Origin of the sequence: Phenylobacterium sp. (assembly GCF_046290725.1) — a bacterium.
Classification (GTDB): Bacteria; Pseudomonadota; Alphaproteobacteria; order Caulobacterales; family Caulobacteraceae; genus Phenylobacterium.
This window is the reverse complement of record NZ_JBKBUH010000001.1, coordinates 1,026,094-1,834,252: the sequence shown is the minus strand read 5'-3', so window position 1 is coordinate 1,834,252 and position 808,159 is coordinate 1,026,094. Positions and strand designations below refer to the sequence as shown.

At 69.8% G+C, this 808,159-nt stretch carries 816 protein-coding genes, 7 tRNA genes, 1 other RNA gene, 1 pseudogene and 3 riboswitches (1 of these 828 cut by a window edge); of the genes and pseudogenes, 403 read left to right on the top strand and 422 right to left on the bottom strand.

Features of this window, described 5'->3' with window-relative positions; translation table 11 throughout:
• The 4 genes from ACK41C_RS09535 to ACK41C_RS09520 all read left to right on the top strand — a co-directional run.
• Positions 1-196 (top strand): hypothetical protein (locus ACK41C_RS09535; protein ID WP_409653149.1); only part of this gene is annotated, 196 nt, incomplete at its 5' end.
• Complete coding sequence (gene arsC, locus ACK41C_RS09530) at positions 193-543, top strand: arsenate reductase (glutaredoxin) (RefSeq protein WP_409653147.1); 351 nt, start codon at positions 193-195, stop codon at positions 541-543. The genes ACK41C_RS09535 and arsC, both read left to right, overlap by 4 nt.
• Positions 544-753: 210 nt before the next feature.
• The gene (locus ACK41C_RS09525) at positions 754-2,121 is read left to right on the top strand and encodes a peptidoglycan DD-metalloendopeptidase family protein (protein WP_409653145.1); all 1,368 of its coding nucleotides are present in this window, start codon (positions 754-756) and stop codon (positions 2,119-2,121) included.
• A gap of 83 nt (positions 2,122-2,204) precedes the next feature.
• Entirely contained in the window at positions 2,205-3,422 is a 1,218-nt protein-coding gene (locus tag ACK41C_RS09520) for a TetR/AcrR family transcriptional regulator (RefSeq protein WP_409653143.1), read from the top strand.
• Here ACK41C_RS09520 and ACK41C_RS09515 read toward each other — a convergent pair.
• From ACK41C_RS09515 to ubiG, 7 genes are all read right to left on the bottom strand, one after another.
• Positions 3,412-3,564: a hypothetical protein gene (locus tag ACK41C_RS09515; protein WP_409653142.1), complete on the bottom strand. Its 153-nt coding sequence runs from the start codon at positions 3,562-3,564 to the stop codon at positions 3,412-3,414. The two genes, ACK41C_RS09520 and ACK41C_RS09515, sit on opposite strands and share 11 nt — an antisense overlap.
• A 171-nt stretch (positions 3,565-3,735) precedes the next feature.
• Positions 3,736-4,818 (bottom strand): Zn-dependent alcohol dehydrogenase, encoded by a 1,083-nt coding sequence (locus ACK41C_RS09510; protein WP_409653141.1) that lies wholly within the window; start codon positions 4,816-4,818, stop codon positions 3,736-3,738.
• A gap of 185 nt (positions 4,819-5,003) precedes the next feature.
• Complete coding sequence (locus ACK41C_RS09505; protein WP_409653139.1) at positions 5,004-5,408, bottom strand: hypothetical protein; 405 nt, start codon at positions 5,406-5,408, stop codon at positions 5,004-5,006.
• Between the two features lie 75 nt (positions 5,409-5,483).
• Positions 5,484-6,422: an alpha/beta fold hydrolase gene (locus tag ACK41C_RS09500; RefSeq protein WP_409653138.1), complete on the bottom strand. Its 939-nt coding sequence runs from the start codon at positions 6,420-6,422 to the stop codon at positions 5,484-5,486.
• 50 nt (positions 6,423-6,472) lie between these two features.
• Complete coding sequence (locus tag ACK41C_RS09495; protein ID WP_409653136.1) at positions 6,473-8,095, bottom strand: long-chain-fatty-acid--CoA ligase; 1,623 nt, start codon at positions 8,093-8,095, stop codon at positions 6,473-6,475.
• 64 nt (positions 8,096-8,159) lie between these two features.
• Positions 8,160-8,963 (bottom strand): FkbM family methyltransferase, encoded by an 804-nt coding sequence (locus tag ACK41C_RS09490; protein WP_409653134.1) that lies wholly within the window; start codon positions 8,961-8,963, stop codon positions 8,160-8,162.
• Between the two features lie 28 nt (positions 8,964-8,991).
• A complete protein-coding gene (gene ubiG, locus ACK41C_RS09485; protein ID WP_409653133.1) occupies positions 8,992-9,747 on the bottom strand; it encodes a bifunctional 2-polyprenyl-6-hydroxyphenol methylase/3-demethylubiquinol 3-O-methyltransferase UbiG in 756 nt (251 codons plus the stop codon).
• A gap of 183 nt (positions 9,748-9,930) precedes the next feature.
• Here ubiG and ACK41C_RS09480 point away from each other — a divergent pair, with 183 nt between their 5' ends.
• Positions 9,931-11,181 carry an aspartate kinase gene (locus ACK41C_RS09480; protein ID WP_409653976.1) on the top strand — a complete coding sequence of 417 codons (1,251 nt, stop codon included), beginning with the start codon at positions 9,931-9,933 and terminating at the stop codon, positions 11,179-11,181.
• 84 nt (positions 11,182-11,265) lie between these two features.
• Here the strand turns inward: ACK41C_RS09480 and ACK41C_RS09475 are convergent, their stop codons facing one another.
• On the bottom strand, positions 11,266-12,666 hold the full coding sequence (locus tag ACK41C_RS09475) for an MFS transporter (RefSeq protein ID WP_409653131.1): 1,401 nt from the start codon (positions 12,664-12,666) through the stop codon (positions 11,266-11,268).
• 70 nt (positions 12,667-12,736) lie between these two features.
• Between ACK41C_RS09475 and ACK41C_RS09470 the strand changes: the two genes are divergently transcribed.
• Positions 12,737-13,354, top strand: a complete 618-nt coding sequence (locus ACK41C_RS09470; protein WP_409653130.1) for a helix-turn-helix transcriptional regulator — start codon at positions 12,737-12,739, stop codon at positions 13,352-13,354.
• A gap of 43 nt (positions 13,355-13,397) precedes the next feature.
• On the opposite strand, the gene ACK41C_RS09465 is transcribed toward ACK41C_RS09470, so the two are convergent.
• Together ACK41C_RS09465 and ACK41C_RS09460 are read right to left on the bottom strand one after the other, a co-directional pair.
• Positions 13,398-14,243 (bottom strand): hypothetical protein, encoded by an 846-nt coding sequence (locus ACK41C_RS09465; protein ID WP_409653128.1) that lies wholly within the window; start codon positions 14,241-14,243, stop codon positions 13,398-13,400.
• A 142-nt stretch (positions 14,244-14,385) separates the two neighbouring features.
• Positions 14,386-14,805 (bottom strand): DUF983 domain-containing protein, encoded by a 420-nt coding sequence (locus tag ACK41C_RS09460; RefSeq protein ID WP_409653127.1) that lies wholly within the window; start codon positions 14,803-14,805, stop codon positions 14,386-14,388.
• A 79-nt stretch (positions 14,806-14,884) separates the two neighbouring features.
• Between ACK41C_RS09460 and ACK41C_RS09455 the strand changes: the two genes are divergently transcribed.
• Entirely contained in the window at positions 14,885-16,264 is a 1,380-nt protein-coding gene (locus ACK41C_RS09455) for a PLP-dependent aminotransferase family protein (protein WP_409653126.1), read from the top strand.
• Between the two features lie 3 nt (positions 16,265-16,267).
• Here the strand turns inward: ACK41C_RS09455 and ACK41C_RS09450 are convergent, their stop codons facing one another.
• Positions 16,268-17,995, bottom strand: coding sequence for an alpha/beta hydrolase (locus tag ACK41C_RS09450; protein ID WP_409653124.1), 1,728 nt, complete (start codon positions 17,993-17,995; stop codon positions 16,268-16,270).
• A gap of 196 nt (positions 17,996-18,191) precedes the next feature.
• On the opposite strand from ACK41C_RS09450, the gene ptsP reads away from it, so the two are divergent.
• The 5 genes from ptsP to ACK41C_RS09425 all read left to right on the top strand — a co-directional run bounded on the left by ptsP (position 18,192) and on the right by ACK41C_RS09425 (position 23,809).
• Positions 18,192-20,450: a phosphoenolpyruvate--protein phosphotransferase gene (gene ptsP, locus ACK41C_RS09445; protein ID WP_409653121.1), complete on the top strand. Its 2,259-nt coding sequence runs from the start codon at positions 18,192-18,194 to the stop codon at positions 20,448-20,450.
• A gap of 248 nt (positions 20,451-20,698) precedes the next feature.
• A complete protein-coding gene (locus tag ACK41C_RS09440) occupies positions 20,699-21,685 on the top strand; it encodes a helix-turn-helix domain-containing protein (protein WP_409653120.1) in 987 nt (328 codons plus the stop codon).
• A 44-nt stretch (positions 21,686-21,729) separates the two neighbouring features.
• Positions 21,730-22,869 carry a flavodoxin-dependent (E)-4-hydroxy-3-methylbut-2-enyl-diphosphate synthase gene (gene ispG / locus ACK41C_RS09435; protein ID WP_409653118.1) on the top strand — a complete coding sequence of 380 codons (1,140 nt, stop codon included), beginning with the start codon at positions 21,730-21,732 and terminating at the stop codon, positions 22,867-22,869.
• 81 nt (positions 22,870-22,950) lie between these two features.
• Entirely contained in the window at positions 22,951-23,412 is a 462-nt protein-coding gene (locus ACK41C_RS09430) for a hypothetical protein (RefSeq protein WP_409653117.1), read from the top strand.
• A 103-nt stretch (positions 23,413-23,515) separates the two neighbouring features.
• On the top strand, positions 23,516-23,809 hold the full coding sequence (locus ACK41C_RS09425; protein WP_409653115.1) for a hypothetical protein: 294 nt from the start codon (positions 23,516-23,518) through the stop codon (positions 23,807-23,809).
• Positions 23,810-23,920: 111 nt separating this feature from the next.
• On the opposite strand, the gene ACK41C_RS09420 is transcribed toward ACK41C_RS09425, so the two are convergent.
• Positions 23,921-24,436, bottom strand: coding sequence for a hypothetical protein (locus tag ACK41C_RS09420; protein ID WP_409653113.1), 516 nt, complete (start codon positions 24,434-24,436; stop codon positions 23,921-23,923).
• A gap of 404 nt (positions 24,437-24,840) precedes the next feature.
• Between ACK41C_RS09420 and ACK41C_RS09415 the strand changes: the two genes are divergently transcribed.
• Positions 24,841-25,131: a DUF1330 domain-containing protein gene (locus ACK41C_RS09415; RefSeq protein WP_409653112.1), complete on the top strand. Its 291-nt coding sequence runs from the start codon at positions 24,841-24,843 to the stop codon at positions 25,129-25,131.
• A gap of 82 nt (positions 25,132-25,213) precedes the next feature.
• Positions 25,214-26,290 carry a peptide chain release factor 1 gene (gene prfA / locus ACK41C_RS09410; protein WP_409653110.1) on the top strand — a complete coding sequence of 359 codons (1,077 nt, stop codon included), beginning with the start codon at positions 25,214-25,216 and terminating at the stop codon, positions 26,288-26,290.
• On the opposite strand, the gene ACK41C_RS09405 is transcribed toward prfA, so the two are convergent.
• Positions 26,248-27,474: a YihY/virulence factor BrkB family protein gene (locus ACK41C_RS09405; RefSeq protein ID WP_409653109.1), complete on the bottom strand. Its 1,227-nt coding sequence runs from the start codon at positions 27,472-27,474 to the stop codon at positions 26,248-26,250. The two genes, prfA and ACK41C_RS09405, sit on opposite strands and share 43 nt — an antisense overlap.
• Before the next feature lie 77 nt (positions 27,475-27,551).
• Between ACK41C_RS09405 and ACK41C_RS09400 the strand changes: the two genes are divergently transcribed.
• The 3 genes from ACK41C_RS09400 (at position 27,552) to ACK41C_RS09390 (ending at position 30,310) form a co-directional block, all read left to right on the top strand.
• Positions 27,552-28,328, top strand: coding sequence for an MOSC domain-containing protein (locus ACK41C_RS09400; protein ID WP_409653107.1), 777 nt, complete (start codon positions 27,552-27,554; stop codon positions 28,326-28,328).
• A complete protein-coding gene (prmC, locus tag ACK41C_RS09395) occupies positions 28,325-29,194 on the top strand; it encodes a peptide chain release factor N(5)-glutamine methyltransferase (protein WP_409653106.1) in 870 nt (289 codons plus the stop codon). The genes ACK41C_RS09400 and prmC overlap by 4 nt, the downstream gene beginning before the upstream one ends.
• Before the next feature lie 270 nt (positions 29,195-29,464).
• On the top strand, positions 29,465-30,310 hold the full coding sequence (locus ACK41C_RS09390; protein ID WP_409653104.1) for a DUF4167 domain-containing protein: 846 nt from the start codon (positions 29,465-29,467) through the stop codon (positions 30,308-30,310).
• 275 nt (positions 30,311-30,585) lie between these two features.
• Here the strand turns inward: ACK41C_RS09390 and ACK41C_RS09385 are convergent, their stop codons facing one another.
• On the bottom strand, positions 30,586-32,616 hold the full coding sequence (locus ACK41C_RS09385) for a TonB-dependent receptor (protein WP_409653102.1): 2,031 nt from the start codon (positions 32,614-32,616) through the stop codon (positions 30,586-30,588).
• 140 nt (positions 32,617-32,756) lie between these two features.
• Here ACK41C_RS09385 and ACK41C_RS09380 point away from each other — a divergent pair, with 140 nt between their 5' ends.
• Together ACK41C_RS09380 and ACK41C_RS09375 are read left to right on the top strand one after the other, a co-directional pair.
• The gene (locus ACK41C_RS09380; RefSeq protein ID WP_409653973.1) at positions 32,757-33,239 is read left to right on the top strand and encodes a Fur family transcriptional regulator; all 483 of its coding nucleotides are present in this window, start codon (positions 32,757-32,759) and stop codon (positions 33,237-33,239) included.
• A gap of 33 nt (positions 33,240-33,272) precedes the next feature.
• A complete protein-coding gene (locus tag ACK41C_RS09375) occupies positions 33,273-33,743 on the top strand; it encodes a 5' nucleotidase, NT5C type (RefSeq protein WP_409653100.1) in 471 nt (156 codons plus the stop codon).
• A 9-nt stretch (positions 33,744-33,752) separates the two neighbouring features.
• Here ACK41C_RS09375 and ACK41C_RS09370 read toward each other — a convergent pair whose 3' ends face one another.
• Positions 33,753-33,989, bottom strand: a complete 237-nt coding sequence (locus ACK41C_RS09370) for a hypothetical protein (protein ID WP_409653099.1) — start codon at positions 33,987-33,989, stop codon at positions 33,753-33,755.
• A gap of 65 nt (positions 33,990-34,054) precedes the next feature.
• The gene (locus tag ACK41C_RS09365) at positions 34,055-34,552 is read right to left on the bottom strand and encodes a GNAT family N-acetyltransferase (RefSeq protein ID WP_409653098.1); all 498 of its coding nucleotides are present in this window, start codon (positions 34,550-34,552) and stop codon (positions 34,055-34,057) included.
• Positions 34,553-34,766: 214 nt separating this feature from the next.
• Between ACK41C_RS09365 and arfB the strand changes: the two genes are divergently transcribed.
• The 3 genes from arfB to ACK41C_RS09350 all read left to right on the top strand — a co-directional run bounded on the left by arfB (position 34,767) and on the right by ACK41C_RS09350 (position 36,241).
• On the top strand, positions 34,767-35,192 hold the full coding sequence (gene arfB, locus ACK41C_RS09360) for an alternative ribosome rescue aminoacyl-tRNA hydrolase ArfB (protein ID WP_409653096.1): 426 nt from the start codon (positions 34,767-34,769) through the stop codon (positions 35,190-35,192).
• Positions 35,193-35,246: 54 nt separating this feature from the next.
• Positions 35,247-35,780, top strand: a complete 534-nt coding sequence (locus ACK41C_RS09355; protein WP_409653094.1) for a hypothetical protein — start codon at positions 35,247-35,249, stop codon at positions 35,778-35,780.
• 74 nt (positions 35,781-35,854) lie between these two features.
• Positions 35,855-36,241, top strand: coding sequence for a hypothetical protein (locus tag ACK41C_RS09350; protein ID WP_409653092.1), 387 nt, complete (start codon positions 35,855-35,857; stop codon positions 36,239-36,241).
• 39 nt (positions 36,242-36,280) lie between these two features.
• Here the strand turns inward: ACK41C_RS09350 and clpB are convergent, their stop codons facing one another.
• The 5 genes from clpB to ACK41C_RS09325 form a co-directional block, all read right to left on the bottom strand.
• On the bottom strand, positions 36,281-38,863 hold the full coding sequence (gene clpB / locus ACK41C_RS09345; protein ID WP_409653090.1) for an ATP-dependent chaperone ClpB: 2,583 nt from the start codon (positions 38,861-38,863) through the stop codon (positions 36,281-36,283).
• Positions 38,864-38,963: 100 nt separating this feature from the next.
• Positions 38,964-39,395: a DUF1178 family protein gene (locus tag ACK41C_RS09340; RefSeq protein ID WP_409653088.1), complete on the bottom strand. Its 432-nt coding sequence runs from the start codon at positions 39,393-39,395 to the stop codon at positions 38,964-38,966.
• Positions 39,392-40,225, bottom strand: coding sequence for a carbon-nitrogen hydrolase family protein (locus tag ACK41C_RS09335; protein ID WP_409653086.1), 834 nt, complete (start codon positions 40,223-40,225; stop codon positions 39,392-39,394). The genes ACK41C_RS09340 and ACK41C_RS09335 overlap by 4 nt, the downstream gene beginning before the upstream one ends.
• Positions 40,226-40,265: 40 nt before the next feature.
• Positions 40,266-40,523, bottom strand: coding sequence for a glutaredoxin 3 (gene grxC, locus ACK41C_RS09330; RefSeq protein WP_409653084.1), 258 nt, complete (start codon positions 40,521-40,523; stop codon positions 40,266-40,268).
• Positions 40,524-40,554: 31 nt separating this feature from the next.
• Positions 40,555-41,289 (bottom strand): ComF family protein, encoded by a 735-nt coding sequence (locus tag ACK41C_RS09325; RefSeq protein ID WP_409653082.1) that lies wholly within the window; start codon positions 41,287-41,289, stop codon positions 40,555-40,557.
• A gap of 65 nt (positions 41,290-41,354) precedes the next feature.
• Between ACK41C_RS09325 and ACK41C_RS09320 the strand changes: the two genes are divergently transcribed.
• The 3 genes from ACK41C_RS09320 to ACK41C_RS09310 all read left to right on the top strand — a co-directional run bounded on the left by ACK41C_RS09320 (position 41,355) and on the right by ACK41C_RS09310 (position 43,219).
• Complete coding sequence (locus ACK41C_RS09320; protein WP_409653080.1) at positions 41,355-42,266, top strand: methyltransferase domain-containing protein; 912 nt, start codon at positions 41,355-41,357, stop codon at positions 42,264-42,266.
• Between the two features lie 149 nt (positions 42,267-42,415).
• Positions 42,416-42,748 carry a DUF4168 domain-containing protein gene (locus ACK41C_RS09315; RefSeq protein ID WP_409653078.1) on the top strand — a complete coding sequence of 111 codons (333 nt, stop codon included), beginning with the start codon at positions 42,416-42,418 and terminating at the stop codon, positions 42,746-42,748.
• 87 nt (positions 42,749-42,835) lie between these two features.
• The gene (locus tag ACK41C_RS09310; protein ID WP_409653076.1) at positions 42,836-43,219 is read left to right on the top strand and encodes a nuclear transport factor 2 family protein; all 384 of its coding nucleotides are present in this window, start codon (positions 42,836-42,838) and stop codon (positions 43,217-43,219) included.
• An 18-nt stretch (positions 43,220-43,237) separates the two neighbouring features.
• On the opposite strand, the gene ACK41C_RS09305 is transcribed toward ACK41C_RS09310, so the two are convergent.
• From ACK41C_RS09305 to mutT, 6 genes are all read right to left on the bottom strand, one after another.
• Positions 43,238-43,894, bottom strand: a complete 657-nt coding sequence (locus ACK41C_RS09305) for a hypothetical protein (protein ID WP_409653074.1) — start codon at positions 43,892-43,894, stop codon at positions 43,238-43,240.
• 149 nt (positions 43,895-44,043) lie between these two features.
• Positions 44,044-44,892 carry a kinase gene (locus ACK41C_RS09300; RefSeq protein ID WP_409653971.1) on the bottom strand — a complete coding sequence of 283 codons (849 nt, stop codon included), beginning with the start codon at positions 44,890-44,892 and terminating at the stop codon, positions 44,044-44,046.
• 17 nt (positions 44,893-44,909) lie between these two features.
• The gene (locus tag ACK41C_RS09295) at positions 44,910-45,782 is read right to left on the bottom strand and encodes a LysR substrate-binding domain-containing protein (RefSeq protein ID WP_409653072.1); all 873 of its coding nucleotides are present in this window, start codon (positions 45,780-45,782) and stop codon (positions 44,910-44,912) included.
• Positions 45,783-45,847: 65 nt separating this feature from the next.
• Positions 45,848-46,267 (bottom strand): secondary thiamine-phosphate synthase enzyme YjbQ, encoded by a 420-nt coding sequence (locus ACK41C_RS09290; RefSeq protein ID WP_409653070.1) that lies wholly within the window; start codon positions 46,265-46,267, stop codon positions 45,848-45,850.
• A gap of 31 nt (positions 46,268-46,298) precedes the next feature.
• The gene (rsgA, locus tag ACK41C_RS09285) at positions 46,299-47,372 is read right to left on the bottom strand and encodes a ribosome small subunit-dependent GTPase A (protein WP_409653068.1); all 1,074 of its coding nucleotides are present in this window, start codon (positions 47,370-47,372) and stop codon (positions 46,299-46,301) included.
• Between the two features lie 204 nt (positions 47,373-47,576).
• Complete coding sequence (gene mutT / locus ACK41C_RS09280) at positions 47,577-47,987, bottom strand: 8-oxo-dGTP diphosphatase MutT (protein WP_409653065.1); 411 nt, start codon at positions 47,985-47,987, stop codon at positions 47,577-47,579.
• Positions 47,988-48,283: 296 nt separating this feature from the next.
• Between mutT and ACK41C_RS09275 the strand changes: the two genes are divergently transcribed.
• Positions 48,284-49,711 (top strand): DEAD/DEAH box helicase, encoded by a 1,428-nt coding sequence (locus tag ACK41C_RS09275; RefSeq protein WP_409653063.1) that lies wholly within the window; start codon positions 48,284-48,286, stop codon positions 49,709-49,711.
• A 101-nt stretch (positions 49,712-49,812) separates the two neighbouring features.
• Here ACK41C_RS09275 and argJ read toward each other — a convergent pair whose 3' ends face one another.
• Both argJ and ACK41C_RS09265 read right to left on the bottom strand, forming a co-directional pair.
• Positions 49,813-51,285 (bottom strand): bifunctional glutamate N-acetyltransferase/amino-acid acetyltransferase ArgJ, encoded by a 1,473-nt coding sequence (argJ, locus tag ACK41C_RS09270; protein ID WP_409653061.1) that lies wholly within the window; start codon positions 51,283-51,285, stop codon positions 49,813-49,815.
• Positions 51,282-52,244, bottom strand: coding sequence for a peptidyl-prolyl cis-trans isomerase (locus ACK41C_RS09265; RefSeq protein WP_409653059.1), 963 nt, complete (start codon positions 52,242-52,244; stop codon positions 51,282-51,284). The genes argJ and ACK41C_RS09265 overlap by 4 nt, the downstream gene beginning before the upstream one ends.
• A 153-nt stretch (positions 52,245-52,397) precedes the next feature.
• On the opposite strand from ACK41C_RS09265, the gene ACK41C_RS09260 reads away from it, so the two are divergent.
• The 8 genes from ACK41C_RS09260 to ACK41C_RS09225 all read left to right on the top strand — a co-directional run bounded on the left by ACK41C_RS09260 (position 52,398) and on the right by ACK41C_RS09225 (position 60,892).
• Entirely contained in the window at positions 52,398-53,570 is a 1,173-nt protein-coding gene (locus ACK41C_RS09260) for an acetyl-CoA C-acyltransferase (protein ID WP_409653057.1), read from the top strand.
• A 276-nt stretch (positions 53,571-53,846) separates the two neighbouring features.
• On the top strand, positions 53,847-56,612 hold the full coding sequence (gene secA / locus ACK41C_RS09255) for a preprotein translocase subunit SecA (protein WP_409653054.1): 2,766 nt from the start codon (positions 53,847-53,849) through the stop codon (positions 56,610-56,612).
• 56 nt (positions 56,613-56,668) lie between these two features.
• Complete coding sequence (locus ACK41C_RS09250; RefSeq protein ID WP_409653052.1) at positions 56,669-57,097, top strand: TonB family protein; 429 nt, start codon at positions 56,669-56,671, stop codon at positions 57,095-57,097.
• A gap of 173 nt (positions 57,098-57,270) precedes the next feature.
• A complete protein-coding gene (locus ACK41C_RS09245; protein ID WP_409653050.1) occupies positions 57,271-57,843 on the top strand; it encodes an AAA family ATPase in 573 nt (190 codons plus the stop codon).
• Between the two features lie 78 nt (positions 57,844-57,921).
• A complete protein-coding gene (locus tag ACK41C_RS09240) occupies positions 57,922-58,599 on the top strand; it encodes a sugar transferase (RefSeq protein WP_409653048.1) in 678 nt (225 codons plus the stop codon).
• A gap of 185 nt (positions 58,600-58,784) precedes the next feature.
• Positions 58,785-59,168 carry a hypothetical protein gene (locus ACK41C_RS09235; protein ID WP_409653047.1) on the top strand — a complete coding sequence of 128 codons (384 nt, stop codon included), beginning with the start codon at positions 58,785-58,787 and terminating at the stop codon, positions 59,166-59,168.
• 158 nt (positions 59,169-59,326) lie between these two features.
• Positions 59,327-59,917, top strand: a complete 591-nt coding sequence (locus tag ACK41C_RS09230; protein ID WP_409653045.1) for a hypothetical protein — start codon at positions 59,327-59,329, stop codon at positions 59,915-59,917.
• A gap of 90 nt (positions 59,918-60,007) precedes the next feature.
• Positions 60,008-60,892, top strand: coding sequence for a glycosyltransferase (locus tag ACK41C_RS09225; protein WP_409653043.1), 885 nt, complete (start codon positions 60,008-60,010; stop codon positions 60,890-60,892).
• On the opposite strand, the gene ACK41C_RS09220 is transcribed toward ACK41C_RS09225, so the two are convergent.
• Positions 60,889-61,164, bottom strand: coding sequence for a hypothetical protein (locus ACK41C_RS09220; RefSeq protein ID WP_409653041.1), 276 nt, complete (start codon positions 61,162-61,164; stop codon positions 60,889-60,891). The genes ACK41C_RS09225 and ACK41C_RS09220 overlap by 4 nt on opposite strands.
• 265 nt (positions 61,165-61,429) lie before the next feature.
• Here ACK41C_RS09220 and ACK41C_RS09215 point away from each other — a divergent pair, with 265 nt between their 5' ends.
• The 5 genes from ACK41C_RS09215 to ACK41C_RS09195 all read left to right on the top strand — a co-directional run bounded on the left by ACK41C_RS09215 (position 61,430) and on the right by ACK41C_RS09195 (position 67,456).
• Positions 61,430-62,005 (top strand): polysaccharide biosynthesis/export family protein, encoded by a 576-nt coding sequence (locus tag ACK41C_RS09215; RefSeq protein WP_409653039.1) that lies wholly within the window; start codon positions 61,430-61,432, stop codon positions 62,003-62,005.
• 61 nt (positions 62,006-62,066) lie between these two features.
• Positions 62,067-62,534, top strand: a complete 468-nt coding sequence (locus ACK41C_RS09210; RefSeq protein WP_409653037.1) for a hypothetical protein — start codon at positions 62,067-62,069, stop codon at positions 62,532-62,534.
• A gap of 56 nt (positions 62,535-62,590) precedes the next feature.
• Positions 62,591-63,868, top strand: coding sequence for an outer membrane beta-barrel protein (locus ACK41C_RS09205; protein ID WP_409653035.1), 1,278 nt, complete (start codon positions 62,591-62,593; stop codon positions 63,866-63,868).
• A gap of 31 nt (positions 63,869-63,899) precedes the next feature.
• Positions 63,900-66,107, top strand: coding sequence for a GumC family protein (locus ACK41C_RS09200; RefSeq protein ID WP_409653033.1), 2,208 nt, complete (start codon positions 63,900-63,902; stop codon positions 66,105-66,107).
• A 38-nt stretch (positions 66,108-66,145) separates the two neighbouring features.
• Positions 66,146-67,456 carry an O-antigen ligase family protein gene (locus ACK41C_RS09195; protein WP_409653031.1) on the top strand — a complete coding sequence of 437 codons (1,311 nt, stop codon included), beginning with the start codon at positions 66,146-66,148 and terminating at the stop codon, positions 67,454-67,456.
• Positions 67,457-67,459: 3 nt separating this feature from the next.
• Here the strand turns inward: ACK41C_RS09195 and ACK41C_RS09190 are convergent, their stop codons facing one another.
• Positions 67,460-68,035, bottom strand: coding sequence for a hypothetical protein (locus tag ACK41C_RS09190; protein ID WP_409653029.1), 576 nt, complete (start codon positions 68,033-68,035; stop codon positions 67,460-67,462).
• Between the two features lie 118 nt (positions 68,036-68,153).
• Here ACK41C_RS09190 and ACK41C_RS09185 point away from each other — a divergent pair, with 118 nt between their 5' ends.
• Complete coding sequence (locus ACK41C_RS09185) at positions 68,154-68,861, top strand: transglutaminase-like cysteine peptidase (protein ID WP_409653027.1); 708 nt, start codon at positions 68,154-68,156, stop codon at positions 68,859-68,861.
• Between the two features lie 17 nt (positions 68,862-68,878).
• Positions 68,879-69,841 carry a glycosyltransferase family 2 protein gene (locus ACK41C_RS09180; RefSeq protein ID WP_409653025.1) on the top strand — a complete coding sequence of 321 codons (963 nt, stop codon included), beginning with the start codon at positions 68,879-68,881 and terminating at the stop codon, positions 69,839-69,841.
• Positions 69,842-69,847: 6 nt separating this feature from the next.
• On the opposite strand, the gene ACK41C_RS09175 is transcribed toward ACK41C_RS09180, so the two are convergent.
• From ACK41C_RS09175 to ACK41C_RS09165, 3 genes are read right to left on the bottom strand one after another with little or no spacing between them, the layout of a single operon-like run.
• Complete coding sequence (locus ACK41C_RS09175) at positions 69,848-70,828, bottom strand: glycosyltransferase family A protein (protein ID WP_409653023.1); 981 nt, start codon at positions 70,826-70,828, stop codon at positions 69,848-69,850.
• Between the two features lie 7 nt (positions 70,829-70,835).
• A complete protein-coding gene (locus ACK41C_RS09170; RefSeq protein WP_409653021.1) occupies positions 70,836-72,077 on the bottom strand; it encodes an O-antigen ligase family protein in 1,242 nt (413 codons plus the stop codon).
• Positions 72,074-73,003, bottom strand: a complete 930-nt coding sequence (locus tag ACK41C_RS09165) for a glycosyltransferase family 2 protein (RefSeq protein ID WP_409653019.1) — start codon at positions 73,001-73,003, stop codon at positions 72,074-72,076. The genes ACK41C_RS09170 and ACK41C_RS09165 overlap by 4 nt, the downstream gene beginning before the upstream one ends.
• A gap of 60 nt (positions 73,004-73,063) precedes the next feature.
• On the opposite strand from ACK41C_RS09165, the gene ACK41C_RS09160 reads away from it, so the two are divergent.
• Complete coding sequence (locus tag ACK41C_RS09160; RefSeq protein WP_409653017.1) at positions 73,064-74,194, top strand: glycosyl transferase family 1; 1,131 nt, start codon at positions 73,064-73,066, stop codon at positions 74,192-74,194.
• Positions 74,194-75,168: a glycosyltransferase family 2 protein gene (locus tag ACK41C_RS09155; RefSeq protein ID WP_409653014.1), complete on the top strand. Its 975-nt coding sequence runs from the start codon at positions 74,194-74,196 to the stop codon at positions 75,166-75,168. The genes ACK41C_RS09160 and ACK41C_RS09155 overlap by 1 nt, the downstream gene beginning before the upstream one ends.
• On the opposite strand, the gene ACK41C_RS09150 is transcribed toward ACK41C_RS09155, so the two are convergent.
• Positions 75,155-76,048 (bottom strand): glycosyltransferase, encoded by an 894-nt coding sequence (locus tag ACK41C_RS09150; protein WP_409653012.1) that lies wholly within the window; start codon positions 76,046-76,048, stop codon positions 75,155-75,157. The genes ACK41C_RS09155 and ACK41C_RS09150 overlap by 14 nt on opposite strands.
• An 80-nt stretch (positions 76,049-76,128) precedes the next feature.
• Here ACK41C_RS09150 and ACK41C_RS09145 point away from each other — a divergent pair, with 80 nt between their 5' ends.
• Positions 76,129-77,058 (top strand): glycosyltransferase family 2 protein, encoded by a 930-nt coding sequence (locus tag ACK41C_RS09145; RefSeq protein ID WP_409653011.1) that lies wholly within the window; start codon positions 76,129-76,131, stop codon positions 77,056-77,058.
• Here the strand turns inward: ACK41C_RS09145 and ACK41C_RS09140 are convergent.
• Positions 77,052-77,780, bottom strand: a complete 729-nt coding sequence (locus tag ACK41C_RS09140; protein ID WP_409653009.1) for a sugar transferase — start codon at positions 77,778-77,780, stop codon at positions 77,052-77,054. The genes ACK41C_RS09145 and ACK41C_RS09140 overlap by 7 nt on opposite strands.
• A 197-nt stretch (positions 77,781-77,977) precedes the next feature.
• Here ACK41C_RS09140 and ACK41C_RS09135 point away from each other — a divergent pair, with 197 nt between their 5' ends.
• The gene (locus ACK41C_RS09135; RefSeq protein ID WP_409653007.1) at positions 77,978-78,253 is read left to right on the top strand and encodes a hypothetical protein; all 276 of its coding nucleotides are present in this window, start codon (positions 77,978-77,980) and stop codon (positions 78,251-78,253) included.
• A 109-nt stretch (positions 78,254-78,362) separates the two neighbouring features.
• Here ACK41C_RS09135 and ACK41C_RS09130 read toward each other — a convergent pair whose 3' ends face one another.
• The 5 genes from ACK41C_RS09130 to ACK41C_RS09110 all read right to left on the bottom strand — a co-directional run bounded on the left by ACK41C_RS09130 (position 78,363) and on the right by ACK41C_RS09110 (position 84,130).
• The gene (locus tag ACK41C_RS09130) at positions 78,363-79,706 is read right to left on the bottom strand and encodes an HlyD family type I secretion periplasmic adaptor subunit (protein WP_409653005.1); all 1,344 of its coding nucleotides are present in this window, start codon (positions 79,704-79,706) and stop codon (positions 78,363-78,365) included.
• A complete protein-coding gene (locus ACK41C_RS09125; protein WP_409653004.1) occupies positions 79,703-81,481 on the bottom strand; it encodes a type I secretion system permease/ATPase in 1,779 nt (592 codons plus the stop codon). Before ACK41C_RS09125 ends, ACK41C_RS09130 begins: the two co-directional genes overlap by 4 nt.
• A 99-nt stretch (positions 81,482-81,580) precedes the next feature.
• Complete coding sequence (locus ACK41C_RS09120) at positions 81,581-82,465, bottom strand: SPOR domain-containing protein (protein WP_409653002.1); 885 nt, start codon at positions 82,463-82,465, stop codon at positions 81,581-81,583.
• A gap of 377 nt (positions 82,466-82,842) precedes the next feature.
• A complete protein-coding gene (locus tag ACK41C_RS09115; protein WP_409653001.1) occupies positions 82,843-83,217 on the bottom strand; it encodes a YybH family protein in 375 nt (124 codons plus the stop codon).
• A gap of 4 nt (positions 83,218-83,221) precedes the next feature.
• On the bottom strand, positions 83,222-84,130 hold the full coding sequence (locus ACK41C_RS09110; RefSeq protein ID WP_409652999.1) for a LysR family transcriptional regulator: 909 nt from the start codon (positions 84,128-84,130) through the stop codon (positions 83,222-83,224).
• A 116-nt stretch (positions 84,131-84,246) separates the two neighbouring features.
• On the opposite strand from ACK41C_RS09110, the gene ACK41C_RS09105 reads away from it, so the two are divergent.
• Entirely contained in the window at positions 84,247-84,648 is a 402-nt protein-coding gene (locus ACK41C_RS09105; RefSeq protein ID WP_409652997.1) for a DoxX family protein, read from the top strand.
• A gap of 4 nt (positions 84,649-84,652) precedes the next feature.
• Entirely contained in the window at positions 84,653-85,447 is a 795-nt protein-coding gene (locus ACK41C_RS09100; RefSeq protein ID WP_409652995.1) for a DODA-type extradiol aromatic ring-opening family dioxygenase, read from the top strand.
• A 4-nt stretch (positions 85,448-85,451) separates the two neighbouring features.
• On the opposite strand, the gene ACK41C_RS09095 is transcribed toward ACK41C_RS09100, so the two are convergent.
• Both ACK41C_RS09095 and ACK41C_RS09090 read right to left on the bottom strand, forming a co-directional pair.
• On the bottom strand, positions 85,452-86,840 hold the full coding sequence (locus tag ACK41C_RS09095) for a carotenoid oxygenase family protein (protein WP_409652993.1): 1,389 nt from the start codon (positions 86,838-86,840) through the stop codon (positions 85,452-85,454).
• Positions 86,841-86,866: 26 nt separating this feature from the next.
• Positions 86,867-87,916 (bottom strand): DUF2855 family protein, encoded by a 1,050-nt coding sequence (locus ACK41C_RS09090; RefSeq protein WP_409652991.1) that lies wholly within the window; start codon positions 87,914-87,916, stop codon positions 86,867-86,869.
• A gap of 95 nt (positions 87,917-88,011) precedes the next feature.
• Here ACK41C_RS09090 and ACK41C_RS09085 point away from each other — a divergent pair, with 95 nt between their 5' ends.
• Both ACK41C_RS09085 and ACK41C_RS09080 read left to right on the top strand, forming a co-directional pair.
• The gene (locus ACK41C_RS09085; protein WP_409652990.1) at positions 88,012-88,611 is read left to right on the top strand and encodes a TetR/AcrR family transcriptional regulator; all 600 of its coding nucleotides are present in this window, start codon (positions 88,012-88,014) and stop codon (positions 88,609-88,611) included.
• A gap of 83 nt (positions 88,612-88,694) precedes the next feature.
• A complete protein-coding gene (locus ACK41C_RS09080; RefSeq protein WP_409652988.1) occupies positions 88,695-89,843 on the top strand; it encodes an epoxide hydrolase family protein in 1,149 nt (382 codons plus the stop codon).
• Here ACK41C_RS09080 and ACK41C_RS09075 read toward each other — a convergent pair.
• Positions 89,840-92,161, bottom strand: a complete 2,322-nt coding sequence (locus ACK41C_RS09075; protein WP_409652986.1) for an ATP-binding protein — start codon at positions 92,159-92,161, stop codon at positions 89,840-89,842. The genes ACK41C_RS09080 and ACK41C_RS09075 overlap by 4 nt on opposite strands.
• A gap of 93 nt (positions 92,162-92,254) precedes the next feature.
• On the opposite strand from ACK41C_RS09075, the gene ACK41C_RS09070 reads away from it, so the two are divergent.
• Positions 92,255-93,262, top strand: coding sequence for a beta-eliminating lyase-related protein (locus ACK41C_RS09070; protein WP_409652985.1), 1,008 nt, complete (start codon positions 92,255-92,257; stop codon positions 93,260-93,262).
• Positions 93,263-93,646: 384 nt separating this feature from the next.
• Positions 93,647-96,652, top strand: a complete 3,006-nt coding sequence (locus ACK41C_RS09065) for a TonB-dependent receptor domain-containing protein (RefSeq protein WP_409652983.1) — start codon at positions 93,647-93,649, stop codon at positions 96,650-96,652.
• 96 nt (positions 96,653-96,748) lie between these two features.
• Here the strand turns inward: ACK41C_RS09065 and ACK41C_RS09060 are convergent, their stop codons facing one another.
• Positions 96,749-97,747, bottom strand: coding sequence for an NAD(P)H-dependent flavin oxidoreductase (locus tag ACK41C_RS09060; RefSeq protein WP_409652982.1), 999 nt, complete (start codon positions 97,745-97,747; stop codon positions 96,749-96,751).
• Between the two features lie 69 nt (positions 97,748-97,816).
• Positions 97,817-98,779, bottom strand: coding sequence for an acetyl-CoA carboxylase carboxyltransferase subunit alpha (locus tag ACK41C_RS09055; protein ID WP_409652981.1), 963 nt, complete (start codon positions 98,777-98,779; stop codon positions 97,817-97,819).
• A 240-nt stretch (positions 98,780-99,019) separates the two neighbouring features.
• Here ACK41C_RS09055 and ACK41C_RS09050 point away from each other — a divergent pair, with 240 nt between their 5' ends.
• On the top strand, positions 99,020-99,871 hold the full coding sequence (locus tag ACK41C_RS09050) for a hypothetical protein (RefSeq protein ID WP_409652979.1): 852 nt from the start codon (positions 99,020-99,022) through the stop codon (positions 99,869-99,871).
• Positions 99,872-99,896: 25 nt separating this feature from the next.
• Here the strand turns inward: ACK41C_RS09050 and ACK41C_RS09045 are convergent, their stop codons facing one another.
• Entirely contained in the window at positions 99,897-100,808 is a 912-nt protein-coding gene (locus ACK41C_RS09045) for a site-specific tyrosine recombinase XerD (protein ID WP_409652977.1), read from the bottom strand.
• Positions 100,805-101,998 carry a hypothetical protein gene (locus ACK41C_RS09040; RefSeq protein WP_409652975.1) on the bottom strand — a complete coding sequence of 398 codons (1,194 nt, stop codon included), beginning with the start codon at positions 101,996-101,998 and terminating at the stop codon, positions 100,805-100,807. The genes ACK41C_RS09045 and ACK41C_RS09040 overlap by 4 nt, the downstream gene beginning before the upstream one ends.
• 69 nt (positions 101,999-102,067) lie before the next feature.
• Here ACK41C_RS09040 and ACK41C_RS09035 point away from each other — a divergent pair, with 69 nt between their 5' ends.
• The 5 genes from ACK41C_RS09035 (at position 102,068) to ACK41C_RS09015 (ending at position 106,356) form a co-directional block, all read left to right on the top strand.
• A complete protein-coding gene (locus ACK41C_RS09035) occupies positions 102,068-102,616 on the top strand; it encodes a shikimate kinase (protein WP_409652973.1) in 549 nt (182 codons plus the stop codon).
• Positions 102,613-103,725, top strand: a complete 1,113-nt coding sequence (gene aroB, locus ACK41C_RS09030; RefSeq protein WP_409652972.1) for a 3-dehydroquinate synthase — start codon at positions 102,613-102,615, stop codon at positions 103,723-103,725. Before ACK41C_RS09035 ends, aroB begins: the two co-directional genes overlap by 4 nt.
• A 2-nt stretch (positions 103,726-103,727) precedes the next feature.
• Entirely contained in the window at positions 103,728-105,020 is a 1,293-nt protein-coding gene (locus tag ACK41C_RS09025) for an HlyC/CorC family transporter (protein ID WP_409653969.1), read from the top strand.
• A gap of 180 nt (positions 105,021-105,200) precedes the next feature.
• Positions 105,201-105,578: a response regulator gene (locus ACK41C_RS09020; protein ID WP_409652970.1), complete on the top strand. Its 378-nt coding sequence runs from the start codon at positions 105,201-105,203 to the stop codon at positions 105,576-105,578.
• Between the two features lie 7 nt (positions 105,579-105,585).
• Positions 105,586-106,356, top strand: coding sequence for an SDR family NAD(P)-dependent oxidoreductase (locus ACK41C_RS09015; RefSeq protein ID WP_409652968.1), 771 nt, complete (start codon positions 105,586-105,588; stop codon positions 106,354-106,356).
• Here the strand turns inward: ACK41C_RS09015 and ACK41C_RS09010 are convergent.
• The 4 genes from ACK41C_RS09010 to ACK41C_RS08995 are packed head-to-tail and all read right to left on the bottom strand — an operon-like array spanning position 106,353 to position 110,401.
• A complete protein-coding gene (locus tag ACK41C_RS09010; RefSeq protein ID WP_409652967.1) occupies positions 106,353-108,617 on the bottom strand; it encodes a molybdopterin cofactor-binding domain-containing protein in 2,265 nt (754 codons plus the stop codon). The genes ACK41C_RS09015 and ACK41C_RS09010 overlap by 4 nt on opposite strands.
• Positions 108,614-109,564: an FAD binding domain-containing protein gene (locus tag ACK41C_RS09005; RefSeq protein ID WP_409652965.1), complete on the bottom strand. Its 951-nt coding sequence runs from the start codon at positions 109,562-109,564 to the stop codon at positions 108,614-108,616. Before ACK41C_RS09005 ends, ACK41C_RS09010 begins: the two co-directional genes overlap by 4 nt.
• A complete protein-coding gene (locus tag ACK41C_RS09000; RefSeq protein WP_409652963.1) occupies positions 109,561-110,067 on the bottom strand; it encodes a 2Fe-2S iron-sulfur cluster-binding protein in 507 nt (168 codons plus the stop codon). Before ACK41C_RS09000 ends, ACK41C_RS09005 begins: the two co-directional genes overlap by 4 nt.
• 58 nt (positions 110,068-110,125) lie before the next feature.
• Complete coding sequence (locus ACK41C_RS08995) at positions 110,126-110,401, bottom strand: BolA family protein (protein ID WP_409652961.1); 276 nt, start codon at positions 110,399-110,401, stop codon at positions 110,126-110,128.
• A gap of 52 nt (positions 110,402-110,453) precedes the next feature.
• Here ACK41C_RS08995 and ACK41C_RS08990 point away from each other — a divergent pair, with 52 nt between their 5' ends.
• Together ACK41C_RS08990 and ACK41C_RS08985 are read left to right on the top strand one after the other, a co-directional pair.
• On the top strand, positions 110,454-111,101 hold the full coding sequence (locus tag ACK41C_RS08990; RefSeq protein ID WP_409652959.1) for a J domain-containing protein: 648 nt from the start codon (positions 110,454-110,456) through the stop codon (positions 111,099-111,101).
• Between the two features lie 171 nt (positions 111,102-111,272).
• Complete coding sequence (locus tag ACK41C_RS08985) at positions 111,273-112,352, top strand: flavodoxin family protein (RefSeq protein WP_409652957.1); 1,080 nt, start codon at positions 111,273-111,275, stop codon at positions 112,350-112,352.
• A 136-nt stretch (positions 112,353-112,488) separates the two neighbouring features.
• Here the strand turns inward: ACK41C_RS08985 and ACK41C_RS08980 are convergent, their stop codons facing one another.
• Positions 112,489-113,364 carry a TauD/TfdA dioxygenase family protein gene (locus tag ACK41C_RS08980; protein WP_409652955.1) on the bottom strand — a complete coding sequence of 292 codons (876 nt, stop codon included), beginning with the start codon at positions 113,362-113,364 and terminating at the stop codon, positions 112,489-112,491.
• A 56-nt stretch (positions 113,365-113,420) separates the two neighbouring features.
• On the bottom strand, positions 113,421-114,275 hold the full coding sequence (locus tag ACK41C_RS08975) for an ion transporter (protein WP_409652953.1): 855 nt from the start codon (positions 114,273-114,275) through the stop codon (positions 113,421-113,423).
• A gap of 160 nt (positions 114,276-114,435) precedes the next feature.
• Here ACK41C_RS08975 and cobS point away from each other — a divergent pair, with 160 nt between their 5' ends.
• Positions 114,436-115,440, top strand: a complete 1,005-nt coding sequence (cobS, locus tag ACK41C_RS08970) for a cobaltochelatase subunit CobS (protein ID WP_409652952.1) — start codon at positions 114,436-114,438, stop codon at positions 115,438-115,440.
• On the opposite strand, the gene ACK41C_RS08965 is transcribed toward cobS, so the two are convergent.
• Both ACK41C_RS08965 and ACK41C_RS08960 read right to left on the bottom strand, forming a co-directional pair.
• Positions 115,437-115,751, bottom strand: a complete 315-nt coding sequence (locus ACK41C_RS08965; protein ID WP_409652950.1) for a hypothetical protein — start codon at positions 115,749-115,751, stop codon at positions 115,437-115,439. The two genes, cobS and ACK41C_RS08965, sit on opposite strands and share 4 nt — an antisense overlap.
• Positions 115,752-115,824: 73 nt before the next feature.
• On the bottom strand, positions 115,825-116,487 hold the full coding sequence (locus tag ACK41C_RS08960; protein WP_409652948.1) for a TorF family putative porin: 663 nt from the start codon (positions 116,485-116,487) through the stop codon (positions 115,825-115,827).
• A gap of 137 nt (positions 116,488-116,624) precedes the next feature.
• Here ACK41C_RS08960 and ACK41C_RS08955 point away from each other — a divergent pair, with 137 nt between their 5' ends.
• Complete coding sequence (locus ACK41C_RS08955; protein ID WP_409652946.1) at positions 116,625-118,730, top strand: ATP-binding protein; 2,106 nt, start codon at positions 116,625-116,627, stop codon at positions 118,728-118,730.
• Position 118,731: 1 nt separating this feature from the next.
• On the opposite strand, the gene ACK41C_RS08950 is transcribed toward ACK41C_RS08955, so the two are convergent.
• Positions 118,732-119,040, bottom strand: coding sequence for a hypothetical protein (locus tag ACK41C_RS08950; protein WP_409652945.1), 309 nt, complete (start codon positions 119,038-119,040; stop codon positions 118,732-118,734).
• A 172-nt stretch (positions 119,041-119,212) separates the two neighbouring features.
• Between ACK41C_RS08950 and ACK41C_RS08945 the strand changes: the two genes are divergently transcribed.
• Positions 119,213-120,382, top strand: coding sequence for a DUF3089 domain-containing protein (locus ACK41C_RS08945; RefSeq protein WP_409652944.1), 1,170 nt, complete (start codon positions 119,213-119,215; stop codon positions 120,380-120,382).
• Between the two features lie 4 nt (positions 120,383-120,386).
• Here the strand turns inward: ACK41C_RS08945 and ACK41C_RS08940 are convergent, their stop codons facing one another.
• A complete protein-coding gene (locus tag ACK41C_RS08940) occupies positions 120,387-121,634 on the bottom strand; it encodes a hypothetical protein (protein WP_409652943.1) in 1,248 nt (415 codons plus the stop codon).
• Positions 121,635-121,776: 142 nt separating this feature from the next.
• Here ACK41C_RS08940 and cobT point away from each other — a divergent pair, with 142 nt between their 5' ends.
• Positions 121,777-123,726, top strand: coding sequence for a cobaltochelatase subunit CobT (cobT, locus tag ACK41C_RS08935; RefSeq protein ID WP_409652941.1), 1,950 nt, complete (start codon positions 121,777-121,779; stop codon positions 123,724-123,726).
• Positions 123,723-124,691, top strand: coding sequence for an esterase-like activity of phytase family protein (locus ACK41C_RS08930; RefSeq protein ID WP_409652939.1), 969 nt, complete (start codon positions 123,723-123,725; stop codon positions 124,689-124,691). Before cobT ends, ACK41C_RS08930 begins: the two co-directional genes overlap by 4 nt.
• Before the next feature lie 17 nt (positions 124,692-124,708).
• Here ACK41C_RS08930 and ACK41C_RS08925 read toward each other — a convergent pair whose 3' ends face one another.
• A complete protein-coding gene (locus ACK41C_RS08925; RefSeq protein ID WP_409652937.1) occupies positions 124,709-125,644 on the bottom strand; it encodes an MBL fold metallo-hydrolase in 936 nt (311 codons plus the stop codon).
• A gap of 148 nt (positions 125,645-125,792) precedes the next feature.
• Positions 125,793-126,092, bottom strand: coding sequence for a 50S ribosomal protein L28 (rpmB, locus tag ACK41C_RS08920; RefSeq protein ID WP_409652935.1), 300 nt, complete (start codon positions 126,090-126,092; stop codon positions 125,793-125,795).
• 371 nt (positions 126,093-126,463) lie between these two features.
• Between rpmB and ACK41C_RS08915 the strand changes: the two genes are divergently transcribed.
• From ACK41C_RS08915 to ACK41C_RS08875, 9 genes are all read left to right on the top strand, one after another.
• Positions 126,464-127,108: a TetR/AcrR family transcriptional regulator gene (locus ACK41C_RS08915; protein ID WP_409652934.1), complete on the top strand. Its 645-nt coding sequence runs from the start codon at positions 126,464-126,466 to the stop codon at positions 127,106-127,108.
• Positions 127,105-128,076 carry an HlyD family secretion protein gene (locus tag ACK41C_RS08910; protein WP_409652932.1) on the top strand — a complete coding sequence of 324 codons (972 nt, stop codon included), beginning with the start codon at positions 127,105-127,107 and terminating at the stop codon, positions 128,074-128,076. Before ACK41C_RS08915 ends, ACK41C_RS08910 begins: the two co-directional genes overlap by 4 nt.
• A complete protein-coding gene (locus ACK41C_RS08905; RefSeq protein WP_409652930.1) occupies positions 128,073-128,990 on the top strand; it encodes an ABC transporter ATP-binding protein in 918 nt (305 codons plus the stop codon). Before ACK41C_RS08910 ends, ACK41C_RS08905 begins: the two co-directional genes overlap by 4 nt.
• On the top strand, positions 128,987-130,120 hold the full coding sequence (locus tag ACK41C_RS08900; RefSeq protein ID WP_409652928.1) for an ABC transporter permease: 1,134 nt from the start codon (positions 128,987-128,989) through the stop codon (positions 130,118-130,120). The genes ACK41C_RS08905 and ACK41C_RS08900 overlap by 4 nt, the downstream gene beginning before the upstream one ends.
• 51 nt (positions 130,121-130,171) lie before the next feature.
• A complete protein-coding gene (locus ACK41C_RS08895) occupies positions 130,172-132,694 on the top strand; it encodes a helicase-related protein (RefSeq protein ID WP_409652926.1) in 2,523 nt (840 codons plus the stop codon).
• Positions 132,691-132,981, top strand: coding sequence for an RNA-binding S4 domain-containing protein (locus ACK41C_RS08890; RefSeq protein WP_409652925.1), 291 nt, complete (start codon positions 132,691-132,693; stop codon positions 132,979-132,981). Before ACK41C_RS08895 ends, ACK41C_RS08890 begins: the two co-directional genes overlap by 4 nt.
• 48 nt (positions 132,982-133,029) lie before the next feature.
• Positions 133,030-135,393 carry a penicillin acylase family protein gene (locus ACK41C_RS08885; RefSeq protein WP_409652924.1) on the top strand — a complete coding sequence of 788 codons (2,364 nt, stop codon included), beginning with the start codon at positions 133,030-133,032 and terminating at the stop codon, positions 135,391-135,393.
• A 114-nt stretch (positions 135,394-135,507) separates the two neighbouring features.
• Entirely contained in the window at positions 135,508-135,849 is a 342-nt protein-coding gene (gene fdxA, locus ACK41C_RS08880) for a ferredoxin FdxA (protein ID WP_409652923.1), read from the top strand.
• Positions 135,850-136,124: 275 nt separating this feature from the next.
• The gene (locus tag ACK41C_RS08875; RefSeq protein WP_409652921.1) at positions 136,125-136,628 is read left to right on the top strand and encodes a CarD family transcriptional regulator; all 504 of its coding nucleotides are present in this window, start codon (positions 136,125-136,127) and stop codon (positions 136,626-136,628) included.
• A 69-nt stretch (positions 136,629-136,697) separates the two neighbouring features.
• On the opposite strand, the gene ACK41C_RS08870 is transcribed toward ACK41C_RS08875, so the two are convergent.
• The gene (locus ACK41C_RS08870) at positions 136,698-137,057 is read right to left on the bottom strand and encodes a response regulator (RefSeq protein WP_409652920.1); all 360 of its coding nucleotides are present in this window, start codon (positions 137,055-137,057) and stop codon (positions 136,698-136,700) included.
• Positions 137,054-138,202, bottom strand: coding sequence for a sensor histidine kinase (locus tag ACK41C_RS08865; RefSeq protein ID WP_409652919.1), 1,149 nt, complete (start codon positions 138,200-138,202; stop codon positions 137,054-137,056). The genes ACK41C_RS08870 and ACK41C_RS08865 overlap by 4 nt, the downstream gene beginning before the upstream one ends.
• Before the next feature lie 170 nt (positions 138,203-138,372).
• Here ACK41C_RS08865 and ACK41C_RS08860 point away from each other — a divergent pair.
• Positions 138,373-138,449: transfer RNA gene (locus tag ACK41C_RS08860), tRNA-Arg, on the top strand.
• 64 nt (positions 138,450-138,513) lie between these two features.
• On the opposite strand, the gene ACK41C_RS08855 is transcribed toward ACK41C_RS08860, so the two are convergent.
• Complete coding sequence (locus ACK41C_RS08855) at positions 138,514-138,882, bottom strand: hypothetical protein (protein ID WP_409652917.1); 369 nt, start codon at positions 138,880-138,882, stop codon at positions 138,514-138,516.
• A gap of 177 nt (positions 138,883-139,059) precedes the next feature.
• On the opposite strand from ACK41C_RS08855, the gene ACK41C_RS08850 reads away from it, so the two are divergent.
• The 4 genes from ACK41C_RS08850 (at position 139,060) to ACK41C_RS08835 (ending at position 145,511) form a co-directional block, all read left to right on the top strand.
• The gene (locus ACK41C_RS08850; protein WP_409652915.1) at positions 139,060-139,590 is read left to right on the top strand and encodes a dihydrofolate reductase family protein; all 531 of its coding nucleotides are present in this window, start codon (positions 139,060-139,062) and stop codon (positions 139,588-139,590) included.
• 87 nt (positions 139,591-139,677) lie between these two features.
• Positions 139,678-140,202, top strand: coding sequence for a glycine cleavage system protein R (locus ACK41C_RS08845; RefSeq protein ID WP_409652913.1), 525 nt, complete (start codon positions 139,678-139,680; stop codon positions 140,200-140,202).
• 108 nt (positions 140,203-140,310) lie between these two features.
• Entirely contained in the window at positions 140,311-142,050 is a 1,740-nt protein-coding gene (locus tag ACK41C_RS08840; RefSeq protein WP_409652911.1) for a response regulator, read from the top strand.
• Positions 142,051-142,166: 116 nt separating this feature from the next.
• The gene (locus tag ACK41C_RS08835) at positions 142,167-145,511 is read left to right on the top strand and encodes an autotransporter domain-containing protein (RefSeq protein WP_409652910.1); all 3,345 of its coding nucleotides are present in this window, start codon (positions 142,167-142,169) and stop codon (positions 145,509-145,511) included.
• Between the two features lie 48 nt (positions 145,512-145,559).
• On the opposite strand, the gene ACK41C_RS08830 is transcribed toward ACK41C_RS08835, so the two are convergent.
• The 4 genes from ACK41C_RS08830 to ACK41C_RS08815 all read right to left on the bottom strand — a co-directional run bounded on the left by ACK41C_RS08830 (position 145,560) and on the right by ACK41C_RS08815 (position 150,761).
• Complete coding sequence (locus ACK41C_RS08830; RefSeq protein WP_409652908.1) at positions 145,560-147,059, bottom strand: flavin-containing monooxygenase; 1,500 nt, start codon at positions 147,057-147,059, stop codon at positions 145,560-145,562.
• Positions 147,060-147,192: 133 nt separating this feature from the next.
• Positions 147,193-148,368: an acyl-CoA dehydrogenase family protein gene (locus ACK41C_RS08825; protein ID WP_409652906.1), complete on the bottom strand. Its 1,176-nt coding sequence runs from the start codon at positions 148,366-148,368 to the stop codon at positions 147,193-147,195.
• 75 nt (positions 148,369-148,443) lie between these two features.
• A complete protein-coding gene (locus ACK41C_RS08820; RefSeq protein ID WP_409652904.1) occupies positions 148,444-149,373 on the bottom strand; it encodes a glycoside hydrolase family 16 protein in 930 nt (309 codons plus the stop codon).
• Between the two features lie 50 nt (positions 149,374-149,423).
• On the bottom strand, positions 149,424-150,761 hold the full coding sequence (locus tag ACK41C_RS08815) for a glycosyltransferase family 39 protein (RefSeq protein WP_409652902.1): 1,338 nt from the start codon (positions 150,759-150,761) through the stop codon (positions 149,424-149,426).
• A gap of 215 nt (positions 150,762-150,976) precedes the next feature.
• Between ACK41C_RS08815 and ACK41C_RS08810 the strand changes: the two genes are divergently transcribed.
• From ACK41C_RS08810 to ACK41C_RS08780, 7 genes are all read left to right on the top strand, one after another.
• Positions 150,977-151,900 carry an NAD-dependent epimerase/dehydratase family protein gene (locus ACK41C_RS08810; RefSeq protein ID WP_409652900.1) on the top strand — a complete coding sequence of 308 codons (924 nt, stop codon included), beginning with the start codon at positions 150,977-150,979 and terminating at the stop codon, positions 151,898-151,900.
• 5 nt (positions 151,901-151,905) lie between these two features.
• The gene (locus tag ACK41C_RS08805; RefSeq protein WP_409652898.1) at positions 151,906-153,201 is read left to right on the top strand and encodes an NAD(P)/FAD-dependent oxidoreductase; all 1,296 of its coding nucleotides are present in this window, start codon (positions 151,906-151,908) and stop codon (positions 153,199-153,201) included.
• On the top strand, positions 153,198-153,620 hold the full coding sequence (locus tag ACK41C_RS08800; protein WP_409652896.1) for a GtrA family protein: 423 nt from the start codon (positions 153,198-153,200) through the stop codon (positions 153,618-153,620). Before ACK41C_RS08805 ends, ACK41C_RS08800 begins: the two co-directional genes overlap by 4 nt.
• A 28-nt stretch (positions 153,621-153,648) precedes the next feature.
• On the top strand, positions 153,649-155,103 hold the full coding sequence (locus tag ACK41C_RS08795) for a UbiA family prenyltransferase (RefSeq protein WP_409652895.1): 1,455 nt from the start codon (positions 153,649-153,651) through the stop codon (positions 155,101-155,103).
• Between the two features lie 4 nt (positions 155,104-155,107).
• Positions 155,108-156,439 carry an FAD-dependent oxidoreductase gene (locus ACK41C_RS08790; protein WP_409652894.1) on the top strand — a complete coding sequence of 444 codons (1,332 nt, stop codon included), beginning with the start codon at positions 155,108-155,110 and terminating at the stop codon, positions 156,437-156,439.
• Entirely contained in the window at positions 156,436-157,200 is a 765-nt protein-coding gene (locus ACK41C_RS08785; RefSeq protein WP_409652892.1) for an SDR family NAD(P)-dependent oxidoreductase, read from the top strand. Before ACK41C_RS08790 ends, ACK41C_RS08785 begins: the two co-directional genes overlap by 4 nt.
• Before the next feature lie 255 nt (positions 157,201-157,455).
• On the top strand, positions 157,456-157,866 hold the full coding sequence (locus tag ACK41C_RS08780) for a helix-turn-helix domain-containing protein (RefSeq protein ID WP_409652890.1): 411 nt from the start codon (positions 157,456-157,458) through the stop codon (positions 157,864-157,866).
• Between the two features lie 6 nt (positions 157,867-157,872).
• On the opposite strand, the gene ACK41C_RS08775 is transcribed toward ACK41C_RS08780, so the two are convergent.
• Complete coding sequence (locus ACK41C_RS08775) at positions 157,873-158,499, bottom strand: TlpA family protein disulfide reductase (protein ID WP_409652888.1); 627 nt, start codon at positions 158,497-158,499, stop codon at positions 157,873-157,875.
• On the opposite strand from ACK41C_RS08775, the gene argH reads away from it, so the two are divergent.
• From argH to ACK41C_RS08755, 4 genes are read left to right on the top strand one after another with little or no spacing between them, the layout of a single operon-like run.
• A complete protein-coding gene (gene argH, locus ACK41C_RS08770) occupies positions 158,500-159,924 on the top strand; it encodes an argininosuccinate lyase (RefSeq protein ID WP_409652886.1) in 1,425 nt (474 codons plus the stop codon).
• Positions 159,921-160,199, top strand: coding sequence for a hypothetical protein (locus tag ACK41C_RS08765; protein ID WP_409652885.1), 279 nt, complete (start codon positions 159,921-159,923; stop codon positions 160,197-160,199). Before argH ends, ACK41C_RS08765 begins: the two co-directional genes overlap by 4 nt.
• On the top strand, positions 160,196-161,485 hold the full coding sequence (gene lysA, locus ACK41C_RS08760; protein ID WP_409652883.1) for a diaminopimelate decarboxylase: 1,290 nt from the start codon (positions 160,196-160,198) through the stop codon (positions 161,483-161,485). Before ACK41C_RS08765 ends, lysA begins: the two co-directional genes overlap by 4 nt.
• A 57-nt stretch (positions 161,486-161,542) precedes the next feature.
• Positions 161,543-163,264, top strand: coding sequence for an ATP-binding protein (locus ACK41C_RS08755; protein ID WP_409652882.1), 1,722 nt, complete (start codon positions 161,543-161,545; stop codon positions 163,262-163,264).
• A 4-nt stretch (positions 163,265-163,268) separates the two neighbouring features.
• Here ACK41C_RS08755 and ACK41C_RS08750 read toward each other — a convergent pair whose 3' ends face one another.
• Both ACK41C_RS08750 and ACK41C_RS08745 read right to left on the bottom strand, forming a co-directional pair.
• The gene (locus tag ACK41C_RS08750; protein WP_409652880.1) at positions 163,269-163,808 is read right to left on the bottom strand and encodes a phosphoribosyltransferase; all 540 of its coding nucleotides are present in this window, start codon (positions 163,806-163,808) and stop codon (positions 163,269-163,271) included.
• The gene (locus tag ACK41C_RS08745; RefSeq protein ID WP_409652879.1) at positions 163,805-164,674 is read right to left on the bottom strand and encodes a DUF3426 domain-containing protein; all 870 of its coding nucleotides are present in this window, start codon (positions 164,672-164,674) and stop codon (positions 163,805-163,807) included. The genes ACK41C_RS08750 and ACK41C_RS08745 overlap by 4 nt, the downstream gene beginning before the upstream one ends.
• Positions 164,675-164,730: 56 nt before the next feature.
• Here ACK41C_RS08745 and ftsE point away from each other — a divergent pair, with 56 nt between their 5' ends.
• Genes ftsE through ACK41C_RS08725 form a run of 4 tightly spaced genes read left to right on the top strand, consistent with a single transcriptional unit; the run spans position 164,731 to position 167,679 of the window.
• Entirely contained in the window at positions 164,731-165,450 is a 720-nt protein-coding gene (gene ftsE / locus ACK41C_RS08740; protein WP_409652877.1) for a cell division ATP-binding protein FtsE, read from the top strand.
• Complete coding sequence (locus tag ACK41C_RS08735) at positions 165,447-166,337, top strand: cell division protein FtsX (protein ID WP_409652875.1); 891 nt, start codon at positions 165,447-165,449, stop codon at positions 166,335-166,337. Before ftsE ends, ACK41C_RS08735 begins: the two co-directional genes overlap by 4 nt.
• A gap of 8 nt (positions 166,338-166,345) precedes the next feature.
• Positions 166,346-166,966 (top strand): YdcF family protein, encoded by a 621-nt coding sequence (locus ACK41C_RS08730; protein ID WP_409652873.1) that lies wholly within the window; start codon positions 166,346-166,348, stop codon positions 166,964-166,966.
• 5 nt (positions 166,967-166,971) lie between these two features.
• Positions 166,972-167,679, top strand: a complete 708-nt coding sequence (locus tag ACK41C_RS08725) for a lysophospholipid acyltransferase family protein (protein ID WP_409652871.1) — start codon at positions 166,972-166,974, stop codon at positions 167,677-167,679.
• 1 nt (position 167,680) lies between these two features.
• Here ACK41C_RS08725 and ACK41C_RS08720 read toward each other — a convergent pair whose 3' ends face one another.
• The gene (locus tag ACK41C_RS08720; protein WP_409652870.1) at positions 167,681-170,473 is read right to left on the bottom strand and encodes an ATP-dependent DNA helicase; all 2,793 of its coding nucleotides are present in this window, start codon (positions 170,471-170,473) and stop codon (positions 167,681-167,683) included.
• Between the two features lie 215 nt (positions 170,474-170,688).
• Between ACK41C_RS08720 and ACK41C_RS08715 the strand changes: the two genes are divergently transcribed.
• Positions 170,689-171,549 (top strand): FkbM family methyltransferase, encoded by an 861-nt coding sequence (locus tag ACK41C_RS08715; protein ID WP_409652868.1) that lies wholly within the window; start codon positions 170,689-170,691, stop codon positions 171,547-171,549.
• Here the strand turns inward: ACK41C_RS08715 and ACK41C_RS08710 are convergent.
• The 3 genes from ACK41C_RS08710 to ACK41C_RS08700 form a co-directional block, all read right to left on the bottom strand.
• Complete coding sequence (locus ACK41C_RS08710; RefSeq protein ID WP_409652867.1) at positions 171,488-173,011, bottom strand: lipopolysaccharide biosynthesis protein; 1,524 nt, start codon at positions 173,009-173,011, stop codon at positions 171,488-171,490. The genes ACK41C_RS08715 and ACK41C_RS08710 overlap by 62 nt on opposite strands.
• Positions 173,012-173,020: 9 nt before the next feature.
• Complete coding sequence (locus ACK41C_RS08705) at positions 173,021-173,896, bottom strand: glycosyltransferase family A protein (protein WP_409652865.1); 876 nt, start codon at positions 173,894-173,896, stop codon at positions 173,021-173,023.
• A 158-nt stretch (positions 173,897-174,054) separates the two neighbouring features.
• Complete coding sequence (locus ACK41C_RS08700) at positions 174,055-174,489, bottom strand: hypothetical protein (RefSeq protein WP_409652863.1); 435 nt, start codon at positions 174,487-174,489, stop codon at positions 174,055-174,057.
• A gap of 95 nt (positions 174,490-174,584) precedes the next feature.
• Between ACK41C_RS08700 and ACK41C_RS08695 the strand changes: the two genes are divergently transcribed.
• Together ACK41C_RS08695 and pdeM are read left to right on the top strand one after the other, a co-directional pair.
• Positions 174,585-177,065 (top strand): ligase-associated DNA damage response DEXH box helicase, encoded by a 2,481-nt coding sequence (locus ACK41C_RS08695; RefSeq protein WP_409652861.1) that lies wholly within the window; start codon positions 174,585-174,587, stop codon positions 177,063-177,065.
• The gene (gene pdeM / locus ACK41C_RS08690) at positions 177,062-177,790 is read left to right on the top strand and encodes a ligase-associated DNA damage response endonuclease PdeM (RefSeq protein WP_409652860.1); all 729 of its coding nucleotides are present in this window, start codon (positions 177,062-177,064) and stop codon (positions 177,788-177,790) included. Before ACK41C_RS08695 ends, pdeM begins: the two co-directional genes overlap by 4 nt.
• A 3-nt stretch (positions 177,791-177,793) precedes the next feature.
• On the opposite strand, the gene ACK41C_RS08685 is transcribed toward pdeM, so the two are convergent.
• From ACK41C_RS08685 to ACK41C_RS08675, 3 genes are all read right to left on the bottom strand, one after another.
• Positions 177,794-178,555: a TIGR02186 family protein gene (locus ACK41C_RS08685; protein ID WP_409652858.1), complete on the bottom strand. Its 762-nt coding sequence runs from the start codon at positions 178,553-178,555 to the stop codon at positions 177,794-177,796.
• Complete coding sequence (locus ACK41C_RS08680; RefSeq protein ID WP_409652856.1) at positions 178,555-179,475, bottom strand: sulfite exporter TauE/SafE family protein; 921 nt, start codon at positions 179,473-179,475, stop codon at positions 178,555-178,557. Before ACK41C_RS08680 ends, ACK41C_RS08685 begins: the two co-directional genes overlap by 1 nt.
• Before the next feature lie 100 nt (positions 179,476-179,575).
• Positions 179,576-182,605 carry a peptidoglycan-binding protein gene (locus ACK41C_RS08675; protein ID WP_409652855.1) on the bottom strand — a complete coding sequence of 1,010 codons (3,030 nt, stop codon included), beginning with the start codon at positions 182,603-182,605 and terminating at the stop codon, positions 179,576-179,578.
• Between the two features lie 221 nt (positions 182,606-182,826).
• Here ACK41C_RS08675 and ACK41C_RS08670 point away from each other — a divergent pair, with 221 nt between their 5' ends.
• Positions 182,827-183,033 (top strand): hypothetical protein, encoded by a 207-nt coding sequence (locus ACK41C_RS08670; protein WP_409652853.1) that lies wholly within the window; start codon positions 182,827-182,829, stop codon positions 183,031-183,033.
• Here the strand turns inward: ACK41C_RS08670 and ACK41C_RS08665 are convergent.
• Positions 183,030-184,688: a phosphatidylglycerol lysyltransferase domain-containing protein gene (locus ACK41C_RS08665; protein WP_409652852.1), complete on the bottom strand. Its 1,659-nt coding sequence runs from the start codon at positions 184,686-184,688 to the stop codon at positions 183,030-183,032. The genes ACK41C_RS08670 and ACK41C_RS08665 overlap by 4 nt on opposite strands.
• Positions 184,689-184,844: 156 nt before the next feature.
• Between ACK41C_RS08665 and ACK41C_RS08660 the strand changes: the two genes are divergently transcribed.
• The 7 genes from ACK41C_RS08660 (at position 184,845) to ACK41C_RS08630 (ending at position 192,350) form a co-directional block, all read left to right on the top strand.
• Positions 184,845-186,068, top strand: a complete 1,224-nt coding sequence (locus ACK41C_RS08660) for an acyl-CoA dehydrogenase family protein (RefSeq protein WP_409652850.1) — start codon at positions 184,845-184,847, stop codon at positions 186,066-186,068.
• Positions 186,069-186,145: 77 nt separating this feature from the next.
• Entirely contained in the window at positions 186,146-187,357 is a 1,212-nt protein-coding gene (locus ACK41C_RS08655) for an acyl-CoA dehydrogenase family protein (protein ID WP_409652848.1), read from the top strand.
• A 75-nt stretch (positions 187,358-187,432) separates the two neighbouring features.
• Positions 187,433-188,644 (top strand): acyl-CoA dehydrogenase family protein, encoded by a 1,212-nt coding sequence (locus tag ACK41C_RS08650; protein WP_409652847.1) that lies wholly within the window; start codon positions 187,433-187,435, stop codon positions 188,642-188,644.
• Positions 188,645-188,678: 34 nt separating this feature from the next.
• On the top strand, positions 188,679-189,887 hold the full coding sequence (locus tag ACK41C_RS08645) for an acyl-CoA dehydrogenase family protein (RefSeq protein ID WP_409652845.1): 1,209 nt from the start codon (positions 188,679-188,681) through the stop codon (positions 189,885-189,887).
• A gap of 39 nt (positions 189,888-189,926) precedes the next feature.
• Positions 189,927-191,015, top strand: coding sequence for an acyl-CoA dehydrogenase family protein (locus ACK41C_RS08640; RefSeq protein ID WP_409652844.1), 1,089 nt, complete (start codon positions 189,927-189,929; stop codon positions 191,013-191,015).
• A 175-nt stretch (positions 191,016-191,190) separates the two neighbouring features.
• Positions 191,191-191,898 carry a hypothetical protein gene (locus ACK41C_RS08635; protein ID WP_409652841.1) on the top strand — a complete coding sequence of 236 codons (708 nt, stop codon included), beginning with the start codon at positions 191,191-191,193 and terminating at the stop codon, positions 191,896-191,898.
• Positions 191,899-191,966: 68 nt separating this feature from the next.
• Complete coding sequence (locus ACK41C_RS08630; RefSeq protein WP_409652840.1) at positions 191,967-192,350, top strand: DUF1622 domain-containing protein; 384 nt, start codon at positions 191,967-191,969, stop codon at positions 192,348-192,350.
• Here ACK41C_RS08630 and ACK41C_RS08625 read toward each other — a convergent pair.
• Both ACK41C_RS08625 and ACK41C_RS08620 read right to left on the bottom strand, forming a co-directional pair.
• Positions 192,347-192,784 carry a hypothetical protein gene (locus tag ACK41C_RS08625; RefSeq protein WP_409652839.1) on the bottom strand — a complete coding sequence of 146 codons (438 nt, stop codon included), beginning with the start codon at positions 192,782-192,784 and terminating at the stop codon, positions 192,347-192,349. The two genes, ACK41C_RS08630 and ACK41C_RS08625, sit on opposite strands and share 4 nt — an antisense overlap.
• A 24-nt stretch (positions 192,785-192,808) precedes the next feature.
• Positions 192,809-193,417: a peptidylprolyl isomerase gene (locus ACK41C_RS08620; protein ID WP_409652837.1), complete on the bottom strand. Its 609-nt coding sequence runs from the start codon at positions 193,415-193,417 to the stop codon at positions 192,809-192,811.
• Positions 193,418-193,512: 95 nt separating this feature from the next.
• Here ACK41C_RS08620 and ACK41C_RS08615 point away from each other — a divergent pair, with 95 nt between their 5' ends.
• The 3 genes from ACK41C_RS08615 (at position 193,513) to ACK41C_RS08605 (ending at position 196,148) form a co-directional block, all read left to right on the top strand.
• Positions 193,513-193,941, top strand: coding sequence for a PaaI family thioesterase (locus tag ACK41C_RS08615; protein WP_409652836.1), 429 nt, complete (start codon positions 193,513-193,515; stop codon positions 193,939-193,941).
• Positions 193,942-194,032: 91 nt separating this feature from the next.
• Positions 194,033-194,995: an SH3 domain-containing protein gene (locus ACK41C_RS08610; RefSeq protein WP_409652834.1), complete on the top strand. Its 963-nt coding sequence runs from the start codon at positions 194,033-194,035 to the stop codon at positions 194,993-194,995.
• Positions 194,996-195,410: 415 nt separating this feature from the next.
• Complete coding sequence (locus ACK41C_RS08605; protein WP_409652833.1) at positions 195,411-196,148, top strand: Crp/Fnr family transcriptional regulator; 738 nt, start codon at positions 195,411-195,413, stop codon at positions 196,146-196,148.
• On the opposite strand, the gene ACK41C_RS08600 is transcribed toward ACK41C_RS08605, so the two are convergent.
• The 6 genes from ACK41C_RS08600 to ACK41C_RS08575 form a co-directional block, all read right to left on the bottom strand.
• Positions 196,120-196,719: a sensor histidine kinase gene (locus ACK41C_RS08600; protein ID WP_409652831.1), complete on the bottom strand. Its 600-nt coding sequence runs from the start codon at positions 196,717-196,719 to the stop codon at positions 196,120-196,122. The genes ACK41C_RS08605 and ACK41C_RS08600 overlap by 29 nt on opposite strands.
• 85 nt (positions 196,720-196,804) lie before the next feature.
• On the bottom strand, positions 196,805-198,304 hold the full coding sequence (locus ACK41C_RS08595) for a cobyric acid synthase (RefSeq protein WP_409652829.1): 1,500 nt from the start codon (positions 198,302-198,304) through the stop codon (positions 196,805-196,807).
• Positions 198,305-198,323: 19 nt separating this feature from the next.
• The gene (locus ACK41C_RS08590) at positions 198,324-199,100 is read right to left on the bottom strand and encodes an ABC transporter ATP-binding protein (RefSeq protein ID WP_409652828.1); all 777 of its coding nucleotides are present in this window, start codon (positions 199,098-199,100) and stop codon (positions 198,324-198,326) included.
• Positions 199,097-200,074: a FecCD family ABC transporter permease gene (locus ACK41C_RS08585; protein ID WP_409652827.1), complete on the bottom strand. Its 978-nt coding sequence runs from the start codon at positions 200,072-200,074 to the stop codon at positions 199,097-199,099. The genes ACK41C_RS08590 and ACK41C_RS08585 overlap by 4 nt, the downstream gene beginning before the upstream one ends.
• Positions 200,071-200,922, bottom strand: a complete 852-nt coding sequence (locus tag ACK41C_RS08580) for an ABC transporter substrate-binding protein (RefSeq protein WP_409652825.1) — start codon at positions 200,920-200,922, stop codon at positions 200,071-200,073. The genes ACK41C_RS08585 and ACK41C_RS08580 overlap by 4 nt, the downstream gene beginning before the upstream one ends.
• A 3-nt stretch (positions 200,923-200,925) precedes the next feature.
• Positions 200,926-202,851, bottom strand: coding sequence for a TonB-dependent receptor plug domain-containing protein (locus tag ACK41C_RS08575; RefSeq protein ID WP_409652823.1), 1,926 nt, complete (start codon positions 202,849-202,851; stop codon positions 200,926-200,928).
• Positions 202,852-202,957: 106 nt separating this feature from the next.
• Positions 202,958-203,147, bottom strand: a riboswitch (cobalamin riboswitch).
• A 96-nt stretch (positions 203,148-203,243) separates the two neighbouring features.
• Here ACK41C_RS08575 and ACK41C_RS08570 point away from each other — a divergent pair.
• On the top strand, positions 203,244-203,405 hold the full coding sequence (locus ACK41C_RS08570) for a hypothetical protein (RefSeq protein ID WP_409652821.1): 162 nt from the start codon (positions 203,244-203,246) through the stop codon (positions 203,403-203,405).
• 4 nt (positions 203,406-203,409) lie between these two features.
• Here ACK41C_RS08570 and ACK41C_RS08565 read toward each other — a convergent pair whose 3' ends face one another.
• Positions 203,410-204,234, bottom strand: coding sequence for a helix-turn-helix domain-containing protein (locus tag ACK41C_RS08565; protein ID WP_409652818.1), 825 nt, complete (start codon positions 204,232-204,234; stop codon positions 203,410-203,412).
• 212 nt (positions 204,235-204,446) lie between these two features.
• Between ACK41C_RS08565 and ACK41C_RS08560 the strand changes: the two genes are divergently transcribed.
• A complete protein-coding gene (locus tag ACK41C_RS08560) occupies positions 204,447-205,025 on the top strand; it encodes an outer membrane protein (protein WP_409652816.1) in 579 nt (192 codons plus the stop codon).
• A gap of 73 nt (positions 205,026-205,098) precedes the next feature.
• Here ACK41C_RS08560 and ACK41C_RS08555 read toward each other — a convergent pair whose 3' ends face one another.
• The 3 genes from ACK41C_RS08555 to ACK41C_RS08545 form a co-directional block, all read right to left on the bottom strand.
• Positions 205,099-206,520: an ATP-binding protein gene (locus ACK41C_RS08555; RefSeq protein WP_409652813.1), complete on the bottom strand. Its 1,422-nt coding sequence runs from the start codon at positions 206,518-206,520 to the stop codon at positions 205,099-205,101.
• Positions 206,517-207,248: a response regulator gene (locus ACK41C_RS08550; protein ID WP_409652810.1), complete on the bottom strand. Its 732-nt coding sequence runs from the start codon at positions 207,246-207,248 to the stop codon at positions 206,517-206,519. Before ACK41C_RS08550 ends, ACK41C_RS08555 begins: the two co-directional genes overlap by 4 nt.
• Before the next feature lie 88 nt (positions 207,249-207,336).
• Positions 207,337-210,147: a TonB-dependent receptor plug domain-containing protein gene (locus ACK41C_RS08545; protein ID WP_409652807.1), complete on the bottom strand. Its 2,811-nt coding sequence runs from the start codon at positions 210,145-210,147 to the stop codon at positions 207,337-207,339.
• A gap of 407 nt (positions 210,148-210,554) precedes the next feature.
• Between ACK41C_RS08545 and ACK41C_RS08540 the strand changes: the two genes are divergently transcribed.
• Positions 210,555-211,049 (top strand): Lrp/AsnC family transcriptional regulator, encoded by a 495-nt coding sequence (locus tag ACK41C_RS08540; protein ID WP_409652805.1) that lies wholly within the window; start codon positions 210,555-210,557, stop codon positions 211,047-211,049.
• 61 nt (positions 211,050-211,110) lie between these two features.
• Here the strand turns inward: ACK41C_RS08540 and ACK41C_RS08535 are convergent, their stop codons facing one another.
• Both ACK41C_RS08535 and ACK41C_RS08530 read right to left on the bottom strand, forming a co-directional pair.
• Positions 211,111-212,712 carry an amidohydrolase gene (locus ACK41C_RS08535; protein WP_409652801.1) on the bottom strand — a complete coding sequence of 534 codons (1,602 nt, stop codon included), beginning with the start codon at positions 212,710-212,712 and terminating at the stop codon, positions 211,111-211,113.
• Positions 212,713-213,013: 301 nt separating this feature from the next.
• Positions 213,014-213,088: transfer RNA gene (locus tag ACK41C_RS08530), tRNA-Gly, on the bottom strand.
• A 137-nt stretch (positions 213,089-213,225) separates the two neighbouring features.
• On the opposite strand from ACK41C_RS08530, the gene ACK41C_RS08525 reads away from it, so the two are divergent.
• On the top strand, positions 213,226-213,822 hold the full coding sequence (locus ACK41C_RS08525; protein WP_409652798.1) for an HD domain-containing protein: 597 nt from the start codon (positions 213,226-213,228) through the stop codon (positions 213,820-213,822).
• An 18-nt stretch (positions 213,823-213,840) separates the two neighbouring features.
• Here the strand turns inward: ACK41C_RS08525 and ACK41C_RS08520 are convergent, their stop codons facing one another.
• From ACK41C_RS08520 to ACK41C_RS08485, 8 genes are all read right to left on the bottom strand, one after another.
• On the bottom strand, positions 213,841-214,722 hold the full coding sequence (locus ACK41C_RS08520; protein ID WP_409652795.1) for a TraB/GumN family protein: 882 nt from the start codon (positions 214,720-214,722) through the stop codon (positions 213,841-213,843).
• A 35-nt stretch (positions 214,723-214,757) separates the two neighbouring features.
• A complete protein-coding gene (locus ACK41C_RS08515; protein WP_409652792.1) occupies positions 214,758-214,949 on the bottom strand; it encodes a helix-turn-helix transcriptional regulator in 192 nt (63 codons plus the stop codon).
• On the bottom strand, positions 214,946-215,374 hold the full coding sequence (locus tag ACK41C_RS08510; RefSeq protein WP_409652789.1) for a hypothetical protein: 429 nt from the start codon (positions 215,372-215,374) through the stop codon (positions 214,946-214,948). Before ACK41C_RS08510 ends, ACK41C_RS08515 begins: the two co-directional genes overlap by 4 nt.
• Positions 215,375-215,391: 17 nt before the next feature.
• Positions 215,392-215,586 carry a hypothetical protein gene (locus ACK41C_RS08505; protein WP_409652786.1) on the bottom strand — a complete coding sequence of 65 codons (195 nt, stop codon included), beginning with the start codon at positions 215,584-215,586 and terminating at the stop codon, positions 215,392-215,394.
• Positions 215,587-215,669: 83 nt separating this feature from the next.
• Positions 215,670-216,554, bottom strand: coding sequence for a TraB/GumN family protein (locus ACK41C_RS08500; RefSeq protein WP_409652783.1), 885 nt, complete (start codon positions 216,552-216,554; stop codon positions 215,670-215,672).
• 21 nt (positions 216,555-216,575) lie between these two features.
• The gene (locus ACK41C_RS08495; protein WP_409652780.1) at positions 216,576-217,589 is read right to left on the bottom strand and encodes a 2'-deoxycytidine 5'-triphosphate deaminase; all 1,014 of its coding nucleotides are present in this window, start codon (positions 217,587-217,589) and stop codon (positions 216,576-216,578) included.
• Positions 217,590-217,633: 44 nt separating this feature from the next.
• The gene (locus tag ACK41C_RS08490; protein WP_409652778.1) at positions 217,634-218,167 is read right to left on the bottom strand and encodes an N-acetyltransferase family protein; all 534 of its coding nucleotides are present in this window, start codon (positions 218,165-218,167) and stop codon (positions 217,634-217,636) included.
• Between the two features lie 2 nt (positions 218,168-218,169).
• The gene (locus ACK41C_RS08485) at positions 218,170-218,757 is read right to left on the bottom strand and encodes a helix-turn-helix domain-containing protein (RefSeq protein WP_409652775.1); all 588 of its coding nucleotides are present in this window, start codon (positions 218,755-218,757) and stop codon (positions 218,170-218,172) included.
• Positions 218,758-218,846: 89 nt separating this feature from the next.
• On the opposite strand from ACK41C_RS08485, the gene metZ reads away from it, so the two are divergent.
• A complete protein-coding gene (gene metZ, locus ACK41C_RS08480) occupies positions 218,847-220,031 on the top strand; it encodes an O-succinylhomoserine sulfhydrylase (RefSeq protein ID WP_409652772.1) in 1,185 nt (394 codons plus the stop codon).
• A 19-nt stretch (positions 220,032-220,050) separates the two neighbouring features.
• Here the strand turns inward: metZ and ACK41C_RS08475 are convergent, their stop codons facing one another.
• From ACK41C_RS08475 to ACK41C_RS08450, 6 genes are all read right to left on the bottom strand, one after another.
• Complete coding sequence (locus ACK41C_RS08475; protein ID WP_409653966.1) at positions 220,051-220,461, bottom strand: MerR family transcriptional regulator; 411 nt, start codon at positions 220,459-220,461, stop codon at positions 220,051-220,053.
• 14 nt (positions 220,462-220,475) lie between these two features.
• A complete protein-coding gene (locus ACK41C_RS08470; RefSeq protein ID WP_409652769.1) occupies positions 220,476-220,883 on the bottom strand; it encodes a nuclear transport factor 2 family protein in 408 nt (135 codons plus the stop codon).
• 57 nt (positions 220,884-220,940) lie between these two features.
• Positions 220,941-222,023, bottom strand: coding sequence for a hypothetical protein (locus ACK41C_RS08465; RefSeq protein WP_409652766.1), 1,083 nt, complete (start codon positions 222,021-222,023; stop codon positions 220,941-220,943).
• A 59-nt stretch (positions 222,024-222,082) separates the two neighbouring features.
• Positions 222,083-222,997, bottom strand: coding sequence for an Hsp33 family molecular chaperone (locus ACK41C_RS08460; protein ID WP_409652763.1), 915 nt, complete (start codon positions 222,995-222,997; stop codon positions 222,083-222,085).
• Between the two features lie 82 nt (positions 222,998-223,079).
• Entirely contained in the window at positions 223,080-224,018 is a 939-nt protein-coding gene (argF, locus tag ACK41C_RS08455) for an ornithine carbamoyltransferase (RefSeq protein ID WP_409652760.1), read from the bottom strand.
• A gap of 116 nt (positions 224,019-224,134) precedes the next feature.
• Positions 224,135-225,364, bottom strand: coding sequence for an aspartate aminotransferase family protein (locus ACK41C_RS08450; protein ID WP_409652757.1), 1,230 nt, complete (start codon positions 225,362-225,364; stop codon positions 224,135-224,137).
• Between the two features lie 149 nt (positions 225,365-225,513).
• Between ACK41C_RS08450 and ACK41C_RS08445 the strand changes: the two genes are divergently transcribed.
• Complete coding sequence (locus ACK41C_RS08445) at positions 225,514-225,876, top strand: STAS/SEC14 domain-containing protein (RefSeq protein WP_409653963.1); 363 nt, start codon at positions 225,514-225,516, stop codon at positions 225,874-225,876.
• A gap of 6 nt (positions 225,877-225,882) precedes the next feature.
• Here the strand turns inward: ACK41C_RS08445 and ACK41C_RS08440 are convergent, their stop codons facing one another.
• Positions 225,883-226,695, bottom strand: a complete 813-nt coding sequence (locus tag ACK41C_RS08440) for an ABC transporter permease (protein ID WP_409652754.1) — start codon at positions 226,693-226,695, stop codon at positions 225,883-225,885.
• A gap of 266 nt (positions 226,696-226,961) precedes the next feature.
• On the opposite strand from ACK41C_RS08440, the gene ACK41C_RS08435 reads away from it, so the two are divergent.
• The 3 genes from ACK41C_RS08435 (at position 226,962) to ACK41C_RS08425 (ending at position 229,402) form a co-directional block, all read left to right on the top strand.
• A complete protein-coding gene (locus ACK41C_RS08435) occupies positions 226,962-227,465 on the top strand; it encodes a GcrA family cell cycle regulator (protein WP_409652751.1) in 504 nt (167 codons plus the stop codon).
• Positions 227,466-227,583: 118 nt separating this feature from the next.
• Positions 227,584-229,149, top strand: a complete 1,566-nt coding sequence (gene xseA, locus ACK41C_RS08430; protein WP_409652748.1) for an exodeoxyribonuclease VII large subunit — start codon at positions 227,584-227,586, stop codon at positions 229,147-229,149.
• Positions 229,150-229,177: 28 nt separating this feature from the next.
• The gene (locus ACK41C_RS08425) at positions 229,178-229,402 is read left to right on the top strand and encodes a DUF2093 domain-containing protein (protein ID WP_409652745.1); all 225 of its coding nucleotides are present in this window, start codon (positions 229,178-229,180) and stop codon (positions 229,400-229,402) included.
• 123 nt (positions 229,403-229,525) lie between these two features.
• On the opposite strand, the gene ACK41C_RS08420 is transcribed toward ACK41C_RS08425, so the two are convergent.
• The gene (locus tag ACK41C_RS08420; protein WP_409652743.1) at positions 229,526-230,443 is read right to left on the bottom strand and encodes a lysophospholipid acyltransferase family protein; all 918 of its coding nucleotides are present in this window, start codon (positions 230,441-230,443) and stop codon (positions 229,526-229,528) included.
• A 126-nt stretch (positions 230,444-230,569) separates the two neighbouring features.
• Here ACK41C_RS08420 and ACK41C_RS08415 point away from each other — a divergent pair, with 126 nt between their 5' ends.
• Together ACK41C_RS08415 and hisN are read left to right on the top strand one after the other, a co-directional pair.
• Complete coding sequence (locus ACK41C_RS08415) at positions 230,570-230,965, top strand: helix-turn-helix domain-containing protein (RefSeq protein WP_409652740.1); 396 nt, start codon at positions 230,570-230,572, stop codon at positions 230,963-230,965.
• Positions 230,966-231,162: 197 nt separating this feature from the next.
• Positions 231,163-231,984, top strand: coding sequence for a histidinol-phosphatase (gene hisN, locus ACK41C_RS08410; protein ID WP_409652738.1), 822 nt, complete (start codon positions 231,163-231,165; stop codon positions 231,982-231,984).
• Here hisN and ACK41C_RS08405 read toward each other — a convergent pair whose 3' ends face one another.
• The 3 genes from ACK41C_RS08405 to ACK41C_RS08395 all read right to left on the bottom strand — a co-directional run bounded on the left by ACK41C_RS08405 (position 231,985) and on the right by ACK41C_RS08395 (position 234,262).
• Positions 231,985-233,382: an alpha/beta fold hydrolase gene (locus ACK41C_RS08405; RefSeq protein WP_409652734.1), complete on the bottom strand. Its 1,398-nt coding sequence runs from the start codon at positions 233,380-233,382 to the stop codon at positions 231,985-231,987. It lies immediately after the preceding gene.
• A 7-nt stretch (positions 233,383-233,389) separates the two neighbouring features.
• A complete protein-coding gene (locus ACK41C_RS08400) occupies positions 233,390-233,698 on the bottom strand; it encodes an SCP2 sterol-binding domain-containing protein (RefSeq protein WP_409652730.1) in 309 nt (102 codons plus the stop codon).
• 108 nt (positions 233,699-233,806) lie between these two features.
• Positions 233,807-234,262, bottom strand: coding sequence for a DUF3617 domain-containing protein (locus ACK41C_RS08395; RefSeq protein ID WP_409652727.1), 456 nt, complete (start codon positions 234,260-234,262; stop codon positions 233,807-233,809).
• Positions 234,263-234,416: 154 nt separating this feature from the next.
• On the opposite strand from ACK41C_RS08395, the gene ACK41C_RS08390 reads away from it, so the two are divergent.
• Positions 234,417-235,028, top strand: coding sequence for an MSMEG_1061 family FMN-dependent PPOX-type flavoprotein (locus ACK41C_RS08390; RefSeq protein WP_409652724.1), 612 nt, complete (start codon positions 234,417-234,419; stop codon positions 235,026-235,028).
• On the opposite strand, the gene ACK41C_RS08385 is transcribed toward ACK41C_RS08390, so the two are convergent.
• Together ACK41C_RS08385 and ACK41C_RS08380 are read right to left on the bottom strand one after the other, a co-directional pair.
• Positions 235,025-235,873, bottom strand: coding sequence for a class I SAM-dependent methyltransferase (locus ACK41C_RS08385; RefSeq protein WP_409652721.1), 849 nt, complete (start codon positions 235,871-235,873; stop codon positions 235,025-235,027). The genes ACK41C_RS08390 and ACK41C_RS08385 overlap by 4 nt on opposite strands.
• Positions 235,874-235,960: 87 nt before the next feature.
• Complete coding sequence (locus ACK41C_RS08380; RefSeq protein WP_409652718.1) at positions 235,961-236,794, bottom strand: class I SAM-dependent methyltransferase; 834 nt, start codon at positions 236,792-236,794, stop codon at positions 235,961-235,963.
• 235 nt (positions 236,795-237,029) lie between these two features.
• Here ACK41C_RS08380 and ACK41C_RS08375 point away from each other — a divergent pair, with 235 nt between their 5' ends.
• Both ACK41C_RS08375 and ACK41C_RS08370 read left to right on the top strand, forming a co-directional pair.
• Complete coding sequence (locus ACK41C_RS08375) at positions 237,030-237,485, top strand: Hsp20 family protein (RefSeq protein ID WP_409652715.1); 456 nt, start codon at positions 237,030-237,032, stop codon at positions 237,483-237,485.
• Between the two features lie 133 nt (positions 237,486-237,618).
• Positions 237,619-237,987 (top strand): GFA family protein, encoded by a 369-nt coding sequence (locus tag ACK41C_RS08370; protein WP_409652713.1) that lies wholly within the window; start codon positions 237,619-237,621, stop codon positions 237,985-237,987.
• Position 237,988: 1 nt separating this feature from the next.
• Here the strand turns inward: ACK41C_RS08370 and ACK41C_RS08365 are convergent, their stop codons facing one another.
• The 5 genes from ACK41C_RS08365 to gpmA form a co-directional block, all read right to left on the bottom strand.
• On the bottom strand, positions 237,989-238,756 hold the full coding sequence (locus ACK41C_RS08365) for a crotonase/enoyl-CoA hydratase family protein (RefSeq protein ID WP_409652710.1): 768 nt from the start codon (positions 238,754-238,756) through the stop codon (positions 237,989-237,991).
• 67 nt (positions 238,757-238,823) lie between these two features.
• Positions 238,824-240,083 carry a pentapeptide repeat-containing protein gene (locus ACK41C_RS08360; protein WP_409652707.1) on the bottom strand — a complete coding sequence of 420 codons (1,260 nt, stop codon included), beginning with the start codon at positions 240,081-240,083 and terminating at the stop codon, positions 238,824-238,826.
• Between the two features lie 90 nt (positions 240,084-240,173).
• Positions 240,174-241,442, bottom strand: coding sequence for a pentapeptide repeat-containing protein (locus ACK41C_RS08355; RefSeq protein WP_409652704.1), 1,269 nt, complete (start codon positions 241,440-241,442; stop codon positions 240,174-240,176).
• Positions 241,443-241,548: 106 nt separating this feature from the next.
• Complete coding sequence (locus ACK41C_RS08350) at positions 241,549-241,989, bottom strand: bifunctional diaminohydroxyphosphoribosylaminopyrimidine deaminase/5-amino-6-(5-phosphoribosylamino)uracil reductase RibD (RefSeq protein WP_409652701.1); 441 nt, start codon at positions 241,987-241,989, stop codon at positions 241,549-241,551.
• Positions 241,986-242,699 carry a 2,3-diphosphoglycerate-dependent phosphoglycerate mutase gene (gpmA, locus tag ACK41C_RS08345; RefSeq protein ID WP_409652698.1) on the bottom strand — a complete coding sequence of 238 codons (714 nt, stop codon included), beginning with the start codon at positions 242,697-242,699 and terminating at the stop codon, positions 241,986-241,988. The genes ACK41C_RS08350 and gpmA overlap by 4 nt, the downstream gene beginning before the upstream one ends.
• A gap of 99 nt (positions 242,700-242,798) precedes the next feature.
• Between gpmA and ACK41C_RS08340 the strand changes: the two genes are divergently transcribed.
• The 4 genes from ACK41C_RS08340 (at position 242,799) to ACK41C_RS08325 (ending at position 246,980) form a co-directional block, all read left to right on the top strand.
• Positions 242,799-243,044 carry a hypothetical protein gene (locus ACK41C_RS08340; protein ID WP_409652695.1) on the top strand — a complete coding sequence of 82 codons (246 nt, stop codon included), beginning with the start codon at positions 242,799-242,801 and terminating at the stop codon, positions 243,042-243,044.
• Complete coding sequence (locus ACK41C_RS08335) at positions 243,041-244,024, top strand: SIS domain-containing protein (RefSeq protein ID WP_409652692.1); 984 nt, start codon at positions 243,041-243,043, stop codon at positions 244,022-244,024. Before ACK41C_RS08340 ends, ACK41C_RS08335 begins: the two co-directional genes overlap by 4 nt.
• Before the next feature lie 103 nt (positions 244,025-244,127).
• Complete coding sequence (locus tag ACK41C_RS08330; protein WP_409652690.1) at positions 244,128-245,627, top strand: phosphomannomutase/phosphoglucomutase; 1,500 nt, start codon at positions 244,128-244,130, stop codon at positions 245,625-245,627.
• A 48-nt stretch (positions 245,628-245,675) separates the two neighbouring features.
• Entirely contained in the window at positions 245,676-246,980 is a 1,305-nt protein-coding gene (locus ACK41C_RS08325) for a UDP-glucose dehydrogenase family protein (RefSeq protein WP_409652687.1), read from the top strand.
• A 28-nt stretch (positions 246,981-247,008) separates the two neighbouring features.
• Here ACK41C_RS08325 and ACK41C_RS08320 read toward each other — a convergent pair whose 3' ends face one another.
• The gene (locus ACK41C_RS08320; protein WP_409652684.1) at positions 247,009-247,167 is read right to left on the bottom strand and encodes a hypothetical protein; all 159 of its coding nucleotides are present in this window, start codon (positions 247,165-247,167) and stop codon (positions 247,009-247,011) included.
• A 203-nt stretch (positions 247,168-247,370) separates the two neighbouring features.
• Between ACK41C_RS08320 and ACK41C_RS08315 the strand changes: the two genes are divergently transcribed.
• From ACK41C_RS08315 to ACK41C_RS08275, 9 genes are all read left to right on the top strand, one after another.
• On the top strand, positions 247,371-248,063 hold the full coding sequence (locus tag ACK41C_RS08315; protein WP_409652681.1) for a DUF969 domain-containing protein: 693 nt from the start codon (positions 247,371-247,373) through the stop codon (positions 248,061-248,063).
• A 173-nt stretch (positions 248,064-248,236) separates the two neighbouring features.
• A complete protein-coding gene (locus ACK41C_RS08310) occupies positions 248,237-249,010 on the top strand; it encodes a DUF979 domain-containing protein (protein ID WP_409652680.1) in 774 nt (257 codons plus the stop codon).
• A complete protein-coding gene (locus ACK41C_RS08305) occupies positions 248,988-250,019 on the top strand; it encodes a DUF2891 domain-containing protein (protein ID WP_409652677.1) in 1,032 nt (343 codons plus the stop codon). The genes ACK41C_RS08310 and ACK41C_RS08305 overlap by 23 nt, the downstream gene beginning before the upstream one ends.
• A 31-nt stretch (positions 250,020-250,050) precedes the next feature.
• Complete coding sequence (locus ACK41C_RS08300) at positions 250,051-250,710, top strand: class I SAM-dependent methyltransferase (protein WP_409652675.1); 660 nt, start codon at positions 250,051-250,053, stop codon at positions 250,708-250,710.
• Positions 250,711-250,754: 44 nt separating this feature from the next.
• Entirely contained in the window at positions 250,755-251,096 is a 342-nt protein-coding gene (locus ACK41C_RS08295) for a VOC family protein (protein WP_409652672.1), read from the top strand.
• Between the two features lie 69 nt (positions 251,097-251,165).
• Complete coding sequence (locus ACK41C_RS08290) at positions 251,166-252,476, top strand: S1C family serine protease (RefSeq protein WP_409652669.1); 1,311 nt, start codon at positions 251,166-251,168, stop codon at positions 252,474-252,476.
• 53 nt (positions 252,477-252,529) lie between these two features.
• Positions 252,530-252,877, top strand: coding sequence for an MmcQ/YjbR family DNA-binding protein (locus ACK41C_RS08285; RefSeq protein WP_409652667.1), 348 nt, complete (start codon positions 252,530-252,532; stop codon positions 252,875-252,877).
• Positions 252,874-253,236 carry an MmcQ/YjbR family DNA-binding protein gene (locus ACK41C_RS08280; RefSeq protein WP_409652664.1) on the top strand — a complete coding sequence of 121 codons (363 nt, stop codon included), beginning with the start codon at positions 252,874-252,876 and terminating at the stop codon, positions 253,234-253,236. Before ACK41C_RS08285 ends, ACK41C_RS08280 begins: the two co-directional genes overlap by 4 nt.
• Positions 253,237-253,282: 46 nt before the next feature.
• Positions 253,283-253,504 (top strand): hypothetical protein, encoded by a 222-nt coding sequence (locus ACK41C_RS08275; protein WP_409652662.1) that lies wholly within the window; start codon positions 253,283-253,285, stop codon positions 253,502-253,504.
• Here the strand turns inward: ACK41C_RS08275 and ACK41C_RS08270 are convergent.
• Together ACK41C_RS08270 and ACK41C_RS08265 are read right to left on the bottom strand one after the other, a co-directional pair.
• Positions 253,501-253,776, bottom strand: coding sequence for a UrcA family protein (locus tag ACK41C_RS08270; RefSeq protein ID WP_409652659.1), 276 nt, complete (start codon positions 253,774-253,776; stop codon positions 253,501-253,503). The genes ACK41C_RS08275 and ACK41C_RS08270 overlap by 4 nt on opposite strands.
• A gap of 102 nt (positions 253,777-253,878) precedes the next feature.
• Positions 253,879-254,100, bottom strand: a complete 222-nt coding sequence (locus tag ACK41C_RS08265; protein ID WP_409652657.1) for a hypothetical protein — start codon at positions 254,098-254,100, stop codon at positions 253,879-253,881.
• Positions 254,101-254,172: 72 nt separating this feature from the next.
• Between ACK41C_RS08265 and ACK41C_RS08260 the strand changes: the two genes are divergently transcribed.
• Positions 254,173-255,699 carry a UbiD family decarboxylase gene (locus ACK41C_RS08260; protein ID WP_409652654.1) on the top strand — a complete coding sequence of 509 codons (1,527 nt, stop codon included), beginning with the start codon at positions 254,173-254,175 and terminating at the stop codon, positions 255,697-255,699.
• 7 nt (positions 255,700-255,706) lie between these two features.
• Here the strand turns inward: ACK41C_RS08260 and ACK41C_RS08255 are convergent, their stop codons facing one another.
• The 12 genes from ACK41C_RS08255 to coxB all read right to left on the bottom strand — a co-directional run bounded on the left by ACK41C_RS08255 (position 255,707) and on the right by coxB (position 267,202).
• On the bottom strand, positions 255,707-257,365 hold the full coding sequence (locus ACK41C_RS08255) for a putative bifunctional diguanylate cyclase/phosphodiesterase (RefSeq protein ID WP_409652651.1): 1,659 nt from the start codon (positions 257,363-257,365) through the stop codon (positions 255,707-255,709).
• Positions 257,366-257,404: 39 nt separating this feature from the next.
• Positions 257,405-258,016: a GNAT family N-acetyltransferase gene (locus tag ACK41C_RS08250; protein ID WP_409652648.1), complete on the bottom strand. Its 612-nt coding sequence runs from the start codon at positions 258,014-258,016 to the stop codon at positions 257,405-257,407.
• Positions 258,017-258,053: 37 nt separating this feature from the next.
• Positions 258,054-259,319 carry a M16 family metallopeptidase gene (locus ACK41C_RS08245; RefSeq protein ID WP_409653961.1) on the bottom strand — a complete coding sequence of 422 codons (1,266 nt, stop codon included), beginning with the start codon at positions 259,317-259,319 and terminating at the stop codon, positions 258,054-258,056.
• Positions 259,316-260,707 (bottom strand): threonine synthase, encoded by a 1,392-nt coding sequence (gene thrC / locus ACK41C_RS08240; RefSeq protein WP_409652645.1) that lies wholly within the window; start codon positions 260,705-260,707, stop codon positions 259,316-259,318. Before thrC ends, ACK41C_RS08245 begins: the two co-directional genes overlap by 4 nt.
• Positions 260,707-261,426 (bottom strand): SURF1 family protein, encoded by a 720-nt coding sequence (locus ACK41C_RS08235; RefSeq protein WP_409652643.1) that lies wholly within the window; start codon positions 261,424-261,426, stop codon positions 260,707-260,709. Before ACK41C_RS08235 ends, thrC begins: the two co-directional genes overlap by 1 nt.
• Positions 261,419-261,775 carry a DUF983 domain-containing protein gene (locus tag ACK41C_RS08230; RefSeq protein ID WP_409652640.1) on the bottom strand — a complete coding sequence of 119 codons (357 nt, stop codon included), beginning with the start codon at positions 261,773-261,775 and terminating at the stop codon, positions 261,419-261,421. The genes ACK41C_RS08235 and ACK41C_RS08230 overlap by 8 nt, the downstream gene beginning before the upstream one ends.
• 5 nt (positions 261,776-261,780) lie before the next feature.
• Positions 261,781-262,659: a cytochrome c oxidase subunit 3 gene (locus ACK41C_RS08225; protein WP_409652637.1), complete on the bottom strand. Its 879-nt coding sequence runs from the start codon at positions 262,657-262,659 to the stop codon at positions 261,781-261,783.
• A gap of 76 nt (positions 262,660-262,735) precedes the next feature.
• On the bottom strand, positions 262,736-263,380 hold the full coding sequence (locus tag ACK41C_RS08220) for a cytochrome c oxidase assembly protein (RefSeq protein ID WP_409652634.1): 645 nt from the start codon (positions 263,378-263,380) through the stop codon (positions 262,736-262,738).
• Positions 263,358-263,510 carry a hypothetical protein gene (locus ACK41C_RS08215; RefSeq protein ID WP_409652632.1) on the bottom strand — a complete coding sequence of 51 codons (153 nt, stop codon included), beginning with the start codon at positions 263,508-263,510 and terminating at the stop codon, positions 263,358-263,360. Before ACK41C_RS08215 ends, ACK41C_RS08220 begins: the two co-directional genes overlap by 23 nt.
• Positions 263,507-264,481 (bottom strand): heme o synthase, encoded by a 975-nt coding sequence (gene cyoE / locus ACK41C_RS08210; protein WP_409652630.1) that lies wholly within the window; start codon positions 264,479-264,481, stop codon positions 263,507-263,509. Before cyoE ends, ACK41C_RS08215 begins: the two co-directional genes overlap by 4 nt.
• Positions 264,482-264,563: 82 nt before the next feature.
• The gene (gene ctaD, locus ACK41C_RS08205) at positions 264,564-266,219 is read right to left on the bottom strand and encodes a cytochrome c oxidase subunit I (RefSeq protein WP_409652627.1); all 1,656 of its coding nucleotides are present in this window, start codon (positions 266,217-266,219) and stop codon (positions 264,564-264,566) included.
• 17 nt (positions 266,220-266,236) lie between these two features.
• Complete coding sequence (gene coxB, locus ACK41C_RS08200; RefSeq protein ID WP_409652624.1) at positions 266,237-267,202, bottom strand: cytochrome c oxidase subunit II; 966 nt, start codon at positions 267,200-267,202, stop codon at positions 266,237-266,239.
• A gap of 328 nt (positions 267,203-267,530) precedes the next feature.
• Here coxB and tldD point away from each other — a divergent pair, with 328 nt between their 5' ends.
• Together tldD and ACK41C_RS08190 are read left to right on the top strand one after the other, a co-directional pair.
• On the top strand, positions 267,531-268,961 hold the full coding sequence (gene tldD / locus ACK41C_RS08195; RefSeq protein ID WP_409652621.1) for a metalloprotease TldD: 1,431 nt from the start codon (positions 267,531-267,533) through the stop codon (positions 268,959-268,961).
• 123 nt (positions 268,962-269,084) lie between these two features.
• On the top strand, positions 269,085-271,124 hold the full coding sequence (locus ACK41C_RS08190) for a TonB-dependent receptor plug domain-containing protein (RefSeq protein ID WP_409652618.1): 2,040 nt from the start codon (positions 269,085-269,087) through the stop codon (positions 271,122-271,124).
• Between the two features lie 73 nt (positions 271,125-271,197).
• On the opposite strand, the gene ACK41C_RS08185 is transcribed toward ACK41C_RS08190, so the two are convergent.
• A complete protein-coding gene (locus ACK41C_RS08185; protein WP_409652616.1) occupies positions 271,198-273,144 on the bottom strand; it encodes a peptide MFS transporter in 1,947 nt (648 codons plus the stop codon).
• A 193-nt stretch (positions 273,145-273,337) separates the two neighbouring features.
• Between ACK41C_RS08185 and ACK41C_RS08180 the strand changes: the two genes are divergently transcribed.
• A complete protein-coding gene (locus tag ACK41C_RS08180) occupies positions 273,338-273,841 on the top strand; it encodes a DUF427 domain-containing protein (RefSeq protein WP_409652613.1) in 504 nt (167 codons plus the stop codon).
• A 7-nt stretch (positions 273,842-273,848) separates the two neighbouring features.
• Here ACK41C_RS08180 and ACK41C_RS08175 read toward each other — a convergent pair whose 3' ends face one another.
• Together ACK41C_RS08175 and ACK41C_RS08170 are read right to left on the bottom strand one after the other, a co-directional pair.
• Complete coding sequence (locus ACK41C_RS08175; protein WP_409652610.1) at positions 273,849-275,207, bottom strand: glutamate--cysteine ligase; 1,359 nt, start codon at positions 275,205-275,207, stop codon at positions 273,849-273,851.
• 79 nt (positions 275,208-275,286) lie between these two features.
• On the bottom strand, positions 275,287-276,009 hold the full coding sequence (locus ACK41C_RS08170; protein WP_409652607.1) for a 16S rRNA (uracil(1498)-N(3))-methyltransferase: 723 nt from the start codon (positions 276,007-276,009) through the stop codon (positions 275,287-275,289).
• Between the two features lie 48 nt (positions 276,010-276,057).
• Here ACK41C_RS08170 and ppk2 point away from each other — a divergent pair, with 48 nt between their 5' ends.
• Complete coding sequence (gene ppk2 / locus ACK41C_RS08165; protein ID WP_409652604.1) at positions 276,058-276,819, top strand: polyphosphate kinase 2; 762 nt, start codon at positions 276,058-276,060, stop codon at positions 276,817-276,819.
• Between the two features lie 6 nt (positions 276,820-276,825).
• A complete protein-coding gene (locus ACK41C_RS08160; RefSeq protein WP_409652602.1) occupies positions 276,826-278,028 on the top strand; it encodes a winged helix-turn-helix domain-containing protein in 1,203 nt (400 codons plus the stop codon).
• Between the two features lie 66 nt (positions 278,029-278,094).
• On the opposite strand, the gene ACK41C_RS08155 is transcribed toward ACK41C_RS08160, so the two are convergent.
• The 5 genes from ACK41C_RS08155 to ACK41C_RS08135 form a co-directional block, all read right to left on the bottom strand.
• Entirely contained in the window at positions 278,095-278,901 is an 807-nt protein-coding gene (locus ACK41C_RS08155; RefSeq protein ID WP_409652600.1) for a methyltransferase domain-containing protein, read from the bottom strand.
• A 63-nt stretch (positions 278,902-278,964) separates the two neighbouring features.
• Positions 278,965-280,752: an ABC transporter ATP-binding protein gene (locus ACK41C_RS08150; protein WP_409652597.1), complete on the bottom strand. Its 1,788-nt coding sequence runs from the start codon at positions 280,750-280,752 to the stop codon at positions 278,965-278,967.
• Positions 280,749-282,536 carry an ABC transporter ATP-binding protein gene (locus tag ACK41C_RS08145; protein WP_409652594.1) on the bottom strand — a complete coding sequence of 596 codons (1,788 nt, stop codon included), beginning with the start codon at positions 282,534-282,536 and terminating at the stop codon, positions 280,749-280,751. Before ACK41C_RS08145 ends, ACK41C_RS08150 begins: the two co-directional genes overlap by 4 nt.
• Positions 282,537-282,646: 110 nt before the next feature.
• Positions 282,647-283,444, bottom strand: a complete 798-nt coding sequence (locus tag ACK41C_RS08140; protein WP_409652591.1) for a class I SAM-dependent methyltransferase — start codon at positions 283,442-283,444, stop codon at positions 282,647-282,649.
• A gap of 369 nt (positions 283,445-283,813) precedes the next feature.
• Complete coding sequence (locus tag ACK41C_RS08135; RefSeq protein WP_409652589.1) at positions 283,814-284,236, bottom strand: DUF1801 domain-containing protein; 423 nt, start codon at positions 284,234-284,236, stop codon at positions 283,814-283,816.
• 108 nt (positions 284,237-284,344) lie between these two features.
• Here ACK41C_RS08135 and ACK41C_RS08130 point away from each other — a divergent pair, with 108 nt between their 5' ends.
• Together ACK41C_RS08130 and ubiA are read left to right on the top strand one after the other, a co-directional pair.
• Positions 284,345-285,520 carry a class I SAM-dependent methyltransferase gene (locus tag ACK41C_RS08130; protein ID WP_409652587.1) on the top strand — a complete coding sequence of 392 codons (1,176 nt, stop codon included), beginning with the start codon at positions 284,345-284,347 and terminating at the stop codon, positions 285,518-285,520.
• 28 nt (positions 285,521-285,548) lie between these two features.
• Entirely contained in the window at positions 285,549-286,505 is a 957-nt protein-coding gene (gene ubiA, locus ACK41C_RS08125; protein ID WP_409652584.1) for a 4-hydroxybenzoate octaprenyltransferase, read from the top strand.
• Here the strand turns inward: ubiA and ACK41C_RS08120 are convergent.
• The 3 genes from ACK41C_RS08120 to ACK41C_RS08110 form a co-directional block, all read right to left on the bottom strand.
• A complete protein-coding gene (locus tag ACK41C_RS08120) occupies positions 286,502-287,632 on the bottom strand; it encodes a hypothetical protein (protein WP_409652582.1) in 1,131 nt (376 codons plus the stop codon). The two genes, ubiA and ACK41C_RS08120, sit on opposite strands and share 4 nt — an antisense overlap.
• Before the next feature lie 80 nt (positions 287,633-287,712).
• The gene (locus ACK41C_RS08115; protein ID WP_409652580.1) at positions 287,713-288,732 is read right to left on the bottom strand and encodes a hypothetical protein; all 1,020 of its coding nucleotides are present in this window, start codon (positions 288,730-288,732) and stop codon (positions 287,713-287,715) included.
• On the bottom strand, positions 288,729-290,414 hold the full coding sequence (locus tag ACK41C_RS08110; RefSeq protein WP_409652578.1) for a hypothetical protein: 1,686 nt from the start codon (positions 290,412-290,414) through the stop codon (positions 288,729-288,731). The genes ACK41C_RS08115 and ACK41C_RS08110 overlap by 4 nt, the downstream gene beginning before the upstream one ends.
• A 99-nt stretch (positions 290,415-290,513) precedes the next feature.
• On the opposite strand from ACK41C_RS08110, the gene ACK41C_RS08105 reads away from it, so the two are divergent.
• A complete protein-coding gene (locus ACK41C_RS08105) occupies positions 290,514-291,494 on the top strand; it encodes a hypothetical protein (RefSeq protein WP_409652576.1) in 981 nt (326 codons plus the stop codon).
• On the opposite strand, the gene ACK41C_RS08100 is transcribed toward ACK41C_RS08105, so the two are convergent.
• From ACK41C_RS08100 to ACK41C_RS08085, 4 genes are read right to left on the bottom strand one after another with little or no spacing between them, the layout of a single operon-like run.
• The gene (locus ACK41C_RS08100; RefSeq protein ID WP_409652573.1) at positions 291,487-292,122 is read right to left on the bottom strand and encodes a hypothetical protein; all 636 of its coding nucleotides are present in this window, start codon (positions 292,120-292,122) and stop codon (positions 291,487-291,489) included. The two genes, ACK41C_RS08105 and ACK41C_RS08100, sit on opposite strands and share 8 nt — an antisense overlap.
• On the bottom strand, positions 292,119-293,498 hold the full coding sequence (locus tag ACK41C_RS08095; RefSeq protein ID WP_409652571.1) for a hypothetical protein: 1,380 nt from the start codon (positions 293,496-293,498) through the stop codon (positions 292,119-292,121). The genes ACK41C_RS08100 and ACK41C_RS08095 overlap by 4 nt, the downstream gene beginning before the upstream one ends.
• A gap of 1 nt (position 293,499) precedes the next feature.
• Positions 293,500-293,859, bottom strand: coding sequence for a hypothetical protein (locus tag ACK41C_RS08090; protein WP_409652568.1), 360 nt, complete (start codon positions 293,857-293,859; stop codon positions 293,500-293,502).
• Between the two features lie 4 nt (positions 293,860-293,863).
• Positions 293,864-294,910: a glycosyltransferase family 2 protein gene (locus tag ACK41C_RS08085; RefSeq protein WP_409652565.1), complete on the bottom strand. Its 1,047-nt coding sequence runs from the start codon at positions 294,908-294,910 to the stop codon at positions 293,864-293,866.
• 172 nt (positions 294,911-295,082) lie between these two features.
• Here ACK41C_RS08085 and ACK41C_RS08080 point away from each other — a divergent pair, with 172 nt between their 5' ends.
• Both ACK41C_RS08080 and ACK41C_RS08075 read left to right on the top strand, forming a co-directional pair.
• On the top strand, positions 295,083-295,898 hold the full coding sequence (locus ACK41C_RS08080; protein ID WP_409652563.1) for an ABC transporter permease: 816 nt from the start codon (positions 295,083-295,085) through the stop codon (positions 295,896-295,898).
• On the top strand, positions 295,895-296,650 hold the full coding sequence (locus ACK41C_RS08075) for an ABC transporter ATP-binding protein (protein ID WP_409652560.1): 756 nt from the start codon (positions 295,895-295,897) through the stop codon (positions 296,648-296,650). Before ACK41C_RS08080 ends, ACK41C_RS08075 begins: the two co-directional genes overlap by 4 nt.
• On the opposite strand, the gene ACK41C_RS08070 is transcribed toward ACK41C_RS08075, so the two are convergent.
• A complete protein-coding gene (locus ACK41C_RS08070; RefSeq protein ID WP_409652556.1) occupies positions 296,629-298,233 on the bottom strand; it encodes a hypothetical protein in 1,605 nt (534 codons plus the stop codon). The genes ACK41C_RS08075 and ACK41C_RS08070 overlap by 22 nt on opposite strands.
• A 118-nt stretch (positions 298,234-298,351) precedes the next feature.
• Between ACK41C_RS08070 and ACK41C_RS08065 the strand changes: the two genes are divergently transcribed.
• Positions 298,352-300,307, top strand: a complete 1,956-nt coding sequence (locus ACK41C_RS08065; RefSeq protein WP_409652553.1) for a glycosyltransferase family 2 protein — start codon at positions 298,352-298,354, stop codon at positions 300,305-300,307.
• Here ACK41C_RS08065 and ACK41C_RS08060 read toward each other — a convergent pair.
• The 3 genes from ACK41C_RS08060 to ACK41C_RS08050 form a co-directional block, all read right to left on the bottom strand.
• Entirely contained in the window at positions 300,271-301,860 is a 1,590-nt protein-coding gene (locus tag ACK41C_RS08060) for an alginate O-acetyltransferase AlgX-related protein (RefSeq protein WP_409652550.1), read from the bottom strand. The two genes, ACK41C_RS08065 and ACK41C_RS08060, sit on opposite strands and share 37 nt — an antisense overlap.
• Positions 301,861-301,864: 4 nt before the next feature.
• The gene (locus ACK41C_RS08055) at positions 301,865-303,304 is read right to left on the bottom strand and encodes an MBOAT family O-acyltransferase (RefSeq protein ID WP_409652548.1); all 1,440 of its coding nucleotides are present in this window, start codon (positions 303,302-303,304) and stop codon (positions 301,865-301,867) included.
• A gap of 72 nt (positions 303,305-303,376) precedes the next feature.
• A complete protein-coding gene (locus ACK41C_RS08050; RefSeq protein WP_409652545.1) occupies positions 303,377-303,646 on the bottom strand; it encodes a hypothetical protein in 270 nt (89 codons plus the stop codon).
• Positions 303,647-303,733: 87 nt separating this feature from the next.
• Here ACK41C_RS08050 and tauD point away from each other — a divergent pair, with 87 nt between their 5' ends.
• Positions 303,734-304,612, top strand: a complete 879-nt coding sequence (gene tauD, locus ACK41C_RS08045; RefSeq protein ID WP_409652542.1) for a taurine dioxygenase — start codon at positions 303,734-303,736, stop codon at positions 304,610-304,612.
• On the opposite strand, the gene ACK41C_RS08040 is transcribed toward tauD, so the two are convergent.
• The 3 genes from ACK41C_RS08040 to ACK41C_RS08030 form a co-directional block, all read right to left on the bottom strand.
• Positions 304,593-305,090, bottom strand: a complete 498-nt coding sequence (locus tag ACK41C_RS08040) for a hypothetical protein (protein WP_409652540.1) — start codon at positions 305,088-305,090, stop codon at positions 304,593-304,595. The genes tauD and ACK41C_RS08040 overlap by 20 nt on opposite strands.
• Positions 305,091-305,231: 141 nt before the next feature.
• Positions 305,232-307,586, bottom strand: a complete 2,355-nt coding sequence (locus tag ACK41C_RS08035; RefSeq protein WP_409652537.1) for a transketolase — start codon at positions 307,584-307,586, stop codon at positions 305,232-305,234.
• Positions 307,587-307,695: 109 nt separating this feature from the next.
• Positions 307,696-308,769, bottom strand: coding sequence for an MBL fold metallo-hydrolase (locus ACK41C_RS08030; protein WP_409652535.1), 1,074 nt, complete (start codon positions 308,767-308,769; stop codon positions 307,696-307,698).
• A 139-nt stretch (positions 308,770-308,908) separates the two neighbouring features.
• Here ACK41C_RS08030 and ACK41C_RS08025 point away from each other — a divergent pair, with 139 nt between their 5' ends.
• Together ACK41C_RS08025 and cueR are read left to right on the top strand one after the other, a co-directional pair.
• A complete protein-coding gene (locus tag ACK41C_RS08025) occupies positions 308,909-311,422 on the top strand; it encodes a heavy metal translocating P-type ATPase (RefSeq protein WP_409652533.1) in 2,514 nt (837 codons plus the stop codon).
• 11 nt (positions 311,423-311,433) lie between these two features.
• The gene (gene cueR / locus ACK41C_RS08020) at positions 311,434-311,832 is read left to right on the top strand and encodes a Cu(I)-responsive transcriptional regulator (protein ID WP_409652531.1); all 399 of its coding nucleotides are present in this window, start codon (positions 311,434-311,436) and stop codon (positions 311,830-311,832) included.
• Here cueR and metW read toward each other — a convergent pair.
• Positions 311,829-312,494, bottom strand: coding sequence for a methionine biosynthesis protein MetW (gene metW / locus ACK41C_RS08015; protein WP_409652529.1), 666 nt, complete (start codon positions 312,492-312,494; stop codon positions 311,829-311,831). The genes cueR and metW overlap by 4 nt on opposite strands.
• Complete coding sequence (locus tag ACK41C_RS08010) at positions 312,491-313,642, bottom strand: homoserine O-acetyltransferase (protein WP_409652526.1); 1,152 nt, start codon at positions 313,640-313,642, stop codon at positions 312,491-312,493. The genes metW and ACK41C_RS08010 overlap by 4 nt, the downstream gene beginning before the upstream one ends.
• 92 nt (positions 313,643-313,734) lie before the next feature.
• On the opposite strand from ACK41C_RS08010, the gene ACK41C_RS08005 reads away from it, so the two are divergent.
• The 4 genes from ACK41C_RS08005 to ACK41C_RS07990 all read left to right on the top strand — a co-directional run bounded on the left by ACK41C_RS08005 (position 313,735) and on the right by ACK41C_RS07990 (position 317,180).
• Complete coding sequence (locus tag ACK41C_RS08005) at positions 313,735-314,226, top strand: SixA phosphatase family protein (protein WP_409652522.1); 492 nt, start codon at positions 313,735-313,737, stop codon at positions 314,224-314,226.
• Positions 314,227-314,230: 4 nt separating this feature from the next.
• Positions 314,231-314,572 carry a DUF952 domain-containing protein gene (locus tag ACK41C_RS08000; protein ID WP_409652520.1) on the top strand — a complete coding sequence of 114 codons (342 nt, stop codon included), beginning with the start codon at positions 314,231-314,233 and terminating at the stop codon, positions 314,570-314,572.
• On the top strand, positions 314,569-315,612 hold the full coding sequence (locus tag ACK41C_RS07995) for a quinone-dependent dihydroorotate dehydrogenase (RefSeq protein WP_409652517.1): 1,044 nt from the start codon (positions 314,569-314,571) through the stop codon (positions 315,610-315,612). Before ACK41C_RS08000 ends, ACK41C_RS07995 begins: the two co-directional genes overlap by 4 nt.
• Positions 315,613-315,689: 77 nt before the next feature.
• Positions 315,690-317,180 carry an ATP-binding protein gene (locus ACK41C_RS07990; RefSeq protein WP_409652514.1) on the top strand — a complete coding sequence of 497 codons (1,491 nt, stop codon included), beginning with the start codon at positions 315,690-315,692 and terminating at the stop codon, positions 317,178-317,180.
• Between the two features lie 3 nt (positions 317,181-317,183).
• Here the strand turns inward: ACK41C_RS07990 and ggt are convergent, their stop codons facing one another.
• A complete protein-coding gene (gene ggt / locus ACK41C_RS07985; protein WP_409652511.1) occupies positions 317,184-318,887 on the bottom strand; it encodes a gamma-glutamyltransferase in 1,704 nt (567 codons plus the stop codon).
• Positions 318,888-318,975: 88 nt separating this feature from the next.
• Between ggt and ACK41C_RS07980 the strand changes: the two genes are divergently transcribed.
• The 3 genes from ACK41C_RS07980 to ACK41C_RS07970 all read left to right on the top strand — a co-directional run bounded on the left by ACK41C_RS07980 (position 318,976) and on the right by ACK41C_RS07970 (position 321,527).
• Positions 318,976-320,013 carry a P1 family peptidase gene (locus tag ACK41C_RS07980; RefSeq protein ID WP_409652508.1) on the top strand — a complete coding sequence of 346 codons (1,038 nt, stop codon included), beginning with the start codon at positions 318,976-318,978 and terminating at the stop codon, positions 320,011-320,013.
• 86 nt (positions 320,014-320,099) lie between these two features.
• Positions 320,100-321,353: a hypothetical protein gene (locus ACK41C_RS07975; protein WP_409652505.1), complete on the top strand. Its 1,254-nt coding sequence runs from the start codon at positions 320,100-320,102 to the stop codon at positions 321,351-321,353.
• A 97-nt stretch (positions 321,354-321,450) separates the two neighbouring features.
• Positions 321,451-321,527 (top strand) — tRNA-Arg (locus tag ACK41C_RS07970).
• 360 nt (positions 321,528-321,887) lie between these two features.
• Here the strand turns inward: ACK41C_RS07970 and ACK41C_RS07965 are convergent.
• On the bottom strand, positions 321,888-322,163 hold the full coding sequence (locus tag ACK41C_RS07965; protein ID WP_409652502.1) for a hypothetical protein: 276 nt from the start codon (positions 322,161-322,163) through the stop codon (positions 321,888-321,890).
• A 12-nt stretch (positions 322,164-322,175) separates the two neighbouring features.
• Positions 322,176-325,283 (bottom strand): autotransporter domain-containing protein, encoded by a 3,108-nt coding sequence (locus tag ACK41C_RS07960; protein ID WP_409652500.1) that lies wholly within the window; start codon positions 325,281-325,283, stop codon positions 322,176-322,178.
• A 179-nt stretch (positions 325,284-325,462) separates the two neighbouring features.
• On the opposite strand from ACK41C_RS07960, the gene ACK41C_RS07955 reads away from it, so the two are divergent.
• Complete coding sequence (locus ACK41C_RS07955; RefSeq protein WP_409652497.1) at positions 325,463-325,804, top strand: helix-turn-helix domain-containing protein; 342 nt, start codon at positions 325,463-325,465, stop codon at positions 325,802-325,804.
• A gap of 15 nt (positions 325,805-325,819) precedes the next feature.
• Complete coding sequence (locus ACK41C_RS07950) at positions 325,820-327,139, top strand: hypothetical protein (RefSeq protein ID WP_409652495.1); 1,320 nt, start codon at positions 325,820-325,822, stop codon at positions 327,137-327,139.
• Between the two features lie 3 nt (positions 327,140-327,142).
• Here ACK41C_RS07950 and ACK41C_RS07945 read toward each other — a convergent pair whose 3' ends face one another.
• Both ACK41C_RS07945 and ACK41C_RS07940 read right to left on the bottom strand, forming a co-directional pair.
• Positions 327,143-327,487, bottom strand: coding sequence for a P-II family nitrogen regulator (locus tag ACK41C_RS07945; protein WP_409652492.1), 345 nt, complete (start codon positions 327,485-327,487; stop codon positions 327,143-327,145).
• A gap of 75 nt (positions 327,488-327,562) precedes the next feature.
• Entirely contained in the window at positions 327,563-328,324 is a 762-nt protein-coding gene (locus ACK41C_RS07940; protein WP_409652489.1) for a class I SAM-dependent methyltransferase, read from the bottom strand.
• Between the two features lie 81 nt (positions 328,325-328,405).
• On the opposite strand from ACK41C_RS07940, the gene gloB reads away from it, so the two are divergent.
• Positions 328,406-329,170 carry a hydroxyacylglutathione hydrolase gene (gloB, locus tag ACK41C_RS07935; protein WP_409652487.1) on the top strand — a complete coding sequence of 255 codons (765 nt, stop codon included), beginning with the start codon at positions 328,406-328,408 and terminating at the stop codon, positions 329,168-329,170.
• Between the two features lie 23 nt (positions 329,171-329,193).
• Here gloB and ACK41C_RS07930 read toward each other — a convergent pair whose 3' ends face one another.
• Genes ACK41C_RS07930 through ACK41C_RS07920 form a run of 3 tightly spaced genes read right to left on the bottom strand, consistent with a single transcriptional unit; the run spans position 329,194 to position 331,272 of the window.
• The gene (locus ACK41C_RS07930; RefSeq protein ID WP_409652485.1) at positions 329,194-329,886 is read right to left on the bottom strand and encodes a TPM domain-containing protein; all 693 of its coding nucleotides are present in this window, start codon (positions 329,884-329,886) and stop codon (positions 329,194-329,196) included.
• 1 nt (position 329,887) lies between these two features.
• Positions 329,888-330,670: a TPM domain-containing protein gene (locus tag ACK41C_RS07925; protein WP_409652482.1), complete on the bottom strand. Its 783-nt coding sequence runs from the start codon at positions 330,668-330,670 to the stop codon at positions 329,888-329,890.
• A complete protein-coding gene (locus tag ACK41C_RS07920; RefSeq protein WP_409653958.1) occupies positions 330,670-331,272 on the bottom strand; it encodes a LemA family protein in 603 nt (200 codons plus the stop codon). The genes ACK41C_RS07925 and ACK41C_RS07920 overlap by 1 nt, the downstream gene beginning before the upstream one ends.
• Before the next feature lie 201 nt (positions 331,273-331,473).
• Between ACK41C_RS07920 and ACK41C_RS07915 the strand changes: the two genes are divergently transcribed.
• A complete protein-coding gene (locus tag ACK41C_RS07915; RefSeq protein ID WP_409652480.1) occupies positions 331,474-332,241 on the top strand; it encodes a class I SAM-dependent methyltransferase in 768 nt (255 codons plus the stop codon).
• On the opposite strand, the gene ACK41C_RS07910 is transcribed toward ACK41C_RS07915, so the two are convergent.
• Positions 332,238-333,416 carry an acyltransferase family protein gene (locus ACK41C_RS07910; protein WP_409652478.1) on the bottom strand — a complete coding sequence of 393 codons (1,179 nt, stop codon included), beginning with the start codon at positions 333,414-333,416 and terminating at the stop codon, positions 332,238-332,240. The genes ACK41C_RS07915 and ACK41C_RS07910 overlap by 4 nt on opposite strands.
• 107 nt (positions 333,417-333,523) lie before the next feature.
• On the opposite strand from ACK41C_RS07910, the gene ACK41C_RS07905 reads away from it, so the two are divergent.
• Positions 333,524-334,327 carry a LytTR family DNA-binding domain-containing protein gene (locus ACK41C_RS07905; protein WP_409652475.1) on the top strand — a complete coding sequence of 268 codons (804 nt, stop codon included), beginning with the start codon at positions 333,524-333,526 and terminating at the stop codon, positions 334,325-334,327.
• Here ACK41C_RS07905 and ACK41C_RS07900 read toward each other — a convergent pair.
• The 5 genes from ACK41C_RS07900 to ACK41C_RS07880 form a co-directional block, all read right to left on the bottom strand.
• Positions 334,324-335,982, bottom strand: coding sequence for a M28 family metallopeptidase (locus ACK41C_RS07900; protein WP_409652473.1), 1,659 nt, complete (start codon positions 335,980-335,982; stop codon positions 334,324-334,326). The genes ACK41C_RS07905 and ACK41C_RS07900 overlap by 4 nt on opposite strands.
• Before the next feature lie 94 nt (positions 335,983-336,076).
• Positions 336,077-337,930, bottom strand: a complete 1,854-nt coding sequence (locus ACK41C_RS07895) for an ABC transporter ATP-binding protein (RefSeq protein WP_409652471.1) — start codon at positions 337,928-337,930, stop codon at positions 336,077-336,079.
• Positions 337,931-337,933: 3 nt separating this feature from the next.
• Complete coding sequence (locus ACK41C_RS07890) at positions 337,934-339,805, bottom strand: ABC transporter ATP-binding protein (RefSeq protein WP_409652469.1); 1,872 nt, start codon at positions 339,803-339,805, stop codon at positions 337,934-337,936.
• 104 nt (positions 339,806-339,909) lie between these two features.
• Positions 339,910-341,655 carry a GH116 family glycosyl hydrolase gene (locus ACK41C_RS07885; protein WP_409652466.1) on the bottom strand — a complete coding sequence of 582 codons (1,746 nt, stop codon included), beginning with the start codon at positions 341,653-341,655 and terminating at the stop codon, positions 339,910-339,912.
• Positions 341,656-341,734: 79 nt separating this feature from the next.
• Complete coding sequence (locus tag ACK41C_RS07880) at positions 341,735-342,724, bottom strand: helix-turn-helix transcriptional regulator (protein ID WP_409652463.1); 990 nt, start codon at positions 342,722-342,724, stop codon at positions 341,735-341,737.
• 84 nt (positions 342,725-342,808) lie between these two features.
• Here ACK41C_RS07880 and ACK41C_RS07875 point away from each other — a divergent pair, with 84 nt between their 5' ends.
• The 3 genes from ACK41C_RS07875 (at position 342,809) to ACK41C_RS07865 (ending at position 344,102) form a co-directional block, all read left to right on the top strand.
• On the top strand, positions 342,809-343,204 hold the full coding sequence (locus ACK41C_RS07875) for a hypothetical protein (RefSeq protein WP_409652460.1): 396 nt from the start codon (positions 342,809-342,811) through the stop codon (positions 343,202-343,204).
• 90 nt (positions 343,205-343,294) lie between these two features.
• Positions 343,295-343,792, top strand: coding sequence for a hypothetical protein (locus ACK41C_RS07870; protein WP_409652458.1), 498 nt, complete (start codon positions 343,295-343,297; stop codon positions 343,790-343,792).
• A complete protein-coding gene (locus ACK41C_RS07865) occupies positions 343,785-344,102 on the top strand; it encodes a GNAT family N-acetyltransferase (RefSeq protein WP_409652456.1) in 318 nt (105 codons plus the stop codon). The genes ACK41C_RS07870 and ACK41C_RS07865 overlap by 8 nt, the downstream gene beginning before the upstream one ends.
• A gap of 6 nt (positions 344,103-344,108) precedes the next feature.
• On the opposite strand, the gene ACK41C_RS07860 is transcribed toward ACK41C_RS07865, so the two are convergent.
• Both ACK41C_RS07860 and ACK41C_RS07855 read right to left on the bottom strand, forming a co-directional pair.
• The gene (locus tag ACK41C_RS07860) at positions 344,109-344,453 is read right to left on the bottom strand and encodes an antibiotic biosynthesis monooxygenase family protein (protein WP_409652454.1); all 345 of its coding nucleotides are present in this window, start codon (positions 344,451-344,453) and stop codon (positions 344,109-344,111) included.
• The gene (locus ACK41C_RS07855) at positions 344,450-344,758 is read right to left on the bottom strand and encodes an NIPSNAP family protein (RefSeq protein ID WP_409652451.1); all 309 of its coding nucleotides are present in this window, start codon (positions 344,756-344,758) and stop codon (positions 344,450-344,452) included. The genes ACK41C_RS07860 and ACK41C_RS07855 overlap by 4 nt, the downstream gene beginning before the upstream one ends.
• Before the next feature lie 95 nt (positions 344,759-344,853).
• Here ACK41C_RS07855 and ACK41C_RS07850 point away from each other — a divergent pair, with 95 nt between their 5' ends.
• The 6 genes from ACK41C_RS07850 to ACK41C_RS07825 all read left to right on the top strand — a co-directional run bounded on the left by ACK41C_RS07850 (position 344,854) and on the right by ACK41C_RS07825 (position 349,876).
• The gene (locus ACK41C_RS07850; RefSeq protein WP_409652448.1) at positions 344,854-345,537 is read left to right on the top strand and encodes an ArsR/SmtB family transcription factor; all 684 of its coding nucleotides are present in this window, start codon (positions 344,854-344,856) and stop codon (positions 345,535-345,537) included.
• A 94-nt stretch (positions 345,538-345,631) separates the two neighbouring features.
• Positions 345,632-346,036, top strand: a complete 405-nt coding sequence (locus ACK41C_RS07845; RefSeq protein ID WP_409652446.1) for a Zn-ribbon domain-containing OB-fold protein — start codon at positions 345,632-345,634, stop codon at positions 346,034-346,036.
• Between the two features lie 9 nt (positions 346,037-346,045).
• Positions 346,046-347,188, top strand: a complete 1,143-nt coding sequence (locus ACK41C_RS07840; protein ID WP_409652443.1) for a thiolase C-terminal domain-containing protein — start codon at positions 346,046-346,048, stop codon at positions 347,186-347,188.
• Between the two features lie 19 nt (positions 347,189-347,207).
• Complete coding sequence (locus tag ACK41C_RS07835; RefSeq protein ID WP_409652440.1) at positions 347,208-348,725, top strand: CehA/McbA family metallohydrolase; 1,518 nt, start codon at positions 347,208-347,210, stop codon at positions 348,723-348,725.
• A gap of 69 nt (positions 348,726-348,794) precedes the next feature.
• A complete protein-coding gene (locus ACK41C_RS07830; protein WP_409652439.1) occupies positions 348,795-349,391 on the top strand; it encodes a response regulator in 597 nt (198 codons plus the stop codon).
• Positions 349,388-349,876, top strand: a complete 489-nt coding sequence (locus tag ACK41C_RS07825; protein WP_409652435.1) for a hypothetical protein — start codon at positions 349,388-349,390, stop codon at positions 349,874-349,876. Before ACK41C_RS07830 ends, ACK41C_RS07825 begins: the two co-directional genes overlap by 4 nt.
• A 10-nt stretch (positions 349,877-349,886) precedes the next feature.
• Here ACK41C_RS07825 and ACK41C_RS07820 read toward each other — a convergent pair whose 3' ends face one another.
• The 12 genes from ACK41C_RS07820 to ACK41C_RS07765 are packed head-to-tail and all read right to left on the bottom strand — an operon-like array spanning position 349,887 to position 359,680.
• A complete protein-coding gene (locus tag ACK41C_RS07820) occupies positions 349,887-350,336 on the bottom strand; it encodes a hypothetical protein (RefSeq protein ID WP_409652432.1) in 450 nt (149 codons plus the stop codon).
• The gene (locus tag ACK41C_RS07815; RefSeq protein ID WP_409652430.1) at positions 350,333-350,929 is read right to left on the bottom strand and encodes a response regulator; all 597 of its coding nucleotides are present in this window, start codon (positions 350,927-350,929) and stop codon (positions 350,333-350,335) included. The genes ACK41C_RS07820 and ACK41C_RS07815 overlap by 4 nt, the downstream gene beginning before the upstream one ends.
• Positions 350,930-350,939: 10 nt before the next feature.
• A complete protein-coding gene (locus tag ACK41C_RS07810) occupies positions 350,940-351,305 on the bottom strand; it encodes a hypothetical protein (RefSeq protein ID WP_409652427.1) in 366 nt (121 codons plus the stop codon).
• Positions 351,305-351,865, bottom strand: a complete 561-nt coding sequence (locus ACK41C_RS07805; protein ID WP_409652424.1) for a chemotaxis protein CheD — start codon at positions 351,863-351,865, stop codon at positions 351,305-351,307. Before ACK41C_RS07805 ends, ACK41C_RS07810 begins: the two co-directional genes overlap by 1 nt.
• Entirely contained in the window at positions 351,862-352,251 is a 390-nt protein-coding gene (locus ACK41C_RS07800) for a response regulator (protein WP_409652422.1), read from the bottom strand. The genes ACK41C_RS07805 and ACK41C_RS07800 overlap by 4 nt, the downstream gene beginning before the upstream one ends.
• Positions 352,251-353,291 (bottom strand): chemotaxis response regulator protein-glutamate methylesterase, encoded by a 1,041-nt coding sequence (locus ACK41C_RS07795; RefSeq protein WP_409652419.1) that lies wholly within the window; start codon positions 353,289-353,291, stop codon positions 352,251-352,253. The genes ACK41C_RS07800 and ACK41C_RS07795 overlap by 1 nt, the downstream gene beginning before the upstream one ends.
• The gene (locus ACK41C_RS07790) at positions 353,288-354,181 is read right to left on the bottom strand and encodes a CheR family methyltransferase (protein WP_409652416.1); all 894 of its coding nucleotides are present in this window, start codon (positions 354,179-354,181) and stop codon (positions 353,288-353,290) included. The genes ACK41C_RS07795 and ACK41C_RS07790 overlap by 4 nt, the downstream gene beginning before the upstream one ends.
• A complete protein-coding gene (locus tag ACK41C_RS07785) occupies positions 354,178-354,648 on the bottom strand; it encodes a chemotaxis protein CheW (RefSeq protein WP_409652414.1) in 471 nt (156 codons plus the stop codon). The genes ACK41C_RS07790 and ACK41C_RS07785 overlap by 4 nt, the downstream gene beginning before the upstream one ends.
• Before the next feature lie 12 nt (positions 354,649-354,660).
• Positions 354,661-357,033: a chemotaxis protein CheA gene (locus tag ACK41C_RS07780; protein ID WP_409652412.1), complete on the bottom strand. Its 2,373-nt coding sequence runs from the start codon at positions 357,031-357,033 to the stop codon at positions 354,661-354,663.
• A 35-nt stretch (positions 357,034-357,068) separates the two neighbouring features.
• Positions 357,069-357,434, bottom strand: coding sequence for a response regulator (locus ACK41C_RS07775; RefSeq protein ID WP_409652409.1), 366 nt, complete (start codon positions 357,432-357,434; stop codon positions 357,069-357,071).
• The gene (locus tag ACK41C_RS07770; protein WP_409652406.1) at positions 357,431-357,727 is read right to left on the bottom strand and encodes an STAS domain-containing protein; all 297 of its coding nucleotides are present in this window, start codon (positions 357,725-357,727) and stop codon (positions 357,431-357,433) included. The genes ACK41C_RS07775 and ACK41C_RS07770 overlap by 4 nt, the downstream gene beginning before the upstream one ends.
• A gap of 33 nt (positions 357,728-357,760) precedes the next feature.
• Entirely contained in the window at positions 357,761-359,680 is a 1,920-nt protein-coding gene (locus ACK41C_RS07765) for a methyl-accepting chemotaxis protein (protein WP_409652404.1), read from the bottom strand.
• Between the two features lie 463 nt (positions 359,681-360,143).
• On the opposite strand from ACK41C_RS07765, the gene ACK41C_RS07760 reads away from it, so the two are divergent.
• Positions 360,144-361,337, top strand: a complete 1,194-nt coding sequence (locus ACK41C_RS07760) for an acyl-CoA dehydrogenase family protein (RefSeq protein ID WP_409652401.1) — start codon at positions 360,144-360,146, stop codon at positions 361,335-361,337.
• Between the two features lie 4 nt (positions 361,338-361,341).
• Positions 361,342-362,418, top strand: a complete 1,077-nt coding sequence (locus tag ACK41C_RS07755) for an acyl-CoA dehydrogenase family protein (protein ID WP_409652399.1) — start codon at positions 361,342-361,344, stop codon at positions 362,416-362,418.
• Here ACK41C_RS07755 and ACK41C_RS07750 read toward each other — a convergent pair.
• The 3 genes from ACK41C_RS07750 to ACK41C_RS07740 are packed head-to-tail and all read right to left on the bottom strand — an operon-like array spanning position 362,415 to position 365,124.
• On the bottom strand, positions 362,415-362,810 hold the full coding sequence (locus ACK41C_RS07750) for a hypothetical protein (RefSeq protein WP_409652396.1): 396 nt from the start codon (positions 362,808-362,810) through the stop codon (positions 362,415-362,417). The genes ACK41C_RS07755 and ACK41C_RS07750 overlap by 4 nt on opposite strands.
• 8 nt (positions 362,811-362,818) lie before the next feature.
• Positions 362,819-363,847, bottom strand: coding sequence for a phosphotransferase family protein (locus tag ACK41C_RS07745; protein WP_409652394.1), 1,029 nt, complete (start codon positions 363,845-363,847; stop codon positions 362,819-362,821).
• The gene (locus ACK41C_RS07740) at positions 363,844-365,124 is read right to left on the bottom strand and encodes a cytochrome P450 (protein WP_409652391.1); all 1,281 of its coding nucleotides are present in this window, start codon (positions 365,122-365,124) and stop codon (positions 363,844-363,846) included. Before ACK41C_RS07740 ends, ACK41C_RS07745 begins: the two co-directional genes overlap by 4 nt.
• Positions 365,125-365,303: 179 nt before the next feature.
• Between ACK41C_RS07740 and ACK41C_RS07735 the strand changes: the two genes are divergently transcribed.
• The 6 genes from ACK41C_RS07735 to ACK41C_RS07710 all read left to right on the top strand — a co-directional run bounded on the left by ACK41C_RS07735 (position 365,304) and on the right by ACK41C_RS07710 (position 371,628).
• On the top strand, positions 365,304-366,389 hold the full coding sequence (locus ACK41C_RS07735; protein ID WP_409652388.1) for a hypothetical protein: 1,086 nt from the start codon (positions 365,304-365,306) through the stop codon (positions 366,387-366,389).
• Positions 366,390-366,481: 92 nt separating this feature from the next.
• Positions 366,482-367,444, top strand: a complete 963-nt coding sequence (locus tag ACK41C_RS07730; RefSeq protein WP_409652385.1) for an AAA family ATPase — start codon at positions 366,482-366,484, stop codon at positions 367,442-367,444.
• Between the two features lie 16 nt (positions 367,445-367,460).
• On the top strand, positions 367,461-368,810 hold the full coding sequence (locus ACK41C_RS07725) for a vWA domain-containing protein (protein WP_409652382.1): 1,350 nt from the start codon (positions 367,461-367,463) through the stop codon (positions 368,808-368,810).
• Positions 368,811-368,886: 76 nt separating this feature from the next.
• Positions 368,887-369,978 (top strand): helix-turn-helix domain-containing protein, encoded by a 1,092-nt coding sequence (locus ACK41C_RS07720; RefSeq protein WP_409652379.1) that lies wholly within the window; start codon positions 368,887-368,889, stop codon positions 369,976-369,978.
• Between the two features lie 97 nt (positions 369,979-370,075).
• Positions 370,076-371,230: an acyltransferase family protein gene (locus ACK41C_RS07715; RefSeq protein ID WP_409652377.1), complete on the top strand. Its 1,155-nt coding sequence runs from the start codon at positions 370,076-370,078 to the stop codon at positions 371,228-371,230.
• A 59-nt stretch (positions 371,231-371,289) separates the two neighbouring features.
• Positions 371,290-371,628, top strand: a complete 339-nt coding sequence (locus tag ACK41C_RS07710) for an ArsR/SmtB family transcription factor (RefSeq protein WP_409652375.1) — start codon at positions 371,290-371,292, stop codon at positions 371,626-371,628.
• A gap of 9 nt (positions 371,629-371,637) precedes the next feature.
• Here ACK41C_RS07710 and ACK41C_RS07705 read toward each other — a convergent pair whose 3' ends face one another.
• The 7 genes from ACK41C_RS07705 to ACK41C_RS07675 all read right to left on the bottom strand — a co-directional run bounded on the left by ACK41C_RS07705 (position 371,638) and on the right by ACK41C_RS07675 (position 379,999).
• Positions 371,638-372,846: a TetR/AcrR family transcriptional regulator gene (locus ACK41C_RS07705; RefSeq protein WP_409652372.1), complete on the bottom strand. Its 1,209-nt coding sequence runs from the start codon at positions 372,844-372,846 to the stop codon at positions 371,638-371,640.
• Positions 372,847-372,933: 87 nt separating this feature from the next.
• Positions 372,934-375,108 carry a molybdopterin cofactor-binding domain-containing protein gene (locus tag ACK41C_RS07700; RefSeq protein WP_409652369.1) on the bottom strand — a complete coding sequence of 725 codons (2,175 nt, stop codon included), beginning with the start codon at positions 375,106-375,108 and terminating at the stop codon, positions 372,934-372,936.
• Positions 375,109-375,112: 4 nt separating this feature from the next.
• Positions 375,113-375,580 carry a (2Fe-2S)-binding protein gene (locus tag ACK41C_RS07695; protein WP_409652366.1) on the bottom strand — a complete coding sequence of 156 codons (468 nt, stop codon included), beginning with the start codon at positions 375,578-375,580 and terminating at the stop codon, positions 375,113-375,115.
• A gap of 142 nt (positions 375,581-375,722) precedes the next feature.
• A complete protein-coding gene (locus ACK41C_RS07690) occupies positions 375,723-377,108 on the bottom strand; it encodes a sensor histidine kinase (RefSeq protein WP_409652364.1) in 1,386 nt (461 codons plus the stop codon).
• Positions 377,109-377,190: 82 nt separating this feature from the next.
• Positions 377,191-377,955, bottom strand: a complete 765-nt coding sequence (locus ACK41C_RS07685) for a DUF4908 domain-containing protein (RefSeq protein ID WP_409652361.1) — start codon at positions 377,953-377,955, stop codon at positions 377,191-377,193.
• A gap of 101 nt (positions 377,956-378,056) precedes the next feature.
• On the bottom strand, positions 378,057-378,782 hold the full coding sequence (locus ACK41C_RS07680) for a beta-ketoacyl-ACP reductase (RefSeq protein WP_409652358.1): 726 nt from the start codon (positions 378,780-378,782) through the stop codon (positions 378,057-378,059).
• Positions 378,783-378,823: 41 nt separating this feature from the next.
• Positions 378,824-379,999: an acetyl-CoA C-acetyltransferase gene (locus ACK41C_RS07675; protein WP_409652354.1), complete on the bottom strand. Its 1,176-nt coding sequence runs from the start codon at positions 379,997-379,999 to the stop codon at positions 378,824-378,826.
• A gap of 179 nt (positions 380,000-380,178) precedes the next feature.
• Between ACK41C_RS07675 and phaR the strand changes: the two genes are divergently transcribed.
• The gene (gene phaR / locus ACK41C_RS07670) at positions 380,179-380,784 is read left to right on the top strand and encodes a polyhydroxyalkanoate synthesis repressor PhaR (RefSeq protein ID WP_409652351.1); all 606 of its coding nucleotides are present in this window, start codon (positions 380,179-380,181) and stop codon (positions 380,782-380,784) included.
• A 34-nt stretch (positions 380,785-380,818) separates the two neighbouring features.
• The gene (locus ACK41C_RS07665) at positions 380,819-381,148 is read left to right on the top strand and encodes a hypothetical protein (protein ID WP_409652348.1); all 330 of its coding nucleotides are present in this window, start codon (positions 380,819-380,821) and stop codon (positions 381,146-381,148) included.
• A 1-nt stretch (position 381,149) separates the two neighbouring features.
• Here the strand turns inward: ACK41C_RS07665 and ACK41C_RS07660 are convergent, their stop codons facing one another.
• The 3 genes from ACK41C_RS07660 to ACK41C_RS07650 form a co-directional block, all read right to left on the bottom strand.
• Positions 381,150-381,464 (bottom strand): DNA-binding protein, encoded by a 315-nt coding sequence (locus ACK41C_RS07660; protein ID WP_409652346.1) that lies wholly within the window; start codon positions 381,462-381,464, stop codon positions 381,150-381,152.
• A gap of 130 nt (positions 381,465-381,594) precedes the next feature.
• Positions 381,595-382,023 (bottom strand): hypothetical protein, encoded by a 429-nt coding sequence (locus tag ACK41C_RS07655; RefSeq protein ID WP_409652343.1) that lies wholly within the window; start codon positions 382,021-382,023, stop codon positions 381,595-381,597.
• A 66-nt stretch (positions 382,024-382,089) separates the two neighbouring features.
• Entirely contained in the window at positions 382,090-382,830 is a 741-nt protein-coding gene (locus ACK41C_RS07650) for a glycosyltransferase family 2 protein (RefSeq protein ID WP_409652340.1), read from the bottom strand.
• 55 nt (positions 382,831-382,885) lie between these two features.
• Here ACK41C_RS07650 and ACK41C_RS07645 point away from each other — a divergent pair, with 55 nt between their 5' ends.
• Together ACK41C_RS07645 and ACK41C_RS07640 are read left to right on the top strand one after the other, a co-directional pair.
• Positions 382,886-384,571: an ArnT family glycosyltransferase gene (locus ACK41C_RS07645; RefSeq protein ID WP_409652337.1), complete on the top strand. Its 1,686-nt coding sequence runs from the start codon at positions 382,886-382,888 to the stop codon at positions 384,569-384,571.
• Positions 384,568-385,467 (top strand): hydroxymethylglutaryl-CoA lyase, encoded by a 900-nt coding sequence (locus tag ACK41C_RS07640; RefSeq protein WP_409652334.1) that lies wholly within the window; start codon positions 384,568-384,570, stop codon positions 385,465-385,467. Before ACK41C_RS07645 ends, ACK41C_RS07640 begins: the two co-directional genes overlap by 4 nt.
• Positions 385,468-385,473: 6 nt before the next feature.
• Here ACK41C_RS07640 and ACK41C_RS07635 read toward each other — a convergent pair whose 3' ends face one another.
• From ACK41C_RS07635 to ACK41C_RS07620, 4 genes are all read right to left on the bottom strand, one after another.
• Positions 385,474-386,685, bottom strand: coding sequence for a pentapeptide repeat-containing protein (locus tag ACK41C_RS07635; RefSeq protein ID WP_409652332.1), 1,212 nt, complete (start codon positions 386,683-386,685; stop codon positions 385,474-385,476).
• A 96-nt stretch (positions 386,686-386,781) separates the two neighbouring features.
• On the bottom strand, positions 386,782-387,474 hold the full coding sequence (locus ACK41C_RS07630; RefSeq protein WP_409652330.1) for a CHAP domain-containing protein: 693 nt from the start codon (positions 387,472-387,474) through the stop codon (positions 386,782-386,784).
• Positions 387,475-387,542: 68 nt separating this feature from the next.
• The gene (locus ACK41C_RS07625; protein ID WP_409652327.1) at positions 387,543-388,643 is read right to left on the bottom strand and encodes an acyltransferase family protein; all 1,101 of its coding nucleotides are present in this window, start codon (positions 388,641-388,643) and stop codon (positions 387,543-387,545) included.
• Between the two features lie 129 nt (positions 388,644-388,772).
• Positions 388,773-389,186, bottom strand: a complete 414-nt coding sequence (locus ACK41C_RS07620) for a VOC family protein (RefSeq protein WP_409652325.1) — start codon at positions 389,184-389,186, stop codon at positions 388,773-388,775.
• 50 nt (positions 389,187-389,236) lie between these two features.
• On the opposite strand from ACK41C_RS07620, the gene ACK41C_RS07615 reads away from it, so the two are divergent.
• The 3 genes from ACK41C_RS07615 (at position 389,237) to ACK41C_RS07605 (ending at position 392,512) form a co-directional block, all read left to right on the top strand.
• Entirely contained in the window at positions 389,237-389,842 is a 606-nt protein-coding gene (locus tag ACK41C_RS07615; protein WP_409652322.1) for a TetR/AcrR family transcriptional regulator, read from the top strand.
• An 81-nt stretch (positions 389,843-389,923) separates the two neighbouring features.
• On the top strand, positions 389,924-390,754 hold the full coding sequence (locus ACK41C_RS07610) for a TerC family protein (RefSeq protein ID WP_409652319.1): 831 nt from the start codon (positions 389,924-389,926) through the stop codon (positions 390,752-390,754).
• A 111-nt stretch (positions 390,755-390,865) separates the two neighbouring features.
• Complete coding sequence (locus ACK41C_RS07605) at positions 390,866-392,512, top strand: MDR family MFS transporter (RefSeq protein WP_409652316.1); 1,647 nt, start codon at positions 390,866-390,868, stop codon at positions 392,510-392,512.
• 1 nt (position 392,513) lies between these two features.
• On the opposite strand, the gene ACK41C_RS07600 is transcribed toward ACK41C_RS07605, so the two are convergent.
• Positions 392,514-394,676 (bottom strand): primosomal protein N', encoded by a 2,163-nt coding sequence (locus ACK41C_RS07600; RefSeq protein WP_409652313.1) that lies wholly within the window; start codon positions 394,674-394,676, stop codon positions 392,514-392,516.
• A gap of 78 nt (positions 394,677-394,754) precedes the next feature.
• On the opposite strand from ACK41C_RS07600, the gene fsa reads away from it, so the two are divergent.
• The 3 genes from fsa to ACK41C_RS07585 are packed head-to-tail and all read left to right on the top strand — an operon-like array spanning position 394,755 to position 397,017.
• Positions 394,755-395,408, top strand: coding sequence for a fructose-6-phosphate aldolase (gene fsa, locus ACK41C_RS07595; RefSeq protein WP_409652310.1), 654 nt, complete (start codon positions 394,755-394,757; stop codon positions 395,406-395,408).
• 20 nt (positions 395,409-395,428) lie between these two features.
• Positions 395,429-396,106 (top strand): DUF484 family protein, encoded by a 678-nt coding sequence (locus ACK41C_RS07590; protein WP_409652308.1) that lies wholly within the window; start codon positions 395,429-395,431, stop codon positions 396,104-396,106.
• Positions 396,091-397,017, top strand: a complete 927-nt coding sequence (locus tag ACK41C_RS07585; protein WP_409652305.1) for a tyrosine recombinase XerC — start codon at positions 396,091-396,093, stop codon at positions 397,015-397,017. The genes ACK41C_RS07590 and ACK41C_RS07585 overlap by 16 nt, the downstream gene beginning before the upstream one ends.
• A 41-nt stretch (positions 397,018-397,058) precedes the next feature.
• Here ACK41C_RS07585 and ACK41C_RS07580 read toward each other — a convergent pair whose 3' ends face one another.
• The 7 genes from ACK41C_RS07580 to ACK41C_RS07550 all read right to left on the bottom strand — a co-directional run bounded on the left by ACK41C_RS07580 (position 397,059) and on the right by ACK41C_RS07550 (position 405,959).
• Positions 397,059-397,331, bottom strand: coding sequence for a hypothetical protein (locus tag ACK41C_RS07580; protein WP_409652302.1), 273 nt, complete (start codon positions 397,329-397,331; stop codon positions 397,059-397,061).
• Positions 397,332-397,375: 44 nt separating this feature from the next.
• Entirely contained in the window at positions 397,376-398,773 is a 1,398-nt protein-coding gene (lpdA, locus tag ACK41C_RS07575) for a dihydrolipoyl dehydrogenase (RefSeq protein ID WP_409652299.1), read from the bottom strand.
• A gap of 70 nt (positions 398,774-398,843) precedes the next feature.
• Positions 398,844-400,064, bottom strand: a complete 1,221-nt coding sequence (gene odhB, locus ACK41C_RS07570) for a 2-oxoglutarate dehydrogenase complex dihydrolipoyllysine-residue succinyltransferase (RefSeq protein WP_409652297.1) — start codon at positions 400,062-400,064, stop codon at positions 398,844-398,846.
• 39 nt (positions 400,065-400,103) lie between these two features.
• Positions 400,104-403,058 carry a 2-oxoglutarate dehydrogenase E1 component gene (locus ACK41C_RS07565; protein WP_409652294.1) on the bottom strand — a complete coding sequence of 985 codons (2,955 nt, stop codon included), beginning with the start codon at positions 403,056-403,058 and terminating at the stop codon, positions 400,104-400,106.
• 142 nt (positions 403,059-403,200) lie between these two features.
• Positions 403,201-404,079, bottom strand: a complete 879-nt coding sequence (sucD, locus tag ACK41C_RS07560; protein WP_409652292.1) for a succinate--CoA ligase subunit alpha — start codon at positions 404,077-404,079, stop codon at positions 403,201-403,203.
• Entirely contained in the window at positions 404,080-405,279 is a 1,200-nt protein-coding gene (gene sucC / locus ACK41C_RS07555; RefSeq protein ID WP_409652289.1) for an ADP-forming succinate--CoA ligase subunit beta, read from the bottom strand.
• A 155-nt stretch (positions 405,280-405,434) separates the two neighbouring features.
• Positions 405,435-405,959, bottom strand: a complete 525-nt coding sequence (locus ACK41C_RS07550) for a DUF2306 domain-containing protein (protein WP_409652287.1) — start codon at positions 405,957-405,959, stop codon at positions 405,435-405,437.
• Positions 405,960-406,144: 185 nt separating this feature from the next.
• Between ACK41C_RS07550 and ACK41C_RS07545 the strand changes: the two genes are divergently transcribed.
• Positions 406,145-406,912, top strand: a complete 768-nt coding sequence (locus ACK41C_RS07545; protein WP_409652285.1) for a LytTR family DNA-binding domain-containing protein — start codon at positions 406,145-406,147, stop codon at positions 406,910-406,912.
• On the opposite strand, the gene ACK41C_RS07540 is transcribed toward ACK41C_RS07545, so the two are convergent.
• On the bottom strand, positions 406,909-407,463 hold the full coding sequence (locus ACK41C_RS07540) for a GNAT family N-acetyltransferase (protein WP_409652282.1): 555 nt from the start codon (positions 407,461-407,463) through the stop codon (positions 406,909-406,911). The genes ACK41C_RS07545 and ACK41C_RS07540 overlap by 4 nt on opposite strands.
• A gap of 118 nt (positions 407,464-407,581) precedes the next feature.
• On the opposite strand from ACK41C_RS07540, the gene ACK41C_RS07535 reads away from it, so the two are divergent.
• Positions 407,582-408,307 carry a hypothetical protein gene (locus ACK41C_RS07535; RefSeq protein WP_409652279.1) on the top strand — a complete coding sequence of 242 codons (726 nt, stop codon included), beginning with the start codon at positions 407,582-407,584 and terminating at the stop codon, positions 408,305-408,307.
• 25 nt (positions 408,308-408,332) lie between these two features.
• Here ACK41C_RS07535 and ACK41C_RS07530 read toward each other — a convergent pair whose 3' ends face one another.
• A complete protein-coding gene (locus tag ACK41C_RS07530) occupies positions 408,333-409,316 on the bottom strand; it encodes a malate dehydrogenase (RefSeq protein ID WP_409652276.1) in 984 nt (327 codons plus the stop codon).
• A gap of 119 nt (positions 409,317-409,435) precedes the next feature.
• Between ACK41C_RS07530 and ACK41C_RS07525 the strand changes: the two genes are divergently transcribed.
• Positions 409,436-409,843 (top strand): HIT domain-containing protein, encoded by a 408-nt coding sequence (locus ACK41C_RS07525; protein WP_409652273.1) that lies wholly within the window; start codon positions 409,436-409,438, stop codon positions 409,841-409,843.
• Here ACK41C_RS07525 and ACK41C_RS07520 read toward each other — a convergent pair.
• Positions 409,840-410,424, bottom strand: a complete 585-nt coding sequence (locus ACK41C_RS07520; RefSeq protein ID WP_409652270.1) for a hypothetical protein — start codon at positions 410,422-410,424, stop codon at positions 409,840-409,842. The genes ACK41C_RS07525 and ACK41C_RS07520 overlap by 4 nt on opposite strands.
• A gap of 59 nt (positions 410,425-410,483) precedes the next feature.
• Between ACK41C_RS07520 and ACK41C_RS07515 the strand changes: the two genes are divergently transcribed.
• The gene (locus ACK41C_RS07515; RefSeq protein WP_409652267.1) at positions 410,484-410,867 is read left to right on the top strand and encodes a DUF2237 family protein; all 384 of its coding nucleotides are present in this window, start codon (positions 410,484-410,486) and stop codon (positions 410,865-410,867) included.
• A 6-nt stretch (positions 410,868-410,873) separates the two neighbouring features.
• On the opposite strand, the gene ACK41C_RS07510 is transcribed toward ACK41C_RS07515, so the two are convergent.
• Positions 410,874-411,659, bottom strand: coding sequence for a hypothetical protein (locus tag ACK41C_RS07510; protein ID WP_409652265.1), 786 nt, complete (start codon positions 411,657-411,659; stop codon positions 410,874-410,876).
• A gap of 501 nt (positions 411,660-412,160) precedes the next feature.
• Between ACK41C_RS07510 and ACK41C_RS07505 the strand changes: the two genes are divergently transcribed.
• Together ACK41C_RS07505 and ACK41C_RS07500 are read left to right on the top strand one after the other, a co-directional pair.
• The gene (locus tag ACK41C_RS07505; protein ID WP_409652262.1) at positions 412,161-413,687 is read left to right on the top strand and encodes an MFS transporter; all 1,527 of its coding nucleotides are present in this window, start codon (positions 412,161-412,163) and stop codon (positions 413,685-413,687) included.
• Positions 413,688-413,703: 16 nt separating this feature from the next.
• Positions 413,704-415,239: an MFS transporter gene (locus tag ACK41C_RS07500; RefSeq protein ID WP_409652259.1), complete on the top strand. Its 1,536-nt coding sequence runs from the start codon at positions 413,704-413,706 to the stop codon at positions 415,237-415,239.
• Between the two features lie 10 nt (positions 415,240-415,249).
• Here ACK41C_RS07500 and ACK41C_RS07495 read toward each other — a convergent pair whose 3' ends face one another.
• The 3 genes from ACK41C_RS07495 to ACK41C_RS07485 form a co-directional block, all read right to left on the bottom strand.
• Positions 415,250-416,845, bottom strand: a complete 1,596-nt coding sequence (locus tag ACK41C_RS07495; RefSeq protein ID WP_409652257.1) for a ubiquitin-activating E1 FCCH domain-containing protein — start codon at positions 416,843-416,845, stop codon at positions 415,250-415,252.
• A 103-nt stretch (positions 416,846-416,948) separates the two neighbouring features.
• Positions 416,949-418,745 carry a M2 family metallopeptidase gene (locus ACK41C_RS07490; protein WP_409652254.1) on the bottom strand — a complete coding sequence of 599 codons (1,797 nt, stop codon included), beginning with the start codon at positions 418,743-418,745 and terminating at the stop codon, positions 416,949-416,951.
• Between the two features lie 93 nt (positions 418,746-418,838).
• On the bottom strand, positions 418,839-419,012 hold the full coding sequence (locus ACK41C_RS07485; protein ID WP_409652251.1) for a hypothetical protein: 174 nt from the start codon (positions 419,010-419,012) through the stop codon (positions 418,839-418,841).
• A gap of 165 nt (positions 419,013-419,177) precedes the next feature.
• Here ACK41C_RS07485 and ACK41C_RS07480 point away from each other — a divergent pair, with 165 nt between their 5' ends.
• From ACK41C_RS07480 to pbpC, 3 genes are all read left to right on the top strand, one after another.
• Positions 419,178-420,653 (top strand): NAD-dependent succinate-semialdehyde dehydrogenase, encoded by a 1,476-nt coding sequence (locus tag ACK41C_RS07480; protein ID WP_409652248.1) that lies wholly within the window; start codon positions 419,178-419,180, stop codon positions 420,651-420,653.
• A gap of 58 nt (positions 420,654-420,711) precedes the next feature.
• Positions 420,712-425,757: an alpha-2-macroglobulin family protein gene (locus ACK41C_RS07475; RefSeq protein WP_409652246.1), complete on the top strand. Its 5,046-nt coding sequence runs from the start codon at positions 420,712-420,714 to the stop codon at positions 425,755-425,757.
• Between the two features lie 188 nt (positions 425,758-425,945).
• A complete protein-coding gene (gene pbpC / locus ACK41C_RS07470) occupies positions 425,946-427,943 on the top strand; it encodes a penicillin-binding protein 1C (protein WP_409652244.1) in 1,998 nt (665 codons plus the stop codon).
• Here the strand turns inward: pbpC and ACK41C_RS07465 are convergent.
• From ACK41C_RS07465 to ACK41C_RS07455, 3 genes are read right to left on the bottom strand one after another with little or no spacing between them, the layout of a single operon-like run.
• The gene (locus ACK41C_RS07465) at positions 427,940-428,557 is read right to left on the bottom strand and encodes a carbonic anhydrase (RefSeq protein WP_409652241.1); all 618 of its coding nucleotides are present in this window, start codon (positions 428,555-428,557) and stop codon (positions 427,940-427,942) included. The genes pbpC and ACK41C_RS07465 overlap by 4 nt on opposite strands.
• Complete coding sequence (gene maiA, locus ACK41C_RS07460; protein ID WP_409652238.1) at positions 428,550-429,194, bottom strand: maleylacetoacetate isomerase; 645 nt, start codon at positions 429,192-429,194, stop codon at positions 428,550-428,552. Before maiA ends, ACK41C_RS07465 begins: the two co-directional genes overlap by 8 nt.
• Positions 429,191-429,874, bottom strand: a complete 684-nt coding sequence (locus ACK41C_RS07455; protein WP_409652235.1) for a fumarylacetoacetate hydrolase family protein — start codon at positions 429,872-429,874, stop codon at positions 429,191-429,193. Before ACK41C_RS07455 ends, maiA begins: the two co-directional genes overlap by 4 nt.
• A 121-nt stretch (positions 429,875-429,995) precedes the next feature.
• Here ACK41C_RS07455 and ACK41C_RS07450 point away from each other — a divergent pair, with 121 nt between their 5' ends.
• Positions 429,996-431,204 (top strand): CaiB/BaiF CoA transferase family protein, encoded by a 1,209-nt coding sequence (locus tag ACK41C_RS07450; protein WP_409652232.1) that lies wholly within the window; start codon positions 429,996-429,998, stop codon positions 431,202-431,204.
• Here the strand turns inward: ACK41C_RS07450 and ACK41C_RS07445 are convergent.
• Positions 431,201-431,764 (bottom strand): TetR/AcrR family transcriptional regulator, encoded by a 564-nt coding sequence (locus ACK41C_RS07445; protein WP_409652229.1) that lies wholly within the window; start codon positions 431,762-431,764, stop codon positions 431,201-431,203. The two genes, ACK41C_RS07450 and ACK41C_RS07445, sit on opposite strands and share 4 nt — an antisense overlap.
• Positions 431,765-431,842: 78 nt before the next feature.
• Between ACK41C_RS07445 and ACK41C_RS07440 the strand changes: the two genes are divergently transcribed.
• Positions 431,843-432,274 (top strand): PaaI family thioesterase, encoded by a 432-nt coding sequence (locus tag ACK41C_RS07440; protein ID WP_409652226.1) that lies wholly within the window; start codon positions 431,843-431,845, stop codon positions 432,272-432,274.
• Between the two features lie 50 nt (positions 432,275-432,324).
• The gene (locus ACK41C_RS07435; protein WP_409652223.1) at positions 432,325-433,122 is read left to right on the top strand and encodes an alpha/beta fold hydrolase; all 798 of its coding nucleotides are present in this window, start codon (positions 432,325-432,327) and stop codon (positions 433,120-433,122) included.
• On the opposite strand, the gene ACK41C_RS07430 is transcribed toward ACK41C_RS07435, so the two are convergent.
• Positions 433,119-434,543 carry an HWE histidine kinase domain-containing protein gene (locus ACK41C_RS07430; RefSeq protein WP_409652221.1) on the bottom strand — a complete coding sequence of 475 codons (1,425 nt, stop codon included), beginning with the start codon at positions 434,541-434,543 and terminating at the stop codon, positions 433,119-433,121. The two genes, ACK41C_RS07435 and ACK41C_RS07430, sit on opposite strands and share 4 nt — an antisense overlap.
• Before the next feature lie 166 nt (positions 434,544-434,709).
• Between ACK41C_RS07430 and ACK41C_RS07425 the strand changes: the two genes are divergently transcribed.
• From ACK41C_RS07425 to ACK41C_RS07410, 4 genes are all read left to right on the top strand, one after another.
• Positions 434,710-435,024: a YqjD family protein gene (locus tag ACK41C_RS07425; protein ID WP_409652219.1), complete on the top strand. Its 315-nt coding sequence runs from the start codon at positions 434,710-434,712 to the stop codon at positions 435,022-435,024.
• Positions 435,021-435,416 carry a hypothetical protein gene (locus ACK41C_RS07420; RefSeq protein ID WP_409652216.1) on the top strand — a complete coding sequence of 132 codons (396 nt, stop codon included), beginning with the start codon at positions 435,021-435,023 and terminating at the stop codon, positions 435,414-435,416. Before ACK41C_RS07425 ends, ACK41C_RS07420 begins: the two co-directional genes overlap by 4 nt.
• A 74-nt stretch (positions 435,417-435,490) precedes the next feature.
• Positions 435,491-436,174, top strand: coding sequence for a superoxide dismutase (locus ACK41C_RS07415; RefSeq protein ID WP_409652213.1), 684 nt, complete (start codon positions 435,491-435,493; stop codon positions 436,172-436,174).
• A 24-nt stretch (positions 436,175-436,198) separates the two neighbouring features.
• Entirely contained in the window at positions 436,199-436,372 is a 174-nt protein-coding gene (locus ACK41C_RS07410) for a DUF1328 domain-containing protein (protein ID WP_409652211.1), read from the top strand.
• A gap of 50 nt (positions 436,373-436,422) precedes the next feature.
• On the opposite strand, the gene ACK41C_RS07405 is transcribed toward ACK41C_RS07410, so the two are convergent.
• The 3 genes from ACK41C_RS07405 to ACK41C_RS07395 are packed head-to-tail and all read right to left on the bottom strand — an operon-like array spanning position 436,423 to position 438,477.
• Positions 436,423-437,214 carry a metallophosphoesterase family protein gene (locus ACK41C_RS07405; RefSeq protein WP_409652208.1) on the bottom strand — a complete coding sequence of 264 codons (792 nt, stop codon included), beginning with the start codon at positions 437,212-437,214 and terminating at the stop codon, positions 436,423-436,425.
• Complete coding sequence (locus ACK41C_RS07400) at positions 437,211-438,056, bottom strand: diacylglycerol/lipid kinase family protein (RefSeq protein WP_409652206.1); 846 nt, start codon at positions 438,054-438,056, stop codon at positions 437,211-437,213. Before ACK41C_RS07400 ends, ACK41C_RS07405 begins: the two co-directional genes overlap by 4 nt.
• 46 nt (positions 438,057-438,102) lie before the next feature.
• The gene (locus ACK41C_RS07395; RefSeq protein WP_409652203.1) at positions 438,103-438,477 is read right to left on the bottom strand and encodes a hypothetical protein; all 375 of its coding nucleotides are present in this window, start codon (positions 438,475-438,477) and stop codon (positions 438,103-438,105) included.
• Between the two features lie 136 nt (positions 438,478-438,613).
• On the opposite strand from ACK41C_RS07395, the gene ACK41C_RS07390 reads away from it, so the two are divergent.
• The 3 genes from ACK41C_RS07390 to ACK41C_RS07380 all read left to right on the top strand — a co-directional run bounded on the left by ACK41C_RS07390 (position 438,614) and on the right by ACK41C_RS07380 (position 440,360).
• Positions 438,614-438,973: a YMGG-like glycine zipper-containing protein gene (locus tag ACK41C_RS07390; protein ID WP_409652201.1), complete on the top strand. Its 360-nt coding sequence runs from the start codon at positions 438,614-438,616 to the stop codon at positions 438,971-438,973.
• 75 nt (positions 438,974-439,048) lie between these two features.
• Positions 439,049-439,492 (top strand): OmpA family protein, encoded by a 444-nt coding sequence (locus ACK41C_RS07385; protein ID WP_409652198.1) that lies wholly within the window; start codon positions 439,049-439,051, stop codon positions 439,490-439,492.
• Between the two features lie 184 nt (positions 439,493-439,676).
• Positions 439,677-440,360 (top strand): cistern family PEP-CTERM protein, encoded by a 684-nt coding sequence (locus ACK41C_RS07380; protein WP_409652195.1) that lies wholly within the window; start codon positions 439,677-439,679, stop codon positions 440,358-440,360.
• 69 nt (positions 440,361-440,429) lie between these two features.
• Here ACK41C_RS07380 and ACK41C_RS07375 read toward each other — a convergent pair whose 3' ends face one another.
• The 4 genes from ACK41C_RS07375 to ACK41C_RS07360 are packed head-to-tail and all read right to left on the bottom strand — an operon-like array spanning position 440,430 to position 443,392.
• Complete coding sequence (locus ACK41C_RS07375) at positions 440,430-440,582, bottom strand: hypothetical protein (protein WP_409652192.1); 153 nt, start codon at positions 440,580-440,582, stop codon at positions 440,430-440,432.
• A 15-nt stretch (positions 440,583-440,597) separates the two neighbouring features.
• Positions 440,598-441,902: an aminotransferase class V-fold PLP-dependent enzyme gene (locus tag ACK41C_RS07370; RefSeq protein WP_409652189.1), complete on the bottom strand. Its 1,305-nt coding sequence runs from the start codon at positions 441,900-441,902 to the stop codon at positions 440,598-440,600.
• A gap of 23 nt (positions 441,903-441,925) precedes the next feature.
• Positions 441,926-442,612: an MgtC/SapB family protein gene (locus ACK41C_RS07365; protein ID WP_409652187.1), complete on the bottom strand. Its 687-nt coding sequence runs from the start codon at positions 442,610-442,612 to the stop codon at positions 441,926-441,928.
• 36 nt (positions 442,613-442,648) lie between these two features.
• Positions 442,649-443,392, bottom strand: a complete 744-nt coding sequence (locus ACK41C_RS07360; protein WP_409652185.1) for a YebC/PmpR family DNA-binding transcriptional regulator — start codon at positions 443,390-443,392, stop codon at positions 442,649-442,651.
• A 138-nt stretch (positions 443,393-443,530) separates the two neighbouring features.
• Here ACK41C_RS07360 and ACK41C_RS07355 point away from each other — a divergent pair, with 138 nt between their 5' ends.
• On the top strand, positions 443,531-443,752 hold the full coding sequence (locus tag ACK41C_RS07355) for a hypothetical protein (protein ID WP_409652183.1): 222 nt from the start codon (positions 443,531-443,533) through the stop codon (positions 443,750-443,752).
• On the opposite strand, the gene ACK41C_RS07350 is transcribed toward ACK41C_RS07355, so the two are convergent.
• From ACK41C_RS07350 to ACK41C_RS07335, 4 genes are all read right to left on the bottom strand, one after another.
• Positions 443,703-444,293 (bottom strand): histidine phosphatase family protein, encoded by a 591-nt coding sequence (locus ACK41C_RS07350; protein ID WP_409652180.1) that lies wholly within the window; start codon positions 444,291-444,293, stop codon positions 443,703-443,705. The genes ACK41C_RS07355 and ACK41C_RS07350 overlap by 50 nt on opposite strands.
• Positions 444,290-445,075: an SDR family NAD(P)-dependent oxidoreductase gene (locus tag ACK41C_RS07345; RefSeq protein WP_409652177.1), complete on the bottom strand. Its 786-nt coding sequence runs from the start codon at positions 445,073-445,075 to the stop codon at positions 444,290-444,292. The genes ACK41C_RS07350 and ACK41C_RS07345 overlap by 4 nt, the downstream gene beginning before the upstream one ends.
• Before the next feature lie 24 nt (positions 445,076-445,099).
• Complete coding sequence (locus ACK41C_RS07340) at positions 445,100-445,936, bottom strand: alpha/beta fold hydrolase (RefSeq protein ID WP_409652175.1); 837 nt, start codon at positions 445,934-445,936, stop codon at positions 445,100-445,102.
• Between the two features lie 139 nt (positions 445,937-446,075).
• A complete protein-coding gene (locus ACK41C_RS07335; RefSeq protein ID WP_409652173.1) occupies positions 446,076-447,041 on the bottom strand; it encodes a zinc-binding alcohol dehydrogenase family protein in 966 nt (321 codons plus the stop codon).
• Positions 447,042-447,198: 157 nt separating this feature from the next.
• On the opposite strand from ACK41C_RS07335, the gene ACK41C_RS07330 reads away from it, so the two are divergent.
• A complete protein-coding gene (locus tag ACK41C_RS07330; protein WP_409652170.1) occupies positions 447,199-448,848 on the top strand; it encodes an alpha/beta fold hydrolase in 1,650 nt (549 codons plus the stop codon).
• On the opposite strand, the gene ACK41C_RS07325 is transcribed toward ACK41C_RS07330, so the two are convergent.
• The 7 genes from ACK41C_RS07325 to ACK41C_RS07295 all read right to left on the bottom strand — a co-directional run bounded on the left by ACK41C_RS07325 (position 448,849) and on the right by ACK41C_RS07295 (position 458,485).
• Positions 448,849-448,998 (bottom strand): hypothetical protein, encoded by a 150-nt coding sequence (locus tag ACK41C_RS07325; protein WP_409652168.1) that lies wholly within the window; start codon positions 448,996-448,998, stop codon positions 448,849-448,851. It abuts the gene before it with no gap.
• Between the two features lie 354 nt (positions 448,999-449,352).
• Positions 449,353-450,516, bottom strand: coding sequence for a DegT/DnrJ/EryC1/StrS family aminotransferase (locus ACK41C_RS07320; RefSeq protein ID WP_409652165.1), 1,164 nt, complete (start codon positions 450,514-450,516; stop codon positions 449,353-449,355).
• Between the two features lie 93 nt (positions 450,517-450,609).
• Complete coding sequence (locus ACK41C_RS07315; RefSeq protein WP_409652162.1) at positions 450,610-452,196, bottom strand: AMP-binding protein; 1,587 nt, start codon at positions 452,194-452,196, stop codon at positions 450,610-450,612.
• 212 nt (positions 452,197-452,408) lie between these two features.
• A complete protein-coding gene (locus ACK41C_RS07310; RefSeq protein ID WP_409652159.1) occupies positions 452,409-453,233 on the bottom strand; it encodes a PIG-L deacetylase family protein in 825 nt (274 codons plus the stop codon).
• A complete protein-coding gene (locus ACK41C_RS07305) occupies positions 453,230-454,246 on the bottom strand; it encodes a serine hydrolase domain-containing protein (RefSeq protein WP_409652156.1) in 1,017 nt (338 codons plus the stop codon). Before ACK41C_RS07305 ends, ACK41C_RS07310 begins: the two co-directional genes overlap by 4 nt.
• Positions 454,247-454,289: 43 nt before the next feature.
• On the bottom strand, positions 454,290-457,388 hold the full coding sequence (locus ACK41C_RS07300; protein WP_409652153.1) for an efflux RND transporter permease subunit: 3,099 nt from the start codon (positions 457,386-457,388) through the stop codon (positions 454,290-454,292).
• Positions 457,385-458,485 (bottom strand): efflux RND transporter periplasmic adaptor subunit, encoded by a 1,101-nt coding sequence (locus ACK41C_RS07295; protein WP_409652150.1) that lies wholly within the window; start codon positions 458,483-458,485, stop codon positions 457,385-457,387. Before ACK41C_RS07295 ends, ACK41C_RS07300 begins: the two co-directional genes overlap by 4 nt.
• A 92-nt stretch (positions 458,486-458,577) precedes the next feature.
• Between ACK41C_RS07295 and ACK41C_RS07290 the strand changes: the two genes are divergently transcribed.
• Positions 458,578-459,216, top strand: a complete 639-nt coding sequence (locus tag ACK41C_RS07290) for a TetR/AcrR family transcriptional regulator (RefSeq protein WP_409652147.1) — start codon at positions 458,578-458,580, stop codon at positions 459,214-459,216.
• A 329-nt stretch (positions 459,217-459,545) separates the two neighbouring features.
• On the opposite strand, the gene ACK41C_RS07285 is transcribed toward ACK41C_RS07290, so the two are convergent.
• The 3 genes from ACK41C_RS07285 to ACK41C_RS07275 all read right to left on the bottom strand — a co-directional run bounded on the left by ACK41C_RS07285 (position 459,546) and on the right by ACK41C_RS07275 (position 461,770).
• Entirely contained in the window at positions 459,546-459,851 is a 306-nt protein-coding gene (locus ACK41C_RS07285) for a TonB family protein (protein ID WP_409652144.1), read from the bottom strand.
• Positions 459,852-460,012: 161 nt separating this feature from the next.
• Complete coding sequence (locus ACK41C_RS07280) at positions 460,013-460,732, bottom strand: DUF6624 domain-containing protein (protein ID WP_409652141.1); 720 nt, start codon at positions 460,730-460,732, stop codon at positions 460,013-460,015.
• A 27-nt stretch (positions 460,733-460,759) separates the two neighbouring features.
• A complete protein-coding gene (locus ACK41C_RS07275; protein ID WP_409652138.1) occupies positions 460,760-461,770 on the bottom strand; it encodes an alpha/beta fold hydrolase in 1,011 nt (336 codons plus the stop codon).
• 132 nt (positions 461,771-461,902) lie between these two features.
• Here ACK41C_RS07275 and ACK41C_RS07270 point away from each other — a divergent pair, with 132 nt between their 5' ends.
• The 3 genes from ACK41C_RS07270 to ACK41C_RS07260 all read left to right on the top strand — a co-directional run bounded on the left by ACK41C_RS07270 (position 461,903) and on the right by ACK41C_RS07260 (position 464,247).
• Complete coding sequence (locus tag ACK41C_RS07270; RefSeq protein WP_409652135.1) at positions 461,903-462,280, top strand: VOC family protein; 378 nt, start codon at positions 461,903-461,905, stop codon at positions 462,278-462,280.
• A 1-nt stretch (position 462,281) separates the two neighbouring features.
• Positions 462,282-462,755, top strand: coding sequence for a GFA family protein (locus tag ACK41C_RS07265; protein WP_409652132.1), 474 nt, complete (start codon positions 462,282-462,284; stop codon positions 462,753-462,755).
• Positions 462,756-462,852: 97 nt separating this feature from the next.
• Complete coding sequence (locus ACK41C_RS07260) at positions 462,853-464,247, top strand: PAS domain S-box protein (protein ID WP_409652129.1); 1,395 nt, start codon at positions 462,853-462,855, stop codon at positions 464,245-464,247.
• 7 nt (positions 464,248-464,254) lie between these two features.
• On the opposite strand, the gene ACK41C_RS07255 is transcribed toward ACK41C_RS07260, so the two are convergent.
• Positions 464,255-465,622, bottom strand: a complete 1,368-nt coding sequence (locus ACK41C_RS07255) for an L-serine ammonia-lyase (protein WP_409653956.1) — start codon at positions 465,620-465,622, stop codon at positions 464,255-464,257.
• Between the two features lie 106 nt (positions 465,623-465,728).
• Here ACK41C_RS07255 and ACK41C_RS07250 point away from each other — a divergent pair, with 106 nt between their 5' ends.
• A complete protein-coding gene (locus tag ACK41C_RS07250; RefSeq protein ID WP_409652125.1) occupies positions 465,729-466,265 on the top strand; it encodes a GNAT family N-acetyltransferase in 537 nt (178 codons plus the stop codon).
• A 22-nt stretch (positions 466,266-466,287) separates the two neighbouring features.
• Here the strand turns inward: ACK41C_RS07250 and ACK41C_RS07245 are convergent, their stop codons facing one another.
• Entirely contained in the window at positions 466,288-468,882 is a 2,595-nt protein-coding gene (locus ACK41C_RS07245; protein WP_409652123.1) for a TonB-dependent receptor plug domain-containing protein, read from the bottom strand.
• Positions 468,883-469,552: 670 nt separating this feature from the next.
• Between ACK41C_RS07245 and ACK41C_RS07240 the strand changes: the two genes are divergently transcribed.
• From ACK41C_RS07240 to ACK41C_RS07230, 3 genes are all read left to right on the top strand, one after another.
• The gene (locus tag ACK41C_RS07240) at positions 469,553-471,142 is read left to right on the top strand and encodes a flavin monoamine oxidase family protein (protein ID WP_409652120.1); all 1,590 of its coding nucleotides are present in this window, start codon (positions 469,553-469,555) and stop codon (positions 471,140-471,142) included.
• A 52-nt stretch (positions 471,143-471,194) separates the two neighbouring features.
• The gene (locus ACK41C_RS07235; RefSeq protein WP_409652117.1) at positions 471,195-471,686 is read left to right on the top strand and encodes a RidA family protein; all 492 of its coding nucleotides are present in this window, start codon (positions 471,195-471,197) and stop codon (positions 471,684-471,686) included.
• 66 nt (positions 471,687-471,752) lie between these two features.
• Positions 471,753-472,964: an alanine racemase gene (locus ACK41C_RS07230; protein ID WP_409652114.1), complete on the top strand. Its 1,212-nt coding sequence runs from the start codon at positions 471,753-471,755 to the stop codon at positions 472,962-472,964.
• On the opposite strand, the gene ACK41C_RS07225 is transcribed toward ACK41C_RS07230, so the two are convergent.
• On the bottom strand, positions 472,958-473,149 hold the full coding sequence (locus tag ACK41C_RS07225) for a hypothetical protein (protein WP_409652111.1): 192 nt from the start codon (positions 473,147-473,149) through the stop codon (positions 472,958-472,960). The two genes, ACK41C_RS07230 and ACK41C_RS07225, sit on opposite strands and share 7 nt — an antisense overlap.
• A 141-nt stretch (positions 473,150-473,290) precedes the next feature.
• Here ACK41C_RS07225 and ACK41C_RS07220 point away from each other — a divergent pair, with 141 nt between their 5' ends.
• Positions 473,291-474,400 (top strand): S-(hydroxymethyl)glutathione dehydrogenase/class III alcohol dehydrogenase, encoded by a 1,110-nt coding sequence (locus ACK41C_RS07220; RefSeq protein WP_409652108.1) that lies wholly within the window; start codon positions 473,291-473,293, stop codon positions 474,398-474,400.
• A gap of 7 nt (positions 474,401-474,407) precedes the next feature.
• Complete coding sequence (fghA, locus tag ACK41C_RS07215) at positions 474,408-475,256, top strand: S-formylglutathione hydrolase (protein WP_409652107.1); 849 nt, start codon at positions 474,408-474,410, stop codon at positions 475,254-475,256.
• Positions 475,257-475,260: 4 nt separating this feature from the next.
• On the opposite strand, the gene ACK41C_RS07210 is transcribed toward fghA, so the two are convergent.
• From ACK41C_RS07210 to ACK41C_RS07195, 4 genes are all read right to left on the bottom strand, one after another.
• The gene (locus ACK41C_RS07210; protein WP_409652104.1) at positions 475,261-475,653 is read right to left on the bottom strand and encodes a cupin domain-containing protein; all 393 of its coding nucleotides are present in this window, start codon (positions 475,651-475,653) and stop codon (positions 475,261-475,263) included.
• A 75-nt stretch (positions 475,654-475,728) separates the two neighbouring features.
• Positions 475,729-477,615, bottom strand: a complete 1,887-nt coding sequence (locus tag ACK41C_RS07205) for an acetyl/propionyl/methylcrotonyl-CoA carboxylase subunit alpha (protein WP_409652102.1) — start codon at positions 477,613-477,615, stop codon at positions 475,729-475,731.
• Between the two features lie 2 nt (positions 477,616-477,617).
• Positions 477,618-479,210: a carboxyl transferase domain-containing protein gene (locus tag ACK41C_RS07200; RefSeq protein ID WP_409652099.1), complete on the bottom strand. Its 1,593-nt coding sequence runs from the start codon at positions 479,208-479,210 to the stop codon at positions 477,618-477,620.
• The gene (locus tag ACK41C_RS07195; protein WP_409652096.1) at positions 479,207-480,364 is read right to left on the bottom strand and encodes an isovaleryl-CoA dehydrogenase; all 1,158 of its coding nucleotides are present in this window, start codon (positions 480,362-480,364) and stop codon (positions 479,207-479,209) included. The genes ACK41C_RS07200 and ACK41C_RS07195 overlap by 4 nt, the downstream gene beginning before the upstream one ends.
• A 109-nt stretch (positions 480,365-480,473) precedes the next feature.
• Between ACK41C_RS07195 and ACK41C_RS07190 the strand changes: the two genes are divergently transcribed.
• Positions 480,474-481,322 carry a LysR family transcriptional regulator gene (locus tag ACK41C_RS07190; RefSeq protein ID WP_409652093.1) on the top strand — a complete coding sequence of 283 codons (849 nt, stop codon included), beginning with the start codon at positions 480,474-480,476 and terminating at the stop codon, positions 481,320-481,322.
• A gap of 2 nt (positions 481,323-481,324) precedes the next feature.
• On the opposite strand, the gene ACK41C_RS07185 is transcribed toward ACK41C_RS07190, so the two are convergent.
• Complete coding sequence (locus tag ACK41C_RS07185) at positions 481,325-482,749, bottom strand: hypothetical protein (RefSeq protein WP_409652090.1); 1,425 nt, start codon at positions 482,747-482,749, stop codon at positions 481,325-481,327.
• 118 nt (positions 482,750-482,867) lie between these two features.
• On the bottom strand, positions 482,868-483,398 hold the full coding sequence (locus tag ACK41C_RS07180; protein ID WP_409652087.1) for a GNAT family N-acetyltransferase: 531 nt from the start codon (positions 483,396-483,398) through the stop codon (positions 482,868-482,870).
• 222 nt (positions 483,399-483,620) lie between these two features.
• On the opposite strand from ACK41C_RS07180, the gene ACK41C_RS07175 reads away from it, so the two are divergent.
• Positions 483,621-484,568: a serine protease gene (locus ACK41C_RS07175; RefSeq protein ID WP_409652084.1), complete on the top strand. Its 948-nt coding sequence runs from the start codon at positions 483,621-483,623 to the stop codon at positions 484,566-484,568.
• On the opposite strand, the gene ACK41C_RS07170 is transcribed toward ACK41C_RS07175, so the two are convergent.
• The gene (locus ACK41C_RS07170; protein WP_409652081.1) at positions 484,569-484,745 is read right to left on the bottom strand and encodes a hypothetical protein; all 177 of its coding nucleotides are present in this window, start codon (positions 484,743-484,745) and stop codon (positions 484,569-484,571) included.
• Positions 484,746-485,001: 256 nt separating this feature from the next.
• Here ACK41C_RS07170 and ACK41C_RS07165 point away from each other — a divergent pair, with 256 nt between their 5' ends.
• Positions 485,002-486,423 carry a carotenoid oxygenase family protein gene (locus tag ACK41C_RS07165; protein WP_409652078.1) on the top strand — a complete coding sequence of 474 codons (1,422 nt, stop codon included), beginning with the start codon at positions 485,002-485,004 and terminating at the stop codon, positions 486,421-486,423.
• 16 nt (positions 486,424-486,439) lie between these two features.
• On the opposite strand, the gene ACK41C_RS07160 is transcribed toward ACK41C_RS07165, so the two are convergent.
• From ACK41C_RS07160 to ACK41C_RS07150, 3 genes are read right to left on the bottom strand one after another with little or no spacing between them, the layout of a single operon-like run.
• Positions 486,440-487,495 (bottom strand): 2-oxoacid:ferredoxin oxidoreductase subunit beta, encoded by a 1,056-nt coding sequence (locus ACK41C_RS07160; protein ID WP_409652075.1) that lies wholly within the window; start codon positions 487,493-487,495, stop codon positions 486,440-486,442.
• Positions 487,492-489,330 carry a 2-oxoacid:acceptor oxidoreductase subunit alpha gene (locus ACK41C_RS07155; RefSeq protein ID WP_409652072.1) on the bottom strand — a complete coding sequence of 613 codons (1,839 nt, stop codon included), beginning with the start codon at positions 489,328-489,330 and terminating at the stop codon, positions 487,492-487,494. The genes ACK41C_RS07160 and ACK41C_RS07155 overlap by 4 nt, the downstream gene beginning before the upstream one ends.
• Positions 489,327-491,108, bottom strand: coding sequence for an FAD-dependent oxidoreductase (locus tag ACK41C_RS07150; protein ID WP_409652069.1), 1,782 nt, complete (start codon positions 491,106-491,108; stop codon positions 489,327-489,329). Before ACK41C_RS07150 ends, ACK41C_RS07155 begins: the two co-directional genes overlap by 4 nt.
• A gap of 269 nt (positions 491,109-491,377) precedes the next feature.
• On the opposite strand from ACK41C_RS07150, the gene ACK41C_RS07145 reads away from it, so the two are divergent.
• The gene (locus tag ACK41C_RS07145; protein ID WP_409652066.1) at positions 491,378-491,548 is read left to right on the top strand and encodes a hypothetical protein; all 171 of its coding nucleotides are present in this window, start codon (positions 491,378-491,380) and stop codon (positions 491,546-491,548) included.
• Between the two features lie 96 nt (positions 491,549-491,644).
• Positions 491,645-491,824 carry a hypothetical protein gene (locus tag ACK41C_RS07140; protein ID WP_409652063.1) on the top strand — a complete coding sequence of 60 codons (180 nt, stop codon included), beginning with the start codon at positions 491,645-491,647 and terminating at the stop codon, positions 491,822-491,824.
• A gap of 8 nt (positions 491,825-491,832) precedes the next feature.
• Here ACK41C_RS07140 and ACK41C_RS07135 read toward each other — a convergent pair whose 3' ends face one another.
• The gene (locus tag ACK41C_RS07135; RefSeq protein WP_409652060.1) at positions 491,833-492,627 is read right to left on the bottom strand and encodes an enoyl-CoA hydratase/isomerase family protein; all 795 of its coding nucleotides are present in this window, start codon (positions 492,625-492,627) and stop codon (positions 491,833-491,835) included.
• 107 nt (positions 492,628-492,734) lie between these two features.
• Between ACK41C_RS07135 and ACK41C_RS07130 the strand changes: the two genes are divergently transcribed.
• Positions 492,735-493,136: a DUF1801 domain-containing protein gene (locus ACK41C_RS07130; RefSeq protein ID WP_409652057.1), complete on the top strand. Its 402-nt coding sequence runs from the start codon at positions 492,735-492,737 to the stop codon at positions 493,134-493,136.
• 24 nt (positions 493,137-493,160) lie between these two features.
• On the opposite strand, the gene ACK41C_RS07125 is transcribed toward ACK41C_RS07130, so the two are convergent.
• On the bottom strand, positions 493,161-493,895 hold the full coding sequence (locus ACK41C_RS07125; RefSeq protein WP_409652054.1) for an SDR family oxidoreductase: 735 nt from the start codon (positions 493,893-493,895) through the stop codon (positions 493,161-493,163).
• Between the two features lie 146 nt (positions 493,896-494,041).
• Between ACK41C_RS07125 and ACK41C_RS07120 the strand changes: the two genes are divergently transcribed.
• Positions 494,042-494,929, top strand: coding sequence for an AraC family transcriptional regulator N-terminal domain-containing protein (locus ACK41C_RS07120; RefSeq protein ID WP_409652051.1), 888 nt, complete (start codon positions 494,042-494,044; stop codon positions 494,927-494,929).
• Between the two features lie 149 nt (positions 494,930-495,078).
• On the opposite strand, the gene ACK41C_RS07115 is transcribed toward ACK41C_RS07120, so the two are convergent.
• Both ACK41C_RS07115 and ACK41C_RS07110 read right to left on the bottom strand, forming a co-directional pair.
• A complete protein-coding gene (locus tag ACK41C_RS07115; RefSeq protein ID WP_409652048.1) occupies positions 495,079-495,429 on the bottom strand; it encodes an ethanolamine utilization protein in 351 nt (116 codons plus the stop codon).
• Positions 495,430-495,498: 69 nt separating this feature from the next.
• Positions 495,499-496,380, bottom strand: a complete 882-nt coding sequence (locus ACK41C_RS07110) for an AraC family transcriptional regulator N-terminal domain-containing protein (protein ID WP_409652045.1) — start codon at positions 496,378-496,380, stop codon at positions 495,499-495,501.
• Between the two features lie 139 nt (positions 496,381-496,519).
• Between ACK41C_RS07110 and ACK41C_RS07105 the strand changes: the two genes are divergently transcribed.
• Positions 496,520-496,891 (top strand): putative quinol monooxygenase, encoded by a 372-nt coding sequence (locus tag ACK41C_RS07105; protein WP_409652042.1) that lies wholly within the window; start codon positions 496,520-496,522, stop codon positions 496,889-496,891.
• 223 nt (positions 496,892-497,114) lie between these two features.
• Here the strand turns inward: ACK41C_RS07105 and ACK41C_RS07100 are convergent, their stop codons facing one another.
• A complete protein-coding gene (locus ACK41C_RS07100) occupies positions 497,115-498,152 on the bottom strand; it encodes a ribonucleotide-diphosphate reductase subunit beta (protein ID WP_409652041.1) in 1,038 nt (345 codons plus the stop codon).
• A gap of 135 nt (positions 498,153-498,287) precedes the next feature.
• On the opposite strand from ACK41C_RS07100, the gene ACK41C_RS07095 reads away from it, so the two are divergent.
• The 3 genes from ACK41C_RS07095 to ACK41C_RS07085 all read left to right on the top strand — a co-directional run bounded on the left by ACK41C_RS07095 (position 498,288) and on the right by ACK41C_RS07085 (position 500,106).
• A complete protein-coding gene (locus ACK41C_RS07095) occupies positions 498,288-498,926 on the top strand; it encodes a glutathione S-transferase family protein (RefSeq protein ID WP_409652038.1) in 639 nt (212 codons plus the stop codon).
• A gap of 126 nt (positions 498,927-499,052) precedes the next feature.
• Positions 499,053-499,475 (top strand): ester cyclase, encoded by a 423-nt coding sequence (locus ACK41C_RS07090; RefSeq protein ID WP_409652036.1) that lies wholly within the window; start codon positions 499,053-499,055, stop codon positions 499,473-499,475.
• A 1-nt stretch (position 499,476) separates the two neighbouring features.
• Positions 499,477-500,106, top strand: coding sequence for a TetR/AcrR family transcriptional regulator (locus ACK41C_RS07085; protein WP_409652033.1), 630 nt, complete (start codon positions 499,477-499,479; stop codon positions 500,104-500,106).
• Here the strand turns inward: ACK41C_RS07085 and ACK41C_RS07080 are convergent.
• The gene (locus tag ACK41C_RS07080) at positions 500,103-500,933 is read right to left on the bottom strand and encodes a lipid A-modifier LpxR family protein (protein ID WP_409652031.1); all 831 of its coding nucleotides are present in this window, start codon (positions 500,931-500,933) and stop codon (positions 500,103-500,105) included. The genes ACK41C_RS07085 and ACK41C_RS07080 overlap by 4 nt on opposite strands.
• Positions 500,934-501,133: 200 nt before the next feature.
• Positions 501,134-502,999: a ribonucleoside-diphosphate reductase subunit alpha gene (locus ACK41C_RS07075; protein ID WP_409652030.1), complete on the bottom strand. Its 1,866-nt coding sequence runs from the start codon at positions 502,997-502,999 to the stop codon at positions 501,134-501,136.
• 307 nt (positions 503,000-503,306) lie between these two features.
• Positions 503,307-503,428, top strand: a riboswitch (yybP-ykoY riboswitch).
• A 76-nt stretch (positions 503,429-503,504) separates the two neighbouring features.
• On the opposite strand from ACK41C_RS07075, the gene ACK41C_RS07070 reads away from it, so the two are divergent.
• Positions 503,505-504,071 carry a TMEM165/GDT1 family protein gene (locus ACK41C_RS07070; protein ID WP_409652028.1) on the top strand — a complete coding sequence of 189 codons (567 nt, stop codon included), beginning with the start codon at positions 503,505-503,507 and terminating at the stop codon, positions 504,069-504,071.
• A 74-nt stretch (positions 504,072-504,145) separates the two neighbouring features.
• Here ACK41C_RS07070 and ACK41C_RS07065 read toward each other — a convergent pair whose 3' ends face one another.
• Positions 504,146-505,339 (bottom strand): outer membrane beta-barrel protein, encoded by a 1,194-nt coding sequence (locus ACK41C_RS07065; RefSeq protein WP_409652026.1) that lies wholly within the window; start codon positions 505,337-505,339, stop codon positions 504,146-504,148.
• Positions 505,340-505,802: 463 nt separating this feature from the next.
• A complete protein-coding gene (locus ACK41C_RS07060) occupies positions 505,803-507,599 on the bottom strand; it encodes a cation:proton antiporter (RefSeq protein ID WP_409652023.1) in 1,797 nt (598 codons plus the stop codon).
• Positions 507,600-507,682: 83 nt separating this feature from the next.
• Here ACK41C_RS07060 and ACK41C_RS07055 point away from each other — a divergent pair, with 83 nt between their 5' ends.
• The 5 genes from ACK41C_RS07055 to ACK41C_RS07035 all read left to right on the top strand — a co-directional run bounded on the left by ACK41C_RS07055 (position 507,683) and on the right by ACK41C_RS07035 (position 512,934).
• Entirely contained in the window at positions 507,683-508,066 is a 384-nt protein-coding gene (locus tag ACK41C_RS07055) for a DUF2946 domain-containing protein (RefSeq protein ID WP_409652020.1), read from the top strand.
• A gap of 59 nt (positions 508,067-508,125) precedes the next feature.
• Positions 508,126-508,614 carry a YcnI family protein gene (locus ACK41C_RS07050; RefSeq protein ID WP_409652018.1) on the top strand — a complete coding sequence of 163 codons (489 nt, stop codon included), beginning with the start codon at positions 508,126-508,128 and terminating at the stop codon, positions 508,612-508,614.
• 19 nt (positions 508,615-508,633) lie between these two features.
• Positions 508,634-509,095 carry a copper chaperone PCu(A)C gene (locus tag ACK41C_RS07045; RefSeq protein WP_409652015.1) on the top strand — a complete coding sequence of 154 codons (462 nt, stop codon included), beginning with the start codon at positions 508,634-508,636 and terminating at the stop codon, positions 509,093-509,095.
• A 103-nt stretch (positions 509,096-509,198) separates the two neighbouring features.
• Entirely contained in the window at positions 509,199-510,833 is a 1,635-nt protein-coding gene (locus tag ACK41C_RS07040) for an AMP-binding protein (protein WP_409652012.1), read from the top strand.
• Between the two features lie 88 nt (positions 510,834-510,921).
• Positions 510,922-512,934 (top strand): M13 family metallopeptidase, encoded by a 2,013-nt coding sequence (locus tag ACK41C_RS07035; protein WP_409652010.1) that lies wholly within the window; start codon positions 510,922-510,924, stop codon positions 512,932-512,934.
• Between the two features lie 39 nt (positions 512,935-512,973).
• Here ACK41C_RS07035 and ACK41C_RS07030 read toward each other — a convergent pair whose 3' ends face one another.
• Positions 512,974-513,222, bottom strand: coding sequence for a hypothetical protein (locus tag ACK41C_RS07030; RefSeq protein ID WP_409652008.1), 249 nt, complete (start codon positions 513,220-513,222; stop codon positions 512,974-512,976).
• A 62-nt stretch (positions 513,223-513,284) separates the two neighbouring features.
• A complete protein-coding gene (locus tag ACK41C_RS07025; RefSeq protein WP_409652005.1) occupies positions 513,285-513,740 on the bottom strand; it encodes an Lrp/AsnC family transcriptional regulator in 456 nt (151 codons plus the stop codon).
• 132 nt (positions 513,741-513,872) lie between these two features.
• Between ACK41C_RS07025 and ald the strand changes: the two genes are divergently transcribed.
• From ald to ACK41C_RS07010, 3 genes are all read left to right on the top strand, one after another.
• Positions 513,873-514,973 carry an alanine dehydrogenase gene (ald, locus tag ACK41C_RS07020; protein WP_409652002.1) on the top strand — a complete coding sequence of 367 codons (1,101 nt, stop codon included), beginning with the start codon at positions 513,873-513,875 and terminating at the stop codon, positions 514,971-514,973.
• A 135-nt stretch (positions 514,974-515,108) separates the two neighbouring features.
• On the top strand, positions 515,109-515,798 hold the full coding sequence (locus ACK41C_RS07015; protein WP_409651999.1) for a hypothetical protein: 690 nt from the start codon (positions 515,109-515,111) through the stop codon (positions 515,796-515,798).
• A gap of 98 nt (positions 515,799-515,896) precedes the next feature.
• Entirely contained in the window at positions 515,897-516,508 is a 612-nt protein-coding gene (locus ACK41C_RS07010) for a hypothetical protein (RefSeq protein WP_409651998.1), read from the top strand.
• A gap of 18 nt (positions 516,509-516,526) precedes the next feature.
• Here ACK41C_RS07010 and ACK41C_RS07005 read toward each other — a convergent pair.
• From ACK41C_RS07005 to ACK41C_RS06995, 3 genes are all read right to left on the bottom strand, one after another.
• Positions 516,527-516,616, bottom strand: a tRNA-Ser gene (locus ACK41C_RS07005).
• Between the two features lie 99 nt (positions 516,617-516,715).
• The gene (locus ACK41C_RS07000) at positions 516,716-517,159 is read right to left on the bottom strand and encodes a PaaI family thioesterase (protein ID WP_409651995.1); all 444 of its coding nucleotides are present in this window, start codon (positions 517,157-517,159) and stop codon (positions 516,716-516,718) included.
• Positions 517,160-517,226: 67 nt separating this feature from the next.
• The gene (locus ACK41C_RS06995) at positions 517,227-518,774 is read right to left on the bottom strand and encodes a class I adenylate-forming enzyme family protein (RefSeq protein WP_409651992.1); all 1,548 of its coding nucleotides are present in this window, start codon (positions 518,772-518,774) and stop codon (positions 517,227-517,229) included.
• A gap of 188 nt (positions 518,775-518,962) precedes the next feature.
• Between ACK41C_RS06995 and ACK41C_RS06990 the strand changes: the two genes are divergently transcribed.
• From ACK41C_RS06990 to ACK41C_RS06975, 4 genes are all read left to right on the top strand, one after another.
• Positions 518,963-520,444: an AMP-binding protein gene (locus tag ACK41C_RS06990; RefSeq protein WP_409651989.1), complete on the top strand. Its 1,482-nt coding sequence runs from the start codon at positions 518,963-518,965 to the stop codon at positions 520,442-520,444.
• Positions 520,445-520,795: 351 nt separating this feature from the next.
• The gene (gene typA, locus ACK41C_RS06985; RefSeq protein WP_409651986.1) at positions 520,796-522,628 is read left to right on the top strand and encodes a translational GTPase TypA; all 1,833 of its coding nucleotides are present in this window, start codon (positions 520,796-520,798) and stop codon (positions 522,626-522,628) included.
• A 4-nt stretch (positions 522,629-522,632) separates the two neighbouring features.
• Complete coding sequence (locus ACK41C_RS06980; protein WP_409651983.1) at positions 522,633-523,943, top strand: sensor histidine kinase; 1,311 nt, start codon at positions 522,633-522,635, stop codon at positions 523,941-523,943.
• 3 nt (positions 523,944-523,946) lie between these two features.
• Positions 523,947-524,306 (top strand): response regulator, encoded by a 360-nt coding sequence (locus ACK41C_RS06975; protein WP_409651980.1) that lies wholly within the window; start codon positions 523,947-523,949, stop codon positions 524,304-524,306.
• 151 nt (positions 524,307-524,457) lie between these two features.
• On the opposite strand, the gene ACK41C_RS06970 is transcribed toward ACK41C_RS06975, so the two are convergent.
• Complete coding sequence (locus ACK41C_RS06970) at positions 524,458-524,913, bottom strand: GNAT family N-acetyltransferase (RefSeq protein ID WP_409651977.1); 456 nt, start codon at positions 524,911-524,913, stop codon at positions 524,458-524,460.
• A 40-nt stretch (positions 524,914-524,953) separates the two neighbouring features.
• Here ACK41C_RS06970 and ACK41C_RS06965 point away from each other — a divergent pair, with 40 nt between their 5' ends.
• Together ACK41C_RS06965 and ACK41C_RS06960 are read left to right on the top strand one after the other, a co-directional pair.
• Positions 524,954-526,120 (top strand): aminotransferase, encoded by a 1,167-nt coding sequence (locus ACK41C_RS06965; RefSeq protein WP_409651974.1) that lies wholly within the window; start codon positions 524,954-524,956, stop codon positions 526,118-526,120.
• A 116-nt stretch (positions 526,121-526,236) separates the two neighbouring features.
• On the top strand, positions 526,237-526,938 hold the full coding sequence (locus ACK41C_RS06960; RefSeq protein WP_409651972.1) for a hypothetical protein: 702 nt from the start codon (positions 526,237-526,239) through the stop codon (positions 526,936-526,938).
• 51 nt (positions 526,939-526,989) lie between these two features.
• Here ACK41C_RS06960 and ACK41C_RS06955 read toward each other — a convergent pair whose 3' ends face one another.
• The 3 genes from ACK41C_RS06955 to ACK41C_RS06945 form a co-directional block, all read right to left on the bottom strand.
• Positions 526,990-527,754 carry an SDR family oxidoreductase gene (locus ACK41C_RS06955; protein ID WP_409651970.1) on the bottom strand — a complete coding sequence of 255 codons (765 nt, stop codon included), beginning with the start codon at positions 527,752-527,754 and terminating at the stop codon, positions 526,990-526,992.
• 133 nt (positions 527,755-527,887) lie between these two features.
• The gene (locus ACK41C_RS06950; protein WP_409651967.1) at positions 527,888-528,616 is read right to left on the bottom strand and encodes an aspartate/glutamate racemase family protein; all 729 of its coding nucleotides are present in this window, start codon (positions 528,614-528,616) and stop codon (positions 527,888-527,890) included.
• Positions 528,617-528,619: 3 nt separating this feature from the next.
• Entirely contained in the window at positions 528,620-529,369 is a 750-nt protein-coding gene (locus ACK41C_RS06945; RefSeq protein ID WP_409651964.1) for an extensin family protein, read from the bottom strand.
• A gap of 148 nt (positions 529,370-529,517) precedes the next feature.
• Between ACK41C_RS06945 and ACK41C_RS06940 the strand changes: the two genes are divergently transcribed.
• The 3 genes from ACK41C_RS06940 to ACK41C_RS06930 are packed head-to-tail and all read left to right on the top strand — an operon-like array spanning position 529,518 to position 532,850.
• Complete coding sequence (locus ACK41C_RS06940) at positions 529,518-530,126, top strand: ATP-dependent Clp protease proteolytic subunit (protein WP_409651962.1); 609 nt, start codon at positions 529,518-529,520, stop codon at positions 530,124-530,126.
• A gap of 7 nt (positions 530,127-530,133) precedes the next feature.
• The gene (locus tag ACK41C_RS06935; protein WP_409651959.1) at positions 530,134-531,726 is read left to right on the top strand and encodes an alpha-glucosidase; all 1,593 of its coding nucleotides are present in this window, start codon (positions 530,134-530,136) and stop codon (positions 531,724-531,726) included.
• 20 nt (positions 531,727-531,746) lie between these two features.
• Positions 531,747-532,850, top strand: a complete 1,104-nt coding sequence (locus ACK41C_RS06930; RefSeq protein WP_409651957.1) for a Rieske 2Fe-2S domain-containing protein — start codon at positions 531,747-531,749, stop codon at positions 532,848-532,850.
• On the opposite strand, the gene ACK41C_RS06925 is transcribed toward ACK41C_RS06930, so the two are convergent.
• Positions 532,847-533,845 carry a hypothetical protein gene (locus ACK41C_RS06925; RefSeq protein ID WP_409651955.1) on the bottom strand — a complete coding sequence of 333 codons (999 nt, stop codon included), beginning with the start codon at positions 533,843-533,845 and terminating at the stop codon, positions 532,847-532,849. The genes ACK41C_RS06930 and ACK41C_RS06925 overlap by 4 nt on opposite strands.
• 86 nt (positions 533,846-533,931) lie before the next feature.
• On the opposite strand from ACK41C_RS06925, the gene ACK41C_RS06920 reads away from it, so the two are divergent.
• The 7 genes from ACK41C_RS06920 (at position 533,932) to ACK41C_RS06890 (ending at position 539,644) form a co-directional block, all read left to right on the top strand.
• Positions 533,932-534,720, top strand: coding sequence for an alpha/beta fold hydrolase (locus ACK41C_RS06920; protein ID WP_409651952.1), 789 nt, complete (start codon positions 533,932-533,934; stop codon positions 534,718-534,720).
• 66 nt (positions 534,721-534,786) lie between these two features.
• A complete protein-coding gene (locus ACK41C_RS06915) occupies positions 534,787-536,436 on the top strand; it encodes an acyl-CoA dehydrogenase family protein (RefSeq protein WP_409651949.1) in 1,650 nt (549 codons plus the stop codon).
• 247 nt (positions 536,437-536,683) lie between these two features.
• Entirely contained in the window at positions 536,684-537,337 is a 654-nt protein-coding gene (locus tag ACK41C_RS06910; protein ID WP_409651947.1) for a TetR family transcriptional regulator, read from the top strand.
• A gap of 128 nt (positions 537,338-537,465) precedes the next feature.
• The gene (locus ACK41C_RS06905) at positions 537,466-538,080 is read left to right on the top strand and encodes a TetR/AcrR family transcriptional regulator (RefSeq protein ID WP_409651944.1); all 615 of its coding nucleotides are present in this window, start codon (positions 537,466-537,468) and stop codon (positions 538,078-538,080) included.
• Between the two features lie 41 nt (positions 538,081-538,121).
• Positions 538,122-538,322 carry a twin transmembrane helix small protein gene (locus tag ACK41C_RS06900; protein ID WP_409651942.1) on the top strand — a complete coding sequence of 67 codons (201 nt, stop codon included), beginning with the start codon at positions 538,122-538,124 and terminating at the stop codon, positions 538,320-538,322.
• Between the two features lie 5 nt (positions 538,323-538,327).
• Positions 538,328-538,903, top strand: coding sequence for a cob(I)yrinic acid a,c-diamide adenosyltransferase (locus tag ACK41C_RS06895; RefSeq protein ID WP_409653953.1), 576 nt, complete (start codon positions 538,328-538,330; stop codon positions 538,901-538,903).
• A gap of 78 nt (positions 538,904-538,981) precedes the next feature.
• A complete protein-coding gene (locus ACK41C_RS06890) occupies positions 538,982-539,644 on the top strand; it encodes a DUF502 domain-containing protein (protein WP_409651939.1) in 663 nt (220 codons plus the stop codon).
• 1 nt (position 539,645) lies between these two features.
• Here ACK41C_RS06890 and ACK41C_RS06885 read toward each other — a convergent pair whose 3' ends face one another.
• Positions 539,646-539,915 carry a hypothetical protein gene (locus ACK41C_RS06885; RefSeq protein WP_409651936.1) on the bottom strand — a complete coding sequence of 90 codons (270 nt, stop codon included), beginning with the start codon at positions 539,913-539,915 and terminating at the stop codon, positions 539,646-539,648.
• 158 nt (positions 539,916-540,073) lie between these two features.
• Between ACK41C_RS06885 and ACK41C_RS06880 the strand changes: the two genes are divergently transcribed.
• Positions 540,074-540,823 (top strand): electron transfer flavoprotein subunit beta/FixA family protein, encoded by a 750-nt coding sequence (locus ACK41C_RS06880; protein ID WP_409651933.1) that lies wholly within the window; start codon positions 540,074-540,076, stop codon positions 540,821-540,823.
• A complete protein-coding gene (locus ACK41C_RS06875; protein WP_409651931.1) occupies positions 540,823-541,764 on the top strand; it encodes an electron transfer flavoprotein subunit alpha/FixB family protein in 942 nt (313 codons plus the stop codon). Before ACK41C_RS06880 ends, ACK41C_RS06875 begins: the two co-directional genes overlap by 1 nt.
• A 78-nt stretch (positions 541,765-541,842) precedes the next feature.
• Here the strand turns inward: ACK41C_RS06875 and ACK41C_RS06870 are convergent, their stop codons facing one another.
• Entirely contained in the window at positions 541,843-542,205 is a 363-nt protein-coding gene (locus ACK41C_RS06870) for an energy transducer TonB (RefSeq protein ID WP_409651929.1), read from the bottom strand.
• 125 nt (positions 542,206-542,330) lie between these two features.
• Here ACK41C_RS06870 and gcvA point away from each other — a divergent pair, with 125 nt between their 5' ends.
• From gcvA to ACK41C_RS06825, 9 genes are all read left to right on the top strand, one after another.
• A complete protein-coding gene (gene gcvA, locus ACK41C_RS06865) occupies positions 542,331-543,212 on the top strand; it encodes a transcriptional regulator GcvA (RefSeq protein ID WP_409651926.1) in 882 nt (293 codons plus the stop codon).
• A gap of 144 nt (positions 543,213-543,356) precedes the next feature.
• Positions 543,357-544,235, top strand: a complete 879-nt coding sequence (locus tag ACK41C_RS06860; RefSeq protein WP_409651923.1) for a 3-hydroxybutyryl-CoA dehydrogenase — start codon at positions 543,357-543,359, stop codon at positions 544,233-544,235.
• 88 nt (positions 544,236-544,323) lie between these two features.
• Positions 544,324-545,595, top strand: a complete 1,272-nt coding sequence (locus ACK41C_RS06855; RefSeq protein WP_409651921.1) for an EAL domain-containing protein — start codon at positions 544,324-544,326, stop codon at positions 545,593-545,595.
• Positions 545,596-545,638: 43 nt separating this feature from the next.
• Positions 545,639-546,502, top strand: coding sequence for a TIGR01459 family HAD-type hydrolase (locus tag ACK41C_RS06850; RefSeq protein WP_409651918.1), 864 nt, complete (start codon positions 545,639-545,641; stop codon positions 546,500-546,502).
• Between the two features lie 40 nt (positions 546,503-546,542).
• A complete protein-coding gene (locus ACK41C_RS06845; protein ID WP_409651916.1) occupies positions 546,543-546,965 on the top strand; it encodes a MaoC family dehydratase in 423 nt (140 codons plus the stop codon).
• A 5-nt stretch (positions 546,966-546,970) separates the two neighbouring features.
• Positions 546,971-547,909 (top strand): bifunctional riboflavin kinase/FAD synthetase, encoded by a 939-nt coding sequence (locus ACK41C_RS06840; protein ID WP_409653950.1) that lies wholly within the window; start codon positions 546,971-546,973, stop codon positions 547,907-547,909.
• A gap of 157 nt (positions 547,910-548,066) precedes the next feature.
• Positions 548,067-550,979: an isoleucine--tRNA ligase gene (gene ileS, locus ACK41C_RS06835; protein ID WP_409651913.1), complete on the top strand. Its 2,913-nt coding sequence runs from the start codon at positions 548,067-548,069 to the stop codon at positions 550,977-550,979.
• Positions 550,980-550,990: 11 nt separating this feature from the next.
• The gene (gene lspA, locus ACK41C_RS06830; protein WP_409651911.1) at positions 550,991-551,476 is read left to right on the top strand and encodes a signal peptidase II; all 486 of its coding nucleotides are present in this window, start codon (positions 550,991-550,993) and stop codon (positions 551,474-551,476) included.
• A 74-nt stretch (positions 551,477-551,550) separates the two neighbouring features.
• Positions 551,551-552,117 carry a DUF3035 domain-containing protein gene (locus tag ACK41C_RS06825; protein ID WP_409651908.1) on the top strand — a complete coding sequence of 189 codons (567 nt, stop codon included), beginning with the start codon at positions 551,551-551,553 and terminating at the stop codon, positions 552,115-552,117.
• 34 nt (positions 552,118-552,151) lie between these two features.
• Here the strand turns inward: ACK41C_RS06825 and ACK41C_RS06820 are convergent, their stop codons facing one another.
• Positions 552,152-553,102 carry a TraB/GumN family protein gene (locus tag ACK41C_RS06820; protein WP_409651905.1) on the bottom strand — a complete coding sequence of 317 codons (951 nt, stop codon included), beginning with the start codon at positions 553,100-553,102 and terminating at the stop codon, positions 552,152-552,154.
• A 63-nt stretch (positions 553,103-553,165) separates the two neighbouring features.
• Between ACK41C_RS06820 and mutL the strand changes: the two genes are divergently transcribed.
• Positions 553,166-554,998 (top strand): DNA mismatch repair endonuclease MutL, encoded by a 1,833-nt coding sequence (gene mutL / locus ACK41C_RS06815; RefSeq protein WP_409651903.1) that lies wholly within the window; start codon positions 553,166-553,168, stop codon positions 554,996-554,998.
• A 6-nt stretch (positions 554,999-555,004) separates the two neighbouring features.
• Here the strand turns inward: mutL and ACK41C_RS06810 are convergent, their stop codons facing one another.
• On the bottom strand, positions 555,005-555,583 hold the full coding sequence (locus tag ACK41C_RS06810) for a GDYXXLXY domain-containing protein (protein ID WP_409651901.1): 579 nt from the start codon (positions 555,581-555,583) through the stop codon (positions 555,005-555,007).
• Positions 555,580-556,629, bottom strand: coding sequence for a DUF2157 domain-containing protein (locus ACK41C_RS06805; protein ID WP_409651899.1), 1,050 nt, complete (start codon positions 556,627-556,629; stop codon positions 555,580-555,582). The genes ACK41C_RS06810 and ACK41C_RS06805 overlap by 4 nt, the downstream gene beginning before the upstream one ends.
• 121 nt (positions 556,630-556,750) lie before the next feature.
• Here ACK41C_RS06805 and ACK41C_RS06800 point away from each other — a divergent pair, with 121 nt between their 5' ends.
• Positions 556,751-557,146, top strand: coding sequence for a VOC family protein (locus ACK41C_RS06800; protein ID WP_409651896.1), 396 nt, complete (start codon positions 556,751-556,753; stop codon positions 557,144-557,146).
• 215 nt (positions 557,147-557,361) lie between these two features.
• On the top strand, positions 557,362-557,637 hold the full coding sequence (locus ACK41C_RS06795) for a YjhX family toxin (protein WP_409651893.1): 276 nt from the start codon (positions 557,362-557,364) through the stop codon (positions 557,635-557,637).
• On the opposite strand, the gene rsmD is transcribed toward ACK41C_RS06795, so the two are convergent.
• Together rsmD and ACK41C_RS06785 are read right to left on the bottom strand one after the other, a co-directional pair.
• Positions 557,620-558,195, bottom strand: a complete 576-nt coding sequence (gene rsmD, locus ACK41C_RS06790) for a 16S rRNA (guanine(966)-N(2))-methyltransferase RsmD (RefSeq protein WP_409651891.1) — start codon at positions 558,193-558,195, stop codon at positions 557,620-557,622. The genes ACK41C_RS06795 and rsmD overlap by 18 nt on opposite strands.
• Positions 558,196-558,225: 30 nt before the next feature.
• Positions 558,226-559,236, bottom strand: a complete 1,011-nt coding sequence (locus ACK41C_RS06785; RefSeq protein ID WP_409651888.1) for a pseudouridine synthase — start codon at positions 559,234-559,236, stop codon at positions 558,226-558,228.
• A 45-nt stretch (positions 559,237-559,281) separates the two neighbouring features.
• On the opposite strand from ACK41C_RS06785, the gene tadA reads away from it, so the two are divergent.
• Genes tadA through ACK41C_RS06765 form a run of 4 tightly spaced genes read left to right on the top strand, consistent with a single transcriptional unit; the run spans position 559,282 to position 561,204 of the window.
• The gene (gene tadA, locus ACK41C_RS06780; RefSeq protein WP_409653947.1) at positions 559,282-559,743 is read left to right on the top strand and encodes a tRNA adenosine(34) deaminase TadA; all 462 of its coding nucleotides are present in this window, start codon (positions 559,282-559,284) and stop codon (positions 559,741-559,743) included.
• On the top strand, positions 559,740-560,177 hold the full coding sequence (locus ACK41C_RS06775) for a DUF6597 domain-containing transcriptional factor (RefSeq protein ID WP_409651885.1): 438 nt from the start codon (positions 559,740-559,742) through the stop codon (positions 560,175-560,177). The genes tadA and ACK41C_RS06775 overlap by 4 nt, the downstream gene beginning before the upstream one ends.
• Before the next feature lie 43 nt (positions 560,178-560,220).
• Positions 560,221-560,793 carry a hypothetical protein gene (locus ACK41C_RS06770; RefSeq protein WP_409651882.1) on the top strand — a complete coding sequence of 191 codons (573 nt, stop codon included), beginning with the start codon at positions 560,221-560,223 and terminating at the stop codon, positions 560,791-560,793.
• 9 nt (positions 560,794-560,802) lie between these two features.
• On the top strand, positions 560,803-561,204 hold the full coding sequence (locus ACK41C_RS06765) for a type II toxin-antitoxin system PemK/MazF family toxin (RefSeq protein WP_409651880.1): 402 nt from the start codon (positions 560,803-560,805) through the stop codon (positions 561,202-561,204).
• A gap of 149 nt (positions 561,205-561,353) precedes the next feature.
• Here the strand turns inward: ACK41C_RS06765 and ACK41C_RS06760 are convergent, their stop codons facing one another.
• A complete protein-coding gene (locus tag ACK41C_RS06760; RefSeq protein ID WP_409651878.1) occupies positions 561,354-562,307 on the bottom strand; it encodes an IS1595 family transposase in 954 nt (317 codons plus the stop codon).
• 100 nt (positions 562,308-562,407) lie between these two features.
• Here ACK41C_RS06760 and ACK41C_RS06755 point away from each other — a divergent pair, with 100 nt between their 5' ends.
• Complete coding sequence (locus ACK41C_RS06755; protein ID WP_409651875.1) at positions 562,408-562,626, top strand: DUF6471 domain-containing protein; 219 nt, start codon at positions 562,408-562,410, stop codon at positions 562,624-562,626.
• Positions 562,627-562,693: 67 nt separating this feature from the next.
• Here ACK41C_RS06755 and ACK41C_RS06750 read toward each other — a convergent pair whose 3' ends face one another.
• Entirely contained in the window at positions 562,694-563,953 is a 1,260-nt protein-coding gene (locus ACK41C_RS06750; protein ID WP_409651873.1) for an AAA family ATPase, read from the bottom strand.
• Between the two features lie 105 nt (positions 563,954-564,058).
• Positions 564,059-564,856, bottom strand: a complete 798-nt coding sequence (locus ACK41C_RS06745; RefSeq protein ID WP_409651870.1) for a hypothetical protein — start codon at positions 564,854-564,856, stop codon at positions 564,059-564,061.
• 235 nt (positions 564,857-565,091) lie between these two features.
• Here ACK41C_RS06745 and ACK41C_RS06740 point away from each other — a divergent pair, with 235 nt between their 5' ends.
• Together ACK41C_RS06740 and ACK41C_RS06735 are read left to right on the top strand one after the other, a co-directional pair.
• Entirely contained in the window at positions 565,092-565,538 is a 447-nt protein-coding gene (locus ACK41C_RS06740; protein WP_409651868.1) for a helix-turn-helix transcriptional regulator, read from the top strand.
• Positions 565,539-565,560: 22 nt separating this feature from the next.
• The gene (locus tag ACK41C_RS06735; protein ID WP_409651866.1) at positions 565,561-565,995 is read left to right on the top strand and encodes a DUF6265 family protein; all 435 of its coding nucleotides are present in this window, start codon (positions 565,561-565,563) and stop codon (positions 565,993-565,995) included.
• 75 nt (positions 565,996-566,070) lie between these two features.
• Here ACK41C_RS06735 and ACK41C_RS06730 read toward each other — a convergent pair whose 3' ends face one another.
• Positions 566,071-567,792, bottom strand: a complete 1,722-nt coding sequence (locus ACK41C_RS06730) for an alkyl sulfatase dimerization domain-containing protein (RefSeq protein WP_409651863.1) — start codon at positions 567,790-567,792, stop codon at positions 566,071-566,073.
• A gap of 204 nt (positions 567,793-567,996) precedes the next feature.
• On the opposite strand from ACK41C_RS06730, the gene ACK41C_RS06725 reads away from it, so the two are divergent.
• Entirely contained in the window at positions 567,997-568,872 is an 876-nt protein-coding gene (locus ACK41C_RS06725) for an SDR family NAD(P)-dependent oxidoreductase (RefSeq protein WP_409651861.1), read from the top strand.
• Between the two features lie 85 nt (positions 568,873-568,957).
• Here ACK41C_RS06725 and ACK41C_RS06720 read toward each other — a convergent pair whose 3' ends face one another.
• The 5 genes from ACK41C_RS06720 to ACK41C_RS06700 all read right to left on the bottom strand — a co-directional run bounded on the left by ACK41C_RS06720 (position 568,958) and on the right by ACK41C_RS06700 (position 573,220).
• Complete coding sequence (locus ACK41C_RS06720) at positions 568,958-569,545, bottom strand: GNAT family N-acetyltransferase (protein WP_409651858.1); 588 nt, start codon at positions 569,543-569,545, stop codon at positions 568,958-568,960.
• A gap of 87 nt (positions 569,546-569,632) precedes the next feature.
• Entirely contained in the window at positions 569,633-570,385 is a 753-nt protein-coding gene (locus tag ACK41C_RS06715; protein WP_409651855.1) for a TSUP family transporter, read from the bottom strand.
• A gap of 343 nt (positions 570,386-570,728) precedes the next feature.
• Positions 570,729-572,048: an acyl-CoA dehydrogenase family protein gene (locus tag ACK41C_RS06710; protein ID WP_409651852.1), complete on the bottom strand. Its 1,320-nt coding sequence runs from the start codon at positions 572,046-572,048 to the stop codon at positions 570,729-570,731.
• 373 nt (positions 572,049-572,421) lie between these two features.
• Positions 572,422-572,787 carry a VOC family protein gene (locus tag ACK41C_RS06705; protein WP_409651850.1) on the bottom strand — a complete coding sequence of 122 codons (366 nt, stop codon included), beginning with the start codon at positions 572,785-572,787 and terminating at the stop codon, positions 572,422-572,424.
• Positions 572,788-572,800: 13 nt separating this feature from the next.
• On the bottom strand, positions 572,801-573,220 hold the full coding sequence (locus ACK41C_RS06700) for a hypothetical protein (RefSeq protein WP_409651847.1): 420 nt from the start codon (positions 573,218-573,220) through the stop codon (positions 572,801-572,803).
• Positions 573,221-573,436: 216 nt separating this feature from the next.
• Here ACK41C_RS06700 and groES point away from each other — a divergent pair, with 216 nt between their 5' ends.
• Positions 573,437-573,748: a co-chaperone GroES gene (gene groES, locus ACK41C_RS06695; protein WP_409651844.1), complete on the top strand. Its 312-nt coding sequence runs from the start codon at positions 573,437-573,439 to the stop codon at positions 573,746-573,748.
• A gap of 36 nt (positions 573,749-573,784) precedes the next feature.
• A complete protein-coding gene (gene groL / locus ACK41C_RS06690; protein ID WP_409651842.1) occupies positions 573,785-575,428 on the top strand; it encodes a chaperonin GroEL in 1,644 nt (547 codons plus the stop codon).
• 58 nt (positions 575,429-575,486) lie between these two features.
• Here the strand turns inward: groL and ACK41C_RS06685 are convergent, their stop codons facing one another.
• Positions 575,487-575,837, bottom strand: coding sequence for a phage holin family protein (locus ACK41C_RS06685; protein ID WP_409651840.1), 351 nt, complete (start codon positions 575,835-575,837; stop codon positions 575,487-575,489).
• Positions 575,838-575,911: 74 nt separating this feature from the next.
• Here ACK41C_RS06685 and ACK41C_RS06680 point away from each other — a divergent pair, with 74 nt between their 5' ends.
• The gene (locus ACK41C_RS06680; RefSeq protein ID WP_409651838.1) at positions 575,912-576,118 is read left to right on the top strand and encodes a tautomerase family protein; all 207 of its coding nucleotides are present in this window, start codon (positions 575,912-575,914) and stop codon (positions 576,116-576,118) included.
• Between the two features lie 86 nt (positions 576,119-576,204).
• A complete protein-coding gene (locus tag ACK41C_RS06675; RefSeq protein ID WP_409651835.1) occupies positions 576,205-576,813 on the top strand; it encodes a hypothetical protein in 609 nt (202 codons plus the stop codon).
• Between the two features lie 3 nt (positions 576,814-576,816).
• On the opposite strand, the gene ACK41C_RS06670 is transcribed toward ACK41C_RS06675, so the two are convergent.
• From ACK41C_RS06670 to ACK41C_RS06650, 5 genes are all read right to left on the bottom strand, one after another.
• Complete coding sequence (locus ACK41C_RS06670; protein WP_409651833.1) at positions 576,817-577,656, bottom strand: YmdB family metallophosphoesterase; 840 nt, start codon at positions 577,654-577,656, stop codon at positions 576,817-576,819.
• Positions 577,657-577,663: 7 nt separating this feature from the next.
• The gene (locus ACK41C_RS06665; protein ID WP_409651830.1) at positions 577,664-578,248 is read right to left on the bottom strand and encodes a 5-formyltetrahydrofolate cyclo-ligase; all 585 of its coding nucleotides are present in this window, start codon (positions 578,246-578,248) and stop codon (positions 577,664-577,666) included.
• Positions 578,249-578,275: 27 nt separating this feature from the next.
• A non-coding RNA gene (gene ssrS / locus ACK41C_RS06660) (6S RNA) lies at positions 578,276-578,438 on the bottom strand.
• A gap of 60 nt (positions 578,439-578,498) precedes the next feature.
• Positions 578,499-578,825 carry a cell division protein ZapA gene (locus ACK41C_RS06655; protein WP_409651827.1) on the bottom strand — a complete coding sequence of 109 codons (327 nt, stop codon included), beginning with the start codon at positions 578,823-578,825 and terminating at the stop codon, positions 578,499-578,501.
• Positions 578,825-579,145: a DUF4164 family protein gene (locus tag ACK41C_RS06650; RefSeq protein ID WP_409651824.1), complete on the bottom strand. Its 321-nt coding sequence runs from the start codon at positions 579,143-579,145 to the stop codon at positions 578,825-578,827. Before ACK41C_RS06650 ends, ACK41C_RS06655 begins: the two co-directional genes overlap by 1 nt.
• A 154-nt stretch (positions 579,146-579,299) precedes the next feature.
• On the opposite strand from ACK41C_RS06650, the gene tkt reads away from it, so the two are divergent.
• The 11 genes from tkt to ACK41C_RS06595 all read left to right on the top strand — a co-directional run bounded on the left by tkt (position 579,300) and on the right by ACK41C_RS06595 (position 591,101).
• The gene (gene tkt, locus ACK41C_RS06645) at positions 579,300-581,279 is read left to right on the top strand and encodes a transketolase (RefSeq protein ID WP_409651822.1); all 1,980 of its coding nucleotides are present in this window, start codon (positions 579,300-579,302) and stop codon (positions 581,277-581,279) included.
• A gap of 10 nt (positions 581,280-581,289) precedes the next feature.
• Positions 581,290-582,489, top strand: a complete 1,200-nt coding sequence (gene purT, locus ACK41C_RS06640; RefSeq protein ID WP_409651819.1) for a formate-dependent phosphoribosylglycinamide formyltransferase — start codon at positions 581,290-581,292, stop codon at positions 582,487-582,489.
• Between the two features lie 73 nt (positions 582,490-582,562).
• Positions 582,563-584,584: an alpha/beta fold hydrolase gene (locus ACK41C_RS06635; RefSeq protein WP_409651816.1), complete on the top strand. Its 2,022-nt coding sequence runs from the start codon at positions 582,563-582,565 to the stop codon at positions 584,582-584,584.
• A gap of 83 nt (positions 584,585-584,667) precedes the next feature.
• On the top strand, positions 584,668-584,970 hold the full coding sequence (locus ACK41C_RS06630; RefSeq protein WP_409651813.1) for a hypothetical protein: 303 nt from the start codon (positions 584,668-584,670) through the stop codon (positions 584,968-584,970).
• 69 nt (positions 584,971-585,039) lie between these two features.
• Positions 585,040-585,201 carry a hypothetical protein gene (locus ACK41C_RS06625; RefSeq protein ID WP_409651811.1) on the top strand — a complete coding sequence of 54 codons (162 nt, stop codon included), beginning with the start codon at positions 585,040-585,042 and terminating at the stop codon, positions 585,199-585,201.
• A gap of 152 nt (positions 585,202-585,353) precedes the next feature.
• Positions 585,354-586,076, top strand: coding sequence for an MBL fold metallo-hydrolase (locus ACK41C_RS06620; protein WP_409651808.1), 723 nt, complete (start codon positions 585,354-585,356; stop codon positions 586,074-586,076).
• A 154-nt stretch (positions 586,077-586,230) separates the two neighbouring features.
• Positions 586,231-587,241: a type I glyceraldehyde-3-phosphate dehydrogenase gene (gene gap, locus ACK41C_RS06615; protein ID WP_409651805.1), complete on the top strand. Its 1,011-nt coding sequence runs from the start codon at positions 586,231-586,233 to the stop codon at positions 587,239-587,241.
• A 124-nt stretch (positions 587,242-587,365) separates the two neighbouring features.
• Positions 587,366-588,568, top strand: a complete 1,203-nt coding sequence (locus ACK41C_RS06610; RefSeq protein WP_409651803.1) for a phosphoglycerate kinase — start codon at positions 587,366-587,368, stop codon at positions 588,566-588,568.
• Positions 588,569-588,585: 17 nt separating this feature from the next.
• Positions 588,586-589,623 carry a class I fructose-bisphosphate aldolase gene (locus ACK41C_RS06605; protein ID WP_409651801.1) on the top strand — a complete coding sequence of 346 codons (1,038 nt, stop codon included), beginning with the start codon at positions 588,586-588,588 and terminating at the stop codon, positions 589,621-589,623.
• A 69-nt stretch (positions 589,624-589,692) separates the two neighbouring features.
• Positions 589,693-590,778: a class II fructose-bisphosphate aldolase gene (fba, locus tag ACK41C_RS06600; RefSeq protein ID WP_409651799.1), complete on the top strand. Its 1,086-nt coding sequence runs from the start codon at positions 589,693-589,695 to the stop codon at positions 590,776-590,778.
• Positions 590,779-590,831: 53 nt separating this feature from the next.
• Positions 590,832-591,101: a hypothetical protein gene (locus tag ACK41C_RS06595; protein ID WP_409651796.1), complete on the top strand. Its 270-nt coding sequence runs from the start codon at positions 590,832-590,834 to the stop codon at positions 591,099-591,101.
• A gap of 5 nt (positions 591,102-591,106) precedes the next feature.
• Here the strand turns inward: ACK41C_RS06595 and ACK41C_RS06590 are convergent, their stop codons facing one another.
• Positions 591,107-591,616 carry a DUF1465 family protein gene (locus ACK41C_RS06590; RefSeq protein WP_409653944.1) on the bottom strand — a complete coding sequence of 170 codons (510 nt, stop codon included), beginning with the start codon at positions 591,614-591,616 and terminating at the stop codon, positions 591,107-591,109.
• Between the two features lie 134 nt (positions 591,617-591,750).
• Positions 591,751-591,960 carry a DUF1192 family protein gene (locus ACK41C_RS06585; RefSeq protein WP_409651794.1) on the bottom strand — a complete coding sequence of 70 codons (210 nt, stop codon included), beginning with the start codon at positions 591,958-591,960 and terminating at the stop codon, positions 591,751-591,753.
• Positions 591,961-592,043: 83 nt separating this feature from the next.
• On the opposite strand from ACK41C_RS06585, the gene ACK41C_RS06580 reads away from it, so the two are divergent.
• Entirely contained in the window at positions 592,044-593,021 is a 978-nt protein-coding gene (locus tag ACK41C_RS06580; protein WP_409651791.1) for an NAD(P)H-quinone oxidoreductase, read from the top strand.
• Here ACK41C_RS06580 and thpR read toward each other — a convergent pair.
• Positions 593,016-593,549, bottom strand: coding sequence for an RNA 2',3'-cyclic phosphodiesterase (thpR, locus tag ACK41C_RS06575; protein ID WP_409651789.1), 534 nt, complete (start codon positions 593,547-593,549; stop codon positions 593,016-593,018). The two genes, ACK41C_RS06580 and thpR, sit on opposite strands and share 6 nt — an antisense overlap.
• 126 nt (positions 593,550-593,675) lie before the next feature.
• On the opposite strand from thpR, the gene ACK41C_RS06570 reads away from it, so the two are divergent.
• Entirely contained in the window at positions 593,676-594,428 is a 753-nt protein-coding gene (locus tag ACK41C_RS06570) for a Bax inhibitor-1/YccA family protein (RefSeq protein ID WP_409651786.1), read from the top strand.
• Between the two features lie 61 nt (positions 594,429-594,489).
• Here the strand turns inward: ACK41C_RS06570 and ACK41C_RS06565 are convergent, their stop codons facing one another.
• The 3 genes from ACK41C_RS06565 to acnA all read right to left on the bottom strand — a co-directional run bounded on the left by ACK41C_RS06565 (position 594,490) and on the right by acnA (position 598,645).
• Positions 594,490-594,822, bottom strand: a complete 333-nt coding sequence (locus ACK41C_RS06565) for a DUF2794 domain-containing protein (RefSeq protein ID WP_409651783.1) — start codon at positions 594,820-594,822, stop codon at positions 594,490-594,492.
• 326 nt (positions 594,823-595,148) lie between these two features.
• Complete coding sequence (locus tag ACK41C_RS06560) at positions 595,149-595,853, bottom strand: DUF1223 domain-containing protein (protein ID WP_409651781.1); 705 nt, start codon at positions 595,851-595,853, stop codon at positions 595,149-595,151.
• Between the two features lie 104 nt (positions 595,854-595,957).
• On the bottom strand, positions 595,958-598,645 hold the full coding sequence (acnA, locus tag ACK41C_RS06555) for an aconitate hydratase AcnA (protein ID WP_409651778.1): 2,688 nt from the start codon (positions 598,643-598,645) through the stop codon (positions 595,958-595,960).
• Positions 598,646-598,855: 210 nt separating this feature from the next.
• Between acnA and ccmA the strand changes: the two genes are divergently transcribed.
• The 8 genes from ccmA (at position 598,856) to ACK41C_RS06515 (ending at position 603,164) form a co-directional block, all read left to right on the top strand.
• Positions 598,856-599,458 (top strand): heme ABC exporter ATP-binding protein CcmA, encoded by a 603-nt coding sequence (gene ccmA / locus ACK41C_RS06550; RefSeq protein WP_409651776.1) that lies wholly within the window; start codon positions 598,856-598,858, stop codon positions 599,456-599,458.
• A complete protein-coding gene (gene ccmB, locus ACK41C_RS06545) occupies positions 599,455-600,120 on the top strand; it encodes a heme exporter protein CcmB (protein ID WP_409651774.1) in 666 nt (221 codons plus the stop codon). Before ccmA ends, ccmB begins: the two co-directional genes overlap by 4 nt.
• A gap of 90 nt (positions 600,121-600,210) precedes the next feature.
• A complete protein-coding gene (locus tag ACK41C_RS06540; RefSeq protein WP_409651771.1) occupies positions 600,211-600,708 on the top strand; it encodes a Spy/CpxP family protein refolding chaperone in 498 nt (165 codons plus the stop codon).
• A gap of 166 nt (positions 600,709-600,874) precedes the next feature.
• Positions 600,875-601,411 (top strand): Spy/CpxP family protein refolding chaperone, encoded by a 537-nt coding sequence (locus ACK41C_RS06535; RefSeq protein ID WP_409651768.1) that lies wholly within the window; start codon positions 600,875-600,877, stop codon positions 601,409-601,411.
• Positions 601,412-601,451: 40 nt separating this feature from the next.
• Positions 601,452-602,183 (top strand): heme ABC transporter permease CcmC, encoded by a 732-nt coding sequence (gene ccmC, locus ACK41C_RS06530; RefSeq protein ID WP_409651765.1) that lies wholly within the window; start codon positions 601,452-601,454, stop codon positions 602,181-602,183.
• Between the two features lie 6 nt (positions 602,184-602,189).
• The gene (gene ccmD / locus ACK41C_RS06525) at positions 602,190-602,342 is read left to right on the top strand and encodes a heme exporter protein CcmD (RefSeq protein WP_409651763.1); all 153 of its coding nucleotides are present in this window, start codon (positions 602,190-602,192) and stop codon (positions 602,340-602,342) included.
• Positions 602,339-602,857 carry a DsbE family thiol:disulfide interchange protein gene (locus tag ACK41C_RS06520; protein WP_409651760.1) on the top strand — a complete coding sequence of 173 codons (519 nt, stop codon included), beginning with the start codon at positions 602,339-602,341 and terminating at the stop codon, positions 602,855-602,857. Before ccmD ends, ACK41C_RS06520 begins: the two co-directional genes overlap by 4 nt.
• Before the next feature lie 64 nt (positions 602,858-602,921).
• Positions 602,922-603,164, top strand: a complete 243-nt coding sequence (locus ACK41C_RS06515; RefSeq protein WP_409651758.1) for a hypothetical protein — start codon at positions 602,922-602,924, stop codon at positions 603,162-603,164.
• A gap of 4 nt (positions 603,165-603,168) precedes the next feature.
• Here ACK41C_RS06515 and ACK41C_RS06510 read toward each other — a convergent pair whose 3' ends face one another.
• The 3 genes from ACK41C_RS06510 to ftsY form a co-directional block, all read right to left on the bottom strand.
• Positions 603,169-603,738: a MarR family winged helix-turn-helix transcriptional regulator gene (locus ACK41C_RS06510; RefSeq protein WP_409651755.1), complete on the bottom strand. Its 570-nt coding sequence runs from the start codon at positions 603,736-603,738 to the stop codon at positions 603,169-603,171.
• A 92-nt stretch (positions 603,739-603,830) separates the two neighbouring features.
• Positions 603,831-604,439 carry an inner membrane-spanning protein YciB gene (locus ACK41C_RS06505; RefSeq protein ID WP_409651752.1) on the bottom strand — a complete coding sequence of 203 codons (609 nt, stop codon included), beginning with the start codon at positions 604,437-604,439 and terminating at the stop codon, positions 603,831-603,833.
• The gene (ftsY, locus tag ACK41C_RS06500; RefSeq protein WP_409651750.1) at positions 604,436-605,371 is read right to left on the bottom strand and encodes a signal recognition particle-docking protein FtsY; all 936 of its coding nucleotides are present in this window, start codon (positions 605,369-605,371) and stop codon (positions 604,436-604,438) included. The genes ACK41C_RS06505 and ftsY overlap by 4 nt, the downstream gene beginning before the upstream one ends.
• A 47-nt stretch (positions 605,372-605,418) precedes the next feature.
• Here ftsY and ACK41C_RS06495 point away from each other — a divergent pair, with 47 nt between their 5' ends.
• Positions 605,419-606,048, top strand: a complete 630-nt coding sequence (locus tag ACK41C_RS06495; RefSeq protein ID WP_409651748.1) for a trimeric intracellular cation channel family protein — start codon at positions 605,419-605,421, stop codon at positions 606,046-606,048.
• Positions 606,049-606,100: 52 nt separating this feature from the next.
• Here the strand turns inward: ACK41C_RS06495 and ACK41C_RS06490 are convergent, their stop codons facing one another.
• From ACK41C_RS06490 to dapF, 3 genes are read right to left on the bottom strand one after another with little or no spacing between them, the layout of a single operon-like run.
• Positions 606,101-606,562 (bottom strand): GFA family protein, encoded by a 462-nt coding sequence (locus ACK41C_RS06490; RefSeq protein ID WP_409651745.1) that lies wholly within the window; start codon positions 606,560-606,562, stop codon positions 606,101-606,103.
• Positions 606,559-607,824, bottom strand: a complete 1,266-nt coding sequence (mtaB, locus tag ACK41C_RS06485; RefSeq protein WP_409651742.1) for a tRNA (N(6)-L-threonylcarbamoyladenosine(37)-C(2))-methylthiotransferase MtaB — start codon at positions 607,822-607,824, stop codon at positions 606,559-606,561. Before mtaB ends, ACK41C_RS06490 begins: the two co-directional genes overlap by 4 nt.
• Positions 607,821-608,648: a diaminopimelate epimerase gene (dapF, locus tag ACK41C_RS06480; RefSeq protein ID WP_409651740.1), complete on the bottom strand. Its 828-nt coding sequence runs from the start codon at positions 608,646-608,648 to the stop codon at positions 607,821-607,823. The genes mtaB and dapF overlap by 4 nt, the downstream gene beginning before the upstream one ends.
• A gap of 82 nt (positions 608,649-608,730) precedes the next feature.
• On the opposite strand from dapF, the gene ACK41C_RS06475 reads away from it, so the two are divergent.
• Complete coding sequence (locus ACK41C_RS06475) at positions 608,731-610,794, top strand: prolyl oligopeptidase family serine peptidase (protein ID WP_409651737.1); 2,064 nt, start codon at positions 608,731-608,733, stop codon at positions 610,792-610,794.
• Between the two features lie 59 nt (positions 610,795-610,853).
• On the opposite strand, the gene ACK41C_RS06470 is transcribed toward ACK41C_RS06475, so the two are convergent.
• The 3 genes from ACK41C_RS06470 to ACK41C_RS06460 form a co-directional block, all read right to left on the bottom strand.
• Positions 610,854-611,147 (bottom strand): DUF2218 domain-containing protein, encoded by a 294-nt coding sequence (locus tag ACK41C_RS06470; RefSeq protein WP_409651734.1) that lies wholly within the window; start codon positions 611,145-611,147, stop codon positions 610,854-610,856.
• A gap of 14 nt (positions 611,148-611,161) precedes the next feature.
• Positions 611,162-611,725 (bottom strand): PadR family transcriptional regulator, encoded by a 564-nt coding sequence (locus ACK41C_RS06465; protein WP_409651731.1) that lies wholly within the window; start codon positions 611,723-611,725, stop codon positions 611,162-611,164.
• A gap of 69 nt (positions 611,726-611,794) precedes the next feature.
• A complete protein-coding gene (locus tag ACK41C_RS06460) occupies positions 611,795-612,691 on the bottom strand; it encodes a LysR substrate-binding domain-containing protein (RefSeq protein WP_409651728.1) in 897 nt (298 codons plus the stop codon).
• 134 nt (positions 612,692-612,825) lie between these two features.
• Between ACK41C_RS06460 and ACK41C_RS06455 the strand changes: the two genes are divergently transcribed.
• Together ACK41C_RS06455 and ACK41C_RS06450 are read left to right on the top strand one after the other, a co-directional pair.
• Positions 612,826-613,380: a peroxiredoxin gene (locus ACK41C_RS06455; protein ID WP_409651725.1), complete on the top strand. Its 555-nt coding sequence runs from the start codon at positions 612,826-612,828 to the stop codon at positions 613,378-613,380.
• Between the two features lie 117 nt (positions 613,381-613,497).
• A complete protein-coding gene (locus ACK41C_RS06450; protein ID WP_409651722.1) occupies positions 613,498-614,031 on the top strand; it encodes a carboxymuconolactone decarboxylase family protein in 534 nt (177 codons plus the stop codon).
• Between the two features lie 48 nt (positions 614,032-614,079).
• Here ACK41C_RS06450 and ACK41C_RS06445 read toward each other — a convergent pair whose 3' ends face one another.
• The 7 genes from ACK41C_RS06445 to ACK41C_RS06415 all read right to left on the bottom strand — a co-directional run bounded on the left by ACK41C_RS06445 (position 614,080) and on the right by ACK41C_RS06415 (position 619,902).
• On the bottom strand, positions 614,080-615,105 hold the full coding sequence (locus ACK41C_RS06445) for a glycerophosphodiester phosphodiesterase (protein WP_409651719.1): 1,026 nt from the start codon (positions 615,103-615,105) through the stop codon (positions 614,080-614,082).
• A gap of 81 nt (positions 615,106-615,186) precedes the next feature.
• Entirely contained in the window at positions 615,187-615,522 is a 336-nt protein-coding gene (locus ACK41C_RS06440; RefSeq protein WP_409651716.1) for an energy transducer TonB, read from the bottom strand.
• A gap of 115 nt (positions 615,523-615,637) precedes the next feature.
• Positions 615,638-616,432 (bottom strand): inositol monophosphatase family protein, encoded by a 795-nt coding sequence (locus ACK41C_RS06435; protein ID WP_409651713.1) that lies wholly within the window; start codon positions 616,430-616,432, stop codon positions 615,638-615,640.
• Positions 616,433-616,515: 83 nt separating this feature from the next.
• Positions 616,516-617,163 carry a thiamine phosphate synthase gene (thiE, locus tag ACK41C_RS06430; protein ID WP_409651710.1) on the bottom strand — a complete coding sequence of 216 codons (648 nt, stop codon included), beginning with the start codon at positions 617,161-617,163 and terminating at the stop codon, positions 616,516-616,518.
• A gap of 19 nt (positions 617,164-617,182) precedes the next feature.
• On the bottom strand, positions 617,183-617,332 hold the full coding sequence (locus tag ACK41C_RS06425; protein WP_409651708.1) for a hypothetical protein: 150 nt from the start codon (positions 617,330-617,332) through the stop codon (positions 617,183-617,185).
• Positions 617,333-617,476: 144 nt separating this feature from the next.
• Complete coding sequence (gene cydB, locus ACK41C_RS06420; protein ID WP_409651705.1) at positions 617,477-618,502, bottom strand: cytochrome d ubiquinol oxidase subunit II; 1,026 nt, start codon at positions 618,500-618,502, stop codon at positions 617,477-617,479.
• Positions 618,499-619,902: a cytochrome ubiquinol oxidase subunit I gene (locus ACK41C_RS06415; RefSeq protein ID WP_409651703.1), complete on the bottom strand. Its 1,404-nt coding sequence runs from the start codon at positions 619,900-619,902 to the stop codon at positions 618,499-618,501. Before ACK41C_RS06415 ends, cydB begins: the two co-directional genes overlap by 4 nt.
• A gap of 174 nt (positions 619,903-620,076) precedes the next feature.
• Between ACK41C_RS06415 and ACK41C_RS06410 the strand changes: the two genes are divergently transcribed.
• From ACK41C_RS06410 to ACK41C_RS06395, 4 genes are all read left to right on the top strand, one after another.
• Positions 620,077-620,262 carry a bacterioferritin-associated ferredoxin gene (locus ACK41C_RS06410; RefSeq protein WP_409651700.1) on the top strand — a complete coding sequence of 62 codons (186 nt, stop codon included), beginning with the start codon at positions 620,077-620,079 and terminating at the stop codon, positions 620,260-620,262.
• Between the two features lie 112 nt (positions 620,263-620,374).
• The gene (gene bfr, locus ACK41C_RS06405) at positions 620,375-620,866 is read left to right on the top strand and encodes a bacterioferritin (protein ID WP_409651697.1); all 492 of its coding nucleotides are present in this window, start codon (positions 620,375-620,377) and stop codon (positions 620,864-620,866) included.
• Positions 620,867-620,930: 64 nt separating this feature from the next.
• Positions 620,931-621,356: a four-helix bundle copper-binding protein gene (locus tag ACK41C_RS06400; protein WP_409651695.1), complete on the top strand. Its 426-nt coding sequence runs from the start codon at positions 620,931-620,933 to the stop codon at positions 621,354-621,356.
• A gap of 134 nt (positions 621,357-621,490) precedes the next feature.
• On the top strand, positions 621,491-623,098 hold the full coding sequence (locus tag ACK41C_RS06395; protein WP_409653942.1) for an MFS transporter: 1,608 nt from the start codon (positions 621,491-621,493) through the stop codon (positions 623,096-623,098).
• A gap of 64 nt (positions 623,099-623,162) precedes the next feature.
• Here the strand turns inward: ACK41C_RS06395 and rpmE are convergent, their stop codons facing one another.
• Positions 623,163-623,387: a 50S ribosomal protein L31 gene (gene rpmE / locus ACK41C_RS06390; RefSeq protein ID WP_409651692.1), complete on the bottom strand. Its 225-nt coding sequence runs from the start codon at positions 623,385-623,387 to the stop codon at positions 623,163-623,165.
• Between the two features lie 118 nt (positions 623,388-623,505).
• On the opposite strand from rpmE, the gene ACK41C_RS06385 reads away from it, so the two are divergent.
• Positions 623,506-625,353 (top strand): ABC transporter transmembrane domain-containing protein, encoded by a 1,848-nt coding sequence (locus ACK41C_RS06385; RefSeq protein WP_409651690.1) that lies wholly within the window; start codon positions 623,506-623,508, stop codon positions 625,351-625,353.
• Here the strand turns inward: ACK41C_RS06385 and ACK41C_RS06380 are convergent.
• A complete protein-coding gene (locus tag ACK41C_RS06380) occupies positions 625,350-626,798 on the bottom strand; it encodes a PLP-dependent aminotransferase family protein (protein WP_409651687.1) in 1,449 nt (482 codons plus the stop codon). The genes ACK41C_RS06385 and ACK41C_RS06380 overlap by 4 nt on opposite strands.
• Before the next feature lie 94 nt (positions 626,799-626,892).
• Here ACK41C_RS06380 and ACK41C_RS06375 point away from each other — a divergent pair, with 94 nt between their 5' ends.
• On the top strand, positions 626,893-627,603 hold the full coding sequence (locus tag ACK41C_RS06375) for a pyridoxamine 5'-phosphate oxidase family protein (protein ID WP_409651684.1): 711 nt from the start codon (positions 626,893-626,895) through the stop codon (positions 627,601-627,603).
• Positions 627,604-627,613: 10 nt separating this feature from the next.
• Here the strand turns inward: ACK41C_RS06375 and trxA are convergent, their stop codons facing one another.
• From trxA to ACK41C_RS06340, 7 genes are all read right to left on the bottom strand, one after another.
• On the bottom strand, positions 627,614-627,937 hold the full coding sequence (gene trxA / locus ACK41C_RS06370; RefSeq protein WP_409651681.1) for a thioredoxin: 324 nt from the start codon (positions 627,935-627,937) through the stop codon (positions 627,614-627,616).
• Between the two features lie 82 nt (positions 627,938-628,019).
• Complete coding sequence (addA, locus tag ACK41C_RS06365) at positions 628,020-631,481, bottom strand: double-strand break repair helicase AddA (RefSeq protein WP_409651678.1); 3,462 nt, start codon at positions 631,479-631,481, stop codon at positions 628,020-628,022.
• Positions 631,478-634,477 (bottom strand): double-strand break repair protein AddB, encoded by a 3,000-nt coding sequence (gene addB / locus ACK41C_RS06360; protein WP_409651676.1) that lies wholly within the window; start codon positions 634,475-634,477, stop codon positions 631,478-631,480. Before addB ends, addA begins: the two co-directional genes overlap by 4 nt.
• Positions 634,474-635,181, bottom strand: a complete 708-nt coding sequence (locus ACK41C_RS06355) for a nucleotidyltransferase family protein (RefSeq protein ID WP_409651673.1) — start codon at positions 635,179-635,181, stop codon at positions 634,474-634,476. Before ACK41C_RS06355 ends, addB begins: the two co-directional genes overlap by 4 nt.
• Positions 635,178-636,269, bottom strand: a complete 1,092-nt coding sequence (gene amgK / locus ACK41C_RS06350; protein ID WP_409651670.1) for an N-acetylmuramate/N-acetylglucosamine kinase AmgK — start codon at positions 636,267-636,269, stop codon at positions 635,178-635,180. Before amgK ends, ACK41C_RS06355 begins: the two co-directional genes overlap by 4 nt.
• The gene (gene tsaE / locus ACK41C_RS06345; RefSeq protein WP_409651667.1) at positions 636,253-636,732 is read right to left on the bottom strand and encodes a tRNA (adenosine(37)-N6)-threonylcarbamoyltransferase complex ATPase subunit type 1 TsaE; all 480 of its coding nucleotides are present in this window, start codon (positions 636,730-636,732) and stop codon (positions 636,253-636,255) included. The genes amgK and tsaE overlap by 17 nt, the downstream gene beginning before the upstream one ends.
• Positions 636,729-637,601 carry a 1-acyl-sn-glycerol-3-phosphate acyltransferase gene (locus ACK41C_RS06340; protein WP_409651665.1) on the bottom strand — a complete coding sequence of 291 codons (873 nt, stop codon included), beginning with the start codon at positions 637,599-637,601 and terminating at the stop codon, positions 636,729-636,731. The genes tsaE and ACK41C_RS06340 overlap by 4 nt, the downstream gene beginning before the upstream one ends.
• 164 nt (positions 637,602-637,765) lie before the next feature.
• Between ACK41C_RS06340 and ACK41C_RS06335 the strand changes: the two genes are divergently transcribed.
• Positions 637,766-638,098, top strand: a complete 333-nt coding sequence (locus tag ACK41C_RS06335) for a DUF6481 family protein (protein ID WP_409651662.1) — start codon at positions 637,766-637,768, stop codon at positions 638,096-638,098.
• On the opposite strand, the gene ACK41C_RS06330 is transcribed toward ACK41C_RS06335, so the two are convergent.
• Both ACK41C_RS06330 and ACK41C_RS06325 read right to left on the bottom strand, forming a co-directional pair.
• The gene (locus ACK41C_RS06330; RefSeq protein ID WP_409651659.1) at positions 638,095-639,015 is read right to left on the bottom strand and encodes a GNAT family N-acetyltransferase; all 921 of its coding nucleotides are present in this window, start codon (positions 639,013-639,015) and stop codon (positions 638,095-638,097) included. The two genes, ACK41C_RS06335 and ACK41C_RS06330, sit on opposite strands and share 4 nt — an antisense overlap.
• A gap of 48 nt (positions 639,016-639,063) precedes the next feature.
• On the bottom strand, positions 639,064-639,510 hold the full coding sequence (locus tag ACK41C_RS06325; RefSeq protein ID WP_409651656.1) for a MarR family winged helix-turn-helix transcriptional regulator: 447 nt from the start codon (positions 639,508-639,510) through the stop codon (positions 639,064-639,066).
• An 89-nt stretch (positions 639,511-639,599) separates the two neighbouring features.
• Between ACK41C_RS06325 and ACK41C_RS06320 the strand changes: the two genes are divergently transcribed.
• On the top strand, positions 639,600-640,586 hold the full coding sequence (locus ACK41C_RS06320; protein WP_409651654.1) for a D-2-hydroxyacid dehydrogenase: 987 nt from the start codon (positions 639,600-639,602) through the stop codon (positions 640,584-640,586).
• Here ACK41C_RS06320 and ACK41C_RS06315 read toward each other — a convergent pair.
• Positions 640,583-640,969, bottom strand: coding sequence for a PaaI family thioesterase (locus ACK41C_RS06315; RefSeq protein WP_409651651.1), 387 nt, complete (start codon positions 640,967-640,969; stop codon positions 640,583-640,585). The genes ACK41C_RS06320 and ACK41C_RS06315 overlap by 4 nt on opposite strands.
• A gap of 140 nt (positions 640,970-641,109) precedes the next feature.
• Between ACK41C_RS06315 and ACK41C_RS06310 the strand changes: the two genes are divergently transcribed.
• Both ACK41C_RS06310 and rarD read left to right on the top strand, forming a co-directional pair.
• Positions 641,110-642,141, top strand: coding sequence for an aspartate-semialdehyde dehydrogenase (locus ACK41C_RS06310; RefSeq protein ID WP_409651649.1), 1,032 nt, complete (start codon positions 641,110-641,112; stop codon positions 642,139-642,141).
• 115 nt (positions 642,142-642,256) lie between these two features.
• A complete protein-coding gene (gene rarD, locus ACK41C_RS06305; RefSeq protein ID WP_409651646.1) occupies positions 642,257-643,165 on the top strand; it encodes an EamA family transporter RarD in 909 nt (302 codons plus the stop codon).
• Positions 643,166-643,175: 10 nt separating this feature from the next.
• Here the strand turns inward: rarD and ACK41C_RS06300 are convergent, their stop codons facing one another.
• The 4 genes from ACK41C_RS06300 to ACK41C_RS06285 form a co-directional block, all read right to left on the bottom strand.
• On the bottom strand, positions 643,176-644,300 hold the full coding sequence (locus ACK41C_RS06300) for a serine hydrolase domain-containing protein (RefSeq protein WP_409651644.1): 1,125 nt from the start codon (positions 644,298-644,300) through the stop codon (positions 643,176-643,178).
• Positions 644,301-644,310: 10 nt separating this feature from the next.
• Positions 644,311-645,159: a PfkB family carbohydrate kinase gene (locus tag ACK41C_RS06295; protein ID WP_409651641.1), complete on the bottom strand. Its 849-nt coding sequence runs from the start codon at positions 645,157-645,159 to the stop codon at positions 644,311-644,313.
• 176 nt (positions 645,160-645,335) lie between these two features.
• A complete protein-coding gene (ahcY, locus tag ACK41C_RS06290) occupies positions 645,336-646,727 on the bottom strand; it encodes an adenosylhomocysteinase (RefSeq protein WP_409651639.1) in 1,392 nt (463 codons plus the stop codon).
• Between the two features lie 94 nt (positions 646,728-646,821).
• Positions 646,822-648,270: a CHAD domain-containing protein gene (locus ACK41C_RS06285; protein WP_409651636.1), complete on the bottom strand. Its 1,449-nt coding sequence runs from the start codon at positions 648,268-648,270 to the stop codon at positions 646,822-646,824.
• Positions 648,271-648,353: 83 nt separating this feature from the next.
• Here ACK41C_RS06285 and bioB point away from each other — a divergent pair, with 83 nt between their 5' ends.
• The 3 genes from bioB (at position 648,354) to ACK41C_RS06270 (ending at position 651,211) form a co-directional block, all read left to right on the top strand.
• Positions 648,354-649,361, top strand: a complete 1,008-nt coding sequence (gene bioB / locus ACK41C_RS06280) for a biotin synthase BioB (protein WP_409651634.1) — start codon at positions 648,354-648,356, stop codon at positions 649,359-649,361.
• Between the two features lie 129 nt (positions 649,362-649,490).
• Entirely contained in the window at positions 649,491-650,453 is a 963-nt protein-coding gene (locus ACK41C_RS06275) for an ABC transporter ATP-binding protein (RefSeq protein ID WP_409653939.1), read from the top strand.
• Positions 650,450-651,211 carry an ABC transporter permease gene (locus ACK41C_RS06270; protein ID WP_409651632.1) on the top strand — a complete coding sequence of 254 codons (762 nt, stop codon included), beginning with the start codon at positions 650,450-650,452 and terminating at the stop codon, positions 651,209-651,211. The genes ACK41C_RS06275 and ACK41C_RS06270 overlap by 4 nt, the downstream gene beginning before the upstream one ends.
• Before the next feature lie 10 nt (positions 651,212-651,221).
• Here ACK41C_RS06270 and ACK41C_RS06265 read toward each other — a convergent pair whose 3' ends face one another.
• From ACK41C_RS06265 to ACK41C_RS06245, 5 genes are read right to left on the bottom strand one after another with little or no spacing between them, the layout of a single operon-like run.
• The gene (locus ACK41C_RS06265; RefSeq protein WP_409651629.1) at positions 651,222-651,494 is read right to left on the bottom strand and encodes an HPr family phosphocarrier protein; all 273 of its coding nucleotides are present in this window, start codon (positions 651,492-651,494) and stop codon (positions 651,222-651,224) included.
• Complete coding sequence (locus ACK41C_RS06260) at positions 651,491-651,895, bottom strand: PTS sugar transporter subunit IIA (protein WP_409651627.1); 405 nt, start codon at positions 651,893-651,895, stop codon at positions 651,491-651,493. Before ACK41C_RS06260 ends, ACK41C_RS06265 begins: the two co-directional genes overlap by 4 nt.
• Before the next feature lie 10 nt (positions 651,896-651,905).
• Positions 651,906-652,391 carry an HPr kinase/phosphorylase gene (locus ACK41C_RS06255; protein WP_409651625.1) on the bottom strand — a complete coding sequence of 162 codons (486 nt, stop codon included), beginning with the start codon at positions 652,389-652,391 and terminating at the stop codon, positions 651,906-651,908.
• Entirely contained in the window at positions 652,388-653,998 is a 1,611-nt protein-coding gene (locus ACK41C_RS06250; protein ID WP_409651622.1) for a stimulus-sensing domain-containing protein, read from the bottom strand. The genes ACK41C_RS06255 and ACK41C_RS06250 overlap by 4 nt, the downstream gene beginning before the upstream one ends.
• A complete protein-coding gene (locus ACK41C_RS06245; RefSeq protein WP_409651620.1) occupies positions 653,967-654,680 on the bottom strand; it encodes a response regulator transcription factor in 714 nt (237 codons plus the stop codon). The genes ACK41C_RS06250 and ACK41C_RS06245 overlap by 32 nt, the downstream gene beginning before the upstream one ends.
• 183 nt (positions 654,681-654,863) lie before the next feature.
• Between ACK41C_RS06245 and ACK41C_RS06240 the strand changes: the two genes are divergently transcribed.
• Complete coding sequence (locus ACK41C_RS06240) at positions 654,864-656,576, top strand: hypothetical protein (RefSeq protein WP_409651617.1); 1,713 nt, start codon at positions 654,864-654,866, stop codon at positions 656,574-656,576.
• Here the strand turns inward: ACK41C_RS06240 and pseC are convergent.
• The 3 genes from pseC to pseB are packed head-to-tail and all read right to left on the bottom strand — an operon-like array spanning position 656,573 to position 659,500.
• Positions 656,573-657,730: a UDP-4-amino-4,6-dideoxy-N-acetyl-beta-L-altrosamine transaminase gene (pseC, locus tag ACK41C_RS06235; protein WP_409651614.1), complete on the bottom strand. Its 1,158-nt coding sequence runs from the start codon at positions 657,728-657,730 to the stop codon at positions 656,573-656,575. The genes ACK41C_RS06240 and pseC overlap by 4 nt on opposite strands.
• 4 nt (positions 657,731-657,734) lie before the next feature.
• Positions 657,735-658,433: a cytidylyltransferase domain-containing protein gene (locus ACK41C_RS06230; RefSeq protein WP_409651611.1), complete on the bottom strand. Its 699-nt coding sequence runs from the start codon at positions 658,431-658,433 to the stop codon at positions 657,735-657,737.
• Complete coding sequence (gene pseB / locus ACK41C_RS06225; RefSeq protein WP_409651608.1) at positions 658,430-659,500, bottom strand: UDP-N-acetylglucosamine 4,6-dehydratase (inverting); 1,071 nt, start codon at positions 659,498-659,500, stop codon at positions 658,430-658,432. The genes ACK41C_RS06230 and pseB overlap by 4 nt, the downstream gene beginning before the upstream one ends.
• Positions 659,501-659,597: 97 nt before the next feature.
• Between pseB and ACK41C_RS06220 the strand changes: the two genes are divergently transcribed.
• Positions 659,598-659,999, top strand: a complete 402-nt coding sequence (locus ACK41C_RS06220; RefSeq protein WP_409651606.1) for a Tat pathway signal protein — start codon at positions 659,598-659,600, stop codon at positions 659,997-659,999.
• 29 nt (positions 660,000-660,028) lie between these two features.
• On the opposite strand, the gene accD is transcribed toward ACK41C_RS06220, so the two are convergent.
• Genes accD through ACK41C_RS06195 form a run of 5 tightly spaced genes read right to left on the bottom strand, consistent with a single transcriptional unit; the run spans position 660,029 to position 664,261 of the window.
• Complete coding sequence (gene accD / locus ACK41C_RS06215) at positions 660,029-660,961, bottom strand: acetyl-CoA carboxylase, carboxyltransferase subunit beta (RefSeq protein ID WP_409651603.1); 933 nt, start codon at positions 660,959-660,961, stop codon at positions 660,029-660,031.
• Between the two features lie 7 nt (positions 660,962-660,968).
• On the bottom strand, positions 660,969-661,802 hold the full coding sequence (gene trpA, locus ACK41C_RS06210; protein ID WP_409651601.1) for a tryptophan synthase subunit alpha: 834 nt from the start codon (positions 661,800-661,802) through the stop codon (positions 660,969-660,971).
• Positions 661,799-663,019, bottom strand: coding sequence for a tryptophan synthase subunit beta (gene trpB, locus ACK41C_RS06205; RefSeq protein ID WP_409651598.1), 1,221 nt, complete (start codon positions 663,017-663,019; stop codon positions 661,799-661,801). The genes trpA and trpB overlap by 4 nt, the downstream gene beginning before the upstream one ends.
• A gap of 12 nt (positions 663,020-663,031) precedes the next feature.
• Entirely contained in the window at positions 663,032-663,676 is a 645-nt protein-coding gene (locus ACK41C_RS06200; RefSeq protein ID WP_409651595.1) for a phosphoribosylanthranilate isomerase, read from the bottom strand.
• A gap of 45 nt (positions 663,677-663,721) precedes the next feature.
• On the bottom strand, positions 663,722-664,261 hold the full coding sequence (locus ACK41C_RS06195) for a hypothetical protein (protein WP_409651593.1): 540 nt from the start codon (positions 664,259-664,261) through the stop codon (positions 663,722-663,724).
• A gap of 122 nt (positions 664,262-664,383) precedes the next feature.
• On the opposite strand from ACK41C_RS06195, the gene coaBC reads away from it, so the two are divergent.
• Complete coding sequence (coaBC, locus tag ACK41C_RS06190) at positions 664,384-665,577, top strand: bifunctional phosphopantothenoylcysteine decarboxylase/phosphopantothenate--cysteine ligase CoaBC (protein WP_409651591.1); 1,194 nt, start codon at positions 664,384-664,386, stop codon at positions 665,575-665,577.
• Complete coding sequence (dut, locus tag ACK41C_RS06185; RefSeq protein WP_409651588.1) at positions 665,574-666,029, top strand: dUTP diphosphatase; 456 nt, start codon at positions 665,574-665,576, stop codon at positions 666,027-666,029. Before coaBC ends, dut begins: the two co-directional genes overlap by 4 nt.
• Here dut and dapB read toward each other — a convergent pair.
• Positions 666,026-666,799: a 4-hydroxy-tetrahydrodipicolinate reductase gene (gene dapB, locus ACK41C_RS06180; RefSeq protein ID WP_409651585.1), complete on the bottom strand. Its 774-nt coding sequence runs from the start codon at positions 666,797-666,799 to the stop codon at positions 666,026-666,028. The two genes, dut and dapB, sit on opposite strands and share 4 nt — an antisense overlap.
• A gap of 64 nt (positions 666,800-666,863) precedes the next feature.
• Positions 666,864-667,490, bottom strand: a complete 627-nt coding sequence (locus ACK41C_RS06175; protein ID WP_409651582.1) for a glutathione binding-like protein — start codon at positions 667,488-667,490, stop codon at positions 666,864-666,866.
• A 71-nt stretch (positions 667,491-667,561) separates the two neighbouring features.
• Between ACK41C_RS06175 and ACK41C_RS06170 the strand changes: the two genes are divergently transcribed.
• From ACK41C_RS06170 to ACK41C_RS06155, 4 genes are all read left to right on the top strand, one after another.
• Entirely contained in the window at positions 667,562-668,182 is a 621-nt protein-coding gene (locus tag ACK41C_RS06170; RefSeq protein ID WP_409651580.1) for a TetR/AcrR family transcriptional regulator, read from the top strand.
• A 68-nt stretch (positions 668,183-668,250) separates the two neighbouring features.
• Positions 668,251-669,564 (top strand): S41 family peptidase, encoded by a 1,314-nt coding sequence (locus tag ACK41C_RS06165; RefSeq protein WP_409651578.1) that lies wholly within the window; start codon positions 668,251-668,253, stop codon positions 669,562-669,564.
• Positions 669,565-669,680: 116 nt separating this feature from the next.
• Positions 669,681-671,969, top strand: coding sequence for an NADP-dependent malic enzyme (locus ACK41C_RS06160; RefSeq protein ID WP_409651575.1), 2,289 nt, complete (start codon positions 669,681-669,683; stop codon positions 671,967-671,969).
• Between the two features lie 94 nt (positions 671,970-672,063).
• The gene (locus ACK41C_RS06155; RefSeq protein WP_409651573.1) at positions 672,064-673,362 is read left to right on the top strand and encodes an Hsp70 family protein; all 1,299 of its coding nucleotides are present in this window, start codon (positions 672,064-672,066) and stop codon (positions 673,360-673,362) included.
• Here ACK41C_RS06155 and ACK41C_RS06150 read toward each other — a convergent pair.
• The 3 genes from ACK41C_RS06150 to acs all read right to left on the bottom strand — a co-directional run bounded on the left by ACK41C_RS06150 (position 673,359) and on the right by acs (position 679,154).
• Entirely contained in the window at positions 673,359-676,169 is a 2,811-nt protein-coding gene (locus tag ACK41C_RS06150) for a M16 family metallopeptidase (RefSeq protein ID WP_409651570.1), read from the bottom strand. The genes ACK41C_RS06155 and ACK41C_RS06150 overlap by 4 nt on opposite strands.
• 67 nt (positions 676,170-676,236) lie before the next feature.
• Positions 676,237-677,220, bottom strand: coding sequence for a small ribosomal subunit Rsm22 family protein (locus ACK41C_RS06145; protein ID WP_409651567.1), 984 nt, complete (start codon positions 677,218-677,220; stop codon positions 676,237-676,239).
• Positions 677,217-679,154, bottom strand: coding sequence for an acetate--CoA ligase (gene acs / locus ACK41C_RS06140; RefSeq protein ID WP_409651565.1), 1,938 nt, complete (start codon positions 679,152-679,154; stop codon positions 677,217-677,219). The genes ACK41C_RS06145 and acs overlap by 4 nt, the downstream gene beginning before the upstream one ends.
• A 72-nt stretch (positions 679,155-679,226) precedes the next feature.
• Between acs and ACK41C_RS06135 the strand changes: the two genes are divergently transcribed.
• Both ACK41C_RS06135 and ACK41C_RS06130 read left to right on the top strand, forming a co-directional pair.
• Positions 679,227-679,721: a DUF2939 domain-containing protein gene (locus ACK41C_RS06135; protein WP_409651562.1), complete on the top strand. Its 495-nt coding sequence runs from the start codon at positions 679,227-679,229 to the stop codon at positions 679,719-679,721.
• 74 nt (positions 679,722-679,795) lie between these two features.
• Positions 679,796-680,554 carry a creatininase family protein gene (locus ACK41C_RS06130; RefSeq protein ID WP_409651559.1) on the top strand — a complete coding sequence of 253 codons (759 nt, stop codon included), beginning with the start codon at positions 679,796-679,798 and terminating at the stop codon, positions 680,552-680,554.
• A 7-nt stretch (positions 680,555-680,561) separates the two neighbouring features.
• On the opposite strand, the gene ACK41C_RS06125 is transcribed toward ACK41C_RS06130, so the two are convergent.
• The 5 genes from ACK41C_RS06125 to tsaD all read right to left on the bottom strand — a co-directional run bounded on the left by ACK41C_RS06125 (position 680,562) and on the right by tsaD (position 684,600).
• Positions 680,562-681,704, bottom strand: coding sequence for a cell wall hydrolase (locus ACK41C_RS06125; RefSeq protein WP_409651557.1), 1,143 nt, complete (start codon positions 681,702-681,704; stop codon positions 680,562-680,564).
• 155 nt (positions 681,705-681,859) lie between these two features.
• Entirely contained in the window at positions 681,860-682,228 is a 369-nt protein-coding gene (locus tag ACK41C_RS06120) for a Rieske (2Fe-2S) protein (RefSeq protein WP_409651555.1), read from the bottom strand.
• Positions 682,225-682,512: a YciI family protein gene (locus ACK41C_RS06115; RefSeq protein WP_409651552.1), complete on the bottom strand. Its 288-nt coding sequence runs from the start codon at positions 682,510-682,512 to the stop codon at positions 682,225-682,227. The genes ACK41C_RS06120 and ACK41C_RS06115 overlap by 4 nt, the downstream gene beginning before the upstream one ends.
• Positions 682,513-682,522: 10 nt before the next feature.
• Positions 682,523-683,512 carry an NAD(P)H-dependent glycerol-3-phosphate dehydrogenase gene (locus tag ACK41C_RS06110; RefSeq protein ID WP_409651550.1) on the bottom strand — a complete coding sequence of 330 codons (990 nt, stop codon included), beginning with the start codon at positions 683,510-683,512 and terminating at the stop codon, positions 682,523-682,525.
• Positions 683,509-684,600 carry a tRNA (adenosine(37)-N6)-threonylcarbamoyltransferase complex transferase subunit TsaD gene (tsaD, locus tag ACK41C_RS06105; RefSeq protein ID WP_409651547.1) on the bottom strand — a complete coding sequence of 364 codons (1,092 nt, stop codon included), beginning with the start codon at positions 684,598-684,600 and terminating at the stop codon, positions 683,509-683,511. The genes ACK41C_RS06110 and tsaD overlap by 4 nt, the downstream gene beginning before the upstream one ends.
• A 72-nt stretch (positions 684,601-684,672) precedes the next feature.
• Here tsaD and hemC point away from each other — a divergent pair, with 72 nt between their 5' ends.
• The 6 genes from hemC (at position 684,673) to ACK41C_RS06075 (ending at position 689,212) form a co-directional block, all read left to right on the top strand.
• Positions 684,673-685,638 carry a hydroxymethylbilane synthase gene (hemC, locus tag ACK41C_RS06100; RefSeq protein ID WP_409651544.1) on the top strand — a complete coding sequence of 322 codons (966 nt, stop codon included), beginning with the start codon at positions 684,673-684,675 and terminating at the stop codon, positions 685,636-685,638.
• A gap of 65 nt (positions 685,639-685,703) precedes the next feature.
• Positions 685,704-686,408, top strand: a complete 705-nt coding sequence (locus tag ACK41C_RS06095; RefSeq protein ID WP_409651542.1) for a uroporphyrinogen-III synthase — start codon at positions 685,704-685,706, stop codon at positions 686,406-686,408.
• A complete protein-coding gene (locus tag ACK41C_RS06090; RefSeq protein ID WP_409651539.1) occupies positions 686,405-687,262 on the top strand; it encodes a COG4223 family protein in 858 nt (285 codons plus the stop codon). The genes ACK41C_RS06095 and ACK41C_RS06090 overlap by 4 nt, the downstream gene beginning before the upstream one ends.
• Positions 687,259-688,779, top strand: coding sequence for a heme biosynthesis HemY N-terminal domain-containing protein (locus tag ACK41C_RS06085; RefSeq protein WP_409651537.1), 1,521 nt, complete (start codon positions 687,259-687,261; stop codon positions 688,777-688,779). Before ACK41C_RS06090 ends, ACK41C_RS06085 begins: the two co-directional genes overlap by 4 nt.
• A 40-nt stretch (positions 688,780-688,819) precedes the next feature.
• A tRNA-Thr gene (locus tag ACK41C_RS06080) sits at positions 688,820-688,895 on the top strand.
• 29 nt (positions 688,896-688,924) lie between these two features.
• Positions 688,925-689,212, top strand: a complete 288-nt coding sequence (locus ACK41C_RS06075) for a hypothetical protein (RefSeq protein ID WP_409651534.1) — start codon at positions 688,925-688,927, stop codon at positions 689,210-689,212.
• Here the strand turns inward: ACK41C_RS06075 and ACK41C_RS06070 are convergent.
• Positions 689,209-689,952 (bottom strand): SIR2 family NAD-dependent protein deacylase, encoded by a 744-nt coding sequence (locus ACK41C_RS06070; protein ID WP_409651531.1) that lies wholly within the window; start codon positions 689,950-689,952, stop codon positions 689,209-689,211. The two genes, ACK41C_RS06075 and ACK41C_RS06070, sit on opposite strands and share 4 nt — an antisense overlap.
• Positions 689,953-690,107: 155 nt before the next feature.
• On the opposite strand from ACK41C_RS06070, the gene ACK41C_RS06065 reads away from it, so the two are divergent.
• Positions 690,108-690,581 carry a chemotaxis protein CheW gene (locus ACK41C_RS06065; protein ID WP_409651529.1) on the top strand — a complete coding sequence of 158 codons (474 nt, stop codon included), beginning with the start codon at positions 690,108-690,110 and terminating at the stop codon, positions 690,579-690,581.
• A 40-nt stretch (positions 690,582-690,621) separates the two neighbouring features.
• A complete protein-coding gene (locus ACK41C_RS06060) occupies positions 690,622-692,883 on the top strand; it encodes a methyl-accepting chemotaxis protein (protein WP_409651525.1) in 2,262 nt (753 codons plus the stop codon).
• Here ACK41C_RS06060 and ACK41C_RS06055 read toward each other — a convergent pair.
• Both ACK41C_RS06055 and ACK41C_RS06050 read right to left on the bottom strand, forming a co-directional pair.
• Positions 692,880-693,173 carry a DUF167 family protein gene (locus ACK41C_RS06055; protein WP_409653936.1) on the bottom strand — a complete coding sequence of 98 codons (294 nt, stop codon included), beginning with the start codon at positions 693,171-693,173 and terminating at the stop codon, positions 692,880-692,882. The genes ACK41C_RS06060 and ACK41C_RS06055 overlap by 4 nt on opposite strands.
• The gene (locus ACK41C_RS06050; RefSeq protein ID WP_409651523.1) at positions 693,170-693,484 is read right to left on the bottom strand and encodes a YggT family protein; all 315 of its coding nucleotides are present in this window, start codon (positions 693,482-693,484) and stop codon (positions 693,170-693,172) included. Before ACK41C_RS06050 ends, ACK41C_RS06055 begins: the two co-directional genes overlap by 4 nt.
• A gap of 130 nt (positions 693,485-693,614) precedes the next feature.
• Here ACK41C_RS06050 and ACK41C_RS06045 point away from each other — a divergent pair.
• Together ACK41C_RS06045 and ACK41C_RS06040 are read left to right on the top strand one after the other, a co-directional pair.
• Positions 693,615-693,690, top strand: a tRNA-Ala gene (locus tag ACK41C_RS06045).
• A gap of 238 nt (positions 693,691-693,928) precedes the next feature.
• Complete coding sequence (locus ACK41C_RS06040) at positions 693,929-694,630, top strand: endonuclease/exonuclease/phosphatase family protein (protein ID WP_409651520.1); 702 nt, start codon at positions 693,929-693,931, stop codon at positions 694,628-694,630.
• A 201-nt stretch (positions 694,631-694,831) separates the two neighbouring features.
• On the opposite strand, the gene ACK41C_RS06035 is transcribed toward ACK41C_RS06040, so the two are convergent.
• On the bottom strand, positions 694,832-695,008 hold the full coding sequence (locus tag ACK41C_RS06035; RefSeq protein ID WP_409651518.1) for a YegP family protein: 177 nt from the start codon (positions 695,006-695,008) through the stop codon (positions 694,832-694,834).
• 157 nt (positions 695,009-695,165) lie between these two features.
• Between ACK41C_RS06035 and ACK41C_RS06030 the strand changes: the two genes are divergently transcribed.
• Positions 695,166-695,960 (top strand): metallophosphoesterase family protein, encoded by a 795-nt coding sequence (locus tag ACK41C_RS06030; protein ID WP_409651515.1) that lies wholly within the window; start codon positions 695,166-695,168, stop codon positions 695,958-695,960.
• On the opposite strand, the gene ACK41C_RS06025 is transcribed toward ACK41C_RS06030, so the two are convergent.
• The 5 genes from ACK41C_RS06025 to ACK41C_RS06005 form a co-directional block, all read right to left on the bottom strand.
• A complete protein-coding gene (locus ACK41C_RS06025; protein WP_409651513.1) occupies positions 695,957-696,832 on the bottom strand; it encodes a DUF1206 domain-containing protein in 876 nt (291 codons plus the stop codon). The two genes, ACK41C_RS06030 and ACK41C_RS06025, sit on opposite strands and share 4 nt — an antisense overlap.
• A 68-nt stretch (positions 696,833-696,900) precedes the next feature.
• Positions 696,901-698,757 carry a DNA helicase RecQ gene (recQ, locus tag ACK41C_RS06020; RefSeq protein WP_409651510.1) on the bottom strand — a complete coding sequence of 619 codons (1,857 nt, stop codon included), beginning with the start codon at positions 698,755-698,757 and terminating at the stop codon, positions 696,901-696,903.
• A 53-nt stretch (positions 698,758-698,810) separates the two neighbouring features.
• Entirely contained in the window at positions 698,811-699,266 is a 456-nt protein-coding gene (locus tag ACK41C_RS06015; protein ID WP_409651508.1) for a BLUF domain-containing protein, read from the bottom strand.
• 88 nt (positions 699,267-699,354) lie between these two features.
• Positions 699,355-699,825: a BLUF domain-containing protein gene (locus ACK41C_RS06010; RefSeq protein ID WP_409651506.1), complete on the bottom strand. Its 471-nt coding sequence runs from the start codon at positions 699,823-699,825 to the stop codon at positions 699,355-699,357.
• A 61-nt stretch (positions 699,826-699,886) separates the two neighbouring features.
• On the bottom strand, positions 699,887-701,626 hold the full coding sequence (locus tag ACK41C_RS06005) for an N-acyl-D-amino-acid deacylase family protein (protein WP_409651503.1): 1,740 nt from the start codon (positions 701,624-701,626) through the stop codon (positions 699,887-699,889).
• 171 nt (positions 701,627-701,797) lie between these two features.
• Between ACK41C_RS06005 and ACK41C_RS06000 the strand changes: the two genes are divergently transcribed.
• A complete protein-coding gene (locus tag ACK41C_RS06000) occupies positions 701,798-701,932 on the top strand; it encodes a hypothetical protein (protein ID WP_409651501.1) in 135 nt (44 codons plus the stop codon).
• On the opposite strand, the gene ACK41C_RS05995 is transcribed toward ACK41C_RS06000, so the two are convergent.
• On the bottom strand, positions 701,929-702,366 hold the full coding sequence (locus ACK41C_RS05995) for a hypothetical protein (protein ID WP_409651499.1): 438 nt from the start codon (positions 702,364-702,366) through the stop codon (positions 701,929-701,931). The two genes, ACK41C_RS06000 and ACK41C_RS05995, sit on opposite strands and share 4 nt — an antisense overlap.
• A gap of 46 nt (positions 702,367-702,412) precedes the next feature.
• On the opposite strand from ACK41C_RS05995, the gene ACK41C_RS05990 reads away from it, so the two are divergent.
• From ACK41C_RS05990 to ACK41C_RS05975, 4 genes are all read left to right on the top strand, one after another.
• Positions 702,413-703,543 carry a DNA cytosine methyltransferase gene (locus ACK41C_RS05990; RefSeq protein WP_409653933.1) on the top strand — a complete coding sequence of 377 codons (1,131 nt, stop codon included), beginning with the start codon at positions 702,413-702,415 and terminating at the stop codon, positions 703,541-703,543.
• 98 nt (positions 703,544-703,641) lie between these two features.
• The gene (gene cysK / locus ACK41C_RS05985; RefSeq protein WP_409651496.1) at positions 703,642-704,631 is read left to right on the top strand and encodes a cysteine synthase A; all 990 of its coding nucleotides are present in this window, start codon (positions 703,642-703,644) and stop codon (positions 704,629-704,631) included.
• Positions 704,628-705,059 (top strand): very short patch repair endonuclease, encoded by a 432-nt coding sequence (locus ACK41C_RS05980; RefSeq protein WP_409651493.1) that lies wholly within the window; start codon positions 704,628-704,630, stop codon positions 705,057-705,059. Before cysK ends, ACK41C_RS05980 begins: the two co-directional genes overlap by 4 nt.
• A 44-nt stretch (positions 705,060-705,103) precedes the next feature.
• Positions 705,104-706,999: an ATP-binding protein gene (locus ACK41C_RS05975; protein WP_409651490.1), complete on the top strand. Its 1,896-nt coding sequence runs from the start codon at positions 705,104-705,106 to the stop codon at positions 706,997-706,999.
• On the opposite strand, the gene ACK41C_RS05970 is transcribed toward ACK41C_RS05975, so the two are convergent.
• The 4 genes from ACK41C_RS05970 to ACK41C_RS05955 form a co-directional block, all read right to left on the bottom strand.
• Positions 706,996-707,454 (bottom strand): OsmC family protein, encoded by a 459-nt coding sequence (locus tag ACK41C_RS05970; protein WP_409651488.1) that lies wholly within the window; start codon positions 707,452-707,454, stop codon positions 706,996-706,998. The genes ACK41C_RS05975 and ACK41C_RS05970 overlap by 4 nt on opposite strands.
• A gap of 70 nt (positions 707,455-707,524) precedes the next feature.
• A complete protein-coding gene (locus tag ACK41C_RS05965) occupies positions 707,525-709,312 on the bottom strand; it encodes an acyl-CoA dehydrogenase C-terminal domain-containing protein (protein ID WP_409651486.1) in 1,788 nt (595 codons plus the stop codon).
• Between the two features lie 86 nt (positions 709,313-709,398).
• Positions 709,399-709,872: a MerR family transcriptional regulator gene (locus ACK41C_RS05960; RefSeq protein WP_409651484.1), complete on the bottom strand. Its 474-nt coding sequence runs from the start codon at positions 709,870-709,872 to the stop codon at positions 709,399-709,401.
• A gap of 104 nt (positions 709,873-709,976) precedes the next feature.
• On the bottom strand, positions 709,977-711,686 hold the full coding sequence (locus tag ACK41C_RS05955; RefSeq protein WP_409651481.1) for a lysine--tRNA ligase: 1,710 nt from the start codon (positions 711,684-711,686) through the stop codon (positions 709,977-709,979).
• Positions 711,687-711,807: 121 nt separating this feature from the next.
• Here ACK41C_RS05955 and ACK41C_RS05950 point away from each other — a divergent pair, with 121 nt between their 5' ends.
• Positions 711,808-712,188 (top strand): hypothetical protein, encoded by a 381-nt coding sequence (locus ACK41C_RS05950; RefSeq protein ID WP_409651478.1) that lies wholly within the window; start codon positions 711,808-711,810, stop codon positions 712,186-712,188.
• On the opposite strand, the gene ACK41C_RS05945 is transcribed toward ACK41C_RS05950, so the two are convergent.
• Together ACK41C_RS05945 and ACK41C_RS05940 are read right to left on the bottom strand one after the other, a co-directional pair.
• Positions 712,185-712,601 carry a PaaI family thioesterase gene (locus tag ACK41C_RS05945; protein WP_409651475.1) on the bottom strand — a complete coding sequence of 139 codons (417 nt, stop codon included), beginning with the start codon at positions 712,599-712,601 and terminating at the stop codon, positions 712,185-712,187. The two genes, ACK41C_RS05950 and ACK41C_RS05945, sit on opposite strands and share 4 nt — an antisense overlap.
• A complete protein-coding gene (locus ACK41C_RS05940; protein ID WP_409651472.1) occupies positions 712,598-713,050 on the bottom strand; it encodes a PaaI family thioesterase in 453 nt (150 codons plus the stop codon). The genes ACK41C_RS05945 and ACK41C_RS05940 overlap by 4 nt, the downstream gene beginning before the upstream one ends.
• Before the next feature lie 338 nt (positions 713,051-713,388).
• On the opposite strand from ACK41C_RS05940, the gene ACK41C_RS05935 reads away from it, so the two are divergent.
• Entirely contained in the window at positions 713,389-714,399 is a 1,011-nt protein-coding gene (locus ACK41C_RS05935; RefSeq protein ID WP_409651469.1) for a ligase-associated DNA damage response exonuclease, read from the top strand.
• A gap of 7 nt (positions 714,400-714,406) precedes the next feature.
• On the opposite strand, the gene dnaN is transcribed toward ACK41C_RS05935, so the two are convergent.
• From dnaN to ACK41C_RS05920, 3 genes are all read right to left on the bottom strand, one after another.
• The gene (dnaN, locus tag ACK41C_RS05930) at positions 714,407-715,525 is read right to left on the bottom strand and encodes a DNA polymerase III subunit beta (RefSeq protein ID WP_409651467.1); all 1,119 of its coding nucleotides are present in this window, start codon (positions 715,523-715,525) and stop codon (positions 714,407-714,409) included.
• 119 nt (positions 715,526-715,644) lie between these two features.
• Positions 715,645-716,601, bottom strand: a complete 957-nt coding sequence (locus ACK41C_RS05925) for a retroviral-like aspartic protease family protein (protein WP_409651465.1) — start codon at positions 716,599-716,601, stop codon at positions 715,645-715,647.
• Positions 716,602-716,678: 77 nt separating this feature from the next.
• Positions 716,679-717,200, bottom strand: a complete 522-nt coding sequence (locus ACK41C_RS05920; protein ID WP_409651463.1) for a pyridoxamine 5'-phosphate oxidase family protein — start codon at positions 717,198-717,200, stop codon at positions 716,679-716,681.
• 102 nt (positions 717,201-717,302) lie between these two features.
• Between ACK41C_RS05920 and ACK41C_RS05915 the strand changes: the two genes are divergently transcribed.
• The gene (locus tag ACK41C_RS05915; RefSeq protein WP_409651460.1) at positions 717,303-718,079 is read left to right on the top strand and encodes a tyrosine-protein phosphatase; all 777 of its coding nucleotides are present in this window, start codon (positions 717,303-717,305) and stop codon (positions 718,077-718,079) included.
• Here ACK41C_RS05915 and ACK41C_RS05910 read toward each other — a convergent pair.
• A complete protein-coding gene (locus tag ACK41C_RS05910; RefSeq protein ID WP_409651457.1) occupies positions 718,076-718,252 on the bottom strand; it encodes a hypothetical protein in 177 nt (58 codons plus the stop codon). The genes ACK41C_RS05915 and ACK41C_RS05910 overlap by 4 nt on opposite strands.
• 78 nt (positions 718,253-718,330) lie before the next feature.
• On the opposite strand from ACK41C_RS05910, the gene cutA reads away from it, so the two are divergent.
• Together cutA and ACK41C_RS05900 are read left to right on the top strand one after the other, a co-directional pair.
• Positions 718,331-718,657 (top strand): divalent-cation tolerance protein CutA, encoded by a 327-nt coding sequence (cutA, locus tag ACK41C_RS05905; RefSeq protein WP_409651454.1) that lies wholly within the window; start codon positions 718,331-718,333, stop codon positions 718,655-718,657.
• 96 nt (positions 718,658-718,753) lie between these two features.
• A complete protein-coding gene (locus ACK41C_RS05900) occupies positions 718,754-719,101 on the top strand; it encodes a hypothetical protein (protein WP_409651452.1) in 348 nt (115 codons plus the stop codon).
• 60 nt (positions 719,102-719,161) lie between these two features.
• On the opposite strand, the gene grpE is transcribed toward ACK41C_RS05900, so the two are convergent.
• Both grpE and hrcA read right to left on the bottom strand, forming a co-directional pair.
• Positions 719,162-719,791: a nucleotide exchange factor GrpE gene (gene grpE / locus ACK41C_RS05895; RefSeq protein ID WP_409651449.1), complete on the bottom strand. Its 630-nt coding sequence runs from the start codon at positions 719,789-719,791 to the stop codon at positions 719,162-719,164.
• Positions 719,792-719,809: 18 nt separating this feature from the next.
• Positions 719,810-720,877, bottom strand: coding sequence for a heat-inducible transcriptional repressor HrcA (hrcA, locus tag ACK41C_RS05890; RefSeq protein WP_409651446.1), 1,068 nt, complete (start codon positions 720,875-720,877; stop codon positions 719,810-719,812).
• A gap of 113 nt (positions 720,878-720,990) precedes the next feature.
• Between hrcA and rph the strand changes: the two genes are divergently transcribed.
• Entirely contained in the window at positions 720,991-721,707 is a 717-nt protein-coding gene (rph, locus tag ACK41C_RS05885; RefSeq protein ID WP_409651443.1) for a ribonuclease PH, read from the top strand.
• A gap of 322 nt (positions 721,708-722,029) precedes the next feature.
• Here the strand turns inward: rph and ACK41C_RS05880 are convergent, their stop codons facing one another.
• Together ACK41C_RS05880 and ACK41C_RS05875 are read right to left on the bottom strand one after the other, a co-directional pair.
• The gene (locus ACK41C_RS05880; RefSeq protein ID WP_409651440.1) at positions 722,030-722,266 is read right to left on the bottom strand and encodes a helix-turn-helix domain-containing protein; all 237 of its coding nucleotides are present in this window, start codon (positions 722,264-722,266) and stop codon (positions 722,030-722,032) included.
• 1 nt (position 722,267) lies between these two features.
• A complete protein-coding gene (locus ACK41C_RS05875) occupies positions 722,268-722,804 on the bottom strand; it encodes a DUF2975 domain-containing protein (RefSeq protein WP_409653932.1) in 537 nt (178 codons plus the stop codon).
• Between the two features lie 163 nt (positions 722,805-722,967).
• Between ACK41C_RS05875 and rdgB the strand changes: the two genes are divergently transcribed.
• From rdgB to ACK41C_RS05840, 7 genes are all read left to right on the top strand, one after another.
• Positions 722,968-723,567 (top strand): RdgB/HAM1 family non-canonical purine NTP pyrophosphatase, encoded by a 600-nt coding sequence (rdgB, locus tag ACK41C_RS05870; protein ID WP_409651437.1) that lies wholly within the window; start codon positions 722,968-722,970, stop codon positions 723,565-723,567.
• On the top strand, positions 723,564-724,733 hold the full coding sequence (hemW, locus tag ACK41C_RS05865; protein ID WP_409651435.1) for a radical SAM family heme chaperone HemW: 1,170 nt from the start codon (positions 723,564-723,566) through the stop codon (positions 724,731-724,733). Before rdgB ends, hemW begins: the two co-directional genes overlap by 4 nt.
• Before the next feature lie 39 nt (positions 724,734-724,772).
• On the top strand, positions 724,773-725,648 hold the full coding sequence (gene rsmI, locus ACK41C_RS05860; RefSeq protein ID WP_409651432.1) for a 16S rRNA (cytidine(1402)-2'-O)-methyltransferase: 876 nt from the start codon (positions 724,773-724,775) through the stop codon (positions 725,646-725,648).
• Positions 725,645-726,019: a YraN family protein gene (locus tag ACK41C_RS05855; RefSeq protein ID WP_409651429.1), complete on the top strand. Its 375-nt coding sequence runs from the start codon at positions 725,645-725,647 to the stop codon at positions 726,017-726,019. Before rsmI ends, ACK41C_RS05855 begins: the two co-directional genes overlap by 4 nt.
• Before the next feature lie 15 nt (positions 726,020-726,034).
• The gene (locus tag ACK41C_RS05850; protein WP_409651427.1) at positions 726,035-726,850 is read left to right on the top strand and encodes a SirB1 family protein; all 816 of its coding nucleotides are present in this window, start codon (positions 726,035-726,037) and stop codon (positions 726,848-726,850) included.
• Positions 726,851-726,919: 69 nt separating this feature from the next.
• Positions 726,920-727,867, top strand: a complete 948-nt coding sequence (gene gshB, locus ACK41C_RS05845; RefSeq protein ID WP_409651425.1) for a glutathione synthase — start codon at positions 726,920-726,922, stop codon at positions 727,865-727,867.
• Positions 727,868-727,999: 132 nt separating this feature from the next.
• Complete coding sequence (locus tag ACK41C_RS05840) at positions 728,000-729,514, top strand: YifB family Mg chelatase-like AAA ATPase (RefSeq protein ID WP_409651422.1); 1,515 nt, start codon at positions 728,000-728,002, stop codon at positions 729,512-729,514.
• Between the two features lie 59 nt (positions 729,515-729,573).
• Here the strand turns inward: ACK41C_RS05840 and ACK41C_RS05835 are convergent, their stop codons facing one another.
• The 4 genes and pseudogenes from ACK41C_RS05835 to ACK41C_RS05820 form a co-directional block, all read right to left on the bottom strand.
• Positions 729,574-729,999 (bottom strand): hypothetical protein, encoded by a 426-nt coding sequence (locus tag ACK41C_RS05835; RefSeq protein ID WP_409651419.1) that lies wholly within the window; start codon positions 729,997-729,999, stop codon positions 729,574-729,576.
• 67 nt (positions 730,000-730,066) lie between these two features.
• On the bottom strand, positions 730,067-730,423 hold the full coding sequence (locus ACK41C_RS05830) for a hypothetical protein (RefSeq protein WP_409651416.1): 357 nt from the start codon (positions 730,421-730,423) through the stop codon (positions 730,067-730,069).
• Between the two features lie 187 nt (positions 730,424-730,610).
• Positions 730,611-731,030, bottom strand: coding sequence for a hypothetical protein (locus tag ACK41C_RS05825; protein WP_409653994.1), 420 nt, complete (start codon positions 731,028-731,030; stop codon positions 730,611-730,613).
• Between the two features lie 97 nt (positions 731,031-731,127).
• Positions 731,128-731,316 (bottom strand): annotated as a pseudogene (locus ACK41C_RS05820) (response regulator transcription factor); the annotation flags it as partial.
• Positions 731,317-731,399: 83 nt separating this feature from the next.
• Between ACK41C_RS05820 and ACK41C_RS05815 the strand changes: the two are divergent.
• Genes ACK41C_RS05815 through ACK41C_RS05805 form a run of 3 tightly spaced genes read left to right on the top strand, consistent with a single transcriptional unit; the run spans position 731,400 to position 735,073 of the window.
• Positions 731,400-731,780 carry a helix-turn-helix domain-containing protein gene (locus ACK41C_RS05815; protein WP_409651414.1) on the top strand — a complete coding sequence of 127 codons (381 nt, stop codon included), beginning with the start codon at positions 731,400-731,402 and terminating at the stop codon, positions 731,778-731,780.
• A 36-nt stretch (positions 731,781-731,816) separates the two neighbouring features.
• Positions 731,817-733,319, top strand: a complete 1,503-nt coding sequence (locus ACK41C_RS05810) for a response regulator (protein WP_409651412.1) — start codon at positions 731,817-731,819, stop codon at positions 733,317-733,319.
• Between the two features lie 35 nt (positions 733,320-733,354).
• Entirely contained in the window at positions 733,355-735,073 is a 1,719-nt protein-coding gene (locus ACK41C_RS05805) for an AmpG family muropeptide MFS transporter (RefSeq protein ID WP_409651409.1), read from the top strand.
• Here the strand turns inward: ACK41C_RS05805 and ACK41C_RS05800 are convergent.
• The 3 genes from ACK41C_RS05800 to rlmN all read right to left on the bottom strand — a co-directional run bounded on the left by ACK41C_RS05800 (position 735,059) and on the right by rlmN (position 737,559).
• Positions 735,059-735,892: a serine protease gene (locus ACK41C_RS05800; protein ID WP_409651407.1), complete on the bottom strand. Its 834-nt coding sequence runs from the start codon at positions 735,890-735,892 to the stop codon at positions 735,059-735,061. The genes ACK41C_RS05805 and ACK41C_RS05800 overlap by 15 nt on opposite strands.
• A gap of 4 nt (positions 735,893-735,896) precedes the next feature.
• Positions 735,897-736,325: a DUF350 domain-containing protein gene (locus tag ACK41C_RS05795; RefSeq protein WP_409651405.1), complete on the bottom strand. Its 429-nt coding sequence runs from the start codon at positions 736,323-736,325 to the stop codon at positions 735,897-735,899.
• Positions 736,326-736,395: 70 nt separating this feature from the next.
• On the bottom strand, positions 736,396-737,559 hold the full coding sequence (rlmN, locus tag ACK41C_RS05790) for a 23S rRNA (adenine(2503)-C(2))-methyltransferase RlmN (protein WP_409651402.1): 1,164 nt from the start codon (positions 737,557-737,559) through the stop codon (positions 736,396-736,398).
• Positions 737,560-737,731: 172 nt separating this feature from the next.
• On the opposite strand from rlmN, the gene ACK41C_RS05785 reads away from it, so the two are divergent.
• The 4 genes from ACK41C_RS05785 to ACK41C_RS05770 are packed head-to-tail and all read left to right on the top strand — an operon-like array spanning position 737,732 to position 741,322.
• Positions 737,732-738,733 carry an NADPH:quinone oxidoreductase family protein gene (locus ACK41C_RS05785; RefSeq protein ID WP_409651400.1) on the top strand — a complete coding sequence of 334 codons (1,002 nt, stop codon included), beginning with the start codon at positions 737,732-737,734 and terminating at the stop codon, positions 738,731-738,733.
• A 54-nt stretch (positions 738,734-738,787) separates the two neighbouring features.
• Positions 738,788-739,651 (top strand): SDR family NAD(P)-dependent oxidoreductase, encoded by an 864-nt coding sequence (locus tag ACK41C_RS05780; protein ID WP_409651397.1) that lies wholly within the window; start codon positions 738,788-738,790, stop codon positions 739,649-739,651.
• Entirely contained in the window at positions 739,648-740,385 is a 738-nt protein-coding gene (locus ACK41C_RS05775) for a 2OG-Fe(II) oxygenase (protein WP_409651394.1), read from the top strand. The genes ACK41C_RS05780 and ACK41C_RS05775 overlap by 4 nt, the downstream gene beginning before the upstream one ends.
• 55 nt (positions 740,386-740,440) lie before the next feature.
• Complete coding sequence (locus ACK41C_RS05770) at positions 740,441-741,322, top strand: DMT family transporter (protein ID WP_409653929.1); 882 nt, start codon at positions 740,441-740,443, stop codon at positions 741,320-741,322.
• A 7-nt stretch (positions 741,323-741,329) separates the two neighbouring features.
• Here ACK41C_RS05770 and ACK41C_RS05765 read toward each other — a convergent pair whose 3' ends face one another.
• Positions 741,330-741,755 (bottom strand): YkvA family protein, encoded by a 426-nt coding sequence (locus tag ACK41C_RS05765; protein WP_409651391.1) that lies wholly within the window; start codon positions 741,753-741,755, stop codon positions 741,330-741,332.
• A gap of 57 nt (positions 741,756-741,812) precedes the next feature.
• On the opposite strand from ACK41C_RS05765, the gene ACK41C_RS05760 reads away from it, so the two are divergent.
• Both ACK41C_RS05760 and ACK41C_RS05755 read left to right on the top strand, forming a co-directional pair.
• Positions 741,813-742,595, top strand: a complete 783-nt coding sequence (locus ACK41C_RS05760) for an SDR family NAD(P)-dependent oxidoreductase (protein ID WP_409651390.1) — start codon at positions 741,813-741,815, stop codon at positions 742,593-742,595.
• Positions 742,596-742,715: 120 nt separating this feature from the next.
• Complete coding sequence (locus tag ACK41C_RS05755) at positions 742,716-745,058, top strand: PAS domain-containing protein (RefSeq protein WP_409651388.1); 2,343 nt, start codon at positions 742,716-742,718, stop codon at positions 745,056-745,058.
• Positions 745,059-745,062: 4 nt separating this feature from the next.
• On the opposite strand, the gene ACK41C_RS05750 is transcribed toward ACK41C_RS05755, so the two are convergent.
• Complete coding sequence (locus tag ACK41C_RS05750; RefSeq protein WP_409651385.1) at positions 745,063-746,520, bottom strand: helicase HerA-like domain-containing protein; 1,458 nt, start codon at positions 746,518-746,520, stop codon at positions 745,063-745,065.
• A gap of 244 nt (positions 746,521-746,764) precedes the next feature.
• Here ACK41C_RS05750 and ACK41C_RS05745 point away from each other — a divergent pair, with 244 nt between their 5' ends.
• Both ACK41C_RS05745 and ACK41C_RS05740 read left to right on the top strand, forming a co-directional pair.
• A complete protein-coding gene (locus ACK41C_RS05745) occupies positions 746,765-747,853 on the top strand; it encodes an AI-2E family transporter (protein WP_409651383.1) in 1,089 nt (362 codons plus the stop codon).
• A 192-nt stretch (positions 747,854-748,045) separates the two neighbouring features.
• Positions 748,046-752,896 (top strand): NAD-glutamate dehydrogenase, encoded by a 4,851-nt coding sequence (locus ACK41C_RS05740; protein WP_409651381.1) that lies wholly within the window; start codon positions 748,046-748,048, stop codon positions 752,894-752,896.
• 48 nt (positions 752,897-752,944) lie between these two features.
• Here the strand turns inward: ACK41C_RS05740 and purH are convergent, their stop codons facing one another.
• The 4 genes from purH to ACK41C_RS05720 all read right to left on the bottom strand — a co-directional run bounded on the left by purH (position 752,945) and on the right by ACK41C_RS05720 (position 758,391).
• Entirely contained in the window at positions 752,945-754,558 is a 1,614-nt protein-coding gene (gene purH, locus ACK41C_RS05735) for a bifunctional phosphoribosylaminoimidazolecarboxamide formyltransferase/IMP cyclohydrolase (RefSeq protein ID WP_409651379.1), read from the bottom strand.
• Between the two features lie 25 nt (positions 754,559-754,583).
• A riboswitch (ZMP/ZTP riboswitch) is annotated at positions 754,584-754,665 on the bottom strand.
• Positions 754,666-754,693: 28 nt separating this feature from the next.
• The gene (locus ACK41C_RS05730) at positions 754,694-756,394 is read right to left on the bottom strand and encodes a heparinase II/III family protein (RefSeq protein WP_409651376.1); all 1,701 of its coding nucleotides are present in this window, start codon (positions 756,392-756,394) and stop codon (positions 754,694-754,696) included.
• Between the two features lie 4 nt (positions 756,395-756,398).
• Positions 756,399-757,061 carry a ribulose-phosphate 3-epimerase gene (rpe, locus tag ACK41C_RS05725; RefSeq protein ID WP_409651374.1) on the bottom strand — a complete coding sequence of 221 codons (663 nt, stop codon included), beginning with the start codon at positions 757,059-757,061 and terminating at the stop codon, positions 756,399-756,401.
• Between the two features lie 46 nt (positions 757,062-757,107).
• Positions 757,108-758,391, bottom strand: a complete 1,284-nt coding sequence (locus ACK41C_RS05720; RefSeq protein ID WP_409651372.1) for an RsmB/NOP family class I SAM-dependent RNA methyltransferase — start codon at positions 758,389-758,391, stop codon at positions 757,108-757,110.
• Between the two features lie 73 nt (positions 758,392-758,464).
• Here ACK41C_RS05720 and ACK41C_RS05715 point away from each other — a divergent pair, with 73 nt between their 5' ends.
• Both ACK41C_RS05715 and ACK41C_RS05710 read left to right on the top strand, forming a co-directional pair.
• Positions 758,465-758,662: a DUF1674 domain-containing protein gene (locus ACK41C_RS05715; RefSeq protein WP_409653926.1), complete on the top strand. Its 198-nt coding sequence runs from the start codon at positions 758,465-758,467 to the stop codon at positions 758,660-758,662.
• A gap of 88 nt (positions 758,663-758,750) precedes the next feature.
• On the top strand, positions 758,751-759,371 hold the full coding sequence (locus tag ACK41C_RS05710; protein ID WP_409651369.1) for a hypothetical protein: 621 nt from the start codon (positions 758,751-758,753) through the stop codon (positions 759,369-759,371).
• A 6-nt stretch (positions 759,372-759,377) separates the two neighbouring features.
• Here ACK41C_RS05710 and pyrF read toward each other — a convergent pair whose 3' ends face one another.
• Positions 759,378-760,088 carry an orotidine-5'-phosphate decarboxylase gene (gene pyrF / locus ACK41C_RS05705; protein ID WP_409651368.1) on the bottom strand — a complete coding sequence of 237 codons (711 nt, stop codon included), beginning with the start codon at positions 760,086-760,088 and terminating at the stop codon, positions 759,378-759,380.
• Between the two features lie 80 nt (positions 760,089-760,168).
• Between pyrF and ACK41C_RS05700 the strand changes: the two genes are divergently transcribed.
• A complete protein-coding gene (locus tag ACK41C_RS05700) occupies positions 760,169-760,858 on the top strand; it encodes a MarC family protein (RefSeq protein ID WP_409651365.1) in 690 nt (229 codons plus the stop codon).
• Here the strand turns inward: ACK41C_RS05700 and ACK41C_RS05695 are convergent.
• The gene (locus ACK41C_RS05695) at positions 760,846-761,670 is read right to left on the bottom strand and encodes an SDR family NAD(P)-dependent oxidoreductase (protein WP_409651362.1); all 825 of its coding nucleotides are present in this window, start codon (positions 761,668-761,670) and stop codon (positions 760,846-760,848) included. The genes ACK41C_RS05700 and ACK41C_RS05695 overlap by 13 nt on opposite strands.
• 202 nt (positions 761,671-761,872) lie before the next feature.
• On the opposite strand from ACK41C_RS05695, the gene ACK41C_RS05690 reads away from it, so the two are divergent.
• The 3 genes from ACK41C_RS05690 to ACK41C_RS05680 all read left to right on the top strand — a co-directional run bounded on the left by ACK41C_RS05690 (position 761,873) and on the right by ACK41C_RS05680 (position 765,463).
• Positions 761,873-763,792, top strand: coding sequence for a potassium transporter Kup (locus ACK41C_RS05690; protein ID WP_409651360.1), 1,920 nt, complete (start codon positions 761,873-761,875; stop codon positions 763,790-763,792).
• Positions 763,793-764,149 carry a hypothetical protein gene (locus ACK41C_RS05685; protein ID WP_409651357.1) on the top strand — a complete coding sequence of 119 codons (357 nt, stop codon included), beginning with the start codon at positions 763,793-763,795 and terminating at the stop codon, positions 764,147-764,149.
• Between the two features lie 81 nt (positions 764,150-764,230).
• A complete protein-coding gene (locus ACK41C_RS05680; RefSeq protein WP_409651355.1) occupies positions 764,231-765,463 on the top strand; it encodes an argininosuccinate synthase in 1,233 nt (410 codons plus the stop codon).
• On the opposite strand, the gene ACK41C_RS05675 is transcribed toward ACK41C_RS05680, so the two are convergent.
• Complete coding sequence (locus ACK41C_RS05675) at positions 765,460-765,666, bottom strand: KTSC domain-containing protein (protein ID WP_409651352.1); 207 nt, start codon at positions 765,664-765,666, stop codon at positions 765,460-765,462. The two genes, ACK41C_RS05680 and ACK41C_RS05675, sit on opposite strands and share 4 nt — an antisense overlap.
• A 134-nt stretch (positions 765,667-765,800) precedes the next feature.
• On the opposite strand from ACK41C_RS05675, the gene ACK41C_RS05670 reads away from it, so the two are divergent.
• Entirely contained in the window at positions 765,801-766,205 is a 405-nt protein-coding gene (locus ACK41C_RS05670) for an MAPEG family protein (protein ID WP_409651350.1), read from the top strand.
• Here ACK41C_RS05670 and ACK41C_RS05665 read toward each other — a convergent pair.
• A complete protein-coding gene (locus ACK41C_RS05665; protein WP_409651348.1) occupies positions 766,202-766,972 on the bottom strand; it encodes a sulfite exporter TauE/SafE family protein in 771 nt (256 codons plus the stop codon). The two genes, ACK41C_RS05670 and ACK41C_RS05665, sit on opposite strands and share 4 nt — an antisense overlap.
• 255 nt (positions 766,973-767,227) lie before the next feature.
• On the opposite strand from ACK41C_RS05665, the gene ACK41C_RS05660 reads away from it, so the two are divergent.
• Positions 767,228-767,809: a CC0125/CC1285 family lipoprotein gene (locus ACK41C_RS05660; RefSeq protein WP_409651346.1), complete on the top strand. Its 582-nt coding sequence runs from the start codon at positions 767,228-767,230 to the stop codon at positions 767,807-767,809.
• Between the two features lie 3 nt (positions 767,810-767,812).
• On the opposite strand, the gene ACK41C_RS05655 is transcribed toward ACK41C_RS05660, so the two are convergent.
• From ACK41C_RS05655 to ACK41C_RS05645, 3 genes are all read right to left on the bottom strand, one after another.
• The gene (locus ACK41C_RS05655) at positions 767,813-768,064 is read right to left on the bottom strand and encodes a hypothetical protein (protein WP_409651344.1); all 252 of its coding nucleotides are present in this window, start codon (positions 768,062-768,064) and stop codon (positions 767,813-767,815) included.
• Positions 768,057-768,368 carry a hypothetical protein gene (locus ACK41C_RS05650; RefSeq protein WP_409651342.1) on the bottom strand — a complete coding sequence of 104 codons (312 nt, stop codon included), beginning with the start codon at positions 768,366-768,368 and terminating at the stop codon, positions 768,057-768,059. Before ACK41C_RS05650 ends, ACK41C_RS05655 begins: the two co-directional genes overlap by 8 nt.
• Before the next feature lie 108 nt (positions 768,369-768,476).
• Entirely contained in the window at positions 768,477-768,611 is a 135-nt protein-coding gene (locus tag ACK41C_RS05645) for a hypothetical protein (protein WP_409651340.1), read from the bottom strand.
• Between the two features lie 136 nt (positions 768,612-768,747).
• On the opposite strand from ACK41C_RS05645, the gene ACK41C_RS05640 reads away from it, so the two are divergent.
• On the top strand, positions 768,748-769,155 hold the full coding sequence (locus tag ACK41C_RS05640; protein ID WP_409651338.1) for a response regulator: 408 nt from the start codon (positions 768,748-768,750) through the stop codon (positions 769,153-769,155).
• A gap of 12 nt (positions 769,156-769,167) precedes the next feature.
• On the opposite strand, the gene ACK41C_RS05635 is transcribed toward ACK41C_RS05640, so the two are convergent.
• From ACK41C_RS05635 to ACK41C_RS05625, 3 genes are all read right to left on the bottom strand, one after another.
• Positions 769,168-770,619: a sensor histidine kinase gene (locus ACK41C_RS05635; RefSeq protein ID WP_409651336.1), complete on the bottom strand. Its 1,452-nt coding sequence runs from the start codon at positions 770,617-770,619 to the stop codon at positions 769,168-769,170.
• A 134-nt stretch (positions 770,620-770,753) separates the two neighbouring features.
• Positions 770,754-770,828 (bottom strand) — tRNA-Gly (locus ACK41C_RS05630).
• A gap of 111 nt (positions 770,829-770,939) precedes the next feature.
• Positions 770,940-771,683: a DUF6065 family protein gene (locus tag ACK41C_RS05625; RefSeq protein ID WP_409651334.1), complete on the bottom strand. Its 744-nt coding sequence runs from the start codon at positions 771,681-771,683 to the stop codon at positions 770,940-770,942.
• A 58-nt stretch (positions 771,684-771,741) separates the two neighbouring features.
• Here ACK41C_RS05625 and ACK41C_RS05620 point away from each other — a divergent pair, with 58 nt between their 5' ends.
• From ACK41C_RS05620 to ACK41C_RS05605, 4 genes are all read left to right on the top strand, one after another.
• Positions 771,742-772,254 carry a prolyl-tRNA synthetase associated domain-containing protein gene (locus tag ACK41C_RS05620; protein WP_409651332.1) on the top strand — a complete coding sequence of 171 codons (513 nt, stop codon included), beginning with the start codon at positions 771,742-771,744 and terminating at the stop codon, positions 772,252-772,254.
• Between the two features lie 92 nt (positions 772,255-772,346).
• Positions 772,347-773,243: a tetratricopeptide repeat protein gene (locus ACK41C_RS05615; RefSeq protein WP_409651330.1), complete on the top strand. Its 897-nt coding sequence runs from the start codon at positions 772,347-772,349 to the stop codon at positions 773,241-773,243.
• Positions 773,244-773,256: 13 nt separating this feature from the next.
• Positions 773,257-773,916, top strand: a complete 660-nt coding sequence (locus ACK41C_RS05610; protein ID WP_409651328.1) for an LON peptidase substrate-binding domain-containing protein — start codon at positions 773,257-773,259, stop codon at positions 773,914-773,916.
• 9 nt (positions 773,917-773,925) lie between these two features.
• Positions 773,926-774,132, top strand: a complete 207-nt coding sequence (locus tag ACK41C_RS05605; protein ID WP_409651326.1) for a Trm112 family protein — start codon at positions 773,926-773,928, stop codon at positions 774,130-774,132.
• On the opposite strand, the gene ACK41C_RS05600 is transcribed toward ACK41C_RS05605, so the two are convergent.
• On the bottom strand, positions 774,129-775,418 hold the full coding sequence (locus tag ACK41C_RS05600; RefSeq protein WP_409651324.1) for a UbiH/UbiF/VisC/COQ6 family ubiquinone biosynthesis hydroxylase: 1,290 nt from the start codon (positions 775,416-775,418) through the stop codon (positions 774,129-774,131). The two genes, ACK41C_RS05605 and ACK41C_RS05600, sit on opposite strands and share 4 nt — an antisense overlap.
• Positions 775,419-775,536: 118 nt before the next feature.
• On the opposite strand from ACK41C_RS05600, the gene ACK41C_RS05595 reads away from it, so the two are divergent.
• Genes ACK41C_RS05595 through ACK41C_RS05585 form a run of 3 tightly spaced genes read left to right on the top strand, consistent with a single transcriptional unit; the run spans position 775,537 to position 778,855 of the window.
• On the top strand, positions 775,537-776,643 hold the full coding sequence (locus tag ACK41C_RS05595) for an HlyD family secretion protein (protein ID WP_409651322.1): 1,107 nt from the start codon (positions 775,537-775,539) through the stop codon (positions 776,641-776,643).
• A complete protein-coding gene (locus tag ACK41C_RS05590) occupies positions 776,640-778,247 on the top strand; it encodes a DHA2 family efflux MFS transporter permease subunit (protein WP_409651321.1) in 1,608 nt (535 codons plus the stop codon). Before ACK41C_RS05595 ends, ACK41C_RS05590 begins: the two co-directional genes overlap by 4 nt.
• Complete coding sequence (locus ACK41C_RS05585) at positions 778,247-778,855, top strand: TetR/AcrR family transcriptional regulator (RefSeq protein WP_409651319.1); 609 nt, start codon at positions 778,247-778,249, stop codon at positions 778,853-778,855. Before ACK41C_RS05590 ends, ACK41C_RS05585 begins: the two co-directional genes overlap by 1 nt.
• A 16-nt stretch (positions 778,856-778,871) precedes the next feature.
• Here the strand turns inward: ACK41C_RS05585 and ACK41C_RS05580 are convergent, their stop codons facing one another.
• The 4 genes from ACK41C_RS05580 to ACK41C_RS05565 all read right to left on the bottom strand — a co-directional run bounded on the left by ACK41C_RS05580 (position 778,872) and on the right by ACK41C_RS05565 (position 782,152).
• Positions 778,872-779,687 (bottom strand): enoyl-ACP reductase, encoded by an 816-nt coding sequence (locus tag ACK41C_RS05580; protein ID WP_409651317.1) that lies wholly within the window; start codon positions 779,685-779,687, stop codon positions 778,872-778,874.
• A 73-nt stretch (positions 779,688-779,760) separates the two neighbouring features.
• The gene (gene fabB / locus ACK41C_RS05575; protein WP_409651315.1) at positions 779,761-780,972 is read right to left on the bottom strand and encodes a beta-ketoacyl-ACP synthase I; all 1,212 of its coding nucleotides are present in this window, start codon (positions 780,970-780,972) and stop codon (positions 779,761-779,763) included.
• Positions 780,973-780,998: 26 nt separating this feature from the next.
• Positions 780,999-781,517, bottom strand: coding sequence for a 3-hydroxyacyl-[acyl-carrier-protein] dehydratase FabA (fabA, locus tag ACK41C_RS05570; RefSeq protein WP_409651313.1), 519 nt, complete (start codon positions 781,515-781,517; stop codon positions 780,999-781,001).
• Positions 781,518-781,603: 86 nt separating this feature from the next.
• On the bottom strand, positions 781,604-782,152 hold the full coding sequence (locus ACK41C_RS05565) for an SH3 domain-containing protein (protein WP_409651312.1): 549 nt from the start codon (positions 782,150-782,152) through the stop codon (positions 781,604-781,606).
• Between the two features lie 73 nt (positions 782,153-782,225).
• Here ACK41C_RS05565 and ACK41C_RS05560 point away from each other — a divergent pair, with 73 nt between their 5' ends.
• The 3 genes from ACK41C_RS05560 (at position 782,226) to ACK41C_RS05550 (ending at position 787,380) form a co-directional block, all read left to right on the top strand.
• A complete protein-coding gene (locus ACK41C_RS05560) occupies positions 782,226-783,212 on the top strand; it encodes a 2-hydroxyacid dehydrogenase (RefSeq protein WP_409651310.1) in 987 nt (328 codons plus the stop codon).
• 75 nt (positions 783,213-783,287) lie between these two features.
• Positions 783,288-785,279 carry an alpha/beta hydrolase family protein gene (locus ACK41C_RS05555; protein WP_409651308.1) on the top strand — a complete coding sequence of 664 codons (1,992 nt, stop codon included), beginning with the start codon at positions 783,288-783,290 and terminating at the stop codon, positions 785,277-785,279.
• Positions 785,280-785,394: 115 nt separating this feature from the next.
• Positions 785,395-787,380 (top strand): alpha/beta hydrolase family protein, encoded by a 1,986-nt coding sequence (locus tag ACK41C_RS05550; RefSeq protein WP_409651306.1) that lies wholly within the window; start codon positions 785,395-785,397, stop codon positions 787,378-787,380.
• Here the strand turns inward: ACK41C_RS05550 and ACK41C_RS05545 are convergent.
• Positions 787,377-788,120 (bottom strand): HesA/MoeB/ThiF family protein, encoded by a 744-nt coding sequence (locus tag ACK41C_RS05545; protein ID WP_409651304.1) that lies wholly within the window; start codon positions 788,118-788,120, stop codon positions 787,377-787,379. The two genes, ACK41C_RS05550 and ACK41C_RS05545, sit on opposite strands and share 4 nt — an antisense overlap.
• A gap of 53 nt (positions 788,121-788,173) precedes the next feature.
• Here ACK41C_RS05545 and hslV point away from each other — a divergent pair, with 53 nt between their 5' ends.
• The 3 genes from hslV to hslU are packed head-to-tail and all read left to right on the top strand — an operon-like array spanning position 788,174 to position 790,888.
• Positions 788,174-788,713 carry an ATP-dependent protease subunit HslV gene (gene hslV / locus ACK41C_RS05540; RefSeq protein WP_409651302.1) on the top strand — a complete coding sequence of 180 codons (540 nt, stop codon included), beginning with the start codon at positions 788,174-788,176 and terminating at the stop codon, positions 788,711-788,713.
• 2 nt (positions 788,714-788,715) lie between these two features.
• Positions 788,716-789,549 carry a DUF4440 domain-containing protein gene (locus tag ACK41C_RS05535; protein WP_409651300.1) on the top strand — a complete coding sequence of 278 codons (834 nt, stop codon included), beginning with the start codon at positions 788,716-788,718 and terminating at the stop codon, positions 789,547-789,549.
• Between the two features lie 34 nt (positions 789,550-789,583).
• Positions 789,584-790,888 (top strand): ATP-dependent protease ATPase subunit HslU, encoded by a 1,305-nt coding sequence (hslU, locus tag ACK41C_RS05530; protein ID WP_409651298.1) that lies wholly within the window; start codon positions 789,584-789,586, stop codon positions 790,886-790,888.
• Positions 790,889-790,902: 14 nt separating this feature from the next.
• Here hslU and ACK41C_RS05525 read toward each other — a convergent pair whose 3' ends face one another.
• Positions 790,903-791,379 carry a DUF2244 domain-containing protein gene (locus ACK41C_RS05525; RefSeq protein WP_409651296.1) on the bottom strand — a complete coding sequence of 159 codons (477 nt, stop codon included), beginning with the start codon at positions 791,377-791,379 and terminating at the stop codon, positions 790,903-790,905.
• 79 nt (positions 791,380-791,458) lie between these two features.
• Here ACK41C_RS05525 and nth point away from each other — a divergent pair, with 79 nt between their 5' ends.
• Positions 791,459-792,148 (top strand): endonuclease III, encoded by a 690-nt coding sequence (nth, locus tag ACK41C_RS05520; protein WP_409651294.1) that lies wholly within the window; start codon positions 791,459-791,461, stop codon positions 792,146-792,148.
• Here the strand turns inward: nth and ACK41C_RS05515 are convergent.
• Positions 792,145-792,597, bottom strand: coding sequence for a PA2169 family four-helix-bundle protein (locus tag ACK41C_RS05515; protein WP_409651292.1), 453 nt, complete (start codon positions 792,595-792,597; stop codon positions 792,145-792,147). The two genes, nth and ACK41C_RS05515, sit on opposite strands and share 4 nt — an antisense overlap.
• A 178-nt stretch (positions 792,598-792,775) precedes the next feature.
• Between ACK41C_RS05515 and ACK41C_RS05510 the strand changes: the two genes are divergently transcribed.
• Positions 792,776-794,794: a transglycosylase domain-containing protein gene (locus tag ACK41C_RS05510; protein WP_409651290.1), complete on the top strand. Its 2,019-nt coding sequence runs from the start codon at positions 792,776-792,778 to the stop codon at positions 794,792-794,794.
• Between the two features lie 56 nt (positions 794,795-794,850).
• Complete coding sequence (locus ACK41C_RS05505) at positions 794,851-795,510, top strand: nitroreductase (protein WP_409651288.1); 660 nt, start codon at positions 794,851-794,853, stop codon at positions 795,508-795,510.
• 5 nt (positions 795,511-795,515) lie between these two features.
• On the opposite strand, the gene ACK41C_RS05500 is transcribed toward ACK41C_RS05505, so the two are convergent.
• On the bottom strand, positions 795,516-795,806 hold the full coding sequence (locus tag ACK41C_RS05500; protein ID WP_409651286.1) for a hypothetical protein: 291 nt from the start codon (positions 795,804-795,806) through the stop codon (positions 795,516-795,518).
• 56 nt (positions 795,807-795,862) lie between these two features.
• Entirely contained in the window at positions 795,863-796,396 is a 534-nt protein-coding gene (locus tag ACK41C_RS05495; protein ID WP_409651284.1) for a DUF6886 family protein, read from the bottom strand.
• Positions 796,397-796,484: 88 nt separating this feature from the next.
• Between ACK41C_RS05495 and ACK41C_RS05490 the strand changes: the two genes are divergently transcribed.
• The 6 genes from ACK41C_RS05490 to ACK41C_RS05465 are packed head-to-tail and all read left to right on the top strand — an operon-like array spanning position 796,485 to position 800,529.
• Positions 796,485-797,474: an adenosine kinase gene (locus ACK41C_RS05490; protein ID WP_409651282.1), complete on the top strand. Its 990-nt coding sequence runs from the start codon at positions 796,485-796,487 to the stop codon at positions 797,472-797,474.
• Positions 797,475-798,065 carry an imidazoleglycerol-phosphate dehydratase HisB gene (hisB, locus tag ACK41C_RS05485; protein ID WP_409651280.1) on the top strand — a complete coding sequence of 197 codons (591 nt, stop codon included), beginning with the start codon at positions 797,475-797,477 and terminating at the stop codon, positions 798,063-798,065.
• 10 nt (positions 798,066-798,075) lie between these two features.
• Complete coding sequence (hisH, locus tag ACK41C_RS05480) at positions 798,076-798,708, top strand: imidazole glycerol phosphate synthase subunit HisH (RefSeq protein ID WP_409651278.1); 633 nt, start codon at positions 798,076-798,078, stop codon at positions 798,706-798,708.
• A complete protein-coding gene (hisA, locus tag ACK41C_RS05475) occupies positions 798,705-799,427 on the top strand; it encodes a 1-(5-phosphoribosyl)-5-[(5-phosphoribosylamino)methylideneamino]imidazole-4-carboxamide isomerase (protein WP_409651276.1) in 723 nt (240 codons plus the stop codon). Before hisH ends, hisA begins: the two co-directional genes overlap by 4 nt.
• On the top strand, positions 799,427-800,197 hold the full coding sequence (gene hisF, locus ACK41C_RS05470) for an imidazole glycerol phosphate synthase subunit HisF (protein ID WP_409651274.1): 771 nt from the start codon (positions 799,427-799,429) through the stop codon (positions 800,195-800,197). Before hisA ends, hisF begins: the two co-directional genes overlap by 1 nt.
• Positions 800,194-800,529, top strand: coding sequence for a phosphoribosyl-ATP diphosphatase (locus tag ACK41C_RS05465; RefSeq protein ID WP_409651272.1), 336 nt, complete (start codon positions 800,194-800,196; stop codon positions 800,527-800,529). The genes hisF and ACK41C_RS05465 overlap by 4 nt, the downstream gene beginning before the upstream one ends.
• Here ACK41C_RS05465 and ACK41C_RS05460 read toward each other — a convergent pair.
• Genes ACK41C_RS05460 through ACK41C_RS05450 form a run of 3 tightly spaced genes read right to left on the bottom strand, consistent with a single transcriptional unit; the run spans position 800,526 to position 803,381 of the window.
• On the bottom strand, positions 800,526-801,668 hold the full coding sequence (locus ACK41C_RS05460) for a hypothetical protein (RefSeq protein ID WP_409651270.1): 1,143 nt from the start codon (positions 801,666-801,668) through the stop codon (positions 800,526-800,528). The two genes, ACK41C_RS05465 and ACK41C_RS05460, sit on opposite strands and share 4 nt — an antisense overlap.
• 21 nt (positions 801,669-801,689) lie before the next feature.
• Entirely contained in the window at positions 801,690-802,367 is a 678-nt protein-coding gene (locus ACK41C_RS05455) for a helix-turn-helix domain-containing protein (RefSeq protein WP_409651268.1), read from the bottom strand.
• Positions 802,368-802,376: 9 nt separating this feature from the next.
• The gene (locus ACK41C_RS05450) at positions 802,377-803,381 is read right to left on the bottom strand and encodes a sensor histidine kinase (RefSeq protein ID WP_409651266.1); all 1,005 of its coding nucleotides are present in this window, start codon (positions 803,379-803,381) and stop codon (positions 802,377-802,379) included.
• A gap of 145 nt (positions 803,382-803,526) precedes the next feature.
• Between ACK41C_RS05450 and ACK41C_RS05445 the strand changes: the two genes are divergently transcribed.
• Positions 803,527-804,447, top strand: a complete 921-nt coding sequence (locus tag ACK41C_RS05445) for a CPBP family intramembrane glutamic endopeptidase (RefSeq protein WP_409651264.1) — start codon at positions 803,527-803,529, stop codon at positions 804,445-804,447.
• On the opposite strand, the gene ACK41C_RS05440 is transcribed toward ACK41C_RS05445, so the two are convergent.
• Positions 804,428-804,736: a polyhydroxyalkanoic acid system family protein gene (locus ACK41C_RS05440; protein ID WP_409651263.1), complete on the bottom strand. Its 309-nt coding sequence runs from the start codon at positions 804,734-804,736 to the stop codon at positions 804,428-804,430. The genes ACK41C_RS05445 and ACK41C_RS05440 overlap by 20 nt on opposite strands.
• Before the next feature lie 181 nt (positions 804,737-804,917).
• Between ACK41C_RS05440 and ACK41C_RS05435 the strand changes: the two genes are divergently transcribed.
• A complete protein-coding gene (locus tag ACK41C_RS05435) occupies positions 804,918-805,328 on the top strand; it encodes a hypothetical protein (protein ID WP_409651261.1) in 411 nt (136 codons plus the stop codon).
• On the opposite strand, the gene ACK41C_RS05430 is transcribed toward ACK41C_RS05435, so the two are convergent.
• The 3 genes from ACK41C_RS05430 to timA form a co-directional block, all read right to left on the bottom strand.
• The gene (locus ACK41C_RS05430) at positions 805,325-805,861 is read right to left on the bottom strand and encodes a Smr/MutS family protein (protein WP_409651259.1); all 537 of its coding nucleotides are present in this window, start codon (positions 805,859-805,861) and stop codon (positions 805,325-805,327) included. The two genes, ACK41C_RS05435 and ACK41C_RS05430, sit on opposite strands and share 4 nt — an antisense overlap.
• Positions 805,855-807,003, bottom strand: coding sequence for an MltA domain-containing protein (locus tag ACK41C_RS05425; RefSeq protein ID WP_409651257.1), 1,149 nt, complete (start codon positions 807,001-807,003; stop codon positions 805,855-805,857). Before ACK41C_RS05425 ends, ACK41C_RS05430 begins: the two co-directional genes overlap by 7 nt.
• A 116-nt stretch (positions 807,004-807,119) precedes the next feature.
• Positions 807,120-807,734, bottom strand: coding sequence for a TIM44-related membrane protein TimA (gene timA / locus ACK41C_RS05420; protein WP_409651255.1), 615 nt, complete (start codon positions 807,732-807,734; stop codon positions 807,120-807,122).
• Positions 807,735-807,888: 154 nt separating this feature from the next.
• Here timA and secB point away from each other — a divergent pair, with 154 nt between their 5' ends.
• Positions 807,889-808,159, top strand: the 5' portion of a protein-coding gene (secB, locus tag ACK41C_RS05415; protein WP_409651253.1) for a protein-export chaperone SecB. The gene runs 218 nt beyond the window's last position; only the first 271 of its 489 coding nucleotides appear in the window; its start codon is at positions 807,889-807,891; the stop codon falls past the right edge of the window.

Below are 808,159 nucleotides of genomic sequence, written 5' to 3'. Positions count from 1 at the left end.
TTTTTTCTTTTCCCTTTCTTCTTCTGGGGTGTGGGAGTCCCCCCACGCAGCGGTCTTCGACAGCTGGCCCGAAGCGGCCAAGCCCCTGCCGCCGGTTCCGCCAGCCGCCATGGCCTTCGACATTTCCGGCGCCACGGTCACGGCGGGCGCCGAGCGGTTCACCTGGTCCGACAAGCCGGCTAGAACCGCGCCATGAGCGACGTCGTCATCTATCACAATCCCGCCTGCGGCACGTCCCGCAACACCTTGGCCTTGCTGCGCGAGAAGGGCGTGGAGCCCCAGGTCGTGGAGTACCTGAAGGCCGGCTGGACCCGGGAGCAGCTTACGGATCTGATGGCCCGCAGCGGCCTTTCCGCCCGCGAGTTGCTGCGCGAGCGGGGCACCCGCGCCGACGAGCTCGGCCTCACCGATCCGGCCACCTCCGACGAGGCGATCGTCGCAGCCATGATCCTCGATCCCGCCCTGGTGAACCGCCCGATCGTGGCGACGCCCAAGGGTGCGGCGCTGTGCCGTCCTCCCGAGCTTGTGCTGGGTCTGCTCTAAGGCAGGATAGGCGGCGGGCGACGCGATTCGCGTCGCGCCTCTGTCGCTCGAACGTCACGGAAAAGACTTACCGCCGATTAACGAAATCCGCCGATGCTGCCCCGGCCGTCGCTTGGCTCCGGGATTCGGCGGCCAGGAAGTTGGCGCCCGACGCGCGGTCGGGCACGAGGTCTCGGCGGCCCGCGCGGGCCGCACAAGTGTGGGGGCAGAATGCAAGAGTTCGATCCGCGGCGGCCCGCCCTTCGCCTGACTCCCCGATTGGTGCTCGGCGTCGCCGGCGCCGCCACGGTGATCGCCGGCTGGCAGGCCATAGCCTCGGCCACCGCGCCCGTTCCTCCGGCGCCGATGGATCCTGCGGAGATCGCGGCCCTGCAGCACGCGGCCTTCACCCAGGCGGAGGCCCAGCCCGGCTTCACCCGTCCTGAGAACGTGCCCGTCCGCGTCCTGCCCGGCGAGACCCTGGAAAACGCCGTCCGCCGCGCCGGCGTGGCGCCCGAAGAGGCCCGCGAGGCGGTGGAGACCCTGGGCGCGGCCATGGACACCGTGCACATCAAGGCCGGCATGGCCTTCGACGCCGCCGTCGCGCGCCCGCGCGGCGAGCGCGGCCACGCTCGGCTGGTGGGGCTTTCCCTGCGCACGGGCCCCGCGACCGCCATCACCCTCTCGCGCACCTTCGACGGGGCCATGCGCCTGCGCGAGATGGAGGAGAAGATCCGCGAGGAGAAGATGGTCGCCCGCGGCGAGATCGCGGGCTCGCTCTACGAGAGCGCCTCGCGCCTGGGCGCCAATCCGACCCAGGTCGTCAACATGGTCAAGCTGTTCTCCCACAAGGTGGACTTCGACCGCGACCTGAAGCCCGGCGACGAGTTCGTCATGATCTTCGACCGCAAGGTCACCGAGAGCGGCCGCACCATCGACAACGGCCCCCTGGAATACGCCGCCATCCGGGGCGTGCAGTTCTATCGCTTCCAGCGTTCCGACGGCCAGGTCGAGTACTTCGACGAACAGGGCAAGAACGTCCGCGGATTCCTGCTGCGCACCCCGGTGGACAACGCCCGCATGACCAGCCGCTTCGGCATGCGCCGGCATCCGATCCTGGGGTACAATCGCATGCACCAAGGCATCGACTTCGGCGCCGGCGCCGGCACGCCGATCTTCGCCGCGGGCGACGGGGTGGTGGTGGAGGCCCGCCGATGGGGCGGCTACGGCAACTGGGTCCGCATCCGTCACGCCGGGGGCTTCGAGACCGGCTACGCCCACACCTCGCGCTTCGCCAAGGGCATCCGCGCAGGCCAGGCGGTGAAGCAGGGCCAGGTGATCGCCTATGTCGGCTCTACCGGCGCCTCCACCGGACCGCACCTGCACTACGAGATCTGGCACCATGGAAAGCGGATCAATCCGGTCGGCGCCAAGGTGCCGCAGGGCACCGTCCTGGCCGGGGCCGAACTCGCCGCCTTCAAGGCCCAGAAGGCTCGCATCGACCGGATGATCGCGGGCGAGGCCGACGGGATCCAACTGGCCCGAGCCGACACGGACGAGGCCAAGGCCGCAGGCCTGCGCCGCACGAGCGCCGAATAGGTTTCCGTAGCGTCCGCCTTCCAAGCGGGGGGCGTACACCGTAAGGTCAGGGCTTCACGCCTTCGTCTTGCGGGAGCACACGGTTGACCGTCGCCATCGAACCCAAGGTCCGCGCGCGCTATGCGGCCAAGCGGGACGCGATCATGGCCGCCGCCACCACGGTCTTCGCCGACCAGGGGCTCAGCGGCTTCACGCTCGCCGCCGTCGCCAAACGGATGGACCTGCACCCGGTCAGCCTGACCTATTATTTCAAGCGCAAGGAAGATCTGGCCGCAGCGGTCCTCTACGAGACCATCGACCGCTACGGCGAGATGCTGAGCCTGGCCGAAGCGGGGGCGACCCCGCCGGAGCGGCTGCGCACCCTGGTCACCGCCTATTTCGAGACCCGCGCCCGCGTCGCTCTGGGCCAGGAGATCCCGCTGGCGCCCTTCAACGAGATCGCCCTGATCGAGGGGGAGCAGCACGCGCCCCTGATGGAGGCCTTCCACACCATCTACATCCGCATCGCCCAGCTCCTGAAGAGCGAGGAGATGCCGTGGATGACGCGGCTGAAGCGGCAGGCGCTGGCGCGGCTGGTGGTCAACGCCCTGACCTGGTCGGATTCCTGGATCGGCGGTTATGCGCCGGAGGACTATCCCCGCGTCGCCGCCCGTATGGCCGAGATCATGCTGGACGGCCTTGGCCGCTCCTGGCCGCAGCTCGAACTCCTGCCGCTCGGCACGCCCAGCGCCGAGAACGACGAGGTGACCCGCGACCGCTTTCTCGTGGCCGCCACCAAGCTGATCAACAAGGAAGGCTATCGCGGCGCCTCGGTGGACAAGATCTCCGCCGAGCTGAAGGTGACCAAGGGATCCTTCTACCACCACAACACCGACAAGGACGATCTGGCCGCCGCCTGCTTCGGGCGCAGCTTCGACCTCATCGATCAGGCGCGCCGCCAAGCGACGTCCGCGCCCACCGGTTGGGAGCGGCTCTGGCTTGCAGTCGCCTCTCTCTCCATGCACCAGGCGGCCGGAGACGGCGGGCGGATGCTGCGCCACTACGCCCTGTCGGCGGTGCCGCCGTCGATGCGCAAGCAGCAGATCGTCCGCTTCCAGCAGATCGCCCACGCCTTCGCCGGCGTGATCTCCGACGGCGTCGCCGACGGCTCGATCCGGGCGGTCGACCCCCTGCTGGCCGCCCATTACGTCATGGTGGTCTACAATGTGGCCCTGCCGATGGATCGCGCCCTGGCGGGCGACACCACGGGCTTGATCGAGGACTATGTGAAACCGGCCCTCGGCGGCTTCTTCAGCCAATAGGTTCCGGCGTCGCGCGCGGCGACAGATCGCGAAGCACCGAACGCATCAGCTCCACATCGGTCAGGATCGGCGGCGGCTCCCCAAACCGTTCCCGCCAGAGCTCCGCCATGCGGCGCTGTTCTTCGTTCGGTTCCACCTGCACGCGGGACTCCCCGAGCTACGCCCTCGTCCCGAAACTCGGTAGAACCGATCCGGTTCTCGCCAGAACAAAAATTTCTTTGCTTATTAAGCGGTTAGCCTTAACCGGCGTGGTTCAGGCTGAAAAAAGCCCTCCGCGAGGGGAGGGCTTTCTCAGGGTGGTTTTCGGCTCGGATCAGTCGAAAACGATGACCGAGCGGGCGAGCTCGCCCTTCTTCATTTCGGCGAAGCCTTCGTTGACCTGCTCGAGCTTGATGCGCTGAGAGATCATCTGGTCGAGCTTCAGCTTGCCGGCCATGTAGAAGTCGACCAGGCGCGGCATGTCGACCGGGAAGCGGTTGGAGCCCATCATCGAGCCCTGGATCTTCTTTTCCGACAGGAACTGGAAGCCCGGCAGGGTCACGTTCTGACCGATCGGGATCATGCCGATGATGTTGGCCGTGCCGCCCCGCCGCAGCATGGCGAAGGCCTGTTCGGCGGTCTTCGACAGGCCGATGGCTTCGAAGGCGTGGTGCACCCCGCCCTTGGTCATTTCCATGACTTCCTTGACGGCGTCGGTCTTGGAGGCGTCGATGAAGTCGGTCGCGCCGAACTCGCTGGCAAGGTTGCCCTTGGAGGCGACCATGTCGATCGCGATGATCCGGCTGGCGCCCGCAATGGCCGCGCCGTTGATCGCCGCCAGGCCCACGCCGCCGCAGCCGATGACCGCCACGGTCTCGCCGGGCCGTACGCTGGAGGTGTGGATCGCCGCGCCCACGCCGGTCATCACCGAACAGCCGATCAGGGCCGCCCGATCCAGCGGCATGTCCTTGCGGATCGCCACACAGGCGTGCTCGTGGATCAGCATCTGCTCGGCGAAGGAGGACAGGTTCAGGAATTGCGGCAGGGGCGCGCCGTTCTGCTTCAGACGCGGCTCGTCCTCGGCGCCGCGCTTGGTGTCCGGCGAGACGCAGAGCGACATATGCCCGGTCAGGCAGTGCTCGCAGTGGCCGCAGAAGGCCGACAGGCAGGTGATCACGTGGTCGCCCACCTTCACCGTACGCACTTCCGAACCCACGGCTTCCACGACCCCGGCGCTCTCATGGCCCAGCACCGCCGGCAGCGGATGCGGATAGGAGCCTTCGATGAAGTGCAGGTCGGAGTGGCAGAGCCCCGCGGCCTTGGTGCGGATCAGCACTTCGTGCGGGCCCGGCTTGTTGATCTGGACGTCTTCGATCTGAAGCGGCTTGCCCACTTCGCGCAGCACTGCGGCCTTCATCCTTGGCTTACTCCCCGAGCCGGCGCCCCTGTCGGGCGGATTCCTGGAAACCGCGGTATGGCCGCGGCGGCCTTCAGCTTATCGCCGTTCAGATGGCGGCGGCCAAGAGGGTTTTTGCGGAAACGCCGATGTGACAAGGCCCCGGCGGAGCCGGGGCCTTGAGTGGCGAAGCTACGCGCGCAGCCTTAACGGTCGGTCGGACCCCAGATCGCCGCTCGCGTGGAGCTCGACACCAGCGCGTCGCCGGAGGCCGAGAGGCTGGAGGCCGGCACATCCACCGTCCTGCCGTCGGCGCTCAGCGTGACCGTGCCCTCCGCCCCGGCCGAGCCGGGCGTCACGTGCAGGATCCGGCCCACATCTGCGCCGGTGGAGTCGCGGACGACGGCGCCGGGCGTCAGCTGGGCGTCGGCGGCCGCGGTCGCAGTGTCGGCGGCCGCGCCGGTCTCGGCCGTCGCCCCGGTTGGGCTGTCGGGCGCCGCAGCCGCCGGCGGATCGGCAGGCGGCGTGGACGCCGGGGCGTCGGTCTGGGCGAAGGCCGGGCCGGCGACAAGCGCAGCGCAGGCGGCCGCTGCGAGAAGGTCTCTGCGCATATTGGTGGTCTCCCTCGAACCCCCCTGCCAGGGTTGCAAACACCCCAGCTCCGCAGGAGGTTCCAGGACTCTCGCTCAAGCCGGAGAGGCGGCGGGCGCCTTGGGGCGCAGCCAAGCCAGGTTGGGCAGGGCCGGCAGGCGGAAGGGCAGCAGCGGCCGCCGCTCGGGCAGGCAGGCCTCCAGCCGGGCTAGAAGCTCGTGCGTCGGGCCGTCGTTGAGGAAATGGTTGGCGCCGGGCACGCGGTCGAACCGGATGGGGCGGCGTGTGGTCGTCTCCCGCGCCAGCTGCTCGGCCGCCTCGATCGGGGCGAAGTCGTCCTCGTCACCGTGGACGACATGGACCGGCATCCGCAGCCGCGGCAGCGCTTCGCGCATGTGGTCGAGCTGGGTGGGCTGCCCGGTCACCTCAAGAACCGCATGCTTCAGGTCGCGGGGAATGAAGCCGACGACCTTGGAGCCCCACTCCAGCAGCCATCGGGCTGTCGGCCCCGATTGGCCGAAATAGCCGGAGAGAAGCACCAGGCTCGCCACCTTGCGCGGATGGGCGGCCGCCATCAGGGTGGCGATGGCCGCGCCGTAGGACTGGCCGACCAGCAGCACCCTTTGGCCGCGCGGGGCGTCGAGCAGCGGGGCGAGCGCCTGGGCCTGCAGGCGGATGTCGCCGACGTAGCTGAACGGCTCGGAGCCCGCATAGCCCGGCCGGTCGACCACCACCATCTCGCGATCCTGCGGCAGGTCGGCCAGGGCTTCGGCCCAGTATTCGGCCCAGGAGGGAGCGCCGGTGACCACCACGATCTTCCAGGGCGCCGGTCGCTCGCGGGGCGTGGTCAAGGCCGAGAGCCGCCAGCCCAGCCCGCCGCCGGCGGCGAAGCTGACCCTTCGAACGATGTCGTCGGGATAGTCCAGGGACGTCGGCGCATGCTCGGTGCGCCCGGTCGCGGCGCACTCGATGCAGGCCCACCCCATCGAAATCACGCCCTTGGGTCTCTTACGCGCCACGCGGTCAGCTCCCATGCCGGTGCTCCTTCACCTGGGCATCTGAACGCGGAACTGCAAGCCAGGTTCTAGACGGGCGCCGGATCGGCGATCTGCTCGCGAAGCTGCCGCTTCAGCACCTTGCCGGTCGGCCCGATGGGCAGGCTCTCGACGATCCGGACCTCGTCGGGGACCCACCACCTGGCCACGCGCCCGGCCACATGGGCCTTGAGTTCGTCCGGCTCCGCCGAGAAGCCCGGCCGCAGAACCACCAGCAGCAGCGGCCGCTCGTCCCATTTCGGATGCGGCACGCCGACCGCTGCGGCCATGGCGACCGCCGGATGCGATGAGACCGCATCCTCCAGGTCAAGGGTGGATATCCACTCGCCGCCGGACTTGATTACGTCCTTGGCGCGGTCGGTCAGGCGCAGATAGCGCTCGGCGTCCAGAGTGGCGATGTCGCCGGTGTCGAACCAGCCGTCGCCGAGGAAGGCCTGGGCGCCGTCGTTCTTGAAATAGGCCGAGGCGACCCAGGGCCCGCGCACCTGCAAGGCCCCGGCGCTCACGCCGTCGCGCGGCTGCACCGTCCCGTCCTCGCCGAGGATGCGCAGTTCCACGCCCCAGAGCCCCCGCCCCTGCTTCAGCTTGCGCTGGGCCGCGAGGGCCTCGTCCTCGCCTTCGTGCTTGGCCAGCGGCGTGTTGATCACGCCCAGCGGGCTGGTCTCGGTCATGCCCCAGATCTGGCGCACGGTGGCGCCCAGTTGGTCCTCCACGCGGCGGATCAGGCTGGCGGTCGGCGCCGAGCCGCCGATGGCGACATTCCGTACGCTGGTCAGCCGCTGGCCGGTCGCGTCCAAGTGGTCCAGCACGCCGACCCAGATCGTCGGCACGCCCAGCAGGAAGGTGGCCCGTTCGGCCAGGGCGAGTTCGCAGATCGCGGGGCCGTCGAGCTGCCGCCCGGGCAGGATCAGCTTGGCCCCCACCAGCGGCGCGGCGTAGGGCGTGCACCAGGCGTTGGCGTGGTACATCTGGGCGCAGGGCAGGACGGCGTCCCGCGCCGACAGGTCGAAGCAGTCGGGCGCGATCAGCGCCATGGCGTGCAGCACCGTCGAGCGGTGGCCGTAGAGCACGCCCTTCGGATTGCCGGTGGTGCCCGAGGTGTAGCAGAGGGCCGAGGCCTGCCGTTCGTCCAGCTCCGGCCAGTCGAACTGCGGCGAATGGGCGTCGATCAGCTCTTCGTAGACCAAGGTTCCCGCCGGCGCTTGCGGCGGCAGGTGCGGCCGGTCGGTCATGGCCGCGAAGGTCCGCACCGTGGCGAGTTTCGGCGCCAGCTCGCCCACCAGCTCCCCGAAGGTGACGTCGAAGAAGAGGACCGTGTCCTCGGCGTGATTGGCGACCCAGGCGATCTGGTCCGGATGCAGGCGCGGATTGATGGTGTGCAGCACCGCCCCGATCCCGGCCACGGCGTAGTAGAGTTCGAAGTGGCGGTGGGTGCTCCAGGCCAGGGTCGCCACCCGGTCGCCGGGCTTCACCCCCAGCGCGATGAGGGCGTTGGCCATGCACTTGGCCCGGGCCAGGGCGTCGGCATAGCCGTAACGGTGGATCGGCCCTTCCACCGTCCGCGTCACGATCTCGCGCTCGCCATGGTAGGCCGCTGCGTATTCGAGGATCGACGGCAGGTTCAGCGGCCGGTCCATCATGAGCGCCAGCATCGACTCCCTCCCCTTATCGCTGTTCAGAGAAGGTTAGGTCGGGCCAGGCCGCTGCGCCAGACGCTCAGGCCGCCATCCGGGCCTTGAAGACGCCGGCGGGCAGGCGAGCCGAGCGCGAGGGATGGATGAAGAAGTAGTCCTTCCAGGGCAGGTCCGGCACGATGCCGCTCCGCTCCTCCAGCAGATCGCCGTTCAGGGCGAACATGCGATAGCCCCGCGAGAGGAAGAACTCGACCACGCCGTCGGCCGAGCCTTGGAACCGGCTTTCCAGCATCACCGGGTGGATTTCCACCAGGACGTGGGGGCGGTCGCGCTCGATCACGCCGAGCGCGCCGTTCAGCGCCTTCTGCTCGGCGCCTTCGATGTTCATGCGAATGAAGTCCACACGATCGAGCCCCTGCTCGCGGCAATAGCCATCGAGGGTCACGACGGGCGTCGGCTGGAGGACGGCGCCCGCGTCCTCCAGATCCGGTCGGACCGGTCCTTCCGGCAGGCTGTCGGCCAGGAAAGCGTAGGCCCGGCCCATGCGCCCGGAGGTCTTCTTCGGCGTCACCAGCAGGAGCTCGCCCGCCTGGTCCGAGACCGCCGCATGCACCGGCGTCACTTGGCCGGCGATACCGTGCCAGGAGAGGCAGGTCTTCAAAACCTCGAAGGCGAAGGCCGAGGGCTCGAAGGCGTGGATCTTCGCCCGCGGCGCCACCTGGGTCATGACATAGGTATGGCGGCCGTCGCTGGCGCCCACGTGAAGACAGAGAGGCGAACCGGACAGGAGATCAGCCAGAAAGGGGGTCTCCGGCTCGTGCTTCGACCACGTCATGTTGCGCCGCCAGGCGCGGAAAGCGTGGTTGAGCACGCGAAGCGATGGCATCGAAAGAACTATCCTCTTGAACAGCCTTTTATGCCGTCTCGCGCGTCACCGTCATCATGTAGTTGACGTCGCAGTCCGAGGATCGTGTCCAGCGCCCGCGCAGGGGCTCGTAGGTCACGCCGAACGGGCCGTGGACCGTCACCGGCTCGCCCGCCAGGAAGCCGCGCAGCTCCTCCGGCTTCAGGAACTTGTTCCAGTCATGAGTGCCGGCCGGCAGCCAGCGCAGCACATATTCCGCCCCCACCTTGGCGAGCGCAAAGGCCTTGAGCGTGCGGTTCAAGGTGGCGACGATCATCAGCCCGCCTGGGGCCAGGAGGCGCGCGCAGGTGCGCAGGTACTCGCCCGGATCGGCCACGTGCTCGATCACCTCCATGTTGAGGATCACGTCGAAAGGCCCCTCGCCGGCCGCCACCAGCGCCTCGGCTGTGGCGCAGCGATAGTCGATGGAGAGGCCCTGCTCCGCCGCGTGCGCCGAGGCGGTGCCGATGTTGCGCTCCGAGGCGTCCACGGCGGTCACCGAAAAGCCCAGCCGGGCCATCGGCTCCGACAGCAGGCCGCCGCCGCAGCCGATATCCAGCAGGCGCAGCCCCTCGAAGGGCCGGCGCAGGGAGCCGTTGCGGCCGAAACGCTCGAGAACCTGGCTGCGGATGAAGGCCAGCCGCACGGGGTTGAACCGGTGCAACGGCGCGAACTTGCCCTTGGGGTCCCACCATTCGGCGGCGATGCGGGAAAAACGCTCGACCTCTTCAGGGTCGATGGAAGACACGGGGGCTGCGACAGTCATGGGTCCCTTTTCCACCCCAGCGAGGCGCGACGCAACCGAAGCTACGCGGCGGCTCGCCGCACCCGCCAAGGGGCGCCGTCTTGCCGATGGAGGCGGCTTTCGCAGGGCGACGAGGCAGAGATTGCCCCGAGACGATCTCGCCGCTATGAGGCGCAGCCCTTTCGTTCATACGGAGCTCGCGCCCTGTCCCGGCTGGTGATGAAATTCGGCGGCACCTCGGTGGCCGACCTGGAGCGCATCCGGCGCGTGGGCCGGCTGGTGGCGGCGGAAGTCGAGGCCGGCCATCGCGTCGCCGTGGTGGTCTCGGCCATGGCCGGCAAGACCAACGAGCTGGTCGCCTGGACCGACGGCGCGGGCGCCGCGGCGCAGGGCCTGCCGGCCTCGGATGACGAGTACGACACGGTCGTGGCTTCCGGCGAGCAGGTGACCGCCGGCCTCCTGGCCATGACCCTGCGCAATATGGGCCTGCGCGCGCGCTCCTGGCTGGGCTGGCAGATTCCGATCCTGACGGACGAGGCCCACGGCCGGGCGCGCATCGACGACATCCCGCCGGAAAAGCTGAACGCCGCGCTCGATGCCGGCGAAGTGGCGGTGATCGCCGGCTTCCAGGGCGTGACGCGGGACGGGCGCATCGCCACCCTCGGCCGCGGGGGCTCCGACACCAGCGCGGTGGCCATCGCCGCCGCCGTGAAGGCCGTGCGCTGCGACATCTACACCGACGTGGACGGGGTCTACACCACCGATCCGCGGATCGAGCAGAAGGCGAAGAAGCTCTCCAAGGTCTCTTACGAGGAGATGCTTGAGATGGCCTCGCTGGGCGCCAAGGTGCTGCAGACCCGTTCGGTCGAGCTGGCCATGGCGCAGAACGTGCCCGTGCGGGTGCTGTCCAGTTTTGTCGAGCCCGGCGAAGCGCCCGGCCAAGGCACCATCGTGTGCGACGAGGAGGAGATCGTGGAAAAGCGGATCGTGAGCGGCGTCGCCTACAGCCGCGACGAGGCGAAGATCAGCCTCTTCGGCCTGCCGGACCATCCGGGCGTCTCGTCGGAGATCTTCGGCGCGCTCGCAGACGCCAATGTGAACGTGGACATGATCGTCCAGTCCCACGCCCGCGCGGCCGGCACGGCGAACATGGAGTTCACCGTCGGCAAGCGCGACGCCGCCCGGGCGGTGGAGATCGTCCGCGCCGCCCAGCCGAAGATCGGCTTCGAGGACGTCCAGGTGAACGAGGACGTGGCCAAGGTTTCCGTGATCGGGGTCGGCATGCGCAGCCATGCGGGCGTCGCCAAGACCATGTTCCAGGCGCTCGCCGACAAGGGCGTGAACATCCAGGTGATCTCCACCAGCGAGATCAAGATCAGCGTGCTGATCGACGCGGCCTACACCGAGCTGGCGGTGCGCGCGCTGCACGCCGGCTTCGGCCTGGACCAGCTCTAGGAGCCTGTCCGAGTAATCGCCAGGGCGGCGGAGACAGGCCGGCGCACAGGGCACGGAAGCGCCCGCCGGCTCCGCCGCCCCGGCTCAGCGCGTGAACCGCCAGGCGGTCCAGACGCCGAGAGCGGCCACGGGCGCGGCCGTGGCGAACACCCAGAGCCCGGCGGCCTGGGCGGTTTGTTCGGTAAGTCCTTCCGAAAACCCGACAAGGTTGGCGACAGCCCCCGCGGCGGCCGCGCCGACCGCCGAGCCGGTGAGGCGCACCGTGGTCATGCCGGCCGCCCCTATGGCCCGCTCCGCGTCGACCAGCGAGGCCAGGATCCGCTGGCTCATGAAGGCCCAGGAGAGGCCGAAGCCGCCGCCCAGCAGGGCGCCGGCGGCGATCACCCCAGGGATCGAACCGGCGGGAAAGGCGAAGAGGCTCGCCGTCACGCCGGCCGCGGCGACGACCGCGCCCAACCGGATCATCCGCACGGGCCAGGCGCCCGTGAGATGGGCGACCGCCAGGCCCGCCGCGGTCCAGGCCAGGGCTTCGCCGGCGACGATATAGCCGGCCAGCAGGGCCGAGGCGCCGGCGAGCGCCTGGAGGATGGCCGGGCCGTAGATGGAGAAACCCATTGAGGCGGCGGTCAGCAGGAACATGGTGGCGAAGCCGGCGCCGGGCAGGCTCTTCAGGCTGCCGGAGCCGTGCGGCAGGAGGCGTACGGCGGCGCGCCCGTCGAACCGCACCATGAGGATGAGCAGGCCGACGCCCAGGGCGACGAGGATCGCGGAGCGCGCGAAGTCGCCGGCTAGGTCCGCCAGGCCGATGGCGCCGACGCCCGCGGCGATCAGGCCGAGCTGCGGCCAGGCCACACGGCTGGAAGCGTCGCCGTTCTCGCCCCGCGGCAGCAGCGTCCAGGCCGCCCAGGCGACGCCCACGGCCTGGATGGCGAAGAACCAGAAGGCCCAGCGCCAGACGCCCAGGTCGGCGAAGATCCCGCCGATCAGCGGCCCCAGCAGGCTGGCGATCCCCCAGATGGCGGTGACCGAGGCGTAGACCCTAGGCAGCAGGCGGTCGGGGAACATCAGCCCGATGGCCACCGAACAGAACCCCACCACCCAGCCGCCGCCCAGCCCCTGCAGCAGCCGGCCGACCAGGAAGGTCGCCATGTCCGGCCCAGCCGCACTGAGCGCGCAGCCCGCGGCGGTGAGCAGGGCCGCCGCCGCCGTGGCGCGCCGCAGGCCGAAGCGCAGGGCCAGGAGCCCCGAGCTCGCGCCGGCCATCACCGAGCCCAGCAGGAAGCCCGCCGTCGCCCAGCCGAACCAGGCATAGCCGCCGAGATCGGCCCCGACGCTGGGCATGATGGTGGCGGTGACCAGACTGTCGGCGGCGGTGATCCAGACGCCCAGGCAGATCAGGACGAAGCGCGGCAGGCGGCCCTCGCCCAGCACGTCCCGCCACCCGCCGTCGGCGCGGTGGGCGCCGCGGTCCGTCGCCTGCGACATTTGACAACCTCTAACTTTGCAATTTGCAGCTAGACCCGCCGGCCGAATTTTGCAAGGCTTGACTTGTCAAATGAAGACGACCGCCGACCAGATCCTGCTGCTGCTGAAGAGCAAGGGCCCCGCCGGGACCAGCGCGCTCGCCCAGGCGTGCGGAATCACCCGTCAGGCCGCTCGGCTGCAGATGGAGCGGCTGGCCGCCGAAGGGCTGGTGGAACACGCGGTGGAGCGGGCGGGTGTGGGCCGCCCGCGCCGGTCATGGTCGCTGACGCAAAAGGGCCATGCCCGCTTTCCCGACACCCACGCTCAGATGACCGTGGAGCTGATCGAGGCGGTGCGCGAGGAGTTCGGCGCCCCCGGCCTGGACCGCCTCGTGGCTCGGCGCGAACGCGTCATGGAACACGGCTACCGCGCAGCCCTGGACGGCGCGGAAGGTCTGGAGGCCCGTCTCTCCCGCTTGGCCGAAATTCGCGCCGCCGAGGGCTATATGGCCGAGTGGCGCCGTCGCGAGGACGGCGCCTACCTCTTCGTGGAGAACCACTGCCCGATCTGCGCCGCCGCCAGCGCCTGCCAGGGCTTCTGCCGCTCGGAGCTTGCGCTGTTCGAGATGATGCTGGCCCCGGCCAAGGTCGAGCGCGTGGAGCACCTGCTCGCCGGCGCCCGCCGCTGCGCCTATGTGGTGAGGGGGTGAAGCCAGGCGCTGTGGCTTCGGCCCATAAGCGAACGTCCCAGAGTTAGCGGGCGTTGGCGTCGGCGCGGCTCAGCCAATGGACGACGTTCAGAAGGAATTGCTTGTTCTGCGAGGCATGCTCCGCCCTGAAACCCATCGGACCGCTCGGCGTCGACTGGGCGCTGAAGGCGGCGGCTTCGCTCACGACGACGACCCGCCCGTTTCCGAACTCCAACGCAGCCGCCCGCAGGTCAGCCTCCGTGCTGGGGCGTCGTGGCGTAGCCGGGCTGATTTCGCCCCAAACCTCGGGGAAGAGGATCGTCCACCCCGAGCCGAGCCGCATGATCGGGATGGCCGCCGGAGGGGCCCGGAACGAGGAGCCGACGAAGGTGCGCACCTCCGTCACCGGCGCACCCGCGACATCTCCCCGAACGATCTCGTTGTCCAGCAGGGCGCCGTTCGCCCGCGAGAACAGCTCCAGGCGCGGAGTCTCCGCAGTGGCGACGCTGTTGTCGAATTCGAAGCCGAACGCGGAAGCGAGGCTCGCCATGGCCCCGGGAAACGGCATGTGATCTGCGATGAGGAAGAGTGCGCCGCCCAGCCGCACCCATTCACGGATCGCCTCGATCTCAACTTGCGTGAAGGCCGACGGCGTCGGCAGTCGCCATTCGACGACGTTCTCATCGGCCAGCGCATTGGAAATGACCAGCACCTGCAGGGGGGCCAATTCGGACGGCGAGATCTTGGCCGTCAGGGATCGAATCCGGAAACCGTCGTTCCGCAACACTTCGGCGAAGGGCGCGTAGCGTTCCTCGGCTGTGTGGAAGTTGTTGTGCGCGGCGTCTATCGCGACGATGGGGCCTTGCCCGCGCGCAAACAGCGGACGGCTTACCGTGAGGTCCGCCTCCATGTCCCCTGTCTGCTGCGCAAAGGCGGCCGAAGAGGCTAGCGCCACGAATAGTGCGACGATCCATCTGCGCACAAGTCGTCTCCCGACACCTGCGGCGAGTTAATCGCGGCCGCGTCCGAGCGGTCAAGGCGCGGTGCCGAGGTTACCGCCGGCGGCTGGGATAGCCCTTGGGCGGGACGCCGTGGGCGCCGTGGCTGGCCCATTCGCCTTCGCCAGCCTTGTGCACGTACTGCTCGGCCACCAGCCAGGCCTTCACGGGCCGCAGGGCGATCAGGCAGGCCCCGACCACCGCCACGTTGGCGACCAGGAGCTGAGCCCAGATCGGCGGATCCATGGCGACCGCCCACCAGGCCCAGAGGGCGGTGACCACGATCCCCACGCCGCTCATGACGAAGAAGGCCGGCCCGTCGGCCGGATCGGCGAAGCCGTAGTCGAGGCCGCATTCGCCGCAGCGCTTGGCGATCCGCAGGAAGCCGGTGAACAGCTTGCCCTTCCCGCAGCGGGGACAGCGGCACCGTAGGCCGGCGCTGAGGGTCGAGGGAGAGTCGAACGGAGCCGCCATCGGGGCACCCTCCATACAATCATGGATGATATGCATACAACCTTATTGTATTGTATGCACTCCCATCGAAGAGGCAAGCATGGCCGCAAACAAGATCCCCAATTGGCTTGCGCGGGCGGGCGAGCGGGACGGCCCGATCTATTCGGCCATCGTGGAGGCGCTGGAGGCGGCGATCCAGGCGGGCGAGCTGCAGCCGGGAGAGCGGCTGCCGCCCCAGCGGACCGTCGCCGCCTGGCTGGGCGTGGACTTCACCACCGTCAGCCGCGCCTACGCCGCCGCCCAGGCCCGGGGGCTCGCGGAGGGCAGCGTCGGGCGCGGCACCTTCGTGCGGGCGCGCACCGAGGACGACGAGGCGGGGATGGTGGACCTGTCCATGAACCTGCCGCCTCCACCCGCCGGGCTTTCGCTGGGCCGGCTGCTGGAGGAGACGACCTCGGCCATCCTGCGGCGGGCCGACGCCTCGACCCTGATGTCCTATCACCCCGGGTTCGGGACCCTGGGCCAGCGGCTGGCGGGCGCGCAGTGGCTGGAGCCCTGCCTGGGCGCGGTCCCGCCCGAACGAGTCCTGGTCAGCCCAGGCGCGCAGCCGGCCCTCGCGGCCATTCTGGCGACCCTCTGCAGGCCGGGCGATGTGGTGGTCGCCGAACCCCTGACCTATCCGGGCTTCAAGGCGGTGGCCGTACAGCTGGGGCTGAGGATCCTCGCCTGCCCGACCGACGCCCTGGGGCCGGAGCCGGCGGCGCTGGAGGCGATCTGCGCGCAGGAGCGGCCGGCCGCCGTCTATCTGATCCCCACCCTGCAGAACCCGGTCGCCTCGACGATGGACCTGACGCGGCGTCGGGAGGTGGCGCAGATCGTCCGGGCGGCGGGCGCCTGGATCCTCGAGGACGATCCCTACAGCCGGCTGATGGACGACCCGCCGCCGGCGCTGGCGAGTTTCCTGCCGGATCGCACCTTCCATGTGGCGACCCTGGCCAAGTGCCTGACGCCCGGCCTGCGCATCGCCTATGTGGTGCGTCCGCCGGGTCCGGAAGGCGAGCGGGCGGCGCTCGCTCTCCGAGCGCTGGCGCTCAACCCCGCGCCGCTGATGGCCGCGATCGCTACGGCCTGGATCCGCGAAGGCGTGGCCGAGACGGTGCTGGGCGCCGTGCGCACGGAGGCTCGGGCGCGGCGAGCGCTGGCGGCGGAGTTGCTGCCCCAGGCATTCGGCGGGCCCGACAGCCTGCATGTCTGGTTGCCCCTGGACGACGCCGCCTCGCCCGAGCGCCTGCGCCTGGCGGGCCACGAGCGGGGCCTGGCCCTGGTCACCGCCGAGGCTTTCGCCGTGGGGGAAATCGGGCGGCAGGGGGTGCGCGTCTCCCTGGGCGGGCCTCGGAAGCGCGCGGTGCTGCAAGGCGCGCTAAAGGCGCTGGCCGACCTGGCGCAAGGCGCTCCGGCCGCGTCGCGGCTGGTGGTCTGAGCCTTAGCGGCCAGGCATCGGCAGCTGGAAGCCCGGCGACCAGTGCATAGCCGTGCCGGCGCTGACATACCAGGCGACCAGCAGGCCGCAGATCAGGGCGCCGGGCAGGTAGGCGTTCGTCCAGCGCCAGGTGAGCGCCGCGATTACGCCGACGATCGCCAGCAGCGGCACGAACTGGATGGCGATGATGGTGTTCAGCGGCTCCGACGGAATGGCCAGGACGCGCGTGGCGAAGAGGCTCACATACTGCACGGTCAGCAGGAGGACGAAGCCCAGGGACAGGGCCAGGGCATAGGTCGCCGACTGGGCGAGCGCCCCCTGGCCCTTCAGCGCCAGGTTGGCGTTCAGCGCCCGCAGCGCGACCAGGAAGAAGAGGATCCAGAGCGGCGCATAGGCGGCGGCGGCCACGGCCTGGCGGGCGTCGGGCGCCTTCAGGGCCAGCACCCAGAAGCGGAAATCGATCTCGAAGAGGGCGTCGGCCAGGAGGAGCGCCGCATAGCCTGCGCCAAGCGTCCCCAGCGCGATGGCGACGGACCGGGGCCAGTCGGCGCGGAAGCTGGGACGGCCGCCCTTCAGGAACACCGCCAGGACGAAGGTGATCAGCGCGTTGGCGAGCGCCCAGACCACCAGCTGGTTGGCCACCCACTGCGGGAAGACCCGGTTGGGGAAGAACAGCATCCCCAGCTTCATCAGCGGGAAGAAGGTGATCGCCGGAACCGCCGCGGTGAGGACGAAGGCCAGCAGCCAGCGCCGATCGGGACACTCGCGCACAGGTTCGCCCGGCGCCGACATGGCCGAAAGCCACGGCGCAGCGAGCAGCAGGCGGAAGGTCGCCAGCAGCAGCATGACAAAGCCCACGAAGGCGATCAGCGTGCCGACCTCCTTCCAGAACCAGATCTGGTCGCCGGGCGGCCGGGGCGCAGCCTCTCCCTCCAGCCGCTGCTGGAACCAGTCGACGACCGGCCCCACGCCGGCGGCGGAGAAGTGCTCCCAAGGATGGGTGATGGGCGGGACATGCAGCACGCGCGCGGTCCCGGCGGCGGGATCGCCGTAGAGGCGCCCCTCCACCACCGGCTCGGCGGTTCCGAAGAGGTCCATCAGCGCCTTGGAGCGGGCGATGCCGGCGCCCTTCTCCACCTGCCACATAAGCGGCGCGAACTCGTCATAGGCGCCGAACACAACAGATAGATTGCGCAGCTCGGCCTGCGCCTGCGACCCAAACACCGCCCCGATGGCGGGGGTGGAGCCGACCAGGGCCGAGGCCTTGTAGCCGTCCGGGTCCGAGGCCGCGGCGCCCACCACCGGTCCGCCGCCCAGGCTGTGGCCGGCCAGTCCGATATTGGCGGGATCGACCTGCGGCAGGCTCTTCAGGTAGCGCAGGGCCGCAGGGCCGCCGAAGTCGTTGGCGCCGACGATGGCGTCGGAATAGCCGTGACCGGGCATGTCCATGGCCAGCACCACGAAGCCGCGCCGCGCCAACTCGATGGCGAAGGCCGACTGCATCTCGCGGGTGTTGATGTAGCCGTGACTGAGCAGGACCGCCGGCGCGGGCCGCTCGGCTGTGGCGCTGGACGGGGTGTAGAGCAGGCCGGCAATCCGGGTCCGGCGGTCGCCCGCGAACTGCACCTCGGCCACTGCCGTCCCGCCGGCGGTCTGCACCGCGTGGGCGAGGAGCCCGCCGCCCAGGATAAGCACCATGGCCGCCGCCAGCCAAAGCCACGCCGCCCGCATCGTCCCCTCCCCCGAAGGTCGTTCTCTTGGCCGCGACTATGGGCGGCGCAGGCGCCTTGGACCAGGGCCATTACGGCTCCGGCCGCGCCAAAGGCGCCGCGGCGTCACATTTCCGTCTCCGCCTCGCAGCCCGAAGCTGTTAGGGAGCGCGAAAGCCGCTAGGTTCATAGAGGGACGAGGAGAACGGACGGGCGTGATGGCCGCACCCGGCATCGCCATTCGAGGGCAGCGCAGCCTGCTCCGCCAGATCCGCGAGGCGCTTGCCTCGGGCGGGCCCGCCCAGACGCGCCTGGACATGGTGGTGCGGATCATCGCCCGCTCGATGGTGGCCGAGGTCTGCTCGCTCTACATGCGCCGGGCAAGCGGCGACATGGAGCTGTTCGCCACCGAAGGCCTCGACCCGAACGCCGTCCACGTCACGCGCATGAAGCCGGGTGAAGGCCTGGTGGGCGAGATCATGCGGCTGGGCCGGCCGCTGAACCTGTCCGACGCCCCGAACCATCCGGCCTTCTCCTACCGGCCCGAGACCGGCGAAGACCCGTTCCACGCCTTCATGGGCGTGCCGCTGCTGCGCGGCGGACGCGCGATCGGGGTGCTGGTGGTCCAGAACCGCACCGAGCGTGTCTATACCGACGACGAGGTCGAGGACCTGCAGATCGTCGCCATGGTCCTGGCCGAGATGGTCGCCGGCAGCGAGCTGGAGGGCGAGCTCAAGGGCGTCGAGATCGCGCCCCACCGGCCCGAGCGGCTGAAGGGCGCCAAGTTCGCCGACGGCCTGGCGCTCGGCGTGGCGGTGCTGCACGAGCCGCCGGTGGCGCCTTCGCACCTGCTGGCCGAGGACGTGGTGGCCGAGGAGGCGCGGCTGAAAAGCGCCATCGCCAGCCTGCAGGCTCAGATCGACGACATGCTGAGCGGCGAGCACGGGCTGGTCGAAGCCTCCTATGAGGTGCTCGAGACCTACCGCATGTTCGCCCACGACCGGGGCTGGAACCGCAATCTGGAGGACGCGGTCCGCAACGGCCTGACCGCCGAGGCGGCGGTGGAGCGGGTGCGTTCGGAGCACCGGGCGCGGCTGGGCCAGGCCCGCGACCCCTATCTGCGCGAGCGGCTGCACGACTTCGAGGACCTGGCCGACCGGCTGCTGCGCCACCTGTCCGGCGACGGGCACATGGCCCGCGACCTGCCGGAGAACGCCATCCTGATCGCCCGGAACCTGGGGCCGGCGGACCTTCTGGAATACGACCGGCGCAAGCTGAAGGGCCTGCTGCTGGAGGAAGGCTCCTCGGCCAGCCATGCGGCCATCGTCGCCCGCGCCCTGGACATTCCCTGCGTCGGGCGTCTGGCTGGCTTGCGCGACAAGGTCTCGGAGGGCGACCCCGTCATCGTCGACGCCGAGACGGGCGAGGCCTATCTGCGCCCCCGCGTCGACGTGGTGAAGGCCCTGCAGGCCCGCCTGGAGGTGCGCCTGCAGCGGCGGGCCGAGTTCGCCAAGCTGCGCGACACGCCCGCCTTCACCCGCGACGGGGCCAAAATCACCCTCTTGATGAACGCCGGCCTGGACGTAGACTTGGACATCCTGGCCGAGACCGGTGCGGAGGGCATCGGCCTCTTCCGCACCGAATTCCAGTTCATGGTCGCCGAGGAGATGCCGCGCTTCAACGCCCAGGCCGCGCTCTACGGCCGGGTGATGGACGCCGCGGGCGACCTGCCGGTGACCTTCCGCACGCTGGACCTCGGCGGCGACAAGGTGCTGCCCTATCTGGAGGCCGAGCGGGAAGAGAACCCGGCCCTGGGCTGGCGGGCGATCCGCATGGGGCTGGATAGGCCCGCCCTGCTGCGCCTGCAGTTGCGGGCCCTGATCGCCGCCTCCCGCGGACGGCCGCTGCGGATCATGTTCCCGCTTGTGGCCAGCGTCGACGAATTCCGGGCCGCCCGCGCCCTGGTGGACCATGAGGTGGCGTGGGCCCAGCGCCGCGGCCGCCCGGCGCCGTCCCGCCTGGACGTGGGAGCCATGATCGAGGCGCCGGCCGTGATCTGGCACCTGGACGCCCTGCTGCCCATGACCGACTTCGTCAGCGTCGGGACCAACGACCTGATGCAGTACCTGTTCGCCGCAGACCGCGGAAACCCGCGGGTGTCGGACCGCTACGACTTCCTGTCGCCGCCGGCGCTGCGGGCGCTGGAGACGATCCAGCGCGCTTGCGAGGAGACCGGCACGCCGGTTTCGGTCTGCGGCGAGATGGCTGGCCGGCCCCTGGAGGCCTTCGTGCTGGTGGCTCTGGGCTTCGAACGCCTGTCCATGCCGCCGGGCGGCGTGGGGCCGGTCAAGCAGATGGTGCTGTCGTGCGACCGCGAGGCGGCGCGACGCGGCGTTTCGGCCCTGATCCGCGGTTCGGCCGGCTCGATCCGCAATGAGATCGAGACCCTGGCGCGCAAGCTTTACCTTTCGATCTGACCCCCAATTCTTGACGAAGCTTGGCCGTTACAGCGACGAGGCTTCGAAGGTCACAATTTGGCGCCGAATCCGCAGGTCACCTGCCGGTGCGACTTGCCGCCGCGCCTTACGGCTTTTGCGTTCGGCGCATTGAGACTCGCAGGCGCAACTGATATTCACAATGCAATCTTAATCTCTTCATGACAGCAAGTTAGGGAACTCCGCCGGGCCACGCCGGATCGGTCGGAGTCAAGGGGCGACGGGTAGCCATGGCGCTGGATACTGGCCGGGTTACAGATCTGCACTTGCCGATGGAGGGGGGTGGCGATCCTGCCCGGATCGAATCCTACACGCCAAGCTTGAGCTCCGGACCCGACATCGGATCGGCCCTGCGCGCCGCCCGCGAATTCCGCGGCCTGAGCCTCGAACAGGTGGCCGAAGCCACCCGCATCCGCCGCAGCTACCTGGCCGCCATCGAGGCCATGCGCCTGGACGAGTTGCCCTCGCGCCCCTTCACCATCGGCTATGTGCGAGCCTATGCGGCCGCCCTGGGCCTGGACGGCGAGGCGGCGGTGGAGCGCTTCAAGGCTGACGAGCCCTGCCCGGACGCGGCCCTGCCCGAACCGATCGGCGTGCCCAAGGAGAAGGATCCGCGCCTGACCCTGTTCCTGGTCGGCGGCGCGCTCGTGATCGGCGCGATCCTCGCCTGGAACCTGGCCCAGCGCGCCATGGCCGAGCGGGAGCCTCCGGCCGCCGCCGCCCCCGCCGCCATCATGGCCGCGCCGACGCCCGCCGGACCGGTGGAGCTGGGCGCCCCCCTGCCCCCGCCGGTGGAATCCACGACGCCGACGCCCTACGTCACCCCTGGCCTGGCCGAGGCGACGGCCGCCGGCGGCTCGTCCGACGCGGTCGAGGACGCCAAGCGGGCCGGCCAGATCGCCGGAGCGCCGACGCCGGACGCCGCCCAGGAGCTTCCGGCCGCCTTCACGCCCAGCGGCGCGGTCTATGGCGCGGCGGCCGAGATCTCGGTCGTGACGCTCCAGGCCCGCAAACCCGGCTCGCTGATCGTGCGCGGCGCCGACGGCTCCGTCTATTTCGCCCGTCAGCTCTCGGCTGGCGAGGCCTATCGCGCCCCGGCCCTGAAGGGGCTGTCCTTCGAGGTGTCCGATCCCCACGCCTTCCAGGTGTTCGTCGGCGGCCAGTCCAAGGGCCTGCTGCCGGCGGTGCAAACGCCGGTCGCCAAGCTGGTGGGCTGATCGCGCTTGGGGATTCGCCCCCGGCCGCCTATTTTCCGCCCATCATGACCGCGCACGACCACACCCACGTCCGCCCCTGGCGCGCCATCGCCCGCCGCCCGTCGCGCAAGATCCGGGTCGGGACCGTCGAGGTGGGCGGCGACGCCCCCATCACCGTGCAGTCGATGACCAACACGCGCACGGCCGACGCGGCGGCGACCATCGATCAGATCCGCCGGCTGGAGGAGGCCGGGGCCGACATCGTGCGCGTCTCCTGTCCGGACGAGGACTCCACGGCCGCCTTCGCGACCATCGCCAAGGCCGCCAAGGTCCCGCTCGTGGCCGACATCCACTTCCACTACAAGCGCGGGATCGAGGCGGCCAAGGCCGGGGCGGCCTGCCTGCGGATCAATCCGGGCAATATCGGCTCGCCCGACCGGGTGCGCGAGGTGATCGCCGCGGCCCGCGACCACGGCTGCTCGATCCGCATCGGGGTGAACGCCGGCAGCCTGGAGCCGCACCTTCTGGAACGCTACGGCGAGCCCTGCCCCGAAGCCATGGTCCAGAGCGCGCTGGACCACGCGAAAATCCTGCAGGACCACGACTTCCACGAGTTCAAGATCAGCGTGAAGGCTTCCGACGTCTTCATGACCGTGGCCGCCTACCAGCAGCTCGCGGAAGCCATTGACTGCCCGCTGCATGTGGGCGTCACGGAAGCCGGCGCCACGCGCACCGGCACGGTGAAGTCGGCGATCGGCATGGGCTCCCTGCTCTGGGCGGGCATCGGCGACACCATCCGGGTGTCCCTGGCCGCCGATCCGGTGGAGGAGATCAAGGTCGGCTTCGACATCCTGAAGTCGCTGGGCCTGCGCCACCGGGGGGTGAACATCGTCGCCTGCCCGTCCTGCGCGCGGCAGGGCTTCGACGTCATCAAGACCGTCGAGACGCTGGAAGCGCGCCTGGCCCACATTTCCACCCCCATGAGCCTGTCGATCATCGGCTGCGTGGTGAACGGCCCGGGCGAGGCCCTGATGACCGATGTCGGATTCACCGGCGGCGGCAAGGGCGCGGGCATGGTCTATCTGGCCGGCAAGGCTGACCACAAGATGGACAACGACCGCATGGTCGACCACATCGTCGGGCTGGTGGAGGCCAAGGCCGCCGAGCTGGAGGCCGCGAAGGCCCCCCTGCAGGCCGCCGAGTAGGGCGACTGCCTCCGCACCCCCTGGTTTAGGGACACGATTTCCCTTAACGAACGACATGTTCGCTTATGGGGAGAGAAGGCGATGACCCAGATTGCGGTCGCAGGGCGGGACAATCGCCGCGCAATCGTCCGGGCCGTCTCGACCGAGGTCCTGAAGTCGCTGACCGCGCTCGCCCAGGCCGGCGGCGGCGATACCATCTCCCTGCTGGTTTTTACCGGCATCTGGACGGCCAACACCCAGCACCTCATAGGGACCGGCCGCTACACGGCCCTTGAGGATATCCCGCCCGACAGCCAGCGCCGGCCGATCCTCGAGGCCGATCTCGAAAGGGCGATCGGCATTCCGCAGCCGATCCTCGGCGATTACGTGACTCGCCTGATCGCCGGAGGAATCGTAGAGCGCCTGCCCGCCGGGCTTGTCGTGCCTTCGGCGATCTTCACCACCCCTCAGCAGGTGGACGGGACCAACGAGTTCTACGCCCGCATCATGAGCATCGTGCGCGCCCTGCGCGACGCCGGTTTCAGCTTCGGCGACCAGGCCTGAACGGCGGTCAAATCGAAAAAATGTCAAAGATGACACGTGCGTCACACTTGCGTCGGCGTTCTGTGCTTGGTTAGGTGCCGGCCACCACCAAGGGAGGGACATGATGTCCGCGGACGGCAACTGGAAGATCACCATTCAATCCCCGATGGGCGCGCAGGAGGTCGAGGCTTCGATCAAGACCAACGGCGACACCTTCACCGGCACCACCAAGGGCCGGATGGGCGAGCAGTCCGTGGAAGGCAAGGTGAACGGCGACACGCTCACCTGGTCCACCTCGATCTCGCAGCCCATGCCGATGACGCTGGAGTTCACCGCCACGGTCAGCGGCGATTCCATGAGCGGCAACGTCAAGCTGGGCGCCTTCGGCTCGGCCCCGCTCTCGGGCGTGCGCGTCTAAGCGCTTCATCCGCTAAGCGGATCGGAAAGGCCCCCTCCCCACGGAGGGGGCCTTTTCTGTTTAGGCGGGATGCAAGGTCGTCCGGCAGCGGACGGGGAGGTGGCCATGCGATTAGCGTCGCGGCGGCTTCTTTGACGACTCCTTCGCATCCAGGACCAGTTCCCCAGCGCGCACGCGAAGCCTCGCAGGCACGCTCCAACCGCTCACAAACTCGGCTTGCTTGCTCACGGACGGCAACGTCGTCTGGAGGAAGGGGGTAGCTTTGCTGTCGTTCGGCGCCGGCGTGATGATGTCGCCGGTCTCAGGATCTACTTCAGCTGCGAAGCTAAAGATCGAGCTCGACGCAGGCGTCGTAGAATGCGCCATGGCCGATTGAGCCATAGCCCGTCCAGCCTCCACGAAGACAAGGTTGCGTTCATAGCGGGCGGCGCGTTCAATTTCGCGAGCGCAGACGAAATCGACCAGGAAGCTGGCGGCAGCGTGAGCGTTGCTTTCAATCGCCACGACTCGCGCAACGTTATTTTCGAGGCAAGCCTCCGCCCGGACCACAACCGGAGCCGGACGCTGATCCATCGCCGAAGCGGCGACAGCGGCCAGCATGGCTATGCCCACAATCAATTCACCCATGCCCCTGCCCCCAACATTGAAACCGACGCAGCATCGCTGCTGCCGAGCCTGCTACCGCTCACAAGTCTCCCTTTGTCGTCAAGGCAGAGGACGCCTCCGACCTGCAAGGAGGCCACTGCGACACCCCACGGATCCTCCGAGATTTGCTCGACAGATGGGGCGAAGGAGCGCCCCGGAGCCGAAGCTCCACTGGCGGACCCACACCGGCCGCTCCTATCCTGGAGACGGCGCGGAACAAACGCGCCGGCCCGGATCGGGGGCAATGAGCCTGTTCTTTAGGGTCCTTGCCCGCAAGGGCTTCATCCCGGCGGATGAGTATCGACCCTCTGCTGGAGGCGGCAACCAAGGACCGCTGGTAGAGATCGATGTCACCGAGGCACGTCGCCAACTCTAGAGGTGAGCCAATGAAGGCCTATCTGGTGCTTGATTTCTCCATACGAGACCTCGCGGGCTTCCGGCCCTATATCTCGGCCGTCCCGGCGTTCATCGAGAAGCACGGCGGGCGATATCTTGTTCGAGGCGCCTCGCCCACGGTCATGGAGGGCGATTGGGCGCCGGACTTGATGGTCGTCCTCGAATTCCCCTCGCGTCAGCACGCGACGGCGTTCCTGGCGGACCCCGACGCTCAGGCGCTCTTCGGGGTGCGCCACAAGACGACGGACAGCAAGCTCGTCCTGGTCGACGGGTGCACGTGAGTTCTACTCGGAATTTGGCGCCGGGCGGGCTTGGCGTTAGAGGAGGCGTCCTTCGGTTCTGTAGAGAAAGCCCAGGCCTCCGTTGCGTTTACCCCAGGCCAGATTGGATCAGGTCATCGACCGCTTCCGCGAGATCGAGGCGCGCATGGGCGCGGCCACGGACGGGGCGGAGATCGTGCGGCTGTCCAAGGAGCACGCCGAGCTGAAGCCCGTGGCGGAGGCCGTCGAGGCGGTGGCCCGCGCCCGCGCCGAGCGCCCGGAACTCGAGGAGATGGCCAAGGCCGGCGATCCGGAGATGGCGGCCCTGGCCCGCGAGGAACTGGAAGCCCTCGACGAGCGCCTGCCGGAGCTGGAGCGCGGCGTCGCCCTGCTGCTGGCGCCCAAGGACAAGGACGAAAACGCTTCGGCGATCCTGGAGGTGCGGGCCGGCACTGGCGGCGACGAGGCGGCGCTGTTCGCCGGCGACCTCTTCCGCATGTACCAGCGCTACGCCCAGAACCGCGGCTGGCGTGTGGAGATCGACTCGGTCTCCGAAGGCGAGGTCGGCGGCTACAAGGAGATTATCGCCTCGATCACCGGCGAGGGCGTGTTCGGCCGGTTGAAGTTCGAGAGCGGCGTTCATCGCGTGCAGCGGGTGCCGGAAACCGAGGCCGGCGGGCGCATCCATACCTCGGCCGCCACGGTCGCCGTCCTGCCGGAGGTGGAGGACGTTGAGATCGAGATCAACGAGGCGGACCTGCGCATCGACACCTACCGCTCGTCCGGCGCCGGCGGGCAGCACGTGAACAAGACCGACTCCGCGGTTCGCATCACCCACATCCCCACCGGCATCGTGGTCACCTCGTCGGAAAAGTCGCAGCACCAGAACCGGGCGCGGGCGATGAAGGTGCTGAAGGCGCGCCTCTACGAGCAGCAGCGCGAGGCGCTGGACACCGCCCGCGCCGACGCGCGCAAGAGCCAGGTGGGATCGGGCGACCGCTCGGAGCGGATCCGCACCTACAATTTCCCGCAAGGCCGGGTGACCGACCATCGCATCAACCTGACCCTCTACAATCTGCCCAAGGTGCTCGAGGGGGAGGCGCTGGACGACGTGATCGATCCGCTGATCGCCGAGGATCAGGCCGCCCGGCTGGCGGCGCTGGAGGACGAGTTCGGCTGACGCCGGCGCACGGCCGCCCCGATGCGGCCAAGGATCGCGTGCAGGCGCTTCGGGGCCGAGAGCCCCACGGTGTCGGCCACCACAGCGCCGCGCCGGCCCATCGGCTTTTCCAGCCCTTCGGTGGAATCGCGGGCGGTCTGATGTTCGATCTCGGCGTTGAGCTTTGCGCCAACCAGCACGATCAGCACCGAGACCCATATCCACATCATGAAGCCGATCACCGCGCCCAGCGAGCCGTAGGTGGCGTCGTAGCGGGCGAAGCCGTTGACGTAGAGGGAAAAACCCAGCGATCCCAGCAGCCAGAACGCGGCGGCGAAGATCGCCCCGAATGTCACCCAACGCCAGCGCGCGCGCCGGCGGCACGGGCCGTAGCGATAGACCACGGAAAAGACCGCCACCCCCACCCCCAACAGGATCAGCCAGCGCAGGGCGAGCCAGGCCGGCGCCTCCTCGCCGATCCCCACATAGGCCAGGGCCAGGGGAGCTGCGACCAGGAGGGCGGCGACGACAGCCAGGAACACCAGGGCGCCGAAGGTGAAGCCGTAGGTCAGCAGGGTCAGGTGGAAGAAATTGCGCTTCTCCCGTTCCTCATAGGCGATGTTGAGCCCGTCGAAGAGCGCCTTCATGCCCGCGTTGGCGGTCCAGACCGAGAGCAGCAGGCTGATCAGGAAGGCGAAGCTCAAGGTGGCGGGCGGCCGTTCGGCCAGGCGCAGCATCTGGTCGCCGAGGATCTGCACCGCCGTGGCCGGCAACACGGCCGACATGTCGATCAGCTGCTCGCGCGCCGTCTCCACGTCGGCCACGAGGCCGTAGAGCGAGACGAAAACCCCCAGCGCCGGGAACAGGGCCAGCAGGGTGTAGAAGGTGACGCTGGCGGCGACCCGCGGCACGCGGTCCTCCTGCACCTCGCGGACCGTGCGCCAGAGGATGTCGGGCCATCCGGAAGGCGGAATGCGCGTCGGCGCCTCGGCCATGCGCCCGCGGCCGGGCTCGGCCGCTTCGAAGGTCGCGGGATCGGCCTTGGCCTGGACGCTGAGACCAGGGGCGGCGCGGCGATGACCGCGCGGCCAGAGCGCCAGCAGGACGGCGAGCGCGAACCACGGCGTCAGGCTCGCCGCGAGCCTCGCCGCGCTTTTCGCCCCGGCGCCTCCGCTCGTTCCATGCACCTTCGCAGCCTTCGCCATCGCGCCGAACAATTCCCGAGCCGGCCGGCCGTTCCCGGGGCCTTGCCTAGGCCCGGGCCTTGGGGCAGGAGCGGGACATGACCGGTCATATCGCAGCGCTCTACCGCCACCCCGTGAAGGGTCTCACGCCGGAGCGGCTGGCCGCCGCCGATCTTGCGCCCGGCGCGTGCTTTCCCTGCGACCGGCTCTATGCGGTGGAGAACGGTCCCTCGGGCTTCGACCCGCAGGCGCCGGCCTTCGTTTCCAAGCAGAAGTTCACCGTGCTGGCTTCGATCCCGCGCGTGGCCCAGGCGCGCACGGCTTACGACGAAGCGACCGGCGTGCTGACCGCCGGGGCCGCGGGCCGGCCCGACTTTTCCGCCGCCCTGACGGAAGCCGCCGGCCGCGAGGCCTTCGCCGCCTGGCTGGAGGGCCTCTTGGGCGAAGAGGCGAAGGGGCCGCTGAAGGTGGTCTTCGCCGAGGGCCACCGGTTCACGGACCACCCGCTCGGCCACGTCTCCATCGTCAATCTGGCCAGCGTGCGGGACCTGGAGGCCAGGGTGGGCCGGCCCGTCGATCCCCTGCGCTTCCGCGCCAACCTCTATGTGGACGGCTGGCCCGCTTGGGTGGAGAACGGATGGGAAGGCCGCGAACTGATGGCCGGCTTCGCTCGCGCCCGGGTGTTCAAGCCCATCGTGCGGTGTGCGGCGACCCACGTGGACCCGGTCACCGCCGAACGGGACCTGGACCTGGTGAAGGCCTTGTTCGACAATTACGGCCACATGCACTGTGGAATCTATGTGCACGTTGTCGACGGAGGGCGCGTGACCGTGGGCGACGCCTGCACCGAGCCCCTGACGGAGGCCGCGACGTGACCCTCAATCTCCTCCAGGCCTGGCAGTCGGCGAAAGCCCGGCTGGAGGCGGCGGGCCTGGCCGGGCCGGTGATCGACGCGCGCCTGCTGGTCGAGGCCGCCGCCGGCGCGACGCGGGCCGACATCGTCACCGATCCCTACCGCGCCTTGACGCCCGAGCAGGAGGAGACGCTTTCCGACTACGTCGCCCGGCGCGAGCGGCGCGAGCCGGTCAGCCACATCCTGGGGCGCAAGGGCTTCTGGAAGATCATGCTGTCGGTGACGCCGGACGTGCTGACGCCCCGGCCCGACACCGAGACGCTGGTGGACTACGCCCTCAAGGAATTCCCCGAGGGCATGGCCTTCAACCTGCTCGACCTGGGCGTCGGGTCGGGGGCCATCATGCTGGCGATCCTGGCCGAGCGGCGCCAAGCCAAGGGGCTGGGCGTCGACGTCTCGGAGGAGGCGCTGGCCGTGGCCCGGGAAAACGCCGCGAACCTGGGGCTGGCGGGCCAGGCGGCCTTCCTGCGCGGCGACTGGACCCAGGGCCTAGCCGAGGCCAGTTTCGACCTGGTGGTCTCCAACCCGCCCTATATCGCCAGCGAGGTGATCGCCGGCCTGGAGCCGGAGGTCCGCGACTACGAACCCCGCCTGGCGCTGGACGGCGGACCCGACGGTCTCGCCGCCTATCGCCGCCTGGCGCCGGAGATCCTGCGGGTGCTGAAGCCCGGCGGGGCGTTCGCCGTGGAGATCGGCTATGACCAGAAGGCGGCCGTCGAGGCGCTGTTCCGGGAGGCCGGCGCCAGCGGGGTGCGGACGCTGAAAGACCTTGCGACACACGACCGCGTGGTGGTCGGCGCGAAAAACCCCTTGGAAAGACGAACCTGAATCGCTAAGTCTTTGGCCTGTCTCCACCCAATTCGCCGGTGAATCAGGTTTCGGAGTCCTGAGCCCAGGACCCTCAGCCGCTCCGGCAGGCGCGCAATGCGCGCGTCGCGCGCCTTAAAGATCCGGGCGGACGACGGAGAACACTTACGTCTTCAACATCCATTACGGGCGAAACGGCCCGGGCCAAGGCGAGAGGATAAGCCGCGCGCATGTCGGCATAGCCGGACGCCGCGACGGAACGGTCAACAAAGCATGAGAGATTTCAAGGGTATGAAGCGCCAACGCGGCCGCAATCGCGGCGGCGGCGGCGGCAAGCCGCAGCAGAACGCCAACCGGGCCTTCGATTCGAACGGGCCCGACGGCGTCAAGGTGCGCGGCAACGCCCAGCACGTTTTCGAGAAGTACCAACAGCTCGCGCGCGACGCCGCCTCGTCCGGCGACCGGGTGTTGGCCGAGAACTACCTGCAGCACGCCGAACACTATTTCCGTGTGGTCCGCGCCATGCAGCCGCAGAAGCCGGCGGCGGAAATCCTGGGGCGCGACCAGTTCGTCTCCGGGTTCGATATCGATTTCGAGGACGAGAGCGGAGCCCAGGCCGCCGCCGCGGCGGACGCCGCCGCCGCCGAAGCCTCCGAAGGGGAGACGACCGAGGGCGGCGAGGGCGATGGCCGCGAAGCCCGCCAGGACCGCTGGCGCGATCGCGACGAGCGCCCGCGCGACCGGGATCGCGACGACCGTCCCCGGGGCGAAGGGCGTGACGGCCGCGAGGGCCGTCGTGACCGCTGGCGCGACCGCGACGACCGTCGAGACCGCAACCGCGATCGCGGCGAAGGCCGTCAGGACCGGGAAGAGCGCCCGGAGCGCGACCCCCTGGCGGTGGTCGAGCCGCAGTCCGCTCCGCTGGTCGCCGCCGACGAACGCAGTTCGCCGATGCTGCGCGACGCCGAGGGCGGCGAGAGCCACGCTCCGGCCTTCTTGAAGGCCGCGCCCCGGGCCGAGCCGAAGGCCGAAGACGCCGCCGAGGAAAAGCCCGCCCGCCCCCGCCGCCGCCGCGCCCCGCGCAGCTTCGAAGGCGGCGCCGAAGGCTCGGCCTCCAACGAGACCGAAGAGGCCTGATTCCGGCGAGGGCGCTTCTTCGCTCCCGCTCACGCAAGGCCTGTGCGCCCTTCCCCTCTCCCGCTCGCGGGAGAGGGTGTCCGAAGGACGGGTGAGGGCGAGGCGAAGCCGAGACCGCCGCCAGGCGGGCGGCGCGAAGCGGCGCTAAGTCTTTTGCGCTCGAAGATTGGCGCCTGTCGGCGCCTGCGGCTTCGCCCGCAAGCCCTCACCTGGCCTGGCGGCCTGTCCTCTCCCGCGAGCGGGAGAGGAGGTCTTACCGGCGATGGACCCTTCGCCTAGAACCGGTACCCTGCTCCGACGCGGAAGGTGCGTCCCGGCAGAGGGATGAGGTCCTTCAGGAACGAGGCGTGCTCGCGGATCTCGGCGTCGTTGATGTTCCGCGCGTCCACGAAGACCTTCAGGTTGCGGTCGTCGAAGGGCCGGAAAACCAGCGAAGCGTTGAGCACGCGATAGCCGTCGGTCGGCAGTTCGAACTCGGCCACCCGCTCCTGGTCGCCCACTTCGCGCAGTTCCAGCGTGCCGGTCCACCAGCCGCCTTCGAAGATCGCGCGGCCGGTCACCGACCACGGCGGGATCCGCGCCGGCGCGCCGAGATCGGTGTCGCCGCGCACATAGTCGGCCGCGCCCTGAAGCGTGAAGCTGCGCTCGCCCTCCTGCCACAGGCGATAGGAGACCTCCGCCTCCAGCCCGTAGAAGGTGGCGTCGGTCTGGCGGTAGACGAAGATCGGCAGGCCGCTCTCGTCATCTTCCAGGCCGGTCGGCCGCAGGTCGATGAAACCGTCGTACTTCACGCCGAAGGCGTGCAGGTCGGCATCCCAGGCTCCGCCGGCATAGTGCAATGTGGCGTCGAAGGAATAGGAGACCTCGGCGTCCAGATCCGCATCCCCCACCTCGTAGCCGCGGGTGGCCGCGTGAGCGCCGTCGGCGAAGAGTTCGGCCTCGGTCGGGGCGCGGGCGGTGCGCGAGAAGCTGGCGCCCAGATACCAGCCTTCCGCCGGCCGCAGGAAGGCGCCGAGGCTCGCCGAGACATTGGTGAAATCACGTGAACCCAGCGCGCTCTCCAGCTCCCGCCGGTCGACCCGCAGGCCGCCTTCCACGCCCCAGCCGCCGCGGTCCAGCCGCTGCAGGGTGAAGAGGCCGATCTCGCCGATCTCCACCGAGGGGATATAGGCCTCGGCGCCGACCGCCTCGAGATTGCGCTTCAGGGCCTGGAGACCAACCGCCCCCTGCCAGCCGTCGCGCTCGGCCTGAACGAGTTCCAGCCGGCCTTCCCAACCGTCGGAGAGGAAGCGGGTGCCGACCTCGTCGCCCTCGAGCTCGACGTGCTCGTAGTCGGCGTAGCCTGCCGAGAACTTCATCCGATCGAACGGGCCCAAGGCTACGTCGAGACCGCCCCTCAGGTCGTAGCGGGTCTGCTTGAGATCGATCGAGACCGGCGCGTCCTCGTGCTCGTCGTCATGATCCTCGTCGTCATCGTCGTCGTGGTGGTGCTCGGCATGACCAGGCACGCCGTAGGTCGTCTCCGTCCGCTTGGCCGAGAAGCCGATGAAGCCGCGCTCGCCCACATAGGAGAGGCCTGCTCCGTAGGCCGAGAGCTCCACCGCGGTGTTCTCCGCCTTCGAAGCCTGGCGGCCGAGATATTCCTCACCCTCCTCCGTCAGCAGCCGGCGCGACTCCGCGGGGACCGGGATGTCGTAGTCCTCGCTGGTGCGACGCAGGCCGTCCAGGCTGAAGGCCCAGTTCCCGGTTCCGAACCGGAAAGCGGCCGAAGCGGTCTGGCCCTCGTCCACGTCGGAGCCGACGGCCAGCAACCGGCCATGGAAGCCCTCCACAGGCTGTTCGGCGATCCGGTCATCGATGATGTTGACCACCCCGCCGATGGCGGAGCCGCCATAGGCGAGCGCCGCCGGGCCGCGCAGCACCTCGATCCGTTCGGCCTCCTGCGGGTCGCTGGCCACCTGATGGTCCGGCGACAAGGCCGAGGCGTCGATCTGGCCCACGCCGTTGGACAGCACCAGGACGCGCGGCCCGGCCAGGCCGCGGATCACCGGTCGGCTCGCGCCAGGACCGAAGAAGGTCGAACGTACGCCCGGCAGACCGGCCAGCACCTCGCCCAGACCGGCCGACGGAGCGAGGTCCAGAGCCTCACGCCGCACCACCTCGACGCTGGTGGTCACCGAATCCATCGAGATCACGAAGGGCGCGGCGGTGACCACCACTTCCGACACCTCCCTTTCCTGGGCCAGCGCTGGCGCGGCGAACAGGGCGGCGGAGCCGGCGGCGGCGAAAAGGGCGATCTTGTTCATTAGGGACGAGCCTGCGACTGAATCGCCGCGGCCTTGCGGCGCGCGGTTCGTGTTACGAAATAACGGGCCGTGTTATGAGATAACGTAGCCGGCCGTCAAGGGCGGTTGCGTCGGCGCGGAGAGAGCGTTAGCCAATGCTTATGGGAGATGCATGCCATCATGCCGACGGGGCGCATCCAGGTCTGAAGGGCCCTGCGCTCACCGCCGCCCTCGGTGCGGCGGAGGAGCGTTGCATGGCCATCCAGGAGCGTCTGACCGCACCGCGGCGTCGCGTGCTGGAGCTGCTGCTGGAGTCGGACGGTCCGCAGAAGGCCTATGACCTGATCGCCGCCTTCGGCGCCGATGGCGAGCCGGCCAAGCCGCCGACGGTCTATCGCGCCCTGGAGTTCCTGGAGCGACTGGGCTTCGCCCATCGCATCGAGAGCCTGAACGCCTACGTCCCTTGCCGCATCGACGGAACGGAGCACCGCGCCGCCTTCCTGATCTGCGACTGCTGCGGCGCGGCCGAGGAGTTCGAGCCGGACTTCGCGGCCCAGCTCGTGGCCGCGGAGCGAGCCGGCTATTCGGTAGGCTCCATCACCCTGGAAGCGCGGGGTCGATGCCCCGCCTGCCGGGGCGACTGACGAACCTCTGACGCCGAGCAGCGTTCCCAGCTGATGCGGCGCCAGATCTTCCTCGACTGCGACGGGGTGTTGGCCGACTTCGACAAGGGCGCGGAGAGGATCCTCGGCGCCCCACCGGGCGTTTTCGAAGCCCGCCGCGGGGCGGCCGAATTCTGGAAGCGGCTGGCCCGCGCCCCGGACTTCTTCGACAGTCTCGATCCCATGCCGGACGCCATGGAGCTCTATGAGGCGGTGCGGCATCGGAACCCGATCATCCTGACCGGCCTGCCTCGCGGGAATTGGGCCGAGCCGCAGAAGCGGCGCTGGGCCGAGCGGCACTTTCCCGGCGTGCCGGTGATCACCACCATGGCCGCCCTGAAGCACGAGCACCGGCATCCCGGCGACGCCCTGGTGGACGACCGCGACAAGCACCGCCACCTGTGGGAGGCCGAGGGCGGCGTCTTCATCCACCACAGGTCGGCCAGGGATTCGATCGCCCAGCTGCGGGCGCGCGGCTATCTCTGAAAAGGCCCGCTACTTCTGCTTGGGCTCCACATAGTCGTCGAGATTGTAGGGGCCGCGGTGCGGTTCGGTCCGGCCGGTCGCCACCTCGGCCGGCGTGGCGTCGGCCTGAGGCGCGGGTCCCTTGACGAAGAGGTGCGACCAGGCGAACGCGGCCACCACCACGATGCCGACGAAGATCAGGATCGCCGGGATCAGGGGCAACCGTCCGCGCAGCGGCCGGGGCACGTCCTTGTTGGCTTCGGGCATGAGGACTCCATTTCGTCGCTGTGTCGTCCTCATCAGAACAGGACCGGAGCGGACCGGTTCCGCGGTCAGAAGGGCCGTAGCCGCGCCATGGCCACGGAGTCCGCATAGGCGCCGTCGCGCCAGGCGAAGGCCCGGAAGAGCCCTTCCCGCTCGAAGCCGAAGCGTTCGTAAAGCGCGATGGCGCGGGCGTTGTCGGCATAGACGTTGAGCTCCAGCCGGGTCAGGTTCAGCCAGCGATCGGCCTGTTCGACGGCCGCAGCCATCAGGGCTGAGCCGGCGCCGCGGCCGGCGAAGGCGTCGTGCACCGCCATGCCGATGGTCCCGACGTGGCTGCGCCGCCCCTCCAGCCGGTTCAGGCCCAGCGTGCCGATCACCTTGCCCTCGACGACCGCCACGAAATTGGTGTGCCCGGCGGGCAGGCTCGCCATTCGCTTGCGGCGCTCCTCAATGCTGGTGAAGGGCGTCTGCAGGGCGCCCCACACCGCCCGCGGCTGGTTCAGCAGTTCGGCGACGTCCGCCGCATCTTCCGGCTCGCGGGCGCGGACCGTGATCTCCTGGTTCATCTCGTCTCTCTCCTTGCGGGACGGACGAGGCCCAGCAAAAAGCCCCGTCCGTCGCCGGCGGGGCTGGTGTCGGATGCGGCGTCTTGCGAAAGGTCCCTAGCGCGCGACGGCTCCCACCAGCCCAGGGCGGGCGGTGCAAAGCTCTACGTGCATAAGGGCCGCAAAGGCGCGCATGGGCTAAGCTTAGCGCGAAACTGGAGCCGAGAGAACGCCGGTGATCGAGGTCACCCCCGACATATCCCTGCAGGACGATGAGGTGGAGGAGCGGTTCATCCGCGCCGCCGGCCCCGGCGGGCAGAACGTCAACAAGGTCTCCACGGCCGTGGAGCTCAGGTTCGACGTGCGCCGTTCCCCGTCCCTGCCCAACGACGTGGCCGTGCGCCTGATGCGCCTGGCCGGCCGGCGGCTGACCCAGGAGGGGGTGCTGGTGCTGACCGCCATGCAATACCGCACCCAGGAGCGGAATCGCGCCGACGCGCTGGAGCGGTTGAAGGACCTGATCCGCAAGGCCGCCGAACCGCCGCCCCCGCCACGCAAGAAGACCAGGCCCACCAAGGCCTCCAAGGAGCGGCGGCTGGCGGCCAAGACCCGCCGCGGCGGGGTCAAGGCGATGCGTGGAAAGGTGCGCGGCGAAGACTGATCGCGCGTTCCGGGGTTGGCGGGGGGGCTTCCCCCTGACTATGGTTCGCCCGCCATGAAGACCGCCCGCTTACCCCTCGCCGCCGCCGCGACGGCGGCCCTGCTTTCCGCCTGCGCCCCCGTCTACGGCCCGCCGCCCCCGCCGCCCGGCCCGCCGCCGGCGGCCGACTTCCGCGCCCAGGACTTCGCCTGGTCCACCCGGCCCGGAACAGGCCGCGTGGACGGCCGCCTCGCCTATCGTCAGGGCCAGACCCGCTACACCTGCGCCGGCGCGGCGGTGTTGCTGACGCCGGAGACGCCGTGGAGCCGGCGGCGTATGACCATCCTCTATAACTCGCCCGAGCGTGCGGCCCTGCCCACCGCCGAGGTGCGGGCGCGAACGCCCTCGGCGCCCAGCGGCGACTATTCGGCCTTCGTGCGGCGGACCACCTGCGGTTCGGACGACCGTTTCACCTTCACAGGCCTGCCCAACGGCCCCTGGTTCGTGATCACGGTGGCGCGCCCCGCCGGCGGGGCCGCCGGAACCGAGATCGCCATCATGCGCCGGATCGAGATCCGCGGCGGCCGGCCGGTGGTGGTCGATCTCTAAGAGGCCACGGGAGCCGAACCGGAGCCTTGGACGTTAACCCTCGTCGAGGGACGCGACAGGGCGCGGAGGTTTCCATGCGCAAGACTATCGCTGCGGCGCTTGCCGCTTTCACCTTCGCAGGCGCGGTGGCCTCGGCCGCCCAGGCGCACGACACCGGCCGCAGGCATCGCCACAACGACGACGGCGCCGCCATCGCCGCAGGCATCGCTGGGCTTGCGATCGGCGCCGCCCTGGCGTCGAGCAGTCGGGATCGAGGATATTACGACCGCCGCTATTACGACCGCGGCTATTACGGCGGAGGCCATTATGCGCCGCGCTACTACGACCGTGGATACTATGGGCCGCCGGTCCGCTACGGCTATTACGAGCCGCGCCGGCGCCACTATTCCCGGACCTGTCGCACCTACAGCCGCTGGGATCCCTATTACGGCGGCTATGTCCGCGTGAGGCGCTGCTGGTAAGCAAAGAAAAACGCCCCGGATCGCTCCGGGGCGTTCGCCTTAGTGGACTTTCGCCCGGCCGATCTCCAGGCCCTCGGCGCCGGCGCCGACCTCGATCACCGAGCCGTCCTCCAGCTCGCCCGCCAGCAGCTTGCGGGCGATGGGATCGACCAGCTCCTTCTGGATCACGCGCTTCAGCGGACGGGCCCCGTAGACCGGGTCGTAGCCCTTGTCCGCCAGCCAGTTGGTGGCCGAGGGATCGAGGGCGATGGACATCCGCCGATCGGCCAGCAGCTTCTCCACCCGCTGGAGCTGGATACGGACGATATCGTCCATCTCCGCCCGGCCGAGCCGCTTGAAGAGGATGATCTCGTCGATCCGGTTCAGGAATTCCGGCCGGAAGTGACGGCGGACCACCTCCATGACCATGGGCCGCGCCTCTTCGATGTCCTCGCCCTCGGCCTGGTTGGCGAGGAATTCGGAGCCGAGGTTGGAGGTCATGATCAGCAGGGTGTTGCGGAAGTCCACCGTACGCCCCTGGCCGTCGGTCAGCCGGCCGTCGTCCAGCACCTGAAGCAGCACGTTGAAGACGTCCGGGTGGGCCTTCTCCACCTCGTCGAACAGCACGACCTGATAGGGCCGGCGGCGCACGGCCTCCGTCAGGGCCCCGCCTTCGTCGTAGCCGACATAGCCGGGCGGCGCGCCGATCATGCGGCTGACCGAGTGCTTCTCCATGTACTCGCTCATGTCGAGACGGGTGACCGCCGCCTCGTCATCGAACAGGAACTCGGCCAAGGCCTTGGTCAGCTCGGTCTTGCCGACACCGGTGGGGCCCAGGAACAGGAACGAGCCGATGGGGCGGTTCGGGTCCTTCAGGCCGGCGCGGGCGCGCCGCACGGCGTCGGAGACGGCCACCAGGGCTTCTTCCTGGCCGACCACCCGCTCGCGCAGGGCGTCCTCCATCTTCAGGAGCTTCTCGCGCTCGCCCTCCAGCATCTTCTCCACCGGCACGCCGGTCCAGCGGGAGACGACGGCGGCGATCTGCTCGGCGTCGACCACCTCCGGGCTGATCGGGTTCTCGGCGGCGGCCTTTTCCTCCTCCTCGAGCCGGCGCTCCAGGGCGGGGATCTCGCCATAGGCGATCTCCGAGGCGCGCTGCAGGTCGCCGCGGCGCTGGGCGGCCACCAGCTCGGCCCGCAGGCGGTCTAGGCCCTCGCGCGCCTGGGCGGCGGCGGAGACCTTGTCCTTCTCAGCCTTCCAGCGGGCGGTCATCTCCGCCGACTGGCCTTCGAGGTCGTCCAGCTCCTCCTCGAGCTTTTCCAGCCGCGCCCTGGACGCCGCGTCCGTCTCCTTGGAAAGGGCCTCGCGCTCGATCTTCAGCTGCACGATGCGCCGGTCGATCTCGTCCAGCTCCTCGGGCTTGGAGTCCACGGCCATGCGCACGCGGCTGGCCGCCTCGTCCACCAGGTCGATGGCCTTGTCGGGCAGGAAGCGGTCGGTAATGTAGCGGTTCGACAGCGTCGCGGCGGCCACGATGGCGTTGTCGGCGATGCGCACGCCGTGGTGGACCTCGTACTTCTCCTTCAGGCCGCGCAGGATGGAGACCGTGTCCTCCACCGTCGGCTCGGAGACGAAGACCGGCTGGAAGCGGCGGGCCAGGGCCGCGTCCTTCTCCACGTGCTTGCGGTACTCATCGAGGGTGGTCGCGCCCACGCAGTGCAGCTCGCCGCGCGCGAGGGCCGGCTTCAGCAGGTTCGAAGCGTCCATCGCCCCGTCCGTCTTGCCCGCGCCCACCAGGGTGTGCATCTCGTCGATGAAGAGGATGATCGAGCCCTCGGCCGCGGTCACCTCGCCCAGCACCGCCTTCAGCCGCTCCTCGAACTCGCCACGGTACTTCGCCCCGGCGATCAGCGCGCCCATGTCGAGCGCGTGCAGCTGCTTGTCCTTCAGGCCTTCGGGCACGTCGCCATTGACGATGCGCAGGGCCAGGCCCTCGACGATGGCGGTCTTGCCCACGCCGGGCTCGCCGATGAGGACGGGATTGTTCTTGGTGCGGCGGGAGAGGACCTGGATCGTGCGGCGGATTTCCTCGTCGCGGCCGATCACCGGGTCGAGCTTGCCGTCCCGCGCGGCCTGGGTCAGGTCGCGGGCGTAACGCTTCAGGGCGTCGTAGCCTTCCTCGGCCGAGGCGCTGTCGGCGGTCTTGCCCTTGCGCATGGCCTTGGCGGCTTCTTCCAGCGCCGCGGCGTTCGCGCCCGCGCCGGTCACGGCCTTGCCGGCCTCGCCGCCTTCCTTGACGATGGCGATCAGCAGGCGCTCGGTGGTCACGAAGGCGTCGCCTTCCTTCTTGGCGCCGTCCTCGGCCACGGCGAACACCCGCGCGGTCTCCGGCGCCATGTAGAGCTGGCCAGACCCACCCTCGACCTTCGGCCGCTTCGTAAGAAGGGCGTCGGCCGCCTTGTCGGCCTCGTCGGGCCGCCCGCCGGCGCTCTGGATCAGGGCGCGGGAAAGCCCGTCCTTCTCCTCCAGCAGCACCTTGAGCAGGTGCTCAGGCGCAAGCTGCTGGTGGCGGCGGGCGAGCGCCAGGCTCTGGGCCGACTGGATCGCCTGTTTGGCGCGGTCGGAATAGAGATCGATGTTCATGGTGTCCCCTTCGCGGCGGATGGCGGGGGCCGCCTTGATGAAGCACAACCCTCGCTCGCTGGGGATGTAGTGTGGCCGATTGGCCACACAAGCCCGATACTCAGTTCAATTCGGTCTTCTTCGGCGGGACGGGCGGCAAGGGGGCGACCGGCACGCCGTCCTCGACCAGCTTCTTCACCTCCGCCGGGCTCGCTTCGCCATAGATCCCGCGGTCCTCGGACCGGCCCTCGTGGATGGCGCGGGCCTCGCTCGCAAAGGCGTCGCCTACATAGTCGAAGTTCTCCTCCACGTGCCGGCGCACCTTGCCAATGGCCTCCATGACCATGGATCGCATCTGCGGCGGCAGGTCCGGAACGGCGGTCTTCTTCGTGCCGGCCACGGCCGGAGCCATGATCTGCTTTCGCACCACCCGGGTGGCGCAGACCGGGCATTCGAGCAGTCCCTTGGCGGACTGAGCATCGTAGTCGTCGGACGAGCCGAACCAGCCTTCGAATTCGTGGCCGTGCTCGCAGGCGAGCGCGTAGCGGATCATCCCGCCGCCTCCGGCCCGGCGAAGGGACGGGCGTTCACGAGAGCCGGTATCGCACGGCGGGCCTTGCCCACGGCCGCAAGGTCGAGATCGACGACCAGCACGCCGGGGTCGTCGTGGTCGAGCTTGCCCAGCACCTCGCCCCAGGGGCCCACGGCGAGCGTGCGGCCATAGGTCCCGCGACCGTCCTCATGGAAGCCGCCCTGAGCCGGCGCCAGGACGAAGGCGCCGGTCTCGATGGCACGGGCCCGCAACAGGATCTCCCAGTGCGCTTCCCCTGTGGGCCGGGTGAAGGCGGCGGGCACGGTGATGATCTCCGCCCCCGCCAAGGCGAGCGCCCGGTGCAGGGCCGGAAAGCGCACGTCGTAGCAGATGGTGAGGCCGAGCTTCGCCCCGGCAGCCTCGGCCAGCACGGCCCGATCGCCAGGTTCGTAGGTTTCGCTCTCCCGCGCCGTCTCGCCGGTGGGCAGGTCGACGTTGAACATGTGCAGCTTGTCGTAGGTGGCCACGATTTCTCCGCCAGGAGAGACCAGAGCCGCGCGGTTGGCCGCCTTGCCGTCCTCGCGCTGGACCAGGGCCGAGCCGATCAGCAGCCAGACGGAGAGTTCGGCGGCCAGCGCCTGCAGGCCGCGCACCACGGGATCCTCAGAAAGGTTCGTCAGCTGCGGCAGCAGCCGCACCTTGTCCTTCTGGAGGATGTTGGCGCCCTCGGGCGTGGCGATCAGGCTCGCGCCGCGCTCCGCCGCCTCGCGCACCAGAGGCGCGACATGGGCCAGCGCCGCGGCGTGGGTGGCGGGCGTCCTCGTCTGGATCAGTCCGACGCGCAGGGTCATGCGGGCCTCCGATAGGTCAAGGCCCAGGAAAGCTCAACCTTTACGCCGCCAGCAGCGGATCGAGCTTGCCGGCGTATTCCAGCGCCATCATGTCGTCGCAGCCGCCGATGTGGCGCTCGCCGATGAAGATCTGCGGGAAGGTCGTGCGGCCGCCGGCGCGCTGGATCATCTCCTGCTTCTTCGCAGGATCGAACGCGGCCTCGATCTCTGTGAACGGCACGCCCTTCTTCTCCAGCAGCGAAACCGCGCGGACGCAGTAGGGGCAGTAGGGTTTGGTGTAGATGGTGACGTCGGCCATGGCTCGATGAACGCTGAGATCCTTCAAAGTTTCATATGGTGCGGTTCGCCGCCTCTTGCACGCGGGCGATTACGGCCACATCGACGCAGGCCGCGCCGGCCGCCAGAAGCGCCCGCGAACAGCCTTCTAAAGTGGCGCCGGTGGTCATGACGTCGTCGACCAGCAGGATTCGCCGGCCCTCCACCTGCGCCGCGCGCCCCGGCGGGACCATGAAGGCGCCGGCCACATTGCGTCGCCGTCCGGAGGCGGACTTCCCGCCCTGGGTCCCGGTGGCGCGCCGCCGCACAAGGGCGTCCGGCAGGTAAGGGACACCGGAGAGGCGCGAGAGCGCGCGGGCGATCTCGGCGGCTTGGTTATAGCGGCGGGCGAAGAGGCGCCCGGGGTGCAGGGGGACTGGCGCCAAGGCCTCCGCCTCCCCTAGCAGGTTTTGGGCCGCCCGGCTGAGCCAGCGGGCGAACAGCGGCGCGAGATCCGTGCGGTCGGCGTGCTTGAGTTGCAGGATCAGACCGCTGGCGTTCTCGTCGTAGAGACAAGCCGCCCGGGCGCGGGAGAAGACGCGAGGCTTCGCCTCGCAGGCGGCGCAGCGCACGCCGGGGCCAAGGTCGAACTCGAAAGGCGCGCCGCAGCCGTCGCACAGCGGACCGTCGATGAAGCGGATGCGGCTCCAGGCCTCGGCGGAGAGGCCGGTGGTCAGCGGCTGCGGCCCGGCGTCCAGGGCCTGCGGCGGGAACAGGAGGTCGAGCGCCGACCGGGCGAGGTCTTTCATGCGGGCCCCGGGTTCCCACCGCGGCTCGGAATCGCCATGTTGCAGCCCGCCAGATCGCAGGTTCAATGTCCGCCCCGCCCCACATCTTCGACCGCACGCGCCTGCGCGCCCGCCTGGAGCGCGCCGCCCCCCGTTTCCCCGAGGCCGACTTCCTGAAGCGCCGGGCGGCGGAGGACGCAGTCGTGCGCCTCGAAGCGATCATGCGCGACTTCCCGCTCGCCGTCGACCTGGGCGCGCGCACCGGGGCCTTCCGCGAGGCCCTGGCCCGGAGCGACGCGGCCGCACGCGTCGGCCATCTGATCGAGACCGACCTCGCGCCGCAGATGTTGAACGGCCGCCCGGGACCCCGGCTGGTCGCCGACGAGGAGCGCCTGCCCTTCGCCGCCGGGTCGCTGGACCTGGTGGTCTCCAGCCTCGCCCTGCACTGGACCAACGACGTGGTCGGCGCCCTGATCCAGATCCGGCGGGCGCTGAAGCCGGACGGGCTGTTCATCGGCTCTCTGCTCGGCGGGGCCACCCTCACCGAACTGCGCCAGGCGCTGCTGGCCGCCGAAGCCGAGCTCACGGGCGGGGCCGGGCCGCGGGTTTCGCCCTTCGCCGACGCCTATGACGCAGCCGGCCTGCTGCAGCGCGCGGGCTTCGCCCTGCCCGTCGCCGATGTCGACCGGGTGACCGTGCGCTACGCCCATCCGTTGAAGCTGCTGGCCGATCTGCGGGCCATGGGCGAGACCGCCGCCCCTGCGGAGGCTCATCCCAAACCCCTGACGCGCGGGGTGCTGATGCGGGCCTGCGAAATCTATCAGGATCGCTTCGCGGAGGCCGACGGGCGCGTCCCCGCCACATTCGAGATCCTCACCCTCACCGGCTGGGCGCCGCACGAGAGCCAGCAGAAGCCGCTGAAGCCCGGCTCGGCCACCACCCGTCTGGCCGACGCTCTGAAGACGGTGGAGCACCGGGTTCCCCGCAGCGAGGGCTGATCGCCCTCACGTCTGCTCAAGCCCGAGGCAGGAGGCCGCCCGGCCGGTCAAAAGGTCGCAGGGCCCGCCACATTGGGGTCGCTTTATCACCTCGCCTGCTGTTTATGTTCGCCCCTCCCCTCCACAACCCGACGACAGGAGCAGACTTGATGCGGAAAACCCTTCTCGCCGCCGGCCTCTTCGGCGCCCTGGCGCTGGCCTCCGCCGCCCATGCCCGGGCCGAGGTCTCCGACGCCGACCTCAAGGCGTTCGGCGCCGCCATGACCGAAGTTCAGAAGATCAATGCCGAATACACCCCGAAAATGACCGGGGCCGACGGCCCGACCAAGGACAGCCTGCAGCGCGAAATGATCTCCAAGATGGGTGCGGCGGTCAGCGCCAGCGGCCTCTCGCCCGAGAAGTACAACGAGATCTCGACTGCGGTGCAGACCGACGAGGCCCTGCGCCAGCGCCTGGTCGAGACCCTGCAGCAGGCCGACTGAGGCTTTCAAGTTAGGGGCGGGCGACGAAGCCCGCCCTTGACGTCCGACGTAATGGCCGATCCGGACCGGTCGCCTTAAGCCTTGGCCATGACGGGACTCGCGGATCTGATCGGCCGATACGCCGCCGCCTGGCGCGTCGGCGACCTTGCGGGCCTGAGAGCCTGCTACCACCCCGACTTCACGCTCCACTATTTCGGCGTCAATTCCCTGGCGGGTGAACACGCCGGGCTGGAGGCCGCGCTTTCGGCCATGAGCGAGATCGGCCGGCGGGCCGAGCGCCGGCTGCTGGAGATCCAGGACGTGCTCGTCGGCGAGCACAAGGCGGCGATCCTGGCGCGCGAAAGCTTCACGCGCGGGAATCTTACGGCGGACGTCGACCGCGTGCTGGTCTACGCCGCACAGGACGCGCTGCTGCGACATTGCTGGGTCTATGACGCCGATCAGCCGCTGATGGACCGCTTCCTCGCCTAAGCGCCCGGCGGGCGGGCGTCAGACCTGCTGGAGCAGGGGTCGGAGCGCCTCCGTGCGCCGGTAGAGCAGATGGCTGTAGAGGAAGACGAGCACGCCCAGGCCCTCCAGCCCCTCCTCCACCGCCACCGCCACGCGATAGGGCAAGGCCGAGGCGTCGCCGCCGAAGTCGGACAGGATCTTGCCGCCGACCATCTCCATTCCGACCGCGCCGCCGAGGAACAGGGCCGCCGAGAGGAGCATGAGCATGCGCACCCGTCCGGGCAGGCGCAGCAGGAAGGGCGTCGCCGCAGCGAGCCCGAGCAGGCAGACGGCCGCCGCCGGGACCACCCAGGCGAACATCAGGAAACCGGAGGTGGGGATCGCCTCGCTGAGGCGCTGGGAGGCGATCTCGTGCAGGCTGAGCGCCTCGTCGATCGAAAGCAGGACGAAGATTGCGGAGAGCGCCAGCCACTGGCTGGCCACGAAGCGCTCCGCCCGACGCATCTTGGCGCCGGTATCGAAGAGCAGCAGGGCGACCAGCGCCAATAGAAGCTGAGAAAACCAGGTGTAGAGGCTGCGCTCGACATCCACATCCAGCAGCCAGATGCGAGCGGCGCCGTAGTCGACGGCGAGATCCTGGGCAACATTCGCCGAGATGAGACCCGCCCAGATTCCAAGCAGGCTTAGCCATGACATCCGCAGCGACGCCGTCAGGACGGGCGCAGGCGCAGATCTTCTCCCAACTGGCGAAGCTGCAACCACAGCCATCTCCTCTACCCCCGTCACAAAACTGTAATGATGGAGCGACGACGTCAACCTTATGTCGTGCAGACGACGGTCTCGGCTCAGGACAGGTCTTCGAGCGGGCGTCGATCGGCGCCCAGGCGAACGACCAGGTCGGCTCGCCCCGGCATCTCCGCCAGGATGTGGCGCGTCAGGCGCTCGTAATGAGCAACGAAGGCGGCCACCTGATCCTCGCTCATGGCGCGGGCGGGATCGCCGCCCTCACGGGCGAGCCTGGCCCTGAGCTTGCGCTCCTGCTCCCGGCGCCACCCGGCGACCACTTCGAACCCCGGCGCCTGCAGGAGAACGAGGCGATCCAGGCGGCCGAACAGGCGCAGGTAGGGGCCCGCAAGCTGGTCGTTGACATAGGCGCGCCAGACGCCCTGCGGGTCCTGGCGGCGCTCCAGGTCGTTGACCGGCTCCGCCAGGGCCTCCGGCGGTTGGGGCCGGGCGCCCACGCACCAACCTTCGAACAGCACGAGGTCGGCGGGACCCCGGAACCGCGGCCAGGCCGCCGGCGGGGCGCGATCATCGGCGGCCTTGTCGAAGGCCGGCAGAACGGCTTCGCCTGCCCGCGCCAGGGTGGCGAGGACCTCTTCGCCCAGCTCCACATCGTGCGTGCCCGGCACGCCGCGGACAGCCAACAGCGGATGGACCTCCCGCGCCAGAACGGCCCGTTCGGCGCGGGAGAGATAGAGGTCGTCCAGCGAGAGCCGCGCGACGCGAAGGCCGCGATCCGCCAGCAGCCGCGCCACGACCGCCGCGAGCGTGGTCTTCCCGCTGCCTTGGGCGCCGCAGATCCCGACCACGAGGGGGCGGCGAACGGCCCAGCCCTCGATCCGCTCGGCCAGGGGAAGGCAGACGCGTTCCACCGTCTCGGCGTAGCCAACGGGCAGGGCTTCGGCGGCCATGAAGTCGGAGAGCCAGGTCACGGGGTCTCCATCCCCTGCGCGATACGCGCGGCGATGTCCTTCAGCCGCCGCTTTCGGGGCGTTGCGGCGCGCCACGCCATGCCGATCGTGCGGCGCGGCTGGGGATCGGCGAAGGGTCGCACCGCGATGCGCGGGTCGATGATCTCGTCGGCGGCGAGCTTGGGGACGAGGGTGATCCCCTGGCCGTGGGCGACCAGCTGCAGCACCGTGTTCAGGCTGGTGGCGCCGAAGGTGGAGAGATCGCCCAGCTCGCAGGCGCCCAGCGCCTGCTCACGCAGGCAGTGGCCTTCCTCCAGCAGCAGCAGGCGCTCGGCCGGCAGGTCGCGGGGATCGGAAGGGCCGGCAGGATCGCTCGCCGGCGCGGCGAGCAGGAAGGGATCGTCGAACAGGGCGGTCGCCTCGATCCCTTCCGCCTCCAGGGGCAAGGCGGCGATAACCGCGTCGAGATCGCCGGCGGCGAGCTCGGAGACCAGGGCGGCGGTCCGGGTCTCGCGGACCTTCAGCTCCAGCCCCGGCACGGCCGCGTTGAGCAGCGGCAGGATCTTCGGCAGCAGATAGGGCGCAACGGTGGGGATCATCCCCAGGACCAGGCGCTTCGACTCCGCCTCCTTCTGCGCCCGGGCGAACGCCTCGAAATCCTTTACGCCCGCGGTAAGGGCTCGGGCGCGCTCGGCCAGGGCTTCGCCGGCCTCGGTCAGCACCGCTCCGGACCGCCTCCGCTCGACCAGCGGAACTTCGAGTTCGGCCTCCAGGTCCCGGATCTGCATGGAAAGGGCCGGCTGGGTGACGTGGCAGGCCGCCGCGGCCCGGCCGAAATGGCCATGGTCGGCCAGGGCGACGAGATAGCGAAGCTGACGGAGCGTGGTCATCCCCACAAGATAACTTATCGCTCGGTCATGTGAACGCAGGAAGGCTTATCTCCGCCTCTCCACCCTCAGGCGCCGATCAGGTGCAGCGCCACCTGCCGCCTATGGGGCCGACGGCGGTGCTCGAAGAGGTAGATTCCCTGCCAGGTCCCCAGCGCCAGCCGCCGCCGCATCAGTGGGATCGAGAGCTGGGTCTGGGTCAGGGCCGCGCGGATATGGGCCGGCATGTCGTCCGGCCCCTCGGCTTCGTGGATATAGCGCCCGGGCTCCTCCGGCGCGATGCGGGCGAAAAAGGCCTTCAGGTCGGCCTGCACATCCGGGTCGGCGTTCTCCTGGATCAGCAGCGAGGCGGAGGTATGCCGGCAGAAGACCGTCAGCAGGCCGTCCGCCAGGCCCTGCCCCTCGACCCAGCGCGTTACCTCGCCGGTGATCTCGAACAGCCCTGCTCCGGCGGTGGCGACCTCGAGCGTGTGGTGAGCCTGGCGCATGGCGCAAAGCATAGGGCCGACCGGCGCAGGCTCAATACGCCTCCCGGTCCCGGTGCTTCATGCGCCGTTTCACGTCCTTGTTCCGCTGGATCCACAGCTTGCGGTATTCCGCCCGGGCCTGCGGATCGTCGCGGCGGTCGAGGTGGGCGAGCTCGCGCTGCAGCTTGCCGAAGCTCTTCCAGCGGCCCTCGTCGAGGTCGCCGGCCTCCAATGCCGTGCGGACGGCGCAGCCCGGCTCGCCCTGATGGCTGCAGTCGCGGAAGCGGCAGCCGGCGGCCAGGGCCTCGATGTCCTCGAAGGTCGCCGACAGCCCCTCCTCCGCCTGCCAGAGGCCGAGCTCGCGCATGCCGGGCGTATCCAGGATCAGCGCCCCTCCCGGCAGCCGCACCAGTTCGCGATGGGTGGTGGTGTGCCGTCCGCGGGCGTCGTCCTCGCGGACGCCGCCGGTGGCCATCAGCTCTTCGCCCGCCAGCGCATTGACCAGGGTGGACTTGCCGACGCCCGAGGAGCCGAGCAGCACGGCGGTGCGCCCCGGCTCCAGCAGGGCCGCGACCTTCTCCATGCCTTCCCCGCTGAGCGCCGAGACCGGCAGGACCGGAACTCCGAAGGCGATGGCCTCCACCTCGGCGGTCAGGGCCGCGGCGTCTTCACAGGCGTCGGCCTTGGTCAGCACGACGACGGGCTTGGCGCCGCTCTCCCAGGCGGTGGCGAGATAGCGCTCCAGCCGCCGCAGGCTGAGGTCGGCGTTGAGCGAGGCGACCAGCAGGACGAGGTCGACATTGGCCGCCACCACCTGCAAGCCCCCGCCCGGCCCGGAGGCTCGCCGGGTGAAGACGCTCGCCCGCGGCAGGACGTGATGAACGGTTGCGGCGCGCTCGCCGGCGCGCAGGCGCGCGGCCACCCAGTCGCCGGCAACGGGATGGTCGCCCTCCTGGGCCTGGTGCAGGAACCGGCCCGAGAGCTCGGCGGCGACCTCGCCCTCGGGGGTGACGAGCCGGTAGAGCCCGCGCTGTTGGACGATGACGCGGCCGGGCGTCAGTCCCTCGGCCGCATGGAATGCGAATTGGCGCTGGAGCGTCTCGCTCCAGCCATAGGCGTCGAGCAAGGCTGGACATCCTTCGGTTCGATAGCCGGATCGGGCGTCGCCGAAGGAGGAAGGTCTAAGGTATCAGGATACCAAGGCGGCGACGCAGCGGAGCGGGGTGCGGACGAAGACAGTCATGGCGCATCCCTCCTTTCTTGCATCGCATCGGGACGTGCAAAGGCTAGGCGCGAGGTCGAAGCCGGTCAAGACCGTGCAGAGGGGCCTTCAGATCAGGTCGCGCAACCACGCCACCAGCGGCGCGTCGGCCGGGGGCATGGGATAGTCCGAAAGCTTCGCCGGCTTCACCCAGGCGATCGCCTTGTGTTCGCGAGCCGTGACGAACCCTTCCCAGCGGCGGCACAGATAAAGCGGCATCAGCAGATGGAAGCTCTCATAGGCGTGGCTGGCGAAGACGAAGGGGGCGAGACAGGCCTGGGCGACGGTGATCCCCAGCTCCTCGTGCAACTCGCGGATCAGGCAGGCTTCCGGGGTTTCGCCGGGCTCCACCTTGCCGCCGGGAAATTCCCACAGGCCGGCCAGCTGCTTGCCCTCCGGACGCTGGCAGATCAGCACCCGGCCGTCGGTGTCGATCAGGGCGGCGGCGGCCACGAGGAGCATGGGCTTGGCGTCGGACATGGCGCTGCAATCGCGAGGCTGGCGCGGAAATGCAAGCCCCGGACGCTGCAAGCGCGGCCATTGTTCATTGACATTTAAGGCTTCAAGCGCCATGTCCCTGCTGCGCCGCAACATCCGCGGCGCTATCGGCGCTCCAGCCGCGTGATGGGTCCTTCTCGGATCCAGCCTGTCGAGCGCTCGAAGAGATCTCATCAGATCGCTCCGCCACGCGGGGGCTTTCCACAAATGACCGCGTCCTCCGCGACCCTCGCAAGCCTGCGAGCGGCCGCGTTCGGCGCAATGCGAAAGACTAGAGTTTGACCCAGTTCACCGACCTCGGCCTCGCCCAGCCGCTTCTGAAAGCGCTGGCCGACGAGGGCTATTCCACGCCCACGCCCATCCAGGCCCAGGCCATTCCCGGCGTCATGGCCGGCCGCGACCTGCTGGGCATCGCCCAGACCGGCACCGGCAAGACCGCCGCCTTCGCCCTGCCGATCCTCCACCGGCTGGCCGCCGACCGCAGGCCAGCGCCGCGGCGCGGCTGCCGCGTGCTGGTGCTCTCGCCCACCCGCGAGCTCGCCACCCAGATCGGCGAGAGCTTCAAGGCCTACGGCAAGCACCTCGGCGTCTCGGTCGCCGTCATCTTCGGCGGCGTGAAGTACGGCGGCCAGATGCGCGCCATGGCGCCTGGCGTCGACGTGCTGGTGGCCACGCCCGGCCGCCTGCTCGACCATCTCGGCGAGAAGTCGATCACCCTGCAGGGTGTCGAGATCTTCGTCCTCGATGAGGCCGACCAGATGCTCGACATGGGCTTCATCGTACCGATCCGGAAGATCGAGAAGTATCTGCCGCGCCAGCGCCAGAACCTGTTCTTCTCCGCCACCATGCCGGCGGAGATCGGCAAGCTGGCCGGCGAGCTCCTGAACCCGAACCCGCTGAAGGTGTCGGTGACGCCCCAGGCGACGACGGTGGAGCGCATCAAGCAGAAGGTCATCTTCGTCGAGACCGCCCGCAAGCGCGCCCTGCTGTGCGAGCTGTTCGCCGAGCCGAAGTTCAAGCGCGTGATCGTCTTCACCCGCACCAAGCGCGGCGCCGACCGGGTGGCCAAGTCGCTGGAAGCCGCCGGCGTCGAGGCCGCGGCCATCCACGGCGACAAGAGCCAGGGCCAGCGCGAACGGGCGCTGGCGGCCTTCAAGGCCGGGCAGGTCCGGGCGCTCGTCGCCACCGACATCGCCGCCCGCGGCATCGACATCGATGCGGTCAGCCACGTGGTTCAGTACGAACTGCCGAACGTGCCGGAAGCCTATGTCCACCGGATCGGGCGGACGGCGCGGGCCGGCGCCGACGGCTCGGCCTACGCCTTCTGCGCCGACGAGGAGCGCAATCTCCTGAAGGACATCCAGAAGGTCACGCGTCAGACCATCCCGCACGAGGATCGGCGCAACGACGGCGGCCTGACGGTCATGACCCGCGCCATGCCGGAAGTGGCGGCCGAGCGCCCCGAGCGCCCCGAGCGCAGCGGCCATCGCAAGGGCGGTCATCCCGAGCGCCGCCCCGAGGGCCGCAGCGAACTCCCGCCGGGCCTGCGCAAGCAGCGTAACCGCAACCGGAACGCCGGCGGCGGCCAGCGCCATCCGCACGGCCAGCGGACGGGTGGTGAACGCGCCTCGACCACGCCGATCGACCAGTCGCAGTTCAAGGGCCCGAAGCGCGAGCCCGCCAAGCGCTGGAGCCCCCTGGACTGACGCGAGGCGCGGCGGAGGGGCTCCGCCAGTCGGAGTCCCCCTCAGTCGCCTTCGGCGACAGCCCCCTCAGCGAGGAGGCATCCTGGATCCGTAGTTCCGCCCTACGACCGATAATCCCCGTTGATCGCCACGTATTGCTTGGTCAGGTCGCAGGTCCACATGACCGCCGAGGCGCGGCCGACGCCGACGTCGACGGCGACCTCCAGCTCCCGGTTCTTCATGTAGGCGCTCATCTTGCCCTCGTCATAGGTCGGCGAGACCAGGCCGTCCTGTGCGGCCACCAGGGGCCCGAACTTCACGGAAATCCGGTCGCGGTCGATCGGTTCGTCGGCGCGGCCGACCGCCATGACGATGCGGCCCCAATTGGCGTCCTCCCCGGCGAAGGCGGTCTTGACCAACGGGCTTTCGCAGATGGTCCGGGCGATCTTGCGCGCCGAGGCCGAGCTTTCGGCGCCCGTCACCGTGACCTTGACGAACTTGCTCGCCCCCTCTCCGTCGCGGACCAGCTGCAGGGCCAGGTCGAGCAGCACCGCCTCCAGCTTGTTGCGGAAGTCGGCCAGGCGCCGATCGCCGGCGCGGGTGACCTTGGGCGCGGCCGACTGGCCGGTGGCGAAGAGCAGCAGCGTGTCGTTGGTGGAGCGGTCGCCGTCCACCGTCACGGCGTTGAAGGTGTTGCGGGTATAAAGCGTCGCCAGGGTCTGTAGAGCCGTCGCCGAGATTGCAGCGTCGGTGACCACAAAGGCCAGCATGGTGGCCATGTCCGGCGCGATCATGCCCGAGCCCTTGCAGATGCCGGCGATCCGCACGGTCTCGCCCTCGATCCTCGCCTCGGCGTAGGCGCCTTTCGGGAAAGTGTCGGTGGTCATGATCGCCCGCGCCGCCCCGGCCCAGCCGTCCGGCGTCAGCCTGCTCTCCACCTCCGGCAGCCGCTGAACGATCTTCGCATCGTCGAGCAGCACGCCGATCACGCCGGTGGAGGCGACCATCACGTCCCGCTGGCGGCAGGCGAAGCGCTTGCCCACCGCCGAGGCCACCCGGCGCACCGCGTCGGCGCCCGGTTTGCCGGTGAAGGAATTCGCGCAGCCGGCGTTGACCACCAGGGCGCGCACGTCGGCGCCCTTGGAGGCGTCGAGCTGTCGCTTGCACCAGTCGACCGGTGCCGATCCCACGCCGTGGCGGGTGAAGACGCCGGCGGCCGCCGTGCCGGGCGCGAAGCGCATGACCAGCAGGTCCTCGCGTTCGTGCTTGTAGAAGCCGGCCCGGGCGGTGGCGAGCTCTACGCCCGCGATGGGCGGAATGGCCGGGAACGGCGCGGCCAGCGGGGAGACCGGGAGGGGCGCCTTGGCGCTCGGCGCCGGGTCGGGCGCCGGCGAAAACTGGCTGGCCTGCTTGTCGGCGCGCTTGAGCGCCGCCCGCTTCAGGGCCGAGGCGAGGGGGTCGAGCGCACGTTCCAAGGTCTGTCCCACCACTTCAACCGGCTTGGCGGCGACGCGCGCGGCCGCGGGCCTCGTGTCGGCCTTGACAGCCTTGGCCTTCGGCGAAGCAGGCTTGGGCGGGGCGGGCTTGCGGGTCATGGGGCGGGGCTCGTCTGCACGGTCTTCTCGGGCGCGGGGGCGGCGGCGGGCGGCGCGTCGGCCGGCTCCTTGGGCTGGCCAGGCACGTCCGGCGGGGCGGGGATCAGGGTCTGGATCTTTGCGCGGCCGCGCAGCTTCTCCAGCAGGTCGCGGATCTGGTCGTAGGTCAGGAACCGCACGATCTGCGGGCGGGCGGCCTCCAGCGCGATCGGCTGCTCGACGCGGCGATCCTCGACCTTCAGGAGCGCCCAGCCGTCCTCGATCTCAAAGGGCCCGACTACGTCGCCGGGCTTGGCCGACTTCAAGTTGGCGGCGTAGGCCTCTGGCATGATGTCGATGGTGAAGTAGCCGAGATCCCCGCCGTTGAACCGCGTCGCCGCATCGGTGGACCGTTCAACCGCCAGCGCCTCGAAGGAGGCGCCGGTCGCCAGCAGCTTCCGGACCGCCTCCGCCTCCTCCGGCGTGGCGGTGACGATCTGGCGGGCGCGGATCTCCTCCGACTGGCGGGCGAGCTTGAGCTGCTCCTGATAGAGGGCCCGGATCCGGCTTTCGCTGACCGCGCCGGACACCACGTTCTCCACCAGCATGTCGCCCAGGATCCGCTCCCGGGCGGCGGCCAGCCGCTTCTGGGCCACGGGATCCTTGTCGAGCTTGCGCTCCAGCGCCTCGGCGGCCAGCAGCTTCTGGTCGATCACCTCGTCCAGAACCCGCCGGAAGAGATCGGAAGAGACGTCCAGCGGCTCGCCCTCGCCGATCAGCCCCTGGGCCACGGCCTCGCGCTTGACGTCGGAGGCCCAGACCGTGCGGCCGTCGACCCTGGCCGCCGCCTGGTCGCCGGGCTCCGGCGGCCGCTCGGCGCCGCCGCGCTCGCCGCACGCCGCCAGCAGGCCACAGGCGGCGAAAACCGCGAGCAAGGCGGCGGTTCGGCGCCCGAGGTCACGGAGTCCGGCTGGGATCATCGGCGGCGAACCTCGACTGCGGAAAAAAGCGCCGGCGCGGCGTCGCCCGTCCCTAGCCATTTACGCTGCGGGATGCAAAGGTCGCGCCCGATCATTGCACCCGCCAGCCTCGGCGCCTGCGCGGGCCATTCTTTTTCGGGAGGATATTTTTCCATGCGTGAAGCCGTCATCGTTTCCTACGCCCGCACGGGCCTGGCCAAGTCCGCCCGCGGCGGCTTCAATATGACGCCGACCGTCACCATCGCCGCCCACGCGATCAAGCACGCGGTCGAGAAGTCGGGCGTCGAGAAGGACGCTGTCGAGGACGTGATCCTGGGCAACGTGGCGCACGGCTCGGGCAATCTCGGCCGCCAGGCCTCGCTGCTGGCCGGCCTGCCGATCACCACCTCGGGCGTGACGGTGAACCGCTTCTGCTCCTCGGGCCTCCAGACCATCGCGACGGCGGCGAACTATGTCCGCAACGACGGCGCCGACGTGGTGGTGGCCGGCGGGGTGGAGTCGATCTCCATGCCGAACCCGGGCGCCGGCGGCTCGGGCAACTTCGACCCTGAACTCACCAAGATGTACCCGGCGATCTTCATGCCGATGATCGACACCGCCGACATCGTGGCCAAGCGCTACAACGTCAGCCGCGAATACCAGGACGAGTACTCCCTTGAATCCCAGCGCCGCATGGCCGCGGCCCAGCAGGCGGGCAAGTTCAAGGACGAGATCGTTCCGATGAAGACCAAGATGAAGGTCGTCAACAAGGAGACGAAGGAAGAGAGCATCGTCGACTACGTCGTCGACCGCGACGAGTGCAACCGGCCCGACACCACGCTGGAAGGCCTCTCGAAGCTTCCTCCGGTGCGCGGCGAAGGCAACTTCATCACCGCCGGCAACGCCAGCCAGCTGTCGGACGGCGCCGCGGCGGTTGTGATCATGGAAGCCAAGGAAGCCGCCCGCCGGGGCCTTCAGCCCATGGGTGCCTTCAAGGGCTGGGCGGTCGCCGGCTGCGAACCCGACGAGATGGGCATCGGTCCGGTTTTCGCCATTCCGCGCCTGCTCGAGCGCCACGGCCTGAAGGTCGACGACATCGACCTGTGGGAGCTGAACGAGGCCTTCGCCTCCCAGTGCCTCTATTCCCGCGACAAGCTCGGCATCGATCCGGAGAAGTACAACGTCAACGGCGGCTCGATCGCCATCGGCCACCCCTTCGGCATGACCGGCGCGCGGCTGGCCGGCCACATCCTGCAGGAAGGCAAGCGCCGCGGCGCCAAGAACGTGGTCGTCTCCATGTGCATCGGCGGCGGCATGGGCGCCGCAGGGCTGTTCGAAGTTTACTGAGAAGAGCCCGGCCGCGGCGCCCATCAACAAGGGATAGCTGAAATCGCTCCACGCGATTTCAGCGAGGCGCGGCGGGGCTGTTCGAAGTTTACTAAACCGCCTTACAGCCTGACGAATTGGGCCCTCTCCTCGTGAGAGGGCCTTTTTGTTCCGCACCTACGCCGCGTTGACACTGGCATGGGCGCTGCTTAAGTCTCGCGCGCCCTGAAAGAGCGGATTTTCCGGCGGGCGAAAGCGCCTGCGCCGCTCCCCTCACGCCAAGTCGGACGTCTCCCTTTGAGCATCTTCCAACGGTTCTTCGGCTCCAGCAACGACCGCAAGGTCAAGGCCATGACGGCGCGGGTGGCGAAGATCAACGCCCTCGAACCCACGATTTCGGCGCTGTCCGACGACGAGCTGCGCGGCAAGACCGAGGAGTTCAAGGCGCGGCTGGCCAAGGGCGAGACCCTGGACCAGATGCTGGAAGAAGCCTTCGCCGTGGTGCGCGAGGCTTCGAAACGAACGCTTGGAATGCGGCACTTCGACGTCCAGATGGTCGGCGGCATGGTGCTGCACAGGGGCGGCATCGCCGAGATGCGGACCGGCGAGGGCAAGACGCTCGTCGCCACCCTGCCGACCTACCTCAACGCGCTGACCGGCCGCGGCGTCCACGTCATCACCGTCAACGACTACCTGGCCCAGCGCGACGCCGACTGGATGGGCCAGATCTACCGCTTCCTGGGGCTTTCCGTGGGCGTGATCGTGCACGGCCTCTCTCAGGGGCAGCGCCAACAGGCCTATCGGTCCGACATCACCTACGGCACCAACAACGAGTTCGGTTTCGACTACCTGCGCGACAACCTGGTCTACGACCCGGGCGAGATGGTGCAGCGCGGCCATCACTTCGTGATCGTCGACGAAGTGGACTCGATCCTGATCGACGAGGCCCGCACCCCGTTGATCATCTCCGGCCCCACCGAAGACCGCAGCGAATTCTACAAGACCGTCGACCTGGTCATCAAAGAGCTGATCCAGGATCCGGCGACCTACGAGCACGACGAGAAGCAGCGCCAGGTCATCCTGACCGAGGAAGGCGCGGAGAAGGTCGAGGAGCTTTTGGCCGCCGGCGGCCACCTGGAGGAAGACTCCGCGGGGCTCTACGACGCGGCCAACGTCTCGGTCGTGCACCACGTGAACCAGGCGCTGCGGGCCAACGTGCTCTACACCCGCGACAAGGACTACATCGTCCGGGCCGGCGAGGTGATCCTGATCGACGAGTTCACGGGCCGGATGATGCACGGCCGGCGCCTGTCGGAAGGCCTACACCAGGCCATCGAGGCCAAGGAAGGCGCCCACATCCAGCCCGAGAACCAGACCCTGGCCTCGGTCACCATCCAGAACTACTTCCGGCTCTACGAGAAGCTCTCGGGCATGACCGGTACGGCGGCCACCGAGGCCCAGGAGTTCATGGACATCTACAAGATGGACGTGGCCGAAATCCCGACCAACCGTCCCATCGCCCGGATCGATGACGATGACGAGGTCTACCGCACCGCGCGCGAGAAGAACGACGCGATCCTGAAGCAGATCGAGGACTGCTACGTCCGCGGCCAGCCGATCCTGGTGGGCACCGTCTCCATCGAGAAGTCGGAGCAGCTCTCGGACCTGCTCAAGGGCCACAAGTTCGAGAAGGACGGCAAGACCCACACCGGCATCCCGCACAACGTGCTGAACGCCCGCTATCACGAGCAGGAAGCCATGATCGTGGCCGACGCCGGCGTGCCCGGCGCGGTGACCATCGCCACCAACATGGCCGGCCGCGGCACCGATATCCAGCTCGGCGGCAACATCGACATGAAGCTGGCCAAGTGGCGCGACGAGCAGCGCGGCCTGGGCGTCGAGGTCACGCCGGAAGCGGCCCTGGAGCACCGCCAGGAGATCGAGGCCGAGATCAGGATCCTGAAGGAACAGGCGCTGGCCGCCGGCGGCCTGTTCGTGCTGGGCACCGAGCGCCATGAAAGCCGGCGCATCGACAACCAGCTGCGCGGCCGGACGGGCCGCCAGGGCGACCCCGGCCATTCCAAGTTCTTCCTGTCGTGCGAAGACGACCTCCTGCGCATCTTCGCCGGCGACCGGCTGGACGCGATCATGCGCACCTTCGGCGTCCAGGAAGGCGAGGCGATCACCCACAAGTGGCTGAACAGCGCCATCGCCACCGCCCAGAAGCGCGTCGAGCAGCGCAACTACGAGATCCGCAAGAACCTCTTGAAGTACGACGACGTCGTGAACGACCAGCGCAAGGCGGTGTTCGAGCAGCGCGCGGAGTTCATGAACGCCGCCGACCTCTCCGACGTCATCAAGGAGATGCGGCAGGACACCATCGAAGACCTCGTCACCCGTCACCTGCCGCCCAAGGCCTATGCCGAGCAGTGGGACGTGGAAGGCCTGACCGAGCGCGTGCGCGAGCTCTTGGGCCTGGACCTGCCGATCGCCGAATGGGCGGCCGAGGAGGGCATCGCCAATGAGGAGATCCAGGAGCGCCTGACGCAGGCGGCCGAGGCGCGCGCCGCCCAGCGGGAAGAGCTGATCAGCCCGGCCCAGACCCGCCAGATCGAGAAGAACTTCCTGCTGCAGATGATCGATCTGCAGTGGCGCGAGCACCTGATGCACCTCGATCACCTGCGCAACGTCATCGGCCTGCGCGGCTACGGCCAGCGCGACCCGCTGAACGAGTACAAGACCGAGGCCTTCTCGCTGTTCGAGAAGCTGCTGGTCGACCTGCGCCAGAACGTCACCCGCTGGCTGATGACCGTGGAGTTCCAGTTCGCCGAACCGGAGCCGCCGCCGGCGCCGCTGGAAGGCCTCACCGAAATCCACGTCGATCCGCTCACCGGCGAGAACGCCGCCCAGATGGGCGCCCTGCCCGACGGCCTGTCGGCCGAACAGCGCCAGGGCGTGCCGATCTCCGCCCTGCCCGAGGGCTGGGAACGCACCGGCCGCAACCAGCCCTGCCCCTGCGGTTCGGGACGGAAGTTCAAGCACTGCCACGGGGCGCTGGTCTGAGGCTGGTTGTCGTCGCGATCTAGGAGCGGCGGTTTGGCCTGCTTCATGGGAGAGCGATGATGGTACGATCTCAAGCCCTTCGAGGATTGCGCGCTTTCCTCGGAGCCCTGATCATCTGCGCTCCCACTATCGGATACGCGGCGAGTGGAAGCGAGGGCGAGCCATCCACAAGAATCCCAACCCTGCTGGGATCGGCGTTCCCGGGTTGGAAGAGAGTACCGAACGCGATCGATATGGCCCGCGCGGCGCCGCCCGACGCGATGCGGAACGGCATCTCAGGAACAACGATCCTGTTTTGCACCGTCACTGCCCGAGGAACTTTGAACGACTGCGTCGTGGATAGTGAGGAACACCCCGGAAAGGGCTTCGGCGAAGCCGCTCTCAGCTTGACTCCGAAGTTTCAGATGAAGCCCACGAAACCTGATGGATCGAGCGTCTCAGGCGAAACCGTCAGATTTCCGGTTCGGTTCGTGGCTCCGCGTTAGCAGCGTTCGCCCAGCGTCTCCTGAGGATCGAAAGCCGAGGCCGCCGCCTCGCCCTTGAGCAGACCCACGGGGCGCCTGTTGGTCGCGCCCCGCCGAGGACCGCAGGCGACCCATTGCCGAGAACAGCCCTCGCCCTATTGTCCCCACCGGAGGGCGAACGCCGGGGACGCGCCATGAAGAACGTGATCGTCTACCTCGTCGGTCCTCCGGGCGTGGGCAAGTACACGGTCGGCAAGCTCGTCGCGGAGCGCCTCTCGGCGAAGCTTCTGGACAACCACTTCTGGAGCAATCCGATCTTCGAGGTGGTCGAACCTGATGGGCGCCCTCTCCCAGCCGGGGTGTGGGATCGGACGAACGACGTGCTCTCCGCGGTGCTGGAGACCGTCGCGCGCTTCGGGCCGGCGGAACGCAACTATGTCTTCACCCATGCAGTCTCGGACCCGGGCGGCCACCCTCTCGACTGGACGATAGCCGGGCAGATCCTCTGGACCGCCGAGCGGCGGCGGGCGAGCTTGCTCGTGGTGCGTCTCGCGTGCAGCGAGGAGCAGCTTCGGGATCGGATCTCCAGCGATGAGCGTGGCCGGCGGTTCAAGACCACGGATGCCGAGAAGGCGCAGTCCCTGGCCTCCCTCGCCCCCTTTCCGATCAACCACGATTGGGTTCTCGACCTCGACACCAGCGACCTCGGCGCGGCGGAGACGGCGGATCGGATCGAGGGAGAGCTCCAGTCCCGGCTGAATCCCTAAGCCAGCCCCGACATCGCCGGCCGATCCTGGCCCCGTCCTTGCCCGCCTCCTCGGCGAGACGCTCACGAGGGGTGCGAGATGTATCGGATCGGAACATTCGACGGCGCACGGCTTCCCCGCCTGGCCGGCGGGCGGCGCGGCCGGCCGGTCCTCGATGCGGCGCGGCTCTTCGACATCCTGGCCGCCGCGGCCCTGATCGCCTTCCTGGCGCCGGTGATGATCCTGGTCGCCCTCGGCGTCAAAGCCCAGGACGGCGGGCCCGTGGCCTTCGGTCAGCTGCGCATCGGCCGCGACGGCCGGCCTTTTCGGTGCCTGAAATTCCGCAGCATGGTGATCGACGCCGAGGATCGGCTGGGGGGCCTTCTGGCGAGCGACGCTCAGGCCCGCGAGGAATGGGCGGTCTACCGCAAGCTTCGCCGCGACCCCCGCATCACCCCGCTGGGCGCCTTCCTGCGCAAGTCGAGCCTGGACGAGTTGCCCCAGCTCTTCAACGTGCTGCGCGGCGAGATGAGCCTGGTCGGGCCGCGACCCATCGTACCCTCGGAGGCCCCGCTCTACGGACGCTGGCTGCGCCACTACAAGGCGGTCCGCCCGGGCATCACCGGGCTCTGGCAGGTGAGCGGCCGCAACCACACCTCCTATCGCCGCCGGGTGGCGCTGGACGTGCTCTACGCCAGGCGGCGCGGCTTCGCGCTCGACCTGATGATCCTGCTGAAAACCGTTCCAGCCGTGTTGCTGACCGAAGGCTCCTACTAGAGCACCATGCGTCAGACAGAACCGTCTGCCCCCCTGAATCGTGCTCTAAATTCAAAAGTTGAGCGCGTTCTGATCGCAAGACTGGGGTCCACTTTTGCGAAACGCGCTCTGAACCGGCGACATGGTTAGCCGGCGTTAACCAATCGCTCAGCAAGCCGGCGCATCCTCCTTCTCCGGAGGATCCCATGCGCACAACGCCGCCGCTCCGCCTCGTGGGCTTCAAGGACGTCGAGCTCTCCGCCGACGGCAAGTTCATGAACGTCGTGTTCCTGACCGAACCCGGCGAAGGGGTCGACCTGACCATCCCGCTGGATGCGCTGGGCGACGTGGTCCACTTCCTGACCGTCGCCGCCGCCCGCCTGACCGAGGACGCCGCAGCCGCCGGGGTGGCGATCACGCCCGCGCCGTTCACGCCCGAGCCGATCCCGGTCCGCAAGATGGCGATGGCGCCGGGCGCCGGCCCCGGCGAGACCCTGCTGACCGTCCAGACGGCCGGCTACGGCCTTACCTTCGCCATCCCCGCCCCCGCCAAGGCCGCCGCGCCCGCCCGTCTGCCCGACGCCGCCTGAGCCCCCCGCTCTGGCCGGCGGCTTGCTGCCCGAAAGGCGAAGGTCCCGTCCTGGAACAGTCCGCTCGTGCGGACTCCGCTCCGGGGCGGGCGCCGAAGACGGGGGCAGACATGGTTTCCATCAGGATCGGTTTCGCGGCGTGCGCTTGCGCGTCCGCAATGCTGGCCGCCGGCGCCGCAGCCGCCCAGGATCGCCCGACCGCGCCGGATCGGGCCTTCGCCGCCACCCTCGCCTCGGCCTGGGAGGACGCGCTCGCCCGACGCGAGGCGGCCGCGCCGCTGCTGAGCCCCGAAGGCCGGTTGGCCTCGCAGGCCGGCTATGACAGCCTGACCCCGCCGGATGCGCCCGTTGAGGCCCCGGCGGCCAACGCCGCCGCCGCGGCGGTCGACGCCTCCGTCGCCCAGGACGCGGTGGCCCGGGTGAGCGGCGCCGTCACCTACGAACAGCTCAAGGCCGTCGGCAAGGCGAACGAGCAGGCCGCCCATCGCCGCCCGCGCGAGGCCGGACGCTGGGACCCGCCGTTGCAGGACGAGAAGGGCTACTACTTCGACATCGTGCAGACCTGGACCTATCGCCACTCGCCGCGAAGCGACGATGTCGGGCTCTATCCGCCGGAATATTACGCCGCCCTGCGCTGCCGCGCCGCGCCGCGCGCGGTCGGGCCGCTGGCCGACAACCCGAACTGGAAGCGCTCGGTCTTCTGGCGCGTCTGCCCCGATGAGACCGGCAAGTACCGGCCGACGATGTAGGAGCTGCGGAACCGCATTTTCCGCTCGCGCCGAGCTCGCTCTTCGGCCATCAGACCCTCCGGGCCGGCCCTCGGATCCTACGGTGAGGCGATGACCGACGACCTTACGACTGCAGCCGGCCTCGCGCCGGAGCCCGAGGTTTCGCTGATCGTCTGCACCCGCAACCGCGCGGCCAAGCTGGCGCCGTGCCTCGCCGCCCTGGCCGCGATCCGGCACGACGGCCCCTGGGAGCTGATCCTGGTCGACAACGGCTCAACGGACGGCACCGCCGCCGTGCTGGAGGCGTTCCATCGGGAGGCGCCCGTCCCCGTCCGGCTGATCCACGAGCCGCGGAAAGGCCTCGCCAACGCCCGCAACGCCGGTCTCGCGGCCGCCCGCGGAGCCGTCGCGGCCTTCACCGACGATGACTGCTACGCCGCGCCGGACCTCGTGACCCGGGCGGCCGAGGTCTTCGCCGACCCGGAGGTGGGCTTCGTCGGCGGGCGCATCCGGCTGTTCGATCCGGACGACATTCCGGTGACGATCATGGAATCGACGGTTCCCAAGCGTTTCGCGCCAGGCAGCTTCATCCGCACCGGCGAGATCCAGGGCGCCAACATGGCCTTCCGCCGATCGGCGCTGGAGCAGGCGGGCGGCTTCGATCCGCTGTTCGGCAGCGGCGCCTTCTTCCCCGCCGAGGACATCGACGCCGTCGCCGCGGTCAGCCGGCTGGGATGGGCCGGGGCCTACGACCCCAGGCTCGTGGTCTTCCATCATCATGGCCGGCGCGAAGCCGACCTGCCGCGCCTGACGGCCGAGTACGACCGGGGACGCGGCGCCTATCACATGAAGCTCCTGCTCGGGCGAGGCGCCGTTCGCGCCTATGTGCAGGCCCAGAAGACGCTGCTGCGCCGCATGCCCCGCGAACCGCGTTCGGCGCTACGCGAACTCATGGCCGGCCTCGAATACGCCTGGCGCTCGGCCCTGCGAAGCTAGTCGGCGAACGCCACGCCCGCCTCATTGGCGGCGGTCCAGACCAGGCGCACCCGTCGCGAGGCGCCGTCGGACTCCTTCACCAGGGTGAACATCGGCGGCAGGGTCACGGGCGCGCGGAACAGAAGGCGGGAGCCGCCGTCCGACCGGTCCTTGATCACGCAGGGCCAGGCCTCGCCGGTGTCGGCGACGACGCGCGCCTTATCCGCCGTGCGCACCCGAGGCGATATGCGGCGGTCCGCCGGCTCCGGCGCCGCCCTTCGGATCTTGGCCACGAAAACTCCCCCAAACCCTGGCCTTGACCTCGTAAGAGGGCTCGGCGACGGGCTGAAGCTCAAGCATGCCCGGATGGGCCTTACAGTGACGTTACCCGAGAACGCCAGGCGCCCCAACCGTCGCAATGGTCGCACGATGGCGCTAGCCGGGCCTTAAGAAATCGGAGGTATGCGAAAGGGATAGGTGGCCGGCGCCGCATCGAGGCCTGAAATCCGGTATAGTCGGCGCGAGGGACGTCTTGCATTTTCGGAGTATCGGAACGCCATGAAGTTCACGGCATTGGCCAGCGCTGCGACGATCGTCGTCCTCGCCGCCGTCGGCGCGGCCTGGGCGCAGGAGGGCGCCCTCAAGCCGGAAGAGGCCGCCGCCGCCGACGTGATCCGCGACTACCGCCTGGGCCCGGCCGACAAGGTGCGCATCACCGTCTTCGGCGAAGAGACCCTGACAGGCGAATATTCGGTTTCCGGCGCGGGTTTCATCTCCTTCCCGCTGATCGGCGAGGTGCGCGCCTCCGACCGGACCCTCGCCCAGGTGCGCGAGGAGATCCGCGCCAAACTGGCCGACGGCTACCTGCGCGAGCCGCGCATCAGCGCCGAGGTTCTGACCTTCCGCCCGTTCTACATCCTGGGCGAGGTGAACCGGCCCGGGCAGTATCCCTATACCGACGGCCTGACGGTGCCCAAGGCGGTGGCCACCGCCGGCGGATTCACCTATCGCGCGAACCAGAAGCGAGTATTCATCAAACGCAGCGATAGTCCGAACGAGGAAACCTATAATCTTACCGCCGAAACCGTGGTGGCTCCGGGCGACATCATCCGTATCGGCGAGAGGTTCTTCTAAATCCACGTTTCCCGGCGGGGCCGGAAATGCTAAACACCGAACAGCCGGCAGGGGGATCGGAATGGTGCGGAAACTTGCGCTTCTCGGAAGCTTGATCGGAAGCCTCGCCTGGGGCGGGGCGGGGCTGGCCGCCGCGCCCGCGGCGGGGGAACGCGACGTGCAGGGCCTGGCGCTCGCCATCGGCCGCGCCGCGGCGGCGGCCGAGGCTTCGGCGCCGGCCGACGGAACCCAGCCGGCGGTCGAGATCGCCGTGCAGGAGGTGATCGTCGGCGCCGCCCAGCCGCCGATGGTGGTGCGTAACGCCCTGCAGCGGGTGATCGCCGTCTGCACGCGGCCGGCCGACGCCGACCGCGGCGGCCTCGCCTGCCCCGGCGCGCCGGCGAGCTTCGCCGCCCTGCGCAACGTGCTGGGCGTGGTGGTCACCATGATCGAGGACGGCACCGCGGCGGTTGACGAGCCGGTGGCTTTCAGCACGCTGCCCTTGCCGATTCCCGGCGGCGGCGGCGCGGACTATCGTCGCGTGCCGTGACCCGGCGCGGCGCCGTTCCGGCGTCGGCCCTTTCCCCCCTCCAGACGGGCGATGAGATGTTGAAACCAGCGATCCTAGCCGGCGCGGCCCTGGCGTGGCTGTTCGGGGCGGGCCTGGCCGAAGCGCAGGTGCGCGGCGGCGAAGGCACGAACTTCTCCCGTGGCCGCAGCACCAGCGTGCGCGAGCGCCCCAAGCCCGGCTATGAGGCCGTGGGCCACCGGCTGGGGTCGTTCATGGTCTATCCGCGCGTCGACCTGGGCGTGACCTTCGACGACAACATCTTCGCCACCTCGACCGACGAGGAGAGCGATACGGTCTTCCTGATCGAGCCGCGGGTGGATGCGGTGTCGAACTGGTCCCGGCACCAGGTCTCGGCCACGGCGCGGGCGCGGTTCACCGAGTATTCCGACTGGTCCAGCGAGAGCCGCGCCGACTACACCGTGGGCGTCAACGGCCGGCTGGACGTCGACCGCAGCCTGGAGGTGACCGGCCGCGCCCGCTACGAGAAGTTGACGGAGCCCCGCTCGGCCATCGAAGCGTTCCAGAACCTGAACGAGCCGGTGCGCTACGAGGTGGAGAACTACGCCGCCGGCGTGTCGAAGGAGTTCAACCGCCTACGCCTGAACGGCACGGCCGAGGTCAGCCGCTACAGCTTCGAGAACGCCCGCATCGGCGGAGCCGTGGCGCCCCAGGGGTATCGCGACCGGACCGTGCAGGCCTTCACCGGCCGGGTGGACTATGCCGTCTCCCCCGACACCTACGTCTTCCTGCAGGGCTCCACCAACAAGCGCGAATACGACCTGAACTCGGCCGTGTTCGGCAACCGCGACTCCGACGGCTATGACGTGGCCGCAGGCGCCGACTTCGACCTGACCAACCTGATCCGCGGCCGCGTGCGCGTGGGCTATATGGAGCAGACGTTCGACGACGCGGCCCGCTTCGGAAAGCTGAGCGGTCTCTCAGCCGCCGGCGAGGTCGACTACTTCCTGACCCAGCTGACCACCGTCACCGTGCGCGCCTCCCGCGGCTTCCAGGACAGCGGCCTTTCCAATTCCGCCGGCTACGCCTCGACGGCGCTGGGCGTCCAGGCCGACCACGAACTGCTGCGCAACCTGATCCTCAACGCCCGTTGGGACTATGAACGGGCCGAGCACGAGGGGATCGACCGCACGGACGATCGCCACAATTTCTCCTTGGGCGGCACCTATCTCCTGAACCGTGCGCTGGGCCTGACGGCGTCCTATAGCTACTTCAATCAGGAGTCTTCTGGGCTCAACCGCGGCTTCGACTTCACCATAAACCGCGTTCAGCTTCTGCTTACGCTGCAGTACTAGGTTGGGCTCCTCCGGAGCTTAAGGTGTTCTGATGTTGCAGGTCCTGAAGGACGAGGCGGGGACGATCGGCGGCGGCGGCTCGCCGTTCGGGTTCGACCCGCTGGCGCTCGTGGCGCTCTTCAGGCGGCGACTGAAGCTGTTCCTCATCACGCTGCTGGCGATCTTCGTCGCGGTGGTGGGCTACGCTATGCAGCTCACGCCGCGCTACACCGCCTCGGCCGACGTGCTGATCGACACCCGGCGGACCGCGGCGTTGAACATCGAAGCGGTGATGTCGGGCCTGCCCAGCGACACCAACAGCGTCGACACCCAGGTCCAGATCCTGACCTCCCGCTCCCTGGCCGAACGGGTGGTGCGCAAGCTGCGCCTTCAGGAGGATCCGGAGTTCAACCCCGCCCTCGACGCCCGGCCCAGCCTGGTCGCCCGCGTGGCGCCCGGCGCCGACGCGCCGGCCCCGCAAAGGCCCAATCCCAACTCCCAGGCCGTGATCGACCAGACCGTCAGCCGCACGCTGTCGGGCCTGCGGGTCGAGCGGGCCGGCCTGACCTACATCCTGAAGGTGGCCTTCACCTCGGAGGACAGGCAGAAGGCGGCGCGGATCGCCAACGCCTTCGCCGACGAGTACATCGTCGACCAGCTGGAGGCGAAATATACCGCCACCGAAAAGGTCAACTCCTGGCTGAACGAGCGCCTTGTCACCCTGCGCCAGGAGGTGGAGGCCGCCGACGCACGCGTCGAGCAGTACAAGGTCGCCAATGGCCTGATGAGCGCCCAGGGCGCCACCATGGCCGAGCAGGAGGTCTCGACCCTCAACACCCAGCTCGCGGCGGCCCGCGCCGAACAGGCGGAAAAGGTGGCGCGGCTGGAGGCCGCCCGCCAGCAGCTGGCCCGCGGCGGCGGCGGCGCGGACGTCGGCGCGGCCCTGGGCTCAGGCACGGTTGGAGCCCTGCGCGCCCAGGAGGCCGAGGCCAGTCGCAGGCTCGCGGAGCTGAACGCGCGTTACGGTCCGCGGCACCCCGAGGTGCAGAAGGCCGAGGGGCAGCTCGCCGACATCCGCAGCCAGGTCCAGCAGGAGATCAACCGCATCCTCTCCAGCCTCGAGGCGGAGGTGCGGGTGGCGACCCAGCGGGCGAATTCCCTCGCCGGCAGCCAGGGCATGGCGCGCGGCGCCCTGGCCTCCAACTCCCGCGCCCAGGCCGGGCTGCTGGAGCTGCAGCGCAAGGCCGACGCCAGCCGTGCGATCTACGAATCCCTGCTCAACCGTTCCAAGGAGACCGCGGCCCAGGAAGGCATCCAGCAGCCTGACGCCCGCGTATTGTCCTATGCTCGGAACGGTTCGCAGTCCTATCCCAACCTTTCCCTGGCCGTCGCCTTCGCCCTGGCCTTCGGGATCATGGCCGGCGCCGGCGCCGTGGCGGTCGCCGAGCTGTTCGAGACAGGCTTCGCCACCGCCGACGCCGTCGAGCGCCGGCTGGGCGTTCCGCACCTGGCCAGCCTGCCATTGGCGCCGCGGCGCAACGGTCAGGCAGGCGGCCGAGCCGTGCCCCAGGACTATCTTGCCGACCATCCGCTCTCGGCCTTCGCCGAGGCGTTCCGCAACCTGCGCGCCTCGCTGCTGCTGGCGCCGGAAGGCGGCCAGGCGCCCAAGGTGGTGGCGATGTGCTCGGCCCTGCCGCACGAGGGCAAGACCGTCACGGCGTTCGGCTTGATGCGCACCATTGCGCTCTCCGGCGGCAAGGTGGTGCTGGTGGATGCGGACCTGCGCCGCCGCGGCGTGTCGAAGATGATCAAGGGCGCCGGCCCCGGCCTGGTCGAGGTGCTGGAAGGTCAGATCGCCTGGGAGCGCGCCATCGTCTCCGACCCGGCCAGCGGCGGCTTTGTCCTGCCCGTCGCCAAGACGCCGGACCATGGGGAAGACATCCTCGGCTCGGCCAAGATGGACGCCCTGATCGCCCAACTGCGCGAGCGGTTCGACATGGTGATCATCGACACCCCGCCGGTCCTCGCCCTCGCCGAATCCCGGCTGGTGGCGGCCAAGACCGATGGCGTCGTCTTCGTGGTCCGCTGGCGCAAGACCCCGGCCAAGGCGGCCGAACTCGGGCTGGGCGCCCTGGCCGACAGCGGCGTTAAGGTGCTGGGCGTCACCCTGAGCCAGGTGGATTTCGACCGACAGCGCGCGTTCGGCTACGGCGACGGCAGCTACTATTACAGCAACTATCGGGACTATTACGCCAAGTGACGGCGGCGCCCGCCCGGCCTGCACCGGTTCCGACCTACGTGTCCGGCCCGGTCCGCGCCCTCCGCTGGGCGACCTCGCCGGCGCTGATCGTCAGCCTGATCTTCTTCGGCGCGCTGCTCGACTTCGGCGGCGGCAGTTCCGCCTCGGCCCTGTTCTGGGCGTCGCTGCAATGCGCCTGCGCGGCCTACGCCCTGGCCTGGCGGCCTGAAACGCTTCACCCGCCGCGACGCCTGGAGGTCGCGGCGGCGATCCTCTACCTCGCCCTTCTGGCCGTGGCGGCGCTTGCGCTTACACCAGTCCTGCCGGCGCCGCTCGACCGATATGCCGCGCTGGTCGAACTGGCCAGGCTGACCGGCCTGCTGGCCCTTTGCATCGTCGGCTGGCGCGTCGCTTCGGACGAGGCCGAGGCGACGCGCCTGTTCGGCTATCTGACCCTAGGCTGCGGCCTCTACGCCGCCTGGGCGATCTTCGCCTTCCTGGATGCCCCGGCCTTCGTGCTCGGGCTGGAGAAGCAGATGCATGTGGAGCGGTTGTCCGGCTCCCTGCTCAGCGCCAACACCGCCGGCAGCCTGTTCGGCGCGGTCGGCTGCGCGCTCGCGGTGCGCCTGATGCGGCGGATCGGCCGACGGATCGGCTCGCGGCGAGCCCAGAGCGCACGCTGGGGGCGTGATGTCGGCGACGCCGCCCTGCTGGCGGTGCTGTGGCTCGCCCTGCTGCTCACCGTCTCGCGCGCGGCGGTGACCGTAAGCCTCGCGGTCCTCGGGCTCTTCCTGCTGTTGGAGCTGCGCCGCTACGTCAAACGCCGGCGCCTGAGCGCGCGCAGCACAGCCTTCGCCAGCGCTGCAGCCGCGGCCGGCTTCCTCCTGATCGTCGCCGGCAGCGTGAGCAGCCAACTGGAAGGGCAGTTCGGCCGCCTCGGCGCCGACGCCGTGTCCAGGATCGGAATCCTGGAGGCCTACGAGCCGCTGATACGGGAGGTTCCGCCGTTCGGCTACGGCTTCGGCGCCTTCCCCACCCTCAACGCCAGCCAGGTGACGCAGGCCAACTTCGCCGACCTCTGGAACCTGGGCGCGGCGCACAATCTCCTTCTGCAATGGTGGCTGGAGGCCGGACCAGTGGGGACCGCCCTTGGCGCGGCCGTACTGGGGCTGGTGCTGCTCCGCCTGGCCCTGCGGCTTTCGGGGAGCGAGACCGGCCGCTGGCGGGCGGCCTGCGCCTTGGCCGCCGCCGCCGTGCTGCTGGCGCACAATATGGTCGACTATTCGCTGCAGGCGCCGGCCATCGCCGGCCTCTTGGCCATTCTCCTGGGCTTCGGCATGGGGGAAGCCAAGCGCCGCCCGGCGCCCTGAGGGTCAACGCCCCTTCGGCGGCGCGCTGCGTACGGCGAGCCGGAGCGCCAGCTGACCGGTCGGATCGCGCACCTGGGCCAGCACGTTGCGCACGGCCCCGTGAGTCGGCCATTGGCCATGGAAGGCCCGCGCCTCCGCAACCGCCCGGTCGCGGAGCGGCGGACTCGCCGCGCCCCAGTTCTCGAAGATGAACTGGAGCCGCCAAGCAAAGGCCTCCGCATCGAGCGGCGCCGCCTCGTAGGAGGTCAGAAGCGCCTGCTGCACCGACGCATCGAACCGGCCCGAGAGGCGATAGCGGGCATAGGCCTGGCGGCACCAGGCCGAGGCCGAACGCGGGTTCCAGGCGAGCTCCCGCGTCAGGGCCTCCTGGGCGGCAGCCACGTCGCCGCCCCGCAAGGCTCGCACGCTCTGGGCCGCAAGGGCTTCCGGACCGGCCAGGGGATTGGCCGCAACGCCTGAGCTCCACCACAGCCAGCCGCCCGCGGCGGCGGCCAGCCCGAACAGCGCAGCCGCGCCCAGGGCCGCCAACCGCAGCGTCCCGCCCGGCTCCGCCGTCGTTCCGTCATGCTTGCCTGGCATCGTCCACCGGCCCCCGCCGAACACCCGTTAGGGAGAGGTTGTTCATCATGCCGCTTAACTTCGGCCTTACGGCCGCGCGTTAAGCATGTAGCCTACCGCAATGACCGCGGAGATGCGCGTGCGCCGCCCGACCGTTTTTCTCGCCAGCGCCTGCGTCGTTTGGACGACGGCGGCGCTCGCCGGTCCGCCGGCCGCGCCAGAAATGCCGCTGGGCGCGCGTACGGCGCCGCCCGTCGCCTATGCGGTCTTCTGCCAGGCGCATCCGGACGAATGCGCCGAGGTCGCCGCGGGGACGCCGGAGGCCATGAAGACCTTGTGGCGGGAAGCCTTCGCCCCTGAGTGGACCGGCGCGATCGGCGAACGGGCGACACCTCGGGCGCCGGCGCCGCCGGTTTCAATTTCGGACGCCGCCCCCGGCGAGCATCGGATCGCTTTGACACCCGAGACCTTGCGCCTGCTCGATCAGGTGAACCGCGAGGTGAACCGCGCCATCGCTCCGGCGCCCGATCTGGCGGCTGGCCGACCGGCCGACGTCTGGAGCCTGCCGCTCACCCACGGCGGCGGCTCCGGCGACTGCGAAGACTATGTGCTGGAAAAGCGCCGCGCGCTGAAGGCGGCGGGCGTGCCTGCGAAAGCCCTGTCGATCGCCGTCGCCCGGACGCCTGCGGGCGAGACACACGCGGTCCTGCTGGTCGCCACCGACCGTGGGGAATTGGTGCTCGACAACCGCTCGCAGTGGATCGCGCCCTGGGCCCAGGTGGGCTATCGATGGGTGAAACGTCAGGCCCCGGGCGACCCCGGGACATGGGTCCGCGTCGAACTCTGAGGGCTTCCCGCTTCCGCATGCGCGTCAGCGTCGTCATCTGCACCCGCAATCGCGCGGCCTCCCTCGATCGGACGCTCGGCTCGCTGGCGGCCATGGGCGCGCCCGCCGGAACGCCGTGGGAACTGGTGATCGTCGACAACGGCGGAACCGATGCGACGCCGGAGGTGGTGGCGGGTCACGTCGGCGCCCTTCCGGTGCGCCGGGTGTTCGAGCCGGAGCCGGGGCTGTCCAACGCCCGCAACCGCGGCGTGGCCGAGGCCCGCGGCGACTACATCGTCTGGACCGACGACGACGTGATAGTCCAGCCCGGCTGGCTCTCGGCCTATCTGCACGCCTTCGAGACCTTTCCGGAGGCCGCGGTGTTCGGCGGCAAGGTGACCCCTAGCCTGGAGGCTCCCACGCCGGACTGGTTCTCGCAGAACCGCGACCTGCTCGCCTTCCTGATCGCCGAGCGGGATTTCGGGGCCGAGCCCGTGACTCTGGACGCCGCCGAGCACCGCCTGCCCTTCGGCGCCAATTTCGCCATCCGCGGCGCGGAACAGCGGGCCCACCGCTATGATCCGGATCTGGGCGTGGGCCCCGGCCGCAACCGCTCCGGCGAGGAGACGGCGGTGATCCGCGCCATCCTGGCGGAGGGCGCCCGCGGCGTCTGGATCCCCGACGCCGAGGTGCTGCACCTCATCCCGGCGGCGCGGCAGACCGAGGCCTATGTGGTGGACTACTACCGCGGCATCGGGGCCACCTGGGCGCACCTGCACGGGCGAGCCGGCGAGAACTTCATGGGGCCGAACCTGGCGCAGGATCGCCCCCGCGTGCTGGGCGCCCCGGCGCTCGCCTGGCGCAAGCAGTGGGAGCATCGGCTGAAGTACCTGGCGCTACGGCCGACCGCCCCGCCCCGACGCTGGCTGTGGCACCTGACCCAGTACGGCTTCTATCGCGGCGCGGTGGAGCAGTGGCGGCTTCAGGCCGGCCTCGCCTGACCGCGATCAGAACACCAGTTCGAAGCGCCCCAACGCCCGGTCGGCCAGCGCCCGGACGAACGCCTGCGGCAGCCAGCGCGCCGCGCCCAGATCGCTGTCGAGCGACGCTAAGGCGCTACGGAGGTTCGCGGGCCGGCGGGCGGCCGTGCGCAGGATCATGAAGGCGATCTGGTCCTCGCTGCGCCGACGCCGGGCGCGGGCGAGTTCGGCGTCGGCGGCCGCAAGGGTGCGGTCCTGCTCGAGGGCGCGATACTTGCGCAGGATCGAGGTCAGCACCTTCAGGAGGCCCGGATTGTCCCAGTCCAGCAGCCCCGTGAACATGTTGACGCCATCATTGCGTCGGACCGCGCCGACATGGCCGCTCACCGCCACCTCGCGCGCGGCGGCGGCCAGGGCGATCCAGAACAGATGGTCCTCACCCGCATTGCGCAGCTCCTGTCGAAAGCGCGCGTGTGCGAGCCGCTCGCGCCGATAGACGACGCTGGAGGCGTGGGCGGGATGGTCGCGCAGGATCAGGCTGCGGGCCTCCGACCCTGACAGCATCCGAGGCCCGTGTTCCAGCACCTCACGCCCGAAGGCCGAGCGCTCGAACCAGGTCCGGCCGTCGCCTTCGTCCACATCGCAGAAATAGAGGTCGGCGCCGGCGCCCAGCGCCTCCAGCGCACGGCGCAGATGATCGGGACGCCAGACGTCGTCGGAATCGAGGAAGGCCGCGAAGGCCGCCTCGGGGCCGAGACGCTCCAGGGCCGCATTGCGGGCCGCCGCGGGGCCGCCGTTCGGCTGGACGTGGATTTCGACGGAAACCTGCCCGGGCGCTTCCAGCCCCGCCGCCTCGGCCGAGGCCGGTGCTGGCGAGGCGTCGTCCACCACCAGCACCCGCAGGCTTATCCCCTGCGGCAGATCCTGGGCGATGATGGAACTCAGCGCCCGGCGCAGGATGCCGGGCGCGGTCTGATAATAGGGAATGACAATGGCGACCTGCGTCATCGCCCCTTCATCCGCGCGCGCGGCCGACGGAAATCCACCGGAGCACGGCGTAGCCGCCGAAGGCGAACAGGAGCAGGGTCGCCAGACCGAACGGTCCGATCATCAGTTCGGTGAAGGTCCGCGCCATCAGGCTGAGATAGGTGGTGAAGAAGAAGGCCGCGGCGATGGTCGCTTCGCGGAGGAAGGCGGCCAGGCTCAGCAGACCGATGGCGCCGATCGTGACCACGAAGACCGCGAGACCCACATAGCCCAGGTCGACCGTCACCTCCTTGTAGGTGTTGTGGAAGTTGAAGCCGTGGCCGGACTTCAGATTGGCCCAGCGGAGCAGGCCCTGCGTGGTCGTCGAGTTTCCCAGCCAGATGGCGCGATAGCCATGGCCGATCGCCGGGCGCTGCGCGATCAGCCGGTCGGCATGCATCCAGAGATAGGTCCGGCCGGTCAGGGTCGGATCCTTCTTGAACACCGTGGTCGAGATGCGCTGGGCCTGTTCGACGATGGCGTCCTTGGCCACAACCGCCGGCGTGGCGACGGCCAGGCCCAGCAGCACGACGCCCAGGCGCGCCCCGGGCTTGAGCCCCCGGATCGACATCAGCCCCACGAAGACGGCGGCCGCGCCGATGGCGGTGAGGATGCCGCTTGCGGAGTTGGCCTGGACGAGCAGGCCCAGGGCGGTCACCGCCCCGATCGGCGCCGACCAACGCATCCAGGCCGGCTGCGTCCGGTCGAAGAACACCGCCACCGCCGCCGACAGGGCGAGCTGGGAGGCGAAGGCCATCTGGTTCTTGGAGCCTGTCAGGCCGATCATCACCGGCCCTTCCATCGACATCCCGTAGCGACCGCTGACCAGGGAGCCGAACACCACGATCAGGTTCGCCACATAGAGGGCGCCCAGGAAGCGGTTCGGGCCGAGCGAGGCGGCGGCGATCAGGCCGGCGAGGGCCGTGAAGGCGAACTGCAAGCCATAGCGAAAGCTCACCTCCGGCGCCGTCGACCAAACCGCCGAGGCGACGGCGAGCAAGGGAAAGATCGCGAAGGGCCAAAGCCGAGGCGCATTGGCCAGCAGCTCACGCCAGCGGATCGCCGCCACCAGCAGCACGAGGAGGATCTGCAGGAGCGTGCTGATCGCCCCTAAAGTCTGGATGCTCATCAGCGCCAGCACGGCCGTCACCAGGGCCTGCAGCACCAATGGATGGTTGGGATTGAGCTGGAACGGCGCCGAGGCGGCGCGGGCGAGGCGAGCTTCGGTCATCGACGCAGCTTGTCCCTGGCGATGGCGGCGGCGACGCCGGGGCCGCTACGCACGTCCAGCAGCATGCGGGCGACGCGCCCGTAGTCGCGTTCAGCCTTGGCCTGCAGCACCTGGCGGTGGGCGACCTTCACCCGCAGGCTCTGTTCGTGCCGCCGCAGCGCCCTCAGCTCGGACGGGGCCAGGCATGCGGTCTGGGCCAGGCCGGCGTCGAAGGCGCAGAGGGCGGCCAGATCCTCGGCCGAGTGCCGGCCGCTCAAGGAGTCGGGGCGGACCACCGAGACATAGCCGCAGGGCGGGACGACCTTGAACCGGGCGCCGGCGGCCAAGGCTCGGGCGTAGAGCGCGAAGTCCTCGCCCAGGCGCAGGGAAGGATCGTAGACCAGGCCGTGCGTCGTGAGGAAATCGCGCCGCATCAGCGGCTTGAGGAAGCCAAGTTCGCCGCGCGGGCGGCCCGGACGGCTGATATTGCCCAGAACGAACCGCTCGAAGGTCAGGAAATCTTCATCATCCTCGGCAAGCTCAAGGAGCCCCCGCGGCTTCACGGTCGCCCCGTCGTCGTCGCTGTAGAGGAGGTCGTCAGCCAGGATGTCGCAAGCCGCAGACCGCGCGAGCATCTTGCCGATCCGGCCCGGCAGCATGAAGTCGTCGGCGTCGAGGATGGCGACCAAGTCGGCGCGCGCCGCCTCCAGCGCGCGGTTGCGGGCGCCGGACGGGCCGAGATTGCGCTCAAGCCGGATCGTCTGCAGTCTCCCGTCGCCCGCGGCCGTCGCCGCACCGCAGGTATCGTCGGCGGAGCCGTCGTCCACCAGGATCACTTGCGCGACCTCCGGCTGGGCCAAGGCGGAACGCACCGCCCGGCCGACCGTGGCGGCGGCGTCCTTGGCGGCGATAATGACGCAGACGGTGGGGCTGGCGCTTGCGCTCATGGGGCGTCCGGGGCGATGGCCGACTCCTAAGGCGCGCCGGCTTTCGGGGGAATACTCGCGGTGAAACTTGCCTATTTCGTTCACGACCTGGGCGATGCGGCGGTCGCCCGGCGGACAGAGATGCTGCAGAAAGGCGGCGCCCGCGTGACGGTGCTGGGCTTTCGCCGCACGGAAAGCGCGCCGGAAAGCGTGGCCGGCGCGACCGCCGTCGACCTCGGACGCTCCTATGACGCCCGGCTCGCCCACCGCGCCCTGGCCGTAGCGCGGGAGACGGTGCGGGCCGGCCGGTTGCGCGACGCGCTTGCGGGCGCCGAGGTCGTGGTGGCGCGCAATCTGGAGATGCTGACCGTCGCCGAGCGCGCCCGCCGGCTGGCGGCGCCCGCCGCCGCGCTCGCCTACGAGTGCCTGGACATCCACCGCGCTATGCTGTCGACAGGCGCCGCGGGCCGGCTCCTGCGCGCGCACGAGCGGCGGCTCCTGCAGCAGGCGAGCCTGTTGATCGTCAGTTCGCCGGCCTTCCTCGAGGCCTATTTCGATCGCGTGCAGCACAGCGCCACGCCTAGCCTCCTGGTGGAGAACAAGGTGCTCGTCGAGGACGCCGACGCGCTTCCCCGCCCGGCCGCGCCCGCAGCGGCGTCCGGGCCGCCCTGGCGCATCGGCTGGTTCGGCGTCATCCGCTGCCGGCGCAGCCTGGAGATCCTCGCCGAGTTGGTCCGCAGCCGGCCGGACCTTGCCGAAGTGGTGATCCGAGGCCGGCCGGCGCGGCACGAGTTCGACGATTTCGACCGCACGGTGGCGGAAACCCCGGGCCTGAGCTTCCAAGGCGCCTATGCGCCGGCCGATCTTCCCCGCATCTATGGCGAGGTGCACTTCACCTGGGCCATCGACTATTTCGAGGCGGGACAGAACTCCGAGTGGCTGCTGCCCAACCGCCTCTATGAAGGCGGCCTCCACGGCGCGCCGCCGATCGCCCTGGCCTCGGTGCAGACGGGGCGCTGGCTGGCCGCCCACGGCGCGGGGCTCCTGCTTCAGGATCCGGAGACCGAACTGGCCGGCGCGCTCGGCGGGATGACGCCCGAGCGGTATTCGGAGTTCTTTGCGGCCACCGCCTGCATCCCCGTCCGCGACCTTGCCGCCGACGCCCAGGATTGCCGGGGGCTCGTTGAACGCCTGGCGCAGGCGAGGCCGTAATGATCGCCCGCGACACCCTGGTGGTGGTGCCCACTCTCAACGAAGCCGCCCACATCGAAGGCGTGCTCCAGCAGCTGTTCGATGACGCGGGCGTCGCCCGGATGCTGATCGTGGTCGCCGACGGCGGCAGCACCGACGGGACGCCGGAGATCGTCGCCCGCATCGCCGCGGCCCGGCATAACGTCGTCCTCCTGCACAACCCGAAGCGCCTCCAAAGCGCGGCGGTGAACGCCGCCGTCGCCGCCCGTGGCGCGGGCATGACCTGGCTGGGCCGCGTCGACGCCCACGCCGCCTATCCGCCGAACTACGTCTCGCGCCTGATCGCCGTCGCCGAGGAGACCGGCGCCGATTCCGTCACCACCTCGATGGTCGCGCGCGGGGAGACCTGCTTCCAAAGGGCCGCGGCGGCGGCCCAGAACTCGCGCCTGGGCACCGGCGGTTCGGCGCACCGAGCCGGAACCCGCAGCGCCTGGGTCGATCACGGCCACCACGCCCTGATGCGCATGGCCGCCTTCGTGGCGGCCGGCGGCTACGACGAGACCTTCAGCCACAACGAGGACGCCGAGCTCGACCATCGGCTGGGAGCCCAGGGCTCGCGCATCTGGCTGACCACCGAGGTCGCCATCGACTATTTCCCCCGCCGGACGGCGCGCGCGCTGTTCCGCCAGTACCGCAACTATGGGCAGGGCCGGGCCCGGACGGTGCGGCTACACCGCACGCCCTTGAAGATTCGCCAGATGCTGCCGCTTGCGGTCGCGCCGGCGATCATGCTGGCGCTGGCCTCGCCGGCCTTCTGGCCCCTGGCGCTGCCGGCGCTGGTCTGGGCCGGGACTTGCCTCGGCTACGGCCTTGTGCTGGGGCGGGACCGCTGCAGCGCCCTCGCCGGCTGGCCGGCCATGGTCATGCACCTGGGCTGGTCGCTCGGCTTCCTGGGGCAGTGGGTCCTCGGCCGCGAGCCGGTCAGTAGAGCCTGATGTCCTGGAAGCCGGCCAATCGAACGCTCGCGCCGGCGTGCAGGGCCGCCCGCACCAGCCGCCGGCGCCAGCCCGCCGGGGAAAAGGCGTGAAACCCGGCGTCGGCCGTGCAGATCGCCGCCTTGGCCACGGCGAGGACGAGATTCAGCGGCCGGTTCGCCCCCTGGCCGATCAGCAGGCGGGCATGGGTCTGCCCGGAGCGGAAGGCGCGCTTCAGCAGCCAGTCGAGGCGAGCGCGCCCCTCCGGCACAGGCTCCAGAGCCAGGGCTTCCGGGCAATAGGCGAACCGGGCGCCTCGACGGCCGAGTTCGTGGAAGAAGACCGTATCCTCGCCACCGGTGCGGCCCAGGTCGAGATCGAAGGCGAGGTCGCCCAGCACCTCGCGCCGGATCAGGACATTGCCCGCTGGACCGGTGACGATGGCGCCGTCCCGGCGCACCGGCGAGGGCGTGGTGTGCAGGTCGGCGCGCGCGACCCAGGTCGGCAAGTCGGCGCCATAGACCGCCCGCACGGCGCCGAACACCACATCCGCCCCTTGGTCCGCTCCACATGCCAGCAGGCGGCTCAGCCAGGCCGGGTCGGCCGTCTCGTCATCGTCCAGAAAGGCGAGATAGGGGGCGTCGGCCGCCGCCAGGGCGGCGTTGCGGGCGATGGAGATGTTGCGGGCGGGGGCGTGAACATAGAGCATCGGCAGGCCGTGGACGCGCCCGGCCTCGATCACCGTATCCCGCGCGCTGGGCGTCTCGTCGTTGTCCACCACCACCAGCCGGACCGCGACGCCAGGCGGCAGGTCCTGGGCCGCCACGGAGGCTATGGCCGCTACGACCGAAGGCCGGCGGAAGGTGCAGATGCAGACATCGACGGTCGTGGCGGCGGACACGGCGGCTCCGTCATGATGATGGCCGATTGGCCGTGCAACAGGCCGGCCAGTACAACAGCGGGGCGAGCTTAGGAACCGCAATGCCCGACGTCAGCATCGTCATCGCCGCGTGGAACGCCGAGGGCTTCATCGCCCAGGCGGTGAGCGACGCCCTGGCCCAGCAGGGGATCTCGTTGGAAGTGATCGTGGCCGACGACGCTTCGACCGACAGCACCCGCAGCGCGGCCGCTGCGGTTTCAGACGAGCGGGTCCGCTATGTGCGGCTGCCCCGGAACGGCGGGCCAGCCGCGGCTCGCAACGCCGGCTTCGCCGCGGCCCGCGGCGAGTGGCTGATGGTGCTGGACGCCGACGACCGGATGGATCCGGGCCGGGCCGCGGCCCTGGTCGGTCTGGCGCGGACCGAGAAGGCGGACATCGTGGCCGACAACTTCAGGGTCATCGCCCAGGACGGTTCGGCGCCCCGCCTGCACATCGCCGAACCGCTGGACGGGTCTTTCGAGACGATCGACCTGGCCATGTTCATCCGCGAGAACCAGCTGTTCCAGACGCGCCCCGGCTATGGCTATCTGAAGCCGGCGTTTCGGCGGGAGTTCCTCGTCGCCCACGGCCTCGCCTACGATCCGGCGCTCCGGATCGGGGAGGATTACGACCTCGTGGCGCGGGCGCTGGCGGCCGGCGCGCGCTATGTCCGCCATCGCAGCGCCGGATACGCCTATGTCACCCGCGCGGGCTCCATTTCCCACCGGCTCGGCGCCGCCGACGCCTGGGCGATGGTGGCGGCCGAGGAGCGCTTCCAGGCCGATGCGCCGGCACAGGGCCGGGAAATGCGCGGGCTCCTGCGCCGGAGGCTCGCCGGCCTGCGCGATGGGGCGGCGTTCTGCGACATGGTCGAGGCGATCAAGGCTCGCCGCCCGGGAGCCTTCCTCAGCGCTCTGGCGCAGCGACCGCTGGCGGCCCGCCATTTCAAGATGCCGATCATGGCCCGCCTGCGACGGGCGACGGCTCAGTAGGAACCCTTGCGGAAGAGCACGGCCGGAATGGTCATGGCGATGATGCCGACATCCCGGCGCAGCGAACGCGATCGGACATAGAGCCGGTCGAGCGCCACGCGGCGGCGATAGGAGATGTCATTGCGCCCGCTGACCTGCCACAGGCCGGTGATGCCGGGTCGCACGGCGCAATAGTGGCGGAAGCCGCGGCCATAGCGGACGATCTCGCCCTGAACAATAGGGCGGGGCCCCACCATGCTCATCTCCCCGCGCAGGACGTTCAGCAGCTGGGGCAGTTCGTCGATGCTGGAGCGGCGCAGGAAACCGCCGATGCGCGTGATGCGCGGATCGTTCCGGAGCTTATGGTCGGTGAGCCATTCCCGGCGGGCGGCAGGGTCCTGAGCCAGCAGGCGTTCCAGCCGCGACTCGGCGTCCATCACCATGCTGCGGAATTTCAGGCAGGCGAAGGGGCGCCCGTTGCGCCCGATGCGCTTGTGCCCGAACAGCGGCGATCCGCCGTCCTCCACCCAAATGAGCAAGGCGATGGAGAGCATGGTCGGGCCGAGGACGATCAGCAAGGCGCTGGCCAGCAGGATGTCCAGGCCGCGCCCGAGGATCGACGTCCGACTCCGGACCGGAGGCGCATGAACCGATCGGGCGCGGGACGACGCAGCCGCCGCCGGGTACCGCGGATCGGACGGCGCTAGAGCTTCGCTATTCCGGCCGGCGGCGTCGTGAAACACAGTAAAGCTCCGGATAACGCTAATATCGTTCTAACGCGCCGGAGTCGTGCGCCAAGCGGAATGTTGCGCCGCAGCAGATTTTACCCGCGAAGGGCGAAATTACACACAACGGCCGTGCGCCTAACAGAATTTCGCCACGTTAAACCTGCATAAAGCGCGGTCCGCGATACTGGGCGGGTTCAGAAGGAACCGCCCCCGTGGCTTTACCGAAAGTCCGCTCCCAGCCGCTCGAAGGCGAGGCAGTCTCTTCGCCTCAACGCGCCGTGCGCCTGGCCGGCGCGGACGCCCCGGCGGCGCCCTCCCCCGCCCGCGCCCTGCAGGAAGGCCTTGCGGCCACCTGGCGCGAAGACGACCGCCTGGCGCCGATTCCGGGCCGCTGGTCGGCGCGGCGCAGTTTCGTCTTCATCGCCGGATCTTCGGCCCTGCTGTGGGCCGGCATCATCGGCGGCGTCGCCTATCTGCTGAACAACTAGAGCGCGTTCCACAAAAGTGAAACCCGATTTTGCGATCAGAACGCGCTCAAACCTTCGAGTTCAGAGCACGATTCAACGGCCAGACGATTCCGTCTGACCGCATCGTGCTCTAGGGCTCGCGTCCGCTGCGACCGAAGCCCTGGGCCAGCGGCTCCAGGGCGTATTGCAGGGCGGTCCGTTTCCGCAAGGTGATCATCACCTCCGCCGCCAGGCCAGGGCGGATCCCTTCCTCGACGCCCCGCGCGCGCTGCAGCGCAGCGAGCTTGGCCTTGTCGACCTTCACCTCGATCTCGAAGAACTGGGCGCCGGTCCGCTCGTCGATATAGCTGTCGGCCGAGACCTTCTCGATCCGCCCGTCCAGGCGGGGCAAGCCGCGATCGTGGAGGGCCGGGAACTTGACCCTGGCGGATTGGCCCACCCGCACGTCGGCGGCGTCGCGGGCGGGCAGCTTGGCCGAAACCACCAGATCCTGCTCGGTCGGCACCAGCCGCAAGATGGTCTCGCCGGGCCGGGCCACCGCACCCGGAGCGTTGACCTGGAGAGCGAAGATGCGACCGGCCGCCGGCGCCTTGACCTCGGCCCGTCGCAGAAGCTCGCGGGCGGCGGCGAGTTGGGGCTCCAGCGCCCGCAGGTCATCCTGGGCCATGCGCAGTCCCTCGGCGATCTCCCGTTCGCGCCGCAGGCCATATTCCGAGATCTGAAGCTGGGCCTCGCCCACGGCGCTGGACAGCCGCGCGACGTCGGCCTGGCGCGAACCCATCGCCCCTTTCAGGCCCGCGGCGGTCTGCTCAAGATCGTTCACCTTGATGCGCGGCGCATAGCCCTTGTCGGCCAGGGAGCGCATGGCGTCCAGCTGGCGGCCCAGCACCTCGTCCTGGGTGCGCAGGGCGGCGAGCTCGCGCTCCGCGCCGGTCATCTGCTGGCGGCCTTGCACGACCCGCTGGGCCAGCACGGCCTGCTCCGTCCGAGCCGCGGCGAGGCGGGAACGCAGGGTGGCCTGCTCGAGCGCCAGGGCCTGACGCGCCTGTTCGCCGTCTTCACCGGTCAGGAGGTCGAAACCCAGCCAGGGCTTCAGCTCGGTCGCGCCGGAGCGCTCGGCTTCCAGGCGGGCGATCTCTGCGCGGCGGGCGACAACCCGGGCGTTGAGCGCGCGGGCGTTCTCACGCACGTCGGCGGCGGCGAGGTCCAGCAGGACGTCGCCCTTGGCCACCAGGTCGCCTTCGCGCACGTGCAAGGCCTGGACGACCCCGCCCTCGCGGGACTGGATCGCCTGAGGCCCGCCGCTGGTGGTGACCGTGCCGCCCGCGAAGGCCGCGGCGTCCAGCGGCGCCACCGCCGCCCAGCCCAGGAAGCCGATGAAGAACAATCCGCCCACGGCCAGGCCGTAGCGGATCTCGCGCCGGGGATCGCCCAGGACGGCGGGGCCGAGGTTCGCCGTGGCCGCCAGGCTCATGCCCGCAACCTGTATTCGGCGATGGGGGGGCGTGCCGGCTGGGCCGCGGCCCCCGCCGCCGAGACGGGGCGCGGCGCGGCCTGCACGTTCGAGGGCAGCACCTGCTCGGGCGTGCCGAACGCCTTGACCTGCCCCTCCTTCAACACCAGCACCCGGTCGGCCACGCGGATAGCGCCGCCGCGGTGGACGACCATCAGCACCGCCGCGCCGCGGGCGCGGGCTTGGCGCAGAGCCTCGATCATCGCCGCTTCGCCTTCCGGGTCGAGATGGGCGTTGGGCTCGTCGAGCACGAGTACGCGCGGCTGACCGTAGAAGGCGCGGGCGAGCGCGATCCGCTGACGCTGGCCGGCCGACAGCCCCGCGCCGTCGAAGCCGATCTGGGCGTCGTAGCCCTGGGGCAGGCGCAGGATCATCTCGTGGGCGCCCACGGCGCGAGCGGCCTGCACGGCGCCCTCGTCGGCCTCGGCGGAGGGAATCCCCCGGTGCTCGGCGAAGCGGGAGATGTTCTCCTTGATGCTGCCAGGGAACAGCACGAAATCCTGAGGCAGGTAGCCGATGTTCTCGGCCAGCTGGTCGGCGGGCCAGTCCGCGAGCGCCGCGCCATCCAGGCGCACCGCCCCGCGGTCGGGAAAGCCGGCGCCGGCGGCCATGCGGATCAGGGTGGATTTTCCGGCGCCGCTGGGACCGAGGACCGCCAGCACCTGGCCGGGCTCCAGCTCGAAGCTCACATTGGAGAGCGCGATCCGATCGCTTTCCGGCGGCCGGGCCCAGACGTTCTCGAAGCGGAGCTCGCCGCGCGGGGCCGGCAGGCGCGTGCGCTCGGCCTCCTGGGCGAGCCGGGGCAGCACGGCGTCCAGGCGCTGCTGGGCGTCGCGGGTTTGGACGATGGTGCGCCAGCCGGCGACCAGCTGTTCGACCGGCGCCAGGGCGCGGGTCATCAGCACCGAGGCGGCGATCACCGCCCCGGCGGAGATCTGATGGCTCATGGCCAGATAGGCGCCGATGCCGAGCGCGCCCGATTGCAGGGCGATGCGCAGGAACTTGGTGACCGACAGGAAGCCGCCGGCGCCGAAGCTGGCGTCGGTCTGCAGGCCGATCAGTTCCCGTCGGTCGTCGATCTGGCGCGCCACGAGCGGCCCGGTCATGCCCAGCGCGCGGACCGCCTCGGCCGCCGCCGAAACGTGGTCCTGGCGGGCGTAGGCGCGCACATGGGCCTCGTTGGCGGCGCTGGTGGTCGGGCCGGTGGCCTTTTCGTTCAGATAGGCGAGGCCGGCAAGCGCGATCATCGCCACCAGCGTCATGACGCCCAGCAGCGGGTGCAGCAGGAAGGCCGCGACAAGGAAGATCGGCGCCCAGGGCGCATCGAAGGCGGTCATCAGGGCGTGCCCGGCGATCCCCTGCCGGAAGAGGTCGAAGTCGCGCAGGATGCGGGTGCGCTGGGCGTGCGGAATGCGCGGATCGCCGAGGACGGCGGCGAGGATCTCGCCCGACATCGCCGCTTCCAGCCGGGCGCTGAGGCGCACCATCAGGCGCGAGCGCAGCCAATCGAGGATGGCCAGGGTCCCCAGGGCGAAGAGCAGGATGAGGCTGACGAGAACCAGCGTCATGCGCCCTTCGGTCGGCAGGGCCTTGTCGTAGACCACCAGCATGTAGAGCGTCGGGGCCAGATGCAGCAGGTTCAGGCCGGCGCTGAAGACGGTGGCGTAGAGGATGTGTTCGCGGCAGCAGGAGAGCGTCCGCTTGAGCAGGGTCGATCGCACGAAGGGCAGGGACACGCCGCGGAACCTCTCCACCCGCGCGACGCTCTGGCCGCGCTTCCAGGCTGGGAGCCTAGGGCACGGTCGTTTGGGAAGGGTTAACCATAAACCGCCCGCTCAGCGGACGAAGCACTCGCCGCCGGCGGCCGTCACCTTGCGGCAGAAGACGGCGGCCGCCTCCCGGGTCTGAAAGCCGCGCAAGATGGCGCGATGGAAGGTGCGGCCGTCCACCCGGGCCTCCTCCACCACGCCGGAGACGCCGGCCGGCGTCAGGCGGCGAACCTTCAGCAGCGCCTGCTCGGCTCCGGCCCGGGTCCCGGCAGCCGCCACCTGGACGCCGACCCGCCCCGGCCGCGCCGCGACGGCCGGTTTGGCCGGCGGGGGCGGAGGCTGCGTCGGTGTACTGGCCGGTGGCGGGGCCGCCGGGGGTTCGAGGCCCACAGTCGGGCGCAGACGTGGCTTGGCGGTCTCGGCCGTGGCGATCGGCGCGTCGGGATCGAGGCTCGCCAGCTGCAGATCGCTCGAGCGGCGCAGACCGCATACGGTGCGCAGGACGTCGGCGAGATAGGCCTGAGGCGAAGGCTGGATCCAACCGCCGGGCACGGGGCGCTCGCGCGGAGTTCCGGCCAGGCCCGGCCTGTCGAAGGCATGCATCTCGACGACGCGGTCGCGACGGGTCTCGCAATCCACGTCCACGCGCGATCGCATGGAGACGAAGCCCAGGGTTTCGGCGGCTTCCGGTCCGAGCGCCTCGCCGTGCAGCACCACGCCCTCGACCACCCCGTCGGGGCGGCGGGTTCCGGGGTCGCGGATCGCTACAGCCAGGCCCTGGCGGATGCTGACGACCGACTTCTCGGGAAGGCCGCTCAGGCGCGCCATGCTGCGGACGTCGGCAGGGCGCAGGGCCGCCTGGCTCGCCGCCGCGTTCCACGCCGCCAGCGCCAGCCCGCAGCCGCAGGCGGCGGCGAAAGCCCGTCGTCGAAATCTGAGGCCCGAACCCATGGCTGGTCTGCGCGGCTGCTTAACCATGCCGGTATGCCGCAGTTCGCAGAATGGCGCTACTGGACGGACTTCAGCCGATGACGCCGACCAGCCTCAGGATGAGGACCCAGGCCGCCATATTGGCGCCGAGCGCCAAGCACAACCTCCAGTTCAGTCGTCGCCGCGAATGTATCGGTCTCTCGGCGCTCCCCCTCCGCCCCCCGACCGGGACGTCGGCAAAGTACGCCATGGCTCCACCTCCGGGTCCTGGACCCCAAGCGCTTGCTGCGCCTGGGGCCAAACACCCCCGCAATCTCCTGTCCCGCATTAAGGAATGCATTTAAGTCGAGAGTCGTTCCGGCGCGCCGGACGCACGCTAAGGGCGCAGAGCGCGGCCTTCAGGCCAGGGTCACGAAGAGCTCGCTTTCGAGCGCCCATTGCCCGACCGACCTGCGCCAGACGGCCAGATAGGTCCCGGACATGCGGGTGCTCTTCCAGACCGCCTCCCAGGTTCCGAACTCCGCAGCGCGCGCCGCCTCGAAATGGAGGCGCACCTCTTCCGTCGTGCGGACATAGGTGACGAAGTCCGGATCCGCGAACTGGGCGGCGAAGGCTTCCAGCACCGCGTCGCGGCCCATCAGAATCCCGCCCTGCCCTGGGATCAGCACCATCTCCGGAAGGAAGAACGGCTTTAGCCGGGCCGCATCGTGGGCTGCGATGAGCTTGTTGGTCAGCTTGCGCCGCGCGCGGATCGCGTCTTGGGCCGTCGTCATCGGTTCAGCTCCAACCCCGCCCCCACGGCGGCTCGCCGGCATATCGGCCGACAAGGAAGTCGACCAGGGCCCGCACCTTGGCCGGCAGGTGCCGGGCGTGGGGATAGACCACCTGGATGGGCAAGGGGTCCGGCTCGTCGCCGCGCAGGATCGCCTGGACGCGGCCCAGGCGCAGGTCCTCGGCGGCGACGAAGGCCGGTACGCGCGCCACGCCGAACCCCCGTCGGGCGGCGGCGAGGCAAGGCCCCGCCCCGGCGAAGCGCAGGCGGCCGGTCACGCGCACGTCCTGACGCCCCGAGCCGCGCCCGAAGGTCCAGACCCGCGGCTCCGCCAGATTGAGATCGAGGATCGTCTCGCGCTCGGCCAGTTCGGCCGGGGTGCGCGGCGCGGCGAAGCGGGCGAGATAGTCGGGCGAGGCCACGGTGACGATCTGCGTCTCCGAAAGCCTTCGGGCTACGAGACTCGAGTCCGGAAGGCGGGTGATGCGGACGGCGGCGTCGAAACCCTCGTCCACCAGATTGGTCATGCGGTCGGTGAAGGAAACCTCCAGGCTCACCTCCGGAAAGGCGCGGGCGAAATCGAGAAGGGCGCCCTCCAGTTCGACCGCGCCGAAGGCGATCGGCGCAGAAAGCTTGAGCAGACCCCTCGGCCCGGCGTTCTCCTGAACCGAGGCCTCCAGCGCCTCGAACTGCTCCACCAGGGCCCGGGCGTTCTGGAGATAGGCGCGGCCTGCGTCGGTCAGCGACACGTCGCGGGTGGTGCGGTTGAGCAGGCGGGTCTTCAGCCGATCCTCCAGCCGCGCCACCAGCTTGGAGGCCTGGGCCGGGGAGACGCCGAGGCGCCGCGCGGCCTGCGCGAAGCTGCGGCCGTCGGCGACGGCCACGAACATCGCCATTTCATCGAGGCGGTCCACTGGATTATCTCCAATCCGGAAACAGATTGTTTCGTTCTGAAAAGATTATCAACAGCGCAGCGAGGGCACATCTTCGCGACAGCCGGCGACGGGCCGGCGTTCGACGGAGGTGTTCCATGTTCGCTTCGCTTACCCGTTTCCAGCCCCAGCTCCTGGCCGTGCTGAGGATCGTCGCTGGCGTGCTTTTCCTGGCCCACGGCGTGGTCAAGCTGTTCGGCTTCCCCGAAGGCGCTCAGCCGGGACAGCAGGAGATCCTCAGCCTTTTCGGGATCGGCGCGATCATCGAGCTGGTCGGCGGCGCTCTGATCGCGCTCGGCCTCTTCACCCGACCCGCGGCCTTCATCGCCTCGGGCGAGATGGCGGTCGCCTACTGGATGTTCCACGCCCCGGCGAGCCCCTATCCGGTCGTCAACGGCGGCGACGCGGCCATCCTCTACTGCTTCCTGTTCCTGTATCTGGCGGCCGCCGGCCCCGGCGCCTGGGCGCTGGATAATGCGGCGCGGAAAGCGAAGGCCTGAGCCCATGACCCGCCAGCCCGCCTTCTACATCCCGCATGGCGCCGGCCCCTGCTTCTTCATGGAATGGACGCGGGGCCCCGCCGACACCTGGGACGCCACCGCCGCCTGGCTGAAGGGGATGATCGTGGCCCTGGCGGAGCGGCCGAAGGCGATCCTGATCGTCTCCGGCCACTGGGAGGAGGATCTATTCACCCTCGGTTCGGCCGCAGCCCCGCCGCTGGTCTTCGACTATTACGGCTTTCCCGAGCACACCTATCGGCTGAGGTTCGATGCGCCCGGCGCGCCGGAGCTCAGCCGCCGGGCGCGTGAACTGCTGACCGGCGCGGGCCTCCCGGCCCGGGAAGATCCGGCGCGCGGCTGGGACCATGGAGTCTTCGTGCCCCTGAAACTGGCCCTGCCGGAGGCCGACATCCCCGTGGTCCAGCTTTCCCTGCGCAACGACCTCGATCCCGCCGCCCACTACGCTGCCGGACGGGCGCTGAAGCCCCTGCGAGCCGAAGGCGTGCTGATCGTCGGCTCAGGCATGAGCTGGCACAACATGCGCGGCTTTTCGCCGGCCTTCACCGAGCGGTCGCGCCGGTTCGACGCCTGGCTCACAGAGGCCATGGCCAGTCCCGCGGGTCGCGAAGCCGCCGTCCGTGCTTGGGAGACCGCGCCCCACGCCCGCGAGGCCCACCCGCGCGAAGAACACCTCGCCCCCCTCTTTGTCGCAGCCGGCGCGGGCGACGGCGAACCGGGCCAGGTCGCCTTCCGCGACGAGGTGATGGACGTGGCGGTCTCCGCCTTCCGGTTCGGATAAAGGCCTACTCGCCGACCCAGTTGCCGTGGAAGCCGAAGGGCACGCGCCGCGGCAGCTCGGCCGTGGCGATCGGCCCCTTGGCGACGTCCTGCGCCTCGAAGACCAGCAGATCGCTGCGGTTCTCCGCCGCCCGCCAGACCACGGCGGTGACCCAGCCGTCGCCTTCCGGCGCATCCGCCGACCTGGGCGTAAACACCGGCTCGGAGGTCATGTCTCCCCCGGTGAGCGCATAGACCTGCTTGCGTCCGGTGGCGAGATCGACGTGGGCGATGGCGTTCTGCTTGATGGTCTTGGCGCCGGTCGGATCGGCGGCGAACCAGCCGTGGCGGTAGCCGAAGCCGGAGAACCGCTCGTCGAAGCGGGGGAACTCGCCGTCGAGATCGTCCAGCGCCTCGACGCCGACGACGTCGCTGGCGCCCGAAAGGTCGAATCTCCAGCGCACCAGACGCGCGGCCGTCTTGCGGCCCGGCGAGCCGTCGGCGTTCGGGAACAGCGGCGCGGCCGGATAGGCGAAGACATCGGCGTAGAGCTTCCCGTCCGCCTCCCAGGCGTTCATCGGATGAAAGACATAGCAGGCGTCGACCTCGAACCAGCGGATGCTGGAAACCTCGGCGTCGCGACGCATCACGCCCACATAGCCGCCCTTCTCAGGCTCCCAGGCGAAGGCCGGCAGCCCCTTCATCGCCCGCTCCAGGCTGGCGGTCAGCGGCAGGATGGGGAAGAGCACGTAGTTCTCCGTGACCATGAAGTCGTGCACCATGGCGGCGTAGGGCGCCTGGAAGTCGTCTCGGCGGACCACCTGGCCTTTGGCGTCGGTGACGCCGTAGCTCATGCCCGCCGAGAGCGGCGTCTCTCCCACGCCGTAGCCGAACCAGACCATCTCGCCGGTCTTCGGATCGATCTTCGGATGGGCGGTGGTGCGACCGCGATAGTCCGGGACATAGCCTTTCGACCGAAGCGTCCCCGGCTCCATCTCGAAGGGCATGTGCCCTTCCTCAAGCGCCAGCAGGCGGCCGGCATGGAAGACGATGTTGGTGTTGGCCACGCCCGAATCCTTGCCGAGCGCGACGGGATCGGTGGTCATGGGATTGCCGAAGGCCCCGAACAGGGCGCGGCCGTGTTCGTGTTCCAACTCCCATTTCGGCGTGCGGACATAGCGGTTTCGGTAGGAGACCTTGCCCCCCTCCACCCGGAAGGCGTGGATCATTCCGTCGCCGGTGAACCAGTGGTACTCGCCCCGCGGCTCGAACTGCGGATTGGGGCCGGTGCGGTAGAGCGTGCCGCGCAGGTCTTTCGGGATTTCCCCCTTCACGACGAGATCGAAGTCGTCCTCGCTGCGCACGGGGGCGAAGTTGCCCGTCAGATAGGGATTGATGCGAATCTCGCCGTCCATGGTGTTTCTCCCTTGGGATGCCGGCTTCAGGCCGGTCGGATGATGTGTCCTTCGTCGGGCTTGGCGCGGCCGTCCACGACCAGCCCATAGGCGGCGAGCAGGGCCTCCGGGCCGCTGTGGTGCACGAGCTTCAGCCAGGGCGCTTCGGCCACGAAGGCGCGCAGGGCGGTCATGAACTCCGCGTCCAGGCGGCCCGGGCCCCATTCGGCCGCGCGCTTGCGGATCTGGTCCGGGGCGAAGAAGAGCACGGGCTTGGGTCCAGGCAGGTCGGCCTGGGCGCCGCGCTCGGCCTCCCAATGCGTACCTCCGACGATCAGGCTGCGCGCAAGATCCTCGCCCAATGCCCGATGGACAGCTGCGACGACCGCCGGATCGCCGGCGAAGTCGACGAAGGCCGCGGGCCCCTCCACCGCCAGGTCGCCGGCGCGGTCGTAGGTCGTAAGGCTGTCGTAGAGGCCAAGGCCCGCCAGGCGTTCGGCGTTGGCCGGCGAGGTCAGGCCGACCACCTGCCGGCCGCGGCGGCGCGCGGCCCAGGCCAGGCCCATGGCGGTCTTAGAAGAGGCGCTGGAAAGCACCAGGGTCTTCAGCTCCGGATCCTCGGCCAGGAAATCGTCCAGCAGCCAGGATGTCATGAACAGCGGCCGCAGGAGGGCGCGATGATCGTCCATCGGATCCTCCGGCGCTTCGGCGTAGGCGTTGTAGGTCGGCGGCAGCTCGGCGCGATGCGGCGCCGCATCGACGAAGCCGTGCCGCCCCTTGGCGAGCCTTGCGACGAAGCGGCTGGACATCGGCAGATAGCCGAACAGGCGCAGGCCGACGGGAACCTCGGGCGCCGCCGAACGCGTCACGCGGGCGAAGCCCCAGACCGGAATACGCCCCCAGCCGTCGGCCGCGGGAAAGAACTTCCAGTATCCGAACGCGTCGCCGATGGCGCCGTAGGTGACGTTGTTGGCGGTGAGGGCGAAACGCTCGACCTCCAGCTCCACCTCGCCGTCCGCCAGAGCGGCGTTCCCCGGCGCCTGGCGGATTTCGGCGCGGCGGAGATCCTTGCGATCCACCAGAAGATCCCAGTCCATGGTCGTCCTCTCCGCCGCCAAGCTTTTTACGTTGTAAATTTATTACGTAAGAGCTACGCCTGCACAAGCAGTAATTGTCCGATCGAGTATATTCGATGCCACGCGTCCTGTCCGAAGCCGACGTCGCCGACTTTCGCGAGCGCCTGTGCGAGGCGGCTGAACGCCTCTTCGCCGAAAAGGGGCCGGAGGCGGTGACCATGCGCCAGCTCGCCGCCGAGCTGGGCGTCAGCCCCATGACCCCCTACCGTTATTTCCAGGACAAGGACGACATCCTGGCGGCCGTGCGCGCCAACGGTTTCAACCGCTTCGCCGAGGCGCTCGAGAAGGCCTACGCCTCGGCCAAGGGCGCCCGGGCGAAAGGCGCGGCGGTGGGCGAAGCCTATGTCGACTTCGCCTTCGCCCATCCGCAGGCCTACAAGGCGATGTTCGATCTCAACCAGCCGCACGAGGAGAACTATCCGGACCTCGTGGCCGCCGCCCGCCGGGCGCGGGCGACCATGACCGACTATGTGAAGGATCTCGTGGAGGAAGGCGTCCTGGCCGGCGACCCGGAGGAGATCGGCCGCATGTTCTGGGCCGCGGCCCACGGCGCCGTCGTCCTGGAGCTGGCCGGCAAGATTCCGGCGGGCACGGCGCGCCAGCTCCACCGCCACATGAACGGCGCCCTGGCCAAGGGTCTGCGCCCCGAGGCTTGACGGCCGCTGGGGAAGGCGCGGAGCTATCGGCCTCGTCTCCTCCTCCGCGGCGGGGAGCGGAACCAGAACAGGGGAGGATTTCCGTGAGCGCCATCGCACCCTTCGAGGTCGCCTGGAATGAGGCTGCCGTGCAGGCCCTGCTGGATCAGGTGCGCGCCTACCCCTGGCCGCCGGCGCCGGAGGTTGCCGACGGCTGGGCCTATGGGTGCGACGGCGCCTATCTGAAAGACCTCTGCGCGCACTGGACCGACGGCTACGACTGGCGCGCGGCCGTCGCCGAGCTTAACCGGTTCCCGCAATTCACCGCCCGGGTGGAGGACTACGACATCCACTTCCTGCATGTGGTCGGCGAGGCCAGCGGCCGGCGGCCGCTGCTCGTCACCCACGGCTGGCCCGGGTCGCACTACGAATTCTGGGGCGTGATCGAGAAGCTGGCCTTTCCCTCACGGTTCGGCGGCCGGGCCGAGGACGCCGTCGACCTGGTCATTCCTTCACTTCCGGGCTTCGGCTTCTCGTCGAAACCGGTGCGCCCCATCGGCCAGCGCACCACGGCGCGGCTGTTCAATACCCTGATGACCCAAGTGCTGGGCTATCATCGCTACCTCGCCCAGGGCGGCGACTGGGGCGCGCTCGTCACCTCCTGGCTCGGCCATGACCACGGGACCAACGTTTCGGCCATCCACCTGAACATGATCGGCCTGCGGCCCCACGGCGGCCCGCAGGACGAGGCCGAGGTCGCCTGGATCACCCGCCAGGGGGCGATGATGGACGTGATGGGCGCCTATTTCCGGCTGCAGGCCTCCAAGCCTCAGTCCCTGGCTTGGATGGGCGCGGGCAATCCGGTCGGCCAGGCCGCCTGGATCGCCGAGCGGTTCCACGACTGGTCCGACCTGCGCGAGAAGAGCTTCGACCAGGCCCATCCCAAGGACCGGCTGCTGACCAACATCATGATCTATGTGATGACCGGGAGCTTCACGACGGGGGCCTGGTACTATCGCGGCCTGCTGGAAGAAGGCGGCGTGGCCCTGAGGGCGGGAGAACGCTGCGAAACTCCCACCGCCTTCGCCAACTTCCCGGGCGAGCCGCTCTATACCGCGCCGCCGCGGTCCTGGGCGGAGCGCGCCTACAACATCGTGCGCTGGAGCGACCTGCCGCGGGGCGGCCACTTCGCCGCCATGGAAGAACCGGACCTCTTCGTGGACGACGTCAGGGCCTGGGCCCGGGAAGCCTAAGCCGCGTCGGCGGCTTCCAGCACCTCGCCCAGGGCGGCGATCAGCTTGCCCAGCTCCAGCGGCTTGGCCACCACGGCGTCCATGCCGGCCAGGCGATACTCGGCTTCCTGGTGAGCCATGGCGTTGGCGGTGAGCGCGATGATCGGCGTCCGGCGCCGCCCCGCCGCCCGTTCCCGCTCCCGCACGCCGCGGGCGGCGGTTGGGCCGTCCATCACCGGCATCTGGACGTCCATGAGGATGACGTCCCAATCGCCTTCGTCGTAGGCGGCCAGGGCCTGGCGTCCGTCGCCCACGCAGACCACCTCCAGACCGAGCTGGGCCAGCAGGGTCTTCAGCACCAGCTGGTTCATCGGATTGTCCTCCGCCGCCAGGATCCGGATTTCCGGCGTCGGCGCGGCGGCTAGCGGAGTCGCTGCAGGCCTAGCCGCCTCGACGGCGCGCGGCAGCGGCAGGCAGACGGTGAAGACGGAGCCTTCGCCTAGCCGGCTGCACGCGGCTATCCGGCCGCCCATGAGGGCTGCAAGCTCCCGGCAGATGGCGAGGCCGAGGCCCGAACCTCCGAACCTCCGAGTGGTGGAAGCGTCCTCCTGCACGAACTTCTCGAACAGCGCCTCCAGGCGATCCGGCGCGATGCCGGGTCCGGTGTCGGAGACCTGGATCACCAGTTCGTCCTTCGCCCGCGAGACGACGGCGCGCACCGAGCCGGCGGCGGTGAACTTCACCGCGTTGGAGACGAGGTTGTAGAGGATCTGGCGCACCCGCGTGGGGTCCCCCTGCCAGAGCCCCCGCGCCTGCGCCTCCACCTCGACCTGAAGGCTGAGGTCCTTTTCGGTGGCGAGGGTGGTGAAGGTCGCCTTGACGCCCTCCATCAGCGCCTCGATGTCGATCGCCCCGTCCTCGAGGTCCAGCCGCCCAGCCTCGATGCGGGAGAGGTCGAGCAGGTCGTTGAGCAGGGCCAGCAGGGTTTCGCCGGCTTGGCGGATCACCCCTAGCCGCTCGCGCTGGCGCGCTGGAAGCTCGTCGCGCTCCATGGCCTGGGCCATGCCGAGGACGCCGTTCAGGGGGGTGCGGATCTCATGGCTCATGGTCGCCAGGAAGGCGGACTTGGCCCGGCTGGCGGCGTCGGCCTCGTCGCGGGCCTTGCGAAGGCGCAGGTTCAGCTCCTTCAGCCGCCGCTCGGAGCGCTTGATGTCGTCAATGGACTGGGTGACCACGACGCAGCGCACCGGCCCCTCGCCGACGAAGCGGGAGGCGGTCATGCGAAACCATTCGCCGTCCAGGGCCTCATAAGCGCGGGCCAGGCTCTCGGCGCGCCCCTCCAGCACGTTGCGCAGGTCGCGCTCCAGCCGGCGGCCGTGGCCACGCGGCAGACGGCGGACGATATCGAACATGTTGAGGCCGAGGGGCGAATAGGGCTCGCCCCGCAGCTCCGCCCCCTTCCGGCGGAAAGCGGCGTTGGCCGCGACGATGGCGCCCGTCTCGTCGATCACCGCCAGCAGGCCGGCCATGCCGTCGATCACCCCTCGCCCGAAGCGCTCGGATTCCTGCAGGCTGGCGGTCGCCTCCCGCTGAGCGGTGACGTCCTGGCTCGCGCCGACCAAGGTCACGCAACGCCCGTCCACGAATTCGGGCTCGCCCATCACCCGCAGCCAGATCGGCCGCCCCTGAGCGTCGAAGCCCCGGGCCTCGAAGTCCACCCGCTCGCCGGTGCGCGCGGCCTCGGCCACCTGCCGGCGCACCAGGTCCCGTTCCTCGGCGGCGTAGACGACGAGCGACTCCTCGGCGTCCTCGATGGCCGGGCGCCCCAGGAGGGCCTGCAGCTCCGACGTCCAGCGGACCTGACCGGTGCGGAGGTTCACCCGCCACCCGCCCAACTGGGCCAACCGACTCGCCTGGCGCAGAGCCGCGGCGGTCGCATTCAGCCGCTCCCGCAGTTCGTGGGCGGGCGTCACCTCGGAGAGGATCCAGACGAAGCCTTCCGGAACTCCCGCGGGATCCCGCGTTGGGCGCACATCCATGTCCATCCAGAACAACCGGCCCCCCTTGCCCCTGGCCAGCAGCTCGGCGCGGAAGCCCTCGCCGGCCTGCAGATGCCCTGCGACCTGGGCGACAGCTTCGGCATCGGCTTCGGGGCAGTAGAGCAGGTCCGCCGGCCGGCGCCCCTGGGCCTCGGCGGGATCGAAGCCGGTCATGGCCACGAAACCGTCGTTGACCCATTCGATCCGGCCGGCGGGATCGCAGAGCACGACGGCGTGCGCGGAGGCCTGCGCGGCTCGCGCAAGCCGTCCCGCCAGATCCTCGACCTGCGTCGGATTCATTCTCGCCTCCCCCGGAGGGAAGGATCGGCGGCGTCCGTGAAGAAATGGGAAAGCCTCTTTCCAGCACCGCCCCGCGCGCCCTAAAGGCGACGCATGGCCCGTTACGACTTCGCTTCGGACAACACCGCGCCCGCCGCGCCGGAAGCCATGGAGGCGGTCTTGGCCGCCAATTCCGGCTTCACCCCCGGCTATGGGTCGGACACCGTGACCGCGCGGGCGGCCGATACGGTCCGCGCGGCGCTGGACGCCGACGCCGAGGTGCGGTTCCTGGCTTCGGGCACGGCCGCCAACGCCATCTCCCTTGCGACCCTCTGCCGGCCTTTCGAGGCGGTGATCGCCCACGAGCACGCCCATATCTGCACCGACGAGACCGGGGCTCCGGGGTTCTTTGGCCAGGGGCTGGGGCTGATCGGCCTGGCCGGCGCGTCGGGGCGGCTGGATCCCGCCGCGCTGGAAGGTCCCCTCGCCGCGCCGGACCTGGCGCACCGGCAGTCGGCGGCCGCGCTCTCGCTCACCAACGCCACCGAATACGGCACGGTCTACAGCGTCGACGCGCTTTCGGCCCTGATCGCGCCGGCAAAGGCCAAGGGCCTGGGCATCCATCTGGACGGCGCCCGCCTGGCCAACGCCGCCGCAGCGGGATTCGACCTAAAGGCGATCGGACGGCTGGGCGTCGATATTCTGGTGCTGGGCGGGACCAAGGCGGGAATGAGCCCGACCGAAGCCGTCGCCATCTTCGATCGCGGACTCGCCCACCGCTTCGACGCTCGCCTGAAGCAGGCCGGCCAGTTGCCGTCCAAGACGCGGTTCTACGCCGCCCCCTTCATCGGCATGCTGGAGAGCGGCGCCTTCCTGCGCCATGCCGGCCACGCCAACGCCATGGCCCGGCGCCTGGCGGACGCCATGCCCTTTCCCTTGCGCCACCCGGTGGAGGCCAACGCCGTCTTCGTGGAGATGGACGACGCGCGGCTCTCGGCCCTGCACGCCGCCGGCTGGTTCGTCTATCGCTTCCTGGACGGCTCCGTGCGGTTCATGTGCTCCTGGGCGACGACGCCGGAAGCTGTCGATGAACTCGCCGAGGCGCTGAGAGCCATTGCCTGAGGCGGGGCAAAGCTTGCCGGAAACCCGGCGAGTGTGTGGCGCGAACACCGCACTTGGGCGCCGATCTGAAACGGGCTTGCGTCAAACCTTACCTGTTTGTCACTTTTGGTTTGCTCGCGTTACACGAGCGTGACAGCTTGCCCCACCGCCGTAACCGCCGGCATCGCGACGATGCGTTTTACGCCTCGAGAATCGCTGAGCCAGCCGGAAAGGCGACTTCCGCGGCGCCGGGCCACCCTTCCGGCGCCTTCCTCTCACGCTTCCAGGCCGGGGGGCCGAATGAATATCACGATGAAGAACATGCTTCGAACCGCGCTACTCGGTTCGGCGGCGGCGACCTGCTTGGCCGCCCCCAATTTCGCGCTCGCGCAGACGAGCCAGTCCGTGGACGTCGACGAAGTCGTCGTCACCGGTTCGCGCATCCGGCGCCCCGACCTGACCTCGGTTCAGCCGATCCAGGTCATCACCATGCAATCCATGGAAGAGCGCGGCTTCACCAACGTCGCCGACGCCCTGAACGACCTGCCCTCCGTCGGCGTGCCGATCAGCCCGATCGGCGACCAAGGCTCCTTCGGCGTCGGCCGGAACTTCATCAACATCTTCAATCTGGGCACCAACCGCACCCTGACGCTGGTGAACGGTCGCCGTTTCGTCGGCGGCAACCCGGCCTCGATCTTCACCGGCGCCGCGGCCGGCGGCCAGGTTGACCTCAACGTCATCCCCACCGGCCTGATCGACCGCATCGAAACGATCCAGGCCGGCGGCTCGGCGGTCTACGGCTCCGACGCCGTCGCCGGGGTGATCAACATCATCACCCGCTCCGAATTCGACGGCGTGGAAGTGGACGCCGCCTATGGCGTGGCCGAACAGGGCGACGCCGACGTGTGGCGTGGCCGCGTGGTGGCCGGCAAGACCTTCATGGAAGATCGCCTGAGCCTGTTCGGCAGCTACGAGTACAACGAAACCAAGCCGCTGGCCTTCACCGACCGCAGTCGGACGGCCGAGCAGCTGACGTTCGCCGCCAACCCGGCGAACACCAGCGGCTCGGACAACATCCCCGGCGCGATCATCATCTTCGACCGGCGGATTCCCGAAACGACCTTCGGCGGGGTCCCCTTCCGCACCGGCGGCTCGCCGCTGGCCAACATTCTGACCATTCCGAACCCGAACGGCGCGGGACGCGTGGCGGCCCAGTTCGGACCCGGCGGCGTGCTCGTTCCATACAACACCGGCACCTTCTACCAGGCGTCCGTGGCGTCTGGCGGCGACGGCATGAACCTGGCCGAGCTCTCCTCGCTACAATCGCCGGTGAAGCGGCACGTGGCGACGGCCTTCGCCAAGTTCGACCTGACGGACAACATCCGCGTCAATGCGGAGCTGTTCTATTCCAAGTTCGACGCCGAAGAGCCCTACAACCAGCCGATCTACAACGCCCCGCTGTTCGGCGGGAACTCGGCTTCGCTGCAGTTCTCGACGGCCAACCCCTTCCTGCCGGCGGCCACCCGGGCGGCGATCCTGGCCCAGCCCACCCCGCTGCCGGCCGACCCGAACTCGCCCGGCGACGTGCTCTTCTTCCTGTCGCGCGCTTCGATCGACATCGGCACCAACAAGACTACGGCCGAAGGCGAAACCCTGCGCAGCGTGCTGTCGGTCGAAGGCGACTTCAGCGCCCTCGATCGGAACTTCTTCTGGAACCTGGCCATGGCGTCGGGTGAATCGGACGGCTCGTTCTCGAGCCCGAACATCGTCCAGACGCGCTTCTTGGAGGCGATCAACGTCACCCGCGACGCCAGCGGCGCCATCGTTTGCGCCAGCCCGACGGCCCGCGCCGCCGGCTGCCAGCCGCTGAACATGTTCGGTCTCGGCTCGCCGAGCCAAGCGGCGCTCGACTATGTGGGCGTCCAGTTCAAGAGCGACTACAAAATCCTGCAGACCGTCTACGAAGGGAACTTCGGCGGCGACATCCTGCAGCTTCCCGCCGGCGCCTGGAGCTTCGCCGCCGGCTTTGAAGCCCGCTACGAGAAGTCGTCGTTCTCGCCGAACGAACCGCAGCGCCTAGGCGTCGGCCGTTCGGCCGCCATCACGGCCCTGACCGGCAAGTTCAACACCAAGGAGTGGTACGTCGAATCCCTGGTTCCGATCTTCGGCGGCGACTTCACCTTCCCGCTGCTGCACCGCCTGGAGGTCGAAGGCGCTTACCGCAAGATCGACCACAGCCAGGCCGGCGAGGACAAGGCGTGGAGCTACGGCGGTCGCTGGTATCCGATCCCCGACCTGATGATCCGCGCGCAGAAGGCCCGCTCCTTCCGCGCTCCGGCCATCACCGAGCTGTTCCTGCCGCAGGCGACCAGCTTCATGCAGGCCACCGATCCCTGCGACTTCCGGAACATCAACAGCGGCCCGAACCCGGCGACCCGCCAGGCCAACTGCGCCGCGGCGTTCCAGGCGCTGGGCCTGCCGGCCAACTTCTCGCTGACCTCTCAGGTGCAGGCGGCCACGGTCCAGGGCTCGACCTCGGGCAATCCGGATCTGGGCAACGAGATCGCCGAGCAATGGTCGGCCGGCTTCGTCTACCAGCCGTCCTTCGTGCCGGGCCTGTCGCTCAACTTCGACTGGGTGAACATCCAGCTCACCGGCGCCATCTCCAACTTCACCCTGACCTCGATCCTGCAGGTCTGCTACGACTCGCCGGATCCGCAACCTGACGCCTGCGGCCGTTTCGAACGCGGCAACTCGGCCCTCGCCTCCACCCGTCAGGGCCAGATCCTGACGCGCGGCGAAACCAGCGGCGGCGTGACCTCGGACGGTCCGCGGGCCGGCTATATCAACGCCGGCTACACCAACTTCGAAGGCTTCACCGCCGGCGTGAACTATCGCGCCGATCTGGTCGAGTGGCTGGGCGGCGCCTTTGGCGGCTGGTTCGGGGGCAATCCCGGCGTGGTCAATGTCGACTTCGATCTCTTCCATGTGAAGCGTCAGCAGACCTCGGTCACCGGCCTGGGCTTCGATCTGAACCGCGATCACGGCGAGATCGGCAACGCGAAGTGGCGTTGGAAGAACGAGACCACCTACACCCGCGACAACCTGTCGGTGGTGTGGACGGTCAACTGGATCGACCAGTCGAAGTTCAACAACGACTTCACGCTCGAAAGCCGCTGGCCTCTGACCGTGGACGACTACATGCTCCACGATCTGTCGGTGTCCTATGACTTCGCCGACATGGCCACCCGGATGGGCCTCGGCGGGCTGGACAACCTCCGCGCCCGGTTCGTGGTGCGGAACGTGTTCGACACCGATCCGCCGCACGGCGCGACCAACTCGGCGAACGCCTACGGCACGTACGACTTCATCGGTCGCTACTACCAGGTGGGCCTCACCGCCCGCTTCTAGGACCATGAAAAAAGCCCCGCCGCTGCGGCGGCGGGGCTTCCATGGAGAGCGATGGAGCCGCCGGTCCTTCGGGCCGGCGGCTTCTTCTTTTGGAGCTTACTCGGCGGGAACGGCCTGACGGGCGGCGAGCATCCGGGCCAGGCGTCCGGTGATGATCTCCTCAGCCTCGCGGACGATGCGGTGGACCAGCTCCTCGCAGGAGGGGATGTCGTGGATCAGGCCCTGGATCTGGCCCGCGGACCAGATGCCCGCGTCGGAATCGCCGATCTCGTAGACGCTGCGGCCGCGCGTGCCGGCCACCAGCTCGCGCACGTCCTCGAACTTGGCGCCCTGCTTCTCGAGCGCCACCACCTGCTGGCTGACGGCGTTCTTCGCCACTCGGCTGGTGTTGTGCATGGTGCGGAAGATCAAGTCGGTGGCCCGTTCGTCGTTGGCCACTATCTGCTCCTTGATCGCCTGATGGATCGGGCTCTCCTTCGTGCACATGAAGCGCGTGCCCATGTTGATGCCCTCCGCGCCCAGCGCCAGCGCCGCCGCCAGGCCCCGGCCATCGCCGAACCCGCCCGAGGCGATCATCGGGATCTTCACCTTGTCGGCGGCCGCCGGGATCAGGATCAGGCCGGGCACGTCGTCCTCGCCCGGGTGACCGGCGCATTCGAAGCCGTCGATGGAGATGGCGTCGACGCCCATCCGCTCGGCCGACAGGGCGTGGCGGACCGAGGTGCACTTATGGACGACGATGATGCCGTGCTTCTTGAACTCCTCGACGTGCTCGGCCGGCTTGTTGCCGGCGGTCTCCACGATCTTCACGCCGGAATCGATGATCGCCTGACGGTATTCGGCGTAGGGCGGCGGGTTGATCGCCGGCAGGATGGTCAGGTTCACCCCGAACGGCTTCTTGGTCAGGCTGCGGCAGCGCTCGATCTCGGCGCGCAGGGCGTCCGGCGTCGGCTGGGTCAGCGCGGTGATGAAGCCCAGGCCCCCGGCGTTGGCGACGGCGGCCACGAGCTCGGCCCGGCCGACCCATTGCATGCCGCCCTGGACGACGGGGTGCTCGACGCCCACGAGCTCGGTGAAGCGGGTCTTCAAGGCCATCACGGTCCTCCCAAACGGTTGTTTGGACGACAGTGAACCCGCCTACGCGGCGTCAGGCAAGCCGCTTGGTCATTGCAGACCGGAGCGGCCGATGGCGTAGAAGCGGTCCGCCCTTTGCCGGCGCAGGGCCTCGGCGTCGAGCGGTTCGAGCGCCTTCAGTTCGTCCTCCAGGGCGTCGCCCACCGCGGCGATGATCGCGTCCTTGTCGGAATGGGCGCCGCCCGGCGGCTCGGCCACGATCCGGTCGACGATCTTCATGCCCAGCAGGTCCTGCGCGGTGATCTTCATCGCCTTGGCCGCTTCCTCGGCGGTGCGGGCGCCGCGCCAGAGGATCGAGTTGGCGCCCTCCGGCGGGATCACCGAATAGATGGCGTGCTCGAGGATCAGCACCCGGTTCCCGCAGGCGATGCCGAGCGCCCCGCCCGATCCACCCTCGCCGGTCACCACCGCCACCATGGGCGTGGCGAGCATCAGGCACTTTTCCGTGGAGCGGGCGATGGCTTCGGCCACCCCGCGCTCCTCCGAGCCGATGCCGGGATAGGCCGCGGGCGTGTCGACGAAGCTCAGGACCGGCAGGTTGAAGCGCTCGGCAAGCTCCATGAGCCGGATGGCCTTGCGATAGCCTTCCGGCCGGGCGTAGCCGAAATTGTGCTTCACGCGGCTGACGGTGTCGCGGCCCTTTTCGTGCCCCATGACGACCACCGGTCGGCCCCGAAAGCGGCCGAGCCCGCCCATGATCGCCTGATCATCGGCGAACTTGCGGTCGCCGCGCAGTTCCACGAACTCCTCGATGAGGGCGCCGCAATAGTCCACGAAGTGCGGGCGATCCGGATGGCGGGCGACCTGGGTCTTCTGCCAGGCGTCGAGCTTGGAATAGGCTTGCCGGCGCAGTTCCAGCGCGCGGCCCCGCAGCGCCTCGAGTTCGGCCTCCAGCGCCCCGGAGCCGGTGGTCTCCGAAAGCTTGGACAGTTCCTCGATCTTGGCTTCGAGATCGGCGATCGGGCGCTCGAACTCGAGATAATGGGCGGCCATCTAGGGGAATCTTCTCTTCGCTTCCGGCTGCGGAAGGGGCGGAAATTAGGGGGTAAGGCCCAGTCGAACAAGTCTTCCTGGCGAAGGGGAGATCTGCGGCGGCAGCGCGTCTGCAACCGCTCGCAGGACATGACGTTCTCATGCCGAGGTCGAACCGAGCCCAAGTCCGGCGGGAGGCTGGCGTCCGGCTCCCCTCAAGGATCCCGCGCGGAGACCCCGCGCCGAATTGAGGACAAGGCCATGAAGGCATTGAGCACGACCCTGGCGGCCGCCGCCGCTCTGGCGACCGCGGCTCCCGCCGCCGCCCAGTACTATCCCACGCCGGAATATCAGCGGAACCTCGCCGACTACGAGGCCCGCCGTGTCGAATACGAGCGCGCGCGCGCCGACTACGAGAACCGCCTGGCCCGCTACGAATCCGACCGGGCGCGCTATGACGCCCGCTACGGCTATGGCGCCTACGCCCGGCGTTACGGGCCCGCCCCTGTGTGGGACGACGCCTATTGGGGCGGCTCCTATCGGGATGCGGGCTGGTCGAGCCGCGACGACTTCGAGCGCCGCCGCGCGCAGTACGAGCGCGACCGCGCCAACTACGACGCGCGCTACGGCTACGGCGCCTACGAGCGGCGCTATGGCCCGCCGCCGGTCTGGAGCGCCACCGACTACGGCGTCGATACCGCCTATACCGGCACCTACGCTGATCCGTGCCGGGGGCGGCGCGACACCAATTCGCTGGCCGGCGGCCTGCTAGGGGCGTTGGCGGGCGCGGCCCTGGGCTCCAACGTGGCGGCGCGCAACGCGCGGACCGAAGGCGCGGTGCTGGGCGCCCTGGTGGGCGGCGCGGTCGGCGTCGGCATCGGCCGCTCGACGGCCAAGTGCGACGATCGCGGCTATTATTTCAGCTACGACCAGACCGTCCCGTACCGCGAGAGCGCCTATGACCGGGCGCGGCGGTCCGGGCAGTACGACTATAGCTACTACGCCCGGCAACGCTGCCGTCTGGCCCCGGCGCCGATCGACGACCACGGGCGGGATTACCGCTATGTCCGCGTCTGCCCCGACAGCGACGGGCGCTACCGCATCACCGGATGATCGCGCGCAGAGCGGTGCTTGCCCTTCAGTCCTTACGGGAGAGCGGGTGCTTGGTCGCCACCACCTCGGCCAGCCGGTCGCCGGCCACATGGGTGTAGATCTGGGTGGTGGCGATGTCGGCGTGGCCCAGCAGCTTCTGCACCACCCGCAAGTCCGCGCCGCCCTCCAGCAGATGGGTGGCGAAGGCGTGGCGCAGCACGTGCGGACTGACGCGGGCCGGATCGATCCCCGCGCCGGCGGCCGCCTCGTCCAGCAGTTGGGCGAAGCGGCGCGTCGTCAGCCGACCGCCCTTGCCGCGGGAGGGGAAGAGCCAGGGATTGGCGGCGTCTCCCTTGGGCAGGAAGGCCTTGCGGACCTCCAGATAGGCCTTCACGGCGACCCGCGCGGCCTCGTTCAGCGGCGCCAGGCGTTCCTTGCCCCCCTTTCCCTTGACGACGAGATAGGCCGGATCGCGCGCCAGAACGGCCAGCGGCAGGGCGGTCAGCTCCGAAATCCGAAGGCCCGAGGCGTAGGCCAGCTCCACCATGCAGGCGAGCCGCTGCCCCTGCGCCCCGTCGCGGGCGCCGGCGGCGGCGATCAGGCGATCCATCTCGTCCCGGCTCAACACCTTGGGCAGGGGCCGCCCCTTCCGGGGCGCCTCGACGCGGCGGGAGGGGTCGTCCGCCCGCCAGCCTTCTCCGAGCACGAAACGGTAGAACTGGCGCACCGCCGCCCGCCGGCGCGCGGCCGTGGCCGGGGAAAGCCCCCGTGCGCCCAGCGCCTGGAAATAGGCCTCCACGTCCTCGGCGCGCGCCGAGGCCAGGTCCCCGCCCCGGCCGGCCAGGAACCCTTGAGCGTCGGCCAGATCCTTGGCGTAGGCCGTCAGCGTGTTCTTCGCAGCAGCCCGCTCCACCGCCATCATTTCGAGGAACGCCTCGACCCAGCCCTCGCCGCTCATCGCTGGGCCGCCAGGCCTTCCAGAGCATAGGCCCGGGCGTCGGCCTCCAGCCCTGCCGCGCGCAGGGCGCGGATCAGCCGGGTGCGGTCGCCGGTGGGCGGGCCGGCGGTGCCAGCATCGGCCGAGACCCACAGGGCCAGCAGGGCCGTCTCACCCATCAGCCGGCCCTCGGCGGCCAGATCCAGCGCCAGCAGCCGCGCCGGCGGCGCCTTGGATTCCGCATCGGTGAAGGCCGCCATCTCGCCCCGCGCCCGAGGGCTGGCCGGCGCGCCGAGGGCGGCGAAGATGAGGGCGGCGTTCTCGGCCTTGCCGCGAGCCCGCCCGCCAGCGGTCAAGGCGCGGTCGACCAGAGCTTCTAGCGTGGCGGCTTCGAGCCGCCCTTCTGCGACCGCGAGCATGGCCTCCGCCAGCACTGGATCGTCGGCCGTAGGCAGAGCTTCGGGCGCATCGGGCGACAGTATGGCCGCGACGGCCGGAGCGGCTTTCGCCGCCGACAGGTCGAGCCCCAGGTCGCGCGAGAGGGCGTAGTCCAGGCCGTTGCGCAGCGAAGCCGCGCCCGGATCTCCCCCGCCTGCCAGCTTGGCGCCCATCAGCCGGCCATAGACGGCGTCGCGCGACTGGCCCTGGGCGAGGTCGAAGGTGAGCTGGGCCGCGCCCGCCTCGCCGGCCCTATGCTGGCAGTAGGCGCGCAGGCGCAGCCAGTAGATATCGTCCCGGCCGACCGCCAGGGCTCGGGAGATTTCGCAGGCCCGCTGGGCGTCGTAGGCGAGCAGCGCGGCCTCCGCGGCCCCGCGGGCGAGCTCGGGCGAACGCTCCAGGCCGGGCGTCCGCGCCAGGATCTCGCCTGCCGCCGCGGCCCCGCCGACGGCGGTCAGGGCCGCCACGCGCGCGGCGGCCAGTTCCGGATCGGAACCCGCCCCATCGGGTCCGGCCGCGCCGGTCGCCAGCACGCGCCGGGCCAGCCCCTCGGCGGCAGGTGAGAGCGGCTTCGTCGCCAGCATCGGGATCACCCGGCGGGCCGTCACGGCCGAAGCGCCTCGCCACAGGTCCGCCGGCAGGCCGCCGTCGCCCGCCCCGGTGGAGAAGAGGTCCGGCGCCGCCAGGGGCGTGACGGCCACCTCCTGGGCCAGCGCCGCGCCGGCCATGCTGCAAACGGCCGCCAGTCCAACGAAATTCCTGAACAGGATCATGACCGCGATCCTAACCCGACGCGCTGCATTGGCGCGAGAGGCCGCGGTCGTGTAAGACCTTGGCCGTCCATGGACCGCTACACACCGCTTCGAGCCCGCACGATCGCCCTGGTGGGGCTTATGGGAGTGGGCAAGTCGAGCGTCGGCCGCCGCCTCGCCAATGCCCTCGGCCTGCCGTTCCGCGACGCCGATGCGGAGGTCGAGGCCGCCGCCGGCCGGTCCATTCCCGACATCTTCGCCGACCTCGGCGAGCCGGCCTTCCGCGAGGGGGAGCGCCGGGTGATCGCGCGCCTGCTCGAGGACCCGCCGCACGTGCTGGCCACCGGCGGCGGGGCCTTCATGAACGCGGAGACCCGCAAGCTCATCAAGGACAAGGCGCTCTCCGTCTGGCTGAAGACCGACCTGGAGGTCCTGGCGCGGCGCGTCTCGCGTAAGGACACGCGCCCCCTGCTGGTCGGCAAGGACCCCATGGCGGTGCTGCAGGAACAGGCGGCCGCCCGCTATCCGGCCTATGGCGAGGCCGACGTCACCGTCGAGACCGGCGATGTGGCCCATCACGTGACCGTGGATCAGGTGATCCGCGCGCTTTCCGACCATCTCCAGGAGCAAGCAGAATGATCCGCACGGTGCGGGTGGGTCTTCAGGCGCGGGGCTACGACGTGCTGATCGGCTCCGGGCTGCTGGACCAGGCGGGCGGCCGCATAGCGCCGCTTCTGAAACGCGGGCGCACGGCGGTGGTGAGCGACACCCGCGTCTGGGCGCTGCACGGCGCGCGGCTCGCCGCCTCGCTGGAGGCGGCGGGGGTTGCGGTCTCGCCCGTGCTGGTGCCGCCGGGCGAGCAAACCAAGAGCTGGGAGGGCCTGGCCGAAGTCTGCGACCGGCTGCTGGCGCTGGAGCTCGACCGCGGGGACCTGATCGTCGCCTTCGGGGGCGGCGTGGTGGGCGATCTCGCCGGCTTCGCGGCCGCCATCTACAAGCGCGGGATCGACTTCGTGCAGATCCCCACCACCCTGCTGGCCCAGGTGGACTCCTCGGTCGGCGGCAAGACCGCCATCGACACGCCGCGCGGCAAGAACCTGATCGGCGCCTTCCACCAGCCCCGGCTGGTCCTAGCGGACCTGGACGTGCTCTCCACCCTCTCCGACCGAGAGATGCGGGCCGGTTACGCCGAGGTGATCAAGTACGGCCTGCTGGGCGACTTCGAGTTCTTCGGCTGGCTGGAGGCCCACGGCCCCGCCGTCCTGGCGCGCGACCCGCAGGCCCTGGCCCACGCCGTGGCCCGTTCGGTGGAGATGAAGGCCGAGATCGTCGCCGAGGATGAGAAGGAGGCCGGCCGCCGCGCCCTGCTCAATCTCGGCCACACCTTCGGTCACGCCCTCGAGGCCGAGACCGGCTATGGCGAGGCGCTGCTGCATGGCGAAGCGGTGGCGGCCGGCTCGGCCATCGCCTTCCGCTTCTCCGCGAGCCAAGGACTCTGCGCCGGCCAGGACGCCGCCCGCGCGGAGGCGGCGATCGCCGCAGCCGGGCTTCCGACGGGGCTGGGGGCTGTGGCCGACAAGCCGTTCGCCGCCGACGCCCTGGTCCGCCACATGGCGCAGGACAAGAAGGCCGAGGGCGGCAAGCTGACCTTCGTGCTGGCGCGCGGCCTGGGCGAGACCTTCGTGGCCAAGGACGTGAACCCCGAAACCGTGCGTCGCTTCCTGATCGCCGAAGGGGCCCTGCCGTGACGATCCTGGCCGTGCTGGCCGGCCTGGCGCCGGTCCTTCTGGTCCTGCTCACCCTGTCGGGCCTGATCTCCGCGGCCGAGACCTCGATGACGGCGGCCAGCCGCGGCCGCATGCACCAGCTGGAACGGGAAGGCGACCGTGCGGCGCGCCGGGTGAACGGCCTGATCGCCAACCAGGAGAAGATGATCGGGGCGATACTCCTCTCCAACAACGCCATCAACATCGGGGCCTCGGCCCTGACGACTGTGGCCCTTTCCACCGCCTTCCCGGGGCCGGTGGGCGCGCTGATCGCCACGGCGGTGATGACGGTGATGATCGTCATCTTCTCGGAGATCCTGCCCAAGACCCTGGCCATCGCCCGGGCCGACGACGCCGCGCGGTTCCTCTCGATCCCCACCTACTGGATCGTGCGGATCTTCGGCCCCCTGGCCAACGGCGCCCAGTGGGTGGTGCGCCAGACGCTTCGCCCCTTCGGCATCAAGCTTTCCATGGAGATCGACGTCCTGGCCGCGCACGAGGAGATCCGCGGCGCCGTCGAGTACCACCACTCCGAAGGCCTGGTGGAGGATCGGGACCGCCAGATGCTGGGCGGAATTCTGGACCTTGGCGAGATGGACGTGACCCAGGTCATGGTCCACCGCAAGTCGATCGCCATGGTCGACGCCGACCTCCCGACGCGCGAGGCCGTGGAGGCCGTGCTGGAAAGCGGCCACTCGCGCGTGCCGCTCTATCGCGACGATCCGGAGAACATCGTCGGCGTGTTGCACGCCAAGGACCTCCTGTCGGCCCTGGCCCGCGCGGAGGGCGATATCGGCAAGGTCGACGTGGCCGCTCTGGCGCGCGAGCCCTGGTTCATTCCCGAAACCACCAGCCTGAAGGACCAGCTGAACGGCTTCCTGAAGCGCCGCGCCCATTTCGCCCTGGTGGTCGACGAGTACGGCGCCCTGCAGGGCCTGGTCACCCTGGAAGACATCCTGGAGGAGATCGTCGGCGAGATCGAGGACGAGTACGACGCCGGGCTTGAGGGCGTGCGCCGCCAGCCGGACGGCTCGGTGATGGTCGACGGCTGGGTGGCGATCCGCGACCTGAACCGCGCGCTGGACTGGCACCTGCCCGACGACGACGCCGTGACGGTGGCGGGCCTGGTGATCCACGAAGCCCAGACCATCCCCAAGGTCGGCCAGACCTGGACCTTCCATGGCCACCGCTTCCAGGTGGTGAAGCGCGAGCGGAACCAGATCACCGCCCTGCGCGTCTCCCCGCCCGACGAGAGGCGCCCGTCCGAAAACCATTGAACCCAGCGCCGAAATACTCCTCCATAGACGTCACCTGCAGAGCAGACACCGGCGGTTGCAGCGTTACATGTGGCGTTTGTCGGCCGTCCGACAGACGGGGCCGGACAGAATAGGCTCTACCGGTTAGCGTCGGCGGTTCTGCAGGACGGCGCCTATCGGATCGGGGTTGGAGCGGTTGGGATGAGCATGGCTGAGGATCTGGCGGGCCTGCGGGTTCTCGTCGTCGAGGATGAGATGATGGTCTCGATGCTCATCGAGGACATGCTGGACGACCTGGGCTGCAAGGTGGTGGGGCCGGCGTCGCGGCTGGACGAAGCCATGGCGCTCGCCAAGGACGCCGAACTCGATTGCGCTGTGCTGGACGTCAATCTCGGCGGCCAGCCGATCTTCCCCCTGGCCGACCTCCTGCGCGAGAAGGGCGCGCCGTTCGCCTTCGCCACCGGCTATGGCGATGCAGGCCTGCGCGAGGTGGACCGCGGATCGCCGGTGCTCCAGAAGCCGTTCCGCGAAGGCGACCTCGCCCGGGTGCTCGGCGAGCTGCGGGCGCGGGTCGGCTGACCTTGCGATGAGCGCGCCCGGCCGCTCGGTGGCGGGATCTGCCGTTCTGATCACGGGCGCCGGCGACGGCATGGGCCGGGCGACCGCCCGAGTGTTCGCCGAGGAAGGCGCGCTTGTCGCCGTCACGGACTATCGGAGCGAAACGGCGGATGCCGTCGCGGCTGAACTGCAGGGCCGCGGGCTGGCCGCAGAGGCCTGGCGGCTGGACGTCGCCGATCCGGTGGAGATCGCCCGGGTGACGAATGAGGTCGCGGAGCGCTTCGGCCGCCTGGACATCCTGGTGAACAACGCCGGCGTCTCGGGCTTTTCGGCCATCGATAGCGACGACTACGAGGTGGTGTGGGCGCGGTCTCTGGCCGTGCTTCTGACCGCCCATCAGAGGATGGTGCGCGCCGCCCTGCCCCACCTGCGCCGCGCGCCGGCGCCGCGGATCGTCAATATAGCCTCCACCGAGGCCTTGGGCGCGACAGCCCAGGACAGCCCCTACGCCGCCGCCAAGGCCGGGGTGGTCGGCCTGACCCGAGCCCTGGCCGTGGAGCTTGGCCGCGAGGGGATCACGGTCAACTGCATTTGCCCGGGCCCGATCCGCACCGGCATGACCCAGGCGGTTCCCGACGAGGCCAAGCAGACCTTCGCCCATCGCCGCACGGCCCTGCGCCGCTACGGCGAGCCGGAGGAGGTGGCGCATATGACGCTCAGCCTCTGCCTGCCGGCCGCCTCCTACATCACCGGCGCGATTATCCCTGTGGACGGCGGCCTGACGGCGCGAAACGCCTAAAGTCCTGCCGCAATCAGCCCCGCCAGGACCTTGTCGGGCGTCATCGGATAGTCGCGCAGCCGCACGCCGCAGGCGTTGTAGATGGCGTTGGCCACCGCCGCCCCGGCGCCGGAGATGCCGAGTTCGCCCACCCCCTTGATCCCCATGGGATTGGCCTTGTCGTCCACCTCGTCCAGCAGCACCGCGTCCAGGTCCACGATGTCGGCATGGACCGGCACGAGGTAGCCCGCCATGTCCTGGCCGATGAAGGAGCCGTAGCGCGGGTCGACCGCGTTGCCCTCGGTGAGCGCCGTGCCGACGCCCCAGATCATGCCGCCGGTGATCTGGCTCATGGCGGTCTTGGCGTTGAGGATGCGGCCGGCGGCGAAGACGCCGAACATGCGCCGCATGCGCACCTCGCCGGTGACGGGATCGACCCCGACCTCGGCGAAATGGGCGCCGTAGGTATGCTGCGACCAGTCGCGGGCGTCGGCCGCCGGCGTGATGGCGCCCTCGGCATAGACGCCCTCCGGCGCGGCCCGCGACACGAGGTCGGCCAGGGCTTCGGTGCGGTTCTCGATGCCCAGCGCCCCGTCGGCGAAGGTCACGAGCTCGGGATCCTCGCCATAGATGCGCGAATTGGGATCGCCGACCGCCAGCTCCGCCAGGGCGCGCCGGAGCTTCATTCCGGCGTCGAGCGCTGCGGAACCGGCCGTCGCCGCCCCGAACTGGCCGCCGGAGCCGGGCGCCGGCGGGAACTCGGAGTCGCCGATCTCCACCCGCACCTGGGCGAGCGGCACGCCCAGGGTCTCGGCGGCGATCTGGGCCAGGATGGTGTAGGTCCCGGTGCCGATATCGGTCATGCCCTGGCGCAGGGTGACCACGCCGTCGGCGTCGATCCGCACGCCGGCCTTGGCGGGCAGAAGGAAATTGCCGCGGATCGCCGCGGCCATGCCCATGCCGACCAGCCAGCGACCGTCCCGCACCTGCCCCGGAACCGGGCTGCGGCGATCCCAGCCGAAGCGCTGGGCGCCCTCCGTCATGCACCGGGCGAGCTGGCGCAAGGAGAACGGCTTGCCGGTCTCGGGATCGCGCTCGGGCTCGTTGCGCAGGCGCAGCTCGATGGGATCGAGCCCCAGCTTCTCCGCCAGCTCGTCCATGGCGCATTCGAGGCTGAGCATCCCCGAGGCCTCGCCCGGCGCGCGCATGGGGCCGGCGCCCGGCAGGTCCATCTTCACCAGACGGTGGCCGGTCAGACGATTGGGCGCGGCGTAGAGGCTGCGAGAGAAGTTGGCGAAGTGCTCGGTGAACGGCGCCTCCCGGGCGCAGTGGGTGTAGCCCTCCAGGGCGAAGCCGGTCAGCCGCCCGTCCCGCTCGGCCGCCAGGCGCACCCGCTGGATGGTGGCGGGCCGGTGGATGGTGCCGTGGAACATCTGCTGGCGCGTATAGGCGACCTTCACTGGCCGGCCGAGCGCCCGGGCCCCCAGCGCCGAGAGCGTCAGGTCGTCGTAGGGCTGACCCTTCCCGCCAAAGCCGCCGCCGATATAGCGCGTACGCAGATGCACCTTGTCGGAGGGGATCGCCAGGGTCTCGGCCAGGGCGTGCTGGCCGCCCTTCACCATCTGGATCGAAGTGTGGACCGTGACCTCATCGCCGTCCCACCAGGCGATGGTGGCGCAGGGCTCCATCTGCACGTGGTTCTGCACCGGGCTGGAATAGGTCTCGTCCAGGATGACCGGCGCGGTGGCGAAGGCCTGTTCGAAGTCGCCGATATGGACGTCCTCCTCTCCCGGCGGCATTTCGGCGCGATCGAGGCTGGCGGCGAAATCGACCACCGCCGGCTCTTCGGCGTAGGCGATGCGGATCAGGCCTGCGGCGTCGCGCGCCGCCTCGAAGGTGTCGGCGACGACGAAAGCCACCGTCTCGCCGAAATGGCGGACGCGGTCGTCGGCCAGAGCCGGGTTCGACGGGCGCTGGCTGCGGGGATTGGCGCGGGCGCCCCGCGGCGCCTGGGCCGGCGCATTGCGGTGGGTCCAGACCAGCCGCACGCCGGGCGCGGCTTCCGCCTCGGCCGTCTCGACCGACGCGATGCGCCCCCGCGCGATGGATGCGCCCACCAAGAAGCCGTAGAGCGGCGGCGCGGGCGGGACGACCTCATAGGCGTAAGGTGCGGTTCCGGTGACCTTCAGAGGGCCTTCGTAGCGGTCGACGCCCTTGCCGATCAGGCCGGACCGGTTCTCGTGGATCGGATTGGGCCGCGCCCAGTCTGCGACGGAGCTCATGGGTTCTTCCCTTCGCGCGTCTCCGCCACGGCGGCGGCGGCCATGCGCTCCATCAGCGCGACCTTGAAGGCGTTCCGGCCGTTGGACTGAGCGCCCTTCAGCTCGGCGCGGGCGGCTTCTGTGGGAGCAGCGCCGGCGGCGAGCGCAGCCTCCATCGCCGTCGCCCGCCAGGGCTTGTGGGCCACCGCGCCGAACGCGACACGGTCACCGGCGACGGCCACGCTGGCCAGGCCGCCGGCATAGGAGGCCCGGTCCCGCGCCTTGCGATAGACCTGACCGCCGGTCGGCGGCGGCGGAACCACCACGGCGGTGATGAGCTCGCCCGGCTGCAGGCTGGTCTCCAGATCCGGCGTGGCGCCCGGCAGGAGGTGCAGGTCCTCCAGCTTGAACGTGCGGGCCGAGCCGTCGGGCGCCAGGGTTTCCACCGAGGCGTCGAGCGCGACCAGGGCCACGGCCATGTCGGACGGGTGCGTGGCGATGCAGTGGGGGCTGGCGCCGAAGATCGCGCTGTTGCGGTTCAGCCCCTCGAGCGCGCCGCAACCGGAGCCCGGCTGGCGCTTATTGCAGGGCTTGGCGGTGTCGTAGAAATAGGCGCAGCGGGTGCGCTGCAGGAGGTTGCCGCCGACGCTGGCCTTGTTGCGCAGCTGGGCCGACCCGCCGGAGATGATGGCCTGGACAAGGGCCGGATAGCGCGCCCGCACTCGGGCGTCGGCCGCCACCTGACTGTTGGTGGCCACGGCCCCGATACGCAGGGCTTCTCCGTCCGCTTCGATCTGGGCAAGCGGCAGCCGTCCCACGTCCACGAGGTGCGCCGGCCGCTCGATCTCCAGCTTCATGAGGTCGAGAAGGTTCGTCCCTCCGGCGAGGAACTTGGCGCCTGGCGTCTGGGCCACCGTCCTGACCGCCGACAATGCGTCTGCGGCGCGTTCGTAGGTGAAGGGCCTCATGCCGGCTCTCCGGCCACGTCGCGGATCGCCGCCAGGATCTGGGGATAGGCCGAGCAGCGGCAGATGTTCCCGCTCATCCGCTCGCGAATTTCCGCATCCGTCAGGGCGACCGGCGCGGCGAGGTCGAGGGTTTCCTGGCTGGGCCAGCCCTGTTCGGCCTCCGAGAGCATCCCGATGGCCGAGCAGATTTGCCCAGGCGTGCAGTAGCCGCACTGGAAGGCGTCTCGGTCGAGGAAGGCGGTCTGCAGCGGATGCAGGTTTTTCGGGGCGCCGACCCCCTCGATGGTGACGATCTCGTCGCCGTCATGCATGACCGCCAGGCTCAGGCAGGCGTTGATCCGCACGCCGTTAGCCAGGACCGTGCAGGCGCCGCACTGCCCATGGTCGCAGCCCTTCTTGGAGCCGGTCAGGCCCAGATGCTCGCGCAACGCGTCCAGCAGGGTGGTGCGCGGATCGAGGTCGAGCGACCGCGCCTCCCCGTTCACGGTGATCGTCGTCCTCAAAATCCCGCCTCCCCAGGCCAGGGGCCCGCCTTGGGGTCCCCTCGAAATTGGTTATGTTCTAAGCCGGCTCTCCGGGCGCGAGAGCCTTGAGCGAAAGGGCGTGCACAGGTCCCGCGAGTTCGTCCGCCAGGGCCTTGTAGACCATGCGCTGACGCACCACCTTGGGCCTCCCGGCGAAGGCCTCGGCCTCGATCAGCACGTTGAAATGGCTTTCTCCCCCCGGCGTGGCGCCCGCGTGGCCGGCATGCCGGCCGGAGTCGTCCTGGATCTCCAGGCGGGTGGGCGAAAACGCCGCGGTGAGCTTGTTATGGATCGTCTCAAATATGGCGCCCATGGGCTCGATGTTCAATTCTTGAAAGGGACTCTCAGAGCCTCATACTTGGGTCATGGCCGGCGCGTTTCAATACAAGCCTAAGTTCGTCGACATCCGCGTCCGCCCACCCACGGCGGAAGAGGCGGCTCGGGACGATGACGTCTATGCGCTGAAGCCCGGAGAGCGGGCCTGCGATCATCCGGGCTGCCGGCTGGCGGCGACGGCGCGCGCGCCCAAATCCCGGGAGATGCTGAACGAGCACTACTGGTTCTGCCAGGCGCACGCGGCCGAATATAACCGCCAGTGGAACTTCTTCGCAGGCATGAGCGAGGGCGAGATTCGCGAACGCCAGGCCCAGAGCGCCACCGGCGACCGCCCCACCTGGCAGTTCAAGGCCAGCCGCTTCTCCCGCGAAGCCGCCGCGGCGGCGCACGGCTTCGGGAAGGGCCAGGGCTATCGCGATCCGTTCAACCTGTTCGGCGGCGGAACCGCACGCGCGGCGCCGGAGCCGGAGCGCCGCCGTCTGGGCAAGCTCGAGCGCAACGCCCTCGCCGACCTGGACCTGGACGAAGACGCCGACGAGGCCAAGATCCGCGCCCGCTACCTGGAACTGGTGAAGCGCTGCCATCCGGACTCCAACGGCGGCGACCGCTCGGCCGAGCACAAGCTGCAGCGGGTGATCAAGGCCTATCAGGCGCTGAAGAAAGCCAAGCTGGCTTGAAGTTTCCCTCCCCCTTGCGGGGAGGGACAGGCGGCGAAGCCGCCAGGGTGGGGCCTGCTGAGTCAGATGCACCCCCCGTCTCGTCGCTCCGCGACGATCCACCCCCCCAAGGGAGGCGAAGGAACCCGTCTGTTCAAGCTCACGTTCGCTTCCCGACAGGAGGACGCGGCCGTGACCCAAGCCCCCGAACCCCGCAAGGGCATGCCAAGCCCCCAACTCGTCGAGTCGGAGTTCAAGGCCCGCTTTCTCAGCCGTTTCGCCGATCCCGCCTTCGAGAGCCTAGGCGCGGAGCTGGCGCGCATCGCCGACGCCGCCTGGGACGGCTATATCAATCATCGCAAGGCGCCCCGGACGCGCAAGGCCGGCCCGGGTTACGCCGACCCGGACTACGACCTCTCGATTGACTGGATCGCCGCCCGGGCGGCGGTTGAGGCCGCTCAGGCCCGGCACGACGACCGGAACGGCCCCTGCCGCATCCTGCTGATCAACGGCTCATCCCGCAGCGAGCACACCTGCCCCGGGGAAATGTCGAAGTCCTATCGCCTGTGCGAGATCGCCCGGGAGGAACTGGCGGTGGAAGGCGTCTCCGTCGCCCTGCTCGACCTCTCCCGCCTGGCCTCGGAATACGGGCGCGAGATCCACCCGTGCAAGGCCTGTTTCTCGACCTCGCCGGCGCTCTGCCACTGGCCCTGCTCGTGCTACCCGAACTATTCGCTGGGCCAGGTCCATGACTGGATGAACGACATCTTCCCCATGTGGGTGGAAGCCCACGGGATCATGATCGTCACACCCGTGAACTGGTATCAGGTCTCCTCGCCGCTGAAACTGATGATGGACCGCCTGGTCTGCGCCGACGGCGGAAATCCCGACCCGACCCGCACCCACGGCAAGGACGCCAAGGCGGCCAAGCAGATCGAGCTGGAGGGCTGGGACTATCCCAAGCACCTGAAGGATCGGGTCTTTTCGGTGGTGGTGCATGGCGACGTCGAGGGCGCCGAAAACGTTCGCCGCAGCCTGTCCGACTGGCTGCGGTTCATGGATCTGGCGCCGGCCGGTGTGAACGCCGAACTCGATCGCTACATCGGCTATTGGAAGCCCTACGCCACCAGCCACCAGGAGCTCGACCTCGACACCGCTGTCCAGACCGAGGTGCGCAACGCCGCCCGAACGCTGGTGGAAGCCGCCAAGGCCAACCATCAAGGCAAGCTGCTGATGGCCGGTCAGGGCCTGAAGGCGCCGCGGCAGAAGTAGCGATGGAGCATCCAGGTCGGTGGATTGAAGCGCTTCTAGATCCTCCCCCAGCGCCGCAGGCGCGGTTTGGGGGAGGTGGCGCGCGGCGCGCGAACGCCGAAACGGAGGGCGTCCTGCCGAGTCGCCCCCTGGCGTGCTACGCTGGAACCTCGCCCGCCACCGTCGTGCGGTGCATCACCCGCAGGTGGCCGTCATAGCCCCCTTCGGCGAGGTGGACCGTGCAGCGATTGTCCCACATCAGCAGCATGTCCTTCTCCCACCGGTGGCGGTAGACGAACTCGTCCTGCGTCATGTGGCCGAAGAGGAAGGTGAGGATCGCCTGGGATTCCTTGGCGGTCATGCCTTCGATCCCGACCGTATAGACGGGGCTGACGAACAGCGCCTTGCGGCCGGTGACCGGGTGCGTGCGGACGAGCGGATGGGCTTGCGTTTTCTCAGCCTCTTCCGAGACGATGATCTGCATGGTCCGCTTCTCGGTCTCGCGGGCGAACACGCCCTTCGTCCCATAGGCGCGGGTGGCGCTGTGCACCGCCCGCAGCGGCGCCAGCATGGCCTGGAAGGCGGGCGAAAGCGCCTCGTAGGCGCGCATACAGTCGGCGAACAGGGTGTCGCCGCCCACAGGGGGCACGACCTCGGACCGCAGCAGGGTCGCCGCCGGCGGCGCCTGCTGGAAGCTCCAGTCGGAATGCCAGCCGGCGCCGAAATTGGTGGCCTTCTCGTCCGGCTCGCGCCGCAACTCGAGCACATTGGGATGGCCGGGCATCGGGGCGATGAAGGGATCCTCGCCGAAAGGCCCGATCTGCTGGGTGAACGCCTCCAGCTCCTCCAAGCTGAGCGGCTGCCCCGGGAAGCTGACCACCGCATGCGCAGCCCAAGCGGCCTTTACCTGCGCCAGCAACTCGGGCGGCAGGGGCTTGCGCAGGTCGAGGCCCGTCATGCGGGCCCCGAAGCCGCTCTCGCTCGGCTCCACACGGATGGCGTCTCGCGCCGGACGATCGGCGAGCGTGGTCATGGGGCGTCCTCCTCCAACCATTGAGGACCTTTCCGCCTTCGGGAGCAAGGGACCCCTTAGGCCTGAGCCGCGGGCGCGATGGCTTCCCGCAGGGCGCCGATGTCCTTGCGCAAGGCGGCGATCTCCGCGCCCAGCGCAGCTGCGTCGTGATGATGGGTGGCTTCGGCCTGCCGCCGTTCCTCCGAGGCGCGGCGAAGTTCGTCCTCCAGCGCCTGCCGCTCGGCCTTCGCCTGTTCTTCGTGTTCGCTCTGCATGGCGTTCACCACGATGCCGATGAACAGGTTCAGCATGGTGAAGGTGGTGCAGAGGATGAAGGGAATGAAGAAGGCCCAGGCGTAGGGGTAGACCTCCATCACCGGCCGGACGATGCCCATCGACCAGCTTTCCAGGGTCATGACCTGGAACAGGGAGTAGGCCGAGGCGGGGATGCTGCCGAACCAGACGGGAAACGCCGACCCGAACAGCTTCGTCGCCATGACCGAGAACACATAGAACAGCAGGCTGAGCAGCAGGATGATGGAGCCCATGCCGGGCAGGGCCGAGATCAAGGCGCCGACCACCCGCCGCAGGGACGGGACAATGGTGATCATCCGCAGCACGCGGAGGATCCGCAGCGCCCGCAGCACGGAAAAGCCCCCGGTCGCCGGAACCAGCGCCACCGCCACGACGGCGAAGTCGAACAGGCTCCAGGGGTCCTTGAAGAACGCCCCACGGTGGACGGCGAGCCGCGCCAGGATCTCCACGACAAAGACCGCCAGCACGATACGGTCGACCGCATAGAGAACGGCGCCGAACCGCTCCAGCGCCCAAGGACTGGTCTCCAGACCCAGTGTTATGGCGTTGAGAATGATAAGGGCGGTGATGACACGCTCGGTCCGCGGGGACGCGAGAAGCGCACGCAGCTGCTCCACTGAAGGCTCCAAGTCCATAGCTGATCCGGCGGACGCCGGAAGGGTGGAGAGCCATCTGCCGGAACTGGAGCGAACGCGCCACCGCCGAACGCACACACACACCGCAAGTCGCTAAACACCCGTTTGCTTCGAGCCTGGAACCCTGTATGCGATCCTCGCCATGACTTCCTTCGCCGACACTCAAGACGACAAGCTGATCGCGCTGGTTCCCGACAGAAAGGTCTCCGTACGCGAGACCTTCGGCGTCGACGTGGACATGAACGTGCCTGCGTTCTCGCACCGCGACGCCCATGTGCCGGAGATCGACCCGGCCTATAAGTTCGACCCGGAAACCACCAAGGCGATCTGCGCCGGCTTCGCCTATGACCGCCGCGTCATGGTCCAGGGCTATCACGGCACCGGCAAGTCGACCCACATCGAGCAGGTGGCCGCGCGGCTGAACTGGCCGCTGATCCGGGTGAACCTCGACAGCCACGTGTCGCGGATCGACCTGGTCGGCAAGGACGCCATCGTCCTGAAGGACGGCAAGCAGGTCACGGAGTTCCGCGAAGGCATCCTGCCCTGGGCGATCCAGCGGCCCATCGCGCTGGTCTTCGACGAATACGACGCCGGCCGTCCGGACGTGATGTTCGTGATCCAGCGGGTGCTGGAAGCTCAGGGTAAGCTGACCCTGCTGGACCAGAACCGCGTCATCCGGCCGAACCCGTTCTTCCGCCTGTTCTCGACGACGAACACCATCGGCCTGGGCGACACGACCGGGCTCTATCACGGCACCCAGCAGATCAACCAAGGCCAGATGGACCGCTGGTCGATCGTGACGACGCTGAACTATCTCGCTCACGACGTCGAAGCCGAGATCGTCCTGGCCAAGGCCCCGCACTACGACACGCCGGAGGGCAAGCGCACCATCGCGGCCATGGTCCGGGTGGCGGACATGACCCGCAACGCCTTCATGAACGGCGACATCTCCACGGTCATGAGCCCGCGGACGGTGATCACCTGGGCCCAGAACGCCGAAATCTTCGGCGGCGACATCGCGCTGGCCTTCCGGATGACCTTCCTGAACAAGTGCGACGAGCTGGAGCGCGGCACGGTGGCCGAGTTCTTCCAGCGCGCCTTCGGTCAGGATCTGCCGGAATCCACCGCGCGGGTTCGCGTCGCCTAAGGTTTGCCGCGGGTGGAGGGGCCGGACGCCTCTCCCGCCGCGCCGAACGGCGCGAACCGGCTGGCCTCGCGCTCGGTCTCGCGCCGTTGCAGGAAGGCCGCCGCCTGCTCCCGAAGGACCTCCGCGCGAGCCTGGAGCTCCACGAACTCGTCCGGCTCGGTTCGAGGCGGCTGCGCCGGCCGATAGGATTCGAGCTCCTTCAGAAGCTCTCCGAAGGCGCGGTCTTCGGGCGTGCCCGGCTCGGGCGGCGCGTCGAGATAGCGGGTCACCGCCTCGAGCGCGGCTTCGAAGGCTTGGCGGTCGCGGATCATGCGTTTCTCCCCTTAGGCGGACGGCAAGGCTCCTCGGTGAAGGCGCCGCCCGCGGCCGGGTTCCGCAGCCCTGTCAGAAACGGAGCCCGACGGAGCCCACCACCGCGGCGTCCACCGCGGGATCGTCGGCGTCCAGGTATCGGGCGCCGAGGGTGATCGGGCCGAAGGCTTTGCTCACCCCGACCGACCAGTCGAGCTTGCGGTCGGCGAAGGCGCCGTCCTCCCAGCCCAGGCTGGCGTCAAGCGCCACCGGCCAGGCGGCGGGGGCAAGCGCCACGGCGCCATAGACATAGGCGTTGTCCTGATCGCCGAGATTGTCCTGCCGGGGGGCGTAGGCCGCGCCCAGCGTCCAGATCCAGTCGCCGGCGGTGCGGGAGACCGAGGCCGGAATCTCGAGGTAGTTCACACCCTCCCCGCCGGGATAGGTGTAGGCCGCCAGGCCGAGGTCCAGATCGTAGCCGCCGACCTGCCAGGCCCGACCGACGGTGAAGTCCAGCTCCACCGTGGCGCCCTTGCCGTCAGCTCCTGCGCCGTACTCGTCTATGGTCGAGGCCCAGACTTGGCCATAAAATCCGGAAAGGCTTTCGACGGTCAGGCTGACCTGCAGGGCCGGGGCTTCGTCCGACAGGGAATAGCCACGGAAGCGGTAGTCGGACACTAGATCGGCCTGGAAGCTCAGCGTCTGGGCCTGAGCCGCGGCCGGAGCGAGGAGGAGGAGGGCGGCGAGGATGCGCAAGGGCGAACTCCGAAGGTTTCGCCCTCTTACTGCGCGTGAAACGCTAAAGAATTCCGCGGCTAAGCCCGCTCTTCCGGCGACGGATGGTCGCACCCCAGCTTTACGGTTTGATACCCTTCCCTTGCGCAGATGAGTGCATGTCCGAGGCTCCCGCGTCCGCAGCCGTGATTCCGCGCAGCCGGCGCGCGGCGCGCCGCATCGCCGCCTTGGCGGCGCTGGTGGTCGTGGTGGTGACCGTCGGCGCCCTGGGCCTCTTCGCCTACGCCGGAGTCGCCGTGGACCAGGTGCAGGTCCAAGAGGAGCAGGCGCTCGTCACGCGGCGGCTGGAGCGGCTGCTGGACCAGCTCGTGACCGACGTGACCTCGGCCTCGGTCTGGGACGACGCCTACGAACATCTTGGCCCCACCTTCGATGCCGAGTGGGCCGACATCAATGTCGGGGGCTACTACGCCACCTATCTCGAACACGACCTGAGCCTGGTGGCCGACGGACACGACCGAATTGTCCATGCCTGGCAGGGAGAGGCGCGCACCGAGCCCGCTACGCTGGCCCGGCTCTTCGCCGACGCGGCCCCCCTGGTCCGCGGCGTCCGCGCCCAGGAAGCCGAGCGCGCGGATGGCCCAGCCGATCGCTGGGGCATGGCGGCCAGCCTGCGCGCCTCGGGAATCGTGAAATCAGGCGACGCCCACTATCTCGTCGCCGTCACCAACGTGGTGGCGGAAACCGCCGCGCCCCGTCTGCGGCCCGGGCCTGCGCCGCTGATCCTCTCGGCCCGCGAAGTCGACGCGGACTTCCTGCAGGCCCTGGACGAGGATCTGAGGCTGACCGGGACGCGGATCGTCGAGAACGCCCCCGCGAGCGCCGGCGCCCCGCTGGTCGACGTCAACGAAGACGTGGTCGGACACCTGGCCTGGACTCCCAAGCGGCCGGGCATGGCCGTGCTGCGCCAGGCCGCGCCGGTGTTCGCGCTGGCCGTGCTGGTGCTGGTCTTCGCCGCCGGGGCGCTGGCGTTGCGCATTCGCGCCATTCTCGGGGAGCTGGCCGAAAACGATGCGGCGCTTAACCGGACCCTGCGCGAGCTGATCCAGGCGCGGCGCCTGGCCGACGGCGCCAACGTCGCCAAGTCGCAGTTCCTGGCCAATATGAGCCACGAGATCCGTACGCCGCTGAACGGCATCCTGGGAATGGTCCAGGTGATGGAGCGCGACGCGGCCGGCCCGGTCCAGGCCGAGCGGCTGCGCATTGTCCGCGACTCGGGCCAGACGCTGCTGGCGGTGCTGAACGACATCCTCGACATCTCGAAGATCGAGGCCGGCCGGCTGGAGATCGACGATCACGAATTCGACCTGGCCGAGGCCGTGCGGACGGTCTGCGATCCGTTCGAGGCGGCCGCTGAGGCCAAGGGCGTGGCGCTGCGGGTGGACATCGACGCCTCCGCCCTCGGCTGCTGGTGGGGCGATGGAAACCGCCTGCGCCAGGTGATCGGCAATCTGGTCTCGAACGCGGTGAAGTTCACCGAGCGCGGCGAGGTGCTGGTCGAGGTCCGGGCGACGGAGAGCGGGCTGGCCGTCGCGGTCCAGGATACGGGCGTCGGCGTCCCCGCCGACAAGCTGAGCGAACTCTTCGAGAAGTTCAGCCAGGTGGACGCGTCCACCACTCGCCGGTTCGGGGGCACGGGCCTGGGCCTGGCCATCAGCCGGGAGCTGGTGGAGCTCATGGGCGGCGCAATCAAGGCGGAGAGCCGCGAGGGCGAAGGCTCGCGCTTCAGCTTCGAGGCGCCCTTCGTCTGGCGCGGGCCGGCGCCGGTGCGGCCGCCGCCGGAAATCCCGCCGATCGGGGCCGCGGTGCGCGGCCGGCGGGTGCTTGCGGTCGAGGACAATCCGATCAACCGGCTCATCCTGGCGTCGCTGCTCGAGCCCCTCGAGCTTGATCTTCACCTGGCGACCAACGGCCGCGAGGCGCTCGAGGCCCACAGCGCCGCGCCCTTCGACCTGATCCTGATGGACGTGCAGATGCCGGTGATGAACGGGCTGGAGGCGACCGCCGAGATCCGTCGGCTGGAAGCCGCCCAACGCCGCCCGGCGACGCCGATCCTCGCGCTCTCGGCCAACGCCATGAACCACCATGTGGCCGAATACGCCGCCGTCGGCATGACGGGGTTCCTGCCCAAGCCGGTCGAGGCCGAGCGCCTGTTCGACGCCATCCGTGAGACGCTGAGCGCGAAATCGGAGGCGGCCGCGTGATCTAGACGCCGGTGGTCGGGCCGACGCCCTGGCTGTCGTCGGGGAAGGGCGCGAACCGGCTCCGCTCGCGCACCGCTTCGCGGTGACGCTGGAAATCAACCACGCGCCGCTGCAGGGCCTCGGCTTCCATGCGCAGGCGCATGAATGGGCTTTCCGGAGCCGGCGGCAGTTCGGAACACCTGTAGAGCTCCAGCTCGTCCAGCAAGGCGGCGAACCGCGCCTCCTCTGGGCTCCCCGGCTGGGGTGGGGCGTTCAGGAACCGTGCGACGCCGGCAAGCGTCGCTTTGAAGGCTTCGACGTCTTGGACCATGTCTCGTCTCCGGCGGCGCCGGAGGCGACGCCGCGCTCATAGTCAAGCATCGAGACGCGGTTTCGGTTCCGCCGCGGGCGGCGTTCGGCGGATTGGCGCTGGACCGGATCGGCGTGTCCGGCCATGTTCCGCTCCATTCCGCAATCTAGAAATTTTCGTTTGGGGGAAACCGATGCTTCGAACAAGCCTTGCCGCCGCGGGCGCCCTGGCCCTGCTGGCCTTCACGCCGGCCCATACGCAAACGCCGTCCGATCCGCCCAACGACTATTCCAAGGCCGAGGCCTGGCTGTGCTGGCCCGGCCGCGAGGACGCCTGCGCCGGCGACAACACCGCTTCCATCGTCAAGGCGGATGGCGGGGTCACGAAGGAAACCTGGCAGGCTGACCCGAACGCGCCGATCGATTGCTTCTACGTCTATCCCACCGTGTCCCTGGACCCTGGCGTGATCTCGGACATGGAGGCGGGCCCCGAAGAGAAGCGCGTGGTCGAACAGCAGCTTTCTCGCTTCGGGTCCAAGTGCCGTGTCTACGCGCCGCTCTACCGGCAGTTCACCCTGACCGCCCTGCGCGCGGCCATGACGCCCGGCGCCGCCCCGCCGGCGGCGCGGCCCAACACCGGCTATCAGGACGTAGTCGACGCCTGGAACCACTACCTGGCGCACGAGAACAAGGGCCGGGGCGTGGTCCTGATCGGCCACTCCCAGGGCTCGGGCGTGCTGACCCAGCTGATCGCCGAGCACATCGACGGCAAGCCGGTTCAGAAGCAGCTGGTCTCGGCCCTGCTGCTCGGCACGAACCTGCCGGTCGAGAAGGGCAAGGACACCGGGACCTTCAAGTCGATCCCGCTCTGCAAGTCGCCCGACCAGACCGGCTGCGCCCTGGCCTATGCGAGCTTCCGCGACACCCTTCCGCCGCCGCCGCAGACCCGGTTCGGCCGGCCGCGCGATCCCAACTCGCCCATGGAGGCGGCCTGCACGAACCCCGCAAACCTGGCCGGAGGCAAGGGCGAGCTGCACGCCTATCTGGCCGCCAGCGCCATGATCGCCGGCTCTTCCACGCCGCCGCCGGTGTGGACTACGGCTGGAACGGTGGACACCCCGTTCGTCTCCGTGCCGGGCCTGCTGACGGCCCAGTGCGTCTCCCGGAACGGCTTCAACTACCTGGAAGTGAGCGTGAACGCCGATCCCGCCGATCCGCGCACCGACGACATCTCCGGCGACGTGGTGGCCAACGGCCAGGTTCTGGCCGACTGGGGCCTGCACCTGATCGACGTGAACCTGGCGATGGGGAACCTGGTCGATCTGGTCGAGCGCCAGGGCAAGGCCTGGCGGGCCGCCAACTAAGGCCTCAGGCGGCCAGCACCGGAAGCTCCTCCAGCGGACGGAGCTGGCCGCCCACGGGCAGGATCTGCATCCGGCAGACGCCCGGCCCAGTGACGAAGGGCACGTGCGCGGCGACGCAGGCCTCCAGGTCGACGCGGTTGCGCACATTGGTCACGCCCGGCCAGATCTGCTTCTGCTTGTAGAGCGGCATCCGGTCGGCGAAGCGGCGCAGGGCGGCGAGCCGCGCGCGCGGCTCGGCGTTGGGCAGCATGAAGGTGACGCTGGTCACCGCCCGCGGCGCCAGCTTCTCGATCTCGAACCCGGGATCGGCCGTACGCAGGTCGATCGTGCCGAAATACTTGCAAAGCGTCGTCCGAAGCTGGGCCAGCGCCGTGAAGGACGGCGCCCGCGGCGCATCGTACACCGTGGCGGCGAGCCGGGCCTTCCGCTCCGGCGGCAGGGCGGCGAAGCGCTGCTCGTAGTCCGCCCGCCGGGAGGCCCGGATGAGGTTCGAATAGCAAACCGGGATGAACAGCGTGCCCGTACCCGCGGAGCGTTGCATGTAGTGCAGCGCCGTCTCCAGGCAGTCGGCGTCGAAAGTTTCCGGGTCGGGCGGCATATGGCTCGGCCCCTCGACCACGCTGAAGTGGCTGCGCGAGGTTCCGGGGGTCGAGGAGATCACGTCGCCGACGAAGACGCCGCGCGGTGTGAAATAGACGCCCTGGACTCCCTCCAGCTGCGGCATGGAGAGCAATGCCGCCGGCTCGGCCGCCTGGCTTGCAGCCAGGTGCTGCTCCACCCAGTCGGGACCGTGGTCGCGTTCGGGCTCGGGCTCCGGCTCGTGCGGGTTCGACGCCACCGGCACCACTTGGTCCGGCGGGACGATCCGGCTGATCTTGCCGCCGGGCGGCAGCAGGGAGGGATCGTCCATGGCTCGGGCCACCGCGGCGGCGTCCATGGCGGCGAAGGCCGTCACCGCATCCGGCGGGCCTTCGAACAGGAGCAGCCCCACCTCGCCTTCCTCGGCCTCGCCGAACAGCTTGATCTGCAGCTCGTCGGAGAGCCGGGCGAGTTCCTGCACGTCGAGCTCGTCGGCCCGCGGATCGGTCAGCAGGAAGGAGTAGTGGGTCAGGGGCGCGAACTTGCGCGGCCAGAGCCAGCGGGTCTCCAGATAGGCCGACGAGAATTTGGCCACGAGCGGGCCCAGGACCGCCGGAGACAGGCCCGTGCGGTCGGCTTCGACGGCGACGCGTAGGCATGCGACGGCGGTCACGAGCCAACTCCTTCGTTCTTAACGCGATTTTCGCGCAGACACGGCTGCGAAGACGTAAACGCCGCTCAATTTTCGCGAGTGGCCCCGCAAGCGCCGGGAGGGCGGCTTTGCGAGCCTCGGTTCGGCGCGTTATGAGGTTGTCATGGCCAAGAACCCCGAAAGCCCCACGGAGCCTTTCAAGCGTGCGCTCGCCAACGCCGCGCGATCCCTGGCCGAGACCCCGGACCTCGAGATCGTCTATTCCGGCGAGGGGCCGCAGCTTTCCGGCAACCGGGCGATTTTGCCGCACCCGCCGCGCGACCTGACGCCGGCGGACGCCGCGCGCATCCGGGGCCTCGCCGACCAGATGGCCCTGCGCCTGGCCCACCACGACACCGCCGCCCATGCCCGGACCCGACCGTCCTCAGCGCTCGGCGCCCCCGTCTATGACGCCATCGAGCAGGCGCGGCTGGAGGCCATCGGCGCCAATGCGCTCGGCGGGGTGCGCGAGAACCTGAAGGCGGTGCACGAGCACGCCTGGTCGAAGAAGCCGTTCAACCAGATCGAGGCCCTGGCGAACCCGCCCATGGCCGATATCGTCTCGCTGATGGTGCGCGAACGCCTGACCGGCGAGCCGCCGCCGCCCATGGCCAAGCCGCTGGTCGACCTGTTCCGGCAGGAGATCGAATCCAAGGCCGGCGCCGACCTCGACCGCCTGGCGGACCAGATCGAGGACCAGAAGGCCTTCGCCAAGATCGCACGCACGATCCTGCGCGACCTGTCCATGGGCGAGGACCTGTCCGACGCGCCCGATCAGGCCGACCAGGACGACGAGGAAGGCGACGAGGGCGAGAGCGACGCCTCCGACGAAGGTGACGAAGGCGAAGGCGAAGGCCAGACCCCTCAGCAGGCCTCGATGGACGAGAGCGAGGCCACGCATAGCGAGAGCGAAGAGTCCGACAGCCAGCTGATGCAGGCCGAGGAGGACCCCAACGCCGAGGACACCGACGAGCCGCCGGATCTGGGCGAGGGCGAGCAGCCGGCGCGCCCGGACCCGAAGGGCGAAGCCAAGGCGGTGACCTACAAGGTCTTCTCCACCGCCCACGACGAGGTGGTGGCGGCCGAGGAGCTCTGCGATCCTGAGGAGCTGACGCGTCTGCGCGCCTATCTCGACCAGCAGCTCTCCAGCCTCTCCAGCGTGGTTTCGCGCCTGGCCAACAAGCTGCAGCGCAAGCTGATGGCCCAGCAGAACCGCGCCTGGACCTTCGACCTGGAGGAAGGGATCCTCGACACCGCACGCCTGACGCGGGTGATCACCGACCCCACCGCCTCGCTGGCCTTCAAGGAGGAGGAGGACACCGAGTTCCGCGACACGGTGGTCACCATCCTGATCGACAATTCCGGCTCCATGCGCGGCCGGCCGATCATGGTCGCCGCCGTCTGCGCCGACATCCTGGCGCGCACGCTGGAGCGGTGCGGGGTCAAGACCGAGATCCTGGGCTTCACCACCCGCGCCTGGAAGGGCGGATCCTCCCGCGAGGACTGGCTGAAGGCCGGCAAGCCCGCCCAGCCCGGGCGGCTGAACGACCTTCGGCACATCATCTACAAGGCCGCCGACGCACCCTGGCGGCGGGCGCGGCGCAACCTCGGCCTGATGATGCGAGAGGGTCTGCTCAAGGAGAACATCGACGGCGAGGCCCTGATGTGGGCGCACCAGCGCCTGATCGGCCGGCCCGAGGCGCGGCGCATCCTCATGGTGATCTCCGACGGGGCTCCGGTGGACGACTCCACGCTCTCGGTGAACTCCGGCCACTATCTGGAGCGCCATCTGCGCGAAGTGATCGCCGAGATCGAGGCCAAGAGCCCGGTGCAGCTGATCGCCATCGGCATCGGCCACGACGTGACCCGCTATTACCGCCGCGCGGTGACCATCGTCGACGTGGAGCAGCTGGCCGGCGCCATCGTCGACCAGCTGGCCGAGCTGTTCGACGAGGACGTCCGCAAGGTCACCCGCAAGACCGCAGGCCTCCTGCAGCCGCCGCCGAACACCGAAGGCCCCAAGGGCCCGCCCAGACGCTCGACCTTCAAGGAAGTGCGGAGAGCCGTCGCGTGACCTGGCGGCGGGGCGTCGCCTCAATCCTTGCCCTGGCCCTGGCGGCCTGTGCGCCGGCCGTTGCTACGCTCCCGCCCGGACCTGTGGCGGCCGGGCCGGCGATCGCGATCGCGGCGACGCCCGCATCGCTCAATCCGCAGGACCCTGCCCAGGATCGCATCGGCGAGTTCGTGTATGCCGGCGGAGCGGCTCTCAGCTCCGGCGACACCGCCCGCTTCCACGGCCTGTCGGAGCTGGATCTCCTTCCGAACGGCGAGATCGTAGCGATCACCGACGAAGGTGATCTGCTGCGCGCCCGCCTGGTCCACGACAGGCAGGGCCGGCTGACGGGCCTCTCGAATGCGCGGCTCTCGGCGCTCGCCGGCCCCGACGGCAAGCCCCTGCCGGACAAGGCGTCTTCCGACGCCGAAGGCCTGGCGGCCCTGCCCGGCGGCGACCTGCTGGTCAGCTTCGAGCGCGACCATCGCATCCTGCTCTATCCCGCCGACGGCTCGGCGCCGCGGCTCGTCCCCGCCCCCGCCGGCCCATTCCCGCCCAATGGCGGCATGGAGGCGTTGTTCGCCGATCCGACCGCAGGACCCGACGCCTATGTGACGGCCGGGGAGGATTCCGGAGAGACCTGGACTTGCCGGCTTTCGGCCGCCTGCACGCCGGGGCCGACGCTGGCCAAGCCCAAGGAGTTCGGGGTGGTGGCCGGCCGCAAGCTGCCAGACGGTCGGACCGCCTGGCTGCTGCGCGCCTGGGATCCGATCCGGGGCAGCCGGATCGCCCTGATCGTGAGGGATGGCGAACGTGAGACGGCTCGTTTGGAGCTGGCCCGGCCGCTGACCGTCGACAATTTCGAAGGCCTGGCGGTCGCCCCGCAGCCGGATGGCGCGCTTCGCTTCTATCTGCTCTCCGACGACAACTTCCAGGCCTCGCAGCGAACCCTGCTCCTGGCGTTTGATTGGACGCCGCGCGACTAAGCCGCCCGATCGGCCTCTCAGCGCGCCTCCGGAACCCAGGCGAACCCGTCGCCCTCAGGCTTCACCCGGCCAAGACCTGGGAACGGAAAGTGGACCGCATAGATCCGCAGGTTCTGGTCCACCGCCCGTTGCAGCAGGGCCCGACGGCTCGCCTCGGCGGTCCTGGGCTCGCCGTCGAACTGGATCGTCCAGTCCGGCTGCCGCACCGACACCACGTAATGATGCGCCGTGTCGCCGATATAGAGCAGGCGTTCGTCGCCGGAGGCGATCTCGTAGGCGCTGTGTCCGGGCGTGTGGCCGTTCACCGGTACGGCGGTCACGAGGCCTGGCAGGATGGCGGCCCCAGGCTGAAAGGGAGCGACCTTCGGCGAGATGGCGGCGACCAGGGCCGCGCGTTCGGGATTGGCCTTCACCGCTTGCCATTCCGGCGCCGAGATGTGGATGGCGGCGTTGGGGAAGACCAACGCTCCGGCCTCACCGACGAGCCCGCCCATATGGTCGAAGTGACCATGGGAGATGAAGATGTCGCTCACCTGGGCAGGCTCGATCCCGGCCGCGCGGAGCGACTCGGTAAGCTTGCCGGCGCCTTCGAGCCCGCCCTTGCCGACTCCGGTGTCGAACAGCAGCACCCGATCGGCGCTGCGCACCGCCAGGGGCTGGATCGAGAGCTCGAGCGAATCCTGCGGCAGCCCGGCCGCGCTCAGGACGGCGGCGACGTCGCTGGTCGGGCGGCCGACACCGAAGACCTCGCCGTCGTTGGGAACGCGCAGTTCGCCGTCCAGCACGGCGAAGGCGTCCAGGGTTCCGATCGTGAATCTGGCGACGCCGGGCGTTTCGGCGGCGGGCGTCGCCTCCGCCGCGGGCGGGGCGCTCGGCTGGGCGTCGCCCTTGGGTGAGCAGGCCGAGGCGGCGGCGAGCACGGCGAGGGCGGCGAAGGTCTTGCTCAGGGTCATGGCGCTCCAACCTCATTAAGGCGTCATACGGAGATAGTAGGAGCTGAGCCTTACGCCAGGGGGGCGGCGCCCCGGATGCGGTGGCGAAAGCGCAAACAAAAAGGCCGCCCGAAGGCGGCCTTTTCGCGACTGGAGGGCCAGAGAGATGTCAGGCTGCGGCGGCTTGTTGCGCCAGCTTGGCCTTGACCTGCTTCTTGATCTTCAGGGCGCGAGAGGAAAGCTTCTCGTCGCGGGCGCCGACCAGGAAGGCGTCGAGGCCGCCCTTGAAGTCGACGGTGCGCAGGGCCGCATTGCTGACGCGCAGGCGGAAGGTCTGGCCCAGGGTTTCGGACTGCAGGCTCGCAGGCGACAGGGCGGGCAGGAACCGGCGCTTGGTCTTGATGTTCGAGTGGCTCACATTGTTGCCGACCATCGGACCGACACCGGTGAGTTCGCAGCGACGCGACATGGCTTCAAACCTACGCGAGAAAATAGGATGCGACAGGCGGGGCCCGCGCGGGAGCGGGCGATATAGGCGAAGGCGCCGCTGCGCGTCAAGGCGAGTCGGGAAATCCCCACCAACAGTCCCCTTCGCGCTCATCGCGGCTCATCCAAGCTCGGCTATTCCCGTTTGTGGTTAATGCGAAGCGGGGTACAATAGATTGTAGGGAACAAAGACTGAATCGGCTGGTGTCAGCGATTCGGTCCTGATTCGTTTCGTCCGCGTTCTGCGGGTTCCCGCGCCGCCATTAACCTGAGCCAGAACACCCCCCAATGGCGGCTTGACGCCGCTACATAATGCAGAGAAAGTAACTGACCAGTCAGTTATTAGGGGGCGAGATGCTTCCCACCGGCGAGCCCAAGTTCAAGCGCCGAAAGGCCGACCGCCCCGAGGAGATCGTCGCCGCGGCCCTGGAAGTCTTCACCGACAAGGGCTTCGCCGCCGCGCGCCTGGATGATATCGCCGCCGGGGCCGGGGTCTCGAAAGGGGCGATCTATCTCTATTTCGCCACCAAGGAGGACATCTTCCGCGCCGTGGTGGAACAGAACGTGGCGCCGAACCTGGACCTGGTCCGCCAGGCTGTGGCGTCCCACCAGGGCTCCTTCCCGGCCCTTCTGCGGGGCCTGATCGGCGGTTTGTCCCACGTCGTCGACGAGAGTCCTGCCGGAGCCATCGTCAAGATCGTGATCGGGGAGGCGCGCAACTTTCCGGAACTGGCGCGCGTCTGGCACGACCGCCTGGTGGCGCCGGCCCTGGCGGCCATGAGCGGGGCCATCGCCGCGGCCCAGGCGCGCGGCGAGCTGCGGGCGGGCGATTCCCGCCAATACGCCGTCTCGCTGGTCGCGCCCCTGCTGATGGGCGTTCTGTGGCGCGAGACCTTCACGCCCATCGGCGCCGAACCCTTCGACATCCCCGCCCTGGCCGAACAGCACGTGGAGCTGTGGCTGCGAGGCGTGCTTGCGGAACCGGAGGCCGTCCGATGAAACCCAAACCGCTCGTCGCCGGCCTGCTGCTGACCGGTCTCGCCTTGGCCGCCGCCCTGGCGCTGGCGCCGCGCTTCTCCCGGCCCGAAGCGCTGACCGGCTATGTCGAGGGCGAGCCGCTCTACCTGGCCGCGCCGGTCGCGGGTTCGGTCGAGCAGGTCTTCGTCCGGCGCGGCGACCGGGTGGCGGCCGGCCAGCCGCTCTTCGTCGTCGATCCCGCCCAGTTGAGGGCCCAGCGCGACCAGGCCGAAGCCGAGGTGGCCGCCGCAGCGGCCCAGGCGCAGGACGCCCGCAAGGGTCAGCGGGCCGTGGAACTGGCCGTGTTCGACGCAAATATAGCCGCCGCCGAGGCCCGCGCCCGCGAGGCCGAAGCCGCCCTGGCCCGTGTCCGGCCCTTGGTGGAGAAGGCGATCTACGCCCCGGCTCGGCTGGACGACGCCTTGGCCGCGCATCGCGCCGCCCAGGCCCAGTTGGCCGCCGCGCGCCGCCAGCGCGAGGCTGCCGCCCTCGGCGCCCGTGAGGACCAGGTTCGGGCCGCCGACCAGCGCGTGCGCCAGGCCGGCGCGGGCCTGGCCGCCGCGGACGCTCGCCTCGCCGATATCGCTCCGACCGCCCCCGCCGCCGCGCGGGTGGAGGAGGTCTTCTTCCAGACGGGCGAATGGGCGCCGGCCAACCAGCCGATCCTGGCCCTACTGCCGGATGACCGGATCAAGGTGCGGTTCTTCGTCCCCGCCCGCGATCTGGCGGCCTACCGCGTCGGCGAGACTGTCCGCTTCGCCTGCGACGGCTGTCCGGCCGGCTTGACGGCGAAGATCGCCTTCGTGAGCCCCCGGCCGGAGTTCACCCCGCCGGTGATCTATTCTCGCGAAGCCCGCGACCGGCTGGTCTACATGGTCGAGGCCCTGCCCTCCGCCCGACTCAATCCCGGCCAGCCCGTGGACGTGACGCCGCTGAGGGCGCGGCCGTGACGCTCGCCATCGACGTGCGGGGGCTGAACAAGAGCTTCGGCGACAAGCATGTCGTCCAGGATGTCGACCTGCAGGTGGAGGAGGGCCGGATCTGCGGCTTCCTGGGGCCCAATGGTTCGGGCAAGACCACCACCCTGCGCATGCTCTGCGGCCTGCTGACCCCCGACTCCGGCCAAGGCACGGCGCTTGGCCTCGACATCATCGCGCAAGCCAACCTGATCAAGCGTCAGGCCGGCTACATGACCCAGAGGTTCTCGCTCTACGAAGACCTCACCATCGAGGAGAACCTGATGTTCTCCGCCCGCGTCCACGGCCTGGACGACCGTCGCAACCGCGTCGACCGCGCTCTTGAGCGGCTGGGGCTGGCGGAGCGAAGGGCGCAACTCGCAGGCTCCCTCTCCGGCGGCTGGAAGCAGCGGCTGGCCTTGGCCACCGCCACGCTGCACGAGCCGCGCCTCCTGCTGCTCGACGAGCCCACCGCGGGCGTCGACCCCAAGGCGCGGCGCACCTTCTGGGACGAGATCCATGCGCTCTCGGCCGAGGGCCTGACGGTGCTGGTCTCCACCCACTACATGGACGAAGCCGAGCGCTGCCACGAGATCGCCTATATCGCCTACGGCAAGCTGATGGCCCGCGGCGAGGCGCAAGGTGTGATCGCCGGCTCCAATCTCGTCACCTTCAACGGCGAAGGGCCGGGCATCGACCGGCTTTCCGGCGAGATCGGGCGCCTGCCCGGCGTGGAGATGGCCGCGCCCTTCGGCCAGGCCCTGCACGTCTCCGGGACCGACCGCCGAGCGCTGGAGGCGGCGCTCGCCCCCTACCGCCGTGAGCCGTTCCGCTGGGCCGAGGTGGAGCCCAACCTCGAGGACGTGTTCATCCACCTGATGGACCGGTCGGAGGACAACTTCCGATGAACGGCTTCTCCGCCACTCGGGTCTTCGCGGTGATGGTCAAGGAGTTCAAGCAGCTCAGCCGGGACCGCCTGACCTATGCGATGATCCTCGCCCTGCCGGTCGTGCAGCTCCTGCTGTTCGGCTACGCCATCAATTCCGAGCCCCGGCATCTGCCCACCGCCGTACTGGCGCAGGAGGATTCCGTCTTCGCCCGGGCGGTGACCGGGGCGCTCGCCAACAGCGCCTTCTTCGACCTGACCGCCCAGGCCCGGACGCCGGGCGAGCTCGACGAGATGATCCGCCGCGGCGAGGTGCAGTTCGCCGTCACCATTCCCGGCGACTTCACCCGGCGAGTGGCGCGCGGCGACAAGGCCCAGATCCTGGTGGAGGCCGACGCCACCGACCCGTCGGCCACCGGCGGCGCGGTGGCCGCCCTCTCCGCCCTGCCCCGCGAAGCCCTGGCCCACGACCTGAAGGGCGCGCTCGCCGCCCGCGGCCAGGCCGCCCCGCCGTTCGAGGTGGTGGTTCACCGCCGCTACAATCCCGAGGCCGTCACCGCCTACAACATCGTGCCCGGCCTCTTGGGGGTGATCCTCTCCATGACCCTGGTCATGATGACGGCCCTCTCCGTCACCCGCGAGGCCGAGCGGGGAACCATGGAAAGCCTGCTGGCGACTCCGGTCGAGCCGCTGGAGGTGATGGCCGGCAAACTTGCGCCCTATGTGGGCATCGGGGTGATCCAGGCGGTCCTGATCCTGCTGCTCGCCCGCATCCTCTTCGACGTGCCGATGGCCGGCGGATGGGCGGGCCTCTCGCTCGGCGTAGCGCTCTTCATCATCGGCTCCCTGGCGTTGGGATTCCTGATCTCCACCGCGGCCAGGACCCAGCTGCAGGCCATGCAGATGAGCGTCTTCTACATCCTGCCTTCCATCCTGCTGTCGGGCTTCATGTTCCCCTTCAGGGGGATGCCGGCCTGGGCCCAGGCCATCGGCGAAGCGATCCCCGTCACTCATTTCCTGCGGGTGGTCCGCGGGGCGTTGTTGAAAGGCCAGGGGATCGAGGACATGTGGCGCGAACTGGCGGCGCTGGTCGCCTTCGTCCTGATCGTCACGGCGCTCGCCATGGCCCGCTACCGCCGGACCTTGGATTGACCCCTCCGCTCCAGCTTGCCCCCGGGCGATTCCCGCCCCACCTTCAGCAACATGAGTGACCGTCCTTCGGGTGCGGCGCCGCCCCGGTTGGTGGCGGTCCTGGGTCCCACCAATACGGGCAAGACCCACCTGGCCGTCGAGCGCATGCTGGGCCACGCCAGCGGGATGATCGGCCTGCCTCTGCGGCTGCTGGCCCGCGAGATCTACGACCGCATCGTCAAGGCGCGCGGCGCCCGCTCGGTGGCCCTGATCACCGGCGAGGAGAAGATCGTCCCGCCGCGGGCGGTCTATTTCGTCTGCACGGTCGAGGCCATGCCGCTCTCGCGCGAGGTCGAGTTCCTGGCGGTGGACGAAATCCAGCTCTGCGCCGATCCGGAGCGGGGTCACGTGTTCACCCACCGGCTGCTCCACGCACGGGGCAAGTACGAGACCATGCTGCTGGGCGCCGGGACCATGGCGCCGCTGGTGCGCCGCCTGCTGCCGGACGCCGAGATCGTCTCGCGCGAGCGGTTCTCCAGCCTCACCTATTCCGGCCCGAAGAAGCTGACCCGCCTTCCGCGCCGCTCGGCGGTGGTGGCCTTCTCCGCCGACCAAGTCTACGCCATCGCCGAGCTGATCCGCCGCCAGCGCGGCGGGGCGGCGGTGGTCATGGGCTCCTTGAGCCCGCGCACCCGCAACGCCCAGGTCGAGCTCTACCAGTCCGGAGAGGTCGACTTCCTGGTGGCCACCGACGCCATCGGCATGGGCCTGAACATGGACGTCGACCATGTGGCCTTCGCAGGTCTTCGCAAGTTCGACGGCCGTCGTACGCGTTTCCTCTATCCCCAGGAGATCGGCCAGATCGCCGGCCGCGCGGGCCGCTTCCGTCGTGACGGGACCTTCGGCGTCACGGGCGATTGCGAAGATATGGACGCCGATTTGATCGAAGCCGTGGAGCAGCACCGCTTCGAGCCGGTCCTGGCCGCCGAGTGGCGCAATGCGCGGCTCGACTTCTCATCGCTGCCGAACCTCTTGCGTTCGCTGGCCGCACCACCCGGACGGGACGGGCTGAAGCTCTCCGCAGAGGCGCTGGACGAAACCACCCTGCGCCAGCTGGCCAACGAGCCGGAGGTCGCCCAGCGCTGCGCCCGCGACCGCTCCGCCCTGATCCGACTTTGGGACGTCTGCCAGACGCCCGACTTCCGCAAGGTCTCCAACGAGGAGCATGTGCGGCTGGTGCGCGAATTTTTCGGCCACCTCACCAGCCGCGACCGCAAGATCCCTCAGGACTGGATGGCGCGCCAGTTCCGCCACCTGGACCGCACCGATGGAGAGATCGACGCGCTGGCCGCACGCCTGGCCAATGTCCGGACGCTCGCCTATGTCGCCAACCGCCCTGACTGGATCGGCGCGGCGGCCGAGTGGCAGGGCCGCACGCGCCAGCTGGAAGACCGCCTCTCCGACACCTTGCATGAGAAGCTGATGGCCCGGTTCGTGGACCGGCGCACCAGCGCCCTGATGCGCGCTCTGAATGTCCGCAGCGAGGTGCTGGCGGGGGTGGCCGCCGATGGCGCGGTCACGGTCGAGGGGCAGTATGTGGGCCAGCTCTCCGGCGTCGCCTTCCGACCGGCGCAGGGCTCCAGCATGCTGGAGGAGAAGGCTCTGCGCGCCGCCGCCACGGCGGCGGTCGGCCCGGAAATCGCGCGCCGGCTGGGCCGTCTGGCGGCGGAACCGGACGAGGCCTTTTCGCTGACGCCCGACGGGGCGGTGCTGTGGCGCGGCGAGGCGGCTGGGGCGATCTCCGGCGGCGAGCCCTTTGCGCCGCGCGTGCGGCTCTACGGCGAGCTCGGCCCGCCGGCGGCGCGGGAGCGGGCGGCCCGGCGTCTGGAAGCCTTCGTCGCGGCCGAGGCCGGGCGCCGCCTTCCCGCCCTGCGGCGGCTGGAGACGGCGGTCGCCGAAGGCAAGGTCAAGGGGCTGGCCCGGGGCCTCGCCTATCGACTGGTGGAAGCCGGCGGCGTCCTGGATCGGGGGACTGTACGCGCGGAGACCAAGAGCCTGTCACAGGTCGAGCGGCGGGTGCTGAAGGGCCTCGGCGTGCAGATCGGCGCCTTCAGCCTCTATCTTCCAGGCCTCCTGAAACCCGAGGCCATGGCCTTCGCCCAGGCCTTCGTCGGCGGCGGATGGCGCCCTGGTCCGGGCGCTGTGAACCGACTGCCGGCCGAAGCTCCGCCGGCCCCTACCCTATCGGCCTTCGGCCTGCGCGCGGTTGGCGCCTGCGCCATCCCGGTCATGGCGCTGGAGCGTCTGGACGCGCTGCTGCGGGCGGGAGCCAAACAGGGCAAGGGCATGATGCTCTCCGACCAGGCGCGCGAGGAGCTGGGCTGGAGCGAGGCGGAGACCCGCGCCATCCTCAAGGCCCTGAATTTCGCGCCGTCGACCAAGCCCAAACTGGGCGAGCCCATGGTCTGGCGACGCCGGGGGGAACGCCCGCCGCCCGAAACCAGGGCCCCAAAAGACTCCCCGTTTGCGGCCCTGGCGGCGCTCAAGACGCCGCCGCCTCGACGCCGCCGGAAACGGAAGCGTGGCGCTAAGTGAGCGAGCTCTCCTCCGAGTCGGTGCGGGCCGACGTCTGGCTCTGGCGCGCCCGCTTCTTCAAGACCCGCTCCCTGGCGGCCAAGTTCCTCGACGAAGGTCGTGTTCGCATGACCCGCGCCGGGGCCGAGATCCGCATCGACAAGTGCGCGCGCCCCGTGAAGGTGGGCGACAAGCTGGTCTTCGCCGTCGGCGGACGGCTGATCGCGATCTCGGTGGAAGCCCTGGGCGCACGACGAGGCCCGCCCGCCGAGGCCCGGACGCTCTACACGACGCTGGATGAGCCTTAACGCGGCAAACGGTTGTCCCCGCCCCTTCGGTTCGCCTAGCGTGACTGCATGTCACGCTCGCGCTTTCTCGCCGCCGCCGCGCTCGCCGCCTTCGCCGCCACCGCCGTCCGGGCCGAGCCGAGAGAGGAGGCGCGAAGCCTGGCTGGCCTTTCGCACCCCGCCGAGATCCGGATCGACAGGTGGGGCATACCGCACATCTATGCCGGCGACGTGAGCGACGCCTTCTTCCTGCAGGGCTACAACGCCGCACGAGACCGGCTCTGGCAGATCGACCTGTGGCGCAAGCGCGGGCTCGGCCTGCTGGCGCGGGACTTCGGCCCGGACTACGTGGCGCAGGATCGGGCCGCGCGCCTCTTCCTCTATCGCGGCGACATGGCGGCCGAGTGGGCGGCCTATGGGCCCGGCGCCAAGGACCACGCCGAGGCCTTCGCCCGCGGCGTCAACGCCTATGTCGCGGAAGTCCGCGCCGGCGCGCGCGCCCTGCCGATGGAATTCCGCATCGCCGGAACCCAGCCGGACCTCTGGCAGGCCGACGACATTGTCCGGATCCGCAGTCATGGCCTGACCCGCAACGCGCCCAACGAGGTGGGCCGCGCACGCATCGCCTGCGCAGCAGGAATCGAGGCCGCCGCCCTCTACCGGCATATCGAACCGGATTGGACCCCGACCCTGCCTCCGGGGCTGGATCCCTGCGACGTGCCGGCGGATGTGCTGGCCGACTACCAGCTGGGCACGGCCAGCGTCACCTTTTCGGCTTCGACCGGCAAGCTCGCCATGGCGGAGATTCCGCCGGAGGCCATCGGCTCGAACAACTGGACGATCGCGGGCTCGCGCACGGCCACTGGCCGGCCCATCCTGGCCAACGATCCGCACCGGGCGCATGGCGCGCCCTCGCTGCGCTACATCGTCCACATGGAAGCGCCGGGCTTCTCGGTGATCGGGGCGGGCGAACCGGCCCTGCCCGGGGTCTCCATCGGCCACAATGGGACCATCGCCTTCGGCCTGACCATCTTCCCGGCCGACCAGGAGGACCTCTACGTATACGAACTCGAGCCGGGCGCGCCGGGCCGCTACCGCTACGGCGACGCCTGGGAGCCGATGCAGGTCCTCCGCGAGGAGATCGAGGTGAAGGGCGAGGCGCCGCGCACGGTGGAGCTCGCCTTCACCCGCCACGGGCCGGTGCTGAAGGTGGATGCGCAAAAGCGCCGCGCCTTCGCCCTGCGCAGCGTCTGGGCCGAGCCCGGGACCTCCGCCTATTTCGGCTCGATGGGCTACATGACCGCCAAGGACTGGGACGGCTTCAAGCAGGCTCTGGCCGACTGGGGGGCGCCGTCGGAGAACCAGGTCTATGCCGACACCTCCGGGCGCATCGGCTGGGTGGCCGCAGGCAAGGTCCCGGCTCGGCCGAATTGGGACGGCCTGACGCCCGTGCCGGGCGACGGGCGCTACGAGTGGAAAGGCTTCCTGTCGGCCGAAGAACTGCCCAGCCTCGTGGACCCGGCCTCCGGCTGGTTCGCCTCCGCCAACCAGCTGAACCTGCCGGAAGGCTATCCCTACGCCGAGCGGAAGGTCGGCTTCGAATGGTCGAACTCCGCGCGCATGGACCGCATCGCCGAGGTCCTGGCGGCGACCCCGAAGGCCACCCTGGCCGACTCCATGGCCTTGCAGACCGATCCGCACAACGTCACCGCCCGACGGCTGATCCCCATGCTGGCCTCGCTCAAGGGGAGCGATCCCCGGCTTCGGCGCGCCGTCGCCCTGCTGCAGGAGTGGGATCATCGCACCACGGTGGAAAGCGCTGCGGCCGCCCTCTACGAGACCTGGATCGCCAAGCACCTGGGCCGGGCCGTGGTCGCCCGCGCGGCGCCGGCCGCCGCCCGCCCGCTGATCGGCGGGGGCGAGCTAGCGGCGGTGATGGCGTTGCTGGAAAACTCCGACGGACGCTTCCCGCCCCGGACCCGCGACGCGGCGCTCCAGCAGAGCCTGCTGGCGGCCTATGACGAGCTGGCCCGCCGCCTCGGCCCCGATCCTTCCGACTGGGCCTGGGGGAAGCTCCATCAGGCGCAGTTCGAACACGTCCTTTCCCCCCTCGCCGACGCGCAGGCGAGGTCCGCGCTGACGGTGGGGCCGGCGCCGGTGGCGGGAACGTCGCTCTCGCCGCTGGCCGCCAGCTGGCGGGCGGACGACTTCCGCATCACCGCCGGGGCCTCTTTCCGGATGGTGCTGGACGTCGGCGCCTGGGACAACAGCGTCACCATCAACACGCCCGGCCAGTCCGGAGATCCGGAAAGCCCGCACTTCCGCGACCTCTTCCCCCTGTGGGCGCGCGGCGACTACGTGCCGATGCTCTATTCGCGCCAGGCAGTGGAGGCCGCGACCGAGAAGGTGATCCGGTTGACGCCCGCCCCCTGAACCGCGGCCTAAGAGCGCTTGCAGATATACTGGGGCGCGACGCCATTGACATTGACCGGCGCGCCCGTGAAAAACCCGCGCCTTCAGTGAGAGCGGCCGGAGCTTTCGTTTCCCATGACCTACATCGTGATGGATCCCTGCATCAAATGTAAGTTCATGGACTGCGTGGAGGTCTGCCCGGTCGACTGCTTCTACGAGGGCGAGAACTTCCTGGCGATCAATCCGGACGAATGCATCGACTGCGGCGTCTGCGAGCCGGAATGCCCGGTCGACGCCATCAAGCCCGACACGGAGGACGATCCCGACGGCAAGTGGCTGCGGATCAATTCGGAATATTCCAAGGTCTGGCCGAACATCACCGTCAAGGGCGAGCCGCCATCGGACGCCGAGGCCTTCGAGCGGGAAACGGGGAAGTTCGAGAAGTACTTCAGCGAAAAGCCCGGCCGCGGCTCCTGAGTCGACGGCCCCAAGCCTTTCATTCGGCTCAATTTTGTGCTATGTACGCGCTCTGACGAGGCGAAAGCGGCTCCGCGCGCCTTGTCGTTTCTGAAGAATGCCGTCCCCGGCGAAAACGACGCCTCCAAAAGGCGAAAGGTGTCTTAGAGGTCTAACCGCTTCCCGTCATGAAGAGGCGCCGCGCAGTTCTTGCGAAGGGTGGCTTTTGCTCTGTCGGTCAATGGTTAACGCCTCCGCCGCCCCGGGGATCGGGACAGTCGAAAGGACTTGAGCGGATGAGCAAGAGCGGTCTGGAATTCTCGGTCGGCGATCACGTCGTTTATCCGGCGCATGGCGTCGGGCGAATTCAGGGCGTCGAGACCCAGGAAGTCGCCGGCTATTCGCTCGAAGTCTATGTGATCACCTTCGACCACGAGAAGATGACCCTCCGCGTGCCCACCGCCAAGGCGCGTTCGGCCGGCCTGCGTTCGCTGGCCGAGGGCAATGTCGTCTCCAAGGCGCTCAGCACCCTGAAGGGCCGCGCCCGCGTGAAGCGCACCATGTGGTCGCGCCGCGCCCAGGAATACGAAGCCAAGATCAATTCCGGCGACCTGATCTCGATCGCGGAGGTGGTTCGCGACCTGCACCGCGCCGAGAACCAGCCGGAGCAGTCCTATTCGGAGCGCCAGCTCTACGAATCGGCCCTGGACCGCATGGCCCGGGAAGTCGCCGCCATCGAGCGCATCGACCGCGAGGCTGCGATCGGCATCCTGAACAAGTCGCTGGTGAAGGCCGCCTAAGGCTCTCCGCCAGGTTCGAGCTGCGAGACGCCCGGCCCCGCGCCGGGCGTTTTCGTCTGTGCACGACCGTCAGGCCGCTGCGCCAAAGGCCTCGATCAGCGGCCGGAGCTTGCCGGTGTCCACGGGTTTATGGATCAGCGGCGCATCGGAAAACCCGTTCTCGGGCAGGGCGCCGTAGCCGGTGGCGAAGACGAAGGGCACGCCTCGCGCCTGCAGCGCCTTGGCCAGGGGGAACACCGTCTCCCCGCCCCCGAGATTGACGTCGAGCACCGCGCCGTCGGGCGGGGCCGGCTGGTCGGCGAGCCAGGCCAGCGCCGGCGCCAGGGCGCCGAAAGCCGCCACCCGGCAGCCGAGCTCGACCAGCAGGTCCTCCATCATCATGGCGACCAGCGGCTCGTCCTCCACCAGGATCACGCAAGGCCCGCTCATGCCGCGGCGATCCTTATCGAGAGCGGCGCGGCGAGCCGGAAGGCGAAGCCCTCGGGCTCGAAACTCATCTGCGCCTCGCCGCCCAGTTCGCGGGCGATGCCCTGCTCGATCAGGCGGGAGCCGAAGCCGCGACTGGCGGGCGCGGCCACCGGCGGCCCGTCCCGTTCCGTCCAGGCAAGCTCCAGGCGGCCCGGAGCCTCCGATCGGTCGACCGCCCAGACCACCTCCAGGCGACCGCCCTCGACGCCCAGGGCGCCGTACTTGGCGGCGTTCACCGCCAGCTCGTGCAAGGTCATGTGCATGGCGACGGCCGTCTCCGGCGCCAGGCGGATCGCCGGGCCGGAGATACTGACGCGGTTCCCGTCCGTCCCGCCGAACGCCTGCAGCGCGTCCTCAACCAGTTCGGAGAGATCCGCATGCCCCCAGGACTCCCGGGTCAGCATCTCGTGGGCCTTGGCCAGCGCGCCCAGGCGCCCGGTGAACGCCTCGACGAAGGCCGCCGGCGAGGCCGACCGGCGCAGGGTCTGGTCGGCGATGGACTGCACCGCCGCGAGCGTGTTCTTGCAGCGATGGTCGAGCTCGCGCAGCAGGAACTTGCGCCGTTCCAGCGCTTCGGCCAGGGAAGCCTGCATCAGGGCGCTGTCGAGGGCCGCCGCCGTGGCCCGGGCCATGATCTGCAGCTTGGCCACCTCGTCGCGGGTGGGATTGCGAGTCGTGGCCCAATAGGCGCCGATCGCCGCGATCGGGTCGCGCGGGCGGACCGGCGTCATCACCAGGCTCTTCACGAAGGTGGGGCGATACGCGTCGTGGGGAATGCGGGGATCGGCATAGATGTCGGGCACGACGGCGGTCTCGCGGTTCATCATCGCCCAGCCGGAAATGCACGCCGTCAGCGGAAAGCGCCGCCCCTTCCACAGCGGTCCGATGGCGTCCTCGTCCAGATAGAAGCACTGATCGCCGTCGCGTAGCACGAAGGCCACCCCGTCGGCGCCGGTGATGCGCCGAGCCGCCGACCGGACCACAGCGGCCACCTGGTCCACCGTCCGCGCCGAGGACAGGTCCTCGATCGTCTCCACGAGCGTGAGCAGCGGATCGCCGGCGTCCGGCTCCGAAGCCCAGGCGTCGCTGTCGACCGCCTGCGACATCAACGGCCTCCCCATGCCCATTCCACGGCGCCAAGGCCGAAAGGGCCAAGACTCGCACCGCTACGAGCAATCTGAGGTTGTTGGCTTTACCGATCGTTTGCAAGCGGGGCTTTTCTGCAGGCCCGCGCCTTTCCAACGCCGCCGCCGGTGCGCTATCACCGCATCCGTCCGGCCCGGTAGCTCAGCAGGATAGAGCAGCGCTTTCCTAAAGCGAAGGTCGGGGGTTCGAATCCCTCCCGGGCCGCCATCCTGCGCCTTCATCGCTCTTAGTGCGCCATTCGCCGCCTATGTCCGGCCCGGGCACACAGATGTCAGCGACGCGGCTTGCGGCCCAGCAGCGGCATCACCTCCACCCCGTCGCACGGGAAGATGGTGAAGTGCGGGTGACCTTCGAACAGTCGCGCGGCCGCCTCGTGCGACGGCGCACGAACGACCACAAACACCGTCAATTTGTTCACCACGTCGGTCACGCCTTCCGCCGTCGTGCGCTTGGTCGGCCCCAGAGGTCCGCCCTCGTAGACGATCACGTCGCGGTGCGCCTCATCCCACGCCGCCAGCGCCGCCAGCCCCTCCTCGTCTTTCGAGCGCTGCTCCTTATCGGTCATGGCGTACCAGGCTCGCCAACGCGGGCCGTTCTTATCGCTGGTGAACACCGCCAAATAATGACCGTCGTCTCCCATGCCCGTCCTCCTCGGTCCCGCCTTCGCCACTGATATTGAATTGCAATCGGTTTAAAGTGGCAAGCCGAAGATCCGTCCATCCAGAAACCAATTGCGATACAAAACCAGTCGGGCTAGCTTCGGCTGGTTGCACAGCGCAATCGGAGCCGCAGGCGTGTGGGAGGAAGGGAAGCGGGAATGGCCAAGCTCGTGTTCGGAATGAACCAGTCCCTGGACGGCTACGTCGACCACATGGCGTTCGGGCCAAGCCCCACGCTCTTCCGCCACTTCATCGAGGAGGCGCGGGGGCAGGCGGGCAGCGTGTACGGTCGCCAGATGTACGAGATCATGCGCTACTGGGACGATGACCGTCCCGAGTGGGATGACGACGAACGCGCCTTCGCGGCGGCGTGGCGAAGCCAGCCGAAATGGGTCGTCTCGCGCTCGTTGAAGACGGTGGGCCCCAACGCCACGCTTCTCGAGGACGATCTCGAGGGCGCGATCCGCAAGCTGAAGGCCGAGCGCGCCGGGGAGATCGAAGTCGCCGGCCCGGTCTTGGCGGGAAGCCTCACCGAACTTGGCCTGATCGACGAGTACCGGATCTACCTGCACCCGGTCGTGCTGGGCCACGGCGCGCCCTATTTCACCGGACCTCGGCCGCCGCTCCGCCTCGTGACGCATGACCGGATCGGTGAGGACGTGGTCAGGCTGACCTACGTGCCGGCTTAGTCGCAACGTCGTCGCGCGATCACGGCCGGGCCGGGCCTCCGCCAGTTCCGGATTGACTGCGGCGGGCGCCCGCCTGAGAGAGGGGCGATGACGACCTTGATCCTCAGTGTGATCGGCAGCGACCGGCCGGGCCTCACCCAGGCGCTGGCGGGCGCGGTGCTCTCGGCCGGCGGCAATTGGCTCGAAAGCCACCTCAGCCGGCTCGGCGGGCTCTATGTGGGGTCAGTGCTGGTCGAGGTGGCCGCAGACAGGGTGGAGGCGCTGCGCTCGGCCGTCCAGGCGGTGGACGCCCAGGGGCTGGAGGTTCGCATCGCCCCGGCGATCGAGGCGCCCGGCGAGGCCGGAGAGGCGATCCTGTTCAGCCTGGTGGGCCAGGACCGGCCCGGCATCGTGCATCAGGTGACCGGGGCCTTGAGCGCCCTGGGCGTCAATATCGAGGCCTTCGAGACCCGCATCGCCCCCGAGCCCCATTCCGGCGCGCCGCTCTTCCATCTGGAGGCCCAGCTGCGGCCGCCGCCGGCAGTGACCGCGGAGGAGGTGCAGGCGGCGCTGGAGGCGATCTCGGCCGAGGTCATGGTCGACATCTCGCTCGCCCCGGCGAAGGGGCGCTGAGGACGGCGCCCCGCTCGCCCCTGAGGCGAGCGCAAGGGCGCGAATCGCAACCCTGTGCATTGGTGCGCGCCGCGAGACTTCTGGCGCAGGCATCGTGCAGGGGGCGAGATGCTGGAACCGACCGCGGATACGAGCCTGTCCGACGGATATATCCGGTATTCACGCACTGTAGCCCTGACGCGCCTCCTGCTGGTGGGCGGCTTCGTGGCGCTGCTGGCGCTCTATACGCCATGGACCATGGCGGCGCTGGGCGTCCTGGAGTTCGGCCTCTATTTCCTGCTGCTGCTGGCGACCGAGGCGGCGATGCGGGCGTCCGACCGCAACAGGGCGTTCCGCACCCTGCGTTGGCGTTCGGACGTCCTGATGTTCCTGCTGGTCGCCAACGCCTGCTGGCTGGCGGTCCAGATCCGGCTCTACGGCGAGCCGCTCATGCAGGTCGAAGCCGCCCTGCTGGCGATCTGCGTGCTGCTGTTCGCCGCCCTGCGGGTGCATGTCAGCCGCCTTAGCTACGTCATCGGCGTGGCGCCGCCGGCGGCGACCCTGCTGTGGATCGCCATCGACCCGGAGGTTCCACTGCCCGGGAACCACTACGCCCTGGCCATGCTGCTGTTCGTGGCCGCGGTCCTGACCGTCACCTGGCGCCAGCAGGCGACGGACCGGGCGCTGGCGCGCGCCCTTCGCCGACTGGCCAGCCAGAACGCCGAGCTTCTCCACGCCCGGGACGAAGCCCAGGCGGCCAGCCGCGCCAGGACGCGGCTGCTGGCGGTGGCGAGCCACGAAATCCGCACGCCGCTGAACGCCCTCCTCGGCTTCGCCCAGGTCCTGCGACGCGAACCGCTCGACGCACGCCAGGCCGAGCTGGTCGGCGACATGGTCGAAGGCGGCGAGCAGCTGGCGCGCCTCCTGGACGGCGTCCTGGACCTGACCGAGCCCGACATGGCGACGGGCGCGCCGAGGTCGGCGCCGTTCGATCTCCGCCGCCGCCTGGAGGCGACGGTGCGGATCTGGCGCGCGGAGGCGGCCAAAGCGGGCGTGGATCTGGTCTTCGAAGACCTGGAGCCCGACCTCGCCTACGGAATGACCGCCGATGCGGCGAAGCTCGAGCAGGCCGTCGCGAGCCTGCTGTCCCAGGCGCTGAAGGTCACTCCGGCCGGCGGGCGGGTGGCCCTTCGCCTGGCGGGCCGGCGCGAAGCCGACGAGATCGCCGCCCGCGTGGAGGTGCAGGACGGCGGCCCGCCCATTCCGGCGCAGGAACAACCCCTGACCCTGGAGGCGTTCGACCGCACGGGGCGGGGCCGGCTGGCGGGCGGCAGCGCGCTCAGCCTGGCCGCCAGCGCGCACAATCTGGCGGCCCTAGGCGGGGAGACGGGCGTCGAGCCGGCGGCCGACGGGAACGGCGCCGTCTTCTGGTTCGCCTTTCGGGCGCCGGCGCACGAAGCGCAGGCCCAGGAGGCCGCGCCGGTTCCGACGCGGCGGCTGCGGGTGCTGGCGGCCGAGGACAACGCCGCCAACCGGCGCGTGCTGGCGGCCCTGCTCGAGCCGATCCCTGTGGACCTGGCCTTCGCCGAAGACGGGATGCTCGCCCTGGAAGCCTGGCGTGGCGGCGGCTTCCATCTCGTGCTGATGGACGCCAACATGCCGCGGATGGACGGGGTGGAGGCCCTGCGCGCCATCCGCGCCGCGGAAGGCGAGGGCGCCCGCACGCCGATCTGGATGCTGACGGCCAACGTCTTCGAAGACGATGTCGCGCGCTATTCCGCCGCCGGGGCCGACGGCGTGCTGCGAAAGCCCATCGACGCGGCGGCCTTGATCGCACTGCTGGGCGAGATCGCCGACCGGGTCGATTGACCGGATGCGACACCGCAACGCAGGATGGTGCGCTGGTTTGACGCATCAACCTTAACGGAAGGATTTACGCCTCCCCCGCTAGTCCTGGCGGCCTGATCTATCGGGGGAACTGTTCCGTGATTTCGAAGCGTAAGCCGCCTCATGGCCAAGATGCTCGCGCCAAGCTCGACCACCCTGCGCGGGGGAGCATACGGCGCGGACGCACCCGCCGCCTGGCGCTGCTCGCCCTGGCCGGCACGGCGCTGAGCTTCCCCACTGGTGGCCTCGCCTCCACCAGCCTGATCCTCAGCGGCAACTACCTGAAGATCGGCGTGAACGACAAAGGCACGCTGGGCGTGGGGGGCGGGACCTCCCCCGGCATTCTCTACGACGGAACCGGGACCGGCACGTTCAATCCGGCCTATGACTACCTGACGCCGGGATCGCCGTTCGAGGGCTTCACCTTCAAGGGCGTGGCGGGTTCCGCCTTCACCGCCACCAACAACAACGCCAGCCTGGGCGCCGCGGCGATCAGCGGGACGCTGACGAGCTATAACGGCGTCGCCTTCGACGGAGCCACCTACGACCAGCGGGCGGTGTGGACCGGAACCTATGGCGGCCTCTTCACCGTCACCCACGACTATTATTTCGACACCGACGGCCAACAGCTGAACATCAAGACGACGATCGAGGCCCTGGCCGATCTCACCAGCTTCACCTTCGCGCGCTTCACCGATCCCGACGCCGTGGCGGCGGCGGGGGACAGCAGCAGCACCAACAACTTCCGCGGCGCCACGGGCGTGGCGGAGAGCGACCTGGTCTATGCCGAAGCTCTCGTCTCCAAATACGTGATCGGCCTCTACACGAACGATCCGACCACCCACAATTCGGCGATCACCGGCTGGACGACCGACCCGGCGACCTACCTGTCGGGGACCAATGTCGGCAACGGCGACAACACCATCGGCCTGGGCTTCGACATCGGATCGCTGCTGACCGGCGGCCGCATCACGCTCACCTATCGTTACATCTTCGGCACCGACATCGCCGCGGCGGTCGACAGCAACGGCGGCGGCGGCACGCCTGCGCCCGAGCCGACTCCACCGCCGAACATCGACACCACGACGCCCTACACCGTCGACCAGCTGGTCTCCGGCCAGGTGAAGCCGGTCTTCGACGGCGGCGTGCTCACCCTGGGCTCCTCCGGCTCGGTGGCGACCGACTTCACCATCCTGCCCGCGGGCGGGAAGATCGACACCTCGGGCCATGAGCTCACCCTTTCCGGCGTGCTCTCGGGCTCCGGCGGCCTGACTAAGACCGGCCCTGGCGTCCTGACCCTCACGGGCGAGAACAGCTATACCGGCTTGAAGATCGAGGGCGGCGTTCTCGCCTTCGGCTCGCCGGGGTCGCTCGGCGCCTCCGACGGCCAGATCGTGCTGGGCGAGGGCGGAACCCTGCAGCCGCTGACCAATGCAGTCATCGTCAATCCCTTGCAGGCGAACGGCGGGGCGCTGGACACCGGCGGCCACAACGTGGTGCTGGACGGCCCGCTCACCGGGGGCCTGCTGTTGAAGACCGGGTCCGGCACGCTCACCCTGAACGGCGCCAACAGCCACGAGATCCTGGAGATCGGCGGCGGCGCGGTTCTGGCCGGCTCCGCACAGAGTCTCGGCGCCAGTAACGGCAAGATCGTGCTGCACGCCGACAGCGGCTTCGGCGTGGGCGGTTCCATGAACATCGCCCAAACCATCGAGATCAAGGGGGAGAACGCCCGCTTCGACACCGGCGCGAACACCGTAGTCCTGACCGGGGGGCTTTCCGGCTCCAACTGCTTCATCAAGGCGGGCGTGGGCCACCTGAACCTGATGGCGGCCGGCTCCAACGCCATCGGCGCCTGCGTGCAGGAAGGCCAGCTCAGCTTCAACAACGTCTTCACCGGCAACGTCTGGGTCGATCCGGGCGCGGCCATGGCCGGCGCGGGCCAGGTGAACGGGAACGTGCTGGTCGGCGGCACGCTCTCGCCGGGCAATTCCCCCGGCCGCCTTGTGGTGGCGGGCAGCGTCACCCAGGCGCCGGGTTCGACCCTGGTGATCGACATTGACGGCCCGACCCCGGGCGTGGGCGCCGGACATTACGACACCCTGGTCCTCACCGGCGCCGGCAGCGTCTACACCGCCGGCGGGACGCTCGCGCCGATCACCCGGGGCATCACCGGAGAGGCGACCAACACCTATACCCCGCGGATCGGCGACACCTTCCAGATCGTCACCGCCCAGGGCGGAGTGACCGGCGCCTTTTCCGAACTGGTCCAGCCGGCCCAGGGCATGCCGGCCAACGCCCGCTTCGACGTGGTCTATACGGCCAACGCCGTGATCCTGGCGGTGACGCCTCAGAGCTACGCGACCCTGGCCGGCGCCGGGCCGCTCAACGCTCAGGCGGTGGGCGCGGCGGTGGACGGCATTCGCAACGCCTCGGGCTCGTCGGCGAGTTCCGCCGCCGGCGCCTTCACCCTGGGCCTCCTGGGCCTGGACGAGGGCCAGCTCGCCTCGACCCTGCATCTGGCGGCGGGCGAGATCCACGCCGGCGGCTTGGACGCTGCGCTCCGCAATGCGCGTACGATCCGCAGCCAGGCCGCGGCGCGGATCGGCCAGGGCTTCGGCGACGGCCGGCGCGTCTGGGCGGACGTTCAAGGCGACCGCTGGAAAGTGGAGGCCGATTCCCGGGCCGCGGGGTACCGCAGCGACGGCCTGGCCGTGACCGTGGGCCTCGACCGCATGCTGACGCCGAACCTGCTGGTCGGCGCAGCGCTCGGCTATGGGGAGACGGACGTGGACGCCGGCCTCATGGGCCAGGCCCGGTCGGCGACCTATCAGGGCCTGGCCTATGCCGGCTGGCGCTCGGGCCCCTACTATGTGGACGGCGTCGTGGCCGCGGGCGTCGACAGCCACAAGACCACCCGCACGGTGGACCTTTCGACCGGCCGCTACAGCCTGACCGCCAAGCCGGACGGGGTTTCGGTCGCCGCCGACCTGGAAGCCGGACGTCGCCTGTCGATGGGTCCTGCGGGCCTCACCCTGGCGGTCGGCCTGGCCGGCGAGCGGGCCGAGCGCGACGCAGTCGCCGAGACCGGCGAGGCCTTGGCCGCGCTGCGGTTCGAGGAAGCCACGCGCGAGAGCCTGCAAGGCCGGATCGGCGCGCGGATCGACGGCCAGGCGCAACTGCGCGGGCTGACCGTGACCCCGCAGGCTTCGGTGTTCGTGCGCCAGGAGTTCCAGGATGCGGCGAGCCGGCTGTCGGCCGAGCTGCACGGCGCAGGCTTCGCCGTTTCGGCCGCATCTCCCGGCAAGACCAGCCTCGAACTGGCGGCCGGCCTGGACGCGGCGGTCAGCGAACGCGCGAAGCTGAGCGTGGGCTACCGCTACGGCCAGTCCAGCCGGGCCGAAAGCCATGCGGTCGGCGTAACCGGCTCGATCCGCTGGTGAGGTTGCCGGGCGGGGAGCCGCTCAGGCTCCCCGCACCTTCGGTGACGCCTATTCGTAGACGAAGGCCGGATCGTCGAGGTCGATCTTCGGCAGCTCGTTCTTTTCGGCCCAGTAATCCTGGTTGTGCTGCCACTCGGGCTTGTCGCCCCGCTTGGGCATCCGGTCCATGCTGCGCATCAGGTAGCCGGGATTGAAGTTCTCCGGATCGATCCAGGATAGGATCTGCATGTCGGCGTCTTCCGGCCGCAGGGCGACCATGACCTTCTTGGCGCCCTTTTCCTTCATGTGGCCGAGCAGCCGGCAGACGAAGTCGGCGACCAGGTCGACGCGCAGGGTCCAGCTGGCGCGGAAATAGCCGAACACCCAGACGAGGTTCGGCACGCCGGTGAACATCATGCCGCGGTAGTTGACGGTGTCGGCGAAATCCACCGGCTTGCCGTCGACCGTGAAGGGGATGTCGCCCAGCACGCTGAGCTCGAACCCCGTGGCCGTGACGATGATGTCGGCCTCCAGCACCTCGCCGCTCTTCAGGCGGACCCCGTTCGCCACGAACCGGTCGATCTCGCCGGTGGCCACAGAGGCCTTGCCCGAGGCGATGCCGTGGAACAGGTCGCCGTCGGGGACGAAGGCGATCCGCTGGCGCCAGGGGCGATAGCGGGGGGTGAAATGGGTGTCGACGTCGTAGTTCGGTCCGAGGAAGGCGCGGACGCCGGCCAGCAGTTCCTGCTTCACCGCCTCCGGCTCCTCGAACGAGCGGCGGGTGAAGGCCGCCTGGTCGAACAGGCGCTTGCGGCGCACGATCTCGTGGACCCAGGCCTCATCGACTTCCAGCTCGCGAAGCGTGTCAGCCAGTTCGTCGGCATTGCGCCCGGGAATGAAATAGGTCGGCGAACGCTGCAGCATGGTCACGTGGGCGCAGTCGCCGGCGATGTTCGGCACCAGGGTGGCCGCGGTGGCGCCCGAACCGATCACCAGCACCTTCTTGCCGCGATAGTCGAGGTCTTCCGGCCAGGTCTGGGGATGGACGATGGGACCCTTGAAGTCCTCCATGCCCGGCCAGTCGGGCGTGTAGCCCGTCTCGTGCTTGTAATAGCCCTGGCACATCCAGAGGAAGTTGCAGGTGAAGCGGACCGTTTCCCCAGTCTCGGCCCGGACCGCTTCGACGGTCCAGAGGTTGTCCTGGCTCGACCAGCTGGCCCCGACGATCTTGTGGCCGTAGCGGATGTGCGGGCCAAGGTCATTCTCGGCGATCACCTCGCCCATATAGGAGAGGATCTCCTCGGCGGTGGCGATCGGCGTGCCCGTCCAGGGCTTGAAGCGATAGCCGAAGGTATAGAGGTCGCTGTCGGAGCGGATGCCGGGATAGCGGTGCGTGATCCAGGTGCCGCCGAAGGTCTCCTTGGCCTCCAGCACCACGTAACTGGTGTCCGGCCGCTGGGTCTTCAGGTGATAGGCGGCGCCGACGCCGGATATGCCGGCCCCGACGACCAGGACGTCGAAATGTTCGGTTTTCACGGCGGCCGGCCGCTCGAGCGTGGTGGTCGTCACAAGTAGTCCCCTCCCCAGGGTTTCGCCCAATCTGGCGACCGATATCGGCCGCTGCCTTGATGCAGATCAAGGATAAGTTACCAGCGATAATATATCCGGCGAATTTCCGCGCGCAATCGCTTCCGAACCGAGCTCAGTACGAGCGCGGCAGGCCCAGCACGTGCTCGGCCAGATAGGACAGGATCATGTTCGTGGAGATCGGGGCCACCTGATAGAGGCGGGTCTCGCGGAACTTGCGCTCCACGTCGTACTCCTCGGCGAACCCGAACCCGCCGTGGGTCTGCACGCACATGTCGGCGGCCGCCCAGGAGGCGTCGGCGGCCAGCATCTTGGCCATATTGGCCTCGGCCCCGACATTGGCGCCGGTCTCGTAGAGCTCGGCGGCCTCGCGCACCATCAGCTCGGCCGCACGCATCTGGGCGTAGGCCTTGGCGATGGGGAACTGGACGCCCTGGTTCTGGCCGATGGGGCGCTCGAACAGCACCCGCTCGCGTGCATAGCCGGAGGCCTTGGCGATGAACCACTTGGCGTCGCCGACGCATTCGGCCGCGATCAGGATTCGCTCGGCGTTCATGCCCGACAGGATGTAGCGGAAGCCCTGCCCTTCCTCCCCGATCAGGTTGGCCGCCGGCACGCGCATGCGGTCGAAGAAGACCTCGGTGGTGGCGTGGTTCATCATGGTCCGGATCGGCCGGATCTCGAGCCCGTTCCCCAGCGCCTGGCGCATGTCGACCAGGAAGACCGACAGGCCCTCGGTCCGCTTCGCCACGTGCTCGCGCGGGGTGGTGCGGGCCAGCAGCAGCATCAGGTCCGAATGCTCGGCCCGCGAGGTCCAGATCTTCTGGCCGCTGACCACATAGTCGTCGCCCTCGCGCACCGCGGTCGTGCGCAGAGATAGCGTATCGGTGCCCGACGTCGGCTCGGTGACGCCGAAGGCCTGAAGACGCAGCTCGCCCGAGGCGATCTTCGGCAGGTAGCGGCCCTTCTGCTCCGCGCTCCCGTGCCGAAGCACGGTGTTCATCACGTACATCTGGGCGTGGCAGGCCGCGCCGTTGCAGCCAGCCGCCTGGATTTCCTCCATGATCACCGCCGCCGCGCGCAGGGAGAGCCCGCTGCCGCCGTAGTCCTCCGGGATCAGCGCGGCCAGGAAGCCGGCCTCGGTAAGGGCCTGCACGAACGCGGTGGGATAGGCCCGCTCGCGATCGAGCGCACGCCAGTACTCTCCGGGAAAGCCCTCGCACAGGGCGCGCACGGCGCGGCGGATCTCGGCGAGGTCCTCAGGCTCGCGCGCAGGCGGAAGGGCGGTCATGGCCGAGCTTGTCTCCGTTGGGCGTGCAGGAGACTTCTGCGGCGCCGGGCGCAGCGGGGCAATCCGGACGCAAGGTCAACCTTGTGCGGGCCTCGCCCGAACAATGGCCGCCGCAGCGGCGACCAGCAGCAGGATCGCGACTCCGCCGCCGGCAATCAGGGGCAGACCTCCGCCCTCGGACCCTGTGGGGACCGGCAGTGGCGGGCCCACCGCCGCGGCCGGCAAGGCCTCATAGGCGCGGATGTAGTCGACTTCGATCCGCGCGGGGAACGGCGTCGAGTCGTTCGGCGGCCCGGACCAGCCGCCGCCGACCGTCAGGTTGACGATCATGTACATCGGCTTGTGCAGGTCGGGCGGGGTGGCGACCTCGCCCGTCTTCCGGCCGTCGAAATAGAAGCTGATCCTGTCCTTCTGCCAGTCGACGCCATAGCGGTGGAAACCAGCGGAGAGGTCCGGCGTCTTGACCGTGACGCCGTCCTTTTCGTGCTTGCCCGTCGCCTTGGTGTGGACGGTCGAATAGAGGGTGGTGGTGTCGTGGCCCAGCACCTCCAGCACGTCGATCTCCGGCGGCCAGGACCCGTCCTTGGGCAGGAGCCAGAAGGCCGGCCACAGACCCTTGCCGGCCGGTAGCTTGGCCTTGATCTCGAAATAGCCGTACTGCTGGGAGAAGCTGTTGTAGGAGTTGATGAATCCGGACGTGTAGGGGAAGTCGTCCACGTACTTGGCGATAGCCGGATCGGTCCTGGCGGCCTCGATGGTCAGGACCCCGTTGTTCACGCGCCAGGGCTTGACCCGCTCCGTCGCCTTGAAGCGGTGGTCGATGTACCACTGCTGGTCTGGTACGTCGCCGAAGGTCGACTTGGCGCCGGGCTTGTCCCACTTCTCGCGGTACCACCAGGTGGTGGACCAGGTCCCATTCTTGCCGCTCCACAGGCTGAGCGTGTCGAACTCGTCGGCGAAGGTGAGCTTGGCCGTGCCGGCCAGGTTGTTCGGGTCGATGGCCAAGGGGTCGCTCCCGCTACGCACCGGATTTCAACGCCGCCAATGGGGCCAGGTCATGACGTCGGCTGTCGGACCGCTCCGCCGGAGCCGCCGAACCGCACCCCCAGCCAAGCCAGCAGGGCCTGCGCCCCCGCGCCCGCCAGGACGAACAGGAAGGGCTCGATGTGCATGCGATAGCGCGCATGCACGGCGGTGGCCACATAGGCCAGCGTCAGCAGGAAGAGCGCCGCCAGGCCGAGCGCCACGACCGCGCCGTCCAGCTTTCGCCGCTCGCGCCAGAGCACGACCAGGCCGACGAGCGCGAGCAGATTGGCGACCACCCAGGGCAGCCGATAGGCGATCCCCCCCGTGACGTCCCTGTCGGTCCAGTCGAACCCCCAGAGCAGCAGCACCTTGTTGAGCGAAAGCTCCAGCAGCCGGCCGGGCGGGACTTCCGCCATATAGGCCTCGAACTCGGCCATGTAGGCGTCCTGCAGGTCCGTCTCGAACCGCGGGCCGGTGGGGACCGAGAGCGCGATGCGGTCCCGGGCGGCGTCGCCGGGGCCGTCCGGCGGCTCCTCGGTCATGTTGCCCGAGCCGTTGGTGTAGGGGTTGAAGCCCTTCCAGAGATTGTAGCCAGTGCTCTGGGCGACGGGGATCACCCGCTCGAAGAGCAGGTAGTTCCGCACCACCCAGGGCGCCAGGATCACCGCCATGGCCAGCGCGCCGACCATCCCCACGCGGAACACGTCGGCCAGGCTGCGCCGCCAGAGCGCGCCGAGGCCTAGCAGTGCGGGGCCGGCGATCAGCATCTCCGAGCGGTTGAGGGCGGCGAGACCGCACAGGGCGCCGCCCAGGGCGGCGTCGCGCCAGGCGACCCGCTCGCGGCGGGCGATGCGCGCCGCGACCAGCACGATGGCCAGCAGCAGGAAGACCGCCAGGTTGGTGTGGTGGTAGGTGGCCGTCACGAAGACGAAGGTGGGATAGACCGCCATCAGGCCCGCCGCCAGGAACGCCGCCCAGCGCGAGAGGCGCAGGGCCAGGGCGAGACGGAACACCAGCCACACATTCGCCACGCCGAGCGCCAGATTGACCGCCAGGAAGAGCGCCCGCGCCGTCGACCCGTCGCCGAAGAGATGAAACAGGACCAGCCACAGGTAGCTGAGCAGCGGCGGCATGTAGGCGGACGGATAGGCGCCGCCGCTCTCGTCGGGATAGCGCAGGCAGAGATCGGAGCCGTTGCGATAGGCGCACTGCGCCTGCTCGCCATACTCCCAGATCTGCACGCCCGGCGAGATGTCGCCAAACAGGGCGAGCGCCGCCAGCCGCGCCGCCAGAGCCAGCAGCAGGGCGAGCGCCAGAAGGCCGCCCGGCGTGCGCCTGTCGAGAAAGTCTGCGATCGCAGCGGCCATGCCGGCGTCCCTCCGGTCTGTCTCGGCGCCGCCAGAAGGAAAGCCCCACGCGCGCCTGTCAACCGCGGTTCGGCGACAAGCGCCGGTTGCCCGGCGGCTGGGCGGTCTTCGCGAATTTGCAACACAGGGATGCGCATTCCCTGCCCCGACAGCCGTCTGGCCCTTGGTGCGCGGCGCGGGCTGTGGCTTCAATCGGGTTCGGCCGGAGCGTGAGATTGAAAAAGCTGGTGATCGCAGGGGCCGCCGGGCTGGTGGGCCAGAACCTCGTGCCACGGCTGAAGGGCGCCTATGACATCGTGGCGATCGACAAGCATGCGGCCAATCTGGCGGTGTTGCGCCGCTTGCACCCCGACATCGAAGTCATCGAGGCCGACATGGCCGAGCCCGGCCGGTGGCAGGAGGCGGTGGCGAACGCCGAGGCCCTGGTCATGCTGCAGGCCCAGATCGGCGGCCTCGACCCCAAGCCCTTCGAGCGGAACAACATCGCCTCCAGCCGGCTCGCGCTGGCCGCTGCGGAGGGGGGCGCCTGCCGCTACCTCGTCCATGTGAGCTCCTCGGTGGTGAACTCCATGGCCGTGGACCTCTACACCGAGAGCAAGAAGGCGCAGGAGGCGGTGGTGGCCGCCTCGTCCATCAAGCATGTGATCCTGCGCCCGACCCTGATGTTCGGCTGGTTCGACCGCAAGCATCTGGGCTGGCTTCGCCGCTTCATGGACCGGGCGCAGGTGTTCCCGGTGCCGGGCGACGGCAAGTTCCTGCGCCAGCCGCTCTATGCGGGCGACTTCGCCGCCATCTGCGCCGCCTGCGTGGAGCGGGAGATCGAGGGCGCCTACAACATCTCCGGCCTGGAGACGATCGACTACATCGACCTGATCCGGCTGGTCCGGGAGGTGACGGGCTCGCGGACGCCCGTCGTGAAGATCCCCTTCTGGCTGTTCGGCGCCCTCTTGCGCGCCTACGCCCTGGTCGATCGCAACCCGCCCTTCACCGTGGCGCAGCTGAAGGCCCTGGCGACGCCCGACGTGTTCGAGGTGATCGACTGGCCCGGCATCTTCGGCGTGCAGGCCACTCCTTTGCGCCGGGCGCTGGAGGAAACCTTCACGCATCCGCAATACGCTGACGTGGTGCTGGAGTTCTGACGCGCATGGCCAGGAAGCTCGTCGTCATCGGCGCCGGCCCCATGGGACTGGCCGCGGCCTATGAAGGCCTGAAGCGCGGCTTCGAGGTGGATGTGCTGGAGGGCGACGACCGCGTGGGCGGGATGGCGGCGCACTTCGATTTCGACGGCCTGTCGATCGAGCGCTTCTACCACTTCTGCTGCCTGAGCGATCACGACACCCTGGCCCTGATGGACGAGCTCGGCCTGGGCGGCCGGATGCGCTGGGTTTCCACCAAGATGGGCTTCTATGTGGACGGAAAGCTCTATCGCTGGGGCGATCCGCTGGCGCTCCTGACCTTCCCGAAGCTCGATCCGGTCTCCAAGGTCCGCTACGGCCTGCAGGTCTTTCTTTCGACCAAGCGCAGCGACTGGCGCCGGTTGGACAGGATCAGCGCCAAGCAGTGGTTCATCGACTGGTCCGGCCATAAAGCCTACGACCGGCTCTGGCGCCCGCTGCTGGAGCTGAAGTTCTATGAACTCACCGACCAGGTTTCCGCCGCCTGGATCTGGCAGCGCATCAAGCGCCTGGGCCGCTCGCGCAAATCCCTGTTCGAGGAACGCCTGGGCTATGTGGAGGGCGGTTCGGAGACCCTGATGAACGCCCTGGCGGAGGCGATCGTCGCCAAGGGCGGACGCATCCACCTGAAGTCGCCTGCCGCCCGCATCCGCATCGAGAACGGCGCCGCGGTGGGCGTCGTCACCGCTGACAGCCGCGAATTCCCCGCCGACGAGGTGGTCTCCACCATCCCGACCCCCTACGTTCCGCCGCTGCTGGCCGAGGCACCGGAGGCGGTGCGCGCGCCCTATGCGCAGATCCGCAACATCGGGGTGGTCTGCGTCCTGCATCGCCTCGCCCAGCCGGTTTCGCAGAACTTCTGGGTCAATATCTCAGATCCCCGGATGGAGATTCCGGGGATCGTCGAGTTCTCCAACCTGCGGCCGGTGGGAGAGGACGCCATCGTCTACGTGCCCTACTACATGCCCCAGACGCATCCCAAGTTCGCCTGGCCCAACGAGGCCTTCGTCGAGGAGAGCTGGCGCTATCTGAAGATGCTGAACCCGGCCCTGACCGACGCCGACCTCAAGGCCAGCCACGTCGGGCGGCTGCGCCACGCCCAGCCGATCTGCGAGCCGGGTTTCGCCGAAATGATCCCCCCGGCGCGCACCCCCATCGCAGGCCTCAGCATCGCCGACACCTGCTTCTACTATCCCGAGGACCGCGGCGTTTCGGAGAGCATCCGGTTCGCGCGCGGCATGATTGCCGAGCTGCCGGCGCCATGAAGCGGCTCTTCGGCCTTTTCGCCTCCCGGCAATTCCTGAAGTTCCTGCTGGCGGGCGGAACGGCGGCCCTGCTGCAGTGGCTGTCGCGCTTCGCCTTCAGCCAGGTGGTCGACTTCGCCTGGGCGGTGGCGCTGGCCTATCTCGTCGGACTCGCGACCGCCTTCGTGCTGAACAAGCTCTTCGTCTTCGGCGCCTCGGGCCGGCCGGTGACGAGCGAGATGACCTATTTCGCCCTGGTCAACGCCGTTTCCTTTCCGATCGTCTGGGGCGTCTCGATCCTGTTCGGCGTGTTCCTGCTGCCGCATTTCCTGTCGCGGCCGCTCGCCGAGGCGCTGGGCAACGCCATTGGGATTGTCTCGCCCGTAGGTTTGAGTTTCCTGCTGCACAAGTTCGTCACCTTCCGGAAAGCCGCTTCGTAAGACCCGCCGTAGCCGCACTGGAGCCCACGTGACCGTCGCCAGCCTGTCCGAGACCGGCCCCCAGACGCCGCTGATCGTCGACATGGACGGGGCGCTGCTGCGCACCGACGTGCTGTTCGAGGCCTTCGCCGCCGGGCTCGCCCGCCGACCGGTCGCAACCCTGATGGCCCTGCGACACCTGCTCGGCGGCCGGGCGCGCTTCAAGCGGGCCGTGGCGGAGATCGCCGAGATCGACGTCGAGGCCCTGCCCCTGCGCGAGGACTTCGTCGAGCATCTGGCCGCGGAGAAGGCGACAGGCCGCCCGTTGCACCTGGTCACCGCCGCCGACCAGGAGGTCGCCCAGCGGGTCGCGGAGCGCGTGGGCCTGTTCGACAGCGTCGAAGGCAGCACGGACGGACGAAACCTGAAGGGATCGAAGAAGCTGGCGGCCATCCAGGCGCGGTTCCCCGAGGGCTTCGCCTATGCCGGCGACAGCAACGCCGACCTGAAGGTCTGGGCGGAGGCCGACAGCATCGTCCTGGCCGGCGCGCCAGCGCCGGTGGCCGCCCGCGCCGGCCGCCTCGCCAAGCCCATCGAGGCGCGCTTCGAACCGGCGCGCGCGAACCTTCGCACCTGGATGAAGGCGCTTCGCGTCCACCAGTGGAGCAAGAACGCCCTGGTCTTCGTGGCGATCGTCCTGGGTCACCTCTATCGGGAGCCGGAGGCGTGGATCGCCTCCTTCATGGCGCTGACGGCCATGTGCCTGACGGCGTCCGGCACCTACCTCTTCAACGATCTCTCCGACCTGGCCGCCGACCGCCGGCACCGTACGAAGCGGAACCGGCCGTTGGCCGACGGACGGATATCGGTCCAGACCGGGCTGATCCTCGCGCCGTTGCTGATCCTGGCGGGGCTGGCCGTCGGATTCGCCGGCTCGCTGGCGCTCGGCGCCCTGGTGACGCTCTATCTCGCCATGACGCTCAGCTACTCCATGGCGCTCAAGCGCGTGCCGATGCTGGACGTCACGATCCTGGGCGGGCTCTACACGGTGCGGGTGATCATCGGGGCCGTCGCGATCGGCGCCGTGCTCTCGCCCTGGCTCCTGACCTTCAGCTTCTTCTTCTTCTTCGCCATGTCGCTCGCCAAGCGGCACGTGGAGCTGGTCCGCCTGGCCGAGGAAGCGCCGCGCAAGGTGGACGGCCGCGGCTATTCGGCGACGGACGCCCCGCTCACCCTGGCCTTCGGGGTCTCGGCCACCACCGCCTCGATCCTGATCATCATGCTTTACATGGTCGAGGAGGCCTTCCCGTCCGGCGCCTACAGCGCGCCCGACTTCCTGTGGGCCGCGCCGGTGCTGGTGGCGATCTGGACCATGCGCATCTGGCTTCTGGCCCAGCGGGGCGAGCTGCATGACGATCCTGTCGCCTTCGCGGTGCGCGACAGGGTGAGCTGGGCCCTGGGCGCGGTGTTCGGCGTCTGCTTCATCGCCGCCACGGTCAGCTAACCCGATGCTGCACCGGACGAAGACCTGGCGCTCCTGGGGGCGCACGATCCGCGCCGAGCACAGCCTTGCGCGCCCGGCCTTCGGCGATCAGGTCCGTCCGGCCATGGCCGAGGCGAGAGCAGCCGGCCTTTCGATGTTGCCGGTCGGGCTCGGCCGGTCCTATGGCGACACCAACCTCGATCCCGGCCAGGCGCTCATCGACGTGAGCGGCCTGGACCGGTTCATCGCCTTCGACCCCGAGACCGGCGTGCTGCGCGCCGAGGCCGGCGCGTCGCTGGGCGAAATCCTGAAGCTCGTCGTTCCCCACGGCTGGTTCCTGCCGACCACGCCCGGGACGCGGTTCGTGACACTGGGCGGCGCGGTAGCCAACGATGTGCACGGCAAGAATCACCACAGCGCCGGAACCTTCGGCCGCCACGTCCGGCGCCTGGCTCTGCTGCGCACCGATCATCCGGACCTCCTGGAGATCGGGCCCGACGCGGAGCCCGAGCTCTTCGCCGCCACCGTGGGCGGAGTGGGCCTGACCGGCCTCATTCTCTGGGTGGAGATTCAGCTGGTTCGGATCGGCTCCACCAGCCTGGTCCAGCGCGTGCAGCCCTTCGAACGCTTGGCCGACTTCTTCCACATCGCCCGGGAGGCCGAGGGTCGCTGGGAGCACACCGTCGCCTGGATCGACTGTACCGCGAAGGGGCCTCGCCTCGGCCGCGGGCTCTTCAACATGGCCAACTGGTCGGAGGACGGCGAACGCCGGATCCACGACGACCGCAAGGGCCCGAGCCTACCCTTCCAAGCGCCGGGCTTCGCGCTGAACCCCCTGACGCTCAAAGCTTTCAACGCTCTTTACTACGCCAAGGGCCGGATGGGCGCTGGAACCTCCCGGGTCCATTACACCCAAGCCTTCTATCCGCTGGACGCCATCGGCCGCTGGAACCTGCTCTACGGCCCGCGCGGCTTCTTTCAACACCAGTGCTGGGCGCCGCACGGCGAAGCGCCCGACGCCATCGCCGCCATGCTGACCCGCATCGCCCGCAGCGGCGAAGGCTCGTTCCTGGCGGTGCTCAAGACCCTGGGCGACCTTCCCTCTCCCGGGCTGCTTTCCTTTCCCAGGCCCGGCGTCACCCTGGCGCTCGACTTCCGCAACAAGGGGCCCGAAACCCTGGCCCTCCTGGCGGACCTGGACGAAATCGTGCGATCGGCGGGCGGGCGGCTCTATGCGGCCAAGGACGGCCGCGCGCCGGCCGCCATGTGGCGGGCGGGCTATCCGGAACTGAAGCGCTTCGCGGCGTTCGTGGACCCGGCCTTCAATTCGGCCTTCTGGCGAAGGGTGTCGACATGACCGATGCAGTTTCCGGCCGCCGGGTGGTGGTGATCGGCGCCCTTTCGGCCATCGCCGAGGCGACCTGCCGCCGGCTGGCGGCCGAGGGCGCGGCGCTCGCCCTGCTGGCGCGGGATGAGACGCGATTGGAGGCGGTGGCGGAGGATCTGCGCCTGCGCGGCGCCGCTCAGGTGATTGTCAGGGCCGAAGACCTCGTGCGGTCCGATCCGGAGGCGGCCCTGGCGGCCTGCCGCGAGGCGCTGGGGGGGATCGACGCCATCCTGCTGTTCTACGGCCTGCTGGGCGACCAGGGGCGCGCCGAGCAGGACCTCGCCCACGCCCGGCAGATCCTGGACGTCAACTTCACCAGCGCCGCCGGCTGGATGTTGGCCGGCGCGCAAGCTCTGGAGGCGCGAGCCGAAGCGGGCGGCGTGCTGCTGGCGGTCTCCAGCGTCGGCGGCGACCGCGGCCGCCGCTCCAACTATGTCTACGGCGCGGCCAAGGGTGGCCTTTCGATCCTGATGCAGGGGATCGCCCATCGATTCGGCGCGGCCGGGCGCCACCGCGCGGTGGTCATGAAGCTCGGCTTCGTCGACACGCCGATGACCGCCGGGTTCGACAAGGGAGGGCCGCTCTGGGCGCAACCGGATCAGATCGCGGCCGCGATCCGCAGGGCGATGGATCACGGCGGCCCCATCGTCTATGCGCCGTTCTTCTGGCGATGGATCATGCTGGCGATCCGCCTGACGCCCCAGGCGATCTTCAACCGCGTGAATCTGTAGGCCATAGTTGCTCATCCGGGGGTAGAGCCGCGGAAGCCGGGCGAAACCCTCCGCACCCGACGCAGTTCCAGCCCCTGTCGAGCTTGAGCCGCCGAGAGACGGAACCCACAGAACGGGTTCGCTGAACACGCTCGGTTGTGAACCTGCCGCAAAGGTCGAGTTTGCTTTTCAAAGTTGAAATAAGGGCCTTAACTCCTTGGCAAATCCCGGTCTCCGCCCCCACGGGGCGGCGATGGGGGGTCAGGAGGGCGCGCCATGGCTCCGCTACCGTCGAACAAGGCTCCGGATCCGATGGACGTCGCCCTGGGCGCGGCCGTACGCCTGCGGCGTCGCACCATCGGCATGTCGCAGGAAGCGCTGGCCGAGCAGTGCGGGGTCAGCTTCCAGCAGATCCAGAAATACGAGAACGGCGCCAACCGCATCTCCTTCTCGCGCCTCGTCCAGATCGCCCGGGCGCTGAAGTGCCGGGTGGTGGACCTGATGGACGTGCTGGACACGCCCGCCGGGGAAGGCGGGGAGACCGACCTGCTCAGCCGGATGCGAACACCGGGCGCCCTGGAGTTGCTGGCCGCCTATGAGCGGATGCCGCAGGAGGCGCGATCCTATCTCGTCAATCTGCTGCGAAGCCTCACCGATACGCCGGCGCGCCGGCGCGAAATGGCGTAAGGCGCCTCAGCCGCCCGCCAGCACCTTGTCGATCACCGCCTTGGCCTCGGCGCTGGACCAGTCGGCGTCGCCTGACAGCCGCGCCCGCTCGCGTCCATCGGCGCCGTAGATGACGGTGGTCGGCATGCCCGCCGCCGGCGGCGTGAAAGCGAAGGGCAAGGCCATCTTCGGGTCGTGATAGAAGGCGAGCGGCGCGTGCTTGGCGATGAAGGCGCGCGCCTTTTCCTCGTCCGCCGGGCGGTCGATGCTGATGGTCACGACCTTCACGGGCTTGCCTTCATAGCTCGCCGCCAGCTTGGCCAAGGTCGGCATCTCGATCACGCAGGGCGCGCACCAGGTCGCCCACAGGTTCACCACCGCCACCTGGCCCTGGAAGTCGGCGATGCGCACCGGCGCGCCGCTGGCGTCGACGAAGCTGTTGGCTGGTGGAACGGTCGCCTCGGCGGGGAAGGTCAGCTTCGACATCTCGCCGCGCGCCAGCTTCTTCAGGTCGCTGGCCTGCTGGGGGTTTTGGGAAGCCTGGGCGATGATGTAGACAACGGCCGCGACGCCGATCCCGGCGACGCCCCAGAGGGCCAGCTTCAACGGATCCCGCTTGGGTTTGGCCGCTTCGTCACCCGATTGCCCGCTCATATGACCGACACATCCTCGCCTGGTTCCAACACGCCCGCTTCCGGCCAGGGGCAGGCCATGTGGGGCGGACGTTTCACGGCCAAGCCGGCCGAGCTGATGCAGGCGATCAACGTCTCCATCGGCTTCGACAGGCGCATGGCCGCCCAGGACTTGGCCGGCTCCCGCGCGCACGCGGCGATGTTGCGCAAGCAGGGCGTCATTTCAAGCGAGGACGAAGGCGCGATCCAGCAGGGCCTGGCGACCATCGAAGCCGAGATCCAGGCTGGGACCTTCCCGTTCCGCGAGGAGTTCGAGGACATCCACATGAACGTGGAGGCCCGCCTGCGAGAGCTGATCGGCGCCCCCGCCGGGCGGCTTCACACGGCGCGCTCCCGCAACGACCAGGTGGCCCTGGACTTCCGCATGTGGGTGCGCGAGGCCTGCGACCGCACCATCGGTCAGATCCACGCCCTGCAGAAGGCCCTGCTGGCCAAGGCCGAACCGCACGCGGCGACCCTGACGCCTGGCTTCACCCACCTGCAGCCGGCCCAGCCGGTGACCTTCGGCCATCATCTGATGGCCTATGTGGAGATGTTCGGCCGCGACGCCGCGCGCTTCGCCGACGCCCGCGCGCGGATGAACGAGTGCCCGCTGGGGGCCGCGGCCTTGGCCGGCTCGCCCTTTCCCATCGACCGGCATGCGACGGCGCAGGCTTTGGGCTTCGAGCGCCCCACGGCAAACTCGCTGGACAGCGTGGCCGACCGGGACTTCGCCCTGGAGAGCCTGGCCGCAGCCAGCATCTGCGCCACCCACCTGTCGCGCCTGGCCGAAGAGATCGTCATCTGGATGACGCCGCAGTTCGGCTTCGTGAAGCTGTCGGACGCCTTCACCACCGGCTCGTCCATCATGCCGCAGAAGAAGAATCCCGACGCCGCCGAGCTCGTCCGCGCCAAGGCGGGCCGACTGCTGGGCTCCTTCACCCAGCTTTCTGTGGTGATGAAGGGTCTGCCGCTCACCTATTCGAAGGACATGCAGGAGGACAAGGTCCCGACCTTCGAGGCCTTCGACGCCCTCGAGCTGTCGCTGGCCGCCATGACCGGAATGGTCGCCGACATGGAGCCCGTGGCCGAACGGATGGCCCAGGCCGCCGGAGCCGGCTACGCCACGGCGACCGACCTGGCCGACTGGCTGGTGCGGACCCTGGACATGCCGTTCCGCGACGCGCATCACGTGACGGGCGCGGCGGTGAAGCGCGCCGAGACGCTGGGGGTGGATCTGGCCGAACTGCCGCTGGCCGAACTGCAGGCGCTGGAGCCGCGCGTCACCGCCGAGGTTTTCCAGGTGCTGACGCCGGAAGCTTCCGTCGCCAGCCGCAAGAGCTACGGCGGCGCCTCGCCGGAACAGGTCCGCGCCCAGATCGCGCGGTGGAAGGAGATTTTGGCATGACCCTTCGCCCGACGACCGTCCTCGCCCTCGTCGCCGCCCTGGCGGCGGCCGGCTGCGGCAAGCTCGGCGAGTTGGAGCGCCCCGGCCCGCTGCTCGGCGGCGCCACGGGCGCCGACGCCGGGCCCGAGCCCGCCCGGACCGTGCGCACCGTCGATCCACGCAGCCACGACGATCGGCCGCTGCCGCCGCGCACCCTGCCGATCGACTCCCAGCCCAGCGCCACCTCCAGCACGCCGCAAGGCGCCCTGCCCGACCCGTACAACAATCCGCGATGAACCATTTCGAGCTCCGCGGGGGCGAGCTCTTCTGCGAAGGCGTGCCGCTGGCGCGCCTGGCGGGCGAGGTCGGGACGCCGCTCTACGTCTATTCGACCGCGACGCTGGAGCGGCACTACACCGTCCTGCGCGATGCGCTGATGGCCGAAGGGATCCGCGGCGAACACGGGGGCGAGCCGCTGATCGCCTTCGCCGTGAAGGCCAATTCCAACCTGGCGGTGCTGAAGACCCTGGCGCGCCTGGGCTCGGGCGCCGACACGGTCTCCGAAGGCGAGATCCGCCGCGCGCTGGCCGCCGGGATTCCCGCCGAGAAGATCGTCTTTTCCGGCGTCGGCAAGACCGAGGGCGAGATCGCCTTCGCCCTGAAGTCCGGCGTCTCGGAGGTCAATGTCGAGTCCGAACCGGAGCTGGAGCTGGTCTCAAAGGTCGCCCGATCGCTCGGAACGCGCGCGGTGATCGCCATCCGCGTCAATCCCGACGTCTCGGCCGGCGGCCACGAAAAAATCTCCACCGGCAAGGCCGACAACAAGTTCGGGGTGTCCTTCTCTGAGGCCGAGCGGCTCTACGCCAAGGCCGCCAACGACGCCGGCCTGCGCCCGGTGGGCGTGACCTGCCACATCGGCAGCCAGATCACCGACCTCGCCCCCATGGCCGCCGCCTTCGCCAAGATGCGCGGCCTGGTCGAGCGCCTGCGGGCCGAGGGGCATCCCGTGGAGCGTCTGGATCTCGGCGGCGGCCTCGGCGCGCCCTATTTCAACACCCCCGAACCGCCGCCCCCGGCCGATTACGCCCGGATGATCGCGCAGACCATGGCGGGCCTCGACATCGCCTATTCCTTCGAGCCTGGCCGGATGATCGCCGCCAACGCCGGCGTGCTGGTGGCCCGGGTGCTGCACATCCATGCACGGCCCGAGGGGCGGAAGTTCGCGGTGCTGGACGCAGCCATGAACGACCTCATCCGGCCGGCCATGTACGAGGCCTATCACGAGATCGTCCCGGTGAAGCCGCGTCCGGGAGCGCCGGAGGTCTACGACGTCGTCGGCCCCATCTGCGAGACAGGCGACACCTTCACCCGCGAGCGCGCCCTGCCCCCCCTGCAGGCCGGCGATCTGGTGGCCTTCCTGACCGCCGGAGCCTATGGCGCGGTGATGTCGAGCGAATACAACAGCCGCCGACTGGTCCCCGAGGTGCTGGCCAAGGGCGAGGACTGGGCGGTGGTCCGGCCGCGCCCCACCTACGAGGACATGCTGGCCCGGGAAGCCCCCGCGCCCTGGCTCTCCGTCTAAACCCTTCCTGAACCTGCCTCTGCCAGTTTGCCGCAGGTCCTGAAGGCGGGAAGCGAAGTGGCGCGGCTGAACGACATCCTCGACGACGGTCGCGCGGGCGCTACGCTCAAGCAAACCCAGCGCAGCCGGGCTAACCGCTGGCTGCTCCTCACGCTGGTGGGCGTTCTACTCTGGCTTGAATTCGACTGGAGGGCTCTGGCCGCGTGGGCGGTCGCAAACCTCATCCTGGAACTACTTCTGGTGGTTAGCGCGGTAGTTTACGCGAATGCTGGCGGCGACATCCGACGCACTCGTATCACCCGCCTGCTCACTGCAGCCGCCTTCAGCATCGTCTGGACCGGCATGGCTGCGGGTTGCTGGATCTATGGCTCGCTGGTCCTGAAGTTCGCAGCCCTGCTGGTGGTCTTCGGCGTGCTGCTGGAGGCTGTGAAATATGCTGCGCTCAGCCGCTCGGCTTTCCTGGCGATCGCACCCTTCCCAATTCTCGCCCTTACGCTCGCCCCACTGTCGCTCGCCGCCGAGGCGCCCCGGCAAATCCTGTTCGTGATCGGCGCCCTCGCCGCTCTCGGCATCTGCCTCATTCACGTGGCGCGCGCCCTGCGCGCCAACGCCGTCGCCCTGGAGAAGGCCCAGGAGGAGGCTCTGGAGGCCAGCCGCGCCAAATCCGCCTTCCTGGCCATGATGAGCCACGAGTTGCGCACGCCGATGAACGGCGTGCTGGGCATGGCCCACGCCCTGGCCGCCACCAAGCTGACGCCGCAGCAATCCAACTATCTGGACATGATCGTGCAGTCCGGCGACGGGCTGCTGGCCGTCCTCAACGACGTGCTCGACCTTTCCAAGATAGAGGCCGGAAAGCTGGAGCTGGAGTCGGCGCCCTTCGACATCGAGCGCCTGGGTCGCCAACTCTACATGCTCTGGAGCGAGACGGCTCGCGCCAAGGGGCTGGAACTGTCCCTGACCGTCGACCCCGGCCTCCCCTCCTGGGTGGCGGGAGATGCGGTGCGGGTCCGGCAGGTGGTGACCAACCTCGTCTCCAACGCGCTGAAGTTCACCCAGCAGGGAATCGTTTCCCTCCGGCTGACGCCGGCGATCGAGGGCGGCGTGGAGATCGTGGTGGCCGACACCGGCATCGGCATGACCCGCGAACAGCAGGCCCGGCTGTTCCAGGCCTTCACTCAGGCCGAGGTCTCGACCACGCGCCGCTTCGGCGGCACGGGCTTAGGCCTCTCCATCTGCCGTCAGCTGACGGAGATGATGGGCGGGCACATCCACGTGGAGAGCGCCCCGGGCGAGGGCTCGACCTTCCGGGTCGTCCTGCCGCTGGCGGCGGCCGAGCCGCCGTCGGACGCCGAATACGCCGCCCGCGCGGTCACCCTGGCCGGCCGCAGAATCCTGGTGGTGGACGACAACGCCGTGAACCAAGCGGTGGCGCGCGCCATCCTGGAAGCCGCCGATGCGATCGTCATCACCGCCGAGGACGGTCTCGACGCCCTGGAGAAGCTGACCGGCGGCTCTTTCGACCTAGTGCTGATGGACGTGCATATGCCGCGCATGGACGGGCTGGAGGCCTTGCGCCGCATCCGGGCCGGCGAGACCGGGCGGCCGGGAATCCCGGTCCTGGCGCTGACCGCCGACGCCATGTCGGGGGAGGGCGAGCGGCTGCTGGCGCTCGGCTTCGACGAGGTGCACCCCAAGCCACTGCAGCCGGCCGAACTGATGCGCTCTGTCGCCGCCTGGTGCGATCGGCCGATCGAATTCGCGCGCCGCTCGGCCTGAAGCCTCAGTCCAGCGCACCGATATAGGGCAGGCCGCGCAGCGTGCCGGCCGCGTCCATGCCGTAGCCCACCAGGAAACGGGCCGGCGCCTCCCAGGCGACGAAGTCCGGCGTGATCGCCCGGGGCGTCGGCCAGGGCTTGGAGGCGAAGACCGCCGTCAAGGCGCGGCTGGCGCCGGCGTCGCGCACTAGGCGATGGGCCTCCGAAAGCGACAGGCCGGTGTCGATCACGTCGTCGAGGATGAGCGCCGTGCGCCCGGCCAGCGGCCGCTGCAGGTCGGCGCGCACCTCGCAGCGCCCCAGGCTCGCCCGCTCGTCGCCATAGGAGGCGAGCCACAGGGCGTCGAAGCGCACGTGACGTCCGTTGCGCGCCAGGGCCCGCGTCAGATCCGCGGCGAACCACAGCCCCCCGGTCAGCAGGCAGACGGCCACGGTGTCGTCGTCGATCTCCGGTGCGATGCGTCGGGCGAGGCCTTCGACCCGGGCGGCGACCTCGGCCTCGTCGACCAGGACGACGGGTTCGCGCCCTCCCGCCGCCTGGGTCACGGCTGCGCCCCTTCCGGATGGACCGGCAGGGCGTCGGGGGAACCGGCCGGCAGGGGCAGGGCCTCCACGGCAGGCAGTTCGGTCGAGGGGCGCAGGGCCGGCGTCTCCTCCACCGGCGCGCGGATCTTGGCCTGGGGCGCGGTCTTGGCGGTCCTGGCGTCCTCGTCCAGGGCGAAGCCGATCTCCAGCCAGGCGGCGGTGCGCGGCGGATCGAGGACGGCGATGGCGAAGTGCCGCGTCTCGCCGGGGGGCACCGTGGCGTCGGCCGGCCGCGCGATCTTGGTGGAGACCGGCCGATTGTTCTGGTCCAGCAGGCGGATGCGCAGCGGCGGCGAGACCACCGGATGGTCCTCGATATTGCGGATGGAGCCGGACACCGACATGGCCGGGTGGCCGTCCTGCAGCGAGGGCTCCCATTGGGCGTTCTCGATCACCAGGCCCAGGCTGTTCACCGGCAGGCCGATGCTGGCGTAGGCGCTGGCCGCCTGCGGCCACAGACGCACCACGTCGACGCGGAACACCACCGCCACGGCGGCCATCACCACCAGGGCGCCCGCCATGGCCGCCCAGACGATGCCCGTCGTCGCCGCTTCGCGCACCCGGCGCTCGGTCTCCGCCCGCTGGCGGAACGCCCTGGGCAGAGCCTCGCCCGGCAGTTCGCTGACGGCGGGCTCGGGTTCTTCCGCCGGCGCGGCCTCGCGGGCTACGGCGCCTTCCTCCTCCGAGACCTCGAGCTCGAGTTCCTCAGAACGATGCGCGGTCCAGCGCGCGCCGCACGCGGCGCACTTCACGGCCCGGCCTTCCGCGGGGATCTTGGAATCGTCCACGAAATAGCTGGTGGCGCACTCTGGACAGGTCAGTATCATGCGGCCGAATCGCGACGCTCCCGCAACCTCCATCGAGGTCGCCGATTTCGGCCTTCATGTCCAGAAACCCTAACGCATCCGGCGCGCACGACGCCGACAACGCCGTCGTCCGCTTCGATGATGTATCGATGCGTTACGGGCGCGCGCCCGAGACCCTCCGCGACCTCTCCTTCTCGCTGGCGCCGGGTTCGTTCCACTTCGTCACCGGCGCCTCGGGGGCCGGCAAGTCCTCGCTGCTGAAGCTGATCTTCCTGGCGGCCAAGCCGTCGCGCGGCCTGCTCCACCTGTTCGGCCAGGACGTCTCGACCGTGGCGGCCGAGGACCGGCCGTTCCTGCGCCGCCGGATCGGGGTGGTGTTCCAGGACTTCAAGCTGCTGGACCATCTGTCGGCCTTCGACAACGCCGCCCTGCCTCTGCGCATCGCCGGCCGCCGGCCGGCCAGCTACCGCCAGGACGTGGCCGAGCTCCTGGCCTGGGTAGGCCTGCGCAGCCGCATGCACGCCATGCCCGCCACGCTGGCGGGCGGCGAGAAGCAGCGGCTGGCCATCGCCCGCGCGGTGGTCAACCGCCCGGATATCCTGCTCGCCGACGAACCCACCGGCAATGTGGACCACGAGATGGCCTTGCGGATCTTCCGCCTGTTCGTGGAGCTGAATCGCCTGGGGGCCACGGTGCTGATCGCCACCCACGACCGGGACCTGGTGGCGCGATCGGGCATGCCGGTGCTGCACCTGGAGCAGGGGCGGCTGGTCGAGGGCGGGGCGCCCGCCCGGTGAGTCCGCTCGATCCCGACCGCTGGCGCCCGGCGCCCTTCCTGCCCGACGGCGACAGCCGCGACGGGGCGCTGATCTTCGTGGTCGCGACGCTGTGCTTCCTGGCCTGCCTGACGGCGCTGTCGGTGCTGGCGGCCAACCGCGCCGCCCGCGGCTGGAGCGGTCAGCTCGCCGCCGAGGCCACGGTGATCGTGCGCGCCAAGGCCAACGAGACTCCAGATGGAGCGGCCGCGCGGGCGGCCGAGACCCTCGCCGGGGTTCCCGGCGTAGCGGAAGCCCGGGCCCTGGAGAAGGAGAAGGCCGAGGCGCTGGTCGCCCCCTGGCTGGGCGATCTGGCTGATCTCGGCGACCTGCCGGTGCCTCGCCTGGTGGAAGTGCGGCTGGAACGCGAGAACCCGGCGACGGCCGCGGCGCTGGACCGCGCGCTGAAGACACAGGGCCTGGATGCGGTGGTGGACGACCATTCGGTTTGGATGGAGGACATCCAGCGGGCGGCGCGCGTGGCCCAAGGCTTTGGGGCGGCGGTCTTCCTGCTGATCGCCGGCGCCGCGGGCGCGACGGTGGCCTTCGCCACCCGCGCGGGCCTGGCGGCGCATCGCGACGTGGTCGAGGTGCTTCACCTGGCCGGCGCGGAGGATGGTTTCATCGCCCGGCTATTCCAGGCGCGCTTCGCCCGCATGGCCGCGACGGCGGGCTTGTTCGGCGCGGCGGGCGCGGCGATCATCGGCGCCGTCCTACGCATCTCCGGGGGAGGCGAAGGCTTGACGCCCGTACTGCCGATCCGCTGGATCGATCTGGTCGCGGTGGTCCCCGCCCCGCTGCTTGCGGCGGCCGTGGCGGCGGCGGCCGCGCGCCTGACGGCCCAGGCGCTGATCCGCGAGCTGGATTGACGTTCGCCATGAAGGGACTGGTCGCAATCATCGTTCTGGCGGTCATCTGGGCTTCCGGCTTTCTGGCCTTCGTCGCCCGGGTCGAGCGCTCGACCCCGCCCAGGGATCCCGGACGCGCCCAGGGCGTGGTGGCCCTGACCGGCGCCGGCTCCAACGAGCGGATCGGCGCGGCCATGGAGCTGCTTGAGAACGGCCGCGCCCAGCGGATGCTGGTCTCCGGCGTCAGCCGCGAGGCCTCGCGGGAGGACATCCGCATGGTCAGCCGCGCGGCGCGCCGGCTCTACGATTGCTGCGTCGATCTCGGCTTCAGCGCCGCCAACACCGTCGGCAATGCGCGCGAAACCCAGGACTGGGCGCGCGCCATGCGCTTCGACAGCCTGATCGTCGTGACCGCCGACTACCACATGCCGCGCGCCATGCTGGAGCTGCGCGGGGCCATGCCGGACGCACGGCTGGTCGCCTATCCGGTGCGGACCTCGGTGGTGGATCCGGCAAGGTGGTGGCGCACGACCGGCGGCGTCCGGTTGATGGTGGGCGAGTATTCCAAGTATCTGGCCATCCTGGGCCGCGAAGCGGTGCTGAGTCTCGGCGGCCGGCCCGAGCCCGCCGCGGCCGCGAAGAAAGGCTGAACGCGTTGATCGCCCTCCGCTCCTTCCTGTTCGTCGTGCTGTTCTATCTGTGGTCGGCGGCGGTCGCGATCCTGTGCACGCCGCTGCTGCTGGGGCCGTCGAGCTGGATCCTGCGGATGTTCGCCCTCTGGGGGCGCGGCATCGCCGTGCTGCTGCGGGCGGTGTGCGGGATCAGGGTGGAGGTGCGCGGCCGGGAGCACCTGCCCACCGGCCCCGCCTTGGTCGCGCCCAAGCATCAGTGCATGTACGACGTCTTCGCCCAGTTCGCCTGGCTGCCGGCCTCCTGCTTCGTGATGAAGAAGGAGCTGATGTGGATTCCCTGGTTCGGCTGGTACGCCCGCAAGGTGAAGATGATCGTCGTGGATCGGGACGGCCATGCCGCGGCGCTGAAGAAGCTGGTGCGGGAATCCCGGGAGCGCTTCGCCGAGAACCGCCAGGTGGTGATCTTCCCCGAGGGCACGCGCGGAGACCCGGGCGTCGCCGGCGACTACAAGCCCGGCATCGCGGCCCTCTATCGCGAGATCGACGTGCCGGTGCATCCGGTCGCGACCAATTCCGGCGTGCACTGGCCCCGGCACGGCTTCATCCGCAAGCCGGGGACCATCGTCTTCGAATACCTGGAGCCGATCCCGCCCGGCCTGAAACGGGCGGAATTCATGCGCACCCTGGAAGAGCGGATCGAAACCGCCTCGGCCAAGCTGCTGCCGCTCTAATCTACGGCGCCAGGAACGCCTGGGTCGCCTCGATGGCCTCCACTAGGCCCAGGCGCTCGACCGTCACGCCGGGCGGCAGGCCCGAGAACAGCCGCGTCGGGGCCTGGGCGTCCAGCATCACGAAGACGCCCTTGTCGTCGGCCCGGCGGATCAGACGGCCGAAGGCCTGGGCGATGCGGCCACGGGCGAGGGCGTCGTCATAGGCCTTGCCGCCGAAGCGGGCGCGGCGAGCCTTGTGCAGGATGTCGGGCCGCGGCCAGGGCACCCGGTCGAAGACCAGCAGGCGCAGCGAGCGGCCCGGCACGTCGACGCCGTCGCGCACCGCATCGGTGCCCAGCAGGCAGGCGTCCTCCTCGGCGCGGAAGATGTCGACCAGGGCGCCGACCTCAAGCGGATCGACGTGCTGGGCGTAGAGGGCCAGGCCCTTGTCGGCGAGCGGCGCGGCGATGCGGTCGTGCACCGCCCGCAGCCGGCGGATGGCGGTGAAGAGGCCAAGCCCGCCGCCGCCGGCGGCCAGGAACAGCTCGCGCATGGCCGCGGCCACCTGGCGCGGATCATCCCGCCCCACGTCGGTGACCACGAAGGCCCGCGCGTTGGCGGCGTAGTCGAAGGGCGAGGCGAGCTTCAGCGTCTTCGGCCGGTCCGGCAGCCGGGCGGCCCCGGTGCGCATCTCTGCGAGGGCGAAGGGATCGTCGAGGGTGGCGTCCGACAGGGTGGCGCTGGTCACCAGCACCCCATGCGCCGGCGCGATCACCGCATTGGTCAGGGGTTCGGTGGGATCGACCCAATGGCGGCGGCAGGCGGCGTCGACGACGCGGCCATAGAGGAAGGTGGCGTCGAACCAGTCGACGAAGTCCGGATCGTCCTCGGCGTCCTCGTCGATGGCCCGCAGCATGGAGCGCCAGGCCGGCAGCAGCATGCGGCAGCGGCGGTCCAGGCCCCGCAGCGCCCCTTCGATCCGCGCCCGGTCGCTGGTGACCATCTGGGCCGCCTCGTCGTCGAGCAAATCCTCGAGGTGGCGGGCGAGCGCCAGCAACGGCGCCTCGATCCGCCCCAGAGCTACGGCGGCGTCGCGGGCGGTGGCGCGGACCAGGTCGAGCGCCGGCCGGGCGGCGCACTCCATGCCGATGTCGGAGGCGGCCGCACGGGCGCGCAGCTGTTCGATCACCGCCACCAGGAACGCCTCGATCGGCCCGATCGGATTGACCTCGCCGTTCGGCGGCGCGATGCGGCCGGACCACCCCTCGCCCGGCAGGGCGGCGGCGGCGTGGAGCGCGTCGGTGAGCGCGCGGCGCGCCTCCTCCCGGTCGCCCAGCATGTCCATCAGGCGGGCTTCCAGCCCCCGGCCGCGGCGGCCGCGGCCCTCGGGACCCCGGATCCAGCGCCGCAGCTCGGCGGCTTCCGCCCCCGAAAGCGCCGCCGAAAAGGCGGCGTCGGCGGCGTCGAACAGGTGGTGGCCCTCGTCGAAGACGATGCGCTTGAGCTGGGTGGTTTCGCCGTCGGCCTTGGAGCCGCGGGCCGCCCGCGCGCCGTCGAAGGCCGCCTGGGTCAGCACCAGGGCGTGATTGGCGATCACGAGGTCGGCCCGCCGCGAGCCGCGTATCGCCTTCTCCACGAAACAGGTGCGGTAGTGGGGACAGCCGGCGTGGATGCACTCCCCGCGCCGGTCCACCAGATTGGCGGCGCTGGCCTGGGCCGCCGGCGGCGTGGCGAAGAGGGTCGGCAGCCAGGCCGGGAAGTCGCCGCCGGTCATGTCGCCGTCGCGGGTGGCGCGCGCCCAGCGGGCGGAAAGGCCGAGGCCGATCAGGTCCGCCCCGCCGAGCTGGGCGGTGTTGGCCATTTCCTGGAAATTGAGCAGGCAGAGATAGTTCTCCCGCCCCTTGCGGACCACGGCCTTCTTCGCCCGCGCCTTGGGATCGGGGAACACCGCGTGGCTCTCCCGCTCGATCTGGCGCTGCAAGGCGCGGGTATAGGTCGAGACCCAGACCGCCGGTCCGTTCGCCTCGGCCCAGAGCGAGGCCGGCGCCAAATAGCCGAGCGTCTTGCCCACGCCCGTGCCGGCCTCGGCCAGCATCATCCGCGGCTCGCCCTCGCGCTCGCGCGGCTGGAAGGCGAAGGCGGCCTCGGCGGCGAACTCGGCCTGGGCGGGACGAGCCTCGTCCAGCCCAGCCCGTTGCAGGAGTTCGGCCAGCCGGTCCGCTGCGGCGTCGCCCCCTACGGGCTTCGAACCCGCCTCGCCGGCGGGCGCCTGGTCCTCCCACTCCATGATCCGGGTCCAGACGTCGAGGCCGGAGCTTCGGAACTGGTTGCCGACCGGCGCCGAGCGGAGGGCGCCGATGACCGCCGGCCCCCAGGCCCAGCCGGCGCGCGCCAGGGTCTCCGCCAGAGCCAGCGCCTCCTCCCGGCTGGGCTGGGGTTCGGCGGCCAATTCCGCCAGCAGGCGCGTACAGGCTTCCCGCAGGGCGGCGGCCTGGGCGGCCGCCCCCTTCGGCTCCTCCAGACCCAGCGCCAGGGCGAGGCCGGCCGCGGACGGCGCGCAGAACCTGGCCGGCCGGACGAAGGCGAAGAGCTCGAGCGCGTCGAACATCCGCGGCGAACGCGGCGGCGCGTTCAGACCCAGGCGCCGCGCGGTCATCGCCGCGTGGGCCGTCAGGACGGGGCCGCCTTCGAAGAGGTCGCGAGCCTCGGGCGGGCGGATCGCCTCGGCGCGCCCCGCATCGGCGGCGGCGGCCCGGGGCCCGGGCAGGACCACCAGGGCGGGCGCGAGATCGAGGGCGGGGGCGAGCGCGTTCACCCGGACTTGCTACCCGACTCCGCCCCGAAACGAAACGGGAACCCATCGCCCCCGGCGAAGTCGTCGCATTGGCCTGCTATCGAGGGCTTCGCCCTCTGGATCGGCAGAACGCACGAAGTGGCCGCTCAAGCCATGGCTCCGCTTTGCGGCGGCGGGCAAAGCGGCTAGGCCTGCAATGCGAGGGCGGGCGACGGAAGCAGGAGACGGACGACCGAATGCTGACCAGGCTCCTCGACGCCTACCTCGCCGCGCCCCGCCACCGGGGGAAGAAGTGGCTGCTGCGCCATCTGCTGCTGCCGCTGGTTCAGGGGCGGCCCGTGCGCTCCTACTACGGGGTGCGTATGCACGCCCGCCCGCGCGACTTCACCAATCTCGCCTCGATCTCAGGCTGCTTCCGTTCCGACTACGACGACGTCTTCGCCGAGGTGAGCGCGCTCCAGCCCGGCATGGCCTTCATCGACATCGGCGCCAATGCCGGCCTCTTCTCCCTGGTCGCGTCGCAGCGCGTGGGCGAACGGGGCGTGGTCCTGGCGTTCGAACCGTCGCTGCCGGTCTTCCGGGACCTGGTCGCCAATGCGGCGGCGAACGGCGCGCGCAACCTGTTCCCCTTCAACGCCGCGGTCGGAGAGGCGACGACGATCGCGCGCTTCGCGCCGGGAAAGGACTCCCACTCCGGCGTCGGGCGGCTGGACCGGTCGGGCGAGGCGTCGGTGCTGCAGATGCATTTCGACGGCCTGGCGGCCCTGTTCGACGAGATTCTCGGCGAGCGGGAGACGGTGATCAAGATCGACGTGGAGGGCGCGGAAGGCCAGGTGGTCGCCGCCTTGCGCCAGTTCCTCCGGCGCCCACAGGTGCGGACCGTGATCGCCGAGATCGATCCCGAATTCCTGCGCCGGTTCGGCCATGACGAACACGGCCTCTACGCCGCCTTCGCCGAGGCCGGGTTCGAGCCGCGCCGCGGCCTGGGCGCGGCGGCCCACTACAACGAGGTCTTCGTCCGCGTCGGCCCGGCGGTCAGCGCGCCGCCGGCGAGGCCGGCGCTAGCCGCGAAAGCGCATGCCGTCCCAGTTCCATGATCCGCCGCTCGGCCCCTGGGCCGCGGCCGGAGGCCATCCATAAGCCGAGGTGGACAGCCACGTAGGCGCCGCCTCCCAGCAGCACCTGGAAGCCGACCCGCAACGCCAGCCGCCCAGGATCCTCGCCCGCAGGCAGGAACGGGCCCGCCAGGGCGAGCAGACCCGCCATGGCCGCGACGCTGGCGGCCGTGCGCCACACCGCCTGCAGTTGTCGCAGAACCCGCATGCCGGCGAGCTGGCGGATCAGCCAGGCGTTGACGCCCACATGGATCAGCCCGGCCAGGAAACGCCCCACGACCACGCCGAGCAGCCCGCCGAGGACCAGCCCGCCGACCACGAACGGGATGCGCGTGACGAAGACCAGCAGGTCGCGCTGGAACATCAGCTTGGTGCGACCCAAGGCCAGGCCGAGCGGCTGCGATGTGAGAGTGAGCGTCTGGATCGCGTAGAGGCAGGCCATGATCTGGATGACCAGGGCCGCCGGAAGCCATTTCTCGCCGAGCACCAGCAGAACCACCGGCTCAGCCACATAGGCGAGCCCGATCCCCAGCGGGGCGGCGATGGCGAAGGTCAGGGCCTGGGAGGCGGCGACGGCTTCCTGCAGACGGGGTCGGTCCTCGCGCACGGCCGCGAAGCCGGCGAACAGCACCTGGACGAAGGGCGTGGTCGCCTCCCGCGTCGGGATCGCCGCGAGATCTCCACCGACCTTGTAGAAGCCCAGGTCCGTCTTGCTGAGGAACCGACCGATCAGGAGCTGATCGAGGTTCCAGTTCAAGGTGTTGACGATCTGGCCCAGGGTCAGCCAGCCGGAGAACGACCAGAGCTCGCGCGCCTTGGCCAGGCTGACGCGCGGACGATAGGGGGCGAACAGGTAGGAGAGCGCCACATTGGCCGCCTGGGCCACCACCGAACCGACCACCAGCGCCCAATAGCTGCGGTAGATCAGGGCGATGGCCGCCGCGGCCAGGAAGCCGGCGAGCTTCGATCCGGCGCCGAGGGCGAATTCCTGCCAGAAGATCAGTTGCTTGGCCATCAAGGGGATGCGCGGATTGCTCGCGCCATTGATCATCGCCGCCAGGGCCAGCAGCAGCATCACCGGGAAGAGGCGCGGGTCGTGGTAGAAGAGCGCCACGGGCCAGGCGAGGCCTGAGAACACCACGCCTACCAGCAGGGCGCGCGCCATGTTGAGCGTCCAGGCGGTGTTCAGGTGGTCTTCGCCCGGCGCCTTCGAATGGATCAGGGCGCTGGAGAGCGAGAGCTCGGTGACCGCGCCGAGAATCGCCAGCACGCCGGTGGCGATGGCGACGAGGCCGAAATCCGCCGGCGTCAGCAGCCGGGCGAGCAGCAGGGTGCTCAGGAACCCGATCAGGTTCACGACCAGGCGCGCGGCCACCAACCAGGCCGCGCCGCGCACGAGGCGGCCCTTCAGGCTTGGCACCTGGCGCCCCCCACGATGATCCATGGCCGAAGCCTAATCGCGCGGCCCTCCGAGCGCCACGCCCGCCGCCTGCCAGAGCAGACGGACCGCGCTGCGGGTCGGCCGGAGCGCCAGGGAGCGGGCGGCCGCCCTGGCCGCGCCAGCCGGGTCGCCGAAATCGTACAGCATGATCTGAGCCAGGCGATGCTTATGGCGCGCCCTCACCTTCCTGCGCTCGTAGCCGCTCACCCCCTCCAGGGCGCGTGTGAACATCACCTCGTGCCCCGCGAAGACGGCGTCGCGGTTGCGGGAAATCCGCCCGTCGGAGTCCTGGAAGAAGGTCACCATCGGCTCGCGCACGATGGCGAACGCCCCCACCTGCCGCAGCTTCAGCCACAGATCCCAGTCCTGGCAACTGGGCAGGTCGGGATCGAAGCCCCCCACCGCATCGAAGGCGTCGCGTCGGACCATCGAGGAGGAGGTGCTTCCCACCACATTGGCGCCGCGCAGGCTCGCCACGTCCACCACCGCCGGCGGCGCAACCTCGAAGTCGCCGTCCTTGGACTCGTACCGCAATCCGGTGAAGCTTGCGACCGCATCCGGCGCGCCCTCCAGCGCCTGGGTCTGGGCGGCGTGCTTGTCCGGCCGCCAGGCGTCGTCGGAATCGAGGAAGCAGATCCAGTCGCAGCGGGTGGCGGCCACGCCGCGGTTGCGCGCCGCCGCCGCCCCGCCGGACGCCGGCAACCGCACCAGCCGTACGCGGTCGTCGCGCCGGGCGAGGGTCTCGACGATCTCCGGCGTGTCGTCGGTGGAACCGTCGTCCACGACGACCACCTCGTCGACCGGAAGGGTCTGGGCGAGCGCGCTCTCCACGGCCCGGCCGATCAGACTCGCACGGTTCCGGGCGGGGATCACCACTGCCGACGCCATCGATCTCCTCCAAGCTCGGGCCCAAGGCTTAGGCGGCCCGCCTCGGCTCGTACAGCCGAGGCCTGCGGACTCTCGAGGCGCTTCTAGCAAACGCCCAGGGTTTGATCGCCCGCGCTGCTATGACGCTTCGATGTCGAAAAGGCGGCGGCGCTCGCGCCTCAAGGCACGGGGATCGGACGGCAGACGGTGACGCCGCGATCGTCGACGCAGGCCATGCCGCGGTCGCCCTGCCCGCGACGATCGCGGAACAGCAGCACCCGAGGCGCCGGCCCCTTGGGATAGGGTCCTGCGACGGCCGGTGGCGGAGCCACATAGGGCGCCTGCGGCAGGGCGGCGAGCGCTGCGGCTTCGGCGATGCAGCGGGCGCCGTCATAGACCTGGCCGCGCGGACAGTCGGGCGGGGCGGTTCCGCTCTGATGAAGCATGCGGCCCGTCGGGCGGGCGCGGCCGTCGTCCCCGCGGCACCACAGCTCCAGCGTCCGGGCGTCGGGGCTGGCGCCGACCCAGTGACAGTTCGGCGGCGTGTCCACCTGGGCCGCGGCGGGTCCGCCCAGCAGGACGGCGAAGGCGAGGCCCAATCCGAGGTGTCGCATTTCGCGTCTCCAAAGACCTGCGCCATGAGCCCCCCGCTGCGGCTCATCGTCAAGCCGCTTGCGTGAAACGGAACGGGAACATGATATAGGCGGCCATGCCCGACGCGGCCGCCCTCTCCGCCGACCTCCTGCCCGCCAGGTTCGCCGACTGGTTCGCCGGCCGCGGCTGGAGCCCGCGCGCGCATCAACTGGAGATGGTCGCCAAGGCGAAGGCGGGGCGCGACGCCCTGCTGATCGCCCCGACCGGCGGAGGCAAGACCCTGGCCGGCTTCCTGCCCAGCCTGATCGAACTGGCCGAGCGGCCGCCGGCCAACACGCCGCGCGGAATCCACACCCTGTACATCTCGCCGCTCAAGGCTCTCGCGGTCGACGTGGAACGCAACCTGATGGCGCCGATCCTCCAGATGGGCCTGCCGATCGTCGCCGAGAGCCGCACCGGCGACACCGGCCAGGGGCGCCGCCAGCGCCAGCGGGTGAAACCGCCCGACATCCTCTTGACCACGCCCGAGCAGCTGGCCCTGTTCTGCGCCTGGGAGGGGGCCAGGCTCTATTTCGAAGACCTCTCCTGCGTAATCCTGGACGAGATCCACACCCTGCACGCCTCCAAACGCGGCGACCTGCTGGCGCTGGGCCTCGCACGCTTGCAGCAGCTTGCGCCGCGGCTGCGGCGCGTCGGCCTCTCGGCCACGGTCGACGATCCCGACGTGATCCGCCGCTGGATGGCCCGAGCGCCGGCGGACCATCCTGAACCGGAGACCACCGTCGATCTCGTGCGTGGGCCGAAGGGCGCGGAGCCGATGGTGGACCTGCTGCTCTCAGAGGGCCGCGTGCCCTGGGCGGGACATACGGCCCAGCACGCCATGGCCGAGGTCTACGAGGCCATCAAGGGTGCGAGAACCGCGCTGGTCTTCGTCAACACCCGCTTTCAGGCGGAGTTCGCCTTCCAGGAGCTGTGGCGGCTGAATGAGGACAACCTGCCCATCGCCCTGCACCATGGCTCGCTGGCCGCCGAGCAGCGGCGGAAGGTCGAGGCGGCCATGGCCCGCGGCGCCTTGCGGGCGGTGGTCTGCACCTCGACGCTCGATCTGGGCATCGACTGGGGCGACGTGGACCTGGTGATCCAGCTGGCCAGCCCGAAGGGCGCCAGCCGCATGGTCCAGCGGATCGGGCGGGCCAACCATCGACTGGACGAGCCCAGCCGCGCCCTGTTCGTGCCCGCCAACCGCTTCGAGATGCTGGAATGCCAGGCCGCGCGCGAGGCCATCGCCGAGAACCGCTTCGACGGCGATCCGCCGCGGGTCGGCGCGCTGGACGTGCTGGCCCAGCACATCATGGGCTGCGCCTGCTCCGAGCCTTTCGACCTTCTGGAGCTGTACGACGAGGTCCGCAGCGCCGGCCCCTATCGGGACCTCGCCTGGGAGGATTTCGAGCAGGTGGTCGATTTCGTCTCCACCGGCGGCTACGCGCTCAAGACCTACGACCGTTTCCGCCGGATCGTGAAGGGCCCGGATGGTCGCTGGCGGGTCCGCAACGCCCAGACCGCCCTGCGCCATCGGCTGAACGTCGGCGCCATCGTCTCGCCCGCCATGCTCGCGGTGCGGATCGCCATGGGCAAATCCCGCCGCGGCGGCCGTAAGATCGGCGAGGTCGAGGAGGGCATGCTGGAGATGCTCGATCCCGGCGACACCTTCGTCTTCGCCGGCCAGGTCTGGTCGCTGGTGGCGGTGACGGGCGTCGAGGTCCTGGTTTCACCTGCCAATCACAAGGACCCGAAGATGCCCTCCTGGGGCGGTTCGAAGTTCGCGCTGTCCACCTTCCTGGCCAAGCGGGTACGCGAGCTGATGTACGACCAGGAGCACTGGAAGGTGCTGCCCGCCGATGTGCGCGAATGGCTGGAGATCCAGCGCGACCGGTCGATCATCCCCAGGGAGGGCGAGCTGCTGCTGGAGACCTTCCCGCGCGGCAAGCGGCACTTCATGGTGGTCTATCCCTTCGAAGGCCGCCTGGCGCACACCACCCTGGCCATGCTGCTGACCCGCCGGCTGGAGCGGCTGGGCGCGGCTCCCCTGGGCTTCGTCTGCAACGACTACGCTATGGCGATCTGGGCGCTGAAGCCGATGGACGGACTCGATTTCGACGAACTCTTCGCCCAGGACATGCTCGGCGACGACCTCGAGGCGTGGCTGGCCGAGAGCTTCATGATGAAGCGCGCCTTCAAGGGCTGTGCGATCATCTCCGGACTCATCGAGCGGCGATTCCCGGGGGAAGAGAAAACCGGACGCCAGATCACCTTTTCGACCGACCTGATCTACGACGTGCTGCGCCGACACCAACCCGACCACCTGCTGCTGCGCTGCGCGCGCGAGGACGCCGCCACCGGCATGATCGACGTGGCCCGGCTGGGCCAGATGCTGGCGCGCATCGAGGGTAAGATCCGCCATGCTGCGCTGGATCATCTCTCGCCGTTTTCGGTGCCGATGCTGCTGGAGATCGGCAAGGAGCGGACGCCCGGCCAGGCCGGCGAGATGGTGCTCGCCGAGGCCGAAGCCGACCTGATCGCCGAGGCCATGCGATGAGCACGCTCGTCGCCCCGGCTCCCTATGACTTGGCGCACAGCCCCTGCGGCGGGCTGGCGACGACGCTCGCCGGTGCGGATGTGATCCTGCGGCCCAGCGGCGCGCTGTGGATCGCCGCGGCCCGGATGCTTGTGGTCGCCGACCTGCACCTGGAGAAGGGCTCGTCCTACGCCATGCGCGGCCAGTTGCTGCCGCCGTACGACACCCGCGACACCCTGCGGCGACTGGCGGCGGAGGTGGCGGCGAGCGCGCCCGCGGCGGTGGTGCTGCTGGGCGACACGTTCCACGATCGGACCTCGGAGGAACGGCTGGCCGAGGACGACACGGCCGCCCTGCGCGATCTGGCGGCCCGGACGCGCCTGGTCTGGGTGGTGGGCAATCACGACGCCGACGGCCCCCGCGCCCTGCCCGGCGAGACGGTGGACGAGCTGGCGGTCGCGGGCCTGATCCTGCGCCACGAACCGATGGCCGGGCCGCAGCGCGGCGAGGTGGCGGGGCACCTGCACCCCTGCGCCAAGGTGACGTCCACGCGGGGAATGGTGCGGCGGCGCTGCTTCGTCACCGACGGCGACCGTCTGGTGACCCCCGCCTTCGGCGCCTATGCCGGCGGACTCAATGTGCGCGACGCCGCGTTTGCCGGGCTGTTCTCGCGCGCGCCGTTCTGCGGCGCGCTGGGAGCCGACCGCGTGCGGGCCGTCGGCTGGCGCTCGTTGGTCTCCGACTGACCGTCAGTTCCGGCGGAAGATCACCGAGGCCGCCCAGCCGGCGGCGAGGGCCAGGGCGACTGAGGCCAGGCCGTAGAACCACGGCCGGCGATGGGCGAAGAGATAGAGGGCCCGCTCGATCCCGGCCTTCTCGACCGTCAGTTCCCGAACCCGCTGGGAGACGGCCTCCCCGTTCTGAAACAGAACGATCTCGGCGGTGTAGGCGCCGGTCGGCGCGCCGGAGGGCAGGTCGATCTCGGCCTTGAAGAGGTTGTCGTCGACGAACACCACACCGTCCTCGTCGGCGGCGTAGAGGCCGGCCTTCTGTTTCAACCGCACCACCGCGCGGCGCCAGTCGAGATAGTCGTCGCCCAGGCGGCTGACCACCACGTCGCGGACTCCGTAGCGCGTCTCCACCCGCTGCTCGGTGGGGGCGTTGATGGCCAGGTGGTCGATGCCGGCGCCCATCTGGCGCAGGGCGCCGAAGCCGGCGATTTCGTCCAGCGGCCGCGTGGAGGCGGCCATGTAGAAGCCCGGCGCGCCCTCGAACACCACCGGGCGCGAATTGAGCCACAGGCCTGCGATCCGCGTCTTGCGGGCGATGCGGATCGGCGCTTCCGGCCCGCGGACCACGACGACCACATCGCTGGGGCGGTCGGCCGGATCGAAGATCGCGCCGTAGAGCACGATCTTAGCGCCGCGGAAGCTGGAGGTGACCCGCACCTCGGTGGTGGTCAGCGCCGCCGAGATCGCCGCAGCCGGTTGCGGGGGCAAGTCGGGCGTCATCACTCGGCCCCCGACATCAGGATGAAGGGATCCTCTGGCGTGATGAACAACTCCAGCCCCATCCTGAGGCCGACCGCCAGCACGATGAGCGCCAGGAGCACCCGCAGTTCCTCGGCCCGGAAGCGGTAGGAGGCCCGGGCCCCGGCCTGCGCGCCCAGGACCCCGCCGATCAGCAGCAGGGTGGCCAGCACCACGTCGACCGTCTGGTTCCGTCCCGCCTGCAGCACGCTGGTGAGCGAGGTGGTGATGATGATCTGAAAGAGGCTGGTGCCCACCACCACGCCCGCCGGCATGCGCAGGATATAGACCATGGCCGGCACCAGCACGAAGCCGCCGCCCACGCCCATGATCGCCGAGAGGATGCCGACGAAGACCCCCAGGACGATGGGCGGCAGCACGCTGATATAGAGCCGCGAGCGCGGAAAGCGCATCTTGAAGGGGAGGCCGTAGAGCCACGGCGGCCGCCGGGTGCGGCGCGGCTTCGGCGGCTGGCCGCTGCGGCGGCGCAGGACCGAGCCCAGCGACTCCACCAGCATCAGCCCGCCGATCACGCCCAGAAAGATCAGATAGGAGAACGAGACCACCAGTTCGGCCTGGCCCAGCAGGCGCAGCCAGCGGAAGATCTCGACCCCGACGAAGGCGCCGACGGCCCCGCCTGCGGCCAGCACCGCCCCCATGCGAAAATCCACCGCCCGGCGGCGGGTATAGGAGATCACGCTGGAAGTTGAGGAGGCGGCGACGTGATTGGCCTCACTGGCCACCGCGACCGCAGGCGGAATGCCCATGAAGACCAGCACCGGCGTCATCAGGAAACCGCCGCCGATCCCGAACAGGCCGGAGATGAACCCCACCGCCGCGCCCAGCGCCACCAGGAGCGGCGCGTTCACCGAAACCTCGGCGATGGGCAGATAGATATCCAACGGCGCGCCCTGGGCGAAAAGGGATGGACGCCCGGCCGCCGCGGGGGCGGAGGGCGGAAAGGTCGTTTCTGCGGAGCAGCCTAACCTAACCCGGCGGCGCTCAGCGCGTGAAGACCGAGAGCCGCGCCACCGTGGCCTGGTCGAGCGAGCCGGTGGCGGGCAGCCCTTCCCGCGCCTGATACTGCGCCACGGCCCCCTCCAGGGCTGGCGAGGTCACGCCGTCGAGCGGACCCTTGTAGTAGCCGAGCCGGAACAGCGCCCTCTGCGCCGTCGCCACGGAGGGATCCATCGCTGCGGTCGCCGTGCGCGCGGGCTGGGGCGCCGGCGCGGCGGGCCGGAAGGCCACGGCGGCCCGCTCGGCCACGGTGCGGGCTTCCGGCGGCAGCAGGGCGCGCACGCGCGCGGCGCTGGCGCGCGCCTCCTCGTCGCCGGACTTGGCGGCGATCAGGTACCACTTATAGGCCTCGGCGGCGTTCTGACTGACGCCCAGGCCCTGTTCGTAGAGGGCCGCGAGATTGTATTGGCTGTCCACCAGGCCCAGGTCCGCGGCGCGACGGAACCATTGGGCGGCCATGGTGGAGTTCTTCGGCCCGCCCTTGCCGTCGACATAGGCGATGGCGAGGTTGTGCATGGCGTGGCGGTTGCCGTTCTGGGCCGCGCGTTCGGTCCAGCGGCGGGCTTCGGCCAGATCCTTGGGCACGCCCGCCGAACCGTTCTCGTAGAGCTTCGAGAGGAAGAACTGCGACGGCGAATGGCCGAGATTGGCGGCCTTGCGCAGGTCCTCGACGCCGCCCGCCTCCCCCGCCTCGATGGCGCGGACGGCGTCCTCGTACATGCCGGAAAGTTCTGCGCTCTCGGCGGCGGCGGGCGCGGGACCTTGAGTGGAGAGCGGCTGGGGCGCCAGGGCGACCGAGACCCGCGGGTTTTCGCCGAAAGGCGACCCGTCGGTTTCCTTGGCGGCGATCGGGCCGGAGCGCCCCAGGCCGATGGCGTCGGCGACCCGCTTGGGCGCTTCCCCGCCCGGCTCACCCTCGGCGATGATGAAGCCGGCCGCGCCGAGGCTGAGGAAGGCCGCGCCGCCGGTGATCAGCAGGGCCGTCTGCAGGCTGGAACCGGCCCGGCGCTTCGCCTTCGGCTTGGCGCCCAGGCCGGAGAAGAGGGTGAAACCGCTGGTCTTGCTCGCTTTCGGCTTGGCCTTCACGCCGGCCTTGCGGGAGTCGCCGTTGGTCGCGGCCGAGCGGGCGGCGGCGCGCGCCTGCTCGATGACCTCACGGGTGGAAAGCGGACGGCCCAGGTCCGCCAGGGCCTCCGGCGCCTCGGCGGAAGCGGCGGGCTCGGCCGCCGGAAACGGCTCGACAGGCTCGACCTCGGCGCCCGCCTCTTCGTCCTCCGCCTCCATGCGGTCGCCCGACGGGCGCAGAAACTCCGCCGCCAGGGCCTGGGGCGCGAACGGGTCGGCGGCGGGCTCATCGGCCGTTTCGCCAGCTTCCGGAGCCTCCGCCTGGGCCGGCGGCGCGGCGTCTTCCTCGATGCGCACGAAGTCGTCGGCGGCCTCGAAGTCCTCCGCCTCGAAGGCTGGGCGCTCCGGCTGCGGGAAGGCGGCCTGAGGCGCGGCGAACGGCGGGGCGGCCAGCGGATCGGCGGCGGGTTCGGCCGGACCGAAGGCCGGGAACGGATCCTCTGCGAACGGATCGGCGGCGGGCGCCGCCGCGACAGCGCGGCGCTGGGACTCGGCCAGGCTGCGGTCGATCTTCTCGCGCGCCTCCTCCAGCAGGCGGGCGGTGCGCTCCTCGCTCTGGCGGATGCGTTCGGCGATCTCCTCGGAGACCCGGTCCTGGCGCGCCTGGATGCGTTCGGTGACCCGGGCCACCTGCTCGCCGACATCGTCGATGGCCTGGGCCGACCGGCGCTCGGCGGCGCCGACGCGTTCGGCCAGGCGCTCGGTGATGCGGGAAATCTCCGCCCCCAGGCGCTCCAGCGCCTCGGCGTGCACGCTGTCGGCCCGTGACAGGCGGCTCTCCACCGTCTGGGCGATGCGCGCGACCTCGCCGCCCACCTGTTCGATGGCCTGGGTGCTGCGCTGCTCGCCGGCCTGGACCCGCCGGGTCAGGGTCTCGGCGATGGTCAGGACCTCCTGGCCCATGCGCTCGATGGCCTGGGCGGAGGTCTTCTCGGCCTGGCGGACGTGCTCGGCCATTTCGCCCAGCGTCCGCTCCATCCGGTCGAAGCGGCCGTCGGCGGAGGCCTGGAGCTTCTGGGCGATCTCGCCGCGCGCCGCCTCGACCCGGGCCGACAGGGTTTCGGCCAGCGCCTCGAGCCGCTGTTCGATGGCGGGGCCGGCGCCGTCCTCCACTGCGCTCAGGCGCGTGTCGAGCGCGGAAAAGGCCTCGCCGAGGCTCTGCAGGGCTTCCGCGGTGCGTCCCTCGGCCTCGGTCAGCCGCTCGCCGACCCGGGCCACCACCGCCTCGATCACGGCGGCGGGGTCGGGGGCGGAGCCGCCGCTGCGGCCGGCGAGGTTGTCGACCCGGTTCTCCAGGGTCTCCAGCGCCTCGCGGGTGCGGGTTTCGCCCTCGTAGAGGTGGCCAGCGACCTTTCCGAGCGCGGTCTCCAGCGCGTGCAGAGCCTCGGTGGAGCGGGGGCCAGCGGCGTCCTTCTCGATCTTGCGCACCCGCTCGGCGAGCTTCTGCTGCTCGTCGCGAGCCTCTTCGACCGCGCCTTCGAACCGGGCCGCGACCGCCACATGGTCGCGCTCGGCGGCCTCTATGCGGGCGATGGCCTCGCGCACCGACTGCTCGACGCCGGCGACGGCAAGGCCGGTGCGGCCTTCGGACTGCTCGATGCGGGCTGAGAGCTTGTCGAGGGCGAGGGCGACGCGGCCGATCTCGTCGGCGGGATGTTCGGGCGCCTCGTAACGGGCGGGACGCTCGGGCGCTCGAGCGGCCTCGAAATAGGCCTTGGGGCGTTCCGAGAAATAGGATTCGGAGGTGATCTCCTCCGGCCCCTCGTCCTCCAGGATCATCCGGTTGAGCCACTCGCCCAGGGTCATGCCCGATCGCCGGGCCAGGTCCTTCGCGACCTCCCGAGCCTTAGGGTCGATCCCCTTGACGCTCCAGGGCGCCCCCGACGTCATCGAATCGTTTCTCCAGCACCTTGGCTGACGCTAGCACCGATCCTTGGGGTGTAAACGCGGCGTTAACGCTATATCTAGCGTTCGGCGCGATTGCCTGTGGATGATGGGGACCGTGCGCCGCCCCGTCGGAAACCCCAACGCCAACAGGGTTAATGCGGTCTTAACGGTCCAGGCCTCGTCGCCCTGGCGCCGGAATCGGCGCTGCGCTACGCCGTCGCACCATGAGCCTTCCGATTACGCTTGGCCTTCTCGTCGCCTTCGCCGCCCTCGCCCTGTTCGCCGGCTGGCGAGGCGCGCGGCCGCCCGACCTGTCGAAGGGGCCGAGGATGGCGCCCTGGCGCCTGATCATGCTCACCGCCGCTATGGGCGCGGTGCTGATGGTCGTGCACGCGGTGAACCTGCTGGGCGTGCAGACCGGGCGCTTCTAGGCCGCCGCCTTGGCCGGCTCGCGCGGGCGCTTGGCGAGACCGGCCACGCCTCCGGAGGTCAAGAGGCCCATATCGGCCAGGACCAGCGGGATCGCCCAGCGGTTCGGGGCGGCGATGTAGCGAGGCCGCCAGACGGGGTCATACTTGCCCTTGTAGGCCCGCACGCCCTGGAAATTGTAGATTTCCTCGCCCCGCTCGAAGAGCAGGTTGCCCACCCGGCTGAGGATCGGCGCCAGCGGCCGGTCGTCCAGGCCCGACAGCGGCGCCATGCCGAAGTCCACCGCCTGATAGCCTTCTCGCCGCCCCCACTCGATAAGCTCGACGAAGAGATAGTCCATGATGCGCCGGGGTCCCTTGTCGACATAGCGCATGAGGTCGATGGAGAAGGCGGTCCTGGCGGCGGTGACCCACAAGGTGGCGAAGGCGACGATCTCGCCCTCGAAACGCACGATCCCGACGGGGAATTCGCAGACGTAGCGGGGATAGAACCCGCCCATGGAGAAGCTCTTGTCGCCGCCGGCGTGATGCTTCAGCCAGGCGTTGGAGATGGCCTGCAGCTGCGGCATGATCTCGTGCACGCGCTCGGGCGGGACCACCTCGAACTGGGCGCCGGCCTCGCAGGCCTGGCGCCAGGCGCGCCGCAGGTTGCCGCGTTTCGTCCCCTCGATGGTGAAGGTGTCGAGCGAGACCGCCGCAGCTTCGCCCACCTTGGCGATGGAGAAGCCGAGTTCGACGATGTCGGGCAGATGCTCGGCGTCCAGGCCGTAGAAGCCGGGGCGGGCGGCGTGGGCGTCAGCCAGTTCACGGAACCGCCACATCAGGTCCAGCCGCTCGTCGCGGCGCCCGACCGGCGCCCCGAGCGAGATCCAGGACCGGCCGCGGATGCCGAACATCAGGAAGCTCTCGCCGGATGGCGAGAAGATGAAGCGCTTGTCGCCCAGCAGGGCGAGGTTGGAGCTCGGCTCGGCCTCCTCGGCCCTGGAAAGGATGGCGCGGACGCGCGCAAGCTCGGGATCGGCCTCGCCGGCGACCTTCGGCGTCGCCGCCGAAGCGAACAGCCGCCACAGCCCGAAGGCGAACAGCAGCAGGGCCACCGCCACCCAGGCGCGCTGGGCGCGGGCGGCGTCCTCGTCGGCCATGACCCGCCAGAACGGTTGGGCGCCATAGTCGGCGTTCTCGAACGACCAGAAGCCGAGCAGGCCGACTCCTGCGACGGCCGCGGCGGCCGAGATCAGCCAGCCGGGCGTCACCTCCATCTGCGAGAGCCGCGCCCGCCGCGGATAGGCGCCGCGCAAGGGCAGGAGCAGCAGGGCCAGGACGGCGAGCGCCGCCCCCTCCTCCCAGGCGTAGGCCTTCACGATCGCAAGGGGCGCGGCGATCAGCAGGGCGGCGACGGCCGCCGCCCAGGCCGCGTCCAGCCGCGCCTTCAGCCCGAAGGCGATGAGCACCAGGGCCAGCCCCATCACGCTGGACAGGAAGTGGCTGACCTCGATCAGGAGGACCGGCGCGAACTCGTAGAGCTGAAGGTAGCGGGAGGGGATGGTCGGGGTGGCCGCCGAAGCCAGCAGCATCAGACCCGCAAGGAGGGTGAGGACGGCCGAGGCCAGCGGCGCGGCCGCATAGACCGCGGGCTTCAGTTCACGCCAGAATCGCATCCGCCCGCCGAGGTTCGCCTGAGGGTCGCGACACATATAACGCGATTTCGCCGCCGCAAGCGCGGTCGCCAGTCAAACAGCTGTTCGTATCGCTTGCTCTTGGGGCGCCCGGCGCTAAGGTGACGGCCGCAAGCCCAACTGACCCGGGAGGACTCCATGGCCGACTTCGGAGGCGGCGATCTCGACGCATTCCGCGCGCAGGTGCGCGAGTGGCTGGAGGCCAACTATCCCGCCGAGCTTCGGGACCCGAAGGCGAAGGTCGATCCGGAGGCCATGTGGGGCGGCCGCGCCTTCGAAGGCAGCGACGACCCACAGATCGTCTGGATGCGGCGGATGGCTGAGAAGGGCTGGACGGCCCCCACCTGGCCCAAGGAATACGGCGGCGGCGGCCTTTCGCCGCAGCAGGCGCGTGTGCTGGACCAGGAGCTGGCGGCCGGCCGCTATCGCACGCCGCTGGCCTCGTTCGGCGTCTGGATGCTGGGGCCGGTCCTGCTTGAATACGCCAACGAAGAGCAGAAGCGCGAACACCTGCCGAAGATCATCCGTGGCGAAATCCGCTGGTGCCAGGGCTATTCGGAGCCGGGCGCCGGCTCCGACCTCGCCTCGCTGCAGACCAAGTGCGAGGACAAGGGCGACCACTGGCTGATCAACGGCCAGAAGATCTGGACCTCCTACGCCAACAAGGCCGACTGGTGCTTCTGCCTGGTGCGGACTGACACCACCAAGAAGCACGAGGGCGTCTCCTTCGTGCTGATCGACATGACGACGCCGGGCGTCGAGACGCGGCCCATCCAGCTGATCTCCGGTGAGAGCCCGTTCTGCGAGACCTTCTTCACCGACGTGAAGGTCCCCAAGGGCAATCTGGTGGGCAAGGTCAACGGCGGCTGGGAGATCGCCAAGCGCCTGCTGCAGTACGAGCGCCAGAACATCTCCGGCGGCTTCGGCGGCGGCGGTGGAGCGGGCGGCGCCGCCGGCGATCTTGGCCAGATGGCCAAGGCCTATGCGGGTGTGGACGCCTCCGGCGCCTTGGCCGATTCCGACCTGCGGATGCGGGTCACCAAGAACAAGATCGATTTCCAGTGCCTCTACATGACCATCGCCCGCACGGCGGCGGAATCGAAGGCTTCCAACGGCCCCTCGGCCGCCACCTCGATCATCAAGTACGCCGCCGCCGAATTCGCCAAGGAGCGCTCGGAGCTGATGGTGGAGCTGCTGGGCCATCAGGGCCTGGGCTGGGAGGGCGAAGGCTTCAGTCCGCAGGAGCTCATCGCCACCCGCGGCTGGCTGCGGTCCAAGGGCAATTCCATCGAGGGCGGCACCTCGGAGGTGAACCTGAACGTGGTGGCCAAGCGGGTGCTGGGCCTGCCTGATCCGAAGTAAGCTTTCGGGCGCCGGTCAATTTTCCGGCCGGCGCCCTTCGACTTTCGAACGACGACTTTTCAGAAGCGAGATTTCCCATGGCCGATTTCGGCGGCGACGACACCGAGGCCTTCCGGGCCGAAGCCCGGGACTGGCTGGAAGAGAACTTCCCCGCGGAGCTGCGGGAAGATTCCGCGGCCCAGCTGGCGAAGATGCAGGGCGCGCCGGAAAGCGAGCCGGCGCGGCGCTGGCGCGAGGCCATGGGCGCCCAGGGCTGGGGCGTTCCCACATGGCCCAAGGAGTGGGGCGGCGGCGGGCTTTCGCGCCCGCAGGCCCGCGTTCTCGCCGAGGAGATGGCCAAGGTCGGCGCCCGCAACCCGATCGGCGGCATGGGCGTGATGATGTTCGGGCCGACTCTGCTCGAGTACGGGACCGACGCCCTGAAGCGCCAACACATGCCGGGCATCGTCACCGGCTCGGTGCGCTGGTGCCAGGGCTATTCGGAGCCGGGCGCCGGCTCCGACCTCGCCGGCCTCCAGACCCGCGCCGAGGACAAGGGCGACCACTGGCTGGTGAACGGCCAGAAGATCTGGACCTCCGGCGCCAACCTCGCCGACTGGTGCTTCTGCCTGGTGCGCACCGACAGCTCGAAGAAGCACGAGGGCATCAGCTTCCTGCTGATCGACATGACCACGCCGGGCGTCGAGGTCCGCCCGATCCGGCTGATCAACGGCACGTCGCCCTTCTGCGAGACCTTCTTCACCGAGGTGAAGGTGCCCAAGGACCAGCTGTTCGGCCCGCTGAACGGCGGCTGGACGGTGGCCAAGCGCCTGCTGCAGTTCGAGCGCGACAACATCTCCGCGGGCCTCGGCGGCGGCTCCATCGGCGCGCCGGTGAACATGCTGACCGTCGAACAGGCGGCCAAGCAGTATGTGGGCCTGGACGAGACCGGACGCCTGGCGGATTCCGACCTGCGCCGGCGCATCATCGAGCACGTGATGGAGAACAAGGCCTTCCAGCTGACCGTGCGCCGCGCGGCCGACGAGGCGAAGGCCGGAAACGGCCCGTCCGCCGCCACCTCGATCATGAAATATGCCGGCGCCAAGATCGCCCAGGACCGCAACGAGCTGATCGTCGAGGCCCTGGGCCAAGCCGGCCTCGGCTGGGAGGGCGAGGCCTTCGAGAAGACCGAGCTCGCCGCAGTCCGCACCTGGCTCCGCTCCAAGGGCAATTCGATCGAGGGCGGAACCTCGGAGATCAACCTGAACGTAGTTGCCAAGCGGGTGCTCGGCCTGCCCGATCCGAAGTGACGGCGGAGCCCTCCCCGCCGTGGCGCTTCATGCTATAATGCATACTAAGATAAAGAATTTTTAGGGAGATTTTTCATGGCCGATTTTGGAGGGACCGACCTGGAGGCGTTCCGCGCCGAGGCTCGCGAGTGGCTCGAAGCCAATTTTCCGAAGTCGCTGGCCCACAATACCGAACTGCAGATGGCGACCCTTCAGGGGGGGCAGAAGCCCGAGGGCGACGCCCTGGTCTGGAAAGAGCGGATGGGCGCCAAGGGCTGGGGCACGCCCACCTGGCCCAAGCAATATGGCGGCGGCGGCCTGTCGGCGGCCGAAGCCCGCGTGCTGCAGCAGGAGATGTCCCGCATCGGCGCCTGGAACCCCATCGGGGGCATGGGCGTGGGCATGTTCGGCCCGACCCTCCTGGAATACGGCACCGAAGAGCAGAAGCAGCGCTACATCCCCGACATCGTGACCGGCAAGGTGCGCTGGTGCCAGGGCTTCTCCGAGCCTGGTGCGGGGTCCGACCTCGCCTCGTTGCAGACCAAGGCCGAGGACAAGGGCGACCACTTCCTGGTCAACGGCCAGAAGATCTGGACCTCCGGCGCGCAGTACGCTGACATGATCTTCTGCCTGGTGCGGACCGACACCACCAAGAAGCACGAAGGCATCTCCTTCGTGGTCTTCTCGATGCACCAGCCGGGCGTGGAAGTTCGCCCGATCCGGCTGATCGCCGGCAACTCCCCCTTCTGCGAGACCTTCATCACCGACGTGAAGGTGCCCAAGGAGAACCTGATCGGCCCGCTGAACGGCGGCTGGTCGGTGGCCAAGCGCCTGCTGCAGCATGAGCGCTCCGGCATGGGCGGGCGCATGGGCGAAGGCGGGGGCAAGGGCGAAAGCCTGGGCGTGTTCGCCAAGAAGTATGTGGGCGAGGACGAGAAGGGTCGCCTGGCGGACACCGACCTGCGCACCCGCATCATCATGAACGAGATCGACCAGCGGGCCCTGCAGCAGACCGTGCGGCGCGCGGCGTTGGAATCGAAAGGCAATCAGGGCCCGTCGGCCGCCACCTCGATCATGAAGAACGCCAATATGAAGGTCGCCCAGGACAAGGCCGAGCTGACGCTGGAGGTCATGGGCCACAACGGCCTGGGCTGGCAGGGCGAAGGCTTCACGCCTGAGGAGCTGGCCGCAGTGCGGTCCTGGCTCTCCGGAAAGGCGGGGTCGATTTACGGCGGCTCGAATGAAGTGCAGAACAACATCATCGCCAAGCGGATCCTGGGTCTGCCCGACCTGACGCAGGCGCACTGAGTTTCCAACGACCTATTTTCAAGGAGATATTTTGATGGCGGATTTCGGCGGCGGCGATCTCGACGCCTTCCGGGCTGAGGCCCGGGAGTGGATCGAGGCCAACTTCCCCGCCTCGCTCAAGGGCCGGCCCAACCCGATGATGCGGGAAGAGCGGTCCAAGCCCAGCGAGGACCAGGAGACCTGGCGCAAGGCCATGGGCGAAAAGGGCTGGGGCGTGCCCACCTGGCCCAAGCAGTATGGCGGCGGCGGCCTGACGCCGGCCCATGCGCGGATCATCCAGCAGGAGCTGGGCCGCGCCGGCGCCTACAACCCCATCGGCGGCATGGGCGTGATGATGTTCGGCCCGACCCTGCTGGAGTACGGCACCGAAGAGCAGAAGATGGAGCATATCCCGCCCATCTGCCGCGGCGACATCCAGTGGTGCCAGGGCTTCTCCGAGCCCGGCGCCGGTTCCGACCTCGCCGCCCTGCAGACCAAGTGCGAGGACAAGGGCGACCACTACCTGATCAACGGCCAGAAGATCTGGACCTCCGGCGCCCAGTGGGCCGACTGGTGCTTCTGCCTGGTGCGGACCGACACGACCAAGAAGCATGAGGGCATCTCCTTCGTGCTCTTCACCATGCACCAGCCGGGCGTGGAAGTTCGGCCGATCAAGCTGATCGCCGGCAACTCCCCCTTCTGCGAGACCTTCCTGACCGACGTCCGCGCCGAGAAGAAGGACCTGGTGGGCCCGCTGAACGGCGGCTGGACCATCGCCAAGCGTCTGCTGCAGCACGAGCGTTCGGGCCTGTCCGGCGCGGGCGGCGGCGGTCAGTTCGGCGCCGCCAAGCCGCTGCCGGCGCTCGCCAAGGAGTATGTGGGCGTGGACGAGGCCGGCCGCCTGGCCGATTCCGACCTGCGCACCCGCGTGATCATGAACGAGATCGACGGTCGCGCCTTCCAGATGACCGCCGTGCGCGCGATGATGGAATCCAAGGGCAATTCCGGCCCCAGCGCCGCCACCTCGATCATGAAGAACGCCGGCACCCGCTGGATGCAGGACAAGGCGGAGCTCACCCTGGAGATCATGGGCCACCAGGGTCTCGGCTGGGAGGGCGACGCCTTCAAGCCTGAGGAGCTGACGGCCGTGCGCGCCTGGCTCGGCGGCAAGGCCACGACGATCTACGGCGGTTCGCAGGAGGTGCAGAACAACATCATCTCCAAGCGCATCCTCGGCCTGCCGGACCTCACCCAGCACAACTGACCATCCGATCATTCGAGAATTCATAGGGACTGAAACAACATGGCCGTTCTGAACGAAGAACAGAGCATGCTGCGGGACGCGGCGAAGAGCTGGGTGCAGGAAAAGAGCCCGGTCACCGCCTTCCGGAAGATGCGCGATAGCGGCGTCGAGCTGGGCTACGACGCGGCCGCCTGGAACGAAATGGCGGAAATGGGCTGGGCCGGGGTCATCATCCCGGAAGAGTACGGCGGCTCGAACTTCGGCTATCTCTCCCTGGGGCTGATCCTGGAAGAGACCGGCCGCACCCTGACCGCCTCTCCGCTGCTGGCCACTGGCCTGACCGCGGCTTCCGCGCTGATCCTGGGCGGCAGCGACGCCCAGAAAAGCGAGTGGCTGCCCAAGATCGCCGCCGGCGAGGTCGTGGGCGCCCTGGCCGTCGACGAAGGCCCGCACCACAACCCGGACAAGGTCGAGACCAAGTTCGAAGGCGGCAAGATCACCGGCAAGAAGGCCTTTGTGCTGGAAGGCCTGGCGGCCGACCTGCTGATCGTCTCGGCCAAGGGCTCCGACGGGATCGGCCTCTATCTCGTGAAGGCCGACGACGCCGGCGTGAAGCGCACCCGCCTGCAACTCGCCGACAGCCGCGGCGCGGCCAACATCGAGTTCTCCGGCGCGGCGGCCGAGCCGCTGTCCGGCGGACGCGATCTCCTGGAAAAGGTGCTCGACCGCGCGCGCGCGGGCGTCTGCGCCGAGATGCTGGGCGCTGCGGTTCAGGCCTTCGAGACCACCCTCGACTACCTGAAGGTCCGCGTGCAGTTCGGCCAGGTGATCGGCTCGTTCCAGGCCCTGCAGCACCGCGCGGCCAAGATGTTCACCGATCTGGAGCTGGCCCGCTCGGCGGTGGAGGCGGCGCTCACCGCCATCGACAACGACAGCCCCGACGTGCCGGAGCTGGTGTCGCTCGCCAAGGCCAAGATGGGCGACACCTTCCACCTGGTCTCGAACGAGATGGTCCAGATGCACGGCGGCATCGGCATGACCGACGCTCACGACGCCGGCTTCTATCTGAAGCGGGCGCGGGCCTGCGAAGCCGCCTATGGCAGCCAGTCGTTCCATCGCGACCGCTATGCGCGGATCCAGGGCTACTAAGCCCAACCGAGACGCGTAAACACCTGCAGCCCCGCCGGCGCCAGCCGGCGGGGTTTTTGCTGGCCTGCGCCCGGCGCCACGATGCCGCCCCGAGGCTATGATTTCCGGTGGTTACAGGGGCGGTGGAGTTCTCTTGGTCGACAGGCGGCATAGCAGACGGCGGGCGGGGGCGGCGGTGTTCAGCCTCGGCGCGCACCTGGCCTTGCTGCTGGGGCTGGCCCTCTCCCAGCCCCCGGCGACGCCGCCCGCGCCGGTCCCGCCCGAGCCCTTCGTCGTCGCTCTCACGCCGGCGCCGCGTCCCGCCCCGGCCCCCGGCCCCGCCGCTTCCGCCGCAGAGTCTTCCCCGCCGGCGAAATCGGACCCGCCGCCGCCGACGCGGATCGTCGCGCGTCCTGCGCCGGCCAGCCTGGACGTCCCGCCCCTTCCTGCCGGCGAGACCGAAAGCCCTCGTGCGGACGTCGGCCTGACGGCGGCGGAACTCGCTTCCGCCGTGGGCGCGGGCTCCGGCGGCGCAGGTGGCGGCGGGGGCGGGGGAGGCGGCGGCCGTTGCGACATGGCCGCCCTGCTGCAGAAGGCGCTGCGGGAGGATCCCGACGTGCGAGCCGCCGTGGCCCGCGTCCATCAGGCGGACGGACCTGCCCCGATCCTGCTCTGGCGAGGCGACTGGATCCGGAACTTCGGCGAGGACGGCGCGGGCCTGGCCCGCGTGCGCCAGGCCATGATCATGGAGATCGGCTTTGCGCCGGAGGCCTGCCGCAGCGCGCCGATGCGCGGTTTCGTCCTTATCTCGCTGAACGACGCGCCGGGCTCCGCGCAGCTGGCCCTGGGTTCGACGGAGTGGCGCTGGTCGGACCTGCTGACCCCCCGCGGCTTCCAGCGCTGAGCCGCAGAACCCGCCGGAACCAATCGGCGCCGCCACGGCCTTCGCACGCATCCGCAAGGGAGCCGCCGATGCCCGACGTCCTGCACTTCGCCCTCCAAGCCTGCGCCCGCGCGCTGGAAATCGCCGGCGTCGGGGCGATCGTATTCGGCGTCCTGGCCGCAACGGCCTTCTTCGTGCGGGATGGCGGGCGAAGGACGGGGTGGTCGGAAGCCTACGACCACTACCGGACCAACCTCGGGCGCGCGATCCTGATCGGCCTGGAGCTGCTGGTCGGGGCCGACATCATCGCCACCGTCACCTCGCCGGTCACTTTCGAAAGCCTTGGCCTGCTGGCGATGGTGGTGGGGATCCGGACCTTCCTCTCCTTCGCCCTGGAGACCGAGATCGAAGGACGGTGGCCGTGGGTGCGCGGAAAAAGGGGCGAGAAGGACCCGTCGCGTCCGCCAAGCTAGCCCATGGCGTCGGCCATAGCGCACTGGGCGCGGCCGCCGCTGACCGAGACGATGACCGGATGGCCGACGCCAGGCTCGAAGCGGAAGCTCTCACCCTCGGCCGTGGTCACCACCACAGTGGCCGGGGCCGTCAGGTTGCAGACCGGCACGGGCGGACCGCCCCTGGCGTTCACCAGGTTGCAGTCGGCGTGGCCGAAGCGGCGGGCGAACGTCTGGCCATTGAATTCGAAAGCCTTGTCGGCCTTCAGGCCTCGTTCGGCGAACGCCTCGGCGGTGACTTCCGGACAGGGCGGCCCGTCCAGCTTCCAGGCCTGGGCGTCGGCGGTGGATTCGGCGATCGCCGCCGAGCGCTTCAGGCTCTCGCTGCCGAACAGGGCGGCGACACCGGCCAGCACGGCGACGGCGAGGACGATCAAGGCGACGCGGGGCTTCACTTGGATCTCCGGCGATGAGCCGCGTCAGGCGCGGCGGGCGGCAAGGATCGGGATCGGCTTGGCCAGCATCTGGCCGCGCATGGCGCCCTCCCCGGCGGTGGGCGAGGTCGGCATGGCCAGGATCTCGCGGGCCACGTCCAGGCCTTCGACCACCTCCCCAAAGGCGGCGAAGCCGAGATTGTCGCCCGGCAGCCGTGGATCGGCATCGAGATAGGAGAAGTCGCCGATGCAGATGAAGAAGTCGGAGGTCGCCGTGCCCGGGGCATGCCGACCCATGGAGATGGCGCCGGTCTTGTGGGTCAGGCCCGTCTGGGTGGTCGGCTCGTGGGCGATGGGCTTCAAGGTCTTCTTCGGTTCGTTCTGGAGGCCGCCCTGGACGAGACCGTATTCCGGCGCGTTCTCCACCCGGGTCGCACGATAGAAGGTGGCGCCGTCATAGAGCTTGCCGTCCACGTAGCGCAAGAAATTGCCGGCGGTGATCGGGGCCTTGTCCGGATAGACCTGGATCACGAGCGTTCCGGCGCCGGTCTCCATCCGCACCTGCACGGCCGTGGGCTCCTGGGCGAAGGCCGGGCTAGCCGAGAGGGCGGCGGCTGCGGCGAGGAGGTCGCGGCGGTTCGGCTTCAGGTCCATGCAAAGCCTCTTCGAAGAACTGTCTTGAGCGGGGTTACTTCAGCCGTGCGCTTACGGCTAGCGTGAAGGCGAAACGCCGCATGGAGAAACCGCCGATGACCGAAGCCGCCGCGACCCCGAGCCTTGGGGAGACGCTGGGCCAGCAGCGCGTGATCGCCATGGAAGGCGGCCGCGCGGCCATCGAGTACCTCTGCGGGCCGCACATGTGCCATTCCGGGGGTGTGGCGCAGGGCGGCTTCGTCTGCGGCTGGATCGACGCGGCCATGGCCCATGCGGCGATGTCCGAGCCCGGCGGCCTGGAGACCACCCCCATGTCGCTGGAGCTGAAGGTCAGCTTCTTCGCGCCGGCTCGGCCGGGCCTGGTGGTGGCCGAAGGCTGGATCGAGCGGCGCGGGCGGTCGACCTGCTTCGCGGAGGGCCGGCTTCTGGATTCCGCCGGTCAGGTTCTGGCCAAGGGGACCTCCACCATCCGGCTGATGCCGCGCGCTCAGGTGGAAGCGGCGGCGCGGCGCGCTGTCGAATAAGGGGTTCCGCCCATGCGGCGATTGATCGCAGACCGCCGGAGGGCTACGCTCGCCGTCTGGATCTGGGATCGATCGCCAGGGGGTTCTTGTCATGCGTCCTTCACCGCACAGCGTTCTCGCGCTCTCGCTCGCCGCCGCGCTCGCCTGCGCCGGACCGGCCAGCGCCCAATACGGCATGGACAGGAAGCAGCCGAAAAACGCGGCGACGCCGGAACTTCCGCGCTGCGCCGCCCCGCTGGGCACCGTCGCGATCATGGAGCCGGAAAACCGCTGGTGGACCCAACTTGGGCTCTCCAACCCGGAATCCCTGCTGAAGCTGTTCGCCGGCCGCTCCAATTGCCTGCGCGTCGTCGACCGCAACGGCGGCCTGGCCATGCGCAATGTGGAGGCGGGCCTCGCCCAGTCCGGCGACCTGCGCCGCGGCTCCAACATCGGGCGCGGCCAGGTGGCCTCCGCCGACTACTTCATCGTGCCCGACATCGCCAATTCCGACTCCAACACTGGCGGCGCGGCGATCGGCGCCATCGCAGGCTCGGTGCTGCCGGGCGGCTTCGGCGCCCTGGCGGGCGGCCTGCGCACCAAGAAGGCCCAGGCCCAGGCCCTCATCACCCTGGTCGACGCCCGCACCACCGAGCAGGTCTATGTGGCCGAGGGCGTGGCCCAGAAGACCGACATCAGTTTCGGCGGCGGCGCCGGCGGCTTCGGCACCACCGGCTTCGGTGCGGCGGCCGGCGGCGGCTATGGCGACACCGACATCGGCAAGGTGATCACCGCGGCGTATTTCAACGCCTTCGTCGACCTGGTGAACTATCTACAGCAGGGCCAGGTGGCGACCGGCGCCCAGGCCAGCGCCAACGCGGGCATCCAGGCCTACAGCGTCAAGCAGAACCTCGTCCTGCGCCAAGGTGCGTCCACCAGCGCCGCGGCGGTTCGCACGTTCGCGCCGGGCGACCTCGTCTACCCCACCGGTCAGAAGAACGGCGTCTGGTGGGAGGTCGACGACGAGAACGGCAACCGTGGATGGGTCTCCTCCGCCTATATCTCGCCGCGCTGACGAATCGGCCATTCCGGATTTCCAAAGGCCGGCGGCCTCCGCCGGCCTTCATTTTTTTGCCCCGAACCCCAAGCTTGGGTGTGACAACTCGCGCAGTAGGCGAAGCTAGGCCTTGCGCTGTAAGGTTTTCCGCGGGGAATCCGGCTCTCGACGCCAAGACCAGGACGTGTCTTGGCAAGAAAAGTCACGCCCTTGGACCGCCCTACGCAATCGGGCTCCATGTAGCCTCAGGCCTTGCAACCTGTGTCGCGGACACCCACCAGCGCGTTATTTTTCGCTGGTCTTGCAACTTTCTCACGAAGGAAGGCGATTTTGTGTCGAGTTCTCGACAGTCTTGCCCCGCGCCCGCCGATAGCTTGGAACCCGCGCTGTATAACGGCGTTCCAAATCCCCGATGCAAAGGCCAATTCTTTCGGTGCAAAATCGCCTGCTGGGTGCGTTACCGCCAGAAGACTACGGGCTGCTGGCGCCGCACATCACCTCGATCGAACTCGAGCGCGGCCGGCTGCTCTACGAGCCGGGCGATCCGATCGAGACGGTCTATTTTCCGCATGACGGGGTGATCTCCCTCATGACCCTGATGGAGAACGGCGCAGCGATCGAAAGCGCCACGATCGGGCGCGAGGGCGCGCTGGGCCTGATGGCGGCGGTGGCCCCCAGAACGTCGCTGTCGCGCGCCATCGTCCAGACTCCTTGCCGGGCCTCGCGGATCGGCGCGGGCGCCCTGCACGAGGCTTGGCGCAACAGCGACCGGATCCGTGAGATCGTCGACCGCCACACCGAGGCCCTGTTCGGTCATGCGATCCAATCCGTCGCCTGCAACGCCTTGCATTCGGTAGAGGCGCGGTTCTGCCGTTGGCTGCTCACCTGCCACGACCGGATTTCCACGGACACGGTCGCCCTGACCCAGGAATTTCTGGCCGACATGCTCGGCGTGCAGCGCACCACCGTGACGGCGGTCGCCCGCACGCTGCAGGAAAAGGGCTACATCCGCTATCGCCGGGGCGTGGTCGACATCATGGACCGGGCGGGCCTCGAGGCCATGACCTGCGAATGCTACGAGGCCGTGCGCGCCAATTACGAGCGCCTGCTGCCCCAGCCGGGCGGGGCTCCTGACCTCGCCTTCAGAGGCAGAACACCAGCCGGCCGGTGACGCCGGCGTCGGACGCCAGGGAGAACTCGCCGCGCACCTGGGCTGTCAGGCTGCGCACGAACCACAAACCGAACCGCTCGCGCGCGGCCGGGGCGGCGGGATCGAAGCCGCAACCGTCGTCGGCCACCATCAGCTCCCAGCGCCCGTCTCCGAGCGGGGCGAGCCGGATCTCGACCCGGCCGGCACGGCCGTCGGCATAGCCGTGGGTCAGGGCGTTTCCGACCAGTTCCTGCACGATGAGGGCGAGCGTCGATGCCGCCTGGTCCGGCGTGATGATCGGCGAGGCGGCCAGAACCAGGTCGGCCGGGCTGCCCCCATGCCGCCGGCGCCAGATGGGGGCCATTTCGGCGAGATAGGCGGCGAAGTCGACGCCGTCGCCCACGCGATGCCGCTCCAGGGCCCCCAGGGAGCCGATGGCGTCGGCCATCCACAGGAGCTGGCGGCGAGCGTCCGGCTCGCCCGCCCGCTGGCCGCGCATGCGGGCCAGGGCCGACATCAACTGAAAGGTGTTGGCCATGCGGTGACGCATGTCCGAAGCGACTCGCGCGCCTTCGTCCCTGCCGTCCGCCATGCCGGTAGCCGCCCCCAATGCAGCGCGTGAACTCAATGATTGCACAAGGCTTCGCCAAGGCTGTCCGTCGTAAAGGCGACAGACTCTAGCCGAATTCCACCCGCGAGGCGAACGAAGCGGCCGGAGACCCAATGCCGCAGCCGGCGATCTGTGCGAGCGCCGGGATATCCAGCACCCGTTCCAGCGCGCCCGCGAGATCTCCCAGCGCCCGTTCGACCCGCGCCGCCTGATCGAACCCAGGCGAACGCACCCCGAAGTCGGCCAGCAGTGCCGCGCGGATCGCACCGTCGTCGAACAGGCCGTGCACATAGGCGCCCGCGATCCGGCCGTCCGTCGACACCGCACCCTCCCCCCGCCCGTCGTCTCGAAACAGGAAGGGGCGGGCGAGCGCCGCGCCGACCGTGCGGCCCAGGTGGATCTCGTAACCCGAAAACGGCGCGCCGCCGGCCGCCAGCCGCCCCTGCACGGGCGTGACGACCTTGTCGCCGACGAGGACGGTTTCCATGTCCAGAAGGCCGAGCCCCGCGGCCTCGCCCGGCGGCCCCTCCAGGCCCTCCGGATCGGCGATGCGCCGGCCGAGCATCTGGAAGCCGCCGCAGACGCCTAGCACTCGTCCACCGCGACGGAGGTGGGCGGCGAGGTCGATGTCCCAGCCTTGCGCCCTTAGGAAGGCCAGATCGGCCAGGGTCGCCTTGGTCCCGGGCAGAATGACGAGGTCGGCGTCGCCCGGCAGGGCTTCCCCGGGAGGCGTGAAGGCGAACCCAACCTCCGGTTCGGCGCGCAAGGGGTCGAAGTCGTCGGAATTGGCGATGCGAGGGAGAAGCGGAACGGCGATCTTCGCCTTTCGCCGGCCTTGAGGCGCCTCGAGGACGACGGAGTCCTCCGACGGCAGCGACCGGGCGGCGGGGATCCAGGGCGCGAGCCCCAGGTCCATCCAGCCGGTCCGGCGAACGATCTCCGCCCGCCCCGCGTCGAACAGCGCCGGATCGCCGCGGAACTTGTTGACGATGAAGCCCCGGACCAGGGCGCGGTCCTCCGGCTCCAGCATTGCATGGGCGCCGACCAGGGCGGCGATCACGTGGCCTCGTTCGATGTCGCCGACCAGCACCACCGGCGCGCCCGCGGCCTGGGCGAAACCCATATTGGCGATGTCGCCGACCCGGAGGTTGGTCTCGGCGGGGCTGCCGGCGCCTTCCACCAGGACGAGGTCGCATTCGGCCTGCAGCGTCCGGAAGCTCTCCATGACGGTGGCCAGCAGTTCGCCCTTGCGCGCCTGATAGGCGGCCGCCTGCCAGGTTCCGACCGCCCGGCCGCGCACGACCAGCTGGGCGCCGCGGTCCGACTCCGGCTTCAGCAGCACTGGATTCATGTGCGCGCTCGGCGGCGTCCGACAGGCGAGGGCCTGCAGCGCCTGGGCGCGGCCGATCTCGCCGCCGTCGGCGGTGACGGCGGCGTTGTTCGACATGTTCTGCGGCTTGAAGGGCCGGACCGTCAGGCCACGATCGGCGAAGACTCGGCAGAGGCCGGCGGTCAGCACCGACTTGCCGACGTCCGATCCGCAGCCCTGCAGCATCAGCACCGCCATCGGAGGCCTCCTTACGGCGTCAGCGGACCCGCCGCACGACTTCGACGACCGCCCCGCCGGCGCCTTGAACGAGCCGCGCCTCCACGCCGTAGGCGCGCGCCAGCACGGCCGGGTCGAGCGCCTGGTCGGGAGGGCCGTCCGCCACCACCCGGCCGTCGGCCAGCACGACGATCCGGTCGGCGATACGGGCCGCCAGCGACAGGTCGTGCAGGGTCAGCACCACGCCGGCGCCCCGCTCGTGGGCCATTCGGCGGAACAGATCGCCGGCGTCGAGCTGGTGGCCGGGGTCGAGGCCGGCCAGCGGCTCGTCGGCCAGCAGCCACTGGGGTTCCCCCGCCAGCGCGCGGGCGATGAGCACGCGGGCGCGTTCGCCGCCGGAGAGGGTGGAGACGTCCCGGTCCGCCAGTTCGGCCACGCCGGCGGCGGCCATGGCCCGCTCGATGGCTTCGGCGTCCTCCAGCGACAGGCCCCGCGCCCCGATGAAGGGCGTCCGGCCGAGCCCCACCAGGATCCGCGCCTCCACCGCCCAGGCGATCTCGGGCGTCTGGGGAATGAAGCCGATGCGCTGCGCGCGCGCCCTTGCCGGCAGATGCAGGAGCGGCGCGCCGTCCAGGGTGACGGCGCCGGAGGTGGGGCGCCGCAGGCCCGCCAGGCACGCGAGCAGGGTGGACTTCCCGGCCCCGTTGGGACCGAGGATCGCGGTGACCTCCCCGGTGGCGAAGCCGGCGCTCACCCCGTCCAGCGCCGCCTTGCCGCCCAGGCGGACGTGCAGGTCCGAAGCCTCCAGCCGGCTCATGCGATCCTCCGGCGCAAGGAGAGCAGCAGGGCGAAGAAGAAGGGGCCGCCCAGCATGGCCATGGCCACGCCCAGCTTCACCTCTCCGGCCGGGGCCGGCGCCAGACGCACCGCGATGTCGGCCGCCAGCACCAGCACCGCGCCGCCCAGCGCGCTGGGGATCAGCAGCCCTCCAGGCCGTGCGCCGACGATGGGGCGCAGGATGTGCGGCACGATCAATCCGACGAACCCGATGACCCCCGTCACGGCGACGCTCGCCCCCGCCGTCAGGGCCACACCGATCGCCAGCAGCCAGCGGGTGCGATTCAGGTCGACGCCCAGAGACCGTGCGCCGGTCTCGCCGAGCGTCAGCGCGTCCAGCGCGCGCCCGATGAGCAGCAGAAGGAAGGCCCCGACCGCCATGAGCGGCAGGGCGAGCCGCACCTCGTCCATGCTGCGGTCAGCGAGCGAGCCCATCAGCCAGTTGACGATCTCGCTGACCGCCCACGGGTTGGGCGCCAGGCTCAAGGCGAGCGCAACTCCGGCGCCGGCCACGGTCTGCAGGATCACGCCGGCCAGGATGAAGGTCACGATGCTGGAGGCGAGGCCGGAGAGCGCCAGGAGCAGGAGCACCGCCGCCAGCGCGCCGGCCATGGCGGCCGAAGCGATCACCCAGGGCTGCGCCGCGCCGGCGCCGAAATAGAGGGTCAGCACCGCACCCAGGGCCGCCATGGACGAGACGCCCAGCGCACCCGGGTCGGCCAGGGGATTTCGCGTATAGCCCTGCATGGCCGCCCCGGCCATGCCGAGCGCCGCCCCGATGGCGACGGCGAGGAGGGTGCGGGGCAGGCGCAGCTCCAGCACGATCAGCCGGCGCAGGTCGGTCGGGTCGAGCCAGACCTCCAGCGGCGTCCAGACCCGCCCGGCGGCGAGGCTCATGCCGGCCAGGAGGATCGTCATGGCCAGCAGGATCAGGACGACCGGCCCCCGCTTCATCCCCGCGCCTCCAGCGTATCCTGGCGAGCCTTGGCCAGCATGGCGGCGGCTTCGATCAGCACCGGGCCGCCGCAATACATAAGGCGCTGGGGGAACTCGGCGCGATGCATGCGATGCGGCATGCGCGCGAGGGCGGGATGGTTCAGCACCCGATCGGCCCAGGTGGGAGTCCCCGGCTGCGCGCGGCCGGCGAGCAGCACGTCCGGCGGGTCGGCGATCAGCAACTCCAGCGGCACGGCGCCGGAACGGGAAAGGCCGTAGCGCGGCGCGGCGTTGGCGAAGCCGGTCCGCCGCAGCATCTCGTCGATGAGGGTCCCTTCCGCCGACGCGAAGCCGCCGGACTGGAAGACCAGGGCCGACAGGGGGCGTGCGCCTGGCGGCGGGACCGCGGCGGCGAGCGCCGCCTCGATGCGGGCCACCAGTTCGTCGCCCCGCCGCGCCCGCCCGACCAACGCCGCCACCTGGCGCACCTGGGCGAGGCTGTCGGCCACCGTTTCTGGCACCGGAAACAGCTCGACCCGGATGTCCAGGCGCTGCAGGCCGGCCTGGGCGACGGGGCCGCCGAACCGCCCGGCCAGGACGAGGTCGGGTCGCAGGGCCAACACCTCCTCGGCGCTTTGCCGCACGACCGGCAGCCGCGCGGCCATGGGCGCGATGCTGGAGGTCGCCGCATCCCGGGAATAGTGGCTGATCGCCGCGATCTGCCCCCGATCTGCGACGCGCACCAGAATGGCGTCCAGGCAGGGGTTCAGCGAGACCACCCGGAGGGGCGCGAGCGAACCGGCGGCGCCCAGCGCCGCCGCGCCGCCGGCGGCCAGGGCCGCCCGCCGGGTGATCCGCCAACTCACCGACTAGAACCGCGCACGGACGCCCACATAGGCCGCGCGGCCAGGGGCGCCATAGTTGCGGGCGGTCTCGTAGGTTTCGTCGAACAGGTTCTCCACCCGGCCATGGATCTCCACCCGTTCGCTGAGCGGGAACGCGGCGCGCAGGTCCACCAGGGTGTGGCTCTCCAGGACGCCGGTATTGGCCGCATTGTCGAACGCCTTGCCCACATAGCGCACGTTTGCTCCCGCCGAGAGGCCGGACTCCCATTCATAGTCGGCCCCCAGATTGGCCTGATGCTCCGGGCGGCGCGCCAGCTGCTTGCCGTGGTTGGCGCCGACGGAATCGTTTTCCGTGTCCGTCCAGGTGTAGTTGGCCTCCAGGCGCAGACCGCCCAGGGTCAGCCGGCTGTCCAGTTCGACGCCGCGGGCCTTGGCGCGGGCGATGTTGTCATAGGCGCCGAACCGCCTCACGCCATTGCGGAAGCAGATCGGGCTCTGGTTCGTCGCCGCGCACGAGAAGAAGTCGATCTGGTTCTCCGTCTCGCGCTGGAACCAGGTGGCGGTCAGCACCAAGCGGCCGTCGAGCAGGCGCTGCTCGATCCCCGCATCCCAGCTGTCGGCCGCTTCCGGCCGCAGGGCCTCGTTCCCGTACTCCGAATAGAGCTGGTAGAGGCTGGGCGCCTTGAAACCCTGCCCGAAGCTGGCGCGCAGGATCGTGGCGCCTTCGTTCAGCGACCAGGCGGCGGCGAGCTGGCCGAGCGTGCGGCCGCCGAACGCGTCGTGTTCGTCGCGGCGCAGGCCCGCGGTGAGGGTCAGGCCGGGCGCGAGCTCGCCCTGAAGCTGGGCGTAGACGCCGTCCAGCGTCGCCGCGGCGCGGGTGGGGACGAGGTCCCAGGGCGCAGCCGTCCGCATTTCCGACTTTTCGGTCTCGGCGCCGAAGGTGGCGTTCCAGCCCTCGGCCACGGCCCAGACGCCCTGGTATTCCCAGCGGCGGTTCTCACCGCGGGCGGTGAAGGTGAGCGATGCGGGCGCCTGGGCGGGATCAAAGAGGTCGCGGTCGGTTCGGGTATAGCCATAGGCGACGCGGTTGCGCAGCGCGCCCTCGAACATGTCGAACTCCAGGCCCGCATAGCCGACCAGCTCCTCCGCCTCGCCGTACTCTGCGGTGTCGCCGAAGGAGAAGGTAGGTGGCGGGAAGCCGTCGAATTCGTTGCGCGACTTCGACCAGGTCGCCCGCAGGTCCAGGACGACGCCCTCGGCGGGAGAGAGCCGCGCCCGCCCGGAAATCCGGGTGTTTTCGTAGCCGTCGGCCTCCGCCCCGCCGCGATAGGCCGAGACCCCGTCGGTCTCATAGCGCCCGGCCGCCAGCCGCCAGGAGACGCGCTCGCCCGCCCCGCCGATCGCGGCGCGAAGATAGCGGGTGTCCATCGAGCCGACTTCCGCCTGCACCCGGCCCTCGAGAGGCGCGGACGGTTCGGCGGTGACGATATTGACCACCCCGCCGATGGCCTGGCTGCCCCACAGGGTGGAGTGCGCCCCGCGCAGCACCTCGATGCGGGCCACGTCGCCGACCAGCAGATTGGCGAAGTCGTAGCCGCCGCCGGTCAGGGAGGGGTCGTTGACCTTCACCCCGTCGACCACCACCAGGGTCTGGTCGCCCTCGGCGCCGCGGATGCGCACGGTCGTCGCCCCGCCCACGCCGCCGTTGCGGGAGACGGTCACCCCCGGCGTCCTGGCCAGCAGGTCCGACAGCACCACCGCCTGGCTGGCCTCGATGGCCTCGGCGTTCAGCACGGTGACGGACTGGCCGATCTTGTCCGCCCGCTGGGGCGAGCGGGTGGCGGTGACCACCAGTTCGTCCACGTCGGCCGGGGCGTCGGCGGCCTTGGCCTGGCCTGCAGCCGCGGCGCAGGCGGCCAGGCAGGCGGTGGAAATCAACAGGGTCTTCATCGGGATCCCTCCCTTCAAGCATGACGACAAGCCCGGCGCTCACGCACGCCGGACCGATGGACGTCGTCTCTCGGGAGATCCCGTTCGCCCGGTCCCACCGACCGCACGAAGGACGACCGCGTCAGGCAGGTCTCCTGGCTCGCGGGTCAAAGCCGATGCACGCCGCCTTCCCGGACGTCTCGTCCAGTGGCGAATGGCGCGCGGACTCGCCGCTTACAGTTGCGGGGGCAGCCCAGGTCTTGCACCTGAGTTCCCTTTTCATCCCCTTGCGGGGAACCTGTCGCAGGCTGGGCCATAGGCCCGGCGCTGCGCCGCGTCAATCTCCGCAAGCCGGTTGACGCGGAGCCAACAAGACGGGATTCTCAAGGCGATCCGACGGAGAAGCGCACGCCATGACCCAGTTCGCCCTGCCGCTGATGGCCGGGATGCTCGTGCTGCTGGTGACGATCACCACCTATCTCACGTTCCGCGATCACGCCCGCGAAGAGGCCGAGCGCAAGAAGAACGAGCCGCCCCGTAAGACGGGCCTCGAGACCCGGCGCTACCGGCGCTGACGCTTCAGGCCGCCTCCCGCATCGCCGCGCGGTAAGCGGCGGGCGTGACGCCTAGCTTGCGCTTGAAAGCCGTGGCCATGTGGGCGTGGCTGGAAAAGCCTGTCCGATAGGCGATGGTGGCGAGGTCCAGGTCGGTCTCCGACAAGAGCGCCTGAACCCGCGCGATACGTCGGGAGAGGATGAAGGCGTGCGGCGCCTCGCCGGTGGTCTGGCGAAAAAGCCGGGCGAAGTGGGCGATGGAAAGCTCGCCGATCTGGGCGAGTTCGGCGACGGTGATGCGGTCGGGCAGGTGCGCCTCGATGTGCTCCACCACCCGCCGGAGCTTGAAGGGCGAGATCAGGGCACGGTCGGCCTGGGGCGCGGCCTCGCGCGTCACCTGCAGAGCGCGGGCGAGGATGGCGCGCCCGAGCGCCTCGACGTAGCGCCCGTCCGGCGCAGCTTCGCGCAACAGCACTCGGCGCGTCTCGTGGGCCAGGGCGCGAACGCCGTCGTCCACCAGCGCGAACGGCTCGGCCGGTTCGGCGGCGGACGGCAGATCCTGAGGCTCGTAGGCGAAGCCCAGCATCTCCACTGGATCGGGATGGGAAAGCCGCGTCGGCCGCCCCGGGCGCAGCAGCAGGAACGAGCCCGCCTTGCAGGCGGCGCCCGGCCCGTGCGTCGCCCCGGCGCCGAAGGAATAGAGCAGGATCGGTCGGTCGCCGTCATAGGCCAGGTCGAAGGGCGCGGCCGGCTGGTGCCGCACCATGACGCCGCCGGCCTGCAGGGTCGCCAGGCGCGCGCCGGCTTTGAGGTCCCCGTCCTGCGGCGCGATGGCGAGAGCCTGGGACATGCGGGGAACTCCTGAGAACGGCGAAGCCGGGGCCCTCAGGTAGGCGCACCGGTTCCGAACGCAATGCGGCGCAGCTCCGAAGCCGCCGGCTTTTTTCCGCAGGATTTCGAAACCGCAGCCGTCCGATGGAAGCGCTGCGGCGCACTCGGTCGCATCTGCCGGTTCACAACACCGCCGGGATAGGCCGGCGGCGAAGAAGAAGGTCCAAGACCATGAACCGCACTCTCATCGCGACCCTGCTGGCCGCTTCCGCCCTCACCGCGGGCGCGGCGTCCGCCCAAGACGCCGGCTGGTACGTCCGCGGCGACGTCGGCGCCGCTTTCGAAGGCGAGATCGACGCCACGCCCAAGCAGGAAACCGATACGGGCTTCGCCATCTCCGGCGGCGTCGGCCGCCATCTGAACGACAGCGTCCGCCTGGAAGGCGAACTCGCCTATCTGGACGGCGACGTCTCCGGCTCGGCGGGCGGCGACGCCCAGATTCTCGCCGGCTTCGCCAACGCCTATTACGACTTCAATCCCGGCGGCCAATGGCGGCCGTTCGTCGGCGCAGGCCTCGGCTTCGGCCAGGTGAAGGTGGATTCGCCGCTCATCGACGACGAGGACACCGGCTTCGCCTACCAGCTCAAGGCCGGCGTCGGCTACCGGTTCGACGAGCGCCTGACCGGCGAAGTCGCTTACCGCTATCTCGGCGTCACCGACATCGAGCTCGGCTCCGGTCCCACGAAGATCGACGGCGACGTCTCCACCCACGCCGTGACCGTGGGCCTCCGCTACCAGCTCGGCCGCTAAACCCCAGCCTTAGGCCGAGCCGCCCGGCGCCCGTCTCCCGCCCCCCCACGCGGAGACCGGCGCCGGGCTTTCTTCATGCCCGATCTGCGCCGGAGAGTGGCAGCAGAACCCGGGCAAGAAGCCCTTTCTCCCGCGCGACAAGCGTCACGTCGCCCCCGTGGGCGCGGGCGATCGAGCGGGCGATGGGCAGACCCAGCCCGACGCCGCCGCGGTCGAGATTGCGCGAGGCGTCGGCCCGGTAGAAGGGCTGGAAGGCCAATTCCAACTCCTCGGGCCTCAAGCCGGGTCCGCTGTCGGCGATCGAGACCACCGCCGAGCCGCCTTCGGCCCGCAGCTCGATCCGGGCGTCGCCGCCGTGTTTCACGGCGTTCTCCACCAGGTTCGCGAACAGGCGCTGCAGCGCCACCGGATCGCCCTCCACGGTCGCCGGCGCCCCCTCCACGATCTCCACCTCGCCGCCCAACATCGCGGCATCGTCGACGACGCATTCGACCAGGGACAGGAGATCCAGCCGCTCGCGCCGGCGGGGCTCGCCCTCGTTGCGGATGAAGGCCAGGACGCCGCCGATCATCTGCTCCATCTGGGCGATGTCGGCGACGACGGAGTCCCGCAGCCTGGCCGGCGCGGCCTCCATCTTGAAGCGGATGCGCGACAGGGGCGTGCGCAGGTCATGCGAGATCGCCCCCACCATGGCGGTGCGGTCGTCGATATAGCGCTTCAGCCGCGCCTGCATGTCGTTGAAGGCGTGGGCCGCGGCGCCGATCTCGGCCGGGCCGCTGAGCTTCATCTGCGGCGCGTGCGGATCGCGGCCCAGGCGTTCGGCGGCCTCGGCGAAGCGCTTCATCGGCGCGGTGATCCGGCGGGCGAACAGATAGCCGGCCGGGGCGACCACCAGGAATCCCGCCCCCAGCCACATCAGCATGCGCCGCTGCCATTCGTTGGGGAATGGCTCGCGGGCCGAGCGGACGATGGTCCAGTCGCCGCCGGGCCGGCGCCAGGCGGCCGCGAACTCTCCGACGATCGGCAGGTCGCCCGCCATCAGCACCCGTTGCGGCGGGCCGGGCGACCCCATGGGCGGCGTGCGGAACAGCATCGTGACTTCGACCACATCGCCCTTTTCCGGGATCGGCGGGTCGTGCCGGACGGCTCGCGCCCAGCGGCGGGCGGGAATCGGGCGCTGCTGGATGACACGGACATCCTCGGCGGCTGCGCCGAGCGTCGCCGCCAGGACATGGGCGGCCGGCCCCTGCGGTTCGGCCTTCTGCAGGTCGGCGGGAAGCTCGGCGGCCAGGGACCGGCTCATCGGCCGGGCGAAGCGTGCGGTGAGCGATCCGCCCTGTAGGGCCGCGGCGACCTCGCTGGCCCGATAGATGGGCGGACGCGGCGGCGGCAGCAGCAGGATGACGGCGAACGACACCGCCTGGGCCGCCAGCAGGCAGACGAGCAGCAGGGCGACGAACTGGACGGCGATGGGCGCCTTGGCCGAGGCCGTCACGGCCGGGTGACTTTGGCGTCGAACAGATAGCCCACGCCGCGTACGGTCTTGATGACCTCGCCGTCCGTACAGGCGTGCAGCTTGCGCCGCAGGCGGCTGATCTGCACGTCGATGGCGCGGTCGAACGCCTCGCTATGAACGCCGCGGGCCATCTCGAGCAGCTGGTCGCGGGTCAGTATCCTCTGGGGATGCTCCAGGAAGGCGTTGAGCAGCGAGAACTCGCCAGCCGTCAGCAGGATGGTCGTTCCGTTCGGCGCCCGCAGCTGGCGACGCACCGCGTCCACCACGAAGCCCAGGAAATGATAGGCCGTCCCCCGGCGGGGCGCATCCCCGCGCACGTCCTCCAGCCGGCGGAACACCGCCCGGATCCGCGCCAGCAGTTCGCGGGGGCTGCAGGGCTTGGGCAGATAGTCGTCGGCGCCCAGCTCCAGGCCCAGAACGCGATCCACCTCCTCGCCCATGGCGCTGACCATGACGATGGCCGGGCCGCCCCTGGCCGACAGCCGGCGGCAGACGGAGAGCCCGTCCTCGCCCGGCATCATGATGTCCAGCACGATCAGGTCGACCGGCGCGCCGGCCAGAGCGCGATCCATCTCCGCCGCGTTGGCCGCGGTGCTGACCTGGAAACCGTGGTCCTGCAGGTAGGCGGCCATCTGCTCGCGCAGCTGGGTGTCGTCGTCGACGACCAAGACCTGGCGTGCGGGCGGCATGTTGCGCGCGGGAGTCATCGCTGAAGCTTTGCCGCGCGATTGTGGCGCCGGAAATTCCACTTGGCCACAATTGCGCGGCCGGGACGGACCCGGCCGCGCCCCTCCGTCAGAACTCCAGCCGCAGCCCGACCCGGAAGGTGCGACCCAGCACGTCGTAGAGCGTCCGGTTGGTCTGCAGGTAGGCCACCGTGTTCTCCGCGCCGAGATTGCTCGGATTGGCCGTGAGCACGGGATCGGTGTCGAACAGGTTCTTGATCGAGAGATAGGCCTGGCCGGAGACGCTGGCGACCGTGAAGTCGTAGCTGGCCGAGACGTCGAAATAGACCGCCCCGTCGATGCTGTTGTCGTCAATCGTGTAGTAGGGCGCCACACTGGCCGGGCAGTTGGACTGACACTCGGTATAGGCGTTGGAAATCACGCCGCTGCTGACCCCCCGGGCCGTCAGGTTGAAGGTCCAGGGCTCGGTCCGGTACATCGCCGAGAAGCGGTACACCCAGTCCGGCGTGCTGCCGACATTGGAGCCGGCCAGGTCGATGGCGGTGACGCCGTCGTCGGTGATGTTCTCGATGTAGTGCGTGGCCATGGCCCGCAGGGTCAGGTCGCCCGGCGCGCCGGGGATGAAGTCTTCCAGGGCCGTGCGATAGGTCGCCTCGATGTCCAGCCCCTTGGCCGACATGCTGTTGAGGTTCTCATAGTAGAGATCGATGACGCTGAGGGCGCCGTTCACGAACCGCAGGTTGTTGCAGTACTTCTGGACGTTCTGGATGTAGCAGTAGTCGGCCGTCTGCTGGGCGGTGACGAAGCTGATCACCCCGTCGACCTTGATCTCGTAATAGTCGACCGAGGCCGTGAAGCCCGGCAGGAAGCGCGGCGAGACCACGAAGCCCACGCCATAGCCGTCGGCGACTTCCGGCTGGACACTGGGATTGCCCTGCAAATTCTGGACGAAGGCGGTGGCGACGCCGTTGATCGAGACCGAATTGCTGCGCGCCGTGCCGCTGTCGTAGAGCTCGCTCATATTGGCCGCGCGGATGTCGCGGGAGGCCGAGGCGCGGAACTTGATGTCGGGGACCGGCTCGTAGGTTAGGCCCGCCTTCCAGGTCTTCACCCCGCCGGAGGTGCTGTAGTCGGTGTAGCGGAAGGCCCCGTTGAAATCCAAACCCTCCAGGAGGGGGACCAGCGCCTCGACATAGGCCTCGGCGACGTCGTATTCGCCGCGGGTCACCTTGTAGTTCCCGTACTTCCAGCCGCTCTCGTATTGCGGCTCCACATAGCCGTCCATCTGCTCCTTGCGCCACTCGGCGCCGAAGGCGATCGAGATCGGCCCGGCCCAGCCCTTGAGGCCGCCGGTGGAGAAGTTGATCGCCGCGACATCCTGGGTGAACTCCTGGGTGCGCAGCGGCGTGCCGAGCACATAGTCCAGGGCCGCCTGGCTCGCCACCCCGATCCCGAACCGGTTCAGCGGCACGCAGCCGTTGGCGGGGTTGGCGATGGAGGATCGGCAGACGATCTGACCGCTGACCGGATGGACCACCGCGTCGGTGGCCAGCGCCAGGCGGGCGGTGTTCCAGGTGGCGGTGAGCTGCTCGCGGGTGTCGGTGACGCCGCGCTGGTAGTAGGCGTCCCACTTGAAGCCGAGGCCCAGGGCGTCGAACTCGCCCTCGGCGCCGACCACGTAGCGCTCGGTCTCGCGGACGTTGTTGCTGCCCGACGGCGGCATGTCGGCGTTGCTCGTGCCCATCACGAAGGACGAGAGGCCGAGCGCGGTCATCTGGCTGCGCACCGAGGCCGGCAGATAGGCGTTGTCGGCGAAGATGGTGACGCCGGTATGGGTCGGCTGGATGTAGTAGCTCAAGCCCTCGTAGCGTGCATAGGAGGCCTGGGCGAAGACCGTGAGGTTGGGCGCGATCTCGTAGCTGACCCGGCCGAACACGCTCTCGCGATCCTCGTCGGGCGAGAGACTGTTGGTGCCGTTCATGCCCGACGAGGTGTATTCCCAGTCCCCGCCGACCATCCATTGGCCGGAAACCGCGCCGTAGGCGAGCTGGTTGACCGCGCCGTTGACGCCGAAATAGGTCCCGCGCAGCGGCCCGGACGTGATCAGGCCGCCCGGCGTATAGGTGGAGATGCCCACCCGGTCGGCGACGATGTAATAGGGCGCCCCGGCCGAGGTGTCGGGATTGCGGATGGCGAAGTGGCCGCCCTTGTTCCAGTCGCGGCTCGTGTTGTGGACCCCGTCCTGGCTGACCTTCTCGACGCTGAACAGGACATGTCCGCGGCCTTCCGCGAACGGCCCGCCGGCGGTGAGGTTGAGCTTCCAGTTCGGCGTGTCGCCATAGGTGGTCTCGCCGTACTCCATCGTGGTTTTGACGCCGGTATAGGTCTTGTCGAGGATGAAGTTCACCACCCCGCCCACCGCGTCGGAGCCGTAGGCGGACGAGGCGCCGCCGGTCACCACCTCCACCCGCTGGATCAGCGATTGCGGGAAGGTGTTGGTGTCCACCTGGCCGGTGGCGGCCGAGACCACCGACCTCTGGCCGTCGAACAGCACCAGCGTACGGCCGGTGCCGAGCGCGCGCAGGTTGAGGGCGCTGATGCCCGCCGCACCGTTGCTGAGCGATCCCGAGGAGGTCGACGCCGTGGCGCTGCCCATCACCGAGGGCAGGGTGTTGACGAAATCGGCGATGTTGGCCGGGGCCTCGGCCTGGATCTCCTGGGCGCCCAGCACATTCACCGGCGTCGGCGCGCTGTAGCCGTCGCGGACGATCCGCGAGCCGGTGACCACCACCTCGTCCACCTCGTCGGCCGCATCCGCCAGCGCCGGCGTCCACGCGCCCAGCAGAGCGGCCAGGCTGACGCCGGCCAGGGCGCAACGGCGGAGGCCCGTCGCGGATCTGTACTTCGCCCAAGAATTCATCGCACCCCTCTTTGTGTTTTCAAGTCGATGTGGAAGCGGGCCGGACGCGGCCCCGCGATTACTCTGGATTCGGGACGCAAAATCCCGCCGGCGCTGCGAAAAGGCGCGCGCCGCTCAAGTCTTCGAACTTGGTGAAAACTATTCGAGACCGAAAATTTCGGTCACGTGGCCGAAGTAACTGCGATCATAGCTGATGACCTCGCGATAACGCCGATTGGACGCGCCGACGCCGGTCGTTTCCCCCGCAACGTGCCCAAGCTGTCTGTTCGGCCTTTCGGCTTTACGCTGGTGTTCCGCCCGTCGCCCGGTCACTCTAGGCGTCGCCCGGAGTCCGACTTGAGGAAAGTTGAAATCCGGCTTTCAAAACGCGTGGGTGCTGTTGAAATGTGCAGGAGTCTGCGAGGCTGATGGCGAAAACCGAACAGTTGGAGCTCGATGACGTCGATTATCGCATCCTCAAGGAGCTTAGCCTCGACGGTCGCGTGTCGGATGTGTCGCTGGGCGACCAGATCAAGCTCTCGGCCACCGCCGTCGCCCGGCGCCGCAAGAGCCTGGAGGAGCGCCAGGCGGTGCTCAGCTATTCGGCGAACCTGAACCTGCCGCTGCTGGGCTTCAATGTGGTGGTGTTCGTAGCCGTCGAGCTGAGCTCCCAGGCCGAGCACGCCCTGATCGAGTTCGAGCGCGAGGTCGTGAAGTGCCCGTCGGTCTCCTATTGCGGGTTCGTCTCGGGCGACACCGACTTCCTGCTCATGCTGCACGTGGAGTCGTTCGAGGACTACGACCGGGTCTATCGGCGCGAGCTCTCCACCCTGCCCCACGTGGCCAAGATCCGGTCGAGCTTCGTCATCCGCGAGGTCGCCCGCCGCGGCACGCCGCCGGTGGTGTTCGAGGACAAGGCCTGAAACAGAAACGGGGAGGCCCTGCGGCCTCCCCGTCCACGGAATTCCCCGTTTGGAGCGAGGGCTAGTCGGCGGTGGCGCCGGCCGGCGGATAGGGGATTCCGAGCTGGTCGAGATAGGTCTTGTACTTCTTCGGGTTGTAGTAATACGGCTCCATCTTCGGCCGCATGCGCTCCATGATCTCGGCGTTCAGATGGATGGCCGGCTTGTCCTGAGCCGTCAGGACCGGATCGTACTTCTGGTCCTTCAGCTGCACGTTCTGGAAATAGTCCTTGGCGTCCGCCACGAGCTTGGGCGTCGTGGCGATGTCGAGCACGGTCAGGGTCACCGCCTTGGCGCCGGCGACCACGCCCTTGTGCGCGATGGGCGTGGCCATGGCCATGGCCGAGGTCACGTTGTGGCCGATCATGTTGGGCACATTGGAGGGATAGCGGATGGTGATCGTCGGCACCGTCCACATGATGTCGCCGATATCGTCCGACCCGCCGCCCATGGAGACGCCGCGGGAGTCGGGGGTCGACAGGGGCGCGACCTCGCTGGCCAGGGGCTCCACCCTCAGATGGTTGGTCTGTTGCAGGGCCTTGGCGAAGGCTTGGTCCGCCTCGCTCCATTGCGGCATGCCCACCCGCTGGATATTGGCGTAGGCCGCCTCCGCCAGGGGCTTGTTGCCGTAGTTGGGGGCCGCATAACCCAGCAGCCGCCGCTCCACCTTGGTGTCGGTGGCCATGGCCGCGGCCTCGGCGATCTTGTTGCCGAGCTCGTAGAGGCCGCGGATCGAGGCGAATTCCTGCTCGCGGAAATAATACCAGACCGAGGCCTCGCCCGGCACGATGTTGGGCTGACCGCCGCCGTTGGTGATCACGTAGTGCGAGCGCTGGGTGACCGGCAGGTGCTCGCGCCGCATATTCCAGGCCGCATTCATCAGCTCCACCGCATCCAGCGCGCTGCGGCCGGCCCAGGGCTGGCCGGCGGAGTGGGCCGTCTTGCCGTGGAAGGTGTACTCCACCGAGACCATGCCGTTGTTGCCAGCCGGGCCCCAGCCGGTGGAGAAGTCGCGGCTGACATGGGCGAAGATCGAGGCGTCCACATCCTTGAAGAGGCCGTCGCGGACATAGAAGGCCTTGGTGGCCAGGAGCTCTTCGGCGACTCCCGGCCACAGCATCAGCCGGCCAGGGATCTTGTTCTTCTCCATCACGTCCTTGGCCGCCAGGGCCGCGACGATCATCATCGGCATGCCGGAATTGTGGCCCTCGCCATGGCCGGGCGCGCCGGGGACCTGGGGCTTGATCTCGGCGACGCCGGGCACCTGCGAAAGGCCCAGCAGGCCGTCGATGTCGCTGCCCAGCGCGATCAGCGGCCCGCCCGAGCCCCAGGTGGCGGTCCAGGCCGTGGGGATGCCGGCCACGCCCCGCTCGATCTTGAAACCGTTCCTCTCGAGGATCCCGGTCAGGTATTCCGAGGTGCGGACCTCTTGGAAGCCCGGCTCGGCGAAGCTGAAGACCGAGTCGACCATCTCCTGCGCCAGCTTGGCGCGCCCCTCCACGCCGGCGATCGCCGCCTGCCGCATCTCCGGCGTCGGCTCGGCCCGGGCGGAAAGCCCCGGAAGGGCCAGCGCCGCCCCCGCCAGAAGGGCTGCGATGGTCTTGTAGGCGTCGGGACGTCTCATGAATGCTCCCCCAGATGTGTGCGAACCATGGGCCGCCGAGAGCCGAACGCCAACCGGAGACGCAGGCGCCGACATCCAGCGCGCTTCGCCACCTCGGCGTCGCCTTTCGGCGTAGTAGAAAAGCTATGAGCTTGAAATCATCGCTCCATGCGATGAGATCCGCGGAACCCTGCGCGCGCAACCCAAACCCTCCCGGATTCCACCACACCGCGCAAGATCGCGCCGAGGCTGGCGAATCTGCCCGAGTTTGCGCCGGGCCTGCTGATTTCGTGGTCGATGATGGGCCAGACAATCCGGGGCTTGGAGCGGCCAGGGGGAATCGAACCCCCGACATTCAGCTTGGGAAGCTGACGTTCTACCTCTGAACTATGGCCGCGCCCGGGGCCGCGCGGAGCGGCCGGGGGGCGGAACATAGCGGGGTCGGGGGCTTCGGCCAAGCGCCTTGCGTTGACCTGTCGCGGCGGCGCCCGCACGATGGGCCGCAACCAAGTCTCACAACGCAGGGAGGTCGCCATGGCGGACGGCGAGATGCAGGCCAAGGCCCGGTTCACGGCCATGACCGAGGGCACCCAGGAAGACTGGATGGCCATCGTGCGGGCCTCGGCGCCCTTCAGTCGCGAGCTGCCCGACCGGCTGATCGCCCATCTGAAGATGCTGCAGGGCGACTGCGGCGGCTATGCGGTCGACCGGCTGGAACACTCCCTGCAGACGGCCACCCGCGCCTTCAAGGAGGGCCGCGACGAGGAATATGTAGTCTGCGCCCTGATGCACGACATCGGCGACATCCTGGGCCCCGCCAACCATGCGGAGATCGGGGCGGTGATCATGAAGCCCTACGTCTCGGAGCAGAACTGGTGGATGCTGGATAAGCACGGCATCTTCCAGGGCTACTACTTCTTCCATCACCTGGGGCTGGACCGCGACATGCGCGAGCAGTTCCGCGGCCACCCCTGGTTCGAATACACCGCCCAGTTCTGCCACCTCTACGATCAGAACAGCTTCGATCCGGACTATGTCTCCATGCCGCTCTCGGCCTTCGAGCCGATGCTGCGGCGGGTGCTGGAGCGGCCGAAGCGCTCGATCTACAAGCGCGAGACGGCCGAGGCCTAAGACCCCGACCCGGCGCGATCAGAACCGCTCGGCGCGCACGCCGCGCCGGGCGAGCTTCTCCTGCACGCTGTCGGGACCGACCAGGTGGCCGGCGCCCACGGCGATGAAGCTGACGCCGGAGCCCTGGAGCTTCTCCACGATCTGGTCGGCCCAATCCTCGTTTCGACGGACGATGAGCACGTCGTAGGCCTCGGCGTAATCGCGGCGCATCTCGGTGATGAAGGCCGCCTCCAGGGCGGCCGCATCACCCGAGACCCAGGCGGCGACCAGGGCGTCGAGCATGGCCGCCGCATCGTCCACATCGGCCAGGGTGGCGCGCAGCATGGCGAGTTCGGCCTCCGGCGCCATGTCGGCGAAGAAGCGGATCTGCTGCTCCATGGTCTCCAACGCCGCCACCGGCTTGTTCCCAGCCTTGGCCTGGGCGGTCAGCACCATCTCGACCCCGCTCTGCGGGTCGTAGCCGGCCTTGACGATGGGGGCCAGCGAGAGGGTGAGGGCGGCGAACCACGGCCGCATCGGCTCCAGCGCCGGGGCCGGCAGACCCATGGCCTGGGCGGCGGCGGCCAGCCGCGCCTTGTCGGCGGCGTCGAGCCGGCTCGAGAGCGGCCTTGCCGGGTCTATGCCGTACCTGCCGATCAAGGCTTGCAGGTCGGCCGGGCTCTCCGGTTGCTTCACCTCCACGACAAGCTCGTTGCTCTCGGCGAAAGCCTTGTCGATCTTGGGGCTTCGCCAGGAGACGTCGGGCCGCAGCACATGGGCCGTGCCGAACAGGTAGAGGGTCGAATCCGCGTCCCGCACCACCCAGAGGGCCGGCTCGGCCAGGGCCGGCGCTGCGCCGGCCAGGACCAGGGTCGCGGCGAACCCAACGCAGAACCGCCGGGCGAGGGCGAGAAGCTTCATTTGGAGGTTCCTTTCGCAGGCTGGCGGAGGGCCGTTCATTCGTCGGAGAAGATCGCTTCGATCGGCAGGTCGAACAGCCGGGCGATCCTGAAAGCGAGCGGCAGGCTGGGATCGTACTTTCCGGTTTCGATGGCGTTGACGCTCTGTCGCGACACCTCGAGACGCTGAGCCAGGTCGGCCTGGCTCCAGTCGCGCTCGGCGCGCAGGACCTTGAGGCGGTTTTTCATCGCCGCGCGATCCACCAGCCGATCCAGGCGACGAAATAGCCGATCACCTGGGCCATGAGCGTGGCCACCATGCCGAAGGCGAAGAGGTCGCGCGGCTCCTCGGCGCCGAGGAAATCGGCGGGGAAACCCTGCGCGCCAGGCGACGACAGGGCGATGAAACCCAGAAGCACGACCACGATCCCCGCGCTGCCGCCCCAGTACCAGGCGAACTTGTGGGCCTCCCGCTGCGCCTCGTCGAGACGGCGCCAATAGACGATGGCGATCGGCCCGACGACCAGGATCATGGCCGCCGTCAGAACCGCCGCGCCGATCGGTCCTTGGTTGAGGCCGGAGGCGCGGCCGAGGAAACCGATCAAGCCCCCGGCGAGCAGCAGTAAGAGCGCCAGGACCCAGCTCGGCGTGCGGGCGAAGACGGATCGGAACATCGGAAATCTCCCTTGGACTACCGCGACCAGGCGTTCCAGCCCACCGCGGCCATGGAGACGAGAGCGCCGAAGCTGGAACGGCGCAGCTCGACGCTCGGCGAAAGCCCGCCGGGCCAGGCGTGCAGAAGCCCCGCGAAGGCGAAGACGAGAAGCGCTGTCACGGCGGCCACCACCGCCTGACGGCTTCCCCACATGGCTCCATGCTCCTGCATGACAAGCTCCCTCGTCTTGATGACAAGGAAACACGACACATTCGGCCTGTCAAGGATGCACGACAAAATGTCAGGCGCGTTTGCTACTGAACCCGCTCGACCCGATAACCCCGCGCGCGCAGCAGCGCCGGCAGGCCGTCCTCGCCGGCCATGTGCAGGGCGCCGACATTGACGAGGTGGACGCCGCCGGGCGCCAGGAGCACGCCGTCGAGCGTCTCGGCCCAGGCGAGGTTGCGTCGGCGGATGAAAGCCTCATGGAACTCCGGCGTGTCCCGGCGCAGGACGCTCAGAATCCCCCGATCGAGCGCGCGGACGTCACCCGCGAGCCAGGCCTGTTGCAGGGAGACGCCGCCGCGGCGGGGCGGGGCGGTCAGCTCGCGCACCACGTCGGCCAGGTATTGCAGCTCCACGGGCTCCGGCAGGTCGGCAAAGATGCGAATCTGGTCTTCCAGCGTCTCCAGGGTGCGGATCTCCTTCTCGCCCGCCCGCGCCTGGCGGGCGACGACGAGGTCGGCGCCGGCGTCGGCCCGGTAGCCCTGGGTCACCTTGGGCCGGATCGAGAGGGTGAGCGCCGCCGCCCAGGGGCGCAGGTGGTCGACGCCGGCGAGATCGAGCCCGCCGCGGGCCAGGGCCGGCTGGAGGGCGGCCAGCTCCTGCGGCGGCAGGCGGACGCTCAAGGGGCGGGCGGGATCGACGCCATACCGGCCCATGAGGTCGCCCATGGTCGCAGAGTCCGCGCGGGCGAGATCGGCCTCGAACCAGACGGTCTGGGCGCGCTCATAGGCGGCGTCATAGGCTGGCGTTCGCCAGGCGGCGTCGGGCGTCAGCAGGTGCAGGGTGCCGAAGAGGTAGATCTCGGTGTCGGCGTCACGCGCCACCCACAGGGCCGGGGCGGCCGAGGCCGCAGCGCCGCAAAGGCTCGCCAGCAGGAACACAGCCGCGCCCGCGGCCGATCTCAGCCAACCCACGCCGCCCCCTTCCGTGGAATCTCAGCGCCAGACCTGGAAGTGCTTGGATAGCTTCAGCCCCTGGCGCTGGTAATGCGACCCCTGGTCGCCGTAGAGCCGGGTCGGCTTGGCGGTCAGCGGCTCATAGACCAGGCGGGCCACGGTCTGGCCGTCCTCCAGCAGGAAGGGGGTCTCGTGGCTGCGCACTTCCAGCACCCCGCGGGAGCCGACCCCGCCCGCCTCCTCGGTGCCGAAGCCCGGATCGAAGAAGCCGGCATAGTGCACACGGAACTCGCCCACCGAGGGGTCGATGGGGGTCATCTCGGCGGCTTCCAGCACCGGAATCTCGACGGCCTCCTTGGAGGCCAGGATGTAGAACTCGCCGGGATCGAGCAGCAGTTCGCCGCGGCGGGGGATCAGCGGCTCCCAATAGTCGCGGGGGTCGTGGCCGTCGACATGGTCCATATCCACCACACCGGCGTGGCGCCGCGCGCGGAAGCCGGCGATCCCGTCCGACAGGTCCACGCCGACGCTGCGGATCGAGAGCTTGGGCGGATCGCCGCGCTTCAGCCGCAGCTGGTTCAACCGGGTGCCGGGCCGCACCAGGATCGAGAAGGTCTGGGGCGCGATCTCGATATAGGTGGGTCCGGAATAGCCCTCCGCCACGTCGTCGAAGGCCACGGAATTGTCGGTGAGCAGCCGCACGAACACGTCGACACGACCGGTGGAGCTCTTAGGGTTGGCCCGCGCCGAGATCCCTGGCGGCAGGGTCAGATGCTCCTGCAATTCGGCGATGTAGACGCAGCCCTTTTCCAGCACCACGCCGCGGGTGAGGTCGAGCTCGTGCATGGCCACATGCGCGATGCGCTGGGGCACGGTGCGGCCCAGGCCCGGCAGGAAGGAGGCGCGCACTCGCCAGGCCCGCGCGCCAAGGCGAAGGTCGAGGCTGGCGGGCTGGACCTGGTCGGCCTCGAACGGGTTGGCCGCTGTCACCGCGCCGGCGGCGATCAGGTCGTCGATGGATTGGCAGGGCAGGATGCCGGAGGTCGCGCTCATCGGGGCGACACTCGCCGCGCGCGTCGAGTCTGGCAAGGGCGCGGCTAAGCCGCGAGGCCCGCAGCGATCCGCTTATAATAGACTGCCGTGCCGACGAGCCCGCCCTGCGGCTTGAAGGCATAGTCCGGGATGACCCCGCTGCGCACCCAGCCGAGGGATTCGTAGAGCTCGGAGGCCCCGCCTTCGACGGCGGTGTCGAGGGTCAGGAGCGTGCGCCCTCGTTCCACCGCCAGCGCTTCGGCCGCGCTCATCAGGGCTCGGGCCAGGCCCCGCCCGCGGGCGACCGGCGCCACCATCAGCTTCCAGATCTCCGCCCGGAACGGCTGGTTGGGCGGGGTGTCGAGATAGAGGGTCACGGTTCCTTCCAGGCGCCCCTCAAGGAAGGCGCCGAGCAGGATGCGCCCGCCCGCCGCCGCATCGGCCAGCGCCCCGCGCCAATAGGCCCGCGCCTGGTCCATCGGTACAGGATCCATGAAGTGCACGGAGCCGCCGGCGGCCACCGTCTGCGCCAGGATTTCGGCCAGCCGTTCCTCGGTCGCCGGGCCGGGGGAAAGCACGCGGATATCGAAGCCGGGCATATTCATCTCCGGGAGACCGCCACCAGATAGGCGCAGGGTTCAGGGGCGGGATTGATGAAGCTGGATTGGGCCGGCTCGCCGAAGGCGTAGGCGTCGCCGGCGGCGAGCTCGGTGCGCCGGCCGCCCTCCTCTATCGCCAGGGTCCCGCTCAGCACCCAGACCACCTGGCGGATGAAGGCGTAGGAGGCGGCCGGCAGATCCACCCGCGCTCCGGCCGGCAGTTCGACCTCGACCAGCTCCACCGGATGGTCGCCGCGGGCGAAGACCTGGCGGCGCAGATAACCCGTGCCCGGATCGCGCCAGACCGGCTGGTCGGCCGCGGCGGTCTTGCGCCCGCCCTCGGCCTCGGCGCGCGTCAACAGGGCGGCGAGGGTGAGCTGCAGCGCGCCCGACAGCTTGCCGAGCAGGGCGGCGGTGGGGCTCGCCTCCCCCCGCTCGATCTTGCCGATCATCGCCTTGGAGACTTCGGAACGCTCGGCAAGCTCGCCCTGGCTCCAGCCCCGCGCTTCGCGCTCCACGCGGATGCGGTGGGCGAGGCGCCGGGTCGCTTCGTCTATTATAGTGCTCACACGGACACTATGATGGCTCATCAGCTGGGCTGCAAGCCTTACGACTTTCTGCCGATGGCGCCGGGCCGGCGCGGAGGCTAGAAGGCGCTGGCGAACGGAAGGGGTGCGTCATGGCGGAAGATCCGCGCGACTGGGAGATCGAGACGAGGGCGGTTCGTGGCGGGCTGGCCCGCAGCCCCTATGGCGAAATCTCCGAGGCGATGTTCCTCACCCAGTCATTCGCCTATGACAGCGCCGCGGCCGCCGACGCGCGCTTCGCCGGGGACGCCCCGGGCTTCATCTACCAGCGGTTCGGCAACCCCACGACCCAGATGTTCGAGGACCGGCTGGCGCTCTTGGAAGGCGCCGAGATGTGCCGGGCCACCGCCTCGGGGATGAGCGCCGTGCACGTAGCCCTGCAAGGGCTGGTGCGCGCCGGCGACCACATCGTGGCCGGCCGCGCTCTCTTCGGCTCCTGCCGCTGGATCCTGTCGGAATGGATGCCCCGCTTCGGGGTTGAGACCACCTATGTGGACGCCACCGATCTCGAGGCTTGGAAGAACGCCGTCCGGCCCAACACCAAGGCCTTCCTCGTGGAGAGCCCGGCCAATCCGCTGCTGGAGGTCACCGCCATCGGGGCTGTAGCCGAGATCGCCCATGCGGCCGGCGCCAAGCTGGTGGTCGACAACGTCTTCGCCACCCCGATCTTCCAGAAGCCGCTGGCGCTGGGCGCCGACATCGTCGTCTATTCGGCCACCAAGCACATCGACGGCCAGGGCCGGGTGCTGGGGGGCGCGATCCTCGGCTCGACCGAGTTGATGACGCAGGCCTACAAGGACATCCTGCGCCACACCGGCCCCGCGCTTTCGCCCTTCAATTCCTGGGTGCTGCTGAAGGGCCTGGAGACGCTGGAGCTGCGCGTGCGCCGCCAGGCCGAGAACGCCGCGAAGGTGGCCAACGCGATCGGCGCCCATTCGAAGGTGCGGAAGGTGGTCTATCCCGGCCGGGCGGACCATCCGCAGGCCGGGGTCATCGCCAACCAGATGTCGGGCGGCGGAAACGTGGTGGCCTTCGACTTGGGGAGCCGCGAGGCGGCCTGGCGGTTCCTGGACGCCCTGCAGATCGTCGACATCTCCAACAATCTCGGCGACGCCAAGTCCATGGCCACCCACCCCTCGACCACCACCCACCGCTCCATGCCCGAAGCCGAGCGGCTGGAGATCGGCCTGACCGAGGGCTGGGTGCGGATGAGCGTCGGGCTCGAAGGCGCCGGCGACCTGACGCGGGACGTAGGCCGGGCCCTGGACGCGGCCTGAGGTCGATCCGGCGCCGGATTCAGGCCCGCGTCGGCGCGCGACGCGCCGGCGCGTGCTCCGCTTCCTTGGGCGGACGACGCTTGTTCCGCACCCAATCCTCGTAGAAGGCGGTCTTGGCGTCGATCTGCTCCAGGGCGCCGGTCAGCTCGCGGATCTGGGCTTCGATCTCGGCCCTGTGCTCCCGCAGCATCGCCATGCGCGCCTCGAGCGTACGCCACCCCTCCATGGAAAGCTCCGTCAGGCGCCGCATGTCGGCGATGGACATGCCCGTGCGGCGCATCCGGTCGAGGAACAGGAAGTGCTCGAGGTGGCCGGGCTCATAGACCCGGCGGCCGCCTGCGTCCCGGTCCACCCGGGGCAAGAGGCCCTGGGCCTCGTACCACCGGATGGTGTGGACGCTGCGATCGACGAGCTTGGCGAAGCGTCCGATATGTTAACGCGCGCTCACGAGGTCAGCGGCTCCAGCACGGCCTCCGCCAGGGCTGAGTCGAGATATTCGCGCACCTCGCGCATCTTGCCGTCGGCCATCTCGATCACGAAGCAGTAGCGGTTGTTGTACGCCTTGCCCGACTTTAGCGTCACCGCACCCCGGGCCTCAACGACCACCACGTCGCCCTCGGCGAAGATGTTGGTCGCGGTGTTGGTGTAGACGCTGGCGTACTGCCGGCGCAGCGGTGCGAACAGATCGTCCCTGGCCCGCTCGCGGCCGTGGTGGACCGCGCTCCAGACGCCGCCGACCATAGGGCGCCAGACGACGTCCTCGGCCATGGCTTCATAGAAGGCGCGGCTGTCGCCGGCGGCCAGGTCCTGCATCGCCTTGGCGACGATCTGTTTGTTGTCGGCTTGGGTCATCGACTGGTCTCCTTATCGAACCAGCCTCGGAGAAAACCTCCTAGAGCGCTCTCTAGGTCAATAGCCTCTCTTCCCATCCATCCAGGCGAGGATTTCCGCGTTGATTTCCCGCGGATAGGTGTGGCTGAGGTCGGGGAGCTCGCGATAGGCGACGGCGGCCCCGGCCGCCGAGAGGGCACGATACGCCTCCCGCGCCATTTCGATGGGGAACATCCAGTCGAGCGCGCCGTGGGCGATGTGGATCGGGAGGCTCTCGATCCGGCCTGGGTCGGCCATCTGCGCCAGCATGGGGTGGAAGGCCGCAGCCACAGGGGCCAGATGCGTGAACGGCGATCCCGGCTCCAGGCCGGAAACATAGGCGAAGGTGCCGCCGTCGCTCATGCCCGAGAGCAGCAGGCGGGCCGGATCGACGGACCAGTTGGCGCGCACATGATCCAGAATGCCGGCGAGGTTCGGGGTGTCCACATCCTCGCCGGTTAAGGCCCAGGTCTCGCCGAGCGCCGTGGGGCATACGAGGATGGCGCCGTGGGCGCGCGCGTCCCGCAGCCAGCTCCACAGGAAGGCCGCGCCGTTTCCACTGCCGCCGTGCAGGGCGAAGACCGCCGGCGCGGATGTGGCGGGGTCGTAGTCCTCCGGAACGTAGAGCGAAAAGCCGCCGCGAATCCCGGGTTCGCCGCCGAAATGCATGACGCCGGTGACGCCCGGCTGCGCAGGTCGCGCCAGGCGCGCCTGGAGCTCGGCGTCGCCACGCAGGGGATGCGGCAGGAAGAAGCGGCTGATCGGCGGCAGGACGCCGACGAGGGAATAGAGCGCCGCCTCGGCCCGGGAGAGCTGGCGCAGGGCGCGGAAGGCCCCGCGCAAGCCCTCCGGTGCGGACGCCGCGGCGCGCAGAGCTTCGAACCCGGCGATCGCAGCCTCGCCCGCCTCGGCCAGCGCACTACGGAGCTGCGTCAGCGCCTCGGACCAGGCGTCCATGCGGGCGAGCGCCTGGGGCAGATCCGCCTCGGGCGTTCCGATGGCGGCCAGCACCTCGGCCAAGTCCGGCGGATGCAGGTGACGCGCGACGAAGGCCAGCCCCTCCAGCGCCCGGAGCAGGGTCGGAACAAGCGTTGCGAGATCCTGAAGCTCCCGATCTTCCATCCGCGTAAGCTTGGGCGGCGGGCGAGCGGAGAGCCAGCCAAAACTTCCCGGGCCGAGGCCTAGTCGGCGTTCAGCGCCTCCGGATCGACCGAATAGACCCGCGAGCAGTATTCGCAGGTGACGCTGATGCGGCCGTCCGGCTCGACCATCTCGGCCCGGGCCGCCTCGTCGAACGACTTCAGCACGGTCTCGATCCGCTCCTGGGAGCATCGGCAGAAGGCCTTCAGAGCCTTGGGCTCGAACACCCGCACGCCGTCCTCGTGGAACAGCCGAAAGAGCAAGGTTTCGGCCGAGATGGTCGGGTCGATCAGCTCGTCCTCGCCGATGGTCTCGAAGAAGGCCTGGGTGCGGTCCCATGGCTCGGCCGTTGGCGCGCGCGCCTCGTCCTCGGCGATGTTCTGGATCAGCATGCCGCCGGCGCGCCAGCGGCGTCCCTCGCCCACGTCCACCTGGCCGACCGCCAGGCGCACGCGGGTCGGGGTCTGCTCGGACTGCGCAAAGTACTGCTCGGCGCAGAGGGCCAGCGTTTCCCCCTCGATGGCGGTGACGCCCTGATAGCGGTCCATGTCCGGGCCCTGGTCCACCGTCATGATGAACACCCCGTCGCCGAGCAGCGAGCGGGCGCCGGGCCGGGCGAAGCCTTGCGAAGCTTCAGCCACCGCGTCCTCGTCATAGCGGCAGTAGCCGCGGAGGGAGCCTTCGGTGTCGTAGTCGGCCACGACGTAGCGCACCGGGCCGGAGCCTTGCGCCTGGACGATGAGGCGGCCGTCGAACTTCAGGTTGGAGCCCACCAGGGCGGCCAGCGCGCAGGTCTCGCCCAGCAGGTTCGCCACGGCTTCCGGATAGGCGTGGGCCTGCAGGATCTCGTCGATTGAACCGCCCAGGCGGACGGTGCGGCCGCGCACGGCTTCCCCCTCGATCTGGAACGGGGCGACGAGGTCGTCGGGCGCGTTATGGAGTGCGGTCTCGGACATGGTGGCGGGATATAGGGGCAGCCCGCGACAGTTGCGAGCTTGAGCGGTTATTCCTCCCCCGCTGCGCAGGGGAGGAAGAGACCTATCGGATCGCCCCGAAGCACCAGGCCAGGATCGACTTCTGGGCATGGATGCGGTTCTCGGCCTCGTCCCAGACCAGGCTGCGGGGCCCGTCGATCACCGCGTCCGTCACCTCCTCGCCGCGATGAGCGGGCAGGCAGTGCAGGAAGACGCCGTCGGCGGCCGCCAGGTCCATGAGCTTCTCGTCGACCTGGAACGGATCGAAGGCCTCCAGCCGCTCCTCGTGGTCGGTGTCGCCCATGGAGACCCAGGTGTCGGTGATCACGCAGTCGGCGCCGCGCACCGCCGCGCGCGGGTCGTCGGTCATTTCGATCCGCCCCTGCTCGGACTCGGCGCGGGCGAGGTCGACGAGATCCGGATGGTAGACCGTCGGGCAGGCGATGTTCAGCTTGAAGCCCAGCTTCGGCGCGGCGTGGATGAAGCTGGCGCAGACATTGTTGCCGTCGCCCACCCAGGCGAGCGTGCGGCCGGCGATGGGGCCGCGATGCTCCTCGAAGGTGAGGATGTCGGCCAGGATCTGGCAGGGATGGCTCTTGTCGGTCAGGCCGTTGACGATGGGGATGGTCGAGGAGAGCGCCAGGCGCTCCACGTCCTCGTGCCGATTGGCGCGGATCATCACCGCATCGACCATGCGCGAAAGCACCCGGGCGGTGTCCTCGATCGGCTCGCCGCGGCCGATCTGCATGTCGGCCGAGTTCGACATGATCACCGAGCCGCCGAGCTGGCGCATGGCCGCGTCGAACGAGAAGCGGGTGCGGGTCGAGTGCTTCTCGAAGATCATGGCCAGCACCCGGTCCTTGGCCGGGGCGTCGGCGTCGACGCGGCCCTGGGGCCAGCCCTTGCGCGCGGCCTTGCGGGCCTTGGCGTCGTCCAGGATGGCGCGCAGGTCGGAGCCCTCGAGCCGCCAGAGGTCGAGGAAGTGTCTGGGAGATTGGGTCATCGTGGGGTCCCCACCAACCCCGCTCGTCCCGGCGAAGGCCGGGACCCAGTTTCGTCTGGCGCGAGCGGGGCGTTTCAGCTGGACCCCGGCCTTCGCCGGGGTGAGCGGTTGAAGGATTAGGCGGCGGCCTTGGCCTTGGCGCGGGCGGCCTCGCAGGCGCGCTCCAGCTTCTCGACGGCCTCTCGCGCCTCTTCGAGGGTGAGGGTCAGCGGCGGCAGCAGGCGCACGCAGTTATCGCCGCCGCCGGCAATCAGCAGATGCTGGTCGCGGGCGTGCTGCATGAACTCGCGGTTCGGCGTGGCGAGCTTCAGGCCGATCAGCAGGCCCTTGCCGCGGATGTCGAGGACGACGTCCGGATAGCGGTCCTTCAGCCCGTTGAACTGCTGGGTGAAATAGCCGGCCAGTTCACGGACATGGTCCATCAGCTCGGGCTTGGTCAGCTCTTCCATGGCCGCGAGCGCCACGGCCATGGCCAGCGGATTGCCGCCGTAGGTCGAGCCGTGGGAGCCGACGGTCATGCCGGCGCCGGCCTCGGCGGAGGCCACGCAGGCGCCCACCGGGAAACCGCCGCCCAGGGCCTTGGCCAGCGCCACAATGTCGGGCTTGACGTTCTCCGCCCACTCCCAGGCGAAGAGCTTGCCGGTCCGGCCGAGGCCACACTGGATCTCGTCGAAGATCAGCAGGGTTCCGGTTTCATCGCACAGGCGGCGCATCTCCTGCAGAGCCTGTTCGGAGAGAGCGCGGGCCCCGCCCTCGCCCTGCACCGGCTCGACGATGATCGCCGCGGTGGTCGGGCCGACCGCCTCCTTCAGCGCCTCCATGTCGCCGAAAGGCAGCTGGACGAAGCCCGGCATCCGCGGGCCGAAGCCCTCCAGATAGGCGGCGTTGCCCGAGGCGTTCACCGCCGCCAGGGTGCGGCCGTGGAACGAGCCGTCGAAGCCGATGATGTCGATGCGGTCCGCATCGCCCTTGGCCCAGTGATGCTTGCGCGCGGTCTTGATGGCGCACTCGATCGCCTCCGCGCCCGAGTTGGTGAAGAACACCACGTCCAGCCCGGTGACGTCGCAAAGCACCTTGGCCAGCTTCTCCTGGCCCGGAACCTTGAAGATGTTGGACACGTGCCAGAGCTTCTCGGCCTGGTCCTTCACCGCCTGAACGAGCTTGGGATGGCTGTGGCCCAGGGCGTTGACCGCGATCCCGGCCAGGCAGTCGAGATAGGCCTCCCCCTCCGCCGTGAACAGTCGCGCGCCTTCGCCTCGTTCGAACGCCAGCGGGGCGCGGTTATAGACGCCCAGGATGTGGTCGGCGGGAACGGTCGCGGCGGATTGCGCGGTCTTTTCGGTCACGGGAGAGACCCTCCAGAACGGAAGCATCCCCGCCGCGGCGCGACGGGGACTGGAAGGCCTGGCGTTTTCGGCTCGGAACCGTCGAATGTCAATGTTCGCTCCCCTCGTGAAGATACGAACCGTCGAGAGGGAGACCGGCCGTGATCCAGATGCTTCCCGCCGCCGATCACGTTGTGGCGTTCAGGGTTGAAGGCTTGCTGACTGAAGCCGACTACGACGAGATGATCCCGGTCTTGGAGGCCAAGCTGAAGGCGCACCCGCAGATTGGCCTCTATGGCGACATGATGGGGTTCACTGGAATGACCCTGCCGGCGCTGGCGCGGGACATCCGCTATTCGGCCGGCAAGCTCGGGCAGCTCGACCGCTTCCGGCGCGCCGCGGTCGTCAGCGACAATCCCTGGATACGGGGATGGGTGAAGTTCATGGACCCGATCTTTCCGCAGGTCCAGGCTCGCGCTTTCGATCCGGGCGAGCGTGAAGCTGCGCTGGCCTGGGCTTCGGACCTCGCCTGACCGAACTCAGGTCTTCAGCTTGTAGCCGGTCTCGAACATCCACAGGCAGGCGAAGGCGAAGGCGGCGACGAGGCCGCCGGTCATGGTCACGCCCACCAGAAGCGAAGATTCCGCGTGGCCGATGAAGCCGTACCGGAAGCCGTCGATCAGATAGAAGAAGGGGTTGTAGTGGCTGGCCGTGCGGAACGGCTCGGGCAGGCGGTCCACCAGATAGAAGGTGCCCGACAGGAAGGTCAGCGGCATGATCACGAAGTTGGTCACCACCGCCATGTGGTCGAACTTCTCAGCCCAGAGACCGGCCATGATCCCAAGCATGCCGAGGATCAGGGCCGCCGCGATCCCGAAGTAGAGGATCGCCCAAAGGTGGACGATCGGCAGGCTGGCGAACGGCAGCACCGCCAGCCAGGTCACCGCCCCCACCAGCACGCCACGAGTGGCCGCGCCCAGGGCGAAGGCCGAGACCTGCTCGAGCGGCGAGAGCGGCGGCGTCAGGAAGTCGCCGATCAGCCCGTTGAACTTCGACTGCAGCAGCGACGACGAGGAATTGGCGAAGGCGTTGTTCAGGATCTGCATCATGATCAGGCCCGGCGCCACGAAGGTGGAAAAGGCCGTGCCGTGCACCGGCGGCGCCGCGCCGCGGACCGCGACCACGAAAACCATCATGTAGAGCAGGGCTGTGACCACCGGCGCCGCCAGGGTCTGCATGCCCACCTTCCAGAAGCGCCGCACCTCGCGCAGATAGAGGGTGCGGAACCCCGCCCAGTTGAACCCGTGATAGTCGCGGGGCTGCGGCGGAATGACGGCTTCGACGGCAGGCATGTCCTTCATGCCGCCGATGTGCGCCTGCGGCGGCGAGTCCGCAAGGGCTAGGCCCGCGTTCCGGCAAAGCTTGCCCGCTCCTGCGGCGCACTGACGCTATATCTAGTTCCTGTGGACGAGTGGCATGGCGCCTATTGTGGCTCTTAAGGAACTGTTTACGATATCTAGTGGTTGCTGGTGGGCGTGAGTGCGTACCGCCACAAGATATTGATCCCGGCATCACCGCGGGGGCGGCTCCGGGATCCTTCAGCGGCTGGAGGCGAACCATGGGTTGGACGGACGAACGGGTGGAGTCCCTGAAGAAGCTCTGGCAGGACGGGCTTTCCGCCAGCCAGATCGCCAAGCAGTTGGGCGGGGTCACCCGCAATGCGGTGATCGGCAAGGTCCACCGGCTGGGCCTGTCGGGCCGCGCGGCCCCCTCAAAGCCCGCCCGCCCCGCCTTCAAGGCGCCGCGTCCGGCCCGTCCGGCGGTGCAGAGCCAGACGCCGCGCCGGATCGCCGAGCCGGTCGCGCGCGAGATCGCCGCGCCCGCCGTTCCGGTCCGCTATGTCGAGGAAGCGCCGGGCTCGGCCACCGTGCTGACCCTGGGGGCCCACATGTGCAAGTGGCCGATCGGCGATCCCTCCAGCGACACCTTCACCTTCTGCGGACGCCGGGCGTCCGAGGGACCCTACTGCGTCGAACACGCGCGGGTGGCCTATCAGCCGGCCCAGACCAAGAAGCGCACCAGCCCCAACGAACTGGCGCGCTCGCTTCGCCGCTACATCTGATCCGGGGGGATGGGTTGGGGGCGCGCCCTGAAGGAGCCGGCGACGGTTCCGGGCGCGCCCTCGCTCTTCGGCGGCTTCCGGCATTGGGTTTCACGAGCCCCGCCGCTACCTTCCCCGGATGACCGACGCCGCCGCCGACACCAACGCCAAGGCCTATTCCGTTTCGGAGCTCGCCTTCGCGCTCAAGCGGACGCTTGAGGACTCATACGGCTTCGTCCGGCTGCGCGGCGAGCTTTCCAAGGTCACCCATCACTCGAACGGCCACGTCTATCTGACGATCAAGGACGAGCGCGCCGCCATCGACGGCGTGGTCTGGAAGGGTTCTGTCCGCAACCTCTCCATTCGCCCCGAACAGGGACTGGAGGTGATCGTCACCGGCAAGATCACCACCTATCCGGCCGGATCCCGCTATCAGATCGTCATCGACAGCATGGCTGCGGCCGGCGTCGGCGCCCTGCTCGCCCAGCTGGAGAAGCTGAAGGCCCGACTGCAGGGCGAGGGCCTGTTCGATCCGGCGCGGAAGCGCCCGATCCCGGCCATGCCGGCGGTGGTCGGCGTGATCACCAGTCCCACGGGCGCGGTCATCCGCGACATCCTGCATCGCATCCGCGACCGCTGGCCCTGCCGGGTGGTGGTCTGGCCCGTGGTGGTCCAGGGCGAGGCCGCCGCGGGCCAGGTCTGCGGAGCCATCGAGGGCTTCTGCAAGCTGCCGGCGGACGGTCCCCTGCCCCGCCCCGACGTCATCATCGTGGCCCGCGGCGGCGGTTCGGTGGAGGACCTCTGGCCGTTCAACGACGAGACCCTCGCCCGCACAGTGGCCGCCGCCGACATCCCCGTCATATCGGCCGTGGGGCATGAGACCGACACCACCCTGATCGACTTCGTCTCCGACCGCCGGGCCCCGACGCCCACGGCGGCGGCGGAGATGGCCACGCCAGTGTTGGCCGAACTGCGCGCCGCGATCGCCGACTTGTCGGCCCGGCTGCACCGGTGCGGCGGGCGCACGGTGGAGGATCGCCGCGGCCGGTTGCACGTGCTGGAACGCAGCCTCGCCCGCGTGCCGGACCTCGTGGAACTGGCCGGCCAGAGATTCGACATCGCCGCCAACCGCCTGGCCGCCGGCCTGGAGCGCAACGTGGCGGTTCACGAAACGCAGCTTGTCCGCGTTGGCTCGCGTCTCTCGCCGGGACTGCTGCAGCGACCGCAGCAAATCCAGGCCGATCGCATAAGAAGCGCCGGCGAGCGGCTGAACGCAGGCTTGTCGCGGAACGTAACCGTCCACCACAACGACCTTGGCCGGGTCGCCGTCCGGCTAACCCCGGCGCTGATGCAGCGGCCCCAACAGACGCGAGCCGAGGCCCTGGCGCGGGCAGTCGTGCGTCTGGAGCCCGCCGCCCGGCGCAAGCTGGAGCGGGTGTCCGAGCGGCTGGAAGGCCTGTTGAAGCTTTATGCCTCGGTGAACCCGGATGCGCCGCTGCGGCGCGGTTTCGCCCGGGTCGAGCGGAAGGACGGTTCGCTCGTCAAGGCCGGCGCCACGCTGACGAGCGGCGAGGGGGTGCGGCTGGTCTTCGCCGATACGACGCGCCAGGCGACCATAGACGGCGCCCCAGCGGCCGCACCGTCGGCGCCGAAGCCTCCGCGCCCGAAGGCGGCCGCGCCTTCGAACCAGGGCGACCTGTTCTGACCGCCCCAAGGCGGGTAGAATGGGCTGCATGAACGCACACGATCGCAACCTCCCCGGCCAGCAGGACCTGGCGGTGCTGCACTATGGCGACGGCGAGTTCGCCGTGCTCAAGCCCGGCCGATATGTGCTTTGCGCCGTCTCCGGCCGGAAGATTCCCGTGGACGCCCTGCGCTATTGGAACCCCGCCCTGCAGGAAGCCTACGCCACCCCCGCGGAGGCCCTGGCGCGCTGGAAAGAGATCAACGGCGGCTGACCGGCGCCTGGAGCGCGTTCCGCAAAAGTGGACCCCGGCTTTGCGATAAGAGCGCGCTCAAACCTTTGAATCTAGAGCACAATTCAACGGTCAGGCGATTCTGTCTGACCGTTGAATTGTGCTCTAGGCGCGCGGCTTCTTGTAGGTCTCGTTGGGCCAGCGCTTGTGGGTCCAGAACCATTCGGCCGGCCTGGCGAGGACCTGCTCCTCGATGAAGCGGTTGACCTTGCGCACGCCGGCTTCGATGTCGGCGGACATGTCGCCCGTCCTTTCCAGGTGGATCGGTTCGTGCACCACCACCCGGAACCGCGCCTTGCGCAAGCGCTGCACCGACATCGGCTGAAGCACGGTGTCGAACCGTAGCGCCAGCCGGCTGGGTCCCGGAGCGGTGTGGACCGTGCGGCCGAAGAACGGCGCCGCCACCCCGCCGTTGAACTTCTGGTCGTTCATCAGGGCGACGGACTCGCCCCGCCCCAGGGCCGCCAGCAGGTCGCGCGCGCCGTCCCCGCCCTTGGGCGCGAAATAGCGGACCCCATAGCGGAAGCGGTAATCCCGCACGCGGGCCTCCACATGCGGGTTGTTCATCGCCCGATAGGTGATGTGGCACTTCACCGGCGAGTTGACGATCACCGCGGGCATCACCTCGAAATTGGCGAAGTGGCCCGAAACGAACACCACCGGTTCTTCCCGCGCCGCGATCTCCTCCAGGCGTTCGACGCCGACAACCTCCACACGATCGGGCGCGCGGATGATGCGGTCCATGATCAGAAGCTCGAGGAAGGTGCGGCCGGTATTGTCCCACTGCGCCTTCAGGAGCTGGGCGATCTCGGCGTCGCCCGCCTTCGGGAAGACGATCCGCAGGTTGATTTCGGCCACCCGATGGGCGCTGGTCAGCGGCCCGAAAGCCTTGAAGAACCAGGCGCCGAAGTCCGACACCGCATCGACCGGCAGAATCCTGGCGAAGGCGATGATGAGGTCGAAGGCCAGCGCCTCCAGCCGCCAGAGAAGGTCCTGAGCCACCGAGGCGCGCGCGTTCGACATGCCCTCTACTAGTCGCGCCCGGGTCGGTTGCGCAACGCGAACGGGCTCGCTTGGCAAGCGACTTGCGGAAGCCTGGTCGAGCCGTCCCGCATCGGGACGGCGGACAACTCAAGTGGTGAGGGGGCGATGGAGCCCATGGGCAACGATATCGACGTGCACCTCGGCAAGCGCCTGCGCCGCCGCCGTCGGCTGTTGGGCCTGACCCAGCAGCAACTGGCGGGCGCCTGCGGCGTGCGCTTCCAGCAGATCCAGAAGTACGAATGCGGCGCCAACCGCATCTCCGCGGCGCGGCTTTGGCAGCTGTCCGAAGCCCTCGACGTGCCGGTGGGCTATTTCTACGACGGCCTGTCGGAGATGGCCCAGCGCGAGCACTCGGCCGGCGGCGGCGAGTCGGGCGGCGAGATGTTCACCCGCAAGGAGACGCTCGACCTCGTCCGCGCCTATTACCAACTGGGCGAGCGCCCGCGGCGTCGGCTGCTGGACCTCGCCAAGTCGCTGAACGGCGACCAGGAGACGGCCTGACGGCGTCCGCCGTCGCGGTCCGTCCGCGGGCGTTTCCCGACGCCGGCGGAGTGATCCGAGCGCGGCGGGCCGGGCGCTTTCCGGCCCTGCGCGCTCCAAGAAGGTAGTCGCCGAGCCGCTTCCACCTGCGGCTCCGGATATTCCCGCGATCTCCGGGGGGATTTCGCGGGGGTCGGCGGCGAGGTAAAGCAACCGCCATGCTTGCTCCAACCCTCGCCGCCGACCGTCTTTCTCACCTCGGCGAGTTCCTGCTCGAGCTGAACAAGGCCGCCGCCGACGCCATCCTGCCGCTGTTCCGCGCCGATCACGGCCTGGTCGACAAGGGCGGCGCCAAGGGCTTCGACCCGGTCACCGAGGCCGACCGCGGCGCCGAGGCCGCCATCCGCCGGCTGATCGCCGAGCACTTTCCCGAACACGGCGTCATCGGCGAAGAGTACGGCGAGGACCGCCCCGAGGCCGAGTTCGTCTGGGTGCTCGATCCCGTGGACGGCACCCGCGCCTTCATCTCCGGCCTGCCGCTCTGGTGCGTGCTGATCGGCTTGCGCCACCAGGGCCGGCCCGTGCTGGGCTCCATCGCCCAGCCCTTTCTCGACGAAATCTATGTGGGCCACGCCGGCGGTTCGCGCCTGATCTCGGGCGGGGCCTCCACGCCGCTGAAGGTTCGGCCCTGCCCCCGCCTGACGGAGGCGGTGATCGCCACCACCGATCCGGAGGGCTGCTTCGACGGCGCCGAGCTAGGGGCCTGGACCCAGGTGCGCGCCGCCGCCCGCCTGGCTCGGCTGGGCTGCGACGCCTACGCCTACGCCATGGTGGCCATGGGCAAGATGGATCTGGTGATCGAGGCCGGCCTGAAGGCCTGGGACGTGGAAAGCGCCATCCCGCTGATCGAGGGCGCAGGCGGACTGGTCACGGACTGGCGTGGCCAGCCGGTGGGGCCGAACGGCGGCCAGATCGCCATCGCCGGCGACCGGGCCTGCCTGGACGAGGCCCTGGTCGCCCTGCGCCGCTCGGCCAAGTAATCAGCTCTTCGGCGCGGCCGGCTTCTTGGCCGCGGGCTTTTTCGCCGTCGCCGGCTTTTTGGCGGCGGTCGCCTTGGTCGCGGCCGGCTTGGCGCTCTCGGCCTTGGCGGCTGGCTTCTTCGCAGCCGCAGGCTTGGCCGCAGCCGCCTTGGCGGGCGCCGCTTTCGCCGCCTTGGCTGCGGCGGCCGGCTTGGGCGAGGCCTTCGCAGGCGTCGCCTTCTTGGCCGCCGGCGCTTTCGCGGACGACTTGGCTGCGGCAGACTTGGCGGACGCGGGTTTGGCCGCAGCCGGCTTCTTCGGCGCGGCCGTCTTGGCGACCGGCTTCTTTGCCGCCGGCTTGGGGCTGGGCGCCGGTTCGACCGCTGCGGCCGCAGGCGCGACCTCCGCCGGCGCGGGCTCGGGCGGCGGCGCGCTGGCCTGGGCCGGCGCGGCCTGCGGCTCAGGCGTGGCGGGCTTGGGCGGCGAGCGGCCCAAGAGGGCGTCGAGCGCGCGCAGGAAGATGTTCCGCATGGTGTCCGTCTCCATCAGAATTTCGTGGTACGCGCCGGGCACATTGATGAACTCGGCCTGGGGCAGATGGCCGGCGACCGCCCGCTGGGCGGCGTTGTCCACCAGTCGCTCCTCCTCGGCCGAGCAGATGACGACCGGAATCGTCACGCTTTTCAAGTTCGCCGGCCGCGCCAGATAGGCCGTCGCGCGGAAGGCGAAATCGAGCCAGCCCCAGGTCGGCCCGCCGAGCGCCAGATCGGGATGGGCCGCGACCTGCGCCTTGGTCCGCTCCCACCGTCGGCGGTCATGGGTGAGGATGTTGGTTTCGAACGTCTCGGCCGGCGCCGTCGGACCGATATAGGCGCCGGCTCGGCCGATCAGGGTGTTGAACCCCGCCAGCGCCCGCGCCAGCCGCATGGGGGTCTTGCCGGTGCGGATGCCCAGCATCGGCGCCGAAAGGATCGCGCCCTCGAACTCCGCCGCCTCGCCGTGCGCCAGGGCCAGCAGGGTCAGGCAGCCGCCCATCGAATGGCCCACGGCCCACCACGGCTTGGGCAGGCGGGTGCGGAACGCCGCCAGGAGGGCGTGATAGTCCTTGAGGAAGGCCTGATAGCCATTGGCGTGGCCGGCCAGCCGGTCCGGCAGCTCGCGGTGCGACAGCCCCTGGCCGCGCCATTCGTGGACCAGGACGGTGAGCCCGCGGGCGCGCAGGTCCTCGACCACCTCAAAATACTTCTCGATCGGCTCGGTGCGCCCCGTGGAGAGCACCACCGAGCCTTTGGCTGCACTCTTGGCCGGGAACAGGGCTGCGCGCAGGCGCCCGCCGCCTGCGCCGGCGAACCATTCGGCCTGCCCGCCGGCGGGGACCGGCGCCTCGGGAATTGCAAGCAGGGGAGCCGGTTCGTTCATCGCCGCCTCAGCCGAGTTTCGCGAAAAGGGCCTGGATCTCGGGCTGCAGCGACATGGCGAGCCCCATGTCGGACAGCCGCATCCGGCCGCCGATCACCGCCGTCATGGGATCGAGCCGGCGCTCGCCCATGGCCTTCAGGTCGGCTTGGCTGATGGAGACGGTGAGGTCGGCCGGCGCGTCGTCATTGGTGACGCTCGTCCCTTCCACGCGGATCACGCCTTCGCCGCGCAGGTCGAGCTTCACCGATCTGGAAAGGCCCGCGCCTTCGCCTACGGCGGCGCGCACCCGCTGCGTCAGCTCCTCCAGACTCGCCACCGGCCCTGCTCCAAATCCCTAAGGAATCGAAGCAGCTTGGCCTCTCGCGCAGGGCCTGTAAACGGCGGAGCTTGCCGTCAAGGTTAAGGGCGCGGCCGCGCCTTCGGATCAGCTGGCCGCAGCTCCCGCCGGACAGGTGTCGCCGATCCGCTTGGCGTCGGTGATCGCCCGGCCGCGGATCGGCAGGCCGGCATAGGTCGTGTTGATGTCGGCGGCCATGTAGAAGGTGCTGGGCGAATAGGTTCCGGTCGCCTGGACGTAGGCCGTGTGGCCGTTCTTCGTGGAGCACTGCCCCTTCAGAGTGATCTTCCCGTCCCGGAAGATCCGGGTCGGGTAGGTGCACTTGTAGTGGCGGTTCGACGGCCCCTCGACGAACTTCGAGACCTCGGCGGGCGTGATGCAGCGCTTTTCCTTCTTGGTCTGGCCCAGCACCACCGCGGCCGAGACGCGGTTGGTCACGTCCCAGTAGCCCGGCTCAATAGTGCGCTCCTCCGCGCCCATGGCCTGTGACGAAGCGGCGGCGCCGGCGAGGGCGACAAGGGCGATGAGGGCGGGGCGCAACATGCTTGAGGTCGGAATCCGTTGAGAGGCGGGGGACATTAACCCCGGCAAGATGGCCCATTTCTGACGGGGCCGGCGAGGTTTCGTTCATCTGGGGTGACAAACGGCCGGTTCAAGGCCATCTTGAGAACGCTTCGCAATAAGGGGAAAGGGTCGCATGAAAACGCTCGAGCTCGCCGACCTCGATCGGCTCTACCGCCCGCCCGGCAAGCTGGTCCTCGACAAGGTGCTGAACCTCGTGGAGAAGCACGGCCGCAGCTTCATCGCGCTTTCGCCCTTCTGCGTGGTCAGTTCCGCCGGGTCGGACGGGGGGATCGACGTCTCGCCCCGGGGCGGCGAGCCCGGCTTCGTGCACGTCTCCGAGGACGGCCGGACGCTCTTCCTGCCCGACCGGCCGGGCAACAACCGGTTGGACACCCTGCGCAACCTGCTCGCAGGATCGGGCCGGATCGGCCTGATGTTCATGATCCCGGGCTTCGAGGACGTCTATCGCGTGAACGGCCGCGCCGCCGCCACCGACGATCCCGACCTGCTCGCCCAGTTCGAGGAGTTCGGCAAGCTCCCGCGCCTGGTGATCGCCGTCACCGTGGAAGAGGCCTTCTTCCACTGCCCCAAGGCGATCATGCGCAGCCGCCTGTGGGACCCCGAGGCGCAGGTGGATCGCGCCACCCTGCCCACCGGCGCGGAAATGATCTTCGACCAGCTCCAGCTGGGCAAGGTCCCGGTCAGCGAGGAGCAGATCGTGGCGAGCTACAAGGAGCAGCTCTAACCCGGCTTCCGGAACCGCAGGGTCATGCGGTCGCTTTCGCCGATGGCGTCGTACTTGGCGCGATCGAAGGTCGGATCCTCCGGCTCGCCACGGGGCGAGGTGCGACGCACGGGCGGCAGGGTCCAGACGCCGAAGGGATGGTCCCGCGTGTCGGCGGGATTGGCGTTGATCTCGCTCTGGGCGTCGAGCACGAAGCCCGCCTCCTCGGCCAGCTTGACCACATAGGCCTGCTGCACATAGCCGTCGGCGGCCAGCGCGTCCTGCACGCCGCCGGGCGCGGCGCGGTGCTCCTCCACCCCCAGAAGGCCGCCGGGCTTCAAGGCCGCAAAAGCGTCGCGGAAGGCCTTTTCGGCGATGCCGGCCGCCATCCAATTGTGCAGGTTGCGCAGAAAGAGCACGAGGTCGGCCGACCCGGCCGGGGCCACCGGTCCGCTGGTCGGCCCGAACGCGGTGATCTCCACCTCGCCGTAGAGCCTGCGGTTGCCGAGCAGCTTGGTGCGATAGGCCTCCACGATCTCGGCCGCGGCCGGATCGGCCGTCTCCAGATTGGCGGCGATCAGCTTGCCTTTGGTGGCCGCCAGGAAGGGGGCGACGATGTCGGTGTACCAGCCGGCGCCCGGCCAGAACTCCACCACGGTCTGCCCGGGTTCGAGGCCCCAGAAGGCTAGGCTCTCGGCCGGGTGGCGCCAGGCGTCGCGGGCCCTGTCGGCGGGGCTGCGCCACTCGCCGGCCACCGCCTCCTCGATGGTCAACGGCCGGGCGGCCTTGCCGGCCGGCGCCTCGCCGCGGCCGCAGGCGGCGAGCGCGAACGAGGCGGCGAGCACGCCGCGGCGGGACAGGCGCAAGCTTGAACTCACTCGGGATACCCTCTCGATGCGCCCCCGCGGCCCGACCTAGACCGAGCCGGCCGCGGGGTCAAAATGCCGCCGCGCTCAGGGCTTCACGAAACGCAGCGTCATGCGGTCGCTCTCGCCGATCGCCTCGTACTTCGTGCGGTCGAATCCGGGATCGGCGGGCTGGCCTGCGGGCGCGGAGCGGCGCACCGGCGGCAAGGTCCAGACGCCGAAGGGATGATCCTTGGTATCCTTCGGATTGGCGTTGACCTCGGAGGAGGCGTCGAGCTTGAAGCCCGCCTTCTCGGCCGCGGCGATCACCGTCTGGGTGGCCACATAGCCGTCGCGGGCGCCCTCCGCCTCCGGTCGTGGATCGGCGCGGTGCTCCTTCACCCCCAGCACGCCGCCCGGCTTCAGGACCGCGTAGAAGTCGGCCATGGCCTTGTCCAGCATGCCCGCGCTCATCCAGTTGTGGATATTCCGCGCGGTGATCACCAGGTCCGCCGAGCCCGGCGCGCCGAGCGGGCCCGAGGTCGCGCCGAAATTGGCGTAGGAAATCTTCCCGAACGTCGCCTCGTCAGAGTACTTGGCCTCGAAGTCGGCCCGGGCCTTCTTGGCGCCCTCCGAGATGTTGGGATTCGACAGGTCGGCGACGCCGGCCACATAGGTTCCCCCCGTCGCCTTGGCGTAGGGGGCGAGGATCTCCGTCCAGTAGCCGGAGCCGGGCGACAGCTCGACCACGGTCTGGCCGGGCGCCAGGCCCCAGAAGGTCAGGGTCTCCACCGGATGGCGGGCGCCGTCGCGGGCGACATGGGCCTCGCCGCGTTGCGGGCCCGCGACGGCGGCCTGCAGTGCGGCGTCCTGAGCGGCCGCGGGTTGGGTCATCACGGCCATGGCGGCGGCGGCGAACAGGACGAGCATTCGGCTGGACATGGCAGGTGTGGACCTTCTGTTCTCAAGGATGCTGCGGAGGCTAGCGTCGCCGCGGCGGCTGGCAAGCCCGCGCCGATGAAGCTTGCGTCATCTCCCCCTTGAACCAATCGGGCGGCCGCCTACCTAACCTCCCGAAGGCGCTGGATTTCCGGGCCTTCCGGGCAAGGGCGAGGCCATTTCCGGCTCGCACGCCGCCCGACAACGCAACCTTGCTTAAGCAAAGAAGGATGTGACCATGCGTACGATCGACTTCTCCCCCCTCTACCGCTCGGTGGTCGGCTTCGACCGGCTGGCGAACCTGCTCGAGACCGCCGCCGCCGACGCCGCGGCCGGCTATCCGCCCTACAACATCGAGCGCACCGACGAGAACGCCTACCGCGTCGAGATCGCGGTCGCGGGCTTCCGTCCCGACGAACTGAACATCGAGGTCAAGGAAAACCTCCTGACCGTCCAGGGCCGCAAGGCCGCCAATGACGACCAGCGCCGGTTCCTGCATCGCGGCCTGGCCGAGCGCAACTTCGAGCGCCGGTTCCAGCTGGCCGACTACGTGGTGGTGACCGATGCGCGGCTCGCCGACGGTCTGCTCTCCATCTCGCTCAAGCGCGAGCTTCCGGAAGCGCTGAAGCCGCGCCGGATCGAGATCGCCACGGGCGCTGCGCCCGAACTGATCGAAGGCGAGAAGGCCGCCTAACCTCCCCCCCGAGGCGACCTTCCATGCCCTTCAGGGCGGCGCGGCGACCCGCGCCGCCCTTTTTCTTTTCTGCAGCTGACACCACGCTGTCCGCAGCCGAGATCTATTCCGACGCCGATCCGGAGGAGACGCGATGACGATCAGAGCCAGCTGCCATTGCCGTGCAACCCAGTTCGAGGTCGCCCAGGCGCCCGCCACCGTCACAAGTTGCAACTGCTCTTTCTGTTCAAAGCGGGGCGGGCTCTGGGCCTATTACGCTCCAACCCAGTTCAAGCTGCTCACCGCCCGCGACCGGATCTCGACCTACCAGTGGGGCAGCTATATCGGCCAGCATCACCACTGCGCCATCTGCGGCTGCGGGACCTATAGCGAGTTCCCGAGCTTCGATACCGGCGAGCAGGACTTCGACAATCCCAGGATCGCCGTGAACACCCGGCTCTTCGAGATTTTCGACCTGGACGCCGTACCGGTGGAGAAGGTCAACGGCCGGGACGACTGGTAGGTCAGAAGGCGCCGCCGCGGCCCTGGCCCGCGACGAAACGGGCGGCGCCATCCCGGCCCTCCCCGGTCCGCAGACTCGCCAGACCGAATTCGGCTTCGCTGCGCACCGCGGCGTCCCAATCCAGCGACCACTGGGCGATGGCCGAAAGCCGGTCGTTGCGCATACAGGCTTGCGGAAAGGCCGAGATCTGGCGGGCGAGTTCCAGCGCAGCCTCCAGCGCGCCGCCCCGCGGCGCCAGGCGGTTGGCCAGACCGATGTCATGGGCCTCCTGCGCCTCCACCGGCCGCCCCGTGAGGATCAGGTCCATCGCCCGTGAATGGCCGATCAGCCGCGGCAGCCGCACGGTGCCGAGGTCGATCAGCGGCACCCCGAACCGCCGGCAGAAGACGCCGAACACCGCCCCCTCCGCCGCCACCCGCAGGTCGCACCAGGCCGCCACTTCGAGGCCGCCCGCCACCGCATGGCCTTCCACCGCGGCGATGACTGGCTTGCCCAGGGCCAGGCGGGTGCAACCCATGGGCCCCAGATCGCCCTCCATCTCAAAGGGATTGCCGCGGCCTTCGCTAACCCCCTTCAGGTCCGCTCCGGCGCAGAAGGTCCCGCCGCGGCCCTGCAGGATCGCCACGTCCAGGGCGGGATCGGAGTCGAAGGCCTTGAAGGCGTCATAGAGCGCCCGCGCGGTCTCGCCGTCCACCGCGTTGCGCCGCTCGGGCCGTTCGATGGTGACAATGGCGATGCGGTCGCGAAGTTCGAGGCTGACGGTGGCCATGGCGCATCCTTTCCCGGCGAAGCGCCCAGTCTAGGGTGCGCGACGCGGCGGCAGGCGAGCCCTTCCGTCAGGCGGCGAGCGCGGCCTCCAGGCCGATGGCCGAATCGAACTGCGCCCCCGCCAGCTGGGCGCCGCGCAGAACCGCCCCGGTCAGGTCGCAGCCGCGCAGGTCCACGCCGTCCATCTGGGCGTCGGCGAAGTCCGCGGACGGGGCGAGCGAATAGCGGAGGCGGGCGTTCTCCAGCACGCTGACGGTCTGCCGCCCGGCGCCGAGCGGCAGCGGCGAGAGCTGGGCCTGGGTGAGATCGGCCCTGGTGAGATTGGCGCCGACAAGACGCGCGCCGCGCAGGTCGGCCCCGCGGAGATTGGCCGAGCGCAGGTCGGCGCCCTCGAGATTGGCGCCCTGCAGGTGCGCGCCGGCGAGATCAAGGCCCACCATGATCGCCCGCCTGGCGCTGACCGCCGAAAGCCGCAGGCCGCGCAGGGAGCGGGCCAGAGGCCGCAGGTCCTCGCCATCGAAACAGGCCGGCCGCCCCTGGCCGGTGCGGCACCATTCGTGGTTGCCGCGCGCCTGGGCCAGCAGGGAAGGCGCCCGCGCCATCACTTCGGCGGAAGGCGCCGCGATCATGCCGGTCAGGTCCGTCGAGCCGGAGGTGCGGGCGCAGCGCAGGTCCACGTCGGCCACGGAGTAGGAAAGGTTGGCCCCCTCCAGATTCGCTCCGTTCAGGTCCGCCCCGTCGAGGATGGCGCCGGACAGGTTCGCGTCCTTGAAGTTGGCGCGGGCAAGCTTGGCGCCGGTGAGCGTGCAGTCGGTGAAGTCGCTGGCGAACAGCGAAGCCTCTTCCATCTGCGAGCCGGAGAGGGTGGCGCCGGCGAGGATGGCGTTGTCGAGTTCGCCGTATCGCTGCTGGTGCGTCAGGGACGAAAGCCCCTTGCTGGGATGCGGCATGGCGATCTGGCCGACGCGGAAGTCGGCTTGGGTGAGGTCGGCCTGCGAGAGGTTTGCGCCGCGCAGGCAGGCGCCGCGCAGATCGGCGCGGATCAGGATCGCACCGCGAAGGTCGGCCTTGCGCAGGTCCGAGCCGAACAGGCTGGCGCGCTCCAGCCGTGTGCGAACCAGCTTGGCCCCGTCCAGGATCGAGGCCGAGAGGTCGGCGTCCGACAGGTCCCGGCCCGAAAAGTCGAAGCCGGACAGATCGACGAACTTCAGAACGGCGCGCTTGCCGCCCGCCCGGCCGGAGACGAAACGCTCATGGGCGTCGAGAACGACGCCGATTTCCCCGGGCGAGAGCTTGCGGCGGCCCGTCAAACCGATGGCCATGCTCATGGCCGACCTCGTGCGGATGCCTGAACGATGGCTGCGGCTATACGCCGCAAACCCGACTGAACCGTTAAGCCTAACGGGAATTCTGCGCCGTCAGATCGCGTCGTTCAGGCCCCGGGCGCCCCAGCGCACGGCGGTCAGGAGATTGGCGCCCTTGGTCGCCGCATTGGTGAAATTGGCGCGGGAAAGGTCCGCGTCGGCGAAGTTCGCCTGGCGGCAGTCGGCACGGGCGAGGTCGGCGTTCTTCAGCACCGCCCCGGTCAGGTTACAGGGCAGCACCCGGTCGGCCCCCAGCAGCAGCGGCCCCATCTGGGCGTCGCGCAGGTCCGCGCCCGAGAGCTTTGCGCCGGCAAGCCGGGCACCGCGGAGGTCGGCGCGGCGCAGGTTGCAGTTGCGCAGATCGGCGCCGTCGAGCTGCGCGCCCTGCATCTGCACGCCTTCCATGTCGAGGCCGTAGAACACCGCGCCCTTGGCCGACAGCGCCGTCAGGTTGAAGCCACGGATGGTTTCCAGCGCCCGCAGGTCGGCGTTGTCGAACACGCTGGGCGTGCCCTCGGCCCCGCCGGTTTCGCACCATTTGGCGTGGTCGCGGATCATGGTCTTGTACGGCAAGTCCTCGACGGCCTTGCCGGCCGGCTTATCGGTCAGGGCGCCGCGCATGTCCGCCTGGGTGACGTTCCAGGCGAAGGTCTTGGCCCCCACCAGGATGGCGTCGCGCAGGTCGGCGCCGGCGAGGTCGGCTCCGGAGAGGTCGGCGCCTTCCATATTGGCGCCGGACATGTTGGCCTGCTTCAGGTTCGCCCGGACCAGCTTGGCGTCCTTCAGGATCGCGTCGGAAAAGTCGGCCTTGATGGCCATGACGCCCGAGAGCCGTGACCGCTCCAGATTGGCGCCGGCCAGGATCGCGCCGGAGGCCTCGCCCACCCGGTTGTGATGCTCCAGCAGGCGCAGCCCCTTCTCCCGGTCGACCGCGGCGATGGCCCCTTCGCGCAGGTCGGCTTCGAAGAGATCGGCGCCGGTCAGGTTGGCGTTGCGCAGGCAGGCTGCGCGCAGGTCGGCCCGGCGCATGGAAGCGTCTGTGAGGTTGGCGTTCTGGAGGTCGCAGCCGAAGAGGTTGGCATGGTCCAGGCGCGCCCCGGTCAGGTCGCAGCCCGACAGATCCGCGCCGGTGAAATCGGCGTCGCAGAGATTCTTGCCGCGCAGGCTGAGACCCGACAGATCCTTCCAGGCGAAGACCGCCCGCGCGCCGCCCGGCTTGGAGCTCCACAGCCGGTCGTGCTTGGCGCAGACGGCGTCCAGTTCGATCTGGTCGAGGCGCCGCATCTCCTGGGGCGGCGCGGTCGAGGCGGTAAGGGCGGACATGCCGAAGGAAACCCCACTGAACTTCGCCGTGAGACTAGCGGTTCGTAATTAACGCGCTGTTTCCGTGGCTTGACGAAATCGTGGTGAACGACCGCCGGAATGCGCCTCAGCCGCCGGGGCGATAGTCGGCGTAGAGCGCGGCGGCCGCCTCGGCCTCAAGCATCCCGGTTTCCACCGCCACGCTCGCCGCCTGGAGGCGCCGCGCGCCGTGGCCCGAGGCGAACGGCGAGGCGTCCGCGCAGGCGATGACGACCTTCGCCACCCCGGCCGCGATCAGGCGCTCCGAGCACGAAATCCCGCCGGTCGACCGTTGGGCGCAGGGTTCCAGCGTCACATAGGCCACCGCGCCGCGCGCGGCCTCGCCCGCCTGGTCCAGCGCCAGTTCCTCGGCATGCGGACGCCCGCCTTCTCCGGTGGCGCCCTGGCCCACGATGGCGTCGCCTTGCACGACGATGCAGCCGACGGAAGGGTTGCTTCCCGTCCGCCCGACGCCCGGCGCGGCGAGCGCGATGGCCCGGCGCATGAAGCGGGCGTCGGCCTCGGTCATGCGGCCTGGGGCAGGGGCTGGGCGCGGGTCTCGTCGAGATAGCGGGCCGAGACCGGCTTCAGCGCCCCATCCAGTTCGATCAGCAGCGGGTTGCCGGTGGGGATCTCGACCCCGACGATCGCCTCATCGGAGAGGCCGAACAGCAGCTTGACGATCGCCCGGAGCGAATTGCCGTGCGCAGCCACCAGCAGGGTCTCGCCCGCCTTCAGATGCGGCGCGATCTCGGCGGTCCAGTAGGGCTCGACCCGTTCGAGCGTGGTCTTCAGGCTTTCGGTGTCAGGCAGGGCAGCGCCGGCATAGCGGCGGTCCTTGGCGAAGTCGAATTCCCCGCCGGGCGCCAGCGGCGGCGGCGGCACGTCGTAGGACCGCCGCCAGACCTTCACCTGGTCGGCCCCATGCTTGGCCGCGGTCTCGGTCTTGTTGAGGCCGGTCAGCCCACCGTAGTGGCGCTCGTTGAGCCGCCAGTCCTTCACCTCGGGCACGAACACCTGGCCGGCGGAGGTCAAGGCCAGCCAGAGGGTGCGGATGGCCCGGGTCAGCACCGAGGTGTAGGCCCGGTCGACCTGCAGGCCGGCGGCGGCGATCAGCTCCCCGCCCTTCTTCGCCTGCGCCTCGCCCTCCGGCGTCAGGTCCACGTCGACCCAGCCGGTGAAGCGGTCCTCGAGGTTCCATTGGCTCTGGCCGTGGCGGAGAAGGATGAGTTTCGGCAAGCTCTGGCTCCTCTGACGTCGGCCGCCGGGCTAAGGCGCGCGCCGCGGGGCGTCAAGGGTCGCTGGCGGGTCGGAGCGCGCACGTCTATATGACGGCCGATGCAGAATCGCCTGTTCTTCCCGGCCATGGCGGCTTTGGCTCTGGCCATGATAGCCCTGGCCATGGTCTGGCCGCAGGGCCTGGGGGATCGTTCGCCCGGGCCGTTCGGCCACACGCCGGTGCAGCGGACGGAAGAGATGCAGGCGGCCATGAAGCGCGAGCACGAGGCCGCCCAGAAGCGGGTGACGGAGGCTCGCGAGGCGGTGTCGAACCTGCAGACCCAGGCGATCTCGCCCACCCGATGACCAGCCGCCGCCCCGAACCCGCAAGCTTCGACGCCGTGGCCGTGGGCCGCCGGGTGCTGGAGAGCGAAGCCCAGGCCCTGAACCTGCAGGCTTCCGCCCTGGACGAGGCCTTCGTTCGCGCTGTGGACCTGCTGCATGCCGCCAAGGGGCGGGTGATCTGCACCGGCATCGGCAAGTCCGGCCACGTGGCGCGCAAGATCGCCGCCACCTTCGCCTCCACGGGTCAGCCGGCCTATTTCGTCCACGCCAGCGAGGCCAGCCATGGCGATCTCGGCATGATCGGCCAGGACGACGTGATCCTGGCGCTGTCGAAATCCGGCGAGGTGCGCGAACTGGCCGACGTGCTGGCCTATGCCGGTCGCTTCCACATCCCGCTTATCGCGCTCACTGCGGCTCAGGAGAGCGCGCTGGGCCGCGCCGCCACCGTCGTGCTGAAGCTGGCCGAAGCCGCCGAGGCCACCGCGGAGGTCAGCGCCCCCACGACCTCCACCACCCTGCAGATCGCGCTCGGCGACGCCCTGGCCGTCGCTCTGCTGGAGCGGCGAGGCTTCACCGCCGGCGACTTCAAGACCTTCCACCCCGGCGGCAAGCTGGGCGCCCTGCTGCGGACGGTCGGCGATCTGATGCACTCAGGCGCCGAGCTGCCGCTGGTGGCGGGCGCGGCGCCCATGCGGGAAGCCCTGCTGGTGATGACCGAGAAGCGCTTCGGCATTGTCGGGATCGTCGATGGCGAAGGCCGGCTCGCGGGCGTGATCACCGACGGCGACCTGCGCCGGCACATGGAAGGCCTGCTGGACCGCACCGCCGCCGAAGTGATGACGCCGGGACCGAAGAAGACCGTGACCCGCGACCAGCTGGCGTCCGAGGCGCTCGCCCTGATGTCCGATCCGCCGCCGGGCGTGACGGTGCTGTTCGTCGTCGAGGACAGGCGGCCCGTAGGCATCGTCCACGTGCACGACCTGTTGCGGGCCGGGGTATGACCCTCCAAACTTTCATGCAGCCGCGCTTGAACTTGCGCGTTCGGGTGGTCTCCTGCCTCCAGGAGCCTTAAACATCCCGCTCAAGCTGTCCCAGGGAGATACGATGCTGCCCGCGCCGCGCGCCGACCTGAAGCCGAACACGCTCGCCTATGAGACTCTGCCGCTGGTCAAGGCCACGGGCTTCCGGGAATACGATGCGCGCTGGCTCTTCGGCCCCGAGATAAACCTCCTGGGCGTCGAGGCCCTGGGCCTGGGGCTTGGGACCTACATCCATGAGCTGGGCCAGAAGAAGATCGTCGTCGGCCACGACTTCCGCTCCTATTCACTGTCGATCAAACAGGCGCTCACCGTCGGGCTGATGGCGGCGGGTTGCGAGGTGCTGGATATCGGCCTGGCGCTCTCCCCGATCGCCTATTTCGCCCAGTTCGACCTGGACGCGCCGTGCGTCGCCATGGTCACCGCCAGCCACAACGAGAACGGCTGGACCGGCGTGAAGATGGGCGCCCAGCGCCCGCTGACCTTCGGGCCCGACGAGATGGGCCGCCTGAAGGAGATCGTGCTGGGCGGCCAGGGCAAGTACCGGCCCGGCGGCTCGATCAGCCACGTCACGGGCGTGGCCGAGCGCTACGTGGCCGACATCGTCGCGCGCACCAAGCTGACGCGGCCGGTCAAGGTGATCTGCGCCTGCGGCAACGGCACCGCCGGAGCCTTCGCCCCCGAAGCCCTGCGCCGCATGGGCGCGGAGGTCATCGAGATGGACTGCGACCTCGACTGGACCTTCCCTCGCTACAACCCCAATCCCGAAGACCACGAGATGCTCCAGGAGATGGCCAAGGCCGTCCGCGAGCACGGAGCCGACGTGGCGCTGGGCTTCGACGGCGACGGCGACCGCTGCGGGGTGGTGGACGACACCGGCGAGGAGATCTTCGCCGACAAGATCGGCCTGATGCTGGCGCGGGACCTTTCGGCCCTGCACGAGGACGCGACCTTCGTAGTGGACGTGAAGTCCACCGGTCTCTTCGCCACCGACGATGTGCTCAAGGCGAATGGCGCCAAGACGGTCTACTGGAAGACCGGCCATTCCTACATCAAGCGCAAGACCGCCGAGCTGGGCGCCCTGGCGGGCTTCGAGAAGAGCGGCCACTTCTTCTTCAACCATCCCATCGGCCGCGGCTATGACGACGGGCTGGTGGCGGCCTCGGCGATCCTGTCGATGCTCGACCGCAATCCGGGCAAGAAGCTCTCGGACCTGAAGAACGCCCTGCCGGTCGCCTACACCTCGCTCACCATGTCGCCGCACTGCCCGGACGAGGAAAAGTACGGCGTGGTGGACGACGTCGTCGCCGAATACGAGGCCCTGGCCCGCGAGGGCGGCGCGATCCTGGGCCGCAGGATCGTCGACCTGATCACGGTGAACGGCGTGCGCGTGGCCCTGGAGGACGGGTCCTGGGTGCTGGTCCGCGCCTCGTCCAACAAGCCGGAAATCGTGGTTGTGGTGGAAAGCGCCGTCTCGGAAGACGACATGCGCGCCCTCTTCCGCGAAGAGGTGAAGCCCCGGCTCGCCAAGCGCCCGCAGGTGGGCGCCTACAATCAGGAAATCTGACGCCGCAACCGCTCCGCGCCGCAGGCTGCGGACAATCGAGGATCATCCATGCACGTCGCCATGATCGGCACCGGCTATGTGGGGCTGGTGAGCGGAGCCTGTTTCGCCGACTTCGGCCATATCGTCACCTGCATCGACAAGGACGAGGGCAAGATCGAGCGCCTGAAGGCCGGCGGCATCCCGATCTATGAGCCGGGACTCGATCTGCTGGTCGAGAAGAACGTCCGCGAGGGCCGTCTCTTCTTCGCCACCGACGCGGCCGAGGCGGTCCGCAAGGCCGACGCGGTGTTCATCGCCGTGGGCACGCCGTCCCGCCGCGGCGACGGCCATGCGGACCTGTCCTACGTCTATGCGGCGGCCGAGGAGATCGCCGGCCTGCTGGACGGCTTCACCGTGATCGTCACCAAGTCCACCGTGCCGGTCGGCACCGGCGACGAAATCGAGAAGATCGTCCGCGCCAAACGCCCCGACGCCCAGTTCGCGGTGGTCTCCAATCCGGAGTTTCTGCGCGAGGGCGCCGCCATCGAGGACTTCAAGCGCCCGGACCGCGTGGTGGTGGGGCTGGACGACGAGCGCGCCCGGGCGGTGATGACCGAACTGTATCGCCCACTCTACCTCAACGAGACACCGATCGTCTTCACCTCGCGGCGGACCTCGGAGCTCATCAAATACGCCGCCAACGCCTTCCTGGCGTTGAAGATCACCTTCATCAACGAGATCGCGGATCTCTGCGAGGCCGTCGGCGCCGACGTCCAGCAGGTGGCGCGCGGCATCGGCCTCGACAAGCGGATCGGCGGCAAGTTCCTGAACGCCGGCCCCGGCTACGGCGGCTCCTGCTTCCCGAAGGACACCCTGGCGCTGGTCCGCACGGCGACCGACGCCGGCTCGCCGGTGAGGCTGATCGAGACCACCGTGGCCGTGAACGACGCCCGCAAGAAGGCCATGGCCGGCAAGGTGGCCGACGCCATGTCCGGCGACCTGGCCGGCAAGACGGTGGGCGTGCTGGGCCTGACCTTCAAGCCGAACACCGACGACATGCGCGACGCCCCCAGCCTCGACATCGTCCCGGCCCTGCAGGCCATGGGGGCCAAGGTCCAGGCCTTCGACCCGGAAGGGACGCACGAAGCGCGCCAGCTGCTGCGCGAGGTGGAGTTCAAGACCGACGCCTACGCCGCCGCCGAGGGCGCCGACGCGCTCGTCATCATCACCGAATGGGATCAGTTCCGGGCGCTGGACCTTGACCGGGTGAAGCTTCTGATGAACGCCCCGGTGCTGGTGGACCTGCGCAACATCTACAAGCCCGAGGACATCCGCGCCCGGGGCTTCAAGTATGGCAGCATCGGCCGGGCGTGACGCCTGGCCGTCGCCCCTTCCAAGGCCGTCAGGCGGCCGAGAAGAGGTGAATGATTAGGTTGCCGATCCACAGCGCGCCGGCCCAGAAGGCCACCGCGAGGACGGCGACGAAGGCGAGGCAGGCGACGGGCTTGGCCCCTGTCGCCGCTTCCCGCGCCACGCCCCCAAATGCGGGGATCCGCAGCATGTTTCACTCCCTGGTCTTTATCTTCGTCCCACCCGGTCGAGCGGGCGGAACATTAAAAATCTGACATGAATCCATCGCGCTGGATAGTCCTTGCAGCGACGCTTGAATTTCGAACGCGCAGGCGGCCCGGAAGATGCGCGGCGGCTTGACTCCCACTGCGGCGCGGCCGCTCCTCTGGCCTTCGGCGGCGACGGAGGGGACGGGTGCTTTCGCTGATCGGGATCGCGGTGGTGGTGGTCGGGTTCATGGCCCGGCTGAATCCGCTGCTGGTGGTGACGGTCGCGGCCTTGGTCACCGGCGTGGCGGGCGGCATGAACCTGGTGGAGGTGGTCGAGACCTTCGGCCGGGCGTTCAAGGAAAACCGCTATGTCAGCGTCGTCTGGGTGGTGCTGCCGGTCATCGGCCTTCTGGAGCGTGGCGGTCTGCAGGAACGCGCCAAGGGCCTGATCTCGCATGTGCGCGCGGCCACGACCGGGCGGCTACTGATGCTCTATTTCGTCCTGCGCCAGGCGACCGCGGCCCTGGGGCTCACCTCGCTGGGCGGCCACGCCCAGATGGTGCGGCCGCTGATCGCGCCGATGGCCGAGGCCGCAGCCGAAGCCCGCCATGGCCCCCTGCCCCTGCACACCCGCGAGACGATCCGCGCCCAGACCGCGGCGGCCGACAATATCGGCCTCTTCTTCGGCGAGGACATCTTCATCGCCATCGCTTCGATCCTGCTGATCAAGGGGTTCCTTGAGCAGAACGGAATCCTGGTGGAGCCCCTGCAGCTCTCGGTCTGGGCGATCCCGACGGCGATCTGCGCGCTTCTGATCCACGGCGCGCGGCTGATGCTGCTGGATCGCCGCCTGGCGCGGACGCTGGCCGAGGCGCAGGCGTCGGAGTCCGCCCGATGATCGGCCTGGAGGCCCTCTACGCCGTCGCCGGCGCGGTCTTCACTGCGATCGCCGTCCTGAGCGCGCGCGACCGGACCAATCCCAGGCGCTGGAAGAACACCGCCTTCTGAGGCCTTTTCGCCGCAAGCTTCCTGTTCGGATCCCACGTCTCCGATTTCGCCAACGGCGCCCTGGTGATCGCCATGGTGGCGATCGCGGGCTTCGGCGGTCTCGGGCGCGGCCAGCCGGAGACCACCAGTCCCGAACAACGCAGCGAAACCGCCGCCCGGCTGGGGAACCGGCTCTTCCTTCCGGCGCTCGCCATCCCCGCCACGGCGCTTTCGGGCACCTTCCTCTTCAAGCGGCCGGAGCTGGGCGGGATCGTCGATCCGAAACAGGCGACCCTGGTCTCGCTGATCCTGGGCGTCTTCGTGGCGCTCGCCATCGCCATGCCGATGCTGCGGGCGCGGCCCCTGGCGCCGCTGCAGGAAGGCCGCCGGCTGCTGGACACGGTCGGCTGGGCCGCCATCCTGCCCCAGATGCTGGCGGCGCTCGGCGCGGTGTTCGCCGCGGCCGGCGTCGGCGCAGCCATCGGCCAGATCGCCACCGACTGGCTGCCGGCGGGCGACCGACTGGCCGCCGTGGCCGCCTACACCTTCGGCATGGCGATCTTCACCATGATCATGGGCAACGCCTTCGCCGCCTTTCCGGTGATGACCGCAGGGATCGGCCTGCCTCTGATCGTCCTGCGCTTCGGCGGCGATCCGGCGATCATGGGCGCCATCGGCATGCTCGCCGGCTTCTGCGGAACCCTGATGACCCCCATGGCCGCCAACTTCAACATCGTGCCGGCCGCGCTCCTGGAACTTTCCGACCGCAACGGGGTGATCAAGGCCCAGATCCCCACCGCCATCCTCATGCTGCTCGCCAACACGGCCCTGATGTATGTCCTCGTCTTCCGCTTCTGAGCTGACGCCCGACCTCGCCGGCCGCTTCGCACGCATCGCGCTGGGCCATGTGGCGCGACCCTACCCTTTCAAGCTCGACCAGGTGCTGGCTGGCGACGAGGACGTCCTGCCGCCGCGGATGCTGCACCCGATCTTCCACGGCAGCTTCGACTGGCACTCCTGCGTCCACGGCCATTGGCTGCTGGCGCGGATCCTGCGGCGCTTTCCAGACATCGCCGAGGCCGGCGGCATCCGCGCCCACTTCGGCGAGGCCTTCACAGAAGAGAAGGTCGCCGGCGAGTTCGCCTATCTGCAGAGGCCCACCAGTCGCAGCTTCGAGCGGCCCTATGGGTGGGCGTGGCTTCTGATGCTCGCGGCCGAACTGGCGCGCCACGAGACGGCGGAGGGCCGGCGCTGGTCGCGGGCGCTCGCCCCCCTGGCGCAGGCCTTCGCCGACCGCTTCAAGGCCTTCCTGCCCCTGGCCACCTACCCGATCCGGACGGGGACCCACTACAACACCGCCTTCGCGCTCAGCCTCGCCCTCGACTATGCGCGCACCTGCGCCGATGCCGAGCTGGCGGCCCTGGTGGAGGCCACGGCCCTGCGTTGGTACGGCGAGGATCGCGATTGCCAGGCCTGGGAGCCCTCGGGGGACGACTTCCTCTCTTCGGCGCTCATGGAGGCCGAATGCCTGCGCCGGGTCGTGGCGCCGGAAGCCTTTCGCGCCTGGTTCTCCGCCTTCTTGCCGCGGGCCGGCCGGAGGGAGCCCGCCACCCTCTTCGCGCCGGCCACGGTCAGCGACCGGTCCGACGGCAAGATCGCCCATCTGGACGGGCTGAACCTCTCTCGCGCCTGGTGCTGGCGCGCCATCGCCGGCGCCCTGGCGGAGGGCGATCCGACCCGAGAGGCGGCGCTGACCGCGGCGGACGTCCACCTGGCCGCCGGCCTGGCGCACGTGACCGGCGACTATATGGGCGAGCACTGGCTGGCGAGCTTCGCGCTGCTGGCCCTCGATCCGGCTGCGGACTGAGATTTCCCGCGCCTGTGCTACCACAGGCCCGATGATCGACCCTTCCCTGGAGGGCCGGAAGGCCTTCATCCTCGAAAACACCCGCCTGCAGCGCCCTCCGCACACGCCCGAGCTCATCCTGCACCTGGCCGACGAGATCGCGCCCATCTGGCGGATGACCGAGGAGGCCCTGGCCGAGATCGGCCTGCCGCCGCCGTTCTGGGCCTTCGCCTGGGCGGGCGGCCAGGCCCTGGCGCGCTACCTGCTCGACCACCCGCAGGAGGTGGCGGGCATGCGGGTGATCGACTTCGCCTCAGGCTCGGGCCTCGTGGCCATCGCTGCGATGAAGGCGGGCGCCGCATCCGTCCTGGCGGCGGACATCGATCCTTTCTGCGGCGCGGCGCTGGCCCTTAACGCGGAGGCCAATGGAGTATCGGTCGGCTTCACCGACAAGGATTTGCTGGATGCGCCCGCTCCGGAGGCCGAGGTCATCCTGGCCGGCGACATCTGCTACGAAAAACCGCTGGCGGAGAAGGTCATGACCTGGCTGCGGGCGGCCCAGGCGCGGGGCGCGCGGGTGCTGATCGGCGACCCCGGGCGCAGCTACTTCCCCCGGGAAGGCCTCCAAAAGCTCGCCGAATACCAGGTGCCGACCACCCGCGAACTCGAGGACATGGAGGTCAAGCGCACGGCCGTCTGGACTCCGGTCTGAACCGGCGTTATGGAACAAATAGAGAACTCATTTCAGGGGTTGCGATGCGCGAAGACGGCAAGATCGACTATGTGGAGCTGCCCGGCGGCGATCTCGTCACCACCAAGCGGTTCTACCAGCAGGCCTTCGGCTGGCGCTTCACCGACTATGGTCCCAGCTATGCGGCCTTCGAGGAGGGGCTGGACGGCGGCTTCGACGCCGACGCCTCGAGCCAGACGCCCAAGCCGCTGGTCGTCCTCTACGCTCACGATCTGGAGGCGATGGAGGCCAAGGTGACGGCGGCCGGCGGCGCGATCGTCAAGCCGATCTTCAGCTTCCCCGGCGGTCGCCGCTTCCATTTCCGAGACCCGTCGGGCAACGAGCTGGCGGTCTGGTCGGAAGGGTAAGGACGGCCGCTTAAGCTTCAACCAACAATTGCGCCCTATTGATCATCGCCGCATCGGGGAGGGCACGTGATGCGCTTGGCAGCTGCGCTTTCGGCCGTCGTGGGGCTGCTCGTTGCGACGAGCGCCGACGCCGCAGACTACAAGACCTTGCGCAATTTGATGGCCGACGCGCCCACCAGCCCGCCGCCCATCCCCGCCGGCGTCGAGCCCAATCCCGTCGATTTCGCCAAGATCGTCTTTCATCCGCGCGAGGGCGAGGCGTGGGGCCTGCTCTACGACTCGATCTTGATCAGCACGTCGGAAAACAAGCGACCTCCCGATGTCTTCCTCAATTGGGAGAGCGGTCGGTTCGAAGCTCAGACCGACGGTTTCGCCCGCATCTTCGCCGAAGAGCTCTCCAAGGCGGGTTTCAAGCCGGGGAATGACGACAGCCTGTTCAGCCGAGGCGCTTCCGACGCCGATCTGCGGGTCGGCGTGCTGGTCGAGGACATAAAAGGCCGCTTCTGCAACGACTGCCCGAACATCTTCCAGAAGGTCAAAATCACCGCCGTGGTGACCATGAAGGCCCGGTGGGAGGTCTATTCCGCCTTGCAGGGCGGAGTCGTGGCCCGCGTCGTCACCGAGGGCGGGTTCGTGCAGAGCGAACCGATCCGGGGCAGCGCCGAACCGACCATCTACGAGGCGTTCCGCGAGAACGTGCGCCTGCTTCTGGCTGCGGAGGACTTCCGAAAGGTCGTCCTCGCCGCCCCCGGCGGAACCTCGAACATCGCAAGCGCAGCCGCCGGCCTGACGCCGATCGCGCTCGTCCGCAGCGTCGCTCCGCCGAGCCTCTCGATGTCCGACGCCGCAGGCGCCGTCGTCGCCGTTTTCGCCGGCGACGGCCACGGCAGCGCGTTTCTGGTGTCGGACGAAGGCTATCTCGTCACCAACCAGCACGTGGTGGGCGGGTCGAAATACGTGAAAGTCCGCTGGTCGGACGGCTTCGAGACGGTCGGCGAGGTGATCCGGTCGGACAGGCGGCGCGACGTCGCGCTGATCAAGACCGATCCCCGGGGCCGGACGCCACTGGCGCTGCGGCGCGGCCCGTTGCAGCCGGGCGAAGCGGTGTTCGCGCTGGGCACGCCGCTCGATGCGAAGTTCCAGGGCACGGTGACCAAAGGGGTGGTCTCGTCCACCCGCATCTTCGACGGCTTCAGCTTCATCCAGAGCGATGTGACGGTGAACCCCGGCAACAGCGGCGGGCCATTGCTGGACGAGAAGGGCGCGGTCATCGGCGTGACGGTCAGCGGCTATCGGCCGACAGGGGCGCCGACAGGGATCAACTTCTTCATCCCCATCGGCGATGCGCTCGACTTCCTGAACCTGAAACCGGCGGTCTGAGGCGGTTGACGTCGCCGCCGGGCGGCGCAAGCTCGCGCCCGGAGGAGGCGGCCGTGACGCCCGAGGAAGTCCGCGAAATCGTCCTGTCGTTTCCCGGCGCCGCGGAGGGCCTGTCCTACGGCCAGCCGTCGTTCAAGGTGAACGGCAAGTTCTTCACCCGCCTGCGCCGGGAGGATGCGAGCCTGGTGCTGCTGGAGGTCGGCTTCGACGAGCGCGAGATGCTGATCGAGGCGGAACCCGCGACCTTCCACATCACGCCGCACTACAGGGACTATCCGAGCGTGCTGGCCCGGATCGAGACGCTGCATCCGGGCTCGCTGCGGAACTTCCTGGAGCGGCGCTGGCGCAAGATCGCGCCGCGGAAGGCGGTGAAGGCGTACGACGACGGCGCCCGTCCATGACCTCCGACGAATTCCGGGCGCTCGTGCTCTCGTTTCCGGACGTAGAGGAGGGCTTCAACATGGCCTCCGTCGTCTTCAAGGCCAACGGCAAGGTGGTTGCGCGCCTGCTGTCGCAAACCGAGGCTATGCTGGCCGGCATGACCTACGACGAACGCGAGCTCCTGCTGGAAAGCCGGCCGGAGGTCTTCCGCATCACGCCGCACTACAAGGACTATCGGGGCGTCATCGCGCGGCTTGCGCCGCTGGATTCCGACACCTGCCGCCTGCTGCTGGAGCGCCGCTGGCGGGAGGCGGCGCCCAAAAGCCTGGTCAAGGCCTTCGATGCTGCGAAGGAACGGGACCGAGGTTCGCCGGCGTGACGAAGCAGGCCTTCCCGCGGGGAGCAAATCGCCGGGTGACGGGTTCATGACCGGGACGGAGGACAAACCCATGGCCGAGCCGAAGAACCTCGAGCGCTTCACGCTGGAAGAGACCGAGGAGGGCTATCTGCTCATCGTCGGCGCCGACGACGGCCAGACCGTCGAGGTGAATGTGACTCCGGACCAGCTGGACGCCATCATCGACGCCCTGAACGACGTGCTGGGGGCCGACGACGAGGCGTTCGAGTTCGACGACGACGAAGACTAACGCGCCGCCAGAGCCATGCGCGCCTGCGCCGCGGCCGCGGCGCGGGTCTCGGCATAGCAGTCCGACCGCGCGATCGCCTGCTTCATCGCCCGCGCGCTGAACTCGTGCGCGCCACAGACCGAAAGGGCCGCGGCGGTCAGCCGCGTCTCCAGCTTGGCGGCGTCTGCGGCCTTGGAAAGGTCCAGATCGGAAATCCGGACGACCGCGGTGGCCGCGAAGGCCGGCGCAGCGGCAAGAGCCAGCGCGAGCGCGCCGGCGAGAGGCTTCAACATGGCGTTTCCCTTACGCTTCGAACGCGTCCGCCGGCGGCGGGCTCTTCGTCCCGTGCAGGAACCGGCGAACCCCCGAAGGATAGGACGGGGAGGCCGGAGCGGCTAGAACTCTTCCTCGATCGCCGCGCGGAACTGTTCGAATATCTCGGCGGCCCGGGCTTCGCTCGGCTCCTCCGGCGGCGCTTCGGCCGCGGGCGGCTCGGCGCCGGAAAGCCGCCCCGCCACGGCCCCGTTCTGGACCAGTAGGATCTCCTCGCCCGGCTTGGCCGCCAGCAGCTGCTGCGCGAGCCTGGGCGGCAGATCGTCGAGGTCGATGCGGATCATGCCGTCATCCTAGAAGCCTCGCCCCGGCGCGCAAAGCGTGACAAAGCAGGGGCCGCATCGGAGGAGAACGGGATGGCCTACCGCTCGCTGCGGGACTTCATCGCCAGGCTGGAAGCGGCCGGAGAGCTGGTGCGGGTGCGCGAACCCGTCTCGAGCGTGCTGGAGATGACGGAGATCCAGCGGCGCCTGCTGGCGACGGGCGGGCCGGCCGTGCTGTTCGAGAACGTGATCCGCGCCGACGGCGAACCCTCGACCATGCCGTGCCTGGTCAACCTGTTCGGCACGGTCAAGCGTGTGGCCATGGGGGTCACCCTGGAGGGCCGCGAGCGCGCCACGGCCCAGGACCTGCGGGAAGTGGGCGAACTCCTGGCCTTCCTGCGCGCGCCCGAGCCGCCCCGGGGCTTGACGGACGCCTGGGACATGCTGCCGCTGGCGAAGACGGTGATGTCCATGCGTCCGGCGACCGTGAAGAAGGCGCCGGTGCAGGAGGTGGTGCTGACCGGCGACCAGGTGGACCTGACGAAGCTGCCAATCCAGACCTGCTGGCCGGGCGAGCCGGCGCCGCTGATCACCTGGCCGCTGGTGGTGACCAAGGGCCCGTCGACCGACCGCGAGGACGACTACAATCTCGGCATCTACCGGATGCAGGTGCTGGGCCGCGACCGCACGATCATGCGCTGGCTGGCCCACCGTGGCGGCGCCCAGCACCATCGCCGCTGGAAGGCCGCCGGCCGCCCTGAGCCCCTGCCCGCCTGCGCGGTCATCGGCGCGGATCCCGGCACCATATTGGCGGCGGTGACGCCGGTGCCCGACACCCTGTCGGAATACCAGTTCGCGGGCCTGATGCGGGGGGCCAAGGCCGAGCTGGTCCCGGCCAAGACCGTGCCCCTGATGGTGCCGGCCGAAGCCGAGATCGTGCTCGAAGGCCACGTCCTCTTGGACGAATACGCCGACGAAGGCCCGTACGGCGACCATACCGGCTACTACAACTCGGTCGAGCGCTTCCCGGTGTTCCAGGTCAGCGCCATCACCATGCGGCGCGATCCCATCTACCTCACCACCTTCACCGGCCGGCCGCCGGACGAGCCCAGCGTGCTGGGCGAGGCGCTCAACGAGGTGTTCATCCCCCTGATCCGCCAGCAGTTCCCGGAGATCGTCGACTTCTGGCTGCCGCCGGAGGGCTGCTCCTACCGCATCGCCGTCGTGTCGATGAAGAAGGCCTATCCGGGCCACGCCAAGCGCGTGATGATGGGCGTCTGGAGCTATCTGCGCCAGTTCATGTACACCAAGTGGGTGATCGTCGTGGACGACGACATCAACGCCCGCGACTGGAAGGACGTCATATGGGCCATCTCCACGCGGATGGACCCGGCCCGCGACGTGACCCTCGTGGAGAACACCCCCATCGACTATCTGGACTTCGCCTCGCCCGAGAGCGGCCTGGGCTCCAAGATCGGGCTCGACGCCACCAACAAATGGCCGCCCGAGACCAAGCGGGAATGGGGCGAGAAGCTCGGCATGGACCCCGCAGTCGTCGCGGCGGTGACGGAGAAGTGGGCCAGGCTTGGCCTGCCGGGCTCCGGCGAACCGGTCGACTGAGGGCGCGTCAGCCGCGGGCCTTCACGGGCGCGGCGCCGTCCACATAGCTCTCGTTGAGATAGACTTCGGCCTCCTGGGCCGAGAGCGCCGGGGCGTAGCCGAAGCCCTGGCCGTAGTCGCAGCCGAGCGAGAGGAGCTGGCGGGCCATGCCCGCGTTCTCGACACCCTCGGCCACCACTTCCAGCGCCAGGTCCTGGCCGAGCTTCACCACCGAGGAGACGATCTTCGCCGAACCCTCGTTGGTGGCCATGGTGCGCACGAAATAGCGGTCGATCTTCAGCGTGTCGAAGGGCAGGCGCGTCAGATAGGAGAGCGACGAGAAGCCGGTGCCGAAGTCGTCGAGGGCGAGCGCCGCCCCCGCCTCGCGCAGGTTGCGCAGGATGACGGCCGCGCGGTCCGGATCGCGCATGACGTCGCCCTCCGTCACCTCCAGCTTCAGGGCGCCTGGCGGCAGGCCGGTCTCCCGCCGGATGGCGATCACGTCGGAGATCAGGTCGGGCCGGTCGATCTCGCCGGTCGAAAGGTTCACCGCGCAGGTCAGCTCCCCCGCCGCCCGATGATTACGCCGCCATATCGCCAGCTGCCGCGAAGCCTGGCGCATCATGTGCGCGCCGAGCTCGCTCATCAGGCCCATCTCCTCGCACAGCGGAAGGAAGTGGTCCGGCGTCAGCAGGCCGCGGCGTGGATGAATCCAGCGGACCAGGGCCTCGAAGCCCGACAGCGCGCCGGTCGAGAGGCGAACGATGGGCTGGTAGTAGGGCAGGATCTCGCCGCGCCCGAGGGCGCCGCGCAGGTCGCTCTCCAGAGCCAGGCGCGAAAGCCCGTCGCTCTCCAGGCTGCGGCCGTAGGCGGCCGCCCCGCCGCGTCCGGCGCTCTTGGCGGCCTCTACGGCCAATTCCGCCCTCCGCAGAAGTTCCGCGGCCTCGGGGGCGTCGTCGCCGCCGATCGCCTCCACGGCGCCGATGGAAAGCGTGGGATGGATGTCGAAGCCCGCCACCCGCAGGGGCTGCTCCAGCGAGGCGCGCAGGGTTTCGGCCGCCGGAGGCTGGGCGGCCGGGGCCAGGACCGCGAACTCGTCCTCGCCGATCCGCGCCAGCAGCACGCCCGCGGGGAAGGCTGCGGCCATGCGCGAGCCCAGCGCCGCGAGCACCAGGTCCGCCCGTTCGTGGCCGAGCGCCTCGTTGAGGCGTCGCAGCCGGTCGAGGTCGCCGACCACCAGCTCGTACTTGCCGGGCGTGCGCAGCCGCTCGCGCGCCGCGCGCACGAAGCTCTTGCGGTCCATCAGGCCGGTCAGGCTGTCCTGGTCGGAGGCGGCGAACTTCACCTCGGGCGCGACGACGCCGGCGGCGCGCACGCCCTCCTCCAGCCAGACCCCGCGCCAGATGCAGGTCTCGCCGCCGCGCATGCGCAGGCGTACGGAAATCTCGGTTCCGGGCTCCTGAACTCTGAGAATATCTTCGGCAAGAGCGCGATCAGGCGGCAAGGCCAGCGCGCGCATGGCCGCCGAGGAGCATTCCGGCGCCAGGGGCCCCAGCCCCAGCGAGCGCGACGCGCCGGTCAGCCGCAGACGGTCCTTCTCCGGCTCCCAGAGCCAGAGGGCGACATCGGCGGCGCCCAGCGCCTCGAGCGTCGCCGTGGCGTCCCAAATCCAGCGGTCGTTCGCCATCGCCCCTTCCGGCTGTGCGCCGGGTCGATCCCCTACGCTCTAGACCGACACTCCATCGTCAGGGCTTGCGCGAGCGCCCAGCGGCGACACCAGCCCGAACAGGACATGATCTCGCCAGACGCCGTTAATTTTCAGATAAGCTTGAGCAAGCCCCTCCTCCTTGAACCCTGCGCGGTTCAGGAGCGTGCGGGAGGCGGCGTTCTCCGGCAGGCAGGCGGCCTCCAGCCGGTGCAGGGCGAGCGTGCGGAAGGCGAAGACGGTGAGCGCGCGCACCGCCGCCAGGGTGTGCCCCTGCCGGGCGAACGGCTGGCCGCACCAGTATCCGACGGCGCCCATCTGGGCCACGCCGCGGCGCACATTGGAGAGGGTGATGCCGCCGGTCAGGGCCTCGTCACGGCTGCGGAAGACGAAAAACGGGTAGGCCGTGCCGGCCTCCCGGTCGCGGGCATAGGCGGCCAGCCTGCGTCGGAAGGCCGCACGGGTCAGGTCATCGGCGGGCCAGATCGGCTCCCAGGGCTGCAGGAAATCGCGCGAGCGGGCCCGCAGATCGCGCCATTCGAGATAATCCGTGGCCCGCGGCGGCCGCAGGCGCACGCCCTCGCCTTCGATCCGAAGGCCGTTCTCCGGGGCGATCCAGTCCAACAGCGCCATGGCGCCAGCCTCGCCCGTTTTGCGGCGGCGTCAACTCTCAGCCGAACAGCGCCCGCTCGAAGGCGTCCGGCGCCTTCAGTGCACCCTTGGGGCCAAGCGCGCTGAGGGCCGCCCGCCGCGGCTCCAGCACGGCCGCGCCGATCCGGGCGAGGTCCGCGGCGCCGACGCTGTCGATCTGTTCGGCGATCTCGGCGGGGCTCAGCGGCCGGCCGAACAGCAGCACCTGGCCAGCCGCCTGCTCGGCGCGGGCGAGGGTGGATTCGCGGGCCATGAACATGGCCGCCTTCAGCTGGGCCTTGGCGCGGGCCAGCTCGGCCTCGGTCACGCCGTCCGCCATGGCCGCGATCTCACCGGCGGCGACCTTGGCCAGCTCCGCCGCATCCTTCGCCGCGCAGCCGGCGAACACGCCCAGCGCCCCCACGTCGGAATAGGTTTCGGCATAGGCGTCGACCGCATAGGCGAGGCCGCGCTTTTCTCGGGCTTCCTGGAAGAGCCGCGAAGCCATGCCGCCGCCGAGGATCTCCGCGTAGAGCCGCAAGGCGAAATAGTCCGGATCGCGCACGCCCACGGTCGGCAGCAGGAAGACGAGATTGGCCTGTTCCAGCGACTTGGCCGCCGTGCGCCGTCCGCCCGTGAAGGCGGCCCCGAGCGCCGGCGGCGCCGGGGCGCCCGCCGCCTCTCCGAAGTCCCGTTCGGCCAGGCGCAGCAGCTCGTCCTCGTCCACCGCGCCGGAGGCGGCCACCACCAGGGCGTCGGGCGCGTAGAGCGCCGCACGCCATTCGGCCAGGGCCTGCGGCGTCGCCCGGCCGATGGAGGCGTCGGTTCCCAGGATCGAACGTCCAAGGGGCTGGTCCTCGAACGCCGCCTCCTGGGCCATTTCGAAGACGATGTCGTCGGGCGTGTCGGCCGCCTCGGCGATCTCCTGGCCGACCACTTGGATCTCGCGGACGAGGTCCCCGGCGTCCAGCGTGGGTCGCTGAACGAGATCGGCGATCACCGCGCTGGCCAGGTCGAGGCCGCCGGCCAGGGTGCGGGCCTGGAAGCTTGTGCGCTCATAGCCGGTGGCGGCGTTGATCTGGCCGCCCTGGCCTTCCACCGCTTCGACGATCTCCTGGGCCGAGCGCCCTCCGGCGCCCTTGAACACCATATGCTCAAGCAGATGCGACCAGCCGGAGCGGCCGGCGTCCTCGACTCGCGCGCCGCGGCCGGCGACGACCGAAAGCGCCGCGGTCTCCAGGCCGGGAACCGGATCGCAGACGACGCGGACGCCGTTGGAGAGGGTGTGCAGCGAGGCCAGGGTCAGCCCTCCGCGAAGTCCCGCACATAGGTCTTCACCGCCTGGGCGTCGGCGGGCAGGCGATCGAAGCGCTCGGCCTTGGCAGCAAGCCCCTGCGCCGCTCGGGGCAGGCGCGGCGTCTCGCCAGTGGCGGCGGCGACCGTGTCGGGGAACTTGGCGGGGTGGGCGGTGGAGAGCACCACCACGGGCGCGGCCACGTCGGCGGCCCGGCGCAAGCCCGCCACGCCGACGGCCGTGTGCGGATCGATCAGTTCACCCGTCTCGTTGAGGGTGGCGACCATGGTGCGGCTGGTTTCGATCTCGCTGACCGAGACGCCGGCGAAGGTCTCGCGCATGGCGGAGAGCGCCTGGGGCGGGATGTCGATCACGCCGGCCTCGGCGAAGGCGGCGAAGGCGCGGGCGGTTTCCACACCGTCGCGGCGCACGCTTTCGAAATAGAGCCGCTCGAAGTTGGAGGCCGACTGGATGTCCATGGCCGGCGACTGGGTCGGCGCGGTCATGCCGCGGACATAGCGGCCCTCCTCGAAGGCGCGGGCCAGGATGTCGTTGGTGTTGGTCGCCACCACGATGCGCGAGATCGGCAGGCCCATGCGCTTGGCCACATAGCCGGCGAAGCCGTCGCCGAAATTGCCGGAAGGGACGGAGAAGGCGATCTCCCGGTGCGGCGCGCCGAGCGCCACGGCGGTGGTGAAGTAATAGACCGACTGGGCCACGATGCGGGCGAAGTTGATGGAATTGACCGCGGAGAGCCCGACCGACTGCTTCAGGCCGGCGTCGGCCAGGGCGGTTTTCAGGATCGCCTGGCAGTCATCGAAGTCGCCGTCCACGGCCACGCAGCGGACGTTGTCCTCCTCCGCCGTGGTCATGAACCGGCGCTGGACCTCGGAGATCCGGCCGTCGGGGAACATCACCACAAGCTTGGTGTTGGCGCGGCCGCGGAAAGCCTCGACCGCCGCGCCTCCGGTGTCGCCGGACGTGGCGCACAGGATGGTCTGGGTGCGGTTCTGGGCGCCCAGGACGTGGTCGGAGAGCCGCGCAAGCAGCTGCATGGCCACATCCTTGAAGGCCAGGCTCGGCCCGTGGAACAGCTCGGCGACGAAGGCCGCCGGGCCGATCTGCTTCAGCGGCACGACGGCGGCGTGGGTGAAGGTGGCGTAGGCTTCGGAGCACATGACCGCCAGATCCTCGCGGGCGATCTCGGCGCCCACGAAACGGGCCAGGACCTCGGTGGCCACCTCGGCATAGGGACGGCCGGCGAAGGCGGCGATCTCGTCATGGCTGAACGCGGGCCAGCTCTCCGGCACATAGAGGCCGCCGTCGGGCGCGAGGCCCGAGAGGATCGCATCGATGAAGCCGACCGCAGGCGCCTGGCCCCGGGTGGAGACGTACCGCATCAGGCCTTCCATTTCCGCCAGAGCATGGCGGCATAGACGCCGGCCAGGGCGGCGGCAAGGCCGAACCACGTCACCGCATATTCGAGGTGCCGGTTGGAAATGGCGGCCGGCAGCGGCGCCGGCTGGAGCGCCAGCCATTCAGGATTGGACGAGGTCTCGGCCGCGAGCATCAGCGGTGCGGGATCGGGCGCCTGCAGGGCCTGGGCCATGGCGGCGACGTCGCGCGTGAACCAGCGGTTGGCGGCGGGGTCGTTGGGCGGGGTGACGAAGGTGCCGGGCTGCGGCGCGCGCAGCATTCCAGCGACCTCCACCGTCGCGCGGTCGGCGTGATCAACCAGCGGGCGGGCGGAGATGTCGTCGGCGACGAAGCCCCGGTCCACGAGAATCGCACCATAGGGCGCGCCTTCGAGCGGACAGGCGGAAATCAGGCGCACGCCGGCTTGGCCGTCCTTCAGCGCGTAGAGCTGCAGATAGGGTGCGGCGGCCAGGCCCGGGCAGGTCGCCCATACGCGGGTGAACTCGGCCTCTTCGCCAGCTTCGACGCGGGCGAGGACCGGCGCCAGCGCCTGGGGCGGCGCGGACTGCGCCTGTTCGATGCGGGCGAGCAGGTCGCGTTTCCAGACCAGGCGCTGGACCTGCCAGGATCCCAGGCCGATCAGGATCGCCAGCGCCACGACCGTCGCCAGGGTGAGGCCGAGCGGGAAGCGGCGGTCAGTCATTCCGCGCTTCGGAGGCCTTGTAGGCGAACTGGGCGGCCAGCATCAGCCCCTTCATCGGCCGCAGCAGCGCCAGGCAGACCACCAGCGTCAGGGGCAGGAAGACGACGAGGTGCACCCAGATCGGGGGCCGATAAGCGATCTCGACGAACAGGGCTGCGAAGGCGCAGAGGAAGCCTGCGATCAGGATCACGAATACGGCCGGGCCGTCGCCGGAATCGGCCTTGGCCAGGTCGTAGCCGCACGCCTCGCAGGATGGCGCGACGGCCAGGAAGCCCTGGAAGAGACGCCCCGTCCCGCAATTCGGGCAGCGGCCGCGCAGGCCCGCCAGAAGCTGCTGCGGGGCGTCCATCCCCGTCAGTGGCCGCCGGCTCCGCCGAACACCACGTAGATGAAGGCGAAGAGGAAGAGCCAGACCACGTCCACGAAGTGCCAGTACCAGGCGGCGGCTTCGAAGCCGAAGTGCTTCTGCGGGGTGAACCCGCCGCGCAGCAGGCGGATCAGGCAGACCAGCAGGAAGATGGTGCCGATCAGCACGTGGAAGCCGTGGAAGCCGGTCGCCATGAAGAAGGACGAACCGTAGAGGCCCGAGTTCTCCGCGCCCTCGCCGCCGAAGAAGTAGTTGTGGCTGAGGATGTGGTGATACTCGTACGCCTGGATCGCGGTGAACAGGATCCCCAGCAGCACGGTCAGGGTCAGGCCGATCTTCGCGCCCTTGCGGTCGCCGGTCTGCAGGGCGTGGTGCGCCCAGGTGACGGTGGTGCCGGAGAGCAGCAGGGTGAGGGTGTTGACCAGCGGCAGGTTCCAAGCCGGCACGGTCTCGATGCCCTGAGGCGGCCAGGTGGCCCAGGCGGCGCGGACTTCCTCGATCGCCGAGAGCGTCCGGGACTCGTGGAAGAGGGCCATCTCGAAGAAGATCCAGAACCACGCCACGAAGAACATCACCTCCGAGGCGATGAACATGATCATGCCGTAGCGCAGGCCGATGGAAACGACAGGGGTGTGGTCGCCGGCGCGGGATTCCTTCACCACGTCCGACCACCAGCCGAACATGGTGTAGAGCACCCCCGCCATACCGGCGGCGAACAGCCACCAGGAGCCGGCCGGCAGGCCGAACAGGCCCTTCATCCAGGCCACCAGGCCCAGCGCCATCACCGTGGCGGCGACGGAGCCCACCAGCGGCCACGGGCTGGGCGGCAGCAGGTGGTAATCGTGCTTGACTTCGCCGTGGGCCATTTCGGTCCTAACCCCTCTCAATTCCCCTTGCCGCCGGCCGCTCTCTCCGAACCGGCGCAGGATATTCCGCGTGACGCTATAGCCCCGCCCCGGTCGTTCCGCCAAGGGCCGACGGATGGCTCCCCGGCGTGGCCGCTGCGGTCTTCTGTCCGCCCTTTGGCTGGACGGACGGGAAATAGGTGTAGGAGAGGGTGACCTCCCCCTTGCCTCGTGTCTCGAAATCGGTCGCGTATTCCGGGTCCACGAAATAGACGACCGGGAACTCCACCGTCTCGCCCGGCCCGATGGTCTGGTCGGAGAAGCAGAAGCATTCCAGTTTCTGGAAATAGGCGCCGGCGGCTTCGGGCACGACGCTATAGACCGCGCGGCCGGTGATCGGCGCCTCGCCGTGATTGGTCACCTTGAAATAGGCCAGGCCCGTTTCGCCGATGCGGATGGTCTGGGCCTTCTGCTCCGGCGCGAAGCTCCAGGGCAGGTTCCGGACGTTGGCGTCGAAGCGGATGGTCAGCTTTCGGTCCAGCACCTTGTCGGGCGCCTGCTCGGCCTTGCGCACCGTGCCGTCGAAGCCGGTGAGCTGGCAGAAGGCGCGATAGAGCGGCACCGAGGCGTAGGCCATGCCGATCATGCCGAAGAAGAACCCGGCGCAGATCAGCGCGATCTTACGGTTGCGGCGGGCGGCCGGACCGGCCGCGCGCGGCTCAGAAGGGCCGGCTTGCGACATTGGCGCCCAGGCGAACGACGGTGACGACGAAGACGAGGATGACGAACAGCACGAGCCCGAGCGCCAGCGCGATGTTGCGGCCGCGGCGGGCCTTGGCTTCGGCTTGGGGATCGCGGGACGGCTGGTTCACGGCAGCAGGCCTCCCGCCGGCGGCAGGGCGAGCATCCGCTCGGCCAGCAGGGTGGCGAAGATCAGGGTGAGGTAGAGGATCGAGAAGGCGAAGAGGTTGCGCGCGTCCTTGGAGCCCGCCTTCACGTCATAGAGGCCGTCGTCGTTGCGCTGACCCGCGGCCTCGCCCGCCCGGCTGCGGAAGACGCGCCAGGCCAGCACCAGGAACACCGCGCCGCCCGCCGCCGCCACGGCGAGATAGACCGCCCCTCCCAGGCCGGTGAAGGCCGGCGCCAGGCACAGAGGCGCGAAGAGCAGGCTGTAGACCAGGATCTGCCGGCGGGTAGCGGCCGGGCCAGCGGTGACGGGCATCATCGGCACCCCGGCCTTCTGGTAATCCTCGCTGGTGTAGAGCGACAGCGCCCAGAAGTGCGGCGGGGTCCACATGAAGATGATGGCGCAGAGCAGCCAGGCGTTCAGAGAAACGCTCCCCGTCGCCGCGGCCCAGCCGATCACCGGCGGAAGCGCGCCGGCGAGGCCGCCGATGACGATGTTCTGCGGCGTCGAGCGCTTCAGCCACATGGTGTAGACGACGGCGTAGAAGAAGATGGTGAAGGCCAGCAGGCCCGCCGCCAGCCAGTTGGCGGTCATGCCGAGCAGCATTATCGAGAAGGCCGAGAGGACGACGCCGAGCGTCAAGGCGTCCCCGCCGCGCACCCGGCCGGCCGGCACGGGCCGGCCGCGGGTGCGCCGCATCTTGGCGTCGATGTCGGCGTCGTACCACATGTTGAAGGCCGCCGAGGCGCCGGCGCCCACCGCGATGCAGAGGATGGAGACGGCCGCCAGCACCGGGTTCATCCCCGCGTCGGCGCAGACCAGGCCGGTGACCGCGGTGAAGACCACCAGCGACATCACCCGCGGCTTCAGCAGCTGGACATAGTCCTGCCACCGGGCGGGGGCCGAAGCTCTGGCAATGGCTGGCGACATGGCCATCAGGAATACTCTCGAAACCTTTGAAGGGCGCGGGCCAGGGAGACCGGCCCGCGCCCTCCGGAAAGGTGCCGGCAAGCCGGTCCTAGTGGTGGACGTCGGGCTTGATCACCGGCAGTTCGTTGAACTGGTGGAACGGCGGCGGCGAAGACAGGGTCCACTCCAGCGTCGTGGCGCCTTCGCCCCAGGGATTGGCCTCGGCCTTGCGGCGGGAGACCATCGCCTCGATCAGCACCAGGAAGAAGACGCCCACGCCCACGGCGGTGATCACGTAGCCCACCGACGAGATCTGGTTCCAGTATGTGTAGGCCTCCGGATAGTCCACGTAACGGCGGGGCATGCCCTGCAGGCCCAGGAAGTGCTGCGGGAAGAAGATCAGGTTCACCCCGACGAAGGTGATCCAGAAGTGCAGGGCGCCTAGCCACTCGCGGTACTTCACGCCCCACATCTTCTCGAACCAGTAGTAGAAGCCGGCGAAGATCGCGAACACGGCCCCCAGGCTGAGCACGTAGTGGAAGTGCGCCACCACGTAGTAGGTGTCGTGCAGGCTGTAGTCGATGCCGGCGTTGGCCAGGACCACGCCGGTGACGCCGCCGACGGTGAACAGGAAGATGAAGCCGATCGCCCACAGCATGGGGGTCTTGAAGTCGATCGACCCGCCCCACATCGTCGCGATCCACGAGAAGATCTTCACGCCGGTCGGAACGGCGATGACCATGGTCGCGGCCACGAAATAGGCGCGGAGATTGATGTTCATGCCCACCGTGTACATGTGGTGCGCCCACACGACGAAGCCGATGAAGCCGATCGCCACCATGGCGTAGGCCATGGCCAGGTAGCCGAACACCGGCTTCTTCGAGAAGGTCGAGACGATGTGGCTGATGATGCCGAAGCCCGGCAGGATCAGGATGTACACTTCCGGGTGTCCGAAGAACCAGAACAGGTGCTGGAACATCACCGGATCGCCGCCGCCGGCGGGATCGAAGAAGTGCGTGTTGAAGTTGCGGTCGGTGAGCAGCATGGTGATCGCGCCGGCAAGCACCGGCAGCGACAGCAGCAGCAGGAACACCGTCACCAGCACCGCCCAGACGAACAGCGGCATCCGGTGCAGGGTCATGCCCGGCGCGCGCATGTTGAAGATGGTGGTGATGAAGTTGATCGCGCCCAGGATCGAGCTGGCGCCGGCCAGGTGCAGCGACAGGATCGCCAGGTCCATGGACGGGCCGGCGTGGCCCGAGGTCGACAGCGGCGGATAGATCGTCCAGCCGCCGCCGAAGCCCTTACCCGGGCCGCCGTCGACGAACATCGAGGTGCAGAGCAGCACCCAGGCGGCGACCAGCAGCCAGAACGAGATGTTGTTCATCCGCGGGAAGGCCATGTCCGGCGCGCCGATCATCAGCGGCACGAACCAGTTGCCGAACCCGCCGATCAGCGCCGGCATGACCATGAAGAAGATCATGATCAGGGCGTGGGCGGTGACGACCACGTTGTAGCCGTGCTTGGACGGCTCGATCAGGCCCAGCTGCGCCAGCAGCGAGCCCTCGGTGAAGACCTGGATGCCCGGCTCGGCGAGCTCCCAGCGGATCAGGCCCGACAGGGCCCCGCCCACCACGCCCGCCATGATGGCGAACAGGATGTAGAGCGTGCCGATGTCCTTGTGGTTCGTGGAGAAGAACCAGCGGGCGAAGAAGCCGGGCTTGTGGTCGGCGTCGTGATGATCGTGAGCGGCGGCGTGTGCCATCTTACGCGTGTCCTGGATCAGTTCGCCGGCGCGGCCGCGGGAGCGGCGGGCGCAGCGGGCGTGGAGGTCGGCTGAGGCGTGGCGGACGATTCGGCCGCGGCCGGATTGATCGTGGCGGTCGGCTCGGCGCCGGCGGCAGGCGCCGCAGCTTCCGGAGCCGCCGGCGCGATCGTGCCGCCCTTGGAGGCGAGCCAGGCGTCGAACTCCTCCTGGGTCACCACCTTGATCTCAATCGGCATGAAGGCGTGGTCGACGCCGCAGAGCTCGGAGCACTGGCCGTAGAAGGTGCCGGTCCGCTCGGCGCGGAACCAGGTCTCGTTCACCCGGCCCGGAATGGCGTCGGTCTTCAGGCCGAAGGCCGGCAGGGCGAAGGCGTGGATCACGTCGGCGGCGGTCACCAGCACCCGGACGTTCTTGTTCACCGGAACGACCATCGGCTCGGTCGCAGCCAGGCGGAACGGCACGCCCTGGGCCTTGGCCTCGTCCTCCGGCAGCATGTTGGAGATGAATTCGCCGACCTCGTGATCGGGATATTCATAGCCCCAGTACCATTGGTAGCCGACCGCCTTAACCGTCAGGTCCGGCTTGGGCATGTTGTGGTAGTCGAACAGCAGGCGGAACGAGAACACCGCGATGAACATGAGGATGAGGACGGGCACCACCGTCCAGATCACCTCGACCACGGTGTTGTGGCTCCAGCGCGCCGGCACCGGATTGGCGCGCTTGTTGTAGCGCACGACCACCCAGATCAGCAGCGCCAGCACGAAGAGGCAGATGGCGGTGATGATCGGCATCAGCACGCCGTTGTGGAAGAAGTGCGCGTCGTGCTTCAGCGGCGAGGCCGCCGGCTGCAGGCCCACGCCCATCGGCGTCGGTTGCCCCATCAACTCCTCGGCCAGCGCCTGGACGCCCCAGAACGCCGACGTCGCGCCCGCGGCGGCCCCCGCCGCCCACGCCCGCATCCCCTGAAACCTAGACTTCATGTCCCCTCGGTCTGCTTGGCCGGCCGCGTCTCGTGGAAGACGATCGCCCCCGCCGACTGGAATCGAGGACGGCCCCGAAAGCCGGTTCCCGCCCTTCAGCCGGGGTCCATACGCGCTCCGCCAAGGCTTGCCAAGGCGGTTGGAGCGCAAACCGGGCGATGCGGCGTCGCGGGTAAGGAATCCGGGGCCGCCCAAGGCGCGCCGCCGCCTTTCCCCGCGAACGGCGGAATCCGAAAATCGGCATGCGGCCGCGCGGCGAAACCGCGCGGATGACGCAAGGCCCGCAAGCTCCTATCTGTTGCAGGTTCGCCCTCCCCGAAAGGCCGCCATGAACGCTTACGTCTCCGCCCCCTCCATCCTCGACTCCGCCGGCGTCGCGCCCGAGCGCGCCCGGGAGATCCTGGGAGAGGCGCTCGCCGGCGCCGACGACGGCGAACTGTTCGTCGAGAAGTCGGAGAGCGAATCCTTCCTCTTCGACGACGGCCGGCTGAAGTCGGCGGCCTATGATTCCTCGGAAGGGTTCGGCCTTCGCGTGGTGGCGGGCGAAACTGCGGGCTATTCCCACGCTTCGGAGATTTCGGAGGCGGCGATCCGCCGCGCCGCCCAGTCTTCGGCCCTCGCCAAGCGCGGCTATTCCGGCGCGGCCGATCCGGCGCCGCGGGCGACCAACACGCGGCTCTACGGCGAGGAGGACCCGACCGCTTCCCCCGCCTTCTCCGACAAGGTGGCGCTGCTGCAAGAGATCGACGCCTGGGCGCGCGCCCGCGATCCGCGGGTGGTGCAGGTGATGGCGAGCCTGGCGGGCGAGCGCCGCACGGTGGAGATCCTGCGCGCCGACGGCCGGCTGATCCGCGACGTGCGGCCCCTTTGCCGCATCAATGTCCAGGTCACGGTGGAGAAGGACGGGCGGCGCGAGACCGGCTTCGCCGGCGCCGGCGGCCGCGCCGGCTTCGAAGCCTGGATCGACGCCGGCAAATGGCAGGCCCAGGCCGAGGAGGCCCTGCGCCAGGCCCTAGTGAATCTGGAAGCCGTCCCCTGCCCGGCCGGCGAGATGGACGTCGTCCTCGGCCCCGGCTGGAACGGCGTGCTGCTGCACGAAGCCGTCGGCCACGGCTTGGAAGGCGACTTCAACCGCAAGGGCACCTCGGCGTTTTCGGGTCGGATCGGCGAGCGGGTGGCCGCACCCGGCGTCACCGTCTTCGACGACGGCTCCCTGCCCGGCCGCCGCGGCTCCTTGACCGTGGACGACGAGGGCACGCCCACCGAACGCACCGTCCTGATCGAAGACGGCATCCTGGTGGGCTACATGCACGACCGCATGAGCGCGCGGCTGATGGGACTTTCGGCCACCGGCAACGGACGGCGCCAGTCCTACGCACACATGCCCATGCCGCGGATGACCAACACCGCCATGGAGGGCGGAAGCCATACGCGCGAGGAGATGATCGCGTCCACCAAGCGCGGCCTCTACTGCGCCAATTTCGGCGGCGGCCAGGTGGACATCACAAACGGCAAGTTCGTCTTCCAGTGCACCGAGGCCTATCTGATCGAGGGCGGAAAGATCGCCGCTCCGGTGAAGGGCGCGACCCTGATCGGCGACGGGCCCTCGGCCCTGACCCGCGTGACCATGATCGGGAACGACTTCGATTTCGATCCGGGTGTCGGCGTCTGCGGCAAGTCCGGCCAGAGCGTGCCGGTGGGCGTGGGTCAGCCCTCGCTGAAGATCACCGGCCTGACGGTCGGCGGAACCAGCCTGTAACCGTCTCGAAACAGTCGGCGGAGCCCGTAACCTTTCGGCGATTTAATCCACCTTACGGGCATTTAATTGGCCCGAAACCCCCGGTGCGCGTCACGTAACCGCGACATTGGGGAGTTGTCTTGCATGATTGTTACAGCCCTGGCCTCGAGCCTCGCGCTGGCTGCGGCCGCTCAGGACGCGCCGGCCGGCGCGCCGCCCGCCGCCCAGGCGCCCGCTCAGGGCGTGATCAGCTACCCGCCGGAATTCTTCGCCGGCAGCCAGGCGGGCAACGCCTGGGAGATGCTGCTGCGCCTGCCGGGCTTCACGCTCGACACCGGGGATTCCATCCGCGGCTTCGAAGGCGGCGGCGGCAATGCGCTGATCGACGGCCAGCGCCCCACCAGCAAGACCGATCCGCTCGACGAGCTGCTGCGCCGGATCCCCGCGGGCCAGGTGGAGCGCATCGACCTGATCCGCGGCGGCGCGCCGGGGATCGACATGCAGGGCCGCACCGTGGTGGCCAATGTGGTGCGCAAGTCCGGCGGCGGCTTCCGCGGCCTGTTCGCCGTGGCCAACAACCACATCTATGACGGGCGCAACCTTCACGGCGTGCGGCTGGAGCTCTCCGGGGGCAAGGACGGCCGCAACTGGGAGGGCTCGGCGCGCTACGGCTTCGGCGCCGATGACGGCGGCGATTTCGGGCCGGGCTTCCGCGTCGGACCGAACGGCGAGGTGCTTCAACTTTCCAAGATCGATTCCGAGAGCGACGGCCTGCAGAAGACCCTCACGGGCGCCTACGAGCAGCCCTTGCTGGGCGGCAAGGTGCGGGTGAACGGGCGGATATTCTGGGACCGCTGGAAGGAGGAGGAGGACCGCAACGTCATTTTTCCGGCCCCGTTGCTGGTCACGACCGACGGCCTTTTTCTGCGGAAGGACACCGAGCTCGGCGGCCGCTTCACCCGCGCCTTCGGCGAGCGCACCCAGATCGAGCTGATCGGCTTGCGCCAGACCGTGGAGCGAGACATCGGCGAGCACTCCGTCTCGCCGCCCAACACCCATGACTTCCGGCTCCAACGGGAGTCGAGCGAGACCATCGGGCGGGGCGTGATCAAACATCGGTTCGACGACCGGCTCTCGGTCGAGTTCGGCGGAGAGGGCGCCTACAACAAGCTCGACAGCCAGACGCGCCTTGCGGAAAACGGCGTGGCCGTCGACCTGCCGGCCGCGAACGTGACGGTGGAGGAGACCCGCGGCGAGGCCTTCGCCAAGGGAACCTGGCGGCCCGCGCCCGAATGGACGCTGGAATCAGGCCTGCGCTACGAGGCCTCCTCCATATCCTCATCGGGCGACGTGTCGGTGGAGAAGACGCTCTATTTCGCAAAGCCCCGTTTCGCAGCGACCTGGCAGCCGAACCCGGGGACGCAGCTGCGTTTCCGCTTCGAGCGCGTCGTGGGCCAGCTGAACTTCGACGATTTCGTTGCCGATTCCTCGCTGAACACCGGGGTGGTCACGGCCGGCAATCCCGACCTCGATCCGGAACAGGCCTGGGTGACCGAGGCGGCGGTGGAGCAGCGCTTCTGGGGCGACGGCGTGATCGTCGTGACCCTACGCCACTCGGCCCTGACCGACGCCATCGACCGGGCGCCGATCTTCACCACCTCGGGCGTGTTCGACGCGCCGAGCAATATCGGCGACGGGACCAAGGACGAGCTGATCCTGAACCTCACACTGCCGCTGGAGAGGTTCCGCCTGAAAGGCGCGCAGCTGAAGGGCGAGGCGACCTGGCGGCGTTCGGAAGTGACCGACCCCACCACCGGCGAGGACCGCGAGATCTCGCGCCTGCGGCCGCTGGAATGGGAGGCCACCTTCAGCCAGGACCTGCCGGCCTGGAACGCCACTTGGGGCGTCGACGTGTTCGGCGGCTGGCGCGAGACCTCCTACCGCTTCAACGAAGTCCGGAGCCTGAAGCTGAAAACCTTCGTGCGGCCGTTCCTGGACCTGAAGCTGCGGCCGGACCTGATGCTGCGGATCGAACTGCCCAACATCACCGAACGGGGCATCCGCGAAACTCGCACGGTCTATGCGGGCCCCCGGGGAACGAGCCCGGTGCTGTTCGTCGACGATCGCGACCTGCAGTTCGGCCGTATGTACTACGTGCGGCTGCGCAAGACCTTCGGCGGCTGATCCCCACTCAGCGCCAAAGGAAAAGGCCGGGCGCCCTCGCAGCGCCCGGCCTTTCTGTTTGCGCCGATCGCGATCAGTGCTCGCGGTCGGCGCGGATCGCGGCGGGGCTGACCGCCTGGCGCTCGCCATCCAGTACTGGGGCGATCGGCTCGGGCTGATGCCCTTGCGGGTCGTTCACCCCGTGCGCCCAGTGCTTGATGAAGAAGGAGAGCGCGATGAAGGCGACGCCGATGCCAAGACCCCACCAGCCGAGCATCTCGAAGACCTCCAGCGAGCTGCGCAGCGCCGCGGCCGGGTCGAGCACCTGGCCGCCCACCGTCTCGGTGCCGGCCATCCCGGCGATGATGCCGCCCACATACTGGGCGATAGCCGAGGACAGGAACCAGACGGCCATCATGAACGAGACCACCGAGGCCACCGAAAGCTTGGTGATCTCCGACAGGCCCACGGGCGAGAGGAAGAGCTCGCCGGTGGTGTGCAGGAGGTAGAGCAGACCCAGCAGCATCAGCGGCACGCGGTAGCTGGCGTCGGCCATGCCCGCGCCCCAGACCACCACCAGGAAGCCCAGGCCTACCTGCACGATGCCGAGGCCGAAGGTCATCACCGGGTTGGAGCCGTAGCCGCGCCGGTTCAGCATCGCCCACATCGCCGCGAAGATCGGGGCGAAGATCAGGATGAAGCCGGCGTTGAACGACTGGGTCTGGGCCGCGCCGATGGCGGTGTCGATCCACAGCCAGCCGCCGATCGGCTCCAAGCCCGCCGCCGCCAGCTGCGCCGCCGTGCCCATGGGAATGCCGAGGAAGCTGGACGCCTGGCCGGTGATCGAGAGGTCGACGTTACGGGCGGCGAACAGGTTGAGCGAGGTGCCGGCCTGTTCGAAAAGGGTGAAGAACACCACCGCGCCGAAGATCAGCACCAGGGCCAGCATCATCCGCTCGCGGGCGATCTTGTCGCACTGGGCGATGAGGAACCAGGCGATGAAGGCCAGCGACAGGACGGTGGAGATGCCGAGGCCCCAGCCCACCAGGTCGTTGCGCTGGACGAGCAGCCAGACCCCGCCGACACCGAGCACCGACAGGATGTAGATCAGCCATTCGCGGTTCAGGGGTCCGGCCACGGGCGCCTTCAGGCGCTCCGGGTCCGGCGGCTCGCCCTTGCCTTCCAGCAGCGGCTTGCCGAGCACGAACACCACGAAGCCGAGCGCCATGCCGACGCCGGCCAGGCCGAAGCCCGCCCACCAGCCGACCGTCTGGCCCAGAAGGCCGCAGAGCACCGAGGCCCAGAAGGCGCCGAGATTGATGCCGTAATAGTAGAGGGTGAAACCGGAGTCCCGGCGCGGGTCGCCCTGCGGATAGAGCTGGCCGACGATGGTGGAGATATTGGGCTTCAGGAAGCCCACCCCCATGATGATCAGCGAAACGGCGAGGTAGAAGGCGTTCACGCCCAAGGGATCGCTCTGCTTCTCCATCTGGTAGCTGCCTTCGGGCAGGACCTGGGGCAGCGGCCCGCCGGCCGGCAGGCCCTTGATCTCCAGCCCACCGCCGGCGGCGGGGCCGAACTCGTAGCTCTGGTCGCCGACCATCAGCCGGACTTCGCGGGATTCCATCCGCCCCTCGGCCGCCACGGCATAGGACTGCCCGGCATAGACCAGGGTCTGCTGGGCCGGACGGCCCTCCACCGCCATCGTCAGGTGCCCCGCAACCAGCAGCAGCGCCCCGAAGGCCACGGCCTTGCGGGTGCCCAGATAGCGGTCGGCCAGAAGGCCGCCGATCAGCGGCAGCAGGTAGACGAGCGAGGTGTAGGACCCGTACTGCGCGCCAGCCATCGCGTCGTCGAACAGCAGTTGCTGGGTCAGATAGAAGATCAGGATGCCGCGCATCCCGTAGTAGGAGAACCGCTCCCACATCTCGGCGAAGAACAGGACGATCAGCCCCCGCGGATGGTTTCGCAGGAGCTGCAGCAGGACGGGTATGCCGGTCGCCAGGGTGATGACGATCCCGAGCAGGATGACGATGTTCATGAGGGCGGTTCTTCCGATCCTTTATGACGGTCGGCGCAGTCGCGGGGTCGTTTCCACCCCGGCCGAGCGAATTGGGCGCAAGAACAGCACGCGCAAAAGCCCAGCACAAGCAATCCGATACCCGCGGCCTGGCTCGGGCGGACCCACGCCCCCATCTTGCGCGTTGAGACCGCGAGAAGGAGGTGCGTTTTCCATGCTGACCCCAGGTCCCGACCACCCGATCACCGTCAAGCCCGCCAAGACCCGCTGGCGCGTTTCGTTCGAGAATCACGTGATCGCCGACTCAGGCGACGCCCTCGTGCTGCAGGAAGCCGACCTGCCGCCGGTGGTCTATTTCCCGCGCCAGGACGTGGCCATGGAGTACTTCGCCCGCACCGACCGGCGCACCCACTGCCCCTACAAGGGGGACGCGGCCTATTACACCATCCTGATGGACGGCCAGTTCGCCGAGAACGCCGTCTGGACCTACGAAGACCCCTTCCCCGCCGTGGAGGCGATTCGGGAGCGCCTGGCCTTCTATCCCGACAAGGTGGAGGTCTACCCCTGCGACGACCATCAGGTGAACCCGCGCGGCGCCCATACCGAGGTCGACGAGGTGGTGCTGCACACCGACGCCGGCGACGGCCACAGCCAGAAGGAGCACTGGCCGCCGAACGTCGAGACCGTGGCGGTCCCAGGCGAAGGCGGAGTCCGCTAGCGGGAACTCAGTAGGCGAAGGCTTCGAAGACCTTGCCGGCGTCGCCGGCCCAGGGGCCGCGATAGAGCTCCAGCAGCCGTTCGGCCGGGGTGACCCCGCTGGCGGCGATCTCCTCCAGTTCGGCGAGGTAGCCGGTCTCGTCGACCATGCCGCCGGACAGGCGGTTGCGGTTCTTCAGGCCCGACTTTGCGATGGCCACCATATCCTGGGCTACGTCCTGGACCGAGCGGCCGCCCACCTGCGCCTTGAGGCCCAGGCGGGCCACGTCCGCGCGCAGGCGCTCATGATCCTCCACCTGCCAGTCCTTGGCCAGGTCCCAGGCCGCCGCCAGGGAGGGCGCATCGTAGAGGATGCCGGTCCACAGCGCCGGAAGCGCGCAAAGGCGGCTCCAGGGACCGGAATCGGCGCCGCGCATCTCCAGGTACTGCTTGAGGCGCACCTCGGGGAAGGCGGTGGTGGTGTGGTCGGCGAAGTCCTTCAGGCTCGGCTTCTCGCCCGGCAGTTCGGCCAGGTCGCCGGCCATGAACCTGCGGAACGACTTCCCGGCGAGGTCGACGTACTGGCCGCCGCGCTTGGCGAAATACATCGGCACGTCGAGGATGTAGTTGGCGTAGGCCTCGTAACCGAAGCCGTCTGCGAAGACGAAGTCCAGCATCCCCGTCCGGTCGGGATCGGTGTCGGTCCAGACGTTGGCGCGCGTGGAAAGCAGGCCCGTCGGCTTGCCCTCCTTGAAGGGCGAATTGGCGAAGAGCGCCGTGGCGATGGGCTGGAGCGCCAGGCTCGCCCGGAACTTCGCCACCATGTCGGCTTCCGAGGCGAAGTCGAGATTGGCCTGGACCGTACAGGTGCGGAACATCATGTCCAGGCCCTGGCCGCCGACCTTGGGCATATAGGCCCGCATGATCTTGTAGCGCCCCTTGGGCATGACCGGCACGTCTTCGCGCCGCCAGGTCGGGGTGAAGCCGAGGCCGAGGAATCCCAGGCCGAGCTCATCGGCGACGACCTTCACCTCCTGCAGGTGGGTTCCGGTCTCCTCACAGATGTCGTGCATGGTCTCCAGCGGCGCGCCGGAAAGCTCGAACTGCCCGCCGGGCTCCAGGCTGACGCTGGCGCCTCCTCGCTCCAGGGCGATGACGTTCTCGCCTTCGTAGACTCCTTGCCAGCCGAAACGCTGCAGCCCCGTCAGCAGGGCGCGGATGCCGGCCTCGCCGTCATAGGGAACGGCCTCGTGCGAGCCCAGACGGAAGACGAACTTCTCGTGCTCGGCGCCGACGCGCCATTGGTCCGCGGGCTTCGCGCCGGCGTCGAACCAGGCGAGGATATCCTCGAACGTCAGGGGTCGGTCGTCCGTCACGACGTCGGCCATCTCGTACTCCCCAAGCCCCTGCCTAAAAGCGGCCGCGATCTTTACGCCGTTCACACAGGTGGGCGCAAATCCGGAAAGCTCAAGCCCGCCAGTCGCCCTTGGCCGCCTGCCAGAGCGTGAGCGCGGAGATCGCGGCGGTGTCGGCGCGCAGGATTCGGGGGCCCAGGCTGGCGGCGATCGCCTGCGGGAGGCTGCGCAGAACCTCGCGCTCGGCCGGCGAAAACCCGCCTTCGGGCCCGATCAGGATCGCCCAGGGCCCGTCCGCCGCGTCCTTCAGGGCGTCCAGCGCCGGCTTCGCATCCCCCGCCTCGTCGCAGAAGAGCAAGCCACGCTCGGGCGGCCAGTCGGCGACCAGCCTGTCGAGCTTCACGGGCTCCACGACTTCGGGGACGTCCATCCGGCCGGTCTGCTCGGCGGCCTCGGCGGCGATGGCCTGCAGGCGCGCCACATTGGTGTGGTCGGCGTTGGTGCGCTCGGTGATCGCCAGGCGCACTCGGCGGGCGCCCAGTTCCGCCGCCTTCTCGACGATAGTCTCCAGCCGCGCGCGCTTGACGAGGGCGATCACGAGGTCGAGGTCCGGACCCTGGCTCTGAGACCGCTCCTGCGCCAGCAGCCGCACGGTCACAGCCCGCTTGCCCACCGTTGCGACCTGGGCGCGCCACTCCCCGTCCTGGCCGTTGAAGACCAGAAGCTCGTCGCCCACGGTCCGGCGCATGACGGCGGCCAGATAGCGGCTCTGGCCTTCGTCCAGGGAAAGCTCGGCGTCGGGCGCAAGGTCGTGCGGAACGTGCAGGCGGATCATGGATTGCGGTTCTAGCCGCCCGGAGGCGGCGCGGCATAGGGTGAGCGCATGGCCAAGGACGACGCATACGACCGCGAGCTCGAGCACCTGCAGGTCTCGCTGGTGAAGTACCAGCAGCACGCCATCGAGGCCGGTGACAAGGCGCTGGTGATCTTCGAAGGCCGCGACGCGGCCGGCAAGGACGGGGCGATCAAGCGGATCGTCGAGCACCTGTCCATCCGCCACACCCGCGCCGTCGCCCTGCCCAAGCCATCGGACCGGGAGCGCAGCGAGTGGTATTTCCAGCGTTATACCGATCACCTGCCCGCGGCCGGCGACCTCGTCCTGTTCAACCGCTCCTGGTACAATCGGGCCGGCGTGGAGCGGGTGATGGGCTTTTCCACCCCCGCGGAACAGGAGGCCTTCCTGCGCGACGCGCCCGTGGTCGAGGCCATGCTGGAGCGCAACGGACTCAAGCTCGTCAAGCTTTGGCTGGACATCTCGCGCGAGGAGCAGGCCCGGCGGCTGGAGGCCCGCCGCACCGATCCGCTCAAAGCCCTGAAGATCAGCCCCCTGGACGCTGTGGCCCAGGAGAAGTGGGCCGACTATTCCGCGGCCCGGGACGAGATGCTGCGCCGGACGCACACTGGGGAGGCGCCCTGGGCCTGCGTCGTCACCGACGACAAGAAGACCGCGCGCCTGAACATCCTGCGGCATCTGCTTCACGCCTTCGCGCCCCCGGAGATCGCGAAGGCTGTTGAACCGCCCGATCCCGATGTGCTCTTTTTGTTCTCGCCCGACGTGATTCCCGACGGGCGTCTGAACCCCTGAGGCGGAATGGCGCCGGAGAGCCTGAGCGCGCGTGAGGCGCGCCGCATCGCCCTGGCGGCCCAGGGCTTCGCCGACAGGCGCCCCGCCGCCCCCGGCAAGCGCCACCTGCTCAAGACGGTCGAACGCTTGGGCGTGATCCAGATCGATTCGGTGAACGTGGTCTCGCGCACCCACTACCTGCCGTTCTTCTCGCGGCTGGGCGCCTATCCGCGGCCGCTGCTGGAGGAGATCGCCTGGGGCAAGCGGCCCGCCCTCCTCGAATACTGGGCGCACGAGGCCTCGCTGCTGCCGCTCTCCGCCCAGCCGCTGCTGCGCTGGCGCATGGAGGACGCGCGCGAAGGGGTGGGCGTCTGGAAGGGGGTCGCCCGCTTCCTGCGCACCCACGGCGACTTCGTCGACAAGGTTCTCGGCGAGGTGGCGCGGCGCGGGCCGATGGCCGCTTCCGACCTGGAGCTGGGCGCCAAGGGCCAGGGCGGCTGGTGGGGCTGGAGCGAGGGCAAGCGGGCGCTCGAATGCCTGTTCTGGGTGGGAGATCTCACCACCGCCACCCGGCGCGGGACCTTCGAGCGGGTCTATGGCCTGCCGGAGAAGGTGCTGCCGCGCGCGGTGCGCGACCTGCCCACCCCGCCCCGCGATGAGGCCCAGCGCGAACTGATCCGGATCGCGGCGCGGGCGCAAGGGATCGCCACCGAACAGGACCTTCGCGACTATTTCCGCATGCCGGTGGCCGACGCAAAGGCCCGCATCGTCGAACTGGTGGAGGCGGGCGAACTGCTCTCTGTCGCGGTCCGGGGCTGGCGCCAACCCGCCTATCTCGACCCCGCCGCCCGCCGGCCGCGCAAGGTCGCCGCCAGCGCCCTGCTCTCTCCCTTCGACAATCTGATCTGGTTCCGGGAACGCACCGAGCGCCTGTTCGGAGTGAAGGTGCGGCTGGAGATCTACACACCGGCCCACAAGCGCACCCACGGCTACTACGTCCTGCCCTTCCTGCAGGGCGAGACGATCACCGCGCGCGTCGATTTGAAGGCCGAGCGGAAGGCCGGGGTGCTGGCCGTGCAATCCGCCCACGCCGAGCCGGATGCAAACGCCGAGACGGCCGAGCGCCTGGCCGGCGAACTGAAGCTGATGGCGCAGTGGCTGGGGCTTGAGCGGGTGGAGGTGCGGCCGAAGGGGGATTTGGCGCGGGCGTTGACGGACGCGCTTTCATAGCAAGCCAGACCGTCCCCTCAGTCGCCTATGGCGAAAGCTCCCCCAGAGGGGGACATCTGTCGAAGGTCACGCCTTCGCCTTCGGCCGCATCACCAGCCAGGGCGTGGCCGCCAGGCGGAACTCCCAGACGGCGAGCAGCTGGTCGAGATGACTGGCGCCGGCCATCCAGTCGGGCAGCGGCAGGGTCTTGGGCTGGGGGTCCAGGCGGACGATGTCGTGGGTGGGGGCGAAGCGCTCCGTCACCCGCGCCAGAACGCCAGGGCGATAAACGTCGTGGGTCTCGACGATCAGATTCATGCCAGCCAGGGCCGGGGACAGATCCGGCCGTAGGAGGTCGTCCTCTGCGCCTTCGATGTCCACCAGGACCAGGCACCGGCGGTCCTTGAACGCTTCGAAGCCCTCGGGCGCGAAGGCCTCGCCGATGACGACCCGGTCGGAAACGCCGTTGCGCGCCGCAAGCTCGGCGCAGGCGGCCCGCGCCTTCTCCTGGATGTCGTAGGCGTGCACCGTGGCCTGCGGCATCAGCCGCGCCAAACCCACGGCGTAATAGCCCTCGGCGCAGCCGACATCGATCACGCAGTCCAGCCCTTCGGCGGCGAAGGCCTCGATATGCGGGTGCAGTTCCGATTCGTAGGTCCCGATCAGCCGCGGCGTCAGGGCGCCCTCGGTGGCGACGGTCAGGTACTCCATGCCGGCGAATGGGCCCTGCATGATCCGGGCGCCGTGGCGGCGGATATAGCCCTCGGCGATCATGCGCGAGCGCCAGATGGCCAGCACCCGCAGCGCGGTGTTCAGCTCCCGCGGCTGGGCGAGCGGCGGATCGCGGGCCAACCTGTCCCGCAGCCACTGCACCACCTGTTCGGCGTAGGTCACGCGCCAAGGCCTCCCTTTGCGCCATCTAGACGCAAGGCGGTCCGGGAGCCAAGAAAGGGGCGGTCAGGCCGCCCCTTCCGTCACCGCGTGCAGCCTGGCGTAGGCGCCGCCCTTGCGGACGAGATCGGCGTGGCGGCCTTCCTCGACGATGCGGCCCTGGTCGAAGACGAGGATCCGGTCGGCGTTGCGGATCGTCGAAAGCCGGTGGGCGATGACGATGGTGGTGCGACCCGCCATCAACTCCTCCATGGCCGCCTGGACCTGGCGCTCGGTCTCCACGTCCAGGGACGAGGTCGCCTCGTCCAGCACCAGGATCGGCGCATCGGCCAGGAAAGCCCGGGCGATCGCCACCCGCTGCCGCTCGCCGCCCGAGAGCTTCACCCCGCGCTCGCCCACCAGGGTGTGGTAGCCAAGCGGCAGGCGGGCGATGAAGTCATGGGCGCGCGCCCGCTTCGCCGCCAGCACGATCTCGGCTTCCGTCGCTTCTGGACGAGCATAGGCGATGTTCTCCGCAATCGTCCGGTGGAACAGGGCCGGATCCTGAGGCACCACGGCGATGCTGCGGCGCAGGGAGCCCTGGTCGACCTGGGCGACATCCTGCCCGTCGATCAGGATCTGGCCGGCGTCCAGATCATAGAGCCGCTGGATCAGCTTCACGAAGGTCGACTTTCCGGCCCCGGTCGGGCCGACCAGCGCCACCCGCTCCCCCGGTGCGATCCGCAAGGTGAAGTCGCTGTAGATCGGCTCGTCGGCCGACTTGTAGCGGAAGGTCGCCCGGTCGAAGACGATCTCGCCGAGCTGCCCCCGGAAGGGTCGAGCGCCTGGCCGATCGAGCACCTGGGCCGGCGTGCGGGCGTAGCGGGCCACGTCCTCCACATCGTCCAGCCCCTTCTGCATCATGCGGATGTTCTCGCCGATGTTCCGCAGATAGCCGCTCATCAGCATGAAGGAGGTGATGGCGAAGGCGACATCGCCCGGCGTGGCTTGTCCCTGGGTCCAAAGCCGCAGCAGGAGGCCGGTCAGACCCGCCTGCAGCACCACCAGGATCAGGTTGTGGAACAGCCAGACATTGATGAACCGCGTCCAGGTGATGAGCGTCAGCCGCCGCCAGAGCGCCGTGACTCCGGCGATGCGCGCCTCCTCGCGATGTTCGGCGCCGAACGCCTTCACCGTGGGGTTGGAGGAGATGGAGTCCGCCAGGGCCCCGCCGATGCGGGAATCCAGCGCCACCGAACGCAGGTTGGCCGGCCGCACGTACTTCGCCGCCAGCACCAGGTTGGAGGCGATGTAGAGGACCACCACCGCCAGGGAGAAGAACCCCACCGGCGGCCAGCGGGCGATCATGAACAGCGACAGCCCCACCAGAACCAGGATCGCCGGCCCCAGCCACAGCACCACCGCGTCGGAGACCATGTCGTAGCCCCACATGGCCCGCGACAGCCGCCGCACGGTGGCGCCGGCGAAGTTGTCGGCGTGCCAGTCGGCGGAGAAGGCCTGCACGCGCTGGAAGCCTTCGTCGGTCATCTCCTTCATGTTGGCCGCGGCCAGCGGGTTCCAGAACCGGAAGCCGACGTTCCGCACGATGGCGAAGGCCAGATAGACGCCGACGAACACCGCCCAGGCTCGCCAGGCGCCGTCGGCGTTGGCCGGCCCGGCGGCGACCGCGTCGACTAGGCGCCCGGCCGCCCAGGGGAGGGCGAGGTCGAAGCCCACCGCCACCAGGGTCAGCCCGACCGCAAGGCCCAGCAGCAGCTTTCGCCGCAGCCAGAAGCCGGCGATGAAGCCGAGCACCTGGCCGTTGGTGAGGACCCTCTCCTTCTGGTCCTCCGTGTCCTCGTAGTGCTCGGTCACGTCAGGCTTCCTTCGGTCACAGCGTGCAGGCGGGCATAGGCGCCGCCCTGGCGGACGAGATCGGCATGGCGGCCTTCCTCGACAATCCGGCCCCGATCGAAGACCAGGATCCGGTCGGCCCCGCGGATGGTCGATAGGCGGTGGGCGATGACGATGGTGGTGCGGCCGACCATCAATTCCTCCATCGCCGCTTGCACCTGGCGCTCGGTCTCCACGTCCAGGGACGAGGTCGCCTCGTCCAGCACCAGGATCGGCGCATCAGCGAGGAAGGCCCGGGCGATGGCCACCCGCTGCCGTTCGCCGCCCGAGAGCTTCACCCCGCGCTCGCCCACCGGCGTGTCGTAGCCGAGCGGCAGGCGGGCGATGAAGTCGTGCGCCCGGGCCCGCTTCGCCGCCAGGATGATCTCCTCGCGGGTGGCGTCGGGCCGTGCGTAGGCGATGTTTTCCGCGATCGTCCGGTGGAACAGCGCCGGGTCCTGCGGCACCACGGCGATGCCGCGGCGCAGAGAGCCCTGATCGACGCCGGCGATATCCTGCCCATCGATCAGGATGCGGCCCTCGTCGAGATCGTAGAGCCGCTGGATCAGCTTCACGAAGGTGGACTTGCCCGAACCCGTGGGCCCGACCAGCGCCACCCGCTCGCCGGGCGCGATCGCCAGGCTGAAGTTCTCGTAGAGCCGCTGGGGCTGGTTCTCATAGCCGAAGCTCACCCGGTCGAAGACGATCTGGCCCAGTTCGCCCCGGAAGGGCGCGGCGTCCGGCGGATCGCGCAGCTGCGGCTCGGTCTGCATGTAGGCGGCGACGTCGGAGATGTCGTCCAACCCCTTCTGCAGCATGCGGGTGATCTCGCTGAAGTTCCGCATATAGCCGGCCATGACCACGAAGGAGGTGATGGCGAAGGCGACATCGCCAGGCGTGGCGTTCCCCTGGCTCCAGGCATGGACGAGCAGGCCGGTCAGGCCCGCCTGCAGGACGACCAGGAACAGGTTCTGGCCAAGGCCGACGATGTTGAACCGGTCCCAGGTCTTGTTCACCGCCGCGCGCCAGGCGTGGACGACGCGGGCGAACCGCGCCTCTTCGCGGCCCTCCGCCCCGAACGACTTCACCACCGCATTGGCCCCGATGGCGTCGGCGAGCGAAGCGCCGATGGAGGAGTCGAGCCGCGTGGAGATACGGTTGGCCGGCTGGGTGTATCGGACCGAGGCGATGATGTTGTAGGCGGCGAAGCCCACCACCATGACGCCGACGAAGAGTCCGGCCAGCGGCCAGCGCAGCCCCATGGAGACCGCCAGGCCGGCCAGCACGATCAGGGTCGGCGCCAGCATCATCAGCAAGGCGTCCGAGGCGCTGTCATAGCCCCACATGGCTCGGCTCACCCGCCGCACCGTGGCGCCGGCGAAGTTGGAGCCGTGCCAGTCGGCCGAGAAGGATTGCACCCGCTGGAAGCCCTCGGTGACGATCCGGGCCATGATCCGCGCGTAGAAGCCGTTGGCCGCCCGGAACATGGCGCTGCGCATGGTGTAGAACGACAGGTAGAGCGCCGAGAGCCCGCCCCAGGCCCACCAGGCGGCCTCGCTCACCGGCTCCGGCGCGGCCACGGCGTTGATCAGGCCCCGGGTCGCCCAGGGGATGGAGAGGTCGCAGGCGGTCGCCAGCAGCATCAGGCCGAGAATGGCCGCAAAGGACCGCGGCTCCCGCAGCCAGTGGCGGAAGATGAAGCCCAGCACCTGCCGGTTGGACAAGGTGCGGGGGCGGCTGTCGTCGTCGTCGAAGGTCTCGCTCATGGCGATGGAACTCGAATGCTCGGCACGGGGCCGGATGGATGGGTCGAGGTGGCGCCGGGATCCGTCGGGGAGGAGACGGATCCCGGCGCTTTCGCCGCGCCACGCGCCGGTCAGGCGGGTCGCAGGGCCTCGAAGTTCAGGATGCGGCTGGATCGTCGCGGCGGCCGTCCCGACTGGTAGTCGGCGCAGACGGAGATCTCGGAAAAGCCGACCGCCCGCAGGGCGAGTTCGAACTCCTTCTCGCCCCACAGCCGAAAGGCCATGACCTCCAGCTCCGACTCCACCAGCCGCCCGCCCCGCCACCGCTCGTAGCGGTCGTGGGTGACGCGGCGTTGACGCACGAAGTCGATCTCCACCGGCCGGCCCTCGATGCGAAGGAGGTCGCCGTTGTCCGCGGTCCAGGTGCGGACGTCGGGCGTCTCGTTGGCGAGGTAGCCGAGCGGCAGAAGGTCGATCATCAGCCGTCCGCCGGGCCGCAGATGGTCGAAGAATCGCCGGAGAACCGCGAGGGCCTCGTCGAACCCGTCGATGAGGGTGAAGGTCCCCACCGGTACGAGGATGGCTGCGAAGTCCCGCTCGTAGGCGAAGTCCTGGAACCTCGCCTGCCGCAGGGAGGGCGCCAGCCCGCGATCGGCGCAATGGCGGCGGCAGACCGCCAGCATGTCCGCCGAACGGTCGAAGCCGGTCACGTCGAGGCCAGCCTCGGCGAGCGGGATCAGCAGCCGCCCGGAACCGCATCCGGCTTCCAGGATCGGTCCGCCCAAGCCAGCCAGGCGGCTGAGGTAATAACCGACGTCGGCCAGCGAGCCCGGCGGCTTGTCGAGCTCGTACACCTCGGTGCAGAGCGCGCCATAGCGGTTGGAAGTCGGAGAATTGGGCGCCGGGGAAATGGCGTCTTGAAGAGGCATGTCGTCGTCCTTGAGGGACAGGCGGGCCGCTATCGGTGGAGGGGCCCGCGGAATCGGGGAGCGCCGGGAGGCGTGCGCAAGGCGCGCTCAGGGCCGGCGGTGAGGCGGCAGATCGGCTCGGCTGTGAAGAGCCCCGCTGAAGCGGGGAACCGGCTGTGAGTTACCGGAAGCCTGCGGCGACCACGGCGAGGAGCGGCATCTGCGGGCGATGATTGGATGCTGTCACGCTGATCACCTCCCTGGCTGGATGCTGCGGCCGGACAACGGCTGCGACAAACTGCTCCGGCCGCCGAATCGTGTCAACCGGCCGACCGGCGTTATTCGGCGCGACCTGGCGAGTTCGCGCCTGAGTGGCGCCGCGGCCACAGCTCAGGCCGCGGGATAGCGCTCGCGCATCATGGCCACCGACCGGCTCGCCAGTTCCCGCAGGACATTGTGGTCGATGTCGTCCATCCGTTTCACGTAGAGGCAGGAGGCGCCCTTACGGTGCTTGCCGAGGCGTCCGAGCAGCGCCTCGTACTCCGAGAAGCCGGGCATGATGTAGAAGACGAGCTCGGCCTTGCGGGGAGAAAAGCCGACGATCGGCCAGTCGACAGGCTTCTTGCCGGCCCCCGCCTGGGCGTAGGCGCCGAAGCCGACGATGGAGGTTCCCCACATCACCGGCGGTTCGCCGGAGATCTCGGCAAGCAACTCCAGCGCCGCCTGGGCGTCGGCGCGCCGCCGCGGGTCCTCCACCCCGGCGATGAAATCCGCAACATTGGCCGCCGTCGGCCGAGTCTTCGGTTCGCTCATGAACGTCGCCCGTCTCGGTTGCACGAGCCTGCCGAGGATCGGGGCTCTGCGCAACATCCTCCGTCAGGCTTCGCTTCGCCTCGGCTCCGCCGGCTGATAGCAATCGGCATGGCCGCCCCGTCCTATGCCGACGTGGAAAAGATCCTGCGCCTGGGCTTCGCCCGGCTGCAGGCGCATCTGCTCAACCACGCCGAAGCGATGTTCCGCCAGGCGCTGGCCGCCGCGCCCGAGAACCCCGCGGCCTTGCGCCTCCTGGGGGTGACGCTCTTCAAGATGGGGCGGCGGGACGAGGCGTTGAGCCGGCTGCGCGCCGCCTGCGAAACCGCGCCGGACAACCCCGCCGTCTGGACCGACCTCGCCGTGGCGCTGCGCGAGGGCGACCCACAAGCCGCGGCGGAGGCCTATGAGCGCGCCGCCTCCCTCGCGCCCGCGCTGCCGCCGCTGGCGCAGCAGGCCTTCTCCAGCGAACGGGCCACCCACGACTTCACCCTGGTGGACTACGACTACAAGGCGCGTATCCGCTACGGCGCCGGCCGGCCGCCTCACCCGCAGCTTCATGGGCTGATCGCCGCGGGACGGGATCGGTACAAGGCCTTCCTGACCGAACTCGGCAGCCTGCACGACGACTTCGCGAAAATCCCCATGGGCGGCCGCTACGAAGACCCCGACCCCTTCTGGCTCAACGCCTGGTTTCCGCCCCTGGACGCCATGGCCCTGACCGGCCTGCTGCGCAAGTTCGACCCCGACCGGTTCGTGGAGATCGGCTCCGGCGTCTCGACCAAGTTCGCCCAACGGGCGGCGCGCCTCTATGGCCTGCGGACCAAGCTGATCTCCATCGACCCACAGCCGCGAAACGAGATCGACGCCCTTTGCGACCAGGTGATCCGCCGGCCGCTGGAGGACTGCCGGCCGGAGATGTTCGACGTGCTCGCCCCGGGCGACGTCCTCTTCCTCGACTCCTCGCATCGGGCGTTCCAGGGCTCGGACGTCACGGTCTTCTTCCTGGAGATCCTGCCGCGCCTCAAGCCTGGCGTGATCGTGCACATCCACGACGTCTACCTGCCGGACGACTATATCGCAGGCCACGTCCCGCGACTGTGGAACGAGCAGTATCTGCTGGCGACGGCGCTGCTGTTCGCGCCGGGCGCCTTCGAGATCCTGTTTCCAGCCTGGTTCGTCGGTCAGGATCCGGAGGTCCGCGCCCACGCGGAAGACGCCCTGCGCCATGGGCCGCTCGCCGATCTCGAGCTCTATGGGGCTTCCTTCTGGATGCGGAAGGCCTGACACCCGCGCCATTGACGGCGCGCTGCGAATGCGGCTGGTTCCGCCCGTGAGCCCCACCGCCCCCCTGCCCGACGCCGCCGCCGCCAACTGGGTCGACCGCCACGCGCCCACGGCGCTGAAGCCCTGGCTGAAGCTCGGCCGCTTCGACCGGCCGACGGGAATCTGGCTGCTGATGCTGCCGGGCTGGTCCGGGATCGCGCTGGCGGCCGCCTCGGAGGGGCGCTGGCCGAACGCCTGGCTGCTCGTCGCCTTCTTCGTCGGGGCGGCGCTGATGCGCGCGGCGGGATGCGCCTACAACGACATCGTCGACCGCGACTTCGACGCCAAGGTCGCCCGCACCGCCGGGCGGCCGATCCCGTCGGGCCAGATCTCCGTCAAGGGCGCCTGGGCCTTCGTCGCCGGCTGCTGCCTCGTCTCGCTCGCGATCCTGCTGACCATGCCGCCGCTGGCCATCGCGCTGGGCGTGGGCTCGCTCGCCCTGGTGGCCGCCTATCCGTTCATGAAGCGGATCACCTGGTGGCCTCAGGCTTGGCTTGGCCTCACCTTCAACTGGGGCGCCCTGCTCGGTTACGCCGCGGCCACCGGACGAGTCGAACTTCCGGCCCTCCTGCTTTACGCCTCCGGGATCTTTTGGACCCTGGGCTACGACACGATCTATGCGGTCCAGGACCTGGAGGACGACGCCCTGGCGGGGGTGAAATCCTCCGCCCGCCGCCTGGGGGCGGCGGCGGCGAAGGCGGTGCTCGGCTTCTACGTGGCGGCTTTCGCCCTAGCCCTGGGCTCAGCCTGGGCCGCGGGGCTGGGGCCGCTGTTCCTGCCGCCCGCGGCGCTTTTCGGCATGCACCTCTCGCGGCAGGCCGCCCGGCTTGACGTGAACGATCCGAAGGGCGCGCTCGCCCTCTTCAAGTCCAATGCGCTGGCCGGGGCCTTGCTCTTCCTCGCCATCGTGGCCGGCATGTGGAAAGGCCCGGCGATCGGCATCTAGCCTCGCCCCGCCCCCAGGCTCGCCCAGTGTTCAAGGGGCGTCAGGCCCTGGGCCGCCAATGCGGGATTGGCCGCCAGATAGGCCATGCTGGGGAAGCCGGGCCGCGGCTCGGCCACGCGCCAGGCGCCGCCCTCCAGATAGTCGAGAAGGGGGTTGGCGTCCGGCGAAATGGCCTCGCCCCTCTGCCCGCGATAGTGCCCGCCTTCGAACCACGGGCTGGGCTCGCGCCCCTCGCGCCAGCCTTCGGCGAGGAAATGGGTCAGCGGCTCGCGCCCCGCCTGCGCCACATCGCGATACTCCGCCCGATACCAGTCCGGATCGAACAGCGGATGGGGCTTCAGCCCCCGCCCCGAACCCTCGGCAAGGTAGTGCAGCAGCGGCGGCCCCTGCCGCTCGTCGCGCTTCAGTTGCCGGGCGTAGAAGGCGGGCGCGAACAGGGGATGCGGGCTGAGCCCCAGCTTCCACCCCTCCGTCAGATAGTGCTCCACCGGGTTCTCGCCGCCGTCGATCAGCGCCGGATGCTGGGCCACATAGTGGGCGATGCTGAAGAGCGGGTGCGGATCGAAGCCCCTGTGCACGCCCACCCGCGCGAAGTGCTCGAGCGGCGTCAGCCCCGTGGCGGCGACCTGCGCGCCGTGGACCTGCATGTAGTAGCCGGCGTCGAACAGGGGATGGGGCGGCCGCCGCTGGTCGCCGCCCGCCAGGAGATAATGCGCCAGGCCGTCCGCGCGCCAGCCGTCGAGGTCGGGATGGGCGGCGCGATACCAGGCCTCGTCGAACAGCGCCGTGTCCTTCAGCCCCGAGACGGCGACCAGCAGGGCGCGGCCCGGCGCGCCGAGCCTGCCGGCGATCTTCTCCGCCAGCCGCACCGGCCGGTTCCGCCGGCGCGGACGAATCTGATGCGCGCGGGCCTGGCGATAGGCGCTAAGCGCGCTCGCGCGGGCCTGAACCACCGCCTCGGCGCGGGCGGCCATGGCCTCGGCCAGAGCTTGGCCGAGCCGGGTGCGGGCGAGCGCCGCCTCCGCCTGCGCCGAGGCCAGCGCGGCCTTGAGCGCGTCGAAGCGGGCCGCCACGGCCCTTGCCTTCTGGACGAGCGCGGAGTCCGGATGGGTTTCGCGCGTGGCCAAGGCCTCGGCCGCGCGGGCGCGGCCTCCCGTCTTGCGGCTTCGTGTCCTTGCGGGCGGCGTCGGCAGGTCAACCAAGGCGTTCAATAACCTTCGTTCGCGAGCCAGGCGCGGAACCCGGCGCCGAAGGGATCGGGAAACGCCTCCTGCAGGTCGCCGCGTTCGCGATAGAGCACGCGATGGGCCTTCTCGATGGGCGTTCCGTCGTCATAGGCGCCATAGGCCCAATAGCGCTCCGGGATCGCCGGATCGGTGACGGCGGCCACCTGGCGCTTGTACCAGTTCCAGATCTCGTAGACCGGATAGTTGTCGCGTGCATAGCGCCGGGTCATCGTGTCCCCGGTCGGCCCCAGCTTGGTGAAGTGCCAGAAGCGCAAGGGATAATCGCCGTTCACCCGCACCGCCCCGTCCTTGCCGATGGAGATTTTCCGGCGGCTTAGGTTCCAGCTGGCGACGTTGTAGCCGGGATCGCGGATCACCTTCACCCTGTCGAACAGGGCCGGCACGTGATCACACCACCGCTGGTCGACGAAGATGCCGTTCGGCATGTCGTCGTAGCAGAACTCCAGCAAGCGGTCGTTCCACCACCTGGCGAAGCGCGCACCCTCGCCGCCGGTCCGCACCGCCACGAATCCCAGGTTGAAGATGCCGGTGCGCGAGGCCGAAAGATCGTTGTCCAGGATCGCGGCCCGATCCTCGTTCGGGTCGGTCAGGTGGGGCGTCAGCAGGATGTCATGGTCGCCCAGCCACTCGATCAGCGGATCGAGGCGGTCGATCAGGGCGGTGTCGGGATCGAGATAGATCACCACGTCGGCTCCGCCCGCGCAGGCCTGATGCAGGAACGGACCCTTCACCGCGGTGCAGATCTCCACCACGTCGTGTTTGAACAGCCAGCTCCTGAAATTGGGCACGCCCAGATCCTGGGCGAAGACCACGCGGTCGAACGGCTCACGCGCCGGATCGAAGTCGAAGCCGGGCGGCGGCTCGTCGGTGATCAGGGCCACCCGCTCCCAGTCGGGATGGTGCCGCTGCAGGGTCTGGAACAGCACGCGGGCGCGGTTCAGGTAGGAGAAGGTGAAGCTGGAATAGACCGTCACCTTCATCGGGCGCCCTCCGTCAGCAGGTCCACGGTCAGGGCGCTGAAGGCCAGGTCGTAGAGCCGCGCGCCGCGCCGGTCGCGGGCAAGGTCCAGGATCGCGCCGGTTTCGAACATATCCAGCAGTTCCCCCTCCGTTTCCAGCACCAGGCCGTGGCCGCCGGAGCGGACGAACCGCGCGACATTGCCGCTGTCGGCGCAGGTGACCACCGCCGCGCCCGCCGCCGCCGCCTCATAGGCGGCGAAGGAGAAGGTCTCGCGGCAAAGCGACCAGACCATGGCCGCGTCGACGCCGAGCCCTTCGAGAGCCTCCCGCATGGCGTAGGGCCGGTCCTCGGTGACCGCCACCGCCCGATGCTCGACCGGCACGTCTGGCGTGGCGGTCTTGGCCAGGTGCAGGAAGGCGTAGCGCGGATCGTCCGCGAACCGCCGCGCGAGCTGGGCGAAGATCGGCCACCCCTTATAAGCCGCCGGCACGCCGACGAAGGCGAAGCGGAACGGCCCCGGCGCTTTCGCCGGCGAAGTGTCCCTGCGCGGGACGAGCGAGGCGTGAGGCAGGACGCGCGTCCCGGAGACGCGGAACCGCCAGCCCTTGAGCCAGGTCTCCAGCGCGGTCTCCGACGGAGCGACGGCGGTCAGGTCCAGGGCGTCGAACAGCCGCTCGTGGGCCGCAATCTGCGCCCGCCGCCGCGGGCCGTAGACGCAGAGGGAGCAGGCGGCGCTGTCCGGGGGCGGCGCTCCGCAATCGGCCACGTCGTTGCGCATCAGGTGATGACCGTCGCAGAGGCTGGCGAAGTCGTGGATCCAGAAATAGCCGGACGAGGCGCCGACGGCTTCGGCCGCGGCCAGCACGACCTCCACCGAATGGCCGAGCAGGCTATGGATCGCGACGCTGCGGGCGCCCGCCGTTCGTCCGCCGAACCGCCGCCGCGCCGCCTCGGCCACCTCCTCCGGCGCAAAGTGGCCGATGCGCCGGCCGTTCCAGAGCACGCCCACCGTCGCCGGCGGCCGGTCGCGCACCATGGGCCAGGCCGCGGCGGGGAAGAGATGCAGGTGGTTGCGGCCGATCTGCGCGATCCGCGCCCCTTCCCGCTGCAGGCAAAGCTGCACGCCGCCAATATTGGCCGAATAGTCGTCGTGGCTGACGGTCAGGTGCAGGTCCGGCCCTTTCGCCTCCGCCAGCGCCTCCTCTAGACGCGCCGCCGGATCGGGCCGCACGGCCGCCGCCGCGCGGCCGGCTTCGGCGAGGCGCCGCTCCATCGGCTTGAGACCGGCGACGATGTCGTAGCGGAAGCCCAGCCCCTCGGCCTCGGAATCCACGGGCGGCTCCCGAAACGCCGCGGGCCGTGCGAGCTCGTAGCGCCAGCCGCCTTGGCCCGCCCGCTGGAACAGATGGTAGTCCGCAAGGTCCGACCGCTCGAATCCGCGCCCCTCCACGCACCCCTCGGCGAGATAGTGGTAGAAGGGATTGACGCCCGACGCGGCGACGTCGGCGTTCGCCGCCAGATAGGCCTTGGTCGAGAACCAGGCGGCCGGGTCGCGCCCTTCGCGCCAGCCGTCATGGGCGTAGTGGGCCACAGGATCGAGCTCGGCCTCGCGCAGGTCGTCATAGGCCTCCCGGTAGAAGGCCGCATCCACGCCGGTGGACAGCACGCGATAGAGATCGTTCCTGGAGGCCGCGGCGGCCATTGGCTGGTTCCCGTGAGCGGGCGCCTAAGTGCAACAGATGCCGGGGTCGATCAACCGTCGCCCTTGCCGGCGCCGGCGCCGGGCCATAGAGGCTAGAGCATGAGCGCCAAGCCGGCCCCGCCCGACCGCACCGCCTATCTCGTCCTCGGCATGCACCGGTCAGGAACCTCGGCGGCCACCCAGCTGCTGGCGTTGCTGGGCGCGGAGCTGCCGGCCAATGTGATGCCCGGCGACGAGCACAATGCGAAGGGCTATTTCGAGCCCTGGAAGATCGCGATGTTCAACAATGAGCGCCTCCGCGCCGGCGGCGGCGCCTGGGACGATGTCTTCGCCTTTCCCTACCGCCCGCTCGCGGCCGAGGAGGAGGACCGCTGGATCGAAGCCGCCGTCGGCGTGTTCGAGAGCGAGTTTCCGAAGGCGCGCTTCCCGCTGATGAAGGATCCGCGGGTGACCGTGCTGCTGCCGCTCTGGCGCGCGGCGCTGACGCGGCGGGGCGTGACCGCCCGCTGCGTGATCCCTGTGCGCCACCCGCTCGCCGTCGCCGGTTCGCTGGCCAAGCGCGACGGCTTCCCGGTGGCGAAGTCGGTCCTGCTCTGGACCGCCTACATGCTGGCGGCCGAGGCCTATACGCGCGACCTGCCGCGAGTGTTCGTCGGCTACGACGCCTTGCTCGCCGATTGGCGAAGGGAGGTGGCGCGGATCGAGGCGGCGCACCACGCGTCCTTGCCGGCGATGAGCGACCGGCGCGCCCGGGAAGTCGATCGGTTCCTGACGCCCGACCTGCGTCACAACCCTGGCGAGGGCGACCTGGCGGCGGTTCCCGAGGTCGGCGCTCTCGCTGCGGCGGTCTACGACTGGTGCGCGGCCGCCGCCCGCGACGAGGGCCCCGCCGCGGACGCTCTGGACCGGGCGGCCCGCGAGATCGCGGCTCTTCGCGACCGCGTCGGGGTCTTCGTCTCCCCCGTGACGCGCGACCTGGACGCCGCGCGCACCGAACTCCTCGACCTGCGCCAGCGCCACGAACACCTGGAAGCCCAGGTGGAGGAGCTGAACCGGGTTCTGGACGCGCTGCTCAATTGACGGGCGCGAAGGTGGAAAGGTCGGTCTTGCGGGCGATGGCGATCTGCCGGATCACGAAGGCGCCGCCGGGCTGGTCTTCGAGGTCCAGGCGGATCTGATCGACCAGCGAGGTCTTCCAGTCCTCGCCGCCTACCGTCTGCCGGCCCATGTCGTAGACAAGCGTCGCCGTCTCGCCCACGGCCGGGTCGCCGCCGAGGACGGGCTTGCCGAAGAACTCGCCGGACTCCGGATGATCCGGCGTGACGTAGTAGAGGGCGCCGTTCCAGTCGCCGCCGGCCTTCAGTCGGGTGAGCCGCACGATCACCAGGGAATAGACCGACCCGTCCACCGCCAGCCCGCGCGGGGAGCGCAGGGACGGCCCCTGCAGCTCGACGCGCAGACCGCCACGCTCGGCGGGCAGAACCTCTCCCGCCGAGGCGGTGAAGCCCTCGGTGGAATCCTCGAAGGTCCAGAGCTTGACCGCCCGGATCGGCTCTCCCCCCAGTTCGAAGGCGCGCGTCTCAGCGTTCCAGGCGATGGGACCTGCCCGCTCCACGACGGTGGGCGGGGGCGACGCCTGCGTCGGCCGCTCCGGCGCTTCGCAGGCGGTCAGGACCAGGATCGTCAGCACGGCCGCCGCTCGTCTCACGCCAGGGCCTCCCCCCGCTTCAGCCGCGGATCCAGCGCCACATAGAGCAGGCCCGCCAGAGCGGCGAGGTCGAGGAAATAGAGGTAGCGATAGTCGCAGGCGATGGAGATGAAGAAGAAGCTGGCCGCGAAGCCGAGCCCCGCTGTCATCAGCCCGGCCATCGCCCAGTCGGCTGGGCGCCGCCGCAGCAGCAGGAAACCTGTCACCGCCACGGCGATCATGGCGTAGGTCAGGTGCGAATAGGCCGGCGTGCGGAAGAAGCGGGCCGCATAGTCCGCCATGGCGCGGTCCGACGGGTCCGAGCCTGGTTTCAGCTTCAGGGCCTCGATCTTGTCGGCCGGTCCCTCGATGCCGACGTGGACCGGCACGCAACGAGCCACGTCCGGCGTCAGGAACACCCAGCGGAAGACCGACAGCCGGTGAGCGATGTAGAGCTTGGGATGGTCGGTGACGATCTCCAGCCACTGGGCGCGCACCGCCTCGCCCGGCAGGGGCCACAGGTGCTTGCGCAGGTCCGGCACGCGGTCGAAATAGTCGACGCGCTCCGGCGAATAGACCTCGCGGGCGTGGGCGCGCAGGAAGTCGTCGCTGGCGGCGTCGGCGGCGTCGATCTGGGCCAGCGGCAGATCGGGCCGCTGAGCGGTCGCGGCGACGATGTCGTAGTGCAGCAGGATCCTCAGGCCGATCCCCATGGCCTGGTCCGGCCCCGCCGTGCGGGGTTGGGCCACGCTCGCAAGCGCCTGGGCAAGGATCAGCACGGCGGCCAGGAAGCCGACCCCATAGGCCGTCATGCGCCGCCAGCCGCCGGAGCGGGCGGTCCAGGCGACCACAAGCGTTCCCATCACCACGGCGATCAGCCCATTCTGGCGGACGATGGCGGCCAGGGCGAAGAGGCCGACAGCCGCGGCCAGGGCCGCCCAGCGCATGGGCCTCTCGCCCCAGCGCAGGGCGGCGTGCGCCAGACAGACGAAGCCCACCACCGAGACGTTGGCGAAGAAGACGTCGCGCCAGACGATGCCTTGATAGACCAGCAGGGCCGGCATGAAGACCACGGCGAGCGCGACCGGGACCGACAGCCACGACACCCGGGGCACAAGGCCCCGCAGCGAGATCAGCGCCCCGTAGAGCAGCAGGCCCGAGGCCGTCACATAGAGCCCAGTCCCCGGCACCAGACTGTCGAACACGCGCAGGATCAGCGAATAGATCGCCGGCGCGAAGGTCTCGCGCACCTGCATGCGGCCCTCGTAGAGCTGCATGATCGAGTCGACCGACAAGTGGCCAGGCAGGTTGGCGGCCAGCATCAGCAAGAGCCCGCCGCCGAGCACCACCCCATAAGCTTCCCGCGCCCCGAACCTGGAAGCCCGCCCCGCCGTCATCTCAGGCGCGCCCCTGCATGACGACGAGGAAGCCGATCAGCATCAGGCCGAAGCCGACCACGAACTGCCAGCTGAGCTGTTCCTTGAAGACCAGCCAGGCGATCAGCGGCACCAGGCCCGAGCCCAGCATCGAGAAGACATAGGCGTTGGCCAGCGGCAGGCGGGTCAGGATGTAGAACCAGAAGACCGCCGTCAGCGCATACCAGCCGAAGGCAATCATCAGCGGCCAGTTCTGCAGCAGCTTCAGGACGAACGGCCCTTCGAGCCGGGCGCTGTAGATGGCCGCCCATTTGAACATCGCCTGGCCGATCGGCAGGGCGAAAGCGAAGGCCAGGCACATCAGGAACTCGCGCCATCCCATCGCCTCAGGTCCTCGCCAGCCGCTGGACGGCTCGAAGATAGGGGTGAAGCGGCTTGGAAGGCACGTTCAGCACGTAGAAGTTCAGGGCCTGGAGCAGAAGCTGGACCCCGATGATCACCGGCAGGGCCGCGGCCATGACCACGCCGGCCGAGGCCGCTTGGCCCGGCTCGCGCAGGGCCAGCCAGCGCAAGGCGTAGCCGACGCCGAACAGCAGGGCGACCGCGCCGGCCATCAGCTCCACCGTCGCCACGGTGAAATCGCGCACGAAGTACTGACCGACGATCCGCCGGACGAAATTGTGCAGATGGCGGAAGGCGAAGGGGCCGACGATGGCGCCGATCCGCAGGTTCGAGACCTCCTCGCCGTAGCGCGCGGGGATCGGCACGTCGCGCACGACCGCGCGCAAGGTGCCCAGATGGTAGAGGATGTCGGTCTCGAAGAAGTAGCGTTTGGAGACCTTCTTCTCCATCACTCGCCGGGCGACCAGGCTGTCGATGGCCGTGAAGCCGTTGGTCGGGTCGAAGACGTTCCAATAGCCGGTGGAGACCTTGGCCGCGAAGGACAGCGCTGCATTGCCGAAGATGCGGATGCGGGGCATCGCGCCCAGGTGGCTGATCGAGGTGAAGCGGTTGCCCTTCGTATAGTCCGCTTCCTCCAGGAGGATCGGGATCACCAGCTGCGGCAGATAGGAGAGGTCCATCTGGTCGTCGCCGTCGACCTTCACCAGCACCCGTGCGCCCAGGCGGTCGGCCTCGCGATAACCGGCCATTGTCGCGCCGCCCACTCCCTGGTTCTGGGGCAGCCGGATCACGACGACGCGAGGGTCCGACGCATTTTCCTCGATAAAATCGGCCGAGGCTTCGGGGCAGCCGTCGTCGACGCAGACGATCCCTTCCACCCAGGGTGGGATCTTCTCGATGACCGAAAGGATGTGTTCGCGCACACGGAAACAGGGGATCACCACCCAGACCCCGCCGCCGGTCAGGGTGATGTCGGACGGCGCGGGGGCCGTACGGCCGGCCGCCAGGCGGACGGAATGTTCGCTCGGCATCGCAGCGCCTCCCACGAGGTTCGGCTAACATGCGCCGGGCGGCCGTGCAAAGTCCGTCCACGCCGGCGAAAAACACCGCTCCGGAGCGCCTGGGCGCCATGCTTGCGCCGCAATATTCGACCTGTTACCTCCGCGCCTTGGTCGGGAGAAGCGATTGCAGACCGCACAGCATATGTTGAGGACCGGACGGCGCGGGCCGCTGTTCGAGTTCGGCATGGCCGCGCGCGATTTCCAGTCCTCGTTCCGGCAGATGGGTCTGGCCTGGTCGCTGGCCTGGCACGACGTGGTTTCGCGCTACCGCGGCTCGATCCTCGGGCCGTTCTGGCTGACGCTGTCCATGGGCCTGATGGTGCTGGGCATCGGCGTGCTCTACGCCCAGCTCTTCCGAATCTCGCTGCGCGAGTTCATGCCCTTCGTGGCGCTCGGCATCGTCTTCTTCGGCACGATCTCGACGATCGTGAACGAGGGCTGCGACACCTTCGTGCGGGCCTCGGGCATGCTCAGCCAGACCGCCCTGCCCATGTTCACCTTCGTCTGGCGCACCGTGCTGCGGAACCTGATCACGCTCGCCCACCACATGGTGATCGTGCTCGGCGTGCTGATCTATTTCGGCTTCTGGCGGGAGATGAACCTGCCGCTGGCGGTGATGGGCGTCCTGTTCCTGCTGGTCAATGCCGGCTGGATGAGCCTGACGGCCGGGATCGTCTCGGCCCGGTTCCGCGACATCCCGCAGATCGTCGGCTCTGTGATGCAGTTCGCCCTGTTCATGACGCCGGTGTTCTGGCGCCCCGACGGGCTGCGCGCCAACCATGCGCTCCTGACGCTCAACCCCTTCTATCACATGCTGGAAGCCGTCCGCGCGCCGCTGCTGGGTAAGCCGGTGGCGGCCGAGACCTACGCCGTACTCGCGGCCATGTCGCTGATCGGCTGGGGGCTGGCCTTCCTGCTCTTCGTGCGCACCCGGCGCCGGATCGTCCATTACCTATGACCGATACGCTCGCTTCCATCTCGGTCCGGGACCTGACGCTGAAGTTCCCGGTCTATGGCGTCGACGCCAAGTCGCTGAAGAAGCACCTGACCCAGATCGCCGTCGGCGGGCGCCTGCGCTCCACCATGACCGGCGCCACCGAGGTCACCGCGCTCTCGGGCGTGAACCTGGAGCTGCGGGCAGGCGATCGGCTGGGGCTGGTGGGCCACAACGGCTCGGGCAAGACCACCCTGCTGCGGGCGCTTTCCGGCGCCTACGAGCCCGACGAAGGCACCATCGAGGTGAACGGCCGCATCTCGGCCCTGCTCGACCTCGGCCTTGGCCTCGACCCCTCGGCCACGGGGATCGACAACATCAAGCTGCGCGGCCGCATCGCCGGTCTCTCCGCCAAGGAGATCGACGCGCGAATGGACGAGATCGCCGAGTTCACGGGGCTGGGCGCCTTCCTCGCCATGCCGCTCAAGACCTATTCCGCCGGCATGCAGGCCAGGCTCGCCTTCGCCGTCTCCACGGCGGTGGAAGCCGACGTGCTGCTGATGGACGAGTGGATCTCGGTCGGCGACGCCGACTTCCAGCGGATCGCCCACAAGCGCCTGCTGAGCCTCGTGGAACGGGCCGGCATATTGGTGCTGGCCTCGCACGACACCGAGCTCCTGCGGCTCTACTGCAACAAGGTGATGCGGCTGGAAGGCGGCGTCGCCTCTCCCATCGTGCCGATCCGCAAGCTCGATCAGCTGATGGCGGCCGCCTGAGGCTTGAGGGTCTCGGCGAGCAGGTCGGCGGTCAGAGCGCTGAAAGCGAGATCGTAGAGCTTCGCCTCGCGCCGCGCGCGCGACAGGGCCAGGATTTCGCCGGTCTCGAACACGCGGGCGAGGTGCGCTTCGTCCTCCAGGATCAGACCTGGGCCTTCCGTTCGGACGAAGTCGGCGACATTGCCGGTGTCGGCGTGGGTCACCACCGCTGCGCCGGCCGCGGCGGCCTCGTAGGCGATCAGGCCGAAGGTCTCCCGGCAGAGCGGCCAGACCAGGGCGACATCGACCTCAAGCTCCGCCAGGCGTTCGGCGATGGCGCCGTCGGCTTCGTGGAATTCGACCCCGCTCCTGTCGTTCGCGCGCCCCACGTGCAGGAAGCGGTAGCGGGAATCCTCGGCGAAACGCGCGGCTAGGGCTTCGAAGACGGGCCAGCCCTTGTGCGCCACCGGAAAGCCGGGATAGGCGACCCGCAACGGCCCTTCGGTCCCCGCCGGCGCCGGACGCCCGCGCACCAGCGTCGCATGCGGCAGGACCCGCTGGCCGGCATGGGGAAGCGTGACGGCGCCGCGCCAGGTCTCCAGCGCCGAGCGCGAGGGGGCGACGACGGTGAGCGACAGGCTCTCGAACAGGCGGCGGAAGGCCTCCATGTGCCGGCCGCGGTGCGGGCCATAGACGCAGATCCCGCAGGCGGCGCTATCCGGCGGCGGCGCCCCGCAGTCGGCCACGTCGTCGCGCATCAGGTGGAAGCCCGCGCAGAGGCCGGCGTAGTCGTGCAGCCAGAAGACGCCCTCATGCATTCCGCCGGCGGCAAGGATCGTCAGCACGTCCTCGACGACGTGGCCGAGCAGGCTGTGCAAGGCGAAGCTGCGGCGGCCGGCCTGCGGCCCGGCTGCGAAGGCCCGGGCGACGTCGGCGGCGGCGAAATACCCGACCGGCTCGCCGTTCCAGAGGACGCCGATCAGTTCCGCCGGCCGGCCGTCGCGGATGGTGGGATAGGGCGTGGCTGGAAAGAGATGCAGGTGGTCGAAGCTGAGCGCGACCAGGCCGGCGGCTTCCCGCCTGAGGCTGAGCTGCAGCCCGCCAAGATGGGCGGTGTAGTCGTCGTGGCTGACGGTCAGGTGCAGGTCGCCGGCCCCCGCCAGCCTTTCGGCCAGCCGGGCCGGCGGATCGGCCGGTCCGGCGCGGCGGCGGGTGTCGAGGATGTCGAGACGGTCGTCCAGCGGCTCCAGCCGCAGCAGGATCTCGTGCCGGAAGCCGAGGCTCGGCCGCACCTCGCGCCCTTCCGCCCGGCCCTTGGTCAGATAGTGGAGGAGCGGGTTCTCGCCGGTCTGGCGGACGTCCGGGTTCAGGCGGAGGTAATCGGCCATCGGGAACGCCGCGGAGGGATCGCGGCCCTCGCGCCAGCCGTGCTCCAGGAAGTGCTCGAGCGGATCGGCGCCCGCCGCCGCCACGTCGGGATTGCGCTCCAGATAGAAGCCCGCGTCGAAGGCGGCCTCCACCTGCGCCTGCAGCTCGGGCTCGAAGGCGGGAGGCGCCGAGGCCCTGCGCGGCCGCAGCCACCGTCTCGTAAGGGCGGAAAGCAAGTCGATCACTCCGAACGCTGCAGGCCGGGCCCGCGCAACGGGGATAGCGCCCGGCGATCTTACAGTATAGGGCCGGCGGCTCTATAGCTCGCGGGCTGGGGCGCACCTGAGGAGTCGCATGGGAATCGCACAGAGGCTTTGGGACGTCCTTCGTCCCGCCGCCGCCGTCGTGCTCGATTGGATCCGCCGCCGCCCCTGGCTGCACAAGCCGGTGCACGCGATCGCCGTCCGCCTGGCCAAGCGCCGGCTGTTCAGCATGATGATCAAGGAGGTTCTGGAGGAGCAGTACCTCACCGCCTACGAATACCAACAGTGGGTGGCGGCGAACGACACCCTGACCGAAGCCGACCGCGAGGCCATCCGCGCCGATGTCGCCCGAATGACCGATCCGCCGACGATCTCGGTCATCATGCCGGTCTACAATTCCGATCCCCGCTTCCTCCAGGAGGCCATCGGCTCGGTTCGGGGTCAGCTCTATCCGCACTGGGAGCTTTGCATCGCCGACGACGCCTCGCCGGCGCCGCACGTCTGGGCGATCCTCACACAGGCGGCGGCGGAAGACCCGCGGATCAAGATCGTCCGCCGCACGGCCAACGGCCACATCAGCGCCGCCAGCAACTCCGCCTTGGAGCTCGCGACCGGCCCGTTCGTGGCGCTCATGGACCACGACGACCTTCTTCCTGCCCACGCCCTGTACGAAGTGGCGGCGGAGCTGCAGGCCCATCCCGAGGCCGACATGCTGTTCTCCGACGAGGACAAGGTCGACAGCGAGGGCCGCCGTTCGGATCCGCATTTCAAGCCGGGATGGAATCCGGAGCTGCTGCTGGGCCAGAACCTGGTCAAGCACCTGTGCGTGATCCGCCGCGAACTGATCGCCGCCATCGGCGGCTTTCGCGAAGGTTTCGAGGGCAGCCAGGACTGGGACCTGGCCCTGCGGATCTCCGAAGTCACCGACCGCGTCCGCCATATTCCGGCGATCCTCTATCACTGGCGGCAGGAAAGCGGCCTGACCTCGTTTTCGGTGGAGCAGGCCGAGCGCTGCCAGGCCGCGGCGGGTCGGGCGGTCTCGGAGCACCTGGCGCGCACCGGCGCCCCCGGCGCCCGCGTCGAACTGCTGCGCAAGGGCGCGAGCTTCCTGGCGGTTGAGCGGCCCCTGCCTTCGCCGGCGCCTTCGGTCTCGGTGATCGTCCCCACCCGCGACCGGGCGGAGCTGCTGGCGCGGTGCGTCGACGGGGTGCTGAACCGCACGGACTATCCGGACCTGGAACTGCTGGTGGTCGACAACGACAGCGCCGAGCCGGAAACCCACGCCCTCCTCGAAAGGTTGAAGGCCGATCCGCGGGTGCGCATCCTGCCGGCGCCGGGCCCTTTCAACTATTCGAGGATCAACAACGCCGCCGTCCGCCAGGCCAGGGGCGAGATTCTCCTGCTGCTCAACAACGACGTGGCGGTGACCAAGCCCTCCTGGCTGAAGGAGCTGGTCGCCCAGGCCGCACGCCCGGACGTGGGAGCCGCCGGGGCCCTGCTCTACTACGAGGACGGCCGGGTCCAGCACGGCGGCGTGGTGCTGGGCGTCGGCGGCGATCCCCCGGTGGCGGGGCACCTCTATGCCGGCGCCCGCTCGGTCACCCGCAGCTATTACAGCCACCTGCGGCTGGCGCGGAACGTCTCGGCGGTGACGGCGGCGTGCCTGGCCATGCGTAAGGCCGTGTTCGAAGAAGTCGGCGGGTTCGACGAGGAGAACCTGGCCGTCGCCTTCAACGACGTGGACCTGTGCCTGAGGATCCGCGAGCGCGGGTACCAGATTGTCTGGACGCCGCGAGCTGCGCTCATCCACTTGGAATCGGCCTCGCGCGGCTCCGACACTCACGGCGCCAAAGCCCAGCGCTTCGGGCGCGAGATCGCCTATATGCGCGACCGGTGGGGCGCAGTGCTGGACAACGACCCCTATTACGGCCCCAACTTCGACCCGGCTCACGTGGACTACCGGCTGGCCACGCCGCCGCGGCGCGTCCGGCCCTGGCTGCGCAGCGCCGGCTATGGAACCGTGACCGGCTCGGCGACCGCGCAGTAGATCCAGCGAGCGGCCGCCCGGCGGTAGATCACCAGTCCGTAGCGCCCCGGCGCCACGTCGGCCAGGTCGACATCGGCGGCGAAGCCGCTGTTGCGGGCCGCCGGCTGGTGGAAGTGCTCGGCGACGTCGGGCCGGTCGCGGGCGACCTGCATGGCGCTCAGATAGTCGAAGCCGTCGGGGGCGGTGAGCCGCAGGAAACCCTCCTCCCGGCCGGGCCGGCGGCCGAGATTGGTGATCCAGCCCTCTGCACGCAGGCGGCCGTCGGCCACGGTCACGGCCTCCGGATTGCAGGCGGCCGCAGGCTCCGCCGTCGCCAACTCCTGCAGGGTCGGATCGCCGGTCGCAGCCCGCCGGAAGACCCCCGCCCGCGGCGCGCCGCCGGTCGCCCCGGCAGGGACTCCGACCGTCCTGCGGATCCGGGCCAGGGCGGCGTCGGAGGCCGGCGGCGCGGGCTGCAGGCTGAACCTCAGACCGGTTTCGATCACCTCCAGGATCACGACGTCGGGCGCATAGCGGTCGATCAGGTCCTGCCGCCAGGCGCCATCCTGATTGTGCGCCACGACGATCCGGCTGAAGTGCGAGGTGAGCAGCGGCAGGAGGGCCGTACCGAAGGAATCGATGGTGATCAGAGCCGTCGGCTTGCCGGCCACGCCGGTGTCGATCACCTGGGCACCCGTCCAGTCGTGATTGTCGGTGAGGTAGGTGATGCTCCGCCGTTGCTCGGCCAGCGGATCGCCCAGGATCCAATCCTCCAGCTTCAAAAAGCCGCCGACGCCCAGCATCTGGGCCAGGTCGCGCATCGGCGGGGCAGGCAGGGGCGAAAAGTCGATCAGCGGTCGCGCCGGCTCGTCGACCACGCCGAGCTGCTGCAGCCGGCGCATGAGTACGACATAGGCCGCGTGCGCGCCGGCGCCTGTCCAGTGGGTGTCGTAGGTCCCGTGGGTCTTCACGCCGGCCCGGACCGCGGCGGCGAGCGGCGCGTGCATGTAGAGGACCTCGCCGGCCTGCGCCCGCTCGGCCATCGCCGCCAGCCGCACCGACGCGCGCTCTTCGCTGGGGCCGTCGTACCAGGCCGGGGCGTATTGCGGATAGAGGGTCTCCTTCACCGGCGCGGCGACCACCAGATAGGGCGTGCCCCTGGCGCGCAGCGCCTCGGTGCGGCCGGCGAGGCCGGCGAGCTGCGCCTCGGCCTCCTCCGGCGCCAGCGGCGGAAGGCCCCGGGCTGGGCCCATGTGCGAACCGTCGTTGTAGTAGAGCCAGCCTTCCCGTCCGACGATCACGCGCTCCGAGCCGCTGACACGGAACGGCAGGCGCAGGTAGTTGAACGCCGCGATCAGCCGCGAGCGCGGTGGGAAGTGGTCCGCCACGTAGGCGTCCGCCTCGGCCCGGAAGGCGTCAAGGCCGGCGAGCGAGCGCGGAAGCGTCGGCGCGGGGGCGAGGGTCCGGTTCTCCCTCAGGTCCGGCTCAGGCAGGAACCGGGGGAGGATCATGGCCGCCGCCATCAGCAGGACTGTTGCGGCGACGAGGGTGCGCCAGTGTGCGGCGGGCGTCATGCCGTCAGAACCTGAAATAGAGGAAGGGGTTGAGGCTGGAATTGACCAGCATGGCGATGCTCAGGGCGAAGCCGATCAGCAGCGGCAGGATCGGCAGGATGTGGACGTTGCGGGTGTCGAGGTCCGGCGGCAGGTTCTCCGCCCGTCCCGCCGTAGGCGCCGCAAGCTGCGCCATGATCCTCGGCAGCAGCGGGAAGGCGAAGAGAGCGCCGACGAGGAAGGCGGCCATCACCTGCGCGTTCATGAGATTGGCCAGCGCCACGTCGGGCGTCCCCGCCTGGCCCAGGCCGCCCATGGCGCCCAGATAGTCGACGGCGCCGCCCAGGGTCTCGGCGCGGAAGAACACCCAGCCGACCAGCACCACCAGCAGGGCGTAGGCGTGCCTGAGGACGCGCGGCGAGGCCTCAAGGCCGCGCCCGAGGCCGAACCGCTCGATCATCAGGAAACCGCCGTGGAAGAGGCCCCAGACGATGAAGTTCCACGCCGCCCCGTGCCACAGGCCCGTCAGGAAGAAGACGACCAGCAGGTTGCGCACGGTGCGCGCCAGGCCGCGCCGGTTGCCGCCAAGGGGGATGTAGACGTAGTCGCGGAACCAGCTCGACAGGGACATGTGCCAGCGCCGCCAGAAGTCGGTGATCGACTGGGCGGCGTAGGGATAGTTGAAGTTCTTCGGGAAGGTGAAGCCCAGCATGAAGGCCAGGCCGATCGCCATGTTCGAATAGCCGCAGAAATCGAAATAGATCTGCAGCATGTAGGCGACCGCCCCCGTCCAGGCGGTGAGCGGGTCCAGCGCGGCGGGTGAAAGGGCGAAGGCGTAGTCGGCCACTGGGGCCACTGTGTTGGCGATCAGCACCTTCTGGCAGAGGCCGACGATAAAGTACTGCACCCCCAACCCCACGTGGCCGGTCTTGCGCCGGTCGGCGTGCATCTCGTCGCGGATGTGGGCGTAGCGGACGATGGGTCCCGCGATCAGGTGCGGGAACATCAGGATGTAGGCGGCGAACTTGTCGAGATCGCGCTCCGGCGCGACGGCGCGGCGATAGACGTCGAAGGCGTAGCTGATCAGCTGGAAGGTGAAGAACGAGATGCCGAGCGGCAGCTTCTGCTCGATGAGCGGGATCGGGTCGCCCGGCAGGATGCGGTTGAGGTTCTCGGCTGCGAAGCCAGCGTACTTGAACCAGCCCAGCACCGCCAGGTCGAGCGCCACCAGGGCCACCAGCGCCAGGCGCCGCCGGGTCTCGGTGGAGGCCCGGTCGATGAGCCAGGCCCCGCCATAGTTGAGGAGGATCAGGGCGCCGAGGAGGACGATGTAGGCGCCTTCGCCCCAGACGTAGAAGGCCGTGCTGCCGACCAGCAGCGCACCCGTCCGCCAGCCCGCGACGTAGTAGCCGAGCAGGAAGACCGGCAGGAAATAGAAGATGAAGATGATGGAGGAAAAGACCATCCGCCCCGCCGCGTGCCGCTCGGCGGCCAACCTGCCGCGAGTCGGCGGGTATTGCGCGCCGCTCGGCGGGATTCAACCGTGCAGCTTGTCGGGCGTGATGCTGATCAGGCCGCGCCGCTCCAGCTCGCCCAACATCTGGTCCACCGTCGAGCGCAGCTGCAGCATGCAGTCGGGCGTCAGGATCAGATAGCCCGAGCGCGTGGCCTCCACCTCGCCCGCGTCGTTGGCGATGTCGGCCGCGAAGACGAGCCGCATCACGCCCGACTGGAAGCCCAGGCCGGCCACCTTGTCGCCGAAGATCATCGGAAGGTCGAAGTCGGGGAGTCCGGGCGGCGTGGGCATGGTTTTGATTCTGGCATGATTCCGTTCGGGGCGCTTGGCCAGCGCCCCTGATCGGGGTTTAGTCTAGGCCGAAAGGGAGGACGAGCCATGCCGCGCTTTCAGGTGAGGCCGCTGACGCCGACCATCGGGGCCGTGATCGAGGGCGCCGACCTTTCCCGGCCGCTGGACGAGGAAGCCCTGGCGGAAATCCGCGGAGCCCTGCTCGATCGAAAGGTGATCTTCTTCGAAGACCAGCACCTGACCCCGGTGCAGCATCGCGACTTCGCCGCCCGCTTCGGGGGCCTGCACACCCACCCGCTCTACCCGGGCGTGCCCGAGGCGCCGGAGCTGTTCATCCTCGATAACCACAGGGACAATCCCACCGACAACGACAGCTGGCATACCGACGTCACCTTCATCGAGACGCCGCCCATGGCTTCGATCCTTTATGCCAAGCTGCTGCCGCCCTGCGGCGGGGACACCGTCTGGGCGGACATGCAGGCCGCCTACGAAGCCCTCTCGCCCGCCTTCCGTGAGTTCCTGGCCCAACTCGACGCCGTCCACGACTTCGCCCGCGGCTTTCCCCAGCGGGGGGTGGTCGCCCGCGGCGCCGGCGCGGAGAAGCACGCCAAGGCGCTGGAAGAGCATCCGCCGGTGCTGCACCCGGTGGTGCGGACCCATCCCGAGACGGGCGTCGACGCCCTCTTCGTCAATTATGGTTTCACCGAACGGATCAAGGGCCTGCGCCGCAAGGAGAGCGACGCCATCCTCTCCATGCTGTTCGACCACATCCAGAAGCCGGAGTTCCAGGTGCGTTGGCGCTGGACGGAAAACGCCATCGCCTTCTGGGACAACCGCATCACCCAGCACTATGCGGTCAACGACTACCTGCCCCACCGGCGGGTGATGAATCGGGCCACGGTCCTGGGCGACCGGCCCTATCACCGCTCGCGCCTGCCGGCGGGAATCAGGGCCGCAGCGGAATAGCCGCCGCCCGCGCCAGCGCCGTCATGCAGGCGCGGGAGGCCGCCGCCTGGTCTGCGGTCTTGTACTGCAGGGTGGAGACGCTCAGCGAGGTGGCGCGGCCGTCCAGGATCTGCAGCGCCGTATCGGCGACGCTCTCGCGGGCGTAGACCGCCGCCAGGCAGGCGTCGCGCAGGTCGCCGGGCGCGGGGGAGGTCTGCAACCGGGCGAAGGCCGATCGGCAGGCGTCCTTGGTCTGGGAGATCCGCGGACGGGCCGCCTCGCCGGGGGCGGCCGCAGCCGCAAGCGCGCCGACCGCGGCGCTCGCCTGCTCCATGGCCCTTTCGCAAGGGCCGACGATGTCGCGCACCAGGCGCACGGCTTCGGCCTGGGCGAGGGCGGGCCGTTCGAGGGTGGCCGCATCCTTGGGAAGATAGTCGGCCGGGTCTTCGCAGGCCGCCGTCGACAACAGAAGACCCAGCGCCAGGAGCATGCGCGCCACGGGGACACTCCAACATGTGCTGAACGCCCGGTTCGCGGCGCGTCCCCCGATGCGTCGGCGCCCGGACGCAGGCGGCCTCGGCCGCCCGCTCCGCGCAGATAGTGACGCTTGCCGCCGCCACCAAGGGGCGACAGCGTCATTTCATCGCAGGAAGAGGCCGGCGCAGGCCTCGACGATGGCGTCCACGTCCAGCCGATAGTGGGCGTAGAGGTCCGGCAGGTCGCCGACCTGGCCGAAGGCGTCCAGCCCCAGCGGCGCCACGCGCTGCCCCTTGACCCCGCCCAACCAGGAGAGCGCGCCGGGCGATCCGTCGATCACCGTCACGAGGCCCGCGCCCGGCGCCAGCACCGAGAGCAGTTCTTCGGCATGGGCTGCGCGAGGCGCCCCATCGCGCCAACGGCTGCGCTGCGCCGCCATCCAGTCGCGGTGCAGCAGGCCCGGCGAGACGACGTTGAGCACGCCCAGGCCGGGAATGTCGTCGGCCAGCGCCTCGGCGGCAACCAACACCTCCGGCGCCACGGCGCCGCAGAAGGCGATGGCGGCCTCGGAGCCGGGGCCCGGAGGCTTCAGCCAGTAGGCGCCTTTCAGCGCTTCGTCCCGCCAGGCGTCGTCGGCGCGTTCGACCTGGGCCATGGTGCGCGTGGTCAGGCGCAGATAGACCGAACCGCCCTCCGCCTCGTCCTGCATGTGCTCGAAGGACCAGCGCATGACCTCGGCCAGCTCGTCCACGAAGGCGGGCTCGAAATAGGTGAGCTTGGGCTGGCCGATCCCGATCAGCGGGGTGTGGATCGACTGGTGCGCCCCGCCTTCGGGGCCGAGCGTCAGGCCCGAGGGCGTGGCCACCAGCATGAAGCGGGCGTCCTGGTAGCAGGCGTAGTTCAGCGCATCGAGGCCGCGGGCGATGAACGGGTCGTAGACCGTACCGATGGGCAACAGCCGCTCGCCCCACAGCGGCGCCGACAGGCCGAGCGCCGCCAAGTTCAGGAACAGGTTGTGCTCGGCGATGCCGAGCTCGATGTGCTGGCCCGCCGCGCCGCCGGCCCATTTCTGGGCCGAGGGAATCTTCGCCTCGCGGAACACGTCGGGCGTCTCTCGGCGGCGGAAGAGGCCGCGCTGGTTCACGAAGCCGCCGAGATTGGTGGAGACGGTCACGTCCGGCGAGGTGGTCACCAGGCGCCCGGCGATGGGATGGCCGCTCTTGGCGAGGTCCAGCAGGATCCGCCCGAAGGCGGCCTGGGTGGATTGCTCCCGTCCCTCGGGAACGGGAAACGCCGCCCGTGGCGGCACGGGGACGGGCTCGGCGCGGTGGCGGCGCTGCGCCGGCTGGCCGAAGGGGGAAGCCTCGATGAAGTCCTGCAGGGCGCGGGCTTCGGTCTCCGGCACGCCGGCGAAGGGCTCCCACTCCTGCCCCTGCGGCACGCCGAGGCCCTCGCGCAGCGCCTCGATCTGGCCCGGCGTCATCAGGCCTGCGTGGTTGTCCTTGTGCCCGGCCAACGGCAGGCCGTAGCCCTTCACCGTATAGGCGATGAACAGGGCGGGCGTGTCGTCCTGGGCCTGGGCGAAGGCCTCCAGCAGGGTCTCCACACAGTGGCCGCCCAGGCCGGTCATCAGGCCCGCCAGGCTCGCATCGTCGTATTCGGCCAAGAGGACGGCGACTCCGGGCTTGTCGCCGATGTCGCGCATCAGGCGTTCGCGCCAGCCGCCGAGATAGGTCAGCGCCGCATAGTCGGCGTTCGGGCAGGCGTCGATCCAGTCCCGCAGGTGCTCGCCGCCCGGGCGGGCGAAGGCGGCGAGCTGGGCCTTGCCGTATTTCAGGGCCAGCACCCGCCATCCGGCGGTGGCGAAGATGTCGTCGAACCGGTCGAACATCCGGTCCGCGGTGGTCGCATCCAGGCTCTGGCGATTGTAGTCGACGATCCACCAGCAATTGCGGATGTCATGCTTATAGGCCTCGATCAGGCATTCGTAGATGTTGCCCTCGTCGAGCTCGGCGTCGCCGAGGGTCGCCACCATGCGCCCCTCGCGGGCCGGATCGAGCCAGCCGTGGGCCTTCAGATAGTCCTGGGTGAGCGAGGCGAAGGCGGTGACCGCCACCCCCAGCCCTACCGAGCCGGTGGAGAAGTCGACGTCGTCCTTGTCCTTGGTGCGGGAAGGATAGGACTGGGCACCGCCGAAAGCGCGAAACCGCTCCAGTTGGTCGCGGCTCTGGCGGCCAAGCAGGTACTGGATCGCATGGAAGACCGGGCTGGCGTGCGGCTTGACCGCCACCCGATCCTGCGGCCGCAGCGCATGGAAATAGAGCGCCGCCAGAATGGTGGTCATCGAGGCGCAGGAGGCCTGGTGCCCGCCCACCTTCAGGCCGTCCCGGCTGTTGCGCAGATGGTTGGCGTTGTGGATCGTCCAGGCCGACAGCCAGCGCAGGCGCTCGTCGAGGCGGGCGAGGTGCTCCACGGTGCGGTCTTCGGCGATGGAGGCGAGGCGGGGGCGCGGCGGCATGGGATCGTCCGGTCTGATCCCCTCGACCTATCATGGGCGTCGCCGCAGGACTTTGCAAAGACGGCCTCATCCAGCAGCTGGAGGGGGCAGATTCTGCCCCGGCGCGGGCCTATCGCGACCGGCGACGCCGGATTTCCCGCCCGTCGGCGGGCAAGCTCACCAGATCCCCGTCCCGGGCGATCCAGAGCTGGCCGTCGAAGCGTCGCCGGGCGCCGTCCAGGAACGGTCCGCGCAGGGCTCCGATCCGCAAGGGCGGCACGAGGTGGGTGAGCAGCAGCGCCTGGACGCCCGCCGCCCGGGCGGTGTCCGCAGCCTCTCCGGGCGTCGAATGATAGTCCGGAATGTCGGCGAATACCTTGGCGAGGTTCGGCCGGCCAGCCTCGACAGCCGCCTTCTGCATGAGGCCGACCAGACGCGGCGAAAGCGCCTCGTGCACGAGGAGGTCCGCGCCCTTGGCGGCTGCGGCCAGGGATGGCGAGCGCGCCGTGTCGCCGCTGACCACGATGCTGCGCCCCTTATAGTCGAAACGGTAGCCGACGGCGGGGGAGACCGGCGAATGATCCACGGCGAAGGCCGTCACCCGCAGCCCGTCGGCTTCGAAGACCGTAAGGGTCTGTCCCGGCGGGGGCGGTGAGAAAGGCTGGGCGGCCAGGCCGAATCCCTCCGGCGGAACTACGGCTGGGCCGTGGTGGGCGACGCGATAGCCTCGGTCTGGTCCATAGGCGAGGTTGAACCCCTCGGCCACCTGCTCGACGCCCGCGGGGCCGGAGAGGGGCAAGGGCGTGCTCGCCGCGCCGCCGGCCCAGCGCTGCAGCGCAAGCGCGCCCAGGCCGTCGATGTGATCGGAGTGGAAATGGGTGAGGAAGACGCGCTCCACCCGGGCCGGCGGAAGGCGCCCGAGGGTCAGGGTCTCGGCCGCCCCCTCCCCCGCGTCGACCACATAGAGCCTCTCGCCGGCGATCACCGCCAGACAGGGGCCGCTGCGGTCCGGGTCCGCCAGCGGCGATCCCGAGCCGCAGACGAAGGCGTGCAGGCCGTCCGGCAGTTCGGCGATCACGTCGGAACTGAGATTTCGCGCCACGAGCCGGCTCATGGCCGCCTCGGCGAGCGCCCCGCGCGCGAGAATGGCCGCCGCGCCTGTCAGAACGAGAACGACGAGAACACCGATCAGAATCCGCTTCACCGCCGCCCCCATGTATTGGCATTATATATGCCATTATTTTTCGTCAGGCGCAACGGATCGCAAAAAAAGGGGGGGTCTTGACCTTCCCATCATGGGAAGGTCCATCTGAGGCGGGCGTCGACAAGCCAGGAGGCCTCTCATGCCCGCCGCCAAGGTGATCCCCATCGAAATTCCCGTGCTGGGAATGACCTGCGCCAGCTGCGTGCGGCGGGTCGAGAACGCCATCGCCGCCACGCCCGGCGTGATGAGCGCCGCCGTAAATCTGGCCGCAGAGCGCGCCCGCGTGGAGCTGGCCGAGGGGGAGAGCGCCGCCCCCGTCGCCGAGGCGATCCGAGCGGCCGGCTACCGGCCGATGGAGCGCACGATCGCCCTGAAGATCCGCGGCATGACCTGCGCCGGATGCGTAGCCCGCGTAGAACGCGCCCTGCGATCCGTTCCCGGCGTGCTGAGCGCCGAGGTCAGCCTGGCGAGCGAAACCGCCCAGGTGACGGTGCTCGAAGGCGTCGTCGACGTCGCCACCCTATCGGCGGCGGTCGCGGCCGCCGGCTATGGGGCCGAGCCCCTGGGCGCGCCCGACGCCGAAGACGCGGACCGGGAGCAGAGGGCGCGGGCTGCAGAGATCTCCGGGCTGAAAAAGGCGCTGGCCGTCGCGGCGGCGGCGTCCGCCCCCCTGTTCCTGGTGGAGATGGCGCGCCATTTCGTGCCGGGCGCGCATCACTGGCTGGCCGCGAGCCTGGGCGAGCAGCCTTGGCGGCTGATCAGCTTCGGCCTGGCGGCGCTGGTGCTCTTCGGGCCGGGCCTGCGCTTCTATCGCAAGGGCGTCCCCAATCTGCTGCGGCGGACGCCGGACATGAACTCCCTGGTGGTGCTGGGCGTCAGCGCGGCCTTCGCCTATTCCGCCGTCGCCACCTTCGCCCCGAGCCTGCTGCCGCCCGAGGCGAACCACGTCTATTACGAAGCCGCGGCCGTGATCGTGACCCTGATCCTGGCCGGGCGGTTGATGGAGGCCCAGGCCAAGGGCCGCACCAGCCAGGCCATCCGCCGGCTCCTGAGCCTCCAGGCCCGGACCGCCCGCGTGGAGCGGGAGGGCCGGGAGGTCGATGTTCCCATCGGCGAGGTCGCCGTGGGCGAGGTGGTTCTGGTCCGCCCCGGCGAACGGATCCCCGTGGATGGAGAGGTGCTGGACGGCGCTTCTTACGTGGACGAGTCCATGCTGACCGGCGAACCGGTTCCGGTGCGCAAGGGCCCGGGCGACGAGGCGACCGGCGGCACGCTGAACAAGACGGGGGCCTTCCGCCTCCGCGCCACGCGCGTGGGCGCCGCCACCGTGCTGGCCCAGATCGTGCGGATGGTGGAGGCGGCTCAAGGATCCAAGCTGCCGATCCAGGCGCTGGTGGACAAGGTCACCGCCTGGTTCGTGCCGGCGGTGATCGCCACGGCCCTGGCGACCTTCGGGATCTGGTTCCTCTTCGGCCCTTCGCCCGCCCTCAGCTTCGCGCTGGTCAACGCCGTGGCGGTGCTGATCATCGCCTGCCCCTGCGCCATGGGGCTGGCGACGCCGACCTCGATCATGGTGGGAACCGGTCGCGCGGCCGAGCTTGGGGTGCTGTTCCGCCAGGGCGGCGCCCTGCAGGCGCTCGGCCAGGTGAAGGTGGTCGCCTTCGACAAGACCGGCACCCTCACCCAGGGCCGGCCCGGCTTGACCGATCTCGAGCCGGTGGAGGGCTTCGCCGAGGATGAAGCCCTGCGCCTCGCCGCCGCCGTGGAGGCGAGATCTGAGCATCCCATCGCCGAGGCGGTGGTGCAGGCCGCCCGCGAGCAGGGTCTCGATCTGCCCCCGATCGAAGACTTCCAGGCCGAACCCGGCCTCGGCGCCCGGGGGCGCGTGGAGGGGCGCGAGGTTCTGGTGGGCTCCGGCCGCTTCCTGGAGAGCCGTGGGATTTCGGCCGCGCCCCTGGCCGCCGAAGCCGAGCGCCTGGGCGGCGAAGGCAAGACCCCGATCTACGCCGCTGTGGACGGGCGCCTGGCCGCCGTTCTGGCGGTGGCCGATCCGGTGAAGGCCACCACCGCCGAGGCCCTGGCGGCGCTGCACGCGGCCGGGGTGAAGCTCGCCATGATCACCGGCGACAACCGGCGGACGGCGGAAGCCGTCGCCGCGCGGCTCGGCCTCGACGACATCGCCGCCGAGGTGCTGCCCGAAGGCAAGGTGGCGGCGCTGGAGGCGTTGAGAGCCCGCTACGGCGCCGTCGCCTTCGTCGGCGACGGGATCAACGACGCCCCGGCTCTGGCCGCCGCCGACGTGGGCGTCGCGGTCGGCGCCGGCTCCGACATCGCCATCGAGAGCGCCCAGGTCGTGCTGATCGGCGAGGACCTGCGTCCGGTCGCTTCGGGGATCGTCCTGAGCCGCGCGGTGATGACCAACATCCGCCAGAACCTCGCCTGGGCGTTCGGCTACAATGTGCTGCTGATCCCGGTCGCCGCCGGGCTGCTCTATCCCGCCTTCGGCCTGCAGCTCTCGCCCATGGCGGCGGCGGCGGCCATGGCGCTCTCCAGCGTCAGCGTGGTCGCCAACGCCCTGCGCCTGCGCGGCTTCAAGGTTCGCCAGGTCAATCACAGGCCCCGGGCCGGCAAGCTTCGCCCCGCCTACGCCTGAAGGAGCCCGCCATGAACATCGGACAGGCCGCCCGCGCCACCGGCGTCTCGGCCAAGATGATCCGCTACTACGATGAGATCGGCCTGGTGCGCCCGGCCAACCGCACGGATTCGAACTATCGCGAATACGACGCTCGCCAGGTCAACGAGCTGAAGTTCATCAAACGCGCCCGCAGCCTGGGCTTCTCGGTGCCGGAGATTACGCGCCTGCTCTCGCTCTGGCGGGATCGCGAACGCCCCAGCCGCGAGGTCAAGGCCATCGCCGAGAAGCACCTGGCCGAGCTGGACGCCCGGATCGCCGAGATGCAGGCCATGGCCGACACCCTGCGCCACCTGGCCCATTGCTGCGCCGGCGACGACCGCCCCGATTGCCCGATCCTGGCGGACCTGACGGGCGAAGCGCCGGCCTAAGGAGTCTCGCCGAAGAGATCGCTGGCCGGCGGGGCCGCAGGAGTCTCCGGCTCGGCCTTGCGCGAGAGCAGGAACAGCGCCGTCTCGGCCCGCCAGTTCTCGATCGGCCGCGACGGGTCGGCGGGGCGCGCCGATTTTCCGGGCGCAAGTGCTACGCAGGCGTCGATCCTCAGGCCCAGATCGTCGCAGAGGGCGGTGAAGTCGCGCAAGGTGCAGAGGTGGATGTTCGGTGTCGACCACCAGGGCTCTGGCAGGGCCTGGGTCTCCGGCATCCGCCCGGTGGTGAGCAGCGCCCAGCGCACCCGCCAGTGGCCGAAGTTCGGCAAGGAGACCACCGCCCGGTCGGCGATGCGGAGCAGTTCGTCCAGCACGCGACGGGGATCGCGCACCTGCTGCAGGGTCTTCGACAGAATGGCGTAGTCGAAGGCGCGGCTGGGGAAGTGGTCGAGATCGCGGTCGGCGTCGCCCTGGACCACCGCCAGGCCGCGCGCGAGGCAGGCGGCCACGCCCTCGGCCGAGAGCTCCAGCCCCTGGCCGTCGACCTCCTTCTCCTTCGTCAGCAGTTCGAGAAGCTCGCCCTCGCCGCAGCCGACGTCGAGCACCCGCGCGCCCGGCCGCACCAGGCGCAGGATCTCACGAAAGTCTTCCCGCAGCGGCTTCAAGCGATCCCCCGCCGTTCCGCCGCGGCGGACAGGAAGCCGCGCAGCGCCGAGTCCAGGGCCGGTTCGTCCAGGAAGAAGGCGTCGTGGCCCTTGTCCGTGGTGATCTCGGCGAAGCTGGCGCGGCAGCCGGCGGCGTTGAGGGCGCGGACGATGTCGCGGCTCTCGGCGGTCGAATAGAGCCAATCGGAGGAAAAGGAGAGCACGCAGAAGCGCACGTGCCGCGCCCGGCGGAAGGCTTCGGCCAGGACGCCGCCATAGCCCGCCGCCAGGTCGAAATAGTCGAGGGCGCGAGTGATGTAGAGGTAGGAGTTGGCGTCGAACCGGTCGACGAAGCTGGCCCCCTGGTGGCGCAGATAGCTCTCCACCTGGAAGTCGGCGTCGAAGCCCCAGGAGAGGCCGTCGCGCTGCAGCTCGCGGCCGAACTTCCGCTGCAGGGCCGGCTCGGAGAGATAGGTGATGTGCGCGGCCATCCGCGCCACCGCCAGCCCCTTCTCGGGCTTGACGCCGTAGAGGTCGTAGGCCCCGCCGCGCCAGTCGGGGTCGGCCATGATCGCCTGGCGGCCGACCTCGTGGAAGGCGATGTTCTGGGCCGAATGACGCGCGGCCGCAGCGATGCAGACCGCCGAGAACAGCTTCTCCGGATAGTCCGCCGCCCACTGCAGCACCTGCATCCCGCCCATCGATCCGCCCACGACGGCGAACAGGGTCTCGATGCCGAGCGCCTCGATCAGCATGGCCTGGGCGCGCACCATGTCGGCGATGGTGATCACCGGGAAAGACAGGCCGTAGGGCCGGCCGGTGGTCGGGTCGATGGAGCCGGGGCCGGTCGAGCCCATGCAACCGCCGATCACATTGGTGCAGATGATGAAATGGCGCTCCGGGTCGAGCGGCAGGCCCGGGCCGACGAACCGGCTCCACCAGCCCGGCTTGCCCGTCGTCGGATGGGTCGAGGCCAGATGCTGGTCGCCCGTCAGGGCGTGGCAGACGAGAACGGCGTTCGACTTCTCCGCATTGAGCCGGCCATAGGTCTTGTAGGCGATCTCCAGCGGGCTCAGCAGCGCGCCGGAATCCAGGCGCAGCGGCTGGTCGGCGGGAAAGCGTTGCGTCCCGCCGCCGGTCTCGCTCGTCGGGATCTCGACCGCGGTCATGGCGCGCCTTGGACCGCCTCGCTCTTTGCATGTCAACCGCTTCGCTTGGCGGCCCGGTGCGGCTATGACACGGCGGGCGCGGCGGAGAGAGCATGGAACGTCTGATCTTGTTGAGGCACGGCAAGGCCGAGCGGGATTCCGAGAGCGGGCAGGACTTCGACCGCAAGCTGACCGGCCGCGGCCGCCGCGAATCGGCCGAGATGGCCCAGACTCTCGCCGACCTCGGCCTGGTTCCCGACCTAGTGCTGGTTTCGCCCGCCGTCCGGACCCGCGAGACTTGGGAGGCCTGCGCCCCAGCCTTTCCCGGCGCCCAGGCGCGATGGGAGCCTGAACTCTACCACGCCGAGGAGCGCGTCGTACGCCGTGCCGCCGAGGCGGCGGGAGAGATCTCGCGAAACGTCATGGTGGTCGGCCACAATCCGGGCCTGCAGGAGCTGACCATCCGGCTGCTGGCGGAAGGCGGCGCTCCGCCGGCGCTGCGCGCCAAGGCGCACGGAGCCTTTCCCACCGCGGCCGCCGCGGTCTTCCTGTTCGACGCCGTGGGCCGGCCGGCCTATGACGGCCTCTTCTTCCCGCGGGGCTGACGGCGTGGGGCGCATCTACAAGATCCTGAGCCGCGCCGAATGGGCGGCGGCGCAGGCGGCCGGCGCTTTCGAAGGCTCCGCCGTCGACCGGGCTGACGGCTTCATCCACTTCTCCACCGCCGCCCAGGCGCCCGAGACCGCCCGCCGCCACTTTGCGGGGCGACCCGATCTATTGGTGCTGGAGGTGGAGGCCGACGACCTGGGGCCGGCCCTGAAGTGGGAGCCTTCGCGCGGGGGCGATCTTTTCCCGCACCTCTACGCCCCCTTGCCGGTGGCGGCCGTGCGCGGGGTCGCCGAGGCGCCGCTGGGCGAAGACGGCGTTCCGCGCCTGGGAGACCTCACGTGAGCGCCCTGCATGACCTGGCCGCCCGCGCCCTTCACACCCTGGACCCGGAGGAGGCCCATAAGCTGACCGTTCGGGCCCTGGCCCTGGGGCTCGGCCCGCGCGGGGGCGGCGACGATCCGATCCTGGCGACGGAGGTGGCGGGGCTGGCCCTGCCCAACTGCATCGGCCTGGCCGCCGGCTTCGACAAGAACGCCGAGGCCTTCGGCCCGATGCTGGGCGCAGGCTTCGGCTTTGTGGAATGCGGCACCGTCACGCCTCTGCCCCAGGCGGGCAACCCGCGCCCGCGGCTGTTCCGGCTTTCGGAAGACCGGGCGGTGATCAACCGCATGGGCTTCAACAACGAGGGCCTGGAGGCCTTCGCCGCCCGCCTGGCGCGGCGCGGCCCAGGCGTGGTCGGCGCTAATATCGGGGCCAACAAAGACGCGGCCGACCGGATCGGCGACTATGTGACGGGCCTGAAGCGGCTGTGGGGGCTGGCCTCCTATTTCACGATCAACATCTCCTCGCCCAATACGCCGGGGCTGCGCGCGCTGCAGACCCGCGCGGCTCTGGAGGAGCTGCTGGGCAGATTGGCCGAGACCCGCGACGCCCTGCCGGCGGAAGGCCGCGTCCCGATGTTCCTGAAGGTCGCGCCCGACCTTGAGGACGGAGAGGTCGAGGCGATCGTCGAGACCGTGATCGCCCACGGCCTATCCGGAATCATCGTCTCCAACACCACGATCTCGCGCCCGGCCTTGCGTTCGCGCCACGCCGGCGAGGCCGGCGGCCTTTCCGGCGCCCCTCTGAAGCCCCTGGCCGCGGAGATGATGGCCCGGTTCCATGCGGCGGCCGGCGGCCGCACGGCCCTGATCGGCGCCGGCGGCATAGAATCCGGCGCCGACGCCTATGCCCGCATCCGCGCCGGAGCCAGCGCGGTGCAGCTCTATTCCGCGCTGGTGTTCGAAGGGCCGGGCCTGGTGACCCGGATCAAGCGCGACCTCGCCGCCCGTCTGCGCGCCGACGGCTTCGCTTCCGTGGCCGCCGCGGTGGGTGCAGGCTGAGGCGGTGAAGGGGAAATCGACCCCTGCCGCCGGACGTCGCGTTGCCGAAGCGGCGCAGGCGCCTTAACGGGAGGAGTATGGCGGACGCCTCCTCGCCGCAGGAGCCCACACGGCAGCCCGCGCGCCGCTTCTTCTGGCCCGGCGGCCTTTCGGCGCGCCTGCTGATCCTCACCACGTTCTTCGTCGCCGGCGCTGGTCTTCTGGCCCTGCCGCCGACCTTGGCGGCGTTCGAAGAGCAGTGGCTGCTGGACCGGGTCCGCGCGGCGGAACTCGCCTCCATGGCCACAGACGTCGATCCGAACCAGGTGATGAGCGAACAGCTGGCCGCCCAGCTGCGCGAAGGCGCCGGCGTGCAGTGGGTGGCGATCCAGAAGGACGGCAACCGCTTCCTGAAGGTGCCGGGCCCGCGGCTCGAACGCACGCCCTATCTGGTCGATCTGCGCGATCACTCCGCGGTTTCCTGGCTTTCGGCGCCGTTCCAGACCCTCTTCGGGTCCGGCGAGGACCGGATGGTCCGGGTGGTGGCCGAGCCCCGCTTCTACGAAGCCGAGTTCATCGAGGTCGTGGCGCCGGACACCGAGCTGCGGGAAGAGCTGCGCCGCTATCTCTGGCGGCTGTTGCTGGTCATGGCTTTCGTGGCGGGCTTTGCAGGCTTTCTGGTCTATGTCTCGCTGAACTACTTCCTCGTCCGGCCGATGCAGCGAATCACGCGGTCCATGGAGCGGTTCGCCGCCGATCCGGACGACCTTTCCGCCCGTATCCAGCCCTCCGGTCGTCGGGACGAGATCGGGCGGGCCGAGGCCGAGCTCGACAGGATGCAGTCGGAGCTGCGTGCCGCCCTGGCTTCCCGCGCGCGCTTGGCGGCGCTTGGCGAAGCGGTGGCCAAGATCAACCACGACCTGCGCAATATGCTGACCAGCGCCCAGATCGCGTCGGAGCGGCTGGCCGCTCTCAAGGACCCTAAGGTGCGCGAAGCCATGCCGCGTCTGGAACGGGCGCTGGACCGGGCGGTGAAGCTGGCCTCCGACGTCCTGACCTACGGCAAGACCCAGGAGCCGGCGCCGGACCTGAAGACCTTCCCCCTCGCGCCCGCGCTCCAAGCTGCAGCGGAGGAGGCGAGGCTGTCGGCCGAAGGCGTGCGCCTGGTCTCCTCGGTCGGGCCCCTCGCACAGGTGACGGCCGATCCGGACCAGCTGCACCGAATCCTGGTCAATCTGATGCGCAACGCCCGCGAGGCCGTGGAGCAACAGGCCGGACGCTCGGGCGGCCAGGTGACCGCCTCTCTCACCCAGGTGGACGGCGCTTCGGTGATTCGCCTGGCCGACGACGGCCCTGGGGTTCCCGAGCGGGCGCGCGAGCGGCTGTTCCAGCCTTTCGCCGGCTCCAGCCGGCCGGGCGGGGCGGGGCTGGGCCTGGCCATCGCCCGCGAGCTCGCCCTGGGCCATGGCGGCGATCTGGAGCTGGTGGAGACCGGGCCGAGGGGCTCGATCTTCGCTCTTTTCCTGCCCGGCGCGCCGCCGCCGCTCAAGGCGCCGCGGCGACGACGCGCCAGTCCGCAGGCGGCCTGAACGTCAGAATCCGGCCGCCACACCCTCGCGGCGGGGATCGGCCCCGCCCTGGAGCCCCTCCGGCGTCGCCATCACTCCGTGCAGGCCCGAGCCTTCGCCGCCGGAGCCGCGGAAGACGATCCCCTTCTCGGCCAGGGCGTCCACAACGCCGGGCGCGAACTTCGCCGGCTCGGCGGCGATGTTATCGCCGCGGGCGATCAGGTTCGGCAGGGCGATCGCCTCCTGCATCGAAAGCTTCCAGTCCAGCACGCCCACCAGGGCCTTCAGGTTGTAGGCCAGGATCGAATTGCCGCCCGGGGAGCCGACGGCCGCGACGAAACGGCCCTGGCGGTCCAGCACGATGGCAGGCGACATGGATGAACGAGGGCGCTTGCCCGGCGCCACGGCGTTGGCGGCCGGAACCCCGTCGGAGGTGGTCGGGGTGAACGAGAAGTCGGTCATCTGGTTGTTCAGGAAGAAGCCGCCCGCCATGCGGCCGGACCCGAAGATGCTCTCCACCGTGGTGGTCATGGAGACCACGTTGCCGGCGGCGTCCACCACCACGAAATGCGAGGTGCCGGCCGGCTCCCGGGTGGCGTCCGGCGCGCGCACGCCGGCGCCGCGCGGCGCGCCGGGGGGCGGGGCCGGGCCGGCGCGCTCGCCGATCAGCTTCACCCGCGCGTCCAGATAGGCCGGCTCGAGCAGCCCTTCCACCGGCACGTCCACGAAGTCTGGATCGCCGAAATAGCGGTCGCGGTCGGCATACATCAGGCGGCTGGCCTGGGCGAACAGGAACCAGGCCTGGGGATCGGCCGGGCCGCGCTCGGCGATGTCGGTCCGCTCCAGCAGCCCCAGCCCCTGCAGCACCGCCGCGCCGCTGGACGGCCCATCGGGGACGCAGACCACATAGATCCGATAGGGGCGGCAAACGGCGGGCCCGACCTTCGGGCGGTAGGCCTTCAGGTCGGCCAGGGACAGGGCGCCCGGCAGCGGCCCTTGAGCCACCTTGGCGACGATGGCCTCGGCGATGGATCCCTCGAGAATCGCCTTCGGTCCCTCGGCGGCGATCTTGCGCACCGTCGCGGCGTAGGCCGGGTTCTTCAACACGTCGCCAGCGGCGTAACGGGTTCCGTCGGCCTTCGTGAAGTAGGCCGTGGCGTCCGGCGTCTTCGCCTGCGGGATCGCGCCGTTGATCATGCCGGCGAGGCGCGGGCTGACCACGAACCCTTCGTCGGCGAGGCGCTCGGCCGAGCCGAACAGGTCCTTCCAGGCCAGCTTGCCGTGCTCCGCCTGGGCCAGGGCCAGCATGGCGACCGCGCCCGGCGCGCCGGTGGCCCGGCCCGAAGTCACCGCCTGCAGGAAGCCGATGGGCTTGCCGCTCTCGTCCAGGAACATGTCAGGCGTCGCGCCCGCGGGCGCCGTCTCGCGGCCGTTATAGGCGACGACCTTGCGGCTCTTGGCGTCGTAATAGGTGAGGAAGGCGCCGCCGCCGAGGCCGGAGCTCTGCGGCTCGGTCAGGCCCAGCACCGCCTGCACGGCCACGGCCGCATCCACCGCCGAGCCGCCACGCCGCAGGACCTCGAGCCCCGCCTCCGTGGCATGCGGGTTGGCCGAGGCGACCATGGCCCGCGGGCCGGGAGCGGCGGCGGCGTCTTCCGCCCGGGGGACGGAGCTGCAGGCGGCGGCGAACAGGGCGAAGGCAAGGACGGCGGATCGGAACGGCAACACAGGCGCCTCGATGAAAGCTTGACGACGGCGCGCACCATATCGGCCTGCGCGTGGACAACAATCGCCAAGCCGTGCTTTGCCTTTGGCGATGAGTGATTTCCCGAAGGCTGCGCCCGGCGCGCGCAATCTGATCACCGACGTGCCGGGCCTGAAGGTCGGCCAGGCGCAGGATCCCGCCATGCGGACCGGCGTCACCGTGATCCTGCCGGACGCGCGCGCGGTGGCGGCCTGCGACGTGCGCGGCGGCGGCCCGGGCACGCGCGAGACCGACGCCCTGGCGGCCGAGAACCTCGTCGATGCGGTCGACGCCGTGGTGCTGTCCGGCGGCTCGGTCTATGGCCTGGCCGCCGCCGACGGGGTCGTCGCCTGGTTGGGGGCTCAGGGGCGCGGCTTCGGCTTGGTGAACCTGCCCGGCGTGCCGCCCTCGCCGGTCGTGCCGGCGGCGATCCTCTACGATCTCGCCAACGGCGGGGATAAGGCCGCCTGGGGCGAGGATCCGCCCTATCGTCGCCTGGGCCGGGAGGCTGCCGCCGCGGCCGGTCCGGATTTCGATCTCGGAACCGCCGGCGCGGGATTCGGCGCCATGGCCGGAAGCCTGAAGGGCGGAACCGGCTCGGCCTCTGTGGTCGCGCATGACGGCCTGACGGTCGGCGCGCTCGCCTGCGTCAATTCCTGGGGCTCGGTGGTGGCGCCCGGCGGCCGGGCCTTCTGGGCCGCGCCGTACGAGATCGGCGAGGAGTTCGGCGGCCTGGGCGCCGGGCGCCTGCGCGCCGCGCCGGAGGATTGGGGCCCGGCCAAGCGCGAGGCCGCGCCCCGGACCAACACCACCATCGCCTGCGTGGCCACCGACGCCGCCCTCACGCCCGCCCAGGCCCGCCGCGTGGCGGTGATGGCCCAGGACGGCCTGGCCCGCGCGATCCGGCCCGTCCACGCTCCCTTCGACGGCGACGTGGTCTTCGCCCTCTCGACCGGCCGGCGCCCCCTGCCTGCGCCGGCGGAGTTCGCCGTCGCCCGGATCGGCGCCCTGGCCGCCGACTGTTTGGCCAGAGCCGTGGCGCGCGGGGTCTATGAAGCTGCGGCCTGGCCGGGGGCGCGCGCCTGGCGCGACCTGCCCGTCGAGCCGTAGGGCGGCCGGTCGTGACGACTTTGGTCAAATGCAGCAGGGGGAGTAGAAGCTAGGATATCGGTATTCAGGATCCAGGAGATCGACCGATGGCGTGGGCGAGGACGACGGCGCTGGTCGCGGGCGCTGCAGTGGTGGCGGGCTCCGCCGATGCGCAACAGCGCCAGCAGGTGACGGGCCCAGTGGCGACCTACTGGATGAGCGCTCAGACGAACACCGGCTTCGGGGCTGGGATGATGGGCGGCGGCGGACGGCCGAACATGGGCGCTATGATGGGCGCGATCATGGGCGGGGGCTCGAACGTCTCCAAGACTCTGACCCTGCAGCTCGGCTCCTCGCGTAAGCCGGCGGGCGAACCCGCCGCCGAGCACCTGCCGCCGGCGGCTCTGCGCACCGGAACCTCCCTACCGCTGTTGACCCCCAGGGCCCAACCGCGCCAGCCGGTGGAGGAGGATCGCGAGCCGATCCCCCGCGATTTCCAGAAGCCGCGCGGCCGGATGCTGATCTTCTGGGGCTGCGGCGAGCGGGCCGGCCCCGGCCAGCCGCTGGTCATAGACTTCGCCCAATTGGCGGCCGGCCGGGCGCCCGCAGGGATGGAGGCCTTGAGCCGCGGCTTCGGCGTCACGCCGCACCAGCCGCCCTCCCCCTCGCGCAACGCCACCTATGGCGAATGGCCCAACGAGCGCACCCGCACCCAGGTGCCCGCCGCCGGGTCCCTGGTGGGCGACCACGCCGTCCGAGGCAACTACGCCCCCGAGATCCGGTTCGCCCTGGCCCAGAACCAGGACTTCCTGGGCGCCTTGAACCTGACCCGCAACGAGGTGGGGCGCACGGGCGCCGGCCAGCTCGCCTGGAACGCCCTTCCCAACGCCCGCGGCTATATGGCGACCGCCATCGGCGGCGGCGACAACGACACGGTGGCCATGTGGACCTCCTCGGAGATCCAAGGCTCGGCCTTCGCCCTGCCGGAGTACCTGTCCAACGGCGACATCGAACGGCTGGTCGCCTCTAAGGCCCTGATGGCGCCGGCCACGACCAGCTGCGCCATCCCGCGGGAAATGGTCCAGGCCGCCCCCAACGCCATGATCCAGCTCGCCGCCTATGGCGGAGAGCACAACATCTCCTATCCGCCGCGCCCGGCGGATCCGAAGACGCCCTGGAACATCGAGTGGGAGGTCAAGGTCCGCTACAGGTCCGCCACCGGCGGGATCCTTGGCATGGACATGCCCGGCATGGGCGACGCCTCGACCGAGGACGACCCCGCGGCGCGCCAACCCCAGCAGCCGAGCGTCGGCGGCGCCATCCTGCGCGGCGTCCTCGGCGGCCGCCGGCCAGGAACCTGACGCCGCGACGGGCGCGCCGTGCGAAAAATCCTCGCGCACCGGCTTGCGCTCCGCCCGATCCCCGACTAGGTTCCGCGCCCTCGCCGCAAGGCGGTGCGCGCCCGTAGCTCAGCTGGATAGAGCATCAGACTACGAATCTGAGGGTCGGACGTTCGAATCGTTCCGGGCGCGCCATTTTCCCCTTTAGAAATAGTATGTTGCGTGGTGATCGGCTCCATCTATCCACGCCCTGAGGCCCTTCTTCCCAAGGCCGCGGAGGGATTTTGCGTGAGTCTATTCCGCAGTTGTCTTTGATGGTGCAACTGGGTCGTGAGCTGGCGCCCGCGCGCGACCAGCGTGCCAAGCGCCCCGCCGCATTTGAGCGGGTAAGGCCCGCACCAGAGCCAGGAAGTACGAGGACACAGGCGTTTAGGCCCGTCCCATCTTCAATGAGCCCGAGCAGTCCTGACGAAGCGGCCGTCGCCCCCGGTTTCCGATTCCCTTATCGTACGCGAGCGCTGCTTACGCTCGCGCAACACGTCTCCAGCCCCCCGCCTACAGCCAGCGCGGCGCGGACCAGCCGGCGGCGGCGATGAGGCTGATGAGGGCCAGGCCGCCTTCGAACATGCCGAAGGCGGCGATGTAGAGGATCGGGCTGTCGGCCATCAGCGTGGGATCGACGGCGATCAGGACGATGGCGGCGACCACGCATCCCGCCGCCCCGCCCAGCGCCGCCTTGGCGCGCCAGAGCGGCGGGCGGCCGGCCACCCGGCGGGCGAAGCCGACCAGGGCCACTGCGATCGCCAGGAATCCGACCGCGACAAGGGTCATCCCGAGCCTCCCCTAGAACAGGAACCGCGCCACCAGGCGCCCGTCATAGACTTCGTAGTCGTCCCGCATCTCGCCCCCGGCCTCGACGGCGAAGTCGAAGTACCGGCCCTGGCCGCGCAGGGCGAGGCGCACAACGCCGCCGCCGCCCGAGAGTTCCGGCGCCGCCAGGGTGAATGAGGGGCCTCCGGCGACGAAGCGGGCGGTCGTGACGTCCGCTCCGTCGCCGGACACCTGCCGCCATCCGGCCGTGAGTTCGGGAACCCAGACCCAGGCGCTCTCCTCGCCGAAGCGGGCGCCGAACGTCAGGCCGGCGAAGGCGGCAAGTTGGGAGCTCGAGCGATCCTCGATGACGAGGTTCATGGCCTCGCCGCCGCCCCGTTCGGTGCGGCCGTCCTCCTTGAACAGGAAGTAGTCGGCGACCACGTTGGGCCGGACGTAGAACGATCCGGCGCTGAGGGTGTAGCCCAGGCTTCCCCGGGCGGAGAAGGTCGCCCCATTCCAATCGGACTTCGCCTCGCGCTGGACCCCGGCGTCGACGTCGACGAGCGTCCGCTTGCTCTTCAGCCAGGCGTAACCGCCGGTCATCGACAGGCTGGCCTGGAAGGCGCCAGCGTTCTCCCGCCAGTAGACGCCGGCGGAGAAGACCGACCCGGTCAGGGATTCGGCTGCAGAGGCGCCGCTCTCGTCCACATTGACGTTGGCGAAGCTGGTCAGGAGGCCGAGCGTGCCCAGGCTGGTGTCGGGCGCCTCCACCCCGCCGGCGAGGCCGAAGCCGTCGGCGTCGTACTTGGCCGACCGGGCGAGATCGCGCCGCACCAGGAAGGCGATCTCCTGGGTCCAGACCCGCAGGCCGTCGCGCGAGAGCAGCGGCTGCTCCTCGTCCACGGCCCGGCCCGCGGCTTCCGAGGCGGCGGCCAGAGCGTGGAACAGCCCGCCGTGATAGTCGGGCAGGAACTGGTCGTAGAGGGCGGCGAAGCTCGCCTCGTCGGTCTTGGCCAGCAGGGCGTCGCGCACGCCGGCGTCGCGGTCGAAGTTGGCGTAGACCGCGTCGAAGGCCGAAGCCTCGGCCGCGTTCAAGCCCATTTCGGTCGTGGTGCGCCGGCGAACGTCGGCGACGACGGCGTTCTGGGCGGAATCGACCCGGAGCTCGGCCTTGTAAAGCCAGGGCGTCTCGCCCACCAGGCCCTGGTCCAGGGTTCCGGCGTTCAGGGTTCCGGCCTTCACCAGGGTGAAGCTCGCAGGGTCTTCCAGCTTGGAGGCGAACCGCAGGCCGAGCTTGGCGCCTGAGGCGATGTCGGCAGTCCCGGAGACGTCGAAGCGGGTCGATTTGCCGCCAGACGGGTCGGCGGTGAAGACCACCTCGCTCTCCGCTCCCAGGCCCAGGCTGGTCAGATTGACCGTCTCGGCGTTGGTGGCGGTCAGCCGGCCCTTGCCCATGGAGACGGCGAGTCCGCCGCCCGCGTCGGTCAGGGCGCCGGTCATCTTGGCGCCGCCGTCGATGATCAGCAGATCGGCGCCCGAGCCGAAGGCCACCGCGCCGGTCAGCGTGCCGGCGGTCAGCTCCAGGCGCGCCGAGCCCGATCCGAACAGCACGTCGCCGACGATGGCCGGCGTCACCTCGTCGCTGGCGTTGGCCACCTGGCGGACGGTGACGCCGTCGGTGTTGGCGCGCAGGTCGAGCGCCACCGCCCGGCCGGTGATCTCGTCCGAGGAGGTGAAGCCGGCGGAGATGGTGCGGGCGTTGACGATGTCACGCAGGGAGCCCGAAGCGTCGAGGATCGCCGTCGCGTTCCCCTTCGCCCCGGTGATCGAGGCGGTGATCGCGCCGGAATTGTAGAGGGTGGTCAGGGAGGCGCCGGCGTCGAGCTGAATCGCGCGGACATCGACGGCGTCGCTGGCGGTCGCCGCGGCCTGGATGGTTCCGTCCGCGTTCACGAAGGCGGGCGTGGAGGCCCCCGCGCCGAAGCGGATCGCCGTGGCGCCGGCCTTCACCGCGGTGGCCGTCACCGAGCCGGTCACCCGCACCCCGCCGTCCACCCGCACCTCGCCGCCGAGACCGCCGAGCTGGATCGCCGTGGCCGTGACGCCGTCATAGACGCCCGAACCCTGCACCGAGCCCTTGATGTTCAGCCCCACGGCGTCGACGCCGGTTCCGCCGATCCCGATCCGCACGTCGCGGCTGTCGGATCCCACCAGGATTGCAGGCGCCGAGCCGATGGAGGTCACCGAGCCGGTGGCCTGCGACGCGTCGGCCACGCCGTCGCCGTCCTCGTCGTCGTTGTCCGGGTCGAGATCCGCCGGCGGCTTGGAGACCACGATCCCGCCGGCCACATCGCCGCGCACCCGGACGGCCGGCCCGCCGATCAGCAGGTCGTCGGCGTCAAGCTTGGAGGTGTCGCTCGGCCGGCTGGTGTAGCGGAAGCCTGTGGCGGTGATGGCCGAACCCAACACCAGCCGCCCGCCCACGTCGTCGTCGGTGGCGACGGCCACGGAGTCGGCGCCCTGGGCGGTGACTGCGCCGGTGATGAGGATGTCGCCGCCCACCGTGCTCGCCGCGTGCACGCCGTAGCTGCGGTCGCCCGTCACGGCGACGGCGCCGCCGGCCCGGATGGCGCCGACCACCGCCGTCTCGGCCGAGATCCCGGCCGAATCGTTGCCTTCGATCCCGATCGAGCCGCCCGTCTGGATCACCGAGCCGTCGAAAGCGCCCGGCCCCACGATCCGCACGCCGAACCGCCGCGCCCCGGTGGCGAAGGGCCCGTCGTTGTCGCCATCGCCGTCAGAATCCTTGATCTCGGTGGATTCATCGATGGTGATCGTGCCGGAAAGGCGTACGTCCCCGGTCGCGCCGCCCACCGCCAGGATCCCCGTGGCGTCGTTGACGTCCTGGATCTTGATCGTCCCCTCGAGGTTCACGCTGTGGTTCGAGTTCAGGGTGATCGCCGCTCCGGCCGAGGTCGGGTTGACCGCCCCGTCGCTCGAGACCCGGATGCTGTCGCCGACCGTCGCGGTCGCGACCGGCGTCGTGGTGGTTGTGGAGATGACGGTCTCGGCGTGAGCCGCCCCCGCCGCGAGGCAAAAGGGGGAGGCGGCGGCGAGCAGGACGTGGCGAAGGGACATGGTCGCTCCGGACTCCGAAAGAATGGACGCGCAGCGCCGCCCACCGCCTGATATGGTGACGACTAGGGCTTATACGTCGCGTAATTATTTGTTTCGTTCTTACTGTACATACCCGCCCCCGGCGCCGCAAGATGGCTTGGCGGCGTCGGCGCCGAGAACAGGCGAAGGAGTATGAGATCATGCCCAGAAGCGCGGCGGATCCGGCGAAGGCCGCGGTCACCAAGGGGTTGCGCCAGGAAGCCGGCCGCTGGCTGAAGGCCGCGCGCGAGGCCGCGGGCCTGACCCAGGCCGAACTGGCCGAGCAGGTGGGCTTGCGCTATTACACCTTCGTCTCGCAGGTGGAGAGCGGGCTTGGACGGGTGCCCATCGAGGCCCAGGGCGCCTGGGCGGCGGCGGTCGGCCATGATCCGGCCCAATTCGCACGCACCTTGCTGAGATATTATGAGCCGGAGCTGCACCGGCTCCTGTTCGGGGACGCCGCCGAGGATGCGCCGCGCGCACGCCAGGCGGGACGGGGTTAGGGGTCCGGCTCTCGTATGACCAACGTCGTGCCGTTCACGCCGAAGGCGTCTGTCGGAGGCGGTTGGACCGCCGCCGAACGCGCGCGGCTGGCGGACCTGGCCGAGCGGCTGGCCGCCCAGTACGGCGGCAAGGTGGAGGCGGTCTGCGGCGTCAGCGACGCAGGCGATCCCTGGTGCGCGATCAAGGACGAGAACGAGGAGATTCTGATCCACGTCGCCCGGATCGACGGGCAATTCGTGATTCATGACGCGGCGGCCGACGCCGTGGAGGAAGGCGAGACCCTGTGGGGCGCCTGCGACCGACTGCTGGGCGCGGCGTGGCGCGATCCCCGGGAAGAGGTCGTGGTGCCGCTGAGCCACCGGCAGGCCCATTCGGTGATCGCCCTCGCCCTGGCGGTCGCCTTCATCTACGACATCCAGGAATCCGAGGCCGCCGCGGCCGATACGCCGCCCCTGGCGGAGGCCGAAGCCGAGGGCGCGAGCCCCGTCGCGCCGCCGGAACCGCACGATGCGGCCGAGGCGGGCCGGCCCGACCTGCTGGCCGCTCACCACGGCGATCCCGCCACGCGCCACGCCGCCCCGATGGAGACGGCGGCGCCTTCCGACGACGGTCCTGCGGCCGCGCCTACCGACGAGGCGCTGGCCACTCGCGGTGAGGACGGCGAGCTAGCGGCAGCCTACGACATCCCAGAGATCGAGTTGACCGCGGCCGCGACGGCCGAAGCGGCGCCGGACGCCGGACGCGTGATCTACGGGACCGAGGGCGCCGATACGCTGCAGGGCGGGTCCGGCCGCGACATACTGCACGGCGGCGGCGGCGACGACAGCCTGGCCGGCGGCGAAGGCGCGGACGTGCTGCTGGGCGGCGCCGGCGCCGACACCCTGGACGGCGGCGGCGCGCCGGAGGGCGAGTTCGACGTCCTCGACGGCGGCGAAGGCGACGACGTCATCCTGATGAGCCACGACGTCGTCGCCCAGGGCGGAGACGGCGCCGACACCTTCGTCTTCCATGGGCGCCCGCCCCCGAACGGGAGCCTGCTGGGCGTCATCCTCGACTTCCGGGAAGAGCACGGCGACCGGTTCGTATTCGAGCGAGGAGGCGCCACCGTCACCCGGGTGGCGGAGAACCAGACCCTGACTCTGCCGCCGAACACCCAGGGCTTCAGCCCTTCCGGCACGCTCACGGGCACGCAGGTGTGGGTGGATCTGGACGGCGACGGCGTCGCCGACGGCCACATCTTTCTGGCCGGCGTGTTCGGCCGCACGCCGCCGGGCCTGGGCGGCCCGCACGCCGCAGCGAGCGAGACGCCGGACGGATCGTTCCTGCTGAGCTGAGCCCTACCCCGCGATGGCGGCGGCGTCGCGATCGCCCGTGCGGATCCGCATCGCCTGTTCCAGGTCCAGCACGAAGATCTTGCCGTCGCCGATCTTGCCCGTGTTGGCCGTTCGGGCCACGGCCTCCACCACCGCATTCACGATGTCGCTGGGGACGGCGATCTCCAGCTTCACCTTGGGCAGCAGCTTCACCTCGTACTCGGCCCCGCGATAGACCTCGGTCTTGCCGCGCTGACGGCCATAGCCGCGCACCTCGGTCACCGTCAGCCCCGAAGCCCCGGCCTCGGTGACGGCCTCCAGGACCGCGTCGAGACGGCTGGGCTTGATCACGGCGACGATCATCTTCATGGCGCTGCTCCGAGACTGCGTAAGCAAAATCCACGGCGAGGCTAGGGCGTTCCGCAGCCGGCTCCAAGCCCGCGGCTAAGCTTCCTCCGACGGCGCCCGCGAAACAGGCGCCCGGCCGGCCGGCGCCGGGCTGGGCGCAAGCGCAGGGCGCGGCGCTCGCGCCCGCACGCGCATCGCCCGCGGCTTGACGGCGAAGCTCTGCTTCACCGCCTCTGTGAACACGATCCCGGCGAAGCCCGGCCACAGGCGCGAGCCGGCCTGCTCGAACCCTTCAGCCCAGCCCGCCATCCATCCCACTGGCGGAACATAGAGCGCGCGGGTCCAGCCGGTGGGCTCCAGCTCGGCCTCGCGCAGCAGGTCGGCGAGCTGGCTGCGGGTGTAGGGGCGTCCGTGGCCGAAGGGAGTCTTCTCGGCGTTGGCCCACAGGCCGTTGCGTGCGGCGGTGGCGACCACCAGCCGCCCGGAGGGGGCGAGCACGCGCCAGACCTCCCGCAGCAGGGCCAGTGGATCGGGGCTCTCCTCCAGGGCGTGAACGGCAAGGATGCGGTCGAAGAAGGCGTTGGGGAACGGCAGGGCGTCTTCCGCCGTGAGGCAGGCGCGGTTGCCGGCGGCGTTGGGCCAGATCTCCACCCCCTGCTGGGCGGGCATGGCCGCCACGACACGGCGCGCGGCGATCTCGATATCCCCCAGGAACGGCGTGGCGTAGCCGAGCGCCAGTACGTCCAGCCCGTGAGCGTCGGCCCAGGTCTCCTCCACCTTGCGCGCCACCATCTCGCGCGCCGCCGCGCCCAGGCGCGAGGCGTAGAACTGCCGAAGCTCGAGGACGTCGCGGCGCATGCAAGACCCTGCCTATCCTCGACTTGTGGGCGCCCGCGCCTTAAATCGCAAGGGTGTCGAAGATCGCCGGGAGGCCCGCCTGTGACCGTCACCGTCCACCAGTTCCCCTGCCTGTCCGACAATTACGGCTTCCTGGTCCGCGACGACGCCACGGGGCTGGCGGCCTGCGTCGACACCCCGGATGCCGGCGCCATTCTGCGGGAGCTGAAGGCGCTCGGCTGGAAGCTCGACCTTATCCTCAACACCCACTGGCACCCGGACCATGCGGGCGGCAACGCCGAGATCAAGGCCGCCACCGGCGCGACCGTCGTAGGCCCCCAGGAGGTGGAGCGCCTGGGCCAGGCGCCCGACCGCATCGTGAGCGGCGGCGATGCGGTGATGCTGGGCCGGACGCAGTTCGAGGTGATCGAGTCCGGCGGCCACACCCTGGGCCACGTCGCCTATTTCGATGCGGCCGACAAGGTCGCCTTCGTGGGCGACACGCTGTTCGCCCTGGGCTGCGGCCGCCTCTTCGAAGGGGCCCCCGAGCAGATGTGGGCGAGCCTGCAGCGTCTGGCCGCCCTGCCGGACGAGACCACCGTCTATTGTGCGCATGAATACACCGCGTCCAACGCTCGCTTCGCCCTTTCGGTGGACGACGATCCGGCGCTGAAGGCTCGAACGGACGAGATCTTCGCGGCGCGCGAGCGGGGCGAGCCGACGGTGCCGACCAGCATCGGCTTGGAAAAGGCCACCAACCCCTTCCTGCGCGCGCCACGACTCGCGCCGAAGATGGGCCTGGTCGGCGTTCCCGATCACCAGGCCTTCGCCGCCGTGCGTCAGGCGAAGGACGCCTTCAAGGGCTGAGGCCGGGGGCTGCTGCGTGGGCGCTAGCTCAGCACCACAACAGCATCGGGCAGTTCGTTGGGATTATCGCCCGGGCGGGCGGGGAAGTGCTCCGAGAGGATCTCGGCGCACTGGTCTATGGCCTGTTCGAACCCTTCGACGGGCCGCTTCAGCTTGAAGCCGGCCACCAGGCGGGCCATCGCGCCTTCCCAGACCACCGGCTCGACCTTCTCCGAAATACCGTCATCGGCCACCAGTTCGGCCATGTGCTCGGCGACGGAGATATAGATCAGCACGCCGGTGCGCTCGCGCGTGGCCGCCAGGTTCTTCGACATGAACAGCTCGCGTGCGCGCCGGCGGACACGATCCTGCTTCAGCATCCGGGGCGTCACGAACCGCCGGATCGGCGGGATGGCGGTGAACAGCGCCACGGCGATGAACAGCGCGCCCTGCAAAAGGATTGCGCCGCCGAGCGCCCCCCTCGCCGCCTGTTCGGCGGCCGCGGCCATCTGCGCCGCCGTCCAGCCGTCGCCCATCAGTTCCGGCGCGGTCACGTGAACCCCGCCGGCCAAGAGGATCGCCGGCGCCACGAGCGCTGCGGCGCCGGCCCAGGCGAGCGGCACCTCCCGGTAGTCCGAGGATTCCGACGCCACCACGCAGTAGATTTCGCCGGAGGTGCGGGTCTCGGCCTGGCGAACGGCCTGTTCGATCCGCTTTCGGTCTGCGTCCGTCAGCATCCTACCATCTCCCCGAAGCCCCGCCGCCGCCGAAGGAGCCGCCGCCGCCGCTAAACCCGCCGCCGCCAAAGCCGCCGCCCCGGCCCCCGCGCCCTCCTCCGCCGCCGCCTGAGAGCAGCAGCGGCAGCAGCCACCACAGCGAACGTCGCCGGCCGCGCGGCGAGAACGCGCCCAGCACGCCGCCGATCAGCCAGAACACGATCAATATGATGAAGATCGCCGGTATGCCGATGGAGGAGTCGCTCGACTGCCGACTCGACTGCGCAGCGATCGCACGGGCCTCGTCCTCCGGCAGGGAGAGCTGGCGCACGATGGCCTCGGTCCCAGCCAGGACGCCGGCTTCCATGTCCCCACGCCGGAAGGCGGGCAGAATCTGCTCCTGGATAATCAGGCTGGAGAGCGCATCGGTGAGGATCGGCTCCAGCCCATAGCCCACCTCAATCCGCACCGCGCGTTCGGCAGGCGCCACGATCAGCAGCACCCCGTCGTCGCGGTCCTTGTCGCCGATCCCCCAGGCCCGGCCGAGCTGGTAGCCGTAGTCCTCAATGGGATAGCCCTGCAGGTCCTTTAGGGTGACGACGACCGCTTGGCGTCCCGTCTGGGCTTCGAGGCTCGCCAGACGTTCGGTGATCTGCGTTTCGGCCTGGGGCGACAACAGGTTCGCCTGATCGACCACCCGCCCGGTCAGGGGCGGGAACTTGGGCGCGGCTAAGGCGAGCCCCGCGGCCAGGACGAGGCCGAGGACCGCCAGGGCGAAGGCGCCGAGCGGTCCTGCGCGCCGCATCACGGGTTGGCCGGGGCCGGCGCCGTGACGGGCGGGGCTTGGGCCGGCGGGCTGGCGCCGAAGTCGACCGTCGGCGCCGACTGGGCCGCGGCGCTGGCCTGGAAGGTCTGCATCGGCTTGGCCCAGCGATGCACCGTGCCGGCCCAGAGCGCGCCGGGGAAGGTGCGAATCTCGGTGTTGTAGTCGCGCACCGCCTCGTTGTAGTCGCGCCGGGCGATGGAGATGCGGTTCTCCGTCCCCTCCAGCTGGCTCTGCAGGGCCAGGAAGTTCTGGTTCGACTTCAGGTCGGGATAGCGTTCCTGGATCATCATGAGGCGGCCGAGCACGCCCGACAGCCGGTCCTGGGCCTCGGCGTAGCGCTGGAAGGCTTCCGGATCGGTGATGGTCGAGGCGTCGACCTGCACCTGGGTGGCCGAGGCCCGCGCCTGGGTCACCTCGGTCAGCACCTGCCGCTCCTGAGCGGCGTAGCCTCGCACCGTCTCCACGAGGTTCGGGATCAGGTCGGCCCGGCGCTGATACTGGTTCTGCACCTCCGCCCAGGCGGCCTTGGCTCGCTCGTCCTTGGTGGGGATGGTGTTGATCCCGCAGGCGGCGAGCAGCATCGGCGCCAGCAGGATCACGGCGACGCGCGCGAAGCGATTGCGAAGTCTGGTCAAGTGAGGGACTCCCCCGATGCAGCCGAACCCGACATGGTGGAGATTATGTGGCCTGCGCCTTGATGCAACGCAATCCACAGCCGACGGCTTGAGGGCGAGCGGCGCAGAGGCGAAGTAGGGGCGCCCGTTCAACGGCAGGATCCCCGCATGCCCGAACCCCGCCCCTACTATTCCGACAAGGGCCTGTCGGCCGCCTTCTACGATCTGATCACCGCCCAGGACGCCAGCCTGGCCGGCGATGTCGAGCTCTATGCGAGCCTGGCGCCGGCCGGGGGCTCAGTGCTGGAGCTGGGGACCGGAACGGGGCGGGTCGCCTTCGCCCTGGCGGAGAAGGGCCTGTCGGTCCTGGGCCTCGACATCGCCCCCAGCATGCTGGCCCAGGCGCAGACCAAGCATGCCCTCAGGGGTCCGGACCTCGCGGCCCGCATCCGGTTCCGGCGCGGGGACATGACCGCCCTGCAGCTCGACGAAAGCTTCGATCTCGTGATCTGCCCCTTCTTCGGCCTGGCGCACCTGCCGGCGGGCGCGGCCTGGCGCAACGTCTTTACAGGCGTCGCGGGGGCCCTGAAGCCGGGCGGCAAGGCGGCCTTCCACCTGCCTCGGGCGGAGAGCCTGGCCGGCCCGGCGCCGCCGCGCGAGCGCGCGGTGCTGCAGGTCTCCGTGGACGACGCCGGTCGCCGGCTTTCGATCTTCGTCCACGAACGGAAGGCCAAGGCGGCCATCGGCCGTTTCGACCAAGTGGTCGACTATGTGCTGACCGACGCGCGCGGCCGCGAGGAGCGCCGCTCGCGCGAGCGCCTGACCTACTATGTCGCCGATCCGCGCCCCTTCGCAGAAGCCGCGGGCCTGAGGCTGGAGGGCGCGCCCACGCCCTTGGGCGGGGTGGGCGAGGTGCATGTCTTTGCGAAACCTTAGGCCGCAGCGGCCTGCGGTTCCGGGCTCCGCGGCAGCGGTTTCAGGCCGAACAGCGGGCGCAGCAGGGTCACCCGGCGCACGATCTCGTAGGTGGCGAAGCAGGCCGCAAAGGTCACGAAGATCAGGATCGCCGCCTCCAGCGCCTGGTTCAGACCCAGCTTGGCCAGATGGTGGCCGGCGGCGACGATCACCGTCTGGTGGACGATGTAGAAGGGGAAAACGCTGAGCGTCAGATAGGTCAGCACCGGCCCGCCCCGGGTCAAGTGCCTGGCGCCGAAGCCCAGCACGGCGGCGATGGCGCACCATTGCTGCAGCACATAGCCGCCCTGCCGCGCCCACCAGAGCCAGGCCGCTCCCTCCCCGCGCGGCGTAAGGGCGAGCCCCGCATAGAGGCCGTAGCCGGCGACGGCGAGAACGAGCGCGGGCCAGCGCAGGCGGATGAACCTCGCCTTCAGGGGCTCCGACTTGGCGATCAGGAAGCCAAACAGGAAGGCCGAGAAGGAGAGCGCATGGGTGTACCAGTCGTCGACCAGGGCATGGGTGACCCCGAAGATCGGCGCCAGGCTCCAGCGGACCAGGGCGAGGAACAGGAGCGGCCAGAGGATCAGGCCCCAGCCGTCCAGCCCGCGCTCCAGCACGCCACCGAGGCGCTCGAAGGGGCGGCGCGCGAAGGCGAGCACGCCGGCGAGGACCAGGCTGTAGACGAACAGATAGGCCACGAACCACATGTGATTGTAGGTCGGCGTGATCAGGCAGCCGTCCGCGTCGCACCAGTTCCCGCTGGCGGTGACGTACTTGCCGTAGAACTCGGCGAACGAACCGGCGAACCCAGCCTGCTCCACCACCTCGTAATAGCTCTGCGGCGGCACGATCACGAAGATCGCCAGCAGCAGGGGCGGCAACAGGCGCGCGGTCCGCGCCCGGGCCAGACCCGCGGCGCTCGCCTTGTCGGCCATGAAGCGGGTGGCCGCGCCGGACACCAGGAAGAGCAGGGTCAGCCGCCAGGGATTCGTGGCCATCATGACCGGAGCCAGCCATTCCACCGGCTGCGGCGTCTTCACGTGCCAGTCCCACGGCACATAGAAAATGCCCACGTGGTAGAGGATCAGGAGGAAGAAGGCGCCCACCCGGATCCAGTCCAGATCGGGGCGGCGTTCGGAAGCGGCGGTCGTCATGGTCGAGTCTCGTAATTCGCAGCGCCAATGACTTGCAATCGGCCGGGACCGCGGGAAAGTCGGCGGGGGTTTCCGGCGAAGCGGCGGGGACGAACGGGGACGCAGGCGTGACGAGCGGCGAACGATCCGGGACGAACGGGATCTTCTGGCGCGCCCTGCCGATCTTCGCAGCGGCGGTCGGGGCGCTGAACCTCGTCAACGCCCTCAGCCGGATGCACGACGATCCGGAGGTCCAATGGATTGTCCCGGTGGTTTGCGAGGCGACCAGCGCGGCGACCGCCATCGCCGCCATCTGGATCGGCTGGATGGCCTATCGCATCGCCCCGCCCGACAGCCGCCCGATCTGGCGCGTGGCGGCCGTGCACGCAGGCGGGTTGATGGCGTTCGCCACCTTCCATGTCGGCGGCTTCTACCTGCTGCGCCGACTGATCTTCGGCGTCCTGAATGTGCCCTTCAGCTACGACCTGGCCGGCAATTTCCTCTACGAGCTGCGCAAGGACGCCCTCGGCTACGCCATCGGCATGGCGGCCTTCTGGGCGATGACGCGCATCTTCGGAACGCCGCCAGCCGCCGGAACCGCGGAACCGGCTACTTTCGACATCCGGGACGGCGCCCGGCTGGTGCGGGTGAGGCTGGACGAGGTCCTGGCCGTCACCTCGGCCGGCAACTATGTAGAGTTCGTCCTGGCCGACGGGCGTAAGGCGTTGATGCGCTCGCCGCTCGCCGCCATCGAGGCCGAGCTGGCGCCTCGGGGCTTCGTACGCACCCACCGCTCCTGGCTGGTGAACGCCGCGCGCGTCACCGAGCTGCGGCCTGAGCGGTCGGGCGACTACATGGTTCGCCTCGGCGCCACGGAGGCCCCGCTCTCGCGCCGGTTCCCCGAGGCGCTCGCGATTCTGAAGGCGGGTTAGCGACGCACAGCGGCCGTGGCGTCGCGCACCGGCCGGAACTCCGAGTCCGCCTTCCAATTCGGCCAGACGCCGGGTTCGGCCAGGCGGCGTCCCATCTCGTGAAACAGAGCCACATCCTGGGCCGCGCCGCGCAGGTCCCAGTCCGCCGACCAGGCGTCGCAGGTCTTGTGATAGCAGTTGGCGGTGTAGTCGCCGACCCACCGCTCGCCCGCCTCGCGACCGCCCGCGATCAGGTCCTGCCCCCCACCCAGAGCCATCAGCAGCAGCACAGGAACCCCCCGGCGAGCGAGCGAGAAATGATCGGCGCGATAGAAGAGCGCGCGCTCCGGATGGGCGTCGGGCGTCACGGTGCGGTTCTGACCCGCCGCCGCCTGGGCCAGCAGATCCTCCAGCTCGTTCTGGCCGGCGCCGATCAGCACCACGTCCCGCGCAGGGCCCACAGGCTGCAGCACGTCCAGCGTCAGGTTCGCGGCCATGGTCTCCAGCGGCACGGTCGGATGCACGCCGAAATATTCCGAACCCAGCAGGCCGCGCTCCTCGGCCGTCCAGGCGGCGAAGACCAGGGTGCGCGGCGGCGGCGGGGCCGCCTTGAACGCGCGCGCGATCTCCATCACTCCGGCCACGCCGATGGCGTCGTCCAGGGCGCCCGGCCGCACCCTGCGCCCTTGCGCGTCGGGCGCGCCGAGCCCGTAGGCGTCCCAGTGGGCGGCGAACACCACGCTTTCCGTGGGCCGCGCGGCGCCCGTGATCTTGCCGATCACGTTTCGGCTGACGAGCCTGGCATGCTCCACCGGCACGTCGGCTGAAAGGGTCACGCCCTCCAGCGCCACCGGCCGGAAGTCCGCACGCCGGGCCGCCACCTTCAGGGCCTCGAAGTCGAGGCCGGCGTCGCCGAAGAGCTCGACCGCCGCCTCGCGCGTGATCCAGCCCTGCAGCGCCGCCTTGTCCTTGGCCGGATCGGCGCGGACGATGTCGAAGGCCTCGCCGTTGGAAGCGATCACCGTCGACCAGCCGTAGCCCGCGCCGGGCGCCTCGTGGACGATCAGGGCGCCCAGCGCGCCGCGGCGGGCGGCCTCCTCCCACTTATAGGTCCAGCGGGCGTAGTAGGTGGCCGCCTGGCCGCCGAACCTGCCGGCCACGGGCTCGCCCGGCCCGGCCTCGAAGTCCGGGTCGTTGATCAGGAAGACGGCGACCTTGCCCGCAAGGTCGACCCCCTTGTAGTCGTCCCAGTCGCGCTCCGGCGCGGACACGCCGTACCCGACGAAGACCAGCGGGGCCTGGGAGATCGTCACCCGGTCGACGGGCCGCTGGAGGGTGACGGAGATGTCCTGGTTGCGCGCCAGCGGCCGCGAGAGCCCGCCGACCTCGAAGGCGAAGATCGAGGGATCCTTCACCTGGAAGCGGACCAGGGGCACGTCCTGGAGGAAGGTCCCGTTCTCCCCGGCCGGCTCGAGGCCCAGCGCGGTGAACTCGCGCACCAGGTACTCGACGGTCTTCGCCTCCCCCGCCGAACCCGGAGACCGGCCTTCGAACTCATCCGAGGCCATGACCTTGACCATGTCGGACAGCCGCTGCGGATCGATCGGCCCGGAATCCTGGGCCTGAACGGCGGTGGCGAGAAGGATGGATAGGGCGGCGGCCGCAAACAGGCGCATGGGGGAGCTCCAAAACAGGAGCGCATGTTAGCGGACGGCCGAGCGCGGTGTCCCCTTCCCGCTTATCCCCGCGAAGGGTCAGGCCGGCGCAGGTTCAGGTTCGCGTCGCGAATTCCGAATCCCCTGTGGCCGCCACCGCCTGGTCGTCGAACGAGGCGTGGGCGGAGGTGTAGAGCCGGGCGTAGAGGCCGCCGGTCGCCATCAGCGCGTCGTGGTTCCCCTGCTCCAGGATCCTGCCCTGCTGCAGCACGATGATGCGGTCGGCGTCGCGGATGGTGGCCAGGCGGTGGGCGATGACCATGCAGGTGCGCCCGGCGAACAGCACCTTCAGCGCCTTCTGGATCGCCTGCTCGGTGAAGGAGTCGATATTGGCCGTGGCCTCGTCGAGGATCAGGATCTGCGGGTCGGCCACCAGCGCGCGGGCGAAGGAGATCAGCTGCCGCTGGCCCATGGAGATGTTGCGCCCTCGCTGGCCGAGCTTGGTCTGGTAGCCGTCCGGCAGGCGCATGATGAAGTCGTGGGCCGAGACCGCCTTGGCGGCGGCGATCACGTCTTCGGTCGTCGCGTGCTCGGTGTTGTAGCGGATGTTCTCCTCGATCGTGCCGGTGAAGAGGAACGGCTCCTGCAACACCATGCCGATGGTGCGGCCAAGCGAATCCAGGGTCACGTCGCGAACGTCGCGGCCGCCCACCAGCACCTGACCCTGGTCGACCTCGTAGAAGCGATGGGTGAGCGCGATGATCGAGGTCTTGCCAGAGCCCGTGGGGCCGACCAGGGCCACCACTTCCTTCGGCTTCACGGTGAAGCTGACGTCGTGCAGCACCGGCCGGGCGGGATCGTAGCCGAAGGTCACGTTGCGGAATTCCACCGTGGCCGGCGCATCCTGCAGGGGGGTCGCATCCGGCCTGTCGGCGATGGTCACCTGCACGTCGAGCACTTCGAAGATGCGATGCGCCGCGGCCATGGCGCGCTGCATGATCGTGTACTGCATGGAGAGCATGCGCACAGGATCGAAGAAGCGCTGCACATAGAAGATGAAGGCCACCATCACCCCCACCTCGAGCCTGCCGCCCAGCACCGCATTGCCGCCGACCACGATGACGATGGCCATGGCGAGCCCGGTGAGCACGTCGACGGTCGGCACCATGATCTGGCTCATCCAGGAGGCGCCGGTCTGGGCCTTGAAGTTCTCGTACGCCTTCTCCCGGTAGAGCTCGAAGTTCAGCGCCTCGCGGCGGGTTTCCTGGACCGTGCGGACGCCGTTGATGTTCTCGGCCAGCGCCGAATTGGCGGTGGAGGAGGCGTCGCGCGCCTGGCGGAAGGTCTTCTTGGAGAAGGGCAGCCAGATCGCCCGCACGGCGATGAGCGCCGGCAGGACGGTGAGGGTCAGCAGCCCCAGCTGCGGGTCCATGGCCACCAGCACCGCCGCGATCCCCACCAGCATCACGAAGTCGCCGATGGCGCCGGTGGAGCTTTCCAGGAACTCCTGCAGGGCGTTCACGTCGCCCTGCAGTCGGGCCATCATGCGGCCGACGTGGGTCTTGTCCATGAAGGAGAGCGAGACGTCCTGCAGGTGCTCGAACATCTTGCGGCGGATGTCGAAGATCACCCGCTGGGCGAGCCTGGCCGACAGCCACTGCTCCAGGAAGAAGACAGTGGCGTAGACCGCCACCAGGCCGGCGAAGGCCGCCAGCGTGGCGTCGAGCGCCGCGCCGTCGCCGGCGACGGCGGCGTCCACCGCCCGGCCGATGAGGGCGGGGATGGTCACCACCGAGGCGGCCGAAACCAGCACCGCGACCACGGCGGCCGCGAAGGCCTTTCGGTGCGGCCGGAGGAACGCCAGGAAGCGGCGGGCGACCTTGGTGTCGAAGGTCCCGAAGATGTCCTCCCCCTCCGAGGAGCCCAGGGAGGCTCGGGGCGCGCGAGGTTCAGCGGCGAGGTCGCTCATGCCTCAGGCCTCCTCCCTTTCGCGGACGGGTGTCTCGTCCAGGGTTTCGGCGCGGGTCTGCAGGGCGTAGAGGTCGGCGTAGACGCCGCCCTGGGCCACCAGTTCTGCATGGGTCCCGCGCTCGACGATCCGGCCCTCGTCCAGCACCAGGATCTCGTCGGCGTGCATCAGGGACGACAGGCGATGCGCGATGATCAGGGTCGCCTTGGCCTTTGTCTCGTGGGCCAGGTTGTCACGCACCCGCCGCTCGGTGACCGCGTCGATTGCCGCGGTGGAATCGTCGAAGATCATGATCCCCGGCCCCGGCACCACGCCGCGGGCGATGCTCATGCGCTGGCGCTGGCCGCCGGAAAGCGCGACGCCACGCTCGCCCACCCGGGTGTCGTAGGCGGCGGGCAGGGCGGCGATGTGCTCGTGGATCTGGGCTACCTTGGCCGCGCCCGTGATCCGCTCGTCCTCCGCCCAGGGATCGGCATAGGCGAGATTGTGGCCGACCGAGGCGTCGAACAGGAACGCCTCCTGCTGGACCAGGCCGACATATTCCCTCAGCGAGGCCAGGGTGACCTCGCGGATGTCCTTGTCGTCGATGGTGATCGCGCCCTCGGTCACGTCGTAGAAGCGTGGGATCAGGTTGGCGAGGCTGGACTTGCCGCTGCCCGGCGGACCGACGACGCCCAGCGTCTTCCCGGGCGCGATCTCGAACGAGACGTCCTGCAGGATCGGCTTGCCGCCCGGCTCGTAGGCGAAGGAGACCCTGTCGAATTTCAGCACGCCCCGCGTCGGGACGAGGGGCCGCGCGCCCGGCGCGTCCGCGATCTCGGGTTCGAGGTCCAGCACTTCGAACACTCGCGCGCCCGACGAGGTGGCGCGGGCGGCGGAGTTGAAGATCATGGCGATCTGCCGGATCGGCGTCTGCAGCAGCGTCATGTAGGTGAGGAATTCGGTCAGCTTGCCCGCGGTCATGGCGCCGTCGACCACCTTGTGGCCGCCGTACCAGAGCATCAGCCCCATCGACCCGTAGAACGAGACCGTCATCACCGAGACGCCGCGGAAGCGCAGGGTGATGCGCTTGTAGGCGAACTGCAGGGCGTCCATGGAGGCGCGGTCGAACTTGGCGAGTTCGAATTCCTTGCCGGCGAAGGCGCGAACCACGCGGATGCCCTGGAGATTCTCCTCCATGGTCAGAGTCAGCACCGCCATCAGCTCCTGCACCCGCAGCCAGGTGACCCGCAGGAGGAAGCCCATCCGCGCCAGCGCCCAGCCGGCGACCGGCACGAAGGCGAGGCCCAGCAGCCCCAGCACGAAGTCGGTCGACAGCATCATGTAGCCGGCGAAGCCGAGCAGCAGGGCGAGCGTCAGCGCCTGCATCATGCCGTTCTGGATGAAGACTCGGGCGCCCTCCAGGTCCAGCATCCCGCGGGCCACAAGGTCGCCGGAGTGGATGCGGTCGTGGAAGCCGAAGGACAGGCGCTGCAGCTGTTGGAAGAACTTCAGCCGCAGGTCGTAGGCGACCTGCTGGCTCACATATTCGCCCTGGTAGCCGGCGTACATGGTGAGCAGACCGCGGACGACGGTGGCGGCGAGGACCAGCAGGGCGGTGGTCCAGAGCGCCCCTTGCGCCTCCGCCGCCTGCGCGGCGCCCGCAGCCAGCATGGCCTGGGCGTGGTCCACCGCCTGGCCGAACAGGCGCGGCAGGGTGAGGCTCGCCACCGCCGAACCCAGCGAGCAGCCGATGGCGAGCGCCATGCGGCGGGGATAGCGCATCGCGAGCGCCGCGATCCGCTGCAGCACGCGCGGCATCTGGCGGACATCGACCCTGATCGAAGCGGAGTCGGTCGGCTCCGCACCCCGCCGGGAGGGGGGAGAATCACCCATTACGCGTTCCATTTCCGAGTATGGAACTCATTGTGAACGCGGCCGGCGCCGCGCGCCAGACTTGTTTTGACGCAACGGACAAATGCGCGGGTTGTGGCGAAGCTTCAGTCGCGGTCGCCGGCCAGCACCGCCTCCCGGTGCCTCAGGGCCGCCGCCGCGGGCATGGCCGACCAGCCCTGCAGCAGCGATCCGCGTCCCCAGGGCGGCGAGAAATACTCCACCGCGCCCATCCAGCCCTTTTCCAGACAGGTTTCCCACCAGCGGACCAGTGGATAGCGCCAGCCCGGCAGGCCGCGGCGCAGGCGTTCCTCCGCATAGAGGCCGTCGAGCCAGGGCCAGTCGGCGCCGTTGTGGTAGCGGAAGGCGAAGGCGCTCTTCGACCGCACGTCCTCGCGATGCTTGAAGGGCGGATAGGCGCACATCACCCCCCAGTCGCCGAACGCCTGATCGCCATTGTGGCGGGTTTCCAGATGACGGCGTACGGCGTCGAGCACCTCGCGCGCCTTGTCCGGCGGCACGGCGTCGTAGCGCAGCAGGGTCAGGCTATCGAGCGTCAGGTGGTCCTCCAGCGCCGGCTCGACGCTGGAGAGGCCTTCGGGCGAAATGTAGTCGGCGTACCAGCCGTCCGATCGCCAGAGCTCGCGGGCGATAGCCTCCCGGGCGTGCTCGGCGGCTTCGCTGGCGGGGGCGACGAGGTCGGGCTCCAACTTGCCGGCCAGGCGGCAGATGGTCTCCAAGGCCCCCACCCACAGGCCAAGGTCGTAAGCCACATAGCCGCCGCGATAGACGTTGTCGGCCCAGTCGCGATCATGCCGCGGCTTCACCGGCAGTCCACCTTCGGTCAGGTCGCGATAGCGCTCGAAGATCCCCTTGATCAGCGGCCAGTGCCGCTCGGCCGGCTCCAGGTCGTCGGTGGCGCGCACGTAATCGCCGATGGTCAGGACGAAGAAGAGCGGCGAGTCGAAGTGATCGCTCCACCAGTCGACCGACCGGGTGTGAATCCAGTCCATGCCGAAGGCGGTGGTTCGAAGGGTCTCCCAGGCGTGGGCCTGTTCGGGCCCCGAGACGATGACGCCGGAGGGCGCCTCGCCGTCCGGCTGGACGCCGGAGGCCAGGATCTCGATCTGCTCGTGGACGATGGCTGGCTGCAGGTCGAGCAGGAGCTGCAAGGTCCAGTAGCCGTCGCGGTAATAGGTCCGGGCCGGCGTCGAATAGTGAAGCCCGGCGGCCAGGCCGTCGAACCGGCCGCGGTCGTCGCGCCGGATGGCCGAGAGCGCAGCATGCACGCCCTGCATGACCATGGAGCGCATCAGCGGGTCGGCTTCCGGCATCAGATCGCAGTGGGCGGCGTAGGCCGCGCCCTCGGCGATGATGGTCTCGATGCGGAAGTGCAGGGCGCGTTCGGCCTCCGAGCGGTCGGCGCCGGCCGCGACGATCAGGTTCTCGCCGCGCTGCTCGATCAGCACCACGGCCCAGGGCAGCTCGACGCAGCGGACCGCACCCTCGCGGAGGACCCGGGCGCGCGCATGATGGACCTTGTCCCAGGCGGCGCACTTCCGCGCCGGAGAAAAGCCGCGGTAGCGGGCGCCGCAGAGCACCATCACCGGCGCTTCCTGGGCCACATGGAACCCGCCCTCGGGCGCGGAGAGCCCATTGGGGAAATAGACGTGGGGGCCGCCCAACGGGTCGAACCGCAGCCGCCCCAGGGAACCGGCCCCCCACAGCGCCAGGTCGGCCCAGCCGTCGGGGTTCAGCTCGCCCTGCAGCCGAGGAGCCATGAACGGCAGGACGACGGCGGTCTCGCCTTCCACCCGGCCGTCGGCGCGGGCCTTCAAGAGCGGTGGCGTCAAGGGACCTCTCCTGCGGCGGTTTCAGGCTTGGTACGACGAAGAGCGGAACGCGGAAACCTGCGCCCCGGCTGCGTGGGCCTCAGTCGGACGCTCCGCCGTGGGCCCGGACCGCCGCGGCCAACTCCTGCCGCATCACCGTCTTCAGGCGCTCCGGCGCCAGGATCTCCACCTTGTCGCCCCAGGTGAAGAGATGCCAGGCGAGCTCGCGCATGCCGCCGGCGGTGAAGCGCACCAGCACGCCGCCGTCGGGCAAAGGCTCCAGTTCCTGGGTGGGGTGGAAGCGCCAGCCCATCGCCTCCTCCGCCCCGTGCGGCTTGATGCGCAGGCGGACGTCCTCGATCTCGTCCTGGTAGATGCCGAAGCTACGGTTCATGAATTCGCGCAGGGAGAAGCCCGCCGGCCGCGTCCCCGGGATGTCGGTGACCTCGATGTCGCGCAGTCGGTCCAGGCGCCAGGTGCGGGGTTCCGGCGAACTCCCTTCTCCGCCTACGAGATAGTTCGAGCGGCCGAACATCAGGCCGAAAGGCGTCACCTCCCGCACCCGCCCGGGCGAGGAGCCGCCCTCGTAGCGGAAGCGGAGCCGGTGCAGCGACATGATCGCCTCGCGCACCGCGCCCAGCACGGTTTCATCCTCGAAGGGCCGCGGCCCGGCGTGGATCGCCACCGACTCGGCCTCCAGCAGGGCCTCCAGGTCCGGCGCCAGCTTGCGCCGGGCGCCGGCGCGGATGGCCGAGAGCACCTTTTGTTCGATGGAGAGCAAGGCTCCGGCCCGGGAACTGGCGCCGGCGGCGCGGAACTGCTCGGCCGCGGCGTGCAGGGCCGCGAACTCGTCGGCCGTCGGGGCCTGGAAGACGCCGTCCAGGCCCGAAGGAATACGGAAACGGCGGGTGGGCGGATCCTCCACCTCTTCCATCTGAGGGAACACCTCGCGGATCGCGTCGCGCATGCGCTCGGCCGTACGTCGGCCGATGCCGACCCGTTCGGCCATCTCGTCCAGGGTCAGGCCCTCGGCCGAAGCCGCCAGCATCCGGGCGAGCTCCAGCAGCCTCGCCGCCTTCTCGTGACGCATGGGAACAATCCTGGAACTTCATGCGTCCGTATTTGACGCATCGGCACTTTAGACCGGATCTCGCCGAGACGAAAGGAGCTCCCGATGCCCAACGTGACCCGTCTTCCCGCCCCCCGCCGCCCGCGTCCGGAGCCGCTGTTCCTGTTCGACGCCCGCAGGCCGACCCAGGCCGCCAGCGCCGACATGATCGAACAGGTCATCACTCACGCCGACACCGCCATGCGCATGTCGGGCGGGCGCTGCAAGTACCGCGTCTCGGCCCAGACGGTGGAGCGCCTGATCGCCGAAGGCCGGCTCGAGGCGTCCGCCCGGCGCCTTGCCGACCTGACCGTGATCTGGGACGAAACCGAAGGCCAGGTGGCCACCGTCCGCGACGACGCCCGCCTGCGCGACGCCGCCGCCCGCTGGGCGGAATGGGACGCCCTGTGGGACGAGGAGAGCTTCGCCCCCGAGCCGATGACGCGTTCCTTCGCAGCGTGAGGGCGGCCGAACTGCCGCGGCGGGTCCGGGCGACGATCTTTATTGCGAGTCATTCTCAATAACAATAGGGTCTGGCGACGGAGACCCGCCATGCCCCAGCCGAACCCCGACGCGCCCGCCCAGCTTTCCGAACTCTTGCGCGGCGAGCACATGCTGCTCTGGAGCTTCAGGGCCATCGCCTTCGGGCGCGGCGACTGCGCCCTGGTCCGCCGCCAGTTCGAAGAGGCCTGCGGGCCGCTTGCGACCGAAGCGCTGGCCGCGCTCACGGTCTTCGTCCGCGAACTCGGGGTGGGGGGAAAACGCCGCCTGACGCTCGCAGCGCCAGGCTCCTTCAGCGTCACCTGCGACGAGCAGACGATCCTGGCGGCCTTCGCCGCGGCGCAGGCCGAAGAGTACGGCCGCATGGAGGCGCATCTGTCCTGGCTGACCGGCGATGCCGTGCGGCCGCCCTTCCCCGCCGCCTGTTGTCTGCTGGCACAGGCGTTTGCGATGAACGACCTTTCCCTGCGTTGCCCGCCAGCGTCCGAGCCGAAGCATGGCGCCCCTGGCGCGGCCGCGCCGGCGCGCCTAGCCTGCGTGCATGGATGACGCCGACGACCTGAAGGTCACCGACAACCCCGCAGCGGGCCGCCTGGAAATCCGGCTGGGGGAGAACCTCGCCTTCGCCGAGTACCGGCTGGAGCCGGACGCCATCGTCTTTCCCCACACGGTCGTGCCGCCGGAGTTCGAGGGCCGCGGGGTGGGAAGCCGCCTGGTCCGCGCCGGGCTCGCTCTGGCCGAGGCGAAGGGGTTGCCGATCAAGCCCACCTGCCCCTTCTTCCGCGCCTACATCGCCAAGCGGCCGGAACTGCACGAGCGGGTGCATCCCGACATGCGTGGAGCCCTTACCGCGGGCTGAACCGCTTCAGCCGTGGGCGCGCCGGGAATCCGCCGGCGCCTGACTCCGGTCTTGCAGGCCATAGTCGCGGACAACGGCGGCCACTCGAAGCCGATAGTCGGCGAAGATCTCCACCCGGCCCGCGGCCTGGATCCGCCGATGCGCCTCCACCGCACGCCAGCGGGCGACGGCCTCCTCGTCCCGCCAGAATGAGAGCGAGAGCACCTTGCCCGGCGTCGTCAGGCTTTCGAACCGCTCGATGGAGATGAAACCCTCGATCTCATCCAGCAAGGGACGCAGGGCCGCCGCCGCGTCGAGATAGGCCTGCTGGCGGCCTTCCTTGGCTTGGGCCTCGAAGATGACGGCGATCATGGCGTCACCGGCTTCAGGAAGGTGCGTTCCTCCGAGAGGATGAAGCGCTCTTCCTGCGCCATGGCGAAGTTGGCGGCCCCGGCGGGATCGGCCTTCAGCCGGGCGCGGTAGGCCTCGTAGGCCGCAAGGCTGTCGAAGGAGATCAGGGCGATCGCGATATTGTTCGTCCCCTCGTGCGGCAGGAAGTAACCGAGGAGGTCGCCCCCACAGGCCGGGATGATGGAGAGCCAATTCCGGGCATAGGTTTCGAAGGCGTCGCGCTGGAACGGGTCGATGACATAGCGGATGCAGCAGGTGATGGTCATGGGGCCGAAATAGCCGCGATCGCGGCTGCGATGCTTCGACCGCGCTCGAAGCGTCCCCGCTCGCGCGAGCGCCCTACGGCCGGTAGTCTGACGCCATGAAGCTCGGCCCCGACATCGCCCGCATCGGCGCCCTCCTGGGCGATCCGGCGCGGGCCAACATGCTGACGGCGCTGATGGGCGGCGAGGCGCTGACCGCCAGCGAACTGGCGCGGGAAGCCGGGGTGACGGCGCAGACCGCCTCCTCCCACCTCGCCAAGCTGCAGGCCGGCGGGCTGGTGGCGGTTCGGCGCCAGGGTCGGCACAGTTACTTCACCCTCGCCAACGCGGACGTCGCCGCCGTGCTGGAACATCTGATGGGCCTGGCGATCCGGGCCGGTCACCAGCGGGCGCGCCCGGGGCCGAAGGAGCCGGCCCTGCGACAAGCGCGGGTCTGCTACGACCATCTGGCCGGAGAGCTGGGCGTCGCCCTGCTCGAAAGCCTCTTGGCGCACGGGCGGATTCTCGACGTCGAGGGCTCGCTGATGCTGACCGACGAAGGGGCGGCCTTCGCGCGCGACTTCGGGATCGAATTGACGGCGACACGTCGCCCGGTTTGCCGCGCCTGCCTCGACTGGAGCGAGCGCCGCAGCCACCTGGCCGGGGCGCTCGGCGCGGCCCTGCTGGACAGGATCTACGCCCTCGGCTGGGCGCGGCGCCTCCCCGGCACGCGCATCGTGGCCTTCAGCGCTCCCGGCCTGGCGGCCTTCTCCCGCACCTTTGCGCCGGCCTCCTCGACGTAAGCCGTCGACAAGCGGGCCGACCTCGGCTTTGCTGCGGCGCCCGCGCCCGCGGGCCAATTCAAATTCGACTTTTCGATTGGGGACGAATTTCCAGATGGCTCGACTATTGCCCGAACCTACGCCGGAGACCCAGCATTTCTGGGACGGCTGCCGAAACGGGGAGCTGCTGCTGCAGCGGAACAAGCAGACCGGCGAGGCCTATTTCCCGCCCCGGCCCTTCTGCCCGAAGACCGGTTCACGCGACGTGGAGGTGTTCAAGGCCAGCGGCCGCGCCACCCTGCATTCCTACGTCATCAATCACCGGCCCCGCCCCGACATGGGGACCGAGCCCTACGCCATCGCCGTGGTGCAGCTCGAGGAAGGCCCGCGGATGATGACCAACATCGTCAACTGCCCCCAGACCCCCGAGGCGCTTGTCCTGGACATGCCGCTTGAAGTCGTTTTCGAGAAGATGAGCGACACGATCTCGCTGCCCTTCTTCCAACCCGCGAAGGCCTGAGGCGAGACTATGAAGCAGAACACTGTCGCGGTCGTCGGGGCCGCCGAAACCACCAAGATGGGCAAGATTCCGGACGTCTCCGTGATCGGCCTGCACGCCGATGCGGCGCTGAACGCCATGGCCGACGCTGGCCTTTCGCCCGCGGATATCGACGGCGTTGCCTGCGCCGGGATCAGCCCGGTCGAGCTCGCCCACTATCTGGGAATCACGCCGACCTATGCCGACGGCACGTCGGTGGGCGGCTGCTCCTTCATGCTGCACGTCCGCCATGCGGCGGCGGCGATCAATGAGGGCCTGTGCAAGACCGTCCTGATCACCCACGGCGAATCCGGCCGCTCGCGGGTCGGGGCCGGCGGCTTCGGCCGTGCGCCCTCCAGCCTGATGGGCCAGTTCGAGATGCCGTTCGGCGTCACCTCGCCGCCGACCATGTTCACCGTTCCGGTGCTTCGCTACATGAAGACCTACGGGGTGACCGAGGAAGACCTGGCTACGGTCGCCGTGATCCAGCGGGAATGGGCGGCCAAGAACCCCCGGGCCAGCTTCAAGGACCCGATCACCGTCGACGACGTCCTGAACTCGCCGATGATCGCCTGGCCGTTCCGGATGCTGATGTGCTGCCTGGTCACCGACGGCGGCGGCGCCCTGATCCTGACCAGCGCCGACCGGGCCAAGGACTTCCCGCAAAAGCCCGTCTATGTGCTGGGCACGGGCGAGAGCGTCGAAACCCCGATGGTCAGCCAGATGGAGGACTTCACCTCCTCCAAGGCGTTCCGCGTTTCGGGCAAGAAGGCCTTCGACGAGGCGGGGATCAAGCATGACGACGTCGATCACCTGATGATCTACGACGCCTTCGCGCACCTGCCGCTCTATGGCCTGGAGGACCTCGGCTTCTGCAAGCCGGGCGAGGCCAAGGACTTCATCAAGGGACGCAACACCGCCATCGGCGGCAAACTGCCGCTGAACACCAACGGCGGCGGCCTCTCCTACATGCACTCGGGCATGTACGGCATGTACGCCCTGCAGGAGAGCGTGCGGCAGATGCGCGGGATCGCCCCGGCCCAGGTCGACGGCGCGAAGATCAGCGTCTGCCACGGCGTCGGCGGCATGTTCGCCGCCTCCGGCACGATCATCTTCTCCAACGAGAAGGGCTGACGGAGGCGGGCCCGACGCCATGGCGTACGATCCGACATGGCGTCCGGCCGGCTTTTGGGGGGCGAGGGCTTGGCTCCTCGCCCTCCTCATCCTGATCGCCGGCGCCGTCGCCGCGCGCGCCGAGAGCCGTGCGCCTGACCTGGTGCTCACCGGCGCCCTGACCGGGCGGGCGCATCAGACCTATACGGAGCTTCCCTTCCGTGTGCCTGCAGGCGTCGAACGGATTACGGTGGAATTCGCCCATACCGGCAAGGAGCAGCGCTCGGTCATCGATCTGGGCCTGCGCGATCCCGAGCGGTTTCGCGGCTGGAGCGGCGGGAACAAGAGCCGCTTCACCCTGTCCGAGACCGAGGCGACGCCGTCCTACCTGCCCGGGCCGATCCGCGCCGGGACCTGGAAGCTGGTCCTGGGCGCGCCGAACATCCGCGCGAACGCCGAGGCGCGCTACGAAGCGAAGATCTGGCTGCACCGCAAGGGCGAAGCCTTCGCGGGATTTGCGGAGGCGCCCTTGGCCGAGGGCGAGCGCTGGTGGCGGGGCGACCTGCACATGCACACCGGGCATTCCGACGGTTCCTGCCTCTCGCGGCGGGGGGCGAAGATCTCCTGCCCGGCCTTCAAGACCGCCGAGGCGGCCGTGGCCCGGGGCCTGGATTTCATTGCCGTGACCGACCACAACGCGATCTCGCAGTTCGGCGCGCTACGGGAGATCGCGCCCTATTACGATGACCTGCTGATCATCCCCGGCCGCGAGATCACCACGTTCCAGGGTCACGCCAACGTCTTCGGCCCGACCGGCCATCTCGACTTCCAGCTCGGCGGGCCGCGGGCGCCGGACCTCAAGGCGATCCTCGATCAGGTAGAGACGGCCGGCGGGCTCTTCTCCATCAACCATCCGGGGCTGCCGTCCGGCGAGATCTGCATGGGATGCGGCTGGACCGCGCCGGACGCCGACTACGCCCGCATCCAGGCCGTGGAGGTGGTCAACGGCGGGGTGGCCGAGGGACCGCTGTCCGGCCTGCCCTTCTGGGAAGCGCGGCTGGGCGAGGGCTGGCGAATCGTCGGCGTCGGCGGATCGGACAACCACGACCCGACCCTGTCGCCGGGCAAGGCGCCCGCCATCGGCGTTCCCACCACCGTCGTCCGCGCGCCGCAACTCAGCGAGACCTCCATCCTGCAGGCTATCCGCGCGGGCCATGTCTTTATCGACGTGGAGGGATCCCGCGACCGGATCCTGGAGATCGACGCCGAGGCGGGCGATGCGCGGGCGGAGATGGGCGGAAGCCTGATCGCGCCGGCCGGAACGCGGGTGCGGCTTCTTGTCCGCACGGCCGGGATCGCCGACGGAATGGTGGTTCTGGCTGGTGACGGGGGCCGCCTGGCGGCGAACCCGAAAGCCCCGGTCACCGAGGCCAACGCCTTGGCGACGTTCGAATTCGTCGCGGACGGAACCCGCGGCTGGGTGCGCGCCGACGTCCGTTCTCGGGACGGTCGCCTGCTGCTGATCGGCAATCCGATCCATCTCGATCCCGGACTCTGAGCCGGGACGGAATTTGTTGTTAACCGTCCTTGGGTTAGCACAAATCGGTCGGATTTCGTCGGGCAATCCATGGGTCTCAATCCGGAATCACGCGCCCGCTTCAATCTTGAGCGCGCCTCGATCCTCATCCTGGAGCCGACCCCGATGGGCATGGGCATCCTGGCTCAGATTCTCACCGGGTTCGGGGCCAAGACCCTGCATCGCTGCGAAAGCGTCGCCGAGGCCGAGGATGCGATCCGGCGGGTGGAGATCGACCTCGCCATCGTCGACACCATGGGCGGCCCCGGCTACGACTTCGTGGCCTGGCTCCGGCGCAGCGGGATCGAGCCCAACTGCTACGCGCCGGTGCTGATGACCGCCGGCCACACCCCGTCCGGCGATGTGAACCGGGCCCGCGACTGCGGCGCCCACTTCGTGATGGCCAAGCCGCTGACCCCCATCGCGGTGCTCGAACGGATCATCTGGATCGCGCGAGAAGGGCGGAAGTTCGTCGAGTGCGACACCTATGTCGGGCCCGACCGCCGCTTCAAGAACGAGGGCGTGCCGCCCGGCATGGTCGGCCGCCGCCGCGACGACCTGCAGGGCGACATCGGCGACGCCCAGACCCCCAACATGGACCAGGAAGTCATCGACGCCATGGTCAAGACCCGACGAGTGGAACTATGAGCGCGGTGAAGATCCATACGCCCCCGGTGCGGTTGGCCAAGCTGCTGCGCACGCCGGGCGGGCTGCCGGTGGCCGAGGCCCTGCAGAAGGCCGGAGCGGGGCTGGAGAGCCTGAGGGGCGAGTGCCTGAGCGAGCTGGACCAGGTGCTTCAAGCCGCCGAGGCGATCGCCGCGCGCGCCGGCGGCGAGTACGACGCCGAACTGACCGCCGAACTTTATGGCGTCGTCTCCACGCCCATCGGGGTGGCGGGGGTCTGCGGCTTGCAGTCGGTGGAGACGGCCTTGCTCAGCCTGTGCGATCTGCTCGACCGGCTGAAGGCGAAGGGGGGGTGGGACGCCAACGCCGTGGCCGTGCACCTGAGGGCCTTCCGCCTGCTGCTGCATACCGAGGCGGCCAAGGATGACGCGGGCACGCGCGCCATCCTGGACGGCCTGCGCAAGGTCAGCCAGCGCTACGCCGGCGAAGAAGCCCCGGCCGGCAAGTAGTTGCCGCTCCTTAAGGGTTGAGGCGGTCGGTGATCGCCCAGAGCCCGTCGACCACGGTCTTGAGCTGTTCCGGATCGGTCCCGTCCTTGGTCCAGAGCAGGCGCAGGGCGTTGGCGTGGACGCCGATCGAGGCCCAGTCCTGACGGCCGTGCGTACGCTGGCGATCGACCAGTTCACATAGGCTGTAGGCCGCATCGCACAGGGTGCGCTTGTTGAACATGCCGGCGATGTCGAGGATGGTGGAGCCTTCCTCGTAGACCGAATCCAGGCTGGCGCTCTTCTCCTGGCACATCACCTCCAGGCGGCCGATCATCGCGCCGAGCGACTTCATGGCGTCCCCGGCATGAGCGGCGAGCTCGCGCGCGGCGCGTTCGCTCGCCAGCCCCGCGGTCATGCCGCCGGGGCGGGCGACCTGGTCGGTCAGGCGGTACTTCACCTTGACGAATTCGGCGTCGCTCACAGCTGCACCCGCGTCGGTTTGAGGAGCATGTCGATATCGGATTGATCGAGATTGGGATCGGTCGCCATGCCGACATGGGCCGAAAGGTCGTCCTTGCGGCGGCCCTTCATGCCCAGCGGCGGCCCCAGGTTCTTGAAGCGGCGGTCCGGGCCCACATAGTTCTCGGCCACCACCATCTGGCGCTCATCCTTGGCGACCCAGAAGATCCGCTGCAGCAGGACCTCGGGCGTGAAGGGTCGCGCCACCACGAAATTGGCCCCGGAATCGCGGCTCTTCTCCACCATCGAGCGCGCCGCATGGCCGGTCAGCAGGATGACCGGCGTGAACCGCGCATGTTCGGGCGCCTCGCGCCGCAACCACCGGATGAAGTCGTAGCCGTCCATGTCGGGCATGGAGGCGTCGGTGACGATGAGATCGAGCTCTTGTGTCTTCACATAGTGCATGGCCTCGGAGCCCGAGCCGCACTTGAATTGCTTGCGCACGCCGAAGCCGCGGAACATGGCGTTCAGCGCCTCGAGCGCCTGGGAGTTGTGCTCGACAAGCAGCACGACCGAGCGGTCGAGATTGATCCGGATCTGCGGGTCGAGGGCCACGGCGGCTCCGTCAGAACAGATCGAGGTCGCCGGCGTCGGCGCGCACCGCCTCGGCGGCGTGCGTCATCCGGGCCAGGCGGTTGGCCAGATCTCCGAGCGTCACGCCCGAGACGGCCTCGCTCAGGTCGTAGCCTTCCTGCGGCGACTGGCTGGCCAGCCGGCGCGTGAAGTGGGCGAGTGCGGCCAGGTGCTGGGTCAGCACGTCCAGCGTCTGGGCCTCGTGCAGGGCGATGGCCAGGGGTTCGCCACGGCTGGCGCGCACCAGCTGGGTGACCAGCGTCTCCAACCGGTCGCACAACTCGCCGGCATGCTCCAACTCGCTGGCGATCGAGGCCAGCACGTCGGGGGCCAGGACAGGCGCGGCGGCTTGCGTCATCAAAACAGCTCCACAGCCCCTTCGTCCTCGACGGGCGCGGGCTTTGCGCGAACAGGTTCGCTCAAACGGGTTAGCTCCGCGTTATCGGTGACGGTTCTTTGTTGCGCCCGGCCAGAGGTCGGCCAGTACTGCACGCGGCGGGCCTCGAAACCACCCAGGCTCGATCCGACCACGGGAATCCCTTCGTCGCGCAGGAATTTCTCGGCGAAGGCGGCGTTGGAGGCGCCGACGTCGGAAAGACCGCCGAACATCCGGGCCCCGCCGAACAGCTTGGCCTCGAGCCGCTCACGACGCGCGCCGGCGCGCAGGAGATCGTTGATCAGCAGTTCCATGGCGTAGGCGCCGTAGCGGCGGCTCTCGTCCAGCCCCTCCGCCTTACCTTCGGGCAGAAGGAAGTGGTTCATGCCTCCCACGCCGCGGACCGGATCGCGCATGCAGACGGCGACGCACGACCCCAGGATCGTGGTCAGCAGCACGTCCGGATCGCTCGATATGCAGTGCTCGCCTTGCACCACATGGATCCGTTTGCCCGGCCGTTTGGAGACGTTCTCGACGATCATGTGAGGGGGCCGAACACCGCTTCGATTTTTTCTTTGAGGGTTTGGGTGGTGAACGGCTTCACCAGGTAGTTGTTGACGCCGAACTGCACCGCGCGCTGCACGAGTTCGCGGTCGGCGCGGCCGGTCAGCATGATGACCGCCGTCTTGGAGGTGGGCCCGTGGGCGCGGATCGCCCGCAGGAGACCAAGCCCGTCCAGCTTGGGCATGTTGAAGTCGGTGATGACCAGGTTCACCGGCGCGGCCAGCATGGCGCGCAGGGCCTCCTCGCCGTCGGGCGCCTCGCGCGTCTGGTTGATCCCCAGGGCGTGCAGGCTCGTCCGGATCAGCGAACGCATGGTCTGCTGGTCGTCGACGATCAGGGTCTTGATGGATGCTGCCGCAGGCATCATGCGCTCCTTTGCCACTCTGCGGCGGCGCAGAGGGAGAGTAGGGCCGGACCCATACGGGAGAGCCCGACCTGCTTTTCGACCGCGCCGATTTCGTAGGCCGCGCGCGGCATTCCGTAGACGACGCAGGACGGCTCGTCCTGCCCAAGCGTCCGGGCGCCTGCCCGGCGCATGGCCAGCAGGCCCTGGGCGCCGTCCCGGCCCATGCCGGTGAGGATCGCGCCCACCGAAGGGCGATTGAGCTTCGCCACGGAGTCGAACAGCACGTCCACCGAAGGGCGGTGGCCGTTCACCGCTTCGCTCTGCCGCAACCGGATGGTCGGCTGGCCGGCGGAGATCACTTCCATGTGGGCCTCGCCGCCGGGGGCGATGTAGACGTGGCCGGTCTGCAGCCGGTCACCGTTGCGCGCCTCGGTCACGGTCGCGCCGGAGACCCGGTCCAGGCGGGCGGCGAAGCTGCGGGTGAAGGTGCCCGGCATGTGCTGCGTCACCACGGTGGGCGGACAGGCGTCGGTAAAGTGGGCCAGGATGGTCATCAGCGCCTCCACCCCCCCGGTAGAGGAGCCGATCGCCAGGACGAGGTCGCTGGCCGCCCGATAGGCGCCGTCGCGCTCCACGGGCGCGGCAGGGCCGGCATAGGGCTTCACTCGCGCGCGGGCCGCAGCCTTCACCTTGGTGGTCAGGTCGGCGAAGGCTTCCTGGGCGGTCACACCGCCTACCGGCTTGCCGATGCAGTCGACGGCGCCGAGCTCCAGCGCCTCGATGGTGATATCGGCGCCCTTCTGGGTCAGGGTGGAGACCATGACCACCGGCGTCGGCCGCAGGCGCATGATCTTCTCCAGGAACTCGATGCCGTTCATGTGCGGCATCTCGACGTCCAGGGTGACCACGTCGGGATTGAGCTTCTTGATCAGCTCGCGCGCCTCGATCGGGTCGTTGGCGAAGCCCAGCACCTCGATTTCGGGGTCGCGCTTCAGGGTCGCGCCCAGCAGGCCGCGCATCGTGGCGCTGTCGTCGACGATCAGGACACCGACGGTCATCGTCCGTTCCTCAAGGCGTAGGTGGTGAGGCCGACGGTCTCGAACTGCGCCGCAGCGGGGCCGGTGACCCGTTCGGAATGGCCGATATAGAGCACGCCGCCGGGCTCCAGGGCGGGGGCGAACCGGCTCCAGATGCGCTCCTGGGTCGGCTCGTCGAAATAGATCACGACGTTGCGGCAGAAGATGGCGTCGAACCGGCCCCGCATGGGCCAGTCGCCGATCAGGTTGAGTTCGCGGAAGGCGACCAGTCGGCGCAGCTCGTCGGCCACGCCCCAGCGGGTTTCGGCGCCCGCCTGCACCTTGCGGAACCACTTGCGGCGCAGCTCCAGCGGCACCGGGGCCACGGCGTCCTCGCGATAAACCCCGGCCTTGCCCTCAGCGATCATGTTGGGGTCGATGTCGGTGGCCAGGATCTTCACGTCCAGGTCAGCCGCCTCGGGCAGGGCCGCCAGCACGGTGATGGCCATCGAATAGGGTTCCTGCCCGTTCGAGCAGGCCGCCGACCACAGGCGCACGCGGCCGCCGCGGCGCGCACGCTCCACCAACGGCGGCAGCACATGGTCGCGCAGGTGCTCGAAGTGATGCGGTTCGCGGAAATAGCGCGTCACGTTGGTGGTGAGCGCCGCCATCATCGCCTGGCGCTCGTCGACGCCCTCGGCGCCTTCGACCAGCTTGCAGTAGTCGCGGAAGGAGCGCAGACCGAGCGAGCGCAGGCGCTTGGCCAAGCGCGAATAGACCAGCGCCGCCTTGCCCTCGCTGAGCGCGATGCCCGCGTGGCTGTGCAGGATCTGGGCGATCTTCTTGAAGTCCTCGGCGGTGAACAGGAACTCGCCTTCGACCAGTCCGGCCCCGGCGCCCCCCTGACCGCGCGGATCGGCGAGCGTTGTCATGCGGCCTCGGCTTCCGTCTCCTGCAGCACCCTGTCGAGGGAGATCAGGCTGATCATCCGGCCGTCGATGGCGAACAGGCCCTTCACGAAGCTCTTCACCTGATCACAGGCGATGTCGGGCGTCGGCTGCACCATGTCGTCGGAGAGATTGATAATGTCGGAGACGGCCTCGACCAGCAGGCCGAGCGTGCGCGAGCCCACATTGACCACCATGATCACGTGCCGGGCTGTGGGTTCGGTGGTCGCCAAGCCTAGGCGCGCGCCCAGGTCGACGATCGGCAGCACCGCCCCGCGCAGGTTGATCACCCCCTTGATGTAGGAGGGCGTCCTGGGCAGGGGCGTGGCCGGCGTCCAGCCGCGGATCTCACGCACCTGCATGATGTCGACGCAGAATTCCTGATCACCGATGCGAAAGGCGATCAGTTCCCGGCGGTGGCCGGCGGCGATGTGGGTGACGGGATCGCTCATCGTTGTCCTGCCTTATCCTGCCATGCGCTTTTCGGGCCGCGGCGCCGGCTTGCGCCGGTGCTGGGTCGTGACCAGGGCGTCGACGTCGAGGATCAGCGCCACGCGTCCGTCGCCCAGGATGGTGGCCGCGGCCACGCCGTCGATCTGCTGGTAGTTCGCCTCCAGGCTCTTGATCACCACCTGACGCTGGCCCTGGATCGCCTCGACCAGCAGGGCCGCCTTGCCCCCGCCTTCGCTCTCCACCAGCACCGCGACGCCCGAAGCCGGCGGGATCGCCGTGTCGCGGAAACCCAGCGCCACGCCCACGTCGATCAGCGGCACGAAGGTCTCGCGGATCCGGATCACCGCGTCCTTGCCGCCGACATAGTGTACATCCTCGGCCTTGGGCGTCAGGCTCTCGACGATGGCCGACAGCGGGGCCACCAGGGTCTGTTCGGCGGCGGTCACCACCATGCCGTCGAGCACCGCAAGGGTGAGCGGCAGGGACATGGTGAACTTCGAGCCGCGACCCGGCTCGGACGAGATGGAGATGCGTCCGCCCAGGGCGGAGATCGAACGGCGGACCACATCCATGCCGACGCCGCGGCCGGAGATGTCGGACACGGTCTCGGCGGTCGAGAAGCCCGGCAGGAAGATCAGGTTGTCGACCTCCTCGTCCGACAGCACCGCGTCTTCGGCGATCAGCCCCTTGGAAACGGCGATGCCGCGGACACGCTCGCGGTTGATGCCGCGGCCGTCGTCCTCGATCTCGATCACGATGCGGCCGCCGCGGTGGAGGGCGCGCATGTGGACCACGCCCTCGGCCGGCTTGCCGGCGGCGGCCCGTTGCTCGGGCGTCTCCAGGCCGTGGTCGATGGCGTTGCGGAGCATGTGGGTGATCGGGTCGGTCAACCGCTCGATGACGGTCTTGTCCACCTCGGTGTTCTCGCCGTCCATGATCAGCTTGACCCGCTTGCCGACCATGTCGGCGACCTCGCGGACCAGGCGCGGCATGCGCTGGAAGACCGACTTCACCGGCTGGGCGCGGATGGCCATGACGCTATCTTGGATCTCGCGCGTCAGGAGCTCTAGGTCCTCCAGGCCTAGCGCCACGTTGGACGAGCGCGCCAGGCCGCTTTCCAGCACGCGCTGGGACAGCATGGCCTGTTGGATGACCAGTTCGCCCACGGCATTGATCAGGCGGTCCACCCGGTCGAGATCGACCCGGATGGTGGCGGCGGGCGCGGCGGCCGGCTGCCCGGCCGGGGCCGCGGCGGGCGCGGCTTTCGCGGCCGGCGCCGGCTTGGGCGCGGCGGCGGCGAGGCTCGGAGCCTCCGCCTGAGCGCGGGCGATCAACGATGCGACGTCGGCGGCGGGTTCAGGCGCAGGCTCCGGCTCCACCGGTTCCGGCCCAGGTTCGGGCGCGGCGTGGGCTTCCGGCGGAGCGAGTTCCGCGGAGGGCTCCGTCGACGCCCCGCCCTGGACGCGGGCTAGCAGGGCTTCCAGGTCCAGCGGGGCGTCGGCCGACGCCTTGGCCAGGTCGTCGTCGCTGCGCGGGCCGCCGCCGCCGGAGGGAGGCGAGGGTGACGAACTGGAGCCGCTCTCGCAGACGATCTCGATCTCGCAATCGTCCTCGACGAACTCGAAGACCTCGCGGATGGCCGCTTCGTCGGCCTCGGTGGTTAGCCGCACGGTCCAGCGCAGGTAGGCCGCCTCGGCGGAGAGCTGGTCGAGGGGCGGCAGAGCGCTGTCGTCGAACGTGACCTCGGTCTCGCCCAGCCGCGCGAGCTCGCGCAGGACCAGGCCCGACTCGTTGGCCTTGGCGTACATTTCCGATTTCGGCGCGAACAGGACCCGCCAGGTGGCCGCGGCCGGCGCGGCCTCCACCGTGGGTTCGGGTGCCGGGGTGGGATCGAAGGCCGGGGCGGCGTCGCCGGCGGCGGACTCCTCGTCGATGCTAACCGCCATGGGAACGAAGCCGAAGTCCTCGTCCTCGCCCAGCGGTTCGTCGTCGACGCCGTCGTCGCCGATCAGCGCCTTCAGTTCGGTGAGCATGCCGGCGGAGCGGCCCTCGTCGACCTGACCGCCGTCGCGCGCCGCCGCCACATGGTCGGCCAGCACGTCGAAAGCCCGCAGCAGAGTCTTGGCCACGTCATCCGTCAGGTCCATCTGGCCCGAGCGCAGCTCGTCCATGACGGTTTCGAAGACGTGGGCGAAGCGGATCAGGTCTTCGAGCCCGAACGCGCCGGCGCCGCCCTTGACGGAGTGCACGGCTCGGAAGACCGCGTTGATGGTCTCCGGATCGGCGTCGCCCGCCTCCATCGAAAGGAGGCCCTGTTCGGCGTCCGTCAGGAGCTCGTCGCACTCCTGGAAGAAGGTCGCCTTGATGCTCTCGAACGGATCCAACGGGACGCTCCGGTTGGGTGGTGACGCGCTTGCGGCTACGCCGCGACGCGGCGGACGGCTTCGACCAGCTTGACGGGATTGAAGGGCTTCACGATCCAGCCGGTGGCGCCGGCGGCGCGAGCGCGCTCCTTCTTGGCCGCGTCGCTCTCGGTGGTCAGCACCAGGATCGGCGTGGCGCGGTGATTCGGATCGGCCCGCACGCCTTCGATCACGCCGAAGCCGTCCAGGCGCGGCATGTTGATGTCGGTGATGACCACGTCGGCGCCCTGGGCTTGCAGGACCTCCAGGCCCTCCACGCCGTCCACAGCCTGCAGCACGGTGTAGCCCGCCTGCACCAGCGCGTGGTTCAGCATCTCCCGCATGGTGCGGCTATCGTCGATGGTCAGAACGGTCTTGCTCACGAAAGTCCCCCCTCGGGCTCGAAATGGATTTCGGGATTCCCGAACGCAGCCAGTTGCTCTGAAAAGCCTGAAGACGGTTGATTCACCCTTAAGGACACGCCGTCTTCGACCCAGATTTTACGCGCCGACATCAAAACCTGCAGGCAGAGGCCGCCAAGGCGGGTCACCTGGGAGGCGTCCAGGGCCAGGGGGCGGCCCCGGAGCGCCATGAGCTCGGCCCGGAGCGGCTCGGCCGCCTGCAGGTCGAGAACCGGCGGCAGGCTCACCTCGGCGGGCTCGGCTGGCGTCGACATCGCTTTACATCCCCTTCGGCCGCTTTGCGGCGTTTAGAACTCTTCCCACCCGTCGGCGTCCGGCTCGGGCTTGCGCACGGCCGCGCCGTCCCGGCTGGACCGCTTCAGCTGCGGCGCGGCGGCGCGCGGGGCGCTCGCCGGCGGAGCCTTTGCGGCCATGCGGGTTTCGCCGACCTGGAAGCGCGAGACCGACGAAGCCAGCGTCTCGGCCTCGTTGGCCAGCGCTCGGCTGGCGGCGGTCGATTCCTCGACCATGGCCGCATTCTGCTGAGTCATCTGGTCCATTTGGTTAACGGCGATGTTGACCTGGGCGAGCGCCGTGGACTGCTCCTGGGCCGAGGCCGCGATCTCGGTCACCAGGCCGTCGATCTCGGCCACGCGGCCGACGATCCGCTGCAAGGCCTGGCCGGTCTCACCCACCAGCCGCACGCCCGAGCCGACCTGGGCCGTCGAGGCGGAGATGAGGGTCTTGATCTCCTTGGCGGCTTCGGCCGAGCGCTGGGCGAGCGCGCGGACTTCCGAAGCGACGACCGCGAAGCCCTTGCCTGCGTCGCCGGCCCGGGCCGCTTCGACGCCGGCGTTCAGGGCCAAAAGGTTGGTCTGGAAGGCGATCTCGTCGATCACCCCGATGATCTGGCTGATCTCCTGGGCGGAAGCCTCGATCGCGCTCATGGCCGAGACCGCCTGCTGCACCACTTCGCCCGAAGTGTGGGCGTCGCCGCGCGCGGCCACCACCATCTCCGCGGCGGTTTTGGCGCCGCTGGCCGACTTGCGGACCGTGGCGACGATCTCGTCCAGCGCCGCGGCGGTCTCCTCCAGGCTCGCGGCCTGCTGTTCGGTGCGGCGCGAGAGGTGGTCCGCGGCGGTCGAGATCTCGCTCGAGCCGCTGCGGATGGCCGAGACATTGCCGGCCACCACCACCATGGCGTCCTGCAGATGGCCCATGGCGGCGTTGAAGTCGTCCTGCAGCTGCCGGTAATCGGCCGGGAACGGCTGGGCGAGGCGATAGGTCAGGTCGCCGGAGCTCAGGCGCGACAGTCCCTCGGCCAGCGCTGAAACGACGGCGGCCTGCTCGGCGGCCGCGGCGGCCTTAGCCGCCTCCACCCGCGCGCGCTCCTCCTCGGCGGCCTTGCGCTGCTCGGCGGTCATGCCTTCGAGGCGCAGCTTCTCCAGGCCCGCCTCCTTGAAGACCACCACGGCCTTGGCCATCTCGCCGACCTCGTCCTTGCGGCCGGTCGCCGGGACGTCGATGGTGAAGTCGCCCTCGGCCAGCCGGCGCATGGCCCGCGTCATGGCGGTGACCGGCCCGGCCACGGTGCGGGTCAGCACCAGCCCCAGCGCCACCGACAGAGCCAACGCGATGCCGATGCCGAGCGCCAGGGACAGGTCGGCGAATCGCTTGGCCGCCACCTGCTTGGCGCTGAGCGCCTCCATCACCGCGGTCTCGGCCTCGACCAGCGCCTCGATGCCGTCTTCCGCCGGGGCGATCAGGGTGTCGGCCTTGCCGTCGGGGCCGATCATGCGAATCGCTTCGGCCAGGGTCTCGGGGTCGCCGACCATGCCCTTGCCGGCCTCGACGATTTCGGCGTGCCACTTGTCGGCTGCGGCGACGATCTCGTCGACCTTGGCGGCCCCGTCGGCCGTGTCGGTGAGAAGCTCGCGGGCCCCGGCGAGCTGCTTCTTGAAGTTGCCGCGATGCCGTTCGATCCGCTCCACATAATAGGGGTCTTGCGAGAGCAGGAAGCCGCGGAAGCTGTTCTCCTGGCGGGAAAGGTAGAACTTGGCCGCCTCCAGCGCCGCCAGCGTCTTCTGGCCTTCGGCCACGGCGATCCGCGCCTGGTCGAGCGACCGCAGGTTCAGGTACATCGACCCGCCCATCACGCCCATGGCCAAGGTCGTCGCAGCGAAGCCGATCGTGAGCTTGCGCGAAATCTTCAGATTGTTGAACGACATGACCTCTTCCTCGGCAACTTATCGCGAACGAGAGGTCATCTCGCTCACGTATAATTTGTGGAATGCGGGAAAGCGGCTTTCAAACTTCTTGTTACTCGACTCTGGCCTTCCAATACTTGGAAGCGAATCGAGCCGGTCCGAAAGCCTCCCCCGGCTCCTCAAGCCTGGGTAAGCCGGGCGTCTTGAAAAAAGAGTTACCGAGGCCGAGGCCTCGAGGCCGAAACGGCTTGAGTCATTTAGAGAAATTTGGTTCGACGATGGTTTATGCGACAACCTGCCACACAACCGCTCCGCCGCTATGGAAGAACCGCCTCGCGCCCGCACCCGAAAGTAGAACCGCACAGCTGAAGTATAGGCCGCTTGCGTAACGTGTTCTTCATTCGCGCACGCCGGCCGCTTCCCTTCCGCCGGGTCAGGCCTGAGACCATGACGCTGCGGTCGTAGAACCGCGGGGAGACACGCCATGGACCTGAGACTGACGCCGGAGATGCAGGCGTTCCGGGAGGAGGTGCGCCGGTTCCTGCAGGCGCATCGCGACCGCTACGCGCCCGGCGCCGGCGTCGAGCGCCCGCGGGACGCGGCGATGGAGTGGCAGGCGCTGCTGATCGAGCACGGCTATGCGGCGCGGACGATCCCGAAGGAATATGGCGGCTACGGCGCCGAGCCCGACATCCTGAAGGCGCGCATCATCGCCGAGGAATTCACCCGCGCCGGCGCCCCGCGCGGATTCGCCAACCAGGGCATCTCCATGCTCGTGCCCACCCTGCTGGAAGTGGGGTCGGAGGAGCAGAAGCGCCGCTGGATCGCCCCCACCCTGCGCGGCGAGACGATCTGGTGCCAAGGCTATTCCGAGCCGGGCGCGGGTTCCGACCTCGCCTCCCTTCAGACCCGGGCGGTGGAGGAGGGCGACGACTTCGTGATCAACGGCCAGAAGATCTGGACCAGCACGGCGGCCCAGGCCGACATGATCTTCTGCCTGGTTCGCACCGAACCTGACGCCCCCAAGCACGACGGCATCTCCTACCTGCTCTTCTCCATGAAGACGCCGGGGATCGAGGTGCGCCCCCTGAAGACCATGACCGGTTCGGCGGAGTTCAACGAAGTGTTCTTCACCGACGTCCGGGTGCCTAAGAGCGCGGTGGTCGGCGGGCGCGGGCGGGGTTGGTTCGTCGCCAACGCCACCCTGAAGCACGAGCGCGGCATGCTGGGCGACCCCAACGCCACCGAGGCGCGGCTGCACGCCCTGATCGAGCTGATGAAGACCGAAACGGTCGGCGGCGAACGGCTGATCGACAATCCGATGCTCTGCGACCGCCTGATGCAGCTGCAGGCCCGGGTTCTGGCGATGAAGTTCAACGGCCTGCGCCTGCTGACCGCCTCGATGACCGGGGAGCCGCCGGGCCTGGCGGGGCTGGTGGTCAAGCTGCAGGGCTGCGAGCTCAACCACCAGATCGCAGCCCTGGCCATCGATGCGTTGGGCGAGCTCGGCGTCCTCTATGAAGACGGGCCGCACCTCCGCGCCGGCGGAAGCTGGCAGCGGAACTACATGTTCGACCTGGGCCTGATCATCGGGGGCGGCACGGCCCAGATCCAGAAGAACATCATCGCCGAACGCGGCCTTGGCCTGCCGCGCGAACCCAAGCTTGCAAAGGCCTGACGCGATGGACTTCTCTCTCGCCCCCGATCAGCGGCTGATGCAGGAAAGCCTCGCCCGTGCGCTGGCGGAGAAGGTTCCGCTGGACCGCGTCCGCGCCTACGCCGCCGATCCGAATGACGCGGCCGGGGACGTCTGGAGCCTGCTCGTGGAGTTCGGCCTGCCGGGAATGCTCATACCCGAGGAGTTCGGCGGGCTCGGCCTGTCGCTGCTGGACGCCGCTCTCGCCGCCGAAGCCCTCGGCGCCGCCGCGACCCCCGGCCCCTTCCTGGGCGCCTGCGTGCTCGCACCCCTGGCCCTGCGGCTCGGGGGCTCCGCCGACCAGCAGCGCGAATGGCTGCCCAGGATCGCCGCCGGCGAGGTCGTGACCGGCGCAGCGATCGCCGAGCCCGTCGCCGGCGCCCGCGACGGCGCAGGGGTGACCGTCTCCGGGGGCAAGCTCAGCGGCAAGGCGCTGTTCGTCACCGACGCCCTCTCCGCCGGCCTCTTCGTCGTGGCCGACGGCGACGGCGGCCTGCACCTCGTCCGGGGCGACGCGCCGGGGCTCTCGCGCTACGCCATGACCACCATCGACCTGACACGCCGGCTCGGCGAGCTTCAGTTCGACAAGGTCCCCGCCGAACCGCTTGGGGAAGTGCTCCCCCGCCTGCGGGACGCCGGCTGGACGCTGCTGGCGGCCGATACGCTTGGCGCCGCCGGGACCATGATCGCCAAGGCGGTCGCCTACGCCCAGGAACGCAAGCAGTTCGGCCGGGTGATCGGCTCGTTCCAGGCGGTCAAGCACATGTGCGCCGAGATGGCCGCCGAGCTGGAGCCCGCCCGCTCCCTCGTGTGGTACGCCGCCTACGCCTTCGACGAGGCGCCGGAGGAGGCCTCCCTCGTCGCCGCCCACGCCAAGGCGCATCTGTCGGAAATCGGCCGCTTCATCGCGCGCACAGCGACCGAGGTCCACGGCGGCATGGGCATCACCGACCTGCTTGGCCTGCACTACTGGTTCAAGCGCATCGGCCTGGATCGCCAGCTGCTCGGCGGCCCCGAGCGAGTGCGCCGCCTGGCCGCGCAGATGCAAGGCCTGGCGGCCTAGACAGGCGAGGCCATCAGCCGGCGCCGCTCTGTAGAGGCCACGAGTTCGGCCCAGATCGCTTCGATCAGGTCCGCATCTCCCCGCGCCTCCGCCGCCACGTGCAGCTCGATCAGCGCCTCGCGCAGGCGATCGTTCTCGGCCTTGAGAGCCGAGATCCGCAGGCTCGCGCCCGCCTCTCCAGCCCGTTCGGCGACCGCAGGGTCGCGAGCCAACAGGGCGCGGAGGGCGCGGTTCTCCTCCGCCAGCCGGTCGGCCATGCCGTCCCAGACCTCGGCGGCGATGGCCAGCAGCGCCGCCGACAGTCCGAGCGCGCCGGCGCGATCGGCCGGGGGGACCTCGGGCTCGGCGTTGCGGACCAGAAGGCCGGCGAGTTCGGCCAGGACAGCGGGCACGGCAGGCGTCATAGGCGTCCCATCACTTGCAGGGCGGCGCGGTCCTGGGCGTTCTGCAGGGCCCAGGGCGGATAGACCATGATCGGCTCGCGGTTGCCGCCATCGAGCCAGGCCCGGGCCGAGGAGACCCAGATCGCCTGCCCCTTCACACAGTTGAAGAGCTCCCACCACCAGAGCGCTTTCGGATCGGCGACCAGGCCGCTGGCCCGCTCCCAGGCGGCGACGGCGTCCTGCCGAGGCGCAAGCCCGCCCGCCAGCGGGCGGCCGAACGTCCAGACCGAATTGAGGCTCCAGCCCAGGTCCTCCAGCGGATCGCCCAGATGGGCCATCTCCCAGTCCAGCACCCCGTGGATCTCGCCCGCCTCGTCATAGAGGAAGTTGCCGGTCCGGTAGTCGCCATGCACAACCGAGAGCTTCTGGGCCGGCGGCGGCGGCTCGGCCCGCAGGCGGCGGATGGCGGCGCGGATGATCGGCATGGGTTCCGACTGATCGGCGTCGATCACCCCTTCCCAATAGTCGAGCTCGCGCTTCCAGCACGCGTCGAGGGCGACAGGCTCCATCACCTCCGCCAGGCCCAGGCCTTGCGGGTCGGCCTTGGCGATCTCGCCGAGGATCGTCCATTTCCGCTCCGCCAGGCGCGTATGGACCGCGTCATACTGGCCGCCCAGCAGCACCTGGGGCGAAGCCTGAAAGCCCGCGATCTCCTCGGCGACGAAGAACGGATGATCGAGGGCGCCGCTCTCCTCCTCCAGCCACAGCATCTCCGGCACGGGCACGGCCGAACCGTGGAAGGCGCGGTAGGCCTCGAACTCGATCCGGCGCTCGGTGTCGATCAGGGAATCCGGTGGGTCTCGCCGCAGGATCAGCTTGCGTTCGCGCGCGGCGCCGGCCCCGTCGGTCCAGCTCAGCACGAAGCGATAGGTCTCCCGCGAGGCCCCGCCGGATATCCGGGTGAGGCCGCGCGCGACCACGTCCCGCGCCTGCGGCATCCGGCCCGCAATATAGGCCGCCAGCCGGCTCTCCAGGGACGCCGTCACTGCAGTGTGAACCGCACGGGGAGGGTCTTGGGGCCGTTGACGAAAACCGCCTGGGACATCTTCGGCTCGCCGGTCAGCTCCACGCTCTTCAACCGCGGCAACAGCTCCTCCCAAAGGATGCGCATCTCCATCTTGGCCAGATGCTGCCCGAGGCACAGATGCGCGCCATACCCGAAGGCCAGGTGCTTGTTGGGCTTGCGGTCGACGCGGAAGGCCTGGGGCTCGTCGAACACCGCCTCGTCGCGGTTGCCCGAGGCGTAGCAGAGCATCATCCAATCGCCGCGGGCGAGCGCCCGGCCGGCGAACTCGGTGTCCTCCGTGGCCGTGCGCATGAAGGTCTTCACCGGTGTGGTCCAGCGGATGGACTCGTCGACCAGGCTCGGGATCAGCGACAGGTCGGCCTTGAGCTTTGCGAACTCGCCCGGGTTCTCGGCCAGGCCCCAAAGCGCCCCCGCGGTCGACGAGGACGTGGTGTCGTGCCCGGCGGTGGCGACGATCATGTAGTAGCTCATCGCCTCCAGCTCGGAGATCGGCGCTCCGTCGATGGTGGAATTGGCGATCACCGTGGCCACGTCGTCGCGTGGATTGGCCCGCCGGTCGGCCGATAGCTTGGCGAAATAGGCGTAGAAGTCGGCGACCACCCCCTCGGCGATCAGCTTGGTCATGTCGGCGTCGGGATCGGCCTTGCGCCCGAGTTCCGGGTCGGAGGCGCCGAACAGCTCCTGGGTCAGCATCAGCATCCGCGGCTCGTCCTCCTCCGGGACGCCCAGGATCTCCATGATGACGTGGAGGGGGTAGTGCAGCGCCACCTCGCGCACGAAGTCGCACTGGCCGCCGGTCTCGACCATCTTGTCCACCGCCTTGCGGGCGATGCCGCGGATGCGATCCTCCAGCCCCCGCAGGTTCGGCGGCATGAACCAGGCCTGGGTGAGCGCCCGGTACTTCGGATGGTCGGGCGCATCCATCTGCACCAGGCTGCGGACCAGATGCGGGCTGCCGCCCATCATCTTGCGCACCGCTTGGTCGGCGGCCTTGTTGGTGAGCACGGTGGAGCGGTCGCCATTGTGGAAGAGGGCGTTCTGCCGGCTGATCTCCAGAATGTCGGCATGGCGTGTCGCCACCCAGAACGGATCGAAGCCTTCCACCTCGGCCACGCCGAACGGCTCCTTTTCCCGAAGCCAAGCATAGGTTTCATGAATGCGGCCGTCGGCATAGGCGGCCGGATCGACCAGCACGGTCGCGTGTTCGTCGGGAATGCGGTGTGTGGTGACGCCCATCTGGCTGTCAGGCTTCGCCCGCCGGACGCAAGGTAAACTTACGTCGGGTAAGCAAAACCCATCCTCCCTTGTCTTGTTATCTTGGATCAATTGATACTGCGCTCGCGCGCGCGCCCGCAATACCGCGCAAACAACAGAACCAGGGCGCCGCTACGGAAACTCAAGACCCCGGGACCCCCATGCTGACCAAGGCCGACGACTTCCCGATCCACCAGACGCCGGAGCCGATCGCCTATGCCGGAACCGATCGCAACTTCTACGACCGGTATTTCTTCAACGGCTACGGGCCGGACGGCACGGAGTTCTTCGCCGCCGCCTTCGGGGTCTATCCCCAGCTCAACGTGGTCGACGCCCACTTCGCGGTGATCCGCGACGGGATCGAGCACTGCCTGCACGCCTCGAAGGTGATGCACATGGAGAGGCTCGACCTCGCCTGCGGCCCGATCCGGATCGAGGTGGTCGAGCCGCTGAAGACGCTGAAGGTGATCGTGGAGCCGTCGCACGGCTTCGCCGCCGAAATCCTGTTCGAGGGCCGCAGCTTCCCCATCGAGGAGCCGCGCTTCATGCGCCGGATCGGCCCTCGCGCCTTCATGGACTATACCCGCCTGACCCAGAACGTCCGCTGCTCAGGCTGGATCGAGGTGGACGGCGGGCGCCGCGCGATCGCGGCCGGCGCGGTGGGAACCCGCGACCGGTCCTGGGGTATCCGCCCGGTGGGCGCGCCCGACCCGCAGCCGCCGGTCCCCATGACCCTGGGGGGGTTCTTCTGGCAGTGGACGCCGCTCAACTTCGCCGACCGCAGCGTCTTCTTCCACGTCAACGCCGATCCCGACGGCCGCCCCTGGAACACCCGCGCGGTGATCGCCCCCGACGGCGCGGGGCCGCAGGGCTTCCAGGAGACGGAAGCCGCGACGATGGACGAGGTGAGCCTGATCCCCGGCACGCGCCACGCCCGCGAAGGGACCCTGAACATCCCCCTGGCCCAGGGTTCGGCCAAGGTGCGGTTCGAGCCGATCCTGACCTTCCTGATGCGCGGCATCGGCTATGGCCACCCGGCCTGGCGGCACGGCGGCTACAAGGGTGAACTGGTGGTGGAGCGCGAGGACATCGACCTGGCGTCCGTCGACATGGGCAGCCCCGAGAACTTCCACATCCAGGCGCTCTCGCGCGTCACCCTCTCGGCCCCAGGCCAGGAGGCCATGACCGGGCTCGGCGCTTTCGAGCAATTGATCGCCGGTCCCTACCGCCCCTATGGCCTCGGCTGACGGCACGGCTTGCTTCCACCCCTCCGCGCTTGCACAATCGCCGGATTGGAAGATCCGGCGCGGCGACGCGTCATTTTTTGAAAGCTCGTGATTTGACCATTTCCCCTCCGACGGCGCTGAAGCCCGCGCCGGACGACCACCTGGGCTCGGTGGACAGCCTGATTTCGGGTCTGGCTTCGGTCGGCTATATCGCCTCGCGGCGCATCGCCACGGCCGTCTACATGGCGGTCCACCTGCAGAAGCCGATCCTCGTCGAAGGCTCCGCCGGGGTCGGCAAGACCGAGCTTGCGCTCTCCACCTCCGCCCTGCTCGGCCTGCCGCTCGTCCGCATGCAGTGCTACGAGGGCCTGGATGAGTCCAAGGCGCTGTACGAGTGGAAGTACGGCAAGCAGCTCCTCTACACCCAGATCCTGAAGGACCGCATGGGCGAGGCCCTGGCCGACGCCCCCGACATGGACGCGGCCATGAAGCGCCTGCACGGCGTCGGCGACCTCTTCTATTCCGAAGAATTCCTCGAGCCCCGGCCGCTGATGAAGGCCCTGAAGGAGGACGACGGCTGCGTCCTCCTGATCGACGAGATCGACAAGTCCGACGAAGCCTTCGAGGCCTTCCTGCTGGAGGTGCTCTCGGCCTATCAGGTCTCGATTCCTGAACTGGGCGTGCTGAAGGCCAAGACCCCGCCGCTGGTCTTCCTGACCTCGAACAACGTCCGCGACCTGGGCGATGCTCTGAAGCGACGCTGCCTTCACCTGCACATCCCCCTGCCCGACGCGGCGCTGGAGCAGAAGATCGTCGCCAGCCGCGTGCCGGGCATCGAGGCCAAGCTGACCCAGGAACTGGTCGGCTTCGTGCAGTCCCTGCGCACGCTCGATCTGCGCAAGGCGCCCTCCATCTCGGAGACGGTCGACTGGGCCCGCGCGCTGATCCTGCTGAACGCCTCCAGCCTCGACGGGGAAGTGGTGCGCGACACCCTCAACGTGTTGCTGAAGTTCGAGCAGGATATCGAGGCGGTGGCCCCGCAGGTGGTCGAACTGATCCGCAAGCCCCTGGTCTGACGCCATGCAGGCCGCCATGGAGGACTTCCTTCGGGCGCTGCGGGCGGCGGATGTGAAGGTCTCGCCCGCCGAGGCGATCGACGCGCACCGCACCGTGGCCCTGGTGGGGTTCGAGGACCGCCGCCTGTTCAAGGACGCGCTCTGCGCGACGCTCGCCAAGAGCGCCGAGGAGGAGCGCGCCTTCGACCGGGTGTTCGACACCTTCTTCGCTCGTGACCTGATCGAGCCGCCTGCGCCCCCGCACGAAGGCGGCGAAGGCGATCCGATGGCCGGCCTGCCGGAAGAAGCGGCGCAGAGCGAACTCGCCCGCATGCTGCTGGAGGGCGACGCCGCCGGCCTCGCCCAGGCGATGGAGGCCGCGGCCGAACGCGCCGAGGTCAACCAGATCCGCCTCACCACCCAGCGCTCGCGCCTTACGCGGCGGCTGATGGACGAGATGGGCCTGGCGGAGATCGAGCGGATCATCGCCAACGCCCGACGCCTGGAGGGCGGCGGGGAGGCGGCCGACCGGCTCGACGGCGCCCGCCGCCGCCTGGCCGAGGAGGCCCAGCGCTATGTGGAGCGCCAGCAGGAGCTCTATGCCTCCGGCAGCGCCCGGGCGATGCGCGAGGACCTGCTGGCCCGCAAGGCGCTGAACGCCGAGGGCGGCATCGATCCGGTCGACCTGGCGATGATGCAGGCGCTGGTGAAGAAGATGGCCAAGCGCCTGGCCGACCGCTATTCGCGCCGCCGGCATGCGGCCTGGAAGGGCCATCTGGACGTCCGCCGCACCTTGCGGCGCTCCATGTCCTACGGCGGCATGCCTTTCGACATCGTCTTCAAGATGAAGAAGATCGACAAGCCGTCCATCGTCTGCATCTGCGACGTCTCGAAGTCGGTGGCCGCCGCCGCTCAGTTCCTGCTGACCTTCCTCTATTCCCTGAACGAGGTGGTCGACCGGCTGGAGGCCTATGCCTTTTCCGGCCGGCTGATCAGCGTCAACGACATCCTCGACGACGAGCATGTCGACCAGGCGATCTATGAGGTCCTCAAGCGGATCGGCTTCCAGCAGACCGACTACGGCAAGGCGCTGGAGGACTTCTGCGAGAACCATCTCGACCACGTGGACCGCCACACCACGGTGATCTTCCTGGGCGACGGGCGCTCGAACTACGCCGATCCCCGGCTCGACCTGATGGCGACCATCTCCAAGCGCGCCCGGGCGGTGATCTGGCTCAATCCAGAGCCGGAGAACTACTGGAACCAGGGCGACTCGGTGATGCACCGCTACGAGCGGTTCTGCCACGTGGCCAAGACCTGCAACACGCTGGCCCAGCTCGAACGGATCATCGAGGACGTGCTGCGGACCTACGTCCCGCATCCGTAAAGGCTGCGCCTTCGCCAGGCCCGCGCCGCCGTGTAGGCTGCGGCCGGTGATCGGACGTCGCGGGGGGTGCCTCGTCATGGCCCTGGCGCTCTTCTGCCTCGACCTGCTGACCATCGCTGCGCTGCTGCTGATCGGCGGCCGGATTCTGGCGGCCTTTCCACGGCGCGGGGAAGGTTGGCTGGTCTTCCTCGTGTGCCTCGCAGGCATGGCGCATGTCGCCCTCGCGCGGGCCGAGTACGGCTACTGGATTCCGGAGCCCTATCGATTCCGATTCGGCGGCGCGGAGCCGGCGCTCGACGTCATCCGCAACATGGCGCCCGGGCTCTTCGCCCTGCTCGCCTTCGCCCTTTTCGCCGATCGGCGCCGGCCGCCGCTGTGGCTGGGCGGGCTCCTTGTGTTGCAGGCGGCGCTTGAGATCGCGCCCTATCTTGTCGGGGCGGAGCGCGCGCTGAACGCGGCCTCGGCGCTCCTGCAGGTCGCCTTCGCCGGCCTCGCCATCGGCTGGACGCTGGCCTATTGGCGCGTGGACCTCATCGAGGCCCGTCGGCGCAGCCGGGCCTTTCTGGCCATCCTCCTGGCGGTGAACGGCGTCGCCTCCAGCATCCTGCTGCGGCTTGTCATCCCAGCGGAGACGCGCGCCAACTATCAGGGCCATGCGGCTCTGATGGTCCTCACCGCCGCGCTCGTCCTCCTCCTGCTGATCCGGCTGATGGATGGCGACTTCGGTCCCTACCTCGGCGCGGAGCCTCGCCGCCGTCCGGGGGCGGCGGAGGCGCGCGAACAGGAAGACGACCTCGCTCTCGCCCGCCTCCGCCGCCTGCTCGACCAGGACAAGATCCATCACGAACCCCGCCTGTCTCTGGCGCGCCTCGCCGACCGGGTCGGCGTGCCGGAATATCGCTTGCGGCGCCTGATCCACGAGAGGCTGGGCTATCGGAACTTCAACGCCTTCCTCCACGCCTATCGGGTCGCAGAAGCCGCCAGGCGCCTTTCGGATCCAGCCGAGCGGCGTACGCCCATCCTCACCATCGCCCTGTCGTCGGGCTATGAGTCGATCAACACCTTCAACCGCGGCTTTCGCGACGTGATGGGGCTTAGTCCATCCGAATACCGGGCCCGCCAACTTGCCCGCAAGAGCGGCGCGCCGGACGCTCCAGAGTCCGCATAACCGCACCAGTTCCTGCAGATTTCGGAAGTTGGGGCGCAGGGCACGCCGGCGAACGCCAACCTTCTCCAGGCACGACGCGCGTGCGGCGGAGGGCGACATGCCGACGAGACGATATTTCCTCGATTGGCTGCGGGTGCTGGCCTTCGCAGGCCTCGCCCTGTTCCACGTGGGCCTGCTCTACACCACCTGGAACTACAACCTTAAGAGCCCGATCCTCTATCCCGAGGTGGAATGGCTGCTGGAGGCGCTCAGCCCCTGGCGCATGGCTCTGCTGTTCGTGATCTCGGGCGTCGCCTGCCGGTTCCTGATCGCCAAGCTGGGCGCTGGGGGCTTCGCCCTCGACCGGCTGGGGCGGCTGGTTCCCGTGATCCTCACCGGCATGCTGCTGGTCAATCCGCTTCAGGTCTGGGTCCAGCTGCGCGCCCAGGGCTATGCCGCCGGGGGATACCTGGACTTCTGGCTGGGCGCCTATCTTCGGAGCGACGCGGACGCCATCGCCGCCCTGGGGCGGCCGATGCCGACCTGGGACCATCTGTGGTTCCTCGTCTATCTGCTCCCCTACAGCCTCATCCTGGCCGCGGTCGCCGCGGCGCTTCCTCGGGCATTGCTCACCCGTCCCCCGCTCCTCGTGCTGCTCGTCGCGCCGGGCTTGTGGATGGCCTTCGCCAATGTGCTGATCGGGACCGTCGCGCCCGTCACCCACGCCTTGGTCAACGACTGGGGCGCGCATCTGAAGTGGCTGGGCCTGTTCTTCGCCGGGGCCCTGCTGGCGTTCCGGGACGATGCATGGTCGATCGTGGCCGCGCGCCGGTGGCCGCTGTTGTTCGCCGCGCTCGCCTTGATGGCGCTCTACCTGTCTTGTCGGCTTCCCTGGCTGCGAGATCCGCACGACCCGATCTGGACCTTCGCGTTTCGTGCAGCGGAAGGCGCCTATGGCTGGACGGCGCTCCTGACCATCGCAGGCTTCGCCGCTCGCTGGCTCGACCGGCCCTCCGCGCTCCTCGCCTATCTGAACGAGGCGGTCCTGCCCATCTACGTCCTGCATCAGCCCGCCATGCTGGCAGCGGCGTTCCTGCTGTTCCCGCTTCACCTGCCGCTGGCCTTGGAGGTCCTCCTGCTGATCGCGGCCGCAGGGCTTGCACCCCTAGCCATCTACCATTGGGCGATCCGGCCCTGGCGGCCGATCCGGCGCATGTTCGGCCTCAGATCGACGATCCGCGCCCAGCCCGCCGGGGCGCACGTGCAGCCTTGAGGGCGTCGGCTCCGAGGCCCGGGAGTTGCCACCTCGCCCAGGCCTCGTTATTAAACCTCATGGTTATAGAAGAACCGCCCGAGCTCGACCGCATCTTCCACGCGCTGGCCGATCCGACCCGGCGGCGTATGCTGCGCAGCCTGGCCGAAGGCGAGCGCAATATCGGCGAACTGGCGGCGCCCTTCGACATGTCCTTCGCGGCCGCGTCGAAGCACGTGCGGGTGCTGGAGAGCGCGGGCCTCATCCGGCGCCGGATCGAGGGCCGCTCGCACATCTGCGCGCTGGAAGCCGCGCCGCTGGAAGCCGCGGAGGACTGGCTGCGCTTCTACGAGAAGTTCTGGGCCGGCCGGCTCGACGCCCTCGAGGCGGCGCTGAGAGCCCGCAAGGCCGACCACTAAGTCGGCCTCTCAGGGCGTCAGCAGCCCTTCGAAGAACGGCCGAACGAAGACGTCGGCGGCGGCTTCCGGCGACAGCTCCGGCGCGAAGGCGTGCAGTTCGGCGGCGGCGTTGATCATGGCCGTCACCATCTGGGCGGCGATATTCACGTCCACGGGCCGGATCGAGCCGTCGGCGATCCCGTCGGAGATGATCGAGGCGAAGCGGTAGGAGAGGCGATCGAACCGCTTCAGCAGCTCCGGCTGCAGGGCTTCCGGAGCGGAGGTGAGCGCCGACGTGCGCAGGAGCGGCGCATCCCCCCGCAGTTGATAGGCCACCAGGTTGGCGGCCACGGTGGCCAGGGTCTGCAGGCCGTTCCCGCCCAGCGCCTCGGCCTGGCGGATCGCCCCCGCCATCACCTCGAAGGTGCGGTCGAAACAGGCGATGACCAGTTCGTCCTTGGTGTCGTTATGATGATAAAAAGCGCCCTTGGTGACGTTGAGCCGGGCTGAAATCCGCTCCACCGAGGCGCCCAGATAGCCTTTTTCGTTGATGAGCTGGGTGGCGGCGCGCAGGAAGGCCTCGGCCGAGGTTTCCGGCGCGACAGCGCAGGCCGGCGCCGGAAGCGGGACGGGCCGCCAGACAGCGCCTGGCGCGGCCAGCCCATCGGCCGCCACGGCGGCGAAGCGTTGGCTGACCCGGCCGAAATCCTCCGGGTCGTGGGCGTGCAGCCAGGCCACCGTCCAGAACACCTCGGCCAGCAGTAGGTGGGTGCGGGCGTTGCGCGCCAGCCGCGGCAGATCCGCCGTCTCCGGCCCGGACAGCAGGTTCCGCGTCCGCCGGAACATGTTCACGAACGCCTCGTTCACCGGCGCGCGGTCCAGCGCCCGCATGTCGTTGAACACGGCCAGCGGGCAGGCTTCGCCGGTCGTCACCTGCTGCTGAAGCTGGAAATAGGCGGCGAGGAAAAGGGTCAGGCGCTCACGGGCGCTCCGGCCCGCTTCGCCAGCAGCCAGCAATTCCTCGAAACGGCCGATGCTCTGCAGGAGGCACGCGCCCGCCAGCTCCTCCTTGTTGCGGAAGTAGTAGATGACCCCCGTCGGGACCAGGCGCAGGCGCGCGGCCACCTCGGCCAGGGTCATGCCCCGCACGCCCTTGCGGTTCATCACCTCGATCGCCGAGGCGACGATGGCGGCCTTCCGCTCCTCGTACCGCCGTGTCGGCGCTTTGACGGCGCTCATGATCCCCCCGGCCTTGGATTCACTCCCCGCGAATTCATACCGCGACACAGAAGATTTTGAAGAGCGAAACCCTTTCGGCGAGAAGCATCATACGCTCTTCAAGAACTCCGTATCGATCGGCAGCTGGCGGATCCGCTTGCCGGTGGCGGCGAAGATCGCGTTGCACAGGGCGGGGATCACCGGCGGCAGGACCGGCTCGCCCAGGCCCGTGGGCGCGTTGTCCGACGTGATGAAGTGGGTCTCGATGGGGCAGGCCTCGGCGATCCGGATCAGCGGATACTCCGCGAAGCTGGCCTCCACGGCCGCGCCGTTCTCGATGGTGATTTTCTGGGTCAGGGCCTCGGAAAGGCCGTCCAGCACCGAGCCCTCCACCTGATTCAGCGCGCCGAGCGGATTGATGATGTGGCGGCCTACATCCCCGGCCACCCAGACCTTCACCGGCTTCACCGCGCCGTCCGGCTCCACCCGCACCTCCACCACCTCGGCGAAATAGCCCAGGTGGCTGTAGTGGAACCCAACGCCCAGGCCATGGCCCTTCGGGACTTGGCGGCCCCAGCCGGATTTCTCCGCGGCCAGGCGCACCACGGCCGCCATTCGCCCGGCGGCGTAGGCCGAGGGCGGCTCGCCCACCATCGCACGGTCGCCCAGCAGCTTCAGGCGGAAGGCCACCGGATCGGCGCCGGCCGCGTGGGCGAGTTCGTCGATGAAGCTCTGCACCACGAAGGCGATGGCGTTGGAGCCGGGCGCCCGCAACGGCCCTGTCGGCACGCCGCAAGGCATCAGGGATACATCGAGCTGATAGTTCGGCAGGAAGCGGGCCGGGAACTCCGTCGGGCTCATGCCGGCGCTGCGCGCGAACTCCCCGTTCTCGCCGAAGCTGACGAAGTGGTCGCGCCAGGCGGCGATCTCTCCGTCGGCAGTGACGCCGCCCCGCAGGAAGTGCCAGCCGGCGGGGCGGTAGAAGTCGTGGCGTAGGTCGTCCTCCCGCGTCCAGATCAGCTTCACCGGCGCGCCGGCCTGCTTCGAGATCCAGGCGGCCTCGACCATGTAGTCGTTCACCAGTCGCCGGCCGAAGCCGCCGCCACAGCGGACCATGTGCACGGTCACGGCTTCCGGCGGAACGCCCAGCGTGCTCGCCACGAGCTGGCGGCCCGGTTCGGGGTTCTGGGTGGGCGCCCAGATCTCCACCTTGCCGTCCTTGAAATGCGCGGTGCAGTTCTGCGGCTCCAGGGTGGCGTGCGCCAGGAACGGATAGGCGTAGGCCGCCTCCACCGTCTTGGCCGCGCCGCGCAGGGCGGCCTCGACGTCGCCGTCCTTCCGTGCGGTGCGTTGCGGCGGTCCCTTGGAGAGCTCCAGGGCCTGAGCCGCGAAGCCGGCGCTCGACTGGCGCGCCGTGGGATGGTCGGCCCAGCGCACGTTCAGCCGGTCACGTCCCTTGCGGGCGGCCCACCAGCTGTCGGCCACTACGGCCACGCCGGGAAGAAGGCCCGTCAGGTCGGTCCCGCCGTCGATCACGAAGGCGCCGCGCACGCCCCTCACCGCGCGGGCGGCGTCGAGGTCGGCGCCCGCCACCTTGGCGCCGAACACCGGCGCCTTTTCATAGGTGGCGAACAGCATGCCGGGCACGGTGACGTCGATGCCGAACAGCGGCTTGCCGGTGACGATGGCCGCGGTGTCGTACTGCGGCTTCGCCTTGCCGATGATCTTGTAGTCCTTCTGGTCCTTCAGCGGCACGGTCTTCAGGTCCGGCGCAGGAACCGTCGCGGCCTTGGCGGCCAGCGAACCGTAGCTGGCGCTGCGGCGCGAAGCGGGATGCCGGACGGCGCCTGATCCGGTCACGCACTCGCCGGCCGGCACGCTCCAGGTCTGGGCCGCCGCAGCCACCAGCATCGCCCGCGCGGCCGCCCCGACCCGGCGCAGTTCGTCCCAGTGCAGGGGCGTGGCCATGCTGCCGCCGGCGAACTGGCGACCGTAGACGGTGGGGTCGTTGGGCGCCTGCTCGATGCGGACCTGGTCCCAGTCCACGTCCAGCTCCTCGGCGATCAGCATGGGCAGCATGGTCTTGATGCCCTGGCCGATCTCGGGGTTCTTGGAGGCGATGGTGACGACGCCGTCCACGCCGACGCGCACATAGGCGTTCATGGCGGCGGGCGCGCCCGCGCCCTGGGCCGCCGCCTTGCCGGCCACGGCGAAGGTCAGCAGCAGGCCGCCTCCGGCCAGGACGTCGCGGCGGGTGGCGATGGGGGTCGATCCGTCGGCCATGGCGTCAAGCCTCCGTCTTCTGGCCCGAGGCCTTTTTGATCGCCGCCCGGATGCGGGTATAGGTCGCGCAGCGGCAGATGTTGCCGGCCATGGCCGCGTCGATGTCTGCGTCGGTCGGCCTGGGGTTCGCGGTCAGGAGCGCCGTGGCCGACATGATCTGGCCGGGCTGGCAGTAGCCGCACTGGGCCACGTCGAGCTCGCTCCAAGCCTGCTGCACCCGCTGGCCCACGGCGTTCGCGCCGACGCCCTCGATGGTCACGACCTTCGCTGCGCCGACCGCCTCCACCGGGACCGAGCAGGACCGGACCGGCGCGCCGTCCAGGTGCACCGTGCAGGCGCCGCACTGGGCGACCCCGCAGCCGAACTTGGGCCCTAGAATGCCCAAGGTGTCGCGCAGCACCCACAGCAGCGGCGTGTCGCCGTCCACGTCAGCCGACAATGCCCGGCCGTTGACGTTGAGTTCGAAGGCCATGAAAGCCGCCCTCCCTTGTTCTCTGGGAAGACTAGAAGCTCGCGCGCCGTCGCGGCAACCCAGGATCGGCGCTCGATCCGAAAGTTGGAGCGCGTTGATCGCAGCACCAGGGTCCACCCTTGCGCAACGCGCGCGAGGACGATCAGTCGGACGCGCAGGGGATGTCGAGGCGCGCGCGGAAGCCGGAGGGCTCGAACGCGGCCTCCGCCCCCCCGCCTTCGCCCCTGAGCACGGTTTCGATCAGGCGCGAGCCGAAGCCGCGGCGGGTCGGCGGCGCCACCGGCGGACCGCCGCTCTCCCGCCATTCCAGATGCGCAAGACCGTCCGCAGCGTCCCGGACCTGCGCGATCTCCACCCGGCCCTCCGGCGAGGACAGAGCGCCGTACTTGACCGCGTTGGTCGCCAGTTCGTGGATCAGCAGGGCCACGCCGAAAGCCGCCTCACGGCTCACGCGCAGCTCGGAGAGACGCGGATCCAGCCGAAACCGGGGCGCGTCGAACGGCTCCAGCAGCTTGGCGAAGAGAAGCCCCAGCGGTGCGGCGCGACCGCTCTCGGTGATCAGGTCCTGCGACTGGGCCATGGCCTGCATGCGGGCGTTGAAGACCGTCCGGAACTCCTCAAGCGAGGCGGCGCCACGAGCTGTCTGGTTGGCGATGGCCGCTACCACGGTCAGCCCGTTCTTGGCGCGGTGGGCCAGTTCCTGCGTCAGCAGCGCCCGCCGCTCCTCGGTTTCCCGCCGTTCGGTCACGTCGAGCGAGGTTCCCACCACCAGCCGCGGCCGCCCGGCCTCGGCCACGATCCGCGCATGAGCGAGGATCCAGCGCACCTCGCCGTCGGGAGCCTGGACCCGGTACTCCATGGAAAAATCGCCCCCGCGCGGCGACTGCGCTGCCCGGCGATAAGCTTCGCGGACCAGTTCGCGATCGTCGGGATGGACCGCCTCCATATAGCGGCGGATGTCGATCGGCTCGCCCGGCGGAACGCTCAGCAGGTCCCGGTTTCGTTCCGACCAGACCAGCCGGTCGGCGGCGATGTCCCACTCCCAGAAACCGAGGCCGGTCGCCTCCACCGCCAGGTCGAGGCGTCGGCGCTGCTCGGCCGCCTCGAGCTCCAGCAGCTTCTTCTCGGTGATGTCGACCTGTATCCCGTCCCACAGCAGCGCCCCGTCGGGCAGCGGCGTGGGACGCGGCGTCGAGGCGATGCGGCTCCAGCGCAGCTGCCCGTCCGGCCGGCGCATCCTCACCTCGATGTCGAAGGAGCTGCGCCGGGCGAAGGCCTCCGCCTCGGCCTCGACCATGCGCGCCTGGTCTTCGGGCAGGATCAGGTCGTAGAGCACGCGCGGATCGGCCATGGCCGCCGCAGCCGCGATCCCGTTGATCGCCATGCAGGACTCCGAGACGTAGACGAACCGACGCTCCGCGCCGTCCGGAGCCGCCCGCAACTGGTAGGCCATGCCGAGCGCCATGGACTCGGCCAGCGCGCCGAATGAAGGCTCCCCATGAACCCGAGGCGCGGCGGAGGTCGCCAAGACGGCATTCCCTGAAAACTGCATAGAAACGGAAGCTTAATCCCTCCACGGCCGCCCACAATGCAAAAACGCACCGGCTCGGCTACCGCAGATTGGCGGCCTCGATGATACGCTCCGACGACGGACGGCCAGCCATGCCGTCCGCGGGCGCGACGGTGATCCGCATCTCTCCGCCCTGGAAGGTGGCCGACGGCCTGCGCCCCTCGACCAGGGTCACGCGTTCCAGCCGCGAAAGCACCGTGCGGCCGTCGGGCCGTCGCGACATGCGGACCACCGCCTCGGCCGTCACCGTGGCCGCATCGGCCATCAGGGCGGAGGATTCGGGCGAGGCCTCGGCGTTGAACGGGATCAGCCGGCGGGCCGCGCGCGTCGCCCGGGCGCTGGCTTGGGCGAGGCGTTCCAGCAGGGTCTGCGGGCTTATCGCCGCCAAGCGCAGGGCCGGGCCGTCGCCGGCCAGGGCCGCCGGGCTGCCCCCCGGCCGGCTGGACGTGAAAAGCGTCAGGCCGCCCAAGCGGGTAGCCCGCAGCACCGGTTCACCCATGTCGTTCTTGTAGATCACGTCGCCCCGCGGCGCAGGATGCGGCCGGAGCGCCCAGACCTCGGGACTGTCGTCGAACTTCAACAGCGGCCGGGTCTGGCTGCGGTCGAGGATGAAGGTTTCGCCTTCCTGGCTGACGTATCGGGCGATCGGCGGCGAGTTCGGCCGTCCGGATGCGGGGCGGTCGCCGAACAGACCCTCGCGAAGAATCTGGGCCTGCGCGCCCGGCGCATAGCCGAGAGCCATCGCAGCCAGCAGCGCTGCGACGACTAAGGGCCAGGTCGCAATCGCCGGTCTTTCGCTCGCCATCACCTTACGCAGATGCTCCGCGACTGGGGCGCTTTTTGGACCCCATCCAGGCCCTGCCGCGCCAACGGCCACGCAGTCAAGCTCGTTCCCGGGAAAGGCGGCTAACCGGCCATATACTGGCCGCCATTCAGCGAGAGCGTGGCGCCCGTGACATAGCCCGCATGCTCGCCGGCCAGGAAGGCGACCATGTCGGCGATCTCCTCTCCGCGGCCCAGACGGCCCACAGGAATCTGGGCGACGATGCCTTTCAGAACGTCCGGCGGCACGGCGGCGACCATTTCCGTATCGATGTAGCCGGGCGCGATGCAGTTCACGGTCACGCCTTTGCGAGCGCTCTCCAGGGCGAGCGCCTTGGTGAAGCCGATCATCCCCGCCTTGGCGGCGGAGTAGTTGGTCTGACCCATCTGGCCCTTCTGGCCGTTGATCGAGGAGATGTTGACGATGCGGCCCCAACCGCGCTCGCGCATGCCCTCGATGACCTGGCGGGTCATGTTGAAGACCGAGTCCATGTTGACCCGGATCACTTCCGACCACTGCTCCGGGGTCATCTTATGGAACACCCCGTCGCGGGTGATGCCGGCGTTGTTCACCAGCACGTCGACGGGACCGAGTTCGGCCTCCACCGCCTCCACGGCGCGCTTGCAGTCTTCGAAGACCCCGACATTGCCCTTCACGACCATGACGCCCAGTTCGCGGGCGCAGGCCTGGGCGGCCTCCTCGTTGCCGGAATAGCCGGCGGCCACCTTCATGCCGTCGGCCTTCAGCCGTTCGCAGATGGCGCGGCCGATCCCGCGCGTGCCTCCCGTGACCAGCGCCACCCGGGCCATTCGTCGCCTCCCTCGTTTGCTTGGTTTCTAGGTCTTGGTGCTCAGACGGCTTCGACGCACATGGCCACGCCCATCCCGCCGCCGACGCACAACGTGGCCAGGCCCTTCTTGGCTCCCGACCGCTTCATCTCGTGCACCAGGGTGGTCAGGATGCGCGCGCCCGAGGCGCCGATCGGATGGCCGATGGCGATGGCGCCGCCGTTCACGTTGACCTTCTCCGGATCGAGGCCGAGGTCGCGCACGACGCAAAGCGATTGGGCGGCGAAGGCTTCGTTGGATTCCACCAGATCGAGGTCGGCGACGCTCCAGCCAGCCTTGTCCAGCGCCTTGCGGCTGGCGGGGATCGGTCCGGTCCCCATGATCTCCGGCTCCACGCCGGCGTGGGCCCAGGAGGCGATGCGAGCCAGCGGCTTCAGCCCTCGGCGGGCGGCTTCGTCGGCGCTCATCAGCACCAGGGCCGCGGCCCCGTCGTTGAGGCCCGAGGCGTTGGCGGCGGTCACCGAACCTTCCTTGGTGAAGGCCGGGCGCAGGCCGGCGACGCTTTCCAGCGTCACCCCGTGGCGGATGTATTCGTCCTGGTCGACCACGGTGTCGCCCTTGCGCCCCTTCACCGTGACCGGCGCGATCTCGTCCTGGAACTTGCCGGCCTTCTGGGCGGCCTCGGCGCGGTTCTGCGAGGCGACGGCGAAGCGGTCCTGGTCCTCGCGGGTGATCTGCCAGCGGGCGGCGATGTTCTCGGCCGTCTGGCCCATGTGGTAGCCGTGGAAGGCGTCCCAGAGGCCGTCCTTGATCATGGTGTCGACGAAGCCGAGGTCGCCCATCTTCTGGCCGTTGCGCAGATTGGCTGCGTGCGGCGCCTGGCTCATGCTCTCCTGCCCGCCGGCCACCACGACGGCCGCCGAGCCATCGACGATCTGCTGAGCGCCCAGGGCGACGGCTCGCAGACCCGAGCCGCACAGCTGGTTCAGGCTCCAGGCCGGGCTCTCCACCGGCACGCCGGCGCGGATGGCGGCCTGGCGCGCCGGGCCCTGGCCGGCGCCGGCCTGCAGCACCTGGCCCAGGATCACTTCCTGCACCTCGGACGCGGTGATGCCGGCCCGCGCCACCGCGGCTTCGATCGCCACCTTGCCCAGCTCGTGCGCGGGCAGGCTGGACAGCGCCCCGTTGAAAGATCCGACCGGCGTGCGCGCGGCTGAGACGATGACGACGTCGGTCATTGGCGGGGTTCCTTCTGATTGCCGCGACTATCTATCGATAAACGCCCTGCGCGGGGCAAGGCACGGATTCGATACATTTACCGGGCGAGCCGAATTGCCATCCTCTCCGCATCGGCGATACTGCGCTGCAGAATGAGGAGGCCCGCAAGGGGGCGGGGCGCTCCGCAAAAGGAATTGGGATGGCCGACACCCAGGACAGCCGACCCGACGACTCCCGCGTCGTCATCAAGAAGTATGCGAACCGGCGGCTCTACAACACCGCCTCGTCTTCCTACGTCACCCTCGACCACCTGGCCGAGATGGTGAAGCAGGGCGTCGATTTCGTGGTCTACGACGCCAAGACCAACGAGGACATCACCCGCACGGTGCTGACCCAGATCATCTTCGAGGAGGAGAGCCGCGAGGGGCAGAACCTCCTGCCCATCCAGTTCCTGCGGCAGCTGATCGGCTTCTACGGAAATTCCATGCAGGCCTTCCTGCCGAGCTATCTGGAACTGTCGCTGGCGACCTTCGCCCAGCAGCAGGAGCGGATGCGCAGCCAGCTGGCCAGCCTGGGCCAGGGCGGGGGCATGGCCGCCTACGAGGAGCAGATCCGCCAGAACCTGGCGCTCTTCGACCGGGCGATGAAGATGTTCTCGCCCTTCGCCTACAGCCGGCCGGACGAGGCACCGCCCAAGCCGGAGCCCGCGCCCGCCGCCAGCTCCGCCTCCGATGAAACCCTGAACGCGCTCAAGCGTCAGATGGAGGAGATGCAGGCCCAGATCGAAAAGCTGGCCAAGCGCTGAATATTAACGCTTCGAGAGTGAGGATCGGGCCGCCATGAGCTCGCCGATCGAACCCACCCGCCCCTCCGCCGCCGTGCGCCGGGCCGAACGGTCCGAACGCCGCGCCGTGCGCCGCAACGAACGGAGCCAGGAGGAGACGAACCTCCCCGTCGTGGCCGAAGCGGCTCCGCCGCCGGCGCCGGAACCCGCCGACGGGCCCGCCGCCTTCAAGGCCCAGTTGCTGGGTCAGGACGGTCAGAAGCGCGGCCTGCGCGGCGGGCCGGCGGTGCTCGACGCCGCCAAGTCCACCTACAACCGGATCGAATGGTCCGGACCGGCCGATCGCCGGGCGCGCAAGGGCGGCGCAGCCAAGACCGAGATCTGACTCACCGCCCCCGCAGACGGGCAAGTTCGGCTTCCAGCGCGGCCACCTTCCGCTCCAACGCCGCCACCCGGCCGGCAAGGTCGTTCTGGCCAGGGACGGGCGTGGAGATTCCCGCGCGCGAGGCGACCTCGGCCGGGGGCTCCCCCAGAAGGTCGGCGAAAATGGCCACCTCCTCGGCGGAAATCTCCCTCTGGTCCTTATAGGCGAGCGCCAACTCGGCCTCGCTCAGGCCCGCGGCGGCGGCCATGACGCGCCGCGTCAGGCCGCGTTCGGCCAATTTCGCGTCGAACCACTCGCGATCGAAGAAAAGCGCCATCTGTCGCCCGCCTTGGCGCCGGTCTTGCTTAACCGGCGGTGAATCCTGCGTTCGCCCAAGGTCCCATGCTCGCCATCTTCACTCGCCTTTTCGACGTCGCCCTGGTCACCCTGATCTTCTCGGCTCTGACCTAAGCAGCGCCTGGCCCGAAGTCGATGTCGCGGCGGGCCGCCACGATGGTGACGATGAAGCCGGCCAAAACGTCCAGCAGCACCATCACCCCCAGCAGGAAGAAGACCGAGGTCGCAAACGCAGGGAACAGCAGGAACTCCACCAGGCAGGCGATGAAGAGCAGCATGGAGAGCGCGTGGTTGACGATGGCCGCGCCGCGGCTCTCCGTGGATTTCAGCAGCTCCACGAAGAGGACGATCAGGCCGACGCCCAGCAGCACGTCGCCCAGGGAGACCGGCCAATCGACGTGCGAGCTCATGCGCACGGTGAAGAGGGGGGCGGCCAGGCGCACGCCGGCGTCCACCGCCTGGACCCCGCCCGGCATGGCGAGCGCCACGAGATTGTAGATCACGACCGGCAGGGCCAGCAGCGGCAAGGCGGCGAACATGACTGGCCCTCCCCCATCGGACCGGGCGACAGCCTAGCCCGCTTCGGGAGCCTTGCGCAAAGGGGCCTACAACTCCTCGACCGCGCCCGGGCGCCGCGCCCGGGCCTGCAGCCACATCACACCCAGCAGGTCGGAAAGCGAGGCCCAGAGCCGACCAAGGTTGGTGTATTTCGAGGCGCCCGTCTGGCGATGACGGTGGTTCACCGGCCTGAAGTCGACTTGATAGCCTTCCCGGATCATCAGCGCCGGAATGTAGCGGTGGACGTGGTCGAAATAGGGAAGCCGCAGGAAGGCCTCGCGGCGGAACGCCTTCAGCCCGCAGCCGGTGTCGTTGGCCGTATCCTTCAGCAGACGCTTGCGCACGCCATTTCCGATGCGCGAGGCGACCTTCTTGGCGCGGCTGTCCTGGCGCTTGACCCGCTCGCCGCCCACCAGGGCCAGGTCCGGTGGCCCGGCCAAGAGGGCGTCCACCAGCTTTGGCCCGTCGGCCGGATCGTTCTGGCCGTCGCCGTCGAGCGTGACGATCACCGCGCCGCGGGCGGCGAGAATCCCCGTGCGGATCGCGCGGCTCTGCCCGGCGTTGGACGTGTGCGAGAGCACCCGCAGCTGCGGGATCTCGGTCTTCAGGGTCGTCAGCACCTGGCGCGTCGCATCCCGGCTGCGGTCGTCGACGAAGACGATCTCGAAGTCGCGGCCGGCGAAGGCCTGGGCGATCTCGCGCGCCAGCGCCGGCGCCGCCCCCTCCTCGTCGAAGACGGGCACCACCACGGAGATTTCGGGGAACGTTTCGGACGTCGGCTCGGCCATGTCCCTCCATAGCGGAAAACTCGGCGCGGGAAAGGATCGTGCTATCAACGCGACCATGAGTCTCCAGGCCCAACTCGAACGGCTCGGCCGCGGCTGGCGGGGTCCAGCCCTGGCTGCCCTGGTCGCCTTGATCGCCGGCCTGCCCGGCCTAATCGCCATGCCGCCGCTCGACCGCGACGAGAGCCGTTTCGCCCAGGCCACGGCTCAGATGCTGGAGACCGGCGACTTCGTGGTGATCCGTTTCCAGGACGAGCCGCGCTTCAAGAAGCCGGTGGGCATCCACTGGATGCAGGCTGCCAGCGTGGCGGCCTTCTCCGAAGCCGAAGCGCGGGAGATCTGGGCCTATCGCATTCCTTCGCTGCTCGGGGCCATGCTGGCCGCCGCCGCCTGCGCCTGGGGCGCGGCCGCCTTCTTCGGAGGGCCCGCGGGGCTGCTGGCGGGCGCGATCCTCGGCTCCACCTTCCTGCTCTCGACCGAAGCCTTTATCGCCAAGACCGACGCCATGCTGGCCGGGACCACCACCTTGGCTCTGGCGGCGCTGGGGCGCATCTACGCCGCCCACCGCGGTGGACCACCCGCCGGGCGGCGCGTTCGGTTGCTGTTCTGGCTGGGGCTTTCCCTCTCCATTCTGGTGAAGGGACCCGTCGGCCCCATGGTGGCGCTGTTGACCGGGCTCGCGCTCTGGGCCTGGGACCGCAAGGCCGACTGGGCTCGCACCCTGGCCTGGGGCTGGGGACTGATCCTGACGGCGGCCATCGTAGGGCCGTGGGCGGCGGCGGTGACGGTGGCGACCGACGGCGGCTTCTGGATCACCGCCCTGGGCGGCGACTTCGCGCCCAAGCTGGTGGGCGGCCACGAAAGCCATGGCGCACCGCCCGGCTATCACACCTTGCTCCTACCCTTGCTGATCTTCCCCGGCGCCCTCCTGCTGCCGGCGGCCCTGGTCCATGCCTGGAAGTTCCGCGCCGAACCGGGGGTGCGGTTTGCGCTCTGTTGGCTGGTTCCGGCCTGGATCGTCTTTGAGATCACCCCCACCAAGCTCGTCCACTACACCCTGCCGACCTACGGGGCGCTCGCCTGGCTGATGGCGGCCGCCGCCCTCCAGCCGCTGGGCGACAAGGTGCGCTGGGGCGGGGCCGCGCTCTCGGGCTTCGTCGGAGTGGTGCTCGCCGCCGCCGTGCTCTACCTGCAGGCCGAATATGGCGATGCGTCCGACCTGAGCGTCGCGGCGGCCACCGCCCTGCTGCTCGGCGCGGCGGGTCTGGTGGGCGCCTATATGCTGATCCGGCGCGCCGGGATTCTGGCGATCGCCGCCACCGCAGGCCTGACCGTCGCCGGGCACGGCGCCTTCGCCGGCGCCTTCGCCCCGCGCCTGGATCCGCTATGGCTCTCGCAACGGGCCGAGCAGGCCTTGACCCACGCCCGGCTGGCGCCGCGCCAGGGCTTCGCGCCGGCGCCCGTCGCGGTGGCGGGTTACGCCGAGCCCAGCCTGGTCTTCGCGCTGGGCACGCCCACCGACCTGGGCGGCGTCGGGCAGGCCGTCCAGGCCCTCGCCGAGGGCCGCCCGGCCATCGTGGAGGCCCGCGAGCAGGCCGCCTTCGAAGCCGCCCTCGCCGCCCGCGGCGTGTCGGCACGCGAGGTGGCGCGCCTGGAGGGCCTGAACTATTCCAGGGGCGACGAGACGCTGCTGCGGATCTATGCGCCCGCAGCCAGGCCCGCGCCGCCGAGGGAGATCCCATGAGCCGGTTCATCGAGATCGTGGAAGTCGGCCCTCGCGACGGGCTGCAGAACGAACGCGCCCTGCTGGAGGTCGATCAGAAGGTGGAGTTCATCCGCCGCCTTGAGGCGGCCGGTGCGCGACGGATGGAGACCGTCTCCTTCGTCAACGCCAAGCGCGTGCCGCAGATGGCCGGCGCCGAGGAAGTCTCCGCCGCCCTGCCCAAGGACGCGGCGAAGTCGCGTATCGGCCTGGTGCTGAACATGCGCGGCTGGGACCGGGCCGTGGCGGCCGGCTGCGACGAGGCCAATGTGGTGGTCTGCGCCACCGACGGCTTCGGCATCCGCAACCAGGGCGCCTCGGTCGCCGAGCAGGCCAAGGCCTTGGCGGACATCGCTGAAAAGCGCGCAGCCGAAGGGGGGCCGCCGATCTCCGTCACCTTTTCGGTGGCCTTCGGCTGCCCGTTCGACGGCGAGGTTTCCGAGGGCCAGGTCGTGGCCCTGGCGCGGGACGCCGCGGCCCTTGGCGTGGCGGAGATCGCACTCGCCGACACCATCGGGGTGGCCGATCCCTGGACCGTGCGCCGGCGCGTGGAGGCGGTGCGCAAGGTGGCGGGCGACATTCCCTTGCGCCTGCACTTCCACGACACCCGCAACACCGGCCTCGCCAACGCCTTCGCCGGGATCGAGGCCGGAGTGACGATCCTGGACGCCAGCTGCGGCGGCCTGGGCGGTTGCCCCTTCGCGCCGGAGGCCACAGGCAACATCGGCACCGAGGACCTCGTCTACATGCTCGAGCGCGGCGGCTACGAGACCGGATACGACCTCGCCGCCCTGATCGAGACCGCACGCTGGGTGTCGGGCCTGCTCGGCAAGCCGCCGGCGGCGTCGGTCAGCCGGGCCGGCGGATTCCCCAAATAGAGACCTTCAGGCTTCCAGCTCGGCGCCGGTGAGCCGGCACCCTTCCATCCGTGCGCCTGCGAGGTCGGCCTGCAGGAACCGGGCGCGCTCGGCGCCGGCCCCGCGCAGATCGGCGTGGCGCAGGACGGCGCGAGAGAGATCGGTGCGCACGATCCGGCCCGGCGAAAGGGATAAAGGACCCAGCCGCGCCTCCCGCAGGTCGGCGCGGGTCAGGGCGGCCTCGGTCAGCTTGGCGCCCCGCAGGTCGGCCCCGCGCAGATCGGCGCCCCGGAAGTCCGCCCGGCGAAGGTCTGCGCCCTGAAGCTGGACGCCGGTCATGTCGAGGCCGAAGAACACCGCCTCAGGCGCCACAAGGCCGGTGAGGCGCCGGCGTTTCAGGTTGCGGATCGGCCGGAAATCGACGCCCGGCGCCTTGGCGATGCGCCCCAAAGCGCCTTGGCTCTGGCAGTAGAGCTCGTGCGCAGTCAGGACCTCTGGCAGCGGCCGGTCCTCGATATAGAGCACCGGCGGCGGCGTCTTCAGCACGCCGGTCAGGTCGGCCTCGTCCAGCCGGACCGCCGACAGGTCCACCCGCGCCAGCACCGTGCGACGCAGCGAAGCGCCCGCCAGATCCGCGCCGCTGAGGTCGGCGTCGGACAGGTCCGCGCCGTCCAGCCTGGCCTTCACCAGCCGCGCCCCGCCCAGCCGCGCGCCGGTGAGATCGGCGTCGGTGAGGTCGGCGGCGGTGAAGGGTGCGGAGATCTGGGCGCCCTCCATCCGCGCGCCGGACAGCACGGCGAAGTCGATCCCGCCCTCGTCGGTTCCATGTCGAAGGATACGGAAGCCCTCCTCCCGATCCTGAAGCGCGATATGGCCCTCCCTGAGGTCGCAGGCCGTGAGATTCGCCCCCGCCAGGTTCGCCCCGCGCAGGCAGGCGCCGCGCAGGTCGGCGCGGGTCAGGTCCGCCCGCCGGAGATCGGCTTCGCGTAGGTCGGCCCCGAACAGCACCGCGCGTTCGAGTTGCGCCTGGCCGAGGAGAGTGCCGTTCAGGCGCGCGCCGGAGAGATCGGCCTCCCGCAGGTCCGCCCGCTCGAGGTTGAGGGCCGAGAGGTCCGCATAGGCGAGATTGGCCCGGCGGCCGCCGCTGCGGCCGCCAAGGTATCGGCGGTGCCCCTCCAGGACCCGGCGCACGGCGTCGGGTTCGAAGCGGCGGAACAGGGAGGCGTCGGCGGCAGGCATGTCGATCCGGTCGCGAAGGACGCGACCATCGGTCCGGCCCCTTAACGAAGGGTTGCGACGTTCTGACGCAGGCGGGGCCGCGACCCGGCCTGCGCGCTAGTTGCCGGGTCCGTTCGCAGGCTGCCCGCTGGCGGCCGCTTGGATCAGGGCCGCGATGCGGTCGGTGGAATCCGCCGCCTGGCCGAGGATCTGCAGCGGGCCGGCGCCCGGCCGCACGACCGAAGCCACCTGGCTGGCCGCGCCTCGCGCCACGGTCAAGGCCGCCATCTGGGCCGAGTTGAGGTTGCTGGGCGCCGCCACGGTGCGCAGAGCCTCGGCGTCTTGGTAGATGAAGCCGTGGGTCGGGTAGGTGGAGGAGCCGATGTCGCGGATCGGGTCGTACCAGACCTTCACTTCCGACCAGTCGCCGGCCGGCGAGACGTCGATCACCGTGACGTCCTTCTCGATCTGCCCGCGGGAGCCGCCGATGCGCGACCAGTTGGCGTGGGTGATCTGGATCACCCGATCGGTGAGCACCTGGCTGACGACGGCGACGTGGCCCAGGCGCATCTTGCCGCTGGGCTTGAAGCAAAGGACGGCGCCGGCTTTCGGCGCCGAGCCGGTTTCGTAGCGCCCCATGGCCTGCTTCCACCACGTCCAGGCGTCGCCATAGATCTGCACGCCCGAGATCAGGCGCGCGAACGGCGCGCACTGCCAGTAGACGTCTGCAAACGCCCCGGAAGCCGGTGCGAAAGTCATAACGGCCGCGGCGGCCAGGGACCCGATCAGGGTCCTCGTCCGTTTAAGCATGTTAGAGGAACTCCCCCACGCGAACTTCGCAAAGGGTTACTCATCCCTCAGGAGAATGAAAAGGGGGTTTATGCCCTTGCGGCGGAAGGTCGCCGAACCATCCACAAATCCGCCCACAGCTTCATGCGCTCGCGGGCCGGCTTCTCGATCAGATGATAGGAGAGCGCGGCAAGAGGAACCACGCCGATCAAGAAAACTATCCACACGGCGAGGGGCAGGCGTTCGTCATTAAGCTGCAGGATCTTAGACGCCGCGTTCACGAAGACTATCTTCCACGGCACGCAGATCATGTAGACGGAGTAGCTGATCTCGCCAAGGTAAACGAGGGGCGCGGAGCTCAAGACATGAGCGCCCGACTGCGCAGTCCTCGCCAGGAAGAAGATCAGGCTGCCGAGGGCCAGCACGATGGCCGCATCCGGCGCCCCCATCGCCGAAAAAATCGGCGCCAAGGCGCCCGAAACCAGGGCGCCGGCCAGCGCCATGGCGCGATTCTGGGCCGGTCGGGCGCGCCATAGCGCATGCAGGGCGCAGCCCAGGGCGAAGCAGGGAACGATCCGCAGGGCGCCCCAGGCGATGGTAGCCTGGGTGAGCGGGAAGCCCGCCAGGACCTCGAACGCCGCATAGATCCCGACCAGGAACACCGCCGCAGCGCCCACCGCGGTCAGCGGCCGGTCCTTGAGCGCCAGGGCCGCCCAGGCGAAGACCGGGAAGGTCAGATAGGCGAACCATTCGGCCGAAATCGACCAGGACGGATGGTTGAAGGCGGCTTCGGGCGCCAGGCCCCAAGCCTGCAGCAGCAGCAGGTTGGCCGGCAGGCTTTCCCAGGACAGCAGGTTCGAATCCACGGCGAACCCCGCCAGCCCGGCGACGACGCCGAGCGCGATCATCCCGAGCAAGGTGGCCAGGTGCAGGGGATAGATCCGCGCCAGCCGGTTCCACAGGAAGGAGCCGTAGCGAAACCGTCCGTCTTCCAGGCTCGTCCGATAGACGTGGCAGAGAATGAAGCCCGAAAGCACGAAGAAGGCCTCGACCCCGAGATACCCCTTCTCGACCACCAGGGGCGCAGCGCCGCCGACGTCGAGCTTCGGCCAGTAGTGGAACAGCACCACCCAGAAGGCGGCGAAGAACCGCAAGGAGGTCAGGGGTCGGATATGCTGGGCGTCGGTCATCGGGTCGCTCGCGTGCCAATTCGGCGCACAACCGGCGCCGTCAGGCCGGCCAGTGCAACTCGCCCGCCAGGCGAGGCCGCCGCCTTAGGGCTTGCGCCAAAGACCTGACGATCCGGTTACGCTGGCCGGTTACGCTGGCGCGAGCATGTAGCGGTCCCAGAACCCTTCCGCCGGCTCGATCTGCTCCACGACGTCCACCCACAGCCCGCTGGGATCGAAGAAGCCGAACCGGCGCTGGCCGAACGGCTCGTCGGCCAGGGGGTAGTCCGGCGCGAGCCCCCGTTCGCGACAGGCCTCGTAAGCCGACTGCGCGTCCTCCACCTGCAGTTCGAAGCACATGCCCTTGCCGGAGAACGTCTCCGGGCCGGGCGGCGAAGACGGATGATCGGGACTCATGAAGGCGAGCGTCGCGCCGTCCGCGCCGACAAGGACGAACCAGCTGGATTCGAACATCACCGAGAAGCCGAGCCTTTCCACCCAGAAGTCGCGGCAGGCGAACAGGTCGGGCGTGACGATGATGGGATAGCGATCGGCAAAGCGCATGGCGGATCTCCGCTGGAGCCAGTCGGGCGATTAAGATACATACTGTATGTATGTCAAATACGAATCGCATCGGGCCAAAGGCCCAGCGTGCGGCCGAGACCCGCGCAGCGCTCCTGGGCGAAGCGAGAAAGCTCTTTGCAGCTCAAGGATTCGCCGCGACCGGCACCGAGGCGGTTCTGGCGCACACCACGCTGACCCGCGGCGCGCTCTATCATCACTTCGCCGACAAGCAGGCCCTGTTCGCCGCCGTCTGCGAAACCCTGCACGCGGAGGGCGCGCAGACGATCGAATCCGCCGCCGCGGCGGCGCCCAACGCCTACGAGGCGGTGATCCAGGGCTCGCTCGCCTTCCTCGACTTCATGGTCCGCCCGGACGTGCGGCGCATCCTGCTGATCGACGCCCCCAGCGTGCTCGGCTGGGCGCAGTGGAACGAGATGGACCGCCGGCACGGCTACGGGCTGCTGATCGAGGGTGTCGAGGAAGCCGTCGCCGCCGGCGAGCTGCGGGGCGAGCCCGATATCCTGGCGGTGATGATCAACGGCGCCTTGAACCAGGCGGCGGTCTGGGTGGGCCAGGCCAACGAGCCGCGCGCATTGGCCCGTGTGAAAGCGGGCTTCATCGCCTGGATGGCCGCCTTGCGCGTTCGGAGGAGCTGAAGCAGCCGGAACTCAGCTCCCCCTGGCGGCGCTTTCGCCTTGCGCTAGATATGGCGGATCGGAGCTGGAGAGAGGACCCCGATGGAAAGCCTGTTGGCCCTGGCCGCGAACCCCGCCGCCTGGGCGGCGCTGATCACCCTCATCGTCATGGAGGTGGTCCTCGGGATCGACAATCTGGTCTTTATCTCGATCCTCTCCAACAAGCTGCCGGAGCACCAGCGCGCCAAGGCGCGGCGCATCGGCATCAGCCTGGCGCTGATCATGCGCCTGGCCCTGCTCTCGACGCTGGCGTTCATCGTCGGCCTCACCCAACCGGTGTTCGAACTGCCCTGGCAGGGCCCGCTGAACGAGCATGGTCAGCCGGCCTTCGAGCTCTCCTTCTCCTGGCGCGATCTGATCCTGATCGTCGGCGGCCTGTTCCTGGTCTGGAAGGCGACCACCGAGATCCACCACAATGTCGACGTCCAGCCCACCGAAACCCTGCTCGACAAGAAGAAGGTCGTGGCGGCGAACTTCGGCGCCGCCATCGTCCAAATCCTCATGCTGGACATCGTCTTCTCGATCGACTCGATCCTCACCGCCGTGGGCATGACCGAGCATCTGCCGGTCATGGTGATCGCCGTCGTCGTCGCCGTGGGGGTGATGCTGGTGGCCGCCAATCCGCTCGCCAACTTCATCCACAAGAACCCGACTATCGTCATGCTGGCCCTGGGCTTCCTGCTGATGATCGGCATGACGCTGATCGCCGACGGCTTCGGCGCGCACGTGCCGAAAGGCTACATCTATGCGGCCATGGCCTTCTCGGGCCTGGTGGAAGGTCTCAATATGGCCGCCCGCAACGCCGCGCGGAAACGCGAAGCCCTAGTAAAACCTACTGGGTCGGCCCCGCCGACATCTGCTAGCCTGCACTAGGCGCCGGGTCGGGACGGGCGATCATTCTTCCGCCCGTTCCCGCCGGTCCGGCGCTTCGACAAGACCATAATTCATTAGGGGCGGCCCTCTTGGCCGCACGGAAGCGCCATTTTGAACGAACCGCACGTCTACAGCGACGACGAGCGTCGGCTGACGCTCATCTCCGTTCTTATCGTCTTCCTGCTGGCGGCCATGAGCCAGACGGTGATCGCCACGGCCATGCCGCGCATCGTCGGCGACCTCTCGGGCCTGCACCTCTACGCCTGGGCGACCACGGCCTATCTGCTGGCCTCCACCGTCATGGTGCCGATCTGGGGCAAGCTCGGCGACCTCTATGGGCGGAAGACCATCCTGCTCTCCGGAATCGGGCTCTTCCTCGCAGGTTCCTGGCTCTGCGGCCTGGCCGGGGAATTCGGCGACCTGCCGCTGATCGGCGGCGGCATGACCCAGCTGATCGCCTTCCGCGCCCTGCAGGGCGCAGGCGGCGGCGCGCTCTTCACCACCGCCTTCGCCATCCTCGCCGACCTATTCGCCCCGCGCGAGCGGGCCAAGTTCTCCGGCCTGTTCGGCTCGGTGTTCGGCGTCTCCAGCATCTTCGGCCCAGTGGTGGGCGGCTTCCTCACCGACCACGGCACGACGGTGATTGCAGGCCATCTGGTGGCCGGGTGGCGATGGGTGTTCTTCTTCAACGTCCCCTTCGCCCTCGCGGCCGTGGCGATGATCGGGTGGAAGATGCCGACCCTGCCCCATCGCGGGGGCGGCCGGATCGACTGGCTAGGTTCCGCCCTGGTGATCGCCGCCTTCGTGCCGCTGCTGCTGGCGATCACCTGGGGCGGGCAGGACCATCCCTGGGGCTCGCCGCTGATCCTCGGCATGCTGGCCTGGTCGGCGGCGGCCCTCGTCGGCTTCCTGTTGGTGGAGCGGCGGGCGCGCGACCCGATCCTGCCGCTGGAGCTGTTCCGCAACCGCACCTTCGTCACCGCCAACTCGGCGGCCTTCGTCTATTCCATGGCCTTCATGGGCGTCTCCAGCTTCCTGCCGCTCTACATGCAGGTGGGCCAGGGCCTGCCGGCCACCACCAGCGGCTTCACCATGCTGGCCCTGATGGGCGGCTTCGTCGTCTCCTCGACGGTGAACGGCCAGCTCGTCACCCGCACCGGCCACTTCAAGCCCTTCATGGTCGGCGGCGGCGCCCTGCTCGTGATCGGCGCGACGCTGCTCTGCTTCATCGGGCCGGACACATCCACGGCGGACCTCGCCTGGCGGTTGGCGATCTTCGGCGTCGGACTAGGGCCCGGCCAGAGCCTGTTCAGCCTGGCGGTGCAGAACACCGTGCCCTTTCATCAGATCGGCGTAGCCACCTCCTCAGGCCAGTTCACCCGGCAGATCGGCTCGACCATGGGGGTCGCCCTGTTCGGGGCGCTGCTCACCGCAGGCCTGGCCTCCGAACTCGACCGCCACGCGGCGGCCGATCCCAGCGCGCAGGTGCAGCGGCTCGACCTCGGCGACCTGCAGAAGATGGCGCTCGACCGCACCCTCCACCCCGAGGAGGCCGCCGCCCGCGCCGCCGATCCGGCCGCCCAGGCGGTGGACCGGGCGATCCGCGAAAGCTTCTCCACCGCCATCCGCTACGGCCTGATCTTCAGCCTCGCCGTTCTGGTCGCCGGCTTCTTCCTGATGCTGATGGTCCCCGGCGTCCCCTTGCGCGAACGTCCAACCGGACCGCCCCCGGTGGGAGAGCCGCGAGCGGCGGAATAGGTCAGAGGAAGCTGTAGGGGTCGACGTCGATCGCCACCCGTACGGCGCCCGGCGGCTTCACCCGCGCCCGCCAGGCGGCGAGATAGGCCGACAGGTCGACGTTGCGGTCGGCCCGCACCAGGAATCGCTTGCGGCGGCGGCCGCGCACCAGGCTGAGCGGCGCGTCGGCCGGGCCGTAGACCTCCACGCCTTCGGCGTTGGGCGCGACCTCGGCCATGCCGCGGGCGAAGGCCTCAAGCTGCTGGGCGTCCGGGCCGGAAAGCACCACCGCCCCCAGCCGGCCGAACGGCGGCAGCTTCATGATCTCGCGCTCGGCCATCTCGGCGGCGACGAAGGCGTCACGGTCCTGGGCCTTCAGCGCCTGCATGACGGCGTGTTCGGGCGCATAGGTCTGCAGCAGCGCCCGCCCCGGCCGGTCGCTTCGCCCGGCCCGGCCCGTCGCCTGGGCCAGCAGCTGATAGGTGCGCTCCGCCGCCCTCAAGTCGCCTCCGCGCAGGCCGAGATCGGCGTCCACCACGCCCACCAGGGTCAGCTTGGGGAAGTTGTGCCCCTTGGCGGCCGCCTGGGTCGCCACCAGGATGTCGATCTCGCCGGCGGCCATGGCCTCCACCAGCCGCCGCGCCTCCCGGGCGTCCCACACCGTGTCGGACGAGAAGACCGCGACCCTGGCCTGCGGGAATAGGCTGCGCGCCTCCTCCTCCACCCGCTCAACCCCAGGGCCGATGGAGGCCAGCGCGTCCTTCGCCCCGCAGTGGGGACAGCGTTCCGGCTTGGGCATGGAAAAGCCGGTCAGATGGCAGACCAGCCGGCCGGTATAGCGATGCTCCACCAGCCAGGAATCGGTGTCGGGCGCGGTCATCCGCTCGCCGCAGGCCCGGCAGAGCACGAGCGGCGCATAGCCCCGGCGGTTCAGGAACAGCAGGGTCTGCTCGCCCGCGGCGTAGGTCTGCGCCATTGCCTCGACCAGCGGCGGCGAGAGCCAGCGGCCCGGCTCCGGCGGCGTCTCGCGCATGTCGATCAAGGTGACGTCCGGCAGCCGGGCTGAGCCGTGCCGCGCGGCCAGTTTCAGCCAGCGATAGCGGCCCGTCTCGGCGTTGCGCAGGGTCTCCAGAGAGGGTGTGGCCGAGGCCAGCACCACCGCCGCGCCTTCGATCTTGGCGCGCGCCACCGCCATGTCGCGGGCCTGGTAGATGAAGCCCTCGTCCTGCTTGTAGGAACCGTCGTGCTCCTCGTCGACGACGATGAGGCGCAGCTTTCGGAACGGCAGGAAGAGGGCCGAACGCGCACCCACCACCACCCGGGCGCCGCCTCCGGCCACCGCCTCCCAGACCCGGCGACGCATCGGCGGGGCGACGTCGGAGTGCCATTCCGCCGGCCGGGCGCCGAAGCGGGCCTCAAAACGCGCCAGCACCGCCTGGGTGAGCGCGATTTCCGGCAGCAGGACCAAGGCCTGGGCGTCCGTATCCTCCGCCAACGCTGCGGCGACGGCCTCGAGATAGACCTCGGTCTTGCCCGAGCCGGTGACGCCGTCCAGCAGGGCGGCGCGGAAGCCGCCTTCGCCGAGCATGGCCTTCAGCTCGCCTGCCGCAGCCGCCTGGCTGGCGTTCAGATCCGCGCCGGCGCGCGTCAGGTCTGGCGGATCGAAGCGGCTCTGCGGCTCGACCAGGCGCAGGGCGAGGCAGCCCTCGTCCACCAGTCCCTTGATCACGCCGGCCGAGACGCCGGCGGCGCGGGCGAGGTCGGCTGGCGCCGCGGGCCCGGCTGCGGCGGCCTCCAGCACCCGCGCACGCGCCGGCGTCAACCGGGCCGGCGCGACGCCCGTCGGCTCCAGAATCTTTTCCGGCCTCGCCTTCGGCGCGCGGGCGCCGCGTGTGGCGATGGCCAGCGGCTGGCCGGGAAAATCGACGGCGTAGCGTGCGGCCCACTGCACGAACTCCAGCGTGCCTGGCGGCAGGGGCGGCTCCTCCAGCCTGGCCGCGACGGGCTTCAGCGGACGGTTGCCGCCTGCGGCCTCTCGCAGGCCCGTCACCACGCCCCGCAGCAGCCGGGGCCCGAGGGGCGCAGCCACCTGGTCGCCCACTTCCAGCCCCATGCCCTCCGGCTCGGCATAGTCGAAGGCCTCGGGCAGCGGCATGGGCAGGAGGACGGAGGCGATGCGGCTCATGGCTGCGTCCAGATAGGCTGGCGGCGGTCGGGCGCAACCGTTAAACAGCGCGCCAACCACCGCGCTCGAAGGTCGCCCATGCAGCTCTTTCTCGACACCACCGACACCGCCGTCCTGAAGGACCTGACCGCCACCGGCCTTGTGGACGGGGTGACCACCAATCCCTCACTGATCGCCAAGTCCGGCCGACCCATGCTGGAGGTCATCGCCGAGATTTGCAGCCTCGTCGAGGGGCCGGTCAGCGCCGAGGTGGCGGCGATCGAGACCGACGCCATGCTGGCCGAAGGCCGCAAGCTCGCAAGCGTGGCGACCAACGTCGTGGTGAAGGTTCCGCTGACCCGCGCCGGGCTCGCCGCCACGGCCGAGTTCGCGCGCGAGGGCATCCAGACCAACGTCACCCTGTGCTTCTCGGCCGCTCAGGCCCTGCTCGCGGCCAAGGCGGGCGCGACCTATATCTCACCGTTCATCGGCCGACTGGACGATCATGGCGCCCAGGGCATGGACCTGATCACCGAAATCCGGGCGATCTACGACAACTACAGCTTCGACACCGAGATCCTGGCCGCCTCGATCCGCAGCCCGGCCCATGTGACGGCGGCCGCGCTGGCCGGCGCCGACTGTGCGACCATTCCGCCGGGGGTTTTCCAGGACCTCTTCAAGCACCCGTTAACCGAGAAGGGGCTTGAACAGTTCATGAGCGACTGGGCCAAGACGGGGCAGTCGATCCTGTAACGGGGGACTTCGGGGGCGAGATGGACGCGGGGGCGAAGGCGAAGAACGAGGCGCTGGGCCCCGAGGCGGTCCGGGCCTTTCTGTCGGACAATCCCGACTTCCTGCGCGGCGATCCCGCCCTGCTGGCCGAACTCGGCCTGCGCCCCGATGCGGCCAATGTGGTGGAGTTCGGCCCCGCCGCCCTGGCTCGGGTGCACGAGGCGCATCGGCGGGAATCCACCGCGCGCAGGCAGCTCGAGGCGACCGCCCGCGCCAACTTCGCCGCCCAGGCCCAGACGCATGGGGCGGTGATCGACCTCCTGGAATCCCGCAACCATTCGGATCTCGCCCGCAGGGTGGACGAGCTGGCGCAGCTCCGTTTCGGCCTTGTCGCCGGTGTCGTCTGCCTGGAAGGCCCGGAGCGCACGCCGGCCGGCTGGCGGACGATGGTCGAGGGCCAGATCGACATGATCATCGGCCATCAGAACGTGGCCCTCATGGGCTTCCAGCCCACCGCGCTCGGCCTCTTCAGCGAGCGCGCCGAACAGGTGAAGTCCATGGCCATGGTCCGCATGGCGCTTTGGGAGCCCGCCCGCCAGGGCCTGATCGCCTTCGGCTCGGCCGACGAACACGGCTTCACCGCCGACATGGGCGCGGAACTTGTCGCCTTCCTCGCCCGGGTGGTCGAAAGGACCGCGGAGCGGTGGCCGGTCCTGTGAACGCCCGCGAGGCGCTTCGGCTCTGGCTGGAGCACCTCGCGCAGGAGCGGCGCGCCTCGCCCCGCACCCTGGAGGCCTACGGCTTCGCGGGATTCCGCTACATCGCCTTTCTGGAACGGCACCGCGGTGAGGCGCTGAGCCTGTCCGACATGGGAACCCTGACAGCCGGGGAAGTCCGCGCCTGGCTTGCCCACCTGCGGCAAGGCGACAAGCCGCTGTCGCCGCGGTCGCTCTCCCAGGCCCTGTCGGCCATCCGCACCTTCCACCGCTTTCTGGACCGCCGCCTGGACACACCCAACGCCGCCGTCGCCCTGGTGCGCGGGCCGCGCGTGGTCCCCGGCGCTCCGCGGCCGGTCAGCGAAGACCAGGCCCGCGGCCTGATCGAAGAGCCGGCGCTCGATCCCGACCGGGAGGATTGGGAGGCCGCGCGCGACCGCGCGGTGCTGACCCTGCTCTACGGCTGTGGCTTGCGGATCTCCGAAGGCCTGTCCCTGAAGCGATCCGACGCGCCTCTGCCCGATAGCCTGCGCATCCTCGGCAAGGGCGGAAAGACCCGCATCGTACCGGTGCTGCCGGCGGTGAGGGCGGCGGTCGACGACTACCTGGCCGAGCTTCCCTTCCCCCTCGCGCCCTCGGACGCGCTGTTCCGAGCCAAGCGCGGCGGCGCTCTAAGCCCCCGCCACGTCCAGGCGACGGTCCAGAACCTGCGGGGGCGGCTAGGCCTCCCCGACAGCGCCACGCCGCACGCCTTGCGCCATTCCTTCGCCACCCATCTGCTGGGCGCCGGCGCCGACCTTCGCTCGATCCAGGAGCTCCTGGGCCACGCCTCGCTTTCGACCACCCAGCGTTACACCGAGGTCGACGCCGCCGCCCTGCTCGGCGCCTACGCCAAGGCGCATCCGCGGGCCTGAAACCCCAGGCGTCATCCCGGCTTGCAGAGCGAGGTCGGGACCTATTCGCGACCGCGGCTGAAGCGACCGTCGCCCTGGACGTTCTCGCGGACCACCACCGGCACGGTGCAGCCGGCGACTTCGCGATGCACGGCCAGCTCCATGTGGGCGGGCGGTAGGCTCTGCAGGGTCTGGGCGCCCGCATCACCCCGGCGGTCCTCCGGCCGCAGCAGGCGGGCGTGAAACGCCGTGGGCCGGGGGCAGAGATCCGGCGGGACGATCCGTGCGGGCGCCGCCGTCACGGCGGCGGAAGCCAAAAGACTCGCGATGAGCATCGATGTTCCTCCTGCCTACGACGAAGGAGGATACCACCGATGGTTTAGGCCTGCATCGTCCAGCCTTCGACGCCCATCGCGGCCTGGCGGCCAGCCTCAGACCGGGTCGGGTGGGGATGGCAGATGCGGGCGATGTCTTCCGACGCAGCCCGGAAAGCCATGGCCACGCAGTACTCCCCGATCATCTCGCCCACCTGAGGGCCGATCATGTGCACGCCGAGGATCTCGTCGGTCGCCGCGTCGGCCAGCACCTTCACGAAGCCCTCGGTCTCATGGTTGATCTTGGCGCGGCTGTTGGCGGAGAAGGGGAACTTGCCAGCCTTGTAGGCGCGGCCTTCCTCCTTCAGCTGCTCTTCGGTCTTGCCGACCCAGGCCACTTCGGGCGCGGTGTAGACCACGCTCGGCACCAGGTTGTAGTCGACGTGGCCGGCCTTGCCCGCGATCAATTCGATGCAGGCCACCGCGTCTTCCTCGGCCTTGTGCGCCAGCATGGGGCCGTGGATGGCGTCGCCGACGGCCCAGACGCCGGGCGCCGAGGTCCTGAAGTGGTCGGTTTCGATGAAGCCGCGCTTGTCGGGCGTGATCCCCACGCTCTCCAGGCCGAGGCTCTCAGTATAGGGCCGCCGGCCGATCGCCAGCAGCACGTGGTCGGCCTCCAGCGTCTCCGCGGCTCCTCCGGCCACCGGCTCGACCGTCAGGCTCACGCCCGATTTGCCGGCCTTGGCGCCCGTCACCTTGGAGCCCAGCTTGAACTTCATGCCCTGCTTGGTCAGGGCGCGCTGGAAGGCCTTGGCGGTTTCGGCGTCCATGCCCGGCGTGATCCGGTCCAGGTACTCCACCACCGTCACCTCGGCGCCCAGGCGGCGCCAGACGGAGCCCAGCTCCAGGCCGATGATGCCGGCGCCGATCACGATTAGGCTCTTGGGGACCTCGGGCAGGGACAGCGCGCCGGTGGAATCGACGATCCGCTTCTGGTCCACGCTCACGCCCGGGAGGGGCGAGGGCTCGGACCCCGTGGCGATCACGATGTTCGTGGCTTCGAGCGTGGTGGTCGAGCCGTCCTCTGCGGTCACCTCCACCTTGCCGGCGCCGGCGATGCGGCCCGCGCCCTTCACCCAGTCGACTTTGTTCTTCTTGAACAGGAACTCGATGCCCTTGGTGAGGGCGGTCACCGACTCCGCCTTCTGCTTCATCATCTGGACGAGGTTCAGCGTGGGCTTCACATCGATGCCCAGGGTGGCGAACTCGCCGTTCGCAGCATCGTACAGCTCCGAAGCGTGCAGCAGGGCCTTCGATGGCATGCAGCCGACGTTCAGGCAGGTGCCGCCGAGCGTGCCGCGCTTCTCCACCACCGCGACCTTCAGGCCGAGCTGGCCCGCGCGGATGCCGGCGTTATAGCCGCCGGGGCCGCCCCCGATGATGACGACGTCGTATTGGGCCATGTGCTCCAGTCCTTCGGGTGACGGCGAGGCTGGGCCCCGCCGCCGTAGGGTTCCATCCGCGGCTTTCGCCTCAGACGTCCAGCAGCAGGCGCGCCGGGTTCTCGATGGCTTCCTTCACCTTGACCAGGAAGGTCACCGCGCCTTTGCCGTCGACGATGCGGTGATCGTAGGAGAGCGCCAGGTACATCATCGGCCGGGCCACGATCTGGCCGTTCACCACCATCGGCCGTTCCTGGATCTTGTGCATGCCCAGGATCCCCGACTGCGGCGCGTTCAGGATCGGCGTCGACATCAGCGAGCCATAGACCCCGCCATTCGAGATGGTGAAGGTGCCGCCCTGCAGATCCTCCAGCGCGAGCTGGCCGTCGCGGGCCTTCTTGCCGAGGTCGCCGATGGCCTTCTCGATCTCGGCCAGCGACATCAGGTCGGCGTCGCGGACCACCGGCACCACCAGCCCGCGCTCGGTGCCGACCGCCACCCCGATGTCGTAGTGGTTCTTGTAGATGATGTCCGTGCCGTCGATCTCGGCGTTGACGTCGGGCACGAACTTCAGAGCGTGGATGCAGGCCTTCACGAAGAAGCTCATGAAGCCGAGCTTCACGCCGTGGGCCTTTTCGAAGACGTCCTTGTACTGATTGCGGAGCGCCATGACCTCGGTCATGTCGACCTCGTTGAAGGTCGTCAGCATGGCCGCGGCGTTCTGGGCCTCCTTCAGCCGGCGGGCGATGGTCTGGCGCAGGCGCGTCATCCGCACCCGCTCCTCGCGCTCGTGGATTTCGCGCGGAGCGGCGGGAGCCGGCGCGGGCGCGGGCGCATTTGCGCGGGCTTCGAGCGCGGCCAGCGCGTCGCCCTTGGTGATCCGGCCGTCCTTGCCGGTGCCGGAGATGGCGCCAGCGTCGAGCTTGTTCTCCGCGACGATCCGCTGGGCCGACGGCGCCAGCGGCTTGGTCTCCGCGGCGGGCGCGGGGGCAGGCTTGGGCTCCGGCTTCGCAGCGGCGGGAGCCGGCGCAGGCTCGGCCTTGGCCGCCGGCGCCTCGGCCTTGGCGGCGGGCGCTCCGCCTTCGGTCATGCGGCCGAGCGTGGCGCCGGGCTCCACCGTGGCGCCCTCCTCGGCCAGGATCTCCGACAGCACGCCGTCTGCGGGGGCGGCCACTTCCAGGCTGACCTTGTCGGTCTCCAGCTCCACCAGGATTTCGTCCTTCCTGACGGCCTCCCCGGCTTTCTTGGTCCAGCGCGCCACCGTCGCCTCGGTGACGGACTCGCCCAGGGCGGGGGTCATGATGTCGGCCATTTTGGAGGGGTCCTGTTCTTTCTCTCGGCTTGAGATTGTTTAGGCGAACGCTTCGGCGAGGAAGGTCTGCAGTTCCTTGAGGTGACGGCTCATCAGACCGGCGGCGGTGGAGGCCGAGGCCGGGCGGCCGACATAGCGGGCCCGCTTGGCCTTGACCTTCAGGCGCTCCAGGGTGAGCTCCAGCCACGGGTCGACGAAGGTCCAGCCGCCCATGTTCTTCGGCTCCTCCTGGCACCAGACCAGCTCGGCGTTCGGGAAGCGCGACAGCTCCGCCGACAGCGACTTCACCGGCCAGGGATAGAACTGCTCCAGCCGCATCAGATAGACGTCGTCGACGCCCTTTTCCTCACGCGCTTCGAGCAGGTCGTAATAGACCTTGCCCGAACAGAGCACGACGCGGCGGATCTTCTCCGGCGCCACGAGCTTGATCGAGGTGTGCTCGCCGCGCTCGGCGGAGTCGTGCAGCACCCGATGGAAGGACGAACCCTCGGCCATGTCCTCCAGGCTGGAAACCGCCTTCTTGTGCCGCAGCAGCGACTTGGGCGTCATGATGACCAGCGGCTTGCGGAACTCGCGCCGCATCTGCCGGCGCAGGACGTGGAAGTAGTTGGCGGGGGTCGAGCAGTTGACCACCTGCATGTTGTCCTCGGCGCAGAGCTGCAGGAAGCGCTCCAGACGGGCGGAGGAGTGCTCCGGTCCCTGGCCCTCGTAGCCGTGCGGCAGCAAGAGGACGAGGCCGCTCATCCGCAGCCACTTGCGCTCGCCCGAGGAGATGAACTGGTCGATCACCACCTGGGCGCCGTTGGCGAAGTCGCCGAACTGAGCCTCCCACAGCACCAGCGTGCGCGGGTCGGCCAGGGAGAAGCCGTACTCGAAGCCCAGCACCGCCTCTTCCGAGAGCGGCGAGTCGATCACCTCGAAATGCGCCTGGCCCGGGTGGATATGGAGCAGCGGCGTGTAGTGCTCCTCCGTCGTCTGGTCGATCAGGTCGCAATGGCGCTGCACGAAGGTGCCGCGCACGCTGTCCTGGCCGGCCAGGCGGACCGGGTAACCCTCGTCGAGCAGGCTGCCGAAGGCCAGGTGCTCGGCGGTCGCCCAGTCGATCCCGTCGCCGGCTTCGATGGCGGCGCGACGGTTTTCGATCACCCTTCGCACGGTCTTGTGCACGTTCAGCCGCTCAGGGATGGCGGTGATCTGACGGCCGATGTCCGACAGCTTCTGGCGCGCCACCGAGGTGTCGCCCTTGCGGTCGTCGCCGTCGGGCAGGCTCAGGCCTGCCCAGGCGCCGTCAAGCCAGTCGGCCTTGTTGGCCTTGTAGGTCTTGCCGGCCTCGAACTCCTTGTCGAGGAAGTCCTCGAACTCGGCCACCCAGCCCTCGACCTCTTCCTGGGTCGTCACGCCCTCGCCGATAAGCTGGCGGGCGTAGAGTTCGCGGGTCGACGGGTGGTCCTTGATCTTGGCGTACATCAAGGGCGACGTCATCGTCGGGTCGTCGCCCTCGTTGTGGCCGAACCGCCGATAGCAGAACATGTCGATGACGACGTCCTTGCCGAACTGCTGGCGGAACTCGATGGCCACCTTGGCCGCGAAGGTCACGGCTTCCGGATTGTCGCCGTTCACGTGGAAGATCGGCGCCTCGACCATCAGCGCCACGTCCGACGGGTAAGGCGAGGAGCGCGAATACTGCGGCGCGGTGGTGAAGCCGATCTGGTTGTTGACGATGAAGTGGATCGTGCCGCCGGTCCGATAACCTTTGGTGCCGGAGATGGCGAAGCACTCGGCCACCACGCCCTGGCCGGCGAAGGCCGCATCGCCGTGCAGCAGCAGCGGCAGGACGTGCACGCGGCCGGTCTCGGGCTTGTTGCGCAGGGTCGAGGCCTGCTTGGCGCGCGCCTTGCCCAGCACCACCGGATTGACGATCTCCAGGTGGGAAGGATTGGCGGTCAGCGACAGGTGGACGTTGTTGCCGTCGAAGCTGCGGTCAGACGAGGCGCCCATGTGGTACTTCACGTCGCCCGAGCCCTCGACGTCGGAGGGCAGGGTGGAGCCGCCCTGGAACTCGTGGAAAATCACGTGATAGGGCTTGCCCATCACGGCGGCGAGCACGTTCAGGCGGCCACGGTGCGGCATGCCGACGACGATATCCTGCACGCCCAGGGCGCCGCCGCGCTTGATGATCTGCTCCAGCGCCGGGACCATGGCCTCGCCGCCGTCCAGGCCGAAGCGCTTGGTGCCGGGGAACCGCTTGTGAAGGAAGCGTTCGAAGCCCTCGGCCTCGATCAGCTTCTTCAGGATGGCGACCTTGCCTTCCTTGGTGAAGTGGATCTCCTTGTCGCGGCCCTCGATCCGCTCCTGCATCCAGGCTTTCTGCGCCGGGTCGGAGATGTGCATGTACTGCACGCCGACATCGGAGCAGTAGGTCCGCTTCAGTATGTCCAGGATCTCGCGGATCGTGCCGGTCTCCAGCCCCAGCACATAGTCGAGGAAGATCGGCCGGTCGAAATCGGCCTCCGAGAAGCCGTAGGTGGCCGGATCCAGCTCCGAGGCGTCGCCTTCCGGCGCCGAAAGGCCCAGCGGGTCGAGATTGGCCCGCAGGTGCCCGCGCATCCGATAGGCGCGGATCATCATGATGGCGCGCAGGGAATCGAGCGTGGCCGCCCGGACCGATTCCGAAGCCACCGGCGAGGCGGTCCGTTCGGAAATCTTCGCCGAAAGCTTGGCCTCCACCGCCGGCCACATGCCGTCCAGGGCCGACAGCCAGTCGGGACGCGCAGGCGCCGCCGAGGGCTTGGTCCAGGGCCGCTTGGCCGCAGCCGCCTTCACCTCGTCGGCGCGGTCCTGGAGGCTGGAGAAGAAGGCCCGCCAGGAGGCGTCGACCGAATTGGGGTCGCTGGCCCACTTGGCGTAGAGATCCTCCACAAAGGCCGCGTTGCCGCCGTAGAGGAATGAGGTCTCCGCGAGCACCTCGTTGATCAGACCTGCGTCGTCCGCCATTTCGCCCATTGTCCCGGCGTCGTCGCCGCGGACTTCGGAAGAAGGAGCCGAGCGCCGACCGCCCTGTCTGAATTCCGTCCGGAACGCCCCGTCGGAGGGCGCCCCAGCCTTACCACTTCCAGCCCCCGCTCCCGAATAGGGATCAGGCGCCTTTCAGCACCTCCAGCAGGGTCTCGCCGAGCTTCGCCGGCGACGGCGACACGCGGATGCCCGCAGCCTCCATCGCGGCGATCTTGTCCTCGGCTCCACCCTTGCCGCCCGAGATGATCGCGCCCGCGTGACCCATCCGCCGCCCCGGAGGCGCGGTGCGTCCCGCGATGAAGCCGACCATAGGCTTCTTGACCGCTGAATTCTTGATGAACTCGGCGGCGTCTTCCTCGGCCGAACCGCCGATTTCCCCGATCATGATGATCGACTCCGTCTCGGGGTCCTTCAGGAACATGTCGAGCATGTCGATGAATTCGGTCCCCTTCACGGGGTCGCCGCCGATGCCGACGGCCGTGGATTGGCCGAGGCCGACCTGGGAGGTCTGGAACACGGCCTCGTAGGTAAGGGTCCCTGAGCGGGAAACAACACCCACCGAGCCCTTCTTGAAGATGTTTCCCGGCATGATGCCGATCTTGCAGGCGTCCGGCGTCAGGACGCCCGGGCAGTTGGGCCCGATCAGCCGCGATTTCGAGCCGGAGAGCGCACGCTTGACCTTGATCATGTCGGTCACCGGGATGCCCTCGGTGATGCAGACGATGAGCGGAACCTCGGCCTCGATGGCCTCCAAGATCGAGTCGGCCGCGAACGGCGGCGGCACATAGATGACCGAGGCGTCGGCGCCGGTCTCCTTCACCGCCTCCTCGACCGTGTCGAACACGGGCAGGCCGATGTGGGTCATGCCGCCTTTGCCGGGCGTCACGCCGCCGACCATCTTGGTGCCGTAGGCGATGGCCTGCTCGGTGTGGAACGTGCCCTGGGCGCCGGTGATGCCCTGACAGATGACGCGGGTGTCTTTGCCGATCAGGATGGACATTTAGGCGGCCCCTCGCACGGCCTGGACGATCTTTTCCGCGCCGTCCGACAGGTCGTTGGCGGCGATGACGTTGAGGCCGCTCTCGGCGATGATCTTCTTGCCCTCGGCGACATTGGTGCCTTCCAGGCGAACGACCAGCGGCACGGCCAGGCCGGTCTCGCGGACCGCCTCGACCACCCCTTGGGCCAGCACGTCGCAGCGGGCGATGCCGCCGAAGATATTGACCAGAATGCCCTTCACGTTCGGGTCGGCCATGATGATCTTGAAGGCCGCGGTCACCTTCTCCTTCGAAGCGCCGCCGCCCACATCCAGGAAGTTGGCGGGCTCCGCGCCGTAGAGCTTGATGATGTCCATGGTCGCCATGGCCAGGCCCGCGCCGTTGACCATGCAGCCGATCTCGCCGTCGAGGGCGATGTAGGAGAGGTCGTACTTGGAGGCCTCGATCTCCTTCGGGTCCTCCTCGGTCTCATCGCGCAGGGCGACAATGTCGGGATGGCGGAACAGGGCGTTGGAGTCGAAGCTGACCTTGGCGTCCAGCACCCGCAGGTGATCGTCAGCGGTGACGATCAGCGGGTTGATCTCCAGCATGCTCATGTCCTTGGCGAGGAACGCCGTATAGAGCTGCGAGAGAAGCGTGGCGGCTTCCTTGGCCAGGCCGCCCGTCAGGCCGAGCGCCTTGGCCAGGCGACGACCATGCTGCGGGAATACGCCGGTGGCCGGATCGATGGAGAAGGTCTTGATCTTCTCCGGCGTCGCATGGGCGACCTCTTCGATGTCCATACCGCCTTCGGTGGAGGCGACAACCGATACCCGGCTCGTCTCGCGGTCCACCAGCAGCGAAAGGTAGAATTCCTTGGCGATGGCGGCGCCTTCTTCGATGTAGAGACGGTTCACCTGCTTGCCGCGCTCGCCGGTCTGGTGCGTCACCAGGACCCGGCCCAGCATCTCCTGCGCGTTGGCGCGGACGTCGTCGACGCTTTTGACCACCCGCACGCCGCCCTTGGCGTCGGGTCCCAGGCCCTGGAAGCGGCCCTTGCCGCGGCCGCCGGCGTGGATCTGGGACTTCACGACGAAGACCGGCCCGCCCAGCTTTTCGGCGGCCTGGACGGCTTCGTCGACGGAAAACGCGGGGTACCCGCGCGGGACCGCCACGCCGAACTCGGAGAGAACGGCCTTGGCTTGATGCTCGTGGATGTTCATGGGGTCGCGGGACGCGTCTTCTGCAGCTCGCCCGGAGTGGCGAGTGGCGCGGGTTATAGGCGCCGGACCAAAGCGTTGCAACCGCCTCTCAGGAGAAATCCGGCGCCCCTTGCGTCACCCGTCGCGCGAAGGTTCCGCAAGGTTCGCAAGGCCCCTCAGGCGGCTCCCAGGAACACCTGCCCCAACAGGCGCCCCGGCGTGAAGGCGAGCCCGCCGGCGATGAACATGCCGCCGAAATAGAGGCCGGTCATGGAGGCGCGATGAACCTGAACCTTGTGGCGGCGGGCGGCGTAGAGGGCGGCCGGCAAGGCGACGATCACCCAGCCCGAAATGGCGTGGATAAGGCTGAACCCGCCGGGATTGATCTCGTGGATGAAGAGCGAGGAGACGGCGGTGGCGCCCATGGTCGCCGCCCAGATCCAGCCCAGCGTCCGATGTGGCAGCGTACCCTTCGGCCCCAGCAGCAGGACCGCGCCGACGACGAAGCTGGCGGCGGCGGCCCACAGATGGATCTGCACGGCCGCCGGCGCCTGCCCGATCAGCTCCGGCCGCGGGGCGGGAAGCCCCAGCGCCTGCGGGCCGCCGCCCGCGAAGAAGCCGAGCGCGCCGAAGCCGACCGCCAGGGCCAGGCTGCCGACCATGTATTGCCGCTCCGGAAGGCGGGTCGGGGGAGAGGTCATCTTGGAAAGCTCCGTGCAAAGCGGGCCGCTCGCCCGCGCTCTTCCGATGACCGGGCCTCAGGCGGGCCGCATCCGGGCTTTCACGGATCGCCGCGGATTCTTCGCAGGCGGCGGACGGCGCCCGTTGGCGCTTCGCGAATGGGGGACGCCTTTTCGGAGGGCGGCGTTCGTGGTTTGCAGAGGCCATGAGCGCGGGAACGAAGGCCTGGATCGCGCGGCTGACGCCGTATGGAAGCCTGACCGGCTGGAGCCGGGGCTTGTTCATCGCCCTCGTCGCCGGCCTGTTCCTGGCCTGGTCCGGCGCTTTCGGCATGGATCGGCTGCCGTTGGGCGGGCGGCTCGCCTATTGGCTTCCGCTGATGGTGCTGGGAAGCGTCTGGGGCGGCGTCGCAGCCCGGCTGGCGTTCGGCGCCGAACCGGACGGTTCGCGGCTCTGGCTTCGCACCCTGCTCGCCGGCCTCGTGATCGCAGGCCCGTTCACCGGCGTCGTCTGGATCGCCACGACCCTGGCCTTGGGCGTGCGATTCTCGGCCTTGGGGCTGGTTTCGCTGTTCTCGTCGGTGTTGGCCATCTCGCTGGTGATGACCGCGATCAACGTCCTGGCCGCCTCGCGCCGCACGGCCGACCCGATCGCCCCGCCGCCGCGCTTCCTGGAACGCCTGCCGCTGAAGCTGCGCGGGGCCGAAATCTGGGCGGTGGAGGCGGAGGACCACTACCTGCGCCTGCACACCTCCAAGGGGCAGGACCTGATCCTCATGCGCCTGTCCGACGCGGTGGCCGAACTGGAGGGGATCGAGGGGGCCCAGGTGCACCGGTCCTGGTGGGTGGCGCGCGAGGCGATTGTCGACGCCGCCCGCGGCGACGGCCGCGCCGTCCTCACCCTGAAGGACGGCTCCCAGGTCCCGGTCAGCCGGACCTATGCCAAGATGCTGCGCGAGAAGCGCTGGATCTAGCGCCGGGCGCGCCATTCCTCCCGGGTTTGGCCCCAGCAATCGACCGGGAGATTCAGCGGCGCGGGCAGGATCGCCTGGCGCAGGATGCGCGAGCCCAGTCGCTGGGCCACCTTCTGAGAATTGACGTTCGCCGCCTCGATGGTGTGGATCACCTCGTCCCACCCGAGTGTGTCGAACGCCCAGTCGATCGCTGCGGCCGCGCCTTCCGTCGCATAGCCCTTGCCCCAGCAGTCACGCACGATCCCCCAGCCGACTTCCGTGCCCGGCCAACCCTCCGGCTGCCATGGACCGAGCCGCCCGACCCAGCGGCCGGTGGCCTTCTCGATCACCGAGAACATCGAAAAGCCCCGAACCACCCAGGCGCCTGTCATGCCGCACATGATCCGCCACGCGCCGACACGATCCTGGGCGCCGCCGATGTACTGGGCGGCTTCGGCGTCGGCGGCGAAGTCAGCCCAGGCCTCGAAGTCCTCGCCCAGGGGCGGCCGCAGGATCAGACGCTCCGTTTCCAGAACAGGACCTGTCGCCGCTGTGGAAATCTGAAAGCCCATGCGCCATCTCCCCGAACTCGCCCTCTCCTAGCGAAACGCGCCCGGCTTCGATAGCGCCCGTGCAACCGCACAGCCGCGATGCGGATTCCACATGCGAGGGACGGCCTGGGAGTTGGCCATGAGCGGCGAAACCATCGGCGAGCCCTCGCTCGTACACACCTACAAGGGCTTTGCGGCGCCTCGGGCGCCGAAACCGGCGACGCGAACACCGGCGTGGCGCAGCCGCAGGGCCGCGATCCTGGCCGGCAGCGCGCTGGGGCTCGGCCTGCTGTTCGGCCTTCTGGCGCGGCCCGAACTCGCGGTCGACCGACCGCCGCCGGCGCCCATGCAGCCGGTCGCCGTCGCAGACCTGTCCGGCCAGATGGAGATCGAGTTCAATCCGCCACCGGCCCCGCCCCTGCCGCAGGACGGCGGCAAGCTGGAGGTGCTGCCGGCCGACATGGCCGCCGCGGCGCCTAAGGCTCCCGCCTGGTCGGCGACCTACGAACCGCCGCCGCGACCCATTCCGACCCCGAAACTCGACCCGGTCCTGCCGCCGCAGTCCGCTCCCACGCCGGCGCCCCAGGCCGTGCGCCCCAGCTTCGAGTGCCGTTTCGCGCGCACGCCGGCGGAGGTCATGGTCTGCCGGGACGCGGCGCTCGCCGCCGCCGACCGGCGTATGGCGCGGGCCTTCCGCCGCGCGACCGACGCCGGCGTTCCCTACGCCGAGCTGCGCGGCGAGCAGGACGACTGGCTGGCCGTCCGCGAGGACGCCGCCCGCCGCTCCCGCGGCGCGGTCGCCTCCATCTACGATCAGCGGATCGAGGAGCTGGAGGCGATGGCCCGGGGCGATCCGTACTTCTGATCGCCCGCGCGAGAAGGCCGGGGTCTTAGCCCAGCATCTCCTTGACGGTGTCGCGTTCGCCGACCAGCTCATCATTGGTGATGGCGATCTTGCTCTTGGCGAAGTCGTCCATCTCGAAGCTGGTCACGACCTCGTAGCCGCTTTCGGTGGTGCGCACCGGCATGCCGGCCCAGACGCCTTCGGAGAAGCCGTAGCGGCCGCCTGAGGGCACGGCGACGGAGTGGACCTTGCCCGGGGTGGTCAGGTCGCGGACATGGTCGATCAGGGCGTTGGCCGCCGAGGCCGCCGAGCTCTGGCCGCGGGCCTCGATGATCGCCGCGCCGCGCTTGCCGACCGTCGGCAGGTACTCGTTCTTCAGCCAGGCCTCATCGCCGATCACCTCGGCCGCGGCCCGGCCGCCGATCTTGGCGTGGGTGAAGTCGGCGAACATGGTCGGCGAGTGGTTGCCGTAGATGTAGAGGTCCGAGACGTCGTTGATCGAGACGCCGGCCTTCTTGGCCAGCTGGGCGCGGCCGCGGTTCTCGTCCAGGCGCACCATGGCGGTGAAGCGCTCGACCGGCAGGCGCTTGGCCTGGCTCGCGGCGATCATGCAGTTGGTGTTGCAGGGGTTGCCGACCACGGCCACGCGGGCGTCGTCGGCTGCCACCGCGTCGATCGCCTTGCCCTGGGCGATGAAGATCTTGCCGTTGTCCTTCAGGAGGTCGGCGCGCTCCATGCCTGGGCCGCGCGGCTTGGAGCCGACCAGCAGGCACCAGTTGGCGTCCTTGAAGGCGACGTTGGCGTCGTCGGTCAGCACCATGTCCTGCAGCAGCGGGAAGGCGCAGTCCTCCAGCTCCATCGCCACGCCCTTCAGCGCCTTCTGCGGGCCCTCGGCGGGGATCTCGAGCAGTTGCAGGATCACCGGCTGGTCCTTGCCCAGCATCTCGCCCGACGCGATGCGGAAGAGGAGGGCGTAGCCGATGTTGCCGGCGGCGCCGGTGACGGCGACGCGGATCGGGGTCTTGGCCATGGGACTGCTCCGGGACTGGCTGTTTTCTTCAGGGTCGGCGGGTCCCTAGCCCATCTGACGGCGCCGCGGCAATGGGCCGAACGCTTTGCGCGCCGCCCGCGCCGTGCTCAACCTCGCCCATGTTCGAGATCGACCCCGCCTTCCTGGCCACCTCCGAGCCGCTGGGGGAGCTTTCCCTCTGTCATGCGCGCCTGCAGGCCGACGCCCGCTATCCCTGGATCGTGCTGATCCCCCGCATCGCCGGGGCCCGGGAACTGGAGGACCTTTCCGCCCCCGATCTCGCCGCCCTGATGGCCGAGGTCGTGGCCGCCGGCCGGGCGGTTCGCGCCATCGGTCCGCCGGTGGAGAAGCTGAACGTCGCCGCGCTCGGCAACGTGACCCCGCAGCTTCACGTCCATGTGGTCGGTCGCCGGGCGGGCGATCCGGCGTGGCCGGGTCCGGTCTGGGGGCACAGCCTTGCCGAGCCCTACGCCGCCGACGCCCTGGCGACGGCGGTGGGACGCGCGAAGCGGGGCCTGGGCCTCTAGTCTCGACGCAGGCGCACCGGGCGGCGCTCGCCGGCTTCCTCCAATTCGCCGACCCAGACGCCGTCGGCCGACGGCGTCAGCCGCAGCACCAAGGCGCGCGTCGCCGAAGGCCGGAAAGCCAAGGTGACGCCGGCGCCGTCCCGCCGAGCCTCGGCCAGGAAGCCGGAGGACTCCGCCGCGCCCGGCCGGCGGGGATCGCGCCAGGCGCCCTCCAGCCGGCCGTTGGCGTCGACCAGCAGCAGGCCGTAGAGTTCCTCATCGCCCGCGCCGCGCAGGCTCCAGGCGCCGTCGAGCGGCCCCTGCAGCCCCTGGGCCGCGGCGAAGGAGGCGCGCAGCCGCGCCTCATATCCCATATCGACGGCGCTCCGCGGCGGATCGAGCGGCCGGGCCACATCATCCACGCGCGGCGCCGAAGTCGCGGGGTCCGCCGCGACCGCGGCCGGGGCTGCGTCGTCCAGCAATGCGCCGATGGGATCGCCAACCGGCGCCGCGCCTGCGATCCCCGGCCAGAGCGCCACGCAGGCCGCAGCTGCGGCGCGTCCCAGCCTGTTTCGGCGACGGGAGGATCGGGCGTCGATCAAGCGGTTCGGCTCCTCTTCCGCCATGGCGGCGCAACGCATTTAGAGGCTAGGATGGCGCCATGACCACCCGTTACGACGAAGGCGCGCGGAACGTCCTGGGCGGCGAACTGCAAAGCTGCTCGCTCGACCCGGTCACGGGCTTCTTCCGCAACGGCTGCTGCGAGACCGGGCCGCACGACCTTGGCCTGCACACGGTCTGCGCGGTCATGACGGCCGAATTCCTGGCGTTCTCGAAAATGATGGGCAACGACCTTTCGACGCCGGTTCCGGACTACGCCTTTCCGGGCCTGAAGCCGGGCGACCGCTGGTGCCTCTGCGCCCCGCGCTGGAAGGAGGCGCTGGACGCCGGCGCGGCCCCGGCGGTGGTGCTGGAGGCCACCCACGAGGAGACCCTGGCCATCGTTCCCCTGGGCGTGCTCAAGGACCACGCGGTCAAGGCCTGACCCACTTCAGATCCCGACGCCGAGCTCGGCCTCCAGATGCCGGCGGGTGGCGGCTTCCAGGGCCTCGGGCCAAGCCGCGCCGACCTGCGCCGCAAGGGCTCGCGCCCGGGGCAGGAAGACGCGCGCCACGGCGAGGTTGGCCCGCAGCAAGGCCTCCCGCTCGAGCGGCGGCGGAACCAGGCCCTCCAGCAGGGCCCGCTGCTCGGGCGTGAGGAAGGGGTTGAGCCGCTTGGCGCCGCGCTGCGGTGCGCCGGCTTCCTCCAACATCAGGTCCGTCAGCATGCCGCGCAGCAAGGCCTCGCCCTGCTGCACCACCAGCCACTCCTGGCGCCCGAAGCCGACGGGCGACAGGCCCAGAACCCGCAGGAACTCCTCGACCAGCGCCGCGAGCCGGGCGGCCGCCCCGCCGTCCCCGGCAAGCCCGCGCGGCGGCGGAGCGGGGGCCGCGTCGCCCCACAGCGGCTTCATCGCCGCGCGGTCCATCCGCGCGAACTCCTCCGGCGTCACGAAGGCGATGTCGAAACGTCGCCACTCCGGCGTCACCGCAGTCAGGATTCGGCCGTAGATCGCCCGCGCCAGCACCGTCTGCGGCGCGCCCGGTCGTCCGGTGAGATGGTCGGAGAGGCAGGCGGCGCGATCGTCGGCCGCGGTCACCGCCGCCAGGTCGACATCGCTCCAGACGTCGCCTTCGCCCTTTCCGAGGCTGCCGGTCAGCCAGATGGAGCGCACGCGCCGATCGCCGGCGAGCACGCCGACCAGTTGCTCGATCAGGGCGGCTTGGGCTGCATCCATGGGGCGCGCCTCCTGTGCGACAGGCTGGCGCGTGGCTCCGACCAGGCGCAAGCGACTTCTACGCGCGAACGTCGTGAGCGGGGCTCACGGAACCGGGAGCGCCGCGCCCCGACAGCACGGCTTTTTCTTGCATTCGGAATGTTTCGGGAACAACCGGAACCCTTTGCGCTGTAAGCGATCACATTGTGTCAGGAATGTAAGATCAAAACCGTTGACGGTCGGGCGCCGGTCCCGCAGGTTGGCGTGGATCATACTCGGATTTCGGCCCCCGGCGGGGGTCGTCGTCCGGCAAGAACAAGCCCGCGGCGACCGCTCGGCCGCCCGCGGCGGGAGGAGACAGGCGCCTGGCGACCCGTACGCCATGAGTCCAGCCGCGGCCTGGCGCGCAAGGCGCGCCGCCGATCCTCCCAAGGACCGTTTCGATCGCCTCGCCGCACGGGGAGGCGACCGGCCGCCGCAGATTTCGAGATGCGGCCGGGCGATTTCGTTGGGGAGTATTGCATGACCGCCACGGCGACCGTCATCGACCGCCCGCCCTTGGGCTTCGGGACGAAACTGCTCTACGCCTGCGGATCCACGGCCAGCGCCATCAAGCTGCGCGCGCTCGGCACCTTCCTGATGATCTTCTACAACCAGGTGGTCGGCCTGCCGCCGCAGACCGTGACCCTGGTGCTGATGATCGCCCTGATCTTCGACGCCCTCGTCGACCCGCTGGTCGGCCAGATCTCCGACAACTTCAAATCCAGGCTCGGGCGGCGGCATCCTTTCATGTACGCCGCTGCGATCCCGTTCCCGCTGGCCTTCTTCCTGCTCTGGAACCCGCCGCAGGGCTGGTCGGACGGGGCGCTGTTCTTCTACCTGCTGGCCTGCCTGCTGACCTTGAGGTTCTGCGACACCTTCTTCGAGCTGCCGCACAGCGCGCTGGCCCCGGAACTGGCCAAGGACTACGACGAGCGCACCAGCCTGATCTCCATGCGCCTGCTGTTCGGCGTGATCGGCGGCCTGGGCATGACCGTGATGGCCTATCAGGTGTTCCTGAAGGAGGCGCCGGACGGCTCGGGCGGGGTGCTCGCCCGCGACGGCTACTTCGCCTATTCGCTGACCGCGGCGCTCATCATCTTCGCGGCCATCCTGATCTCGACCCGCGGAACCCAGGGCCAGATCCCCTACCTGCGCGCCGCGCCGGCCCGCAAGGCCACCTTCAAGGCCATGGCCCGCGAAGTGGCCCACACCCTGAACAACAAGGCCTTCGTCATCGCCACCCTGACCGGCATGTTCGTGGCCGTCGCCACCGGCGCGCGCAACGGGCTGGAAATCTATTTCGGGCTCTATTTCTGGGAGCTGACCCAGGGCCAGCTGGCCCTCATCACCATGGTCAATGTCGCGGGCGCCGCCTTCGGCGTGGTGCTGGCGCCGCGGGTCGGCCGGCGGTTCGGCAAGAAGTACGGCTGCATCCTGGTCTTCACCTCGGCGCTTTTGGTGGGGATCGCGCCGGTGGTCCTACGGCTGATGGGGCTGTTGCCGCCCAACGGCACGGACCTGCTGTTCGCCATCCTGGTCGGCGAAACCTTCGTGAACACGGCGCTTGCCGGCGCCACCGGGGTGCTGCTGGTCTCCATGGTGGCCGACGTGATCGAGGATGCAGAGGTCAAGACCGGTCGCCGGTCGGAGGGCCTGCTGCTTTCCGCCGACAACCTCTTCAAGAAGATCGTCTCGGGCGTCGGGGTGTTCATCTCCGGCTCGATCCTGGCCTTCATCAATTTCCCGGAGAACGCGCAGCGCGGAGGGGTCCCGCAGGAGACCCTCACCGACCTCGGCATGATCTACATCCCCACCGTGGCCGCGCTCTACGGCGTCGGCATCCTCTGCATCTTCGCCTTCAACATCGACCGGGCCAAGCACGAGGACAATCTGCGAAGGCTGCGGGAGGCCGCAGCGGCGGCCGACGCCGCAGGTCTCGTCGAAGATGAAGCCGGCGGCGCGCCGGGACTGGCCGGGGGCGCCTCGCCCCTGGGCGTGAAGGCTTAAGTTCAGGACGCCTCCCATGACTACTACGACCGCCGCCGGCCTGCCGCCGCGCCCGCCGCTGACCCGCAAGACCAAGATCCTCTATGGGATGGGGGCCGCGGCCAACATCATCAAGCAGCGGGGCATCACCGCCTTCCTGCTGCTGTTCTACAATCAGGTTATCGGCCTGCCGCCGGCCATGGTGTCGACGGCGATCATGATCGCGCTGATCTTCGACGCCTTCGTCGATCCGCTGGTCGGTCAGATCTCCGACAACCTGCGCACCCCCTGGGGCCGGCGCCATCCGCTCATGTACATCGCGGCCCTGCCGGTCGCGATCGCCTTCTTCCTGATCTGGAACCCGCCGGCGGGATGGGAGCACGAGGCGCTCTTCATCTACATGCTGGTCTGCCTGCTCACCATCCGCCTCTTCGACACCTTCTTCGAGCTGCCGTCCTCCGCCCTGCTGGCGGAGCTGACCCAGGACTATGACGAGCGCACCGCGATCATCTCCATCCGCTCGTTCTGCGGCGTGGCGGGCGGCCTGATCATGCAGCTCCTGGTCTACCAGGTGTTCCTGAAGGAGAACCCCGACGGGACCGGCGGCCTGCTCTCCCGCGACGGGTGGATGACCTATTCGATCGTGGCGGCGATCACCATCTTCACCATCATCCTGATCTCCAGCGCCGCCACCCACCACCAGATCCCCTATCTGCGCCAGCCGCCGGCCCGGAAGGCGACCATCCCGGCCATGCTGCGCGAGGTGGCGGCCACCCTGAACAACCGCTCCTTCGTGGTGCTGACGGTCTCGGGCATGTTCATGAACGTGTCGCTGGGGCTGAAGCACGCGCTGGAAATCTACTTCAATCTCTACTTCTGGGGCCTGAAGCAGAGCCAGCTGGCGGTGCTGACCGTCACCGGCGTCGTCGCCAGCGTCATCGGCGTGACCCTGGCACCGAAGATCGCCGCGAAGTTCGGCAAGCGGACCGCCGCCATCGTGTGTTTCTTCGGCGCCGTCGTGGCGCTGCTGCTGCCCATCGGCCTGCGCATACTGGGCTGGATGCCGGCGAACGGCACCAACCTGCTGTTCGGCATCCTGATCGTGGACTTCATGGCCAACGGCGCCCTGGCCATCATGACCGGCATCATGCTGCAGTCCATGATCGCCGACGTGGTGGAGGACAGCGAGGTCAAGACCGGCCGCCGGTCGGAAGGCCTGCTGTTCTCGGCCGACAACCTCTTCAAGAAGATCGTCTCCGGCGTCGGCGTCTTCGTCTCCGGGGCGCTGCTCGCCTTCGTCGCCTTCCCGCAGGGCGCGCGGCCCAATCAGGTGGACCCCGAGCTCCTGCGCAACCTGGCGCTCATCTATCTGCCGACGATCGGCGGCTTCTACGCCGTGGCCATCACCTGCCTGTTCCTCTACCGGATCGACAAGACGATCCACGAGGAGAACCTGCGCAAGCTGGCCGAAGGCGCCCTGGAGGCCCGCACCACCGATGCGGAGATCGAAGGGGCCGCGCCGGCCGCCACGGGGCCAGCCGGCGATCTCTCGCCGGTGGCGCCCAGATCGTAGAAAGCCGGCGCTACTTCGAGATCCGCAGCCGGCTGATCTCCTGGCCGATGGCCTTGAAGGCGTCCTTCAGGGCGGTGCCGCCGGAGGGGAGGTAGACGTGCTGCGGGCTCGTGGCGCACGCCTTCACGAAGTCGGTCGCGGTCTTGTCGCTGCCGATGTTGAAGCCCACCGTATAGATCGTGATCCCCTTGGCCTTGATATTGTCGCAGAGCTTGTAGGCCTGGGAGAATGAGGACCCGTTGGTGGCGTTGCAGTTGATCCGGACGTTGCTGCTCCCGAACCCGTCCTTGCTGTTCACGCCTTTGCAGTAGTGGGTGTTGAAGGCGCCGTCCGTCATCAGCACCAGCACCTTCATGGTTTCCGGCGCGGAGTAGGCGGCCGGCTGGCTCGAGCCGGTCCAGACGCCCTGCCACTCCGGCGAGATCATGTACCAGCCCCAGGCCAGGCCGATGTGGCCGGCTGTGGACCCGTCCGACACAAGGGATTCGATCTTCGTCTTCAGCACGCTCTTGCTGCTGGTCAGCGGTTCTATCTCGCCGGACGAGCACTTGGTGTTCGATTCCGACCCGGCATAGTGGAAGCCGACCTTCGCCGTAGATGGCGGGGCTTCCGTATAGGCTTCAGCGCCGGTCCGCTCGGTCGCGCAGTTGGTCGCATTGAAGAGGACCGAGGCGCCTGACGCCGCCGTGAAGCGCTGCGAGGGGCATCCCTCCGCCCGGCACTGGGCCGTACCGCCCTTGCTGTAGGTCTTGTAGCCGGAGCCGTTCACGCCCTTGAGCTGGAAGGTGTCGGCGGTGCGGCCGGCGACCTCGAACTCCTTGTTGTTCAGCTCGGTCATGCCGCTGACGCCGGAGATGTAGACGATCTCGCCGTTCTGCAGGCCGTGATCGGCCGAGGTGATCACGACCGGGGAGGTCTTGGTGGCCTTGGTGATGGCCGTCGCTTCGCGCGGCGCGCCCCGCACCGTATCTCGATAGGCGGAGGGGATCTGCACGCCGGCGGCGTAGGGGACCAGCGCCACCTTGGAGTAGTAGGGCGCCTGCACGTCCTGCACGACGAGGTCGACCAGATCCTTGGCCGCGGTGCGCAGGTTCCCGATCTGGCCACTCATGGAGCCGGTGGTGTCCAGAACCACGGCCACTTCCAGGTTCACCGAGTTCCTCACGACCTCGGAATTGGCCTGCAGGTTATTCTGCTCCCAGACGGCCGGCGCAAATCCCGGAGGGGTGATCGAGGCGCTGGCCACCACCTTACGCCCGTCGACCAGCGCGAAGTTGTAGTCGACGATCCTCTGGTCGGGCGGCAGGTTCAGGTTGGCCGCCAGCACGCCGTAGCCCATGGCCTTGATCTTGTCGGCGTCGGTCTCGGTGGAGCGGGCCACATAGAGGGTGGCGGTGTCGAGCGCGTCCTGCAGCTGCCCGCGCTGGGTCGTCGACAGATAGACGTCGATCAGGCCGAGTGTCAGCGGCGCCAGCAGGAGAAGGGCGACCGCGACGAACACGGCCGCCGCCCCGCTGGTATCGGCGCTCCCCCGGCGGAGGAGAGCGGCCAGTTTGGAGACCGGTCGGCGCAGCCCATGGCCGCCCGGTTTGCGTTCGATCGTCACGCCAGATCCCCCGGCTCGCGGAATTCCAGCCGCCAGGATCGCAGAACAGCGTAAACGAATAGCGCCGAAATGCGGTAAACGGGGCCTTTCGACCCCGTACCGCTTACCAGCCGCAGCGTTCGCCGCGGTTCTGGCGGGTCAGCCAGGCGTCCAGCGGCCGGAAATATTCGGCCACGGCGCTGGCGTCGGTGGCCCGCTCTCCGGTGAAGGCCGCCAGCGCCTCCGGCCACGGCCTCGAAGCGCCCATCTCCATCATGGCGTTGAACCGGCGCCCGACTTCCTTCTGGTCATAGACCGAGCAGCGGTGCAGCGGTCCCTTCCAGCCGGCCTGGCGGCAGGCGGCCCGATGAAACTGGAACTGGTAGATGTGGGCCAGGAAGTAGCGGGTGTAGGGCACGTTCCCGGGCACGTGGTACTTCGCACCGGGGTCGAAGGCGTCCGCCGGCCGCGGGCCGGGCGGGGCGATCCCCTGGTAGCGGGTGCGCAGGGTCCACCAGGCGTCGTTATAGGTCGCCGGCGTCGCCTCGCCGGAGAACACCTGCCAGCGCCAGCGGTCGACCAGCAGGCCGAACGGCAGGAAGGCGATCTTGTCGAGCGCCATCTTCAGCAGGAACGGGATGTCCTCCTCAGCCCCCGGCGCCCGATCGAGCAGGCCGATCTGCTGCAGATAGGTGGGCGTCAGGGCCGAGAGCCCCACGAAGTCGCCGATCGCCTCGTGGAAGCCGTCATTGGCTCCGTTCTTGAACAGGTAGTCCTGATCCTTGTAGGCGCGCTGGTAGTAGTTGTGCCCGAGTTCGTGATGGACGGTGTAGAAATCGTCCCCGTTCACCTTGGTGCACATCTTGATGCGGATGTCGTCGCGGTCGTCCAGGTCCCAGGCCGAGGCGTGGCAGACCACCTCCCGGTCGCGCGGGCGGACGATCATCGAGCGGGCCCAGAAGGTCTCCGGCAGAGGCGCCAGGTCCATGGAGACATAGAAGGCCTCGCCCGTGCGGACCATCTTCTCTGGATCGTAGCCCTTGTCGACCAGCAGCTTGTCGAGGCTGTAGCTGGAGGCTGCGGTCTTCGGCTGCACCACGTCGTAGATGTTGCCCCATTGCTGGGCCCACATATTGCCCAGCAGGTCGGCGCGGATCGGCCCGGTGCGCGGCTGCACCGCGTCGCCATAGGTTTCGTTCAGCCGGGCCCGCACATAGCAGTGCAGGTTGCGGTAGAACGGCTCCACCTGCTTCCACAGCCGGTCGGTCTCGGCGGCGAAGGCGTCGGGATCCATGTCGTAGGCTGAGCGCCAGAGCGCGCCGGTGTCCTTGAAGCCCAGACCCTGCGCGCCTTCGTTGGAAAGGCCGACGAAGCGGGCATAGTCGTCTCTTATCCCCGCGCCGACCGCGTGCCAGCCTTCCCAGACCGCCTTCAGCTCGGCCGGATCGCGGCTTTCGGCCAGGACGTCCTCGGCGTCGTTCAGGGTGAGCGTCTTGCCCTTGTGCTCCAGCTTTCCGCTGGAATAGGTCGAATCCATCCGGGTGGTCAGGGTGGAGATTTCCGCCGCCGCGCCCGGGCGGTCCGGCGCTGGCGAGACCAGATAGAGCTTCAGGAGCTTCAGCTTGCGCGCGGTGACCGGGTCGGCCGCCACCCCGTCGAAGCGCGCCGCCTCCTTGGCGTAGCGGGTGACCAGTTCGTTCTGCTCGGCCGTGGCCTTGGCCTCCAGCCACTGGGTGTCTTCGGTGATGTAGGTGGCCCGCACCCAGGCGGACTTGGCGACGTACTCGCTGAAGGCCGCGAGTTCGGCCTCGGCCTTCTCGACGAAGGCCTTGGCCTCCGCCGGGCTCGGCCGGCCCTGGGCCGCCGCCGGGCCGAACGCCAGAAGGGCGACCGCCGTGGCCGCCAGGAGGGTGTTTTTCATGCGAAGGGCGTCCTTGCGCGGAAAAGGAAACGCAGCGCCAAGCGGCGCCGCCATGACCGCGATGGAGCCCAGCCGAGGCCGAGCCGTCAAGCCTTAGGCGCGGGCCTCCGCCGCCGCCTGGCGGATCGCGGACTCCACGGCCGCTTGGGCGCTGGTCTGGCTGAGATCCAGGCCCTGCGCCACCGTCTCGCCGTCCTCGTCGAAAATCCGCCAGGACCAGCCGGCTTCGTCGCGAACGAGGGAATAGGCGAACGGCAAATCTGTCATGGCGGTCTCCCACCCAAACTTTGCTGCAATGCAGCAGGCACACGGAATGACGACTCGAACGCCCGTTCGAGTCAAGGGTTTCCGCCGCTGCGCTGCAACAGGATCAGAATAATGTGAGTTGCACCTGAAGAAGATTTGGCCGTTCCCGGCAGGCAGGAGGATCCCATGCCAGAGGCCCAGGTCCTGCAGGACCAAGCCCGCGCCCTGCTGCGGGAAGCCGCCCTCGTCGCCGGAACCTGGGTTCCTGCAGGCGCGGAGGCGATCACGGTCGACAACCCCGCCGACGGTTCGATCCTGGGGCGGGTTCCCAAGCTCTCGGTTCAGGAGGTGGACGAGGCGATCGCCGCCGCCGCCGGGATCTTCCCCGCCTGGGCCAAAGCCGGCGGCAGGAGCCGCGGTGAGGCCCTGCGGCGCTGGGCCGAGCTCGTCACCCGCCACGAGGAAGGCCTTGCGGCCCTGATCTCGCTCGAGAACGGCAAGCCGTGGAAGGAGGCGCTGGGCGAGGTGCGCTACGCCAATTCCTTCATCGCCTGGTTCGCCGGCCTGGCCGAGCACGTCGATGGCCGCACGATCGACGGCGGGACCGGCCTGATCCTCGCTTTCCGTGAGCCCGTGGGGCCGGTGGCGGCGATCACGCCGTGGAACTTCCCGGCCGCCATGATCACCCGCAAGGCCGCGGCCGCCTTCGCCGCCGGCTGCCCGGTGGTGCTGAAGCCCGCCTCGGCCACGCCCTTCACCGGCCTTGCGCTCGCCGCCCTGGCCCTCGAGGCGGGCGTTCCCGCACCGTGCTTTTCGGTGGTCACCGGCGACTCCGCGGTGGTCGGCGCCCGCCTCGCCGAATCGGAGCTGATCCGCAAGCTCTCCTTCACCGGCTCCACCCAGGTGGGCCGCAAGCTCGCCGGCCAGTGCGCGCCAACCCTGAAACGCCTCTCCATGGAGCTGGGCGGCGCCGCGCCCCTGATCGTCTTCGACGACGCCGACCTGGAAACGGCCGTGGCGGGGACCATGGTCGGCAAGTTCCGCGCCGCCGGCCAGACCTGCGTCTGCCCGAACCGCATCTATGTCCAGGCCGGGATCCAGGACGCCTATCTGGAGCGCCTGGCCGCCCGGATCGCCGAGCTGAAGGTGGGCGACCCCTTCGAGCCGGGCGTCGAGATCGGGCCGCTGATCGACCGGGGCGGCCTGGCCAAGGTTGAGGACCACATCGCCCGCACCCGGGCCGCCGGGGGCGAGATCCTGGTCGGCGGCGGGCGGCACGCGCGCGGCGGACTCTACTTCCAGCCCACCCTGACCTTCGGCGGCGACGAGCCGCTGTTCCGCTGCGAAGAGACCTTCGGCCCCGTCTGCCCGACCTTCGCCTTCGAGACCGAGGAGGAGGCGCTCGCCCGCGCCAACGCCTCGGAGTTCGGCCTCGCCGCCTTCGTCTTCACCCGCGACCTCGATCGCGCCCTGCGCATCGGCCGCGCCATCGAGGCCGGCATGGTCGGGATCAACACCGGCCTGATCTCCGACGCCGCCAATCCGTTCGGCGGGGTCAAGCAGTCCGGCTATGGCCGCGAGGGCTCGGCCTACGGCCTCGACGACTATCTGCAGGTGAAGTCCCTCACCCTCGCGCCGTCGGGAACAACCGCCGGTCGTTGACGCGACTGCGCCTTCGCGCTCCCCTGCCACGGTTCGAGTTCGACAGGGGGCTTAAGCCATGGCCAGCGACGAGACGCCCACGACGCCCGTGGCGAAGGCCTGGGCGCGCCTGCGCAGCCTGGCCAGCGTGAAGAACCTGCGCGGCGTCGCCGCCGGCGCCTTCCTGATCGCCGCTTTCGGCGGCGGCTTCCTCACGGCCCAAGGGCTCGAGGGCCGCTGGCCCTGGACCATATCGACAGCGTCGCCGGAACCCGGCGCGCAGGGCTGGTCGCTGTTCGGCAAGCCGCGCGGGGCCGATGCGCCCCGGCGCGGGATTCCGAAGCCCGAGGGATTCGCCGTCTGGCGCACCCGGATCGACACCTCACGGACCGAGCCCGCCGCCTGCGTTGAGATGACCCGGCCGCTCGATCCCGCCAAGTCCTATGCCGACTTCGTGCTGGTCTCGCCCGACCTCGGCCGCGCCCCGGCCGTGGCGGCGCGGGGCGCGGAGCTCTGCATCGCCGGCATCGGCTTCTCCGACCGCCGCGTCACGCTCTTGAAGGGCCTGCCCGCGCGGGGCGGCGAGACCCTGGCGGCCAACGCCGACGTGGATTTCACCTTCGGGGAGAAGCCGCCCTATGTGGGCTTCGCCGGCGAAGGCGTGATCCTGCCGCGGGAGGACGCCGACGGGATCGGCATCGAGACGATCAACGTCTCGCGGCTCTCCATCGAGGTCTGGCGCGTCGTCGATCGCAACCTGACCCGCAAGGCGATCAGCGCGCCCGAACCCACGGCCGAGGGCGAGTGGCCCGCCGACTACGGCGCCGACAGCCCCGACGAGGAAGGCCGCATCGTCTGGAGCGGCGAAGTGGCGGTGAACCCCGGCGCCGGCGGCGAGCGCGCCACCACGGTCTTCCCGCTGGGCGCCGTGCTGCGCGAGATGAAGCCGGGCGCCTATGTGGTGAAGGCGCGCGACGCCTCCGGCGGCCGCAGCCTCGCCGACCGCGACGGCTACGACCCCAATCCGCCAGCCCAGGCCCGCCGCTGGGTGGTGTTCACCGACATGGCGCTCTCGGCCTACGAAGGCTCCGACGGCCTGGACGTGATCGCCCGGTCGCTGAAGACCGCCAAGCCCCTGCCGAACCTGCGCGTCGCGTTGGTGGCCCGCAACGGCGAGGACCTGGCCGAGGGACGCACCGACGCCAACGGCCGGGTGCGTTTCGACCGCCCCCTGCTGGACGGATCGGGTTCGGTCGACGCCAAGATGGTGATGGCCTATGGCGGCCAGGGCGACCTGGCGGTGCTCGACCTCGACCGCCCGCCGGTCGACCTCTCCAAGCAGGGCATCGGCGGCCGAACGGATGCGGCGTCCACCACCGCCGGGCGCGCCGCCTCCGGAGTGGTGGACGCCTATGTCTATGCCGATCGGGGCATCTACCGGCCCGGCGAGACCGTGCGCCTGAACGCCCTGCTGCGCGACCGCGAGGTGCGGGCGGTGAAGGACCGCAAGGGCGTGATCGTCGTGCGCCGGCCCTCCGGCGTCGAGTACCGCCGCTATCCCTTCGACCGGGCGCCGCTGGGCTCCATCGCCGCCGACATCGAGCTGCCGCGCAGCGCGCCCCGCGGCCGCTGGCGGGCGGTGCTGGAGATCGAGGGCATGGAGCGGCCCGCCGGCGAGCTGGTCTTCTCGGTCGAGGACTTCGCGCCCCAGCGCCTGGCCGTCACCGCCGTGGGCCAGGAGGCGACGCCGCTGCGCGCCGGCGAGACCCGCAACGTCGAGGTCTCGGCGCGCTTCCTCTACGGCGCCGCCGGCGCCGGCCTGCAGGCCGAAGGCGAGGCCCGGCTGCGGGCCGATCCCAACCCCTTCCCGGCGCTCGAGGGTTATCAGTGGGGCGACCAGCGCGAGCCCTTCGAGGAGCGGTTCCTGGAGCTTGGCCGCACTGTCACGGACGGCGAGGGGCGCGCGGTCCTGTCGCTCTCGACTCAGGAAGCCGGCGAAACCGCCCAGCCCCTGACCGCAGCCTTCACCGCCAGCGTGTTCGAACCCGGCGGCCGCCCGGTGCGCGAAGGGCTGGAGCTGAAGGTGCGCACGCGCCCGGTCTATCTGGGCGTCAAGGTCGATCAGGGCGAGGCTTCGGGCGGCGGCGATCCGCCGGTGGCTCTCAGCGTCGTGGCCGTCGATCCCGCCGGGCGCCGCATCGCGGCGGGCGGGGTGACCTACGCCCTCATCTCCGAAAATTGGGATTACGACTGGTTCCAGCAGGACGGCCGCTGGCAGTGGCGGCGCACCAGCCGCGACGTGATCGTCCAACGCGGAACCTTCGACGTGGGCGCCGGCGATCCGGCCCGGATCGTCCGCCGCCTCGGCTGGGGCGACTACCGGCTGGAGCTCACCGGACCCGAGGGCGCGCGCACCGTCGTGCGCTTCGCCTCCGGCTGGGGCGCGCCGGCCCGCGACGTCGAGGCGCCCGACTTCGTGCGGGTCAGCGTCGGAAACCGCGCCTACGCCCAGGGCGACACGGTCGAAGTGAACCTCAAGCCCCCCTATGGCGGCGAGCTGCAGGTGGCGGTCGCCACCGACCGGCTGATCGACTTCCGAACCATGACCATCGGCCGCAACGGCGCCACGGTGCGCCTGAAGACCGATGGAGCCTGGGGCGGCGGCGCCTATGTGCTGGTCTCGGTGATCCAGCCGCGCGATCCGGTCTCCTCGCCCAAGCCGCGACGGGCGCTGGGCCTGATCTACGTACCGCTCGATCCCAAAAACCGCCGCCTGGACGTCGCTCTCGACACGCCTTCGAAGATCGACGCCAAGCAGGCGCTGGAGGTGCCGATCACCATCCGAGGGACCGGCTTCGGCGGCCGGGCGCGGGTCACCCTGGCGGCGGTGGACGAGGGCGTCCTGCGCCTGACTCGGTTCGAGAGCCCCGATCCGGTGAAGTGGTACTTTGGCAAGCGGGCCCTGACCCTGAACTACCGGGACGACTACGGGCGCCTGCTCGACCCGAATCTCGGGGCCCCGGCCAATGTGAGCTTCGGCGGCGACGGGATCGGCGGCGAGGGGCTGACCGTCACCCCGATCCGCACCATCGCCCTGTGGTCCGGCGTGGTGGAGACCGGCCTCGACGGCAGGGCGGTGATCCGCCTGCCTGCGCCCGACTTCAACGGCGAGCTTCGCCTGATGGCGGTGGCCTGGACCGACACCGCCGTCGGCGGGACCTCGAAACCGCTCACCGTCCGCGAGCCCGTAGTCGCCGACCTCGCCCTGCCGCGCTTCCTGGCTCCGGGCGACAAGGCCTTCGCGACGCTGGAGCTGCACAATATCGAGGGCCGGGCCGGCGCCTATCTGGCCGAGCTCACGGCCGAGGGCGGCCTCTTGGCGCCGTTCCGCCGGGCCTTCGAACTGGCGACTGGCCAGCGCGTGGCCGAACGCATCCCCTTCGACGCCCCCAGCCGGGCGGGCGTCGGCAAGGTCGGCTTCAAGGTGACCGGCCCCGGCTTCTCCACGGCGCGGGACTATCCCATCCAGACCCGTCTCGGCTGGAGCCCCGTCACCCGCACGACCACGGCGCTGCAGGCGCCGGGCGCGGCCTTCACGCCGGCCCCGGATCTCCTCGCAGGCCTGGCGGCCGGCGACGTCACCCTCCAGGTCAGCTATTCGCCCTTCCGCGGTTTCGATCCCGGCCCCATCGCCAACGCCCTGTCGCGCTTCCCGTACGGCTGCACCGAACAGATCGTCTCGGCGGCCTATCCCCTGCTCTACGCCGGCCAGACCGCCACCGATCCGCGCGCCCGCCGCGCGGCGCCGGCGGCCTTGCAGCAGGCGGTGGGGCGGGTGATCGACCGCCAGACGCTGGACGGCGCCTTCGGCCTCTGGCGGGTGGGCGACGGCGAGGCCGACGCCTGGCTCGGCGCCTACGCCACCGATTTCCTGATCGAAGCCAAGGCCGCCGGCGCCGGCGTGCCGCAGGAGGCCGTCGACCGCGCGCTTTCCGCCATGCGCCAGATTTCACGGCCGGAGGGCTGGGCCTCGGTCTCCTACCGCCTCGACTATCCCGAATGGTGGGCGGGCTCGCCCGACGCCTCGCGCCGGGCCACCCAGGCCATGCGCAGCCGCGCCTCGGCCTACGCCCTCTATGTGCTGGCCAAGGGCGGACGCGGCGATCTCGCTCGCCTGCGCTGGTGGCACGACGTCCAGATGAAGAACGAGGCCTCGCCCATCGCCAAGGCGCATGTGGGGGCGGGCCTCGCCCTGATGGGCGACCGCGCCCGCGCCCGCTCGGCCTTCCGCCAGGCGGTCCGCTCGCTCGGCCACCGCGAGACCGGCGACTGGTATCAGAGCCCGTTGCGCGACCTCGCCGCCGTGATCGCCCTCGCCTACGAGGCCGGCGAGACCGATCTCGCCCGCAGCCTTCAGGGGCGGCTGGAGAACGCCGTCAAGGACCCCGACTCCCTGAACACTCAGGAACAGGCCCGCCTGTTGCAGGCCGCGCACCGGATGCTGCAGGCGGCCGGCCCCATGCGTATCGAGGCGACCGGCGTCACCGCGCTCTCGCCTGCTGGCGGCGCGCCACGCTGGGCGGTAGGGCGGCTGGCCGAAGCACGGTTCGTGAACGCCGGCCAGGGACCGCTCTGGCGCACGGTCACCGTCACAGGCGCGCCGGTGGCCGCGCCGCGGGCGGAGGAGAATGGCCTGTCGCTGTCGAAGCGCATCCTCACCCTCGAAGGCCGCCCGGCCGATCCCTCGCGCCTGACCCAGGGCCAGCGGGTGATCGTGCTTGTCTCCGGCCGCTCGGCCCAGGCCCGCTCCATGGCCCTGGTGGTCGACGACGCCTTGCCCGCCGGCTTCGAGATCGAGACCGTGCTCGGCGCCGACGACGCCCAGGCCGGCCCCTTCCGGTTCCTCGGCGAGCTTTCGGCCGCCGACGTGCAGGAGGCGCGCGACGACCGCTATGTGGCCGCTCTCGACCTGCCGGGACGTTCGAACTTCGCCTTCGCCTATGTGGCCCGCGCGGTCACCCCCGGCGACTTCCTGCTGCCCGGCGCCGAGGCGCGCGACATGTACCGGCCCAGCATCAACGCCCGCACCGCGCCCGGCCGCGCGGCCATCGCGCCGGGGCCGTGAACAGGGTCAAAGGCAGATACTCCCCCATTGGGGGAGGTGGGCCGGCGCGCCCGGGCCGGGCCGGAGGGGGAACTGCTGAGTCGCAGTCCCCCTCAGTCGGCGGCGGCGACAGCTCCCCCAGGACGGGAGCATCCGGGACTGCGCAAGCCATCGTTCACCGCCTGACCCTCGCGCTCCTGGCGCTGCTCGTGCTGGAGACCGCCGTCTTCGCCCTCGACGCGCTATTTCCGCCGGACCTCGCCCGTGGCGAGCGCTCCTCTCCGGTGGCGCTCGACCGGCGCGGAGTGTGGCTCCGCGCGCTGCCGGTGGAGGACGGCCGTTGGCGCATCCGCGCCGACCTTGAACGCACCGACGAGAGCTTCCGTCGCCACCTTGTCGCCGTCGAGGACGCCCGGTTCTGGATCCACCCCGGCGTCGATCCCCTGGCGGTGGGGCGGGCGGGCGCTGCGGCCCTGGCGCGCGGCCGGCCGAATTCAGGCGCCTCGACCATCACCATGCAGACGGCGCGCCTGCTGGAGCCGCGCCCCCGCACCCTCGGCTCAAAGCTGGTCGAGATGGTCCGCGCGGTTCAGATCGAGGCGCGCCTCTCCAAGCGCGAGATTCTGGCCCTCTATCTCACCCTCGCTCCCTATGGGGGCAACCTCGAGGGCGTGCGGGCCGCGAGCCTCTCCTATTTCGGCCACGAACCCTCCAGCCTGACGCCCGGCGAGCAGGCGCTGCTGATCGCCCTGCCCCAGTCGCCGGAGGCGCGGCGCCCCGACAGAAAGCCCGAGGCCGCCCGCGCCGCGCGCCAGGCCGTGCTCGACAAGCTGGTCCGCAAGGGCGGCCTGACCGAGGCCGAGGCGGCCGAAGCCGACGCCGAACCCCTGCCCCGCCGCAGCCCCTTTCCGGCGCTCGCCTGGCACGCCGCCGGAGACCTCGCCCGCGCCGCGCCGGCGGAAGACGCCTCGGTCGTCACCACCCTCGATGCGGGCCTGCAGGCGCGGCTGGAAGCCCTGGCGGAAGCCGCCGCCCGCGCCCAGGGACCGGACGCCACCGCCGCCATACTGGTGGTAGAGGTCGAGGGCCGTGCGGTCCGCGCGGCGGTGGGCTCGGGCGGCCTGTCGCGGCCGGGCGGCTGGATCGACATGACCCGCGCCGTCCGCTCGCCGGGCTCCACCCTGAAGCCCTTCATCTACGCCTTCGCCTTCGAGGCGGGCCTCGCCGCCCCCGACACTCGCCTTCAGGACGCGGCGCGTCGGTTCGGCGATTATCAACCGGAGAACTTCGATCGCGTCTTCCGCGGCGAGGTCTCCGCGCGCGAAGCCCTCGCCCATTCGCTGAACATACCCGCCGTGGCCCTGCTGGACAGGGTGGGTCCCGCCGCCTTCGAGGCGCGGCTCGACGCCGCCGGCGTCGACCTGCTGCGGCCGCGGGCCCAGACCCGCGAGGCGGGCCTGGCGCTGGCGCTGGGCGGGGCTGGGATCAGCCTGCGGGATCTCGCCGTGCTCTACGCCGCCCTCGCCGACGGGGGGATGGCCAAGCCCCTGGCCTGGACGCATGAGGCCGCCGAGCGCAACGCCCGCGCCCGCGGCGTGCGCCTGGTGGAGGCCGAGGCCGCCGAGGCCGTCCTGGCGATCCTGCGCGAGACCCCGGCGCCGGCCGGCTTCACGCCCGTGGCCCTGACCCGCGGCCGGCCGGCCATGGCCTTCAAGACCGGCACCTCTTACGGCTTCCGCGACGCCCTGGCCGCCGGTGTCGTCGGCCGCCATGTGGTTGTGGTCTGGACTGGCCGGGCCGACGGCGGGGCCCGTGGCGGGATCACCGGCCGCGACGTGGCCCTGCCCCTGCTGTTCGACGCCGCCGACCTGATCGACGCGCCGGTCGCCGCCCCCCGCCCGCTGGCGCCGCGCGAGGCGCCCCCAGCCCTGGTCCGCCTTGAGGCCGCAGAGGACGGCCCGCGCCTCATCTTCCCGCCGGACGGGGCGGTGGTCCAGGTGGAGACCTTCGGCCCCAAGGCGCGCGGCCTGGCGCTGGCCGCCGCGGGCGAGGACCTGGCCTGGTACGTCGCCGGCCAGCCGCTGGCGCCCGATCCGGTCGCCGGGCGGGTGATCTGGCGGCCGGAGAGCCCCGGCTTCTATCGCCTGCAGGTGGTCGACGCCGCCGGCCGGAAGGCCGAGGCCAAGGTGCGGGTGAAGGGCGGCTAACCGCCCAGCGTCTCCAGCTCTTGGCGGCTGGCGATGCTGGTGTTCAGGTCGGTCACCAGGCCGTCAGAGATGGAATAGACCCAGCCGTGCACGCAGAGGGACTGGCCCCGCGCCCAGGCCTCGCGGACGAAGACGTCGGAGGCGACGTTGCGCACCTGGCGGATCACGTTGAGCTCGGTCAGGCGGTTCATCCGGTCGTGGAGGTGCGGAATCGCTTCGAGCTCCGCGCGGTGCTGGACATAGACCTCGCGGATCGGGTGCAGCCAATGGTCGACCAGGCCGCGGCGCTGGCCGTCCACCGCCGCGGCGACGCCGCCGCAGCCGTAGTGGCCCACCACCATCACGTGCTTCACCTTCAGCACGTCGACGGCGAACTGCAGCACCGACAGGTAGTTCGCGTCCTGAGGCGGGGCGAGGTTGGCGACATTGCGGTGCACGAAGAGTTCGCCGGGATCGAGGCCCACGATCTCATTGGCCGGCACCCGGCTGTCCGCGCAGCCGATCCACAGGTACTGGGGGCTCTGCTGGCCTTCCAGGCGCTTGAAGAAGCCCGGATCGACCGAGAGCTTTCCCGCGGCCCAGCGGCGGTTGTTGGCCTTCAGTTCGTCAAGCACGCACGGCGTCCGGCTGGTTGTCGGGATGAGCGGCTGCGAAGGCGGGATGGGCGCGGGCGCGCTCCGCCGCCGCCCGGACGGCCGGGAAGGGCGCGAGGTCGACCTTGTAGCGCTCCGCAGAGTAGACCTGCGGGACGAGGCAGCAGTCGGCGAGCGTCGGGGTCTCTCCAAACGCGAAGCCGCGGCCGTGAGCGGCGACCATCGGCTCCAGGGCCGAGAAGCCGTCCTCGATCCAGCGCTTGGTCCAGGCTTCCCGCCCCGCTTCGTCGACGCCCAGGCGCGTGAGCTGCTGCTGGACGCGGAGGTTGTTCAGCGGATGAATGTCGCAGGCGACGACCCCCGCCATGGCGCGAACCCGCGCGCGGCCAAGCGGATCGGCCGGCAGCAGCGGCGGCTGCGGATGGGTTTCCTCCAGCCATTCCAGAATGGCCAGGCTCTGGGTCAGGACCTCGCCGTCGGCCACCAGAGCCGGGGTCAGGTGCTGGGCGTTGCGGGTCGCCACATAGTCCGCGGCGTGTTGGTCGCCGGCGATCAGGTTGACCGGGACATAGGCGTAGTCCAGGCCCTTCAGCGCCAGGCCGATCCGCACGCGATAAGGGGCTGTCGCCCGCCAGTAGGAGTGGAGCGTCAGGCTCACGAGGCCACCGTGAACGCCAGGCGGCCCACGCCCTCGATCTCGCCCTCCACGCGATCGCCCGGCCGTACGGCGCCGACGCCCTCCGGCGTTCCGGTGAAGATCAGGTCGCCGGGCGCGAGAGCCCAGAGCTTGGAAGCTTCGGCGATGATCTCCGGCACGTTCCAGATCATGTCCGAAATCGACGCCTGCTGACGAACGTCGCCGTTCACCGAAAGCGAGATGCGGCCTTGCGGCGGCGGGCCGGCCCAAGGCCGGATGGCGGAGATCGGCGCCGAGGCGTCGAAGCCCTTGGCGGCGTCCCACGGATGGCCCTTGGCCTTGGCGGCGGCCTGCAAGTCGCGCCGGGTCAGGTCGACCCCGGCCGCATAGCCGTAGACGAGATCGAGCGCCGCCTCAGGCGACACGCCTCGGCCGCCGCCCTTCAGCGCCACGACCAGCTCCATCTCATAGTGCAGATCCTCCGTGGCGGAGGGGTACGGCACGGGCGCGCCGGGCGGAACGACGGCGTCTGCGGGCTTGGCGAAGAAGAAGGGCGGATCGCGGTCGTCGCCCCCCATCTCGCGCCGGTGGGCGGCGTAGTTCCTGCCCACGCAGAGGATGCGCCGGACCGGGAAGAGGCCGCTCTCGCCCTCCACAGGCACGGCGGCGGGAACGGGCGGCGGCAGGACATAGGCGGTCATGAGCGCCGCCTTAACGCCCGCGGGCGGCGATGTGAACCCCACGCTGCGTCACCCTACGGCCGCCATTGACAGCGGCGCGTTGCTTGCGGCCAAGAACAGGGGCGCCGAGCGGGGAGGAGCCATGACCAGCATGCCGAACGACGGGCCGCTCGCCGGCCTGCGGGTGATCGAGATGGGCGCGCTGATCGCGGGGCCTTTCTGCGGGCAGATCCTGGGCGACTTCGGCGCCGAGGTGATCAAGATCGAGGATCCGAAGTCCGGCGACCCTATGCGCCAGTGGGGCCGCAGCCTGCCCAAGGGCCAATCGCCCTGGTGGCCGGTGATCGGCCGGAACAAGAAGTCGGTGACGCTCGACCTGCGCACCCCCGAGGGTCGCGAGATCGCGCAGGATCTGATCGCCACGGCCGACATCGCGATCGAGAACTTCCGGCCAGGGACCCTGGAGAAGTGGGGCATGGGCTATGAGGCCCTGGCCGACCGCAATCCCGGCCTGATCATGGCGCGCATCTCCGGTTTCGGTCAGACAGGGCCATACGCCGAGCGCGCGGGCTATGGCCTGATCGGCGAGGCCATGGGCGGCCTGCGCTATGTCACAGGCGAGCCCGATCGCCCGCCGGCCCGGGCGGGCATTTCGATCGGCGACTCCCTCACCGCCATGCACGCGGTGATGGGAATCGGCATGGCCCTGCACCATCGGGCCCGCACCGGCCGCGGCCAGGTGATCGACGCGGCCCTCTACGAAAGCGTGCTGGCGGTGATGGAAAACCTCGTCACGGAGTACGACCTGACCGGATATGTGCGCGAGCGGTCGGGATCGATCCTGCCCGGCATCGCGCCTTCCAACGTCTATCCGTGCGCGCAGGGCGATACGATCCTGATCGGCGGCAACGGCGACACGGTGTTCGCGCGGCTCTGTGAGGCCATGGGCCGCCCCGAGCTGACCGCCGACCCGCGCTACGCCACCCATGCCGCCCGCGGCGCCAACCAGACCGAGCTCGACGCGCTGATCGGCGACTGGACCAAGACCTGGCGGCTGGACGACCTCCTGGCGCACCTGGACGCCAAGGGCGTGCCCTGCGGCCGCATCTTCCGAGCGCCCGACATGCTGGAACACGAGCAGTTCGTCGCCCGCGAGGCGATCGTGGAGACGCCGCATCCGGTCTTCGGCAAGGTGAAGATGCAGAACGCCTTCCCGAAACTCTCGGAGACGCCCGGCAAGGTCCGCTGGCCCGGCCCGGCGCTGGGCGAGCATACGGAGGCGGTGCTGGCCGAAGTTCTCGGCCTCACACCCGAACGCTTGGCCGAGCTACGGGCCATGGGCGTGATCTAGCCGCCGCTCTCAGCCAGCCGGACCAGCGCATCCTCGAAAGCCTGCTCGTGCAGGAAGGGCGCGTCCTCCAGCACCGCGGCGCGTATGGCGCCCAGAATCGCGCGCGACAGGACGAAGGCCTCGATCCCGCGCGGGCCGGACTTGGGCAGCAGGCCCGTGGTGGCCCGCCCTTCGGCCGCCAGTTCCGCTGGGGTGCGGGCCGCCAGGATCGCCTTCAGCGCCGCGCGGCGGGTGTTCGGCCGATCCCGCAGAATGGCGATCTGGAGGCGGATCATCAGGCGCGTCGGCGAAATCCGACCCGCCGCCAGTCCCGCCTTCACCTGCGCCCGCACCTTCTCGTTCTCGGCTTCCGCCAACCCCACCAGGATCGCCTGCTTGTCAGCGAAGTACTGATAGAGGCTGCCGATGCTGACCCCCGCCCGTTCCGCGATCCGATTGGTGGTGAACCGCGCCTCGCCCTCGGTCTCCAGAATCTGAGCCGTGGCCTCGAAGATCGCCGCAATGGTCGCCTGGGCGCGGGCCTGTTTCGGTCGGCGGCGCGGCGGAATGGCCTTGGCCACGGGTCCCTCCCGGGAATGCGAGTTCGCAAAGCTGAGCTTAGCTCGGATTCTTCCCGCCTCGACCACTTGGAATCCGCCATGACCTTCTGGACCGACCAGCTCGACCTCATCACCGCCCGCAAGAACAACCCGCCGCCGGTGGTGACGACCTTGAAGCTCGGCCTGGCGGAGGCGTGGGGACCAGGCTGGGTTCGCAAACGCTGGGAGCCCGATCCGTCGATCCTGAACGCCGACGGTTCGCTGTTCGGCGGCTACCTGGCCGCCCTGGGCGACCAGATCCTCTCCTTCGCCACCATGACCGTGATCCCGGACGGGGCGACCTATCGGACGGTGAACCTGCAGATGCAGTTCGTGAAGGTCGGCCGCGCCCACCCGCTGCTCATCGAAGGCCGCGTGACGGCGGCGTCCCGGCGGCTGATCACCGTCGAGGCCGACTTCCGGCGGGAGGACGGCGAGCTGATCGCCCGCGCCGGCGGCCAGCAGATGGTCCTGCGCCCGGAGCCGGGTTGACGGGCGCGCCCAGGGCCTGGACCTTCGCCCCCATTCAAGAAGGAGGTCCCATGCCGTTCGCCCAGCTCCCCGGCCTGAAGATCTATTACGAACGCGGCGGATCGGGCGAGCCGCTGCTGTTCATCTCCGGGACCGGCGGCGACCTGCGCAACAAGCCCAACCAATTCGACGGGCCGCTGGCCAAGAGCTTCGACATGCTGTCCTACGACCAGCGGGGCCTCGGTCGGTCCGACAAGCCGGCGATCGACTACGCCATGGCCGACTACGCCGACGACGCCGCGGCCCTGATGGCCGACCAGGGCTGGGACAGCGCCCATGTGATCGGCGTCTCGTTCGGCGGCATGGTCGCCCAGGAGCTGGTCCTGCGGCATCCGTCCCGCGTGCGGCGCCTGGTGCTGGCCTGCACCTCGCCCGGCGGAGCGGGCGGAGCTTCCTATCCCTTCCATGAGATCGAGCACCTGAAGGGCGAAGCCCGCGCGCGGCATCTGATCCCCATTTCCGACACCCGCCGCGACGCCGCCTGGGCGCAGGCCCATCCCGAGGCCTACGCCCAGCTCGTGGCGATCAGCGCCGCCGACCCCTTCGCCGACGAGCCCGGTCGGGCCGAGGGCGCCCGTCGCCAGCTCATGGCCCGCAAGGACCACGACACCTGGGACCGCCTGCCCGCCATCGCCTGCCCGGTGCTGGTCGCCGCCGGCCGCTACGATGGGATCGCCCTGCCTGAGACCCAGGAGCGGATGGTCGCCCGCATCCCCGGCGCGATCCTACGGTTCTTCGAAGGCGGCCATCTCTTCATGCTGCAGGACCGCAGCGCAGTCCCGGCGATGATCGAGTTCCTGCAGGCTTAGGGCGCCGGTCGGCCCTTGAGCATGCCGCCGACCGCCGCCGCCACCTGGGTCACGTCGTAGGGCTTGCGGATGATGGGCGCATCGAAGCCGTTCGGCGCCCCGCCGGCGTCGCCATAGCCGGTGGCGAAGACGAAGGGCACGCCGCGGGCGGCCAGGGCCTCGGCCACCGGCGTCACCGACAGGCCGTTGAGATTGGCGTCGAGCACGGCCGCGTCGATGGGGCGGTCCAGCAGGGCCATGGCTTCGGAAAGCTCGTAGGCCGGGCCGATCACTTCCGCGCCGGCCTCGGTCAGGCCGGTCTCCAGCTCCAGCGCCAGCAGCACGGCGTCTTCCACGATCAGCACGCGGGAGCCGCGCAGGTCGGCCGGCTCGTTGGAGACCGGCGTCGCCTCCGCCGCGGCAGGGACCGGCGCCCGGGGTACGGTCTCGGGTCGCGGCGCTACCGCCGCCGGGCCGGCCACGAAGCGCGCCCGCACCCCGGCCGGGCGATATTCCACCTGGGTTTCGCCGTTCAGTTCACGGCCGGTGACCTGCTGCAGCAGGGTGGAGCCGAAGCCCTGATGGGCGGGCGGCGTCACCAGCGGGCCGCCGCTTTCGGTCCAGGTCAGTTCGAATCCGCCGTCCGGCGTCTCGGACCAGTAGACGTCGACCCGGCCGGTCTCCACCGAAAGCGCGCCGAACTTCACGGCGTTGGTGACCAGTTCGTGCAGGGCCAGGGACAGGGCGTTGGCCGCCCGTGGCGTGAGGAAGAGCTCCGGCCCCTCCCAGCGCGTCTGGCCCGGCGCGATGCCGCCCAGCTCGGCGGCGGCCAGATGCTCCACCGCCGCCCCGCGCCAGCGCGCCGCCGTCAGCAGTTCGTTGGCCGAGGCCATCGCTTTCAGCCGACCGGCGAAGGTCGCGAGAAACGAATCCAGCGAGGTGGTGCGCTTGGCGGTCTGGTAGGCGAGCGCCTGGACCGCCGCCAGCACGTTCTTCACCCGATGGTCCAGTTCGAGCATCAGGGTGCGGCGGCGGTCCTCCTCGGCATGAGCCGCCGTGACGTCCTGGACGATGCCGCACACCTTGACCGGCTTGCCCTTGGCGTCGCGGACCAGGAGCCCGGACGAGCGCATCCAGACAGTGCGGCCGTCGTCTTCGCGCACGCGACGGTACTCCGCCTCGAAGCGGCCCTCGGTCCGCATCGCACTTACGATCTTTTCGCGGGTGGCGTCGCGATCTTCCGGATGAACGCCCCGGTAGAGCGTCTCGCCGCCTTCGGCCGGCCACTCGCCCTCCGGCAGGCCGGTGACGCGGTGCATCCGTTCGCTGACGCGGACCACGTCGCGCACGAGGTCCCACTCGTATTCGCCAAGCCGCGCCGACTGCAAGGCGAGCTCCAGGCGCTCTCGGTCCAGATTCGGGTCAGAGGCGGGCGTCGCCATGGCCGCACCATAGAGCGGGGTTCGCCGCGACGCGATAGGAACCAAAGGTTGCAGCCGGCGAACTATCCACAGATCGCGGGCGCACGGCTTTGCGCGGCAAGCGGAACCACGTAAGGTTGGCGGCGTTTCGGCAGGGCCATCACCCCGCCTTCTCTGGAGAACCGATATGTCCGCCGACTATTCGACCGACGACACGCCGAAGCCGGGCACCTCGGTCAACGAATCCGCCCAGAAGCTGTCGGCCGAGGCCCAGCGCAGCTTCAACGAGCTCTCCAAGCGCCTCGAAACGGTGGTCAAGGACGGGCTTGAGCAGATTCGGGCCCAGTCGCGCACCTATGCCGACACGGCCGGCCACCAGCTGGACGAGGCGCAGCGCTACGTCACCGAACGGGTCAAGGAGAAGCCGCTGATGTCGACCGGCGCCGCGCTGGGCGTGGGCGTGCTGATCGGCCTGCTGCTCGCTGGCGGCCGCCGGCATTGATCCTCAAGAAGGCGATCTACTACGCCGCGGGCGTCGCCGCGCTGTCCGCGGCGGCGGCCGTTTGCGTCATCGCCCTGGCCTTCGCCCTGCATGCGGCGCTCGCTCCGCAGATCGGTGTGGCCTGGGCTTCCGCCGCCGTGGCCGGCGCCGCGGCCCTGCTCATCCTCGCCCTGGCGCTGGCGCTGCTGGCCCGGGGCCGCGGGCCGCGCCCCAAGCCGGGAGAAGACCGCGACCTGACTTCGCGCCTGATCGACCTGGCGCGTGAGAAGCCCCTGATCGCCGCCGGCGCCGCTGCTGCGGTGGCCGCAGCCGCCGCCGTCGCCTTGCGCAATCCCAAGCTGGCGGCCGCGGTCCTGTCGGCGATCCTGGCAGGCCGCGCGACCAAGAAGTAGCGAACCAAACGGGCTCCCGTGGGTTTCGAGGTCGCGCGCCTGCGCATCCTCCCCACATCCGCCAGGACGAGCCTATGACCCAGTTCCACCTTCCCGACCTGCCCTACGACCACGCCGCGCTCGAGCCGGTGATCTCGCGCGACACCATGCACCTGCACCACGGCAAGCATCACCGCAAATACGTCGAGACCATGAACCAGATCCTGGCCGAAAGCGAGCGCAAGCCGGCGAGCCTGGAGGACCTGGTGCGGGAGACCGCCGGCGACGCCGGCGCCCGCAAACTCTTCAACAACGCCGCCCAGACCTGGAACCACACCTTCTTCTGGACCTGCATGACCCCGCCCCGCGGCCGCGGCCCGGACGAGCGGCTGTCGGCCGCCATTGAAGCGGCCTTCGGCGGCCTGGCGCAGCTGAGGTCCGAGTTCGTGAAGGTGGGCGCGGCCCACTTCGCCTCCGGCTGGGTGTGGCTGGCGGCGGAGGGCGAACGGCTGAAGGTGATCGACACCCACGACGGCGACGACCTGCTGCCCCATCGCGGGCTGACGCCGCTGCTGGTCTGCGACCTCTGGGAGCACGCCTACTATCTGGACCACAAGAACGACCGCCAAGCCTTCCTGGAAGCGTGGTTCGACAATCTGCCGAACTGGGCCTTCGCGACCAGCCAGTACGAGGCCGCCCAGGGACGCGGCGATCCTTGGGCGCACCCCGGACCTTCCGAGGTTTCGGGAACGGCGGAGCGGCAGGCGCGTTCGAACTAGGGACGCAAACCTGGAGAAACCCCAATGCTCGGCTGGGCTCTGACCTTTCTGGTGGTCGCCTTGATCGCCGGTCTTCTTGGCTTCACTTCCATTGCGGGCGCCGCGATGGGTATCGCCAAGATCCTGTTCTTCGTGTTCTTGGTTCTGTTCGTCGTCTCGCTCGTCATGCACATGGTGCGCGGACGCGGAGCCCTATAGGGCCGGAGCCGACGAGATGGAAAACGCCCGCGCCCGACGCGGGCGTTTTTCTATGCCGCCTGCCGTCGGCGCTCCAGCGCCCAGGTGCGATGGGTCTCGTAGCGGGAACCGGTCCAGGCCTGGGCGCGGACATAGATCTCCGCCGCCTCGATCTCGACGATGTTGAAGCCCGGCGGCGTCCCGCGTTCGCGCAGGGAGAGCGTGCCCGCCCCGGCCGCATAGGTCCGGCAGTCCCCGAAGGGATAGGGCAAGGCGAAGGGCGCGTGGATGTGGCCCGACAGGACGAGATCAACCCCGCACTCCGAAAACGCCTGGGCCGCGGCCGCGCCGCCCCAGACCTTTCCGGTCATCGGGCCGCCGATCATCTCCATCAGAGGATGGTGGCAGACGACGATCTTGGCCTGATCCGCCGGCGCGGCGCAGAGCCAGTCGGCCGTCTCGCGCACCTGGCGCGCGGAGATCTGGCCCTTGGACCAGTTCATCCGGGGCTGGACGCCGCGGGCGGTGTTGACGCCGCGTACAACGAAACCTTCTCCCGAATGGATCTGGCCGTCCACCTGGCCGATGATCCGCCGGAAACGACCGAAGGGGGCGAAGAACCGCTCGTGGACGGCGATATAGGGCGAGTCATGGTTGCCGGGCGTCACCAGCACCGGACCGGGCAGGGTCGCGAGCCAGGCCGCCGCGGCGTCGAACTCCCCCACTTCGGCGAACTGGGTGAGGTCGCCGGACACCACGACCAAGTCGAAGCCGCCTTCGCGCAGCATCTCCGCCGCAGCGGTGACGGCGGCGACGTTCTCTCCGCCGAAATGGATGTCCGACAGATGGGCCAGGCGGATCAAATCCCGTGCTCCTGCCGCGGGGCCAGCACGCGCGCCACCTTCGGCCGCCAGCTCACGGAGACCATGGAAGGCAGGCGCGTGGGCTCGCCGTCCAGCACGGCTGGGATGCGGCCGGCCGCCCAGGCGCGGGCGGTGCGCGAGGGCCGGGTCTCCACCGCCGGAGCGTTGCGCCAGTCGTCGATCATCGCATGCACGCCCATGCGGAAGGCGTCGGCGGCGCCGCGCACGTCGAACACGGCCGCCTCCAGGGCCTGCTCGTCGTCGGGAAGGGCGCGCGAGGCCAAGGGGCAGAGGAAGGCCACCGCTTCGGCCTTGCCCCGCGGCCCCTGCTCGAGGCTGTAGCGCAACCGTCCCGAAAAGGTCTGGCGCCAGGCGCGCCGCGCGCGCCGAAGGGCCATGGAGAACCGCCCCTCGCGCACCGCCTCACGCGCCGGCGCCCAGAGGGCGGGCGAGCCGAGGATCGCCGCCACCAGGAAGCTCTTACCCTCGATCTCGCCGCCGCCGATCGACTGTTCGCGGCCGCCCTCCAGGGCCGAGCGCAGGGCGTCCGGCCAGGAAACACGGCCATAGACCGCCCGCGGCAGCATGTTCATGGTCCCGCCCGGCAGGGGCGCGATCAGCGGGCCGTCGGGGCCGGCCGCCTCGGCCGCCGCCCGCGCGGTGCCGTCGCCGGCCAGGACGATGAGCAGGTCGGGCGCGGCGTCGATGGCCGACTGCAGGGTGCGGGCGAGATGGCCGGGTTCCGGCGCCTCGACCCGGGCGTCCAGGCCATGCTCGGCGAGGAGCGCCTCCAGCGTCTGGGGCGCGTCGCGGTCGACGCTTCCCGAGGCCAGGTTCACCACCGCGACGGCTTTAGAGATCTTCGGAATCGCCGCCCCCTTCGCCGCCTCAGTTCGCCGGGGGCGGGGCCGGATCCGCCTCTTCCGGACGGCCGATGGCGCGGCGGGCTTCCCGCAGGTTCGCCTCGGCCTCCGCGGCGGCGTCACGCACGGCCGGGCCGGCCTGGACGGCCGCGGCGGTGACGCCCTCGTCCACCCGCGCCCCGCCGCCGGCGAACGAACCCTCGCGCGCGGCCAGCACGACGAACAGCCCGGCGGCCAGGGCGGCCACGACCAGCAGGGTCATCAGGACGGGATGGCGCTTGCGGCCGCGCTCAGCATCGCGCCGGCCACGTTCGTAGGCGGCGCGCAGGTCGTCCATCTCGACGGCGGGGTCGCCGACGGGCGGCGGATCGCCCCGTGGGGTCTGGCGGTCGGGAGGCAAGGAACTCTCTCCTTCCAGCGGCGCATCGGGTTCCGGGAATGAACGGCGCGCCACGGTCTCGGTTCCGCCCACGCCGGAACCCTGCTAGGGCCAGGGCGTTGGGGCGCAGGGGACGAACAGCAAGGAGAGCATCCGCATGCTCATCAAACCCGACACTCTCAAGCCGCTGATCGCGGTCGCCGGCGCCGGCCTGCTCGCCGCCGCCTGCACCACCACCGGGAACGTCGAGCGCAACGCTGCGGGCGGCGCGGCCCTTGGCGCCCTGGCCGGGGCGGTGATCGGCAACAACGTCGGGGCTGGGGACGCCGGGACCGGCGCGGCCATCGGGGCCGCGATCGGCGGTACGGCAGGCGCGATCAAGGGCTGCCGCGAGGAAGGCGGCTGCGGCGCGACGGCGCCGAACCGTCGCCAGTACTACGACGAACGCGCGGGCCGGTATTACTACTACGATCCGGGCACCGGCCGTTACTATTGGGAAAACGGCGCGCCGCGCTAAGCCCCGCAAGAGACTGGCTTCGGACGGGCGGTCGGCTATGCTGGCCGCCCGTTTTCGTCTGGGCTGGAGGGCGCAATGTCTGTCGGGCGAATCTTGGCGGCGGCCTGCGCCGGGCTGGCCATGGGCGGCTGCGCCGCGGTCGGCGGGCGAGACCGCATCGTCGAGGCGCCGGCGGCCTGTGGCGACATCGCGGCCCAGATCTATTTCGAGCCGAACTCGGCCGAACTCACCACAGAGGCGGCGACGCTCATCGCCCGCGCCGCCACCCAGGCCCAGGGCTGCCGGGTCGACCAGATCCAGGTGGTCGGGCTGGCCGACGCCGCGGGCGCGCCGGCCGCCAATCTGGAGCTGTCCAAGCGGCGGGCGGCCGCGGTGACCGCAGCCCTGGCGGCCAACGGTCTGCCCGCCGCCGAATTCGTGCTCGAAGCCGTGGGGCAGGACGGCGCCGTCACGCCCGAGGGGACGGCGCCCCTGCGTCGTCGGGCCGATATCCTGATCGCGGCCAAGCCCAAGAAGTAACGGCTCCAACCACAACCAAAGACGGCGCCCTCGGTGCGAGCCGAGTACTTCAACCGGTAGGGGAATCGTCACACCGGTTAAATGAAAGCGCCGGATTCCTAATGCGATTAAATTGGGCGCTATAGCATCCCCACTTATTTTCGCCCCAGGTGGAAAGCAACGCCTAAACCTTTGGGGGTAACTAATGCAGAAGAACTTTGTCCGGGCCCTGGCTCTCACCGTCGCGATCGGCGCCTCCGCCGTCGCCGGCAACGCCGCGGCCTCCACGGTCCTGAACTGGGACGGCACGGTCGGTCAGAGCTACACGCTCGACTTCAACGGCTTCAACGACACCGTCGGGGACATCGCCGGTCTGACGGCCCAGATCACCTATACCTTCACCGGCATGTCGGGGAACGCCTGGAACTTCGACTACGCGATCTCCAACACCTCGTCCGACCCGACGACGGCCTCACGGATCTCTTCGTTCGGCTTCGACGTGTCGCCCGCCATCAGCGGCGGCAGCAGCACCGGAACCTACGCGTTCACCAATGTGAACAGCAACATTCCCAACGGGATCGGCGTGGTCGACATCTGCTTCAAGGCCGTCAGCCAGGGCAACTGCACCGGCAACGGCGGCGGCCTGACCTACGGCCAGAACGGTTCGGGCACGCTGACCCTGAACTTCGCCTCGCTGCAGACGGCCATCGACTTCAGCAACCTCTATGTCCGCTACCAGTCGGTGAACGCTCCTGGCGTGACCGGCGGTTCGGCGGTCGGCGTGCCGGTCACCGCGGTGCCGGAGCCCGGGACTTGGGCGCTGATGATCGCCGGCTTCGGCCTCGTGGGCGCCGCCCTGCGCAGCCGCAAGTCGCTCGCCCTGGCCTGATCGGCCGGACGAACAACTGAACAGAGACGCCGCCGGCTCCCCCCAGCCGGCGGCGTTTTCTTTTGAACCTCAGGACTTCTTCTTCGCCAGCAGCGAAACTACCAGGCCCACGGCGCAGGCCACGAACAGGAAGCCCGCGATCACGCGCACGGCGTCGACCACGAAGCCGAGGACCGCCGCAGCGATCATCACCAGAAGGAAGATGCCGGCCCACTTGGCCATGGGAAGCTCCTTGTCCTAGGCCGCGAGGGCTGCGACCGCGCGCAGGGCGAAGTCGACATCATCGGGCGTGTTGCGGATGGAAGGGGTCAGCCGCACATGCGGCGTTGCGTAAGGGGCGACAGAGCCGAGGACCCGCCAGCGTCGCAGGCCCGCCACGGCCGCTTCCGCCGACATTCCGGCCAGGTCGAAGGCGACGATTCCCGCCGACAGCTGCGGATCCATGGGCGTGACGAGCCGCACATGCGGCATGGCGGCCAGGCCGGTCTTCAGGCGCGTGGCCAGCTCCCGGGTGCGGGCCTCCACATGCGCCTTGCCTAGACCCTTGTGGAAGGCGAAGGCGTCGGCCAGCGCCCAGACGTGCTCGAAGGCCTTGAAGCCGCCCGGCGTCATGCGCGCGGCCGTGGTTTCGCCAGGCTCATAGCCGCCGATCCAGGCCGAATAGGCGTCCGGGGCCAGGAAGCTGGGCACCGTCGGGCTAACCCGGGGCCAGGCCTCGGCCGTTCCGACGATCACGCCCGTGCCGCGCGGGCCGAACAGCCACTTGTGACCGGAGGCGACCAGGAAGTCGCAGCCGAGGTCGGGCAGCGTCGCATCCTCCACGCCGAAGCCATGCACCCCGTCCACGCACAGCAGCACCCGGTCGGCCGGGCTGCGCTGGGCGTTGATCGGCGCCAGGGCGTCGGCCACCGCGCGGATCGGGACCTTCAGGCCGGTGGAGGAATGCACCCAGGTCAGGGCGACGGCCCGGGTACGGGGCGTGACCGCCGCGACGATGCGCCGGACCATTTCGCCGGTCGAGGCGGCGCCCGCCTCGTCGTGCAGGGCGATCTTGCGCACCGTCGCGCCGCGGCGGCGGGCGGCGAGGCGCAGGGCCTCGTGGGTGACGTAATAGTCGTGGACGGTGGTCAGGACCTCGTCGCCGTAGCCGAGCTTGAGCCCGCCATAGAGCAGACCGATCCCGGCCGTGGTGCTTTCGCACAGGGCCACCTGTTCCATGGGGACGCCGAAATAGTCTCCGGCGGCGGCGCGGGCGGCGTTCTGCAGCCGGCGATTGTTGGCTTCCAGATAGGTGATCGGCCGGGCGTCCAGCTGGCGGCGGTGACGCTCGATGGCCTCGCGCACCGGCCTGGGGTTGGAGGCGATCAGCATGGCCGAAAGGTCGACCTCGTCCCAGGCCAGCGCCCACTGGCTGCGCACCCGGTCCCAGTTCGGCGGCGCCTGGGCGAGGGTCGGCTCCGCCGCCGAGGCGGGCAGCGCCGGGATGCCGAGCGCCAAGCCGGAGCGGGCGATCAGGTCGCGTCGGTTCAGCCCCTCGCTCATGCTCCCGATAATGCGAAGCTCTGCTAGTCGTTGCGCGGCGTAAGATCGAATCCGATCACCGTCGCATCATCGGCGAGCCGCGCCGAGAGCGCTTCGGTGCGAACACGGCCCGAGCCCCGGAAGGTGGCCGAGATCTCCAGCACATCCTCGTCCAGGGCGTGTTTCACCACCGCTGGCTTCAGACCGAACTCCGCCATCAGGGCGCAGAAATCCGCTTCCTTCGGCGCCGCCGAGCGCCTGTAGCGGACCGCGACATCCACGTGGTGCATCTGGGGCATGTAGTCGTCGGCCAGGCGCAGGACCCCCAGGATCACCAGGGTCGCCAGGGTGCCGCCGACCGCCAGTCCATAGAAGCCGACGCCGAACAGCGTGCCCAGCGCCGAGGTGATCCAGAGCGAAGCCGCCGTGGTCAGGCCGTGGACCGAGAAGCCCTCGCGGAAGATCACGCCCCCGCAGAGGAAGCCGACCCCAGTCAATATGCCGTGCGCCATTCGCACCGGATCGATGCGGATCAGGTCGCCCGGGGTGTCGGAGAGCCACCGCACCTGGTGGACGGCGGCCAGCATCAGGAGCGCCGAAGCAAGCGCCACCAGGATATGGGTCCGGAAGCCCGCCGGTCGACCCCGGTATTCCCGCTCGAAACCGATCAGGGCGCCGGCCAGGATCGCGCCCGCGACCGGCCACGCGAAGTCGGGATTCCACCACTCCATCGCCCCTCAACGCACAAGGGACGGCGAAGCTTCACGTCAGGCGTACTTCTCGAGGTCTTCGTCGGAGATCTCGTAGTTGCCGTAGACGTTCTGCACGTCGTCGTCGTCCTCGAGGGACTCGACCAGCTTCATGAGGGTTCCCACCGGCTCGCCGGCGATCGGGGTCAGGGTCTTGGGACGCCAGACGATGCCGGTCGACTTCGCCTCGCCCAGCGCCGCCTCCAGGGCCTGGGCGACGTCCGAGAGAGACTCGTAGGCCGTGTAGATGGTGTGGCTCTCCTCGTCGGATTCCACGTCATCGGCGCCGGCCTCGATGGCCGCCTCCATCACCTTGTCTTCCGAGCCGGCGGCGGCCGGATAGACGATCTGGCCCATCCGGTCGAACATGAAGGAGACGGCGCCCGTCTCACCCATGTTGCCGCCGTGCTTGGAGAAGATGGAGCGGACGTTCGCCGCGGCGCGGTTTCGGTTGTCGGTCAGGACCTCGACGATCAATCCCACGCCGCCGGGGCCGAAACCCTCGTAGCGGATCTCCTCATAGGTCTCGGCGTCGGCGCCGGAAGCCTTCTTGATCGCCCGCTCGATATTGTCCTTGGGCATGGACTCCGCGCGGGCGTTGGCGACGGCCAGGCGCAGGCGCGGGTTCATCGCCGGATCGGGCATGCCCGACTTGGCCGCCACCGTGATCTCGCGCGAGAGCTTGGAGAACAGCTTGGACCGCATGGAGTCCGCGCGGCCCTTGCGGTGCATGATGTTCTTGAATTTCGAATGTCCGGCCATGGGTCTCTGAAGGCTTGTCGAAACGCAGGCGCCGCTTCTAGAGCGCATTTTGCCCGAGGGGAACGGTCTTGCGCCTGTCCGGCCCGGAACCTCACACCGCCGAAGGGGTTCAAGCGGAGCCAGCAGCGGAGGCCCATGATGAGCGAGCACTTCGAAGAGACCCTCGGCGGCGAAAGCGACGGCGCCCTGGTTCACTGGATGGCGCGGCCGGCGCCGCGGATCTCCACTGCGGCCCTTTCCAGCATGATCGCCGGCGCCTTCCTGGTGGGGGCAGGCATCGGCCTGGCCCTGGCGGCGCTCTCCGGCCGCCTCACGCCGGAGCCGGAACGTCGCAGTCCAGTCGCGCGATGGCTCCATTGACCAGGCGATAGACAGCGTCCTGCGGAACCTCCTGATCGAGCGTGGCGGCTCGGTCCCATCCCATATAGGCGCCGCGGATCACCCGGCCGGCGCCGCCGTGGCTGACCACGATGACCCGGCGCTCCGGCTCGGGCTCGAGGTCGGTCAGCCAGTGCGCGATGCGATCGCGGACCTGGTCGTAGGTCTCGCCGCCGGGGCCGTGAAAGATCCAGCCGAAGGTGGCGAAGAGCTCCGGATGCGCCTCCGCCAGCTCGTCGCGGTTATGTCCTTCCCAATCGCCGCATGAGACCTCGATCACGCGATGATCGATCTCGATGGGCAGGCCCAGGGCCTCGCCAACGATCCGCGCCGTCACCTGGGTCCGCCCCAGCGGGCTCGACACCAGGCGCCAGCCGGCCGGATCGCCGATCTCGCGCGCGAGGAGCGCCGCGGCGGCCTGCGCCTGGGCGCGGCCCAGCGCGGTCAGGGGCGAGTCCAGATGGCCCTGCATCCGCCGGGCGGCGTTGAACTCGGTCTGACCGTGCCGGACCAGATAGATCATCGCTTACGGCGCACCACCGGGTGGGAGGACGACAGGCCGCCATCCACGACGATGGCCTGGCCGTTCACATAGGAGGACTCGTCGGAGGCCAGGAAGAGGGCCGCGTTGGCGATCTCGATGGGCACGCCGCCGCGGGTGAGCGGATTGAGCTGGCCGATCTTATCCTCGTTGCCGCGGGCGCGCGCGCCGTCGAAGATCGGCTGGGTCATGCCGGTCTCGATCAGGCCGGGGCAGATGCAGTTCACCCGCACGCCCGTGCCGTAGAACTCGTTGGCCGAGGTCTGGGCCAGGTTGATGACCCCGGCCTTGGAGGCGGAATATGGCGACCCGCCGGCCCCCGAACGGATGCCGGCGACCGAGGCGGTGCAGATGATCGAGCCCTTGCCGGCCGGGATCATCCGCCGCGCGGCGTGCTTCACCAGCAGGAAAGCGCCGATCAGGTTGACGCGCAGGATTTCAGCCCAGAAGGCCGCATCCTGCTCGTCGAAGGCGGTCCAGCCGCCGGAGATCCCCGCATTGGCCCAGGCGACATCCAGGCCGCCGTAGTCGGAGACCGCGCGGGCGACGAGGCTTTCGACGAAGCCTTCTTCACCCGCGTCGCCGGTCAAGGCGGCGACCTTGCCGCCGCCCTCGGAGACGAGCTTGGCGGTCTCGTTCACCGTCTCGGCCTTGTCGGCGATGATCAGGTTCGCGCCCTCCTGGGCGAAGAGGATGGCGCTGGCCCGGCCGATGCCGCTGCCGGCGCCGGTGATGATCGCGGTCTTGCCGGAAAGTCGTCCCATGGAATCCCCTCTTCTGGATTGGCGTCAGGCCGCACGCGCGGCGGCCGCAAGGATGGCGTCGATGATGGTGTCGTAGAGGGCGGGGGGCAGGTCGTGGCCCATGCCTGGGATCACCCGCAGCTCGGCGCCCGGAATGGCTGCCGCGGTGGCTTCGCCGCCGAACGGCTTGATGAGCGGGTCGTCGGCCCCGTGCAGGACGACGGCGGGGACCTTCAGCCGCGACAGCCGCTCGGTGCGGTCGCCGTCGCCGCGGATGGCGGCCATCTGACGCTGGACGCCGGTGGGATTGAAGGCGCGCTCGTATTCCGCGATCCCCCGCTGGCGCAGCGCCGCCTCGTCCCAGGGATAGGCTGGGCTGCCGATGGTCCGAGCGTTCCTGATCCCATGGGCGACGAAGGCTTCGAAGTCGGCCTTCGGGTCGGGGGCCGGCGTGTTGAGCACGGCGCCGGCCTCGGGCGTGGAATCGAGCGTACCCCGGGCCCCGGTGGCGGACATGATCGAGGTGAGGGACAGCACCCGCTGCGGATGCTCGATGGCGACCGTCTGGGCGATCATCCCGCCCATGGACACCCCGGCGACGTGCGCCTTTTCGGCGCCGGCGGCGTCCATGACGGCCACGGCGTCGGAGGCCATGTCAGAGAGGGTGTAGGCCTCGCCTGGCTTGAACCAGGTCGACCTGCCCACGTCGCGATTGTCGAACCGAATGGCGCGGTAGCCGTGGGCCACGAGCTTCTGGCAGAACGGCTCCGGCCAGCGGGTCATCTGCGACCCGAGGCCGTTGATCAGCAGGATCGTCTCGGCCGCAGCGGGCCCGAAGGTCTCATATTCGAGCTCGACGCCCTTGTTGTTCGCTCGGGGCATTGGTCTCTCCTCCAATTCTCGCGAGATGCAGTCCCACACCGCTCACCCCGGCGAAGGCCGGGGCTCAGGTGACCCGCGCTGCCCCCCGATGAATTTGGTCCCGGCGTCCGCTGGGATGAGCGGCGGCGGATGCTCGGTGCTACGGAACCATCACCACCCGCCCGACGGCGGCGCGGCTTTCGATATAGGCGTGGGCGGCGGCGGCTTCGGCGAGGGGGAAGACGCGGTCGACGACCACTTCCAGCTCGCCGCGGGCGGCCTGCTCGATCAGGTTCTGGATGTTGTCGTGCACCCGGTCGGTCATGATCTCCGCGCCCAGGAAGACGCCCGAGAGGGTGCGGTTTCCGCCCATCATCGAGCCCACGTCCACCACCATCGGCTCTCGGCCGGCGGCGCCGACCATGGAGACCCGGCCGCGATAGGCGAGCGCGTTGATCGAGCCCTGGAGGGTGGAGCCGCCGACGGAATCGACGACGACATTGACGCCCTTGTTGTCGGTCAGGCGCTTGACCTCGGTCACCACGTCCTTGTCCCGGTAGTTGATCCCGTGGTCGAGGCCGAGCGGCTTCAGACGCTCCAGCCGCTCGTCCGACGAGGCGGTGGCGAGGACGAGCGAAGCGCCGGCCTTCTTGGCGAGTTGGATGGCGGCGACGCCGACGCCGCTGGCGCCGGCCTGAACCAGGACGGTCTCGCCGGCCTTCATGCGCCCGAACTCGAACAGGCAGTCATGGGCGGTGCCGAAGGTGACCGGGATGGCCGCCGCCTTCTTGACGTCGAACCCATGGGGGATCGGCCAGCAGTTGCGGGCCGGGACCGAACGCAGCTCCGCATGGCTGCCCCAGTTGTTGACCGTGGCGACCTTCTGGCCGACGCGCAGATGGGTGACTTCGGCGCCCACCTCGACGATCTCGCCGGCGGCCTGGTAGCCGACCACATGCGGGTTGGTCATCAGCGGGCCGCGCCAGCGGTTCAGGGTGTCGCCGCCTTCGATGGCGATGGCCTCGACCTTGATGATCACGCCCTTGGGATGGCACTGGGGATCGGGAAGGTCCTCGTAGCGTAGGACCTCGGGGCCGCCGTTCTCGTAATAGACCGCCGCCTTCATGCGCCTTCTCCCATATGACTTAAACAATCGTTTGAGGGGCAAGTCCTCCCACGCCGCCGCTGCTGACGCAAGGGGAGGACGGCGATGCTTTCCGCAAGAGCCGCCGCAGGGTTAAGCTGGATTAAGGCGCGATTCCCCCAGCGCCGCGGCTCGATCCATGGACCGTCCCAAAGACGACAACGTCTCACTCGTCATCGAAACCATGTACCGGGTCGCGGCCGATCCCGAAGCGTGGGAGCAACTGATCGACGCCCTGGCCGAGGGCGGGATGGAGCCGCCGCCCGGGGCCGCGAGCCGGCTTGCACGCTCCGAGGAGATCGCCCGGCTGGCGAGCCGCCCCGACGAAGGCCCGTCGCCCGGCGCAGGCCGCGCCGACCTTGGCTGGGTGGTGTTCGGCGCCGGCCGGCGGGTGGTGGCGGCCAGTCCCGCCGCATCAGCGATCCTGGCCGACGGTCTGGGGCGGCTCGAGATCGGGCGCGATCTCATCCTCGATGACGCCGGCAACGCCGAGGCCCTGCGCCGGGCGCTGGAACGGGTGCGCGCCGACGACCGCGGCCAGGCGATCCTGAAGCTCGAGCGCGAGGCGGAGGAAGGCCCCCGGTTCGCCTATGTGGTTCCGGCGCGCGTCCTGCCCGGGCTGACAGGCGCCCTGCCGCCGGACGAAGGCGCCCTCGCCCTGATCTTCCCGGCGGCCGAGGAGGCGGGGCGGCTCTGGTCCTCCATCCGCGAGAGCTTCGGACTGACGGCCGCGGAGGTGCGTCTGGCGCGGAAGCTGCGCGACGGCCGCTCGCTGAAGGAGGCGGCGGACGAACTGGAGGTCAGCATCAACACCGTCCGCAATCAGCTGCGCGCGGTGTTCGAGAAGATGGGGCTGAAGCGGCAGAGCGACCTCGTACGCGCCCTGGCCGAGCTTTCCTCCGTCGCCGGCGCCCTGGACGCCGCCGGGGCCGGAGCGCCGCCGGTGCAGCATGTGATCCTTCCAGACGGGCGGCGGCTCGCCTATCGCGACTACGGCACGCCCGCGGGCCGCCCCGTCCTCTGGTTTCACGAAGGCCTGGGCTCCTCCCTGCTGCCGCCGGAGGCGCCGGCGCTGGCGCGAAGCCTGGGCTTGCGGATCGTAGCCGCCGAGCGGCCGGGCTTCGGCCAGTCCGACGCCCACCCCGGCTACGGCTTCGAGGCGGTGGCGGAGGACATGACCATCCTCTGCGACCGGCTGGGCCTTTCCGAGGTGCGCCTCGCCGCAGTCCTCTCCGGCGCGCCTTCGGCCCTGCACACGGCGGCGAAGCTCGGCGCCCGCGCCCGCGCCCTCCACCTCTATTCCGGCCGCGCGCCTCGTCCGACCTCGGCGGGCTTCCGCAATCCGCTGACCCTGTTCCGTGAGCGGATCGAAAACAATCCGTGGGTGGTCGAGACCTTCTTCGGCGTGCTGCGCCTGCGGCTGTCGCCGGGCCTGGCGGCCAGGCTCGTCCGGCGCTCCATCGCCCACGCTCCCGCCGACCAGGCCTTCGTCGCCGAGCGCCCGGAGGTGACCGACTTCATCGCCGCCTCGGCGGCCGAGGCCCTGGCGCGTTCGGTGCGGGGGCCGGCCGACGAGATCCGCGCCTTCCGTCGCGCCGACGGAAGCCATCCGCCCCATCTGTCGGCGCCGGTGGTCGTCTGGCACGGAGAGGAGGACGTCTTCTCGCCCCTTCCCCAGCTTCAGGCCTATCTGGGCGCGCTTCCCTACGAACTGCGCCTCCTGCCCGGCGTCGGCCATCTGCTGGCGTTCCGGCGCATGGAGGAGACGATGCGCGCCTTGGCGGCCTGATCAACCGGCCCGCTCCAGCTCCCGACGGCCATAGATGAAGGTCTCCACGAAGTCCCAGAGCTCGGCCGCCTCCACCGAGCGGCCGGTCTCCAGCGCGGTCTGATAGGCGGCGCGCGCCCGCAGCACGGCCGGAATCACCGGCAGGCGCATGAGCAGCAGCGCCTCCAGCGCCCGCTTGACCGTGACAGCCGTTCGACAAGCTTGGCCGCATAGTCCGTTTGCGTCATGCGCGCCGGCTGTGGCCCGGGCAATCTGGCGTCGTCGAAGATGCTGACGAGGCTTCACTCCCCCATGCGTAACGGTCCCCCGACCTCGCATTCGCCGTCCGCCGCCCTCGCACGGGCGGCGGCGGACGGCCGGCTCGGCTTCCATTTCGAGAAGGGCTGCTAGGCGCCAGCCTCCGGCGCGGTTCGCCGCACCAGGAAGGGCCGGGCTTGGGGGAGTTCCGGCCCTGCGCCTGCTGCGGACGCGGCCCCCCCCGGGCCGCGTCCGTTTGCCCTGCGCTCAGCTGTTGCGCTTGGCGTAGGCGCTGACGGCGGTGATCACCTGGTCCTGGTCCTCGGGCGTCAGATAGGCGTGCATCGGCAGGCTGATCACCTTGCCGGCCTTGGCCTCCGTGACCGACAGCCCGCCCGGCGTCGGATAGGCCGAATAGACACCCTGCTTGTGGATCGGGATCGGATAATAGACCGCGGTCGGAACCTGCTGTTCGCGCAGGTGGGCGGCCAGGCCGTCGCGATCTTCCGTTTCGATGGTGTATTGCGCCCAGACCGAGACGCCGCCTTCGATCACCTTCGGCGTCGCCACCACGTCGCTTAGGCCCTCGGCGTAGCGTTGGGCGACGAGGTTCCGGGCCTGGATCTCGTCGGGGAAGATCCTGAGCTTCTCCAGCAGCACCGCGGCCTGGATCGTGTCCATCCGGCTGTTCATGCCGACGCGCATGTTCAGGTACTTGGGGTCGTGCTCGAAGGTGCGGCCTTCCAGGTCCGACTTCACCGCCTGGCCATGCACCCGCAGCGAAACCAGCAGGTCGTGCAGGCGCGCATCCTTGCAGAGCACCGCTCCGCCGTCGCCGTAGCAGCCCAGCGGCTTGGCCGGGAAGAAGGAGGTGGTGGTGGCGTCGGCCCAGTGCAGCGGGTGCTTGCCGGCCAGCGTACAGCCGAACCCCTGGGCGGAATCGGAGATCAGCTTCAGGCCGTGCTTCCGCGCCACCGCGGCGATGGCCGGATAGTCGGCCGGCTGGCCGAACAGGTCGACGGCGATCACCGCCTTGGGCGTCAGCTTCCCCTCCGCCTTCACCGCCGCGATGGCGGCGTCCAGCCTGGCGGGATCGAGGTTGTAGGTATCGGGCAGGATGTCGACGAAGACCGGCGAGGCGCCCACCAGCGGCATCACTTCCGCCGTCGCGGCGAAGGTGAAGGAGGGGCAGAAGACAGCATCCCCCGGCCCGATCTCCCAGGCCATCAGCACCAGCTGCAGCGCCTCGGTCCCCGAGCCGCAGGAGAGGACGAACGGCGCCTCTCCGAACTCGCCCAGGGCGGCCTCGAAGGCGGCGATCTCCGGCCCCATGATGTAGGCGCCGGAGCGGACGACCTTGAGGATCGCATCCTCCAGCGCCTGGCCGAGGCGGGCCCTCTGGGCCTGGAGATCGATGAACGGAATGGGCATGGCGTGCGAAACCCCGGGGCGTGAAGCGGCGCGCTTCATGCCACGGGGAGTCTAGCCAAGCCAAACACGCTTGGTGACTGATTTTTGCGGGGACTAGATCTGCCGGGCCCGGCCTTCCCAATAGGGGGCGCGGACCTTGTTGCGCTGGATCTTGCCGGCTTCGGAGCGTGGCAACTCGGTCACGAAGTCGAGGCTGCGCGGAACCTTGAAGCCGGGCAGGTTGGCGCGGCCGAACTCCAGGATCTCCTGAGCGAGCTCTTCCGACGGCTCGTAACCGGGCTTCAGCAGGATCACCGCCTTGACCTGTTCGCCCCATTCGTCGTGCGGCACGCCCACCGTGGCGCTGTCGGCCACCGCCGGGTGCTTGATCAGCTCGTTATCCACTTCCTGCGGATAGATGTTCACCCCGCCGGAGATGATGGTCTCGGCGTTGCGGCCGGTGAGGAAGAGATAGCCGTCCTCGTCGAAATAGCCGACGTCGCCCATGGTGAAATAGTCGCCCACCCTGTTGGCCTGGGTCTTGGCCTCGTCCTTGTAGTAGGTGAAGCCGCCGCCCGGCGGGAGCTGGTGGTAGATGGTCCCGGCCACGCCCGGCGGGCACTCGTTCCCGCTCTCGTCGAGGATCTTCGAGCCCAGCAGGGCTGGCCGCTTGCCGACGCTGCCCGGCTTCTGCAGCCACTCCTCGGAGGTGATGGTGAAGCCCGCGCCGCCTTCGGAGCCGGCATAGTACTCCGAGAGCACCGGGCCGAACCACTCGATCATGGCCATCTTGACCTCCGGCGGGCAGGGCGCCGCGCCGTGGACGATGTACTTCACGTGGCTGACGTCGTAGCGGGCCTTTACCTCGTCCGGCAGGGCCAGCAGCCGCTGGAACATGATCGGCACGAGATGGAAGTGGGTGACCTTCTTCTCCGCGATGGTGCGCAGCACCAGCTCGGAGTCCCACTTGTCGATGAAGACCAGCGGCACGCCCGCGCCCATCGCCGCGCGCACGTCGAAGGCCAACGGCGCCGCATGATAGGCCGGGCCGGCGCACATCTGCACCGAGGTCTCCGGGTCATAGCCGCGCAGCGCGTACATGTTCTGCGGCGTGACCACCGGCGCCGGGCGGAACACGCCCTTGGGCCGGCCGGTGGTGCCGGAGGTGTACATCATCTGGTTGCCGAGCACCGGGTCGGGGATGTCGCTGCCGTCGAGCGGCGCGAGCGTCGCGTCATAGTCCTCGAAGCCGTCGATGGCGCCGCCGACCGCCAGCTTCACGGCGAGGTTGGGGCACTGGGCCGCCGCCGGGCCCACGGTCGCGACACGGGCCTCGCCCACCAGCGCCTTGGCCTCGCAATCCTGGATGATGTAGGCGATCTCGTCGGCGGTCAGGTGCCAGTTCACCGGCGTGATACGAATGCCGGTGCGCAGGGTCGCGGAGAGCACTTCGATGAACTCGGCTCGGTTGGAACAGACCAGGGCCAGGGAATCGCCGGCCTTCAGCCCACGCTGGCGCAGGAGGCGGGCCAGCCTGTTGGCGTTGGCGTTGACCTCGCCGAAGGTCTTGGTGCGGCCCGAGGGATCGTGGACCGCGACGGCGTCGGGCTTCACCTTCGCCCACACCGCCATGGTCATGCCGACGGTCGAAGCTTGCGACAGGGCTTCGTCGAGCGAAACGCGCTCTTTCAAATCTTCCATCAAATTCCTCCCGCCGCCGGTCCGCGGAAGCGCAAGCCGGCGCTTTCTATGGTTCGGAACGGCGTAGGTTCGGCCGGTCGCGCCAGGCGAAATAGCCTGGGCGGGGTCGGTCGCTTCCGCTCCGGAACCCCAACATGACAGGCGCAGCGCCGCCCGACAACGCCGGGCGCGATCCAAACGCGGACCGGATCGCCTCTTGGTCCCGGTAGGTCTCAGCGCTCCAGCGCCAGGTGGAAATATTCCCGGTCGAAAAGTCGGTAGTAGAGCCAGGCCGGGACGCGATCGTAATAGGGCTGGACGTCGGCGATGATCTTCGCCTGAGAGGTGTGGGCGTCCAGCAGGCGCCGTTTGGCCGTCGCCTGGCTTGAGATGCGCACCGCCACGTCGGGCGCCGGCAGGCCGCGCTCCGGCTCGGTGGGATAGTGGTCGCGGAAGGCCTGGACGAGCTTCAGCGCCAGCGCGATCAGCGCCCTGGGCAGGGTCGCCTGCCAGAGCCGGCGCACGCTTCCGGGGTTTTCCTCCACGACCTCACGCAACCAGCGGCCGGCCTTCACATGATCCGGATGACCATAGAAGCCCACCTTCTCATCGAAGCCGATGACGAGGTCCGGCGACACCTCGGCGATCTTGCGGGCGATGGCGGCCTTGGGCGCGACAGGGTCGAGGGCCGAGAGCCCGCCGTCGGGAAAGGCCAGCACCTCCACCGATCGGACGCCGAGAACCTCGCCCGCGGCCTGGGCTTCGCCGCGGCGAACCTCGGCCAGCTCTTCCGGAGAATAGCCGGTGTCCCGCGCCGCCTCGCCTGCGGTCAGGTAGAGCAGGTGCACCTCGGCCCCGGCGCGAGCCATGGCCGCCAGGGTTCCGGCGCAGGTGATCTCGTCGTCGGGATGAGCCCAGACCGCCAGCACGCGGCGCGGAGCACCCGGCGGGAAGAGGTTGGCGACGACCGGCACGTCTTCGTCGTTGAGCTTGCCGCGCAGATAGAGGAAGCCGCCGAGCCCCGCCGCCCCGGCCAGCAGCAGCGGCGCCCAGATCACCGGAAGGTCTCCGCCAGCTGTCCCACCCAGACCTTCAGTGCGTCCTTCTTGTCCAGCGGCGTGGCCCCGTGGCGGACGAGCACAAGGTCGAGATCCGGCGCCAGCACGGTGTATTGGCCGTCATAGCCGTTGGCGGAAAACGAACCCTCGCCGGCGATGTCCAGCCACCAATGCGCGCCGTACCGGCCCTCCGTCACCCCCGGCTGCTGCGGCGTGGGGGTGCGGGCATAATCCACCCAGCCCTCCGGAAGCAGTCGGCGGCCCTCCCAGACCCCGTCGCGCAGGTAGAGCAGGCCGAACCGGGCGAAATCGCGGGCCGTCGCGAAACAGAAGGAGGAGCCGATGAAGGTGCCGGCCGCGTCGAACTTGGGGATCGGGCTCTTCATCCCCAGCGGATCGAACAGCCGCGCCTGCATGAAGCTGCGCATGTCGCCGGCCGCCTCCCCGGCCAGTCGCGCGACGATGTTGCTGGTTCCGCTGGCGTAGGACCACCAGCTCCCCGGGGCGTGCTCCAGGGGCAAGCTGGCGGCGAAATGGGCCACGTCGTCCTTGCCCGGTCCGAACAGCATGGCGATCACGTCGGAGGGATGGTCGGGCACATAGTCCTCGACGAACCTCAGGCCGCTGGACATGCGCAGCAGGTGATCGAGCGTGATCGCCTGGCGCGGATCGTCCGCGCCCTGCCATTCCGGAACGGCTGCGGGGCGCGAGACGTCCAGCTTGCCGTCGCCCACCAGAAGGCCGACCAGGGCCTGGGTGATGCTCTTGGCTTTCGACCAGGAGGGATAGGTCTTCTCCGGCCCGTACCCCTCGCCATAGCGTTCGAAGACGATGCGTCCTTCCTGGACGATCAGCAGAGCGTGGGTCTCGCCGAAGGCGTCGGTCTCGAAGGCCTGCGCGACCAGGGCGTCGAAGACGGGGCGGTCCAGGGCGCCAGGCAGGTCGCCGAGGGGCCATTCGTCGGTGGGCCAGGGCGTGCCGGCGGGCTGGGCGGGAAGCGGCGGAAGGCTCATGGCCGAAGCTTGGCCCGGGCCGCACGCCGCGTCCAGCCGCGGCTCAGGCGGCCCGCGGCTCCGGCTCCAGGGCGGCCGGGGCCGAGGCGTGCGCGCGCCGTTCCTCGCCGCGCGACAGCAGCCAGTAGGTGACCGGCGTCGCCACCCGGCTGAGCAGGGTCGAGGTGACCAGGCCGCCGATGATGGCGATGGCCAGCGGCGAATAGAGGCCCGATCCCTCCAGGGCGAGCGGCGTCAGGCCGCCGATGGCGGTGACCGAGGTCAGCAGCACCGGCAGGAACCGCACCTCGCCCGCGCGTTCGATCGCTTCGCGCAAGGCGACGCCCTGGCGGCGCAGTTGTTCGGTGAAGTCGACCAGCAGGATCGAGTTCTTGATCTCGATGCCGATGAGGGCGATCAGGCCGATGGTGGCGGTGAAGGAGAGCGAATTTCCGGTCAGCCACAGGGCCGTCACCGCTCCGAACAGGCCGAGCGGGATCACGCCGGCCACCACCACGGCGGTGCGGAACTTGCCGAACTCCAGGACCAGGACGGCCAGTATGCCGAACACCGCCACCAGCACCGCCGCGCCCAGGCCTGCGAAGCTCTCAGACTGCGCTTCCGCCTGGCCCCCGAACGAGAGGCGGTAGCCCGGCGGCAGCTCCAGCTCGCGTTCCAGCCGGGCGCGGGCTTCCTCGGTGACCTTGGAGGTGAGGAAGCCGGTCCGCACCTGGGCCGTCACCGTGACCGTCCGCTCCCGGTCGTAACGGGTGATCTGGGCGGGGCTTGCGGTGAACCTCGGCTGGGCGAGCGCGCTCAGCGGCGCGGCCTGTCCGCTTTGCGTCGGCACATAAACTTGTGAAAGCGCCGAAAGCTCGTTGCGCTCGCCCATCGGCAGGCGCACCCGCACCGGATAGTCGTCGCCGTCGGGATCGCGGAAGCGCGCCGTCTCCTCGCCCGACAGGGCCAGCCGCGCCGTGCGGCGCACGGCGCCGGCCGGAGCGCCGAGAGCGGCGGCCTTGGCCTCGTCGATACCAAGGTCGAGGTCGGTGCGGTCGAGCCGCATGGGATTGGCCACGTCGCGCGTCCCCGGCGTCGCCTTCAGGATGCGCTCTGCCCGCGCCGCCAGGCTCTTCAGAACCTCCAGGTTGTCGCCGGTCAGGCGCACGGCCACCGGCGCCTCCAGGGGCGGCCCGTTCTCGAAGACGATCAGGCTGATCCGCGCGCCGGGATAGGCGGCGAAGTCCTCGCGCAGCCGGTCCAGCACCTTGGGGCTCTCCCCCGGCTCCCAGGCCTTCAGGGAGGCGAACACTTCGGCATAGCTGGTCTGGGTCTCGCGCTGGGCCTGGTTATAGAAGATCTGCGGATTGCCGCGGCCGAGGTTGGCGGCGACCCATTCCACCTTCGGCTCGGCGGTCAGGCGCTTTTCCACATAGCGAAGGGCCTGGTCCGTGCGGGCGAGCGAGGAGCCGTCGGCGGTCTCCACCCGCACCAGGAACTGCGGCGTCTCGGCGGGAGGGAACAGGCTCGAGCCGATCGCCCCCAGCATCGGGATCGTGGTGGCGCAGATCGCCGCAATGATCGCCAGGGCCGCCCAGGGCCGCGCCAGCGCCCGGTGCAGCAGCGGCGAATAGAACCGGTGGATCGCCCCGTTCACCGCCCGGAAGACGCGGTTGCCCTCCGGATCCTCGTGGCGCGACAGCATGCGGCTGGCGAGGAAGGGAATGATGGTCAGGGCCACGATCAGGGAAGCTGCCACCGTGCAGAGCACCGTCACCGGCAGGGAGCGGATATAGGCCCCCGAGCCGCCGGGCAGGGCGAGCAGCGGCAGGAAGGCGAACATCAGGGTCGCCGTGCAGCCCAGCACCGCAAGCGTGATCTGCCGCGTCCCTGCAATGGCCGCCTGCACCCGATCGGCTCCCTCGCGCAGGTGCCGGGCGATGTTCTCCACCACCACGATGGAATCATCCACGAGCAGCCCCAGCGCCAGGACAAAGCCGGCGATGGCCAACTGATTGACGGTGAAGCCGAGCGCCTGGATGGCCGCCAATCCCATGAGCAGCGAGAGCGGGATCGACATCATCACCACCCCGCTGGCGCGCAGGCCGAGCGGCAGCAGCGTGATGGTCACCAGCGCCAGGGCCAGACCGAAGTCGCGGAACAGGCGCGAAAGCCGGTGCTCCACGTTCTTCGCCTGGGCGAAGGCGCGTTCCAGCTTCACGCCGGCCGGCAGGGTCTTTTCGAAATCGGCCAGCGCCGCCTCCACCCCCGCCGTGACCTTGGCGATGTCCGCGCCGTCCTTCTGATTGACGGTGACGAACACCGCGCGACGACCGTTGAAACGGGTCAGGTGCTGGGCTTCCGCCTCGGCCCAGGAGACCTCGGCCACGTCACGCACGCGGACCACCTGCCCGCCCTGGCGGCGCACCGGCGTGTCGGCCACGGTGGAGAGGTCGCGGAAGGCGCCGCCCGCCTTGACGTTGAACCGCCGCTCGCCCGCATGCACCGCGCCCACCGGCGCCTCGGCGCCTGCCGCCCGCAGGGCGTCGGCCACCACCGTCGGCGGCAGTTGCAGGGCCGCGAGCTTCGGCAGGTCCAGCGCCACCCGCACCTCCGCAGGCGTGGCGCCCCAGTAGCGGGCCTCCCGCACGCCGGCCACGCGGTCCAGCCGCTCGCGCAGGCGGTCGGCCTGCTTCTCCAGCCGTCGCATCGGCAGATGGTCGCTGACGAGCGCAACCTGGACCACCGCCACCTCGGTCGTCCGCACCCGGCGAACCTCCAGCCGGGTCAGGCCCTGAGGGAGGTTGGCGCGCAAGGCGTTCACTTCGCGTACGACCTCGTCGTACTTGCGCTCCGGATTGACGCTCCAGTCGAACTCGACGCTGACCACCGCCGCGCCGTCGAGGCTGGTTGAGGAGATGTCGGCCACGTCGTCGAGGCCGGCCAGGACGTCCTCGATCGGGTCGGCGACCAGTTGCTCCATCTCCGCCGGCTCGGCGCCCGGCAGCACGGCGCGAACCACGACCACCGGAATCGGGAAGTGCGGATCCTCCGAACGCGGCGTCGTCGCCAGCGCATTGATTCCGAGCAGCGCCAGAAGGCCGAAGGCGACCAGGGTGAACTGCCAGTTGCGAACGGAGAAGGCGGCGATGTCGAACCTCATTGGGCGGCCGCCTTGGCATCCAGGCTGGCGGTCAGGCGGGACGGATCGACCACCCGGACCTTCTCGCCGTCTCCGACGAAGCCGGCCCCGGCGGTGATCACCCGCGCGCCGCGCGCCAGCCCCTCGACCAGCGCCTCGTCGCCGTCGAAGCCGCCGAAGCTCACCGCCCGGCGCCGCGCGGTTCCGTTCTCGACGACGAGCACGAAGGCGCGCGTCCCGTCAGCCTCCAGGATCGCCTCGGCGGGTACGCGGGCATAGGCGGGGCCAGCCTGGGGCGCGACGGCGAGCTCCACCGACGCGGCCTGACCGCTGAAAAGGGCGGCGACGGAGGGCAACTCGATCTCGACCTCCACCGCGCCGGTCTGCGCCCCAGCCCGGGCGCCGATCCGCGCCACGCGCGCCGAGATCGGCTCGGCCAGGCCTTCGACCCGCACGGTCGCCGGCTGGCCGATGCGCACGCGAGGGGCGTCGCGGTCCGCCAGGGGCGCACGCAGGATCAGGGGACTTGTCTCATCGGCGATGCGCAGCACCGCCTGACCGGGCTGGACCACCTCGCCGGCCTGGGCCACCCGCTGCAGCACCACCCCGTCGGCGGGAGATGAGAGCGTCGCCCAGCGCCGGTCGAAGGCGGCCGCCCGGGCGGCGGCTTCCGCCGCCTTCACCGCACTGCGCCGGTCGTCCAGGCGCTGGCGGCTGACGAAGCCCTGGGCGAACAGCGCCTCGTCGCGCGCAAGGTCGCGCCGCGCGCGCTCCAGCTCGGCGTCGGCGCGGGTCTCGGCCGCGGCGACGCCCGTGGGATCCAGCCGGGCCAGCACCTGGCCAGCCCGCACCCGTTCCCCGTCGTCGGCGGAAAGCTGCACGATCACGCCCGGAATCCGGAAGGAGAGCGTCATCTCCCGCCCCCGCTCCAGCAAGCCTGTGGCGGTCAGGGCGGCGGCGGCGGCGGGCGCCTGCACGGCCACGGCCTCCACGGCGGGCGGCGGGGCCTCGGCGACCGGCGAGTCCCCGGAGGTGCAGGCGGCGGCGGCCAGGGTCAGGGCCGCCGCCGCCGTTCCCGACGCAAGGCGGCGCGATGTTGGGAGACGCCGTCCGAGCATGGGTTGTCCTTCTTTTCCGATCGGTGATAGGTAATCAGTGATAGATAATCACCGATTGTCAAGCGCGGGCCTCTCATGACAGGCATGCAGGAATGAATGAGCCCGGCCGGCGCTCGCCGCGAAAACCCAAGGGCCAGGGGGCGGAACGCCGCGAAGAGATTCTGGCCGCCGCCCTGAGGCTGTTCACCGAACATGGCGTGGCCAACGTTTCCACGCGCCAGATCGCCCGGGCCGTGGGCGTCTCCCAGCCGACGCTCTACGCCTATTTTCCGACCAAGGACGATATCGGCCGCGAGCTGCACGGCCGCGCCTTCGCCCTGCTCGCCGCCCGCCTCGCCGACGGCGACGGGGGTCCCGTCGAAACGCCGGCCTGTATGGCGCGGATGCTGCGCATCTATGTGGACTTCGGGCTGGAGAACCCGGACATGTACAAGATCGCCTTCATGTCCGAAGGCGCCCAGGCCCGCGCCCTATGGCGGCCCCAGGACATCGCGCTGTCGCCCGCCACCCAGTCCACCTATGGCGTGCTGCGCGGCGAGATCGCCAAGCTCCACGCGCGCGGCCTGACCATCCCCATCGATGTGGAAACCCTGACTCAAAGCGTCTGGTTCTCCATGCATGGCCTGGTCTCCCTGATCATCGCCAAACCCGCCTTTCCGTGGGTGGAGCGGGAGCACCTGATCGAAAGCCACCTCGCCATCGTCGCCCGCGGGGTGTGGAAGCAGGGCTAGGGCTCGAAGTTGCGAGGCTGCCCGCCGACAACCTCTATTGGTCAGGGCCGCAAGCGGGCTCAACGGCGCGCTCGCCCGGCTCGATGATCGGCTCCCAGACCTGCTCGAGCGCCTCCCGCTGCGCGAGCTCAGCCTCCCGGAGGCTTCGCTCTTCTGCCTCGTCGAACACCTCGCCTTCCGCCGCACGCTGGAAACGGCGGAGTCTGAAGCCCTGACGGCGTGCGCCCAGACGTTCCCCCAGCGCCCTTCGACCCTGGCGACGACCTACGGCTTCGATAGGCGGGCGGATCTTCCGCGGTAATGTGAGCGATAGAAGCCCCCTGCAATCTTCACTTCGCCCGCTCGAATGGAACAACGAACTGCTGAGCCCGGCCTGCCTCATGAGGCGCTTCAGCGAGGATTCGCCGGTTTCGAGCCAAGGCCAGAGCAGCTTCTCCAAAGAAGAAGCCTTTCGGCGACTCCGATACGATCTTGCAGCGCTGAAGCTCGCCACCGTCCGACACGAAGCACGCAATAACGGCTTGCCCGTCCTTGCGATATCGCACCGCTTTTTCAGGATAGAAGGGGCCGGCAGGACCGAGCCGCTGAAGCGATTTCTCGGCTCCCGGCAGCGGCCGGAACACGACTGCAGCCACAGGCGCCGCCTCCTCCTCCGTAGCCGCACAAGTCGGCACAAATCCGAAGCCGAAAGCAAGAATGGCGCAGCCAACCCGCAACATCATGGCGCGAAGCTAGGCTGCTGAAATGGACTCGTAAATCGCTCCTCGACCACATCTGCCGCGTATTGCTCGCCGCCTCAGTCCATCTTCATCTCCGGCGGCGGCGGAGAACGCGTCTGGGGACAGGGCGGCGCGGCCTCCATCCGGGCCTTGTTCTCCGCGAAGCTCCAGCCGAAGCCGATCTCGGCGCGCAGCGCTTCGACCCGCGCCGGCTCCTCCAACGGGTAGGGCCGCCACTTGCCGCCGTCGCAGCGGAACTGGCTGCCATAGCGCTGTGGACGTCCTTCGGAGATCGCCACGCGGTCGAACATCATGCCGAAGCTCTGGCCGTCCACTTCGCCGACCCGGACCAGCCCCTCCAGCACGGGCAGGAAGCGGCGCTGCAGGTCCGGCCCGGCATGCTGCACGATGTGGAAGGCCGCCCGCGAGGCCTTCTCGCCATAGCGGCTGCGGAGGAACCAGCCCTCCGCGGGCAGCAGCTTCAGGAGTTCGGCCTGGTTCGCCTCGTCCGTCGCCTCCATCGGGGCGACAGCCGCCCGGAGCACCGCCTCCCGCTCGACCGAGGGAATGGTGGAGAAATCGAAGCTGGTCACCACCCGCCGCGGCGCCTGATCCAGCTCGCCCAGCCGCACCAACCGCTCGGCGTCATCCTGCGGCGGAGGCGACTGCGCATGCTGCGCCCGCACCTCGTCCAGGGAAGCCTGCACCGCTGCGATGAGCGCTCGTCCTTCGGGGGAGAAGGCGTCGGGCGCGCCACCGGCGGCCAGGAGCATCCACATGATCGCAGCCATCGCCATGAGGCGGGTTCCTTTCGTGCGGCGACCTCAATTGCTGGCTGCACTCTGCCCCGCAGCTCGCGCCTGCGCCACAGGCTCTGTCTCCACAAGGAACCGCGCCACCGCGTCCCAGATCTCCGTCTCGCGGCCGACCCAGACGTGGCCGCCGGTGCGATAGCCGACGAACCGCCCGTTCGGCGCGCCGGCCGCGGTGTGGCGGGCGGCGGCGTAGGTGCCGTAGAGGTCGTCCTGGAGGCTCACGGCCAGCAGCGGCGCCTCTATCCGCGCGAGCGGATAGGGCGGCGGGGTTCCGGCCCAGCGGGTGTCGTCGGCCAGTCCCGCGGCGCGCCGGGTGACCGGCAGTATGCCCTGGAGGATCGACTTCACCCGCGCCTGCTCAGCGGCGTCGGCAGCATGGACCAGGGCCGGGTCAGTCGCCAGGACCGCCTGGGTCATGGCGTCGGGGAACAGCTTGATCGCCGCCCAGAACAGAAAGTCGGACCGCAGCAGGGTCAGGGTGAGCGCCTCGCCCACGGGCCCGCCCATGGCGTTCTCGCCGGGCGGCCGGTCCGGCGCATAGGCGGCGGGGACCAGCACCACCACGGCCTGCGTCCGGTCCGGATGGCGGATGGCGAACTGCAGGGCCGGCAGCGCCCCGGCCGAGCCGCCGGCGACGATCACCCTCTCCTCGCCCAGGTGCGAGACCAGCCAGGCCAGAGCGTCGGCCTGCACCTCCGGCGAGGCGTCCGCCGGCCGGCCGCTGCGCAGATAGCCGAAGCGGGAGGGGGCGATCAGCCGATAGCCGTGCTTCGCCAGCGGGCCGATCATGGCCAGCCCCTGGTCGAACCCGCCGCCCGATCCGTGGATGGCCAGGACGGGAGGCCCTTCCCCCAGCGTCGCATACTCGATGGGGCCCCAGGGGCTCTGCACGACGGTGCTGCGCCCTTCGATCCGCGCACGGGCGTCCGCCATGTCGCGCGAGTAGGCCGCCCAGGTTCCAACCACCGCCGCCAGAGCCGCCGCGGCCAGAACCCCGCCGATCCAGGCCTTGCCCGCCACGCCTATGCCTCCGTGCGTTCGGCACGCTGGAGCGCCAAACGCCGATCCGCCTTGAGTTCGGTCAAGCTGGGCGTGACAGCGCCTTCTCCCGCAGGCTAGCTAGGCGCCTCAACAAGGCAGGAAGGGACGCCGATGTTCTCCCACGTGATGGTCGGGACCAACGATCTGGACAAGGCCAAGGCCTTTTACGACGCCCTGCTGGGCTCGCTGGGCGTGGGGCCGGGCTTCGTCGACCGTCACCGCGTCTTCTATCGCAGCCCGACCGGCGTCTTCTCCGTCTCCCTCCCGATCGACGGAGAGCCGGCCACTGTCGCCAACGGCTCGACGCTGGGCTTCGCCTGCAGCTCGAGCGAACAGGTCGACGCCTGGCACGCCGCGGGCCTGGCGGCGGGCGGCGTCTCCATCGAAGACCCGCCGGGCGTGCGGGAAGGGACGGGGGGCCGCATGTACCTCGCCTATCTCCGCGACCTGGACGGCAACAAGCTGTGCGGCCTCTATCGCATGCCTTGAAATGGATGTCGTAGACCTGCCGCTGCCGGGCGGATGCCTCTGCGGGGCGATCCGCTATCGCCTGAACGCCGCGCCGCTGCTGGTCTACGCCTGCCATTGCCACGACTGCCAGACCCGCTCGGGCTCGGCCTTCGCCCTCACCGTCGTGGTCCGCACCGCGGATCTGGAGATCGCAGGCGAGCCGGAGGTGGCGCGCATGACCTCGCCCTCCGGGCGCGAGCTCGACCACAGCTTCTGCCCGGAATGTCGGGTGCGGGTGCTGGTGCGCGCCGTCGCGGCGCCCGACTACGCCAGCTTGCGGGCCGGCACGTTCGACGATGCAAGCTGGGCGGTTCCGATCGCCCAGCTCTATGTGGAAAGCGCGATTCCCTGGGCGATCATTCCCGGCGCGGACGCCGTGGCGGCGGAGAACCTCGACTTCTACGCCTTGGGCGAAGCCTGGCGGGCAAGCGCGCCCCGGTTCCAAGCCCGTTAAGGATTCCGCGCCTCCGCCGGCGCAGAACGCCTATTGTGCGAACCGCCCGGAACAGTGGAACATCGCACCATGACCACTGCACGACGGGGGGCGCGCCATGCGGACCGAGGATCGTGAAAGCGACAGCCAGCGACGACTGGAAGGCATCGTCGAATCGGCGATGGACGCGATCATCACGGTCGACGAGCAGCACCGCATCGTCCTCTTCAACCCCGCTGCGGAGCGCATGTTCGGCGTTCCCCAGGCCGAGGCGCTCGGCCAGCCCCTGGCGCGCTTCATTCCCGAGCGGTTCCGGCGAGGTCACGACGAGCACATCCGGCGGTTCCGGGAGGCCGGCGTCACCACCCGCACCATGGGCGCACTGGGCGCCGTCAGTGGGCTGCGCGCCAATGGCGAGGAGTTCCCGCTGGAGGCTTCCATCTCGCATGTGGAGGTGGGCGGCGAGCACCTGGCCACGGTGATCCTGCGCGACATCACCGAGCGCAAGCAGAACGAGGACGCCCGCATCCTGCTGGCGCGCGAGGTCGACCATCGGGCCAAGAACGCGCTCGCCGTCGCCCAGTCCCTGGTGCGCATGACCAAGGCCGCCACCAAGGAGGAGTACGCCGCCGCGGTCGAGGGGCGCATCGCCGCCTTGGCGCGGGCTCATTCGCTCCTCTCCCAAAGCCGGTGGCAGGGCGCAGATCTGCGCCAGGTGATCGCCGACGAGATTGCGCCCTACGCCCGCGCCGGCCAGGCGAGCTTCAAGGGCCGGGCCTTCACCCTGGTGGCCGACGCCGTGCAGCCGGTCAGCCTGGTCTTCCACGAACTGGCCACCAATGCGGTGAAGCACGGCGGCCTGAAGACCGAGGCCGGCTCGATCGAGGTGTCCTGGTCCATTGACGACGAGGGCCAGCTGGAGATCTGCTGGACCGAGCGGGACGGCCCGACTGCGAGCGCGCCCGCCAACAGTGGGTTCGGGACCCGCCTGCTGGACGACGTGGTCAACAAGCAGCTCCAGGGCGCGCTGGAGCGGGAATGGCGTCCGGAGGGCCTGCGGGCGACGATCCGCCTGGGCTCGACCATGTTCAAGCCGGAGGGCGCGGCCAGGCCCACGCCTCAGGAGGAGCGACCGACGCCCGCGGCCGCGCCGGACGGCAAGGCGCGCCGCATCCTGGTGGTGGAAGACGAAACCCTGCTGGCCATGGAGCTCGCCTCGGCGCTGGAAGCGGCCGGCTGGACGGTCGTCGGGCCGGGCTATTCCCTAGCCGAGGGCTTGGCGCTGGCCCATGCGAACGAGGATCTGGACGCGGCCTTGCTGGACGTGAACCTCTCCGGCCGGGCGGTCTATCCGCTGGCGGCGGAGCTCAAGGCGGCGGGCGTGCCGTTCGTCTTCTGCACAGGCTACGAGATGGTTGATCCGGAGGGCCGGTTCATCGACGCGCCCCTGATCCGCAAGCCGGTGAACTTCCAGCTCCTCAACCGCGAACTCGCCCGGCTGGTGGCGGCCTGAGGACGCCTCAGCACTCCACCACATTGACGGCCAGGCCGCCCAGCGAGGTCTCCTTGTAGATCTCGCTCATATCCTCGCCGGTGCGCTTCATGGTGGCGATCACCTTGTCGAGGCTGACGGTGTGCTGGCCGTCGCCCAGCAGGGCCAGGCGCGAGGCGTCGATGGCCTTCACCGCCCCCATGGCGTTGCGCTCGATGCAGGGGATCTGGACCAGACCGCCAATGGGATCGCAGGTCAGGCCCAGATTGTGCTCCATGGCGATCTCGGCGGCGTTCTCGATCTGGGCGTTGGTGCCGCCCAACGCCGCGGTCAGCCCGGCCGCGGCCATCGAGCAGGCGACGCCCACCTCGCCCTGGCAGCCCACCTCGGCCCCCGAAATGGAGGCGTTCTTCTTGTAGAGCGCCCCGATGGCCGCCGCGGTCAGCAGGAAGGTGCGCCGCCCCTCCGGCGAGCCGCGATGGAACCGGTCGTAATAGCGCAGCACCGCCGGCAGCAGGCCCGCCGCCCCGTTGGTCGGCGCCGTCACCACCCGTCCGCCGGAAGCGTTCTCCTCGTTCACCGCCAGGGCCCAGAGGTTCACCCAGTCGAGCGCCGCCAGGGGATCGGAGATGTTGCGCTCCATCCGGGCGCTGAGCTCGTTGAACACCTGCCGCGCACGGCGGCGCACGTTCAGGCCGCCTGGCAGGCAGCCCTCCTGGCGTGCGCCGCGATCGATGCAGGCCTCCATGGCCGCGAAGATGGCGTCGAGCCCCGCCTCCACCTCCGCGGGCGGCCGGAGCGCCGTCTCGTTGGCCAGCATCAGCTGGGCGATGGAAAGCCCTGCGCGGTCGGCCTGCTCCAGGAGCTCGGCGCCCGAGGCGAAGGGATAGGGCTCCGGCGGCCCCTCCGCTGCAGCCGCCGGCGCCGCCATTTCCGCCTCGTCCTTCACGAAGCCCCCGCCCACCGAGAAATAGGTTCGCTCGGCCAGAAGGACGCCCGCGGCGTCGAAGGCGCGGAAGGTAAGCGCGTTGGGGTGCTGCGGCAGGCGCTTGCGCCCCTCCCACAGGATATCGCGGGCGGCGTCGAAGGCGATCTCGGGGCCCTCGCCGCCGAGCTTCAGGCGCCCCTCCGCGGCAGCCTGTTCGAGCGCCCGGTCGGCGGCGTCCGGATCGATGGTCGCCGGCGCAAAGCCCATCAGGCCCAGGATCACCGCTCGATCCGTAGCGTGACCGCGGCCGGTGAGCGCCAGGGAGGCGAAGAGCACGGCCTCCACCCGGGCGGCCGGCGGGCCCTTGGGCAGGCTTGAGACGAAACGCCCCGCCGCCGTCATCGGCCCCATGGTGTGGGAGCTGGAAGGGCCGACGCCCAGCTTGAACAGATCGAAGGCGCTGACCATCCCCTGCTGGTAAGCCATTGCGCGATCCGCGCCAAGCTGGGGCCGCGCCGGGCGGCGATCACGCTTGCGGCGTGACAAAATGCGGGCAGGAAGCTAGGCGCTGAGCATGACTTCGCCGCTTGTCGCCCGCCTCGCCCTCGACGTCGACATGCCGGCCCTCAGCGCCCTGATGGAGCGGGCCATCACCGAGCTCCTTCCCGCCTTCCTGACGCCAGAGCAGGTGGCGGCCTCGCGCGAGATCATGGGGCTGGACACCCAGCTGATCGAGGACGGGACCTATTTCGTAGTCGAGATCGACGGCGCGCTGGCCGGCTGCGGCGGCTGGAGCCGGCGGGCGACCCTGTTCGGCGGCGACCATACGGGCGGCCGGGACGCAGCCCTGGTCGACCCGGCGACCGAACCTGCGCGGGTGCGGGCCATGTACACCGACCCCGGCTTCGCCCGGCGCGGCGTCGGACGGCGCATCCTTGAGCTTTGCGAGGAGGGCGCCCGGGCTGAAGGGTTCCGGTCGTGCCAGCTGGCCGCCACCCTCGCGGGGGAGCCCCTTTACGCCGCCTGCGGCTATCGCCGGATCGAGCCCTTCGAGGCCGTCGCCTCTACCGGCGTCCGAGTGCCGCTGGTGCGGATGGGAAAGGCGCTCTGACGAGCGCCCTTCCCTCTACCCGTCAGAAGCTGGCGCTGACCCGCACGAAGTAGAAGCCGCCCTGCCAGTCCGGGATCGTGTCGGACCGGTAGATCCGGCCGTTCGTGGCCGACTCCCCGATCAGGTCGGGGTCCGGGAACTTGTCGAACACGTTGCGCGCGCCGATCGTCAGGCTATGCGCCTCGGTGATGTTCCAGGTCGCCTCCACGTCCATCTGAACCAGCGGATCCCACTTCTGCCGGACGGGATTGGCGGTGCTGTACTGGTTCTCGTAAGGGCCCCAGATGTTGGCTCGGCCCAGCAAGACGAACGGGCCGACATGGTGCGAGGCGGTCAGCACGCTGCGCCAGCGCGGCGTGGCGTTTTCGAAGTCGAACACCGCCTCGGCGTCGAAGAAGGTCGGGACCGTGTCGATCTTGTACTTGTTGTAGTTGAAGCTGCCCATCAGCCGGGTGGTCTGGCCGTTCTCCCAGCCGATATTGTAGGTCGCGACGATATCGATGCCCTTGGTGGTGGAGTCGAAGGCGTTCTGGAAGAACTGCACCTGGCCGATGGTGTCGGCGCCCGGCACGCCGGCCGCCAGCAGCTGGGCGCGGATGGCCGGAGTCACGGTGATCGGCGTCACCGCATAGAACTGGTCCTCCAGCTTGATCTGGTAGAAATCCACCGTGACATTCAGCCCGTCGAACAGGCTGGCGGTCAGGCCGAAGGAGAGGTTGAACGACTTCTCCGGCTCCAGTTCCTTGGCGCCCAGGAACTTGGCCACCGGATTGGTCGCCGGGAACAGACCCGAGGCGATGGTCACGCCGTTGTCGACGCGGGTCGAGACGTTGGTGGTGAAGAGCTGGCCGGGCGTCGGCGCCCGGAAGCCGGTGCCCACCGAACCGCGGATCCCGAAGGCGTCGGTGATCTCGTAACGGGCGGCCAGCTTGTAGTCGAAGGTGTCGCCGAAGTCGGAGAAGTTCTCCGCCCGGAAGGCCAGGGTGGCGAACAGCTTCTCGGTGATGTCGGCCGAGGCCTCCACATAGCCGGCATAGCTTTCCCGCGAGAGCTCGCCCGAATAGGCCGGCGTATTGCCCGGAAAGCCGTTCGAGCCGACGGGAAGGGTCCGATAGACCGGGTTCGTGATGGTCACGCCGTTGCGGACGATGGTGTTCGAATTGCAGACGATCCCGGCGTTCTGCGGCGCGGTCGGGCGCAAGGTGCGGTCGGCGACGTTCGCCTCGTTGGTGCAGAAGTCGAACGGGTCGGGCACGGCGAAGGTCCCGGCGATGTAGGACGGGACGTCGCCCGGAACGATCTCATAGCTCTCGTTGCGGAACTCGGCCCCGAAGGCCACCACCACCGGCGAGTGGAACGGCCCGCCGACTTCATAGGTGAAATCGGCGTTGAAGGCGTATTCCGAAGAGATCAGGTCGCCGTCGTAGAACTCGCTCGGCGAGGCCGGCCCCATCGAGGGGTTGAAGGTGTCGGTGAGCGTATAGCTGATCTTGTTGCGGCCATAGCGGGCCGACAGGTCGTAGGTGAACTTCTCGCCCCATTCGCCCTTGTAGCCGCCGGTCAGGCTGTAGTCGGTGACCTGGCCGAAGAACTGCGGCGTGAAGCCGGCCGGCCACAGCGACTGGAACGAAAAAAGAGAGCCGTCCTGCAGGTGGACGAGATCGTCGACGATGGTGCCCGTCGAGCCCACATCGGCCGGCGGCCGATAGTTGAAGTCCTCCTTGGCCTTGGAATTGGAATAGTTGGCGAAGGCATAGAGCTTCGAACCGTTGTCGAACTCGATCCCGGAGTTCACGAAGCCGCGAAAGGCCTCCATCTCGGGCTGGCCCCACTTCTGCACCACCGGGCGCTTGACCAGGGCCGCATAGGCGGGATTGGCCGCGGCGTACGCGTCCACGCAGAATCCGGGCGCCAGGTTCGGGACGCCGACGTTGCAGTACTGCTTGCCGCGGGAGGTCGGCTGAACGGTCGAGTACTCCCCCGAGAGCGAGATGAAGCCCTTGGCCGTCAACGGCAGGCCGAGATTGCCGCTGACCGTGATCTCCTCGCCGTCGCGCTTGTAGTACTGGCCGGCCATGGCCGTCAGGGACGCCCCGCTGGAATTGTCCTTCAGCAGGAAGTTGATGACGCCGGCGATGGCGTCGGAGCCGTACTGGGCGCCGGCGCCGTCGCGCAGCACCTCCACGCTCTTCAGGGCCGAGGCCGGCACCGTCGCCGCATCCGGCGGCTGCGAACCGTCGCCGCCGATGGTGACGAGCGACGCGCGGTGGCGGCGCTTGGAATTGACCAGCAGCAGGGTCTTGTCGCTGGAGAGCCCGCGCAGGGTGGCCGGGCGGATGAAGGTGGCGCCGTCGGAGATCGGCTGCCGGGCCAGGCTGTAGGACGGCACCAGGGTCTTCAGGACATCGTTCGTATCGCTGTAGGACACCTGCTTGATATCGTCGGCCGAGAGGACGTCGATCGGCACCGGACTGTCCTGCACGGTCCGCGGCAGCCCGCGCGAGCCGGTGACCACCAGCTCCTCCAGCGTCTGGTCATCGGCCTGGGCCGCGCCGGCCGACAGAAGACTCGCGAGCGATACGCCGGCGAGCAGGCTCAGGGTCGATCTGGATTTCATGTCTATTGCCCCCACAGCAATCGCGGCCGTGCGGCCGCTGGATCCGCCCGTTCGCGCCGGGCTCAGGTGATGAGAAACAGTCGAAGTCGCGCACGAGGACGCGAAAGCGAAGCTTTCAGGCTTCGTGCTTTTGTATAGTGAATCCTAGTCGCCCGATAACTTCGGTTGATCGAGCGCCTATATTGACTTCGCCGGCAATCACCGGGAATTGCGAGCAGATTCATGCCGACCACTTTTGTGACTCTAAAAGAGCCCGGCCCGGTAAGTTTCCCCCACATCGTATTTCACGACCCGCGCTGGGATCGCATTCCCGTCGTTATATTTCAACGAGCGCCAATTGATAATTATCAAGCTCCCCACGAATCCAAATCTCTGTCAACAAGATCGCCGAATGAGATGACTTTCCGGCAAAAGAACAGCAATCTTGCCATAGTCTCTGTTCAAAATCCTCGCATATGCCTGGTTTCCAGCGGTGAATTTTTAGACAGAGCGAGCCAATCGACACGAACACACATATGCCGTCACCTCGAGATGCGGAATAGTTGGGCCGCGCTCGCTGGATTTTTGGTCAAAGCCGCCGTGAACCGCGGGAAGCATGCGTCTCCGGCTTGAAGCTTCGCCCCGCCCTGGCCGGTGATGCGGCCCGGCGTGTTTGAGGGGAGTTCGCGAAATGGCGATCAGTCGGCGGTTGTTCTTGCATCGGGTCGGGGCGGCCGGGGGATCGGGCGCGGCTTTCGCGGCCATGCGCGTCATGGGTCTGGCGGGCGTGGCGGCGGCGGCGGCGGGGCCCGCCCTAGGCGCGGACGCCGGCCGCGGGCGCAGCGTGGCCATCCTCGGCGGCGGGATCGCCGGCCTGGTCTGCGCCTACGAACTCGAGCGGGCCGGCTTCAAGGTCACCCTGCTGGAGGCCCGCGATCGGCTGGGCGGTCGCAACTGGACCCTGCGCAACGGCTCCAAGGTCGAGATGGTGGGCGAGGCGACCCAGACCGTGGCCTTCTCCGAGGGGCTTTACATGAACGCGGGGCCGGCCCGGATTCCCAGCCACCACGACGGGCTTCTCTCCTATTGCCGAAAGCTGGGCGTGCCCCTGGAGGTGGAGATCAATTCCAGCCGCAGCGCCTATCTGCTGGCCGAGGGCTCGGGCGGCGGCAAGCCGGTCCAGATGCGGCAAGGGGTGAACGACACTCGCGGCCACATCTCCGAACTGCTCGCCAAGGCGATCCGCAAGGGCGCCCTGGATGAGGAGCTCACCGCGGAGGATCGGGAAAAGCTGCTGCCTTTCCTGCGCTTCTACGGCGATCTCGACGCGGACATGGCCTTCAAGGGCACCGAGCGATCGGGCCTGCTGCAGGTTCCCGGCGCCGCCGACCAGTTCGCCATGCCGCGCCCGCCCCTGCCTCTGCGCGACCTGCTGGCCAATCCGCAGCTCCCGGCGATCCTCTTCGAGGACAACATCAACATGCAGGCGACCATGTTCCAGCCGGTGGGCGGCATGGACCGGGTCGTCGATGGCTTCGAACGCGCCATTGAAAGCCCCATCGTCCGCAACGCCGAGATCGTGCAGATCCGCGCCCGCGACGGCGGCGTCGCCGTGGCGTGGAAGGACAGAGCCTCGGGGGCGAAAAACACGCTGACCGCGGACTATGCGGTCATCACCATTCCGCTCGCCCTGCTGGCCAAGCTCGACACCAATTTCGACACGCCGGTGAAGAGGGCCATCGCCGCCGTGCCCAACGACTATTCCAACAAGATCGGCTTCGACGCGCCGCGGTTCTGGGAGCGGCAGCAGATCTACGGCGGCATTTCGTTTGTGGGCGGAGAGACCAACCTGGTCTGGTATCCCTCAAACGACCTGGGGGCCGAGCGGGGCATGCTGCTGGCCTGTTACGGTTCGGGCCCTCCTGCGGAGGCGTTCGCCAGGCGCACCCTAGCCGAGCAGGCGGCGATCGCCCGGGGCGTGGTGGGCCGGCTGCACCCAGGCCACGAAGCCAGCCTGGAAAAGCCGGTGGTGGTGAACTGGAGCAAGGTGCCCTTCAACATGGGCCCCTGGCCGCGCTGGCCGGGCAGCCGCGGCGGCCAGGAGGGGCACTTCGAGTCGCCGGAATACATGCTGCTGAACCAGCCCCACGGGCGCGTGCACTTCGCCGGCGCCCACCTCAGCCAGACGCCGGGATGGCAGGAAGGGGCGATCTTCTCGGCCCAGCGCGCCATCGCCGCCCTGACCGCCCAGGTGCGCGAGCATGCGCTCGCCGCCGCTTGAAAGGCGCGGCCAACCTGCGCCCTATGACCGTTCACCAAGGGAGATACGCCGCATGCGAAACCTGATCCTGCCCGCCCTGGCCGCCGCCGTCCTGGCCGCCAGCCCCGCCGCCGCGCAGGTGCAGCGGATCGGCGCGCCCACCTCGCCCATCCTGCAGGCGGCCGTGGTGCCGGCGGGCACGGACATCGTCTATGTCAGCGGCATCACGCCGCCGGCCCTGAACGCCGGCGCCCCGTCCGGAACGCCGCCGGAGTTCGGCGACACCAAGACCCAGACCGTCGGGGTGCTGAAGCGGATCGAGGACATCCTGAAGGCCCAGGGGCTCGGCATGGGCGACATCTTCATGATGCGCGTGCTGCTGGTGGGCGATCCCGACAAGGGCGGTCGCATGGACTTCGCCGGCATGATGGAAGGCTACAACCAGTTCTTCGGCACGCCCGAACAGCCCAACAAGGTCGCCCGCATCACCAGCCAGGTGGCCGGGCTGGTCGCCCCGGGCATGATGGTCGAGATCGAGGTTCAGGCGGCGAAGCCGAAGAAATAGACGCCCTCCCCTGGCGCCGGCGCATAAAACCCTCTCATCTGGACTGAACTTCAGATGAGAGGCGCCATGCCCGACCTACTCGGCCCGCCCGTGGGCTTCCGCCCGCCAATGACGCCGGTGCTCGTTGTCCGCCGCGCCGCGCTGGAGCGGAACCTCGCCGCCATGCAAGGCCTCTGCGACGCCGCGGGCGTGAAGCTCAGGGCCCACGGCAAGATGCACAAGTGTTCGACCCTCGGCCGCCGTCAGGTGGAGCTGGGCGCCGTCGGCCTCTGCTGCCAGACCGTGGGCGAGGCCGAGGCCTTCGCCGCGGCGGGGATCGAGGACCTGCTGGTCACCTCGCCCCAGGCCCCTTGGGCCGCGCCCCGGATCGCCGAACTCGCCCGGCGTGGTCTTCGGATCGCCGCAGTGGTGGACAGCCGCGCCCAGATCGTCGCGCTCTCCAACGCCGCCGTGGCGGCTGGCGCGACCGTCGGCGTGCTGATCGACCTCGACCTCGGCCAGCATCGGACCGGCGTCACCCCCATGGAGGCCTTGGACCTGGCCCGCGACGCCCATCAGGCCGGCGGGCTCGAATATCGCGGCGTCCAGGCCTATGCCGGCCATCTGCAGCACCTTTCGGACCTCGGCGCCCGGCACGGCGGCTGGGAGGCGGCCTGCGACGACCTCGCCGGCCTTGTGCAGACCCTCACCGAAGCCGGCCTCCCGCCCGCCGTCGTCACCGGGGGCGGTACAGGCACCTTCGCCGCCGACCTCGCCTCCGGCGTCTTCACCGAGCTCCAGGCCGGCTCCTACGCCTTCATGGATGTGGAGTACGACGACTGCGGGTCGCCCGACGGCGATCCCTGGCCCTTCGAACCGGCCCTGTTCCTCGTCGCCAGCGTGGTCTCCGCCAACCACAAGACCCATGTCACCTGCGACGCCGGCCTGAAGGCCCATTCCGTGGACGGCCCGCCGGCGCGGGTGGTCGCGGGCGCCCCGGCCAGGGCCCGCTGGCGGCCGATGGGCGACGAACACGGGGCGATCTTCCACCCGGCGACGCTGGGCCGGCTGCGGGAGGCGGGGGGCGATCCGCTGAAGTTCGCCCAGGCGATCTCCGATATCGACTGGGATCCCAAGGTCGACTGGCCCGAGGACGCCCCGAAACCGGGCGATATCGTCTGGCTGCAGCCCGGCCATTGCGATCCGACCGTCAACCTGCACGATGCGCTCTTCGTCGTGGACGAGGCCGGCGGCTTCGAGGTCTGGCCGATCGACGCCCGCCGCAGCGCGCGTCAGTGACGGGCGGCCGTGTCGGCGAGAAGCTCGGCATCCAGCTCGGGCGAGCCGAAGCCCGCGAGCTCCAGCTCCTCGACCATCTGCTCGAAAGCTTCGCGGGCCGTGATCGGAGCGTCGTCGCGCGAGGCCAGGGTGACGATCCGCTGAAGCCGCAAGAGGGCGGTTTCGCAGTGGTTCTCCGGCTTCATGATCGGGCGTCCTCCGTCGGTTCGAGGGTCAACCGGTAGGGCGCGCCGATAGTTTCCAAGGAAATCGACGGCCGCGGCCTTGCCCCGACGCACGGCGTGGACTTTGTTCGGCCCACAGCCTCAACGCGAAAGACTCCCGCCATGAAGACCCGCGCCGCCGTCGCCTTCGAAGCCAGGAAGCCGCTCGAGATCGTCGAGGTCGAGCTGGAAGGTCCCAAGGCCTTCGAAGTGCTGGTGGAGATCAAGGCCACCGGGATCTGCCACACCGACGCCTATACGCTGGACGGCTTCGATTCCGAGGGGATCTTCCCCTCGATCCTGGGTCATGAGGGCGCCGGCGTGGTGCTGGAGGTCGGCCCCGGCGTGACCAGCGTGAAGCCCGGCGACCACGTGATCCCGCTCTACACGCCCGAGTGCCGCCAGTGCAAAAGCTGCCTGTCGCGCAAGACCAACCTCTGCACCGCCATCCGCGGCACGCAAGGAAAGGGCGTGATGCCCGACGGGACCAGCCGGTTCTCCTACAAGGGCCAGCCGATTTACCATTACATGGGCTGTTCGACCTTCGCGAACCACACCGTGCTGCCGGAGATCGCGGTGGCGAAGATCCGCGACGACGCCCCCTTCGACAAGGCCTGCTACATCGGCTGCGGGGTCACGACGGGCGTCGGCGCGGTGGTCAACACCGCCGGCGTGGAGCCGGGCGCCAACTGCATCGTCTTCGGCCTGGGCGGCATCGGCCTCAACGTCATCCAGGGCCTGAAGATGGTTGGCGCCGACATGATCGTGGGCGTCGACGTCAATCCCGCCAAGGCCGAATGGGGCCGAAAGTTCGGCATGACCCACTTCGTGAACCCCAAGGAGGTCGAGGGCGACATCGTGGCCCATCTGGTGGCCCTGACCGACGGCGGAGCCGACTACACCTTCGACTGCACGGGCAATACGACAGTGATGCGCCAGGCGCTGGAGGCCTGCCATCGCGGCTGGGGCGAGAGCGTGATCATCGGCGTGGCCGAGGCCGGCAAGGAGATCGCCACGCGCCCCTTCCAGCTGGTGACGGGCCGTGTCTGGCGCGGCTCCGCCTTCGGCGGCGCGCGAGGCCGCACCGACGTGCCGAAGATCGTCGACTGGTACATGGACGGGAAGATCCAGATCGACCCGATGATCACCCACGTCCTGCCGCTGGAGGACATCAACAAGGCCTTCGACCTGATGCACGCGGGCGAGAGCATCCGCTCGGTCGTGGTCTATTGAGCCCGCCATGCCGCTGACCGTCCTGCAGGAGCACAAGGTCCACGGGGGAACCCTCAGCTACCGCCGCCACACCAGCCTGGCGACGGGCACGCCCATGCGGTTCTCGCTTTTCCTGCCGCCGGGAGATGGGCCATTCCCGCTGCTCGTCTGGCTCTCGGGCCTGACCTGCACGGAGGACAATTTCACCACCAAGGCCGGCGCCTACGCGGCCGCGGCGGCCCACGGGATCGCCATCGCCGCCCCCGACACCAGCCCCCGCGGCGAGGGCGTGGCGGACGATCCGGCCTACGACCTTGGCCAGGGCGCTGGCTTCTATGTGGATGCGACCCAGGCGCCCTGGTCGGACCACTTCAAGATGGAGACCTATGTGGTCCGCGACCTCCTGCAGGCCGTGGAGGGCGCCGCGCCCGTGGATCCCGCGCGGCGCGGAATCTTCGGTCACTCCATGGGCGGGCATGGGGCGCTGAGCCTCGCCCTGCGCCATCCGGAGACCTTCGGCTCAGTCTCGGCCTTCGCGCCGATCGCCTCGCCGACCCGCTGCGAATGGGGGCGAAAGGCCTTCTCCGCCTATCTCGGCGCCGACGAGGGCGAATGGGCCCGCCATGACGCCGCCCGCCTGATCGAGGCTGGGGCCGCCAAGGCCCGGTTCGACGACATCCTGGTCGATCAGGGCGAGGCCGACAGCTTCCTGGAGACCCAACTGAAGCCGGAACTGCTGGAGGCCGCCTGCGCCCAGGCCGGCCAGAAGCTGACCCTGCGCCGTCAGGCGGGCTACGACCACTCCTACTTCTTCATTGCGAGCTTCGTCGCCGACCACATCGCCTGGCATGCGGCGCGCCTGAAGGGCGGCCGCTGAGGGCCTATTTCGGTGCTAGGGGATAGGAGATGATCAGCGCCAGGGGCTCCGCGCCCACCTGGGCGATCCCCACCGTCGCGCCGCGATAGAGGTAGGCCGCCGAGCCGGCCGTCAGCCGCGCGCTGGTCCCGTCGGAGGTCACCTCGCCCTCCCCGGAGAGGACGTAATAGACCTCGTCGTGGTCGATGGGGTGCGGGCCGATGGCCGCGCCTACGTGCAGCACGCGTTTGCGGAATTCCATGGTGCGGCCGGGGACCACGTCTGTGATGCGATAGGCGGTGCTCATGCCGACGCGGCCGTGCGGCGGCGGCTCCTCCCGAACCACGTCCTGCTCATGGACGATCACGGCGGGCGGGGCGGCGGCGACGGACAGCAGCAGGGCGAGAGCGTGCAGCATCAGGGGTCCTCCTTATGGAGCCGAAGATGATACCGGTTACCTCATTAACGCAACCACGCCCTGGAACACCCCGCCCTATCCCTCCGCCAGCCGAACAAGGGCTGCGCCCTCGGTGACCTGATCGCCGACGGCGACGCTCAGCGCCTCGACCTCGCCGTCGAAGGGAGCGGCGAGCGCGTGTTCCATCTTCATGGCTTCGAGGGTGAGCAGAGGCTGGCCCTTGGTCACCTTGTCGCCGAGGGCGACGGCGAGTGCGACGACCTTGCCCGGCATGGGAGCCCGCACGGCGCCGTCGCCCGCCGCGTGCTCCAGGTCGGGCTCCGGCGGGCGGGCGGTGAGGGTGAAGGCCTCGCCGGCGTCGAAGACCACCACCTCGCCCTCGTCGGTCAGGAGCACGTCATGGGCGAGGTCTTCCACGCCCAGCGGCGCATCCAGGGCCTGACCGTCGTGATAGAGCTTCAGGCTGGCGCGCGGCGGGGCGTTGAGGCGGAAGCCCGCCAAGGCGCCCCAGGGCGAGGCCGGTTCCTCCGTACACGTATCGTCTTCCATCAGCAGCGAGGCGGCCGCCGCGGCCAGAGCCCCTTCGGAGGGCGGCGGCGGGGCGGCGAGGGCTTCCAGGCGCGCCTCGATGAAGCCGGTGTCGACCTCTCCGGCGATGAAGTCGGGGTGATCGAGGCAGCGGGCCAGGAAGCCGGCGTTGGCCTTCACCGGCCACACCTGGGTTTCGGCGGAGGCCTGGGCCAGGAGGTCGGACGCGCCCTCGCGGGTGGGGGCGTGGGCGATCAGCTTGGCGATCATCGGGTCGTAGAAGGGCGAGACCTCGCCCCCCTCTTCCACTCCGGCGTCCACGCGCACCAGATGCTCGGGAAGGCGGAAGTGTTCCAGCGTGCCGATGGAGGGCAGGAAGCCGCCGGCGGGGTTTTCCGCATAGAGCCGCGCCTCGATGGCGTGGCCGGAGAGGGCGATCTGATCCTGTCGGCGCGGCAGCGGCTCGCCCGCGGCGACACGGATCTGCCACTCCACCAGGTCGACGCCGGTCACCGCCTCGGTGACCGGATGCTCCACCTGCAGGCGGGTGTTCATCTCCATGAACCAGATGCGGTCCGGACGCAGGCCCTGGCTGGCGTCGGCGATGAACTCCACCGTGCCGGCGCCCACATAATTCACCGCCCGCGCGGCCTTTACGGCGGCTTCGGTCACCGCCACGCGGGCGGCCTCGCTCATGCCAGGGGCAGGCGCTTCTTCGATCACCTTCTGATGGCGGCGCTGCAGCGAGCAGTCGCGTTCATAGAGGTGGACGACGTTTCCATGGGCGTCGCCGAACACCTGCACCTCGATGTGGCGGGGGCGGGTGACATAGGTTTCCAGCAGCACCCGATCGTCACCGAAGGCTGCGGCGGCCTCGCGCTTGGCGGCGGCCAGCGCCGGCAGGAAGGCGTCGGGACTCTCGACCTTGCGCATCCCCTTGCCGCCGCCGCCGGCCACCGCCTTGATCAGCACGGGAAAGCCGATGCGGTGCGCCTCGGCCGCGAGGCGAGTGGGATCCTGGTCCTCGCCCAGATAGCCGGGGGTGACCGGCACGCCCGCCGACTGCATCAGGGCCTTGGCGGCGTCCTTCAGGCCCATGGCGCGGATGGCGGCCGGCGGCGGCCCGATCCAGACCAGTCCGGCGTCCGTCACGGCTTGGGCGAAGTCGGCGTTCTCCGACAGGAACCCGTAGCCGGGATGGATCGCCTGCGCGCCCGTCGCCAGGGCGGCGGCGATGATCTTCTCGCCCACGAGATAGCTTTCGCGGGCGGGCGCGGGACCGATGGAGACGGCGAGATCGGCGTCGACCACATGCGGAGCGCCGGCGTCGGCTTCGGAAAAGACCGCCACGGTGCGAATGCCCATGGCTTGGGCGGTGCGGAAGATACGGCGGGCGATCTCGCCACGGTTGGCGACCAGCAGGCTCTCGATCATGGTCACATCCGGAAGACGCCGAACCGGGTTTCCGGGATCGGCGCGTTGAGGGCGGCGGAGATGGAGAGACCCAGCACGTCGCGGGTCTGGGCCGGGTCGATGATACCGTCGTCCCAGAGGCGGGCGGTGGCGAAATAGGGATTGCCCTCGGCCTCGTAGGTCTCGCGGATCGGGGCCTTGAAGGCTTCTTCCTCGTCCGGAGTCCACTTGCCGGCGTCGCGGTGGACGGTGGCCAGAACGCTGGCCGCCTGCTCGCCACCCATGACGCTGATGCGGCTGTTGGGCCAGGTCCAGAGGAAGCGGGGGGAATAGGCGCGGCCGCACATGCCGTAATTGCCGGCGCCGAACGAGCCGCCGATCAGGACGGTGAACTTCGGGACCTCGGCGCTGGCGACGGCGGTGACCAGCTTCGCCCCGTCCTTGGCGATGCCGCCGGCCTCGTACTTGCCGCCGACCATGAAGCCCGAGATGTTCTGCAGGAAGACCAGCGGGATCTTTCGTTTGCAGGCCAGTTCGATGAAATGGGCGCCCTTCAGCGCGCTTTCCGAGAACAGCACCCCGTTGTTGGCCAGGATCGCCACCGGATAGCCCCAGATGCGGGCGAAGCCGCAGACCAGGGTCGATCCATAGAGGGCTTTGAACTCGTCGAAGTCCGAGCCGTCGACGATGCGGGCGATCACCTCGCGGACGTCGTAGGGCGCGCGCACGTCGGTGGGGATCAGGCCGTAGAGTTCCTCGGAGTCGTAGGCCGGGGGGCGCGGCTCGGCGAGATCCAGCTCGACGCGCTTCACCGAATTGAGGTTGGCGACGATGTTGCGGACGATGGTCAGCGCGTGCTCGTCGTCGGCGGCGACATAATCCACCACGCCGGAGCGCCGGCCGTGGGTGTCGGCGCCGCCCAGTTCTTCGGCGGAGATCACCTCGCCGGTGGCGGCCTTCACCAAGGGCGGGCCGCCGAGGAAGATGGTGCCCTGGTTATGGACGATCACCGTCTCGTCCGACATGGCCGGCACATAGGCGCCGCCGGCGGTGCAGGAGCCCATGACGCAGGCGATCTGCGGGATGCCCTCGGCGCTCATCCGGGCCTGGTTGAAGAAGATGCGGCCGAAATGGTCGCGGTCGGGGAAGACCTCGGCCTGGTGGGGCAGGTTGGCGCCGCCGGAGTCCACCAGATAGATGCAGGGCAGGCGGTTCTGGAAGGCGATCTCCTGGGCGCGGAGGTGCTTCTTCACCGTCATGGGGAAGTAGGCGCCGCCCTTCACCGTGGCGTCGTTGGCGAGGATCATGACCTCGCGGCCCGAGACGCGGCCGATCCCGACGATCAGGCCAGCGGCCGGCGCCTCGTCCCTGTAGAGGCCGTTGGCGGCCAGGGCGCCGATCTCCAGGAAAGGCGAACCGGGGTCGAGCAGGCGCTCCACCCGCTCGCGCGGCAGCAGCTTTCCGCGGGCGGCGTGACGCTGGCGGGCGGCCTCGGGCCCGCCGAGGGCCGCAGCCGCCGTCCGTGTACGGAGCTCTTCGGCCAAGGCGCGGTTGTGGGCGGCGTTGCCGGCGAAGCCGGCGGAGGCCTTGTCGAGGGAAGTGGCGAGTTTGGTCATGCGCCCAGGAGCTCCCGCCCAATCAGGAAGCGGCGGATCTCGTTGGTGCCGGCGCCGATGTCGTAGAGCTTGGCGTCGCGCACCAGGCGCTCCACCGGAAACTCCTTGGTGTAGCCGGCGCCGCCCAGGGCCTGGACCGCCTCAAGACTCACGCGCACCGCGTTCTCCGACGCCAGCAGGATCGCGCCGGCGGCGTCGAACCGGGTGGTCAGGCCGGCGTCGCAGGCCTTGGCGACAGAGTAGACGTAGGCGCGGGCGGAGTTCAGGGCGACGTACATGTCGGCGACCTTGCCCTGCATCAGCTGGAAGGAGCCGATCGGCTTGCCGAACTGCTTGCGCTCGCGGACATAGGGCAGGACCACGTCCAGGCAGGCCTGCATGATGCCCAGCGGCCCGGCGGCCAGCACCGCGCGCTCGTAGTCGAGGCCGCTCATCAGCACGGCGGCGCCGCCGTTCTCCGGCCCCATGACGTTCTCTTCCGGGACTTCGCAGTCCTCGAACACCAGCTCGGCGGTGTCGGAGCCGCGCATGCCCATCTTGTCGAGCTTGGGGGAGACGGAGAACCCCTTCATGCCCTTCTCGATCAGGAAGGCGGTGACGCCGCGGCTGCCCTCCTCCGGAGCGGTCTTGGCGTAGACCACCAGGGTGTCGGCATGGGGGGCGTTGGTGATCCAGAACTTCGTGCCGTTCAGGATGTAGCGGTCGCCGACCCGGTCGGCGCGCAGCTTCATGGAGATGACGTCGGAGCCGGAGCCCGCCTCGCTCATGGCCAGCGAGCCGACATGCTCGCCGCTGATCAGTTTGGGCAGATAGCGGCGCTTCTGCTCGGGGCTTCCCCAGCGGCGGATCTGGTTCACGCAGAGGTTGGAATGGGCGCCGTAGGAGAGGCCCACCGAGGCGGAGGCGCGGGAGATCTCCTCCATGGCCACTACGTGCTCCAGATAACCAAGCCCAAGGCCGCCGAACTCCTCCTCCACCGTGATCCCGTGCAAGCCGAGCGCGCCCATCTCCGGCCACAGCTCGCGGGGGAAGGTGTTGGTGGCGTCGACTTGCGCGGCGATGGGCGCGATGCGGTCGGCGGCGAAGCGGGCGGTGGTTTCACGGATGGCGTCGGCCGTCTCGCCGAGGCCGAACTGGAAGTTGGGACCGGACATTCTGCGATCGCGTCCTCTGTTGGTCTGGCGACAACCTCGCAAACCTAACGGCCGAAGAACAATCCACAAAATTGAACGATCATGATGCACATGATAGATCAAACCTATCATGGACCGGTACCTGTTGCGCTACTTCCTGGCCATTGTGGAGACCGGCAACTTCTCCAGGGCCGCAGCGCGCGAGAACGTCGCCCAGCCGACGCTTTCGGCGGGCGTCGCCAAGCTTGAGGCGCAGCTGGGGGCCCGTCTATTCGATCGCACCAACCGGCGGGTCCACCTGACCGAGGCGGGCGGGCGGTTTCTCACCCACGCCCGGCGCATCGAGCACGAGTTCAACCTGGCCCAGGCGGCGGTCTCCGGCGCGCGGCAGGCCGACACCCTTCGCGCGGCCGTCCTCTCGACCATTCCCACGGCCCTGGTCGAACAGGCCGTGGCCGGGGTCGGCGAGGAACGCCTGGAACTGCTGGAAGGGACCGAGCGGGAGGTCCTGAACCTTTTGGACCGGCGTCGGGTCGACGTGGCCCTGACCGTGCTGCGCCCGGCGGCCGAACGGTTCGAACCGGAGCGGCTGATGGAGGAGGGCTACGGCCTCGCCTTGCCGGCCGGCCACCGCCTGGCCGGCGCAGCCTCGCTGAAGGGCGAGGACCTGGCCAACGAGGTGATGATGGTTCGCCGCCACTGCGAGGCCCTGGCCGACACCAGCCGCTACTTCCTGGAGCGCAACGTTCGGCCGGCCTTCAGCTACCGCGGAGCCAACGACGACCGGGTGCTGGGCCTGGTGCGGGCCGGGCTCGGAATCACGGTCATGCCCGACTGCTACGGCGAGGCCGGGGTGGCGCGCGTGCCCCTGGAAGGCTTCACCCCCAGGAGGACCCTGGCCCTGTGCTACGCCGAACCCGCCGCCCGCTATCGCACGAGCGGCTTGGTCCAGGCCGCGCGCGAGGTGTTCGCGGCCTGAAACTAGCGGAACTCGTTGAGGGCGGCGTGGTAACGCTTCTGGCCCATCTTGCCGGCGAGCCGCCAGCCGTCGAGCCGGGCCTTGAGGGTCGCGACCCGGGTTGGATATTTCGCCGCCCCGATGGCCAGCAGGGCGCGTTCGACTTCGGCTTCGCTCCCGGCCGAAAGCGCCGCCTTCACCGCGGCCCGGCCGCCGCGGCCCTGATGATGGATATCGGCGACGATGGCGCAGGTGGTGTCGAGGCGGCCGTCCAGGCCGTACCAGGGCTGGTATCTCTGGGTGACCTTCTTCTGGAGGATCTGGCTGGCGACCTGGGCCTGCAGCCGGTTGGCGGCCGGATTCTCGTTGGCCCACCAGACCATCCGCGCGGCCTGCAGGACTTCCTGATCGTCGATCGTGGTGCGGTTCGGATTTAGGTAGGCCATGAACCTGCGCAGCTGGTGCTCGCCCTTGGCGGGGTCGTAGGCCTCCTCCTCCAGGTCCGTGGCCGAGCCGTCGCCGGCCAGGCGGAACACCTTGCCGCCGCGAAGCTCGAGATCCGGAAACAGCCGCCGGAAGTCCGGATCGGCGAGGGCCGCGCGGAAATAGAGGATCAGGTTGTCCCGCGGCGTGTGCGCCGCCAGCTGATAGAAGCCGAAGGTGAAACGCGCCCGGTCGTAGGTGTTGATGAGGTTCATCCGGCCCTTGCTCTCGCAGGCCGCCGCCACATCCAGCAGGTAGGCCCACTGATCGATCGCCGATGCGTGTTCGGCGGGGTCGAACACGGGCCCATAGTAGGCGCTCGCCGGGAAATGCAGCCCATAGAACCCCTTGGCCGGCTGCATCACCTCCACTCCGGCGAGGAATTCCGCCCCGCCTGGCGCGCCGGCGAGCTTCGCCCACCACCTCGCCCCGTCCTTGCGCAGCTGAAAGGCGCGTGCGCCGGCGGGCACGCTCGCGGCCGTCAGGTCGACCGACAGCTGCAGGCTGGATCCCGGAACGTGCCCGAAGAACAGGCCCTGGTCGCCGGCGTAGAGGTTCTGGAATCGCTGGAGGAACTCGTCCACACCCTGAACCACCACCCGGTCGTTGGTGTTGGAATAGTGATAGACCTTGCCGCCCGAATAGATGCCGACGTGCTTCTGCGGGATGTTCTGCATGGTCTTGGTCGCCAGGTTCACCACGTCCTTGCGCACGACGAAGACCAGCTGCATCCGATCCTTGTCGGCGTCGGCCCATTTGCCGACCTTCGGGCATTCGGCGAACACCTCGTGGACACGGACATTGGCCGCCGGCGCCGTGCCGCCGACGAACTGGCGGCAGTTGAAGGGAAAGCTCAGACCCAGGACGTGGCAGACGAAGTGCGCGCAATGGTTGGCGGCCGGATCGTGGAAGCCGTTGCCGCAGATGTCGTCGATAGACCGGCCCACCCAGGCGTCGAGATCCATGTCGCCCCCTCCCGTGGCGGCCGGGGTTTACACCCGGCTCCCAAGAGGCCGCACGCCGGGCGCGGCGCCGGCCGGCGTCACGCTGGCACGATGGCGAGAGATGTCAATCTATAGTTGATTATGGACGCCCCACGACCTGAGGAAGGTCGGCCAGGCTGACGGTCATGTAGCGCGCGTCTTCGCCGTAGGCAGCCACCTTGGCCGCGAGAGCGGGATGGAGCGATGTCGGCGAGGCGTAGCCCAGCCGGGCCCAGAAGGCGTGCGCGCCCTGGACGGCCACGAGATCGCCGCGGACAAGGCCCTGGGCGCGGGCGGCGCGGGCCGCACGGCCGACGAGCTGGCGGCCGAGACCGAGGCCGCGTGCGCTCGGGGCGATGGCCAAGTCGTGTACGAACCAGTTGTCGCCGCCCGCCGGCGCGCTGGAAAGCGCGCGGCCGATCGGCGGCGGGGAGCCGGCCGGCCAGGGATGGCTGAGGATGTAGGCGCAGAGGCTCCCCGCCTCGAACGCACCCCAGCAGCAGGCGGGCGCGACGGCCAGGCGGCTGCCCAGCACCTCGGCGTTCTCGCGATAAAGGGGCGCATAGACGGCGTTCTGGATCGCCGCGGCGGCGGGAAGGTCGGTCGGGGTGAGGAGGCGCAACTGGATCACGCGCCGAGCCTTGCCACGTCGGCGCCGCCGAAGGAACAGGGTGACACCGACCTCCCCAGCCACAGAAGAATTCATAATGTATTCATCTTTTCTGGGACTGCGACAATCCGGCACATTAGTTCACGCGTTTGCGTTTTGTGGCGCCCGGCGTCTTGGCGTTTCATCATCCCCAGGCATCGTCGAAGCATTCGTTCGGCGATTTCAAGTCGGGGAACAGTTGTCGTGGACTTTCCGGTCCAACTCATCGAGGCCACCGTGCGGGTGGAGCAACCCGTCGCCGACAGCGCGCGGACGGTGGGTACGGGCTTCCTGGTCAAGGCGGCGGACGCCGACGGACGGCCGCACATCCTGCTGATCACGGCCCACCACGTGCTGGCCGGCATGCCGGGGAACGAGGCCAATATCGGCTATCGCTTCGCCACGGAGAACGGCGGCTGGAACTACGCCCCCCAGACCCTGAAGATTCGCGACGAGGCCGGCGCGCCGCTCTGGACCCATCACCCGGCGCGCGACGTGGCGGCCATCGCCATCGAGGCGCCGCCGGAGTTCGCCAAGGCGGCGATCCCGGCCAACTACCTGGCCGCCGACAGCTTTGCCGAGCGCAATCTGGGGCCGGGCCAGGAACTGATGGTGCTGGGCTTTCCCCGGGGACTTGCGGCCAACAACGCCGGCTTTCCGATCCTGCGCTCGGGCCGGGTGGCCTCCTACCCTGTAGCGCCTAAGAGCTTTCCCACTTTCCTGCTCGATTTCTCGGTCTTTCCCGGCAATTCGGGCGGACCGGTCTTCACCACCCGAACCATCCGCAACGCCTCGGGCGCCGCCGCCGCCCAGCCGGTGATCGCCGGGCTCCTGACCCAGCAGGTGGAATTGAACAGCGAGCGGCTGGAGATCGGTGTGGTCACCCACGCCAAGTACATCGTCGAGACCATGGCCCTGATGGAGAACGCCGGCGCCCCCATCACGCTCGCCACCGATCAGGGCGCAGTGGAAGGCGCCAAGCCCGCCGCCCAGGCGCCGGCGAAGCGCAGTTTCCTGCATGCGGCCTCGGCCTGGGTCGAGGCGAGGCTGTGGGCGCCGGTCCGGCTGGCCGGTTCGTGGCTGGCGGCCTGGGCGTCCGAGCCCTGGAAAGCCTTCGCCAGCCACGCGGGCGACGAAACCTCCGCCGCCTGATCAGGCGCGGGGAGGCTCGGGCTTGCGAGCCTCGACCTCCGGCGCTGCGGCCTCGGCCATGCGACGATAACGCTCCGCCAACTGGATGTAGCCGCGCCGCTCCACCTCCGTGATCGCCACGGACGCCTGGCGGGCGAACTGGTCGGCGCGAGCCTGGTAATGCAAACGGTCTGGCATAGGGCGCTCCTCGGCCGCATCAACGCGCAACCGGGCCTAAGGCTGCGCTTACGGTCGTGGTTTCCGGGAGATTGCGGGCGCCTTGCCCAGCCGAGGCGCGCCGCGGCGGGCGATCGGCCGCCGGGCAAGGAAATTATTTCGTATATTCAGCGCCTTGAACGCCACCCGGCGGATCGCAGGGCGAAAGACAAGTCTACCGGCGAACTTTTTTCTTCCCACACTTGTGCAGGTTCGAAGCCTTGCCGGAGAGCCTGCCATGGCCGCCCCCTACCCCGTCGACCCGCTGCTGAGCGGGCCTTTCGCGCCGATCCGCATGGAGTGCGATTGCGCCGACCTGATCCTGGAGGGCGACTTGCCCCGAGGTCTCGAAGGGACGCTCTACCGCATCGGGCCCAACCCCCAGTTCGCTCCGCGCGGCGCCTACAATCCGCTGCAGGGCGACGGCATGATCCATGCCTTTCGCCTGGAAGGCGGCCGCGTCTCCTATCGCAACCGCTGGGTCCGCACCCGGCAGTGGTCGCTGGAGCGGGAGGCCGGCCGCGCCCTCTTCGCCACCGCCGATCCGCGCGATCACGACCCGTCTGTGGCCGGGGTGCGGAGCCAGGGGGCGGCCAACACCCACATCGTCGCCCACGCCGGGCGGCTGCTGGCCCTGGAGGAGGGCCACCCGCCGATCGAGATCGAAGCCGATACCCTGGAGACGCGCGGCCCCTATGACTTCGGCGGCCGCCTGCCGGGGCCGATGACCGCCCATCCGAAGTTCGACCCCGCCACCGGCGAAATGCTGTTCTTCGCCAACTTCCCGGACCGCCGCTTCGATGGCGCGCTTTCCCTCTATGTCGCCGACGCGGCGGGCGAGATCGTCCGCGCCGAGCGCGTGCCTGGACCCTATCCGGCCCTGGTCCACGACTTCGCGGTCACTGAGAGCCATGTCGTCTTCGTGGTCTGCCCCCTGATCCTTTCGCTGGAACGGCTGCAGGCCGGCGCCGCTCCGATCGCCTGGGAGCCGGAGCGCGGCGCCTTCGTGGGCGTACTGCCCCGCGCCGCTGCAGGATCGGAGGTTCGCTGGTCGCCCGCGCCGGCCGGCATGGCCTGGCACATGCTGAACGCCTTCGAAGCCGACGGCCGAATCCATATCGACCTCTGCCAGCAGGCAGCGCCGGCCTTTCCGAAGCCGGACGGAACGGCGGCGCCGGAGGAAGAGCTTCGCCAGTTCCTCACGCGATGGACGGTGGACCTCCGCGGCGATGCACCCGTAGCCGTGCGCCGGCTAAGCGGCACGGTCTGCGAATATCCCCGCATGGATGAGCGTCGCAGCGGCCGGTCCTATCGCTACGGGTTCGTGGCCTGCCTGGGCGGCCCCGGCACGGGTGATCTCGCCCACCGGGGGATCGGGCGCTTCGATCATGCGACCGGCCAGATGCGGATCTGGACGGCCGGCGAGGGCCAGGCGATCTCCGAGCCGGTCTTCACCCCCCGTCCCGGCTCCAGCGAGGAGGGCGACGGATATCTGCTGGCCACCATCTATGACGAGCCGCGCAGGGCAAGTTGCCTGGCGGTGTTCGACGCCGGCCAGGTCGAAACAGGTCCTCTGGCGCGCGCGTGGCTCGACCATCGCGTGCCGGCGGGGTTCCACGGCTCGTTCGGGGAGCGGGGTCGCGCTCAGGCCGACGCCTGAGGCCCCGTCCCTCGCCTCAGCGCAGCGTGGCGTTCAGGGCTTGGAGGGCGCCGGCGCCGGGGACGAGCTCGCGTTCGCCGAGGCTGTTCAGGGGTTCGTCCACCGTGCCGAGATTTTCGTGCAGGTCCCGCGCTTCGGGGTCGATGAAGAGCAGGCCGGTGACGATCTCGCCCAGGGCCTGGCGCGCCTGCAGGTAGGCCATGGCCCCGACCCGGTCGGACGGGTCGTAGTGCTCGGCGAGCTTGTGCAGGTGCAGGATCGAGCCGTCGTGCTGGGCGACCGGGCGGGTCTCGCCGGGGGCGTAGTCGACCACGATCTCCCGGCGCGGCGTGACGAAATCCATCTGGTTCACCGCCTCGTTGTGCTCGCGCACATAGTCGTAGGACTTGGTCGAGCCGGCGTGGTTGTTGAACTGCACGCAAGGGGAGATGCAGTCGATGAAGGCGGCGCCGCGATGGGCGAGGCCGGCCTTGATCAAGGGGGCCAGCTGGGCCTTGTCGCCGGAGAAGGAACGGGCCACGAAGGTGGCGCCCATCTGCAGGGCGAGGTTGACGAGATCGACCCCGGCGTCGTGATTGACCACGCCGCGCTTGGATTTCGAGCCCTTGTCCGAGGTGGCCGAAAACTGGCCCTTGGTGAGGCCGTACACGCCGTTGTTCTCGACGATGTAGAGCATGTTCACCCCCCGGCGGATCGAGTGGGCGAACTGGCCGAAGCCGATGGAGGCCGAATCCCCGTCGCCGGAGACTCCGAGATAGATCAGCTCGCGATTGGCGAGATTGGCGCCGGTCAGCACCGAGGGCATCCGGCCGTGCACGCTGTTGAAGCCGTGGGAGTTGCCGAGGAAGTAGTCCGGCGTCTTGGACGAGCACCCGATGCCCGAGAGCTTGGCCAGGCGATGCGGCGGCAGATCGAGCTCGTAGCAGGCCTGGATGATCGCCGCCGAGATGGAGTCGTGGCCGCAGCCGGCGCACAGCGTGGAGACCGAACCTTCGTAGTCGCGCCGCGTATAGCCCAGGGCGTTGGTCGGCAGCTTCGGATGATGCAGGCGGGGCTTGGCGATATAGGTCATTCGGCGGCCTCCGGCAGGGGCGCACGCTCGGCCATGAGGCCGCCGATCGCCTCGGCGATGAAGCGGGCGGTGATGGGCGTGCCGTCATAGTGCAGCACGGCGGTCAGCTTGGCCGGATCGATCCCGCCCTCGTTGATCAGCAGGGCGCGCAGCTGGGCGTCGCGGTTCTGCTCCACCACGAAGACCCGCTCATGCGCCTCGATGAAGGCGAAGATCTCATCGGCGAAGGGGAAGCCGCGGATCCGCAGGGCGTCGAGATGCCGCCCCTCGCCGTCCAGGGTGGCGAGAGCTTCGTCCATGGCCGGCGCGGTGGAGCCGAAATAGATCACCCCCTCCCGGGTGGCGCGGCTGGCCGGGCGGTGGACTGGCGCGGGCATCAGCGCCTTTGCGGTCGCGAACTTGCGCACCAGGCGCTGCATGTTGTCGACATAGACCGGCCCCTCTTCGCTATAGCGGGCATAGGGGTTCCGCGAGGTGCCGCGGGTGAAGTAACCGCCCTTGGTCGGGTGCGTCCCCGGATAGGTACGATAGGGGATGCCGTCGCCGTCGACGTCGAGATAGCGGCCGAAGTCGCGGCCGGCCTCCAGGTCTTCGTAGGTCATGACCTTGCCGCGGTCGAGCTTGCGGGTGTCGTCCCATTGGAAGGGCTTGGTCAACCACTCGTTCATGCCGATGTCGAGGTCGAGCATAACGAACACGGTGGTCTGCAGGCGGTCGGCGAGATCGAAGGCCAGCGCCCCCATCTCGAAGCATTCGCCAGGGTCCGCGGGCAGCAGCAGGGGATGCTTGCTGTCGCCGTGGCCGGCATAGGCGGCGGCCAGGATGTCGGCCTGCTGGGTCCGGGTCGGCATGCCGGTGGAGGGGCCGCCCCGCTGAACGTCGAAGATCACCGCCGGCACTTCGGCGAAATAGGAGAGGCCGATGAACTCTGTCATCAGCGAAATCCCTGGACCCGAAGTGGCGGTGAAGGCCCGCGCCCCATTCCAGCCGGCGCCGATCACCATGCCGATGGAGGCGATTTCGTCCTCGGCCTGGACGATGGCGTAGCGCGCCTTTCCGGTCTCCGGATCGATCCGATAGGCCTGGCAGTATTCGGTGAAGGCCTCGGCCAGCGAGGTCGAAGGCGTGATCGGGTACCAGGCGCAGACCGTGGCTCCGCCATAGACCGCGCCCAGGCCCGCGGCGGCGTTGCCTTCGACGAAGATCCGGTCGCCCACCGCGTCGGCGCGGCGCACCTGCAGGCCGAGCGGCGAGAGGTTCTGGCGCACATGGTCGGCGCCCATGTGCAGGGCCGCCACATTGGCCTCGATCAGGCGCGGCTTGCCGGCGAACTGTTCGGCCAGGAGTTGCTCGATGACCGCAAGCTCGATGTCGAGCAGAGCCGCCAGCGCGCCCACATAGATGATGTTCTTGAACAGCTGCCGCTCGCGCGGAACCTGGTAGGCGGCGTTGCACATGGCCGTCAGCGGCACGCCGACGACCTGGACATCCTCGCGGAATTTCGCCGGCGGCAGCGGCTTGGTGGAGTCGTAGAAAAGGTAGCCGCCGGGCTCGATCTCGGCGACGTCGCGGTCCCAGGTCTGGGGGTTCATAGCGACCATCAGGTCGACCCCGCCGCGGCGGCCCAGATGGCCGGCCTCGGTCACCCGCACCTCAAACCAGGTGGGCAGGCCCTGGATGTTGGACGGGAAGATGTTGCGGGCGGCCACCGGCACGCCCATCCGCAGGATCGCCTTGGCGAACAGCGAATTGGCGCTGGCCGAGCCGGAGCCATTGACGTTGGCGAACTTGACCACGAAGTCGTTGACGGCGGCGAGAGGAGCGGGCGCGGTCATGGCCGGGCGCCTCCCGCGTGCGTCACTTCCAGCAGGAACTTCTGCATGTCCCAGGCCCCGGTGGGGCAGCGCTCGGCGCAGAGGCCGCAGTGGAGGCAGACGTCCTCGTCCTTGACCATCACCCGGCCGGTGGGCAGCGAGCCGGACACGTAGAGATCCTGGTCGAGGTTGAGCGCCGGCACCTTCAGGCGGCCGCGCAGATCGGCCTCCTCTCCGTTTTCGGTGAAGGTGATGCAGTCCATCGGGCAGATGTCGACGCAGGCGTCGCACTCGATGCAGAGCGGCTCGGAAAACACCGTCTGGACGTCGCAGTTGAGGCACCTCTGGGCCTCGCGGAAGGCGAGCTCCCGGTCGAAACCCAGCTCCACCTCCAGCCGCACGTCCTTCAGCGCCACCTCCGGCTCGCGCATCGGCACCCGATAGCGGGGATCGTTGGCGACGTCGTTGTCGTAGCTCCACTCGTGGATGCCCATCTTCTGGCTGACCAGGGTCACGCCCGGCGGCGGCCGTTCGCCCAGGTCCAGGCCCTGGCACAGCCGGTCGATGGAGACCGCCGCCTCGTGCCCGTGGGCCACGGCCCAGATGATGTTCTTGGGCCCGAAGGCGGCGTCGCCGCCGAAGAAGACACGCGGGTGGGTGGAGCGGAAGGTGACCGGATCGACCTTCGGCATGTCCCACTCGTCGAACTCGAGGCCGATGTCGCGTTCGATCCAGGGGAAGGCGTTCTCCTGGCCGACCGCCACCAGCACGTCGTCGCATTCGAAATGCTGGTCGGGCTCGCCGGAGGGGACGAGGCGCCGCCGCCCTCTGTCGTCATATTGGGCGACCACCTTCTCGAAGAGGACGCCGGTCAGGCGGCCGTCGGCGTGGGTGAATTCCTTGGGGACCAGATAGTTGAGGATCGGGATGCCTTCGTGCATCGCATCCTCCTTCTCCCAGGGGGAGGCCTTCATCTCCTCGAAGCCGGAGCGGACGATCACCTTCACGTCCTCGCCGCCCAGGCGGCGCGAGGTGCGGCAGCAGTCCATGGCGGTATTGCCGCCGCCGAGCACGATCACCCGACGGCCGATCGCCTCCACATGGCCGAAGGAGACGTTGGAGAGCCAGTCGATGCCGATGTGGATGCTGGCGGCGGCCTCCTGGCGGCCCGGGATGTCGAGGTCGCGACCGCGCGGCGCGCCGGAGCCGACGAAGACGGCGTCATAACCTTCCTCAAGCAGCGCCTTCAGGCTGTCGACGCGCTGGCCAAGCCGTAGCTCCGGCCCGAGGGCTGCGATATAGCCGACCTCCTCGTCGATCACCTCCTCCGGCAGGCGGAAGCGAGGGATCTGGCTGCGGATCATGCCGCCCGACCGCGCCTCGCCGTCGAAGATGGTGATCTGGTAGCCGAGAGGCGCGAGGTCTCGCGCCACGGTCAGGGAGGCGGGCCCGGCGCCCACCAGGGCGATGCGCTTGCCGTTCGACGTGGTCGCGGGTGCGGGCATGCGCGCGGCGACATCGCCCTTGTTGTCGGCGGCGACGCGCTTGAGCCGGCAGATCGCCACCGGCTCGGCCTCCACCCGGCCCCGCCGGCAGGCCGGTTCGCACGGCCGGTCGCAGGTCCGCCCCAGGATTCCGGGAAAGACGTTGGACTTCCAGTTGACCATATAGGCGTCGGCGTAGCGGCCTTCGGCGATCAGCCGGATATATTCCGGGACCGGCGTGTGGGCGGGACAAGCCCACTGGCAATCGACGACCTTGTGAAAGTAGTCCGGCCCCTCGGTACTGGTGCGCAGCAAAACCGTTTCCTTCCGCCACGCTGTTCTTTTCGCGGACGACGGTCGGGGGCCTGGCGGGCGGCCGACCTCCCGCGACGCAGCGCTGAAAGGAGATCGTAAGGCCGCGAAAGCGGCGCAGCCAACAGATTTCTGAGATGACGTAACGGCGCCTGGCGGCGGTCACGACGGCGTGAATTGTGGCGGAATCCGGGCATTTTCGCACCCGAAGGGGTTGGTTGCGGGCTTAAGCTCTGCTTAACACTTCGGACAAGTCGCCGAGGGAGTCCGCCATGCCCAACGAGCTGTTCGAAGTCGCCTCGCCTTTCGACGGAGACGAAGTGGCCGAGGCCGTCGCGGAAGTCGTGGCGGAAGAGGCCGCCGACGCCCGCTCGCTGGAGATCAACGCCCGCCGCGCCCAGGTGGAAGACGCCGAGGGCCTGCGCCGCGCCCGGGCGCTCTGAGGCCGTTTCCGCCTCCCCAGCCCCGCAAGCCCATATCACCGAAGGCAACTCCCGGCAGGATCGGGCGTTCTCCGGATGTCACGAAGACTCCGGATTATGCCTTACGTCCTCATCCGCCCGTTCGTCTGGATCGCCCTCGCCGGCTTCCTGGTCGGCTTTTCCGGCTTCCTGCTGTGGCGCGCCGTCCCCGCCTTTGAGGGCGAGGCGGCCCCGCCGGCCCTCGCGACGGCGAGCGGCCCTGTGGCGGACGACTGGAACCGGCCGAAGCCGATCTGAACCCAGCCTCAGCGCCCGGTGAACACCGGCTTGCGCTTTTCCAGGAAGGCGCGGCGGGCTTCCTGGCCGTCCTGGCTGCCGAAGGCGCGGCGGATGTTGGAGACCTCGTAGCGGAGCTGCTGCTCCATGTCGGCGCCTTCGCAGGCCTTCACCATGCCCCGCTTGAGCAGGCGCAGGGTGATGGGCGACCAATCGCACAGGGACCGGCAGTAGTCCGCCAGCCGGGCCTCGAAATCGGCGTCGGCCACAGCCTCGCCGGCCATGCCCCAGGCGACCGCCTCCTCGCCTGTCAACGTGCGGTTCTCCATCATGAAGCGGATGGCGCGCTCATAGCCCATGGCCTGGGGCAGGGTGATGGTGAGGCCGGCGTCCGGCGAGCCGCCGATGCGCGTGTAGCCGGCCATCAGCCGGGCGCTGGCGGCGATCAGGCGCACGTCGCAGGCCATGGCCAGGCCTAGTCCCGCCCCCACGGCCACGCCGTTGACGCCGCCGACCACCGGCTTGTCGCAGCGCTTGCGGATGGAGAGCAGGAACTGGCCGACCCAGCCGATATCGTCCAGCTGGGCGGTCATGGCCGGATAGGGGGAGTAGGGCTCCGCGCCGGAGAGATCGAGACCCGCGCAGAAGGCGTCGCCCACCCCGGTGATTGCGACCACCCAGACATCGTCGTCCGCCGCCGCGGCGTCGACGGCGGCCACCACGCCCCAGGCGAGCTCCTGCGACAGCGCGTTCTTCTTCTCCGGGCGGTTGAGGCGGATGGTGCGGACGTGACCGGCGTCGGTCACCTCGACGAGGCGGCTCATGGCGTTTCCCCTGACATGCTTGGCTTTGCCAAGCATGGACGGGGAGCGCGGCGGTGAACAGCCCCCGCAATCTCGACCTTGGCGGGCGAAGGTGGCAACCTCACTTCATGAGCGCGCTCTTCCGGTTCCCCGGCGCCCTGCGCCGCGATCCCGAGGTGGAAGCCTGGTTCGCCCGGTCGGACGATCCGGTGCGGGCGATGGTCCGTCCCTGGTTCGAGAAACTGCGCGCCAGCGGGCCGGACGTGCGCGAACTGATGCACGACGGCCGCCCCACCCTCTGCGCCGGCGACGCGGCCTTCGCCTATGTCGACGCCTTCACCGCCCACGCCAGTATCGGCTTTTTCCAGGGCGCGCAGCTGGCGGACCCCGCCCGCCTGCTGCAAGGCGCCGGCAAGCGCATGCGCCACGTCAAGCTGCCCTGGGGCGAGCCGGTGGACGAGGCGGCCCTTGAAGCCCTGATCGCCGCGGCCTATCGGGACATGCAGGCGCGGGAGGCGGCGGAGGAGTGAGGCCCACTCCTCCCTCCGCGGCTGTCAGACCGTGGTCACCGTCGGGCGCACGACGATCTCGTTCACGTCCACCTCGCGCGGCTGCTCGATGGCGAAGCGGACGGCCCGGGCGATGGCCTCGGCGGGGATCGCCTTCTGCCGGTAGCCGTCGATGAAGGCGGCCGTCTCGGCGTGGGTGATGGTGTGGGCCAGCTCCGAGGTGGTGACGCCGGGCGAGACCACCGTCACCCGCACCTTGTCGGTCTCCTGCCGCAGGGCCTCCGAAATCACCCGCACCGCGAACTTGGTCGCGCAATAGACCGCCGCCGTGGCCAGGATCTGGTGGCCGGCGGTCGAGGCGATGTTGACGATCTGCCCCTCCCCCTGCGCCTCCATCACCGGCAGGGCCGCGGCGATCCCGTGCAGGACGCCGCGGACGTTGACGTCGATCATCTGGTCCCACTCGTCGACCTTCAGCGCCGCCAGCGGCGACAGGGGCATGACGCCGGCGTTGTTGACGATCACGTCCACGCGGCCGAACCGCGCCCGCGCCGCCTCGACGAAGGCCTGCATGTCCTCGCGCGAGGTCACGTCCAGCGCCCGGGCCAGGGCCTCGCCGCCGGCCGCCTCGATCTCGCGCTTCAGGGCCTCCAGCCGCTCCACGCGGCGGGCGCCGATCACCACCTTGGCCCCGGCGGCGGCCAGCTCGCGGGCCGTCGCCTCGCCGATGCCGCTGCTCGCGCCGGTCACCAGCACCACCTTGTTCGCAACTCCAGTCATCGCCGTCTCCTTTGCGTCTTGGCGACGACAGAGATGCGGCCGATGGAGGATCGTGCGTTAGACCAGTCCTCCGAGCTTCTTGCCCGATCCTCCACGATCGGTCCGGCGCGCTTGCGCCTCGCGCACGCGCGTGGGACGCAGGCCGCATGGACGTTCTCGCCTCATTGATCGCCCGCCACGCGCCCGAGGACGGCATGCACGACATGCCCGTTCCTGGCCTGGCGCTCATCCGCTACGCCGCGCCGACCGACCGGGTCCCGGTCCTCCACCAGCCGGCCGCCTGCATTATCGCGCAAGGCGCCAAGGTGGTGATGCTGGCCGGGGAGACCTACCGCTACGACGCGGCCACCCACCTGGTGGTGTCGGTCGACCTGCCGCTCACCGGCCAGGTGGTCGAGGCCACGCCCGAGCGGCCCTATCTCTGCGTGCGCATCGACCTGGAGCCCGCCTTGCTCAACGAGCTGATGCTGCAGCAGCCCCCGCCGCCGGGCGGCGAGGGCGCGCGCGGCCTGCACCTCAGCCGCACCACGCCCGAGCTCGCCGACGCCGCCGCCCGGCTCGTGGGCCTGCTGGACCGGCCGCAGGACCTGGCCGTGCTCGCGCCCCTGATCCGGCGCGAGATCCACTACCGCCTGATCACGGGCGACCAGGCCGGCGTGGTCCGCCAGATCGGCGCCCCCGACAGCCGCCTCTCGCAGGTGAGCCGCGCCATCGCCTGGATTCGCGCGAACTTCCACCGCCCGTTCAGCATCGAGGCCGTGGCCCGCGAGGCCGGCATGAGCGCCTCGGCCCTGCACCAGCACTTCAAGGCGGTGACGGCCATGAGCCCGCTGCAGTACCAGAAGCAGATCCGCCTGCAGGAGGCGCGGCGCCTGATGCTGGGCGAGGCCCGCGACGCCCAGGCCGCCGGCTTCGAGGTGGGCTACGAGAGTCCGTCCCAGTTCTCCCGCGAATACGCCCGCCTTTTCGGCGCCCCGCCCGCCCGGGACGCCGCGCGGCTGCGCGCCACCGGGCCGCTGCTGGAGGGGGTGTAGGGTGCGGCGTCACTTGCCTGACCTTGAGATTGGACCCCGGAGCGGGCCTTCGAGCGACATAAGCGGCTGGGGCCGCTCTCACCGGAAACGGGACCTGGCAAGGAGTCTCGGACGCAGGTTGAAAGCCACGCGGCGGCCCGGCCCGCCAATCAACCGCGCGCAGCCCGCCAATCGGGGTAGGTGACATAGGCTGTCACCGCGCCCGCCGCACCGGCGACGATCGTCACGACGGCTCCTTTGGGCATGTGCACAATGTCCCCAGGTCCGGCAGAAACCTCAAGGTCATCGGAGGAGACGGTCAGTCCACCCTCCAAGACGACCATCACGTCGTCCACGGCCATGGTTTCGCTCAGGGTCGTATGCGGCCCCCAACGCCCGTAGCCGATCGTGATCGGAGCGCCGTCCGTCCCACCGACGAGATCGCCGGCGAAGATGTCCGCCGCTTGGCCGGGCGAGCGCTCCATGACGGCGTCGGCGAGGGTGAAGCCTTGCATCTTCATCGGCTGTCTCCGTGGGTCGGTGTCTGCCGCTCAAGACCCTGCAGGCGCGGTCGGTTCCTTGACCGCCGCTTAGCTCACCCGCCTTGCCTGTCGGGTCTCGCGGCCCGGCGGTTGCCCGAACTGGCGACGATACTCCCGCGTGAACTGCGGCACGCTCTCGTATCCAACCTCGTAGGCTGCGACGCTCGGCTTTAGGCCCTTGGCCAGCATCAGGCGCCGCGCCTCGATGAGCCGCAGCTGCTTCTGGAACTGCAGTGGCGACAGAGAGGTCACCGTCCGAAAATGCTTGTGGAAGGTCGAGGGGCTCATCCGGGCCGCTTCCGCCAATTGCGCCACCGTGATCGGCGAGGTGAAGTCCTTGCGGAGGATCTCCACCGCCCGCGCGATCCGCCGCGCCTGGCTCTCGGGTGACCCCAGCTGGCGAATGGCGAGGCCGTGGCGCCCTGCGAGGAGCCAATAGTGCATCTCGCGCACCACTTGGGCCTGAAGCACAGGAATGGAAGCCGGCCGCTCCAGAAGGGCGACCATGCGCAGAGCGGCGTCGGCGACCTCGGCGTCCGTGGGCTGGAAGCGGAGCGCCGGCCCGACATCGACGGCGGCGGCCTTCATCTCGGCGCAGAGGGCGGCGATCACAGCCGCGTCCAGGTCGAGCGCCAACGCAAGGTAAGGGGCGCCGCCGCTTGCCTGGGTGACTTGGCTGACGGTCGGCGCGTCCGCGGTGAGCAGCATTGAATCCCCGGCGCTGAAGGTCAGGGTTCGGCTCCCCATCGTGACCTGCTTGGCGCCTTGCACGACAAGACAGATCAACGGCCGCTCGATCGCGTGCCGCAGCTCGCCCGTCGAGGTCGTGCGCACGAGGTTCAGACCCCTGACGGACGTGCGGGCGATGCCCGCCGCGTCGGCATGCAACTCGGTGTAGCGGCGAATGGCCTCGCGCAAGGAACGGGTCATGCAGACATCCTTACCGGCTGATCGCGACGGTAGGGCCCCGTCGGAGTTTTAGGCAAGGTTCTCGATGGATCGGGCAACCCGCCACGGCCCGAAGAGAGGATACGACGGCGGAAACACTCGCCGCGCAGAGGGATCGCCCATGGCCAAGCACACGACACCACAGCACCGCGGCGTCGTCATGACCGGGGAGGATGGGGACGAGGGTCGGAAGGCCTTCTACATCCTGATCGAGGCTCGACCGGGCCGCGAAGACGAGGTTCTGCAGATGCTTCGGGACATTCGAGACTGCGTCGAGCACGAGCCCGCCACCGGGCCGTGGTACGCGGTGCGCCATTCACCCACGACCTTCGCCATCTTCGAGACGTTCCCCGACATCGCCGGGCGGGATGCACATGTGGCTGGCGGGGGTGGCGACATCTTCCGCGACGTCGCGCGAATGAACCATCTGCTCATCCGCCCGGCGCATGTGCAGAAGGTGGACGTCCTTCTTTCGAAGCAGGTGTTCACCTAGGCCCCCGGCGCAAGCCCGCATCGCGGAACTCGGCGAGGAAGGCTTTACTTGCCCGGTGATTGGAGCCCGCGAGCACGTGGATGTCTGGGCCATCGCAGTTCAGCCCACCCGACCCGATGGCAAACCCCGACATCATGGGCTTTGACGTGAACAAGCTCACGAGCGAAGTCCGACAGATGATTTAGCGGCTGCGTCCGCTAACCACCCCACTCAGAGTCCCCCCCTACTCCGCCGGCAGGGTGTTCTCCGCGCGCTTGGCCAGCATGTTGTCGAAGTTGGTCCACACGCCGTCGGCGCCGTGCCAGGAGCCCTTGGTCGCGGCCTTGGAGTATTCGGTGCTGCGGGCCTCGAAGAAGTTGGCGTGCTCCACGCCCGAGAGCATGGACTGGAGCCAGGGGAGCGGGTTTTCCTTCACCCCATAGACCTCCGGCAGCTGCAGCTGGCGCAGGCGCCAGTCGGCGATGAAGCGGATGTAGGCCTTGATGTCGTCCGGGGTCATGCCCTGGACATCGCCGGCCTCGAAGGCCAGGTCGATGAACTTGTCCTCCAGGGTGACCACGGTCTTGCAGCAGTCGACGATGTCGTCGGCCACCGCCTTGGTGACCACGCCGGTCTCGGCGTTGAAGGCGTGGTAGAGCTTGATGATCCCCTCGCAGTGCAGGCTCTCGTCGCGCACCGACCAGGAGACGATCTGGCCCATGCCCTTCATCTTGTTGTGGCGCGGGAAGTTCATCAGCATGGCGAAGGAGGCGAAGAGCTGCAGCCCCTCTGTGAAGCCGCCGAACATGGCGAGCGTGCGGGCGATGTCGGCGTTCGTCTCGACGCCGAACTGCTGCATGTAGTCGTGCTTGTCGCGCATCGCCTGGTAGTCGAGGAAGGCCGTGAACTCTGAGTCGGGCATGCCGATCGTCTCGAGCAGCAGGGCGTAGGCGGCGATGTGGATGGTCTCCATGTTGGAGAAGGCCGCCAGCATCATCTTCACCTCGGTGGGGCGGAAGACGCGGCTGTAGCGCTCCATATAGTTGTCGTTCACCTCGACGTCGGACTGGGTGAAGAAGCGGAAGATCTGCGTCAGCAGATTGCGCTCCTTGTCGTTGAGCTTGGCGGCCCAGTCCTTGAGGTCCTCGCCCAGCGGCACCTCCTCCGGCATCCAGTGGACCTGCTGCTGCTTCTTCCAGAACTCGTAGGCCCACGGATAGCGGAACGGCTTGTAGGCGTAGGAGGGCGTGAGCAGGCCGGGCAGGGCGGATTTGGCGGACACGGGCGGGCCTTCCAGCTGGACGGAATCGACGGACGCGAACTTAACCTTCAAACTCTAGCCATCGATCCACGACAACATCTAGCGGCGAGTTAACGCAGCTACCCAAGATGTTGTGAACAAGCCGGGGATAAAGCTGTGACCGACACCCTCACCCTCTATGGCGCCCGCGGCTCCGGCGCCGTGGCCGTGGAAGCGGCCCTGACCCTGATCGGCCAACCCTATGAGCTGATCGAAAGCTACACCTGGGACCAGGACGATCCGGAAAGCGGCGACAAGGTTCTGGCCGCCAATCCGATGCGCCAGGTGCCGGCCCTGGTGCTGCCCTCCGGCGAGGTCCTGACCGAAAGCGCGGCGATCCTGATCTGGCTGGCGGAGCGGCATCCCCAGGCGCGGCTGGCGCCGCGGCCCGGCGAGCCGGGTCGCGGCCAGTTCCTGCGCTGGATGAGCTTCGTCTCCAGCGCCATCTATTCGCTCTACTGGGTGAAGGACGACCCCTCGCGCCTCGTCCCTGATCCGGCGGGCCACGCGGCCCTGGAGGAGCGGGTGCTGGAGCGGATCGCGCAGTGCTGGGCGATCATGGACAGCCAGGTCTCGCCCGGCCGCTACATCCTCGGCGAGGAGCTCACCGTGCTCGATCTCTATGTGAACGTGGTCTCCCGCTTCCGCCCCCGGCGGGAGCGGTTCTATCGCGAGGCGCCGAAGATGGCCGGGTGCGTGCGCCGGGTGGACGAGGATCCGCGGCTGGCGGCGCTGTGGGCCCAGCGGATGGGCTGAGCATCGGCGAGCCGCTCAGCTCGTGATGAGATAATTTGCTTGTAATGAGATAATTGTCTCATTAAACCTCCTTCCGTCGGCTGCTGGAGCGCGCCGGCCACTGGCTCATCGAGAAGGAGAACCGCCGTGCCGCTCACCCGCGAGCAGATGGACGAAAAGATGGACGAGCATTTCGGCTTCGAAGCGCGCGACGATATCGAAGGCGTGCTCGCCACCCTGGCGGAGGACGCCGAACACGACATCGTTGGCTGGCCGACCGGGCCCACTCACGGGCGCGAGGCGGCCCGGGGATTCTATCGGACGCTGTTCGCCGACCTGTCGGACGGGCAGGTGCGCTCCCTGCGCCGCCTCTACGGCGAGGGCTTCATGGTCGACGACAGCGTCTGGCGCGGCAAGGCGCCGGGGCGCCCGTTCGGCCTGGAAGGCCGCGGCCGAGAGCTGGAGTTCCGGCTGCTGCACGTGGTCGAGTTCGACGAGGCCGGCGACATGAAGCGTGAGAACGTCTGGATCGATCTCGCCGCCATCCTCCAGCAGCTGCCGCAGGATTGACGTGGACAAGGCCGCGAGCTCCCGACGCCTCAACCAGAGGCAGCGCACCCGCAAGGACCTGCTCGATGCGGCCGCCCGGCTCGTTCGGGACGGCGGGCGGCCGAGCCTGGAGGAGGTGGCGGAGGCGGCCCTGGTCTCCCGGGCCACCGCCTACCGCTACTTCCAGAACATCGAAGCTCTGCTGCTGGAAGCTTCGCTCCACCTCGCCGCGCCGGACGCCGCCCTGCTGGAGGAGGTTCCCACCTCCGACCCTGTAGCCCGGGTGCTGAAGGTGGATGAGGCCTTCGAGGCCATGATCCGCGCCAACGAGGGGCCTCTGCGTCTGATGCTCGCGCGGATCCTCGAACAGAGCGCCACGGCCGCGCCGCCGGAGGCGCTCCCCACGCGTCAGAACCGGCGCACGCCGCTGATCGAGGCGGCGGTGGCGCCGGCCCGCGACGGGCTCGAGCCGCACGCGATGGAGAAGCTGGTGGCCGCCCTGGCGATCCTGATCGGCACCGAGAGCTTCATCGTCACACGGGACGTGTTGAGGCTGCCGGACGAGACCGCGCGCGAGGTGCGCCGATGGGCGATCGAGGCCTTGGTGCAAGCGGCCCGGAAGGACGGGCCGACGATAGATCCGCCCCCCTAACGCCCCGGCTTCACCGAAAGCGAGAAGGCGACGACTGAATCCTCCTTGGAGTCCTGGCCCATCAGCATGTGCTCGCCCTTCACCTCGCGGTGGATGTAGCCGAAGGAGGTCTGCAGCGGCCCCTTGCGCCAGCCCACGCCCACATGGGCGTCGCCGACCAGCTTTGAGGACGCGTCGGTGGACCAGCCGGCGCGGTCCCAGCCGGAGCCGTCGCGCAGGATGTTCAGCCCCACCGCCCGGCCGCTGGCGGCGGCGAACAGGTACCAGCGGCCCTGGTCGCCGAAGCTGGCGCCGTCGCGAACGCCCAGGCTTTTGAGGCGGGATTCCACCGCATCCGAGGCCCGCTGGCCAAAGGTGACGGTGGCGCCGGCTTCGGCCTGGCCGCCGGCGCTGGAGACGCCCAGGCCCGCATGCGGCGTGACGTCGAGATCGTAGTCGCCGGCCTCGAACCGTACGGCGCCCGGCCAATCGCGGGTCAGGGCCACCTCGTAATCGCGGGCTTCGTAGTCCGCCCCCTGCAGGTTGAGCGGAACGCCGGCGGGCGTACGCAGGCGTTCCCCGACCCGCACACGCACTGAATCGACCGCACCGCCCTTGGCGGGCCGGAGCTGAAGCCGCGTCGTCCTGGTGCGGAAAGGTCCGGCGCCTGAGCGAATCGTCTCGCGCTCCAGAAGGAGGTCGGCGATCGCGTCGACGTCCTGTTTCGCCTGGTGGCTGGGAGCGAAGGGCGCGCTCATCAGACGCGAGGCGGCGGGATCCGATTGGGCGGCGGCGTGACCCGCCGCACAACATCCCAAAACGACGGCCAGTCCCGCCGGCAATCTCATCCGTGCTCTCCCCAGCGGCGCCGTCCAGGCCCGAAGCCGGGCGGGCGCCTCACTACGAGAGAGGAATGACGGAATGGGGAAAAGCGTTCCCCTTCCATGCTTTGCGAGACTCCCGCCGTCACTCTCCGCACGAGCCCCCCCGAGCTGCGTTGGTTCGACAGGGAGAGCCTAGGCGCAGTTTGTGACGGAGTCCCGCGCGATTATTGGCAGGCGAGGCATTCCTCATAGTCGGTGCGGCCGGCGGGCGCCTCGACCAGGATCTGGGCGCCTTCGCCGCCGGCGTGGGCGGCGCGCTGCACCGACTTGGAGCGCAGGTAGTAGAGCGACTTGCAGCCACGCTCCCAGGCCTGCCAGTGCAGCATGTGCAGGTCCCACTTGTCGACGTCGCCAGGCAGGAAGATGTTCACCGACTGGGACTGGCAGATATCGGGCGTGCGGTCGGCGGCCAGTTCGACGATCCAGCGCTGATCCAGCTCGAAGGCGGTCTTGAAGACGTCCTTCTCGTCCTGAGTCAGGAAGTCGAGGTGCTGGACCGAGCCTTCGTTCTCCAGGATCGAATCCCAGACGGAGGTGGTGTTCTTGCCCTTCTCCTCCAGCAGCCGCTCCAGATAGGGGTTCTTGACGGCGAAAGTGCCGGACAGGGTCTTGTGGCTGTAGATATTGGCCGGGATCGGCTCGATGCCGGCGCTGGTCCCGCCGCAGATGATCGAGATCGAGGCGGTCGGCGCGATGGCCAGCTTGTGGCTGAACCGCTCCATCACCCCGCGCTCGGCGGCGTCCGGGCAAGGGCCGCGCTCGGCGGCCAGCGTGCGGGAGGCCGCATCGCACTGGCGGCGCAGGTGCTTGAAGAGGCGCATGTTCCAGCTCTTGGCGAGCGCGCTTTCGAACGGCACGTTCTGCATCTGCAGGAAAGAGTGGAAGCCCATCAGGCCCAAACCGACCGAGCGTTCGCGCTGGGCGGCGTAGACGGCGTTCTTCATCTCCGGCGGGGCGCGGGTGATGAAGTCCTCCAGCACATTGTCGAGGAAGCGCATGACGTCCTCGACGAAGGTGGGGTGGTCGCGCCACTCCATGAACTTCTCGGCGTTGACCGAGGAGAGGCAGCACACCGCCGTCCGCTCCCGGCCCAGATGATCCGGGCCGGTGTGCAGCATGATCTCCGAGCACAGGTTCGACTGGCGCACGTTCAGCCCCAGCTCGCGCTGGTGGGCCGGCATGGCGCGGTTCACCGTGTCGGAGAAGATCAGGTAGGGCTCGCCGGTCTGCAGGCGGATCTCCAGGATCTTCTGCCAGAGCGAGCGGGCGTCGACCTCGCGCAGGACCTCGCTGGTCTTGGGCGAGCGCAGGCCGAAGGGGCGACCGTCGCGCACCGCCTCCATGAACTCGTCGGTGATGTTGATGCCGTGGTGGAGGTTCAGGCTCTTGCGGTTGAAGTCGCCCGAGGGCTTCCGGATCTCCAGGAACTCCTCGATCTCCGGATGGTGGATGTCGAGATAGACCGCCGCCGAGCCGCGGCGCAGGGAGCCCTGGCTGATGGCCAGGGTGAGCGAGTCCATCACCCGGATGAAGGGGATGATGCCGCTGGTCTGGCCCGCGCCCTTCACCTTCTCGCCGATCGAGCGGACGCCGCCCCAGTAGGTGCCGATGCCGCCGCCGTTGGAGGCCAGCGCCACGTTCTCGTTCCAGACGCCCTGGATCCCTTCCAGCGAATCGCCGACGGCGTTCAGGAAGCAGGAGATCGGCAGGCCGCGGCCCGCGCCGCCGTTGGACAGCACCGGGGTGGCCGGCATGAACCAGAGGTTGGAGATGTAGTCGTAGATCCGCTGAGCATGGTCGGCGTCGTCGGCATAGGCCGTGGCGACGCGGGCGAACATGTCCTGGTAGCTCTCGCCCGGCAGGAGATAGCGATCCTCCAGCGTGGTCTTGCCGAAGTCGGTCAAGAGGGCGTCGCGGGACCGGTCGACCTCGACCTTGCGGACCAGCTGCAGTTGCGGTCGCTCAGGCTTCTGCGCGGCCGCCTGGACCGCCTCGGAAACCTGCCGGATCGCCGCTTCGCTGCCGCTCATGCTCAAAACCCATTACCGATCAGGCGCTTCGAGCCCCCCGCCCGTCGTCGCCGGTTTTCTCTACATGTTGTGGCCGGCATCGCGCCGTACACCCAGATATGGGGCATCAAGCCTAATGACTCGTCAACGGGGAGAAGCGGTTCGCCCCCAGGGTTTTTTGCTAACGAGAGGTTAACGCCAAACGCCGCGGCTTGAAGCGGCTGGAGAATTCGCCTGCGGAGCGACCGCTCACAAGCCTGTGACAAATCGCGCCGCCCCAATCGCGAGTCGTTCGCGCTTGCCCGGGCCCGCCGGCGCGGAGTATCGCCACGCCGTCACTGGGGAGTAGCCGCCTGCACCCATCAGCAGGGGGCGCGTCAACAGACTTGCGGCGGGCCGCTGGGCCCAAGGCATGGCGCGTCCGGCCCAAGCTTGGCGAGACCTTTGGCTTTCGCGCGTCGGTCCATGGCGGGGTCGGCGGCGCGGAAGGCCATGGGCATGCCTCGACCCCGCCCCGGACCCGCACGTGCTTGAACCGCTCATTGTCTCCACCGGCCTCGTGGCCGTCGCCGAGATCGGCGACAAGACCCAGCTTCTCGCCCTGCTGCTGGCGGCGCGCTATCGCAAGCCGGCCCCGATTCTGGCCGGCATACTGGTGGCGACCATCGCCAACCATGCGCTCGCCGCCGGTCTCGGCGCAGCCGCCGGCGCCCTGCTGGAGGGGCCGTGGATGCGCTGGGTGCTGGGCCCCGCCTTCCTGGCCTTCGCCGCCTGGGCGCTCGTGCCCGACGAGTTCGGCGAGGACGACGGCCCCGCCGAGCGGCCGGGGCGCTCCGTCTTCTGGATCACCGCCGTGGCGTTCTTCTTTGTGGAGATGGGCGACAAGACCCAGGTGGCGACGGCGGCGCTGGCCGCCCGGTTCCAGGACGTAGTCATGGTCGCGATCGGCACCACGGCCGGCATGATGCTGGCCAATGGCCCGGTCGTACTCCTGGGCGACAAGGCGGCCGGGAAGCTGCCGCTGAAATGGATTCGGATCGGCGCGGCCGCCTCGTTCGCCGCCGTCGGCCTGTGGATCCTGATCGGCGGCTGACCGAGCAGGCTTAGAAACGAAGGAGCCCGGCCTTTCGGCCGGGCTCCCCACAAGCTTCACGCCTGGGATCGAGATCAGAAGTTGATGTCGATCGTCGAACGGCGGTTGAGCGGTTCCTTGACGCCGTCGCCGGTGGCGACCGCAGGCATGGTCTCGCCCTTCCAGTCGACCTGCAGAGCGCCGGCGTTGACGCCGAGGCCCACCAGGGCGTCGGCCACCGCCTTGGCGCGGCGTTCCGACAGGCGGACGTTGTAGGCGGCCGAACCGGAGGTGTCGGCGTGGCCCACGACCACGATCTGGGTGGCGTTGCCGCCCGTGGCGTAGTTCGCAGCTTCCTGCACCACCGTCTGGGCGTCCGGGGTCAGCACGTACTGATCGAACGGGAAGTAGACGATGAACTGCCGCGCTTCGTACGCCGGCGGAGGCGGCGGGGGCGGAGGCGGCGGGGGAGGCGGCGGAGGCGGCGGCGGAGGCGGCGGAGGCGGCGGAGGCGGCGGAGCCGCGAAGGAGTACCGCAGGCCGACCGTCACCGACTGGTCCTTGTACTCGCCCGAGAACACGCCCGGCTGCAGCGCGTTGGAGCCGGTCGAGGCGAAGTCGAGGTCCGACCCGCCGAGATAGCGGTAGGTCAGGTCGACGTTCAGACGATCGGTGGCGCGCCAGGCCAGACCCGCGAGCACCTGCCAGGCCAGCGCGGTGTCGGTGTCGTCGATGGTCAGGTTCTGGATCGCCGGGTTGGCGGCCGAGATCGCCCCGGTGATGTTCGAGAACTGACCGACCACGTTCATCTTCACGTGGTTGATGCCGATACCCGCCCCGATGAAGGGGTTGATCATCGAGCCGGGGGCGAAGTCATAGATGACGTTGCCCATCGCGGTCCAGGCTTCGATCTCGCCGGCCGGCGAGCCGCAGTTCGGAGCCGCAGCCGTGCGGACGACGCCGGGCGTGCAGAGGCCCAGGATCGCGTTCGACGTGCCGCCACGGATCGATTCGATGTCGCCCGGGCGATAGCCGAGCTCGAGCTCGACGCGCCAGTGATCGTTCAGCTGATAGCCGAGACGCGCGAAGCCGGCCCAATCTTCTTCCTGGTTGAAGTTCCAGGAATAGGGCGAGCCGTTGGCGGCGTTGTTGGAGGAGGTGGCGTCGACGCCATCGGGCCAGTGGTAACCGAGGTCGACCGCGCCGTACCAGCCCGCGGTCTGCGCGGACGCCCCGGACGCAGCGAACACCGCAGCCAGCGCGGCGCCCGCCAGGAGTTTGAATTTCATATTCAGAGCCCTCTCATTGCCCTCTGCTGCGGCCTTATGACCCAGCGTGTTATATCAAGGCCTAAGCGGCGCGAAAGTGTCGCAAAGGCCACACCGCGGCCAATTTGCCGATGCTTTGCGCACGCCACCAGGAGTTTGGCCAGTAGAGCCGCACCAGCGGCGCGGCTCCGGAGGACGAAGTCCCCCGTCCGACAGACCCCGGCGCGCCTGGTTCGCGCCGATCCGCCGAAATTTTCCTTAACATAGATCAAGCTCGCGCCCCCGGGCGCAAGAACGGACGGGGAATGGAGCGCCAGTTCCTTGAAAAATCTTGTAAAGCGGACGCATCGACGCACGCGCGAAGTCCCGCGCATCGGTTCGATGGTGCAAACGCACAACACATCCAGCCCCGCTCCCATCGGCGCACCCCGTGCCGCGCCGCCCGTCACAACGCCGAGCTACACTTTTGGTTCCGCCGACCGCCTCAGGCCTCCCGGCGGAACCTCCGAGTCCGTCCACCCAGCGACTCAGGACGGTTGAGCGCCTTGCGGAACTCGTCGCGACGCTCGTGCACCGAGGCGATGATCAGGCCCATGGGTACGCCGATCTCCACCAGAACGGCCTCGGAAAGCTGCAGGCTCGCCTCGACCGTTTCGGGCACGGCGTCGGTGGCTCCTAGTTCGTAGAGCCTCTGCGCCTGACGGGCGTCGCGGGCGCGGGCGACGATGGTCAGGTCGGGCCGCATGGCTCGGGCGATGGCGACGATGGCCTCCACCCCGTCAGGCGCATCCATGGTCACCACCAGGGCCGGGGCCGAATCCAGGCCGCAGCGGCGCAGGAACTCCGGCCGGGCCGCGTCGCCGAAATAGATGCGCTCCCCCGCCCGCCGCGCAGCCTCCACCAGGCGCGGGTCGCGCTCGGCCGCCACCCAGGGGATGCCGTGACGAGACAGCATCTCGCCCACCAGCTTGCCCACCCGGCCGTAGCCGACCACCAGCACCCGCGGGGGGCCGCCCCCCTCCCCCGCCTCGTCTTCGGGCGCCAGCGGCGGATCGGGGCGCAGGTTCTCGCCGCGCACCTTCCGGCCCCCGACCCGCAGGCTGAGCATGGCCAGGGCGGGAATGCACATCATGGAGAGCGTCCCGGCGACCAGCACGGTGTGGCCGAGTTCGCGGTCGATCACGCCTCCGTTCATGCCGGCGGAGAGGATCACGAAGGCGAATTCGCCCCCGCCGGCCAGCAGAAGGGCGCTCTCGGCCGCGCTGCGGGGCGGTAGGCCGAACGGCCGGGCGAGGCCGAACACGACGGCGGCCTTCAGCACCGTCACGCCCAGCGCCAGCGCCAGGACGGGGAGCGGCCGCTCCAGCAGCATGGAGAGGTCGAGCCCGATCCCCACCGACAGGAAGAAGAGGCCGAGCAGCAGGCCCTTGAACGGCTCGATGGTGACCTCGACCTCGTGCCGGTACTCGGTCTCGGCCAGCAGCAGTCCGGCGATGAAGGCGCCCAGCGCCATCGAAAGCCCGGTGAGCGCGCTGATCAGGCCGGCGCCGATCACCACGAACAGGCAGGCGGCCATGAAGAGCTCCTCGCTCTTGGCCCGCGCCACCGATCGCATGATCGGGCGCAGCAGAAGCCGGCCGAGGACGAGCAGCAGCAGCACGCCGACGGCGGCCGGGGCGAAGGCCAGCAGGACCCGGGGCGAGAGCTCCTCCCCGCCCCCAGCGCTCATCAGGGCGACCGTGACCAGGATGGGCGCCACCGCCAGGTCCTGGAACAGCAGGACGGAAAAGGTCGCCCGGCCGGCCAGGGCGTGCTGGCGCTTGTGTTCGGTCAGGATGTGCATGACCACGGCGGTGGAGGAGAGCGCCAGGGCCGCGCCGATCAGGGCCGCCGAGGGCAGCGGCAGGCCGAGCGCCACGCCGGCCGCGGCGATGGCCGCCAGGCTCAGCCCCACCTGCAGGCCGCCCAGGCCGAAGACGTAGCGCCGCATCAGCCGCAGCCGCTCCCAGGAGAGCTCCAGCCCGATCATGAAGAGCAGGAAGACCACCCCGAGCTCGCCGAGCTGGGCCATCTCCTCGGGGTCGTCGACGGTGAAATAGCCGAGCCAGGGATAGGTCCCCGACAGCGCCCCCAGGCCGAACGGACCAAGCGCCACGCCAGCCGCGAGGAAACCGATGATCGGGCTTATGCGCCAGCGCCGGAACAGGGGCACAATGACGCCGGCGGTCGCGAGAAACAGGATGATGTCCTTGTACTCGCCGGGCGAGACGTGGCCTTCCATGCCGACTCCTTCAGGGGCGAATCCAATATGCGGCGGGAAGGCGCCTTGCGTCACGCCTCGGCGCGGCCTTAAGAGCTTTATCCGTGACACGAGCCGCGGCAACGGGCGCGAAGTATCGCCGATGGGGGCTCCTCGCCGCCCTTCTCGCCCTCTTCGCCCAGGCCCTGCTGCCCGCCGCCGCCCTGGCGGCCGAATCGGCCGGGTCGCGACAAACGGTGCTCTGCACCGAACAGGGCGCCCAGCTGGTGACTCTGGACGCCCGGGGCGAGCCGCGCCAAGGCTTCGCAGGCCTGCCTTGCCAGGACTGCCTGGGTGCGACGCTCGCCGTCTTGGCTCCGTCGCCGCCGGGTGTCATCGTCGCCATTCAAGCCGCCGCCGCGCCGCCAGCCGTTTTCCCAGCCGCGCCCTGCATCGCCCGCGCACCGCCGCGCCCGCCGGGCCAGGGCCCGCCTTCCTCCCAGGCCTGACCTTTCGAACGCCGCCTGCGCGCGCCGGCGCGCTCCGTCATGCTTCCCTGGGAGACATCATGTCCCGCCCTGCCCGTGGGCTGCGCTTTGCAGCCATTCCCTTGATGTTCGCGGCGGCCGCCCCGGCCGCCGCCCATGTCGTCGCCGATCCCGCCGAAGGTCCGGCCGCCGGATACCAGGCGGTCCGCTTCCGCGTCGGCCACGGCTGCGGCCAAGCCGCCACGACCATGCTCCGTATCGAGATCCCGCCGGAGATCGCCACAGCCCGTCCCCAGCCCAAGCCGGGCTGGCGGCTGGAGACCGCGCGCGCCGGCGACCGGATTTCGGCCGTCGCCTGGCACGGCGAATTGCCTGGCGATCAGTTCGACGAGTTCGCCGTCCTATTCAAACTCCCCGCTCAGGCGGGGCCGCTGCGCCTGGCGGTCATCCAGACCTGCGGGACCGAGGAAGTGCGCTGGGACCAGACATCCACAGACGGCCCGCCACCGAAATATCCAGCGCCGAACTTCCAGGTGCTCCCCGCCGCCGGCCACAACCATCAACACTGACCTGCTCTAGGAAGCCATCATGCGCATTCTGCTCACCCTCGCCGCCGCCGCGCTCGTCGCCGGCGCCGCACACGCCGCCGACGTCCGCCAGGGCCAGATCGAGGTGTCCGCCCCCTGGTCGCGCCCCGCCGCGGCCGGAATGAACGGCGCCGGCTACATGACGCTCGCCAATCGTGGGCGCACCGCCGACCGACTGACGGCGGTGGAGAGCCCTGTCGCCAAACGGGTGGAGATCCACCGTTCGGCCGTCACGAACGGCGTGATGTCCATGCAGCGCCTGGACGACGGCGTGGCGATCGGCGCCGGCCGGTCCGTCGCCTTCGCCCCCGGCGGGAACCACGTGATGTTCATCGGCCTGACCCAGGCCCTGAAGACCGGCGACAAGGCGCCGGCCACGCTCGTCTTCCAGAGCGGCGCGCGGGTGAAGGTGGAGTTCGAGGTCCGCGCCGGCCCGCCGGCGGGCGACCACGCCCATCACTGAGGCGCTTGGCGTCGCGGCGGCGCGCGACCGGCCGCCGCGGCGTTGACAGGGCCAGGCCCCATCCTCCTTATGCCCGGCATATTTTGAGCATGGAGGAGACGTCTTGGTTTGGAATTACGCCAACCTGTGGGAGGCCGTGGCCGCGGCGATTCCTGAGAAGCCCGCCCAGATCCAGGGCGACCGCACCGTCCTCTGGCGTCAGTTCGACGCCCGGGCCAACGCCTTGGCCCGCTTCCTCGTGGAGCAGGCGGGGCTGGGCCGCCAGGCGAAGGTGGCGGGCTACCTCTATAATGGGCCGGAGTACCTGGAGAGCTATTTCGCGGCCTTCAAGGCCGGCCTCGTGCCCTTCAACACCAACTACCGCTACGGCGGAGACGAGCTGGCCTATCTGTTCGACAACGCCGACGCCGAAGCCGTGGTCTTCCACGCCTCCTTCGCCGAGACGGCCGACAAGGTGCGAGGGCGCCTGCCGAAGGTGAAGGCCTGGATCGCCGTGGCAGAGCCCGGCCATCCGGCGCCGGATTGGGCCGTCGACTACGAGAGCATCGCGGCGCAGGGCGCGGCGCGCTACGAGGCGCCTTGGGGCCGGTCGGCCGACGATCTCGTCTTCATGTACACCGGCGGCACCACCGGCATGCCCAAGGGCGTGATGTGGCGCCAGGAAGACCTGTTCAAGGGCCTGGGCGGCGGCGCGAACCTGCTGCTGGGCCTGCCGCCGCTGGAAACCGTGGCCGAGGCCGGCGAGCGCGCCGCGCGCGCGGCGGCCGGCCCCGAGCCGCAGCAGATCACCATCCCAGTGGCCCCGCTGATGCACGCCACCGGTCAGTTCATCTCGTTCGGGGTGCTGGTCTCCGGCGGGGCGGTGGCGACCCTGCCCTCGCGCAGGTTCAATCCCGTCGAGCTGTTCGACGAGGTGGAGCGCCTGGGGGTCTCCGGCCTGATCATCGTGGGGCCCGCCTTCGCCGCCCCGATGCTGGAGTGCCTGGAGGCCAATCCCGGCCGCTGGAAGATGCCCAGCCTGAGGCGGATCGTCTCCTCCGGGGCCATGTGGGGAGCTGAGAACAAGCAGGGCCTGCTGAAGCACCTGCCGCATATCATGCTGATGGACAGCCTGGGCTCTTCCGAGGCCCTGGGCCTGGCGGCCTCCACCTCCGGCGGCGGCGCGGCGGCCGGCACGGCCAAGTTCGTCACCGGCCCCAATGCGGCGGTGTTCACCGAGGAGGGCGAGCGGGTGCAGCCGGGCTCGGGCGTCCGCGGCCTGGTGGCCGTCGGGGGCCACACCCCGATCGGCTACTACAAGGACGAGGAGAAGTCGGCCAAGACCTTCCGCACCTTCGAAGGCCGCCGCTGGAGCGTGCCGGGCGACTGGGCGACGGTGGAGGCCGACGGCTCCATCACCCTGCTCGGCCGCGGCTCGCAGGTGATCAACACCGGCGGGGAGAAGGTCTTCCCGGAAGAGGTCGAGGAGGCGCTGAAGAAGTATCCCGGCGTGCGCGACGCCGCCGTGGTCGGCGTGCCCGACCCGCGCTTCGGCGAGCGGATCTGCGCCGTCGTCGACTTCACGGGCGACGCGCCGCCTTCGCAGACCGAGATCGCCGCCCACGTGAAGGGCCTTCTGGCCGACTACAAAGCCCCGCGCGAACTCGTCCTGGCGCCGGTGGTGCGGGCGCCGAACGGCAAGCTCGACTACAAGGGGGTCCGCGCCCAGGCGCTCGAGGCGCTCTCCGCTAAGGCCTGAAACGTAACAAAAAAGTAACGTGCGTTTCGCGGCGCGGCCGGTTCACGGTCGCGCCGCTTTTTATCGCTCGCTCAAGGTACGCCCCTTCATGAGAACCTTCTGGCTCGGCGCGGCTTCCGCAGCCGCCCTGATCTGCGCCCAGGCCCCGGCGCTGGCCGCCGACGACCTTTCCCAGGCCCCCCGCATGGGGACCTGGGGCTTCGACCTGGACGGCCGCGACGCCGCGGTGAGCCCGGCCCACGACTTCTTCGAATACGCCAACGGGACCTATCTGAAGAACCTGGAGATTCCGGCCGACCGGTCGCGGTTCGGCGCTTTCGACGCCCTTTCCGAACTCTCCCAGGCGCGGATGCGCGCGGTGGCCGAGGCCGACACCGGCAAGGTCGGCGACCTCTACGCCAGCTTCATGGACGAGGCGCGGGTGGACGCGCTCGGCGCCCAACCCATGGCGGCCGACCTGGCGGCGATCCGCAATGCGAAGTCCCGCTCGGACCTCGCCCGGCTGATGGGCGCCTCCATGCGCGGCTTCGGCGGCTCTTTCTTCGGAGCCTATGTCTATGACGACGCCAAGGCGCCGGACACCTATGCGGCCTACCTCTTCCAGAGCGGCCTGGGCCTGCCCGACCGCGACTATTATCTGGAGGAGCGGTTCGCCGCCCAGAAGGCCGCCTATCAGGCCTATGTCGCGAAGCTGCTGACCCTCTCCGGCTGGGAGAACGCCGACGCCAACGCCCAGGCCATCGTCGACCTGGAAACCGAGATCGCGCGCGCGTCCTGGACCCGGGCCGAGCGGCGGGACGACGACAAGACCTACAATCCTGTGGACGCGAAGGCCCTGGCGAGCTTCGCCCCGGGCTTCGACTGGAAAGCGTTCCTGCAGGGCGCGAAGCTCTCCAAGGCCGATCGGGTGATCGTGGCCGAAAACACCGCCTTCCCGCAGATCGCCCAGATCTTCGCCAAGGCGCCGGTGGCGACGCTGAAGGCCTGGTCGGCCTTCCACCTGGCCGACCAGGCCGCGCCCTATCTCTCCAAGGACTTCACCCTGGCCCGCCATGAGTTCCGCGACAGGGCGCTGTCGGGCCAGCAGGCCGAGCGTCCACGCTGGAAGCGGGCTGTGACCCTGGTCGACACCGGCCTGGGCGAGGACCTGGGCAAGGCCTATGTGGCCGCCTACTTCCCCGCCGACAGCAAGACCAAGATGGAGGCGCTGGTCGCCGACCTGCGCACCGCCATGCACGGCCGCATCGAGAAGCTGGACTGGATGGGCCCGGAGACCAAGGCCAAGGCCTTCGAGAAGCTGTCGAAGTTCCGGGTGAAGATCGGCTATCCGGACAAGTGGCGCGACTATTCGGGCCTGGAGATCCGCCGCGACGACCTCTACGGCAATGCGGAACGCGCCTTCGCCTTCGAGTGGGACTATCGGGCGGCGCGGCTGGGCGGGCCGGTGGACCGCGAGGAGTGGGGCATGACCCCGCCCACCATCAACGCCTACTACTCGCCCACCAAGAACGAGATCGTCTTCCCGGCCGCCATCCTGCAGCCGCCCTTCTTCGATCCCGACGGCGATCCGGCGATCAACTATGGCGCGATCGGCGGGGTGATCGGCCACGAGATCACCCATGGCTTCGACGACCAGGGACGCAAGTCCGACGGCGACGGCCGACTTGCCGAATGGTGGACCGAGGAGGACGCGGCCAAGTTCCAGGCCCAGGCGACGAAGCTGGGCGCGCAGTACTCCGCCATCGAGGTGCTGCCGGGCGCGAACATCAACGGCGACCTGACCATGGGCGAGAACATCGCCGATCTGGGCGGACTGCTGCTGGCCCTGGACGCCTACCGGCTGTCGCTGAAAGGCCAGCCGGCGCCGGTGATCGACGGCCTGACCGGCGACCAGCGCGTGTTCCTCGGCTGGGCGCAGGTGTGGCGCGGCAAGTACCGGGACGACCGGATGCGCCAGCAGCTGGTCGCCGATCCGCACTCCCCGCCCAAGTACCGGGTGAACGTGCCGGTGAAGAACATCGACGCATTCTATGAGGCGTTCGGCGTCAAGACGGGCGACGGCATGTACGTCGCGCCCGAGGAGCGCGTGCGCATCTGGTAGCCGGCGTGCGGCGCCCCGGCGACGGGGCGCCGCCCATCCTCAGTGCTTGTGGCCCGAGGCCTCGTGGGCCGTGCGCCAGGCGACGAACTCCGGCCCGTCGATCTTTCCATCGGCATTCTTGTCGGCCTTGGCGAACTCCGCCTCGGGCAGCTTGTGGGCGACCCACTCGGCCTTGCTGATCCGGTCGTCCTTGTCGGTGTCGGCCGGATGGATGAACCGGCCCTCGGCGGCGCCAGCGGCGACGGCGGATCCAGCCAGCAGGGCGGCGGCGATGACGATGACGCGCATGGGGATGCTCCTCGACAGCTCCCTGCGAACCTGACGCCCGTCCGTGGCGGAATTGGGCCCGGTCAACGCACCGGCAGGGCGGTGCGGCGCACCACCGTGCGCAGGGCGATGGAGGAATTGACCCGCGTCACGCCGGGCAGGCGAGTGAGCACCGTGGCGTGCAGCCGCTCCAGATCCTCCACGTCGGCCGCCACCAGCCGCAGGATATAGTCGGCCTGGCCGGCCATCAGGTGGCACTCCATGATCTCCGGCGCCTGGGCGACGGCCGTCTCGAAGGCGGTCAGCAGGTCCTGGGCCTGGCTCGCCAGGGTGATGGAGACGAACACCGTCAGGCCCAGCCCGACCGCAGCGGGATCTACATTGGCCGAGTAACCGGCGATCACGCCCCGCGCCTCCAGCGCCCGCACGCGGCGGAAGCAGGCGGACTCCGAAAGATGGGCCGCCTGGGCCAGTTCAGCGTTGGTGGCGCGGCCCTCGCGCTGCAGGTGGCGCAGCAGGGTCTTGTCTGCAACATCCATGTCGGTTGCAGATTTCGCCACTTCTACCACCTTTCACGCAAGATCATTGCGAGACCCTGCGCCGAACCTCGTTCGATTTCAAGGTTTCTCCCTCTTGGAGGCGTATGATTTTCAAAACGGCAGGAGGAAGCCATGCGGATCGGCACCGTCACCGAAATCAAGCCCCTGGAGCGCCGCGTCGGCCTGACGCCGGCGGTCGCCTCCACCCTCGTGGCGCACGGCCATGAGGTCTTCGTCCAGTCCGGCGCGGGCGCGGGCGTGGGCCTTTCCGATGCGGACTACTCCGCCTGCGGCGCGCAGATCCTCCCCGACGCCGACGCCGTGTTCGCCGCCGCTGAGACCATCGTGAAGGTCAAGGAGCCGCAGGCCGTCGAGATCGCCCGGCTGAAGCCGCACCACGTGCTCTTCACCTACCTGCACCTGGCGCCCGATCCGGAGCAGGCCCGCGGTCTGATGGCCTCGGGCTGCACGGCCATCGCCTATGAGACCATTGTCGACGAAAAGGGCGGCTTGCCGCTTCTCACCCCGATGAGCCAGGTGGCTGGCCGCATGGCCGCCCAGGTGGGCGCGGCCAATCTGCTGGCTCCGGCCGGGGGGCGCGGCCTGCTGATGGGCGGGGTGCCGGGCGTGGCGCCGGCCAAGGTGGTGGTCCTGGGCGGCGGCGTCTCCGGCTTCAACGCCGCCGAGATCGCCGTCGGCATGCGCGCCGACGTGACGATCATGGACATCTCGCCGGCCAAGCTCGCCATGCTCGACGCCCATTTCGAGGGCCGGGCCAAGACCCTGCTCGCCTCGCGCGGCGCCCTGCTGGAGCTGCTGCCGACCGCCGACCTCGTCATCGGCTGCGTGCTGGTGACCGGCGCCGCGGCGCCCAAGCTGATCCGCCGCGAGGACCTCAAGCTGATGCGGCCGGGCTCGGTGCTGGTGGATGTCTCCATCGATCAGGGCGGCTGCTTCGAAACCTCCCGGCCGACCACCCACGCCGACCCCACCTATGTGGTCGACGGCGTCGTCCACTATTGCGTGGCCAACATGCCGGGCGCGGCCCCGCACACCTCCACCTATGCGCTCAGCGCCGCCACCACCCCCTACGTCCTGGCGCTCGCCGACAAGGGCGTGGAGCGCGCGCTGACCGACGATCCCGGCTTCGCCTCGGGCCTGAACGTGAAGGCCGGCAGGATCGTCCACCCCGCTGTCGCCGCCGCACTGGACCTTCCCCCGGTCGCGGCCTGACTCGCCGGGGGACGGGCTCCTCCCCTCCTCCCGCCCGTTCCCCGGCGCTTTCTCTAAACCCGCCCGCCGCGCCCCAAGGTTGAACCCTTCGGGCTCCCGCCCTAGCCTACCCCCGGGCTAGCGGGGGGATGGGGCATGCGGCGGATTCTGGCGGCCTTGGCGGCCATGGCGATCTTGGGCGGGCCGGGGGCGGCTCAAGCCCAGCCGATGACCGAGCGCACCCAGAAGCTCACGCTCGAGCCAAAGCGGGTGAAGGGTCTCCTCCTCGGCTACGGCTACGACCTGGCGGAGTTTTCCGGCGAGGTGCGGACGCGGGCCTCCAGCGCCCGGGCGGTCGGCATCTTCTCCTCCGACAGCGCCAAGACCGAGTTCACGGTGGCCTCGCCCCATCGCTCCGAGCCCATGACCGCGGCCTGCGCCGGCGGCCAGAGCCGCACCGCCTTCGCCTGGATCGAGTTCCAGCGCGAAGACCTCGCCTATATCTGCGAGTTCGCCGGCGGGCCGCCGGATGCGAGCTTCGCCCTGGCGCTCTCCAAGGGCGGGCTCGCCGCGCGCCTCTACCAGCCGCAGCGCGCAGCCGAGATGACCTGGAACGGCGCGACCCTGCGCGCCCGCACCGCCCGCATCGCGGGCTCGGTCCCGTTCGGCTCGGGCGGGGTGCTCTCCTATGTGGTGACCCGCGACGGCGAGGAGATCGCCGGCCTGGTGCGCGGAGCGCTGAAGCCCACCTTCTACCTTCCCCCGGAAGGCTCGCCAGACCGCGAGGCCGCCGCCGTCCTTCTCCTGGCGCTCTACACCTTCGCCGACCCGGCCGATCGGAAGTGAGCGCGGATCAGGTGGCGCTATGTTCTATATTTGTTCTTTATCGCCGCTTCCGCGACGCCTAAGGTCAAGCTCGACCATAGGTGGCGCGGGAGCGGGACATGGGGCTGAACGTCAGCTGGATCGCGGTGAAAGGGCTCGGCCGAGCCGAGGTGCTGGAACGGCTCAAGGCGACCGAGCTGGAAGCTGTCGAGGACGAACTGGCGGCGGAGCTCGCGCTGGCGGAACTCCCGGGCGGTTGGCTGCTCGTCTTTGCGGACGATTCGGAGTTCGCGTCCGAGGACCTGGCCGCCGAGCTCTCGCAGGGCGGATCGGCCGTCGCCTGCCAGATGAGCGAAACCACCATGTTCAGCGGTGCCTGGCGCTACGACGACGGCGCACACGCCTGGTCGGTGACCCATGATCCGGCTGAAGACGAGGTCACAGAGGCCGGGCAGGCGCCCCCGGCCCTGACGGCCATCCTGGACGCCTGCCGCAAGGACGCCGCCGCCGGATCCGACGAGGCCGATTACTTCTTCGACGCGCCGATCCGGCTGAGCACGGAGGTCTGCGGCTATTCCCCGCCCGGCCATGAGGACGGAGCCGCGCCGAAGCTCTCCTGGCGCGCCCTGGACCGTGAACCCCCGGCCCGTAGGTTCGAACGTCCGGTCCGGAGCCGCGAACGGCCGGCTCGGAAAGGCGGCCTACTCAGCTGGCTGTTCGGCAAGCGCTGACGGCTGCGATCCGAGAAGTGGCGGAGAGGGAGGGATTCGAACCCTCGATACCCTTGCGAGTATGCCGCATTTCGAGTGCGGTGCTTTCAACCGCTCAGCCACCTCTCCGTGAGACGACGCGGGGCGCTTCAGGGGCGCCCCGGCGAGCGAGGCGCGGAACCTACTCATCTGCTCCCGCCCGCGCAAGTGCCCCGTCGGGGCGGCGTTTCAACGCGGATAGAGCACCATCTGGGTGCAGCGGAAGAGGGCGATGGTCTTGCCGGTTGCGGCGTGCCGGGCCTCGGCGTCCCAGACCTGGGTCATACGGCCGCCGTGGAGCAGGCGCGCCTCGCATTCCACCATATCGCCCTCCCGCGCCGTACCGAGGAAGTTCGACTTCAGCTCTATCGTGGTGAAGCCCGTCCCGCCTTCGGGCAGGGCCAGCCGGCAGCCGTAGCCGGCGGCGGAGTCCAGCAGGGCGATGACGCTGGCCGCGTGCATATAGCCGTTGGGCGCCATGTGCCGGCGCGCCACCACGACCCGGCTCTTCAGATAGCCGTGGCGGGCCTCCAGCACCTCCAGACCAAGCTCGCCCGGGAGGAAGCCCGCCTGCATGCGGTTCAGCCCCGCGGCGACATCCGGGTCGGCGAGGTCGGGAAAGGTTGCGGACATGGCGAGGCTCCTCTGCAGCTTCGCTGCAGGTGGGAACCGGCCGTTGCGGAAGGCAAGGCTCGGACGTTCAGGCGGTCGCCGCGCCCCGATACCCGTCGCGCAGCTCGCGCTTCAGCACCTTGCCGATGTGGCTGCGGGGCAGGCCGTCCACCAGCTTCAGGTCGGCCAGGCGCTGGGTCTTGCCTAGGCGCTCGTTGACCCAGGCCTTCAAGGCCTCGGCCTCGATCTTCTGGCCGGGCTTCAGGGCCACGAAGGCGACCGGGGTTTCGCCCCACTTGTCGGACGCCACCCCGACGACCGCGGCCTCCAGCACCGCCTCGTGCTTGACGATCTCGGCCTCCAGGTCGGACGGGTAGATGTTGAATCCGCCCGAGATGATCATGTCCTTCTTGCGGTCCATGAGGGTGAGGAAGCCATCCTCGTCGAACCGGCCGACATCGCCGGTGCGGATGTAGCGCAGGCCTTCCGGGCTCCACCATTCGGCCTCGGAAGTCTTCCCCGGCTGGTTGTGATAGCCGACCATCATGGCGCCGGAGCGGCCCACCACCTCGCCGATCTCGCCTTGCGGGAGCTCCTGGCCGTCCTCGCCGATCAGGCGGATGTCGTGGCCGGGCAGCGGCTTGCCGACCGTGTGCAGCTTGTCCGGATATTCGTGGGCGACGAGGCCGCAGGAGCCGCCGCCCTCGGTCATGCCGTAATATTCGATCAGGCCGCCGGGCCAGCGGTCGAGCACCTGGCGCTTCAGCTCGGCCGAGAAAGGCGCCGAGGTCGCGAACTTCATGCGGTAGCTGGAAAGGTCGTAGCTATCGAAATCCGGCCGCTCCAGAAGGCGGCGGTACTGCACCGGCACCAGCATGGCGTGGGTGGCGCGGTGCTTCTCCGACAGCTTGAGGAACTGCTCGGCGTCGAATTTGGGCATCAAGACCGCCGTGCCGCCGTTGGAGATGGTCGGCAGGTAGGAGACGAGGGTGGTGTTCGAATAGAGCGGCGTCGAGATCATCGTCACCGAGTCCTGCGGATAGACCCCGCGGCGGATCTGGCCCCAGCGCATCCTGTGCGGCTGGACGATGCCTTTGGGCGCGCCGGTGGTGCCCGAGGAATAGATGATGTTGAAGCCCTGGTCGGGGTCGATCTCGACCGGCGCAGGCCGGGCGCCCGCCGGCGCCAGCCAGGCCTCGAAGGCCTGGCCGGCGTCGGAGCCGTCCAGCGCGATGCGCGTCGCCGAGATCTCACCCGCCACGTCCTGCAACTGCTTGGCCACGCCGGAGTCGAGGAAGAAGATCCGCGCCCCGCAGTCCTTCAGCATCATCGCCAGGCTTTCCGGCGTGGAGGACGGCGCCAGCGGCGCCACCACGGCGCCGGCCCGCAGGATCCCGAAGAAGGTCGCGCCGTATTCGACCGAGGTGGTGGCGCAGACCGCCACCGCCTCGCCCGTCTTCACGCCGTCGCGCTGCAGGGCCGCGGCGATGCGGTCCATCAACTCGTCCAGTTCGCGGTAGGAGATCGTCCGGTTGGCGTCGACCAGGGCGGGCTTTTCGCCGAGCTCGGCCGCTTGGGCGCGGATCACGTCGGCGAGGGTCCCGAAATCCTGGGCAAGCAGCTCTTCGGCGGTCATCGGCGCATCCTCAAACGAGTGTTCAAAAGCTGGCGGCCACATAGGCCGGAATTCCACCCTCCGGCAATCGGTCCTTGCCTCGCCGCCGCGCCGCGGGGGAAACTGCATGGCGGCGCCCCCGGATTTCGAGCGCCGCGCAATATTCGAAGGGCCGGCAGAGCCTCCTCATTTTGGGACGAAACGACAGCATGAGCGATGAGATGATCTCCCTGGGCGCCAAGCTCGCCCAGCTGGCGGGGGAAAAGCCCGACGCCCCGGCGGTGACCTGCGGCGAGACCACCCTCACCTATTCGCAGTTCCACAAGCTCTCGAACCGCGTCGCCCGCGGCCTGGCGCAGCATGGGGTGAAGCTGGGCGACCTGGTGACCCTGGGTCTGCCGAACTCCACCGACTTCGCCGTGGCCTGCTGGGCGATCTGGAAGCTCGGCGCGACCCCGCAGCCCGTCTCCTTCCGCCTGCCCAAGAGCGAACTGGAAGCGATCATGGAGCTGGCCCAGACGCCGGTGGTGATCGCCGAGTTCGACCATCAGATCGACCGCCCGCGGCTGTCGGTCCCCGACCTGCTGGCGCTTTCCGACGACGACAGCGACCTGCCCGACGCCGTGGCGCCGGTCTCCAAGGCGCCGACCAGCGGCGGTTCCACCGGGCGACCGAAGCTGATCCTGTCCGGGCAGCCGGGCGTGACGGCGAAGGTGACGCCGGAGGTCGGGGGCTGGCGGATGAAGCCGTCTTCGGTCTGCGTCCTGCCGGCGCCGCTCTATCACAATGCCGGGTTCGGCATGATGATGGCGGCGTTCAGCGTCGGCGCGCACATGGTGCTGCTGCCGCGGTTCGAGCCGGAGGCGACGCTCGCCGCCATCGAGAAGAACCGCGCCACCTGGATCTATCTGGTGCCGACCATGATGACCCGGATCTGGCGGCTGCCCGAGGAGGTGCGGGCGAAGTACGACCTCTCCTCGCTCGAGACCCTCTGGCACCTGGCCGCGCCCTGCCCGGCCTGGCTGAAGGAGGCCTTCATCCACTGGGTCGGCCCCGAGACGGTGATGGAGCTCTACGCCGGCACCGAAGCCCAGGCGGTGACCACCATCTCCGGCGCCGAGTGGCTGGAGCACCGGGGATCGGTGGGCAAGGTCACGGTCGGCGAGATGATCGCGGTGGGCGAGGACGGAAAGCCCCTGCCGCCCGGCGAGGTGGGCGAGATCTATATGCGCCGGCCCGAGGGCGCTCCGCCCTCGTACAAATATATCGGGGCCACGGCCAAGACCCTGCCCGGCGGCTGGGAAAGCCTGGGCGACATCGGCTGGTTCGATGAGGACGGCTATCTCTATCTGGCCGACCGCCGCACCGACATGATCCTGGTGGGCGGCTCCAACGTCTATCCGGCCGAGATCGAGGCGGCGCTGGAGGAACACCCGGCGGTGCAATCCTGCGCCGTCATCGGCCTGCCGGACGAAGACCTGGGGAACAGGGTCCACGCCATCGTCCAGACCAAGGGCGCCTGCGACGAGGCGAGCCTGCGCGCGCACCTGGCGGAGAGGCTCGTCACCTACAAGCAGCCGCGCTCCTACGAGTTCGTGGACGAGCCGCTGCGTGATGATGCGGGCAAGGTGCGCCGCACCGCCCTGCGCGACGAGCGCATCGCGCGCCTGAAGCCGCAGCAGCCGGCCTGAGCCGGGCCGCGGGCAAAAAAAAGCCGGGCCCGAAGGCCCGGCAGTTCATTAGGGAGGAAACGCCCAGGAAGGGCAGAGGCGTCAGCGACGCCTCACAGTTCAAACATATACTGTGCGGCGCACAAAACAACAAGCAAAATCGTATAGCGGCTATCACATTTTCTGGGGTCGCCGAAAAGAACCGTTACAAAACAAGGGTTCCAAACGACAGCCCTTCCAGCGCCGCCGTGTTGCAGCGCACAACACCTTCACCGCAGCGTAAGGCGGCGCGGTGAGAAGGCGCTGGCTTAAAGGCCGCTGGTCGCCTACAAGCGCGCGCTTTCCCAGATAGGCCGCCTCCTCCCCAATTCAATGTCCCTCCGCAACATCGCCATCATCGCCCACGTCGACCACGGCAAGACCACGCTCGTCGACCAGCTCCTCGCCCAGTCGGGCGTCTTCCGCGCGAACGAGGCGACGGTCGAACGCGCCATGGACTCCAACGACCAGGAGCGCGAGCGGGGGATCACCATCCTCGCCAAGTGCACCAGCGTGCTGTGGAACGGGGCGGCGGGGGAAACCCGCATCAACATCATCGACACCCCCGGCCACGCCGACTTCGGCGGCGAGGTGGAGCGGATCCTGGGCATGGTGGACGGCTGCGTCCTCTTGGTGGACGCGGAGGAAGGCGTCATGCCCCAGACCAAGTTCGTGCTGGGCAAGGCGCTGAAGATGGGCCTGCGCCCAATCCTGTGCCTGAACAAGGTCGACCGCGCCCACGCCGACCCGGACCGGGTGCTGAACGACGCCTTCGACCTGTTCGCCGCCATGGGCGCGACGGACGAGCAGCTGGACTTCCCGCACATCTACGCCTCGGGCAAGAACGGCTGGGCGACGCTCGACCTCGCCAAGCCCAACGACAACCTCGCCCCGCTCTTCGACCTGATCGTCCAGCACGTGCCGCCGCCCAAGGCCGAGGCGCGCAAGGACGAGCCCTTCCAGATGCTGTCGGTCCTGATCGAAAGCGACCCGTTCCTCGGTCGCCTGCTGACCGGCCGCATCGAGGCGGGCAAGGCCGTGCCGGGCCTAGCCATCAAGGCCCTGTCGCGCGACGGCAAGGAGATCGAGCGCGGCCGGATCACCAAGGTGCTGGCCTTCCGCGGCCTGAAGCGCCAGCCCATCGACGACGCCGAGGCCGGCGACATCGTCGCCATTGCGGGCCTCTCCAAGGCGACCGTGGCCGACACCCTGTGCGCCATGGACGTCAACGAGGCCCTGCCGGCCCAGCCGATCGACCCGCCGACCATCTCCATGACCGTGTCTGTCAATGACAGCCCCCTGGCCGGGCGCGAGGGCGACAAGGTGCAGAGCCGGGTCATCCGCGACCGCCTGCTGAAGGAAGCCGAGTCCAACGTCGCCATCCGGGTGACCGAGACCGCCGAGAAGGACGCCTATGAAGTCGCCGGCCGCGGCGAACTGCAGCTCGGCGTGCTGATCGAGAGCATGCGCCGCGAGGGCTTCGAGGTCTCGATCAGCCGTCCGCGCGTGGTGTTCAAGACCGACGAGGAGACCGGCGAGCGCCTGGAGCCCATCGAAGACGTGATGATCGATGTGGACGACGAGTTCACCGGCGTGGTCATCGAGAAGCTGTCGGCCCGCAAGGCGGAGCTGAAGGACATGGGCCCCTCCGGCGCGGGCAAGACCCGGATCAGCCTGATGGCTCCGTCGCGCTCGCTGATCGGCTATCAGGGCGAGTTCCTGACCGACACCCGCGGCTCCGGCGTGCTGAACCGCGTGTTCAGCCACTATGAGCCCTACAAGGGCGCGATCGACGCCGGCCGCAAGGGCGTACTAGTCTCCAATTCCGACGGCGAGACCGCCGCCTACGCGCTCTGGAATCTCGAAGAGCGAGGGGTGATGTTCGTCGGCGCCGGCGAGAAGACCTACCAGGGCATGATCATCGGCGAGAACGCCCGGGCCGACGACCTGGACGTCAATCCGATGAAGGCCAAGCAGCTCACCAACGTCCGCGCCTCGGGCAAGGACGAGGCGGTGCGCCTGACCCCGCCGCGCCGGCTGACCCTGGAGCAGGCCATCGCCTATATCGAGGACGACGAGCTGGTGGAGGTGACGCCCAAGTCGATCCGCCTGCGCAAGAAGGTCCTCAACCCGTCGTTCCGCAAGCGCCGGACCAAGGAGGACTAAGGCCATGGCTCCGGGCGATCTTGCGAACGACGCAGGGTCCGCCCGCCAGGCGGCGCGCGAGCGAGCCTTCCGGCTGCTGGCGGCGACCGTGGCCGCTCTGCTCGGCGCCTTCGCCTGCCTCGGCGCAGCCTTCCTCTGGTACGACCGCAGCACCGGGGACCTGATCCACACCCACGAGGTCCGATCCGGCATCGCCGACGTGCTGCAGGCGCTGACCGACGCGGAATCCAATCAGCGGGCCTATGTCCTCACCGGCGACCGCACCTTCCTGGACAGTCTCGAAACCGCGCGCTCGGAAGCCCGCCGGCGCCTGGAGGCGCTTGAGGCCCTCACCCGCGAAGACGCCGAACAGCAGGCGCGCCTGGAGACCCTGCGCGGCCTGATGGACCGTCGCCTGGCCATCGTCGAGGAGACCGTCCGCCTGCGCCGGGACGCCGGCGACGCGGTCGCCGCCATCCGCGTGATCCGCGCTGGCGAGGGCCGCCGGGCGATGGAGGCGATCCGGGCGATGGTCGCCGAGCTGGAGGCCCAGGAGGCCCGGTTGGCCCGTGATCGGGCGCGGCAGGTGGCCGGCGTCCGCTGGCTCGCCGGTACGGCGCTGGTCGCCTTCGCCCTGATGCTGGCGGCCCTGTTCGCCAAGGCGATGCGCGACCTCAACCTGGATCGCGAGGCGGAGGTCGAACGCGCCGAACAGTTGCGGGCGTTGGTGGCCGAACGCACCCTGCTGATCGACGAGGTCAATCACCGGGTGAAGAACTCGCTGCAGCAGATCGCCAGCGTGGTGCGGCTGCAGGCGCGCGGCGCGCGCGAACCGGCGGCGCAGGAGGCGCTGGAGAAGACCCTGGACCGGATCATGGCGGTCGGACGCGTGCACGAGCAGCTCTATAAGGGCGGCGACAAGGTCGGTGTGTTCGACGCCGGGGCCTATGCCGAGAACCTGGCTCGCGACCTGGTGGCCTCGCTCGGCCGCGAGGATGTGGAGCTGGTCACCGAGGTCGAGCCGGCCCCGCTCGACATGCGCCAGGCCGTGCCGCTGGCCCTTATCCTTAACGAGCTGGTGACCAACGCCTTGAAGTATGGATGTCCGACCGGTAGGGCGGGCCGCATTCAGGTAAGCCTGCGCGCCGACGGTGAAGCCTATCGCCTCCGCGTGGCGGACGACGGCGACGGCCTCCCGGCGGATTTTGCGCGGGATGGAAGGAAGGGCTTGGGCATGCGCGCCATCGAAGCCTTGGCGAAACAGCTCGGCGGGCGTCTCGATGTGGAACGGCCGGCGGCTGGCGCGGCTTTTGCCGTGGCCTTCCCCAGGAGCTGACCCATGCGCATTCTCGTTGTGGAAGACGACGCCCTCATCGCCCTGGACATGGTGAGCCTGCTGGAGGATCTGGGGCACGAAGTGGTCGCCGAGGCCGCCGACGCCAACACCGCGCTGGAACTGGCGCTGGGCGAGGCGCCCGACCTGGCCCTGGTCGACATCCGCCTGGCCCGCAACACCGACGGCGGCCAGCTGGCGCGGCAGCTCTACCAGCTCCTGGGCGTGCGCTCCCTCTTCGTCTCCGGCTCCATCACCGAGACCTTCCGGCACGAGATGGAGGCGATCAATCCGGTCGGCTTCCTTGGCAAGCCGGTGACCCGCCGCACCCTCTGCGAAGCCCTGGGCACGGCGACCCAGCACTGAGGGCCGCCGCCTCGTCCCTGATCCTCCCCCAGCGCGCAACGCGGTTGGGGGCTTGGCGCGGCAGCGCCGAGAGGGAGGCTGCTGAGGTAAAGTCCCCTCTCAATCAGCTCACTGACAGCTCCTCCAGGGGGGAGCGTCTCCAGCGCCGACTCTAGCTTAGAGGCAGCTCCATCCAGACGTCGCAGCGGGCGTAGGGCGTCTCGCGCGGCGGCAGGTCGCGGAAGCCGCTCGCGCGATAGAGCGCCAGGGCCGGGCCGAGGGCGGAATTGGTCTCGAGATACAGGCGCGGAGCGCCGAGTTCCCGCGCCTTGTCGATGCAGGCCTGCATCAGAGCCTTGCCGAGGCCTGTGCCCCGGGCGGCCTCCGAAACCGTCATCTTGGCCACCTCGAAACCGCCGTCGGTCATGGGAATGAGGCCGACGCAGCCGATCGCCTCGCCCTCCCGTTCGCCCATGAAGATGTAGCCGCCCTTGGCGACGATCTGACCGACGGGATCGTCCAGGACCTGGCGGTCCTTGGGCTCGATGGTGAAATGCCTGGAAATCCAGGCCTCGTTGAGCGAGCGCCAGGCCTGGGCGTGGCGGGGTTCGAAGGCGACGATCCGCATGGCTGCGATATTGGCCCGCAAGCTGTGCTAGGCAAGCGCCATGGCCAATCCGATCTTCGCCAGCCTGCCGACCACCATCTTCGAGGAGATGAGCGGCCTCGCCCGCGAGCTGGGCGCCGTCAATCTCGGCCAGGGTTTCCCGGACTCCCCCGGGCCGGAGGCGATCCGGGCCAAGGCGGCTGACGCCGTGCTGAACGGCTACAACCAGTATCCGCCCATGGCCGGCCTGGCGGAATTGCGCCAGGCGGTCGCCCGTCACTATGGGCGGACGCAGGGGCTCGACCTCGACTGGGCGGAGGAGGTCACGGTCACCTCCGGCGCCACCGAGGCGCTGGCGGCGGCCTTCCTCGGCCTGATCCGCCCAGGCGACGAGGTGGTGGTCTTCCAGCCGCTCTACGACGCCTACCTGCCGCTGATCCGCCGCGCCGGGGGGGTTCCGCGGCTGATCACCCTGTCGCCCCCGGACTGGCGGTTCACCCGAGAGATGCTGGAGGCCGCCTTCACGGCCAAGACGCGCTTCGTGGTGCTGAACAACCCGATCAATCCGACCGGCACGGTGATGGCCGAGGCCGACCTCGCCCTGCTCGCGGAATTCTGCGTGGCCCACGACGCGGTGGCGATCTGCGACGAAGTCTGGGAGCAGGTGGTGTTCGATCAGGCGCGGCACCGCCCGCTGATGGCCTTCCCCGGCATGCGCGAGCGGTGCGTGAAGATCGGCTCGGCGGGCAAGATGTTCGGCCTGACCGGCTGGAAGGTGGGCTTCCTCTGCGCCGCGCCGCGCCTGACCCGGGCGCTTTCCCGCACCCATCAGTTCCTGACCTTCACCACCCCGCCGAACCTGCAGGCGGCCATCGCCTTCGGCCTGGATACGCCCGGCGATTGGTTCGAGGCTATGCCGCGGGCGCTGCAAGCCTCGCGCGACCGGCTGGCCGAGGGTTTGCGCAGCGAGGGCTTCGTCCCTTTGCCGACGCAGGGCACCTATTTCCTGAACCTGGATCTCCCCGCCTCCGGCGTGGACGAGCCCGACCGCGCCTTCGCCTTCCGTGCGGTCAAGGAGGCCGGCGTGGCGACGATCCCCGTCTCCGCCCTCTACGAACAGGACCCCGTGACCACCATCCTGCGGCTCTGCCTGGCCAAAGAGGACGCCACGCTCGACGCCGGCGTCGAGCGGCTGGCCAAGGCGCGGGACCTAAGCCGGCGGCGATAAAAGCCGGGTGTGCGGCATGGTTTACGCATCCCGCACAGGTTGTCTGCGTTTCCCGCTCGGCGCGACATGCGCCAATGTCCGGACCTGACCCGGACTCCGGCTTGAGGGACAATCCGATGACTATCCGTGTGCGCCGCGTGACGACCGTCGCTCTGGCGGCCCTGACTCTGACTTCGGCCGCGGCCGCCGGCTCGGCGGCCCAGGCGCAGGACTACGGCGCGCAGCCGTGGGAGCGCTACGGCTCGGCCGATCCCTGCCACCGGACGGCGGGCAACCGGGCGCTGACCTGGGGCGTCATCGGGCTTCTGGCGGGCGCGACGGCTGGCGGGGCGGCCGCCGGCGCGGGCGTGGTCGCCGAGGGCGCGTTCCTGGGCGGAACCGTGGGCGCCATCGTCGGCGCCAAGGCCGGCCACGCCTCGGCGGCCTGCGGCACGGCGCGGGACCCCTACGCCTATTGGAACCACCCGGCCTATCGCAGCCACAACGGCCAGGCGCCCTCGCCCTACTACGCCAACCCCTATGCGGCGGAAGGCGCGGACTACGGCTATGACGACGCCTATCGCGGCGGCTCGCGCTACGAATACCGCTCGAGCTACGCCTATGACAGCCGCGACTACGACCGCCGCCGGTACGATCCGTGCTGCGACTATCGGCGTGACGGCGACGGTTATGGCTACAAGCGCCGCTACGAATACGACCGCTACGACTACGACCGGTCGGTGGACTCCTACGAGTCCCGCTACAGCTACGATTCCCGCTACGACGACGCGCCGCGCTACGAAGAGCGCCGCTATCCGCCTTCGCGCTACGAGCGGTAGTCGCAAGGTCCGCCCCGACAGCCACTTGGGGGGCCGGGGCGGAACGTCAGGTCAGCAGGTCGAGCCGCCGTCCACCACGATGGCCTGGCCCGTCATCCAGGCCGCCGCCGGCGAGGCCAGGAACACCGCGGCGCCGGCGATATCGTCCGGTTCGCCCAGGCGGCGCAGGGGGGTGTTGGCGCTGGAGCGCTTCTCGGCCTCCGGCGTGTCCCAAAGCGCGCGGGCGAAGTCGGTCTTCACCAGGCCCGGCGCGATGCAGTTGACGCGGATGTTGTCCGGCCCGAGTTCCACGGCCAGGTTGCGCGCCAGCTGGAAGTCGGCCGCCTTGGAGATGTTGTAGGCGCCGATCCCGGTGGAGCCGCGCAGGCCGCCGATCGACGAGATGATGATCACCGCCCCATCCTTCCGCTCGCGCATCTGGGGGGCGACCATCTGGATCAGCCAGTTGTTGGCGATGATGTTGTTGTCGAGAATCTTGCGGAACGCCTCGTCCGAGATCTGCGACATCGGCCCGAAGAAGGGGTTGGTGGCGGCGTTGCAGACCACGATGTCGATCTTGCCGAAGGCCTTGTTGGTCTCGTCGACCAACCGCTGAAGGTCCTCCTTGGAGGAGATCGAGGCCGGGACGGAGATCGCCTGGCCCGGATGCTTCTCGTTGATCGCCGCGGCCACCTCATCGCAAGGGCCGGCCTTGCGGGAGGAGATCGTCACCTTGGCGCCCTGCTCGGCCATGCGTTCGGCGATCGCCCGGCCGATCCCCCGCGACGACCCGGTGATGACGGCGACCTTGCCGGTCAGATCGAACAATTGGCCCATGGCGCTCTCCCTTGAAACATCCGTTTGAAATCCGCCGGCCATTTGCGGCGCCGCCCGACGCGGGGTCAAGCGCCGAGGCCGGCGGGACTTGGCGGACCGGAACAAACGAGCATTAACCCAGCGGTAACTATGGTTAAGATTTCGAACCAAGGGTGAACGGGCCTCGTCCCACGGCCGTCGCCAAGGCGGCGCGGGCCAGCAGCCGCGTGGAATCCAAGGTCGGCAGGGGCGAGTTGGCGTCGTCCAGGATCAACGGGATTTCGGTGCAGCCCAGCACCACCGCGTCGCAGCCGCGCTCGCCCATGCGGCGGACAAGTTCGACGAAATAGGCGATCGAGGCCGGCCTGAAGACGCCGAGCACCAGCTCCTCCATGATGATCCGGCCGATCTCCGCCCGCTCGTCCGGCTCGGGACGCAGCCAGGCAAGGCCGTGGGCGGCGAGCTTCTCCGGATAGACCTCGCTTTCCACCAGCCAGCGCGTGCCGGTGAGCGCCAGCCGGCGGAATCCGCGGCGCGCAGCTTCGGCGGCCACCACCTCGGCGATGTGCAGCCATGGCCGCGGGGAGCGGCTTTCGATCCGCGGCAGGGCCTGGTGGATGGTGTTGTCGGGGCAGATCAGAAAGGCCGCGCCGGCCGTAGCGAGCTTTTCGGCCGAGGCCAGCATCAGCTCCCCGACGCCGTCGAGGTCGCCGGCCTCCAGCCGCGCGACGTACTCGGCCAGGGACGGGGTGTGCATGGTGATCTCGGGGTGAGCATGCGGCCCGAGGAAAGCCGGCGCCTCGGCGCAGAGGGTGCGATAGCAGAGGGCCGCGCCCTCGGCCGAGCAGGCGACGATCCCGATGTGGGCCGGAGAGTCGGTCATGCCCTAACGGCACACGCGATGGCGGCCGAAGTCCAGATGCAGGTGATCGCGATGGGCGGCGTTGTAGTCGGGGCCGAGGACCGCCCGGAACCAGCCGCAGGCGTCTGCGCGCGCCCGGCGCAGAAACCGGCCCTCCGGGGTTTCGGCCCGATAGTCGGAGATCACCCGCACCGTCCGCCCGTCGGAGAGGCGAAAGGCCGTCACGTCGATGGCGTTGGCGAAGGCGTGCTCGCTGCGGCGCGCCTCGGCGCGGTTGTAGACATTGCGGCAGGCGTAGGTTCCCACGTGGTCCACGCGCACGACGCGGGCTCCCGCCAGCTCGCGGGCGGCCGGCTGCAGGCCGTGCCGGTCCCAGAAGGCGTAGGCCAGGGCCTGGGGGCAGGTCATCACCGGCGCGGCCGGCGCAAGCGGGGTCGTCCCGCCACGCAGGCGCACGGCGTTGAGTTGGGCGCAGCTTCCGTCGACCCGCTGCGGAACCTCGACGAAGTCCACCCCGCCCTCGGCGAGGATCCGACGGCAGGCTTGGCGGTCCTGCGCCGCGCCGGCGAACTTGAAGCCGGTGGCCCATCCCGGCGGGTCGGCCAGGCGCAGCGGTTTCCACGGCAGGTCCTGAGGCGGGGCGAAGGCGTCGACGATCCAGGCGAGCGCGATGGCCAGGAGGGCGAGGTCGAGCAGACTCGCCCAAAGCGCCGCCCAGCCGAGCGCCTCGGGCGAGCTTGGAGGAATGCGGGAAAGACGGGGAATGCGCGCCACCCTGGCCCAACGGATTGTCGCGGCGCAGGTTCGGCGGCGAAGGCGGCGGCCTTAAGACGAAGCCAATCTGCATCGGTTTGAGCATCGCCCCTTGCGGACCGACGCCCGGCGTCGCACGTTCCGCCCAAATTCGACGGAGATCCGACTGATGCGTAACTGGCGCCTGGACGAAGACGGCGAGGACGAGACCGCCCGCAAGCCCGACATGCCGATGACGGCGGGGCCCGTCCAGAACGCGCTCTTCCGCTCGCGCACCGTGCTGGTGTTCGGCGAGATCGACATGCGCCTGGCCGAGCGGGTCACCGCCCAGCTCCTGGCGCTGTCCAACGAGAGCGAAGAGCCGATCAAGGTGGTGATCAACTCCCCGGGCGGCCACGTGGAGAGCGGCGACACCATCCACGACATGATCCGCTACTGCGGCCCCCAGGTGAAGGTGATCGGCACCGGCTGGGTGGCCTCGGCCGGGGCGCACATCTTCCTCGGCGCGACCAAGGAAAACCGCCTCTGCCTGCCCAACACCCGTTTCCTGTTGCACCAGCCGATGGGCGGCGTGCGCGGCCAGGCCTCGGACATCCAGATCGAGGCCGAGGAGATCGTGAAGATGCGCGAGCGGGTGAACCGCATGATCGCCAAGGAGACCGGCCAGCCCTACGAGAAGATCGTGAAGGACACCCAGCGGAACTTCTGGATGGGCGCCGAGGCGGCGGTCGAATACGGGCTCGTCTCGCGGATCATCCATCGCGCTGACGAGGCCTGAGGACGCGATGGGCCAGCCCTGGTGGAAAGGGGCGGTGGTCTATCATGTCTATGTCCGCAGCTTCTTCGACAGCGACGGAGACGGCCAGGGCGACCTGAAGGGCGTCCTGGCCCGGCTGGACTACATCCAGACGCTTGGGGTGGATGCGATCTGGCTCTCGCCCATCCACCCGTCCCCCAATCGCGACTGGGGCTACGACGTCGCCGATTTCGATGGGGTCCAGCCCGACTACGGGACTCTGGACGATTTCGAAGCGCTGCTGAACGCTGTCCATGAACGGGGCATGCGGCTGATCCTGGACGAGGTGCTCTCCCACACCTCCGACGAGCACGCCTGGTTCGTCGAGAGCCTGACCGGCGGCGCCGACGGGCCCAAGGCCGATTGGTACGTCTGGGCGGACCCGAAGCCGGACGGTACGGCGCCGAACAACTGGCTGTCGGTGTTCGGCGGGCCGGCCTGGTCCTACCAGCCGGCGCGCCGCAAGCACTATCATCACAAGTTTCTGCGTCAGCAGCCGAAGCTGAACTGGCGGAACCCCGAGGCTCGCGAAGCGGCGCTGAAGGTGCTGGACTTCTGGCTGGAGAAGGGGGTGGACGGCTTCCGCCTGGACGTCGCCGGCACCTATCTCCACGACGCCGACCTCACCGACAATCCGGCCGTGCCGATCGAGGCGCGGCGGAACGCCCACTGGCGTCATGCGGCCGACCTGCAGCGGCACATCCACGACTCCAACCTGGAGGAGAACGTGGAAATGCTCGACCTCATCCGGCGGCGGGTGGAGGCGCACGGCGACCGCTTCGTCTTCGGCGAGTTCTCCGAGGAGGAGGAGCGATGCGGCGCCTATCTCGGGGCGCACGAAGGCCTGCACTCCGGCTACACCTTCGTCATGCTTCTGGCCCGGCGCCTGGGCCCGAAGTTCGTGCGCGACCACGCCGCCACCCTGGCGCGGTTCCCGGACCATTGGCCGACGGTCTCCTTCTCCAACCATGACGTGCCGCGCACGGCGAGCCGCTTCGGCGGCGGGCCGGAGGTCGCGCGCCTGATGTTCGCCCTGCTCATGGCCCTGCAGGGCACGGCCCTGATCTATCAGGGCGAGGAACTGGGCCTGCCCCAGGCGAGCCTCGCCCGCGACCAGCTGCGCGATCCGGTCGGCGACCTCTACTGGCCCTATGACGGTGGGCGCGACGGCTGCCGCACGCCCATGCCCTGGACTGAAGGGGTCAATCTCGGGTTTTCGACCGGCACGCCCTGGCTGCCGGCGGCGAAGGAGCACGCCGGGCTTTCCGTGGCGACCCAGGCCTCCGATCCGGGCTCGATGCTCGCCTTTGCGCGCGCCATGATCGCCCTGCGCAAGGCCCATCCGGCGCTGAAGGTCGGAGAGATGCGGATGCTGGAAACCCCAGACCCGGTGCTGGCCATCGTCCGCCGCGGGAGCGGCCAACAGATCGCCTGCCTCTTCAACATGGGCGCCGAGGCCGTGACCCTCTCCGACGAGCGACTCTCGGGGGGCGCGCTGCTGGCGCCGCAGACCGGCGAGATTGACGCATCGCAAGGGGCGCTGCGGCTCGGCCCCTACGCTGCGGGCTTCCTGCAACTCTGACGCCGGACTAGAAACCGCCCATGGCTGATGGCGACACCAAACCGGCGCGGACCGCCCCCGAGACCAAGTTCGGGCGCGGCTTCCTGCATGACATCTGGTATTTCGCGGCCCTGGCGAGCGACCTGAAGCCCGGAAAGCTGCAGCGCTACGAGATCCTGGGCGAGCCGATCCTTTTGTCCCGCGACCGCGCGGGAAAGGTCTACGCCCTGCGCGACATCTGCCCCCACCGGGCCGCGCCGCTGTCGGCCGGCAGACTGGTGCGCGAAGCCGACGGCCGCGAGGCGGTCGAGTGCCCCTATCACGGCTGGAAGTTCGGGACCGACGGCGCCTGCACCGCCATCCCCTCCCTGGTCGCCGACCAGGCGATGGAGGTTTCGAAGATCCGCGTGCGCCGCTATCCGGCGGCCGAGAGCCAGGGACTGGTCTTCGTCTGGATTCCGTCCGATCCGCGGTTCGACGGCGAGCCGCCCGAGCCGCCGCCAGTCTTTCCGGGCGTGGTCGGGGGCGGGCCGAAGCTCGTGGACCGCATGGACTTCGATTCCCACATCGACCATGCCGTGGTCGGGCTGATGGACCCCGCGCACGGCCCCTATGTGCATCAGCAATGGTGGTGGCGCTCCTCGAAGAGCCAGCACGAGAAGGCCAAGAAATTTGAGCCGCGCGAATGCGGCTTCGCCATGGTGCGGCACGAGCCGTCGAAGAATTCCCGCGCCTATGCGATCCTGGGCGGACAGCCCCTGACCGAGATCGTCTTCCGCATTCCCGGCCTGCGTTGGGAGCACGTGACCGTGGGCCGGCGCCAGGTGCTGTCCCTCACCTGTCTGACCCCGGTGAACGAAGGCAGGACGCGGATCACCCAGATCGTCTGGTCCGATCACCCCGCCTTCTTCTTCCTCAAGCCGTTCATCGCCGCCGGCGCGCGGGCCTTCCTGCGGCAGGACGGCGACATGGTGAACCTGCAGAACGAGGGCCTGCGCTACGACCCCGGCCTCCTGTGGATCGACGACGCCGACCGTCAGGCCAAGTGGTATCAGCAGCTCAAGCGCGAATGGGCGGCCAGCCGCAAGGCCGGGCGGCCGTTCCAGAATCCGGTGGAACCGGCCGTCCTGAGGTGGCGAAGCTAGGCTGGGACCAGGGGCGGCTTGGGCGACTTGGACGTCAGGTTCAGGTCGTCGATCCGGATCGGCGCGAAGCCGCGGGCGATCTCCCAGTCGATGCGTGCGCCCAGGGCGGTGATGGTGGCGACCGGGTCCAGCCGGCGCAGGTCCATCGCCTTCAAGGCGACATGAGGGACCTTTGCATAGAGGATCGGGTACTGCTCCACCTCGCCGCGGCCGTCGGGCAGGAAGCAGCGCACGACCACCTCGACCATATCGACCGGCACCGCAGCCAGGGTCTCGGCGGCGATGCGCAGGGAGACGGCGCAGACATTGGCCAGGTGAATCTCCTGGCGTGCGGCGAAGGTCAGCGCGCGATAGACGCTGCGGCCGGTTTCGCCGATCTCCACCGCCTCGTCGGGCAGGGCGTCGAATTCGAGCGCATCCACATAGGCGACGAGGCGGCCAGGCGACGGCATGGCGACCGCGAAGCCTTCCAGAACCGCCGCAAGCACGGCGGTGGGGGCATGCGCCTTGAGGGCCGTCTCGATCGCCTCCATGTCCAGGGCGAGGACGGCAGGCGCCAGATTGACGTCGAGATTGTGCACCTCGGCGTTGCGCTTGGCCTGGGCGTAGAGCTCGGCGTCCTTCTTGGCGGCTTCCAGCACCTTTTCCGCCAGCGCGCGACGGCGCTCCTGACCCAGGCCGAACAGGCTGTCGATCAGGCCGGGGCGATAGTTGGCCAGCGCCCGCCGCGCCTTCTGCTCCAGCTCGTGCCGACGCACCGCCGGCTCCACCAGTCCGCGGGTGGCGATCTCGTTCCAGTCCAGCCGCTCATAGGCGATGCAGTGGGCGCGGGTCAGCCGTTCGAACAAAGCCTCGTAGGCCGCGGCCACATTGGGGCCGCTCGGCCGGCGGGCCGTGGCGCGCTCCTTGCGTTCTCGATCGCGCAGCGCCCTCTTGGTGGCGCGGTCGATCCGGTTCATCGTGGGCAGGATGGTCCTGCCGGCCGGCGCGTCCATACCCCTTGCCCCCCCTCCGTTGCGGCGGAATGTCGCGACTGGTTTTGAAATACCTGCGTTTTCGTCACCGAACCTTTAAGAAAAACATGGACTTCACAACAACCGACGGTTTCAGGATCGCCTTCGACGACATCGCGCCCTCGGGGGCGGACCGCACCATCGTCCTGGTCCACGGCTTCGCATCCAACCGTAACGAGGGCTGGCGGCGAACGGGCTGGTACGGCGCCTTCGAGCGGCGGGGGGTGCGTTGCGTGGCCCTCGACCAGCGGGGGCACGGCGAAAGCGACAAGTCGCACGAACCTTCCGATTACGAGCGCGACAAGCTCGCCGCCGACCTGATCGGCCTCCTCGACCATCTGGACCTGACGCGCGTGGACCTGTTCGGCTATTCCATGGGGACGCGCACGGCCCTGGCCGCCGCCCTGGCCGCGCCGAACCGGTTCTCGAACCTGATCCTCGGCGGCGTGGGGGGACGGCTGCTGGAAGAACGCCGGTCCTCGACCGGGGATGCGATGGCCCAGGCCATGCTGGCGGAGGATCCGGAAACCATCGAGCATCCCCTCCTGCGCAGCTTCCGCCAGTTCGCTGACGAGCAGGGTGAAGACCGCCGGGCGCTGGCGGCCTTCACCCAGGCGCAGAATCCGCCCCTCGACACCGCCGCCTTCGGCGCCCTGCCGATGCCGGTGCTGGTGGTGGCCGGCCAGCGCGACACCGGCGCCGGCGATCCGGAAGGCCTCGCCCGCGCCTTCGCCCAGGGCCACGGCGTCACCGTACCGGGCTGCGACCACTTTTCGGCCATTCCGCACGCCCTGACCAAGGGGGCGGTCTTCGACTTCCTGGATGGCCTGCTCGACGAGGACCCCTGGGCGAGGTGAAGCGGTGTTCGGGTTGACCTTAGGGGACCGATGACGCACGCGGCGCTTCTCCTATAGTCCCGCCTCATGCCCGAGCTCGTCCTGCCCGCCCTCCCCCGCCTGCTGGCCGAAGCGGCCGAGGCGGCCGAACGCCTGGTCGCTGAAGCCAGGACCGTCGTTGCGGCCCGTATTGCGCCGGAGGGCCGTCCAGATCGCGCCGCCCTGGACGCCCAGCAGCATGTCGCCCACGGCCTGGCCTGGGCGGCCGCCTATGCCGAGACCCTGCGCCAGACAGCAGCCTGGGCCGCGGCCCTGGAGGTTGACGGCCGCTTCGGCGAGGCTGAGGCCCTGCCGGCCCAACTGCTGGCGCACGAGTATCTCAGCCAGTTGGCCGGCGGCCTGCCTATGAACCAGGGCGAGACCTTCCGTCCGGCGGACCTTGGGCTCTCCACCGAGGCGCTGGCGCCTCTGATCGTGCGGCTGGCGCCGGGCGCGGGCCAGACCGTCAGGACCCGGATCGTCGAGCTGCTGGACGCCGCCCGCGGCCGCCCCTCCCTCGAGGCCAGCGGCCTGGACGAGACGCTGGAGCAGGTGCGCGACCAGTTCCACGCCTTCGCGGCGGAGAAGATCGCCCCCTTCGCCCACGGCTGGCACCTGAACGACGAGCTGATCCCGCTTCCGCTGATCGGGGAGTTGGCCGAACTGGGCGTCTTCGGCCTGACCGCGCCGGAGGAATATGGCGGATCGGGCCTCGGCAAGGTGGCCATGTGCGTCGTGTCCGAGGCCCTTTCCCGCGGCTGGATCGGCACGGGTTCGCTCGGCACCCGTTCGGAGATCGCCGCCGAGCTGATCCTGGCCCACGGCACCGAGGAACAGAAGCAGCGCTTCCTGCCCGCTGTGGCCTCCGGCGAGATCATCCCCACGGCGGTGTTCACCGAGCCCGAGGCGGGATCGGACCTCGGCTCTCTGCGCACCCGCGCGGTCCGTGAGGGCGAGGTCTGGAAGGTCACCGGCTCCAAGACCTGGATCACCCACGCCGCCCGCGCCGATCTGATGACCCTGCTGGCGCGCACCGATCCGGCGTCGAAGGACCATCGAGGGCTTTCCATGTTCCTGGCGGAAAAGCCGCGCGGAACGGTCGGCGACCCCTTCCCGGCCCAGGGCATGACGGGCGGCGAGATCGGCGTGATCGGCTACCGCGGCATGAAGGAGTACGAGATCGGCTTCGACGGGTTCGAGGTTCCGCACGCCAACCTGCTGGGCGGCCAGGAGGGGCAGGGCTTCGTCCAGCTGATGGCCACCTTCGAGAGCGCGCGGATCCAGACCGCGGCGCGGGCCCTGGGCGTCGCCCAATCGGCGCTCGACCTCGCCCTCGACTACGCCCTACAGCGCCGGCAGTTCGGCGAGCCGCTGGCCCGCTTCCCGCGGGTGGCCAACAAGCTGGCCATGATGGCCGCCGAAATCCTGGGGGCAAGGCGCCTGACCTGGTTCGCCGCCCGGGCGAAGGACGCCGGCCGCCGCTGCGACCTGGAGGCCGGAATGGCCAAGCTGACGGCGGCTCGTATCGCCTGGGCCTGCGCCGATAACGCCGTGCAGATCCACGGCGGCGCGGGCTTCGCCCTGGAGCAGCCGGTCAGCCGGATCCTGGCCGACGCCCGGATCCTGAACATCTTCGAAGGCGCCGGCGAGATCCAGGCCCAGGTGATCGCCCGACGGCTGCTGGAAGGCGCCAACTGATCGCGCGACAGGCGAACGAGCTCCGTTATGCGAGCACGCTCAACGAGCATCGGTTTGACCAGCGCGGCGGCGATCGCCCATAAGGCGGGCGCTTTCGAAGAATGGCGATCTGCGACGCTGCGCCACACGGCGACGCCAAGGTTTTCCCGGTAAGAGCCGCAATGTCGGCGTCGCGAAACGAGTTCGTTGAACGCGCTCAATCATCAAGCCCCCGCTCGTCGGGGCGAAAGGGACTACAGCCACCTCCATGAAACACCTGTCTGGCAAGATCGAAGCGGCCGGCGAGGCCGAGGTCCGCGTCCCAACTCGCCGGGCCCTGGCCAAGCAGCAGACCCGCGCCAAGGTGCTGGCGGCCGCTCGTCGCCTGTTCTCCGAGGAAGGTTACGAAGGCGCCACCATCCGCGACATCGCCGCCGCCGCGGGCATGTCCACCGGCGCGGTTTTCGCCAACTTCACCGATAAATCCGACCTGTTCCGCGAGATCATGGTCGCCGACATGGAAGCCCTGGTCGAGGCCATGCGCGAGGCCGCCGGCCGCGGCCGCAGCGTGGATGACGCCCTGCTCAAGCTCTTCACCGCCGGCTACGCCTTCTACAAGAGCCAGCTGCCCATGGCCCGCGCCGCCTTCGGCGTCTCCTGGTCGGCCGAGCAGGGCCCGGAACTGCGCGGCCTGCCGCCGGTGCAGTCTCTGACGGACCTGATCGCGCAGCAGCTCCAGGACGGCGTTGAGCGCGGCGAGCTGAGCCAGGAGGCCGAAGTCAAGCTGCGCACCCAGATGCTGTTCGACTGCTATCTCGCCAACTTCCGCGAGGCGGTGTTCGAAGGCTGGAGCCTGGACGCCCTGCAAGCCAAGGCCCGCGATCAGATTCGCGTGATCATGGCCGGCGCGCGCCGAGGTTAAGGGGGGCCTGCGGCTCCTAACCGGCGCAAATGGACGCGCGCGCCGCAGCATCTGAGAATGATCAAGGGACGCGCCGCAGAGCGCGTTCCTGGACACAGCCCCGGCCAACGGGGCGTTCCGGGGGGAACATGCCGCTCAGCCTGAGGAAGTCCCAGAAGGAGGCGACGCGCCAGCGGGTGCTCGACGCCGCCCGCGAACTCTTCGAGAACCGGGGCTACGAAGAAGCCACCGTGCGGGAGATCGCCCGCCTGGCGGGGGTTTCGGTCGGCAGCGTCTTCACCACCTTCGCATCGAAGGGCGATATCCTAAGCCAGGTCATGGCCGACCGGCTGGAGGCGCTCTATGCGGAACTGGACAAGGTGGTTCCCCACCTGCGCGGCTCCACGCCCGACCGGCTGCGCTCGATGTTCGCCATCCACTTCGCCTTCGAGACACGGCGCACCCGGCTGTTCCTCGCCCACATCGCGGCGGCCTACAACTGGACGCTGGCGCCGACCAGCCGGCCCTACGGCCGCAACCCTCGCCTGCGCCAGATCGTGCGCGACTGCCTGGCCGAGGGCGTTCAGCGCGGCGACGTCGACCCCGCCGCCGACCTGGACCTGGCCGTCGACGTGCTGATGGCCGCATACGCCTGGACCTATCGGCTGGCCGCCTGGGAAGGTGCCGACGCCGACGCCATGAGCGCTGTCATGGACCGCCAGATCGGCCTGATCGCCGACGGATTTCGTCCGCGCCACGCTTAAGGCGTAGCCCCACGCGGGGCGATCCGCGCTAGATTGGCGCCATGAACCTCTTCCAATACCTGATCCCGGCCAGCCTGGCGGCGGTGACGATCACCCTCTTCATCGGGCTCTACGCCCTGTTCCGCGGCGGCGACTTCGGGCGCTCATATTCGAACAAGCTGATGCGCCTTCGCGTGCTTCTGCAGGCGCTGGCCGTCGCGATCCTGGTGATCGCGGTCTGGTGGCGGCACCGGGCGAGCTGACGCGCATGGTGGTGCTGAACAAGATCTACACCCGCACCGGCGACAGCGGGGCCACCCGCCTGGCGAACGGCGAGCCGGTCTCCAAGGCCGCGCTGCGGGTGGCGGCCTACGGCTCGGTGGACGAGGCCAACGCCTGTCTGGGCATGGCCCGGCTGCATACCGCCGTCGACGCCGAATTCGACGCCGCCCTGGCGCGGATCCAGAACGAGCTGTTCGACCTGGGGGCCGATCTGGCGACCCCGCCGCGTGAAGCCGAGGCCGAGGCGCGCACCCTGCGCATCGTCGAGAGCCAGGTAGCGCGGCTGGAAGCCGAGATCGACGCCATGAACGAAGGCCTGCCGCCGCTCGCTTCCTTCGTCCTGCCGGGCGGAACGCCGGCGGCCGCGGCCCTGCACCTGGCGCGCACCGTGGCCCGGCGGGCCGAACGCGAGGCGGTGGCTCTCGTGGAGGCGGGCGAAGCGGTGAATCCGGTCGCCATGCGTTATCTGAATCGGTTGTCGGACTTTCTCTTCGTCGCCGCCCGCCATGCCAACGACCGGGGGCGGGCCGAAGTGTTCTGGCGGTCCGGCGCCACGCGTTAGATGTGACAGGAACCCCTCGCCGCGCGGAATGCGGGCCTCGTCCGCGAGGGGCGCAAGACGGAGATCTCGACGAGGCCCATGACCCTCGCAAGGCTGCTCGAATTCGCAAGGCGGGTCCCCCGGTTGGTCGGGGTCGGCGCGCTGGCCCTGGCGCCGCTGGTGGTGACGCTCTGGCTCGCCTGGCTGGCCTTGCGCGCCATGGCCTCGGTCGGCGCCGTCCTGTCGGCTCCGGCGCGGGGAATCCTGCACACCGGTTTCGGCGGCGGCTGGGGCGACGTGGCCCTGAACGTCCTAGTGGCCGTCGTGGTCCTGACCCTGGTGGGCCTCGCGGCGGAGAGCCTGCTGGGCAAGGTGGTCGGCCAGATGTCGGCCCGGCTGATCGGCCGCGTGCCGGTCGCCAGCACCGTCTATCTTGCGGTGCAAAAACTGCTCGCGGGGTTCCGCAGTACCGGCGAGGACACGCGCAAGGTGGTGCTCATCGAGTTCCCCTCGCCGGAAATGAAGACCATCGGCCTGGTCACCCGCCGGTTCCGCGCCTCCGACACGGGGGAGGAACTGGCGGCGGTCTATGTGCCGACGACGCCCAATCCCAGCTCCGGCTATATCGAGATCGTGCCGGTGGACAATCTGGTGTGGCTGGACTGGTCGGCGCGCGACGCCATTCAGTTCATCATGTCGGGCGGGGTGATCGGGCCGGATCAGATCGTGTACGGCATCAAGCGCCCGCCGCCGCCGATCTGAGCTATTTGGCCGCAGCCTGCGCCAGCTTACGGCGCTCGGCGTCGGCCTTGGCCGCCTCGCGGGCTTCCGGCGTGTCGATCACCCGCCCGGTGATGTCGGAGATCAGCACAGGCCGGGCGCAGGTGCGCGTGCGCCAGTCCCACCAGTCGCCCTGCGCCTCGCATTCCTTTTCCGGCCAGACCCAGCCGACGTGATAGACCGTAAAGCCCAGGCTGAGCGTGGCGAAGACGGCGACGAAGATCAGCTTCAGGCGATTGATGATGCGGTTCATGGTCCGGTTCGTCTCAACTCTGGGCGGCGCCTAGCGGGAAGATCCGCCGGAAATAGGGCGCCGGTAAATGCCGCCGCCGACTTGCAATGCGCGTCGGAAGCGTTATGCCGCATGCCGACCGATTTTTCCGCAATGCAAATTTGAGGCGCTGGCTAACGATGAAAGTGTTGGTCCCGGTCAAACGGGTGATCGATTCAAACGTCAAGGCCCGGGTGAAGTCCGATCAGACGGGCGTCGACCTGGCGAACGTCAAGATGTCCATGAACCCCTTCTGCGAGATCGCGGTGGAAGAAGCCGTGCGGCAGAAGGAAAAGGGCACGGTGACCGAGATCGTGGCCGTCTCCATCGGGCCGGCCCAGGCGCAGGAAACCCTGCGCACGGCGCTCGCCATGGGCGCGGACCGGGCGATCCTGGTTCAGACCGACGCCGATCCGGAGCCGCTGGCGGTCGCTAAGCTCCTGAAGGCCGTCGTGGCCGAAGAGGGGCCGAACGCGGTCGTCATGGGCAAGCAGGCCATCGACGGCGACAACAACGCTACCGGTCAGATGCTGGCCGCCCTGCTCGACTGGCCGCAGGCGACCTTCGCCTCGGGCGTGGAACTGTCCGGCGACAAGGCGAAAGTCACCCGCGAGGTGGACGGCGGCCTGCAGACGATCGAGGTGGTCCTGCCCGCCGTGATCACGGCCGACCTGCGCCTCAACGAGCCGCGCTACGCCAGCCTGCCCAACATCATGAAGGCCAAGAAGAAGCCGCTCGACGTCAAGGAAGCCTCGGCCTACGGCGTCGACCTGGCGCCGCGCCTGAAGGTGCTGAAGGTCACCGAGCCGCCGAAGCGCGGCGGCGGCATCAAGGTCGAGACCGCCGCCGACCTGGTCATGAAGCTGAAGAACGAAGCGGGGGTGCTCTAATGGCCGTTCTCGTCATCGCCGATCACGACAACGCGTCGCTGAAGGACAACACCCACAAGACCGTCACCGCGGCCCAGGCCATCGGCGGCGATATCGACATCCTGGTGGCCGGCGAGAACGCCAAGGCCGCCGCCGACGCCGCGGCCAAGATCGCCGGTGTGCGCAAGGTGCTGCTGGCCGAGAGCCCGGAACTGGGCCAAGGCCTGGCCGAAGCCTTCGATGCGGTGGTCGTGCCGCTGGCGGCGAACTACGACGCCATCCTCACCCCGGCCGTGTCGCAGGGTAAGAACATCTCGCCCCGCATCGCCGCCAAGCTGGATGTCGCCCAGATCTCCGACGTGATCGAGGTGGTCGACGCCTCGACCTTCGTGCGCCCGATCTATGCCGGCAACGCCCTGGAGACCGTGCAGTCCTCCGACGCCAAGAAGGTGATCACGGTCCGCCCGACCGCCTTCAAGGCCGCCGCCGAAGGCGGCTCTGCTGCGGTCGAGACCGTCTCCGGCGCCGGTTCGGCCAAGTCGAAGTTCGTCGACCAGCAGCTGGTGAAGTCGGCGCGCCCCGACCTGACCGGCGCCAAGATCGTCGTCTCCGGCGGCCGCGCCATGGGCTCGGCCGACGAGTTCCAGAAGGTGATCGAGCCCCTCGCCGACAAGCTGGGCGCCGCCGTGGGCGCCTCGCGCGCGGCGGTCGACGCCGGCTACGCCCCCAACGACTATCAGGTCGGCCAGACCGGCAAGGTGGTGGCGCCGGAGCTCTACATCGCCGTCGGCATCTCCGGCGCGATCCAGCACCTGGCCGGGATGAAGGACTCCAAGGTCATCGTGGCGATCAACAAAGACGCCGACGCCCCGATCTTCCAGGTCGCCGACTACGGCCTGGTGGCGGACTACAAGACCGCCGTGCCGGAGCTGATGGACGCCCTGACCCAGGCGGGCAAGTAAGCCTCTATCGCCTGCGCAAACGATCAAGGGCGGCTCCTCGCGGAGCCGCCCTTTTTCGCGCCTGACCTGACCTTTGGGTCAGCGCACGGCGACGGGCGTGTGGGGCGCCCAGTCGCCAAGGGTGAGGGTGACCTCGCGCCCCACCCATTCCGTCGATGGGCTGGCGATGCGCAGGTGGCGCAGGGCCGCCACCGCCTGGGCGTCCAGTTCCGGCGAACCGGAGGTGGAGACCAGGCGCACGCTGGAGACGCGGTCGGCCCCGACGCCGACCTTGACCCGCAGGGTGTGGCCGGAAAGGTCGACTCCGCGTTCCTGCAGGCGTTCGGCGGCCTGGGCGTTCACCCGGTCGACGAACTGCTGTTGCTGGGCGCTCGGGGCGGCATGGGCCGTCGCGGCGAGCAACAGGGCGGCCGCGCTCAGCCCGAGAAGCTGGGCTTTCATGACGTGATCCTTAGGTTCTTGGAGTTTGGAGGAGAGCGGCGCCGCCCCCTCCATGTGGCGCCGACCGGCCGGGATCGCGAACGACGTCTATTGCTCAAGGTTGTTACCGCATCTAACAACCCGTCATGGCCCGTCTGCCGCCCTTCTTCGCTCTACGCGCCCTGGAAGCGGCCGCGCGCCGACGCAGCTACAGCCGGGCCGCCGACGAGCTGGCGGTGACCCACGGGGCGGTGAGCCAGCAGATCCGCCGGCTCGAGGCGGAGCTTGGCGCGCGGCTCTTCACCCGCCAGGGCAACGCCATGATCCCCACGCCGGACGCCGCCCGGCTGGCGGGCAAGGTCCGCGAAGCGCTCGACATCCTGACCGAGGCGACGGCCGCCTTCCGAGGGGCTGCGGAGAAGGAGCCGCTGCGGGTCAGCCTCGATCCGCAGTTCGCAAGCCGCTGGCTGCCTCCGCGCCTGCCACGGCTCCTGGCGCATCCGGCCGGCGCCAACCTCGAGCTGCTCGTGGACGAACAGCGCGCGAACTTCGTCACCGACGGCGTCGACATGGGCGTGCGCTATGGCGCGGGCGTCTGGGACGGCGTGGAGAGCACGCGCCTGTTCCTCGACACCCTCACCCCCCTCTGTTCCCCCGACTTCGCCGCCCGCCACCCCATCGCCCAGGCCGCCGACCTCCTGAAGGTTCCGCTGCTGCACCACACGCATCGGCCCTGGCGCCTGTGGTTCTCGGCCGTCGGCCTGCCGCCTCCCGAGGCTCAAGGCCTGGTCTTCACCGACTCCGTCATGCTGCTGGAGGCCGCCGCCCAGGGCCTCGGCGTGGCGCTCGCCCGCAGCGGCCTGGTGGAGCAGGACCTGAAGAGCGGACGCCTGGTGACGCCGCTGCCGCAAGCGGTGGCCTCCGAACTCGGCTTCCACGTCGTCTGGCGCGCCGACAGCCGAAAGGCCGCGCGCATACACGCCCTGCGGGATTGGCTCCTGGAGGAGGTCGCCCGCGGTGCGGGTTGAGCGGCCACCCCTTCGCACGCTTAAGGCGTCGCTTTCGCTGCGTCGCAGCAAAAGCCTTGGCGAGGCCTGCTTCCGGCGTGTTAGAAACCCGTCACAAGCGGCCGCGAAGGGGAAACGCGCCCGCAGAACCGAGGCTTTATCCGTATGGTCCAGATCAAGTCGGTCGGCGTCGTCGGCGCAGGCCAAATGGGTTCGGGCATCGCCCATGTCTGCGCCCTGGGCGGCTACGACGTGCTGCTGCATGACGTGAGCGCCGAGCGCATCTCCTCCGGCCTGTCGCAGATCGAGAAGAACCTGTCGCGCCAGGTGGTTCGCGGCCTGATCGACCAAGCGGCGATGGACCAGGCGCTCGAGCGGATCAAACCGGCGCAGGAGCTTCAGGCGGTGGGCGCCGTGGACCTCGCCATCGAGGCCGCGACCGAGGACGAGGAGGTCAAGAAGACCATCTTCAAGGCGCTGACGCCGCACCTGGGGCCCAAGACCCTCCTGGCCTCCAACACCTCCTCGATCTCGATCACCCGGCTGGCCTCGGCCTCAGACCGGCCGGAGCGGTTCATCGGCCTGCACTTCATGAATCCCGTGCCGCTGATGAACCTCGTCGAGATCATCCGCGGCATCGCCACCGATGCGGAGACCTACGAAGCCGCGGTCTCCTTCGCCCAGTCGCTCGGCAAGACCACCGCCAACGCCGAGGATTTCCCTGCCTTCATCGTCAACCGGATCCTGGTGCCGATGATCAACGAGGCGATCTACACCCTCTACGAGGGCGTAGGCACCGTCGACGCCATCGACACGGCGCTGAAGCTGGGCGCCAACCACCCGATGGGACCGCTGGAGCTGGGCGATTTCATCGGCCTGGACACCGTGCTGTCGATCATGAACGTGCTCTACGAGGGCCTCGCCGACTCCAAGTACCGGCCCTGCCCGCTGCTGGTGAAGTACGTCGAGGCGGGCTGGCTGGGCCGCAAGGCCGGCCGCGGCTTCTACGACTACCGCGGCGAACACCCGGTCCCGACGCGATAGGCGCCACCTGCGGCGCTGCGACCGTTAATCATTCGACTTGGTGGCGCTCGACGTCGGATACTCCGAGGTGATTCGGACCGGCGGGCTCATGCGGCAGTTCACCACGGCGGCGCTGATCGCCGCCTACATCTGTCTGGCGCTCATCGTCGCCCTGCTCCTGTGGCGGAACGGCGGCGGCTGGGCGGCCGGCGTAGCGGCCTTCTTCGGCGCGGCGGCCTTCTGCCTGGCGCTGCACGCGGCCGTCTCCCAATCGCTGAAGATGGGCGGCCTGCGTTCGGAGCTGGAGAAGATTCGCCAGGCCCACCGCATCATGATCGACCAGATGGAGCGGGTGGACGCCCGGGTCACCGAAGCCGTCGACACCGTGACCGACGACGCGCTGCGCCGCTCCGAGGAGCTGTCGGTCGAGGTCCAGATGCTCGAGGACCTGGTCCAGCGCATGGGCGAGCGCCTGGAGGAGCGGATGCGCGCCGCCCCGCTCCCCTCCGAGCTGCGCGCCGAGGGTCATCGGCGGCATTCCTCCTCGACCCTGCTGCACACCGTGCGCGAGGCCCTGGCCGAGAACCGGGTGGACCTCTACCTGCAGCCGGTCGTCTCCCTGCCGCAGCGGCGCACGGTCTTCTACGAAAGCTATTCGCGCCTGCGCGACGAGACCGGCCGGGTGATGATGCCGGCCGAATACCTGGCGGTCGCCGAGCCCGAGGGCCTGGTCACCGCCATCGACAACCTCCTGCTGTTCCGCTGCGTGCAGATCGTGCGTCGGCTGGCCAAGCAGGACCGCAAGGTCGGCATCTTCTGCAACGTCTCCTTGGCCAGTCTCGCCGACGAGACCTTCTTCCCGCAGTTCCTGGAGCTGCTCGCGGCCAACCAGGACCTTTCCGGCGCCCTGATCTTCGAACTGGGCCAGGCCGCGTTCGACTCCCGCGGGGCGGTGGAGGCGCGCAACATGGGCAAGCTGGCCGAACTCGGCTTCCGCTTCAGCCTCGACAAGGTCGTGGACCTCGACCTCGACTTCCAGGATCTCGCCCGTTCGGACGTGAAATTCCTGAAGGTGGCCGCGCCCTTCCTGCTGGAGGAGCTGACCGAGACCGACGAGGGCCTGGTGCTGCGCTCCCTGCCCGACCTCGCCGCCGAGGACTTCTCCGCGCTCACCCGTCGGTACGGCGTGGAGGTCATCGCCGAGAAGGTGGAGAGCGAGCGCCAGATCGTCGACATCCTGGAGCTCGATATCGGCTACGGCCAGGGCCACCTGTTCGGCGAGCCCAAGGCGATCAAGGAGGCGGTGCTGGCTGAAACCGACCCGCCCGCGAACCTCTTCACCCGCCCGGGAATGCGCCGCAGGGCCGGCGGCGCCGGCTGATCCCATTGACCCGGGCGCCCGCGCCCGTTACCGCCCCCGGGCCATGACCGCTCCAGCGCCGATCCCGGGCCTTTCCGCCATCGCCGACCGCTACGACGTGCTGCTCTCCGACGTCTGGGGCGTGATCCACAACGGCCGCGAGAGCTTTCCCGCCGCCTGCGAGGCGCTGGCGCGCTGGCGCGCCGAGCGGGGGCCGGTGATCCTGATCTCCAACGCCCCGCGGCCGTCTGCCGCCGTCCACAGCCAGCTCGACGCCCTGGGGGTGCCGCGCCAGGCCTGGTCGGCCTTCATAACCTCCGGCGACGCCACCCGCGTGCTGCTGGGCGCCCGTGCGCCGGGGCCCGCCTGGGCGATCGGGCCGGATCGCGACGCACCGCTCTACGAAGGGCTCGACCTGACCTTCGCCGGCCCCGATGCGGCCGCCTTCATCTCCGTCACTGGCCCCTACGACGACGAGATCGAAGGCCCCGAGGACTATCGCCAACGCTTCGAAAAGGCCGTGGCCCGCAGACTGCCGATGATCTGCGCCAATCCCGACCTGGTGGTACAGCGGGGCGACCGGCTGATCTATTGCGGCGGCGCCCTCGCCGAACTCTACGAGCGCCTGGGCGGCGAGGTGATCATGGCGGGCAAGCCGTTCGCTCCGATCTACGACCTCTGCTTGGCCGAGGCGCAGCTGATCCTGGGCCGGCCGCTGGATCGATCCCGAGTGCTCTGCATCGGCGACGGCGTGCCGACCGACGCCCGCGGGGCGAACAACCAGCGGCTCGACCTGCTGTTCGTGGCCAGCGGCATCCATGGCGCGGAAACGATCGGACCCGAAGGCCTGCGTCCGGAGGCCGTCGAGGCGCTGCTGGCGCGGGAAGGCGCGCAGGCGGCCTGGACCATGGCCGATCTGGCGTGGTGAGGAAAAGCCGCTACTTAGAGCAGGCGTAAGGGAGCGGGGCGTGCAGGGACTGTTCTTCGAAGATCTTGAAGTGGGCCAGTCGGCCGAACTGGTGCGCATCGTCGGCGCCGCCGACATCGAGGCCTTCGCCGCCGTGTCGGGCGACGTCAACCCGGTGCATCTGGACGAGGACTACGCCCGCACCACCACGTTCCAGGGCCGGATCGCCCACGGCATGCTCTCGGCGGCCTATATCTCGGCGGTGCTCGGCACGCGCCTGCCGGGACCCGGCGCGATCTACCTGTCCCAGTCCCTGAAATTCCGTAGGCCGGTGAAGATCGGTGATGCGGTGACCGCCCGCGTCACCGTCCAGGCCTTGGACGATCGGCGCGGCCACGCGACGCTCGCCACCGTCTGCCAGGTCGGCGGCAAGACCGTGGTGGAAGGCGAGGCCCTGGTCATGGTCCCGCGGAAGGACGCGTGAAGCCGATGCGGATCGTCCACGGCTGGAAGGGTCTGGAGCCGGCCGAGCGCGGCGCCTCGGTGGCGTTGGGCAATTTCGACGGCGTGCACAAGGGCCACCAGCAGGTGATCGCCGGCGCCGCCCGGGCCGCGGGGGAGCTGAAGGCGCCGCTGGGGGTGATCAGCTTCGAGCCCCATCCGCGCCAGATCTTCCAGCCAGGCGCGCCCGCCTTCCGGATCATGCAGCCCGACCAGCAGGCCCGCGCCTTGGCCGCGCTCGGCGTCGACATCTTCTACGTCCTTCCCTTCGACCAGGAGATGGCCAACCTCTCCGACCGCGATTTCGCCATACAGGTCCTGCACGAGGGCCTGGGCGTGCGGCATGTGGCCGTCGGCTTCGACATCTCGTTCGGCAAGGGGCGCACCGGCAGCCCGCAGACCATGCGGGCCTACGGCCAGGAACTGGGCTTCAGCGTCTCGGTGGCGCAGGCGGTGGGCGACGAGGGCGGCAAGTTCTCCTCCACCGCCGTGCGCGAAGCCCTGCGCGAGGGCCGTCCCGACGAGGCCGCCGCCATCCTGGGCCGCCCGTTCGCCATCGAGGGCGTGGTGGAACGCGGCCGCCAGCTGGGCCGCAAGCTCGGCTTCCCCACCGCCAACGTCGCCCTGACCGACTATGTGATCCCGCGCTTCGGCGTCTACGCCACGCGCACCCGCCTGCCCGACGGGCGCGAGATCGCCGGCGTGGCCAATATTGGCGTCAACCCGACCGTTTCCGGCGACATCGCGCCGCGCCTGGAGGTCTGGCTGTTCGACTTCGAAGAGGACATCTACGACCAGGTGATCGAGACCGACCTCGTGGCCTTCCTGCGGCCGGAAGAAAAGTTTGATGGCCTCGAAGCCATGACCGCCCAGGTCATGAAAGACGCCGACCAGGCGCGCGCCCTGCTGCTGCCCGACATCGGCTGACGCTTGGGTTTCCTGCAGCCCTCTGCTACAGCCCGCCCGATGACTTCGGTTCGGAAGGCCCCGCGAATTATCCGCCCGGCGTGACGCCGCCGGACGACGGATCCAGCGCGCGCCGGGACGACCGCCCCAACCTCCGAACACCGCTGGAAGCTTGATCATGGCCGACGACGCCGAAACGCCCGCACGCGATTATCGCGAGACCGTCTTTCTTCCCGATACGCCTTTCCCCATGCGCGCGGGCCTGCCGCAGAAGGAACCGCAGATCCTGGAAGGGTGGGCGAACGCAAACCTCTACAACGCCGTGCGCGCCGAGCGGCGCAAGGCCGGCGCCCCGCTCTTCGTCCTGCACGACGGCCCCCCCTACGCCAACGGCGCGATCCACGTGGGTCACGTGCTGCAGAAGACCCTGAAGGATTTCGTGGTCCGCTCGCGCTTCGCCCTCGGCTACGACGTCGACTATGTGCCCGGCTGGGACTGCCATGGCCTGCCGATCGAGTGGAAGATCGAGGAGGAGCTGCGCGCCCAGGGGCGGAAGAAGTCCGACGTTTCCAAGGCCGAGTTCCGCGAACGCTGCCGCGCCTACGCCGCCCACTGGATCGACGTGCAGCGCGAGGGCTTCAAGCGCCTGGGCGTGCTGGGCGACTGGGAGAACCGCTACGCCACCATGGACTATGGCAGCGAGGCGGCCATCGTCGCGGAGTTCCACAAGTTCGTGGCCAGCGGCCAGCTCTATCGCGGCTCCAAGCCGGTAATGTGGAGCCCTGTGGAGCGCACGGCGCTCGCCGACGCCGAGGTCGAGTACCACGACCACGTCTCGCCCACGATCTGGGTCAAGTTCCCGGTGGTCGAGGGGTCCGACGCCGCAGACGGCGCCAGCGTGGTGATCTGGACCACCACGCCGTGGACCATCCCGGCCAACCGCGCCATCGCCTATAGCGACGCGATCGCCTACGCCGTCTTCGAGGTGGAGGCGATGGAGGAGGGGCTGGCCTTCGAGCCGTGGGCCAAGCCCGGCGACCGGCTGATCCTGGCCGAGAAGCTGGCCGAAGAGGTGTTCAAGGCCGCCAAGATCGCCCGCTGGCGGCGGATCGAGCGCGTCGACTGCCGCGGCATGGTCTGCGAGCACCCGCTGGCGGCGCTGGACACCCACTACGCCTTTCAGGTCCCGCTGCTGGAGGGCGACCACGTGACCGACGAGGCGGGCACGGGCTTCGTCCACACCGCCCCGGGCCACGGCGCAGACGACTACGCCGTCTGGCTGGCTCACGGCCATCGCGAGATCCCGGAAACCGTGGATCCCGACGGCGCCTACTATCCGCACGTGGCGCTGTTCGGCGGCCTGAAGGTGCTGGAGACCGAGGGCAAGAAGGCCGGCAAGTTCGGCCCGGCCAACGACGCGGTGATGCAGAAGCTGATCGAGGCGGGGCGCCTGCTCGCCCGCGGCCGGCTGGAGCATTCCTATCCGCATTCCTGGCGCTCCAAGGCGCCGGTGATCTTCCGCAACACGCCGCAATGGTTCATCCGCATGGACGAGCCGCTCGACGGCGCGGGGCTGGGCGGCCGCACCCTGCGCGAGACCGCGCTGGAGGCCATCGAGGCCACCGCCTTCTATCCGCCGGCCGGCAAGAACCGCATTCGCACCATGGTGGAGAGCCGGCCGGACTGGCTGATCAGCCGCCAGCGCGCCTGGGGCTCGCCGCTCGCCATGTTCATCGACAAGGAAACCGGCCAGCCGCTGCACGACGAAGAGGTCAACAAGCGCATCGTCGAACTGATCGCGGCCGAAGGCGCCGACGCCTGGTTCACGCGACCGGCCTCCGACTTCCTCGGCCAGCACGAGCCGGAGCGGTTCGAGAAGGTCGAGGATATCCTCGACGTCTGGTTCGATTCCGGCGCCACCCACGCCTTCGTGCTGGAGGGTCGCGAACATACCCGCTGGCCGGCCGACCTCTATCTGGAGGGCTCCGACCAGCACCGCGGCTGGTTCCAGTCCTCGCTGCTGGAAAGCTCCGGCACCCGCGGTCGCGCGCCCTATAACGCCATCCTCACCCACGGCTTCACCGTCGACGAGAACGGCGAGAAGATGTCCAAGTCCAAGGGCAACACCCTGGACCCGGAGAAGGTGATCAAGGACAGCGGCGCGGAAATCCTGCGCCTTTGGGCCGCCATGGCCGACTACACCGAGGACCAGCGGATCGGTAAGACCATCCTGGCCACCACCACCGACGCCTATCGCAAGCTGCGCAACACCCTGCGCTACCTGCTGGGCGCGCTGGCCGGCTTCGAGGCGGCCGAGCGCGTGGGGCTGGAGGACATGCCGCCGCTGGAGCGCTACATCCTGCACCGCCTGCACGAGCTCGACGGCCAGGTGCGCGCCGCCTACGAAGGCTATGCCTTCCAGGATGTGATCCGCCCCCTGATCGCCTTCTGCCAGGACGATCTCTCCAGCCTGTTCTTCGACATCCGCCGCGACGCCCTCTATTGCGACCGGCCCGACAGCCTGCGCCGCCGCGCCTGCCGCACGGTGATGGACCTCGTCTTCGAGCGGTTGACCATCTGGCTCTCGCCCCTGCTCTGCTTCACCGCCGAGGAAGCCTGGACCACCCGGTTCCCCGCCTCGGGCTCCAACACCTTGCGGGTCTTTCCGCAGACGCCGGACGCCTGGGCCAACCCTGTCGAGGCCGAGCGCTGGGCGAAGGTGCAGGCGGTGACCTCCGTGGTCACCGGCGCCCTGGAGGTGGAGCGTCGCGAGAAGCGGATCGGGGCGGCGCTCGAAGCGGCGCCGCGGGTCCATGTGGCCGATCCCGACCTGATGGCCGCCTTCGAAGGCCTGGACGCCGCCGAGGTGTTCCGCACCAGCCAGGCGACCCTCGTCGCGAGCGAGGGGCCGGCCGGAGCCTTCCGCCTGGCGGAAGTCGCCGGCGTGGCGGTGGAGCCGCTGCGGGCCGAGGGCCGTAAGTGCGCCCGCTCCTGGCGGATTCTGCCGGAGGTGGGCTCCGATCCTCGCTATCCCGACCTGTCGCTGCGCGACGCCGAGGCGGTGGCGGCCTGGGACGCGGCGCGGGCGTGAGCGACTCGTCGATGAAGCCGGTTTCGAGGCAGGGGCTCGCCGCCTATGGGCTGGCGCTCGTCGTACTGGCGCTGGACCAGCTCTCCAAGCACTGGATCCTGTTCGTCTACGACCTGCCCGGACGGGTGAGCGAGCACCTCTTCGGCCCCCTGGCGCTGACCATGGTCTGGAACCGGGGCGTCAGCTTCGGGCTGTTCCGCGCCGACCAGGACCTGGCGCGCTGGCTGCTGACCGCCTTCTCCCTGGTGGTGGCGGCGATCCTGGCGGCCTGGGCGCGCAAGGCGGTCCGCCCGCTGCTGGCGCTGGGGCTTGGCCTGGTGATCGGCGGGGCGGTTGGCAACGCCATCGACCGCATCCGCTTCGGCGCGGTGGCCGACTTCATCGACGTGCAGCGGCTGGGCTTCTTCCCCTGGGTGTTCAACGTGGCCGACAGCGCCATCACCATCGGCGTCGCCCTCTTGCTGCTCGATTCCTTGCGTAAGGAGCCTGCGACCTAATCCGCGTTGGCGGAGGATCGGGTTTACGCTATCCACTAGCCCTCCGGCCCGGGGGCGTTAGGAGCCTTAAGTTGATGAGTCTGAACCGCGTGATGGTTGCGACCGCCCTTCTGGCGGCTGTCGGGGTTTCCGGCTGCGGCTCCACCCGCGCCGCGCTCGGCATGACCAAGGTCACGCCCGACGAGTTCCGCGTGGTCTCGAAGGCGCCCCTGGTGGTGCCGCCCGACTACGCCCTGCGCCCGCCGGCGCCCGGCGAACCGCGCCCGCAGGAACTGCAGCCCGAAAGCGCCGCCCGCAACGCTCTCCTGGGCCAGCGCGAGGCCCAGGCCCGCTCCAGCGGCGAGCGCCTGCTGGTCGCCAAGGCCGGCGCCGACAAGGCCGACCCCCTGATCCGCTATGTGGTGGACGACGAGGTGGGCGACCTGGCGCACAAGGAGAAGAGCTTCGCCGACCGCGTGATGTTCTGGCGCGAAGGCGGCCAGACCGAGAACAGCGCCGCTCTGTCGGCCGCGGCGGCCGACAATGTTCCGGCCCCCGTGGACGCCGCCGCGGAGGCCGCGCGCCTGCGCGAGCTCACCGGCGACGCACCCGTGCTGATCTCCCGCCAGCGCCAGTCGCGGATCAAGCTGCCGGGGCTTTAGGCGCAGCCAGCGCCGCTAGCGGCGCTCTTAAGCCTCACTCGCCGTCCGGCGTACCGATCTCGTAGCCCTTGGCCCGCAGGCGGTCGAGCACGCCGCCTTGGGAGAGCAGCGGCCGCAGCTGCACCACCGCCACCGCGTGGCCCGGCTTGGCCAAGGCCCGCTCGATGGCCGCGGCCTGTTCGGCCTTGAAGCGGGCGTCGAGGTTCAGCGCGCCGGGCAGGCTGGCGACGCACTTCTCGTAGGAGCGTTCCAGGCCCAGAGCCTCGCGGACGTCGCCCTCCGCCCAGAGCGCGCCGGCCCGCTGCGCGGCGCCCGGCCCGGCCTCCACCTCGGCCAGAGCATCCTCGAGGCAGGCCCGCTGGACCGCCGGCGGCAGCCGCACGGCGTCGCCGACCACCGCGCCCAGTGGCATTGATCGGGTCTCCACCTTGATCTTCCGGGCCTTGGCCAGGCGCTCCACCGTCTTGGCCGGATCGGCGGAGGTGAGGCGAGCGTGGTCGCGATAGTCGCCCACCAGCAGGATGCCGACGAGAAGCTCGTTCTTATAACCATAGCGTTTGGCCGGCTGGCCGACCGCCTCCCGCGCCTTCGCGAACCGCGCCTTCAGCGGCGCCGGCAACCGGTCTTCCAGCGGACCGCTCTTCAAGGTCGCCCAGCGGACCAGGAGGCCCGGCACGTTCAGCACGTTCACGCTGACGCTGTTGAAGGGCAGGACCACCGTGTGCGCGCCCTCCAGCCGGCGTTCCAGCACGGCGTGGTCCCAGGGCTGGCTCTTGGGCAGCACGCTGGGCGCGCCCAACACATAGACGGTGGTGTCGGCGTCGGAGACGCGCCACCAGGCGGGCCCCTTGTCGCGGGCCACCACCACCAGCTCCTCGACCAGCACGGCGTCGGGGTCGGTCAGATCGGGGCGGGCGGGCGCCTGGGCGGCGGCGGGGAGGGCGAAGGCCGCGAGGACGGCGGCGGCCAGCTTGGCGAAACTCATGACGCTCCTTCCGGACGCCCCCCCGGAATCGTCCTATATTGAGGGACAGGATCAAGCTTGACCATGCCCATACGCCGACTGCCGCCCGAGACCGTGAACCGCATCGCCGCCGGCGAGGTGGTGGAACGGCCTGCGAGCGCCGTCAAGGAACTGGTCGAGAACGCGCTGGACGCCGGCGCCGCCAGCATCGAGGTGCAGGCCGACGGCGGGGGCCTGACCCGCATCCTTGTGGCTGACGACGGCCAGGGCCTCCCGCGCGACGAACTGCCCCTGGCCATCGAGCGCCACGCCACGTCAAAGCTCGGACCGGACGAGGCGGGCGATTACGACCTCTTGCGCATCGCCACCCTGGGCTTCCGGGGCGAGGCCCTGCCTTCCATCGGCTCGGTGGCGCGGCTTTCCATCGCCTCGCGGGCGCGAGGCTCGGCCGACGCCTACGCCATCCAGGTCGAGGGCGGCGCGGTGGCGGCGGTCGCCCCCTCGGCCTTCCCCGGCCCGCACGGGGCGCGGGTGGAGGTGCGCGACCTCTTCTACGCTACACCCGCGCGCCTGAAGTTCATGAAGTCGGAGCGCGCCGAGGCCCTGGCCATCGCCGAGGAGATCAAGCGCCAGGCGATGGCGCACGAGGCGGTGAGCTTCGCCCTCGACCTCGACGGCCGGCGCGTCTTGCGCCTGCCGGCCGAGCGGGCCGGGCCCGAGGGACGCCTCGCGCGGCTTTCGGCGATCATGGGGCGCGAGTTCTCCGAGAACGCCGTAGCCATCGACCACGCCCGCGAGGGGGTGCGGCTGTCGGGCTTTGCGGGCCTGCCCACCTACAACCGCGGCAATGCGGCCCATCAGTACCTGTTCGTCAACGGCCGGCCGGTGCGCGACCGGCTGCTGCAGGGGGCGATCCGCGGCGCCTATGCCGACTTTCTGGCCCGCGACCGCCACCCGCTGGTGGCGCTCTATCTCGAGCTCGATCCCACCCAGGTGGACGTCAACGTGCATCCGGCCAAGGCCGAGGTGCGGTTCCGCGATCCGGCCTTGGTGCGCGGGTTGATCGTCGGCGGACTGAAGCACGCCTTGGCGGGCGCCGGCCACCGGGCGGCCACCACGGTGGCGGCCGAGACGCTGAACAACCTGCGCCCGGGCTGGTCGCCGCACGTCCAGCCGCCCGCCGAAGGCTTCTCCGCCTGGCGCATGGGCGGCTGGGCTCCGGCGGTCCAGGCGGCCGCCCAGAGCCTGCCCGGCCTCACGGAAGTCTCGGCCCGGGCCGAGCCTGCGCCGGGCCTTCAGGAGGCGCCGGCGCCCTCGGTGGTGTTCGACCCTGTCGACTTCCCGCTGGGAGCCGCCCGCGCCCAGGTGCATGAGACCTATATCGTCGCCCAGACCCGCGACGGCGTGGTGATCGTCGACCAGCACGCCGCTCACGAGCGGCTGGTCTATGAGCGGATGAAGGCCGAGATGGCCCAGGGCGGCGTCGCGCGCCAGACCCTGCTGCTGCCGGAGGTGGTGGAGCTGGACCCGGCCGAGGCCGAACGCGTGATCGCCCGGTCGGAGGAGCTGGCCGCCCTGGGCCTCTTGGTCGAGCCCTTCGGCCCCGGCGCCGTACTGGTGCGCGAGACCCCCGCCCTCCTCGGCGAAACCGACGCGGCGAGCCTGGTCCGGGACATCGCCGACGACTTGGCCGAGAACGGTCAGGCCCTGGCCTTGAAGGAGCGGCTGGAGGAGGTCTGCTCCACCATGGCCTGCCACGGCTCGGTCCGCGCCGGACGCCGGCTCACCGCCCCGGAGATGAACGCCCTGCTCCGCCAGATGGAGGCCACGCCCCATTCGGGCCAGTGCAACCACGGCCGGCCAACCTATGTGGAGCTGAAGCTCGGCGACATCGAGCGGCTGTTCGGCCGGCGCTAAGGCAGCCTACCACCAGTTCAGGTCGAGCCGCCGGCCGTCGAGGACGATCCCCTTCAGCCGCGCCCGGCCGTCGCGGCCCACCGAAACCACCGCAGCGGCCTCGACCGGCTCCGCCCCGAGGCGGCGGCGCAGCAGGGCCTCGATCCGCTCGGCCTCCGCCTGGTCGGCGTGGAAGCGGTCGACGCCGATCTCCAGCCGGACGGCGGTCTGGGCCTCTGCGCCGTCGCCAAGCCGAAAGCAGTGGGCGGAGCCGCGCACCGCAATGTCTCCCGCCGCCTGCGCCTCCGCCCGCATCGCCCCGCCTCCGGAGAGGATATGGCGGCCATCGGCGGCCTTGCTGAGCGCAAGCCACCCTCTCCCTGGCGGCTGCGGCAAGCCCGCCGGGCACGGCTCACCCGCGGGGAGGCGATGGACCAAGTCGATCGCCACATAGTGCCCGGTGAGCAGGTTGCGCGGATCCACCGCCTCCATGGCCAGCACCGCCTCTTCGCCCTGGGCGCGGGCGCGATCCTCCGCCAGGATCAGGGCGATCAGCAGGCCCGCCAGCAGGGCGGCGGCGGCGAGGATGCGGATCGGGAGCCTCATCGCCGCGCCCTCCGGCCACGAACGACAAGCGCCACCGCCAGGGCCGCGACCGCGCAGGCGGCGAACAGGCCGGCCGCGGCCATCAGGCCGAAGCCGAGATCGAACAAGATGGCGCAGACCGCCGCAGCCATGGAGACCACGCCGGCGGTGGTGACCACGCCTTGCCGCTCATGAACCCCCAGCGCGACGGTTCCGGCCGAGAGCGCGAGCCAAGCCGCCCGGTGCGCCGCGGTGAAGGCCTGTCCATGATCGCCGAGGCCGCCCAGGCCGAAATGCAGCAAGGCGCCCCAGACGAACCAGAGGAAGGCGATCTTCGCCTCCGGCCGGGCGGCGGCGTGGCGCGCCAGGCCTGCCAGGGCGGCGAGGACGCCGGCGCCGATCAGGAAATCGCGCCCGTCGCGGTCGAGCCCCCATTCGGAGATCGCAGCCAGGGCGCCGACGATCAGCGCCAGGCTCGCCGCGTGGGCCAGCGGCCGGGACCGCCAGAACCAAGCCAAGGCAAGCCCCGCAGGCGCCGCGAAGACCAGCCAGCGGCTGCGGTCGTCGCCGGCGAAATCGCCGAGCCCCACGAGCGCCAGCGCGGCGATCCCCGCGCCGCTGGAGCGCCCGGCGAGGGCCAGCAGCCCGGCCGCCAGGCCGGCGCCGCGCAACGCCCGCTGCGGGTCGCCGGCGATGTCGAAGATCTGGCCGGTCAGGCCGATGGCGGCGGCGTAGATCAGGGCCGCCACCGTCAGCAGCGTATTGGTCAGGACCGGCCGTGCGCCGCTGCGGCCCGCCCAGGCCGCGCCCCCGGCGACGCCCAGGAACAGGCCGAGGATCAGGGCGAACCGGCCGATGCGGGGGATTTCGCTCCAGTTCGCCGCCACAAAGGCGATGGCGGCGATCCCCAGCAGCAAGGCGCCGACCACCGCCAGGGCGGTCGAGGCCTCCACCCGCGGCGCATCCGGCACGGTGTCCAGGATCGGCTTACGGTTCTCGGCCGGGACGAGCCCGGCGGCGATCCAGCCGTCCAGGTCCCGCTGTAGCCGGGTCTTGTAGTCGGCCATCGGACTCCTCGTTCGAGCGGGACCGTGGCCCAGTCCGCCGGCCGGCGCAATGTTCCTCAGGCCCGGGGGAACGGCTCCCGGCCCTGACGAGTTCGCCGCGGCGACAAGGGAGATTCGCGCCATGGAACTCCATCGCGGCCGGTTGATCGATCATCTGCACTTTCGGGTTCGCGACCTCGAAGCTTCGAAACGCTTCTATCGGGCGGTGATGGCGGTCTTGGACGTCCCCGTGGAGGAAAGCGTGGACCACCTCGCCGCCGACGAACTCTGGATCGATGTCGGGGAAAGCCCGACCCGCGTGCATCTCGCCTTCCAGGTTCCGGACCGGGAGACCGTCCACCGCTTCTACGAAGCGGCCATGGCGGCGGGCGGGCGCGACAACGGCGGCCCGGGAGAGCGGGAGTATCATCCCGGCTACTACGCCGCCTTCGTTTTCGATCCGGACGGCAACAACATCGAAGCGGTCCATCATGGCCCCCTTGAAAGATCGGCCGCCAGCGTGGTGATCCGGGCCTGAAGCGCGCCCAAGCGCGCAGCGAAGCTGGACCTTTCGCCCCGCCTTGCGCATCATGGGGCGTTCGACGGCTCAAGAGGGATCATGTCTGAGCTTGCGTTCGAGGGCCGGGCCTAACCGCCGAGCCGGCGTCCTCGTCTGAAACGGCAGTGAGGTCCGAGATCGTCCGCGCCCCGCGTGGGCGCGATGTGTCATGCTCGAACGTCGGACTGCTTCACTTGAACATCTCCAAACCGCAGCAGCGTACGCTGCACGCGCTCGCCCAGGGCGGGCGCATCTTCATCGAGAGGAACGAGAAGGGCGACATCATCGCCGCCGAGTGCGTGACCCGCGACGGCTGGGTGCTGACGGACTGCGACCTCGCCGTCTTCAGGAGCCTGAAGCGCAAGCGGCTGATCGCCAGCCGCGAGGGCCAGCCCTACCGGATCACCCGGGAAGGCCTGGTCAATCTGCGCAGTCAGCTCGACAACCGAGTGTCAATCCGCGCCTGGTGAGTACTTGAGGAAGTGGACGCGCGCGGCGCCGTAGTCGCGCGCGTCCAGCTTCTCGAAGCCTTCCACCTCGAAGTCGGGCTCGTCCGAACCCCGCTCGAACACGGCGACCGCGCCGGGGGCGAGCCAGCCGCCCTCGCTCAAGCGGGCGAGCGCGGTTTCGCCCAGGCCCTTGCCATAAGGGGGGTCGAGGAAGGCGAGCTCGAAGGCCGGGCCGTCGGCGCCCGGCCGCACGCCCAGCTGGGTGGCGTCGCGCCGATGGACGCGGGTGCGCCCGAACAGGCCCATGGCGTCGACGTTCTCGCGGATCGCGCCGCGCGCGGCTTCGTCCGTCTCCACAAACAGGCAGAACGAGGCGCCGCGCGACAGGGCCTCGAACCCCAGCGCGCCGGAGCCTGCGAACAGGTCGATGACCCGCCGGTCCCGTACGCCTGGCGACCACGCGGCGTGCTCCAGGATGTTGAAGATCGCCTGGCGCGCCCGGTCGGACGTCGGGCGCGTGCGCTCGCCGGGCGGCGCGATCAGGACCTTGCCGCGAAATTCCCCCGAGACGATACGCATCCCTATTCCTGCTCCGAAGCGAGGCGCCGGCTAGCCGCGCCGCCGCGGGCCGCCGGTCGGCTGGCGCGCCGCGCGGGTCGGGCCGACCACCGCCGGCCCCGGCTTGGCGGGGGCTTTCCGTTTCGGCGTATGCGGCTTGGGAGCAAGCTTGGGCTTGGCCCAGCCCGGCTTGTAGGCCTTCTTGCGCGGCGGCTCGGCGGGTGTTTCGACCGTGGCGGCGCGGGCCGAGGCCGGCGAAGGCGCCTTGGAGCCCGCCCGGCGGCCGGCGCCGGGGGCCGCCTTGTTCACCCATTGCGGCCGGTCGCCCTTGGGCAGGTTCTCCGGGGCGATCAGCTCCGAGAGCTGCTCGCGGATCACCCGCGGCCCGACCTCCTCCACCTGGCCGCTTTCCAGGGTTCCCAGGGCGAAGGGGCCGTAGGAGAGCCGGATCAGGCGGCTGACGTGCAGGTCCAGCGCCTTGAAGACCCGTCGAATCTCGCGGTTCTTGCCTTCGGTCAGGGTCACGGAAATCCAGATATTGGCCCCTTGCGAGCCGTCCTTGACCTTGTCGATCCGGGCGTCGATGGAGCCGTAGCGGACGCCCTCCACCGTGATCCCGTCCTTCAGCCGGTCGAGCCGTTCCTGGGTGATGCGGCCGCGGGCGCGCACGCGGTAGCGGCGCACGACGCCGGTGGCCGGAAGCTCCAGCGCCCGCGCCAACTCCCCATCGTTGGTGAGCAGCAGCAGGCCCTCGGAGTTGAGGTCCAGGCGCCCCACCGAGATCAGCCGCGGGAGGCCGGGCGGCAGGGCTTCGAACACCGTCGGCCGCCCCTTCGGGTCCTTGTGCGTGGTCACCAGGCCCACGGGCTTGTGGTAGCGGAAGAGGCGCGTGGGCTCGGCCTCGTTCACCACCGCGCCGTCGACGGTGAGGATATCGCCGGGCTCCACCTTGGTGGCGGGCGTGGTCACGAGCTTGCCGTTCAGGGCGACGCGGCCGGCCTCGATCAGCTTCTCCACCTCGCGTCGGGAGGCGACGCCGGCCCTGGCCAGGGCCTTCGCCACGCGTTCACCTTGACCGGAGGCCGTCTCATCGTTTCGTTGCGGGTCGTGGACCATGATCGCCGCACCATGCGCATCGCCCTCTCCGCCGCGCAAGACGCCGCCGCACGCGGCGAGACCCCCGTGGGGGCGGTTGTCGTCGATCCGGCGACCGGCGAGGTCGTCGCCGTCGGGGCCAACGGGCCTATCGGAAGCTGCGACCCCACCGCCCACGCCGAGATCGTCGCCCTGCGTGAAGCTGCGCGCAAACGCGGCAACTACCGCCTGACGGGCCTGACCCTGTTCGTCACGCTCGAGCCCTGCGCCATGTGCGCGGGCGCGATCAGCCACGCCCGGATCGGACGCCTGGTCTTCGGCGCCGCCGACCCCAAGGGCGGGGCGGTTATCCACGGCCCGCGGTTCTTCGACCAGCCCACCTGTCACTGGCGGCCGCAGGTGGAGGGCGGAGTCCTGGCCGAGGAGAGCGCGGCGCTGCTGAAATCCTTCTTCCAGGCGCGGCGGAAGAAATGAGCGCCCGCTACGCCGAGTTCGCCCCTCCCGCCGAGCTCGCGCCCTATGTGGAGTGCTTTTGGGTCTTCGAGGGCCAGGATGCTGCGGAGGACCAACGGGTGGCGCCGGACGGCCGCTGCGAACTGATCGTCCACCATGGCTCGCCCTATGCCGAGCGGACGGCGGACGGCCGGCTGGCGCCGCAGCCGCGAGCGGTGTTCGCCGGCCAAGTGACGCGGCCCCTGCACCTGAGGGCGCCGGCGCCGGCAGGGGTGATCGCCGCCCGCTTTACGACGGCCGGTGCGCACGCCTACGCCCGCGCCCCGATGGACAGCCTGACCGACCGGCGGGCGCCGCTGGTCGAGCTGAAGGGCGCCGCGGCCGACCGGCTGGTGGAGCGGGTCGCCGCAGCCGCGGGAGAGGCGCGGTATTATGTAGCAAGCACACCTAGATAGGGATAACCATCACCGGATACGATGACGCTTCACATCGGATCAGGTGACCGTCATGGAATTGCGTGAAGTCCGCCAGAAAGCGGCGGAAGGGCCGGCAGAAACCGGCGGAGAGCCCGCCACGGATCGTATAGATCACCGCATGATGCGGTCAGATATACGAGGCTCGGAAGTCACTTCCTCACCCGAGCGGCCTAACACCGTCGCGGGTCTGATCGAGAAACACCGCGAGATAGCCGGGAAGATCGAACACACCCGGCGAGTCCTCAACGCCCTGGTCTTCGACCTAGAGGCCCTTGAACACGCGATCCGCCTGTTCGACCCCAACGCCGAGCTAGGCCGCGCCAAGCCCCTTCCGAGCGAACACGCGGCCTTCAAGGGCGAGATGCGCCGGGACGTGTTGGCGGCCCTCAGGGCGGCTCAGGGGCCGCTCACGAGCCTCGACATCGCTCGGCAGGTCATCACCCGCCGGAAGCTCCCCGACGACGCCAAGATCGTCTCCATGATGCGGAAGCGGGTCGGAGCCGCGCTGTGGAAGCTGCGAGCGAGAGGGATTGTCGTGGAGGTCGCCCAGGTGGGGGACTACAAAGGGTGGCGGCTGAACCCAACCCAAGGTTAAGCTTGGCGAATGACTGTCGTCATCCATCCGCAACCCGGCACAATCGTGCGCGTCGATCTCAACGATGGCTTCCGTCCGCCAGAGATGGTGAAAAGGCGGCCGTGCATCGTCCTTTCGCCACCGCTACCAGGGCGGCCGCAACTCTGCACAATCGTGCCATTGAGCACGACGCCACCTAATCCGGCGGGGGCGCATCATATGCAGATCGAGTTCGATCCGCCCCTTCCGCATCCCTACATAGAGCCCCGAATGTGGGTGAAGGCCGACGTGGTGCTTACAGTCGCCTTCCATAGGCTACGGCTGCTGTTCTCGCGGTGGGATCAGGGGCAACGTGTGTATGACGTGCGCGTTCTTGATCCTCAGGTGTTCGAGGACGTCAAAGCCTGCGTCCGGGCTGGATTAGGGCTTTAGTCATTGACCTTTGGCACCCTAAGAATCATATTCATGAGGTCGCCGGTCGCACCGGCATTTAAGTCCAGCTTCGGCTGGCCACTGCGGGCGGGAGATCGCAATCCTACCGTAGCGTCTGAGAAAGCCCCGCTTCGGCGGGGCTTTTGCTTTCAGCGCTGCCAGTAGCCCTTCCACTGACGGCTGACGGGGTGCGCGAGCGCCGCGCCGGTCGCCAGCAGGAATTGCTCGCCGTTGCTGATCCGGCGATTGTCTTCGCGCCAAGCCATTTCCGAGGCGTAGGCGGAGAGATAGTTGCCGGCGATCCGGTGATGCGTCCCGATCTCCGCCCGACGCAGGCGGGAGAAGAAGCTTTCCGCCTGATTGGTGCAGCTCTCGCCGTTGGAATACTCGACGGAGTGATTGATGCGCTTCGTCAGGAAGCGGGCTTCTAGGTTGTCCCAATGGCTGGCTTCGTCGGCGTGGACGGTGGAGCCGTGGGCGACGGAGCCCAGGACGAAGGGAACACCCTCGGCTTCCGACTTGGCAACATGGGTGAGGGTTTCGCCGTCGCGCTCGCGGGCGACCACGACCACCTGACGCTTGCCGGACTGGTGGACCTTCCGGCGGCGGTCCTTGCGGTCCTCGCGGCGGTTGGCGGGCTTCACGTAGCCGCCGAAGTAGGCGCCATCGACCTCGATCTCACCGGCAAGCTCCGAGGCCATCTGTTCGGCCGCCAGGGCTTCCCTGATCTTGTGGGAGAGGACGAAGGCCGTCTTGTACTGGCAGTCCAGATCGCGGGAAAGCTGGAGGGCGCTATGGCCCTTCGCGCCGTTCACGAAGATCGCGATGGCCGCCAGGATGTCGCGGAGATCCATCTTGCGGGAGGCGAAGATCGTCCCCGACGTGACGGAGAACTGAGCGCCGCAGCCCTTGCACTTGAAGATGCGGCGGGCCTTGAAGGTGTAGCACTCGAAGCAGCCGCACTTGGGGCAGACCGGATCGCCGTCCGTCGCGGCCCAGCGGATCGCCCGGAAAGCGTCGTGCGCCTGGTCGTCGGTCATCCGCATCACCTTCGCCAGAGAGAGGGTGCGGGCGGCGGCGGAGAGGAGGAGATGCTGAGACATCATCAAATCCGGTGTATCTGTCACCGAATGTGATGATTACTCCCCTCGTTGTCAATGGTGAAAACATCGAATATGATGATATTCAACAGCGGAGATAAAGATGGCGGATGCAGAGTGGACCCTACGGGCCAAGAACCTGCTGAAAGCGGAGCTGAAGCGCCGGGGCGTGAGCTATCGGGAGCTTGCCGAGAAGCTGACGGCGATGGGGATTCCTGAGAGCGAACGGAATATCGCCAACAAGATCAGCCGGGGCGGGTTCACCGCCGCCTTCATGCTGCAGTGCCTGCAAGCCATCGGCGTTGACACCCTGCGGCTCTAGCTGTTGGCGCTACGTTCCGCAATGGAGCCCAATGGACGGTAATGGAAGGTAGTGGAGGGTGGCCCGATCAGCCCGCAAAGCCCTCACCATGGAGCGCGTCGCTCTTAGCTCGCGCCGCACGAATGGCGTTGATCCAGGCTGCGAAAGAGTTTGTTGGCAGGCGATAGAATCCTCGGCGGGTTTCGTCTTGGAGAATAATTTCCTTGGCCTTGAGCGTCAGGAGCGCGTTGTTTACGTTCGTTTCCGACACGCCGGACTCGGCGATGATGGTCTTACGGGCGACCCACCTATCGCCGTGCTCCGCCATCGCGTCGAGCACACGCCTATAATCTTCGGACGAAATGCGGGCGTGGTACATCTCGTTGAAGAACTTGTCGCCAAGCTGAGTTAGGGCGCCTCCGTCCTTGAACGCGCCCTCACCAACGTCATCCTCGTCAATCTCATTGTCGGTGTCTTGCTCGAAGGCGCTGTAGCCGAACTGGTGGACGAAATGAGGGTATCCCTCAGACAACTCCACGAGGAAGTTCATCCCGTCTTGAGTGATCTTCGTTTCGAAGCCGTTCTTTTCCTTCGCCTGCTTTAGGCAGGCTCTGATCACCTCTTCCCGCTCCGCCACCTCCAGCGGCTCAAGAAGCATTGTTTCAAACAACCGCGGGGAAGACTCATGGCTGTTGCGGAGCTTGCCTAAAAGGGTGGGGAGGCCAGCAAGGCCAAACAAGACGTTGTTGCAGTTCCGGCGAGTCAAGCGCTCCGCCAGAGCCTTCAGAAAAGCGCCAAGCCCAGCCTCTTCGCCGGGCCGGTCTGCCTCATCGATTAGAATCAGTATTCCATCGAGAAGCCCATGGGTCTGCTTACAAAAATTGGTGAACTGACTAACTAGATCGTCGGCTACCTGCTCGGCATCAAGATCGACATCTTGTTTGTGGAATTTTACCCCAAGAACCTCCCAATTTAGAAGCCAGTTGAAAAATTCCTTAGCCTTCTCTTTTGCCTCATTGTGATCAGCGAGAGCTTGACGCAAGCCGCGCCCAAGTTTCCTTATGATCTCAAATTGAGTAGTACATCCGCCAAGATCTATTGAAACAACAAGAAACTTGTACGTGTTTTCGGTAAAAGCTGTTAGTTCCCCGCGCGCAAGGTACTCAACATAAAAGAGCAGGGACGACTTACCAATCCCTCGCTCACCCTGGACAAGAAAGTGCTGGGGATTGCCGTTTTTGGCCTGAAACAGGCACTGATCGATGATCTTGAGTTCATCGACGCGCCCGACGAACATGCCGGGTCCGGCCATGTTGTTGGGTCGAAATGGATTGAATCTTGCGACCATGCGCGCTCCCTGCCCTTAACCGCAAGGTAGCAAAACACAACGCGATATCGCAAACTGATCGCCTCAATGCTTAGCTGCGGTTGAAGTGCAGACCTTGAGGCTTGACTAGCCGCCAGGGAATAGGAAGGGCGGCTTTTCGCCCTGCGCCTTCGCATACTCGATAAGGTTCGCTCTGGTCACGCGGGTCCGCTCGTCGACCTGCCTCCCAGTGAGATGGGAAAATGCAGCGATGCCCTGCGGCGGCTCGGCTATTAGTTCGCCATCAAGAATTGCGCCCTTTAGACGGGCGAATGATGCCTGTGCGGCGCCGGTAAGCGGCACCACGTATTGGAGTGGCGGAGACTCGCCGACCCACAAAGCCGCGGCCTCAAACAGCTCGAACGAGCCCACCCTTGACCATTGTTTCAGTATGAGTGCGCGCTGATTGCTCACTCCCAAGGCCTTCGCTACGTCGTTCGTTTTGATCGGCGGTGGGGGCGGTGTCGGGTCGGTCATCGGTCTTGGATTTGGCGGCGGAGCCAACACCGGCAGAGTGCCCGACCTCGCGTTCGCGACTGCTGTTGTGGCGGCCTTGGATGTTCGGCGAGGAAGGGGAGCCAGCACTAGCGCCACCAGCACGACAACGAGCAATGCTGCCGCAAGCGCCGCAGTTCTAGGCCATGAAAGACGCCAAGAGGGGGCCACGGCAACGACTGGTTTCGCGGGGCGGTCAGCGTTGACCTCCCCCCGTCGCTCCAGATCCTCGTACTTATCTCGCCAAAGATCGCGCTGAGCCTGGGCGGTCTCCACCGCCTGTTGCGCATCCTTCAGTTGCCTGTCGTAAAGGAACGCCGTGAAGGCCCCACCACCGAGAACCCCGGCAATCAGGATGAGGACAGCAAGTCCTGGGACTTGCTTGATCACTGCGCGCTCCCCGTGGAGCCAGTTGAGCAAGGATTCCATTGCCTAGACCTTGCCCCGGCGTTTTCGACACGGCAACGCTTGGTGCTTGAACTCACTGCTGAACTTCCTTTTGTTCAGCGGCATATGCGGCAAGAGCACTTCAACCTCTCGGATCGAGCTCGGCATCAAGCTAGCCACATCGAATCCGGTGACGCCCCTCATCAGAGGCGGGAGGTTCACCCCTATCTAGGTGTGCTTGCTACATAATACCGGAGAGGCGGGTCGGCTGGCCTGCCTCGCCGCTCACGTCTGGGGGGAGGTGCGCCACGCCCAGATCGATCCGCCGGTGGCCGCCGCCGTGGCGGCCCTGCGCGCCTCGGAGGGCAGAATCCCTCTCGAACAGCTGGCGGGCGTCGCCGGCCTGCCCCCGCGCACGCTGCAGCGCCGGTTCGCCAGCCTGGTGGGGATCTCGCCCCGCACCCTGGCGGCGGTGATCCGCGTGCGGCGCCTGTTCGACGCACTGGAGCGAGCCGAGACCTGGTCGGCGGCCGCCCAGGAAGCCGGCTATTTCGATCACCCGCAGATGGTCCGCGAGTTCCGGCGCTTTATCGGCTGCACGCCGTCGGAGTTCGCAGCGGGCCGTCCCGGGCTCGCGGCCAGCCTTGTCGCGAACCTACAAGACGCCCGAACGGCCGCCTCCTAACCTGCGCCTCAGGAGGATCGCCATGCACATTCCGGCCGCTGCGCTCGCCCTCATGATGTCCGCCGCCGGCGTCGACGACCTCGCCTGGATGGCCGGGAGCTGGCGCCTGGAAGCCGGCGGCGTCGTCACGCGCGAGGCCTGGCTTTCGCCGATGGATGGAACCATGGCCGGCGTGACCCAGACCCATCGCCCGGGCCGGCCGCCGGAGGTGGAGTTCGCTACGATCGTCGCCGACTCCCGCGGCGTCACCTTCACCGCACGGGTCGAGGGGCAGCCTCCGACGCCGTTCCGGCGGAAGCCCGGCGCCGAGGGCGAAGCCGTGTTCGAGAACCTGGAGCACGATTTTCCGCAGAGGATCGTCTATCGCCGCTGCGGTGAGGATCTCTGCGCCCGCATCGAAGGCGTGGTGCGCGGCGACCTCCGCAGCCAGGATTGGCGATACCGGCGGGAACGCTAGCTGCGCGCAGGAGTCGAAGTCCCCCTCAGTCAGCTTCGCTGACAGCTCCCCCAGCAGGGGAACATCTGGAAGCGCTTATCCGCCAAACAGCTGCAGGAAGGCGACCAGCGCGGCGGCGTCGCCGCGCTCCAGCTTCACTTTTCCGGACGCGAGCGCGGCCGACAGGGCTTGGGGCGAAGAGAGCGCCTCGACCCAATCGGCCTTGTCGGCGGCCACGACCACAGCCGCGTCGGCAGGCAGGCCGGCGGCCGTCTCGGCCACGCCGCGCCGCACGCGGATCGTCCAGTCGCCCTCGCCGGTCAGGCGCAGGCCCATGGCTCTCTCCACCTCGGCGGCCCGTTCGGCGTCGAGCCGGACGGGGAATGTCGCCACGATGGCTTCCGCGGGCAGGCGGGCGGCCTGGGACCCGCTGCGCCGCGCCCCGATCACCTGGGCCCAGCCCGGGGCCTTGCCCTCCAGCTCGGCGGCGCGCTGCAGGTAGTAGTTGCGGCCGTTGGGCGAGACGCTGTCATAGCCCAGCTGACGCAGGGCGCGGGCCTGCAAGGCGTCGGCCGCGGCCTTGGCTGCGGGATCGGCGCGCGCGATGTGGTTGGAAAGCTCCGCCGCCCATTTCCAGCGCCTTTCCGCCAGGGCGCGCTCGGCCGCCGCGAGCGCGGGCCCCGCGCCGCCGGCCAGGGCGACGATTTCCGTCGAGCGAGCCTGCGGATCGTCGAAGGAGAGAAAGGCCGGATCGCCGCCGAACCAGCCCATATAGCCGTCGACCACTGAGCGCACCGACCACTCCACCGTGCCGTAGTGCTCCGCCAGATAGGGATCTGCGGCCAGATGCGCGGGCAGCTTCACCCGGGCTGCGATCTCGTCGGGCGTCAGGCCGGCGTTCATCCAGCGCACCGCCTGGTCGTGGGTGAAGCGGATCGCATCGCGGTAGTTGGTGAGCGTCCGTTCGATCTCCGCCGCGCCGACCAGGGGCCGGGTGTGGGAGGGAACCATCACCTCGGCCTTCAGCGCCCGCATCCGGTCCAGGGACGCCGCCCATTGGACCGGGTCGCGATAGCTGGTGCCGCGGATCGTGTAGAGGTTGGGGAAGGCCTTGTAGATATTGTCGCCGGGGAAGAGGATCTTGCGGTCGGGCATCCAGACCAGGATCTGGTCCTCGGTCTCGCCCGGGGCGTGCTCCAGCACGAAGCGCTCCCCGCCCAGACGGATCTCCAGCCGATCCTCGAACACCGTGTTCGGCGGTACGAAGCCGCCCGCGCCGCCGCCGCCGAAGGCCGAGAGATAGGGGCCGATCCCGACATTCACGAAGCCGTCGGGCGTTCCCTTCGGCAGGAAGACGCCGTACATCCGCGCCGCCCGGGCGGCCACTGCGGGCGCGGCTACACCGTTCCACTTGGCGGCCTCGCGCACCAGGGTGGCGTGGGCGATCACCTTGGCGCCCCTGGCCAGGGGAAAGGCGGCCGCGCCGTTGATGTGGTCATTGTGATTGTGGGTGTAGATGACCCCCACCACCGGCTTGCCGCCGGCGCGAGGCTCGAACTCGGCCCAGACCTTCTTCGCCTCCTCGAGGCTGTCGGTGGTGTCGATGATCACCACCCCGGTCTTTCCGACGACCATGATCGAATTGGCGATGCCATAGCCGACGGCGGAGAACACCCCCGGCGTCGGCTCATAAACCTTCGGCGGCGCGAACTCGGTCGCATGGGCCTCGAGCGAGGGCGCGATCCGCGGCGCAGGGTCGGCCGCCAGGGCGAGGCCCGGCGCGAGCGCGGCGAGAACGGCGGCGATCAGGCGGTTCATGGAGGCCTCCCCGGTATTGTCATGAACAATGCCAATTGCGCCTGGGATCGCCTGCGGTCAACCTTCACCCGTGTCCCGGTTTCGGCCCAGCCGAAGACCGGGACCCACGAACGCCGATGATCCAGGCGTCCCAACTATCTGGACGACCCCGCCACACCCGCCCCATGATGCCGGGAAATTTTTAAGCGCATTGGGAGGAACGCCATGGGATTGCTGGATGGGAAAGTCGCCATCATTACGGGCGCAGGCGGCGGGCTGGGCGAGGCCTACGCCAAGCTGTTCGCCAAGGAAGGCGCGGCGGTCGTGGTCAACGACCTGGGCGGGGCGCGGGACGGCACGGGCGCCGACCGCTCGGCGGCCCAGAAGGTCGTGGATGAGATCACCGCCGCCGGCGGCCGGGCGGTGGCCAACGGCGACGACGTCTCCACCGTCCAGGGCGGCGAGAACATCCTGAAGGCCGCCCTCGACAACTTCGGCCAGGTGGACATCCTGGTCTGCAACGCCGGCATCCTGCGCGACAAGACCTTCGCCAACACCTCGGAAGAGGATTGGGACGCCGTGATCAAGGTCCACCTCAAGGGGACCTACTGCTGCGCCCTGCCGGTCTGGAAGTGGCTGAAGGACAACGGCCGCCCCGGTTCGATGGTGCTGACCTCCTCCACCTCCGGCCTCTACGGCAATTTCGGCCAGGCCAATTATGGAGCGGCCAAGGCCGGCATCTACGGCCTGGTCCGCGTGCTCTCGATCGAGGGGCGCAAGTACGGCATCCGCGTCATGGGCCTGGCGCCGGGCGCCTACACCCGCATGACCTCCGACCTCCCCGGCCGCCAGGGTCGCGAGCCCGACCCCATGAGCCTGCCCGAGAACGTCGCCCCCGGCGTGCTCTACATGGTCTCCGACCTCGCCGCCGACCACAGCGGCAAGGTGCTGGGCGTCTCGTCCCGCGGGGTGCGGGAGATCAAGATGCTGGAGACCGAGGGCTTCAATCCGGGCCGCCCCTACACCGCCCAGGAAGTCGCCGAGAACGCCGCCAAGGTCTTCTTCGCCGACGACAAGGCCCGCACCCTGGCCTCGGCCTGAGGCGGAGCATCTGGCGATGTCATCCCGGTCTTCGCCTCAGGGCGAAACCGGGATGGCGCCCTAAGCGGCCGCCAGACCGGCGGCCTCACCCCCCGAACGCCGCCAGCCGCGCCTCGAGCCGGTCCCGGACGGCAGGCCACTCGGGCGCCAGGATCGAGAAGATCACGGTGTCGCGGATTCGCCCGGTCCAAGTCACCCGATCCTGGCGCAGGACGCCCTCCTGCGTCGCCCCGAGCTTCAGCACCGCCGCGCGCGAGCGGGCGTTCAGCGCGTCGACCCGATAGACTACCCGCCGGGCGCCGGCCTCGAAGGCGTGGCCCATCATCAGCCGCTTGGCCGCCGGATTGACTGCGCCGCCCCGGACGTCCGGCCGATAATAGGTGCCGCCCACCTCCAACACCGCATTGGCCGCGTCGATGGCGTAGAAGGTGGTGATCCCCACCACCTCGCCGCCGGCGACGACCGCATAGGGCTGGGTGTCCCCCTGGGCTTGATCCTTCACCAGCTTGGCCCAGGTCGGCTCGAAGTGCTCGCCGGCCCAGGAGAAGGGATAGAGGTTCGTCCAGATCTCCCGATCGGCGTCGCAGGCCGCACGCAGGCCCTCGCGATGGCGCTCGGCCATCGGCTCCAGCCGCACGAACCGGTTCTCCAGGACCTTGGGCTCCAGCTGCATCCTCGCCTCTCCCGTTGCACGCGCGAACGGCTCTAGGCGTGATGCGGTCTGGCCCCAAGGTCCACTTCGAGCAATCGGACCAGACCACTAACCTCGCAGGAGGAGCTGCGCCGCCTGGATCAGGTAGAGCCCGCCGATCGCCGTGACGATGTAGCGGGTCCAGCGCTTGAAGTTCACGTCGCTCATCCGCTCCAGGATCTGGCCGCCCACCCAGGTCCCGGCCACGGAGAGGGGGATGGCCGCTGCGAACAGCCAGATGGGCGGCATGCCCTCCGACGGGGTCAGCAGCAGCGGCGCGCCATAGACGAGGATCTTGGCCAGGTGCGCGAAGACCTGGGTCGCCGCCTTGGTGGCGACGATGGCGTGGCGCGTCAGCTCGGTGCGGATGAAGAAGATGTCGAGCAGCGGCCCGGCCACGCCTGCGGTGAGATTGAGGCCGGTGACCATGAGCCCCGAGAGGAAGGCCTGGGGCGGCCGCGCCGCATCGAGCCTCAGGAGGCCCGGCGGCAGCCAGGTGAGGGCCGGCACCAGGCCCAGCAGCAGGAACAGCACCGGCTTGGACGGGACGAGCGCGATGAGCGCCACCACTCCGCCGGCCAGGGCCGAGGCTAGGGCGTACCAGCCGACGATGTCCCAGCGTACGTGCCGACGGTGCAGCACCGCCCGCCAGCCGTTGGCGACGAGCTGCAGGATTCCGTGGGTCACGAACGCCGCCGAGACCGGCAGGACCAGGGCCAGCCCGCCCATCAGGACGAGCCCGCCCGCCATGCCGAACACGCCGGACAGGGTGGCCGTGGCGAAAGCCAGGAGGATGATGAAGAGAGCCGCGATGGAGCTCATGGGGTCGTCCTTTCGGTTGCGGGCCGCCCCGGGGGTGGACACAGGCCACCGCCGGCGACGGGTCAGCTGCGCGTCGCGCGCGGGAAAGGTCTGCGGGTGCGCCCGCAGGATCCTCCGGCGGCCGGGACGCCGGCGGCGGGAGAACGAAAGCCGGGGATCGCGCCCTCGCGGGGATCGACCCGGGGTCGTCGAGGAACTTCCCGGCAGCCGCGCCGGACGGAGGCTCGCTTCGACACAGCCTTCCTACACCGGAACAAGCGCCGCAGTCACGACGTCGGCCCGAAAAGAAATCGGGCCCCGGCGTTCGCCGAGGCCCGATGGAGAACCGAAAGCTCTAATAAGCCTAGTTCCGGAACACCGCCGCGGTGGACGGGTCGTGCGGCTGTTCGCGATAGGTGCGCAGCTCGTTGCGGCCCACCACCATGTGGTGCACCTCGTCCGGGCCGTCGGCCAGGCGCAGGGTGCGCTGGGAGGCGTACATCTTGGCCAGAGGGGTCTTCTGGCTGACGCCGGTGGCGCCGTGCATCTGGATCGCCTGGTCGATGATCTTGCAGACCCGCTCGGGCACCATGGCCTTGACCATGTGGATCCAGATCCGGGCCTCGTCGCGCGGCAGCACGTCCATGGCCTTGGCGGCCTTGAGCACCATCAGGCGCATGGCCTCGATCTCGATCCGCGCCCGGCTGACGATCTCGATATTACCGCCCAGCTGGATCAGCGGCTTGCCGAACGCCTCGCGCGAGAGGCCGCGGGTGATCATCAGGTCCAGGGCGCGCTCGGCCTGGCCGATGGCGCGCATGCAGTGGTGGATGCGGCCCGGGCCCAGGCGAAGCTGGCTGATCTCGAAGCCGCGGCCCTCGCCCAGCAGCATGTTCTCCTTGGGCACCCGCACATTGTCGAAGACGATGTGCATGTGGCCGTGCGGGGCGTCGGGGTCGCCGAAGACGTTCATCGGCCCGACGATGGTGACGCCCGGATGCGGCAGCGGCACCAGGATCTGCGACTGGCGCAGGTGCGGCGGGCCGTCGGGGTCGGTCTGGACCATGACGATCATGATCCGGCAGCGCGGGTCGCCGGCGCCGGAGATGTAGTGCTTCTCGCCGTTGATCACGTATTCGTCGCCCACCAGGGTGGCGCGCATGCGGATGTTCTTGGCGTCGGAGGAGGCCATGTCCGGCTCGGTCATGGCGAAGGCCGAGCGGATCTCGCCGTTCAGCAGCGGCTTCAGCCACCGCTCCTTCTGCTCGGGCGTGCCGACGCGCTCCAGCACCTCCATGTTGCCGGTGTCGGGGGCCGCGCAGTTCATCACCTCCGAGGCCATGGGCGCCTTGCCCAGCTCCACGGCGATATAGGCGTAGTCGAGGTTGGAAAGCCCCTCGCCGGTGTGGGCGTCGGGCAGGAAGAAGTTCCACAGGCCCTGCGCCTTGGCCTTGTCCTTGGCGGCCTCCAGCACCTCGAGCTGGCCGGGGGCGTAGCTCCAGATGTCAGTCTTGTTCTCGCCCAGGCGATGGAACTCCTCGCTCATCGGGACGACGACCTCCTTGATGAAGGCCTTCACCTTGTTGAGCAGCGGGAGCGCCTTGTCCGACATCCGCAGGTCGTTCAGTTCGTCCTGGGGGTTCAGGCCGAAGCCGGTCTCGGGCCGTTCTGCGGTCATGGTCATCTGGATCGCTCTCCCTCGGGTTCTGTGCGCGCGGAGGGCTCCCGCGCGAAGCCCTCGTTTCGGATGGGTCGGGCGACGTCGCCGCCCGGAAGCCGCCGCTAGATTGGACCCATACGGCGCGGAAATCAAACAAGCGTTTTAATCATTTTCGTGAAGTTGCGGCGCGCCAAACGCGCAACCAGGCGAAGCGGCAGAGAAAAAGCATGCGCCGGTTGGGCCGGCGGCCGGCTCAGGCGTAGAGCGATGCAGGCTGGCTCAGCGCCGCCACGGCGAGCACCATCGCCAGGGCGGCCAGGGCGGGCGCGAGTTTGAACAACAGCATCATGCCCGATTAGATAGTGACCCGGACATGACGCCGCCAGTTAAGGACTGTTCAGATTTCCTGAGGCGCGTGGCAGACGGCCTCGATGTTGTTGCCGTCCGGATCCAGCACGAAGGCGCCGTAGTAGTGGGCGTGATAGTGCGGCCGCACGCCCGGCCCGCCATTGTCGACGCCCCCGGCTTCCAAGGCCGCCTTGTAGAAGGCGTCGACGGTGGGCCGGTCCGGAGCCGCGAAGGCGACATGCACGTCGCAGGGGCCGCCTCCGCCGCCGATCCAGAAGAACGGCCGGGTGTCGCCATAGCCGGCATAGCCTGCGCCTTGCATGATCCGACGAAGGCCCAGGGCCGAGAGCGCGATATCGTAGAAGGCTTCCGAGCGTTCGTAGTCGGACACCTTGAGGGTGATGTGGTCCAGCACCGCCCCCTCCCGCCTATCGCGCCGCCAGCTGGTCGGCGCCGGGACATATGGCCGCCAGCAGCGCCTTGTCGTCGGCGGTCTCGGCCCTCCTGCCCTTGGCCTTGCGCCAGTTGGCGGCGATCTCCAACGGCTTTTTGGGGGTGTAACCGCCAAGGCTGACGAGGGCGCCGGCGTTGCAGTCGAGGGCGTAGACGAAGCCCACTCCGTCCGGCGCGCCAGGCCCCGCCGGCCCCATGCGCGGTTCGGAGCCGGGCTTGCCGATGGCCTGCAGGACCACGATACGGCCCGTCTGGGCGTCGCGATAGGAATAGTCGGCGTCGTAGGACCACTGCAGGCCCTTGTCGTTGACGGGAGTGTAGGCCTTCCAGGTTTCCGCCTGGGCCACGCCGGCGGCGGCCAGGGCGGCGAGGGCGATCGCAAGCGCTGCGCGCATGGCGGCAAGCTCCGGTTTGGTTCCGGCCGCGACCCTATCCGGCGGCGCGAGCGCCCCGCAACGGGATTCATTTTTTCGGCCCGGCCTCGCCTTGACTCCGAAAGCCGCGGCTCCTAACTCCCGCGCGGCGTTAGCACTCAGGGGCCACGACTGCTAACGGCTGGGTCCCTGCGCTGGCGCGTCCTGATTCAAACCGTCTCGAGCGGAGATATAGATATGGCGTTTCGTCCTCTGGGAGACCGCGTGCTCGTCAAGCGCGTCGAGGAAGAGCAAAAGACCAAGGGCGGGATCATCATCCCCGACACGGCCAAGGAAAAGCCGCAGGAAGGCGAAGTGATCGCCGTCGGCCCCGGCGCCCGCGACGACAACGGCAAGATCCAGCCCCTGGACGTCAAGGCCGGCGACCGCATCCTGTTCGGCAAGTGGTCGGGCACGGAAGTGAAGATCGACGGCGAGGATCTCCTGATCATGAAGGAGTCCGACATCCTGGGCGTGGTCGAGCCCGACGCGGCCGCCAAGGCCGCCTGACTTCCCGCGCAACCCTAAGATCGAGAGACAGCAAACATGGCTGCTAAAGACGTCTACTTCTCCTCGGACGCGCGCGATCGCATGCTGCGCGGCGTCAACACCCTCGCCAATGCGGTGAAGGTGACCCTGGGCCCGAAGGGCCGCAACGTGGTCATCGAAAAGTCCTTCGGCGCCCCGCGCTCCACCAAGGACGGCGTGTCGGTCGCCAAGGAAATCGAACTGTCCGACAAGTTCGAGAACCTGGGCGCCCAGCTGATCCGCGAAGTCGCCTCCAAGACCAATGACAAGGCCGGCGACGGCACCACCACCGCCACCGTCCTGGCCCAGGCCATCGTGGTCGAAGGCCTGAAGTCGGTCGCGGCCGGCATGAACCCGATGGACCTGAAGCGCGGCGTCGACAAGGCCGTCGCCCGGGTCGTCGAGGAGATCAAGGCCAACGCCAAGAAGGTCACCACCAACTCGGAGATCGCCCAGGTCGGCACCATCTCGGCCAACGGCGACCTGGAAGTCGGCGAGATGATCGCCAAGGCGATGGACAAGGTCGGCAACGAAGGCGTCATCACCGTCGAAGAAGCCAAGACCGCCGAGACCGAACTCGACGTGGTCGAGGGCATGCAGTTCGACCGCGGCTACCTGTCGCCCTACTTCATCACCAACGCCGAGAAGATGGAGGCCGAACTCGAAGAGCCGCTGATCCTGCTCTTCGAAAAGAAGCTCTCCTCCTTGCAGCCCCTGCTGCCGGTGCTCGAAGCGGTGGTCCAGTCCGGCCGTCCGCTGCTGATCATCGCCGAGGACGTGGAAGGCGAAGCGCTGGCCACCCTCGTGGTCAACAAGCTGCGCGGCGGCCTGCGCGTCGCGGCGGTCAAGGCTCCGGGCTTCGGCGACCGTCGTAAGGCCATGCTGGAAGACATCGCCATCCTGACCGGCGGCGAGCTGATCAGCGAAGACCTCGGCATCAAGCTCGAGAACGTCTCGCTCGACATGCTGGGCCGCGCCAAGAAGGTGACCATCACCAAGGACGACACCACCATCGTCGACGGCGCCGGCGCTAAGGACGGCATCGAAGGCCGCATCAGCCAGATCAAGAAGCAGATCGAGGACACCACCTCGGACTACGACAAGGAAAAGCTGCAAGAGCGCCTGGCCAAGCTCGCCGGCGGCGTCGCGGTGATCCGCGTCGGCGGCGCGACCGAAGTCGAGGTGAAGGAAAAGAAGGACCGCGTGGACGACGCCCTGAACGCCACCCGCGCGGCGGTGGAAGAAGGCATCGTGCCGGGCGGCGGCGTCGCCCTGCTGAAGGCCTCCAAGGTCCTGGAAGGCTTCAAGGTCGACAATGACGACCAGGAAGCCGGCGTCGCCATCGTGCGCCGCGCCCTGCAGGCCCCGATCCGTCAGATCTCGGAGAACGCCGGGGTCGAAGGCTCGATCGTGGTCGGCAAGGTGCTGGAGAACGCCTCGGCCACCTTCGGCTTCAACGCCCAGACCGAAGAGTATGTCGACCTGGTGCAAGCCGGCGTCATCGACCCGGCCAAGGTCGTCCGCACGGCTCTGCAGGACGCGGCTTCGGTCGCCGGCCTGCTGATCACCACCGAAGCGGCCATCGTCGAAGCCCCCAAGAAGGGCGGCGCGGCAGGCGGCCCCGGCGGCGGTATGCCCGACATGGGCGGCATGGACTTCTAAGTCCAAGCCACCGACGTCTGTAAGGATGAGGGCGGGGCCGAAAGGCTCCGCCCTTTTTCTATACCCGCTTGGCGTCCCCGATCACCATGGCCCCGATCCAGCTGGTCACGCCGGTGATGACGGCCGCCAGCACGCCGGAACCCAGGCCGTCCACCCGGAAGCCTGGGACGACCAGGGCCACCAGCAGGATCATCAGGGCGTTCAGCACCAGCAGGAACAGGCCCAGCGTCACGATGGTGAGCGGCAGGGTCAGGATGAAAAGCACCGGCCGGAGGATGGCGTTGACCACGCCCAGGAGCAGCGCCGCCACGGCGAGCGCCACAAGGCCGTCATAACTGACGCCGCGCAGCAGATAGGCCGCAAGCGCCAGGCCGAGGGCGGCGAAGACCGCGCGGGCGAGAAAACGCATGGGGGAAGACTCCTTGGCCGCTTGCCGCGGAGCTTGGCCTCCTTAAGTGTGCGGGGCAAGCCGCAGGAGGACCCATGCCCTACGTCAACATCCGCATCACGCCCGGCGCCACCGATGACCAGAAGGCCGAGCTGATCAAGGGCGCCACCGACCTGCTGGTGAAGGTGCTGAACAAGAATCCGGCCACCACCTTCGTCATCATCGACGAGGTGGAGACGGAGAACTGGGGCGTGGCCGGCGAAAGCGTCGCCGCCCGCAACCGCAAGGCCGGCGCCGGCTGAGGCGCGGCTGTTACGCATCCGATACGCGAGGGCCAAGCTTTGGCCCCAGCCCCGGGCCAGGGTCCGCCCGCGCGAGAGGACCCGACATGCAGCATCGCTTCCTGGCGGCCGTAGCCGCGAGCCTGTTTTTTGCGGGGGCAGCCGTCGCCCAGCCCCGCCCGCCGGCTGGAGACGGGCCGCCGGGCATGCGCCTGTTCGTGAGCCCCTCGGGGGAGCCTTTCCGCGGGGTCGACGGCCTGGCTGACTGGTTCCTCGCCGCCGACGCCGACCGCGACGGGGTGCTGACCCTGGCGGAGTTTCGCGCCGACGCCATGCGCTTCTTCAAGGTGCTGGACGCCGACGGCGACGGCTGGATCGACGGCTTCGAGAACAGCGCCTACGAGCGCGAGATCGCCCCGGAGATCACGAGCTTCGGGGCCGGCCCCGGCGGGCCGCCTGGCGGGGGCCGCCCGCCCTCCGGCCGTCCCTCTCGCACCAAGGGCAAGGGCGACGGGCCTCGTCAGGGCGCGGCGCGATTCTCCCTGCTGAACGAACCCCAGCCGGTACGCGGCGCCGACCTCGACCTGAGCCAGAGGGTCAGCGCCGAGGAGTGGGCCAAGACCGCCGGCCGCCGCTTCGCGCGGCTGGACCTCGACGGAAGCGGCAAGCTTACCCTGGCGGCCCTGCGCCCCCGCTTGCCGGGTCAGGTCCGCTGAGGCCTACTCCGCGGGCGTGCGGGCGAGCTGCGGCACGGCCTGGGTCAGGCGCCCGCCCACCCGGATCGGCTCGATGCGGCGGGCCAGGCCGGTGGCGTCGTCGGTCTCCACGAACACGCCGCAGACCGTGGCCGGTCCCTCGGCGGGCTTGTAGCGGCCGCCGGAGATGCGGGTGGTGAAGCGCCGCAGCGGCTCTTCCTTCTGGTTGCCGATGACGCTGTCATAGTCGGCGCAGGCGCCGGCGTCGGTCTGGTAGGCCGTGCCGTTCGGCAGGATCTGGCAGTCGGCGGTGGGGACGTGGGTGTGGGTGCCCACCACCAGGCTGGCGCGCCCGTCGCAGAAGTGCCCCATGGCCATCTTCTCGGACGTCGCCTCGGCGTGGATGTCGACCACCACCGCATCGGCCGCCAGGCCCAGGGGCGCCTTTTCGAGCTCGCGGTCGACGGCGGCGAAGGGGTCGTCGAGCGAATCCATGTGCACCCGCCCCAGCAGGTTGATCACCAGGATCCGCTTTCCGGTGTCGGTCTCGAACAGGTTGGCGCCGCGGCCGGGCGCGTCGGCCAGGACCGAATAGTTCAGCGGCCGGATCAGGCGCGGCTCGCGGACGATATAGGTTAGGGCTTCCTTCTGGTCCCAGGAGTGGTTGCCGAGCGTCAGGCAATCGGCGCCCGCGTCGAACAGTTCGCGCGCCGTGCTTTCGGTGATGCCGAAGCCGGCCGCCGCGTTCTCGGCGTTGACGATGACGAACTCCAGGCCGAGTTCCCGGCGAAGAGCGGGAAGGTGGTCGGCGAGGCCGTCGCGGCCGGAGCGGCCCACCACGTCCCCAAAGAAGGCGAAGCGCATAGGAAGATCAGTCCTTTCCGGCCTCGATATAGCCGGTTTCGGTGAGGATGGCGTCCAGCCGCTGGTCGTGCGGCTCGTCCGGCAGCGCGTCCACCTCCTGGCCGGCATAGGCGAGGCCCAGGATGAAAACCGGCTTCATCGCCCGCAGGTTCGCGATGGTGCGGTCGTAGTGCCCGCCGCCCTGGCCCAGGCGCCGGCCCATCCTGTCGAAGGCCAGCAGCGGGCAGATCACCAGGTCGGGATGCATTTCGGGCGCCGACGGGGGCGGTGAGGGGACGCCGAAGATGTCCGGCTGGGGCGTGTCGCGCTCGTCCCAAGCGCGGAAGGCGAGCGGGGTGTCGGCCGCCTCCGCCGCAGGCATGGCGAAGAAAGCCCCGGTGCGGGCGAGCTTACGGATCAGCGGACTGGGGTTCAGTTCCGCCCCCAGGGCGTAGTAGCCGGAATAGCAGGCGAAGGCCGGCAAGCGCTCCAGGGGCAGGTGATCGCAGACCCGTTCGGCCGCGTCGGGGCACGCCTGGGCGAGCTCGCGGCGCAGGCGGCGTAGGCGCGCGCGCAGCTCACTCTTGGCGGACTGTGGAGAGGGGGCGTTCACGCCCGCCTTATAGCAGGGAAAATCGGTGGCGGCGCCGCGAGAGCCGTGAAGGACGGTTCAATCCCCTCGACCTGGATGACCAGGTGGGCGCCGTAGTGCCCGAGCCCACGGGCCCGGACAGGGACAGCTCCCTTCGAGACGATTAAGGTCGCTGGGATGTAGTTGCCTTCGACGCGAGCCGCAGCAAGACCCGCCGGGTTCGAAGGTAGGTGGCGCGAAGGCGACCCGCAAGCGCGGCCGCAGCCCTAGTCTACTCCGCCGCCAGCTTTTCGAGCTTGGCCGCCGCCTTGTCGACGGCGGCGGCGGCGCGGGCCTCGATGCGGGCGTTGTCCGACTGCAGGCGGGCGAGTTCGGCCTGCAGGGAGGTCATCCGCGAACGCAGGTCGTGGAGCTCGTCGGCCAGCAGCAGCGCGCCCATCAGGAAGAGCCGGGTGTCGCCCAGCTGGCCCATCTCTTCCGACACCTGCCGCACCTGGCGGTCAAAGGTGCGGGCCAGTTCGTAGAGGTGCGCCTCCTGGCCGTCCTCGCAACCGACCGCATAGGGCCGGCCGTTCACCTGGATCGTGACCTGGGCCATTAGACCTCCTCGCGCTCGGCGGCGGGCGCCAGGGCCGCGGCCGCAGCCTCAAGCGCCTCGGTGGGATGCTCGGCCAGGGCCGATTTGATTTCGGCGATGGCGCGACCCAGGGCCGCAGAGGCCTCGGCTCCGGCGGCCGCCAGCTCGCGCTCGCGCTCGCGGGCCCTTTCGAGCTCGGCGGCGAGGCGGCTCTGGTCCTGGTCGAACAGGCCCCCACCCTCCGCCCCCTGGGACGAAAGGCGTTGCTCCAGGGCCGCGACCGCGCGGTCCAGCCGCTTCATGGCCAGGTCGAGGGCGCTCTCGCCCGTCGGCTCCCGCATGATTCCCTGCTCCGAAAGTGTGACCGTTAATCTATAGACCCGCCCGGCCGCGCGCCGAAACCCGCTCTGTGCAGCGACGGTTCCTTGACCCCAAAACGGTCACGTGCGACCCCGCGCGCCATCTCCCGCCAGAAGAGCGAAAGCCGCAAGACCGATGCCCGCAAAGCTGCAAACCATGGCCGACGCGATTCGCGTCCTCTCGATGGACGCCGTGCACAAGGCGCGGTCGGGCCACCAGGGCATGCCCATGGGAATGGCCGACGTCGCCGCCGTGCTGTGGACCAAGTTCCTGAAGTACGACGCCAGCCGCCCCGACTGGGCCGACCGCGACCGCTTCGTGCTCTCGGCCGGCCACGGCTCGATGCTGCTCTACGCGCTCCTTCACCTGACCGGGTTCAAGGCGGTCACCATGGACCAGATCCGGAACTTCCGGCAGTGGGGCTCCAACACGCCGGGCCATCCGGAATACGGCCACACGCCGGGCGTCGAGACCACCACCGGGCCGCTGGGCCAGGGTCTGGCCACCGCCGTCGGCATGGCCATGGCCGAGCGCCACCTGGCCGCCCGCTTCGGCGAGGAGCTGGTCGACCATCGCACCTGGGTGATCGCCGGCGACGGCTGCCTGATGGAGGGCGTCAGCCACGAGGCCGCCTCCATCGCCGGCCGGTTCAAGCTGAACAAGCTGACGGTGCTGTTCGACGACAACAACACCACCATCGACGGCGAGGCGACCATCGCCGAGACCGGCGACCAGCTTGCCCGGTTCAAGGCCTATGGCTGGGCGGTGAAGGCGATCGACGGTCACAATCACGGCCAGATCGCCAGCGCCCTGCGTTGGGCGATGCGCCAGGACAAGCCGACCCTGATCGCCTGCAGGACCAAGATCTCCAAGGGCGCCGGCCGCAAGGAAGGCGACCCCCACAGCCATGGCTACACCCTCTTCGACGACGAGATCGCCGACGCCCGCCTGGCCATGGGCTGGAGCCACGAGCCGTTCGTGGTGCCCGACGAGGTGGTCAAGCCCTGGCGCGCCGCGGGCCGCCGCGGCGCCAAACCACGCAAGGCCTGGGAAGCCCGCCTGGCCGCCGCCTCGTTGCGCGGCGAGTTCGAGCGCGCCCTGCGCGGCGACCTCCCGGAAAACGCCTTCGAGCGCCTGGAGGCCCACATCGCCAAGGCGGTGGAGACCAAGCCGGGCGCGGCCACCCGCCAGCACTCGGGCGCGGCGCTGGAGCAGCTGGTTCCCGCCATCCCTGAACTGGTCGGCGGCTCGGCCGACCTCACCGGCTCCAACAACACCTACGTCAAGGGAACCAAGGCCTTCGACCTGCCGGACTATGAGGGCCGCTACGTCCACTACGGCGTGCGCGAGCACGGCATGGCCGCGGCGATGAACGGCATGGCGCTCCACGGCGGGGTGATCCCCTTCTCCGGCACCTTCCTGGTGTTCTCCGACTACAGCCGCCCGGCGATCCGCCTCGGCGCGCTCATGGGAACGCGCGTGATCCACGTCATGACCCACGATTCCATCGGAGTCGGGGAGGACGGCCCCACCCACCAGCCGGTGGAGCACGTGGGTTCCTTGCGCATGATCCCCAACCTCAACGTCTTCCGCCCGGCCGATGCGGTGGAGACCGCCGAGTGCTGGAAGCTGGCGCTGTCGACCAAGACTACGCCCTCGGTCATGTGCCTGTCGCGCCAGAAGGTGGCGGCGGTCCGCGACTCCGCCCCGGAGAACCTGTCGGCCAAGGGCGCCTATGAGCTGAAGCCCGCCAGCGGCCCGGCCAAGGTCACCCTGTTCGCCTCGGGGACCGAGGTGGCGGTGGCCGTCGGCGCTCAGGCGATCCTGGAGGCCGAGGGCGTGCCGGCCCGCGTCGTCTCCACCCCCTGCTGGGAGCTGTTCGAGGCCCAGGACGAAGCCTATCGCAAGGCGGTGATCGGCGATGCGCCGGTGCGGGTGGCGGTCGAGGCCCAGGTCGCCTTCGGCTGGGAGCGGTTCATCGGCGAGGACGGCGTCTTCGTCGGCATGAAGGGCTTCGGCGCCAGCGCCCCGGCCGAGCGTCTCTACCAGGAGTTTGGGATCACGCCGGAAGCGGTGGCCGCCGCCGCCAAGGCCAAGCTCTCCGCCAACGGATAGGGTCTTCCCCATGCGCCTCGGCACGCCGCTCTCGCCCACCGCCGTCAAGGTCATGCTGCTGGGCTCGGGAGAGCTCGGCAAGGAGGTGGCCATCGAGCTGCAGCGGCTGGGCTGCGAGGTGATCGCCGTCGACCGCTATGCGAACGCCCCCGCCCATCAGGTGGCCCACCGCTCGCACGTGATCGCCATGACCGACGCCGCGGCCCTGCGCGCCCTGGTCGAGGCCGAGCGCCCGCACCTGATCGTGCCGGAGATCGAGGCCATCGCCACCGACGAACTGGTGAGGATCGAGGCGGAGGGTGTGGCGACGGTGATCCCCACCGCCCGCGCCGCGCAGCTGACAATGAACCGCGAGGGCATCCGCCGGCTGGCCGCCGAGACGCTTGGCCTGCCCACCTCGCCCTACGCCTTCGCCTCCTCCGAGGAGGAGCTCGCGCGCGCCGCCGCCGAGGTGACGGGCTTCCCCTGCTTCGTGAAGCCGGTGATGTCCTCATCCGGCAAGGGCCAGTCCTATGTTGAGGGGCCGGAAGGGATCGCTGCGGCCTGGCGCTACGCCCTGGAGGGCGGCCGGGTGGAGCAGCCTCGGGTGATCGTCGAAGGCAAGGTCGAGTTCGACTTCGAGATCACCCAGCTCACCGTGCGGTCGCGCGGCGCGGAGGGGTCCATCGCCACCAGCTTCTGCGAGCCCATCGGCCACCGCCAGGTGAAGGGCGACTATGTGGAGTCCTGGCAGCCCCAGCCGATGAGCCAGGCCGCCCTGGCCCGTGCGCGCGAGATCTCGGCAGCCGTCACCGCCGAACTGGGCGGCCTCGGCCTCTTCGGGGTCGAGCTGTTCGTGAGGGGCGACGAGGTCTGGTTCTCCGAGGTCAGCCCCCGGCCGCACGACACCGGCCTCGTGACCCTGGCCACCCAGAATTTCAGCGAGTTCGCCCTGCACGCCCGCGCGATCCTGGGCCTGCCGGTGGACGCGAGCCTGCGCGAGACCGGCGCCAGCGCGGTGATCTACGGCGGGATGGAGGCGCAAGGAGTCGCCTTCGACGGGGTCGCCGAAGCGCTGGGCGTTCCCGGCGCAGATCTGCGCTTGTTCGGCAAGCCGGAGAGCTACGAACGCCGGCGAATGGGCGTGGCGCTGGCCCGCGCCGCCGATATCGAAACCGCCCGCGAACGGGCGCGAGACGCCGCCGCTCGCGTGAAGCCGATCAAGCCCTGAGACGTCGCAACCGGAAGTCGTTGCGCCGGCGCTGAAGCCCGCTAGCATCGCCCCACACCTGTGGGAGGCATCCATGCGAAAGGCTCTTCTGGCGGCCGCGACGGCGAGCGCCGTCCTGGCCGCGACCGGCGCCGCGTCGGCCCAGACGGCCGCGCCGCTCATCGAGCGCAGCAAGATCTTCGGCAATCCAAGCCGCGCCCAGGCGCGGATCAGCCCCGACGGCCAGTGGCTGTCCTGGACCGCCCCCCGCGACGGGGTGATGAACGTCTGGGTCGCGCCCGTCGCCGATCCGGCCCAGGCGCGGCCGCTGACGGCGGAGACCGACCGGCCGATCCGCGGCTATTTCTGGGCCCCGGATTCGAACCAGATCCTGTTCATCAACGACAAGGGCGGAGACGAGAACTTCCTGCTCTACGGCGTCGACGTGCGCACCGGCGCGCAGAAGACCCTGACCCCCTTCGAAAAGACCCGGGTGCAGATCGTCGGCATCAGCCGGTTCGTGCAGGACAGGATTCTCGTGGGGATCAACAACCGCGACCCGCGCTGGCACGACGTGCATAGCCTGGATCTCGCGACGGGCCGGCTGACCCCCGTGTTTCAGAACGACGGCTTCGCAAGTTTCGTCGCCGACGACCGGCTGAACCTGCGCCTGGCGGTCCGGCCGCGCCCCGACGGCGGCCGCGACGTCTTCGCGATCAAGGACGGCAAGGTCGCCGCCGAGCCGACCGAAACCATTCCCTACGAGGACAGCGGAACCCAACCGGTGGGCTACACGCCCGACGGGCGGACGCTCTATTGGATCGACTCCCGCGGACGCGACACCTCGGCCCTGGTGGCCCAGGACACCGCTACCGGCGAGCGGAAGGCGCTGGCCCATGACGCCCGCGCCGACATCTTCACCGGGCTGCTGGAGCCGAAGACCGGCAAGTTCCAGGCCTATGCGGTGAACTATCTCAAGACCGAATGGGTCGGCGTCGATCCCGCGGTGAAGGCCGACCTGGATTTCCTGCGCGCCGAACTGCCCGGCGAGATCGCCGTCACCTCCCGCACCGACGACGACAAGCTCTGGATCGTCTCGGCCGATCCGGTGAACCAACCCTCGGCGGCTTATCTCTTCGACCGCAACGCCCGGAAGCTGACCCGGCTCTATGTCACCCGGCCGGAGCTCGAGGGCCTGCCGCTGGCGCCCATGCACCCCCTGGAGATCAAGACGCGGGACGGCCTGACCCAGGTCTCCTATCTCAGCCTGCCGCCAGGCTCCGACGCCGACGGCGACGGGCGGCCGGAGGCGCCGGTTCCCCTGGTGCTGCTGGTTCATGGCGGGCCCTGGGGACGGGACACCTACGGCTATGACGGCTGGACCCAATGGCTGGCCAACCGCGGCTATGCGGTGCTGTCGCCGAATTTCCGGGCCTCCACCGGCTTCGGCAAGGCCTTCACCCGCGCCGGCGACATGGAGTGGGGCCGCAAGATGCACGACGACCTGATCGACGCCGTCGACTGGGCGGTGAAGTCGGGCGTCACCACCTCCGACAAGGTGGCGATCATGGGCGGCTCCTATGGCGGCTACGCCACCCTGGCGGGGCTGGCCTTCACGCCCGACGCCTTCGCCTGCGGCGTGGACATCGTGGGTCCGTCGAACCTGGTCACCCTGCTGGAATCCATCCCGCCCTACTGGCAGGCGATCCGCACCCAGTTCAACCGCTCCATGGGCGACCCCGCCACGCCTGAGGGCCGCGCGGTCCTGATGGAGCGCTCGCCCCTGACCAAGGCCGACCAGATCAAAAGGCCGCTGCTGATCGCCCAGGGCGCCAACGATCCGCGGGTGAAGCAGGCCGAGAGCGACCAGATCGTGGCGGCCATGAAGGCCAAGGGCATTCCGGTGACCTATGTGCTCTTCCCAGACGAGGGCCACGGCTTCGCCAAGCCGGAGAACAACATCGCCTTCGTGGCGGTGGCCGAGCACTTCCTGGAGCGCTGCCTCGGCGGACGCTCCGAGCCGTTCGGCGAGGTCCTGGCCAAGAGCTCCATGAAGGTCGAGCACGGCGCAGCCTTCGCGCCGGGCCTGGAGGCGGCCATGGGGGCTGGGAAGTAGGCGCTCCTGGACTTGATCGGCGTCAAGCCCGGGGCGCTGCGTCGCCGTTGGCGAACGGCCTTGGTCGTGCCATGAAGGCTCCCATGCTCCGCCGTCTGCTGGCCTTCGCGATGCTGGTCGTCCTGGCGCTCGCCGCGCCCGTGGCGATGGCGCAGCCCGGCGCGCCTTCCGGCGACACGATGGCCGCGCCCGCGGCTCGCCATGGGGATTGTCACGCGCCGCCGGCGGAGGACTGCCGCATCGCCTGTGCGATCTGCATGGCCCTCGCCGCCGAGCCGCCGGCGCTGTCGGAGCGCACGCATGTCTTCCTGGCCCGGGCGGTCGCCGACGCCGTGCCGCCGCCTGGCCTGGACCTCGAGCCCGACCCGCCGCGCCCGCGGTTCTGAGCGTCTTCCTTCGGAATTCCAGACTCCAATTTCATTCAGCAAAGGCCCTGCGGGGCCGAAGGACGAATCATGAAGACGATCAAGACTCTGGCGCTCGCCGCCTTCCTCGCCGCTCTGGGCGCCGGCGCCGCGGCCGCCGCCGAACAGGCGCCGAAGATGGACTGCTGCGCCAAGTGCGAGTGCTGCAAGGACAAGAAGCCGGCGGAAGCCGCGCCGGAGCACAAGCACTAAGAGAACCGGCACTAAGAGAACCGGCCGGCGGGCGGGGCGGCTTTCGCTCCGCCCGCCAAGGGCCCGCCGCCGCTGCGCGCCGCAAATCGTGATCGGCCGCGCCTTGCCGAACCTTTCAAGGCGGCGCTTCCATGCCGCTAGGGAGGCGCCGGATGGAAACGAAAGTCAGCGAGATCGCAGCCGGGATCTACCGGCTCTCCACCCTGGTCCCCGACATCGCGCCGCCGGCGGGCTTCACCTTCAATCAGTTCCTCATCGATGGCGACGAGCCGATGCTGTTCCACTGCGGCCACCGGCAGGCCTTCCCGGCCCTGGCGGAGGCCGTGGCCCATGTGACGCCGGTCGAGCGGCTCCGCTGGATCGGCTTCGGCCACGTAGAGGCCGACGAGTCCGGGGCCATGAACCAGTGGCTCGCCGCCGCCCCCAACGCCCAGGTGGCGCATGGCGCGCTTGGCTGCGACATCTCCCTGAACGACATGGCCGACCGACCCCCACGCGCCCTGGCGCAGGGCGAGGTCCTGGACCTGGGCGGCAAGCGCATGCGGTGGCTGGCCACGCCCCATGTGCCGCACGGCTGGGAGGCCGGGGTCTTCTACGAGGAAACCACCGGCACGCTCTTCTGCGGCGACCTCCTGACCCATGTGGGCGACGGCCCGGCCCTCACCGAGGCCGACGTGCTCGGCCCCGCCATCGCCGCCGAGGCCATGTTCCACGCCATGTGCATGACCCCGGCGACGGGGCAGATCCTGCGGGAGCTGGCCGATCTCGCACCCCGGACGCTGGCGTTGATGCACGGCTCGTCCTTCGCGGGCGACGGCGCAGCCCCCCTGCGCGGCCTGGCGGAGTTCTGCGAAGCCGGCGGCCCCCCCGCCTGATCCGCCGCGGGCGGCGCCGAAGGCCCCTCTCGATACAAACCGACGCCGGATTTGACCGCCGGATGGGTTGACTCGCCCGCACAAGCCCTCAAGAACCCCCGGCGAATCCTTGAATAAACGCCGGGGTCGCCGGCAGCCGAGCTAGGAGAACTCCATGACTGTGCGCGTCGCCATCAACGGTTTCGGTCGTATCGGCAGGCTGGTCCTGCGCTCGATCGTCGAACATGCGCGCCGCGACATCGAGGTGGTGGCGATCAACGACCTGGGTCCGGTGGAGACCAACGCCCACCTGCTGCGCTACGACAGCGTGCATGGCCGCTTCCCCGGCCAGGTGACGGTGGACGGCGACTCCATCGACGTCGGCCTGGGCAAGATCAAGGTCACGGCCATCCGCAATCCCGCCGAGCTGCCGCACAAGGAGCTGGGCGTCGACATCGCGCTGGAATGCACCGGCCTCTTCACCTCCAAGGACAAGGCCAAGGCGCACCTGGACGCCGGCGCCAAGCGCGTGCTGGTCTCCGCCCCCTGCGACGAGGCTGACCGCACCATCGTCTATGGCGTGAACCACGACAGCCTGACGGCTGCGGACGTGGTCGTCTCCAACGCCTCGTGCACCACCAACTGCCTGGCCCCGATCGCCAAGGTCGTCCATGAGCTGTGCGGCATCGAGCGCGGCTACATGACCACGATCCACGCCTATACCGGCGATCAGCCCACCCTCGACACCATGCACAAGGACCTCTACCGCGCCCGCGCGGCGGCCCTGTCCATGATCCCGACCACCACCGGCGCGGCCAAGGCCGTCGGCCTGGTGCTGCCGGAGCTGAAGGGCAAGCTGGACGGCTCCTCGATCCGCGTGCCGACCCCCAACGTTTCGGTGGTGGACCTGAAGTTCGTGCCGGGCCGCTCCGTGACCAAGGACGAGATCAACGAGGCCCTGAAGGCCGCGGCGACCTCCGGTCCGCTGAAGGGGATCCTGGCGGTCTCCAACGACCCGCTGGTCTCCACCGACCTCAACCACATCGCCGCCTCGTCCACGGCGGCCCTGCCCCAGACCCAGGTGATCGAAGGCCAGCTTGGCCGCGTGCTCTCCTGGTACGACAACGAGTGGGGCTTCGCGACCCGCATGAGCGACACCGCCGTCGCCATGGCGAAGCTGATCTAAACCGCCTCATGGGTCCCGCGCCTTCACCGCTCATCCCGGCGAAGGCCGGGACCCAGATTCATCCTGAGCGCTCGGCGGGTTTCACCTGGGTCCCGGCCTTCGCCGGGATGAGCGGAGACGTGTAATGACCTTCAAGACCCTCGACGACGCCGACCTCGCCGGCCAGCGCGCCCTGGCCCGCGTCGATCTCAACGTGCCCATGGCCGACGGGAAGGTGACCGACGACACTCGTCTGCGCGCCGTGGTCCCGACGATCAAGAAGCTGCAGGCCGGCGGAGCCAAGGTGGTGCTGCTGGCCCACTTCGACCGGCCGAAGGGCAAGCGCGTGCCGGAGATGAGCCTGAAGTCCGTCGTGCCGGCCCTGTCGAAGGTGCTGGGCGCGCCAGTGGCCTTCGCCGACGACTGCGTGGGCGAGGCGGCGGCCAAGGCGGTGGGCGCCCTGAAGAACGGCGAGGTGCTGCTGCTCGAAAACGTCCGCTACCACGCGGGCGAGGAGAAGAACGATCCGGAGTTCGCGCGCGAGCTGGCCGCCAACGGCGACCTCTATGTGAACGACGCCTTTTCCGCCGCCCACCGGGCGCACGCCTCCACCGAGGGCCTGGCCCGCCTGCTGCCGGCCTATGCGGGCGAGCAGATGCGCAAGGAGCTGGAGGCGTTGGACGCCGCCCTCGGCAATCCGAAGCGGCCAGTGCTGGGCATCGTCGGCGGCGCCAAGGTCTCCACCAAGCTCGATCTTCTGAACAACCTGGTGGGCAAGCTCGACTACCTCGCCATCGGCGGGGGCATGGCCAACACCTTCCGTTTCGCCCAAGGCTACGACGTCGGCGCCTCGCTCTGCGAGAAGGACATGGCCGACACCGCCCGGGAAATCCTGCAGAAGGCCGAGGCCGCCGGCTGTCGGATCATCCTGCCCGTCGATGCGGTGGTGGCCGAAAAGCTCGAAGCCGGCGCGCCGTCGCGGATCGTCGAGCTGGCCGCAGACGCCGGAAGCCTTGGCCCCGAGGACAAGATCTTCGACGTCGGCCCCAGGACCCTGCAGCAGATCCTCGAGGCCATGTCCCAGGCCAAGACCTTCATCTGGAACGGCCCGCTCGGGGTCTTCGAGGTGCAACCCTTCGACCGCGCGACCGTTGAAGCCGCGAAGCTCGCGGCCAAGCTCGCTCGTTCGGGCGCGCTGGTGGCTGTCGCGGGCGGGGGTGATACTGTGGCCGCACTGAATGTCGCCGGATGCGCCGAAGACTTCACCTTCGTCTCCACCGCCGGCGGCGCGTTTCTTGAATGGATGGAGGGAAAGGAACTGCCCGGTGTGGCGGCTCTGGCCCGGTAAGGCACAGTGGGGAAGGCATGAATCTCGCGGCACTCAACGAAATCGCCGAGAAGATGGTGACGCCCGGCAAGGGCATACTGGCGGCCGACGAATCCACGGGCACCATCCAGAAGCGGTTTGACGCGATCGGGGTCGAGAACACCGAGGCCAACCGCCGCGACTATCGCGAGCTCCTGTTCCGCACCACCGAGGCCATGCGCGAGCACATCTCGGGAGTGATCCTCTTCGAAGAGACCCTCTATCAGAACGCCGCCGACGGCGCGCCGCTGGTCGACCTCATCACGGCTGCAGGCGCGGTTCCCGGCGTCAAGGTCGACAAGGGCGCCAAGCCGATGGCCGGCTTTCCGGGCGAAACCCTGACCGAGGGTCTGGACGGCCTGGGCGAGCGATTGAAGCGGGACTATGAGCGCGGCGCCCGCTTCGCGAAATGGCGGGCGGTGATCGACATCGCCCCTGATACCGGAAATGGAGGCGTTCCCACCTGGGGCGCGGTGAAGGCCAACGCCCACGCCCTGGCCCGCTACGCCGCGGTCTGCCAGGCTGCCCAGATCGTGCCGATCGTCGAGCCCGAGGTGCTGATGGACGGGGCTCACGACATCGAACGCTGCGACACCGTCACCCGCTGGGTGCTGCAGACCGTGTTCCAGGAGCTCTTCGAGCAGCGCGTGGCCCTGGAAGGCATGGTGCTGAAGCCGAACATGGTCGTCTGCGGCAAGAAATGCGAGACGCGCGCCTCGGTGGACGAGGTGGCCCACCGCACCATCGCTGCGCTCAAGGCCCACGTGCCCGCCGCCGTGCCGGGCATCGCCTATCTGTCCGGCGGCCAGACCGACGAGGAGGCCACCGCCCACCTCGACGCCATGAACAGAATCGGCGGCTTTCCCTGGAAGATGACCTTCTCCTACGGCCGCGCCCTTCAGGCTGCGCCGCAGAAGGCCTGGGCGGGCAAGCCGGAGAACGTCGCCGCCGCGCAGCGGGCCTTCGCCCACCGCGCGCGCATGAACGGCCTGGCCAGCCTGGGCAAATGGGAAGGCCGGCTTGAACAGGCGGCCTGAAGACCGCCGCCGCCAGGGCCGCTCCGGCGGCCCTTTTTCATTCGATCGATTTCGCAGGGGAGATTGGGCATGGCCCGAATCACGCTGAGGCAGCTTCTGGATCACGCCGCCGAGCACGGCTACGGCGTGCCGGCCTTCAACATCAACAACATGGAGCAGGCGCTGGCGATCATGGAGGCCGCCGAGGCCACCGACTCGCCGGTCATCATGCAGGCCAGCCGCGGCGCGCGCGCCTACGCCAACGACATCGTGCTGAAGCACCTGATCGACGCCATGGCGGAGATGTATCCGGCCATCCCGATCTGCATGCACCAGGACCACGGGAACAACGAGGCCACCTGCGCCACCGCCATCCAGTACGGCTTCACCTCGGTGATGATGGACGGCTCGCTGATGGCCGATGGCAAGACGCCTGCCGACTACGACTACAATGTCCGCGTCACCCGCAATGTCGTCGACATGGCCCACTGGGTCGGCGCCAGCGTCGAGGGCGAACTCGGCGTGCTGGGCAGCCTCGAAACCGGCATGGGCGAGAAGGAGGACGGCCACGGCTTCGAGGGCAAGCTCGGCCACGACCAGCTGCTGACCGACCCCGACCAGGCGGTGGAGTTCGTGAAGGCCACCGAGGTCGACGCCCTGGCCATCGCCATGGGCACCAGCCACGGCGCCTACAAGTTCACGCGCAAGCCGGACGGCGAGGTCCTGGCGATGAACGTGATCGAGGAGATCCACCGCCGCCTGCCGAACACCCACCTGGTGATGCACGGCTCCTCCTCCGTGCCGCAGGATCTGCAGGACATCATCAACCAGTACGGCGGCGAGATGCCCCAGACCTGGGGCGTGCCGGTGGAAGAGATCCAGCGCGGCATCAAGCATGGCGTGCGCAAGATCAACATCGACACCGACAACCGCATGGCCATCACCGGCGCCATCCGCAAGGTGTTCGCCGAGAAGCCCGGCGAGTTCGATCCGCGCGGCTATCTCAAGCCCGCCAAGGAGGCCATGCGCAAGGTCTGCGTCCAGCGCTTCGAGGAGTTCGGCACGGCCGGTCACGCCTCGAAGATCAAGCCGCTGCCGATGTCGGCCATGGCCAAGCGCTACGCCTCGGGCGAGCTTTCCCCCAAATTCGACGCCACTCTGAGGGCGGCGGAATAGCGCAATCCCCGCGGGCGCCGGAACACGGCGCCCGCCTCGCGCCTTTTCCCGACATGCGGCGATATCTCGCCACCATATTCCTTCTGCTCGCCTTGGCCCTGGTGGCCGGCTTCTTCGGCTGGGCGCTGCACACGGCCGAACTCATGGGCGCCGGCTGGGAAAGCCTCGCCGGAATCTGGCTCTATGTGCTGGGAGGCCTTCTGGCGGTGGGGGCGCTGACCGGCGGGCTGATGTGGCTCGCCTTCTATTCCTCGCGCCACGGCTATGACGAGCCGTTCGACGTGAACAAGCCCAACGGCGGCCGCGGAGACGACCGCCGCTGAGGGCTTCAGCGCCCGAAGGCGGCCTGCAGGCGGTCCAGATGGTTGGCCACCGGGTTCGGCGCCTCGGTTGGCTCTTCCACATACATGCGGCGGTCCAGGTGGCGCACACGCTCGTAGAGCCGCTCGGAGCGCTCAGTGAGCAGCAACAGGCCGGCCGGCAGGTCTTCGGTCGTGGCGTTCTCGTTGCGGCAGACCTCTTCGGCGCCGAGCCGATAGCGGTCGTCGCAGGCCGCTTCCGGGGGGATGTCGCCTTCCCGCACCGCGCGCTGGACCAGCAGCCAGGACGCGACCTGCATCAGCCGGGTGGTGAGCCGCATGCTCTCCCCGGCATAGGCCAGGGCCGCATTGCGAGAGAGCGACTTGGACTCCTGCCGTCCCGCGCCGTCCAGATAGGCGGCGGTCTCCTCCACGAGGTCCATGCCCTCCTGAAAGGTGCGGTCGAAGAGCTCCGAACCCGCAAAATCGGCGATCACGCCGGCGCGCCAGCTGTCGGACGCCTCGTTCCGATAGATCATTGCCGTCTTCAGCCCCTTACGCTCGTCGATCCGCTCCGGCGCGGCGGCCGGCCTGGAGGGCTGTGCAACCCCCATGCCAAGCCGCGAGCTCCGGCTCGCTGACGATCCCCCAAATTCGCCCGCCGCGCGCGGGTCTAGCCGCCCATTCTGGGCGAGAACAGCGCGTCCGCCGCGGCCCGGCCGGCGCGCTTGCGCTCGATCTGGGCTCGGCAGCGGGCGATCTCGGCTTCGAGGATCTCGATGCGCTCCTCGAGTTCGCCAAGCCCGTAGAGGTCGAGGTCCTCACGCACGGCTTCGATCAGCCGCTGGCCCCGACCCATCCGGATATCCGCCGGTTCGTCCATCAAGAGCCTCCTTTGCCGGCCCCCGTTCGGCGGCTATCTGAACCGGGACGCCCCTCTCGCGCAAGACTTCGAAAGGCCGCAGCATGAACCAGACCATGACCGCCATCGCCGTGGAAGGCGGGAAAGGCCCGGCTGAGGCCCTCAAACCGGTTTCCCTCACGCGGCCAATTCCCAAGCCCGGAGAGATCCTGATCCGGGTGAAGGCGGCCGGCGTCAACCGCCCCGACATCGTCCAGCGCCTGGGCGCCTATCCGCCGCCGCCGGGCGCGCCCGAAACCCTGGGCCTGGAGGTCGCCGGCGAAGTGGTGAACGCCGAAGGCCGCTGGCAGGCCGGCGACCGGGTCTGCGCCCTACTCGGCGGCGGGGGCTACGCCGAGTACGCCGTCGTCGACGCCCGGCACGCCTTGCCGATCCCCGAGAAGCTGGACTTCGTGCAGGCGGCCGGTCTGCCGGAGACGGTCTTCACCGTGTTCGCCAACGTCTTCGAGCATGGCGCCCTCAAGGCGGGCGAGACCTTGATGGTGCATGGCGCCACCTCGGGCATCGGGGTGACCGCCATCCAGATGGCCAAGGCCGCCGGCGCCCGGGTGATCGCCACCGCCCGCGGCGCCGACAAGGCGGCCGAAGCCCTTCGACTGGGCGCCGATCTCGCCGTCGACGCGACGACGGAAGACTTCGCCGCCGTCGCCAAGGCCGATGGCGGCGTCGACGTGGTGCTGGACATGGTCGGCGGGGACTATTTCGCCAAGGACCTGGACGCGATCCGCACCGGCGGGCGGATCGTCTTCATCGCCGCCCAGGGCGGAGGGGAGGTCGCCCTGCCGATCTTCCGCCTGATGCAGAAGCGGGCGGTGGTGACCGGTTCGACACTCCGCCCTCGCGACGCCGAAGAGAAGGCGCGCCTGGCTGCCGCCGTCGAGGCCCGGGTCTGGCCCTGGATCGCCGAGGGCAAGGTGCGCCCGCCGGTGGACAAGACCTTTCCCCTGGCGCAAGCCGCGGAAGCCCACGCCCACCTTGAGTCCGGACGGCACGTGGGCAAGGTGGTGCTCACCGTCTCATAGGGAATAGGCCTGTTCGAGCCGGTAGGCCAAGCCTTCGTCCGTCCGCCAGCTGGAATAGAGGCCGAACGCCCGCGCCACGAACGGCGGCGACCTCAGGAGGTTGTGGGTCTGCACCCAGGCGGCGACTTCCGCGGGATCGGCGCGCCGCAGATAGGCCAGGGTGACATGCGGCTTGTAGGCGCGGCTTTCCGGCTTCAGCCCCGCGCGCCGGGCAGCCGTCTCCACAGCCTTGGCCAGGCGGCGCAGGGCTGGGTTTTCGGCCACCCCGGCCCACAGCACATGGACATCGGCGCCTTCGCCGAAGGTCCCGACGCCGGAAAGCTCCAGGGTCAGGGGCTCTCCGCTCACCACGGACAGGGCGCTGTCGATGTCGTCGGCGACGTTCTCCGGCACGTCGCCGAAGAACCGCAGGGTGATGTGCAGGCTCTCCGGAGGCCGCCAGCGCGCGCCCTGCACGCCCTTCTGACGGCGGGCCAGGGCCTCGCCCAGATCCTCGGGCACGGCGACGGCGGCGAACAGGCGGAGCATAGATCAACCTAAGAGCTGATGGACCTAACGCAAACGTAATCGCGTTTCTCTTGCACGGACTTGCATCGATCACGATATTCGGAACCGCGCCCGATCCGGGGCGTCAAGAAAAGGGCACCGCCTATTATGAGCGACTACGACCGCAGCTATGCGCGCACGATCCCCGCAGATCGCGCCGACATGTCGGTGGATGCGGGCCTGCGCAGCTTCATGCTCGGCGTCTACAACAAGGTGGCGCTGGGCCTTCTGCTTTCCGCCGCCCTGGCCTTCCTGACGGGGACCTTCCCGCCGGTCCGCGACCTGATGTTCGCGACCACGGCGGACGGCCGGCTCGCCGGCTACACCCTGCTCGGCATGATCGTCGCGTTCTCGCCGCTGGCCATGATCTTCATCTCCATGTTCGCCATGCGGAATCCCTCTCCGCGGCAGGCGGGCATGCTCTACTGGGCGATCGTCACCTCGATCGGCGCCGGCATGGGCGTTCTCGCGCTCGTCTATACGGGCACGTCGATCTTCCAGACCTTCCTGATCACCGCGGCGGCCTTCGGCGGCCTCTCGCTGTTCGGCTATACGACCAAGAAGGACCTGACCGGCTTCGGCAGCTTCCTGATCGTCGGCCTGATCGGCCTGGTGATCGCCATGCTGGTGAACATGTTCCTCCAGCTGCCGGCGATGGCGATGATCATCAACATCCTCGGCGTGTTCATCTTCGCCGGCCTGATCGCCTACGACACCCAGCGCCTGAAGATGACCTACTACCAGCTGGGCGGGAACGAGGCGGCCATGGGCGTGGCCACCAACTACGGCGCGCTCAGCCTCTACATCAACTTCATCAACCTGTTCCAATTCCTGCTGGCCCTGTTCGGCGACCGCCGATAAGCCCAGGCGACAGGCTGAAGAGCTCGAACCCCGGCGGTCCTCCGCCGGGGTTTTTGCTGGCCTATTCGACGATCCGGAATCGGCCCTTGTCGAAGAATCGCAGCACCTGGTCGAGGTCGTGGCCGCGCTTCAGCACGTGGCCGCCCTGGCCGATGACCGCCCAGGCGCCCTGGCGCCGGGCCAGGGCCGGGCGCTTCTCGATGCGGTAGAGGGGGGCCTCCGAAGCCCGGCGGAAGACTGAGAAGACGCAGGCGTCGGCCAGCCCGCCGATGCCGTAGTCGCGCCATTCGCCGGCGGCCACCATCCGCCCGTACAGCGACAGCAGGCGTTCCAGCTCCCGGCGCTCGAAAAAGACCAGGGCGCCGGGCGCCGTGTGGGACGGGTCGAAGGCCATCTGATTGGAGGTTAAACCGAATTTCCGGGCCCCGACAATCGGCCCGCGGAGCCGCATGTGACCGCCGCGACACGCAGGGCCCCGCACGTGAACAGATCTTAATCCGTCGCCTTGGAAAGACCTTATTTCGGTCCTGCGTGCGCCTGATCCACCAGGGATAGTCTCATTGTCGGTTGGTCGGAACCTGCTGGTCCCGGATCCTGAACAGCCCCCCCAGCCCCCCTGGATCGTGGGCTTCGATCAACCGGCGCTTGAGAGACATCCCCCCTCCCCAAGACACGCCCCGCGGCCCCTCTCCTCCGCGGGGCGTCGTCGTGTCTGGCGGTCTATTCCTCCGGAAGGTCCTTCTGGGCCAGCGCCAGGACGGCGCCGCTCTGCGGGGCCTGGACGATCACGGCCGTGACCAGCCCCTCCTCCTCGGGCGGCGGCATGCGATAGGCGGTGGGCCGCCCGCGCCAGACGCCCAGTTTGGAAATCTGCCGCACGACGTTCCTGTGCTCCACCGTGCGGCCGCGGTTGTCGCCCTTGCGCACCGTCACCTCCTGCACCCGCGGATCGTAGCGGATGAGCCAGACCTCGGCTCCGCCGCGCGGCGCGCGCCCATAGCCGACGTCCACCCGGCGCGGGCCGATGAAGGCCATGTCCGGCGGGTCCATGCGGGTCTTGGCGGCTTCGGCGACCAGCCGCTCCACCGCCTCCATGTCCCGCCCGCCGGTCTGGGCGTGACCGTCGACCACAACCTGCGGCGTGTAGGGCTCACGCAGGTCGAGCCGGGTCACATAAGCCTTCTGGCGCTCGGCGAATTCCGGCTGGGCGAAGGTGTCAGTCCAGCCGAGATAGTCCCAATAGTCGACGGGGAAGGTCAGGACGAGCACGCCCGGCCGCTCGGCCAGGGCGGCCAGGTTCGAATTGGCCTCGCTGCATGAGGCGCAGCCCTGGGCGGTGAACAGCTCCACGACGACCGGCGGCCTGGCGCTCGCCAGGGCGGGCGCGAGCGCCAAGACGAGACTGAAAAGCGCGGCCTTACGCATCGTGGCGCAATTAAGCGGAGTTCCGGGGGGATTGGGCTTCAAGATGGTGTGAGAGCCCGCAGAGGGCGGCCCGGTATCGCCGAGCCGCCGCCTGGCCGGGGCGTCTAGGCCGCGGATCCGGCCAGGTTCCGCAGCACGTAGTTCAGCACGCCGCCGTTCTTGAAGTACTCGAGCTCGGTCGGCGTATCGATCCGGCACCGCACCGGGAACCGCGCGATACGACCGTCCGACGGGCGGTACATCTCGACGGTCAGCTGCTTGCGGGGGGCAAGCTCGGTCAGACCGCGGATGGTGACGATCTCCTCGCCGGTGAGGCCGAGCTTGTGCCAGCCTTCCTGGGTGAACTGCAGCGGCAGCACGCCCATGCCCACCAGGTTCGAGCGGTGGATGCGCTCGAAGCTTTCGGCGATCACCGCCCGCACGCCCAGCAGCTTGGTGCCCTTGGCCGCCCAGTCGCGCGAGGAGCCGGTGCCGTACTCCTTGCCCGCGAACACGACCATCGGCCGCCCCTCGCCCTGGTAACGCATGGCCGCGTCGTAGATCGACATGGTCTCGCCCGAGGGGAAGTGCTTGGTCACGCCGCCTTCGATGTCCGGGGTGATCCTGTTGCGGATGCGGATGTTGGCGAAGGTGCCGCGCATCATCACTTCGTGGTTGCCGCGCCGTGCGCCGTAGGAGTTGAACTCCGTGGTCGGGACCTGGCGCTCGCGCAGATAGACGCCCGCCGGCGCGGTGGCCTTGATCGAGCCGGCCGGCGAGATGTGGTCGGTGGTGATCGAGTCGCCGAACACCCCCAGGATCCGGGCCTCGACGATGTCGGTGACCGGCGCCGGTTCCATCTGCATATCTTGGAAGTAGGGCGGGTTCTGCACGTAGGTGGAGCCCATGTCCCAGGTGTAGGTCTGGCCGCCGGCCACCTTGATGCCCTGCCAGTTCTTGTCGCCCTTGAAGACGTCCGAATAGCGGCTGGCGAACATCTTCTGCGTCACGTGCTTGCGCTGCAGGGCGGCCACTTCCTCCGAGGAGGGCCAGATGTCCTTCAGGTAGACCGGCTTGCCGTCCTTGCCTTCGCCCAGCGGCTCGGTGGCCAGGTCGATCAGCATGGAGCCGGCCAGCGCATAGGCCACCACCAGCGGCGGCGAAGCCAGGTAGTTGGCCCGCACGTCGGGATTCACCCGGCCTTCGAAGTTGCGGTTGCCGGAGAGCACCGAGCAGGCGACGAGGTCGCCCTGGTTGACCGCATCCGAGATCGGTTCCGGCAGCGGGCCGGAATTGCCGATGCAGGTGGTGCAGCCGTAGCCCACCAGATTGAAGCCCAGGGCGTCCAGGTGCTTGGTCAGGCCCGCGGCCTTCAGATAGTCGGTGACCACCTGCGAGCCGGGGGCGAGCGATGTCTTCACCCAGGGCTTCACCTTCAGGCCCTTCTCGACCGCCTTCTTGGCCAGCAGGCCGGCGGCGATCAGGACCGAGGGGTTGGAGGTGTTGGTGCAGGAGGTGATGGCGGCGATCACCACGTCGCCGTCGCCCACGTCGAAGTTCTCGCCGGCCACCGGGACCCGCGCGCCGCCTTCGGGGCGGCCGAAGTCCTTGGTCATGGCGGCCTTGAACTCGGAAGCGGCCTCGGACAGCAGCACCCGGTCCTGCGGCCGCTTCGGCCCGGCCAGCGACGGCTGGACCGTGGAGAGGTCGAGCTCAAGGGTGTCGGTGAACACCGGCTCCGGATCGCCGGCCTCCACCCACATGCCCTGGGCCTTGGCGTAGGCCTCGACCAGTTGCACGCGAGCCTCGTCGCGGCCGGTGGCGCGCAGATAGTCGATGGTGGCCTTGGTGACCGGGAAGAAGCCGCAGGTGGCGCCGTATTCCGGGGCCATGTTGGCGATGGTCGCCTGGTCTTCCAGGGTCAGGCCGGCCAGGCCGTCGCCGAAGTACTCGACGAACTTGCCCACCACGCCCTTCTTGCGGAGCATCTGGGTGACGGTCAGCACCAGGTCGGTGGCCGTCGCGCCGTCCGGCAGCGAGCCGGTCAGCTTGAAGCCGATCACCTCGGGGATCAGCATCGGGATCGGCTGGCCCAGCATGGCGGCTTCCGCCTCGATGCCGCCCACGCCCCAGCCCAGCACGGCCAGGCCGTTGACCATGGTGGTGTGCGAGTCGGTGCCCACGACGGTGTCCGGATAGGCGACGGTCGCGCCCTCGTCGTCATTGGTCCAGACGGTCTGGGCCAGGTATTCCAGGTTCACCTGGTGGCAGATGCCGGTGCCGGGCGGCACCACGCGGAAGTTGTTGAAGGCCGAGGAGCCCCAGCGCAGGAAGCGATAGCGTTCGATGTTGCGCTCGTACTCGCGCTCCACGTTCTCGCCGAACGCCTTGGCCGTACCGAAGTAGTCGACCATCACCGAGTGGTCGATGACGAGGTCGACCGGGTTCAGCGGATTGATCTTCTCGGGGTTGGCCCCGAGCTTGGTCATGGCGTCCCGCATGGCCGCCAGGTCGACCACCGCCGGCACGCCGGTGAAATCCTGCATCAGCACGCGGGCAGGGCGGAAGCTGATCTCGTGCTCGACGGCGCCCTTGTTCTCCAGCCAGGCGGCGACGGCTTTCAGGTCCTCGGCCTTGACGGTGTCGCCGTCCTCGTTGCGCAGCAGGTTCTCCAAGAGAACCTTCATCGAGACCGGCAGGCGCGCCACGCCCGAAAGACCGGCTTCCTCTGCGGCGGGAAGGCTGTAGTAGACGTAGGACTTGTCGCCCACCGCCAGTTCGCGGCGGGCCTTGAGGCTGTCGATCGACGCCATAGCGTAAGGATCCTTCTCTGTTCCCGGCCGCACTACGACCAATTCGGGGATCGCGCGCTTGTCGAGGCGGACACACAGCGTTCGCCCCTGCGCGGCGTACGCCCCCCGAGGTGGCGACGGCCGCGCGCGTCATAGACCGGGATTGCCCAACCGTCCATGCAGCTGTCTCTTCCGCTCCGTTCCCGCGGCGGGCCGGAAACGGGAGGTGAGGTGATCGCCTCCCTATCCATCCAGGGCCTGGCGCTGCGGCGCGGCGGGCGGCTGCTGTTCTCCGGCCTCGATCTCGAACTGGCCGCGGGCGAGGCCGTGGCCCTGACCGGGCGCAACGGGGCGGGGAAGACCAGCCTGCTGCGCGCCGTCGCCGGCCTCCTGCACCCTGAGGCGGGAACCATCGCGTTCGGCGATCTGGATCCGGCCGACGCCCGGTCCGATCACCTCCATCTCGCCGGGCATCAGGACGGACTGAAACCGGGGCGCACGGCGCGCGACGAGCTGGCGTTCTGGACCCGCTGGGCGGGTGGAACGCCCGAGCGACTGGCGGAGGCCGCGAGCGCTCTGGAGCTTGCGGCTCTGCTCGATCTGGAGGTCCGCCGCCTTTCGGCGGGCCAGCGTCGGCGGGTCTCGCTGACCCGCCTGCTCGCCGCGCCGCGGGCCCTGTGGCTGCTCGACGAGCCGCTCAGCCCGCTGGACGCCGAATGGCGCGCGCGCTTCGGCGAGGTGATGGCCCGACATCTCGCGGAGGGCGGGATGATCGTGGCGGCGGTGCACGACCCCTTGCCGCTCCCGGCCCGCACCCTGGAGCTCGGCGCGTGAGCCGCATCGGCGCCTTGCTGGCCCGGGAGGTCGCGTTGGCCTGGGGCCGCGGCGGCGGCCCGCTGGTGGCGGTGGGCTTCTATGCCGGCGTCGCCACCCTTCTGCCCCTGGCCACCGGGCCGGAGCCCGAGCGGCTTGCGGCCGTGGCCCCCGGCGCGGCCTGGGTCGCCCTGGCGCTTGCGGCCCTGCTCTCCCTCGAGCGCCTTTTCGAGCGGGACTACGAGGACGGCGCGCTGGACCTGCTCACCCTGTCGCCGGCGCCGCTGGAGATCGTCTGCGCCGTCAAATGCCTGGGCCAGTGGATCGCAACCGGCGCGCCTTTGGCGCTCGCCGCGCCCGCCGCGGCCATCGCGCTCGGCGCCTCTCCGACCCTGGCCCCACTGATCTTCGCCTGCGCGCTGGTCGGCGGCCTCGCCTTCGCCTTCACCGGCGGGATCGGCGCGGCGCTCAGCCTGGGCGCCCGGCGCGGGGGGCTGCTGACGGCGGTGATCGTGCTGCCGCTCTTCGTGCCGCCGGTGATCTTCGGCGGCGGGGCCTTGGACGGGTTTTCCGCCGGCCTGCCCTGGACGGGCGGCTTCGCCCTGCTCTGCGCCTACGCCGCGGGCGTTGTAGCTCTGGGGCCGGTGGCGATGGCGGCGGCCTGCCGAAACGCCCTTTCCTGAAGATCGGCGACGGAAACCGCCGCCCCGTCCGTTCAAGCCTTCGAGGGATGAGCCCCCGGGGGGGCTTCAAGTTCGGAGACTATGACGTCCATGACCATTCGGACCCTTGGCGCGGCGGTCCTCGCCGGCGCCCTTCTGGCCGGCGGCGCAGCCACCGCCGTTTCGGCCCAGCAGCCCGCCCGCCCCGCACCGGCCGAGCGCGAAGCGCGGCCTCAGCTGACGCCGGAACAGCGCCTGGAGCGCCGCGCCGAGCACCTGCGCGCCGCCCTGCAGCTGCGCTCCGATCAGGAACCGGCCCTGCGCGCCTATCTGCAGGCCGCCAAGCCGCAGCGGATGGACCGCGACGCCATGCGCCAGCAGCGGCAGGCCTGGGCGAACATGACCACGCCCCAGCGCCTGGACCGCCAGAAGGCTATGATGACCGAGCGCATGGCCCGCTTCGATGCTCGCGCGGCGGCGACCAAGCGCTTCTACGCCCAGCTCGATCCGCAGCAGCAGAAGGCCTTCGACGCCATGGCCGGCGAGCGCCGCGGCAAGCGCGGCCACGGCGGCGGCTGGGGCGGCGGCCCGATGGGCCGTCACGGCTAAATCCGAGAAGATCACCGCCATCGCCGGGCTCGGCGATGGCGGCGCCACATTACGAAAGCTTCACCGCCGCTGTAACCGAACGGGCGCGTTTTCGCCCCGATCGGCGCCGAACCTTGCGCCTTCTCGCACGCCAGAGAGGGAGATTGAGGCGATGTTTCGAGATTCCATGGCGCTTCTTGCCGGCGTGGCGCTCGCCTTGGCCGCGAGCCAGGGCGCAGCCGCCGCCGAGCCTGGCGCCCGCACCGTGGCCAAGAAGATGGAACGGGCCGAGCGGGTGGAAGGCGCGCACGGCCCCCGGGTGTTCGTCATGCGCCACGGCGAAGATCGCGCCGAGCGGCTGAAGAACCTTCTGCAATTGCGGCCCGGGCAGGAGCCCGCGCTGAAGGCCTATCTGGAGGCGGTGGACCCGCAGCGCGACCACCTGGCGGCCGTCGAGCGGACGCTGGAGACCCGCAAGGCCACGCCCGAGCGTCTGGCCGAGATGGAGACCCGCCTGGACGGGCATCACGCCGCCGCCAAGGCGCGGATCGCCGCCACCCGCGCCTTCTACGCCCAGCTCGACGAACGCCAGAAGCGCGCCTTCGACGAACTGCCGCTGATGATGATGGGCCCAGGCCTGGGCCCGATGCCGATGGGTCCGGCGCTCATGGTCCGCCGTCTGCCGGACGGCGGCTTCGAAATGCCGCCGCCCCCGGACCTTTAGGCGCCTTGCCCGCCGGGATTTTGGGGGCTAAGCCGCGCCCATGATCCCGGCGCCGGCCTTCCTGTCGAACCCCGAACGGTTCATGGCCTTTTCCCGCTGGGCCGCGCCGATGTTCGGGGCCATCGCCGTCGTACTGGCGGCCGCGGGCCTCTGGCTCGGCTTCGCAGCCCCGGAAGACTACCAGCAGGGCGACACCGTCCGGATCATGTTCATCCACGTGCCGGCCGCCTGGATCAGCATGTTCGCCTATGTCTGCCTGGGCGGGGCGAGCTTTCTGGCGCTGGTCTTTCGCCACGCCCTCGCGGACGCCGCAGCCCAGGCGGCCGCTCCCCTGGGCGCGGCCTTCACCTTCCTCGCCCTGGTCACGGGGTCCCTCTGGGGCGCCCCCATGTGGGGCGCCTGGTGGGTGTGGGACGCTCGGCTGACCTCGGTGCTGGTGCTGTTCCTGCTCTACGTCGCCTACATGGCCCTGCGCGCCTCGCTGGACGACGAGGCCAAGGCTGCGCGCGCGGCCGCCATCCTGGCCCTGGTGGGGCTCGTCAACCTGCCGATCGTGAAGTTCTCCGTCGACTGGTGGAACACCCTGCACCAGGGGGCTTCGGTCTTCCGCCGGGAAGGCCCGGCCATGACGGCCGAGTTCCTGTGGCCGCTGCTGTTGATGGGGCTCGCCTACATGGCTGCGTTCGGCTCCCTGTGGCTGGTGGGCATCCGCGCCGAGGTCTGGCGCCGGAAGGCCGAGGCCAAGGCCCTGCGCGCGGCGGCGAGGGGGTAGGCGGCCATGCTGGATCTCGACGCCGGCGCCTACGCCGCCTTCGTCTGGCCCTCTTACGCCATTACCGCCGCGGTCTTCGTCGGCATGGTCTGGTACTCGCTGGCCCGCGCCCGCCGCTGGCGTCGCCGCGCTGAAGAGGAGCGGAGAGAGCGGCGATGAACCGCTGGCTCGCCCTGCTGCCGCTCGCCGCCCTGCTGGCGCTGGGCCTGCTGTTCGGCCTCTATGCGCTGAAGCGCGACCCCAAGGTCCAGCCCGACGCCCTGGTCGGCAAGCCCGTGCCCGAGCTCGTGCTGCCGGCGCTGGAGGGCGGCCGGGCAACCCCCTTGCGCGAGGCGCTGGGCGGCGAGCCCGCCCTGCTCAACATCTTCGCCTCCTGGTGCGCGCCCTGCGAGATCGAGCATCCGGTGCTGGTGGATCTGAAGGGCCAGGGCGTGCGGATCGTCGGCGTCGCCTACAAGGACGCGCCGGAGAACACGCAGGCCTTCCTGCAGCGGCTGGGCGATCCCTTCGCCGCCCGCCTCATCGACCGCGACGGCCGGGCGGGCATCGAACTCGGCGTCACCGGGGTGCCGGAGACCTATCTGATCGGCGCCGACGGGATGGTCCTGGCCAAGCACACCGGCCCGCTGACGCCGGAGACCGCCCGCGAACTTCTGGCGAAGGCGCCGCGTTAACCAAACTTGAACCGGCCCGCGCCAGGGTCGGGCAAGTTTGCGTTAACCATAAGGTTCGAGCTCCGTGGCCACGCCGGTCCGCCCGCCCCTGCATCCGCATCTTCAGGTCCAGGCCCAGGCGCCCGGCCTTCAGAGCGCACGCAGCGCGGCCCAGCGCGCCTTCTTCGAAGCCGCGGCAGGCCGGGCGACCGCGACGGCGGAACCGGCCGCGCCCGCCGCTCATGTGCAGAAGGTTCCGACCGCCCTGCCCGCCGATCCGCCGGAACGCGTCCTGCGCCCGGGATCGCTGCTGGACATCAAGGTCTGAAGGCTCAGGCCGCCTTCTTCAGCTTCTTCTTCTTGGGCTTGTCGGCCTTCCTCGGCTTCTCGGCCTTGGGGGCTTTCGGCGGCTTTTCCGCCTTCGGAGGCTTGCCCTTGGCCGCCTCGCCCGCCGCCACCAGGTCGCGCAGGGCGGCGACGAGGCTCTCGCGCTTGCCGGCGGACAGCAGTTTCAGGAGCTTCGCGTCGGCGGCCGCCATCTTCGGCGCAGCTTCGGCCAGCGCCAGGGCGCCGGCCTCGGTCAGGCTGACGGCGTTGGCGCGCCCGTCGCTGTCCGACCGCCGCCGCTCCAGCAGCCCCTTGGCGATCATCCGGGCGGCCATATCGGCCAGGGTGGAGCGGTCGATGCCGGTCAGCTTGACGAGTTCGGTCTGGGTCGGCCCCTCGCGGGAGGCGACGGCGGCGAGCACCGCATACTGACGTTGGGTGACGGCGGCGGGGCCGAATTCCTCCGCATAGATGTCGAGCGCCAGCTGCAGCGCCCGGTGCAGCAGGTGATTGGGCGATCCGTCCAGGGCGGGAAGCCCCGCCTTCGGCTTCGTCTGACCTTTGGTCTTGGCCATCTGCGGCTCTCCCGTCGCACCTGCCGAAAGCTAGCGGGCCATGGTGTCGCTTTGACGACAGATGGTCCGTGGGCGGCGCATGCGCCAGGGCCCTACTCCACGTGCGGCGGCGGCGGTTCGTCGGTCTTGGCGTACTTCATCATCAGCGGCACCTGGCTGAAGGAGAACAGCATGGTGACGATCAAGAGGCCGGGGAAGCGGAACACCACCCAGACGTCGTCGGGCTGGGTGCGCCAGACGAACTCGTTCAGGGCCGCGGCGAAGAAGAAGAAGAGACCGTAGTTGAGCGTGAGCTTGCGCCAGCCCTCGTCGGGCATTCGGAACGAGCCGCCGAGCAGGAGTTTCAGCGGGTTCTTCCGCAGCGCCAGGCCGCCGAGCAGCAGGCCGGAGAACAGCAGGTTCATCACCGTTGGCTTGATCTTCACGAACCGCACGTCGTGGAAGAAGAGGGTCAGGCCGCCGAACAGCAGGGCCGCGCCGCCCCCGATGAGCGGGAAGGGGGCGATGCGCCGTTCCACGACAAAGCCTGTCAGCAGGCCCAGCGCCGAACCGGCGACAAGGCCCCAGGTCGCCTGGACCAGCGCCTCCTGCGAAGACAGTCCCTGAAGCCGTAGATAGCCGAACACCGCAAGAAACGCCGCCAGGCCGGCGAAGTCGACGAAGTTTCGCACCCACTGGCGCGCCTTGGACGAGAGCCTCATGCGTCCTCCAGTCCCACCAGAGATCGAGCGAAGGCCCGGGCCTTGAAGGGTTGCAGGTCTTCGATCCCCTCGCCCACCCCGATCAGCTTGATGGGGGAGTCGGAGGCCTGGGCCACGGGCACCAGCACCCCGCCGCGGGCGGTGCCGTCCAGCTTGGTCATGACGATGCCCGAGACGCCGATCTGGTTGCCGAAGATGTTCTCCTGGGCCAGCGCGTTACGGCCCACCGTGGCGTCCAGCACCAGCAGGGTTTCGTGCGGCGCCTCGGGCTCCACCTTCTTGACCACGCGTATGACCTTCAGGAGCTCGTCCATCAGCCCCTGCTTGTTCTGCAGGCGGCCTGCGGTGTCGATCAGCACCACGTCGTAGCCCTCGGCCTTGGCCTTGGCGACGGCGTCGAAGGCCAGGCCCGCCGCGTCGGAATTGATCGGCCGCGACATGAAGTCGGCGCCGGCCCGGTCGGCCCAGACCTTCAGCTGCTCGATGGCCGCGGCGCGGAAGGTGTCGCCCGCCACCACCAGCACCTTCGCGCCTCGGGCGGTCAGGTCGGCGGCGATCTTGCCCAGCGTCGTGGTCTTGCCCGAGCCGTTCACCCCGATGAACAGCACCACATAGGGCCGCGGGCCCGACAGCGGGTCGAAGTCGCCTTCCCGGCTTTCCAGCTCGGCGCCGATGTATTCGGCCAGAGATTCCTTGATCTCCGCCTCGTCGACGCTCTTGCCGAATTTCTCGGCGGAAAAGCGCTCGGTGATACGTGCGGCCGAGTGCGGACCGAGGTCGGCCTCGATCAGCATCTCCTCCAGCTCGTCCAGCTTGGCCTGGTCCAGCGGCTGCTTGGTGAAGGTGGCGACGACCTGTTCCGTCATCTGCTTCGACGAGCGCGAAAGCCCGTCGGTGAGACGCTGGAACCAGCCCTTCTTCGGTTCGGTCATGGCCCGCTTCTAGCGGCTGGCGGCGTGGGACGATAGAGGATGGCGGCATGGAAGCCCTGACCGCCGCCTTCACCTGGCTCGACTATGGGGCGGTGGCGGTGTTCGGCGCCACCGGCGCCCTGGCCGCCGCGCGGCAGAAGCATGACATCATCACCTTCGGCTTCTTCGCGGCGGTGACCGGCGTGGGCGGCGGCACCCTGCGCGACCTTCTGATCGGCGCGCCGGTCTTCTGGGTGCAGCGGCCGGACTACATCGTCGCCTGCCTGATCGCCGCCCTGGCCGTCTGGGTGTTCGGGACCGGCCGGGCGCGGATGAAGGTGCTGCTCTGGCTCGACGCCCTGGGCCTCGCCGCCTATTGCGTGGTCGGCGCGGCCAAGTCCCTGGCCCTGGGCGTCCCGCCGATCCCCGCCGTGGTGATGGGCGTGCTGACCGCCTGCTTCGGCGGGGTGCTGCGCGACGTCCTCGCCCACGAGCCCTCCATCCTGCTGCGGCGCGAGATCTATGTGACCTGCGCGCTGGCCGGCGCGGCGACGTTCGTGATCCTGGAGCTTTCGGGCGTGCGCGGACTCTGGGCCGGCCTGGCGGGCTTCGGCGTCGCCTTCGCGGTGCGGGCGGGGGCCATCGTCTGGGGCTGGTCGATGCCGGGATTCCCGGGGCGGGGAAAGTCCGAGGGCTGATCCCCCCACCCTGAGCGTCATTCCGGATTGCGAAGCAAGACCGGCATGACGCTCAGGGGTGTGGCGGCCACGCCTCCGTGTCGTGGTCGGGGTGCTGGCGGGAGACCACTGCGGCGTAGAAGTCCGCGAGCTTTTCGGCTTCCCGCTGCGGGCGGTGCGGCAGGTCGGCGAGGCTGTCCACATAGGGAAGCTTGGACTCCAGGCCGATCTGCAAGGTCGGGACAATGGCCGCGGGATTGTCGAAAGCGCCGATGGCGAGGTTGGGCGGCCAATCGCCGCCCTCGAAGGAGAGCTGGGTCCCGCAATCGCCGCAGAAGCCGCGGCGGACGAGGTTGGAACTCTGGAAATATTTCGGCGCGCCACGGGTCCATTCGAGGCCGTGGGCGTCCACATACGGGCCATAGAAGGCGCCGAAGGCCTTCTGGCACATGCGGCAATGGCAGAGACTGGCGCGGCCGACCCTTTCGACCCGGAAACGCACCGCGCCGCACTGGCACCCGCCCGACAGGCTCATTCGGCCGCCTCCAGGACCGCGATCTCGGCGCGCGCCCGGGCGCCGTCGTGAGCCAGGATGCGCAGCGGCGCGACGCGGCCCACCGACGCCTCTCCGGCGAACGCGATCTCCGTGAAGTCCTCCGCGCGGGCGAGGCCGGGACGCTCCACGAGCCCGTTCAGCACACGGCCGACCTGGCGCTCCAGGTGCCGGGTCAGGGCCGCCTCTCCGGCCGCGCGCAAACGGGCGGCGCGGTCCTTCACCACCCCGCGCGGCAGTTGCGGCATGCGGGCCGCGGGCGTGCCCGGCCGCGGGCTGAAGGGGAAGACGTGCAGGAAGGAAAGCTCCGCCTCCTCCACCAGCCGCAGGGTGTTCTCGAACATCGCCTCCGTCTCGGTGGGAAAGCCGGCGATCAGGTCGGCCCCGAAAGCGACGTCCGGCCTCACGGCGCGAACCTCGGCCACCAGCTTCAGCGCGTCGGCGCGGCTGTGGCGGCGCTTCATCCGCTTCAGGATCATGTCGTCGCCCGCCTGCAGCGACAGGTGCAGGTAGGGCATGAGGCGCGGCTCCTCGGCCAAACAGCGCATCAGGTCCGCGTCGATCTCGGCGGCGTCGATGGAGGAGAGCCGCAGGCGCGGCAGGTCCGGGACCAGCTTCAGGATTCGGCCGACCAGTTGACCGAGCGTCGGGGCGCCGGGCAGATCCGCGCCCCAGCTGGTCACGTCGACGCCGGTCAGCACCACCTCCTGGTAGCCCTGGGCGGCGAGCTTCCGCACCTGCTCCACCACCTCGCCCGCGGGCGCCGAGCGGGAGTTCCCCCGGCCATAGGGGATGATGCAGAAGGTGCAGCGGTGGTCGCAGCCGTTCTGGACCTCCACATAGGCCCGGGCCCGGTCCTTGAGCCCATCGATCAGGTGGCCGGCGGTCTCCCGCACGCTCATGATGTCGTTGACGCGCACACGGCCTTCTACGGCCGGGGCATAGGCCCCGGCCTGGGACTTCTCCGCATTGCCCAGGACGAGGTCGACCTCGGCCATGGCGGCGAAGGCGGCGGGGTCGATCTGGGCCGCGCAGCCGGTGACGATCACCTTGGCGCCCGGCCGCTCGCGCCGGGCCTTGCGGATCGCCTGGCGCGCCTGGCGCACGGCCTCGTTCGTCACCGCGCAGGTGTTGAAGACGATGGCGTCGGACAGCCCGTCCTCCGCCGCCCGCGCGCGGATGACCTCGCTCTCATAGGCGTTGAGCCGGCAGCCGAAGGTGACGATCTCGACAGGCTTGGTCACGGCAGCATCCCGGTGAAGTCCACCTGGGCGGGGCCGGTCATGATCACATGGCCGTCGCTTTCGCGCCACTCGATGACCAGCTCGCCGCCGTCCAGCTCCAGGACGGCCTTTCGGTCGGTCAGATTCCGGCGGTGGGCGGCCACGAGCGCCGCGCAGGCGCCGGTGCCGCAGGCCCTGGTCAGACCCGCCCCTCGCTCCCAGACGCGCAGGCGGATGCGGTCGCGCGCCTTGATCTGGGCGAAGCCCACATTGACGCCCTCCGGAAACAGGCGGTGGTGCTCGATCATCGGACCGACCTGGACCACTGGCGCGGCCTCGGCGTCGGGGACGAAGAAGACCACGTGCGGATTGCCCATGGAGACGCAGCCGGGGGTGTGCAGGATCGGATCGTCGATGGGCCCCACCTGCAGCTCGATCCCCTTGGTGTCCATCTCCTCCTCGAGGGGGATGTCCTTCCAGCCCAGCCGCGGCGCGCCCATGTCGACGCTGACCACCTTGTCGCCCGCACGCGTGGCGGTGAGCAGGCCGCCGTCGGTCTCCAGCACCGCCCGGTCGCGGCCGGAAGCCTCCATCAGGAGCCAGCCCACGCAGCGCGAGGCGTTGCCGCAGGCGCCGACCTCCTCCCCGTCGGCGTTCCAGAACCGCACCCTGGCGTCGGCCGTGGCGGACGGTTCGATGGAGACGAGCTGATCGCAGCCGATCCCGCGCTCCCGATCGGCGATCGCGCGCACCTCCTCCGCGGTCGGCGCGAAGGGGGCTGAGCGGGCCTCGACCACGACGAAGTCGTTGCCGAGCCCGTTCATCTTCAGGAACGGACGGCTCATGGCCTGCGCCATATAGGCGAGATCGGCCCTCAAATCACCTGAGGGAAGACAAGCCCTGCCCGGGCGCCTTATCTGAAGCGCCATGAAAAGCTTCGTCGCGGCGCTGGCAGGCGCCCTCGTTTCCACCGCGGCCCTCGCCCAGGAGGCCGCCGACCCCTTCATCTGGCTCGAGGAGATCGACAGCCCCCGAGCCATGGCCTGGGTCGAGACCCAGAACGCCAAGGCCGCCCGGCGGCTGGAGGGCGACCCCCGCTACCCGGCCTATCTGGCCGAGGGCCGCGCCATCTTCACCGCCAAGGATCGCATCCCGATCCCCAGCTTCCGGGCCGGCGGGATCGACAATTTCTGGCAGGACGAGGCCAATCCGCACGGGGTGTGGCGCCATGCGACGCTGGCCTCCTATCGGACAGACGCCCCGCAGTGGCGCACCCTGCTCGACATCGACAAGCTGGCCGCCGACGAGACGAAGAACTGGTTCTGGAAGGGCGCGACCTGCCTGAAGCCGGACGAGACGCGCTGCATCGTTCGCCTTTCCGACGGCGGGGGCGATGCCGTGGAGCTGCGCGAGTTCGACGCCGCCGCCGGCCGGTTCGTGGAGGGCGGCTTCCGCTTCGACGAAGGCAAGCAGTATGTGGAGTGGCTGGACGGCGACACCCTGCTGATCGGCCGCGAATGGACGCCGGGCGACGTGACCGCATCGGGCTATCCCGTCGCCCTGCGGATTGTGCCGCGGACCGGGGAGGCGCGGGAGATCTTCCGCGGCCAGAAGAGCGACGTCTGGGCTTCGCCCGACGTGCTGCGCGGCGAAGGCGGCCGGGTGGACGGGATCGTCATCCAGCGCGGCCTCTCCTTCTTCGAGTTCGAATACAGCCTCTATGCCGACGGCAAGCTGACCCGCATCGCGCTGCCCCGGCGGGCCCAGTACCAGGCCTATGTGGACGGCCACGCCATCTTCACCCTTCAGGAGCCGTGGAAGGACTTCGCGGCGGGCGCCCTGATCGCCTATCCGCTGGCCGAGCTGAAGCGTGGGGGCGAGGGCGCCATGCTGGTCTTCCAGCCCGGGCCGACCCAGGCGATCCAGAATGTCGCCGACACCAAGGGCAAGCTGGTCGTCGAGCTGCTGGAAGACGTGAAGGGCGCGGTGGACGTCTACAACTTCCAGGGCGGCAAGTGGTCGGCCAAGCGCCTGCCGCTGCCGAAAGATGCGACCCTCACCCTGCGCGCCGCCTCGGGCCGGGATGACCAGTTGTTCGTGGCCGCCGAAGGCTTCCTGTCGCCCAGCAGCCTATGGCTGGCGGATGCGGCGACAGGGACGGCGGCCCGCGTGAAGACCTCGCCCGCCCGGTTCGACGCGTCCAAGCATGTGGTGGAGCAGTTCTGGGCGACCTCCACCGACGGGACGAAGATCCCGTATTTCGTGGTGCGTCCGAAGGATGCGCCGCTGGACGGCTCGCTGCCGACTATCATGTACGGCTATGGCGGCTTCGAGGTGGCCAAGCCGCCGGTCTACATCCCCGAGATGGGCAAGATCTGGCTGGAGCGGGGCGGAGCCTATGTCATCGCCAACATCCGCGGCGGCGGCGAGTTCGGCCCGGCCTGGCACCAGGCGGTGCTGCGCGAGAAGCGCCAGCTGGCCTTCGACGACTTCGCCGCGGTGGCCAAGGACCTGGCGGCGCGGAAGATCACTTCGCCGCGGCGCCTCGGCATCTATGGCCGCTCCAACGGCGGGGTGCTGACGACGGTCTCCATGACCCAGAACCCGCAGCTGTGGAACGCCGTGGTGGTGGAAAGCCCGCTGGTCGACATGCTGCGCTACCACAAGCTGTCGGCCGGCGCGTCCTGGGTGGGGGAATATGGCGATCCGGACGTCCCGGAGGATTACGCCTTCATCGCCCGGTACGACGGTTACCTGAACCTCAGGGCCGGCCAGCCCTATCCGGAACCCTATGTGACGACGAACACCCGCGACGACCGGGTCCATCCCGGCCACGCCCGCAAGTTCGCCGCCCGGCTGGAGGCGATGGGCTATCCCTACATCTATTTCGAGAACACCTTCGGCGGCCATTCCAACGACGCCGATCCGGAGATGAACGCCCGGCGCTGGGCCAGGCACTACGTCTATCTCAGCCAGAAGCTGATGGATTGAGGCGGGGTAGCGCCGCCCCCTCCGTCACGCGTGGCGTGGTCGAGGCGACCACAGCCGCGCTAAACCGCCGGACCGCGGCGCCAGTCGACGGCGAGGGCGGGCTCGCGGAAGGCGAAGCGCTTCAGGTGGCTTTCCAGCACCTGCTCCAGCCGACCGAGAGCTTCCGGGTCCTCAGCCTCTCCCACCAGGATCAGGCTGCCCGGCGAGGCGCGCAGCAGGGCCTGGCCGGCGGGGAACTCGATCCGTCCTTCCTGGCCTTCGCAGGCGGCGGGGACCTTGTGGCCGAAGTGCTTGCAGAGCTGGGTCACGTAGCGGAACCCATGCTCGGTGGGTACGGTGGCGCTGGACTTCATCTTCGCCTCCTTCCTCAGGCGCGTTCGATCTTTCCGGCGGCTTCGTCCAGGGCCGCGACGATGGCGTCCATCTCCGCCTCCGTCACCTCGCCCCGCTGCAGACGCAGGGTGAGCGCCATGCCGAGATTCTGCATGGCCCGGGCGATCCGCGGTCGGCTGGAGGAGGACTGGGCGGCGGCCTCGTCCAGGCGGGCGAAGACCGCCTCCACGCCGGCGTGGTTGGCCTCCAACGCGGCGAGCCCCGCCTCGGTGATCTCGAACGCCTTGCGTCCGCCCGCCTCGCCGGTCTGCCGCACGAAGCCTTCGTCCTCCAGCAGCGAAAGGGTCGGATAGATAACGCCCGGACTGGGCCGATAGGCGCCGCCGCTGCGCTCTTCCAGGGCGCGGATCATCTCGTAGCCGTGGCCCGGCTTCTCCTTCAACAAAGCCAGGATGACGAAGCGCAGGTCGCCGTGCTCCAGCAGCCGGCCGATCCGCCCGCCGCGGGCGTGCCCGCGCCCGAAGCCCCGATGCCCAAAGCCGTAGCCGTGCCGGCTGAAGGCTTCCCGTCGCTTCCAGGAATGGTGTTGTCGATGCATGTTTCGATCCTATTTCGATATGTCTGAATGCCAGATATATCGAGAGCGGATCGGATTTCAAGATATATCTTAGATGGCTCGGAGAACTTCCGCGAGCAGGCGGCCGTCAGCCGCGCGGCTGGAGCCGGCGCGCCAGGCGACCACGATCTCCCGGGTCGGATGATCGGCCTTCAGCGGCCGGACGGCGATATCGGCGGTCTTGGCAAGCCCCGCCTCCACCGCCATGGCGGGCACGAAGCTGACCCCCAGGCCTGAGCCCACCATCTGCACCAGGGTCGGCAGGGAGGTGGCGGCGAAGGACTCCTCGTCGCTGGCCCGGGGCGGCCTGAGCCCGCAGGCGGCCAGCGCGTGGTCGCGCAGGCAGTGGCCGTCCTCCAGCAGGATCAGGTCGCCGCTTTCGAGCGCCGAGGGCGGCGCCTCCTTCTCGGCCGCCAGCGGGTGGTCGGCCGGCAGGGCGGCCAGCAGCTCGTCGTCGGAGACGTGGGCGTAGGCCAGGCCCGACATGTCGTAGGGCAGGGCGATCAGGGCCGCATCCAGCTGCCCGGCCTTCAGCGCGGCGATCAGCCGGTGGGTCAGGTCCTCGCGCAGGAATAGCCGCAGCTTCGGGAAACGCGCGCGCAGCAGCGGCAGGGCCTTGGGCAGCAGGAACGGCGCGATGGTCGGGATCACGCCCAGGCGGACCCGGCCGGTGAGCGGCTGGCCGACATTGCGCGCGTCCTGCACCAGCTCCTCGGCCTCGTTGAGGATGGTCCGCGCCCGGGCCAGCGCCGCCTCGCCCACGGCGGTCAGGATGACGCCCGAGCGGGCGCGATCCACCACCGAGGCGCCCAGGACCTTTTCCAGTTCCTGAACCCCGGCCGAGAGGGTCGGTTGGGTCACGTGCGCGGCCTCAGCCGCCCGCCCGAACGAGCCATGCTCGGCCAGAAGCTTCAGATATTGCAGCTGTCTCAGCGTCGGCAGGCTCATGCCGGTTATGATAGGAACTTTCTATCGAAAATCCAGGCACAATCGATTGGCTTTTGTGCGGCGCAGCACTATCTAGGTCTCGCGGCGAGGAGCCGCGCGAATCCTCCCCAAGACAGAAGCGTACGGAGAGACTGATGCTGGGCGTTGGCGAAAAGCTGCCGGAGTTCAAGGTCGTGGGCGTGAAGCCCAAGTTCATGCGTCACGAAGAGAACGGCGAGAGCGCCTTCGAGACGGTCACCAACGAAAGCTTCCCGGGCAAGTGGAAGATCATCTTCTTCTACCCGAAGGACTTCACCTTCGTCTGCCCGACCGAGATCGCCGAGTTCGCGCGCCTGAACCCGCAGTTCGAAGAGCGCGACGCCGTGGTGCTGGGCGGCTCGACCGACAACGAGCACTCCAAGCTCGGCTGGCGCCGTGAGCATCCGGACCTCGCCAACCTGGCGATCTGGAACTTCGCCGACAATTCCGGGAAGTTCGCCCGGGCGCTCGGCGTGCTGAACGAGGACGAGGGCGTGGCCCTGCGCGCCACCTTCGTGGTCGACCCTCACAACGTGATCCAGCACGTCTATGTGACGAATCTCAACGTCGGCCGCGCGCCGGCCGATACCCTGCGGGTGCTCGACGCCCTGCAGACCGACGAGCTGTGCCCCTGCAACCGCGCGGTGGGCGGCGAAACCCTGGCGGCCTAAGCGCCCTCCAGCCCCCGGGGCGCTCCCCAGGCGCCCCAATAAGCTTAGGCCCCACTCCTGGGGGCGCGATCTCCCCGCGCCCCCAGGCCCCTCTTCCAGACATCTCCGGAGACCACCATGTCGCTCGACGCGCTGCGCGAGTCCCTGCCCGCCTACGCCAAAGATCTGAGCCTCAACCTCTCCACCCTGAGCGGCGAAACCACGCTCACCGACCAGCAGAAGTGGGGCGCCTTCGTCGCCTCGGCCCATGCCGTGGGCGAGCCCTCGGTGGTGAAGGCGGTGAACGCGGCGGCGCAAGCCGGCGGCCTCTCGCCCGAGGCCTTCAATGCGGCCAAGGCGGCGGCGGCGATCATGGGCATGAACAACGTCTATTACCGCTCGCTGCACCTGCTCTCGAACGGCGAATACCGCACCCTGCCGGCGCGCCTGCGGATGAACGTCCTGGCCAATCCCGGCGTCGAGAAGGTCGACTTCGAGCTGTGGTCGACGGCGGTCTCGGCCGTGAACGGCTGCGGCATGTGCCTGGACAGCCACGAGGTCGAGCTGAAGAAGCACGGCGTGCCCAACACCCATGTCCAGGCGGCCCTGCGCATCGCCTCGGTGGTGAACGCCGTCAGCCGGGTGATCGCCGCCGAGAAGGCCGCGGCCTGACGTACGTGACCCATCCCTCTCCCGAGAGCGGAGAGGAGGATTCACCGGCTACAGCTCGCTCCGGGCCGCCGCCGCCACGGCGGGAAAGTCCGTGAACACCCCGTCGACGCCGGCGGCGTAAAGCGCCTTGCAGAGCGCCGCCGCGTCGCCGTGGGCGGCGGGGCCGGCTCCCCGCCGCAGGGCCGGCGGCAGATAGTGGTTCTCCGCCCGAACCGTCCACGGATGGACGGCGAGGCCGAGTTCGTGGGCCTCACGGACGAGGGGCGTCGGCGGCCCCAGTCCGTCCCCCGTCCGCGGCAGCACCAGCGACCAGTCCGGCCCCACGCCGTGGGCGTAGGCGGCGATCTCCTTCAGCCCCTCCGCCGTGACCATGGCGGCGTCCTCGCCGGCGACCAGCTGGACCCGCCGCGCCTTCGAGAGGCTCGCAAAGCGCCTCAGGGCCGCAGCTTCGAAGCACTGCACGAACACCGGGGCGTCGGCAGCGTCGAGGCCGTTGTCCGATAGCGCCTTGGCCAGCCGGTCCTCCAGGGGGAGCCCCTGGTCCGCCAGGAAGGCCGGACGCTTCATCTCCGGATAGAGGCCGATGGTCCGGCCTGCCCGCGCGCCCTCGGTGCGGGCGAGGTCGACCACCTCCTGGAAGGTGGGGATCGCCTCCTGGCCGTCGAACGCGGCGCTGGCGGGCCGAAGGTGCGGCAGCCGTTCGCGGGCGCGCAGGGTCTTCAGCTCCGCCAGGGTGAAGTCCTCGGCGAACCAGCCCTCCACCGGATCGCCGTCAATCTCCTTGCGGGCGCGGCGGCCGGCGAACTCCGGCCGGGCGGCGACGTCGGTGGCGCCCGAGATCTCGTTCTCGTGGCGGGCGACCAGGTGGCCGTCGCGGGTGACCACCAGGTCCGGCTCGATGAAGTCGGCGCCCTGGACGATGGCCAGGCGATAGGCGGCCAGCGTGTGCTCCGGCCGCTCGCCGCCGGCGCCCCGATGGGCGATGACGAGGGGGCGTGAGTTCGCCCGCGCCGTGGCGGGCGTGACGGCAAGCGCGGCGGAAGCGGCGGCGAAGGCGCGGCGGGTGAGCGTCATGGCTCCGATCTAGCCGACCAAGGCGACGATTCCGTCAAGCGCCCGCTTACAGTCCGGTTGGGGCGCCCGCTTGAGCCAACGTCAAGGCAGACTGAATCTCGCTTGGAAGCTGATCTTGCGATCCGCCGGAAGTTCCTCTCCCTCACGCACGACGAACAGATAACTCAACATCAGCGCGCTAGGACCGAAGCCGGAGTTGTTCGGCGTCTCCGATTCCACCATGCAGTCTGAGAGCGTGCGTGACGACGTGACTGTGCAGGCCAGCACCACGCGCCCTTCTTTTCTCTGCGCCTGCGCGCGAGGCGGATAAACTACGGCCATCGCCATGCCGCTAGGCGTTCGCTCAAAAAGGCCCGCCGGCGGAAACGCAACAAGATGAGCGCCGACGATTGTCGGGGCGATCAGAGAAAACAGCATCCTAAACAAGGCTCCCCAGCTTGGCGCCGCCGCCGCACAGCTTGGCAGGATCCGTTATGAACGATAGCGGAGGGAAGCTCGATACGGCCGTTTGGGAGACTGTCTCACGCCCCCGTCAAGCCGCGGCCTTCAACCGGTCCAGCAGCAGAGGATGCAGGTCGAGATTGGCGGCGCAGATGCTGCCTTTTTCGAGAACCGCCTCACCCCCCTCGGCGTCGGTGGTCTTGCCGCCGGCTTCGTGGACCAGCAGCAGGCCGGCGGCCAGGTCCCAGGGCTTCAGGTCCCGCTCCCAGTAGCCGTCGTAGCGGCCGGCGGCCACATAGGCGAGGTCCAGCGCCGCCGAGCCGAAGCGGCGCACGCCGGCGACCCGCTGGCTGATCTGGTGCAGCTCCTTCAGGAAGCGTGCGTGCTGGCCGTGGCCGAGGAACGGGATGCCGGTGGCCAGCAGGCTCTCGTCCAGGCGCTGGCGCTGGGCCACCCGCAGGCGCTTGTCGTTCAGGTAGCAGCCCTTGCCGCGCTCGGCCCAGAAGAGCTCGTTGGTCACGGGGTTATAGGTGACGGCGGCGACGATCTGGCCCTCGCGCTGCAGGGCGATATTGACCGCGAAGTGGGGCAGGGCGTGCAGGAAGTTGGTGGTGCCGTCCAGCGGATCGACGATCCAAGTGTGGGTCTTGTCGGTGCCCTCCACCAGGCCCCGTTCCTCGCCCAGGAAGCCGTAGCCGGGGCGAGCCTTGGACAGCGCCTCGAACAGCACCTGCTCGGCGCGCAGGTCGGCGGCGGAGACGAAGTCGGCCGGCGCCTTGCGCGCGACCTGCAGCTCGGCGAGTTCGCCGAAGTCTCGGTTGAGGCCGCGCGCCGCCTTGCGGGCGGCGTCGGACATCACTTTCAGAAGGGCGGATTGGGTGGCCACGAGGTTCCGATCGGTCGGGCGCCTAAGGGCGCGAAATTGGCCGCGGAACCTAGTGGCGCAAGGAGGTTAAGGCAAGGCGAGCGTCAGGCGCGCTCGGCGAGACCCGCGGCGATCTCGGCGCCCAGCGCCCGCACCGCCGCCTCCGGCCCCTCCGGATGGTTCCAGACGCCGGCGGAGACGGCCAGGAAGTCGGCGCCCGCGGCGGCCAGGCCGCGCGCGTTCTCCGGCGTGATCCCGCCGATCGCCACGCACGGAACCTCCATGGTCTCCTGCCAGATCGACAGGATCTCAGGGTCGGCGCGGGTGGGCGCCTCCTTGGTCTGGGTGGGGAAGAAGGCGCCGAAGGCCACATAGTCCGCCCCGGCTTCGGCCGCTTCCATGGCCAGGTGCCGGCTGTCGTGGCAGGTGACGCCGACGGTGCGATCCGGCCCCATCAGCCGCCGGGCCTCGGCATAGGGCGCGTCCGACTGGCCCACATGGACGCCGTCGCAGCCCAGGCGGGCGGCGAGGTCCGGCCGGTCGTTCAGGATCACCGCCACGCCGCGGGCCTGGGCGATGGGCGAGAGCACGTCGACGGCGGCGGCGATCTCTTCGTCGGAGACGTCCTTCAGGCGGATCTGCAGGGCCGCTACGTCGCCGGCGTCGAGCGTATGGGCCAGCGTCCGGCCGAAATCGGCCAGGTCGTCGATGCGGGGCGGGGTGATCAGATAGAGGCGGCACTCGGCGGTCATGGGCGCCTAGATAGCCCGACTAGACGAGCAACGCCTTCAGGAAATAGGCGACAGCGGCGACGGCCAGGGCGCTTACGGCGGCGAGGCCGACGAACCAGGCGAGGCGCCGGGCGAGCGGCGGTGGCGGCGCATCGCCCTCGGGCGGCGGCTCGACCCGGAGGAACCTCAAACCGGCAGCTTGATCCCGCTGAGCAGGATCTTGAGCATCAGGCCGAAGAAAGCGATGCAGGCCCCCGCCATCCCGAGCAGCAGGACAGTCCAGGAAATCCGTTTCCGGAGCGGGGGCGTCCGGGTCAAAGGCGCAGGCCCCCGCTCAGTGATACCCTGCATCGGCGGTCACCTTTCCGCGGAACAGCCAATATACCCATATAGTGTAGCCCAGGATCACCGGGAGGATAATTAAGGTTCCGATTAGCATTAGACTCAAGGCGTTTTCCGCCGAAGCCGCCTCGCGGAAAGTGAGGTCGTAAGGCACGACATAGGGGAAGAAGCCCACCGCCAGGCCGGCATAGCCCGACAGGAAGACCAGCGTCGCGCCGAGGTGCGGCCAGCCGTGCGACCGGCGGCGCAGCCCGAGGAACAGGATGGCGAACCCCGCAAGGCCGAGCAACGGGATCGGCAGATTGGGGGCGAGCTGCGCAAGATCGAAAGCGTCGCCGGAATAGCCCCAGCGCTCGGCCACCCTCGGATGGACGAAGAGGGTGGCGAGACTCACCCCCGCCAGCAGCAGGGCAACGGCCCCAGCGGCAAGCCCCGCCCAGCGGCGCGCGTCGCCGTGCAGCTGGTCCTCCGTGCGCCAGACCAGCCATGTGGCGCCCAGCAGCGCATAGCCGGCGGCGAGCCCCACGGCCACCAGCAGGGTGTAGGGCGTCAGCCAGTCGAGTTGGGCGCCCGCGAAGGCGCCGCCCTCGACCCGCACGCCCTGGATGAAGCCGCCGAGGATCAGGCCCTGGGCCAGGGCGGCGACCAGGGAGCCGCCGGCGAAGGCGGCCGTCCAGAATGCCTTGCCGCGCCGCCGGCCGCGCAGGCGGAACTCGAAGGCGACGCCCCGGAGGATCAGGGCCAGCAGCATGACGATCACCGGGCCGTAGAGCGCCGGCATCAGGGTGGCGTAGGCCAGCGGGAAGGCGGCGAACAGCCCGCCGCCGCCCAGAACCAGCCAGGTCTCGTTGCCGTCCCAGACGGGGGCGATGGAGTCCATCATCACGTCCCGGTCGCCGGGGCCTCGCGCGAAGGGGAAGAGGATGCCGACGCCGAGGTCGAAACCGTCCAGCAGTACATAGAGCAGCACCGCGACGGCGATGATCCCGGCCCAGATCAGCGGCAGGTCGAGGTTCATGAGCGGCCCTCCGGCCCGGGATCCTCCGGCGTGGCGGCCAGCGGCGAGCCGGGGGCTCGCGGCCGGTCGGGCGACGGCTCCTCGGCCCCGGCGACGGGGCCTTCAGCCATAAGCCGGAGGATGTAAAGCACGCCCACCGAGAAGACGACGGCGTAGATGACCAGGAAGGCCAGCAGGGAGATCGAGACCTGGCTCGCCTGCACAGGCGAAACCGCATCGGCTGTACGCAGGACGCCATAGATCACATAAGGCTGGCGCCCCACCTCGGCGACGACCCAGCCGGCGATAACCGCCACGAAACCGGCGGGCCCCATCGCGGCGAAGACGGAAAGGAAGAGCCGAGATTTCTCCGGTTGTTTTCTCAGACAAAGCCAGGCGCCCCAGAGACCCAGCCCGATCATCGCCAGGCCCAGGCCGACCATCAGGCGGAAAGACCAGAAGACGATCGCCGCCGGCGGCCGGTCTTCCGGAGGAAAGGCTTTCAGGCCCTGGACTTCGGCGCCCGTCGACCCGGCGGTGATCAGGCTGCCGACCTTCGGGATGGAGAGCTCCCACCGATTGGCCTCGATCGCCCGGTCCGGCCAGGCGGCGATGTGGAAGGGTTGCTCGGCCCGCGTCTCCCAGAAGCCCTCAATGGCGGCGAGCTTCGCCGGCTGGATACGCAGCACCTCGCGGCCGGAGAGATCGCCCACCACGAGCTGGAGCGGCGCCACGATGGCCAGCATGCCGATGGCCATCCGGAGGGCGATCTGGCTCTCGGCCTCTTCGGGACGCTTGAGCAGCCGCCAGGCCGAGGCTGCGCCCACCACCAGAGCGGTGGTGAGATAGGCCGCCAGCGTCATGTGCAGGAAGCGCTCCGGGAAGGTCGGCGAGAAGATCACCTCAAGCCAGTCGGTGGCGATCAGCCCGCCGTCGGCGGTCCGCTCAAAGCCCGTGGGATGCTGCATCCAGCTGTTGGCCGAGATGATCCAGAAGGCGGAGATCAGGGTGCCCACCGCCACCAGCACCGTGGCGGCGAAGTGCAGGCCGGGACCGACCTTGCGCCAGCCGAACAGCATGATGCCGAGGAAACTCGCCTCCAGGAAAAAGGCGGTCAGCACCTCGAAGGCCAGCAGCGGCCCGATCACCGGCGAGGCGACCTGGGAGAAGACGCTCCAGTTGGTGCCGAGCTGGTAGCTCATCACCACCCCGCTCACCACGCCCATGCCGAAGGAGATGGCGAAGATCTTCACCCAGAAGAGGTAGAGGGTCTTGAAGACCTCGTTTCGCGTGGCCAGCCAGAGCCCCTCCAGCACGGCCAGATAGCTGGCCAGGCCGATGGTGAAGCTGGGGAAGATGATGTGGAACGCGATCGTGAAGGCGAACTGCAGTCGCGACAGCAGAAGAGCGTCGACGTCCATGGCGCAATCCCTCGCGGCGCCGGCCGGCGCGCACTCTCGCGCTTAACAACGTCGCACGCCAAGCTTGGCTTCAGCGACAAACCGCCGCAGGGCTAAATGGCGCGTCAGTTGCAAATGAGTTGCATCGACGTTCGCATCTGGTACATAGACGTCGGTTCCGAGGAGAGATCCGCCTTGTACGTGTGCAACTGCAACGGCATTCGCGAGCGTGAGGTCCGCGCCGCCATCGACGCCGGTGCCCAGCGCCCGGCCGACGTGTTCCGGGCCTGCGACGCCAAGCCCCGGTGCGCCAGGTGCGTCTGCGAGATGCGCGAGATGATCTCCGAACAGGGCGAAGCCCTGCGCTACGCGGCCGAATAGCACCCTTCCGCGGGTGCGAACGAAACGCGGAATCACTTGCAAACATAGGCTTTGACACGCCTGGCGCGTGGGACGACCTTGCGCCTCCAACGACGAATCCAAGGAGGCTCGCATGCAAGGCGATCGGGCGATCATCCGGCGGTTGAACGCCGTGCTCACCAACGAGCTGACCGCCGTGAACCAGTACTTCCTGCACGCGAGGATGTACGACAACTGGGGCTTCAAGCGGCTCGGCAAGATCACCTACGACGAGTCGATCGGCGAGATGAAGCACGCGGACAAGCTCATCAACCGCATCCTGTTCCTGGAAGGCCTGCCCAACCTGCAGGACCTGCACAAGCTGAAGATCGGCGAGACCGTGCCCGAGTGCCTGGCCGCCGACCTGGCCGTGGAGGTGGGCGGTCGCGCCGACCTGATCGAGGGGATCAGGGAGTGCGAGGCCGCGGCCGACTACGTGTCGCGCCAGGTCCTGCGTGAAATTCTCTCCGACACCGAAGAGCACATCGACTTCCTGGAAACCCAGCTCTCGCTGGTGAAGTCCCTGGGCGAAGCCAATTACCTGCAGAGCGCCATGGGCGAGCTGGAGGGCGGCGGCGGGCACTGAGCCCCGCCTGCCGGAACATCGACGCGCCGCGGCGGTTCCTGGACGAACAGCCAGGAGAACGTCCATGCGCGTCGAACAGATGATCGCCACCCACCCCCACGTCCGCGGGGACCTGAACCCGGCGCTGGCCCGCTGCATCGAGGCCTGCTTCGACTGCGGCCAGGTGTGCGTGTCCTGCGCTGACGCCTGCTTAGGCGAGGAGATGGTCGCCGAACTGGTGCAGTGCATCCGGCTGGACCTGGACTGCGCCGACGCCTGTTTCGCAGCGGGAAAGATCGCCACCCGCCGCTCCGGCGGCGACGTTCCCCTGATCCGCCTGCAGCTGCAGGCCTGCGAACTGGCCTGCCGCCGCTGCGCCGAGGAGTGCGAGCGCCACGCCTCGCGACACGAACACTGCCGGATCTGTGCGGAAGCCTGTCGCGCCTGCGAGAGCGCCTGTCGGGAGGCCATGGCCAGCCTCGGCGACGGCGGCGGCGCGTCCGCCCACTAAGGGCCGCGCCCGCCCCGTTGCGGGCGGTGCGGCAAGCCGCTTAGGCTCCCTCGCAAGAGATGGGAGGGGGCATGACCCAGGACGTGGCGGACGAAACTTCGGCGGAGTCGGAGGTCGGCAGGCCCAATACCCGGATGGTGATCGGCGCGGCGTCGGCCGGCACGGTGTTCGAGTGGTACGATTTCTATCTCTACGGCTCGCTCGCCACCTTCATCACCCACCACTTCTTCTCCGGGGTGAACGAGACCACCGGCTACATCTTCGCGCTCCTGGCCTTCGCCGCCGGCTTCGCGGTGCGGCCTTTCGGGGCGGTGGTGTTCGGGCGGCTGGGCGACATGTGGGGCCGGAAGAACACCTTCCTGGTCACCATGCTTCTGATGGGGCTGTCGACCTTCACCGTCGGCCTGCTGCCCGGCTACGACCAGATCGGCGTGGCCGCGCCCATCGCCCTGGTGGTCATGCGCCTGCTGCAGGGCCTGGCGCTCGGCGGGGAGTACGGCGGCGCGGCGACCTACGTGGCCGAGCACGCGCCGCCGGGCAAGCGGGGCCTCTACACCAGCTGGATCCAGATCACCGCCACGCTCGGCCTGTTCCTGAGCTTGATCGTCATCCTCGCCGTACGCACCCAGGTGGGCGAGGCGGCGTTCCTGGAATGGGCGTGGCGCGTCCCCTTCCTGGTCTCCATCGTGCTGCTCGGCGTCTCCCTCTGGATCCGGCTGAAGCTCAACGAAAGCCCGGTGTTCCAGCGCATGGTGGCCGAGGGAAAGACCTCAAAGCAGCCGCTGAAGGAGAGCTTCGCCCGCTGGCCGAACCTGAAGCTGGTGCTGCTGGCCCTGGCGGGCCTGACCGCCGGCCAGGCGGTGGTCTGGTACACCGGCCAGTTCTACGCCCTCTTCTTCCTGGAGAAGACGCTGAAGGTCGACGGGGCCCTGACCAACAGCCTGGTCGCCTGGGCGCTGATCCTGGGCACGCCGTTCTTCGTGGTGTTCGGCTGGCTGTCGGACAAGATTGGGCGCAAGCCGATCATCCTGGCCGGGTGCCTGCTGGCGGTGCTGACCTATTTCCCGATCTTCAAGGGCCTGACCGCCGCGGCCAATCCGGAGCTCGCCGCAGCCACTGCGAGCGCGCCGGTGAGCATCATCGCCGATCCTCGTGACTGCGCCTTCCAGTTCGACCCGGTGGGCAAGACCGCCTTCGCCTCCTCATGCGACATCGCCAAGTCGGCCCTGGCGAGCGCGGGGGTGTCATACGAAAACGAGAAGGCCGCGCCCGGGGCTCTGGCGGTGGTGCGGATCGGCGAGAGGGAGATTCCGAGCTTCCGCGGCGAGGGGCTGGACCGCGCCGCCTTCGCGGCGGCCAGGGCCGATTGGATCAAACAGCTGACCGGGGCCCTGGCCGAGGCCGGCTATCCGCCCAAAGCCGATCCGGCCAAGGTGAACAAGCCGGCCGTGGTCAGCCTGCTGTTCCTGCTGATGCTGTATGTGACCATGGTCTATGGCCCGATCGCCGCGGCCCTGGTGGAGATGTTCCCGGCGCGGATCCGCTACACCTCCATGTCCCTGCCCTACCACATCGGCAACGGCTGGTTCGGCGGCTTCCTGCCCACCACGGCCTTCGCCATGGTCGCCGCCACGGGGAATATCTATTTCGGGCTCTGGTATCCGATCGTGATCGCCGGGGCGACCTTCCTGATCGGCCTGTTCCTGGTCCGCGAGATGCGCGGGGCCCACATCGACGACTGAGGCCAACGAAAAAAGCGCCGCGCGAGACCCGCGCGGCGCTTCTTCATGTCCGGCAAGCGGACGCTTACTTGCGGGTGAAGGCCCCGAACTTGGCGTTGAAGCGCGACACGCGACCGCCGCGGTCCAGCAGCGTCTGGTTGCCGCCGGTCCAGGCCGGATGGGTCTTCGGGTCGATGTCGAGGTTCAGCGTCGCGCCTTCCTTGCCGTAGGTCGAGCGCGTCTGATAGCTCGTGCCGTCCGTCATCACGACCGTGATGAAGTGGTAGTCGGGGTGGGTGTCTTGTTTCATCTGGCGGTCAACCGACGTAAAGGAGCGGCGGAAATTGGGACGGCCCGCCGAGGGGCGGGCGCGAGGAAGCCGCGCCTATACAGGATAAGGCGGGGTCAGAGCAAGGGCGCTGCGTTTCATGAGTGATCTGGCCGGAGAGGCCGCCGCCCCGGGCCGGCCCAGCGCCGGCGCCGCCCTGGCCCAGGACCTGGCCGAAGCCGCCGAACGGCGCCCCCGCTCGCGCAACGTCCGGGCGCTCGCCCGCCTCTGGCCGTTCGTGGCCGAGCACAAGGGCGACGCCGTCGCAGCCGCCGTGTTCCTGATCGCCGCGGCGGCGGCCACCCTGGGCCTTTCCGGCGCGGTGCGCCTGCTGGTGGACCATCTGACCGGCGCCGAGGTCACCGCCCGTTCGGTCGCGCCCTGGTTCTGGCTTCTCGGCGGCGTGGCCGTGGCGCTCGCCCTGGCCTCGGCGCTTCGCTACTTCTTCGTCACCAAGCTGGGCGAGCGTGTCGTGGCCGACCTGCGCAAGGCCGCCTACGCCCACATCCTGACCCTCGATCCGGCCTTCTTCATCCGCACGCGCACGGGCGAGGTGCTCTCGCGCCTGACCACCGACATCCAGATCGTGGAGACCCTGTTGGCGACCTCCGTCTCCATGGCCCTGCGCAACCTGCTCACCCTGATCGGCGCCCTGATCCTGCTGGTGGTGGTCAGTCCGCGCCTGACCCTGCTGGTGCTGCTGATCTTTCCGGTCGTGCTTGCGCCCCTGTTCCTCTTCGGCCGCCGGGTGCGCCGGCTGACCACCTCGGCCCAGGACCAGTTCGCCGGAGCCATAGGCCATGCGGGCGAGACCCTGGACGCGCTGGAGACCGTCCAGGCTTTCGGCCGGGAGCGGCTGGCCGCCGAGCGGTTCGGCGCGGCCGTCGAGCAGGCCTTCGCCACTTCCCTGCGGCGGATGACCGCCCGGGCGATCATGACCGCCCTGGTCATCGCCCTGGTGTTCGGCGGCGTGGTGGGGATCTTCTGGCTGGGGGTGACGGCGGGCCTGCGGGGCGAGATGGGTTGGGGCGCGCTCTTCCAGTTCGCCTTCCTCTCGGTGCTGGCGGCCGGTTCGGTGGGGGCGCTGGGCGAGACCTGGGGCGACGTGCAGAAGGCGGCCGGCGCCATGGAGCGCGTCTCCGAACTCCTCGCGGCGCAGCCCTCGATCGCCGCGCCCGCCCGGCCGCTCGCCCTACCCGCTCCGCCGCGGGGGGAAGTGGCCTTCCACGAGGTCAGCTTCGCCTATCCCGGCCGGCCCGACGCCCTGGCCCTGAACGGGTTCAATCTGCACGTGGCGCCGGGCGAGCGTGTGGCCCTGGTCGGGCCGTCCGGCTCGGGCAAGAGCACGGTTTTCCGCCTGCTGCTGCGATTCTACGACCCCGCCCAGGGCGCGATCCATTTGGACGGCGTCGACATTCGCCAGGCGGACCCCGCGGAGGTTCGCGCCCGCATGGCCCTGGTGGCCCAGGACTCGCCGCTGTTCTCCGGTTCGGCGGCCGAGAACATCCGGCTGGGCCGCGACGGGGCGGAGGAGGCGGCGATCCGCGCCGCCGCCCGCGCCGCCCAGGCCGAGGGCTTCCTCGACGCCCTGCCGGAGGGGTTCGACACCCCGCTCGGCGAACGCGCCCGCAGCCTTTCGGGCGGCCAGCGCCAGCGGCTGGCCATCGCCCGGGCCCTGATCCGCCAGGCGCCGATCCTGCTGCTGGACGAGGCCACCAGCGCGCTCGACGCCGAAAGCGAGCGGCTGGTCCAGATGGCGCTGGAAGAGGCGATGGAGGGCCGCACCACTCTGGTCATCGCCCACCGGCTGGCCACCGTGCTCAAGGCCGACAGGATCGTGGTGATGGAGGCCGGTCGGGTGGTCGAGCAGGGCGCCCACGCCGAGCTTTCCGCCCGGGGCGGGCTCTATGCGCGCCTGGCCGCCCTGCAGTTCGGCGCGGCGGCCTAAGCCAGGGCCTGGGCGAGACGGGCCACCCCGGCCGGGATCGCCCGCACCGGAAAGCCGGTGAAGCCGAGCATCAGGCCCGATCGCGGCTCGATCCGGCGGTAAAGCCGGCTTATCGCCCGCACCGTGACGCCGCCGGCGTCGGCCTGGGCTTCGGCGGCGAGGTCCGAGCGCCCGTCCTTGAGATAGGCGATCAGGTGCATGCCGCCTTCGGGCGCGTCCACCTCCAGCACGTAGCCGAGCCTGGCCCGCAGCTCGGCGGCGAGCAGGTCGCGCTGGGCCTTGTAGGCGATCCGCCGGCGGCGGATGTGGGCGGCGAAATGCCCCTCGCGCATGAAGTCCAGCACCACCGCCTGGGTGAGGGTCGAGGCCTGACGATCCATCAGCTGGCGGGCGTTGGCGAGGGCGGCGGCCAGGGGCCGGGGAGCGACGGCGTAGCCGAGGCGCAGGCCCGGAAACAGCGCCTTGTTGAGCGTGCCCACATAGAGGACCCGGTCGCCGCCATCGAGGCCCTGCAGGGAGGCGAGCGGCGGACCGTCGTAGCGGAACTCCGAGGCGTAATCATCCTCCACGATCCAGGCGCCGGCGTCCCGCGCCCAGTTCAGCAGCTCCATGCGCCGGCCCATGGTGAGGGTGACGCCGAGCGGATACTGGTGCGAAGGCGTGACGAAGGCGACCCGGGCCTGCGGGGCGGCCGCCATCCCCTCGGCGACCACCAGGCCGGAGGCGTCCACGCGCACGGCGTGGATGTCCGCCCCGGCGGCGGTCAGGGCGTGGCGGGTGGCGGGATAGCCGGGCTCCTCCATCCAGACCGGATCGCCCGGGCGCAGCAGCGCCCGCACGGCGATGTCCACCGCGTGCTGGGCGCCGGAGGTCACCAGCACCTGGTCGGGCTCGCAGACGCCCCCCCGGGCGGCGCGCAGGTAATCGGCGATGGCGGCTCGCAGCGCGGCGTCGCCCCGCGGGTCGGAATAGCCGAAGTGCTCGGGTCCGAGCGTGCGCAGCGCCCGCCGCATGGAGCGGCCCCAGGCGTCGTAGGCCCGGGCGTCCAACAGGGTCCGTCCGGTGCTGAAGAGCCGCGGATCGGACTGGGGCGCCGGCAAGACCATCTCATCGAGGTCCCGCACCCGCGGCGGGATTTCGGGCGGCCGCGCACGCTCGGCGACCGGCGGCCGCAGCTCGGTCACGCCCGAGAGGTCTCCGGAGACGAAGGTGCCCGAGCCCACCCGCGCCACCGCATAGCCCTCCGCCAGCAACAGATCGTAGGCGGCCACCACCGAGGCCCGCGCCACGCCCAGGCGCGCGGCGAAGTCGCGGCTGGAGGGCAGCCGGCCGCCGGGCTTCAGGGTGCCGGCGACGATCGCCCCGCGCACCTGGTCATAGACCTGGCGGATGACCGGCTCGCCCTGCCGGGGCGGGCTCCAGGGATAGACGTCGGACCAGCTCATGGGCCCTCGATTGGACTGTAGAAATTCCAGGAATTGGCACTTTAGACCAGTCCGGTCGCGGACTAAAGCCGAGCTCCGATCCGGAGAAGTTCCGATGTCCGACACCCCCGCCTATCCCCAGACGCCGAGATCGCGCGCCCGCCGCAAGCCCACGCGCGCCCGCTACGATGAGGCGAGCGTGTACGCGGTGCTCGACGCCGCCGTGCTCTGCCATGTCGGCTACGTGATCGAGGGCCAGCCCTTCGTGACGCCCACCGCCTTCTGGCGCGAGGGCCGGCGGCTCTACTGGCACGGCTCGGCCGCCAGCCGGATGATCCGCGCCCAGGCCTCCGGCTTGCCCGTGTGCGTGACGGTGAGCCACCTGGACGGCCTGGTCCTCGCCGCCTCGGGCATCGCCCATTCGGCCAATTATCGTTCGGTCATGGCCTTCGGCCGCGCGCGCCTGGTCGAGGGGCTGGAGGCCCGCCGGGCGGCGCTGGAGGCCTTCATCGACCGGCTCTATCCCGGCCGGGCGGAGACGTTGCGGCCCATGACCGACAAGGAAGTCCTGCAGGTCGGACTGATCGAGATGACGATCGAAGAGGCCGTGGCGAAGCAGCGGGCCGGCGGCGTCAACCTGCTGCCGGAGGACGAGGGATGGCCCGTCTGGACTGGCGTGCTGCCGGTCTCGATGCAGGTCGGCCGCCCCATGGTCGAGGCGGCCTCTGCATCCGACGCGCGGCCAGGCGCCGGTTTTGAACCTTACGCCGAGGGCGAACGCCTGGATGATGCGCTGTCGCAGGCCGCCAGGATCTGGGCGGCCTGAGGGCGGCGGGTCAGATGCCCGCCTCGTTCAGCCACTCGACGATTTTCTGCTTGGGCATGGCGCCGACCTTCATCGAGGCCATCTGGCCGCCCTTGAACAGCATCATGGTGGGGATGCCGCGCACGCCGTAGCGCGAGGGGGTGGTCGGGGAATCCTCGATGTTCAGCTTGGCCACGGTGACCTGTTCGCCCAGCTCGGCGGCGATCTGTTCCAGGGCCGGCGCGATCTGCTTGCAGGGACCGCACCATTCCGCCCAGAAATCCACCAGGACCGGCTTGTCGGCTTGGAGCACGTCCTTTTCGAACGTCTCGTCGGTGACCGTCACGGTGCTCATGAAGAAGCTCCTATCAGCGCGGCCCTATCAACGCCGGCCGCGACCCTTCGATCCGCCGATGTAGGCGGGCCTGGCCGGTGTATCAACCTTCACGGCCCAGCTCGGCAAGGGTGTCGGCCAACAGCTTTTCTGGAACCGCCATCAGCTTGGGGCCATCGGTCCAGACCAAAGCCGCCTCGATCCGCCGGCCGGGAAAGATTTCCGCCAGCACCGTGGCATAGACCGCCATCTGGCGCAGATAGGCAGGATCGGCCGCTTCGATCCGGTCCGGCGAGGGGCGGTTGGTCTTGAAATCGACGGCCAGCACCCGGTCGGGCAGCACCACCAAGCGGTCGATTCGCCCGGACACGGCCAAGCCCGGCGGCAGGGCTGGCGAAGAGCCGGCCACCGGCGCCTCGGCCCGCCCGCCCGGCCCGAACACCTCGGAGAACCGCGTGTCCTCCAGCACGCCGAAAGCGGCGGCGATCATCTCGACACGCTGGTCAGGCGACAGGTCGGGCTCCCGCGCCAGGATGCGCTCGGCCGCCGAGCGGCGATCCTGCGGCGGAAGATCGGGCAGCAACTGCAGCAGGCGGTGGATCAGGTCGCCCCGGCGGAAGCGGCCCAGCCCCCGGGTGCGCGCGAGCGGCGAGGCCGCGGGAAAGACCGTATCCTCCCCAAGCTGGGACGGCGAGGCGTATCGGGCGAAGGGCTCCGGGGCGGCGGGGAGCTGCGCCCAGGTGGGGAGGCTCGACGGCGAGCCTCCGGCCGCCGCTGCGGCGGTCAGCGCCTCCGGATCGGCGCCGAAGCGCAGGACCTCCATGCCGCCGCTTGAGACGGTACGACAGCGCTCGGCGATGGCGGCGTGCTGGAACGCCGCGCTCAGGTGGCCCCACCAGCCGCCGATATTCTCCTCCTTGGCGGTGGCGGAGATCCGGCCGCACAGCACCAGGCGGTCGCGGGCGCGGGTCAGGGCCACATAGAGCAGGCGGCAGGCCTCCTCGTCCTCCTTGCGGGCGCGCAACTCGCGGGCGGCAGCCGAGGCCTTGCAGTCGGCGGTCTTGGAGACACACCAGAGGAAGCCGCCCTCGGGCGTCGGCATCAGGGGCGAGCCCCTCGCCCCGCGCGCAAGCGTGGTCTCCGGCAGGAAGACGATGGGCGCCTCCAGCCCCTTCGCCCCGTGGGCGGTCATCACCCGCACCTCGTCGCGGCCGGCTTCCATCTCCCGCTTCACGGCGATGTCGAGGCTGGCGAAGGCCGCGGCCAGGCCTTCCAGGTCGCAGATTCCCCGCGCCTCGGCCGCCAACACCTGGGCCAGGAACTCGTCGACGGCGTCCTCAGCCTCGCTTCCCAGCCGGGTCAGGAGCCGCCGCCGCATGGATGCGCCCGTGAGGTCCTGTGCATCGAGCCTGCGGCTGTAGAACTCGAAGGGCGCCTGGGTCCGCGCCCCCGCCAGCGCGTCTTCCAGGAACCCGCAAGCCCAGCCCCAGTCAGTCCGCTCCTCACATCGGCGCTGCAGGCGCCGCCATAGGTTCTCCCGCCCACGGCCGTGGGCGAGGGCGTAGAGGCTGTCGTCGTCGAGGCCGCAGAAGGGGCTCTTCAACAGCGCCGCGAGAGTGAGCTCGTCCTGCGGGAACTGTACGAACCGGGCGAGCGCCAGGAGATCGTCGAAAACGATGTGCTCCGAAAGCGCCAGGCGGTCGGCGCCGGCCACGGGCAGGCCCCGACGCTTCAGAGCGCGCAGGATCTCTTCGAACAGCGCCTTGCGGCGGCGCACCAGGATCAGCACGTCGCCCGGGCGGGCCGGGCGCCAGTCGCGCAGATCCTTGTCGTAGACGGCGTCGCCGCGCGCGACGATGGCGGCGATTTCCGCGGCGATCTTCTCGGCCAGCCGCTTGTTGGCGCTGCGCTCGCCCTCGGCGTCCAGCGGCGCATCCCAGGCCTCCCGGGCCTCGCCCTTCTCCTCCCGCTCCAAAGGCCAAAGATCGACGCACCCGGCGTGGTCGGTCCGCTTGGGAGTGTGGACGATGGCTTCGGCGGCGCGTCGCGGCAGAATCGCCTGGGCGAGCTCCGGGGGCGAAAAACAGACGTCGACGAAACTCAGCACCTCCGGCGTCGAGCGCCAGGAGTCGAGCAGATCCACCCGCTCGAACGTCAGGCCGGAGCCCGTCGCCCGGTCGCGGTGGAACTCGAATTCGTGGAACAGGAGCTCCGGCTGCGCGCCCTGGAAGGAGTAGATCGACTGCTTCTCGTCGCCGACCACGAACATGTTGCGCTCGAGCCCCCGCAGGCGCGCCACGCCCGCGCCGGAGAAGAACTCCGCGGTCAGCGCCCGCAGGATGCGCCATTGCTCCGGCGCGGTGTCCTGGGCCTCGTCCACCAGGATGTGGTCGATGCCGCCGTCGAGCTTGTAGAGCACCCAGGCCGCCGCCGGCCGATGCTCCACCAACCGATAGGCCCGCTCGATGAGGTCTGTGAAGTCGAGGGCGCTCGCCGCCTGCTTCTCCAGACGGTAGGCCTCCAGATAGGCGTGGGCGAGGATCAGGGCGTCCTGGGTGTCGCGCGCCACATTGGCCGCCCGCAGCCGCTCGCGCGCCGTCTCCAGCCGATCCTGTTCGGTCAGCAGCCGCGCGCGCAGGTCTTCCCGCGCCTTCAACCCCGAGGTCTTGGCGACCCAGGTCGCGGGCGTTCCCTCGCCCTTCTCGGTGAACAGCGCGCCGAGGCACTGGGCGAAGGTCGCGGCAGGATCGGCGGCGACCGCCCGCAGCAGTTCGGCGCATTTCTGGTCGGTCTTGCCGCCCAGGGCGAGCGCCTCGGCGCAGGCGCGCCAGAGATCGCGGTCGAGGGCCGCCATGACCGCGGCCTCCACGGCTTCGACGTCCGTCGGCTCATCGAAGCCGCATGCCTTCCACGCGTCGGCGCAGGCGCCTGGGAGGCCGCCCTTCTGCTCGAAGTAATCGGCGAGCCGGCCTCGCTCGGCCTCGAAGCCTCCGAACATCGCCTGGAAGGCGCCGAAATCCAGGGCCACCGAGAAGCGGGCGTAGGCCTCGGCCACCGCGCCCTCGCCCCGCAGCGCGTGGCGCGCGACGGCCTTCTTGGCGTCGGCGACGATGGCGGCCGCATCGGCGTCGTCCATCACCTTGAAGCCCGGCGATATGCCCGCCTCCAGCGGGAACCGGCGCAGGAGCTTCTCGCAAAAGGCGTGAATGGTCTGGATCTTCAGCCCGCCGGGCGTCTCCAGCGCCCGGGCGAAGAGGGCGCGAGCCTTGGAGAGGGCGATATGGTCGTAGGCGGCCGCCGGCCGGCCCTCCAGCTCCGCCAGTTCGGTGCGCAGCCGCGCGTCGTCGCAGACCGACCAGCCGCTCAGGAGTCCGAACAGCCGGCGCTGCATCTCGGCGGCGGCGGCCTTGGTGTAGGTGACGCAGAGGATGGTTTCGGGGCTGGCGCCGGCCAGCAGCAGGCGCGCCACCCGGTCGATGAGGGTCTTGGTCTTGCCCGAGCCGGCGTTGGCGGTGACGAAGGCCGATAGCTGGGGATCGGCGGCGATGCGCTGGGGATCGGTCACGTCTCGTCCCCGTCATCGCCGCTGGTGGACCATTCGAACACCCGGGCCAGGTGGTCGTAGTCGCTGACGTGCAGCTTCACGAACTGGGGGGCGGTGCGCGAGGCGTAGGGCCGGCCGGCGTCGAACTGGGCGACTAGGCGCGCAAGGCCGTCCAGGGCGCGGGCCGCGGCGTCGGCGCTCTCCTCGCCGGCGGCGGCGCGGACCTCCTCGCGGCCTGCGGGCCGGCGGCCGGTCACCTCCAGATAGGTTAGGTCGCCGGGCGCGGCGGCGGGCAGGCCCGGAAAGCCGCCGGCCGCCAGGATGGCTGCCGTGAGGGTGAGCTGCGGCGAGAAGCCGGCCTCCACAACCTTCTTCGAAGGGGCGCGGCCGGTCTTATAGTCGAGGATGTGGCCGAAACCCTGCGGGTCGATCTCGATGCGGTCGGCCTTGGCGGTGACGGTGAAGGGGCCGCCGGGCGCCGGAATCGTATGGGCGCCCTCGCGCTCCACATGAATCGTCCGCCCATCGGCGCGGCGGCGGGCCTCGAGCTCGGCCACCCAGGTGGCGGCCTCGCGCGCCAGCGCCGTCTCGCGGGCCAGGGCCTCGCGCGGCATGCCGGCGGCGGCCAGTTCGGCGACATAGAGGTCCTGGAAGATCGCCGCCGCGTCGGCCGGCAGGGCGGTCGGGTGATCCAGAGCGAAGCGCTCGAACGCCTTGTGGATCGCGGTTCCGCGGGCGCGGGCCTCCACCGCCTCGTCCGGACGGTCGAGCAGGTAGAGCTTCAGGATGTCGCGCGCCCAGACGGCGTAGGGATCGCGGGTCAGGGCCTCGACGCGGGTGACGGCGAGCTTCCGGGGCCGGTCGGCGAGCGGCGGCGACGGAGCCGGCCGGCGGACAGGGGCGTAGGACCCCGCCGCATCCAAGGCGTGCGCCCAGTCCAGCCCCTCCGGCCGCCCGGGCAAGGCGACGCCGGCGCCGCGGGCCAGCGTCTCCAGCCGCCACAGCCAGCGCGACTTCACCGCCGGCGCGCCCTCGCGGCGTTCGGAATGCAGCAGCACCACGTCCGGCGCACAGGCGGCCTGGGCGAAGTCGTGGGCGGCCAGGCCCACCCGCCGCTCCGGCGGCGGCAGGCCCAGGCGGTTGCGCATCGGCCGCGAGAGGAAGGGGTCCACCGGCGCGCCCTGAGGCCAGACACCTTCCTCCAGCCCCGCCAGGATCAGCCGGTCGGAGCGGACCAGGCGCGCCTCCATGGCGCCCAGGATGCGGAGCCGCGAATGGGTGGCGCCGCCGGTGCGGATCGTCTCGCCCGCCGTCAGCCGGGTCAGGAGATCGGCGAAACCGCGAGGCGTGGCGGGCGGGAGGCCCTCGCCATGCTCGATCAATCCGGCGAGCAGCCGCGCCAAGGCCTCGCCGCCTGGCCCGGCCCAGAGGTCGCCGGCTCCGCCCTCGGGACCGGCGGCCAAGGCCTCCATCGTCTCGGCAAGCCGTCCAGCGGCCTGGGCGGGGCTCGCCTCGGCCTCGTCCAGGAGGGACAGGGCCGCCTGCAAGCGGCGAGCGAGGTCCAGCCCCTGCGACGCGCCCTTCGCCTGGAGACGGGCCTCGAGCGCCGCCCGATCGGCCGGACGCGGCCCGCGGAGGCCGTGCAGCTCCAGCTCGATGCGGGCGGCCTCCAGCGCCTCGGGCGTCAGGCCTAGGCGCACCAGCGGGTGTTTGACGAGCGCCAGCAGAGTCACCGGGTCCAGGCGTTGCGCGGCCGCCTTGGCGACGAGACCGGCCAGCACCCCGCAGCGGCAGGCGGCCAAGGGCTCGCCCACCGAGGAGTCCGGCGTCACCCCCCAGCGCGCCAGCTTGGCGGCGACGCGGCGCGCCAGCCCCTTGTCGGGGGTGACCAGAGCGGCGGTGAGGCCCGGCGTCTCCAAGGCCTCTCGCAGCAGCAGAGCCGCGGTCGCCGCCGCCGCCTCCTCCGCGCGGGCGGCGATCACCGAAAGGCCCGCGAGCCCCTGTTCCACCGGGTCGGTCCCGTCGCCCGCCTCGGCGCGCAGGGCGGCGATCACGTCCAGCCAGTCGGCGGTGCGCTCGGCCGGACGCAGCGCCTCGTTGACGACCCGACGACGCCAGCGACCCTGGGCGGTGAAGCGGGCCGAGGCCGGCCAGACCTGCACCGCTTTCCGTTCCACGCCGGCGCGCGCCAGCAGGCGCTTCATCGCCCCTTGCGGGTGCTGTTCGTCCACCTCGGCCCAGGCCGCGTCGGCGAGGCTTTCGTCGAGGCCGGGCAGCACGACCGCCCCCTGCGGCGCGGCGGCGATCACCTTCAGAAGATCGGCCGTGGCCGGCGCCGTGCCGGTGGAGCCGGCGGCCACCAGCACGCCGGGCGGCGGCGCCTGGTCCCAGGTCTCGGCGAGGCGGCGGAGCAGGATCACCCGCCGCTGGCTGACGTCCACCAGGCCCAGCGCGTCGAGCCGCTTCGGCCACGCCTCGAGCGCGGCTTCGAGGAATTGGCGGCTGACCTGCCAGTGCTCGGCCAGGTCGCCGTCGGCGAGGTCAGCCAGCCGGCCGTCGGCCGAGACCTCCTCGATCTGCAGGCTGTCGAGGAAGGCGCCCAGGGCGTCGGCGAGCTCGAGCGCGGCGGCGGCGTCCAGCTCGCGGCCGAGCAGCGCCTCCTTGCCCTTGACTAGGCGGGTGAGTTCGAGTCGGCGCCTCAGGGGTTCGATCGCGGCGGGCAGGTCGAGGGCGATGTCGCCGGGTTCGAAGGGCGGCTCGCCCTCGTCGAGATCGCCGATCGGCCTGATCTGCGGCGGCAGCAGGGCCCGGCCGCCCGAGACGGCGAGGAAGGCGTCGGCCAGCGCCCGCGCCCCCCGGCGGGTGGGCGTCAGGACGGTGGCGTCGGAAAGGGCTTCGGGGCCGAACGGGGAAAGCGCGTCGAACAGGCCCTTGGCGAGGTCGGAGACGAAGGGGCGGTGCGCCGGGATGTTGAACCAGCGCGGGCCGGGCCGGTCGAACAGGGGCGCTCCGCTCACTTCAGCCTCGCCTCCGCCAGCTTCAAGGCGGCGGGGTCGCCGACCTGCATCCACAGGCCCTCGAACTGCAGGCCATGCAGGCGTTTGCGGGCGCTTGCCGCCAGCCAAGTGTCACGCTGGGTGAAGGCTTCGCGCGGATCGATGTAGATGAGCGTTGGGTCGATGATCTCGATCCCGAAGCAGTGGAGCGGCGCCTCGGCCGCCTCGCCCCGGTGGGTCAGGGTCCCGTCCGGGGCCTGGAAGAAGTCGCCGGGCGTGTCGAAACCGAGGGTGCGATCCTTCGGGATCACGGTCAGCAGCACGTCCATGCGCGACGGGTCCCAGGCCGCGGCCAGCTCCTCCAGGGCGGGGCGGCCGGGCTTCATCCACACATAGTCGCTGTTGCAGACGAAGATCGGGTCTTCGCCGAGCAGGCCGCGGGCGTGCTTGATGCCGCCGCCGGTCTCCAGCAGCCGGGCGCGCTCGTCGGAGATCCGCACCTCCACGTCCCGCCGAGCCTTCAAGTGCGCCTCCATGGCGTCGGCGAAGGCGTGGACATTGACCACCACCCGCTCCACGCCAACCTCGACCAAGGGATCGATGACGTGGTCGATCAGCGCCTTGCCGGCCACTTCGATCAGGGCCTTCGGCCGGCTGTCGGTCAGGGGCCGCATCCGGGTTCCGAGGCCCGCGGCCATCACCATGGCGGTGCGCGGCGCGCTCATCGCCGGGCCTCCGCCGGCACGTGGGCGCCGAACCAAGCCTTCAACCCGGCGAGCGCCGGATCCTCCAGGTTCCGCTCCAGATAGCGCCAAGTGCGCGGCATGTAGGCCTCGTACTGCCGGCGGCCCAGCAACGCCTGGCGGGCGAACACCCGCCCAAGGATGCGGGCGGCGTTGGAGGCGGCGAGCGCCCGGTAGTCGGCGAGGAAGGCCTCCCGCTCCAGTTCCGGCCGGGCGGCCAGGAAGCGATCGAGCATGGCGGCCTCCAGCTCCGGCGAGACGTCGCGGCGGGCGTCCTGCAGGAGGTGAGTGAGGTCCCAGGCCGGATGGGCGCGGAGCGCATCCTGGAAGTCGAGCAGCCCGACCCGGGCCGGACCCCGCCGTTCGCCGAGCCAGAGGAGGTTCTGGGCGTGGTAGTCGCGGTGGCAGAAGACTGCGGCGCCCGCCTCGCCGCGTTCCCAGACCGGCGCCCAGAGCGCATCCCACTCGGCCACGGCGTCGGTGGAGAAGGCGGCCAGCCCGGCGAACTTGGGCCACCATTCCAGGAAGGTGTCGGTCCCGACCTTGAGGGCGAGGGCGTCATAGGTCAGGAGCGGCCACGCCGCTCCGCCCGCCCGCAGCACCTGGGGCGGCGGGCTCGCCTGCAGCGTCGCCTGCACGTCGACGGCGGCTTCGTAGAGCGGCCTCTCCGCCTGGCCCGAGGCGATCAGCGTGGCGAAGAGGTCGTCGCCCAGATCCTCCAGCACGGCCAGCCCGGCTTCGACGTCGTAGGCCAGCACCTCGGGCGCCGAGAGTCCCCGTTCCCGCAGGAAGTCCGCCGTCGCCACGAAGGCCGCGACCGACCCCGCGGCCAGCCGGGATGCGGCGTTATAACCCAGGGCCAGGCGCTCGGCCGGCGTCGCCTGGGGCGGGCAAACGGCGCTTTCGGCGGCCGGCGGCTGGTCCATGAAGATCAGGCTGGCGCCCGAGGGCAGGGTCAGGCGCTCATAGGCGCGGGTGGAGGCGTCGCCGGCCAGCGGCGTGCGCTTCGCCGCACCGAAGCCTTGGCGCTGCAGGAATTCGGCCTTTACGGCCTCACGCTCGGAACTCAAGCCCACGTCCTTCCCAGGCGCCGGCGGGGATCAGCCGCACGCGGCGCGACTGGCTCCCGTACTCCGGATCGGGCGCGATCTCCAGATCGAGCCGGTCGGGCGGCAGGCGGCCCTCCAGCCGCTCGGGCCATTCGATCACCGCCGCCCCGTCCTCCAGCGCCTCGTCCAGGCCGATCTCATAGGCTTCGTCCGGGGAGGAGAGCCGGTAGAGGTCGAAATGGGCCAGCTTCAGGCCCTCGCCCTCATAGAACTGCACCAGGGTGAAGGTGGGGCTCGGCACGTCCTCGTCGGGGCGGGTGAGCGCCCGCACCAAGGCGCGCGCGAGCGTCGACTTGCCGGCGCCCAGGGGGCCGTAGAGGCAGACCGCCTCACCGGGCCTTAGCGCCTTGGCCAGCGCCGCGCCCAGCCGGGCGGTGGCCGCCTCGTCGGCCAGTCGGAAGTCGCCTTCGGCCTCGACCATCATGCGAAGGGCCGATCCGGATCGTGCGGCAGGACACGTTCGACATAGGCCTTGAGGGCGAGGGTGGCGGCCGCGGCGTCGCCCTCCAGCCGCTCGGCCGGTGTCGGCGGCCCGATGGTGAGCCGGAAGGCGCGGCCCTGCTTGTTCAGGAGCTCGTGGAACAGGGTGATGTCCCGCAGCTCCTTGGAGAAGCGGTTGAAAAAGTGAAACAGGGTTGACCACGGCCCCGAGAGATGCATCGGCACCACCGGCGCGCCATACTTGCGCGCGATGGAGATGGCGCTGGGCATCCACTCCGGATCGGTCAGCACGCCGTCCGGTCCGCGCCGCGCCAGCCGGCCAGCCGGGAAGATGACCAGGGCGCGCTCCGCCTCCATGGCCTCGCGGGTGAGTTGGAGGGTCAGCCGGGTCCGCTCGCGCGTGCGCTTCTCCTCCACCCACTCCACCGGGATCAGCACCTCGCCGAAGCGCGGCGCCACGCGGTGGGCGTCGGAATTGGCGTAGAAGCAGAGGTCCGGGCGCAGGGCCTTCACCGAATCGAACACCGCAATCCCGTCGGCGATGCCGGTGGGATGGTTGCAGATCAGCACCGCCCGCCCCGACCGGGGGATCCGCTCCAGGCCGCTCGCCTCCACCTGCACCTTCAGAAGGTCGGAGATGTGGTCCAGGGCGGCGCGGCCGGGCAGGGGCGCGATGGCGTCGGCCATGCGCCGGGCCTTGCCGTAGTCCAGGATCCGGTAGAGCAGCGGCCGCGCGGCGGGCCAGAGCGGGCTGGAGGACAGCTTCGGCGCCCGCTCTTCAATCAGGGTGTCGACGATGTGGTCGCGGCGGGCCCTTCGAACCGCAAGATCGGTGGAGGCGAGGCTGGTCATTGGGCGGAGGATGCGCCCGCCGGCCCAGGCTCCGCAAGAGCGGGCGCATCGCCGCGCCGGACGGTTCCCACCTGTGCGCAAAGGCCACACGGATGCGTCCGATGCGCCCAGAGTCCCAGGCGGCGGTTGATTTTTGCCCGCGGATCGGACAGACGGACGCCCGCATGAAAAACCGGACTATCGACTCCTTCAACGAGCGCGCCGCCGCTTCGGCCGCCGCCAAGCAGGCCCTTCTGGCCAAGATGAAAACCAAGCCCACCGTCACTGCGCCCGAGGGCGTGGTCGACCGGGCCGCCCGCCGCGAAGCCGAACTCGCCGAAGTTCGCGCCCGCCGCGAGGCCGAGCGGGCCGAAAAGCGCCGCAAGCTCGCCGAGACCGAGGCCCTGCGCCGCGAGATCGAAGAGTTCAACCGCGAAACCGCGGAACTCGAGGCGCGGGCCAACCAGAAGGCCGCCCGTCTGGCCCGCTACGCCGGCCTGGGCTCCTACCGGCGCTAGAGCCTCAGCCGCCAGGTCTCGCCGACGAGGTCGACCCCGATCTCGTTGTGCGGCCGGCTGTCGACGAGCTCGAAACCCGCCTCGGCGTAGATCCGCCGGGCCGCGGTCAGGATGCTCTGCGTCCAGAGCACCACCTCGCCGTAGCCGGCGGCCCGCGCGAAGGCCAGGCACTCGGCCGTCAGCCGGCGTCCGAGGCCGAGGCCGCGCGCGGCGGGCTCCACCAGCAGCAGGCGCAGTCGCGCCTCGCCGGCCTTCTCGCCCTTCACCAGCATGATCGAGCCCAGCGGCTCGCCCCCCCGCTCGGCGATCCAGCAGCGTTCGCGCGCCGGGTCGAAACCGCGCACGAAATCGGCGACGATCTGCGCCACCAGGGCTTCGAACCGTTCGCCCCAACCGTACTCCCGCGCATAGAGCGCGCCGTGCCGGTGCACGATCCAGCCGAGGTCGCCGGGGCGGTGCGTCCGCAGCACCAGCTCTCCGGCGGGGGGCGCCTCCAGCAGGGTCTCGATCTCGCCCATGGCCGCGGTCAGCCGAACCCGCTGAGTGGTAGTGAGGTGGCCGATCAGGGTCTCCACCGTCGCCTCGGCCGCCTGGCGCATCTCGTTATAGGTGCGGATACCTTCCGAGGTCAGCCATACCGAGACGCTGCGGGCGTCCTTCGGCGAGGCCTGGCGCTCCGTGAGGCCCTCGCGGTTGAGGCGCTGGAGGATGCGGGTGAGATAGCCGGGGTCGAGGCCGGCCGCCGCCGCCAGGGCCTTGGGCGTGATTCCCAAGGGGGCGTTGGCCACCTCATAGAGCACCCGAAGCTCGGCCAGACTGAAGGGCGAGTCCTGATAGAGCTCGTCCAGGGCGCCGATCCGGCGCGTGTAGAAACGGTTGAAGCGCCGCACCGCGGCGACCGGGTCCATCGTGAGCATGGAACGCCCTCCCGAACCCAGCAAAACCAAGATACTTGACGGAGTCAACTATCTTGGAATCGCCGCCTTGGCGCTCCGCCGAGCGACGAGGCGCGCCAGTTCCGTCCCGATCTCCAGCCATTCGGGCGACAGGCCCTGGGCCAGAGCCTCGGCCTGGAAAGCCTTACGCTGCAAGGCTTCGGCTGCGGCGTTGCGGCCACGTTCGGTCATCTCGGCCAGCTTGGCGCGGGCGTGATCGGGGTTCGGGACGTAGCCGATGTGCCCGGACGCGGCCAGTTCGTCGGCCAGGCGCTGCACCCCCTGTCGCGCCACCCCGAGATCTCGGGCCAGCTGGGCCACGGTGCGAGGTTTTCCGGCTGCATTCAGCGCCTGCAGGACCCGCCATCGGGCGGTGGTGAGGCCGAGCTCGGCGAGCAGCCGGTCGCTGTCGGCGGCCAGTTGCGCCTGTGTCCGCTCGATCTCCAGCACGAAGCGTGTCAGCGCCTCACTCGACATAGGACAATGTGTTGTCGAAATGAAATGACATTGTCAATGTATCTGCGCCGCTTGGCGGCGACCGTTCGCCCCCTCTAGGATCGGCCGCCATGCAAGCCCTACTTCTGCGCGCCCCCTACGACCGCGTCGCTGAGCGCCTTTCGGGCCTCGCGCCGGACCTGGAGGTCGCCGTCCAGGAGACGGACGGCGCAATCACGCTCGCCGGAACCCCCGTCGACTATTCGCAACTGGCGCCGGAGGTGTGGTGGCTGACCCTCGACGCCTTCGGCCACAAAGGGCACGACTATCTGGGCAAGCTCGCCGCCTCGCCCCATGCGCGTTGGGTCCAGACGGTGTTCGCGGGCGTCGAGAACCCCATGTTCCGGCCTCTGGCGCGACCGGGGCTGCAAATCACCAATTCCAGCGCCCAGGCGCCGGCCATCGCCGAATATGTGACCATCCACGCCTTCAGTCTGCTGCACCCCATCGCCGAACAGGCGGCGCACCAGCGGGCGCACGCCTGGACCCGCGTGCCGTTCCGGGAGATCGCGCAGACGCGATGGCTGATCGTCGGCTTCGGCAATATCGGCCGCGAGATCGCCAAGCGCGCCAAAGCTTTCGGCGCGACTGTCGAGGCGGTGCGCCGAACGCCTGACGCCGAGGGCCTGGCCGACGCCGTCTGCACCCTGACCGACCTGCCGCGGCGCTTGCCCGAGGCCGACGTCGTGGTGCTGGCCTGCGCTCTGAACGAGGAGACCCGCGACCTGGCGAACGCCGCCTTCTTCGCCGCCATGAAGCCCGGCTCGATCCTGGTGAACATCGGCCGCGGCGGCTTGCTGGACGAAGACGCCCTGCATGCCGGCCTCGCCGCCGGAAAGCCGGCCCACGCGGTGCTGGACGTCTTCCGCACCGAGCCTTTACCGGCCGACAGCTGGCTCTGGGACCATCCGCAGGTGCGGGTGACGCCGCACGCCTCCAACCGCGGCGAGCTCACCGGTGCGCGCGGCGAGGCCCTGTTCCTGGAAAACCTCCGCCGCTACCGGGCCGGCGAGCCGCTCTTGAACCCCGTGCGGCCCGAGGACATCGGGGTCGGCTAGGCCTCGACCGTCATCTGGGTCTGCAGGACCAGCGCCAGCAGCTTGCCTTCGGCGCTCACGATGCGCGTCTGCCAGACGCTGGAGCGGCGACCGATGTGCAGCGGTGTGGCTTGGCCGGTGACGACGCTCCCGACCTTGGCCGAGCCCAGGAAGTTGGTCTTGGATTCCAGCGTCGTCGTCCGCGCCCCGGGCGGCAGGTTGAGGAACCCGCCGATGGCGCCCAGCGCATCTGCGAAGGCCATGAAGGCGCCGCCATGCAGTATGCCGCCGGCGGTGCAGAGGTCCTCGCGCACGGTCAGGCGGCCCACCACTCTCTCCTTGGACCGTTCCAGGATCTCCACGCCCATGAGGTTGGCGAAGGGCATGCCGGTGTCTTGGCTCATCTGCATCTCCATACGGCCAGACGCCACGCATGCGCCCGCCCGTCCATGACCTGCCAGGTCATAGGCGCGCTCTCGTTGCGTCAGGGAACCCGAGGGCGTAAGGGGACGCTCCGCCTCTGATCGATCGGAAGGAGACCGCCATGGGCTATCGGGTGGCCGTGGTCGGCGCCACGGGCAATGTGGGCCGCGAGATGCTGAACATCCTCGAGGAAGTGAACTTCCCGGTGGATGAGATTCACGCCATCGCCAGCCGCAGGTCCATCGGCGTGGAGGTCGCCTTCGGCGAGAAGATCCTGAAGTGCCAGGATGTCGAGCAGTTCGACTTTTCCACGGTCGACGTGGTCCTGATGAGCGTCTCGGGCGCCTTTTCCAAGGAATGGTCGCCGAAGATCGGCGCCGCCGGCCCGATCGTCATCGACAACTCCTCGGCCTGGCGCATGGACCCCGACGTGCCGCTGATCGTGCCGGAGGTGAACCCCGACGACGTGGCCTATGCCGGCCGCAAGAACATCATCGCCAACCCGAACTGCTCCACCGCCCAGCTGGTGGTGGCCCTTAAGCCGCTGCACGACCGGGCGCGGATCAAGCGGGTGGTGGTGGCGACCTACCAGTCGGTCTCCGGCGCCGGCAAGGAAGGCATGGACGAGCTCTGGGACCAGACCAAGGGGGTCTTCGTCCTGGGCCCTTCCGAGCCCAAGAAGTTCCCCAAGCAGATCGCCTTCAACGTGATTCCCTTCATCGGCGCGTTCCGCGACGACGGCTATACCGACGAAGAAGCCAAGATGTGGGACGAGACCCACAAGATGATCGACCCGTCGATCGCCCTGACCGTCACCTGCGTGCGGGTGCCGGTGATGGTGGGCCATTCGGAGGCCGTGAACATCGAGTTCCACGACCCCCTGGACGAGGACGAGGCGCGAGACATTCTGCGCGAGAGCCCCGGCCTGATCGTCATCGATCAGCGGAACGACAAGGGCTACATCACGCCCAAGGAAGCCCAGGGCGAATTCCCCGTCTTCGTCAGCCGCATCCGCAAGGACCCGACCGTGGAAAACGGCCTGTCGCTCTGGGTGGTGGCCGACAATCTGCGCAAGGGCGCGGCGCTGAACGCGGTGCAGATCGCCGAGCTGCTGCACGAGCGCGGCCTTCTGAAGACCAAGGCGATCGCCTGACGTTGAAGTTCGCGTCGGGCCTTGTCGCCGGCCGCGGCGCGCCTAGCTAAGCAGAAGAACCCCCGACGCGCCGGCGGCGGAGGCTCGCCATCCTCCGCCCCCCGGAACCATAGCCGTGGTCAAGACCTCCGCGCCCGCCCACTCGACCGCGCTCGCCGCCGGGATCGCCTGCTACCTGATCTGGGGCTTCGTGCCGCTGGCTTTCCAGGTGATCGGCAAGCTGGGCGTCGGCTCGTGGGAGATGCTGGCGCACCGGATCGTCTGGAGCGCCCCCACGGCGCTGATCTTCGTCCTTCTGGCCCGACAATGGCGCCAGGCGGTGGGCGTGTTCCGTCGGCCGAAGGTGCTGGGCTGGCTCGCGGTCTCCGCGGCCCTGATCACAGCCAACTGGGTGATCTTCATCTGGGCGGTCACCTCAGGGCGGGTGCTGGAGACGAGCCTCGGCTACTACATCAATCCCCTGGTCAACATGGCCTGCGGGGCGCTGCTGTTCCGCGAGCGGATCGACCGCATCGGGCAGGCGGCCATCGGCCTGGCGGTGGTGGGCGTGCTGCTGCAGACCGCGGCGCTCGGCCACCTGCCCCTGGTCTCCCTGGCCCTGGCCTTCAGCTTCGGCGGCTATGGCGTGGTGCGAAAGCAGGTGGCGGCCGACGCCCAGACCGGCCTCTTCATCGAATGCCTGATCCTCAGCCTGCCGAGTCTGGCCCTGATCCTGTGGCTCGAGAGCGCAGGCGCGGGCCATTTCACGGCGAGCCCCGAGACCACCGCCTGGCTGCTGGCCTCCGGACCGATCACGGCCGCGCCGCTCGTGCTGTTCGCCTGGGCCGCCCGGCGCTTGCCGCTGTCGGCGATTGGATTCCTGCAGTTCATCGCGCCGACGATCAGCTTCTTCATCGGCGTCTCGCAAGGCGAGGCGTTCACGCCCCTGCGCGCCGTCTCCTTCGTCTTCATCTGGGGCGGCGCGGCGGTGTTCGCCTACGGCGCCTGGCGGCGGTCGCGCCGGCTGGCCCAGGTCGCGGCGTGAACCGGACGCGTCACAGCGCGGCGTAGGCCGCCTCGATCAGCCGCCGGGCGCGGGCGTCGCCGATCAGGTCGGTGGACTGCTTGTTCATGACATAGGCGCCGCCCAGCCGGCGCTCCGGGTCGGCGAAGGCGCAGGAGCCGCCCCACCCGGAGTGGCCGAAGGTCTGTAGGCCCGGACCCCAGACCTTGACCGTCTCGTTGCGCATGAAGCCCGCGCCCCAGCTCATCTCGAACGGCAGGACGAGGTCGGGGCCGCGGACCCGCTCGCGCGCCACCTCGGCGATCAGGGCGGGGGAAAGTATGACTTCGCCATCCAGCCAGCCATCGTTCGCGAGAGCGCCCATGAGGCGCGCAAGCGCCTCCGCCGCCGCGTGGCCGTTGGCGGACGGGATCTCGATCCGCCGCCACTCTGCCTGTCCGCGGCCGGCGGGCGAGGACCAGCGGGTAAGGAAGGCCGCGCGCGTCGGTTCGTTCAGCTCGCCGAAATTGGGCAGTCCGCTCGGGCGCTGCAGGTCGGCGACGCGGCCGTGCTCGCCGTCCGGGAGGCCGATCCACACATCGAGGCCGATGGGTTCGGCTAGATCCTGGCGCAGGGCCGTCCCCATCGTTCGCCCGTCCACGCGACGGAAGATTTCCCCGGCGATGTAGCCGAAGGTGATCGGGTGATAGCCGCTGGCGGTCCCCGGCGGCCAGAGTGGGGCCATGGCGGCGAGCTTGGCGCAGACGGCGTCCCAATCGAACCACAGGGCGGGGTCGATTTCGTCGGGAAACCCCGAGAGGCCGGCCTGGTGGCTCATGGCCTGCTCGACGGTGATCGCCCCCTTCCCGCCTTGCGCGAACTCCGGCCATACCTCGGCGACGGGCTGGTCGTACCGGAGCTTCCCCTGGTCCACGAGGCGCGCGATCAGCAGGGCGGCGAGCGCTTTGGTGGTGGAGAAGACGGCGGTCAGGGTGCGCGCATCGAACGGGACCTGGCGCCCCCGATCGGCGTGGCCGCCCCAGAGGTCGACCACGGTCTCGCCCGCCTCCACCAGGGTGAAGCGCGCGCCGAGTTCCAGGCCTTGCGCGAAATTGTCCTCGAAGGCTCTGCGAACTCCGGCGAACCGGTCGTGGGCGAAGCCGTGAATCTCAGCCATGGAATCCTCTTCAGGCGAGGCGTTCTATACGCAACCGCGCCGTCGGGCGAACCAGGCGTTCGCCCAAGGCCACGAGCGGCAGGTCCGGCGCACGCCATTCGGCGACCGCTTCCAGGGTTTCGGCCACGGCCCGCGCCGCCCGTTCGGCCGCATCGACCGGCGCCAGGCCTTCGACCAGGCCCGCGCCGAACACCGCCGTCACCAGGTCGCCCGTGCCGTTGGGAGCCTCGGCCCGCCGGGGATGGGCGAAGAGCACCGTCACGTCCGGTGCGCAGCAGAGCAGGCCGATCTCCTCCGGCCCGGCCGGGACCGAGGTGACCAGGGCTGGCTTGCCCAAAGCGCGAACCGCTTCGGCCGCCTCGGCGGCGTCCGCAACCTCGCGGCCGGTCAGATGGCCCAGCTCCCAGACATTGGGCGTGATCCAGTCGGCCATGGGCAGAAGCCGTTCCGCCAGGGCGGCGGCCACCTCGGGCTTCACATAGAGGCCCTTCGGGGCGTCGCCGAGTATAGGATCAACGATGACAATAGGTTGTCGATTATAGACCCCGGTCCGATCCCTCGTGCGGATTCGGCCGATCGCCTCGCAGGCCAGGTCCACCTGTTCCGGCAGGGAGAAATGGCCAGTGATCACGAGATCCACGAGGCCCGTCAGGCCCTGGCTCTCCACGCCATGGAGAAGTTGCGCGAACAGCTCGGCATCCACCGCCCGGCCGCGCCCGGCCTTGGCCGGATTGGCGCCGAACAGCACGGTGGGGACCAGGACCGGATCGATCTTGAACGGCGCCAGGGCGTACTGCTGCGCCGCCCCGCCGATGCGCGAGGCGGCCACATAGGAGGAAAGGATCAGGGCGAGCGGCATGGGCGAAGGCTTAGCCGGCCCCGACCGCGCGGACCAGATGCTCCCCCGCTGGGGGAGCTGTCAGACGCAGCCTGACTGAGGGGGACTTTGACTCCCGCGCCGCCCCCTCCGTCTCGCCTACGGCGAGCCGCCTACCCCAAACCGCGCCTGCGGCGCTGGGGGAGGATCTGGGCCGATCAGTAGCGGTAGTGCTCCGGCTTGAACGGACCTTCCACCGGCACGCCGATATAGTCGGCCTGGTCCTTGGAGAGTTTGGTCAGCTTGGCGCCGAGCTTCTCCAGATGGAGCATGGCCACCTTCTCGTCGAGGTGCTTGGGCAGGGTGTAGACGCGGGTCTCGTACCTGTCCCGGTTGGTGTGCAGCTCGATCTGGGCGAGCGTCTGGTTGGTGAACGAGGCGCTCATCACGAAGCTGGGGTGGCCGGTGGCGTTGCCCAGGTTCACCAGGCGGCCCTCGGACAGGACGATGATCTTCTTGCCGTCCGGGAACTCCACGTGGTGGACCTGCGGCTTGATCTCGTCCCACTTGAAGTTGCGCAGGCCGGCGATCTGGATCTCGGAATCGAAGTGGCCGATGTTGGCGACGATGGCGTTGTTCTTCATCCGCCGCATGTGGTCGACGGTCAGCACATCCTTGTTGCCGGTGGCGGTGACGAAGATGTCGGCCTTGTCGGCCACGTCCTCGACGGTCACCACCTCGTAGCCTTCCATGGCCGCCTGCAGGGCGCAGATCGGGTCGACTTCAGTGACCATCACCCGGGCGCCGCCGTTGCGGAGGCTGGCCGCCGAGCCCTTGCCCACGTCGCCATAGCCCAGCACCACGGCCACCTTGCCCGAGAGCATGACGTCGGTGCCGCGGCGGATGGCGTCCACCAGGCTCTCGCGGCAGCCATAGAGGTTGTCGAACTTCGACTTGGTGACGCTGTCGTTGACGTTGATCGCCGGGAACGGCAGTTCGCCCCGCTCGGCCATCTGGTACAGGCGATGGACCCCCGTGGTGGTCTCCTCCGAGACGCCCTTGATGGCGTCGCGGATGGCCGAATAGAAGCCCGGCTTCTCCTTCAGATAGCGCTTCATCACCGTGAAGAGCGCTTCCTCCTCCTCGTTGGTCGGCTTGTCGAGGATGGAGGGATCCTTCTCGGCCTTGGGGCCGAGCACGCAGAGCAGGGTGGCGTCGCCGCCGTCGTCCAGGATCAGGTTCGGATAGCCGCCGTCCTTCCACTCGAAGATCCGGTGGGCGTATTCCCAATACTCCACCAGCGTCTCGCCCTTGATGGCGAAGACCGGGGTGCCGGCCGCGGCGATGGCGGCCGCGGCGTGGTCCTGGGTGGAGAAGATGTTGCACGAGGCCCAGCGCACTTCCGCGCCCAGGGCTTCCAGGGTCTGGATCAGCACCGCCGTCTGGATGGTCATGTGCAGGGAGCCGGCGATGCGGGCGCCCTTCAGCGGCTGGTCCTTGCCGAACTCGGCGCGCACGGCCATCAGGCCCGGCATCTCGGTTTCGGCGATGGCGATCTCCTTACGGCCGTAGTCGGCGAGGGAGATGTCTTTCACGACATAGTCGATCATGCGGGCGTCCTGTCGGGGAGATTGTCTTGGAAGTTCTATAGCCGGGCCGCCCCATGGGGGCAACAAACACATAAAGATTTCTTTATATGACCCCTCAGCGCCAGAACGGGGCCGTTTCCAACAAGCGGTCCATCGCGGCCTCGGCGGCCTCCACGGCCTCCGCCTTGACGAAGGCGCGCTCGGCCAGGGCCGCCTCGGCCGCGGCGCGGGCGGGCCCTTTCAGATCCAGTCGCTGGACCACCTCGCGAGCGACGGCGGCGTCGTTCGCGGCGCCCAACGCCTCCTGCAGCCGTTTCAGGCGCTTCACATAAGCGGCCGACGCCTCCGCCCCGAAGAGCGGTGCAAAGGCCTCGGCGGCGTAGCGGAGCTTCTTGGCGGCGATGCGCGCCTCGTGGCGGCCGGCATCGTCCTGGCGCGCCAGGCGCCGCCCGCGCTTGGAGAGCGCCTTGAGGCGGCGGTCCAGGGCCTTGGCGGCGAAGGCCCGGGCGGGCTTTTCGGCGGCGTTGGTCGAGCGCCAGTCGCCCGTCTCCACCCAGGCGGTCGCCTCCAAGAGCAGCTCGCGGAACCGGCCTGACGCCGCCGCCGCGGCGGCCTTGGCGTAGGCGCGCCGCCGCGCCGGTTCGGCCGCGCGGCCGAGCTCGGACGCCTCGCCCCCGTCGACGCCCACCAGCACGTCGAGGTCGCGGGCCTCGTCCAGCGCCCCGGCCAGCCATTTCAGCTCGTCGCGCAGCCGCCCACGCATCTCGTCCCTGGCCAGCAGAGGCTTGAAGGTGGAAAGCGCGCTGCGCAACCGCCGCGCGGCCACCCGCAGCTGGTGGATGGCGTCGGGATTGGGCGCCTCGCGGATCAGGGCGCCGTTGGCGGCGATCTGGGAGAGCGTATTGCGGGCGACCACCGCGAAGGCTTCGCCCGCCGTCCCCTCCGCCGGCAGGGGCGTGCGGTCGTGGCGGCGCGCCTCGGCCTCCCGGCCCTCGCGCAGGGCCTGGCCCTGGGACGACTTGCCCTCAAAGGAGAGGTAGAGCGGCGCAGTCCGCGACAGCCGGCGCGCCAGCTCGAACATCGGCGCGCAGTCGCCCCCCTTCAGCTCCAGTTCCAGCTCGCTGATCCGGCGCTTGCGGCCTTGCGCCTCCACCTCGCCCTCGTCGGCGGCGATCTCGATGACCGCGCCTTCGTAGTGGAAGGTGCGCTGGCGTCGACGGACGCGCACGGTGAAGGCCGGGCGCAGCGTCTTGCGCTTGGATGGCGACAGGGCCTCCGACAGCGCGGTCATGGCGAGGTCCAGCTCCTCGCCGTCCAGCACCTTCTCGTACTCCTCGCGGGCGAAACCGTCGCCCCGCTTGAGCGTCTGCACCCGCTTGCCGCCGCTTTCGCGAATCCGCAGGGAGATCCGCTTGGCGCGCAGATCCTCCTGCGGAGTGTCGAAATAGGTGGAGACCAGGTCCTTGCGCACGGTCTCGCCGTCCGGCGCGGCGGCGAGCACCGCCTCCAGGTCGGACGGCTCGCACAGGAACTTCAGCTCGATCTCGGCTGACCCGACGTCCATGCGCTATAGGCTCCTCGCCGCCGCAGGCTTCCCCAAGGGAACGATCCGCCTATGGTGGCGCCCGTCCGCTGCATGAGGCCCCGATGAACGCCCCCATCCCACAAGCCGCCCGTCCCGTCGACCCCGCACGACCGCGCCACGACTGGACCCTGGCCGAGGTCGAGGCGCTGTTCGAGCTGCCGTTCACCGAGCTGGTCTTCCGAGCGGCGGAGGTCCACAGGGCCTGGTTCGACCCGACGGAGATCCAACTTTCCCAGCTGCTCTCGGTCAAGACCGGGGGCTGTCCGGAGAACTGCGGCTATTGCAGCCAGTCCCAGCATTTCCAGACCGGGGTGCCGGCATCGAAGCTGATGGAGGCCGAGGCCGTGATCGCCGCCGCCGCCGAGGCCAAGGCCGGCGGGGCCCAGCGCTTCTGCATGGGGGCGGCGTGGCGCGACCTGAAGGACCGCGACGTCCCGAAGGTGGCGGCGATGATCTCCGGCGTGAAGGCGCTCGGCCTCGAGACCTGCGCCACCCTGGGCATGCTGACCCGCGACCAGGCCCAGGCCCTGAAGGACGCCGGCCTCGACTACTACAATCACAATCTCGACACCGGCCCCGACTACTACGACAAGGTGGTGACCACCCGCACCTACCAGGACCGCCTGGACACCCTCGAAGCGGTGCGGTCGGTGGGAATGAACACCTGCTGCGGCGGCATCGTCGGCATGGGCGAGACGCGCCCGGACCGCGCCGGCCTGCTGCATGCGCTCGCCACCCTGCCGGCCCATCCCGACAGCCTGCCGATCAACGACCTGATGCCGATTCCCGGCACCCCGCTGGGCGGCTCGGATTCGGTCGACCCGCTGGAGTTCGTGCGCATGATCGCCGTGGCGCGCATCGTCTGCCCGAAGAGCGTGGTGCGCCTGTCGGCGGGGCGCGAGCACATGAGCCGGGAGCTGCAGGCGCTCTGCTTCCTCGCCGGCGCCAACTCCATCTTCATCGGCGGCAAGCTGCTGACCACCGCCAATCCCGACAAGGACGCGGACGCAGCCCTGCTGGCCGACCTGGGCCTGCGGCCGATGGGAGCCCCGGCGACGGCGGAGGCTTGAACCCCTCGCTGTCATCGCGGTTTCGGCGCAGCCGAAGACCGGAACGACATCGAAGAAATTGCCCCCGCCTTGTGGGCTGCTGACAGCATCGTTCGTCCTCGGGGCTAGCTTGAGCGAAACCTCGCCCCTATCTGGCGAGGACGCTCGAAGGACCGGGGAGCCCGCGTGCAGCCGATCATATCCGTCAAGAACCTGTCCAAGACCTATGCCGGCGGCTTTCAGGCGCTGAAGTCGGTCGACCTGGAGATCCGCAAGGGCGAGATCTTCGCCCTCCTGGGCCCCAACGGAGCCGGCAAGACCACCCTGATCAGCATCGTCTGCGGGATCGTCAACCCGACCACAGGCCAGGTGCTGGCCGACGGCCACGACATCGTCCGCGACTATCGCGCCGCCCGCGCGGCCATCGGCCTGGTGCCGCAGGAACTTTCCACCGACGCCTTCGAGAGCGTCTGGGCGACGGTCAGGTTCTCCCGCGGCCTGTTCGGCAAGCCGCGCAACGACGCCTACATCGAAAAGGTCCTGCGCGACCTCAGCCTCTGGGACAAGAAGGACGCCAAGATCATGGCGCTCTCGGGCGGCATGAAGCGGCGGGTGATGATCGCCAAGGCGCTCAGCCACGAGCCCAAGATCCTGTTCCTGGACGAGCCGACCGCCGGGGTGGACGTCGAGCTGCGGCGCGACATGTGGGAGATGGTCAGGGGGCTTCGCGAAAGCGGCGTCACCATCATCCTGACCACCCACTACATCGAGGAGGCCGAGGAGATGGCCGACCGCATCGGCGTCATCTCCAAGGGCGAGCTGATTCTGGTCGAGGACAAGGACGTGCTCATGCGCAAGCTGGGCAAGAAGCAGCTCACCCTGCACCTGCAGAGCCCGCTGGAGGCGCTGCCGCCCGGCCTGAACGGTTATGAGCTGGAACTGGCCGGCGAGGGCCACGAGCTCATCTACACCTTCGACGCCCAAAGCGAGGAGACCGGGATCGCGCCCCTACTGCGCCGCCTCGGCGAGGCCGGGATCGATTTCAAGGACCTCCAGACCAACGAAAGCTCGCTGGAGGAGATCTTCGTCAGCTTGGTGAGGGCGCGGCCATGAACCTTTACGCGATCAAGGCCATCTACCGGTTCGAGATGGAGCGCACCTGGCGCACCCTGATGCAGTCCATCGCCTCGCCGGTGATCTCCACCTCGCTCTATTTCGTCGTCTTCGGCTCGGCCATCGGTTCGCGGATGGCCGACATCGACGGGGTCAGCTACGGCGCATTCATCGTGCCGGGCCTGATCATGCTGTCGATCCTGACCGAGAGCATCTCCAACGCCAGCTTCGGCATCTACATGCCCAAGTGGTCCGGCACGATCTACGAGGTGCTGTCGGCGCCGGTGTCGCCCATGGAGATCGTGATCGGCTATGTCGGCGCGGCGGCGTCGAAGTCGATCATCCTGGGCCTCATCATCATGGCCACGGCGCGGCTCTTCGTGGACTACACGATCCTGCACCCGCTGGTGATGCTGGCCTTCCTGGTTCTGACCTCGGCGACCTTCAGCCTGTTCGGCTTCGCCATCGGCGTCTGGGCGGACGGCTTCGAGAAGCTGCAGATCGTGCCGATGATGATCGTGATGCCGCTGACCTTCCTGGGCGGCAGCTTCTATTCGATCAACATGCTGCCGGGCATCTGGCCGCAGATCGCCCTGTTCAACCCCGTGGTCTATCTGGTCTCGGGCTTCCGCTGGGCCTTCTACGGCGTCTCGGACGTGAATGTCGGGATCAGCCTGGCCGCCACTCTGGGCTTCATGGTCCTGTGCCTGGCGGTGATCGGCTGGATGTTCCGGACGGGCTACAAGCTGAAGACCTGAACGGGGGCGCTCACTCGTCCTCGTCGAAGCGGGCGGCGACGAGCGCGGCCAAGGCCTCCACGGCGGCGGCGGCCTCCCGACCCTCGGCCTCGATGGCGATCTCGCTGCCCGGGCCGGCGGCCAGCATCATCAGGCCCATGATCGAGCAGGCTTCCACGGTCTGGCCGTCCTTGCTGACCTTGACGGCGGCGTCGAAGCTGGCCGCCAGCTTGACGAACTTCGCCGAGGCCCGCGCGTGCAGGCCGCGCTTGTTGACGATTTCGACCGTACGCGCGGCGCTCACTTCTCGCCGGCCAGCACGTAAGAGGCTACGGAGATGTACTTGCGGCCGGCCTCCTGAGCGCAGGCGACGCAGTCCTCCAGGTTCTGCTTGGTCCGCACCGAGGCCAGCTTGATCAGCATCGGCAGGTTGAGGCCGGCGATGACCTCGGCGCGGGTCTGCTCCATCACCGAGATGGCGAGATTCGAGGGCGTGCCGCCGAACATGTCGGTCAGCAGGATGACCCCGTCGCCGGAATCCACCGCGCTGCAGGCGGCCAGGATGTCCTTGCGGCGCTTTTCCATGTCGTCCTCGGGGCCGATGCAAATGGCCTCGACGGCGGTTTGCGGGCCCACCACGTGCTCCATGGCGAAGACGAACTCCTCCGCCAGACGCCCGTGCGTGACGATCACGAGCCCGATCATGCCAAGTCTCTCAACGAGAATCCCCACTCGACCGCGACGGTGCGCCTAAGGCGAGCGGGCTTAGATACGCCCCTTCCGGCCCGGCTCCAAGATGCTGCATTGCGCGACGCAGTTTCGCAGGCGCCGAAGCTTCGCGCCCCAGGAGGCGGATTTCGGGAAGGCTCAACCCGAGATATTCCTTGGACATCGGCTCCGGCGCCCGTTCCGGCTCGCCCAGCGTCACGACAAGGCCGATCCGGCAGAACTCCAATCGGCGCTCGGCCAGGACGCCCAGGCCGCGCACCTCCAACAGGCCGGCCAGCGGGTCGGGCGCGCGCCCATAGAGCGCCTCGCCGCTCCGCCAGACCACCACCCGGTCGTCGGCCACCAGACGGAAGCCGAGGTCCAGGGCGCGCAAGGCCAGGTCGCTCTTGCCCGCGCCGGACGCCCCCTCGATCAGCGCGCCACGCCAGAGGCCGTCCAGCCGCAGGGCTATCAGGCCCGCGTGCAGGATCATTTCCGCGCCTCCGGCAGGGCGACCACGAACCGGGCGCCGATCACCGCGCCGGCCTCGTCGCGCCGGTTCTCCGCCCGGATCGTTCCCCCGTGGGCCTCGACGATCTGGCGGGCGATGGAGAGGCCGAGGCCCGAATTGCCGCCGAACGCCGCCCCCTTCGGCCGGGAGGTGTAGAACCGCTCGAAGATGGTCTCCAGATTGTCCGGCGGGATTCCCGGACCGTCGTCGTCGACGGTCGCCACCGCCTGACCGCGACTGCGCTCGAGGCGCACCCGCACCTCGCCGCCGGCTGGGCTGAAGGACCGGGCGTTGTCGATCAGGTTGCGGAACACCTGGCCGAGGGGCCCTTCGCGCCCCGAGACCATGACCGGCTCCAGCGCTTCGGGCGCCGAGAAGGCCACCTGCACGTCCCCGGGGCGCGCCGTGGCCTGGTAAAGGTGGGCGACATCGGCAAGGAGGCGGCCCACGTCCAGGGCCCGCGGGTCGTCGCGCGACAGCTCCGCGTCCAGGCGCGAGGCGTTGGAGATGTCGGTGACCAGGCGGTCGAGCCGCTTCACATCGTTCTTCAGGATGCCGAGCAGCCGCTCGCGCGCCGCGTTGTCCTTGACCAGCTCCAGGGTCTCCACAGCCGAGCGGAGGGAGGTCAGCGGGTTCTTGATCTCGTGGGCCACGTCGGCGGCGAAGCTTTCGATGGCGTCCATCCGCTCCGACAGGGCGTGGGTCATGTCCTCGAGGCTTCGGGTCAGGTCGCCGAGTTCGTCGTCGCGCCGGGCGAGGTCGGGCAGGGAGATGGCGCGGGCCCGCGACAGGCGCACCCGGTCGGCCGCCCGCGCCAGCCGCCGGACCGGTTGGGCGATCAGGCTGTTGAGCAGCAGGGAGGAGACCAGCGTCACGCTGATCGCGATCAGGATGAAGGGGGCCAGCGCCCGCCGCTCGGCGGCGATGATCTCGTCCACGTCGCTGGCTTCCAGGGTCAGTACGCCGAGCACCGCCTGAACGTGCTGGATGGGAATGGAGACCGAGACCACCCGCTCGCCGCTGCCGGCCGTGCGCATGCCCGCCCAGTGGGCGCCTGTCAGGGCCCGCCGCACCTCGGTCCTCAGGGCGCGTTCGGCCTCCGATTCCGCCTCCTGCGGGGGCTTGCCGCGGTTGAGGTCTAGCGAAAGTCCGCCGTCCTCGCGGGCCCGCGCCGGGGGCAGCACGCGCCATTCCACCCGATCGGCCACCCAATAGGAATCGGCGATCAGGTTTCCCTCGGCGTCGAACAGCCGGGCCCGCTGGGAGCGGGGGTTGGAGAGGATCTGCAGGATCTCGCTGGCCGCCGAGGCGTCCAGGTGCGGCGCCGGCTCGCCCGAGGTGGCGGCCAGGTTGATGACGTTGACGATCAGCTCGCCTTGGGTCGACAGGCTGTCGATCCGGGCGCGCACCAGTCCGCGTCGCAGCTCGTTCAGCACCAGGGCGCCGGCGATCAGGATCGTCAGCCCCAGCACGTTGAGGACGATGATCAGGCGGCCGAGCCGCGAGCCGGGGAGCCACGAAAACCAGGATCGCCGCGGCCTGGCCGGGGCCTCGCGCTCAGGATTCGCGGTATCTGTAGCCGACGCCATAGAGGGTTTCGATCGCGTCGAACTCGGGGTCGACCTCACGGAACTTCTTCCGCATCCGCTTGATGTGGCTGTCTATTGTGCGGTCGTCCACATAGACCTGGTCGTCATAGGCCGCGTCCATCAGGTTGTCGCGGCTCTTCACGAAGCCCGGACGCTGGGCCAGGGACTGCAGCAGCAGGAATTCGGTGACGGTCAGTTTCACGGGCTTGCCGTCCCACAGGCAGTCGTGACGGGCCGGATCGAGGGTCAGCTTGCCGCGCTTGAGGGCTCGGCCGCCCGCCTCGCCGGCCGCCGCCGCGGCCTGGGTCTCTTCGCCGTCGACGCCGGCGCGGCGCAGCACCGCCTTCACCCGCTCGATCAGCAGCCGCTGGCTGAACGGCTTGTGCATGTAGTCGTCGGCCCCGAGGTTGAAGCCGAGGATCTCGTCGATCTCGTCGTCCTTGGAGGTCAGGATGATCACCGGCAGGTCGGAGTTCCGCCGCAGGCGGCGCAGCACCTCCATCCCGTCCATGCGCGGCATCTTGACGTCGAGGATCGCCAGGTCCGGCGGGTCGTTCTCCAGGGCGGCGAGGCCCGCGGCCCCGTCGTAATAGGCCTTGACCGTGTGGCCGTGGCTTTCCAGGGCGAGGCTGACCGACGTGACGATGTTCTCGTCGTCGTCCACCAGGGTGATCTTGGCCATCGTTGGGGTTCGTATCCTTCGGCGAAGCTTTCTAGCTAGTCCTCCGGCGGCGTGGCCTCAATGGGGCTCTTCGGAGGCGTTCGGTCAAGAAAACGGCCAAAATTCGCCAAGGGCTCCCAAGCCCATGATAAATCACGCGTTAAGTTTGTTTTGCAAATCTACAGCCTCTGCAGAGAGGTTCGCGTGCAAGGCCAGCAGGTCCACTACGAGCTGTTCATCCGTCGCACGCCCGTCGCGCCGTGGACGCTGGACATGGCGACCGAGAATCGCGCCGCGGCGATGTCCACGGCCCAGGGGCTGATGGCCGAGGGCAAGGTGGCCGCGGTCAAGGTCACCAAGGAAACCCTGGATCCGGAGACGCGCGAGTTCAATTCCGTCACCGTCTTCAGCGCCGGCGCCACCGAGACGCCGAAGAAGAAGAAGGTCGTCGAGAACCAGGAACCGCTCTGCGTCGCGCCGCAGGACCTCTACACCGTCCACGCCCGCGAGCGGATCGGCCGGCTCCTGGAGACCTGGCTCGAGCGCCAGGGGGCCACGCCCTTCGAGCTTCTGCACCGCCCGGATCTGGTGGAAGCCCTCGAGGCCTCGGGCACCGACCTGCAGCACGCCATTCAGAAGGTCGCCATTCCCGAGGCTCAGGCCCGCGGCATGTCGGTCCACGAGCTGATCCGCACCTTCACCGGTCTGGTCGAGCGCGCCGTCGAGCGGCTGCTGAAGGATTTCCGCCGCGGCGGGATGCCCGACCTCGACAAGGAGGGTTTCGCCAAGGCGGCCGAGCGCGTGGCCCACGACCCGGATCGCGCCTACCTGCTGGGCGCCGGCGTCGCAGCCTCCATCGCGCCGGCCAAGAACTGGTCCGACAAGGTCTCGCGCCTGCTCGACCTGGCCGACGCCGCCCCGGTGACCGGGCCGCCGCGGGGCCTGGCCCTGGCGACGATCGAACAGCCGCTGGCCGAAATCCTCGGCTCGCGCACCGGGCTGGACAACATCATCGGCAAGAATCTCGACCTGGGCGGCCAACTGGCGGCCATGACGCGGCTCACCGCCGCCGAAGCGGTGGACGCCCTGATCCGCATCGAACCCTCCGTCGCCAAGGTGATGCCGCCGCTGTCCGAGGCCGCGACCCGGCTGTCCAAGTGGCTCCAGGCGGAGGATTTCCAGAGCGTGCGCGCCGCCATCGTGCGCCGCGTCGTGCGCGAGCTGAACGGTCCCCGCCGCCTTCGCCCAGGCGACCCGGAGGGCGAGATCGACGTGCTGCGCGGCCTGGCCATGGCGCTCACCGCCGCCGCGGGCGCGCTCCTGCCGCTCGACGACGTGCAGGCGGCCTTCTCCACGCGCTCGAAGATGCTGGTCACGGGCGACTTCGTGGAGGCCTATCTCGGCCAGGGCCGCTCGGCCAAGGAAGAGGTCGACGCCCTGATCTGGCTGGTGGAGAACGTGATCGGCGGCGCCAACAAGCGCCAGGCCGGCCGCTATCTCGCCGCAGCCGTCGCCGCCCTGCGGTTCGAGAAGGAGTTCCGCTTCGGTCCCGACACCCCGGCGGTGAAGCTGCAGAAGCTGGCCGCCCTGCAGCGCGCCGTCGCCCGCGGGGGTCTCGCGGCCGAGGACTACGGCCCGATCCAGGCCAAGATCGGCGACGTGGGCGGCATGGTGGAGGCCGACGCGCGGCTGGTCGCAACCCTCGCCAAGGCGCCCGCCCCGCCGGTCCAGAAGCTGGTGCTGATGCTGCGCCTGGCGACCGGCGAGACCTGCCCCGGCGGTCCGGCGGCCGAACGCGCGCGCCTGGAAGCCGTAAAGATGATCCGCCAGGAGGACACCCGCTCGGCCCTGGCGACCCATCCGGAATCGCTGGCGCCCTTGCGGGAGATGCTGGGTCAGCTGGGGATCGCGGCCTAAAGCCCCAGGGCCGCGGCCAGGGCCTGGCCGACGCGCTCGACGTCCTCGTCCGCCATGGCGGGGTAGAGCGGCAAGGAGAGGCAGCGCGCATACCACGCCTCCGCACCCGGCAGCCGCAGGCCCGGGAATCGGTCCCGGTAGTAGGGCTGAGTGTGGACCGGGATGTAGTGAACCTGGGTCCCGACCCCCCGGTCCCGCATCGCCTCCACCACCTGGCGGCGGCTGCGGCCGGCGGCCTCGAAATCGATCAGCACCGTCATCAGATGCAGGACCGGATCGGACCCCTCCGGGCTCGCGGCCGGCCGCACGAGCGGGGCCAGGGGCGCCAGGGCCCGCGCATAGTGCGCTGCGAGTTCGCGCCTACGGGCCGCGAAGCGCTCGAGCTTGGCGAGCTGGGACAGGCCGAGCGCGCAGAGGATGTCGGGCAGCCGATAATTGAAACCCACCTCCGCCATGTCGTAGCGCCAGGGGTCTCCGCCGGCCGGTCGGACCATGCCGTGGGTGCGCAGGGTGCGCAGGCGTTCAGCCAGCCGATCGTCGTTTGTCGTGACCATGCCGCCCTCGCCGGTGGCGATGGTCTTGACCGGATGGAAGGAGAACGTGGCCATGGCCGAGCAGGCGCAGTCGCCCACCTGGCCGATGCGGTTCCCCGCGGCGTACCGGCTGCCCAGGGCGTGAGGCGCATCCTCCACCAGCACGCCGCCTGCACTCTTGGCCAGCAGTTCCAGCACCGCCACGTCGGCCACGTCGCCGCGCAGGTGGACGGGGGCCACGGCCTTCAGCCGCCGCCCCTCCAGCCGCTCCAGGGCCTCGGCCAGGGTGTCGGGGGTCATCAGCCCCGTCTGCGGGTCGACGTCGGCGAAGATCGCCTCGGCTCCAACGAAGCGTGCGCAGTTGGCCGTGGCCAGGAAGGTGATCGAGGGAACCACCACCGCATCTCCCGGACCGGCCTCGAGCGCCAGCATCGCCAGGTGCAGGGCCGCAGTGCCGTTGGCGCAGGCCACCGCATGGCGCGCGCCTGTCGCACCGGCGAAGGCTCGTTCGAAGGCTTCCACCCGCGGGCCGGTGGTCAGGAACTCGTCGCGCAGGGCCTCGGCCACGGCGGCGATGTCGTCCTCCTCGATGGTCTGACGGCCGTAGGACAGGAAGGGCATGGGATCAGGCCTGGGCTCTGGAGCTGTTCCACGGCAAGGCCGCGACCGCCTCGGTGTCGAAGTCGGGATCGGCGGGATAGAGGGTTTCGTAGACGTGGCGGACGAAGTCCAGATCCTCTGGATAGTCCACCGTCCAGCGCAGATGGGCGAGCGAGGGCGTCCGCACGATCCAGGCCAGGCGAAACCGCTCCGGACGGCGATAGATGAAGGGGGTCACGTGCTCGCGCTCATAGGGGTCGGTCGCCTCGGCGGCGGCGGCGCGCAGGGCCGCGGGCGCGACCGCCTCCACGTCCAGGCCGTGGGGAAAGGTCTTTCCGCCCAGGGTGTCGTCAGTGTAGTCGGCGCCCGCCTCCAGATGCCGATCGACCGCCGCGTCGGCCACCCGCCAGTCGGCGAGCGGGCAGTCGGCGGTGAAGCGCACGAGGACCTTCGTCTGGGGATGGGCGGCGAGCGCCTGGGCGAAGCGGTCCAGGACGTCGACCAGCGAGCCGCGCACCACATCGAGGCCGATCTGCGCCGCATAGTCAGCCACCGGGTCGTCGGACGCCTCCATACTGGTGGCCAACACCAGGCGGTCGAGGCGGCGCGAGCGGCGCAGGCGTTCCACCTGACGGCCCAGCATGGGTTCGCCCAGCACGGGGGCCAGCACCTTGCCCGGCAGGCGCGACGAGCTCATCCGCGCCTGCAGCACGCCCAGGATCACGGCGCCTTGTCGCCGATGCGCCGGCGCGGCGGGCCGGCGGGCGGCTGGTCGGCGAGCAGGGCCAGCAGGCCCTCGCCGGTCAGCCATTCGTCATTGGTGTCGCTGGCGTAGGAGAAGCCCTCCGGCGCGAGGGGGTAGAGCTTGGCGTAGGACTCGCGGGTGAATTCCTGGAAGGCCGGCTCGATCGCATAGCGGTCGCCGAGGTCCACCGTGGTCCGCGCGTCGTCGGCGGAGATCATCATCTCATGCAGCTTCTCGCCCGGGCGGATGCCGATGATGCGGGTCTTGACGCCAGGGGCCATGGCCTGGGCCAGGTCGGTCATCTTCATGGAAGGGATCTTCGGCACGAAGATCTCGCCGCCGCGCATCAGGTTCAGCGACGAGAGCACGAAGTCCACGCCCTGGTTCAGGGTGATCCAGAACCGGGTCATCCGCGGATCGGTGATCGGCAGCTCTTCGACCCCGCGGGCGATCAGCCGCTGGAAGAGTGGCGCCACGGAGCCGCGCGAACCCACCACATTGCCGTACCGCACCACCGAGAACCGGGTGCCGATGTCGCCCGACAGATTGTTGGCGGCCACGAAGGTCTTGTCGGAGGCCAGCTTGGTGGCGCCATAGAGGTTGATCGGATTGCAGGCCTTGTCCGTGGAGAGCGCCACCACCTGTTTCACGCGGTTCGAAAGGCAGGCCCACACCACGTTCTCGGCGCCCATGATGTTGGTGTGGATGCATTCGGAGGGGTTGTATTCCGCCGCCGGCACCTGTTTCAGGGCCGCGGCGTGGATCACGATGTCGACCCCGCGAAAGGCGAGCGTCAGCCGCTCGCGGTCGCGGACGTCGCCCAGGAAGAAGCGCATGCAGCCCAGCGTCTCCGGATCGAACCGTTCGGCGAGGTCGATCTGCATCTCGTGCTGCTTCAGCTCGTCGCGCGAATAGACGATCAGCTTGCGCGGCCGGGCCCGCAGCAGGACGGTCTCGATGAACCGTCGCCCGAACGAGCCGGTGCCGCCGGTGACGAGGACGACCTTGCCGTCGAGATCGAGGGAAGTGGGCGCGAACCTCGCCAAAGCCGTGAACTCCCGGGACAGACCTGCGAATCTTGGCCGCACTTTCGGACGCCGCTCGTAAATGGAGCGCTAACCATGATGTGGCGTCCTGTCGCGCATGGACCGCCGCAAAGCCCTAGCCCTGGCCGCTGGCCTCTCGGCCCTGCCGGCGCTCGCCGCCGCCGCGGATGCGGAGCCGAAGGCCAAGGGCGGCGGTTCAAGCTACCTGCCCATCCAGACCCTGGCCGCCACGGTTACGCGAAGCGACGGCCGGCGCGGCGTGCTCACCCTCGATGTCGGCCTCGACATCCCCGACGCCAAGCTGCGGCGCGAGGCGGAACTGGTGGTTCCGCGGCTGCGCGCGGGCCTCGCCCAGGTGCTGCAGACCTATGCCGGCGGGATTTCCCCCACCACGCCGCCGAACGCCGACTTCGTGGCCCGCGAACTGCAACGGGAGGCCGACCGCGTGCTCGGCCGCCCCGGCGCGCGGCTGCTGCTCGGGACGATGCTGATCAATTAGGGCCCCTGCCCCGGCGTGGCGCCCTCTTGCTACGCCGCCCTGGACCGCGCCCGGCCATCCATCAGGGTTTTCAGGATCGAACCCAGGACGGCGGGGACCTCGGCGCGGTGGACCACGCGGTCGATCTGGCCGCGCTCGACCAGGAACTCCGAGCGCTGGAAGCCCGGCGGCAGGGTCTCGCGGATGGTCTGCTCGATCACACGGCGGCCGGCGAAGGCGACCATGGCGTTGGGCTCGGCGAGGTGGATGTCGCCCAGCATGGCGTAGGAGGCGGTCACCCCGCCGGTCGTCGGGTCGGTCAGGACCACGATGTAGGGCAGGCCGGCCGCCTTCAGCTCGTTCACGGCCAGGGTGGTGCGGGCCATCTGCATGAGGGCGAGCGTCCCCTCCTGCATGCGCGCGCCGCCGGCGGCGGTGAAGATCACGTAGGGGACCTGGCGGGCGATGGCCTCCTGGGCGGCCTTGATGAAGGCCTCGCCGACGCCGACGCCCAGCGAGCCGCCCATGAAGCTGAAGTCCTGCACCGACACCACGGCCGGCTGGCCCTGGATGGTCCCATAGCCGGAGCTCAGGGCGTCCTGGGCGCCGCTGGCCTTCCGCGCCGCCTTCAGACGGTCCATGTAGGGCTTCACGTCCGGGAACTTCAGCGGATCGTCGACGACCTTCGGGGCCTCCAGCGTCTCGTACCGGCCCTCGTCGAAGGTGTAGCGCAGCCGCTGTTCGGCGCCGATCCGCATGTGGTGGCCGGACGGCGTGACCCACAGCGCCGCTTCGAGGTCCGGGCGGTAGATCATCTCGCCGGTGTCGGGGCACTTGACCCAGAGGTTCTCCGGCGTCTCGCGCTTGGCGACCAGGTTGCGCACGCCAGGGGCGATGCGGGAAAGCCAGCCGCGGCGCTCGCGCGGCGGCTGGGAGCCGGCGCCCTTCTCGGGCTTGTCGTTTCGCTGATCTGCCATCGCCATGGGGGTTCTAGACCGAAAGGCGCTCCGCTCGCGCAGCGCGCACAGCCTTAGCCAAGGATTCGACTTTGGAAAGAACCCGGTCGGTCACGCTTTCGTTCACAGCCAAGCTTGCAGCCACCTCGTCGACCAGGGCCGAGCCCACGACCGCGGCGTCGGCCACGCGGGCGATGGCCGCCGCCCGCTCGGGCGTGCGGATGCCGAAACCGACGGCTACGGGCAGGCCGGACGCCGCCCGCACGCGGGCCACAGCCGGGGCGACGGCGGCCTCGTCGGCCTCCTTGCCGCCGGTGACGCCGGCCACCGAGACGTAATAGACGAAGCCGGAGGTGCGCGAGACCACGGTCTTCAGCCGCGCGTCGTCGCTGGTGGGCGTCGCCAGACGGATGAGGGCGACTCCCGCGGCGTCCAGGGCGTCGGCGAGCGGGTCGGCCTCTTCCGGCGGCGTGTCGACGATGATCAGGCCGTCGACCCCGGCCGCCGCGGCGTCGCGGGCGAAGGCCTCGTAGCCCCAGGTGACCAGTGGATTGGTGTAGCCCATCAGGATGACGGGGGTTTCCTGGTCGCCTTGCCGGAAGGCGGCGATGGCGTCCAGCGTGCCGCGAAGCGTCATGCCCTTGTCGAGCGCGCGCAGGGCGGCGGCCTGAATCGCCGGACCGTCGGCCATGGGATCGGAAAACGGAAAGCCGACCTCGATCAGGTCCGCGCCCGCGGCGGGGAGACCTTTCAGAATCGCGAGCGCCGTTTCCGGATCCGGGTCACCGGCCATCACATAGGCGACGAAGCCGGCGCGGCCTTGCGCCTTCAACTGGGCGAAGCGCGCCTCGATACGGGCCTTGGTCAAATCACGCGCCCCAGGTGGTCGGCGACGGTCGCGACGTCCTTGTCACCGCGACCGGAGAGGTTGAGCACCACGATTCCGTCCTTGCCGGCCTCCGCACAGACCTCGGGCAGGCGGGCCAGGGCATGGGCGCTCTCGATGGCCGGCAGTATGCCTTCCAGCTCCGCCAGCAGCTGGAAGGCGGCCAGGGCCTCGGCGTCGGTGGCGGTGAGATAGGTCGCCCGGCCCACGTCGTGCAGCCAGGAGTGTTCCGGCCCGATTCCGGGGTAGTCGAGGCCGGCGGAGATGGAATGGGCCTCGGTGATCTGACCCTCGGCGTCCTGCAGCAGATAGGTCTTGTTGCCGTGCAGCACCCCGGGACGGCCGCCGTTGATCGCTGCGGCGTGGCGGTCGGTGTCGATCCCCGAACCCGCCGCCTCGACGCCGAAGATCTTGACGCTCTCGTCGTTCAGGAACGGATGGAAGAGGCCGATGGCGTTGGAGCCGCCGCCCACGCAGGCCACGACCGCATCCGGCAGCCGGCCTTCCAGCTCCAGGATCTGCTGGCGCGTCTCGCGGCCGATCACCGCCTGGAAATCGCGGACCATGACCGGATAGGGGTGCGGCCCGGCGGCCGAACCGATCAGGTAATAGGTGTCGTGGACGTTGGTGACCCAGTCGCGGAGGGCCTCGTTCATGGCGTCCTTCAGGGTCGCCGACCCGGAGGTCACCGGCCGAACCTCGGCGCCCAGCAGGTTCATCCGGAAGACGTTGGGCTTCTGCCGCTCCACGTCCACCGCGCCCATATAGACGACGCAGGGCAGGCCGAACCGGGCGCAGACCGTGGCGGTGGCGACGCCGTGCTGGCCGGCCCCGGTCTCGGCGATGATCCGGGTCTTGCCCATCCGCATGGCCAGGAGGATCTGGCCCATGCAGTTGTTGATCTTGTGGGAGCCGGTGTGGTTCAGCTCCTCCCGCTTCAGATAGATTTTCGCCCCGCCATAGTGCTTCGTCAGGCGCTCGGCGAAATAGAGCGGACTCGGCCGGCCCACATAGTGGGTGAGGAAGCCGGACAGCTCGGCCTGGAAACCCTCGTCGGCCTTGGCCGCCGCATAGGCTGCGTCCAGGTCGTGAACCAGCGGCATCAGGGTTTCGGGCACGTAGCGGCCGCCATAGTCGCCGAAGCGCCCGGCGGCGTCGGGATAGGCGGCGTAGTCGTTGGGCTTGGTGACGACGTTCAAGGCTTTATCGGCTCAGGCGCGGCGAAGGGCGTCGAGAAACGCCCCGATCAAGGCCGGGTCCTTTAGTCCGGGACCGCGTTCCACGCCAGAGGAAACGTCCACCAGTTGCGCCCCGGAGGTCTGCACGGCCTCCCGCACGTTCCAGGGATCGAGCCCTCCGGCCAGGAACCACGGCCGTTCGAACCGCCGGCCCGTCAGCAGCGTCCAGTCGAAGCGCACCCCCGCGCCGCCAGGGCGGCCCGCCTCCTTGGGGGGCCGGGCGTCGAACATCAGGTGGTCGACCACGGGCTCGAAGGCGGCGGCCGCATCGAGATCGGAGGCCTCGCTGACGGGCACCACCTTGATGACGCCGCACCGGGCGCGGGTCGCGGCCTCGCGGACCCGGCTCGGCGTCTCCTTGCCGTGAAGCTGGATGAAATCCGGGGCCAGTGTCGCCGCCAGCCGGTCGAGCAGGGCGTCGTCGGGATCGACGGTCACGGCGACGATCCTCGCGTTGCGCGCCCGGGCCGGCTCCGCCAGCCGGGCGGCGGCTTCCGGCGCGATGTTCCGCGGACTCTTCTCGAAGAACATGAAGCCCAGATAGGCCGCCCCGCCGGCGACGGCGGCCTCGACCGTCTCCGGAGTGGACAGGCCGCAGATCTTGGCTTGGGCGAGCATGGCGCCGATTAGGGCGCCTGCAGCCTCCGGCGCAAGGGCGGCGGTTCAGCCGCCGCTGTCGGCTCCGTTCTCGCGCCGACCGGCTCGGGCGGTCTGGCGGCTAGCCTCTCGCGCCTTCTGTTGGTCCCAATAGGCCGCGCCCTCCTCGGGCTTGAAGAGGGTTCGCGGCGCGCCGTCCTTGGTGGCGACGGCGAAGGTGTTGCCCTTCGGGTCGTAGAACAGGGTGTCGCCGTTGTTGCGGACGAGGGTCTGGGTCCCCGCCGGCGGATTGCGGACGAAGGCGTGGGCCTTGCGCACGAAGTCGTCGAGGTCGCGGGCGGCGAAATCCTGGCCGTTGCGTTCGAAGCTGCGCTGGGCGTTCTCCTCGGCCGTGCCGCGGCGGCTGGCGGCCCACATCGGCTTGCCGTCCACCAGCCGGACGGGCGCCTCCGTCCGCGCCGGCGCCGCGCGCTCGGACGATGCGGCGGTTTCCGCAGCCGGCGCCGCTTCTCCCGAAGGCTTGGACGCCACCGCCGACGGCCGCTCACAGCCCGCCAGCAAGGCGGCCGCGGCCGCCAGACCCACCAGAACCCTATACCCAGCCATTCATTCTCTCCCGATGCGCGGCCAAGCTGTGCTGTTGGAACATTTAAAGAACATGGCGGAGGGTTTGTCCAGCGCCTATGTTTCGCCTATGACCGTGGGCCTTCGTGGAGGGGCGCAGAACCTTGTCGGAACAACGGATTCTGTTGATCGTCGGCGGCGGGATCGCAGCCTATAAGGCGCTGGAGCTGGCCCGCCTGCTGCGCAAGGCCGGGGTTGGCGTGCGGCCGATCCTGACCGCGGCGGGGGGGCAGTTCGTCACCCCCCTGTCGCTCTCCGCCATCTGCGAGGACAAGGTCTATAGCGAGCTCTTCTCCCTCACCGACGAGGCGGAGATGGGCCATATCGAGCTGTCGCGCTCCGCCGACCTCGTTGTGGTGGCGCCCGCCACCGCCGACCTGATGGCCAAGGCGGCGCATGGCCTGGCCGGCGACCTCGCCTCCACCACGCTTCTGGCCACCGACAAGCCGGTGCTGATGGCGCCGGCCATGAACGTGCGGATGTGGGAGCATCCCGCCACGCGCCGCAACCTTGCCACGCTAAAGGGCGACGGCGTGCGGTTCGTGGGACCGGACGAAGGCGCCATGGCCTGCGGCGAGTTCGGCTTCGGCCGGATGGCCGAGCCCCAGGCGATCTTCGAAGCGATCATGGCGGCCCTTGGCGGCCCTGCGGCGCGACCCCTGGCCGGCAAGCGCGCCATCGTCACCGCCGGACCGACGGCCGAGCCCATCGACCCGGTGCGGGTGCTGACCAACCGCTCGAGCGGCAAGCAGGGCTTCGCCATCGCCGGGGCCCTGGCGGAGCTTGGGGCGGAGGTGACGCTGGTGGCGGGGCCAGTGGCCGTGCCGACCCCGCCAGGCGTGCGCCGGGTCGACGTGGAGACCGCGCGCCAGATGCTGGCCGCCTGCGAGGCGGCCCTGCCGGCCGACTTGGCCGTCTGCGTCGCCGCCGTTTCCGACTGGCGGCCCAGGGACGAGGCGGCTTCGAAGATGAAGAAGGACGGGAGCGGCCCGCCGGCCATCGCCCTGGTGGAGAACCCCGACATCCTGGCGACGCTATCGAAGGCGCAAAACCGGCCGCGGCTGGTCGTCGGCTTCGCCGCCGAGACCGACGAGGTCGAGGCCTACGCCCAGGCCAAGCTCGCCCGCAAAGGCTGCGACTGGATCGTCGCCAACGACGTCAGCGTGGCGGGGGTCATGGGCGGCGACGAGAACGCCGTCTCCATCGTCACGGCGGGGGGAATCGAGCGATGGGAGCGGATCGCCAAGACCGAGGTGGCCCGCCGGCTGGCCGCCCGCATGGCCGAGGAGCTCGCGTGACCCCGACGATCCCGATCAAGCGCCTGCCGCACAATCCCGACCTGCCCCTGCCCGCCTACGAGACGGCCGACGCCGCCGGCATGGACCTTCGGGCCGCCGTACCGGAGGACGAGCCGCTGGTCCTGCGGCCGGGCTCCCGCTTCGCCGTGCCGACGGGGCTTTCCATGGCGATTCCATCGGGCTTCGAGGGCCAGGTGCGGCCGCGCTCGGGCCTCGCGCTGAAGGCCGGGATCACCTGCCTGAACACGCCCGGCACCATCGACGCCGACTATCGCGGCGAGGTGAAGGTGATCCTGGTCAATCTGGGCGAGGAGGACTTCACCATCCGCCGGGGCGACCGCATCGCCCAACTGCTGATCGCCCCGGTCACCCGGGCGACCTGGCGCGAGGCCGAGAGCCTGGAGGAGACCGCCCGCGGCGCCGGCGGTTTCGGCTCCACCGGCGGGCGTTAGGACTTCAGGCCCAGCACGTCCTGCATGTCGTAGGCGCCGGGCGGCTTGCCGGCCGCCCACAGCGCTGCGGCCACCGCCCCGCGGGCGAAGAGGCCGCGGTCGCGGGCCGAATGGCTGAGGGTCAGAACCTCGTCCTCGGCGGCGAACACCACCGAATGCTCGCCGACGATCCCGCCGCCGCGCAGCACCGAGAAGCCGATGTCGCCGTCGCGGCGCGCGCCGGTGATTCCGTCGCGGGCGGCGACGCGAACGGCTGAGAGATCGACTCCACGACCCTGCGCTGCGGCCTCGCCCAGCATCAGGGCGGTGCCGGAGGGCGCGTCCACCTTGCGGCGGTGATGGGCTTCGAAGATCTCGATGTCGTAGGCCTCCGGACCGAGCGCGCGCGCCGCCCGCGCCACCAGACCCATCAGCATGTTTACGCCGAGGGAGAAGTTGCCGGCCCGAACGATGGGGATGAGGGCGCCGGCCGCGTCCACTTCGGCGGCTTCGTCGGGGGAGAAGCCGGTGGAGCCGATCACCAGGGCGAGGTTTCCTTGCGCCGCCGCAGCCTTGGCGAGCGCCACCGAGGCGGCCGGCGTGCTGAAATCGATCACCACGTCGGCGGCGGCCATGGCGGCGGCCTGGGTGGTCAGGCCCTCGCCCTCGATCCCGGGACGGTCGAAGCGGCCGGCGAGCGCGGCTTCCGGGCGTTGGGCGACGGCGTCGGCCACGGCCCGGCCCATGCGGCCAAGCGCGCCGGCGACGGCGATGCGGACGGGCGTGCTCACGGGCGGTCTCCGGCGTGGGCGGAAGGGGGCGTTACTCTCCCGCCCAGGCCAGCCGGGTCAAGCCTCAGGCCGCGGCGCGGTAGAGCTCGAACTCGTCCTTCATGGCCCGCGCCACCGCGGGGCGGGCCGCCACCCGCTCCCGATAGGCGACGATGGCCGGCCAGGCGGCGAGGTCGATCTTCACGAACTGCGCCCAGTTCAGCACCGCAGCCAGATAGGCGTCGGCGACGCTGAACCGGTCGAGCAGGTACTCGCGGCCCTCCAGGTGCGCCGCCAGATAGTCGAGCCGCGCCGCCGCGCCCTGTCGCGCATATGTCTTGGCTCCCTCATCGGCCGTGGGGCTCAGCAGCGGCGCGAAGACCGCCTTGTGCAGCTCGGACCCCACGAAGCTCAGCCACTGCTGAAGGCGGTAGCGCTCCATGTCGCCCGCCGCCGGCGCGAGACCGGCCTCGGGAAAGGCGTCGGCGATGTATTGGAGAACGGCGGCGTTCTCGCTCAGCACCTCGCCCTCGGCGGTGCGCACGGCCGGCACCAGGCCCTTGGGGTTGATGGCGCGATAGTCGGCCCCGTCGGCGGTGGTCTGGCTCTTGGTGTTCACCCGCACCAGGCGGGCCTTTTCCTCTGCGCCGGCCTCGTAGACCGCGATGCGGGTGGAAAGCGAGCAGGCGAGCGGCGAATAATAGATTTCCATGACGAACCCTCCGTCTTTGACTTTCGTACCGTCCGATACAAAATAGCCAGGCGTCAAGGATTTCTTGCGAAATGGTACAAAAAGATACTGCGAGACCCGCCAAGCCCCGGGGGCGGCCGCGCAGTTTCGATCCTGATCAGGCGCTGGGGCAGGCCCGGGGCGCCTTCTGGCGCGGCGGATACGCCGCCACCTCGCTCGACGACCTCTCGGCCGCCACGGGACTTAACCGGCCGAGCCTCTACGGCGCCTTCGGCGACAAACGGGCGATCTACCTGGCGGCCCTGCGGCGCACGCGCGAAGAGATGCTGACCAGTCAGGCGCGCGCGCTCGCCAATCCCGCGCCCTTGCGTGAGACGCTTCAAGCCCTCTTCGCCGGCGCCAGCGCCATCTACGTGGCCGGCGACGGGGAGGGGCAGCGCGGCTGCTTCGTGATCAGCACGGCGGTCACCGAGAGCCTGGCCGACGCCGAGGTGCGCGGGCTCCTGGCCGACACCTTCGCCCGGATGGACGCGGCCTTCGCCGCGCGGTTCGAAGCCAGCCGCGCCGAGTTGGCGCCCGGCGTCGATCCGACGGCGCTGGGCGCCATCGCCACCGGCCTGCTGCACAGTCTCGCCATCCGCGCGCGCAGCGGGGCGGACGAGGCGAGCCTGCGGTCGATCTGGACGGCGGGGATCGACCTCATCTGCGGCTGAATCAGGCTCGACCGAAACTTGCCATAGTCGGAGGCTCCACTGCGCGGCCTCGTTGCGAAGGTTGTTCGATGAAATTCGCCGCCGCCCTGACCTGCGCCCTCGTGCTCGCCGTCCCCGCCTTCGCCCAGACCCCGCCGCCGATCGATCCGCGCTCTCGGGCCGAGGCCGTCGCGGCCGCCATCGAGGCCGAATACTTCGATCCCGCCAAGGCGGCGAAAATCGCCGCCGACCTGCGGCGCGAGGCCGAGGCGGGCGCCTTCGACCACCTGCGCGATCCCCGGGATTTCGCCGGCGCCATGACAGCGCGGCTGCGGCCGCTGGACGGCCACTTCGCGGTGCAGTGGGAGCCGCCGCGTGCGGGGCGGCCGGCGCCGCGGGGCTTCGACCCCGTCGCCTTCGAGGCCATGGCCAAACGGAACAACCACGGCTTCCGCTCGGTAGAGGTGCTGCCTGGCAATATCGGCTATGTCGATATGCGGATGTTCGCCCATTTCGAAGGCGGCGACGGACCGGCGCGCGCCAAGGCCGACGCGGTCATGGCGCTCCTGGCCGACACCGACGCAGTGATCTTCGACCTGCGCGACAACGGCGGCGGCTCGCCGGCCATGGTCGGCTATCTCGTGAACCACTTCGTCCCCGCCGGCGCGGACGTCTACAACACCTTCAAGGGCCGCGGCCCCGACCAGTACGAGCGCCCGACCGCCGAGCCGCGCGGCCAGCGCCGGCTGGAGGTCCCGGTCCTTGTGGTCACCAGCGGTCGGACCGCCTCGGCGGCGGAAAGCTTCGCCTACACCCTGCAGGCGGCCAAGCGGGCGACGGTGGTGGGCGAAGCCACCGCCGGGGGCGCCAATCCCGGCGGTACGCATCCGGTGGGCGAAGGTCTGAGCATCTTCATCTCGTTCGGCACGCCGGTGAACCCGATCACCAAGGCGAACTGGGAGGGATCGGGCGTCATCCCTGACGTCGCGGTTCCCGCGAGCGAGGCGCTCGCCCGCGCCCAGGCTCTGGCGCTGAAACGGCTGGCGGAGCGGCCGGCGCCGGAGCCCGTCGCCACGGAGAACCGTTGGGTGCTTGAGGCCCTCGAACGCCCGCCGGCCGCGGCCGGCGACCTGCAGGCCTATGTGGGGACCTACGGCGCCCTCTCCATCGCGCGCACGTCGGAGGGCCTGGAGTTGCGCCAGGGCCGCCGCCCGCCCGTGGCCCTGGTGTCGCTCGACGGTGAAGGCCTGTTCACGGCCAAGGACGCGCCCCTGCGCCGCTTCCGCTTCGAGCGCCCGGCCGGCGGCGGCCCGGCGGAAGCCCTTGTGACCCTTTCGCCGGACGGCGTCGCCTCCCGCCACCTGCGCAGCGCCGCCGTCGCGGCGGCGTCCGAGCCTCACTGATCGCGGTTCACCTCGCGGAACGGCCAAGCTGACCCCTGGGAAGTGTTGTTCGGCGGCGGCGGGCTCTCTATAGGTCGCCCCCTTACCGCCCAGCAGCGCCCAGGGATCCGCCGCCGATGAGCGACGCCGAGAAACGCACCTTCACCGACGAGGAAGCCTTGAGCTTCCACAAGCACCCCCGCCCGGGGAAGGTGGCCATCGTCCCCACCAAACCGATGGCGACCCAGCGGGACCTGAGCCTGGCCTATTCGCCGGGGGTGGCGGTGCCGGTGCTGAAGATCGCCGAGGATCCTGAAACCGCCTACGACTACACCTCCAAAGGCAATCTGGTGGCGGTGATCTCCAACGGCACCGCGATCCTGGGCCTCGGCAACCTCGGCGCCCTGGCCTCCAAGCCGGTGATGGAAGGCAAGAGCGTGCTCTTCAAACGCTTCGCCGACGTCGACTCCATCGACGTCGAAGTCGCCGCCACCGATCCCGACGAGATCATCACGGTGGTGAAGAACATCGGCCTGACCTACGGCGGGATCAATCTGGAGGACATCAAGAGCCCCGAGTGCTTCCGGATCGAGACCGAGCTGCAGGAGCTGCTCGACATACCGGTCTTCCACGACGACCAGCACGGCACGGCGATCATCTCCGCCGCCGGCCTGATCAACGCCTGCCACATCACCGGCCGTGACCTGAAGGACGTGAAGGTGGTGCTGAACGGCGCCGGAGCCGCAGGCATCGCCACCCTCGACCTGATCAAGGCCATGGGCGTGCGGCACGAGAACGTCATCGCCGCCGACTCCAAGGGGGTGATCTGGCGCGGGCGGCCCAACGACATGAACCAGTGGAAGAGCGCCCACGCAGTCGACACCGACAAGCGCACGCTCGCCGAGGCTCTGGAAGGCGCCGACGTCTTCATCGGCCTGTCGATCAAGGGCGCCATGACCGCCGAGATGGTGAAGTCGATGGCGCCCAAGCCGATCATCTTCGCCATGGCCAATCCGGACCCGGAGATCACGCCCGAGGAGGTCTACGCCGTCCGCCCCGACGCTATCGTCGCCACCGGCCGGTCGGACTATCCCAACCAGGTCAACAACGTGCTGGGCTTCCCCTACATCTTCCGCGGCGCGCTCGACGTGCGCGCCCGGCGGGTGAACATGGAGATGAAGATCGCCTGCGCCAACGCGCTGGCCCAGCTCGCCCGCGAGGACGTGCCCGACGAGGTGGCCGCCGCCTATCACGGCATGCAGCTGAAGTTCGGCCCGCAATACATCATCCCCACCCCCTTCGACCCGCGGCTGATCTGGTACATCCCGCCCTTCGTGGCCCAGGCGGCGATGGACACCGGCGTGGCGCGCAAGCCGATCGTCGACATGGACGCCTACCGCGCCTCGCTGGCCCAGCGGCTGGACCCCACGGCGGCCTTCCTTCAGAAGCTGCAGGGCGCCGTGCTGAAGGGGCCGAAGAAGCGCATCGTCTTCGCCGAGGGCGAGGAGCCGTCGGTCATCCGCGCCGCCTACGCCTTCGAATCCGCCGGCCTCGGCCACGCCATACTGGTGGGCCGCGAAGAGCTGGTGCGGGAGAACATGATCGGCGCCGGGCTCAATCCGGACGACACCCAGCTGGAGGTGATCAACGCCCGGGTCTCGCACTGGAACACCGAGTTCGTCGATTTCCTCTACGAGCGCCTGCAGCGGCAGGGCTATCTGAAGCGCGACGTCCAGCGCCTGATCAACCAGGACCGCAACTCCTTCGGCGCGGCCATGGTGGCGCTCGGTTACGCCGACGGGCTGGTGACCGGCGTCACCCGGTCCTACGACCAGGCGCTGGAAGAGGTGCTGCGGGTGATCGACCCCGCCCCCGGCGGCCGGGTCATGGGCATGTCCGTGCTGCTGGCCAAGGGGCACACCCTGTTCGTCGCCGACACCAACGTCACCGAGATGCCGGAAGCCGAGGAGCTGGTGGAGATCGCCATGGAGGCGGCCCAGGCGGTCAAGACCCTCGGCTATACGCCCAGGCTGGCCTTCATGTCCTATTCCACCTTCGGCAATCCGATGGGCGAGCGGTCGGAGAAGGTCCGCGACGCCGTCGCCATCCTCGACCAGATGGAGGTCGACTTCGAGTACGAGGGCGAGATGCCGCCGCGGGTGGCGCTCGACCCCAGCCGGAGGGCCAACTATCCGTTCATGCGCCTGACCGGGCCGGCCAATGTGCTGATCATGCCGGCCATCCATTCGGCGGCGATCTCGACCCAGCTCGTCCAGACCCTGTCGGACGCCACGGTGATCGGCCCGATCCTGCTGGGCCTGCAGAAGTCGGTGCAGATCGCGCCGCTGTCGGCCTCAGTCAGCCGAATCCTGCAGATGGCGACGCTGGCGGCCTACGAACAGGACGTGACGGAGGCGGTCTCCTGATGCGGCGGGCCGCAGCTCAAGCTCGAACCTAGCGGGTCGCGCCGATCAGGGTGCGGGCGATCCGTCGTCACCCCACCCTCGAAAGGCGCGATCGATGACCGAGCTCTCCATCGGTTTTGACTTCGGCACCACCAACACGGTCGTCGCCCTCGCAGGCGGGAACGGCGCGGCCGAACTCGTGCGGTTTCCGGCGCCGGAGGGCGAGCTCTTCGCCTTCCGCTCGGCGCTCTCCTTCTACGCCCCGCCCGAGCGGCCCTCCGACCGCACGGTGGAGGCCGGCCCCTGGGCGATCGAGGCCTATGCCGAGGACCCGCTCGAGACGCGGTTCATCCAGTCGTTTAAGAGCTTCGCCGCCTCGGCCAACTTCACCGAGACTCAGATCCTGGGCCGGCGCTACGTCTTCGAGGATCTGCTCTCGGCCTTCCTCCTGAAGCTGCGCGATCATGCAGGCTCCGCCCTCGCCCGCCTGCCGCCGCGGGTCATCGTCGGCCGGCCGGTGGTCTTCGCCGGCGCGTCGCCCGACGAAGCCCTGGCCCTGGCGCGTTACCGCACCGCCTTCGAGCGGCTGGGCTTTTCGGAGATCCTCTACGCCTACGAGCCCGTGGGCGCGGCCTTCTTCTTCGCCCGCACCCTGGACCACGACGCCACCGTCCTGGTCGGGGACTTCGGCGGCGGCACCAGCGACTTCTCCATCATCCGCTTCACGCGCCAGGACGGTGAGATGCGGGCCCAGCCGCTGGGGCGCTCCGGCGTCGGCGTGGCGGGCGACGCCTTCGACTACCGGATCATCGACCATCTGGTCTCGCCGGCGCTCGGCAAGGGCTCGACCTACACCTCGTTCGGCAAGACCCTGCCGATCCCGAACCGCTACTACTCCGCCTTCGCCCGCTGGGATCAGCTCGCCCTGATGCGCGCCAGCCGCGACATGCGCGAGATCCGCAAGCTGGTGCGCGAGGCCGACGAGCCGGAGAAGATCGGCCGCCTGATCGAGATCCTCGACGAAAACCACGGCTATCGCCTCTACCGGGCGGTCTCGCGCCTGAAGGAGACCCTGTCCGAACGCGAGGCGGCGGAGTTCCGCTTCGAGGTCGGCGACATCTCCATCGTCGCGGAGGTGGCCCGAAACCAGTTCGAGGCCTGGATCGCGCCGGAGCTGGCCCAGATCGAGGCGGCCGTCGACCGCGCCCTCGCCGACGCCGGGCTCGGCGCCGACGGGATCGACCGGGTGTTCCTGACCGGCGGCTCGTCCCTGACGCCGGCCGTTCGGGAGATCTTCCGCCGCCGCTTCCCCGCCGAGAAGATCGAGCGGGGCGCGGAGCTGGAGTCCATCGCCTCGGGCCTGGCCCTTATGGGCCGGGAGCGCGATCTCTCGGCCTGGGCGCAGCCGGCCTAAGGCGCCTTGCGCAGCGCCGGCGTGTCGAGATCGATCTCGGCGGCGGGCACCACCTCCAGGTTCGGCCGGCGCTGCTTGAGGCCTTCGGCGAAGGCCTGCGCTTCCCCGGCGACGATCACGCTGGCGTTGGCGGGATCGAGCCGGTCCCGGGCGAAGGCCTGCACCTGACCGGCCTCGACCGCCTCCACCTTGGCGGTATAGGCCTCGATCTCCGACAGGGGCAGATCGTAGAGGGCGAGGTTGCCGAGGATGCCGGCCAGGCCGCCGGTGGTCTCGAGCTGCCGCCCGAACCCGCCGATCAGCACCGACTTGCGCGCCTTCAGTTCATCTGCGCCGGCCGGTTCGGCGGCGAGCTTGCGCATCTCCGCCTCGATCAGATCCAGCACCTCGGGCGCCGACTCGTTCTTGGTCTGGGCCGAAGCGCGGAAGAGGCCCGTGGTCCGCTGGGTCGAGAGCCCGGCCCGCGCGCCGTAGGAAAGGCCGCGCTTGATGCGGATCTCCTGGTTCAGGCGGGCCGAATAGCCGCCGCCCAGCACCGAATTGGCGACGATGGCCGGATAGTAGGCGGGGTCCGACCGCGGGATGGCGGCCTTGACCACGGTCACCGCCGCCTGGCCGGAGCCGGGCAGGTCGATGGCCACGGCGCGGGGCGCCGCCTGCGGCGTCACCTGGGGCGGGACGGGCTTCGGAACCGCCGGCGCCCGCCAGTCGCCGAAGGCCTGTTCGGCGAGGGCGAAACCCTGTTCCGGCGAAATGTCGCCGGTCAGCACCAGTATGGCGTTGTCCGGCCGGAAATGGGCGGCGTGCAGCCGGGCGAGGTCGGCGGTGGCGAGCTTCTGCAGCGAAGCCGGCGTGCCGTCGCTCACATGGCCGAACGGCGTGCCGGCGAACACCACCGGCGAAGCGGCGTAGGCGGCGAGTTGGCCCGCCGACTGGTAGGCGACCGAGAGGCCGTCGAGCGACTGGGCGCGCTGGCGTTCCAGTTCCTCTTCGGCGAAGGCGGGGTTGCGCGCTACGTCGGCCATGATCGCCATGGCGGCGGCGAGCTTGTCGGGCATCGCGTTCAGGCTGACGGACGCGCTTTCCAGGCCGGCTCCGGAGGAAAGGGTCGCCCCCAGCGCCTCGATCTCCGAGGCGATCTGCTGGGCCCCCCGCGTCTTGGTGCCCTCGGTCAGCATGCCAGCGGTCATGCCCATGGCCCCGGCCAACCCTTGCGGATCGGCCCAGGCGCCGGCCCGGAAGGTGAGGTCGGCGGCGACCAGCGGCAGGTTCGAGGACTTGGCGACGATCACCCGCAGGCCGTTGGCGAGCGTCCGCTCCACCGGTTGCGGCAGCACGGGGTCGACAGGGGCTCCGAGCGGCGGGGGGGCCACACGGCGGCCTTCCGGCGCGAGCGTGGTCACCGGACCGCGGTACTTGGCGGAGGCCACCACCGGCGGCTTGGGCGCGGCGTCCGCAGCGCCTTCCGGACGTTCGGACTCGGGCCGATAGCGGATGGTCATGCGCCGATCCTCGGCCAGATAGGTGCGGGCGACGCGCTGTACGTCGGCGGCGGTCACGGCCTGCAGGGCGGCGATATCGCGGTTGGCGCGGGAGGCGTCGCCGGTGGTCGTGAGCGCGTAGCCGAGCGCGAAGGCGCGCCCGTCGATGGTTTCCCGCTGCCGAAGCTTGCCGGCGACGAGTTCGTTCCGGGCTTCGGTGAGCTCGGCTTCCGTCGGCGGGGCGTCGCGCAGGCGGGCGACCTCGGCCAGCAGGGCGCGCTCACCCTCCTCTATGCTCTTGCCGGAGGAAAGGATCGCTGCGACCGTCACGATGCCCGGCTGCTGGGGCAGGGAAGCGTCGGAGAACACCTCGGCCGCCAGCTGCTGCTCGTAGACCAGGCTGTTGTAGAGCCGCGAGGACTTGCCCGAGGACAGGATGGCGTCCAGCACCGTCAGGGCCGGAGCGTCGGGGTGCGAGGCGGCGGGCGCCAGCCAGGTGATCGCCACCGCCGGAAGCGGCACGTTGGGGCCATAGCCTTCAAAGACGCCGGGGCCGGCGCGGGGCGGTTCCACCGCAGTCACCCGCTTGATCGGCGCACGCGGGCGCTTGATCGGGCCGAAATACTTGTCCACCCAGGCGTTCAGCTGGGCCTCGTCGAAATTGCCGACGACGATCAGGGCGGCGTTGTCGGGCCGGTAATAGGCCGCATGGAAGGCCCGGACGTCGTCGATGGTGGCCGCGTCCAGCTCCTCAATGGAGCCGATGCCGGGGCGCTTGTAGGGGTGGGTCGTATAGCTCGCCTGGGGCAGGTACAGGTAGAAGAGCCGGCCGTAGGGCTGGGACAGCACCGACTGGCGCAGCTCCTCCTTCACCACATCGCGCTCGGAGCGGAACACCTCCTCGTCCACCACCAGCGAGCCCAGGCGCTCGGCCTCGACCCAGAGCAGGCGCTCCAGATGGTGGGCGGGCACCACCTCGTAATAGTTGGTGAAGTCGTCCCAGGTGGAGGCGTTGTTGAAGCCGCCCACGTCCTCGGTCATGCGGTCGATGGTCTCGGCCGGCATGTTGCGGGTGGCCTTGAACATCATGTGCTCGAAGAGGTGGGCGAAGCCGGAGCGCCCTTCCGGATCGTCCTTGGAGCCGACGTCGTACCAGACCTGGATCGTGACGTTCGGCGTCGAGCGGTCGACGGCCCAGAACACCTTCAGCCCGTTGGCCAGGGTGCGTTCCTTGTAGGGGATGGGCGGGACGACGTCGGCGGCGAGGGCCGGCGCGGCGAAGGTCAGGGCGAAGACGACAGCGACGCGGGCGACAAGGCGGAGCATGCAGGATTCCTGAAAGCGAGGCCGGGACCCTATCACCCTCGCAGGACGAGGAAAGCTTACGGGATTGTCATGCAGTGGGGAGCGCGCCGCCCCAGTCCAGGCGGCGGGCGGCGGCGTGGGCCGCCTTGTCCCGGCGGGCGACGAAGCGGGCGGCAAGCTCGCCCTCCGGCGTACAGAGCTTGAGCGTGATGCCGGGCTTGGCGGCGCGCGGGGGGCTAAGCACCCGGGGCGCAGGCGGCGCGACCCCGATTTGCGGGCGGGCGGCAGCCAGATAGGCGAACTTCTCGTCTTCGAACGGGGCGTCGCCCCCCTTAGCCAGGCGATGCTCGCGCGAGCGGGGCAGGCGCTGAGAGAAGTGGCACCAGTCCGGGGCGGCGACCGGGCAGGCGGCGGCGTGCGGGCAAGGCGCCAGCAGCGCAGCCCCCGCGGCGAGCACGGTTTCCCGCGCCTGCAGGATCCGTCGCCAGCCGTCCGGCGTGCCGGGTTCGACCAGCACCAACACCCCTTCGCAGGCGGTCCAGAGGGCCGAGACCACTTCGGCCTGCCGCGCGGGCGGAATCTCGGCCAGGGCGTAGCTGGCGACGACGAGGTCGGAGGTCGGCCAAACTCCCTGAGCGGTCAGGTCGCCCCGTAGCGCCTGCGCCCGCCGCAGGGGGTCGGGCCCATCCGCGGCCAGTCGGGCGGCAAGTTCGAGGAAAGCCGGATTGGAATCCAGTCGGGCGACGGCTTCGATCTGCGGCCAGGTCTCCAACGCCGCCCAGGCCGCGCCGCCAGGGCCCGCGCCCGCGTCGAGCAGGCTGCGGGGCGAGAAGGCCGGCGCGCGCAGCGCCGCCTCGGTCATGGCGCGAAGGCCCGCCGCATAGGTCGCCGGAAGCCGCGTCAGCGCGTAGGCCGCCGCGTCGGCTTCCGAGATCACCACGCCGGCCGACCCGCCGCCGGAGCGGTAGCGGGCCGATATGGCGCCGGCGCGCTCGGCCACGCCTTTGCGCGCCACGCCCTGGAGCAGGGCCTCGACCGCCTGGCGCAGGGCGGGCGGCAGGTCGGGGTTCACGCTCCCGAGCGGTTCTTTACGAGGTCGTCGACCACCGCCGGATCGGCGAGCGTGGTGGTGTCGCCGAGATTGGAGAGGTCGTTCTCGGCGATCTTGCGCAGGATACGGCGCATGATCTTGCCCGAGCGGGTCTTGGGCAGACCGGGCGCGAACTGCACCACGTCCGGCGCGGCGAAGGGGCCGATCTCCCGGCGCACCCAGCCCTTCAGCTCGGCCTGCAGGATGTCGGTGGGGACCACATCGGCCTTCAGGGTCACGAAGCAATAGACGCCCTGGCCCTTCACGTCGTGCGGATAGCCGACCACCGCCGCCTCGGCCACGTTCTCGTTGCCCACGAGGGCGCTCTCGATCTCGGCGGTGCCCAGGCGATGGCCGGAGACGTTGATCACGTCGTCCACCCGGCCGGTGATCCAGTAGTAGCCGTCCTCGTCCCGGCGGCAGCCGTCGCCGGTGAAGTACTTGCCGGGATAGGTGGTGAAATAGGTGCTGAAGAACCGCTCCGGGTCGCCATAGACCGTCCGCATCTGGCCGGGCCAGCTGTCGGTGATGCAGAGGTTGCCGCTGGTCGCGCCCTCAAGCACCTGGCCCTCGGCGTCGACCAGCTGGAACTTCACCCCCGGCAGCGGCATGGCGCAGGAGCCGGGCTTGGCCGGGGTGGCGCCGGGTAACGGCGAGGCGAGGCAGGCGCCGGTCTCGGTCTGCCAATAGGTGTCGACGATCGGGCAGCGGCCCTCGCCCACCACCCGGTGGTACCAGAGCCAGGCCTCGGGATTGATCGGCTCGCCCACGGTGCCCAGGAGGCGTAGCGACTTGCGGGAAGTCTTCTGCACCGGCTCCTCGCCCTCGCGCATCAGGGCCCGGATCGCGGTGGGCGCAGTGTAGAAGATCTCCACCTTGTGCTTGTCGACCACCTCCCAGAAGCGGGAGGTGGTGGGATAGTTGGGCACGCCCTCGAACATCAGGCTCGTGGCCGCATTGGCCAGCGGCCCATAGACCACATAGGAGTGGCCGGTCACCCAGCCCACATCGGCGGTGCACCAGAACACCTCGCCGGGCCGATAGTCGAAGACCAGCTCATGGGTGTGGGACGCCCAGACCAGATAGCCGCCGGTGGTGTGCAGCACGCCCTTCGGCTTTCCCGTGGAGCCGGAGGTGTAGAGGATGAACAGCGGATCCTCGGCGTTCATCGGCTCGGGCTCGCAGGTGTCGGCGACGCCCTGCTTCAGGTCGGAATAATAGGCGTCCCGCCCCTCGGTCATCGGAACCTCGGCCCGCGTGCGGCGCACCACGATCACGTCGGTCACGCCGGGACAGGCCGTCAGCGCCTCGTCCACATTGCGCTTCAGGGGGACGACCTTGCCGCCGCGCAGCCCCTCGTCGGCGGTGATGACGATCTTCGAGTCGCAGTCCTGGATGCGGCCGGCGATGGAGTCCGGCGAGAAGCCGCCGAAGATCACCGAGTGCACCGCTCCGATGCGCGCGCAGGCCAGCATGGCGATCGCCGCCTGCGGGATCATCGGCAGGTAGATCGTGACCCGATCGCCCTTCTTCACCCCCTTGGCCTTGAGCACATTGGCCATGCGGCAGGTCTCGGCGTGCAGCTCGCGATAGGTGAAGCTCGCCGTCTCGCCCTCGTCGCTCTCCCAAATGATCGCCGTCTGGTCGCCGCGGGTGGCCAGGTGCCGGTCCAGGCAGTTGACCGAGACGTTCAGCACGCCGTCGGCGTACCAGCGGATGCGGAAGTCCTCCTTGGCGAAGGAGACGTCCTTGATCTCGTTCGGCGGGGTCATCCAGTCCAGGCGGCCGGCGACCTTGCGCCAGTAACCTTCCGGATCGGCCTCGACCTCCCGGCAGGCCGCTTCATAACCGCGGGCGTCCATGTGCGCCCGCTCCGCCCATTCCTTCGGGACCGGAAAGACCTCGCCGTCGCTCACTGCGCGCACTCCCTCTCTGAACCGAAGGGAGTTATGCGGAGAGGCAGGGCGGGCGCAACCTCGGAGGCGAACATGATCAAGCTGCGGATGCTGGCGGCGGCGCTGCTCGCCCTGGGGGCGGCCGCCTGCGGCGACGTCGAGATTCGTCGCGAGGCGGCGCGCGACGTCCACGCCCTGCTGGACGCGGCCTATCGCAACGACCGCAAGACGTTCGGCGCCTATATCGACCGGCCGGCCCTGCGCGCCGACCTGGAGCGCCAGCTGCGCCACCAGGCCGAGCGAAAAGGCGTCGACCTCAGCCGTGGCGTGGATCCGCGCGCCCTGGACCGGATGATCGACCCCAGCGCCGTCCAGATCCAGGCCGCGCTGGGGCTGGGCGGGCGCAGCGTCCCCTCGCCGGATCGGATCGCCATGATGATGCGGGTCTCGCCCGAGGGGCGGGTCTGCCTCTTGGAACCCTCCATTCCGCCCGCCTGCGTGATGACCTTCGAGAAGCAGGGCGACCGTTGGCGGCTGGTGGCGGCGTCCGCCCCCAACATCCAGATCCGCACAGCGCCCCGGGGCTGAGGCCGCGGGGGTCCTTCCGCGCCGCCGCGGAATAGGTCAGGTTCCGGCAAACACCGTTTCAACCGGAATCGTGAATGCTCCTCCACCTCTCCACCTGGCAAGAAATCGAAGCCCATCTCCAGCGGTCGAAGGCGGTGGTCGTCCCCATCGGCTCCAACGAGCAGCACGGCCCTACCGGCCTGCTGGGCACCGACTGGCTCTGCCCGGAGATCATCGCCCACGAGGCCCAGGCGCAGAGCCCGGACCTGCTGGTGGCGCCGACCTTCAACATCGGCATGGCCCAGCACCACCTGGGCTTCCCCGGCACCATCTCGCTGCGGCCCTCCACCTTCATCGCGGCCATCGGCGACTGGGTGCGCTCGCTGGCCCGGCATGGCTTCGAGAAGATCTACTTCCTGAACGGCCACGGCGGAAACGTCGCCACCATCGAGGCCGCCTTCTCCGAGCTCTACGCCGAGGCGAGCTTCGCCGGCGTGGAGCGCGGCTTCGCCTGCAAGCTGAAGAACTGGTGGGAGCTGAAGGGCGTCACGGCGCTCGCCAACCGCCAGTTCCCGACGGGTCACGGCAGCCACGCCACCCCTTCCGAGATCGCCGTCACGCAATGGGCCTATCCGCAGGCCATCAAGACCGCGAACTACGCGCCGCAGATCGCGCCCACGGGTCCGATACGCGAAGCCGCCGACTTCCGCGCCCGCTATCCCGACGGCCGGATGGGCTCCGATCCCGCCCAGGCGACTCCGGAGAAGGGCGGGGAACTGGTGAAGGTCGCAGCCGAGGGCCTGATCGCGGACCTCGCCGAGTTCGCCGCCGAGCCGTTCCCGGTCAGGAGCTGACGGAACCTCAGAACCGGTTGTTCGGCATGGCGATGCGGGGCGGGCCGCTCTGCTTGGGCCGGCCGCGCCAGTCGAGATCGTCGGCCTTGACCAGGGCCTCGGCGTCGACGGCGGCTTCGGCCACGGTCAGGACTGGGGCCGGCGCTTCGGGTTCGGTCGCCGCGGGCGGGGCCTTCGGCGGCTCCACCGGAAGGATTTCAGCGAGCTTGGGCGCCGTCTCCGCCATTTCGATCTTCGGCGGCGCGGCCAGCCGGTCGAGGGCAGCGATCTGCAGGCCGTGGGTCTCCCGGCCCTCGTAGCGGTCGCCGAAGGCGCCGGGCAGGCCCGCCCCCCCGGTCCAGCGATAGAAGACGTGGCTGCCGACGCCGCCCACCTTCAGCAGGCCGGGGCTCCAGTACGGCGCGACATATTCCGCGTGATAGTGCGTGGCGTTGCCCACCTTCTTCATCACGTGGCCGTTCAGCGCCGCGACCGCGACTTCGCGCGCCCGCGCCCAGGCGGCCGGTTGCGGCGGCCGGTTCATCGAGCCGTCGCAGGTGAAGGAGAACTGGCAACCGGTCTTACGCTGCGAGCCCTGGAAGACCACGCCGCAGACCGATTTGGGGAAGGCCGGGTGCCGCACCCGGTTCAGCACCACCTGGGCGACGGCCCGCTGACCCTCCAGCGGCTCCCAGGCGGCTTCGTAATAGACGGCCGCGGCCAGGCAATCGACGGCGCGGGCCTCCTCCAGCACGCCGTGCGCCCGCAGTTTGAACGGCCGGGCGGAGGGATTCGGCCCCGAATGGACCGGATTGGCGGCGTTCCAGGCGATCGCCTGTTCGGGCGTCAGGTCCTGCAGGCGCAGGACGGCGGGTTCGGCTTCCAGAGTTGGGGCTTCGGCCGCCGGCAAGTCCGCCCGCAGGAACTCGCCCTCGGTGCGGGCGGCCACCGCCATCATGGCCGGGTCCATGCCGGCGGTGAGGTGGGTGAAGGCTTCGCCGTCGTAACCGCCGCGGGTCAGGCGGGCGATGCGGGCGGCGTCCTCCGGCGACAGGCGCGCGGCCCCGACGGCCGCGGCGGTGGTGAGCCCGCAGGCCAAGGCCGTGGCGCCGCCGACGGCGAGCGCCAGGGCGCGGGCGGAAATCTCTCTGCCGAACAGGCGCAGGGACACCGGCGACACCTCTCTGCCACGAGGCCCCCTCCGCGAAGGCGACCCGTTAACCAAAATCCGGCGCGACCGCCAGCCGGAAATCCCAGGTCCAGCGGCGCCGTTTCGGCACGCCGGGGCGCGCCGAGGGGATTGGTGAGCAGGAAATGCGCCCGGCCTCAGCTGGTGAGGATTCGGCCCTCGACGAGGGTCACCGGCCAGGGCGTCAGGCGTTCGTCGGCGCAGGGGCCGGCGACGCAGACCCCGTCCAGCGGGCGGAACAGGGCGGCATGGCCGCCGCAGAGGATGAGGTCGCCCTCCCGCGTCAGATAGCGGTCGTCGAGGGCCGCCAGAGGCCAGCCGGCGTGGGGACAGGAATCCACATAGCCGCGGATCGCCTCGCCTATGCGCACCACGAAGCCGGCGAACATCCATCGGTCCCGGCGGAAGCGAAAGCCCTTGGCGCCGGGATCGGCCAGGTCGGACAGGCGGCAGAGCTCGACTCCCGCCGGCGGCCGCGCGGGATTGTCGGGATCCTCCCGCCTCAAGCGAAAGCGCCGAGGGTCGGGCGGAAGGCCGTGATGTCGACTCGCTCGAAGAGCCCCGCCTTGCGATAGGGATCCTCGAGGCTGAACGCCTCCGCCTCAGCGAGGCTTTCGGCCTCGAAGAAGAGGATCGAACCGGCCATGTTCCCGGCTTCGTCGAGCATCGGGCCGGCCAGGCGCAGCCGATCGCGGAAGCCGCCGACATAGGCCAGGTGCGCCTCGCGATTGGCCATGCGCAGGGCCAGCGAGTCCGGCTTGTCGCGGCAGAAGAGGGCGAACACGGTCATCGAAGGGGTCCTATCGTTCGGAGCGTAACGGGCGGGCGAGGAGGCCGGCTATGGCCTCGGAAACCTCCGCCTCGCCGGCCAGGATGGCGGCGACCGCCTCGCAGATCGGCATGTCGACGCCGAGCCGCGCGGCGAGCTGGCGCACGGCCGGCGCCGAAGCCACGCCTTCGGCCACCGAGAGCTTTCCCGACAAAGCCTCCTGCAGGGTCTGGCCTGCGCCCAGCGCGAGGCCGACGCTCATATTGCGCGATTGCGGCGAGGAGCAGGTGAGCACCAGGTCGCCCAGGCCGCAAAGGCCGGCGGCGGTCTCCGCCTGTCCGCCCAGGGCCACCGCCAGCCGCGTCAGTTCGGCGAAACCGCGGGTGATGAGGGCCGCGTGGGCGCTGCGCCCCAGGCCCCGACCCTCGGAAATGCCGCAGGCGATGGCGAGTACGTTCTTCACCGCCCCGCCGACCTCGGCGCCGATCATGTCGTCGGCCAGATAAGGGCGGAAGCTGGGGGTGGCGATCGCTTCCGCAAGCCTGCGGCCGAGCTCCGCGTCGGGGGCCGCGAGCGTCACGGCGGTCGGCAGGCCGCGCACCACGTCGGCGGCGAAGCTGGGGCCGGAGAGCACCGAAGGCGCCGCCTGGGGCAAGGTCTCGACCAAGACCTCGGTCATGAGCTTCAGCGAGCCCTGCTCGATCCCCTTGGCGCAGAGCACGACGGGCAGGCCGGGCCGGACGTGCGGCGCGAAGGCGGCGAGCGTGCTGCGCAGGTGCTGGGCCGGCGCCACCGCCAGGACGAAGTCGCACCCCGCGAGTTCGGCGAGCTCGCCCGTCGCCTGCACCGCGGGGTCGAGCGCGACTCCGGGCAGGAACAGGGCGTTCTCGTGCCGGCTGTTCACCGCCTCGACCACCTCGGCTTCCCGCGCCCAGAGCCTGGCCGAAAGGCCGGCCCGCGCGCAGGTCTGGGCCAGAGCGGTGCCCCAGGCGCCGCCGCCGATCACACCCGCCGTCTTCATGCCTTGGCTCCCTTTCGCCCCGGAACGTGGGTCGGGTTGGACAACGCCGCAGCCGCGTCCAGCGGCCAGCGCGGCCGAGCCGGGGCGTCCAGCGGATCGGAAAGGCCGAGCGCCAGCCGCTCGGCGCCGGCCAGGGCGATCATGGCCGCATTGTCGGTGCAATAGGCGAGCGGCGGCGCGTCGAAGCTGAAGCCGCGCGCGGCGGCGGTCTCCTGCAGCCTCGCGCGAACGGCCTTGTTCGCCGCCACGCCGCCGGCGACCACGAAGCGCAGCGGCTGACCCGGATGCTCGGCGGCGTAGGCGGCCATGGCCCGGTCGGTGCGTTCGGCCAGTTGTCGGGCGATGGCGGCCTGGACCGAGGCCGCCAGGTTCCGCCGCTCGACCTCGCTTGTCAGGCCCTCCGCCTGGCGCGCCGCGGCGGTCTTCAGGCCGGAGAAGGAGAAGTCGCACCCCGCGCGGCCCAACAGGGCGCGCGGCAAGGCGAAGGACTCGGGATCGCCGCCCTCCGCCAAGGCCTCCAGAGCCGGACCGCCGGGATAGGGCAGGCCGAGCGTCTTGGCGATCTTGTCGAAGGCCTCGCCCGCGGCGTCGTCGATGGTGGAGCCCAGGCGCCGGCAGGCGCCGACGCCTTCCACCGCCAGGAGCTGGCAATGGCCGCCGGAGACCAGCAGCAGCAGGAAGGGATAGGGAATGTGCGCCGCCAGCCGCGCCGAGACGGCGTGTCCTTCCAGATGGTTCACCGCCACCAGCGGAAGCTCCCGGGCCAAGGCCACGGCCTTGCCGAAGGCGAGCCCCACCATGACGCCGCCGACCAGGCCCGGCCCCGCCGTCGCCGCCACGCCGGTGAGGTCGTCGTAGCCGAGGCCCGCCTCCTCCAGCGCGCGATTGGCGATGGCGTCGATGGTCTCCACGTGCGAGCGCGCGGCGATCTCGGGCACCACCCCGCCGTATGGGGCGTGTTCGGCCACCTGGGTCCCGACGATCGAGGACAGCACCTCCACCCGCCCTTCGGCGTCCAGGCGCACGACGGCCGCGGCGGTCTCGTCGCAGCTGGTCTCCAGGCCAAGGACGGTGTGGGCGATGCTCATGCGGTTGCGGGTTCCTGCCGGCTCCTGTAGCGGACGGGGGCCGTTTTCGTTCGCCGAGGTAGACTGCGCATCGTGCCCACGCAACCGCCCGTCCGGATCGGAGCCCGGGGCTCCAAGCTTTCCCTGGCCCAGGCGGGCATGATGCAGCGCCGGATCGCCGCCGCTCTCGGGGCCGATCCGGAGGACCCCCAGGCCGTGGAGGCCGCCGCCCCGCTGATCGTGATCACCACCAGCGGAGACCGCATCCAGGACCGGCGCCTGCTGGAGGTGGGCGGCAAGGGCCTGTTCACCAAGGAGATCGAGGAGGCGATGCTGGAAGGACGCATCGACTGCGCCATCCACTCCATGAAGGACATGCCCGCCGTCCTGCCGCCGGGGCTGTGCATCGCCGCCATTCCGGAGCGGGAAGACCCGCGCGACGCCTTCCTGAGCCGTGAGCCGGAACGGCTGGAGGACCTGGCCCAGGGCGCCGTCCTCGGCACCGCCTCACTGCGGCGGCAGGCCCAGGCCCTGCACCGGCGGCCCGACCTGGACGTGCGGATGCTGCGCGGCAATGTGGACACCAGGCTGGCCAAGCTCGCCGCGGGCGAGGCCGACGCCATCCTGCTGGCGGCCTCGGGCCTGAACCGGCTGGGCCTGGGACACCTGCCTAAGAGCTTCCTCGACCCCCTGGACTGCCCGCCGGCGCCCGGCCAGGGAGCGCTCGCCATCGAGACCCGGGTCGAAGACCGGGACGCGCCCTGGCTGGAGGCGGTCCGCCACGGACCCACCGCCCTGGCCGTGGCCGCCGAGCGCGGCGCACTGACCGCGCTGGAGGGCTCCTGCCGGACGGCGGTGGGCGCCTTCGCCCAGCTCGACGGTGCGGAGATCCGACTGGTGGTGGAGGCGCTCTCCGCCGACGGCCGCCACCGTTTCCGCCGGGAAGGCGCCGCCAGCCTGGCGGGCGCGGACCCGGAATCGGCGGCGCGGGAGCTCGGTCTGGCCCTGGGTGCGCAGGTCGCGGCCGAGGGCGGCGACCTGATCCTGCCGCCGGAATAGCTGTCGGCGGTTGATCCCCCGCCGCGCGGGCGGCAGGGTTGCGACAGCCAAGGTCCGCTTCCGCCATGCCCGCCTCCTCCAAGACCGTCTGGATCACGCGCGCCAGCCCAGGCGCCGAGGCGACGGCCGAGCGCGTGCGAGCCCTGGGTCATAGCCCCCTCGTGGCCCCGCTGCTGGCGGTCGAGATGGTTGCGGGGCCGGCGCCGGACCTGGCCGGCGTCGGCGCGCTCGCCTTCACCAGCGCCAACGGGGTGCGGGCGTTCGCCGAGCGCAGCGCCGACCGTTCCCCGCCGGTGTTCGCCGTGGGGGCCGCCACGGCCGCCGCGGCGCGGGCCGTAGGCTTTCGCCGGGTGCTCTCCGCCGACGGCGACGTGAAGGCGCTGGCCGAGGGGCTGATCGCGCGCAAGGGAGAGATCGCCGGCGCGGTGTTGCATCCGGGCGCCCGGGAGCCGGCCGGCGACCTGGTCGGCGCGCTGGCCGCGGCCGGCATGGAAGCCCGCCGCCTCGTGCTTTACGACACCGTCGCCGCACCGGCGCCGCAGGCGGCGCTCGACGCCCTGCCGGAGATAGACATCGCCCTGATCCACTCGCCCAAGGGCGCGAAGGCCTTGGCTGCGGTGCTGCGGAAGCATCCCGCCCCGCGCCTGCGGATCGTGGCCATCTCCAAGGCTGCGCTCGCGCCGCTCGCCCGGGCGCGGGTCGCGGCCAAGGCCTGCTCGCCCTTGCCCCTCGAAGCCGCCATGCTCAATCTGCTGGATCGAGACCCATGATCGACACGGCCGAACCCACCGCTCCACGCGATCCCGCCGCCTATGCTCCGCGAGGGCGAAAGCGCGGCCGCATCTGGGCCCTGGCCGCTTTCGGGGTGGTCTGCGTGGCCGCCGGCTACGGCGCCGGACGGCTGGGAGAAGGGCTGCTGCCGGCCCCGCCGCCCGCCCGTTCGCCCGTCGGCGGGTTCGAGGCCGCGCCGCCGGTCTCCGCCGCCCCGCCTGTCCCGCTCGCCGCACCGCTTCCGCCGGTCCCGGCCGAGCCGCCCGAGGGGGCGGCGGGGCTCTCCGAGCGGGTGCAGGCGCTGGAGGCGCGCCAGGCCGAGGTCGCCGGCGCGGCGGCCGCAGCGCTCGCCGCCAGCGCCCTCCTTGAAGCCGCTCAGACCTCCCGCCCCTTCGCCGCCGAACTGGCCTCGGTCGAGGCGCTCGCGCCGGGGGATCCGGAGATCGCCGCCCTGAAGCCGCACGCCGAGCGCGGCGTTCCCAGCCGCGCGGCGCTGGCCGCCAGCTTCCCCGGCTACGCCGCCCGCGCCGCCGCCGCGCGGGCGGGGGACGAGCCTGCGGGGCTGCTGGCGCGGCTGGGCCGGGCGCTCGGACGCATCGTCTCTCTGCGCCGCGTCGGCGAGGTGGCCGGCGACGGCCCCGACGCCCTGCTGGCCCGGGCCGAACTCAGCCTGGCCGACGGCGACCTCGCCGAGGCCCTGGCCAATCTCGACCGCCTGCCGCCCGAACGCCGCGCCGCCCTGGCGCCCTGGCGCGAGCGCGCGGAGGCGCGACTCGCCGTCGACGCCGGGGCCGCCCGGATGCGCGCCCGCGCCCTCGCCGACCTCGGCCGGATCGCTCGAGGCGGCTCATGATCCGTACACTGATCATCGTCATCCTGGCCGCGGCGCTGGGCGCGACGATCCTCGCCCTCGCCGGCGAGCCTGGGCGGGCGACGCTCGTCTGGCTAGGCTGGCGCGCCGACATGACCGCCACGGCCTTCGTGCTTGCGACCCTCGGCGCGGCCCTCGCGGCCATGCTGGCCTGGCGGCTGCTGATCTGGGCCGCCGAAGCGCCCGCGCGCGCCGCCCGCGCGCGCGAAGAGGCGCGCCGCCGGCAAGCGCAGGAGGTTCTGACCCGCGGCTTCCTGGCCGTCGCCGCCGGAGAAGGGTCGGAGGCGCGCCGCCTGGCGGCCAAGGCGGCCGAGCTGGCCGACGAGACGCCAGGCCTCGTGCGCGTGCTGGCCGCGCAGGCGGCGGAAGCCGCCGAGGACAAGGCTGCGATGCAGGCCGCCTATTCCGCCATGCTCGGCTTCCCCGAGATGCGGCAGGCCGGACGCCGCGGCCTGATGCAGCTCGCCTTCGCCCAAGGCGAGCGGGAGCTCGCCCTCAGTCATGCGGCCGAGGCCTATGCGCAAGGGCGCGGCGCGCGCTGGGCCTGGCGCGCCCTGTTCGAAGGCAAGCTGGAGGACCGTGACTGGAACGGCGCGCTGGAGCTGGTCCGCGGGGCGTTGGACCGCAAGATCGTCCCCCCGCTGGTCGCCGAGCGGGCCCGCGCCGCCCTGCTGGCCGCCAAGGCCGCCGAACTGGAAACCTCCGAAGGTCCCAAGGCTCCGGCCCAGGCGCTCGACCTGACCGTCGAGGCCGCCAAGCTGCAGCCCGGTTTCGCGCCTGGCGTGGTCATGGCCGCCCGCCTGCTAGCCGCCGACGGCAAGGCGGCCCGGGCGGCCCAGCTTATCGAGGAGGCCTGGAAGGCGGCCCCGCACCCCGCGCTCTGGCTGGCCTATCGCGACCTGCGCACCGATGAGACGCCGCGGGCCAGAAGCGAGCGCCTGGCGGGGCTCGCCGCGCTGAACCCCGAGGCCCGCGAGAGCCGGGTTCTCGCCGCCGAAGCCGCCCTGATCTCGGGCGACGCCGAGGCCGCCCGCAGGACGCTGTCGGCTCTGGATGGGGAGCCGGTCACAGCCCGGCTCGCCGGTCTGCGCGCGCGGGCCTGCTTCGCCGCCGGCGCCGCCGACGAGGCGCGGGTCTGGATGGCCCGCGGGGTCGGCGCCGCCCAGGAGCCCGACTGGTCGGACCTCGACCCCGAGGGCCGCGCCTTCGCCTACACCCCGGCCGACTGGGCGCGGCTGGCCGCCAGCTGGACCGAGTCCGGCGAGCTGATCCACCCCCGCCACGAGCGCCGCGAGCGGGGCTTGGGCGAATTGCCGGACCTGCCGCTCTCCTACGCCGACTCAGCAGCCCTGCTGGCGGCCCAGGAAGGCGCGCCCTATCCGGTCGATTCCGGCGTCTACGAAGACGACGATCCGCAAGGCCCGCCGCCCGCCGGACCCGCCCCGCGACGATCGCGACCGCGCCGGCGCTTGGCGAGCGCACAAAGAGCCGCTAAATAGGCGCTCCCTTGCGGGCGGCGACGCCCGCGAAAGCCTTCGGGCCGCCTTAGCTCAGCCGGTAGAGCGGCGCATTCGTAATGCGTAGGTCAGGTGTTCGAGTCACCTAGGCGGCACCACTTCTTCCCTCTTCACCGGCACCCCTGGCATGAGCGACGCGCCGCGGCCCCGCAAGATCCTGAGCCTGAAGAACCCGCCGGCCCGCCCGCTGGGGCCTGAGCCGCTGCGCCCCAAGGCCCAGCCCGCGCCGCCGCCTCCAGTCCAGCACGACTGGAAGTGCAAGCCCTGCGGGGCGGGCCTGTCGGTCCCCGCCGACCTGCCGGACGCCGAAGCGGTGCGCTGTCCCAACTGCAACGCCAGGCTTGGGACCGCCGGCGACTTCCGCGCCGATCCCCCGCCCGCGCGACTGCGGGCGCGTCCAGCCCGGCGCGGCTAGAGCCTCACCACCTCGCCCATTACAGGGCCGATCTCGTCGTGCACGACGATGTCGGCGAAGCGGTCCTGGTCGGTCGGCTCGCGGTTGACGATGGCGAGCCTCGCCCCCGACTGCCTGGCCAGCAGGGGAAAGCCCGCTGCGGGATAGACCACCAGCGAGGAGCCCAGCACCAGGAAGAGGTCGCAGGCGAGCGTTTCGGCCTCGGCCCGGGCCATCGGCTCCTCCGGCATGGGCTGACCGAAGGAGATGGTGGCGGACTTCACCAGGCCGCCGCACCAGCGGCAGACGGGGATCTCCTCGCGCTCCAGGAAGCCGGTCCGGAACTCCTCGAACTCGTACCTGTGACTGCAGACCAGGCAGCGGGCGTAGTGGGCGTTGCCGTGCAGCTCGATCACCTTGTCGTCCGGCACGCCGCTCTCCTGGTGCAGGTTGTCGACGTTCTGGGTGATCACCGCCGAGGCCTTGCCCGCCGCCACCAGCCGCGCGACCGCGAGATGACCGATGTTGGGCCGAGCGCCCGTCCAGCGCGCCGCGCCGGAATAGACCCGCCGCCAGGCTTCGCGCCGCTTCTCCTCGTCGGCCACGAAATCCTGGAAATAGATCGGCTTCATCTTGCTCCAGACCCCGCCGGGGCTGCGGAAGTCGGGCACGCCGCTCTCGGTGGAGACGCCCGCGCCGGTGAAGACCACGACGCGGCGCGCCGCCTCGATCGCCCGGGCCAGGCTTTGGCGGCCGCTCATGGGCCGGTGACGGCGCGAGGCGCCGCCTGGGGAGGTCGAACCGTTCGCATGACGCCGATGATGCCCCGCGCGCTCGCGAAGTCCAGCTTGGCCGCGTTAATCAGATGGAGCGGATTTGCCTCGAAGAATGAGCGCGACCCACTGGAGAACTCCCCATGGACGGCGCCTCTTCGCGCATTCCGCTTCCCGGCGCCGAGCTCATCTCGGTGCGCATCGGCGATCAGGCCTACGCCATAGACATCATGGCCGTGCGCGAGATCCGCGGCTGGAGCGCGGCCACGCCCCTGCCGCACGCCCCGCCGCACGTGCTGGGCATGATGAACCTGCGCGGGGCGATCCTGCCGGTCATCGACCTGGGCGCGCGCCTGGGGCTCGGCCCGGCCAACCCCAACGCCTCCTCGGTGGTCGTCGTGGCCCAGATCGGCGAGGCGCAGATGGGACTGGTGGTCGACGCCGTCTCCGACATCCTCACGGTCACCGAAGGGCTGATCCAGCGGCCGCCGGACGTGGGCAGCGCCGAATCGGCCGCCTATGTGGCCGGCGTCATGACCACCGACGCCGGGATCGTTTCGCTGCTCTCGCTCGATCACATCCTGCCGCCGGATATCGCCGCCGCAGCCGCGGCTTGATCCTCCGCCGCCGAGTCCTTGGGGAGGGACCGCCATAAACATGTTCTCGCGCCTGTCCGTCGCCTGGAAGCTGATGGTGGTCGCCGGCTGCGCCATCGGCGCCCTGCTGCTGGCCGCCGCCGTGTTCGTCGCCGTCCACGCCAGCACCCTGCTCCGGCAGGCGTCGGAGGAGAACGCCCGGGCGTTGGCCGGCCAGGCGGCCGCCGAGGTGGCCGGAGACCTGGGCCAGGTCCAGGGCCTGGTCCACGGCCTGGCGGCCACGATCGGCGCCGCCCACGAGGCGGGCGCGCGCGACCGTAAGCTGGTGGTGGAGATGCTCAAGCCCGCCGCCACAGCCTCGCCCGTGGTGCTGGGCGCGTGGTTCATGGAGGCGCCGGGCGCCTTCGACGGCCGCGGCGAGGCCTTCGTCGGCGACACCGCCTCGGGCTCGAACTCCAAGGGCGAATTCGTTCCCTACGTGGTCAGCGTCGACGGCCGGACGAGCCTGGAGCCGCTCGACACCGGAACCGATTACGAGCAGCCCTTCTACACGGCCACCGCTCGCAGCGGCAAAGGCGCCATCGTCGAGCCCTATCCCTACGAAGTGGGCGGCAAGACCGTGGCCATGACGTCGGTCACCATGCCGGTGATGTCGGGCGGACGGATGATCGGCGTGGCCGGCGTGGACCTGGCGCTGGACGACATCTCCGCCGAACTTTCAGCCATCCGCCCGTTCGGCGACGGCCATGTGATGCTGCTCTCACCCGAGCGGAACTGGGTCTCCCACCCCGACGCCGCGCTGCGGACCAAGCCCTACGCCGATCCGGGGGCCGACGCGGTCAAGGCGGTGCTCGAGGGCGGCGAGCCCGCCCTGCTGTCGGGCCTGAAGCTCTCTTCCGGGGTCATGGAGCGGCTGATCGCGCCGGCGCCCCTGCCGGGCCTCAATTCCACCTGGGCGGTGGTGATGGACGTGCCGACACACCACGTCACCGCGCCGGCCCGCAGCCTCGCCGTGGGCCTGGCGGTCGGCGGCGTGGCGATCCTCGGTCTTGTTCTGGCGGCCCTGCTGCTGGCCGCCGACCGGTTCGTGCGTCGTCCGCTGGCCGGGATCACCGCCTCGGTGGGCGAGCTGTCGGCGGGGCGCTACGACCAGCCGGTTCGCGGGGCTGCGAGCGGCGGCGAGGTGGGCGAGATCGCCCGCGCCCTGGAAGGGTTCCGCCACGGCCTGGCCGAGAACCGCGCCCTGCGCGCCGGCCAGGAGGCGGCCAATGCGACGGCCGAATCCGAGCGCCGGCGGGCCGAGGCCGAGCGGCTGGCCCACGCCGAGCAGCAGGCGAAGGTGGTCGAAACCCTCGCCCAAGGGCTGGAACGCCTGGCCCAGGGCGATCTGACCGCCCGCATCGAGGCCGAGGTCGGGCCGGAGTACGAGGCGGTGAAGCACGACTTCAACGTCGCCATGAGCCAGTTGCAGAACACCATGGGCTTGGTGGTGGGCGCGGCCGGCGGCATGAAGTCCGGCGCCGCCGAGATCGCCTCGGCCGCCGACGACCTGTCGCGCCGCACCGAGCAGCAGGCCGCAAGCCTCGAGGAGACCGCCGCGGCCCTGGACGAGATCACCGAGCGGGTGCGCCGCACCGCCGGCGGGGCCGGCCAGGCGCGTCGGGTGGTGGAGACCGCCGAGGCTGGCGCCGCCGGCAGCGCCGAGGTCGTGCGCCGCGCCGTGGCCGCCATGGGCGAGATCGAGGGTTCGTCCAAGCAGATCGGCCAGATCATCGGGGTGATCGACGAGATCGCCTTCCAGACCAACCTGCTGGCGCTCAACGCCGGGGTCGAGGCCGCCCGGGCCGGCGAGGCTGGCAAGGGCTTCGCCGTGGTCGCCCAGGAAGTGCGGGCTCTGGCCCAGCGCTCCGCTGAAGCCGCCAAGGAGATCAAGGCCCTGATCTCGGCCTCCTCCGATCAGGTGGCGCAAGGCGTCGACCTGGTTGCGCAGGCCGGCCAGGCCCTGCAGGCCATCGCCGCGCAGGTGTCGGAAATCAACGGCGTGGTGGCCGAGATCGCCGCCTCGGCGCAGGAGCAGGCCGCGGGCCTCGCCCAGGTGAACACCGCCGTCGCCCAGATGGACCAGGTGACCCAGCAGAACGCCGCCATGGTCGAGGAATCCACGGCCGCCAGCCACCGCCTGGAGACCGAGGCCGAGGACCTGGCGCAGCTGATCGCTCAATTCCGGACGGACGGGGCCGCCAGACCTGCCTCTCCGACGTCAGCCCGCAAGTCCGCCCTGCGGGTGGTCGGCGGCGCCGATAGGGATTGGGAAGAGTTCTAGGCTCCCGGCGGCGTCCCGAAGGCGGCGGCCAGGTCGGCCGGCTCCAGGCCTTCGATCTCCAGGGTCTTTAGCCGCGCGGTCTCGCCCGAGGCGATGCGCACCGCCGACTTCGGCCGTTTCAGCGCCTTGGCGACGAGCGCGGTAAGGGAAGCGTTGGCCGCGCCGTCCGCCGCGGCGGCGGCCACCCGCACCTTCAGGAACGGCCGGCCGGCCGGATCGGCGGCCCAGCCCTCCACCGCATCTCGCCCGCCGCGGGGCGTCACGCGAACGGCCAGGCGCAAGGCGCTCAGCCGAGGGTGATCAGCAGCCAGTTCCGTAAGCCCGGCAGAAGCGTCCGCTGCGCCACGGAGATCACGATGATCACGATGATCGGGCTGATGTCGATGCCGCCGAGCGAGGGAATGACCCGCTGAACCGGCGCCAGCACCGGCCGGGAAACCGCCTCCAGGAACCGGGCGACCTGATAGACGAACTGGTTGCGCAGGTTCACCACGTCGAACGCCACCAGCCACGACAGGATGGCGTTGGCGATCAGCACGAAGATCAGCAGGGAAAGCAGGGCGCTCAGCACGCCGAAGACGAAGAGGATGATGGAGGCCATGGTCCGGTCCGCTGGGGTCGGTCCGGTTCTAGCGGCCCAGGCGCGAGCCTGGCAAGGCGGGAGCCGGCGCCCGTGCGCGGTTCTGCGGCTTGACATCGCCCGCACGAGACCCCTATGTCCGCGCCTTCCTGGGGCCGTAGCTCAGTTGGTAGAGCGCCTCGTTCGCAATGAGGAGGTCAGGGGTTCGACTCCCCTCGGCTCCACCAGGAATCTTCCAAACTCTCCAACGGCCCACGCTTTTCAGTCCCTCACCGGAGCTTCGGAGCAGCGCTGTTGCGACTTCGCTTGTGACCAATGTCGTCCGACGTGGCTTGAGTCGCAGCGCCGCCTGCCCAGCCTGAATCAGCCCTCCGTTGCGCCTGGGCGTGCGGAGGGGAACGGCGGTTGGTTAGCCGGTCTGAAAGCTGCGCCGCCTATACCTGATCCCATTCGGCGGGGAGCGTGATGCGGCTGGTTTCCTGGAACGTGTGCGACGCCTTCAACCGCAAGTTCGGGCACTTGGAACGCCTCCGGCCCGACATCGCCGTCGTGCAGGAAGTGAGACCGGGATGCATCGATTTCGCCCGCCTGACCGACCGCGCCCTGTGGCTAGGCGACAGCGGCCAGAAGGGCTTGGCTGCGATTGGATATGGTGATTGGACGCTCGTCCCCGGGCCGGTCGTCTCGGAACGATGGTTCATTCCCGTCGTGGCCTCGAATGGGGTCGAGCGCGTCCACCTCGTGGCGGTGTGGCTCGACAGCTCCGCCGACTGCGGCGCGCCGACCTTACGTGCTCTCGACGCCCTGGAGCCCTTCCTTCGCGCCGCGCCGAGCTGCCTTGTGGGGGACTTCAATCAATGCGTGGCGCTGGACGCGCGCAAACCGAAGGGACGCAAGTTCGGCGACGTCCTCTCCCGGCTGGACGGACTTGGCATGTCGAGCGCCTGGCACACCGCCACGGGCGAGGCTCACGGCGAGGAAAGCCGCGCCACCCTCTATTGGAGGTGGAGCCTGGACCGCCCCTTCCACATCGATTTCGCGTTCGGGTCGCGGGAGATGAGGGTCCGTAAAGCTGAAATCGGAACCCATGAGCAGTATGTCGCGGGCGAGATGAGCGATCACGTGCCGCTGGTCGTGGATTACGAGATCACGCGGCGCAGCGTATAAGATTTTGCTCGGCGCCGCGGGGCAGCGCGAGCCAGGGTGAAGCAGCCAGAAAATCCTTTACTTTCAATCGGGCGTCGGAGGCGGATTGAACTCCCCTCCGCTCAGCCAATCTCGCCAAAGAGGTTGGTTCGCCCGGCGAGCCGCCCGGCCCGCGCGGCCGATCCCCTACGCCCGGTCCTCTGCGGCTTGCGACGCTTCGGCCTAGCTGTTGTCTTCCGTCGGCGCGTCGGGACCGTTCTTCTTGATGCTCTCGATGGCGTTGAGCGCGGAGGACTTGGACGTGTAGCCTTCGGTCGAGAAGATCACTTCGCTGTTGTACTTGAAGCGCACGCGGAACTCGCCCGCCTTGTCCTCGTAGATTTCGAACTTGTGGGCCATCGCCCGCCTCCTCGATCTGGTCCGCCCCTCGGAAAGCAGGCTTCACCATGGCGGGGGGCGGGGTCAAGGCGCCTACAGGCCGCTCGGCCTTCCCGCTCCCGCGTTGCCGCGCCGGACCCGGCGGCCTATCCTGGCGCGCAAGGCTCGAAAAATCTCCGTGTTCGACAAGCTCTTCCTCCGCAAGAAGGCCCACAGGCGCCCGCCGCCCACGACCGGCGGCCGGCTGGTCTATGCGGTGGGCGACATCCACGGGCGGCTCGACCTGCTCAATCCGCTGATCGAGACCATCGTCGCCGACGCCGTGAGCCTGCGGCCGCAGCGCAAACCCCTGCTGGTCTTCCTCGGCGACTATGTGGACCGCGGCCCGGCCTCGGCTGGGGTGGTGGAGCGGATCCTGAAGCTTTCGTACAAGCCGGCCTTCGAGGTCCGCACCCTGAAGGGCAATCACGAGGAGGCCCTGCTGCAGTTCCTCGAGGACCCTGAGTTCGGCCAGACCTGGGCCACCCACGGGGGCCTGGCGACGCTGGCCGCCTATGGCGTGCAGGCGCCGGCGGGGCGGCTCGACGCCGACGGCTGGCGCCGTGCGTCCGAGGCCTTCGGCGCCGCCCTTCCGGCCAGCCACCGCGCCTTCTACAAGAGCCTGGAGCTGACGGTGGAGGCTGGCGACTACCTCTTCGTCCATGCGGGCGTGCGCCCGGGCGTGCCGCTGAACGCCCAGGCCGAGCGCGACCTTTTGTGGATTCGCGGCGAATTCCTGGACGCCGCCGGCCCCTTCGACAAGGTGGTGGTGCACGGCCACACCCCCATGGAAGAGCCGCAGATTCTGGATCACCGCCTGGGCCTGGACACCGGCGCCTACGCCACCGGCGTACTGACGGCCGTCCGCCTCTATGGCGAGGAGCGCAAGATCCTGCAGGCTCGCGACAGCCGCGCGGCCGCCGCGGCGGCTTAAGGGTTGACCGCCTCTTCGATCTGCAGCCGGCGGTAGCGGGCCTCCACCAGGGCGAACAGCCCAAAAGCCGCCAGGCCGAGCGCCACGCCGGCCAACAGCGCGCCGCCGAAGGGTTGGGCCTCCAGCGCCTGCAAGGCGCCGCCGAGGCCCGTGGCTTCTTCGGTGCGGGCGCCGAACCCCGCCCGGAAGAAGAAGACCCCGAGCGGGAGGAAGGCGATTCCCCGCGCGAAATAGCCGATCCGGCCCGCCCAGACGGCCCACCGCCTCGGGTGTCCGCGCGTGGTCAGCCGCTTGCCGAAGTCGCGCACGAACGCCTGGACGATATTGCCCACGCCTGCGCCAAAGACGAACAGCCCAAGGCCCATCACCCAGAGCTCGCCGCCGGGCGCGTCGAGGAGGGCGCGCACGCTCTCCTGGGTCTTCGCGCGGTCGTCGGCCTCGCCCAGATCTTCCGCAGCGTCGAGCAGGGCGAAGACGGATACCGCCATGGATCCATAGACGACGCCGCTGATCGCCTGGCCCAGGCGATTGGCCAGGGCCTTGGCGGAGCGGCCCTGGCCGTCGGCGTCGAACACCGACTGCAAGGCGCGCCAACCGGCGAAGCCGTAGAGGCCGAGCCCCGTCAGCCACAGGAGCGCCTGCCCGAACGGCCAGTCGCCCAGCGCCTCGAGGGCGGCCAGCGCCCCTTCGGCCCGAGGGACGCGATCAAGCGCCGCTGCCAGAGCCACGGCGCCGATACAGAGATAGACCACCCCTCGGGCCGCATAGCCCAGCCGGCTCGCGGCCTCGGCGAGCGTACTGAACGGGGCGCGCCGGAGGTCTTCGGCGAAGCGGCTAAGGGAGCGGGGCGGGTCGAGGGCGGGCGCGGTCACAGGAGCCTCTGCAAGCGGGACCGCTGCGCAACGGCGAGCTTCGGCTGCGGTTCCGCTTGCGCCGCGCTCTAAGCGTCCGCCGACCGCAGGACCGCCAGCACCGCCTCGCCGTAGCGGGCGAGCTTGCCTTCGCCCACCCCGGCGACGCCGCCGAGCTCGGGCAAGCCGCCCGGTTTGCGCGCGGCGATCTCGGCCAGGGTGCGGTCGTGGAAGATCACATAGGGCGGCACGTGCTGACGGTGCGCTTCGTCCCGGCGCCAGGCGCGCAGAGCCTCGAACACCGGCTGGTCGTGGGGCGCCAGCTGAGGCGCGGCCTCGCGCCCGCGGCGGGCCCGGCGCGGGCGCTCCGGCTCGTCGAGGGCCTTGCGCAGGGCCACGCGCCGCTCGCCGCGATAGACCGCTTTCACCTCCGAGAGGTCGCCCAGGCCGATCAGCGGGCGGCCGTCGTTCGGGTCCTCCCGCAGGAGGCCGTCGAACAGCAGCTGGTCGATCAGGTCCCGCCAGGCCTGGGGCGAGAGGTCCTGCCCGATCCCGAAGGTCGAAAGCCCCGCCTCGAAGGCGGAAGGGTCCTTGGTCTTGCCCAGAAGGTGGTCGGCCAGCCGCCCGCGGCCGTAGCGGCCGCCCAGGCGGTGGACGGCCGAGAGCGCCTTCTGCGCCGCCTCGGTGGCGTCGACGGTCTCGATGGTCCCCAGGCAGATGTCGCACTGGCCGCAGGGGGCCACGCCCTCCTCGCCGAAATAGCGGCGGACCGCGGCGGCGCGGCAGGCGGTCCCGTCCAGCATGGCGTAGAGCTGGCGCACCTTGCGCATCTGGACCTGCTTGACGGCGTCGTCCACCTCCCGCCCGTCGATCCGGCGGAAGGCCCAGGCCATGTCGGCGGCGCCGTAGAGGGTGATCCCCTCGGCCGGATCGCCGTCGCGCCCCGCGCGGCCGATCTCCTGCCAATAGGCCTCGATGGAGGCGGGCGGATCGGCGTGGATCACGAAGCGCACGTCGGGCTTGTCCACCCCCATGCCGAAGGCGATGGTCGCCACCATCACCGCGGCGTCGGCTTCCAGGAAGGTCTCCAGGCGCTCGGCGCGGACGGCCTTATCGAGGCCCGCATGATAGGCCTGGGCCGGCACGCCCGCCTCGCGCAGCGCTTCGGCCAGCTTCTCCGTACCCTCGCGGGAGCCGGCATAGACCACGCCGGAACGGTCGGGCCGGGCCTTCACCAACTCCACCACCCGCCGGTGATTGTTTCCGCGCTTGCGCTCGGCGGCCAGGGCCAGCTCCGGCCGGGCGAAGCTCGCCACGAACTCGGCGCAGCCTTCCAGCCGAAGCTCCCCGCGGATGTCGTCGCGCGTACGGCTGTCGGCGGTGGCGGTCACCGCCAGGCGCGGGACGTCCGGGAAGATATCGGCCAAGCGGCCGAGCATGCGGTACTCGGGGCGGAAGTCGTGGCCCCATTGGCTGACGCAGTGGGCCTCGTCGATGGCGATCAGGGAAAGCGGCGTGCGCCGCAGCCGGTCGAGCATGGCCGGCTGCATCAGCCCCTCGGGCGAAAGGTACAGCAGGTCGAGCTCGCCGCGCTCGATCCGCTCCCAGGTCTCCGCCCGCTCCCAGGCCTCTCCGGTGGAATCGAGCCGCGCGGCGGCGACGCCGGACTGCTGCAGGCCCGCCACCTGGTCGGCCATCAGAGCGATCAGCGGCGAGATCACCAGGCCCAGCCCCGGACGCATCATGGCCGGAATCTGGTAGCAGACGCTCTTGCCGCCGCCGGTGGGCAGCACGGCGAGCGCGCTGCGGCCGGCCAGGACTTCAGCGATCACCTCGGCCTGGCGGCCGCGGAAGTCGGCATGGCCAAAGGTGCGCCGCAGGATCTCGCGCGCGCGGCCGAGCTCGTCGTCGGCCAGGAGGCCGGTGCGGGCGGGCGAAGCGGTCATGGGCCGCTATATGGCCCGCATCGCCTTCCGCGCGAAGCGGCATTCCGCCTGCGTCAGGCGAAGGCGCGGGCGCTGCGCATGGCCATCAGCAGCCAGAGGCTGGTGCGGCACGACAGGCGATCGGGGTCGAACGCCTCTCCTTGCCCCAAGGCGGCCAAGATCGGGGCGTCGTCGCGCTCGGGCCGGCGAGCGCAAAGGCTCCACCCGCCAAATTCCCGCCGCTCGACAGCACCGGAGATGATCACGCGCAGTTCGCCATGGCGGGGATCGCCATAGATCCGGCGGAACACCGCCATGACCGCCGGCCCCGGCCCCTCCAGCGCCTGCAGGAAGCAACCCTCGTGGGCCAAAAGCAGGCTGGTGACGGCGGCCTCGGCGTTGTGGTGTTCGGCCTGTCGGACGATGGCGGCGAGCGTCTCGGCCGGGCCGGAGGCGTCGGGCGTCCGGTCTCGGCTCACATAGATCAGCCGGTGCAGGCCGGCGGCGGAGGAAAGACGGGTCCCGGGCATGGGGAAGCCTCCTCTTGGGCTCTCCAGCCTCCCGCGGCCATGGCTAAGCTTGGCTTAAGCCTGGCTGCGGCGAACGGGCGCAGGAGCGCTAACGGAGGGCGGCCAATCCGACCCGATCCTGGATGCCGCGCACCGCCTTCAAGAGCCGCAGGGCGGAGGCGCCCGTGAGGCGGTGCGGATCGAAATGCGTGCGCTGGGCCAGCGTGTCGAGGATCGCGTCGTCGGCGGTCGAGAACCGTCGCGCGCACATGTTCCAATCGCCGAAAGCCCGCGCGCTTGCGGGTCCGGCCGCGATCACCTTGGCGTCGGTGTGCCGTGGATCGCGGTCGATGCGGCCGTAGGTCGTCATCACGGCTTCGGCCGGGCCCTCCAGCGCCTGGACGAACCAGCCTTCGTGAACCAGCAGCAGGCCCGTCACGGCCACCGCGCGATTGTTGCGGATCGATGCGCGGATGAGGCTTCCGATCTCCTCCTCCGGCGACTGGCCGGGCGCGAAGGCCTGACGGCTCGCATAGACCAGCCGATGCAAGGTGCGCGTGGACGAAATCTCGCCAACCATGGGAAAAAACTCCGCAGGGGCGAGGGTTTAGCTCAGAGACGTGAACCGCCGCCTAACGCGGCTATTCTGCGGCGAGCGCCGAGGGGGCCTCTGTGCGGCCCCGCAGCAGCCGGCCCGGCAGCGCGCCTGTGGGCTCGCCGTCGCGATAGGTGACCTCGCCCGCGACGACGGTCGCGACATAGCCGCTCGCCCGCTGGATCAACCGCCGGCCGCCCGCCGGCAGGTCGTAGGCCACGTCGGGCGCGAAGAGCGACAGCCTGTCGTAGTCAATGACATTGAGGTCGGCGCGATAGCCGGGGGAGAGCAAGCCCCGGTCGGCCAGGCCCAGCGCCAGGGCCGTGTCGCGGCTCTGCATCCGCACCATGGCCTCCAGGGGCAGCCGGGCGCCCCGGGTGCGGTCGCGCGTCCAGTGGGTCAGGTTCGAGGTGGGGAAGGAGCCGTCGCAGATCATCCCCACATGGGCGCCGCCATCGGAAAGGCCCGGCACGGTGTCCGGATGGATCAGCATCTCGTAGGACGGGTCCAGAGAGCCGTCGGCATAGTTCAGGAACGGCAGGTAGAGCATACCCTTGCCTTCGTTCGACAGCATGTGGTCGAGAGCCAGCTCTTCAGGTGCGACGCCGGCCGCCTCGGCGAGCCGCGCCACCGTGCGATCCGGCGTCTGCTCGTAGTCCGGCGTCTCCCCCATCAGGAACATGGTCTTCCAGTTCCGGGTCATATTGGCGGCGAAGGCCGGATCGGCCTGGCTCGCTTCGGAGAGCAGGCGGGCGCGGAACGCCGGATCGCGCAGGCGGGCGACCCGTTCGGCCAGCGGAGCCTTGGCGATCTCGCGGTAGCTCGGGTGCTGGCTGAAGGGGTTCAGGGTCAACTCGAAGCCGAACAGGATGCCGACCGGCCGACCGCAGACCTGGGCGCGCATGGGCAGGCCCGCCGCCGTGGCCTCGGCCAGCCGGTCCAGCAGGAACCGCCACTGCTCCGGCGCGCGGGGGCTCTGCACCAGGGAGAAGGAGAGCGGACGTCCCGAACGCTCCACGATCCGCCGCAGCATGGCGAACTCGGCTTCGGGATCGGCGAAGTCGGAGACGAACTGCAGCACGCCCCTCCCGGCGGCCGCCAGGCCCATGGCGATGCCGGTCAGCTCGGCTTCCGAGGCGGTGAGCGTCGGGGTCGGCTGGCCGTCGCTGGTGCGGTGATTGAGGGTGCGGGAGGTGGAGAAGCCCAGCGCGCCGGCCTCGACCGCGCGTTTGGCGATGGCGGCCATGGCGTGGATGTCGGCCTCGGTCGCTTCCTCGCGGTTCGCGCCGCGTTCGCCCATGACATAGACGCGCAGGGCCGCGTGGGGCAGCTGGCTTCCGATATCCACGTCGAAGCGCCGCGAAGCCAGGCTGTCGAGATAGTCGGGGAAGCTCTCCCAGTTCCAGGGCAGGCCCTCGGCCAGCACCGGGAAGGGGATGTCTTCGACCCCCTCCATCAATCGGATCAGGCGGTCGTGATCCTGCGGCCGGCAGGGCGCGAAGCCGACGCCGCAATTGCCCATCACCACCGTGGTCACGCCGTGCCACGAGGAGGGCTGCATCCGCACATCCCAGGTGGCCTGGCCGTCGTAGTGGGTGTGGATGTCGACGAAGCCCGGGGTGACCAGCAGGCCGCGAGCGTCGATCTCCTCCGCCCCACGACCGGAAACGGCGCCCACGGCGGCGATGCGGCCGTCCTTCACGCCCACATCGGCGACGAAGCCGGGCGCGCCCGTGCCGTCGATCACCGTCCCGCCGCGGATCACCAGGTCATAGGCCCGTTCCATGGCGCGCTCCCTCAAGGCTTTTGTCTTTGTCCGATTAAGCCGCCCCTTCCCTGGCGTCGGGTCAAGGGCGATCCGAAGCGTCGCCTCAGACTTTCTCAGGAATCTTCGCCCGAGTTCGCGCCGCGTTTACCGCAACAAGCTAGGCTTTGGGCGTCGAGGGAGTTTGCGGAGATGAAACTCAAGGCGCTTCTGGCGCTCGCCGCGCTGGCGGCCGTCGCGGTCGGCCTGTTGCTGCCCACGCCGCAGGTCGGGCGGAGCAAGCCCGCCCAGTCGCAGTTCGAGACCCTGACCCTCAATCGAGGCTAGCCGCCCTCACGCGGCATTTCCGAGGCCTTCGCCCCGCAGCCGCTGAACGTCTCTTCGCCGAGGGTGACGGTCGCCGCATAGGGATAGGCGAGGTCCGACATGCCGTCGGAACAGCCGGGCGCCTCCGAAAGCGCGACCACGAACGCGCGCCCGTCGGCCGCCGTCGAGGACCAGACCGCGCGCGCGCCGTCGGCGGCCGGGCCGGGGTTCGGCGCCACCACGGGCGGCTCGGGCTCCGGCCGGATCAGGGTTATTCCTGTGGGGCGGATCTGCACCGCCCAGAAGGGCTCGGTTCCGCGCGCATCGAAATCCCCGGCGAAGGGGGTTCCGGCTACGGGCGCATCGGCCGGCGGGGCGGCGGGCTCGCCGTTGGGGGCCTGGGGCTGGCAGGCGGCGAGCGCCAGGGCGCCGAAAACCGGGAGAATGGGGCGCATGGACACCTCCTTTCGCGACTGGCCGATCAGGTTAGACTTCGCGGCGATGAGTCGGAACCGCCGCCCTTCCTTCCTGGAATTCTTCGCCGGCGGCGGCATGGCGCGGCTCGGCCTCGGCGAGGCCTGGTCCTGCGCCTTCGCCAACGATTTCGACCCGGTGAAGGCCGCGACCTATCGGGACAATTTCCCTGACGCCGAACACTTTCACGAAGGCGATGTGTGGGCGCTCGCGCCTTCGGACCTGCCTCGAGGGGCGAGCCTCGCCTGGGCGTCGTCCCCCTGCCAGGACTTCAGCCTCGCGGGCGGCCGTGCGGGGTTGAAAGGCGGCCGGTCTTCGGCCTTCTTCGGCTTCTGGCGGCTGATCGAGGCGATGGGCGCAGAGGCCCCGCCGCTGGTGGTGATCGAAAACGTCTCAGGCCTGCTGACCTCCCACGGCGGCGCCGATTTCACCGCCCTCTGCGCGGCGCTGGCCAGACAGGGCTACCGCTTCGGCGCGCTGGAGATCGACGCGGCGGCCTTTCTGCCTCAGTCGCGCCCCCGGGTGTTCGTAATCGCCACGCGGCTCGCGCCCCCCGCCGGCCTGCAGGGCGAAAGCCCCTTTCACACCCGCGCTGTGCGCGAGGCGCAAGGACGCCTGCCCGCGGACCTGGCGCAAGGTTGGATCTGGTGGCGCGGCGCGGCTCCCCCACGACGCAACGCCGATCTGGCCAGCCTGCTGGAGCCGGATGCGGCGGCCGCCTGGCATTCGGCCGAACGGACGGAGCGCCTGCTCGCCCTCATGTCGCCCCTGCATCGGGCCCGGCTCGCCGCCGCCGAGGCCTCGGGCGAGCGCCGCGTGGGCGCAGTGTTCCGCCGGATGCGTGTCGAGAAGGGCGCACGGGTTCAACGCGCCGAGGTGCGGTTCGACGGTTTGGCCGGCTGCCTGCGCACCCCCCGCGGCGGCTCCTCGCGCCAGACCCTGCTGGTCGTCGATGGCGGCCAGGTTCGCTCGCGCCTCGTCTCGCCGCGGGAGGGCGCGCGCCTGATGGGCCTGCCCGAGGCTTATCGCCTGCCCGCGCCGGCCACGGCGGCCCTGCACGTGATCGGCGACGGCGTGGCCGTGCCGGTCGTGCGCTGGCTCTCGGCGGGGATCCTGGAGCCCATCATCGAGGCCCGACCGGCGCTCGCCGCCGAATAGGCCTTCTGGCGCCGGCCTTCAGAAGAAGTGCGCTTCCAAATCCCGTCTGCAGGCTTAAGGTCGCGCGGTCCGACACAAGAAACGACGAGGAAACCGCCATGGCCGACGCCGGCGCCTCCGCCTATGACGCCGCCCGCTACCAGCGCTCTGGCCGAGGCAAGATCTACGATTCCGTGCTCGACCTGATCGGCGACACGCCGCTGGTGCGCCTGCCGCGGCTGCACAAGGCGCTGGCGCCCAAGGGCGAGGTGGTCGCCAAGCTCGAATTCTTCAATCCGCTGGCCTCGGTGAAGGACCGCATCGGCGTTTCGATGATCGAATGGCTGGAGGCCGAGGGTCACCTGAAACCGGGGGGCACAATCGTCGAGCCGACCAGCGGCAACACCGGCATCGCGCTCGCCTTCGTGGCCGCGGCCAAGGGCTATCAGATCACCCTGGTCATGCCAGAAAGCATGTCCATCGAGCGGCGCAAGATGCTGATCATCCTGGGCGCCAAGCTGGAGCTGACGCCGGCCGAGCGCGGCATGGCCGGCGCCGTGGCCCGCGCCAAGGAGATCGTCGAGGCCACGCCGGGCGCAGTCATGCCCCAGCAGTTCGACAATGCCGCCAACCCGCTGATCCACCGGGTCTCCACCGCCGAGGAGATCTGGAACGACACCGACGGCCGGGTCGATGCGGTGATCTCCGGCGTCGGCACCGGCGGCACCATCACCGGCGTCGGACAGGTGCTGAAGGCGCGCAAACCGTCGGTGAAGATGGTCGCGGTCGAGCCCGCCGCCTCCCCCGTGCTCTCCGGGGGTCAGCCCGCCCCGCACAAGATCCAGGGCATCGGCGCCGGCTTCGTGCCCTCCATCCTCGACCGCGGCGTGATCGATGAGATCATCCAGGTCTCCAATGAGGACAGCTTCGCCATGGCCCGCCGCGTGGCCCGCGAGGAAGGCCTGCCGGTGGGCATCTCCTCCGGCGCGGCCCTGACGGCCGCATTCGACCTGGCGTCCCGCGACGAGTACGCCGGCAAGCTGATCGTGGCGATCATCCCCAGCTTCGCAGAGCGCTATCTCTCCACGGCGCTGTTCGAAGGGCTTTGACCGACGTCTTCGACCCGGAGAAACGCTCGGCGGTCATGCGCCGGGTCAAGGGGCGGGACACTACGCCCGAACGGAAGGTGCGCCGGGCCCTGACCGCGCTCGGCGCCCGATGTCGCCTGAACCGGAAGGACCTGCCGGGCTCGCCCGACATCGTCATGCCGGGGCGTCGGCTGGCGATCTTCGTGCACGGTTGCTTCTGGCACGGCCACGACTGCCGCCGCGGCGCGCGCGTGCCGAAGGCCAATCGCGACTATTGGCTGGCCAAGGTCGCCCGCAACCGCGCCCGGGACGCCGCGGCGCTTGACGCCCTGACCGTCGCCGGCTGGCGTGCCAAGACGCTCTGGGAATGCGAGCTGAAGGATGCAGGCGCTCTCAGCGAGCGGCTGGCGAAACTGTTGGCCGAGGCCCCTCTTCGAAGAAAACCTTAAGAATTCAAGGCCACACTGCTTGCCGAGAAGCTGTGAGGGTGCGGATGCCGCGGGCCATCCGCCTCGGGCGGGAAAGGCCCAGGCGAACGCCGCTGCTGGAGACCAAGATCGTCGTGATCGTATTGATCGCGACGATGGCCGCCCTGACGTGCACCTTCTCGATCTATCAGTACCGCAACTGGACCGCCGACCTCGACGACCTAGCGGCCGACCAACTCGCCGCCGGCCGGGTGATCGCCGGCCTTGCCGACGAGGCCCTGCGGCGCGACGACGCCCGTCTGGCCGCCGAGGCCCTCGCCGTGTTCCGCGCCACGGAGCACGCCACAGCCGCGAGCTATGTGGCCGCCGACGGGCGCCGGCTGGACTTCCGCCGCGACGAGAACGCCGTCCCGCCGTCGCCCTCCGGCGTGGCTGCGGCCCAGGCGCGGCGCACGCCGGAGGGGGTGGAGATTCGCATTCCCCATTTCGAGCGCGGCCGCCGGGTCGGCGAGCTCGTTCTCCTTGGCAGCCATGCAGAGCTGCTGCGCTTCCGGATCGTCAACATCCTGACGGCGATCGGGCTCTCGGCGGCGGGAACCCTCGGATCCGGTTGGCTGGCGCGCCGGATGGTGCGCCGGGCGCTCCGGCCGCTGCATGCGCTCGACGAGGTCCTGGAGGCGGTCGCGGCCTCCCGCGATTTCGACCGCGCTGTCGAGGTGACCTCTGACGACGAGGTCGGCCGGCTGGCGCGCAACTTCAACGGTCTGCTGGAGGCGCTGCGCGATTACGACGCCAGCTTGAACAGCGCGCTGGCCGAAGCCCACGCGGCCCGCGACGCGGCCGAGGAGGCGAGCCTGCTGAAGTCGCGCTTCCTGGCCAATATGAGCCACGAGGTGCGCACGCCCTTGAACGGAATCATCGGCATGGCCCAGGCCATGGCGCTGGAGGGCCTCGATCACCGCCAACGCGAACGGCTGGCGGTGATCGAGGCGTCGGGCTCGGCCCTGCTCTCCGTGCTCAACGACGTGCTGGACATCTCGCGCATCGAGGCCGGTCGCCTTCAGCTGGAAGAGGCGCCCTTCGAAGTCGCGGAGATCGCGGAGGGGGGGCGGACGGTCTTCGCCGCCGCCGCTGCGGCCAAGGGGCTGGAGTTCGCGCTCTTTGTGGAGCCCGGCGTAGAAGGCCGCTGGATGGGCGATTCCGCCCGGGTGCGGCAAGTGCTCTACAACCTGGCCTCCAACGCCGTGAAGTTCACCGAGCGCGGTCGCGTGGAGGTGCGCGTCGCGCCGGTTGAAGGGCAGGGCCTGGCGCTGGTCGTCTCCGACACCGGCGTCGGCGTGGCGCCCGACCTGGTTCCCAGGTTGTTCGGCCGTTTCGAGCAGGGCGACGGGGGCGTCACCCGGCAGTTCGGCGGCGCAGGCCTGGGGCTGGCGCTCTGCCACGATATCGTCGGCTTGATGGGCGGGCGGATGGAGGTTGAGAGCGAACTGGGTCGCGGCAGCACATTCCGGGCGATCCTTCCGCTGGCCCGCGCCGAAGCGCCGGCTGGAACCGACGACAAGGCCCTCGCCTGGCCGCTGCGCGTGCTGGTGGCCGAGGACAATCCGACGAACCAGCTGGTGGTGACCACCATACTGGCGGCCTTCGGCATCGAGCCGCTGATCGCCGAAAACGGCGAAGCGGCCGTCCAGGCCTGGGAGCAGGGGACCTTCGACCTCGTCTTCATGGACATCCAGATGCCGGTGCTGGACGGGGTTTCCGCCGTGCGCGAAATCCGCCGCCGCGAGGCCGCGCTCGGCCGCCCGCGCACGCGAATTGTCGCCCTGACGGCCCACGCCATGCCGCATCAGGTGGCCGAGTACGTCGCCGCCGGCATGGACGGCCACCTGGCCAAGCCGATCCTGATGGACAAGCTGATCGAGGCCCTGAACGCCGCCGCGCCGGCGGCTAAGGCGGCCTAAAGCCCGGCCACCGTCACCTGGGTCTTCACCGAGTTGGCGATGAAGCAGTCCTCGTGGGCGGCGTGGTGCAGTTCGGCCAGCGTCGCCGCATCCGGTCCGGCGCCGTCCCACTCGATCTCCGGCTTCAGGATCACCCGCGTCACCGCCTGGCGGCCGGGGGCGATTTCCTCCATCACGCCCTCGGCATGGTCGCGATAGGCGACGACGACGAAGCCGGCCAGCCGCGCCTTATGCAGGAAGGTCAGCATGTGGCAATTGGAAAGCGCCGCCACCAGCATCTCCTCCGGATCCACAGCGCTCTCGTCGGCCCATTTGCCGACCACGTGCGGCGAGGCCGAGGCCGGCACCTCCGCCCCCCCGTCGAAACGCAAGGTGTGGGCCCGGCTGTAGCGTCCCTTCAGGAAGTCCTCACCCGGCTTCAGGGTCCATTCGAGATCGGCGAAATATGCGGCCATGGCGTCCTCCGGGTGAGGCGCTGGATATAGGACGCCAGCCGTCCGGCGCGACCCTAAGGCCGAGCTTTTTTCAGAACGCTTCCGCCGGCAGGGCCATCATCAGTTCCGAACCCGTCTTCAGCTTGGCGAGGTGGGCGCCCGCCTCGGGCAGGACACGATCCATGTAATAGCGGCCGATGGTCAGCTTGTTCCCATAGAAGGGATCGGTCTCGCCGGCCGCGATCTTCGCCTGGGCCGCCACGGCGATCTGGGCCCACATATAGGCCAGCGCCGTATAGCCGAAGAGTTGCAGATAGTCGGTGGAGGCCGCTCCGGCGTTGTCGGGATTGGCCAAGCCGTGCTGCATCAGCCAGAGGGTCGCCTCCTGCAGCTGGGCCTTGGCGAGGGCCAACGCGTCGGTGAACGGCTTGAGCGCAGGCTCGCCCTGGTTGGCCTCCACGAAGGCGTCGATCTCGGCGAAGAAGGTCATCACCGCCCGCCCCCCCTGGGCGGCCAGCTTGCGGCCGACGAGATCGAGGGCCTGCACCCCGTTCGTGCCCTCGTAGATCAGGGCGATGCGCACGTCGCGCATGTACTGGCTGACCGGGAAGTGCTCGGTGAAGCCCGAGCCGCCGTGCACCTGCACCGCATCCGAGCAGACCTTCAGCCCCCGGTCGGTCAGGAAGCCTTTCACCACCGGCGTCATCAGCGCCATGTAGTCGGCGGCCTTCTGGCGCACCGCCTCATCCGGATGGGCGTGGGCGAGGTCGCCCTGCAGGGCGGTCCAGAACAGGAAGGCGCGCCCGCCTTCGATCAGCGCGCGGCTATCCATCAGCATCCGGCGCACGTCGGGATGCACGATGATCGGGTCGGCGGGGCCGTCGGGGTTCTTCGGCCCGGTCAGGGACCGGCCTTGCAGCCGCTCCTTGGCGAACTCGGCGGCGGCCTGATAGGCGGCCTCGGCCTGCGAGATGCCTTGCAGGCCCACCCCGATCCGCGCCTCGTTCATCATCACGAACATCAGCTTCAGGCCCTGGTTCTCCTCGCCGACCAGCCAGCCCTGCGACCCCTCGTGGCGGATCACGCAGGTGGCGTTGCCGTGGATGCCCATCTTCTCTTCCAAGCCGTCGCAATAGACGCTGTTGCGTTCGCCCGGCTTGCCGTCCGCGTCGGGGATGAACTTCGGCACGATGAACAGGCTGATGCCCCGCACGCCTTCCGGCGCGCCCTCGATGCGGGCCAGCACCAGGTGGACGATGTTTTCGGCCATGTCGTGCTCGCCGCCGGAGATCCAGATCTTGCCGCCAGTGATGCGATAGCTGCCGTCTGCTTGTGGAACCGCCTTGGTGCGCAGCAGGCCGAGATCCGTGCCGCAGTGGGGCTCGGTCAGATTCATGGTCCCGCACCATTGCCCGGAGGCGAGCTTGGGCAGGTAGAGGTCCTTCTGCGCCTGGGAGCCGCCGTTCAGGATCGCCGAATAGGCGCCGTGGGTCAGGCCTGGATACATGGAGAAGGCCATGTTCGCCGAGGAGCTCATCTCCGAGAAGGCGAGGTTGACCACATGCGGCAGGCCCTGGCCGCCATAGGCCGGCTCCGCCCCCAGCGCCGGCCAGCCCCCCTCCACCAGCTGGGCGTAGGCTTCCTTGAAGCCGGGCGGGGTCTTGACCGTGTGGTCGGGATTCCAGACGCAGCCCTGCTTGTCGCCAACGGCGTTCAGCGGCGCCAGCACCTCGCCCGTGAACCGGCCGGCCTCCTCGACGATCTGCTCCACCACATCGATGGAGGCGTCGGCGAAGTGGGGCAGGTTGGCGTAGCTTTCCAGGCGCAGGACGTCGCGCAGCAGGAAGACATGGTCGCGCACGGGGGGCTGGTAGGGCATCGGGGCTCCGAACGGCTAAAGGGGCTCGCAGGCGTGCTGGAGCCCCTTGATTATCTCCAATGGCGGCGGCGCAGAAGCGCCCGCGCCTACTTCGCGTGTTCCAGGTCGCCCAGGCGCGCGCGCAGCACCTGGTCGTAGTCGGCCGCGCGGGGCAGCAGGTCCGGCCGGGTCGCGGCGAGCTGCTTTTCCAGGGCGTCGCAACCCGTGCGCAACTGCTCGATGGCCTGGTCGATGTCGCGGCGCTGGGCCTCCAGGGCCACGATCCGCTCGCGGAATTTCTGCAGCGACTTGGCGTTCTGGGCCGCGCCCCCGTCGCCGATCTCGTAGAGATCGAGGATCTCGCCGATTTCGGAGAGCGACAGGCCTACGCGCTTGCCGCGCAGGATCAGCTGAAGCCGGGCGCGATCCTTGTAGGAATAGACCCTGTTCATGCCGTCGCGGGCGGGCGAGAGCAGGCCCTTGTCTTCATAGAACCGCAGGGCGCGCGGCGTGCATTTGAATTCCAGGCAGAGCTGCCGGATCGTGTAGGTCCGGGCGGGGCGGCGCAGATCCGCAGGCATGGCGTCCTCCCTTGAACGCGCTTTTTGACCGCTGACAGCGTAAATCCCACCTTCCGTTTACGTCAAGGTGATCGTTGGTAACCTGGGCGTGAGCCCGCAAGGCCTCAGGCGGCGACGAGCTCGCCCGCCAGCGCACGCTCGATCAGCTCGATGGTGCGGTCCAGCCCGAAGATGGCCGCGAAGGAGCCGAAGCGCGGCCCCTGGCTCTGGCCCAGCAGCACCTCGTAGAGCGCGCCGAACCACAGGCGCAGGGGCTCGAAGCCGCCGGCCTTGCCCGCCTCATAGACCTCGTTCTGAATCAGCTCGGCGTCCTGGCAGCCGGCCGGTAGGGCCTTGAACCGCCGCACCAGGTCCTCCATCGCCGCCCGCTCCTGCGGCGCAGGCTCTCGGAACCGCTTCGAGGGCTTCACGAAGTCCTCGTAATAGTGGATCGCGTAGTCGGCCAGCTTGTCCAGCATCGGCTCGCTCTGCGGGCTCGCACCTGCGATGTAGCGGGAGACGAATCCCCAGAGGATCTCCTTGGTCGAGGCGTCGGCGGCCGAGACCAGGTTCAGGAGCAGGGAGAAGGAGACCGGCGAGCCCTTCTCCGGCGGCGCGCCGCGGTGGACGTGCCAGGCGGGATTGTCGATGGCCGGCGCATTCGCGCCTTCCCGATTGCGGTTGAAGGCGTCCAGCTGCTGCAGGTACTCGTCGGTCGCCTTGGGAATGACGTCGAAATAGAGTCGCTTGGCCGACTTCGGCGACTGGTACATGTAATAGGCCAGGCTCTCGGGCGCGCCGTAGCGCAGCCACTCCTCCATGGTCAGGCCGTTGCCCTTGGACTTGGAGATCTTCTGGTTGTTCTCGTCCATGAAGAGCTCGAAGTGGAAGGCCTCCGGCGGCGTCCCGCCCAACACCTTCACCAGCTTGTTCGAGACCCGGACGGAATCGACGAGATCCTTGCCGGACATCTCGTAGTCCACCTCCAGGGCCGTCCAGCGGGCGGCCCAGTCGGGGCGCCACTGCAGCTTCACGTGACCGCCGGTGACGGGAACCTCGGTCGGCGTCCCGTCCTCGTCGGGGAAGACGATGGTTCCCGTCTCGAGATTGCGCTCCAGGGTCGGGGCCTGCAGCACCCGGCCGGTCTTCGGGCTGATCGGCAGGAAGGGCGAATAGGTGGCGCGGCGCTCCTCGCCCAGGGTGGGCAGCATCACCGCCTGGATGGCGTCGAACCGCTCCAGCACGCGCAGCAGCACCTCGTCGAAGCGGCCGGACCTGTAGCAGTCGGTGGAGGAGAGGAACTCGTACTCGAAGCCGAAACCGTCGAGGAAGGCGCGCAGGCGGGCGTTGTTGTGCGCGCCGAAGCTCTCGTATTCGCCGAACGGGTCGCGCACGCTGGTGACCGGCTTGTCGCGATCCTCCTCCAGGAGGTGGCGGTTGGGCACGTTGTCCGGGATCTTCCGCAGGCCGTCCATGTCGTCGGAGAAGACGATCAGCTTCGAGGGGATGGCGTCCCCGGTCAGCGCCCGGAAGGCGGTTCGCACCATGGTCGGCCGCGCGGCCTCGCCGAAGGTGCCCATGTGCGGCAGGCCCGAGGCGCCATAGCCGCACTGGAAGACCACCGGCTTCTGCAGCGCCTGGAAAGTGCGCACGGCCTCATCGGCCTTGCCTTCGTGGATCAGGCTGGCGGCCAGGTCCCGCTCGGCGTCGGTGAGGCGCAGGCGCAGGATGCGGTCGAGCAGGATGCGGGCCTGCTCGAAGGGCCAGCTCTTGGCGCCCTGGGCCTGGTGCGAGAGGCCCCGGAGATCGGTGGTCGGTTGTGCGGTGGCGGACATGCGGGGGCGTTACCGCTCCGAGGGCCCCGCCTCAAGCGGACTTTTGACGCGCAGGCGCGCGGTGCGGCGGAACCTTGGCGCAGGTTCGGCGTCATTGCCTGCGCACCGGAGGACGCCCGCCATGGATCTGCTCGTCGCCAAACGCGCCTTGGGCCTGCTCTCGATCGCGCTCGGGGTGGTGGCCGTCGCCAATCCCGTCCGCGTGTCGCGCTCTCTCGGCCTGACTCTCGACGAACAGGCGATGAGCGCCTTCGGCGCCCGCGAGATTGCGGCAGGCGCCGGCCTGCTCTCGCCCGTCAAGCCCGGCCCCTGGTTCTGGGTGCGGGTGGGCGGCGACGTGATGGACATGGCGACGCTGGCCAAGGCCATCGACCGGGAGAACCCGCGGCGGACCGCCGCCTTCGCAGCCCTCGCCGCCGTGGCGGCCATCGCCGCTCTCGACCTCTTCTTCGCCGCCCGCGCCAGCCTGGACAAGGAAGAGAACGCCGAGGCCGCCGCCTAGCTGGACAGGAGGAAGTGGCCGCGCAGCGAGGCTACGGGCTTCTCACGCGCCTCCTGCCAGGCCTCGACCTGCACGTTGGCGATCTGACGGCCGATCTTGCGCACATCGGCGCGGGCGTAGGTGATCATCGCCTTACCGGGGCGCAGGTAATCGATCGTGACGTCGATGGTCTTGGGAACCCGCGCGCTTCCCTGGCGGATCGAGAGCTGGGCCAGGGCCGTCATCTCCATGAAGGCGCCGATCACGCCTCCATGCAGGGCCGGCAGCATGACGTTGCCGACAAGGTGCGGCGCGAACGGCAGGATGGCGGTCATCTCGTCGCCCGCCAGCTCGGCGCGCATGCCGAGGAAGTCCACATAGGGCACGCGGGCCAGGAAGGCCTGCAGGCGCTCGTTCGCTGTGGGTTCCGTCATGCGCCGCCCTCGGGCCGCTTCAGGACGAAGGCCGCCTGGGCCGTGGCGATGGGATCGGCGGGACTGACGTCCCAGGCCTGGGCGCGCACGAAGGCGATGGTGCGGGTGCGCTTGTAGCAATGCGCCTGGGCCGTGATGTCGGCGCGCGGGGTCGCAGGCCGCATGTAGTCGATGCGCAGGTCCAGGGTGGCGGTGGAGAAGGGGCCGCCTTCGGACATGGAGCCGGAGGTGATGGCCAGGCCGCAGCAATGGTCGAGAAGGGCGGTCACGACCCCGCCGGCGATGACGCCGGTGTCGGGGTCTCCGACCAGGTCGGCCCGCCAGGGGGCCAGGATCGAGCCGTGGTTCGGCTGGACGTCGACGAGCTTGAAGCCGAGGGCGGAGGCCTGCGGCACGGTTTCCACCATGTGCCGCGCCATCTCGCGAAGGGCCTCGGGGGTGATCGTCATCCCCTTGTCAGTGAGGCGCCTCCGCCTGTCGGTCAATCTTCCGCAAGGTCAAGGTGCGGAACCCTTAGAACGCGCCGGCCGCTTGACCATAGACCGCCAGCAGGACCGCGACGAGCGGGGTGACGGCGAGGGCGAAGTTGGCGAGGCCGTTGAAAGCGAAGGTGTTTTGCATGACTGTGTTCCCTGTCTTTTGTGGACCGCGTCGGCCGCGCTCCGATGAGATGGGTATACAAAAACGCGTTCGCGAATACTCGTTAAGTCTCAGTCATGAAGTCGATTTCACATTCTGAATACTCTGTAATGTTCGTTAAGGGGGAAGGCCGCAGGGACCTCGCCGCATGATCCGCCCCGAAGCCCTGCTCTGCCCCAAGCCCCAGGGGCTCTATTGCGCGCCCGGCGACTTCTTCGTCGATCCGACCTCGCCCGTGGCTCGCGCAGTGATCACCCACGGCCACGCCGATCACGCCCGGGCCGGCCATGGGGCCGTGCTGGCGACACCGGAGACCCTGGCGATCATGGCCGAACGCTACGGCCAGGGCTTCGCCGAAACGGTCCAGCCCGCCCGCTACGGCGAGGTGGTCCGCCACGGCGAGGTGGAGATCTCCCTGGTTCCTGCCGGCCATGTGCTGGGGTCGGCCCAGGCGGTGGTGCGCTGGAAGGGCCTGACCATGGTGGTCTCCGGCGACTACAAGCGCCGGCGCGACCCGACCTGCCCGCCCTTCGAGCCCGTCCCCTGCGACGTCTTCATCTCCGAGGCGACCTTCGGCCTGCCGGTGTTCCGCCATCCGGACGACGCCGAGGAGATCGCCCGACTGCTGCGCTCAGTCGCCCAGTTTCCGGAACGCTCGCACATGATCGGGGCCTATGCCCTCGGCAAGGCGCAGAGGGTGATCCGGCTGCTGCGGGAGGCCGGCTGGGACCGGCCCATCCACGTCCACGGCGCCCTGGAGCGGCTGAACCGCCTCTACGAGGCGCACGGGATCGATCTCGGGCCGCTGGCGCCCGCCACCTCAGCGGCGAAGCAGGACCTGGCGGGCGCCATCGTCGTGGCGCCGCCCTCGGCGCTCGCCGACCGCTGGTCGCGGCGGTTTCCCGATCCGGTGGCGGCCTTCGCCTCCGGCTGGATGCGGGTTCGGGCCCGCGCACGCCAGCGCGGGGTGGAGCTGCCGCTGGTGATTTCCGACCATGCCGACTGGGACGAGCTGACCGCCACCATCGACGAGATCCGACCGGGCCAGCTCTGGATCACCCATGGGCGCGAGGAGGCGCTGGCCCGCTGGGCCGAGCTGCACGGGATCGAGGCCAGGGCGCTGGCCCTGGTCGGCTACGAGGACGAAACCGAGGACTGAAGCGCCGTCAGACCCTGAGCGGCATCAGCACGTACTGGACGTCGGCGTCCGCCGGATCGAGCACGAGCGCCGGGTCGTTCGGCCCACCGAATCGGAACTCGGCCTGCTCGGCCCCGATCTGGTCCGTTACGTCCAGCAGGTAGCGGGCGTTGAAGGAGAGCTCGAACGCCTCGCCGGCATAGTCGGCCTCCAGCTCTTCCACCGCCTGGCCCGCCTCCATGTTGCGGACGGTCAGCACCACGCGGCCGGGTTCGATGGCCATGCGCACCGAGCGGCTCTTCTCCGCCGAGATCGTCGCCACCCGGTCCACGGCCTGGGCGAACAGCTTGTTGTCGACCATCAGGACCCGGTTGTTGTCCTTGGGGATCACGCGGACATAGTCGGGGAAGTTGCCGTCGATCACCTTGGAGGTCAGGGCGGCGCCGCCGAATTCGAAGCGCACCTTCTGGGGACTGACCTGCAGGTCGATGGATTCGCCGGCGTCCTCCAGCAGGCGCCGGGCCTCGCCCACCGTCTTGCGCGGCACGATCACGCCTGGCGCCCCGGCGGCGCCCTCCGGCGCGGCCATCTCAGCCAGGGCCAGGCGGTGGCCGTCGGTGGCCACGGCCCGCAGCTTCAGCGCGCCGCCCTCGTTGACCGTGTGGAGATAGAGGCCGTTCAGATAGTAGCGCGTCTCTTCCGTCGAGATGGCGAAACGGGTCTTGTCGACCAGCCGGATGAGATCGTTCACGTCGACGCCGATCCGCCCCGACAGGCCGTCGGAGGACATCATCGGGAAGTCGCCGGCCGGCAGGACCGGCAGGTTGAAGCGCGAACGCCCGGCCTGGACCGTCAGCCGCGGATCCTCGCCCGTGAAGGCAAGCGAAACGTCGGCGCCTTCGGGAAGCTTGCGCACGATCTCGTAGAGTGTGTGGGCCGGTGCGGTGATCTGGCCGGGCTGGTCCACCTGGGCGAGCGCCTCGTCGATGATCTCCATGTCGAGATCGGTCGCCGAGAAGGTCAGGCGATCGCCCTCGGCCGAGAGCAGGACGTTGGACAGGATGGGGATGGTGTTGCGACGCTCCACCGCGCTCTGCACATGCCCCAGCGCCTTCAGCAGCGCCGCCCGTTCGATCGTAAGCTTCATATCTTGGTCCGAACCTCCGCGCGCCGGCACGAACCGCCGGCGCCCCCCGATGGGAAGGGACTAGGGACATTAGTCGAATTCGGGGCGCGTGGAAGGGGCTGCGCCCGCAAGTGCGACGCTCAGGCGCCGGCGAGGTCGAAGCGCACCGAGGAGCGGCCGAAATCCAGGGCCACGTTGTCGAACAGAGTCAGGAGGTCGATGCCCAGCATCATGGTCGGCTTGTCGTGCAGGTCCCACAGCTTGAAGACCGGGACGTCGGTGAACACCACCGGCACATTGCCGAGCGTCAGGCCGCCCAGCCGCATGAACGGCACATAGAGCTGGTCGCCGGAGAAGGATTCGCCGGCGATGCTGACCAGACCCACCTTGGTGGCGCGGCTGCGGGCGGTGGGGTCCTGACGCTCGATCAGCCTGCGCACGGCGAGGTTGCCCAGCGAGAACTGCGAGCCGGAATCGATCATGGCGTTGATGCGCTCGCCGCTGAGGTCGGCGTCGACGATGGTGAGCTGGCCGGACTTGCGGCGAGCGGGCACCACCACGCGGCCCTCGCGGCTGGTCTCGCGGCGAGACTTCCCGATCTCGATAGACCGGCCCTTGAAGGCGAAGACCAGCCGCTGACCTTTCAGCCAGTCGATGCCCAGCACGCCGTCGATGTCGAAGCCCGCCATGGGCAATACCGGCGCCTCGACGTTGCGGCGGGCGCGGTCGCTCACGAGCAGTTCGTCGATGTGGACGCTGGCGCGCGGCCGCCGGCCGACCACGGTGTTCACGTGCAGCACCCGGCCCTGGGGCAGCTTCAGGCTGTCGGCCAGGCGGGCGGAGACGCAGGAGGTGTTGGCCCCCGTATCGACCATGAAGCGGAACGGGCCGCGGCCGTTCAGGTAGACCGGAGCCACCACGTGGTCGAAGGGGCCGCCGGGCGTATCGATGGTGGTTGGGGGAAGGTCTGGCTCGAGCGCCGGATCGAACGGCTCGGCCTGCGGCGGCAGGCTGGCGAACGCCGGCGAGGCCAGCATCAAGCCGCCGGCCGCCGCGATCCGGCCGATGAGCCGCCGCCGAGTCTCGGACCCCGCCACGGGAGCCTCCCCGTCGAAGAACGGCGTTAGGTTACCGCTTAGGCCTTTGGGGGGTCAATCGGCCATGCGCCCTTGGCCTAGTGAGGGGCGGCCCCACCCAGGTCGACGTGGGCGCGATCGCCGAGATCCGGTTCCCGTCCGGTGGCGTTGGCCCGGGCGATCTCATAGGCGAACCTCACCGGCCCGGCTTCGGACAGCCAGATCTGGGCGTCGCGGGCGGCGAAGCGCAGCATGGTCAGGCGGGGATCGTCCTTTCCGTCCGGGTACCAGGCCGCCACGACGGGCCCCCAGTACTTCTCGATGCGCGCCTGGTCATGGTTCTGCTCCAGCCGGCCGGAGAGGCACGCCTGAAGGTCCTGGTCCTTTGACTGGACGACGAACATGGCCTCGGCGCCGTCCGCGACGCTGCGCGCCAGGTCGGTGTCGGTGCGCGTGAAGAACCAGATATCCCCCGTCTCCGGTTCAGCGAAGGCGGTCATGGGCTGGAAGTGCTGCACCGGGGCGCCGCCCACCACGCCGAGCATGCCGTATCGCCCCTTAGCGATCTCCTTCCACAGGCGCTCTTGCATTTCCGCGGGGTTTTGGGTGTCGGTGGCCATGGGTCGCTCGCTTCAGGACATTGGAGACAGGGCGAAGAACCCGGAGCCCTCCGGTGGGTTCCGACCGCACGCCTGTCACACACCTGGCGGAACATGGGAGGCATGGACCTGCGCATTCATTCCTACGAAGGCGTCGCCAATTTCCGGGACTTCGGCGACTACGCCAGCCGCCACGGGGGACGCGCGGCCGCGCGCCGCCTCTTCCGCTCGGCCCACCACGGCGGGGCCACCGACGCGGACCTGGCGCGCATGGCTGAGCTTGGCCTCGCCGCGGTGGTCGACTTGCGCCGCATCTCCGAACGTAGGGCGCAGCCTTCGAGGCGGTGGGCCGACTTCGCCGCCGAGGTGATCGAATGTGACATCGGTGATGTGGGCGAAGCCCCTCACATCGCCTTCCTGCGCCGGACCGACCTCTCGCCGGCCAGCGTGCGCGCCTTTTATCTCGACTATTACGCCAAGGCCCCGTTCGAGCCACGTCACCGGGATCTCTTCCGCCGCTATTTCGAGGCGCTGGCGCGCGCGCCGGGTGGCGTCCTGATCCATTGCACCGCCGGCAAGGACCGCACCGGCCTGCTCGCCGCCCTTACCCATCACGTGCTGGGCGTGGCCGAGGACGAGATCGTCGCCGACTACCTGCTGACCAACGCCGCCGTCGGCGTGGAGGCGCGCCTGCCCACGGTGGCCCTCTCGCTGGAACAGACCCTGGGCCGCAAACCCACCGAGGCCGCCGTCCGCGCGTTCCTCGGTGTGGAGGCGGACTTCCTGACGGCGGCCCTCGAGGCGATCCGCGCCGGCCACGGAACCGTGGAGGGCTATCTGGAATCACTGGGCGTAGATGCCTCGATGCAGGACGCCGTTCGGGCCAACCTGCTGGGCTAGGGGCTGGCCTCCGAGGGCCGATCGGGTTCGTCCGCCTCGGCCAGCGCCGTCGGATCCTTGACGAAGCCGCGCGCGACGGCGGTTTGGGAGAACACCTCCTCCTGGCCGTCCTCCAGCAACTCCAGGCCGTCGGCGGTCGCGTCCTGATCCGGCTTTTCGGGTGACGACGTCATCGTGGTTTCCTTCCGCGTTATGAAGCCGCCGCGACCCGGGAGGGTTCCGGGAGAGGAGAGGGTTCGAAGGAGGCGCAGATGTTCCAGGCCGTTGTCGTTCAGACCACCACCGAAACCGAGTCCGAGGCGGAAGCCATCGCCGAGCTGCTGCTGGAGCGGCGGCTGGCGGCCTGCGTCCAGATCACGCCGATCCGCAGCCGTTATGTGTGGAGGGGCCAAGTCGCTCGCGCAGACGAGCAGCTTCTCGCGATCAAGACCCGGGCCGAGCTGTTCGAGGCGGTTCGCGAAGCGATCCGCGCACAGCATTCCTACGAGACGCCGGAGATCCTCGGCGTCGCAGCAGCCGCGGTCGATCCCGCCTACCTGGCTTGGCTGACAGAGGCCACGCGGACGGCGGAGAACTGAACAGGCCTCATTTCGGCCGCAGCAGGGCCTCTCCCAGGTCCCATTGACACGAAACCGTGAGGGGGCGTCGGGGGATGCTCAACGACGGGAGATCCCATGCGTACGATCGCCATCCTCGGGGCCGCCGGCCTCTTCGCCGCGGCCGCCCTGCCGGCCGCCGCCCAGACCTCCGAAGCGGGCCAAGCCGCGCCGCCCGCCGCCGAAGCCGGCGCCTCGGCCGACGCCTCCGCCCAGGTGGCGGTCGGTCAGGCGGTGAAAGACAACACCGGCGCCACCATCGGCACGGTGACCGACCTGAAGGCCAATGAGAGCGGGGGCCAGGTGGCGACCGTTCAGATGGGCGCCGACAGCTTCGCCGTCGACGCCTCAAGCCTGGCCGTCCAGGACGGCGCGGCGGTGATCAACGCCAGCGAGGCCGAGATCAAGAACATGATGAAGAAGTAGGCGAAGGCCCACTTCGGACCCACGACTCAACGCCCCGCCACCCGGCGGGGCGTTGTTCGTTCAGGCCTTGGTGTCCACCGAACCGCCCGCCTCTTCGCCCGAGGCCGCGGCGTCGCCGCCGGCGTAGGGATTGGCCGGGGCGGCGTGTTCGGCGGGCGCGGCCTCGCCGGTCGATCCCTTGGCGGCCACCACCACCATGGCCGGCCGCACCAGCCGGCCGAGCAGTTCGTAGCCCGGCTGCAGGGTCTGGATGACCCCGCCGGCGCCCACCTCGTCGGAGGCCTGCTCCATCATCGCCTGATGGAAGTGGGGATCGAACTTCGCGCCCTTGGGCGGCTCGATCCGCTTCAGGCCGTTGGCCTCGAAAGCCGCCAGCAGCGACTTCTCGGTCATCTCGACGCCGAGCACGAAGTTCTTCACCGCCGGGTCCTCGCCCTGGGGCGGCGCGGCCAGGGCCCGGCCGAGCGTGTCCGATACCGTCAGCAGGTCGCGGGCGAACTTCTGGATGGCGTAGGCGCGCGCGTCGTTGGCCTCCCGCTCGGCCCGCCGCTTGGTGTTCTCCGCCTCGGCGGCCACCCGCAGCACCTGGTCCTTCAGCGCGGCCACCTCGGCGCGCAGGGCGATCAGCTCGTCGGCGGCCGCATCGGCCACGTCGTTGAGGTCCTCGGCCGGCGTTTGATCGTCGGTCATGTCGTTTCCAAGCATCCTTTACGCGTTCGTCACCTGGGAAAGCACGCGGGCGGTGTAGTCCACCAGCGGGATCACCCGAGCATAGTTGAGGCGCGCGGGCCCGATCACGCCGATCGCGCCCAGCACCTTCTGCCGGCCCGTCATATAGGGCGCCGCGATCACGGCGGAACCCGAAAGCGAAAACAGCCGCGTCTCGGCGCCGATGAAGATGCGCACGCCCTGGGCCTGGCGGACATCGTCGAGCAAACCGATCAGCTGCTCCTTTTGTTCGAGGTCGTCGAACAGCCGGCGCACGCGCTCCAGGTCCTCAAGCGTCTCCCGGTCGGCCAGCAGATTGGCGCGACCGCGGACGATCAGCGCACGTTCCGAGCCCTCGCCGCCGCCCCACGCCGCCAGCCCGTCCTCCACCAGTCGCGCGGCGGCGACGTCCAGCTTGCGCCGGGCGGCGTCGAGCTCGGCGCGGATCTCGGCCCCGGCCTCGGCCAGGGTGCGGCCGCGCAGGCGGGCGTTCATGAAGTTGGAGGCTTCCTGCAGGGCGCTGGGGGTGACGCCGGCGGCCAGCCGCATCAGCCGGTTCTCCACCTGACCGTCGTCGAAGACCATGATGGCGAGCGCCTGGTCGGCCGAGAGCGAGACGAACTCCACATGCTTGATGCCGGCGTCGCGCACCGGGGTGACGACCACCCCGGCGCCGCCGGCCAGGCCCGAAAGGATGGCGCTGGCCTCGTTCAGGGCTTCCTCGAAATTGCGGCCCTTGACCGAGAGACGCGCCTCGATGGCCCGGCGGTCCTCCTCGCCGACGTCGCCCACCTCCAACAGGCCGTCGACGAACAGGCGCAGGCCGGCGTGCGTCGGCAGCCGGCCGGCGCTGACGTGTGGGGCGTCCAGCAGGCCTAGCTCGGCCAGATCCTGCATGGTGTTGCGGATCGAAGCCGGGGACAGCTGAATCCCGCCTTTGGAGAGCGTCCGCGAACCCACCGGCTCGCCCGTCTCCAGATAGCTCTCCACCACCCGGCGGAAGATGTCGCGGGCCCGCTCGTCCAATTCGGCGAGGGACGGCCCGGGCGAAAGCAGCGGGCTGGTCACGGCTGTCGGCGTCGCTCCTTCGGAGCCATGGACGGAACCTCCTCGATCTAGGATAAGCGCGCACTCCGGCGGCGCAAGGCGCCGGCCGCCACGCCGCCTTGAGGAGCCCCGTCATGCGTCCGTCCGAACGCTCGCCCGAGACCCTTCGCCCGGTCGTCCTGGAAACCGGCGTCAACCGCTACGCCGAAGGCTCCTGCCTGGCGAGCTTCGGCCACACCAAGGTGCTGATAACCGCCAGCGTAGAGGACCGGGTGCCGCCCTTCATGCGCGGGCGGGGCCTGGGCTGGGTGACGGCGGAGTACGGCATGCTGCCGCGCGCCACCCACACCCGCGGCCGGCGGGAGGCGTCGGAGGGCAAGCAGTCCGGGCGCACCCAGGAGATCCAGCGCCTGATCGGCCGCTCCCTTCGGGCGGTGGTCGACCCCGCCCGGCTGGGGGAGCGGCAGATCTCCATCGACTGCGACGTGATCCAGGCCGACGGCGGCACGCGCACGGCGGCGATCACCGGGGCCTGGGTGGCCCTGCGCCTGGCGACGAAATATCTGATGGAGGAGGGGGTGATCTCGGCCGACCCGATCCTCGATCAGGTGGCGGCGATCTCCTGCGGCGTGTTTTCCGGAACCCCGGTGCTCGACCTGGACTACGAGGAAGATTCCAACGCCGAGGCCGACGCCAATTTCGTCCTCACCGGGACCGGCGACATCGTCGAGATCCAGGCGACGGGCGAGAAGCGTGGATTTTCGCAGGGCGAGTTCGAGGCCCTGTTCGCCCTGGCCCGCAAGGGAATCGGGGAGCTGTGCGAGCTCCAGAGGGCCGCGACGGGCGGCTGAGCGCGTTCCGCAAAGTGAAGCGTTCCGAACGCGTCAAGCCTTGGACAGCCCGCCGCTGGTCTTGGGAACGGCTGCTTAGAAGCCGTTGATCAGCATGAAGCGGAACGAACCGGACGGGATCCGGGCCATTTCGCGCGCGATGGGCCCCATCAGGGCGAGGATGAAACGCTCGATGGCCTGAGCCATGGCCGCCTCCATTTGTGCGTTGCAACATTTTGTTGCGATGCACATATGAAGTCTGCCCTGGAGACGCAAGGCTTTTGAGCCTCGCTTTTCACCAGATGGTCAAATGTGTTGTTGCGGCGCAACATGCGCCCCAGACCTACTCCTCCTCGTCGAGGAAGGGCTCCTCCGGGCCGGGAACGTATTCCAGAAGGTCTCCCGGCTGGCAGTTCAGCTCCCGGCAGAGGGCCGACAGGGTGGTGAAGCGCACCGCCCGGGCCTTGCCGGTCTTCAGGATCGACAGGTTGGGCACCGTGACGCCGACCCGATCGGCCAGTTCGGTCAGCGACATGCGCCGTTCGAGCAGCACGCGGTCGAGAAGAACCCGGATCGGCATGTCAGATCGTAAGCTCCGCTTCGCGGCGAAGGCGGGCGCCTTCGCGGAACACCTCGGCCAGGACGAAGACCACCAGCACCGAGAACCACGCGGTCAGGCTGAAGCCTGGCGTGTTGATCTCCGATCCCGGCAGCAGCCAGGTCCCCAGGCCCCAGACCGCATAGCGGCCGATCTCCAGCCCGGCGAGCACCAGGCCGATCACCCGCAGGCGCATCACATTGTCGGGATGGAAGGGATCGCCGGCCGTCAGGGTTGCGAAGATCCGCCGCAGGCGCTCGACGATCACCAGCACGCCTCCCAGATAGAGCGCCATGGCCGCCAGCCCGCCCAGCAGGAACGGCCCCTTGGCGGCCATTTCGGCCCCGCCGGCGCCGGTGCGGATGGTGATGTCGTCGATGAGCGACGGGTTGAAGCTGAACATGATGGCGGCCAGCATCATCAGGGCCACGACGCCCAGCCCCGCCCAAAGCAGGAAGAACACCACGTCGAGGATGATCTTCAGGAAGCTCGAAACCGAGCCCGGCCCCAAGGCGCGCATCATCGCCTCCGACTTTTCCGCCCGCCTGTCGATAGGGCGAAGCGGCCGCTCGGCCAAGGCCCTTATCGAAAAACGATATTAAACTTTTGCAATACACACGTCGTCGCATCCCCCTATGCTGCGGGGCCTTCGTCCAGTGCTCGAAAGTGACAAGGCGCGTTCCATGCCCCTGAAGCTCGATCCCGGCGCCCGCCTGGTCGTCGCCACCCACAATCCCGGCAAGGCCGCGGAACTGGCGGCGATCCTGGAGAACCGGTTTACCTTGACCACCGCCGGCGAGCTCGGCCTTTCCGAACCGGAGGAGACCGAGGCCACCTTCGCCGGCAACGCCCTGCTCAAGGCCCGCCAGGCCGCCGACGCCTCCGGCCTTATCGCCTTGGCTGACGATTCCGGACTGTCGGTCGCGGCCCTGGACGGCGCGCCGGGCGTCTTCTCCGCCCGCTGGGCGGGTCCGTCGAAGGACTTCCGGGAGGCCATGGCCAAGGTGGAGACTCGCCTGGAAGAGGCGGGCGCCGAGGACTTCGCCGCCTGGTTCACCTGCGCCCTGGCGGTCGCCTGGCCCGACGGGCCGGCGGTGGTCGTGGAGGGCCGCATCGACGGCGCGCTGACCTTTCCGCCGCGCGGGGACAAGGGGTTCGGCTACGATCCGATCTTCGTGCCCGAAGGCGGCGAGCAGACCTTCGGCGAAATGGATCCCGCGGCCAAGGACGCGATCAGCCATCGCGCCCGCGCCTTCGCCAAGCTGAAGGCCGCCCTGCTTTGACGCCGCCCGCTCCCCCGGCGGGGAGCCCGGCGCTCGGGGTCTATATCCATTGGCCCTACTGCGCCCGGGTCTGCCCCTATTGCGATTTCAACGTCGTGCGCGACCGTGGGCGGCGCGAGGAGCAGATCGCCCTGTTCGGCGCCATCTTGGAAGACCTCGTCGCCCAGGCCGAGCTGACGGGTCCCCGGCGCCTGGCCTCCATCTTCCTGGGCGGCGGCACGCCCTCGCTGATGGACCCCGATTGGGCCGGCGAACTGATCGCCCAGGCGCGCAAGCTGTGGACTCCGGACGGCGAGGTGGAGGTGACCCTGGAGGCCAATCCCACCGACGCCGAGACCGAACGCTTCGCCGCCTTCGCCGCCGCCGGGGTGAACCGGCTTTCGCTGGGGCTTCAGGCGCTGAACGATGCGGACCTCAGGCAACTCGGCCGCAACCACGACGCCGCCGGCGGCCGGCGCGCGGCGGAGACCGCCGCCCGTGTCTTCCCGCGCCTCTCCCTGGACCTGATCTACGCCCGGCCCGGCCAGACGCCGCAGGCCTGGCGCGCCGAGCTCGCCGAGGCCCTGGCCCTGGGCCCCGAGCACGTCTCGCCCTATCAGCTGACCATCGAAGGCGGCACGGCCTTCGAGCGCGCCGTTCGCCGGGGCGCCCTGGTCCCGCCCGACGAAGACACGGCCGCCGAACTTTTCGAGACCACCCAGGCGGTGCTGGAGGCCGCCGGCTTCGACGCCTACGAGGTCTCAAACCACGCCCGCGGCCCACAGGCGCGTTCCCGCCACAACCTCGTCTATTGGAGCGGCGGAGACTATGTCGGCGTCGGTCCAGGCGCCCACGGGCGGATCACCGGTCGCCGCCAACGCATCGCCACCTACGCGGCCCCACGGGTGGCCGACTATGTGGCCAACGTCCTCGACATGGGGAACGGCTTCGCCAAGTACGACGTGCTCGACGCGCGCGCCGCGGCGCAGGAGCGGCTGCTGTCGGGCCTGCGGATCGACGACGGCGTCCCCTTCGGAGAGCTTGCGCCGCTCGCGCTCTCCCCCGACCGGCCGGAGATCACCGGCCTCGTCGCGCAGGGGCTGATCGCCAAGGATCCTGAGCGCCTGCGCGTCACCCGCGCCGGCCGCCTAGTCCTGGACCACGTCACGGCCCGGCTGGGGGTCTGAGGCTTGCCATCGGCGGCTCAAGCGGCGAAGCCTTCACCCATGTCCCGCCGCCCGCCGCCGCCTGAGCTTTCCGACGCCCCGCTGGCGCCCGGCCTCTATGTGGTGGCGACCCCAATCGGCAATCTGCGCGACATCACCCTGCGGGCCCTGGACGTGCTGGCCGGCGCCGATCTGGTCCTGGCCGAGGACACCCGGGTGGCCGGCAAGCTGCTCTCCGCCTTCAACCTTTCCAAGCCGCTGGAGCGCTATGACGAGCATGCGGCCGAACGGACCGGCCCGAAGGCGCTGGCGGCCTTGGCGAACGGCGCGCGAGTCGCCCTGGTCTCCGACGCCGGCACGCCCCTGGTCTCCGATCCCGGCTATCGGCTGGTGCGCGGGGCCCTCGCGCAGGGACACGCGGTGATCCCCATTCCCGGCGCATCGGCCCTGCTGGCGGCGCTCAGCGTGGCGGGCCTGCCGACCGACCGCTTCCTGTTCGCCGGCTTTCCGCCGCCGAAGTCCGCTGCGCGGCGGACCTTCTTCGAGGAGCTGGCGGGCCTGCGCGCCACCCTGGTGTTCTTCGAAGGCGGCTCCCGCCTCGCCGCCAGCCTGGCGGACATGGCCGACGTGTTCGGGGCCCGCGAGGCGGCCGTGGCCCGGGAACTGACCAAGCTCTACGAGACCGTGCTGCGGGGATCGCTCGCCGACCTGGCCGCCGATCCGAGGCTCGCTGCGCCCAAGGGCGAGATCGTGGTGCTGGTGGGGCCGGGGCGGGAGACCGCAGCCACGGCGGCCGACGCCGATGCAGCCTTGGCCGATGCGCTGTCGCGCCTGCGTCCCGCCGAGGCCGCCGCCGAGGTGGCCAAGGCGCTCGGCCTGCCCCGCCGCGACCTATATCGCCGCGCCATGGCCATGCGTCAGGAGCGGGAGGAATGAACGCGGCCCGTCGGGCGCGGGGCGCGGCCGCCCGGCTGGCGGGCCGCCGGGCCGAGGCCTGGGCGGCGCTGTGGCTGATGCTGAAGGGCTATCGAATCCTCGGCTTCCGGCTGCGCACGCGGCTGGGCGAGATCGACCTTCTGGCGGTGCGCGGCCAGGTCCTGGCGGTGGTCGAGGTCAAGCAGCGCCGCACCCTCGCGGAGGCCCTGGAAACCGTCACCCTGGAGCAGCGCGAACGGCTGCGCCGGGCGGGCCAGGCCGTCGCCGCGCGACGGCCCCGCTTGCAAAATCTGACGGTTCGGCTCGATTTGGTGGCCCTCGCGCCGGGACGCCTGCCGATTCACAGTCCCGACGCCTGGAAGGGCGGCTAGATCCGCAGGGACCGTATGACCCGAGAGGAAGCCGAAGCCGTATTGCGTGAAGCCGGCCGTGCGCCGGAGGGGGAGTTCCCCCTCCTGGAGGCCGCCATCGCCTGCGCCGTGCACGAGGACCCTGCGCGCGACCCGGAAAAGGCCCGCGAGCTGGCCCGCATGGGCGTGGAGCGCCTGACCGAGCGCCTGCAGCAGGAATCACCGGAGGAGGCCTTGGCCGAGACCCTGGCCGGGGACCTGGGCCTCAACGGCGACCTCTTCACCTACGAGCATCCGGACAACGCCTGCATCATCGCCGTGGCCGAGCGGCGCAAGGGCCTGCCGGTGGCGCTGGGGGTCTATTACCTGCACGTGGCGCGCAAGTGCGGCCTGACCGTCAAGGGTGTCGATTTTCCGGGCCACTTCCTGCTGCGCATCGAGACCCAGGAAGGCCCCCTGGCCATGGACCCGCACAGCGAGGGCCGGGTGGTTCTGCCCTCGGAACTGACCCGGCGGGCCCTGCACGCGGGCCTCACCCCCGACGTGGCTGATCGGCTGGACCGGCTGATGGCGCCGGTCAGCGACCGGGCGGTGCTGATCCGGCTGCAGAACAACATCTTCGCGCGGGCCAGCGCGGCGCGGGATTTCGCCCGCGGGGAACGGGCCGCCCTGCGCCGGGCGCTGCTCGATCCCGGCGATCACCGCCCCTGGCTCGACGTCGCCGCCGCCCGCGAAGGCCAGGGGGCGCTGGCCGGCGCCCTGCAGGCCCTGGCCCACGCCTCCACCCTCGACGGCGGGGCGGCCCTCGCCGCTCGGGCCCAGCGGGAGCGGGTGCGGCTTCGCCTCAACTGAGCGCCAGCGCTGGCGCTCGCGCTTCCTGCCGCCTATGTCAGGCGCCTTAGCCTTAGGGAGCCGCCGCCCATGCCGTTGAAGGTCGCCGTCCAGATGGACCCGCTGGAGTCCGTCAATATCGAGGCCGATACGACCTTCCTGATGCTGCTCAACGCGCAGGAGCGGGGGCACGAGCTCTTCGTCTACACGCCCGACCGCCTGGCCATGGAGGACGGCGTGGTCACCGCCCGCGGGCGGTCGGCCACGGTGCGGCCGGTGAAGGGCGATCACGTGACCTTCGGCGAGTGGGAGGTGCGCGAGCTCGCCGAATTCGACGTGGTCCTGCTGCGCCAGGACCCGCCCTTCGACATGGCCTACATCACCTCGACCCATTTCCTGGACAAGGTCCACCCCAAGACCCTGGTGGTGAACAACCCGACCGAGGTGCGCAATGCGCCGGAGAAGCTGTTCGTCACCGACTTTCCCGGCGTGCAGCCGCCGACGCTCATAACCTCGGATTTCGAAGCCCTGCGCGAGTTCCGGGATCGCCAGGGGGACATCGTGCTCAAGCCGCTCTACGGCCTCGGCGGCTCGGGCGTGGCGCGGCTGCTGTCGGACGACCCCAATCTCGACGCCATGCTCGACCTGCACCGGGCCATCGGCCGCGAGCCGGTGATCGCCCAGAAGTTCCTCCCCTCCGTCGCCAAGGGCGACAAACGCATCCTGCTGGTGGACGGCGAGCCGGTGGGCGGCATCAACCGGGTGCCCAAGGAAGGCCAGATCCGCTCCAACCTCGCCGTCGGCGGCCGGGCCGAGGCGGTCGAGCTCTCGCCGCGGGACAAGGAACTCTGCGCCATCATCGGCCCGGAGCTGAAGCGGCGGGGCCTGATGTTCGTCGGCATCGACGTGATCGGCGACTATCTCACCGAGATCAATGTCACCTCCCCCACCGGCGCCCAGGCGCTCAAGCGATTCACCGGCGTCGACGCCACGGCGATCCTGTGGGACCGGATTGAATCCATGCGAGCCACGGCTTAGCTTCTGGATGAAGAGACGCCGCTACGTCGCGGAAACGTCTCACTTTCCCGAATAGTTCTGTTTTTGTTCTTGATCCGACCCGCAAGCCATGCTGGGCTTGTGGATAATTGCTTTGGATTTCTAGGATCGGGCATGGCTTCGCGGGTGGTCACGGTCGCCTTCCAGGGAGTGGAGGCGCGTCGGGTGGACGTGGAGGTCCAACTCACCGGCGGCGAGATGAAGTTCATGCTGGTCGGCCTGGGCGACAAGGCCGTCGCCGAAAGCCGCGAGCGGGTGCGGGCGGCCTTCGCCGGGCTCGGCCTGGCCATGCCCTCGCGCCGCATCATCGCCAACCTGGCGCCCGCCGACCTGCCCAAGGAGGGCAGCCATTACGACCTCCCCATCGCGCTGGCGGTAATGGCGGCCATGGGGGTGATACCGCCCGACGCCCTGGCGGAATGGGCGGCGGTCGGCGAGCTGTCGCTGGACGGCCGCATCGTCGGCGTGGCCGGCGCCCTGCCCGCGGCCGTGGCCGCCGGCGCCATGGGACTGGGCCTGATCTGCCCGGAGGCCTCGGGGGCGGAAGCCGCCTGGGCCGGCGAGACCCGGATCCTGGCCGCCCCGTCGCTGGTGGCGGTGGTGAACCATTTTCGAGGAACCCAGATCCTCTCGCCGCCCAAGCCCGGGCCGATGACCGACGGCGATCGCGTTCCCGACCTACGCGAGGTGAAGGGCCAGGAAAACGCCAAGCGGGCCCTGGAGATCGCCGCCGCCGGGGGCCACAACCTGCTGTTCACGGGCCCGCCCGGCTCGGGAAAGTCGATGATGGCCGCCCGCCTGCCAGGGCTCCTGCCGCCGCTCTCGCCCGCCGAGCTGCTCGAAACCTCGATGATCCACTCGGTGGCCGGCCTGATCGCCAAGGGCGAGCTGACCCGCGCCCGCCCGTTCCGCAGCCCCCACCATTCCGCCTCCATGGCCGCGCTCACCGGCGGCGGCCTGCGCGTGAAACCGGGCGAAGTCTCCCTGGCGCACAACGGAATCCTGTTTTTGGACGAGCTCCCCGAGTTCAGCGCCCAGGCCTTGGACTCACTTCGTCAGCCCCTGGAAACGGGCGAGGTGATCGTGGCGCGGGCCAACGCCCATGTCCGTTATCCCGCCCGGTTCCAGCTCATAGCGGCGCAGAACCCCTGCAAGTGCGGCCTGGGCGGGGCCGGCCGCGGGGCCTGCGGTCGGGCCCCGCGCTGCCAGACCGACTATCAGATGAAGGTCTCGGGGCCCTTCATGGACCGCATCGACCTGCAGGTGGACGTGCCACCGGTCACCGCCGCCGACCTCTCCCTGCCCGCGCCGTCGGAAGGCACGGCCGAGGCCGCCGCGCGCGTGGCCGCCGCCCGCGCCCTGCAGGCCGAGCGCGCCGGGGAGTCGGGGCCGACCCTCAACGCCCGCGCCGAGGGCGACTTCCTGGAGAAGATCGCCGAGCTCGAACCCGCCGCCCGCAGCCTGCTCGCCAAGGCCGCCGAGGCCGGCGGCCTGACCGCCCGCGGCTGGACCCGCACCCTGCGCCTGGCCCGCACCATCGCCGATTTGGAAGGCTCCGGCTCGGTCCGCCGGGTGCACGTGGCCGAGGCGCTGATCTACCGACGCGTGGGCGCGCCGGCCATGGCTTGAAAAACGCTTCTCTCGCCAACACCGTCGAGGCGCGGTCAGGAGGTACAGCGAACGTCGGGCTAGCGGTTTGGGCTTTCCCGCCGCCCCTCGGCCCAGGCGCCGACACCTATCGCGGCTAAAACCATATAACTCCAGATCACCAAACCATAGACGTAGGCGCGGGCGCGGACCTCTGAATCCACAATCATCGCGACGTGTGTGACGACGTTCAGCAGCTGGAATGCCGTCGCAAATAGCAGCCAAGTTCGGTCGCTATACGCCGCCAGCGCAGCGAATGCGATCAGCACGCCAACGTCGACGGCCAATACGCTCCACTGAGGGTCGATCCAGTTGTCGTAGTTATAGACACTGCGGCTGATCAGCCAGCTAATCGCCCACAAAACCGCCACCAGACGCTCCGGCCGCCCACCTCGCCAGAACGCCAGGATGCAAACAACCACCAGCGCCACGAACCAGACCTGCTGAGGCAGGGTGCGAAGAAACACGAAGCCCTCCAGAGCATCGAAGGGCTTCGATGATGTCAGAATTCGGCGCCGGTCCGAAAGACGAGACCTACGCCACGTCGGCGATTCGGAGCGCGCGGTTTGTACGCGCGTCCGCCATCAGCGGCTTCACATCGGGCACTCCGCTCAACACTACCGCCCCCAGTCCGATCTGGGTCTTGGCCAGGTCGAGCTCCTTGTGGGTCTCGACGATGGCGCGGCGGGCGCTGGCCAGGGCCGCGATGGCTTCGCTGGCGCGCTCCACCGCATCCTGTCCGATCAGGGCCGAAAGGCCGGCGTCGGCGCGCAGTTCCGGCATGACGCAGGCCAGCCTGGCGGTCTTGGCCAGGGCCGCGTCGATGGCGGCTTCGGCTTCGAAGAGGTTCGCCGCCACCTGGTCGGCGATGAGACGACGTTGCTTGAGCATGAACAGTCCCCCTCGCGCCGGGGAGGCCGGCGCGGTTCGTTAGTCCCGATTTTCCGGGAGTGCGGCCCTCGGCCGCGAGGGCCTCAGACCAGATTCTGCAGGGCGTGAAGGCCCGCCAGCAGCGCTCCGAAGGCGAGCGCCGAAAGGATGGCGATCAGGCCCACGAGCCCCAGCCTTGCGGCCGGGCTCAGGTCGTTGCGGCCGAACCCTCCGGCGGATCGGCCGGGAAGCCTTCGTCCAGAAGCGCCCAGGCCAGGCAGAGAATCTCGCGCCAGACCATCTCCGGCGGCTTGAACCGCGCCGTCTTGCGCGTGGCCGAAATCAGGTCCCGCGCCATGCCGGCCCTGATCGGGCAGCCCGCCAGATCGGCCAGTTGCCGCTCCAGCTGGCTCCAGCAGATCGGCGGCGCCTGCGGCTCCGACGGTTCCGGCTCGGGCCAGCGCCGGGCGAAGGTCTCCGCCTCGCGGCGGATCCGCATCGCCTGCCGCACCGCCGACCGGCGGCGCCCGACCGCGGGATCCATCTCCAGGTCCGAGGTCCGGGCCCTCACGTCGGCCAATTCGCTCAACCAGTCGCCCATCTGGCGCACCTCCTTGTTGGAGGTCATCGGGCCACGGACGGGGCCTGGCGTCTGTCCTGATCGCGTCCTGTCCCGATCCAATCGGGACAGAGGCGGCGTGGTCGGCGAGCCGGCGGGCGGCCTCGTAACGGTCGCTTACCCCCAGCTTGCGCCGGGCGCGGTCGCAATAGGTGTCGACCGAGGCCTTGGACATGCCCAGCTGCCGGGCGATCTGCTTGGAGGAAAGGTGGCGGTCGACGAGCCGCAGGCATTCTCGCTCCCGAGGAGTCAGGAGTTCGACAGGATTCTCGACCGTCCCTTGCGGCGCGCGCATAAGATGAGCAGGTTAACCTCTCGCGCAAACCGCCGCTAGCCATGGCGGCGCTTGGCCACATTCTGTCTCAGAACGGAGATCCCATGCCTCTCGACGACGCGACGGGACCCGATCCGGTCGACATCGCCATCGGCGCGCGGATACGCCTGCGGCGCAAGAGCCTGGGCGTCAGCCAGAGCGCGCTCGCCGATCGCATCGGGGTGTCGTTCCAGCAGGTGCAGAAGTACGAACGCGGGGCCAATCGCGTGTCCGGCTCGACCCTGGTCCTCGCCGCCCAGGCGCTCGACACCACTGTCGGCTGGCTGGTGGGCGAGGAGGGCAAGCTGGCCGAAGCCGACGAGGGCCTGGTCCGGGCGCTGGGCGTCAACGGCGCGGCCGAGCTGGTGGAGGCCTATGCCGCCATCCCGACCGCCGCGGCCCGCAGCGCCCTCCTGGCGCTGGCCGAGGAGATGGCGAACCGGTAGCGCGCCGTTAAGCCGCAGGGCCTAGGCTCTGAGCCCATGCCCCGGAAGCCCCGCCCCGCGAGCGTCAGCGCCGAGCAGCTGGCCTCTCTGAGCCACGAGTTCCGCACGCCGCTGAACGGCGTGCTCGGCATGGCGCGCCTCCTGGAAGGCACCCGGCTCACCGCCGAACAGCGCGCCTATGTGGCCGCCCTGCGCGATTCCGGCGAGCACCTGCTGGGCCTGGTGAACGACGTGCTCGATTTCGCCAAGCTGGGCTCCGATCGCATCGAGCTGCATCCGTCCACCTTCGAGGTGGAGGCCCTGTTGCGGGCCGTGTGCGAACTGCTGTCGCCCCGGGCGCGGGAAAAGGGCCTGGAGATCGCCTGGGCCGCGCCCGCGGGGATCGGCCAGGTGTTGGCCGACGAGGGGCGCCTGCGCCAGATCCTGCTGAACTTCGCCGGCAATGCGCTGAAGTTCACCCGCGAGGGCGGGGTGCTGATCGCCGTGGCCGAGCGCGGCGGGGCCCTGCGTTTCACCGTCTCCGACACCGGGCCGGGAGTCAGCGAGGCGGCGCGGGAGAAGATCTTCGAGGCCTTCGAACAGGCCGATCCGTTCCACGACATGCAGCTGGGCGGCGCGGGGCTAGGCCTGGCCATCGCCCGCAAGCTCGCCGTCGCCATGGACGGGAGCGTCGGTGTCGAGACCGCGCCCGGCGGCGGCGCGGCCTTTTGGTTCGAGGCCAAGCTGCCGCGCCTGGCCGTGCGGCCGGAGCGCCTGCTGGCGGGGCTGACCGTCGCCGCCGCCTCGCCCAATCCGATCGTGCGCCAGGCCGCCCGCCTGCAGCTCGAGGCCGCCGGCGCGCGGGCGCATGAGACGGCGCGCCTCGAAGGCCTGGGCGAGGCCGACGTCGTCCTGCTCGACCATGCGCTCGCCTCCGGGCGGATCCTGAAGCGGCCGGCGGGTCGCACCGCCATCGTTCTGCTGGCACCCGAGGACCGCGGGCGGATCGAGGCCTATCGCGCCGCCGGCTTCGCCGGTTACCTGATCAAGCCCCTGCGGCGCGGCTCGCTGGTGGAGCGCGTGCTCGCCGCCGCCGGAGCGGAGGCCCACCGCCACGAAGCCAGCGAGGACGACCGCATCGCCCCGGCCAGCGCCCCGGGGACGCGGGTGCTGCTGGTGGAGGACAATCCGATCAACGCCCTCCTGGCCCGCACCCTGCTGACGCGCGAAGGCTGCGCGGTGGATCAGGCCGGCGGCGGCGAGGAGGCGCTGGCCGCCGTGGCGGTCGGCCGTTACGACCTCATCTTAATGGACATGCGGATGCCGGGCCTCTCGGGGCTGGAGACCACCCGGCGCCTGCGCGAACAGGGGGTCGCAACCCCGGTCGTCGCCCTGACCGCCAACGCCTTCGAGGAAGATCGCCACGCCTGCCTGGCGGCCGGCATGGACGATTTCCTGGTCAAGCCCCTGGCCCCCGACGCCCTGCGTGAGGTCTTGGGTCGCATGCGCGGCAGGACCTCCGGCTGGACGCCCGCCCCGCAGCGCGCCAATTTCGCCTGACATCGCGGGGGGCGCCCCGCGCAGCGGGGATGTCCATGACCAGCGAAGCCGAGACCGGAGAGGGCGAGAAGCGCGGCGCGCTGCAGGCGCTGGCCGTTTATCTGGAGCGCCGCTCCCTGGTCATGCTGGCCCTGGGCTTCTCCTCCGGCCTGCCCAACCTGCTGATCTTCGACACCCTGTCGGCCTGGCTGCGCGACGCCGGGCTTTCGCTGGAGGTGATCGCCTTTTTCGGCCTGGCGACGCTCGCCTATTCGCTGAAGTTCCTGTGGGCGCCGCTAGTGGACCGGGCGACGGTGCCGGGCCTCACCCGCCTGCTCGGCCACCGCCGGTCCTGGATGCTGGTCTGCCAGGGCGCGATCATGCTGGGGCTGTGGGGCGTGGCCGGGACCGATCCCATCGTCAGCCTGGGCCTGATGGCGGCGCTGGCCGTCCTCGTCGGCTTCGTCTCGGCGACCCAGGACATTGTCATCGACGCCTGGCGCATCGAAGCTGCGGTGACCGAGAAGCAGGGCGCCATGGCCGCGGCCTATCAGTGGGGCTACCGGATCGCCATGATCGTCGCCGGCGTAGCGCCGCTCGCACTCTCCGACTATGCGGGCTGGAGCGTCTCCTACGCGATCATGGCCCTCCTGATGCTGGTGGGCGTGCTCGGCGTCGTCGGCGCCCCGCGCGAAGCCCAGCACGTCATCCGCCGCATCGACACCGGCGGCATCCCCGCCGCGCCCGCGCGAGACGCCCTGGAATGGACGATCCGGCTGGCGCTCTTCGTGCTCGGCGCCCTGGTGCTGGGATCGGGCCTGGCCGGCAACGCCGCCATCCTGCAGGCGGGGCTTTCCACCGTCGGCCTGACCGGCGCCGGAGAGGCCGTGGCCGAGGTCTGGACCGGCAAGCCCTGGGGCGCCTTCTTCCAGGTGGGCGGCGTGGCCCTGGGCGGGATCGTCATCTTCCTGGCCGCGCGCCCGGCCCCGGGGCTGAGGACGCGGCCCGGCCGCTATATGAGCGCCGCGCTGGGCGAGCCCCTGGCCGACTTCTTCGGACGCTACGGCAGGTCCGCAGCCGCCATCCTGGCGCTGATCTGCGTCTACCGGTTGTCGGACTTCGTGCTGAACATCATGAACCCGTTCTACCTGGACATGGGCTATTCGAAGCTTGAGATCGCCGAAGTCCGCAAGGTGCTGGGCGCGGTGATGTCGGTCATCGGGGTGGGCCTGGGCGGCTTCGCCATCGCCCGGCTCGGCCTGATGCGGTCTCTGGTCATCGGCGCCTTCGCCGGCCCGCTCTCGAACCTGGTCTTCGCCTGGCTGGCCCTGCAGGGGCCGCAGCTCTGGGCGCTCAGCGTGGCCATCGGGGTCGACAACATTGCCTCGGGCTTCGCCGGCACCTGCCTGATCGCCTACATGTCCAGCCTGACGGGCCAGGGCTTCACCGCCACCCAGTACGCGCTCTTCTCCTCACTCTACGCCTTGCTGGGCAAGCTGGTCGCCTCCCAGTCCGGCCGGGTGGTGGAAGGCGCGGCCGGGGCGGCCGACGGCGGCGCGTTCGTGGGCTTGACCGCCCTCTTCGCCCGCCTGCCGCCGGAGGCCTTCGCAGGCGCCATGGAGAAGTCCGGCGTCACGCCCGCCGCCCTGGGCGCGGGCTATGTGGTCTTCTTCGTCTATTCCGCCCTCCTGGGGACGCTGGGCGTCGCCCTGGCCTTCTGGGTCGCGCGCTCGGCCGCGCGGCGGGAAAAGGCGGCCAGGTCAGGTGGTCTGTAGGCAGATCACCTGGGCGACCCGCAGGTCGCGGCGCAGGGCGTCGGAGACGCGGCCGTAGTTTTCCGGCGTGATCGGTTCGCCGAGCGCGAAGTCCGAGGGGCGGCGGTCGGCCTCCATCAGGGCCTCGGCCACGGTTTCCGGCGCGGTGGTGTAGATGCGGCCGCGCCGCGGCGCCTCGGCGACGGTCACCCCGATCACCCGGCCGGCGGCGTCGAGGGCCGGCGCGCCGGAGAGCCCGCCCAGCGAACCTTTCAGATTGTCCGTGCGGCCGGTCTCGGCCCAGGCCAGGACCGACTCCGTGCGCGCGCCGCGCCCCCGCACCACCAGGTTTTCGCGACCCAGCAGGCGCGAGGTGGCCTCGCCCGGCGCGCCCTGCGGATAGCCGGGATGGAAGGCTCGGTCGCCGCGCCTCAAGGGGCGGTCCAGGCCGAGCGGCAGGGGCGGCGCACCCCCCTCGGTGGTCAGGACGGCGGCTTCGCCGTGGGGATCGATCCGCACCCGGGCCTCCACTCCGCGCCCTTCGGCCACCACGATGGCGGCCTGGGTGCAGCCGTCCACCACGTGGCGCGCGGTGACCCACACGCCGCTGTCGGCCACCGAAAAGGCGGTGCCGGCGCCGGGCTTCACCTGCTGGGCCACCTCCACCACCACTTCCGGATCGAAGGGCGAGGCGGGACCGAGCGGCAGGCCCTCGTCGCCCGGCATGGGCGGCGGCGGCGGCGGGGCGTCGGCGCGCTCCTGCCGGCCGACCGCGGCGACCAGCAAGGCGGTCACTACCGCCGAATAGACCAGCCAGTCCGGAAGTCGTGGAAAATGCATGGGCCTAGCCGCTGACTGCTGCGGCGATGATCAGGGCCGTGGCGATCTTGGCGCCCACCAGGAGCGCCGCGGCCGAAACCTCGCCCTCCTGGATCCGCTGGGGCAGGCCGCGCAGCAGCATGTCCACCAGCCGGAAGATCAGGAGCTGCAGCACCACGGTGGAGGCCCCCCAGACGCCGATCTCAATCATCGAGGTGGACGAGCTCAGGGAGGCCGCCAGGGGAATGGCCAGGCCGATCAGCACCCCGCCCAGGGAGATCGCCGCCGCGGCGTTGCCGGCGCGGATGAGGGAAATCTCCCGGTGCGGCGTCATCAGCACATAGATCACCGCCGCGGCCAGCAGGATCAGGATGGTCACGCCTGCATGCAGCAGGGTGATCGGAAACCCGGTGGCGAAGGCCTGGATCTCGGGCGACTGCAACTGTGGCGGCATGAGGGGGTCCGCTCGACTTCGAAACTGGGCCGCATGGTTAGCACGGAGCGGCCACGCTTGGGCAACCGGTTCAGGCGGCGGGCGAATCCGTCGCAATCCGGCGCCGGGCGCTGGCGCGCAGTTTTTCGCTCTCCGACTTCAACTGGCCGCAGGCGGCGAGGATGTCGCGACCGCGCGGCGTGCGGATGGGCGAGGCGTAGCCGGCCTTGTTCAGCACGGCGGCGAACCGCTCGATGGTCGCCCAGTCGGAGCACTCGTAGTCCGTACCGGGCCAGGGATTGAACGGGATCAGGTTGATCTTGGCCGGAATGCCCTTCAGCAGCTTGACCAGGGCGAGCGCCTCGGCCGGGCTGTCGTTGACGCCCTTGAGCATGACGTACTCGAAGGTCACGCGCCGCGCATTTCCGAGCCCCGGATAGGCGCGGATGCCCGCCATCAACTCGGCGATCGGGTACTTTCTGTTCAGCGGCACCAGCTTCTCGCGCAGCGCATCATTGGTGGCGTGCAGCGAGATGGCCAACATGGCCTGGGTGCGTTCGCCGAGCGCCTTCAGCTCCGGAACCACGCCGGAGGTGGAGACGGTGATCCGGCGCCGGGAAATCGCGATGCCTTCATTGTCGGCGATGATGTCGATGGCGTCGGCGACGTTGTCGAGATTGTAGAGCGGCTCGCCCATGCCCATGAAGACGATGTTGGAGAGCCGGCGATCCTCCTTGGGGCTCGGCCATTCGGAGAGGTCGTCGCGAGCCACCTGCACCTGGGCGACGATCTCCGCCGCCGTCAGGTTGCGGACAAGCGCCTGGGTGCCGGTGTGGCAGAAGGTGCAGTTGAGCGTGCAGCCCACCTGGCTGGAGACGCAGAGCGCGCCCGAACGGCCGACATCAGGGATGTAGACCGTCTCGACTTCGATTCCCGGGGCCATGCGGATCAGCCACTTGCGCGTGCCGTCGCGGGAGACCTGGCGCTCCACCACCTCGGGACGGGCCAGGGTGAAGGCCTCGGCCAGTGCGGCCCGGGTTTCCTTGGCCACGTCGGTCATGGCCGCGAAGTCGGTGACGCCGTAGTGGTGGATCCAGCGCCAGAGCTGGCTGGCGCGCATCTTCGCCTTCTCAGGCTTCACCACGCCGGCCTCCACCAGCGCAGCCGCCAGCGCCTTGCGGGTCAGGCCCGAAAGGTTCGGCTTGGCGGCGACGGGCGCGGCGGCCGCGCGCGAAAGATCAAGGGTGACGCCCAAGGGAGGAACTCGCTGTCCGGAAGAGCCTGGAATATAGGCGATGCCTTGCCGGCTTCCAAACGGAGCTGCGTCGCATCCGGACTCAAACAAATGTTCGCCTGCGCTCTTCCGCCGCTTCCGGCGCTGCGCTAGCGTCCGCCGCACTTTTCCAGAACAGGCGGGAGACGCGAGCATGAAGGCGCTGTTGAGCAAGGTGGTGGGCGGTCCGGAAACGCTCGTTCTGGAAGACGTCGCCTCGCCGGAGGCCAAGCCGGGCTTCGCCGTGGTCGAGGTCAAGGCGGTCGGCGTCAACTTCCCCGACGTGCTGATCATCGAGGACAAGTACCAGTTCAAGCCGGCCCGCCCGTTCTCGCCCGGCGGCGAGGTCTCCGGCGTGGTCAAGGCCGTCGGCGAAGGCGTGACCAACGTCAAGCCTGGCGACCGGGTGCTGGGCAACACCGGCTGGGGCGGCATGGCCCAGGAGATCGCCATGGAGGCCGGGCGCCTCACCGTCATTCCCGACGCCATGCCGTTCGACGAGGCGGCGGCCTTCATCATGACCTATGGCACCTCCTATCATGCGCTCAAGGATCGCGCCGACCTGAAGCCGGGCCAGACCCTGCTGGTTCTGGGCGCCGCCGGCGGCGTCGGCCTGGCCGCGGTGGAGCTGGGCAAGGTGATGGGCGCCCGGGTGATCGCCGCCTGCTCCAGCCAGGAGAAGGTCGACCTCGCCAAGGCCCATGGCGCCGACGAGGGCGTGGTCTACGGCCGCGGCCCGTTCGACCGCGACGGACAGAAGCAGCTGGCCGAGCTCTTCAAACAGGCCTGCGGCCCCAACGGCGCCGACGCCATCTATGACGCCGTGGGCGGCGACTATGCCGAGCCGGCGCTGCGCTCCATCGCCTGGGAAGGCCGCTATCTCGTGGTCGGCTTCGCCGCCGGCGACATCCCGAAAATCCCGCTGAACCTCGCGCTCCTGAAGGGCTGCGAGATCGTGGGCGTGTTCTGGGGCGCCTGGGTCGGCAAGAACCCTGGGCGCCACGCCGAGAGCGTGCAGGAACTGCTGAAGTTCTACGAAGCCGGCAAGATCAAGCCGCACGTCTCGGAGCGCTTCCCGCTCGACAAGGCCGCCGACGCCATCCGCCACCTGGCCAGCCGCCAGGCCATGGGCAAGGTGGTGGTGACTATCGACTGACGTCAGGAGAGCCGCTAGTTATCGCCGATCACATAAAAGCGCGGGGGATCGGACATGGCGGGGCGGCTCGAAGGCAAGGTGGCGGCGATCACCGGCGGTGTCTCGGGGATCGGGCTGGGGACGGTGGAGCTCTTCGTCGCCGAGGGCGCGAAGGTGGTGGCCGCCGACATCCAGGACGAGAAGGGCGCCATGCTGGAGAAGCGATTCCCCGGCCAGGTGGTTTACGCCCGCTGCGACGTCACCTCCGAAGCCGAGATCGAGGCCGCGCTGAGCCGGGCGAAGTCGGAGTTCGGCGGCCTCGACATCCTGTTCAACAACGCCGGCATTTCCGACCGCATGACCTCGATCACCGAGGTCACGGCCGAGGGCTGGAGCTGGATCTACGACATCCTCGTCCGCGGCCCGGCGCTCGGCATGAAGCACGCCGTCCCCCTGATGCTGGAGCGGGGCGGCGGATCGATCGTCAACACCGCCTCCATCGCGGGACTGCAAGCCGGCTGGGGTCCCATCGCCTACTCCTCCGCCAAAGCCGCGGTGATCCATATGAGCCGGGTGGCCGCAGCCCAGCTCTCGCCGCAGAAGATCCGGGTGAACGCCATCTGCCCGGGCCTGATCGCCACCTCGATCTTCGGCGCCTCGCTCGGGCTGCCGCGGGAGGTGGCCGACCAGATGGCCGCGCGCGTGGCGGAAAACGCCGCCAAGGTTCAGCCTGTCCCCAAGGCCGGCATGCCCGACGATATCGCCCAGGCCGCCCTCTATCTCGCCTCCGACGCCGCGGCCTTCGTCACCGGCGCGCATCTGGTGGTCGACGGCGGCATCACCGTCGGCAGCCGCCATGCCTGGGACCAGGCCTCGCCCTCGCCGTTCATGGCGATGTTCGGCGAGATGGCGCCCCCCGCCATGGCCGGCCAGAATTGAGCGCGGCGGCGACCAGGCTGTCCTTCGCCGGCGGGCTCGATCCCGCACGCCTGGCGCCCACTTTCGCGCGCCACGGCCGCATCCACCTGCCGGGCGTGTTCGCCGAACCGGCCGCCAAGGCGGTGGGACGGACGCTGGCCGGGACGGTTCCCTGGCATAAGTCGCTCACGGCCCACGGCAAGAGCTACGACGTCGGGCTCGACACCCTGGAGGCCATGCCGCCCGAGCGCCGCGCCGAGCTTGAGGCGGCCATCGCCGAGGCGGGCCGCATCGGCTTCCAGTACCTGTTCGACGCCTGGCGGCTCTCGGACCTGATGGAAGCCGGCCAACGCAGCGGCGGCGCCCTGGCGCCGCTGGAGGCCGTCTATGATTTCCTGAACGGCCCCGTTTTCCTGGATTTCGTCCGCAAGCTGACGAACGACCCCAGGCCGGCATATGTGGACGCCCAGGCCACCCGCTACCGGGCCGGCGATTTCCTCACCGCCCATGACGATGCCGTGGAAGGCAAGAACCGGCTCTACGCCTATGTACTGAACTTCACCCCCGTCTGGCGGCCGGACTGGGGGGGGCTGCTGCTGTTCTACGACCACGACGGCCATGTGGCCGAGGGCTATACGCCCAGCTTCAACGCGCTGAACATCTTCCGCGTCCCCCAGTTGCACGCAGTGACCCAGGTGGCGAGCTTCGTGGCCGCCGAGCGGCTGTCGATCACGGGCTGGATCCGTGAGCGCTGAGGCGGGGCCGCCTCCGGTCCAGCCCGCCCAGGTCCGGGCCCCGAAGACGGACAACCTGCGCGGCGCGCTCTGGATGCTGGCCTCGGCGCTCGGCTTCACGGCCATGACGACCCTGATCAAGTTCCTGGGCGACGACTATCCCGCGGCCCTGCAGACCTTCTACCGACAGTTCGCCGGCTTCATCATCCTGCTGCCGGTGATCATCCGGATGCGCGGGGCGGCCTTCGCCACCACCCGGCCGGGGATCCTGATCTTCCGCTCCGCCGCCGGCACGGTGGGGATGATCCTCTCCTTCTACGCCTTCCAGAAGATGCCGCTGGCCGACGCCAATGCGCTGTCCTTCACCCGCACCCTTTGGCTGGTGCCGCTGGCGGCCTTCGTGGTGCGCGAGACGGTGGGTCCCTTGCGGGTCGGGGCGGCGGTGGTCGGCTTCGTCGGCGTGCTGATCATGCTGCGGCCGGGCGCCGGCGGCGCTTTCGCCGTCGACCTGCCGGCGCTGGCCATGCTCGCCTCGTCGTTCCTGTTCGCCCTCACCATCACCGGCATGAAGGTGATGACCCGCGACCATTCCCCCACCGTGCTGCTGGTCTGGGCTGCGACGCTCGGCCTGGTGCTCGCCATCCCGGGCGCGATCTTCACCTGGCGCTGGCCCGAGCCCGTGGACCTCGCCCTGCTGGCGGCCATGGGCGTGCTGGGGACGGTGACCCAGGGCTGCTACATCAAGGGCATGGCGATCGGCGACGCCGCCGCCATGGCCCCTATCGACTATGTGCGCCTGGTCTTCACGGTGATCGTCGGCTTCCTGCTGTTCTCGGAGATCCCCAGCATCTGGACCATCGCCGGGGCGGGCGTGGTGGTGGCCTCCACCCTCTTCATCACCTGGCGGGAGCATCGCGCAACACGGGCCGCCGCGGCCGCGAGGCTAACCGACGCCTGAGCGGCGCTCAGCCCTCCCGCCGCATCTCCTCCAGCGCGCGCTCGGCGGCTTCGCGGTGACGCGGCTTCAGGTTCCTGCCGACCAGGGCCAGCATGGCCGCGACGACCGCCGCATCGTCGGTGAAGCCGACCACCGCCAGCACGTCGGGGATCGCGTCGGTCGGCAGGACGAAATAGGCCAGGCCGGCCATCATCAGCGCCTTGGCGGTCGTAGGCGTCGCCGGATCGCGTGCGCAGAACCATACCGCCAGGGCGTCGCCGGCGAAGGGGACCTTTGAAGCCACCCTGCGGATCTTCGGCCAGAAGCCGCGGGCGACCCGCTGCTCGTTCACCCGCACGGTGGCGGGAACCAGCGCCTTCTTCGGGTCCAGCGCCTCGGCGGGATCGAAAGCGCCGCCATTGACGTGGGGTGATGCTTTTGAGTCGGCGCTCATCCGGTTAAAGCCTCGAACGACAAAGCCACTCTAGACGAGAACGGGAGCCAAGCGTCCATGAAACTCGATTCCTCCGTCGCCGCGGTCGTCACCGGCGGCGCCTCCGGCCTCGGCGAGGCCACCGTGCGCGCCCTCGCCGCCCAAGGGGTCAAGGTCGCCATCTTCGACATGAACGAGCAGAAGGGCGAAGCGGTCGCCAAGGAGGTGGGCGGCGTCTTCTGCAAGTGCAACGTCACCTCCGAGGAAGAGGTCGACGCGGCCTTCGCCAAGGCCCGGGCCGCCCACGGCCAGGAGCGCATCCTGGTCAACTGCGCCGGCACCGGCAACGCCATCAAGACCGCCAGCCGCGACAAGCAGACCGGCGAGACCAAGCACTTCCCGCTCGACGCGTTCAACCTGATCATCCAGATCAACCTAGTCGGCACCTTCCGCTGCATCGCCAAGTCGGCCAAGGGCATGCTGGACCTGGAGCCGCTGGAGGACGGCGAGCGCGGCGCCATCGTCAACACCGCCTCGGTGGCGGCCGAGGACGGGCAGATGGGCCAGGCGGCCTATTCGGCGTCGAAGGGCGGCGTGGTCGGCATGACCCTGCCCATCGCCCGCGACCTGGCCGGCGACGGCATCCGCGTGAACACCATCCTGCCGGGCATCTTCAACACCCCGCTGATGCAGTTCGCGCCGGAGGCGGTGAAGCAGGGCCTGGCGGCCTCCGTGCCGTTCCCCAAGCGCCTGGGGAACGCCGAAGAGTACGCCCAGCTGGCGCTGACGATGATCACCAACGGCTACTTCAACGGCGAGGACGTGCGCCTCGACGGCGCGATCCGGATGCAGCCGCGCTGAGGGCCGGTAAAAGCCTTCCCCGGGACACCGAATCCCGGGGGAGGTCGCGGTAGAGCTTTACCTTTCGCGCGATTGGGCATTCCGTAGGGTGCGGAACTCCCAAGGGGCGTCGTTTCCGAGATGATTGGCCGCTGGGCCCAGCGCTTCACGACCTCGGTCGAAAACCCGGTCGCCGGCTTGGCGATCGCCTTGGGCGCGGTCGCGATGGCCGCCGGCCTGCGGACGGCGAGCGGCATGACCGGCCCCGGCTCGCCCAGCTTCATGTTCTTCTTTCCCGCGGTGCTGCTGGCCACCCTGGTCGCCGGCGCTCGCGGCGGCCTGCTGGTCACGGCGGCCAGCACCATCTTCGTCGCCGCATTCTGGATCCGCGACAGCGCCCCGGCCGGCTTGGATTCCGCGGCGGTTCTCCAGCTTGTGTTGTTTCCCTTAAGCGCGGCGGTGACGGTTCTGCTGGCCACCGCAATCCGCATTGCGGTTCGACGGGGCGTGGCGGCCGAGGAGCGCTTCCGTATTTTCCAGGAACACGCGCTGGACGCCTTTGTGATCCTCGAGCCCCTTCGCGAGAGGGGTGAGATCGCCGATTTCGTCTGGAGCTACGCCAATCCGGCGGCCGAGCGCATGGCGCCCGCCGCTTCGGGGGGCTTGCTGGGGCGCAAGGTGCGCGACCTGTTCCCCGACGAGACGGGCGAGGACATGGTCGCCCGCTACATGGCCGTGCTAGCCGCCGACGGCCCCGACGATGTCGAGGTGCGGCGGATCATCGACGGCCAGGAACGCTTCTTCCGGTCCAGCGCGGTGCGGCTCGCCGATGGCGTGGCGGTGACCTTCCGGGACGTCACGGCGCAGCGGCGATCGGAAAACGCCCTGCGCGAGGGTGAGGCCCGGGTCCGGGCCCTGATCGACGCCCTGCCCCAGCTGATCTGGTCCAACCGACCCGACGGCCATTGCGACTACCTCTCGCCGCAGTGGATCGACTACACCGGCGCCCCGCCCGAGCGTCACCTGGGCTGGGGCTGGATGGAGGCGGTGCATCCCGACGACCGCGATGTCGTCGAGGCCGCCTGGAAGCAGGCGGTCGACGGCGCACTGCCCTTCGATGTTGAGTATCGGCTGCGCCGGGCCGACGGCGCCTGGCGCTGGTTCAACGGCCGCGCCAGCGCCCTGCGCGACGAGACCGGCGCAGTCCGGCGCTGGTTCGGCGTCTCGACCGACATCACCGAGATCGTCGAAGCCCGCCACAATCTCGAGGAACGGGTGGCCGAACGCACCCGGGCGCTCGAGGCGAGCCTGGAGGAGCGCGCCCGCGCCGAGGCGGCGCTGACCCGCGCCCAGCGGCTGGAGACCTTGGGGCGGCTGACCGGCGGCGTCGCCCACGACTTCAACAACCTGCTCACCGTGGTGATCGGCGGGCTGGACCTGATCCTGAAGCACGCGGCCGATCCGGGCCGGGTGCGGCGCCTGGCCGAGGCCGCGCTCGCCGCCGGCCGCCGCGGCGAGCGCCTGACGCGCCAGCTGCTCGCCTTCTCCCGACGGCAGGAGCTCTCCCTGGAAGTGGTCGACCTGGCCGCCCTGATCGAGCAGATCGAGCCCCTGCTGCGCCGCGCGGTGGGGGAGTCGGTGGAGCTGGTCGTGGATTGCGAGGCCGCCCCGGCCACCAGCCGCATCGATCCCGCCCAGTTCGAGGCCGCCCTGCTGAACCTGGTGGCCAACGCCGCCGACGCTCTGCCCGGCCGCACGGGACGCGTGGAGATCGCCCTGGGGCGGGTGAGGCTGGCCGAGGACGAAGTCCGCGGCGCCGCGCCGGGAGACTATCTCCGCCTGGCGGTGACCGACGACGGCGAAGGCATGAGTCCGGAGACTCTCGAACGCGCCTTCGAACCGTTCTTCACCACCAAGGACGTCGGGGCCGGGACGGGGCTGGGCCTGGCGCAGGTCTACGGCTTCGCCGGACAGGTCGGCGGCGCTGCGGCCCTGCGCTCGGCGCCCGGCCAGGGCACGACCGTCAGCCTCTACCTCCCCTATGCCCCCGAGGCGGCCAGGAGCGAAGCCGTGGAGGCCGCGCTCGATCTGCCGGCCGCCCGGGGGGCGCGGGTGCTGCTGGTGGAGGACGACGCGGCCGTGCGCGCCGTCACCGAGAGCATGCTGACCGAGCTCGGGTGCCAGGTGGTTTCGGCCCCCGACGGGCGCCAGGCCCTGGCGCGGCTCCAGTCCGGCGAAAGCTTCGACCTCCTGATCACCGACGTGGTGATGCCCGGCGGCATGAGCGGGGTGGAACTGGCCCGCACGGCGCGGACGCGGGACCCGCTGATGCCGATCGTGCTGACCACCGGCTATGCGGGCGAACGGCTGGACGAGGAGCCGGACGGTCCGGCCTGGCCCATCCTGCGCAAGCCGTTCCGCGCCGAACAGCTGGGCGCGATCCTTCGGGGCGCCTTGAAGGCCCGCACGCCAGTGGCTGGATAGGACCTCAGCGGCGCTTCAGGCTGCCGAGCACGCCGCGCATGATCTCCCGTCCTATCGTGCTGCCTGCCGTGCGCAGCAGCGACTTGGCGAAGGCCTCGCCCATGCCCTGACGGTTGGACGCCCGCGGCGCCGCGGGGCGGCGCGGCGCTTCGGCAGCCTCCGGCGCAGGCTTGGCCGCGGCGACCTGAGCGGCCCGGGCCTGCAGGACTTCGTGAGCGCTCTCTCGATCCTGAGAGCGGTCGTAAAGCCCCCGCACGGGACTTGCAGCCGTGACCTGGGCGCGCTCCTCCGGCGTCAGCGGCCCAAGCCGCGAGGCCGGCGGCCGCACCAGCGTCTTCTCGACCATGGTCGGCGCGCCCTTCTCGTCCAGCACCGAGACCAGGGCCTCGCCGACGCCGAGCTCCTGGATGGCCTGGGCGGTGTCGAAGGCCGGATTGGGCCGAAAACTGGCGGCGGCGGCGCGCAGACCCTTCTGCTCCACCGGCGTATAGGCCCTGAGCGCGTGTTGGATGCGGTTGCCGAGCTGCCCCAGCACCGTTTCCGGGATGTCGGCGGGGTTCTGGGTGACGAAATAGATCCCCACGCCCTTGGAGCGGATCAGCCGCACCACCTGCTCGACCTTCTCCAGGAGAGGCTTGGGCGCGTCGCGGAACAAGAGGTGCGCCTCGTCGAAGAAGAAGACCAGCCGCGGCTTCTCCGGATCGCCCACCTCCGGCAGCTCCTCGAAGAGCTCGCTCATCAGCCAGAGCAGGAAGGTGGCGTAGAGCCTGGGCGAGGAGATCAGGCGATCGGCGGCCAGCACGTTCACATAGCCGCGGCCGGAGCCGTCGGTCCGCATCAGGTCGGTGAGTTGCAGGGCCGGCTCGCCGAACAGGCCGCCGGCCCCTTGCGTCTCCAGCACAAGCAGCTTGCGCTGGATCGTCGCCACCGTGGCGGTGGAGACATTGCCGTAGCGCGCGCCCAGCGCCTTGGCGTTCTCCGAGGCGTAGGTCAGGGCTGCCTGAAGATCCTTCAGATCGAGCAGCAGCAGGCCCTCGTCGTCGGCCGCGCGGAAGACGACGTTGAGGACGCCTTCCTGGGTGTCGTTCAGCTCCAGCATCCGCGACATCAGCAGCGGCCCCATCTCCGAGATGGTGGCCCGGATCGGGTGACCCTGCTCGCCGAACAGGTCCCAGAACACCACGGGCGCGGCCGCCGGGTTCAGCGGCAGATCCATGCTCGCAGCGCGAGCCAGCATCTTCTCCCCCGGCGCGCCGGGCGTGGCGATCCCCGACAGGTCGCCCTTCACGTCGGCGGCGAAGACCGGGACGCCGGCGTCGGAGAAGCCCTGGGCCAGGATCTGCAGGGTCACCGTCTTGCCCGTGCCGGTCGCCCCCGCGACGAGGCCATGGCGGTTGGCGCGGTCGAGCCTCAAGATCTGCGGATGATCGGACTTGCCGATGAAGACCCCGGCGTCGGACATACGGCGCTCCCTCGCGTGACTGCCCCGCCAAGCTAGCGGGAAGGCCGTCCAGGCTCCAGCCGCTCAAGCGGACGCAAGGCTCGTGCGAAGATTCTTTCGAGAAAGGGACATAAACCCGCAGTTCATAGGATTTCGGGCAAATCGCTTCCTGACCCTCGGCAAAGCGGGGTAAGGAGCAGCGAGTTTGACGCAGACCGGTCCCGCGCCGACAGTCGAAGGGCCGATCCGCCGACCGGAAACCTCGATGCCGCAGCAAGTCGCCCTTTCCGCCCTTCCGCGGGCCTGCCTCGCCATCCTGGCGGTGATCGCGACGGGCGCGGCGCTCTACTGGCTGGCCGACATCCTCACGCCCGCGGCCATGGCCCTGTTCCTGGCCATCGTCATCGACGGCTTTGCGCGAGTCCTGAAGCGCCGCCTGCCCTGGCTGCCCCAGGCCGCCGCCCTGCCCGTGGCCCTGGTCGCCTCCATCCTGCTGTTCGGGGCGGCGATCTTCGTCGTCGCCGACAACGCCACCAGCTTCTTCGGCCGCCTGATCGCCTATACGCCGCGCTTCAACGAGCTGATCGCCCAGGCCGCCCACCTTGTGGGCGTCGATGTCGCGCCGACCATCGACGAGCTGATCCAGCGTCTCAATCCCACCCGCTATCTCGGAGACGTGGCGCGCGGCCTGCAGAACTTCGCCTCCAACGCGCTCTTCATCCTGGTCTATCTGGGCTTCATCATCGCCTCGCGGCGGACCTTCGAGCGCAAGATGGCCGCCCTCGCCGAGAACCACGGCGGCCGGCGCGAAACCCTGGCGGCCTTCCTGCGCATCCGTCACGGCATCGAACAGTACCTCTGGGTCCAGACCGTCACCGGCCTGATGATCGCCGGCGGGTCCTGGGTCGCCATGGCGGTCATGGGGCTGGAGAACGCCGTCTTCTGGGCGTTCCTGATCTTCATCGCCTCCTACATCCCGATCATCGGCGGCGCGCTGGGCATACTGGCGCCGCCGCTCTTCGCGCTGATCCAGTTCGAATCCTATTGGCCGGCGCTGATCCTGCTGGCGGTGCTGCAGGGCATCCAGTTCGTGGTCGGCAACATCGTCCAGCCGCGGATGCAGGGCGAGAGCCTGAACATCGACCCGGTGGTGGTGCTCCTGTCGCTGGCGCTCTGGGGCAAGCTCTGGGGCGTAGCCGGCATGTTCCTGTCCACGCCGCTCACCGTCATGGCCATGGTGATCCTGGCCCAGTTCGAAAGCAGCCGCTGGCTCGCCATCCTCCTCTCGGCCGACGGATCGCCGGTGAAAGCCCGCCGCCGAGGCCGTCACGCAAGCGTGAAACCGCAATCCTAGACCCGGGGTCTTCAACTTGGCCTTTCAGTTCCTATCTCCTGTCCGTTCGGGCTTGTCCCGACCTCAAGGCGGCCACAGCCCCCGCGCCGGCCGCCGCGAGCCCCGAGCGTTCCACCCTCCCCCCCACGGTGGAACAACGCGCCGCCGGACTCTCTCCTCCGGCGGCGTTCTCGGTTGGAAGGGGGGCTTCTGATGCCCACCGCCTCTCCCTTCGCTCGCCGCCTCGTGGAGGCCTTCGCCGCCGCCGTCGGCGAGGACACGCCGGCCGCCCGGGCCTTCGCCGTCCAGGCCGCCGAAGACGCCGTTCCCGAAGAACTGCCCGAACTTTCCCCGGAAGCGCTCGCCGCCCAGCTGGCCGACTTCTGGCGCTTCGCCGCCGAGCGGCCGCGCCCCGGCCCGGTCATGCGCCTGGCGCCCGTCGAGGGCGCGCCGGGCCTGGAGCGCCTGGAGATCCTGCAGGACGACGCGCCGTTCCTGGTCGACAGCGTGATGGGCGAGATCGCCGACCAGGGGCTTTCGGTCCGCGCCATGTTCCATCCGGTGGTCGAGACGCCCCGCGACGGCGGCGGCCGGCGCCATGCCGCTGGAACCCCGCGCCGGGAATCCATGATCCAGGTGGTGCTGGAACGCGTCGGCGCCGACCGCGAGGCCCAGTTGACGGCCGGGCTGGACGCGGCGCTGGCCGACGTGCGCGCCGCCGTCGAGGACTTCCCGGCCATGCTCGACCTGATGGCGCGCAGCATCCAGGCCCTGGAGGCTGCGCCCGGCCACCCCGCCCGGCCCGAGGAGCTGGAGTTCCTGCGCTGGCTGCGCGACGAGCACTTCGTCTATCTCGGCGCCCGGGTCTACGAGTATCCGCGCCTGGCCGACGGCGGCTATGCCCCGGAGGAGCCGCTGTTCCAGCCGCAGGACGGCCTGGGCGTGCTGCGCGATCCCACCCGCACGGTCCTGCGCCGCACGTCGGAGCCGGCCGTCCTCACGCCCGCCATCCAGGCCAGCTTGATGCGCGACCGGGTGACCGTGGCCAAGTCCAACCTGCGCTCCCGCGTCCACCGGCGCGGCTACGCCGATTACGTGGGCGTCAAGACCTATGGGGCCGACGGCAAGCCGTCGGGCGAGGTGCGCTTCGTCGGCCTCTTCACCGCCGAGGCCTATGACGAGCCGGCCCACGCCGTGCCGCTGATCCGCGAGAAGATGGCCCGGGCGTTGGACCGGGCCGGCAAGGGCCCCAGCAGCCACAACGAGAAGCGCCTGCGCAATATCCTGGAGACCTATCCGCGCGACGAGCTCTTCCAGGCTACCGAGGACGAGCTGCTGGACGCCTCGCTCGCCGTCCTGCACCTGCTCGACCGGCCGCGGGTGCGGATCCTGGAGCGGAAGGATCCCTTCGACCGCTTCGCCTCGATCCTGCTCTACGTGCCGCGGGAGCGCTACGATTCCCAATTGCGGATCCGCGCCGGCGAGCTGCTGGCCGAGGCCTATGGCGGACGGGTTTCGGCCTACTATCCGAGCTTCTCCGACAGCCCGCTGGCCCGCGTCCATTTCATCATCGGCTTCACCCCCGGCGCGCACAGCCAGCCCGACCTGCGCGCGATCGAAGCCGACATCTCGGCGATCGCCCGCACCTGGCAGGACCGCTTCGCCGCCGCCGTGCGCGAGAGCGGCCGCAGCAACGCCGAGGTGGCCCAGGTTCTGGCCGACTACGGCCACGCCTTCCCGGCCGGCTATCGCGATCACTACGACGCGGCCGAAGCCCTGCACGACCTGGCGGTGTTCGAGACCCTGCAGGAGGACGAACCCGTCCGCGTGCGCGCCTACCGCCGCGAGGGCGACCCCAAGACGCGCTTCCGCTTCAAGCTCTACCGGCCCGGCGAGCCCGCGCCGCTGGCCGACGTCCTTCCGGTCCTGGAGAACATGGGGCTGAAGGCCATCGTCGAGACCGGTTTTCCCGTCTCGCCGGCCGGCCGCAGGTCGATCTTCGTCCACGACTTCGAGTTGGACGACCCGCGCGGCGAGAACCTGATCTTCGAGGAGGTGAAGTCGGCCTTCGAGAACGCCTTCACCGCCGTCTGGACCGGCCGCACCGAGAACGACGGCTTCAATCGCCTGGTCCTGGAGCTTTCCATCTCCTGGCGTGAGGCGGCCCTGGTCCGGGCGCTGGCCCGCTACCGGCAGCAGTCGGGCCTCGACCCGACCCAGCGGGTGCAGGAGGAGGCGCTGGCCAACCATCCGGCCGTGACCCGGCTGATCCTCGACCTTTTCCGCACGAAGTTCGATCCGGCGATCCGGGCGGATGTGGGCGTGCGGCGCGAACAGGCCGCGGCGGTGATGGCCGAGATCGTCCAGGCCCTGCAACGGGTCGAGAGCCTGGACGACGATCGCGTCCTGCGGCGCATGGCGCTGCTGGTGGGCGCGATCGTGCGAACCAACTACTATCAGGCCGGGCCTGACGGGGAGCCCAAGCCCTATATCAGCTTCAAGGTGGCGTCGGGCGAGCTTGCCGACCTGCCGAGGCCCCGGCCGTTCCGCGAGATCTTCGTCTGGGCGACCCACGTGGAGGGCATCCACCTGCGCTTCGGCCCCGTGGCGCGGGGCGGCCTGCGCTGGTCGGACCGCCGCGACGATTTCCGAACCGAGGTGCTGGGCCTGGTGAAGGCCCAGCAGACCAAGAATGCGGTGATCGTGCCGGTCGGCTCCAAGGGCGGCTTCTATCCCAAGCAGCTGCCCAAGGGCGGCGCGCCGGACGCCGTGCGGGCCGAGGGCGTACGCGCCTACACCACCTTCCTCCAGGGCCTGCTCGACATCACCGACAATCTCGACCCCGCCGGTCAGGTGGTGCGGCCCGAAGGCGTGATCGCCCACGACGGGGACGACCCCTATCTGGTGGTGGCCGCCGACAAGGGTACGGCCACCTTCTCCGACATCGCCAACGGCATCGCCGAATCCTACGGCTTCTGGCTGGGCGACGCCTTCGCCTCGGGCGGATCGGCCGGCTACGACCACAAGGCCATGGGCATCACCGCCCGCGGCGCCTGGGAGGCGGTGAAGCGCCACTTCCGCGAGCTCGGCAAGGACATCCAGCGCGAGCCGTTCACCGTGGTCGGCGTCGGCGACATGTCGGGCGACGTGTTCGGCAACGGGATGCTGCTATCGGAGCAGATCCGACTGCAGGCGGCCTTCGACCACCGGCACATCTTTCTGGACCCGGACCCGGACCCGGCGACCTCCTACGCCGAGCGCAAGCGGATGTTCGATCTGCCGCGCTCGTCCTGGGAGGACTACGACCGCAAGAAGATCTCCAAGGGCGGCGGCGTCTTCGCCCGCAGCCTGAAGTCGATCCCGATCAGCCCGCAGGTGGGCGCCATGCTGGGGATCGAGGCCGAGGCCGTGACCCCCGACGAACTGATGAGCGCCATCCTGAAGGCGCCGGCCGAGCTGCTCTATCTCGGCGGCATCGGCACCTATGTGAAGGCGCGGCCCGAAGGACACGCAGAGGTCGGCGACAAGGCCAACGACGCGATCCGGGTCAACGCCGAGGACCTGCGGGTCAAGGTGGTGGGCGAGGGCGCCAATCTCGGCCTGACCCAGGCCGGGCGCATCGCCTTCGCGCTGGCCGGCGGGCGGATCAACACCGACGCCATCGACAATTCCGCCGGCGTCGATTCCTCCGACCACGAGGTCAATATCAAGATCCTGACCGGGACCTTGGAACGCAACGGCGTCCTGGACCGCAAGGCCCGCGACAAGCTGCTGAAGTCGATGACCGACGAGGTGGCCGAGCACGTCCTGAAGCACAATTACGATCAGACCCTGGCGCTGTCGCTGATGCAGCTGGACGCCCCCGGCGAGCTGGAGCCCCACGCCCGGTTCATGACCGAGCTGGAGGCCAGGGGCCGGCTGGACCGCGCGGTCGAGGGCCTGCCCGACGCCGGCGTTCTGGCCGACCGCGCCAGGGCCGGCCGCGGCCTGGCGCGCCCGGAGGCCGCGGTGCTGCTGGCCTATGGCAAGCTGGAGCTGAAGCGCCAGATGGGCGAGAGCCCGGTGGCCGACGATCCCCACTTCGAGGCGGCGCTGGAGGGTTATTTCCCGAAAGCCGTTCGCCGCTACGACGAGGCGCTCGGCCGGCACCGGCTGCGGCGGGAGATCATCGCCACCGTGGTCGGCAACGATGTGGTCAACCGCTGCGGCCCGTCCTTCCCGCAGCGGCTGATGGCGGCGGCGGCCTGCGACGTGACCGCCTTCGTCACCGCCTATGAGGCGGCCAAGGCGGTGCTGGACCTGCCGGCGCTCTGGAAGGCGGTCTCGGCGCTCGACGCCCGCATCCCCGACGAGGTTCCAGCCTCAGGCCAGATGGCGCTCTACCGGCGCCTGGCCGCCACCCTGCGCGGGGAAACCTTCTGGCTGGCCCGGCGCGCGGGGCGCATGGAGGGCGGGGTCGAGGCGCTGGTCCGGCGTTACGGCCCCGGTGTCGCGGCGCTGAAGAAGCTGGCGCCCGACATCCTTTCCCCCGTCGACCAGGCGCTCGTGGAGGCCCAGGTGAAACGCCTGACGGACGCGGGGGCCCCCGCAAACCTGGCCCGCCAGATCGCCAATCTCCAGCCGCTCACCGTCGCCGCCGACCTGGTGGACCTGACCGAGAGCGCCAGCTGGCCGCTGGAGAACGTGGCCCGCCTCTATCACCGGGTCGGCGAGGCGTTCGCCTTCGACCGCCTGCGGGCGGCCGCCGGCGGCTTCGCAGCCGGCGACACCTTCGAGCGCACGGCCGTGCGGCGGCTGGTGGAGGACTTGCTGGCCGAACAGGCCGCCGTCACCCGCGGGGTGATGGCCTTCGCCGGCAAGGACGAGGCGGGCGAAAGCAGCGCGGCGGCCAAGGCGGCGGTGGAGTCCTGGGCGGCCCTGCGACGCGAGCCGGTGGACGCCGCCCGGCGGGCCATCGAAGAGATCGAGGCGGCCTCCGGCCCCTGGACCTTCGCCAAGCTCACCATCGCAAACGCCGCCCTGCGAGAGCTTGCAGCGTCGGAAGCGGCGAAGAAGCGGCGGTAGGAACCGACCCTCTCCCGCGGTGCGGGAGAGGGGACTCATACGCCTCGGTCAGTGACGGAACACCCGCACGCCGGTGAAGGCCATGGCCAGCCCCGCCGCGTCGGCGGCGGCGATCACCTCGGCGTCCCGGATAGAACCGCCGGGCTGGATCACAGCGGTGGCGCCGGCCTCGGCGGCCTGAAGCAGGCCGTCCGGGAAGGGGAAGAAGGCGTCCGAGGCGCAGGCCGAACCCTTGGCCAGGGAGTGCGGCAGGCCCGCGGCCTCGGCGGCTTCGGCTGCCCGCAGGGCGGCGATACGGGCCGAGTCCCTGCGGTTCATCTGGCCGGCCCCGATGCCGGCGGTCTGGCCGTCGCGGGCGTAGACGATGGCGTTCGACTTCACGTGCTTGGCGACGGTGAAGGCGAACAGCATGTCGCGCACCTCGGCCTCGGTGGGCTGGCGCTGGGTGACGATCTTCAGATCGGCGGCGGTGACATGCGCCGTATCTCGGCCCTGCACCAGGAAGCCGCCGGCCACCTGGCGGAACAGATCGCCCGGCGCGCGGGGATCGGGCAGGCCGCCGGTGAGCAGCAGGCGCAGGTCCTTCTTCTTCGCGAAGACGGCGATGGCGTCCTCGTCCGCCTCGGGGGCGACCACCACCTCGGTGAAAATCTTGACGATCTCGCGGGCGGCGGCCGCGTCCAGGCGGCGGTTGACCGCCACGATGCCGCCGAAGGCCGAGACCGGGTCGCATTGCAGCGCCCGTTCGTAGGCGGCCTTCAGATCGGCGCCCAGCGCCACGCCGCAGGGATTGGCGTGCTTGATGATGGCCACGGCCGCACGGTCGGCCGGGTCGAACTCGGCGACCAGCTCCAGCGCAGCGTCCGTGTCGGCGATGTTGTTGTAGGAGAGCGCCTTGCCCTGCAGCTGGCGGGCGGTGGCGACGCCGGTGCGCGGGGTCTCGTCGGCGTAGAAGGCCGCCGCCTGATGCGGGTTTTCCCCATAGCGCATGGTCTGGACAAGCTTGCCCGCAAAGGCGCGGCGGGTGGGGGCCGCCTCTTCCAGTTCGCGCGCGAACCAGGCGGAGATCGCCGCGTCGTAGGCGGCGGTGCGGGCGTAGGCGCGAGCGGCCAGGCGCTTGCGCAGGGAAAGGCTGGTGGCGCCGTCCGCCTTCAGCTCCGCCAGCACCTCCTCCAGGTCGGAAAGCTCCGTGCAGATCGCCACATAGCCGTGGTTCTTGGCGGCCGAACGCACCATGGCCGGCCCGCCGATGTCGATGTTCTCGACGCAGGCCTCGAAGCCGCCGCCCTTCGCCACAGTCGCCTCGAAGGGATAGAGGTTCACATAGACGATATCGATCGGGCCGATGCCGTGCTCGGCCATGGCCTTTGCGTGATCGGCGGCGTCGCGCACGCCCAGCAGGCCGCCATGCACCACCGGGTGCAGGGTCTTCACCCGTCCGTCCATCATCTCGGGGAAGCCGGTCAGCTCAGAGATGTCCTTCACCGGGAGGCCGGCCTCGGCGATGGCCGCGCGGGTGCCGCCGGTGGAGACCAGCTCAACCCCCAGCTCGGCCAGGGTGCGGGCGGCGTCGACCAGGCCGGTCTTGTCGGAGACCGAGATCAGAGCGCGCTTCGGCGCGACCTTGTCTGGGGCGGGCGGGAAGTCGGGGGCGGCGGGCACGGCAGTCTCCTGGTCGGAATCACGAGGAAATTGCCCAGGCGAGCGGCATATGGGTTCCCGCGCTCCCCGGTGGTCGCCCACCTTCATCGCCAGTCACGCGAGACGCCGCCGCTCTAGGCCCGCAGGCGCGCTTCGTCAATGCGCCGGCGGCCAAGCCTCCGCGGCGGCGAGCTTCCAGCGGATGCGGGCGCCGCCGTCGATCCGCGCCTGGCCGCGCAGCACCACCTGCTGGCTACGGCGGGGTTGGCCGTCGTGGAAATAGACCGAGGTCTCGATGGCCGCGTCAGGCGCGTCGCTGCGCAGCCGCCACCCCGCCTCGTCGTCGGCCGGCCGCAGGAGCACGCTCTTGCCGTCCCGCGCCAGGCTGACCCGCACGTCGGGATGGATGTGGAAGCGGATGGCGTAGGGAATGAAGCGACGGCCGTCCTTCGCCTCGCCCACCGGCGTGAAGCGGTCCTCGCCGCGCAGTTCGTCCAGGGCCAGGTCCAGGAACAGCCGCCGTTCGTGGCGCAAGTGGAACCGCTTGACCCAGCCGTGATGGGCGAGCTCCAACCACAGGGCGCTTTCCGCCTCGTGCCGGCGGGCCTCCACGGCCTCCGGCGCGCCGACGAGCCGGGGACCCAAGGCCTTGGCCAGCACCCCGCGCAGAGGTTCGCCGCAGGGCTGGTCGCCCAGGGTGGCGGTGGACGCCGCATCCGCCAGGCGCAGCGCCTCGGGGCCGGCCGCCTCCGGCGACCAGCCGCTGGCGACGATCATCCGCTGGCACCCGGCCAGCACCTCGAGGGCCATCGGCTGGGCGCAGGCGGTCACGCTCCACGCCCCCGGCGGCGGGGCGGCGGCGTCGGCGAAGACATGCAGCCGCTTGCCGTCCAGGCGCTCATAGCCGTTGCGGCTGGTGGGCGGACGGGCGGTGCGGTCCTCGCTCGCCCTGGCTGCGGCCACATAGGCCGGCCCGCCGGCCTCGCCGCCGTTCAGCTCCGGCAGGGCGCCGTCGGCGAGGGTGAAGAACCGCACCGCCCCCGCCAACCGGTCGAGCGCCCGGGTCATCTCCTCCGGCGCGGCGATCCCGCGCTGGACCAGCGCCTCGTCCAGGGCCTGCAGATCGAAGAGCAGCTCCAGAGCCGCCCGGGGCGAGCGCGAGGCGTGGCCCCCGTCCGGCGCTACGGTCGCGGCGAGCGCGCGGGTGAGTCGCGCGAGGGCCTTGTCGATCAGCTTCTGGCCGGCCGCGCCGCCCAGCACGGTTCCGGCCAAGGCCGCGACGGCGGCGCGCTCGGCCGCCCGCACCGGCCCGTCGATGCCGGACAAGAGGTGACGGGCCTGGCGGGCCAGGTCCAGGGAGATCTGGGCGACTTCCGCATCGGAGGCCCGGGCGCAGATCGGGCGCGCGGCGCAGGCCAGGTTGAAGACCCGCCGCTCCAGCACCTCGGGGCTCCAGGAAAAGGCGTTCCAGCGGCCGAACAGGCGCCGCCATTCGAGAGTCAGGCGCAGGCCCTCCCGCTCGCCCGCCTCGCCGGCGGCCACGAGGTCGCGCATCCACTCGAACCGGTGCAGGGTCGCGGCGAACCGGCGGCTCGGGCTTGGGCGGTCCCAGGGGTCGCCGCCGACCCCGGTCTCCAGCACCGAACCGGCGAAGGCGAACCGTCCGGCGAGGATCCGGGCGCCGGCCTCGGCGTCGGCCGGGCGGGGGTCCTTGGGCGCAGCCGCCAGGCCTTCGGGCTTGGGATGGGCCAGCAGCGCGCGGTGCAAGGGATTGCCCGCCCATTCGTGGGCGACGAGGCGGCGGACGCCCTGGACGAGGGCCCGCGCATGGACGCTGGCCGGAGGTCCGCCGGCCACGGGCCTAGCCGCCCTTCAAGGCGCGGATGTTGTCGGCATAGGCGGACGGCCCGCCGCGGAACACCGCCGTGCCGGCGACCAGGGCGGTGGCCCCGGCAGCGATGCAGAGCGGGGCGGTCTCGGCCGTCACGCCCCCGTCGACCTCCAGATGGATGTCGCACCCGGACTCGTCGATCATCCGCCGCAGGCGCTCGATCTTCTTCAGCTGCGAATGCATGAACTTCTGGCCGCCGAAGCCGGGATTGATCGACATCACCAGGATCAGGTCGATCTCGTCCATCATCCACTGGATGACGCTGGGGTCGGTGGAGGGGTTGAACACCACCCCAGCCTTGGCGCCCAGTTCGCGGATGCGCTTGAGCGTGCGGTTCAGGTGCGGCCCGCTCTCCGGATGCACGCTGATGATGTCGGCCCCGGCCGCGCGGAAGGCTTCCAGGTAGGGGTCGGCCGGCGCGATCATCAGATGCACGTCGAAGGGGATCTTCGCGTGCGGCCGCAGGGCCTTCACGATGTCGGGACCCAGGGTGATGTTGGGCACGAAGTGGCCGTCCATCACGTCCACATGCACCCAGTCGGCGCCGGCGGCCTCGATGGCGCGCACCTCCTCGCCCAGCTTGGCGAAGTCGGACGCCAGGATGGACGGGGCGATGATCGGGGGCGCGGTCATGGCCCCGACTTAACCAAGGCCGCCCGTCGCGCCAACCGCCAATTCGTCACCCCGACCGCCGAAACCGCGCCACATAGAAGCCGTCCTGGCCGCCGGCCCGCTGATGGGGCAGGAGGCGCAGCGTCCCGTCGGGCCGCAGGGACGCCTCGGGCGCGCCGCCCTCCCCGGCCGCGATCGGCGCAAGCGCGAAGTCGGGGTGGCGGGCGAGGAAGGCCTCGGCCTGGGCCTCGCCCTCCTCCGGCTCCAGGGAACAGACGCAGTAGACCAGCCGGCCGCCGGGCCGGGTGCGCGCCGCCGCCGAATCCAGCAGCCGGGCCTGGACCCCGGCCAGGGCGGCGATGTCGCCCGGCCGCGCCGCCCAGAGCACGTCGGGCTGGCGGCGGAAGGTGCCGGTGGCGCTGCAGGGCGCGTCCAGCAGCACGGCGTCGAAGCGGCGCGCATCGTCCCAGTCGCTGACGTCGGCGACCACCACTTCGGCCGAAAGCCCGGTGCGGGCGAGGTTTTCCGAAAGCCTGCGCAGGCGGGCCGCCGAACGGTCCACCGCCGTCACCTGAGCGCCTGCCGCCGCAAGCTGCAGGGTCTTGCCGCCCGGCGCGGCGCAGAGGTCGAGCGCCGCCTCCCCTGGCCGAACGTCCAGCAGGCGCGCCGGGACTGCGGCGCTGGCGTCCTGCACCCACCAGACGCCCTCGCCATAGCCCGGCCAGGCCGAGAGCTCGCCCTTACGGCGGGTGCGCACGGTCCCGCCAGGCAGGACCTCGCCCTCCAGCTCCGGAACAAGCCGTTCCGCCTCGGCGGGCGTCTTGAAGGTCAGGTCGACAGGCGGCTCTTCGGGGATGACGGCGGCGACGGCGCGAGCGGCCTCCTCGCCGAAGGCGGCCCGCCAGCGGGCGTAGAGCCAGGGTGGGCAGAGGGCCTCCGGGTCGTCCAGGTCCGGCGGTTCGCGCAGCAGGCCCCGCAGCACGGCGTTGACCAACCCCTTGAAGGGCCGCGTCGCCGGGTTGGCGGCGGCCAGGTCGACGCTGGTCCCCACGGCCGCATGGGGCGGGGTCTGCAGGACGAAGGCCTGGGCGGCGCCAAGCCTCAGGATGTCGCGCACCGCCTCCGGCGGCGGCTTCGCCAGACGTGCGTCCAGCGCCCGGTCGATGGCGCCCAGGCGGCGCAGGGTCCCCAGGGCCAGCGCCATGGCGAAGGCGCGATCGCGCGGCGGCAAGGCGCCGAAAGCCGGTCGCGCCAGGGCCTCGTCCAGGCCATTGCGGCGTGCAAGCGCGGCCGTCATGACGTCCAGGGCCGCGCGGCGGGCGGGCAGGCCGATCTCTTGGGTCTCGTTCACCGGCGCGGGTTGCCCCTTTCCAGCGCGCGAGGCAAGGGTGGCGATCCGACCGCCCGATCCCCAACTTGCAGCCATGTCCGATCCCGATACGCCCCGACCGCCTGCCGAGAAGGTCCTGACCCCTGCCGCCCAGCGCGCGCTGGCCGAGGCCGAGGCGCGCCGCGCCGAGGCTGCAGAAGCCGAGCGCGCGGCCGAACAGGGCGGCCCCCGCGGCCCCGAACCGACCCGCTACGGCGACTGGGAGCGCAAGGGGATCGCCGTCGACTTCTAGGGGATCGAGGTTCGCCTGCCAGGCGCAAGGCCTCGCAGGCGAGCGGCGGGCGACCTAGTCTTCGCCGACCCTTTCCGAAGAGGCGGCGATGCTGAAGACGACGATCCTGGCCTTCTGCGCGGCCCTGGTTTGCGCGGGCGCCGCCGGCGCCCAGCCCCACGACGGCTGGCGCGACGACGCGTACGAGCGCGGGCATCCGCGCGCGCCCGGCGGCTATGAACGGGGCTATCGTTACGAGTACGGCGATCCCCGCGGTCCGGCCTATGGCGCCGGCGAGCGCTACGAGCATCGCCGCGAATACGACAGCCGCTATGATCGGCGCGAAGCCTATGGCGATCGCTACGGCGCGACCGGAGACCGCTATTATCGGCTGGCCCGACCCATCGGCTATTCCCTGCCGACCTATGGCGACGCCGCCCAGTTCTACGGCTATCCCTGCGCCTCGCCCTGCCGCGGCTCTCGGCCGACGCCCTGCGGCTGCGCAGGCGGCGAACTCGTCCTGCCGGGGAGCTTCTTCTACGATTATGGCGGCGTCGGACCCTATCCCGAGGGCGGGGTGATCTACGGCGGAGGCGGCGGCTATGGCATGGCCTTCGCTGGAGCCCATGCTTCGGCCTCGGCCTCGGCGGCGGCCTTCGCCTCGTCCCGCACCTCGATCCGCTTCGGCGGCCACAAGGGCGGCAAGCATCACGGCGGCGGCAAGAAGTAGCGGCCCTCAGGCCCCCGCCATCTCCGCGGCGATCCGCAGGGCCGCCTCGCGCGGGTCGTTCGCCGCGGTGATCGGCCGGCCGCAGACGATATGGCTGGCCCCGGCCTTCAGCGCCTCGGCGGGCGTCGCCGCACGGGCCTGATCGTTCCTGGCCGACCAGTCCGGACGCACGCCGGGCGTCACCACCAGGAAGCCTTCGCCGCCGATGGACCTCGCCAGGGCCGCCTCGTGCGGGCTGGCGATCACCCCGTCGGCGCCGGCGGCCATGGCGTGGTGGATTCGCCGCTCCACCAGCGACCGGGCGGTTTCGGAAAAGCCCATCTCCAGGAGGTCGGCGTCGGTCAGGCTGGTCAGGACCGTCACGCCCAGGATCTTCAGGTTCGAGCGCCCACGGCCGCGCACGGCGGCCTCCAGCACCTGGGGCTCGGCGTGGACGGTCAGGAAGTCGCAGCCGGAATCGGCCAGGACCGCGGCGCTGCGCTGCACGGTGGTGCCGATGTCGTGCAGCTTCCAGTCCAGGAAGACCTGCTTGCCCTTGGCCTTCAGCTCCCGCGCCAGGTCCATGCCCTCGCCGGTGGCGAAGAGCTCTAAGCCCACCTTGTAGAAGGCCACCGCATCGTCCAGCGCCCCCACCGCGCGGCGGGCGTCGGCGACGGTGGGGAAGTCCAACGGCACGATCAGGCGGGGATCGCAGCGGACGGCGAGGTCGAGGGCCATGGCGTTCTCGTCGGGCAGGCGCAGGCCGAGACCCCCCGCGGGGGCTTAGGCGTGCTGGCGAATTGGGCTAAGAGCCCGTCATGAGCCAGTGGGACTTCGCGGTCAACTTCTTCGTCGCCCTGTTCGCCCTGATCGACCCGGTGGGCAACGTGCCGCTGTTCGCCGCGGCCACCAGCGGGGTGATGGTCAAGGACAGCCGCCGCATCGCGCTCTACATCGCCCTCTTCATCCTGGGCTTCCTGACCTTCTTCTACTTTTCAGGCCTGTCGCTGCTGGCCTTCTTTGGAATCTCGCTGCCGGCCTTCCGGATCGCCGGCGGGGTGATCCTGTTCCTGCTGGGGCTGGAAATGGCCCGAGACGACTTCACCGCCGCCTTCGCCGACGCCGCCGGGGAGACCGCACCGGGCGAAGGGCGGCAGTATGCCCGGCGGCGCTTCGAGCGGATGATCGTGCCCTTCGCCATGCCGCTGCTGATCGGGCCGGGCGCGATCTCCTCGGTCGTGATCTACGCCAATGAGGCCAAGCGCTTCGGCCTGGCCGGAGCGGCCGTGGGTGTCGGGGTGATCGCGGCCATCGCCGTGGCCACCATGCTCTGCTTCTGGGCCACCCCGCTGATCACCCGCATACTGGGCAAGATCGGCCTGACCATCGTGGTGCGGGTGCTGGGCCTGATCCTCTGCGCTCTGGCGGTGCAGTTCATCCTGGCGGGGATCGCGGAGTCCACCGCGGGCGTGATTCTGCGCGAGGCCGCCGCGCCTTACGCGCAGTAAGGCCCGATCACACCGTTTCCGCGGAACTTCGGCCCCTGCCAGGCCATCAGCGCCAGGGCCCATTCGTCCGGCAGGAGCTTGGCCACGGCCGCGATGGCCTTGTTGGGCGCGCCGGGCACGCACACCGGGCGATTGGCCTCGGCCGCCTCGTAGCCGGCGGCGGCCACCTCGTCGGCCCCCATCCACATCCACGCCGGCGCGGCGCGGCTGATCTGCTCGCGCGTGCTGTTGACGTCGTGGAACTCCGAATAGGTGAAGCCCGGGCAAAGCGCGGTGACGTGCACGCCGTGGGCCAGGTTCTCCAGGTGCAGGCTCTGGGAGAAGCGCACCAGATAGCTCTTGGTCGCGCCGTAGAGCGTCGCCCCCGGCGAGCCGGGGATCAGGCCCGCAAGCGAGGCCACATTGACGATCCGGCCGAAACGCCGCTCGGCCATGCCCGGCAGCACCCGATGGGCGAGCTCGCTCGGCGCCGTCAGCCTCACCTGCAGGAAGGCCGCGTGAGTCTCCCAGGGGCTCTCGCCATAGGCGCCCGGCACGCCGTAGCCGGCGTTGTTGACCAGCGCGTCCACCACCCGGCCGTGGGCGGCCAGCCGATCCAGGATGACCTCCGGAGCCCCCGCTTCCGTCAGGTCCGCCTGGACGGTCAGGGTCTCGACGCCGAAGCGCAGGCGGATCTCCTCGGCCAGGCGGTCGAGCCGGTCGGACCGGCGGGCGGTCAGGGCCACATCGTAGCCGTGGCTGGCGTAGATGCGTGCGAAGGCCGCCCCGATTCCCGCCGAAGCCCCCGTCACCAAAGCCAGTTTCCGGTCCATGCGAAGCGCCCCGTCTCGAACCGTCGAAGGTGGCGCAAGCAGAAGGCAGGTCAAGCGCCGTCGCCGTAAACAGGACCGGCGGGCGTCACAGCGCCGCGCCCGGCGGCGGTTGAACCTGGGCCGGAATGGGTGTATCGCGCCCGCCGCATGACGGCATGGGGCCGCCGAAGGGAACCACTCCCCGCGTTCCCGGAGATTCTGGATGGCTGATCCGGCCGGCGCCGCGCCCAGCGCGGCGGAGGAGTCCCATCACTCCACGCACAAGAAGGAAGGCTTCTGGGCGCTGGCGCTCGGCTCGGTGGGGGTCGTGTTCGGCGACATCGGCACGAGCCCGCTCTACGCCATGCGGGAAGCCCTGGACCACACCCGCGGCGGCGCCTCCGAACTGGCGGTGCTGGGGGTCATCTCCCTGGTCTTCTGGGCCCTGATCCTGATCGTCACGGTCAAGTACGTCGGCTTCATGATGCGGGCCGACAACAAGGGCGAGGGCGGCACTCTGGCCCTGATGGCGCTGGCCCAACGCTCGCTGGGTCGGCGCTCGACCTTCGTCTTCATCCTGGGGGTCTGCGGCGCGGCCCTGTTCTACGGCGACGGGATCATCACGCCCGCCGTCTCGGTGCTCTCGGCCGCCGAGGGCCTGAAGGACGCGCCCGGCATCGGTCACCTGTTCGAACCCTTCGTCCTGCCCATCGCCGCCGGCATCCTGATCGCCCTGTTCATGGTGCAATCGCGCGGCACGGCCAGCGTCGGCCGCTTTTTCGGCCCGATCACGGCGGTCTGGTTCGTCACCCTGGCCGTGCTGGGGCTGAACTATGTGGTGCAGGAGCCGTCGGTGCTGCGCGGCTTCAGCCCGCACTACGGGATCGCCCTGCTGCTCAACAACGGCTGGCTGGGCTTCGCCATCCTGGGCAGCGTCTTCCTGGTGGTGACCGGGGCCGAGGCGCTCTACGCCGACATGGGCCACTTCGGCAAAGGCCCGATCCGCACCGCCTGGTTCGGCCTGGTCTTCCCCTGCCTGATGCTGAACTACCTGGGCCAGGGCGCGCTGGTGATCATGGACCCTTCGGCCCAGGAGAACCCCTACTACCGGATGATCCCGGAATTCGCCTATTGGCCGGTGCTGCTGTTGACCTTGACGGCGACCATCATCGCGAGCCAGGCGGTGATCAGCGGGGCCTTTTCCGTCACCCAGCAGGCGGTTCAGCTGGGCCTCCTGCCGCGCATCGACATCCGCCGCACCAGCGAGACGGTCGCCGGTCAGATCTTCGTGCCGCAGGTCAACATGTTCCTGCTGATCGGCGTGCTGGCCCTGCTGGTGATGTTCCGCAATTCCTCGAACCTGGCGGCCGCCTATGGGATCGCGGTGACCGGCGCCATGCTGGTCGACACCCTGCTGTTCTTCGTGATCGTCCGCTTCATGTGGAAACGGCCGCTGTGGCAGGCGCTCGGGGCGGCCGGGGCGTTCGGCGTGATCGACCTGGTCTTCGTCGGCGCCAACCTGCTGAAGATTCCGCAGGGCGCCTGGTTTCCGCTCGTGCTGGGCACGGGCCTTGTCCTCATCATGTGGACCTGGAACCGCGGGACCCGGATTCTCACCGACAAGACGCGGCGCGATTCCGTGCCCCTGACGGAACTGACCGAGATTCTGAAGGCGCGGCCGCCGCACCGGGCTTCTGGAACCGCCATCTTCCTGACCTCCGATCCCGACATCGCGCCGGTCGCCCTGATGCACAATCTCAAGCACAACAAGGTGTTGCACGAGAAGAACGTGATCCTGACCGTGGTCACCGCCGAGACGCCGCGGGTGAAGGAGGAGGACCGCGTCCGCATCGAGCCGGTGAACGACGACTTCAAGAAGGTGCTGATCTCCTACGGCTTCATGGAGAGCCCCAACGTGCCCAAGGCGCTGGGCCTTTGCCGCAAGCTCGGCCTGAAGTTCGACATCATGGCCACCAGCTTCTTCTTAGGGAGGCGCTCGGTGGTGCCGGCGGCCCAGTCGGGCATGCCGCTCTGGCAGGACAAGCTGTTCATCTTCCTGATGAAGAACGCCGCCAACCCCACCGACTTCTACCATATCCCGCCTGGGCGGGTGGTGGAGATGGGCGCTCAGGTGACGGTTTAGATGACCCTGCTCTCCATCGCCGCCGACGTGCTGTGGATCCTGGCGCTTTCGATCATGGCCTCGACCTCGCGCATGGCCTGGCGGCGGATGTCCGCCGATACGAGGGTGCCTCTGCGCCTGCATCCGGCCCCGGCCTGGCGGGTGCGGCGGAACCTCGCCCTGCCCCTGCCGGTGCTCTGCGCCTTCGCCATCGGCCTCGCCTTCCTGTGGGGCCACCGCGCCGGGTCCGACGCCGTCCACGACGTCATCTTCTTCGGCCTGCGCGCTACCCTCGCGGCCATACTGGCGCTCCTCCACCTGCAATGGCTGAGGGGCGCGCTCGACGTCCTCGAAGCCGAAGGCAAGCTCGACCGCTAGACTCCGCTTGAACCGACAGGCCCGGCGCCCTTAAAGGCCCGCGAGCTTCACCACCCTCCTTCCCGAAAGACCTCCACCGCCATGGCCAAGCCGCAGATCAAGAAAGTCGTCCTCGCCTATTCCGGCGGGCTGGACACCTCGATCATCCTGAAGTGGCTGCAGACGGAGTACGGCGCCGAGGTGGTCACCTTCACCGCCGACCTCGGCCAGGGCGAGGAGATCGAGCCGGCGCGGGCCAAGGCTCTGGCCGCCGGGGTGAAGCCCGAGAACATCTTCATCGAGGACCTGCGCGAGGAGTTCGTCCGCGACTTCGTCTTCCCGATGTTCCGGGCCAATACGGTCTATGAGGGCCAGTACCTGCTGGGCACCTCCATCGCCCGGCCCCTGATCGCCAAGCGCCAGATCGAGATCGCGCGGGCGACCGGCGCCGACGCCGTCAGCCACGGCGCCACCGGCAAGGGCAACGACCAGGTCCGCTTCGAGCTCGGCTACTACGCCCTGGAGCCCGACATCCACGTGATCGCCCCCTGGCGCGAATGGGACTTCAAGAGCCGCGAGGCCCTGCTGGACTTCGCCGAGAAGCACCAGATCCAGATCACCAAGGACAAGCGCGGCGAGGCGCCCTTCAGCGTCGACGCCAACCTGCTGCACTCCTCCTCCGAGGGTAAGGTTCTGGAAGACCCTGCGGTCGAGGCGCCCGAGTTCGTGCACATGCGCACGATCTCGCCCGAGGACGCGCCGGACCAGCCGACCGTCTTCACCATGGACTTCGAGAAGGGCGATCCGGTCGCCATCGACGGCGAGCGGCTGTCGCCGGCGGCCTTGCTGACCAGGCTGAACCAACTCGGCCACGACAACGGGATCGGCCGGCTGGATCTGGTGGAGAACCGCTTCGTCGGCATGAAGTCCCGCGGCGTCTACGAGACGCCCGGCGGGACCATCCTGCTGGCCGCCCATCGGGGCATCGAATCCATCACCCTCGACCGCGGGTCCATGCACCTGAAGGACGAGCTGATGCCGAAGTACGCCGGCTTGATCTACAACGGCTTCTGGTTCAGCCCCGAGCGCGAGATGCTGCAAGCCGCGATCGACCAGTCACAGGCCTATGTCACCGGCCAGGTGCGGGTGAAGCTCTACAAGGGCAACGTGACCGTGATCGGCCGCACCAGCCCCTATTCGCTCTATGACCAGGACCTGGTCACCTTCGAAGAGGGCAAGGTCGCCTACGACCACCGCGACGCGGCGGGCTTCATCAAGCTCAACGCCCTGCGCCTGCGGGTGGCCGCCAACCGCGACAAGCGGGCGAAAGGCTAAGCTTCCAGCTTGTTATACGGGTACTGGTCGCGGATTTCGTAGGCGAAGAACCGCCCCTTGGAATCCGCGTCCAGGAAGCTGCGGCAGACCTCTCCGGGAACGCCCACATAGACGTACTCGTCGCCGTCCACGAAGGTGACGTAGAGCTTGGCGCGGCCTTCATCGTAGCGGATGTCGCGGATCGCGCTGGATTCGACCTGCATCGGCGGGTCTCCTTCCGTGTTTCGCTCCGGCCCTTGAACGCGCGGAGGCGGGAGGGTTGTTCCCTTTCCTGCATATCCGGTCCAAGCTTCACCACAGGCGGAGGCGATCCGCCGGAGCTCTTGGGGGAATCCGCATGCAATCCCACGCCTATGTGGCGCTGGTCACCGTCGCCGCGCTTCTGGTCTATGTCTGGACAATCGCCCGCGTCGGCCGCGCGAGGGCCAAGAGCGGGATCGCCGCCCCGGCCATGACGGGCGACCCGATCCTCGAGCGACACATCCGGGTCCAGGCGAACACCCTCGAATGGCTGCCGCTGTTCCTGGTCCCGCTCTGGCTGTTCGCCCTCTACTGGAACGACCTGTTCGCCGCCGCCATGGGCGTGGTCTGGATCGTCGGCCGCATCCTTTACGCCACGGGCTACGTCGCCGACCCGTCAAAGCGCGAGCTGGGCTTTATGATCCAAGCCCTGGCTGCGGCGGTGCTGCTGTTCGGGGCCTTGGGCCGGGCGGTTTGGGTGCTGGCGGTCGTCGGAGCCTAAAGGACGAGCAGCACGGCCTGCCAGGCGGCCAGGCCGGTCACCACCAGGCCGACGATCCAGGTCAGAAGGCGCAAGGGCAGCACCTTGGTCATCCAGCCGGCGACCGGCGCGGCCACGAGGCCGCCGCAGATCAGGCCCAGCACCGACCACAGGTGCTCGTCCAGGCCCTCGGTCTTCCAGTGGCCGGTGACGAGCGCGCTCAGGAACGCCGCCGAGACGGCGGCCGCGACGAACGCTTCGGCGGCGTTGGTGGTGCCGATGGCCTTGCGCGGGTCGGCTCCGGAGCCCAGCAGGGTGGAGGTGACCACCGGCCCCCAGCCGCCGCCGCCGACGGCGTCGAAGAACCCGCCGGCCAGACCCAGGGGCGCGGGCGACTTCCAGGAGAAGGGCCGGGGCCGCACGCCCTTCCAGGCGCGATAGAGGATCACCAGCCCCATCAGGCCCAGCCACGCGACCACGTACGGCTTGATCTTCGCCCCGTCGACGGAGGTCAGCAGATAGGTTCCGGCCACCCCGCCCGCGACGCCGCCCGCCGACAGCAGCAGCAGGAGCCGGCCGTCGACATTGCGGTGCGCCACGTGCGACGCGGCCGAGGCCGCCCCGGTGAACACCTTGGCTGCATGGACGCTGGCCGAAGCCGCCGCCGGCGTCACCCCGCTGGCCAGCAGCACCGTCGTCGAGACGACGCCATAGGCCATGCCCAGCGCCCCATCGACGAGCTGGGCCGCAAAGCCGACCCCGGCGAAAAGCCAGAAATCCGGACCCATGGCCCCTCCAGTTCGAGCCGACGCACCTCGCAGAGCTTTCCACCCGAGGCAATGGGAATTACCTCAGGGCGTTCGCAGCTTTTCTGCGGCGCCGGCTTACGGACCGATCTGCTCCGCCGGCGCCTGCTCTCCAGCCTTGACCCCATCGCCCTGTCCGGCGACCAAGGTGCGGGGCAAGCGCAACCACAATTCGGCCCATGTGTTAGCCCTAAAAACAGGCAACGGCCCCGCGGGGCCGAATCCAGGTCAGCAACCATGAAACCGAAATCCGTCGCCCTCGCCGCCAGCCTGGCCCTCGCCGGCCTGCTGAGCGCCTGCGCGACCGCTACCCCCTATCAGCCGAACATCCCCGGCCAGGCCGTCTCCGGCGGCTATTCGGACCAGCAGATCGAGACCAACCGCTTCCGCGTCACCTTCTCCGGCAACAGCCTGACCTCGCGGGAGACGGTGGAGGCCTATCTGCTCTATCGCGCCGCCGAGTTGACCGTTCAGCAGGGCTACGACTGGTTCTCCGTCGTCGAGCGCGAGGTCGAGCGCGACCGCCGCACCTATGTGGAGCGCGATCCCTTCTACCGGCCTTGGTACGGCCCCAGCTACGCCTATTGGCGGCCCTCTTGGCGCTATTACGGCCCGGCCTATGGCTGGCGCACCTGGGATCCCTATTGGGGCGACCCCTTCTGGGCCGACCGCGTCGACGTGCGCACGGTCGACCGCTACGAGGCCAGCGCCGAGATCCTGATGCGGCGGGGGACCAAGCCGGCCGACGATCCGCGCGCCTTCGACGCCCGGGCGGTGATCGACAATATCGGCCCGCGGGTGGTGCGCCCGGGCGCCTGAGACCTATTCCCCGACCCTCCAGCCGAGCCCGACGCTGCGCACGGCGGGCAGGCTCCGCAGCCGCGCCGCCAGACGTTCGGCGCGGCGCGGCTCGAGGCCGGCGGTCTCCATGCGGATGGCGGCCCCGGTCGCGGCCGTCATCTCAAGCCCCACGACCCGCGCCCCCTGAACCTGGGCGGCCTGAAGCACGCGCAGCAGGACGTCCCCGCCAGGGTCCGCCTCGACCAGGAAGATGCGCCGCGCCGCCTCAGCCATGGTCCGGCCCGTAGGTGCGTTTCAGCAGCAGCCGGCCGGCGCGGTCGAAGGCGGCCAGCCGCAGAGCGCCGGGCGCCGAGGCCCAGACCAGTTCCCGGCTGGGCAAGCCCGCCGGCCAGGCCAGGGCTCGCTCCACCGCCACCAGGGTCTCGAACGCGCCGTCGCCGCCCAGCACCACCTCCAGCCGGGCGGTGCGCTCGATCAGGGACTTGGCCGACAGGGCGGCGACGAAGCCGCGGACGGCCGCGCCGGCGCCCTCGGGCGACGACGATGAGGGTGAAGGTCGGGAAAGGGGCGATGGCATGGTGCTGGTCCTCTGGTCGGGTCGGAAGGACCGGCGGCGCGCGCAACAAAAAACCCCGCTGCCTGTTCGGGAGCGGGGTTCCTGATCTTGCGATCCGCCGGCGGCTTGTCAGGTCGCGCGCGTTCGCCCCGTTCCCTGGAAGGGGGTGGTGATAATGGTCGCCATGGTCATCGACGCGCAGGCGGCCACGCACGCCGATTTGGGCGTGGAGGCGAGGCCGGCGGTGGCGACGAAGGCTTGCATGGCGTCCGATAGGCGGCGGAAACCTGGCCGCTATAGTCCCAGCCGACGCCGAGGACAAGGCTCGGCTGCCGGAACCCGGCGCGCCCAGAAGCATTGAAGCTCATTACAGAAATCAAGGATATGAGAAAGCCGGCACATGCGCGTGCTGATCGTCGAGGACGAGATCCTCGTGGCCATGGAGCTTGAGGAAACCCTGACCGAGCATGGGTTCGAGGTGGTGGGAATCGCGCCGGACAGCGCGACGGCCCTCCGGCTCGCCTCTACGGAAATCGACGTGGCTCTGGTCGACATCAATCTTCGCGACGGGGAAACCGGTATCGAGTTGGGTGAGCGGCTGGCCAACGAGGCCGACGTCGCCGTGGTGTTCGTCACCGCCAACGCCGGCCTGATGGAAGCGGGCGTGCCGGGCGCTGTGGGCGTGTTGCCCAAGCCCGCCTCTCGTCAGGCGGTGGCTGGCGCGGTCTCGTATGCGGCGATGAGGCGGCTCGCGCCGCACAGCCCCGCCCTGCCGGCCCCGCCGCGCAGCATGCGGTTGTTCGCCTGATCGGAAGGCGCGCTATTCGGAACGGCTGACCCGACTCTGGCGAGTCAGGGACGCGGTCGGGACCCGCAGTTCGGCCACCAGGCCTTCGGGCCGCCAGTCGCGCCGCATTTCGCCGCCCAGCTGACCCTCGGCGCTCACACGAGACAGCGTCGCGCCAAAGCCTTCCGTGGAAGGGGGATGGAGAACGGGTGGCCCGCCGACCTCGCGCCAGACGAGCTCATAGGCCTCGTCCTTGAGATGGCCGACCAGTTCGACCCGTCCCTCTGGCTGCGTGAGCGCGCCATACTTGGCCGCGTTGGTGGCCAGTTCGTGGAAGATCAGCGCCAGCGGCGTGGCGGCCCGGTCGTCGATCCGCGCGTCTTCGCCCCTGAGCACGATCCGCGGCGCCCCTTCTGCGCCATAGGGTGCGAACAGCTCCCCGAGCATGGCGAAAACCGTCGCCGGCCCGGGGTCGCGGCGGGAGCGTTCCGAATGGGGCCGCACGAAGTCGTGGGCGCGGCCGAGGGCCATGACCCGTTCGCGCAGGGCGTCGGCGTAGGCCTTGGCGTGCGGCGCCCGCCTGGCCGAGATGGAGATCAGGCCCGAGATGACCGAAAAGATGTTCTTGATCCGGTGCGACAGCTCCTGGCTGACCAGTTCTCGCTCCTCAAGCAGCCGCTTGGCGTCGTCGATGTCGGTGCAGGTGCCGAACCAACGCCGGATCCGCCCCTGTGCGTCGCGCAGCGGCAGGGCGCGCCCCAGGGTCCAGCGATAGACCCCGTCGTGCCGGCGCAGGCGGTACTCGATTTCGTAGGGTTCTCCCGTAGCCAGGCATCGACGCCATGCCTCCCAGGCGCGATCCTGGTCCTCGGGATGGAACATCGCGTTCCAGCCTTCCCCGTCCGTGGAACCCGCCGGCGCCCCCGTGAACTCGTACCAGCGGGCGTTGTAGTAGTCGTGCAGGCCGTCGGGCGTCGTCGACCAGACCATCTGGGGCATGGTGTCGGCGATCACGCGGAACTTCTGTTCTTCCGCCCTCAAGGCCGCGGCCGTGCGGCGCAGGTCGAGCTGAGCGGCGACCTGTCGGGCCAGCGCCTGCAAGGTTTCAGCCTGTTCCGGCGTCAGACCGTCGGCGCGCGCCTCGGCGGCGGCGACGCAGACAGCGCCCACCGGCGTCCCGTCGAGGTCCACGCGCGCGGCCGCCAGAAAGGCTGGATGACGGCCCGGCCCGGCCCACACCATCAGCGGGCCATCGGCGACGGCCTGTTCACAGGCCGCCAGCAGGGCGTCGCGGGCGCCTTCGTCCATGCGCCAGGCGGCCTTGGCCCAATGGCGGCCTCCAGCGGCGAATCCGATCAGGGCGCCGTCGGCGCGGCAGGCGAGGCCCGCAATTCGCGCGATGTCATCGAGGGCAGGCTCCGCGGCGTCGTCCAGCACCCCCGTGGCGGCCAGGGCCGCCGCCGTCTCGTCCGCCGTTCTCGCCAAGTCCCATCGCCTCTCTTCGCCGCCCAAGCTCCGCCGCGAGGGGATAATGCCCGAGCCTGATTTCGGTTGTGGAAAATGCGCCAAAACGACGAAGGGCCGGGCGATCGCTCACCCGGCCCTGCCGTTTCCCGAAATGGAGCGGGCGAGGCGATTCGAACGCCCGACCCCAACCTTGGCAAGGTTGTGCTCTACCCCTGAGCTACGCCCGCGCTCCTCGGACCCGCCGGAACCCGGCCGCCCGAAATTCGAGAGAGCGGGCTTATGGCAGAGGGCTCCGCCGATTGCAAGCCGCCCCCGCCGGTTCTTTTCGCCGCGCCGGCTCAACCCCCGAAGCGAGGCGTCTTCAGGCGGCGCTTATTGACGTGGTCCTTAGGCGCTGCGCCGGTCTCCTCCGGGAATTCCCCTTTGAAGTAGTAGCGCTGCCAGGCCTCCTTGGTGGCGTCGGGGTCGGCGCGGAAGATCCGCTTGTTGAACTCCGCACGGTGCCGTTCCCAGGTGTCGTACTGGTCGCGAAGCTCCGGATTGCGGTCCATCGGCCGGATCGTCGGCTGGAACTGGGCGAGCTGCTTGTCCTGCATGAGGGTGATGAAGCAGAAGGGCTCGCCCTTCTCGAACCGCACCTTGCCGGGCCGCGTGAAGACCCAGTTCATGGTGAAGGGAAACGGCAGCCAGTCGGTCTCCACCAGACCCGCCAGGGGCTGGATGCCGTCCTTGATATGGTTCGGCGGCCCCTGGCACATCATCGACCAGCCCGGCGGCGTGCGGAACAGATAGCCGGGGTGGAAGGTCAGCACGCCGTGGCTGAAGTGCGACTTCACGAAGTTATGGAAATCGGGATGCGGCCGGTCCGGCGTAAGCACGATATCGGCCTGATTGATCCCGCCGTTCCACTCGGCCGTGAAGGCCATGGGGCAGAGAATCTCCCAGCCGGTGGTGTTGGCCATGGAGAGCGGGAGGCAGCGATAGGGGTGGCGTTCGGCGAAGCGGTCCATCCAGGCGCGCTGCGGCCGCCCCGGCACGATTTCCGGCGGCTGCTGGGCGGTGGGATAGCACTCGAGCTCCATGGGTTTCCTCCGACTGATCCCATTGCTCTAGCCGCGCGCCCGCCCCTATTGAAGCCCTATGAAGACCCGCGCCGACCTGTTCGCCTTCTTCGACGCCCACGGGATCGAGCACGCGACCTACGAGCACCCGGCGGTGTTCCGCGTCGGCGAGGGCGAGGGGATCAAGGACCATATCCCCGGCGCCCACACCAAGAACCTGTTCCTGAAGGACGCCAAGGGTCGGATCTGGCTGATTTCGGCGGAGGACCGCACGGTCATCGACCTGAAGCGCCTGCATCATGTGATCGGCTCGGCAAGGCTCTCCTTCGGCTCGGCCGAGCTGATGGCCGAGGTGCTGGGCGTCACGCCGGGTTCGGTGACCGCCTTCGCCCTGATCAACGACGCCGAACGGCGCTGCACGTTCGTGCTGGACCGCCGGCTGGCCGAGGCCGAGCGGGTCAATTTCCATCCGCTGGAGAACACTGCCACCACCGGCGTTCCGGCCGAAGGCTTCGGAAGGTTCCTGGCCGCGCTGGGGATCGAGCCCCTGGTGGTCGACTTCGCCGCCATGCAGGTGGTGGAACGCGCATGATCCGTTGAAGCCTGGCCCGCATGGGACCATTTTAGCCGCTGGGCGCGTTAGCCCCGGACCAGAGACCACGACGCAAGACGGGAAGGACCGCCATGACCCTGATCGGCGAAACCCAGGCCAAGTCCGCCGGCGACCTGATCAAGGATGGGACCGACGCCAGCTTCGCGGCCGACGTCATCGAAGCCTCGCGCGACACGCCGGTGATCGTCGACTTCTGGGCCACCTGGTGCGGCCCCTGCCGCCAGCTGGGCCCGGCCCTTGAGCGCGCCGTGACCGCCGCCAAGGGCAAGGTGAAGCTGGTCAAGATCGACATCGACAAGAACCCGCAGTTCGCCGGCCAGTTGCGCGTGCAGTCGATCCCCGCCGTCTTCGCCTTCGTCGGCGGCCGGCCGGTGGACGGCTTCATGGGCGCCCTGCCCGAGAGCCAGGTGAAGCAGTTCGTCGACCGCCTGGCCGCCCAGGCGCCGGCCGACGCCGTGGACGACCTCCTGGCCATGGGCAGGGAGTCCCTGGAGCTCGGCGACGTGGGCGGGGCGGCCCAGGCCTTCGCCCAGGTGCTGCGCGAGGATCCGCAGAACGTGAAGGCCCTGGGCGGCCTCGCCCGCGCCTATCTGGCCGGCGGCGACGCCGAGCGGGCCGCCGAGATCGCCGCCATGGCGCCGCCCGACGCCAAGGACCCGGACCTGGACTCGGTGCGGGCCGCGCTCGCCCTGGCCGAAGAGGCCCCCTCGGAGGTCCGCGCCTACGAGGAACGTCTGGCTCGCGATCCCGACGATCACGAAGCGCGCTACGAGATCGCCAAGGCCCTCGCCGGCCGCGGCCGCTGGCAGGAGGCGGCCGACCACCTGCTGACCATCATCGAACGCGACCGGGCCTGGAACGACGAGGCCGCCCGCAAGCAGCTGCTGACCATCTTCGAGGCGGCCGGCGCGGGTTCGGACATCGCGCGGTCCGGCCGGCGGCGGCTGTCCTCGATCCTGTTCTCTTGAGGGAGGGCGCGACATGGCCGCCTACCGGCGCATCGGCGACCTGCCCCAGGTGATCCCGGTCTTTCCGCTCGACGGCGCCCTGCTGCTGCCGGGCGGCGAGCTGCCCCTGCAGATCTTCGAGCCGCGCTATCTGAACATGATCGACGACGCCATGGCCGGCGACCGGATCGTCGGCATGGTTCAGACCAAGCCCGGCGGCGACCGGGTGCGGCCGAACCTCGCCGGCGTCGGGTGCATGGGCCGCATCACGGCCTTTTCCGAGACGTCCGACGGCCGCTATCTCATCACGCTGACCGGCGTGTGCCGCTTCAATGTCGGCGAGGAATTGCCGGTGCGCACGCCTTATCGCCAGGTGCGGGCCGACTACGGCCCTTATGCGGACGACCTGACCGACGGTCCGGAAGCGTCCAGCGAGTTCGACCGCCGGCGCTTCGCCCAGGCCCTGAAGCGCTATCTGAATCGGCGGGAGCTGGACATCGACTGGGAGACGGCCGAGTCCGCGCCGCTCGACATCCTGGTCACCAGCCTGGCCATGGGGCTGCCCTTCGACCCGGCCGAGAAACAGGCGCTGCTCGAGGCGCCCGACATGACCTGCCGCTGCGAGGCGCTGACGGCCCTGCTCGAGATCGACGCCATGGGCGACGGCGATGACGAACCGCAGTCGATGCAGTAGAGGACGGCCATGAGCGAGACCGCCGTTCCCGTCGCCCCGTCCGCCGAGGTCGATCCCCGCCTGCTGGAGGTGCTGGTCTGCCCGGTCACCCACGGCCCCTTGGAATACGACCGCGAGGCCGGCGAGCTCGTCTCGCGCAGCGCCAAGCTCGCCTATCCGATCCGGGACGGCGTGCCCATCATGCTGCCCGAAGAGGCCCGCGAGCTCGAAGCTTAGAGCGCCTCGCCGCGCAGCAGGCGAGGCAGGTCGCCAGTCGCACCGCCGGCGTCGTGCATGAAGAAGCGGCGGGCCGGGCCGATGCGGTTGACCGCCGCAAGCCCCGCCCCGCGCGCCAGGCGCAGCAGCGGATTGTCGTTGGAGAACAGGCGGTTGAACACATCCGTCGCCGCCGCCAGCATCACAGTGTCGAAGCTGCGCCAGCGGGCGTAGCGCTCCAGCACCGCCTCCGAGCCGATGTGCTCGCCCAGGCGCGCGGCGTCCACCAGCACCTCGGCCAGCGCCGCAGCGCCCTTCAGGCCCAGGTTCAGCCCCTGGCCTGCGATGGGATGGATCCCGTGGGCGGCGTCGCCCAGCAGGGCCGTCCGCGGGGCGGTCATCCGCTCGGCGATCTGCAGCGACAGGGGATAGGTGAAGACCGCGCCCTCCAGGCGCGCCTCGCCCAGAAGCTCGCCGAACCGCCGCTGCAGGTGGGCGTGGAACACTTCCGGCCGCGCCGCCTTCAAGGCCGCGGCGCGCGCCTTGGGCTCGGTCCAGACCAGGCTGGCCCGGTCGTCGGTCAGGGGCAGGATGGCGAACGGCCCGCCCGGTAGGAAGTATTCGTGCGCCACGCCCTCGTGGCTGCGGGCCAGGCGCACCGTGGCCACCACCCCCGCCTGGCCGTAGTCCCAGCCGATCGTGTCGATCCCGGCCGCCCGTCGCACCGCCGAACCGCGGCCCTCGGCGCCCACCACCAGGGGCGCCGACAGGCGCCGCCCGTCCTCCAGCGAAACGGTCGCCTCGCGGGTGCCGAAGGCCACGTCCGAGACACGCGCCGGCGCCAGGACCGGAATCTCGGCGGCGGAGACCGCCCGGGCGAGGGCGACGCGGGCGCTCCGGTTCTCCAGCATGTAGCCCAGGGGCTCGCCGTCGGAACGGTCGGCGATCTCAGCGGAATCGAAGCGCAGGTAGAAGGGGCCCGGCCGCCCCGCCGAGGCGCCGGGCGAGCGGCCGTCCGTCACCAGGATCTGTTCGATCGGCTGGGCGTGCGGTTCGATGTCGGCGGCGAGGCCCAGCGCCCGCCACTGGCGGAACGAGGCGAAGGCCAGCGCCGAGGCGCGGCCGTCGAAGCTCTCGGCCAGCTGGTCGTCGAAGGGGATCGGATCGATCAGAACGGGGGCGAGGCCCCCCTGCTTCAAGGCGAGCGCCAGGGTCGCGCCGGCGAGGCCTGCGCCGGCGATGATCACGTCTGCGTCCAGGGTCTGGGCCATGGCGGCCATATGCCGGGGAAAGGCCGCGCCCGTCATCTGCAAACTCGCGGCGGCGGTAGATTGGACGGATGCGTCCATTTTTCGCTTGCGGCCGCCCGGAGGGACTGAAATCCTGCCGCCATTCTTTTCGCTCATTTCCTGTCGAGCCGGCGCCATGACGCTTCCGAAGAATTTCGTCCCTCTGGCGGCGGCGGCCGTGGTCGTGCTGGCCCTCGCCGTCGGCGGGGGGTTCTGGTGGATCGACAAGCAGAGGCACGAGGGGACCGACAACGCCTTCGTCCAAGCCGACAAGGTGACTGTGGCCCCGCAGGTCGACGGCTACATCGCCGAGGTGCTGGTGGAGGACAACAGCCCCGTCACCGCCGGCCAGGTGGTGGCGCGGATCGACCCCGCCCCCTTCCGCGCGAGGCTGGCCCAGGCGGAGGCCAACGCCCAGGCGCTGCAAGCCGCCGTCCGGGGCGTCGACGACCGCGCGAGGCTGGAACAGGCGATGATCGCCCAGAAGGCGGCGGGGCTGGCCAGCGCTTCGGCCCAGGCCGACTTGGCCGCCGCCGAACTGGAGCGCTACGGCCACCTCGCGACCCAAGGCTGGGTCTCGCCCCAACGCGCCCAGACCGCACGCGCGGCCGCCACCCAGGCCAGCGCCGGGGTCGCCGAGGCCCGCGCCGGCCTGGAAGCCGAACGCCGCGCCGCCGAATCCCTGGGCTCGACCCGCGCCCAGACGCTGGCCCAGGCGCAAGCCGCGCTCGCCACGGTGGAGCAGGCCCGCATCGACCTCGACCGCACGGAGATCCGCGCGCCCGCCTCGGGCGTGGTCGGCGCGCGTTCGGTGCGCCCCGGCCAGTACGTCCGCCCCGGCTCCGCCCTGATGAGCGTGGTGCCGCTGGGCGAAGCCTATGTGGTGGCCAATTTCAAGGAGACCCAGGTCGCCCGCCTGCGCATCGGCCAGCCGGTGACCATCACCGCCGACGCCTTCGGCAAGCGGAAGATCAAGGGTCGGATCGAGAGCTTCGCCCCGGCCACGGGCTCGGAATTCGCCCTGATCCCGGTGGAGAACGCGGTCGGCAACTTCACCAAGATCGCCCAGCGCCTGCCGGTGAAGATCGCCGTCGACGCCGATTCGCCCCTGGCCGGCGCCCTTCGGCCCGGCCTTTCGGTGAAGGTGAAGGTCGACGTCACCGCCGACACCGGCCCTTCCTTCGCCGAGGCGCAGGCCCCGCGGCGCCACGCGCAGCAGGGCCAGGCGCGCCAAGAGCCGTGACTGCCCAGGCCCCGTCGCCGCCCCTCTACGTCCCGCCGCCGCGCCACCTGACGCCGACGGGCGAGATCGACTGGCCCAAGGTCTTCCTGGGTTTCGGCGGGATGATCCTGGGCCAGTTCATGGCGGTGCTGGACATCCAGATCGTCGCCGCTTCCCTGACTCAGATCCAGGCGGGCATCGGCGCCACCGCCGACGAGATCACCTGGGTCCAGACCAGTTACCTGCTGGCCGAGGTGGTGACGATCCCGCTCGCCGCCTACCTCTGCAAGATGTGGAGCACGCGGACGGTCTATCTGTGGGCCACCGCCGCCTTCATCGTCACCTCCATCGCCACCGGTCTGGCGGGCTCCATCGAGACCATGATCCTGTTCCGGGCGCTGCAGGGCCTGGCCGCCGGCGCCCTGATCCCGGTGGGCTTCGCCACGGCCATGACTGTGTTCCCGCCCGACCGCCGGGTGACGGCCAACGTCATCTTCGGCCTGGTCGTCACCCTCGCCCCCACCATCGGGCCGACGCTCGGCGGGCACCTGACCGAGGCGCTGAGCTGGCGCTGGCTGTTCTTCATCAACATCGCGCCCGGCCTTCTGGTGATGTTCCTGGTGGCCCGCTACGGCGACTTCGACACCGGCGACCCTTCGCTTGCCAAGGGGGTGGACTGGTGGGGCTTGGCGACCATGACCCTCTTCCTGCTCTCCATGCAGTACGTGCTGGAGGAGGGATCGAGCGAAGGCTGGTTCGAGGACGACCTGATCCTCTGGCTGACGGTCGCGGCGCTCGTCTCGGGCGTCGTCTTCATCTGGCGGCAGCTCGCCTACAGCCAGCCGATCGTCTCGCTCAGGCCCTTCGCCGACCGCAACTTCGCCCTTGGCGCCATGATGAACTTCGTCTCGGGCGCGGGCCTGTTCGGCGGCACCTTCATCCTGCCGCTGTTCCTCGGCCAGGTGCTCCACTACACCGCCGCCCAAGTGGGCACGACCATGCTGGTCTCGGGCCTGGTGATGTTCGCCATGGCGCCGGTGGGTGGGCGGATCGTGCGCGCGGTCGGCGTGCGGATCCCGCTGGTGCTTGGCTTCGGTCTCGCCGCCTATGGCATCGGGCTCGGCGCACGGGTCACCGCCGACTGGGGCTTCTGGGAATTCGCCGTGCTGCAGGCGTTCCGGGGGGTGGGCGTGATGCTGGCCATGATCGCCTCCTCGCAACTGGCCGTGGCCACCCTGCCCCAGAACCAGATGAAGGACGCCTCGGGCCTCATAAACCTGATCCGCAACGTCGGCGGCGCGGTGGGCATGGCGCTGCTGGCGACGCTGATGAGCGACCAGTCCGCCCTGCATCTGGCCGACATGGCGGCCGCCGTCAGCATGTCCAATCCGCAGGCCCAGGAGATGCTGGACGGCCTCACCGCCCTGATGCAGCAGCGCGGCGTGGCCGATCCGGAGGGCGCAGCGCGCAAGGCCTTCGGCATGATGATGCGGCGCGAGGCCACGGTGCTGGGCTTCGGCGACGGCTTCTTCTTCCTGGCCGCAGCCTGCGCCGCCGCAGGGCTGCTCGGCCTGTTCGCCAATCCGCCGCGGCCCGAGCCGCTGCCCGTGGTGAGCCGCCGCTGATGCCCCGGATCGCCGGCCAGATCGACCCCGCCAAGACCGAGGCCATCCTCGACGCCGCGGCCGAGGTGTTCGGCGAACGCGGCCTGGCCGCCCCTGTGGAGGAGATCGCCCGTCGCGCCGGGGTCTCCAAGCAGACCATCTACAACCGCTACGGCTCCAAGGCCGAGCTGATGCGGGCCATCGTCGAGCGGCGGGTGGACGAGATCACCGCGCCGCTCCTGATCCCCGGCGCCGAGGAGCGCCCGGAAGAGACGCTGGCCGCCTTCGGCCGGGCGATGATCGAGGCGGTGCTGAAGCCGCGCGGCGTGGCCATGCTGCGCATGACGGTGCAGAGCGCCGTCGAACTGCCGGACCTGGCCCGCGCCTTCCACGAATCCGGCCCGGCGACCTCGCGCCGCCGCCTGGCGCGGTTTCTGGCCCTGGAGGCGGAGGCCGGCCGCCTGGCCATCGACGATCCGGACCAGGCCGCGGACTTCTTCGCCAGCATGGTGATCGGCGCCCGGCAGCTCGCCGGCCTCCTGGGCGTCGCCCAGCCCCTCTCGGAGCCCGAGATCGACGCCATCGCCGCCGAGGCCGCCCGCCGCCTGATGCGCGCCTACGCGCCTTAGGTCCGGCCGTGGTCTCTCAGCCCTCGCTCTCGCTCGAGCCCAGGCCCATGATGTGGAAGCCGGCGTCCACATGCACCACCTCGCCGGTGGTGGAGAGGCCGAGGTCCGACATCAGCCAGAGCGCGCAACCCGCGACGCCCTCCATCGAGGTGTCCTCGCCCATGGCCGAGAGCGCCCGGCCCTGGGCGAGCATGGAGCGGCCGCCGGAGATGCCGGCCAGGGACAGGGTCTTCATCGCCCCGGCGGAGATGGCGTTCACCCGAATTCTGCGCGGGCCGAGATCGCGGGCGGCGTAGCGCACGGCCGCCTCCAGCGCCGCCTTGGCCACGCCCATGGTGTTGTAGTTGGGGATCGCCCGCTCGGCGCCCAGATAGGTCATGGTGACGATCGAGCCGCCGTTCGGCATCAGCTTCGCCGCGCGCCGGGCGCAGTCGACGAAGGAGAAGGCGGAGATCTCCATCGCCCGGAGGAAGCCTTCGCGGGTGGTGTTGTCGACGAAGGAGCCCTTCAGCTCGTCCTTGTTGGCGAAGGCGATGGAGTGCAGGAAGAAGTCGAGCGTCCCGTGCGCCGCCTCCACCGCCTCGAAGGCGGCGTCCATCGAGGCTTCGTCGGTCACGTCGGCCGCGATCACCGCCTTCACGCCGAGGCTCTCGGCCAGGGGCTGAACCCGGCGCTCCATGCCCGGCAGATGCAGGAAGCTCATCTCCGCGCCCTGGGCGGCGAGCTGCGAGGCGATTCCCCAGGCGATCGACTGGTGGTTGGCCACCCCGGTGATGACGCCCTTCTTGCCCTTCATCAGCTCGCCCTTGGGCATCGAATAGTCTTCGGCCACGCGCGTCTCCTGGCGTTGTCGTCTTCTTTGGGGCGAGTTTTTGGACGCCGCGGCGGCCCCGCGCAAGCGGGGTTTAGGCGCGGGCCAGGATCAGGCAGCCGTTGGTGCCGCCGAAGCCGAAGGAGTTGGACATGGCCGTCTCCACCTGGCGGTCGGCCCGCCGACGCAGGATCGGCAGGTCGGCGAAGGCTGGGTCGAGGGTTTCGATGTGCGCGCTCTCGGCCAGGAAACCGTTGTTCAGCATCAGGATCGAATAGATCGCCTCCTGCGCCCCGGCCGCGCCAAGGCTGTGGCCGGTCAGCGACTTGGTGGACGAGATCGCCGGCGGCTCGGCGCCAAACACTTCGCGCACGGCCTCCATTTCCTTGATGTCGCCCACCGGCGTGGAGGTGCCGTGCGGGTTCAGGTAGTCGATCTTGCGGCCGCCGGCGCTCTGCAGGGCCAGGCGCATGCAGCGCGCCGCGCCCTCGCCGGAGGGCGCCACCATGTCGAAGCCGTCGGAATTGGCGGCGTAGCCCACCACCTCGGCATAGATCTTGGCCCCGCGCGCCTTGGCGCGCTCGTATTCCTCCAGCACGACGATCCCGGCGCCGCCGGCGATCACGAAGCCGTCGCGGTCGGCGTCATAGGCCCGGCTGGCCGTCGCCGGGCGGTCGTTGAAGTTGGAGCTCATGGCGCCCATGGCGTCGAAGAGCACCGAAAGGGTCCAGTCGATCTCCTCCGTGCCGCCGGCGAAGACCACGTCCTGCTTGCCGAGCTGGATCTGTTCGTAGGCCGAGCCGATGCAGTGGGTGGAGGTGGCGCAGGCCGAGGAGATCGAAAAGTTGAGGCCACGGATCTTGAACCACGTGGCCAGCGTCGCCGAGGCGCCGGAGCTCATCGCCTTGGGCACCGCGAAGGGGCCGACGCGCTTGGGGCCGCGTTCCTTCGCCGTCGCCGCCGCCTCGACGATGGCCTTGGTGGAAGGCCCTCCGGAGCCGACGATCAGGCCCGTCCGCTCATGCGAAACCTCGTCCGGCGCGAGGCCGGAATCGGCGATCGCCTGCTCCATGGCGATGTGGCCGAAGGCGGTTCCTTGGGCGAGGAAACGGGCGGCGCGGCGGTCGACCATCGCCTCCCAGTCGATCTGGGGCGCCGCATGGACCTGCGAGCGGAAGCCGAGTTCGGCGTATTCCGGCGCGGCTGAGATGCCCGACTTCGCCTCCCGCAGGGAGGCCAGGACCTCGTTCGCGTTGTTTCCGATGGACGAGACGATCCCGATCCCGGTGACGACGACGCGACGCATGGCTTCCTTTTCCCGTTCTGACGGCGTCAGGGCCGCTGATAGAGCCCGACGCGGAGGTCCGCAGCCGAATAGATGGGATTTCCGTCGGCCTCCAGCACGCCGTCGCCGATCCCCATCACCAAGCGGCGATTGATCACCCGCTTCATGTCGATCTTGTAGGTGACCTTCTTGATGTCGGGTGTCACCTCGCCGGCGAACTTCACCTCGCCGCAACCGAGCGCGCGCCCCCGGCCCTTGCCGCCGATCCAGCCCAGATAGAACCCGACCAGCTGCCACATGGCGTCCAGGCCCAGGCTGCCCGGCATCACCGGATCGCCGATGAAGTGGCAGTCGAAGAACCAGAGGTCCGGGTTGATGTCGAACTCCGCCTCGATACGGCCCTTGCCGTGCGCCCCACCCTCGTCGGTGATGAGCGTGATGCGGTCGAACAGCAGCATCGGCGGCGCCGGAAGCTGCGCATTGCCCGGACCGAACATCTCGCCCCGGCTGCAGGTCAGCAGCTCTTCGAGGTCGTACCGGTCCTTGGCCTTGGCGCCCGTGGTCATGCATCGGCCTTTCGGCGGCGGGCTCCGTTGCGGGAGCCTCGTTGAAGTTTCGGAACGGCAGGCCCTAGCAGAGCCCGCCCCGATGCTCAACGGGCGTGGGATGGGCGGCACTGGACCGCATCGGCCGTTCCCCACAGCCCGGAAGCCGGAGCCCAGCCGGTGACGCCGTCCACGCGCACCTTGCACCAGTCCTCGTCGCAGCGGACCAACGCGGCGATGGCCCGCGGGTTCAGATAGGCGCGAATCTCGGCCTCCGCGCGCGGTCTGGAGCGGATCGGCAGGGGGCTCTGCCGCACGCGCATCACCGTGCGCCGGCCGTCGGTCAGCCGCTTGTGCACCCAGGCCATGTTGCCCTGGGGGTCGCAGATGCGCCGCCATTGGCTGTTCTCGGCCACCACCTGCACCGGCAGGCCTTTCACCTGATAGACCCAGAGCAGCCGATGATCCTCGCCCGGGCCGGCCCGGGCGTAGACCTTGTCGAACTTCAGGGAGATGTAGCGCGGCACCGGGTAGCCCGAAGGCGTGGCGCGCTCGGCCGCCGCCGGGCCTGCGGCTCCGGCCGCCAACAGGGCCGCCAGGAGAGGCAGGAGGGTGCGAAGACGCCGGTTCGGGTCAGGCTCGCCTTGGCCGTGCATGGGGGCTTTGCTAGAGGTTCCTGCGAACAAGAGAAACGCCCCGCGCACAGTTAAAGATTCCTTTCCGGACCCCATGGCCGCCCGCAAGCCGAAAGTCATCGTCACACGCAAGCTTCCGGACCCCGTGGAAACGCGGCTGCGCGAGCTGTTCGACACCGAACTCAACCTCACCGACGCGCCGATGAGCCGCGAAGCCCTGACCGAGGCGGTGAAGACCGCCGCGGCCCTGGTGCCGACCATCACCGACAAGATCGACGCCGAGCTGATCGCCCAGGCCGGCGATCAGCTGAAATTGATCGCCAACTTCGGCGCCGGCGTCGATCACATCGACGTGGCCGCGGCCAACGCCCGCGGCGTCACGGTGACCAACACGCCGGGCGTGCTGACCGACGACACCGCCGACCTGACCATGGCGCTCATCATGGCGGTCGCCCGGCGGGTGGTGGAAGGCGCCAATGTGGCGCAGAGCGGCGGCTTCACCGGCTGGACTCCCACCTGGATGATGGGCCGGCGGATCACCGGCAAGCGACTGGGGATCATCGGCATGGGCCGGATCGGCCAGGCGGTGGCGCGCCGGGCGCGCGCCTTCGGCATGTCGATCCACTATCACAACCGCAAGCCGGTCAGCCACGTGATCGCCGAAGAGCTGGGCGCGACCTACTGGGAAAGCCTGGACCAGATGCTGGCGCGGATGGACGTGATCAGCGTCAATTGCCCCCACACCCCGGCCACCTACCATCTGCTGTCGGCCCGGCGGCTGAAGCTGCTGCAGCCCCACGCCATCGTGGTCAACACCGCCCGCGGCGAGATCATCGACGAGGCGGCCCTGGCCGACCTGCTGGCCAAGGGCGGCATCGCCGGCGCGGGCCTGGACGTCTTCGAGTTCGAGCCGGCGATCAATCCGAAGCTGCTCAAGCTCCCCAACGCCGTCCTCCTGCCCCACCTCGGCTCGGCCACGGTCGAGGCCCGCATCGACATGGGCGAGAAGGTCATCGTCAACATCAAGACCTGGGCCGACGGCCACCGCCCGCCCGACCGGGTGATCCCAGCGATGCTGTGAGGCGAGGCGCAAGCTTCGCTGTTGACGACGACCGCCTGCCCAGAGATGACTACCGGTGATTGTTCGGGGGTGGGAATGATCACCAAGAGGGCGTTATTGGCCGCCGCCGCAGCTGCGCCTTGGGCGAGCTTCGCCGCCGGTGCGCAGGAAACCTCGGGCGCCCTGACCATCGAGGAACTGGTGCGGCCGGCGACGGTGCGCGGCGCCGCCCTTTCACCCAACGGCCGCCTCGTCGCCCTACTTCGAGAACAACGGGCCGGCGAAAGGCGCGTCGCGGTGGTCCTCCTGCTGGCGGCGGACGACCTGACGGCGCCTCCCAGACAGGTCGTGCTGGGCGATTTCGACGTCGACCGGCTCTATTGGGCCAATGACGAACGTCTTCTGATCTCCATTTTCGTAAAGCGGCAGGAGAACTATGTTCCGACCGGATCGCACCAGCCGCTAAAGCTGGACACCAGCTTCAGGCGGATGATGAGCGTCGGTCTCGACGACCAGCCGCCCGTCTTGTTGTTCGGCGATCAAACCCGGGTCCTGCGCAGCAATTTCGATCTGGGGAGCGTCGTCGACCTTCTCCCGAACGACGACAGGCATGTCCTGATGCGGCTGTGGGATCCCGCCTCCGGCGTGCGCGTGCTGCACGCCGTGGACGTCTATACCGGCGCGTCGACCTTGTTCGAGCGGGGCAACGCCGCGACCTACACCTGGTTCGTCCAGAACGGCCGGCCAATGCTGCGGTGGGACTACAACGCCCGCGGAACGGTCGCTTCCCTCTATGCCCGCGCTCCCGACGCCTCGGACTGGCGGCTCGTGCGCAAGCTGGTCATGCGGACCCAGATCCGGCGACCCGACCTCGACATCGTGGGGCCGACCGACGAGGCGGGAGTCTTCCTCGCCATCCATCGGACGGAAGACGAGCCCGTCGCGAGCCTCAAACGCTTCGATCTCCGCGATCTGACCTTCGGCGAAACGGTGTCCGCACGTCCCGGTCTGGACGTGGACGGCGCCCTGGTGGACGACCAGGGGCGGTTCGTAGCCGCGCGATATGTGGAAGATCGCTTCTCGTACGATTTCGCCGACGAGAGCCTGGCGCCCCACTTCCGGGGTGTCGAAAGCTTCTTCGGGCGCAAGATGAACGTCCGCCTCGTTCAGGTGGATCGCAGCGGCGGCCGCTTTGTCATCCACGCGACCAGCCCTCAGCAACCCTCGGCCTTCTATCTCTACGACGTCGCCGCCAGACGCCTCTCCCCGCTTGCGGCGGGAAGGCCCTGGCTGGGCGCGGATCGGCTCGCCCCGATGGAGAGCCTCGACGTACGCACTCGGGACGGCGCCTCGATCCGCGCCTACCTCACGGTTCCCCGAGGGGACGGGCCGCGGCCGCTGGTGGTGATGCCCCACGGAGGGCCGGAGATCCGCGACCGGTGGGATTTCGACCTCTTCGCCCAGGCTTTCGCGGCCCAGGGATGGCTCGTGCTGCAGCCCAATTTCCGGGGCTCGGGGGGCTATGGCCGGGATTTCGCCGCGGCGGGGCGGCGGCGATGGGGCGGCCGTATGCAGGAAGACGTGGAGGACGCCGTCGACCAGGTGGTCGCCGCCGGCCGGGTCGATCCCCAGCGCATCGCCATCTGTGGCGCCAGTTACGGCGGCTACGCCGCTCTGATGGGCGCCGTTCGGCGGCCCGGGCTCTATCGAGCCGCCGTGTCCATCGCCGGCGTCTCCGACCTGATCGAGGTCCTGGAAGATGTCCGCCGAAGCGGCGAGGACGCCGCCATCTATCAGTACTGGGTTGAGACGATCGGCGATCCGCAAGCCGAGAAGCCGCGCCTGATCCAGGAATCTCCACGCCATCGGGCGGGCGAGATCCAGGTCCCGGTGCTGCTGATTCACGGGACGGAGGACCAGGTGGTGAGGCCGGCTCAGTCGCGCATCATGGCCGGCGCTCTCAAGAGTGCGGGCAAGCGCTTCGAACATGTCGAGATCGCCGGCATGGACCATGGCGGCTGGGAGCCGACGGCGACCCGCCGGGTGCTGGAAACCTCCGTCGCCTTTATCGCCAAGGCGTTCGCCTGAGCGGGCCGCCATGGATCATCGGCGGCGAGACGCCGAGGCCGCCGGCCAAGCTTCGCTGTTGACGATGGGGGATCCCTTCGGGAACAACTACCGGCAGTTGTTCCGGGGGGAATTCATGATCACCAGACGAACAGCGCTGGGCGCCGCGGCCCTCGCGCCCTGGCTTGCAGCGCCGGCGGCCGCGGGCGTCGCCAGACCGTCGAGCCTGGAGGAGCTGACGCGCCCGGCGGTCAACCGTGGGGCCGCCCTGTCGCGCGACGGCAAACGTATCGCGCTTCTGCACGAGGTGAACGAGTCCGGGCGCCGCGCGGCCTATGTCAGCCTGATTTCGGCCGACAACTTCGACGCGCCGGCGACCCGGGTGATCATCGGCAACTATGACGTCGAGGACGTTCGCTGGGCCAACGACGACCGGCTGCTGATCTCCGTTCTAATGAAACGGGAAGAAGACTATGTTCCAACCGGCACCCGCTTCGGCATGACCTTTAACACCAGCGTCCGGCGCATGCTGAGCGTCGGGCTGGACGGCAGCCCGCCAGCCATGATGTTCGGCGACCGGGCGTTTCTGAAGACCAATTTCAATCTCAGTCAGATCGTCGACATGTTGCCGGACGATCCCCAGCGCATCCTGATGCAGGCCTGGGAACCTCAGGGGCTGTCCAAGGCGCTCTATTCCGTCGATGTCTACACCGGTGCGGCGGCTCTGGTGGAACGGGGTGGACCCGCGACCGACACCTGGTCGGTTCAGGATGGCAAGCCGGTCCTGCGGTGGGACTACAACGACCGGGGCACGGCGGGCTCACTGCTGGGCCGCCCTCCAGGCGAAACGAACTGGAAGGTGCTCCGCAAGATCGCCCGCTACGACGGCTTCAACCGGCCGGACTTCGACATTGTGGGCTTCACCGAAGCGGCCGGCGTGTTCCTCGCCGTCGCCCGCGCCGAGGGTGAGGACATGGCGAGCCTCCGCCCGTTCGACATTCGCGACATGTCCTTCGGAGAGGCCGTCGCCCAGCGGGAGGATCGCGATATCGAAAGCGCGCTGGTCGACGAGCACGGCCGCTACGTCGCCGCCATCTCCACGGACGACCGGGTGGTCTACGACTTTGCGGACAAGGCGCTGAACGCGCATTTCCGTGGCATCGACAGCTTCTTCGACAAGACCTGCAACGTGCGGATCTACGGCATGAACCGGGACCGCACCCGGTTCCTGGCCTTCGTCAGCGGCCCCCGCCTGCCGGGAGCCTATTACTTCTATGACCTTCCGGGGCGGCGGCTCGAGCCGGTGGCGATCTCCAGGCCCTGGCTCAAGGAAGAGAGCCTTGCGCCGGTCGAGATGCTGGACGTCCGCACGCGCGACGGCGCGACTTTCCGGGCCTATTTGACCGTTCCGCTCGCCAGCGGGCCCCGCCCCCTGGTCGTCATGCCCCATGGCGGCCCGGTCGCCCGGGATCGCCAGGATTTCGATCTGTTCGCCCAGGCCTTCGCAGCCCAAGGCTGGTTGGTCCTGCAGCCGAATTTCCGCGGCTCGGGCGGCTACGGCCAGGCGTTCGCCGAGGCCGGTCATGGCCGCTGGGGCGACCGGATGCAGGAAGACGTCGAGGACGCCGTGGCGCAGGTTCTGGCCAGCGGCCGCGCAGATCCCGACCGAGTGGCTATCTGCGGCGCCAGCTATGGCGGCTATGCGGCCCTCATGGGAGCGGTGCGTCGGCCGGACCTCTATCGGGCAGTCGTCTCCATCGCCGGCGTCAGCGACCTGCCCGAAATTCTGGCTTCGCAACGGCGGGACGGCGCTGATTCACCCTACTATCAGCTCTGGGTGCGGCGCATCGGCGATCCTGAGGCCGACGCCGAAAAACTGGCGGCCTGGTCACCGCGGCGTCGCGCCAAGGAATTTCGGGCCCCGGTGCTGCTGGTCCACGGACTCGAGGACCAGGTGGTTTCGGCCGACCAGTCGAAGGCCATGGCCTCGGCGCTGAGATCCGCCGGCAAGGCCGTCCAGTTGGTGACTCTGCGTGAGGCCGGCCATGGCTACTGGGAGCCGAAGGTCGAGCGCCAGGTGCTGGAAACCTCCGTCGCCTTCATCGCCAAGGCGTTCGCCTAGACCGGATCGCCGCAGGACGGGCATTCCGGGTCGGCGCCGATCTTCACCGTGCGGGTCTCGCCGGCCAGGCCGTCATAGATCATCAGCCGGCCGGCCAGGGGCTCGCCGGCGCCGGCGATCAGCTTGATCGCCTCCAGGGCCATCATCGAGCCGACCACGCCCGCCAGCGCGCCCACCACGCCGACGGCGACGCAGGTCTCGGCCTCCGGCGGGATGTCCGGCACCAGGCAGCGGTAGCAGGGCCGCCCGCGGAACACGCCTACCTGGCCCGTCCAGCGGCCTATGGCGCCGGAGACCAGGGTCCGCCCCTCGGCGACACAGGCGTCGCTGACGGCGAAGCGGGTGGCGAAGTCGTCGGTGCCGTCCAGCACCAGGTCGACGCCGCGCACCAGGGCGCGCGCGTTGCAGGCCTCCAGATGCACCGGCGTGGGGTCCACATGGACGTGCGGGTTCAGGGCGCGCAGCCGCTCGGCCGCGGCCTCCACCTTCGGCCGGCCCACATCGGCGGCGGCGTAGATCACCTGCCTTTGCAGATTGGAGACGTCCACCGTGTCGGCGTCGACCAGCACGATCCGCCCGACCCCGGCGGCGGCCAGGTAGAGTGAAGCCGGCGCGCCCAGGCCGCCGGCCCCGACGATCAGCACGCTGGCGGCCTTCAGCCGCTGCTGGCCGGGACCGCCTACCTCGCGCAGCACCAGGTGGCGGGCGTAGCGCTCGACCTCCTCGTCGGTGAAAGCCATGGCCTTGCCTCCGCGCGCTTGACCTCGCCGCCGCCCCCCGCCACATCCAAGCCATGACGAGCTTCCCCGACTGGCACGGCACCACCATCCTCGCGGTGCGCAAGGGCGGCCAGACCGTGATCGCCGGCGACGGCCAGGTCTCGATGGGCCAAACCGTGGTCAAGGGCAACGCCCGAAAGGTGCGCCGCCTGGCCGGCGGCCGGGTCCTGGCGGGCTTCGCCGGCGCCACGGCCGACGCCTTCACCCTGATCGAGCGGCTCGAGACCAAGCTCGAGCAGTATCCCGAGCAACTGGCCCGGGCCTGCGTCGACCTGGCCAAGGACTGGCGCACCGACCGCTATCTGCGCCGGCTGGAGGCCATGCTGCTGGTGGCCGACAAGGATTCCGTGTTCACCGTCACCGGCGTGGGCGACGTGCTGGAGCCCGAAAGCGGCGTGGCGGCCATCGGTTCGGGCGGCAACTACGCCCTGGCCGCCGCCCTGGCGCTCGCCGACAGCGCGCTCTCGGCCGAAGAGGTCGCCCGCAAGGCCATGGCCATCGCCGCCCGGATCTGCGTCTACACCAACGGCGAACTGACGGTGGAGACGCTCTAGCCATGCGCGCGCCGGCCGCAGCCCTGGCTCTCCTCGCCGCGGCGGCCGCCGGACCCGCTTTCGCCGCCGATCCGACCCCCGTCGTGGCCGCCGAACGCGCCTTTGCAGCAGACGGCCTGGCGTTGGGAATCCGCGACTCCTTCCTCAAGCACGCGACGGTCGACGCCATCGTCTTCGCGCCGGACCCCGTGCGGGCCCACGCGTTCTACGGCGCTCGGCCATCGACCAAGGGACCGCCGCTGGTCTGGTGGCCGCTGTGGGCGGGAATCTCGCGCTCTGGCGACCTGGGCTTCACCACGGGGCCGGCGACCTACGACGGCAAGCCCTCCGGCTGGTACTTCACCGTCTGGGCGCGGCAGGCCGACGGAAGCTGGAAGTGGGTCTATGACGGCGGCGCGCCGAGCGCCCATGGCGAGGCGCCCGGAGCCGAAGCCGAGCCCGCCCATCTCGCACCCGCCACCGGGCCGGACCAGACCCCGGAGGCCGCCCTGGACCAGGTGCGGGCCCTGGAGACCCAAGTCGCCGTCCAGGCGCTAGACGACGCCCGCGGCGCGCTGAAGGCGGTGCTGGCGCCCGAGGCGCGGGTGGTCGGCTCCCCTGCCGTTCCGGCCACGACGCCGCAGGCCGTCGAGGCCGAGCTTTCGACCCGTCCGGCCGCCATCGCCTTCTCGGCCCTCGGCGGCGGCGCCTCGGACGCCGGCGACCTGGTCTGGACCTATGGCGACGCGCGCTGGGAGGGCGGCCGCGGCCACTATGTGCGCCTTTGGCGGCACGACCTCCAAGGCTGGCGCCTGGTCTACGACATGATCCTGACCGTCCCGCCGCCCAAGGCCTGACAACCGGCCCCTCCCTCGCCTATCTAAGCGGCCCATGACCGAATTTTCCCCCCGCGAGATCGTCTCCGAACTCGACCGCTTCATCGTCGGCCACGCCGAGGCCAAGAAGGCTGTGGCCGTGGCCCTGCGCAACCGCTGGCGCCGCCGCCGGGTGCCGGCCGAGCTGCGCGACGAGGTGACGCCCAAGAACATCCTGATGATCGGCCCCACCGGCGTCGGCAAGACCGAGATCGCCCGGCGCCTGGCCAAGCTGGCCCAGGCCCCGTTCCTGAAGGTGGAGGCCACCAAGTTCACCGAGGTCGGCTATGTCGGCCGCGACGTCGACCAGATCGTCCGCGACCTGGTGGAGAGCGCCATGGCCATGGTGCGCGACAAGCGCCGGGCCGCCGTCCGCGCCCGGGCCGAGGCCGCGGCCGAGGAGCGGCTGCTGGATGCGCTCACCGGCCCCGGTTCCACCGCCGCCCGCGAGGCCTTCCGCCGCAAGCTCCGCGCCGGCGAACTGGACGACAAGGAGGTGGAGCTGAGCCTTACAGACACCGGGGGCGGCCTGCCGATGTTCGACATCCCCGGACAGCCGGGCGCATCCATGGGCGTGCTCAATCTGGGAGAGATGATGGGCAAGGCCTTCGGCGGCCGCACCAAGACCCACAAGACCACCGTCTCCGGCGCCTGGGCCCCGCTGATCGCCGAGGAGAGCGACAAGCTGCTGGATCAGGAGGCCCTGACTCAGGAGGCCCTGGAACTGGCCGAGAACAACGGCATCGTCTTCCTGGACGAGATCGACAAGGTCGCCTCCAATCGCGAACGGGCCGGCGCCGACGTCAGCCGCGAGGGCGTGCAGCGCGACCTCCTGCCCCTGATCGAGGGCACCACGGTCTCCACCAAGTACGGCCCGGTGAAGACCGATCACATCCTGTTCATCGCCTCGGGCGCCTTCCACGTGGCCAAGCCCTCGGACCTGTTGCCGGAGCTGCAGGGCCGCCTGCCGATCCGGGTCGAGCTGAAGGCCCTGACCCGCGACGATTTCCGCCGGATCCTGACCGAGCCGGAGGCCAATCTGATCCGCCAGAACCAGGCGCTGATGGAGACGGAAGGCCTGACGCTCGCCTTCACCGAGGATGCGATCGACGCGCTGGCCGACGCCGCCGTCACCGTGAACGGCGCGGTGGAGAACATCGGCGCCCGCCGACTGCAGACGGTGATGGAGAAGGTGCTGGAGGAGGTCAGCTACACCGCCTCCGACCGCTCCGGCGAGGCGGTCACGATCGACGCGGCCTATGTGAAGGCCCGCGTCGGCGAACTGGCCCAGAACACCGACCTCAGCCGGTTCATCCTGTAGCGCGCGCGCCGCGCTTACACCCGCCCGGAGCGTGCGGCGTAGATCGCCCGCTCCAGCGCCCGGGCGAAGTCGGCCCGCTCGACGGGGCTCAAGGCGCGAGCGACTGCGGTGTGGCGGCCTGAGAGCGACAGGCGCACCTCCTGGACCACGTCGTCCTCATCCACCTCGCGCCAGACGCGGGTGAAGGCCGTGGGGCTTTCCCACAGGACCCGGGTGAACCGCGGCGTCTCCTCCGAAACCCGGACGGCGTGCGCGGTGACCTGCACCCGCTCCACCCGCTTGGCCGCGGCGTAGCTGGCGGCGAAGGCGGCGGCCACGGCGGCCACGTCGAGGCCCAGGAACAGCGGCACGAACACCGCCCCCATGCGCAGGAAGGCGAGCGCCGCCAGGACGTTGAAGAAGGTCACCACGCTGATCAGCACGACGAAGCCGCGCTGCGAGAGCGAACGGTTGGGCGTGATCGTCGCGTCCATGTAGAGGAGGCTGTCCATCGCGCCCCTCACTCTACCTGCGAAACCGATCCGGCAGAAGGCTTGGCGAGACGGCGGCGTCGCGGCATGGTCCGCCGCCATGGCCAAGCCCGCCCGCAAGACCGCCGCCCGCCGCAAGCGCCTCTCGCCTGCCGAAAAGGCGCGGATCGAGGAGATCTTCCACCGCTTCCAGTCCCTGGAGGACGATCCGCGGACCGAGCTGGAATACTCCAATCCCTACACTCTGGTGACGGCGGTGGCGCTGTCGGCCCAAGCGACCGACGTCTCGGTGAACAAGGCCACGGCCAGGCTGTTCGCGGTCGCCGACACGCCGCAGAAGATGCTGGAGCTCGGCGAGGAGGGCCTCATCCCCTACATCGCCTCCATCGGCCTCTATCGCACCAAGGCCAAGAATGTCATCGCCGCCGCGCGCATCCTGGTGGAGCGTTACGGCGGCGAGGTTCCGCTGGACCGGGAGGCCCTTCAGGGCCTGCCCGGGGTCGGCCGCAAGACCGCCAGCGTGGTGCTGAACGAGCTGCGCGTGGAGCCGGCGATCGCGGTGGACACCCACGTCTTCCGGGTCTCGCACCGTCTGGGGCTTTCCACCGGCAAGACGCCCGAGCAGGTGGAGGCCGAGCTGATGGCGGTCGTGCCCGACCCCTACCTCACCCGGGCGCATCACTGGCTGATCCTGCACGGGCGCTATACCTGCATTGCGCGGCGGCCGAGGTGCGAGGACTGCCCGGTGGGCGATCTCTGCCCCTCGCGCAAGCTGTTCGTGAAGGTCTAGTTCAGGGAGTGCTTGATCCGGCTGACCTCGTCGTGGTCGGCCTTGATGCTGGCATAGGCGCGCTCCACCACCTGGCGGGCGGCCGGCGGCAGATCATCGTCCTTCAAGGCATGTTCGTACTTGCCCTTGATGGCGTCCTCGCCGCGCTCCACCTCGTTGATCACGGCCTTGTCGTCCTTGCCCATGATCGCCCGCTTCAGGTCGACGAACTTGTTGTGCGCCTTGCCCATCAGCGACTGGTCGGTCTCCGGCTCGCCGCCGAAGGTGCGCACCTCCGACTGCAGCTCGCGGGTGAGGTCGAGCCGACGCTGGGCGCGTTCCGAGAAAAGGGTCCGATAGGTGCTGGTCTCGGCGTTCTCGGCGGCTTCGCGGTAGCCGTTGGCGCTGTCGAGGGTGGTTTCGATCAGGCTGTTCAGAACCTTGACCGCATGCTCGTTGCTGGCCTGCATGGCGTTCTCCGGATGGATTTGGGGTTGCGCGCCCTAAACCCGCCGCACGCCTTGGCCGTTCCCGGCCGCGCCTCGACGCCTGGCCCCGCGCTTGCAAAGATTGCGTGATCGATCCCCAACCCGTGCGGCTTTGAGCCGGCCGCGCGCGTTTTCCCGACCATCATCGCCGAGCCCGCCCGTGACCGACGCCGCCGAACAGCCGAAGAGGGGACGCCGCCGGCGCCTCTCCTGGCCGCTGGCGGCCTGCACGGCCCTGGCGCTGTTCAACCTCACTCTGGGCGGCGCGGTCGCCTTCCACCACGCCTTCCTGCGGGACCTGCCGAAGGTCCCTGACCGCCACAGTCTCTGGGGCGCCGGCCGGCCGCCAGGCATGACCTTCGTCGACGGCCAGGGCCGAATCCTCGCCCAGCGCGGCCCCCGTCACGGCGCGCCGGTGCGGCTCTCGCAGCTCCCCGAGCACGTGCCCCTGGCCTTCCTCGCCATCGAGGACGCCCGCTTCTACGAACACGGCGCGCTCGATCCCCGCGGCATCCTGCGGGCCAGCCTGCGCAACGCCCGCGAGGGCCGGGCGGTGGAGGGCGGCTCCACCATCGCCCAGCAGCTGGCCCGCACCCTGTTCCTCAGCCCCGACCGGACGTTTCGGCGGAAGGTGCAGGAGGCGATCCTGGCCGCCCGCCTGGAGCGGATGCTGACCAAGGACGAGCTGCTCGAGCTCTACCTCAACCGCATCTATCTGGGCGGCCGGGCCTACGGGCTGTCAGCCGCCGCACAGACCTACTTCGGCAAGGCGCCGGCCGAGCTTTCCTTGAGCGAAGCCGCCCTGCTGGCCGGATTGCCGCGCGCGCCGACCCGGCTGTCGCCCACCAACGACCCGGACGCCGCCTGGGCCCGCGGACGGCTGGTGCTGGCCAGGCTCTCGGCGCTCGGCTGGATCGAAGCGACGCCCATCGAGGCGGCGCTGGCCGCACAGCCCAGGCTCGCCCCGCCGGGGGCCGCGCCGGAAGGCGACATGGCCTGGGCCTACGACGCTGCGGCCGCCCAGGCCCTGGCCCTGGTTGGCGACCGGGCGCCCGACCTGGTGGTGGAGATCACCATCGATCCGAATCTCCAGGCCCACGCCGCCCAGGTGGTGCGCGCGACGCTCGCCCGCGAGGGCCGCGCCCGCGGCGCCCGCCAGGCCGCGCTGGTGGCGCTCGCGCCCGACGGGGCGGTCCGCGCCCTGATCGGCGGGGCCGATTATGGGGAGAGCCGCTTCAACCGCGCCCTGCAGGCCCGTCGCCAGCCCGGCTCGGCGTTCAAGCCCTTGGTCTGGGCCGCCGCCCTGGAGCGCGGCGTGCGCCCCGGCGACATCCGTCACGACGCCCCGGTCCACCTGGCCGGCTGGCGGCCTCAGAACTATGGCGGCGGCTATCGGGGCGCGGTCACCGTGCAACGCGCCCTGCAGCTTTCCATCAACACCGTCTCGGTGCGCCTGGCTCGCGAGAGTGGAATCGAGCAGGTGGCGGCGCTCGCCCGCCGCTTTGGGCTGGCGGGAATTCCCGACTCACCCGGGCCGTCCCTGGCGCTGGGCGCCTACGAGGTGACGCCGCTGGAGCTCGCCGCCGCCTATCAGGTGCTGCAGTCCGGCGGCGGCCAGAGCCGGCCCTATCTGGTGGCCCGCATCGCCGACGCCCGCGGCCAAGCGCTCTATGTCCGGCCGCCTTCGGCCTCCGCGCCGGTCTATCCGGCCTTCGAGGCGGCCGAGATGGTGCAGATGATGGAGGGTGTCGTGCGCGCCGGCACCGGGCGCGACGCCTGGTTCGGGCGCCCGGCCGCGGCCAAGACCGGCACCAGTCAGGACCACCGCGACGCCTGGTTCGCAGGCTTCACTCCCGACTGGCTGTGCGTCGTCTGGGTCGGCAACGACGACAACCGGCCGATGGCCCGCGTCACCGGCGGCCAGATTCCCGCGGCGATCTGGAAACGCTTCATGACCCAGGCCCATCGCGGCCTGCCGGTGCGCGACTACGACTGGTTCCCCTCACCGCCCCCGGCCGCCCTGCCCGAGCCGACCCTGATCGCCCTGGAGGCCGCCGCCGACCCGGCGCCGGTCCGCCGCAACCGCGTCGCCGAGCAACGGGAGGCTGAGGAATCCTGGCTCTATGAGCCCCCCGAACCGGAGGCCTGGCCGCCCCGCTGGTCCGAGGTCCCCTACTGAGCCTTTCCTTCCCTCGCGACAGTTTGCTTGGATAGGCCCGAACAAGGGAGCCGCCCGTGAACGTCAGCGAGGCCGTCGAACGCCGCATCTCCATCCGCGCCTTCAGGCCCGAGACGCCGCCGGCCGAAACGGTGCGCGAGATTCTGCAGGCCGCCGCCCGCGCGCCCTCCGGCGGCAATCTTCAGCCCTGGCGGGTCTACGCCCTGGCCGGCGAGCCCCTGGCGGAGCTCAAGGCCAAGGTGACGGCGAACCCCTTCGGGGAAGAGCCGGAATACGACGTCTATCCCCCCAATCTGTGGGACCCGTTCCGGACGCGGCGCTTCGAATGCGGCGAGGATCTCTACGCCACCATCTCCATCCCGCGCGAGGACAAGCCCGCCCGCCTGCGCCAGCTGGCCCGCAACGGCGAGCTGTTCGGGGCGCCCGTCGGCCTGTTCTTCTGCCTGGACCGCAAGCTCGGCCCGCCGCAGTGGTCGGATCTCGGCATGTACATGCAGACCGTGATGCTGCTGGCGACGGAACGGGGCCTCGACACCTGCGCCCAGGAATACTGGGCGCGTTATCCGAAGACCCTGGCCGAAGTGCTGAACCTGCCGGACGACCACATGGTGTTCTCCGGCATGGCCCTGGGGTGGCGCGACGAAGCAGCCCCGATCAATACCCTGCGCACCCGCCGCGACCCCTTCGAGGCGTGGGCGGAGATGCGCGGGTTCTAGAGCCTTCAGGTGATCCGCTTGGCGCTGGGCGGATCAGAGGCCGGGAAGCTTTCCTCGATGCTTTCGTCGACCAGGGCTTCCTGGCGGCTCTCGGCGGCGGCGGCCTTGTCGGCCAGTTGGTCTGGCTTCTCCGTCTCGCCCAACGGCTCGGCGCCGCGGACGGAGGGGCCGTCGACCGAGCGGTCCTCAGGCCTGACCTTGCCTTGAACGGCTGCGTCGGCGGCGGGGCCGCTGGAGCCGCGAACAAGGCCCGCGTCCGCCTTCTTATCCTCCGACTTGTGACCGAAGATTCCCATATTCCCTCCGGAATTTGTTTCGGAAGGAAAACGCCCCAGGCCGCCGCCAAGTTGCCTCAGGCCCAGCCCCTTGCGTTCCGCAGCCGGATTCCGCTGACGTGCAGGCTGGACTCCCACGCTCCCTTCAGGGGGGCGAGGCTTTCCACGACCCTCAGCTCGACATCGTGCGCCCGCAGCGCCGCCGGCAGGTCGGAGAGAGTCTCCATGGCGAACGGGACCACCGCCTGGCGCGACACGAACATGCCGGCGTCCTGCAGGTCCTCGAAGGTGTCCGGCGGCAGGTCGTAGCGATGGATCGTTCCGGTCCGCACCCGCTCCAGCCAGTCCCACTCGACATAGGCCACCGTCGCCGCGGCGCTGGCGCCCAGCCATCTGCGGCGGTCGGCCTCGGTGGTCTGCGGCGTCCCCCAGAGCAGGATCCGCGGACAGTCGCGGGGAAACAGGTACATGGGCGCGCGCTGCGCCTCGATGGCCCAGACCAGCGGCCCGTTCAGCCACTCCCGCCCCGGCGGCCGCGGCGAGGGAACGCGCACCGGCCGCGGGTCGAAGCGCCGGATCGCGGGATCCTCGCTGAAATGATGCAGCCGCATGCCTGTCATTCCTCCGCCTGACCCAAGTCGTTGCCCGGCCAGCGCTTTGGCTGTAGCAACCGGCCGACGCCTTCCCGGAAAGACCTATATGACCGAGCTTTACGACGTCGCCGCCATCGGCAACGCCATTGTCGACGTGATCGCCCCCGCCGAGGACGCCTTCATCGCCGCCAACGGCCTCGACAAAGGGGCCATGATGCTGATCGACGAGGCCCGCGGCGTCGAGCTGTACGAAAAGATGGCGCCCGGCATCGAGGCTTCGGGCGGCTCGGCCGGCAACACCATAGCCGGGATCGCCTCGTTCGGCGGCAGGGCGGCCTTTCTGGGCAAGGTGGCCGAGGATCAGCTCGGCGACGTCTTCACCCACGACATGCGCGCCATCGGCGCCCATTTCGACACCCCGCGCCTGGTCGGCGGGCCGGCCACCGCCCGCTCGCTGATCAATGTCACCCCCGACGGCCAGCGGACCATGTGCACCTATCTGGGGGCCTCCACCGAGTTCGTGGCCGACGACATCGACCCCGCTGTGATCGAGGCGGCGCAGATCGTCTATCTCGAAGGCTATCTGTTCGACGCAGAGCCGGCCCGGCGCGCCTTCGCCAAGGCCGCGGGCCTGGCCCGGGGCGTCGGGCGCAAGATCGCCATCACCCTGTCGGACAGCTTCGTGGTGGAGCGCCATCGCGACGCCCTGCTGGGCTTCCTCGAAACCCAGGTCGACCTGGTCTTCGCCAATGAGAGCGAGGTCACCGCCCTCTTCGAAACCGACGACTTCGACGCCGCGGTGGCGGCCCTGCGCGAGCGGGTGAAGATCTGCGCAGTGACCCGCAGCGCCAAGGGCTCCGTGGTGGCTACGCAAGGCGAAACCCACGCCGTGGAAGCGTTCCCGGTGGAAAAAGTCGTGGACACGACGGGCGCGGGCGACCAATACGCAGCCGGGTTCATGTTCGGCCTCGCGAGGGGGCGGCCGCTCGACGTCTGCGGCCGGCTCGGCTCGCTCGCCGCGGCCGAGGTGATCTCGCACTACGGCCCGCGTCCGCTTGCCTCCCTGAAGGATCTGGCGGCGTCGAAAGGACTCTAGATGGCCCGCACCGCGGAAGTCGTCCGCAATACCAAGGAGACCCAGATCACGGTGCGCGTGGATCTGGACGGCTCCGGCGTGGCCGATGTCGAGACCGGCGTCGGCTTCTTCGACCACATGCTGGATTCCTTCGCCCGCCACGGTGGGATCGACCTCTACGTGCGCACCAAGGGCGACCTGCACATCGACTTCCACCACACGGTGGAGGACACCGGCATCGTGCTGGGCCAGGCGATCAAGGAGGCCCTCGACGGGTTCAAGGGGATCCGCCGGTTCGGCCACGCCTATATCCCGATGGACGAGACCCTGACGCGCTGCGCGATCGATCTCTCCAATCGGCCCTATCTGATCTGGAAGGTGGCGTTCCGCACGCCCAAGATCGGCGAAATGGACACCGAGCTCTTCAAGGAGTTCCACCACGCCTTCGCCATGAACGCCGGCGCCTGCGTGCACCTGGAGACGCTCTACGGCGACAACAGCCACCATATCGCCGAGAGCGGCTTCAAGGCCCTGGCCCGCGCCTTGCGGACGGCCATCGAGCTCGACCCCAAGACCCACGGCCACGCCCCCTCCACCAAGGGCGTGCTGTAAGGATCCTTCCATGCAGAATGTCGCCCTGATCGACTATGGGTCGGGCAACCTTCGCTCGGCCGAAAAGGCGCTGGTCCGCGCCGCCGAGGGGCGCGCGGCCGTCCATGTGACCTGCGACCCGGAGCGCGTGGCGAAAGCCGACCGCATCGTGCTGCCCGGGGTCGGCGCCTTCGCCGCCTGCATGCAGGCGCTTTCCGAACGGCCGGGCCTGGTCGAAGCCATGACCGAGACGGTCCGGAAAAAAGGGCGGCCGTTCCTCGGCGTCTGCGTGGGCATGCAGCTGCTCGCCTCGCGTGGGCTGGAATTCGGCGAGACGCCGGGTCTCGCCTGGATTCCGGGCGACGTGCGGCGGATCGAGCCCTCGGACCCTGCCGCCAAGATCCCGCACATGGGCTGGAACACCTTGAGCGGCCTTTCCGGCCCGCCGCTGGTGAGGGACATCGGCGACTCTCCGATGTACTTCACCCACTCCTTCGCCTTCTATCCGCAAGACGAAGGCGATGTGGCGGCCTATGTGGACCACGGGGGCCGCTTTCCCGCCGCGGTCGCCAAGGGCAATGTGGCGGGCGTACAGTTCCATCCCGAAAAGTCGCAAAGCGCCGGGCTCGCCCTGCTGGCGCGGTTCCTGGAGTGGCGACCGTGATCCTCTACCCCGCCATCGACCTGAAGAACGGCCAGTGCGTGCGGGTCCTGCACGGCGATCTCGACACCGCCACGGTCTTCAACAATTCGCCGGCCGACCAGGCCGGAAAGTTCGCCGAGGCCGGCTTCCACTGGGTCCATGTGGTCGACCTGAACGGCGCGGTCGAAGGCAAGGCGGTCAACGCCGACGCCGTCGAAGCGATCCTGGGCGCGGTCTCCATTCCCGTACAGCTGGGCGGCGGCATCCGTTCGCTCGCCGATATCGAGCGCTGGATCGAGGCCGGGGTGAGCCGCGTCATCCTGGGCACCGTCGCCGTCACCGAACCGGAGATCGTCAAGGAAGCCGCCCGCCGCTGGCCCGAACAGATCGCCGTCTCGGTGGACGTCCGCGCCGGCAAGGTCGCCCTCCAGGGCTGGACCGAAAGCTCCGACCTCGACGCGGTGACCGTGGCCAAGCGCTACGAGGACGCCGGCGTCGGCGCCCTGATCGTCACCGACATCGATCGCGACGGCACGGTCATGGGCTTCAATGTCGAGGCGTTCGGGGCCATGGCCGACGCCGTGGCCATCCCGATCATCGCCGCCGGGGGCCTGGCCAGCGTCGACGACATCGTCAAGCTGAAGGCGCGGCCGGGCACGCCCGTCGCCGGCGCGGTGCTGGGCCGGGCGCTCTACAACGGCGCCATCGTCCCGGCCGAAGCCCTGAAGGCCGCCGCCTGATGCTGAAGGTCCGCGTCATTCCCTGCCTGGACGTCAAGGACGGGCGCGTGGTCAAGGGCGTGCAGTTCGTCTCCCTGCGCGACGCCGGCGATCCGGTGGAGCAGGCGAGAGCCTACGACGCCGCCGGCGCCGACGAGCTCATGTTCCTCGACATCACCGCCAGCCACGAGCGCCGCGGTGCCATCCTCGACGTCATCGCCCGCACCGCCGACGTCTGCTTCATGCCGCTGTCGGTGGGCGGCGGCATCCGCCAGGTCGAGGACGCGCGGCGCCTGTTGCTGGCCGGCGCCGACAAGATCAGCGTCAACACCGCCGCGGTCGAAAACCGTGATCTGATCAGCGCCTGCGCCGACGCCTTCGGGTCGCAAGCTGTCGTCGTGGCGATCGACGCCAAGCGCACGGACGACGGCTGGCGGGTCTTCACCTATGGCGGGCGGACGGACACGGGCCTCGAGGTGGCGGAATACGCCGTCGACGCCGTGGCCCGCGGAGCCGGCGAGATCCTGCTCACCTCCATGGACCGCGACGGAGCCAAGACCGGCTACGACCTGGACCTGCTGAAAGCCGTCACCTCCGCGGTCAATGTCCCGGTCATCGCCTCGGGCGGCGCGGGAAATGCGCAGCACATGGTGGACGCGGTGCTGAAGGGCGGCGCCGACGCCGTGCTCGCCGCCTCCATCTTCCACTTCGGCGAGGTCTCGGTCTCCGAGGTCAAGCGGTCGATGGCCGCCGCCGGAATTCCTGTCCGTCTCACCGAGGCCGCCGCATGAGCCGATTTTCCGAAACCTTGGAGCGGCTTGCCGCCACGATCGAGGCGCGCCGGGGCGCCGATCCCTCGGAATCCTACACCGCCAAGCTCCTGGCGGAAGGCGTCGAACGCGCCGCCAAGAAGCTCGGCGAAGAGGCGGTTGAGACGGTGATCGCCGCCGTGCAGAAGGATCGCGACGGCCTGGCTTCAGAAAGCGCCGACCTGCTCTATCACTGGCTCGTCACCCTCGCGGCCGCGGGCGTGACGTTGGACGACGTCGCCGCCTGGCTGGAAAGCCGAGAAGGCCGCTCCGGCCTCGAGGAAAAGGCCTGGCGAAACGAGCCGCAGCGCTAGACCTCCCCGGGCGTCGTCCAGAGCCGATCGACCGGCCGTTCCACCACCCTGGCCGCGGCGGCATGCAAGACGGCTGGCGACAGCTTTCCGCTCCTGGCCGCGTTCGCCATCCAGCGTTCGATGTTCCCACCGGTCCGGTCGTAGCCTTCGGCTTTCAATTGGCCATACAGACCGGCGGCCAGGATGTGCATCCCCTGGTCCGCACCGGTCCAGCGGGTCTTGGGGTCGAGAGCGAATCCGAGGCGTTCCTGCACGATCTGGTCCAGGGCCTGGGCGACGTCCTCATTGAGCACGCCCTCAAGGGTATTGTAGCCGGTCGACCTGTCCTTTTCGGCGAGGATGCGGGCGAACAGCGCGTCCTTCTCGAGAATCGCAAGACAGGCCCTGGCCGTGGCGCCCCGCATGTCAAAGGGCGGGTGGAACAGCTCGTGGGCGGCGGTCTTGACCATCGCCTGGTCGGAATAGGTGAAGTGAGCGATGAACCTCTGGCCCTGGACCCGGGCGGCGTGGGGCTTGCAGAACCAGAGGAGATCGATCTGAACCTCGGGATCCAGCCTGCGACCCAGCAGCCGCTCCTGTTCGGCCACCACGTCCAGGCCTCCGTAAAAGGCCGAGAGTTCGGCGATGCGCCTCGCCGCTATCGGCTCGACATAACCGCGCCGGAAGCCTGCGAAATCTGCGGCCGCCAGCGCCCTGAGCACCGTGTCCAGATCGGGGCGGGCGGCCATGAAGCGCGCCCAGGTCTTCTCGTCCCAATTTGCGTTGGCGCGAAAGGGCGCGAGCAGGTCCGTCTCCGCCGCTTCGAGGCTGCGGACCAGCATGTCGACATCCCCCGTCCGACCGCCCGACATGATCAGGGTGAGGGTAGGCCACATCAGGGTGTCGTCGGCGTCGTAGGCGTCGGAAAGCCGCGCAAGGGCGGCCAGGGCGTCGGCCGGCAGCTTCGGTCGGAAGATCGCGAGCTCGGCCTCGTAGAAGCGCGTGTAGAACGGCTTGCCCGATAGAGGGCCGAGGAAGGCCAGGGCGTCGAGGCCCTCGCTGGTCGCTATTCTCCAGCGGGTGCGGATCGGGGCCGCGGCGGCGGCGGAACCGGTCAGGCACAAAGCGGCGGCGGAGGAAAGCAGGCGGCGGCGGTTCATAGGCGGACCTTGCCGTCGAGATCACGCCCCCGTCTTGTCTCGACTTGACCTGCGCCACACGCCGGGCGGCGCGCCGGTCAGGGCGTGGACCGCGTGGGTCATGTGCGTCTGGTCGGCGAAACCCGCCTCCAACGCCACCCGCGCCAGGGGCTCAGCGCCGCAAAGTCCACGCAGCGCCCGCCGCGTCCGCGCCTCATAGCGAAACCGCTTGGGCGTGACGCCGAAGGCTCTGGAAAAGCCACGCGAAAGCGTCTCGGGCGCGAGCGAGCGCGCCGACGCCCAGGCGCCCAAAGAGAGTTGCGGATCCTCGATCAGGGCGGCCGCCAGTTCATCCGGCCAGTCGGTCGTAGCCGCGGCGACTGGGGCGATAGCTTGCGCCAGCAGCGCCGCGGCGGCAGGCGCGTCCCGTTCGGCGAGGCGAGCCAGGGCGTCGGGATCGGACACAAGGCCAAAACCGCCGACCAGTCCTGGAGCGGGAAGGTTCAGCACCATCGCGCCCCGGACGCCGATGATGTTGCAATGGCCGGCGAACGCCTCGTGGATAGCGGCTTCACCCGCCAACAGCCGTCGCCGCCCGGTCTCGCCGGCCTCCTCATATTCGCCAGCAAGCACGATCGCGACGTAGGCTTCGCCGTGCCCGTGATGATCGATGCGGCCGCCGGGCGTCAGGAACTGCCGTGTCGGAGGCCGGGGCGCCATGGCGCGAGCCTAGGCCGCCGGCTGGTCGGTCAAAACCAGGAGCGTGCGCGTTCCGGGACCCGGCTCCTGCGTCAGGACAGCTCCGGCCTCGCGCGCGAAACTCTCCACCAATCGCCGGCCCAGGCCGTTGGCGTTCATCCGGGCTTCGTTCAGGCCGACCCCGTCGTCGGCGACCAGCAGCTCCGCACCCTTGGGCGTCCGCCGCAGGATCACCTCAATGGTTCCCGGGCGGCCGGCTGGAAAGGCGTGCTTGGCGGCGTTGGTCACCAGTTCGTTGACCACCAGCCCCACAGCGACCGCCCGATCACGGGACAGGGAGACGCGGGAGAACTGAGTCTCGAGGCGCACCAGCCCCGTCAGAAGCAGGCTGTCGGAGAGATTTCGGCACAGATCCCCCAGATAGCCGTCAAGATCGATGGTCTCCACGGCGTCGCTGCTGGAATAGAGATGGGTGTGCGCCTGGGCCATAGAGTGCAGCCGCCGGAGGGTGTCCTCCAGGGCGGCCTGGGTTTCCGGATGCTCGGTGCGGCGCCGTTGCATGTCGAGCAGCGCCCCGACCATCTGGAAGTTGTTCTTCATCCGGTGATTGAGCTCACGCAGCAACAGGTCCCGAAGCTCCAGCTTGGCAGCCCGTTCCCGCCCCACAGCGGCGGCCGTGCGCCGGAACGCCTCGGCCAGGGCCACCACGAGCAGTCCCGACAGGCCGTTGAGGATCAGCGCCGCCGCGTCGTCCGTCTCCAGGCGATTGAAGCCGGGCGCGGGCTGAAAGACCAAGTACCAGACGCCAAGTTCCAGGAAAGCCAGTGCGAGCAACCCCGAACGCCAGCCCGCCAGCAAGGTGGCGAGCAGGGCTGACGGGTAGACGAACACGAAAGGTGCGCTGTGCGGAACGACGAGGTCCACGGCCAGCCGCAGGCAGGCCGCCAGCGCCACGCTGGCGGTGGCGCAGGCGACCACCGTCGCCCAGTTCGGGACCGCGGGCGCCAGGCGCGCCGGCAGGTCGATTTCCCCCATCCCTCGCATTGCGGCGACAGCTCGCGCGAGAGGCGAACACCCGTCAAGCGGGGAGTCGACTTAAGGCCGAGGTTCTTTTGCAACAGAGTGAATCCCTTCGCATTCTTGGAAGCAAAAGGCGTTTCGGAAAGCCGTCGCCATCCCCATGGTCTGGACCATGCACCTCCCCCAGGCGGACGATCCGCCGCCGTTCGACTTCGACGCCGCCCTCACCGTCCGCGACCGGGACGGGCGGCGGGTCGCCGCAATGGCGCTCGCCGTTCCGATCGCCACGATTCTGCTGACCGCGCCGCTTGCGATCGCATTGGCGGCCTTCGGGGATGGCCAAGTCTTTGCCGTCGGGCCGGGCCCACAGCTCGCCCGCTCCGCGGCCTTCGTGGCTCAGGTCGCCGCGAGCCTGGCGGCCCTGGCGCTGGCGGTGCTGATCTGCGCCTGGGCGATCTTCCGGCGCCCGTTGCGATCCTGGATCACCGCGGCCCCGCGATTCCGCTGGCCCTTGCTGGCCTGGGCGGCCGCCTACACCTGCATCGGCGTGGCCGTGTTGATGGCGGCCGAGGCGCTGTTCCGAGGCGCCCCGGAGATGCCGATCTTCCAGGCCGACGCTGGCGCGGGCCTGCGGCTGGCCTATGCCTTGGCGGCCCTGCTCGGGTTCCTGGTCGCCGCTGCGGCCGAAGAGGTGATCTTCCGCGGCTATCTGCTGCAGCAGATCCGCGCCTTCGTCGCCAATCCCTGGGTCGCGGTGGCCGGCAGCGCAGCGGTCTTCGCCCTGTTCCATCTGGAGTTCGACCCTGTCGCCCTGATCGCGCGCTTCCTGGCCGGGGCGGCCTTCGCCTGGGCGGTGCTGCGGCTTGGCGGCCTGGAATTCGCCATCGGCGCGCATCTCGGGGTCAATCTGATGATCGCGCTCGTCCAGGCGCCTCTGCTACCCGAGGACGTTCCGGTCGCCGGGCGGCTCGAGGACGTGGCGCTGGAGATCCTGCTCGCCCTCTATATCGCCGCCGGCGCCGAGATCGCCCGGCGCGACCGGCGGCTGACCTTGGCCCCGGCTATTTCTTCTCCAGCATAAGCTGGCCTTCCTTCTGGAGGCGGCCCTTCACCTTGTCGGCGATCATGGCGAAGAAGGGCGGCAGGTCGACCTCCATCCGCACCGCCTCCTCCAGCACGTCCAGGCGGCCGGCCACCGATTGGCCCACCACCTTGGCGGCGAAGTTCAGCCGGTCGCCCTCCCAGGTCTTGGTCAGTTTCACGCCCTCGCCGAACTGCTTTCCGATGCGGGCCAGGCCGTCTTCGATGCGCTTGCGAGCCTCGGCTCGGCCGAGTTCATGGGGAATATCGACGACGATAGGTTTGGCCATGGGTTCCTCCAACTGCCGCCTATAACGGCCCCGGTGCGCTCGGGGTCCCTTCTTCGGCGAAGCTTACGGCGAATTCACTCGGGACCGGCGGCTCGGCGGTCTATGGCCTCGACCCCGCCACCGGAGGGAACGAACACGGCCGAGCGGAACTTAGTCTCTTGTCTTCGTGAAGGAACTTCCCTTGCGCCGTCTTCTGCCCATCTCGCTTCTGGCCGCCCTGGCGGGTTCGGGCATGGGTGTCGGGGCCGCCGCCGCGCAGCCCGTCTGCCGCGCCCCCGCCCCGGCGGTCGGCGCCGTCCTGCGGGGACCCGTCCTCCACGTCCCGGACGGCGAAACCCTCTGCCTGGCCCTGGGCGCCGAGCCCGCGCAATGGGTCGAGCTTCGGCTGCAGGCGCCGTCCCTCCATCGGGCTTCGGCAGGCCCATCCAGCCGCGGGACCCTGATGGCGGCGGCGTTCGCCAAGGATGCGCTCTGCGAGATCGTCGCGTCCGCCGACGGCGCACCCGTCGCCGCCTGCGAAATCGAAGGCCGACCGCTTACGGAGCTCCTCGACCGACCGCAGGTCCAGGCGGCCGCCCACGCCTGGCGCTAGGGCGCCACGCGCCGCCGTTTCAGCGCCACGTAGAGCGCGCCGGCGCCGCCGTGACGGCGATGGGCCTCTCCCACGCCCGCCACCACTTCACGCAGCATAGGCTCGGCCAGCCATTCGGGCGCGCGCCGGCGCAGCACGCCGTCGCCGCGGGCGCCCTTGCCGGTGATCACCAGCACCGCCCGATGGCCCTCGGCCTGAGCGCGCAGCAGGAACGCGACCAGCGCCGCATGGGCGCGGTCCTGGTCCAGGCCGTGCAGATCGATGCGGGCGCCGATGGGGTCGCGCTCGCGCACGATGCGCCGCTTTCGGCCGGGCTCGATGTCGTCGGGCCCATACCAGGACGGCGGGGCAGGCGGACGGAGGACCTGCGCCGGGCCGCCTAGGCGCATCGGCGGATCGGCGACCGGCGACGGCGGCCGGGGAGGGAGCATCGCCTCGGGCTTTGCGACCTTGCGGCCGGGCAGGGGGCGGACCGTGGAGGCGACCAGCGCCCAGAGCTTCTGTTCCTCGGGCCTGACCGGCCTTCTCACCATCCTGGGCCGACCTTGGGGACCAGCCGGTGCATGCGCAGGGTGTGGCGCACGCGGCCCGCCTCGAGCCCAGCCTGCGGGCCCTGACCCAGATAGAGGTCGGCGCGCACCGGCCCCTTGATCGCACCCCCGACGTCCAGGGCCATGACGGTGCGGCGATAGGTGGGGAAGGCGCCCGAAAGGATCGGCGCCACACCGTCGATGAAGAAGGGCTGGCCCAGCGCGTGCAGGCCGGCGTCCACCGCCACGGCCCGACCGGGGGGCAGGGGCACGCCGGCCGCGCCGGCGGGATGGCGGCCGTCGTCGGGCGCCAGGGTGAAGAAGACGTAGCGCGGGTTGATCCGCATGATCTCGTCGGCGGCGGGCCCCCGGTTGGCCGCCAGCCAGGCGCGGATCGCCTCGCCCGAGGTGTTGTCGGCCGGCAGCAGGCCCCGCTCACGCATCGGATTGGCGATTCCCGCGAACGGCCGGCCATTGGTGGCGGCGAACACCGCCTTGCTGCGCCGTCCGTCCGGGAAGACCAGCACGCCCGAGCCCTGCACCTGCAGGAAGAAGTGCTCCTCCGGGCGCATCCAGGCGAGGGCCGCGCCGGCGCCAGCCAGTTCGATCTCGGTGCGGTCGGCATAGGGGGCCAGCCTGCCGTCGGGCAGGCGGCGCATGGCGTCCTTGCCGCCGGGACCGCTCATCACGAGATCCGACGGCTTGGGGCGCACGGGAGCCGAGAATTCGGCGTCGGGTCGATCGCGGGCCTCGTACACCGGCGAGAAATAGGCGGTGAGGATCCCCTCGCCGATCACCAGCTCGGGACGGAAGTTCTCTTCGAAGAAGGCCCGCGCGCGCGGGCGATCCAGGGGGCCGGAGGCGCGGGCCCGGCGGCAGACCTCCGAAAGCGCCGGGTCCCGGGCGACGCCGCAGGTAGTGCGGAACGCCTCGAAGGCCGCCGCGTGATCGTCCTCGGCCCAGCCCGGCAGTTCGGCGAAGCTCTCGGCGCGCGCCGGCGGGGTTTCCGGCTGCGCTGGAACCGGCGCGGGCGCAGGCGACGGCGACGGCAAGGGGCCAGGCTCAGGCGCGGTGCGCGTGGCGCACGCGGCGAGCGTCAGCAGGGCGGCCACGATGAGCCCGGACCGGAGGAACTTGGACGTCACGCGAAGAACCTTGGAGTCGTCTGGGGCCGCGGCATCTGACGCGCCGCCGGCCGCTGTCTTCAAGCGCAATCTTAAGGCTTTGAAAGGGTTAATCGCGCCCTAAGCCCGGTGCGGCCTTACGCCTCGGCGGCGTCCACGTGGACCAAGGTCCAGTTCGGGTCGCGGCTGCGGACATTGCGTTCGAAGGTCCAGAGCTCGGCCGTGCGCTTGTCGTCCACCGCCTCGCCCTCCGGCCCTTTAGAGCGGCTGCGGAACTCGGCCAGGAAGCGCACCGTGACCCGGGCCAGGTCGCCCGCGAGCTCGGCGCGTTCCAGGTCGGCGCGGGGGGAATGCAGGAATTCCACCGTCTCGGTGCGTCCCTCCGCCTCGCGCGCGGCGATCCCGGCCTCGAAGCTGGCCATGACATTGGGCGCCAGCAGGTTCTTCAGCGTCTCGCGGTCGCCCGATGCGAAGGCGCGCACCGTCATTTCATAGGCGCCGCGCGCTCCGGCCAGGAAGCGCGAGAGGTCGAAGCTCGGATCGCGCTGCCTGATCGCCGGCAGGCCGGTGAGGGCCACGCCCTCGTCGGCCGTGTCCAGCGGGCGCTCGGCCTTGCGCGCGGCGGGGCCGGCGGCCTCGGCGGCGGGCTGGTCCTCCGGTTGGCGCCCCACCCGCCGTCCCAGCACCGAGTAAAGCTGGTAGAGCACGATGGCCGCGAGGCCGGCGAAGATGATCAGCTCGAGGACTTGCAACGGGTTCCTGCTTCTTAACGTCGTTGTCGGCCCCAATATAGGACAGCGGAACGCGTCCGTCAGGGGCGCGTTGCATCGGCCGGAGCCCCATGATAGCAGCCCCGCCCACAAACAGGACGTGAATGGACGTCCGATTTAGCGGATTTTCCCTATCATGACCGACACCGACGCGGCGGGCCCCGAGACCAACGGCGCGAACGGGCAGGAGCCCGGCATCCGGATTCTGGCTCAGTTCATCCGCGACCTTTCCTTCGAGAACCCCCGCGCGCCCGACAGCCTGCGCGCTTCGGCCGCAGCGACCCAGCCGCAGATCGACATGGGCGTGGAGATGAACGCCCGCGGCCGCGACGACGGTCTGTTCGAGGTGGACCTGAAGCTTTCGGCCCGCGCCGCCCGCGACGACGGCCCGGTTTTCCATGTGGAGC

Excerpts from the sequence above, each read along its gene's own strand:
- ACK41C_RS08595 (WP_409652829.1), bottom strand. The coding sequence starts at position 198,304 with ATGGCGGTGCTGATGCTGCAGGGCTGCGGATCGGACGTCGGCAAGTCG.
- ACK41C_RS07030 (WP_409652008.1), bottom strand. The coding sequence starts at position 513,222 with ATGCGCGTCATCGTCATCGCCGCCGCCCTGCTGGCTGGATCCGCCGTC.
- ACK41C_RS07630 (WP_409652330.1), bottom strand. The coding sequence starts at position 387,474 with ATGCTTAAACGGACGAGGACCCTGATCGGGTCCCTGGCCGCCGCGGCC.
- ACK41C_RS09130 (WP_409653005.1), bottom strand. The coding sequence starts at position 79,706 with ATGAGCCTGGCGGCCACGGCGAACCTCGGCCCCGCCGTCCTGGGCGAT.
- ACK41C_RS05685 (WP_409651357.1), top strand. The coding sequence starts at position 763,793 with ATGACCCTGCTCTCCATCGCCGCCGACGTGCTGTGGATCCTGGCGCTT.
- ACK41C_RS07910 (WP_409652478.1), bottom strand. The coding sequence starts at position 333,416 with ATGACGACCGCCGCTTCCGAACGCCGCCCCGATCTGGACTGGATCCGG.
- ACK41C_RS07455 (WP_409652235.1), bottom strand. The coding sequence starts at position 429,874 with ATGACCGCCTATGTCCTGCCGCCGCCCGTTCCCGCCGCCGTGCCTGTG.
- ACK41C_RS07340 (WP_409652175.1), bottom strand. The coding sequence starts at position 445,936 with ATGCCCCGAGCGAACAACAAGGGCGTCGAGCTCGAATATGAGACCTTC.
- ACK41C_RS08095 (WP_409652571.1), bottom strand. The coding sequence starts at position 293,498 with ATGACGGCGGGGCGGGCTTCCAGGTTCGGGGCGCGGGAAGCTTATGGG.
- ACK41C_RS07735 (WP_409652388.1), top strand. The coding sequence starts at position 365,304 with ATGCTGACCAAGGCCGACGACTTCCCGATCCACCAGACGCCGGAGCCG.
- ACK41C_RS06085 (WP_409651537.1), top strand. The coding sequence starts at position 687,259 with ATGATCCGTACACTGATCATCGTCATCCTGGCCGCGGCGCTGGGCGCG.
- ACK41C_RS06245 (WP_409651620.1), bottom strand. The coding sequence starts at position 654,680 with ATGGCCAAGATCACCCTGGTGGACGACGACGAGAACATCGTCACGTCG.
- ACK41C_RS09310 (WP_409653076.1), top strand. The coding sequence starts at position 42,836 with ATGACGGGACTCGCGGATCTGATCGGCCGATACGCCGCCGCCTGGCGC.
- ACK41C_RS07385 (WP_409652198.1), top strand. The coding sequence starts at position 439,049 with ATGTCTGTCGGGCGAATCTTGGCGGCGGCCTGCGCCGGGCTGGCCATG.
- ACK41C_RS05960 (WP_409651484.1), bottom strand. The coding sequence starts at position 709,872 with ATGCCTGCGGATCTGCGCCGCCCCGCCCGGACCTACACGATCCGGCAG.
- grxC (WP_409653084.1), bottom strand. The coding sequence starts at position 40,523 with ATGGCCGACGTCACCATCTACACCAAACCCTACTGCCCCTACTGCGTC.
- bfr (WP_409651697.1), top strand. The coding sequence starts at position 620,375 with ATGCAAGGCGATCGGGCGATCATCCGGCGGTTGAACGCCGTGCTCACC.
- ACK41C_RS06725 (WP_409651861.1), top strand. The coding sequence starts at position 567,997 with ATGGGATTGCTGGATGGGAAAGTCGCCATCATTACGGGCGCAGGCGGC.
- ACK41C_RS09240 (WP_409653048.1), top strand. The coding sequence starts at position 57,922 with ATGTATCGGATCGGAACATTCGACGGCGCACGGCTTCCCCGCCTGGCC.
- ACK41C_RS05825 (WP_409653994.1), bottom strand. The coding sequence starts at position 731,030 with ATGACCTCCAACAAGGAGGTGCGCCAGATGGGCGACTGGTTGAGCGAA.
- ACK41C_RS07050 (WP_409652018.1), top strand. The coding sequence starts at position 508,126 with ATGTCCCGCCCTGCCCGTGGGCTGCGCTTTGCAGCCATTCCCTTGATG.
- ACK41C_RS08925 (WP_409652937.1), bottom strand. The coding sequence starts at position 125,644 with ATGACCCTGAGCAAGACCTTCGCCGCCCTCGCCGTGCTCGCCGCCGCC.
- ACK41C_RS07315 (WP_409652162.1), bottom strand. The coding sequence starts at position 452,196 with ATGGAAGATTTGAAAGAGCGCGTTTCGCTCGACGAAGCCCTGTCGCAA.
- odhB (WP_409652297.1), bottom strand. The coding sequence starts at position 400,064 with ATGGCCGACATCATGACCCCCGCCCTGGGCGAGTCCGTCACCGAGGCG.
- ACK41C_RS08135 (WP_409652589.1), bottom strand. The coding sequence starts at position 284,236 with ATGAGCGAACCGAAGACTCGGCCGACGGCGGCCAATGTTGCGGATTTC.
- fdxA (WP_409652923.1), top strand. The coding sequence starts at position 135,508 with ATGACCTACATCGTGATGGATCCCTGCATCAAATGTAAGTTCATGGAC.
- ACK41C_RS06475 (WP_409651737.1), top strand. The coding sequence starts at position 608,731 with ATGAAAAGCTTCGTCGCGGCGCTGGCAGGCGCCCTCGTTTCCACCGCG.
- fghA (WP_409652107.1), top strand. The coding sequence starts at position 474,408 with ATGCCGCTGACCGTCCTGCAGGAGCACAAGGTCCACGGGGGAACCCTC.
- ACK41C_RS07965 (WP_409652502.1), bottom strand. The coding sequence starts at position 322,163 with ATGACCCTTGTCGCGGTCGGATTCCTGGCGATCGCAGTGGCCCTGGTC.
- tsaE (WP_409651667.1), bottom strand. The coding sequence starts at position 636,732 with ATGATGGTCGAGGCCGAAGGCGACTTCCGACTGGCCGACGAGGCGGCC.
- ACK41C_RS09210 (WP_409653037.1), top strand. The coding sequence starts at position 62,067 with ATGGTGCGGAAACTTGCGCTTCTCGGAAGCTTGATCGGAAGCCTCGCC.
- ACK41C_RS07975 (WP_409652505.1), top strand. The coding sequence starts at position 320,100 with ATGGCGTGGGCGAGGACGACGGCGCTGGTCGCGGGCGCTGCAGTGGTG.
- ACK41C_RS06220 (WP_409651606.1), top strand. The coding sequence starts at position 659,598 with ATGGACCGCCGCAAAGCCCTAGCCCTGGCCGCTGGCCTCTCGGCCCTG.
- ACK41C_RS05990 (WP_409653933.1), top strand. The coding sequence starts at position 702,413 with ATGAGTCGGAACCGCCGCCCTTCCTTCCTGGAATTCTTCGCCGGCGGC.
- ACK41C_RS08340 (WP_409652695.1), top strand. The coding sequence starts at position 242,799 with ATGCAGAATCGCCTGTTCTTCCCGGCCATGGCGGCTTTGGCTCTGGCC.
- ACK41C_RS06415 (WP_409651703.1), bottom strand. The coding sequence starts at position 619,902 with ATGGACGTCGACGCTCTTCTGCTGTCGCGACTGCAGTTCGCCTTCACG.
- ACK41C_RS06700 (WP_409651847.1), bottom strand. The coding sequence starts at position 573,220 with ATGCGCGCAGCGCTTGCGATCGCCCTCGCCGCCCTGGCCGCCGCCGGC.
- ACK41C_RS06060 (WP_409651525.1), top strand. The coding sequence starts at position 690,622 with ATGTTCTCGCGCCTGTCCGTCGCCTGGAAGCTGATGGTGGTCGCCGGC.
- ACK41C_RS07880 (WP_409652463.1), bottom strand. The coding sequence starts at position 342,724 with ATGCGTCACGAGAAGGCGGCGAGGCTGCTGGAGCTCGCCCGGATGCTG.
- ACK41C_RS09010 (WP_409652967.1), bottom strand. The coding sequence starts at position 108,617 with ATGAGCTCCGTCGCAGACTGGGCGCGGCCCAATCCGATCCACGAGAAC.
- ald (WP_409652002.1), top strand. The coding sequence starts at position 513,873 with ATGCGGATCGGCACCGTCACCGAAATCAAGCCCCTGGAGCGCCGCGTC.
- bioB (WP_409651634.1), top strand. The coding sequence starts at position 648,354 with ATGAACGCCCCCATCCCACAAGCCGCCCGTCCCGTCGACCCCGCACGA.
- ACK41C_RS08465 (WP_409652766.1), bottom strand. The coding sequence starts at position 222,023 with ATGGAAGATCGGGAGCTTCAGGATCTCGCAACGCTTGTTCCGACCCTG.
- ACK41C_RS07250 (WP_409652125.1), top strand. The coding sequence starts at position 465,729 with ATGACTTCGCCGCTTGTCGCCCGCCTCGCCCTCGACGTCGACATGCCG.
- ACK41C_RS07350 (WP_409652180.1), bottom strand. The coding sequence starts at position 444,293 with ATGATCTATCTGGTCCGGCACGGTCAGACCGAGTTCAACGCCGCCCGG.
- ACK41C_RS05515 (WP_409651292.1), bottom strand. The coding sequence starts at position 792,597 with ATGCAGGCCAGCAACGAGCATGCGGTCAAGGTTCTGAACAGCCTGATC.
- ACK41C_RS05690 (WP_409651360.1), top strand. The coding sequence starts at position 761,873 with ATGGCTGATCCGGCCGGCGCCGCGCCCAGCGCGGCGGAGGAGTCCCAT.
- ACK41C_RS09120 (WP_409653002.1), bottom strand. The coding sequence starts at position 82,465 with ATGGGTTCGGGCCTCAGATTTCGACGACGGGCTTTCGCCGCCGCCTGC.
- ACK41C_RS08175 (WP_409652610.1), bottom strand. The coding sequence starts at position 275,207 with ATGGCCGACGTCGTGACGGACGACCGACCCCTGACGTTCGAGGATATC.
- ACK41C_RS09470 (WP_409653130.1), top strand. The coding sequence starts at position 12,737 with ATGAAGACGACCGCCGACCAGATCCTGCTGCTGCTGAAGAGCAAGGGC.
- ACK41C_RS09510 (WP_409653141.1), bottom strand. The coding sequence starts at position 4,818 with ATGAAGGCCGCAGTGCTGCGCGAAGTGGGCAAGCCGCTTCAGATCGAA.
- ACK41C_RS07425 (WP_409652219.1), top strand. The coding sequence starts at position 434,710 with ATGTCCGCCGACTATTCGACCGACGACACGCCGAAGCCGGGCACCTCG.
- ACK41C_RS07015 (WP_409651999.1), top strand. The coding sequence starts at position 515,109 with ATGCGGCGGATTCTGGCGGCCTTGGCGGCCATGGCGATCTTGGGCGGG.
- ACK41C_RS09265 (WP_409653059.1), bottom strand. The coding sequence starts at position 52,244 with ATGATCCCAGCCGGACTCCGTGACCTCGGGCGCCGAACCGCCGCCTTG.
- ACK41C_RS07240 (WP_409652120.1), top strand. The coding sequence starts at position 469,553 with ATGGCGATCAGTCGGCGGTTGTTCTTGCATCGGGTCGGGGCGGCCGGG.
- accD (WP_409651603.1), bottom strand. The coding sequence starts at position 660,961 with ATGGCGATGGCAGATCAGCGAAACGACAAGCCCGAGAAGGGCGCCGGC.
- ACK41C_RS06495 (WP_409651748.1), top strand. The coding sequence starts at position 605,419 with ATGGAAGCCCTGACCGCCGCCTTCACCTGGCTCGACTATGGGGCGGTG.
- ACK41C_RS07860 (WP_409652454.1), bottom strand. The coding sequence starts at position 344,453 with ATGATCGCCGTCATCTTCGAGGCCCAAGCCAAGGAAGGCCGCCAGCAG.
- ACK41C_RS08675 (WP_409652855.1), bottom strand. The coding sequence starts at position 182,605 with ATGACGTCGGGGGCGCCCTGGAGCGTCAAGGGGATCGACCCTAAGGCT.
- ACK41C_RS06175 (WP_409651582.1), bottom strand. The coding sequence starts at position 667,490 with ATGGAAATCTATTATTCGCCGCTCGCCTGCTCGCTTTCCACCCGCATC.
- ACK41C_RS06990 (WP_409651989.1), top strand. The coding sequence starts at position 518,963 with ATGAGCGATGAGATGATCTCCCTGGGCGCCAAGCTCGCCCAGCTGGCG.
- ACK41C_RS09305 (WP_409653074.1), bottom strand. The coding sequence starts at position 43,894 with ATGTCATGGCTAAGCCTGCTTGGAATCTGGGCGGGTCTCATCTCGGCG.
- ACK41C_RS09420 (WP_409653113.1), bottom strand. The coding sequence starts at position 24,436 with ATGGGTGAATTGATTGTGGGCATAGCCATGCTGGCCGCTGTCGCCGCT.
- ACK41C_RS08060 (WP_409652550.1), bottom strand. The coding sequence starts at position 301,860 with ATGACGCCCGCCGCACACTGGCGCACCCTCGTCGCCGCAACAGTCCTG.
- mutT (WP_409653065.1), bottom strand. The coding sequence starts at position 47,987 with ATGTCCGACGCCAAGCCCATGCTCCTCGTGGCCGCCGCCGCCCTGATC.
- ACK41C_RS07510 (WP_409652265.1), bottom strand. The coding sequence starts at position 411,659 with ATGGATGCAGCCCAAGCCGCCCTGATCGAGCAACTGGTCGGCGTGCTC.
- argH (WP_409652886.1), top strand. The coding sequence starts at position 158,500 with ATGACCGACACATCCTCGCCTGGTTCCAACACGCCCGCTTCCGGCCAG.
- ACK41C_RS08300 (WP_409652675.1), top strand. The coding sequence starts at position 250,051 with ATGATCGACCCTTCCCTGGAGGGCCGGAAGGCCTTCATCCTCGAAAAC.
- ACK41C_RS08620 (WP_409652837.1), bottom strand. The coding sequence starts at position 193,417 with ATGGACCTGAAGCCGAACCGCCGCGACCTCCTCGCCGCAGCCGCCGCC.
- ACK41C_RS05550 (WP_409651306.1), top strand. The coding sequence starts at position 785,395 with ATGATCACCAGACGAACAGCGCTGGGCGCCGCGGCCCTCGCGCCCTGG.
- ACK41C_RS05850 (WP_409651427.1), top strand. The coding sequence starts at position 726,035 with ATGACCCGAGAGGAAGCCGAAGCCGTATTGCGTGAAGCCGGCCGTGCG.
- ACK41C_RS06650 (WP_409651824.1), bottom strand. The coding sequence starts at position 579,145 with ATGCGGGAGCCGACGGGCGAGAGCGCCCTCGACCTGGCCATGAAGCGG.
- fabA (WP_409651313.1), bottom strand. The coding sequence starts at position 781,517 with ATGACCACGGGCGCCAAGGCCAAGGACCGGTACGACCTCGAAGAGCTG.
- ACK41C_RS07450 (WP_409652232.1), top strand. The coding sequence starts at position 429,996 with ATGACCAGCATGCCGAACGACGGGCCGCTCGCCGGCCTGCGGGTGATC.
- ACK41C_RS09250 (WP_409653052.1), top strand. The coding sequence starts at position 56,669 with ATGATGGTACGATCTCAAGCCCTTCGAGGATTGCGCGCTTTCCTCGGA.
- ACK41C_RS09460 (WP_409653127.1), bottom strand. The coding sequence starts at position 14,805 with ATGGCGGCTCCGTTCGACTCTCCCTCGACCCTCAGCGCCGGCCTACGG.
- ACK41C_RS09295 (WP_409653072.1), bottom strand. The coding sequence starts at position 45,782 with ATGACCACGCTCCGTCAGCTTCGCTATCTCGTCGCCCTGGCCGACCAT.
- ACK41C_RS09300 (WP_409653971.1), bottom strand. The coding sequence starts at position 44,892 with ATGGCCGCCGAAGCCCTGCCCGTTGGCTACGCCGAGACGGTGGAACGC.
- thpR (WP_409651789.1), bottom strand. The coding sequence starts at position 593,549 with ATGCTCCGCCTGTTCGCCGCCGTCGCCGTGCCCGAGGATCTGGGCGAG.
- ACK41C_RS08005 (WP_409652522.1), top strand. The coding sequence starts at position 313,735 with ATGGAACGTCTGATCTTGTTGAGGCACGGCAAGGCCGAGCGGGATTCC.
- ACK41C_RS07720 (WP_409652379.1), top strand. The coding sequence starts at position 368,887 with ATGGCCCTGGCGCTCTTCTGCCTCGACCTGCTGACCATCGCTGCGCTG.
- ACK41C_RS08550 (WP_409652810.1), bottom strand. The coding sequence starts at position 207,248 with ATGACTCCCGCGCGCAACATGCCGCCCGCACGCCAGGTCTTGGTCGTC.
- ACK41C_RS07305 (WP_409652156.1), bottom strand. The coding sequence starts at position 454,246 with ATGAGCCTTCCGCCGCTTCCCGCCCAGCCCGCCGGCACGCCCTGGCCC.
- ACK41C_RS08225 (WP_409652637.1), bottom strand. The coding sequence starts at position 262,659 with ATGGCCCACGGCGAAGTCAAGCACGATTACCACCTGCTGCCGCCCAGC.
- ACK41C_RS06165 (WP_409651578.1), top strand. The coding sequence starts at position 668,251 with ATGAAATTCGCCGCCGCCCTGACCTGCGCCCTCGTGCTCGCCGTCCCC.
- lpdA (WP_409652299.1), bottom strand. The coding sequence starts at position 398,773 with ATGGCCCAATACGACGTCGTCATCATCGGGGGCGGCCCCGGCGGCTAT.
- ACK41C_RS09035 (WP_409652973.1), top strand. The coding sequence starts at position 102,068 with ATGGACCGCTACACACCGCTTCGAGCCCGCACGATCGCCCTGGTGGGG.
- ACK41C_RS05665 (WP_409651348.1), bottom strand. The coding sequence starts at position 766,972 with ATGGGTCCGGATTTCTGGCTTTTCGCCGGGGTCGGCTTTGCGGCCCAG.
- ACK41C_RS08235 (WP_409652643.1), bottom strand. The coding sequence starts at position 261,426 with ATGACTGACCGCCGCTTCCCGCTCGGCCTCACCCTGGCGACGGTCGTG.
- ACK41C_RS08655 (WP_409652848.1), top strand. The coding sequence starts at position 186,146 with ATGGCCGATTTCGGCGGCGACGACACCGAGGCCTTCCGGGCCGAAGCC.
- ACK41C_RS06380 (WP_409651687.1), bottom strand. The coding sequence starts at position 626,798 with ATGAGCTGGTCCGACGTCTATCCCTGGAGCCCGCCCCGGCAGGGCGAG.
- ACK41C_RS09230 (WP_409653045.1), top strand. The coding sequence starts at position 59,327 with ATGCTGGCCGCCGGCGCCGCAGCCGCCCAGGATCGCCCGACCGCGCCG.
- ACK41C_RS07925 (WP_409652482.1), bottom strand. The coding sequence starts at position 330,670 with ATGCGGCGCGCAGGACCGCTCGGCGCCTTCGCCCTGGCGGTCCTCGGC.
- ACK41C_RS06895 (WP_409653953.1), top strand. The coding sequence starts at position 538,328 with ATGGTGGTGCTGAACAAGATCTACACCCGCACCGGCGACAGCGGGGCC.
- ACK41C_RS05945 (WP_409651475.1), bottom strand. The coding sequence starts at position 712,601 with ATGACGGAACCCACAGCGAACGAGCGCCTGCAGGCCTTCCTGGCCCGC.
- ACK41C_RS07915 (WP_409652480.1), top strand. The coding sequence starts at position 331,474 with ATGCCCGAACCCCGCCCCTACTATTCCGACAAGGGCCTGTCGGCCGCC.
- rsmD (WP_409651891.1), bottom strand. The coding sequence starts at position 558,195 with ATGCGTATCGTCTCGGGGGAATTTCGCGGCAAGGTCCTGATCGCGCCG.
- ACK41C_RS08665 (WP_409652852.1), bottom strand. The coding sequence starts at position 184,688 with ATGCGATTCTGGCGTGAACTGAAGCCCGCGGTCTATGCGGCCGCGCCG.
- ACK41C_RS08485 (WP_409652775.1), bottom strand. The coding sequence starts at position 218,757 with ATGAGCCATCATAGTGTCCGTGTGAGCACTATAATAGACGAAGCGACC.
- ACK41C_RS09050 (WP_409652979.1), top strand. The coding sequence starts at position 99,020 with ATGAAGGCATTGAGCACGACCCTGGCGGCCGCCGCCGCTCTGGCGACC.
- ACK41C_RS08025 (WP_409652533.1), top strand. The coding sequence starts at position 308,909 with ATGCCCGCCGCCAAGGTGATCCCCATCGAAATTCCCGTGCTGGGAATG.
- ACK41C_RS07980 (WP_409652508.1), top strand. The coding sequence starts at position 318,976 with ATGAGTGATTTCCCGAAGGCTGCGCCCGGCGCGCGCAATCTGATCACC.
- ACK41C_RS05855 (WP_409651429.1), top strand. The coding sequence starts at position 725,645 with ATGAACGCGGCCCGTCGGGCGCGGGGCGCGGCCGCCCGGCTGGCGGGC.
- ACK41C_RS07875 (WP_409652460.1), top strand. The coding sequence starts at position 342,809 with ATGCCCAACGTGACCCGTCTTCCCGCCCCCCGCCGCCCGCGTCCGGAG.
- ACK41C_RS07415 (WP_409652213.1), top strand. The coding sequence starts at position 435,491 with ATGACCCAGTTCCACCTTCCCGACCTGCCCTACGACCACGCCGCGCTC.
- ileS (WP_409651913.1), top strand. The coding sequence starts at position 548,067 with ATGGCCGACGACGCCGAAACGCCCGCACGCGATTATCGCGAGACCGTC.
- ACK41C_RS07335 (WP_409652173.1), bottom strand. The coding sequence starts at position 447,041 with ATGAAGGCGGCGGTCTATTACGAGAACGGCGGCCCCGAGGTCCTACGC.
- ACK41C_RS07330 (WP_409652170.1), top strand. The coding sequence starts at position 447,199 with ATGGACCGTCCCAAAGACGACAACGTCTCACTCGTCATCGAAACCATG.
- ACK41C_RS08585 (WP_409652827.1), bottom strand. The coding sequence starts at position 200,074 with ATGAAGCGGGGGCCGGTCGTCCTGATCCTGCTGGCCATGACGATCCTC.
- ACK41C_RS09290 (WP_409653070.1), bottom strand. The coding sequence starts at position 46,267 with ATGCGCCAGGCTCACCACACGCTCGAGGTCGCCACCGCCGGAGCAGGG.
- ACK41C_RS07755 (WP_409652399.1), top strand. The coding sequence starts at position 361,342 with ATGGACTTCTCTCTCGCCCCCGATCAGCGGCTGATGCAGGAAAGCCTC.
- ACK41C_RS06470 (WP_409651734.1), bottom strand. The coding sequence starts at position 611,147 with ATGAAGTCCAGCGCCACCGTACCCACCGAGCATGGGTTCCGCTACGTG.
- ACK41C_RS08050 (WP_409652545.1), bottom strand. The coding sequence starts at position 303,646 with ATGCCCACGCCGCCCGGACTCCCCGACTTCGACCTTCCGATGATCTTC.
- ACK41C_RS07895 (WP_409652471.1), bottom strand. The coding sequence starts at position 337,930 with ATGAGCGACCTCGCCGCTGAACCTCGCGCGCCCCGAGCCTCCCTGGGC.
- ACK41C_RS06655 (WP_409651827.1), bottom strand. The coding sequence starts at position 578,825 with ATGGCCCAGGTCACGATCCAGGTGAACGGCCGGCCCTATGCGGTCGGT.
- ACK41C_RS07950 (WP_409652495.1), top strand. The coding sequence starts at position 325,820 with ATGACCAACGTCGTGCCGTTCACGCCGAAGGCGTCTGTCGGAGGCGGT.
- ACK41C_RS09060 (WP_409652982.1), bottom strand. The coding sequence starts at position 97,747 with ATGGCCTTGAAGACCCGCTTCACCGAGCTCGTGGGCGTCGAGCACCCC.
- ACK41C_RS08850 (WP_409652915.1), top strand. The coding sequence starts at position 139,060 with ATGGCCAAGCTCGTGTTCGGAATGAACCAGTCCCTGGACGGCTACGTC.
- ACK41C_RS07990 (WP_409652514.1), top strand. The coding sequence starts at position 315,690 with ATGGCGGACGCCTCCTCGCCGCAGGAGCCCACACGGCAGCCCGCGCGC.
- ACK41C_RS07580 (WP_409652302.1), bottom strand. The coding sequence starts at position 397,331 with ATGCTCATCGCGAGTCTTTTGGCTTCCGCCGCCGTGACGGCGGCGCCC.
- ACK41C_RS08870 (WP_409652920.1), bottom strand. The coding sequence starts at position 137,057 with ATGAGCGGGCCTTGCGTGATCCTGGTGGAGGACGAGCCGCTGGTCGCC.
- ACK41C_RS07200 (WP_409652099.1), bottom strand. The coding sequence starts at position 479,210 with ATGACCAAACTCGCCACTTCCCTCGACAAGGCCTCCGCCGGCTTCGCC.
- ACK41C_RS06620 (WP_409651808.1), top strand. The coding sequence starts at position 585,354 with ATGGAAACGAAAGTCAGCGAGATCGCAGCCGGGATCTACCGGCTCTCC.
- ACK41C_RS06090 (WP_409651539.1), top strand. The coding sequence starts at position 686,405 with ATGATCGACACGGCCGAACCCACCGCTCCACGCGATCCCGCCGCCTAT.
- ACK41C_RS07375 (WP_409652192.1), bottom strand. The coding sequence starts at position 440,582 with ATGGCCAAGTGGGCCGGCATCTTCCTTCTGGTGATGATCGCTGCGGCG.
- tkt (WP_409651822.1), top strand. The coding sequence starts at position 579,300 with ATGCCCGCAAAGCTGCAAACCATGGCCGACGCGATTCGCGTCCTCTCG.
- ACK41C_RS06825 (WP_409651908.1), top strand. The coding sequence starts at position 551,551 with ATGAGTCTGAACCGCGTGATGGTTGCGACCGCCCTTCTGGCGGCTGTC.
- ACK41C_RS09155 (WP_409653014.1), top strand. The coding sequence starts at position 74,194 with ATGATCGCCCGCGACACCCTGGTGGTGGTGCCCACTCTCAACGAAGCC.
- ACK41C_RS05840 (WP_409651422.1), top strand. The coding sequence starts at position 728,000 with ATGGCTTCGCGGGTGGTCACGGTCGCCTTCCAGGGAGTGGAGGCGCGT.
- ACK41C_RS08950 (WP_409652945.1), bottom strand. The coding sequence starts at position 119,040 with ATGGTCCAAGACGTCGAAGCCTTCAAAGCGACGCTTGCCGGCGTCGCA.
- ACK41C_RS07185 (WP_409652090.1), bottom strand. The coding sequence starts at position 482,749 with ATGGATCTCGACGCCTGGGTGGGCCGGTCTATCGACGACATCTGCGGC.
- ACK41C_RS06875 (WP_409651931.1), top strand. The coding sequence starts at position 540,823 with ATGGCCGTTCTCGTCATCGCCGATCACGACAACGCGTCGCTGAAGGAC.
- ACK41C_RS09390 (WP_409653104.1), top strand. The coding sequence starts at position 29,465 with ATGAAGCGCCAACGCGGCCGCAATCGCGGCGGCGGCGGCGGCAAGCCG.
- ACK41C_RS07075 (WP_409652030.1), bottom strand. The coding sequence starts at position 502,999 with ATGAGCGGCAGCGAAGCGGCGATCCGGCAGGTTTCCGAGGCGGTCCAG.
- ACK41C_RS06800 (WP_409651896.1), top strand. The coding sequence starts at position 556,751 with ATGGAACTCCATCGCGGCCGGTTGATCGATCATCTGCACTTTCGGGTT.
- ACK41C_RS08265 (WP_409652657.1), bottom strand. The coding sequence starts at position 254,100 with ATGATCCGCATCGACCTCGACGATCTGCCGCCCAGGCTCGCGCAGCAG.
- ACK41C_RS09175 (WP_409653023.1), bottom strand. The coding sequence starts at position 70,828 with ATGACGCAGGTCGCCATTGTCATTCCCTATTATCAGACCGCGCCCGGC.
- ACK41C_RS05910 (WP_409651457.1), bottom strand. The coding sequence starts at position 718,252 with ATGACGTCGTCACCCGAAAAGCCGGATCAGGACGCGACCGCCGACGGC.
- ACK41C_RS07660 (WP_409652346.1), bottom strand. The coding sequence starts at position 381,464 with ATGGCGCTTTTCTTCGATCGCGAGTGGTTCGACGCGAAATTGGCCGAA.
- ACK41C_RS09055 (WP_409652981.1), bottom strand. The coding sequence starts at position 98,779 with ATGGCCGCCCATTATCTCGAGTTCGAGCGCCCGATCGCCGATCTCGAA.
- ACK41C_RS09455 (WP_409653126.1), top strand. The coding sequence starts at position 14,885 with ATGGCCGCAAACAAGATCCCCAATTGGCTTGCGCGGGCGGGCGAGCGG.
- ACK41C_RS06455 (WP_409651725.1), top strand. The coding sequence starts at position 612,826 with ATGCTGGGCGTTGGCGAAAAGCTGCCGGAGTTCAAGGTCGTGGGCGTG.
- ACK41C_RS06685 (WP_409651840.1), bottom strand. The coding sequence starts at position 575,837 with ATGCGTTTTCTCGCCCGCGCGGTCTTCGCCGCCCTCGGCCTGGCGCTT.
- ACK41C_RS09315 (WP_409653078.1), top strand. The coding sequence starts at position 42,416 with ATGCGGAAAACCCTTCTCGCCGCCGGCCTCTTCGGCGCCCTGGCGCTG.
- ACK41C_RS05620 (WP_409651332.1), top strand. The coding sequence starts at position 771,742 with ATGAAGACCCGCGCCGACCTGTTCGCCTTCTTCGACGCCCACGGGATC.
- ACK41C_RS09225 (WP_409653043.1), top strand. The coding sequence starts at position 60,008 with ATGACCGACGACCTTACGACTGCAGCCGGCCTCGCGCCGGAGCCCGAG.
- ACK41C_RS05660 (WP_409651346.1), top strand. The coding sequence starts at position 767,228 with ATGAAACCGAAATCCGTCGCCCTCGCCGCCAGCCTGGCCCTCGCCGGC.
- sucC (WP_409652289.1), bottom strand. The coding sequence starts at position 405,279 with ATGAACATCCACGAGCATCAAGCCAAGGCCGTTCTCTCCGAGTTCGGC.
- hslU (WP_409651298.1), top strand. The coding sequence starts at position 789,584 with ATGACCGAATTTTCCCCCCGCGAGATCGTCTCCGAACTCGACCGCTTC.
- ACK41C_RS06980 (WP_409651983.1), top strand. The coding sequence starts at position 522,633 with ATGGCTCCGGGCGATCTTGCGAACGACGCAGGGTCCGCCCGCCAGGCG.
- ACK41C_RS09375 (WP_409653100.1), top strand. The coding sequence starts at position 33,273 with ATGCGGCGCCAGATCTTCCTCGACTGCGACGGGGTGTTGGCCGACTTC.
- rpe (WP_409651374.1), bottom strand. The coding sequence starts at position 757,061 with ATGACCGCGCCCCCGATCATCGCCCCGTCCATCCTGGCGTCCGACTTC.
- ACK41C_RS08980 (WP_409652955.1), bottom strand. The coding sequence starts at position 113,364 with ATGACCACGCTCGCCGATCGTCCGGCGCGAGACGCCATCCGTGTGGAG.
- ccmC (WP_409651765.1), top strand. The coding sequence starts at position 601,452 with ATGATCCCGGCGCCGGCCTTCCTGTCGAACCCCGAACGGTTCATGGCC.
- ACK41C_RS05995 (WP_409651499.1), bottom strand. The coding sequence starts at position 702,366 with ATGCGCCCCATTCTCCCGGTTTTCGGCGCCCTGGCGCTCGCCGCCTGC.
- ACK41C_RS08865 (WP_409652919.1), bottom strand. The coding sequence starts at position 138,202 with ATGTCGCAGGCGGTCGACAGCGACGCCTGGGCTTCGGAGCCGGACGCC.
- ACK41C_RS07410 (WP_409652211.1), top strand. The coding sequence starts at position 436,199 with ATGCTCGGCTGGGCTCTGACCTTTCTGGTGGTCGCCTTGATCGCCGGT.
- ACK41C_RS05560 (WP_409651310.1), top strand. The coding sequence starts at position 782,226 with ATGGCCGCCCGCAAGCCGAAAGTCATCGTCACACGCAAGCTTCCGGAC.
- ACK41C_RS06925 (WP_409651955.1), bottom strand. The coding sequence starts at position 533,845 with ATGGACGCGCCGGCCGGCAGGACCATCCTGCCCACGATGAACCGGATC.
- ACK41C_RS08590 (WP_409652828.1), bottom strand. The coding sequence starts at position 199,100 with ATGAGCCGGCTGGAGGCTTCGGACCTGCACGTCCGCCTGGGCGGCAAG.
- ACK41C_RS06860 (WP_409651923.1), top strand. The coding sequence starts at position 543,357 with ATGGTCCAGATCAAGTCGGTCGGCGTCGTCGGCGCAGGCCAAATGGGT.
- ACK41C_RS07355 (WP_409652183.1), top strand. The coding sequence starts at position 443,531 with ATGAGCGAGCACTTCGAAGAGACCCTCGGCGGCGAAAGCGACGGCGCC.
- ACK41C_RS08630 (WP_409652840.1), top strand. The coding sequence starts at position 191,967 with ATGCCCGACGTCCTGCACTTCGCCCTCCAAGCCTGCGCCCGCGCGCTG.
- ACK41C_RS06940 (WP_409651962.1), top strand. The coding sequence starts at position 529,518 with ATGCGTAACTGGCGCCTGGACGAAGACGGCGAGGACGAGACCGCCCGC.
- ACK41C_RS08230 (WP_409652640.1), bottom strand. The coding sequence starts at position 261,775 with ATGGACGCCCCGCAGCAGCTTCTGGCGGGCCTGCGCGGCCGCTGCCCG.
- ACK41C_RS07490 (WP_409652254.1), bottom strand. The coding sequence starts at position 418,745 with ATGAAAAACACCCTCCTGGCGGCCACGGCGGTCGCCCTTCTGGCGTTC.
- ACK41C_RS09145 (WP_409653011.1), top strand. The coding sequence starts at position 76,129 with ATGCCCGACGTCAGCATCGTCATCGCCGCGTGGAACGCCGAGGGCTTC.
- ACK41C_RS08270 (WP_409652659.1), bottom strand. The coding sequence starts at position 253,776 with ATGTTGAAGCCTCTCGCCGGCGCGCTCGCGCTGGCTCTTGCCGCTGCG.
- ACK41C_RS06520 (WP_409651760.1), top strand. The coding sequence starts at position 602,339 with ATGAACCGCTGGCTCGCCCTGCTGCCGCTCGCCGCCCTGCTGGCGCTG.
- ACK41C_RS07635 (WP_409652332.1), bottom strand. The coding sequence starts at position 386,685 with ATGCCTGCCGCCGACGCCTCCCTGTTCCGCCGCTTCGAACCCGACGCC.
- ACK41C_RS08900 (WP_409652928.1), top strand. The coding sequence starts at position 128,987 with ATGAACGGCTTCTCCGCCACTCGGGTCTTCGCGGTGATGGTCAAGGAG.
- ACK41C_RS08495 (WP_409652780.1), bottom strand. The coding sequence starts at position 217,589 with ATGAGCGCGACCTCCGGCATCCTGCCCTGCCAATCCATCGACGACCTG.
- ACK41C_RS07955 (WP_409652497.1), top strand. The coding sequence starts at position 325,463 with ATGCCCAGAAGCGCGGCGGATCCGGCGAAGGCCGCGGTCACCAAGGGG.
- ACK41C_RS06760 (WP_409651878.1), bottom strand. The coding sequence starts at position 562,307 with ATGTCTCAGCATCTCCTCCTCTCCGCCGCCGCCCGCACCCTCTCTCTG.
- ACK41C_RS09090 (WP_409652991.1), bottom strand. The coding sequence starts at position 87,916 with ATGGACTGGGATCTTCTGGTGGATCGCAAGGATCTCCGCCGCGCCGAA.
- ACK41C_RS05765 (WP_409651391.1), bottom strand. The coding sequence starts at position 741,755 with ATGAGCGCCGACTCAAAAGCATCACCCCACGTCAATGGCGGCGCTTTC.
- ACK41C_RS08855 (WP_409652917.1), bottom strand. The coding sequence starts at position 138,882 with ATGGGAGACGACGGTCATTATTTGGCGGTGTTCACCAGCGATAAGAAC.
- ACK41C_RS06395 (WP_409653942.1), top strand. The coding sequence starts at position 621,491 with ATGGTGATCGGCGCGGCGTCGGCCGGCACGGTGTTCGAGTGGTACGAT.
- ACK41C_RS05640 (WP_409651338.1), top strand. The coding sequence starts at position 768,748 with ATGCGCGTGCTGATCGTCGAGGACGAGATCCTCGTGGCCATGGAGCTT.
- ACK41C_RS07130 (WP_409652057.1), top strand. The coding sequence starts at position 492,735 with ATGAGCGCGCTCTTCCGGTTCCCCGGCGCCCTGCGCCGCGATCCCGAG.
- ACK41C_RS07390 (WP_409652201.1), top strand. The coding sequence starts at position 438,614 with ATGCTCATCAAACCCGACACTCTCAAGCCGCTGATCGCGGTCGCCGGC.
- ACK41C_RS07515 (WP_409652267.1), top strand. The coding sequence starts at position 410,484 with ATGACCACCCGTTACGACGAAGGCGCGCGGAACGTCCTGGGCGGCGAA.
- ACK41C_RS06490 (WP_409651745.1), bottom strand. The coding sequence starts at position 606,562 with ATGAGCCTGTCGGGCGGGTGCCAGTGCGGCGCGGTGCGTTTCCGGGTC.
- ACK41C_RS08710 (WP_409652867.1), bottom strand. The coding sequence starts at position 173,011 with ATGGATCATCGTGGGGGGCGCCAGGTGCCAAGCCTGAAGGGCCGCCTC.
- groL (WP_409651842.1), top strand. The coding sequence starts at position 573,785 with ATGGCTGCTAAAGACGTCTACTTCTCCTCGGACGCGCGCGATCGCATG.
- ACK41C_RS07545 (WP_409652285.1), top strand. The coding sequence starts at position 406,145 with ATGAGCGCGGGAACGAAGGCCTGGATCGCGCGGCTGACGCCGTATGGA.
- ACK41C_RS06250 (WP_409651622.1), bottom strand. The coding sequence starts at position 653,998 with ATGGCGTCGGCTACAGATACCGCGAATCCTGAGCGCGAGGCCCCGGCC.
- ACK41C_RS07115 (WP_409652048.1), bottom strand. The coding sequence starts at position 495,429 with ATGAAGATGCAAGGCTTCACCCTCGCCGACGCCGTCATGGAGCGCTCG.
- ACK41C_RS06040 (WP_409651520.1), top strand. The coding sequence starts at position 693,929 with ATGCGGCTGGTTTCCTGGAACGTGTGCGACGCCTTCAACCGCAAGTTC.
- ACK41C_RS08520 (WP_409652795.1), bottom strand. The coding sequence starts at position 214,722 with ATGAAGCTTCTCGCCCTCGCCCGGCGGTTCTGCGTTGGGTTCGCCGCG.
- ACK41C_RS07345 (WP_409652177.1), bottom strand. The coding sequence starts at position 445,075 with ATGGGACGACTTTCCGGCAAGACCGCGATCATCACCGGCGCCGGCAGC.
- ACK41C_RS07245 (WP_409652123.1), bottom strand. The coding sequence starts at position 468,882 with ATGAAATCCAGATCGACCCTGAGCCTGCTCGCCGGCGTATCGCTCGCG.
- ACK41C_RS09370 (WP_409653099.1), bottom strand. The coding sequence starts at position 33,989 with ATGCCCGAAGCCAACAAGGACGTGCCCCGGCCGCTGCGCGGACGGTTG.
- ubiA (WP_409652584.1), top strand. The coding sequence starts at position 285,549 with ATGCGGCTGGTTCCGCCCGTGAGCCCCACCGCCCCCCTGCCCGACGCC.
- tsaD (WP_409651547.1), bottom strand. The coding sequence starts at position 684,600 with ATGAGCATCGCCCACACCGTCCTTGGCCTGGAGACCAGCTGCGACGAG.
- ACK41C_RS07500 (WP_409652259.1), top strand. The coding sequence starts at position 413,704 with ATGACTACTACGACCGCCGCCGGCCTGCCGCCGCGCCCGCCGCTGACC.
- ACK41C_RS09045 (WP_409652977.1), bottom strand. The coding sequence starts at position 100,808 with ATGAGCGGCGAGGGCTGGGTCGAGGCGTTCCTCGAAATGATGGCGGTG.
- ACK41C_RS06920 (WP_409651952.1), top strand. The coding sequence starts at position 533,932 with ATGGACTTCACAACAACCGACGGTTTCAGGATCGCCTTCGACGACATC.
- rpmB (WP_409652935.1), bottom strand. The coding sequence starts at position 126,092 with ATGTCGCGTCGCTGCGAACTCACCGGTGTCGGTCCGATGGTCGGCAAC.
- ACK41C_RS06675 (WP_409651835.1), top strand. The coding sequence starts at position 576,205 with ATGCAGCATCGCTTCCTGGCGGCCGTAGCCGCGAGCCTGTTTTTTGCG.
- recQ (WP_409651510.1), bottom strand. The coding sequence starts at position 698,757 with ATGACCGCTTCGCCCGCCCGCACCGGCCTCCTGGCCGACGACGAGCTC.
- ACK41C_RS07280 (WP_409652141.1), bottom strand. The coding sequence starts at position 460,732 with ATGGCGATGGCTGCGATCATGTGGATGCTCCTGGCCGCCGGTGGCGCG.
- ACK41C_RS05600 (WP_409651324.1), bottom strand. The coding sequence starts at position 775,418 with ATGACGGGCGCGGCCTTTCCCCGGCATATGGCCGCCATGGCCCAGACC.
- trxA (WP_409651681.1), bottom strand. The coding sequence starts at position 627,937 with ATGAGCACCGTGACGGTCACCGACGAGACGTTCGAAAAGGACGTGCTC.
- ACK41C_RS08110 (WP_409652578.1), bottom strand. The coding sequence starts at position 290,414 with ATGGCCGCCGCGGCCTCCAGGAACGATCTCTATCGCGTGCTGTCCACC.
- ACK41C_RS08540 (WP_409652805.1), top strand. The coding sequence starts at position 210,555 with ATGGCGAAAACCGAACAGTTGGAGCTCGATGACGTCGATTATCGCATC.
- ACK41C_RS07065 (WP_409652026.1), bottom strand. The coding sequence starts at position 505,339 with ATGAAATTCAAACTCCTGGCGGGCGCCGCGCTGGCTGCGGTGTTCGCT.
- ACK41C_RS07710 (WP_409652375.1), top strand. The coding sequence starts at position 371,290 with ATGGTTATAGAAGAACCGCCCGAGCTCGACCGCATCTTCCACGCGCTG.
- ACK41C_RS06775 (WP_409651885.1), top strand. The coding sequence starts at position 559,740 with ATGAGCGCCCGCTACGCCGAGTTCGCCCCTCCCGCCGAGCTCGCGCCC.
- groES (WP_409651844.1), top strand. The coding sequence starts at position 573,437 with ATGGCGTTTCGTCCTCTGGGAGACCGCGTGCTCGTCAAGCGCGTCGAG.
- ACK41C_RS08670 (WP_409652853.1), top strand. The coding sequence starts at position 182,827 with ATGAGCCTTCCGATTACGCTTGGCCTTCTCGTCGCCTTCGCCGCCCTC.
- ACK41C_RS06160 (WP_409651575.1), top strand. The coding sequence starts at position 669,681 with ATGAGCGACGCCGAGAAACGCACCTTCACCGACGAGGAAGCCTTGAGC.
- ACK41C_RS06625 (WP_409651811.1), top strand. The coding sequence starts at position 585,040 with ATGAAGACGATCAAGACTCTGGCGCTCGCCGCCTTCCTCGCCGCTCTG.
- ACK41C_RS08275 (WP_409652662.1), top strand. The coding sequence starts at position 253,283 with ATGACCGGGACGGAGGACAAACCCATGGCCGAGCCGAAGAACCTCGAG.
- ACK41C_RS08035 (WP_409652537.1), bottom strand. The coding sequence starts at position 307,586 with ATGCCGCCGCGCCCCCGCCTCGCCTCCATCGCCGAAGACCGCACCGTG.
- ACK41C_RS07105 (WP_409652042.1), top strand. The coding sequence starts at position 496,520 with ATGGCCAAGCACACGACACCACAGCACCGCGGCGTCGTCATGACCGGG.
- ACK41C_RS05875 (WP_409653932.1), bottom strand. The coding sequence starts at position 722,804 with ATGCGCGCCTTGGGGCCGGGCTCGGTTTCGAGCTTCCTGAAGATCATC.
- gshB (WP_409651425.1), top strand. The coding sequence starts at position 726,920 with ATGCCGTTGAAGGTCGCCGTCCAGATGGACCCGCTGGAGTCCGTCAAT.
- ACK41C_RS08695 (WP_409652861.1), top strand. The coding sequence starts at position 174,585 with ATGCCCGACGCGGCCGCCCTCTCCGCCGACCTCCTGCCCGCCAGGTTC.
- ACK41C_RS07010 (WP_409651998.1), top strand. The coding sequence starts at position 515,897 with ATGGGGCTGAACGTCAGCTGGATCGCGGTGAAAGGGCTCGGCCGAGCC.
- ACK41C_RS06975 (WP_409651980.1), top strand. The coding sequence starts at position 523,947 with ATGCGCATTCTCGTTGTGGAAGACGACGCCCTCATCGCCCTGGACATG.
- ACK41C_RS08660 (WP_409652850.1), top strand. The coding sequence starts at position 184,845 with ATGGCCGACTTCGGAGGCGGCGATCTCGACGCATTCCGCGCGCAGGTG.
- ACK41C_RS07295 (WP_409652150.1), bottom strand. The coding sequence starts at position 458,485 with ATGCTCGGACGGCGTCTCCCAACATCGCGCCGCCTTGCGTCGGGAACG.
- ACK41C_RS07110 (WP_409652045.1), bottom strand. The coding sequence starts at position 496,380 with ATGACCCGTTCCTTGCGCGAGGCCATTCGCCGCTACACCGAGTTGCAT.
- ahcY (WP_409651639.1), bottom strand. The coding sequence starts at position 646,727 with ATGATCGACTATGTCGTGAAAGACATCTCCCTCGCCGACTACGGCCGT.
- ACK41C_RS06950 (WP_409651967.1), bottom strand. The coding sequence starts at position 528,616 with ATGACCGACTCTCCGGCCCACATCGGGATCGTCGCCTGCTCGGCCGAG.
- ACK41C_RS08180 (WP_409652613.1), top strand. The coding sequence starts at position 273,338 with ATGCTGACCCCAGGTCCCGACCACCCGATCACCGTCAAGCCCGCCAAG.
- ACK41C_RS05565 (WP_409651312.1), bottom strand. The coding sequence starts at position 782,152 with ATGCACGGCCAAGGCGAGCCTGACCCGAACCGGCGTCTTCGCACCCTC.
- ACK41C_RS06340 (WP_409651665.1), bottom strand. The coding sequence starts at position 637,601 with ATGACCAGCCTCGCCTCCACCGATCTTGCGGTTCGAAGGGCCCGCCGC.
- ACK41C_RS07370 (WP_409652189.1), bottom strand. The coding sequence starts at position 441,902 with ATGAGCGAGGGGCTGAACCGACGCGACCTGATCGCCCGCTCCGGCTTG.
- cobS (WP_409652952.1), top strand. The coding sequence starts at position 114,436 with ATGACTTCCTTCGCCGACACTCAAGACGACAAGCTGATCGCGCTGGTT.
- ACK41C_RS08965 (WP_409652950.1), bottom strand. The coding sequence starts at position 115,751 with ATGATCCGCGACCGCCAAGCCTTCGAAGCCGCGCTCGAGGCGGTGACC.
- ACK41C_RS08790 (WP_409652894.1), top strand. The coding sequence starts at position 155,108 with ATGCTGCACCGGACGAAGACCTGGCGCTCCTGGGGGCGCACGATCCGC.
- tldD (WP_409652621.1), top strand. The coding sequence starts at position 267,531 with ATGAACGCTTACGTCTCCGCCCCCTCCATCCTCGACTCCGCCGGCGTC.
- ACK41C_RS05830 (WP_409651416.1), bottom strand. The coding sequence starts at position 730,423 with ATGCTCAAGCAACGTCGTCTCATCGCCGACCAGGTGGCGGCGAACCTC.
- ACK41C_RS08775 (WP_409652888.1), bottom strand. The coding sequence starts at position 158,499 with ATGAGCGGGCAATCGGGTGACGAAGCGGCCAAACCCAAGCGGGATCCG.
- ACK41C_RS06960 (WP_409651972.1), top strand. The coding sequence starts at position 526,237 with ATGACTATCCGTGTGCGCCGCGTGACGACCGTCGCTCTGGCGGCCCTG.
- ACK41C_RS08815 (WP_409652902.1), bottom strand. The coding sequence starts at position 150,761 with ATGGCCGCTGCGATCGCAGACTTTCTCGACAGGCGCACGCCGGGCGGC.
- ACK41C_RS06065 (WP_409651529.1), top strand. The coding sequence starts at position 690,108 with ATGGACGGCGCCTCTTCGCGCATTCCGCTTCCCGGCGCCGAGCTCATC.
- ACK41C_RS08250 (WP_409652648.1), bottom strand. The coding sequence starts at position 258,016 with ATGGCGCTGTTGGACTGGATCGCCCCGGAGAACGGCCTTCGGATCGAA.
- ACK41C_RS09200 (WP_409653033.1), top strand. The coding sequence starts at position 63,900 with ATGTTGCAGGTCCTGAAGGACGAGGCGGGGACGATCGGCGGCGGCGGC.
- ACK41C_RS05900 (WP_409651452.1), top strand. The coding sequence starts at position 718,754 with ATGCGTACGATCGCCATCCTCGGGGCCGCCGGCCTCTTCGCCGCGGCC.
- ACK41C_RS05780 (WP_409651397.1), top strand. The coding sequence starts at position 738,788 with ATGGCGGGGCGGCTCGAAGGCAAGGTGGCGGCGATCACCGGCGGTGTC.
- ACK41C_RS07430 (WP_409652221.1), bottom strand. The coding sequence starts at position 434,543 with ATGGCGACGCCCGCCTCTGACCCGAATCTGGACCGAGAGCGCCTGGAG.
- ACK41C_RS07435 (WP_409652223.1), top strand. The coding sequence starts at position 432,325 with ATGCCGTTCGCCCAGCTCCCCGGCCTGAAGATCTATTACGAACGCGGC.
- ACK41C_RS07195 (WP_409652096.1), bottom strand. The coding sequence starts at position 480,364 with ATGTCCGGTCCCAACTTCCAGTTCGGCCTCGGCGAGACGGCCGACGCC.
- ACK41C_RS05795 (WP_409651405.1), bottom strand. The coding sequence starts at position 736,325 with ATGCCGCCACAGTTGCAGTCGCCCGAGATCCAGGCCTTCGCCACCGGG.
- ACK41C_RS07770 (WP_409652406.1), bottom strand. The coding sequence starts at position 357,727 with ATGTCGACGCCAGCCGAGCCCGCCGAGGTGAGCCTGCCGCCGGTTCTC.
- ACK41C_RS07855 (WP_409652451.1), bottom strand. The coding sequence starts at position 344,758 with ATGACCATCACCTGCTGCATCCGCTATGTCATCGACCCGTTCCAGCGC.
- ACK41C_RS07480 (WP_409652248.1), top strand. The coding sequence starts at position 419,178 with ATGCCAGAGGCCCAGGTCCTGCAGGACCAAGCCCGCGCCCTGCTGCGG.
- ACK41C_RS09095 (WP_409652993.1), bottom strand. The coding sequence starts at position 86,840 with ATGGACGGCGAGATTCGCATCAATCCCTATCTGACGGGCAACTTCGCC.
- ACK41C_RS07645 (WP_409652337.1), top strand. The coding sequence starts at position 382,886 with ATGAGTCTCCAGGCCCAACTCGAACGGCTCGGCCGCGGCTGGCGGGGT.
- ACK41C_RS06115 (WP_409651552.1), bottom strand. The coding sequence starts at position 682,512 with ATGACCGTGTTCGCCCTCTTCTGCCGCGACAAGCCGGACTCGCTGGCC.
- ACK41C_RS08640 (WP_409652844.1), top strand. The coding sequence starts at position 189,927 with ATGGCCGTTCTGAACGAAGAACAGAGCATGCTGCGGGACGCGGCGAAG.
- ACK41C_RS06335 (WP_409651662.1), top strand. The coding sequence starts at position 637,766 with ATGAAAAACCGGACTATCGACTCCTTCAACGAGCGCGCCGCCGCTTCG.
- ACK41C_RS08405 (WP_409652734.1), bottom strand. The coding sequence starts at position 233,382 with ATGAACGAACCGGCTCCCCTGCTTGCAATTCCCGAGGCGCCGGTCCCC.
- ACK41C_RS08575 (WP_409652823.1), bottom strand. The coding sequence starts at position 202,851 with ATGAAGACCCTGTTGATTTCCACCGCCTGCCTGGCCGCCTGCGCCGCG.
- ACK41C_RS07685 (WP_409652361.1), bottom strand. The coding sequence starts at position 377,955 with ATGGCGAGCGAAAGACCGGCGATTGCGACCTGGCCCTTAGTCGTCGCA.
- ACK41C_RS06970 (WP_409651977.1), bottom strand. The coding sequence starts at position 524,913 with ATGCGGATCGTCGCCTTCGAACCCCGCCACGCCCAGGCCTGGCGCTCG.
- ACK41C_RS06110 (WP_409651550.1), bottom strand. The coding sequence starts at position 683,512 with ATGAAGACGGCGGGTGTGATCGGCGGCGGCGCCTGGGGCACCGCTCTG.
- ACK41C_RS06910 (WP_409651947.1), top strand. The coding sequence starts at position 536,684 with ATGAAACACCTGTCTGGCAAGATCGAAGCGGCCGGCGAGGCCGAGGTC.
- ACK41C_RS09235 (WP_409653047.1), top strand. The coding sequence starts at position 58,785 with ATGCGCACAACGCCGCCGCTCCGCCTCGTGGGCTTCAAGGACGTCGAG.
- ACK41C_RS08080 (WP_409652563.1), top strand. The coding sequence starts at position 295,083 with ATGTTGAGGACCGGACGGCGCGGGCCGCTGTTCGAGTTCGGCATGGCC.
- ACK41C_RS06850 (WP_409651918.1), top strand. The coding sequence starts at position 545,639 with ATGACCGCTCCAGCGCCGATCCCGGGCCTTTCCGCCATCGCCGACCGC.
- mutL (WP_409651903.1), top strand. The coding sequence starts at position 553,166 with ATGCCCATACGCCGACTGCCGCCCGAGACCGTGAACCGCATCGCCGCC.
- ACK41C_RS06805 (WP_409651899.1), bottom strand. The coding sequence starts at position 556,629 with ATGGCCGACTACAAGACCCGGCTACAGCGGGACCTGGACGGCTGGATC.
- ACK41C_RS06820 (WP_409651905.1), bottom strand. The coding sequence starts at position 553,102 with ATGAGTTTCGCCAAGCTGGCCGCCGCCGTCCTCGCGGCCTTCGCCCTC.
- ACK41C_RS06540 (WP_409651771.1), top strand. The coding sequence starts at position 600,211 with ATGACCATTCGGACCCTTGGCGCGGCGGTCCTCGCCGGCGCCCTTCTG.
- ACK41C_RS08320 (WP_409652684.1), bottom strand. The coding sequence starts at position 247,167 with ATGCTGCGGATCCCCGCATTTGGGGGCGTGGCGCGGGAAGCGGCGACA.
- ACK41C_RS09170 (WP_409653021.1), bottom strand. The coding sequence starts at position 72,077 with ATGACCGAAGCTCGCCTCGCCCGCGCCGCCTCGGCGCCGTTCCAGCTC.
- ACK41C_RS07845 (WP_409652446.1), top strand. The coding sequence starts at position 345,632 with ATGGCTCGACTATTGCCCGAACCTACGCCGGAGACCCAGCATTTCTGG.
- ACK41C_RS07155 (WP_409652072.1), bottom strand. The coding sequence starts at position 489,330 with ATGACCGCGCCCGCTCCTCTCGCCGCCGTCAACGACTTCGTGGTCAAG.
- ACK41C_RS06930 (WP_409651957.1), top strand. The coding sequence starts at position 531,747 with ATGGCTGATGGCGACACCAAACCGGCGCGGACCGCCCCCGAGACCAAG.
- ACK41C_RS05625 (WP_409651334.1), bottom strand. The coding sequence starts at position 771,683 with ATGGAGCTCGAGTGCTATCCCACCGCCCAGCAGCCGCCGGAAATCGTG.
- ACK41C_RS05610 (WP_409651328.1), top strand. The coding sequence starts at position 773,257 with ATGGCCGCCTACCGGCGCATCGGCGACCTGCCCCAGGTGATCCCGGTC.
- ACK41C_RS08615 (WP_409652836.1), top strand. The coding sequence starts at position 193,513 with ATGACCGAAGCCGCCGCGACCCCGAGCCTTGGGGAGACGCTGGGCCAG.
- ACK41C_RS07920 (WP_409653958.1), bottom strand. The coding sequence starts at position 331,272 with ATGCTGCTCGCCGCCTGCGGGATCAACACCATCCCCACCAAGGACGAG.
- ACK41C_RS05555 (WP_409651308.1), top strand. The coding sequence starts at position 783,288 with ATGATCACCAAGAGGGCGTTATTGGCCGCCGCCGCAGCTGCGCCTTGG.
- ACK41C_RS07765 (WP_409652404.1), bottom strand. The coding sequence starts at position 359,680 with ATGTCGTTCAACAATCTGAAGATTTCGCGCAAGCTCACGATCGGCTTC.
- ACK41C_RS07535 (WP_409652279.1), top strand. The coding sequence starts at position 407,582 with ATGAGCGGCGAAACCATCGGCGAGCCCTCGCTCGTACACACCTACAAG.
- ACK41C_RS05915 (WP_409651460.1), top strand. The coding sequence starts at position 717,303 with ATGGACCTGCGCATTCATTCCTACGAAGGCGTCGCCAATTTCCGGGAC.
- ACK41C_RS08370 (WP_409652713.1), top strand. The coding sequence starts at position 237,619 with ATGACGATCAGAGCCAGCTGCCATTGCCGTGCAACCCAGTTCGAGGTC.
- ACK41C_RS09465 (WP_409653128.1), bottom strand. The coding sequence starts at position 14,243 with ATGGAGGCGGACCTCACGGTAAGCCGTCCGCTGTTTGCGCGCGGGCAA.
- ACK41C_RS07680 (WP_409652358.1), bottom strand. The coding sequence starts at position 378,782 with ATGGCCCGGGTGGCGCTGGTCACGGGAGGCACGCGCGGGATCGGCCGC.
- ACK41C_RS05810 (WP_409651412.1), top strand. The coding sequence starts at position 731,817 with ATGCCCCGGAAGCCCCGCCCCGCGAGCGTCAGCGCCGAGCAGCTGGCC.
- ACK41C_RS08600 (WP_409652831.1), bottom strand. The coding sequence starts at position 196,719 with ATGGCGGACGGCAGGGACGAAGGCGCGCGAGTCGCTTCGGACATGCGT.
- ACK41C_RS08915 (WP_409652934.1), top strand. The coding sequence starts at position 126,464 with ATGCTTCCCACCGGCGAGCCCAAGTTCAAGCGCCGAAAGGCCGACCGC.
- ACK41C_RS09505 (WP_409653139.1), bottom strand. The coding sequence starts at position 5,408 with ATGCGCAGAGACCTTCTCGCAGCGGCCGCCTGCGCTGCGCTTGTCGCC.
- hisB (WP_409651280.1), top strand. The coding sequence starts at position 797,475 with ATGGCCCGCACCGCGGAAGTCGTCCGCAATACCAAGGAGACCCAGATC.
- coxB (WP_409652624.1), bottom strand. The coding sequence starts at position 267,202 with ATGAAGTCTAGGTTTCAGGGGATGCGGGCGTGGGCGGCGGGGGCCGCC.
- ACK41C_RS05450 (WP_409651266.1), bottom strand. The coding sequence starts at position 803,381 with ATGGGGGAAATCGACCTGCCGGCGCGCCTGGCGCCCGCGGTCCCGAAC.
- ACK41C_RS05585 (WP_409651319.1), top strand. The coding sequence starts at position 778,247 with ATGCCCCGGATCGCCGGCCAGATCGACCCCGCCAAGACCGAGGCCATC.
- ACK41C_RS07805 (WP_409652424.1), bottom strand. The coding sequence starts at position 351,865 with ATGATCGTCGAGAACGTCTCCAAACGGCCGGGCAAACGGATCCATGTG.
- ACK41C_RS05805 (WP_409651409.1), top strand. The coding sequence starts at position 733,355 with ATGACCAGCGAAGCCGAGACCGGAGAGGGCGAGAAGCGCGGCGCGCTG.
- ACK41C_RS06840 (WP_409653950.1), top strand. The coding sequence starts at position 546,971 with ATGCGGATCGTCCACGGCTGGAAGGGTCTGGAGCCGGCCGAGCGCGGC.
- ptsP (WP_409653121.1), top strand. The coding sequence starts at position 18,192 with ATGGCCGCACCCGGCATCGCCATTCGAGGGCAGCGCAGCCTGCTCCGC.
- ACK41C_RS09415 (WP_409653112.1), top strand. The coding sequence starts at position 24,841 with ATGAAGGCCTATCTGGTGCTTGATTTCTCCATACGAGACCTCGCGGGC.
- ACK41C_RS08365 (WP_409652710.1), bottom strand. The coding sequence starts at position 238,756 with ATGGCCACCGTCAGCCTCGAACTTCGCGACCGCATCGCCATTGTCACC.
- ACK41C_RS07785 (WP_409652414.1), bottom strand. The coding sequence starts at position 354,648 with ATGAGCGATCCCGTCACCCACATCGCCGCCGGCCACCGCCGGGAACTG.
- ACK41C_RS06715 (WP_409651855.1), bottom strand. The coding sequence starts at position 570,385 with ATGAGCTCCATCGCGGCTCTCTTCATCATCCTCCTGGCTTTCGCCACG.
- ACK41C_RS08065 (WP_409652553.1), top strand. The coding sequence starts at position 298,352 with ATGGGAATCGCACAGAGGCTTTGGGACGTCCTTCGTCCCGCCGCCGCC.
- ACK41C_RS08745 (WP_409652879.1), bottom strand. The coding sequence starts at position 164,674 with ATGATACTGACCTGTCCAGAGTGCGCCACCAGCTATTTCGTGGACGAT.
- ACK41C_RS07220 (WP_409652108.1), top strand. The coding sequence starts at position 473,291 with ATGAAGACCCGCGCCGCCGTCGCCTTCGAAGCCAGGAAGCCGCTCGAG.
- ACK41C_RS06050 (WP_409651523.1), bottom strand. The coding sequence starts at position 693,484 with ATGGCCTCCATCATCCTCTTCGTCTTCGGCGTGCTGAGCGCCCTGCTT.
- ACK41C_RS07300 (WP_409652153.1), bottom strand. The coding sequence starts at position 457,388 with ATGAGGTTCGACATCGCCGCCTTCTCCGTTCGCAACTGGCAGTTCACC.
- dapF (WP_409651740.1), bottom strand. The coding sequence starts at position 608,648 with ATGAGCCGTCCGTTCCTGAAGATGAACGGGCTCGGCAACGACTTCGTC.
- ACK41C_RS07525 (WP_409652273.1), top strand. The coding sequence starts at position 409,436 with ATGTTCGAGATCGACCCCGCCTTCCTGGCCACCTCCGAGCCGCTGGGG.
- typA (WP_409651986.1), top strand. The coding sequence starts at position 520,796 with ATGTCCCTCCGCAACATCGCCATCATCGCCCACGTCGACCACGGCAAG.
- ACK41C_RS07615 (WP_409652322.1), top strand. The coding sequence starts at position 389,237 with ATGTCAAATACGAATCGCATCGGGCCAAAGGCCCAGCGTGCGGCCGAG.
- ACK41C_RS08055 (WP_409652548.1), bottom strand. The coding sequence starts at position 303,304 with ATGGTCTTTTCCTCCATCATCTTCATCTTCTATTTCCTGCCGGTCTTC.
- ACK41C_RS05755 (WP_409651388.1), top strand. The coding sequence starts at position 742,716 with ATGATTGGCCGCTGGGCCCAGCGCTTCACGACCTCGGTCGAAAACCCG.
- ACK41C_RS05745 (WP_409651383.1), top strand. The coding sequence starts at position 746,765 with ATGCCGCAGCAAGTCGCCCTTTCCGCCCTTCCGCGGGCCTGCCTCGCC.
- lspA (WP_409651911.1), top strand. The coding sequence starts at position 550,991 with ATGAAGCCGGTTTCGAGGCAGGGGCTCGCCGCCTATGGGCTGGCGCTC.
- ACK41C_RS06870 (WP_409651929.1), bottom strand. The coding sequence starts at position 542,205 with ATGAAAGCCCAGCTTCTCGGGCTGAGCGCGGCCGCCCTGTTGCTCGCC.
- ACK41C_RS07540 (WP_409652282.1), bottom strand. The coding sequence starts at position 407,463 with ATGGGCTTTCAGATTTCCACAGCGGCGACAGGTCCTGTTCTGGAAACG.
- ACK41C_RS06560 (WP_409651781.1), bottom strand. The coding sequence starts at position 595,853 with ATGCGTAAGGCCGCGCTTTTCAGTCTCGTCTTGGCGCTCGCGCCCGCC.
- ACK41C_RS06680 (WP_409651838.1), top strand. The coding sequence starts at position 575,912 with ATGCCCTACGTCAACATCCGCATCACGCCCGGCGCCACCGATGACCAG.
- ACK41C_RS08490 (WP_409652778.1), bottom strand. The coding sequence starts at position 218,167 with ATGCCCGGCTTCGATATCCGCGTGCTTTCCCCCGGCCCGGCGACCGAG.
- ACK41C_RS07290 (WP_409652147.1), top strand. The coding sequence starts at position 458,578 with ATGAATGAGCCCGGCCGGCGCTCGCCGCGAAAACCCAAGGGCCAGGGG.
- ACK41C_RS08360 (WP_409652707.1), bottom strand. The coding sequence starts at position 240,083 with ATGAGCATGGCCATCGGTTTGACGGGCCGCCGCAAGCTCTCGCCCGGG.
- ACK41C_RS07945 (WP_409652492.1), bottom strand. The coding sequence starts at position 327,487 with ATGAAGATGATCGTCGCCGTGATCAAGCCCAGCCGTCTCGACGCGGTC.
- ACK41C_RS05465 (WP_409651272.1), top strand. The coding sequence starts at position 800,194 with ATGAGCCGATTTTCCGAAACCTTGGAGCGGCTTGCCGCCACGATCGAG.
- ACK41C_RS05445 (WP_409651264.1), top strand. The coding sequence starts at position 803,527 with ATGGTCTGGACCATGCACCTCCCCCAGGCGGACGATCCGCCGCCGTTC.
- ACK41C_RS08190 (WP_409652618.1), top strand. The coding sequence starts at position 269,085 with ATGATTGTTACAGCCCTGGCCTCGAGCCTCGCGCTGGCTGCGGCCGCT.
- rpmE (WP_409651692.1), bottom strand. The coding sequence starts at position 623,387 with ATGAAACAAGACACCCACCCCGACTACCACTTCATCACGGTCGTGATG.
- ACK41C_RS08470 (WP_409652769.1), bottom strand. The coding sequence starts at position 220,883 with ATGACCCAAGCCGACAACAAACAGATCGTCGCCAAGGCGATGCAGGAC.
- ACK41C_RS08785 (WP_409652892.1), top strand. The coding sequence starts at position 156,436 with ATGACCGATGCAGTTTCCGGCCGCCGGGTGGTGGTGATCGGCGCCCTT.
- ACK41C_RS06710 (WP_409651852.1), bottom strand. The coding sequence starts at position 572,048 with ATGACCATGACCGCAGAACGGCCCGAGACCGGCTTCGGCCTGAACCCC.
- ACK41C_RS08990 (WP_409652959.1), top strand. The coding sequence starts at position 110,454 with ATGGCCGGCGCGTTTCAATACAAGCCTAAGTTCGTCGACATCCGCGTC.
- ACK41C_RS07610 (WP_409652319.1), top strand. The coding sequence starts at position 389,924 with ATGGAAAGCCTGTTGGCCCTGGCCGCGAACCCCGCCGCCTGGGCGGCG.
- ACK41C_RS08355 (WP_409652704.1), bottom strand. The coding sequence starts at position 241,442 with ATGTCCGCCCTTACCGCCTCGACCGCGCCGCCCCAGGAGATGCGGCGC.
- aroB (WP_409652972.1), top strand. The coding sequence starts at position 102,613 with ATGATCCGCACGGTGCGGGTGGGTCTTCAGGCGCGGGGCTACGACGTG.
- ACK41C_RS09260 (WP_409653057.1), top strand. The coding sequence starts at position 52,398 with ATGCGTGAAGCCGTCATCGTTTCCTACGCCCGCACGGGCCTGGCCAAG.
- ACK41C_RS06935 (WP_409651959.1), top strand. The coding sequence starts at position 530,134 with ATGGGCCAGCCCTGGTGGAAAGGGGCGGTGGTCTATCATGTCTATGTC.
- ACK41C_RS06000 (WP_409651501.1), top strand. The coding sequence starts at position 701,798 with ATGAAACTCAAGGCGCTTCTGGCGCTCGCCGCGCTGGCGGCCGTCGCG.
- ACK41C_RS08700 (WP_409652863.1), bottom strand. The coding sequence starts at position 174,489 with ATGCGACACCTCGGATTGGGCCTCGCCTTCGCCGTCCTGCTGGGCGGA.
- ACK41C_RS08145 (WP_409652594.1), bottom strand. The coding sequence starts at position 282,536 with ATGAGCGAGACCTTCGACGACGACGACAGCCGCCCCCGCACCTTGTCC.
- ACK41C_RS07930 (WP_409652485.1), bottom strand. The coding sequence starts at position 329,886 with ATGCTGACGGACGCAGACCGAAAGCGGATCGAACAGGCCGTTCGCCAG.
- ACK41C_RS06400 (WP_409651695.1), top strand. The coding sequence starts at position 620,931 with ATGCGCGTCGAACAGATGATCGCCACCCACCCCCACGTCCGCGGGGAC.
- rph (WP_409651443.1), top strand. The coding sequence starts at position 720,991 with ATGCGTCCGTCCGAACGCTCGCCCGAGACCCTTCGCCCGGTCGTCCTG.
- ACK41C_RS09100 (WP_409652995.1), top strand. The coding sequence starts at position 84,653 with ATGACCCGCCAGCCCGCCTTCTACATCCCGCATGGCGCCGGCCCCTGC.
- pseC (WP_409651614.1), bottom strand. The coding sequence starts at position 657,730 with ATGCCCTTCCTGTCCTACGGCCGTCAGACCATCGAGGAGGACGACATC.
- arsC (WP_409653147.1), top strand. The coding sequence starts at position 193 with ATGAGCGACGTCGTCATCTATCACAATCCCGCCTGCGGCACGTCCCGC.
- ACK41C_RS07260 (WP_409652129.1), top strand. The coding sequence starts at position 462,853 with ATGCGGACCGAGGATCGTGAAAGCGACAGCCAGCGACGACTGGAAGGC.
- ACK41C_RS08375 (WP_409652715.1), top strand. The coding sequence starts at position 237,030 with ATGCGTACGATCGACTTCTCCCCCCTCTACCGCTCGGTGGTCGGCTTC.
- ACK41C_RS05970 (WP_409651488.1), bottom strand. The coding sequence starts at position 707,454 with ATGGCCGCATATTTCGCCGATCTCGAATGGACCCTGAAGCCGGGTGAG.
- ACK41C_RS09190 (WP_409653029.1), bottom strand. The coding sequence starts at position 68,035 with ATGCCAGGCAAGCATGACGGAACGACGGCGGAGCCGGGCGGGACGCTG.
- ACK41C_RS08380 (WP_409652718.1), bottom strand. The coding sequence starts at position 236,794 with ATGTCCAGCCGAATGCTCGTCCTGTTCGCCGCCGCCGCCATGGCCGTG.
- ACK41C_RS05455 (WP_409651268.1), bottom strand. The coding sequence starts at position 802,367 with ATGGCGCCCCGGCCTCCGACACGGCAGTTCCTGACGCCCGGCGGCCGC.
- ACK41C_RS05880 (WP_409651440.1), bottom strand. The coding sequence starts at position 722,266 with ATGCCGATCCGGGTTCTTCTCGACCGCGTGCTGCTCGAACGGCGCATG.
- ACK41C_RS09320 (WP_409653080.1), top strand. The coding sequence starts at position 41,355 with ATGTCCGCCCCGCCCCACATCTTCGACCGCACGCGCCTGCGCGCCCGC.
- ACK41C_RS08505 (WP_409652786.1), bottom strand. The coding sequence starts at position 215,586 with ATGCAGGAGCATGGAGCCATGTGGGGAAGCCGTCAGGCGGTGGTGGCC.
- ACK41C_RS09440 (WP_409653120.1), top strand. The coding sequence starts at position 20,699 with ATGGCGCTGGATACTGGCCGGGTTACAGATCTGCACTTGCCGATGGAG.
- ACK41C_RS05525 (WP_409651296.1), bottom strand. The coding sequence starts at position 791,379 with ATGGACAGCCTCCTCTACATGGACGCGACGATCACGCCCAACCGTTCG.
- ACK41C_RS07890 (WP_409652469.1), bottom strand. The coding sequence starts at position 339,805 with ATGGGTGATTCTCCCCCCTCCCGGCGGGGTGCGGAGCCGACCGACTCC.
- ACK41C_RS06810 (WP_409651901.1), bottom strand. The coding sequence starts at position 555,583 with ATGAGGCTCCCGATCCGCATCCTCGCCGCCGCCGCCCTGCTGGCGGGC.
- ACK41C_RS09005 (WP_409652965.1), bottom strand. The coding sequence starts at position 109,564 with ATGAGGCCCTTCACCTACGAACGCGCCGCAGACGCATTGTCGGCGGTC.
- ACK41C_RS06170 (WP_409651580.1), top strand. The coding sequence starts at position 667,562 with ATGGTACAAAAAGATACTGCGAGACCCGCCAAGCCCCGGGGGCGGCCG.
- ACK41C_RS05785 (WP_409651400.1), top strand. The coding sequence starts at position 737,732 with ATGAAGGCGCTGTTGAGCAAGGTGGTGGGCGGTCCGGAAACGCTCGTT.
- ACK41C_RS06135 (WP_409651562.1), top strand. The coding sequence starts at position 679,227 with ATGATCAAGCTGCGGATGCTGGCGGCGGCGCTGCTCGCCCTGGGGGCG.
- ACK41C_RS07655 (WP_409652343.1), bottom strand. The coding sequence starts at position 382,023 with ATGTTCGCCGCCTTGCCGCTGCTGGCCCTGCCGGTCGTGATCTACAAT.
- ACK41C_RS07940 (WP_409652489.1), bottom strand. The coding sequence starts at position 328,324 with ATGCGCCGCGACGTCCTCGAGCTTCGGCAGTTCTACGCCTCGCGCCTG.
- ACK41C_RS05815 (WP_409651414.1), top strand. The coding sequence starts at position 731,400 with ATGCCTCTCGACGACGCGACGGGACCCGATCCGGTCGACATCGCCATC.
- acnA (WP_409651778.1), bottom strand. The coding sequence starts at position 598,645 with ATGGCGTCGATCGACAGCCTCAAGGCCCGCCGCGAACTGGCGGTGGGC.
- ACK41C_RS09450 (WP_409653124.1), bottom strand. The coding sequence starts at position 17,995 with ATGCGGGCGGCGTGGCTTTGGCTGGCGGCGGCCATGGTGCTTATCCTG.
- ACK41C_RS08085 (WP_409652565.1), bottom strand. The coding sequence starts at position 294,910 with ATGCCGAGCGAACATTCCGTCCGCCTGGCGGCCGGCCGTACGGCCCCC.
- ACK41C_RS09325 (WP_409653082.1), bottom strand. The coding sequence starts at position 41,289 with ATGAAAGACCTCGCCCGGTCGGCGCTCGACCTCCTGTTCCCGCCGCAG.
- ACK41C_RS07145 (WP_409652066.1), top strand. The coding sequence starts at position 491,378 with ATGCCCAACGAGCTGTTCGAAGTCGCCTCGCCTTTCGACGGAGACGAA.
- ACK41C_RS09400 (WP_409653107.1), top strand. The coding sequence starts at position 27,552 with ATGACCGGTCATATCGCAGCGCTCTACCGCCACCCCGTGAAGGGTCTC.
- ACK41C_RS05740 (WP_409651381.1), top strand. The coding sequence starts at position 748,046 with ATGCCCACCGCCTCTCCCTTCGCTCGCCGCCTCGTGGAGGCCTTCGCC.
- ACK41C_RS07325 (WP_409652168.1), bottom strand. The coding sequence starts at position 448,998 with ATGCGCCTGCCGGTGATTCCGGCCGTGCTGCGGGCGCGCGCCGCCTAT.
- ACK41C_RS06295 (WP_409651641.1), bottom strand. The coding sequence starts at position 645,159 with ATGCCGCTCGCCCTGATCCTTTCCTCCTATGTGGCCGCCTCGCGCATC.
- ACK41C_RS07790 (WP_409652416.1), bottom strand. The coding sequence starts at position 354,181 with ATGACAACGCTCGCCGATCCGCGCGGTCAGGGGGGCGCCGGGGCCGGA.
- ACK41C_RS08220 (WP_409652634.1), bottom strand. The coding sequence starts at position 263,380 with ATGTCGCAAGCCGGCCCTTCTGAGCCGCGCGCGGCCGGTCCGGCCGCC.
- argF (WP_409652760.1), bottom strand. The coding sequence starts at position 224,018 with ATGACCCAATCTCCCAGACACTTCCTCGACCTCTGGCGGCTCGAGGGC.
- ACK41C_RS09115 (WP_409653001.1), bottom strand. The coding sequence starts at position 83,217 with ATGACGACGGCCCAAGACGCGATCCGCGCGCGGCGCAAGCTGACCAAC.
- ACK41C_RS08825 (WP_409652906.1), bottom strand. The coding sequence starts at position 148,368 with ATGACCGCCCTTCCGCCTGCGCGCGAGCCTGAGGACCTCGCCGAGATC.
- ACK41C_RS07205 (WP_409652102.1), bottom strand. The coding sequence starts at position 477,615 with ATGATCGAGAGCCTGCTGGTCGCCAACCGTGGCGAGATCGCCCGCCGT.
- ACK41C_RS07715 (WP_409652377.1), top strand. The coding sequence starts at position 370,076 with ATGCCGACGAGACGATATTTCCTCGATTGGCTGCGGGTGCTGGCCTTC.
- ACK41C_RS07255 (WP_409653956.1), bottom strand. The coding sequence starts at position 465,622 with ATGGTCAGCGCCTTCGATCTGTTCAAGCTGGGCGTCGGCCCTTCCAGC.
- ctaD (WP_409652627.1), bottom strand. The coding sequence starts at position 266,219 with ATGGCACACGCCGCCGCTCACGATCATCACGACGCCGACCACAAGCCC.
- rsmI (WP_409651432.1), top strand. The coding sequence starts at position 724,773 with ATGTCCCGCCGCCCGCCGCCGCCTGAGCTTTCCGACGCCCCGCTGGCG.
- cydB (WP_409651705.1), bottom strand. The coding sequence starts at position 618,502 with ATGAACCTCGACCTGCCGCTGATCTGGGCCGGGATCATCGCCGTCGCG.
- ACK41C_RS06035 (WP_409651518.1), bottom strand. The coding sequence starts at position 695,008 with ATGGCCCACAAGTTCGAAATCTACGAGGACAAGGCGGGCGAGTTCCGC.
- ACK41C_RS05950 (WP_409651478.1), top strand. The coding sequence starts at position 711,808 with ATGGATCTGCTCGTCGCCAAACGCGCCTTGGGCCTGCTCTCGATCGCG.
- ACK41C_RS07590 (WP_409652308.1), top strand. The coding sequence starts at position 395,429 with ATGGACGCGGGGGCGAAGGCGAAGAACGAGGCGCTGGGCCCCGAGGCG.
- ACK41C_RS05490 (WP_409651282.1), top strand. The coding sequence starts at position 796,485 with ATGACCGAGCTTTACGACGTCGCCGCCATCGGCAACGCCATTGTCGAC.
- ACK41C_RS06445 (WP_409651719.1), bottom strand. The coding sequence starts at position 615,105 with ATGACGCTCACCCGCCGCGCCTTCGCCGCCGCTTCCGCCGCGCTTGCC.
- ACK41C_RS08895 (WP_409652926.1), top strand. The coding sequence starts at position 130,172 with ATGAGTGACCGTCCTTCGGGTGCGGCGCCGCCCCGGTTGGTGGCGGTC.
- ACK41C_RS07270 (WP_409652135.1), top strand. The coding sequence starts at position 461,903 with ATGTTCTCCCACGTGATGGTCGGGACCAACGATCTGGACAAGGCCAAG.
- ACK41C_RS06755 (WP_409651875.1), top strand. The coding sequence starts at position 562,408 with ATGGCGGATGCAGAGTGGACCCTACGGGCCAAGAACCTGCTGAAAGCG.
- ACK41C_RS06670 (WP_409651833.1), bottom strand. The coding sequence starts at position 577,656 with ATGCGCTTCGCCTTCTTTGGGGACGTGGTGGGCCGCTCCGGCCGCGAC.
- ACK41C_RS08560 (WP_409652816.1), top strand. The coding sequence starts at position 204,447 with ATGAACCGCACTCTCATCGCGACCCTGCTGGCCGCTTCCGCCCTCACC.
- hslV (WP_409651302.1), top strand. The coding sequence starts at position 788,174 with ATGACGAGCTTCCCCGACTGGCACGGCACCACCATCCTCGCGGTGCGC.
- ACK41C_RS06535 (WP_409651768.1), top strand. The coding sequence starts at position 600,875 with ATGGCGCTTCTTGCCGGCGTGGCGCTCGCCTTGGCCGCGAGCCAGGGC.
- thiE (WP_409651710.1), bottom strand. The coding sequence starts at position 617,163 with ATGACCGCCGAGTGCCGCCTCTATCTGATCACCCCGCCCCGCATCGAC.
- ACK41C_RS08510 (WP_409652789.1), bottom strand. The coding sequence starts at position 215,374 with ATGTTCCGATCCGTCTTCGCCCGCACGCCGAGCTGGGTCCTGGCGCTC.
- ACK41C_RS08075 (WP_409652560.1), top strand. The coding sequence starts at position 295,895 with ATGACCGATACGCTCGCTTCCATCTCGGTCCGGGACCTGACGCTGAAG.
- ACK41C_RS08170 (WP_409652607.1), bottom strand. The coding sequence starts at position 276,009 with ATGATCCGCCTGCACGTTCCGCACGACCTTGCGCCCGACGCCGAGCTT.
- ACK41C_RS08565 (WP_409652818.1), bottom strand. The coding sequence starts at position 204,234 with ATGTCCCAGGCTCTCGCCATCGCGCCGCAGGACGGGGACCTCAAAGCC.
- ACK41C_RS07835 (WP_409652440.1), top strand. The coding sequence starts at position 347,208 with ATGGCGTACGATCCGACATGGCGTCCGGCCGGCTTTTGGGGGGCGAGG.
- cueR (WP_409652531.1), top strand. The coding sequence starts at position 311,434 with ATGAACATCGGACAGGCCGCCCGCGCCACCGGCGTCTCGGCCAAGATG.
- ACK41C_RS07080 (WP_409652031.1), bottom strand. The coding sequence starts at position 500,933 with ATGAGATTGCCGGCGGGACTGGCCGTCGTTTTGGGATGTTGTGCGGCG.
- ACK41C_RS08325 (WP_409652687.1), top strand. The coding sequence starts at position 245,676 with ATGCACGTCGCCATGATCGGCACCGGCTATGTGGGGCTGGTGAGCGGA.
- ACK41C_RS08910 (WP_409652932.1), top strand. The coding sequence starts at position 127,105 with ATGAAACCCAAACCGCTCGTCGCCGGCCTGCTGCTGACCGGTCTCGCC.
- ACK41C_RS05955 (WP_409651481.1), bottom strand. The coding sequence starts at position 711,686 with ATGTCCGCCACCGCACAACCGACCACCGATCTCCGGGGCCTCTCGCAC.
- ACK41C_RS08945 (WP_409652944.1), top strand. The coding sequence starts at position 119,213 with ATGCTTCGAACAAGCCTTGCCGCCGCGGGCGCCCTGGCCCTGCTGGCC.
- ACK41C_RS07190 (WP_409652093.1), top strand. The coding sequence starts at position 480,474 with ATGGACCGGTACCTGTTGCGCTACTTCCTGGCCATTGTGGAGACCGGC.
- rdgB (WP_409651437.1), top strand. The coding sequence starts at position 722,968 with ATGCCCCTGAAGCTCGATCCCGGCGCCCGCCTGGTCGTCGCCACCCAC.
- cobT (WP_409652941.1), top strand. The coding sequence starts at position 121,777 with ATGGCCAAGAACCCCGAAAGCCCCACGGAGCCTTTCAAGCGTGCGCTC.
- ACK41C_RS06595 (WP_409651796.1), top strand. The coding sequence starts at position 590,832 with ATGCGGCGATATCTCGCCACCATATTCCTTCTGCTCGCCTTGGCCCTG.
- ACK41C_RS05500 (WP_409651286.1), bottom strand. The coding sequence starts at position 795,806 with ATGGGAATCTTCGGTCACAAGTCGGAGGATAAGAAGGCGGACGCGGGC.
- ACK41C_RS07025 (WP_409652005.1), bottom strand. The coding sequence starts at position 513,740 with ATGGATGTTGCAGACAAGACCCTGCTGCGCCACCTGCAGCGCGAGGGC.
- ACK41C_RS08415 (WP_409652740.1), top strand. The coding sequence starts at position 230,570 with ATGGAGCCCATGGGCAACGATATCGACGTGCACCTCGGCAAGCGCCTG.
- ispG (WP_409653118.1), top strand. The coding sequence starts at position 21,730 with ATGACCGCGCACGACCACACCCACGTCCGCCCCTGGCGCGCCATCGCC.
- lysA (WP_409652883.1), top strand. The coding sequence starts at position 160,196 with ATGAACCATTTCGAGCTCCGCGGGGGCGAGCTCTTCTGCGAAGGCGTG.
- ACK41C_RS06590 (WP_409653944.1), bottom strand. The coding sequence starts at position 591,616 with ATGATCTATCGGAACGAGGCGTCCGACAGCTGGCGCGCCGGCGTGATC.
- ACK41C_RS08420 (WP_409652743.1), bottom strand. The coding sequence starts at position 230,443 with ATGTCGAACGCGCGCGCCTCGGTGGCTCAGGACCTTCTCTGGCGGCTG.
- ACK41C_RS07550 (WP_409652287.1), bottom strand. The coding sequence starts at position 405,959 with ATGACCTCTCCCCCGACCCGCCTTCCGGAGCGGCAATACATGGTCGGC.
- ACK41C_RS08425 (WP_409652745.1), top strand. The coding sequence starts at position 229,178 with ATGAACGCACACGATCGCAACCTCCCCGGCCAGCAGGACCTGGCGGTG.
- ACK41C_RS07320 (WP_409652165.1), bottom strand. The coding sequence starts at position 450,516 with ATGCCCATTCCGTTCATCGATCTCCAGGCCCAGAGGGCCCGCCTCGGC.
- ACK41C_RS08260 (WP_409652654.1), top strand. The coding sequence starts at position 254,173 with ATGGCCTACCGCTCGCTGCGGGACTTCATCGCCAGGCTGGAAGCGGCC.
- ACK41C_RS06995 (WP_409651992.1), bottom strand. The coding sequence starts at position 518,774 with ATGACCGCCGAAGAGCTGCTTGCCCAGGATTTCGGGACCCTCGCCGAC.
- ACK41C_RS06450 (WP_409651722.1), top strand. The coding sequence starts at position 613,498 with ATGTCGCTCGACGCGCTGCGCGAGTCCCTGCCCGCCTACGCCAAAGAT.
- ACK41C_RS08840 (WP_409652911.1), top strand. The coding sequence starts at position 140,311 with ATGCTGGAACCGACCGCGGATACGAGCCTGTCCGACGGATATATCCGG.
- ACK41C_RS09385 (WP_409653102.1), bottom strand. The coding sequence starts at position 32,616 with ATGAACAAGATCGCCCTTTTCGCCGCCGCCGGCTCCGCCGCCCTGTTC.
- fba (WP_409651799.1), top strand. The coding sequence starts at position 589,693 with ATGGCCCGAATCACGCTGAGGCAGCTTCTGGATCACGCCGCCGAGCAC.
- ACK41C_RS05545 (WP_409651304.1), bottom strand. The coding sequence starts at position 788,120 with ATGGCTTTCACCGACGAGGAGGTCGAGCGCTACGCCCGCCACCTGGTG.
- ACK41C_RS07870 (WP_409652458.1), top strand. The coding sequence starts at position 343,295 with ATGCCCCAGCCGAACCCCGACGCGCCCGCCCAGCTTTCCGAACTCTTG.
- ACK41C_RS07120 (WP_409652051.1), top strand. The coding sequence starts at position 494,042 with ATGGACGTTCTCGCCTCATTGATCGCCCGCCACGCGCCCGAGGACGGC.
- ACK41C_RS06890 (WP_409651939.1), top strand. The coding sequence starts at position 538,982 with ATGACCCTCGCAAGGCTGCTCGAATTCGCAAGGCGGGTCCCCCGGTTG.
- ACK41C_RS06610 (WP_409651803.1), top strand. The coding sequence starts at position 587,366 with ATGACCTTCAAGACCCTCGACGACGCCGACCTCGCCGGCCAGCGCGCC.
- ACK41C_RS08295 (WP_409652672.1), top strand. The coding sequence starts at position 250,755 with ATGCGCGAAGACGGCAAGATCGACTATGTGGAGCTGCCCGGCGGCGAT.
- cutA (WP_409651454.1), top strand. The coding sequence starts at position 718,331 with ATGTTCCAGGCCGTTGTCGTTCAGACCACCACCGAAACCGAGTCCGAG.
- ccmD (WP_409651763.1), top strand. The coding sequence starts at position 602,190 with ATGCTGGATCTCGACGCCGGCGCCTACGCCGCCTTCGTCTGGCCCTCT.
- ACK41C_RS06630 (WP_409651813.1), top strand. The coding sequence starts at position 584,668 with ATGCTCCGCCGTCTGCTGGCCTTCGCGATGCTGGTCGTCCTGGCGCTC.
- ACK41C_RS06635 (WP_409651816.1), top strand. The coding sequence starts at position 582,563 with ATGCGAAAGGCTCTTCTGGCGGCCGCGACGGCGAGCGCCGTCCTGGCC.
- ACK41C_RS09165 (WP_409653019.1), bottom strand. The coding sequence starts at position 73,003 with ATGAGCGCAAGCGCCAGCCCCACCGTCTGCGTCATTATCGCCGCCAAG.
- ACK41C_RS09085 (WP_409652990.1), top strand. The coding sequence starts at position 88,012 with ATGCCACGCGTCCTGTCCGAAGCCGACGTCGCCGACTTTCGCGAGCGC.
- ACK41C_RS09105 (WP_409652997.1), top strand. The coding sequence starts at position 84,247 with ATGTTCGCTTCGCTTACCCGTTTCCAGCCCCAGCTCCTGGCCGTGCTG.
- ACK41C_RS09425 (WP_409653115.1), top strand. The coding sequence starts at position 23,516 with ATGTCCGCGGACGGCAACTGGAAGATCACCATTCAATCCCCGATGGGC.
- ACK41C_RS07825 (WP_409652435.1), top strand. The coding sequence starts at position 349,388 with ATGAGCGCGGTGAAGATCCATACGCCCCCGGTGCGGTTGGCCAAGCTG.
- ftsE (WP_409652877.1), top strand. The coding sequence starts at position 164,731 with ATGTCCAGAAACCCTAACGCATCCGGCGCGCACGACGCCGACAACGCC.
- ACK41C_RS07795 (WP_409652419.1), bottom strand. The coding sequence starts at position 353,291 with ATGACCGTCGGTGTCCTGATCGTCGACGACAGCGCCACGATGCGCGGC.
- ACK41C_RS06900 (WP_409651942.1), top strand. The coding sequence starts at position 538,122 with ATGAACCTCTTCCAATACCTGATCCCGGCCAGCCTGGCGGCGGTGACG.
- ACK41C_RS08460 (WP_409652763.1), bottom strand. The coding sequence starts at position 222,997 with ATGTCCGAGACCGCACTCCATAACGCGCCCGACGACCTCGTCGCCCCG.
- hisF (WP_409651274.1), top strand. The coding sequence starts at position 799,427 with ATGCTGAAGGTCCGCGTCATTCCCTGCCTGGACGTCAAGGACGGGCGC.
- ACK41C_RS07760 (WP_409652401.1), top strand. The coding sequence starts at position 360,144 with ATGGACCTGAGACTGACGCCGGAGATGCAGGCGTTCCGGGAGGAGGTG.
- ACK41C_RS08255 (WP_409652651.1), bottom strand. The coding sequence starts at position 257,365 with ATGGCGAACGACCGCTGGATTTGGGACGCCACGGCGACGCTCGAGGCG.
- ACK41C_RS08395 (WP_409652727.1), bottom strand. The coding sequence starts at position 234,262 with ATGTTGCGCCCCGCCCTCATCGCCCTTGTCGCCCTCGCCGGCGCCGCC.
- ACK41C_RS06440 (WP_409651716.1), bottom strand. The coding sequence starts at position 615,522 with ATGCTGTTTTCTCTGATCGCCCCGACAATCGTCGGCGCTCATCTTGTT.
- pyrF (WP_409651368.1), bottom strand. The coding sequence starts at position 760,088 with ATGGCCCTCGACCTCGCCGTCCGCTGCGATCCCCGCCTGATCGTGCCG.
- pdeM (WP_409652860.1), top strand. The coding sequence starts at position 177,062 with ATGAGCACGCTCGTCGCCCCGGCTCCCTATGACTTGGCGCACAGCCCC.
- ACK41C_RS08435 (WP_409652751.1), top strand. The coding sequence starts at position 226,962 with ATGGGTTGGACGGACGAACGGGTGGAGTCCCTGAAGAAGCTCTGGCAG.
- ACK41C_RS09475 (WP_409653131.1), bottom strand. The coding sequence starts at position 12,666 with ATGTCGCAGGCGACGGACCGCGGCGCCCACCGCGCCGACGGCGGGTGG.
- ACK41C_RS06505 (WP_409651752.1), bottom strand. The coding sequence starts at position 604,439 with ATGAGGCTCTCGTCCAAGGCGCGCCAGTGGGTGCGAAACTTCGTCGAC.
- argJ (WP_409653061.1), bottom strand. The coding sequence starts at position 51,285 with ATGACCCGCAAGCCCGCCCCGCCCAAGCCTGCTTCGCCGAAGGCCAAG.
- ACK41C_RS05430 (WP_409651259.1), bottom strand. The coding sequence starts at position 805,861 with ATGGTGAGAAGGCCGGTCAGGCCCGAGGAACAGAAGCTCTGGGCGCTG.
- grpE (WP_409651449.1), bottom strand. The coding sequence starts at position 719,791 with ATGACCGACGATCAAACGCCGGCCGAGGACCTCAACGACGTGGCCGAT.
- ACK41C_RS07225 (WP_409652111.1), bottom strand. The coding sequence starts at position 473,149 with ATGAAGCCGGAGAACCACTGCGAAACCGCCCTCTTGCGGCTTCAGCGG.
- ACK41C_RS09335 (WP_409653086.1), bottom strand. The coding sequence starts at position 40,225 with ATGACCCTGCGCGTCGGACTGATCCAGACGAGGACGCCCGCCACCCAC.
- ACK41C_RS06765 (WP_409651880.1), top strand. The coding sequence starts at position 560,803 with ATGACTGTCGTCATCCATCCGCAACCCGGCACAATCGTGCGCGTCGAT.
- ACK41C_RS07485 (WP_409652251.1), bottom strand. The coding sequence starts at position 419,012 with ATGACAGATTTGCCGTTCGCCTATTCCCTCGTTCGCGACGAAGCCGGC.
- ACK41C_RS07035 (WP_409652010.1), top strand. The coding sequence starts at position 510,922 with ATGAGAACCTTCTGGCTCGGCGCGGCTTCCGCAGCCGCCCTGATCTGC.
- ACK41C_RS09490 (WP_409653134.1), bottom strand. The coding sequence starts at position 8,963 with ATGCCATCGCTTCGCGTGCTCAACCACGCTTTCCGCGCCTGGCGGCGC.
- ACK41C_RS06750 (WP_409651873.1), bottom strand. The coding sequence starts at position 563,953 with ATGGTCGCAAGATTCAATCCATTTCGACCCAACAACATGGCCGGACCC.
- ACK41C_RS08280 (WP_409652664.1), top strand. The coding sequence starts at position 252,874 with ATGACCTCCGACGAATTCCGGGCGCTCGTGCTCTCGTTTCCGGACGTA.
- ACK41C_RS06915 (WP_409651949.1), top strand. The coding sequence starts at position 534,787 with ATGCCCGAGCTCGTCCTGCCCGCCCTCCCCCGCCTGCTGGCCGAAGCG.
- ACK41C_RS06270 (WP_409651632.1), top strand. The coding sequence starts at position 650,450 with ATGAACCTTTACGCGATCAAGGCCATCTACCGGTTCGAGATGGAGCGC.
- ACK41C_RS09215 (WP_409653039.1), top strand. The coding sequence starts at position 61,430 with ATGAAGTTCACGGCATTGGCCAGCGCTGCGACGATCGTCGTCCTCGCC.
- ACK41C_RS09180 (WP_409653025.1), top strand. The coding sequence starts at position 68,879 with ATGCGCGTCAGCGTCGTCATCTGCACCCGCAATCGCGCGGCCTCCCTC.
- ACK41C_RS08885 (WP_409652924.1), top strand. The coding sequence starts at position 133,030 with ATGTCACGCTCGCGCTTTCTCGCCGCCGCCGCGCTCGCCGCCTTCGCC.
- ACK41C_RS05935 (WP_409651469.1), top strand. The coding sequence starts at position 713,389 with ATGATCCGCCCCGAAGCCCTGCTCTGCCCCAAGCCCCAGGGGCTCTAT.
- ACK41C_RS06355 (WP_409651673.1), bottom strand. The coding sequence starts at position 635,181 with ATGAGCGCGCCGCGCACCGCCATGGTGATGGCCGCGGGCCTCGGAACC.
- ACK41C_RS07210 (WP_409652104.1), bottom strand. The coding sequence starts at position 475,653 with ATGCTGCACGCTCTCGCCCTGCTGCTGTCCGTCGCCGCCGCCCCGCCC.
- gap (WP_409651805.1), top strand. The coding sequence starts at position 586,231 with ATGACTGTGCGCGTCGCCATCAACGGTTTCGGTCGTATCGGCAGGCTG.
- ACK41C_RS07665 (WP_409652348.1), top strand. The coding sequence starts at position 380,819 with ATGAGCTCGCCGATCGAACCCACCCGCCCCTCCGCCGCCGTGCGCCGG.
- fsa (WP_409652310.1), top strand. The coding sequence starts at position 394,755 with ATGCAGCTCTTTCTCGACACCACCGACACCGCCGTCCTGAAGGACCTG.
- thrC (WP_409652645.1), bottom strand. The coding sequence starts at position 260,707 with ATGCGGTACGTCTCCACCCGGGGCCAGGCGCCTGCGGTCGGCTTCATC.
- ACK41C_RS07800 (WP_409652422.1), bottom strand. The coding sequence starts at position 352,251 with ATGCCTGCGGCAGCATCCATCAAGACCCTGATCGTCGACGACCAGCAG.
- ACK41C_RS06330 (WP_409651659.1), bottom strand. The coding sequence starts at position 639,015 with ATGCTCACGATGGACCCGGTCGCCGCGGTGCGGCGCTTCAACCGTTTC.
- cysK (WP_409651496.1), top strand. The coding sequence starts at position 703,642 with ATGGCCGACGCCGGCGCCTCCGCCTATGACGCCGCCCGCTACCAGCGC.
- ACK41C_RS06200 (WP_409651595.1), bottom strand. The coding sequence starts at position 663,676 with ATGCTCGCCCAAGCCAAGATCTGCGGCCTGTCCACTCCGGAGACGGTC.
- ACK41C_RS05675 (WP_409651352.1), bottom strand. The coding sequence starts at position 765,666 with ATGCAGGTCGAATCCAGCGCGATCCGCGACATCCGCTACGATGAAGGC.
- ACK41C_RS07060 (WP_409652023.1), bottom strand. The coding sequence starts at position 507,599 with ATGGAAGGCCACGTCTCGCCCGGCGAGTACAAGGACATCATCCTGTTT.
- ACK41C_RS06320 (WP_409651654.1), top strand. The coding sequence starts at position 639,600 with ATGCAAGCCCTACTTCTGCGCGCCCCCTACGACCGCGTCGCTGAGCGC.
- ACK41C_RS07840 (WP_409652443.1), top strand. The coding sequence starts at position 346,046 with ATGAAGCAGAACACTGTCGCGGTCGTCGGGGCCGCCGAAACCACCAAG.
- ACK41C_RS09020 (WP_409652970.1), top strand. The coding sequence starts at position 105,201 with ATGAGCATGGCTGAGGATCTGGCGGGCCTGCGGGTTCTCGTCGTCGAG.
- ACK41C_RS08545 (WP_409652807.1), bottom strand. The coding sequence starts at position 210,147 with ATGAATTCTTGGGCGAAGTACAGATCCGCGACGGGCCTCCGCCGTTGC.
- ACK41C_RS07620 (WP_409652325.1), bottom strand. The coding sequence starts at position 389,186 with ATGCGCTTTGCCGATCGCTATCCCATCATCGTCACGCCCGACCTGTTC.
- ACK41C_RS09405 (WP_409653109.1), bottom strand. The coding sequence starts at position 27,474 with ATGGCGAAGGCTGCGAAGGTGCATGGAACGAGCGGAGGCGCCGGGGCG.
- ACK41C_RS06005 (WP_409651503.1), bottom strand. The coding sequence starts at position 701,626 with ATGGAACGGGCCTATGACCTGGTGATCCGCGGCGGGACGGTGATCGAC.
- ACK41C_RS08535 (WP_409652801.1), bottom strand. The coding sequence starts at position 212,712 with ATGAGACGTCCCGACGCCTACAAGACCATCGCAGCCCTTCTGGCGGGG.
- hisH (WP_409651278.1), top strand. The coding sequence starts at position 798,076 with ATGCAGAATGTCGCCCTGATCGACTATGGGTCGGGCAACCTTCGCTCG.
- ACK41C_RS09245 (WP_409653050.1), top strand. The coding sequence starts at position 57,271 with ATGAAGAACGTGATCGTCTACCTCGTCGGTCCTCCGGGCGTGGGCAAG.
- dnaN (WP_409651467.1), bottom strand. The coding sequence starts at position 715,525 with ATGAAGCTTACGATCGAACGGGCGGCGCTGCTGAAGGCGCTGGGGCAT.
- ACK41C_RS05605 (WP_409651326.1), top strand. The coding sequence starts at position 773,926 with ATGAGCGAGACCGCCGTTCCCGTCGCCCCGTCCGCCGAGGTCGATCCC.
- ACK41C_RS07640 (WP_409652334.1), top strand. The coding sequence starts at position 384,568 with ATGAGCCGGTTCATCGAGATCGTGGAAGTCGGCCCTCGCGACGGGCTG.
- ACK41C_RS06075 (WP_409651534.1), top strand. The coding sequence starts at position 688,925 with ATGAGCGACGCGCCGCGGCCCCGCAAGATCCTGAGCCTGAAGAACCCG.
- ACK41C_RS07235 (WP_409652117.1), top strand. The coding sequence starts at position 471,195 with ATGCGAAACCTGATCCTGCCCGCCCTGGCCGCCGCCGTCCTGGCCGCC.
- ACK41C_RS08845 (WP_409652913.1), top strand. The coding sequence starts at position 139,678 with ATGACGACCTTGATCCTCAGTGTGATCGGCAGCGACCGGCCGGGCCTC.
- ACK41C_RS07170 (WP_409652081.1), bottom strand. The coding sequence starts at position 484,745 with ATGCCAGACCGTTTGCATTACCAGGCTCGCGCCGACCAGTTCGCCCGC.
- ACK41C_RS05535 (WP_409651300.1), top strand. The coding sequence starts at position 788,716 with ATGCGCGCGCCGGCCGCAGCCCTGGCTCTCCTCGCCGCGGCGGCCGCC.
- ACK41C_RS09015 (WP_409652968.1), top strand. The coding sequence starts at position 105,586 with ATGAGCGCGCCCGGCCGCTCGGTGGCGGGATCTGCCGTTCTGATCACG.
- ACK41C_RS08440 (WP_409652754.1), bottom strand. The coding sequence starts at position 226,695 with ATGCCTGCCGTCGAAGCCGTCATTCCGCCGCAGCCCCGCGACTATCAC.
- ACK41C_RS07265 (WP_409652132.1), top strand. The coding sequence starts at position 462,282 with ATGGATGTCGTAGACCTGCCGCTGCCGGGCGGATGCCTCTGCGGGGCG.
- hisN (WP_409652738.1), top strand. The coding sequence starts at position 231,163 with ATGCTTGCTCCAACCCTCGCCGCCGACCGTCTTTCTCACCTCGGCGAG.
- ACK41C_RS08805 (WP_409652898.1), top strand. The coding sequence starts at position 151,906 with ATGGCCAGGAAGCTCGTCGTCATCGGCGCCGGCCCCATGGGACTGGCC.
- ACK41C_RS08780 (WP_409652890.1), top strand. The coding sequence starts at position 157,456 with ATGGCTCCGCTACCGTCGAACAAGGCTCCGGATCCGATGGACGTCGCC.
- ACK41C_RS06720 (WP_409651858.1), bottom strand. The coding sequence starts at position 569,545 with ATGCAGCTGGAGCCCAAGGTCCTGGAGAACCGGTTCGTGCGGCTGGAG.
- ACK41C_RS05670 (WP_409651350.1), top strand. The coding sequence starts at position 765,801 with ATGCAATCCCACGCCTATGTGGCGCTGGTCACCGTCGCCGCGCTTCTG.
- ACK41C_RS07125 (WP_409652054.1), bottom strand. The coding sequence starts at position 493,895 with ATGACTGGAGTTGCGAACAAGGTGGTGCTGGTGACCGGCGCGAGCAGC.
- ACK41C_RS06955 (WP_409651970.1), bottom strand. The coding sequence starts at position 527,754 with ATGGGCCAATTGTTCGATCTGACCGGCAAGGTCGCCGTCATCACCGGG.
- ACK41C_RS08715 (WP_409652868.1), top strand. The coding sequence starts at position 170,689 with ATGCTGACCAGGCTCCTCGACGCCTACCTCGCCGCGCCCCGCCACCGG.
- ACK41C_RS08185 (WP_409652616.1), bottom strand. The coding sequence starts at position 273,144 with ATGAACATCGTCATCCTGCTCGGGATCGTCATCACCCTGGCGACCGGC.
- ACK41C_RS05680 (WP_409651355.1), top strand. The coding sequence starts at position 764,231 with ATGGCCAAGCCGCAGATCAAGAAAGTCGTCCTCGCCTATTCCGGCGGG.
- ACK41C_RS09040 (WP_409652975.1), bottom strand. The coding sequence starts at position 101,998 with ATGATCCTGTTCAGGAATTTCGTTGGACTGGCGGCCGTTTGCAGCATG.
- ACK41C_RS08995 (WP_409652961.1), bottom strand. The coding sequence starts at position 110,401 with ATGGGCGCCATATTTGAGACGATCCATAACAAGCTCACCGCGGCGTTT.
- ACK41C_RS05965 (WP_409651486.1), bottom strand. The coding sequence starts at position 709,312 with ATGCCCTACCAGCCCCCCGTGCGCGACCATGTCTTCCTGCTGCGCGAC.
- ACK41C_RS05800 (WP_409651407.1), bottom strand. The coding sequence starts at position 735,892 with ATGCATTTTCCACGACTTCCGGACTGGCTGGTCTATTCGGCGGTAGTG.
- ACK41C_RS06570 (WP_409651786.1), top strand. The coding sequence starts at position 593,676 with ATGAGCGACTACGACCGCAGCTATGCGCGCACGATCCCCGCAGATCGC.
- ACK41C_RS05760 (WP_409651390.1), top strand. The coding sequence starts at position 741,813 with ATGAAACTCGATTCCTCCGTCGCCGCGGTCGTCACCGGCGGCGCCTCC.
- ACK41C_RS06255 (WP_409651625.1), bottom strand. The coding sequence starts at position 652,391 with ATGATCCTGCACGCGGGCCTGATAGCCCTGCGGCTGGACGGCCTCTGG.
- ACK41C_RS07165 (WP_409652078.1), top strand. The coding sequence starts at position 485,002 with ATGGCCGCCCCCTACCCCGTCGACCCGCTGCTGAGCGGGCCTTTCGCG.
- ACK41C_RS08955 (WP_409652946.1), top strand. The coding sequence starts at position 116,625 with ATGTCCGAGGCTCCCGCGTCCGCAGCCGTGATTCCGCGCAGCCGGCGC.
- ACK41C_RS09075 (WP_409652986.1), bottom strand. The coding sequence starts at position 92,161 with ATGAATCCGACGCAGGTCGAGGATCTGGCGGGACGGCTTGCGCGAGCC.
- ACK41C_RS06510 (WP_409651755.1), bottom strand. The coding sequence starts at position 603,738 with ATGGCCAAGACCAAAGGTCAGACGAAGCCGAAGGCGGGGCTTCCCGCC.
- ACK41C_RS06070 (WP_409651531.1), bottom strand. The coding sequence starts at position 689,952 with ATGAGCGGCCGCCAAAGCCTGGCCCGGGCGATCGAGGCGGCGCGCCGC.
- ACK41C_RS07565 (WP_409652294.1), bottom strand. The coding sequence starts at position 403,058 with ATGGCGGACGACGCAGGTCTGATCAACGAGGTGCTCGCGGAGACCTCA.
- ACK41C_RS06735 (WP_409651866.1), top strand. The coding sequence starts at position 565,561 with ATGCACATTCCGGCCGCTGCGCTCGCCCTCATGATGTCCGCCGCCGGC.
- ACK41C_RS07360 (WP_409652185.1), bottom strand. The coding sequence starts at position 443,392 with ATGGCCGGACATTCGAAATTCAAGAACATCATGCACCGCAAGGGCCGC.
- ACK41C_RS06315 (WP_409651651.1), bottom strand. The coding sequence starts at position 640,969 with ATGAGCCAAGACACCGGCATGCCCTTCGCCAACCTCATGGGCGTGGAG.
- ACK41C_RS09380 (WP_409653973.1), top strand. The coding sequence starts at position 32,757 with ATGGGAGATGCATGCCATCATGCCGACGGGGCGCATCCAGGTCTGAAG.
- ACK41C_RS05615 (WP_409651330.1), top strand. The coding sequence starts at position 772,347 with ATGACCCTGATCGGCGAAACCCAGGCCAAGTCCGCCGGCGACCTGATC.
- gcvA (WP_409651926.1), top strand. The coding sequence starts at position 542,331 with ATGGCCCGTCTGCCGCCCTTCTTCGCTCTACGCGCCCTGGAAGCGGCC.
- ACK41C_RS08305 (WP_409652677.1), top strand. The coding sequence starts at position 248,988 with ATGTCCTCGTCTTCCGCTTCTGAGCTGACGCCCGACCTCGCCGGCCGC.
- ACK41C_RS07650 (WP_409652340.1), bottom strand. The coding sequence starts at position 382,830 with ATGGCCGAGCCGACGTCCGAAACGTTCCCCGAAATCTCCGTGGTGGTG.
- ACK41C_RS06130 (WP_409651559.1), top strand. The coding sequence starts at position 679,796 with ATGCTCCTCCACCTCTCCACCTGGCAAGAAATCGAAGCCCATCTCCAG.
- ACK41C_RS08705 (WP_409652865.1), bottom strand. The coding sequence starts at position 173,896 with ATGGCGTCGGCAGTGGTGATCCCCGCCCGGAACCGTGCGAGTCTGATC.
- ACK41C_RS07440 (WP_409652226.1), top strand. The coding sequence starts at position 431,843 with ATGACCTTCTGGACCGACCAGCTCGACCTCATCACCGCCCGCAAGAAC.
- ACK41C_RS07160 (WP_409652075.1), bottom strand. The coding sequence starts at position 487,495 with ATGACCTATATCGCCAAGCCCCGCCTGCATCATCCGAAGCTGCCGACC.
- ACK41C_RS09365 (WP_409653098.1), bottom strand. The coding sequence starts at position 34,552 with ATGAACCAGGAGATCACGGTCCGCGCCCGCGAGCCGGAAGATGCGGCG.
- ACK41C_RS06730 (WP_409651863.1), bottom strand. The coding sequence starts at position 567,792 with ATGAACCGCCTGATCGCCGCCGTTCTCGCCGCGCTCGCGCCGGGCCTC.
- ACK41C_RS07900 (WP_409652473.1), bottom strand. The coding sequence starts at position 335,982 with ATGCGCCTGTTTGCGGCCGCCGCCCTATCCATCCTTCTCGCCACCGCC.
- ACK41C_RS06460 (WP_409651728.1), bottom strand. The coding sequence starts at position 612,691 with ATGAGCCTGCCGACGCTGAGACAGCTGCAATATCTGAAGCTTCTGGCC.
- cyoE (WP_409652630.1), bottom strand. The coding sequence starts at position 264,481 with ATGGCCATGTCGCCAGCCATTGCCAGAGCTTCGGCCCCCGCCCGGTGG.
- ACK41C_RS08570 (WP_409652821.1), top strand. The coding sequence starts at position 203,244 with ATGACCCAGTTCGCCCTGCCGCTGATGGCCGGGATGCTCGTGCTGCTG.
- ACK41C_RS08090 (WP_409652568.1), bottom strand. The coding sequence starts at position 293,859 with ATGGGATGGCGCGAGTTCCTGATGTGCCTGGCCTTCGCTTTCGCCCTG.
- ACK41C_RS06015 (WP_409651508.1), bottom strand. The coding sequence starts at position 699,266 with ATGCCCGGGACCCGTCTTTCCTCCGCCGCCGGCCTGCACCGGCTGATC.
- ACK41C_RS05645 (WP_409651340.1), bottom strand. The coding sequence starts at position 768,611 with ATGCAAGCCTTCGTCGCCACCGCCGGCCTCGCCTCCACGCCCAAATCG.
- ACK41C_RS06155 (WP_409651573.1), top strand. The coding sequence starts at position 672,064 with ATGACCGAGCTCTCCATCGGTTTTGACTTCGGCACCACCAACACGGTC.
- ACK41C_RS08330 (WP_409652690.1), top strand. The coding sequence starts at position 244,128 with ATGCTGCCCGCGCCGCGCGCCGACCTGAAGCCGAACACGCTCGCCTAT.
- ACK41C_RS08765 (WP_409652885.1), top strand. The coding sequence starts at position 159,921 with ATGACCCTTCGCCCGACGACCGTCCTCGCCCTCGTCGCCGCCCTGGCG.
- ACK41C_RS05440 (WP_409651263.1), bottom strand. The coding sequence starts at position 804,736 with ATGGCCAAACCTATCGTCGTCGATATTCCCCATGAACTCGGCCGAGCC.
- ACK41C_RS06580 (WP_409651791.1), top strand. The coding sequence starts at position 592,044 with ATGAACCAGACCATGACCGCCATCGCCGTGGAAGGCGGGAAAGGCCCG.
- ACK41C_RS05595 (WP_409651322.1), top strand. The coding sequence starts at position 775,537 with ATGACGCTTCCGAAGAATTTCGTCCCTCTGGCGGCGGCGGCCGTGGTC.
- ACK41C_RS07695 (WP_409652366.1), bottom strand. The coding sequence starts at position 375,580 with ATGGCCTTCGAACTCAACGTCAACGGCCGGGCATTGTCGGCTGACGTG.
- ACK41C_RS07740 (WP_409652391.1), bottom strand. The coding sequence starts at position 365,124 with ATGGGCGTCACCACACACCGCATTCCCGACGAACACGCGACCGTGCTG.
- ACK41C_RS06465 (WP_409651731.1), bottom strand. The coding sequence starts at position 611,725 with ATGCATCGACAACACCATTCCTGGAAGCGACGGGAAGCCTTCAGCCGG.
- ACK41C_RS06010 (WP_409651506.1), bottom strand. The coding sequence starts at position 699,825 with ATGGTTGGCGAGATTTCGTCCACGCGCACCTTGCATCGGCTGGTCTAT.
- ACK41C_RS06565 (WP_409651783.1), bottom strand. The coding sequence starts at position 594,822 with ATGGCCTTCGACCCGTCCCACACGGCGCCCGGCGCCCTGGTCTTTTTC.
- metZ (WP_409652772.1), top strand. The coding sequence starts at position 218,847 with ATGGCGGAAGATCCGCGCGACTGGGAGATCGAGACGAGGGCGGTTCGT.
- ACK41C_RS09430 (WP_409653117.1), top strand. The coding sequence starts at position 22,951 with ATGACCCAGATTGCGGTCGCAGGGCGGGACAATCGCCGCGCAATCGTC.
- ACK41C_RS09500 (WP_409653138.1), bottom strand. The coding sequence starts at position 6,422 with ATGGGAGCTGACCGCGTGGCGCGTAAGAGACCCAAGGGCGTGATTTCG.
- ACK41C_RS08010 (WP_409652526.1), bottom strand. The coding sequence starts at position 313,642 with ATGACCGCGGTCGAGATCCCGACGAGCGAGACCGGCGGCGGGACGCAA.
- ACK41C_RS07705 (WP_409652372.1), bottom strand. The coding sequence starts at position 372,846 with ATGAGCGCCGTCAAAGCGCCGACACGGCGGTACGAGGAGCGGAAGGCC.
- ACK41C_RS08730 (WP_409652873.1), top strand. The coding sequence starts at position 166,346 with ATGAAGGGACTGGTCGCAATCATCGTTCTGGCGGTCATCTGGGCTTCC.
- ACK41C_RS08160 (WP_409652602.1), top strand. The coding sequence starts at position 276,826 with ATGGCGCCGGAGAGCCTGAGCGCGCGTGAGGCGCGCCGCATCGCCCTG.
- ACK41C_RS06095 (WP_409651542.1), top strand. The coding sequence starts at position 685,704 with ATGCCCGCCTCCTCCAAGACCGTCTGGATCACGCGCGCCAGCCCAGGC.
- ACK41C_RS09070 (WP_409652985.1), top strand. The coding sequence starts at position 92,255 with ATGGCCCGTTACGACTTCGCTTCGGACAACACCGCGCCCGCCGCGCCG.
- ACK41C_RS08350 (WP_409652701.1), bottom strand. The coding sequence starts at position 241,989 with ATGACCGAGGCCGACGCCCGCTTCATGCGCCGGGCCATCGCGCTCGCC.
- ACK41C_RS07830 (WP_409652439.1), top strand. The coding sequence starts at position 348,795 with ATGGGTCTCAATCCGGAATCACGCGCCCGCTTCAATCTTGAGCGCGCC.
- ACK41C_RS08290 (WP_409652669.1), top strand. The coding sequence starts at position 251,166 with ATGCGCTTGGCAGCTGCGCTTTCGGCCGTCGTGGGGCTGCTCGTTGCG.
- ACK41C_RS07810 (WP_409652427.1), bottom strand. The coding sequence starts at position 351,305 with ATGACGCAAGCCGCCGCGCCTGTCCTGGCCCCCGACGTGCTGGCCTCG.
- ACK41C_RS05460 (WP_409651270.1), bottom strand. The coding sequence starts at position 801,668 with ATGAACCGCCGCCGCCTGCTTTCCTCCGCCGCCGCTTTGTGCCTGACC.
- ACK41C_RS07850 (WP_409652448.1), top strand. The coding sequence starts at position 344,854 with ATGAAGCTCGGCCCCGACATCGCCCGCATCGGCGCCCTCCTGGGCGAT.
- ACK41C_RS07675 (WP_409652354.1), bottom strand. The coding sequence starts at position 379,999 with ATGACCGACGTCGTCATCGTCTCAGCCGCGCGCACGCCGGTCGGATCT.
- ACK41C_RS06375 (WP_409651684.1), top strand. The coding sequence starts at position 626,893 with ATGTCCGACACCCCCGCCTATCCCCAGACGCCGAGATCGCGCGCCCGC.
- ACK41C_RS06605 (WP_409651801.1), top strand. The coding sequence starts at position 588,586 with ATGAATCTCGCGGCACTCAACGAAATCGCCGAGAAGATGGTGACGCCC.
- ACK41C_RS08390 (WP_409652724.1), top strand. The coding sequence starts at position 234,417 with ATGAAAACGCTCGAGCTCGCCGACCTCGATCGGCTCTACCGCCCGCCC.
- purT (WP_409651819.1), top strand. The coding sequence starts at position 581,290 with ATGCGCCTCGGCACGCCGCTCTCGCCCACCGCCGTCAAGGTCATGCTG.
- ACK41C_RS08525 (WP_409652798.1), top strand. The coding sequence starts at position 213,226 with ATGGCGGACGGCGAGATGCAGGCCAAGGCCCGGTTCACGGCCATGACC.
- ACK41C_RS05710 (WP_409651369.1), top strand. The coding sequence starts at position 758,751 with ATGCTGAAGACGACGATCCTGGCCTTCTGCGCGGCCCTGGTTTGCGCG.
- ACK41C_RS06285 (WP_409651636.1), bottom strand. The coding sequence starts at position 648,270 with ATGGACGTCGGGTCAGCCGAGATCGAGCTGAAGTTCCTGTGCGAGCCG.
- ACK41C_RS08610 (WP_409652834.1), top strand. The coding sequence starts at position 194,033 with ATGCGTCCTTCACCGCACAGCGTTCTCGCGCTCTCGCTCGCCGCCGCG.
- ACK41C_RS07700 (WP_409652369.1), bottom strand. The coding sequence starts at position 375,108 with ATGGCCGACGGATCGACCCCCATCGCCACCCGCCGCGACGTCCTGGCC.
- ACK41C_RS09205 (WP_409653035.1), top strand. The coding sequence starts at position 62,591 with ATGTTGAAACCAGCGATCCTAGCCGGCGCGGCCCTGGCGTGGCTGTTC.
- ACK41C_RS08115 (WP_409652580.1), bottom strand. The coding sequence starts at position 288,732 with ATGAAGGTGACGGTCTATTCCAGCTTCACCTTCTCCTACCTGAACCGC.
- ACK41C_RS09340 (WP_409653088.1), bottom strand. The coding sequence starts at position 39,395 with ATGATCCGCTACGCGCTCGCCTGCGAGCACGGCCACGAATTCGAAGGC.
- ftsY (WP_409651750.1), bottom strand. The coding sequence starts at position 605,371 with ATGACCGAACCGAAGAAGGGCTGGTTCCAGCGTCTCACCGACGGGCTT.
- ACK41C_RS05750 (WP_409651385.1), bottom strand. The coding sequence starts at position 746,520 with ATGTCCGACGCCGGGGTCTTCATCGGCAAGTCCGATCATCCGCAGATC.
- ACK41C_RS05495 (WP_409651284.1), bottom strand. The coding sequence starts at position 796,396 with ATGCGGCTGCATCATTTCAGCGAGGATCCCGCGATCCGGCGCTTCGAC.
- ACK41C_RS06905 (WP_409651944.1), top strand. The coding sequence starts at position 537,466 with ATGCCGCTCAGCCTGAGGAAGTCCCAGAAGGAGGCGACGCGCCAGCGG.
- ACK41C_RS08140 (WP_409652591.1), bottom strand. The coding sequence starts at position 283,444 with ATGCCTCTTCAAGACGCCATTTCCCCGGCGCCCAATTCTCCGACTTCC.
- ACK41C_RS06885 (WP_409651936.1), bottom strand. The coding sequence starts at position 539,915 with ATGAACCGCATCATCAATCGCCTGAAGCTGATCTTCGTCGCCGTCTTC.
- ACK41C_RS08800 (WP_409652896.1), top strand. The coding sequence starts at position 153,198 with ATGAAGCGGCTCTTCGGCCTTTTCGCCTCCCGGCAATTCCTGAAGTTC.
- xseA (WP_409652748.1), top strand. The coding sequence starts at position 227,584 with ATGACCGACGCCGCCGCCGACACCAACGCCAAGGCCTATTCCGTTTCG.
- ACK41C_RS05920 (WP_409651463.1), bottom strand. The coding sequence starts at position 717,200 with ATGGCCACCGACACCCAAAACCCCGCGGAAATGCAAGAGCGCCTGTGG.
- ACK41C_RS07725 (WP_409652382.1), top strand. The coding sequence starts at position 367,461 with ATGGAGGACTTCCTTCGGGCGCTGCGGGCGGCGGATGTGAAGGTCTCG.
- ACK41C_RS07865 (WP_409652456.1), top strand. The coding sequence starts at position 343,785 with ATGGATGACGCCGACGACCTGAAGGTCACCGACAACCCCGCAGCGGGC.
- ACK41C_RS05655 (WP_409651344.1), bottom strand. The coding sequence starts at position 768,064 with ATGGCTGAGGCGGCGCGGCGCATCTTCCTGGTCGAGGCGGACCCTGGC.
- ACK41C_RS07600 (WP_409652313.1), bottom strand. The coding sequence starts at position 394,676 with ATGAGCCGCATCGCCTCCGTCCTCCTGCCCATGCCGCTGCCCGAGGCC.
- ACK41C_RS05650 (WP_409651342.1), bottom strand. The coding sequence starts at position 768,368 with ATGCCATCGCCCCTTTCCCGACCTTCACCCTCATCGTCGTCGCCCGAG.
- ppk2 (WP_409652604.1), top strand. The coding sequence starts at position 276,058 with ATGGCCAAGGACGACGCATACGACCGCGAGCTCGAGCACCTGCAGGTC.
- ACK41C_RS09350 (WP_409653092.1), top strand. The coding sequence starts at position 35,855 with ATGCGCAAGACTATCGCTGCGGCGCTTGCCGCTTTCACCTTCGCAGGC.
- ACK41C_RS08685 (WP_409652858.1), bottom strand. The coding sequence starts at position 178,555 with ATGACGCCCGACTTGCCCCCGCAACCGGCTGCGGCGATCTCGGCGGCG.
- ACK41C_RS05700 (WP_409651365.1), top strand. The coding sequence starts at position 760,169 with ATGAGCCAGTGGGACTTCGCGGTCAACTTCTTCGTCGCCCTGTTCGCC.
- fabB (WP_409651315.1), bottom strand. The coding sequence starts at position 780,972 with ATGCGTCGCGTCGTCGTCACCGGGATCGGGATCGTCTCGTCCATCGGA.
- ACK41C_RS08645 (WP_409652845.1), top strand. The coding sequence starts at position 188,679 with ATGGCGGATTTCGGCGGCGGCGATCTCGACGCCTTCCGGGCTGAGGCC.
- ACK41C_RS06385 (WP_409651690.1), top strand. The coding sequence starts at position 623,506 with ATGAGTGATCTGGCCGGAGAGGCCGCCGCCCCGGGCCGGCCCAGCGCC.
- ACK41C_RS06260 (WP_409651627.1), bottom strand. The coding sequence starts at position 651,895 with ATGATCGGGCTCGTGATCGTCACGCACGGGCGTCTGGCGGAGGAGTTC.
- ACK41C_RS08105 (WP_409652576.1), top strand. The coding sequence starts at position 290,514 with ATGAGCGCCAAGCCGGCCCCGCCCGACCGCACCGCCTATCTCGTCCTC.
- ACK41C_RS08130 (WP_409652587.1), top strand. The coding sequence starts at position 284,345 with ATGGCCGCCCCGTCCTATGCCGACGTGGAAAAGATCCTGCGCCTGGGC.
- ACK41C_RS08875 (WP_409652921.1), top strand. The coding sequence starts at position 136,125 with ATGAGCAAGAGCGGTCTGGAATTCTCGGTCGGCGATCACGTCGTTTAT.
- ACK41C_RS08445 (WP_409653963.1), top strand. The coding sequence starts at position 225,514 with ATGCTTCCCGCCGCCGATCACGTTGTGGCGTTCAGGGTTGAAGGCTTG.
- ACK41C_RS05715 (WP_409653926.1), top strand. The coding sequence starts at position 758,465 with ATGTCCGATCCCGATACGCCCCGACCGCCTGCCGAGAAGGTCCTGACC.
- nth (WP_409651294.1), top strand. The coding sequence starts at position 791,459 with ATGGCCAAGCCCGCCCGCAAGACCGCCGCCCGCCGCAAGCGCCTCTCG.
- ACK41C_RS05940 (WP_409651472.1), bottom strand. The coding sequence starts at position 713,050 with ATGACGATCACCCCCGAGGCCCTTCGCGAGATGGCGCGGCACATGGTG.
- ACK41C_RS07505 (WP_409652262.1), top strand. The coding sequence starts at position 412,161 with ATGACCGCCACGGCGACCGTCATCGACCGCCCGCCCTTGGGCTTCGGG.
- ACK41C_RS07045 (WP_409652015.1), top strand. The coding sequence starts at position 508,634 with ATGCGCATTCTGCTCACCCTCGCCGCCGCCGCGCTCGTCGCCGGCGCC.
- ACK41C_RS07135 (WP_409652060.1), bottom strand. The coding sequence starts at position 492,627 with ATGAGCCGCCTCGTCGAGGTGACCGACGCCGGTCACGTCCGCACCATC.
- ACK41C_RS07625 (WP_409652327.1), bottom strand. The coding sequence starts at position 388,643 with ATGACCGACGCCCAGCATATCCGACCCCTGACCTCCTTGCGGTTCTTC.
- ACK41C_RS06195 (WP_409651593.1), bottom strand. The coding sequence starts at position 664,261 with ATGGCTGGGTATAGGGTTCTGGTGGGTCTGGCGGCCGCGGCCGCCTTG.
- ACK41C_RS06300 (WP_409651644.1), bottom strand. The coding sequence starts at position 644,300 with ATGGCTGAGATTCACGGCTTCGCCCACGACCGGTTCGCCGGAGTTCGC.
- ACK41C_RS07365 (WP_409652187.1), bottom strand. The coding sequence starts at position 442,612 with ATGGAGTGGTGGAATCCCGACTTCGCGTGGCCGGTCGCGGGCGCGATC.
- ACK41C_RS08650 (WP_409652847.1), top strand. The coding sequence starts at position 187,433 with ATGGCCGATTTTGGAGGGACCGACCTGGAGGCGTTCCGCGCCGAGGCT.
- phaR (WP_409652351.1), top strand. The coding sequence starts at position 380,179 with ATGGCCGACACCCAGGACAGCCGACCCGACGACTCCCGCGTCGTCATC.
- ACK41C_RS08335 (WP_409652692.1), top strand. The coding sequence starts at position 243,041 with ATGACCAGCCGCCGCCCCGAACCCGCAAGCTTCGACGCCGTGGCCGTG.
- ACK41C_RS07000 (WP_409651995.1), bottom strand. The coding sequence starts at position 517,159 with ATGTCCGCAACCTTTCCCGACCTCGCCGACCCGGATGTCGCCGCGGGG.
- ACK41C_RS08515 (WP_409652792.1), bottom strand. The coding sequence starts at position 214,949 with ATGAAAAACCGCCTCAAGGTCCTGCGCGCCGAGCGCGACTGGAGCCAG.
- ACK41C_RS07530 (WP_409652276.1), bottom strand. The coding sequence starts at position 409,316 with ATGGCCAAGACCCCGATCCGCGTCGCCGTCACCGGCGCCGCCGGCAAC.
- ACK41C_RS06310 (WP_409651649.1), top strand. The coding sequence starts at position 641,110 with ATGGGCTATCGGGTGGCCGTGGTCGGCGCCACGGGCAATGTGGGCCGC.
- tauD (WP_409652542.1), top strand. The coding sequence starts at position 303,734 with ATGCCGCGCTTTCAGGTGAGGCCGCTGACGCCGACCATCGGGGCCGTG.
- ACK41C_RS06965 (WP_409651974.1), top strand. The coding sequence starts at position 524,954 with ATGGCCAATCCGATCTTCGCCAGCCTGCCGACCACCATCTTCGAGGAG.
- ACK41C_RS07380 (WP_409652195.1), top strand. The coding sequence starts at position 439,677 with ATGCAGAAGAACTTTGTCCGGGCCCTGGCTCTCACCGTCGCGATCGGC.
- ACK41C_RS05695 (WP_409651362.1), bottom strand. The coding sequence starts at position 761,670 with ATGGACCGGAAACTGGCTTTGGTGACGGGGGCTTCGGCGGGAATCGGG.
- ACK41C_RS06880 (WP_409651933.1), top strand. The coding sequence starts at position 540,074 with ATGAAAGTGTTGGTCCCGGTCAAACGGGTGATCGATTCAAACGTCAAG.
- ACK41C_RS09525 (WP_409653145.1), top strand. The coding sequence starts at position 754 with ATGCAAGAGTTCGATCCGCGGCGGCCCGCCCTTCGCCTGACTCCCCGA.
- ACK41C_RS07230 (WP_409652114.1), top strand. The coding sequence starts at position 471,753 with ATGCCCGACCTACTCGGCCCGCCCGTGGGCTTCCGCCCGCCAATGACG.
- clpB (WP_409653090.1), bottom strand. The coding sequence starts at position 38,863 with ATGAACATCGATCTCTATTCCGACCGCGCCAAACAGGCGATCCAGTCG.
- sucD (WP_409652292.1), bottom strand. The coding sequence starts at position 404,079 with ATGTCCATCCTGATCGGCAAAGACACCCGCGTCATCTGTCAGGGCATC.
- ACK41C_RS07140 (WP_409652063.1), top strand. The coding sequence starts at position 491,645 with ATGCCTTACGTCCTCATCCGCCCGTTCGTCTGGATCGCCCTCGCCGGC.
- ACK41C_RS05975 (WP_409651490.1), top strand. The coding sequence starts at position 705,104 with ATGCCGCGGGCCATCCGCCTCGGGCGGGAAAGGCCCAGGCGAACGCCG.
- ACK41C_RS09495 (WP_409653136.1), bottom strand. The coding sequence starts at position 8,095 with ATGCTGGCGCTCATGATGGACCGGCCGCTGAACCTGCCGTCGATCCTC.
- ACK41C_RS07475 (WP_409652246.1), top strand. The coding sequence starts at position 420,712 with ATGGCCAGCGACGAGACGCCCACGACGCCCGTGGCGAAGGCCTGGGCG.
- ubiG (WP_409653133.1), bottom strand. The coding sequence starts at position 9,747 with ATGACTGTCGCAGCCCCCGTGTCTTCCATCGACCCTGAAGAGGTCGAG.
- ACK41C_RS09355 (WP_409653094.1), top strand. The coding sequence starts at position 35,247 with ATGAAGACCGCCCGCTTACCCCTCGCCGCCGCCGCGACGGCGGCCCTG.
- ACK41C_RS07960 (WP_409652500.1), bottom strand. The coding sequence starts at position 325,283 with ATGTCCCTTCGCCACGTCCTGCTCGCCGCCGCCTCCCCCTTTTGCCTC.
- ACK41C_RS06325 (WP_409651656.1), bottom strand. The coding sequence starts at position 639,510 with ATGTCGAGTGAGGCGCTGACACGCTTCGTGCTGGAGATCGAGCGGACA.
- ACK41C_RS06150 (WP_409651570.1), bottom strand. The coding sequence starts at position 676,169 with ATGCTCCGCCTTGTCGCCCGCGTCGCTGTCGTCTTCGCCCTGACCTTC.
- ACK41C_RS06855 (WP_409651921.1), top strand. The coding sequence starts at position 544,324 with ATGCGGCAGTTCACCACGGCGGCGCTGATCGCCGCCTACATCTGTCTG.
- ACK41C_RS06585 (WP_409651794.1), bottom strand. The coding sequence starts at position 591,960 with ATGGACGAACCGGCGGATATCCGGATGGGTCGGGGCCAGCGGCTGATC.